This window comes from Pantoea piersonii (genome assembly GCF_003612015.1).
Classification (GTDB): domain Bacteria; phylum Pseudomonadota; class Gammaproteobacteria; order Enterobacterales; family Enterobacteriaceae; genus Pantoea; species Pantoea piersonii.
In genome coordinates this window covers 451,604-1,204,168 of sequence record NZ_RARB01000001.1, presented here as the reverse complement: position 1 = coordinate 1,204,168, position 752,565 = coordinate 451,604, and the positions used below count along the sequence as shown (strand labels likewise).

Here is a 752,565-nt window from a genome sequence, read left to right as displayed (position 1 = left end):
TATAGTCATTCGTACCCTGAGAATTACACTTTGAAGTGATTCAGGGTATGCGCTTACTGGTTACGAATATTGAGCGAGAATCATGTGATGATCGCCGCTTTTCTTTCGAGCCAGTAGGTGCTCCACGTTCGCTAACGAATACTCAGGGCATGCAGATAAACTGCTGGCTATATTTCTTTCGAAGAGCGTGGAATGCATACCAATCCCCGATAAAAAGGAGTTGGTGATGACTGTGACTAATCAATTTGCTGCGCACGTTGGTCTGGACTGGGCTGATAAAAAACACGATGTCTGTGTTCAGTTTAAAAACGGTGAACGCGTATTCGATGTGATTGAACATACAGCAGAAGCGCTTGATGCCTGGCTTACTGAGTTACACCAGAAAGTAAAAGGTAGAATCGCAATAGCTCTCGAACTGAAGAAGGGCCCCGTGGTATATGCTCTTCAAAAATACCCCTTTATCACCGTTTTCCCCGTCCACGCATTGTCCCTGGCTCGTTATCGGCAAGCCTTCTCGCCCAGCGGCGCTAAAGATGATCCGCAGGATGCCGAGCTGGCATTAGAGTTAATGCTGCGTTACCCCCAGAAGATAAAAGCTATTGAACCCGACAATGCGGATATTCGCTTACTTCAGCAACTGGTTGAGCAACGTCGTCAGTTGGTTGAAGATAAACGACGCTTTGTGAACCGGATAATCAACACGCTTAAACAGTATTATCCTCAGCCACTGGAGTGGTTCTCACATCGGGGTAGCTTACTGTTGTGTGAGCTGATTATCCGGTGGCCCAGTCTGCAACAACTGAAACGAGCCAGACGCGACACGATCCGCAACTTTCTGAATGCCAAAGGTGGTCGCGCTATGGCCCTTACCGAGCAACGTGTTGCGAGTATTGATAATGCGATCCCATTGACTACAGACCCGAGTGTTATAGAGGCTAATGCTTTGATGGCAGCAGCACTGGCGACACAAATTAAAGTCGTGAGTGAAATCATCAAAACCTATGACGAACGAATCGAAACGCTGTTTGACACATTGCCAGATGCGGGGCTGTTCAAATCACTTCCGGGCATGGGACCGTGCATGGGCCCACGGATGCTTGCTGCACTTGGTGATAACCGTGACCGGTTTAACAGCGCTGAAGAAATTCAAAACTACGCAGGTATAGCACCGGTGACCGAACGAAGCGGCCAAAAATCCTGGGTTCACTGGCGATGGCAATGTGCCAAGTTCGTCAGGCAGACCTTTGTTGAATGGGCTGCCAAGACGGTTAATTCATCATACTGGGCCAAACTGTATTATCAGGGCCTCAGAGAAAAGGGCAAATCTCATCAGTCTGCGATCCGGGCACTGGCGTTCAAATGGATAAGGATCATTTACCGCTGCTGGAAGGCCAGAACCTGTTATGACGAAGCGAAATATTTGCTGGCTCTCGAAGCGAGACACTCGCCCTTACTGAAGCCATAAAAAGCTTGTCGAATGTCTCAGGGCGTGANGAACCTGTTATGACGAAGCGAAATATTTGCTGGCTCTCGAAGCGAGACACTCGCCCTTACTGAAGCCATAAAAAGCTTGTCGAATGTCTCAGGGCGTGAAGCGGACTGTCCGTCTGGCAATTGCGCTGTTCAATCACAGGTAGTGAGAGAACGCCTTTTGAATAACCATAGCCTGATCCGGATAACTTATTCTTCAGGAGCATGGACAAAGCACAGCTTATTCCCTTCTGGATCCCGACAATAAGCCGCATAGAAGTCTGAAGCGTATTCTCTGAAACCGGGTTTACCCTCGTTGGTTCCTCCCATTTTCAGGGCGAGGTGCCAAATCTCCTGAACTTCTTCCTGAGAAGCGACTAAGAAACTGACTTGCATACCATTTCCCTAGGTTGAAGGGAGGCCATTTTCAGGCACCTGCACGTAAAACTGAGGCCATCGCTTATCCGGATATTTCCAGCCAACCCCTTTAGCCTGGCCGCCGTTACCCTCTGGCATCTGTTCAAAGCCTAACCTCGCAAGCAGAGCTTCATAGAAAGCAACTAACGTGTTGAGATCTCTTGCGCCAACGTGAATATGACTAAACATGACCTATTCTCCCGAGCGAAATGGAAAAAGTAACGTGCTCTGTGCATGTTGTAGTTCAAGCCAGAAAGATAATCACGTCGCTCTCTTCGGATTCAGGTAGCATAAAATTAGCCATGTCTGGGGCTGGCTCAAAACCGCCGGACGCGCGCGTACTTTCTGTTATGAGCCAGAAGCAGAAGTTCGTAAGGCACTATTTACACTACGGTTGCTTCATCATGAGCGTGCAGACTGGTCGTCCTGCATACCGGTTAATTGATGTTGTAAGTCCAGGCAGAATGACCAGTGATCATCAACAGGCACAGCAACTCATGAACGCTGTTCTATAGGTAATTGTGGTTCGGTCCAAAGGAAAGAATAAAAGGAGTAAACCGCCTCACCATTTATCGAAGATGTTTCTTCTCGCCACCCTGTCCAGCGTACGCTTTGATAAAATCGGTCCAAATCTCCACAAAGAGCCCGGTGCAAAAAACCTGAATAGTCAGTCTCAAGGCTCTCCCATTCGAGAGTGTCCGAAGCGAGGTAATATACACCGCCGCGATCTTTACCGAATTCACCACCGTTAAGTGCAAAAAACCTCCGGATAAATCATCAGCAACTAAGAGTGCCTGAAATGTCCGACCTGTTGTCACCGATGGCGTCCAGGAGGCAATAGTTCGTGCCAGTCTGGGGTGACCGGAGCCTAAAATCCGCAACCAGCCATTATCAACCAGGATCCCCCGTTTCGTATTAAGACAGCGCCCAAGAGAGAGTGCGTTGTCACCTGAAGCTGATGTAACTCAGAGCCTGCGAGCATTGGATTACAGGGAAGCACTTTATAGTTATTGGATGCTTCTTTAAGCCACTGCTGCACTATAAACCAGCCAGATGACTGCTGATCGATTAATTCAGTCAGTTCCCTCACGCGTTATCCTTAGTCGCACTATGTATCTTTATGTTATTCGGACGAGCAGCCGATAACCTGAATATGATTATAAAAATGATTTTTTAGATAAACATAGCATTTGGTTAGCAACGTCCGCTGCTGGCACAGAGCGGACATGCGCGGTATAAGGTCCGCTTAGAGCAAGGAGCAGACAAAAATGTTACACGATTATCCAGTAATCTCATTGGCCACTTAATAATTCTGTCCAGTTAAAGATAAAACACATGGTCGGCCGAATCTGCGTATCCCAAAATTCTATAGCCGTTTGAAGTTTCAATTCCGGGGAGATGAATAGCCCGAAGAATAGCTCCAACTTCCACATGCTGTTCAAATGAGTTTGTCAAAACATCCAGATATCGGATATCTGAATAACCACCTTCACTGAAATGGTAAAACCACTCACCATCAACTATGGATTCATAGCCATTTAGAGAGGTAGTTTTCCATAAAGGGGGCGATGTCATGCTAAGCATGGCCAGGCGGATTTTATTCCATTTTGTATTATTCATGCAGCAAAAGAGCATTCGAACCTCCCAGGACCTGCTTCATAAAGAGCAATGTACTACGCGGATAGCAACGTCCGCTTCTGATACATAGCGGATGTTGCATTTGCTGAGATGACAACTGAAGATTACCACTGCATTGAACATGGCATCCGGCAACGAACTCAATCCCTGTCATTTCAGGTCAATCAGCGCCAGTTGTAGATGATGCTCTATAAAATTCGCTTTGAGCGCGCTGTAGCGATGAACATCGTTCTTACAGAAGAATGCTGCAGTACGCTTTATCTCAGCGTAATCTAAGGCAATATCTCTGTTTTTCCTGAGGTAATCACGGAAAGCAAGATGTCTCAGTATCTCTTTATTCCCTACTGTAAACGCATGCACTTGGTGGCTACGCACATCACTACCCTTAATAAAGTACCGGCGTCCCGGAATCCCGTTCTCACCGCGCGCAACGTACCCGGCACGGACCATTATAGCGTTGTATTTATCCAGTTCAGTAACATCAGACACTTCGAGCAGTATATCGATTACTGGCTTTGCTGGGAGGCCAGGTACTGACGTACTGCCAATATGATGAACATTTTTAGCCACGCCACCAAGAAATGTCTGTAACAGTAACCTTTCAACTTTAAACGCCTCTGGCCATTTTTCATCGTATGGCATCACAGCTATGGTCCGCATAAATACCTCTTCCTTTGGCATAAAGTTTTCGACACAAAGTTCTAAAGCATATCTGTTGAAATTGCATGAGGCGACAACATCCACTTTGGGCAAAAACAGACTGGCACAGTTCCTTTCCGGCATACAGGTGCACAGGCGTAGTAGGACTTGTAACTGACTCAGAGGCTGGCAAAGGGCCAGACGCGCCCCGACGTGATGTTAACGCAATCCCTGATACCTGCTATGAGATACCGGGGAGAGTCCGGGCATGAGTGGATAATGTCAGTTATAGCTAAAAGTATGTTGTTCTACCTCAAGACCTCTGTCCCGGAAGGGAATATCACCCCGAAGAATTAACGGATGTAAACTTTGTGGAAAAGTATTTTCCAAACCTGTGGTCTCAATTAAAATTATTATATTTGCCAGACTACTTCATTATGAAAAATGATATCAGAGGCCTCGATCTTAACCTGCTTAAAGCTCTGGATGCGTTACTGGATGAGGGCAGCGTGACACGGGCTGCAGAGCGCCTCTCTCTGACGCAGCCTGCCGTCAGTGGCATGCTTACCCGATTGCGTGATTACTTTGGCGATCCCCTTTTTATTCGCTCCAGCTACGGCATGATACCTACGCTGCGTGCGAACGAACTTGCCATACCGGTAAAACAAATCCTCACTGATATCGCTATTCTGCTTAAACCCGTGGAATTTGATCCGGTGACGGCGGAACTGACCTATACCATCCTGGCGACGGACTATGCACTCAAGGCCGTTGTCGTTCCGTTAATGGCTGCGCTGAAACAGCGTGCACCGCTCATCAGAATCGCCGTACGGCCAGTAGACAGTGGACGCATGTATCAGCAACTCGCCCGGGGCGAAGTGGATCTGGCTCTGGTTACACCACAAACAACCCCTGATGACCTGCACGGGCGGGCACTGTACGAAGAAGAATATATTTGCGTAGCACATAGCCATCACCCTCTGGCTGCGGCTTCAGAAATAACGCTCACACAATTCTGCGAGCAGGAACATATTCTGGTGTCGACAGAAGGGCGCTTCATGGCAGTGACGGATGAGGCTCTGGCTGAGCTGAGTCTGTCACGGCGCGTGGGTATGTCGGTCAACAGTTTTCTGGTGATACCCGATATTTTGAGGTTAACCGATATGATTGCCGTTGTGCCCAGCCGTATGGTTCTGGCTGACAGCGGACTTTCGATTTTACCCTTGCCGCTTAAAATCCCGGGCTTTGTTAAAAGCATGGCCTGGCATGAGCGCACTCATCGTGATCCTGCTCATCAGTGGATGCGTGCTTTATGTGCAGAAGTCAGCCAGCCCTCTGATAACCTGATATAACTTATCTTATATTAATTATAAAGAATAACGATTCGTCTTATAACTTCGTTGCGCAAATAATCATTGTCATCAGGTTAAGTGCGGCAGCCGTACTGACACACAATGCAATCGATAAATGCAACGGGAGTAACATATGAATGCGATTAACTGGCCAGAGGGTTTTGTTCCGGGTTTTACTGATAACTTTGTCTCTAATGAAATGATCATTTCGGGTCTGAGCGTCAGTGATGTCTGGCCGTTCCTGAGTCAGCCTCTTCTGTGGCCGGTCTACTACAAAAACTCCGCTGATGTGCGCTTTTATGACGGTAAAGGACCAGAGCTGGCAGAGAAGGTCCGGTTCTACTTCAGCACTTTTGGTTTTCCAGTAGAGGCTCAGGTTGTGGAGTATGTTCCACCTGCGGAAGGCCTGCCTGCCCGTCTGGCATGGCACGGGTGGGCAGGGGAGAAAAACAGTGCAGACCGCCTCGATGTTCATCATGCCTGGTTGCTGGAGGAGCTTAGTGGTAACCGTGTCCGTATTCTGACTCAGGAAACTCAGAACGGTAACCCTGCGAAAGAACTGGCAAAAACGCGCCCGAATCCAATGCTGAACGGCCATCAGGAATGGCTGGATGGTCTGATTAAGGCTGCAGCGAAATAAAATTAGAGATAACGCTCGAAGCTGGACGAAAATTCATTTTGAAAGCAGGAATGAATTATCAGGCTGGCAATAACGCTGAGCAGCATCAGTCAGGAACAACGACAGGCGCAAAGCTCTTTATTTTTGAGTGGCTTACTTACAACCTGATTGCGCTATGCGTTTTGGCGATGCTTCCCCGCATCGTCTTTATTTGCTTATCAACATTTTTTAAAAGTTATTTATAGCCGATTATGGCTCACGGCTTCATCCGGCGGCCATCACTCACTGCACATTTCAGGCCTGTTTTCATCATTTAACTACCTGATTTTTAACCGCTTCATTCCTTTTCTACCCCGTGCTTTTTCATCATCGCCCGCAACTGGTGATAGGTCACGCCCAGCAGTTCGGCGGCGCGGCGCTGATTATATTTCGCCTGTTGCAAACTGGCCTCTACCAGCGCGCGCTCCTGCTGGTTTTGCCACTGGCGCAGATCGAGCGGCAAAGCGGGCAGGTCGCTGCTTGTTTCTTCCTGCGCTGTAATCGCTGGCTGCGCGCGCGGCGCAAAGGGATTAATAATAATCCTGTCCAGCGGCACTTCGCTGCTGTGATGACGATAAACCGAGCGTTCCACCACGTTTTTGAGTTCACGCACGTTGCCGGGCCACTGATACGCCAGCAGCGTCTCCTGCGCCTCGGGCGTAAAGCCCGGAAACAGCGGCAGCCCCAGCTCGCGGCACATCTGAATAGCGAAATGCTCCGCCATCACCAGAATATCGCTGCGCCGCTCGCGCAGCGGCGGTAGCTGCACTACGTCAAAAGCGAGACGATCGAGCAGGTCGGCGCGGAACTTTCCTGCCGCCGCCAGCGCGGGTAAATCCTCGTTGGTGGCGCATACCAGCCGCACATTAACCTGCAAAGCGTGATTGCCGCCGACGCGCTCAAGCTGTCCATACTCAATAACCCGCAGCAGCTTCTCCTGCACCAGCATCGGCGCGGTTGCCAGTTCGTCGAGAAACAGCGTGCCGCCATCTGCCCGCTCAAAGCGGCCCAGATGACGCTTCTGCGCGCCGGTAAAGGCGCCGGCCTCATGGCCGAACAGCTCGGAATCGAGCAGATTTTCATTCAGCGCGGCGCAGTTAAGCGAGATAAACGGGCCTTGCCAGCGGTCGGACAGATAGTGCAGGCGGCTGGCGATAAGCTCTTTGCCGGTGCCGCGTTCGCCCACTACCAGCACGGGCTTTTCCAGCGGCGCCAGCATAGAGACCTGTTCAAGCACTTCAAGAAAGTTGTTGGATTCACCCAACAGATTATCGTTGCTGCCAGCCATGATGAAATTCACCACCTGTTAATCAATTTAACTACCTTACGCGACGTGCGCTGCGCTGTAAAATATAAATATGATTTAAAATCAATGAAATAAAAAATGGCACGCCTTTTGTATATAACAATCAGCGCATGGCGCACCAACATAATCAAAGAGGAACATCATTATGGGTATTTTTTCTCGTTTCGCCGATATCGTTAACGCTAACATCAATTCGCTGCTGGAGCGTGCGGAAGATCCGCAGAAACTGGTACGCCTGATGATTCAGGAGATGGAAGACACGCTGATTGAAGTGCGCTCCACCTCGGCGCGCGCGCTGGCGGAGAAAAAACAGCTTAACCGCCGCATTGAACAGGCGGAAATTCAGCAGGCCGAATGGCAGGAAAAAGCGGAGCTGGCGCTGCGCAAAGAGAAAGACGATCTGGCGCGTGCGGCCCTGATCGAAAAACAGAAGCTCACCGACCTTATCGCCTCGCTGCAGCAGGAAGTGGTGCACGTTGAAGAGACGCTGGAGCGCATGAAGGGCGAAATCGGGGAGCTGGAGAAAAAACTGAGCGAAACTCGCGCGCGTCAACAGGCGCTGACGCTGCGTCACCAGGCGGCTTCTACGTCGCGTGACGCGCGCCGTCAGCTCGACAGCGGCAAGCTGGATGAAGCCATGGCACGTTTTGAATCGTTTGAGCGTCGCATCGACCATATGGAAGCAGAAGCGGAAAGCCAGCGTTTCGGTAAGCCAAAATCGCTGGACGCGCAGTTTGCCGATCTGCAGGCCGATGATGAGATCAGTCAGCAGCTGGAAGCGCTGAAAGCCAAAATGAACCGTAGCGAATAATAATGATCCTGTCTGCGAGACTGATTAAGGAGAGTCAATGAGCGCACTTTTTCTCGCTATACCGCTGACCATTTTCGTGCTCTTTGTGTTGCCGATCTGGTTATGGCTGCATTACAGCAATCGCCGCAGCGGCAACGACCTGTCGGCAGGCGATCTTCAGCGCCTGCAGCAGCTAACGCAGGAAGCTGAACGGATGCGCGATCGCATCCAGGCGCTGGAGTCCATTCTGGACGCTGAGCATCCGAAATGGAGGCAGCCATGATTAAACGTAAGCTGTGGCGTAAACCGGAAGAAGGGAAGCTGATGGGCGTCTGCGCCGGCGTGGCGGAGTACCTCGATATCCCGGTGCGTCTGCTGCGCGTGATCGTGGTGCTGTCGCTCTTTTTCGGCCTGTTCGCGATTACCGTCAGCGCCTATTTTATTCTGGGATATGTACTCGATCCTAAACCCGCGGATGCTGAAGAGAGCGCGGGCAAGCCGAACGCTGGCGAACTGCTGGACCGACTGGAAAGCGCGCTGCGTCGCGATGAGTACAGCGTGCGCGAGATAGAGCGTTACGTAACGTCTGAAACCTTCAGCGTGCGTAGCCGCTTTCGCCAGCTCTGACCTTTCCTGAGCGGGGCCGTCCAGGCCCCGTTATGCTGATCAACCGGAGGTTTGCTTTGTTATATTCACGTACGTCCTCTTTTCGCCGCCGCGCGACCCCCGCGTTGAAGTCGGTCGGGAAATTCATCATTATCAATGCCGTGAGCTACGGGCCTGCCGGTCTGACCGGCTGGGCAGTAAAATCGGTTGCGCGTCGTCCTCTGCGCATTCTGCTTTCCCTGGCGCTGGAGCCGTTGCTGCAGCGCGTAATGAAGCGGGCGGCGGCGCGCTTCATCAGGGAAAAAGATGATAAACAAGTCTGAACTACTCTCATTACTCAACCGCGGCGCGGATCGTCATCTGCGCCTGGCGGTAACCGGCCTGAGCCGCAGCGGCAAAACCGCTTTTATCACCTCACTCGTTAATCAACTGCTTAACGTGCACAGCGGCGCGCGGCTGCCGCTCTTTTCTGTGGTGCGCGACGAGCGCCTGCTGGGCGTCAAGCGCATTCCGCAGCGCGACATGGGCACGGCGCGTTTCACCTACGACGAAGGGCTGGCGCAGCTTTATGGCACGCCGCCCGCCTGGCCGACCCCGACGCGTGGCGTCAGCGAAATGCGGCTGGCGTTGCGCTATCGTTCGCAAGATTCGCTGCTGCGCCATTTCAAAGAGAGCGCGACGCTCTATCTGGAAATCGTCGACTATCCCGGCGAATGGCTGCTTGACCTGCCGATGCTGGCGCAGGATTACCTCGACTGGTCGCGACAAATGCTGAGCCTGTTGCAGGGCGATCGCGCACAGTGGGCGCAGCCGTGGCGTGAGCTGTGCGCGTCGCTCGATCCCTTTGCGCCTGCCGACGAAAACCGGCTGGCCGCCATCGCCGCCGCCTGGACCGACTATCTGCACCGCTGTAAAGCCGAAGGGCTGCACTTTATCCAGCCCGGCCGCTTTGTGCTGCCTGGCGAGATGGCGGGCGCACCGGCGTTGCAGTTTTTCCCCTGGCCGCTGATGGACGAGGCCGAGCGCGGCAAACTGGCGCAGGCCGACAAAGGCAGCAACTTCGCCATGCTGCAGCAGCGTTTCCGCTACTACTGCCAGCATGTGGTGAAGGATTTTTACCGCAACCACTTCCTGCGCTTCGATCGCCAGATTGTCCTGGTGGATTGCCTGCAGCCGCTGAACAGCGGCCCTCAGGCGTTTAACGATATGCGGCTGGCGCTGACTCAGCTGATGCAGAGTTTCCACTACGGACAGCGCACCCTGTTCCGTCGCCTGTTTGCGCCGGTTATCGATAAACTGCTGTTCGCCGCCACTAAAGCTGACCATATCACCGCCGATCAGCACGCTAATATGGTGTCGCTGCTGCAGCAGCTGGTACAGGACGCCTGGCAAAACGCGGCGTTCGAGGGCATCAGCATGGAGTGCATCGGGCTGGCCTCGGTGCAGGCTACGCAAAGCGGGCTGGTGGATCATCGCGGCGAGAAGATCCCGGCGCTGCGCGGCGATCGGCTGGCCGACGGCGCAGCCCTGACTTTCTATCCGGGCGAAGTGCCGCCGCGTTTGCCGGGGCAGGCCTTCTGGCAGCAGCAGGGTTTTCAGTTTGAACAGTTCCGGCCGCAGCCGCTCGATATCGATCGTCCGCTGCCCCATATCCGCATGGATGCCGCGCTGGAATTTTTATTAGGAGATAAGCTGCGATGAGCGATGAAAAAATTAAGCCGCGTATCGATTTCACCCGGCCGCTGGAGGCCCCGCGCGAGCAGCCGCTGCGCCCGGCGCTGGCTTTTGACGATGAGGCGCAGCAGGCGTTTCTCGCCGTTGACGAGCAGGCTGGCGACGTGATGGAAGAGGGCGCGGGAGAGCGGGCGGTCGAGCAGGCATTGCGACCGAAACGCAGCCTGTGGCGCAGACTGGTCGGCGTGGGCGTCGCGCTGTTTGCTGCAAGCGTCGCGGCGCAGAGCATCCAGTGGATGCATGACGCCTGGCTAACGCGCGACTGGTTCGCGCTCGGCAGCGGCGCGGCTGGCGGGCTTATCGTTATCGCTGGCGTCGGCGCGCTGACCAGCGAGTGGCGTCGTCTCTATAAGCTGCGCGAGCGCGCCGAAGCGCGCGACGTCGGACGTGAACTGCTGCACAGCCATAGCGTCGGCAAAGGCCGCGCTTTTTGCGAAAAGCTGGCGCAGCAGGCGGGCATCGATCAGGCGCATCCGGCGCTGCAGCGCTGGCACGCGTCGCTGCATGAAACCCAGAACGATCGCGAAACCGTTCAGCTCTATGCGCAGCTGGTGCAGCCGGTGCAGGATCGTCAGGCGCGGCGTGAAATCGGCCGCCACGCGGCGGAGTCGACGCTGATGGTCGCCGTCAGCCCGCTGGCGCTGGTAGATATGGCATTTATCGCCTGGCGCAACCTGCGGCTGGTCAATCGTATCGCCGCCATCTACGGTATCGAACTGGGCTACTTCAGTCGGCTGCGGCTGTTTCGCCTGGTGCTGCTGAATATGGCGTTCGCCGGCGCGTCTGAGCTGGTGCGGGAAGTGGGAATGGACTGGATGTCGCAGGATATTGCTGCCCGACTCTCAGCGCGCGCCGCCCAGGGCATCGGCGCGGGTCTGCTGACCGCGCGGCTCGGCATCAAGGCGATGGAGCTGTGTCGCCCGCTGCCCTGGCTGGAGGAGGATAAGCCGCGGCTGGGCGACTTCCGTCGCGATCTTATTAGTCAGCTTAAAGAGACGCTGCCGAAAAGCGGCGCGAAGCGCGAAAGCTAAGCGCGCCTGCCTGCCGGTGCGCCGTCGCCTGAGCGGCGCGCACCGCCGGATGAACACCGGTGTCAACTTTTGCTTCCACGCCTCTTCAGACCTGTTGCAAGTTAGCGTATTATCTCCAGATTCTTTACCTGACTAAGGCCATCGCAATGCGTCTTGAAGTCTTCTGCCAGGACCGCATCGGTCTGGCGCGCGAGCTGCTCGATCTGTTAGTCGCCCGTAATATCGATTTACGCGGCATTGAAATCGCGGCTCTTGGCCGTATTTATCTCAACTTTTCTGCGCTTGAATTTAATCAGTTCAGCAGCCTGATGGCGGAAATCCGCCGCACGCCGGGCGTTACCGACGTGCGTACCGTCGCCTATATGCCTTCGGAGCGGGAGCATCGTGCCCTGAGCGCGCTGCTGGTGGCGATGCCAGAGCCGGTGTTTTCTATTGATCTGAAAAGTAAAGTCGAGCTGGCGAACCCGGCGGCGCAGAACCTGTTCGATCTCGACGAGCAGAAAATTCGTAACTACAGCGCAGGCAATTTGATTAGCGGCTTTAATTTCCAGCGCTGGCTGGAAAACGACCGCGTTGAGGCGCAGGCGCAGCATGTGGTGATTGACGGCCGCGATTTTCTGATGGAAGCGCATCCTGTCTATCTCACCGCCGATGAAGGTGCGGGCGACCAGCCGGTGGGCGCGATGGTGATGCTGAAATCCACCGCGCGCATGGGACGCCAGCTGCAAAATCTGGTGGTGACCGACGAGTCGGAGTTCGATCATATTATTGCGGTGACGCCGAAAATGCGTCAGGTGATCGATCAGGCGCGCAAGCTGGCGATGCATGACGCGCCGTTACTGATCGTCGGCGATACCGGCACCGGCAAAGATATGCTGGCGCGCGCCTGCCATCTGCGCAGCGCGCGCGGCAAGAAGCCTTTCCTGGCGCTGAACTGCGCCTCGCTGCCGGATGACGTTGCAGAGAGCGAACTTTTTGGGCATGCCGCTGGTGCCTACCCGAACGCTTTAGAGGGCAAGAAAGGCTTCTTTGAACAGGCCAATGGCGGCTCGGTTCTGCTCGACGAGATCGGCGAAATGTCGCCGCGCATGCAGACCAAGCTGCTGCGCTTCCTGAATGACGGGACGTTCCGCCGCGTCGGGGAAGAGCATGAAGTCCATGTGGACGTGCGCGTCATCTGCGCCACGCAGAAGAACCTGATTGAACTGGTGCAGCGCGGCGAGTTCCGTGAAGATCTCTTTTATCGCCTTAACGTATTAACGCTGCATCTGCCGCCGCTGCGCGAGCGTCCGCAGGATATTCTGCCGCTCACCGAAATGTTTGTGGCGCGCTTTGCCGACGAGCAGGGCATTCCGCGTCCGCGTCTGTCACCGCAGCTTAACGGACTGCTGACGCGCTACAACTGGCCGGGCAACGTGCGTCAGTTGAAGAATGCGCTCTACCGCGCGCTGACGCAGCTAGAAGGGCATGAGCTGCGCCCGCAGGATATCGTCCTGCCTGAGCAGGCGCTGGATGCCTCGCTGGGTGAAGAGGCGATGGAAGGTACGCTTGACGAGATTACCAGCCGCTTCGAGCGATCTGTGCTGACGCGCCTTTATCTCTCCTATCCCAGCACCCGCAAGCTGGCGAAACGCCTCGGCGTATCGCATACGGCGATCGCTAATAAACTGCGCGAATATGGGTTAGGGCAGAAACGTGGCGAAAAGGAAGAGAAAAGCGGCGGCTAAGAGGCGCCGCCGCCGTTAATGCTACTTCAGTACCGCCAGCGCGGAATCGTAATCGGGTTCGGTGGTGATTTCATTCACCAGCTGGCTGTACAACACCTTATCCTGCTCATCCAGCACCACGACCGCACGCGCCGTCAGACCTGCCAGCGCGCCCGCGGCAATTTCAACGCCGTAGTCATTTTTAAATTCAGCGCCGCGCAGCGTCGAGAGCGTGACGACGTTATTCAGGTTATCGGCGCCGCAAAAGCGCGACTGGGCAAACGGCAGATCGGCGGAGATGCAGAGCACCACCGTATTGTTCAGCTCGCTGGCGAGCTGATTGAAGCGGCGTACCGAGGCGGCGCAAACGCCGGTGTCGATGCTGGGAAAAATATTCAGAACCTTGCGTTTTCCTGCATACTCAGAGAGCGACACGTCGGTGAGATTTTTCGCCACCAGCGAAAAGGCTTTAGCCTGCTCGCCCGCCTGTGGAAAGTGACCAGCAACCTCAACCGGGTTGCCCTGAAAGTGAACAGTATGAGACATAGCGATTCCTTAAACGTCAGAAAAAAGCGTGACTGGCTACAGGTAAGTATGGTTTGAAAACGTGTTTATGACATATCTATAAAAGACTTACGAGCGAAAAACGCAGATTATCCGAGACGATGCGCAGTTATCGACCTACATGGAGAAAGTATGAGAACGGTAAAAAGCTATCCCGAGTCCTGGCCGCTGCATACCCCTTTCGTTATCGCCCGCGGCAGCCGTACCGAGGCGAAAGTGGTGGTAGTGGAAATTGAAGAGGATGGCGTAAAAGGCACCGGCGAGGCGACGCCCTATGCGCGCTACGGCGAAACGGAAGCCTCAGTGCTGGCGCAGATCGCTGATATTCTCCCGGCGTTACAGCAGGGAATGACGCGCGACGCCCTACAGCTGGCGCTACCCGCCGGCGCGGCGCGCAACGCTATCGACAGCGCGCTGTGGGATCTGCAGAGCCGCCAGCAGCAGCAGGATCTCTGGATGCTGAACGGCGTCGCGGCGCCCGATGAGGTCGTGACGGCGCAGACCGTCAGCATCGATACCCCGGAAGCGATGGCAAGCAGCGCCCGCGCGCTGTGGCAGCACGGCGCGACGCTGCTGAAAATCAAGCTGGACGATACTTTTATCACCGAGCGGCTGGTGGCGATCCGCGCGGCGGTGCCGCAGGCGACGCTGATTGTTGACGCGAATGAATCCTGGCAGGCCGAAGGCCTGGCGGCGCGCTGCCAGCTGCTGGCGGATCTTGGCGTGGTGATGCTTGAACAGCCGTTGCCTGCCGGTCAGGATGCGGCGCTGGCCAATTTTATCCATCCGCTGCCGATTTGCGCCGATGAAAGTTGCCATACCCGCGACAGCCTGCCCGCGCTGCGGGGTCGCTATGAAATGATCAACATCAAGCTGGATAAAGCGGGCGGCCTGACCGAAGCGCTGGCGCTGGCGACAGCGGCGAAGGCGCTCGGTTTTGAGATAATGCTCGGCTGCATGATCTGCACCTCGCGCGCTATTCATGCCGCGCTGCCGCTGGCGGCGGGAGCGCGCTTCGCCGATCTGGACGGGCCGACCTGGCTGGCGGTGGATGTCGAGCCTGCCATACAGGTCAGCGCAGGCAAGGTGCTTATCGCTGCCAGCGCAGCAGGTTGATCATCGCCTCCAGATAGCGCTCTGTCGCATCATCAACCGAAATGGCTGGCATCTCGGCGGTGATGCAGGGCAGACCGAGGTCGTTGCACCAGCTGCCGAACGAGCCGGGCGTGTCGTAACCAACAGTGCTCACCAGCGGCAGCGCGGTCTGCTGCGCCAGCCAGTGACCGATATCGCTGCCGCGCGGATCGTCGATACAGGCCAGCGGCTCATGCCAGGAGACCACCCAGCGCGGCTTCAGCCCGTGAATCAGCTCGCACAGCGCCTGCGTTTCCGGCTCTGAACCTGGCCGATCCCCGGTCGAGAGCAGCACGTCGCGCGCCTCGGCAGCGCTGTTCCAGCGATAGACCGTCTCACCGCTCTGCCAGTTGGCCGCCGGGAAATTACGGTTGAGGTCGACGCCGTGCGCGTTGGCGCGCAGGCCAAGCTGGCATCCGTCCGGATTGACCGCCAGCACCACGTGGTGACGACGCAGCCGGTCCGGCAGCGTGCGCATCGCGGCGGAAAGCGTGGCGATGGCCGCATTCTCATCGCCATGCGTACCTGCCAGAATCAGTCCGCTGTCGGCATCGGCGGCGGGCGCGGGAAACCAGAGCAGCGGCGCGCCCAGTACGCTGTCACCGTAGCGCTGAAACGGAATTTCAAGTTTTCCGCGCCGCGGTCGCGGGTGTAACAACGTCATAGGCTTTCTCCTTTGTTGCCCTCTGTCAGACAAAGTAGCGGAAAAGCCGCGCGCGGAAAATCGCTATTTATCCTTCAGGCATTTGCGCTACAGTGCCCGGGTCATGCTGCGCCCTCTGGTGCGTTGCGCAGCGCTTCATTAGGGTAAGGGAGTGAAGATGAAAAGCACATTTCGCAAGACGCTGATAGCGCTGGCGCTCGCAGGCATCGCGAGCCCGGCGCTGGCGGCGCAGCTGCCGGCCAACGCGCAGCTGGCCGATCGGCAGGAGATTGTTCGCCATATCAAAGATGAACCCGCCTCGCTCGATCCGTTAAAAGCCGTTGGGCTGCCGGAAATTCAGGTGATCCGCGATCTGTTCGAGGGGCTGACGAATCAGGATGCGCAGGGTAATATCGTGCCGGGCGTGGCCGAAAGCTGGAGCAGCAGCGACAATAAAACCTGGATCTTTACGCTACGCACTAATGCGAAATGGTCGAACGGCGAGCCGGTAACGGCGCAGGATTTCGTCTACAGCTGGCAGCGTCTTGTCGAGCCCAAAAACAGTTCGCCCTTTGCCTGGTTTGCCGGGCTGGCAGGCATCAGCAACGCGGGCGCGATAACCAAAGGCGAGATGCCGGCGAATCGACTCGGCGTCAGCGCCGTAGACGCCCAGCACCTGAAGGTGACGCTCGACCGGCCGGTGCCCTGGTTTCCCGCACTTGCGGCTAACGTCGCGCTTTTCCCGGTGCCTCAGCAGGTTATTGCCAGTGAGGGTGACGGCTGGACCGCGCCGGGCAAGCTGGTGGGCAACGGCGCTTACCAGCTTGCGTCGCGCGTGGTGAATGAGAAGATTGTGCTGGCGCGTAATCCGCACTACTGGGACGACGCGCATTCGGTCCTGACCAAAGTGACCTTTATTCCCATCAATGAAGAGTCCAGCGCCACTAAACGCTATCGCGCGGGCGATATCGATATCACCGAATCCTTTCCGAAGAACATGTATGCCCAGCTGAAAAAAACACTGCCGGGCGAGGTCTACACGCCTGACCAGCTAGGCACCTACTACTACGCCTTTAATACGCAAAAGGGCGCGACGGCGGATGCGCGGGTGCGTAAGGCGCTGTCGTGGAGCATCGACCGCCGCATTATCGCAGAAAAGGTGCTGGGCACCGGCGAGAAGCCCGCATGGCGCTTTACGCCCGACGTGACGGCGGGCTTTAAACCTGCGCAATCCTATATTGAGCAGCACAGCCAGCAGGAGCTTAACGCCCAGGCGAAAGCGCTGCTCAACGCAGCGGGCTACGGCCCTGGCCGACCGCTGCATCTGACGCTGCTCTACAACACCTCGGAAAGCCATCAAAAAATCGCGATTGCGGTGGCGTCGATGTGGAAGAAAAATCTTGGCGTTCAGGTGACGTTGCAGAACCAGGAGTGGAAGACGTATATCGACAGCCGCAACAGCGGCAGTTTCGACGTTATCCGCGCCTCCTGGGTTGGTGATTACAATGAGCCCTCTACATTTCTCAGCCTGCTGACCAGCGGCAACAGCAGCAATATCGCGCGCTTCAGCAACGCCGATTACGATGCGGTTCTCGCCAGAGCAAGCAGCGAAACCCAGGCTGACGCGCGTAATAGCGACTACAACAAAGCGGAGCAGATCCTGGCCGACCAGGCGCCGATTGCGCCGATTTACCAGTATACCAACGGCCGCCTGATCAAGCCGTGGGTGAAAGGCTATCCCATCACTAATCCCGAAGATGTCGCCTACAGCCGTGAGCTGTGGATCGCAAAACACTAAGCCCTGTGCGGCCTGCCAGCAGGCCGCATCCAGACACCTTTGCTCACAGCCTGATGATTGCAACTCAACCGCGCCGCGCTAGACTGTATCGTATTGATTTTTGTAGTGAGGCTAGTGAGTGAACGTCATTGAAGGCAAAGCGTTGCAGGTTTCCGACGCCATTATCGCCTGTCAGCTTGATGGCAAGGGCGGCTTAATCCCTATCGAAGATAAAGATGTTATCCACTGCGAGCGACCCTGCTGGCTGCATCTTAACTATACCCATCGCCAAAGCTCTGACTGGCTGCAGTCTACGCCCCTGATCCCCGACACGGTGCGCGACGCGCTGGCGGGCGACAGCATGCGGCCGCGCGTCAGCCGTCTTGGCGACGGATTTATGATTGTGCTGCGCAGCGTTAACCACAACGCCGACTCCCGGCCTGAGCAGCTGGTGGCGATGCGGGTCTTTATCAACGACAAGCTGATTGTCTCGACGCGTCGCCGTAAAGTCTATGCGGTAGATGAGGTGCTGACCGATCTGCAAAACGGCAACGGGCCTGAAGATGGCGGCAGCTGGCTGGTCGATATCTGCGATGCGCTGACCGATCACGCCAGTGAATTTATTGAAGAGCTGCATGACAAAATCATCGTGCTGGAGGATGCGCTGCTGGATCAGCGTATACCGGCGCGCGGCGAGCTGTCGCTGCTGCGCAAGCAGCTGATAGTCATGCGGCGCTATATGACGCCGCAGCGGGACGTCTATTCGCGGCTCGCCAGCGAGAAGCTGCCGTGGATGGATGACAGCGATCGTCGCCGCATGCAGGAGGTGTCGGACAGGTTAGGGCGCGGGCTTGACGACCTGGACGCTGGGGTGGCGCGTACCGCCGTGCTGGCGGACGAAGTGGCCTCGCAGATGGCGGAAGCGATGAATCGCCGTACCTATACCATGTCGCTGCTGGCGATGATTTTCCTGCCGACAACCTTTCTGACCGGGCTGTTTGGCGTCAACCTTGGCGGCATTCCCGGCGCCAACTGGCACCTGGGCTTTAGCGTGTTCTGCCTGCTGTTGGTGGCCCTCGCTCTGGGCGTCGCCTGGTGGCTTAAACGGCGCAAGTGGCTGTGACAATAATGTAATCAACTGGTTATAAGGGTTAATTCAGCTATAAAAAAAGCCGGCTAATGGCAAAAAGGGAAAAAAAGCTGATCGAGGTCAATAACCCTCCAGGGCAACAGCGGCAAACTCTGTATCCGCAGGTGAATGCAACGTCAAGCGATGGGCGTTGCGCTCCATATTGTCTTACTTCCTTTTTAGAATTACTGCATAGCACATATTTAATTCGATACGCCGGCCTATCCGCCGGCTTTTTTTTGCCCCTGCGGCGGAGTTATACCTATGCTTTAAGGACAGTAACCACAAAGGAGAAGGGTATGACATCCATTATCGCAAGCGATCCGATTCCTACCGATCCCGTCCCGATTCCCGATCCGATGCCGCAACCGCCGCCGAACCCACAACCGGACCCGCAGCCTGAGCCGGGTTATCCGCCCATCCTCGATCCACCGCCGCATCGGTAAAAAAAGGGCGCGCTGACATTGCAGCGCGCCCTTTTTAACACGTTCCGATTACGGCAGTTGCAGTACGTCGAGACGGACTACCGGCTCGGCGTCATCCTCTTCCTGCCAGCCAGCGGGCTGTACCGGCAGCGTTTCCCGATCAAAAGCGAGATCGCCGCCGTCCACCACTGCATCGCCGTGCTGGATGCCTTTAAAATCGAACAGATTGATATCCGCCAGATGCGACGGCACGACGTTTTGCATCGCGCTGAACATCGTCTCGATGCGTCCGGGATAGCGTTTGTCCCAGTCGCGCAGCATATCGGCGATCACCTGACGTTGCAGGTTAGGCTGCGAACCGCAGAGGTTGCATGGAATAATCGGGAATTTGCGCGCTTCAGAGAAGCGTACAATATCTTTTTCACGGCAGTAGGCTAGCGGGCGAATGACGATATGTTTGCCGTCGTCGCTCATTAGTTTCGGCGGCATGCCTTTCATTTTTCCGCCGTAGAACATGTTCAGGAACAGCGTCTGCAGAATATCGTCGCGGTGATGGCCGAGCGCGATTTTAGTACACCCTAACTCGGAGGCGGTGCGGTAGAGAATGCCGCGGCGCAGGCGTGAACAGAGCGAGCAGGTGGTTTTGCCTTCCGGGATCTTCTCTTTAACGATGGAGTAGGTGTCTTCCTCGACGATTTTGTATTCGACGCCAAGCGACTCCAGATATTCCGGCAGAATGTGCCCTGGAAAACCCGGTTGTTTCTGATCGAGATTGACCGCAACCAGCGAGAAGTTAACCGGCGCGCTCTGCTGCAGATTACGCAGGATCTCCAGCAGCGTATAGCTGTCCTTGCCGCCCGACAGGCAGACCATAATGCGGTCGCCTTCTTCAATCATATTGTAATCAGCGATAGCCTCGCCGACGTTGCGACGCAGGCGCTTCTGGAGTTTATTAAGGTTGTACTGTTCTTTCTTGTCAACCGTTTGATTTTCTTGCATTTTTCTCTGTCTCTACAACCAAAAGGGGCATATAAGGGGCAAGGTCCACTCAGATTGCCAGCTTACCGTTGAGCATTTCAACCTGCTCGCTGTTCATCTTTTCAATCCAGGTCGCACAGGACTCACGGACACTCTGCGCATGTTTATGCCCCATCTGATTCGCTATAAAAGAGGGCGTGTGCGCCCGTCGATAATCATCAGCAGGCAAAAGTATGCCGCGTATGGTACGGATTACGGCGGCGAATGCCAGCACGTTTTATGGTGACAACACACAGCAGGCCAGTGCTGGAAAGCGCAGGGGGGCGTTCTTCCTTTTGAGGCGAAGACACAAAAGTAGTGACCGCAAATCGCTGTTGTGAATTTTCAGGGTTAAGTTGCCTTCCTTGTCGTGCCACAGAACAGAAAATGCTGGTGAAAGATCGTTATAAAAGATCACCATTTGCAGTAACGAGCGAAAATGTAAATTATGAAAAGAGCAAAAAGACCTACAGGCCAGACTGGACCATCAGGAAAAAATGAACCAGAGCAATCGCGAAGATCAGTATCAGGGCTTGAGGAGCATATAGCGCAAACAGGGACATAAAAAGACGCCTAAAGATCCTTATGATGATATTCCACATAATTATCGTAACCCCTGGAATGACTTAGATGATATCGCATCCCTGTGCCCGTAGTGTTTTAAATTAGCAGGTTGCTTTAAAGAATCATTTTGCTGAAAAAGTTAATGTTTGATTTCGTATCGCTTAAATAACATTAAAATAAAGATAATCTAGTAAAAATAAGCTTCTCTTTTAGCTATTACCACTTCATATACCATCGCTCTATGATTATTGCTATAAATATGAAGAATATGAGCACTGGCCATAAGGGGCCTTCCGGGAAATAATGTATCAGGAAAACTGCGAATAAGAATGTAAGCAATGCAGGAGCATAATCTGAAACTAAAGATTTAATCAGCCGCTTAAAAAACCTTTTAAGAGTTTTTGCCATAGCTTTCGATCTGCTCTGGTGAATGAATTTGCAAGGCCGACATCCGATGCCCGCTGTGTTTTAGGTTGTTTATATGTAATGAAAATTTGTCGGGAAAACCTGGTTGTCTTCTTCAAACGCATACTCGAATACTCTGTGCATGATCTGGTAAGGCGTTTCCCTTGAGCTACTAGCATTGTGGGTTTATTATAAAAATTTCAGAATTTAATCTGAATTTAAATTTGCCGGGTGTTTTTTTTCCTATAGATATTAGTCAATAATAATCATTGTTAATATGAAAAACACGAGTACAGGCCATAAGGGGCCTTCCGGGAAAAAATGTACCAGAACAATCGCGAACAAAACCGTAAGTACGGTCGGAGCATAGAGAGAAAATAAGGATTTAAACACCCTATTAAAAAATCTTTTAATAAGGTTCATCATGGCTATCGAATCAATTGGGTGATTGTTTTTGTAATGCCGCTACCCGCTATGTATTTCATGTTTTTATTATTAATGCTTAGAGTAAGCAGGGCAGCTAACTGATCGAAGGGGTAGTGCTAACCCATACCGATTACAGCAAGCTAGTTAAATTTCCCCCATACTATATAAGTTATCGTTCAAGTAAATAACTGACCTGCATATATTGATTCTCACTTGAGAATAAATGTTATCTTACGGAATTCAGGTGTTTTAAATACGCTTTGATTAAAGCGGCAACCTTATGCCGCTTTTAGGGGAAGCAGAAAAGCTTAAGGGAAAGCCTAATAATAAAATTAGCTGTTCTTTTATATATTAAGCTGCACCGGCATTATTACGTAAACCCTTTACCAGTAATGTGAATACCTCAATCACTTTTGGCAGCGACTGCTGCGGATCGTCGCTGGCTGCTATCCACTGCGCTGCATTGAAGGCGGCGCTATTCAGCAGATAGGCGGTGGCATCCGGATCTACCGATTTGATTACGCCGCCTTCGAGCATGTTTAAGATGCCCTGACGAGTGGATTCAAGACAGCTGTTCTGACTTGGCCATTGCGCAGGGTTTCCGAGAAAAGCCGGGCCATCAAGCAGAACGATGCGGCGGACTTCATCGTCCAGCGCCATTTTAATGTAGGCGATCCCTTCGGCCAGCAGCTTATCCCAGTCATCACCCGCGTCAGAAACGGCGTCTCTGGCACGCTGCGCCATCTCGCCATCTATCTGGGTAACAACCGCGGCAAGTAATCCCTTTTTATCGCCAAAGTTATGGTAGAGCGCTCCGCGTGTCAGGTTAACGCTGGCGGTCAGGTCATCCATTGATGCGGCTGCAAAACCTTTTTCTGCAAACGCTTTTCGCGCGGCCGCAATCAATTTTGCGCGGTTGAGTTCCATGGTTTCGACACGGCGGTTAACAGCCATTCGTTCTCCTTGTTACATACGCAGCGTATGTGAGTTGACATACGGCGCGTATGTATGATTAATTTTACATACGCCGCGTATATTAAATCATTTATGCAGGCTGCGCATCCCGCTTCATCTACTGCTCAAAAGGATACTTTATGAATCAGCCTCACCCTGTTTTCCCGGCTAATCGACACGCTCTTTATGAGGCGCATGGTTACTCCGCTGCGATCCGTTCTGGCGATCTGCTGTTCGTTTCCGGGCAAGTTGGCAGTCGTGCCGACGGCTCGCCTGAGCCAGATTTTGCCGCACAGGTGCAGCTCGCTTTTGACAACCTGGAGGCTACGCTTGCCGCCGCCGGGTGTACTTTTGCCGATTTGATTGATGTCACAACCTTCCATACCGATCCCGAAAAGCAGTTTTCAACCATTATGCAGGTGAAGCAGTCTGTTTTCCCTCAGCCGCCTTATCCAAACTGGACGGCCGTCGGCGTGAACTGGCTGGCTGGGTTCGATTTTGAAATTAAGGTTATTGCAAGGATCCCGATAGTACAGGATTAAACATTGCCATACAGACGGGATAACGCCTGATGCAGCCCTCCGGGCTGGCAAGGGCGCTATTCCGGGAAGGCCTATTACGAATTTGTGGACAGGCTCCTAAGCGCACCTGCTTACCATGGTCGCCAATATAATTTTAAAAAGGAACCAAATACCAGAAGGTCTGCAAGCGGGGCAATTAACCGCGCAGGAAATGACCCTGAGCGGCTTGATTCATTGTCGGCAACGCAGGCGCTTCTTCTGCGTAAAAAAGGAACAGACGGTCAGGCGCTTCCTTCTACCAGTACAAAGGTTCCGGTTGCCGCTTTCTCGCGCAGTTTTCTGGCGGCCTGATACGCCGGGCTTTCATAGAAACGCTTTGCCTCGGCAAAAGAGGCGAATTCAAAAATCACATGGCGCTCATGCGCTTCTCCTTCCAGATTTTCATATGCCCCGGACCAGGCGACGATTTCAGGCGCGAACTCCCGCATGGCCTCTCCGGCGGCTCTGGCATAGTCAGCGTAAGCAGCCGCATCCGACACGGTAACGTGGGCGATTAAATAACCTTTTGGCTTCATGTTTATGACCTCTGGTTGTAAAGCGGATAAAGAAACAGGGTGTGAAGCCACTCTATTGAGTATTAGACTGCCTATAAACAGCCAAAAAAAGAACGCACTGTTATCGGAATAATGAACAATGAAGAATCTTGATGCGTTAATGCTTTTTTGCCGCGTGGCGGAAATGATGAGCTTTACCCGAGCGGCTGAAAGCCTGGGCATTCAGAAAGGGCGTGTTTCAGCCGTTATACGCCAGCTTGAAGCAGACGTGGGCGCAACGCTGCTGCATCGCACCACACGCAGCGTGCAGCTCACCGAGGATGGGCGCGCTTTTTATTCCCGCGCGCGGGATCTGCTGGCGGAGGCAGAGGCGCTACAGTCGATGTTCGCCGATAAGGGCGTGCCGCTGCGCGGGCGGTTGCGCATTGATATGCCCACCGTTCTGGCGCAGACCCTGTTTATTCCCGCCTTGCCGCAGCTGATGGAAGCGCATCCGGATCTTGAGATCGAACTCTCCAGCACCGATCGCCGTGTCGATCTTATTCAGGAAGGTTTTGACTGCGTAATACGTCTTGGGCCGGTGGTGGACGATACGCTGATTGCCCGGCCGATGGGCAAGCTACGCATGATCAATGCGGCGAGCCCAGGCTATCTTGAACGTTTCGGGACGCCCCAGACGATTGAAGATCTGCTCAGCCAGGGACACAGGATGGTGCACTACATCAGGAATTTTGGGTCGAAACCTGACGGGTGGGAATATCCGGTAAACGAGGGGTATAAGACGCTGATGTTACCCGGCATGATGAAGGTTAACAGCGTACAAACCTATCATGAGGCGGGGCTGGCAGGGATGGGGTTGATTCAGGCGGGCTATTCCGCGCTGGCGCCGCATCTGGCAAACGGCACGCTGGTAGAAGTTTTGCCTGCTCTGCGTCCCGCGCCGCTTAGCGCGTCTTTCGTCGTGGCGCACCGGCGTAACCTGTCGCAGCGCGTCAGAGCCTTTATGCAGTGGAGTGAAACGCTGCTGAAGCCCTACCTGGAGTGATTGTGATCCCCTTTAGCACCAGCCAGGCGGCAGCGAAAAATGATAACGCCCGCACGTTTCCCGACCACAGGCTGAAGCCGCAGCAAAATTCCCTCAGCCTGGGCTGGGGGCCTTGTCAGTAAGGACAAGCCCCGCGCCGGTATTACCACTCCGCGACTGAACCATCCGCATGGCGCCACAGCGGGTTATGCCAGTCTGAAACATTTTTACTGCGTTCAATCACCTGCGCCTCGTCGATCTCCACGCCGAGTCCCGGTTTCATTAAGGGTTTAAAAAAGCCGCCTTCCATGCTGAAGTCCTCTTTGTTTTTCACAAAGTCGAGCAGTTCCGCGCCCTGATTGTAATGAATGCCCATGCTCTGCTCCTGGAAAACTGCGTTGCGCGAGACGAAATCGACATGAAGACAGGCGGCGAGTGCGATGGGGCCCAGCGGGCAGTGGGGGGCGAGGGCGACATCCCAGGCCTCCGCCATAGCGGCGATTTTACAGCATTCGGTAATGCCGCCGGCATGAGAGAGATCGGGCTGCAGAATAGCCAGTCCGCCTGCCTCCAGCACGCGTTTGAACTCAAAGCGCGAGAACATACGTTCGCCCGCGGCGAGAGGCACAGCCGTTTGCGCCGCCAGCTTTGGATAATATTCAGCCTGTTCCGCCAGCACCGGCTCCTCAATAAACAGCGGACGATAGGGTTCCAGCTCTTTAATCAGGATTTTCGCCATCGGCGCGCTAACGCGGCCGTGAAAGTCGAGGCCGAACTCAATCTCATAGCCAAACGCTTCGCGAATTTGCGCCACGGTATTTACCGCGGCGTCCACTTTGCGCGAGTCGTCAATTATTCCCAACTCTTCGCAGCCGTTAAGTTTGAAGGTGTCAAAGCCGATTTGGCGTAATTTTTCAATACCGCCAATCACTTCTGCCGGTCGGTCGCCGCCCACCCAGCTGTAGGCTTTGATTTTATCGCGTACCAGACCGCCCATTAGCTGCCAGACCGGCGCGCCCAGAACCTTGCCTTTAATATCCCACAGCGCCTGGTCGATACCGGCGATAGCGCTCATCAGGATCGGGCCGCCGCGATAAAAACCTGCGCGGTACATGACCTGCCAGAGATCGTTGATGCGCGCCGGGTCCTGACCGATCAGGTAGTCGCCCAGTTCGTGTACTGCGGCCTCGACAGTGCGCGCGCGTCCTTCAATAATGGGTTCCCCCCAGCCAGTCACGCCTTCGTCGGTTTCGATTTTAAGAAACATCCAGCGCGGGGGTAAACGCCAGGTGGTGAGCCGGATTATTTTCATTTCACTGCCTCTCGGTATGCCTGAACAAATGCGGCCGCCTGTTGCGCGGTGCGTTCTACGGGTTGTCCGGCGCGGTAGAGATCGCTGCCGAGTCCGGCGCCTGCGCAGCCGGCATCAAGCCATTGCGCCAGGTTCTCCGGCGTTACGCCGCCAACCGCCAGCACCGGCACATCCGCAGGAAGCACCGCCTTCAGCGCTTTGATATAGCCCGGCCCAAAGGCTGATGAGGGGAAGATTTTTAACGCCTGCGCACCGGCATCCAGCGCGTTAAAGGCTTCGCTGGCGGTCGCGCAGCCGGGACAGACGATCATTCCCAGGCTTACGGCGTGGCGAATCAGTTCGGGCTGGATATTGGGCGTTACGATGAGTTTGCTGCCCATCTGAGCGAGCGTATCCACCTGTTCTGTTTTCAACACCGTTCCCGCGCCAATCAGCGCCTTGTCGCCGTAAGCATCCAGAATCAGCGGGATGCTTTTGTCCCACTGCGGGGAGTTAAGGGGGATCTCAACCGCATCAAAACCTGCATCGATCACGGCGCCGACGTGCGCCAGGACCTCATCAGGCTTTACCCCACGCAGAATGGCGATAAGCGGGAGTTCAGTTGGCCATTGCATTAACGATGCTCCTTATTCCTGCCTGAAATGCCGTATCGCCGGATATCATCGTCGCCTGACGACCCACAGCGGCCAGCGCCTGCTGATAACGGTTCGCCAGCGCTTCTCCGGCAACAAGGGTGATCTGCCGATCGCTAAAACGTTCGCTCATCGTGGCGACTTCCGCGCCAATCAGTAGTCCGGATAAAAATTCACTGACCTGCTCAGGGGGCAGAGCGCCAAGGAGGCGCGAGGCGCGAATTTCAAAAAGCTGCGGTAACAGCGCTGGCGACGCGATACCGCGATCGAGACCAGCGGTAAAGGCGTTCTGCGACGGTTGCTGCTCCGGTAACCCGGCGCCCAGCAGCGAATGGCGCAGCAGTATGTGGTGCAGTTCACCGGTCATGACGGTATGAAAATCTTGAATATGGCGCTCGTCAGCCTTTACCCATTTACAGTGCGTTCCCGGCATAACATAGAGAGAGGAGGGAGCCAGCGTTTGTGCGCCGAGCAGCTGCGTCTCCTCGCCGCGCATCACGTTATGGTGATCCTCCCGACAAACGCATAAACCCGGAACGATCCAGACGTTATCGTCGACGGCAGTGAGCTGTTCGCCGATCGTCGATAAACTGGCGGGCAGCGGCAGATAGGGAACGCTTTTCCAGCCCAGGTTGCTGCCTGCCATGCCCGCCATCACCACGGGCGTAGCGCTGTCGCGCCATCCCTTAGTCACATCCGCCAGCACCGCCTGCGGGGATTTTCCATTCAGCCGGGTAACGCCTGCCTCAGACTGCCTGCTCTCCAGACATTGGTCGTTCTCGACAAGCCAGGCGCGTAAATTGGTTGATCCCCAGTCAATGGCGATGTAGCGAAATGTCATGTGATCTCCTTTAACCGATGTGTCGAGCTGGCGATCATGGTGTAGGCCGCCTGCTCTGCCGCATCGCCGTTCTGCAGCCGTATGGCGTCGAACAACGCTTTATGTTCACGGAGCGTTTGCGGCATATTGGCTTCATCGCCTTTCCAGGTGCGCTCAAACACAGCGCGCTGCAGCGAGCTGATGGCTACGCTAAGCTGCTCCAGCACGGGATTGTGCACCGACCGCAAAACTGCCTCGTGGTAACGAATATCCGCTTCGTTAAAGGCTTCCCGGTTCTGATTGTTGGCGATCATCTCATTCAGCGCCGACTCAATCTGCGCCAGGTCCTGTGACGTAGCGCGCTCCGCCGCCCAGCGCGCTATAACCGGCTCCACAAGATTTCGCACTTCGCTCATGGCGGCGATCAGGTGTGGGTCAGCGTCGTTTTCCAGCACCCACTGAAGCACGTCCGTATCCAGGTAGTTCCACTGACTACGCAAGGTGACGAACGCGCCGTAATAACGCCTGATTTCAATCAGGCGCTTCGCCGTCAGCGAACGAAACACCTCGCGGATGATGTTGCGCGAGGTTTCGAACTCCTCACACAACTCTGTCTCTGCCGGTAACGCTGCGCCCGGAAGATATTTGCCGCTGACGATCTGTTTACCCAGGGTAATAACGATGCGATCCGTTTTATTGAGGTTCATAGCCACTCCGTATGTTCTGATTGTGCGCATCTACTTTACCCTGAGCGCTCAGTTTTACCGCATAGTTGAAGTACAGGTCGAACGTCAGTTTCCGTGACTTTTGCCTGATTGTAGTACGAATATTTACTGTTGTACTACAATGTAGATCGCAAAAACAGCAACCGATCGTAAAAGCTACCGCTACGCCAGTGGGCTGAGTAGCAGCGCTGGCTAACAGCTTTCGCATTACAGTCCGTAAATGTCGTATCAATCGCTTACATAGTTAGCGGCTGAAAAAGTCTCAGTCGGCAGCTTCTTTTGACAAATATCATTTAATGGTAAGGACAGAGTCTTTCAGCATCGATTGTTGATGTGGTGTTTATTTCAGAGGAGTAGTATTGGCTTCGAAATTAACAGTTTTTGATTCTGTTTAACACAAGGGGCAGGGCCATGTTCATTAAAAAAGCATCAGCAAGCATAATTATACTGGCGGCGGTTTCAATGCTTTCCGCCTGCGCAGGTCATTATATTATTTCTACCAATGACGGACATATGATCAATACCAACGGGAAGCCAGTTATCGATAAAGAGACTGGGATGATATCCTACGAGGATGTCGGCGGAAATATGCATCAGCTACAGAAGCAAAACGTAAAAGAGATTGTTAAACAGTAAGCGGCACCGCTTCCTGATTGTTGAGTCGTTCATAAGAACAGTAGCAGATATTTTTTATAAGGCGTAATTAGTTCATTTACGCCTTTCCCTGTCAGGCTGTGCTCGCCTTAAATAAATCATGGTTAAAGCTTTTATGAAGAAAATACTTTTACTGATATTGCCCCTTTTTCTGGCGAGCTGCGCTAATTATAAATGGGTGAAAGAGGGCGCAAGCGACAGAGACGAAACGGTAGTGGAAACCGCCTGTCAGGCTCAGGCGCTGCGCGACCTGCCGCCGGATAATAAGGTCAGCGGGAAAACGGTATCCCAGGATAAAAAGAACGGCGAATCTGATGTAAGTTATACCCTGAGCGATTCGAATGCGTCTCAACGAGATATTTTAGTCAAAGACTGCATGTATCAGAAAGGTTGGACTCAGATCGAGGTGCAGCAATAGTTTATCTGGCGCATGGAGAATATTTACCAGTTTAGCGCGCGCGCATCATAATATGAACATGCTCCTCTTATAAAACCCAGCGCGGACTTTGCCGCTGACTGAATAATTCCGCACGTCACTGTTTTTATCTCTTAGAACCGGAGGTCATCTGATGTTGAAAACTACAAAAGCGATGTTGCTCTCTTTAACCATGCTCGCGGCGGGTAGCGCTGTCGCATCGGAAAGTACGCCTGATCTTACCGTTTTTGCATCAAAGGATGCGCAGGGCAGCATCTGGAACAGCCGTACTGACCAGCCAGAATATCAGGTTACCTATAAAGTAACGATAAATAATATGAGCAAAGAAGCCTATACGCCCGATAAAGGTAAAAAAATGTGCTTCTTTCTTTTCAACAGCCAGGGGCGTCAGGTAAAGAATTACGGTATTCAATATGAACTTTATGCCCCTTATAAAGCTATGGAGTCGCGTAACGGCATCGTTATGTTTACCAGCCAAGATGCCTCTTTATTTGACTTGCCTTTTGTTAAGCTCGGCCTGGGCGACACCTGCCTTACCGCTGCGACCAAATAATAACCCCCCCCGCGCGCAAAATTAGTGCCATTTTGGATGATGTGTAAAATTAATTTATCAGCAGGAGTCTTTTCTGAAATGGCAGTGATAGCGTAATGATTTTTCGGGCGCGCAGAGGTTACTGGCGTTTCAGAAAAAAAGCTCCCGCTTCATTAGTCGTTGGCGACCGGTAGAGTGAAGCGGGATTGCCACTATGGCGAAGAACGGGACTGGCATTAATAATAATATTTACGGTTTCATGTATTAATTTTTCTCCGTAAATATCAGGCATTAATTTACCCGGAAATTGTTCTGAGTCAACGTGGTGTGTTACCGCAAAGCAGCTAAAGATTGATTATTGTGATGTTCGTGGCTTTTATTTTTTTTGCTGGCCATTAGTGTCGGGCTCTTGATCGGTGTCGCGTTGACAGGCGATTTATTAAGAATTGATCCTCATCAATTTATTCGCTTCAGGAGATTAACTCTTCACAGACGTTTAGCCAGGGTGTAACCCCACCGTTATAAAGTGAAGCGTAAATATTTAATCGGGAAAATGATAATGTTTAAAAAAGCGATCGCCTGTCTGGTGATAACATTAGGGTGCGCAGCTGTCTCCGGCTGCGTTGTGGCTGATGGTGGACATCATCATTACGCGCCTTCTTCAGGCAGACACCATCACGCCGGACCAGCTGGCAGCGCTTCTCAGCATATGGGGCCACCACCAGCCTATGACAGCAGCGCTCAGCATATGGGGCCGCCGTCAGCGTCTGACAGCAGCGCTCAGCATATGGGACCGCCGCCAGCATCTGTCAGCAGCGCGCAGTATATGGGGCCGCCGCCTGCGAATGATATTTAACGCGGGTAATGAAATGGCCCGCTTCTGCGGGCCGTTTGGTTTTCAGTGAACGCGGTAAGCGATCCGCGCCTGGCGCAGCGCTGCTGAACGTAACGAGAACAGGCGCATTACACCGGGATATGTCGCAGCCCGGCAAGATTCGCCAGCTATCGCAAAATTCGCTACTATCTGCCCTTACTTCTTAACCGGCAGCCTGATGTCTACCCTTTCAGATACCTTTATTGCTCCGCCGTGTCACGAAAAGATAGAGACGCTCTATCAGGATGAACACCTGGCGCTGATCGCTAAACCCTCCGGGCTGCTCAGCCTCTCGGGGAAAAATCCGCTCAATCTCGACTCGGTGCATCACCGGCTGGTTCAGATCTTTCCAGGCTGCACTCTGGTCCATCGTCTCGACTTCGGCACCTCCGGGCTGATGGTTATTGCGCGCAATAAGGCTATTAACGCCGCGCTCTGCCAGCAGTTCAGTCAGCGCACGGTCATTAAACGCTATAGCGCGCTGCTTTGTGGACATTTGGGCGATACCGAAGGCGTAATAGACGCGCCGATTGCCAAAGACCCGGCGCTGTTCCCGTTGATGTCGATCTGCGCGGTGCGCGGCAAGCCCGCACGTTCCCGCTATCGGGTCGTCGAGCGTTTTTATCAGGAGCAGGAGGGCGGAGAAGGGCTGTCGTTGACGCGCGTTGAACTTACGCCAGAAACCGGGCGTACCCATCAGCTGCGCATTCACTGCCAGCAGCTGGGGCACCCCATTTTGGGCTGTGACCTGTATGGCGGGCGGGAACTGCCAGGCAGCGAGCGGACGCCACGGCTGATGCTTCACGCCAGCGAGCTTCATTTTATCCATCCCGTCAGCGGAGAGCGGATAACCGCCCGTCACGCCTCTCCATTCTGACGGCGTAGCCACGGCTGGCGACGCTGAATCAGAGGATATTAAGGGGGAACGGAAGATGAAAAGCCCTCAGGGACTTTTCATATAAAGCGTTGTACAGCGAGGAATTACCACATCAAATCGTCAGGCACTTTAAAGTCAGCGTAGGGATCGTCTTCATCCTGCTCTTCCTGACTGAGCGCGCTGTTTAACACGATACTGTTCGCATCGCGCTGCGCAATTTTATCGGCTACGCTCGCGGGAATAATTGCGTATTCGCTCTCGCCGCTGCTGTCGGTCGCCAGACGCGCGATGGCGAGGCGGCCGCTAATCAGCTGCGCCTGAGTCGCCTTATCCACCTCTATTTTTTTAATTAAGTTATTATCAGTAAAGTTAAAACCAATAGTGCCTCGGGAGATGATAATCCGGTTCATCTCAATCAGCTGCTTCACCTGAGCTTTATACTCTTTTGAGAGAACAGCCTGTTTTTGCTGTTCGTTTAGCTGCCTGTCGCGCTCAAGCTGGGCTTTTTTATTTTCTTCTACTGCCTGCCTCGCTTCGCGTGCCTGAACGCGCGATTTTTTAGCCGTTCTCTGCACCTTGTCCATCTTTTTGCTGGTGACCAGGCCTGCTTTTAGCATCTGCTCTTGTAAGGTAAGTTTCGTCATCTTCGTTTCTAAGCCGGTTAAAAATTTCACTGAGTATACCTGTAATTTTACAGGCTGTACCGGGTTGAAGCCGTGGGCAACCCGCTACGCCGCAGGGATGCCTGCGCTTTTCACGGCCACCCGCGCGCTGCCTGCTCTCGTCGACATACCGTCATAATGGTTTCCCGCAGCCAGCGATGCAGCGGATCGGTCTGCATGCGCGGATGCCAGATAAGAGAGATGTTGATGGCAGGCGTCTCAACGGGCAGCTCAAAGTAGGCCAGATCGTTTTGGCGCGCGCCAGAGGCGAAACAGGCTGAGCAGGAAAGCGGAACCAGACCGAGAATATCGGAATCCTGCACCACAGGGATGGCGTTAGCGAAAGCGGGTAGTGCCATGATCACGCGCCGCCGCAAACCCAGCCGCTCAAGCGCGTCATCTACCGGTCCCCAGATTTTATTATGACGGGAGATAACAACGTGAGGGTAGCTGGCGTAGCGTTCAGCCGTCACGCCAGGCGTCTGTAAAAGGGGATGGTTCTGTCGGCAAATTCCCACAAACCGGTCATTGAACAGCGTTCTGATTTTAAGTTCCGGCGCATCGGTTCCCAGCACGCCGATTTCAAGGTCAATTTCCCCTCTGCGCAGCAGGTCAGCCTCTTTATCACGCTTGTTAACAAACACCAGCCGTATCAGCGGTGCCTGTTGCTGAAGCTCTTTTACCAGGGCGGCGGCGGTCAGATCGATAAAACTGTCATTGGCGCGAATGATAAAGCTGCGTTCCGTGCTGGCGAGATTCAGCTGTGGGTTTGCTGGCTGCAGAAGCGCGCATGCGCTGCGTGCGACGTGAGAGACGCGCCCGGCCAGTTCAGCCGCGTAGGGCGTTGGCACCATCTGACGACCCGCCTGGACCAGCAGCGGGTCGCCGGTAGCAGCGCGCAAACGGGCAAGCGTGCGGCTCATGGCCGAGGGGCTGAGGCCCATACGCCGCGCCGCACGGGTGACGCTGCATTCCGTCAGCAAAGCATCCAGAGCGGTGAGCAAGTTCAGATCGATGTCAGGCATAAGAAAGAGTTGATTGCGTGCGATGCAATCCATTGTTGCATGTGAGGCGTCTGGTGTAATGCTCCTTTCCTGTTTAGTTTGAAGATCCCTGCGAAGATTCCGGAGATCAACATGGCGCTGAACCCGTTACAAACGACACCCCCTCATATTTTGCTGATTGGCGCCTCGCGCGGCATCGGTCTGGCGATGGCTGAAGAGCTGCTCGCTCGCGGCTGGCGCGTCACCGCCACGATCCGCGCAGCCGCCTCTGCCGCTCTGGACAACCTTGCGGCCCGCTATGCGCAGGCGCTGACCCTGGAGCAGCTGGATATGACGGATGAGGCTCAACTTTCCCGGCTGCATAACCGCCTGCGGCACCAGCGTTTTAATGCGCTGTTCATCAATGCCGGCATAGCCAACCGGAATCAGAACGACACCATTGCAGAGGTGAGTACCGAAGAGTTTGCCCATCTGATGATAACCAATGCGCTTTCACCGCTTCGGGTAGCAGAACGGCTGCAGGAGCTTGTCGACGCGGACGGGCTGATCGGCGTGATGTCCTCCGGGCAGGGAAGTATCGGTAATAATCATCAGGGCGGCAGAGAAGTCTATCGCGGCACGAAAGCAGCCTTAAATCAGTACATGCGCAGCTACGCCGCGCGACAGGCGGTGCTTTACCCTGAGCGCGCTTTATTGCTGCTGGCGCCGGGCTGGATCCGTACCGAGCTGGGCGGAGAAGAGGGTGCCTACACGCTGGAAGAGACGATCCCCGATATTGTCAGCGTGATCGAGCGCAAGCGAAGCAAACCCGGCCTGGAATTTTTAGACCGTTTTGGCAAGGTGGTGCCCTGGTAAAGCCAGGCTATAGCTATTCTGACAATAACAAAACCTCGCAGGCGCGAGGTTTTGTTGATCGTTAATCGTCTGTCAGGCGATTTTAAAAATGGCGGTGGTACGGCTTAGCTGCGCCGCCTGATCTTCCAGCGAAGCGGCGGCAGCGGCGGCCTGTTGCACCAGCGCTGCGTTTTGCTGAGTCACTTCATCCATCTGTGTGATGGCAATGCCAACATGCTCGATGCCGTTAACCTGCTCGCCGGTGGCGGTATAGATTTCAGACATAATTTGCGACACGTCGCCGATCGCAGTGACTATGCCATTCATCGTCTTGCCAGCCTGCGCCACCAGATCGGTGCCTTCTGAGATACGGTGGTTTGAGGCTTCAATAAGAGATTTAATCTCTTTCGCCGCTGTCGCGCTGCGCTGTGCCAGGGCGCGTACCTCGCTTGCCACCACGGCAAAGCCGCGGCCTTGCTCGCCAGCGCGAGCCGCTTCGACCGCTGCGTTCAGCGCCAGGATATTTGTCTGAAACGCAATGCTCTCAATCGTACCGATAATATCGACCACGCTTTTCGAGCTATCAAAGATGGCCGCCATGGTAGTGACAACTTTATCGACCACTTCGCCTCCCTGCTGCGCAACCTGGGAGGCCTCAGACGCCAGGCTACTCGCAGTTTGCGCATTAGAGGCATTTTGTCTGACGGTCGCCGTTAACTCCTCCATGCTGGCGGAGGTTTCTTCCAGCGAGGCGGCCTGCTGTTCGGTTCGCGCAGAGAGATCGGTATTGCCCATCGCCACCTCTTTAGACGCTGTGTCGATAGATGACGCGGCGGTCTGAATATCAGAGACCACTTTCTTGAGCTGCTCCTGCATGGCGGCGAAGGTCGCGATCAAAATACCGGTTTCATCTTTTGAATGGGTAACCAGCGTTGTAGAGAGATCGCCAGCAGCGATCGCTCTGGCCGCTTTTACCGCCTCTTCAAGCGGCAGAACAATTGAACGGGCAAGAATGTAGCCTAAAGCTGAAGCGATACCCAGACCCAGCAGCGCGCCAGCAAACAGGGCCAGCCGGGTCCTGGCTTCAATAGAATCAACGGTATTCTGTCGTTCGCTGAGCAGGCCTTTCTCGCCGTTAACGATCTCATCAATGGTCCTGCGCATCTGATCCATCTGCGCTTTGCCGGTATTTGCTTCGAAAGAGGCGTTAAACTCTACCTGCGTCAGGGTCCCGGCATTGAGCGCGCGACGATGAGTCAGCAGTTCAGCGACGAATTTTTCCTGCCACTCTTGCTCCTGCTTCAGTAAATTGTTCAGGCGCTCCTGCTGAGCAGGGTTATCAGCGGTCAGCGATTTTGCTTCCTGCAGAAACTTAACAAAGTCATCTTTGCCCGACTTCCAGGGCTCCAGCATTTCCTCTTTACCATTAATGGCATAGCCGCGCAGGCCCGTCTCCATATTCACCAGACTCTGGGTCAGCGCGCGGCTTTTATCGATGACGCGCCAGCTGTGAATATTCCAGTCATTGGAATTTACGATACTGGAAAAGTTGTTGTAGAAAGTGGTGCAGAGCGCCAGCAACAAAACAACAACAGTGCCAAAAGCAAGAAGGAATTTTTTCTTGACAGGTAAATTTTTAAACATAGCTTTCCCGTTCCCCATACGTTAACAAAACAGTCTGCTGAATCGCAAAACTGATTAGTTATCGGCATGTTTCTTTTCCCCTTCAATTAAAATTCTGCGAGAGGGGATGCGTCTGTTTCGCGGTGGGTTATCTTTATGTTGTTTATTTTAAATAGAATGTTAAGTGACAGGCTTAAAGCGCTACGTTTATATTGATAAGCATCCATGCTTGAGGGTGTTAGCGAGACGCCAGAATAAAATGGGGGTGTTTACCAGCCAGTAATAACAGCAGTTCATATTCTCCCTGGCTGAGCAGCCCGGGACTGGATACAGCCTCTTTAAGTTGCCAGCTGCGCAGGCTCAGGTTGAAGCGTTCAGCGGCGCGCTCCTGAGTCAGGCCAGCGGCGACCCGAAGGGAACGCACATCGCTCTGTACAATGACGCCTGGCTTAAAGGGTTTTGTCTTCATAAAAAGTTTCTCTCTGTGCAGCCAGTCATGTTTCAGCAGGACTCTGTTTGGCATACACAAAACAATCGGTAAAGAGATAACAGAATTTCTGTAACAGGCGCGAAAGTTTCTGTTTCTGTCTGATCATCCGCCGTCACTGCCTGATATCGCAGGTGCATGTAATAACATTGTTAATGTAATTAGCGTGGCGGTTAATGGGATCGGTTTTTAACGCACTTTAATATTAACTGGCTCCTTTCAATTGGGTTTCGCTCTCGGAACCCTCTCATAATTTATCTTCACAATCGTTTAGGGATAAATCCGCTTTATATCCTGTACCAGACATTCAGGATGGGGGGCTTCGTACGCTGAATATTGTCCCGGTGCTTTTCCTTTGCCGGTAATAAGGACAAAGATATGAGAGACCCCATCGTTCGTCGCGTCCCTGCTGATCTTTCCTGCGTGGAAGTCAGCGAACAGTGGCAAATCACTTTCTGGATGCTGACGCTGCATATCACCCAGGATCGGCTTATACGCGCCGTAAAAGAAGCGGGGCAGGATATAGAAAAGGTGCGCAGCTGGCTGGAAGACAACCCGCCACCGCGCCGCCCCTGTTCCTGATGGTTTAGCGTATGCCGCTTAACCTCTGCGCCGCCGCAAACGGGTTAACGCCGTTGGGGCTAGCGAGAAGATGCCCGTCTTCCGCCGGCAGGTCAGCAGTTTTAAAGTGGCTGATCGCGCTGGCAAGGGTTTCCGTTCGTCCGCTGAGGCTGCCGGCGGAGGCGGTGACCTGCTGAACGAGCGAGGCGTTCTGTTGCGTTACGCGGTCAAGATCGGCAATAGCCAGTGTTACCTGAGAAATGCCTTTACTCTGCTCATCGGAGGCCAGAGCGATTTGCCCGATAAGATCGTTCACGGCAGCAACGCTCTTCGTCACGCTTCCCATGGTGTCGCCCGCCCGTGCGGCAACCACCGCGCCTTCCTGCACGCGCGTGACCGCGCCGCTAATCAACCCTTCGATCTCTTTGGCGGCAGCGGCGCTTCGCTGGGCCAGCGTCCGCACCTCAGAGGCGACGACGGCGAAGCCGCGGCCCTGTTCACCGGCTCGCGCCGCCTCAACGGCTGCATTTAACGCCAGAATATTCGTCTGGAATGCGATGCTGTTGATGGTGGCCGTAAACTGACGGATTTTTTCCGCCTCTTCGGCGATATCGCTCATCAGCGTCGAGACCGATGTCACCAGCGTCTCTCCTTGCTGCGTGGTATGAGTAGTCGCACCTGCAAGCTCGCGGGCTTCCCGCGCGCTCAGCGCGTTGTTTTTTACCGTTGCGGTCAGCTCTTCCATGCTGGCTGCGGTCTGCTCAAGCGCCGCAGCCTGACGGGTAGTGCGATCGGAGAGATCGGTGTTGCCGGCTGCGATATCAGCCGCTTCCTGACGCAGAACAACCGTGTTATCGCGTACGGACAGCACGGTAGTCAGCAAGCTTTGCTGCATCAGCCTGACCAGCGGAACCAGTTGCCCCACACAGTTACGACCAAATTCTTGCGGCTCTCGCGAGAGATCGCCCGCGGCAATCCTCTTGAAATACTCACGCATCACGCCAAGCGGTTTAACAAGGTGCGTTACCAGGAAGCGGTCGCAAAAAGCCAGCAACCCCAGCGTCACCAGCGCTGCGATAATAAAGGCGGCTTCCAGGCGATGGCGATCCCGGGTCATCGCCGCTTCGTCCGACGCGAGCTGATGCTGAAGCCAGACCAGGCGCTCATTTGACGCAGCCGAAAACAGCGCAGGCGTCTCGCTCAGCGCACGACGCACAGGCGCCCAGGCGGCCTCCTGGGGCAGATCTGCCTGCAGCGCCGCTTTTTCCGCAGGGGAGCCTGAGGCCATTACATTCCCGGCATGCGTCAGAAAGAGAAGCTGCGCGGTGAGGGCGTCTCTGCCCCCGTCTCGCTGGTGCATATCATGCAGAACAGCAGAACCGTAGGTGCCTGCCAGCGCGACGACAAGCAGGGCGGCAAGCAAAATGACCTGTACGACCCTGCGGATAGTAAAGTTTCTGAGAAAATACATAGAGGATTCCCCGGTGTTGTTATCGCTGTGTAAATGTTTATCGTATTTTATAATTAAAGTAGCCTGCTATTTAATTGCGCGCTATCTTATGGCTGGCTACAGTCTGGCAGCCAAACAGGAAAAAGAAAACGATCATTTTGTAATTTTTTTATCTTTCGGATTTTTTGGCATTGTTTTAAATATTTTGCTGTGCCTAGGCAGCGGAATGCGCTTAAAATTTGGTACCAGAAACCTGCTTTTTTCCTGTTGTCCTGACAGGATTTATCCGGCTTGTTGATTACACACTTTTTATTTCTGTTTCGTTCCAGAGGTGGGGCGGGCCGGAGGATCCATGCAAACATGTTCTGTCGACCCAGAGAGTCGCACCCGCGCGCTTGAGGCGTTTCGTGAACCTGACGAAAGCCGTGATGGCGTACTCGAAAAATTTGTCCGGCTGGCAAGCCAGGCGCTCGGCATTCCTGGCTGTTTTATTTCCATCGTTGACGATGAATTTCAGTACATCAGGGCCGCGCGCAACTTCTCTCTCAGGCACTCGACGCGTGAAGATTCGCTTTGCCGCTATGTGATAGATAACGAAACGCCGATGGTGGTGTCGGACACCTTGCTGGATGCCCGTTTTGTAAAGCATAAGTTTGTCGTCGGCGAGCCCTATATCCGCTTCTACGCCGGCGTTCCGCTGAAAAGCCGCAATGGTCATATACTCGGAACGCTCTGCGTCACCGACGGCGAGCCGCATCTGCTGAGCGCCGAGCAGCTTACCGCGCTGACGCTGCTGGCTGCGCTGGTCATCTCTTTTCTGGAAGCCTGGCACTCGGCCGGCTTTACCGATCCCGTCACCGGTTTGCCCAATCGCCAGCGCCTGATCCGCGATCTGCAATATCTGGCAACGGGCGGCGACAATCTGCCGCGTCGGCTGGTGCTGATCGACTGTATCGACATGCCGCGCGCTTATGAACTGGCGCGCTCTATGGGAATGGGGCCGGTGGAGGGGCTGCTAAAAGATGTCGCTACGCTTTTGCCTCTGCGCCTCCGTCTTGGGCCGGGCGATCTGCTTTACACCGTGGCGACCGGACGTTTTGCGCTACTGGTCAGCGAAAGCAGCGGGCTGAGCGCAGCCCGGGTGGCGGATCGCATGGAGGGCATCAGCGCGGATCTGGGGGAAGGGCTCTCTGTCACCCTGACGACCTTTACCGGGGAAGTGAATTTTACGGCTGTGGCGTTACCCGCGCAGGAGATATTGCGTCGCGGGCTTAGCGCGCTACATGAAGCGATTGGCAGCGGCGTGCCGACGCGAACCTTCAGCGCAGCAGAGGACGTTCGCCGCACGCGCGACTTTACCCTGATGCATGAGCTGGCCTCGGCTTTACAGCGCGACGAGGGCCTTTATCTGGCCTATCAACCCAAAATCTGTTTGCAGACAGGCGCACCTGTCGGGCTGGAGGCGCTTATTCGCTGGCGTCATCCCGTACTGGGGGAATTATCGCCCTCCGCTTTCGTCCCGCTGGCGGAGCAGACAGAGCTGCTGCATGACATGAACGCCTGGGTTATCGATCGCGCTATTGCGCGCCTGGCGAGGTTGCGTAATCACTGCATACAGCTGCCCGTGTCGGTCAACGTCAGCCTGCACGATTTTGCCCGTCCCGGATTTGCGGACCTTCTTGAAGATAAAATGTTGAAAGTCAGGCTACCCACCTCGCTGCTTGGCGTGGAGTGTCTGGAGACTGAACGCCTGATTGAAAGTCCGGCAGCCATGCGCGGTCTGGAGATGCTCAAGCTGCGCGGTTTTGGCATATCGCTGGACGATTTTGGCACCGGATACAGCAATATCAGCTACCTTCGCCGCATGCCGCTGGACGTTATCAAGCTGGACCGCTCTTTAATTAGCGGGCTTTCATCCGATACCGCGTCGCGCATCATTGCGCGAAATATTATCACCATGCTGAAAGAGCTGGACTATGTCGTGCTGGCCGAAGGAATAGAGAGCGCCGATGTGGCAGGTATGCTGAGTGAATATGGCTGTGACCAGGCTCAGGGCTATTTTTATGCCAAACCGCTTCCCGATCGGGAACTTGATGCGTGGCTGAACTGGAAGCTGCGCAATAAATGCAGCTGAAGCTCGCGCTTTTTATGGCGCATCCCGTGCCGCGTCAGAGGAGGGATCGTCGGGCACATCGCTCCATGTGCAGTCAATCTCGCTGTCATGCGAAACGCACTCGGGCAGCGCGTCACGATTCTTTGCCTGACGGTCGGGCGTCGCCGCGCAGCTGACGAGCAGCAGACAGGCGAAAAGCGCAGCAGGTTTCAACATGGGAAGCATCCATTCAGAACAGGTGCGCCAATTCTCTGTGCTGTTGCGTCAACAGGCGTATAACGACCCAGGCCAGAAAGAAGCCGCAACGTCAACCCTGCTTAAACCCCACCACTATTTGCTCCGGTTCCCGCGACAAACGCGATCTAAATCAATAACGAGAATTGTTCGCAATCGCATAGTTGCGCCACAGACCTATCGGAGATGAGATCATGTTGATAAAACCTGGCACTCAATGGCGCATTACAGGTTTCCAGAGCGACCTGTCCAGGCTGTTCAGCCGCAAACTTTTTTCACTGGGTTTCGTGCCGGGCGCGGTAATCGATATCGTCAGGTTCGCTCCGCTGGGCGATCCGGCTGAAGTTCGTATTCGCCACACCAGCTATGCGCTACGTAAATCTGAGCTGGCGATGCTGCGTCTTGAGCCGGTTAACGGAGGTGAGGGCGCATGAAAAGCATTAATGCCGTACTGGCTGGCAACCCTAACGCGGGTAAAACCACGCTTTTCAACCTGCTGACCGGGCTGCGCCAGCGCACCGGCAACTGGCCGGGCGTTACCGTTGAGCGTAAGCAGGGCACTTTCGCTACGGGGCAGTCGTCCGTGACCCTGATTGATTTGCCGGGTATCTATTCTCTTGAAACGGTACACGCCGAGGACGGGATGTCCGCCGACGAGCGGGTGACCTGCAGCTACGTTATGAGCGGCCAGGCGGATGTGTTAATCAACGTGGTTGACGCCTCCAGCCTCGAAAAAAGCCTGTGGCTCACTTTGCAGCTGCGCGAGCTGAATTTGCCCATGATCGTGGTGCTTAATATGGCCGACGTCGCCAGAAAGTGCGGCATTACTCTGGATGCCGATACGCTGGCCGCACAGCTGGGTTGTCCGGTGGTATCGATGTCCGCCTCGACCGCGGAAGGGCTGCCGGACCTGCTGGCGGCTATCGATCGCGTCGCTGCCGCGCCTGCCGCAGCGCTGCTGGTGAACCGGGCAGAGGTGAGCCATGAGGCACGTCTGGCGCGCATCAATGCGATCTGTGAGGCAACCTGCGATCAGGCGTCTCATACCGCCCACCGTCTGACGCAACTACTGGATAATCTGTTCCTTAATCGCTGGCTCGGTTTTCCCCTGTTTCTGGGGGTGATGTACCTGATGTTCTATCTCTCCATTAATATCGGCGGCGCGCTGCAGCCGGTGTTTGACAAGGGCTCTACCGCGCTGTTTATCGACGGTACTGCCCAGCTTTGCGCGACGCTCCATCTTCCCGGCTGGCTCACCTCGTTTCTGGCGCAGGGCATTGGCGGCGGGATCGCCACCGTACTGCCGCTGGTGCCGCAGCTGGCGCTGATGTTCTTCTTTCTGACGGTGCTGGAAGAGTCCGGCTATATGGCGCGCGCCGCCTTTGTCGTCGATCGTCTTATGCGCTGGCTTGGCCTGCCGGGAAAATCCTTTGTCCCGCTGATCGTTGGCTTTGGCTGCAACGTGCCGGCGGTGATGGGCGCGCGAACGCTTGAAACCGAGCGGGAGAGGCTGGTCACGATGCTGATGGCGCCCTTTATGTCCTGCGGTGCCAGGCTGGCGATATTTGCCGTTTTCTCCACGGCCTTTTTTGGCAACGCCGGCGCCGGGCTAATTTTTACGCTCTACCTGCTTGGCATTGTGGCGGCTGTCTTCACCGGGCTGGTGTTAAAGCACACCCTGCTGAAGGGGGCGTCGTCGCGCGTCATTATGGAGCTGCCGCTGTGGCATGTGCCGGTCATGCGTAGTCTGCTGCTACAAACCTGGTTTCGGCTACACGCCTTTGTTATCCGCGCGGGCGCGGTGATCGTCGCAGCCTGCGTAATCATCAGTCTGCTTTCCGGCCTGACGGCGAAAGGCGAGATCGCGCAGCGCGTCGACGACTCCGTGCTCGCCTCAGCCAGCCGTTACCTGACGCCTTTGTTTACCCCCATGGGCGTTCGGGCCGATAACTGGCAGGCGACGGTCGGACTGGTAACCGGCGCAATGGCGAAAGAGAGCGTGGTCGGCACCCTGAACGCGCTTTATCTGGCGGAGCCGCAAAACGCGCCAGACGCCGGGCCTGCGCAGAGCCTGTCGGCGGTCTTTGCCGACGCGCTGGATGAAACCTGGCAAAACCTGAAGGAGGCGCTCAGCCCGCAGACGCTGTTTAATCCGGTTGAAGCGAGCAAAGGGGACGGCGAGATGAGCCAGGGCGCGGTAGGCGTGATGCAGACGATGTTCGGCAGCTCGCTGGCGGCCTATAGCTATCTGGTCTTCGTCTTGCTCTACGTGCCGTGCGCCTCGGTGATGGGCGCTTTAGCGAAAGAGGCGGGACGTCAGTGGATGTGGTTCGCCCTGATCTGGGGAACGATCGTGGCCTATGGCGCCGCCACCCTGGTTTACCAAACCGGCACCTTCACTCAGCATCCCGGTTTCAGTCTGATCTGTATAGCAGGGGTCATTGCCGCAGGCGTCGCAGCCGTCACGCTTCTGCGTCAGTTGCGCTTCACCAGACAGCCTGCGCTGCAGCCCGTTAAAGAGGGCGGATGCGGCGGATGCAAAGGTTGCGGACATTAACGGGAAAAGGTAAACGCGTCTGTTATGGCGCGTTACCACCTGCCTGACGTAAGCGTGAGAAGCTGATTAACAAGGATAAAGGCGCGAAACAGGATAATTCCGCTTGCAAAGTGGCCGGGAAAATTTTGTAAAAAGCTGTGTTCTCTATCGACCGACTGCTGCGCCTGTCTTATGCTTGACCGGCCTCTAACCCTAACACTTCCGGAGTCCGACTGATGAAAGCAGCCACCTTTCTGCTGGCCGGTGCCGCGCTGCTGCTCTCCGCATGCAGCAGCAGCAATAACGAACCGCCGCAACAAGCTACCGCCGCCCATATTCAACCGCACGTCGTTATGTCGTCTCTGGCTGAAAGCAACTGCGCCGGTGCAGGTGGAACCCTTGCCTTTTCTCACCAGCTGGACGGCACGCGCATCGGCATGTGCCAGCTGGCGAACGGACGCCGCTGCGACGAACAGGCGCTGATCGGCGGCAACTGCGCCCGCTAAACTAGGCGGAAAGCTGATTCGGGCAGGTTTCGCCGTGCTCAAGCTGGTTGATATTCGACAAGGTCGTTTCTGAAATCGCCGTCAGCGCTTCAGCGGTAAGGAAGGCCTGATGGCCGGTAAACAGCACGTTGTGGCAGGCGGAGAGCCGACGGAACACATCGTCCTGAATCACGTCGTTAGACTTGTCTTCAAAGAACAGGTCGCGCTCGTTCTCGTAGACATCCAGGCCGAGCGACCCGATTTTTTGTTGCTTTAATGCCTCAATCGCCGCCTGAGAATCAATTAATGCGCCGCGGCTGGTATTAATAATCATCACGCCATCTTTCATCTGGCTGAAGGCCGAGGCATTCAACAGATGGTGGTTCTCCGGCGTCAGCGGACAGTGCAGCGTAATCACGTCTGATTCGGCGAACAGGGTTTTCAGGTCGACGTACTCCGCGCCCAGCTCCAGCGCCTGCTCACTCGGATAGGGATCGAACGCCAGCAGACGCATGCCGAGGCCTTTCAGAATGCGCATCGTCGCCACACCGATTTTGCCAGTGCCGACGACGCCCGCCGTTTTGCCGTGCATATTAAAGCCGGTTAAGCCGTCGAGAGAAAAGTTGGCGTCGCGCGTGCGCAGCCAGGCGCGATGGATACGGCGGTTAAGCGTTAACATCATGCCTACCGTATGCTCCGCCACCGCTTCCGGCGAATAAGCGGGCACGCGCACCACCTTCAGGCCCAGCTCCGCCGCCGCCGCTAAATCGACGTTGTTGAAACCAGCACAGCGCAGCGCGATATACTTCACGCCCAGCGACGCCAGCTCCTCCAGTACCGGACGACTGGCGTCATCGTTAACGAAAATGCATACGGCGTCGCAGCCGACGGCATTTTTGGCCGTCGCTTCCGTCAGTAAAAAGTCGAAGTACACTACATCGAAACGGTAGCCTTCGTTAACCTGATCGAAATATTTCTGGTCATAATGCTTCGTGCTATAAACCGCGATTTTCATCGTTACGCTCCTGTACTCGGGTATTCACACAGCATAACGTTTAATTGCCAGTTTTGCTGCTGTCGGTAGCGCGCCTTCAACTCTGGCCGATTACATGCCATCATCACTGTCAGGATCCTGTCAGGAAAAAGGAATATTACTGCCATGCCGCGGAGCCTCCGCCGACTACTCGCTGCACTACTGGCGCTGACGCTACTGCTGCTGGGGCTGCTGCTTACCCTTACGCAATGGCTGCCGCGCCTGGCCGGCATCTGGCTGCCAGCGGAGACGCGTATCGTACTGGATGGATCGCCGCGCTGGCGCAACGGTGGCTTATGGTTTCCGGAGGTGCGCTACCTGGCGGGCGAATGCGTGCTGGCGAGCGTCGCGCAGGCTTCGCTCGGCTGGCATGAAAAGCGCTGGCGGCTGAATGCGCACCAGGTCACGCTCAACAGCGACTGTCTGCAAAAGCTGCCGCAAAGCGAGCAGCCCGGCGCGCCTAAAAGCCTGGCAGCGTGGCAGCAGCTGTTACCGGGCGCCGATATTCATCTCGATAATCTCAGCATTGCGCCCTGGCAGCAGTATGCCGGCGGTTTCGACCTCGCTCTGACCCCCGACAAACAGACGCTGCACTATCGCGGCGAAAACCTCAGTATCGATGCTAACCTGCAGGGGCAGCAGCTCACGGTAGAGCAGCTGACGCTGCGCCACAACGCGCTGCCGGAGCCTGTTACGCTTCATGGTCAGTTCGATCTGCCTGAGTTTGCCAACGGCCTGCCGGTCAGCGGCCAGCTGGCAGGCGAACTGCAGTACGCTGGCGAACCGCTGCGGCTGACGCTCGACTGGCAACAGCAGCAGGGAAAGCTTGCGCTCTATACCACCGGCGACGGAGAGCCGCTGTTAACGCTGCCGTGGCAGGCCGATGCCCGACAGATCCGCATTTTGAAAGGGCACTATCGCTGGCCGACCGGCGATCAGACGCTCTCCGGCTTTCTCGACCTTACGCTGGATAACTGGCAGCAGGGGCTGGAGGAGACGCAGATCGCTGGCCGTCTCAACGTTCTGACGCAGGGGCGCGGCGGCAAAGGCAACGCGGTCTTGAGCATCGGGCCGGGCAGGCTGAGTATGACCGACAGCGCGCTGCCGCTGCGCCTTACCGGCGAAAGCAAACTGGCGGCGATGCAGCTCTATGCCTCGCTGCCGGGCGATCTCAGCGGGCCGCTGCTCGATCCGCAGCTGACATTTCAGCCCGGCGCGCTGCTGCGTCTGCGCGGCCGCCTGCTCTCTACGCTGGAAGTGGACGAAGCGCGCTGGCCGCTGGCGGGCGTGCGGCTCGTGTCGCAGGGCGTCGACGGGCGTTTACAGGCAATCCTTAAGGCGCACGATCCGAGCTTTGGCCAGTTCAGACTTCACCTGGACGGCCGCGCGGCCGATTTCTGGCCAGATAAAGGAGAGTGGAAGTGGCGCTACTGGGGAGCGGGCGACATGCTGCCGCTCAACGCAAAATGGACCATACAGGGCGCTGGCGGCTGGCGCGACACGCTTATTCATCTCGACAGCCTTAATGCCGGTTTCAATCAGATGCAGTACGGCATGGCGCAGGTTTCGCGGCCGCGCCTGACGTTAAGCGCGCCGGTCAACTGGCAGCGTGATGCACAACGGCCTGCTTTTAATGGCGGCTTCCGCATCGATGCGGGAGAGACGCTTTTTGATTTTGGCGGTCGCCTGCCCGCCTCGTCGCTGAGCTTTGAGGCGAAAGGCCAGGATCCCAGCCATTTTGTCTGGCGCGGTCAGCTGCAGGCGCAGGCGATAGGCCCGCTGCGCGTGCATGGCCGCTGGGACGGTGCACGCCTGCGCGGCGAAGCCTGGTGGCCGACACAGTCTCTGACGGTCTTTCAGCCGCTGCTGAACCCGGATCTCAAGATGAAAATACGCTCGGGCGAGCTGCGCGCCCAGGTGGCCTTTTCCGCCGCGGCGAAAGAGGGCTTTAGCGCCGGCGGTCACTGGACAGTGAAGCAGGGCAGCCTCTGGACGCCGGACAACCAGATCAACGGCGTCGATTTCTCGCTGCCGTTCCGTCTTAAAGATCAGCAGTGGCAGCTCGGCGTGCGCGGTCCGGTGTCGCTGCGTATCGGTGAAGTCGCCAACCAGTTCGCCATGAAGAATATTCGCGCCGATTTGCAGGGCTACTACCCCTGGCGCGAGGCGCAGCCGCTGACACTGCAGGATGTCAGTATGGAGGTGCTGGGCGGTAAGGTAACGCTGGCCGCGCTGCGTCTGCCGCAGCACGAGGCGGCAAAGCTGAGCCTGCGCGATATCAGCCTGAGCAAGCTGGTCTCGGCGCTGAAACCGACGCAGTTCGCCATGTCCGGCAAGATCAACGGCGAGCTGCCGCTGTGGGTGAACAACCCGCACTGGCTGGTGCAGAACGGCTGGATCGCCAACAACGGCTCCCTGACGTTCCGCATGGACAAAGATATGGCCGACGCGATTACCGCTAACAACGTTGCGGCGGGCGCGGCAATGGACTGGCTGCGCTATATGGAGATCTCGCGCTCGTGGGCGACGCTCGATCTCGATAACCTGGGCAACCTCGCCATGCAGGCGCAGGTGCAGGGCACCAGCCGCTTCAGCAACCGCGACCAGACCGTAAATCTGAACTACCGCCATCAGCAGAACCTGTTTCAACTCTGGCGCAGCCTGCGCTTTGGCGATAATTTGCAATCCTGGGTGGAACAGAACGCCACTCTGCCGACTAAAAGGGATCAAAAACCATGAGCCTCCGGGCGTTACTGATGCTGGCAGTCGGGCTGCCGCTGACTGGCTGCGTGCCGCGCATTGAGGTGGCCGCGCCAAAGGAGCCGATCACCATCAATATGAATGTAAAGATCGAACATGAGATCCATATCAAAGTGGATAAAGATGTGGAGGCGCTGCTGAAAAACCAGAGCGGTCTCTTTTAATGCGCGCTTTGGCTAAACCGCTGATCGCCGCGCTGCTCTTTATCGGTGCGGCGCAGCCTGCGCTGGCGTTAACGCTGGATGAGGCTCGTCATCAGGGGCGCGTCGGGGAAACCTTTAGCGGCTACCTCGCCGCGCGCCAGCAGGATAGCGAGACGCAGGCGCTGGTGAAGCGCGTCAACGACGGGCGCAGCGCCGAATATCAGCGTATCGCGCAGCAGAACAATCTTACCAGGGATCAGGTTGCGCAAATCGCCGGCGCTAAGCTGGTCGAACGCGCAGGCGCAGGGGAGTATGTGCGCGGCCTTAACGGCCTGTGGATGCAGAAATAAAAAAGCCAGGCATCATGCCTGGCAACTGAAACAGTCTGAATAATAATAATGATGATTAGGCAGCAACGATCTGTTTGATCGCGGTTTTCGCTTCTTCAGTCGCTTTGGTGGCCACTTCCGGGCCGTACGCGATGCCTTCGGCGAAAACAAAGTTTACGTCAGTGATGCCGATAAAGCCCAGGAAGAGCTTCACGTACGGGGTCAGCAGATCGGTCGGGGTATCTTTGTGAATGCCGCCGCGGCTGGAGAGGATGACTGCGCGCTTGCCTTTCACCAGGCCTTCCGGGCCCGCTTCGGTGTAGCGGAAGGTCACGCCGGCACGTGCAACCAGGTCAAAATAGTTTTTCAGCTGGGTCGGGATGTTGAAGTTGTACATCGGCGCGGCGATAACCACCACGTCGTGCGCCTGCAGCTCGGCGATCAGGGCATCGGAGAGCGACAGCGCCTCCTGCTGACGCGGAGAGAGCGGGGCGTCTGACGGACGCAGCGCGCCGACCAGCTCGCCATCCAGTACCGGGATCGGATCAGCAGCCAGGTCGCGAACGGTCACCTGATCGCCTTTCGCTTTCGCTTCTTCAACGTAGAAATCGGCCAGTTGGCTTGACTGTGAGTAACCAGCCAGAATGCTGGATTTCAGAACTAATACTTTGCTCATTGCTGTTTCCTGTTTGTTACGCGGAAGGCTTCCCGCTCAATGGGTTACACTCTACGGTCATTAAGCGCGCGGGAAAAGCGCAATATTTCGAGAGCTATGTTCGAATTTCTTGAATAAGCGAGGCAGGCAAGGCGCAGCTGAGCGGGCTGAAATGTGTTACTCTTTGCCGATACAATTTTTAGAATCAGCCGGTTAACCCGGTTACCGGACGCTGCAGCGTGCAGCGGCTCCGTCTGAGAAGGTACTCCATTACTATGTCATCACCGGTTTCCTCTCCCTTTGCATCGCTGTGGTCGCGACTCGACAACCTGATGCTGCGTGACCGTCAACGCCTTCAGCGCCGTCTGCGCGGCGCCAGCAAGGTGAACAACCCCGCTGCGCAGCAGGGCGTCGCCGACGAAATCAGTCAGGAGATCGCCGCAGCGGAACAGCGCGTCGCCGCACGTGCCGCCGCGACGCCAAAAATTACCTTTCCCGATAATCTGCCCGTCAGCCAGAAGCAGCAGCAGATCGCCGAAGCGATCCGCGATCATCAGGTGGTGATCGTCGCTGGCGAAACCGGTTCGGGTAAAACCACCCAGCTGCCGAAAATCTGTCTGGCGCTGGGGCGCGGCGTGAAAGGGCTGATCGGCCATACCCAGCCGCGTCGTCTGGCGGCGCGCACCGTCGCCAACCGTATCGCCGATGAGCTGGAAACGTCGCTTGGCGGCTGCATCGGCTATAAGGTGCGCTTTAACGATCAGGTCAGCGAAACCACCCAGGTGAAGCTGATGACCGACGGTATTTTGCTGGCGGAAATCCAGCAGGACCGCCTGCTGTTGCAGTATGACACCATCATTATCGATGAGGCGCACGAACGCAGCCTGAACATCGATTTCCTGCTCGGCTATCTGCGCGAGCTGCTGCCGCGCCGTCCCGATCTGAAAATCATCATTACCTCGGCGACCATCGATCCGCAGCGCTTTTCGCGCCACTTCCATAACGCGCCCGTTATTGAAGTGTCGGGCCGTACTTTCCCGGTCGAGGTGCGTTACCGGCCGGTGGTGGAAGAGGCGGACGACAGTGAGCGCGACCAGCTGCAGGCGATCTTCGACGCGGTCGACGAGCTGAGCGACGAAGGGCGCGGTGATATTCTGATCTTTCTGAGCGGCGAGCGCGAAATTCGCGACACCGCCGACGCGCTGGCGAAGCGCGATCTGCCGCATACGGAAATTCTGCCGCTCTATGCGCGCCTGTCGAACGCCGAGCAGAACCGGGTTTTCCAGTCGCACAGCGGACGCCGCATCGTGCTGGCAACCAACGTAGCGGAAACGTCGCTCACCGTACCAGGCATCAAATATGTTATCGATCCCGGCACCGCCCGCATTAGCCGCTACAGCTATCGCACTAAGGTGCAGCGTCTGCCGATCGAGCCGATTTCACAGGCGTCGGCTAACCAGCGTAAAGGGCGCTGCGGCCGCGTTTCAGACGGCATCTGTATCCGGCTCTATTCCGAGGATGACTTCCTCAGCCGCCCGGCCTTTACCGATCCGGAGATCCTGCGCACTAACCTGGCGTCGGTTATTCTGCAGATGACGGCGCTGGGGCTGGGCGATATCGCCGCGTTTCCCTTTGTCGAAGCGCCCGACAAGCGCAATATTCAGGATGGCGTGCGCCTGCTGGAAGAGCTTGGCGCATTAACGCTCAACGACGAGACCGGCCACTACAAGCTGACCAGCTCTGGCCGTCAGCTGGCGCAGCTGCCGGTTGATCCCCGTCTGGCGCGCATGGTGCTGGAGGCGCAGCGCTTCGGCTGTGTGCGTGAGGTGATGATTATCGCGTCGGCGCTGTCGATTCAGGATCCGCGCGAGCGCCCCGTAGAGAAACAGCAGGCCGCCGATGAGAAACATCGTCGTTTCGCCGACAAAGAGTCGGACTTTCTCGCCTTCGTTAACCTCTGGAATTACCTGGGCGAACAGCAGAAAGCGCTGTCGGGCAACCAGTTCCGCCGCCAGTGCAAAGGGGATTTCCTGAACTATCTGCGCGTGCGTGAATGGCAGGATATCTATACCCAGCTGCGCCAGGTGGTGCGTGAGCTGGGTATTCCGGTTAACAGCGAACCGGCGGGCTTCCGCGAGGTGCACTGCGCGCTGCTGACCGGCCTGCTGTCGCATATCGGCATGAAAGACGCCGAGAAGCAGGAGTTTACCGGCGCGCGCAACGCGCGTTTCGCCATTTTCCCCGGCTCAGGGCTGTTTAAAAAACCGCCGAAATGGACCATGGTCGCCGAGCTGGTAGAAACCAGCCGCCTGTGGGGCCGGATCGCGGCGCGTATCGATCCGGAGTGGATCGAGCCGCTGGCGCAGCACCTGATCAAGCGCAGCTACAGCGAGCCGCACTGGGAAAAAGGTCAGGGCGCGGTGATGGCGCAGGAGAAAGTCACGCTGTACGGTCTGCCGATCGTGGCCGCGCGCAAGGTGAACTACGGGCGTATCGATCCCGCGCTGAGCCGCGAGCTTTTTATCCGTCATGCGCTGGTGGAAGGCGACTGGCAGACGCGCCACGCCTTTTTCCGCAACAACCAGAAACTGCGCAGCGAGGTCGAAGACCTTGAGCACAAATCACGTCGTCGCGACATTCTGGTCGATGATGAGACGCTGTTCGGCTTTTATGACCAGCGCGTCGGCCAGGACGTGGTGTCGGCGAAACATTTCGACAGCTGGTGGAAGCTGGCGAGCCGCGATAATCCCGATTTGCTCAGCTTTGACAAACAGATGCTGATCAAAGAGGGCGCGGAGAAGGTCAGCCAGCTCGACTATCCCAACTTCTGGCATCAGGGCAACCTCAAGCTGAAGCTCAGCTATCAGTTCGAGCCGGGCGCGGACGCCGACGGCGTAACGGTGCATATCCCGCTGCCGCTGCTTAATCAGGTCGAGGATCAGGGCTTCGAGTGGCAGATCCCCGGCGTGCGCCGCGAGCTGATTATTGCGCTGATTAAGTCGCTGCCGAAGCCGCTGCGCCGTAATCTGGTGCCCGCGCCCAATTACGCTGACGCCTTCCTGGGGCGCGTTACTGCGATGGAGATGCCGCTGCTCGACGCGCTGGCGAAAGAGTTTCGCCGTATGACCGGCGTGACGCTGGAGCGGGAAAACTGGCAGTGGGATCAGGTGCCCGATCACCTGAAAATGACCTTCCGCGTGGTAGATGAACACAACCGCAAGCTGAAAGAGGGTAAAGATCTCAGCGCGCTGAAAGCCGAGCTCAAGGAAAAAGTGCAGGAGACCCTGTCAAAAGTGGCGGATGACGGGCTGGAGCAGAACGGCCTGCATATCTGGAGCTTTGGCGATCTGCCGCGCAGCTATGAGCAAAAGCGCGGCGGCTATCAGGTCAAGGCCTGGCCAGCCCTGGTCGATGAGAAGGATAGCGTGGCGATACGCCTGTTCGACAGCGAGCAGGAGCAGCAGAAAATGATGTGGCGCGGCCAGCGTCGTCTGCTGCTGCTGAATATCCCTTCGCCGATAAAATACCTGCACGAAAAGCTGCCGAATAAAGCCAAGCTGGGACTCTACTTCAACCCATACGGCAAAGTGCTGGATCTGATCGACGACTGCATCGCCTGCGGCGTTGACAAGCTAATGGCGGAAGCGGGCGGCCCGGCCTGGCAGCAGGAAAACTTCGAGCAGCTGCGCGAGAAAGTGCGCGCTGAGCTAAACGATACGGTGGTAGAGATTGCGAAACAGGTTGAGCAGATCCTGACGGCGGTGTTCAACATCAACAAGCGGCTGAAAGGGCGCGTTGATATGACGATGGCGCTGGCGCTGTCAGATATCAAGGCGCAGATGAGCGGTCTGGTCTATCGCGGCTTCGTTACCGGCAACGGCTGGAAACGCCTGGGCGACACGCTGCGCTATCTGCATGGCATTGAGCGTCGTCTGGAAAAACTGCCTGCCGATCCGCACAGCGATCGCGCGCGTATGCTGAAGGTGCAGGCAGTGGAGCAGGCCTGGCAGGCGTGGCGTAATAAACTGCCGCCGCAGCGTCAGGATGATGAAGAGGTGAAGGAGGTTCGCTGGATGATCGAGGAGCTGCGCATCAGCTACTTCGCGCAGCAGCTCGGCACCCCTTATCCCGTTTCTGACAAGCGCATCCTGCAAACGATGGAGCAGTACGCGGCGTAACAGCGAACCCATCGCAGGCAGCCGCAGCGGAGACGCTGCGGCTTTTTTTATACTGATAAAACTGGCGAAGCAAAGGTTATAGCGCTGTCGCTCAATTCCTCTTTACAGCTATACCGAAAATGGACGCGAAATATAAAGCGACGGTAAGGCCATCGCCGCTTTTTTTCGATAGAATCAGCGCGGCGCGAAAGGGGCGCCAGATTATTTTATTCAGTTAAGGACGATGGTTATGAAAAAGTCTGTTTTTGTCAGCCTTGTTATGCTCGCTCTGGGAGCAAACGTTAACGCCTATGCCGATAAACATACGTTCACTCTTGGGTATGCGCAAAGTAAGGTCCAGGATTTCAAGGATATTAACGGGATAAACCTTAAATACCGCTATGAATGGGACTCACCGCTGAGCCTTATTGGCTCGCTTACCTGGATGAGCGGCAGCGGAAGCTACACGCCCGACATCGACTCTATGGATAGATTTGATAGTCATGCGAAAGTGAAATATTACTCGCTCTCCGTCGGGCCAGCCTGGCGCTTCAGTCAATATATCAGCCTCTACGGTTTGCTCGGGGTAAATTATAATAAGGTCGACTATCGCGAAGGCTGGTATAACTATGAAGGACGCTACGTTTATATGGGCGAAACCAGGCTCAAAGAGAATAAAACGTCTCTGATGTATGGCGCTGGCGTGCAAATTAATCCGGTCGAAAACCTGGCGATTGATATCGGCTATGAGGGATCGCGTCTCGACGTTGCTGATAAAAACATGTCGATTAACGGCTTCAATGTGAACCTGGGCTACAGCTTCTAAATATACCCGGCGTTCCCCGTTAAAAAAGGCGCGGCTGATAATTCAGCTGCGCCTTTTTGCATTCTGCCGCCGCGCGGATGTTATTGCGCCAGCGCTTCCAGCCGGTCGCGGAACGAGGTAACGGCGATAGCGCGGTTATCGGCCAGATAGCGATCTTTCGCCGCTGGCGCCGAACTTTGTACCGCAATCAGCTGCCAGCCATTATTGTTTTTCAGCAGCAGCGGTGAGCCGCTGTCGCCCGGTAGCGTATCGCACTGATGAGAGAGCACGGCGCGCTGCGCCCAGCCGGTAATCAGGCAGTCACTGTGTGAGTAGAGCGTATCCAGGTGATCTTCCGGATAACCCGCCTGCGTCACTTTTCGGCTCGCCTCTTTTAGGGCGGCGGTCAGATCGCTACGCGATCCGTCAAACAGCGGGATCGGCGTAATCGCGGAAGGCGGGTTGCGCAGAATAACCAGGCCGTAATCGAAAGGCGCGGCGTCGGTCGGGACTATCCAGCCCTCGCCATCAGCTTTTAGTTTGCGCGCCAGCGCCGGCTCGACGCGCGCGTCGATATCATGGATTTCATAACGCCAGCCGCGATCGCTGGCCATAAAGCGCAGCGCAACCGGCTTATCGAATTTGCCCGGCGGCGTCAGTAAGCAGTGTCCCGCCGTCAGCGCCAGGTGGGCGGAAATCAGCGTGGCGGTACAAAGATTGCCGCTCTCAGTTTCCAACTGACCAATGGCGTCCCAGGGAGCGGCGGTAACGTCGCCGATCGCTTTCCGGTGATCTTTGCCAAAGAAAAGCATTTTGATTTCATCGGGATTCGGCGCATCGTCGTCATCATCGGCGTGAGCCAGAGTGGTGAAGCAGAACAATCCAGTCAATAGCAAAATAGCCAGGCGCATAGGTCTCTCAATGGCGAGATTTAAAAAGAGGTTATTGTCATCACGCATGCGCAATAACTATAGTCGGTGAGCGGTAAAAAAGGGAGATTTATTGGAATAATCAGCACGCTACAACGACTAAATAAAGAAGAAGGCCGCGATGACGCCGCAGAGGATCATCACCAGCAGAATAATTTCAAAACGATAGCGACGCACCATTTCCGCAACTCCAGTAACGAAACACCCGGCAGAACCGGGTGTTTTTATTATTCAACGCTTCTTAAGGCGCAGGTGCGCAACCTTAATTATTTAGCAGCGGCTTTTTTAACTGCTTTGTGGTGCTTTTTAGCAGCCTGGGCTTTCTGCGGAGCAGCAGCTTTTTTGGTTGCTTTGTGGTGCTTTTTAGCAGCCTGAGCTTTCTGTGCAGCCGCTTTCTTAGCTACTTTGTGGTGTTTTTTAGCAGCCTGGGCTTTCTGTGCAGTTTCTTTCTTGGCAGCTTTGTGGTGCTTTTTAGCGGCCTGAGCTTTCTGCGCAGCGTCTTTTTTCACAGCTTTTTTGTGGTGCTTTTTAGCAGCCTGAGCTTTCTGAGCGGCTTTGTGTTTCTTGTGCGCGACTTTATGCGTGGTTTTAGCAGCCGGCGCAGCGTTAGTCGTGGTAGTGGTCGCAGCAGGAGCTGCTGCAGCTGGCGCAGCGGTGGTGTCAGCAGCGAAAGCAACAGAAGAGAGACCCATAGCAGCGGCGATGACCAGTGCAAACAATTTTTTCATTGCAAATTCCTCGAACATTTTTTTCATGTGTAGCCCACTGCGGGGCCGGTGAAAAGACTATATAAAATGCGAGGAACAGTTTCCGTGGGTGTTTGGTATCGGCGTGTAACCGATTGTACAAAGCGGGAAAAAGGCGGCCGGGAAGGCCGCACAGATTAACGATTCAGGTAGCGTTGTTCAAGATGCTGGCGGAAAAAGCGTGGATTAAGCGCTTCGCCGGTGGCATTGATCAGCAACTGTTCAGTAGGGAAGCGGCTGCCGTGCTGCCAGATGTTTTGCTGCAGCCAGTCAAATACCGGCTGAAGCTCCCCATGCTGAAGGCGGTCACTTAAATCCGGCAGCGCTTTTTTCACCGCCTGGAAGAGCTGCGCCGCGTACATAGCGCCCAGCGTATAGGTCGGGAAGTAGCCGAAGGCGCCGTCGGTCCAGTGAATATCCTGCATACAGCCGTCACGGTAGTTGCCGCGGGTATCAATACCCAGCGACTGCTGCATCTTTTCATCCCACAGCGCGGGAATATCGTCGACCTCGATCTCGCCTTCGATTAGCGCGCGCTCAATCTCGAAACGTAAGATGACGTGCGCCGGATAGCTCAGCTCATCGGCGTCGACGCGGATAAAGCCGGGCTTAACGCGCTGCGCCAGACGCACAAAGTTGTCGGGCTGTAGCGCAGGCTGCTCGCCCAGCTTCTCGCGCACCTGCGGCAGAATGCGCTGCAGGAATTCACGGCTGCGGCCCAGTTGCATCTCCATAAACAGGCTTTGCGACTCATGGATCGCCGTAGAGCGCGCCTGACCGACCGGCTGGTTGCGCCACTGCTGCGGCAGACCCTGCTCGTAACGCGCATGGCCGGTTTCATGGATCACGCCCATCAGTGCGCTGAGAAACTCATTCTGGTTATAGCGCGTGGTAATACGTACATCCTCCGGCACGCCGCCGCAGAAAGGATGTGCGCTGACGTCAAGTCGACCGTGGCGGAAATCAAAGCCCAGCGTCGCCATGACATTCAGGCCCAGCTCGCGCTGCGCGGCAATGGCGAAGGGACCTTGCGGCTCATCGATCTTCTCCTGCGCCTGCTTCTCCACCACGCGCTGCAGCAGATCGGGCAGCCAGCTCTTCAGCTCGCCGAAGGTTGCATCCAGTTTCGCGCCTGTCATGCCGGGCTCGTAGAGATCCAGCAGGGCATCATAGCGCGATGTGCCATTCGCCTCTGCGCGCAGCTGCGCCTCTTCGCGGCTCAGGCGCACCACCTCTTTCAGGTTGACGGCAAAGCCTTGCCAGTCGTTCGCCGGACGCTGTTCGCGCCAGGCGTGCTCGCAGCGCGAACCGGCCAGCGACTTCGCTTCCACCAGCGAGGCGGGCAGCAGCGACGCCTGCTGCCACGCGCGCTGCATTTCGTGCAGGTTGGCGCGCTCGACGTCGTTAAGATCGGCCTGTTCGGCCTCTTTAATCAGCTCACCGACGTGCGGATCGGTCAGAATCTCATGACGCAGCACGCCCATCTCCGCCAGCGCTTCGCCGCGCGCCTGGCTGCCGCCCGTCGGCATCATGGTTTGCATGTCCCAGCCCGCGACCGCCATCAGGTGGCCGAAGCGGGAAAGCCGCTGAAAAGTCGCACTAAGTTGTTGGTAAGCAGTAGGCATCAGAAACTCCTTGTAAGGGTTTATCGCGCGGAAAGCTCACGCAAAGGTAGATCAACCGGCCAGCAAAAGCGAACGCTGGCCCCGCCCAGCGGGCTGCCTTCGATGCTGACGTGGCCGCCTAACGCCTGCGCGATGGAGTAAACGATCGCGAGCCCCAGACCGCAGCCGCCGGTGGCGCGATCGCGGCTCGGATCGAGACGGACAAAAGGTTCGAAGACGCGTTCGCGCTCCTCAGGCGGAATGCCGGGGCCATCATCCTCAACCTGCAAGCAGCCGAGCGCGCCGTCGAACCACAGGCTGACGCGCAGCCGGTGGCCGGCGTAGCGCAGTGCGTTATTGACCAGGTTATCCAGGACGCGCTCCATCAGGCGGGTGTCGGACACGCCGTGGTTTTCGCGCTGCGGCAGGTCGAGATCGATCTGGGTTTGCGGATTGAGGGCGCGCACGTCGTTAATATGCTCGCGCAGCCAGTGCGCCAGGTCGAGCGAGGTCAGGTTGAGGTCGACGCGCGGCCGATCGAGACGCGCATAGGTCAGCAGCTCCTCAATCAGGCTCTCCAGCTGGCCGATATCGCGGTTAATTGCGGCGGACTCGCCTGCGGTAAGATTGTCGCTCATCTCCAGCCGGTAGCGCAGACGCACCAGCGGCGTACGCAGCTCGTGAGCGATGCCGTCAATCAGCTGCTTTTTGCTCGCTACCAGCGTGTTAATGTTCTCCGCCATCTGGTTAAAAGCGATACCCAGGCGAAACAGGCTGGAGGTATTGTCAAAATGGGTGCGGACATCGAGCTCGCCGCGGCCAAAACGCTGCGCCGCAATCTCCAGACGCTGCATCTCCTTCCAGTGCGGTCGCATCCAGATAAAGACCGGCAGCGCCAGCGACATGCCGATAAACACCAGCAGCGCGATATCCAGCAGCCGCATCTGATGCAGGTAGAAAAGATAGGGGATAGGGCCGACGGAAAGAACGTAATGGCTGCGCGGAATATGCTGTAAAAACGTGTACTGATCGTCCAGCGCGACGATTTCACCGGCGCGCAGGCGACGCATATCGGGTTCGTCGAGCTGATATTTGCTCATCGGTTCGATATGCAGGTCGAACGACAGGCCAAGGTCGAGGCTTTTAATCGTCTTGTTCCAGTCGCGCGGCGGGATTTCGCGCAGCTCGCTGCGGATCAGATAGAGCGAGCTCGCCATCAGATCGTTCATCGACTGTCTTCCGGCGCGTTCGGCGGTGAATTTGTAGACCAGACCCACCAGCAGCGCCATCACCAGAAAGCAGACGAACAGCAGCAGATAAAACTGGATAAACAACTTTCTCATGCCTGCGTATCCCACGCCTGTGGAGCGAACAGATAGCCTTTGTTGCGAATGGTTTTGATACGGAAAGGCTCGGTGGCGCTGTCGTGCAGCTTTTTACGCAGGCGCGAAATCGCCACGTCGATGCTGCGATCCATGCCGTCATAGCTGACGCCGCGCAGGGTCTTCAGCAGCGCATCGCGGTTCAGGATCTGTCCTGCATGGCTGGCCAGCTCCCACAGCAGGTCGAAATCGGCGGTCGAGAGCACGATTTGCTCGCTAAAGAGCGTGACTTCGCGGTTCAGCGCGTCGATGGTCAGCGAGCCGAAGCGTAGCAGCTTCTGCTTCTGCGCCACGGCAGGCGTGGGCGTCTCATCGCTTTGTCCCTGCTGCGCCTGGCGCAGATGGAGCCGCAGCCGCGCCAGCAGCACCGCAGGCGGCGTGGTTTTCAGAATATAGTCCTGTGCGCCCATCTCCAGTGCCAGAATATGGTTCATGTCGCTGTCGAGCGAGGTGAGCAGCACAATCGGGCCTTGCCACTGTTGTCGCTGGCTGCGCAGATCGCGGCACAGCGTCATGCCGTCTTTGCCCGGCAGCATAATATCCAGCATGACGAGATCCGGCTGTTCGGCCGCGATCACCGCTTCAGCGCGGTCGCCGCGCGTCTCGACAATCACCTCAATATCATGACGGCCAAGGTAGGCCGCAATCAGCGAACCGACTTCCGGCTCGTCTTCAACAAAAACGATTTTATTCATAATCCACTGCGACAAATTAGCCTGGCGAGCAGCATAGCTTTTCCCGGTCCTGAGCACTATGCCGCCGCACGAAATATCCCTGCGTTACTGGTATCTGCACGGCAAAATGTGCCATCATTAACTCTGCGTTTAAGCAAGGTTCTGAGCCGTAATGAAAAACAGAGGGAGAGAGAGGGTGTCTGATAAAGAGCTGGCTTCAGCCGTATACAGTGACCGCATCTGCTTAAACTATAGCGATTTTCTCTCCGCCTCGTGCAAAAAACGCTGGAGTTTCGTCGACGCCATTTATGGCGTGATGCCGATTTTTGGCATGGTGACGCGCAAATCCTCGGCCCGCAGTGTACAGGCGAGCGACGAGCATCTGAAAGAATTAGCATTGCAAATCATTTCGACCCAGGTCAGCGACGAAATCAATATCGCCCGTCTTATCACCCTGGCAGAACAGCAGCACATCAGCCGTTTTGATATCCAGCTGCCTTATCCGCTCTCCGAGCAGCAGCTGGATGCTATCCATCAGGAATACCGCAAACCGCTCAACCTCACACAGCGCGACGACCTGCTGTGCGTGGCGATCCCCGGTCAGCCGCACTAAACCATCAGCTGCCACATTGCGGGCAGCGACGCCGCCATTAACAAGCCGATAGCCACGCGCTCTAGCTGCGTCAGCGAGATGTCACCGCGTCCGCCGCGTCGGGCGAACAGAAACAGCAGCAGGCCAGGCGCGTAAAGCACCACCGAAAGCAGCAGATGCAGCGGCCCGGAAGCGTAGAGCAGCCACAGCCCATAAAAGCTGGCACCGAGTCCCACCGCCAGCGCCAGCGGCTGCGCTTTTCCGCGCGTCAGCTTCACCAGATAGAGTCCCACCAGCAGATAGGGCACCAGTATCATCTCAGAGGCGATAGTCAGCAGCGTATTGTAATCGGCGTGGGTCAGGGCGATCAGTATCAGGCAAATCTGCACGCTGCCGTTGGTCAGCCACAGCGACGCGGCAGGCGCGTTGCGTTTGTTCTGGCGCGCAATGCTGCGGGGAAAGGCGCCCTGTTGCGCGGCGATAAAAGGCACTTCCGCCGCCATAATGGTCCAGCTCAGGTAGGCACCGCACACCGAAACGATCAGGCCGGCCGCAATCACCGCATCGCCCCAGTGGCCCATCAAACGTGTCATCAGTCCCGCCATTGACGGGTTACGCATCTGTGCCAGCTCGGCGCGCGGTACGACGCCCAGCGACAGCAGCGTCACCAGCAGATAGACCAGCAGCGCCGCCAGCACCGCCAGCAGGGTGGCGCGACCAACATCCTTTTTCTGACGCGCGCGGGCGGACACCACCACGGCGCCTTCCACACCGATAAACACCCACAGGGTAATCAGCATGGTCTGCTTCACCTGCTCCCACAGCGGCTTATCGAGCGAGAGGCCGGAAAAGTCGAAATGGAACCGGTCGTAATTAAACGCCGCTACCGCCAGCACCACGAACAGCAGCAGCGGCACCAGCTTGCCTAACGTCGCCAGCAGATTGATGCTTGCGGCGGTTTGCACGCCGCGCAGCACCAGAAAATGCACCATCCACAGCAGCAGAGACGCGCCCAGCATCGCCTGCCAGGTATTACCGTCGCCGAAAACCACCCGATTAGGCGTATCGGTAAAAAAGCTCAACGCGGAGAAGACGATCACCAGATAGGAGACGTTGGCGATAACGGCGCATAGCCAGTAGCCCCAGGCGGAGCAGAAGCCAAGGAGTTCGCCGAAACCGGCACGCGCATAGGTGAAGATGCCGCCATCCAGCTCCGGCTTCAGCCGGGTCAGCAGCAGCATGGCCAGCGCCAGAAACAGAATGCCGACGCCGGTAATGATCCAGCCGATCAGCAGAGCGGCCGGTCCGGCTACCGCTGCCATATTCTGCGGCAAACTGAACACGCCTGCGCCCAGCATTGAGCTGAGTACCAGCGCAGTAAGCGCGCTGAGACCTAATTTTTTCTCCAAAATACCCTTCCCGCTAGCATAAGTGGCTGGATTATGTTCTGAGCGGCGAATTTAACCGCGCTTTTTTGCTTTTACATGACTAATTCACCTAAAAGCAGCGCGCAGATTCTACGGAGTGCGAAAAAGGATGGCAATGCGTGGTTATGCAAAATTGTGAAGGGATAATGCAAACTGCAGGGCGGCGGGCGCCGCCCTGAAGGAAATTACCTGAAGAGATCGGCGGTGACGGTCAGGTTGCCGCCGCTCTGGTTCTGCCACTGGCGGGTAACATGATAGTACTTCGCCCCTTTATCGGCGGCGCGTTTCGCCACTTCTTCAGAGATTTCAGTCGGCGTGCCGAAGTGGCCGGTAAAGGTAACGGTGTCAAACGGCTGCATCTGCGCGGCGGTAATGGCGTTCACTTCCTGAACCGACTTGCCGTTCGCCAGCTTCACGGTATAGCGCTGGCCGGTAGAGCTCTGGGTTTCAAAGAAGCGGCCCACGCTGCTGCTCGGCGTTTCTGACGAGGCGACGCCCGGGATTTCGACGCGCTTCGCCGCTTCGCCGCCGGCCGCCAGCGCCGCTTTACCCGCTTCGGAATCGGCCGGGATCAGGTTCGGACTCTGTACCTTACGCTCTTTCGCGTCAGCTTTATAAACATAGGCGGTGATGTACTGGTTGCCGCCGTTATTGGCGTCGACCTGGCGCACAATATAGAAAGAGGCCGCGCCTTTTTCTTTCGCTGCTTTGCTAATGGCGTCGTTGACGTCCGGCTGGCTGGAGAAGAAGCCGCTGACGCTTACGGTGTCAAACGGCTCCAGGCGGTAAGCTTCCGCTTTCGGCAGCTCTTTAACGCCGTTAATCACGCGGTAAGTAGTGTCGTCGCTGGCTTTCGGCGCGTCAGCTTTATAAAGGTCAGCCGTAACGCGCCAGTTGCCGCTGTTGCCGTTGCTGTCGTTGATGCCCTGAATGTAATAAGAGGCTGCGCCCAGCTCATCCGCACGTTTCGACACCGCGTCGGCAGCGTCGTTAATCGCATTAAAGCGGCCGGTGACGTTAATACGTTCGAATGGTTTCAGCTCGGCCGCTTTTTCCGGCGTCAGTTCCTGCGCGGCGAATGCATTGGCCGCGAGCAGAGATAACAAGGTTGACGCCAGAATGGTGTTCTTCAGCTTCATAAAAATGATCCTTCGCCTTACGCAAAATGAGTACGAAAACGTGCTGGACTCTTGATGTATAACAGATTAGCCGCTGATTATTGCATGTTATAAACAGGCTGTCGCAGCCAATTTATGCGACAAATCTCGGGAAATTGATAGTTAAATTCATCATGACGTCATGCAAATTTGCTACGGCCATTTTTTGTACCGATTATCACTTAAGATGGTAACGCTTAGTGGTTAATCAGTTAATGCATTGTTAAATAAAGGTTTTTATTAACAAGAAATTCGTCATGATTCGATTCTGCTTAGCAGAATATATTTCAAACTTTTCAATTCGCAGTCGCATAGCGCGGCTTTTCTCCTGGGACGCTGAATAATCGTATGAATGTCACCGGCGGGCGTTCTGGTTGTAGATCGCTGTTCATATTTTCAGTAGGTTATAAATACTTTGATACAAGTGCATGTCGTTCATAAGCGCCTGAAATCCTGTTTCAGGCGCTGTGTCGCTATGCAATCGACAGGCCATCATCACGTGATGAAAGGGATGAATATGTTAATTGGAATACCCAAAGAGCGATTGCCCAACGAGGCGCGCGTGGCGGCGACGCCGAAAACCGTTGAGCAGCTTATCAAACTGGGTTTTAGCGTTGCTGTCGAGCACGATGCGGGCAAACGCGCCAGTTTTGATGACGAAAGTTATGTCGCCGCAGGCGCCAGCCTCTGCGATGGTCAGCAGATCTGGCAGTCCGATATCGTGCTGAAGGTGAATGCGCCTGACGATGAGGAGATCGCCCTGACGCGAGCGGGCAGCACGCTGGTGAGCTTTGTCTGGCCGGCGCAAAACGCGGCGCTGCTGGAGAAGCTGGCGGCGCGGCAGGTCACCCTCATGGCGATGGACGCCGTACCGCGCATCTCGCGCGCGCAGTCGCTGGATGCGCTCAGCTCGATGGCGAACATTGCGGGCTATCGCGCCATTGTCGAAGCCGCTCACGAATTTGGCCGTTTCTTTACCGGGCAGATTACCGCGGCGGGTAAAGTGCCGCCGGCGAAAGTGATGGTGATCGGCGCAGGCGTCGCCGGACTGGCGGCTATTGGCGCGGCGGGCAGCCTCGGCGCTATCGTGCGCGCCTTTGATACCCGCCCGGAAGTGAAAGAGCAGGTGCAAAGCATGGGCGCCGAATTCCTTGAGCTCGATTTTGAAGAGGAAGCGGGCAGCGGCGACGGCTATGCGAAAGTGATGTCCGAAGCCTTTATTAAAGCGGAGATGGCGCTCTTCGCCGCGCAGGCGAAAGAGGTCGATATTATCGTCACGACGGCGCTGATCCCAGGCAAGCCCGCGCCGAAACTGATCACCGCCGAGATGGTGGCCAGCATGAAGCCAGGCAGCGTTATTGTCGATCTGGCGGCGCAAACCGGCGGCAACTGCGAGCTGACCCAGGCCGATCGCGTTACCGTCACCGATAACGGCGTGAAGATCATTGGCTATACCGATCTGCCCAGCCGCCTGCCGACCCAGTCCTCGCAGCTTTATGGCACCAATCTGGTGAACCTGATGAAGTTGCTGTGCAAAGAGAAGAACGGCGAGATCGCGATAGATTTCGAGGATGTCGTGGTACGCGGCGTGACCGTGATCCGCGACGGCGAAATCACCTGGCCTGCGCCGCCGATTCAGGTCTCCGCCGCGCCGAAAGCGGCGCCCGCCGCGGCGCAGCCTGCGGTCAAGGAAGCGGCGAAACCTGCGCCGTCATGGCGCAAGTATCTGCTGCTGGCGCTGGCGGTCGTGCTGTTTGCCTGCCTTGCCAACGTCGCGCCTGCCGAGTTCCTGTCCCACTTTACGGTGTTCGCGCTCGCCTGCGTGGTCGGCTACTACGTGGTGTGGAACGTCAGCCATGCGCTGCATACGCCGCTGATGTCGGTAACCAATGCCATTTCCGGCATTATTGTGGTCGGCGCGGTGCTGCAAATGGGACATGGCGGCTGGGTCACTTTTATCTCATTTATTGCGGTGCTGATCGCCAGCATCAATATTTTCGGTGGTTTCACCGTCACCCAGCGCATGCTGAAAATGTTTCGTAAGGGGTAACAGATGTCTGGCGGATTAGTGACTGCAGCATACATTGTTGCCGCGATTCTCTTTATTTTCAGCCTGGCGGGGCTCTCGAAACATGAGACCTCGAAGCAGGGCAATCTCTTTGGCATCAGCGGGATGGCGCTGGCGCTGCTGGCGACTATTTTTGGTCCCGACAGCGGCAACGTCGCGTGGATTTTGCTGGCGATGGTTATCGGCGGCGCGATCGGCGTGCGCCTGGCGAAGAAGGTTGAAATGACCGAAATGCCGGAGCTGGTGGCTATTCTTCACAGCTTCGTCGGTCTGGCCGCCGTGCTGGTGGGCTTCAACAGCTATATCGATCATGGGCCGGGTCTGCCTGCGGTGATGGAAAATATTCACCTGACGGAAGTCTTCCTCGGCATCTTTATCGGTGCGGTGACCTTTACCGGTTCGCTGGTGGCGTTCGGCAAGCTGCGCGGCAAAATCTCATCGCGCCCGCTGATGCTGCCGCATCGCCACAAGCTTAACCTGCTGGCGCTGGTGGTCTCCTTCCTGCTGCTGCTGTGGTTTGTGCGTACCGACAGCAGCGGCGCGCAGGGCTTCTCGCTGCTGCTGATGACGCTGATCGCGCTGGCGTTCGGCTGGCATCTGGTAGCCTCTATCGGCGGCGCCGATATGCCGGTGGTGGTGTCAATGCTCAACTCGTACTCCGGCTGGGCGGCGGCGGCGGCGGGCTTTATGCTGAGCAACGACCTGCTGATCGTGACCGGTGCGCTGGTGGGTTCGTCGGGTGCCATTCTCTCTTACATTATGTGTAAGGCGATGAACCGCTCCTTTATCAGCGTTATCGCTGGCGGCTTCGGCACCGACAGCAGCGCAGGCGGCGAAAGCGAAGAGGCGGGCGAGCACCGCGAAATCAGCGTGGAAGAGACGGCCGAGCTGCTGAAGCAATCTTCTTCGGTCATTATCACGCCTGGCTACGGCATGGCGGTGGCGCAGGCGCAGTATCCGGTGGCGGAGATCACTGAAAAGCTGCGCGCGCGCGGCATCAAGGTGCGCTTCGGCATCCATCCGGTCGCCGGGCGTCTGCCGGGCCATATGAACGTGCTGCTGGCAGAGGCGAAAGTGCCTTATGACGTGGTGCTGGAGATGGATGAGATCAACGATGACTTTTCCGACACCGATACCGTTCTGGTGATTGGCGCTAACGACACCGTCAATCCGGCGGCGCAGGACGATCCGCGCAGTCCTATTGCGGGCATGCCGGTGCTTGAGGTGTGGAAAGCGCAAAACGTTATCGTGTTTAAACGCTCGATGAATACCGGCTACGCCGGCGTGCAGAATCCGCTGTTCTTTAAAGAGAATACGCAGATGCTGTTCGGTGATGCCAAAGCGAGCGTGGAAGGGATACTCAAAGCGCTGTAAAGAAAAGGGCGGCCAGCTGGCCGCCCTTGTTATTCGTCATCATCCTCTTCGTCATCATCAAGCGTAACGGGCGAATTAAAGTCATCAGGCTTGATCGCCAGCAGGTCGCAGCGCAGATGATCGATAACCTGTTCCGCTGTATTGCCAAGGAACGCCGCTGACAGACCGGTACGGCCGATAGTGCCGAGCACCACAATCCCGGCGCTGAGCTGACCGGCGATATCGGGAATGACCTCTTCAGGCAGCCCTTTTGCGACGTGAGTGAACTCTTCGCGAATTGAGAATTTCTGACGCAGCGCTTTCATCGCCACCAGATGCTGGCCGCGAATCGCATCGTTGTAGACGCTGGGGTCGAAGTCGGGTAGTTCGATCGCTATATTGATCGGCGTAATCGGGTAGGCGCCGACCAGATGCACCTCAGTGTGATTCACCATCTCCGCCAGCCGGGTAGTTTCCCGGATCAGCTTCTGATTCAGCTCATCGTGGTGCGGCTCTTCGCTGGCGAGATTCACGGCTACTATCGCTTTGCCGCCTTCCGGCCAGGGCTGATCTTTTACCATCCACACCGGGCAAGGGCATTTACGCAACAGATGCCAGTCGGTAGGCGTAAAGATCACAGCCTCCAGCCGATCGTGCTGATGCGCCATCTTCAGCACCAGATCGTGCCCGTGCGCCAGCACCTCCTGAATAATCGCTTCATAGGGGCGATTGTGCCATACCACCTTGATTTCAATATCCACGCCCGCTTCGAGATAGGCGCGCGCCTGCTCGCGGATCCATTCGGTGCGCTGGCTGATAACGCCTTGCCGCATGGATGAACGCTCATCTGGCGAGAGCAGCGTGGTCATCTCATAAGAGAAGTCATAAATCGGCAGATAGGCCTTAATTTTGCCGCCGATGCGCTGATTAAGGTAAACCGCGCGTCGTAACGCAGGCTGATCGTCTTGCTGGGGATCGATAGCGACCAGCATATTTTGGTAGCGGGACATAGGGAATAACTCCTTAAACCAGGCCGAACTGGTTTAAAGATAGCCTAAGTTAGGAGCGGGAAGAAGCGGAAAAGTTACTGTGGGATCAATAAACTAACAAATTTACGCTGGCGATCAGAGTTGCAGAGGCATTGCGCGCATACCTGCAACTCTAATCATTAGGCGGCCAATTAATTAAGCAGCCTGAACGCTCTGACCGGCCAGTTCGGCAAGCAGGTCATGGTTTTCTATAGTGATATATTTGCCTTTTACCGCCAGCATGCCCGATTTCTGAAAACGACCGAGCAGGCGGCTGATGGTTTCGACGGTCAGGCCAAGGTAGTTACCGATATCGCCGCGCGTCATCGTCAGGCGGAATTCACGCTGGGAAAAGCCGCGCTGGCCAAAACGACGCGAGAGGTTCCAGATAAACGCAGCCAGACGTTCTTCAGCATTTTTCTTCGACAGCAGCAGGATCATATCCTGGTCGCCTTTGATTTCACCGCTCATCAAACGCATCATCTGCTGACGCAGGGCAGGCATTTTACCTGATAAATCGTCCAGCGTTTCGAATGGGATCTCGCACACCATCGCCGTTTCCAGCGCCTGGGCGAAGCTGGGATGATTGCCGTTCATGATCGCATCGAAACCGACCAGATCGCCCGCCAGGTGAAAGCCTGTAATCTGCTCGTCGCCCTGTTCAGTAATGGTGTAACTCTTAATCGTGCCGGAGCGGATAGCGTAGAGCGATTTCAGATCGTCGCCTGCTTTAAACAGCGTCTGGCCTTTCTGAATAGGTTTTTTACGCTCGATAATGTTGTCGAGCTGATCCAGCTCATGTTCATTCAGGGTGAACGGGATACACAGCTGACTAATGCTGCAGTCCTGACAGTGGATGGCACAGCCACCCGACTGAATACGGCGAATGGTGCGTTTTTCAGTGATCATAATGTACGCTCGACGATTATTGACTGGTGTCAATTTTATCATTTTTCCCGCTGAAATGAACTCATCAGAGCAGTTTTAGCCTCAGAAAGTGTAGGGATGTCAGGCGTGGCGCGGAGCCGCGTTCTGACAAGCCCTTTACGTCACATTTTTGCTTTTTGGCACGAAAACTTTCCACTTTATTGATCTGGATGGGCGTTTTTTAAACGGCTTCCTGACGCGCTTCACCACTGGCGCACTGTTTTTTCCCTTTGCTACTATTGCATCTACAGAGGCGAATGTGATCTCTGTAATTCCTTATTGACCTGGCGTGAGAAAATTCCATGAACCTTGACGATGAAGACCTGTTTCGGGATGCCATGGGTGATGTCACTCCATTAAAAGATAGCGCCAGTACTTTATGGCTGAAATCGCCCTCAACCAAAGCACCGCGTCGTCCTGAAACCACGATTGCGGAAGAGAACTTTCTGACGCGCGGCTACCTCGACATTATTCCGCTTGCCACGCCGCTGGAGTATAAAGCCGACGGCATACAGCAGGGCGTGCTGGATAAGCTGCGCAAGGGAGAATATAAGATGGATGCCAGCCTGAATCTGCTGCGTCAGCCGGTGGAAACCTGCCGTCAGGCAGTCTTCAGCTTTATGCTGCAGGCGCGCAAAGAGGGTTTGCGCAATTTACTGTTCATCCATGGTAAAGGGCGCGACAACGAATCCCATGCCAATATTGTGCGCAGTTACCTGGCGCGCTGGCTACGTCAGTTTGACGACGTGCAGACCTTTTGCACGTCGCAGCCGCAGCATGGTGGCGCGGGCGCGCTCTACGTCGGCCTGCGTAAAACAGAAAAAGCGCGGCTGGATAATCGTGAGCGTCATGCTAAACGCAGCCGTTAGTCCGGCGCTTTGCGGATGGTCGCCATCAGGATTTCGGCGCTGAGACTCAGGGGCTGGCCGGTGCGGGTGATAATGCCGACCGGTTCGCCCGGTCCTGACGAGCTGATGGGCAGGGCGCACAGGGCATTGTGCGCCAGATCTTCCTTGATGGCGCCGGAGGGTACAAACCAGACGTAGTCATACCGCAGCGCCAGCTGGCGCGCGAGCGACGTCGATGAGGTTTCAACGCAGGTACTGGGCAGGGTGCAGCCCTGTTCATCCAGCATCTGTTGTGCGATACGGCGCGGCGCGGTCCCTTCCGGCGAGATCACGACCGGCCACTGCATGGCCCGCGACAGCGTGACGTTGTCACTCAGAAGCGGATGCTCCGGCCGCACCACCAGCTTCAGCGATTCGAGAAACAGCAGTTCGTAGGTCAGGCCAGTCATCATTTCACTGTCCGCCATACGACCAATGCCGATATCGAACTCGCCTGCACGCAGCCCGGCCAGCAGCACGTTATTGTGCAGAGTGGCGACCTGGACGGTCGCATGAGGCTGCTGCTGATGAAAGCGATCGAGAATTTGCGGCAGCATGCCCATCGCCGCCGTAGTGAGCGCACCGAGTCGGATCACGACCGGACGGGTTGAAACCGGCAGGTTAAAGCTCTGGCCTGCGTGATTAAGCGCATCCAGCACTTTCACTGCGTGGATCAAAAACTGTTCGCCCATGGTGGTAAGCTGCGCGCCCAGGCGGCCTCGCTCAAACAGGCGAACGCCTGTCAGCTCCTCAAGCTCATTCAGCGTTTTAGACAGGGCGGGCTGACTGAGGCTCAGGGTTTCCGCCGCGCGGCCCAGGGTTCCCTGTTGCGCCACCGCAACAAAGGTATGAAGATGGCGCAAGCGAATGCGCTGATTGAAAAGGATATTTTTGTCCATATCATAAAGTTAATAATTTTTGTCGCTACACGGCAACCAGTAAAGATGGGTTTTGTTAACTTTGCTGCAAAATAAAATTAACAAAATGGGGTGATTTGGCTTTGTTGTTGATTTTTAAAGCTAAATAATCTCAGCCGCGTAATGGGGCTGCCAGCCTGCAAAATAAGTTTAAAACGAATTCAACGCGTTAAACCTTAAATATTGAATAATTCTCAATATCATATAAAAATCGAACGCCTTATTGTTAACGATGGGCTATCATAGCTGCCGTTTTTTTTACCAAAACTGATGTTTCAAGAGATGAGCGCAGTGAGGAGTTCGCAGTGACCAGCATTGAAGCAGTAGACGTTCGCCAGTTAATCAATCAGTCAGAGCTGAGCCGTTGGCAAAAGCGCCTGATTGCGCTCTGCTTTATTGTGGTCGCCCTTGACGGCATGGATATCGCGCTGATGGGCTTTATCGCCCCGACGCTCAAGGCGGGCTGGGGCGTCACCAATCATCAGCTTGGCGTAGTGATCAGCGCGGCGCTCGTCGGGCTGGCGCTCGGCGCCATGCTGGCGGGGCCGCTGGCCGATCGTTACGGCCGCCGCATGATGATTATCCTCAGCGTCTTTTTCTTCGGGCTATGGACGCTCGCCACTGCGCTGGCAAATAACATCGAGCAGATGATGCTGTTTCGCTTTTTGACCGGTCTGGGCCTGGGCGCGGCAATGCCTAACGTCGGCACGCTGGTGGCGGAATATGCGCCGGAGCGCCGCCGCGCCTTTATCATTACCGTGGTGTTCTGCGGCTTTACCTTCGGCGCCGCCAGCGGTGGTTTTGCCGCCTCCTGGCTGCTGCCGCGCTACAGCTGGCATGCGGTCATGATGCTGGGCGGCATTCTGCCGCTGGTGGTCCTGCCGTTTTTAATGCGCGGTGTGCCGGAGTCGGTGCGTTTTCTGATTAGCCGCCGCGCGCCGGCGACGCGCATTCACGCTATTCTGGAGCGGATGCTGCCCGGTGCCACACGGCCCGACAGCGCGTTTCACTCGCAGGAGCCGACGCCGCAGACCCAGGGCGCAATCGCTACCGTCGTCTCCCGTCGTTATCTTTTCGGCAGCCTGATGTTGTGGGGCGGCTACTTTATGGGGCTGTTTCTGGTTTACCTGATCGGCAGCTGGCTGCCATCGCTTATCAATACGCTGGGCATGTCAGTTACCGACGCGGCTATTATCACCGCCATGTATCAGGCGGGCGGTACCCTTGGCTCGCTGTTTGCCGGCTGGCTGATGGATCGCTTTAATGCGAATCTGGCACTGGCGGTCATCTATTTCTGCGGTGGGCTGGCGATTGTCACGCTGGGCTTTTCGCCTGCAGAAGTGGGGATGATGAGCGGCATCGCCTTTCTCAGCGGCTTCTGTTTCAACGGCGCCAATACGGGCATGAATGCGCTTTCCGCCAGCTACTATCCCACCCATGCGCGCGCGACGGGCTCCAGCTGGATGCATGGTGTTGGCCGCGTCGGGGCTATCCTCAGCGCCTTTGTCGGCGCGGAGATGCTCTCTCTCGGCTGGTCTTTCAGCCTGATCTTCGTACTGCTGGCGATTCCCGCGCTGCTGACCACGTTGATGCTGGTGATGAAAAATCGCTTCGGCTTTAAGCCGATCACAAATCCGTAACTTTTTTGCCTGCCGATTTCGCGTTGCTCTACAGTAGCAGCAACGTCGATCATGTCAGGAGCAGGCACCATGAATCACTTCCTCAGCGCGGACGCTATTCGTACGCGCTTCTCACAGGCGATGTCCGCAATGTATCAGCAGGAGGTGCCGCAGTATGGCACGCTGATGACGCTGGTACAGCGCGTCAATGCGCGTTGTTTAGCCGACCGTCCGGCGCTGAAAGCGCGGCTGGAAGCGGCGGACGAGCTTGAGCGCCTCAATCTGGAGCGTCACGGCGCCATTCGCGTCGGCACGGCTGAAGAGCTGGCGACGCTGCGGCAGATGTTCGCGGTAATGGGTATGGAGCCGGTCGGCTACTACGATCTGTCGCAAGCGGGCGTGCCGGTGCACTCCACCGCGTTTCGTCCGGTCAGCGACGCGGCGCTGCGCCGCAATCCCTTCCGCATTTTTACCTCGCTGCTGCGGCTGGAGCTCATTGACGATCTTCAGCTGCGGGAAAAAGCGGCGGCGATACTGGCGCGGCGCGACATTTTTACGCCGCGCTGCCGGGCGCTGATCGCGCAACATCAGCAGCAGGGCGGCCTCAGTGACGCGGACGCCGACGCCTTTGTCAAAGAGGCGCTGGAGACGTTCCGCTGGCATGGCGTGAGCACTGTCGACAGCGAGACCTATCAGGCGCTGAGCCAGCAGCATCGCCTGATTGCCGACGTGGTCTGCTTTCCGGGATGCCATATCAATCACCTGACGCCGCGCACGCTCGACATCGACCTGGTGCAGTCGCTGATGCCAGAATACGGCATCGATCCAAAAGCCCTGATTGAAGGGCCGCCACGACGCGAAGTGCCGATTTTGCTGCGGCAGACCAGTTTTAAGGCGCTGGAGGAGCCGGTACGTTTCCAGCAGGGCGAGAGCGGCACCCATACCGCGCGCTTTGGCGAAATCGAGCAGCGCGGCGTGGCGCTGACGCCGAAAGGCCGCGCGCTGTACGATCGTCTGCTGGCGGAAGCGGGCACCGGCACCGACAACCAGCAGCATCAGCAGCGGCTGGCCGAGGTATTTCGCGATTTTCCCGACGATGAGCGCAGCCTGCGCGAGCAGCAGCTCGCCTGGTTCGACTATCGGCTGAGCGAAAAGGGCGAGGCACAACCGCCGCGTCCGGGCGAATCGCTGGCGACGCTGATCGAGCAGGGACGCATTATCGCCGATCCGGTTGTTTATGAAGATTTTCTGCCGGTCAGCGCGGCAGGTATATTCCAGTCAAACCTGGGCGATAAGGCGCAGGCGCGTACGGCAGGCAATGCCAGCAGGGCGGATTTTGAAGCGGCGCTGGGCGCGTCGGTGCAGGATGAGATGCAGCTCTATCAGGCGCGTCAGCAGCAATCGCTGGTACGATGCGGTATCAGCGACGCTTAACGCGGGCGGCTCAGCATATTCTGCAAATGCACTAAGGACATAGACAATATCTTAACGGCCTGTAGATAATGCCTTAACGCTTTATCAGGGAACAGGTAATGAAAAACAGACGACCTCTGCGCCTCCGAACAGCGGAAGGCGAGCTAAGAGGAAGTATGGATGATGATCTCTTTGTCTTTAAGGGTATTCCTTATGCCGCCGCGCCGGTGGGCGCGCTGCGCTGGCGCGCGCCGCAGCCGGTAACGCCCTGGCAGGAGGTGCGTGACGCAACCGCATTCGGCGCCGCCTGCTGGCAGAACCGCGCGCTCTGCGTTGCCGCAGGCGGCGGCGATCCCGGCCCGCTCAGCGAAGACTGCCTTTATCTCAACGTCTGGACGCCTGACGTCGAGCCGTCACGGCCATTGCCTGTGATGGTCTGGCTGCACGGCGGCGGTTTCGTTATGGGATCGGGCGGGCTGGCACCCTATAACGGCAAGCCGATGGCGGCGCGCGGCGCAGTGGTCGTAACGGTGAATTACCGTCTCGGTCATCTCGGTTTTTTCGCGCATCCGGCGCTGGACGCGGAGTACCGCGACGGCGGCATCGTTAATAACTTCGCTCTGCTCGACCAGATAGCGGCGCTGCAGTGGATACAGCGCAATATTCCTGCATTTGGCGGTAATCGTGACAACGTCACTATCTTTGGCGAATCGTCCGGCGCGCGCAGCGTGCTTTCGCTCTGCTGCTCGCCGCTGGCGGAGGGGCTGTTTCATAAAGCGATCGTGCAAAGCGCCTATAGCCTGCCGGACAAACCGCGTAAAGCGGCTTTGCAAGTGGGCGAGCAGGTCGCGGCGCATTTCGGTTTGCGCAACGCTACCGCGCAGCAGCTACGCGAACTGCCTGCCGACGCCTTCTGGCCGCTGGAGTCGCCTTTGTGGCACGGGCCGGTGCCGATTGCTGGCGACGCCGTGTTGCCGCAGCCGGTGTTGCCCACCTTTATGGCGGGGCGACAGCATCGCATTCCGCTGATGGCTGGCAGCAACAGCGACGAAGCCAGCGTGCTGGGTTATTTTAATGTGGATACCGCCACAGTCATACGACAGCTGCGCGCCAGCAGGCCGCTCAGCTATCGGCTGCTGAAATGGCTGTACGATATTCACGACGATCGCCTGCTGGGACGTGCGGCAGCGCGCGATATGGCCTTTAGCGTCATGCCGTGGATCCTGATGCGCGCGCAGCACAACGTCGGCATGCCGGGCTGGCGCTACTGGTTCGACTATGTTTCCGAACAGTCGCGCGATCTCTATCCGCACGGCGCATGGCATGGCAATGAGGTACCCTATACGCTTAATACCCTGGCGACGATGCAGCCTGCCGACAGTGAACGCCCCTACACCGCCAGCGATCGCGCCTTTTCGCAGCGTATGGCGGATTACTGGTTCGCCTTTGCGCGCGACGCAAATGAATTCAGCCACCGGCTGGAGGGCGAAATAAGCTGGCCCACCTGGCATCCCGGCGAAGATCTCACGCTGTCGTTCGGTGAAGGCGGTGAGAAGGCGCTACTGCTCAAACGCAATTTTATGCGCGCGCGTCTGAGGCTGTTTCGCCTGATGATGAAAAGTATGGTAAAGCTTTGACGGCTAATTATTAAGGCAGCAGAACTGATTTTTACCCGGCATTTTCGATGCTAACCTTTGTAAATCATTACGTTATGCTTAAACCTCCCATAAGCATTAAGCAACTTTATTGCTAACTAAACCGCTATATCTTCCTTAATTTCTGCCGATAACGCCATTATGCCCGAGATTATCGGGCCCCTCTCGGTTTTCACCGTCAAGGATTTGGCTATGGGTATATTAAAAAATTTCACGATTCGCACCGTCATGTTGTGGATTCTCGGTCTCTTTTGCTTGCTGTGGTGCGCAGTAGGCTGGTTCAGCGTGCACTCGCTCGGTTCGCTCAGTGAGGGCAACGACGTCGATCGTCATCTGGTGGCGCAGATGACCACCTTAAGCAAAGGCAACGACCAGTATTTTCGCGTCATCACGCGCCTGTCGCGCATTATGGAAAGCAAAGCGGGCGGTGCGCAGCCGACTGAGGCGGACTGGCAGCCGGTTCAGCAGGCGCTGAACAATATGACGCAACAGCTGGCGCAGTTTAAACAGATGGCGCCAGGCCCGATGGAGGCGCAGATCGTCGACCAGGTGATCGGCAGCTGGCAAAAGCTGCTGGATGAGGGTGTGACGCCGCAGCTGCAGAAAGCGCGTCAGGACTCGCTGGAAGCCTATCGCCAGCACGCCAGTACGGTAACCCCTGCGCTGAGCCGCGCTTTTGGCGCCAGCGCCGAGGCGTTCAATCAGGCGGCGGCCGTCAAGCTGGATCAGACCCGTGTCAGAGTCGATCGCCTCACCGTACTGACGAAAATTACGCTGGTGGCAGCGGTCATTCTGGGCTTAGTGATCCTGCTGTTTACCGATCGCTATCTGGTCACCATGCTGGTGAAACCGCTGGATCGCATCCGTGAGCATTTCGCCGTGATCGCCACAGGCGATCTTAGCCAGCCGGTTGCGCCGTTCGGACGCAACTGCGTCGGCAAGCTGGTGCCGCTGCTGAGCGCCATGCAGGAGAGCCTGCGCGAAGCGGTCAGCGCGATCCGCAGCGGTACCGAGAATATCTCGCGCGGCGCGGCAGAGATCTCAGCGGGCAACAACGATCTCTCTTCACGCACGGAAGAGCAGGCGGCGGCGCTGGAACAGACTGCCGCCAGTATGGAACAGCTGACCGCAACGGTGAAATTCAACGCCGACAACGCGCGTCAGGCCAGCATGCTGGCAGAAACCGCCTCGTCAACGGCGCAGCAGGGCGGCCAGCTGGTGAGCGAAGTGGTCTCTACCATGAACGGCATCTCCGGCAGTTCGAAAAAAATTGCCGAGATCACCAGCGTCATCAACGGCATCGCTTTCCAGACCAATATTCTGGCGCTGAACGCAGCGGTTGAAGCGGCGCGTGCCGGCGAACAGGGGCGTGGCTTCGCAGTCGTCGCCAGCGAGGTGCGCAATCTGGCGCAGCGCAGCGCCGCCGCGGCGAAAGAGATCGCCGCGCTGATTGAAGATTCGGTACAGCGCGTGGACAAAGGCGCGGTCCTGGTGAGCAACACCGGCAGCACCATGCACAATATTCTTAAGTCGGTGCAGGATGTCGACGCCATCATGAAACAGATTGCCGCCGCGTCGGAAGAGCAGAGCAAAGGCATTTCGCAGGTTGGCGTAGCCGTCACCGAAATGGACAGCGTGACGCAGCAGAACGCCTCGCTGGTGGAGGAGGTCTCATCCGCCGCCGCCGCGCTGGCGCGTCAGACCGAATCGCTGGAAGCCTCGGTCTCCCGGTTCCGTCTTTCGTCGCACGAGCCGATTGCCAGCGCGCCGCCTCGCGGCAACAGCGCTACGCCGTCCGTAGCCGCAGCGCATCGCTCTGGGGCAGACCAGAGCGGCGAATGGGTAACCTTTTAATCGCGTGACAGCCATGCCGCCAGATCCGACAGGAAAGGCGGCGCATCTTTGACCGGGCGCTGCAGCAGGCTGTAGGCCGCCCCGGTTTTCACCCGACTGGCGAACGGCGCAATCAGGCGTCCGTTCGCCAGATCGCTCTCCACCAGATTAATATCCGCTACCGTTACGCCAAAACCCTGTATCGCCGCGCTGATCGCCAGATCCATGGTGCTGAAGTGTTGATTACGCGTCATCGTCAGCCTGGTATTCTGGGCGTCGAGCCACAGCTGCCAGTCGCGGCTATCGCTGGTGGGATGCAGAAAGGTCATCGCCGCCAGCGCCTCGGGCGAGGCGGGCGGCGCGATGTCGGCGGCCATGACCGGCGTAATCGCCTCATCAAACAGATGTATCGTCCCTGGCAGCGGCGTACCGTAAAGGATGGCAGCGTCGAATCCATCCAGCTGAGCGTGATGCTCCAGCGTGGTGGTCAGGGCGACATGCAGTTCCGGCCGCTGCTGCTCCAGCGCCACCAGGCGCGGCACCAGCCAGCGCATCGCGCAGGTCGGCGCTTTTAGCCGAATGACGCCGTGATGGCGCATCGCCCTGTCCGTGGCGCTCAGCATCTGTTCAAAACCCTGGCGCAGTTCTGGCAGCAGCGCTGCTCCCTGTGCGGTCAGGCGCAGGCCGCGCGCGTGCCGCTCGAACAGCGCGAAGCCCAGATAGTGTTCAAGCGTGGCGATTTTGCGGCTGACTGCGCCCTGAGTAATACAGAGCTCGCCCGCTGCGCGCGTCAGGTTGAGATGGCGCGCGGTCACCAGAAAGGCGTGTATAGCGTTAAGCGGCAGAGAACGCGGCATTATCACTCCAGCTATGCATTTTAGTCATGGCTATTATGACAACAATTCGCTTGTCGGCTCAAGCGCCGGGTCGTTGAATAGAAATCAATTAAATCGACATTTTTATGCAGCCGCGCAGGAGCTCGTCCGATGAAAAGCAGCGTTAACGTCACCTCTAAATTGCCCGACGTAGGCACCACGATATTCAGCGTCATCGGTCAGCTCTCTGCGCAGCACAGCGCGATCAATCTGTCACAGGGCGCGCCCAACTTCCCGTGCGATCCGGCACTGGTGGTGGAGGTCAGCCGTGCCATGCGCGAAGGGCATAACCAGTATGCGCCGATGACCGGCTGGCCTGCGCTGAAAGAGGCGCTGGCGGCTAAGGTCGCCGCGCTCTATGGTCAACACTACGATCCTGCGACCGAAGTGCTGATCAGCGGCAGCGCCAGCCAGGGCATCTATATGGCGATTACAGCGCTGGTGAGCCAGGGCGACGAAGTGATCTTCTTCGAGCCCGCTTTCGACAGCTACGCGCCGGTGGTGCGTTTGCAGGGCGGCACGCCGGTTGGCCTGAAGCTGCAGTTCCCCGACTATGCCATTAACTGGGATGAGCTGCGCGCCGCGCTGACGCCGCGCACCCGCATGATCATTATTAATACGCCGCACAACCCGAGCGCACAGGTGCTGACGCCCGCCGATCTGGCGCAGCTGGCGGCGTTGACGCGCGGCACCGATATTGTGGTGCTCTCTGACGAAGTCTATGAGCATATTGTGTTCGACGGCCGCGCGCACTGCGGGATGGCGACCCATCCAGAGCTGGCGCAGCGCAGCGTGATCGTCTCTTCCTTCGGCAAAACCTTTCACGTTACCGGCTGGCGCGTCGGCTATTGTCTTGCGCCCGCCGAACTGATGGAGGAGCTGGTGAAAGTGCATCAGTTTATGATGTACGCCGCCGATACGCCGATGCAGATCGGCTTTGCGCACTATCTGCAGCGCGCCGAAAACTATCTGTCGCTGTCGGCATTTTACCAGCAGAAGCGCGATCGTCTGGTGTCGCTGCTGCAGGATTCGCCGTTTAAGCTGCTGCCGTGCGCCGGTTCGTTTTTTGTTTTAGCCAGCTACGGACATTTCAGTGACGAAGCTGACAGCGAGATGGTAAAACGTCTTATCGTCGAGCACGGCGTGGCAACCATTCCGCTCTCGGCGTTTTATATGGACGGCACCGATAACAACGTGATTCGTCTCTCTTTTGCAAAAGACGACGCCACTCTGCAGCGCGGCGCAGAGGCGCTCTGTCGGGTGAAGGGTTAATCTCAGGGGAAAATAAGATGAAAAAACTAAACGCGCTCTTTCTTGCGCTGGGGCTGATGAGTTCGGTGCATGCGCTGGCGGCGGAAACGCTGCGTTATGGCCTGGAGTCGCAGTATGCGCCGTTTGAGAGCCGTAACGCGCAGGGCGAGCTGGAAGGCTTCGACATCGAGCTGGGCAAAGCTATCTGCGCGACCGGCAATTTCGACTGTCACTGGGTGGAGAGCAGTTTCGACGCGCTGATCCCGGCGCTGCAGGCGAAGAAGTTCGACGCCATTAACTCAGCGATGAATATCACCGAAGCGCGGGCGAAAAGCATCGATTTCACCAAACCAGTCTACCGTATTCCGAGCATGCTGATCGTCAAAGAGGGCGAGAAGCTGCAGCCGACCGCTGAGGCGCTGAAGGGCAAGAATATCGGCGTGCTGCAGGGGTCGATTCAGGAAACCTACGCCAAAAAGCACTGGGAAACGCAGGGCGTTACCGTGACCTCTTATCAGGATCAGAATCAGGTGTATAACGATATGGTCGCAGGTCGTCTTGACGGCACGCTGGTGATGTCTGCCGCGGGCCAGTCAGGTTTCCTCGATAAACCGCAGGGCAAGGGCTTCGTTTTTGCCGGTAAAGCGGTAGAAGATGACGCGATCCTCGGTACCGGCATCGGTTTTGGACTGCGTAAGGGCGATACCCAACTGAAGCAGGCGCTGGATGCGGCGATTACTAAAATTCAGGATGACGGCACGGTGAAAAAACTGGCGGAGAAATATTTTCCCGGCATCGACGTCAGCGTGAAGAAGTAAGAGCAGGCAGGCGGCGGACAGCCGCCTTGAACCAGGCTGGGCAGGGGGCGGTCGCACAGGATATGACCCGCGCCCTGAACCTGGCTGCTTTTTTGATGGTTTAGCGCTGCGCCGCCAGCAAGCAGAGCCTCTCCGCCACCTGGTAGGACTTCACAAACGACGAAATCGGCAGAAACTCGAAGCGGGAGTGGAAGTTGTGCGCGCCGGTAAAGAAGTTTGGCGTCAGCAGGCCTTTCGCCGAGAGCGCCGCGCCGTCGGTGCCGCCGCGCATCGGGATCACCTTCGGCTCAATATTCAGATCCGCCAGCGCGGTGAAGATCAGCTCGATAGCGCGACGATCCTCGCCCACGGCGTTGCTGATATTGCTGTAAATGTCGCTGATGCGAATTGCGACGCTGCCCGTTGGGTAGCGCCGGGCGATCTCTGCTACCGCCTGATGTAGCTGCTCTTTGCGCGCGGCAAACTGCGTCAGATCGAAATCGCGGATCGAGGCTTTTAGCGTCGCCTGGCTGGCGCCCGCCTGCATTTCATTAAACCAGATATAGCCTTCACGACCTTCGGTGTGCTCCGGCGTTTCCCGACGATCGAACAGGCTGATAAAGTCGTGCGCCATCAGCAGCGGATTGACCAGCACGCCTTTGGCCGACATCGGGTGCGCAGGCACGCCGGTAAAGGTTATTTCCGCCGACGCGGCATTGAAATTTTCATATACCACTTCGCCCAGTTCGCAACAGTCGATGGTCCAGGCAAAATCGACGTTAAAACCCTTTTCCAGATCCAGCGCTTTCGCGCCGCGCAGACCGATCTCCTCATCGGGCACAAAGGCCACCAGGATATCGCCGTGATCGCCCTGCAAATTCTCCATCAATGTCATCACCACCGTCACCGCCGCTTTATTGTCCGCGCCCAGCACGCTGGTGCCGTCGCTGAAAATAATCTCTTCGCCGAGATAGGGCGCGATCTCCGGGTGCGCGTCCCGACGCAGCCAGATATCTTCGCGCGCGTTGAGCAGCAGATCTTCTCCCTGCCAGGTGAGGATCTGCGGATGAATATCGGGCGACAGGCCTACGTCAACGGTATCGATATGGGTGATAAAACCGATGCGCGGCGCATCCTGCCGGTTGCCGCGCTTCACGGCGGTCACCGTGGCGCAGTCGTCGATCACCACCTCGTCGAGGCCGAGAGCGGTGAGCTCCTCCGCCAGCAGCCGCGCCATCGCGTGCTGGCTGGGCGTGCTCGGCAAAGTGTTCGATGTAGCGTCGCTCTGACTGCTAACGGCCAGGTAACGGAAAAAGCGTTGGGTTAACTGATTTGCAAGGGCTGTCATCACTGTTCCTTATTTGTCTGCCATCAGCAGGGTTCGCTATGTTACGAAAACGTGATATCCATAAAGCGCCTGGATCATTTAGGGAATCTGACCAACGGAAGTCAATAAAAAGTGAGGAAATGATGAAAGCGAAGATAGCGATGCTGGCGTTGCTGACCGCCGCCATGGCGCATAACGCCAGCGCGAAAACGCTGGTTTACTGCGCGGAAGGGTCGCCGGAGAACTTCAATCCGCAGCTCTACACCTCGGGAACCAGCGTGGACGCCAGCGCAGTGCCGGTATTCAACCGGCTGGTGGATTTTAAATATGGCACAACTGAACTGGTGCCGAGCCTGGCTGAAAGCTGGGAGATCAGCCCGGACGGCAAGGTCTATACCTTCCATCTGCGTCAAAACGTTAAGTTTCAGAGCAACAAACTCTTCAAACCCAGCCGTGACTTCAACGCCGATGACGTTATTTTCTCTTTTATGCGGCAGATGGATCCGAAAAATCCCTACCACAACGTCTCTGGCGGCACCTACGCTAACTTCGACAGTCTGGAGTTGACGACGCTGATTAAAAGCATCGACCGCGTCGACGACCACACCGTGCGCTTTACGCTTAACCATGCGGAATCGCCATTCCTCGCCGATCTCGCCTGGTACTTCGCCTCCATCCACTCCGCCGAATACGCCGATCGGATGCTGAAGGCGGGTACGCCGGAAAAAGTCGATATGGATCCCATCGGCACCGGCCCGTTCCAGCTGGTGCAGTACCAGAAAGATTCCCGCATTCTCTATAAAGCCTTCCCGCAATACTGGGCAGGCAAGGCGAAGCTGGATCGCATCGTCTACAGCATTACGCCGGACGCCTCGGTTCGGCTCGCCAAGCTGGAGAAGGGGGAATGTCAGGTGATGCCGTTCCCCAATCCTGCCGATCTGGAGAAAATGCGCAGCAATCAGGCTATCAACCTGATGCATAAAGCGGGACTGAATACCGGTTTCCTGGCGTTTAACACCACTAAAGCGCCGCTGGATAAGGTCGAGGTGCGTCAGGCGCTGGCAATGGCGATCAACAAGCCCGCCATCATCGACGCTATCTTCAAAGGCACCGGCACCGCGGCCAAAAATATTCTGCCGCCAGGCGTCTGGAGCGAAAACAAAGATCTGAAGGATTATGATTACGATCCGGAAAAGGCCAGAGCGCTACTGAAGCAGGCGGGCATCGCTCCCGGCACCGAAATTTCGCTCTGGGCGATGCCGGTCTCCCGTCCCTATAACCCTAACGCGCGCCGTATGGCGGAGATGATCCAGGCAGACTGGGCGAAGGTCGGCATCAAGGCGACCATCGTGACCTACGAATGGGGCGAATATCTCAAGCGGGTGCGCAGCGGCGAACACCAGGCGGCGCTGATGGGCTGGACAACCGCGACCGGGGATCCGGACAACTTCTTCGGGCCGCTCTACAGCTGTAAATCGACGCAGGGCGGCTCGAACTCCTCGAAGTGGTGCTATCAGCCGTTTGAAAAGCTGATTACCGAGGCGCGCGCCGAGCCGGATCAGGGCAAGCGCACTGCGCTCTATCTGCAGGCGCAGCAGATAATGCATGACCAGATGCCTGCGGTGATGATTGCGCACTCGACCATTTTCGAGCCGGTGCGTAAAGAGGTGAGCGGCTACGATATCGATCCCTTCGGCAAGCACATCTTCTATCCGGTCGATATCAACGAGTAGTTACGCCAGTCCGGCGGCGATCTCATTCAGGCGCTGCTGGAGAAAAGAGAGAAAGGGCGACAGCGCCGCGTTGCGCTGCCGCCCTGAAACCCGCTGCAGCTGCAGCGTACGCTGGCTGAGCTGGTCAACGCCCATCTCCCGCAGCACCAGATCGCGCTGCGTTTCGTTAAGCAGGGTAAAGGCGCTGCTGATGGTGATCGCCTCTGGCGTGCTGAGCAGAAAGTGGTAGAGCGTGGCGAAATAGTCGCAGGTCAGCACCGGCTCAATCACGCAGCCGCGCATCTGACAGGCCAGATCGAACAGCTGACGCACCGTGGTGTTCTGCTCCGGCAGCGCCATCGGATAGGGGCTGAGCGCCTCCAGCGTCACCGGCGCTGGCTGCTGCGCCAGCGGATGATCTTTATGCATCGCCAGCAGCACCGGGGCAGGCCAGGAGCCCATCACTTCCACGCCGCTCTCGGGATGCAGGCTGAACTGTAGCGCCACATCGCATTCGCCAGCGCGTACCCGCTCGGCCACTGCCTGGGAACCCTCGACCTTGAGTGCGAAGTAAACGCCGGGATTAAGGGCGCGAAATTCCGCCAGCAGGCCGGGCAGCAGGCTGAACGCCATGCCGTCGGTACAGGCGATGCGGATCAGGGTGCGGCGGATCGCCTTCAGTCCTTTAATTTCCGCCAGCGCGTAATCCATATCCAGCATGCTTTGTCGTACCTGACGGGCAAGGATTTCACCCGCCTCATTAAGCACCATGCCGCGCGCATGGCGATCGAACAGCGGCGCGCCCACCTGCGCCTCCAGCCGCTGAATTTGCCGACTGATAGCCGATACCGCCACAAAAAGCTGTTCGCTGGCGGCGCTCAGCGAACCGCTGCTGGCGACGGCAAGAAAATAACGAATTTCACTGCTCAGCATCATCTGACCTCTGCACCCCGTCGGTGCATGCTTCTTTATCGGGCATTTTAGCTTTGCTTTAAAAGCAAGGCTATGTCGATAAATTGATAATTGTGGCAAGGCCAACCTTTTGGCAAAGATAGAGCGACGACAAAATAAAAAAAGACAGGGCAAACATGACGGAACAGCAGGCTATTCAACAGGCGATGCGCTACTTCGACAGCGGGGAATTTAAACAGCTTCTGGCGCGCCGCGTGGCGTGCGTGACCGAAAGCCAGCGCGCGGATCGCGACGATGAGCTACATCACTATTTGCATGAAGAGATCGCGCCGCAGCTGTCGGCGCTCGGCTTTGCGCTGCACTTTATCGATAATCCGGTCGTTGGAAACCGCCCGTTTCTGGTGGCGACGCGCATCGAGGACGAGGCGCTGCCAACGCTGCTCGTTTATGGCCACGGCGACGTGGTGTTCGGCGATGATGAAAACTGGCGTGACGGCCTTGCGCCCTGGCGGCTGACGGAAGAGGGCGATCGCTGGTATGGGCGCGGCAGCGCCGATAACAAAGGGCAACACACTATTAATCTTGCGGCGCTGGAGCAGGTTTACCATGCGCGCGGCGGCCGTCTCGGCTTTAACTGCAAGATTCTGTTCGAGATGGGCGAAGAGATTAGCTCGCCAGGGCTGGCCGAGCTGTGCCAGCAGCAGCAGGCGTTGCTGCGCGCTGACCTCTTTATCGCGTCGGACGGCCCGCGCGTCAGCGCGCCGCGGCCTACGCTTTTCCTGGGATCGCGCGGCGCGGCCAATTTCCGTCTGACCATCAACGCGCGTGACAACGCCTACCACTCCGGCAACTGGGGCGGGCTGTTAAGCAACCCCGGCACGCAGCTGGCAAACGCTATCGCCTCGCTGGTCAACGCGCACGGCGTGCTGCAGGTCGAGGCGCTGAAGCCCGACTCGCTGAGCGCGGCGGTGCGCGCCATTCTCAGCGATATCGAGCCAGGCGGTATGCCGGGCGATCCGGCGCTGGACGCAAACTGGGGCGAACCCGGCCTGACCCCTGCCGAGCGCCTTTACGGCTGGAACACGCTGGAGGTGCTGGCGTTCGAAACCGGCAACCCGGCGCGTCCGATGAACGCCATTCCCGGTAAGGCGACCGCCGTGTGTCAGCTGCGTTTTGTGGTGGGCACCGACTGGGAGAATCTGGTGCCGCACGTCGAGGCGCATCTGCGTGCGCAGGGTTTTGACAATGTTCAGGTCGATTTCCTGCGCGGATCGCCCGCAACGCGTCTCGATCCCCAAAGCCCGCTGGTCGCCTGGGCGCTGGAGAGCCTTGCCGTCAGCAGCGGCAAAAAACCGGCGCTGCTGCCTAATCTGGGCGGCTCACTGCCGAATGAGGTCTTTTCCGACATTCTCGGTCTGCCGACGCTGTGGGTGCCACACTCCTATCCCGCCTGCGGCCAGCACGGCGTTAACGAGCATATGCTGAAGTCCGTAGCGCGCGAAGGTTTGCTAATCATGACGCGGCTGTTCTGGCAGCTGGGCGAAGAGGGCGAGGCGCTGCTGGCGCGGCAGCAGGCTTATCAGGGAGCGCGCACATGAGCAACCTGACGCAAGCGGTTCCGCTGGTTCAGAGCAAGCCGAGCCTGCATAAAACCCTGTTCGCTACCTGTATCGGCAATGCGCTGGAGTGGTTCGACATTGCGGTCTACGGCTTTTTCGCCAGCTATATCGCGCACGCCTTTTTTCCCACCAGCGACGCCTCCGTTTCGCTGCTGCTGACCTTCGGCAGCTTTGGCGTCTCCTTTCTTATCCGGCCGCTCGGCGCGGTGGTGCTGGGCAACTATGCCGATCGCCACGGGCGCAAAAAGGCGCTGCTGCTCTCCATTAATCTGATGATGCTGGGCGGCGCGATGATCACCTTTATGCCGGAGTACAGCACCATCGGACTGGCGGCGCCGCTGTTGATTATGCTGGCGCGCCTGATTCAGGGGTTCTCGGCGGGCGGGGAGTTCGGCAGCTCCACGGCGTTTCTTGTGGAGCACTTTCCCGAGCGTAAAGCCTTTATCGCCAGCTGGCAGTTCGCGACACAGGGCGCGAGCACGCTGATGGCTTCCGCTTTCGGGCTGGGACTGACGCAGATGCTCAGTGAGACGCAGATGCTGTCGTGGGGCTGGCGCATTCCTTTCGCCTTCGGCCTGCTGATCGGTCCGCTGGGGCTTTATATCCGTCGCCACGTTCATGAGCCAGCCAGCTTCACGCAGCAGGAGAGACCAGAAGCGCCTTTGAAGCAGCTGTTTGGCCGTCAGAAAGAGCTGATGCTGCTGGCGGTCGGTCTGATGGTGATTTCAACGGCGGTAAACTACATGCTGAACTATGTGCCGACCTATGCCACCAAAACGCTGCATCTGCCGGGAAGCGTCGCCTTTAGCGCCACGCTGCTGGCAGGTATTATTCTGACCCTGGTGACGCCGCTGATGGGGCTCTGGGCTGAGCGCGTGGGACGTGTGCCGCTGATGTGGGGTTCGCTGCTGCTGTTGCTGGTAACGATTTATCCAGCCTTCCGCTATATGGTGGATCACACCTCGCCGGTGACGCTGCTGCTGCTGGTGGGCTGGATGGCGCTGCTGAAATCGATCTACTTCTCCACTGTGCCTTCGGTGATGGCGGATCTTTTTCCGCTCGGCACGCGCGCCAGCGGCATGGCGATCAGCTATAACGTCGCGGTAACGATCTTCGGCGGCTTCGCGCCGCTGATCTGCACGCTGCTGATTAACGCCACCGGCAGCAGCCTTGCGCCGGGATACTACCTGATGGCGGTATCGCTGCTGAGCGCCGCGGCACTGCTGCGCTGCCGTCATCGCGTCGCATGAAAAACAGCCGCCCGTACAGGGCGGCTTAACAATTACAGCGTGAACTGCAGATAGGCGACGTGCGTCTGCAGATACTCCTCCAACCCGTGACGCCCGTCCGCGCCGCCGATGCCCGATTTACGCCAGCCCGCGTGGAAGCCCTGCATCGCTTCAAAGTTCTCGCGGTTGACATAGGTTTCGCCGAATTTCAGCTTACGCAGCGCCACCATGGTGGTATTGAGATTTTGCGTATAGAGAGAAGAGGTCAGGCCATATTCGCAGTCATTGGCCAGCGCAATGGCCTCGTCCAGCGTTTTGAACGTCATTACCGGCAATACCGGCCCAAAGATCTCCTCGCGCATGATCTCCATATCCTGACGCACGTCGGTGATAATGGTCGGCTCGAAAAAGAAGCCTTTACTGCCGGCGCGTTTGCCGCCCAGCACCACTTTGCCGCCAGCCGCCACGGCGTCCGCTACCTTTTTCTCCACGCGTGCCAGCGCGGCGGCGGTAATCAGCGGTCCCATATCGATCTCGCGCTGCTCCGCCGGATCGCCAAATTTAACGGCTTTAAACGCCTCGGTTAAGGCGGTCATAAAGCGATCGTAAATGCCTTCCTGCACATAGACGCGCTCTGCGCAGTTGCAGACCTGTCCGCTGTTGATTACGCGCGAGCTGACGATCGCCTTCACCGCCAGGTCCACGTCGGCATCATCCATCACGATGGCTGGCGCTTTACCGCCCAGCTCCAGTGAAACTTTGGTGACGTTCTTCGCCGCGGCCGCCATGGTGGCAACGCCCGCCCCGACGCTGCCGGTCAGGCTGACCAGACCGACTCTGGGGTCAGAGGCCAGCTGCTGACCAATCTCCGGGCCGTAGCCATAGACAAAATTGATTACGCCCGGCGGCAGGCCGATGTGATGCGCGATCTCGGCGAAGATGCCAGCGTTGAGCGGCGTCAGTTCGCTTGGTTTAATCACGATGGTATTGCCGGTAATCAGCGCCGGTGCGGCTTTACGCGCAATCAAAAAGAAAGGGAAGTTCCACGGCAGAATGCCGGTGGTCACGCCGATCGCCTTTTTAAATACGAAAATATTTTCATTGGGGCGATCGCTGTTGACGATCTCGCCTTCATAGCGGCGCGCCCACTCGGCCATATAGTCGAGATAATCAGCGGTAAACAATACTTCTGTCTGCGCCAGCCCCTGCGTTTTGCCTCCTTCAGCGACGATGGTGGCGGTCAGTTCAGGCTCGCGGTCGCGAATAGCCTCCGCCAGCTTGCGCAACCAGTTGCCGCGCTCAACGGCGGGCAGGGCTTCCCAGGCGGGCTGCGCAGTTTCGGCCGCCTCAATCGCGCGGCTGGCCTCCTGCGCGCAGCCTTCGGGTATGCGAGCCAGCAGCGCTTCGGTCGCAGGATTGATCACCTCAATCCATTTATCGCTCTGGTGCGCGACAAATTCGCCGTTAATGTAATGTTTTAGTTCTGTTGTCATCTGCTGCATCTCCGATGTCGGGTACGTTAATAAAATGTTTTATAAATGCAGCGTGAAACAAAACAGACCGCGACACCTTAGTCTGGCTGCCATCCGCGGCGCGGCGCTGGCAAACAAACGCAGATTAAAGTGATGACGGCGACAAAAGGTTGTATTCATCCGCTATGGCCCGCATATCTTCTCTACGTTGCGCAAAACGGATTTTGGGCCAACACTTTCAGGAAGCATGAGGAGGATGTTATGGCTAGCGGATGGGCGTCAGACGGCGCCGTTCAGGAACAGATCGAAAGTACAGTTAACGATGAGATCGCTCGCGTGCGCGGCACGATGAGCAAGGGCGAAAGCGCGGAGTTTTGCGACGAGTGCGGCGAGCCGATACCGCAGGCGCGCCGTGAAGCGGTGCCGGGCGTACGCTTCTGCCTGGCCTGTCAGCAGGCGCACGATAAGCAGCTAAAAGGCAGCGCCCTCTATAACCGACGCGGCAGTAAAGACAGCCAGCTGCGTTAGTTCAGGAACCTGGCATGGCGAGTCCGCTGCCGATAAACCATGCCAGAAAACCGACGCCGGCGACAATAATGGCGATCGGAAACAGAATACCCACTCTCATAGAAACCTCGTTATCTCCGCGTCAGGCGACCTGCATCACTGCACGGTGCGTTTTCAGCATACTGAAGAGTTGAAACTGGCTGGCGTCGCTGACGTCGCGCAGCACTTCCCCTTTTTTATAGGTAATGGTGTGGACCTGGCCCAGCTGACGCCATACCACCAGCGCCGAGGCGATCAGCGCGCAGTTCTCTTCCGCCTGTTGACACTCCAGCGTGGCGTACTGCGCCTCTTCCAGTTCATTAATAAAAATCTTTAACGCGCTGGCGGGCAGAATGGCACGCAGGTCATCCAGCATCGCGCGGCTTACCGAACGCGTTAAAAACAGCGTTAACCATTTTCCCGTCATCTCAATCCCGGCAATAGAAGATTTTCTACGTCTTATACGGCGTTAACGCGCATTAGTGAAGCGATCTTTCCTTTTTTGCCAGGGTTCGGGAAAAGGCGGCAGCCAACGGTTAAATGTGCTGCGCGGCACAGCACTTTTCAAAAAAATGCTGAATAATAAGCGACTTAACAGGTCTGTGCGCGGCGAATCCGACAAAGTCGAAACTGTGATCCGCGTAGGGACTAACTGGTGGATATTGCCATTCCCGCTTTGCGGTCGGCAGCCATCCAAAGGCTGAGGCGTTCAGGCGCGCCGTAGACTGCCTGCTAATCAGGAACCGGGTTTCCTGTAGGCCTCAACCTTACGCAAGGAATAACAATGAACAGTGCCATTATCGCAGGTATCTTCTGGCATCTCGTCGGTGCTGCCAGCGCAGCGTGTTTCTACGCGCCGTTTAAACAGGTGAAAAAGTGGTCATGGGAAACGATGTGGTCAGTAGGCGGCTTTATGTCCTGGCTGATCCTGCCATGGGCCGTGAGTGCTGTACTGCTGCCGAACTTCTGGGCCTACTACAGCAGCTTCAGCCTTTCTCAGCTGTTGCCGGTATTTCTGTTTGGCGCAATGTGGGGCATCGGCAACATTAACTACGGTCTGACGATGCGCTATCTCGGCATGTCGATGGGCATCGGCATCGCCATCGGCATTACGCTGGTGGTCGGTACCCTGATGACGCCGCTTATCCAGGGACGCTTCGGCGAGCTGTTCGCCTCAACCGGCGGCCGGTTAACCCTGCTCGGTGTTGCCGTGGCGCTGATGGGCGTAGCGATTGTTTCGCGCGCCGGCCTGCTGAAAGAGCGCGCGCTGGGGATCAATGCGGAAGAGTTCAATCTCAAAAAAGGGCTGCTGCTGGCGGTGCTGTGCGGCATTTTTTCGGCAGGCATGTCGTTCGCCATGGATGCGGCTAAGCCGATGCATGAGGCGGCGGCGCAGTTGGGCATCGATCCGCTCTACGTCGCGCTGCCAAGCTACGTGGTGATTATGGGCGGCGGGGCGCTGGTTAACCTGGCGTTCTGTTTTATCCGCCTGGCGGTTAAGCCGGAGCTGTCGCTGCGGCAGGATCTCTCCGTGGCGAAACCGCTGCTGATCGCCAATATCGCCTTCGCGGTGCTGGGCGGCACCATGTGGTATCTGCAGTTTTTCTTCTATGCCTGGGGCCACGCCAGCATTCCACCGCAGTATGACTATGTCAGCTGGATGCTGCATATGAGTCTCTATGTGCTGTGCGGCGGGCTGGTTGGTTTGCTGATGAAAGAGTGGAAATCGGCTGGACGCCGTCCGGTCAGCGTACTGTCGATCGGCTGCGTGGTGATTATTATCGCCGCTAATATTGTCGGGCTTGGACTGGCCGCCTGAGTGTATGCAGGGTAAGAACAAGCAAGGCATGGGTGTACAAGAGTGTGCCAGCGCGGGTGAGAAGGCCCGATCGCAAAGACGCAAAAGACGGCATCCATGCCAGCTCGGCCCGCGACATCCTTGTCGCGGGACGCTTTGCTCTTCGGGCCTTTTCACCCGCTTAGCAGGCTCTGGGCATGGCCTGAGAAATTAAGGGTAACCTCTTTTTCAGGACGGCGCGCGGTCCTGTGCTGAGCTTCCCGAGCGCTGCGGCACAAACCGCTGGCGCCAGGCGCTGGGCGTTAAACCCGTTTCGCGCGTAAACACTACCGAAAAATAGTTGCTGTCGTCGAAGCCGCAGCGCGCCGCCACTTCACTGATCAGACAATCCTGGGTGCGCAGCAGATATTTTGCCTGACAAAGCTGCAGCTGCCGCAAATAGTGACCGACCGTCATTCCGGTCTGCTGGCGAAAGAGCTGCTTTAGCGCGCGTTCGTTCAGCGAATTTTGCTGGCAAAAGGTCGCCAGATCGAAAGGGCGCGCCACCGCGCCCTGTAGCGCCGACATCAGCAGATCGAGCTGCTCGCCTTCCGGCAGCGCCCAGGGGCGATCCGCCGCATAGCCGTGGCGGCGAAGAATAAGCGCCAGCTGTAAAAAAAGCGCTTCCGTAAGCTGAATGGAAAGGGGATCGCTCTTGCGGCTTTCGCGCTCCAGCTGGCTGATCACGCCGCGCGCCAGCGCCATGCCACGGGTGGTCAGACGCCAGCAGCCCGGCGCGTCAACGCCTTGCGGCGGCAATAGCTGCCCCCAGTCGAGAGCAAGACCGAAGCGATCGCGGCAGTAGAGGATATTGTCCAGCACCAGGTCGTTGACGCTGTCGTAGCTGTGGCAATCCTGGTCGCGAATATAGAAGACATCGCCGCAGGTAATCAGCCAGGGGCGATCGTTGAGAATATGCAGGCCGTTGCCGCGCCAGACGATGACAATTTCGCTAAACTCATGCCGGTGGGCGGGAAAAGAGGGTTGTGGCATACGTTCAGCCACCGTAACCGGCAGGCCAGGCGCGGGAAAATAGTCGTCCCGGCTCAGTATCAGCGTCATCGCTCGCTCCTTTTTTACATCATCTGCTGGCGCTCCGCTCGCGGTGCGCAGCCAAATTCACGCCGAAACAGAGTAGAGAAGTGGTTGCTGTCGCCGAAACCGCACTGAAAGGCGATATCGGTAATACGCAGATCGCTGTGGCGCAGCAGATGTCGCGCCTGCAGCAGCCGCAGGCGGTTCAGATAGCGCTGTGGCGTACTGCCTGTTTGCTGCTTCATCTGACGATGCAGCGTGCGCAGCGACAGCGAAAAACGGTCAGCCAGCGCTTCCCACAAAATCTCTTCACTGTAGTGATCGTTAAGCCAGTCGAGCAGACGGTGCAGGCGGGCTTCCTGATCCTGCGCCTGTTCATTGCGGCACGCTTCGCGCAGCAAAACCAGCAGCTGCAAGAAGAGCTGCTCCTGGCGAGCCTGCTTCTCCAGCGACCAGCCCTCATCCTGCCGCATCTTCGCCACGACATCCAGCGCCTGCGTCATGGCTTTGCTATTTATGCGCCAGTGCGAGGCGTAATTGCCCTCTCGCTCGTTCGGCAGCAGCGCCTGCAAACCCGAAAGAAAGCGAAAGGCGGCAGGGCTGCGGTAGAGCACGTTGGTCAGGCAGAGATTATCCGTCTGCTCATACAGATGTCGATCGTGGTCGCGCACGAAGCAGACGCAACCGGCGCACAGCGTTTGCGGCTGGCCGTTGAACACATGAATGCCCGAACCCTGTTCTACCAGCACGATTTCATGGAAATCGTGGTGATGCTCGGGAAACGCCTGCTGCGGCACACGCGGTTCGATAGCGATAGCGTAATCGCCCTGAGGAAAGAAATCGGCGCTGTGTAAAATCGTCATAGTGGCCTCGTTCGTTTAACAAAAGCGTAACCGAGTCTACTCAGCGCCCACGCCGCTTACCTTGAATTTTGTACTGCGAAGCGCAGTAAATTCGCTTTTTATTCAAGATATTCCCGCCAGATAAAAGAATTGCGGCGAAGCTCACATCTGTCGCCCTTACGCCTCTGTGATCTCTCTCACGAACATCTTTGCAAACCTGCCAGCGGCATAGCCGCGCTGGCAGTACGGGGAAGGTGGCGAACACGTAACGTTTTTACTCTGTCAGCATCATATCTAAGGAAGAACGGGCCATGAGTAAGCGAAATATCGTTGCGGTTGATTTGGGCGCATCCAGCGGACGTGTGATGCTCGCCCGGTGGGACGCCGCATCACAGCAAATCGATCTACGCGAGGTGCGTCGTTTCGCCAGTCTTCGCGAACGTCGGGGCGGCTATGACTGCTGGGACCTCGACCATCTTGAACGCGAGATCCGCGCCGGGCTGGCGCAGCTGGGCGATGAAGGCATCGTGCCGGACAGCATCGGCATCGACACCTGGGGCGTTGATATGGTGCTGCTGGATAAGGCGGGCAATCGGGTCGGCGAAGCGGTGAGCTATCGCGATAAACGCACCCACGGGCTGATGGAGCAGGCGCTGCGCGATCTGGGTAAAGAGGCTATTTATGGCCGCACCGGCATTCAGTTTCTGCCGTTTAACACGCTTTATCAGTTCCGCGCCCTGAGCCAGCAGCAGCCTGACTGGAAAGAGCAGGCCGCCCATGCGCTGATGATCCCCGACTATCTGCACTATCGCCTGACGGGCAAGCTCAACTGGGAATACACCAACGCCACCACCACGCAGCTGTTGAATATTGAAAGCGGCGAGTGGGACGCTGAGTTGCTCGACTGGGCGGGCGCGTCGCCTGAGTGGTTCGGTAAACCCACGTCGCCGGGCAATGTTATCGGTTACTGGCAGAACGCCAGTGGCGTCGACATTCCGGTCATCGCCGTTACGACACACGATACCGCCAGCGCGGTGCTTGCCACGCCGCTGACCCAGGAGAATGCGGCCTACCTCAGCTCCGGCACCTGGTCGCTGATGGGATTCGAAAGCCTGCTGCCTTACGCCAGCGCTGCCGCGCTCCAGGCTAACATTACCAACGAGGGCGGTGCAGAGGGCTATCGCGTTCTGAAAAACATTATGGGGCTCTGGCTGCTGCAGCGGGTCTGCGCCGAGCTGCAGATTGACGATCTTTGCGCGCTGATTGCGGAGACGCAAAAAGAGCCTGCCTGCCGCGCGCTGATCAATCCTAACGACGCGCGCTTTATCAATCCCGACAGCATGGTGAATGAAATTCAGAATGCCTGCGCCGAACAGCATATGGCGGTACCGCAGTCCGCCGCCGCGCTGGCGCGCTGTATTTTCGACAGCCTTGCGCTGCTCTACCGCGAAGTGCTTAACGAACTGGCCGGGCTGCGCGGCGTCGCGTTTCGTCAGCTGCATATTGTGGGCGGCGGCAGCCAGAATCAGTTTCTCAACCAGCTCTGCGCCGACGCCTGTGAAATACCGGTGCTGGCCGGACCGGTGGAAGCCTCGACGCTGGGCAATGTCGGCTGCCAGCTTATCGCATTAGGCGAGCTGGCCGACGTCGCGGATTTCCGCCGCTGCGTAGAAAACAACTTCCCTCTAAAGACATTTGAACCGCTGACCAACAGCGCCTTTCGTGCCTGCCAGGCACGCTTCTCGGCGCTGACTCAGCCTGCTAAGGAACTCGCATATGACAAAGCTGATTGAGCAAGCCTTTGAGCTGGCTAAACAACGTTATGCCGATATCGGCGTGGATGTCGATCAGGCAATGGCGCGACTGGATAGCGTTCCGGTCTCCATGCACTGCTGGCAAGGCGACGACGTACGCGGCTTCGAGAACCCGCAAGGCGCGCTGACCGGCGGCATTCAGGCGACCGGCAACTATCCAGGCAAAGCGCGCAACGCCGCTGAGCTGCGCGCCGATCTGGAAAAAGCGATGTCGCTGATTCCAGGACCTAAGCGTCTGAACCTGCACGCTATCTATCTGGAAAGCGATACGCCGGTAGAGCGCGATGCCATTGAGCCGAAGCATTACGCCGGCTGGGTGGAGTGGGCGAAACAGCAGCAGCTGGGGCTGGATTTTAACCCGAGCTGCTTCTCGCATCCGCTGAGCGCCGACGGGTTCACGCTCTCACACCCTGACAAGGCGATTCGTCAGTTCTGGATCGATCACTGTAAAGCGAGCCGTCGCGTCTCGGCTTATTTTGGCGAGCAGCTCGGTACGCCGTCGGTAATGAATATCTGGGTGCCGGACGGCATGAAGGATCTGACTGTCGATCGCCTTGCGCCGCGTCAGCGACTGCTGAGCGCGCTGGATGAGGTGATCGCCGACAAGCTCGATCCGCAGCACCATATCGATGCGGTAGAGAGCAAGTTGTTCGGCATTGGCGCGGAAAGCTATACCGTTGGTTCCAACGAGTTCTTTATGGGCTACGCCACCAGCCGTCAGACCGCGCTGACGCTGGATGCGGGCCATTTTCACCCGACTGAAGTGATCTCCGACAAGATCTCTACGGCCATGCTTTACGTGCCGCGCCTGCTGCTGCACGTCAGCCGCCCGGTGCGCTGGGACAGCGACCATGTGGTGCTGCTGGACGATGAAACCCAGGCGATCGCCAGCGAAATCGTGCGTCATCAGCTGTTCGACAAAGTGCATATTGGGCTCGACTTCTTCGACGCCTCTATTAACCGTATCGCCGCCTGGGTCATTGGCACGCGCAACACGAAAAAAGCGCTGCTGCGCGCGCTGCTGGAACCGACCGAGCGCCTGCGTCAGGCCGAAACGGCAGGGGATTACACCGCACGCCTCGCGCTGCTGGAAGAGCAGAAATCGCTGCCGTGGCAGGCGGTATGGGAGGCCTGGTGCCTGCGCCACGACGTGCCCGTCGATGCCAGCTGGTTAAGCAGTGTCCGCGATTATGAAAAACAAATTCTGAGCCAACGTTAAGGATTCACTATGCAAAGCATTCTTTCATCCTGGTTTGTTCAGGGAATGGTTAAAGCGACCAGCGATATGTGGCTGAAGGGCTGGGACGAACGTAATGGCGGCAACGTCTCGCTGCGCCTGCTTGAGGAAGAAACAGCGCCGTTCGCGGGCGACTTTTACGCGGAGCCGCGCTGCGTTGAGCTGACTAAACCGGCCCCTGAGCTGGCAAACTGCTGGTTCCTTGTCACCGGCTCCGGCAAATTTTTCCGCAATGTGCAGCTCGATCCAGCTGACTCTCTGGCGCTGTTAAAGGTTGATGAGAAAGGGCTGTCGTACAAGATCCACTGGGGACTGACTAACGGTGGGCTGCCTACCTCAGAGCTGGCGGCGCACTTCCAGTCACACAGCGTGCGTAAAGTGGTCTCCGGTGGCGTAGACCGCGTGATTATGCACTGCCACGCAACAAATTTTATGTCGCTGAGCTATGTGGTGGATCTCGATTCGGCACGCTTTACTCGTCTGTTATGGGAAGGCAGCACTGAGTGTCTGGTGGTGTTTCCTGACGGCGTCGGCATCCTGCCCTGGATGGTGCCGGGAACGGATGAAATTGGCCAGGCGACAGCCGATCAAATGGCGTCACACAGCATCGTGATGTGGCCCTTCCACGGCATTTTTGGCGCTGGGCCGACGCTGGATGAGACCTTCGGCTTGATCGATACGGCGGAGAAATCGTCTGAAGTGATCGTAAAAGTGCTGTCGATGGGCGGTATCCGGCAGAGCATCACAACCGAACAGCTGGTCGCGCTGGGCAAACGCTTCAACGTTAAGCCCTGGCAGGCCGCTCTTGACGCAGGACCCGCCAATGCTTCGTAAAGCCTTTGTCATGCAGGTGAATGCGGAGTGCCATCAAGAGTATGAGCGTCGCCATTCGCCCATCTGGCCGGAACTAGCGGAAACGCTGAAGGCGCACGGCGCGCACAACTACGCGATCTGGCTGGATGCCGAACGTAATCTGCTGTTCGCCAGCGTGGAAATCGAATCGGAGGAGCGCTGGAATGCCGTCGCGCAAACGGAGGTGTGTCAGCGCTGGTGGGCGTCGATGAAGGATTTGATGCCGAGCAACCCTGACAACAGCCCAGTCAGCCAGCCGTTAAAACCGGTCTTTTTTCTGGAATAAACGGTTGCAACACAGGGCGGGGATCTCCCGCCCTGATTACTTCATAGTGTAAAAATATTCAGTGCGTCTTCATGCACTGACCGGTCAGCGTTGGCCACATCGCCATCAGCGTATCGATAATATTATCGAGATCTGCCTGCGGCGCGCCTTCACGCGCCCGTACCGACATGCCTTGCACCATACAGGCAAGATAGCGGGCCAGAGAAAGCATATCGACCTGCGCCGGGATTTCGCCGCGCTGCTGGCGGGCGGCCAGAAAATCCAGCAGGGTCTGCTGCTGTGCGTCATGCTGCTGGCGCAGCATATGAGCAATCTCGCTCGATGACGAAGAGAGCGCGGTCGAGGTGCAGATAAAAAAGCAGCCTGACGGAGTCTCACAGTTAGTAAAGCAAGCCGCCGTAGCGCGGAACCAGCCCTCAATCGCTTCGGCAACGGATTTATTCTCATCCTGCAGCGCAGCATTGCGCCAGGCGCTAAAGCGCTCGATATAGCGTTCCATCGCGGCGCGGAACAGGCCTTCCTTATTCACGAACTCGGCGTAAAGCGTAGGCGCTTTTGCGCCAGTAGCGGCAACCAGATCAGAAAGGGAGGTGCCCTCATAGCCGTGAGTCCAGAACAGCGTCAGGGCTTTGTCCAGCGCAGCGTCCCGATCGAAGGTCCTTGGCCGACCACGACATTTTTTCTGTGCTTCATCATATTGCTGACTCATAGATCCTCACTTCTGTAAAAGGCTCTATTAAATTACCGATCATTAAGAAAATATGCAAGCCAGCCCGCCTTCTGACAAAAGCAGGTTGTCATTTTGTGCCTCGTCGAGTGCCTTTCCCCCTTATGGTTAAGTGTAAAAGGGCGACAAAGCCCATAATCACGCCACTTCCGCATTAAAATAACGATCGCTAAAAAAATATTGACGCAAGGTCGCTGCATGCACTACTATTTATTTAATGATCGTTAATTAATTTAACGACACCTTTTCAAACCCGAATATGAGAGCCGATATCATGAAAACTACTAAACTGACCCTGGCCGCTCTGGCCCTTACTACCCTGACTTTTGGTGCTTTCGCTGCTGAGCAGGTTGTCAGCGATCCTCTGCATCAGACGCCGGTAGGCACAATCTCCGCGCAGGGCGGTGCCAACCTTGATTCACTGGAAGCGCAGCTGAACGCGAAAGCGGATGCCGCAGGCGCGAAATCTTTCCGCATCACCTCTACCTCCGGTCAGAACAACCTGCACGGCACAGCGGTGATTTATCAGTAAGTGAATCGCGTTGGAGAGCAGGAGAGAGAAGATGAAAAGCGTGAAATATAGTCTACTGGCGGCGTTGCTTGGCGTGGTTTCATTTGCCAGCGCGGCGGCGCAACAGCCAGAAGCTGCGCCTTATTACCAGACCGAGGCCGTAGCGGTGAACGTCAGCGGCAGCAGCAGCCTGATTTCTCTGGAACAGCAGCTGTCGGGAAAGCAGGACACTGGCCGCGTAAAGTCTTTTCGCATCACTTCGACCTCTGGCGCGAGCAGGCTGTCTGGCACCGCCGCCAGCCTTAACTAAGACAGTAAAAAGGGGCTTCAGAAAACCATTCTGAAGCCCCTTTTTTTATCCGTTGCTGCGCAGCTGCGGATATCTGCGGAAGATAGCGATACACCAGAACAGCGCAACCAGTCCCAGCAGCCCGCCGATATTGCCGACGTCCGACATGCTCAGATGTTTGCTAACCTGATTGCCCAGCAGCGCGCCCGCGCCGATGCCGATATTATAGATGCCTGACATCAGCGACATCGCCACATCGGTCGCATCAGGCGCCAGCGACAGCACGCGCACCTGCATCGCCAGCCCGATCATCATCATCGCCATGCCCCACAGAACACAGAGCGTCGAAATCGCGGCCGGACGGACAGCGGCAAAAATCAGCAGCCCCATGCAGAGCGTAATGGTCGCAATCGCGCCGATCAGCAGCGCAGACGGGAATTTATTGCCCAGCGAGCTAAAGAGTACGCTGCCCAGAATGCCGGCAGAGCCAAACAGCAGCAGCAGCAGCGTAGTGAAGTTATTATCCGCGTCCGCAACAAACTGCATAAACGGCTCAATGTAGCTGTAGGCGGTATAGTGCGCGGTAACGACCAGCGTGACCAGCAGATACATGCTCACCAGCGCCGGTCGGCGAAACAGCATCGGCACGCTGCTCAGCGAGCCGGTGTGTTCGCTCGGCAGACGCGGCAGAACGCGCGCCAGCAGCACCATCAGCACCAGCGCCGAGACGCCAATCATGCCGAAGGTGGTGCGCCAGCCAAGATATTGACCCACTATGCGGCCGATCGGTACGCCCAGTACCATCGCCAGCGCGGTGCCGGTCGCCAGCATGCTTAACGCCTGCGTCTTTTTACCGGCTGGTGCGACGCGTATCGCCAGCGAGGCGGTGATCGACCAGAAGACCGCGTGCGCCAGCGCGATACCGATGCGCGATACCACCAGCGAGGTGAAACTCCACGCAAAGGTGGAAAGCACATGGCTGGCGATAAAGATCAGAAACAGTGCTGCCAGCAGTATGCGTCGCTCGATATTACGCGTCAGCAGCATCAGCGGCAGCGAAAGCAGCGCCACTACCCAGGCATAAATAGTGAGCATAATGCCCACGTCAGCGCTTTTCATGCTGAAGCTGGCGCCGATGTCTGAGAGCAGGCCAACAGGTACAAATTCAGTGGTATTAAACACAAAGGCGGCGATAGCCAGCAGCACCACGCGTAGCCAGGCCGTTTTACGAGATACAGTAGTTGATTGCATGAAAATAAAATTAGTCAGAACAACAGCAAACAGATGCGGCTTTCACATCCACGATAGTGACTTGCGTCACAAATTATCGACCATTGTGGAGGAATTGCACGGTAAGGGGAACGCTGAAAAGCAGTTTTATTCCTGAAAGTTTTTTATCGCCCGACCGGCGGGCGATAAAAAACGGTTATCAATGCGAAGATTTGCCTGGCATCATTCGCCTGAGCGTATTGTCCCGGAGAAAATAGTGATGGAACAGCGCGCCCAGGGCGTGCAGGCCGATAAGCCAGTATCCCAGCGGCGCCAGGGTTTCATGCCAGCCGATTAAGGTATCGGAAAGGTCGAAATTTGGTTCGCTCGCGACCGGCATGGAGATGCCGAACAGCCACCAGTCGCGCCCGCGCAGATAGCGCGACGTGATGCCCAGAATGGGCAGGGTAATAAACAGGGCGTAAATCAGCGTATGCACCAGATGCGCCAGGCCCGTTTGCCAGCGAGCGATGGGGGGCGTGATGGCTGGGGTGCGGTGGCGCGTGCGTAAAAACAGACGCGCCACCATCAGCAGCAGAACAGTAAAGCCCGCACTGAAGTGAGTAATAATCATCGCGTAGCCCTGCCAGGAGCCGCGCTGGGCAAAACCGCGTAGCTCGATAGTGGCGTAAGCCAGCGCGACCAGCAGGAAGGTCAGCCAGTGCAGGGTAATTTGTGAAGCGGCATATTTTTCGCGCATAGTCTGCTCATGCAACAGGAAGAAGCACTCTACCTTACTGGAAAAACATGCAAAATCTTAACAAACTGGCGCAACGGTGCCAGACCCGTGACTGACCTCTGCCGTCAGGCCAGCATAATCAGAGTCAGGCGATATGCTTTAGTGCCACGCTATTCTGACTCCTCAGGTTTTTTTTTACCGGCAGCGGACAACAGGCCTCGCAACCCAGCGCTCTGGGGTAATACTTGCGCGCCTGCTGGATAGCGGCATTCGCCGTGTAAAAAGTGCCGAGAAACAGGCGCGCTTCAAGCGGGGGAAGATACTGGCAGCCTGCGGCGTGCACCACATGGTTATCGTTATAGCCAGAAATTTTAGAAACGTAATAGTAATGGCCCACAGGGACATCCTCATTGCTGTGAATAAAAAAACATTTATTGTTGGAGTGAGAGGGATTATAGCGGGGATTAATGGCTTTTTTCTTTTTGGTACTAATTAGCAAACAGTCTGAAGGTTAACAGGCTAAAAAGGACGCAACTGCGTCCTTTTTGGTCATGGTTGTTACAGATGTTTTTGCTGCAGGCGCCAGCCTACCAGCAGAGCGAGAAGCAACAGCGCGGAGATAAAGAGAGTGATGCCTGCCCAGCCGTAGCTGTGCCAGAACACGCCGCCAAGCGTACCGGCTACGCTGGAACCGACATAGTAGCTGAAGAGATAGAGCGATGACGCCTGACCTTTGGCACGGCGCGCGCGCGGACCGATCCAGCCGCTGGCGACGGAGTGCGCGGCGAAGAAGCCAGCGGTAAAGAGCATCATGCCCAGAAAAATCCACCACACGGGGCTGAACGCGGTAAGCAACAGGCCCGTCAGCATCAGTGCCGTCGCGCCGAGCAGCACCGGACCGCGGCCCAGTTTCATCGTCAGCGCGCCCGCCTTAGGGGAGCTCCAGGATCCGGTCAGATAAACCACGGAGAGCAGGCCGACAATCGCCTGGCTGAGATGATAGGGCGCGCCGAGCAGACGATAGCCGATATAGTTGAACAGCGTGACGAAGGCGCCCATCAGCAGAAAGCCTTCGGCGAACAGCAGCGGCAGGCCCGCATCGCGCCAGTGCAGCCGAAAATTAATCATCAGGCTGCGCGGCTTCAGCGACGCCGGTCGAAAATGACGAGAAGCGGGCAGAATGCGCCAGAACATCAGCGCCGAGGCGAGAGCGCAGCAGCCAATGGCTGCAATGGCGATGCGCCATGAAAAGAAGTCGGTCAGCACGCCGCTCAGCAGTCGGCCGCTCATGCCGCCGATAGAGTTGCCGCTGATATAAAGTCCCATGGAGAAAGCAATAACGCTCGGGTGGATCTCCTCGCTCAGATAGGTCATGCCGACGGCGGCTACGCCGCTGAGGGAGAGCCCCGTCAGCGCACGCATCAGCAAAATACCGTGCCAGCTGTTCATGGTGGCGGAAACCAGAGTGCAGAGCGCGGCCAGCATCAGCGCCGTTACCATCACGTTCTTGCGCCCGATCGCGTCAGAAAGCGGACCTGTCACCAGCAAACCTAACGCCATCAGCCCGGTTGCGATAGAGAGCGAAATGCTGCTTTCAGCGGGCGAAACGCCAAACTGCGCCGACAGCACCGGTAAAATAGGCTGCACGCAGTAAAGCAGCGCAAAGGTCGCCAGACCAGCGGAGAAAAGCGCCAGGGTCACGCGCATAAACTGCGGCGTGCCGCGTTTAATCCATACGGACGATGAAGCCGGTGAAACCGCGGCAGAGTCGGCTAACTCATTATCGTCAAGGGTGACCGCCTGAGAAGAGCGACGCACGTTAATTCCTCACAAGAAAGCAATAGGCTTACTCTAGGAAAGCGCCAATAGGTTGTCTAATATATTAATAATCTCAACTGATACGTTTAAAATATGAATATTGAACTGCGCCATCTGCGTTATTTTCTGGCGGTTGCGGAAGAACTTCACTTTGGCCGCGCGGCACAGCGGCTAAACATCTCTCAGCCTCCGCTCAGCCAGCAAATTATGCAGCTGGAGCAGGAGATAGCAGCAAAGCTGTTTATCCGCACCAACCGCAGCGTGCAGCTTACGCCGGCGGGTCAGCAGTTTCTCAGCGATGCGCGCGCGATTTTACAACAGGTAGAGCAGGCCGTCGGGCGCGCGGCGCGGCTTGAGCGCGGCGAAGAGGGCGAGCTGCGCATCGGTTTCACCTCTTCCGCGCCCTTTACCGGCCTGGTCTCGGACGCGCTCTATCAGTTTCGTCAGCGCTGGCCGCAGGTGCATATTCAGATGCAGGAGATTAATACGCGCCAGCAGCTCGTCCCGCTGCATGAGGGCCAGCTCGATCTGGGCGTTATGCGCAATACCCTGTTGCCGCCCGATTTACGGCATCAGCTGCTGCTGCGCGAGCCGCTGCGCGCGGTGGTGCACTGGGCGCATCCGCTGGCGGATGCGGAGTCGATCTCTATCAGCGAGCTGGCGAACGAACCTTTTGTCTTCTTCGACCCGCAGGGCGGCACGGCGCTGCACGGTGAAATTCTCAGCCTGCTGCATCGCTACCATATCAAGCCCTACATTATGCAGGAGGTCGGCGAAGCGATGACCATCCTCGGTCTGGTGGCGACCGGTCTCGGCGTGTCGATTTTGCCCGCCTCGTTCGCGCGCGCGCGTCTGGCCGATGTGGTCTGGCTGCCGCTCAGGGAAGAAGATGCGCTGTCGGAGGTATGGCTGGTTTGGTCCTGCGAGCGCGAACCCTCGATGCAGATGCGCAATATGATGCAGCTTTTGTCGCCAGCAGGCGAAAATTAAGGACCAGACCTTAACCAAAGCCCGGTTTTTATGTGCTGCAAATCACATTTCAAATCAAATATTTGACGCTCAACCGCAATCTGCCTCACCATAGTCGCTGTTTATTTAGAAGCGCGAAAATAACCGGGAGCAGGGCGTGAAGCTGGAGAGTCAGCCTGGGCATATTGACCAGATTAAACAGACTAATGCAGGCGTTGTTTATCGCCTGATCGATCTCTACGGTCCGATTTCGCGTATCGAACTTTCCAGACTGGCGCAGCTGGCACCCGCCAGTATCACCAAAATCGTGCGCGAAATGCTCGATGCTCATCTGGTGCAGGAAACGGAGTTTCAGGAGCCAGGGTCGCGCGGACGGCCGGCGATTGGCCTGATTCTGGACACGCTGGCCTGGCACTATCTTGCGGTGCGTTTGCATCATGGTGCGTTGACCCTGACGCTGCGCGATCTCAGCAGCCGCGCGCTGGTAGAGGAGACGTCGCCGCTGCCTGACGAAGCGCAGCAGCCGCTGCTGACGTCGCTGATTGATCGTGTTGACGCTTTTTTTATGCGCCATCAGCGCAAGCTGGAACGGCTGACGGCGATCGCTATTACCTTGCCCGGTCTGATCAACGCCGCCTCGGGCGTAGTGCATCGCCTGCCGGGTTATCAGGTGCAGGACATGCCGCTGGGCGATACGCTGGCGCAGCGCACCGGGGTGCCGGTTTTCGTGCAGCACGACATTTCCGCCTGGACGCTGGCGGAGTCGCTGTTCGGCGCGTCGCGCGGCGCGCAGGATGTGATTCAGATTGTGATTGACGACACCGTCGGCGCAGGCGTAATCAGCGGCGGTCAGCTGCTGCATAAAAGCGGCCGCGCGCTGGTGGAGATTGGGCATACGCAGATCGACCCTTATGGCCAACAGTGTTATTGCGGCAATCACGGCTGTCTGGAGACGGTCGCCAGCACCGGGAGCCTGCTGGCGCTGGCGGCGCAGCGCCTGGCGACGCAGCCGGACAGCGTACTGCATCAGCAGCCTTTAACGCTGGAGTCGCTCTGTCTGGCGGCCCGTCAGGGCGATCGGCTGGCACGCGACGCCATCGCAGGCGTCGGACATCATGTCGGCCGGATGCTGGCAATGATGGTCAATATCTTCAACCCGCAACATATTCTGATCGGCTCGCCGCTTAATCAGGCTGCCGAGGTGCTGTTTCCCGCCGTAAGCAGCACCATCCGCCAGCAGGCACTGCCCGCCTACAGCGAGTCAATTCAGCTCGCGCCGACCGAATTCCACGAACCTGGCACCCTTGGCGCCGCGGCGCTGATCAAAGACGCGCTCTACAGCGGCTACCTGTTAGTGAAATTGTTGCAAGGTTAAGCGCGACTGAACTTTGCGCTAACGCAAGCTGCCCGCCATCCGCATTCCCTACAATGCGTTTTGCTTTTTTGTAAAACAAAACCGTTAAGTTGAGGAGGAGTGGGGTGAAAAATCTGTTCATTACCGGCACTGACACCGCTGTAGGGAAGACCGTTGTTTCACGCGCGCTTCTGCAGTATTTCGCACGCGCTGGCCTGAGCGCAGTCGGTTTCAAGCCGGTTGCGAGAAACGCCGTGCGGAGCGCAGAGGGCCTGCGCAGTAAAGATGCGCTGGTTTTGCAGAGCAGCTCGACGCTAACCCTGCCTTACGACGCGATTAATCCGCTGATTTACGAAGAGGATGAGGTCTGCATCCGTCCGCGTGAGCCCGTTGACTATTCGTTGCTGAGCCAGCGTTTGCAGCGTCTGCAGCAGCAGGCCGACTGCGTTGTGATTGAGGGCACTGGCGGCTGGCGCAGCCTGATGAATGATGCGAAGCCGCTCTCCGGCTGGGTGGAGCAGCATCATATCCCGGTGGTGCTGGTGGTCGGCATCAAACAGGGCTGCCTCAGCCATGCGCTGTTGACCGCCGAGGCGATAACGCGCGACGGCCTGCCGCTGGCGGGCTGGGTCGCGAATCGCATCAATCCCGGACTGGCGCACTATGCCGAACTGATTGACGTGCTCAGCGACAGCATTGACGCGCCGCTGCTGGGGGAGTTGCCCTATTTGCCGCGTGCCGAACAGCGCGATTTAGCGGGCTATCTCGATCTCTCCTCGCTGGGGAAGGTCGCCTTGCCCGATTCAAGTGCAAAGATCGCCTGATGGTGAAACATTCTCTTCAACAATCGCTGTGGCTGAACCGATAGTTTCAGGGTTTGGCGCAGCGTTTCTCTTTTTTAATCCTATTCAGTTCAATAAATTAGCTTTCTGTCCCGTAATGCGCTCTGCGGATGGCGTGATTAATGCATTAACAGCGTTAATCACAGAGGAGTCGGAGCATCATTATGTCGCATACAGAAGAGAAAGCATTGCTGTACGGACTGGACGAACGCATTCGTCCTGCGCCCGCTTTTTTCGCCGCGCTGCAACATCTGCTGGCCAGCGTCGTGGGCGTTATCACGCCGCCGCTGATTATTAGCTCGGTGCTGGGGCTGCAGGCTTATCTCCCTTATCTGATCAGTATGTCGCTGCTGGTTTCCGGCATCGGCACGTTTCTTCAGGCGCGGCGCGTGGCGGGTATAGGCGCGGGCATGATCTGCCTGCAGGGCACCAGCTTCGCCTTTCTTGGCGTTATCCTGTCGGGCGGTATGATTGTCAAAAACCGCGGCGGCTCGCCGGAGGAGATCATGGCGATGATCTTTGGCTGCACGCTGGTCGCCGCGCTGATCCCGTTGCTGATTAGCCGCTGCGTCTCTCAGCTGCGCCGCGTTCTGACGCCGGTGGTGACCGGAACGGTGATTACGCTGATCGGCATCAGCCTGATTAAGGTGAGCATCACCGACTGGGCGGGCGGGCACCACGCCGCAAATTTCGGCGCGCCCGGTAATCTGGCGCTCGGCGGCCTGACGCTGCTGGTGATTATTACGCTGAACCGGATGCGTAACCGCTGGGCGCGGCTGATTGCGGTGCTCGCCGGGATCGTCGTTGGCTGCCTCGCCGCGGCGCTGAGCGGCAAGCTGGTGCTGACGCCGCAGCCTGAAACAGGCTGGCTGGCGCTGCCTGGCTTTTTCCGTTTCGGTTTCGCCTTTGACTGGGCGATTTTCTTGCCGATTGCGCTGGTAGCGGTGATCGCCGTTATTGAGGCGGCAGGCGACCTTACCGCTAACTGTATGCTGTCGCAGCAGCCGATCGTCGGCCCGCAGTTTCAGCGTCGGCTACAGGGCGCGCTCTGCGCCGATGGCGTCAGCTGTATGCTGGCGGCGATGTTTTCCGCGTTTCCCAATACCACCTTTGCGCAGAATAACGGGGTCATTCAGATGACCGGCGTAGCGAGCCGCTATGTCGGCATGGTGATGGGCGTGATGCTGGCGCTGCTGGGGCTGTTTCCCGCCTTCGGCGCGCTGATGCAGCAGATACCGCCGCCGGTACTGGGCGGCGCGACGCTGGTGATGTTCGGCAGCGTAGTGGCCGCCGGGATCCGCGTGTTGACGCAAACCCCGCTGGGCCGTCGGGAAATGTTGATTGTGGCGGTGTCGTTTGGACTGGGGCTGGGCGTCGAAGCGGTGCCGGAGGCGTTGAAACAGCTGCCGCCGCTGGTCAGCCAGCTTTTTGGCCATGCGGTGACCACCGGCGGCGTGCTGGCGATCCTGCTCAATGTGGTGTTGCCCAGTGAGCAGCGCGCTGTGGTGCTACCGCAGGGCGAAACGGCGGGCGGGCAGTAAAACCAGCGCTGGCACTCCTTAAAGACGCCGATGGCTTACAGAGCGGCCAGACGCCTCATCCCTGAGGCGTGCTCCCGGCGTGTTATCCCAGGCGCAGGACTTTTTGCGCTTCGGGGCGTACTGCCTGTTTTCGGCTGAGCGCTGCCCGGTCGCTTAAGGATTAAGGCGGCGGCGCGTGCGGCCTGAACTCAGGTAGTCGGCAATATAGTCCTGAGAGATTTCGCCGCTGTAGCGACCCTCTTCATCAACGATCGGCATCCAGACGGTATTGTGCTCATAGAGTTTAGAGAGCACCACGCGCAGATTCTCCTCCGCCTTAGCGGTCACCCGGAAGGTATGCAGTAGTTCTTCGCAATAACCGCTGGCGTTGCGCGCTTCGCGGCGTTTTACAAAGCCGAGCGGTTTGCCATCGTTATCAACCACCGTGACCGAACGCATATCGTTTTCATCCATCAGGGCGAAAGCGTCCGCCAGTGGCGTCGCGCGCTTAACGGTAATGGTTGTCTGCTGATCGGTCACGTCGCCTGCCTGTACCAGCAGCAGACGCTTCAGCGTGCGATCCTGACCGACAAAAGAGCCGACAAACTCATTTTTCGGGCTGGCCAGCAGCTCATCGGGGCTGGCGCACTGCACGATTTTGCCCTGGCCAAACACGGCGATGCGGTCGCCCAGCTTCAGCGCTTCGTCAATATCGTGGCTCACCAGCATCACGGTTTTCTTCAACTGACGCTGCATATCGAGAAACTCGTTCTGGATCACCTCGCGGTTAATCGGGTCGACGGCGCCGAAGGGTTCATCCATCAGCAGTACGGGCGGATCCGCCGCCAGCGCGCGGATCACGCCAATGCGCTGCTGCTGGCCGCCCGACATTTCGCGCGGATAGCGGTGGAGGAATTTAGTAGGGTCGAGCGCCACCATGCTCATCAGTTCGGTGGCGCGATCGCGGCAGCGTTTTTTATCCCAGCCCAGCATGCGCGGTACAACGGTAATGTTCTCCTCGATAGTCATATTGGGGAACAGGCCGATCTGCTGGATGACATAGCCGATGTTGCGGCGCAGCGTAACGGTATCCTGGGTACTGGTATCTTCGCCGTTAATCAGAATCTTGCCGCTGGTGCTGGGAATAAGGCGATTAATCATCTTCAGGGTTGTGGTCTTGCCGCAGCCTGAAGGGCCGAGCAGCACGCACATTTCGCCCTGCGGCACATGCAGGCTGACATTATCGACGGCGGTGACGCTGGTGCCGTTTTTCTGGGTAAAGGTTTTCGTCAGGTTTTCCAGTTTTATCATTATCGAATCCCCTTAGGAGTCAGCGCCGACTGCAGACGCTGCAGCAGCCAGTCGAGAATAATAGCCAGCAGGCAGATCATCAGCGCGCCGGCAATGAGCATACGAATATCGCTGCCGCTGATGCCGTCCAGCAGCAACAGACCAAGGCCGCCCGCGCCGATTACCGCCGCAATCGCCATCACGCCGACGTTCATCACCACGGCGGTACGGATACCGCCGAAGATCACCGGCAGCGCCATGGGGATTTCCACCCAGCGCAGTCGCTGCCAGAAGGTCATGCCGATGCCGCGGCCCGCCTCGCGCAGGCCGTCAGGCAGGTTTTCCAGCGCAGTATGGGTGTTGCGTACAATCGGCAGCAGCGAATAGAGAAAGACCGCGGTAATAGCGGGCAGCGCGCCGATGCCCTGACCGATCATCGAAAACAGCGGGATCATCAGGCCGAACAACGCGATGGTGGGAATGGTGAGCACGACGGTGGCGATGCCCAGCACCGGTGCGGCCAGCCATCTGACGCGCACGATAAGAATGCCCAGCGGCACGCCTGCGATGATGGCGCAGCCCACCGCCACCAGCACCAGCCAGGTATGTTGCCAGGTCAGAGCCAGCAAGCTGCTCCAGTTGTTTATGATGTAATGTAGGGTATCCATATGACCGCCTTACAGCATGTTTTTGGCTGTGAGAAAATCGCGCGCAACCTGCTCGGGCGACTGATGATCGATATCGACGCGCTTATTCAGCTCGGAAATCGCATCGCTGGTAATCAACGGCGAGAGCTGGTTTAGCGCCTCTGCCAGGCCTGGATGGCTGTCGAGCACATCCTGACGCACTACCGGCGTGACGTTGTAACTGGGGAAGAAGTGCTTGTCATCCTCCAGCACTTTCAGATCGAAGCCTTTCACCCGGCCGTCGGTGGTGTAGATCAGGCCCGCGTCGACGAATCCGTCGCGTACCGCGTTATAGACCAGGCCTGGGTCCATCTGACGGATCTGCGGCCGGTCCAGCGCCAGGTTATAGGCGGCCTGCAGCGGTTTCATGCCGTCAGAGCGACCAGAAAACTCCAGATCCAGCCCGAGCCGCCAGTTATGGTCGGGATCGCGCTGGCGAATCTGTTCGATTTTCGTCACCAGCTGCGACATAGTGCTGATGCCTTCTTTCTCGGCCCGTTCGCGCTTCATCGCAAAGGCATAGGTATTATTCATCGGCGCCGGATTAAGCCAGACCAGGCCCAGCTTGCCGTCGAGGGATTTTACCGTCTGGTACGCTTCTTCAGAGGAGAGCGGCCTTTTGATGTGATTAAAGATAATGAGCGAGGTGCCGGTATACTCCCAGGTCATATCTATCTGCTTATTCAACATCGCGTTGCGGCTGATGGTGGTCGCGATATTGCGTTTAGGAATGACCTCAAATCCCTTTTTCTGCAGCCACAATACGGTCATGGCGGAAAGAATATGCTGCTCGGTAAAGCTTTTGGTCGCCATCACCAGCGGCGCTGCGGCATGAACCGCCTGGCTGAATGCCAGCGTAGCGGCGAGGGTCACAGCGGTGCGTCTGAGCCAGCGCGTCAGCATTGTCATAACGTCTCCTGTGATTAAGCCGTGTGTGGGCTGAGGTAGCGTCCCAGCGCCGCCAGCAGCATATCGAGCACCAGCGCGAACAGCGCCGTGGCGACCGCGCCGAGGATCAGCGTCGGGAAATCGTTAAGGTAGATGCCGGGAAAAATCAGTTCGCCGTAGCTGCTGGCGCCAATTAAGAAGGCCAGCGGTGCGGTACCGACGTTAATGGCGGTCGCGATACGGATGCCCGCCAGCATCACCGGCCAGGCGTTAGGAAGTTCAACCTGGCGCAGGCGCTGGAGCCGGGTCATGCCGATGCCGTTAGCGGCCTCAATCAGAGAAGGCGGCACCGCGCTTAGCCCGGAAAAGGTATTGCGCACAATCGGCAGCAGCGAGGCGAGGAACAGGGCGAAAAGCGCCGGTTTATCGCCGATGCCGATAACGACCATCGCCAGCGCCAGTACCGCCAGCGGCGGCAACGTATTACCGACGTTAAAAATCTGCATCACATATTCAGCCCAGCGGCGCGCAAAGGGGCGGCTCAGCACTATACCGCTGGGAATACCGACCAGCAGCGCAAACAGCATCGACCAGAACACCAGATAGAGATGCTGCTGACCCAGATAGATCAGATCAACCCTGCGCGCGCGCAGCGTATCCAGACCCAGGCCCCAGACCAGCAGCGCCAGCACACAAACAATAGCCAGCAGCGCGAGTCCGGCGCGTCTGACCAGCGAACCATTTTGCATGGGGTATTTCTCCCTGTTGTTTGTTATCCCGGGCGGTTAAAACGTAGCCCGATTATTATGTATGGCTAAAAAGCTATTAAGCCTATAGCAGCGTAAAAAAGGGGGCGCCACTTTTTATGGGAAAAATCAGACAGATAGAACCCCCCAAAACAGCGGATGGGGCCGCATGGCATCTGGTTTCAGCAGGTGATTAATCATTTTCATCGCCATATTGTGACACTGTCACAAGGAGAGCGCACGCCTGGCACAGCAGCGGCGCGAATTTAGGCTAGCCTTGCTGAATAACAAAGGGAGATGTATGACTGAGAGCGCACACCTGCAGGTCAGCCACCGCGGCTGGATCCTGTTCGCCTGTATGCTGGCAATGTTTATGGCCGCGATTGAGGTGACTATCGTCGCGACGGCAATGCCGACCATTATTGCCGATCTGGGCGGCTTTTCGCAGTTTGGTTGGGTTTTCTCTGTCTATCTGCTCACCCAGGCGGTGAGCGTGCCGCTCTATGGCAGACTGGCGGATATGTGGGGACGGCGCAGAATGTTCTTTATCGGCACCTCGCTGTTTCTGGTCGGCTCGGTGCTGTGCGGCTTCGCCCACAGCATGCTGTGGCTGATCCTGTTTCGCGCTTTCCAGGGGTTAGGCGCAGGCGCGATTATGCCGCTCAGCTCAACCATCGTGGCGGATATCTATTCGCCGCGCGAGCGCGCCAGCGTGCAGGGCTGGCTCTCCAGCGTATGGGGCGTAGCGGCGATCGTCGGTCCGCTAACCGGCGCCTGGCTGGTGGAGCACTTCAGCTGGTCGCTGATCTTCTGGGTCAATCTGCCGATAGGGCTTATCAGCATGGCGATGCTGGCGCGCTTTCTGCCTGCGCACTGCATCGAAGAAAAGCCGCAGCCGCTTAACGTGGCGGGTAGCGTCTGGCTGATGGTGAGCGTCAGCGCGCTGCTGATGGCGCTGCTGCAGGCGGAGTGGCTCGGCTACTGGCTGATCGCTTTTCTGCTGCTGGCGCTGTTCGCCGGCTGGCAGCTTAAAAAGCATGAGCTGCGGGCTGATGCGCCGCTGTTTCCGCTGGAGATATGGCGTAGCCGTCTGGTTATCGCCGGGAATATCGGGAATCTGATTATTGGTGCGGCAATGATGGGGATCAGCGCCTTTTTGCCGACCTGGATTCAGGGCATTACCGGCGGCACGCCGTTGCAGGCGGGCAGCGCGCTGGCCATGATGTCGATCGGCTGGCCGCTCGCCAGCACGCTCAGCGGGCGGCTGATGCTGCGCACCTCTTATCGTTTTACTGCCCAGCTCGGCGCGCTGCTGCTGGTCGCGGGCAGCGCCTTGCTGCTGCTGTTGCGCGCTGACAGCTCTCTGTTTCAGGCAGGTGCCACCGCTTTTGTTATCGGTACCGGCATGGGGATGACCAGCACCACTTTTCTGGTGTCGGTGCAAAACCATGCGCACTACGATATTCGCGGCATTTGCACTGCGTCGATTATGTTCAGCCGCATGATGGGATCGGCTGTCGGCACCGCGCTGATGGGCGCCGTCCTGAACCTCAACCTGTCGCAGCGACTGCCGCACGCCCAGGATCCTGTGCAGCAGATTATGTCTGCGCCAACGCGCGAGGCGCTTTCCAGCGAGACGCTGCACCATATGGTGCTGGCGATTGCCGCCTCGCTGCACTGGGTGTTTATTGTGGCACTGGTGATTGCGCTGTTTGCGCTGGGCGTAGCCTGGATGATGCCGCGACAGCGGCCGGAACATGCGGAATAGAAAAGGGCGACTGCGTCGCCCTTCATGTTTACTGAGCAGGCGCGTCCTGCGAGCTGCCCGCGCTGTCGGGCACGCTGCCCTCGTCGCTGCGTCCCACGCGCTTATAAACAATTTTCTGTGTGTCGTTTTCGCAATGGCCCACCACCTGGCCGCCCGCCTGGTCAACCTGATCGTTAGGCACGATATCCAGCGAGAAACCCGATTCCGGGACGCCGTTCTGGATAATTTTGTGGCTGATATCCGCCTTGACGGATTCACAGGAGGCGTGTGCCAGCATCGGCAGCGCCAGTAAAGTTGCGATTAACATTCCGGTCTGTTTCTTCATCATCTTCTCCTTTTGCGTAGTGAACCTTACTGACTATAGCATTTCGTGGGCAATATCAGGGCGCGACCGGTCGGCCGGTACGGCGATCCAGGCAGCGCAGGGTATTGGATTCCCAGTAGGCGTTAACGTTGTAGCTTTTTTCACAGGCGTCGCGCGTATCAAATGCGCGATCTGCTTTATCAAACTCTTTTTCGGCGCGCGTGTTCACTTTGTGGCGCAGGCGCTGGGTATCATTCCATTGCTCTTTGCTCTGACGCGCAGCTTCATTACTGGCGGCGCTGCTGCCATCTTCAATAATCAGACGGCTGGTATTAGCGCTGGCCTGCACGGCGGTCAGCATCGTGCTGCTGGCCAGCAGCGCGGCGAGCAGGGTCGGAAACAATTTTTTCATCATCTTTTCCTTCGGTTAATGCCTGGCGCGCAGGAATGACTCAGGGTTGCGGCAGGCAGTGCTTAGTATATCATCGCGCTTTATTTGCTCACCAGTAGTGGGCGTTCTGTTTACCTTAGCGAGAGGATTTCATGCTGGTTAAAACCGCGCTGCTCTTTTTTCTCACCGCCATCGCGGAGATTGTCGGCTGCTTTTTACCCTGGCTGTGGCTGAAAAAGAACGCTTCCCCCTGGCTGTTGCTGCCTGCCGCGCTGAGTCTGGCGGCCTTTGTCTGGCTGCTGACGCTGCATCCGGCGGCGAGCGGGCGCGTATATGCGGCCTATGGCGGCGTTTATGTAGTGACTGCGCTGCTGTGGCTGCGCGTGGTGGATGGCGTAAAGCTCAGCGCGTGGGACTGGAGCGGGGCGCTGGTGGCGTTTTGCGGCATGCTGATTATCGTGGCGGGCTGGGGGCGTGCCTGAACAGAGGCCAGCCCGCTGGGCTGGCCTCTGGCATCATCAGGGCTTGTGCACTTTCAGACCGGCCTGCGTCTGGCTTACCGGCATCATTTCAAGCGTGTTGATATTGACATGTTTCGGCAGCGTGGCGACCCAGTAAACGGCTTCGGTCACATCCTCCGGCGTTAGCGCCGTCGCGCCGTCGTAAACTTTATCCGCTTTTTCATCGTCGCCTTTGAAGCGCACGTTAGAGAATTCCGTGCCGCCCACCAGGCCAGGTTCGATATCGGTGACGCGCAGCGCGGTTCCGTGCAGGTCGGTGCGCAGATTGAGGCTGAACTGGCGTACAAAGGCTTTGGTCGCGCCATAGACGTTGCCGCCCGCATAGGGCCAGCTTCCGGCGACGGAGCCGATATTGATAATGTGACCGACGTTGCGCTCCACCATATCCGGCAGCAGGGCGCGTGTCATATAGACCAGCCCTTTGGTATTGGTGTCGATCATATTATCCCAGTCTTCGACGTTGGCGCGATGCGCCGGCTCGATGCCGAGCGCCAGTCCGGCGTTATTGACCAGCACGTCGATATTGCGCCACTCGGCGGGCAGAGAGGCGACCGCCTCTTCAATCGCGGCGCGGTTGCGCACGTCGAGCTGTACGGTATAGAGGTTGTCGCCCAGCTCCTCTTTCAGCTCCTGTAAACGCTCAGCGCGGCGTCCGCTGGCAATAACTTTATGACCTGTTTCAATGAATCGGCGGGTGATACTTTGACCAAAACCGGCGGTCGCACCGGTAACAAAAATAATCATCTCACTGTTCCTTAAATAAGTGCAGGTTTAATAGTCCATTGATATTAAGAGCAAATCTTCAAACAAAAAAGGCTTGCGGGGCAGATAAGGAGCAAAACGCCGTAATTAAGAAAGCTGCGGTGAAAATCCCGGCGGAGGGGACCGGTTTGATCTGCTGTCAGAGGGAGTATTAACGGGCAGATGAAAATGCGTTTTCGACCGTATCTGGTTAATAGCACCTGGGTTACAGCCCTTAATCACAGAAAAATTTCAGGCGCGCCCGTTAAGAACAGTCTTCGACCACAACGACGTAGCGACCTTCAGGATCCACGCGGTTTCCGCGCTTTGGTCAGGCAGGGGCTCTGAGGAGCGGTAAGAGAGGGCCAGGCCGATTACGTGGCTGGCGTTTATCATCACGCTTCAGATGATGGAGCACAGCAAGGCTCTAAATGGCGTAGGTCAGAAGGCAATTTCCTGACAGCGTAAACTTCAAATGGCAAGCGTCAGGGAACAAGAGCGTGAACACGGTTTTCCCGCCTAATCACGGCATCCCTTAGACCTGATAATTCTATATACAGAAAAATAGCACTCATCACAAAAAGAAGAGTCTACAGAAAAAAGACGTTGTAAAACTGATCGACGAGCGCCGCAGTATAAACAACGACGGGGTGATAATATTTTCATGTAAAATTCTCTTTGTGTTTTTAGCTGTCGCTTGCCGTTTCAGGTTTTGCCGAACAATAGTTTAACAATCGTGTCGCAATGAGTGAGGGGATTATATGCCTCTTAAAAGAAACCTAAGGTAAACAAAAAAGTATGAAAGGTTGTTTTTTATTGAGGGAGGTCATGGCATGTTGACCTGGAGAGTCAGGCGCGTCTCTGCCTGTGCCCCTTAATGCTTTCTGAAATGAGATTACAAGTTGCTTTTCATATATTCAAGAGGTCAGGCGTTTTATTAAGTGTGCACTGAAACTTTACGCGCCATTTTATTACTTGAATAATTATTAAAATCACTATTGTTTCATGGCGAGTGAAACTTATTCTGAGATCTTCTTTAAAAGGAGGTCTTATGGAAAGTAAATATGTCAAAGATGCGATTCACATTTGTCGCCTGATGTTTGGGCAAGCGGTGCTGGAATTGCTTCAGGATAATCAGTTTGTAACGAATGCGGCTATTGAAGAAAAAGTGAAGAAAATGCTTCCTGACAGAAAACCAGAGCTGGTTTATAAAATTGCCATGGAGCTGCTTAAACATGATGTTCACTAAGGGTGTTCATATTTAACTAAAAAAAGCCCGGCAGAAAACCTGCCGGGCTATGCCCCTGGTGAGGCGCGTTTAAGCTGAGGGACCGCTCTTTAAGGCATATGGAGAGAGGGGCTGGCATTTTTAACCCCCCATACTAGATGAATAATTTTTACCCGGATTGTATAAATAATAACAGAGTTCACGCTTACTACGTTCAAATTTATATAAACATAACTATCATTGTTCGGATCTGCATCTATATCACCGCTTATAAAAAGGGACAGCTTGCCTGCAATATCATGATTAATGTCCTTCACTTGAACAGGGGTATTCCTGGTGGTCGTATAAAAAGAGTAATAGCAGCATTTCATCCAGTTTTTGGTCACCTGTTCATGCCATTGGATATCACCTTAACCCAACCGCGATCTGTCAGGAAACAGATACAAGGGTGTATATCATAGTTATATTAAAATATGCATTCCTGATGACCTGAAATCTGAGGCATGGCAAACGTTATCTTTTCTTTTACTGCAGTGCCGGCATGTGGTGCGAATAATTCACGATAAACACTATCTATTGATGTTTCATCATTAATATTCCAGCAAGTACGACGGATACCTGTATATCAAAAAAGACGCAGTCAGCGTTGTTCAGTATAAATTTCCTGCGTAAAGCCATTTGCTTGATCCTTAAGAATGGGTTGAGGGTGTTAACCGTCCGCCGGACAATCTATAAATGGATTGCGTGAGGGAGAGCAGAACGGTTAACCGCTTTTATAGTAGAGAATTTGCTTATTAAGTAAACATGTAAGACGTACGCATTGCGTCTCATTTGGGAATAAACGTGACTTTATCAGCCTTTGTGCAATCTCACTGTTTGTATATGCATGATTTTGAACCGGATCGTTATGCCGCGCGAGCAGAAACGTCAAAGGCCTTCCTCGATAAGCATCAGGATCATGAATCCGGCAAAAAACATGGCTGTGCCTGGCGGCGTATCCCGATCGCCCTGGTGCGCTTCTATCAGCAACTCTTCCGTCACCAGATACAGCAGTGCCACCAGACCAAAGGAGAGGAAGCAGGTCAGCCAGAACTCGCCGAGTTGCGCAACAGGCGTACCTGGCAGGGCTCCAGCTGGTAGAAGCAGTGCAATCCCCGTGACTACAAGCAAGACCTTTACCGTGCTCCCCAACAGGGTTTTTAAATCGCCGACTACTGGCAAGCCAGGGAAGAGGTTTCAAGCGTCAGGGCAAGTGTCAGCATCATGCCGGTTTTAGCGCCAGCCGCGAAACTTATCCCCAGCACTAATCCGTCGATGAAGATATCGATACCGATAGCCACCAGCATGCCGGCCTTACTGGCCGCCTTTTCGCCGTAGTGCTGAATCAGCATCATTAACACGACGCCGGTCACACCGCCTGCCAGTACCGCCACCATCGAATGCTGTTTGAGGCCGGGAAGGACTTCGGTAGCCGCCGCTGAGAAAATAACGCCAGCGGTAAAATGGTGGATCAGGCTCATGGCTTTTTCGCCGGGCTGGCGGAAAAGTGCAGCACCGGCACCCGCTATCGCAGCGCTAACAGGGAAGAGGGTATAAAGCAGCGTTAAGGGCATGTAGCGATCCGACCAGAGGTTCCGAAAGAGGTACAGAGGAAATATCAGGTTTAGCGGGCATTCCGTGTCGTCTCTCGAAAGGGAATAAAGCGTTAAGTTCAAGAGGCGGCTTATGCTGCCACAAGCAGGGTTGATAAAAAACAATAAAATTCATGCACTTATATGTGGCGCTAACTTTGATAGCCAGTGCTATAGCGTGCGCTGACTTGAGCGGAAGCGGTAACCAATCCGGTTAAAAAGCCTTGCTCAGATATGTTTTTAATTAAACGGAGCCTGGGAAGGTTTACATATGTGGATTATCGAATGTGTTGTTGACTCGATTTGTGGAAGAGGCGACACTTGTTGAACCCCGATGTCAGGAATCATTATGCCGCAACTACACCCTCTGCAACTTTTCAAAAATCTCTCGGACGATACCCGCCTTAACCTGGTGTTGTTACTGCGTGAAAAGGGGGAGCTTTGCGTCTGTGAGCTTACGTTAATGCTGAAAGAGAATCAGCCCAAAATTTCCCGCCATCTGGCTATGCTGAGGGAGAGTGGGCTGCTTATCGACAGGCGTGACGGCAAGTGGATCCACTATCGTTTATCACCTTATATGCCAGCCTGGGCGGCGGCGGTGATTGAACAGGCTTATCTGTGCCAGCGGGATGACATTATACGTCTTAGCCTGCAGGTTGAGCGCGATAATGTAACGACCAACGGCAAGCCTGTTTGTATTTGAGCTTCCCTTTTATATGCGTTTTAATGAATGTGTTTGAGAGGATGATTCCGGCCTCATTTATAACATGCCCACCGTGCTGGCTGATGCGTGCTCCATTGACGGCAGTACCGTTCAGGGGGGTAAAGAAGGCGATGATACGCCAGCATCCTCGATGGCGACCTCGGCCCGAAAATTACCCCCATCGGTAGTCTCGCCACTCTGCTGTGGTTATCTGTGCTGGCGCAGATAACCCTCACCGTCAGCTGGGATTATTACTTTCTTGTCGGCTTTGTCATGACGCTGCCGGTGCTTTTTACCGCGCTGGCCCTGCGTCTGTCTGTTTAACCTTCCAGCCGGGCGCAGCCCACTGACCGGAGAATCACCTGTGACTGATATCACCATTTACCACAACCCGGCCTGCGGGACATCCCGTAATGCGCTGGCCCTTATCCGCAACAGCGGCATTGAGCCCTCAGTTATTCTGTATCTGGAAACGCCGCCAACGCGCGACGAGTTAAAAAAACTGACAGAGGATATGGGCATAAGCGTGCGGCAACTGCTGCGTAAAAATACCGAACCTTTTGCGCTACTGGGGCTGGCAGAAAACCGGTTCAGCGATGACGAACTGCTGGATGCCATGCTGGCTTATCCCGTTCTTATTAATCGGCCGGTGGTGGTCACGCCGCTCGGCACAAAACTCTGTCGGCCGTCTGAAGCGGTGCTGGACATTCTGCCTGACCCGCAGCAGGGCGCCTTTACCAAAGAGGATGGTGAAGTTGTTATTAATGAGCAAGGGAACCGCGTCAGCCGCTGATTTTTAGCAGACCGGCAGTTGATTAGAGCAGGAGAGCGCCTCGCGCAGCGCTGCGACTTTTCAATGCCTCTCCGGGGCACCGCCGGGCAAGGCAGGCCGGACGGCGTAAAATATTCGCCTCTGCCTGTCTGATGCCTCAACGTCAACGCTTTCGCCCGGCGCAGGGTTACTGTTATTGCCCTGACAACGCTGTCATTCGTCAGGTTCGCGTTTATGGGCATCTCAATGCCACGTCGAAATCGCTTATACTCTCCCTCCCTTAACGTGCAGGAATTGTCACTTTGACCATTGAAACTCAACGGCTGGCTAATGAACTGCGCCAGGTTATCAGCGCTTTTGTGCGAAATGCTCGCGTGGCAACCGCTACCGTACGCACCTCACAGCATGAAACGCTGGATCTGCTTGATACGCACCAGGCGCTCTCTATCGCCGATCTTGCCCGGCTGCGCGGTGTGAAACATCAAAGTATGCGTCTGGTGATCAATGAGCTAGAGCTGCAGGGACTGGTGCAGCGGCAAAAAAGCCCGCAAGACGCGCGGGCGCAGCTGATCGTGCTTAGTGAAAGCGCCCGCGCTTTGCTGGCTGATGCGCGGGCAAAACGTAGCGAGTGGATAGCTCAGCAGATTGCCGACAAGCTTGATGCGGCTGCCTGCGAGGATCTCGAGAAAGGCGTGGCGGCGCTGCGTAAACTGCTTTAATCCTGCTTCAGCTGGTTTACCACGTGCGCCAGCGTATTTAATCCCCAGTGTTCGACATACTGCCCATCCTCAATGCGCACCATATCAATTACCGCAATGGTTACGTTTTTGCCGCTGGCCGCCACGCCCAGCAGCTCACCACTGTGCACACCTGTTATCGTTTTACGCGTAGTAACCCAATCACGTTCGGCAATTTGATCTTCGATCCTCACCTGCAAATCAGTCAGCGCGGGAAACAGGATCTGATTAAAGGTACGCCACAGACTTTCACGATCGTTGGGCGTACCCGCTGGCGCAGATCGGTTGATGAAACGGGGCGCAACCAGCTCTTCAAACGCCTGACGACTCCCTTCGGCAATGACCTGCTGGTTAAAGCGCCGTACCACGATCTTGTTCTCTTCAGACATCTCAGACCCCGCAATATATACAGTTTAACTGTATATAATTAAGCAGGAGGAAGCTTTAAAGCGATAGGTAAGTTGTGCGGTGGGGAGAGGAGAAGCCACCCCAGCCCAAAGAAGGCTATGCAGGGGCGAGGCATTCACGGTGAGATGAACTGGCACGCAGGACAGTTCGCTGCTGTTGCCGCGCGACAGGATCATCTGGCGGAAGCAGCAGGCTGGCTTTCTTATGGCACATCGCGGAAAGCCTGAAAGCGTAATCGGGTGGAAGCAATCATTCAGGAAATCAGGGCGGTAACATCATCACAAGCCTGTTTTTGCATAACTCTTTTATGACGTGGCTGGCGCAGCCCTTGCCTGAAATAAAATAAAAAATAATGCTTTATTATCTGTTTACCCATGGTTTGAATTTAATGCCATTAAATTAAATAAAGAATAAATAATCTGTTTATTTTAAACGATAACGGCCTGTTCAACTTTGAGGCGTTTATGTTTATAAAGCTGAGAGTAAACAGGATTTAATTGTGAATTTATTTTTCAACTCACTGAATTATATGCTTATTTGAATTGGCCCATTATTTTTCCTGTTAATGTATAACGCTTATGAACGCCGTGATGATTGGGTGAGTCTATCGTGATGGTGCTATCGATCGGCTTTACCGATCAAATACAACTGTTATACAATATTTTTTACAGAGGACGTGCATCTGAAATAGATTAATTAAAAATGAGCGGGTCTCTGCCATTAACTCAAAGCCAACGATTTGAGCCTGCTTGAAAAGAAAACAGGAAGTAAATTTATGCGTTTTTATTATTTATATCATAAAATAATTGTTGGTGTGGTATTTGTGACGAGCGTGTTGCTCAATTGCAATAACGTTTTTGCAAGCCCATGCTCTCTGGCTGATGGTGGCGTGTATACATACGACCAGAATATAAACTTTAACTCCAAATCAAATTTTGCCGGGTATGAGACAAATGATATCCCTGTGTCAAGGGCAGGCAGCTATAGCATAGGCGGACTTTGTGATATTAAAAAAAGCGTGTACTGGACTGCCACGGCTGCAAGCGGAATGATCGAACAGCAAAATGGCTGGTACGCTTTTTCAGGGAAAGAGGGTGACTATCTGCAGGTATCAACGCAAGTATATGTTTATGACGCCGTACACGCGTCAAAATATTACACCGTTCCCTTTGTTGATATAAATAATCACTGTTCTGATTCCCGGATGTGTGGGCTCGCCGCGTCAAGTGGTTCGAAGGTGATATTAAAGTTCAAAATTATCAAACCCTTTGTAGGTACCGAAGGCGTTAATGCTGATGTGGCTTATTTATCTGGCAATAATTCCGCAGGGGAAGGGGACAGAAAAACCATGGTCATTATCCATGTTAACGCCTCCGTGGTAGTGCCACAAACGTGTGAGATCAACGAGAATCAAGTGGTGAGTATGGATTTTGGTGATATTGGCGCCCGCCAGTTTTCAGAGGCTGGGGCAGGGAATAAGCCTGTCGGCGTCAATCCGCAGACAAGAAAAATAGGCATTAAATGTAAAAATATCGATGCTCAGGCATTATTATCGCTACGTATCGAGGCGAACAATACCTCAGGGGGAGCGATTGTCTCTGACAATAAGGATCTGGGCTTTATTGTGGCCGACGGCAATAAAAAACCACTGACGCCTAATGATATTAACAGCAAGATTCCCTTTCGGTTAGATGACAACGCCTCTTCATCCGTTTCGATTAGCGCCTGGCCCGTTAGTATTACCGGAAACGAACCGGTGGCGGGTAAATTTACCTCCGAGGGTTACTTGCGCGTGGATTTTGACTAAGGAGATATTCTGCCAGTCAGCTATCTGCCATCGACAGGGCTTGCGCACCGAACAATGCGGGCATAAACGAGACAGATGCAGTCAGTAACGTTGCTGTTAATTTTGAGGCAAACAACCTTGTCGCTAACCGCCCGCGGGTCACTGCAGACGCTTCATTAAGGTTTAGTTAAGCCCAGCCGGACAGAATGAAGGCAACATCCTCATTTCCGCCCGGAGCGGCTACTTTATGATGAACTTACTGGAGACGCTGAACCGAGCCTGGTTTCTGTCGTTAAATGCCCAGCCTGGCGCGCCGGGCTGGTTAATGACTTTCGCTACAGTCTGCGCGCAATACTTACTTTACGTTATTCCTGTCATACTGCTGGCTTACTGGTTTCTGGGGGGAAAAGCCGGGCACAGAACGGCTCTTTTCACACTGGCCACGGTTCTGGCTGCGCTGGGACTCGGTTTTATCTGCTCTGTTATCTACTTCCATCCTCGCCCCTTTATGATACCGCTTGGTCATAGCTGGATTTTCCACGCGCCGGAAACCTCATTCCCCAGCGATCACGCTACGCTGTTTTTCAGCACCGCATTTTCCCTGCTGGTCTCGCGGGCGTTTATAACCGGCACTCTGGTATTGGTTTTATCACTGCTGGTGGCCTGGTCGCGGGTTTTTCTTGGCGTACATTTTCCGCTGGATATGGCAGGCGCAGCGACCGTAGCCGCACTGGCTTGCGTGCTGGTTAAGCCCGCCTGGTTCTGGTGGAGTGATGCGCTGACCGCTCTCTGTGAGGCTGTCAGCGGGAAGTTGTTCTCGTGGCTACCAGCCAGGTTCACTCCCTGATTTATTGTTCGTCATTAGCCTGGCTCATTGCCGTCTGGCGCATTCTACTCCTCCTCTGGCGGGTAACCCGCGCCTGCGTATCAGCGGCCAGGGGATGCCCCGGCGTTTGCCGCGCGGGTTAACGCCAGAGCAATCACGTAGCTGACAAGCACAGCCAGACTCATCTTTATCATCGACTCGCCGCCAATGCCTGCAAGCGGAGTCGCAAGACCACCAAAAAGGAACATCAGCATCCCCAACAGGGCGGAAGCGGTGCCCGATTCGCCCGCTTCTACCGCGCTCATCGCCTCAGCGCCCGCCAGGGTACTTATGCCGCTGTTAAAGGCGATGGCAAAGAAAAGGGCAACAAGAACAGGCAGGGTCGCATTAAGCCAGGCAAGTGCCAGGGTGGTCATCGCCGCTATCACAGCCAGCACCAGCCCCGTTTTGAGCAGCGCCTCAGCGCGATAGCGCCTGGCAAGCCACGAGAAGATTAACGCAGCGAAAACCAGCCCAAGGCCGTTAATGCCGAAAATCAGGCTGAAACTGAGTGGACTGAGGCCATACTCCGTCTGAAATACGAATGAGGAGGAGCCTATGTATGAAAATAGCCCCGCCATCATAAACGCCTGAATCAGACAGCAGCGGATAAACTGCCGGTTCCGGATTACTGATTTCGCCGTGTTCAGCAGCGACGTATGTTTCTTGGGCTTCTGCAGGGATTCGCGAACGAACAGCAGGCTGACTAACGCCAGCACAATGCCAGTAGCTGCCATAACCCAGAACAGCATGCGCCAGTCGAAACGGGAGGCGAGATAGCCGCCTAAGACCGGCGAAAATACCGGGGCAATGCCATTTACCGTCATCAGCAGGGCAAAAAAGTGCGTCAGCACGGTTCCCTGATAATTATCGCGCGCAATGGCGCGCGCCAGCACCGAGCCGCCAGCGCCTGCCAGGCCCTGAAGAAAGCGCCAGCCAGTAAGCGCGTATATATCATGCGTGATGGCGCAAAGAACCGATGCTGCCACAAATATCATCAGTGAAAATATTAATGGCGCTTTGCGGCCTGTGCGATCGCTGATGGGGCCAAATATCAGCTGACCAAGACCCAACCCTGCCAGGGCAGAAGTAAGAGAAAGCTGGGTGAGTGTAGCGGTGGTATCAAACTGTGCTGCAATCTCAGGCAAAGCAGGCAAATAAAAGTCGGTACACAGCGGTCCTGTGGCTGTAAGCAAACCGAGAATGGCTGCAAAGATAAAAGATATTTTTTGCATGTTTATTCCTTTAACAGGTTCTGAAATTCCCTCGATGCATGGACTTAATCTGTTACAGGCATGAGTAAGCTGATATGCCGACGAGCAGGCGCATAAGGCTGTCTGCCAGAAGCCTCCAGAACAGACGCGTGATACCATTACGTCAGTCGCCACCAGTGCGGCGCAGGTATTATCCACGCGCCTGGAATAACCACCGGCATGGCTGTTTCCCGATTTTGCTTCTGCTATTTTTCTTGCTGTTGTTTTTAAGAGGCGAGCTATTTAACTCTCTTGCTATTTATCTCCGAAGACCTGAGCGAATCAATACCCCAGGGGAATCTTATCGCTATTTGCAAAAAATCTTGTCGGACTATAAACGTTACCAGGAAAGCATCCTGAGAATATTGTTTTATTCAGGTTATTCACCGTGTCGATAAGGGCAGCACTATTTACAACGCAGCGCACTAGTATTTCAGTCACCCGTTGCCCTGAGTGCTGACGCGTGAGGCACGTTTCACCGCGCATTCGCGATGTGGCGACCAGTACGGTACAAACCGCTACGGATATGGCGGAGCGTAGTATTCACGCGGCCGACAAAATTGCTGAGATGAGTCATCAGACGCAGCATGAGCGGGCAGACATAACAAAACAGCTGAACAGCCTGCGCACGCTGACGGCTGGCATGAATGCCATGCAGGAAGCGGTGGCCGAGCTGAAAGTGCTGCAAACCCTCTTAACAGGCCGTTAAGGCCTGTCCGGCGCGCCGTTCCTGGCAGTAAAGCATCCCGGTGACTCGCTGTGTCATCGGGATTTTTTTAGCTAACGCCACGCGGTGACAACGCGCGCTCATACTGTAAAAAGCGTCTGCTGCGCTATTTGAGCGCGGACTGCACCCGCAGCGGGCACGAAACCTTGGTTCCTTTCTTCGTGGCTGGCACATCCCAGCCAGCCAACCGGTTGCGCATACGATACCGTTTTTCCGACCGCCTCATTGCTGCTTTATTTACATAACATGTTGATATTCACTATTTTCTGGCATGCGGGTTGCATTTCATCCCTTACTGTCCGACTGTTAATTGCGCCAGCGAGCGCGGAATCAAGGAGCCTTTATGCCGTTAACCTCTACTGCCATTCGCGCCAGCTTTTTCGATTTTAGCGATATTGCGCACGAGCCTGAGGCGATTATGGCGCAGGCGCGCTATATCGAAGATGGCGTACTGCTGCTGGAGGCGGGACGTATCGTCGGGCTGCACGCCTGGGCGTCGCTGCCGCATCTGCCGTCCAGCCTCATCGATCTGCGCGGTAGTCTGATTGTGCCGGGCTTTGTCGATACCCATATCCACTATCCGCAAACGGAGATGATTGGCGCTTATGGCGAACAGCTGCTGACGTGGCTGAATCAGTATACGTTTCCGGTGGAAAGCCAGTATCACAGCGCAGATCACGCCGCCGCCATGTCCGCCTTTTTCCTGCAACAGCTGCTGGCGAACGGTACCACCAGCGCGCTGGTGTTCGGCACCGTTCATCCACAGTCAGTCGAGGCGCTGTTCAGCGCCGCGGAAGCGATCGATATGCGGCTGATTGCCGGGAAGGTCATGATGGATCGCAACGCGCCGGAAGAGCTGCTGGAAACGCCGGAGCAGAGCTATGCCGAGACGCGGGCGCTGATTGAGCGCTGGCACGGACGCGGACGGCTCAGCTACGCGCTGACGCCGCGCTTTGCGCCTACCTCAACGCCGGCGCTGCTGAAAAAGGTGCAGCAGCTGCGCCAGGAGTTCCCCGATGTCTGGCTGCATACGCACTTAAGCGAAAACCCGCAGGAGGTCGCCTGGGTGAAGTCGCTGTTTCCGCAGTATGACGGCTATCTCGACGTTTATCATCGCCACCAGCTGACCGGACGACGCAGCCTGTTCGCGCACTGTCTGCATCTGGAGGAGCACGAGTGGCAGTGTCTGCACGAGACCGACTCCGCCATCGCCTTTTGCCCGACGTCAAACCTCTTTCTCGGCAGCGGGCTGTTCAGCCTGAAGCGCAGCTGGCAGCAGAGGGTCAAAATTGGCATCGGTACAGACATCGGCGCCGGCACCACCTTTAATATGCTTAAGACGCTGGGAGAAGCCTACAAGGTGGGGCAGCTGCAGCAGTATCGGCTGAGCGCCGCGGAAGCCTTCTACCACGCCACGCTCGGCGGCGCGCACGCGCTCGATCAGCATGACAAAACAGGGAATTTCGCGCCGGGCAAAGAGGCGGACTTCGTGGTGCTGGATCGGGCCGTTTCGCCGCTGCAGCAACTGCGCATGAGTAACAGTAAGGATATCTGGGAGCAGCTTTTCGTGCTGATGACGCTCGGCGACGATCGCAATATCGCCGAGACCTGGATAAACGGGCGCGCGGTATGGCGGCGCGACGACGCTAAGCTGAGTTGTTCCGGGCGCAGCAACCTGCCAGGATAATCTTTTGCACGGTAATCAGGAGCGAGGCATGAACGTCAGACAAAATCCGTTTTTTCAGGTGAGCACGTTGCCCTACCAGGCGCCGCCGTTTGACCAGATTCAGGAAGAGGACTTTCTGCCCGCGCTTCAGGCGGGCATTGAGGAGAAGCGTAAAGAGGTCGAGGCGATTGCGCAGAATCCCGAGGCGCCCACCTTCGCCAACACCTTTGAGGCGCTGGAGCGCAGCGGACAGCTGCTCGAACGCGTTAATCTGGTCTTTGGTGCCATGACCTCCGCCAATACCAGCGATTACCTGCAGCAGATCGATGAAGAGATTGCGCCGCAGCTGACCGCGCTGAACGACGAGATTGTACTGAACAGCGCGCTATTCGCGCGTCTTGACGCTGTTTATCAGCAGCGTCAGGCGCTGGCGCTCGATCCGGAGTCGCTGCGGCTGGTGGAAGTGACCTGGCAGCACTATCAGCTGTCCGGCGCCAGTCTGGACGAAGAGGCCAAGCAGAAGCTTAAGGCGCTGAACCAGCAGGCGGCACGGCTCAGCACGCGCTTCACCAATAAACTGCTGGCCGCCACCAAAGCGGGCGGGCTGGTGGTACAGAGCGCCGACGCGCTTGATGGCCTGAGCCCGGCGGATCTCGCGGTGGCACAGGCGGCAGCGAAAGCGCGCGGGCTGGAGAATGCCTGGCTGCTGGTGCTGCAGAACACCACTCAGCAACCGGCGCTGCAGGCGCTGCGTTCGCGTGCGACGCGGCAGGCACTTTTCGCCGCCTCGACCGGCCGCAGCGAAAAGGGCGATGAGAACGACACCCGCGCGCTGGTGCTGGAGCTGGCGCAGCTGCGCGCGCAACAGGCGCAGCTGCTGGGTTTCGCCAGCTTTGCCGAATGGCAGCTGAAAGATCAGATGGCAAAAACCCCGGACGCGGCGTTCGCCTTTATGCGCCATATCGTTCCGGCCGCCCGCGGGCGCGCCGAACGCGAAGCGGCCGCCATTCAGCAGACCATTGACCAGCAACAGGGTGATTTTACGCTGGCCGCCTGGGACTGGAACTTCTACGCCGAGCAGGTGCGTAAGGCGCAGTACGATCTGGATGAGAGTCAGATCCGCCCCTATTTCGAGCTGAACAACGTGCTGGAGAAAGGGGTATTCTGGGCTGCCAGCCAGCTTTACGGCATTCGCTTCACCGAGCGCCACGATCTGCCGGTCTACCATCCTGACGTGCGCGTATATGAGATTTTCGATGTGGACGATGCGCCGCTGGCGCTGTTCTATACCGACTACTTCAAGCGCGACAACAAAGGCGGCGGCGCGTGGATGAGCAATTTCGTTAACCAGTCCAGGCTGCTGGCGACGCGTCCGGTCATCTATAACGTCTGTAACTACACCCGACCACCGGAAGGCGAACCGGCATTGCTCAGCTGGGATGAGGTCGTGACGCTGTTCCATGAGTTTGGCCATACGCTACATGGGCTGTTCGCCACCCAGCGCTATCCCAGCCTCTCCGGCACCGCTACGCCGCGCGATTTCGTTGAGTTTCCTTCTCAGTTTAACGAACACTGGGCAAGCGAGCCGCTGGTTTTCCTGAACTATGCCCGCCACTATCAGAGCGGTGAGGCGATGCCGGAAGCGCTACATCAGAAAATCGTGCGCGCCAGCCGTTTTAACAAAGGTTATGACATGAGCGAGCTGCTGGCCGCCGCGCTGCTGGATTTGCACTGGCACAGCATCCGCGTCGGCGAGGCGCCGCAGTCAGTAGAGGGCTTTGAGCAGCAGGCGCTGCAGAGCGATAACCTGGCGCTGGCCGCCGTACCGCCGCGCTATCGTTCCAGCTATTTCCAGCATATCTGGGGCGGCGGCTACGCCGCGGGGTATTACGCCTATATCTGGACGCAGATGCTGGCGGACGACGGCTATCAGTGGTTTGTGGAGAACGGCGGGCTGTCGCGCGAGAACGGCGACCGCTTCCGCCAGATGATCCTGTCGCGCGGCAACAGCAGCGATCTGAAACAGCTCTATGAAAACTGGCGCGGCGGTGAGCCGCAGCTTGAGCCGATGCTGAAAAATCGCGGTCTGGCGGATTAATCATGAGCGGGCGCAATGCCCGCTTTTTTTATCCCAGCGGGCCGCCCTCGATGGTTTCGCACATGCCCGCCAGCACGCGCTCGCCCGTCTCCTGCCGCAGTTCCTGATACCAGACCGCGGTCGCCTGCGGATCCTTGCCATGCGTTATGTCGCAGCGTTTACGCGCTTTCAGCACCAGATCGCGGGTGCGGCTGACGCGTCGCGCCTCATAGCGCAGCAAGGCGTCCTCAATGCCCAGCGAGTGGGCGGCGAGAGAGGAGGCCAGCACCAGCGCGTCTTCCATCGCCGCGCAGCCGCCCTGACCAATATCCGGCGTCGTGCTGTGCGCCGCATCGCCCAGCAGCGCGATGCGTCCGTTGACGAAACGGCTGAACGGCTCGATATCATGGATCTCTACGCGGTTGGTGGTCGCGGGATCAATAGCCTCAATCAGACGCTGTACAGGCGGCGCCCAGCCCTGAAAGTAACGGCGTAAATCCGCTTTGAGCGTGCTGCGATCCTCCTCCAGCCCCTTAGGCAAGGGCACGTCAAAGAAGAAATAGAAGCGATTGCGGCTAACCGGCATTAACGAGACGCGTTTGCCTTCGCCGACGAAAGTCGTCCACTGATCGTCGGGCGCCAGCGACGCATCGATCTCCACCAGCCCGTTCCAGTTCACATAGCCGGCATAGCGGCGCTCGACTTTTTCACCCAGCACGCTATGACGGATAACCGAATGCGTGCCGTCGGCGGCAACCAGCAGATCGCCGTGCGCCAGCGTGCCATCGTCAAAGGTGGCGGTAACACCGTTGCCGTGCTGGGTGACCTGCGCCACGCGTTTGCCAAAGCTGACGCGTTCGCGGCCATAGCTCTCTATCAGCATCGCCTGAAGTTCGGCGCGCGCTACCGGAGAGGGATATTCGCCGACCTGGCGTACCAGCGGCTCCATACTGAAACGCGTCAGGGTCGCGCCGCTGGCGAAATCCTGGTAGGCCATATACGCCATATTTCCGCTCAGCGCGCGCAGCTGCGCTTTCAGGCCCAGCGCATTGAGGCATTTCACGCCATTGGGCCAGACAGAGATGGCCGCGCCGACCGGCTTCATCTCCTTTACGGCTTCAAAGACAACGGTTTCGATGCCCATTTTTTCCAGCGCGATAGCCGCGCACATTCCGCCAATGCCGGCGCCAGTAATAATCGCTTTCATACTTTCCTCCTTGGTGATGGGGTAAAAGCTGCAACTTTTGTACCAACACGACAGGGGCGTATAGCGGGGCGATAGCAGAAATAAGGAAGGGTGGACGCGCCAGTAACGGGCAGAGAGGCCAGTAAAATGCCTTATTCTGGTGCGTAGTGATATGGATGAATCTTTCGTTTCATACAGCAGTTGTAACCAGCAGAGGCTTTTGTATTCCGCGCACAGACATTTGTCCGTTCGCCAGCCATACTTAGCCGGTGTCGAACCCAGGGAGAGTAAAGATGAAAACTCGTTACATCATGCTGATGCTGAGCGCCTTACTGCTGGGGCAGAGCGCCGTTGCGCAACCGACCGCCTCGCAGGCGTTGTTTACCCCACGCGCGCCTGTTGTTCAGCTGACGCCGGTTGCGGCCAAATGCGATCTCGCCAGCTGCCAGCAGAACTGCTACGTAGAGCGTTCACACTGCAATACGCGCGGAAACGGTTCCTGTAGCAGCGAAGCGCAGATTTGCGTGCAGAACTGCGCCAGCCAGTGCAGATAAGGCATAAACGGCAAATCTTGCGGTTTGCCGTTTATTGATTCAGGTCAAACCATCCTGTCGCCGTTTCCCTTTTCAGCCTGTCATCATTTAAAATAGTCATTTTCCTGTCACCTGAACCGGCTTTACTGCCGGGCAGTCTCCGCGCCTTTTTAAGGATGTTATGACTTACCTTTATCTGTTTATCGCTATAGTGGCGGAAGTAATCGCAACCAGCTGTCTGAAAGCTTCCGAATCTTTTACCCGCCTGTGGCCCGCGGTGGCAACGGTGGCAGGGTATGGCATCGCCTTCTATTTCCTGACGCTGGTGCTGCGTACCATGCCGACCGGTATCGCCTACGCCATCTGGTCGGGCGTTGGAATTGTGTTGATTTCCGTGGTTGGCTGGGTGGTGTTCAAACAGAAGCTGGATCTGCCTGCCATGCTGGGCCTTGGATTGATCATTGCCGGGGTGCTGGTGGTGAACCTTTTTTCCAAAACGGTCGGGCATTAAGGTACTGTATTTCACTGTTATCGACGGGAGGAAAACGTGAAAAAACAGCTCACCGAGGCGGATATTCATGAGGTGCAGACCCTTTATCAAAACCCCTGGTTTAGCGTGCAGAAGGCGAGTATTGCGCTTAGCGAACAGAAGCGTCGTGATTTCTATGCCGTCCATCACGAACGTCCCGCGGTAGGTATTGTGGCGATGCAGCAGGATAAGATCCTGCTGATCAAACAGTATCGTTATCTGATCGATCGCGTGGTCTGGGCGATTCCCTCCGGCGGCGTCGATGTTGATGAGACGCCCTTATGCGCCGCGCAGCGCGAGCTGCTTGAAGAGAGCGGCTATCGCGCGAAAACCATCCGTGAGCTTATTCGTTACAACCCCACTTACGGAAGCAGCGATCAGCTGTTTATTACCCATCTTGCCACCGATCTTGAATATGTGGGCATGGATGACGATCAGGATGAAGTGATGGACACCGGCTGGTTTACCCGTGAGGAGATCCGGCAGCTCATCGTCAGCGGCGAAATGCCTGACGGACTCTCGCTGGTGCCGCTGCTCTTGCTGCTGGCGGATCCCACTCGTTGAAAGGCGCGGCGCGCTACTGCGCCGCGTGATACTCGGTTATCAGGGCCTTGATCAGCGCCGCCGCGGGCATTTCCCGCGCCAGCATCGCGCCCTGGCCCGCCCACTGTGCGCCAAAGCCGTGCTCCCCCTGAGCGGCGGCCGCGGCGGCGAGCGCTTTGCCCAGTGAGTAGGCCAGCGGATAATCCGGGATCGCCTCGTGTGCGATCCCGCGCGTATAGTGGCAAAAGGCGTTGCTGAGAGCGCGCGCCGGCCGCCCGGAAATCGCGGCGGTCATTTCTGTCCCGGTGGCGGTAGCGCTTTTTAACGCTGCACGATAAGCGGCATTAGCGGCTGACTCCGGGCAGAGCACAAAGGCCGTTCCCAGCTGCACGCCCGTTGCGCCCAGCTTCATCATGGCGGCGATGGCGTTGCCGTCCATAATGCCGCCTGCGGCGATAACAGGAAGATCGCACTGCCTGACTATCGCCTGCACCAGCGTCATGGTGCTCATTTGCGTATCCGTTTTTTGCGGATCGAAAATACCGCGATGACCGCCCGCCTCAATTCCTTGCGCTACCACGAAATCGATGCCTGCGGCAGCGGCCTGGCGCGCTTCGTCAACAGAGGTAGCGCTGGCCAGCGTCACTATGCCTTGCCTTTTCAGCTGGTCGATAACGTCCTGTTCCGGCAGGCCGAAGTGAAAGCTTACCGCTGCGGGAGCCGCATTCAGGATCGGCTCGAGCAGCGGGGAGCTGGCATTAAAAGTGGGGTAGATCTCAGTCAGTGACTGAGGCGGCGACGCGCCATACTGCTCAAACAGGGGTTTAAACCGCGCCAGCCAGGCGCTTTCACGCTCAGCATCGCGCTGCGGTGGCGCGTGGCAGAAAAGATTGATATTAACCGGTCCGGCGGTCAGCTGGCGCAGGTGGTTCAGCATGGCACTGGCCTGCGCCAGGTTTGACGCGCCGAGGCTAATTGAACCCAGCGCGCCAGCGTTGCTTACGGCGGCGGCCAGCTCCGGGGTAGAGACGCCCGCCATCGGGGCCTGAATCAGCGGGAACGCTATCTGTAGCGCGCGGCAGAGCGGGTTTTCCATCATTTCTCCTGCTGGTGGAAATAACAGCGGCCAGCATCGCGTCGCAGCGGCTAAAACACAACCCTGACGCTTAACTCTGTGGCTCAGGCAGCAAAAAACCATACCGCTGCAGTATCGTCTGCGCCGTTGCCGAGTGCAGAAAACGCGCCAGCGGCTGGGCTGATGGCTGACAGACCGCATAGCCATAGCGCGCAAAAACGTTGTCCGCGGCAGGAATGTTGAACACCCTGAGGGCAGGGAACGTCGCCAGGCGCGGCGCATAGCTGGCGTAGCCAATAAAGAGATCGGCCTCATTATTGCTCAACAGCCAGTGCGCGGCCAGCGCGCCTGCGGGCAACGGGAGGCTGTCGGCACCGCCTGCCAGCATCTGCGCGCGCTGGCGAAGATTGTCCCCCAAACCTGGATAACGCCTCTCGAGCGCGGCAAACATCTGCCAGGTGTAATCGCCTGAAGGATCGCTGAGCGGCGTTGAGGTCGCCAGCCGTAGTTCCGGGCGCTGCAGCAGAGTAAGCCAGGTATCCGCAGCATCCACCACCTCGGATCTGGCGGTCAGACAGAGGCGGTTGGCGGTAAAAACCCGGCTTTCACTCGCCACGCCTTGCCGTACCAGCGCATCCGCATGCGCCAGGCTGGCGGAGGCGAAAAGGGCGCACGGCTCGCCCCGCTCAATACGCTCACGCAGCAGCCCGGCAGGGCCGAATAGCGTTTCAGCCGCGAGGCCGCTTTGCGCGTTAAAAGCCGTCATCAGCTCCGGCCAGACGGGCCGCAAACTACCGGCTGCCAGTACGCGCAGCATCGTCAACATAATGGGTGCGGTAGAAGCGCTGATACCAGCGATCGGCCTGCTGTTGCATGTCAATATCGCGGAATTTTTCCGGGTAGAGCTTTTTCGCCATCCACAGCTCGCCCAGACCTGTCGCCTCCGGCATGGGATAACCCCATGCCTTAGCGTAGGCAGGCATCAGCCAGACGCGATGGTTTTTCACTGCGTCAATGGACTGCCACTGCGCATCCTGGTTGATATCATTGACGACCTCAGGGTAGCGGTCCTGCACAAAAATTACCTGCGGATTCCAGGCGATAACCTGCTCCATGCTGACCTGCTTAAATCCCTGTACGGTCGCAGCAGCAACGTTTAAGGCACCGGCATGGGCCATCATCAGGCCCGTATATTTACCAGAGCCGTAGGTGGTGAGCGACGGGTTTGCCATATAGGCGCGTACCCGCTGTTGCTGGGGCAGGGAGCCCAGGCGGTCGCTGACCAGCTTGCGGCCGGCGAAAGCGGCGTCAATCAGGGCTTTCGCCTCTTGCGGCTTATTAACCACCTCGCCGATCAGCGTGATGCCTTCTTTCAATCCGAGGTTATAGGCCCGTTCTTCATTCTGCATACCGGGGTTTATCTTTCCCTGCTGGCCAGGGTCATCGTGGCGCAAAGAAATCGCGATAACCGGGATGCCCAGCGCGGAAATTTTATCAATCATCTCCTGCGGGGCGTAGTTGGTGACAAATACCGCCTGCGGGTGCAGCGCCACCAGGCTTTCCACATCAACGTGGGTGAGGTCGCCGAGCATCGCTTTATGCGTCAGTTCCGGCACCAGTTGCGCATAGCTGTCGCCAAGCTGCTGTTTCCAGTTAGCGAGGATGCCAACAATTTTGTCGGTGGCGTTAAGCTGAACCAGCAGATTCAGCGTCTGATGCTGCAACACGACGACGCGATCAACGCGATCGGGCAGGGTGACCTGACGACCAAGCTGATCGGTAATCACGCGGCTTGCCTGGCTGTTAAACGCGCTCAGCGTGAGCAGGCCAGCAATGAGAGAATGACGCAAAAAGCGGGACATAATGGGCTCCACAAAGCGATATGTCGTGGAGTATATAGCGTCAGGCGGAGTGATGAACAGAACAATCCATATTAGTTACATCATACATTTGAAGTTTGATTAAACCATCAGCCGCAGCGCTAACACATCATAAGTCTCCAGAGTGAAAGCGCCGGTTCGCTAATCTATCCGGAAACGCAGGGCTTCCGGATGATATTTCGCTTAGAAACCATGCTCCAGCCAGGCCGTAATCTGCGTCACCATCGCCTCGGTGGAAATACCGTAGCGGTCGTGCAGCGTCGGCAGCGCGCCCGCGGCCAGAAAGGCATCGGGCAGGGCGATCTGACGGAAGCCAGGCGTTACGCCGTGGCGCAGCAGCAATGCCGCAATGGCTTCGCCCAGGCCACCGGTAATCGAGTGGTTTTCCGCCGTAATCACCAGTCGTCCCGCGCTGGCCGCTTCGCCAGCCTCGCGCAGTATGGTCGCCTCATCCAGCGGCTTAATCACCGGGGAATGCACCACGCCTACCTCAATGCCGCGAGTTTCCAGCCGTTCCGCCGCTTCCAGCGCGCGCATCGTCATTAAGCCGCTGCTGATAATCACCGCATGTTTGCCCGAGCGCAGGCGCTGCGCTTTGCCGTGTTGATAGCGGTAGCCATACTTATCCAGCACCAGCGGGACTTTGCCGCGCAGCAGCCGCATATAGACCGGCCCCTGATGTTCGGCGATAGCGGGCACCACCTGGCTGATTTCCCGTGAATCGCAGGGATCGATAATCGTCAGGTTGGGCATACCGCGAAATATCGCCAGATCTTCCGTCGCCTGATGGCTTGGGCCGTAGCCGGTTGTCAGGCCGGGCAGGGCGCAGGCGATTTTTACATTAAGGTTCTCTTCGGCTATCGCCATACAGATAAAGTCATAGGCGCGGCGCGAAGCAAACACCGCATAGGTTGTCACAAAGGGCGTAAAGCCTTCGCGCGCCATACCGGCGGCGGCGCTCATCAGCAGCTGCTCCGCCATTCCCATCTGAAAGAAACGATCGGGAAAAGCCTCGGCGAAAAGATGCAGATCGGTATATTTGCTCAGATCGGCGGTTAACCCGACGATATCCTGACGCTGACGCGCCAGGCTGATCAGCGCGTGGCCAAAGGGCGCGGATTCCGTGGGCTGACTCTCAGCGGCAATCGAGGCGATCATCGCCGAAGTGGTCAGCCGTTTTTTTAACGCAGAAGTATTCATCTTATTCTCCCTGTTCCAGTGCGGTAAGGGCTTTATCCCATTCATCGGCGTCAACGCGAATAAAGTGGGTCTTTTCCCGGGTTTCAAGGAAAGGCACGCCTTTGCCCATTCGGGTATCGCAAATAATCACGCGTGGCTGCGCCTGCGGCCAGTTGCGCGCGGCATCAAAAGCGACGACCAGTGCATCGATATCGTTGCCGTCCACCCGCTGCGTATACCAGCCGAAAGCCTGCCAGCGCGCCTCAACCGGCTCAAACGCCAGGATCTCGCTGCTGTGGCCATCCGCCTGCTGGTTATTAATGTCGATAATGGCGATCAGATTATCCAGCTGCCAGTGCGACGCCGACATTGCCGCTTCCCAGGTTGATCCCTCGTTCAGTTCGCCGTCGGAAAGCAGGTTATAAACCCGCGATGACGATCCTTTCCGCTTCAGCCCAAGACAGGCACCAACCGCAATACCCAATCCATGTCCCAGCGAGCCGCCGGTAATCTCCATGCCGGGCGTATAAGCCGCCATGCCGGACATCGGCAGGCGACTCTCGTCGCTGCCGTAAGTTTCGCGCTCCGCTTCAGGGATAACGCCCGCCTCCAGCAGCGCCGCGTAAAGCGCGATAGCATAATGACCAATTGAGAGATAAAACCGATCGCGGCCTTCCCATTGGGGATCGGCGGCGCGATAGTTCAGCGCATGGAAATAGCTCACGGCGAGCAGATCGGCAGCGCCAAGGGCCTGGCCGATATAGCCCTGGCCCTGAACCTGGCCCATCAGCAGCGCATGGCGTCGAATACGGGCGGCGCGCTGGCGTAGCGTCAGCGACGAAGTTTCAGTATGCATAGAACCTCCTGATTAACGATTAACGTCCGCTGCCCGGATGCGCAGCACGCAGAGCGCACCCAGCAGCAGAACCGCAGCGATAAAGTACATGCCTGAGGCGGGCGAACCGGTCAGCGTGGTAATCGCGCCGATAAGCCAGGGCGAAAAGAATCCGGCGAGATTGGCGATGCAGTTCACCGCCGCGATACCGGCCGCGGCAGAGACGCCGCCCAGCAGATTGGTTGGCAGCATCCAGAACAGCGACGAGGCGGAGAGAATGCCTGCCGCCGCAACGCAGAGGAAGGAGAGCGACAGCGCAACGCTATGGCCCAGCAGGGTCGCCAGCGTCAGGCCCGCCATGCCAAGCAGCATCGGAATGATAAGGTGCCAGCGGCGCTCGCGATGACGATCGCCGCTGCGTCCCGCTATCAGCATAAAAACGATGGCGCACAGATAGGGCAAACTGGTAAGCAGGCCAATATGCAGCGGTTCGCGGATGCCAGCGTTTCTTACCAGCGTCGGCAGCCAGAAGGTCAGGGCGTACTGACCCATCACCACGCAAAAATAGATAGCCGCCAGCGTCCAGAGCCGCTTATCCGCCACGAAAGCCTTAATGGTGCCGTGGTGCGACTTTTGCTGGTTATCTTCCTCCAGATCGGCGCGCACCATGTTTTTTTCGCTTTCGTCGAGCCATTTCGCCTGTTCAACGCGATCTTTGAGCACCACCAGCACGACCAATCCCATCAGGATCGTCGGGATCGCTTCCAGCATGAACATCCATTGCCATCCCGCCCAGCCGCGCGATCCGGCGAAGGTCTCCATTATCCAGCCCGAGAGCGGGCCGCCGATCATGCCGGAGAGCGGAATCGCGACGAACCAGAGCACCGTCATGCGCGCCCGTCGTTGGGCAGGGAACCACCAGGTGAGATAGAGCAGCAAACCCGGGGCCAGGCCAGCTTCCGCCACGCCGAGCAGGAAGCGCAGCAGGTAGAACTGCCAGGCTGTCTCGACAAAGGCGAAGGCGCCGGAGATCAGGCCCCAGGTGATCATAATGCGGGCAACCCAGCGGCGAGCGCCGACGCGGTGCAGGATCAGGTTGCTGGGCACCTCAAAGATAAAATACCCCAGGAAAAAGATCCCGTCGCCCAGTCCATAGACCGTTTCGCTCAGCGCGAGATCGTCCATCATCTGCAGCTTGGCAAAGCCGACGTTGACGCGATCCAGATAGGCGCAGAGGTAACACAGCATTAAAAACGGCATCAGACGCCAGGCGATTTTTCGGTAGGCGCCGTCGCGCGCAGCGACAGCCGCACTGATATTCAGCGTTGTCATAATAATCACTCCGGGAGTGACCAGCAGCCGGGCTGCTGGTGAAAAGGGGGCCGATCAGTGGATCAGCATGCCGCCGTTCACGTCTAAGGTGATGCCGGTGAGGTAGCTGGAGAGATCGCTGGCGAGAAACAGCGCGGCGTTGGCCACATCGTCTGCCTCGCCGAGGCGTCCAAGCGGGATACCGTCAATAATGGCGTGGCGACGTTCGTCATGCAGTAGCCCGCCGGTGATATCGGTCTGGATCAGACCTGGCGTCAGCGCGTTGACGCGGATCTGATCCGGGCCGAACTCGCGCGCCATCGCTTTTGCCAGGCCGAGCACGCCCGCCTTTGCCGCGCTGTAGTGCGGGCCGCCAAAGATACCGCCGCCGCGCTGCGCCGATACCGATGACAGACAGACAATACTGCCGCCGCCCTGACGCTGCATAATGGGGATCACCGCCTGCGACATCAGCAGCGTGCCGCGCAGGTTAACATCGAGGATGCGGTTGTAATCCTCGATGCCGATCTCCAGCGTTTTAACCGGTTGCGTAATGCCCGCGTTATTGACCAGCACGTCAATGCGGCCATATTCCTGCATCACCTGAGCGATAGCGCGCCGAATAGCATCACTGTCGGTGACGTTGGCGGCGAGGCCCAGGTGCCCGGATCCCAGCGCCAGCGCGGTGCGCTGCGCCGCGGTTTCATCCAGATCCAGCACCACGACGCGCGCGCCGTGGCGGGCGAAGCAGGCGGCCGTTGCACGTCCGATACCGCGCTGAGACGCGGCGCCGGTAATAATCGCAACTTTTTCTTTCAGCAACATAAATAACTCCAGTTTCTTTTTTTATAAGGTTCGGTATCGCTACCGGTAGGGTTCATCCTCAGCATTAGAAAAGGCGACAACGTTGGCAATGCAAAAAAATTCATTTGATGCTGAATGAAATTGTTGGTTTGATGCAGTTAACATTTTTTATTTTTTAAAACGGATATAAATCACAAAAACGTGAGCGGGAATGTTTATGGAAAAGCCTGTCAGTCAGCTTCCTTCTTTAAAATCGCTGCGCGTATTTGAAGAGGTGGCGCAAAATGGAAATGTGGCCCGGGCGGCGGAAAAATTAAATATCACGGCGTCAGCGGCGAGCCACCAGCTGGCGAAACTGGAGAAAGAGCTGGGCTCAATTTTATTTCACCGATCGGCGAAAGGCGTGGTATTAACTCTGGCGGGAGAGCGTTATTTAGAGGAGATTCGACCGCTGATCCTGGGGCTGACGCAGGCGACGGCGCGTCTGCGTAATGAGAAAGATCGCAGCGCGCTGCGTATTCACTGCGCACCCAGTTTTGGGCTGTTATGGCTGCTGCCGCGTCTTCATAAATTTCGCGAGGCGCACCCGGAAATACAGGTTACGCTCTCCTGTTCTTATGAAAATCTCTCTTTTAGCCGCGATAATATCGATATTGCGGTGCGCCATGGGTTTCCTGAATGGAAGGCATTTGAAATAAAAACCATTCGCCATGAAAAAATGTCGGTGCTGGCATCGCCCGCGTATCTGGAAAAATATCCGCTGCGTGAACCCGCCGAATTAAACAACCACGCGCTGATCCTTTCCGAGTCGCCGCTTATTCAGTGGCCGCAGTGGTTCGCCACGCAGCAATTGCCGCAGCCCGCCAGAGAGTGGCTGTTTCGCTTCGATCGCTCTTATATGAGCCTTGAAGCCGCAATGCTCGGCCATGGGCTTATCTTTGAAAGCGAACTGCTGGCCGCTGATTATCTACGCAGCGGCAAACTGGTAACGGTATTTGACGCTGCCCTGAGTTTGCCGGTCAGCGCCCATCACCTGGTTTATCCGCGCGGCTATGCGCAGTTTCCTCGCGTGAGTGACTTTCTGCAGTGGATTCAGGCGCAGCTGAGCGAATAAGCGGGCTAGCCGCGGTATCTGACGGCTTCCACAAAAGCGGCGAAGGCGGAGGAGGTGTTCCGTCGGTTAGGATAGTAGAGGTGAAACCCTTCGAATGTCGGACTCCAGTCGGCGAGCACTTCAATCAGACGGCCTGCTTCAATATGAGGCCGCGCCATCTGCTCCGGCACATAGGCCAGACCGATACCGTCCAGCGCGCCGTTCATGACGTGAATAATACTGTTGGATAGCAGCGGGCCATTTACCCGGATATTTAATTTGCGATCGTCCTTTTCAAATTCCCAGGCGTAGACGCTGCCGCCGACCGAGTGTCGGATATTAATACAGCGATGCGCCGTCAGATCCTGCGGAATAACGGGAACAGGATGCGTCTGAAAATAGTCGGGCGTGCCGACCACCGCCAGCCGCCAGTCTGGCCCCAGTCGAACCGCAATCATATCGCGGCTGATCGATTCACCCAGTCGAATGCCGGCGTCAAAACGCTCCGTGACAATATTGGTAAAACCGTAGTCGATACAAATTTCCACGCTGATATCAGGATATCTGGCAAAAAAAGCGGGCAGCGCAGGGCGAAGCAGGCTTTCGGCGGCATCGTCGGAACAGGTAATGCGTATATTGCCGGCAGGAGTATCACGTAATTCGCCAATGCGGGCAATTTCGCTATTAATCTGTTCAAACAGCGGCGCAACCGACTGCAACAAACGTTCGCCCGCTTCCGTTGGCGCGACATTACGCGTGGTGCGCGCCAGCAGGCGCACGCCGATGCGCTCTTCCAGATTACGGATAGTATGGCTGAGTGCGGAAGGACTCACCCCCAGGCCTGCCGCTGCTTTGGTAAAGCTCTGCTCCCTCGCCACAGCAATAAACGCCTGAATATCATTCATCTTATCCATACCTTATTAATGATTTTAATTCACAGAGAGTGGAAAATTATCTTATTGAGGCGGGCGAATCCAATCGCATTTACTCAATCGCACAGATCATTAAAACCCGCCATGCCCAGAAAAAGCCTCTGCGTGGGCGTTTAGTTAATTACTGAATTTTATTCAGCAGCGTATGCGGCGTCAGCAGGTTAATCATTCCACTCTTCTCTGTAAGGATAGAGTGAAATCGATAGCCATTAAGGCCGGAGCTCTATGGAAATTCAAATTAACAATAAAACCCTGCAGGTCGATGCCGAAGGCGACACGCCGTTATTATGGGTGTTGCGCGACGACCTGGGCATGACCGGGACAAAATATGGCTGCGGTCTGGCGCAGTGCGGCGCCTGCTCAGTCATGATCGACGGAAAGATAGCGCGATCCTGCGTCACCCCGATTGATAAGGTCGCCGGTAAGCAGATCACCACTATCGAGGCGATCGAAGCGGATGATACGGGCAAACGCGTCGTACAGGCCTGGGTGAAGCATCAGGTACCGCAGTGCGGCTATTGCCAGTCTGGTCAGGTGATGGCGGCGACTGCGCTGCTAAAGCAGAACGCGCGCCCAACCGACCAGGAGATTGCGGCGGCGATGGTGAATCTCTGCCGCTGCGGCACTTATAACGCCATCAGCGCAGCCATCCACGAGGTAGCGAGTCAGGGGGACCAACCGTGAAAGCCTCTTCCAGCGCACCAGATATTGCCTTCGGGGATGAACCTGTCAGTTTGTCACGCCGCCGATTTTTGCTCGCCTCGGGCAGCGTAGCAGGCGCGTTCGTGCTGGGGATTGGTCTGCCTGTGGGGCAGGCTCGCGCGCAGGCGGCTGAACAGACACTGCCGCCCGGTACGCGCGTCCCGGCGTTTCTTGAAATCCGGCCAGACGGCAGCGTGCGTTTTCTGTCGCCGTTTATCGAAGGCGGACAGGGCATTTTTACTGCTATGGCGCAGATCGTCGGTGAAGAGCTGGATGCCGATCCCGCCACGTTCCTGGTAGAGAATGCCCCGGCTGGCGAACAGTACAAGGTGATGGATAGCGGCATGCGCATTACCGGCGGCAGCCAGTCGGTGCGAACCAGCTACGCGACGATGCGCCGCCTCGGCGCGCTGGCGCGTCAGATGCTGTTGCAGGCAGCGGCGGACTCGCTGGGCGTGCCGCTTGCGGCGCTGCGCACCGAACCTGGAAAAGTCGTGCACGACGCCTCAGGGCGTACGCTGACTTACGGCGAGCTTGCCAGCCGCGCACGCGATCTGCCGGTTCCGCCCGCTGATTCCGTCGTCTTAAAAGATCCTGCTCAGTTTCGCTGGATCGGCAAACCCGTTAAGCGCGTCGATGTTTATGAGAAATCGACCGGGCAGGCCATCTACACCATCGACTGCCGCGTCGACAATATGCTGCACGCGGCGGTACAGCACGCACCACGCCTGGGAATGGAGGCCGGTGAGCTACGCAACGCAGCGCAGGTTAAGGCCATGAAGGGCGTGCACTCCGTTCACCGGTTATCAGGCGCGGTGGCGGTGGTCGCCGAGCGTTGGTGGCAGGCGAAACGCGCCGTTGAGGCATTGCAGGTCGACTGGCAGGCTGCGACAGACGCTGATGCGATGTCGGCGGATTTCTCCTCCGACGATTTTGCGCAAACGCTGGCTAATGAACCGGGCGAGGGCAAAGAGGCTGAGGTCAAAGGCGATCTGGCAACGGGCCTGTCTGCGGCCAAAACCACGATAAGCGCCACCTACCACAGCCAGTACCTTAACCATGCCCAGTTGGAGCCGCCTTCGGCGCTGGCGCGCTTCAACGATAACGGCACGCTGGATCTCTGGATCCCTAATCAGGCGCCGGAGATGTTTCAGGGTGAAGTAGCGAAACGCACCGGGCTGGCCGCCGATAACATTATGATCCATTCGCCGTTGCTGGGCGGCTTTTTCGGCCGTCACTTTGTTTACGACGGCGCGATGGCGTGGCCGCAGGCGATTGAACTGGCGAAAGCGACAGGCCGTCCGATCAAGCTGATCTGGAGCCGTGAAGAGGAGTTCCTGCGCGACACCCGTCGCCCGATGGCGGCGGTGCGCTTCCGCGCCGGGCTGGATGAAGAGGGATATCCGCTGGCGCTGGAAGCGGTCAGCATCTGCGAAGGCCCGACCGAAGGCACTTCAGGTAAGCAGGGCGATAAGCTCGATCCGACCGCCACCGAGGGCCTGACCGGCAAAGCCTATGATATTCCCCATGTGCGCATCGCGCAGATCTATAAAAAAGGGCCGGTGAAACTGGGCTACTGGCGTTCCGTCGGCAATTCGATGAACGATTTTCTCTATGAGAGCTTCCTTGATGAGATTGCGGATAAAGGCAAGGTAGATCCCTATGAACTGCGGCTGCGCCTGCTGAAAGGCAATCCGCGCCTGACGACGCTGCTGGAAGCGGTAGCAGAGCTGTCAGGCGGCTGGAAACCGGGTCCCTATACCGCCGACGATGGCAGCCGACGCGCCCGGGGCGTGGCGATGGCGTCGCCGTTCGGCACCGAAGCGGCTGCGATAGCGGAAGTTTCGATTGAGAACGGGCAGGTCAGGGTGCATCGGGTCTGGGAGGCGATCGATCCCGGCAGCATCGTCAATCCGGCCATCGTCGAGGCACAGGTTAACAGTGCGGTCGCGCTGGGGTTATCGCAGGTTCTGCTGGAAGAGAGCCTGTTTGAAAAGGGCCAGCCGGTCGCGCGTAACTACGACCTTTATCCCATTCTGCCGCCATCACGCATGGCGCAGGTCGAGGTACGCATTATCGAGAGCGGCGCAAAAATGGGCGGCATCGGCGAACCGCCGCTGCCCGCCGTGCCGCCTGCGGTCGCAAATGCGGTCTCCAGGCTGACCGGCCAGCGTATCCGCTCTATGCCGCTTTCACGCTACAACTTTACCTGAGCCGCCGATTTTTAGGGAAAACATCATGACTATAAAAAGGCTCTGCCTGTTGCTGACGGCAACGCTGATCGTCGTGGCTGCCGTGCTGCTGTGGACGCTGCGCACGCCAGCGTCGCCTTTCTCGAAGGCGACCTCGACGGAGGCGGCCGCATCGCCCGACCTTATCCGGCGCGGCGAATATGTCGCCAGACTCAGCGACTGCGTCGCCTGCCACAGCACGCCAGAGAACGCCCCCTTTTCCGGCGGTCTGCCGATGGCGACGCCGGCAGGAAAAATCTATACCACCAACATTACGCCTGACAAAGAGACCGGCATCGGCCGCTATTCGCTGGCTGACTTTGATCGGGCGGTACGTCAGGGCGTAGCGCGCGACGGGCATCGGCTCTATCCGGCGATGCCGTTTCCTTCTTATCAAAAGCTGAACGACGAGGATATCCGCGCCCTTTATGTCTTTATGATGCATGGCGTTCAGCCCGCCGCGCGGCAAAACCAGCCGACGGAAATTCCGTGGCCGCTTAATATGCGCTGGCCGCTGGCCTTATGGCGCGCCGCATTCGCCGCTGGCGCGCCTTATCAGACGGTGGAGAAGCGCGACGATCGCTGGAACCGGGGCGCTTACCTGGTCGAAGGCCCGGGGCACTGCGGCAGTTGCCATACGCCGCGCGGTCTGGCCTTTAACGAAAAAGCGCTGGACGCAACCAGCCCGGACTATCTGGCGGGCGCGCTGCTTGACGGCTGGTACGCGCCCAGTCTGCGAGGCGACGTGGGCAGCGGCATCAGCCGCTGGAGCGAAGATGACGTGGTAGCGTTTCTGCAAAAGGGACGCAACCAGCACGCCGTGGTTTTCGGCTCGATGGCCGATGCGTTTAACAACTCAACGCAGTTTATGCGCGACGACGATCTGCGCGCCATCGCGCACTATCTCAAGTCGCTGCCGCCAGGCAGCAACGACAGCGGTAAAGCCTGGCGTTACCCGGCGCAGAGTGAACAGGGCGCAAGCCGCCTTCCCGGCGAGCAGACCTTTAACGCGCGCTGCAGCAGCTGCCATGGCGCCGACGGTCGCGGACAAGCGCCCTGGATCCCGCCGCTGGCTGGGGCGACCTCTATGCAGGTAGAGGCCTCTTCGGCGATCAATATCGTGCTTAATGGATCAGCCCGCATTATTGCCGACGGTGTTCCGGATGCTTACCGGATGCCGCCCTACCGTAAACAGCTTTCCGACCAGGAGACGGCGGACGTGCTTAATTATATTCGCTCCTCCTGGGGCAACGGCGGCGCGCAGACAACGGCAAAAGCGGTGGGAGAGATGCGTCAGCATACCGATCCTGCCAGCAGCAACGTCATTATTCTACAGATGCGGTGATGCGGACTGATGCGCGCTGTTCAGACTGCTGCGGCAGCGTGCATCAGCCATTACTGAATTTAATTCACAATTACATCCGGTTTATCCAGGTTAATTCAATCCGGCAGTTTGGGTAGGATCTTATAGCCCTGAAAATTATGGATTCTCTTATGACCGCTATGACTACGCACGCTGCATCGCGTCACTCTGCCGCCTGGGGCGCCATTTTCTCTATGGCGCTTGGCGTCGTGGTGCTGATCGCCTCTGAATTTATGCCTGTCAGTCTGCTGACGCCCGTGGCGCAGGAGCTGGGCATCAGCCAGGGACAAGCAGGCCAGGCGATCTCTGTGAGCGGGTTTTTCGCCGTGCTGACCAGTCTGCTTAATACGCCGCTTACCGGCCGCTTTGACCGCAAGAAGGTGCTGAGCACCTTTACGCTTTTACTGACAATTTCCGGTCTGACTGTCACATTCGCGCCAGACGGACTAATTTTTATTGTCGGCCGCGCGCTGCTTGGCGTGGCGATAGGCGGATTCTGGTCGATGTCGACGGCGACGGTTATGCGCCTCGCGCCTCCTCATGCCGTGGCGAAGGGGCTGGCGCTGATTAACGGCGGCAATGCGCTGGCCGCCACCGTCGCCGCGCCGCTCGGAAGTTACCTCGGGCAGTATATTGGCTGGCGCGGCGCATTTTTTATTGTCGTGCCGCTGGCTGTCGCCGCGTTTATCTGGCAGTGGCGCGCTATTCCGTCGCTGCCGGCGCAGGGAGATAACCATACCGCGAACCCTTTGCGACTGCTTCGCTTGCCGCACGTCGCCTCGGGAATGGCCGCGATTCTGGCGCTGTTTATGGGACAGTTTGCTATTTTCACCTATCTGCGCCCGTTTATGGAGTCGGTAACGGGAGCCAGCGTCAGCGCGCTCTCGTTTATTTTGCTGCTGTTGGGCGCCGCCGGGCTGGCAGGCACCTGGGCTGTCGACCGGCTGCTGAAGAGACACTTATTTCGCTGTCTGATTCTGATCCCGCTGGCGATGGCGACCCTCGGCGCGCTGCTGATCTGGCAGGGTCATTCACTGCTGATAACGGGCGCGCTTTTAGCGATATGGGGACTGGTTTCGACGCCTGCGCCGGTCGCCTGGGGGCTGTGGCTGAGCCGCGCGCTGCCGGAAAGCGCAGAGGCGGGCGGCGGCCTGATGGTTGCCGTGATCCAGCTGGCGATAACCGCAGGCGCGGCGCTGGGCGGCGAGCTGTTCGATGCAGTGGGTTGGTGGAGCCCTTTTGCTATGGGCGTTGTGCTGCTTATGCTGTCGGCGCTGTTTGCCGCGCTGGCAAACCGACACTATCTTCACCAGGATGCCCAGCGTTAACAGGGCATCGTTGACTATTTAACCGCCAGGGCACGCCCTGGCTTAATCGCAGCCGGAGAGATCAGGTCATGCACAACCTTGATATGCAGGTATTGAACGCAGGATTGCAGTGGGTTGACACGCATGAGGTATGGCTCTGTACGGTACTCTCTACCTACGGTTCTTCGCCGCGTCCGCCCGGTGCGATGATGATCATCCGCAAAGAGGGGCATCACTGCGGTTCGCTTTCAGGCGGCTGCGTTGAAGAAAGTTTTATTGAGCGCATCAATCAAAACGCGTTCCCGGCGTCCAGTCAGGTGGTGCGCTACGGCGAAGGGGGCTTTGAACCGGACAGGGCGCTTCCGTGCGGCGGCGTGCTGGATATTCTTGTTGAAAAGCTGCCGCCCGGCGCAGCCAGCCGCGGCTATCTGCAGAAAATGTATGATGCGCTGGTCGCCGCTACGGCGGTTAAAAAGAAGATTATTCTGCCGCATCCTTGTCATGCGCTGGAGCCAGCCGCCTATACCAACAGTACGCTCACTTACCGCGACGGGGCTGCGATAACGTTGACGCTCTCTACCGCGCCGAGACTGGTGATTGGCGGACTTTCCAGCGTAGCGGTTTTTTGCGCGAATTTTGCCGTCGCGCTCGGCTTCGAAACCATTGTTTGCGAACATCGGGAAGAGGCGCTGCAGAATATGGCTGCTTCGCTGGATGCGAACGTCACGCTGATTAAGCAGTTTCCCGCTGTTTATCTGGAGCGGGAAGGTTGCCATGCCGGTACGGCGATCCTGTCGCTCACTCACGATCCGCGCATTGACGATCTCACCATGATGGAAGCGGTGAATTTGCCTGCGTTTTATATCGGCGCGATGGGATCGAAAAAGAACAGCCTCAGAAGAAAAGAGCGGCTGGGCCAGTATGGGGATGTCGCGCCTGAGCAGATAAGCCGTATTCACGCGCCGGTAGGGCTGGATATCGGCAGTAAAACGCCGTCGGAGATCGCGCTGTCCGTTCTGGCGGATATTGTGCGCTATAAGAACGGCTGCGTGGAGGCGAGTGCGCCTTTAGCTGAGCAGGCGTGGGAGCAGGGAAGTTTGATATGAGGATCGCCATTCTGGTTCTGGCTGCCGGATTCAGCCGCCGCTTCAGAGAGAGCGGCGGCGAACATAAGCTACTGGCTTCGCTGAACGGCAAGCCGGTCTTGCAGCACACGCTGGAACATGCCGCTGCTACGGGACTGGATCTCTTTGTGGTAACGCGGCCTGAAGAGACGGAAATAGCGGCGCTTATCAACACGGGCCGTTCCGTTATCTGCAACAGCCAGGGCATCGGCGACTCTATCGCAGCGGGCGTTAAAGCCAGCGCGGATTATGACGGCTGGCTGATTACGCTGGGCGATATGCCGTTTTTAACGGTTGAGAGTTTACTGGCCGTTGCTGATGCGCTGCGTCATGCGCCGCTGGTACGTGCTGAAGTGAATGGCGAGCCCGGCCATCCAGTGGGTTTTCAGCGCCCATTTTATCCTGCGCTTATTGCGCTGTCAGGCGATACGGGCGCACGCGCTTTGCTACAGCGCGCGCCGTGTCAGGCAGTAAAACTCGCGGACAAGGGGTGCGTGCTGGATATTGATACCCGTTCAGATCTTCAGCGCTTTCTTCGCGCCCCGTAAGCTCTCAGCCGGAACGCTTTCCGGCTGAGAAGGGGGATTAAATACTCAGTCCGCCTGCGATATAGCCGCTTCCCGGCGATCTGATATAAACCAGTTTAAGGGTCAGGTGACAGGCGGTGTAAAGGGTGATGTTGTGCTAAAAAAAGTGTTATAAAATTCCACGAGGCTGGTTAACCAGAAGGAATCATTTTATGACAACAGGACTTGCAGTCAGGGAAGAACCCGGTCGGTACTATACCTTTCAGTCCCGGTTGCCTCCGGGTGAATTTTTTGAAATCCGTCCTCGATTTTTACCCTCTAACGCCAAACCGATAACCGACGATGAAAGCGGGATGTGCATTGGTTATTCCGTTTCACAGGCTCCCGGCTTATGGCGTATTTATGATACCGATGGCACTTTTGTCAGGCTTGAAGAAGCTCCGCTTGAATTGCCGCTGATTGATCCACTTGATATTGCGTTACTTGCAGCCGGTGTTTTCCGCATCTTCTTTGCAGGCAGAGCGTTGTTGCAAAGCGGAGCCAGAACGGCCATTGCTGTAAAACTAAGCCAGAGCACCGTTTCTTTCCTGCGTGCCCGGTTAAAAATGGGCCTGTCAGCCCGTAATCTTAAAATGACAGATACAGCAGCAAAACACATGTATAACCCCGGACGCTATGTGCCTTTACAAATTCAGGAGAAAGCTATCCGCTATGGCCGTAGGATGCCAGACCCACAAAAAACCCCAGGTCTTTTCCGTTACGAGACGGACATGTACCGCCTGGTTGAAGACAAATCCCGAAAAGGTTATTACTACTATAAACGCTTTACGCTTGAGGTCATAGTTCGCGAAAAGGACTGGACGATCACACATTTTTTATACAAGTGACAGGGGTATCATGATAGAAATCGTAAGTGGCTCAAGAACATTGCGTCTTTCGCCATTCGAAAGACAAAACACCCCAGATGCCCCCGCATATGACTGGATAAGCACATATGTTGAATATCAACTTCCTGAGTTAAAAACACAATATCAGGCATCATTTTGTGCTGGGGAGTTAATTGATTTGAGGAAAAATATAGCCTCTTTATATCAGGGATTGATTAATGGGAGTAAATTGCCTGATGTAGTGTTCGACAGTACTGAAAATCAGTTAAATCTTCGTTTTATTCCTGTGCCCTATAATTCTATCGTAGTTGAGTTAACGCTCAGACCTGAAAATCCCGCTGAAAGTGTCATCATAAAAGATTCATTTGGCATAGATCAGAGCTACTTTCCGGCATTACTGTCCGGCCTTGACGAGATGATTAACTGGCAGAACTGACCAGCTTTAATCAGATTTTGATTTAGTCGCTAATGTTTGAAACCAATTGATTTAGTTTGGGAACCTGTATTATGGCCTTAAAACTAACAGGATATGAGCAGCAAGACATCTTCTAGGTAATTCATTTACTTAGAGGATTAATTATGGCTGTAAAAAGCAGGGGGCGCGATCGGCTTCCCGATGGTCGCATGAAATCTTATCGTCGTGTTGGTTCACGTTTTACCAGTTGTTCCAGATGGTTTGATAAATCTCCATCCTGGTATCGCAATATGATGATGACCCGGCCAGAGCGTCGTGAAGTAAAAAAGCTTCTTAATCAGGTCTTGCGTGGCCGTGATGCTGACGGTATCGCATTTCCAGTCAGCAATAAGCCGTTTGCATGGTGGTGGTGAACATTTTTAGCCGCTAAAAAACACCGGGGAGTGACAAAACGTGTTTTTGTTGCTGTCCGGGATTGAGCAGGCCAGGTAACAGACTCAGCGAATAATTTACCAACGGTTCTTCCTGACTCTATATCGGTGCACATAATGTATATTATGTTAAATCAGATATCAGTAATACGTAGCGTGGGCTGTTCTGGATACTTCCCTCTCTCCTTTTCTCCCTGAACGGCTAAGACCCCGTTTCAGACCGGGCGTAAATTTGCGGGCCGCCTCGGCTGCTGTGCGCTTTCCTCTTTCGCCACGTATCGGGCTTCTGCTATGGTCCGGCAGACAAAACGCTGGCGGAGGCTTCAGGATGAAGACCACTCACACGCCGCACGATGCGGTGTTCAAAACCTTTCTGTCGCACCCGAAAACCGCTCGCGACTTTATTACGCTGCATCTGCCGCCCGCGTTGCTGGCCATCTGTGACCTGTCGACGCTCAGGCTGGCGTCCGGCAGCTTCGTCGAAGATGATTTACGTCCTTACTACAGTGATGTGCTTTACTCGCTGAAAACGCGCCATGGCGATGGCTACGTGCAGGTTTTGATTGAGCACCAGAGTTCGCCGGATAAACATATGGCCTTTCGCCTGATGCGCTACGCCATCGCCGCCATGCAGCGCCATCTCGATGCCGGCCATAACAGACTACCGCTGGTGATCCCCATTCTGTTCTATCAGGGCAAGCGCAGCCCTTACCCTTATTCCCGGTGCTGGCTCGATCTTTTCAGCGAAACTGAACACGCCGCTGCGCTGTATAGCGGTACGTTCCCGCTGGTTGACGTAACCGTTATTCCCGATGAAGAGATTATGCACCACCGCAGCATGGCGGCGCTGACCCTGCTGCAAAAGCATATTCGCCAGCGCGATTTAGGCAGCCTGCTCGATCGGCTGATAACGCTGATGCGGACTGAATTTATGACCAGACAGCAGGTAATCGCGCTGGTAAACTACATGCTTCAGGTCGGCGAAACGCCCGATCTTGAATTAACCCTTAGCGAACTGGCGCGGCATGTGCCACAGCATGAGGAGCAACTGATGACCATTGCGGAACAGCTGGAACAGCGAGGCATGGAAAAAGGCAAGCGTGAAGCCAGCCTGGAAATTGCCAGAAATATGCTGAAAAGCGGTCTGGATAATGCATTCGTGATGAAAATGACCGGCCTGACCGAACAGGAGCTAAAGCAGCTCCAGCCCTGATCGGGTACGGAAAAGAACCGCGAACTTACGCGGTTCTTCTTATATTCACCCTGCCCGCTACTTATCAAAGCTCACAATACTCACCCAGTTGGCATCCCGACCAACCGGCGCTTCGGCGACGCGTCGCAGCGCTCCGCTCTCTTTTGCGATGGCATAGCTGCCAATCACCGCGCTCTTTTCGCCGCTGGCGATCAACCAGCGCCCGTCCGGCGTCACCGCTATGCCGCGCGGCTGTTTTTCTACCGGCCAGCTGTCAATAAGCTGTAGCTTTCCATCCTGCTGGCTGACGCGGTAGCCTGTTACCGTGCTGCTGGTACGTTCCGAAACATACAGAAAGCGCCCGTCTGGCGTGATCTTGATATCGGCGGCCCAGATGCGCGGCGTCGTGTCGTTATAGCTGGCCGTACGCTCCACGCCGTGCTGCAAATGATATTTTTCCGCCACCGCGCTGGGATATTCCGCGATTTTCTGCAGCGCGCCGTCTGGCTGGCGAGCAAACTGGGTAATCCTGCCGCTCATCTCTCCGATGTTATAGAGGAAGCGATTATCCGGCGAGAGCACTGAATGCCGCGGCCCGCTTTTCTCTTCCGTCGCGGCAAAACCTTCGCCGACAGGCGTCAGCTGGCCGTCCTGATGCAGCGCGAGCTGCAGGACGCGATCGGTGCCCAGCACGCCAACATAGGCAAAGCGACTGGTCGCATCGACAATCACCGAATGCGCGGCATGGCCGGTTTTAACCTCTTCAACGAAAGGCGTGACGACCTTCCCGGGCGCACTCAGGCGATAAACATGCACCACGCCGCTGTCGTAAGAGGCTGCCAGTAAAAAGCGCCCTTGCCTGTCCAGACTAATATAGGGATAGCTTGCAGCGGCGACGCTCTCTGACGCTGGCGTTAACGCGCCGGTCTTACGATTAACAGACCAGCTCACCAGCCGCATCGGCTCGCTGCGCACGGCGGCATAGAGCGTTTTTTTATCAGGGCCGATTGCCATCGGCATAACCTTGCCGCCCGCTGGCGTTTCGCCAAGGCGCTTCAGCGCGCCGGTTTGATCATTTAAGGCGTAACGCGCGATATTGCCATCGTCCGCCGCAGAAACGTAGACGAAGGTCTGCGCCAGCAGCGAACGGCTACAAACCATGCCCAGCAGGAGAAGCGAGTGGCGCAGCGCCAGGATTTTGTTCATTTGTCACCTCAGTAAAGTCAGGATTACCGCTCCAGATATACGCAGCCGGATGCAACGTGGTGATGTGTAGCTGCCTGAGGCATATTGTGTGTTTGCCCAAAACGCCAGCGCATTCAAAACGTTGCGCGACTGTAACATTTTGGCGTTAATGCAGAAATGTGTACTGGCTCACTGCCGGTACATCCCCTAATCCTCTAAAAAGTCTCAAGTTGTCAGCAATGACCAATGCGGTTAAATCTGGCCCTGCCCGAACCTGCTACTCTTAGCCTCCACATCTGGAGGATCCATGAATTCACTAATTGATATTTTTACCAGCCATAAAAGCGAACGCAGCTTTACTGAACAACCGGTTGACGACGCGATTCTGGATCGCATTATCAGCACCGCTTACCGCGCGCCGACGTCAGTCAACTCGCAGCAGGTTTCCGTCGTGGTGACCCGAGATGCGGCGAAACGAGCGGAGATTTCGCGGATCGCCGGCGGCCAGCTGTGGATCGCTAAGGCGCCGGTGTTTCTGACTTTCGTGCTGGATATGCATAAATCCCGCGTAGCGATGGAGGCGATCGATCGCGAGCAGATCGCTCAGCAGAGTATTGAGAGCATCGTTTCCGGCTCTACCGATGTGGGTATTGCGCTGGGATCCGTTATGGCCGCCGCGCGCGCGGAAGGCCTGGGCATTGTGCCGATTGGCGGCATCCGCCGCGAGCCTGAGGCGCTGATCGAGCTGCTGAAACTGCCGGAATACACCTTCCCGGTGGCGGGCGTCGTGATCGGCTATGTCGATGAGCCGTCGCACCAGAAGCCGCGTCTGCCGCTGGAGACCTTCCGTCACGAAGAGACCTACCGCAGCGAAGGCCTGGCGGAGAAAATCGCCGCCTACAATCAGGAGATGGTGCAGCACTGGCAGAATATCGGCCGTTCCGACGGCGAAAGCTGGAGCGAAAGCGTCAGCGGCTATTATCAGAACATCTACTTTCCGCACGTGCTGGGCGCGCTGAAAAAACAGGGCTTCGGCACCGACAAATAAGTCTCCTCGCGCTCAGGCAAACGGCCTGAGCGTCCCCTCCTCTGCGCGCTCTTTTTTCGCTCTCTGCCTTTCGCAACCATCAGCATTCTGCTACGGCAGACGCGGGATTCTTAACTACGCTTAATCATTGCTATATCCCTATAAAAATGGAGAGAACCCATGAGCAATGATGAGCGTAAACCGACAACGACGGATGCTGGCATTCCCGTTGCCAGCGATGAACATTCACTGTCGGTCGGCCCTGACGGCCCGCTGGTATTGCATGACCACTATCTCATTGAGCAGATGGCGAATTTCAACCGCGAGCGCATCCCGGAACGTCAGCCGCACGCGAAAGGCAGCGGTGCGTTCGGCTACTTTATCGTGACCGATGACGTCAGCAAATATACCAAAGCCGCCCTGTTCCAGCCCGGCACGCGCACTGACGTGCTGCTACGCTTCTCTACCGTCGCGGGCGAGCGCGGCAGCCCGGATACCTGGCGCGATCCGCGCGGTTTCGCCCTCAAGTTTTATACCTCCGAAGGCAACTACGACCTGGTGGGCAACAACACGCCGGTCTTCTTTATTCGCGATCCGATGAAGTTCCAGCACTTTATTCGTTCGCAAAAGCGCCGCGCCGACAACAACCTGCGCGATAACGACATGCAGTGGGATTTCTGGACGCTTTCGCCGGAGTCCTCGCATCAGGTGGCCTGGCTGATGGGCGACCGCGGCATTCCGAAAACCTGGCGCCACATGAATGGCTACTCCAGTCACACCTACATGTGGGTGAATGCCGAGGGCGAGAAATTCTGGGTGAAATACCATTTTCACACCGACCAGGGCATTGAGTTCCTGACGCAGGAAGAGGCCGATACGCTCGCCGGAAAAGATATCGACCACCATACGCGCGACCTCTTCTTCTCCATTAAGGAGGGCAATTTCCCGAGCTGGACGCTCTACATGCAGATCATGCCGTTCGCCGAAGCGGAAACCTATCGCTATAACCCGTTCGATCTGACTAAGGTGTGGCCGCACGCTGACTATCCGCTGATTAAAGTGGGCAAGCTGGTGCTGAACCGCAACCCGACCGATAACCACGCGCAGATCGAACAGGCGGCCTTCGAGCCTAATAACCTGGTGCCCGGTATCGGCCTCAGCCCCGATAAGATGCTGCTGGGACGCGTCTTCTCCTACGCCGACGCGCACCGCCACCGCCTTGGCGTCAACTATAAGCAGATCCCGGTTAACGCGCCGCAGTCGCCGGTCAACAGCTACAGCAAAGATGGCGCAATGCGTATTCACCCGGTTTCCGATCCGGTCTATGCGCCGAACAGCAAAGGCGGCCCGGCGGCAGACGGCGAGCGCTATCCGGATGACGCCATCTGGCACGCCAGCGGCGATATGGTGCGTTCGCCCTACACGCTGCGCAAGGATGATGACGATTTCGGTCAGGCCAATACGCTGATCAATAAAGTGATGGATGACGCGGCGCGCGATCGGCTGGTCAACAATGTGAGCGGGCATCTGCTTAACGGCGTAGAGGAGCCGGTGCTGTCGCGCGCGTTTGAATACTGGCGCAATATCGATCAGGCGATTGGCGACAGGATCGCGCTGCGGGTGCTGGAGGAGCGTTCGAAGCGACAGGCGCAGGCGTAATTCTGCACAAAAAAAGCGCCCGAATGGGCGCTTTATCTTTATCTGCGCGATGCGTTACCGCTATTTCAGGCGGAACGCCACCACGCTGTCACCGCTCTGGGTTCCCATCGAACCGTGGCCGCCAGCGGCAATCACCACATATTGCTTGCCATCTTTACCCATAAAGGTTGAAGGCGTGGCCTGCGCGCCTGCACTCAGCTCGGTTTGCCACAGCAGCGCGCCGGTGGTGCTGTCATAGGCGCGGAAGAAGTTATCCGCCGTCGCGCCATGGAACACAACATCTCCTGCCGTCACCAGCGGACCACCGTGCGCCACCATGCCCATCGGGAAACCGATCGGGAAACGACCCGGCAGGAAGGTGGTATTCAGGTTTTTCGTGTTGCCGACGCGGCGCAGCCATTCGGTTTTGCCGGTTTTCAGATCGACGCCAACCATACGGCCCCACGGCGGCGCGATACAGGGTATGCCCAGCGCTGACGAAAACTGCTGAATATGGATAGCGTAGTCACCATGGAAGTTTTCGTTCCAGTAAGGGGAGCCATCCTTCGTAAACAGACGCTCGGTTTCGGTCGAGGGCGTACGTTTGATGAGGTTGTACTTATAGGCCAGACGCACCGGTGCGGCAATCAGCAGCTGACGCTCGGGATCAACCGCGACGGAACCCCAGTTAAATACGCCGAAATTGCCCGGGAAAATCAACGAGCCCTTCTCTGTCGCTGGCGTCCACGGATTGCCGTCGTAGCGCAGCTCGTGGAAGTCGATACGGCAGCTCATCTGGTCAAACGGCGTAATACCCCACATCGCTTTTTCCGTCAGCGGCTGCGGAATAAAGTTCAGGCTGGAGACCGGCTGCGTGGCCGCGAACTTCTCGCCCTCGACGCCGCCTTCGGTCGATACCTTCACCTGGTTAACCGGATAGATCGGCTGACCGGTCAGGCGATTGAGCACGAACAGGTTGCCGGTTTTGGTCGGCAGGATGACCGCTGGCTGCTGGCTGCCCTGGTAGTCGATATCCACCAGCGACGGCTGAGACGGATTATCGCGGTCCCAGAGATCGTGATTAGCGCTCTGATAACGCCATTTAAAGGCGCCGGTTTTCAGATCCAGCGCCACCAGCGCATCGCGGAATTTCTCCGTATTGCTGTTGGGGTCGCGCTCGATGCCCACTTCATCCGGCGAAGCGTTGCCGAAAGGCACGTAGACCAGGCCATTCTTCAGGTCGGCGCTCAGCGTCGCCCAGGCCACAGGCGTATCCTGCGGATAGCTCGCATCCGCCGCAATCGGCTGGGTTTGGTCAGGATTCGCAGGATCGAAGTTCCACACCAGACGGCCCGTGGTCACGTCATAGGCGCGGATGACGCCGGACGGGTTGCCGCGGTTAAAGCCGTTGTCCATTACCGAGCCGCCGACAATCACCAGATTGCCTGCAACCAGCGGCGCTGACGTTTGCATCAGCGCATGCGGGCGCACTTCGCCCATATTGGCATGCAAATCGACTACGCCGTTCTGGCCGAAATCAGCGCATGGCTTGCCGCTGTCGGCATCCAGCGCCACCAGCTGCGCATCGGTCGTGGCGTTAAAGATACGCTTACGGCAGATGGCAGGCTGCGAGGCGCTGCTCTCCGCCGCCGCGCTGCCGCCGTCATAAAAGCCGACGCCGCGACAGGTCTGGTGCTGCTGCATATAGGAGCGATCCTGCGGCGGCGCATATTTCCATTTCACCGCGCCGGTTTCAGGATCAAGCGCATGCACCTCGTTATGCGGCGTACAGAAGTAGAGCATGCCGTTAGCCTTCAGCGGCGTCGCCTCGAAGGTATACTCGGTAGCGTCATCACTTTTACGCAGATCGCCGGTGTGATAAGTCCAGGCCACCTCAAGATTCTTCACATTGTCTTTGGTGATCTGATTCAGCGAAGAGAAGCGCTGCCCATTGGTGGAGCCGCCATAGGCCGTCCAGTCATTGCCGGCACCGGTCGAGGCTGACGGCGCGCGCGCATTAGAAATGGTTCCCTGCTGCGGCAGCGGATCGTAAAAGCAGAGGCCGATAACCAGGGCGATCATAATCACCACCGTGGAGCCCAGGAAAGGATGGAACGTGCGCTGAGTAAGCGGACGCACCACCCAGGGCAGCGCCAGCCACACGCCGAACAGACCAAACAGGTCACCGCGCGGGATCCACTGCCATTTATCGAAGCCGACTTCCCAGACGGTCCAGAACAGCGTAATCCACATCAGCAGCGCGTAAAGCGTTAAGGCGCTACGTTTATTGAGAAACAGCAGTATCGCTGCGAGCAGTAAGCCTGCGGCCATCAGCGCATAAAACGCGCTGCCCCCCAGCAGCAGAAGCTTTCCGCCCATATAGAGCATCGCAACGGCGACAATCGCCATCACGATACTGGTTAGCTTGTTAACCATGATCCTTCTCTTCCTCATTCAAGGGTCGAAATAAAATAAATACACATAACTTCAACGTTATTTTAACTTAGGTAAATTTTTCGTAAAAACTGTTTATATACCATGACTTAAGCAGGGCTAACGAATGAGGGGCTGGCGAAACAGGAACATGCTCTCTGCTCACAGGCGGGATGACCAGGACGCTGCTGATATTGATAGCGCGCGGCTAATTAATTCCCTTGCTTTACCGCATCTTTTGTTCAGGCCGCTGTCAGAAAAATCACATTTACTTAACGCTGGCCGGGCTTCCCAGGCATTCCCGACCTCACAAAGCGGCTTTTACTGCACCCGGATGAGGCGCGGGCGAGTTTGTTTTAACGCCAGACAAGGCCTGAGCCGCCTGAAACGCCCTGCCAGCCTGTTGTGAGGAATTCCGGCATCAATCTTGCTTGTCTCATGCTGATCTTATTCATGCAGGAGAAGCAAGATGCAGCCGAGTCGCTATCGTTACGTTATTTTTTCGCTGTTGTTCTTTGTTGCGCTGATCAACTACATCGATCGCGGAGCACTGTCATTCGCCGCTAACGCCATCTCGCAGGAATATCACTTCAATAAAGTGCAGCTGGGCGCGGTGCTGAGCTATTTCGGGTTTGGTTATCTCTTCGGCTCGCTGTGCGGCGGTTTCCTCGCGGATCGGCTTGGCACCCGAAAAGTGTGGCTGATGGCAGGCGTGCTCTGGTCGCTGCTGGAGATCGCTACCGCCTGGGCGGGCGATCTGGGTATGGCGCTGTTTGGCGGCTCGGCGATTATGGGGTTTGCCGCCCTGCGCATTCTGTTCGGCTTTTCCGAAGGCCCCGCCTATGCGCTGATGAACAAGGCGATCGCCCACTGGGCGCCGGATAACGAGCGCGGTTTCGCGCTGGGCATTGGCTTACTCTCTACGCAGGCCGGCTCGCTGTTGACTGCGCCGATTGCGGTCGGCCTGCTGCTGCTGACCCACGACTGGCGCATGATGTTTATCCTGCTGGGCGTCTTCTCGCTGCTGGCGATGCTGCTGTTTGCGCGCACCTTCCGCGACGCCCCCGGGCAGCAGCCTGCGGTGAACGCGGCGGAGCGGGCGCTGATCCGTAGCGGGCAGAGCCAGGACGCGCATGGCGATACGCCGCTGCCCTGGTGGCGCTTCTTTACCAGCCGTACCCTGGTGTGTAATGCGCTGGGCTATTTCTCCTTTCTCTATATCACCTTTACGCTGGTGACATGGCTGCCAAAATACCTTCAGGATAGCTTCCATTACGATCTTCATTCGCTCTGGTACGTCGCCATGATCCCCTGGAGCGGAGCCTGCCTTACCGTCCTGTTCGGTGGCCGCCTCGCCGATCGCCTGCTGACGCGCTTTCGTAACCTGCGCGTGGCGCGCAACCTGTTTGCCGCCGTCACGCTGCTGGGCACCGCCTGCTGTTTTATGGCTATCCCTTACGCCGGATCGGCAACGGCGATTATTGCGCTGATGACGTTTGGCAACGCGCTGAATGCGATGGTCAATAACGTTTACTGGTCTGTGGTGATCGACGTGACGCCTAAAGCGTCCGTTGGCGCCTTCAGCGGCATGACGCTGGCTATCGCCAATCTCGCCTCGATCGTTTCGCCGATGCTGTGCGGCTGGCTGGCGGAGTATTACGGCTACAATGCGATGTTTACCGTAACCGCAGGGGTTGCGCTGGGCAGTATGCTGGCGATGACGCTGCTGCAGCCGGAGAAACGTCTTCAGCCAGAGAACGCGCCCGGCGTCGCGCAGCAGGCGCTGTAACAGCGGGACGTGCTACAGATGGTTGCGCGCGATCACGGTCTGTAGCTCTTCCCGCCTCTTAACGCGCTGCGCAATCGCCCACAGCTTCGGCGTGTTGGCCTGAAACCAGGCCTCGCGCGGTTGCCAGCTCACCAGCACCGGCAGATAAGCGTCAAGCAGCGTAATATTATCGCCCAGCAGAAAAGCGCTCTCGCCGAGCTGCGACTCAAGCCAGCGATAGCCGTTTGCGCGATGGGCGTCGGTGCTCTGTTTCAGCTCCTCCGCGCCGGAAGCTGTCCAGCGTTGCGGGTAGTCGCCGTAGGTAAAGGTGGGATAGATAGCAGCGACCAGCCACACCAGCCAGTGGTAAAAACGCTCGCGCTGCGCGCTGCCGACCGGTGGGAGCAGCGCAGGGTTGCGATCCGCCAGCATCAGCGCAATGGCAGCGCTCTCCGTCAGCACCGCGCCATCTTCTTTCTGCAAGACAGGTATCTGCCCCAGTGGATTAAGCGCCAGCAGCCGCGCGCGCGCTTCGCCCGGCTGGTCAAAACCGGACACATCCACCCAGTGATAAGGTTCGCGGCAAAGGCAGAACATCAGTTCGCTGATAGCCGATCCCCAGCCCGGTACGCCATAGAGCGTAAACATAGCGCTCTCCTGTTTGGGTTGCGATCGGTTAAGTGTAGTCAGCCGTGGCGTTCGCAGAAGCGCTCAGTGTCGCCAGACTGAAAATCAGCCAGGTTCGCCATCAGCTTCTCCAGCGGCCACTCCCACCAGGCGATCTGTTGCAGACGCGCGGCGATGGCGGGCGTAAAGCGCATGCGGATCGGTTTCGCCGGCACGCCGCCCACTATGCTGTAGGGCGCGACATCTTTTGTCACCACCGCGCCTGCCGCCAGCACCGCGCCGTTGCCGATCGTAACGCCGGGCAGCACTATCACGCCGTGACCAATCCAGACATCATGGCCGACAATCACGCGTGCGGCGCGCCGGTCGGCAAAAAAGCCGCTGTCGCGCGCGGCGCTGGCGTCGTAATACTCCGGGCAATAGGTGAAGCGGTGCTGCGAAGCGCGCTCCATTGGATGATTCGGCGCGCCCAGCCGCACATGGTTGGCGATAGCGGTAAAGCGGCCTATTTGCGCGTCCGCCACGTTGCAGTGTTCACCAAGGTAGGAGAAGTCGCCCAGGGTGCTGTATTCGAGATAGCTGTGCGCCAGGATCTCGCACTGCTGCCCCACAAGGGTGTCGCGCATACGTACGCTGTCATGAATAAAGGTTTGCTGCAGTCTGGCGGAAGAGATGGCGTGTAAAGACATAAAAGCCTCGTCTGGTCAGATGTCTGGATAAGCCGCGCGCCCGGCGCGCCGGAAACAGCGCTGACGGTAACGGGCGAAGATGACAGCCAGAAGACAGAGAGGTAAACCCGACGAAAAAGGCGGAGTGGTCAGCTCCGCCTTTATTCAAGTTCCGGCTAGTGAGCCTGGCCGGTCAGTTGCAAAAGGGCAACGATGATCTGCAAGATGACCCGGATAAGATCCAGGAGCAATCTAATCAGTTCCATCACTTTCCTTCTCCTTCAACAGGAGCGCGCTGTTCGGCTACCGAGGCTTTGACTCTACCCGCCGGGCGCCTAAGCACATCTTGTGGAGAGCGCTGAGCGGCACTCGTTGCTAAAGCCACAGGCCAGCACCACCTGATGCCTGCCGGGATTTTCAAAACCGTGCCCCTGGGAGCCGCCAGTCAGCTGGAGGTCCGCTTCGCGCCCAACACCTGTATAACCATACAGTATTTTGGCGAAACTTGAAATATTTCTCTGCGCTATTTAGAATCGCACTTGTGGAGAGTGCTGAGCACCTCGTTCGCAGCGCGGTCACCAGCCGTTAAGCGAACAAAAAAAGAAAGGATTTGGCCATGACGCCAAATCCTTTTTTTATGCCTGCGATTTATTACTTCGCGCTAACGCGCCACACCGTATTGCCGGCGTCATCCGCAATTAACAGCCCGCCCTGACGATCGGCTGCCAGTCCTACCGGCAAGCCCCTTACCTGCTTCTGATCGTCGGTAAGAAACCCGGTTACGACCGGCTGCGGCATGCCGACCGGTTTGCCATTTTCAAATTTCACCCACACCACCTGATAGCCGTTAAGCGGCGTGCGGTTCCAGCTGCCATGCTCGCTGACGAAGGCACCGCCGCGATACTGCGGCATATTGTCCGCCTGATAGAAGAGCAGACCCAGCGGCGCGACGTGCGAGCTGAGCGCATAGTCCGGCTTGATCGCTTTCGCGACCAGATCGGGACGCTGCGGCTGTGCGCGCGTATCCACATGCTGACCGAAATAGCTGTAAGGCCAGCCGTAAAACCCGTTCTCCTGCACGGCGGTCATATAGTCCGGCACCAGGTCGGAGCCGATTTCGTCGCGCTCGTTGACAATAGCCCACAGACGGTTGCTCTGCGGCTCCCACTGCAGGCCGGTCGGGTTACGCAGCCCGGTGGCGTAAAGGCGACTCGCGCCGGTCGCAGCGTCCACTTCCAGCACGGCGGCGCGATGGTATTCGGCACCGATGCCGTTCTCGGTAATATTGCTGTTGGAGCCGATACCGACATAGAGCTTGCTGCCGTCGGGGCTGGCGACCAGCGATTTAGTCCAGTGGTGGTTAATGGGACCGCCCGGAAGATCGGTAACCAGCTGCGGCGGGGTGCGGATCTCGGTTTCGCCCTCCTGATAAGGGAATTTCACCAGGCTATCGGCATTGGCGACATACAGCGTATTGCCGATGAGCTGCATGCCGAAGGGCGAAAAGAGATTTTCAATAAAGGTGTGCTGCTCCCATTTGCCGTTCACGTTGCGCAGCAGCGTGATGCGGTTGCCGCCCTCACCGCCTTTCCCAGAGGCTTTCTGCACGATGCCCATGATCAGCTGTTTGGGCCGCGTGGTAGGTTTGGCCGGACCGTTTGCCTCCGCCACCAGCACGTCACCGTTCGGCAGCGTCAGCACCTGGCGCGGATGTTTGAGATTTTCGGCGATCTTCTCAATCTTCAGTCCCTGCGCGACCTTCGGCATTTCGCCCTGCTTCCACGGCACCCCTTCCGGCACCTGCATCGGCGGCATAAAGAAGTTCTTCGCTTCCGGCAGTTCCGGGTTCGGCCCCGTCTGCTTCTGCGGATCGAGCTGCGCGCCGCTGTCGCAGCCAGCGAGAAGCGCGGTCAGCGCCATAGCGATAAGCGTTTGCTTTTTCATCGATGCTTCTCCTTAAGCTGTGCGCTGACGCAGCGCAAGTTGAACGTTGGCGATCAGCATCAGCGCCACCACAAGCGTCGACAGCGTTACGCCGGACGGCACCACGGCGTAAGCGTCGCGGCTGTGAACAAAGGCGTTCACAATCGCCAGCGCTATCGCCAGCAGAGTGATCCAGAAATGCACCTTCTCCGCGCGACTGCTGCCGCGAAAGAGGTCAATCAGGGCGATAAGACGCGGAACAATGGCGATGACCAGCCCGATGGCGATCAGCCAGCTGGCGGCGTGCGTCCACTCCACGACGAAACTGTTAAGGTAAATAATGTCGAAGATCCATGCCGCCACGAAAAAGCCGAGCGGCACAGGTTCGAACAGCGTGTAAAGCGCCACGGCGAAAGCCGATCGTCCCGAGGTTCTGGTCATTATCATCTCCATGTCATTGAGCGATAGAGCGCGTAAAACGCGCCGCGCCTGTAAAATATTAGTAAATATGAAGAAAGATGACGGAAAGATTCAGGAGATGATGCGGCGTCCCTGCCGCAGCATGGGCCTCAGCGCTTGTCGGCGGGCAGCGTTACCCAGTAGCCCGGCTGATAAGGCAGGGGTAAAAACTTCTCGTGAAATTCGCGGAACGTGGCGTCCGGATCGAGATCGGCAAAGAGATCGGGATGCAGCCACTTCGCCAGCGCCTGAATGGCGACGAACTGATAAGGACTGTCATAGAACTGATGCCAGATAGCGTGCGCGTGCCCGTTATGCACGACCGGCAGGGTTTTAAAGGCGTCGCGCATCATCAAGGCGCGCAGGCGCGCTTCGGCTTCCTTCGTGTCGGCGCCCGGCCCAACGCCAACCCATTTGCCGACGGTATTGTAATTCTTCCAGTTAGCGCCGGTTACCACCACGACGTCGGGACGGCTGGCGATAATCTGCTCCGGATTAAGCGTGCCGAAGGTGCCGGGGATCAACTCCTTCGCTATATTGTTCCCGCCCGCGATCTCCACCATCTGGCCGAAGTTTTCATTGCCGAATGACATGCAGCACTCATCGGTATAGCCGCCTGCGCGGTCAATCATCACTTTCGGGCGCGTGCCGTGAAAATCCTGAAGCCGCGCGGTTACGCGTTCGATCTGCTGGTGGCGAAAATCGATAATCGCCTGCGCGCGTTCGGGTTTATTCAGCAGTTCGCCCATAATGCGAATGCTTTTTTCCGCGTTAACCATCGGCGCTTCGCGAAAGTCGATAAAGACGACCGGAACGCCAACCGCCCGCAGCTTCTCAATCAGCTTCCCTTCATCAGTCGCCGCTCTCGACTCCAGGTTCATCAGCACCAGATCGGGCTTCAGGGTCAGCGCCTGTTCGACGTTAAAGGTGCCGTCTTTCGCGCCGCCGAAAGTCGGCAGCCTCTTAATTTGCGGATAACGCGCTTCATAGGCCCGATAGCCATCCCAGTCCGCTTTGTGAAAGTCGTCGCGCCACCCCACCACGCGTTGAAACGGCGCATCGGTATCGAACGCCGCCAGCAGATAGATCTGTCGCCCCTCGCCTAAGATAATACGTTTCGACTCGGCGGCGACCTCAACCTGACGGCCCGCCACGTCAGTAATAGTTTTGGCCGCAGCCGTTCCCGTTATGCATAACAATCCCAGCGCTAACATCCATTTTTTCATTCAACTAACCCATACAAATGATAATGATAATTATTTGTGTAAAGCACCGTTACTATCACGCAAAATGGGTTAAAGGAGAAGAGGCGGAGAAAAAATGTTGTCAACGGCCGTCGAGCAGGCCCAGCTCGCGTCGATCGTGGCTGCAGAACAGCGTCACCTTCGCGTCGGGTTGCAGGGAGAGCGCGCGTAGCCGCTGTTGATTAGTGCGCCAGGCTTCGCGATCGCTGCACATCATCCACTGGTAGAAACGCAGGCCGGGCGTGCAGTGACGCTCCGGCTGGCGCATCTCCTCGCGGTAAAACCAGGCGTCGCCGCCGTGCAGCAGCCAGCCGTCGCCCTGGCGCACCGCGACGCCCGCATGCCCCAGCGTGTGGCCGGGCAGCGGCACCAGCAGTACTTCGTCGTTAAGATCGTCGAGCGCCCTCACCGCATCAAAGCCGAACCAGCGCTCGCCGCCGGTAGCATAGCCGCGCCAGCCGCTGTGATTGCCCCACTGCTGCGGACGAAAACGCTGCCGCTGCAGCCAGCTCTGCCGCACTGGCGCCGTATCCAGCTCCCGCTGCAGCAGATGCACGCGTGCGTGGGGAAAGTCGCTGATGCCGCCCGCATGGTCGAAATCGAGATGCGTCAGGATAATATGGCGTACATCCTCTGGTTTAAAACCGAGATCGACAACCTGCTGCCATGCGCTGAGTTTGCGGTCGAACTGAATATTGTTAAACAGCCGAAAAAAACCTGACAGACGATGGCCGGGACGCGCCATATCCTGCAGGCCAAAGCCGGTGTCCACCAGCACCAGCCCGTGCGCGTCTGTCTCCAGCAGCAGACAATGGCAGCTGAGGTGCGCCATCGGCGAGCGGCTGAATCCGTCATAGAGCGCGCCGCCAAAGGGACACATACAGCCGCAGTTAAGGTGATGAACGCGCATTTCTTCCTCCTTGCCTTTCGCCCTGTCGGTCAAAAGCTGGTTAATGATGAACGGGTTAATAAACAATAATGGTCAGCTCTGCCGCATCTGCAAGCGTGAGCGGCACAATCGACTGGGTAAATTCTTCATTGCGTGCGCATTCACACGCGCCAGGAGCGGGATAAAAAAGGCGCGGCGCTGGAGAGGAGGTTCGGAGGAAAGAGAGAGGCGCGCGGTGGACACCGCACGCCAGCAAAAGCGTTACTGCGCCATCTGACGCACGAAATCGGCGATTTCCGCCACCTGGCCGTGTTCGAACAGGCAGTGTTGCAGACGGGGGCCGCTGAGCGCAGTGCGCACCAGTTCTGGATCCAGCGCGCGCAGCGTATCGAGATAGTTCTCTTTCAGCATCGCCGCTTTGACCTGATTGAGGATACCGGCGTTGCGCACCTGCGGCTCTTTCCGCTCTGGCGGATAGCCCAGCCCTTTTTCACCGGTGAAGGCTTTTTCAAAAATAAAGCGCAGGTTAAGCTCCGCGCCCCAGCCGAAGCCTTTGGCGAACGGCAGTGCCAGCGCATTGCCGTTGTTGATCTGGGCAAACAGGTAGGCGTCCGCCGGATCGATACAGTAGCCGCAGACCACGCCCGGATGCAGATTAAGAGAGATCAGCGCGCCCTGCCCGGTACCGCAGCCGGCGACAACAAAATCGACCGCCTTGCTGTTCAGCAGCACGCTGGCCATGATACCGAGGTGAATATAGGTCAGATGGTGATCCTGCTCGTCGCTCATGCCAACGTTAAAGACCTGATGGCCCAGCGGCTGTGCCACATTTTCCAGCTCCTTGCGCACAACAGCGTTTTTAGCCGCCTGGCTGTTTTCCATCATTAATGCGATTTTCATGATCTGCCCTTAATTATTTATGAAACACCGTTTCATTTTAATCAAAAGCGGCTAAAGTGCATGCGTTAATCGTACGCCGTGCCGTGATGAGAGTCACAAAAACGGCAGGCAGCAACCTGACCTGAATGAGGAGCGCATATGTTTGTATACCGATCGCAGACGCAGCCGGAAGATTTAGGCAATGGCGTAACGCGCCGCGTGCTGGCGCACGGCGGAGCCATGATGGCAGTGGAGGTCACCTTTGAACGGGGCGCGGTGGGGCCGCTGCATCATCACCCCCATGAGCAGCTGACCTTTGTTTTGAGCGGTCGCTTCGCCTTTACTATCGCTGGCGTCACTCAGGAGGTCGGTGCGGGCGACACGCTCTATAAAGCTCCGAACGTCGAACACGGCTGTGTCTGCCTTGAGGCAGGCACGCTACTGGATACCTTTACCCCGCAGCGTGAAGAGTTCCTGACGCCGGGATAACGATCTCAGGGATGCAAAAAGCGTCCCGGATAATCGGCGGTTACCGGAAGCTGCGCCTCGTAGCAGCCAAAGAGCCGGTAGCGGTTGACGGCAATGCGGTTGTAGAAATAGTTGCTGATAAAGCCAGGAATAATGAACCTCAGCAGCGAGATCAGCCCCCAGGGAAAAGGCATCAGTCGCATAACGCGCAAAATCGCCTGGGCGCGGATCCAGTGACGGTCGCCGTCGATCAGTACGATAGTGCGTATGTTTTCATCCGGCAGCCCGGCAAAGCGCAGCAGCGCCTTGCCCTCTTCACTCTGAACAGCGGCAAAGCGAATGCGATGAGAGAGCTTCCTGCGTAGCAGGAACTTGACCCAGCCATTGCAAAGTTTGCAGATGCCGTCATAGAGCACGACCTTTTCGCCTGGCTTGAGGAAGGGTGGCAGTGACATAGAGCTCTCCTTTAATGACAATTTATTAATTAAGTACGGTCATTAATTGCGCAGACGTCAAGCGGCAGGCGGGGATAAAATAACCGACCCTGAGGCCGGTTTCGGTTTAGCCCTGCCTATACAGGACGTTATCGGAGGCGAAAGAGGTTATGCGCGGCGGCAGTAATTGCTGCTTCAGCCACCGTTCGGCGCCTTCCGTATCCGGCATGCTGGCGTCAAGCTGATATATCGGGCCCGCCGCCATCGGCTTCGCCTGCTCCGCCAGCCGCCGCAGCTCCGGCAGATATTCCGCGCCGGGATGGCCTGGCATCCGGTTCGACAGCCGCGCCTGGTAGCGCGCTGCCGCTTCGTCCGGAGATATCGCCATCCACAGCTCCAGCGCCCGGCTGACGCCCGCGCTCGCCAGCCCCTCTTCCAGTACGCTTTTCGGCTGAAAGCCGAACCAGGCGTCAATCAGGTAGACGCACCCTGGCGGCGCCTGCCCAACGATTTTCCATATCGCCTGATAGGCGGCGCAGCCCAGCTGGCGATTGCGCTGGCGATCCACCGGCGCGAAGCTCGCCATAAAGGGCTCTTTTATGCTGTCGAGCGTCAGCACCGGCAGGCTCAGCCGCGCGGCAAGCGCCAGGGTCAGCGTGCTTTTGCCGGAGGCGGGAATGCCATTTACCAGCACCACCTGTTTGGGTTGGGTTGCGAGCGTCATAAGATATCCATCACCTCCGCCACGCTGTTTGCCTGGCGTAAGCGCGCCAGCGTTTCCGCATTATCCAGCAGCGAGATAATGGCGCGGATGCCCTCTTCGATATGCGCGTTGCTGTCGCGCGCGCCGAACATAATGACGATATCCGCTTTATCGCTGCCATCAAACGCGATCGGCTCCTGTAACAGGAGCAGGCTAAAGCAATCTTTAACCACGCCGCTCTCCGGCCGCGCGTGAGGAATGGCAATCCCCTCTTCAAACACATAGTAAGCGCCATGCCTCAGCGTATTAGCGATAACCGCTTCGGGATAGGAGGCTTTTACATAGCCGCCGCGCACCAGCGGCTGCGCCGCCAGCGTAATCACCTGTTGCCAGTCGCTCGCCCTGACGCCGACCTGAATGGCGTTGGCCTCCTGTAATACCTGTTTAATACTCATCAGGTCTCCTCAGATCGACTTGCGCATAATATTGCGCAGCGTATCCATTTTGACGAACAGCGCATCCATTTCAGTGCGGTGGTGTTTACTTTTGGCAAATAAGCTCAGCGCCCGGTTATAGGCCTGCATTAATTGCTTTTGCGCTTCGCCGTCGCGGGAATTTATCTCCAGCCGCTGTTCCAGCCCGCTTATTTCTCTGTTTACTTCGCTGGCTTGCCGATTAATTTCCGCCTCATCCACGCTTTTATCTGGCGTGGACTTTTTCATAAATCCAAACATAGCCTCTCCTGCCCCGAATCGCGCCGGGCAATGGTATTTTCATGGTGGAGAAAAGAAATTAACGGAACAGCTGGATCTTCTCGACTAACACATCCGTCACGGCGTCATTCGCCGGAACGAGAAAGTTTCGCACGCTGTCGTTCACTTTGCCTTTTTCAAACGTCTGCTTGCAACGCGCCACCCACTGCACGTTCATTTCAGTGCCGACATTGACCTTTTCGATGCCGTTGCGCACCGCCAGCCGCATATCTTCATCGCTGACGCCGGTACCGCCGTGCAGCACCAGCGGCGTGCCGGTCGCCTGGGTGATCTCCGCCAGCCGCTGATGCTGGATATGCGCTTTGCCGGTATAGAGGCCGTGAACGGTGCCGATGGAGATAGCCAGCATATCGACGCCAGTTTCATTCACAAAGCGTCTGGCGTCTTCTACAGGCGTAAAGGCGATCTCCTCCAGCGCCACTACTTTGCCATCCTCCGAGCCGCCTATTGCGCCAAGCTCCGCCTCTACTGACACGTTGCGCGGGCGCGCCATATCAATAACGCGACGCGTATTCGCAATATTTTCGTCAATCGGCAGATGCGAGCCGTCATACATCACCGAACTGAACCCGGCGTCAATGGCGGTCTGAATCGCCGCTAAATCTGAACAGTGATCGAGGTGCAGACAGGTCGGCACATTTTTACTGGCCGACAGCGAACAAATAGCGTCCACCAGCAGCCGGTAGCCTAAATATTTCGCGGTGCCGGTCGAAATCTGGATCATTAAAGGGCTGTTGGTCTTTTCCGCCGCCTTAAAAAACGCGGGCAGCATTTCCAAGCAGTGCAAATTAAATGAGCCAAGCGCTTTAAACTCGCGTTGTTTAGCCACCTGCAGCAGATCGATAAAGTTATACAGACTCATGGATATTTTCCTCACGGGGCTTAGTGGATTTTCCGTTAACAAACCAGGCGATCAGGGTAATAAAGAGCACGAACAGCGCGACGAACAGCCAGTTGCCCTGGAAGGCGTGGCCTAACACCAGGCCGGTGCTGATGACGTCAGCATCGCTGAAGGTGACGCCGGTGAAACCGTAGCTTTCCAGCATCGGCACCAGAATGGCGGGCAGAAAGGTGATAAACAGCCCATGCACTACGCCGCCGATCATCGCGCCGCGACGACCGCCGAGCGCATTGCCGAACACGCCAGCCGCGCCGCCGGCGAAGAAATTGGTGAGCAGACCGGGCAGGATCATCGCCAGGCCAAACATGGGGAAGACGATCATGCCGATGATCGAACCGAGCGTAGTGGCGAGAAAGCCGACAATCACGGCGTTGGGCGCATAGGGAAACAGCACCGGACAGTCGAGCGCGGGCCTGGCGTTCGGCACAAGCCGCATCGCGATGCCGCGAAACGCCGGCACCAGTTCATTGAGCAGCAGCCGCACACCGCTATAGAGCACAAACACCCCGGCGACAAACTGCATCGCCTGCATAAAGGCATACATCAGGTAGTTCATGCCGTTGCTGTAAGAGGCGATAAAAGCGGGTCCGGCGGCCAGCGCCGGGATGAGATACATCGGCACCATCACGATGCCCATCGCCAGATAGGTATCCTGCAGGAATTTGAAGTTGTCCGGCAGCTTGAGATCTTCCGTAGATCGCGAGCCTTTGCCGACCACTTTCGCCACCGCCGCCTGCACCAGGTAGCCGATAGTACAGAAATGGCCGAGCGCGATATCGTCAGAGTCGGTGATACGTCGTACCACCGGCTGCGCCAGCGCAGGCATCACAACCGCCATAATGCCGCCGAAAATGCCGCCGGTAAGGATCAGCGGAAGTCCGGTCAGTCCGGCTTTATAACCGATCACCGTGCCGATAGTGGCCATCCACAGCAGCGCCTGCCCGGTCAGGAAAATATATTTAAAGGGCGTAATGCGCGCGATGATGATATTCACGATAAAGATCACCAGCAGCGTCAGTGCCACTTCCGATCCCAGCTCGCGGTTAGCCAGTCCGGCAATCGCGGCCACATCGGTGATATAGCCCTGCATGCCGAAGCCGTGGGTAAATATGGTATTCAGGAAGGTTAACGCGCCGACAATAATATTGATGCCGGCCATCATTATTAAAAATCCCAGCAGCGTTTTAAAGGTGCCTTCCACCACTTTACCCGCTGATTTACGCTGCAGCAGCAGACCGATCAGCGCAATAAAGGCGATCAGAATAGATGCCTGCCCTAACAGATCCCTGACCAGGAAATTAATCACGCTATTCATGATTCGCGACCTTTACATTGTGTTCTTTTAAAAACGCCAGGATCTTTTCTTCAATTTCGCCTTTATCGGTAAGCCGGTTAAGCACAATAACGCGCTTCATCTCTTCCGGGCTGGCGTCGGCGTTTAATACGTCGGCAAAGGCTTTTTGCGTTAAAATAATATCGGATTTAAAGGCATTCGCTTCCGATATGGTGGTGTGATCGATGTCGGCTTCAATTTCCAGCTTCTTTAATACCGCCTTTGCGCTCATTTCGATGGCGAAACTGGAACCCAGTCCGCAGCCGCAGACACATAAGATCTTAAGCATGGCTATCTCCTCAGATTATATTCAGTTGTTTAGCGAGTTTGTAATAATGCCCTTCAGTATCGACAAGGCGTTTTTTCATGCTCATTAAATCAATCGGGATAGGTTTATTGCTGCCATTAATAATGACCGCTTTATTCCGCATGCCCGACTGAATACAACGCACCACTTCCTCCGCCATAATGGCGCCCTGATAAATCTCCTCGCAGGTGGGATCGCCGTTACGCAGACCGTAACCAATAATCGTTTTACGAATGCGCACGCCCGTCAGCGGCTCCAGCTGTTTGATCAGGGTGTCGATTGCGCCCTGAAAGCCAGGCGAATATTCGCGCGTGTAGCCCTCCGAGCAAAGGATCACCACGCTGTTCTGCCGCTCCAGCCGCGCCCGGATACGTTCTGCCAGCTGCGGCACCGGGATCTGGCATTCCGGGATCAGCGCGAAGTCGGCGTTGCTTTTAATCGCCGAGCGTAGCGTCAGCTCGCCGCAGAAACCGCCCAGTAGCTCCGCCATAAAAACGCGCCCGGCGAGCGCTCTGCCGGTATTGCGCAGCTTCGCCACCTCTTTTAATACCTGCTCGCAGGCGGTGGAAAAACCGATGGTGTAATCGCTGCCGAAAACATCGTTGTCGATAGTCATGCCGACGCCGAAACAGTTAACGCCGAATTCGCTCAGCGTATGCAAAAACTGTAGTGAACCATCGCCGCCCGCCATAATGACTATTTCCACGCGCAGCGCTTTAAGCTGCCTGGCTATTTGCTCATATTCGCTGCGTACTAATTTCTTTTCGGTTCTGCCGGACTGCATTAAAGGAATGGAGGCGACGGAATAATCAACCAGGTCACGCCAGGCGATCTCCTGATGATAATTGTTAAGCAGACCCGCAATGCCGCCGTTAAATAACACCATCTCCGCCTGCGCCAGTCGCGCCACCTGGAAGATAAAATTATTAATTCCGGCGACATCACCTCCGCTTATCACCATGCCAATTCTCATTATAAAAACCTCCCCGCTTAATCCGCTCTGAGGTTATTGTTCCGGTGGGCGCCTTTTAAATTTGCAACGAATATCACAAACTGAGCAGAGACGGAGCGAGGATCAGGCTTGACATGCTCCGTATGGAGGCAATATTTGAGAGGCTGGTCACAGTGGCAAAAAAGAAATAAATCTCTTTTTTTGGCTATTATTCATTAAGTTGAGATAAAAAGCGGCCTGTCTTTTCAGTGGTGTGCATTCAGCGAAGTTCACGCTTTTCACCATGATGCAGAATTGTGATTTCCACCTCATTTTTAAAGCGCATTCGCTTATTTAGACCTTAATTTATACAAGGGGTGATAATTTCTGGTGAAATTACTCTGCAGCAGAGAAAAGATTTTAGCGCCGGTAGTACAGAGAGAAGAGGCGGTTAACTGATAAGGCAGAGTAAGGCGGGAAATAACCTCTCTCTTGTGTAAAGAGAGAGGCCTGACATTATTTCGCGTAGGCTTCAGTTGAAATAGTCAGCGTTACGTCGTCGGCAACGGCTGGCACATATTTATCCAGCTTAAAGTCGGAACGCTTGATGGTGCCGGTGGCGTCAAAGCCGATAGCCTGCTTTTTCACCATCGGATGCTCGCCCTGTTTGTTCAGGGTAGCGTGCAGCGTGACCGGTTTAGTGATGCCCTTCAGCGTCAGGTTGCCTTCCACGTCGAATTTGTTATCGCCCTTCGCGACCACTTTGGTGCTGTGGAAGGTTGCGGTCGGGTATTTCGCGGTATCAAAATACTCCGCGCCTTTAAACTCTTTCGTCAGCGCAGGAACATGGCTGTCGATGTGGCTAACTGGCAGCGTAACGTCAACGCGAGAAGCCGTTGGGTTTGCACTGTCAAACACCAGCGTGCCTTTACTGTCAGGGATGTCAGCGGTGGGATGGGAAAAGCCAAAATGGGTCCAGGTAACGATAACAGAAGTATGTTCCGGATTAAGCTCGTACTGCTGAGCGGCCGCCTGTGACAGCGGGACGTAGAGAGCGGTGGCAGCCAGCAGCGGCAGCGCAAGACGTTTGATATTTTTCACTTAGGGTTCCTTTTAAAACAGCCGAATCCCTTTGAGTGTCTCCGAAACGCTCGTGCAGATATAGTGAAGAGTTTTGGTCTTAATTTTCAAATAAATTCAGCAATATCCTGGCGTGACTATTGCGAACCCGCGCAATGCGTCGCCACCACAACGCCGTGGTGCCACTGGCTGAGAAGCTGTGCCTGTGCCTGATGCAGCTGCGCCAGCGTAAGTGCCTCTGTTGAGTCCCTGTCAAGGTCGCGCAGCCCGTGCGCCTGGCGTAGCCCGGACTGCAACGCGCTCGTGGCGTCCGGCGCGGCGTTAAGCTGCGCCTCAAGGCGCGAGCGCAACGTCTCCAGCGTCTCCGCGTCATCAGGTATCTGCAGCTGCTGTAAAAAAAGATGACACTGCTCCAGCAGCGCATCGGGCATGATCTGCGGCGACTGCAAAGCAAAGAGAATACCGTCGCGGTCGACGCAGCGATGATAGCGGCAGCTGACGACGTAGCCGATCTGCTGTTCGACGCGCATACGCTGGAAAAAACGCGGCTCCATCAGCAGCGCCAGCGCGCGCAGCGCCGCCAGCGATATCTCTCGCGGACAAGGCAGAAACAGCAACAGCGCGCCGTCGCGACTGTGATGTTTCACGGTCAGCCGGTTGCCCTGCACCGGCTCTGCGGCTTTATCGTCAGTCGTCCCCGTCAGCGGCGAGAGCCACCTTGCGATAAGGCCATACTGCTGCGGCGAGCCGCCATACAGCGCCGCGCGCCAGCCCTTCGCAGGCGCAGCGCTCGCCACAGCCTGTGGCAGCCGTCGCAGCAGCTCGCGGATCGCCACATCGTCCGACAATGGCTCAGCGTTCAGGCTTTCTCTTTGATGCAAGGCGTCTGGCAGCGACGCCAGCCACGCTTCGCTCTCCGGCGGCAATTGCGCCTCCAGCTGCCAGACGCCCTGGATCTCTTGCCAGCTTCCCCTGCCGCCCTGATGGCGCAGCAGCGCGAAAAGCGGACGCAGGCGGCGGTCAATAGCAACGGCCGCCGTACGGCTAAGCGTGGTGAAAAAAGGGGGCCGCAGCATCAGCGTGACCGGCTCTTTGCCCGGCGCCAGGTGCAGCAGCGGCGCGCGGGCGGCGGGCGGCGTCAGATGTGGGGCGTGCGTCGCCTGGGGATGAAAGCGCAGCGTCGGCAGCGCGCCGTTAAAGGGGTCGGGCGTCCAGGGTTGCAGCGCAAGGATAAACCCCTGCGTCTCCACCGCTTCTCCCTGCACCGCGGGCGAGCTCCAGAGCCTTGCCTGCGGCGCGTTCATCAGCTGACGCAGCAGCGGGATAAAACCTGACGTATGGGCGGGCGGCGCAAACCCGAACGCCCGCTCGCGCAGCTGATCGAGCGGCGTAAGCGCGGCGAAACGCTGCTGCGCCAGCCGCAGATAGTGGTGCTGCTGCGCCTGGGAGGTCTGCGCCAGCGCGCGCAGCGCCTGCGGATACCAGGCGCAGATCGCCTCTGGCCGCGCCGTTTCGAACTGCAGCGCCAGCCAGCCGCCTGCGTTCTCCAGGCTAAGCCAGGTAAATTCAAGCTGCTGCGCCCACGCCTGCTGGCGCAGGCCGTACATCGCGCCGCCTGGCGCCTCATCCTGTAAAAATTCGCGCATTAATGTGACGTTGTCACGTATTGCGGCTGTATCGCCGCGCAGAGAGGTGGTGATGTGCAGCTCCCCTGCGCCCTGGGTGGCCAGCGCAATATCCGCCTCCCTGACAAAATGAATCGTGTCTGTCCGTGGCTCCGCTCTCCCCGACGGCAGTTGCCGGGCAAAGTTTTGCGCCAGCTGCTCCAGTTCCTCCAGCGTCTGCGGCCCCTGCAGCCATAGCTGCGTCTGACCCGCCTGAAAGAAGCGCCGATGAAACTGATGCAGCGCCTGCTTAAGCGCCCCGACATCTTCGCCAAAAGCGTCACGGCTGCCGATATGAAAGCGCTGAAATGCAGATGGCGCGCTGACGCGCGTATTCAGCGCGGCTTCCCGTCTGGAGGGCGTATGCTGCTGGATCAGCCGATACTCAGCATCAATGACCGCCGTCTCCTGCGCGATCGCGTCAGGGGTAAACTGCGGCGCGGCCAGCATATCCGTCAGACGCGCTACGCCTTCGGCCAGCAGGCTCGCCTCGACCTCGAAAAACCAGGCGCTGCTGCGCGTCAGCGTGGTGGCGTTGACCCGCCCGCCCGCAGCCTGCACCCAGGGCATCAGCCGCGCGTCGCCCTGAAACCGGGCGCTGTCGCTGAACAGCAGATGCTCCAGCAGGTGCGCCAGACCAGGCCAGGCCTCGGGTTCGTCATGACTACCCGCCGCAACCTGTGCCAGCGCGGCGGCCTTGCGCGCGTCGGGCTGATGGATCAGCGTCACGCGCAGGCCGTTCAGCTGCAGCTGACGGATATTCAGCACAATCAAAAGGTCCGGGTTTTATAGATAAGCTGCGAATTGGCACGGTTGCGGAACTGCAGCTGCCCTATCTTCACATCGCTGCACGCCGCCTCGCGCCTCGCCTCAAGGATCACGTCGTGGTGCGGCGACTTGCTGCACACCGGATCGGCGTTGTCGGCATTGCCGGTCAGCATGAAGGCCTGACAGCGACAGCCGCCAAAGTCTTTCTCTTTCTCATCGCATGAGCGGCAGGGTTCAGGCATCCAGTCGAAGCCGCGGTAGCGGTTAAAGCCGAAAGAGCGATACCAGATATCCTCCAGCGACTGTTCCAGCACCGACGGAAACGCCACCGGCAGCTGGCGCGCGCTGTGGCACGGCAGTGCGGTGCCTTCCGGCGTGACGCTGAGGAAGATCGCGCCCCAGCCCCCCATGCAGGGTTTGGGACGCTCTTCATAATAGTCCGGCGTCACAAACAGCAGATTGGTCAGGTTGCCAGTGCCGCTCATGCGTTCGCGGTAGCGGCTGACGACTGCTTCCGCCTGCGCGATCTGCTCGCGCGTCGGCAGCAGGCCCTGACGATTCAGCTGCGCCCAGCCGTAGAACTGGCAGGTGGCCAGCTCTACGTCGTCCGCTTCCAGCTCGATGCAGAGGTCGATAATCTTGTCGATCTGATCGATATTGTGACGGTGTAACACAAAGTTCAGCACCATCGGATAGCCATGTTTCTTTACCGCTCGCGCCATCTCGAGCTTTTGCTGAAACGCCTTTTTCGACCCCGCCAGCGCGGCGTTTAGCGTCTCGTCGCTGGCCTGGAAGCTGATCTGGATATGGTCCAGGCCCGCCTCGGCGAACGCGTCCAGCTTCTTCTCGGTCAGGCCGATGCCGGAAGTAATCAGGTTGGTATAGAAACCGAGATCGCGTGCCGCGCGGATCAGCTCCGGCAGATCTTTACGCGTCAGGGGTTCGCCGCCCGAAAAACCGAGCTGGACGCTGCCCATGGCGCGCGCCTGGCGAAACACCTCAATCCACTGCGCCGTGGTCAGCTCTTTCTCCTGCTGGGCGAAGTCGAGCGGATTCGAGCAGTAAGGACACTGCAGCGGACAGCGGTAAGTCAGCTCCGCCAGCAACCAGAGCGGCGGATTGACGGCAGGTTTATTCTGGGTCACGAAATATTATCCACTTTTGTTCATGCGCCGCGCGCAGAAACTCTTTGACGTCTTCGCCGACGCCGCCCGCTTCCGGGAAGCGCGCGTCGAGGTCGGCGATAATAGCGGCCACACTCTCTTTTCCGTTTACCCGTTCCAGAATGGCGGCAGCCGTTTCATTCAGCTTCGCCATGCCTTCCGGATAGAGCACCACATGGCTCTCCTGCGCGGCTTCCCACTGCATACGATAGCCGCGGCGAAACGCGGGGATGGAGTTTTCATTCATGGGGTTATACCAGTCGTGTAGTGTGCCAGGCCGCCTTATCGGTGACCGTATGGTAAGGCGGACGATTCAGCGCGTAGGCCATGGTCATGGCGTCCAGCATGGTCCAGAGAATATCGAGCTTGAACTGCAGGATCTCCAGCATCCGGTTCTGCTTCTCTACCGTATCGCAGAACTCAAGCGCCAGCGCCAGGCCGTGCTCAACATCGCGGTTCGCCTGGCTCAGACGGCTGCGAAAATAGAAGTAGCCCTCTTCCTTGATCCAGGGATAGTGCTGCGGCCAGCTGTCGAGACGCGACTGATGGATCTGCGGCGCGAACAGCTCGGTCAGCGAGCTGCAGGCCGCTTCCTGCCAGTTGGCGCGGCGCGCGAAGTTAACATAGGCGTCGACGGCGAAGCGTACGCCCGGCAGCACATGGCGCTCCGACAGCAACTCCTCGCGCGTTAACCCTACCGCTTCGCCCAGCCGCAGCCAGGCTTCAATGCCGCCGTCGTGGCCGTTGCTGCCGTCGTGATCGAGAATACGCTGCACCCACTTGCGGCGCGTTGCGGGATCGGGGCAGTTCGCCATGATCGCCGCATCCTTCAGCGGGATGCTGGTCTGGTAGTAGAAGCGGTTTGCCACCCAGCCCTGGATCTGCTCGCGCGTCGCGTCGCCGTTGTGCATCGCGATATGGTAAGGATGATGAATATGGTAATACGCGCCTTTATCGCGCAGCGCCTGTTCAAACGCCTGCGGCGTCAGCGTCTCGGTTATCTGCATCACTCACTCCTGAAGATGAATCGCCATGCCGTCCCAGCTTACTTCTATGCCCTGCTGCGTCAGGAACTGACGCTGCGGCGACTGCTCGTTAAGGATCGGATTGGTGTTGTTAATGTGAATAAGAATTTTGCGTTTCGCCGGCAGCGAGGCGAGCAGCGCCATCAGCCCCTGCTCGTCGGAGAGCGCCAGATGGCCCATCGCCTTGCCGGTATTGGTGCCAACGCCGGTCGTCTGCAGCTCGTCATCTTTCCAGACGGTGCCGTCGATCAGCAGGCAGTCCGCCTTCTGCAGCCAGGGCATAATCACCGCGTCCGGCTCGCCGAGGCCCGGCGCATAGAGCAGCGTCTGTTTAGTGGCGATATTTTCAACAAACAGCGCCACGTTGTGCCCCGGCAGCGGGCGGTCGCGGTAGGGAGAATAAGGCGGCGCGTTGCTGAGGATCGGGATAGCGGTAAAGCGCAGATCGGGACAAACATCGACGCTGAAAGGCTCCAGCCGCGCGATCGGACGATGCTGTAGCCCGCCGTTCCAGTGTTTCAGCATGGTGAAGACGGGAAAGCCGCTGGTGAGATCGGCATGCACTTCTGGCGTGCACCACACCTGATGCGGGCAGCCTTCGCGCAGGCTAAGCAGACCGGTAGTGTGATCGATCTGGCTGTCGGTAAGTATAATGGCGCCGATGGCGGTGCCGCGCAGCACGCCCTTTTTTATCAGTTCCGGCGTATGAGCGATCTGCTGGCTGATATCCGGCGAGGCGTTGCATAACACCCAGTTTTCGCCGTCGTCGCTGAGAATAATTGAGGACTGGGTACGCGCGCTGGCCTGAATCGTACCGTTGCGCACGCCCTGACAGTTGGCGCAGTTGCAGTTCCACTGAGGAAAGCCGCCGCCGGCGGCGGAGCCAAGGACTTTGATATACATAGGGAAACCCGGTGTTGAAACAAAATGCCCGCGCAGCTGGCGGGCATAAATATTAACGGTTGGAGATGTACAGCGTTACTTCCAGACCGAGACGTAAATCAACAAATTCAGGTTTTTTCCACATAATAGTCTTCCTCTAAGGTGAATGAACAAAGCGATACCCGTCAGGTATCATTACGTAAACAATCAAATGATTATGCACGCAATTTTGAGCCGGCTGATGGTGCGCTAACGGCGCAGCGAGATCAACCCGCAAATGTTATGGAAATGAATCAACCTCGCCAGATCGCCTGCAGCACGCGTTGCCAGTTGGCCGAGGCGAGCTTCTCCAGCCGATCCTGATCATAGCCCGCATCGCGAAATGCTGCGAACAGTCGCGGCAGCCCTGACACATCTTTTAGCGCCTCTGGCGTGGAGATGCCGTCAAAATCGGAACCAAATCCGACATGATCGCTGCCCATTATCATTATGAGCCGTTCATAATGCCTGACGATTTCGCCCAGCGGCGTGTCGCCGTCGCGTTTGCCGTCGGCGCGCAGAAACGCGTTGCCGAAGTTAATGCCGACCATGCCGCCGCTGTCGCGAATGGCGATTAGCTGCGCATCGGTGAGGTTTCGCGGCTGGGCGCAGAGCGCATGGGCGTTGGAGTGGGTGGCGACCAGCGGCGAGTCAGAGAGCGCGGCGGTGTCCCAGAACGCTTTTTCGTTCATATGCGATACGTCGATCAGCATATTGAGCGCGTTAGCCTGCTTAATCAGTGCTTTACCAGCATCGGTAAGGCCCGGTCCGCTGTCCGGCGAGCCGGGAAACGCGCCGGTAACGCCGACGCCGAAGCGGTTAGACAGGTTCCAGAAAGGACCGATGCTGCGTACGCCCGCGTCGTAAAATGCCTGCAGCTGTTCGCCCTCTTCATCCAGCGCATCCGCGCCTTCGATATGGGCCACCAGCGCCAGCACGCCCTCGGCGCGGCAGGCGGCAATATCGGCGGCGCTGCGGCACAGGCGCGCGCGCCCCTGCGACTGACTGGCGATCTGCTGCAGAATAGCCAGCTGCTGCCACATGATCTCCAGCGGCTGATAAGGCGTATCGGCAAGGTGCGGCGTCGTCTGGGCGATATAGGCCTGAGGCGGCACAAAGATCGCGAACAGGCCGCCGAAAAAGCCGCCCTGCTGCATGCGCGGAAAATCGAGGTGGCCGCGTTCAATACCGTTAAAGAAGGCGTCGACCGGCGCATCACGATGATTCAGCCACAGATTGAGCAGCAGATCGTTATGGCCATCAAAAGTTAACATCGGAGAAATAAGCGCTTAAAAAACTCGACATCAGGCTATGTTACGCGCCCGCAGGATAAACGCCAAACCAGAGGGCACGAATGGTTACTCCGACGCTGGCGGCGGCGTAACAGAGAAGCGATCGAAAATTTTATAGGTGGCGACATCGAACAGCGAAACCGCCTCGACCTCCGCCATGGGAATAAGGTGACGGAAGTGCTGCAGGTTCAGCGGTTCGGAATCGGGAGTGATATTCTGCGCCAGGTAAAGTTCGTAATAGCGATGCTGTTCGCAGAAGCGCAGCGTCTCTTTGTCGCGGTAGCCGCTGATATAGGGGATAAGCGCCAGATGCTGCGTTTGCGTATGTTCGATGCGCGGCGCGGCGACATAGCCAATATAAACCTTGCGCGATTTCAGCGTCACGAATACCAGCCTCTCCTCTTCTATCGCCTGCAGTAGCAGCGACTCCATGCCATCTTCTCTGGCGACTTTACGGTATTCCGCCATGCTGCTTTTCCCGTCCCGCATCGCTCGTCGCGCCGCCTCGCCCGCTCGCCAGGCGCGCAGGCAGGCGAGCGCCAGACCCAGCTCGAAAAAGAGCGGATAATTCATCAGCGTGGTGCGGGTCAGCCAGGAGTAGTAATCCCGGACGGCGTAATCGGGGGAAAAGAGATGAGGAACAGAGAGGAGCAGACTCAGAAGGAACAGCGCGACATAGATAAGCGCCACGCCAAAAAAGCCCTGAAGCGCGAATTTCGCGCCGTGCATCGCCACGTAAAAATAGGCGATCCAGCCGCTTGAGCGGGCCTGACGCGTGCGCGAAGGGTAATGGTTTTCCGTATACCAGTAGCCGCAGACCAGCACGACCATAATGACCAGCGGTCCCATCGCGCGCCCTTAACGTTTTTGCGCCAGCTCTTCCATACGCGCGCGCATCGCTCTGCCCACGTCGGGGTTATTCATATTCAGTCGGGCATTACCGTTAACGTCGAGGATAAGTTTGTCCTGATCGGAGTAACGCAGATCTTCATTGGTTAATCCGCGCATAAACTTATCTGGCTCGGCGAACCACTTGCCTATTAACTTTTGCAGCCTGTTCATTTTACCTCCTCGCCTTTACATCGCGCTGATGTGTGCGGTTGCGCTCTGTTGAGTATACGCCAGACGCAACGAACATTCCTTGTTCAGCTTTCTACGCTGTTTTGTGCTGCCGCGCAACCGCATCCTGCTTTAACCGCCCTGCGCTACCGTCAGGCCGCGATAAAATGTGGGTTTCACATCAAGCGTTTTCGGGAGCAGACCATATTTATGGTAGAAGTCCGCGGTCTCCTGCTGCTGTTGCACCGTATTGTCGTCGATGCTTTGCCAGTGTGACTGGCGACGGGAGAACGATTTTTCCGCTGCGGCGGGCGGGAAGCCGATAATCTTCGCCAGCGTCTGCGCGTAGTCGCTGACGTGGCTGTTGGCCCAGCGGTCCGCCGCCGCCAGCCGATTGACGTAATCCTGCAGCGCGGCGCGTTTATCGCCCTCATTGAGGGCGGCGTCGGTGGCGGCCAGGAAGCTGTTGCCGGTAGCCAGCCCCACGCCGTTTACCAGTACGCGGCCCGTCTGCGTGACTTCCGCCAGCGCGGTATAGGGATCCCAGGTTGCCCAGGCGTCTACCGAGCCGTTAGAGAGCGCGATACGCGCATCGGCAGGTTGTAAAAAGCGCCAGACAACCTCTTTATCGCTTAACCCGGCCTGCTCAAGCGTTTTTAGCGCCTGCAGGTGGCCGATGGAGCCGCGTCCGGTGGCGATGCTTTTCCCTTTCAGATCGGCGGCCGTTTTAATCGGTGAATCGGGACGCACCAGCACCGCCAGCCCGGCGGGCACCGATTTGCTTACCGCAACCGCTTTCACTTGCGAACCGGCAGCTAGCGAGAAGAGCAGCGGCGCGTCGCCGATAATGCCGGCGTCAACCGCGCCCGCGTTGAGCGCTTCCGCCAGCGGCGCGGCGGCGGGAAACTCCGCCCACTCTATGGTGTAGTTCAGATGGTCGAGCTGATGCGCTGACGCCATCTCAGCGCGCATATTACCCTTTTGATCGGCGATGCGCAGCGTGACGGCCTGTGCAGACGTCGCGGTGGCCAGCGCCAGCGCGATATAAAGGGTGTGATATTTCATGCGGCTTCCTCCCGGCGCAAAACATCCAGAGTAAAGCGAACGTTGAAAATCGCCGATGCCGATTCCGCATGAGGTTAGCCGCCGGACGCATAAGGCTGAGGCTTTTGCACCAGCGGTTGTCACCCTGGCGCGCGCCTTTTTTACCTCTGTCGCGCCAGACGCGCCGTCACGGGTTACGCCTTCAGATAATGATGGATCGACGCCAGATCTTTTTCGCCGTAGCCCGCGTCAACCGCCTGCTGCCACAGTTCGGCGATATGCTCCAGCGCCGGCAGTTTTGCGTCGCCCTTCGCCTCTAACGCCAGCTTCGCGTCTTTCAGCGCCCAGACCAGATGCATCTGCGGGGTAAAATCTTCGCTGGCGATCATGGCGAGTTTCACTTTAGCGTAAGGAGCTGCCAGCGGACCGCCATCCAGCACGTTCCACAGATCCTCGGTGGTGAAGCCGAACTCCTCCGCCAGGCGCGTGCTCTCCGCCAGGCTCTGCATCAGACCGATCAGCCAGCTGTTGACCACCAGCTTCATGCGTGACGATTTTCCCGCCTCGCCCAGCCACTGGGTGCCTTTGCCGATAGCGGCGAAAACCGCTTCCGCTGCCTGCGCGCGCGACTGGTCGCCGCTGGCCATCACCAGGATCTGCGCATTTTCAGCAGGCGCTTTGGTGCCGGAGACGGGCGCGTCGATAAAGAGCACGTCCGGACGCTGCCCGGCGCACCAGGCGATCAGGGCATCGGTTTTCTCGACGCCGATGGTGCCCATCTGCGCGATAGTCGCCCCCTGCTTCAGCGCGTCTTTAACCTGGTGCAGCGTCTTTTCCGTGGTCTCGCCGTCGGCGAGCATGGCAATAACCACATCTGCGTCGCGCACCGCCTCTTCCGGCCTGTCGCTCAGCTTCAGCCCGGACGCGACCAGATCGTCGCCGCGCGCCCGCGTACGGTTCCAGCCATACACGGTAAATCCTTTTTTCAGCAGGTTGGCGGCGAAGGCATGCCCCATGGCCCCTAAACCTAATACGGCGACTGCAGGTTGTTGACTCATACTGACTCCTCTGGTTGTCGTGACAGACAGATGTTTGCGGCGCTGCGCCCGGATGGGCGTTATCATTAACGCATTCTGGAAAGTAAACATTTAAGACTGAAGGGAAAGTCAGCAAAAATCCAGCCTGGGAAAACATTTTTCGACGCTGAATTTCGCATAAAACCACCTTATTATTTACGCTTTTCAAATAATCGTAAAAAGCCTTAACATACGCGCCTAATGTTCCATTTGGTTCATTTCATCTCTTTATTACGGTCTTTCACTCATGAAAATTGCATCACTGCGTCAGGTCAGCGTGCTGTTGCCTGCCATACTGCCGCTGCCCCTGCTGGCGGCTGACAATACCGGCAGTACGATGGTCGTCAGCGCCGCGCCGGCGCAAACCGGCCTCTCTGAACTTGATACGCCCGCCGCCGTCAGCGTGGTGAGCGGCGAAGATATGCGTCAGGCCGCGCCGCGCGTTAACCTGTCGGAAAATCTCGGCAGCGTGCCGGGGCTGCAAATCCAGAACCGCCAGAATTACGCCCAGGATCTGCAGCTTTCGGTGCGCGGTTTTGGTTCGCGCTCTACCTACGGCGTGCGCGGGCTGCGCATGTACGTGGACGGCATTCCCGCCACCATGCCCGACGGACAGGGACAAACTTCCAATATCGATATTGGCTCCATTGACCATATCGAAGTGCTGCGCGGCCCCTTTTCCGCGCTCTACGGCAACGCCTCGGGCGGCGTGATCAACGTCGAGACCCAGACAGGCCAGCAGCCACCGACGCTGGAAGCGAGCAGCTGGTACGGCAGCTACGGCAGCTGGCGCAACAGCGTCAAAGCGAGCGGCGCTACCGGCGACGGCACCCATGCGGGCGACGTCAACTACACCGTTTCTGCCTCGCGTTTCACCACCCACGGCTACCGCGACCACAGCGCGGCGCAGAAGAACCTCGGCAACGCGAAGCTGGGCGTTCGCATCGACGACGTCAGCAGCCTGACGCTGTTGTTTAACAGCGTACATATCGACGCGCAGGATCCTGGCGGCCTGACGCCGGATCAGTGGCGCGCGAATCCGCGCCAGGTGGTCAACAACGTAACGCTCTATAACACGCGCAAAACCGTGGATCAGACCCAGGGCGGCCTGCACTACCAGCGTCAGATGAGTGAAAACGACGATCTCAGCGTCATGATGTACGCCGGGATCCGCGAAACGACCCAGTATCAGTCGATCCCGAAAAGCGTGCAGCTCAACCCTAAACATCCAGGCGGCGTCATCGACCTGACGCGCCACTATCAGGGCATCGACACGCGCTGGACGCATCGCGACACCCTGTTCAGCGTGCCGGTAACGCTGACCGGCGGACTCGACTATGAAACCATGACCGAGCGCCGCAAAGGTTTTGAGAACTTCAACGCGACCGACTACGGCGTAAAAGGCGATATTCGCCGCAACGAACGCAACCTGATGTGGAATCTGGATCCCTACCTGCAGACCGCCTGGCAGCTCACCGATAAATGGTCGCTGGACGCCGGGCTGCGCTACAGCACGGTAAACTTTGATTCCAACGACTATTACATTACCTCCAGCAACGGCGATGACAGCGGTGACGCGCGCTATCACAAATGGCTGCCCGCCGCATCGCTCAAGTACGCTATCGACAACAGCTGGAACGCCTATCTCTCCGCGGGTCGCGGCTTTGAAACGCCGACCATTAACGAGCTCTCCTATCGCGCCGATGGCGAAACCGGCCTTAATACCGGACTGAAACCGGCGACCAGCGATACGGTGGAACTGGGGACGAAAAAACGCATCGGCAACGGCCTGATCACCGCTGCGCTGTTCCAGACCGATACCAAAAACGAAATCGTCACCGACACCAGCAGCGGCGGCCGCACAACCTATAAGAATGCCGGAGAGACCCGTCGGCGCGGTCTGGAGCTGGGCGTGGATCAGCAGTTCGCCGCAGACTGGCGAGTGAAGGCGGCCTAGACGCTGCTCGACGCGCGCTATCGCAGCAACGCATGCGGCGATGAGAGCTGCGACGGCAAACGCATCCCCGGCATTGCGCGCAATATGCTCTATACCGGTCTTGAGTATGCGCCGGAACAGGGCTTTTACGCGGGCGCGGAGATGCGCTATATGAGCAATATCGCCGCCGATGACCAGAACGAGGTGAAGGCGCCCTCCTATACCGTCGCGGCGCTCAACAGCGGCTATAAATGGCTGGTGCAGAACTGGACGCTGGATCTCTTCGGTCGCGTCGATAACCTGTTCGACCGAAACTATGTCGGTTCCGTTATCGTTAACGAAGGCAATGGACGCTATTTCGAACCGGCGCCGGGACGCAATTACAGCGTCGGGCTGACGGTGAGCTACGCGTTTCAGTAAGGAATATCGCCCTGGCCAGCGCCGGGGCGATCGTTATTTCTCGCGCCGCGCCATCCAGCTGGCGATCCAGCGTGACAAAATCGGGCCGGTGAACATCACCACGATAAAACGCCCGGTCTGCATCGCCATCACAAAAGGCATATTAACGTTGCTCGACGCGGCAATAATCGCCACTGAATCGGCGCCGCCCGGGCTGGTCGCCAGATAGGCGGTCAGCGGATCGATACCGGCAAACTTCACCAGTAAAAAGGCGAACAGGCCGCAGATGGCTATCAGTGTCAGCACTGACAGCAGCACGCGCGGGAAGGCGTGCGCCGCATAGCGCAGGATCTCGGCGCTGAAGCGCAGGCCGATACCCCAGCCGACAAAGGCGTAAGCCAGCGCCAGCAGCCATTTCGGCAAAGTAATGTCGACCCAGCCGACATCCTGCACCACTGAGGCAACAATCAGCGTCATCAGCATCGGACCGGCGGGAATACGCAACAGCCGCGCCGCCAGCACGCCTGCGGCAATGGTCAGTAAGGTAAAGAGAAAGGATAACGGCGCAAAAGGCGCGAAGAGATTGAGCGCGGGCGATGCTGCTGGTGCGCCGTCGCCGCCTGCCCAGAAGCGCGTCACCAGCGTCGCGACCAGCGCTACCATCATGACGCGCAGATATTGCATAAAAGCGACAAGGCGCACGTCGGCGCCAAAGCTCTCCGCCATCAGGGTCATGGCCGTTGCCGCGCCGGGCGACGAACCCCAGATAGCCGTCGAGCCTGGCAGCACGCGAAAACGCGCCAGCAGGCCACCGAGCGCCAGGCTGGCGACAATCACCGAGCCGACGCACAGCACAAACAGCGGCCAGTCGTCGGCGATTTCATGAAATATTGAGGCGGGGATCGCCGCAGCGATCATCGCACCGACCGTCGCCTGGGCGCAGTTGAACAGCGGCCGCGATATTTTCAGCGCGCGGCCAGAGGCGGCAAAGCCAATGGCCGCGAACATCGGGCCAAGCAGCAGCGCAGCCGGAATATGCAGCCACTCCAGCGCCGCTACCAGCGCCGCCGAGCTGAAGATCAGCCCGGCCCAGCGCGTCAGGCCCGCCTGCGCGATAGCCATCTTAGCGCGCGTTGATCAGCGCCAGCACGTCGGCGGCACTGCCCGTCTCGCCAAGACGCGGGAATATCAGGCTGACGCTGTTATTGTGGGTATCGAGGTTAAGATCGGTCATGGCGTCGGTGGCCAGCGTGACGTTGTAACCTAATTCATACGCCTGACGCGCGGTGGATTCCACACCGATGCTGGTGGCGATGCCGCATACCACTACCTGCGTTACGCCGCGCTTCTGCAGCTCGGCGTGCAGTTCGGTATTGTGAAATGCGCCCCAGGTTTTCTTGGTCACGGTGATATCGCCCGGCTGCGGCGTCATCTCTGGCACCAGCGTCGCCCAGTCGGCGGGCAGCTCGCCGCTGTGGCGGCCCTGTTCGTTACGGCCCGGCGCGCCGCCGGCGACGTTCACCAGCACGACCGGCAGCTGACGGGCGCGGAACCCTTCGGCAAGTTGTGCGCAGAGGTCGATTACCGGCTGCGGCTCGTGCACCACCGGCAGGCGGACAATGCCGTGTTGCAGGTCGATGATAATCAGTGCGGTTTGGGTATCAAGGGTCGTCAGAGCCATGGAAAGTCCTCTCAGGATGCGTTGTCGGCGAGTCGTTGCAGTAAGGGTATAGCGGAGAGCAGCAGTTGCTGCTCGCTGGCGCTGAGCTGCGTATCGATAGCGCGCACCAGCCAGTCATCGCGCATGGCGCGGTTAGCGGCAATCAGCGCGCGGGCGGCTGGCGTCGGCGAGTAGCGGGTTTTGCGTCCGTCGTGCGGATCCGCTTCGCCCTGCACCATGCCCACCGTCAGCAGGCTGGCGACGGTTGCGCCCATCGACTGGGTGCGTACCCCTTCCGCCGTGGCCAGCTCGGTAATGGTCATCGCGCCATCGCGCACCAGATACCCCAGCACCGACACCTGTGACCAGGTGAGATCGCCCGGCGGCGCGGATTCGCGCAGCCGACGGCTTAGCTTGCCTGTCGCCATGCGCAGCATCGCGGCGGCTTCAGTCAGTTCGCTCATCGCCTTTCTCCTTACGTTAGCGCAAGTATAGAGATACGAAGGTAAACTGTGTAGTTTACCTTCGTATCAATTTGTAAGGTCAGGGACGTTTCAGGTAGTGGATCAGACTGTGAAAACGCAGCGGCGTGGCAAGCGGATTGCGATAGCTGTGCGCCACGTCGGCTTCGAACTGCAACGCTTCGCCCGCCTGCAGCCTGCGCCAGACGCCGCGCATGCCGAGCAGCAGTTCGCCTTCTATCACCACCACCTGCTCTATGCAGCCGCTTTCATGAGGGGATGAGTCGCTCTGCGCCCCCGCCGCCAGCTCTACCGCCAGCAAATCGAAGCGCAGCTGCGCATCGTAAGGCAGCAGCGGCCGCACCGTCATCTGCGCGTTGAGCTGGCTGAAGCGTGCGGACTCGCCGCTCTGCAGCCCGTTGCCCTGAATAAAAAAAGAAAACGGGACGTTAAAACCGGTGGCGATTTTCCATAGCGTCGCCACCGTCGGGCTGGACTCGCCGCGCTCGATCTGGCCGAGCATCGCTTTGCTGACGCCGGTGCGCTCCGCAGCCAGCGTCAGGCTCCAGCCGTTCGCCTGGCGCAGCTGTTTCAGCGCCTCGCTGAGATGCTGATGCAGATTTTCCATAGGCTTCTCCTGAAAACATGGCGGCAGTGTAGCACTTGAGCGCTATAGCGCACAGTGCTACGATGTGCGCTATAACGCACGAGGGAGGTTTTATGCAGCGCATCATGGCGCGATCCGCCTTTTCATTTCCGATTGTGGTCTCTGGTTTCGTCGCCGTGCTGGTCGGCTACAGCAGCTCAGCGGCCATTATTTTTCAGGCCGCGCAGGCTGCGGGTGCTTCTGCGACACAGATCGGCGGCTGGCTGTCGATGCTGGGCATTGCGATGGGGGTAGGCTCGCTCGGCCTCTCTCTCTGGACGCGGATGCCGATCCTCTGCGCCTGGTCCACGCCTGGCGCGGCGCTGCTGGCGACCAGCCTTCACGGCCTCTCGATTAATGAAGCGGTCGGCGTGTTTATCTTCGCCAACGCACTGATTGTGCTGAGCGGCGTCACCGGGCTGTTTGCGCGCCTGATGAATATCATTCCCCCTGCGCTGGCGTCGGCGATGCTCGCCGGCATTCTGCTGCGCTTTGGCCTTGAGGCGTTTACCGGCCTGCAGAGCGATTTTGCGCTGTGCGGCGCGATGTGTCTCGTCTGGCTGCTGGCGCGACGCTGGCTGGCGCGCTACGCCATTTTAGCCACGCTGGCAGTGGGCGTTGCGGTCGCGCTGGCGCGGCACGCGATTCATTTCCCGGCGGATGCGGCGAGCTTCGCGCTGCCGCAGGGCATTATGCCGCACTTTAGCCTGACCGCGCTGCTGGGCATCGGCCTGCCGTTTTTCCTGGTGACCATGGCGTCGCAAAATGCGCCAGGCATCGCCACGCTGCAGGCGCACGGCTATCAGCCGCCGGTCTCCGCGCTGATGAGCTGGACCGGTCTGGTCGCCCTGCTGCTGTCGCCGTTTGGCGGGTTTTCCGTCTGTATCGCCGCGATTACCGCCGCCATCTGCATGGGCGAAGAGGTAGACGCCGACCCGCGCCGCTGCTGGATGGCCGCCGCACTGGCAGGCGTTTTTTATCTGCTGGCCGGGCTCTCTGGCGCGCTGGTCGCCACGCTGTTTGTCGCGCTGCCGCCGCCGCTGATCGCCACCCTTGCCGGTCTGGCGCTGCTGTCGACCTTCAGCGGCAGCCTGACGCGCGCGCTGGCGGAACCCGATACGCGCGATATCGCCGCCATTACTTTTCTGATTACCGCGTCCGGCCTCTCGCTGTTCGGTATCGGCGCTGCCTTCTGGGGGCTGGTCGGCGGTCTGCTGGCGCATGCCGTGCTGAAGCGTCGCGCCGCTTAATCACCTGGGCGCGCTGCATATTTTTCATCGCAGCGCGCGAAAAACGCCCTTAATTATCGTTTTTTCCGGCGTTTGATTTGCTCTTGCTCCGCGTAAAATCACTCCAATCGCCGATAACACACGATTTTCTGCCTCAGAATTCGACCGATAAGGGCCCAACAGGTGGCAAAAACTTTTCTGCGCAGCGGCAATCTTGACGCGGTGCTGGCGCTGGGTGAAAACGGCCAGCCGGTCTACGCATCCGCCCTGCAAATTCGTGAAACGCTACGTCTGCGTCGTCAGACGGCACTGGCAAACTGCCTGGCCATTCCCCAGCCAAACGAGCGCGGCGACCGCCTCGACTGGTATGCGCCGTTCAGCGGCAAAGTAAAATCCTGGCTCGGGGCCAGCGATCATGAGCGCCGTCAGGCGCTGGATCAGCTGACGGCGACGCAGCAGGAGATGCAGGATCTCAGCGCACGCGCGCGCGAAGCTGACAACCCGGCGATGCGTCTGTTCGGCGCGCTGCTGGCCAAAGCGCTGCAGTTTCCCGATCAGCAGTATGTCTTTCTGGTGGATGGCAAGCCGGTAATCACCTTCTGGGGATTTGTCGACGCACAGGCGCGCACGCGCGACGATGCGCTCGCCTGCCTGCGCGATACGCTGGATGAATCTCTGCCGTCGCTGCTGCCGGAACCGGTGGTGGTCGAGCCGCAGCCGGAGATGCCGCTGATTATCGCGGAGCCGGAGACACAGCCTGAGCCTGAGCCGCAGCCTGAACCTGCCGCCGAAGCGCCGCCGGTTGTGGCGCCGCCCGCGCCGCGCCGCGCCTTCCGCATCGGGTATCTCGCGCCGGTCGCGCTGGCCGTTGCCGCCGCGGCCGCTTTCTGGCTGCATCAGCCTCAGCCGACCCCCGTCGCCGCGCCGCAACCGGCCGCGCCGGTCGCCGCGACTATCGCGCCCCCAGCCGCGCTGATCGCCGCGCAGAAACTCGCCTCAACCCTGCCGCAGACGCCAGCAAGCGTCGCCAGGCCCGCCGACCCCTCTGCTCCTTCCGCAACGCTCGCCAGCGTAGTGACGCCTGCCGTACCGGTTGCCGCAGACGCCGCGCTGAAAATGAGCGTGGAGGATGTTCGCAACGGCGCAATTAACGTCGTCGACGGGCGCTGGCGCGTGGTGATGCAGAATTCCTTGCCGGGCGGCGCTTCGCCGGTGCTGCACTATGAGCTCAGCGCAGGCAAAGGCAGCGCCACGGTCACCCAGGGTAATAATCTGCGCTGCACCGCCGACGAAGTCACCGCCGCCATGCTCGGCAGCGGTCAGCTGTCGGTTCGCAGCCGCTATACTGCCAAATGCAGCGACGGTTCGCGCTACCGCATGCCGCAGCTGATGTGTAAACCGGGAGACGGTGCCGCCGTGTGCGAAGCGCTGTTCAGCGACAACAAATCCTTCCCGATGACGATTAAGCGTGAGAGTAAGTAACCATGTTGGCTCCCCTGATCGATGACAAACAAAAAATCACGCTGATTGAAGAGAGCGGCGTACAGTTTCTGGATTTTGGCCTGCGCATCGCCGCAGGTCAGGCGCGCCGCCAGTTTGTGCGCCAGACGGCGAATGGTCCGCTGCTGCGCCTGAACGTTGACGGCAACAGCGGCAAGTTTCTGCTCTATCCGCAGGACGGCGGCGCGCCGGAAGTGGTGCGTCCGGAATCGGACGTGGCGCTGGCCGACTCGCTGACGCTGCTGGCTGACTGCTGGCTGCCGCTGCCGATGCTGCGCTGCGCCAGCGGCCGTCGTTTTATCGGCGGCCCGGAAAACTGGGCGCGTCTGCGCCTCACGGCGCTGGCGCAGCCCGATGCGGCGGGCAATACCCATCGCGTGACGCTGGCATTCGATACCCGCTGCGTAGCGGAAGAGGATGGCGGCGAGCAGCTCGGCCTCACCTCCGCCGACGCGCAAAACGGCGTGACCTTTTCTCTCGCCTGGCATAACTATGAGCTGGGCGAGTTTCTCGATCATATCTGGGTCGACGGCTGGCTGCGCGAGGCATTCAGCGACCGCGTCGGCGATCGCCGCGAACAGGCAATCGCGCAGGCGCTGCGCGAGTTTGAGTATCAGGCGCACTACCTCAACCTGCTGGAGCTGCTCGGCGAGCAGCTCAACCTCAGCGATATCCATCTCCAGGCCGCCACCCAGCAGACGCCCGCGGTTAATGTCGACATTATTCTCGACGTCGGCAACTCGCATACCTGCGGCATTCTGGTGGAAGATCATCCCGAAGAGAGCAATGGCCTGAAACAGACATACGAATTGCAGCTTCGCGACCTCTCGCAGCCGCATCAGGTCTACAACGAACTGTTCGACAGCCGCCTGGAGTTCGCAGAAACCCATTTCGGCAAGGCGAGCTTTTCGCTACAGAGCGGCCGCGAAAACGCCTTTATGTGGCCGTCGCTGACGCGCGTCGGCCGCGAAGCGAGCCGCCTGGCGCTGCAGCGCGCCGGTCTTGACGGCAGCACCGGCATCTCCAGCCCGCGCCGCTATCTGTGGGACGAGGCGCGCTATCAGCCAGGCTGGCGCTTTAACCAGCCGCACGGCGCGAACGAGCCTCAGGCCAACGCCGCGCCCTTCACTTTTCTGCTCAATGATGAAGGCGAGCCGCTGCACGCGCTCTCCGCCGACGACCGCCTGCCGGTTTTTTCCGCGCACTACAGCCGCAGCTCGCTGATGACCTTTATGCTGTGCGAACTGCTGGCACAGGCGCTGATGCAGATGAACAGCGCGGCCCAGCGTCAGCGTATGCCGCAGAGCCACGCGCCGCGTCAGCTGCGCCACGTCATTCTTACCCTGCCGTCGGCAATGCCGAAGCCGGAGCGCGAGATTTTCCGTCGCCGCATGCAGCAGGCGATCGCGCTGGTGTGGAAAGCGGAAGGCTGGCACGCCGCCGACGAGCCGTTCGACGCCGATGCGCCGCCAGCATGCCGCAAGCCGGTGCCGGACGTGCAGATGGAGTGGGACGAAGCGACCTGCGGCCAGATGGTATGGTTGTTTAACGAAACCCAGGTCAATTTCGCCGGCCGCGCGCAGGATTTCTTCAGCAGCACCGCGCGCCCGGATCGGCCGCGCGAAACGGATGAAGTGCCGGGCAAAAGCCTGCGCATCGCCTCGATCGATATCGGCGGCGGCACCACCGATCTGGCGATCACCCACTACCGTCTCGATGATGGCCAGGGCAATAACGTCAAAATTACTCCGCGCCTGCTGTTCCGCGAGGGATTCAAGGTCGCGGGCGACGATATTCTGCTGGACGTCATTCAGCTCTGGATCCTGCCCGCTCTGCAGCAGAGCCTGCAAAAGGCGGGCCTCGCCCTTGCCGAGCCGCTGCTGAACAAGCTGTTCGGCCATGACGGCCGCCTCGACGGTCAGGCCACGCTGCGCCAGCAGGCGACGCTGCAGCTGTTTATTCCGCTGGCGCAGGCGGTGCTGGAGCGGTATGAGAACTGGGACCCGCTGGAGAGCCATGCGGAGATCAACGCCCTGTTCGGCGAACTGGTGGCCAGCCCGCCGGCCGACGCGGTGCTCGCCTTTATCAACGGCGAAATCCAGCGTGCGCTGGGCGCTGGCAGCGGTTTCGATCTGCTTGAAGTGCCGCTGATCGTCAGCCTGGCGCAGCTGCACGCCGAGTTTATGCAGCACCGCATGGCGATTATTCCGGCGCTGCGTTCGATGTGCGAGGTGGTGTCGCTCTATCAGTGCGACGTGCTGCTGCTCACCGGTCGGCCGTCGCGCTTCCCCGGCATTCAGGCGCTGGTGCGCCATCTGCAGCCGCTGCCGGGCAGCCGCATTCTGTCGCTGGAGGGCTATCACACCAGCGACTGGTATCCCTTCAACAAACATGGTCGTATTGATAACCCGAAATCCACCGCGGCGGTCGGCGCGATGCTCTGCCTGCTGGCGCTGGATCTGCGTCTGAACAGCTTCTGGTTCCGCGCGGGCGATTTCGAACCCTACTCAACCATTCGCTACCTCGGCGTGCTCGACGAGAACCAGGCGTTGACCGACGATAACCTTTGCTACAGCGATATCGATCTCGACGATCAGGGTTTCGCACTGGATCGTAAGAGCAGCTTCCGTATTCGCGGCAACGTCTGTCTTGGCTTCCGCCAGCTGGATAATGCCCGCTGGCCCGCTTCGCCGCTCTACAGCCTGACGCTGAACGACGCCCAGCTGGCGCGTAAAGTCGCCGGGGAGAGCGTGCTGCGCGTGAAGCTGGCGGTAGCGCCGGGCCCGACGCTACCCGGCCCGGAGCGTCTGGTGCTGAGCGACGCGCGTCTGGACGACGGCACGCGCGTGCCGCTTGAACAGCTGAGCCTGAAGCTTAATACTCTCTCGCCGACGGGCAACGCCAACGCCCAGTACTGGATTGACAGCGGAAGCCTTTGTAAACGATGAGAACTGTAAAGCCCCGCCAGCCGCAAACGCTGGCAAAACGTCTTGGCCTGCTGCAGGAGGCGCTCAACGCCAGCCTGGAGTGGGTTGCCGAACACCGCGACGCGTCGCCGCGTCTGGCGCTGGAAGCGGACACCTTTACGCGCCAGCTGCGCCGCGCCCGCGCCCAGAGCGATGCGCTGGCCCAGCAGGTGGCGCGCCCGGTTACGCTGGCGCTGTTCGGCCAGTCACAGGCGGGCAAAGCCTGGCTGCTGAACGAAATGGTCGCCGACGCGCAGGGCCAGATGCTGACGCGCCTCGGCGAAAAGACGCTGAACGTTTTTCAGCAGATCAACCCCGGCAATCTCGATTTTGCCGCCGCGACCCGCTACTGCCACCAGCGCGAAGCGCTCTCCAGCGAATGGCCGGTAGAGCTGGCGCTGCTGAGCGAGGCGGAAATTGTACGTCTGGTGCTGAGCTGCCGCGGCGAAGCGCCGCAGCCGGAAAGCACGCATCTCGATCAGCAGCTGCAGCGCCTGCAGCGTCAGCGCCTCACTACGCCGGTCGGCGGACTCGACAGCGACGCGCTGGTCACGCTCTGGGCCTGGAGCCGCCGTCACCGCTGTCACGACGCGCGGCTCGATCGCCATTTCTGGCCGCAGGCGGTAGAGCTTGCCCCCGCGCTCAGCGTGGACGATCGGGTACAGCTTTTTGCGCTGCTGTGGCCGACCCAGCCGGAGCTGAGCGAGGCGCTGCGCGCGCTGCTGCATTTACGCCATCAGCTGCGCAGCGCCAGCCGCGTGCTGGCGCCGCTCAGCCTGCTGGTCGACGACGCGCTGCTGCCGAGCGAGCAGCTGATCGCGCACGCCAGCGAGCAGGATCGCCAGATGAAGGTGGAAGTCTGCCCGCTTAACGGCAACCGCATCGGCAAGCCGCAGCAGGTGCCGCTCGGCTGGCTGGCGCTGCTGACGCTGGAGCTGGTGCTTCCTCTGAGCTCGACGCCGCGCACCGCCCTCTATGACGACGCCGATATGCTGGATCTGCCTGCGCCCGGCGCGCCCGCCGATGCGGCGGCGCTGGAGGAGCGCCAGCGGCTGGAACAGCAGGATCCGCTGCGCGCACGGCTGCTGGAACAGAAACGCGCCCTGCTGCCCGGCCTCTACGCCGCGCGCCAGGGGATCGATTTAATGCTGGTCTGTACCGCCGCCAGCCAGCGGCAGGATGCCGATCTCGCCAGCCGCGCCCTGCGCGAATGGCAGCTGCATCAGCCGCCGCGGGAAAGCGGCGAAAAGCCGCGCCTGATTTGGGCGATTACCCCTTACGATGCGCGTCATCAGCAGATCAACGTGGATGAGGCGGTGCAGCGCCAGATCGGCCAGCCCGGCCAGCGCTGGGGCTCAATGCTGGCGCTCGATCGCGCCGGCGTTGATCGGATGGCGGAGTGGCTTCAGGAAGAGATGCAGCCGGATGCGCGCCGCGACAGGCTGCTGACAGAGCTGCGCGACCTGCAGCACAGCGTGCTGGAACGTCGCCTGCTGCCCTGGACCGAAGCCGACGCCAGCCCTGAGCAGGCCGCGCGCAAACAGACCATCGCCGATTCGCTGCTGAAATGTCTGCAGCACCGCACCGGCCTGCACGGCGAACTGCTGGAGCGGCTGCAGCCGCCGCGGGAAGCGCTGCGTCAGCTCTGGCTCAGCCAGCATGACGCGCCCGCCACCGCCGCCGCGATCCGCACAGAGGCGCCGGCACAGCACTTCGGCGTCGGATTTGAATTCGATCTCTTTAGCGATACGCCGCTGGCGGAGCCTGCGAGCGTGCCGCATCACGTCAGCGCCGCCGGTCAGAGTTTTGCCCGTCAGGTGATGGCGCTGTGGCTCGATCATCTGCGCGAACTGCCGGAGAACCGCAGCCTGCTGACGTTGCTGAATGTGGATCGCGTTACGCTGGAGTGGCTGGTAGAGGAGTTGATTGTTGCCAGCTTCCGTCTCGATATGCTGACTTCGCTGGAGCAGGCGCTGCATGAACCGGAAAACCCGTCCGTTAGCCATGAATCGCGCGCCGATCGCCAGGTGTCCCGCGCGATGACGGTGCTGGGTGATTTTGTCGCCTGGCTGGGTTTTTTACAGCGCGACGACGCCGAGCGGCCGCCGAGCCGCGTCAATCGCGGTCAGCCTGTTTTTGCGCGTCCGCCCGCGCCGAGCGTCAACTTTTCCGCCGGGCAGCGTCTGACGCGCTTATCCGCCGCGCCGGCCAACCATACCGCCTACTATATTTATGACTGGCTGGTGGGCCTGAATTCGGTGATCCTCGAGAACAACGGGTACGCCGGTGGCCGCGATGTCACGCCTGCGGCGCGCGAGGCTCTGGCCGCCATCCTTAACACGCTGCGCAGCTAATCCCGCTTCAGGCGCAGGTCGCCGTCCAGCGCCTGCGCCGCCTCTTCCAGCAGTTCCAGCACGGCGGCGAATTCGTCGCTCTTTTCCAGGCCCGCCGCATGGCGCAGATGAATACGCGCCGGCAGCGCCATGCCGCCGGTCAGCCAGTCCCACAGCGCGTCGAGATTATTGCCGAAGGCGAACGGGCAATGGCTCTGCTGCGCCAGCGTCTGATAGAGCGCGTCGCGATTCGGCAGGCGATGAAAATCGAGCGTAATCTTCAGCATCTTCAGGGCACCTGCTTAAAGCTGCGGTAATGATCGGTAGTGATATAGACCAGGCCGTCTGAGGAGTAGACCAGCCGGTCCGCCTCGCGATGACCGCAGCGATAGTTGACGTCCGCCTCATACCATAAGCGTCCGCTGCGCTGCGGCAGGCGCTTTTCACGGTTGCCAAAGCGATCGCCGCCGATCGCCTTGCCCGGCAGCGCCTCGCACAGGTTGCCTTTGGCTGGATCCCAGCCGAGGCGGCGCGCGTCGTTTTTGCTGATGTAATAGGCTGGCAGCTGCTGATGTTGCAGCAGGTAACGCGCCACGGTGCGCGCATCCGTCAGCGAGGTGATATCGCTGGCGTTTGATGAAGGCAAAGAATTCAGATGGGGTTTAAAACCGGCCCAGGCGGCCGCAAGCACGATAACCAGTGCAATCCAGAGTTTTTTCGACATGATGGCATCCCAGACAACAGGACGCTGATGATACCAGCTTTAACGTTGAGATGCAGCGCGGGCCAGCAATGCTGGCCCTGCGGGGATCACTGCATCGCTTGCATCTGCGCCCCATGGCGACGCCATGCGCCTGGCGCGACGCCATACTGACGTTTAAAGCTGCGGTTGAAGGATTGCTGCGAGTCGAAGCCCAGCGAAATCGCTACGTTGAGGATAGGCTCGTTGGTGGTGGTCAGACGATCCGCGGATTTTTTCAGTTTCTTGATGCGAATGTACTCACCCAGCGGGTAGCCGGTGTGCTCTTTAAACATACGCTGCAGGTGCCATTTGGAATAGCCTGCGCGCTCCGATACGGTGTCCAGATCCAGACGTGCTTCGATGTTGTTATCAATCCAGTCGATTAGATCGTGAATAAATGCGTCGCTCATCATCCCATTTTCTCCCGTCGCCGTTGCGAACAGTATCAGTATCAGTTGCAATTACACTTTAAGGGTGACTGACTTTGCCATTTAATGCAAGTTGGATTGATACATTAAATGCCGCACTCGCCGTAAGGTCATTCTCCGCCCCGCCACGCCTGCGCACTGCATCAACCAAAACCGCACATAAAGTGTATCAGATATTCTTGCAGTTGCTGGATACCCGAGCCTACACTCCTCGCGATAAATTGCAATCTTAAAAGTTGCAAATATTGGCCCGCCCTTGTGGGCTCTTTTCTAACGCTATGCGGAATAACAATAATGAACAGACAAACGAAGTGGGTTCGTCAGGGTTCAACCCTTCTGGGCGCGGTGCTGCTAAGCAGCATACTCAGCGGATGTGACAAAGGCGTGGCGCAAAACGCCCCGCCGCCGCCCCCTCAGGTCAGCGTCGCCGATGTGGTGGTGAAACCGGTCAGCCAGTGGGACAGCTTTAACGGGCGCATCGAGGCGGTACAGAGCGTCCAGCTGCGTCCGCGCGTCTCCGGCTATATCGACGCCGTGAACTACCGTGAAGGCGACGAAGTAAAAAAAGGCCAGGTGCTGTTCACTATCGATGATCGCACCTACCGCGCCGCGCTGGAGCAGGCGAAAGCCGAACTGGCGCGCGCCCGCAGTCAGGCCGCGCTGGCGCGCAGCGAATCGGCGCGTACCGAAAAGCTGATCGGCACTCAGGCGATTTCACGCGAGCAGTGGGAGCAGCGTCGCTCTGCCGCCAGCCAGGCGCAGGCGGACATGCTCTCCGCTGAAGCGGCCGTGGATATGGCGCAGCTCAATCTTGACTTTACCCGCGTGACCGCGCCGATCGACGGACGCGCCAGCCGCGCCATGATCACCACCGGCAACCTGGTGACCGCCGGCGACAGCGCCAGCGTGCTTACCACGCTGGTGTCGCAGGATCGCATGTATGTCTACTTCGATGTCGATGAAACCACCTTCCTTCATTACCAGGCGATGGCGCGTCAGGGAGAGCAGCGCGGGTCGCTGCCGGTCGAGATCGGCCTGGCGGGCGAAAACGGCTATCCGCACCGCGGCATGGTCGATTTTACCGACAACCAGCTTACCGCCAGCACCGGTACCATCCGCATGCGCGCCCAGCTCGATAACCGCCAGCGTCAGTTTACGCCCGGCCTCTTCTCTCGCGTACGCCTGCCGGGCAGCGCACAGTTCCAGGCGTTGCTGATTGACGATAAAGCGGTGCTCACCGACCAGGACCGCAAATATGTCTATGTGGTGGACAAAGACGGCAAGGCGCAGCGCCGCGATATTCAGCCCGGCGCGATGGCTGAAGGTTTGCGCATTGTGAAAAGCGGACTGCAGTCGGGCGATCGGGTGATTGTCGACGGGCTGCAAAAAGTGTTTATGCCCGGAATGCCGGTAACGGCACAGCAGGTCGCGATGCGCGCGGCTAACGCCAACTAACTGAGGCTACTGCCGCTATGGACTTCTCCCGCTTTTTTATCGACCGGCCGATATTCGCCGCCGTTTTGTCGATTTTGATTTTTGTGACCGGCCTGATCGCCATTCCGCTGCTGCCGATCAGCGAATATCCGGACGTCGTGCCGCCCAGCGTGCAGGTGCGCGCTGAATATCCCGGCGCGAATCCGAAGGTGATCGCCGATTCCGTGGCGACGCCGCTGGAAGAGGCGATCAACGGCGTTGAAAATATGATGTATATGAAGTCGGTGGCCGGTTCCGACGGCGTGCTGGTGACCACCGTCACCTTCCGCCCGGGCACCGATCCCGATCAGGCGCAGGTGCAGGTGCAGAACCGCGTCGCGCAGGCAGAAGCGCGTCTGCCGGAAGATGTGCGCCGCCTCGGTATCACCACCCAGAAGATGTCGCCGACGCTGACGCTGGTGGTGCATATGTTCTCGCCGCACGGCAAGTATGACTCGCTCTACCTGCGCAACTACGCCACGCTGAAGGTGAAGGATGAGCTGGCACGCCTGCCGGGCGTCGGCCAGATCCAGATCTTCGGCGCGGGCGAATATGCGATGCGCGTCTGGCTCGATCCTAATAAAGTGGCCGCGCGCGGCCTGACCGCCGCCGACGTGGTAACGGCGATGCAGGAGCAGAACGTGCAGGTTTCGGCTGGTCAGCTCGGCGCTGAGCCGCTGAAAAAGCAGTCTGACTTTCTGTTATCCATCAATACCGCGGGCCGCCTCGAAAACGAGCAGCAGTTCGGCAATATCATTCTGAAAACCTCAAGCGACGGCTCGCTGGTGCGGTTGCGCGACGTGGCGCGCATTGAGATGGGTTCCGGCAGCTACGCGCTGCGTTCGCAGCTCAATAATAAAGATGCGGTCGGTATCGGTATTTTCCAGGCGCCCGGCGCAAACGCCATCGATCTCTCTAACGCGGTACGCGCCAAAATGAACGAGCTGGCGACGCGTTTCCCGGATGATGTGCAGTGGGCCGCGCCTTACGACCCGACGGTGTTCGTGCGCGACTCTATCAGCGCGGTAGTGCATACGCTGCTGGAAGCGGTCGCCCTGGTGGTTCTGGTGGTGATCCTGTTTCTGCAGACCTGGCGCGCCTCGATTATTCCGCTGCTGGCGGTACCGGTCTCGGTGGTCGGCACCTTTAGCGTGCTCTATCTGCTCGGCTTTTCGCTCAATACTCTGAGCCTGTTCGGGCTGGTGCTGGCTATCGGTATTGTGGTGGATGACGCGATCGTGGTGGTGGAGAACGTCGAGCGTAATATCGCGCTGGGCCTCTCGCCACAGGCGGCGGCGCATCAGGCGATGCGCGAGGTCTCCGGGCCGATTATCGCTATCGCGCTGGTGCTGTGCGCGGTGTTTGTGCCGATGGCGTTTCTCTCTGGCGTTACCGGTCAGTTCTATAAGCAGTTCGCGGTGACCATCGCCATCTCGACGGTGATCTCCGCCATTAACTCGCTGACGCTCTCGCCTGCGCTGGCGGCAAAGCTGCTGAAAGACCACCACGCGCCGAAAGATATTCCAACGCGCATTATCGATCGCCTGCTCGGCTGGCTGTTCCGTCCGTTTAACCGCTTCTTTAACAGCAGCGCGCACGGTTACGAAGGGCTGGTCGGCAAAACGCTGCGTCGACGCGGCGCGGTCTTCGGCGTCTATGTGCTGCTGCTGGCGGGCGCAGCCTTTATGTTCCACGCCGTGCCGGGCGGGTTTATCCCGACGCAGGATAAGCTCTACCTGATCGGCGGCGTGAAAATGCCGGAAGGCTCATCGCTGGAACGTACCGACGAGATGATCCGCAAGATGAGCGAAATCGGTATGAACACCGAAGGCGTCGCCTACTCCGTCGCCTTCCCCGGCCTGAATGCGCTGCAGTTCACCAACACGCCGAATACCGGTACGGTGTTCTTCGGCCTGAAGCCGTTCAACGAGCGTAAGCACAGCGCGGCGGAGATCAACGCTGAAATCAACGCGAAAATCTCTCAGCTGCAGCAAGGGTTCGGCTTCTCAATTATGCCGCCGCCGATTCTGGGTCTCGGCCAGGGCTCGGGCTATTCGCTCTACGTGCAGGATCGCGCGGGTCTGGGCTACGGCGCGCTGCAGACGGCAATCAATACCCTTTCCGGCGCGGTCATGCAGACCCCAGGCATGCACTATCCGATCTCCTCTTACCAGGCGAACGTGCCGCAGCTGGATGTGCAGGTCGATCGCGATAAAGCCAAGGCGCAGGGCGTGTCGCTGACCGATCTCTTCAGTACGCTGCAAACCTATCTCGGCTCCTCGTATGTTAACGACTTCAACCGTTTTGGCCGCACCTGGCGCGTGATGGCGCAGGCGGACGGTGAATTCCGCGACAGCGTGGAAGATATCGCCAACCTGCGCACCCGCAACGATCGCGGCGAAATGGTACCGGTCGGCAGCATGGTGCATATCACCACCACTTACGGCCCCGATCCGGTGATCCGCTATAACGGCTATCCGGCGGCGGATCTGATTGGCGATGCCGACCCGCGCGTACTCTCTTCCGCGCAGGCGATGACCCAGCTGGAAGCGATGTCCAGTCAGCTGTTGCCGAATGGCATGAATATCGAGTGGACCGATCTGAGCTATCAGCAGGCGACACAGGGCAATACTGCCTTTATCGTCTTCCCGGTGGCGGTGCTGCTCGCGTTCCTGGTGCTGGCCGCGCTCTATGAGAGCTGGACGCTGCCGCTGGCGGTGATCCTGATTGTGCCGGTGACGATGCTGTCGGCGCTGGTCGGCGTCTGGCTGACGGGCGGCGATAACAACGTCTTCGTACAGGTCGGCCTGGTGGTGCTGATGGGGCTGGCGTGTAAGAACGCCATTCTTATCGTGGAGTTCGCCCGGGAGCTGGAGATGCAGGGCAAAGGCATCGTGGAGGCGGCGCTGGAAGCCTGTCGCCTGCGTCTGCGCCCTATTGTGATGACCTCTATCGCCTTTATCGCCGGTACCGTGCCGCTGATTCTGGGCGAAGGCGCGGGCGCCGAGGTGCGCGGCGTTACCGGTATTACCGTGTTCGCCGGGATGCTGGGCGTCACCCTGTTCGGCCTGTTCCTGACCCCGGTGTTTTACGTGACGTTGCGTAAACTGGTGACGCGCAAAGCGCCGAAAGAAACCTTGCAGACCGCGTAATGAATAAAGGGCGGTCCCTGGATCGCCCTTTATCTCTCTTACAGCGCAGAAATAAAAAAAGCCGCTTCGCGGCTTTTAATCATTTTGCGTGGTAAGTCTTTTTATTACGACTTAGGACGCGTCAGGAAAACCAGGGTGCCGATGATAATATCGCCCACCACCCAGAGAATACCTAGCATCATCGCTCCCATGCCCGCGCCCAAAGCAGCCCCGGCTCGCTCAGCTTCAGAAGCCGCATTGTTGACTACCTCTCCGCTTGCCCCCAGCCCTTTGAAAACGGCATAGATCATAAAAATATTGAAGACAATAAAGAGTATCTTCACGATCTTTCCAAACAGGGACCGCTTTGGCTTTTTAACCTGGTGTCCGCAGGATGGACATTTAAACGCTGAATCGCTGATTCGCGCAGTGCATTCCGGGCAGTTGATTAACGCCATTTCTCTCTCCTTAGAAACTAATAATCAGCCGGAAAAATACTCTTATCCTGAATTATCAATCGAATAAAAAACCCGCCATTTAGACGGGTTCTTTTGCTATAGCGCCAGATTCAGCGGATTCTGGCCGCAGGGCATCGCCTGTGACAGGCATAAAAAAAGCCGCATCAGCGGCTTTTTTTACAGAGGTCCTCTATCGCACCCGGCTCAAGTACCGCTGCACACTCGGTTTCATTGCCTTTTTTTAGCTCTTCGAGCGCGTCGGCAACGGTGCGTTTTTCCAGAACGTCCAGCGACGCCTGTTCGGCCTCATCCGCAATGGATTTAAAGTACCAGCAGAGATTGGCGCTGACCAGGCAGCGCGGCGCGACGTCTGGACGCGACGCCCAGAGCTTTTTGTCTTCAATCACTGAGGTGTAAATATCGCGCAGCGTGATTTCGCTGGCCGGACGACCTAAATGGATCGAACCGGTGCGGCCAAGCGTCGAGACAATAATGCCGTCGCGGGTTAGCGGAACCATTAGCTTACGGATGAAACTGGGGTTCGCTTCAAGGCCGTATGCCAGAATGGCGCTGGTCGAGCGTTTACCCATTTGCTCCGCCATCGCTACGCTAAGAACCATTTGCAAAGCTGTCGGGAAGCGGTAATCAAGCATTTCTTTATCCTGAGTTGCGGTGCATCTTATTGTTTTATTGCCGCGTAAGTGAACATTCAGTGAGCAATAAATATAACAAACACTGTTGCTTTTTAGAAGCAAGGCTACTGCGCCAGGGCACGTATTCATTAAAACCCGGCTGCCGACAGCACAAGCTGTTCAGCCCGCGGCGCAGCGGCTTTCGCCCTGCCCTTAACGCGGCTCTGCCGCTGCCGACGGCAGTCGCTGTTTAAGCGCCATAACCAGCGCGACGTTAAGCAGCGCCAGCGCGCAAAGCATCCACAGCGTAGCGGAAGCGCCGAGCGTTTCAAACAGATAACCGCCCGCCACCGGCGTCAGCGCCTGACCGATAAGCGCCGGACGCGCCATACGACCAACAACAACGGCATACGCCTCCGGTTTGACCATCGCCAGCGGTAAAGTTCCCCGCACAATAGCGCGCAAACCATTTCCCGCGCCGTAGAGCACCATGCTGAGCAGCGCAAACTGCGGGAATAACGCCAGCGCCAGCAAACCGAGCGCCACCAGTCCCACCGAGAAAAACGCCGTCCAGATGGGATGGCCGCGCTTAAACAGAATATCCACTACCCGCGATCCTACCTGGCAAGGCCCGAGTATGGCGCTGATCCCCAGCGCAGAGGCCAGCGTATAACCGCTCGCCTGCAGCAAAGCGATCAGCTGTACTGAGATAGCCGTCATGATCACCGAGGCCAGCGTGAAAATAGCGCATAACAGCCAGAACAGCGACGGCGCGATATCGCTCTGCTGCGCACGCGCGGCTGGCGCTCTCGGTTTCAGAGCCAGAGACTTATCTGGCAGTGCGTAAAAATAGGCCGGTAACACCAGCAGCAGCATCATTGCGGCAATAGCGAAACAGGCGTCGCGCCAGCCAAGCAGATGAATAAGCAACGCAGTGCCGGGCCAGACCAGCGTGGTGCAAAACCCAGAGATAAGCGTAATGCTGGTAATTGCGCTGCGCGCCTGCCCGCCGTAGCGCGTACCCAGCGTGGCAAACAGCGCATCGTAAAGCCCCATCGCCATACCGACGCCAGTAATCGTCCAGGCGCCAAGAAACAGCGGCAGCGAGTGGCTTAAACCCATGATAACGAGTCCGGCCGCCATCACCGCCCCGCTCAGCGCCAGCAGCATGCGGCCGCCGGTACGCGCGATAATGCGTCCACTGAGCGGCGCCAGCAGGCCGGAAACCAGAATGCCGGTCGAGAGCGCGCCATAGACCCACTGCTGCGACCAGCCGGTTTCGGCGACGATGGGGGCCGCCATCACGGCCATCAGATAAAACGAACCGCCCCACGAGAGTATCTGCACCAGTCCCAGCACCACCACCGCCAGCACGCCGGGTTTATTCTGTTGATTCACATCCATCACCGTTTTGTACAGGTAGCGGCTTTTATAACATGTTATGACATAACGAAAAAACCGAAACGGCGCTCTGCGGCCTGCTTTTCCTGTCAGGCTGGCAGACTGCACTGTCTTGATAATATTCTCTATATGTATGTTGTAACTATTTAAGCAAATTGCAGAACGGGTCACTCTCTGCCACATTAAGGTATGTTGTAACTATGGAGACGAATAATGCGTTACGACCTGATTTCTGACCTGCATGACTGCGCCAATAGCCTCGAACGTTCGCTGGGCGAGTTACGCGAGATGATTATGGCGCAGCCGCTCTTGATCGCGCGGGTGTTCTCGCTGCCGCCAGTCGAAAAAGGCCACGAACATGACGCAGTGACCGAAATTGCCGTTGAACAGCATCTGGGCGAAGCCGCGCGCGAGATGGCGCTGGCGCACTTCTGTCGGCTTTTTATGCAGCATCAGTCCGAGAAACTGAGTACCAAAGCCGCCGTCCGCCTGCCCGGTGCCATCTGCATCGAAGCAGAAGGCGAACGCGAAGCCGCCCTCACCGCTCAAATCGCGCAGGTGAATCAATACAAGGCGCGGCTGGAGCAGATCATCACGGTGGAGTCTGGCCTGCCGAGCGAGGCGCGGTTTGAGTTCGTGCATCAGCATCTGCGCGGCCTGATTACGCTCAACGCCTATCGCGCTATTACCCTGCTGCAGGCGCCGGACAGCCTGCGTTTCGGCTGGGCCAACAAGCACGTCATTAAAAACGTGAAGCGAGAAGAGATTATCGCGCAGCTGGAGAAGAGTCTGAGCGCTAACCGCGCGCAGGCTCCCTGGACGCGCGAACAGTGGGCGGAAAAAGTGCAGGATGAGCTGGAGAGCGTCCGCGCCCTGCCCGCCACCGCGCGGCTGAAGATAAAACGCCCGGTAAAAGTGCAGCCTATCGCACGCGTCTGGCGCGCCGAGGAGAAAAAGCAGACCCAGCTCGCCTGCCCGTCGCCGATTATCGTGCTCTGCCGCGACCGCACTCAGGTGCCGGTGCTGGGAGAGTTGCTGAACTACAACGCGGATAACGTACAGCATCGCTATAAGCCAGCGGCGGAGCCGCTCAACCTGCTGATCCCGCGCCTGCATCTGTGGGTCGACTGCCCGATATAACGCAACAAGGCCAGCAGCGCTGGCCTTGTTTGACTCTGTCGGTTACGACTTCATGCTGCCGACCATATCTTCCGGACGCACCCAGGCGTCAAACTCCTCTTCGGTAAGATAGCCCAGCTTCAGCGCTGAGCCTTTCAGCGTCAGCCCCTCTTTGTGCGCTTTTTTCGCGATTTCGGCCGCTTTGTCATAGCCGATATGGGTATTCAGCGCGGTTACCAGCATCAGCGACTCATTGAGCAGCTGCGAAATGCGGTCGCGGTTCGGCTCAATGCCGACGGCGCAGTGGTGGTTAAAGCTGTCCATACCATCAGCCAGCAGACGCACCGACTGCAGGAAGTTGTGAATGACCATCGGACGGAAGACGTTCAGTTCGAAGTTGCCCGAGGCGCCGCCGATATTGATGGCCACGTCGTTGCCCATCACCTGGCAGCAGAGCATCGTCATCGCTTCGCACTGGGTCGGGTTCACCTTGCCCGGCATGATGGAGCTGCCCGGCTCGTTCTCGGGAATAGAAAGCTCGCCGATGCCGCAGCGCGGCCCTGAGGCCAGCCAGCGCACATCATTGGCGATCTTCATCAGCGAGGCCGCCAGCCCTTTCAGCGCGCCGTGCGCATGCACCAGCGCATCGGTTGTCGCCAGCGCCTCGAACTTATTCGGCGCGGTGACGAACGGCTGCCCCGTCAGTTCGGCCAGCGCTTTCGCCACGCGCACCGCGTATTCCGGATGGGTATTCAGCCCGGTGCCCACGGCGGTGCCGCCCAGCGCCAGTTCCGCCAGGTGGGGAATGCTCTGCTCGATATGTTTGAGGTTATGCTCCAGCATCGCCACCCAGCCGGAGATCTCCTGGCCCAGGGTCAGCGGCGTCGCATCCTGCAGGTGGGTACGGCCGATTTTGACGATATCTTTAAAGGCGCTGGATTTCTCGCTCAGCGTTTTTTTCAGCACGTCAATCTGCGGGATCAGCTTTTCGCGCAGCGCGATTACCGCCGCCACGTGCATCGCGGTCGGGAAGACGTCGTTAGAACTCTGGCTTTTGTTCACATCGTCGTTGGGGTGCACCAGGCGCGACATGCCGCGCTCGCCGCCGAGGATTTCACTGGCGCGGTTGGCCAGTACCTCGTTCATATTCATATTGGTCTGGGTGCCGGAACCGGTTTGCCAGATAGCCAGCGGAAATTCGCCGCTGTGCTGATCGGCCAGCACTTCATCGGCGGCTTTGACAATCGCTTCGGCCCGATCGGCAGGCAGCAGGCCGAGATCGCGGTTCACGGTGGCGGCGGCGCGCTTGGTCTGCGCTAACGCATAGACCAGCTCGGTGGGCATTTTTTCTGTCGAGATACGGAAGTGTTCCAGCGAGCGCTGCGTTTGCGCGCCCCATAACTTGTCTGCGGGTACATCAATGGGCCCCATTGAATCTTTTTCAATGCGAGTGGCTGCCATGTCTACGTCTCCTTTAGCACAGGTTGTGGTGATTGTTCGTCCAGTGTGGCAAGCCCCCTGGACGCGCAGAATCCTTACATACAAGAATTTAACATTATGCGAGTCTGAGGCGCTGTTTGCACTTGATATGTATTCTCCACGCCATTTTCTGCTTTAATAGGCGTCATAACTTCCCGTGATTAAAGGGTTAATCATGCAAAAAATGGTCAATTCGCTGCAAAATTACGCGTGGGGCAGTAGAACCGCCTTAACGGAACTCTATGGCATCCCTAATCCTGGCGGCGCGCCGATGGCGGAGCTGTGGATGGGCGCGCACCCTAAGAGCCCTTCGCAGGTTGAGGTCAAGGGCGAGCGCCGCTCGCTGCGCGAGGTGATCGACGCAGCGCCAGAGGCGACGCTGGGCTACGCGGTGGCGAAGCGCTTTGGCGAACTGCCTTTCCTGTTTAAGGTACTGTGCGCCGATCAGCCACTGTCGATTCAGGTGCATCCGAGCAAAAGCGCGGCTGAAGAGGGTTTCGCGCGCGAAAACGCCGCGGGTATTCCGCTCAATGCGGCGGAACGCAACTACAAAGACGCCAACCATAAGCCGGAGCTGGTCTATGCGCTGACGCCCTTTCAGGCGATGAACGGCTTTCGCGAGCTGACGGAAATCGCCTCCCTGCTGCAGCCGGTCGCGGGCGCGCATCCGCAAATTGCCCACTTTTTGCAGCATCCCGACAGCGAAAATCTGGCCACGCTCTTTACGACTCTGCTCTCGCTGCAGGGCGAGGCGAAGTCGCTGGCGCTGGACGTGCTGAAAGCCGCGCTCAACGCGCGCGAAGGCCAGCCCTGGGAAACGATCAAGGCGATCGCGGTGGATTATCCCGACGACAGCGGGCTGTTTTCTCCGCTGTTGTTGAATGTGGTTACGCTGCAGCCGGGCGAAGCGATGTTTCTTTATGCAGAGACGCCGCACGCCTACCTGAACGGCGTGGCGCTGGAGGTAATGGCCAACTCCGACAACGTGCTGCGCGCCGGACTGACGCCAAAATATATCGATATTCCCGAGCTGCTCGCCAACGTGAAGTTTCAGTCAAAACCGGCCTCGCAGCTGCTTACGCAGCCGCAGCCGCAGGATCGCGCCCTGAACTTCCCCATCCCGGTGGAAGATTTCGCCTTTGCCATTCATACGCTGGACAGCGAACCGCAAACCCTTTCTCAGGAGAGCGCGGCGATCCTGTTTTGTATCGAAGGTCAGGCGACGCTGACGCTGGGCCAGCAGCAGCTGGTGCTGCAGCCAGGGGAATCCTGCTTTATTCCCGCCAGCGACGGCGCGCTGAAAGCGACAGGAAGCGGCCGTCTGGCGCGCGTTTTTAACGCATTGCGCTGATTCGGCTGACGGAACTGGCCCTAACTGCTATTATTTCAATCTATTAGCGAAAAACGCCTGCGGGCTTTTTTCTTCCCTCGCCGGACGTCGGAGAGCGGCGTAAGCGGATACAAGGATAAGGACGACTCAGCAATGAAAAAGACCAACGTTGCCGTAGGTGTGATTATCGCCTTGGGCGTAATCTGGACCGGCGCGGCATGGTTTACCGGTAAGCAGCTGGAAAGCCATATGGATGAACTGGTGCAGAACGCCAATACACAGCTTAACGCTTATGCGCCCAATAGCCGACTCAAACTCAGCTATCAGGATTACCAGCGCGGCGTTTTCAGCAGCAAAGCGAAGCTGGTATTGCAGGCCAGTTCGCAGACCGAAGATAACGCCTTCCTGAAACCGGGCCAGAGTATCGTCTTTAACGAAACCATCGATCACGGTCCCTTCCCGTTCGCGCAGCTGCGTCGCTTTACGCTGATCCCGAGCATGGCGTCGGTGCATACCGAGCTGGAAAATACCGATGCGCTGAAAAACCTTTTCGCCCTGACCGACAATAAATCGCCGGCCAATGCGGACACCCGCATCGGCTACAGCGGCGCGACCGATACCGCACTGCACTTTTTGCCGGTTAATTACCAGAACGCCCAGACCGGCCAGCGCGTGGCAACCAACGGCGGCACGCTGAACGTCAGCGCAGACAGCAAAGGCGATAAAGTTTCCGTGGACAGCGATATCGACAGCATCGCCATCACCAGTAAAAACGAGATGGGTCTGCCGGTGCTCTTCACCGCCAACGGCGTCCGCGTAAGCGGCAATACCCATCTGACGCCGGAAGGCGTGCGCATCGGCGATCAGAAAGTCGAGCTGGATAAATTTAACGCCAGCGCGAACGGCAAAGATGTGCTGACGCTGCAAAAACTCAACGGCACTTCATCGTTCGATAACAAAGCGGGCAAAATCAGCGGCAATATCGATTATCAGGTCGATAACGTGCATCTGCAGAGCAATGATTTCGGCGCAGCGAAGCTGAGCATGAAGCTGGCGCAGTTTGATGCCCAGGCGGTGAAAACCTTCTCCGATAACTACCACGCCCAGATGCAGGATCTGCTGAATCAGCCCGGCCTTGCCAGCGATCCGATTCGCTATCAGGCAGGCGTTAACACCATTCTGATGAACAATCTGCCGACGCTGCTGAAAGGCGCGCCGATGGTGAGCATCGCGCCGCTGAGCTGGAAAAATGATAAAGGTGAAAGCACCTTTAATCTGACCGCCAACTTTAACGATCCCGCTACCGTCACCGGCCAGCCGCAAAACCTGGCCGGCATGGTGGATCGCGTGCTGAAGGGGTTAACCGCCAAACTGGTTATCAATATGCCGATGGCGACAGAAGTGATGCGCAACGTCGGCCTGGCCGAAGGTTACTCTGGCGACGACGCGCAGAAGCTGGCGGATCAGCAGGTAAAAGGCCTGGCGGCGATGGGGCAGATGTTCCGTCTGACCCAGCAGCAGGACAACAATATCGTCACCAGCCTGCAGTACAACGGCGGCCAGGTAAATATGAACGGCGATACGATGACGCTGGAGCAGTTTATGTCGCGCTATATGCTCGGCCTGCCAACCAGCGAAGGCATGCCGCAGTAAACGGCAGCCTGACAAAAGCGACCTGCGGGTCGCTTTTTTTATCTCCTTTCGCTGGTAATCAGGCTCGGCGTCAGGATCATATGCTGGCTGGCCGTCTCCGGCGCGCTGATCCGTAGCAGAATACGCGCCGCCGCGGCCCGTCCCATCTCACGCGCCGGGCTGCAGATAAAGGTCAGCGGCGGATCGCTCAGGTTCGCCTGGGGCTCATCGCTAAATCCCACCAGCGCCATCTGCTGCGCGTAATAGCTGTCAACCGCGCCCTTACCCAGCGTGCGGCCGCTGCGCAGCAGGGCAAAGTAACTGCCCAGCGCGGTGGCGCCATTAGCGGCGATAATGGCCGTCAGGCGCGGGTAGCGCTGCAGCAGTTGCGTGGTCGCCTCAGCCGCCGCATTCTGGCTCTCTTCGCATTCGATAATCCATTCCGGCTTAAAGGGTAAGCCGTACTGCAGCAAGGTGGCGCAGTAACCGCCGATGCGCTCGGCGCGCGTCAGCGACGCGCCGCTGCCGCCCAGCCAGGCGATATGCTGATGTCCCTGGCGGATCAGATACTCCGTCGCCATGCGAGCGCCCAGCGCATTGTCGGGCCGGAGGCTGTCCGTGCCCTCCAGATAGCTGGCGCGCGACGCGCAAATCAGCGGCAGCCCAAGCTCCGCGGCGCGCGTCGCCAGCGCCGCGCCATTGCCCGCATCGCCGCCCAGCACTATTCCATCCACCCCCTGCGCCACCAGCGCATCAAAGCAGCGCGTCAGATACTTTCCCTGCGCGCCGCTCTGGGCCAGCACCAGCATCTTATCCTGCGTCTCCAGCGCCTCGCTGAGGCCCGCGGTCATTTCAGCGTAAAACCGCTGACTGAGATCCCTTACGATCAACCCGATCACGCCGCTGGCACCGCCGCGCAGCGAGGCCGCTGAACGGTTGCGCACATAGCCTGACTGTTCGATCGCCTGATTAACCCGCGCCACCGTGGCGGGAGAGATGCGCCCCTTGCCGGAGAGCACCAGAGAAACGGTGGTGACGGAGACGCCAGCCGCTTCGGCGACGTCGTTAATGGTGACTTTTTGCTGCGTCATGATGCTCGCCTGCGAAACACTATCTAATCGCCTTATCATATAGGTAAAACGTTAAACCTGACGAATAAAGTTAGCTGACCCTGCCACGCTCACATTGTGACGGCCCGCTCATAAAGCGGTGGTAAAACGTTTTATCATCATTTTACCTTGATACCCGTCCGCTTTCTTTCCAGGAGAAAATATGTCTGCTCCGCTTCCTCGCCTGTCGCTCTGGGAGTTTTTTCAGAGCCTGGGCAAAACCTTTATGCTGCCTGTCGCCCTGCTCTCCTTTTGCGGCATTCTGCTCGGCATCGGCAGTTCCCTCAGCAGCCGTGACGTGCTGACGTTAATCCCGCTGCTGGACCAGCCGCTGCTGCAGCATCTGTTTGTCTGGATGGCGACAACCAGCGCATTCGCCTTTCGCTTTCTGCCGGTGATGTTCGCTATTGCCATCCCGCTCGGCATGGTGCGTGAAAATAAAGGCGTCGCCGCCTTTGCCGGTTTTGTTGGCTATACGGTGATGAACCTCAGCACCAACTTCTGGCTCACGATTAAAGGCATTTTGCCCACCAGCGATGCCGCGCTGCTGAAAGCGAACAATATCCAGTCAGTTCTCGGCATTCAGGCGATCGATACCGGCATTCTTGGCGCGGTAATTGTCGGCGTCGTGGTGTTCTGGCTGCACGAGCGCTTCCATAACGTGCGCTTGCCGGACGCGCTGGCGTTTTTCGGCGGCACGCGGTTCGTGCCCATCATCACACTGCTGGTGACGGGACTGCTTGGCCTTGTAGTGCCGCTGATCTGGCCTTTTTTCGCGCGCGGCATTGCCGGACTCGGCTGGATGATTAACGGTGCGGGCGACTTTGGCCCGATGCTGTTCGGCACCGGCGAGCGCCTGCTGCTGCCGTTTGGTTTGCAGCATATTCTGGTGGCGATTATCCGCTTTACCGATGCGGGCGGCACGATGGAGGTATGCGGCAAGAGCGTCAGCGGCGCGCTGACCATTTTCCAGGCGCAGCTCGCCTGTCCGGAAGTGCATGGCTTCTCGGAAAGCGCCACCCGCTTTCTCTCGCAGGGAAAAATGCCCGCGTTTCTTGGTGGCCTGCCCGGCGCGGCGTTAGCCATTTATCACTGCGCGAGGCCAGAGAATCGTCACAAGATCAAAGGACTGTTGATTTCCGGCGTGGTGGCCTGCGTGGTTGGCGGCACGACCGAACCGATCGAGTTTCTGTTTCTGTTTGTCGCCCCGGCGCTCTATCTGCTGCACGCCCTGCTGACCGGGCTTGGCTTTACGCTTATGGCGGTGCTGGGCGTCACCATCGGCAACACGGACGGCAATATTATTGATTTTGTTGTGTTCGGCATCCTGCATGGCCTTGCAACGAAGTGGTACTGGGTGCCGGTCGCCGCCGCGATCTGGTTTGCAGGTTACTACCTGCTGTTTCGCTTCGCCATTATCCGCTTCAATATCGCCACGCCGGGACGTGAAAGAGAGAGCGGCCTGGAGCAGCAGGTCAGCCGCGCGGGCATTGGTAAATCTGGCTACAACGCGCCAGCCATCCTCGACGCGCTGGGCGGCGTGGAGAACATTACCTCACTGGATAACTGCCTGACCCGTCTGCGTCTGCGCATCGTCGATATGGCGAAGGTCAATGACGCCGCGCTGAAGGCCAACGGCGCCATCGGCGTCGTGCACCTTAGTCCTGTTACGCTACAGGTGGTTATCGGGCCGCAGGTGCAGTCCGTTAAGGAAGAGCTGGCGCAGCTGATGAATGTGACGGTGTAACGAATATGAGTGAATCTTTTGATTTTGATAAAGTTATCGACCGACGCGGCAGCTACTGCACGCAGTGGGACTTTGTCGCGGACCGCTTTGGCGAGCCGGACTTGCTGCCCTTTACCATCTCGGATATGGATTTTGCCGTTGCGCCCGCTATTCGCGCGGCGCTGCAGCAGCGGCTCGATCACGGCGTGTTCGGCTACAGCCGCTGGCAGCATCACGACTTTCTGTCGGCGGTTTGCCACTGGATGCAGACGCGTTTTCACACGACGCCGGATGAGCGGTCAGTGGTATACGGCCCTTCGGTGATTTATATGGTGGCGCAAGCGATGCGCCGCTGGACGGTGCCGGGCGACGAAGTACTTATCCACACCCCTGCCTATGATGCTTTTTATACCTTGTTGACTCAGAGTCAACGCCAGATTCTTGCTCAGCCGCTGCTGCGCGACGCACAAGGCTGGCGCTGCGATATGCAGGCGCTGGAACAGCAGCTCGCTCGGCCAGGGTGCAAGCTGATGCTGCTGTGCAGTCCGCATAATCCCACCGGCAAGGTCTGGACACGGGAGGAGCTGACGCAGATGGCCGCGCTGTGCGAACGTTACCAGGTACGCGTCATCAGCGATGAAATCCATATGGATATGGTGTGGGGCGACGTTGTGCATTTGCCCTGGAGCGAAGTTGCGCGTAGCGACTGGGCGCTTTTTACTTCCGCATCGAAAAGCTTCAATATTCCGGCGCTGACGGGCGCATGGGGGATCATTAGCGATCAACAGGATCGACAGGCCTTTATGCAGCAGATGAAGGCGGATGGTCTCTCCTCACCTGCGGTGTTCGCCGTGGCGGCGCATATCGCCGCCTATCGCGAAGGCGCGCCCTGGCTCGACGCGCTGCGCGCCTGTTTGCAGGCAAATCTGCAGCACGTGGCCCAGCGGCTTAATGCAGCCTTTCCTGTGCTCGACTGGCAGCCGCCACAGGCGACCTACCTGGCGTGGCTCGATCTTAATCCGCTTGGCATCGACGAGGCGGCGCTGCAGCAGCAGCTTATTCAACAGCAGAAAGTGGCAATGATGCCCGGCTCGACCTATGGAGAAGCGAGCCGGGGCTTTTTGCGTCTGAATGCTGGCTGTCCGCGCAGCAAGCTGGACGAGGGCCTCAGCCGCCTGATTGCGGCGCTACAGGCGCTCGGCGCATGAAACCGGGCGGCTTCTTAGCCGCCCTTTCGCTTAATATCGCAGCAGACGCGGCGCAGGTTGCGCAAATGACTCGCTATGTTGCGCAAGATGTTTCTATAATGGTCTGCACTTTTATCCTTGTCAGAGAGTGCAGCATGTTCGATCCCAGCCTTCCCGTTACCGATATCCATCGCCATCTTGACGGCAATATCCGCGCGCAGACCATTCTGGATTTAGGCCGTCAGTTTAACCTTGCCCTGCCCGCCACCTCGCTGGAATCGCTGCGTCCGCACGTTCAGGTGGTTGAAAATCAGCCCGATCTGGTGAGCTTTCTTAATAAGCTCGACTGGGGTGTGAAGGTGTTGGGCGATCTTGATGCCTGCCGCCGCGTTGCGCTGGAGAATGTCGAAGATGCGGCGCGCGCCGGCATTCACTACGCCGAGCTGCGTTTTTCGCCGGGCTATATGGCAATGAACCATAACCTGCCGGTGGCGGGCGTGGTGGAAGCGGTAATCGACGGGATCAAGGCGGGCTGTCAGAAATATAACGTTGACGTGCGCCTGATTGGCATTATGAGCCGCACCTTCGGTGACGAAGCCTGCCTGCGCGAGCTGGAAGGCTTACTGGCGCACCGCGATCATATCACCGCCGTCGATCTGGCGGGCGATGAGCTGGGCTTTCCCGGCAGCGAGTTCCTCAGCCACTTTACGCAGGCGCGCGACGCCGGTTTCCGCGTAACGGTGCATGCGGGTGAAGCGGCCGGTCCGGAAAGCATCTGGCAGGCGATCCGCGAGCTGGGCGCCGAGCGTATCGGCCATGGCGTAAAAGCGATTGAAGACCGCGCGCTGATGGATTTTCTTGCCGAGCATCGCATCGGTATTGAGTCCTGCCTCACGTCCAATATCCAGACCAGCACCGTTTCGTCGCTGGCGCACCATCCGCTGAAACAGTTCCTGGAGCACGGCATTCTGGCGACGCTGAACACCGACGATCCGGCGGTTCAGGGGATTGAACTGGCGCATGAATATCAGCACGCTGCGCCTGCCGCCGGGCTGAGCGCCGCGCAGATCCGCCAGGCGCAGGAGAACGGCCTGACCATTGCCTTCCTGAGCGACGCGGAGAAAACCGCCATTCGCAATAAAGTGAAGGCGTAAGAAAGGCCGCGGGTGCGGCCACAGGCGGCTGATGAACGTAAAACGCGGGTGATAAGGACCGAAGAGCAAAGCGTCCCGCGCAAGGGAATGCGCGGGCCGAGCCGCCAGGGATGGCGCTTTTTGCGTCTTTGCGATCGGGCCTTGTCATCCGCGTCAGCACCTTGCTGACAGAGAGAGGCCCACGGCAGCCTTATGAATAAAAAGGTCGGCGCGCAGCCGACCTTTTCTGTTACTTCAGCGACAGCGTCTGTCGCTTCTCAGCCGACTGTAGCCCCAGCTCGATCAGCTCCATCACCTGGATCGCCTCTTCCGCCGTGACCGGATTGTTGCCGCGCCCGCTGATAGCATCGCGCACTGCCGCATAATAGGCGGGATAGTTGCCCGGCTGCGTCATCAGCGTCTCTTCTTTGACGCCGTCGCCTTCCGCCAGCGTCAGCACGCCGTCGCGCATATCGTAGCCCCACTCCTCGCCCGGCGGAAAATCGCCCGCTTTCAGCCGATCTTCCTGCGGGTCCAGACCATATTTCACGTAGCTACCGCGCGTGCCGTGCACCACATAACGCGGCGACTCGGCGGCCACCAGCATGCTGGCGTGCAGCACCACGCGGCGTTGCGGATAGGTAAGCGTGGCGTGAAAATAGTCGGTGGTCTGCGCGCCCGGACGCATCTCCGCCATATCGACATTAATGGCGACCGGCGCGCCAAACAGCTGCAGCGCCTGATCGAGCAGATGCGGTCCCAGATCGTACCAGATGCCGCTGCCAGCGCCTTTCATCTCGCGCCAGCGCTGACGCACTTCCGGACGAAAACGGTCGAAATGCGATTCAAAATAGCGCACCTCGCCCAGCGTGCCATCCTTCAGCAGCTGCTTAAGGGTCAGGAAATCGCTGTCCCAGCGACGGTTATGGAAAACGGAAAGCAGCAGACCTTTGGCCTTCGCCAGCGCTTCCAGCTCACGCGCCTGTGACAACGTCACGGTAAAGGGCTTATCCACCACGACGTGCTTACCGGCATTCAGCGCGGCCTTGGCCAGCGGAAAGTGGGTATCGTTAGGCGTGGGGATAACGATCAGCTGCAGCGTAGGATCGTCCAGCAGCGCCTGGGGTTCGGCCACTACTTTCACCTGCGGCCAGTCGGCGTGCACTTTCGCTTCGTCGCTACTGGAGACAGCGGCCAGCTCGACGTCCGGCGTGCCCGCAATCAGCGGCGCGTGAAACGTCTTACTGGCGAAGCCGTACCCCATCAATCCAACACGAAGTTTGTCGCTCATTATCACTCCTCTTATTCGCATACCCGACTGATTTAAGACCATAGCGTCGGTTAGAACAAGCAGGATTCCCCCGAAAAATCAGGAGATAGCACTCTGCGCCATCGGCCAGGGGGTTTCAGCGAGCAAGGTATCCTGCGCATCCTGGTTGCGCCGACGGAAGTCGCTGGGGCTGACGCCGACGCGTTTGCGGAACACACGTGAAAAATAGAGCTGATCGTCGTAACCCACTTCCCGCCCGACGCTGGCGATAGGTTCCTGCGTGGTTTGCAGCAGCAGTTTGGCGCGGATCACGCGCTGGTCTTCGCGCCAGCGCAGCAGATTAACGCCCATCTGCTCGCGGAACAGGTGCGCCAGGCGCGACGGCGAAAGGCAGACGTGGCGCGCCACCTCTTCAATTTTTACTTCGCTGGCCAGATGGTTGGTGACGTACTGGCAGGCTTCGATAATGCGCGGGTCGCGCACCTGCTGATGACTGCGCGGATCCTCTTCCACCGCGCGCAGCAGCAGACGTTCCAGCAGGTTCATTGCCAGCTCTTCGGCGAAGCGGCGACCCGAGTTATGGGTCTGCTCGATGCTGGCGAACAGGCGATCAAATTCGGCGCGCAGCGTCTCGTTGAGATGCAGCCGCCCTACGCCTTCGCGCGCGTCCTGCCACTGCAGCCAGTCGTTCCAGTAGGCGCGCGGTCGAAAGTAAACCCAGCGGTGATGCCATTCGGGACTGTCCGGCGCGCGTCCGTAGTAGTGAGGGGTTTTCGGCTGGAACAGCAGCATATCGCCCGGCAGACAGTCAAAGCCGTTCTCGCCGTCGAAAACGCGACCTTTGCCTTTAATGGTGAGGTTAAGAATAAAACCTTTCATACCGTGGGGACGGTCAATAAAAAAGTCGAGCGGGCCGTCGGCCGCGATAGGCGTCAGCCCGGCGACCAGCCAGGCGTTAAAGGGATAACCGGGCAACAGAGGATTTTGCTGCGCCGCTGTGGATTCACGGTGGTACATAACGCCCTCACTCAGTCATGGTTAATCAGTGCGCGGCGCCACCGGGCGCCGCGTCTTTTTGCCGTCAGGCTTTATTCTTTTGTTTATAGCGGTCGAAAATCACCGCCGCTAACAGTATCAGACCACGCACCACGTACTGTGAGAATGGCGAGATATTCAGTAAATTCATTGCATTTTCAACGGTGCCGAGGATCAGCACGCCAGCCACGACATAGGAGATTTTGCCGATGCCGCCCTTCAGCGAGACGCCGCCCAGTACGCAGGCGGAGATCACCACCAGCTCATAGCCCAGCGAGGTCATCGGCTGGCCGCTGGTCATACGCGAGGCGAGAATAATGCCCGCCGCCGCCGACACCAGCCCGGAGAGTATAAAGATGATGATGCGGGTGCGCACCACCGGCACGCCCGCCAGACGCGCCGCCTCTTCATTACCACCGATCGCCAGCGTGTTGCGGCCAAAGGTAGTTTTGTTCAGCAGGAAGCCGAAAATCAGCATGGTCGCAATGGTGAGCCAGATAGGCGCAGGCACGCCAAGCCAGTTGGCGAAGCCGAGGGTAAAAAAGCGCTCATCCTCGATGCCGACCGCTTTGCCGTCGGAGAAGATATAGGCCAGACCGCGCACGATCTGCATGGTCGCCAGCGTGGTGATCAGCGCGTTGATTTTCAGGCGCGCAATCACAAAGCCGTTGATAAAGCCGGTGGCAACGCCGATCAGCAGGCCAGCGAACACGCCGATCCACAGGCTTTCGGTCATATTGATCACCACGGCGGTGACCACGCCAGCGCAGGCGATTACCGACGCGACCGAGAGGTCAAAATCACCGGAGGCGAGGCAAAACAACATGCCGCACGCCACCATGCCCGACATCGACATCGCCAGGCCCAGACCTTTCATATTGATAAAGGAGCCGAAGTTTGGCACGAACACGGCGCAGGCGATGAACAGCAGCGCGAACACCACCAGCATGCCGAAGTTATCCCAGATACGCCCAAAGCGCATGCCGCTGCGCTGCTGAACCGGCGGCGTACCTGAAGTTGTGGATGAAGACATAATATTTTCCTCTGTCAGGCCACAGCGGCCGCTTGGGTGGTTTTAGGCATCGCCAGGCTCAGCGTCTGCTGCTCCGTGGCGTCGTCATGCAGCAGTTCGCCAGCGATGGCGCCTTCGCGCATCACCACGATGCGGTCGGCAAGGCCCATCACTTCCGGCAGGTCGCTGGAGGCGAACAGCACCGCGATGCCTTTGCTCGCCAGCTGATAGATCAGGTTGTAGATCTCATGTTTCGCGCCGACGTCGATGCCGCGCGTCGGTTCGTCCAGCAGGATCACCTTCATCTCTTCCGACAGCCAGCGGCCCAGAATCGCCTTTTGCTGGTTGCCGCCGGAAAGATTCATAATCAGCTGCCCGGCATGGGGCGTTTTGATATTGAGCGAGCGGATATGGCTGTCGGCGTTGCTCGCCTCCCACTGGTTTTTTATCAGGCAGCCGGCGGTCAGGTTGTGGCGCCGCGCGCTGATATTGATATTGTCGCGCACCGAGTGCACCGGAATAATCCCTTCCGCTTTACGATCTTCCGGGCAGAGCATGATGCCGGCGCGAATCGCGTCGATAGGCTCGCGCAGCTTCACCACTTCGCCGTCCAGCAGGATGCGTCCGCCGCGCAGTCGGGTCGCGCCGAACACCCCTTTCATCAGCTCGCTGCGTCCGGCGCCCACCAGCCCGAACAGGCCGACGATTTCACCGGCGCGCACCTCGAGCGAAATGGGTTCGCGCACCCCCTTCGCCTCGACCTTCTCCAGCACCAGGCGCACCGGTCCGTGCGGACGCGGCGTATAGCCATAAATATCGCCGAGGTTGCGTCCCACCATCGCCTGCACCAGATCGTCGTGATGGGTATTGGACATATCGGTAAAGGTGCGAACGTAGCGGCCATCTTTAAACACGGTAATGGCGTCGCTCAGCGCGAAAATCTCCTCCATGCGGTGCGACACGTAGAGCACCACGCGCCCTTCCGCGCGCAGCTGGCGGATAACGCGGAACAGGTTGTCGATTTCGCGCGCGGAGAGCGAGCTGGTCGGCTCGTCAAAGGCGATAATGCGCGCGTTGCGCGCCAGCGCCTTGGCTATCTCTACCATCTGCCACTGGCCGAGCGAGAGATATTTCAGCGGCATATCGGGATCGATATCCATGCCGAGGTTTTTCAGCTGCAGGCCCGCTTCGTAGCGCAGCAGCTTGCGGTTTACCAGGCCGCGCTTGTGCGGGATCTGGCCGAGATAGATGTTCTCCGCCACGCTCATTTCCGGCACCAGATGCAGCTCCTGGTAGATGATGGCGACGCCCGCATCCAGCGCGTCGCTGGTATGCTGAAAACTGACCGGCTCGCCTTTAATGCGGATCTCGCCGCCGCTGGGCTGATAGCTGCCGCTGAGAATTTTCAGCAGCGTGGATTTGCCCGCGCCGTTCTCGCCCATCAGGGCGTGCACTTCGCCGCCGCGACATTCGAACGAGATATCCTGCAGCGCTTTAACGCCGGGAAAAGTCTTGCTGATGCCATGAAACGACAGAAAGGTTGGCTCGCTATTCATGGTAACTCCTCTGGGTTTACCGTTAAGGTGCCGCCGCATGCGCGGCGGCACGGTACGCGGGTTTACATCAACCCTTTCTTCGCCAGTTCGGTTTTAAAGTTGTCGCGGGTAATCAGCACTACGTCGGTGACTTCGGTGAATTTCGGCGGCTCAGCACCTTTGCTCACCCAGTCGTAGAGCATCTGGCTGCTCTTGTAGCCATGCACGTCCGGGCTGGGCAGCAGCGAGCCGTAGAAGCCGGTCGCTTTGTCTTTCGACAGTTCGCTTATCGCGTCGACGCCGTTGATGCCGATACCGATCACGTCGGCTGCCTTAAAGCCCTGGCCTTCGGTGGCGCGCACGCCGCCCAGCACGGTGTTGTCGTTCATGCCGACGATAAGCCAGTGTTTCACTTCGGGATGCTGCACCAGCAGCGAGTTGCCTGCGTCAAACGCGCCGGGAATATCGTTGGATTTGGTAGGAACCTGATAGATCTGCGCCGCCGGGAAGCCGGCTGCTTTCAGCGCCTCCATCGAACCGCCGGTACGGCGGCGCGCGGTGTCCAGCTCGTTGGCGGTAATCGCCATCACGCCGGTCTCTTTGGCGTTCCAGCCGCGCTTCTGCATCTCTTTATACAGCTCCTGTCCCTGACGCTCGCCGATTTTGGTCGCGGCCATCATCACCAGCGGCACGCTGTCCATCGGTTTGCCTTTGGCGTTGACGAACTGATCGTCGACGGCGATCACCTTCAGATCGTAACCGCGCGCCTTGGCGACGATAGCGGAACCGAGCTTGGGATCGGGGGTGCAGATAACGAAGCCTTTCGCACCGCTGGCGGCGAGGCTGTCGATGGCGTTAAGGGTTTTCTCGCCGTCGGGAATGGCGATTTTGATCACTTCAAAGCCTAAATCCTTCCCGGCTTTGTCCGCGAATTTCCATTCGGTCTGGAACCAGGGTTCTTCAGGCTGCTTGACCAGAAATCCCAGCTTCATGGTCTCGGCGATAGCGGAATGTGACATAACCGCTGCCAGGCCGATGGCCGCGAACGCTTTAGTGAATTTATGCATGATGCTCTCCGGCGCTAGGGTATTTTTCACTGCTGTTAACGAATCGGTGTAAACGCTACCAGTCAATTTTCTTTTTTGGGTACGGATGAAAATCAGCGCGTTAGACGGGCGATTGAGTAAAGCCTGCACAAACGCTGGGCTAGTTGTAGCGGGAAAGCCGATGAAAAATGTAGAGCGGTATCACACCCTGAAATCACGACAAAATGTTCCATATATTCAGCAATTTTAACCGAGAGGTAACTTTTGTCGGCGATCACAAAATCGCTGCCCATGGCAGAAAAGTGCATATTCTCAGCGATTGGTGAATAACGTTTCTTGCGCCGCCGCCACAGGATGGAGAGACGATTATTCATAACAGGAGATTTCCGATGCGTGCTGGAGCCATCACTCTGGGTCTCGATTTTGGCAGTGATTCGGTACGTGCGCTGGCGGTGGACTGCGACAGCGGTAGCGAGCTGAAAACCGCCGTAGTGAACTATTCGCGCTGGCAACGGGGCATGTACAGCGATCCTCATGCCAACCGCTTTCGTCACCATCCGCTGGACTATATAGAGGCGATGGAGCAGGCGCTGCTGGGCGTGCTTGAGGCGCTGACGCCCGCTCAACGTGACAGCGTCACGGGAATCGGTGTCGATACCACCGGCTCGACGCCTGCCCCCATCGACCGCGACGGCAACGTGCTGGCGCTGCGTCCCGATTTTGCCGATAACCCCAACGCGATGTTTGTGCTGTGGAAAGATCACACCGCTATCGAAGAAGCGGAAGCGATTAATCAGCTGTGCCGCAGCGGACGCTTTACCGACTACAGCCGCTATATCGGCGGCATCTACTCCTCTGAATGGTTCTGGGCGAAAATCCTGCACGTTTCGCGCGCCGACGCCGCCGTTCGCGACGCTGCCGTCTCCTGGGTTGAGCTGTGCGACTGGGTGCCAGCACTGCTGAGCGGCACTACCGCGCCCGCCACTCTGCGCCGTAGCCGCTGCGCCGCCGGTCATAAGGCGCTGTGGCATCCCGACTGGCAGGGCCTGCCCGATCCCGACTTCCTGAACGCGCTCGACCCGCTGCTGACGCAGCAGCTCGACTCGCCGCTGTTCAGCGACACCTGGACCGCCGATATCCCGGTCGGCACGCTCAGCGCCGAATGGGCGCAGCGGCTCGGCCTGCAGCAGAGCGTGACTATTGCTGGCGGCGCGTTCGACTGCCATATGGGCGCGGTCGGCGCTGGCGCACAGCCCTATACGCTGGTGAAAGTGATTGGCACATCAACCTGCGACATCCTGATCGCTGACGCGCAGCGGGTCGGCGATCGCGCCATTAAAGGCATCTGCGGTCAGGTAGACGGCAGCGTTATGCCGGGCGCTATCGGCTGTGAAGCGGGTCAGTCGGCGTTCGGCGATATTTACGCCTGGTTCAGCCGCCTGCTCGGCTGGCCGCTGCAGCAGGCGGCGGCGCAACATCCTGAACTTCAGCCGCAGCTGGCCGAGCTGCAGCGCAACCTGATCCGCCAGCTGACCGAGGCCTGGGCCGCCGATCCGCAGCTGGATCATCTGCCGGTGGTGCTCGACTGGTTCAACGGTCGACGTACCCCCAACGCCAACCAGCGCCTGAAAGGAGTTATCACCGACCTTAACCTCGGCACCGACGCGCCCGCCCTGTTCGGCGGCCTGATCGCCGCAACCGCCTTCGGCGCACGCGCCATTATGGAGTGCTTCGAACAGCAGCAGATCCCGGTAGAGAACATCCTGACGCTGGGCGGCATCGCGCGCAAATCACCTGCCATCATGCAGGCGTGCTGCGACGTAATGAACCGCCCGCTGGATATCGTCGCCTCGGATGAGTGCTGCGCGCTGGGCGCGGCGATTTTCGCCGCCGTCGCCGCAGGCGTTTACGCCACGGTGCCCGAGGCGCAGAAAGCGATGGCCAGTCCGGTCGCCGTCACGCTCCAGCCCGACGCCGCGCGAGTCGCGCGCTATCAGCAGCTTTATGAACGTTATCAACTCTGGTGCGCGGCGGCTGAGCCGCAGTATGCGTCGCGCCCCGCCAACGCTAATTAAGGAGTGGTTTTATGGATCAGTACAACGCGCACAGCGTATGGTTTGTGATCGGCACGCAGCATCTTTATGGCCCGGAAACCCTGCGTCAGGTCGAAGCGCACGCGCGCCAGGTGGTGGAAGGACTCAATGCCTCTTCCGCCTTGCCGTTAAAGCTTATCGTCAAGCCGCTGGTGAAGTCGCCGGATGAAGCGCTGGCGCTCTGCCGCGACGCCAGCCACGACGACAGCTGCGTCGGTATCATCACCTGGCTGCACACCTTCTCGCCCGCCAAAATGTGGATCGGCGGGCTGAGCGTGCTGAACAAGCCGCTGCTGCAGTTCCATACCCAGTTCAATGCGGAGATCCCGTGGGACAGCATGGATATGGACTTTATGAACCTGAACCAGACCGCGCACGGCGGCCGCGAGTTCGGCTTTATTGGCGCGCGCATGGGCCTGCAGCACAGCGTGGTGACCGGCCACTGGCAGGACCCGGCCAGCCAGCAACGTATCGGCAACTGGATGCGCGCCGCATTCGCGAAGCAGAGCAGCCAGCAGCTGAAAGTGGCGCGCTTCGGCGACAATATGCGCGAAGTGGCGGTTACCGAAGGGGATAAAGTGGCCGCGCAGATCCAGTTCGGCTATGCGGTCAACGGCTGGGGCGTCGGCGATCTGGTCGAGGTGATCAATCAGGTCAGCGACGGCGAGGTCAACGCCCTGATCGATGAGTATGAAAGCCTCTATCGCTTCAGCGACGTGGCGGCCAGCGGCGGCGAAAAGCGCCAGAACGTGCTGGACGCGGCGCGGATCGAGATCGGCATCAAGCGCTTCCTTGACGATGAAGGCTGTAAAGCCTTTACCACCAACTTCCAGACGCTGCACGGCATGACGCAGCTTCCCGGCCTGGCGGTACAGCGTCTGATGGGCCAGGGCTACGGCTTCGCCGGCGAAGGCGACTGGAAAACCGCCGCGCTGCTGCGCATTTTCAAAGTTCTTGCGGGCGATCGTCCCGGCGGCACCTCGTTTATGGAGGATTACACCTATCACTTCTCGCCCGGCAATGACCTGGTGTTAGGCTCGCATATGCTGGAAGTGTGCCCCTCTGTCGCTAAAGAAGAGAAGCCGCTGATCGACGTACAGTTCCTTGGCATCGGCGGCAAAGCCGATCCGGCGCGCCTGATCTTCTCAACGCCAGCCGGACGCGCGGTTAACGCCAGCGTTATCGATATGGGCGATCGTTTCCGCCTGCTGGTAAACGTGGTGGATGCGATTGAGCAACCGAAACCGCTGCCGAAGCTGCCGGTCGCGCGTGCGCTGTGGCGCGCCCAGCCGTCGCTGGCAACCGCATCGGAAGCCTGGATTCTGGCGGGCGGCGCGCACCATACGGTATTCAGTCAGGCGCTGACGCTGGATGATATGTATCTCTACGGCGAGATGAACGATATCGAAGTGCTGGTAATTGACGAGCATACGCGGCTGCCGGCGTTTAAAGACGCGCTGCGCTGGAACGAAGTTTATTACCGTTCGAAACGCTAAGTTGTTATGAGAGAAAATCAGCGCCGACGTTTAAAGTCGGCGCTGTTGTTTAAGAAAGACCGAACTGTCCATCTCCCTCCCTGATTTACCGCTGTGCGGTTTGTTTAAAACAGCAATGCAATAGCCAATACGTTCAAGGGTTCTGCCCGAAGAGCAACGCGTCCGAGCCATGGATAAAAACGCCGGGAGCGTTTTTGAACAAGGTGTAGCGCTGGCCCGCTTAAAGCACATTCTCACCGTCACAAAAAAGCCGCCCGCAGGCGGCTTAGTCAACAACAAACCCTCAGGTCGCTATCCGCTTCACCGGCGCATTTTTCTGCCGGTCCCACATCACCGTCAGCAGACGCTGCAGCGCGATAAAGGCGAACAGTAAAATCCCAATGGCGATCTTGGTCCACCAGGAGCTCAGCGTGCCGTCAAAGTTAATCCAGGTCTGGATCAGCCCCTGAATCAACACCCCGAACAGCGTGCCGAGCACCGTACCGACGCCGCCGGAGAGCAGCGTGCCGCCAATCACCACCGAGGCGATAGCGTCCAGCTCGACGCCCAGTCCCGCCAGCGCATAGCCCGCCGAGGTATAAATGGAAAAAACGATACCCGCCAGCGTCGCCAGCGTGGTCGACAGCATATAAATGCGGATGGTGGTGGCACGGGTAGAGATCCCCATCAGCTGCGCCGAGGTCACGTTGCCACCTATGGCGTAGACCTGATTGCCGAACCGCGTACGGTGGGCAAGCAAAATCCCGCCCGCCACCACCAGCAACATAACCAGCGCCAGCAAACTCAGGCGACCGCCGCCCGGCACTTTCCACGCCAGACTGGAAAGCGTGGCATAGAGCGGATGATCAATGGGAATTGAGTTCTCCGATACCAGATAACTGCAGCCGCGCAGGAAAAACATGCCTGCCAGCGTAATAATAAACGCCGGGATCTTCAGCGCGTCGATCAGCCAGCCCATCATCGCGCCGAACAGCGCGCCCGCCGCCAGAATAATGGCGAATGCCAGCAGCGGATGAATATGCAGATCGCCAATGGCGCGCGCCAGAAACACGCCGGTGAAAGCGATCACCGCGCCCACCGACAGATCGATGCCGCCAGAGAGGATCACAAAAGTCATGCCGACGGCGATAATGCCGAGAAAAGCGTTATCGGTCAGGATATTGCAGATTACGCGCGTTGAGGCGAAGCCAGGAAACTGGCTCAGACAGAAAAGATAGCCAGCGACAAACACCAGCAGCGTAATCATCAGAGGAAGATGACGTTTAATCATTGGGAACCTCTCCGTTTCAGCATCGCCAGAAAGCGCGGCGACTGCAGCAGCAGCACGCACATGACAACCACCGCTTTCACCACCTGATTAAGCTCCGGCGGGAAACCGGACAGCAAAATGCCGGTATTCATCGCCTGAATAATCAGCGCGCCGATCAGCGACAGCACCAGGTTAAAACGGCCGCCCATCAGCGACGCGCCGCCAATCACCACAGCAAGGATCGCGTCCAGCTCCAGCCATAAGCCGGCGTTATTGGCGTCTGCGCCGCGAATATCGGCGGTCACGATCAGGCCCGCTATCGCCGCGCAGAGTCCGCTAATCACATAGGTGGACATCACCACCAGCCAGCCGTTTACGCCCGCATTGCGCGCCGCGCGCAGGTTAATCCCTACCGCCTCGATAAACAGCCCGAGCGCGGTCTTGCGCGTCAGCAGCCAGACCAGCAGCGCCGCCGCCAGCGTAATCCATACCGGCACCGGCAGCAGCCACAGCGAACCGCTGCCCAGCCATCCCAGCGTCGCGCTGTCAAAGGTCACGATCTGCCCCTGGGTAATCAGCTGCGCGATGCCGCGCCCCGCCACCATCAGAATCAGCGTGGCGACAAAGGGCTGAATGCGCAGCAGCGCCACCAGCACGCCGTTCCATAACCCGCACAGCAGACCTGCGCCCAGCGCGGAAAAAATCACCATTGTCAGGCTGTGACCCGCCACGGTTAAGGTTGCGGCGGTCGCGCCCGCAATCGCCATCACCGCACCCACGGAGAGATCGATGCCGCCGGTGGCGATCACCAGCGTCATGCCGATCGCCAGCAGCGCGACCGGCGCGGCGCGGTTAAGGATATCGATGGGGCTGCCGAACAGGCGGCCATCCTGCAGATGCACGGCGAAAAAGTTATTCGCCACCAGGCTATCCACCAGCAGCACCAGAATCAGTGCGGCGACCTGTGGCAGCCCCGGCGGCAGACGGAATTTACGGCGTTCTGGCTTCGTCATATGGGATTCAAGCATGTTGTGCCCCTCCATCCGCGATAGCATTAACAATCGACGCCACCGACAGTTGCTCAAGCGGGATCTCCGCCACCTGCTTCAGGTCGCGCATAATCACCACGCGATCGGCATAACCCACCAGCTCCTCCAGCTCAGAGGAGATCACCAGCAGCGCCAGACCATCGGCGCAGAGGGATTCGATCAGGCGAATAATCTCGGCGTGCGCGCCGACGTCGATGCCTCGCGTCGGCTCGTCAAGGATCAGAAACTGCGGTCTGGTCACCAGCCAGCGCGACAGCAGCACCTTCTGCTGATTGCCGCCGGAAAGCAGCTCCACGGCCTGCTCGGCGTGCGGCGTGCGAATGCCGAGGCTTTTGATGAAACGTTCCGCAATCGCCTGCTGCTCGCGCCGCTTAATCGGCCGCAGCCAGCCGCGCTGCGCCTGCAGCGCGAGAATAATGTTTTCGCGCACCGAGGCGGCGCCGATAATGCCGTCGGTCTTGCGATCTTCCGGACAAAAACCGATGCCGAGGCGCGACGCTTTCGCCGGGGAGCGAATGGTCTGCGGCTTGCCCTTAATCGTCGCCGTGCCGCGATCGGGACGGCGAATGCCGAACAGCACCTCGGCGGTTTCGGTGCGACCGGAACCGAGCAGACCGGCCAGACCGACCACTTCCCCAGGCCGCACCTCAAGGTCGAAAGGTTCAATGGTGCCCTTCTTGCCGTAGTCACGAAACGACGCTACCGGCTGGTTGCTGCGCAGCGTGCTGCCCTGACGCTGCAGCGCGGTTTCCAGCAGCTCGCGCCCCAGCATCAGCTTGATCAGTTCAATCTGCGGCAGCGTCGCGGTATCGCGCGTGGCGATAAACTGACCGTTGCGCAATACCGTAATACGGTCGGTAATCCGATAAACCTGATCGAGAAAATGGGTGACGAAGATCAGGCTCATGCCTTTGGCTTTCAGCTGCGCCATCAGGGCAAAGAGCATCTCCACTTCGCTGGCGTCGAGACTGGCGGTTGGTTCATCCAGGATCAGCACCTGCGCTGACAGATCGACGGCGCGACAGATGGCGATAATTTGCTGCATGGCGACCGAGTAGTGTCCCAGCGGACGCGTTACGTCGAGAACAAATCCGTAATTGCGCATCAGCGCGTCGGCGTCGCGCACCATGCGTCGGCGGTCAACCATGCCGAAGCGGCGCGGCTCGCGGCCGATAAACAGGTTGTCAGCCACCGACATATTCGGCAGCAGATTGACCTCCTGATAGACCGTGCCGATGCCCATCTTTTGCGCGTCGGCGGTGCTGCGCGGCGCAATGGTCTGCCCGTTCAGGGTCAGCGTGCCCGCGTCGCGGCTGTACACCCCGGTCAGCACCTTGATCAGGGTCGATTTGCCCGCGCCATTCTCGCCCAGCAGCGCCATGATCTCGCCCTTGCGCACGCTAAACGACACGTTATCCAGCGCCTTAACGCCGGGAAAACCTTTGCTGACGCCGCTGATGGTGAGCAGCGCATCATCATTGTGCCTAATCATCTTGTCAGCTCCGCCTCAACAGATAAAAAGCCGCTCCGGAGAGCGGCTCGCGGCTCAGTAACCCATGCCTTTTTTCAGATCCAGCTGTGCCTGCGCATCAGCAGGCAGATAGAGCCGGGATTCGGTTTTGGTGATTTTCGGCGGCAGCGTGCCATCCTTTTTGAATTTCTCCAGCGCGTCGAAAGCCGGGCCAGCCATATTCGGCGTCAGCTCAACGTTGGCGTTAGCTTCTCCCGCCAGCATCGCCTTATAGATATCGGGCACGCCGTCGATAGAGCCGGTGAGGATATCTTTGCCCGGCTTCAGGCCAGCTTCTTTAATCGCCTGAATCGCGCCGATTGCCATATCGTCGTTGTGCGCATAGACCATACAGATGTTCTTGCCGTTGTTTTCCGCCTTGATAAAGCTCTCCATCACCTCTTTGCCCTTGCTGCGGGTAAAGTCGCCAGACTGCGAACGAACCAGTTTGATATTGGGATGGCCGGCGATCGCCTCGGCAAAGCCTTTTTTACGGTCGATAGCGACGCTGGCGCCGACGGTGCCTTGCAGCTCGACAACGTTGCACGGCTTGTTGCCGACGGTTTTCACCAGCCAGTCGCCAATCAGTTTGCCCTCCAGCACGTTATCGGCGGTCACCACCGTCATATAGAGCGATTTATCTTTCACCACGATGGCGCGGTCGAGCAGGAACACCGGAATTTTGGCATCTTTGGCCTCTTCCAGCACCGGCTCCCAGCCGGTCTGCACCACCGGCGCAATAAAGATCGCGTCGACGCCTTGTGCGATAAACGACCTGACCGCTTTGATCTGGTTCTCCTGTTTTTGCTGACCGTCAGCGATTTTCAGCGTGATGCCGCGCTTCGCCGCTTCACTTTTCGCCACGTTAGTTTCCGCTGCACGCCAGCCAGATTCGGAGCCGACCTGAGAGAAGCCGACGGTCAGGTCAGCCGCCATTACCGGCGCTGCTAACGCGGTGCTGACCAGGGTGGTCAAAAGTAAACGTTTCCACATAGTTTGCATTCCTCTGAAGGGCTTTTGCGAGTAAGGGTAAAGAGCCCGTTTAGCCTGGCGTAAATCGCTATGAATAAGGGCGACGCGCCTCACAAATTAGTTCAAATTAAAGGGGTTACGTGCAGGTATGGCAGTTGATCGCCTTATCAGGCATGGACAAAATGACTGGCTATTTTAAAAACGCTGGTTAAATAAATGTAATAAACAGAATCGCTTATGAAATCTGCTCCTGAAAGCGATTACAATTATACGTAAACTTTGGTCATCACACGTGGTGCAGGCGAGATGATAAATTTGTGATTTTCCGCACAGAAACCGGGAATGAACAGGCGCGTCTGAAGCGCCCTTTTGACCACGGGAAAGAGGGCCAGAATGATTAAAAACGCTGTTATTTACTCCTTTCAGTCACCCTGGCGGCGGGGAGCGTAATAAATACGCTTTTATAACCCTAAGCGAAGCGGATTCAGCCTCAGAAAAGTGTAATCGCAGACGTGGCGAGCCCTGGCGCCGTTTAGCGCAGCGGCAAGCGACGGGCGGCGGCGCACCCCCTTTTAGCCGTTTCGCTTTTTTTATGCTCAGATGATAATAAGTGGCGTTTTTAGCGCATTGATTAGCAAAAATAAATAATTTGTCTCTTTTACAGCATAAGACGCTGGACAGCGTGCAGTTGCTCCCTATACTGACCTCTCCTCTGTTCTCTTCATTTATGGCAATCATGACCGCGCAAGATTACCTGCTCAAATTCCGCAAAGTGAATAATCTGGAAAGTCTGGAAAAGCTCTACGATCACCTCAACTACTCGCTCACCGATGATAAAGAGATTATCAGCATGTACCGCGCGGCGGATCATCGGCGCGCTGAGCTGGCGTCAGGCGGTCGGCTATACGATTTAGGCCGCGTGCCTAAAACCGTGTGGCGTTACGTCGTCTGATCCGCGATTAACGGGCCTGCTGGCGCCGCTTCTCTTCTGCGCAGGCAGGCTCTGTTTGAACGTGTTATTCTCTCCCGCTTTCCTTGTCGCAACAGGATCATCCTCATGAATGAATCGGTAACCGCGCCGCGTCTGGGCGGCTGGCTGCTAGTCCCGCTCGCCTGGCTGATTATGATGCTGCTTACCAGCGCCCTGGTGGTGGCAATGTATCTCAGCCCGCTGTTTAATCCGGAATGGCGCGCGACGCTGTTTTCGCACGGCGGCATGCTGGTGACCAACTGGGCAATCTCTCTGCTGACCGCGCTCGCCGTCTGGCTTTACAGCCTGTGGGTATGCTGGATCTTCTGCAAACGTTCGCGCCGCCTGCCACGCCACTACATTATCTGGCTGCTGGTCACGCTGCTGCTGGCGCTAAAGACCTTCGCCTTTACGCCGGTCGCCGACGGCAAAGCTGCTCAGACGCTGCTGCTGGCCCTGCTCGCCGCCGCGGTTTTCGTGCCCTACTTCAAACGTTCCCTGCGGGTAAAAACGACGTTTATCCGGCCGTAACGCCGTGAGTTTCGTCAACAATTTAATCATGAGTGCGAAACAGCCTGCTGCGTTTCGCGCAGTGGTTGAGATAGCGTCACAGATCACAGATAATGAGCCGCTTTCCGAATCAATGGCGAAAAAATGACCGATTATCTGCTGCTGTTTGTAGGCACTGTGCTGGTGAACAACTTCGTTCTGGTGAAATTCCTTGGCCTCTGTCCTTTTATGGGCGTTTCCAAAAAGCTGGAAACGGCGATTGGCATGGGCCTTGCCACCACCTTCGTGATCACCCTGGCGTCGATTTGCGCCTGGCTGGTAAACCACCTGATCCTGGTGCCGCTCGATCTCGTCTATCTGCGCACCATGGCTTATATCCTGGTGATCGCCGTCGTGGTGCAGTTCACCGAAATGGTGGTGCGTAAAACCAGCCCGTCGCTCTACCGACTGCTCGGCATTTTTCTGCCGTTGATTACCACCAACTGCGCGGTGCTCGGCGTGCCGCTGCTGAGCGTTAACCTCAACCATACCTTTTTGCAGGCGGCTCTTTATGGCTTTAGCGCCTCACTCGGCTTTTCGCTGGTGATGGTGCTGTTTGCCGGGATGCGCGAGCGTCTGGTGCTGGCTAACGTGCCTGCGCCCTTTAAAGGCTCCTCTATCGCACTGGTGACCGCTGGCCTGATGGCGCTGGCGTTTATGGGCTTTACCGGTCTGGTGAAATTCTGATGACCGCTATCTGGATTGCAATTATTGTTCTGAGCGCGCTGGCCCTGGTGTTTGGCGCGCTGCTGGGCTACGCCTCTCGCCGCTTCGAGGTAGAAGAAGATCCCATTGTCGAACAGATTGACGAATTGCTGCCGCAAAGCCAGTGCGGCCAGTGCGGCTATCCCGGCTGCCGTCCCTATGCGGACGCGGTGGGCAACAACGGCGAGGCGATTAACAAATGCGCGCCGGGCGGCGAGCAGACTATGCTCAAGCTGGCGGCGTTGCTGAACGTCGATCCCCAGCCGATTGACGGCGACGACACGGCGAAAGAGCCGGTGCGCACCGTGGCCTGGATCAATGAAGCGAACTGCATCGGCTGCACCAAATGCATCCAGGCCTGCCCGGTTGACGCTATCGTCGGCGCGACGCGCGCCATGCATACCGTGCTGAGCGACGTCTGTACCGGCTGCGATCTCTGCGTCGCGCCCTGTCCTACCGACTGCATCGAGATGCGTCCAGTGGCGACCACTACCGCTAACTGGAAGTGGGATCTCGAAACCATTCCTGTACGGGTGATCCCGGTAGAAAGTCATGCTTAATCTGTTGAATATCTTTCGTAAAGAGAAGCTATGGGATTTCCAGGGCGGCATCCATCCGCCTGAAATGAAAACCCAGTCTAACGGCACCCCGCTGAGCCAGCTGCCGCTGCCGGACCGTTTTATTATTCCGCTGAAACAGCATATCGGCCATGAAGGCGAGATTTGCGTTGCGCCGGGCGATCGCGTGCTGCGCGGTCAGCCGCTCACCTTTGGCAACGGCCGGATGCTGCCGGTGCACGCGCCGACCTCGGGCACCATCGATGCGATTGCGCAGCATATGACCGCGCATCCCTCCGGGCTGTCGGAACTCTGCATTTTTATGTCGCCGGACGGCGAGGATCGCTGGACGACGCTGGAGCCGATGGCGGACTACCGCCAGCGCCAGCGCGCCGATATCGTTCAGCGCATTCACGATGCGGGCGTCGCCGGCCTTGGCGGCGCGGGCTTTCCGACCGGCACCAAGCTGCGCGGCGGACTGCGCGGCGTAAAAACGTTAATTATCAATGCCGCTGAATGTGAGCCCTATATCACCGCCGACGATCGCCTGATGCAGGATTATGCCGCCGAAGTGCTGGAAGGCAGCCGCATCCTCGCCTGGGTATTGCAGGCTGAGCGCGTGTTGATTGGCATTGAAGATAACAAGCCGGAAGCGATTGCCGCGCTGAAGCGAGCGCTGGGCGGCGAGCGCGATCTGCACATCCGCGTTATTCCGACAAAATATCCCTCTGGCGGCGCAAAGCAGCTGACCAAAATACTTACCGGTCTGGAAGTGCCGCACGGCGGACGTTCTACCGATATCGGCGTGCTGATGCAGAACGTCGGCACCGCCTGGGCGGTGAAGCGCGCGGTGATCAACGGCGAGCCCCTGACCGAACGCGTGGTGACCCTGACCGGCGAGGCGATTGCGCAGCCGCGCAACGTCTGGAGCCGGATCGGCACCCCCATCAGCCATCTGCTGCACCAGGTCGGCTTTACGCCCGCTCCGCGCCAGATGGTCATTATGGGTGGTCCGCTGATGGGCTTTACCCTGCCGTCGCTTGACGTGCCGGTAGTGAAAATCACCAACTGCATTCTCGCGCCCTCCGCCAGCGAAATGGGCAACAACGACGAGGAGCAGTCCTGCATTCGCTGCTCCGCCTGCGCCGACGCCTGCCCGGCGAAGCTGCTGCCGCAGCAGCTCTACTGGTACAGCCAGGGCGGCGATCACGATAAAGCGCGCGCCCACCATATCGACGACTGCATTGAGTGCGGCGCCTGCGCCTATGTCTGTCCGAGCAATATTCCGCTGGTGCAGTATTACCGCCAGGAGAAGGCCGAGCTGCGCGCTATCGATCTTGAGGCGAAGCGTACCGCTGAAGCGAAAGCGCGCTTTGAGGCGCGCCAGGCACGTCTGGAGCGTGAAAAGCTGGCGCGTGAAGCGAAGCATGAGCAGGCGAAGCAGCGCGTCGCGCGCAGCGACGAAGGCGAACTGGCCGCAGCCCGCGAACGCGTTATGGCGAAGCGGCAGGCGGCAGGCGAAGTTGATCCGGCGGTAGAAGAAGCACAGCGTCAGGCGCGACACGCTCAGGCGCATTTGCGTCAGGCTGAAGCGCAGTCGGAAACCCAGGCGCTGAGCCGCCAGGCTGAGGATCCGCGTAAGGCGGCCGTAGAGGCTGCGATCGCCCGCGCTAAGGCGAAGAAAACTACGCAGCCTGAAGCAGCGGAAGAAGCGAAGACGGAGGCAGCCGACCCGCGCAAAGCGGCGGTAGAAGCCGCCATCGCCCGCGCAAAGGCGAAGAAAGCCGCCGCCGTGCAGACAGAAGAGACGCCGCCGAACGAGGATGCGGCATCGGCCGATCCGCGCAAAGCAGCGGTAGAAGCTGCTATCGCCCGTGCGAAGGCGAAGAAAGCCGCCACCGCGCAGGCTACAGCCGATGCGCCGACGGAAGAGACGCCGCCGATCGAGGATGCGTCGCCGGCCGATCCGCGCAAAGCAGCGGTAGAAGCTGCTATCGCCCGTGCGAAGGCGAAGAAAGCCGCCGCGCAGGCTACAGCCGATGCGCCGACGGAAGAGACGCCGCCGGTCGAGGATGCGTTGTCGGTCGATCCACGCAAAGCGGCAGTAGAAGCCGCCATCGCCCGCGCGAAGGCGAAGAAAGCCGCCGCCGCGCAGGCTACAGCCGATACGCCGACGGAAGAGACGCAGCCGGTCGAGGACGCGCCGTCAGTTGAAACTGCGTCGCCGGTCGATCCGCGCAAGGCGGCGGTAGAAGCCGCTATCGCCCGTGCGAAGGCGAAGAAAGCCGCCGCCGCGCAGGCTACAGCCGATGCGCAGGCGGAAGAGACGCAGCCGGTCGAGGATGCGCCGTCGGTTGAAACTGCTTCGCCGGTCGATCCGCGTAAAGCGGCGGTAGAAGCCGCCATCGCCCGCGCTAAAGCGAAGAAAGCCGAAGCTGCACAGGCCGCTGCCGGTACGTTGACCGAAGAGGTGTTGCCGGTCGAGGACACCCCGCCGGTCGATCCGCGTAAGGCGGCGGTGGAAGCCGCCATCGCCCGCGCTAAAGCGAAGAAAGCGGCCGCGCAGGGATCAGAAAAGGACGTCGTGAATCTCGACGTTGAAAACAGTGATGCGCGTCCGTCGGAAGACGCGCGCAAGGCAGCCGTCGCTGCCGCCATCGCCCGGGCAAAAGCGCGTAAAGCGCAGACGCCGTCGACGTTTGAGGAATAAATGGCTTTTCGTATCGCAAGTTCTCCTTATACCCATAACCGCCGCAGCACCGGCAACATTATGCTGCTGGTGGTGCTGGCGGCCGTCCCTGGCTTTGCCGCGCAGTGGTATTTCTTTGGTTACGGCAGCGTATTGCAGGTGTTGCTGGCGGTGCTGACCGCCTGGCTGGCGGAAGCAGCGATTCTGCGTCTGCGCAAGGCGCCGATTGCTCCCAGCCTCGCGGATAACTCCGCGCTGCTGACCGCTGTGCTTATCGGCATCAGCCTGCCGCCGCTCGCCCCCTGGTGGCTGGTGGTAATCGGCACCCTTTTCGCTATTGTCATCGCCAAACAGCTCTACGGCGGACTGGGACAGAACCCGTTTAACCCGGCTATGGTCGGCTATGTGGTGCTGCTGATCTCTTTCCCGGTACAGATGACCAGCTGGCTGCCGCCCGATGCGCTGCAGGTGGTTAAACCGGGTCTGCTCGATTCGCTGAGCATGATTTTCACTGGCCATACTCTGGCGGGCGATACCATGCAACAGCTGCAGCTGGGCGTGGACGGCATTAGCCAGGCGACGCCACTGGATAATTTCAAAACCGGACTGCGCGCCGGCCACAGCGCAGAACAGCTGCTGGCGCAGCCGATCTATACCGGCGTCCTGGCCGGTCTCGGCTGGCAGTGGATCAATATCGGCTATCTGGCGGGCGGGCTGTTTCTGCTGTGGAAGAAGGCGATTCGCTGGCATATTCCCGCGGCGATGCTGCTGTCGCTGGCGTTCTGCGCCACGCTGGGCTGGCTGATCTCGCCGGAAAGTTTGAATACCCCGCTGATCCACCTTTTCTCCGGCGCGACCATGCTCGGCGCGTTTTTTATCGCCACCGACCCGGTTACCGCCTCTACCACCAACCGCGGACGCCTGCTCTATGGCGCGCTGATTGGTCTGCTGGTGTGGCTAATCCGCAGCTTCGGCGGCTATCCCGACGGCGTGGCTTTTGCCGTCCTGCTGGCGAATATCTGCGTGCCGCTGATCGATTACTACACGCAGCCGCGCGTCTACGGCCATCGCAAGGAGTGATCGATGCTTGAGACTATCCGCAAAAACGCCGTCACCCTGGCGCTGTTCGCCGTCTTTACCACCGGTTTAACCGCCGTGGTGAACTACGTCACCAAACCCACTATCGCGCACCAGACGGCGCTGAATCAGAAAAACCTGCTGGATCAGGTGGTGCCTGTGGATCTGTACGATAATCAGATCCAGCACGAATGTTACCTTGTCACCGATCCTGCGCTGGGGACGACCACGCCGCACCATCTCTATCTGGCGCGTAAAGGTGATACGGCAGTTGCGGCCGCGCTTGAGACCACCGCGCCGGATGGCTATTCTGGTGCGATACAGATGCTGGTTGGCGCTGATTTTCACGGTAAAGTACTGGGCGTGCGCGTTATTGAACACCACGAGACCCCCGGCCTCGGCGATAAGATCGAACTGCGTATTTCCAACTGGATTAACAGTTTTAATGGCAAAGTCGTACACGGCGCCGATGATAAAGCCTTTGCGGTGAAGAAAGATGGCGGCGAATTTGATCAGTTTACCGGCGCGACTATTACTCCGCGCGCGGTAGTCAACGCCACCCGACGCACCGCGCTACTGATTAAAACTTTGAGCGGCAGGCTCTCGTCGCTGCCCGAATGTGGAGAGGCAAATGAGTGAAGCCAAAAACCTGCTGGTTGGCGGACTGTGGAAAAATAACTCGGCGCTGGTGCAGCTGCTGGGGCTCTGCCCGCTGCTGGCAGTAACTTCGACGGCGACCAACGCGCTGGGCCTCGGTCTGGCGACCACGCTGGTGCTGACCATTACCAACAGCGCTATTTCCGCTTCGCGCCGCTGGGTGCCGTCGGAGATCCGCATCCCGATCTACGTCATGATTATCGCCTCGGTGGTGAGCTGCGTGCAGATGCTGATCAACGCCTACGCCTATGGCCTCTATGAGTCGCTCGGCATCTTTATTCCGCTTATCGTGACCAACTGCATCGTGGTCGGCCGCGCCGAAGCGGTCGCCTCGAAAAGCAGCATTCCCCTTGCCGCGCTCGACGGCTTCGCTATCGGCATGGGCGCGACCTGCGCCATGGTCACGCTCGGCTCGATTCGTGAGCTGATCGGCAGCGGCACGCTGTTTAACGGCGCGGATCAGCTGCTCGGCCCCTGGGCGAAGGCGCTGCGCATCGAAGTGGTGCATTTCGATTCGCCGATGCTGCTGGCGATGTTGCCGCCGGGCGCCTTTATCGGGCTGGGCATGCTGCTGGCTGCGAAGTACGTTATCGATCAGAAGATGAAACAGCGCGCTGTGCGTCGCGCCGCTGAAGCGGCGGCGGCTGAACCGCACGCCCAGGCCGGGAAAGCAGTGTGAATCAGGCAAAGCGCGTAGAAATTCTCCGTCGGCTGCGGGAGAACAACCCGCACCCCACGACTGAACTTAACTTCACCTCACCTTTTGAGCTGCTGATCGCCGTGCTGCTGTCGGCGCAGGCGACTGACGTCAGCGTCAATAAGGCAACCGCCCGGCTCTATCCCGTCGCGAATACGCCTGCCGCCATGCTGGCGCTGGGCGTGGAAGGCGTGAAGGAACATATCAAAACCATCGGCCTCTACAACAGCAAAGCCGAGAACGTCATTAAGACCTGCCGTATGTTGCTGGAGCTGCACGGCGGCGAAGTGCCGGAAGATCGCGCCGCGCTGGAGGCGCTGCCGGGCGTAGGCCGCAAAACGGCCAACGTGGTGCTGAATACCGCTTTTGGCTGGCCGACCATCGCCGTTGATACCCATATTTTCCGCGTCAGCAACCGCACCCGCTTTGCGCCGGGAAAAAACGTGGAAGAGGTTGAGGCGAAGCTGCTGAAGGTGGTCCCCAGCGAGTTCAAGGTCGATTGCCATCACTGGCTGATCCTGCATGGCCGCTATACCTGCGTTGCGCGCAAGCCGCGCTGCGGCGCCTGTCTGATTGAAGATCTGTGCGAGTTTCCGGACAAGACGGAAATTTAACGGGCGCGAAAACGCCCGTAGCAAGCTAGCGACGTGCCAGTGCCGCCTGCAGCCAGGCGATCGCCAGCGGCGAATTTTTATTTTGCAGCGCGGCCCGCTCTGACTGAAACAGCGTCGCGACAAAGAAAGGATGATCGTTCAGTTCGATGCCGCGCACATCGCCCGATGCGTCCCAGGACGTGATGCGCAGGTTTTCTCCTTCCAGCGCCTCGCTGAAGGCGGGGTTAACGCCGAAGTTGCAGTGATAGCCCTCATCGCTTGACTGCGCGCCATAGGCCTCGGCAATGCGCGATCCCGGCGCGAATCTCACTTCTCCGCGCTGCTCCACCAGCGAGCAGCTCAACGGCGCGATCACCATGCGGCCGCCTTCGTCGGTCTCGGCGTGATTCGCATCCTGCCAGCCCAGCACATTGCGGGCGTACTCGATTACCGCATACTGAAAACCGCCGCAGGACCCCAGAAAAGGGTGTCGCTGCTCTCGCGCCCAGCGAATGGTCTCAAATACCGCGTCATCATTTTTATAAGGGCTACCAGGTACCACCCAGACAGCATCGCTGCTGCGTACGGCGTCTGAAACGCCCGGCTGGTCGGTAGGAAGCCAGGTGAAGCTAGCGGAAACGCCCAGGTGCGCGGCGGCGCGCTCGATAGCCAGCGGAATGGCCTGATGCGCAACGGCGCTGGCGCGGTAATCGCCCACCAGTGCCAGGTTTAGAGAGGCTGTCATGTTAACGTCCTGTAAAGAGAAATATCGAGGTTACCGGATCGGTAATTTGTTGTCGAGACGGTAAAAATCGCAATTTTCATCTGGCTGCGGCGTGGATTTTCGCTCACGCATCCGACGCCTCCTCCCCGGCACGGTGAGACGCGATTCACTGCTCCCGCCTGGCATTATCAGGGCATTTTTAACGCCCTTTTCGGCTACGCAAACGCTTTCTTCTTTTACCCGATGAATTAATTGATGATTTTGTGCGAAGGATCAACTTTTACACCTGGCTTGTCATTTTAAGGAAGATTTTTGCCGATTTGTTGTTCAAATTAGCTGATAAGTGGATCACATACAAAACATTAAACTGGTTAATTAACAAACCACAACACCTTAGCCTGCAAAATAACGCCCAAGCAGCTTATCTGGTTCTTGTTGCCTGGCGCACCTGAAAAACAACCGTTTGTTCTGATAGAATTGCCAGAGTTGAAATTAAAATCCATTTAACAAACTTCGCTCGGGTTTTAAACCTTACGCAACCCAGGCTTTACAGCATTCAAAAAATTCTTGCCCTGATGCGCGTTATCAGCCACATTAGGCGCCGCTTTTCCCTACTAATAACAATGTCGCGCATGGAAACCTGACATGACGCGGACTTATTTCCTGTCATAAAACAGGGTACGAGAAAAACTGAGGTACAAGTGTCAACTGCAAACAAACACACTGATGAGGCCGTCAGCCTCAATGCGTTCAAACAGCCGAAGGCGTTCTACCTGATCTTCTCGATTGAGTTGTGGGAACGTTTCGGCTTCTACGGCCTGCAGGCCATTATGGCTGTTTACCTGGTGAAACAGCTGGGCATGTCAGAAGCGGACTCTATTACCCTCTTCGCCTCTTTTAGCGCGCTGGTCTACGGCCTGGTGGCTATCGGCGGCTGGCTGGGCGATAAGGTGCTGGGCACCAAACGCGTTATTATGCTGGGCGTGCTCGTGCTGGCGCTGGGTTATGCGCTGGTCGCCTTCTCTGGCCATAACGTCGGCATGGTCTATATCGGCATGGCGACCATCGCGGTGGGCAGCGGTCTGTTTAAAGCCAACCCCTCTTCGCTGCTCTCGACCTGCTACGAGAAAGACGATCCGCGTCTCGACGGCGCCTTCACCATGTTCTATATGTCGATCAACGTCGGCTCGCTGTTCTCTATGATGCTGACCCCCTGGCTGGCGGCGAAATATGGCTGGAGCGTGGCGTTTTCGCTTTCGGTGGTCGGTCTGATCATCACCCTGCTTAATTTCCTGTTCTGCAAAGGTCTGGTTAAGAACTACGGTTCTAAGCCCGACTTCGCACCGCTGAACGTCGGCAAGCTGCTGATGACGCTGGTCGGTGTTGTGGTGCTGGTCGCTATCGCGACCTGGCTGCTGCATAACCAGACTATTGCGCGCATCACCCTGGGCGTGGTCGCGCTGGGCATTATCCTGATCTTCGCGAAAGAAGCTTTTGCCCTGCATGGCGCGGCACGTCGTAAGATGATCGTGGCGTTCCTGCTGATGGTCGAGGCGATCGTCTTCTTCGTGCTCTATATGCAGATGCCGACTTCGCTCAACTTCTTTGCGATTCGCAACGTCGGGCACACCATTCTGGGCATTACCTTTGAGCCGGAACAGTTCCAGGCGCTTAACCCGTTCTGGATCATGCTGGCGAGCCCGCTGCTGGCGGCGGTCTATAACAAGCTGGGCGATAAGCTGCCGATGCCGTTTAAGTTCGCTATCGGTATGGTGCTCTGCTCGGCCGCCTTCCTGGTGCTGCCGATGGGCGCGAAGTTCGCTTCGGATGCCGGTATCGTCTCGGTTAACTGGCTGATCCTCAGCTATGCATTGCAGAGCGTGGGCGAGCTGATGATCTCCGGGCTGGGCCTGGCGATGGTCGCGCAGCTGGTGCCGCAGCGTCTGATGGGCTTTATTATGGGTTCCTGGTTCCTCACCACCGCTGGCGCAGCGATGATCGCCGGTAAAGTGGCAGGTCTGATGGCGGTGCCTGAGAACGTAACTGACCCCCTCGCCTCGCTGAGCGTCTACAGCAGCGTCTTCCAGCAGATTGGTATCGTTACCGGCGTGATTGCCGTGCTGATGCTGCTGACGGCGCCGCTGCTGAACCGCATGACGCAGACGCCACAGGCGGAGCTGGAAAAAGCGCAGGCCTGATTATTCAGGTTCTATGCAGCCGGGCCATGCGCCCGGCTTTTTTTTATCCTTTTTCGGGCCAGACAGAACGCTTGACCGAGGTCACTGGCAAATCTGCGACGACGCATTAAGCTGCAATGATGCTGTCGCAACCCGGAGGTCCGTTATGAAACTGTTCTGTAAGGCTGGCGCCTGCTCTCTTTCGCCGCATATCGTGCTGCGTGAGTGCGGGCTCGACTTCACCCAGGTTAATGTCGACCTGATGAAAAAAGTCACCGAATGCAGCGAAGATTACTGGCAAATCAACCCCAAGGGCCAGGTGCCGGCGCTGGAGCTGGATGACGGCACCGTACTGACCGAAGGCGTGGCGATTGTGCAGTATCTGGCGGACCTGAAGCCCGATCGCCAGCTGCTGGCGCCGGTCGGCAGCCTGACGCGCTACCACACGCTGGAGTGGCTCAGCTTTATCAGCAGCGAGCTGCATAAAACCTTCACCCCGCTGTTTAAACCCGACACCCCTGACGACTATAAACCTCTGCTGCGCGCCCGGCTGGAACAACAGTTCCGCTACGTCGATAAGGCGCTGCAGGATAAGCAGTGGCTGATGGGGCTGCGCTTTAGCGTGGCGGATGCCTATCTCTACGTGGTGGTGCGCTGGGCGTATGCGCTGAAGCTAGAGCTGGATGGGCTGTCAGCGCTGGAAGCCTGGTTCCAGCGCGCCTCCCAGCGGCCCGCGGTGCAGGCGGCACTAAAGGCGGAAGGGATAGCATAACAAGCGGGGCCGACAGGATATCGGCCCGGTGCGAGCTTACAGAGGCTCGGCGGTAAAGTGCTGGGTCGGCTGCGCGATAGCGTCCTGCGCCGCCACCAGCTGCAGTTCATATTCGCCCATAGCATGGGTCGTCAGCATCACTTCGTAGACGGCGGCGGTGACATGCTCCAGAGCGCTTTTCAGATCCTTGCCGTGCAGCAGATTCACCAGCAGCAGGCCGCTGGTCAGATCGCCGACGCCGACCGGTTGCCGCACGCCGAAATCCACCAGCGGGCGGCTGATATGCCAGGCCTCTTCCGCCGTTACCAGCAGCATCTCGAAGCGATCGCTGCGGCGTCCGGCGCGCGCCAGGTGTTTCACCAGCACCACGCGCGGCCCCTGCGCAATCAGCGCGCGCGCTGCCGCCGTCGCCTCTTCTACGCTGGTCACGCTGCGCTCGCTAAGCATCTCCAGCTCCAGCAGATTGGGCGCAATAATGTCGCTGGCGGGCATGGCGTATTTGCAGTGATACTCCGCCACGCCGGGCGCCACGATACACCCTTTTTCAGGATGGCCCATCACTGGATCGCAAAAGAACCAGGCGTCGGGGTTGGCGGCCTTTACCATGCGCACGATTTCAAGGATCTGCTCGCCCTGCTCAGCTGAGCCAAGGTAGCCGCTCAGTACCGCGTCGCAGGTTTTCAGGCGATCGATATCGCTGATGCCCTTGACGATATCCGTCAGGTGCGTTGCGGGCATCACGGTGCCGGTCCAGTGACCATACTGGGTGTGGTTGGAGAACTGTACGGTGTTAAGCGGCCAGACATTGGCCCCCATGCGCCGCATCGGGAACTCGGCGGCGGCGTTACCTGCATGGCCGAACACCACATGCGACTGAATTGCGAGAATATTCTTCATTATTTTCTGTACTGCCTTGCCCTTGCCGTCCATAAAAAAGGGCCGGAGACCGGCCCTGAGCGCTTACTGCCAGACAATCAGGCAGTAGTGTTTTTTACCGCGACGCAGCAGCGTATAGCGACCAAACAGCTTATCGCTCTCGCTAAAACGGTATTCCGCGTTTGACTGCTTCTCGCCGTTGATGGTGACGGCGTTTGAGCCGATCATGGTGCGCGCCTGACCGCGTGACGGCACCAGTTCAGCATTCACCAGCGCCTGCTGCAGATCGTCTTCCGCGCCCAGCTCAACGGTCGGCATGCCGTCCTGCGCCAGCTGTTCGAAGTCCGCTTCGGTCATGTCGCTCAGCGCGCCGGAGAACAGGCTTTCGGTAATACGCTTCGCCGCGGCCAGACCCGCTTCGCCGTGTACCAGACGCGTAACGCTTTCGGCGAGCACATACTGCGCGCGCGGCGCTTTCCCGCTGTTCTTGTCTTCTTCTTCCAGCGCGTTGATCTCTTCCAGGCTCAGGAAGGTGAAGAACTTGAGGAAACGGTAGACGTCGGCGTCCGCAGTATTGATCCAGAACTGGTAGAACTTATACGGGCTGGTTTTCTTCGCATCGAGCCACACCGCGCCGCCTTCGGTTTTACCGAACTTGGTGCCGTCCGATTTGGTGATCAGCGGCACCGTCAGGCCAAAGACCTGATTCTGGTAGAGGCGACGCGTCAGATCGATGCCGGAAGTGATGTTGCCCCACTGATCGGAACCGCCAATCTGCAGCGACACGCCGTGACGCTTGTTCAGCTCGGCGAAGTCGTAGCCCTGCAGCAGGTTGTAGGAGAACTCGGTAAAGGAGATCCCCTGATCGTCGCGGTTCAGGCGCTGTTTCACCGCTTCTTTGTTAATCATCTGATTCACAGAGAAGTGCTTGCCGATATCGCGCAGGAAGGTCAGCACGTTCATGCCGCCGAACCAGTCGTAGTTGTTAGCGGCGATAGCGCTGTTGTCGCCGCAGTCGAAATCGAGGAAAGGCGCGACCTGCTTGCGGATCTTCTCGACCCACTCGCCTACGGTTTCGCTGGTATTGAGTTTACGTTCTGCTGCTTTAAAGCTGGGATCGCCAATCAGACCGGTGGCACCACCCACCAGCGCGACCGGCTTGTGTCCGGCATCCTGAAAACGTTTCAGGCAGAGCAGCGGCACCAGATGGCCCAAATGCAAGCTGTCAGCGGTCGGATCGAAGCCGCAATAGAGGGAGATCGGCCCTTGCGCCAGTCGCTCTGCTAACGCTTCCTCGTCCGTTACCTGGGCGATTAAGCCCCGTTCCTGCAATTGTTGTATCAGGTTACTGCTGGTCATCACTGACTCCAAATTGATCAGACTGCACCTATGCTGGTACACAGCTCTCCGCTGAGTGCGGAAAAAAAAGAGGGCTATAGCATAAAGCGCTGGCGACTTCTGTGCCAGCGCTGAGAGAGGAGAAAAACGCTGTTTTACGGGGCTAAGCGGTCGATTTTCCAGCCGTTGTCGTCGCGCTGGTAGAGGAAACGGTCATGCAGGCGATGTTCGCCCCCCTGCCAGAACTCCATGGTATGAAATTTAACGCGATATCCTCCCCAGAAACTCGGCAGCGGCACCTCTCCCTGCTGGAACTTCTGCTTCAGTTCGAGGAACTTGCCCTCCAGCACGCCGCGCGCCGAGATACGGCTCGACTGACGCGATACCCAGGCGCCGATCTGGCTGTCGCGCGGGCGGCTATGGAAATATTTCAGCACTTCCAGCGGTGACAGTTTCTCCGCTTCGCCCAGCACCATCACCTGCCGCTCAAGGAAGTGCCACGGGAAGTGCAGCGAAATGCGCGGATTGCCGGCAAGATGCTGCGCTTTGCGACTGCCCAGGTTGGTATAAAACACCAGACCGTTGTCATCATAGTGCTTGAGTAGCACGATGCGCTGGTAAGGCTGCCCCTGCTCATCCACCGTCGCTACTGTCATGGCAGTGGGATCGGGCAGCTGCGCCTCGCACGCCTGCTGCAGCCAGGTTTCAAACAGCGCCAGCGGCTGGTCCGGCAGATCCTTGCGACGCAGCCCGCCGCGCGTATATTCGCGGCGCAGGCTGGCGATATCTTGCAGAGTGAAATTCGTGCTCATAAGGAGTTACTCAACATGAACTGACTGGCTGGCAGGCTGCAGCGCACAGTCGTTAACGACGATTTTATCGTCACGCTCGATAAAGGCGGTATCGCCTTTGCTCCAGAATACATATTTCCCGTCGCTGTAGCGCGCGCCTGAGGCGGAAATCGCTCGCTTCAGCGTTAAAGGCTGGCCGTCCATAATAAAGCTGACCTGATCGCTGGCGTTGTCGAGCGTGACGGTCAGCGGCAAGGTTCCACAGCGATAGTGCAGCGTTTGCGGCGCCTCAGCCTGCTTGTGCATCAGGCCGCAGCCCGAGAGCAGCAGCGCGGCGGCAAAAATTAACCCCTGTTTCATCATGATTCTCCTTACAGTCAAAAGAGCGGATTAGCCGGATAGATGGCGCCGAGCACGCTTTTTTCGGCCGCGCCGGTCACGGCGGGCAGATTACCGGGCAGCCCGGAGAGCGTACGGCTGGCAAGCCAGGCGAACGCCAGCGCCTCCATATCGTCGCCGCGAATGCCCGCCGCATCGGTGGTGGTGACTTCGGTTCCAGCCAGCAGCGCGGCGAGGCGCGCCATCAGCAGCGGATTGCGACCGCCGCCGCCGCACACCAGCAGCCGATCGCAGCCGTCGTTAAGCTGCACCTGATGGGCGATAGAGACGGCGCTCAGTTCAGTCAGCGTCGCCTGCACGTCCTGCGGCGCCAGGCCCGGGAAGTTCTGTAGCTGACGTTCAACCCAGCCCAGATTGAAATATTCGCGACCGGTGCTTTTCGGCGACGGCAGCGCAAACCAGGGATCGCGCAGCATCTGCTCCAGCAGCGCAGGCACCACTTTGCCGCCGCGCGCCCAGCCGGCATCCCGATCGAAGGGCTTGCCCTGATGGCGCCAGATCCACGCATCGATCAATATATTGCCGGGACCCGTATCGAAACCGCGCACCGGCTGGCCGGGCAGCAGCAGAGAAAGGTTAGCGATGCCGCCGATATTGAGCACCATGCGGCGCTCCACCCCGTCCATCAGCAGCGCCTGATGAAAAGCGGGCACCAGCGGTGCGCCCTGACCGCCCAGCGCCATATCACGGCGGCGGAAATCGCCCACCACCGTAATGCCCGTCGCCGCGACAATCTGATTATTATCGCCGATTTGCAGCGTGTTGGGCGCGTCGCTTTGCGGCTCGTGCCAGACGGTCTGCCCATGACAGCCAATCGCGACGATATCGCTCGGCTCCAGCGCCTCGCGTCGCATCAGCGTATTGACCGCTTCGGCAAACAGCCGGCCAAGCCGCGTATCGAGCTGGCCGAGCTGCGAGAGCGTCAGCGTCTGGCCCTGGCAGATCGCCAGAATCTGCTGGCGCAGCTCACCCGGCATGGGATGGCAGTAGCTGGCCTGTTGCGCCACCATATTCTCATCAATGGCGGCCAGCACCACGTCAACGCCGTCCAGGCTGGTGCCTGACATAACGCCGATATAACGTCCTGATTTCATTTCGGGTCCTTAAGGCGATTCAACTCCATTTAGTCTGGCAAATTCTCTCGTCTGATTCGACGATTACCTGATGTTTTTCACCCACTTTATGCAACAGGTAACATTGCACGCCTTTTTTTGCCGCCTGGTTGAATTTTTGTTGATCGCCAATAGTCTATGCTTGGGTTCACCATGTTTTACTCAGACTAAGATTAATTTGCTTTGTGTCTTATACTGTTTGCAGGATTTCGCGATACACATGGCGCATTGCTTAAGAAAGGAGTAACAAATGATCAAGCGTTTCGTTGCGGTTGCACTGGCTGGCATTACCCTGGCCGGGTGCGCAAATAACAGTACCCTGTCAGGCGATACCTACAGCGCCAGTGAGGCCAAACAGGTTCAGAGCGTCTCTTACGGCACGCTGGTATCGGTCCGCCCGGTTAAGATTCAGGGCGGCGATGACAGCAACGTGATCGGCGCTATCGGCGGCGCAGTGCTGGGTGGTTTCCTCGGCAACACCATCGGCGGCGGCACCGGACGCAGCCTTGCCACCGCAGGCGGCGCTATCGCTGGCGGTCTGGCGGGTCAGGGGGTTCAGGGCGCAGTCAATAAAACCGACGGCGTTGAGCTGGAAATTCGTAAAGATGATGGCAACACCATTATGGTGGTGCAGAAACAGGCGGCTACCCGCTACTCTGTTGGCCAGCGAGTGGCGCTGGCGTCTAACGGCAGCCAGATTACCGTTTCGCCGCGCTGATCGCCTCAGCAAAAAAAACCGACGCCGCTGCGTCGGTTTTTTTATTTTTCCCGATGCTGAAGCTCGAGAATATTTTTTTCCAGCCGGGCGATCAGCGTCACCATCTGGTTGATCTCCTCGCGGCTGATGCCGGCAAGGATATCGTCGCGGGTGGCGTCGATAACGCTTTCCACCTGTTCAATGATCGGTTCCGCCTGACGCGTCAGCTTGATGCGCTTTGCACGACGATCGTTAGCGCAGGTCGAGCGGGTAATCAGGCCTTTCTCTTCCAGCTGATCCAGCGTACGCACCAGCGACGGTTGTTCAATGCCGATGGCCTTCGCCAGCTGGATCTGCGACTGTTCTGGCGGCAGCTGATGAATATTATGCAGCGTGACCCAATGGGTCTGCGTAAGCTCAAGCGGCTTTAAGCGCTGATCGATCAACGCGCGCCAGATGCGCACCAGGCGAGACAAATCCGTTCCAAGGGGCGTATCCATTTCATCTCCTTATAATTAGCTTGCTAGCTATCAAGCCAGATTTTACACTATTCTGCGAGTTTAAAGGACAAATTACAAACCCCAGGCGAAGCCGCAGCGCTTCATCTACGCTTTTTGAGACCGATGCCCGGGTGATATCAGAAGGACGATATGTGACAATTCCTCCCTTTCATGCGGCTAGCCCCCTGACTGACCTGGTGTTCGGCGCTTCGCTGTTTTTTCCACCGCTCTTTAAAGCCGTCCTGCTCGGCTTCTTTTTCTGGTTGATTCTCCATCCGCTGCTGCGCGGCTGGATTTACTCGGGCGATATCTGGCATCCGACGCTGCTGGATCTCTCTCTTTTTGTGCTTTGCGTCGCCGCCGCGCTTTTACTGCTGGGACAGGGATACTCACCATGAAATTTAACGCAGTGAAATATTTTTCGACCTTGATCGTCTTCGCGGCCGCCCTGCTGGCGGGCTGGTGGATGTGGAACTACTACATGCAGTCGCCCTGGACGCGCGACGGCAAGGTCCGCGCCGAACTGGTGCAAATTACGCCCCAGGTTTCGGCGCGCATCGTCTCCGTGGCGGTGAAAGATAATCAGTTTGTGCATCAGGGGCAGACGCTGCTGACGCTGGATACCGTGCCCTTGCAGATTGCGCTGGACAACGCCGAGGCGCAGCTGGCGAAAGCGCAGGCCGATCTGGCCAAAGCGCAGCATGAGGCCCGCCGCCGCGCCAGCCTGCCGCGCAATGTAATCTCCGCAGAAGATCTTGACGCCGCGCAGCTCAACGCCGCCTCGATGGCGGCCAGCGCCAAAGCGGCACAGGCGGCGCTGGACCAGGCGCGCTGGAACCTGCAGCAAACCACCGTGGTCGCGCCGACCGACGGCTGGGTCAGCAACCTGACGCTGCGCGTTGGCGATTACGCCACGACGGGCACGCCGCTCTTCGCACTGGTCGACAGCCATTCCTATTACGTCATGGGCTATTTTGAAGAGACCAAGCTGCGCCATATCCGTCCCGGCGCGCCGGCGCAGATCGTGCTCTACAGCAATGGCGCACGGCTGCAGGGCGAAGTCGAAAGCATTGGACGCGCTATCTATGACCAGAGCATCGACAGCGACAGTGGGCTGGTGCCGGATATCAAACCGAACGTGCCCTGGGTGCGGCTGGCGCAGCGCGTGCCGGTACGCATTCGCTTAGCGCAGATACCGGATAACGTGCCGCTGGTGGCGGGCACCACCTGCACCATCTCTGTACAGCCGTGAGCGCGCCATGAATCTGCAATGGCTGGCGTGGGACCAGCTGCCGTGGGTCAAGGCAGACGCGAACCAGTGGCGCTACGCGCTGCGTAACGCCATCGCGATGTGCCTGGCGCTCAGCATCGCCTACGCGCTCGACCTGGATGAGCCTTACTGGGCGATGACCTCGGCGGCGGTCATCAGCTTTCCCACCGTCGGCGGTGCGATAAGCAAAAGCCTGGGACGTATTGTCGGCAGCCTGATGGGCGCGGGCGCCGCGCTGCTGATCGCCGGTCATACTCTTAACGATCCCTGGCTGTTTACCTTTTTTATCGCCGGCTGGCTGGCGTTCTGTACCGGCATCGCCAACCACTACCAGAATAACGTGGCCTACGCCTTTTCGCTGGCGGGCTATACCGCGGCGATTATCGTCTTCAGCAGCGTTGACCTGACCGACGCGACGGATCTCTGGACCCTGACTCAGGCGCGCGTATGCGAGGTGATTTCAGGCATTTTGTGCGCCGGTTTCATGATGATGGTGCTGCCAAGCACCTCGGACGGCGAGGCGCTGATTACGTCGCTGCAGAAGATGCATACGCGCCTGCTGGAGCACGCCGGGCTGCTGCTGCAACCCACCGACGTCGAGAATGTGCGCGCCGCGCATGAAGCGGTCATCAGTCAGATTCTCACCATGAACCTGCTGCGCATCCAGGCGTTCTGGAGCCACTACCGCTTTCGCCGTCAGAACAATGTCCTTAACTATGTGCTGCACCAGCAGCTGCGCCTGACCAGCGTGCTCTCCAGCCTGCGCCGCATGCTGCTTAACTGGCCCGATGCGCCGCAGGCGCTCTACGACGCCATCAGCGCGCTGATGCAGGAGCTGGCCAGCGCGGAGTGCAATAAATACCGGCTGGCGCAAATTCTGCGCAGCGTGACGCCCGCTGCCGACGGCGATTACCGCCAGCGCGCGTTTTGCCAGCGGCTGCGCTATTTCTGCTGGATGTATCTGAACGTCAGCCGCTGGATCCGCCTGCTCGCCCGCGCCGATGCGGATACCCGCTTTCAGCCGCCGCGCGTGCCCTCGCTCGCGCGGGAAAGCGACAGCGCTGAGGCGGGCTGGAGCGCACTGCGCACCTTTTGCGTGGTCGTCGCGGGCTGCGCCTTCTGGATTACCACCCAGTGGTCTTCCGGGGCGGCGGCGCTGACGCTGACCGCCATCGCCTGCGTGCTTTACTCCTCTGCGCCCTCACCGAGCGGCAGCGTGACGCTGCTGTTAAAAACCCTGCTCTGGCTGTCGCTGTTCAGCTTTGTGGTGAAGTTCGGCCTGATGGTGCAGATTTCCCAGCTGTGGCAGTTTCTGCTGTTTCTGTTTCCGTTATTGCTGACGCTGCAGCTGTTTAAGCTGCAGCAAAAACAGCGCGCCGCGCTCTGGGGCCAGTTTATCGTTTTTATGGGATCGTTTATCGCGGTCACCAACCCGCCCAGCTGGGATTACGCCGATTTCCTCAATGATAATATCGCCAAAGTCTGCGGCGTGATGCTCGCCTGGCTGGCGTTCCAGATCCTGCGACCCAGCTCCGACGCACGCCGCAGCCGCCGCCATATTCGCGCGCTGCGCATGGCGTTTCTCGATCAGCTGCGCCGCCGTCCGCGCCTGAGCGAAAACCGCTTTGAATCGCAGATTTATCATCGCATCAGCCAGCTGAGCAGCAGTCGCGATGAACAGGCGCGCGTCTGGCTGCTGCGCTGGGGCGTAGTGCTGCTAAACTGTTCGCATATTGTCTGGCATCTGCGCGACTGGCAACCCGCGTCGGCCACGCTGGCGCAGATGCGCGAGGCGAGCCTGCAGGATTTACAGCGTATTATGAGCGCGCGCGGCGTGCGGCACAGGTCGCTCGACCAGACGCTGACGAAGCTGGATGAGATGATCCGCCAGCTGGTGGCGGATGGCGATACGGAGGCGAATACGCTGGCGGGCATTTTGTGGCGCTTGCGCTGTTCGCTGGCGCAGCTGAAGCAGGCGGTGCCGGAATAGCTATTTACAGTACTGCAGCTGCTGGCGTTCAAAATCAGCCTGCAGCTGCGCCAGCGTTTTACGCTGCTCGAACCGGGTTTTATCGTTGGGGGACATCGGCTCAATCACCAGCTCGCGCTCTTCCGGCGAGTAGATAAAACGACGCCGGATTTCGCTGCCGGTAAAGCTCTTGCCGACAATGCTGCCGCACACCATGGTCATGCTGGTGTGATAGACCGCCGTTTGCTCGAAGTTAGTCTCCGTCGCGCTGCGCAACACAAACTGGCAGCCCTTCTCTTCAAGCCGCTTACGCGCGCTGTGGCTCAGCCATTCACGCCCTTTCGCAATATCTTCACACTCGCCGCGCGCCGGGTTGGCGTCAATGGTGCGCTGCAGCTGACGTCCTGTTTCGGTCATAAGCTGGGTCGCATTGGGTTGATCGCAGCCCGCCAGCAGCAGACAGAACAGCAGTGCGCCTGTTCTTCTCATTCCTTTTCTCCTTTGACCGCGCCAGATGAAAGTGTCCAGAATCAGTATCATAGGCGGTAATTTATCAGGAGAATATAGCTATAAACTAAATGGTAATTAAACGGCTCCCTTACGGAGCCGTCAGCAGGCGAGCAATCAGATCACTCCGCAGGCGTAGCGCCCGCCGCCGCCGCCAAGCGGCAGCGGATGATCGGCATGGTTATCGCCGCCGATATGCACCATCAACGCCTTGCCCTTGATCTCATCCAGGGATTTCAGACGCGGCGCCAGTACCGGATAAGTGGCGTTGCCCTTATCGTCAACGTAGATGGCCGGCAGATCGCCGAGGTGTCCCTCTGCATAAGGACCAAGGTGCTTGCCGGTTTTTTGCGGATCGAGGTGGCCACCCGCCGCGCCTGCCGCGACCTTCTTGCCTTCAGAAACGGCTGGCTCGCAGCTGCCGCTGGCATGAACATGAAAGCCGTGCACGCCCGGCGTCAGGCCACTGAGCTTCGGCGTAAGCTGCAGGCCGTACGTTGTCTGCTCGATATCGATCGTGCCAATCGCTTCACCGATGCCCTCTGCGCTCACTTTATGCAGCGTCACCTCTTGCGCCTGCGCGCTGGCGGCCAGGCCGCCGCCCATCAGTAATAACAACGCTAAGACCGATTTTTTCATCGTTGCCTCTTATCTCTCCCCCAGGGTTTGATAAGCCTGGCTGCAATTTCAGATCCTTGCCCCTGTTTGACACAGCTTTACGCTTCAGGGTACGTCGTAACCCAGCGCCGCTTTACGAATGCGGAACCATTGCTGGCGGTCCAGCCTCACGCTTAGCGCGGCCGCCGCCTCGCTGACGCGTTCGGGATTGCCGGAGCCAATAATCGGCAGCGGCTGGCTGGGCAACATCAGCACCCAGGCGTATACCACCTGCGCCAGGCTGGCTGCGTCGGTCTCGAGGCGTACCTTTTCCAGCTCATCGCGCAGCGGCTGGTAGTGCGGATGCTGAAACAGCTCGCCGCCGCCCAGACAGGACCACGCCATCGGACGCAGGCGAAGCTGCTGACACTGGTCGAGCGTGCCGTCCAGCAGCACATTTTGCTGGACTGGCGAGATCTCTACCTGATTGGTCACCAGCGTAAAAGGCAGACGCGACTGCAACAGCGCAAACTGCGAGGGGGTAAAGTTCGACACGCCGAAATGCAGCACCTTGCCGCTCTGATGCAGCGCCAGAAACGCCTCGGCCACCACATCGGCATTCATCAGCGGATCGGGGCGGTGGATCAGCAGCAGATCCAGGCGATCGGTGGCGAAATGACGTAGCGAATTCTCCGCGCTCTGCACGATATGCGCCTTGTCGGTAATGTAGTGTCCGATGTGATGCTCTGGCTTAGCGCGCGTGGCGATGCCGCATTTGGTCACGATTTGCAGCTGGTCGCGCAGGCCGGGGGACAGCTTCAGCGCCTCGCCAAAGGCGGCCTCGCAGCGGTAATCACCATAGATATCGGCGTGATCGACCGTGGTAATGCCCAAAGAGAGATGATGTTCGATAAAGCTGACGCGCTGCTGCGGCGTCATTTCCCACTCCATCAGGCGCCAGTAGCCCATAATCAGCGGAGAGAAATCTGGACCCTGTGGCGAGACTGGTTGCGGTTGCAGCATAGTGATATCCCTGTGTGTACTATCTCAGTTGGTGACAGGGAGTATAACGAAAAGCGGTCAGAACAGGGACGGCTGCTGCGGTTCTTGATCGTCATCCTGTTTCTGCGTGCGCAGCATGCGCAGACGGCGCTGATGGCACAGGCGCAGCACTTCACGCTTCTGCGCATCGCTGAATTTCATCCAGTGAAAGCGTTCGTCACGGCTGCGCAGGCAGCCGATGCAGTAGCCGCGCGCATCTACCTGGCAGATGCCGCGACAGGGACTGGGTACCGGGAAAAACTCAAGTTGCTCCGCCACAGCGTCTCCGCATTGTTCAATATCTCCACTAAAGATAGCGCAATCCCTGCACCTTTTTCCTCAGGCAGATGCGTCTGGTCAATAAATGTAACTAATGAGGTTGGCTTATCTGGAAATTCCCCTCATAGTGTTGAGCTTTTGTTAAGGTTTCTCAAAGCAGTTATCGTTATTCTCTTTTAGCGACTCTTTGTTTTTTACTGGATACTCATGCTGTTAAATAAGTTACGCTGTCACGAAAGCACGTTTAATCTGGCGGTTTCTCTGTTTTTTGCGTTAGTTCTGAACGGACTGTTTGTCTTCCGCGCCTGGGAACGTATCCCCTACACTTCGCTGCACGACTACCTTTTTGCCTTTAGTCTTCCTGTCGTGCTGACGGCAGCGTTCGCGTTGATCTTCAACCTGATCGCCTGGCCTTATCTGCGTAAGCCGCTGCTGGCGGTGCTGATCCTGTCGAGCGCGGCGGCAAACTACTTTATGTATAGCTTCGGCACCGTTATCGATACCAATATGGTGCAGAACGTATTCGAAACCGATCTCCAGGAATCCACCGCGCTGATCAGCCCTAACGCCATCATCTGGATTACCCTGATGGGCGTGGTGCCGACCCTTATCATGCTGCTGGTGCGTTTCAAACGTCGCGACTCATGGTGGATGAATCTGGCCTGGCGCGCGCTGTTTATGGCGGCATCGCTGGGCGTGATCATACTGATGGCGTTGCTGTTTTATAAAGATTACGCGTCGCTGATCCGCAACAATAAAGGGCTGGTCAAGATGGTGACGCCCGCCAACATCGTCAGCGGCGCGGGCCACTACGTTAACAATCGCTGGATGAAAGGCAGCCAGGAGTGGGTCCATATCGGTCAGGACGCGCATAAAGGGCCGACTATCGCAGCGGAGCAGAAAAAAACGCTCGTGGTGCTGGTCGTAGGTGAAACTGCGCGAGCGGAAAACTTTTCGCTGGGCGGTTATGGGCGAGAGACCAACCCGCAGCTGAAGAAACAGAAGGTTATTTACTACCCGCAGGCGACCTCCTGCGGCACAGAAACGGCCATCTCCGTGCCCTGTATGTTCTCCAGTATGCCACGCATCCATTACGACGCCAATCTGGCGCACCATCAGGATGGCGCGCTGGACGTGCTGGGACATGCGGGCATCAGCGTACTGTGGCGCGAAAATGACGGCGGCTGCAAAGGCGCCTGCGACCGTGTGCCCCACACCGATATGACGCTGTGGAAGCTGAATGACGGATGCCAGCAAGGTTCCTGTCTGGACGATGTGTTGCTGCACCGGCTGGATAACTATACCGACAGCCTGCATAACGACGGCATTATTGTACTGCATCAGATGGGCAGCCACGGGCCTGCCTACTATCGCCGTTATCCGCCGCAGTTCCGCCAGTTTACGCCGACCTGCGACAGCAACCAGATTCAGGACTGCGATCATCAGGCGCTGATGAATACCTACGATAACTCTCTGCTCTACAGCGACGATATGATCAGCCGCACCATCGATAAGCTGAAAGGCCTCAGCGACCGCTTCAACGTGGCGCTGATCTATCTCTCCGATCACGGCGAATCGCTGGGCGAGCATGGCATGTATCTTCACGGCGCGCCTTACCTGTTTGCGCCGTCTCAGCAGACGCATATCCCTTTTCTGCTGTGGATGTCGGACGATTACGCCAAAACCTACGGTATCGATCAGGCCTGTCTGCGCCAGCAGGCACCTGCGGCAGAGGTGTCGCAGGACAATCTTTTCCATACGCTGCTGGGTATGTTCGACGTGCAGACCAGCGAGTATCAGCCGCAGCTCGACATGATCAGAACGTGCCGTAAAACGGGCTAAGCGTTGCATTCGACCGATCGGTCTACTACCTTAAGCGCCATGAACAAGACGCTGCAACGCAATGAAACTCGTGAACACCTGCTCGCCACCGGCGAGCAGCTCTGTCTGCAGCGGGGGTTTACCGGAATGGGACTCAGCGAACTGCTGACGCTGGCGCAGGTGCCGAAAGGCTCGTTCTACTACTACTTCCGCTCGAAAGAGGCGTTTGGCGTGGCGTTGCTGGAGCGCTACTTTCTCCATTTCCATCAGCAGGTCGACGCGCAGCTGCAGCATGACAAGGGCACGCCGCGCGAACGTCTGCTGGCGTTCTTCCGTCAGGCGGAGCGGCTGTTCAGCGAACAGGGGCATATCGTCGGCTGCCTGGTGGTAAAACTCTCCGCCGAAGTCTGCGATCTCTCCGAGCCGATGCGCGACGCGCTGCAGCATGGCGCCAGCCGTATTATCGCGGCCTATGCGCAAACGCTGGAAGCGGCCCTGCGGCAGGAGAAGATGGTGTTGCCGCATGCGCCGCAGGAGATGGCGAAAGTCATCTATATTTTGTGGCTGGGCGCAAGCCTGCAGAGCAAGCTATCGCGTGAGCCCGAGCCGCTGCGTCTGGCATTAAGCACTCTCGAACAGTGGTTACACGCCCACTGATTTTAAAAACGCCGTTTTATAGCAGACCGGTCTACTACAGGAGTTGTTATGGCAAGTACCCAGCTGTTTAGCCCGCTTAAAGTGGGTGCGATTACCGTACCGAACCGCGTATTTATGGCGCCGCTGACGCGTTTGCGCAGCATCGAACCTGGCGATATTCCCACTCCGCTGATGGGGGAATATTATCGTCAGCGCGCCAGCGCCGGGCTGATTATTACCGAGGCGACGCAGGTCTCTTTCCAGGCGAAAGGCTATGCCGGCGCGCCGGGGCTGCATACCCAGCAGCAGATTGCCGCCTGGAAAGCGATTAACGCAGGCATTCACGAGGCGGGCGGCCACAGCGCCGTTCAGCTGTGGCATACCGGCCGGATTTCGCACCACAGCGTCCAGCCGGAAGGGAAAGCGCCTGTCGCCCCCTCCGCTATCGCCGCTGGCACGCGCACCTCGCTGCGCGCAGAAGACGGCAGCGTCTATCGTGAAGAGACCTCAACGCCGCGTGAGCTGACCATCGCCGAGATTAAGCAGATCGTGGCGGACTTCGGCCAGGCGGCCGCCAACGCGCGCGAAGCGGACTTTGATCTGCTTGAGCTGCACTCGGCGCACGGCTACCTGATGCACCAGTTCCTGGCGCCCGACTCCAACCGTCGCACCGATGAATATGGCGGCAGCATTGAGAAACGCGGCCGCTTCGCGCTGGAAGTGGTGGATGCCGCCATTGCCAACTGGTCTGCCGATCGTATCGGCATTCGCATTTCGCCAGTGGGCAGCTTCCAGAATCTGGATAACGGCCCTGAAGAAGAGAAAGCCGCGCTGTGGTATATCGGCGAGCTGGCGAAGCGCAATATCGCCTATCTGCACCTTTCCGAGCCGGACTGGGCGGGCGGCAAGCCCTATAGCGACGCCTTCCGCGAAAAAGTGCGCGGGATCTTCCCGGGTGTGATTATCGGCGCAGGCGCCTATACCGTCGAAAAAGCGGACGACCTTATTTCGCGCGGTCTGATCGATGCCGTGGCGTTTGGCCGCGACTTTATCGCCAACCCCGATCTGGTGGCGCGTCTGCAGCAGGATGCCCCGCTCAACCCGCAGCGTCCGGAGAGCTTCTACGGCGGCGGCGCGGAAGGCTATACCGACTACCCCACGCTCTAAGCGAAGCGCTGGCGTGACGACGGTTACGCCAGCGACCGTTTTTTGCTATTTTCATCGCTATACTTAGCGTTTGCGTCATCAGAAGATGACAATTTAATAAAAGAGGAAGTTATGCGTTTACTCCACACCATGTTACGCGTTGGCGATCTGCAACGCTCCATCGACTTTTACACCCGCGTTCTCGGCATGCGCGTGCTGCGTCAGAGCGAAAACACGGAATACAAATATACGCTGGCATTCGTGGGCTACACCGAAGAGAGCGAAGGCGCAGTTATCGAACTGACCTACAACTGGGGCGTGGACAGCTACGATCTCGGCAACGCCTACGGCCATATCGCGCTGGGCGTGGACGACGTGGCGGCGACCTGCGACCGTATTCGCAACGCGGGCGGCAACGTAACGCGCGAAGCTGGCCCGGTTAAAGGCGGCTCTACTATTATCGCTTTCGTTGAAGATCCAGACGGCTATAAAATCGAGCTGATCGAAAACAAAGATGCCGGTAACGGCCTGGGCAACTAAGTTTGCCGCTTCAGTCTGTTGTTTGCGGCAGGCTGAAGCCTTCCCTTCTGCTGCACCCTCACCTTTTTTTTGCCATAATGCGCGCTGCCTAATTTCTGCTATGAGATGCTGATGTCTGAAACGAACTCCCTGAACGCGCTGAATCAACGTTTCCGAGGTTTCTATCCTGTGGTGATCGATGTCGAGACCGCAGGCTTTAACGCGCAGACCGATGCGCTGCTGGAGATCGCCGCCACCACGCTGAAAATGGATGAAGAGGGCTGGCTGCACCGCGACCAGACGCTGCATTTTCACGTCGAACCTTTCGAAGGCGCGCTGCTTCATCCGGAAGCGCTGGCCTTTACCGGCATCGATCCCAGCAATCCGCTGCGCGGCGCGGTCAGCGAATATGAGGCGCTGCACGCCATCTTCAAGATGGTGCGTAAAGGGATCAAGGATCATCACTGCAATCGCGCCATTATGGTGGCGCACAACGCGACCTTTGACTTGAATTTTATGATGGCTGCCGCCGGACGCGCTGGCCTGAAGCGCAACCCTTTCCATCCGTTCGCCACCTTTGATACCGCGGCGCTGAGTGGGCTGGTGCTGGGGCAGACGGTGCTGGCGAAAGCCTGTAAAGCGGCAGGCATGGATTTTGACAGCACGCAGGCGCACTCGGCGCTTTACGATACCGAACAGACGGCGACGCTGTTCTGCGAGCTGGTGAACCGCTGGAAACGGCTGGGGGGCTGGCCTTTGCCGCTGGCCGCGGCGGACGACGAGGGTGAACCTGCGTCGGAGGAATAGTCATAAAAAAGGCCGACTCGCGTCGGCCTTGTTGTTTATTCCGCTTCTTTATGCTTTTCTGCCGTCTCTTTAATCAGCGACTGCAGTTCGCCGCGCTGGAACATCTCGACGATAATGTCGCAGCCGCCAACCAGCTCGCCGTCAACCCACAGCTGCGGGAAGGTCGGCCAGTTGGCATATTTCGGCAGCTCGGCGCGAATATCAGGGTTCTGCAGAATATCCACGTAAGCAAAACGCTCACCGCAGGCAGAGAGCGCCTGCACCGCCTGCGCAGAGAAACCGCAGCTCGGCAGTTTCGGCGAGCCTTTCATATACAGCAGGACCGGGTTTTCTGCGATCTGGCGCTGAATTTTTTCTACAGTACTCATAATTGCCTTCCTTAATTCCCTACTTCGTGTTTGTTTATTGTAGCGACTTCGCCCCGTTACTGAAAACGACAATTTCTCGCTTACCAGGCGAAACCGCCATGTTTGTTAAGTTTTTAAGTAAAGCTCTGACTTTTTCTGACGATAATCAAAACTTAAGCTGTTCATAACTGGTAATAAGTTTGCTGCTATAAGCTTCTGAAATCGCTCATTTATGAGTCAGTTGCAACCCTGTAACAGTTTAATAGAAAAATGGCTTAACTTTTGAAAAAAACCTGGCTTAGAATGGCCCCGGCGCTGATCCTCGATCAGATTTTTCTAACCTCGTTACGGCCTGTCGTCGTAACCGCTAACCCTGTAACCGGACTATGCGATTACTGATTACGCTTTTCATATTAGCTTTCGCGCAGCTGTTTCTGAACATCGCTTCAGCTTCGCCGCAAACGCCGGTTAACGCCAGCCTGCACAAGGCGGAGAAAAAAAGCGCGCGCGAAGATGAGCGACGCAAACGGCGGCCGGTTAAAAGCAGCTCGAAAAAATCGCGCCCTTCTTCTGCTACGCAAAAAATTAAACTGAAAAAACAGAAGAAAATCGAAACGGCTTCACTTTCTCATTCCGCTGGCGAACAGAAAAAATCCCTTAAATCTTCCCGTAAACGTTATGGCCATCAGCGCGAGCTGGGTACGGCCAAAACCGCTAAGCTGCAGCTGCTGGACGCCGATGACGGCACCACCATCAAAATGAGCAAGTCTCATCGCCTGCGTTACCAGAAAGCGCGCGAAACCGCGATGACCAAGCTGATGGGACAGCTGGGCAAACCCTATCAGTGGGGCGGCACCTCTCCGCATACCGGTTTCGACTGCAGCGGCCTGGTCTGGTACGCCTATAAGGATTTAGTGAAATTCAGAATTCCGCGCACCGCCAATGAAATGTACCACCTGCGCGACGCCGCGCCGGTGAAGCGCGAATCGCTGGAGAAAGGCGACCTGGTGTTTTTCCGTATTAACGGTCGCGGTACGGCCGATCACGTTGGCGTTTATCTCGGCAACGGCAAATTTATTCAGTCGCCGCGCACCGGAAAAGATATCCAGATCAGCGGTCTGTCGGAAGATTACTGGCAGCGTCACTACATCGGCGCGCGCCGAATGATGACGCCGAAAACCATACGCTAAGACAGAAAAGAAAAACCGGGGGCCTCCCCGGTTTTTTTATCGCTGCGTATCAGTGCATCACGGCGGTAAAGCTAAACGCTACGATCATCAGCAGCGCGGCACAGGTCGTCATCAGTGCCATTTTCAAATCAGTGCTCATCACTTTTACTTATCCACACAATTAACAGGGTCTTAAGGGATTTTCCCATAGTTGCCGGTAAAAATCTCGTTTTATCCTGCAAGCCTTGTTAGAATCTCCGGCTTTGTTGCGCAACTGACGCAACACCGGTTCCGTTCGCACGCAACAGCCTCTGTTTTGTCCCGCCCAGTGAATATTTCACCGACAAAAACTGTAGCGAATTAACAGAAAAGTCTCTTAGCGGACGCAAACGTTTAACATTATGCTTATCAGCGAGTTATTGATGAGTTCTGGAGTCTCTTTTTAATGGCAACAATCAAAGATGTCGCGAAGCGCGCGGGTGTCTCCACCACCACCGTTTCTCACGTTATCAATAAAACGCGCTTCGTTGCGGAAGAGACGCGCAACGCCGTCTGGCAGGCGATTCAGGAGCTGCACTACTCGCCCAGCGCCGTGGCGCGAAGCCTGAAGGTAAATCACACCAAGACGCTGGGGTTGCTTGCCACTTCCAGCGAGGCGCCCTATTTTGCGGAAATTATCGAAGCGGTGGAGCACCACTGCTTTGAGCGCGGCTATACCCTGATTCTCGGCAACGCCCACAACGATCTGCAGAAGCAGCGCGCTTACCTGTCGATGATGGCGCAGAAGCGCGTCGATGGACTGCTGGTAATGTGTTCCGAGTACCCGGACGATCTGCTGAAGATGCTGGAAGAGAATCGCAATATCCCGATGGTCGTGATGGACTGGGGCGAATCGCGCGCAGACTTTACCGATACCGTGCTCGATAACGCCTTCCAGGGCGGCTATCTGGCGGGGCGCTACCTGATTGAACGCGGCCATCGCGACATCGGCGCCATACCGGGTCAGCTGGAGCGCAACACCGGCGGCGGCCGTCATGCAGGCTTTTTAAAAGCGCTGCAGGAAGCAGGCATCGCGGTGCGTTCCGAGTGGATTGTGCAGGGCGATTTTGAGCCAGAATCGGGCTATCAGGCGATGCAACAGATCCTGCAGCAGAAGCAGCGCCCAACGGCGATCTTCTGCGGCGGCGATATTATGGCGATGGGGGCGATCTGCGCCGCCGACGAGATGGGCCTGCGCGTGCCGCAGGATATTTCAGTGATCGGCTATGATAATGTGCGCAACGCGCGCTACTTCACGCCAGCCCTGACTACCGTCCATCAGCCTAAAGCCCAGCTGGGCGAGAAGGCGCTGGAGATGCTGCTGGATCGCATCACCAGCAAACGCGAAGAGTCGCAGACCATTGAAGTGCACCCGACGCTGATTGAACGCCGCTCGGTCGGCGACGGTCCCTTCCGCGACTACCGCCGTTAACCCTCGCTTAACCACTCCTGATTGAGCGTTTGCGCATCGCCGAGATAGCTGAGCAGCCAGCTCAGTGCCGGCGATGCGTGCGCTTCCGACCAGCTCACGCAGCAGGGGCTTTCCGGGAACGGCGCAGGCAGCGTCAGCTCCGCCAGATCCCCTCTGTCCAGCAGCGGACGCGCCAGATGGCCCGGCATCATCGCCACGCATAATCCATCCAGTACGCACGCCAGCCCCGCCTGCCAGTCCGGCACCACCAGACGCCGTTGATTATCGAGCGTCCAGGTCATGCGGCGCGGCAGCGCACGCGAGGTATCTTCCAGCACCAGCGACGGCCAGGCGCGCAGCGCGTCGTCGTCGAGTCGCGGCTGTTGCGTAAGCGGATGCTGGCGCGCCACAACGCAGCGCCAGTTTAGCGCGCCCATATCGCGAAAAGAGAAGCGCCCGCCCACCGGAATCGCCTGGGTCGCGCCGATCGCCACGTCTACGCGCCCGTCGGCCAGCGCATCCCAGACGCCGTTAAAAACTTCATAGCTGATATGCAGCTCCATATCGGGGAAATGGCGATAGAAGTCCGTGACCAGCTGGCGGCTGCGCGACAGCTTCACGATGCGATCAACCGCTATGCTCAGCTGACCGCGCCAGCCATTCGCCAGCTGCTGGCACTGCCTGCGGGTGGCGAGCATTTTTTTGATAACTTCGCGTCCTTCCCGTACGAAATGTTCTCCCGCGGCGGTCAGCGCCACGTCGCGGTGCTGCCGCTCGAAGAGTGGTACCGCCAGCCAGCTTTCCAGCTGACGCACCGTATAGCTGACGGCAGAAGGCACGCGATGCAGTTCCTTAGCGGCAGCGCTGAAGCTGCCGGTGCGCGCGACGGCGTCCACCACCTCAAGCGCATATTCAGACCACATAATTATTCCCTTCAAAATATTTCACAGCATTCTGCAAATATTAACGTTTCACAGTGACGGGCGCACCCTTTTACACTTTGCCGCGTTCAACCTGCCTGACGAATATGAGAATGAGTAAAACCATGCTGTCATCAAAAGGATTTATGCCCTATCTCGCCCTGCTCAGCATGCTGGGTTTTCTGGCGACCGATATGTACCTTCCCGCTTTCGGCGCGATGCAGATTAGCTTCGCCACGTCGCCCGGCGTCATCAGCGCCAGTATGAGTCTGTTCCTGGCGGGCTTCGCCGTGGGTCAGCTTTTCTGGGGACCGCTTTCCGATCGCATCGGTCGCAAACCTGTCCTGCTGATGGGGCTGGCACTTTTCGCGCTCGGCTGCGCCGGTATGCTGTGGGTAGAAAACGTGGCGCTTATGCTGGCGCTGCGCTTTTTGCAGGCGATCGGTGTGTGCGCGGCAGCGGTGAGCTGGCAGGCGCTGGTAGTAGATCGCTATCCCAGCGCCCGCGCCAACAAGGTATTCGCCACCATTATGCCGCTGGTTGCGCTTTCGCCTGCGCTTGCGCCGCTGCTCGGCGCCTGGCTAATCAGCCATTTTCACTGGCGTTCGATTTTTCTGGTGCTGACGCTGACCGCCATCGCGCTGATGCTGGTGACGCTACGCCTGCCCGCCAGCCGCCGCCCGACGGCGAAAGAGACCGCCGATCAGCCTGGCTTTTTCGCTCTGCTGCGCTCCGGGGTGTATAGCGGCAACGTCTTGATCTACGCCGCCTGCTCCGCCAGTTTTTTCGCCTGGCTCACCGGGTCGCCTTTTATTCTCGCCGACGCGGGCTTAACGCCGGCGGATATCGGTCTGAGCTATATTCCGCAAACTATCGCCTTTTTACTGGGCGGATTCGGCTGCCGCGCGCTGCTTAACCGCTTCTCCGGCACGCTGCTGCTTCCTTGGCTCCTGACGATCTACAGCCTGAGCGTCGCAACGCTGTTTGCCGTGGCGCTGACCGGCAGCCATAACCTGATCGCCCTTCTCTTGCCTTTCTGCGGCATGGCGCTGGCGAACGGCGCGATTTACCCTATTGTGGTGTCGAATGCGCTGCTGCCTTTCCCGCACGCCACCGGTAAAGCCGCGGCGCTGCAAAACACGCTGCAGCTGGGCCTCTGCTTTCTTGCCAGCCTGGCGGTCTCTGCAGGTTTACAACAGCCGCTGCTAATGACTACGCTGATTATGGTGATGACGATTGCTCTGGCGATTGCAGGCTATATCTGGCAGCGACGCGCCTGCGCACAAATGGATATTGTTCGTCCCGCTGCTCCCTGCCAGGATCATCACTAAGGCGACTTGCATAGTTAGCTGCCTAACAATAAGTCGTTGAATATTGACCTGGTTGAGCTTATACTCAGTCAGGTCAATAAATCTGCAACAAATCAATAACATAATTGTTTTATTATTAGGCGAAGCTTATCGCCCGGATGGTGTCTGCACGCGCTTCCCACTCCGTTGCGTCAGACTATAATTTTCAGATTCAATCCTCTGTAAAACGTCGGATATCAGGCGCACGGAGCAATCCGTGACTTTTCTCACAAGCCTTGAGAAATTGACTATTCTTTTTCTCAGGTTCAAAGCGGACAGGTGATGGAGAAGCTATGAGTTCATCGTGTATAGAAGAAGTGAGCCTTGAAGAAAACCACTGGTATCGAATCGTCCACGAAATGCTGGAAAAAGCGGACATCGAAATCAATGGCAGCCGCCCATGGGATATTCAGATTAAACATCCTGACTTTTTTAAGCGCGTGATTCAGGAAGGCTCACTTGGTCTTGGCGAAGCTTACATGGATGGCTGGTGGGAGTGCGAACGGCTGGATATGTTTTTTCACCGCGTGCTGAAGCACAAGCTGGATAAGCAGTTGCCGCACCACTTTAAAGATACGCTGCGCGTGGCCGCCGCGCGTCTCACCAACCTGCAGTCAAAAAAACGCGCATGGATAGTAGGTAAAGAGCACTACGATCTTGGGAACGATTTGTTCTCGCTGATGCTCGATCCCTATATGCAATACTCCTGCGCCTACTGGAAAGAAGCCGACACGCTGGAACAGGCGCAGGAAGCGAAGCTGGATATGATCTGCCGCAAACTGCAGCTTGAGCCCGGCATGACGCTGCTCGATATCGGCTGCGGCTGGGGCGGTCTCGCTGCTTATGCCGCCCGCCACTACGGTGCGGTCGTGCATGGCGTGACCATTTCGGCCGAGCAGCAGAAGCTGGCGCAGCAGCGCTGTGAAGGACTGGACGTGACTATCCTGCTGCAGGATTATCGCGACCTCAATCAGCAGTTCGATCGTATTGTTTCGGTTGGCATGTTCGAACACGTTGGCCCGAAAAACTACGCGACCTACTTCGACGTGGTGGATCGCAACCTGAAGCCTGACGGCCTCTTTTTGCTGCACACCATCGGCGCGATCCGCACCGATATGAATGTCGATCCCTGGATTAATAAATATATTTTCCCTAACGGCTGTCTGCCGTCGGTACGGCATATCGCGGACGCCAGCGAGCCCCACTTTATTCTTGAAGACTGGCATAATTTTGGCGCCGATTACGATACTACGCTGATGGCCTGGTATGAGCGTTTCACGCAGGCGTGGCCGCAGCTGGCTGAGAAGTATGGCGAACGCTTTAAGCGTATGTTCAGCTACTACCTCAACGCCTGCGCTGGAGCGTTTCGCGCCCGCGATATTCAGCTGTGGCAGGTCGTGTTTAGTCGCGGTGTGGAAGGCGGTTTGCGCGTAGCGCGCTAAACCGTACAGATAAATAAGGCGCCCTGGGCGCCTTTTTTTATGCTTATTCTGCGTCGCGGCTGAGCGCGGCGGCTTCGCGCTGCGCCAGCACGCGCTCGACGGTATCGACAATCGCCTGCGTATGCGGATCGATCTCGATATTGACGCGGTGGCCCAGCTTTTTAGCGCCAAGCGTGGTGCGTTCCAGCGTTTCCGGGATTAAATAGACGCAAAATTTGCTTTTCGTCACTTCACCCACGGTCAGGCTAATGCCGTCAATACCGACAAAACCTTTATGCAGAATATATTTCATCTGCGCCGGATCCTGAATTTTAAACCAGACTTCGCGGTTATTTTCTGACTGGATAATTTTGCAGATTTCCGCAGTGGTCATAATATGGCCAGACATCAGGTGGCCGCCGATCTCATCGCTGAATTTCGCTGCGCGTTCAATATTGACAACATCGCCTTCCTGCAGATCGCCTAAATTGGTGACGCGCAGGGTTTCTTTAATCAGATCGAAACTGACGCGGTTGCCTTCAATCGCGGTGACGGTCAGACAGCAGCCGTTATGCGCAACCGACGCGCCCAGCGCCAGCCCCGGCAGCAGCTCTTCCGGCAGCTCCGCAACATGGGTGCGAAACAGTTCTTTTTCTTCAATGGACACAATCTTTGCGGTGCCCTGCACAATTCCGGTAAACATAGTTTTGGCCTCTGCGAAGTTTGCCCTAGCTTATCACAGCTTAGCGCGCGGATATTATTTCCGCGTCGCGTCCGCTTTACAGCCGTAATATAACGCACAGCGTGACAAAACTTGGTGAATTCGGTTAATGCCGCTACACTAACCGCGCATTTCTCCGGGATTACTCCCCTTTCTTTTTTAAACAGGTGTTAACGTGCAGAAGTATTTAACAGAAGCGCGTCAATTGCTTGCCCTTGCGATTCCGGTCATCCTTGCTCAGGTGGCGCAGACCGCAATGGGATTTGTGGATACCATTATGGCCGGCGCAGTAAGCGCCACGGATATGGCCGCCGTCGCAGTCGGCACCTCTATCTGGCTTCCGGCCATTCTGTTCGGCCACGGTCTTCTGCTTGCATTGACGCCAACCGTTGCGCAACTTAACGGCTCAGGCCGCCGCGAACGTATTGCCGAACAGGTCCGCCAGGCTTACTGGCTGGCGTTTTTCGTCGCTATCCTGATTATGGTGGTGCTGTGGAATGCCGGTTACGTTATCCGCGCCATGCATGATATCGACGAACAGCTGGCTCTGAAGGCGGAAGGCTATCTTCATGCCCTGCTGTGGGGCGCGCCTGGCTACCTGTTTTTCCAGGTAATGCGCAACCAGTGTGAAGGCCTCTCTAAAACCAAGCCCGGCATGGTGATGGGTTTTATCGGTCTGCTGGTCAATATCCCGCTGAACTGGATCTTTATTAACGGCCACTTCGGTATGCCGGCACTGGGTGGCGTCGGCTGCGGCGTAGCGACTGGCTCGGTATACTGGGTGATGTTCCTGGTGATGCGTTTCTGGGTGCGCCGCATGGGCGGTTTGCGCGATATCCGCATGCAAACCCGCTGGTCGCCGCCGTCGCGCGCCGTGCTGCAGCGGCTGGTTTCGCTGGGGTTGCCGGTAGCGCTGGCGCTCTTTTTCGAGGTGACGCTGTTCGCTGTGGTGGCGTTGATGGTGTCGCCGCTGGGCATTGTGGATGTCGCCGGACACCAGATCGCGCTTAACTTCAGCTCGCTGATGTTCGTTCTGCCGCTTTCGCTGGGCGTCGCCACCACCATTCGCGTCGGCTACCGGCTGGGACAGGGTTCGGCGGAGCAGGCGCGCGTTGCCGCCTGGACCGCACAGGCGGTCGGCGTCTGTATGGTCGCCATCACTGCGCTGTTTACCGTCACCTTCCGGCATCAGATCGCCCTGCTCTATAACGACAATCCGGAAGTGGTGGCGCTGGCGGCGCAGCTGATGATGCTGGCGGCCATCTATCAGTTCTCCGATTCGATTCAGGTGATCGGCAGCGGCATTTTGCGCGGCTATAAAGATACGCGTTCGATTTTCTTTATCACCTTTATCGCTTACTGGATCCTGGGGCTGCCCAGCGGCTATACGCTGGCGATGACCGACTGGGTCGTGCCGCGTCTCGGCCCGGCGGGCTTCTGGTGCGGTTTCATTATCGGGCTGACCTCGGCGGCGATCATGATGCTGTGGCGTATCCGCCGTCTGCAGCAGCTGCCTGCGCAGGTGATCCTCGCCCGCGCGGCGCGCTAACGCCTCTACGCGGAAAAGGCGCTCATCTCTCTGAACGGGCCTGTAAAGGCCCGTTGCGCCTAAAAAAACGACGCATAGCGCAGTTGCTGGTCAGTCAGACGGAAAATTACGTTTTTCCCCTTGCCAGCGTTGCTGGCTGTCGTTAATATTCGTCCCCGCTGTCGCCCTGACAGCCGTTGCGTTCTTAGCTCAGTTGGTTAGAGCACCACCTTGACATGGTGGGGGTCGATGGTTCGAGTCCATTAGAACGCACCAAGTGCGTCCGTAGCTCAGTTGGTTAGAGCACCACCTTGACATGGTGGGGGTCGGTGGTTCGAGTCCACTCGGACGCACCATTTCTTCAATGCGTTCTTAGCTCAGTTGGTTAGAGCACCACCTTGACATGGTGGGGGTCGATGGTTCGAGTCCATTAGAACGCACCACTCTCTTGCACCCTTTGCCCCTTGCGCAACTTCACTTTTTATTGATCTCCATCGTTTCCCCTTCTGCTTTTTAATTGGTTTTCGGATACTTAGCGACTATACTATCCCGCGTTGTTTCACTTGAAAGGTTTCAGCGCGGCGTGCCTATGGCGATAACTTATACTCTTTGCGCAACACGCTCCTGGCGGTTTCCAGACGTAACCGCACAACTTCCCTGCACGCTCAGCCTTCGTCACCTATTCTTATTCTGTATCGTCCGTTTCGCTATCAACCAGAATTCTCATTTCGATGCGCTGTCATCGAACTCCGACCTTTATCATCCATCACAACTTACAGATAACCTGTCATGAAAAAGACCAAGATCGTTTGTACTATCGGCCCGAAAACCGAATCTGAAGAGATGCTGACTCAACTGCTGGAAGCGGGCATGAACGTTATGCGTCTGAACTTCTCGCATGGCGATTACGCCGAACACGGTCAGCGCATCACCAATATGCGCGCGGTCATGCAGAAGACCGGTCGTCAGGCTGCTATCCTGCTCGACACCAAGGGTCCGGAAATCCGCACCATGAAACTGGAAGGCGGTAACGACGTTTCGCTGAAAGCGGGCCAGACGTTCACCTTTACCACCGACCAGAGCGTAATCGGCAACAGCGAGCGCGTAGCTGTCACCTACGCAGGTTTTACGGAAGATCTGAAAATCGGCAATACCGTGCTGGTAGACGATGGTTTGATCGGCATGGAAGTGAAAGAAGTGACGGAGAACACCGTGGTGTGTACCGTCCTGAACAACGGCGACCTTGGCGAGAATAAAGGGGTTAACCTGCCGGGCGTCTCTATCCAGCTGCCTGCGCTGGCGGAAAAAGACAAACGCGACCTGATTTTCGGCTGTGAGCAAGGCGTCGATTTCGTGGCGGCTTCATTTATTCGTAAGCGTTCCGACGTGCTGGAAATTCGTGAGCACCTGAAAGCCCACGGCGGCGAACATATCCAGATCATCTCCAAGATTGAAAACCAGGAAGGCCTGAACAACTTCGACGAAATCCTCGACGCCTCTGACGGCATCATGGTGGCGCGCGGCGATCTGGGCGTAGAAATCCCGGTCGAAGAGGTCATTTTCGCGCAGAAGATGATGATCAAGAAGTGCAACAAGGCGCGCAAAGTAGTGATCACCGCTACCCAGATGCTCGACTCGATGATCAAAAACCCGCGCCCTACCCGCGCGGAAGCAGGCGACGTGGCTAACGCCATCCTCGACGGCACCGACGCAGTCATGCTGTCAGGCGAAAGCGCCAAAGGTAAATATCCGCTGGAGTCGGTGACCATTATGGCCACCATCTGCGAGCGCACCGACCGCGTGATGAAATCGCGCATCGATACGCTGGAAGATTCCCGCAAGCTGCGCATCACTGAGGCCGTCTGCCGCGGCGCCGTGGAAACCGCAGAGAAACTGGAAGCGCCGCTGATTGTGGTGGCGACGGAAGGCGGTAAATCGGCGAAATCCGTACGTAAGTACTTCCCGGATGCGACTATCCTGGCGCTTACTACCAACGAGACCACGGCACGTCAGCTGATCCTGAGCAAAGGCGTTGAAACACGCCTGGTTAAAGAGATAGCTTCTACCGATGATTTCTATCGCATCGGTAAAGAAATGGCGCTCGAAAGCGGCTACGCGCAAAAAGGCGACGTCGTGGTAATGGTGTCAGGCGCATTAGTACCAAGCGGTACCACAAATACGGCGTCAGTACACGTCATTTAATTACGAGAAGCATTTATTTAAAAGCGCCTTTAAAGGCGCTTTTTTTATTCTGTTACTAATACAAAACCAAAAAATTTCCAATCGATAATAACTATTCAATATCCTCTGAAATTAAGGTTAATCCGATTAAATCTCTCTGTTTTCGCTAAATATTTTTATCATATGCGGTTAAGCGCTGCTTCTTTGAGCGAACGATCAAATTTAAGCATCTTCTCATCAAAAATTTATTCTCAACTTAAAAAGCTTTGTGTAATACTTGTAACGCTACATGGAGATTAACTCAATCTAGAGGGTATAAATAATGAATCGTACTAAACTGGTACTGGGCGCGGTAATCCTGGGTTCAACTCTGCTGGCTGGTTGCTCAAGCAACGCTAAAATCGACCAGCTGTCTTCAGACGTTCAGACTCTGAACGCTAAAGTTGACCAGCTGAGCAACGACGTGAACGCAATCCGTTCTGACGTGCAGGCTGCTAAAGATGACGCAGCTCGTGCTAACCAGCGTCTGGACAACCAGGCTCACTCTTACCGTAAGTAAGAGTTCTGGTATTAAAAATGGCGCCCATGTGGCGCCATTTTTTTTGCCCTTATTTAGCGCCTAGGGCGTGTTAACCGCCCCCTGGCTCACAGATGTCGTCTGCACACTCTGCGCCTGCTCTGGGGCCGTCTCAGTCCCCTCTCCGACCGCTTCTCCGTTCGATACCAGCACGGGCATCCCGGAACGGCGTTCAAGCGCCGCCTTAATCAGCTCGCTGTCACTGTGCGGGCTTTTGATAAACTTCTTCAGCGCAGGGCTGAGCGCTATCGGCATCGTTTGTGGATCATCTTTGTCGCTGTGCGACAGCGGCTGATGCACCTCGACGTAGCGTTTTCCGTCCGGCTCAACGGCAAATTTTACCGGCTGGTTGATGACCTGCACGCGCGTCCCTTTCGGCACGCTGTTAAACAACGCTTCGATATCCTGCGGGCGCAGACGTATGCAGCCGGAACTGACGCGCATACCGATGCCAAAATCCGCATTGGTGCCGTGGATCAGGTAGTTGCCGCTGCCGCGCGCCAGACGCAGCGCAAACAGCCCCATCGGGTTTTCCGGGCCTGCAGGCACCACTGCCGGCAGCGTAATGCCATCTTTGGCGTAGCGCTTGCGTATATTGACGGTCGGCGTCCAGGTCGGATTAGGGATCTTCTGGCTGACGCTGGTCACCATCACCGGCGTTGCGGCGCCGAGCTGGCCGATGCCGATCGGATAGACGATGACCTTGTCCTCTCCCTTGGGATAGTAGTAGAGGCGCAGCTCAGCCAGGTTGACGACAATGCCCTCACGCGGCGTATCCGGCAGCAGCATCTGCTGCGGCACCACTAGCTGCGTCCCGGCCTTCGGTAGCCAGGGATCGGTGCCGGGATTGGCTTCCAGCATACTCAGGAGCCCAATCTGGTACTTCGCAGCAATCGCTTCAAGGGGGCGTTTGTCGTCGGGAACGGTGGTTAACTGGTTTTCGCCGATAAGGCGGCTGTCAGCAGGAGGTAGCGGATATTCCGTGGAGAAAGCAGGTGCGGCAAGTCCAACGCTTAGCAGCAGCGCACCGGCGAAACGTAAGGCTGATTTCATGCAATCTTCTCTTTCAGATAAAAAAACAGACGCCTGTTGGCGTCTGCTAGTTTAACTCAGAGGAGATTTTGAGCGTTATGGCGAATTGCCCGAATCATCGCCTCAAGGCCTTGCGACCGCGACGGGGTCAGATGCTGGGTCAGCGCCAGCTCTTCGAACCAGTGACGCACGTCCAGCGCGACGATATCCGCCGCAGTCAGGTTCTGATAAAGGCTAAACACTACTGCAATCAAGCCTTTAACGATAGCAGCATCGCTGTCGCCCTCAAAGGCGAGCGTACCGTCGCTCTGAGGCGTCATCTTGATCCATACCTGGCTCTGGCAGCCGGAGATAACGTTTTCCGGCTGGTGCAGGCTTTCGGATGATTCTGGAAGTTTCGCGCCCAGCTCAATGATGTAGAGGTACTTCTCTTCCCAGTTGGCGCAACGGTTAAAGTTGCGCACCAGCTTCTCTTTATCTGGCAACGTGGCCATGACTTACTCCTGAACTCTGCTCAACCGCCCAGCAGACGATGAATACGGGTCAAACCAGCCGCCAGACGATCGGCCTCTTCTTCGCTGTTGTAGAAGGCGAACGAGGCACGGCACATAGCCGGTACGGCGAAATGGCGCATCAGCGGCATCGCGCAGTGATGGCCGGTACGAATGGCGATACCGTATTGATCAAGGAAGCTGCCGACGTCGTAAGCGTGATGCTTGCCCAGGTTAAACGCAATCACGCCTGCGCGCTCCTGCGGACCATAAATCACCAGGTCCGGCACCGAAGCGAGCTTATCGAGCGCGTAGCGCATCAGCGCCTGCTCGCGCTGCTGAATCGCATCAAGCCCAATCTCTTCCACATAGCGCAGCGCCGCGCCGAAGCCGATAATGCCGCCGGTGTTGGGCGTGCCCGCCTCGAATCGCCAGGGCGCTTTATTCCATGTGGTGCCAGTCGGCAACATGACCTGATCGATCATGGAGCCGCCGCCTTCCCACGGCGGCATCTCATCGAGCAGCGCTTTGCGCCCGTAGAGGATACCAACGCCGTTGGGGCCGTAGATTTTATGGCTGGAGAAGACGTAAAAGTCGCAGTCGATATCCTGCACGTCGACTTTGCCATGCATAACCGCCTGCGCGCCATCCACCAGCGTAACCAGGCCAGCGGCTTTCGCCTGCGCCACCAGCGCCTTGACCGGGTTAACGGTGCCGAGCACGTTTGAGACGTGCGTCACTGCCAGCAGCCGCGTACGGCTGTCGATCAGCCCCGGCAGCGCGTCGATCGCCAGCTCTCCGCTGTCGTTCAGCGGCAGCACGCGGATTTCCGCGCCGGTGCGCTGCGCCACCATCTGCCACGGCACGATATTCGCGTGGTGCTCCATCTCGGTGATGATCAGATTGTCGCCGGCTTTCAGCTGGCTTGCGCCCCAGCTGTTCGCCACCAGGTTAATGCCCTCGGTGGTGCCTTTAACGAACACGATCTCTTCCGGTGAAGAGGCGTTAAGAAAACGCGCCGCCTGCAGGCGGACGTTTTCCATATCGGTGGTGGCCTGCGCGCTCAGGCTGTGAATGCCGCGATGTACGGCCGCATAGCCGTACTGATAAAAATGACTTTCGGCGTTAATCACCGCCAGCGGACGCTGGGCGCTGGCCGCGCTGTCAAGGTAGGCCAGCGGATGACCGTTGACCTCACGCTTCAGGATCGGGAAGTCGGCCCTGATACGTTCGAGATCGAAGTTCATCATGAGGCATCTCCAGGGAAGCGCGCCGCGATACGCTGCAGAACCGCCTGACGCAGCGTCTCATCATCCAGCGCTTCGGTCAGCTCGGCTGCGAAAGCGTGAATAATCATCTGCTGCGCCGCGTCCTCTGCAATACCGCGCGAGCGCAGGTAGAACATCTGCTCATCATCAATGCGGCCGATGGTCGCGCCGTGGCTGCACTTCACGTCGTCAGCGTAGATTTCCAGCTGCGGCTTGGTGTCCACTTCCGCCAGACGACCCAGCAACAGGTTGTTGTTGGTCATCTGTCCATCGGTTTTCAGCGCGTGCTGCGCCACTTTGATGTGGCCGTTAAACACCGCGCGGCCTTTGTCGCGCGAAATCGTTTTATGCAGCTGACGGCTCAGGCAGTAGCCTTTGTTGTGCTCCAGATAGCTGCGGGTGTCCGCCACTTCCGAATTCATCGGCAGCACCAGGCTGTTCAGCGACAGCTGGGTATTTTCGCCGTTGAGCTGCACGCTGGTGTTATGACGAGAGAGGCCCGCGCCCAGCAGGAAGCTGGTGCTGCTCACCTGCGCATCGCGTCCGATAACGATATCGTTATGGGCGAAGTGGTAGCTGCTGCTCTCTTCAAACGCCAGCTTGATGTGTTTCAGCTGGGCATTGTCGCCGACCGCGAAGGTAAAGCGCGCGCCGGTAAAGTGCTGCGCGCCGTTCAGCGTCACGTAGTGCTCGATAACCTGTGCCTGCGCGCTCTCTTCCAGCTCGAAATGGTGACGATGATGCACGGTATTAAGCGCATCCGCCTGGCCGCTGGTGATATGCAGCAGGTAGAGCGGACGCGCCGCTGCCTTGCCGCGCGCCAGGCGAATCGAGGTTACCTCTTCCGCCAGGCTTTCGGTCAGGTGCAGGAACACTTCCGGCTGAACCGGCGCAGGCAGCGGGCGACGCTCGGCGGCGCGACTGTGCTGGATCGCGAACAACTCCGTATCGACCGCGCTCAGCGACGGCTGGAACAGGCCGTCGATAAACACCAGACGGATGGCGTCCAGCGGCAGCGCCAGCGCATCGACCTGCGCCTGACTCAGGCTCTGCGCCTGCGGCAGTACGAACTGGTGGGCGAACAGCCCGTCCAGCGCGGTGTATTTCCAGTTTTCATGCTTACGCGTCGGCAGGCCGACGCGCATCAGCTGCTGCCAGTGCTGCTGAGCCTGCAGCGAGCGTGACTCGCCGCGGGATTCAAACAGGTGGTGCCACTGCTGCAGGGCGTTATCACTCTTCGTCGGTAAGCCAGCCATAGCCTTGCTCCTCCAGCTGTTTCACCAGAGTAAAGTCGCCAGATTTGACGATCTTGCCTTTGTACAGCACGTGCACGAAGTCTGGCTTAATGTAGTCCAGAATGCGCTGGTAGTGGGTTACGATGATAAAAGCGCGCTTATCGTCGCGCAGGCTGTTAACGCCTTCCGCTACGATTTTCAGCGCATCGATATCAAGACCGGAGTCCGTTTCATCCAGAATACACAGCTCCGGCTCCAGCGCCGCCATCTGCAGGATGTCGTTGCGTTTCTTTTCGCCGCCGGAGAAGCCGACGTTGACCGAACGAGTCAGCAGATCTTCCGGCATCTTCAGCAGATGAATTTTATCTTCGATAAAGTCCTGGAAGTCGAAACGATCCAGCTCCTCTTTGCCGCGATACTTACGCACCGCGTTGACCGCAGTCTGCAGGAAGAACTGGTTGCTGACGCCCGGGATCTCTACCGGATACTGAAACGCCATAAAGATGCCTTCGCCCGCGCGATCTTCCGGGTCGAGTTCCAGCAGATCTTTGCCTTTGAAGCTCACGGAACCGCCGGTGATTTCGTAATCTTCACGGCCAGCCAGCGTTGCAGAGAGCGTACTTTTGCCTGAGCCGTTCGGGCCCATGATGGCGTGTACTTCGCCCGGTTTCACTTCGAGGTTAAGACCGCGCAGAATCTCTTTATCTTCAACGCTAACCTGTAAATCTTTAATGCTTAACATACTTATTCCTTCACATTGCTTCCGGCAACGCGTGTGACGGCATCAGCCCACACTGTGCTCAAGGCTGATGGCTAACAGTTTTTGTGCTTCCACGGCGAATTCCAGTGGCAGCTCAGAGAAAACGTCTTTACAGAAGCCGTTGACGATCATCGAGATCGCATCTTCTTCGCTGATACCGCGCTGGAGGCAGTAAAACAGCTGATCTTCGCCGATGCGCGAGGTGGTCGCCTCATGCTCCAGCTGAGCGGTGTTATTGCGGGTTTCCACATACGGGAAGGTATGCGCGCCACAATCAGGGCCGATCAGCATCGAGTCGCACTGGGTAAAGTTACGCGCGTTGGTCGCGGTCGGCATGATTTTCACCAGGCCGCGATAGGTGTTCTGGCTCTTGCCGGCAGAGATACCCTTGGAGATGATGGTCGATTTGGTGTTTTTACCAATGTGGATCATCTTGGTGCCGGTATCGGCCTGCTGGCGACCGCTGGTCAGCGCAACTGAGTAGAACTCGCCAATCGAGTTATCGCCGCGCAGGATGCAGCTCGGGTATTTCCAGGTGATGGCGGAACCGGTCTCGGACTGCGTCCAGGACATCTTGCTGTTCTCGCCTTCACACAGCGCGCGCTTGGTAACGAAGTTCAGAATACCGCCTTCGCCTTCGCCGCCCGGGAACCAGTTCTGGACGGTGGAATACTTCACTTCCGCGTTTTTATGGATAATGACTTCTACCACCGCCGCGTGCAGCTGATAGCTGTCGCGTACCGGCGCGGAGCAACCTTCGATGTAGCTGACGTAGCTGTCTTCGTCTGCAATCAGAATGGTGCGCTCGAACTGACCGGTTTTCGCCGCATTGATACGGAAATAGGTCGACAGCTCCATCGGGCAACGCACCCCTTTCGGGATATAAACAAAGGTGCCGTCAGAGGCAACCGCAGAGTTCAGCGCCGCAAAGAAGTTGTCGTTAGCCGGAACCACGGTGCCCAGATATTTCTGCACCAGCTCCGGGTGTTCCTGAATCGCTTCGCCGAACGAGCAGAAAATAATGCCCTGCTCCGCCAGCTTGCCGCGGTAGGTAGTGGCGACGGAAACGGAGTCGAAAATCGCATCAACTGCCACTTCACGCCCTTCGCGCACCGGCACGCCGAGCTGATCGAAGGCTTTCTCAACTTCCTGCGTCAGGTAGTTGTTCGTCTCTTCAATGCCCGATGACTGCAGCGCGCCCGGCTCTGAGGCACAGCTGTCATCGCAGTTGCCGCATGATGGCGCCGAATAGTAGCTGTAATCCTGATAATCCAGTTTGTCGTAATGCGCTTTCAGCCAGTGCGGCTCTTCCATTTCGAGCCAGGCGCGAAAGGCTTTGAGACGAAACTCCAGCATCCACTCTGGCTCGTTACGTTTAGCCGAGATCGCGCGCACCACATCCTCATTAATGCCGTGCGCCATTTCGTCGGTTTGCAACTGGGTAAAGAAGCCCTCTTTGTAATTGAGCTTGCCTTCCCACATTTGTACATCGTCAGATGTTTCGCTGTGTCGTGACATATTTCACTTACTCGACGCCAAAGCTTTCACCGCACCCGCAGGCGTGTTGAGCTTTAGGGTTATTGAATTTAAAAATCTGGTTCAGGCCTTCGCGGACATAATCCACTTCGGTGCCGTCGATAAACGGCATCGCCTGAAGCGGCACGTAAAGCGTTGCGCCGTTATGGGTAAACTGCAGATCGTCATCGGCAGGCTCTTTCACCAGATCCATGACGTAACCGAAACCGGCGCAGCCGGATTGCTTCACACCCAGGTGCAGACCTTTGACTTCAGGGTCTTGCGCCACCAGGTTAAGAATTTGCTTTGCCGCGGAATCAGTCAGCGTGACCCCTTTCCAGACAAAATCATCAGGAGAGAACGTTGCTGCATTTACAGATGCCATGTTGATACCTCGTAAGTCCGGACCTTTTCAGGCTATCCCCCTATGGTAAGGATCTGGGCGATCACTTCAACCTCTTGTTTTGCAGGGATAATCATCTTGTGCTGTTTTTAATCGATGCTTTATTAAGCATAGCTGCTTCGCAGACCTTTGCGGCGAGGCAGTGCGGGCGTCAGACAGCGCCCTAACTTGTTAAAATTACGTAAAAAATTTTTCAGCCAGTTATTAATAACTTCTTATTAATAGGTTACGCCTTTATCACCTGGATGGGGATTGTTCTTGCCGATTTTATTAACAGGCTAAGTAAATCGTGAAATTTTTCGCGCGGCGTAATTGCAATCCTCACCCAGTTGAATATGATAATTATTATCATTAACCACTTGAGGTGGCGCCATGACGCTTTCCGTCTCCGCCTGGTTACAGCGCAAAATCGACGATTATAAATTTTCCGTTCGCGATATCACCGTTGACTTCTATCTGGCTCAGGCAAAGCTGAACCGGGCCGACTGCACCATTCATCAGCTTCGTCAGTTTAACGATACCTGTCTGGATATGGCCGAAATTTGCCAGATCAACGGAGACGATCAAAGTTATCTGCACGCCATGGGCAAACTGCACCATCGGCTGGTGCAGGAGATGGGCAACAGCGAGCGCGACAGGCTGTTCCGCATCCAGGCCTATCAGCTGGCGCGCCTCTCCCTCACCCGCCTGTGCCATCAGCTGGCGCTGGTCGGAGAGTGGGACAAAGCCACCGCGCTGCAAAGCGACTTCGTGCGTCACGCGGGCTGGATATTCTAATCCAGCCGCGCCGTGACGTCGCGCACAATTTTGTTACATCAACGCCAGCAGCGCCTGTAGCGGATGACGCATGCCGTTGCCTTCCAGCCTTTTGACCTGGCTGCGGCAGGAAAAGCCGGTCGCCAGGCAGCGCTGGCGCGGCAGTTTCTGCAGCTGCGGATGCCACGACAGCCCATAGATCCCCAGCGAGTTGTCGAGGTTTTTGCTTTCATGCCCGTAGGTGCCCGCCATGCCGCAGCAGCCGACGTTGATATTCTCCAGCTTCGCGCCGAAGCGCGCAAAGATCGCCTGCCACTGATTCGGCGTGTTCGGCAGCGCCGTCACTTCGGTGCAGTGCGCGAACAGATACCAGCTTTCGCCGCTGCCTGGCTGGACGGCGCGCGGGCTCACCACGTCGTGCAGCCACTCATGCACCAGCTGTACATGAAAGTCGCCGCGCTTCTCGCCGAGCGTCTGCCGGTATTCATCGCGATAGCAGAGCACCGTCGCCGGATCGACGCCGACCATCGGCATGCCGAGTTTCGCCACGCGATTAAGAAAGTCAGCGGTTCTTCCTGCGGTGCGGGCAAAGCGCTGCAGAAAGCCTTTAACGTGCTGCGCCTTGCCGTTGGGCATAAAGGGCAGCAGCACCGGCCGCAGGCCCAGCTTCTCGATCAGGCGAATAAAATCAGCGATCAGCTGCGCCTCATAGAAGCTGGTGAAGGGGTCCTGCACCACCAGCACATAGTCGGCGCGCTGGTCGGCACGCAGCGCTTCCAGCTTCTCCAGCGTCATATTCATTGCCGGATGACCGCTTAGCTCCTGCTTTAGTGAAGGCGACGACAGCAGCGGCAGATCGACCATGCCGATGTGGTTTTTGCTCAGCTCGCGCATCCAGGGCTGTTTAAGGAAGAAGTTAAAGGCCTTCGGCGCTTTCGCCATTAGCGGCGCATAGCTCTCTACCGCCGCGACCAGATGGTCGCTTGCCGACCGCAGGTAGCGCGTATGGTAGAGCTGTAAAAAGCGCGCGCGAAAATCGGGTACGTCGATTTTGATCGGGCACTGGGTCGAGCAGGCTTTACAGGCGAGGCAGCCGGACATCGCCTCATGGACTTCATGGGAGAAATCATACTCGCCCTTACTGGCGTGCCAGCTGTTGCGCACGCGGCCAATCAGGGCGCGCAGCGACAGGCTGTTCTCCGGTATCTGCTTCTCCAGCTGCTGCGGATCGATGCCCTGCTCCGCCAGCAGGCGCAGCCACTCGCGCGTCAGGGTGGCGCGCCCTTTCGGCGAATGGATGCGATTGCGGGTAATTTTCATCGAGGGGCACATCGGGCTGCGCGCATCGAAGTTGAAGCAGAGGCCGTTGCCGTTGCACTCCATCGCGCCGCGCCAGTCGCTGCGTACCGTCAGAGGGATCTGGCGGTCATAGCTGCCGCGCTTCACCGCGTCGACCTGCATCATCGGCTCATTGCTGTCGATGGGGGTACAGATTTTGCCCGGGTTCATGCGGTTGTCGGGATCGAACGCCGCCTTGATGCGCCGCAGTTCGTTGAACAGCGTTTCGCCGAAGAACGCCGGGCTGTACTGCGCGCGGAATCCCTTACCGTGTTCGCCCCAGAGTAATCCGCCATAGCGCGCGGTAAGCGCCACCACGTCATCTGAGAGGGTTTTCATCAGCATTTCCTGCTGCGGATCGCACATGTCCAGCGCGGGACGCACATGCAGTACGCCCGCGTCAACATGGCCGAACATGCCGTAGCTCAGGCCGTGGCTGTCGAGCAGCGCGCGAAACTCGACGATATAATCGGCGAGGTTCTCCGGCGGTACAGCGGTATCCTCCACAAAGGGGATCGGCTTGGCACGGCCTTTCGCATTGCCCAGCAGCCCCACCGCTTTTTTACGCATGTTATAGATGCGCTCGATGCCGTCGAGATCGTTACAGAGCTGATAGCCGATCACGCCGCCCTGACGCTGCGCCATCAGCAAATCCAGCCGCGCGCAGAGCGCGCTTACCTGCTGCTCGATCAGCGCGCCGTCGTCGCCTGCGAACTCCACAATGTTCAGGCCGAGCATCTCTTTATCCGGCACGTCGGTAATCAGCTCGCGCACCGAATGCCAGACGATATCTTCTCGCGCCAGATTCAGGACTTTGGAGTCCACCGTTTCTACCGACAGCGCCTTAGCCTCTACCATAAAAGGCGCGTTGCGCAGCGCGGAGTCGAAGGAGTCATACTTGATGTTCACCAGACGGCGCACTTTCGGGATCGGCGTAATGTCGAGCCGCGCCTCGGTGATAAAGGCCAGCGTGCCCTCTGCGCCGCACAGGATGCGCGTCAGGTCGAAGGTCTGCATATCGTCGCTAAAGACATGGCGCAGATCGTAGCCGGTCAGAAAGCGGTTCAGCTTAGGAAACTTTTCCAGAATTAAGGCGCGCTGCTCGCGGCATCGCGTCAGCACCTGCTGATAGATACGCCCTTCCGGCGTCGCCGTCTGCGCCAGTGTCTCCACCAGCGCGGTGGCCATCGGCCGGGTATCAAGAATATCCCCGCCGAGCAGAACTGCGCGCAGCCCCAGCACATGGTCGGACGTTTTACCGTACACCAGCGATCCCTGACCCGAGGCGTCGGTATTGATCATACCGCCCAGCGTCGCGCGGTTGCTGGTAGAGAGCTCCGGCGAGAAGAAGAAACCGTAAGGCTTAAGCCAGGCGTTAAGCTGATCCTTGACCACGCCCGCTTCGACGCGCACCCAGCCCTGCTCGGGATTGATCTCCAGGATGCGGTTCATATGGCGCGACATATCCACCACAATGCCCTGATTCAACGACTGCCCGTTGGTGCCGGTCCCGCCGCCGCGCGGCGTGAAAACAAGCTCGCAGAAGCGTTCCTCGCCCGCCACGCGCGCAATCAGCGCGACGTCAGCGGTAGAACGCGGAAAGAGCACCGCATCCGGCAGTAGCTGATAGATGCTGTTATCCGTGGACATTAACAGGCGGTCAGCATAGCTGGTGGCGGTATCGCCGGTGAAACCCTGCGCCTTCAGCGCGTCGAGGAATGTCAGCACCCGTTGAACGAGGCCGGGCGCCTGAGAAATCTGTGGGATCATTGTTGGGAGACCAGATGTTGTAAACGTTTGCGTTGTCTGTTTTGTCTGAACGTTCCGTTTTAACACATTTTTTTCGCGCTCGCTGTTTTTTCAGGAAAGGGAAAAACCCTCTCTTTCGCCCCTGTTTAAAGCCCTGAAAATAGCTCATCATTAAGCCGGGCCCGATTGCCCCTCCATGAAGGATTATTTGAGGTCGTTGTTCCTTATGAAAAACCTGCACCGCACCACGGATATGCCGCAGATGCTCTTTACGCTGATGTTTATCCTGTTGATGATCGTCGCCTGTATCTGGATAGTTCAGCCTTTTATTCTGGGTTTCGCCTGGGCGAGCATGGTGGTGATTGCTACCTGGCCGCTGATGCTGCGCGTACAGCGACTGCTGTGGAACCGGCGTTCGCTGGCGGTCATCGTGATGACGCTGCTTTTGCTGCTGCTGTTTATTATTCCTATCGCGTTGCTGGTCAACAGCCTGATCGACAACAGCGCCCCGGTGATCGCCTGGGCGACTCAGGGTCATATGGAAATGCCGTCGCTGCTGTGGCTGAATGATATTCCGGCCATTGGCGATAAACTCTTTTCCAGCTACCACAAGCTGATTGCAGGCGGCGGCTCCGCCATTATGGCGAAACTGCAGCCCTACGTCGGCCGCACCACCGGCTTTTTCGTCGCTCAGGCGGGCCACTTTGGTCGGCTGATGATCCACCTCGGCGTGATGCTTCTGTTCAGCGCCCTGCTGTTCTGGCGCGGCGAACAGGCGGCGCATGGCATCCGTCACTTCGCCTTTCGTATGGCGGGCCGCCGCGGCGATGCAACCGTGTTGCTGGCTGGTCAGGCGATCCGCGCCGTGGCGCTCGGCGTGGTGGTCACTGCGCTGGTGCAGGGCGTGCTCGGCGGCATTGGGCTGGCGCTTTCCGGCATCCCTTACGCCACGCTGCTTACCGTACTGATGATCCTCTGTTGTCTGGTGCAGATTGGGCCGCTCATCGTGCTGGTTCCGGCCATCGTCTGGCTCTACTGGAGCGGAGACACCACGTGGGGAACGGTGCTGTTGATCTGGAGCTGCGTGGTCGGCACGCTGGATAACGTGCTGCGTCCGATGCTGATTCGCATGGGCGCGGACCTGCCGATGATCCTGATCCTTTCCGGCGTTATCGGCGGGCTGGTGGCCTTCGGCCTGATCGGCCTGTTTATCGGTCCGGTGGTGCTGGCGGTTTCTTACCGACTGGTTTCCGTCTGGATGCATGAGGCGCCGCCGCCAGCGGACGATGCCGCCAGCGTGGTCGATATCCTCGCCGATCACGACGAAGAACATCTGCCTTCCTGAACCCAGGCTCAGGGCGGTTAACCGCCCTGATTCATTTGCGTCACGTTAATATTTTTTTTCATTAGCGCTTTTTAAGAAAAAACGCAGTTTTTAACCATGAGGCCGCATATCAGCGGCGAATAGTTTATTTTTCGCATTGGTTTACCCGGAATTCGCGGCAAAATACGTGACAAAAGTTTACTGGCTTTAAACTAATAAGAGGATTCTTAAAGACTCAGAACGGCGCGATGAATAACATGATTCCTATGTTTGAAATCAAGCTACTGATTTTTAAACAACCTTTTCCCCTGAGTAAAGTGAAGAATTGCTGTGTGTAGTCTTTGCCCATCCCCTGTGATGGGCTTTTTTTTGGCCCAGATAAAGTAAAAAGGCCAGCAAAGCTGGCCTTTTGTCTGCATTTTAGCTTAAACAATCATGCGCTTTTGCTTAACTCAGCGAGCGACAGCCAGGTCTCAACCACGGTGTCTGGGTTAAGTGACAGGCTATCGATACCCTCTTCCATCAGCCAGGCCGCGAAGTCCTGATGATCGGATGGTCCCTGGCCGCAGATGCCGACATATTTGCCCTGCTTCTTCGCCGCCTGAATCGCCATCGACAGCAGCGCTTTGACGGCGTCATTGCGCTCGTCGAACAGCGCCGACACCACGCCTGAGTCGCGATCCAGTCCCAGCGCCAGCTGCGTCATATCGTTCGAGCCGATAGAGAAGCCGTCGAAATGCTCAAGGAACTGCTCGGCCAGTAAGGCGTTAGAGGGAATTTCGCACATCATAATGATCTTCAGGCCGTTCTCGCCGCGCTTCAGACCCTGGCGTTCCAGCTCTTCGACCACGGCCTGCGCCTGCGCGACGGTGCGTACAAAGGGAACCATGATTTCGACGTTGGTCAGCCCCATTTCGTTACGCACGCGCTTAACCGCTTCGCACTCCAGCGCAAAACAGTCGCGGAAGCTATCTGACACATAGCGCCCCGCGCCGCGGAAGCCCAGCATCGGGTTCTCCTCTTCCGGCTCGTAGCGTTCACCACCGACCAGGTTGGCATACTCGTTCGATTTAAAGTCCGAAAGGCGCACAATTACCCGCTTCGGCGCAAAAGCGGCGCCCAGCGTCGCAATCCCTTCGGTAAGGCGCGCAATATAGAACTCCACCGGATTGTCGAAGCCTTTCATCATGGTGCGGATTTGCTGCTGCAGCTCCGGCGTCTGCTGATCAAATTCCAGCAGCGCTTTCGGATGCACGCCGATCATACGGTTGATGATGAACTCCAGACGCGCCAGACCGACGCCTTCGTTCGGCAAGCAGGCGAAGTCGAAGGCGCGATCGGGGTTGCCGACGTTCATCATGATCTTCAGCGGCAGCGCGGGCATTTCGTCTACCTGCGAGCTGGTGACCTCGAAATCGAGCAGATCGTTATAGACATAGCCGGTATCGCCTTCGGCGCAGGAGACCGTCACTTTGTTGCCGTCTTTCAGGCGGTCAGTGGCGTCGCCGCAGCCCACCACCGCAGGAATACCTAACTCACGCGCGATAATCGCCGCATGGCAGGTGCGTCCGCCGCGGTTAGTGACGATCGCCGAGGCTTTCTTCATGATCGGTTCCCAGTCCGGGTCGGTCATATCCGTTACCAGCACGTCGCCTTTTTCAATGCGGTTCATCTCGCTGATGTCGTGGATAACCTTCACTTCGCCGGCGCCGATGCGATGGCCGATGGCGCGCCCTTCCACTACCACGCTGCCTTTGCCCTGCAGGTTATAGCGCTCCATTACCTGACCATTGGAACGCACGGTTTCCGGGCGCGCCTGGACAATAAAGAGTTTGCCGGTGTGGCCATCTTTGGCCCATTCGATATCCATTGGACGCTTGTAGTGCTGTTCGATCAGTACGGCCTGACGCGCCAGCGCTTCCACTTCCTCATCGGTAAGCGAAAAGCGGTCGCGCTCCGTTTCCGGCACGTCTTCAATACGCACCTGTTCGCCGTGAGACTGCGAATCGGCGTAGACCATACGAATCTTTTTCGAGCCCATATTGCGGCGCACGATAGCGGGACGATCGGCAGCCAGCGTCGGCTTATGCACGTAGAACTCATCCGGGTTAACCGCGCCCTGCACCACCATCTCGCCAAGGCCGAAGGCAGAGGTGATAAATACCACCTGATCAAAGCCCGATTCGGTGTCGATGGTGAACATAACGCCCGACGACGCGAGATCTGAGCGCACCATGCGCTGAATGCCCGCCGACAGCGCTACGCCGCGATGGTCGTAGCCCTGATGCACACGGTAGGAGATAGCGCGATCGTTAAACAGCGAGGCGTAAACATGCTTCACGGCGATCATGACCGCGTCAAAGCCCTGCACGTTAAGGAAGGTCTCCTGTTGACCGGCGAAGGAGGCGTCCGGCATATCTTCCGCTGTGGCGGAGGAGCGTACGGCGAAGGACGCTTCGGCATCGTCGGAGGAGAGCTGCTCGTAGGCCTCGCGAATAGCCGCTTCCAGCTCAGGCTGGAACGGGGTATCCACGACCCACTGACGGATCTGCTTACCGGCTTTCGCCAGCTCATCGACATCGTCAATGTTGGTCTTGTCCAGTAAATCGTAAATGCGCTGGTTGAGGCCGCTCTGATCGAGGAACTGATTAAAGGCGTAAGATGTGGTCGCATATCCGTTAGGCACCGAGACGCCCAGCGACGACAAATTCGTAATCATTTCACCCAGAGAGGCATTCTTCCCTCCCACGCGATCGACATCATGCATGCCAAGCTGGTTATACCAGAGCACTAACGGCTGTTCGCCTGTAATGGACATCGAGATTATCCTTTTAAGAATGAATGGGCACATGGAAAATTTAGCTATTCGCAAAATTAGCCTGGCACAATGCGCAATTAATGACTAAGTGTTGAATCGTTAAAGCGCGCAAGATTTCGCAAATTAAGAATTATTCCAATAATTCGGACTGGTTGCGCAAATCGGTTATTTTCCGCTAAGGCTATGATGGATTTGATTTTTTATATTATTCATTGAGTTAGTGGCGATTTTGTTGCGCAACGAGCAGCCGTTTTATTTCCCCGCAGACCTTACCCGCCACCCAGAAAATGATTTCAAAACGTCATTTCATTATTTTAACGGCGTCATCGCGGGCTAAAACAGGCAAGAAAAAACAAAAAGTTCATAAAATTCAAATATGGATTTTTTATTTTGCTTAAACCGCTATTTAAAGCTGCTAACCTATCCGATATCTCTGTACGCATAAGGTAAAAAGCCATGAGCAGCGAAAGAAGCGTTTTTTATATTTCAGACGGCACCGCAATTACCGCCGAAGTGCTGGGACATGCCGTGCTTTCGCAGTTTCCGGTGGGGTTCAATAGCCTGACGCTGCCTTTTGTCGAGAATGTTCAGCGCGCGCAGGCGGTGAAGGCGCAAATTAACGCGCTCTATCAAAAAAGCGGCGTTCGCCCGCTGGTGTTTTTCTCTATCGTCACGCCGGAAGTGCGCGATATCATTATGCAGAGCGAGGGTTTCTGCCAGGACATCGTGCAGGCGCTGGTGGCGCCGTTACAGGAAGAGCTGGGCCTGGCGCCCGCACCGGTGGCGCACCGCACCCACGGCCTCGACGCCAGCAACCTGGGCAAGTACGACGCGCGTATCGCCGCTATTGACTATACCCTGGCGCACGACGACGGCATCTCGCTACGTGGCCTGGAGGATGCGCAGGTCATCCTGCTGGGCGTTTCGCGCTGCGGTAAAACCCCTACCAGCCTCTATCTGGCGATGCAGTTCGGCATCCGCGCCGCCAACTACCCTTTTATCGCCGACGATATGGATAATCTCCGCCTGCCTGCCGCCCTGCGACCGTTTCAGCACAAGCTGTTTGGCTTAACCATCGATCCGGAACGGCTTGCCGCCATTCGTCAGGAGCGGGCGGAAAATACCCGCTACGCCTCAATGCGCCAGTGCCGGCTCGAAGTGGGCGAAGTCGAAGCGCTGTTCCGCACTCACCAGATCCGCTATCTCAACAGCACCAACTATTCGGTGGAGGAGATCGCCACCAAAATTCTCGACATTATGGGCCTGACGCGCCGCATGTACTGAGCAGCCAACGGCAGCGGCTTGTAAACCGCCGCTGCCGTTGGGCAAAAAATCATTTCAGTTTATAGGGTTGCATTCGCAGGCTAATAATTTATTGTGATCATCATCACTTCCCGGTATGTCACCGTTGCGAAGAAAAAGCTTTCGAGATGCTCATGAATAAAACTGATGAACTGCGTACGGCACGCATCGGCAGCCTGATCACGCCTGCCGCATTAGCCGCTGCCCATCCTCTCTCCGCCGACATTGCGGATAACGTGACCCGCGCGCGCCAGCGCATCGCCCGGATTCTGACCGGCGAAGATCCGCGTCTGCTGGTGATTATCGGCCCCTGCTCTCTGCACGATCCGCGCGCCGCGCTCGACTACGCGCAGCGGCTGAATGCGCTGCGCGAGCGCTACGCCGATCGCCTGGAAATCGTGATGCGCACCTATTTTGAAAAGCCGCGCACCGTGGTGGGCTGGAAAGGACTGATCTCCGATCCCGATCTGGATGGCAGCTTTAACGTTAACCGCGGCATCGACCTGGCGCGCCAGATTCTGCTCGATATTAACCGCCTCGGTCTGCCCACCGCGACGGAATTCCTGGATATGGTTACCGGCCAGTTTATCGCCGATTTGATCAGCTGGGGGGCGATTGGCGCGCGCACGACGGAGAGCCAGATTCACCGTGAAATGGCCTCAGCGCTCTCCTGTCCGGTGGGCTTTAAAAACGGCACCGACGGCAACGTGCGCATTGCGGTGGATGCCATTCGCGCCTCGCGCGCCAGCCATATGTTCCTCTCACCCGACAAAGATGGCCAGATGACGATTTACCAGACCAGCGGCAACCCGCACGGCCACGTTATCCTGCGCGGCGGCAAAGCGCCAAACTATCACGCCGACGATGTGGCCGCCGCAGCCGCCAGCCTGCGTGAATTTAGTCTGCCGGAGCAGCTGGTCATCGATTTCAGCCACGGAAACTGCCTGAAACAGCATCGTCGTCAGAAAGAGGTGGCGGCCGAGGTGGCGCAGCAGATCCGCGCCGGGTCGCGCGCGGTCGCGGGCGTAATGATCGAAAGTTTTATTGAAGAGGGAAATCAGAAAGTGGTCGCGGGCGAGCCGCTGGTTTACGGCCAGTCGATTACCGATCCCTGCCTCGGCTGGCAGGACAGCGAAGCGGTGCTGTCGCTGCTGGCCGAGGCGGTGAACAGCCGCTTCTGAGCCGCCTAGCTGGAGCAGCTCACCTCCAGCGTCTTACCCCAGTCCGGCGGCCGCTGACGATATTCAGCGGCCGTTTCGTCGCTAAAGGGCTGCTGCAACGCCTGATGCAGCCGCGCCAGCGCCCCGCTTTCGCCCTTTTCCGCCTCGTCGATCGCTTGCTGCGCCAGGTAGTTGCGCAGCACCAGCGCCGGGTTGGCGGCCTTCATGCGCTGCTGTCGCGCTTCATCGGCAACCTCTTCCTGCAGCAGACGCGCGCGGTAGCGCTGATACCAGCGGTCAAAGGCGTCGCGATCCATAAACTCGTCGCGCAGCGGCGAACGCGCGTCCTGCGGCTGCGTATCGCTGAGCAGACGGAACGTCAGGGTATAGTCGCTGTGCTCCTGCGCCATCAGCGATAATAGCTCCACCAGCAGCGCGTTATCGCCGCTGTCAGGCTGCGTGAAGCCCAGCTTCGCCCGCATACGTTCGCCCCATACCCGCATCAGCTCCGGCTCGTAACGGCTCAGCGCCTGTTTAAGCTGCTCGACGTTAAGCAGGCCGGAAAGCGCATGCGCCAGGCGGTTCAGGTTCCACAGACCAATCATCGGCTGGTTTTCGAAGCTGTAGCGCCCCTGATAATCGCTGTGGTTGCAGATAAAACCAGGCTGATAGTCGTCAAGGAAACCGTAAGGGCCGTAGTCGATAGTCAGCCCCAGCAGCGACATATTGTCGGTGTTCATTACGCCATGCGCGAAGCCCACACTTTGCCACTGGGCGATCAGGCGCGCGGTGCGCTCAACGACGTCGGTAAACCATAAAAGATATTTATCCGCTTCGTTAACCAGATGCGGCCAGTGGTGGCGCAGCGCATAATCCGCCAGCTGCTCTACTTTTTCCTGCTGCTGGCTATAGAAGAAATGCTCGAAATGACCGAAGCGCAGATGGCTTTCAGCGATGCGCATCAGCGTCGCACCGCGCTCTGGCGTTTCACGATAGACCGGCTCGTCGCCGATGGCGATAGCGAGGGCGCGCGTGGTGGGAATGCCCAGGTGATGCAGCGCCTCGGAGGCGAGAAATTCGCGCACCGTGGAGCGGATCACGGCGCGTCCGTCGCCCATACGCGAGTAAGGGGTAAGTCCGGCGCCCTTCAGATGCCAGTCGACTTTGTGTTCCGCGCTGAGGCGTTGTTCGCCCAGCAAAATGCCGCGGCCGTCGCCCAGCTGACCGGCCCAGACGCCGAACTGATGTCCGCTATAGACCTGCGCAAGCGGCTCCATCCCGGACAGCAGCGCGGCGCCATGCCATACGCCATGGCCTTCGCCGGCGAAAAGCGCCGGGTCGACGCCCAGCGTCTGCGCCAGCGGCGCATTGTGATAAAACAGACGGCCGCCCTTAAGCGCAGTCGGCATCTGGGCGGTATAGAATCCCGGCAGCTCGCGCTGCCAGCTGTTATCAAACAACATACACTCTCCCGAGCGGCAGCCAGGCGAAATCAGGGCCACCGTCGCTGTGAAAAACCGGATATCGGGCCGTCCCGGCGCAGAGGCGCGAGACACCGCAAGTATAGTGGTGGGAAATCAAATACAACAGGCGGGCTTAATCAGGGGCGCAGCATTGGCTCGCAATCAGACGCTTTAGCGCTTCGGCTTTTACTGGCGGGAAAAGCGCGCCCTGCAGCACGGCATCCTGCAGCGGCGCTGTTTTATCGAGCAGCGTTCTGTCGTCAATGCCGCAAATAATCATCAGCTGCGTATGGCTGCAAAAGTTATCAATGATGCTCTGAATAAAAGGCTGGAAAGAGGCACGTTTCGCCAGTGCCTGAATAAATTGTTTATCCAGTTTGATGCAGTCGAACAGATTATCGTAGACGGCGCGAGTCGAAGATTTACCGGCACCAAAATGAGATAATGATAAACGGAACTGTTGTTTTAGCGCAGAAATAAGAGGATCGTTAATTCCGTTTAAAAGCTGCGGAAACGTTTCGCTGAGGTCCAGCAATAAAAAGGGAAGCTGCTTAATTTTACGTATCAGCAATTCACTCGCCAGCAGCGTTTGCGCCAGATTTTCATCAATTCGCATTAATGCCAGCACATGATTCTTTTCGAAGAACTCGTAGTGTTGCTCCAGCAAGCTAATCTGGCGCTGCAGCAGACGCAGTCTCTGCGTTTCATTAAGCTGCGGCAATAACAAATCCTGCGGCAAGGTGACAGGCGCAGTCTCATGCACGAACTGGCTAACCAGCTCGACGGCCACCAGCTGCCCGCTAATTGTGCAGGCAGGATAAAACCAAATTTCCGACTGATAGTCGGCAGATAAATGAACTTTCATTTTTACAGCCAGATAAAGTGGCGACTGGCGCATCGTATATCATCGAAATCAGGCAGGCAATAGTACCAAACCCCGGAAGAGATGGACATCTTTGCCGTTAAATTTCGCTTTGCCCGCTGCGCCAGATCCCTAAGCCAAATAACGGTCGCGTAAATACCCTTTACCAGAAAATTAAATCTCTGTCTTATTGATATAATTATTTCCCGGCAGCGTAAAGTGCCAATTTAAATAAGAGTTAAAATATACCTGCATTTTTTGCTGCTATTTACGCAGCTATTACGGCGCACGGCGTTCTGAGAGAGAGGTAATTTGCCTTAAATGCGCCGTGCCTGCCAGAAGGCTTTGCGCCAGTAAACGTTGTCCAGCGAGGAGCGTATCACCCCCTGGCTGGTGGAAGCGTGAATAAAGGCGTTGTCGCGGTCATATATGCCGACGTGCAGGCCATTTTCGCCGCGGCCAGTTTTGAAAAATACCAGATCGCCCGGCTGCAGCTCATCCTTGCTGATACGCGTGCCGATATCGCTCTGCGCCCGCGTGCTGCGCGGCAGCTGCAGATCGAACCTGTCACGCATGGTGAGATAGACAAAACCGGAGCAGTCAACGCCGCCACGACTCATGCCGCCGTAACGATAGGGCGTGCCACGCCACTGGCCCAGCTGTTCGTTGAGCTGCGCCACCACCATAATGGGATCAGACAGACGGCCGTTCACCGGCGGCGCGCGATGGCCGCTGCATCCTGCCAGTATTAACACCAGTAAAAACACGCCTAACCGCATTCGCGCACATCCTCTGTTAATCGCAACGGCCTCACTCTAGCGTCAGGCGCGCAGCCTGGCAAGACGCGGCCGTCAGGGTTGCGCAGTCAGCAGCGGCTGGCCATCCAGTTCCAGCAGGCGAAACGGGATAGCATAGAGATCGCTGAGACGCTCGGGCGTCAGGATCGCCGCAGGTGCCCCTTGCGCCATCACTCTGCCCTGCGCCATCAGCCAGACGCTATCGGCATGACGCAACGTATGGTTGAGATCGTGACTGCTGGCGATAACGCAGATGCCGGCGCGCTGCAGCCCGATAATCAGGCTGTGGACGGCGTGTTGCTGGGCAATATCCAGTCCCGTCATCGGTTCGTCCAGCAGCAGCACTTTTCCCTCTGGGTTAAGGGCGGGATCGATCTGGGCGAGCGCCGCCGCCAGCCTGACGCGCTGCCACTCGCCGCCCGACAGCTGCGCCAGCGGACGCGCCAGCTTGTCCTGCAGCTGCAGCTTCTCCAGCAGCGCGGTCAGCGGCGCGTCTGACTGCGTCTCGCTCAGATGGAGACGCAAATAGTGGTAAACCGGCATAAAGCCCGGCGCGATTTGCTGCGGCAGCCAGGCGCGCAGCCGTGCCAGCGCCGGGCCGCGCCATTCGCGCAGCGGACGCCCCAGCAGCCGAATCTCTCCTTCGCCCGGCAGCATCCCCGCCATTAGCGCCAGCAGAGTGCTTTTGCCCGCGCCGTTTGGCCCGACCAGATGCAGCAGCGTGCCGGCGGCCACTTCGGCTGAGAAAGACGCCAGCCGTCCGGGAACGGCGGCGTCCCTGAGGCTGATGAGCACGGTTACGCCAACGCCTGCTGAATACTCTGCTGGATAATGGCGTCGTCCGGCGTCATATCCGGCGCGAAACGCTTCACTACGTTACCCTGACGATCGATCAGGAACTTCTCGAAGTTCCACAGAATATCGCCCGGCGCTTTCGGCCCGCGGCCTTTGCTGACCTGACGCTCGTAAAAGCCGCTGCCTTCCGGGCGCACCGCTTCCGGCTGCGCCGCGATCAGCTGCGCATAGAGCGGATGGCGCGCCGGGCCGTTGACATCGCCTTTGGCCAGCATGGGAAAGGTCACGCCCCAGGTGGTGCTGCAGTAGGTTTTAATCTCTTCGTTGCTGCCCGGCTCCTGCTCAAGGAACTGATTGCAGGGAAAGCCCAGCACGCTGAAGCCCTGCGCCTGATACTGCTGCTGCAGCGCCTCCAGCTGCTCGTACTGCGGGGTAAGACCGCATTTTGACGCCACGTTCACCACCAGCAGCACCTTGCCCTGCCACTCTTCCAGCGTGGTTTTCTTGCCGTCGATCGTCATCAGTTCAGTTTGATAAAGGCCCATAAAAGTCTCCTGTCGTGGATGCGGAAAGCCAGCCGAAGCTAGCGCGAAGATTTGACTAACAGCGCAATAAACAGCGGCGCGCCCAGCGTGGCGGTCACCACGCCGATCGGCAACTCCGCCGAGGTCAGCGCCAGACGCGCGATAATGTCGGCGGCGAGCAGTACGCCCGCGCCCGCCAGCGCCGATGTCGGCAGCAGATAGCGATGATCGCTGATGCCGCTCAGCCGCAGCAAGTGCGGGATCACTAAGCCGACAAACCCGATTGCACCCGCCATAGCGACGCTGACGCCGACCAGCCAGCCCATAGCCAGCACCAGCGTATTGCGCCAGAAAAAGAGCGACAGGCCCAGCTGCTGCGCCGGGGTTTCGCCGAGCGCCAGCAGATTGAGCACGCGCGCGGTGGCGATCAGCCCAGCGGTGACCGGCAGCAGCGCCAGCATCATCCAGCCATAACGCCAGTCGATACCGCTAAAGCCGCCCATCATCCAGTACATAAGCTGGCGCAGATCCAGGCTGGTGCTGAAGTAGACCGCCCAGGTCATAATGGCGCTACAGATAATGCCCAGCGCCACGCCGGTAAGCAGCAGTCGCGTTACGGAGAGCTGCCGGTGGGCGAAATGGAGCAGGATGAGGGTGATCAGCAATGCGCCCGCCATCGCCGCCAGGCTCAGGCTCCAGAGCGACCCGCTGCCGAACAGCACGCCCAGCACCAGTCCAATGCCCGCGCCGTTAGAAACCCCGAGCAGGCCCGGCTCCGCCAGCGGATTGGTAAACAGCGCCTGCATTACGACGCCACAGACTGCCAGCGCCGCGCCGACCAGCACCACCGCAAGGGTACGCGGCAGACGCAGCTGCCAGACAAACAGCTGACCGCTGTCGCTCAGCCACCGGGCCGGGACGATCCAGCTATCGCCCGCGCACAGGCTGAGAACAATTAACGCCAGCAGGATAAGGCACAGCGCCATCAGCACGCGACGGCTGCGGCGATCCGCCTGATGAGCAAGCTGCTCCAGCAGGGACATAATCGAGGATTCGCTGAGAAAACAGAGATTTGATTGTAGAGAGATTGGCAGAAAAAGAAAGGCTGGCGTTTGCGGCGCCGGAGGGCGCCGCAAAGAGGATCAGTTGTGGTTAGCGCGCGGCGGCACCGGCTCGCGGTCGTTGCGCGTCGGATGATCGTTATGCGACGGGTTGTCGCGCTTCGCCATTGGCTTGTCGTGGTCAGGGCGCTGCGCCTGCCAGCCGTTGCCGTTCCAGTAGCCATGCGGCCCTTTCAGTCCGACATTGCGGCCATGGTGCGCCTGCCACCATTTCGCCGGACGCCAGTCATAGCCGTCCCAGTAGTAGCCGCGATGATCGCGATCGCCAATATGGACGCCAGCGCCCGGCGCGTTGTCATAATGCGGAGCATGAGCGCTCGCCAGCAGCGGCATCCCCAGCAGGACGCTTAAAAGCAGTGCGGTTTTTTTCATCAAGGTAGTCTCTTGTTATCTGTCGGCGCAGTTATAACAAAAGCCTTTAACGGGTCACTATCGGCGCAGGCGGATTTTCAGCTTATTTCCCCTATGCTTACAAAAAGCTGACAGTGTGAAGAGAGCGTGCAGAAAGAAAACAGCGCGCACGGCGCAGAAATGAAAAAGGCCGCTTGCGCGGCCTTTTTAGAACACTGAAATCGGTCAGTCGTTATCTTTCGGAGAAGCATTTTCGACACGGCTTTTCAGCTTCTGACCCGGGCGGAACGTTACCACGCGGCGCGCAGTAATCGGAATATCTTCCCCCGTTTTTGGATTCCTGCCTGGACGCTGATTTTTATCGCGCAGGTCGAAATTACCAAACCCAGACAGTTTTACCTGTTCACCATTTTCCAGAGCGCGGCGAACCTCTTCAAAAAACAGCTCCACCAGCTCTTTCGCGTCGCGTTTGCTCAGCCCAAGCTTCTCAAACAGGTACTCTGACATTTCAGCTTTTGTAAGCGCCATAGGTTCAATCCCTCAAGGTTGCCTGGAATCGCTCTTTTAATGCCGCAACACATTTGCCAACGGTCGCGGCAATCTCCTCTTCTTCGAGTGTCCGGCTGGTATCCTGCAAAATCAGGCTGATGGCGAGGCTCTTGAAACCCTCTTCAACACCCTTACCGCGGTACACGTCAAACAAGTTTACGCCAACTACCTGATTTACGCCAACTTTCTTACACTCGGCGATGATATCTGCTGCGGGGACGTTTTCAGCCACCACCACGGCGATATCGCGACGGTTCGCCGGGAAGCGTGAAATCTCGCGCGCATCAGGCAGGACGCGGTCTGCGACCTTATTCCAAAGCAGTTCAAAGACTAAGGTGCGACCATTGAGATCCAGCTTACGTTCCAGCTCAGGATGAACCACACCGATAAATCCGATTCGTTCATCATGCAAATAAATTGCTGCGCTCTGTCCCGGATGAAGCGCTGGATTAGCTTCGGCGCGGAAGCGAATGTCGTCCAGCTTGCCGGTTAAATCGAGCAGCGATTCCAAATCACCTTTCAAATCATAGAAGTCAACCGTCTGACGCGCCAGATCCCAGTGCTCTTCGTTGCGGTTGCCGCTCAGCACGCCCGCCAGCATAAGATCCTGACGGATGCCTAAATCAGCCTGGGTATCAGGTACAAAGCGCAAACCGCTCTCAAACAGGCGCACACGGCTCTGCTGGCGGTTCTGGTTGTAGACCACGGCGCTCAGCAGACCGGTCCACAGCGACAGGCGCATCGCCGACATATCGCTGGAGATCGGGCTTGGCAGGATCAGCGCCTCTTCGCCCGGGTGCAGCAGCTGCTGCATTTTCGGATCGACGAAGCTGTAGGTGATCGCTTCCTGATAGCCTTTATCCACCAGCATATTTTTCGCGCGCTTCAGCGACAGATTCGCTTCGCGATGCTGAGTCATCACCAGGCCAGCCTGTACCGGCACGTTCGGGATATTGTTATAACCGTAGACACGCGCGACCTCTTCAATCAGATCTTCTTCAATCGCCATGTCGAAGCGCCAGCTCGGCGCGACCGCTTTCCACTCGCCCTGGCCTGCCGTCACGTCGCAGCCGAGACGCGTCAGAATGTCGGTCACCTGCTCATCGGTAACAACATGGCCAATCAGGCGATCCAGCTTCTCGCGGCGCAGCGTGATGGTGGCGCGCGGCGGCAACGCCGCTTCATGCGTCTGGTCGATAACCGGGCCAGCCTGGCCGCCGCAGATTTCCAGCAGCAGCTGAGTGGCGCGCTCAATAGCTTTGTACTGCAGCGCCGGATCGACACCGCGCTCGTAGCGGTGCGAGGCATCGGTGTGCAGGCCGTGACGACGCGCGCGGCCAGTGATCGCCAGCGGCTCGAACCAGGCGCACTCAAACAGGATGTTCTGCGTCTCTTCATTCACGCCGGAATGCTCGCCGCCGAATATGCCGCCCATCGCCAGCGCTTTATGGTGATCGGCGATAACCAGCGTATCGCTGCTGAGCTTCGCTTCGCTGCCGTCGAGCAGCGTCAGGGTTTCGCCCTCTTCCGCCATGCGCACCACGATGCCGCCGTCAATGCGGTCAAGATCGAAGGCGTGCATCGGCTGACCCAGCTCAAGCAGTACGTAGTTGGTGATATCCACCACCGGATCGATAGAGCGGATGCCGCAGCGGCGCAGCTTTTCACGCATCCAGAGCGGCGTGGCAGCCTTGACGTTGATACCTTTTACCACGCGGCCCAGATAGCGCGGGCAGGCGTCGGTGGCGTCAACGCGGATCGGGAAGGTGTCGCCGATGGTGGCGGCTACCGGCTCGATCGCGGGCGCGGTAAGCGGCAGGCTATTCAGCACCGCCACATCGCGCGCAATACCGATAATGCCGAGGCAGTCGGCACGGTTCGGCGTCACGCTGATCTCAATGGTGTTATCGTCCAGCTTCAGATAGTCGCGGATATCCATGCCGATCGGCGCATCGCCCGGCAGTTCGATAATGCCGCTGTGATCGTCGGAAATGCCCAGCTCAGAGAAAGAACAGAGCATGCCTTCCGAAGGTTCGCCGCGCAGCTTAGCCGCTTTAATTTTAAAATCGCCCGGCAGTACGGCACCGACGGTGGCGACCGCCACCTTCAGCCCCTGACGGCAGTTCGGCGCGCCGCAGACGATATCCAGCAGACGATCGCCGCCGACGTTGACTTTAGTCACGCGCAGCTTGTCGGCGTTCGGGTGCTGGCCGCACTCCACCACTTCACCGACGACCACGCCGTGAAACGCGCCGGCAACCGGCTCCACGCCGTCCACTTCCAGACCGGCCATGGTGATCTGTTCAGAAAGGGCAGCGCTGTCCAGAGCCGGGTTTACCCATTCGCGTAACCAGAGTTCACTGAATTTCATTGGATAACCTGCCCTTATTTAAATTGTTTGAGGAAACGTAAATCATTTTCGAAGAAGGCGCGCAAGTCGGTCACGCCGTAACGCAGCATGGTAAGTCGCTCCATGCCCATACCGAAGGCGAAGCCGGAGTAGATTTCCGGATCGATACCAACGTTGCGCAAAACGTTCGGGTGCACCATGCCGCAGCCCAGCACTTCCAGCCATTTGCCGTTTTTGCCCATCACGTCCACTTCCGCCGAAGGTTCGGTGAACGGGAAGTAGGAAGGACGGAAACGGATCTGCAAATCTTCCTCAAAGAAGTTGCGCAGGAAATCGTTCAGCGTGCCTTTCAGGTTGGTAAAGTTGATGTTCTTGTCGACGATCAGCCCTTCCATCTGGTGGAACATCGGGGTATGCGTCTGGTCGTAATCGTTGCGATAGACGCGGCCCGGCGCGATGATGCGAATCGGCGGCTGCTGATTTTTCATGGTGCGGATCTGCACGCCGGAGGTCTGAGTGCGCAGCAGCCGCGTGGCGTCGAACCAGAAGGTGTCGTGATCGGCGCGTGCCGGGTGATGGCCGGGAATATTCAGCGCGTCGAAGTTATGGTAGTCATCCTCGATTTCCGGACCGGTCACCACCGCGAAACCCAGTTCGCCGAAAAAGGTTTCGATGCGATCGATGGTGCGCGTTACCGGATGCAGACCGCCATTTTCCGTACGGCGGCCCGGCAGGGAAACGTCGATGGTCTCGGCGGCCAGACGCGCATTGAGCGCGGCGGACTCCAGCGTCTCTTTGCGAGCGTTAAGTCGCTCCTGCACCTGCTGCTTGGCGTCGTTGATCACCGCGCCCGCAGCCGGACGCTCTTCCGGCGGCAGCTCGCGCAGCGTCGTCATCAGCTGCGTCAGATGGCCTTTTTTACCGGTATATTCGACGCGCACCGCGTCAAGGGTGGCGATATCCGTCGCCTCGTCGATAGCGGCTGTGGCGCGGGCCACCAGTTCTGCGAGTTGGGACATGGTTTCCTCTTCTTCCAGGCGGGCTGGTCAGTTCTCGTTGGGACGTTGCCGTCCAATATGCTTCGCCAGAAACACGAAAGCCTCCACGAGGGAGGCTTTCGGCGCGATTTTTCGTTTCTTTTCTATGCGCAAAAGCCCCTGAGAGTCAGGTGCTAAAGTAAAAAAAGAAACGGAAAATAGCAGCGTGCATGCTTGCGTTACCTTGCTGGGATTCTGAGGGTACTATTGAAAAGCCCAGCGATGAAAATGTCAATCTTTTGCTTGAGTTACAAGCAATAAAAAAGGGAGCAAGCTCCCTTTTTCATCTGACTTACGCCAGAGCTGATTTTGCTTTTTCGACCAGTGCAGTGAATGCCACTTTGTCGAATACAGCGATGTCAGCCAGGATCTTACGGTCAATTTCAATGGACGCTTTTTTCAGGCCATTGATGAAACGGCTGTAAGAGATGCCGTTCTGACGCGCTGCAGCGTTGATACGCGCAATCCACAGTTGACGGAACTGACGCTTACGTTGACGACGGTCACGGTAAGCATACTGACCAGCTTTGATAACAGCCTGGAAGGCAACGCGGTATACACGTGAACGTGCACCGTAGTAGCCTTTAGCTTGTTTTAAGATTTTCTTGTGACGTGCGCGAGCAATTACACCACGTTTTACGCGAGCCATGTGAGCTCTCCTGTATCAATATTCTGTGATGCCCTTATCCCCTGCTGGCCAGCGGCCGTTATGCAAAGGTTTCAGGCAGATTTATAAAAAAGTTAACTTATGCGTACGGCAGGCAGGCAACAACCAGACCCAGATCGCCTTTAGACACCAGACCTTTCGGACGCAGGTGACGTTTACGCTTAGTTGATTTTTTAGTCAGAATATGACGCAGGTTTGCGTGCTTACGCTTGAAGCCGCCAGAAGCGGTCTTCTTGAAGCGCTTAGCCGCGCCACGTACAGTTTTAATCTTTGGCATTTTAAAAATATCCACTTCGCATTGTTAATAAAACGAATCAGACAGGCGAACAAAGAACCGCACAGCGCGAACGCTGCGCGGTCATTGTTACTTGAAAGCCTACTGTTTCTTCTTGGGAGCGAGCACCATAATCATCTGGCGGCCTTCGATCTTCGATGGGAAGGATTCGACTACTGCCAGTTCGGTCAGATCTTCTTTCACGCGGTTAAGCACTTCAATACCGATCTGTTGGTGCGCCATCTCACGACCGCGAAAACGCAGCGTGATTTTGGCTTTATCGCCTTCTTCCAGAAAACGAATCAGGCTGCGGAGTTTTACCTGATAGTCGCCTTCATCGGTACCAGGACGGAATTTAATTTCCTTAACCTGGATAACTTTTTGCTTCTTCTTCTGTTCCTTAGAAGATTTGCTTTTTTCATAAAGGAACTTGCCGTAATCCATAATACGGCACACCGGCGGTTCGGCGTTGGGGCTGATTTCTACTAAATCAACACCCGCTTCTTCAGCTTTTTCAATAGCTTCGCGAAGGCTGACAATACCAATCTGTTCGCCATCCACGCCAGTTAAGCGTACTTCAGTGGCACGGATTTCACCGTTGATTCGATTCGGACGCGTCGGTTGTACTCGTTTTCCGCCTTTAATAACCTTATTCCTCTAATTGGTGAAGATTGCGGCTGCGAATCTCTTGTTGCAGCTTCTCAACAAACACATCGACATCCATCGTCCCGAGGTCTTTACCGCGGCGGGTGCGAACGGCAACTTTGCCTGCTTCCACCTCTTTGTCACCGCAAACCAGCATATAAGGGACGCGACGCAATGTGTGCTCGCGGATTTTAAAGCCTATCTTCTCGTTTCTCAAGTCTGCTTTCACACGAATGCCAGCATTCTGCAATTTGCGTGTCAACATGTCGACATATTCTGCCTGTCCATCGGTGATATTCATCACCACCGCCTGCATCGGCGCCAGCCACGTCGGGAAGAAACCGGCGAACTCTTCGGTCAGGATGCCAATAAAGCGCTCCATAGAGCCGAGAATCGCGCGGTGAATCATAACCGGCGTCTGACGATCGTTGTTTTCGCCCACATACGTGGCGTCCAGACGTTTTGGCAGGGAAAAGTCTAGCTGAACTGTGCCGCACTGCCAGGCGCGATCGAGACAGTCGTAAAGCGTAAATTCAATTTTCGGGCCGTAGAATGCACCTTCTCCGGGCTGGAATTCAAACGGAATTTCGTTTTCATTCAGCGCAGCGGCTAAATCTTCTTCGGCGCGGTCCCACATTTCGTCGGTGCCGATACGCTTCTCAGGACGCGTGGAGAGTTTCACCACGATCTTTTCGAAGCCGAAGGTGCTGTACATGTCATAGACCATGCGGATACAGCTGTTCACTTCGTCACGCACCTGATCTTCCGTACAGAAGACGTGGGCGTCATCCTGGGTAAAGCCGCGTACGCGCATCAGGCCGTGCAGCGCGCCTGACGGCTCGTTGCGGTGACAGCTGCCGAACTCCGCCATGCGCAGCGGCAGATCGCGGTAGGACTTCAGCCCCTGATTAAAGATCTGCACGTGGCCCGGACAGTTCATCGGCTTGATGCAGTATTCACGGTTTTCTGAAGAGGTGGTAAACATCGCCTCTTTGTAGTTTTCCCAGTGCCCGGTTTTTTCCCACAGCACGCGATCCATCATAAACGGACCTTTTACTTCCTGGTACTGGTACTCTTTCAGCTTGCTGCGCACGAACACTTCCAGCTCGCGGAAGATAGTCCAGCCGTCATTATGCCAGAAAACCATGCCGGGTGCCTCTTCCTGCATATGGTAGAGGTCGAGCTGCTTGCCGATTTTACGGTGGTCGCGCTTCGCCGCCTCTTCCAGACGCTGCAGATAGGCGTTGAGCTGCTTTTTATCCGCCCAGGCCGTGCCGTAGATACGCTGCAGCATTTTGTTATTGCTGTCGCCGCGCCAGTAGGCGCCCGCGATTTTCTGCAGCTTGAAGTGGTGGCAGAAACGCATATTCGGCACGTGCGGACCGCGGCACATGTCGATATATTCTTCGTGATGATAAAGGCCAGGACGATCGTCGTGGCTGATGTTCTCATCCAGAATAGTAATTTTATAGCTCTCGCCGCGCTCGGCGAACACGTCGCGCGCCTGCTGCCAGCTGACGACCTTTTTCACAACGTCGTAGTTAGTTTCGGCCAGCTGGTGCATACGTTTTTCCAGCGCGTCGATATCTTCCTGCGTCAGGGTATGATCGAGATCGACGTCATAATAGAAGCCGTTGTCGATAACCGGACCGATCGCCATTTTGGTGTTGGGCCAGAGCTGTTTAATAGCGTGCCCCAGCAGATGCGCGCAGGAGTGGCGAATAATCTCCAGACCCGCTTCATCTTTTGCGGTAATGATGGCCACAGAGGCATCTTCGGTGATGGGATCGACCGCATCCACCAGTTGACCGTTAACGCGTCCGGCAATACAGGCTTTCGCCAGGCCAGGCCCGATATCCAGCGCAATATCCATCACGCTGACTGCGCGATCGTAGGTGCGCTGGCTGCCATCAGGAAGAGTAATTACAGGCATTTAATATCCTTAATTGCAGTGGTAAGCCACACGAAAGCTTACATACAACATTGAGTAAAATTGATTGCCTGGCGTAATGTCAGACCCACATTGTCGGAATGACGCCAGGAATTGTAGTGCGCCGACGATGATAACAGCTTTGAGCGGCCAGCAAAACCCGTGCTCTCGTAGCTAAGTCGAGGAGCAGGCGAAAAAAAACCGCAGACAGGCTGCGGTCAGGAAGTGGTTTACGCAGAGAATTACATCGCGTAGGTCAGCATAATGCTGGTTTTGGTGTCGGTGCGATCGGGCGCGGACTCCGGCGGATTGTTGTTCCAGGTGACGTTGTAGGCCAGCTTCAGCGCGAAGTGGTCGTTGATGCCAACCTGCAAGCCGGTTTCTGAGTTGATGGTGGTATCTTCGCCGAAGCTGCTCAGCACCGATACGCCCTGAATAAACTTGGTGTTATCGGTCAGCTGCCACTGATAGCTCAGCGCGCCGTAGCCCAGCGCTTTGGTTTCGCTGCCGCCGTCATGGAAATCGTCATAGCGCACGCCTGGACCAAATTCAGCGCGCAGCGAATGAATGGGGCCGCTCAGGATCTGACGACCGTAACCTGCGGTCAGCACATCGCGCGAATCGTAGCCGTTAAAACGGTCGCTCAGCCAGCTCGCCTGACCAAACAGGTAATCGAAGCTGTTGAGGTTATAACGCGAGCGGCCGCCGATATTGTAGGTTTCAGAAGAGCGTTCATCATTAGATGAGGTGTTCGCCGCGTTGCCCCACAGGCTGTACGCCATAGAGCTCTGATACCACGTCATATTAGTCTGCGCTGTCAGCGAAGAGCTGGTGGTGTTACCGGTCTGCGCCAGATAGCCTGCGGAGGCGCTGCCGTCAAACGGCTTCTTTGCCGTTGAAGGATCGTCCATCGCGGTAAAAACGGTGTTGTCCGCCAATGCCTGGTGGCAAAACGCGCCAGCGGAGAGCAAAAGAACGGCTGAGAGCTTGTTAAGCACTTTCATTTATTGTGACCCGTACGACAGTTTAAAAAACGAAGAGTGTGAAGGGTTTTACGGGCCGATCAATGCAATTTACGGTAAGTATTGTAAATAAGTATTAACCTCCATGAAACACCCCATTCAGAGTCAATCACGCTTGATTATTGGGAATTTTCTCATTAACGCCGCGCATTATAGGGAGCAGCCAACAAAAATTCAGCGGAGTTGCGACAATATTTTTCTGAACCCACCAGGGGTGCCTTTACCCAGCTTTACTTTTATGCCTGTGATAAATAATGCCTTTATCCTGTTCATTATTCGCGCATTTTTTCACCATGGTCTACGCTGTGCTCAGTCAAGCCGAACAGAGGTGAAAAATGAGCGACGGACTTAAACGTTACATTGTCACGTTTCACTATCAGGAATCGGGCCTCAGCGACGTTCAAACGCTTAACAGCGCGATGATCGCGGGCGGTTTTAGCACCACACTTAAGGACGATCAGGGTCACACTCATGAACTAGGCACCAACAGCTTCGGTCTGGTCAGCGCCCTGTCGCAGGAGGATCTGCAACGACAGGCTGTTGCCGCTGGCGAGAGCGTGCTGCATCAGACGCCCGATGTCACCGTGACGACGCTGGAGGCGTTTTTACGTGACGCTTCGCAGTAACCGCGCCCGCCATTCGTTCCGGTAAGCTGTGCGCAAGCGCGGGTTTTGAGCGATATTCACGCGATATAATCGTCTCTGGGTCGTAGAGCGTGCTGACCGACACCGCAGCCTGACAGGTTAAAAGAGGATCGCCCAATGTGGAACGCTATTAGTCGTTTATTAAGCGAACAGTTTGGCCATGCCGATATTACCGAACGCCACGAACTTCCTGGCGGCGACATTCATCCCGCCTGGCGCATTCGCTATGGCGAACATGACGTCTTCGTGAAGTGCAATAGTCGTGAAATGCTCACCCTTTTCGCCTGGGAAGCCGATCAGCTGGCGCTGCTGGCGCGCACGCAAAGCGTACGCGTACCGGCGGTTTATGGCGTGGGCCATCACCGCGATCAGAGCTTTTTGCTGCTGGAATATATCACGCCTCAACCGCTGGATGCGGAGAACGCCTTTCAGCTGGGACAGCAGCTGGCGCATCTGCATCAGTGGAGCGAACAGGCGCAGTTCGGCCTCGACTTCGACAATAATATCACCACAACGCCGCAGCCCAACAGCTGGCTGCGTCGCTGGTCAGTCTTCTTTGCCGAGCAGCGTATCGGCTGGCAGCTTCAGCTGGCCGAAGAGAAAGGCCTCACCTACGGCAATACGGAAGAGATTGTGAACTGCGTGCAGCGTGCGCTTGCCACGCACCAGCCGCAGCCCTCCCTGCTTCACGGCGATCTCTGGCCAGCCAACTGCGCTGGCAGCGCCAACGGTCCCTGGCTGTTCGATCCCGCCTGTTACTGGGGCGATCGCGAATGCGATCTGGCGATGCTCGGCTGGTTCCCGGATCTGCCGCGGCAGATTTATGAAGGCTATCAGTCGGTCTGGCCGCTGCCAGACGGCTTCTCGCAGCGCCAGCCGGTCTACCAGCTCTACTACCTGCTTAACCGCGCCAACGTATTCGGCGGCAGCTGGTTAAGCGAGGCGCAGTTCGCCGTCGGACGGCTGCTGGATGAGGACGCGCTGGCGCAGCGTCAGGCCAGACCGGCCTGACCTGTCACAGAAAGCCGAGCAGCGACAGCACAAAATAACCGGCAACGGCGATCACCACCGGCAGGATATAGAGCGGAAAAATCTGCAGGAAGATGGTGTGGTGCGGCACGCGGATTTTCTCTTCCAGCTGCTGGCGCGTACGGGCATCGCCGCCTTTCGCCTGCTCCAGAATCAGCTGATCTTCAACACCCTCTTTTATATGGCGCGCCTGACGCGCCATTCGCGAACCGGATGCTTCCAGCGCCAGACCGACGAAAATCAAAATGTAGATGATCCAGAAGCCGATATTCATCTGACCGTGGAACTCCGGTACCGGCGAGTTCTGCCAGAAGAAGCCAAGGAAAGGCGTGTTGAAGCGGATCATGTCGACGATCACATGGACAAAGTCGAGCATAACGGCGTCAATGCCCGGCTGTTTTTCACTGTGTCTGAACATAAAGCTCAGCACTGAAATCACGGTCGACAGCAGCGCGAGCAAAAATATTGCCCAGCCAGCCACTCGCTTAAGGATGGCGATGCGGCCAGCCTGTTGATAAGTCATGGTATCTCCTGTACCTGAATCCAGATTGCAGCCAGTCTACCTGCCTGTGGTTTTAATTTCCTGTAAAAAGCGCAGCCTGCGCCCCTTTCGCGGCGCGCGCCAGCCCATGATAAGGTAGCGCAAATTCTACAAGGAGCCAGCCGATGAGTTATACCCGCCCTGTTTATGCCGCCCTTTTTGATATGGATGGCCTGATTATCGACTCCGAGCCGCTATGGGATCAGGCTGAACTGGACATCTTCGCCACGCTGAACGTCGATTTATCGCGCCGCAGCGAGCTGCCGGACACGCTGGGCCTGCGCATCGATCAGGTGGTGCGCATGTGGTATGAAACCCTGCCCTGGTCAGGCCCGGACCAGCAGACGGTCACGGCGCGCATTATCGCCCGCGCGCTGGCGCTGATTGAGGAAAAGCGCCCGCTGCTGCCCGGGGTTAAGCAGGCGCTGCAGCTGTGTCGCCAGCGCGGGCTGAAAACCGGTCTGGTCTCTGCGTCGCCGCTGATGATGCTGGAGCGCGTGCTGGCGCTCTTCGACCTGCGCGACGATTTCGACGTGCTGGTCTCCGCCGAGGCGCTGCCCTACAGCAAACCGCATCCGCAGGTCTATCTGGATGCCGCCGCGCAGTTGAACGTCGACCCGCTAAACTGCGTGACGCTGGAAGACTCGTTTAACGGTATGATCGCCACAAAAGCGGCGCGCATGCGCTCCATTGTGGTGCCGCCCGCGGCACTGCGCGATGACGCGCGCTGGTCGCTGGCGAACGTCAGGCTGGACGATCTTACCCAGCTGACCGCGGCGCATCTGCTGGGCGATTCCGCGCTCTGATCCGCGCGTGCGCCTCTGATTGCGCCTTTTATCAGACCCGACCCGCCGCTGGCGGGTTTTGTTTACGGCATGATCCCCTTCTCAAAAAATAAAACAACGTTTCATTTTTATTGAATTGATCTTCCACTCCTCCTAAGATGCCCTCAGACGCCCTGCGGGGCACGTATGCCTTTTTCGCCAGAGGGGATCAGAATGGACGTTCGACAAAGCATTCACAGCGAGCATGCCAGACAGCTCGACACCGCCGCGCTACGCCGCGAGTTCTTAATCGAAAACATCTTCGAAGCTGACCGCTACACCCTGACCTACAGCCATATCGATCGCATTATTGTCGGCGGCGTAATGCCGGTCGCCGCCAGCGTCTCCTTCGGCAACGAGATGGGCAAACAGCTGGGCGTAAGCTATTTTCTGGAGCGCCGCGAACTGGGCGTCATCAATATCGGTGGTCCGGGTACCATTGAGGTGGACGGAAAAGTCTGGGAGATCGGCACGGAAGAAGCGCTCTATGTCGGCAAAGGTGCCCAGTCGCTGAGCTTTCGCAGCAGCGATGCGGCTCATCCGGCTAAGTTCTATTTCAACAGCGCGCCCGCGCACAGCCGCTTTCCCGACAAGAAAGTGGGTAAAGAGGAGGCGGTACGCACCACGCTCGGCGATGCGGCGACCTCCAACCGCCGCACCATCAATAAATATCTGGTGCCGGACGTGCTGCCGACCTGCCAGCTCACCATGGGGCTGACCCGCCTGGATGAAGGCAACCTGTGGAATACCATGCCGTGTCACACACACGAGCGCCGTATGGAAGTCTATTTCTATTTCGATATGAACCCGGAAAGCGCGGTGTTTCACATGATGGGTCAACCGCAGGAGACGCGTCATCTGCTGGTGCACAACGAGCAGGCGGTCATTTCGCCCAGCTGGTCGATTCATGCCGGCGTCGGCACCGAACGCTACACCTTTATCTGGGGCATGGTCGGCGAGAATCAGGTATTCGACGACATGGATCATGTCAAAATCCGCGATCTGCGCTAAAAAAGGAGGCGCTCTCATGATACTCAACGCATTTAATCTGGAAGGTAAAATCGCGCTGGTCACCGGTTGTAATACCGGGCTTGGCCAGGGCATGGCGCTGGGCCTGGCGCAGGCCGGTTGCGATATCGTCGGCGTCAATCGCGAAGAGCCAGCAGAAACGCAGCAGCGCGTCGAAGCACTTGGCCGCCGCTTCTGGTCCCTGCAGGCGGATCTTATCCGTACCGAGCAGGTGCCGCGCGTCGTGGAGCAAGCGATCGCCGCCGCGGGCAAAATTGACATTCTGGTCAATAACGCCGGAATTATCCGCCGCGAAGACGCGCTTAGCTTCAGCGAGCAGGACTGGGACGATGTGATGAACATCAACACCAAGAGCGTCTTCTTTTTGTCGCAGCAGGTGGCGCGTCATTTCATCGCCCAGGGCCAGGGCGGTAAAATCATCAATATCGCCTCGATGCTCTCTTTTCAGGGCGGCATTCGGGTTCCCTCATACACAGCGTCGAAAAGCGCGGTGATGGGCCTGACGCGCCTGATGGCGAACGAATGGGCGAAACACGGCATTAACGTTAACGCCATCGCGCCGGGTTATATGGCGACCAACAACACCGAGCAGCTGCGCAGCGACGAGGGCCGCAGCGCAGAAATTCTCGGGCGCATCCCGGCCGAGCGTTGGGGACTGCCGGAAGATATGATGGGTCCGGTTGTTTTCCTGGCCTCTTCGGCGTCGGATTATGTGAATGGCTATACGCTGGCCGTCGATGGCGGCTGGCTGGCGCGTTAAGCGCTGTGATGCGCGCCAGGCGAGAAAGTAGCCCTTCGGCGCCTTCTCGCCTTAAAGGCTATCTCTGGCGAAACGGCAGGCCTGGCGCCGCCGTTTCGCTAAAAAAATTCACGCTTCGTTACAGCGTCACAACTTCTCATTCACTGGATAAATCCCTATACTGGATGCATCGACAGTTTGCAGCCAGGTTTTATCATGACGGGCGAAGGCCACGTAATTTTCGCTATTGCCACCGCTATTTTTGCCAAGCGCGCAGAGCTGACGCCTGTGCTGGCGCAGGCCGACTGGTGGCACCTTATTTCTGCCTCGCTGCTCACCTGCCTGCTGCCCGATATCGATCATCCCAAATCCCTGCTTGGCCAGCGCTTAAAGTGGTTGTCGCATCCTATCGCACGCGCCTTTGGTCACCGGGGATTCACGCACAGCCTGCTGGCGGTGGCCGCCAGCCTGTGGCTGTTCCAGATTAACGTCCCCGAAGACTGGCTGCTGCCTGCCGACGTGCTGCAAGGTATGACGCTGGGCTATCTCAGCCATATCGTGGCGGATATGCTAACCCCCGCCGGAGTGCCGCTGCTGTGGCCGTGCCGCTGGCGCTTCCGCCTGCCTATCCTCAGAAGCCAGAAAGGTAACCAGCTGGAGCGTACACTTTGCCTGGCGCTGGTTGGCTATGCGCTCTGGTTTCCACCCGGCTCGCCCTCTTTTGGTGCGAACGGCTGGCCTTCACAGCTCTTCGATACGCTACAAAATGGCGTTTTCCGCTTGATTTCCACACAAAAAGCACATTAAACCAGCAGAAAAGGCTGTCTGGTTATAAGCCATTCCATTTGGATATAAGTTGACACCCCAGGTAACTGTTAACATACCGGCACTTAATTCGTGCATAACATTATCTGGCGCCCCGACACCACAGCTGTCGTCGGGCGCCTCTCTCGGGAGCCAACATGGATCTACCTCTGATTCTTAATCTCGCGGCCTTCGTCGCGCTGCTGCTGCTGCTGTCGCGCCTCGGCCGTCAAAGCTGGAGCCTGTCGAAAAAGGTGCTGGTCGGTCTGGTGATCGGCGTACTGTTCGGCCTGGCGCTGCAAACCATCTACGGCCAGCAGAGCGAGGTGCTGAAAACCTCTATCAGCTGGTTTAATATCGTGGGCAACGGCTACGTACAGCTACTGCAGATGATCGTGATGCCGCTGGTGTTCGCCTCGATCCTCAGCGCCGTCGCGCGTCTGCATAATGCCTCGTCGCTGGGCAAAATCAGCCTGCTGACGATTGGCGTGCTGCTGTTCACCACCGCCATCTCCGCACTGGTCGGCGTACTGGTTACCGGCCTGTTCCACCTCAGCGCTGAAGGCCTGGTGCAGGGCGCGCAGGAGAGCGCGCGCCTCGCTGCGATACAGAGCAACTACGCGGGCAAAGTGGCGGATCTGACCGTCCCTCAGCTGCTGCTCTCGTTTGTGCCGAAAAATCCGTTCGCCGATCTGACCGGCGCCAGCCCGACCTCGATTATCAGCGTAGTGATTTTCGCCGCCTTCCTCGGCGTTGCGGCGCTGCAGCTGCTGAAAGATGACGAAGCCAAAGGCCAGCGCGTGCTGGTGGCGATAGATACCCTGCAGTCCTGGGTAATGAAGCTGGTGCGTCTGATTATGAAGCTGACGCCTTACGGCGTGCTGGCGCTGATGACCAAAGTGGTCGCCGGGTCGAACCTGCAGGACATTATCAAGCTGGGCGGTTTTGTCGTCGCCTCCTATCTGGGCCTGGCGATTATGTTCGGCGTGCACGCGCTGCTGCTGTCGGTAAACGGTATTAATCCGCTGCGCTTCTTCCGCAAGGTCTGGCCGGTTATCACCTTCGCCTTTACCAGCCGTTCCAGCGCCGCGAGCATTCCGCTTAACGTGGAAACCCAGACGCGTCGTCTGGGCGTGCCGGAATCGATCGCCAGCTTCTCCGCCTCTTTCGGTGCGACTATTGGTCAGAACGGCTGCGCAGGACTCTATCCGACCATGCTGGCGGTGATGGTTGCCCCGACCGTAGGCATTAACCCGTTCGATCCGGTCTGGATCGCCACGCTGGTAGGCATCGTTACGCTCAGTTCCGCTGGCGTGGCGGGCGTAGGCGGCGGCGCGACTTTCGCCGCGCTGATCGTACTGCCTGCGATGGGCCTGCCGGTGACGCTGGTCGCCCTGCTCATCTCTATTGAACCGCTGATCGATATGGGCCGTACCGCGCTTAACGTTAACGGTTCGATGACCGCCGGTTCCCTTACCAGCCGCTGGCTCGGTCTGACCGATAAAGCGGTGCTGGAGAGCGAGGAGCACGCGGAGCTGGCGCACCGTTAATCACCTTTTCTGTCGCCGTAAACCGGGCCATTGCGCCCGGTTTTTTTATGTCTGCGCTTCACAATCCGCTGGCTTTATGGCGACGTCGTTAAGAAAGCGTTAAGCGTGGTAAAGAGAGGAAAAAGTCGCGCCTCTGCGCTTGTTTTCGCGGCGGAAAAGGAGAATGCTTCAGTCAGTTATCGCAGGAGAAAACCCATGAAAAAAGTTATCGCCTCACTGCTGGCGTTAACGCTGTTGTCGCCAGCCATTGTCTCTGCTCACCCCGGCGGTTGGGGCCCAGGTCCGGGTCCCCACTGGGGCGGCCCTGGTCGCGGCTGGGGTGGTCCCGGCCCGCTGCGCTTCCTGCCTGAAGCGGCTACCGCGGTGCTGATCGGCGGCCTGACCTACTATATGCTCAACGGCGCCTACTATCAGCGTCAGGGCGAGAACTATGTGGTGGTGCAGCCGCCAGCCGAACCGGGCAGTGCGATGCGCGTACTCGACTTTAACGGACGACGCTTCTACGTCCAGGAGGGGCATTACTATCAGCGCGATATTAATGGCGAGTATATTGAGGTGCCGCGTCCCGCCGGGCTGTAACCGTTCGCCCGGGCAGCTTCTGGCACTAAGTCAGCCAATGAAAAACGGCCCGTCACTAACGGGCCGTTTGCTATTCTCTACCGCTCTTGCGCAGCTTACTGGGCAGCCTGCGGATCGGTATCGTACTCTTTACAGCTCTGGAAGCCGTAGTTCATGACGCGACCGGTGTCGTTGTAGCTGACGAAATAGGTCTGCTGTTTACCGTCGCGCTCGCCCAGCACATAGGTCTGACAGGTGCCGCGCGCGTGAACCATGGTGATCTCAGTTGAAGCCGGTCCGGCAATCTGGCGAACCTGATCGCGCGTCATGCCTTTTTTCACATCCTTAACTACTGGCTTGCTCACGTAGCTCTCAGCACGATCGTAAGCCGTACAACCAGACAGTGCGACCAGCGTCAGCGCCGCAGCGATACATCCCATTGCTTTTTTCATCTTGTTGTTCCTCGTTGTATTGTCCATGTAAGCTTAAGCCTGGAACAGAAATGCAGATTAATCAACTTTATGGCGCATTTTTAAGGTGAGTCTGAAACGTCAGGTTAGCGTAAAAAAGCTGTTCTTATCGCGATCGCCTCGTATAATCCAGCGCGAGAATAAACACTCTCAAAACTTGTTTCAGGAGGCAGGATGAACAAACAGCGTGAAGCGCGCGATGCGCGGCATCGCACGCGCCAGGATGAGATCATCGCGGCGGCGCGGCGCTGCTTCCGCCAGTCCGGCTTTCACGGTGCCAGCATGGCGCAGCTCGCCAGCGCTGCCAGCCTGAGCGTCGGGCAAATCTACCGCTATTTCCCCAGTAAAGACGCGCTGATCGAAGAGATGGTTAAACGCATCGTCGATGGCCGCGTGGCGGCGATGAGCGAGCAGACCGACGCCAGCCATCTCGCCGATCTGATCGCCCGCCGCGAAACCCTGAACGAAGAGGATGAGATGCTGATGCTGGAAGTCGCCGCCGAGGCGAGCCGCAATCCGCGCGTCAGCGATATCCTGCAACATGCCGAGGCGCGACTGTTTCACAACGCCTGTGAAAAAATGCGCGCAGACTATCCGCATCTCAGCGAGACGCAGCGCGCCGCCTGCGTCGAAGTGCTGGCGGTGCTGGTAGAAGGCACCGCTTTTCGCCGACTGACGACGCAGAAAGCGTCAGCGGAGCTGCTCCATACCCTCTACAAAAAGATGATCCACGACTTAGTAAAGCCCTCAGAGGACAAATGACACCTGCACATAATAACCGACTGGTCTATGCCATAACGCTGGGCCTGCTGGCGGCGCTCGGCCCGCTCTGCATCGATCTCTACCTTCCCGCGCTGCCTGAACTGGCCCGGGATCTCCAGACATCAACCGCGACGGCGCAGCTCAGCCTTACTGCCGGTCTGCTCGGCCTGGGGGCCGGACAGCTGCTGTTCGGACCGATGAGCGATAAGTTCGGTCGCCTGCGGCCGCTGACGCTTTCGCTGGTGCTGCTGTTTGTTGCCTCGATTGGCTGCGCACTGGCGCAGGATATCCACCAGCTGCTGCTGGCGCGCCTGTTTGAAGGCCTGGCGGGCGCAGGCGGCGCGGTGCTGTCGCGCGCGGTGGCGCGCGATATGTACAGCGGACATGAGCTGACGCGTTTCTTTGCCTTGCTGATGCTGGTGAACGGGCTGGCGCCGATCGGCGCGCCGGTGCTCGGCGGCGTGCTGATGACGGTGCTTAACTGGCGCGGCATCTTTGTGGTGCTGGGCGCGACGGCGCTGCTGCTTATCCTGCTGGCGCGCTGGAAGCTGCACGAAACCCTGCCCCCGGAACGCCGTAGCCAGGGCTCGGTGTTTTCCGCCTGGGCGGCGCTGGGCCAGGTTATCGTCCATCGTCCTTTTATGGGCTTCTGCCTGACGCAGGCGTTTATGATGTCGGGCATGTTCGCCTATATCGGCGCCTCGCCGTTCGTGCTGCAGCAGATTTACGGTCTGTCGCCGCAGGCGTTCAGCTTCTGTTTTGCGGCGAACGGCATCGGCCTGGTGATCGCCTCGCAGACCAGTGCGCGTCTTTGCCCGCTCTGGGGTGAGTATCGGGTGCTGAAAGGCGGCCTGACGCTGGCGTTCGTCGCCTCCAGCCTGCTGCTGCTGGCGGGCATTACCGCCGCGCCGCTGCCGCTGGTGCTGGTGGCGCTCTTCTTCACTATCGCGAGCAACGGGGTGATCGCCACCACCGCCTCGTCGCTGGCGATGCAGAGCCAGGGCCATCGCGCTGGCAGCGCCTCGGCGGTGATTGGCGTCTGCATGTTCTCGCTCGGCGCCATTTCAGTCCCTGTTACCGGCCTTGGCGGCACCTCGCTGCTCAGCATGACCGGCACCATCTTCGGCTGCTTTATGCTGGCGATTCTGATGTTTATTTTCCTGGCGCAGAAGCCCGCGCCGCGAACATAAACTGCCTGATATCGCAACACTTAACTGGAAACAACTGGCGCTTTGGCTTGTTGTTTTCAGCGATGCACGTTAGCTTTAATGGATGGTTCGCACGGGCCGACAGGCCACCGTCTTGAGGAGAAATGCATGTCACTGCAGCAGGAAATCATTACAGCACTCGGCGTTAACCCGGTTATCGACGCGCAGCAGGAAATTCGCCGCAGCGTTGATTTCCTCAAAAGCTATCTGAAACGCCACCCGTTTCTGAAGACCCTGGTGCTGGGCATCAGCGGCGGTCAGGACTCAACGCTGGCGGGCAAGCTGTCGCAGATGGCGATCAGCGAACTGCGCGAAGAGACCGGCGACAAAGCCTACGCCTTTATCGCCGTGCGCCTGCCCTACGGCGTGCAGTCGGATGAGCAGGATTGCCAGGACGCGCTGGCGTTTATCCAGCCGGATCGCTCGCTGGTGGTAAATATCAAAGAGTCGGTGCTGGCCAGCGAACGCGCGCTGCGGGAAGCGGGCATCGAGCTTTCCGACTTTGTGCGCGGCAATGAAAAAGCGCGCGAGCGTATGAAAGCACAGTACAGCATCGCCGGTATGACGCAGGGCGTGGTGGTGGGTACCGACCATGCGGCGGAGGCGGTGACCGGCTTCTTCACCAAGTATGGCGACGGCGGCACGGATATTAACCCACTGTTCCGCCTTAACAAACGTCAGGGCAAACTGCTGCTGAAAACGCTGGGCTGCCCGGAACATCTCTACCTGAAACGCCCGACGGCGGACCTGGAAGACGATCGTCCCGGCCTTGAAGATGAAGTCGCGCTCGGCGTGACTTACGAGATGATTGACGACTACCTGGAAGGCAAAAGCGTCGCGCCAGAAACGGCGAAAATCATTGAAAACTGGTATACGAAGACCGAGCACAAGCGTCGTCCGCCGATTACGGTATTCGATGACTTCTGGAAATAAGCTCTTTCCCCTGCTCTCCGGCAGGGGAAATTTTTCCTGCCGTTGTGTTCACTCATTAACCCGCTGGCGAAAGCCTGAACAGACTGATATGCTGTATGAATACACAGTTACAGGAGTCTGTCTTGGTTCGACGTGCCGCCACGCACCGCCTCGAGTTCGATGCGGCTGCCATCTACGAATATCCCGAACATCTGCGCGAATGGCTGGAAGGTTTACCGAATCAGCCGGGCGTCTATACCTTCCACGGTGACAGCGAAACGCTGCCGCTCTATATCGGGAAAAGCATCAATCTGCGATCGCGCGTGATGTCTCATTTCCGTACGCCGGAAGAGGCGCGCATGCTGCGTCAGGCGCGGCGCGTCAGCTGGATCCCGACCGCTGGCGATCTCGGCGCGCTGCTGCTGGAAGCGCAGATGATCAAGACGCAGCAGCCGCTTTTTAATAAGCGCCTGCGTAAGAATCGCCAGCTCTGTTCGATCCGCATCGCCGACGGCAAGCCTGAAGTGGTGTCCGCGCGCGACGTCGACTTTTCCCACTCGCCCGATCTGTTCGGCCTCTACCGCAGCCGCCATAAGGCGCTGGAGACGCTTAAGTTTCTTGCTGACGAGCATCAGCTCTGTCACGGGCTGCTGGGGCTGGAAAAGCTGAGCGCCAACCGCGCCTGCTTCCGCGCCGCCCTGCGCCGCTGCGCAGGTGCCTGTTGCGGCCGCGAGACGCTAAGCGAACATCAGGCGCGCCTGGTGGAGGCGCTGGAGAGCGTACGGGTGATCTGCTGGCCGTGGCAAGGCCCGGTGGCGCTGATAGAGGAAGGGAAGCTGATGACGCAGATCCACGTTATCGATCACTGGTTCTATCTGGGATCGGTCAACGATATGGAGGAGGCGCGCCAGCTAAAACGGGCGCCGAGCGGCTTTGACCATGACGGCTATAAAATCTTGTGTCGGCCGCTGCTTTCCGGCCACTACCCTGTCGAACCCTTATAAAAAAAACCGCCTGCGCTGCCCAGCATTTTGCTTATCTGGACAACACAGGCGGTCTCACTGCCTTAATTCAGCCTGATTATTCAGCCGGCGGTGGTGCCATTTTATCGTCGTGCGGGCCTTTCTCTGTCAGACGCTTCTCAAAATTAGCGTTGTACTGCTTTTTCTGCTCCGGCGTGAGCACGTTATAGAGTTTGTTCTGCGTTTCCATCATCGCCACCGCGCGCTCTTTCGCGTCTGCGGTCATTTTCTCTGCCTGCGCTTCCGCTTTCGCACGGTCGAAGGTGTCAGAAGCGATAATGGCGTGACCGGCGCGACGCTCTTCCAGCGACGGACGTTTAAAGTCTTTGTGGCTCTCTTTCAGGATCTCATGGACCTGTTTTTTCTGCGCCTCGGTCAGATTGAGATCTTTGAACATCATGTTCATCCCGTGCGGCATCGGCGGCTTATGCATGGGCTTTTCGCTACCGGCCGGCGGCGGCGTCAGGTTGTCAGCTGCGGCATGTACCACGCTTGCCGCACCGAAAGCCAGAGTAGACGCCAGAATCAGGGAAGTCAGTTTACGCATAATAGTTGTCCTTATCATTCAGTTAATAACGACAGCAGCCTGTCGCGTCTTCGAGAACAAGATTACGCTGCTGAATGTCAACTACTCAGAGAGTGAGTAAAGCCGTGAAAGCATAAAAGACAAAAATCGCGCAATCATGGAGAGAATGAGAAGAATTAAGTGAAGAATTGCAAAAGAGTATGAATTCAAAGCGGATTTGGCAGGAATTATGGAGGAGTGTAAGGGTTCTGGCAGCAAAGCGGAAGGAAAATCCCACGCCCTGCCGCCTTTATTTCGTCAGCGCGACAGCGCCTCAGTCTGCGCATTCTCTTCCACCAGCATCAGGCCGGCGCGCAGCCCGAGCGCCACGCCGGGATTGGGGAACAGCACATATTCGCGCGCCTGTTGCACAAAGTAGCGCGTCTCACCATCCTCGGCCAGCAGCGCGCCCTGTGGAAACGCAGTGAAGTTACGCGTTTCCGCGTCCATGTGCAGCCGGAACTGCTCGCTGAGGCGGGTAATCTGCTGCACCACCCGATAGCGGCGCGGCACCTCCTGCGCTTCCGGCAGCGGCTCGCCGCTCAGCAGCGCCGCCAGCGCCTGCTGCGCGGCAGCGAACTGCGTCAGGTCGTTGGTGCCGAACGGCAGGGCTTTACCCAGCTCCAGCGTACAGCTGGCAGCATTAAAGTTTGCACAGCTGAAATGGGTGAAGGTGCCGCCCGGCGCAGTGTGGAAGACCAGCGCCTCCAGCCCTGCCGCTGTCAGCCAGTCGATAAAATTATCCGGCCAGGGCTGCGGATTAAGCGGCAGCACGCCAAAGCGTGTATGCCAGGAGCCGCGAATGGCCGTATGCAGATCTAGATGCCAGCGCGGCTGAACCTCTCTGGTCTCCTGCAGCCAGAAGGCTTCCGTCGCCTGTTCCAGACGCAGCGCGCGTCGCGCCTCGTCACAGTCGTCGATGCGCTGCCAGCGGCCACCGAACAGGCGATTAACGTCATGACGCAAATAGCGCTTGCCGGCACGCAGGGCGGCCGGATTACCGAGGATCGCCAGTACGCGATGCCGCAGCTGCATTTCGCCGCGCAGCAGCGCGCCGATAAGCGTATTCAGTATCTCTACCGGCGCGGTCTCATTGCCGTGAATGCCTGCCGACAGCACCAGCGCCTGCTGCGGTTCGCCCAGCGGCTCAAGCTGTAAAATACCGTGATCGAGCCACTGCCAGCGTAAATAAGGGGTTTCGCCGCGCTGACGTTGCGGAGCGTCGCCTGACAGCGTTTGCTGAAGAAAATCCTGCATTGCTACTCCTGTCTGCGAGAAAAAGAGCCGTTTCCGCTACTGCTGGAAGGCATAAACGCTGCCTAAGTCCAGCAGTCGCGTCAGTTCGTCCAGCGCTTCGCGCCCCTCTCTTAACAGCTGCGGGTCAGCCAGATCCGCCTGCGTCAGGCGATCGCGATAGTGGCGATCTACCCAGCGATTGAGCGTGGCGAACAGGCTGTCGTTCATTATCACCGCCGGATTGAGCGCCTGCTGCTCCTGCGGCGTCAGCACCACGCGCAGGCGCAGGCAGGCCGGGCCGCCGCCGTTTTGCATGCTTTCGCGCAGATCGAAACTGACCAGCTCGCGCACCGGGCCGCCCTGCTCCACCAGTTCGCTAAGATAGCGCCAGACGCCGGGATGCTGGCGCGACTCTTCAGGCAGCACCAGCAGCATGGTGCCGTCGTCGCGGCTCAGCAGCTGGCTGTTGAACAGATAGGTACTGACCGCGTCCGCCACGGATACGCGACTGTCGGGCACCTCGATCGCGGTAAAGCCGGGCACGCGGCGCGCCAGCGTCGCCAGCAGCGCAGGCTGGTCGACAAACGCCTGCTGATGACAGAACAGAACCTCGCGGTTGCTGACCGCGATAACGTCATTATGAAACACGCCCTGATCGATCACCTGCGGGTTCTGCTGCGCAAACAGCACCTGGCTGTCATCAAGCTGATGCAGCCTGGCCACCGCCTGGCTCGCCTGCAGCGTCTGGCGCGCAGGATAGCGCCCCGGCGCGCTGCCGCCATTATCGTCGCGTCCATAGACAAACAGCTGCAGGCTGCGTTCGCCATACGCCGCGCCGAGGCGGTTATGGTTCGCTGCCCCTTCGTCGCCAAACAGCGCCACCTGCGGCAGCGCGTCGTGGACGGTAAAATGCTGCGGATCGCGGAAGATAGCGCGCAGCAGCCGGGCGGTTTGCGGCGCTTCCATCGCGCGATGGAATTTATTATTCAGGTTCGCCGCGGTGAAGTGTACGCGTCCGTCGGCGCTGTCAGCCGAGGGCGACACCGTCGCCGCGTTGGCGACCCACATCGCCGAGGCGGAGCTGACCGCCGACAACAGGCCAGGGGAAGTTTTCGCCGCCTGCGCCAGCACCTGCTCGTCGCTGCCGCTGTAGCCGAGCTGGCGCAGCAGCGGCAGGTTTGGCCGCTCGTGCGGCGGGATCACGCCCTGCACAAAGCCGCGGTCCGCCAGCGCCTTCATCTTCAGCAGCCCCTGCTTCGCCGCCAGGCGCGGATTTGACGGCTGATGCTGGTTGCGCGTCGAAGCCTCATTGCCAAACGATAATCCGGCATAGTGGTGCGTCAGGCCGACCAGCCCGTCGAAGTTCGCTTCAATCGCTTTCATCATCGCCCCTCGCCCACAGAGAAATCGAGTCCCGGCGAGAGCGCGGCAGGCAGCGTCAGGTCAGGTGTCTCCAGCGACGCCATCGGCCAGGCGCAGTAATCCGCCGCATACCAGGCGCTGGCGCGATGATTGCCGGACGCGCCGATGCCGCCAAAAGGCGCGCTGCTCGCGGCACCGGTCAGAGGCTTGTTCCAGTTAACGATCCCGGCGCGCGCCTCCAGCAGCAGCTGATCGAACTGCGCGCGCGACGGCGAAATAAGGCCGCATGAGAGGCCATAGCGCGTGTCGTTGGCGAGGCGGATCGCCTCATCGAAGCTGTCATAGCGGATAACATTAAGCAGCGGCCCGAACACCTCTTCATCCGGCAGGCCGCTGACCTGCGTAACATCGATAATGCCGGGCGTCAGCAGCGCATTGCCGCGCTGCGGCCAGCGCATTTCCAGCAGCGGCTTGCCGCCCAGCGCGACGCGCTGCTGCCAGGCCTGATAGATTTTTTCCGCCGCGCCGACGGAGATAGCGCTTCCCATAAAGGGCTGCGGGTCGGCGTTCCACGCGCCGGGCTGCAGCCGCGCGCTCACCTCTACCAGACGCTGTAAGAAAGCGTCACCCGCCGCGCCGCGCTTCACCAGCAGGCGACGTGCGCAGGTGCAGCGCTGCCCGGCGGTAATAAAGGCGGACTGAACGGCGATATGCACCGCCGCGTCGATATCAGCCGGATCTTCAACGATCAGCGCGTTGTTGCCGCCCATCTCCAGCGCCAGCATTTTTTCCGGCTGACCGGCGAACTGGCGATGCAGCTGATAGCCGGTTCCCGCGCTGCCGGTAAAGAGCACGCCGTCGATCTGCGCTTCAGCCGCCAGCGCCTGGCCGGTTTCGCGCGCGCCCTGCAGCAGCGCCAGCACGCCGCGCGGCAGTCCCGCCTCCAGCCAGAGGCGTACGGTCTTCTCCGCCGTCAGCGGCGTCAGCTCGCTCGGCTTAAAGAGCACGCAGTTGCCCGCCAGCAGCGCTGGCACAATATGGCCGTTGGGCAGATGGCCGGGGAAGTTATAAGGACCGAAGACCGCCAGCACGCCGTGCGGACGATGGCGCAGCGAACTTTCGCCCTCGTGCTGTTCGCCGGTGCGCGTGTGAAAGGCTTTTACCGAGATAGCGACTTTATTGATCATCGCCTGCACTTCGGTCAGCGCCTCCCAGCGCGGCTTGCCGGTTTCGGCGGCGATGGTTTCCGCCAGTTCGGTTTTGTGGCTCTCCAGCAGCGCGGCGAAACGTTCAGCTATCGCCTGACGCTCGGCGAAAGGCCGACGCGCCCAGCCGGGAAAGGCTTCGCGGGCGGCGGCGGCGGCCTGCGCGATCTGCTCCGCAGTCGCGGACTCGCCCTGCCACAGGGTCTCGCCGAAGACCGGATCGATTTTACTTAAGGTGTCGCCGCGGCCCGGCAGCCAGTCGCCGTTAATCATTTGCGTCATGCTTTTTTCTCCTCGCCGCTCAGCGTCACCACGCGCAGGCTGTCGCCTGGCTGAACGTGCAATGCCCTGAGCTGATTCTCATTAAGTACGACGTCGTGCTGCTCGATACGTGCAGGCAGCAGCGCGACGCGAAAATGGTGATAGTCCAGATTCGCCACCAGGCAAAGCGGCGCATGGTCATCCGGCTCGCCGAGCACGGCGCTGCGCACATGGCTTTTGCGGATGGCGCGGATGTCGTCGATCTCGCACTCCAGCGTCGGGCCGCCGTCGAAAATGTCGATATAGTTGCGGTAGCGGAACCCCTCCGCCTCAAGCACCGCGCGCGCGGGCGCGGTCTTCTCATGCACCTGACCGATAACCGCTTTCGCTTCCGGCGACAGGTAGTCGATATAGAGCGGATGCTTCGGCATCAGCTCGGCGATAAACGCCTTTTGTCCGGTGCCGCTGAGGAAGTCAGCCTTGCGAAACTCCATAGAGAAGAAGCGGCTGCCGACGCTCTCCCAGAAGGGCGAATGCCCCTCTTCGTCGCTGACCCCGCGCATCTCCGCCACCACGCGATCCATAAACAGATGGCGAAAGTTGGCCATAAACAGAAAGCGCGATTTCGACAGCAGGTAGCCGTTTTTGCCGTCGCGGTAGTCAGGGTCAAGAAACAGCGTGCAGAGTTCGCTGCTGCCGGTATGGTCATTGCTCAGCGACAGCGTCGGCAGCGCCGCATAGACGTTAAGCTCTTTCGAGGCGTGCACCTGCGTGCCGACGCGAAAGTTATACCAGGGTTCCTGAAGTCCGACCGCCACCTCAATGGCGCAAATGCCCACGGCACGGTTGTCTTCGCTGTCCGCCAGTACAAAGACGTAGCCCTGCTCGGCGCGCGGCAGCGTGCCCTGCCAGGTTTGCAGCGATCGCTCAATGCGCGCCTGTAAGGTCGGGCTGTCGACGGGCAGCGATGTCAGCCCGCCGCCGGTTTTACCCGCCAGCGTCAGCAGCTGCGCCAGATCGTCATGTTCAACAGGGCGGATCACCATCATGATGTCGATCCTCGAGCCAGGTGTTCACAGGCGACGGCAAAGCGCGCCATGCCGGTTTTCACTTCCTGTTCGCTGATATTCAGCGCGGGCGCGAAGCGCACCACGTTAGCGCCGGCGATCAGCACCATCACGCCCTGCTCGGCGGCCGCCAGATTGAACTGTTTCGCTTTACCGGCATAATCCTCATTCAGCACCGCGCCAATCAGCAGGCCCAGGCCGCGCACCTCTTTAAACAGATGCAGCCGCTGGTTGATCTCCTCCAGCGCGTCGACGATCCACTGATGGCGTTCCTTCACGCCCGCCAGCGTCTCGGGCTGGTTGATCAGCTCCAGCGCCTTGCCCGCCACCGCGCCCGCCAGCGGATTGCCGCCGTAGGTGGTGCCGTGCGTGCCGACGCTCATCACCTGCGCCAGGTCTTCGCGCGTCAGCATCGCGCCGACAGGAAAACCGCCGCCCAGCGCCTTGGCGGTGGTGAGGACGTCCGGCGTTACGCCATAGTGCATATAGGCGTAGAGCGAACCGGTGCGGCCTACGCCGCTCTGTACCTCATCAAAAATCAGCAGCGCCTGATGTTTATCGCACAGCTCGCGCAAACCGCGTAAAAAGGCGGGATCGGCGGGCAGTACGCCGCCCTCGCCCTGAATCGGTTCCACAATCACCGCACAAGTATTGTCGTCAATCTGTTGCGCCGCGGCCTCCAGATCGTTAAACGGCGTATGGCGAATATCGGGCGGCAGCGGCGCGAAATCTTTTGAATAGGCGGGCTGGCCGCCAGCGGAAACGGTAAACAGCGTACGGCCGTGAAAAGCGTTATTAAAGGCAACGATGCCGCTTTTATGCGCGCCGAAACGATCGTGCGCCGTTTTACGCGCCAGCTTCAGCGCAGCCTCGTTGGCTTCGGCGCCGGAGTTACAGAAGAAAACGCGGTCAGCGAAGGTGGCGTCGATCAGCTGCTTCGCCAGGCGCAAAATCGGCTCATTGGTGAAGCCGTTACCGGTATGCCACAGGCGCGACGCCTGCTCGGTCAGCGCCTGCTGCAGCGCCGGATGCGCATGCCCCAGCGCATTGACCGCAATGCCGCCGGCAAAGTCGATATACTCTTTGCCGCTCTGATCCCAGAGTGTCGAACCCGATGCGCGTACCGGTACAAAGCTCGCGGGCGCATAGACCGGCACCATCCATTGATCGAAATCGTGACGCGAAACCTGCAGTGACATAACTGTTTCTCCTGCTTTCCCGCCCGGCGCGCCGGTGAGTAAAGCGAATGTTTTAAATTTGTGAAAGTTGGGTAAACGCAGCCTACTCTAGATTGCAGCATGCGTGCCAGCCAGAGAAAAAAATGCATAAAACAGTTGTCACGACGTAATATCAATAACTTATAAACATCAACTATTCATTTTAAGTGAATAAATAGTGAATAATTTTGACCGAAGCGCGCCTGCGCCGCAGAATCCGCAGCAGATTTATGCAGTTGCCAGAGTAAATATTGCTTTTGTGATCGCCCCTGACTTTTATGTTCAAATTCGGGCAAAACCTGCACCAGAGAGGCGCATGTTGCTTCGCTGGTGGGCAAAAAATCGGGAAGGAAAGCAGCCGTTACGTTTTCTGCGAAACGGAATAACAACAGCGCGTCTGAACAAATAAAACCCTCTGGTGGAAAAGCGGACTATTTATCTTTCAGGAATAGGGGAATAAATAATGAGCATCGTCATTATTATTTCTGACGTTATTATCAGTGCAGAAATAAGATAATATGATGACCAGGCTATTTGTAAGCAAACTAATGATTAGGTATTTAACCTCAATAAATTCCATTGCTTTTTTTCAGTAAAGCTTGATGTCCGCATGGAAATAGCCGGGGAAATAGAAATAGCCAAATCGCTTTACAGAAACCATTAGCCACACACAAAAAAAACATTAAAATCACACAGATATTAATACATAATCCTTTTTTCCTTTGTCAGATATAAATTTCCTCCATACATAAAAGGTTAATAACCAGGCAATACATGGGCGAGAAAATTCATTGAAATATTTACTTACAGTTATTGCACTATGTCGCCCCACCCTTTTATGTCATTTTTCTTTCGCCCCAGATAGCGGGGAATAATAACAAACAGTGACAGGGTAAAAATAAATGATGAAGCGTGCTTTAGCGGTGACGGTCGTGTCGTCTCTGCTTGGAATATCTGCCGTTCAGGCAGCGGAAATTTATAATAAAGATGGCAACAAGCTCGACCTGGTGGGAAAAATAAACGTCTCGCATCTCTTTTCCAGTGACAGCACTAACGATGGCGATACCTCTTCCTACACCCGCCTCGGGTTCAAAGGCGAAACTAAAATTACCGATCGGCTGACTGGCTATGGCTTCTGGCAGTATCAGTACAGCCTGCGCAACTCAGAAGGCAGCGACGCGCAGGCCGGGAACCGAACCCGTCTTGGCTATGCCGGTCTGAAATTCGGCAATGCCGGCTCGCTGGACTACGGCCGTAACTACGGACTGGTCTACGACGCGCTGGCCTATACCGATATGCTGCCCTTCTTCGGCGGGGATTCAGGTTACACCGATGCTTTCCTGGCGGGCCGCTCAACTGGCGTGCTGACCTGGCGCAACAAAGATTTCTTTGGTCTGGTTAAAGGCCTCAGCCTGGCCGCGCAGTATGAAGGCAAAAACGATCGCGCCGCCAATACCGACGGCGTGCGCCGCTCCAACGGCGACGGCTACGCCCTTTCCGCCAGCTACGATTTCGATTTCGGCCTGAGCTTTACCGGCGCATTCGCCAGTCTGGACCGCACCGAGGCGCAGAACGCGGCGGCGCGCGGTGAGGGTGATAAAGCGCAGAACTGGGCGACAGCGGTAAAATATGACGCTAACCAGATCTATCTGGCGGCGATGTATGGCGAGACACTGAACGCCACGCCGATCAGCGGCGGCTTTGCCAACAAAGCGCAAAACGTTGAAGCCGTCGCGCAGTATCAGTTCCTGAACGGCCTGCGCCCGTCGGTAGGCTACGTCTCCTCGAAGGGCAAAGAGATTGAGAACATCGGCGACGCCGATATCTTCAAATATGTCTCGGTGGGCACGACTTACTACTTCAACAAAAACATGTCTGCCTACGTGGAGTACAAGATCAACCTGCTGAAGGAGAACAATCCGCTGGGACTGAAGACCGACGATATTACCGCCGTTGGCCTGATCTACCAGTTCTGATAACCTTCCCCACGCTGCGCCCGGTTTCTGTTAACCGGGCGCGCGTCGTACAAGCGCTTTTTGCCAGGGCTAATGCAGACGTAAAAGCCGCCTTCAGGTCAGGCGATAGTGTACGTCCGGCCGCAGCGGCGTCGGCAGCGTCTCCTCTTCACCCGCCATTTCTCGCAGGCTTATTTCAATATTGGCGCAGATAGCGTCCATCGGCAGATGGTTGTTCTGATAGCCAAAGGGCATCTCCAGCTCTTCCGCCAGCGTGTCCAGCGACAGAAAGGTATAGGAGATGAACATCGACACCAGCGGCGTCATCGCGTGCAGATCGGGCGCCAGCGCGAACGGCAGCAGCGTGCAGAAGAGATAGACGGTGCGGTGCAGCAGCAGGCCATAGGCGAAAGGCACCGGCATACTGGCCAGCCGCTCGCAGCCGCCGAGCACCGCCGCCAGCTGATTCAGGCTTTCGTCAATATTGCTCCATACCAGGTCGCTGATTTTGCCCTGACGACGCTGCTCCGCCAGCCAGTGCGACAGCTGAAGGTGCAGCATATTGGTCGGCGAGCGGCGCGACAGCACCCATTCGGCATCTGCGCCCAGCAGACGCTCCAGATCGGGGCGCGGATCGCTGCGGCGCAGCTGGTGCTTCAGGCTGTAGCAGAACGCCAGCAGCAGCGCCTGGATACGCGGCGCCTCGTCAGGAAAGAGCGCCAGCACCTGACGCTGTAGCGTGCGGCAGGCGATCAGCAGTGCGCCGAAAAAATGGCGCGCCTCGCTGAAGCGTGCAAAGCAGACGCTGTTGCGAAAGCCGAGAAACACGGCAATTGAGACGCCAAGCAGGCTAAACGGCGCCAGCGTCAGCCGGATGCCGAGCGTCTCGTACCAGTTGAGCAGCCAGAGCGCGAGCAGCGACATCAGCAAATTGAGAAACAAGCGAAACGAAATATCGGGCAGCACTGAGCCGTGCCAGGCGAACAAACGAACGAACCAATGGCGATGGGGACGAACGATCATGATGTGCAGGTGAAAAGGGATTTTGCGGCGATTCTGCGACTTTCCCGCCCGCCTTACCAGCGATAAATTGTGACAATTGTCACAATTTATCGCCCCAGGCCAGCGCGTCGCTATTTCCGCACGGGCTGGCTATTCCCGGATGCTGCCGCAGCGGGAAATAAGCGCTGCGACGACGCTTTTAGTTTCAGGTTTATCGGGCGCGTAATAGAACTGGGCGCTGGTTTCTCCGTTGCTGAACGGCGCCACCTCAATCCAGGCGACCACCTCTGACTGCGAATTCAGAAGATTGAAGCGGTCTGTTCCGCCCGGCAAGGGGTCGTCTTTTTGCAGTTGGTGCTGCTGGCGCAGGGCTTCATTCTCCAGACAGGCTTCAACGTCACCACGATGGGCGGAAAAGTAGCCGGTTGTGGTTTGGGGATGGAGCGATACCTGACCCACATCGACGCAGCCACATAAAAAACAGCTAAACAGACAAAGTGAGATGCGTTTCATTTCATTACCAGCCTGAAGGAAAAGAGTAAGGCGAAAAGACCTGGCGCCTTCGCTGAGTTGAGCTTTCCTCAGAACAGGCTCAGGGCGCCATGATATCGAAGCGATCGGACGCCTGCCCCGCATCCAGACGCATCGGCGGCTGCACCTTCAGCGTAATCCAGTTCGAGGTGACGCGCTGCTGTTTATCATCCTCCAGCGTCACCGACAGGTGATATTCGTTGCTGGCGCCTGGTGAATCATCCCACGCGGGCACGATCAGGCTCCAGCCCTGCGGCTGGCTGTTATCCCCCGGCGGCGTCAGGCTCAACGCCTGCGTATCGCCCTGCCAGCTCACCGCCTTAATGGGATTGCTGTGGCGGATCTGCAATTTAAGCGGCAGGCTTTCGCCCGGCGTCAGCTGCCAGGGCGGCGTGGCGAGAAACACCGACAACGTTTTGCGCTGGCGGAAATCGAGTACCGGCGTATCTGAACGCGTGACGCGATCGTAGCGGCTGCCGCGCAGTGAACGCGCCTCGTCGACGTTGCTCGCCTCCAGCTGTTTGCTCAGCGCCACGCCGAAGCGATAGTTGAGCTTCAGGCCCAGCTGGTCCTGCGTCTCGCCCGCGCTGCTGGTTTTATGGCTGGCGGAGAAGGTCACCAGCGGCACCGGGGTATAGGAGACGCCGAGCGACAGCGCGGAAGGATTATGATAGCGGTTGCCGCTGTGGAACAGATCGACGTTGTCGCCCAGGTACTGCTCCCAGCTCAGCGAGACGCCCAGCTGACGATAGAACGGCAGATAGCTCTGAGTGGTGATGTCGTAGCCGCGCGCCATGCGCTGCTGCTGCGTTTCGCCGCTGTTCTTCCAGCTGCCCAGCGGGTGATAGTAGTTAGCGGAGAAGCGCAGATTTTCATTCCAGGCTTCGGTGCCGAGCGAGGCGCGCTGCTGGCCAATCTCAAAGCTGCGATCGATAAAGGCGTTATAGCCCAGCAGCCAGTCTGGGGTAACCCAGCGCTGGCCCAGCCCGACATTGCCCACCAGCCCGTCGCTGGTGTCGCGCACCCCCACCTGGCTAAAGGTCAGATGGCTGCGCTCGTCCGCCAGCGCGGTAAAGAGATCGCCGCCGGTGCCGGTAAAGCTGCCTTGCATATCCACCATCAGATCGAGCTGCGCATTGCCGTAGGGCGACAGCAGCGACTTCCCTTCGCTTTCGACGCGGTTCGCTACCTCGTCGCGAAAGTGATTAAAGGCCCACACGCCCGCCTGCTGGCCGAAGCTGGTGCTGTTGTCGCTGTTCTGGCTCGCTTCGCCGATGCTTTTGGCGATAGCAGCGAGGCGCTTGTTCCACTCGTCGTCGCCCTGCGCGTTGCCCAATGACGGCAGCGCCGCCAGCTGCTGGTTAAAGCGCGTTGGATCGTCGAATGGCGCATCCGCGACGGAGGCGCTGTCGGTGAACGCCTGAGCAGCAGGCACGCTGGAAAGAATCGCCGCAGCGACCAGACAGAAAGGAAAAAACAGCCGGGTATTGGGGTGAAAAAACATAGCGTAGTAAGGCGTTTTTCGGCTAATTAACGAGACCTGTCTCACAAAATGCATGAAATTTATTTTAACACAGCAGGATTTATTTGCAGGAAAAGCGGGAAAAACAGCGGAGAAAGGCGAGAACAGGCTGGATAAGCACGCAGCTTATCCAGCAGAGAAAGCGAATCAGGAGAAAATCAGCCCGCCATCGACGTTGATGGTCTGGCCGGTAATATAGCGTGCATCCTCAGAGGCGAGGAACGCCACCAGCCCGGCGACATCCTCTGGCTGGCCGGCGCGCTTCAGCGGAATATTTTGTACCCACTCCGCCATCAGCTCACCCTTGCCATATTTTTTCTGCCCGGTGCTGAGGATTTCGCCCCAGACGCGATCGTTATAATCCCACATCTCGCTTTCGATAATGCCGGGACAGAAGGCGTTCACGGTGATATGCCAGGGCGCCAGCTCCAGCGCCAGGCTCTGGGTAATGCCGATGACGCCCATCTTGCTGGCCGCATAGTGCGGCGTGTAGATAAATCCCTGTCGCCCCTGGCCCGACGAGGTATTGATCAGGCTGCCGCCGTTCTGCTGCACCATATACTTCGCCGCTTCGCGACAGCAGAGCCAGACGCCGGTGGTGTTGACCGCCAGTACCTTCTCGAAGTCCGCTTTCGGCATGGCGTCGAAGCGATCGATCGTGATCACGCCTGCGTTCTGAATCGAAACATCGATCCGGCCAAAGCGCTCAAACGCCTGCTGGTAAAGCTGCTGCACCGCCTCTTCATCGGTGACGTCCACCTGCAGCGCGAGGATCTCGCTGCCGTACTGCCCTTTTAGCGCCTCGGCGGTGGCGAATACCCGCTCGGCGTTGGACACCATTACCAGGTTCGCGCCGTCGCGCGCAAAGCGCTCAGCGATGCCCGCGCCGATGCCGCGACAGGCGCCGGTTATCACTACGGTTTGTCCTTGAAAATTACGCGTCATATTGCCCTCCGCTTATCCATGACTGACTTCAGATACCGATGTCGACTGCTGCTTTTTTTCATGGCGACGCAGCAGCACCACTTTACTTTGTAACCGTTGCTGGAACTGATCGATCACCACGGCGGTGACAATCACCAGCCCCTTGATCACCATCTGCCAGAAGTCGCTGACGCCCATCATCACCATGCCGTCGGCAAGGAAGACGATAACGAACGCGCCGATAATCGAGCCGGAGACGCGCCCGCGGCCGCCCGCCAGCGCCGTACCGCCCAGCACCGTGGCGCCGATAGCATCCATCTCAAACATGTTGCCGGTCATCGGGTGCGCGGTTTGCAGCTGCGACGCGACTACCAGCCCCACCAGCCCGGCGCAGAGGCCCGAGAAGGCGTAGACGAAAATCTTCACTTTTACGATCGGCACGCCTGCCAGCCGCGCGGCCGACTCATTGCCGCCGGTGGCGTAGATATAACGGCCCAGCGGCGTTTTGCGCGTCAGATAGAGCCCGAGCAGCAGAAAGGCCACCATCAGCCAGATCGGCAGATAGACGCCGAGCAGCGTGCCGGAGCCGAGAAAGGCGAAGCCGGTGTTGCCCAGCGCCGGTATGCCGACCAGATTGGCGTAGGTGCTGCCGTCGTTAAAGAGCAGCGCTGCGCCGCGCGCCACGTACATCATGCCGAGGGTGCAGATAAAGGGCGCGACGCCGAGCCGAGTGATCACCGCGCCGTTCACCAGCCCGATAATCACGCCGAACAGCGCCACCGCGAGGATCACCTCCGGCACGTTAAGAAACAGGGTATTGCCGTGCCACAGCGGCACGCCGCTGGTGAGCAGCGCGCCCGCCACCATGCCGCAGATGCCCGCCACCGCGCCGACCGAAAGATCGATGCCGCCGGTAAGGATCACCAGCGTCATGCCGATCGCCAGCAGTCCGGTAATGGCGACATGCTGCGTCATAATCAGCAGGTTCGACGGCGTAAGAAAGTTCGGCACCATCACGCTGAAAAAGCCGATGACAATCAGCAGCGCGATAAAGGTGCGCGCTTTCAACAGGTACATATAGAGCAGGTATTTTTGGTTCATCATCTCTCCTGCAGGCAGTCACAGCCGCCCGTCATGCCGCGGAAACCCGCGGCTAGTCATGCGGCGTCGAGGCCGTAATCAGTTTTTCGCGCGTCGCTTCGGCGCGGGTTAAATCGGCAGTGATACGTCCATCGGCCATAACCAGCACGCGGTCCGCCAGCGCCATCACCTCATCCAGTTCGGAAGAGGAGAACATCACCGCCAGTCCCTGCTGCGCCAGCGTGCCGATCAGGTGATAGACGTCGGTTTTCGCGCCGACATCGATGCCGCGCGTCGGCTCATCCAGCAGCACCACCTTCGGCCCGGTCATCAGCGCCTTGCCCAGCACCACCTTCTGCTGATTGCCGCCGCTCAGGGAGGTGATCGGCAGCTCAGGATCGCTGACTTTAATCGCCAGGTGCTGGATCATCTCGTCCACGCGCTGCTTCTCTTTCGCGGGATGCAGCAGGCGCAGCGCGCGGCGGAAACCGCGCAGGCTGAGATCGGTCAGCGTCATGTTGGCGGTGATCGACATCAGCTGCACCACGCCCTCGCCCTGGCGATCCTCCGGCACCAGCGTGATGCCGCGCTTCAGCCGCTGCTGAAAGCTGCATCGCTCCAGCGCGCTGCCCGCCAGCCGCACCTTGCCCGCCTGGCAGTGCATCAAACCGATCAGCCCCTTAAACAGCTCGGTGCGTCCCGCCCCCAGCAGGCCGTAAATGCCGATGACCTCGCCTTTGCGCAGCGAGAAGCTGACGTCGTTCAGCCGGTAGCCGCCGTTCTGATGCAGTGCGGTAAGGCCCTCCACCTCCAGCACCGTTTCGCCCTGCGGCGCCGCCTGATAGTCGAAGTGCTTTTTCTTGTCGCCGACCATCTGCTCAATAATCCAGGGCACGCTGGCGTCGCGCACGTCGCGCTCGCTGATAAAGCGGCCGTCGCGGAAAATGGTGATGTGGTCGCCGATCTCCATCAGCTCCTCCAGCCGGTGTGAGATATAGATAATGGTGACGCCGCGCCGCTTCAGCTGGTCGATAACGTTGAACAGCACCTTGACTTCCGACTGGCTGAGCGCGCTGGTCGGCTCGTCCATAATCAGCACGCGCGTGTCTTTGGAGAGCGCCCGCGCGATCTCCACCAGCTGCTGATGGCCGATGCCCAGCTCGCCCAGCGGCGCGCGAGGATCGACATCCAGCTCCAGCCGTTCAAGCAGCGATTTCGCCAGCGCGTACTGGTACTTCTCATTGATAACCCCGCGCTGAAAGAACTCATTGGCGATAAAGATGTTGTCCATCACGTTCATGTTGGGAAACAGGTTCAGCTCCTGAAAAATAATGCTGATGCCCTGTTTTTCCGCCTGATGCGTCGAGGAGAGTGACACCGGCTGACCGTCGAGCAGGATTTCGCCGCTGGAAGGCGTCTCCACGCCAGCCAGCATCTTCATCATGGTGGATTTGCCCGCGCCGTTTTCGCCGATCAGCACGTTGACCTTGTTGCGGTAGACGCGGTAGTTGACCTGATCGAGCGCGGTAACGCCGGGATAGATGCGCGACAGGCCGCGCGTCTCGATAATCACCTCGCTGGCCGCGTCCGTCTGGGAATGCTGCATAACCGCTCCTTACTGCCGCGCGATGGCGACAGGCGTCACGTTAGGGATCTGCTGCGGCACGTCCCAGCTGCTGAACACGCCCGTCAGCTGAACCTTGTCGCCCACTTTCGGTTTGAAGGCGGTCATCATGCTGGAGGCCTGCTGATTGATGGCGCGGCCGTAGTCGCCGAACAGCACCTGATCGTTGAAGTCCTGATAGCTCGCCCCTTTAAAGGCGTCGCGCAGCGCGGTGCCGGGGATAATCGGGCCGGTCTGCACCGTTACGTTTTCGCCGGAGCGATCTTTCACCGTCATGCGGCCGTTGCGCGACGTGGTATTGACCGCTGTTACTTCGCCGCTGACGCTGACGCTAAAGACGCAGGGATTTTCCGCCTGGCTGCGGTAGCCGAGGGTGCTGCAGGCGGTATCGAAATCTTTCGCCGACTGCAGCGCCTTCAGCAGCTCGTCCGCCGGTTTCGCGTCGTGCTGCACCTGCGGCACCAGCTGCTCGCGCCACGTCCGGGCGATGTTCGCCATCTTTGGATTAGGCGGATTTTTCAGATCCGCCAGCTCCTGCTGCGACACAATGCGGCAACCGCTGAGCACCATCATGGGAAGCAGAAGCCAGAGTCGTCTGTCCATTCGTTTCTCCTGGCGCCCGCCGGGCATGGGCGCCGCTGCGATTAATTACGACTTAAAGTTGAAGTCCTGCACGCCGCTGGCGTTATCCGGCGTAATCAAAATGCCGCGGAACATTACGCGCTGCTTCGCCGGTTTAGTGCCTTTCTGAATGAAGTTATCCAGGTCGGTGACGCCCTGCGCGGCGATGGCCTGCGCCTGCAACATAACCGTGGCTTTCAGCGTGCCGGCCTTCACCGCGTCGCGTTCGTCGTTGCTGCCGTCGATGCCGACCACGGTCACGTCGTCGCGTCCCGCCGCCTTCAGGGCGGCAATCGCGCCCAGCGCCACCGGACCGTTGCCGCAGATCACCCCTTTTACATCCGGATGCGCCTGCAGGATGCTGTCCATAATGCGCTTGCCGTCGATCAGGGTGCCCTTCGCATCCTGCCGCGCCACGCTCTGCATATCGGGATACTGGTCCAGCACCTGATGGAAGGATTTAGATCGCGTTACGCAGTTGTTGTCCGCCAGATTGCAGGTCAGTTCGGCGTATTTGCCCTTCTCGCCCATCTTCTCGACGAACACGGTGGCGACGTCGGAACCGGCCTGGAAGTTGTTATGGGTGATCTGCTCCAGCGCCACGTCATCCACCGGGATTTCGCGGTTGATCAGCACCACGGGAATACCGGCGTCTTTGGCTTTTTTAATCGCGGCGACGCTGGCGGTAGAGTCAGCGTTGTCCAGAATAATGCCCTGCACTTTTTTACCGATGGCGGCGTCAATCAGCTCGCTCTGCTTCTTCACATCTTCGCCGTGGGAGAGCACCGAGGTTTTGTAGCCCAGCGCCTGCGCCTTCAGGTTGGCGCCTTTGGCTTCCGAGGCGTAGTAGGGATTATCCAGCGAGTTAACGAGGATCATAATGGTGCCTTTTTCCGCCGCGAAACCGGCACTGGAGAAGAGGCTGGCGGCTATGGCGGTACACAACAGGGAGCGGATTTTCATAATGATGTTCTCTCTTTTAGTTGTAGGGTCGTGACGCTTCAGGGGTGAGGTGTTGCCTTACCAGATGGTAAAACCGCCATCGATCATCAGATCGGCGCCGGTAATCATGTCGCTGCCGTTGCTGGCGAAAAACAGCACGGCAGCGGCGATTTCGTCGGTGTAGGCGAAGCGCCCTAAGGGGATCAGCTTTTTCATCTGTTCGCCCTTTTCGCCGCGCCAGGCTTTTTCGCCCATCGGCGTCAGCACCACGGTGGGCGAGAGGGTGTTAACGTTGATGCGGTGCGGCGCAAACTCTTTCGCCATCACTTTGGTCATGCCGAGCAGGCCCGCTTTCGCGGAGGTATAGGCGACGTGATTGTCGATAGCGATCGAAGCCGCCTGCGAGGCGATATTAATGATTTTGCCGCCGTTGCCCGCCGCGACCATGCGTTTGCCCGCCGCCTGTGCGCAGAGAAAAGGCCCGGTCAGATTGACGGCGATCTGCTTCTGCCATTCGGCGAAATCGGTCTCCAGCACCGGCTGCAGCATCACGTAGCCAGCGCAGTTGATCAGAATGTCGATCTGGCCGTAGTGGCGCGCCACTTCATCAAACGCCTGCTCCACCGAGGCCGGATCGGTGACGTCGCAGGTGACGAACAGCACCTTATCTGCGTCGAAAGCGTCGCGCAGGCTGGCCACCTTTTCCGCTTCGAAAGGGGGATAGAGCAGCGCCAGACGCGCGCCTTTCGCCAGCAGCATCTCGTTGCTCGCCATGGCGATGCCCCCTAACCCGCCGGTCACCACCGCCACTTTGCCGCCAAGATCCAGGTTGCTGTCGACGCCGTAGCGCAGGTTTACGTCATATTCGCTGCTCATCTGTTCCTCTCTTGTCTCATGCGGGCGACCGGTCCAGTTAAAAACGGATTTTTTCCGGGCTTACGGGATATTTGATTTTCGAACAAAAATATAAGCTATCGAAACGCAATGGTATGTGGGTGAGATCAAATTTCATACACCTCGTAGTAATTATTTTTATCCCCTTGTTTTAGCGTGATATAGCGTATGCGGCTCAGGCGCGGCATGGATAAAGACGCTACGCGAACCCAGCACATTCAATAACATGCGGCCAAATCATTTTCGTTCGAAAACAAAAACAGCGATGGGTCGTCTCGCATTCGCTAAAAGTGCGGGGTAAACTCAGCGACAGGCGTGTACTCGCCCGAAAAGACCGGGTTTGAGAAGAGGGAGCATTTCGATTGAAAAGCAAAATTGAGCAGCTTGCCGATATGCAGCAGCGTCGTGAAAAGATTCTGGAGATGATCCGCGAAGACGGTACGGTGACGGTTAAGGCGTTGACGGAAGTCTTCGGCCTGACGGAGGCCACCATCCGCACCGACCTGAGAATGCTGCAAAAGCAGGGCTTTGTGCAGCGCTATCACGGCGGCGCGACGCTGATGACCGGCAAGCAAAATACCGGCGCGCTGCTGCTGGAGCGGCAAACCCATCTGGAAGAGAAAGAGGCGATTGGACGTCTGGCGGCGCAGCATATCGAAAATGGCGACACGGTGATTTTCGATTCAGGCACCACGACTACCGCTATCGCCGAGGCGATCGGCCATATTCGCCGTCTGTCGGTGGTGACGACGGCGGTCAATATCGCCCTGAAGCTGGGCGGCGAACCAGGCATCAACATTCTGCTCACCGGCGGCACCTTTAAATTCCCGACGCTCTCTACCTCTGGCGAAAAGGCGGCGCGCTTTTTTGAAAACGTGCTGGCGCAAAAGCTGTTCCTCGCCACCGCCTGCATTTCACCGCGCCTGGGCCTCAGCTTTCCCAGCGAAACCGATATCAAAGTGAAAATGGCGATGATCAACTCCGCCAGTACGGTTTATGTGGTGGCGGACTCCAGCAAAATCGACAAGGTGTCGATGTTCGCGCTGCCCTGCGACTGGAGCCATATCCACTATCTGATCACCGATGACGGCATCAGCGCGGCGCAGATCGCCGCCTTTGAAGCGCTCGGCGTCAACGTGCTGGTCGCCTCGCTGTCGCAGGCGCAGCGCCGGGCGGTTTAAGCCTGAGCGACGGCGGCGCTCTGCTGCGCGGCTGACGCGTAGCGCACCACCTCGCCGACGATCAGCAGCGACGGAGAGACCGGCCGCTGCTCCTCTACCGTCTGCGCCAGCCCGGCCAGCGAGGTGATCAACACCCGCTGATCCGCTCGCGTGCCGTTCTCGATAATCGCCACCGGCGTATCGCCCGCGCGGCCCTGACGCTGAAGCTGCGCGGCGATCGAGGCGCTCCAGCGCAGTCCCATATAAAACACCAGCGTCTCGCGGGCGTCGCTGAACGCCCGATCCGCCAGCTGCGGCTCACCGCGTTTGCCGTGGCCGGTGATCAGGCGCAGCGACTGGGCGCAGTCGCGGTGCGTCAGCGGGATATTGCTGGCGGCGGCGCAGCCTACGGCGGCGGTAATGCCGGGCACCACCTCGCAGCGCACCTGCGCTTGCTGCAGAAAAGCCAGCTCTTCACCGCCGCGCCCGAAGATAAAGGGATCGCCGCCTTTCAGACGCACCACCTCGCGGCCGCCGCGCGCCAGATCCGCCAGCAGCTGATTGATCTCGCCCTGCTTCAGCCCGTGGTGACCTGGCTGCTTGCCGACGTCGATACAGAGCGCCGAGGCCGGTACCTCCGCCATCACCGCCTCACTCACCAGCCGGTCATAGACCACCACCTCCGCCTGATGCAGCAGCCTTAGCGCTTTTACCGTCAGCAGCTCGACGTCGCCCGGCCCCGCGCCGACCAGCCAGACGCGCCCCTCTCCCTCGCCCGCCGACAAAAGTTTATTCAGTGAATCGATCGCGTTAGTCATCGCACTCTCCGTTACGCCGTCGCCGGCGTGGATAACAGCAGTTTCAGTTCAGGCAGGCAGGAGCCGCAGTTGGTGCCGCACTTCAGCGCGACGCCCAGCGCCGCAGGCGAGTCACAACCCTGCGCCACAGCCTGCCTGATCGCCGTTTCGCCGACGCCGAAGCAGCTGCAGATGATGCGCCCCGCGCTGTTGCCCTGCGCCGCCCGGCCCGCCAGCAGCGCAAAACGCCCGGCGGCGTCGGCGGGCGGTGCGCGAAAGGCGGCGGCGATAAGTTCATGGTCGAGCAGCGGCAGGCGCGGCGCGGCGTAGAACGCCAGCTGCAGTTCGCCCGCGCGCCATGCCAGCAGCCGATACTCTCCCGCCGCGCCCTGCGCCAGCTGGAGTTGCATACCCTGGGTTGCCAGCTGCGCCTGCGCCCAGTCGCTCGCGTTGCCATCGCCCGCCAGCGTCAGCCGCTGCGCGCCCGATTGTGGCGCGCGCGCCCAGTAGCGCAGCCCGGACGGCGCAGCAACTTCGCGCTGCCACAGCCAGCCCTGCCAGCCGGTACGCAGCGGCTGGATACGCACCGCCGTCTGCTTCAGCGCCGGCTGGCCCGACGCAGGACAGCAGCGCGCCGTCACCAGCGCATCGACGTTGCTCTGCAGCGCAAACTGGCGGTTCCAGTGCATCGGCGCAAACAGCTCGTTAAGCCGCATACCGCTGTCGAAACGCACCCGCCCGATCATCCAGCCATGCGTCGACTGCACCCGCGCCAGCTCGCCGCTGACAAGGCCCCGGCTCCGCGCCGTCGCGGGATGCAGCGCGATAAAAGGCTCGTCGATATGCTGCATCAGACGCGGCACGTTGCCGGTGCGCGTCATGGTGTGCCACTGATCGCGAATGCGCCCGCTGTTCATCAGCAGCGGATACGCCTCGCTGGTCGGATCATCCAGCGGCGCGGCGCAGGGCAGCAGCCGCGCTTTGCCGTCGGCATGGAAAAAGCGGCGATCGCCGAACAGCCGGGCGCAGCCCTGCGGGAAGCGCGCGTTAACCGGCCACTGCACCGGTTTCAGCCGATCCCACGCCTCGTTGCTGAGCTGCGCCAGCCCGCTGATGTCAAAGGCGCGCTGCCCCTGGTTTTCAAAGCCGGAAAGCGCGGCATGTTCGCGAAAGATTTCCGCCGGATGCTGCCAGCCAAAGGCGTCGCCGAAGCCGAGCCGCTGCGCCACCTGCGCCAGCAGCCACCAGTCCGGCTTCGCCTCGCCGGGCGGCGGGGCAAATGCGCGCTGGCGCGAGATGCGCCGTTCGGAGTTAGTGACAGTGCCGTTTTTCTCGCCCCAGCCGAGGGCGGGCAACAGAATATCGGCAAAGGCCGTGGTGTCGGTATGCGCCATCACGTCGGAGACGATCACCAGCGGACAGGCGGCAAGCGCCTGCGCTACCCGGTTGCCTTCAGGCATCGACACCGCCGGATTGGTGCCCAGGATCCACACCGCCTTCACCTCGCCGCGCGCCACCGCCTCAAACAGCGCGACGGCGGTCAGGCCAGGCCGACGCGCCACCGTCGGGCTGCCCCAGAAGCGCTGCAGCCGGTCACACTCCGCGTCGCTGAAACCCATATGCGCCGCCAGCTGATTCGCCAGTCCACCCACCTCGCGTCCGCCCATGGCATTAGGCTGACCGGTCAGCGAGAATGGCCCGCAGCCCGCGCGGCCCAGCTTGCCGCTCAGCAGATGGGCGTTAAGGATAGCGTTGTTGTGGTCGCTGCCGCTCGCTGACTGATTGATGCCCATGCACCAGAGCGTCAGCACGCGATCGCTGCCGGTAAACAGCTGATAGAACTGGGCGAGCTGGTCGCGATCCAGCGCGCAGGCATCCGCCGCGCGCGCCAGCGTCCAGGGCCGCGCAGCCTCCAGCGTCTCCGCGACGCCGTTCAGGTGCGGCAGCATCTCGCTGTCGATGGCGTCATGCTGCGCCAGCCAGTTAAGCAGGCCGCTGAACAGCGCGCCGTCGCTGCCCGGCCGCAGCGGCAGGTGCAGATCCGCCAGATCGACGCTTGCGGTGCGGCGCGGATCGATAACCACCACGCGCATCGCCGGGCGCTGCTGCTTCGCCTGTACCAGCCGCTGATACGCCACCGGATGCGTCCAGGCGGCGTTAGAGCCTGCCAGCACTACCAGATCCGCCTCGGCGAAATCTTCATAGCAGCAGGGCACCGCATCCGCGCCGAAGGCGCGCTTATAGCCCACCACCGCCGAGGCCATACAGAGACGGGAGTTGGTGTCGATATTGGCCGCGCCGAGATAGCCCTTCATCAGCTTGTTGGCGACGTAGTAATCCTCGGTGAGCAGCTGCCCGGAGGCGTAGATCGCCACCGCTTCCGGGCCGTGCCGATCGATAATGGCGCGCAGGCGTACAGCGGCGCTCTCCAGCGCCGCATCGAGCGACACGCGTTCGCCATCCACCTGCGCCCACAGCAGCCGTCCGCTGGCGTGCAGGGTTTCGCCCAGCGCCGCGCCCTTGACGCACAGTCGCCCGAGGTTAGCCGGATGGCTGGCGTCGCCCGTGACCGTGCCGTCGGCGCGTACGCTGACGCCGCAGCCAACGCCGCAGTAGGGACAGGTGGTATTCATGAGGCCTCCGCCATCAGCTTCAGCGGCCGGTTCGCCACCCAGATGCGCCCCGCTTCCAGCTTCACCGGCCAGCAGCGCAGCTGGTGCTGCGGGTTGTCGAGGCTCTGTCCGTCGCGCAGCCGCACGCGCTGTTTATAGAGCGGCGAGATCACCACCGGCTCACCCGCCACATCGCCAAGAATGCCGCGCGACAGCACGCTGACGTCGCTGCCCGGCTCGCGATCCTCCAGCGCGTAAAGCGCGTCGCCGAAGCGGAACAGCGCGATGCGCTCGCTGCCGAGCCGCGCGCCAATGCCCGCCTGCGGCGGCACCGCCGTAAAATCGCACAGCGCGCTCCAGGGTTCGGCGGGCAGCTGCAGTAGCGGGACAGACGTCTGCGCCGCCGGCTGGCGCTGCTCGCGCACCCGGTCGTAGTGCAGCGTCTCGTCCGGCCGATCGCTGTTGACTGCGGCGGTGAAGAGCGCGCGCCGCGACGGATCCGCCAGCGTGGTTTGCCATTCGCACTGGTAGCTTGCGACCACGCGCTGCATCTCCGTCTCCAGCGTCGCCGCGATGCCCAGGCTATCTTCAATGACCACCTGACGCAGATAGTCGAGGCCGCCTTCGAGGTTATCCATCCAGACGCTGGTGCGCTGCAGCCGGTCGGCAGTGCGCACATAGAACATCAGGATACGGTCGACGTAGCGGATCAGCGTCTCGTCGTCGAGATCGCTGGCGAAGAGATCGGCATGGCGCGGCTTCATGCCGCCGTTGCCGCAGACGTAGAGATTCCAGCCCTTCTCGGTGGCGATCACGCCAATATCTTTGCTCTGCGCTTCGGCACACTCGCGGGTGCAGCCCGACACCGCCATCTTGATCTTGTGCGGCGCACGCAGCCCTTTGTAGCGGTGCTCCAGCGCAATGGCGAAGGCGGTAGAGTCCTGCACGCCGTAGCGGCACCAGCTGGAGCCGACGCAGGATTTTACCGTGCGCAGCGATTTGCCGTAGGCGTGACCGGTTTCAAAGCCCGCCGCCAGCAGCGCTTCCCAGATGGCGGGCAGCTGGTCCAGCCGCGCGCCAAAAAGATCGATACGCTGGCCGCCGGTAATTTTGGTGTAGAGATCGTAGCGCGCCGCCACTTCGCCGATAGCGATCAGCCCCTGCGGCGTGATCTCGCCGCCCGGTACGCGCGGCACCACGGAATAGGTGCCATCTTTCTGGATATTGGCGAAATAGCGATCGTTGGTGTCCTGCAGCGGCAGGTGCGCCGGTTTGAGCAGGTAGTCGTTCCAGCAGGAGGCAAGCAGCGACGCCGCCAGCGGCTTGCAGACCTCGCAGCCGTGGCCGCGCCCGTGCGCCGCCAGCAGGGCGTCCCAGCTTTTGAGCTCGCCGACGCGGATCAGATGATAAAGCTCCTGACGCGAACAGGCGAAATGCTCGCAAATATCCTTTTTCACCTCGACGCCGAGGTTCGCCAGCTCGCTCTCCATAACCTGTTTGACCAGCGCTGAGCAGCCGCCGCAGCCGGTGGCCGCACGGGTGCACTGCTTCACCGCCGCCAGATCGCCGCAGCCACTCTGCACGGCGGCGCAGATGTCGCCCTTGCTGACGTTATGGCAGGAGCAGACCTGGGCGCTCTCAGGCAGCGCCGCCACGCCCGATGTGCGGGCCGGCGCGCCCGCCAGCGCGGGCAGGATCAGGCTCTCCGGCGCATCGGGCAGCGCCATCTGATTCAGCATTAGCTGCAGCAGCGTGCTGTAGTCGCCGCTGTCGCCCACCAGGACGCCACCAAGCAGGCTCTTACCGTCGCCGCACACCACAATTTTCTTGTAGACGCCTTTGGGTTCGTCAGTCCAGTAGTAGCTCTGACTGCCTGGAGTGCGGCCATGCGCATCGCCGAACGAGGCGACTTCCACGCCAAGCAGCTTGAGACGGGTGCTCATATCCGCGCCGCTAAAGGCGCTCGCCTCGTCGGCGAGGTGCCCGGCCAGCACCCGCGCCATCTGGTAGCCGGGTGCCACCAGGCCGAAGACCTGCCCGTTCCAGAGCGCGCACTCGCCGATGGCGAACACCGCGTCGTCGCTGGTCTGGCAGAGGTCATTGATCTCAATGCCGCCGCGCGGGCCGAGGGTTAATCCCGCCTCGCGCGCCAGCTCGTCGCGCGGACGGATGCCCGCCGAGAAGAGCAGCAGATCGGTGGACAGGGTTTCGCCGTCGGCGAAGTGCAGCGTCAGGCTGCCGTCTGCCTGGCGGTCGATGCGCTGCGTCTGCTTAGCGGTATGCACCTGCACGCCGAGCGCGTCGATTTTCCGCCGCAGCATCTGCGCACCGCCCTCATCCAGCTGCACCGCCATCAGGCGCGGCGCGAACTCGACCACATGCGTCTCCAGCCCGAGCTGACGCAGCGCGTTGGCCGCCTCCAGCCCCAGCAGGCCGCCGCCGATCACCACGCCGCGACGGCTGCCGCGCGCGCACGCGGAGATGGCGTCGAGATCGTCCAGCGTGCGGTAGACGAAGCAGCGCGCGTCGTCGTGGCCGGGGATCGGCGGCACAAAGGCGCGTGAGCCGGTGGCGAGCACCAGCTTGTCCCATGCCAGCTCGTCGCCGCGGCTGTCGCGCAGGCTGCGCTGCTGACGATCGATAGCGACGACCTGACAGCCGCTGCGCAGTTCTATGCCGTGCGCGGCAAAAAAGTTCTCATCGACCAGCGATAAATCCGCCGCGCTTTTGCCGTCGAAAAAGGAGGAGAGATGCACGCGGTCATAGGCGGGCTGCCGCTCTTCGCCGTAGACCACGATGTGATAGCGCTGATGCAGCGCGCGCGCCACCAGCTGCTCAAGGAAATGGTGACTGACCATGCCGTGACCGACCACGGCTAATACCGGTTTACTCATCATCGGGCTTCCTGCAGCCTGCGGCTGCGCTTCGGGTTGATTATCAAAAAGGGTATGAAGAGCGGCGTTTTCGCCCGCCTGAAGTTTTGCCAGCAGCGGCGCGGCCTGCTGGCAGTCGCCGTAAAGCAGCACGCCGCACAGGCGACCGTCGCGCAGAAACAGACGGCGATAGTCGCCGGAGAGAGGATCGAAGCTGGTGCAGCTCTCCGCCTCGCGAATATCGCCCGCGCTGAACAGCGAGATGCCGCTCACCTTGAGGCGGGTGCCGCTTTCCTGGTAACGAAAATCAGCGATCGGCCGATCGGCCAGCTGCGCCGCCAGCACGTCTGCCTGCGCCAGACAGGGCGCCACCAGGCCAAAGGTTTCGCCGCTGATTTCGCAGCATTCGCCGAGCGCGTAGACGTCGGGTCGCGCGCTGCGCAGCTGGCGATTCACTACGATGCCGCGTCGACAGGGCACGCCCGCCGCCGCCGCGACGGCGATCTCTGGTTCAACGCCGATGGCGATCACCACCTGCGCGGCGGGCAGCGTGCGGCCGTCTGCCAGCACGACACCCGCTGCGGTCACCTCAGCCAGTCCGCTGTTAAGCTCCACGCGCAGGCCGCGCGATTCCAGCTGCCTGCACAGCAGCGCCCCCGCCTGGGCATCCAGCTGGCGATCCAGCAGCCAGGCTTTATGGTGCAGCAGCGTCACCTCGCGCCCCTGCGCGCACAGCGCGGCAGCGGCCTCAATACCGAGAAAGCCGCCGCCCAGCACCACCACCGGCCCCGCGCCGGCCAGCAGCGCATCGACATCCTCTTTTGTGCGAAAGCCGTAGACCTGCGGCTGCGCAATGCCGGGTATGGCGGGCAGCCGCGGGCGCGATCCGGTGGCAAACACCAGCCGATCCCACGCCAGCGCGCGCCGATCGGTGCGGAGCCGACGCGCAGCGAGATCGACCGCCTGCACCGTTTCGCCCGCCAGCAGCGTGACGCCCTGTCGCCGGTACCAGTCGCGCGTGTGAATCAGCGTCTCCTCGAAGCTTTTCTCACCCGCCAGCACCGGCGAGAGCAGCACGCGGTTATAGTTGCCGTGCGGCTCGCGTCCGATCACCGTGATGGCGTAACGATCCGGCGCGAGGCGCAGCAGGCTTTCCACCATGCGCATTCCCGCCATGCCGTTACCCACCACCAGCAGCCGTTGCTTCATATGCGGCTCCTCAGGCTGCCGAGGTCTGTTTTTCATAAAGGAAATGCAGGATCTGCTGGCGTAGCTGGTGGTAGCGCGCGTCATCCGCCAGCGCGACCCGCGAACGCGGCCTGGGGAGCTCGATATTCAGTATCTCGCCCACCTTCGCCGCCGGGCCGTTGGTCATCATCAGCACCCGGTCAGAGAGCAGCACCGCCTCGTCGACGTCGTGGGTGATCAGCACGATCGTGGTGTTCAGCTCCTGCTGAATGCGCATCACGCTCTCCTGCAAATGCGCACGCGTCAGGGCGTCAAGCGCGCCGAACGGCTCGTCGAGCAGCAGGACGCGCGGCTTCATCGCCAGCGCGCGCGCAATGCCGACGCGCTGCTTCATGCCGCCGGAGATCTCGCCGGGACGCTTGTGCATCGCATGGCTCATCTGCACGCGGTTCAGGTTGTGCTCAATCCACTCCGCCATTTCCGCTTTATCCATGCGGCCGTTGAACACCTGCCGCACCGCCAGCTCCACGTTCTGCCAGGCGGTCAGCCAGGGCAGCAGCGAATGGTTCTGAAACACCACCGCGCGCTCCGGCCCCGGCCCGGCGATTTCGCGGTTGTCGCACAGCAGCACGCCGCTGCTCGGCGCGGTCAGCCCGGCGATCAGGTTGAGCAGCGTCGATTTGCCGCAGCCCGAGTGCCCAATCAGGCTGAGGGTCTCTCCTTCGTGAATGTCGAACGAAACGTTATCCAGGGCGAGGAAGTCGCCGCCCGCCGTCGTGAAACGCTGACTGACCTGCTGAACGCGAATAATCGGTGACATAGCGGCTCCTTATTTGTCCCAGGTAAAACGACGGGCCAGCAGCATCAGGCCCTGCTCCAGCAACAGCCCCACCACGCCGATAATCAGAATGGCGATGAGGATGTTCTCCACGTTGAGGTTGTTCCACTCGTTCCAGATCCAGAAGCCGATGCCGAGGCCGCCAGTGAGCATTTCGGCGGCGACGATGACCAGCCAGGCGATGCCGATCGACAAACGCACACCGGTCAGCACCGCAGGCAACACTGCGGGAAAGAGGATGCGGCGCATCACCGTCCACTCTGAAAGCTGCAGCACGCGCGCCACGTTGAGGTAGTCCTGCGGAATACGCTGCACCCCTTCGGCGGTGTTGATCACCATCGGCCAGATGGAGCAGATAAAAATGGTCCAGCTGGAGGCGGGCTCAGCGCGCTGAAACAGCAGCAGGCCGATGGGCAGCCAGGCCAGCGGGCTGACCGGACGCAGCAGCGCGACGATGGGGCTGAACATGCGCGATACAAAGGTGAAGCGGCCCAGCAGAAAGCCCGCGGGGATCCCCACCAGCGCCGCCAGCCCAAACCCGACGGCGACGCGCTGCAGCGAGGCGAGCACGTTCCAGCCGATGTCCTGATCGTTCGGCCCGGCGTTATAAAAGGGATCGGCGAACAGCGTCAGCGCTGCCTGCCAGGTGGCGTAAGGCGTCGGAAAGCCACTGCTCCACAGCGCGGCGATCTGCCACACCAGCAGCATCAACAGCAGACCACACAGCGCCGGGATCAGGCGCTGCATCAGCGGACGCAGACGGGGCGGACGGACCGCGCGTTTCGGTGTCAGGTTGAGGGTGACGACGGTGCCGGACTCAACGGCCGTCGGCGCGCTTATCTGAGCGGTTTTTTTCATTTCTGCTTCTCCTGGCGGTTCAGGGCGAAACCGGCGGCGTAAGCGGCAGGATCGCTGCCGTCCCATACCTTGCCGTCTATCAGGGTGCTGCTGCGCAGTTCGCTTTGCGGCAGCGCGACGTTGCCGACGGCGGACGCCGCCTGTTTGTAGATGTCGATACGGTTGATCTGGCGCGCCACCGCAAGGTAGTCCGGCTCGGCGCTGAGCATGCCCCAGCGCTTCATCTGGGTCAGGAACCACATGCCGTCGGAGAGCCAGGGAAAGCTCACCGCGCCGTCGTGGAAGAAGCGCATCGGATGGGTCTCCTGCCAGCTTTTGCCGAGACCGTCCTGATACTGCCCGAGCATGCGTCCCTCAAGGGTTTCAACCCGGGTATTGATCCAGGCGCGCTGCGCCAGCACCGCGGCGGTTTCGCGGCGGTTATCGTCGGAGGCGTCTATCCAGCGCGCCGCCTCCAGCACCGCGGCAGTCAGCGCGCGGGCGCTGTTAGGAAAGCTGTTGACCCACTCGGCGCGGGTGGCGAGGATCTTCTCCGGGTGATCCGGCCAGATCTGCTGTGAAGTCGCGACGGTGAAACCGATGTTGTCGCTGATGGCGCGCTGGTTCCACGGCTCGCCGACACAGAAGCCGCTCATATTGCCGATCTTCATATTCATCACCATCTGCGGCGGCGGCACGACCAGGGTGCGCACGTCGTCAAAGGGATGAATGCCCGCGCTGGCGAGCCAGTAGTAGAGCCACATGGCATGGGTGCTGGTGGGAAAGGTATGTGCGAAGGTAAAAGCGCCTTTGGGCTGGGCCGCTACCGCCCGCGTCAGGCTGGCGGCGTCGGTGACGCCCTGGGCCTTTAGCTGGCTGGAGAGCGTAATCGCCTGGCCGTTGTTGTTGAGCGTCATCAGGCTGGCCATATCATGCTGCGGCCCCGCCACGCCCAGCTGCAGGCCGTAGATCATGCCGTAAAGCGCGTGGGCGGCGTCCAGCTCGCCGGAGGTGAGCTTGTCGCGCACCGCCGCCCAGCTCGCCTCTTTGCTCGGCTGCAGCGTCAGACCATATTTTTTATCGAAGCCCTTCACCGCCGCCATCACCACCGGCGCGCAGTCGGTGAGCGGGATAAAGCCGACGCGCAGGCTGGCCTTTTCCGGCGCGTCTGACCCGGCGGCCCAGACGGCGTTGCGCAGACCCGGCAGCAGATATGCGCCGCCAGCGGCGGCGCTGGCGAGTAATAACTTGCGCCGTGAGGCGGAAAAAGAGGAGTGGCTCATCGCTCGCTTCCTGAAAAAAGAGAATAAAAAAGGCGTCCAACCCACATGCCTGCGCATGCGGATGGACGCCTTTATCCAGAGCATGTGTTCCGCCGCCGTTGGCGAAACACGTGCGAATTTATTTAAACAACTTCATCTGAACAGCAGCAAAGAGCGTGCCAGCTTGCACAGACCGCGGCGACGCGGCTTCTGGCGCGGCTAAGCCAGACGGATGCACTTCGCTAACGCAGCGTGCGCACAGCCGTTGTGCATCTACCTCTCACGAGGTAGCCGTTGTGCGCGCTGTTCTCTGGCTCGCGCTTATCTCATTGCCCTGCGGGCGGCTGCGCCATCGCGGCGACCGCCAGCACCGCCTGGGCGATGTCAATAATGCGCTTATTCTGGTTCATGGCGCTTTTGCGCAGCGCCTGCCACGCGGCCTGTTCGCTGTAGTCATGCTGCTGCATCAGCCAGGCTTTCGCCTGATCGATCACCCGCCGCTCCTCCAGGGTGGCGCGCATTGTCGCCAGCTCGTCCGCCTGACGCTGCAGACGCTGCGCCTGCTCGCGCACCAGCGACAGAACCGAGCGGCCAAGCTGATGCGCCAGCCCGTCGCTGTGCAGCCGGGTCTGCTCTTCCGGCAGCCAGTCGGCACCGGCGATATAGAGGCTGAAGCTCTGATCCGCCGCCTGAATCGGCTGTGCGGCCTCGCTTTGCGCGGCATGGATAGCCTGACGGCAGCGGGCCATCAGCGTGGCGGTAAGGTGGTCTTCAAGGGTTTTCATCTGGTCGATGCGGGCGCTGAGCAGTGAGAACCAGCGCAGCGTGCCCGACTCCTCTGCCTGGCCGAGCGTGCAGGCGATGCGCCGTAGCCGCTCGATTTCCCGGCTGGCGGCGGCGAGCGGACGCCAGCGGGCCAGCGCGTCGGCGTCGGCAAACTGGCTGAAGGTGGCGAAGCTCTGCTCCTGCGCGGCAATAAGCGCCACCATACGCTGACGCTGCGCCTCGCTGAAGCAGCCGGCGGCGAAACCTGCCGAGCCGGTCGCGCGCTCCTGCCCCGTCAGCTCCTTACCCTGCATAAAACTGAACAGCGCAATCAGCGCGCGGGAGATATCGGGATGGCTGGCGGTATCGGCCGCCTCGAACACCAGGTTCAGCAAGGTACGGATGACCTGGTTGAACGCCTGCATCGCCTGCGCCTGATCGCGGTTGCCCGACAACATCTGCGCGCGCAGCGCAGGCAGCGCCGCCAGCGTCTGCAACGCGGCGGCGATCAGATTGCAGAAGCGGCTGTCGCCGGGATGGGCGGCGGCGGGCGGCAACGCCTGTGTAAAGTCCCGGATTGCGGCGCTCACCTCCTGCTCGCGCGCCAGGCGCTCCTGGCTAAACAGCCGGCCCTGTGAGCAGATCCAGATATTGCTGGCGCCGCGCTCGCGTTGAAGCTGGTGGATCAGTTCGCTCAGCGCCGCAATCAGCTGGCCGGTATGCAGCAGCCGTTGCAGGCTGGCGATATCGCTGTCGCGCGATGCCTGGAGGTATGCCAGCGCGTCGGTCATAGGGATCACCTTGTGTTTTGAGTCACATTTTCAGGGCAAAATGAAGCAAAAGCCGTGCCGCTTTAAGGAAAGAATGCGATCGCCCTCACCCGGATTTTCTGAAAATGTTATGCGTTCAAAAAGCGCCGGACGTCCCCCAGGTCCCAGAAGCAATTAAAAAAATTTAATAATTTCCTATTCCCTGAGGCGCATGACAAAATAGGCTGCTTCATAATTCATCGCGTTACGTTATTCATTAGTAAATTTCGTTTAACTGAACTACTCAGCGACGTTTTTTGGCATTTTTGCGCGCCGTGCGCCAGGCTTGCTAGCATGGCTTTAGCGTGAGCGCAATGGTTTGAAATCTCAAAAGTCTTAGGTAGACTGGATGCAGTACTATCCTGATGTAATTTGTCCGTTTTTTTAGCTGATGCTGTGAAGGCATGATGCAGCGCGCAGGTCGTCACAGGGATGACGATGGCGGCGTATTATGCAGTTACTCTGATGAAATCGAGGAACATGGTGAAAAAGAGTCTTGCGTTAATGCTGCTGGCGACATTGACCCTGGCGGGCTGTAAAGCACCGCCGCCGTCTGTCACCGATGACACGCTGGTCACCAGCGAAGTCAATGGCGTTAAGTTAGTTCATCGTCATGCGGTCGCCGCGCCTGCCGAATTTACCCCGGTTAATGAGACCTGGCGCGCGCTCTACGCAGCTTCGGTGATGACCACGCCCGATTATGGCGGCAAAGTGGTGCGTTATCTTGAAAACGGTAAGCCGTTCGAAGTACTGGGCAGCGTCGAAAACCACTGGCTGGCGATCGCTGACCAGGCGGACGGCCCGCTGATTGGCTATGTTCCGCTGAAAGCGGGCGTGGAAAGCAGCCGCTACGAAGCGACCCTGCGCAGCGATCGCCCTCGCCCGCGCGGTAAGAATAAGCAGGTCTGTGTCGATGTCGGCGGCGCCAGTAAAGCGTGCCGCACCAACGATACCGCGACCTGGATCTTAGACTGATAATGAAATCCGGCGCATATTGCCAGTACGTAATCCCTGAGCTAGCCACTCAGGGATTTGTTCTTGTCTGGAAGAATCCCCGTTAATGACACAAGAATCGCAGGCCGCAGAGGTGAACGCCTCGGGCAACGATAATCTTTTATTACAGGCTGCGGCGCCGCTGCTGAATGCCGTGGTGCAGCTTCGCCAGGCGGTCACGCACGACGATCCCGCAGGCCTGCGTCAGTCGCTGATTGATGAAATCCGTCAGTTCGAGCAGCGCTGCAAACAGGCCGGGCTGCCGTTCGAGATGATTATCGGCGCGCGCTACTGCCTGTGCAGCGCGCTGGATGAGGCCGCCGCTCAAACCCCATGGGGCACGCGCGGCGTCTGGTCAGGCAACGGCATGCTGGTCACCTTCCATAACGAAAGCTGGGGCGGCGAAAAATTCTTCCAGCTGCTGTCGCGCATATCGCAGAGTCCGGCGCAGCATCTCTGGCTGCTGGAGATGGTGCACTACTGTCTGCTGCTCGGCTACGAAGGCCGCTATCGCGGCAGCGACAGCGGACGGGTACAGTGCGACGCCATCCGCAAGCGCCTCGCGAAGCTGATTGAGGAAACGCGGCAGCCGCAAAGCGAGAACGCCAGGCCACTGGTCGAGGTGCATCCGCTGGTCAGCAGCATCTCCCGCCCGATGATTCCGCTCTGGGCTTGCGCTACCGTCGCCGCGCTGATCGCCTGCCTGCTCTACAGCGCTCTTAACTGGCGGCTGGGCAATGACGCCGAACCGCTGCTGCGCGCCATTTATCAGACGCCGCTGCCGCAGATCACCGTCGGGCGTCGTCCCTCTTCGCCCCAGGCGCTGCTCGATCTGCGTCAGCGCCTCAACGACGTGATTGCCGCCGGTCAGCTTGAAGTCAGCGACGGCGCCTTCGGCAGTAAAGTAATTATCCCCGCCGACAAGCTGTTCGCCGAACAGGGCACCGCCATTAATCCGGTGGGCCGCGCGCTGCTGGCCCGCGTCGCCACGGCGATGAAGAACGTCAAAGGCACGGTGCTGGTGTCGGTCTTTACCGACAATCGCCCGGTAGACAACAGCCGCTTTGCCTCCAGCTATGAATTCTCCTTCGCTCGCGCCCGCGCGGTGACGCAGCTGTTGCAGACGCAGCTCGCCGACGGCCACGCGATCCGTTCTGAAGGACGCGGCGACAGCGATCCGCTGCTGCCCAACGACAGCAATGAAAACCGGACACGCAATCGTCGCGTTGAGATCACTCTGTTTGCCGCGCCGGAAACGCTCGGTAATCATCAAGGAGCTCAGTAATGCGCGCATCCTTACGCCCTGTTTTGACTCATCGTCTGCTCTGGAGCTTTATTGGCGTTACGGCGCTGAGTTGCCTCGTCTGGATCCTCGGCCCGCTCTGGAGCTGGGGAGAAACCCGACCGCTGGAGCCGGAGCTGCCGCGCCAGCTGACGGTAGGCGCACTCTTTTTTATCTGGGTTTTGTTTCAGTTTATCCCTTCGCTCTATCGCGCCTGGTTTAACAGCAAGCTGCTCACTACGCTGCAGCAGACCAGCGCGGAAGATCTCTCTGAGCGGCAGGCGACCGAAGAGCTGCTTACCCAGCGCTTCAGCGAGGCGGTAACGCAGCTAAAACGCATGCCCTTTAGCCGCAAGAGCAACAGCCGCTGGCTGGCGCGCATGCACTCCAGCTATCTCTATCAGCTGCCGTGGTATCTGGTGATCGGCGCCCCTGGTGCGGGCAAAACCACCGCGCTGCTGAATGCCGGGCTCGATTTTCCCCTGACCGACAGCGTCGGCAAAACCGCGATCCGCGGCGTCGGCGGCACCCGTCACTGCGACTGGTGGTTTACCGACCAGGCGGTGCTGATCGATACCGCCGGGCGCTATACCCTGCAGGAGAGCCAGCGCGCGCGCGACGCCGGTGAGTGGCACAGCTTTATTAATCTGCTGAAGCGCTACCGCACGCGCCAGCCGATCAACGGCGTGATCATGACGCTCAGCGTGGCCGATCTGCTGAGCGAATCCGCCGAGGCGCGTTATGCCCAGGCGAGCGCCATGCGCAACCGCCTGAGCGAGCTGCACCAGCAGACCGGCATCCACTTTCCGGTTTATGTGATGGTGACCAAGACCGATCTGCTGAAGGGGTTTATGGGCTATTTCGGCGCGCTGGAGAAACGCCAGCGCGACGCCATCTGGGGCTTTACCTTCCCCTGGGAGCCGGGCAAGCCGCATAAAGATGACTGGCATCGCAGCTTTAATCAGCAATTCCGCCGTCTGGAGCGTCAGCTTCAGCAGCAGCTGAGCCACAAAATGGCGCAGGAGCGCGACCTCAGCCAGCGCGCCGACTGTTTCCTCTTTCCGCAGGAGTTCGCTTCGCTGCGTCCGCTGCTGAACGAGTATCTCGACGTGGTCTTCTCCGGTCAGCAGGAGTCAATCGCCTGGAGCGCCCGCGGACTCTTCTTTACCAGCGGTACCCAGGAGGGCCTGCCCTTTGACCGCATTATGGGCGAGCTGAGCCGCAAGCTGCAGCTGCCGCAGGCGAGCGGTCAGACCATCGCCGCCTGGGACAGCGTTAACCGCAACAGCCCGATTCCCGGCAATAAGGGACAGAGCTTTTTTATTCGCGATCTCCTCAGCGATCTGGTGTTTCGCGAAAGCGGCCTCGCCGGCAGCAACCGTCACTGGGAGCACCGCAATCAGCTGTTTCACTGGATTGGCTACGGCGTGCTCGCGGGCGCGCTGACTATCGCCTCGGGACTCTGGCTGATTAGCTTTTTCCAGAACCAGCGCTATCTCAGTCAGGTGGCGGATCGCGTGCCGACCATCGTGAAGCAGAGCCAGCAGGTGATCCATCAGCCAGCCGATAATATTTTTGATCTGCTTCCCTTTTTGAACAACCTGGTGAAATTGCCGCTTTCCGACCATTTTTCTCTGGATAATCCGCCTGTTACTATGCGCGCCGGGCTGTATCGCGGCACTCAGGTCAGCGACGCGGCCTGGGCGCTTTATCAAAATGCGCTAAAGTCTTTGCTATTACCGCGCGTCGCGCAGCAGATCACCAACCTGCTGCGAAACGACAAGGGCGATGATAATGAATACAGCCGTAACGCGCTGCGTGCCTATCAGATGCTCTACCAGCCGCGCAACTATGACGGTGAATTTCTGCGCGCCTGGCTGATGCAGAATTTGCAGCACTCGCTGCCTGAGAACGTCAGCGCGCGTGACCTGCAGCAGCTCGACTGGCACCTCAGCCAGCTGCTGGATCAGCAGATTCAGTCTTCGCCCTATGCGCGTGACAATGCGTTGATGATGCGCAAACTTGCGGAAAATCTTAAAAATGCGGGTCGGGAAGGCAGTGCGCTGGCCGTCACCCCTGCGGTGGCTGCGAAGCGATTGACCGCGCATAGCGAGTAATGATGAGGTGAGAGATGGCTGCGATCGTCGCCCCCGGCTGGTACGGGAAGCTCCCCTCAACCGGCGATTTCCTGCGCCACCGGTTGAGTGAGAAACATATCGCGCCCTGGACCCACTGGTTTCAGCAAGGGCTGATGCACTGGCACAGCCAGGAGCAGGCGGCAACCAGCTGGTTTCTGCAGGCGCCAGTGTGGAACTTCGTCCTGCCGGTCACGCCGGGCGTGCAGCAGGTGCAGATGGGCTGCCTGATGCCCTCGTGCGACCGCGTGGGGCGCGCCTGGCCGCTGCTGGCGCTGCGCACTTTTCCGCTCAGCCAGTGGCATCCGGCACAGCTCGCCATCTCCGGCGACTGGTTTCAGGATTTAGGCGCCACGCTCTACCAGGCCGTGCAGGTGCAGATCGCCGCCGCGCAGCTGGAGCAACAGATTCAGGCGCTGCCGCCGCTGCTGGTGCCGGAGAAGCAGCGCTCCGACATTATGGATGTGATCGGCTTCAGCGATCTGCCCTGCACCCTGAGCTGGCGCGAGGCGGCGGACCGGTTCGATCCGCAGCAGCATATCAGCTACTGGTGGACCAATCGCTGCGACGGATTCGCCCATGCGACCCACAAGCACAGCGGCAACCTGACGGCGCAACTTTTTTCACTACTTTTTAACCCGGCGGCAGGTACACAGCCGGGACGTAACGGCCTCTATCCGCCAATGTTCGAATAACGGCCTTGCGTTTGCCCATCAGACACGGGATGACTCATGCAATTTACCATTGTGCAGTGCAATACGGATGTTCCGGTAAAAACCGTGGCGTTTCAGCCGCCCGGCGGCACTATTGGCCGTAGCCAGGATAACGATCTGGTATTGCCGGATGAATCGCGCGCCATTTCGCGTTTGCAGGCGCTGGTGCACCTTTCCGCCGACGGCGAATGTCGCCTGACCAGTCAGGGCAGCGTAACCGCGGTGGTGCACAACGGCGTCGCGCTGGATCGGGGCATGCAGGTTCGGCTGCAGCATGGCGATGCGCTGCAAATTGGCGAATACCAGCTTGCGGTACAGGACCCGGCGCGCGCTGACGCGGCGAAAGATGACCCGCTGGCGCTGTTTGTCAGTGAGATGCAGCTGGAGGACGATCCGCTGGGCCTCGATGCAGAGCCGGTGGAAAGCGTTGTCTCTGCGACGCCTTCGCCGTCGCGCCACAGCGACGCGCGGCTGGCGATCGAGCCGCAAAAGAGCGAGTCGCCGCGTTTGACGGGCGCCGCCTTACAGGATCAGGAAAAACTGATCGCCGCGCTGCTCGACGGCATGGGGCTGAGCAACGGTCACGCCACCCCTATCGACGAAGAGCAGATGCGCGTTACGGGACGTATGCTAAGCCTCTTCTCGCAGGGCACGGTTGCGCTGCTGTCGTCGCGCCAGATTCTGAAGCGCGGCGTGAAGGCGGATATGACGATGATCCTGAACGAAGCGAATAACCCCTTTAAGATCCTGCCCTCCGGGAAAACGGTGCTGATGCAGATGTACCAGAGCCAGATGCCCGGCTTTATGCCGCCTGAGCAGGCGGTGCGCGACGCGCTGGTGGATCTGCAGGCGCATCAGCTCGGCATGATTGCCGGTATTCGCGCGATTATCGCCGCCATGCTGCAGTCGTTTAACCCGCAGCGTCTGGAAGAGCAGGCGCGCAGCGAGGGCGTCCTGCCCAAACTCCCCTTCTCTGTCGCCCGAAAAGCCGCGCTCTGGGACTACTTTACGCGCAATTATCAGCGCACCGCCGGCGAGATCGAAGATGACTTCCATACCCTGTTCGGCGAGGCCTTCCTGCACGCCTACGATGTGGAAGTCAACCAGTACAAAGATTCGCAGACCCGGACGGATGAAGCATGAAGATTGTTTTTGCCAGTCGCTGCCAGCAGGGGCTGCGCGATGAGAACCAGGACCGCACCGGCGCGGAAATTACCGAAGAGAAAGCCTGCTTTGTGGTATGCGACGGCGTGGCGGGCCTGTCCGGCGGCGATCGCGCCGCGCAGCTGGTGCGCGACACCCTGCTGGCCGAGCTGCATAGCCAGCCCCGGCTGACGCCGGAGAATACCCACGCGGCGATTGAACACTGCCGCGCGGCGCTGCGGCAGGCGCAGGAGCAACAGCCCGGATTTTCGCGGATGAGCACCACGCTGGCCGCCCTGTTTATTGACCGCCCGCAGCGGCGCGCCTGGTGGGCGCACGCCGGGGACAGCCGGGTTTATCACTTTCGGCACGGCGCGCTGTTCGACGTCACGCGCGATCACAGTCTGGCGCAGCAGCTAAAGGATGCGGGCTATGAAAATACCGGCATTAACAGTAATTTACTCTATAATGCGCTCGGCGCGGATCCGGCGCGTCCGGTCACCTTTTCCGCCGAGCTGGCGCTGGAGGATGGCGACGCCTTTCTGGTCTGCACTGACGGATTCTGGCTAAACCTGACGACCAGGGAGATGGAGCAGGCATTGCGCATGGTCAATGCCTGCGAAGAGTGGCTGGCCCTGATGGAAAAAGCGGTCAGCCGCAGCGTGAAGAAGGATAATCTCAGCGCGCTCTCTGTGTGGATCGGCGAACCTCAGGACGCCACGTTGCTTTATTCTGCGGCGGATTCGGCACGCTTTCTGCCACCCCGCGACTGATACCAGGGATCATTATGAAATTATGGTTGTCCGGCATTGCGACCTTATTTATCGCCTTCAGCGCGCAGGCCGAAGATTATCGCGTGGTTTATTCACCCAGCCTGGCGCTGGAGGTCTTTATTGACGGCGTAAAAAGCAAGGCGCCTGACGACTGGTGTAAAGAGTCGCTGCCGCTGCGTATCGTGTCGGGTAAAAGCACCGATTCCGCCGTGCTGACGTCATTTTTGCCGCGCGTCGGCACGCTGCTGGCGAACCAGTGCGGCACGCTGGACGAACTGCCCTGGCAAATGACCAACAAAGAGGGCGGCGTACTGGCCAGCGGTAGCGCCAGCAAACTGCAAAACTGGCGGCCGATTGTGATGGCTGACGCCACCGCCAGCGCCAGCGCGGCTAACGCCGCGCCGCTCGATCTGTCGCGTCCGGCCAATACCGCGCCGCTGCAGCATTTCGATCTGCCTGGCGGCTGCCGCTTCCGCACCTCATGGGACGCCGACGGGCAGTCGCTGTTTATTCCTGACAGCGCGAAAGCGCAGTGTCCGCATGATGGCTGGCTGGAAGGCAAAAGCGAGATAATCTTAGCGGATAAGGGTAAAAACAGGCCTCTGACGGTCACCTTTTATCAGGGCTACCCTGTTGCGAATCTGTCGATTTCCGGCAACTCGCTGCAAATCGTGGCCGTCAATAAAGAGCGCATGATCGTCACGCGCGCCGATGCGGCGGACAGCTGGCTGGTGCTGCCTTTCGACGAGGCGAGCCACGTCTGGCGCTTTAACGGCGCGCTACTGGTCAAAATGGATAAGAATACGGCGCAGCAGGATCCTGACGCCGTGAAATCGCGGGTGGAAACGTTGCGTGGTCTTTGGGGACCGCAGTTTATGCCACAGCAAAAAGTGAATGTGTTACTGATCGACACCCTGCACGCCGATCTGGTTGATCCGGCGATAGGTGCGTGGCGTAACATCAATTAATTACAGCGCAGCCTGTCTGTCAGGCGGTGTTCAGAGAGTTCACTATGTCGGCAAATGATAATCAGAAAGCGGTGCCCAACGCGCTCCCTGCGGGCTACCGTTTTAACGAGTTTGAAATCAAGGAAGTGATTGGCGGCGGCGGTTTTGGCATCGTTTACCGCGCGTGGGATCATCAGCTCGAACGCACCATCGCTATTAAAGAGTATATGCCGGTATCGCTGGCGGTACGCGCAGAGGATATGTCGCTGGAGCTGCGCGGCGAACGCTATCAGAAGCTGTTTAATGCCGGTCTGACCAGCTTTATTCAGGAGGCGCGTCTGCTGGCGCGCTTCAACCATCCCGGCCTGCTGCACGTGCTGCGCTTCTGGGAACAGAACGGCACCGCCTATATGGGCACGCTCTACTACAGCGGCATGACGCTGAAAGAGTGGCAGCTTACCAGCCCGGATGCGGTGAACGAGGCCTGGATCCGTCGCCTGCTGCCGCCGCTGTTTGGCGCTATCAGTACGATTCATCAGGCGGGCTATCTGCATCGTGATATTTCGCTGGATAATATTCAGATTCAGGAAAACCAGCTGCCGGTTCTGCTCGACTTCGGCTCGGCGCGCAAAGAGATCGGCAATCTGTCAGACGAAACCGAGATTATGCTAAAGCCGGGCTTCGCGCCGATTGAGCAGTACAGCGAAGAGGGGGAAAACGAACAGGGCCCCTGGACCGATATTTACGCGCTCGGCGCGGTGCTGCACAGCCTGATCACCAGCAATCCGCCGCCGGTCAGCGTGGTGCGCTGCATCGAGGATAACTACCAGCCGCTGGTCGAACGTAAGCCAGCTGGCTATTCGCTGCCGCTGCTGCATGCGGTGGACTGCGCGCTGGCGATGAAGCCCGCCGATCGTCCGCAGTCGATTGACGCTTTTGCGGCGCTGATCGACCTGCCCGTCAGCGACGTGGAGGCGGTGGTCAATAGTCTGCAGCCTGCGCCGGAACCGCTGCCTGCGCCAGCCCCTCCGCCCATTGTCGAGGAGGAGGAGATTGTCACGCCTGCGCCGGTGGTGATGGCGGTGAATCACGGCTCGGCCAGCGTAGAGCCGGTGACGCCGCGCAACGTACGCCGTCTGTCGCCGGGTCTGGTGGCGCTGGCGGCGGTCGCGCTGCTGGCGGTGATTGCGGTAACCTGGCTGACCAACAGGCGCGACGCGACGCCGGAAAACGCAGCGCCAGCCGTTGTGACCAACTCTGGCGTGAATAACTCGCCGCCAGCAGCAGCCACGCCCGCCGCGCTGGCGACGGTCTACCTTAAACTGGAACGTGGCGCCAACGTGGTGCTGAACGGTCAGCCAGTCGAGGTGAAAACCAGCAGCAACGGTTTCGCCGCGCTTAATCTGGCGGCTGGTCAGTATCGTATCGAAGTGCACTCAGGAACCAGCATGCGTGCGCAGTCGCTTGTAATTGATAAGCCAGGCACCTGGCTGCTGAATCCCGGGAACTGATGCGCTTTCGCGGCGTGGATTGGCACGCCGCGAGCCTCTATCCCTGCGCGCAGCGTACGCCCGCCTGTAGCGCGCGCACCTGATGCGCCAGACGGCTTAAGCTCTCCTCCTCCATGCCGCGCTTCGCCAGTTCCTGCTCCAGCGAAAAGAGATATTGCGCATTGCTGCCCAGCGGGCCGCTTGCCGCCGCGATCAGCGGCGCGACAGCCTCCGGGCAGGAGTCAGATTCATAGAGTGGATGGCGCGGGTCCATAATAAAGGCCAGCGCGGTCACGCTGCGGCCATCCTCCAGCGTCAGCTCGCACCAGGTCGGCAGATAGCAGCCGGTGATCATCTCGCGCTTCCACAGCAGCTCCAGCTCTTCATGCAGGCGCGTCTCCGGCAGGCGAAACGCCAGCCCGCTGGTTGAACCGCCCTCTTTCAGCGCCAGCATGCGGCCGGGATGGGACGAGGTGCCGCGTCCGGCGATCAGGCGCAGGCAGAAGGCGCGGTGCCAGCCTTCCAGCGTGCCGGATGCGACCTCGTCCGCTTCGAAAATGGGGTTCCACATCAGCGAGCCATAGCCGAAGATCCAGACCGGGCTCTGGTCGGGACGGCAGGCCAGCGTGGCTGCCAGCGACGCTGCGCGCTGCTCGCAGCTCCAGAGCAGCGATTCTTCAATATCGCCGAATGAGGTTTTGCAGTCTGCTTTTAATAAAAATTCTCGGGTTAACAATGCGACCTCCTGACTTCTCTTACATCCTGTCGAACGTGCTCCCTGGTTAAATCGACATACGGGCGACGCGGTGAGCCGCAGCGTTAACTGACATTATGCATTTTCCGCAACGCTTTCAAGGCCAGGAATAAGCAACAAATTTAAAGTAATTTAAGAAAAAGGCCAGTATCACTGGCCTTTTCGTAGAGGGCTACTTTTTCGGGTGCCACTTATCGTCATCGCCCTTTTCGTACTCCTTTTTCACCGCCGACCAGGCGACTTTGTGGGCGACCTCTTCCTGCGACTCATCGCCGCGGCGCTCATCCTTGTCTTTGTACTGATCCCAGGCGCTGTTGAAAGCCTTCTGATAGATCTCCTGCGCGTGCGGCGGCAGTACATGTTTAACGTTGTCCGGCAGCGCTTCACGGTTCTTATACGGCATTGCATCTCCTCCATTCAGGGCCTTATCTAAGCCTGGCGTATGCGTTAAAAATTTCAACCCTGGATTTCATTGCGGTACCACGCATAAGTGGAATAAAGCCGATAAAAATCGTGGTTATCCCGCCCAAAAAACGCAAATAAAGCAGGTGAGTTTGCTTTAATCAAACCATTAACCAAATGAAATTAAATAGATAATTTATCTTTACCGCCTCTTTTACCACAATTGACGATTATTTTACTGAAAGTAAAAAGCGGTAAATTTCCCACATAGCAAACGGCGAAAAGTTACACTCTTTGCCGACATAAAAGTTCTACTCTTTTTGTGAAGCCCCGTTTGGGTTTCGCCGAAGTTTTTCTCTTAAGAGGATGGTGAATGACTACCTATGAAAAAACACGTCACAAAGAGTTCTCGCTGATACTTCCCCTCGCCGCCCTTGGTGTCCTGTTCTTCTTCGGTGGAGCAAACGGCCTGCCCGTGGTTATCGGCATCAACCTGCTGGCGCTGGTCGCGATCCTGAGCAGCGCGTTCAGCGTGGTGCGCCATGCTGACGTGCTGGCGCACCGGCTGGGCGAACCTTACGGCTCGCTGATCCTGAGTCTGTCGGTGGTTATCCTTGAGGTCAGCCTGATCTCCGCGCTGATGGCGACCGGCGACGCCGCGCCAGCCCTGATGCGCGACACGCTCTACTCCATCATTATGATCGTCACCGGCGGGCTGGTCGGGTTCTCGCTGCTGCTGGGCGGGCGTAAGTTCGCCACCCAGTATGTGAATCTCGCCGGGGTAAAGCAGTATCTGATCGCCATCTTTCCGCTGGCGATTCTGGTGCTGGTGTTTCCCAACGCGCTGCCGGGCGGCAACTTCACCACCACCCAGGCGCTGCTGATTGCGGCGATTTCGGCGGCGATGTATGGCGTGTTTCTACTGATCCAGACGCGCACGCATCAGAGCCTGTTTGTCTACGAGCATGAGGACGACAGTGACGATGGCGACCCCCATCACGGCAAGCCTTCTGCGCACAGCAGCATCTGGCACACCGCCTGGCTGATTGTGCATCTGATTGCGGTTATCAGCGTGACCAAGATGAACGCCACTACGCTGGAGCAACTGCTGTCGGAGTTTAATGCGCCTGCGCAGTTCACCGGCTTCCTGGTCGCGCTGCTGATCCTGTCGCCGGAAGGACTGGGGGCGCTGAAGGCGGTGCTGATGAATCAGGTACAACGCGCCATGAATCTCTTCTTCGGCTCCGTACTGGCGACGATTTCTCTGACCGTGCCGGCGGTAACGATTATCGCCACGCTGACCGGCCAGCAGCTGGTGTTTGGCCTTGAGCCGCCGCAGATGGTCATGATGTCAGCGGTGCTGATCCTGTGCCAGATCTCTTTTTCTACTGGACGCACCAATGTGCTGAACGGCGCCGCGCACCTGGCCTTATTTGCGGGCTATCTTCTCACCATCATGCTTTAACAACCCGCCGCGCCCGGGCAGAAAAGCGACGAAAAAAAAGAGCGATCTCTCGCTCTTTTTTATTTCGCTCAGTGAAGCGCGACTTATTTGCTGGTATCCAGCTCCGGGAAGCTCTTCACCAGATCGTCAATCGCCTTCATCTGCACCAGGAACGGCTCAAGCTTATCCAGCGGCAGCGCGGACGGGCCGTCGCATTTCGCGTGATCCGGATCCGGATGCGCTTCGATAAACAGACCGGCAATGCCGACCGCCATACCGGCACGTGCCAGCTCGCCCACCTGAGCGCGACGGCCGCCAGAGGCAGCGCCGAACGGATCGCGCGTCTGCAGCGCATGGGTCACGTCGAAAATCACCGGGCTGTTATTGGTGACTTTTTTCATCACGTTGAAGCCGAGCATGTCGACGACCAGATTGTCATAGCCGAAGTTGCTGCCGCGATCGCACAGAATAACTTTATCGTTGCCGCCTTCCGCGAACTTATCCACGATATTGCCCATCTGACCCGGGCTGACGAACTGCGGCTTCTTCACGTTGATGACCGCGCCGGTTTTCGCCATCGCTTCAACCAGGTCGGTCTGACGCGCCAGAAACGCCGGCAGCTGGATCACATCTACCACGTCGGCCACCGGCTGCGCCTGCGCCGCCTCGTGCACGTCGGTAATGATCTTCACGCCGAACGCCTGCTTCAGCTCCTGGAAAATCTTCATGCCCTCTTCGAGGCCTGGACCGCGATAGGATTTGATGGAAGAGCGGTTTGCCTTGTCAAAAGAGGCCTTGAACACGTACGGAATGCCGAGCTTGTCGGTGACCTTAACGTAGTGTTCGCAAATACGCATGGCGAGATCGCGTGATTCCAGCACGTTCATGCCGCCAAACAGCACAAATGGCAGATCGTTAGCGACCTTGATATCACCAATAGTGACGACTTTCTGAGTCATGCCCTTTCCTTAACTGTGTGGTGCGCTTAGTGCAGCGTCACCTGTTTCTGTTCAATTGCGTGAATTTGCACTTTGATCATTTCGCTGACCGGGTCTTCAGGACAGTGCTCAACGAAATAAGTTAAATCGTTTAACGCAATATGCTCGCACTCCAGCTGAGCATAGATCAAACCGCGATCGCGAATTTCATAGGGATCGTCCGGGTCGATCTGCAACAGCACCTGACTCACGCCCAGCGCCAGCTCCATCTGCTTCTCCTCCATCAGCGCCGCTTTCATGGTGTCGAGCATTTTGCGCATGACGCTAATGGTCTTCGCCTCTTCCAGATCGTCGTCGTAGAGCTTCGCCGTGGGGCTGATATTGCCTTTCAGCCAGACTTCCAGCGTATGGGTATCCAGCGTCTCGCCGTTGAAGGGGTTGATCAGCCACATATCGCCGTCGATCCAGTCAGCGCGCAAAATCAGCTGAGTGGGGAAAATAACCGGCATCAGCGGAATCTCCAGCGCCTGCGCGATATGCAGCAGGATCACACCCAGCGAGACCGCCGTTCCCTGGCGCGTCTTCAGCACTTTATCCAGCCACAGCGCGTCGGAAAGGTTATAAATGCCGCTGGCGCCGCCGAAGCCCCACTGACGATAGAAAAGCTCCAGCAGCTTCTCCAGCTGCATATCGGCGTCCTGTTCGCCGCTCACATAGCGGCGGGCTTCCGTCACCAGCGCGGCCAGCTGCTCCTGCACGGAGGAGGCGGGAAAATCGGCGCGAATCGCTCGGGTCGCGCCAATCACCGCTTCACACAGCGGCGTCTGGCTAAAATCTAATTGTTCTGCGGAGGTCATACTATCCCCAATAATGGCATTTTGGTCACCGCCAGCTTAATCACTGTCACCAGCGCGACCAGCGCGACCAGGAAAGCGATCCAGCGCGTGCGGCTGGTGCGCGGGCGACGGCTCAATGCCACGGAACCTAAGGCGATGTAGATAATAACGCCTAAAAGCTTCTCCGTCAGCCAGCTTCCTTGCGGCGAGAAGGGGTAAAAGTGCGTAATGACCACCAGCAGCACGCCGGTAAGCAGTAAAAAGGTATCGTTAACGTGTGGCGTAATGCGCACCCAGCGGCGCTGCAGCAGCGCTGAACCGCTGCGCAGCCAGTAAAAACGCACGATAAAAAGCGCGATGCTGATAAATACCGTCAGCAGATGCAGTTGTTTAATAAGAGGATAGTAAGCGGCCATGGTACGTCCTTTTTAAAATGGAATGTGACCGAGCGTGACGCGCGGATTGCCGCCGTAGTCATTCACGGTCGCGACCTGAAGAAAACCTTGCTGCTGCATTAGCGCGCGCACCGCCGCATCCTGCTGCCAGCCATGTTCCAGCAGCAGCCAGCCGCCAGGCACAAGCCACTGCGGCGCCTGAGCGATCAGCAGGCGCAGATCCGCCAGCCCGGCCTCATCGGCCACCAGCGCGCTGCGCGGTTCAAAACGCACATCGCCCTGTGACAGATGGTGATCGCACGCGTCGATATAGGGAGGATTGCTGACGATAAGGTCAAACCGCGCGGCGGGCAGCGCGTCGAACCAGTGGCTCAGCGCGAATTCGGCGTTGGCTATCGCCAGCCGCTCGGCGTTGCTTTGCGCCAGCGTTACGGCCGCCTCAATGCGATCGACGCCCAGCACCTGACAGTCGGGACGCTCGCTCGCCAGCGCCAGCGCGATTGCGCCGGTACCGGTGCCGAGGTCGAGGATGCGCGACGGCGCGGCAGGCAGACGCGCCAGCGCCTGTTCCACCAGCACTTCGGTATCGGGACGCGGGATTAGCGTTGCGTCGGAGACGCGCAGCGGCAGCGACCAGAACTCGCGCTCGCCAATCAGATGTGCCACCGGCTCACCCTGAACGCGACGCGCCAGCAGCGCGTTGAGGCGCGCCAGCTGCTCAGGCAGCAGCGCGGTCTCATCAAACGCCACCAGCCAGCTGCGCGACTTACCGGTGACGAAACCGAGCAGGATCTCCGCGTCGCGCTTCGGGCTGTCGCCGCCCTGCAGAGCGGCGACAGCCTGTTTCATCCAGCTTTTAAAATCCATTACTCCTGACCAGCCAGCGCGGCCAGCTGATCGGCCTGATGCTCCTGCACGATCGGCTCAATCAGGTTGTCCAGCTTGCCTTCCATGGTCTCGTCGAGGCGGTAAATGGTCAGGTTGATGCGGTGATCGGTGACGCGCCCCTGCGGGAAGTTGTAGGTGCGGATACGATCGGAACGGTCGCCGCTGCCCAGCAGGTTGCGGCGCGTGCTCGCCTCCGCTTCGTGGCGTTTCGCCATCTCCGCGGCGTGAATGCGCGCGCCCAGCACCGCCAGCGCTTTGGCTTTGTTTTTGTGCTGCGAACGCTCGTCCTGACACTCCACCACGATGCCGGTCGGCAAGTGGGTGATACGGATAGCGGAGTCGGTGGTGTTAACGTGCTGTCCGCCCGCGCCCGATGAGCGGAAGGTATCGATTTTCAGATCGGACGGATTGATATCCGGCAGCTCCGCTTCCGGCACCTCCGGCATCACCGCAACGGTGCAGGCTGAGGTATGGATACGTCCCTGGGATTCCGTTTCCGGCACGCGCTGCACGCGGTGGCCGCCCGATTCGAACTTCAGACGACCATAGGCGCCTTCGCCGGTCACGCGCGCAATCACCTCTTTATAGCCGCCGTGCTCGCCTTCGTTGGCGCTGACGATCTCCACGCGCCAGCGGCGGGCTTCGGCGTAGCGGCTGTACATGCGGAACAGATCGCCGGCAAAGATCGCCGCCTCGTCACCGCCAGTGCCGGCGCGCACTTCGATAAAGCAGGCGCGCTCGTCATCAGGATCTTTCGGCAGCAGCAGGACCTGCAGCTGCTGCTCCAGCCGCTCGCTCTCTTCGCGCGCCTGCTGCAGCTCCTCCTGCGCCATATCGCGCATTTCCGCATCGTCCAGCATCATCTGGGCGGTTTCGATATCTTCCTGCGTCTGCTGCCACGCGCGGAAACATTGGGTAACGTCGGTTAGCTGGGCATATTCACGCGAAAGCGCGCGGAAGCGGTCCTGATCGGCGATTACGCTGGCATCGCCCAGCATTGCTTCCACTTCTTCGTGGCGCTCCTGCAGCGCTTCCAGTTTGGCAACAATAGAGGTTTTCATGTCGTGATGGGATTCTCGTCACAGAGGGCAACAGCCCAGGAGTCTACTCGAGACCGAGGCTGTCGCGAAGCAATTGCAGGCGTTCAGTGTCGCCGTCGCGGGCGGCCTGCTGCAGAGATTTGGTTGGTGCGTGAATTAAACGGTTGGTCAGCTTATGCGCCAGCTCCTGCAGCACTTTCTGCGGATCTGCGCCCTGCTGCAGCGCAGCCAGCGCGCGAGATTCAAGATCGGCGCGCACGCTGTCCGCCTGAGAGCGGTATTCGCGAATCGTCTCTACCGCGCTCTGGGCGCGCAGCCAAGACATAAATTCGCCGCTCTCCTGCACCACAATGCTTTCGGCCTGCACGGCGGCGGCTTTGCGCTGCGCCATATTTTGCTCGATGATCGCCTGCAGATCGTCAACGCTGTAGAGATAGGCGTTAGGCAGCTTGCCCACTTCCGGCTCGACGTCGCGCGGCACGGCGATATCAACCAGCAGCATCGGTTTGTTGCGGCGCGCTTTCAGCGCACGCTCCATCATCCCTTTGCCGATAATCGGCAGCGGGCTGGCGGTGGAGGAGATAACGATATCGGCGTCGACCAGGCGCGCGTCGATCTCGGCCAGGTCGATCACTTCTGCGCCTACCTCTTCCGCCAGTCGCTCGGCGCGCTCGCGCGTGCGGTTGGCGATTATCAGCTTCTGCACTTTATGCTCGCGCAGATGGCGCGCCACCAACTCGATGGTTTCACCTGCGCCAACCAGCAGCACATTCACCGTCGACAGGGATTCGAAGATCTGGCGCGCCAGCGTACAGGCGGCGAAAGCGACCGACACCGCGCTGGCGCCGATTTCCGTCTCGGTGCGCACCCGTTTGGCGACCGAGAAGGTTTTCTGAAACATGCGCTCCAGTTCGCTGCTCAGCGCATGGCCGCGCTGCGAATCGGCGAAGGCTTTTTTCACCTGCCCGAGGATTTGCGGTTCGCCCAGCACCAGCGAGTCAAGGCCACTCGCTACGCGCATTAAATGGCTTACCGCCGCATTGTCCTGATGCCAGTAAAGACTTTGACGCACGTCCTCTTCATTGAGATGGTGATAATCACACAGCCAGCGCACCAGGCGCTCCTGCAGATCCGCCTGCTGTTCTACGCTAAGGTAGAGTTCGGTGCGGTTGCAGGTAGAGAGAACGACGCCGCTCTGCACCATTGGCTGGGACAGCAGGCTGTCGAGCGCCTGTTCCAGCACGTCCGGCCCGAACGCAACGCGTTCGCGCAGCGCGACAGGTGCAGTTTTATGATTGATTCCGAGAGCGAGCAGCGTCATGGCGATAAAAGTTGGGTTGTCCCAATAATGTCAGGGTTTTGTGAGGCGCATTCTACAAGATGCGGCAGATCATGAAAAGCCATACAAAGGCTATGACTGTAATAAGATTAAACTGATCGTGCGCAATTTTCCTCTAATCAGCATTGACGGTTTATAAGCGGATCGCTAGCGTTATCTGTTACGAATTAAAAACGTGTCCGAGGAGATGACCACGTGATGACCTTTTCACCACGCACTATGTTGCGCCTTTTGCCGCTGGCGAGCGCCCTGCTCACCGCCTGCGCCGTCCATCAACCGCAGGGGCCAGGTCCGAGCACAACCGCGCCGCAGTGGCAGCAACATCAGCAGGAAGTGGCGAAAGTCACGCACTATCAGACGCGCGGCGCCTTCGCCTATCTTTCTGACAAGCAGAAAGTCTACGCGCGCTTTAACTGGCAGCAGACCGCTCCGGACCGCTATCGCCTGCTGCTGACCAATCCGCTCGGCAGCACCGAACTGCAGCTCGACGCCCAGGGCAACACCGTGCAGCTGGTGGACAACAAAGGCAAGCGCTATGTCAGCAACGACGCGGAGAAGATGATCGCCCAGCTCACCGGTATGGATATTCCGCTTGCCAACCTGCGCCAGTGGATGATGGGCCTGCCCGGCGACGCCAGCGACTATCAGCTAAACAGCAGCTACCAGCTGAAGAGCCTGAACTACAGCAGCAATGGCCAGAAGTGGCAGGTTACCATTCAGGATTACGACAGCAAAACGACCCCGGCGCTGCCGGCGAACCTGGAGCTGCGCGAAGGCGACCAGCGCATCAAGCTGCGTATGGATAGCTGGACCCTGCAATGATCACCTCCTGGCCCGCTCCGGCAAAGCTTAACCTGTTTCTCTATATCACTGGCCGTCGCGCGGACGGCTACCACAATCTGCAAACCCTGTTTCAGTTTCTCGACTACGGCGATACGCTGCATATCACGCCCGACAGCAGCGGCCGTGTGACGCTGACCACGCCGGTTGAGGGCGTCGCCCATGACGACAACCTTATCATTCGTGCAGCAACGGCGCTGCGTCAGGCGGCGCAGGCCGGGAACAGACTGCCTGCCGACGCCGGCGCGCAGATAGCCATTGAAAAACGCCTGCCGATGGGCGGCGGACTGGGCGGCGGCTCGTCCAATGCCGCGACGGTGCTGGTGGCGCTTAATTATCTGTGGGGCATCGGCCTCTCTTTTGAGGCACTGGCGGCGCTTGGGGTTCAGCTCGGCGCAGACGTACCGGTGTTTGTCAGAGGTTTCGCCGCCTTTGCGCAGGGCGTCGGCGAACAGCTGCAGCCCGCCGATCCGGCGGAGAAATGGTATCTGGTGGCGCATCCGGGCGTGAGCATTCCGACGCCGCTGGTATTTAACGATCCGCAGCTTACGCGGGACACGCCAGTGCGTTCGCTGGCGGCGCTTTTATCGACGCCCTTCCACAATGATTGTGAGGCAGTAGTAAGAAAACGTTTTCGCGAGGTTGATGAGCTTGTTTCCTGGCTGCTAGAATACGCGCCGTCGCGCCTGACTGGCACTGGCGCCTGCGTGTTTGCCGAATTTGACACGGAGTCAGCCGCTCGTCAGGTGCTGGAACTCGCCCCGAAATGGGTATGCGGATTTGTTGCGCGAGGCGTTAACGTCTCGCCTCTGCATCGCACCCTTTCCGGGCTGTAAGCGCATGTGTGACAGTGTCACCCTGTTCCAGACGCTGCACTCTGTGCATTAACACACCCGTATGAACATGCGCTGCGGTATGCGCCGGTTACCGTAACGCCGTTCATTCTCTGGACGCAAAGCCTGAGGTTCTTCTCGTGCCTGATATGAAGCTATTTGCTGGTAACGCCACCCCGGAACTAGCACAACGTATTGCCAACCGCCTTTACACTAGCCTCGGAGACGCCGCAGTGGGCCGTTTCAGCGATGGCGAAGTGAGTGTACAAATTAATGAAAATGTACGCGGTGGTGATATTTTCATCATCCAGTCCACCTGTGCTCCCACCAATGATAATCTGATGGAACTGGTTGTGATGGTCGACGCGCTGCGTCGAGCTTCTGCTGGTCGTATTACCGCGGTTATTCCCTACTTCGGCTATGCCCGTCAGGACCGCCGCGTGCGTTCCGCGCGCGTGCCAATCACCGCTAAAGTGGTCGCGGATTTCCTTTCCAGCGTTGGCGTCGATCGCGTTCTGACGGTCGATCTTCACGCCGAGCAAATCCAGGGCTTCTTTGACGTCCCGGTTGATAACGTTTTCGGCAGCCCTATTCTGCTGGAAGACATGCTGCAAATTGGTCTGGAAAACCCGATTGTGGTTTCTCCGGACATCGGCGGCGTCGTACGTGCCCGTGCGATCGCTAAACTCCTCAACGATACCGATATGGCTATCATCGATAAACGTCGTCCGCGCGCTAACGTTTCTCAGGTGATGCACATCATCGGCGACGTGGCAGGCCGCGACTGCGTGCTGGTCGACGATATGATCGACACCGGCGGCACGCTGTGCAAAGCGGCGGAAGCGTTGAAAGAGCGCGGCGCGAAACGCGTTTTCGCCTACGCAACGCACCCCATCTTCTCCGGCAACGCGGTTGAGAACCTGCGTAAATCGGTCATCGACCAGGTTATCGTCTGCGACACCATCCCGCTTTCTGAAGAGATGAAGTCGCTGCCGAACGTGCGTACCCTGACCCTTTCCGGCATGCTGGCTGAAGCGATCCGTCGTATCAGCAACGAAGAGTCTATCTCGGCGATGTTCGAGCATTAATTCTTTGCTAAATAAAAAACCGGGCCATGCGCCCGGTTTTTTTATGTGCGAATCAGGCTGTTTAATGATGCGGCGTGCGGCGACAGCGCTCGTCATAGTGACGGTGCCAGAAGTAGCGATCTTCGATTTTTTCCCGTCCGCTGACGCGCGCGCCTGCCAGCCATAACAGCGCACCGATAAAGATGCCCAGAATAGCGGCCTGTGCCAGCAGAGCGGGCATCTGGATGCTCGGCAACTGATTAAGCACAGAGAAAAAGATACTGGAGACCATCACGATCAACCCAACAATCATCATGACGTTTCCTGCTTTCCGACAATGTTGATGTTTCATAACTCACCTCTGTCCATATGAACAAGCAATTAAAACCGCACGTAATGTTAACCTGACATAAGTTTAGGCAATGACTGGCCCTGGATTTGCGTCCAGGATCACACAACGTTCACAAACATTGACGCAGCTTTACGCGCAGCAGCTTGATTTCAAAATAAATTAGTTAATCACGCTGCGTAACCAACTCTCCCGACGAAGTTTGTTCTCTTTCCTGCCGCGAAGTACACTAACGCCTTTTCCATACCTGAGCAGGATAATCATCGTGAGCAGCATTAAACTGATTGTGGGCCTGGCCAATCCCGGCGCAGAGTACGCCGCGACGCGGCATAACGCGGGTGCCTGGTATCTCGATTTACTGGCGGAGCGCCATAATCAGTCGTTAAAGGAAGAGGCGAAATTTTTCGGCTATACCGCACGCATTAGCCTGGCGGGCGAAGATGTGCGCCTGCTGGTGCCGACAACCTTTATGAACCTCAGCGGCAAAGCCGTGGCGGCAATGGCGACCTTTTTCCGCATCACGCCGGAAGAGATTCTGGTGGCGCACGATGAGCTGGATCTGCCGCCTGGCGTGGCGAAATTCAAACAGGGCGGCGGACATGGCGGCCATAATGGCCTGAAAGACATCATCAGCAAACTTGGCAACAACAATAATTTTCATCGCCTGCGTATCGGCATCGGCCATCCTGGCGATCGCAATAAGGTGACCGGCTTTGTGCTGGGCAGGCCGCCCGCCAGTGAGCAGAAGCTGATCGACGACGCTATTGATGAAGCGGCGCGCTGCACCGAAGTGTGGCTGAAAGAGGATCGTCTGAAGGCGATGAACCGGCTGCACGCGTTCAAGGCGAGCTAAACGCCCTGCCCGCGCGATTTCTGTGTATAATGCGCCAACTTTTTTTCGTTTCCGGCAATGCCTGCAAGCAGGCGTTGCACCTCAAGTTAGAAGGGTAATCAACCATGGGATTCAAATGCGGTATCGTGGGCCTGCCGAACGTCGGTAAATCCACCCTGTTCAACGCGCTGACTAAAGCGGGCATCGAAGCGGCTAACTTCCCCTTCTGCACCATTGAGCCCAACACCGGCGTAGTGCCGATGCCGGATCCGCGCCTTGATCAGCTGGCGGAGATCGTCAAACCGCAGCGCCTGGTGCCGACCACCATGGAGTTCGTTGATATCGCGGGCCTGGTAAAAGGCGCGTCGAAAGGCGAAGGCCTGGGCAACCAGTTCCTGACCAATATCCGCGAAACCGAAGCGATCGGCCACGTGGTGCGCTGCTTCGAAAATGAAAACATCATTCACGTCGCGGGCAAAGTGAACCCGGCGGAAGATATCGACGTCATCAATACCGAACTGGCGCTCTCCGACCTTGAGACCTGCGAGCGCGCCATTCAGCGCGTGCAAAAGAAAGCCAAAGGCGGCGATAAAGATGCAAAAATCGAGCTGGCCGCGCTGGAGAAGTGTCTGCCGCACCTGGAAAACGCCGGGATGCTGCGCGCGCTGCAGCTTGATGCCGACGAGAAAGCGGCGATCCGCTATCTCAGCTTCCTGACGCTGAAGCCGACCATGTATATCGCTAACGTCAACGAAGATGGTTTCGAGAACAACTCTTACCTGGATCAGGTACGCGCGATCGCCGAAGCGGAAGGCTCAGTAGTCGTGCCGGTTTGCGCGGCGGTGGAATCAGATATCGCCGAGCTGGACGATGAAGAGCGCGACGAGTTTATGGCCGAGCTGGGTCTGGAAGAGCCGGGCCTGAACCGCGTTATCCGCGCCGGTTATGCGCTGCTGAACCTGCAGACCTACTTTACGGCCGGCGTGAAAGAAGTACGCGCCTGGACGATTCCGGTCGGCGCTACTGCACCGCAGGCGGCGGGCAAAATCCATACCGATTTTGAGAAAGGCTTTATCCGCGCGCAGACCATCGCGTTTGAAGACTTTATCGCTTATAAAGGCGAACAGGGCGCGAAAGAAGCGGGCAAGATGCGTTCAGAAGGGAAAGAGTACATCGTGAAAGATGGCGATGTGATGAACTTCCTGTTTAACGTCTAAATAAGTTTTGTTGTCTCATGAGGCTTCATAATATCTCAGGGACCTCACAAAACCCTCTAAAATCCACGCACTTGCGTGGATTTTTTATTCCACATTGTCTCATATGCTCTCATGGAAGCGCAGTCTAAAATGAGTACATGGATGAGTACAATCCGTTTCCATTATCATTTTAGGTAAGTACAATAACGGTATAAGAAATAGTCAAGGACCCGCTATGCTCACTGATACGCAATGCCGCAGTGTCAGGCCGAAAGAAAAACTCTATCGACTCAATGACTTTAATGGTCTCTACCTCGAAGTGAAACTCAATGGCAAAAAGGCATGGCGCTATCGGTTTAAACTCAACGGAAAATCAAGCATGTTTGCTTTGGGTGAGTATCCAGCGATAAAGCTCGCGAGCAAGCGCGTAAGCAAGTCGCAGATGGAGTTAGCCCGACACAGGCTCGTCAATTAGATAAGATCCGCAAGGTCAATGACGTATCTAACACCTTTGAGCTGATTGCCAAAGAGTGGTTGCAGATGAAAGACTGGGCCGAAATTACCAAAACACGCCGACTGGATATGCTTGAACGTGTTGTTTTTCCCGCAATAGGTAAGCTTCCAGTCAGAGAGATCACCCCACACCATATCCTTAAAATTCTTCAGGAAACGGCCAAACGAGGAGCACCGACAGTTGCCGCAGAAGCCCGTCGCACCGTTTCATCAATTTTCGAGTTGGCAGTCGCGACGCTTAGAGCAGATAGCGATCCGGTATGGCCTGTGCGCAAGGCCCTTCCGGCTAATAAGACACAGCACAAACAGGCACTGAATCCTCAGCAAATCGGGAAGTTATTAAGCTGTTTTGACAACAGTCGCGGAACATACCAAGTAAACTATTGCATGTGGCTAATGTGGTGGACGCTGGCGCGTCCTGCCGAAGTCACCGAAGCAGAATGGGCCGAATTCGATCTTGATAATGCACTATGGACCATTCCGGCTACGCGCATGAAAGCTCGCAGAGAACACGTTAATCCCCTGCCCTTCCAGGCTGTCAAAATGCTCAGAACACTACAGGGATTAACCGGGCATCGGCCGCACCTTTTCCCGGGCAGAGATAATCCGCTAGGTTCAATGACATCTCACTCACTGCGTCAGCTACTTAAAAGCCTCGGCTGGAGCGGAACATATAGCCCGCATGCCACCAAAACTACAGGAGGTACTCGTTTAAACGAGATGGGCTATCGGCCTGATGCTATCGAGGCTCAACTTGCCCATGCTGATACCAATAATGTTCGCCGCGCATACAACCATGCGACCTATCTTGATGAGCGTAAAGTGATGATGCAGGAATGGGCCGATAATATGGAAAAATGGATAGTTGAGTTCAATTAGGAATGATTGCCCTTAATGAACTTTACGAGAATGGGACTTCTTACTCGAGGTCCGCTTTGTGCCAACAGCGGACGTTACTAAACTTGCTCTGCATCAATTTTTAGAGGACAGGTTAATCATGCAATATGGCCATGCATTCACACAATTTAACTGTTATTTAAATTTATTTAACTACAATCGTGAAATGCTGGATTATGATCTACCCAAGGTATAACCTACTTGAACGCGGAAGCTGATAATAATCATAAATGCATAAACCTAAGAGGGTGACACTAAGCAGGCAACCTATACTGATACTCACTATCTCCTTAAACTTACCTTATTAGCGGATAGTTGCATCTCATTAAAGGTGAGATGCAACTATAATTTTCGTGCCAAAAGAGGATAATGGTAATTTAGGTTTTCATCATTGAAGAAGAACCAACGAGCCCGTAAAATCCCGGTTTAACAACTGTCTTTTCAACAACCTCATATATATTCACCAAATGGATTTTCTATGAAAAAAGATATTAAAGTAACTATTGATTCGAGTTCATTCCCTAAGGGACAATCTCAATACTATAAACCTCTTACTAGTGTTGGACAAATCGATGTGAACTGCATGCTAATCCATACCGCCTTGTGGACTCGCCCTCCTAAGCTAACTGGTTTTAATTTGTCTGATTTCTGGGCCTGGCTAAGATACTTCCCCGCCTTTTCGAAAACATATCCTGACTTACGACTTCGTAAAGAATGGAAAGACATAGACCCTCACCAAAAAACCATTTTAAGTGATGAGATAGGCGTTGGCTCAACCACGTTCACATTAATCGATACTCTAGGTTTTCAGGGATTCATAGATGCAATTTATCTATTGGAAACATTGAACCTTACTCATCTCCTTTTAACAAAATCGAAAAATGGTCAAAGTAAGACCCCTGACTACATTGGATTGGATAATTTTGGAAGAATTATCGCTCTTGAATGCAAAGGTACACAGAATAAAATAAAGGACTTGCACAAAGCTATAACAAAAGGGATAAAACAAAAGGTAAATCTAACAAACAACCCAGTTAGCCAAATTAAAATAGGGCTGGTGGGTGGGATTTTCATTCCGCAGTTTGATAATCCTGAAAAAGCACTTATACACTTCTGTGACCCTGACTGGAATGAGTTTAATAATATCATTTCAGAGGTTGATACTCAGGACCTTACTAAGGCTATCATTCGAGGAGTGGTAATAAAACAATTATATCTCGCTGGTGCAAACAATTCTGCGAATGAGTTATCAAATTACGTGCAAGGGGAAGGCTTCGAATTTTCCCCACAGTCCATTGACGAATTAAATTTCTTTGAGCGAGAAAGGGCCGTATTCAGCCACAAATTCAAAAGCCCAATTGAAGGCGGGCTCTCTCGTATAAAATTCAGCGCTAAAATAGACAAATCAATATTTGAGGTGGTCAAAAAAATCACCTCAGACAATACCAACACATCTGAATTTATTAATCAATTCAGTGTCACAGAAGCGAATTTCAACCGGAGGCATGATGATAATTCATGGGCTACCTATGAGAGTGAAAATAGTGGAAGGGTCGTTTCTCCACAAGGGTTTAGCTTTAAATTAAACTATGAAATAAATAACCACCCAAGTATTAATCTGAACTCGCCTCGTAATAGTTAATGGGAAAATAAAAATTTAAAGCCAGCGCCCTCCATCTTTAAAACACCATTTAAATATTTTAAAGGGGTGTGTGATGGAGTGTTTTATTTTCTTTCATTAGGAAGCCATGATTTAACTGTCGCGACTCTGGCTGTGTTTGAGTTGCCTCGATTGGTGATATCTGCTCAGTCTCGTCCTGAATTCTCACATAATCGCGACAAACAAAGAAATAATGACCTGCCCCCAGTATTAGATACAACCTTAAGTTAGTAATGTCGGTGGGTTTTTCTTCATGTTTCCCGTTTCGCCAGCCTGCTGCAAATTCAGATGGCGTCTGATAATTCAGCGATGAATGAGGTCTGGACTCGTTATAGTCTTGCCGCCAGTCATTAATGATTTTCCAGGCATGTAGAATATCGCTGAACCAGTGCTCATTCAGGCATTCATCCCGGAAGCGGCCATTGAAACTCTCAATAAATCCGTTCTGCGTTGGCTTGCCCGGCTGGATTAAGCGCAACTCAACACCATGTTCAAAGGCCCATTGATCGAGCGCACGGCAGGTAAACTCCGGGCCCTGATCGGTTCTTATCGTTGCCCGATAGCCACGAAACAGCGCTATGCCGTCCAGAATACGCACGACCTGAACGCCTGAAATACCGAAAGCAACGGTGATCGTCAGACACTCCTTCGTGAAATCATCCACACAAGTCAGGCACTTAATCCGACGGCCGCTGGCAAGTGCATCTATGACAAAATCCATCGACCATGTCAGGTTCGGCGCATCCGGACGAAGAAGCGGAAGCCGCTCAGTCGCCAGCCCCTTACGACGTCATCTGCACTTCAGACTCAGGCCGTTAAGGTGGTAAATGCGGTATACCCGCTTGTGGTTGACGTGAAGACCCTCCCGACGCAATAACTGCCAGATGCGCCGGTACCCAAAACGCCTTCGTTCGGGCGCCAGTTCTGTGATACGGCTTGATAAATGTGCATCAGCCGCCGGAAGCTGAGCCTCATAGCGGCAGGTCGACAGGGACAAACCTGTTAGCCTGCAGGCACGACGTTGCGACAGACCGGTCGCATCACACATAAACTCAACGGCTTCCCGCTTCTGGTCTGTCGTCAGTACTTTCGCCCCAGAGCCACCTGAAGTGCCTCCCTGTCCAGCATGGCTTCGGCAAGCAGCTTCTTGAGTCTGGCGTTCTCTTCCTCAAGCGACTTCAGGCGCTTAACCTCGGGCACCTCCATACCGCCATACTTCTTACGCCAGGTCTAAAAGGTGGCGTCGGAAATGGCGTGCTTACGGCAGAGTTCACGGGCAGAACCCCGGCTTCAGCCTCGCGTAGAATACTGATTATCTGTTCGTCGGAAAAACGCTTCTTCATGGCGGAGTCCTCATGTGACTTATGAAGACATTACTAACATCGCGGTGTGTTAATCAACGGGGAGCAGGTCAAAACCACTCCATAAAGCGGGCAGGCGTGGCGGGGCTACGAGCGCGAGTTAATGGGTTAAAGTGAGTTTCACATCTTCGTTAGATGTGTGTGGTTTTTTGCTTACGCTGGAGGTCCATATTTACCTCGGCTTTGGTGAGGTGGTGTGTTTCATCATGAGGTCTAGGCGATAAGAGAATGTGCTAATAGAAATTGCAGCATCAAAACAATGTTTAATTCACGAACTGTGGCGTCATTAAGGGGCAATAAGGAAAGGGCCGCTTAGCGGCCCACCTTAGCTTCAACGTATAGTGTGTCTGATTAGCAGCAGAGACCAAACTTATCGCGAACGTTTGTCCTCGTTTGTTTCAAAAGCCAATGCTGAAAGCATTGTGATTCGTTAATTTTTGAAGTTTTCAAAAATCAACTTCGCAGTTAAAGCATAAAAATACTACAACTATTCATAGGGGGTTCGCAACTCTTTTCTGTAAAGAATTTGCTCGAGGTTTTTATTTCCTAGCCAGTTAAAAAACACCACCTTACCTCTGAAGAAATTGATAGTATGCTGTATTTCGACCGTTGGCTTCGCTTTTTTCCCTGAAGGATAAAAAGCTCTATAGGCTTTAATTTTATATTTATCATCAAGAACAGGACAAGATAACACATCTGATATCAGCAATGTCATTTCGCAATCATTTTTATTGTTTGCATTATCTTTAAATTTATCAAGTATTATATTCTCGACCCTTTTAATAAGCGCTGCACAATCATTCCGCCCATGGATATAGTACAAAATACTGCAAATTACAAAATAACTTAACCCCTCGGAGTCATTCATTTTAGAATCAATAAAATCAATCAAATAAGTTTGATCGAAATAATATTCACCGCCCAATTCCTTTAAGGCGATAAGAATATTAGAAAACTCAACATATCCACCACCCGAATAACTAATAACATTCTTCAAAGACAATGCAACTTCATCCAAAAGATTTTTCTTTAATACCTCTTTAATATCATCATCGAATCGCTCAGCAAATGCATTCACTTCCAATATTATTTGACATGCTACATATGTCGGCCTAACTCTATTATCCATCGAGTAAACAAAGAAAATCACTTCTAATTGTACAGATACGAACCTCATTAGTTTTAGATATCGTTTTTCATCATATGAATAGATAGATAATATTTTCAACAATGAGAATAATTTTTTCTTCAATGCCATTAACAGATAACTCGAAACTTGATCAAAAGTTATCTGATTTCTTTTAATAACAACCTTTATAGATTTTATAATTTCTCCAGCACGGCTGAATTTTTTCTTTCTTTTATCTAACAAAAAAACACCATCTATTTTTCCTAAATCATCTCCCATATTTTTTCTAGAGATCAAACTATTAATTTCATACATTGATTCGACATCTACAATATCACTATATACGTCGTCAATAACTTGCTTCAATTCATATTTTGCTATCGTTAACCCTGTAATAAATGGTCTTGCAGTCGTTTCTTTTTTCGATTCATTCAAATAAAGCTTATAATGTTCGAGTTCAGAAGATAGCACCATTTCAATCTTTGAGAGATGCATCTCATCGGAAACAAAGATAAAATAGTCATCAACATATCTTTTAATTACATAATCGTCATTGAAATTAAGATTAAACAACTTGCTCAATTTCTCAATGATGTTTAAATCTATTCTTTGCAAAATGATTTCCGCATAGATTCTTGAAACTTCAGGGCCGATTAATATTCCATTCGTCTCCCCATGATTAAAATCTCTGAAAAGTTTATCAAGAGCCCCCTCAAAATGAGTGCTGTCCGTATTCTCTTTTGCATATTTTTTATTTTTAACAGCCCAAGCTAAACTATGAGTGTAAATATGAGAAAAACATTTAGATATATCAAACTTCACCATGTATTCGTACTTTCTTTCAAGGCGGTGAAATTCAAAAGATTCATAGAATTTATAAAGAAAAGGATATTTCTTATAAGAGAAATATGATGAAGCAGTCTGACTTTGCAAATCGAAGCCGTCAACCACTAAATCAACCCCCCCATCTTTTAATCTAACCCTATCCTTTAAGAAGTCTTTTTCATAATAGTAGGTCCCGATCTTATTAGGATATCTTAGAGAAATATCACTTATGGAACATAAATGAATTATAAAGTGTTCATATTGCTTATAAAAATGACATATTTTGAGTTGATGTGCTGGATGTATAATTGCCAAACTACGGAAACTCGCTTGGCCTTTTTTTATTTTGTATGTGTACGGAACAGTAGTTTTAAAATTTTCAAATGAGAATAATTCCTTGAATTCGCATGGCAAATCATCCCTGCTTATAATATGATAAAACTCTTCATTAGAAAAAAGGATAGGAACTTCATAAGGTAATACGTCGGTTAGTAGAACCCTGTTATAATCACCTTTTTTTATTTTTATTTTCACTTACCAACATCTCCTTATGTCATTTATCTCTTTAAAAGTAAAACTTACTTTTCTTCTATTATTAAAACCACTCAAAAAAGAGTATTTTCTTAATGATCTTAATAATTCTCTATCTCCCTTGATTATTAATTGATTGCCTAAGCTACCACGGCATGAAAATAACATTTTATTTTTAAATAAATCTAAAATTTTAAGTTGATCATACGATCTGATATGTAAGTAGTTATAATACACACCACTATATAGTGGCGAACTTTCTTCATCAGAAACTTTTTTAGCTTTTTCAAGTATAACATTAGAAGTAAGAAACTTTATTCTTTTTTCCAAAAGAGCGAAATTATTCGTATTGCAATAATCTTTTAAAGAAAGTATAATTTTTCTTTTTAATTTAAGTATTTTCTTTTTTGAAATTGTAACTTTAACATCTCGCTTATCAGAAGCTTTTATTTTCCCGCTTCTAACACAAAAACAATACCCTAAATAATTAAACTCATTGGCCACCATCCCTTTTTCATTATTATGGATATCTATTTCTCTGCATTTTGAAATGTTGAAGTCTAGATTATCCGGCAATAATCCCTTAAAGAAATTTTGAAAGTCATTTATTTTTTCACACGTAAAAATGATAATATCATCTACATAGCGTGCATAGTAGAAAACACTTTTAGTACGTTTAACCTTATCATCAAAATCTTCAAGGTAAAGCTCAGCCATGGTGGCGCTTAAACCGATTCCTCTTGGAAGACCTGATTCAGTAGACAGATGAGATAATTCAAAAAAACGCTTTATCAACCTTTTCGTTTTATAAGAAACAATTGAGGATCTTGTTATTTTGCCTAAAACTTTATTTTTATTAATACTTTCATAAAAATCTTTAATGTCTAACTTATATACAAAAAATGGGACCGGCTCTTCGAGCATGCAAATCACATGTCTTACAATATCATTCCTATCTGATTGTCTGACACCATAGATTCTCTTGAGATTATCATTTGCTTTTCTTAGGGCCAATATATCTTTGAATTCATTAGGAATTATAACCTTTTTATTATTTATCCTTGCAAAGGAAAACCTGCCAAAATTAAATTTATCGTCATTTATTATTTGTGATAACCTTATCATTTCACTTTCATAATCTTCCCTATCAATATTTCTGAGGAATTTTTTAGGATCTTCTTTATACAAAAGTCTCAAAAGGTTTCTTGGCGAGAATGTTTGATCCAGCATGATTCATCCTAATATCTTTTCTGAGTACCAATTTAACATTTCTTTGCGATTTGAATAGTAAACAGCATGATTATAAATACCTCGAATTTTATTCTTATCGCTGTGAGCAAGTTGCATTTCAATCCATGTAGACTCAAATCCATATTCATGCCAAATCGTTGACATCGTGTGTCTAAATCCGTGCCCAGTCACTTTTCCTCCATATCCAATACGCTTGATCAACTGGTTGATGCTAGCCTCACTCATAGGCTTGTTCGGATTGTTACGCCCAAGAAAAACTAACTGATAGTTTCCTGACATGGACTTTAGCTCAATGAGTAAATCTAACGCTTGAGCTGATAATGGCACAAGATGTGATCTACGCATTTTCATCCTTTCAGCAGGAATTTCCCAAATAGCGTTATCCTGATCAAATTCTTGCCCTAATGCCGCACCTCACGCCTGTAATCATCAGTAATTTCGTGGCTATCTGGACAAGCTTACTCCCGGTATACCCCTCTAAGGCACGCACAAAATCAGGTATCTCATCAGCTTTTGGGTACGGGAAATGATTGGATTGGTGTACTTCGAGAGCGCTGGAGAGATCCGCCGCAGGATTGTACTCCGCCCTACCTGTTGCAATTGCTTAGCGAAACACTTCTGAGCAACGCTGCCTAACTTTTCGCATTTTCTCCAACGCACCACGTTTCTCAATTTTACGCAGAACGTTCAGCAGCTCTAACGGTTTAATCTCTCCCACTGGCCTTGTTCCGACATAAGGAAAAATGTCGTTATTAAACGCTTCCATGATGTCTGATGCATATCCCACCGACCATTTAGCAGATTTAAGTTGATGCCATTCTCTGGCTATATTTTCGAAGGCGTTCTCTGACTCTGTTTGCAGAGCCAACTTTTGCTCTTTTCGAACCTCACTAGGGTTCTTTCCTTCTGCCACAAGTTTTCGAGCTTCATCGCGACGGGAACGAGCATCAGCAAGAGTGATCGTTGGGTAAACCCCAAGCGAGATCATTTTGGGTTTGCCAGCATAGCGATAGCGGAACCGCCAGCTCTTGCTTCCATCAGGTTCTATAAGCAATGACAAGCCTTGCCCGTCCCCAAGCGTATAGGGTTTATCTTCAGGCTTAGCGCGACGAATCTGCATATCGTTTAAAGGCATGTGTATAGGAATCCTAGACCGAACAGCAACATATACACAATCCTATACACATTCCGTATCGGATTCTACTGGATGGTTACGGACGATGATGGACTAAAAAGCAGTAAAATCGTTATAAATCAGAATATTTATGGATGAATACGGACATTTATGGAAGTTAAGATGGTGCCGATAATAGGAGTCGAATCTACGACCTTCGCATTACGAAAGCAAGCCAACTCCAAAATGAGTACAATAATGAGTATTACAATGATAACTTTTTAAATAAAACTTAAACATCAATAGCATATAACTGGAGTCGCGGTTCAACGTCTAGCCTTTTTAATTTACTGCGGTTATCGCCTCTCCTGCGGCGCGATAACGCCTTAAAATCCACGCCAGCGCGCGTGGATTTTTTTATCTGAAATAAAGATTACTGTTTTGCTCTGGCCGAAGCGGCTACGCGAGCCAGGTTCCCCGCCTTTGCCGACCACCATGTTTACGACATGATGGGATCGGCGCGCTGGGATATGCAAGGGCAACCCTGAGCGACCATCCGCGATTCTTTCCTGCCAGACGATACTTGCTCCGGAGCCGTGCTGATGTGATAAATCCTTTTAAGTATGCTGTAACTAAGATGGCTAGCTGCACCAGGTTCACAACCTGTGACAATCCAGCCTGCGCTCCCTGCCCGGCCGCTTTACGCGCCGAATAAAAGCCTTTGCAAAGCCGCAGAGAAAGGGATAATACCCCACCGCTTTCCGACAAAGGACCGACGATGCGCGACACACCGCAGGGCAACCTGACCCGCAAAAAACATATGAAGCTGAGCACGCTCGTCACGCTGATGATCGGTGCGGTCGTGACCTTCGTACTGCTGAGCGTGCATCTGCTCTACTTCTTTCAAATCGGCAACGCCACGCAAAAGCAGCTGGAAGACAAGGCGTTGGCCGTTGCGCGTACGCTGGCGGACGTGCCGGCGATTCAGCAGGCGCTTCGCGCATCGCCGGACGCCGGCATTATCCAGCCCATCGCCCGCGCGGCGCAGCAGCACAATAATTTGCTGTTCGTGGTGGTGACCAATATGCAGGGCATTCGCTACTCCCATCTTAATCCGGCGCTGATCGGCCAGCATTTTATCGGCGACGATATTAACCCTGCGCTGCAGGGTAAAGAGAACGTCTCGGTCAACCGCGGCTCGCTGGCGGAGGCGCTGCGCGTCTTCACGCCGGTCTATGACGCGCAGCAGCGGCAGATTGGCGTGGTCTCGATAGGCATCTCTCTGGAGGCGGTCAGCGTTCAGATCAACCAGAGCCGCTGGAGCATTATCTGGACCATCCTGATTGGCGCGCTGGCGGGCACGCTGGGCACGCTGGCGCTGGTAAAAACCCTGAAGCGCATACTCTTTGGTCTGGAACCCTGGGAGATCTCGTCGCTGTTTGAACAGCGCCAGGCGATTCTGCACTCGGTCAAAGAGGGCGTTATCGCGGTGGATGCGCATGCGGAGGTGTCGCTGATCAACGAGGCGGCGCAGAAGCTGCTGACGGATAACCGCGCCGGCAGTATGGACGACGCCAGCGTTATCCATACGCAGCTGCAGGAGACGCTGCGCACCGGCCGCGCGCGGCGCGACGAAGAGCTGAATCTCAACGGTCATGTGCTGTTGAGCAATACCGTGCCGGTCTACAGCCAGCAGCGACTGATCGGCGCAGTCTGCACCTTCAGGGATAAAACCGAAATCGCACAGCTTCTGCAGCGCCTGAGCGGCATGGTAAACTATGTCGACGCGCTGCGTGAGCGCTCGCATGAATTTATGAATAAGCTGCATGTCATTCTTGGCCTGCTGCATATGAAAAACTATGCGCAGGTCGAAGCCTATATTTTAAAGACGGCGAACAACTACCAGACCGAGATCGGTTCGCTGCTCGACAAAATTAAGTCGCCGGTGATCGCCGGTTTCCTGCTGAGTAAAATCAACCGCGCGTCGGACAGCGGCCATCGTCTGACGCTGAGCGACGCCAGCTTTTTGCCGGATATCGGCAACGAGCAGCAGATTGCCGTGCTGATTACCGTGCTTGGCAACCTTATCGAGAACGCGCTTGATGCGCTCGGCGAGGAAAATAACGGCGATATTCACGTGATGCTGCACTATCAGAACGGCTGGCTGGCGTGTGAAGTCAGCGATGACGGGCCGGGCATCGCAACCGATCAGCTGGATGCTATCTTTGACAAAGGCTTCTCGACGAAAGGCGAAGATCGCGGCGTCGGGCTTTATCTGCTGAAGCAGCAGACGGAAAGCCTTGGCGGCAGCGTCAGCGTTGAGTCGGAACCCGGCGTGTTTACCCAATTTTTTGTACAACTTCCCTGGGATGGAGGCAACAAAACCGCATGATCAATGTGTTAGTGGTCGATGATGATGCTATGGTCGCTGAGCTGAATCGCGTTTACGTCGGGCAGGTGCCGGGCTTTCACTGCGTCGGTACGGCGTCGACGCTGCAGCAGGCGAAAGAGATGATCCTCCACAGCGAGCCCGCCGTGGATCTGGTGCTGCTTGATATCTATCTGCAGCATGAAAACGGACTGGATCTGCTGCCGGAGCTGCGTGAGGCGAAACAGCCTGTCGAGGTGATCATTATTTCATCCGCCGCTGACGCTGCCACCATCAAAACCTCGCTGCACTACGGCGTGGTGGATTACCTGATTAAGCCGTTCCAGTTCCCGCGCTTTGAAGAAGCCCTGACCAACTGGCGGCAAAAGAAATCGCTGATGGATAACCATCTTTACTACCAGCAGGCTGAAGTCGATCAGCTGATCCACGGCAATCCCCCCACCAGCAACGACAGCAAACGGCTGCCGAAAGGGCTGACGCCGCAGACGCTGCGCACCCTGTGTCAGTGGATAGACGCCCATCCCGGCAGCGAATTCTCGACCGACGAACTGGCGGCGGAGGTCAATATCTCACGCGTCTCCTGCCGCAAATACCTTATCTGGCTGGCGCAGATCAATATCCTCTTTACCAGCATTCACTATGGTGCGACCGGCCGCCCGGTCTATCGCTACCGCCTGCAGCCGGAATATCACTCGCTGCTCAGGCAGTATTGTCAGTAACCAGCCGGTAGCTGTGGTCGTGCAGGCGAAACCTGAACTGGCGCGACGAGGAGCAGATCACCTCATGGTCGCGGGTAAGGAATATCGCCTCAATATGGGGCGTATCGCGCAGCGCCAGGAGGCTCTTCTCCACGCCCAGCCCATAGAGCAGCGTGGTATAGATATCGCCGTCGAGCGAGCGGTCGGAGATCACCGTAACGCTCAGCAGCTCGTTATCGAGCGGATAGCCGCTGCGCGCATCGAGAATATGGTGATAGCAGCGCCCGTCTCGCTCGAAGTAGCGCTCGTAGATCCCTGAAGTCACCACTGATTTGCCCGCCACCTCAATAACGCCAGTCAGCTCTTCGGCATTGCCAAATGGCGTTTTCAGCCCCACAGACCAGCCGCGGGTCTGCGGCGGCGCGCCGAGCGTCTGCACGTTACCACCCAGATTGATAAGCGCCCTTTCCACCCCCTGCTGGCGCAGAAAGCTGCGCACCCGATCGGCGATATAGCCTTTGGCGATAGCGCCCAGATCGATCTCCATGCCTGGCTGGCGCAGGAAAACGCTGAGCCGGCTGGGATCCAGCTCGACCTGGCGCGGATCGGTTAACGTCATCCGCTGTTCCAGCTCCGAGCGCGGCGGCACGCTGTTGCCCTGAAAGCCGATCTTCCAGCGCTTGACCAGCGGGCCGATAGTGAAATTAAACAGGCTTTCCGGCAGCAGGCTGACCTGATGGGCGCACTGGATCAGCTCGAACACCTCGCGGCTGACGCTTATCGCCTCTTTGCCTGCCGCATGGTTGACCGCCATCACCTCTGACTGGGCGCGGTTGACCGTGAGAATATTTTCATAATGGCGGATCAGGCGGAAAACCTGGGCGGCGAGGCTGGCATTATCGTCAAAGAGTTTAAGCAGAATGGGCGAGCCCATTAGCACTGCGGAATAGGCGTAAACGCCTTCGTCGGCTGACATACTCGCCTCGGCTGTCAAAGTGAACCTGCGGCTGGCGAGGCCGTAGCGGGCGATCCTTCCACGCCCGCTGCGCCACGCCGGGTACTTCTCTTCCGGCTACCAGCCGCAGACTAGCTGCGCGCCAGGGCCGCCGCGTTACGTCCGGCAAGGATACCAAAGATAATGATATCCGCCACGGCATTGCCGCCGATGCGGTTGGCGCCGTGGATGCCGCCGACCACTTCGCCCGCCGCCCAGGCGCCGCGGATCGGCTGTTTATTGCTGTCGAGCACTGCGGTATCGGTATTAATGGTCACGCCGCCCATGGTGTGATGCACCCCTGGCGCCACGCGAATAGCGTAGAAAGGTCCCTGATTAAGCGGATGACGCAGCGCCGTGGTGCGGCCGAAATCCTCATCTTTCTGGTCCACGACGAACTGGTTGTAGCGCGCCAGCGTCTCTTCCAGCGTGGTGTGCTCCATATTGAGTTTCACCGCCAGCTCGCCCACGGTTGGGGCGCTGATAACAAAGCCCTTGGCGATATACTCATCCGCCGCTTTGTTGTTCGCCCGCACCTGCTCGTCGAAAACCACCCAGGCGCTCTTCTCAGGCAGCGCGATAATCTGCGCGGAAACTTTGTCGCGCGTCTCCATCTCGTTAAAGAAGCGTTTGCCCTCCTGCGACACCAGGATCGCGCCGCCGCCGCGAATCGACTCGGAGATAAGATAAGAGGTGGTCTGCTCGACGGTAGGATGGATCTGGATTTCGCCCATATCCACGGTATCCGCGCCCAGCTTCTGCAGCATAGCGATACCGCTGCCGGTAGCGCCTTTATGGTTGGTCGTGACGAAACCATCCAGCTCCGGGCGGTATTTCACCACCATCTCGCGGTTGGCGCTAAAGCCGCCGGTGGCGACAATAACGCTTTTCGCATAGAGGATGCGGCTGTCGTAGTACTCATCCACCACCTTCACGCCGGTGACCGCGCCGTTCTCAGTGAGAATTTCCGCGACCGAGGTATCGAGCAGCACTTCAATGTTGCGCTTGTTGATGTTTTTCACCAGGCCGCTGATCAGGTAGCCGCCGACCGCCGAGCGATCCGCAGGACGGTGCGTACGGTCGATGCTCATCCCACCGGTGATGGTGATATCGTTCAGCTCAATGCCGTGGTCGGCCAGCCAGTCGATCGCCTCCGGCGCCAGCTCGACGAACTCGCGCAGCAGCACCGGATTGTTTTTGTTCTGGCCGCCTTTCAGCGTCTCCTGATAGAAGAGCTCTTTGCTGTCCTTGATGCCTTTCATCGCCTGGAAACGGGTTTCCGCCGCGTTCATGCCCACCGAGGCTTTGATGGTGTTGCCGCCGATGGTCGGCATTTTCTCGATAATCACCACCCGCGCCCCTTCGTCATGCGCCTGGATGGCCGCCGCCAGGCCTGCGCCGCCGCTGCCGATGACCACGACGTCGTAGTTTTGCGGCGCGGCGGGGTTGCCGCCCTCTTCAATCACATACTCTTTGCTGGAGGTAGAAAGCGCGCGCGATACCGCTTTTTTCAGCGCCTCGCTCTGGGTAGTCGCGCCGGTAATGGCATCGACGTGCGGGCTGTTGGCGACCAGCATCCGGTTACGCAGGCTTTCAAAGGTTTCGGTGAAATCGACGTCCAGCGTATCGTCCGGCACCATTGAAATGTCAGTGATACGGTCGGTATCCAGCGTGACGTTGATTTTCAGCTTCAGCGCTTCCGCCTCGACTTTTTCCTGATAGACGCCCGCCTTATATTTGCGGCCCGGCGCGCTGACTTCGCGGATCATCGCGTCCACCAGCGAGAAGCGCCACAGCGGCTCCGGGATCATCAGGGCTTCGCGCTGGGTGCTGTCGATATAGAGATCGAGATGCTCATTATTCAGGACGCGATCCGCCCAGTCCGGATAGGCGATGCAGGCTTTACCGATCGCCACCAGGTCGTAGCCATGCTCCAGCCCCTTCTCCGCATCCGCTTTATTCACCACACCGCCCACGCCAATCACCGGCACCTTCGCCAGCCGCTCAGAGCGCTGCGCAATAAATTTGTCGATCAGCGGCGTGGGATCCTGCGTGTCAACGATGGAGGGACGCAGCAACTGACCAACCGAGAAGTGCACATAGTCAAGCCCGCGCTCCGCCAGTTTCTCCAGCAGATAGAGCGTATCGGCGAAGCGGATGCCAGGCACTTCGATCTCTTCCGGCGAGAAGCGATAGCCGATAATAAAGGTGTTGTGTGCGATGCGCTCCGCCATCTTATGGGCGATATCCAGCACCGCCAGCGGGAAACGGGCGCGATTTTCGCGGCTGCCGCCCCACTTGTCGTCGCGCTGGTTGGAGTTCGGGGAATAGAACTGCTGAATCAGGTAGGTGTTGGCGCCGTGCAGTTCGACACCATCGAAGCCCGCTTTGATGGCGCGGTTCACCGCGTCGCCGAATTTCGTGATCATCACGTCGACTTCATCAGCGGTCAGCGCCTGCGGCGTGGTCGCGCCTTCGCGCGGCGCGGCGATAGCGCTGGGGCCGACCGGCGTTTTACCGCCGATCAGCTCAGGTTCGACCATACGGCCGCCGTGGTAGATCTGCAGAATGGCCGTTGATCCCTGGGATTTGATCGCGTCGGCGATGCGGGCGAGGCCGGCGATTTTATTGTCGTTGTCGATGGCGATTGCGCCAGGAAAGGCGGGACCTTTCGCGTCGATGAAGCAGCACTCGACGATAACCGTGCCAAGCGTACCGGCGCGTGCGCGATAGTACTCCACCAGCTCGCTGGTTACGGTGCCGTCGTAAAATCCTGTACAGGTGGTCATCGGTGCCATGACCAGACGATTTTTTAATACCGCGCCGTTCGGCAAAGTCAGCGGATTTAAAAGCGGGGTGCGAGTATTCATTTAGATTAACTCCGGAAATTAAAAGCTGAAAAATTCTTGCGGACGAGGCATGCTGGCAATTATTAAAAGGTCCGACTTCACACCCCTAATATACCAGTTACTTTAGATACAAAAGAAATGAATATAGTTATAAAACTTTTGAAGTAGCGGAGTTATTTATTTTGCAAAGCTTGATATTTTAGTTATAGTAATGTTAGCGAAAGCGCCGGAAAAATCAAATTATTGTTAAGATTAAAAAATACTATAATCTTTTCAATAATCTATAATGAGGGGAATTTACAGAAAAAGGCGCTGATAACGCTGCTTTTTGGTAAGGATTTTTCTTAAGACGGCGATATGAATTTTAAAGAAAGCGAGCGCTTAAAAAGCCGAACTCACTCTTTGATCCAGATCAAAATTTACTATTTCGCCAGGCGCATCATATAGTCACAGCGCAAAGGTTTATTTAATAAAGTTGTCATCTGAAGACGTTATTCAATAAGGTTTTGCTGCAAGCATTCTGCGCACGTTAATTATCAAAAGCGCATCAGCAAAGCCGACATTCTCTTCTTTATAACTTGCAGACCTTCACTATGAACATGAAAAAACCGCTGAACGAAGCCGCGCAACCTGCGCCCGTCCCGCCGCCGGGACAACATAAACGCTGGCTTATGCTGGCCCTTCCCATCGTGGTCGCCGTACTGCTGCTGCTGGTGCCGACGCCAGCGGGCCTTGAGCCTTACGCCTGGCACTTTTTCGCCATCTTTGTCGGCGTGATTGTCGGCCTGATCTTCGAGCCACTGCCGGGTGCGGTGATCGGTCTGACCGGCGTGGTGATTATCGCCCTCTTCAGCCAGTATGTGCTGTTCAGCCCCGCCGAGCTGGCGAAGCCCGGCTTTAAGGTCGCCACCGAGTCCTTTAAGTGGGGCGTAAGCGGTTTCGGCAACTCCACCGTCTGGCTGATTTTTGGCGCCTTTATGTTCGCCGCCGGCTACGATAAAACCCAGTTCGGACGCCGACTGGCGCTGATCCTGGTGAAGTATCTCGGCCGCCGCAGCCTGACGCTCGGCTATGCCATTACCTTCGCCGATCTGCTGCTGGCGCCCTTTACTCCCTCAAACACCGCGCGCAGCGGCGGCACCATCTACCCGATTATCGCCAACCTGCCGCCGCTCTACGGTTCTAAACCCAACGACCCAAGCGCGCGCCGCATCGGCTCTTATCTGATGTGGGTCGCCATCACCGCCGCCTGTATCACCAGCTCGATGTTTCTGTCGGCGCTGGCGCCGAACCTACTGGCGCTGGCGCTGGTGAAAAGCGTCATTGGCTTCGATATCTCCTGGGGCATGTGGTTTATCGCGTTCCTGCCGCTCGGCGTGCTGCTGATCCTGACGATGCCGCTGCTCGCCTACTGGCTCTACCCGCCGGAAGTAAAAGTTAACGATGAAGTGCCGCGCTGGGCCACCGCCGAGCTGCAAAAGCTGGGCAAACTGTCGCGCAATGAGATTCTGCTGCTGATCTTTGTAGTGTGTGCGCTGCTGATGTGGATTTTCGCCACCGCCTGGATTGAACCGGCAATGGCTGCCCTGCTGGTTATCGTGCTGATGCTCTGGACCGGCGTGCTGAACTGGACCGATATCACCAGCAACAAAGCAGCGTGGAATACCTTCGCCTGGTTCGCCACTCTGGTGGCGCTGGCGGACGGGCTGGCGCGCGTCGGCTTTATCGCCTGGCTGGGCAAAGAGGGCGGCATGCTGCTGCAGGGTTACGATCCGCAGGTCTCTGCCGTGGTGCTGCTGATCGCCTTTTATCTGCTGCACTACCTGTTCGCCAGTACCACCGCGCATACCACCGCGCTGCTGCCTGCGATGCTCACTATCGCCGCGGCGATTCCGGGCATCAACATGCCGGTGTTCTGTCTGATGCTCTGTACCTCACTCGGCGTGATGGGAATTATCACCCCTTACGGCACCGGCCCCAGCCCGATTTACTACGGCAGCGGCTATCTGCCCACGAAAGATTACTGGCGTCTGGGCACCATTTTCGGCCTGCTGTTTCTGGTGCTGCTGATGCTGGTCGCCTACCCGTGGATGGTCATGATGTTCTAAAGCAGGCGACGAGACAGGTTAATAAAGTGTAAAATCTTTTTCCTTCTGCTTACGTCAGCCGCGTCCCGCGCGGCTGACGAAATAACAACCAACAATAGTTGCGGCTGTTCGCCTCGCGCTGCGCGAGCCGACAAGCCGTGTTAAGTGAGCCGAGATGTCGAATAAACCTTTCTACTATCAAGAACCCTTTCCGCTGTCCCATGATGACACCCAGTACTATCTGCTGACCCGCGAGCACGTTTCCGTCGCCAGCTTCGAGGGCGAAGAGGTGTTGAAGGTCGATCCGAAAGCGCTGACCCTGCTGGCGCAGCAGGCGTTTCACGACGCCTCCTTTATGCTGCGTCCGGCGCACCAGCAGCAGGTCGCCTCTATTCTGGCGGACCCTGAAGCGAGCGAAAACGATAAATATGTCGCCCTGCAGTTTCTGCGCAACTCGGAAATCGCCGCTAAAGGCGTACTGCCGACCTGCCAGGATACCGGCACCGCGATCATTATGGGTAAAAAAGGCCAGCGCGTCTGGACCGGTGGCGGCGATGAAGCCGCGCTGTCGCAGGGCGTCTATAACACCTTTATCGAAGATAACCTGCGCTACTCGCAGAACGCCGCGCTCGATATGTACAACGAGGTGAATACCGGCACCAACCTGCCGGCGCAAATCGACCTCTACAGCACCGACGGCGATGAGTATAAATTCCTCTGCATCGCCAAGGGCGGCGGTTCCGCCAATAAAACCTATCTCTATCAGGAGACCAAGGCGCTGCTCAGTCCCGGCAGGCTGAAGAACTATCTGGTAGACAAGATGATGTCGCTCGGCACCGCCGCCTGCCCGCCCTACCATATCGCGTTTGTGATTGGCGGCACCTCGGCGGAGAGCACGCTGAAAACCGTGAAGCTCGCCTCGACGCACTATTACGATAGCCTGCCGACCAGCGGCAACGAGCATGGCCAGGCGTTTCGCGATCTGGCGCTGGAGCAGGAATTGCTGGAAGCGGCGCAGCAGCTGGGTCTGGGCGCGCAGTTTGGCGGCAAATATTTCGCGCACGATATTCGCGTTATCCGCCTTCCGCGCCACGGCGCCTCTTGTCCGGTGGGGATGGGCGTCTCCTGCTCGGCGGACCGCAATATCAAAGCGAAGATTAACCGCGACGGCATCTGGATTGAGAAGCTGGAAGATAACCCGGCGCAGTATATTCCTGACGCGCTGCGCCAGCAGGGCGAAGGCGGCGTGGTCAGCGTCGATCTTAACCGCCCGATGAAAGCGATCCTGGCGCAGCTGTCAGCCTGTCCGGTTTCTACGCGTCTGTCGCTGAGCGGCACCATTATTGTGGCGCGCGATATCGCGCACGCGAAGCTGAAAGAGCGCATCGACAGCGGCGAAGGGCTGCCGCAGTACGTGAAAGATCACCCGATCTACTACGCCGGTCCGGCGAAGACACCTGCAGGCTACGCCTCTGGCTCGCTTGGCCCGACGACCGCTGGCCGCATGGATTCCTATGTCGATCTGCTGCAGTCGCACGGTGGCAGCATGATTATGCTGGCGAAAGGCAACCGTAGCCAGCAGGTGACGGATGCCTGCCATAAGCACGGCGGTTTCTATCTCGGCAGTATCGGTGGTCCGGCTGCCGTCCTGGCGCAGCAGAGCATCAAGAAGCTGGAGTGCGTGGAGTATGCCGAGCTGGGCATGGAGGCGATCTGGAAAATTGAGGTCGAAAACTTCCCGGCGTTTATCCTGGTAGATGATAAAGGCAACGACTTCTTTAAGCAGATCCAGGACAGCACCTGCGCGCGCTGCGTGAAATAACAACCTAACTACCCTGCAGTGGGCGTTACTTTTTTCGCTCACGCAGCTGGCAGGGTTCGATGGCAAAGACGCTTACCGCATCCCTGCTCACCCGGCCCGAGACATCTCTGTCGCGGGCCGTTTTACTTCTCGACGCCTGCCAGCCACGTAGTAAACTTTCGAGCTGCCTGCAAAAAGCTGTTTCAGGCGCATTGTGCGCGTATAACGCTGTAGCGGGTTACCAGAAACGCGGCACCTCCGCCGCCTCGCCCGCCAGCCGCCGATCGGCGTTGTCGCCATCGCGCATACTGGCCGCCTGACGGTCCGGCAGGTTAACGGCGATGATGCTGTACTCCAGACCGTCCAGCACGTCGTCATGTTCATTCAGCACGTTATAGATCTCGTTCATCAACATTCCTTATTCGTTTCGGCCTCAGGCCTGTCAGGAAGCACTCTCCTGACCTTGCCACAGCAATCTTACGCGGTTATGACAGTTAACAATGGGTCGAAAAAACGCTAATTGCACTGAGATAAATATGAAATAAAAACGGCGCGTTGCCCAGAGAGCAACGCGCCGCAGCCGGTAAATCAGAAGAAACCGAGCGGCTGCACGCTGTAGCTCACCAGCAGGTTTTTAGTCTGCTGATAGTGATCCAGCATCATCTTATGCGTTTCGCGCCCAATGCCCGATTTTTTATAGCCGCCAAAGGCGGCGTGCGCCGGATAGAGGTGGTAACAGTTGGTCCAGACGCGCCCCGCCTTAATGGCGCGGCCGACGCGATAAGCGCGGTTGATATCGCGCGTCCAGACGCCCGCGCCCAGCCCGTAAATCGAGTCGTTGGCGATGGCGATCGCTTCCGCTTCATCTTTAAAGGTCGTGATGCCTACCACCGGTCCGAAGATCTCCTCCTGGAAAACGCGCATACTGTTGTTGCCCTTCAGCAGCGTCGGCTGAATGTAATAGCCGCTGGCGAGATGCCCTTCCAGCTTCTCGACGCCGCCGCCGGTCAGCACTTCTGCGCCCTCCTGACGGGCAATCTCCAGGTAAGAGAGGATCTTGTCGAACTGCTGCTGCGATGCCTGTGCGCCGACCATGGTTTCGCTGTCCATCGGGTCGCCGCGCTTAATGGTTTTGATGCGTTTCATCACCGCCGCCATAAAGGGCTCGTAGATCGACTCCTGCACCAGCGCGCGTGACGGACAGGTACAGACTTCGCCCTGATTAAGGAAGCCGAGCACCACGCCTTCGGCAGCCTTCTCTATAAAGCTCTCCTCCGCCTGCATGATGTCTTCAAAGAAAATATTCGGCGACTTGCCGCCCAGCTCGACGGTCGAGGGGATCAAATTTTTCGCCGCCAGTTCGAGAATATGACCGCCGGTTGCCGTAGAGCCGGTAAAGGCGACCTTGGCAATGTCGGGATGAGAGGCCAGCGCCTCGCCCGCCTCTTTGCCGTAGCCGTGCACCACGTTCAGCACGCCGGGCGGCAGCAGGTCCTTAATCAGTTCAACAAACAGCGTAATGCTCAGCGGCGTCTGCTCAGCTGGCTTCAGCACCACGCAGTTGCCCGCACCCAGCGCCGGCGCCAGCTTCCACGCCGCCATCAGCAACGGGAAGTTCCAGGGGATAATTTGCGCCACCACGCCCAGTGGTTCATGGAAATGATAGGCGGCGGTAAACTCATCAATCTCAGCGGCCGTGCCCTCCTGCGCCCGCACGCAGCCAGCGAAATAGCGGAAATGATCCACCGCCAGCGGCATATCGGCGGCCAGCGTTTCGCGCACCGGCTTACCGTTATCCCAGGTCTCATTCACCGCCATATATTCGAGGTTTTGCTCCAGCCGATCAGCGATCCTGAGCAGCGCCAGCGAACGCTGCTGCGGCGACGTTTTACCCCAGGCTTCGGCTGCGGCCTGCGCCGCGGCGACGGCATTGTCCACGTCTGCCTTGTCCGAACGCGGGAATTCCCCTGCCACCGAACCGTTAACCGGCGACGTGTTGGTGAAGTAGTTCCCGTTCACCGGCGGCACGAATTCGCCGTTGATAAAATTGCCGTAGGTTTTCTGGAGGTGAATCAGAGAACCCTGTTCTCCGGGAGAGGCGTAACGCATGGTGAATCTCCTTACAGGTCAGGAACTGAAACAACAATGAAACTTGCTGTTAACAATGAATGAACAAACCTAGCCTGTCAGATGTTGCTGTCGGAAACTGTGACCGCCGCAAAGGAAAAGCGCACCGCTCAGGCGCACGGATAATTCTGAGAACAGGCCGCGGTGCGGAAAAAAAGCGAAACTTCAGGCCGTATCAGGGTCAACAGAGGAGATTAATAACAGGAGAGTGACATGCTGGCTTCGGCTTTTACCCTTATGCGCGCAAAAGCAGACTTTATTCATCAGTTTATTCGCCATCCGCGCAAGATGGGCAGCATTATGCCCTCATCGGCAGCGCTCTGCCGCGCCATGAGCGACAGCGTCTGCTGGCGCAGCGCCCTGCGCGTCGCCGAACTCGGCGCAGGCGACGGCGTGCTGACGCGTCACCTGCTGGCGCGCATGCAGCCGCAGGCGGAACTGGACGTATTTGAGATTAGCGCGCCGCTGGCGGATAAGCTGCGTGCGCTGGAGGATAGTCGCATGCAGGTTCGCCACTGTTCAGCGGAGTATCTGAGCGGGGAGTATGACGCGATCATTTCCGGCCTGCCGCTGCTGTCGCTGCCGCCCGCGCTGCGCGACAACATTTTACGGGCGGTATTTAATGCGCTCGGACCGGACGGCATCTTTGTACAGTTTCAGTACACCTCGATGACTCAGCCCGATCTGTCACGCTACTTTACCTGGCAGCGCCAGCGGGTGCTGAAAAACGTGCCGCCCGCCTGGGTTTACCGCTGCAGACGCGGTTACGCTCCCTGCGCCTGACCCGCCTGCGGGCGCGTCTGTTGCCAGAACGCCACCAGCAGCTGTCGCGCCCAGTCAGTGCCCTCCATATCCGCGCCGCTGTCGCTGACCTCCTGCGGCAGACAGGCGCGCATAATGCGGCGCGAAAATTCAGGGTGAAACTGCACCGACAGCGCCTGCGGCGAATAGCGCAGGATCTGACAGCCATCTTTGTCCGATTTCGCCAGCACCTGCGCCTGCGGCGGCGGCGCAATCACCGACTGGCGGTGCGACAGCCAGGCGCTGAACCGGCCCGGAAACGCCGCAAGCAGTTCGTCGCGCTGTGCCGCCGTTTCACAGGTCAGCGGCAGCAGACCGCGTTCCCAGCCGTTGGGGTTGTCCGCCACCTTGCCGCCCAGCGCGTAGGCCATCAGCTGATGGCCGTAGCAGACGCCCAGCAGCGGCAGCTCAGCCTCTATCGCCGCCCGTACCCACGCCGCGCTACGTTCGCTCCAGTGGGCGTGATCGGTGACCATCGCCCAGGAGCCGCTGAGGATCGCGCCGCTGATCCGATCGAACTGCGGCAGGGACTCGCCCAGATGAGGACGCACAATCACATAATCATCGGGCAGCAGGCCAAGCGCCTCAATAAACCAGCGCGGCTGTTCGCCGATGCGTGCCGTTACCTCGGCAGGGGGAACTTCTAACTGAATCAGGGCAAGGGGCAAAGCAGAAGTGGATGTCATACCGAACCGGATCCTTACAGATAAACGTCTCGGTGAACCAGTCTGACAGCAAAGCGGCAGCTTGTCTTATGATTTTCCCGCACTTGTCATAACATAAAAATATTTACTGGCACCTGTCAGCGCCTCTCCGCTTCGTGCCATCATTAAGAGGTGGCGAAAAAATAACAGCGAAGGACAGGATTGTGGCATTGCGGCATTTTTTTCTGGTGTTGATGGTGGTTTCCATCTGGGCATTCAACAATGTGGCGGTAAAGTGGGGGCTGCTGGAGCTGCCGCCGCTGTTCCTTACCTGGATGCGCTTTGTGGTAGTGGCGATTGTGCTTATCCCCTTTTGTCGCATCACGCGCCAGCAGTTGCCCTGGCTGCTCGCGCTCGCCTTTACCTTCGGCTTTATGCACTTTTCGCTGCTGTTTGTCGGCATGCGCTATACTGACGCCGGTACCGGCGCGATTGTGGTGCAGCTCGGCACGCCTGTCGCCATGCTGCTGGCGATGGTGGTGCTCAAGGAGCGGCTGAAGGCTATCCAGCTGGTCGGCATCGCCATCTCACTGAGCGGCGTCGCGGTGCTCTCCGGCAGCCCGACCATACCCGCCTGGTGGGTGCTGGTTATTCTGCTCTGCAGCGCTACCGGCTGGGCGGTCAGCAATCTGATCGTCAAAAAATCGCCGCCGATTAAGCCTCTTACCATGACCGGCTGGATCGCTTTTCTGGCGGTACCCATCGTTGGGCTGTCGAGTTTTGTCATGGAGTCACATCAGTTCTACGCGCTGAGTCAGGCGGGATGGCGCGGCTGGTTCGGCATTCTCTACAGCGCCATCGCCTCTTCAATAGTCGCCTATACCCTGTGGTATGGCCTGCTGAAGAAGTACAACGTCAATCTGATTATGCCCTACTCGCTGCTGACGCCGGTGCTGTCGGTGCTGATGGGCATTGTGGTGCTGGGCGACAGCCTTAACAGCTTTAAAATCATCGGCGCCTCGCTGGTGATCTGCGGTACGGCGATAGCGGTCATTAACGTGCGCAGCCTGCGGATGCATGCGCGCTTCCCGCGCCTGCGCCGCCGCTGAAAAAGCGGTGCTATGCTCTGAATACCGTCTGTTTCTGGAGAACCATTATGGATTATCAGCTCGCCGCGTCACTGTGGCAGCAGCTGCGGCAAGGATTGCGTGGCTCTGATGACGTAACCGCCGCACCCACTTTTCTCGATACTGCCACCTTCTCATCCGCCTTTGCCGTCAGTGAACTGGCCGCCGCCAGCATCGGACTGGCGACGCAGGCGACGGCGGATTTTATCGGCAGTGACCAGCCGGTCAGCGTGAACGTGCGCCTCGCCTCGCGCTGGTTTCAGAGCAGCTTTGTTCCCCGCAACCGCCCTGCGCCCGCGCTCTGGGACGCTTTTGCCGGGGATTATCGCAGCGCCGACGGCTGGATCCGCCTGCATACCAATGCGCCACATCACCGCGCGGCGATGACGCGCGTGCTGGGAAAGCAGCCCGACCGCGACGCGCTGGCGCACCAGGTGGCGCGCTGGCAGGCTGGCGCGCTGGAGCAGGCGATTGTCGATGCGGGCGGCTGCGCCGCGCAGATGCGCAGCGAACAGCAGTGGCAACAGCATCCGCAAGGTCAGGCGGTGCGCGAAGAGCCGCTGATCGACTGGCAACGCGGCGTCGCCGCCCCGGCGCGCCGCTGGCCGATGCCTGCTGCCCGACCGCTGCTCGGCGTGCGCGTTTTAGATCTGACACGCGTTATCGCCGGGCCGGTCGCGACGCGTTTTCTCGCCAGCCTGGGCGCGGAGGTACTGCGTATCGATCCGCCCGGCTGGCACGAGCCGACGCTGGATGAAGAGATTACCTGCGGCAAACGGCGCGCCGTGGTCGATTTTAAAACGGCCGCGGGCCGCGAGACGCTGCGCGAGCTGCTGGAACAGGCCGATCTGCTGGTGCATGGCTATCGCGCCGACGCGCTGGAGCAGCTGGGGTTTGACGCTGAAACGCGCGCGACGCTGTCGCCGGGCCTGGTCGATATCGGCCTTAATGCCTGGGGCTGGCGCGGTCCCTGGCGCAACCGCCGCGGCTTCGACAGTCTGGTGCAGATGGCGTGCGGCATCGCCGATAGCGGCATGCGCTGGTCAGGACGCGAGACGCCGACGCCTCTGCCGGTTCAGGCGCTGGATCACGCAACGGGCTATCTGATGGCCGCCGCGGCGCTGGAGGGGTTACGCCAGCGCCGCGCAAGCGGCTATGGCGTTCAGGCGCGACTGTCGCTGGCGCGCACCGCCCTGCTGTTGCAGCAGCATCCCAGCCGGGAAAAGAGCCCCTCAGCGGGCATCCTCGCGCATCAGCACGATACGCTGCCGATGGTGGAACTTACGCCATGGGGAGTGGGTGAACGTCTGCGCGCCGCCGCACGACTGCCCGGCACGCCGCAGCTCTGCGCGACGCCGGGCTGTGCGCCGGGCAGGCATCCGGCGCGCTGGTAAAACCGGGCTGAGTTAGACCTGATCTTCGCCGTCGTCTCCGGCGGCTTCATTAAGCTCATCCCACATCGCCTGAATAGCCTCGCGGCTCAGCGCCGCCAGCGTGCGGTAGAAGGGCGTGGTGGCGTGTGCCTCGACCTTGCCGAGAAACGCGCCGCACCAGGGCAGCAGATAGCTATCGAACAGGGCAAACTGCGCCTCGCTTTCATCTTCCGCCGACTGATCTTCCAGCCAGGAAGCCGCCAGCATCAGCACGCCGAAATGGTCAGCTGGCGCGTCGCTGAGCGGCATACCGCGCGAGGCGAGAAAAGCACGCACCTCCGGCTCTGGCTTGCCCTCCGGCCACTGAGAGGCGTAAGGCGGGACGCTACAGTCGGGGCCGACAAACAGCGCATTGTAATCCGCCGCCAGCGCCTGCGGATCGCTGTTTTGCTGCAGACGCTGCAGCAGCTCATCCTGCTCCAGCGGCCATTGCGCGCCAAGTTTGCCCTCGCGCAGCAGCGTAAACAGCGGGACCAGCAACGGATCCTGCGGCTGACGGTTAAACAGAGAGCCGATGACGCGGCACAGAATGGAAAACTCGTTCATGCACTATTCCAGAGGTAAAAGGGTTAGAAATCCGCCAGTTCGGCAATCTGCTTGCCGGTGCGCTGCTCAAGGAAATCGAGCAGGCGGCGCGGCGTGACATTTAACACGCGATCTTCAGGAAAATCCACTTCGCGCGTGATGCGCAGACAGTGCTCAAAATTCCCCAGCGTAAAGGCGGTATGGGAATCGGAACCAAAGGCGAGCTTGCCGCCCGCGTCGCGCACCGCTTCGGCAATGGCGCGGCAGTTCGGCTCGCTGCCGGGGCGCGAGGTGGTAAACGAGGAGTTGTTGATCTCCAGCGCCACGTTGTAGTGCGCCGCCGCCTCGGCGATGGCGCGGATATCCACCGGGAATTTCGGGTTGCCTGGGTGGCTGATAATATGCGCCACGCCGTTCGCCATGGTGGCGATCATCGCATCGGTGTGATGGCTCTTGTCACGCGGCGCGTAAACCGGCTCGTGAAATCCAGCGATAATCAGATCCAGCGAATCGAGCATCGGGCCGGAGCAGTCAATTTCGCCCTGCTGGTTTTTAATATTCGCCTCGATACCGCGCAGAATGCCGACGCCGTCAATGACGCGCGGCCAGATTTTCATATTAACGAAGTGCCAGTAGTGCGGCGCGTCGGCCATATCGGGGCCGTGATCGGTGATGGCGAACAGCCGGATGCTGTTGTTTTTCGCCTGCGCGACATAGTCATGCAGGGTACTGTAGGCATGGGTGCTGGCGACGGTGTGCATGTGTAAATCAACAGGGTACATCATCTTCTCCTTCACGCCGCCCGACCGGGCGGGAAATAAGTTAACCGGAATAATCAGTAGCCGCGCTGGCGATCGACGCAGCCCGACGGCTGGCCGCCCGCCTCAATGGCGCCGATGGCGCGCGTAATGGCGTCCATCGCCTCATCCGTCAGCGTTAATGCCGCAATATGCGGGGTAACGGTGACGCGCGGATGACGCCACAGCGGGTTATCCTGCGGCAGCGGCTCCTGCTGGAACACATCCAGCGCGGCGGCGCGCAGCTGCCCGCTCTCCAGCGCCGCCAGCAGATCCCTCTCCACCACCTGCGCGCCGCGCGCCATATTCAGGAAACAGGCGTGCTGCGGCAGCTGGCTCAGCGTATCGGCGTTAAACAGGTTGAGGGTTTCCGCCGTGGTGGGCAGCAAATTGATAATCACCTGCGCACCGCGCAGAAAGTCATTGAGCGTCTCGCGTCCGGCAAAGCTCTCTACGCCTGCGATCTGCTTTGGCGAACGGCTCCAGACGCGCAGCGGGAAGCCCCAGGGCTTAAGGGCCTCGATGACGCTTACTCCCAGCACGCCCGCGCCGAGCACGCCGACGCTGAACGCCTCGCGCGCTACCGGCGGCAGGGGTTGCCACTGCGCCTGCTGCTGCTGTCGACGGTAGTCGTCGAAGCGACGGAACCAGCCGAGCACGCAGCACACCGCATACTCCTGCATCTGCCGCGCCATGCCGCTATCCTCCAGCCGTACCAGCGGCACCGACTGCGGCAGCATGTCAGGGTAGCGCGCCAGCTGAGCGAGAATGTCATCCACGCCTGCACCCATCGCAAACACGCCGCGCAGCCCCTGCCGCGCCGCCAGCAGCTCGCGCGGCGGCTGACGCACAATGGCATAGTCAGCGGGTGCGTCGTCGCCCGGCTGCCAGCGTCGTACGTGCGCCTGCGGCAGACGCCGCCGCATGCCTTCCAGCCAGACCTCGCCGTCCTGAGACGGGTGATACCAGATAATATCCATTTTACCCCTCTTTTTTTTGCCCTCAGCCTCCGGTAAAAGCGGCGTCAGGGCAAGCAAAAACCGCCTTTTGTCCGTCTGACGCACTCCTGGGCTGCTTCACATTTCCACAGCGTCGCCGCGCCAGGTTGTGAGATTACGACTAAAGTTAGTCGAGTGGTCAATGCGTTACGCGCGGCCGCCTTTCGGACAAGGAGAAAAACCGATGAAAAAAACTGTCGTAACCGCGCCTCTTGGGCGTCAGGGAGTCGCGCCAGTGGTGCTGACTCTGCTGCTGGGTTTGCCTGCGCTGGCAGCGCACGCAGACGATAACTCACGTATGCTCAGCAGCCAGCCGCAGCCACCGGACGTGCGGCTTGGCCCGTTGTTTAACGCGGTGCAGCAGGCTCAGTTCTACCCCGATCAGAAAACCTTCGCCGACGCGGTGCCAAAGTTCGACCCTGCGTCAATTCTGGCGGACTGGCAGATGCAGAAAAATCAGCGCAATTTCGATCTTAAGCGTTTCGTCGCCAGCAACTTTACTCTGCCCGCCGCTGGCGAAAAGTATGTGCCGCCTGCCGGACAGAGCCTGCGCGCGCATATTGACGGCCTCTGGCCGGTGCTGACGCGTACCGCTAAAAGCGCCGGGCGCTATGATTCGCTGCTGCCGCTGCCGAAGCCTTACGTCGTGCCGGGCGGCCGCTTCCGCGAGGTTTATTACTGGGACAGCTATTTCACCATGCTCGGTCTGGCGGAGAGCGGCCACTGGGATCGCGTGCAGGATATGATTGATAACTTCGCGTGGGAACTGGATACCTACGGCCATATTCCCAACGGCAACCGCAGCTACTATCTCAGCCGCTCCCAGCCGCCGTTCTTCAGCCTGATGGTTGACCTGCTGGCGACGCACGAGGGCGACGCGGCCTACAGCAAATACCTGCCGCAGCTGCAGAAAGAGTATGACTACTGGATGGCGGACAGCGACAGCGTTGCCGCCGGACAGGCGAGCAAGCGCGTGATTAAACTGACGGACGGCACCCTGCTCAACCGCTACTGGGATTCGCGCGACGCGCCGCGTACCGAATCCTGGCTGGATGACGTCAATACCGCGAAGAAAGCGCCGCAGCGTGATAAAGGCGAGCTGTACCGCGATCTGCGCGCCGGTGCGGCTTCCGGCTGGGACTTCAGCTCACGCTGGTTCAGCGACGCGCATAATATCGCCTCGATTCGCACCACTCAGCTGGCGCCGGTCGATCTTAACAGCCTGATGTTCCATCTGGAGCAGACGCTCGCCAAAGCGTACCGGCTCGACAAGCAGCAGGATAAGGCGAAACACTATGCCGACCTGGCGGAAAAGCGTCAGGCGGCGGTGAATCGCTATCTGTGGGATGACAAACAGGGCTGGTACGCCGACTACAATATCAAAACGCGCCAGGTCAGTCCGCAGCTGACCGCTGCGACGCTCTTCCCGCTCTATATGCAGCTGGCCAGCGACAAGCAGGCCGATCGCACCGCCTCGGCGGTAGAGAAGCAGCTGCTGAAAGCGGGCGGGCTGCTCACCACCACGGTAAATAACGGCCAGCAGTGGGATGCGCCTAACGGCTGGGCACCGCTGCAGTGGGTCGCGGTGGAAGGTCTGGAGCACTACAACAAGCCGCAGCTGGCGCAGCAGGTCGGCCTGCGCTTCCTGCAGAACGTGCAAACCACCTATGACAAAGAGCAGAAGCTGGTCGAGAAGTATGTGGTAGACGGGCCGAACCTCGGCGGCGGCGGCGGCGGCGAATATCCGCTGCAGGACGGCTTCGGCTGGACCAACGGCGTTACGCTGATGCTGCTCGACAAGTACTGCCCGAAAGATAAAACCTGCAACAGCGTGAAGGATATCCCTCAGGCTACCACGGCGGCGAAATAACCCGCTCAGGCGAAGGGCGCTCCGGCGCTCTTCCCTTTCCCTTTGCACCCTGCTCTCATTTAACAAACCCTGAAATTAAGGCGGCTAACCTGACCGATCGTCCTATTTTGGTGCGGGAGGCTATTGCTGCTGGGGAGAAAAGCGCTTGCTGCGGGGACTGGCGGGAAAGGTTTTCTGGCAGAAAAAGTAAAACGGGACGACTACGTCGTCCCGTTGCAGTTCTTACGCTACGCGTGTCAGCTACGGACTTTACGGTAGATAAACAGCACGACAATGGCGCCGATTACCGCAACCACAAAGCTGCCGAAGTTAAAGCCGTCTACTCTGCCGAAGCCGAACAGGGTACTGATCCAGCCGCCGACTACCGCACCAATGATCCCCAGGATCACCGTTACGATAAAACCGCCGCCATCGCGACCCGGCATGATCCATTTAGCGAGAATACCGGCGATTAAACCAAAGATGATCCATGAAATGATACCCATCGACTACTCCTTCCTTTTTGTTTAGGTTGTGACCGCCTGATTAATCAGGAGAATTACAAAAGTAAGTATAGACAGGAAATTCTCATCTGCAGCAAAAACCGATGCAAAAAATTGACTTAAAAACCTAAAGCTTCGCCAGGGGACGCCGATAACGGTCAGAGAATAAAGGATTAACGAACCGCAACTTTACCCTCTTTTGGAGCCAGTAAGTGAAAGAAGCCGATAAAGAACAGTATCTCAAACGTGGCACGCTGGCGGTTTTAGGCGTGATGAAAGATTTACTACGTTTTCAGACGCCCTTGATGGTCACTTTTTCACGCGGTCAGTTTATCAGCCGTATGCTGGACGCCGACCAGGAACGCATTATCTTCGATCTTGGCAGCAATAATCTCGACAACGAATATATCCTTTCCAGCCACGACGTCAGCATCTCTGCTGAAACCCATGGTGCCAGGGTGGAGTTCAGCCTGGCCGGGCTGGAGAAAACGCTTTTTGAAGGTCTTCCCGCCTTTAGCGCGCCGCTGCCTGAGCTGCTGTGGCAAATTCAGCGCCGGGAGTTTTTCCGCATCTCCGCCCCGCTGGAGCCGACCTTTTACTGCCACAGCGAGTGGCCCAACGGCAAAAAGGTGCGTTTTCGCCTGCAGGATCTCTCGCTGGGCGGCATCGGCGTGCTGGTGGACGAGGCGTTGCCGGATGGGCTGAACAGCGGCGACAAGTTTAAAAATCTGCGGGTTGAGCTGGGCGAATATGGTCAGTTCGAGGTGGGCGCGCAGCTGCTGCATATCGGTGAGCGCAGCGTGGTGAGCAGCAAAAACGAAACGCGCGTAACGCCGCGTCTCAGCTTCCGCTTTACCGCGATAGAGCCGCTGCAGGAGCGTCAGCTGCAGCAGGTAATCTTCGCCCTTGAGCGCCTGGCGCGCGATAAAGCGAATCGATTTCAGTAATTATTCAGTGATTTGCGCTGCCCCCAGGCGCATCCAGGCTATGCTTCTCCTTGCTCTCTTTTTTAAATCGCCTCCGGGCAAGGAGAAACGTCCCCATGGAAAAATGGCTCTCATCTGGCTTTTTTCAACGTCTTTTTCTAAATGAAACGTTCTGGATCAACAGCGCTATCGTGGTAGCGGGAACGCTGGTGATCTACTGGCTGTTGCGCAGCGCTATCCGTTTTATCTCCGGTCGCATCGCGCGCTACAGCGAAGATCGCCACGTGCGCCTCACCTCGATTCTGGTGGAGATCCTGCGCAGCACCAGCCAGCTGCTGCTGCTGATTTTTTCGCTGCTGATCGCCCTGCGCTTTATCGACGTGCCTCCCAGCTGGAACGCGTTTATTTCCCATGGCTGGTTCCTGGCGTTCGCCGTTCAGCTCGCCATGTGGATCGACTGCGGCATCCGTCTGTGGCTGCATAATCTGCTGCGCGATCCGCTGCACGTCCGTAATCCGGTGACCACGGTAATCCTCGGCATTCTGCTGCGCGTGGTGGTCTGGGTAATGATGCTGCTCGCTATTCTGTCGAATATGGGCATCAATATTACCGCGCTGGTGGCGAGTCTCGGCGTGGGCGGTATCGCCATCGCGCTGGCGATCCAGACGGTGCTGAGCGACGTCTTCGCCTCGCTGGCGATTGGCTTTGACAAGCCTTTCGAGCATGGCGATTTTATCGTGTTCGGCGATATCGCCGGCTCCATCGAGCATATCGGCCTGAAGACCACCCGCCTGCGCAGCCTGAGCGGCGAGCAGATCGTCTGTTCGAATACCATTCTGTTGCAGCAGACGATCCATAACTACAAGCGCATGCAGCAGCGACGCATCCTGTTTCGTTTCGGGCTGAGCTACGGCACGCCTTCCGCGCAGGTGCGAGAAGTCAGCGATCTGGTGAAGTCGATTATTCAGGGCATTGAACTGACCCGCTTCGACCGCGCCCATTTTTTCGCTTTTGAGGATTCAAAGCTGACCTTCGAAGTGGTCTATTTCGTGCTCGACGCCGACTACAACAAATATATGGATATTCAGCAGGAGATTAACCTGCAGCTGATGGCGGCGCTGGAGCAGCGCGATATCCGCTTCGCCTTCCCGATCCGTCAGGTAGAGTTCAGCGGCGGCCGTATACCGCCAGTAGAGATGCTGCGCGCCGAGAACGACGAGCAGGAAGCGCGCCGGGCCTGATAGCCCAACACCGCGCGGATACCAAAAGGGAAAGGACGTTTCAGCCGAAGAGCAAAGCGTCGTGGGCCAGGGACGGCCCGCGCCGAGGCGCAGGGATGCGTTATGCGGTCTTTGCGATCGGCCGAAACGTCCGTGACCCGGCAGCTGCCTCTGCAACGGCGCCTCCTCTTTTACACGCCCTGTCTCCCTGGCTAACATTCACGCCGGCTGAAACCGGCAGCGCGCCACCGCCTCAACCCAGCCCTGGTAATTCTCCCGCATCGCCTGCGCCAGTTCGGTACGCGGCTCTACGCGCGTGCCACCCTGCAGCGCCTGCATTTCGCTGCCCTGCTGCCACCATCCCAGCACTTTGCCCGCCAGCAGCGCCGCGCCGAGCGCCGAGACCTCCGCCGTCGGCGCGCGCAGCAACGGGCGTTGCAGCACATCCGCCTGCAGCTGCATCAGCCAGTCGTTGGCGGTCGCGCTGCCGTCCACGCAGAGCGCCGACAGCCGCTGGCCGCTCGCCTGCTCCATAGCGAAAAAAACGTCAGCGATCTGAAAGACGATCGACTCCAGCGCCACGCGCGCCAGCACCGCGGGCGTGGCGGCGTCGGTCAGGCCGCATACCATGCCGCGCGCCCGAAGATCCCACCAGGGCGCGCCCAGCCCGGAGAGCGCCGGCACAAAATAGATGCCCTGATTGTGATCCGTGGTTTGCGCCAGCGCGGTCAGCTCGCGCGGGTCCTGAATGCCGAGCATTTTGCCCAGCCAGGCCGCGCCGGAGCCGGTATGGGTGATATTGCCTTCGAAGGCGAAGCGCAGCGCGCCGTCGTGCCAGGCCACGGTCGTGCTGAGCCCGTTGTCGGTCAGCAGTGGCGACGCCATCGACATCATCAGAGAGGAGCCGGTGCCGTAGGTCGCTTTTACGACCTCCTCATCGCCGCGGCGCTGTGCCTGCAGCGCCGCATGGGAGTCGCCGATGCGCGACAGGATCGGTGTGCCCGGCGCCAGACCGGGTATCGCGCTAATCGCTACCGCGCCCTGCTCGCTGGCCGACGGCACAATGGTCGGGAGCGCGGCGCGCGGCAGCTGGAACAGCCGCAGCAGCTCATCGTCCCAGTCATTGCTGTGCAGGCTGTAGAGCTGGGTGCGCGCAGCATTGGCGTGATCGGTGACGAAGATTTCTCCCGCGCTCAGCTGCCAGCTAAGCCAGCTGTCAACCGTACCGATGCAAAGCTCGCCCGCCGCCGCGCGCGCCGCGCCGTCCGGGATCGCCGCCAGCATGCCGGTGAGCTTGGCCGCCGGAAACATCGGATCCACCGCCAGACCAGTCAGTCCGGTGATGCGCGTGGCGCTGCCCGCGGCGCGCAGGTCGCGGCAGAACGCCTCCGAGCGGCGATCCTGCCAGCTCACCAGCGGCGTCAGTGGTTTGCCGTCGCGCCGCTGCCAGATCAGCACTGACTCACGCTGATTGCTGATCGCCACCGCCGCGACGGGCGCGCCGCCGCACTGCGCCAGACAGTCGGTCACTGCCTGCTGCACCGCTTGCCAGACAGCCAGCGCGTCCTGCTCCGCCAGCCCCGGCTGCGGATGCGACAGCGTCAGCGGCTGGCTGCCGCGCGCGACCACGCGGCCCAGGCGATTAACGGCGATCGCTTTGGCATTGGTGGTGCCTTCGTCAATCGCCAGAATAAGGGCGTCATCCATGGTCAGGCTCCCGCGCAAATGCGCACTGCACTGTTAACGACGCTCGCGGCATCGATGCCGTGATGCGCCCGCGTTGAGGCGCGATCGCCCGCAATAGCGTACTGGCCGTCAGGAATGCCCAGGCGCAGCAGCGGAATGCCGCAGCCGCCTTCCGCCAGCACCTCAGCCACCAGGCTGCCGACGCCGCCGTTGACGTTGTGCTCTTCCACGCTGATGGCGGCTGGATAGTGATTTAACAGGTTGCGCAGCTGTTGGGTATCACAAGGTCTGATGGATGGAACGCTGATCACACCCGCCGAGATCCCTTTTTCAGCCAGCAGTTCCGCCGCGCGAACAATCTCATGCACCGTCGACCCCATCGCCACCAGCGCGATATCCTTGCCTTCGCGCAGCTGATCGATCCTGCCCGGTTCGAAGCGGTAGTTTTCATCATGCAGCTGCGGCAGATCTTTGCCGTCGAGACGGATATAGACCGGACCGACATGTTCGATGGCGTAGTCGATTATCTGGCGGCACTCCAGCGGGCAGGAGGGCGCGTAGATTTCGATATTGCCGAAGCCGCGCATCACCGCGATATCGTCGATGCTGTGGTGCGTGCTGGCGAGCGGGCCGTAGCTGGCGCCGGCGTTCAGACCGAACAGCTTGACGTTGGTGTTGTTGTAGCAGACGTCCACCTTAACCTGCTCGTTGGCGCGCGAAACCAGGAACGGCGCGGCGTTGCAGGTTACGGCGATCTTGCCGCCCAGCGCCAGACCGGCAGCGGTGCCCACCAGCGTCTGTTCAGCGATGCCGACGTTAACCAGCCGATCGGGAAAAGCTTTGATAAAAGGCGAAATTTTTGCGGTGGAGGTGGAGTCCGCCACCACCGGCACCAGATCCACACCGCGATTCACCGCGTCGATAAAGGCGGTCACCATTACGCTGGCTAAATGTTGTGCATTACTCATCTTTCAGTTCCTCCAGTGCCAGTTCGATCTCTTCGCCTTTCGGCACGCGGTGGTGCCACTCCGCCTTGCTCTGAATAAAGGAGACGCCATAGCCTTTTTCGGTGTGCGCCACGATGACCTGCGGCTTGCCGTTCTGCGGCAGACTTTCAATGGTGTTGACCACCTCCGCCATGTCGTTGCCGTTGCACTCCGTCACCTCCAGCCCAAAAGCGCGCCATTTTTCCGGCAGCGGATCGGTATTCATAATGTCGCGCGTAGCGCCCGCCAGCTGCAGCTTGTTCTTGTCGTTGATGATGATCAGGTTGTCGAGGCCGTAATGAGCCGCCACCAGCGCTGCTTCCCAGTTGCTGCCCTCCGCCAGCTCGCCGTCGCCGGTTACCACGAAGATGCGCCGTTTGCTGCCATCTTTTTTCGCCGCCAGCGCCAGACCCACCGCGACCGGCAGTCCGTGGCCGAGCGCGCCGGTATTCAGCTCCACGCCCGGGGTTTTCTGCCGCACCGGATGGCCCGGCAGGTGCGAATCCGAGTGCTGATAGGTCGGCAGCCAGTCGACGGGAAAATAGCCCGCCTCCGCCAGCACGCAGTAGTAACCGCCGACGGCATGACCTTTTGACTGGATATAGATATCGCGCTGTGGATCTTCGACGCGATCCGGCGCGCAGTTAAGAATGCGGAAGTAGAGCGCGGTCAGAATATCAGCCTGCGACAGATCCGCGCCGGTATGGCCGCCCGCCGGGCTGCCCGCGTTAAGCTGAATAATGCGGCGGCGCACGGCGCGCGCTTTACGCTGCAGTTCGTCGACCGGAAGCTTGAAAGGATTCATGTGTCACCTCTGAATTAAAAATCACATCCGAATATATATTCGTAACGGGTAAAAAAAGGGGTGCAGCAAAGGAACCCGCCTGCACCGCCACCGATTAACTTTTCGCTTCGCCGCCCTCCTCGATCAGCGCCTTCTGCGCCACCACCGCCGCTTTCTGCTGCATGCGGTTTTGCATCTGGTCGATGATGACGGCGATGATGATGACGATGCCTTTGATCACCATCTGCCAGAATTCGCTGACGCCCATCATGATCAGGCCATCGGCGAGAAAGCCGATCACAAACGCGCCGACCAGCGTGCCGAGAATGGTGCCGCGTCCGCCCGCCAGCGAGGTGCCGCCCAGCACCACCGCCGCAATGGCATTCATCTCAAACGAGGTGCCGTTAGCCGGGTGGCTGGCGACCAGCTGCGACGACACCACGATGCCCGCTATCGCCGCACAGAAGCCGGAGAGCGTATAGACCCAGATTTTCACCTGCTTCACTTTGACGCCGGAAAGCTCCGCGGCGCGTTCGTTATCGCCGATGGCATAAACCTGGCGGCCGAACGGCAGACGACGGGCGATATAGGCGATCACCAGTGCCAGCACGATCATCATCCAGATGGCGTAGGGCAGACCGAGCAGCGATCCGGCGCCGATGCGGTCGAAGCCGGTATTGCCGAGCAGCGGGTTGCCCTGTAAGCCGGGAAAGGTTTCGCCGCCCGAGGTCAGCATTGCCGCGCCGCGCAGGATATACATGGTGCCCAGCGTGCAGATAAAGGGAGCGACGTTATAGCGGGTAATAATCCAGCCGTTCGCCGCGCCGATCAGGCCGCCCACCAGCAGCACCAGCGGCACTATCACCCAGACGCTGGGGAAGATGGCGATGCCGAACATCGGCAGAACGATCCCTTTGGTAATCAGCCAGCCGGCGATCATGCCGCACAGCCCGAGCGTCGCGCCGATGGAGAGATCGATACCGGCGGTAATAATGACGAAGGTGATGCCCAGCGCCAGAAAGGCGTTGATCGCGATATGCTTCACCATAATCACCAGGCTGCCGAGCGCGAGAAAGTCCGGTACGGTAATCGCGAAGAAGCCGACAATTAAAAACAGCGCGATAAAGGTGCGCAGCTTCAGCAGCAGCAGAATAATGCTCTCGCGCGAGTTGAACGCTTTCGCCGGTTGTCCTGCCATCGTCATAGCGTTATTGCCTTTCATGCTCAGAACCCCTGTGCGCTTGCTTTTACCAGCGCTGACTCTTCCGCGTCGCCGCGCGGTATATCAGCCGTAAGTTTGCCGCCCGACATCACCAGGATGCGATCGGCCACCGCCATGATCTCTTTCAAATCGGAGGTGGAGAACAGCACCGCGATGCCCTGCTCCGACAGCCGCACCATCATGCGAAACACCTCCGCCTTGGCGCCGACGTCGATGCCGCGGCTCGGCTCGTCCAGCAGCAGCAGACGCGGATTAGTCAGCAGCGAGCGTCCGATAACCACCTTCTGCTGATTGCCGCCGCTTAGGGCGCTGATGGCCACCTCCGGCGAGGAGATTTTGATCGCCAGGTTGCCGACGGTGCTGGTCACTGCAGCCTGCTCCTCCTGTTGGGCGATGGCGAAGCGATGCGACAGCCGACGCCACAGGCTGGCGATAGTGAGATTGCTCGCCACCGACGACACCGGAAAAATGCCGGCGCGCTTGCGATCTTCCGGCACCAGGCTCATGCCCATACGGATGCGCTCGGCGGGCGGCAGGCGCGTCGGCACCGGCTTGCTGTCGAGCCAGATTTTGCCGAGATAGTTGCGTTCGCTGCCGAGCAAACACTCGAACAGCTCGGTGCGCCCCGCGCCCATCAGCCCGTAGATGCCGACGATCTCCCCGGCGCGCACGTTAAAGGTGACGTCATCCACCAGCGTGTTGCCGTTGGGGCTGACGCAGGTAATGTGCTCCGCCTCCAGCACCGCTGCACCAAAGGTGCGCTGGTCCGGCAGAAAGTTGCTCATCGGCTCGCTGCCGAGCATTTCGCGCACGATCCAGGGCACGTCGATATCGCTGACCTGCGCTTCCGCCTGAAAGCGGCCGTCGCGCAGGATGGTGATGACGTCGCCGATCGCCATCAGCTCTTCAAGGCGATGGGAGATATAGATAATGGAGACGCCCTGACGCGTCAGCTCGCGGATGACGCGGAACAGGATCTCCACTTCGGTTTTGCTGAGCGCCGAAGTGGGCTCGTCGAGGATCAGGATGTCGGCGTCTTCCGCCAGCGCCTTCGCGATCTCCACCAGCTGCTGCTGCCCGACCTTGAGATTGCCGACGTGCTCTCTGGGCGAAATCGGCTGATCAAGGCGCGCCATCAGCGTGGCGGCGCGGCGCTCCTGCTCCGCTTCGTTAATGGGGCGGATGCCCCTTTGCAGCTCGCGGCCAAGAAAAATGTTCTCCGCCACCGACAGGTTCTCAAACAGGTTCAGCTCCTGGTGCACCATGCCGATGCCGAGCTTCGCGGCGGCGCGCGTGCTGCTCAGCACCACCTTTTCGCCGTTAAGAAAGAGTTCGCCGCTGGTAGGCTGCTGCACCCCCGCCAGAATTTTCATCAGGGTCGATTTGCCCGCGCCGTTTTCCCCGATAATCACGTTGACCTTGCCGCGCCAGACGCGATAGTCGACGCGATCCAGCGCCAGCGTACCGGGAAACAGCATGGTGATATGGTTTGCCCGCAGGATGATATCGTCGCTCATGGCGTCGCCCCCTGCTTCAGCTCTACCGCCATCACGTCGTTGACCACGCCGTGCCCCATCTCCACGGCCAGCAGCGCCTGCACCGGTTTACCCACCCAGCTGGCGTCCACTTTCGGCAGCTGCTGCACCGCATGGCGGTTAAGCGCCCGGGTCAGCTGCGCGTACTGCACCTGATTGGTGAACTCCTCGAAGCGGAAACCCGCAGCATCGCGCAGCGCATTGCTGCGGATAACCGGCCCGAGGCTCACGTTTACCGGCTTGCCGTTCAGCGTCAGCGTCAGGGTGCGCTCGCGGCTGTTGCTGTCATCTACCGCCGTGACCGTGCCGCTGGCGCGCACAAAAACGCTTTCGCTGCCGCCCGCCTTCACCGTTCCGCTTTTGGTTTCCATATCCGCCCAGCTCATGGCGTGCTGCTGGGCGGTATCGAGCACCCGACTCTGCCAGCTCGCCTCCGCGATCTGCTGCGGCGTCTGATTGCTGTAGCTCGGTTTCGCATGCGGATCTTTCGGCATGATCGGATTGCCGCTGGCGTCGAGATCCACCACGGTACAGCCGCTTACTGCTATCGCCAGGATGACGGCCAGCGTCGCTCTCGTCCGTTTCATGCCGCCTCCGGTTACTTCGCCAGGTTAAAGTTTTTCAGCTTCGACGCGTTGCTGTCGTCAATCAGCACGCAGTCCATCAGCTGCTTCTCTTCTTTCTGCGCTTTGCCGTTTTTCAGGTAGTAATCCGCCTGCTCCACCGCCATCTGCGCCTGCGCCCAGCCCGGCTGCAGCACCGTAGCCTTGATGTTGCCTTTGTTGATAATGGAGTCGCGGGTGTAGTCGCTGCCGTCGAAGCCCACCACGATAACGTTGGTTTTACCCGCCGCTTTCAGCGCCGCCTCTGCGCCCAGCGCCATGGTGTCGTTGCCGGAGATCACGCCGACGATGTTCGGGTTCTTCTGCAGAATGGTTTCCATGCGGCTGAACGCCTCGGTCTGGCTCCAGTTAGCGCTCTGCTGCGCCACCATCTTCATGTCGCTATAGTCGTCCAGCACGTCGTGATAGCCCTGCGAACGTACGCCCGCGTTGGTGTCGGACTCCTTGCCCAGCAGTTCAACGTAGCTGCCTTTACCGTTCAGCAGTTTGGCGAACTTCTCTGCGCCGAGCTGCGCGCCCTGATAGTTGTTAGAGACGATCTGCGCCACGGCGATGCCGGTTTTGTTGATTTCGCGGTCGATAAGGAAGGTAGGAATGCCTGCCTCTTTGGCTTTCTGCACCGGGCCGACGGTGGCGTCCGCCCCGGCGTTATCAAGGATAATCGCCTTCGCCTTGCGCGCGATGGCGGTTTCGATCAGCTGGTTCTGTTTGTTAACGTCATCATCGTGCGACGCCACCAGGGTGGTGTAGCCAAGCGCTTTCGCTTTTTCCTGCGCGCCGTCCGCCTCTGCTTTAAAGAAGGGGTTGTCGTGAGAAGGGGTAATGATCGCCAGCAGGCCTTTATCGGCGGCGAGCGTGGCGGTCGAAAGGGCCATCAGTGAAGCCAGTAGGGTAATTTTGACGAGAGGTACGTTCATCGTTTATTCTCCGCTTGAATAAATATTCAATTGCGATTTTATATGCAATATGACTATGCACCCGCCTTCGCCGGGTGCGCAACCCTGAATGTTTAAAAAGCGAAAAGGATCACAAAATGTCCTGCGTTGTGATTTCTCGCATCCTGGTTAACAATACCAGGCCGAAACAGAGAGGAAGGATGAATGGCGAAACAGGATGAGCAACGGCTGATGGTGAAGATTGCCACGCTTTACTACAGCGAAGGGATGAAGCAGTCAGATATCGCGCAGATGCTGAAATTGTCGCAGTCTTTTGTCTCGCGCATTCTCAACCGCAGCGTGAAGGAAGGCGTGGTGAAAATCAGCGTCGTGCCGCCTGCGAATATCTTTCCGGCGCAGGAGAAGGCGATCGAACAGACCTACGGGCTGCCGCAGGCGATTGTAGTGGACGTGCCGGAAAACGCCTCGCAGCAGCAGATCAAGCAGGCGATCGGTTCGGCGGCGGCGCACTATCTGGAGACGCGGCTGCGCGCCGACGAGCTGATTGGCATCTCCTCCTGGAGCGGCACCATTCGCGCCATGGTGGATGCGCTGCACCCATTTAACGCCGCCTGTAAAGGGGTGATCCAGCTGCTGGGCGGCGTCGGCGCTAACGGCAACGTGCAGGCGACCATTTTGACGCAGAACCTGGCGGCGCTGCTTAACTGCCCCTCCTGGCTGCTGCCTTCGCAGTCGATTGAGCATTCGGTGCAGGATCGTCAGCGACTGGCGGCGAATCCCGACGTCGCGGAGGTGCTGGAGAAGTTCGATCAGGTGGATCTGGCTATTGTCGGCATCGGCGATCTGGAGCCCTCGGCGCTGCTGCGCAACTCCGGCAACTATTATGATGAGGAGATGCTGCGCACCCTGGCACAGCGCGGCGCGGTGGGCGATATCTGCCTGCACTACTTCGACGCGCAGGGCGAGCCGGTGCTGAGCGCGGAGGAGGATCCGGTGATAGGCATGGAGCTGGCGCAGGTGCGCAAATGTCCGCAGGTGGTCGCACTGGCGGGCAGTAAGGAAAAAGCGCACGCCATTCGCGGCGCGCTGCGCGGCGGCTACGTTAACGTCTTGATTGTGGATTACCCCACCGCGCGGCTGCTGGTGGAGTAAGGCCTTAAATAGTGCGGTACGCCGTGGTGACCTTCCAGAGGTAGCGCGGCGCTTGCGCAGCGGGATGCTTGTTCTGGACGTGCTGGTAAAATTCGTCCGGCGACATGGCGTTAATCATGGCGATAGCCCGGTCGCGGTCGCGGGAAAAGGTGCGCAGCAGCGCGCCTGCGCCGTTGGCGTACGAGACGATAGTGGCGTAGCGCAGCGTCAGCGGATTGCGAATGCCGGAGAGCGCCGACTGCTGCAGGATCCGGATATAGGCGGTGCCAATATCGATATTTTTCGCCGGATCGCGCAACTCGGCGTTGGAGGGCTGGCCGCGACGTCCCTGCACACGATAGACCTCCCTGCCCGCCGTCGAGGCCTTGATCTGCATCAGGCCCACCGCGTTGGAGCGGCTGACGACGCCGGGATTGCCGCCCGATTCGACAGTAATAATGGCGCTGATCAGCTTCTCATCAACGCCATAATGACTGGCGGCATCTTCGGTGAACATCGACCAGGCCGCATTGATATTCGAGGGCGGCGCCTGGGTTAACGGCGTGTTTGGCTGCCTGACGACCTGTTTTGACGGTTCGCTGGCGCAGCCTGCCAGCAGCAACGCGGAAAGGGCAAGGTATCGAAATTTCACCAATTTTTCATCCTGATGCAATAGGGTCGGAGGCTATCATACCTGGCGCGCGCCGCAGCAAAATTACCGTTTATCCTAATTGCGTAAAAAACCGTGTCGCGCAGTGACTTCCGTCGCGCTTTTCGTCATCATCGGCCAGATAGTTACCCGCTAACTGCAGGAATAGTCTTATGATTTCGCGTTCTTTTCATCTCGTTTCGCCCTCTGGATATTGTCATAACCAGCCTGCCGCATGGCGCGGCGTCGACCGCCTGCGCGCGGCGGGCCATCAGGTCAATAATCTTGAGACGATCGGCCGCCGCTTTCAGCGTTTCGCCGGTACCGACGCCGAACGTCTCGCCGAATTCAACCAGCTGGCGCAGCTTGAGACATTGCCTGACATCGTGCTGGCGGTACGCGGCGGCTACGGCGCCAGCCGCCTGCTGGCGCATATCGATTACGTCGCGCTGCAGCGCCATCTGCTTAATCAGCCGCTGGCGCTGTGCGGCCACAGCGATTTTACCGTCCTGCAGCTGGCGCTGCTGGCGCAGACCGGTCTCGTCAGCTTCAGCGCGCCGATGCTGGCGGGTAACTTCGGCGCGGAGGTTTTATCTGAATTTACGCTGGCTCACTTCTGGCAGGCGCTGACTTCGCCTACAGTCAATGTTGGCTGGCGCAGCGAGACGCCGGACAGCGGTGAATGGCAGGGCACGCTGTGGGGCGGCAATCTGGCGATGATCTGCTCGCTGATCGGCACCCCGTGGCTGCCGCAGTTCGACGACGGCATTCTGGTGATCGAGGATGTGAATGAGCATCCGTTCCGCGTCGAGCGCATGCTGATCCAGCTGCAGCAGAGCGGCATCCTGGCACGGCAGCGCGCCATTATTACCGGCAGCTTTACCAGCACCGCGATGAGCGACTATGACAACGGTTTTGATTACGCCAGCGTCTGGCAGTACCTGCGCGACGTGACCGGCCTGCCGGTAATCAGCGATCTGGCCTTTGGCCACGATGCGGATACCGTGACGCTGCCGATCGGCGCGCGCGCGCAGCTGCGCGTGGCGAACCATCAGGCTGAACTACAGGCCACTGGCCATCCCGTTTTACCCGAGCATTAAGCCGTTCTCAGGGAGATCGCCATTGAAGCCGCTGTACGACGATTTGTGGATCTCCACGCCGGAATTTCCGGGGGAAGAGACTGTTGATGATTTAATGATGCACGGCTTTATGCTGCGTCATCCGCGCGGCAATCTGCTGATTGGCCGCGTGGAGCATCCGCTCGATCATGAAGTGCTGGCCGACGAAGGCGGCGTGATTCGCCACTATCTGACTCACTGGCACGAAGCCGCACCCGGTGCCATCGCCATCCAGCAGCGCTTTAACAGCGCGCTTTACTGCCACAGCCGCTCTATCGGCCCCGTCAGCCGGGTGCTGGAGCCGGATGACACCTTTACCCAGCAGGAGACGCACTTCGGCGACTTCCATCTGCTGCCGACGCCGGGCCATACGCCAGGCAGCAGCAGCTTTCTTTACGCTTCGCCGCTGGGCCGCACCTACCTGTTCGTCGGCGCTACCCTGACGCGCGACCATCATCGCTGGGTCACTCTCCTGGCCCCGGACAGCAATCCGCACGAGCTGCAGCAGTCGCTGGAGTTCTACCGCACGCTGCGGCCCGATGTGGTGTTGATGAGCACCACGCGCGGCCACCTCTCCTGGGTCGAAGTCACGCTGCAGAGCTGGCTGGCGGCGATTGACGAGGCGGAGCAGCAGCCGCTGGATATGCGCCAGCAGCCGCTGTTTTGATTACAGCGTTTTGCTCAGATAGTGACGCTGATGATGGCGCGGGTAGTTATCCAGGCTGAAACGCAGCGTGTAGCCTGACTTTTCATAAAAGGGGCGCGCCTGGAAGCTGGCGGTATCAACCTGCGCATAGCAGCAGCCGCGCCGACGCGCCTCCTCTTCCGCCGCGTTGAGCAGCCTGCTGCCGACGCCCTGCCCGCGCAGCGCCTCGCTGACCCACAGCATATCGATGCGCAGCCAGTTGCCGGTGGTCGAGCCGGTCAGCCCCGCCAGCTTTTTGCCGTGCTCGTCCGTGACGAAAACGCCGATGGATTTAAATTCGTCGATATTGATAAAACGACTGTTAAAAGTATTCAGACCGAGGCGCACCTCATCCAGATCCTGATGCGTGACCGCATCCGTAACGTTCAGTTGCATAGACTCTCCGGCTAAAGCGGGTTAAGAGTGCGGATGGTCGCGATCGTCATAAGGCTCCAGCGACAGCTGATCGACGTCGCGCGTTTCACTGCGGCTACAGGGTATCAGCCGGTCGCTGTCGTGGTAAACGAAGAAGGTCTCCTCGTTCGCGTTGTTGACGATTAGCTGGTCGCCGTTTCGGAAACGGGTTATGGAAACGTTGTCGCCGCCCTCTAAGCGGGTGCGCTGCTGGCCGGCGGCAATCTGAAAGTGGTGCTGCGGCCAGGTTAACGTGCTCAGACCATATTCGGCACGGGAGATGGTCATCGTGGGGCGGCCGGGACAGGTGATCTGGAACTGGGTTTCGCTCCAGGCGGGCGCAATTTGACAGCTCAGTAAGCCGAGGGTGAAAAGCGTGGCTTTCATTTTCAGACTCCGTCGAAGTTATGCTCTGATTTAATTATCTATTTTCAGAGTAACACACCAGACGAACGGGAAAAGCGGAACGGCCCGCGCGGGGCGGGCCGAAGTGTGACAAAAGCTGTCGTTAGTTCCCGACCTGCGACATATCTTTGATCGTGTCGCGATTAATCTGCTGCTCTTTACCGTAGACATCTTTGTAGGTGATCATACCGGTGTCGTCATCCACCTTCGGCTTGCCCTGCGTCACAATGGTCCGGCCGTCGTTGGTATGCAGAATATGGTCATTAGCGCAGCCAGCCAGCAGCAGGCCCAGGCTCAGCGCACCAGTCAGCATCAGCGTTTTTTTCATAAATCCTCCTTGCTTGGGTTCGCTTTAGGTTTAGCACAGCATGACGAAAGCGAAACCAGGATGAGGCTTAAAACGCATTGATTCCTAAAGGAGATTCTATGAACCGGGAAGATGCCCTGTTCCAGCGGCTGGCACAGTCGCCGTTTCGCCGCCGCTTTCATCTGGGCGTAAAAGAGCGCGACTACTGTCTGGCGAAAGGACCGGAGGTTATCGACAGGCACGCGGCGGATTTTGTCGCGCAGCGCCTGGCGCAGGCGGAGCCGAAGAACGACGGCAAACAGACGCCGATGCGCGGCCATCCGGTGTTTATCGCTCAGCACGCTACGGCGACCTGCTGCCGCGGCTGTCTGGCGAAGTGGCACGGCATCGCTGCCCATCAACCGCTGACCAGCGAGCAGCAGGCGTGGATCGTCGGCGTGATCCACCGCTGGCTGGTAAAGGAGATGAATTCGTAGAAGCCCGGCGCCGCATCATGCGACCCCGGGCTGAAGTTTATTCCGCCGCAACCTCGGCGGCGATCAGCATTAACGCCAGCGAGGCGTTTTCCTCGTCGTATCCCTGCATAACATCGCGGATTGCCGCCACGCAGGCGAGCACCTGCTGCTTCTTTTCCGCTTCAAGCCTCTCGATCGCATGACGAATAATCATTAGACTGGCTTCTTCTTCTTTCATTAAATTTCCCTTAAATCGCCCAACTGGTGCGCAAAGATGGCAAGAATACCTTTAATATGCTACTCAAGTCACCCTCTGGCACGTTTAAAGCTTAACTATTAACCAAAGTGCAAATTAGATGCCGCGCCAGACCTGCTATGATCACAATAGCCGGGACGCAACGCGTCAAACATCAGCGCCACGGGATTCCCAGGGATTGAAGCAGGTACAGGATATGTTGCGACTCACCTTTTTCATTTTTATTACACTGCTCGCTGGCTGCGCCTCCGGCCCGAAAGGGGTGGACTGCCCCGGCGAAGTCAGCACCATTTACGGCCAGCCGATGGGGCAGACGCGGGCGACGATTTTTGACCTCGTCAACGCTTTCACCATCAGCCGCAACGGCGTCAAGGTGCAGAGTGGGACACTGCAATCGCTGGATCGTTTCAAATATGTCCCCTCCGCCGTCACGCCTGAAGGCTACTACGCCCAGCGGCTGTCGGATAAGCAGTTCCGCCTGATAAACCCGCACGAAGACACCATGATTACCTGGACGTGCCCTTAGACGTGCGTCCTGCGGCCAGATAGTCTATTGTCATGGCTTGTCAGGCTGCAGGCTCACCTCTTATGGAAAAGCGACTGGATAATAACGGCTATATTGATTTCCCCTTCCCCGCCACGCGCAATGAGGATGGTTCAGTGAATCCGTGCGGCATCGATCTGACGCTGCAGACGGAGCGTATTGATGAGATTGCGGTGCTGGCGCAGTCGGCGAATCTTCGTCGTCTGCTGGAGGAGGTCAATCTGCAGGACGGGCTGTTTATGACGCTGGCCTGCGACTGGCAGCAGCGCGCCGATGCGGTGTGCGGCTTTATCGATTTCGCCTTTCGCCCTGAACTGCCTGTCACCCAGGAAGAGACCCTGACGCTTGATAACGCTTTCGAACGCTATCTGCGCGAGCAGGCGACGCAGCATCGTATGGAGCCGGACGCCTTACTTAATTATGCACGCTGCGTACTGGACTGGGGCTGGTCACCGCTGCGCCAGCGCGCGCGGGAATATGAAAAGGTGACGGTGATGTACTACTGCCAGCAGCGCGACGAGGCGGAGTGGTGCTTTGATCATCTGCGGCATTTTCTGGTGAGCTGGTATCCAGCCAGTCGCCCTGGGCTGCTGGCGCAGCAGGCATAGCCATCAGCGCCGACGCAAACGGCGCTTTCCTGACCTCCAGACCCGGCTATTTATGCTTGCCCGCTCCTGGCCCCCGGCTTTTCACGGCTTAACCAGACGAATCGCGTGCTCCAGCATACGCTGCTCATCGCGCTCGCTGTGCGAACGATGCTGACGTGCGCGTTTCAGCAGATCTGAAATATCGTCCCGCCGCGTCTCCCGGCCCGATTCGGCCAGCACGACCACTGCATCGCCAATCACGCGACACACTTCATCGTAGTCATCTTCATTTAATACGTCGCGCTTCATTGCTCCTCCTGTTTCACCCTGTCGGCCGCCGTAAATGAGTATCCAGAAACAGTAGTCAGGATTGACGCAGCCTGCAAACCAGACGTCTGGAGGAAGGCACAGGGGGCTTAGCTGGCAAAAGCGGCGAAATGCCTGACTGGAGACGGCGGAGAGTGATTATCTGGTTTGTACCAGAGGCGAAGCTATACGGGATGCCAGCGAAGTGTGCCACGACTGTTAGCGCTTAACGTCTATGTAGCAAACCAGTCATGGCTGGATAATGGTCAGAAACTCCTTTTTCTTTCTGGTCGCCCATTCTGGCTTGATTGACAGCATTAAGTAGAATTGTTTCCGGAAATATGTCTCCCTGAACCTCCCGGCTGGATAGCTCGTTGAAGCTGCATAATGTGAAGCTAAAGCACGCACACCACAATCAGCGAACCAGTAAAGTATTTCATCTTCGCTAAAGGTAATCTTACGCTCTGTTTCCATGCCCCGTTCACTGATAACGAAATGGTATTCTTTTCCGTTAATTTCCAGCCAGGGAGTCGCGAGGCCATCTGGTTTGTCAGGGATAATAAAATAATGATTCGGTCTGATACCCCCGCCGAGACGCTCGCCTATAACAAGAAGCGCTAATCTCAACTCTTCAATACTTTTCATGACATCCTGTTCAACTTGTATATTAACCACGCATTCCAGACGTTTTCCGCATCAATATCCGAATAGCCACGGGTTCTTACCATCTCTGCTGCAATTTCATCTGGTAACTGAATAACGGTAGCATTATCACGTATCGTCTCAACTTCATCACGGGTCAATTCATGCCCGGTTTCCTTCTCTTTCGATTCAAGCAATGCAATCAATGCTGGGATAAATATTATAGCCATTTCCTTTCAGCCTTTATCTGTAATGAATTTCAGCTAATCTGCCACAGAAGCACAATGTACTATGCGCTAAATAGCCAGGTGTATAGACGAAATGTGTTGATATCTGCTTCCTTCCCCTGGCAACTGGCGCATTAAACAAAGCCTGAGCCAGGAGTTTTTTTCAGCTGCAGCTTTTATTCTCCACGGTTAGCTCCTGTTCCGCCCTGCCAGTCGACTGCATGTTCAATACTCTTTTAATAACCAGCCTGAAAATGTTCGTTTTCGGGGATCTAAGTTAATCACGACCAAACCAGAGGATATGCCTGCTATCCAAAAGCAAGGCGTTACAGCCGGGCGCAGGAATCCAGGCTGATGTCAGCTGTTCGTCCTGAACAGAAGTCACTTAGCTGAAGCATTAATCTGAATGCCCGCCGCGATCAAACACCCTTTCAGCACGCCGAACGCATCCTGACACTGCCGTTCATTCACGCAGGCGTAACCGAGCAGCAGCCCGCGTGAGCTCTGCGGATGCATATAGTATTGCGACAGCGGCCGCACCTTAACGCCACGCTTCAGCGCCTGAGCGGCAATAGCCACATCGTCGCAGCCAGATGGCAGATGCAGCACCAGATGTAATCCCGCGTCGTGGTTGACCGGCGACAGAAAGGACGGCCCCAGATAGCGCTCAATCAGTTTGCATAAAAACTGACGTCGCTGGCCATAAAGCAAACGCATGCGACGGATATGATCCATATAATGCCCCTGCCGTATAAACTCCCCCAGCGCACGCTGGATCAGCAGATGACCGCCGCGATAAAGCTCAGCCGCCGCGATGCGCAACGGTTCGGCCAGCATTTTGGGCACCACTATGTAACCAATGCGCAGTGCCGGATAAAGCGTCTTGCTAAAGGTGCCCATATAGATCACCGGCGCATCCGCTTCCAGCCCCTGCAAGGAGGGATAAGGCTGGCCTGAGAAGCGAAACTCGCTGTCGTAATCATCTTCAATAATCCAGCTCTGATGACGCCTTGCCAGCGCTAAAAGCGCCTTTCGTCTTGCCAGGCTAAGGTGAACGCCCAACGGATACTGATGTGAAGGCGTCACAAATACCATCCTGGGCGGCAGCCCGGGCTTTGGCACAATCCCTTCGTTATCCACCGGCATCGCCCGGATTTTAAGGCCGTTTTTACGCAGCAGGTTGCGCGTGCCCCAGTACCCCGGCTCCTCCATCCAGACGAGATCGCCCGGGTCACAGAGCACGCAGGTGACCAGATCGACCGCCTGGTGCACGCCTTCGGTTATCAGGATTTGATCTGCATCGGCCTTGACCGAACGCGCCACACGCAGGTACTCCGCCAGCGCATGGCGGAGATCGGGACAGCCACCGCCGCTGCTGTAAATCAACCGATAGACATCGGGATCGCGATTCAGCTTTGCCTGAATCTGGCTAAAAAGCTTGTGCGGAAACTCCGTGACGTCGGGCGCGCCGGGTACAAAGGCTCCCCACTGGTAGGGCGAGGCGGTGGCATGCCCTAACAGCATCGCGCCCCGTTTTGACAGGGTCGCCGGCAGCGGCGTGGAGGCAGGCTGTAGCAGATCGGTGGCGTGGCTTTGCAGACAGATTTCCGGCAGCGTCTCCGCAATCCAGGTGCCGCTGCCGGTGCGTGCCGTCACATAGCCCTGCGCCATCAAACTTTCATAAACATGCAGTACGGTGTTGCGTGACACCCCAAGCTCACGGGCCATATCGCGCGTCGGCGGCAAGCGCCCGCCGCGTGGAAAAACGCCCTCAATGATTGCGGCCTGCATGCAGGTCAGCAGTCGCTGCTGCAGTGAGCCACTCGGTAAAAACTGCAATCGTGCTAATAAGTGATCGGCGTAAAGCAGCTGCAATTGGCTCCATCCCTCTCTCTGAAATTGGCTCTGGCAACTTACCTGCTCGCACGCATAAATAAAAGCGTTTGTCGGGAAATGTAAATAAGCATATGAGCGAGGTGGATGAGATGAGCGAACAAAATATCCTGATGCAGCAGCGCAAAGCACAGGCTTTACCCCGCGGCACCGGCACGCTGTGCGACTGGTATGTGGCGCGGGCGGAAAACGCGACCCTGTGGGATAACGAGGGCAACAGCTGGATCGATTTCGCTGGCGGCATCGCGGTGCTCAACACCGGCCATCGCCATCCGCGCATCGAACAGGCAGTAGCCCATCAGTTAACAAAATTTACGCATACCGCGTTTCAAATCACTCCGTACGAAAGCTATATCGTCCTGGCTGAACGCATCAACCAGCGGGTGCCTGTTGCCGGCCAGGCTAAAACAGCCTTCTTCACCACTGGCGCAGAAGCGGTAGAAAATGCGGTCAAAATCGCCCGTGCTTATACCCGCCGCCCTGGCGTAATCGCCTTTGGCAACGCCTTTCACGGTCGCACCCTGATGACTATGGCGATGACCGGCAAGGTCGCCCCCTATAAGCGTGACTTCGGCCCGATGCCCGCCTCGGTGTTTCATGCGCGCTATCCCAGCGCGGTACAGGGCATCACTATCGACGCGGCGCTAGCCAGCCTCGATGCTCTTTTTACTCAGGATATCGCGCCGCAGGACATAGCCGCGATCGTGCTGGAGCCCGTGCAGGGCGAAGGCGGTTTCCATGCGGCGCCGGTTGAGTTTATGGTCAGGCTGCGTGAGCTGGCCGATCGCTACGGCATTCTGCTTATCGCCGACGAGGTGCAGAGCGGTTTTGCCCGCACCGGTAAGCTGTTCGCCATGGAGCACTATCCGGTGCAAGCGGATCTCATCACTATGGCGAAAAGTCTGGCGGGCGGCCTGCCGCTTTCCGCCGTGTCAGGGCGGTCAGAGGTGATGGATGCGCCAGGTCCGGGCGGCCTCGGCGGCACCTATGCTGGCAATCCGCTGGCGATCGCCGCAGCGCATGCGGTGCTTGACGTAATCGACGAGGAGCAACTCTGCGCCCGGGCCGCTGAGCTTGGCGGCAGGCTTGAATCCGATCTACAGGCCTTCCGTAAGCAGTGTCCCGCGATTGCCGATGTCCGCGCGTTAGGGTCGATGGTGGCCGTAGAATTTACCGAGACCGCCACCGCGCAGGCGGTACAGAAAAAAGCGATGGAGAATGGCCTGCTGCTGCTGACCTGCGGCGCAAAAGGCAACGTTATACGTTTTCTTTATCCGCTGACCATTCCTGACCAGCAGTTCCGCCAGGCGCTGGACATTTTAACCTCGGTTCTCAACCACTGCGCCGCTGACGTCGAAAAAAACGTCGTAACGGCCTGATCCTTCCCGGCTCGCTGCGGCGAGCCCATCCCCTGCTCGCCCCGGACACAAAAGCCCGGGGATCGTTCTGGAGACGTTCTGATGACAACAACGCAGACTGCAAATGAAGATGCACTGGCACAAAACCTGAAGCCGCGCCACGTGCGCATGTTGTCAATTGCGGGCGTAATTGGCGCCGGCCTGTTTGTGGGCTCCGGCCACGCGATTTACGAGGCGGGTCCGGCGGTGCTGATCGCCTATGCCGCCGCCGGTGCGCTGGTAGTGCTGATAATGCGCATGCTGGCTGAAATGGCGGTCTCGCTGCCCGATTCAGGTTCTTTTTCAACCTATGCTGACAAGGCGCTGGGCCGCTGGGCCGGTTTCACTATCGGCTGGCTCTACTGGTGGTTTTGGGTATTGGTTATCCCGCTGGAAGCCAACGCCGCCGGCACCATCCTGCACGCCTGGTTCCCCCAGATCGCCATCTGGCAGTTCACCCTGGCTATCACGCTGTTTTTAACCATCACCAATCTGCTGAGCGTGAAAAATTATGGTGAGTTTGAATTCTGGTTTGCGCTGCTCAAGGTAGCGGCGATTGTCGCGTTCTTGTGTGCTGCCGGCCTGGCCATATCTGGCCTGATGCCCAACAGTAGCACCAGCGGCCTTCAGCATCTCTACGATACGCAAGGTTTTATGCCCAACGGCATGGGTAAGGTGATGGCGGCGATTCTGACCACGATGTTTTCTTTTATGGGCACCGAGATTGTTACCATCGCCGCCGCCGAATCAAAGGATCCAGGCAAGCAAATCACCAGGGCCACTAATTCGGTTATCTGGCGTATCGCGCTGTTCTACCTGCTGTCGATTTTCTTTGTGGTGGCGCTGGTGCCGTGGAATTCCCCGGCGCTGATTGAGCATGGTTCTTATCAGGCCGCGCTTCAGGCGATGAATATCCCGCACGCCAGGCTGATTGTGGATATCGTTGTGTTAATGGCGGTATGCAGCTGTCTTAACTCGGCGCTTTATACCTCGTCACGCATGCTCTATTCACTGTCGTGTCGCAAAGATGCGCCCGCGGCGGCCTCACGCACGAATCGCAGCGGTACGCCATGGGTTGCCGTGCTGCTCTCAACCGCTGCCGCTTTTGTCGCGGTTGTGGCTAACTACCTGGCGCCCAGCGTGGTATTCGAATTTTTGCTGGCGAGTTCCGGCGCTATCGCCCTGCTGGTGTATCTGGTGATTGCCGCCTCTCATCTGGTACTGCGCAAAAAGCGCGAAAAAGCGGGCGAAAAGCTGAGTTACCGTATGTGGCTGTTCCCCGGCCTGACCTGGATTACCATACTCTTTATCGTTACCGTGCTGGTTTCTATGCTGTTCAACGCTCAGCATCAGACCGAGCTGCTGGCAACTGGCGGCCTCACACTGGCGATTATCGCCGCCAGCCTGATCGTGCCTCGTAAAAAGAATAAGCGACAGAAAACGCGCTTCTATGCCGTTCAGTCCTCTGAAAACTCCTGAGCTGACTAACAGGGTCGCGCAGCATGTTATTTGATAAAGCGCGTCCCTGTGCAATAACTGCAATCGTCACGCATGCAGCGACCTGCCTGTGGCCCCTCTCAGCCAAATAGTATACCGTCACGCTATCAGGGTGGTTTAGTTAGCCGCTGCATTAAATACAGTTCTGTTTAAAAGGAAAGCCGGGGCCGCATCATACGGTGCAGATCATGCGCATATTTCAGCATATCAACACCCTGATATTACAGAACGCCTGGAACACTTTTTCACATATCATCTATGCAGAACGGGAGCAATAAATTAATGGAACACCGTTATTCCTCGCATATATCCTGGACAGGCAACCTGGGAACAGGCACATCAGGCTATCGGTCCTATGCGCGAACCTGGGATATTTCAATAGCCGGTAAGGAACCAATACATTGCTCTAACGATCCGTTACTGGGAGGCGACCCGGGTAAAATGAATCCGGAGGATCTGCTGATATCCTCTCTTTCCGCATGCCATATGTTGTGGTATTTGCATCTGGCATCAGATGCAGGCATTACCGTAATGGGTTATGAAGACTCCCCTGTGGCGACAGGTGAAGTTTTAAAAAGTGGCGCTGGCCGCTTTATTTCAGCCACGCTTAAGCCAAAAATTACAGTATTACCCGGTACGGATATCGAGGCTGCCACCGCTATTCATCATGAGATCCATAAAGTTTGTTTTATTGTCAGGTCAGTGAATTTCCCTGTCAGCTATGAACCTGAGTTTATTATCGGTAACAGAGCACCTGATTAAGTTTGCTCTTATAGTATGCTGGTGCCGCGTTCGATAATGACAGCCTGCGCTGCGGCAGGAGCAGTAACTGATGAGATGATGACCAGTCTCTTATATTTGTTCTGCTTCCGCTGCTCGCTCTCAGGGGATAAAACACCCTCTTTTTGCTTAGTGCCAGCAGCAAACTGAATCCTGAAGAGCGCGGTGAATGAATTCAGGCAACCGGATGTTGAAATGACCAACCTGCAACCTGGAGAAAACCGATGAGCACGATTAATTCGCTGGAAGCAGAGGGTGGAGTCTGGATCAACCCGCCCGAACATTACGCGTTTGAGAAAGGCAAGTTGCGGTTCACAACGGAAGCCAATACGGATTTCTGGAAACAGACTTACTATGGCTTTCAGCGGCACACCGGTCATGCATTTGGATTTTACGTGGAGAGCGATTTCACCCTTCAGGTAAAAGTGATGGCTCATTTTTCAGATCTTTATGATCAGGCGGGCATCTTCATTCTGGATGAAGCCGATCGCTGGGTGAAGGCGGGGATAGAATTCAATGACGATCGGCCGTCTGTAGGCTGTGTGGTTACGCGTGACACATCTGACTGGTCAACCGGCCTTTTCCCCGGTAATCCACAAGAGTTCTGGATGCGCGCCACCCTGGAAAACGAAGCGCTCAGAATACAGTATTCTACAGAGGGTAAAACCTGGCCGCTGCTGCGGCTGTGTTACTGGCCTCAGCATCAAAAACGCTTTGTGGGCGTGATGGCTTGTACCCCAGAAAGACAAGGCCTTGAAGTCACCTTCTGCGACTTTTCCCTGGGTCAACCTCGAAGCAAGCCGCTGCACGACCTTACCTGAGTCCGCTTGTCGATTTCATATCTGCGCCTCCCTTACAGGAGGCCTTTTTCCGATGCACTGCTACGTTCCAGACGTGAACCTTAATGCGCTGGATAAAGCGTTTAAACATTTTTATCTTCAAGGCAAATATCAAGGGTAAAAGATGAAGAGTAGACTCGCGAGACCTGATGAAGCAGAGGCGTGCTGGAACATTAGAAATCTGGCTATCAGGCACGGTTGCAAAAGCAGTTACGACCCAGCCGTCATCGCCGCCTGGACGCCTGAAGCTATGCCCGAAAGGTACAGAGAAGTTATTAAGGGAAATCCTTTCTTTATTGTTGAGGGACCTGATGCCCGTCCCGTAGCAACCGGATACCTTGATATTGCGTCAGCAAGCGTTGAGGCAATATTCACATCGCCAGACCATGCCAGAAAAGGTTGTGCCGGCATGATTCTCACAAAAATTAAAGATGAAGCTCGTCAACGCGGGTTTAGCCGTTTGACCTTATCTTCAACGCCAGATGCAATAACCTTTTATGAAAAACAGGGATTTAAATCCCTCAGAGAAAGCCTTTACTTCTCAAAACTGGCTAACGCAGAGCTGCGCTGCATGGAAATGGCTATCGACCTGTCATTGTGATACATGCATGATTCACGGCGGTGATCGTCCGCCGTGGAATAATGTGAGTTCACTCAGGCAGAAGCTCTCTTATACTTTCAGCAAAAACAGCCGCTTCCCTTTTATTTTGTTATTCAGGTCAGCCTGAAAAATGTCTGCCCATTTATCTACGATGCGGGTAGCGGTCTATATCTTCCTTATTAGGTTAGGACTCAAATCATTCCCTGCTAAACAATCACAGCCGTTCGCAATTGTTTAAAACTCACGAACGTGATCCAAATCAATTAACCTGAACATTACTATTAAAAAATAGAAACAATGCTAAAAACCCTGTTTTCTATGCCGATATAGATTGATGCCCAGAGCGGAAAATTTTCAGACTCAGGCCTTCTCTACAATACAGGGTTATCTAAATGAAATTTATAAAAAATCTTTCTAATCTTAGAATAGGCGGAAAATTATTCCTGGGTTTCTCGCTGGTTATACTGGCTTCGTTGATTATTTCCCTGCTCACGCTGCGCTGTTTTTTAAACATTCAGGAAAACTCCGTGAAGCGTGACATTACCGTAGAAATGCTGGACACGCTGGGCAAGGCCAGACTCAACCGCACCTTATTTCAATACACTCGCGATAAAAAATTCATCATTATCAATGGAGAGGCGATGGATCGGCTTTCACAATTGAAACAGAGCCTGGAAAAGTACGCCTGGTCTGCTGAGGGTCAGAATAAACTGTCTCAGCTGGCATCTTTATTAAATCAGTACAAAGAAAAGCGGCAGGCGTTCCTGGAAAGCACGGATAAGTCGTTACTCTCCTTAAATGAATTAAATTCAACAGGTTTACCGCTGTTAGCAGAACAGCTTGCCGCTCAGGAATCTGCTGTGGCTGCGGGTTCAGCCGCGCCGCTTTTTTCACTTACGCTGAAGATTGATCAAACGGTTTTACTGATTCAGGACTTTATAAAGACGCCGGACGACACGTCGCTGAATAAAATCACACAGATTCAGGGTGAAACCACCCTTTTTATTTCGCAACTCAAAGCCGATCCTGATGCGAAGCTGGGTGAATTATTAAACTCCGCAGCGCAAAAAACAGCAGCGACTCCCGCTCTGTTAAAAAACTATATGCTGCTCGTTCGTGATGAAAAAAAGGCTTCGGATGAGATGACCCACGCAGCGGAGACGCTGAATCGGGCTGTAACCGACTTATCTTTGTTTCAGACGCAAATGGGAGAGAAGTATATCCACACGGCGCTGTGGCAGATTGGCTTTACGACGATAGCCTGTATTGTGCTGAGCCTTCTGGTGGCGTGGAGAATGACCCGAAGCATCACTGTTCCGCTAAAAGAAACGCTTTTCTCTGCCCAGCGCATCGCTGAAGGCGACCTGACCTCAGAAATCGCCAGCACACGCTCTGACGAACTGGGACAACTGATGTCAGCGGTTGGCGCGATGAACCTGAGCCTGCGCAACATTATTGTTCGGGTACGCGACGGCGTTAACAGCGTCGCCCGCGCCTCTTCTGAGATTGCCGCGGGAAATACTGATTTGTCTTCACGCACAGAACAGCAGTCGGCTGCGGTTGTTGAGACGGCAGCCAGCATGGAAGAACTGACATCTACCGTAAAACAGAACGCAGAAAATGCGCATCATGCCAGCCAGCTGGCAACAGAGGCGTCGCATAACGCCAGCCGTGGCGGTGAAATCATCCATGACGTCATTACCACCATGGGCGGGATCAGCCATAGCGCCGGTAAAATTGGTGAAATTATCACGGTCATTAACGGTATTGCCTTCCAGACCAATATTCTGGCGCTTAACGCGGCGGTTGAAGCGGCGCGCGCTGGCGAGCAGGGTCGCGGCTTTGCTGTCGTTGCAGGTGAAGTAAGAAACCTGGCTCAGCGCAGTTCTGTGGCGGCTAAAGAAATCGAAGCGCTGATTCGCGAGTCTCTGGACCGGGTGAATGACGGCACCACGCTGGTTAATCGTGCCGGCGATACGATGGGAGATATCGTTAAATCGGTTTCTCAGGTGCGGGATATTATGGGCGAAATCGCTGCTGCTTCGGATGAGCAAAATCGCGGTATTAGCCAAATCTCTCTGGCCATGACAGAGATGGATACCACTACACAGCAGAACGCCGCGCTGGTTGAGGAGTCCTCCGCTGCGGCCAGCAGCCTGGAAGAGCAGGCGCTGGAGCTGGAAAGAACGGTTTCTGTTTTCCGCCTCCCCTCCTCTGGACTAATCGCGCCAAAAGCCCCGGTTCAGAGAAGCAGCAAAAATACGCCGGCGTTAGCCACGCCTTCTGGCGCTAACTGGGAAACCTTTTAACTTCTACTGACCTTTCAGATGCAGGTGCCTGTCAGGTGCCTGCTGTTTCAGCCGGTTAAGGGGGAAAGATGTCTGAAGAGCAAAAAGTCAGAGCTGCCCATATCATCATCGGTGAAGCATCTGAGGCGCTTTTTTATAGCGCTGATTCCATTACCCGCGCGAACCTGATCGATAAACTTAACGGCCTGCTGATAACAGAAGCGGGCGGGCTGCGAAAAGCAGCCATCATTAAGGCTATAGAGATACTCAGACAGGTTTATTAAGTCGCTCAGCAACAGATTCAAAGCGGGCCAGGTTTGCCGTTTAAACCTATCACGGGCATTTCTACTGATTACGTCACGTCCGCTTATTGCTCACCGATAACAATCTGCTCTGCTTCCGTTATGATAAAACGCGCAATATAAAGTGAGCCCCCGGATAAATACCAGACTGCCTGTTAAAGCGACCTCACCACCGCAGTACGCTTCCGTTTCCCCCCTGCTTTGCCAGCGCGCTGTGCATTTACGGCGCCTCGTTTGCCCTCTGCCTGTTCGCCCGCTACGCTTTCAGCACCTGTTTTTTTAGCCGGGAGAGAACGTATGAAACAGCTGGTAATGATTTTTTTGCTGGGGATCGGCACAGTCGCCGTTACGGCCTGCGCGCCGCGTCCGCATGACGCGCCAGCGCCGCCACATGCGCCCAGCGGGCAGCAACCACCGGGCGCACCGGGCGGCAGCGGCCCGGTCGGTCAGCCGCAATCCTGAGATGAAAAGCGTAACAAAAGCGTAAGCTTCCAGCATAACCGCCGGGCTTTGCTACGCTTTTAGTGAATGCCAACCCAAAGGAGACGAACTATGTCAGGAAAAATCGAAGATACCGTAAAAGAAGTTGCCGGTGCCGCTGAGCAGCAATGGGGCGAAGCCACCGATTCTCCGCGTCATCGCGTTCGCGGCGCAGCGCGCCGTTATTCCAACCAGGCGACCTATGCTGCGCGCGACGCGGCTGACTGCATTAAAGACCAGGTTCAGTCCAATCCGCTTGCCGGTCTGGCGGTGGCTGCTGGCGTCGGCGTCTTTATCGGCTTCCTGCTGGGTCGTAAATAACCCCGCGCGCCTCCTCACATAACGTGAGGAGGTCGGGAAGGGGCGTTTGTCCCTTCCCGCCAGGCCAGCGTAGCTCTCTTGCCGCGACTCGCCTCTTCCCTGCCCTTACGCGCACCGTCATAACAGCCATCATCGTTTCTCACCCTGACTTTTAGCAGCGTTTCCAGTTGCCAGCCGCTCGCACAGGCCCTATTATCACCCTCCATATACTATACCCCAGTATAGATAGCGGCTTTCAGGAGATCCCAATGGCGCATACCTTAAAAAACAAAAAGAGTTTGCTGACCCGCGTCCGCCGCATTAAAGGCCAGGCCGCCTCGCTGGAGACAGCCCTGGAGTCAGGTGAAGAGTGCCTGAAGGTATTGCAGCAGGTCGCGGCGGTGCGCGGCGCCATTAATGGCCTGATGAGCGAACTGCTGGAAGGGCATATCCGCGAACACCTGATGAATGAAGCGGCCACCCCGCAGGAGCGAAACGAAGATCTGGAAGAGATCGTGGCGGTTATTCGCTCTTATCTGAAGTAGACAATCCGCTACGGCGCCTGCCTGCCGGCTCAATAATCACTAACAGGAAAAACAATGCTCTGGCTTATCTCAAAATATGCGATAACCGCTTTTATGGTGGTGCTGATATCCGAAACGGCGAAGCGCAGCGATCGTCTGGGCGGTTTGCTGGCCGCCCTGCCGCTGGTCACCGTACTGGTGCTGATCTGGATGAAGCTGGAGGGACAGGCGCAGGAGAAGATTGCCGCCCACGCCTGGTACACCTTCTGGTATGTCGTGCCGACGCTGCCGATGTTTATTCTGTTTCCGTTTCTCTACCAGCGCACCGGCTTCTGGCCTACGCTGGGCATCTCCTGCGTCATCACCGTGGCGCTCTTCGCCCTGTGGGCGCTGCTGCTAAAACGCTTTGGCATTGTGCTGATGTAGGCGCAGCCTACAGCCGTTGCTGATGGTCGGTTTTATTCAACGTCATCAGCGCCGGAATGCTGACCAGCGCCGTCGCCATCACATACCATGCCGGAATATCCAGATTGCCGGTCTGCTTCATCAGCCCGGTAATAATCAGACCCGCGCAGCCTGAAAAGATCGCGTTCGACAGCGAGTAAGCCAGCCCAAGTCCGGTGTAGCGCACCTGTGTGGGAAACATCTCCGCGAGCATCGCCGGGCCCGGTCCCGCCAGCATCCCGACGATGCCGCCAGCGATAAATACCACCAGCGCGCTGAGCGCTGTCGAAGTTGTCTCGTCCTGCAGCAGCTTTAACAGCGGAAAGGCGAGCAGCAGCAGTAACACACTGGCCGCTACCATTACGCGCCGCCGCCCGATTTTATCGCTGAGCCACCCGGCGGGCAGAATGGTTGCCGCAAAGCCCAGGTTCGATATGACCGCGCTCAGCAGCGCCTGGTTAAAGCCGGTATGCAGCGCAGACTGCAGATAGCTGGGCATAATCACCAGCCAGGTATAGCCCGCCGCTGACCAGAGCATCACGCGCGCTATCGCCAGCAAAATGATTTTCAGCGTCTGCATAGCGCTCGCCTGCGGCCGCGGCTGCTGATGCTGCCGAATAAAGCTCGGCGTCTCCTCCATGCTCAGCCGTAGCCACAGCGCAATCAGCCCGAGCGGCAGCGCCAGCAGAAAAGGTACCCGCCAGCCCCACGCCAGCATCGCATCGCTGCTCAGCAGCCCGGAAAGCAGCGCCACTACGCCCGCGCCCGCCAGCAGCCCCAGCGCGACGGTAAAGGATTGCCATGCGCCGTAAAGCCCGCGCTTGCCCGGCGGTGCGAACTCGGTCATCAGCGACACCGCGCCGCCATACTCGCCGCCCGCGAACAGCCCCTGCAGGATACGCAGTCCGGTCAGGATCAGCGGCGCGGCGATGCCCAGCGCCGCGCTGGTTGGCACCAGGCCCGTCAGCGTGGTCGCCAGCGTCATCAACAGCAGCACCGCGATCAGCGTCGGTTTGCGGCCGACGCGGTCGCCGATGCGGCCAAAAATAACGGCACCGAGCGGACGAAAAAAGAAGGCGATGGCGAACGAGGCGTAAGTCAGGATCAGACTGCTGAGCGCCGAGGCCCCCTGCAGCTGAAAAAAGTTCTGCGCGATCAGCGTGGCGAGAAAGCCATAAACAGCGAATTCATACCATTCAATAAAGTTGCCGACCGAACCAGCAATCAACGCGCGTCGCTGACGCTGCGCAAGCAGTTGAGGATTTTCCACAGGCGTATCCTTAGTGACGGGCCGCTCAATGGGGTCAAGTATAGGGTTTCGTCGCGCGTTCGGCTTCAGCGCGCGATAAAGCGGCGCGGTTTTTCCATGCGGAACCCCATGCCAAGCAGACGACCAAAGACAAAGCGCAGGAACGGCCATTTCCGCAGGATGCCCGGCATCGGGTTTTTAGCGCCTGTACCCGGCCGGTTACGGCTCATTTTAATTTGCAGAAACTGGGTGGCGACGGTGGGAAACTGGCGTCGCTTCTGCACCCGCGCCAGATCGCGCAGCCTTACCCTGCCGCGCTGTAGCGGCTGCGTAAGATAGTTGGCGGCCGCGACCGCATCCTGAATCGCCAGATTAACGCCTACCCCGCCGATGGGCGACATGGCGTGCGCCGCATCGCCGATGCAGAGCAGGCCGGGCTTCATCCATCTCTCCAGCCGGTCAATGCGAATCGACAGCAGTCGGATCTGTGACCAGTCGTCAATCGCTTCCAGACGCGCGGCGCTGAAGGGCGCCACTGCGGCGATGCGCTGCTTCAGCGCCGCCAGCCCGTCGCGCTGCAGCGCCTCAAACTCCCCTTTCTGGATGGTAAAGCCGCACTGCCAGTAATCGCCGCGATCGATAACGATAAAGTTATTGCGCGGCCCGGTGTGGCCGGTGCCCAGCGTCGGATCCTCCGGCTGCTTATCCAGCCGGAACCAGATGACGTCGCGCGGCGTGCCGAATGACCGGCTCGCCAGCCCCGCTTTCTCTCTGACCGCGGAATGCCGCCCGTCCGCGCCAATCACCAGCTGCGCGCGGATGGTAAGCGGCTGCCCGTCGTGCAACGCCGTCACGCCGCACACCCGGCCCTGCTCTACAATCAGATCGCTGAGCGCCGTTGAGTGCAACAGCCTGAAGCCGGGGAAAGCCGCGCTTTCGCCGGCAAGGAAGTTAAGAAAATCCCACTGCGGCATAAAGGCAATAAAGCGGCAGCGCAGCGGCAGACGCGAAAAGTCCGCCATCGTCACCTCTTCGCCGCCCATCTCCGCCTGCAGCTTTTCGGCGCGCTGATGCGGCAGCGCCAGCAGCTTATCCAGCAGGCCAAGGTGGTGCATCACCTCCAGCGTGGAGGGATGAATGGTGTCGCCGCGAAAGTCGCGCAGGAAATCGGCGTGTTTTTCCAGCACGACCACCTGCAGGCCCGCGCGCGCCAGCAGGTATCCGGTCATCAGGCCCGCCGGGCCGCCGCCGACGATGCAGCAGTCAGCGGAAAGCGTCTGTGATGGCATGGTATCTCCTCGGTTATCGCCTGACAGTGTAGGCCAGCTGTCATTGATAAAGTACAGACTTATTGCAGGGATATTGCCGTCTGGCTTGAACGATCCCGTCTGGCTGCCAGGCTTAAAGGTAATGTTAATCACCCCACCGTAAGGAGAGAACATGTCGAGATTTACAGGAAAAGTCGTCGTTGTCACCGGAGCAGGATCGGGCATTGGTCAGGCTACGGCGAAACAGTTTTCCCGTGAAGGCGCCGCTGTGGTGCTGGTCGGCAGAACCCGGGAAAAGCTGGAGAAGACGCTGGCGATGCTGACGGCGGGCGATCATCTGGTAGCGCCGTGTGACGTCGCCGAGGTTGATCAGGTTAAGGCGCTGCGCGATCGCGTGGCGGAGAAGTACGGGCGCGTCGACGTGCTGGTCAACAACGCAGGCAGCGTGGTGCAGGGGCGCATTCATGAGGTGCAGCCGGACGACTGGCATAAGCTGATGAAGGTTGATCTGGACGGTGTTTACTACTGCATTCACCACTTTATGCCCGACCTGCTTAAAACTAAGGGCAACGTCGTGAATATTTCCTCGGTTTCCGGCCTCGGCGGCGACTGGGGCATGAGCGTCTATAATGCGGCTAAAGGCGCGGTGACGAACTTTACCCGCTCGCTGGCGATGGATTACGGCGCCGACGGCGTGCGCGTCAACGCCATCTGCCCCGGCTTCACCTTTACCGATCTCACTGAAGATATGAAAAATGATGAGGCGCTGCTGGAGCGCTTTTACGACCGCATCGCGCTGCGTCGCGCTGGCGAGCCGGAAGATATCGCCAGCGCGGTGCTGTTTATCGCCAGCGACGAGGCGCGCTATATCACGGGCGTCAATCTGCCGGTCGACGGCGGCATCACCGCCTCTAACGGGCAGCCGAAACAGGCATAACGCGCCACAGACGGCATCGCGCGGTGCGATGCCGCTTATGCACAGGAGAGACTATGAACCAGGATTATCTGATTTTTGGCGCGGGCTATCACGGCGAAGTGAAAAGCTTTGAAGCCGGCCAGGTGGAAGTAGAGGTAGAGATTAAAGCGCCGGAAGAGACGGAGAGCAGCACCTCGCCGGAGCGTGAAGAGCTCCAGCAATACGTGCTGCCCGTCACGGTGATTGCGGTAGACGGCAAACGCTATAACGTGGCGACGGAAGGCCATCCCAGCGAAGATGAAGTCAAAGAGGCGGTTAACCGCTGGCATCCGCAGCCGATCCAGGCCGACGAAATGCTGTAACCTGCTGAGGCGCGGCTCAGACGCCCGCCTCAGCCTTTTGCATCTCCACCAGCACCAGCGGACATTTCTTCACTTTACAGGCGTGGCTATAGGCCAGCGCGCACACAGAACAGAGATCCCCTTCCGACTCATATTCATACTCAGTGAAATAACGTACGCCAGCGCGCTGTGACTGCGCGGCGCGGAATGACGCTTCAGCCAGAATCATATCCAGCTCCCGGAAGGTCAGCGCGGAGGGATTATGAAATCCCACTTTGATTCGATAAGTAGTCATGCTGCGATTATTCCCGGACGCCACGCCGACCACCAGACGGTTATAGTATTTAGTGCAATAGCTGCGGATTATCAGCGTGATAATCCGCAGCCTGGGCTTAAGCCGCGTCGCTCGCAGCCACTTTATCCGCTTCGCCGAAGCGCTCGCGCATCAGCGTTTCGATCTGCTCCAGCGATTTGCCGCGCGTTTCCGGCAGCATGAAAGCGACAAACGCCAGCGACGCCACGTTAATTACCGCAAAGATAAAGAAGGTGTTGTTGCCTGCCAGAGCCAGCAGCGGCGGAAAGGCGAAAGCGACCGCCGCGTTACAAATCCACTGGAAAGAGACGGCGGTGCCGGTCAGCACGCCGCGCACCTTCATCGGGAACAGCTCCGACATCAGCAGCCAGTAGACCGGCGAAATGCACATCTGCATAAAGAAGAGGAACAGCATAATGCAGCCGAGCGCCAGCAGGCTCTGCGTCATATTCTGCGGCATAAAGACCAGCACTGCCCCCAGCGCCAGCTGCGCGACAATAACCACGCAAAGCCCGGTAATCAGCATCGGACGGCGGCCAAAGCGCCCCACCGCGCGAATACCCGCCATCACTGCCAGCACAGAGACCACACCGTTGCCGATAGTGGCGGCAATAGAGGCGCTGGTGCCCATACCGGTGGTTTTCAGAATAATCGGCGTGTAGTACATAAAGGCGTTGACGCCGGTGAACTGGATAACGATACCCATGCCAGCCCCCAGCAGCAGCAGCCGGACCACCCATTTCTCACGCAGCAGCGCCCCGGCCGACGGGCCGCGCTCCGCTTCCCGCGCCTGCTTGCGCATCGCCGCCATCTCTTTGCGCACCTCGCGCGGCGTCTCGCGCAGCTTTTTCATCACGCGCATCGCCTCTTTAATACGCCCTTCCGCCACCAGCCAGTGCGGCGACGCCGGTACGAAGAACGTGCCGATAAACAGCAGCGCGCCGGGGATCATCGCCAGCGCCAGCATATAGCGCCACATTTTCGGGTCGTGCAGCAGGTAGCTCATCAGGGCGCTGACCACATAGGCAAGCAGCTGACCAGAAACGATCATCAACTCGTTGCGGCTCACCAGCGGCGCGCGGTGGCGCGGCCCGGCGATTTCGGCAATAAAGACCGGTACGGTGGACGAGCCGCCGCCCACCGCGATACCCAGCAGCAGACGCATGGCAACCATCACCTCGACGTCAGGCGCGACGGCGGTGCCGATCGCGCCTGCGACGAAGAGCAGTGCCAGGCTGCGCAGGGTTATGCGGCGGCCGAAGCGATCCGAGACATAGCCGCTGAGAAAGGCGCCGACCGCAGCGCCGAAGATCAGCGACGAAGTCACCAGCCCCTCGGTGAAGGGCGTTAAATCCAGTCCGCCCTGCGCAGGCGGCAGCGTCATATAGGGCAGTGCGCCGGAAATAATACCGGTGTCGTAGCCAAAGGCGAGCGCGCCCATGGTCGCTACCAGCACAACGAAAAAGAGCCGCTGGCGAACGGTATCAGCCGAAGGCGCTCCACTGTCGTTTGATTCAGTTTTATTCTGCTCCACAGTCACCCCATAAGTATCAACACCCTGAATTAGCTCATAATTTCACCAACACAGGCAAGAGTGACAAGTATAGATGCACTTTCCGATTTGTGATGGTCGTCACCTGATTTCCCCGCCATTCAGCGCCAGGCGCGCCGCCGCGCCGCGTGCGCCGCGTCGGCAACTCTTCCAGCGTGGACTATGATTGATTGTCGTATGGCGTAGCAGAGAGCCAGTTGCGGCACCCCCGCATCGCGGCGCGGCAGATAAGCCCTCTCCGTCAACGACGTTTCGTATACGTTTCCGTCTTACCTTTGCAATCTGCATCGCCGGACCTGAGCCGCGCGGTGTGGTTTAACGATCACATTTGATTCAGACGAGGTTATTGAATGGAGTCAGCATCATTTACCAAAAGCTGGGGCGCTGAATATGTCGCCAACGATGCCGTTCGCTTTCGTCTCTGGGCGCCCGGTCAGCAGAGCGTCAGCCTGCGGCTTGCCGGTCAGGATACACAGATGAGTCCCGCTGAGGATGGCTGGTTCGAACTGCTGTCAACCGGTGTCGCGCCCGGCAGCGAATATAATTTTGTGCTGGCCGACGGCACGGTCGTGCCGGACCCCGCCTCGCGCGCGCAGAAAGATGAGGTCAACGGCCCGTCGCTGGTGGTCGATCCCGCGCACTATGTCTGGCAGCACCAGGACTGGAAAGGCCGCGCATGGGAAGAGAGCGTGGTTTATGAACTGCATATCGGCACCTTTACCCCGGCAGGCACCTTCCAGGCGGCGATTGAAAAGCTGCCTTACCTGGCGGAGCTCGGCATTACTATGATTGAGGTTCTGCCGGTTTCGCAGTTCGGCGGCAACCGCGGCTGGGGCTACGACGGCGTGCTGCTCTATGCGCCGCATGCCGCTTACGGCACGCCTGATGACTTCAAAGCCTTTATCGACGCCGCGCACGGCCATGGGCTCTCGGTGGTGCTGGATATCGTGCTGAACCACTTCGGCCCGGAGGGCAACTATCTGCCGCTGCTGGCGCCGGACTTTTTCCATAAAGAGCGCGCCACCCCCTGGGGCGCAGGCATCGCCTATGACGTCGACGCTGCGCGCCGCTATATCGTCGAAGCCCCGCTCTACTGGCTGCAGGAGTATCGCCTCGACGGGCTGCGCTTCGACGCTATCGATCAGATCGAAGACACGTCGGAGAAACATGCGCTGATCGAGATCGCCGAACGCATCCGCGCGGAGATCCCCGACCGGCCGATCCATCTCACGACGGAAGACAGCCGCAACGTGGTTTTTCTGCATCCGCGCGACGCGCAGGGCAATGCGCCGCTCTTCAGCGGCGAGTGGAACGATGATTTCCACAACGCCGTTCACGTGTTCGCCACCGGCGAAACCCACGCCTATTACCAGGATTTCACGCCGCACCCGGAAAAATATGTCGCCCGCGTGCTGGCGGAAGGCTTCGCCTATCAGGGCGAAGTCTCGCCCCACAGCGGCGAGGCGCGCGGCGTCGACAGCCGCGGCCAGCCGCCTGCGGCTTTTGTCGATTTTATCCAGAACCACGATCAGGTGGGCAACCGCGCGCTGGGCGAAAGGCTGATCACCCTTATCGGCGCGGAGCGCAATAAGGTGCTGCTCGCCACGCTGCTGCTCTCGCCGCATATTCCGCTGCTGTTTATGGGCGAAGAGTATGGCGAAACTCACCCTTTCCTCTTCTTTACCGATTTCCACGGCGATCTGGCTAAAGCGGTGCGCGAGGGACGCGCGAAGGAGTTTGCCGGTCACGCCGGGCATGAAGGCGAAAGCGTGCCGGATCCCAACGCTGAAGAGACCTTTACCCGTTCGAAGCTCGACTGGAGCAAGCTGCAGAGCGCAGAGGGGAAAGCCTGGCTGACGCTGTCGCGTCGTCTGCTGGCGCTGCGTCAGCAGCATATTGTGCCGCTGCTCGCCTCGGCGGGCGGTCATGCTGGCCGCGTGGAGCGCAGCGCGGAGGGCTTTATCCAGGTCAGCTGGCGCTTCCCCGCCGGCACGCTGTCGCTGGCGCTGAATATCAGCGAGACGCCGCAGCCGCTGCCTGACCAGCCAGGAGAGACGATTTTCGCCTGGCCGGAGAACAGCCGCGATCTGCCGCAAAACGCGATCGTCGTGCGCCTGGCTAAAGGAGACGCCAAATGAGTATTCCAGCCTCAACCTACCGTATTCAGTTTCGCAACGGCATGACCTTCGACCGCGCGGCGGCGCTGGTGCCCTATATTAAACGGCTCGGCATCACCCATCTCTACGCTTCGCCGATCTTTACCGCCACCAGCGGCTCTACTCACGGCTACGACGTGACCGACGCCAATGAGATCGATCCGGCTATCGGCGGCCGCGCCGGTTTTGACCGGCTGGTCGGGACGCTGAAGCAGGCGGGACTGGAGCTGATTATCGATATCGTGCCGAACCATATGGCCGCCTCGCTGGAGAACGCCTGGTGGCGCGACGTGATAGAACACGGCGAGCAGAGCCGCTACGCGCGCTACTTCGATATCGACTGGACGCGACGCCTGACGCTGCCCTTCCTCGGCGATACCTTCGAGGCGGCGCTGGAAAAGGGCGAAATCGCGATAAAGGCCGATCCAACCAGCGGCAAACCGGCGCTCGCCTATTACGAAAGCTTTTATCCGCTGTCGCCAGAGAGCTGGCAGGGACAGGAAGCCGAAGTGCTGGCGCTGACCGATAAGGCGCAGATTGCGGCGCTGCACGATCGCCAGCCCTACCGGCTGATGTCGTGGCGCGACGCGCCGAGCGACCTCTCCTACCGCCGCTTTTTTGAAATTACCGGGCTGGCAGGCGTGCGGGTCGAAGATCCGATCGTCTTTAACGACAGCCACAGGCTGATCCTGGAACTGGTGCATTCGGGCGCGGTCAGCGGGCTGCGCGTGGATCACGTCGACGGTCTGGCCGATCCGAAAGGTTATCTGGAGCAGCTGCGTCAGCATGCCGGGCCGGAGTGCTACATCACGGTGGAGAAAATTCTCGGCGAAGGCGAGCAGCTTCCGGCCGACTGGCCAGTTTCCGGCACCACCGGCTATGAATTTATCGCTTCGCTCTCCGATGCGCTGGTGGATGGCCGTCAGATTGCCGCGCTGCGCCAGGCCTACGACCAGACGGTCGGCGAGCCGGTGGATATGCGCGCCGAACTGCGCGCCGCCAAACAGCTGATGGCAGACAAGAACTTCGCAGGTGAATTCACCACCCTGCTGAAGCTGGCGAGCGCGATGGCCAGTGCGTCAGAGGTGACGCTGACGGAGAGCGATCTGCGCGCCGCGCTGCGCGAACTGCTGGTCGCCTTTCCGGTCTATCGCAGCTACGGCACGCCGGCAGGTATGCCGCCCGAAGGCGCGGCGCTGCTGCAGCGCGTGGCTGAAACGGTACGCCGCGAAGCGCCCCGCCTCCAGCCCGCGGCGCTCGACTTTCTGCTGCGCATTATGAACGGCGAGCTTGACGCTTCTCTCGCCCACGACGCCGCGACCTTCCGCACTCGCTTCCAGCAGCTAACCGGCCCGCTGATGGCGAAATCGGTCGAGGATACGCTCTTTTTCCGCCAGCACATGGCGCTGGCGCTGAATGAGGTCGGCGCAGAGCCGCTGCCGCGCCCCTTTTCACTGGCGCGCTTTCACGACGAGATGCAGATCCGCCGCGAACGCCAGCCGGATGGCCTGACCGGCACCTCGACGCACGACACCAAGCGCGGCGAAGATGCGCGCGCCCGCCTTTACACCCTGTCAGAGGCGCCGCAGCGCTGGGCGGAGCATGTCGCCCGCTGGCGGCAGATGAACCGTGACGCGGTGGTCGCGCTTGACGACGGCCCTGCACCGGAACCGGCGGTAGAGTGGATGCTTTATCAGGCGCTGGCGGGCGTCTGGCCCGCATCCGGCACGCCCGATGCCGCTCAGCTCGCGGCTATCGAACCGCGCTTTATCGGTTTTGTCGAGAAAGCGCTGCGCGAGGCGAAGCTGCGCACGAACTGGGCCGACAGCAATGAAGCCTACGAAACGGCGGTGCTCGACTATGCGCGCCGCCTGCTTTCGCCCGCGAACACCCGTTTTTTAGCGGACTTCAGCCAGACGCTGCTGCCTTTTATCGCCGCGGGCCTGATCAATTCGCTCAGCCAGACGGTGATTAAACTTACCGCGCCCGGCGTGCCCGATATCTACCAGGGCAGCGAAGCGCTGAACTTCAGCCTGGTCGATCCCGACAACCGTCTTGAGCCCGATTTCGACGCGCTGCAGCAGATGCTGGGCGAAACCGGCGATTTCTCCGCGCCAGAAGGCTGGCGAAGCGGCCAGCTCAAGCAGCAGGTTATCGCCACGCTGCTGCCGCTGCGCCAGCAGCAGCACGCCCTGTTCCGCCATGGCGACTATGTGCCGCTGGTGGTCAACGGCACTGAGGCCTCGCATGCGGCCGCCTTCGCCCGCGCGGATGCGCAGAGCGCGCTGATTGTGGTGGTGCCGCGCCTCGCTTTCGCTCGTCCGCGCTACAGCGAGGCGACCTTTATTACCCTGAAGGAGCCGCTGGCGCAGCGTCGTTACCGCAATATTTTTACAGGAGAAGTGAGTGACCTGACCGATCGGCTAAGCCTTGTCGCACTCAACAGCGGCGCGCCGCTGGTGCTGATCAGCGTCTGACAGGCGGGAGAGAACTATGTCATTTATCGCGGTTTTTGTGGATAGCGTCTTACTGAATGGAGAGGGTTAAATGTCTGAGGGTACACATTTTGCTATTACGTCGGGTTCGGGCCAGCAGTTAGGCGCTAACTATGACGGCGAAGGCGTTAATTTTGCCATCTTTTCCGCTCACGCCGAGCGCGTCGAGCTTTGTCTGTTTGATGAGAGCGGGCAGCATGAGATCGCCCGTCTTGAACTGCCGGAGTTTACCCATGAGGTGTGGCACGGCTATGTGCCGGGTCTCAAGCCCGGCGCGCTTTACGGCTATCGCGTCTACGGCCCTTACGATCCGGAAAACGGGCACCGCTTTAACCCCAACAAGCTGCTGATCGATCCTTACGCGCGCGAACTGGCGGGCAATATCGACTGGAACGAGGCGCACTTCGCCTACGATCTGCTGCATGAGGATAAGGACCTGACGTTCGACACGCGCGACAGCGCGCCCTTTATGCCGAAGTGCCGGGTGATCGATCCCAACGAGTTTGACTGGCAGGACAGCAACCGTCCGAATATCGCCTGGCCGAATACGGTGATTTATGAGACGCACGTTAAAGGTTTCACCCAGCTTAATTCGGCGCTGCCGGAAGCGCTGCGCGGCACCTACGAAGGGATGGGACATAAAGCCACCGTCGACTATATCAAAAGCCTGGGCATCACCTCGGTCGAGCTGCTGCCGGTGCACTGGTTCCCGGACGATCAGCACCTGCTGGATAAAGGGCTGAAAAACTTCTGGGGCTACAACTCCATCGGCTTTTTCGCGCCTGCGCCGCGCTATTACGGGCCGCGCGGCATTCAGGGCTTCCGCGATATGGTGCGCGCCTTCCACGATGCCGGTATCGAGGTGATCCTCGACGTCGTGTACAACCACACGGCGGAAGGCAACGAGCTTGGCCCGACGCTCTCGTTTAAGGGCATTGATAACTTCTCTTACTACCGCACCCTGCCCGACCAGCACCGCTACTACATCAACGATACCGGCACCGGCAATACGGTGAATACCTCGCATCCACGCGTGCTGCAGATGGTAATGGACTCGCTGCGCTACTGGGCGGAATCGATGCATATCGACGGTTTCCGCTTTGACCTCGGCACCATTTTGGGCCGCGAGCCGGAAGGCTTCGACCAGCGCGGCGGCTTTTTCGACGCCATGATGCAGGATCCGGTGCTGTCGAAGCTGAAGCTGATTGGCGAACCCTGGGATATCGGCCCTGGCGGCTATCAGGTTGGCGGCTTCCCGCCGGGCTGGGCGGAGTGGAACGATAAATACCGCGATACGGTGCGCGAATACTGGAAAGGCGATAACGTCTCTACCGATTTTGCCGCTCGCCTGCTCGGTTCCGGCGATCTCTACGATCAGCGCGGCCGTCGTCCCTGGGCAAGCGTCAATTTTATCACTGCCCATGATGGCTTTACGCTGAACGACCTGGTTTCCTACAACGAGAAGCACAACGAGGAGAACGGCGAGGACAACAACGACGGCCATAACGATAACCGCTCATATAACTACGGCGCGGAAGGCCCGACCGAGGATGAAGGCATTAATGCGGTGCGCGAGCGTCAGAAGCGCAACTTCCTCGCCACGCTCTTCTTCTCTCACGGTACGCCGATGCTGCTGGCAGGTGACGAGTTCGGACGCAGCCAGCTGGGCAACAACAATGGCTACTGTCAGGACAGCGAGATCTCCTGGGTGCACTGGGATAACCTGCCGGCCAGTGCGGAGGCGCTGCGCGAATTTACGCGTCACGTTATCCGCCTGCGCGCCGAGCAGCCGCTGCTGCGCCGTGAAAACTGGCGTGACGGCATGGAGATCAAATGGTTCAACGCGGGCGGCGGTTTTCAGCAGGAAGAGCAGTGGGAGGAAGGCTCAACGCTGGGCGTCTATATCGGCAGACCGGATCTGCAAGCTGAAGAAGGCATCTGGCACGATGTGCTGATGCTGATCAACCCGTTTGAAGGCACAGTGCCTTTCCGCATTCCGCAGTTTGGCGAAGGCGGCTGGGTACTGGAGCTGACCACCTCCGACAGCGATAAACATGGACTGGTGATTACCAAAGAGAAGGATTTCGAGCTGGAGGGCCGCAGTATCGCCCTGTTCCGCCGTCCCTGACCCCCTCTAATCGCACGCAGCGCCTTCAGGATCGGGGCGCTGCGCTTTTAGGGCATTTCATAATGAGAAAAAGCGATTTTAAATGTGATACGCATCACAAATTAGCACTATAAGCTAAATTGTACAGCCGTTAGAAAAGGTGTACAAATTTAATTAAATTTTCTTTAAGCGGTAAGGAATTAGGCTTCGCTTGCTGGCGCAGCCTTATTTTAAGCACAGGAAAAGCCAAATATTCATCTCAGATATTACATTGCAAAATCGGCATTCTCTTCCATAGTTAAAGCGCATTGAAACTCTTTTTATTTATTATTTTAAACAGAGAGGAATTGATATGACTCAGCGACGTGGTGGAGCAGGTAATTTTGCTGAAAATCCCGACAGAGCGCGGGAAGCAGGTAAAAAAGGCGGCCAGATGAGTAGCGGCAACTTTAAATATAATCGTGAACGCGCAGTCGAGGCGGGTCGAGTCGGCGGCAAACTCAGCCGTCGTTCTGCAGCAGATAAAAGTGCCAGTTAATATTAGAGAGCGCCGGGAAAACCTTTCTCGCCGCTTTATTTAAAAGCGCCTTTCCCCAGGCGCTTTTTTATTTCCGCTCTTGCCTTCGCCCCGACTCAACTTAGCACTACCCCGATGAATAATTAACCACGCCCTGTCGGGCAGGCGTTATTATTTCTCTGCTTTTGTCTGGAGAATAAATATCTGCTGCCATAGCCGGCTGGCTGTGGTGCCAGCACGCGGCGCAGCACCTGAACATAATCCATTACCAGACCCGGCGTCCAGGTCATGCCTTCCGCCCGGCTGCGTATCAGGCTCAGCAGCCAGAAATCGGGATCGAGCAATACGGCGTAACCGCGTAAGCCCCGGAGTCCCAGCATGCCTTCGGTCGCGACGTCCAGCGCCTGCATGACGCTGGTCGAGCAGTTGCGCGACGTCAGGTTGTAGCGACAATCCTGGCCGTGACTCGCCCAGTAGTTTATCAGCGCCTGCTGGTTGTAATGCAGTAGCGAAAGGCGTTTATCGGGAAGGCACCAGTCCTTGATTTCCCGCTCAAGCGAGGGCTGGTGAAAGCCAGCCACGTCATTCTCTTCCCGCGCGTGCAGCATCTGCCATACGCCGCCCAGACTGCCGGTCATATCCTCAACCGGATAAAGGCTGACGTAGAGTTTGTCGCCCATCGCCAGCGAAGTATGCCCGGTTGAGACTTTGCCGCGATGATCGATGGCGGCGACCCAGCGGTCAAACCAGGGGCGACGTCCAGCAACGCTGCCCGACCCCAGCGGGGTCCAGATATAGATAGTCAGCGGCTCGCTGGCAGGCGCGTCATGGCAGGCTACGTGGCGATAATCGAATCCGTGCGGTTTACGCACCCCTTTCCGGGTAAACAGCGGCAGCGCCGCGACGCTGGTTTCTGGCGGCAAGGCGCGAATTTGCCAGACCATCTGCAGCAAGGAGAGGGCCCAGCCCAGCAGCACCACGGCAAACCCTATCGGGATCAGCACGCGATGCGGAAGCGGCCAGTTCGTCACAATCATCAGGCTGAACAGCCATTCGCCGCCGCCGATCGCCAGCTTGCTGTGCCAGCGCCGACAGCGCATCAGCGAACAGGAGATAATGCGGAAACCGCCGTCCAGGAAAAAAGCCAGCGCAAACAGCCAGGCGACGCAGCTGCCCTTTTCATGCGGCGCGGCCAGCAAAGCCGTGCCGAGCAGTAACAGCGTTAGCGCTTTGCTCTTTGCCGCCCAGCCGGTGTCGAAACCTGTCCGCGCGCGCCAGGCCTGAATTAATCCTTCAGACGTTAAAAAAACGCCCAGCAGGCAGAGCGGAACCGACAGCGTGCCGTGATAAAGGCTCTCCAGCACAATGCCCGCGCTGGCGCCGAGGCAGAGCATGCCGGCCACCAGCAGCCCTGACCAGCTGGCGCGCAGCATCGGTCCGCCCATTAATAAAAAAAGCAATCGCAGCAAGAGGTAGGCTCCCGTCAAAACAATCAACGTCCGGTTTGCCTTATAAAATGCGCTGCGGCACCGGGCATTCCTTTTCCCCTGGGCACCATCCTGACCGTTACGGCTGGCGTTATCAGTGAGTGCAGCTTACGTAATAAAGATTAGTTTTTGCTTAATTTCGCCGCTTTACGCTTGCCATTGAGGCTGCTGTCGCTCGCCTCGTGCGCCGCGCTATAAAAAAATGGCCTGAGGCGGCTTCCCGCTTCAGGCCCGATTTTTTATGCTCTCTCGCTTAGTTGCCGCGATAGGTTGAGTAGCCGTAAGGGCTGAGCAGTAGCGGTATATGGTAGTGCTGGCTGGTGTTGTCGAGGGTGAAAATCACCGGGATCTCCGGGAAGAAGGTCTTTTGCTTCACGCTGGCGTAGTAGTCGCCGGTTTTAAACACAACTTTATAGGTGCCCTGTTCCGCCTGCTTGCCCGCAGGATAAAGCGCGCTAATTCTGCCGCTGGCGTCGGTGACGCCGGTAGCGAGCGTTATCCACTTGCCGTTGAGGTTTTGATCAAGTTCAACCGACACGCCGGCGGTAGGGATGCCTGTTTGTAAATTCAGCACGTGAACGCTGACGGGATTTTTCATCGTGGCTGGCTCAGCCGCCGTGGCGGAGAAAGCGTAAGCCACAAGTGCAGTAGCACCAAAGATTGACAGCAATTTCATAAGTCGTCCTTTTTTATGTTGACGCCCACAGGTTAGGACAGCACACAGGCCAGCGTAAAAATTCGCGCTGCGTATCTGAAATTTCCGAGACCCCGCGAGGCGAGACGTCACTGCTTTAACAGGGTTAATAAAAATGATTACTTAGCCTGCTTATTTCCCTCTCGTCTGCCCTTTTGTTTTACCGACCTCGCTGGCAGCGGCGCTTTTAATTTTTCCTGTTGCTTGCCATTATGGTAATTTGCAAACAAATCCTCCTTTAAGCTTATCGATGACGACATCCCGCACATCCACCCCACCCGCCAGGGAACGCGGCAGACCCAGGGCTTTCGATATGGACACCGCCCTTGATAACGCCATGATCGTCTTCCGGCAAAAGGGGTTCCACGCCTCGTCGGTGGCCGACCTCAGCGAAGCCATGAACCTGACAGCAGGCAGTATCTACAAAGCGTTTAAAGACAAGCGCACCCTTTTTCTGCGCGTCTTTGAGCGCTATATCAGCCTCCGCGGCACCGACCTGCGTGCCCGCCTTCAGCCGCTTCCCAGCGGCAGAGCGCGCATCGCTGAGCTGCTGCAGTTTTATCTCGACTCGGCGCGTGAAATTGAAGGACGCCGCGGCTGCCTGGTGGTGGGCAGCACCGTCGAACTGCAGAGCCTTGATGAAGAGCTGTCGGATCTGGTGCGCCAGGCGGTGCTGCGCAACCGTAATTTTCTGCTGTCGCTTATCCGGGAAGGACAGGAGGATGGATCTGTCTCTGCCGCGCTGGATGCGGAAACGGCAGCGGGCCTGCTGCTATGCGTGGCGTTCGGCATGCGCGTTGTCGGTAAAGTTCAGGATGTGACTAACGGCGCAGAAACGATTAATATGCTGCTTGGCATTCTGGATTAATACATGTGCTCTATTAGGAAATAAGCATTTCCTAAATACATTCCGCACCGAGCGCTTTTTCCGTTGGCCGAGCGCTCTGTGTTATTTCTGGTTAAACAGTAAAAGAGATAATGTATTCAAAAATTACCCGCCCCCCCTTTGTTATCGCCTTTCAGGAGGCAGAGTGAACCCTAATGAAACCGCTGATAACGAAGAGGTCTATGCTTTACTCGGTCGCGTCGTGGCGCAGCTCCTGCAGCCAGGCGAAGCGCTTCCCTTACAGGAAATAATCGGCGCGCTCTACCGTACTGGCGCCAGTGCGGAAGACCCGGCAACAGAGGCGGCCTGCGAACGCGCCATCCGTCTGTTAGCCAATAAATTAAACTGAATCCCAAAAGGCAGCGACCCTCTCACTGCCCGATTTTATCTAACCTGTTGTTAACGTTGATATAGTGTGAAAGCACAAAAAATAAACGCTGGCCGTAGCAGGTAATCCTGTACAACTTTGGGCAAATTGTATAACTTTAGGCCTGACTTAACTGATGATGTTTTAATCATACGGATATTTAAGGGTTGTTATGCGCCAGACCGGAGACAGACCAACTTCAGCCAGTGATATCGCCCACTACTTTAATAAGGCCGTGCTGCCATGCGAGCAGGAGACCTTAGGACGGATTGTGGTGGAGATCCTGCGCGCAGGTAAACAGCTCAACAGGAAAACGCTCTGCACCAAACTGCTTGCCCGGCTGGAGCTGGCGACCAGCCCGGAAGAAGAGCAGCATTATCAAAAATTAATCAGATTGTTATTCAAGCGTTAGTTTTAATTTGCAGGTTGACCCATTGCGTTCAGCACCTGCCCGCAGCATGATTCACAGTGGAACGTGTCAGGCAGAGCCTTAATGACGGACACAGGCCGCAGGCGACCCAACGCAGACGGCTTGCTTCCAGTCACTCTGTCCCGTTAACGGGCAAACACTGTAATAAGAGATGCGGGTATGTACAGAAGTAAAATTGAAAAACTGACAGATTATGTGATTGGCGAAGCCGTTGCTGCGCTGCTTGAGCAGGATGCGTCGATCTCCGGCGCATCGCTGGCGAACCGTCTGAAAGTAATGGCGATGACGGAGAAAGACAGCGACCGGAAAGAGGCGCTGGCACTGGCGCTGGCGGAGATACGTCAGGAATTTTCCTCGGCGCGCGCCGTTACCGAACCGCCGCCGCGTAGCTATGGCGAGCGCGCTCCGGCAAACGCGAAAAAACACTGAACTTGCAGGCCGATCGCTCACCTGGCGATCGGCAGATCCGAAAAGCGGGTGGTATAGGCTGGCGACAGCATCTCTCGCTTCATTGCCCAGCTTTTTTCAATACCCTGTCCGGCAAACCAGAGCGTTCCCCTGCCCGCCTCGTTAATATGATCCATTACCTTCATCAGCGCCTCGCTGTTGGCTCGCGGTCCATAAGGGTCAAATAGCTGCAGCTGTGCCACACCCTGACTAAAAAAATCGCCCAGCATGACCCCCGCTTTCATATAGCGATAGCCGTCCAGCCAGATGCGATCCAGCGCCTCTGTCGCGAGCCGTACGATATCGCGCGTATCGTTCGATGGCGTCAACAGCTGTGCCGTCGCCTGATTGCCGTAACCAGCCTCATTTTTAGCGTGCGGACTGGTTTTTAAAAATACCGACACCTGACGGCAGTACTGATTTTCCTGACGCAGCCTCTCTGCGGCTCTTTCGGCATACTGACAAACCGCCTGCCGCACCTCGCCGTAATCGGTGAGGCGCGAGCCAAACGAGCGCGAGCAAACAATGTGCTGTTTTGTCGGCGTAATATCCTCCATATCAAGGCAGGACTCGCCGCGCAGCTCACGTACCGTGCGCTCCAGCACGACGTTGAAATGTTTGCGTATCACCCATGTTGAGCTTTCGGCCAGCTGCAGCGCGTTTTCAATCCCCAGCTGCTGCAGCTTTTTGCCGATGCGTGCGCCGACGCCCCATACCTCTCCCACCGGCACCAGCGCCATGAGTTTGCGCTGCCGCTCCGCACGCGAAAGATCGACTACCCCCTTTGTCGCGGGATATTTTTTAGCGGCGTAGTTCGCCAGCTTCGCCAGCGTTTTAGTGGGCGCAATCCCTACGCCCACCTTGAGATGAATCTCTTTTTCCACGCGTTCCCGAACGGCTTGCCCAAACGCCTCAAGCGGCTGACAGAAACTGACGCCGCTCAGGTTGAGAAAAGCCTCATCTATGCTGTACCTCTCTATCGCTGGTGCCATCTCCTCCAGCGTCGTCATCACCCGATGGCTCATATCAGCATAAAGTGCATAGTTTGAGCTGAATACCTGCACCCTGTGCCGGCGCAGCGTCTCTTTCAGCTGGAAAAAGGGTACACCCATGCTAATGCCGAGCGCTTTCGCCTCGTCGTTGCGGGCAATGACGCAGCCGTCGTTGTTGGACAACACCACCACGGGTACCCCTTTCAGGTCGGGGCGAAAGACGGTTTCACAGCTGGCATAAAAGCTGTTCACGTCGACCAGCGCGAACATATCAGTGTGTCGATTTAATAACGTAGGTTACTACGCCAAACACCTGCAGTCCTTCCGGCGTATGAATGGGTATGGGGCTGTGTTTACTGTTGGCAGGCATCAGTGAAAGGGAAGGATGGATTCGGAGTTGCTTAATGGTAAATTCGCCATCGATGGCAGCCACGATAATATCGCCATGTTTTGCCTTCAGCGAGGAGTCAACGACAATCATATCTCCTTCGCCTATGCCTGCTTCGATCATGGAATCGCCGCTGACGCGAAGAAAGTACGTCGCGCTGGGATGCTGCACCATTAAATGATTCAGATCGATCCGTTTTTCGATGTAATCCTGCGCCGGGGACGGAAAACCGCAGGGCACACGCTCAATGTAAAGCGGCAACGGCAACAGGTCGCGGACTTCCGCGGGGCGATATAACTTCATGAGAAAGACTCCTTCTGCTCGATACTGTATATAAATACAGTAATATCAAACTCATGATTTAATCAAGGCGCGCCGGTAGCAAAAATGTTGAACCCTCTGACGCCGAAGGAATTATTTTTTGTAAGGTTGCAGCGTCTGGCCGCGTTCTGCACAAAATCTCGTCTTAATTCAAACTGATATGGCGATTATATGACCATGTGAGCGCCTTAGAAATAATGTCTCTTTCGCCTTGTTTTTTCGCCCTTCTCGACTACTTTTCAGATTGTCATTAGCTTTACCTGCCAGTGACAACGCGATGCTGCGTTTCCCTCATTCGCCGCATCGCCTTCAATCCCTGATTGTTAATTTTTAATCGCCCAGTCAATGCTGATTCGGGCTTTTTTTTGCCCCCAGCTGTGATTCCTCTTTTTAAGCTGTATTAGTCAGGGCGTACTTTCTTTTCTCTGGCCGAAATTATTTTTAACTCTGTCATTTTAATAGAAAAAAATAACAAAATAGCTGCAAAAGTTAGAGACCTGACAATTAGAGAAGCGGGTAATTATTTATTTTGGAATGAGTGGCGGCAGTAATTAACTATGTTATGCTTAAAATGAATTCTGAGCCCAAGCCTCCACCAGAGATATTGCTCTACGAGTCCGCTTCATATCTCATATGACTCTCCCCTGCTTTGCGGGGGTATTTTTTTATTTCCCTCTGATAATCATCTCTCTTTCCTTGCCTGAACCGTTTTCCTGACAGAATGCGCCGCGTCCGCACGCTTCGTTGAAAACGCTTTTCAACAGGAAATAATGGCCCGTCCATACGAATCTGGTTATCGCGCCTGTCCGCTTTTATTTACAGAGCATTCTTAGTAATCGTTTTCAGGCCGAAAAAAACAATATTTTTCAAACACTCGTTTTAACCAGAAGGCTAATGATTAGGTATCTACATTTATCACAATGACCATTAAACGGACAATGATCTGCAGCATTGGCTATATTTAAGCGGCTCGGTAATGAAATCCACAACGTTTACTGAGCGGCTGTTACTCCAACCCCTTGCCCCCTTTTGGGGGCTTTTTTATCCTGAGGCGCGATGCATGGCTTTTTTTGCCCATGAGGCAATAAAAAAGGCATCCCGAAGGATGCCTTAATAAGCTGATGCGCGGCTTTCCGCCCTTACCTGCACGGCAAGGAGCGAGAATATTAACGTTCGAACACGCCTGCAAGAATCATAGCGGTTTTGCAAAAAATGCATTTTGCGCCATGGGGATTAGTTTTGCACTGATCAAACGCAGAGACACGATATTGTGAGCTCTGGCAGCACGGGCATCGGAAGCGTATGGCTGAAAGGCTAATATTAAAGCCCTACAACGTTTACTGCTGACGGACCCTTCGGACCCTGTTCAACAGAAAATTCAACGCGCTGACCTTCGTCAAGCGAGCGGTAATCAGTGCCCTGGATAGCAGAAAAATGGACGAAAACGTCCTTGCTGCCATTCTCCGGAGAGATAAAACCAAAACCTTTTTCTGAGTTAAACCACTTAACGGTTCCGAAAATTTTATTCGACATAGTATATGACCTTTTAGTTAGCCTTACGGCAAAAGAGGCTGAATTGCAGAAATAAATCAGAACCTGAGGTAGACTCAAAAAGAAAGGCTTGAAGCGGCACTAACTGAGATGAGAAATACAATATGAACTAACCTTGAAGCTGTCTGCTAATCAGACCGACGGACTATTAACGCATGTCCGCCGGTCATAAGCAAGTTAAAAATAAATTTTTGTTTTATAAGAGCGCCTTACCGCACCGCTTGTCGAGCCCGTCAGCCTGTTGCCAGCTCAAAGCCGCTGTAACGGCGCCCTCTTCTTAAGGCACTGTGACGAAAATGTCGGCCGCGCTACTCCTGCTGCAGTAACACATCCCTCATCGCCTGTTCGCTGTTAAGACGCTTCCGCGTGAGGCTATTGAGTTTGACCAGCCACAGGGAATACTGTTCAACCAGCTTTTGCGCTTCGGCTTCATTTTCGGCGTAGCAAAGGAAAATTCGGCTTTTTGTATTGCTATGCTCATCAATGGCATACACTTCAAAATCCGCGCCATATTGACTGTATATGACGGCGGTAAAAGAGATTTTCTCCCATGACTCAATTTTGTTTTGAAATTGCTTATAATTCACTTTATTCACCTGATAAAAATTAATGCACTCGCCCGAAAAGAGAGTGGGCCTGGATATTATAATGCAAGCGGATAAAACATAAGTGTTCAAAAAAGTTTTCTTGCTACCAGACTTTCATTCGCCGCGCAAATTTGTTTTAAATCAAATAAAGCTGATTCTTTAAGGCAAATCGACATTTACGCCGCTGCGGCTTTTGCCGCTTCGCTATTATCAGCGTAGCGCAGTAAGCCATCCCGTCATGGTCAGACATTATCTGGCGCATCAAAGGAAGAAGGCGGTAATAACCTCCCCCCTATTATTTCAAAAGCCATAAGCCTGAAGTAAGTCGTAGTAACAGGGATCGATGTTTGCGGCCGATACCAGCCAAACTGAGATACGTAGTACCAGACTTGCAGCGGATCACTCCCCGATTTAACCCAGTAGAAACCCTCTTTCATAAGTGGCTCGATCAGCTAGCGCTGTTTTAAAGACACTCATGAATGCCTGGCAGTGAACGGCATCTTGTAATGATGTCGTAGCGGGTTTTCCTGCGTTCATGACAACGTACCCAGAAATTAAAGAGTAGCATTCTTTATGCTGACCCACCGATAAATATAGCAGCAATAATATTTCCACAACCTGCTTACCCGTTTATTCCACTATTCAATGGTGCTTAAACTTCGTATTTTATCGCCAGTTAGCGCTACAATAATCTGACTTCCTTCTCGCCAGACCCGATCAATATAAGCCTCGTCAGAGGACTGAATTTATAACAGACCTGCAAGCAGAGCGATAATTTATCTTTGCGATGTAACAGGAAGCGGTAAATAAACTCAACGCTACCGCCACCAGCGATAAGTTCCCGATCGAAGGCTGCAGCCATAAAGCTCGCTGGCGTTTTTTCATCAGACGCGTCATAACAATCATCAGGAAGGTTACGGTCAGCACCAGTAAATACTAAGGGTTAATCGCCAGGGATTGCCTTTCAACGTCGCCTCACTGAAGTCATCAGCGGCAAGTAGGGTGACGCTGGAGCCTGATTTGCCGCTGGCGGTAAAAAACAGAACGGTGTCTGTCGCAATGCAGGCAGCGTCCTGCGAATCAGATAGCAACCGGCCTCGTATGGAAGCGGCTGCCTGCCAGCAGACTCAGCGTAGCCGCAGAGCGAAATAATCGCTGCAAATTGACGTTACCTGTTTAAATAAAACTTGCTGACCTTCTTCCTGAGCGATTTTAACAGCGCTAAAATCTGGCAAAAAAATACCCCTGCGCAAACAGGGTAAGATTTAACAAGCCAAAATACAAAGATCACATTTTGATGAGGTTGTTTGAGCCGGGTAACTTAACAACCTCAGCCGCTAATTCTAATGAGACTGGTCTTTTATTTTGTGACCTTAGTCAACTTTAGCGAAGCGGTGAATTTGTTATCTTTCTCAAATGAGAAGACGAGTTGCAAAGTTGCAAAAATGGACGCAAATGGCCTGTGTGCCGGTCCCTCTGGCTGCTACGCAGGGGCTTCCAGCGGCGCTAAAGCCATAAACAACACTGCCAGCCAGCTTCCTTTTATTTTACGCTTTCTTGATAATGAAATAACACTATGGGCAGCGATACTATTTTTTCAGCAAGAACTTATGGGTGTTGAAAAATAAAGAGTGAACCCAGAGCCGTTACAGCCTGGCGATGTTTCGGTCAGTATGACAGGCTCACGCAGGTGAACCTGGAATGAACCAGAATACCTGCGGTCGTTCAATTCAGCCGTATCGCGTCAGCCTGAGCGTGCTCTACGGTTTTCTTTGCTTTTTCAAGCATTAATTGCTTTTCTTCAGCCCTACGCTTTTTTCTGCAAGGCTATCCTGATGCGCTTCTGCTTTCGTTTCTTTCAACGCCTGTTGAGCCTTCTGCGGCTCAGTCTCCGCCTTTTTGACGCTTAACGGCTGCCTGCTGCCGTTTTGATTCGCCCGCTGCGCCTGGCGCTCTTTATTGCAATTCATTTTCACTCTAGTCCGTGCGATGTTGAATCGGGACATTTCCTTCTTGTTATTGAATTTTTTAGCCTGTTCGATTTTTTTATTAAGGACTGCAATTTTATCTTTGCAGGAATCGGTCACAGCAAAAGCGAGGTGCGGCAAGGTTGCCAGTAATAGTAACAGCACTATCATTTCTTTTTTCATAGGGAGGTTAACTCCTTGTTAAAGTTAAAAGTATGAATATATCCGCTATCACCATAATCTATATCACGCGTAAAAAAGCAAAGATTATAATTACCAAAATGGCAACCATGATAAAAAATAAGAAGATGTAAAGGGGTAAAGGTAATTTATATAGCGGCAGGATTGAGGCTTAACAACGCCAGGGAACGCCCCGCCTCGCCTGATGGTATTTATGAAGCGTTAGCTGTTTTTATAAGAAGAGGATCTAATCGCATTTATTATTTTAGCACTTTTATCTGAAGCTTTTACCCGCAGCTATTTACTGATGAAGCTGCCCAAGAAACACGTTAACTTGCCTGTGTAAGTGATTGCGGGCAGGAAATGCCCCCAATATGGCTGGCGCATAAGCTTTACAATACCCGGCAGATAAATAGCAACAGAGGAAAAGACAAGATAGCCATTGCCGTCTGAAGCGTGAAATTTACAGGGTTCTGGAAAACGATTTTGGGAAAGAATCTGGCGCATTAAAAAGCCAGCATGCCTGTAACAGCTATGCTGGCTTTAAAGTTAACTACGCTAACTTACATGTTTTCGATGATTGCGTCGCCAAACTCTGAGCATTTCAGCAGCTTAGCGCCATCCATCAGGCGTTCAAAGTCATAGGTCACGGTCTTGTTGGCGATAGCGCCTTCCATGCCTTTAACAATCAGGTCAGCCGCTTCGAACCACTGCATATGACGCAGCATCATTTCTGCAGACAGAATAACGGAACCTGGGTTCACTTTATCCTGACCAGCATATTTCGGCGCGGTGCCGTGAGTCGCTTCAAACAGCGCGCATTCGTCGCCGATGTTCGCGCCCGGTGCGATACCGATGCCGCCAACCTGCGCCGCCAGGGCGTCGGAAATATAGTCGCCGTTCAGGTTCATACAGGCGATAACGTCGTATTCCGCCGGACGCAGCAGGATCTGCTGCAGGAACGCATCGGCAATGACATCTTTAACGATGATATCTTTACCGGTGTTCGGGTTTTTGATCTTCATCCACGGGCCGCCGTCCAGCAGCTCTGCGCCGAACTCTTCTTTCGCCAGCTGGTAGCCCCAGTCTTTGAATGCGCCTTCGGTGAATTTCATGATGTTGCCTTTGTGCACCAGCGTCAGAGAGTCGCGGTCATTGGTGATCGCATACTCAATCGCCGCGCGCACCAGACGTTTGGTGCCCTCTTCCGAACACGGCTTCACGCCGATGCCGCAATCCTGCGGGAAGCGGATTTTCTTCACGCCCATCTCTTCGCGCAGGAACTTGATCACTTTGTCCGCTTCGGCAGAACCCGCTTTCCACTCGATACCAGCGTAGATATCTTCAGAGTTTTCACGGAAGATCACCATATCGGTGTCTTCAGGACGTTTGACCGGGCTCGGGGTGCCTTTGTAGTAGCGAACCGGACGCAGGCAAACATAGAGGTCGAGCTCCTGACGCAGCGCAACGTTCAGTGAACGGATGCCGCCGCCAACCGGCGTGGTCAGCGGGCCTTTGATAGCAACGCGATACTCTTTGATCAGGTCGAGGGTTTCCTGCGGCAGCCAGACATCCTGGCCGTAGAGCTCTACCGATTTCTCACCGGTATAGATCTCCATCCAGGAGATTTTGCGCTCGCCGTTATAGGCTTTTTTCACCGCAGCATCGACGACCTTCAGCATGACCGGAGAAACGTCAACGCCAATGCCATCACCTTCAATGTAAGGAATGATCGGGTTATTCGGCACATTGATCTTGCCCTGATCCAGGGTGATTTTCTGACCTTCCGCCGGAACAACTACTTTGCTTTCCATTAACCTCTCCTGGGCGTTTTGTTAATAAATTGTAAGATGTGACGCCATGATACTTGAATATTTACGCCGCGCCAATCGTCACCGTTTCGCGTTATAATGCGCCGATTGTCACCGACTGCAAAGCTCATGCGAAAAAGTTCTCAGCAAATTCACCAGCATAAACGCCCTGACCGCACGCCACGCGGCGCTCAGCGCAAATCGCCGCGCCCACGCGGACCACGGCGCGTCATATTATTTAACAAACCATTCGATGTTCTGCCACAGTTTAGCGACGAGGCTGGCCGCCAGACGCTGAAGGATTTTATCCCGGTCAACGATGTCTATGCCGCCGGTCGCCTCGATCGCGACAGCGAAGGGCTGATGGTGCTGACCAACGACGGCGCGCTACAGGCGGCGCTGACGCAGCCCGGCAAACGCACGGGTAAAATCTATTATGTTCAGGTCGAGGGCGAGCCGCAGGAGGCGGCTCTCGCGGCGCTGCGCAGTGGCGTTAATCTGAAAGATGGCCCTACGCTGCCCGCAGGCATAGAAAAGGTCGACGAGCCCGCCTGGCTATGGCCGCGTCAGCCGCCGATTCGCGAACGAAAAGCGATTCCGACCAGCTGGCTCAAGGTCACGCTCTATGAGGGCCGCAACCGCCAGGTAAGGCGCATGACGGCGCATATCGGCCACCCTACACTGCGCCTTATCCGCTATGCGATGGGCGACTATCGGCTCGATGCGTTAGCGCCTGGCGAGTGGCGCGAGGCAGACGATTCGGCGTAAGGCTGTTCGTTCTTTTTTCATAACGTCAGGTTAACAATCCCGGAGGATCGATGTTTAAACCTCATGTCACCGTCGCCTGTATCGTTCAGGCCGAAGGGGAACTGTTAGTAGTAGAGGAGCGGGTTAAAGGTCGCGCCACCTGGAACCAGCCCGCCGGTCATCTGGAAGCGGACGAAACGCTGCTGGAGGCAGCCCGTCGCGAGCTGCGTGAAGAGACCGGGATTGATTGCGCACTCGACTATTTCCTCGGCGTCCAGCAGTGGATCGCGCCGGACAATACGCCTTTTGTGCGTTTTCTGTTTGGCGTCGATCTGCCCGAAAAACTGCCCACCGCCCCGCAGGACAGCGATATCGACTGCTGCTGGTGGCGCACAGCGGAGCAGATTATCGCCGCAGATAACCTGCGTTCGCCGCTGGTCGCCGAAAGCGTCAGGCTGTGGCAACAGGGCGCGCGCTATCCGCTGCATCTGATCGCGCCGTTTCAGTGGCCGTTTCACGAGGGTGCGCACCACGCCGACGCGTGATAGAATACGCCGCCTGTTTTTTTATCGTAATCAAGAGTGCGTCATGTCTGACAACAGCCAGAAAAAAGTGATCGTCGGTATGTCCGGCGGCGTCGATTCTTCCGTATCCGCCTGGTTACTGCAGCAGCAGGGCTATCAGGTAGAAGGCCTGTTCATGAAGAACTGGGAGGAAGACGACGGCGAGGAGTATTGTACTGCCGCGGACGATCTGGCGGATGCGCAGGCGGTCTGCGATAAACTCGGCATCAAACTGCATAAAATCAACTTTGCGGCAGAGTACTGGGACAACGTCTTCGAGCACTTCCTCGAAGAGTACAAAGCGGGCCGCACGCCCAATCCCGATATTCTCTGCAACAAAGAGATCAAATTTAAAGCCTTCCTGGAGTTTGCGGCAGAAGATCTCGGCGCGGACTACATCGCCACTGGCCACTACGTGCGCCGCGCGGACGTCGACGGCAAAAGCCAGCTGCTGCGCGGCCTCGACGGCAACAAAGATCAGAGCTATTTCCTCTATACGCTGAGCCATGAACAGATCGCGCAGAGCCTGTTTCCGGTGGGCGAACTGGAGAAGCCGGAGGTGCGCCGCATCGCCGAAGAGCTCGATCTCATCACCGCGAAGAAAAAGGACTCCACCGGCATCTGCTTTATCGGTGAACGCAAATTCCGCGACTTCCTTGGCCGCTATTTACCGGCGCAGCCGGGCGTGATTGAAACCGTGGATGGGCAGGTGGTCGGCGAGCATCAGGGTCTGATGTACCATACGCTGGGTCAGCGCAAGGGCCTGGGCATCGGCGGTCTGAAAGAGAGCAATGACGATCCCTGGTACGTGGTGGATAAAGACGTCGCGCGTAATCGCCTGATCGTGGCGCAAGGCGGCGACCATCCGCGCCTGATGTCAGTGGGTCTGATCGCTCAGCAGCTGCACTGGGTCGATCGCCAGCCTGTCACCGCCCCGCTGCGCTGTACGGTGAAAACGCGCTATCGCCAGACAGATATTCCCTGCGAGATCGTGCCGCGCGGCGAAGATCGTATCGAGGTGCGTTTCGACGCGCCGGTCGCGGCGGTGACGCCGGGCCAGTCCGCCGTCTTCTACCTCGGCGAAATCTGCCTCGGCGGCGGCATTATCGAAGAGCGGCTGCCGCTGACCGCGGATTGAGTCGGCTTTGCTGACGCGTAGACAGGAGTAACCGTGGCTAAAAATTATTACGACATCACGCTGGCGCTGGCGGGCATTTGTCAGGCCGCCCATCTGGTTCAGCAGCTGGCGCATCAGGGCCAGTGCCAGCCGGAAGCGCTCAACGTCTCACTGCGCAGCGTGATTGATTTAAATCCCGGCTCGACGCTGGCGGTGTTCGGCAATGACGAAGCTAACCTGCGCCTTGGACTGGAAACGCTGATGGCGGTGCTCAACAGCAGCAGTCGTCAGGGCATGGGCGCGGAACTGACGCGCTATACGCTGAGCATGATGGTGCTGGAGCGCAAGCTGAGCGGCAATAAAACGGCGCTGGCTACCCTGGCGCAGCGCATCGGCCAGCTCGATCGCCAGCTGGCGCACTACGAACTCGGTTCGGAAACCATTACCAGCGCCATGGCCGGCATCTATGTCGATGTCATCAGCCCGCTTGGTCCGCGCATTCAGGTTACCGGCTCGCCCGCCGTCTTGCAAAACCCGCTGTTGCAGAGTCGCGTACGCGCAACGCTGCTGGCGGGCATTCGCGCCGCCGTATTGTGGCAGCAGGTCGGCGGCGGTCGCTTTCAGCTGATGTTTTCACGCCAGCGTCTGCTGGGCGAGGCAAAAACCATTTTATCCCGGCTCTCTCCGGCTTATTAACCGGCGAAGCCCACACTGTAAACGATTCAGGAGTTGCACTGATGGAATTATCCTCTCTGACCGCCGTCTCACCTGTCGATGGTCGTTACGGCGATAAAGTCAGCCCGCTGCGCGCCATTTTCAGCGAATACGGTTTGCTGAAGTTCCGCGTTGAGGTTGAAGTACGCTGGTTACAAAAACTGGCGGCCACCGCAGAGATCAAGGAAGTTCCTGCATTTGACGCCGACGCAAACGCTTTCCTCGACGCAATCGTTGCTAATTTCAACGAAGAGGACGCGGCGCGCATCAAAACTATCGAGCGCACCACCAACCACGACGTAAAAGCGGTCGAATATTTCCTGAAAGAGAAAGTTGAGAGCGTGCCGGCGCTGCACGCGGTGTCGGAGTTTATCCACTTCGCCTGTACCTCTGAAGACATCAACAATCTGTCGCATGCGCTGATGCTGGAAAGCGCGCGCCGCGACGTGATCCTGCCCTACTGGCAGCAGATCATCGACGCGGTTAAACGTCTGGCGCACGAGTATCGCGATATTCCTCTGCTGTCGCGCACCCACGGTCAGCCAGCTACGCCTTCTACCATGGGCAAAGAGATGGCGAACGTCGCTTACCGTATGGAGCGTCAGCAGCGCCAGCTGAGTAAGATTGAGATCCTGGGCAAGATCAACGGCGCGGTAGGCAACTACAACGCACACATCGCCGCCTATCCGGAAGTGGACTGGCACCAGCTGAGCGAGCAGTTCGTCACCTCGCTGGGCATTACCTGGAACCCCTACACCACTCAGATCGAGCCGCACGACTATATCGCCGAGCTGTTTGACTGCATGGCGCGCTTCAACACCATCCTGATCGACTTCGATCGCGATATCTGGGGCTACGTCGCGCTTAACCACTTCAAACAAAAAACCATTGCGGGCGAAATCGGCTCTTCCACTATGCCGCACAAGGTCAACCCGATCGATTTCGAAAACTCCGAGGGCAACCTGGGCCTGGCGAATGCGGTAATGCAGCACCTGGCGAGCAAGCTGCCGGTATCGCGCTGGCAGCGCGACCTCACCGACTCCACGGTGCTGCGCAACCTCGGCGTCGGCGTCGGCTACGCGCTGATCGCCTATCAGGCGACGCTGAAAGGCATTTCCAAGCTGGAAGTGAACCGCGAACGTCTGCTGGACGAGCTGGATCATAACTGGGAAGTGCTGGCTGAGCCGATTCAGACCGTGATGCGCCGCTACGGCATCGAAAAGCCGTACGAGAAGCTGAAAGAGCTGACGCGCGGCAAGCGCGTTGACGCGGCAGGCATGCAGGCCTTTATCGACAGCCTCGCGCTGCCGGAAGAGGAAAAAGCGCGCCTTAAACAGATGACGCCGGCTAACTATCTCGGCCGCGCCATCCAGATGGTCGACGATCTGAAATAAGCGCAGACGCAGGCGGGCCAGTCCCGCCTGCGTTAAGCTGTTGTTTAAATGTTTTTGCGTATACTTTATCCTTACTTAAATGCTCTGAGAGTAAGGAAAAGCCATGCGTGTTTTGGTTGTGGAAGATAATGCTCTGCTGCGCCATCATCTTGCAGTTCAACTGCGTGAAATGGGCCATCAGGTAGACGCAGCAGAGGACGCAAAGGAAGCCGACTATTTTTTACAGGAGCATTTGCCGGATATCGCGCTGGTCGATCTTGGCCTGCCGGATGAAGATGGCATGTCGCTGATCCGCCGCTGGCGCAGTCAGTCGGTGCGGCAGCCGATTCTGGTACTGACCGCGCGCGAAGGCTGGCAGGCCAAAGTCGAAGCGCTGGAAGCTGGCGCCGATGACTACGTCACCAAACCTTTCCATATTGAAGAAGTGGCCGCGCGCCTGCAGGCGCTGATGCGCCGCAACAGCGGACACGCTTCGCAAATTATCGACATGGCGCCGTTTCAGGTCGATCTCTCGCGCCGCGAGCTGACTATCCATGAGCAGCCGGTGAAGCTGACCGCTTTTGAATACACCATCGTCGAAACGCTGATCCGCAACGCCGGTAAAGTGGTGAGCAAAGATTCCCTGATGCTGCAGCTCTATCCCGATGCGGAACTGCGCGAAAGCCATACTATTGACGTGCTGATGGGTCGACTGCGTAAAAAAATTCAGGCGCTGCATGCGGATGAGGTGATTACTACCGTACGCGGTCAGGGATACCGCTTCGATCTCTGATGCGCTGGTTCCAACGTTATCGTCCGCTTTCGCTACGCGCCCGCTTTTTACTGGCCTGTTCAGCTATTGTGCTGTTTCTCTCTCTGTCGTACGGCATGGTGGCCGTGATCGGCTATGTGGTGAGCTTCGACAAGAACACCTATCGCGTGATGCGCGGCGAAAGCAACCTCTTCTTTACGCTGGCGCAGTGGCAAAATAACCGCCTCACTATCGCCCAGCCGGAGCGGATGACGCTCAACTTTCCGACGCTGGTGTTTATTTACGATGAGCACGGCAAGCTGCTGTGGCAGCAGCGTGACGTGCCGGAAATTCGCGCCAAAATCCGCCATGAGTGGCTGCTAAAGCCCGACTTTTACGAGATTGACACCAGTAACCGCACCAGCGCGATGGCGATAGGCAACGATCTCTCGGCGCAGAAGCGGCTGCACGCCATTGATAACAATAACAACGACACCTTTACCCACTCCGTCGCGGTCAACCGCTATGACGCCACCACCAACCTGCCGGCGTTGACCATTGTGGTGGTGGACTCTATTCCCCAGGAGCTGCAGCACTCCGACGTGGTCTGGTCATGGTTCAGCTACGTGCTGGCCGCTAACCTTATTCTGGTGATCCCGCTGCTGTGGCTGGCGGCGCACTGGAGCCTGCGCCCGATTGGTCATCTCGCTACGCAGGTACGGGAGCTGGAAACCAGCCAGCGTGAAAACCTGGAAGATTCGCCGCCGCAGGAGCTGCGCAGTCTGGTGCGCAACCTGAACCTGCTGCTGAGCAACGAGCGCCAGCGCTATACCCGCTACCGCACTACCCTCTCCGATCTGACGCACAGTCTGAAAACGCCGCTGGCGGTGCTGCAAAGCACGCTGCGTTCGCTGCGTAACGGCAAGGATATCACCATCGAGCAGGCTGAGCCGGTGATGCTGGAGCAGATCAGCCGTATTTCGCAGCAGATCGGCTACTACCTGCACCGCGCCAGCATGCACGCCGATCACAATCCGCTGCTGCGCGACCTGCATCCGGTGTCAGTGCTGCTCGACAGCCTCTGTTCGGCGCTCAACAAGGTTTATCAGCTCAAAGGGGTTGAGATTACGCTGGACGTCTCGCCGGAAGTGACCTTTATCGGCGATAAAAACGACTTTATGGAAGTGCTGGGCAACGTGCTGGACAACGCCTGTAAATATTGTCTGGAGTTTATCGAAGTGAGCGTGCGGCAGACCGATCAGACGCTGCATCTGTTTATCGACGACGACGGCCCCGGCATTCCTGAAAGCAAGCGCGACCTGGTGTTCGTGCGCGGCCAGCGCGCCGATACGCTGCGCCCTGGCCAGGGTTTAGGCCTGGCGGTGGCGCTCGATATTCTGGAGCAGTATGAGGGCCAGATTATCGCCACCTCCAGCGCGCTGGGCGGCGCGCGAATGGAAGTGATCTTCAGACGTCAGGAAGTCGAACATCGCCGCGAGTAGAAAGGCGCGCAGGCTGTTATACTTGCCTGCATTTACAGCCCTGTGTGGAACTACTCTATGGATTATCAGCTCGATCTTAACTGGCCCGACTTTATTCAGCGCTACTGGCAAAAACGCCCGGTGCTGCTCAAGCGCGGTTTTAAAAACTTTATCGATCCCATTTCTCCTGACGAGCTGGCCGGACTGGCGATGGAAAATGAGGTGGACAGCCGCCTGGTCAGCCATAACGACGGTAAATGGCAGGTCAGCCATGGTCCCTTCGAGAGCTACGATCACCTGGGCGAAAACAACTGGTCGCTGCTGGTGCAGGCGGTGAACCACTGGCATGAGCCTTCCGCAGCGCTGATGCGCCCCTTCCGCTTTTTGCCGGACTGGCGCATCGACGATCTGATGATCTCTTTTGCCGTGCCGGGCGGCGGCGTGGGTCCGCACTTCGATCAGTATGACGTCTTTATTATTCAGGGTACCGGTCGTCGTCGCTGGCGCGTCGGCGAGAAAGTGCCGATGAAACAGCACTGCCCGCATCCCGATTTGCTGCAGGTCGAGCCTTTCGACGCCATCATCGATGAAGAGATGGAGCCGGGCGATATTCTCTATATTCCACCGGGATTCCCGCACGAAGGCTATTCGCTGGAGAACGCCATTAACTACTCTGTCGGCTTCCGTGCGCCCAACGGTCGCGAGCTGATCAGCGGCTTCGCTGATTATGTGCTGGCACGCGAGCTGGGCAGCTACCGCTACAGCGATCCTGAGGTGCCGGCGCGCGACTGCCCGTCGCAGATCCTGCCGCAGGAGATTGAGGGCATTCGCAAGGTGATGCTCGACGTTATCGACCAGCCAGAGCACTTTGCTAACTGGTTCGGCGAGTTTATCTCCCAGTCGCGTCACGAGCTGGACGTCGCGCCGCCGGAGCCGCCCTATCAGCCTGATGAGGTTTACGATGCGCTGCAGCAGGGCGATACGCTGACGCGTCTTGGTGGCCTGCGCGTGCTGACGATTGGCGATGCGGTTTTCGTCAACGGCGAGCGCGTCGAGTGTTCGCAGCCGGAGGTGCTGAAGGCGCTGGCGCGTCGTCAGACGCTGAGCCTGGAGGATTTCGGCGAGGCGCTGGACGACCCGTCTCTGCTGGCGCAGATCGCGGCGCTGGTGAACGCCGGTTACTGGTACTTCGGCGACGCCGAGTAGTCACCAGCAGACGGCTCAGACGTGAAAGCGCGGGTAGCGTGAGCCGAAAAGCAACGCCACCCGCGCCAGCACCACGCCTCCTGACGGAGGCGTTTTTTATGCCTTTTTCTCTGCGGCCAGTTCCGCCAGCCGCACGATCACATCCACCGCCTGCGCCATAATATTGAGCGAAGCGAACTCGTGCTTGCCGTGGTAGTTATAGCCGCCGGTAAAGATGTTCGGACAGGGCAGCCCTTTCCATGAGAGCGCAGAACCATCGGTGCCGCCGCGAATCGGCTTCACCTTCGGCTCAATGCCGCAGTCGCGCATCGCCTGCAGCGCCAGCTCGATAATATGCGGATGCGGCTCGACCTTCTCGCGCATATTGCGATAGCTGTTGCTGATCTCCACCGTTACAGAGCAGTCTTTATGCAGCCCGGCGTTGATGCGTTCGGCAATCGCCGTCAGTACCTGCTTGCGCTGCTCGAAAGAGTCGGTGTCGAAATCGCGGATAATGTACTGCAGCTCGGCGTGCTCTACCGTCCCCTTCATCTGATGCAGATGATAAAAACCTTCGTAGCCTTCGGTAAACTGCGGACGCTCTTTTGCCGGCACTTCGGCATGAAACGCCGTCGCCACATCCAGCGCGTTCACCATCACGCCTTTCGCCGAGCCGGGATGGACGTTATTGCCGACAACCTTCACCACCGCCGATGCGGCGTTAAAGTTCTCATATTCAAATTCGCCCAGATCGCTGCCGTCGATGGTATAGGCCCAGTCGGCGGCAAAACCTTCAACGTCGAAATGGGAAGTGCCGCGGCCGATCTCTTCATCCGGGGTAAAGGCGACGCGGATAGCGCCGTGCGGAATATCCCCTTTCGCGAGACGCGCCATCGCCGTCATGATCTCGGCGATGCCCGCCTTATCATCAGCGCCGAGCAGCGTTTTGCCGTCGGTGGTGATTAAGGTATGGCCAGTCAGCTTATGCAGCACCGGAAACATTACCGGCGACAGCACTTCTTCACCCATACCGAGCGCGATATCGCCGCCGCGGTAGTTTTCGATAATCTGCGGGTTTACGTTCTTCGCCGTAAAGTCGGGCGAGGTATCCATATGCGAGATAAAACCGATCACCGGCGTCGGCCAGTCGACATTAGCGGGCAGCGTGCCCATTACGCAGCAGTGATCGCTAAGCGATACGTCAATAAAACCAAGCGCAATCAGCTCTTCCTGCAGCTTGCGCGCCAGCGTCCACTGCCCTTCGCTGCTGGGCACCTGACGCGCCTGCGGTTTTGCCTGCGTCTCTACCGCCACATAACTCAAAAACCGTTCAAGTAACTGATCCATATGCCATCCTTCAAAAGAAGCCGACTATTATTATCAACAGCCGCGTCCGACGCATGTTGCGTCATATCATTAACTGACAGGTTAACCTGCGCTGAGCATTTGCAGAAGGATCTTTTACCGCAGCGCTTAACATCTGTCGTCAGGGGAGTTTATAAACGCGCATTCGCCTCTTTTCACCGCCAAAACATGGCATTGCCGCGTTTTTCAGGTATCATCGCGCCCTCTCGCTGGCTGGCCGACGTAAGCGGCTATGCTGTAACCTGTTCGACCTTATTACCGACTGAGTGACTAAAATGACGCAAACACGCGCGCAGCAGGCGCTGGTTACGCTTTCTGGCATCAGTAAAGCTTTCGACGGCAAGTCCATTATCAGCGACTTTAACCTGACCATCGACCACGGCGAATTTATTACCCTGCTCGGTCCGTCGGGCTGCGGCAAAACCACTATCCTGCGCCTGATTGCCGGGCTTGAAGAGGTCGACAACGGCCGCGTGGTGCTGGATGACATCGACATCACCGACACGCCTGCCGAGCATCGCCACGTCAACACGGTGTTTCAGAGCTACGCGCTCTTCCCGCACATGTCCGTTTTTGAAAACGTCGCCTTCGGCCTGCGCATGCAGAAAACGCCAAATGCGGAGATCGCCGCGCGCGTCAACGAGGCGCTGGCGATGGTGCAGCTGGAAAGCTTCGCCGATCGTCGCCCTCATCAGCTCTCCGGCGGTCAGCAGCAGCGCGTCGCCATTGCGCGCGCGGTGGTAAATCGCCCCAAAGTGTTGCTGCTCGACGAGTCGCTCTCGGCGCTCGATTACAAGCTGCGCAGGCAGATGCAGAACGAACTGAAAGCGCTGCAGCGCAGGCTCGGCATCACCTTTGTGTTCGTGACGCACGATCAGGAAGAGGCGCTGACCATGTCGGACCGTATCGTGGTGATGCGCGACGGCAAGATTGAGCAGGACGGCACGCCGCGCGAAATCTACGAAGAGCCGAAGAATCTGTTCGTAGCGCGCTTTATCGGCGAGATCAACGTGTTTGACGCCGACGTTATCGACGCCAGCGATGCGCCACGCGTGCGCGCCCGCGTCGAAGGCCGCGAATGCGATATCCACTGCGCCTTTCCGGTCAGCGCTGGCGATCGCCTGCATGTTCTGCTGCGTCCGGAAGATCTGCGCGTTGAGGAAGTGCACAGCGACCAGACGATAGAGGGCCTGATCGGCTACGTACGCGAGCGCAACTATAAAGGCATGACGCTGGAATCCACCGTCGAGCTGGAAAATGGCAAGCTGGTGACGGTCAGCGAATTCTTTAACGAGGACGATCCCGACTTCGATCACTCCCTTAATCAAAAAATGGCGGTGAACTGGGTTCCCAGCTGGGAGGTGGTACTGCCCTATGAAGCTGATGCGTAACCGTTTTCAGAAAAGCGTGACGGCGCTGATCGTCGGCTGGCTGGCGCTGTTCGTGCTGCTGCCGAACCTGATGATCTTTATCACCAGCTTTCTGACGCGCGACGATGCGCACTTCGTTCGTATGGCGTTCACCCTCAGCAACTATACGCGGCTGCTCGATCCGCTCTATGGCGAAGTGCTGCTGCACTCGCTCAATATGGCGGTTATCGCTACGCTCTGCTGCCTGCTGCTGGGCTATCCTTTCGCCTGGTGTCTGACGAAGCTGTCGGCGCGCCTGCGCCCGCTGATGCTGTTTCTGCTGATTGTGCCCTTCTGGACCAACTCGCTGATCCGTATTTACGGGCTGAAAATCTTTCTCAGCACGCGCGGCTGGCTGAACGACTTTCTGCTGTGGCTCGGCGTAATTGAGACGCCGTTTCGCATTATGTATACGCCTCAGGCGGTGATCCTCGGCCTGATCTACATTCTGCTGCCCTTTATGGTGCTGCCGCTCTACTCCAGCCTGGAGAAGCTGGATCGCGCCTGTCTGGAAGCGGCGCGCGACCTCGGCGCCAGCAAAGCGCAGACTTTTTTCCGCATTATCCTGCCGCTGACGATGCCGGGCATTGTCGCGGGCTGTCTGCTGGTGCTGATTCCGGCGATGGGCCTTTTCTACGTGGCGGATCTGATGGGCGGCGCGAAGAACCTGCTGATCGGCAACGTCATCAAGAGCCAGTTCCTGAATATCCGCGACTGGCCGTTCGGCGCGGCGACCAGCATCGTAATGACGCTGCTGATGGGCCTGATGCTGCTGTTTTACTGGCGCGCCGCGCGCCTGCTGAATAAAAAGGTGGAGCTGGAATGATCGCACGCCTGCTACGCGGCGGCTTTATGGCCGCGATTTACGCCTGGTTTTATATCCCCATCGCGATCCTGATCGTGAACTCGTTTAACGCGTCGCGCTTCGGCATTAACTGGCAGGGATTCAGCACCCAGTGGTACAGCCTGCTGGTGAATAACGACAGCCTGATCCAGGCGGCGCAACATTCGCTGATGATGGGCGTGCTCTCCGCCAGCTGCGCGACGCTGATCGGCTCGCTCACCGCCGTGGCGCTCTACCGCTACCGCTTTCGCGGCAAACCCTTCGTCAGCGGCATGCTGTTCGTGGTGATGATGTCGCCGGATATTGTTATGGCGATCTCTCTGCTGGTGCTGTTTATGCTGCTGGGCATTTCGCTCGGCTTCTGGTCGCTGCTCTTTTCGCATATCACCTTCTGCCTGCCCTTTGTGGTGATCACCGTCTATTCCCGGCTGAAAGGCTTTGACGTGCGGATGCTGGAGGCGGCGAAAGATTTGGGTGCCAGCGAAACCACTATCTTGCGTAAAATCATTCTGCCGCTGGCGATGCCGGCGGTGGCGGCGGGCTGGCTGCTGAGCTTTACCCTGTCGATGGACGATGTGGTGGTCTCCTCCTTTGTGACCGGCCCAACGTTCGAGATCCTGCCGCTGAAGATCTATTCGATGGTAAAAGTCGGCGTCTCGCCGGAGGTGAATGCGCTGGCGACGATTTTGCTGCTGCTGTCGCTGCTGCTGGTCGGCGTCAGTCAGCTGTTGCTCCGTGATAAAACCAAACAGAGGATTGGATAATGAAGAAATGGTCTCACTGGCTGGCGGCTGGGGCGCTGGCGCTTGGCATGCAGGGCGCGCAGGCTGACGACAGCAAAACGCTCTACTTCTACAACTGGACCGAATATGTGCCGCCGGGGCTGCTGGAGCAGTTCACTAAAGAGACCGGCATCAAGGTGATTTACTCTACCTATGAGTCCAATGAGAGCATGTATGCCAAGCTGAAGACCTGGAAGGATGGCGCCTACGATCTGGTGGTGCCTTCAACCTACTTTGTGGCGAAAATGCGCAATGAAGGCATGCTGCAAAAGATCGACAAGACGCAGCTGAGCAACTTCAAAAACCTCGATCCGAACCTGCTGAATAAGCCGTTCGATCCCAGTAACGACTATTCGATTCCCTATATCTGGGGCGCGACGGCGATTGGCGTCAATACCGACGTGGTCGACGCGAAGTCGGTGCAGAGCTGGGCAGATCTGTGGAAGCCGGAGTATAAGCAGAGCCTGCTGCTGACCGACGACGCGCGCGAAGTGTTCCAGATGGCGCTGCGCAAGCTGGGCCTGTCGGGCAATACCCGTGACCCGAAAGAGATCAACGCCGCCTATGAAGAGCTGAAGAAGCTGATGCCGAACGTGCTCGCCTTTAACTCCGATAATCCCGGTAATCCCTTTATGGAAGGCGAAGTGAATCTCGGCATGATCTGGAACGGTTCCGCCTATGTGGCGCGTCAGGCGGGCACGCCGCTTGAGGTGGTTTGGCCGAAAGAGGGCGGGATTTTCTGGATGGATAACCTGGCGATCCCCGCTAACGCGAAAAACAAGGCGGGCGCGCTGAAGCTGATCAACTTCCTGCTGCGTCCCGACGTGGCGGCGAAGGTCGCGGAAACCATCGGCTATCCGACGCCGAACCTGGCCGCGAAGGCGTTGCTGCCGAAAGCGGTAGCGGAGGATCCGTCGCTCTACCCTTCAGCTGACATCATTAAGAACGGCGAATGGCAGAACGACGTCGGCGACGCCAGCGTGCTGTATGAGACGCTGTTCCAGAAGTTAAAGGCGGGACGTTAAAAAAAAAGGCGGCCAGGCCGCCTTTTTATTGTACCCGCCTCTTAACCGCTAAGCCGTCTGTAAAACAGAAGGTTACTTGTAAAGGCTGCGTAAGAAACTATCGACAAAGTGCGGCACCACTTCGCTCGCCAGCCCGTAGTGACGCTCAGCAAACTCGTTGCCGACCTGGCTCGGTTCCAGATTCAGCTCCACGGTATGGGCGCCCTGCAGTCTGGCTTCATGCACAAAGCCCGCCGCCGGATAGACGTGTCCGGACGTGCCGATGGCGATAAAAAGATCCGCCTTCTCCAGCGCGTGATAAATTTCCTCCATGCCGATGGGCATTTCACCGAACCACACCACATGCGGGCGCAGCGGCGCAGGAAACTGACAGCAGGTGCAGCGATCGTCGGTCGTGAGATCCTCGCTCCATGAAATCACCTGCCCGCTGCTGGTGCAGCGCGCCTTCAGCAGTTCGCCATGCATATGCAGCACGCGACTATTGCCAGCCCGCTCGTGCAGGTTGTCGATATTCTGCGTCACCAGCAAAAAGTTGTCGCCCAGCACCTGCTCCAGCTCGGCCAGCGCCTTGTGCGCGGTGTTAGGCTGGATCTCGCTCGACTGCAGTGAACGACGGCGCGCATTGTAGAAACGCTGCACCAGTTCGGGATCGCGGCGGTAACCCTCCGGCGTCGCTACATCTTCAACGCGATGCTCTTCCCACAGGCCGTCGGCGGCGCGAAAGGTCTGGATGCCCGATTCGGCCGAGATGCCCGCGCCGGTCAGCACCACCACAAACGGCTGCGGGTGGGCCGCCAGCTCTACCTGACGATCGCGTTCAAAAATACGCTGGCGAAAACGCTGATGCACCTTGCGGCGGTTCTTCTTATAACGGGCGAGCCGCAAGCGTCGACGCGGTGTGCGCATAAAAACTCCTTGTGGGCGACGTCGGGTCGCCGCCAGAAAATCTCAAGTGTAGCGGCCGCGTATGACAGCGCAATGCCGCCGTTTCCGCCCTGCTACTGGCCACTCAGCACGCGCGCCGGATCGATGCGGCTGGCGCGTCGCGCCGGGTACCAGCTCGCCAGCAGGCTAAGCACAATGGCCGTCAGCAATACGGAGAAAACGTCCAGCCAGTGCAGCTCTGAAGGCAGAAAATCGATAAAGTAGATATCGCCCGCCAGCAAATGATGGCCGGTCAGCGATTCCAGCCCGCGCACTAAGGTAGTGAGATTGAGCGCCACCAGCACGCCGATGACCACGCCGCTGACGCTGCCGAGCAGCCCAGCCAGCAAGCCGTACCAGATAAAAATGGCGCGGATCAAACCATCTTTCGCGCCCAGCGTGCGCAGCACCGCAATATCGCTGCTCTTGTCTTTTACCGCCATAACCAGCGTCGAGACGATATTAAAACAGGCTACGCCAATCACCAGCACCATCGCCAGATACATAATGGCGCGGATCATCTGAATATCGCGATACATATAGCCAAAGGTGCCGATCCAGCTGCGAATATAGACGTAAGCGTGCGTCGCCTCGCCCGCATCGCGCACCAGCTTCACCGCCTGGAACGGGTCACGCATCTTCAGGGCGATGCCCGTGACACTGTCACCCATATCGAGATAGTTTTGCGCGTCCGCCAGCGGCACCAGCGCCAGACTGTGGTCCAGCATGCCGCTCAGCTGCAGAATACCGCTCACCTGCAGGCGAATACGCTTCGGCTGCAGCAGTTTCGTGCCGCCATCATTGTTAGGGATCAGGATAGTGATCCAGCTGCCCTGCTTCACGTTAAGCGCGCGCGCAATGCCGCCGCCTAAAATAATCTGCTGCTTGCCTGCGGCGAAAGTTGACCAGCCATCCCCTTCGACAAACTGGGGCAGCGCGCTGAGGCGCGGCTCCTGCGCCGGGTCAACGCCTTTCACCTGCAGCGCCTGCAGCTTCGCACCGCTCTCGATCAGACCGGTGAAGTTAACATAGGGCGCAGCGGCGGCAATACCGGGCACCTGCTCTACCGGCGCGATCAGCGATTGCCAGTTGCGGAACGGCTGATTCACCGCCTCGATCTCGCCGTGCGGCACCACTGCCAGAATGCGGTTATTCAGTTCACGTTCAAAACCGTTCATGGCGCTCAGGCCGATGATCAATACCGCCACGCCCAGCGCGATGCCCAGCGTCGAGATAATGGAAATCAGCGACACCATACCGCCGCCGCGGCGGCCGCGGCTGAAGCGCAGCCCTAACAACAGGGATAACGACGAACCCATCAGAGCGCTCCTGCTAAGGTCACCTGCTCGCTTAACTGACCGTCGCGCATCTCCATCTGACGCGACAGGCGTTTCGCCAGATGCAGATCGTGCGTCACCACCAGAAAGGCGGTGCCCTGGCGGACATTCAGCTCACCCAGCAGTTCAAAAATAGCGTCGGCGTTGCGCGCGTCGAGGTTGCCGGTTGGCTCATCCGCCATCACCAGGCGCGGACGGTTCACCAGCGCGCGGGCGATAGAGACGCGCTGGCGCTCGCCGCCCGACAGCTCTGACGGACGATGATGCGCGCGCTTCTCCAGCCCCACTGCCGCCAGCATCTCACGCGCGCGCTGCTGCGCTTCCGCTTTGCCGGTCTTGCCGATCAGCAGCGGCATCGCCACATTCTCCAGCGCGTTAAAGTCGGGCAGCAAGTGGTGGAACTGGTAAATAAAGCCCAGCTCACGGTTGCGCAGCGCCGCTTTGGCGGAAGAAGTCATGGCGTTCAACGACTGGCCGTCAAATACCACATCGCCGGAGGTCGGCGCGTCCAGGCCGCCCAGCAGATGCAGCAGCGTACTTTTGCCGGAGCCGGAGCTGCCGACAATCGCCACCAGTTCGCCGGGCTGCAGGCTAAAGGTGACGTTGCGCAGCACATCAGTCTGCACGCTGCCTTCCTGATAGCGCTTGCACAGCTCGCGGCACTGCAACAAAGGGGTGTTACTCATAACGTAAAGCCTCAGCGGGTTGAACGGCGGCGGCGCGCCAGGAGGGATAGAGCGTCGACAGCAGCGCGACAACCATTGCCGTCACGGCGATGGTCACCACCTGCCAGAGATTGATGTCGACCGGCAGCGCCGCGCCATCCAGGAACAGGCCGATAACCGGCATCAGATTATTAAGCTGGCTGGCCAGCAGCACACCCAGCAGCGTGCCGAGCAGCGCGCCGATAATCCCGGCGCTGGCGCCCTGCACCATAAAGACCGCGACAATCTGACGGCGCGTCAGCCCCTGGGTTTGCAGAATAGCCACTTCGCCCTGCTTCTCCATGATCAGCAGGCCCAGCGACGTAATGATATTAAAGGCGGCGACAGCAACGATCAGGCTGAGCAGCAGCCCCATCATATTTTTCTCCATGCGCACCGCCTGGAACAGATCGCCTTTGCGTTCGCGCCAGTCTTTCCACACCAGCCCGGCAGGCAGCGACTGCTGGCTCAGGGCATCCACCTGCAGCGGCTTATCCAGCCACAGCCGCCAGCCGGTGACGTTGCCCGCCGGATAGCGCATCAGGCGCGAGGCGTCCTGCTGGTTAACCAGAATCTGGTAGCCGTCCACCTCGCTGTTAGCCGCGTAGGTGCCTGCAACGGTGAACAGCCGCTGGCTCGGCACGCGCCCCATCGGGGTAAACTGGCTAACCGACGGCACCATCAGACGCAGCTCGTCGCCGCGTTTGACGCCAAGCTGCGCCGCCAGCTGCTCGCCGAGGATGACGTTATACTGGCCCGACTGCAGCACGCTCTGCGGCGTATTAACCAGAAACGGCGTAAGGGGATCTTTTTGATCGGGCTGAATCCCGAGCATCACGCCGACCGACACGTTATGCGCGCTCTGCAATACCACGTCGGCGGTCGTGAGCGGCGCCATGCGGCTGACGCCCGCCTGCTTAAGGCTGTCGGCGGGCTGCTGCTGCGGGTTAATGCTGCCTTTGTCGCTGGTGATCAGCGCCTGCGGCATCAGCCCAAGGATATTGCCCTCCAGCTCGCGTTCAAAGCCGTTCATCACCGACAGCACGGTGACCAGGGCCAGCACGCCGAGCGTGATGCCGATAGTGGAGAGCCAGGAAACGAAGCGACCAAAGCGATCCGATGCTCGCCCACGCATATAGCGCAGGCCGATAAATAGCGCGACAGGTTGATACATGTATTCCGTCTTGGCAGTTGCCTGAAAGTAGACCAGTGATGATAAAGGAGGCGTTCGGTTTATGAAACCTCTAACCCTCTGAGTACGCGGCAAAGTGTGGCCGATTTTTGTTAAAAAGAAATCCCGACGCTGCTGGTTGCGCGTTTAATCGCCTGCCGTGCGGGTAAGCTACACTATAGGGTGTAGTCAGCAACCGGCTCTTCAGGCGCGGGAGTAAACACCATGTTCAAATATCCCAAAGGCAGCATTGTGAAACACAAATCGGGAGAGATTAAGGGCGAGATCGTTAACGTTTTTGAACAGGGAGACGCGCCAGCCGGTTACTACGTCAGGTGGGACGATGGCAACCACAGCTATCATCTGGAAACAGAGTTGAGCTGGGCGAATGTCGATCGTCCGCGCATGCACTATACCCAACCATCCGCTAAATAACTCGGCCACCGCGCAAAGGAAAAACCGTCGCAGCAGGTGATCGCCAGGGCGTAATGTGGAATCATGGCGCCCTGGAAAAAATGGAGAGAACCACAAGATCCCATGTCCGAACAGACCCGCTATGCCCTGCCCGTAAAACCCGGCGATCGTCGCCAGCTCGGCCAGCTGATCGGTGCCGCACACGCGGTGGAATGCGCCAGCATTACCGAGCGCCACGCCGGTCCGGTGTTGATGATCACTCCCGATATGCAAACCGCGCTGCGTTTGCTGGATGAAATCCGTCAGTTTACCGATCTGCCCGTCAGCCACCTCGCCGACTGGGAAACGCTGCCTTACGACAGCTTCTCACCCCATCAGGATATTATTTCGGCCCGCCTGTCGACGCTGTACCAGCTGCCGACGATGGCACGCGGCATGCTGATTATGCCGGTGAATACCCTGATGCAGCGCGTCTGTCCGCATCCTTATCTGCACGGCCATGCGCTGGTGATGAAGCAGGGACAGAAACTGTCGCGCGATCGCCTGCGCGATCAGCTGGAGCAGGCGGGCTACCGCCATGTCGACCAGGTGATGGAGCATGGCGAATACGCCACGCGCGGCGCGCTGCTCGACCTCTTTCCAATGGGCAGCGAGCAGCCCTATCGCATCGACTTTTTCGACGACGAGATCGACAGCCTGCGTCTGTTCGACGTCGACAGCCAGCGTACGCTGGAAGCGGTGCCGGCGATCAATCTGCTGCCGGCCCATGAATTCCCTACCGACAAAGCGGCGATCGAGCTGTTCCGCACCCGCTGGCGCGAACTGTTCGACGTGCGCCGCGAACCGGAACATATCTATCAGCAGGTCAGCAAGGGCACGCTGCCTGCCGGAATCGAATACTGGCAGCCGCTCTTTTTTGAGCAGGAGCTGCCGACGCTGTTCAGCTATCTGCCCGACAATACGCTGATTGTGAACTGTGGCGATCTTAACGGCAGCGCGGAGCGTTTCTGGCAGGACGTCGAAGCGCGCTATGAAAACCGCCGCGTCGATCCGATGCGCCCGCTGCTGACGCCGACCACGCTGTGGCTGCGTCCGGATGCGCTGTTGGGCGAGCTGAACCACTGGCCGCGCATGCAAATGACCAACGAGGCGTTGCCGGAGAAAGCCGCCAACACCAATCTTGGCTATCAGCCGCTACCGGATATCGCGGTGCAGGCGCAGGCCAAAGCGCCGCTCGATCCGCTGCGGCAGTTCCTCGATGGCTTCAGCGGTCAGGTTACCTTCTCGGTAGAGAGCGAAGGCCGCCGCGAAAGCCTGCAGGAGCTGCTGGCGCGCATTAAGCTGCGCCCGCAGACGGTACAGCGTTTCGATGAGGCAAACGACGAACGCTTTACGCTGATGATCGGCGCCAGCGAGCGCGGCTTTGTGGATACGCTGCGCGACCGCGCCCTGATCTGCGAAAGCGATCTGCTGGGCGAGCGCGTGAGCCGTCGCCGACAGGATACGCGCCGCACCATCAATCCCGATATTCTGATCCGCAACCTGGCCGAGCTGACGCCCGGTCAGCCGGTGGTGCATCTGGAACATGGCGTCGGCCGCTATATCGGCCTGACCACGCTGGAAGCGGGCGGCATTATGGCGGAGTATCTGATGCTCTCCTATGCCAATGACGCCAAACTCTACGTGCCGGTGTCATCGCTGCATCTGATTAGCCGCTACGCCGGCGGCGCGGATGAAAATGCCCCGCTGCACAAGCTGGGCAGCGACGCCTGGACGCGCGCGCGGCAAAAAGCGGCGGAGAAAGTGCGCGACGTCGCCGCCGAGCTGCTCGATATCTACGCCCAGCGCGCGGCGAAAGCGGGTTACGCGTTTAAACACGACCGCGAACAGTATCAGCTCTTTTGCGAGAGCTTCCCCTTTGAAACCACCCCGGATCAGGCACAGGCGATTAACGCCGTGCTGAGCGATATGTGCCAGCCGCTGGCGATGGATCGCCTGGTGTGCGGCGACGTCGGCTTCGGCAAAACTGAAGTGGCGATGCGCGCCGCTTTTCTCGCCGTCGAGAACCACAAGCAGGTCGCGGTACTGGTGCCGACCACGCTGCTGGCGCAGCAGCACTACGACAACTTCCGCGATCGCTTCGCCAACTGGCCGGTGCGCATCGAGATGCTGTCGCGCTTCCGCAGCGCCAAAGAGCAGACGCAGGTGCTGCAGGAGGCGAGCGAAGGCAAAATCGATATTCTGATCGGCACTCATAAGCTGCTGATGAGCGATCTGAAGTGGCACGATTTAGGGCTGCTGATCGTCGACGAAGAGCACCGTTTCGGCGTGCGCCACAAAGAGCGCATCAAGGCGATGCGCGCCGACGTCGATATCCTGACGCTGACCGCGACGCCGATCCCGCGCACCCTGAATATGGCGATGAGCGGCATGCGCGATCTGTCGATTATCGCCACGCCGCCCGCCCGTCGTCTGGCGGTAAAAACCTTTGTGCGCGAGTACGATGCGCTGGTAGTACGCGAGGCGATCCTGCGTGAAGTGCTGCGCGGCGGCCAGGTCTATTATCTCTACAACGACGTTGAAAATATTGAAAAGGCAGCGCAGCGGCTGGCAGAGCTGGTGCCGGAAGCGCGTATCGCCATCGGCCACGGTCAGATGCGCGAGCGTGACCTTGAGCGGGTGATGAACGACTTCCACCATCAGCGCTTCAACGTGCTGGTCTGTACCACCATCATCGAAACCGGTATCGACATCCCGACTGCCAACACCATTATTATCGAGCGCGCCGACCACTTCGGTCTGGCGCAGCTGCACCAGCTGCGCGGCCGCGTCGGGCGTTCGCACCACCAGGCTTACGCCTGGCTGCTGACGCCGCCGCCCAAGGCGATGACCGGCGACGCGCAGAAGCGTCTGGAGGCGATCGCCTCGCTGGAGGATCTTGGCGCGGGCTTCGCGCTGGCGACGCACGATCTGGAGATCCGCGGCGCGGGCGAACTGCTGGGCGAAGAGCAGAGCGGCCAGATGGAGACGCTGGGCTTCTCGCTCTATATGGAGCTGCTGGAGAACGCGGTGGATGCGCTGAAGGCGGGGCGCGAGCCGTCGCTGGAAGATCTCACCAGCAATCAGACCGAGATCGAGCTGCGTATGCCCGCCCTGCTGCCGGAGGATTTTATTCCCGACGTCAACACGCGCCTGTCGCTCTATAAGCGCATCGCCAGCGCCGACAGCGAAGAGGAGCTGCAGGAGCTGAAGGTTGAGATGATCGACCGCTTCGGCGTGCTGCCGGATGCGGCGCGCAATCTGCTGGATATCGCGGTGCTGCGGCTGATGGCGCGTAGCCTCGGCATCCGTAAGATCGAAGTGAGCGATAAAGGCGGCTTCTTTGATTTTGCGCCGCAGAACAGCGTCGATCCCGGCTGGCTGATTAGCCTGCTGCAGAAGGAGCCGCAGCAGTGGAAGCTGGATGGCCCGACCCGCCTGCGCTTTACGCGTGATTTGGCCGAGCGCAAGCTGCGTATGGAGTGGGTGCAGGGCTTTATGGCCCAGCTGCGCGAAAACCGCGTCTGATCGTTAAGGTAAAAGGCAACGTCTCCCGCCAGGCGGGAGACGTTGTTTTTATTTCAGCGCCATTGCATCGCGCAGCGTAAAGAAGAGATCGGTCTGATCGGTCAGTCCCACCACGTTCGCCGCCCAGGGGCCATAGGCCGCGATACGCAGCTGCGTGCCGGTATGTCCCTGCGAGTCGCTGTCTGAGTTGCCATAGCTGATGGTCATCACCGCGCCATCTTTGGTGTTGAGCGCCTGCGTCAGGCCTGGTGCCTTCGTCTCATTGGCGATGATCTGGCTGCTGTGCGCGTGATCCGCCGTGACGACCACCAGCGTATTGCCCTCTTCGCGCGCGAAGGCGAGCGCCTGCTGCACCGCTTCGTCGAGATCGACGGTTTCGCCGATTTGGCCACACGGGTTCGCCGCGTGATCTTCTTTATCGATCGATGCGCCCTCCACCTGCAGGAAGAAGCCGTTCGGGTTGGTTTTAAGCAGATCTATCGCTTTTGCGGTCATCTGCGCCAGCGTCGGGGTAGCGACCGGACGCTCTTTATTAACCTCGCAGGTTACTGCTGGCTGGTCGATATTACCGTGATAGCTCGCCTTCGGCCCTTTCCAGCGCACCGGCATATTGCCATCGGCAAACAGGCCGAGCAGCGGTTTCTGGTCACTGGCGGCGGTCACGGCGTTCAGCCCCTGCCAGTCGCTCACCAGCTGATATCCTCGCGCCTGCGCCTGCTCACGCAGGGTTTTGCCCTGATAGTCGCCCGCTTTCGCCACTTCGTTAAAGGATTTTGCGCCGCCGCCCAGCACCACGTCGGCGCGCGTTTTCAAAATTTGCTCGCTGATCGATCCTCTGCCGCCTTGCTCCAGCGCGTTGCTGGCGCACAGCTCGCTGGTTTTCTCCGGGCCGTAGCATTTGCGGCTGGTGACGTGCGCCATCAGCGCGGCGGGCGTGGCGTCCTGTAGCTCCGCCGTAGAGACGTTGCCGGTCGCTTTACCTGCCGCTTTGGCGATCTCCAGCAGGGTTTGCTGATCTTTGCCGTTGACGTCGACGCCGATAGCACCGTTATAGCTCTTGGTGCCAGTGGCCCACGCGGTGGCGGACGCGGCGGAATCGGTAACGTAGTCCGGCTTATGCGTTTTTTTGTCCAGCGAATAGTGGGTGTACTGACCGGTAAGCGGAAGCGCGTCCAGCCCTTTAAAGAAGCCGCCTGCGCCCTCCGCCAGATTGCGCGCCGCGGTGATTTCTGAGTCGCCCATGCCGTCGCCGATCAGCAGAATGACGTTTTTCGCCGTGGTGTTGCGCAGCGACGCTTTCAGCGCCTCTGTCTGATCGCCGGTCAGGCGACGTGCGCCGCCGTGCTGAGTAACGTCTCCGGTTGCGGCGCGCGACCAGGCTGCATCCGTTTGCGCGCTGGCGGTTTCGGCATGAACAGAGAAGCTCACCACTGAAGCGAGCAGCGAAAAGGTAAAGAGGCGCATCTGTTTCATCTTGTGTTCCCTTATTAGCAAAATTTACCAGAAGTTTCAGTCGTTAAGTCTGTGATGCTTTGGTGACGTTTTTGTGGCTGTGGGATTTCTTTTTGATGACAATCTGACCGAGCTGCGCAGTGATAAATCGATTCGAACAGAGCTTAAGCGGATAGAAAAAAAGAGAAAAATAGTGCTTGACCCTTTTCAGCCGACTCCCTATAGTAGCGCCCCGTTGACCCAGCAAGGTCGGCAAACAAAATGTGGTGAGGTGTCCGAGTGGCTGAAGGAGCACGCCTGGAAAGTGTGTATACGGCAACGTATCGGGGGTTCGAATCCCCCTCTCACCGCCATCATTTCGAAGAAGAGTCTGAACTTTAGTTCAGACTTTTTTTTGCCTGTCGCTCAGTGAGGGGACGGTAAGCGCCCCGCCCCTGGCGGGTTCGATAACTGGCGCAGTGAGATGAACAGCGGAGCCTGAGATGTTACCCGCAGGACGAGCGCAGCGGATGGATTCTCATCACTGCCAGCATTTCGATTCAGTTGAAGTTTCCATAATCTCTGGTGAAAGAGTCACAAGTTATTCCACCTGGCAGCATGCGCTCCACTTTTCATAACTGGAAAGACGAAGATAAGAGATGCCCTGGAGCAACTGGCCTAATGGACAATAAGTAATATGGCGGCCTGCTTCCAGGTAAAGTTGCCAGCTTTGTATTTCTACTTTTTTATACAAAATCAGCGAAAAATTGCGGGGCGTTGAAAGCGTCATTATAAGCTCTGTAATGAGATGCCGTCGCGGCTTAAATATTTACAGAATAATACGGAAGAGCTCTGGCTGCAGCTCTTCTGAGTTACTTAATAAAATCTTTAAAACGACTTTGATTATCTACCAACCAGTCTGGCATCAATTCCTTTGTAACAGGCCTGATTGCCATTTTGCGAGGCCGGTTCCAGATATCAATATTTTGTTCAACGCAACGGCGAATATGATCCGGGTTATTAAATTCGGGTAAATTATGCTCAGTGTGAGAAATGGTAGCCATTTTCTCGCTAATGCGGTCATCACTCATTACCCAGGAAAAGTGCCAGCCAGCATCATAAACGATGTGCGTTCGCAGCCTGAGGAGCCTCCAGCGCCACCAGCTTTCCCGGACAGGCGTGCCTTTACGCTTAACATTTCGAAGCAACTCCGGTTGCCCATGGAAAAAATGCTTCAGACGCTTAAAGGTGACCATTTTGGGTAATTTACACAGCCGCGGAGAACCATCGTCATTCAGAACCTGCACATTGAATTTGAAGTTATAGAAGTTTTGATAAAGCGTTGTGCAGATATGCCTGCGGCTAAATCGAGTTAAAGCCTCCGGACGAGGTATTTCATCGACGTCAGAAACGATAATAACATCGTTGTCTTTAGCCTCAACAAGCCCCTTCATAATGGAGTTGCGCGCTGTAGATTCGTTTTCCCAGGGATCGGTTTCACCCGCTTTAACCAGAGAGCTGTTTGAATAAAATGTTTCTTTATAAAATCTTGGCGGCGTGTCGTTCACGACATAAATTATTTGATCGCGGAAGACACTAAACTTCTCAATGTCAAAATTGAGCTTGTCCCGCCTCTTACCGGTGAACGTATAAAGCGACTCGACAATGACAAATTTATCAACGTGAGCATGCAGAGTATTAAGCCTTAATTCAAGAAGAAGGTCTTCATCGTAGTATAAAAAGCAATCATAAATCATTGTTATAAGCTCGCATGCAAAGCGTAATGAAAACGTAATGAAAACGTAATGATTTTAGCAAATTTATACATATGTACACAAATCGCCAACTGCCTGAGATGCGCTGAATTCAACAGAAAGGCTTCCCACAGTAAGTAAATTCCGCTGATTACCCCCGCCGCCTTTCCTGCCTGATTTTTAGTCTTAACCCTGCTGCTAACCAGCTCGTGCCTGTGCCGCTGCACACGTGTTTCAACTGCACGGACGACACACAGACAATGTTTATAACGGGCAAAGATACAGTGAGTTTGAGATGCGGATGTAGCCACGCAGTAATTTATCGATGTGTTGATGTGGAGGACTGCCGCAAAGGGGAGGAAAAAAGTGATGCTTGCTCTTGCTGATAAGTCAGTGGGCTGGTTTAGACTTCATTAACTTTTAAAAAAAACCCGGCCGAGGCCGGGTTTTGCTTGCTACACAGACTGACTCAATTAGCCATACGCATGGAGCGTTCGCTGACAGAGCGCCGAACGCACGCAGTCATCTTTGCCGAAGCGTACAATGCCGACCATCTCGTCCTCTTCGAATCGCGCCAGCGCGTCCGCAAGACCGGAAGGCACCCCAGCGGGCAAGTCGCACTGGGTAATATCGCCGTTAACAATCACCGTGACGTTTTCGCCAAGGCGCGTCAGGAACATCTTCATCTGGGCCGCAGTGACGTTTTGCGCCTCATCGAGGATCACTACTGCGTTTTCGAACGTGCGCCCGCGCATATAGGCGAAAGGCGCGATTTCCACCTTGCCGATTTCGGGTCGCAGACAGTACTGCATAAAGGAAGCGCCAAGACGTTTAACCAGAACGTCGTAGACCGGCCGGAAATACGGGGCAAATTTCTCTGAGATATCGCCTGGCAGGAATCCCAGATCCTCATCAGCCTGTAGCACCGGACGTGTGACGATAATCCTGTCGATATCCTTATGTATCAGGGACTCTGCCGCTTTCGCGGCGCTGATCCAGGTTTTACCGCATCCGGCCTCACCGGTCGCAAAGATCAGCTGCTTCGTTTCTATGGCATGGAGATAGTGCGCCTGAGCATCATTTCTGGCGGCTATCGGCGAACGGTCGCGCACATCGCGCGCCATCCCGATTGCATCCAGCCCACCCATCTGCACCAGCGAAGTGACCGATTCTTCTTCACGCTGACGATGACTGCGAGAGTCACTACGAAGCACCCTTCTGGCTTCACGACGCGCTTTGATCACTGCTTTCTGTCTTCCCATAGTCGCACCTTACAGTTGGTTTCATTTCCCGCGTTGGGCCGCTGCCCGTCACGATTAACTGAACGCTTTAGAGGTTTGATTGGCTTCCTTTAGAGCCATGACGTGCCGTTGATAAAGATGTGCCGCCGCACCGAAGCGCAGCCGCACACCGGTAAATTCGGAGGTGGAAATTACAATTTGATAAAGAAGAGTGTGCTGTCGAAGGCGCGCTGGCCCTCGCTGAAGAGTGTGAAACCTGAAGTGAAACTGTCTGTCCTGTAAAGGACCTTCCCATGCGCGACCTCAGTATGCGATACAACCCGCTTACCCATTAACTTGCACTAATTTTAACAGACTTGGCAACATTAATTTTACGAGCACTCCAGGAAATCAAAAACAGCAGGCGGCGACCAGCGAGGAGAAAAATTCTTTTGCAGATAAATGAAGGAATTACCTGTAAGACGCGGGAAATAATTTTTTTTCTGAGAGGGGGAAAAACCGCGCCGCCGTAGCGGCGGCGCAGGTAGATCAGGCTTCCAGCAGCGGCTGCGCCAGATAGTGCTTTTCGTCAGGAACGCCAGGCAAAACAAAGAAGTAGCCGCCGCCGATGGGACGAACATACTCTTCCAGCGCTTCGCCGTTGAGCCGTTTCTGTACCGTGATAAAGCCTTTTTCCAGATCGTGCTGATAACAGACGAACAGCAGGCCCATATCGAGCTGCCCCGATGCGGTGGTACCCGCCGAATAGCTGTAGCCGCGGCGCAGCATCAGGCTGCTTTCCGTCTCGCGCGTGCGTGGATTAGCAAGGCGGATATGCGCGTCAAGAGCGATGATTTCGCCATCCGGATCCCGGCTATAATCGGGTACGTCATGCTCATGCTGCATGCCCAGCGGCGCGCCACTCAGCTTGTCGCGGCCAAAAATGGTCTGTTGCTCGCCGAGCGGCGTGCGGTCCCACATCTCCACGTGAAAACGAATAATGCGCGCCGCCTGATAGCAGCCGTGGCGCGTCCACGCCGGCTCATCCTGATCGGCCGTCACCCACAGCAGCTGATCCATCAGCGGCTTATCCTGAGTGTCGGGATTCGCCGTACCATCCTTGAAGCCCAGCAGGTTAATCGGCGTCTCTTTGCCCTGGCTGCGCGCAGCGTGGTCGGCGATAAAGCCTTCGCGTCGCCAGCGTACTCCCAGCAGATCGGGAGTATATTTAACGATATCGCGCAGCGCGTGGATTACCGTGTCCTGGGTATTGGCGCAGATCTGCAGCAGCAGATCGCCATGGCACTGGGCGGCATCAAGCGAATCGTTGGGAAAGCGCGTCATGGTTTGCAGCTTTTTCGGCTTCAGCGCCTGCAGGCCAAAACGTTCGTCAAACAGCGACACGCCCACCGAAACCGTAATGGTCAGGTTATCCGGCGCGATCTCCGCGCCCAGAATACCGGAATCCATCGGCGGCAGTTTTGGATTGGGAACCGCCGGCGCCGCACCGCCTGTGGTCAAAAAGGCGATGCGCGCGGTCAGCAGCTTAAACAGCCGTACCAGTTCATCTTTGTCGCTGGCCAGCACGTCGAAGGCGACCAGCATCATCGAGGCCTGCTGCGGCGTGGTGATGCCCGCCTGATGCTGCCCGTAGAAAGGTTGTACCTGCTGTCGCGCATCGGGCGCAACCGTTCCGGGAGAGAAACTGTCGGCTGCGGCATGAAATGGACAACCGCCGCCCAGGGCGGCCACGCCGCCGAACAGACCCAGACCTTTTAACAGGCGCCGCCGTGCGGGCTGCGCCTCATCCTGTTTACGACTCATACTAATCCAGCCCTAAGGTACCGCGCAGTAAAGAGAGATCTTCCGCCAGCGCGGTAATCGGCCCTTTAAGCGCATTGCGATCCGCGCTGGTGAGCTTCTCGTAGGAGGTAAAGCCCTCTCCTGTGCGGTACTTACGCAAAATAGCGTCCACTTTTTTAAAGTTGCCGTCGACCTTCGCCAGCAGCTCCGGGTTCGCCTGCTGTAGTTGAGGACGCAGCAGATCAACGATTTTTTGCGCCCCGTCGACGTTCGCCTGGAAATCCCACAGGTCAGTGCGGCTGTAGCGATCTTCTTCACCGGAAATCTTACTGGAGGCCACCTCTTCAATCAGGCCTGCTGCGCCGCCGACCACTTTCACCGGCGGGAAGGCCAGCGCGCTGATGCGGGTCTGCAGATCCTTCACGTCGCGGTTAAGCTGCGTCGCGTAGCCCTCCATACCTTTGGTGCTGTTATCGCTGAACAGCGCTTTCTCCAGACGGTGGAAGCCGGTGAATTTTGGATCTTCCGCTTTCTTCTCATAATCGTCTTCGCGCGCGTCGATGCTGCTGTCGAGATCGGAGAAAAGCTCGGCGATGGGTTCGATACGCTCGTAGTGCTGGCGCGTCGGCGCATAGAGCGCTTTAGCCTTTTCGATATCGCCCGCTTTTACCGCCTGCGTGAAGGCTTCGGTGCTTGTCACCAGCTGCGCCACTTCCTGCGTCACGTAAGCTTTATATGCGGTAATAGGGCCCGCCAGCGCCAGCACATCGGGCTTGCCGCTTTTCGCGGCGGGCGAGGCGTCGCCCTGCACGATAAGCTTGCCCTTCGGGTTGCTCAGCAGGCCGCAGGTCATCTCATATTCGCCCGCTTCCAGATTAGCGGTCAGTTTCTGGCTGAAGCCCGGCGCGATATTCTCACGCTCTTCCACCACCAGAACGCCTTTCAGAATCTCCCACTCCAGCGCTTTCTGGCTGTTGTTCTTAATCAGAAACTGGGTTTTACCTGCCTTGACCGTTAGCTGCATCGGTTCGCACTGGGTATCCGTCACGCTGACGGTAACTTGCGGAATATCGGCAGCCGCAGCGGTTCCCGACAACGCCAGCAGAGAAGCCAGCAGAGTTTTGCGGCGAAAGCGAATCATCATAAAGTTATCCCTGTTTAGTAGAAAGTTGGCGCGCCGGACGCGCCGGCAGTAAAAACAGCAGCAGCGCCGGAATAAGATAAAGAAAATAGACGGCCACTTCGCTGATGCTGGGCGTCTCCTGATAGCCCAGTACGCCCTCAAGCAGCGTGCCCGCCAGCGAATGCGTGGAGAGCACGTTGCTCAGATCGAAGGCGACAGACTGAAAGTGATTCCAGAGGCCTGCCTCATGAAATGCGCGGATAGCGCCCGCCGCCAGTCCGGCAGCGACAAACAGAATAAACAGACTGCTCCAGCGGAAGAAGTGCGCCATATTCAGGCGAACGCCGCCCCAGTAGAGCAGCATTCCCAGCACCACCGCCGTCGCCAGCCCCAGCACCGCGCCCGCAGGCGGCGCATAGCCGACATCCTGCGTAAAGGCCGCCAGCAGGAAGAACACCGACTCCAGTCCTTCGCGCGCAACGGCGAGAAACACCATCAGCACCAGCGCCAGCCCGCCGCGACCGCTCTGGTTCAGCGCCTGGTCGACCGCCTGTTCAAGCTGTACGCGCATATTGCGCGCCACCTTGCGCATCCAGAACACCATTGAGGTCAGGATCGCTACGGCGACCACGGCCACAATACCCTCGAACAGCTCCTGCTGTTTCTGTGGGAACTCGCCGGTGGTCGCGTTGATGATAATGCCAAGCGCCAGGCAGAGCGCCGCGGCAATAGATACCCCAGCCCACAGCGCCGGGAACCAGCGGGTGCGGCCAGTACGCTTCAGATAGCTGGCGATCAGGCTGACGATCAGCGCCGCTTCCAGGCCTTCACGCAGCATGATAAGAAAAGGAACAAACATCGCCGACCTCTTGAATGTTATATAGCGTCAACCGCAGGTAAAGTTGGGTAAAATGCGAACGATACCGATTATCATTATCGCAAGAAAAAAAACAAGTAATGGACCGAAATTATTTCGCTGACCGCAGGCAAAAAAAAGCCCGCTCCCTTAAAAGAGAGCGGGCTTTATAGGGGAACGCGTTACTTAGCGAGGTACTCCGCCTCTGCTGCTGCGAAGCGCTGCTGCGCGGCGGCAGAAGGCGCGCGGCCCAGCAGGCTGAAGACCACAATCGCAATGCTGGAGAAAGCAAAGCCCGGAATGATCTCGTAGAGACCCAGCCAGCCATACTGTTTCCAGATCAGCACCGTCGCCGCGCCGATGATCATGCCCGCCAGCGCGCCGTTGCGCGTCATACGTTTCCAGCAGACGCCGAACAGCACTACCGGACCAAAGGCTGCGCCGAAACCGGCCCAGGCGTAGCTCACCAGCCCCAGCACGCGGTTATCAGGGTTAGAGGCGAGCGCAATGGCGATTAGCGCCACCAGCAGCACCATCGCGCGGCCAAACCATACCAGCTCTTTCTGGCTGGCATTTTTGCGCAGGAAGCCTTTGTAGAGATCTTCAGTCAGGGCGCTGGAGCAGACCAGCAGCTGACAGCTCAGCGTCGACATAACCGCCGCAAGGATTGCTGAAAGCAGGATACCGGCGATCCACGGGTTGAACAGAATGCGCGCCAGTTCGATAAATACGCGCTCGCCGTTGCCGCTGACGTTTGCCGCCTGCTCCGGGTGATTCTGGAAGTAGGCGATGCCGAAGAAGCCGACCGCGACCGCGCCTGCCAGGCAGAGCACCATCCACGCCATGCCGATGCGGCGCGCCGTGCGGATGGAGCGGTGCGAATCGGCCGCCATAAAGCGCGCCAGAATATGCGGCTGCCCGAAATAGCCGAGTCCCCAGCCCAGCAGCGAAATCACTGCAACGAAGTTCAGCCCTTTCAGCATATTGAGGTTTTCAATGCTTTTCGCTTCTATCACCGCCAGCGAACTGTCCAGTCCGCCCACGGCGACAATCACGATAACTGGCGTCAGGATCAGGGCAAAAATCATCAGGCTCGCCTGTACGGTATCGGTCCAGCTTACCGCGAGGAAGCCGCCAATCAGCGTATAGAGAATGGTTGCCGCCGCACCGGCCCACAGCGCGGTTTCATAGCTCATGCCGAAGGTGCTTTCAAACAGGCGCGCGCCCGCTACCACGCCTGATGCGCAGTAGATAGTGAAGAAAATCAGGATCACCAGCGCCGAGATGACGCGCAGGATTTTGCTGTTGTCTTCAAAGCGGCTGGTAAAGAAATCGGGCAGCGTCAGGGCGTTGTCATGATGCTCGGTCTGCACGCGCAGACGGCCCGCCACAATTTTCCAGTTAAGCCAGGCGCCGATGGTCAGGCCGATGGCGATCCAGCTTTCCGAAATGCCGGAGAGGAATATCGCGCCCGGCAGGCCCATCAGCAGCCAGCCGCTCATATCCGACGCCCCTGCCGAGAGCGCAGTGACGAAGCTGCCCAGACTGCGGCCGCCCAGAATATAATCGTCAAAGTTTTTAGTGGAACGGTAGGCCGCCAATCCTATCAGCACCATTCCAAGGATATAGATCACAAAAGTCACCAGCATCGGTGTGCTTACACTCATTCGTCTCTCCACTTTTATAGTTGATTTCCCGTGAGAAACCGCACGCTGTGGCCTCGTCGGAACGGGGCGAGGCTACAGGTTTTGTCCAGATTCAGGCGCCTGACGTTTCCTGAGGCGCGGTATCCTGCCGGAAAGGCGCGACGCGCACAATGGATTTAACACAGGCGTTACAGCGATTTCACCTGTTACTGGCTAAATTTTGTCAACAGGTTGCACTCGCTCACAGTTCAGAAGTTGCACCAACGTAAACCCCTGGTAATGCAGTAGGTTAGCGCCGCACAATTCTGGCGAGATTCTTGCAGCAAGTTCCGTGCCGCCTTTTAAAGCATTAACAAATTAATCATTAAAAAGGCTGTTACGCAGGTCACACTTAACACGGTTGCACAAAGTTGCAACATCAGTGATAGTGCTGCCCACGCAGTGAGATACAGATACAGGAGCAGAAAGGTCATGGGCACGACAACAATGGGGGTGAAGCTGGATGAGGCCACCCGCGAACGCATTAAACTGGCGGCGCAGAAGGTTGACCGCACGCCGCACTGGCTGATTAAACAGGCGATTTTTAACTACCTTGGTCAGCTGGAGAGCGGCGCCGCGCTGCCGGAAATTCCGCTGACGGCGGGCTCGCTGGCAGAGCCGGAAGAGAGCGCGCCTGAAGAGACGCACCAGCCGTTCCTCGACTTCGCCGAGCATATTCTGCCGCAGTCAGTGACGCGCGCTGCTATTACTGCCGCCTGGCGTCGCCCAGAGACCGACGCGGTGCCGATGCTGCTGGAACAGGCGCGTCTGCCCGCGGCGCTGGCGGAGAAAACCCATCAGCTCGCTTACAGCCTCGCGGACAAGCTGCGGCACCAAAAAGGTGCAACCGGACGCGCCGGAATGGTGCAAAGCCTGCTGCAGGAGTTCTCGCTCTCCTCTCAGGAGGGTGTGGCACTGATGTGCCTGGCGGAGGCGCTGCTGCGTATTCCCGACAAGCCGACGCGCGACGCGCTGATCCGCGACAAGATCAGTAACGGCAACTGGCAGTCGCATCTGGGCCGCAGCCCTTCCCTGTTCGTGAATGCCGCTACCTGGGGCCTGCTGTTTACCGGCCGTCTGGTCTCTACCCATAACGAAGCCAACCTGTCGCGCTCGCTGAACCGCATTATCGGCAAGAGCGGTGAGCCGCTGGTGCGCAAAGGCGTGGATATGGCGATGCGTCTGATGGGCGAGCAGTTCGTTACCGGCGAGACCATCGCCGAGGCGCTGGCGAACGCGCGTAAGCTGGAGGAGAAAGGCTTCCGCTACTCCTACGATATGCTGGGCGAAGCGGCGCTGACCGCCAGCGACGCCAAAGCTTATCTGGTCTCCTACCAGCAGGCGATCCACGCCATTGGCAAAGCCTCCAACGGGCGCGGCATTTATGAAGGACCGGGCATCTCCATCAAGCTCTCCGCCCTGCACCCGCGCTACAGCCGCGCCCAGTACGATCGCGTCATGGAAGAGCTCTACCCTATCCTGAAATCTCTGACGCTGCTGGCGCGCTCTTACGACATCGGCATCAATATCGATGCCGAAGAGGCGGACCGTCTGGAGCTGTCGCTCGATCTGCTGGAGAAGCTCTGCTTCGAGCCGGAGCTGGAAGGCTGGAACGGCATCGGCTTTGTCATTCAGGCCTATATGAAGCGTTGCCCGTTCGTGATCGACTCGCTGATCGATCTGGCGCAGCGCAGCCGCCGCCGCCTGATGATCCGTCTGGTGAAAGGCGCCTACTGGGACAGCGAAATCAAACGCGCCCAGGTAGAAGGTCTCGAAGGCTATCCGGTCTATACCCGCAAGGTCTACACCGACATCTCCTACCTGGCGTGCGCGCGCAAGCTGCTGGCGGTGCCGAATCTCATCTACCCGCAGTTCGCCACCCACAATGCGCATACGCTGGCGGCGATCTATCAGCTGGCGGGCAATAACTACTACCCGGGCCAGTATGAGTTCCAGTGCCTGCACGGTATGGGCGAACCGCTCTATGAGCAGGTGGTCGGCAAAGTGGCGGACGGCAAGCTGAATCGTCCATGCCGCATCTATGCGCCGGTCGGCACCCATGAAACGCTGCTCGCCTACCTGGTGCGTCGCCTGCTGGAAAACGGCGCCAATACCTCCTTTGTTAACCGCATCGCTGATACTTCCCTGCCGATTGACGAGCTAGTGGCCGACCCGGTTGCGGCGGTTGAAAAGCTGGGCGCGAGCGAAGGCGCGATTGGTCTGCCCCACCCGAAAATTCCGCTGCCGCGCGATCTTTACGGCGCGGGACGCAGCAACTCGGCAGGCATCGATATGGCCAACGAACATCGTCTGGCATCGCTCTCCAGCGCCCTGCTAAGCAGCGCCGCGCAGCCCTGGCTGGCGCAGCCGATCATTGACGGCGAACTGGGCGAAGGCGAAACACGCGCGGTGATCAACCCGGCCGCGCCGGGCGATATCGTCGGTCAGGTGCGCGAAGCCAGCGAAGCGGAAGTGTCGCTGGCGCTGGACGCCGCGGTGAACGCCGGACCGATCTGGTTCGCGACGCCGCCGGACGAGCGCGCGGCGATCCTCGAGCGCGCCGCGCAGTATATGGAAGACGGAATGCAGCAGCTGATCGGCATTCTGGTGCGCGAAGCGGGCAAAACCTATAACAACGCTATCGCCGAAGTACGCGAGGCGGTCGATTTCCTGCGTTACTACGCCGGTATGGTGCGCGACGATTTCGATAATGAAACGCATCGCCCGCTCGGTCCGGTGGTCTGTATCAGCCCGTGGAACTTCCCGCTGGCGATCTTTACCGGCCAGATTGCGGCCGCGCTGGCGGCGGGCAACAGCGTGCTGGCTAAGCCTGCGGAGCAGACGCCGCTGATCGCCGCGCAGGCGGTGCAGATCCTGCTGGACGCGGGCGTGCCTGCGGGCGTGCTGCAACTACTGCCTGGCAACGGCGAAACCGTCGGCGCGCAGCTGACGCGCGACCCGCGCGTGCGCGGCGTCATGTTTACCGGCTCTACCGCCGTGGCGACGCTGCTGCAGCGCAACCTGGCTGGCCGCCTCGATCCGCAAGGGCGCCCGACGCCGCTTATCGCCGAAACCGGCGGTCTGAATGCGATGATCGTCGACTCCTCTGCTCTGACCGAGCAGGTCGTCGTCGATATTCTCGCCTCGGCGTTCGACAGCGCCGGACAGCGCTGCTCGGCGCTGCGTCTGCTCTGCATCCAGGAAGACGTGGCGGACCACACGCTGAAGATGCTGCGCGGCGCGATGGCCGAGTGCCGCATGGGCAACCCGGAGCGTCTCTCTACCGATATCGGTCCGGTGATCGACGCCGAGGCGAAAGCGGGTATCGAGCGTCATATTCAGGAGATGCGCAATAAGGGCAATACCGTCTACCAGGCGGTACAGGATAATCCGCAGGATCGTTCGGAGTGGCAAAGCGGCACCTTTATCAAGCCGACGCTGATTGAGATTAACCAGGTAAGCGATCTCGACAAAGAGATTTTCGGTCCGGTGCTGCACGTGGTGCGCTTTGCGCGCAACGCCCTGCCGCAGCTGATCGAACAGATCAACGCTGGCGGCTACGGCCTGACGCTGGGCGTTCATACCCGCATCGATGAAACCATCGCGCAGGTAACCGCAAACGCCAAAGTCGGCAACCTCTACGTTAACCGCAATATGGTGGGCGCGGTCGTCGGCGTGCAGCCGTTCGGCGGCGAAGGGCTTTCCGGTACCGGTCCGAAAGCGGGCGGGCCGCTCTATCTCTATCGCCTGCTGGCCAGCCGTCCGGAGGAGGCGCTGAGCACTACCTTTAATCGCCAGGATGCTGAACGCCCGGCGGACGGCACGCTGCGCGAGGCGCTGCTGGTGCCGCACAAGGCGCTGAGCGCCTGGGCGCAGCAGGACAAACCTGAACTGGCCGCGCTCTGTCAGCGCTACGCCACCCTGGCGCAGGCGGGCACCGTACGGCTGCTGACCGGCCCGACCGGCGAGCGCAACACCTTCTCGCTGCTGCCGCGTGAACAGGTGCTCTGCCTCGCCGATAACGAGCAGGATGCGCTGGTACAGCTGGCGGCGGTGACCAGCGTCGGCAGTCAGGCGCTGTGGCCGGACGATGAGCTGCACCGCAAGCTGCGCCATGAGCTGCCGCAGACGGTGCAGGCGCGCATCACCCTGGCGAAAGATTACTTTGCCAGCCACTTTGACGCGGTGATCTACCATGGCGACGCCGATCAGCTGCGCACGCTGTGCGAGCAGATTGCGGCGCGCGACGGCGCGATTGTGTCGGTGCAGGGCTTCGCCCGCGGCGAAACGCATCTGCTGCTGGAGCGTCTGCTGATTGAGCGTTCGCTGAGCGTCAATACCGCCGCGGCGGGCGGCAACGCCAGCCTGATGACCATCGGTTGATAATGCGGGCGGTTCGCCGCCCTGCTTTTCTGAAGGCTCGTCTGCTGCGACGCCGCCATGAAAAAAGGCACATCTTGCGATGTGCCTTTTTGTTATGTGTGTGCTGTGTGGGAATCTTTGCCCCGTTAAGCCTGATTGCTGTTCAGGATGAGCTGGCCGTTACGGTCCAGCGGGATGCGGGTACCAGGGTCGTTTTCCATACGGATTTTGCCCTGCTGGTCGCCTATTTTATAGGTCACGTCATAACCCAGCATCTTTTCTTGTTTATCGTAAACCGTTTTGCAACGCTGCTCTGAGGTGGTGTAGGTGTCGCGATCCTGCAAGCCGCCCTGCACCTGGTTGCCGGCATAGCCGCCCGCCAGCGCGCCTGCGACCGTCGCTACATCGCGTCCTCGTCCGCCACCGAACTGGTGGCCCAGCACACCGCCCGCTACCGCACCCAGCACTGAACCGGCGATGCGGTTCTCATCCTGCACTGCGCGACGATGAGTCAGCGTAACGTTGCGGCATTCCTGCCGCGGCTGCTTGATGCTCTCTTTGATCGGCGTCGCTGAAAGCACCTGCGCATACTGCGGACCACGATCGAATACGTCCATGCTGGCAACGGCGGCCACGCCCAAAGCGGCTGCAACACCGATACCGATACCCGCTAACATTGATTTATTCACAGGATTGTCCTCCTGAAGTTGTTACCGTGCATGCGTGCCGCGACGATGTCCCCTGTCGCTATGGCACAGAACGGCGTGCACGACCCGCCGTATCGTTGCAGGAAGTTTTACAGATGGCCCGAAATTGCAACATCAGATTAATGGAGGAAAACGCACCGGAGCCGGATCAGGACCAGCTTTTCGGAGAGTTCTGAGGGGGGTCAACACAAGAACTTCAATTAATTTGTGTTATGGGTCAGAAGGTTAACGAGCAACAGAGGCGGGAAAAGGCGGCTTACGCCGCCTGGTAATCATTAGTGCAGCTTGAGACGCGGGCGGATAACGCGGTTCAGGCTGCCTACCAGCATCATCAGACCCGTCTTGAAGTAGCCGTGGAGCGCAATCTGATGCATACGATATAAAGAGATGTAGACGAAGCGCGCGATGCGGCCCTCTACCATCATCGAGCCGCGCATCAGGTTGCCCATCAGGCTGCCTACGGTACTGAAGCGCGACAGCGAGACCAGCGAGCCGTGATCTTTATAGACATAGGCTTTCAGCGGTTTGCCGCTGCGCTGGGCGAGGATATTCTCCATCGCACGCGACGCCATCTGGTGCGCCGACTGGGCGCGCGGCGGCACGAAGCCGCCCGACGGCAGCGCGCAGGAGGCGCAGTCGCCGATGGCATAGATATCGTCATCCCGCGTGGTTTGCAGCGTCTCTTTCACCACCAGCTGGTTGATGCGGTTGGTTTCCAGGCCGCCGATCTCTTTCAGGAAGTCCGGCGCTTTGATGCCCGCCGCCCACACCATCAGATCCGCCTCGATAAATTCGCCGCCCTTGGTGTGCAGGCCGTTTTTATCCGCGCTGGTCACCATGGTTTGCGTCAGCACGCGCACGCCCAGTTTGGTGAGCTCACTGTGCGCCGCAGCGGAGATGCGCGGCGGCAGCGCAGGCAAAATGCGCTCGCCCGCTTCCACCAGCGTGACGTTCAGCGCCTCGCTGCTCAGCCCTTTATAGCCATAGCTGTGCAGCTGTTTAACCGCGTTATGCAGCTCGGCAGAGAGCTCAACGCCAGTCGCCCCGCCGCCAACGATGGCGATATTGACCTTCTCCAGACGGCCTTCACTGGCGGAGAATTTCAGGAACTGGTTCAGCATCTCATTGTGGAAACGCTGCGCCTGATGCGGGTTGTCGAGGAAAATACAGTGATCTTTAACGCCCGGGGTGCCGAAGTCGTTCGAGGTGCTGCCCAGCGCCATCACCAGGGTGTCGTAAGCCAGCTCACGCTGCGGCACCAGCACTTCGCCGTTGTCGTCGCGCATCTCCGCCAGCTCTATGGTTTTACGCTCGCGGTTGATATTGGTCAGCGAGCCGAGCTGGAACTGAAAACCGTGATTGCGCGCGTGCGCCAGATAGCTCAGCGCGTCAATCCCCTCGTCCATCGATCCGGTCGCCACTTCATGCAGCAGCGGCTTCCACAGGTGGCTGTGGTTGCGATCCACCAGAATAATCTCGGCCTTTTTCTTGCGGCCCAGCTTATGGCCGAGCTGCGTGGCCATCTCCAGTCCGCCCGCGCCGCCGCCGACAATAACGATTTTTTTCATGGATGTAGTCAACAAGACCCCCTCAAGATGTGAACCAATAGTTAATCAATGGTTAAATTAAACCTTAATAAACATAGGGTTGGCGAAGTTAAAATCGCTGCTAAGGGCAGAATAGCATGGGCAGGGAAGATGGTCATACCAAAATTGATCCACATCAATTACGCACTGGATCGGCCGGAATATGACGCGAAGCAGCCGGGCGCCTGTCTGACGCCCGCTGGTTTAACTTAATGTTTTGAAAGCGTTAATTCTCTGAAGGTGCGGCGAGATATTCCTGAACTTATGACCCTCAGCCTCGTCCCAGATAATTTCATAGAAGGGATGCAGCGTTTCCGCGCTGCGCTGGCTGTCGAGCGCCTCATCGCGGCGCGACAGGAATACCAGGCAACGATCGCGGTTCTTCTCGCGAAAATCGCTGACGCACTTGGTAGCGATATCCAGATACTCTTCTGGCCGATCGATTTTCCCCTCCATATTTTCAAAGGGAAACAGATTCGGGTTGAAAATGGCCTGCCGAATGCCGCAGAGAAAACCGATGCGCTCCGCCCAGTAGCCGCCCAGTCCGACGCCGCAGATCAGCGGCTGGCTGCCGCCGCCGTGCGTCAGCATCTTGTCGGTCTCTTTCAGCAGGAACTGCATATCGTGTCTGGGATGGCGGGTGCTGTAGCCGATCAGCCTGACGTCAGGATCGATAAACTGCAGCTGCAGCACCTTTTCATGGTTGCCCGGACTACTGGAATCGAAACCGTGCAGATAAATAATCATGACACTCCTCAGCGTTGTGCGCGCCAGGAGAATGCCTTACTTCCCTGACGCTTTGTGTTCCAGCCAGCGCGCCTGCAGATTGCTCAGCTGCTGCGCGTTCTGCTTCCAGCGCGTGCTCTGCTGCAGGTTCTGGCGGGTAAGAGTTCCCCGATGGTACAGCCGCGGCACGCGTTCAGCGCCGATCGCGATCAAATTATCCAGCACGCTGATGGCGCCTTCGCGATGGTTGCAGACCAGAATCATGTCGCATCCGGCCGACAGCGACTGCTGCGCGCGTTCCGCGTAGCTGCCCATAATCGCCGCGCCCTCCATTGAGAGATCGTCTGAAAAGATCACGCCGTCGAAGCCCAGCTGCTCACGCAGCACCGTTTTCAGCCAGTAAGGGGAACCGCTGGCGGGCAGCGGGTCTATCTCAGTATAGATAACGTGCGCCGGCATGACGGCATCCAGCGCGCCTTCGTCGAACAGCGCCTGGAAGATCGCCATGTCGTGACGGCGCAGGGTCTTCAGATCGCGCGGATCGCGCGGGGTCTCTTTGTGCGAATCGGCGCTGACCGCGCCGTGTCCGGGAAAGTGCTTCCCGGTGGTTTTCATGCCCGCTTCATGCATGCCGGCAATAAAGCGGCGCGCCATCGCCAGCGCAATCTGCGGATCCTCATGGAAAGAGCGATCGCCAATCGCCGCGCTGATATGGCCCAGATCCAGCACCGGCGCGAAACTGATGTCGATATCCATGGCGATCATCTCTGCCGCCATCTGCCAGCCCGCCTGCTGCGCCAGCTCGCCGCCGGTTTCCTCGTCGTGCAGCGCCGCGAAAGACTGCATCGCGGGTAAGGTGGTGAAGCCGTCGCGGAAGCGCTGCACGCGTCCGCCTTCCTGATCGACCGCCACCACCAGCCGCGTGCGCGACGCGCTGCGGATCTGGCGCACCAGTTCGGCCAGCTGCGCCGGATCGTGATAGTTGCGCGCAAAGAGGATCACGCCGCCCACCGTGGGGTGCTTCAGGATCTCCCGCTCTTCGGCGTCCAGTTCAAAGCCTGCGACATCCAGCATCAGCGGCCCGGGAAGTTGTGTTGTCATAATCTGTTCCTGGCGCGGCGCCATCGCCGCGCGAATTAAATGTGTTGCCAGCTCTGCTGTGCCAGCTGTTGCAGCGCTGCATCGCCGCTCTGCTCAGCGCGCAGCTGATACCAGCTCGCCATCAGCAGCCGCAGCCAGGGCTGCCAGCGGGCAACCTGACGCGCAAGCGCCGCAGGCGACAGGCAGGCCGCCTGCGCATACGCCTCCAGCCAGCGGCTCGCCTGCTCAGGATCGGCGGCGCACAGCGCGGCAAGCTCAAGCGCCACGTCGCCGTCTGCGGCGTATTCCCAGTCGATCAGATGCAGCCCTTTCTCATCCGCAATCAGGTTTCCGGCGTGGACATCCATATGCAGCGGCGTCAGGCGCAGCGGCCGCGGCTCGCCGACGCGCGCTAGCTGGCGCAGCGCGCGCTGCCAGCGAACGTGCCGCTGTCGGCACAGCTGCCAGTAGCGTTGCAGCAGCGGCAGCAGCCGCAGGGCATAGCCGGTTAATGGCTGACGATGCAGCCGCAGCAGCAGGGAGATGACCTCTTCGCGCCGCTGCTGAAACATCTGCATCGACAAGGGTTCGCCCTGTTGCCACGGCAGCAGCAGAAGCTGCGCGTCACCCACTAAGGGACGCGGCGTCAGGCCGCTGGGGTGCAGTTTGCGCAGCAGGCGCGCTTCGCGCTGGCGTTCAACAAAAGGTATCGGCGGCTGCGGCGCAGGCCGCACAATAAATGCGCCCTGCCCGTTTTCCAGTTTGCTGCTCTGTCCGGTGAGCCCCTGCAGCGGCGTTAACCTGCCCGCCGTAAAGCCCGGCAGCCGTTTTTCTATCCGCGCAAGCAGCAGGGGATCAATTCTGGGCGACACCTTTGCCTGACCAGACGATCTCGCCGGTCTGCACCAGCATCAGCTGCATCTGCAGCGTCGGGGTTTTTACGTCGCCCTGCGCCGTGCTGTAAAGCACATACTGCGCGTTCAGCGTGCGGGCCAGACCAATCGCCTTGCTGCGCGAGTTAAGGCTGTCGTCTGGCGACAGTCCCAGCGTCTGCTTGGCCTGCGCCAGCTGATCGCTGGTCACCAGCGTAAACTTGCCGTTGTTGGCCAGCGCGTTTTGAATCGCGTCGGTGGCTTTTTCGCTCTGCAGCGCGCCGTTGGTGCTGTTTTTGATGCGATCGACCATCAGCACGCTGCCCGGCGCGGCGCTGCTGGACGAACGCAGCATCTGCGCCACCAGCGGCTGCACGCTGGCGTCCCAGTTGATGGTTTTCAGCTTCGGTGGCTGCGGCACCGGCTGCGTCGGCTGCTCCGGTATCGGCTGCGGCTGCGGTACGGGCTGCGGCTGCGTGGGTTCGTTGGGTTGCGTCGGTTCTACAGGCGCAGGCTGCTGCTGTTTAATCACGCAGCCGGAAAGAATGAGCGCCATCAGTAGCGCTCCGGAACGAGGGAGTCGGCGAATCACGTAACAGTCCTCAGAGATAAAGGTAGAGACGAACCTTGCTGGCCGTCAGGTTGCCCATTTGGGAAGCGGCGACAATGCTGCCGTGCGCCGGAACGATGACTCTCTGCGCCGGTTCGCGCGGCGTTATTTCCAGCCCTTTGTCGTCATACCAGTAATAACGATAGTGGATCACCACCGGCGTCTCGCGCTGGTTATAGAGCACGCTGCGCGCGCGCTGCTGTCCATCTTCTTCGTCTACCACCGGCTCGTCGGTAATGATGCCGGCAGAGAGCACTGAAGACTCCATCACCAGCGACTGCGATGTGTCGATCATCGGTTTATCACTACTGCAGCCTGCCAGAGTCAGCAGGAGCGGCAGGCCTGTCAGCCATTGACGCATAAGTCGCTTCCGTAGGGAAAATCAGTCGGCCAGCATTGGACCCAGCGGACGCCCGCCGAGCAAATGCATATGAATGTGATAAACCTCCTGACCGCCGTGACGATTGCAGTTAACGATCAGGCGATAGCCGTCCTGATCGATACCCTCGGCGCGCGCGATTTTCGCCGCAGCGGTAAACAGACGGCCCAGCGCCTGCTCGTGAGCGGGCAGCGCGTCGTTAGCGGTGGGAATCAACACGTTAGGGACGATCAAAATATGGGTCGGCGCTTTGGGAGAGATGTCGCGAAACGCAGTGACCAGCTCATCCTGATACACCACGTCGGCGGGGATTTCGCGACGGATGATTTTACTGAAAATAGTTTCTTCAGCCATGGTGCAATTCCTTAAGCCTGTTTGACAGTCAATCAGTATGCGTGAGGAATTTGTTTTCTTTCAAGCTCAGGACCACTTTTCCCTGATTAACTGCCTGCCTTTACACCGTTTTTACAACTTCTTTTTCCTGTGCGCCGCTTCGCAATTTACCACGTTGCCTGACGCTAAAATGAAACGCTGTTTCATAAATTAGAAATACGCCGCCCTTTTCTTTGCGTCATTGCCAGCCAGGAGACGGCCCTGTCGAAATTGCGAAGGTTTGCCCCGCGCTGGGGCTCTACTTTCTATTCATTCCGAGTGTGTCGTCCGGATAACAAAGGATGTAGTGACTATGGCTATAAAGGAGCATCCGTATGCGAACGCGTAAAATTGGTTTTGGCCACTATCTGGCTTACGGCTCCGGGGACTTTCTCGGCGCAGGCACCACGGCGCTTACCGCCGCCTGGCTGCTCTATTTTTATACCACCTTCTGCGGCCTGACGCCCATCGAGGCGACGTTTATCTTCGCCGCCGCGCGCGTGCTGGACGCGGTGGTCAGCCCGCTGATGGGCTTTCTGACTGATAATTTCGGCTCAACCTGGCTGGGCAAGCGCTTCGGCCGCCGCAAGTTTTTTATTCTGCTCGGCATTCCCTGCGTCTTCAGCTACAGCCTGATGTGGATCGGCGATATGAGTTTCTGGTGGTATCTCGCCACCTATCTGCTGTTCGATATCGTCTACACCATGATTCTGGTGCCCTATGAGACCCTGGTGCCGGAAATGACCGACGATTTCAAACAAAAGACCCGATTTTCCGGCGCACGTATCGCGCTGGCGCAGCTGTCGGCGATTCTGGCAGCCTTCCTGCCGGGCATTTTGATCGGCGCGCTGGGCAAAGATAATCCGCTCTCCTTCTTTTACGCCAGCCTGGTCTTTTCGATTATCTGCGCGCTGGTGCTGACGCTGGTCTGGCTCTTCACCTGGGAGCGCGATCCGGCCGATTTCTCCGAAGAGTCGCGCCGCGCTGAGGAGGAGAAACGGCAGCTGACGCTGCTGCAGAACCTGAAGCGTCTCTATGTCGAGCTTGCCTCCACGCTGCGCATCCGCATTTTTCGTCAGCATCTCGGCATGTATCTGGGCGGCTATATCGCGCAGGACGTTTTTAACGCCGTCTTTACCTGGTATGTGGTATTCGTGCTGATGCAGAGCGCGCAGATCGCCTCCAGCCTGATGGGCACTATGGCGGTGCTGCAGTTTATCGCCGTGATGGGCATGATCCCGCTCTGTATCCGTCTGGGTCCGGCGCCCGCCTATCGTCTGGTCGTCACGCTGTTCGCCGCCGCCGCGATCTCCTACGCCGGCCTCTGGTATGCGGGCATGAACGACAACTTCTCCCTGCTGCTGCTGATCTCCGCGCTAGCGGGCCTTGGACGCGGCGGCATCAACTACGTTCCCTGGAATATTTATACCTATATCGCAGACGTGGATGAGGTGATTACGGGTCAGCGCCGCGAAGGGATTTTCGCCGGTATTATGACGCTGACCCGCAAAGCGTCTCAGGCGGGCGCGGTGATGCTGGTCGGCATCGTGCTGCAGCTTTCCGGCTTCGTCTCGGGCCAGGCGACGCAGGCCCCGAGCGTGAGCCATACCATTCTTGGCATTCTCAGCCTCGGCACCCTGTGCGTGCTGGCGTGCGGTTTCCTGGTCTCGCTGCGTTTCAAACTTAATCTGCAAACCCACACCGTGCTGCGCGAAGAGACGCAGAAAATGCGTGAAGCTGACCGCGTTTTGCCGGAGCGCATTACGCCGGAAGCCCGCAGCATCGTCGAAACGCTGGCCGGCATGCCTTATGAAAATCTGTGGGGCAATAACAATATCGGCTTCCTTAACCGTCATAAACCGGCCGCGCCGCCGCTGACGTCCGCGCGTCCGCTCGCTTCTCCCCTGACTACGACCCTGAAACGATAGGAATGAACCATGACTGTATTCCCTGTGAAACAGAGTGCGCTGTTGTGCCAACCAGAATTTCTGCTGCCGCGCCGGGAGCTGTTGCAACTGATTCACAAGCTGACGCAAAACCTGGTGAATATCACCGATGAAACGGGAGACTTCCTGCTGCGTCTTGACGACGGGCGCGTGATTGATACCAAAGGCTGGGCAGGCTGGGAATGGACGCACGGCATCGGCCTTTACGGCATGCTGCACTATTATCAGCAAACCGGCGATAAAGAGACGCTGGGGATTATCGACGACTGGTTCGCTGCGCGCCTTGCGGAAGGCACGCCGACCAAAAACGTCAATACCGTGGCGCCTTTTCTGACGCTGGCCTGGCGCTATGAAGAGACCGGCAACGCCGCCTGGCGTCCGGTGCTGGAGCGCTGGGCGGAATGGGTAATGTATGAGATGCCGCGCACTGAACAAGGCGGCCTGCAGCATATCGTCTACAACAATGAAAACCATCAGCAACTCTGGGACGACACGCTGATGATGAGCGTGATGGCGCTGGCGAAAATCGGCCAGCTGCTTAATCGTCAGGAGTTTATCGAAGAAGCCAGCTATCAGTTCCTGCTGCATACGCAATATCTGATGGATCGACAGACCGGACTCTGGTTTCACGGCTGGAACTTCGAGGGGCGTCATAACTTCGCTCATGCGCGCTGGGCGCGCGGCAACAGCTGGATCACCATCGCGATCCCTGACTTTCTTGAGATGATGAACTGGCCGGAACAGCATGCGACGCGCCGCTTCCTGCTGCAGGTGCTGGAGAGCCAGGTGAAAGCGCTGCGCGCCTGCCAGCATCCGAGCGGCCTGTGGCATACGCTGCTGGACGATCCCGACAGCTATCTCGAAGCGTCGGCGACTGCGGGCTTCGCCTACGGCATTATCAAGGCGGTGCGCAAGCGCTATCTCAGCGCTGACTATCTGCCTACCGGGCTCAATGCGCTGCGCGGCGTTATCGCCAATATTGATGAGGAAGGCGAACTGAAGCAGGTCTCGTTCGGCACCGCAATGGGCAGCGATCTTGACTACTACCGCACCGTTCCGCTGACCTCAATGCCTTACGGACAGGCGATGGCGCTACTATGCCTGACGGAGTACCTGCGGGTCTATCTCTGAATACCTGGCGCAAACAAAAAAAGCCCCTTACGGGGCTTTTTCTTTATTGCCGTTACATACTGCGAATGTAGTCGTCCATATCGGTTTTCAGGTTATCGGACTTGGTGCCGAAAATCGCCTGAACGCCGGAGCCTGCTACCACGACGCCACGGGCGCCCAGGTTTTTCAGCTCGGCCTGATTAACCTTGCTGACATCCGCCACGCTGACGCGCAGTCGGGTAATACAGGCGTCCAGGTTCGTGATGTTCTCTTTGCCGCCGAAAGCGGAGACCAGTTTGCCAGCCATCTCGCTGCCGGTCGCGGAAGAGGACTCGGTCGTCGTCTCTTCGCGGCCAGGCGTTTTCAGATTCAGCTTCACGATCAGCACACGGAAAATGGTGTAGTAAACCAGACCGTAAATGATGCCGATAACCGGGAAGAGCCAGATTTTGCTGCTGTTGCCGCTCAGCACGATAAAGTCGATCAGGCCGTGCGAGAAGCTGGTGCCGTCACGCATACCGAGCAGAATACAGATCGGGAACGCCAGACCGGCCAGAATCGCGTGGATCACATAGAGGATCGGCGCAACGAACATAAAGGAGAACTCGATCGGCTCGGTGATGCCGGTCAGGAACGCGGTCAGCGCAGCGGAGATCATGATACCGCCCACTTTGGCGCGGTTCTCAGGTTTCGCTGAGTGCCAGATGGCGATTGCCGCTGCCGGCAGACCGTACATCTTGAACAGGAAGCCGCCAGAGAGTTTGCCCGCCGTCGGATCGCCCGCCATATAGCGCGGAATATCGCCGTGGAAAACCTGACCTGCCGCGTTGGTGAATTCGCCGATCTGCATCTGGAAAGGAACGTTCCAGATATGGTGCAGGCCGAAAGGCACCAGCGCGCGCTCAACCACGCCGTAAATACCGAAGGCGACAACCGGGTTCTGGTAGGCAGCCCACTGTGAGAACTCCTGAATTGCCGAGCCAATCGGCGGCCAGATAAAGGAGAGCACGACACCCAGAACGATCGCCGTCAGGCCGGAGATAATCGGCACAAAACGTTTACCGGCAAAGAAGCCCAGGTATTCCGGCAGCTTGATACGGTAGAAGCGGTTGAACATATAGGCTGCAATCGCACCGGCGATAATGCCGCCCAGCACGCCGGTATCCGCCAGATGATGCGCGGCAATATCCTCAGCCGAAAGATGCAGCACCAGCGGCGCGACTACCGCCATGGTTTTCACCATGATGCCGTACGCCACCACCGACGCCAGCGCGGAAACGCCGTCGTTATTGGTAAAGCCGAGCGCCACGCCGATAGCGAAGATCAGCGGCATATTAGCAAACACCGAGCCGCCCGCTTCCGCCATAACATGGGAAACGACGGCTGGCAGCCAGCTAAAGTTTGCCGAACCAACACCTAATAAAATACCGGCGATCGGCAGAACCGATACCGGCAGCATGAGCGATTTACCGACCTTTTGCAGGTTCGCAAATGCGTTCTTGAACATAGCCTGAAGCTCCTGAGTATGAGTGCGATTTTGCGCAGTGCGCTGGGTCGTGGGGGAGGATCCGCAACCCGTCTGGCGGTGACCGCCTTGTAATTATTACGAAGGGTAAAATAAATCAGCTGGCGTTACTTTGATGACTATCACGTTTCCAGGAAACATGGCGCTGGATATCAGTATATTCTGACTGACAGCGCGCGGTTTACCCCCATAAAACAGTAGCCCTGCCTTAAAAAGCAGGGCTATTAATCGTTATTATCGAATTATTACAGACTATGAAATAAAACCTTAACCACCGAGTCGGCTTAACGGCACGCGGAAAAGCGTAGAGAAGTTCTGCGTGGTGGCGGCAGCCAGGGTTTCAATATCTACCCCTTTCAGCACGGCAAGATACTCCGCTACGTCGCGCGTATAAGCTGGCTGGTTCTCTTTGCCGCGATACGGCACCGGCGCCAGATAAGGCGAATCGGTTTCCACCAGCATGCGATCCAGCGGAACATAGCGCGCCGCTTCGCGCAGCTGTTCGGCGTTACGGAAGGTCACAATGCCGGAAAAAGAGATGTAGAAACCCATATCCAGCAGCTTCGCCGCCGTCGCCTGATCTTCGGTAAAGCAGTGCAGCACGCCGCCGCAGCGCTCAACCTGCTCTTCGCGCAGGATAGCCAGCGTATCGTCGCGCGCGTCGCGGGTATGCACGATAATCGGCTTGTTCAGCGCAATACCGGTGCGGATATGCTCGCGGAACGACATCTGCTGCTGCGCCTTAGTTTCCTGCTGATAATAGTAGTCGAGGCCGGTTTCACCCAGCGCCACGACGCGCGGATCGGCGGCCAGACGACGAAACTCTTCCACGTCGTAAGGCTCTTCCTGATTCAGCGGGTGCACGCCTACTGAGAGTGCAATATTTTCGCGCTCGCCGACCAGCGCTTTCAGCGTATGAAAACCTGGCAGCGTGGTGGCGATCGCCAGCATAAATTTCACGTCGCGCGCGGCAGCTTTAGCGATCACGTCATCGAGATCGCGATGGTTCTTTTCATAATCCAGGCCATCAAGATGGCAGTGTGAATCCACAATAAACATAACGGTCTCGTTTTGTCGTTAAGCGACTACGCCGGGCTTACGTTTGTCAGCCCAGCTCAGAAGTCGGTCGGTTAACAGAAGTTCGCGGTTAACGGCGGCCACGTGGAGCAGCTGTTCCCGGCACTGCATCCACTCGCGCGCGCTCTCATCCAGCGCCCGGGCGGAGAAGGTCTCTGACAGCAGCGCAACCACATCCTGCCGATCGGGATTGCTCAGCCAGCGCGTCGCGCCCTGCTGCCATTTGATCGCATCCACCAGCAGCGCCATCAGCCAGCTGATGCGCGCGGCGACATCCTCGGCGTTGAGCGCCGGAAGCAGCAACAGAATATCCTGCTGCAGCGCGGCTGGCAGCGCGTCGCACAACGTCTGGCGCGCCTGCCAGCGCGCAGGCTCCAGCAGCTGTAGCGCCGCCGCCGGCGCGCCCGCGCTGAGGCGCAGCGCAGTCTGTAACGCGGCCGTCTCCTGCGGTGTTTGCTTGCTCAGCCACTGCAGGCTTTGCGCCTCATCCGGCGGCGCCAGAGAGAGCGCCATACAGCGACTGCGCAGCGTGGCTAACAGTCGCGAAGGTTCACGGCTGCTGAGAAAAAACCAGCTATTGGCCGGCGGCTCTTCCAGGGTTTTTAACAGCGCATTCGCCGCTGATTCGCTCAGCTGCGCGGCATCGGGAAGCCAGACGATTTTCGCACCGCCCTGCTGGGCGAAATGATAGAGCGTCTCCGTTACCTGGCGCACCGCGTCAATACCCAGCGTGCTTTTGCCTTTTTCCGCCTCCAGCCGATACCAGTCGGGATGCGTCTGCGCCTGCATCAGCTGGCAGCCGTGACAGAGGCCGCAGCTTTTCAGCCCGTCCGGCTGCTGGCACATCAGCCAGCGGCTGACGCCCCACACCAGCGCATCATCCCCCATGCCCGCGATCGCCTGAATCAGCAGCGCATGATGGGCGCGACCCGCCTGGTGCTGACCGATGATATAGCGGTAAGGCTGGTTCAGCCACGGATACCAGTTCATGCCTGCTGTTCCAGCCAGCGCGTCAACGTCGCTTTAATCGCCTGGGTAACGCTGGCGAGCGGCTGCGTGGCGTCCACGGTCAGGATGCTGCGGTCCTCGGCCGCCAGCGCCAGATAGCGCTCGCGAGTGCGTTCAAAAAAGCGCAGCGATTCCTGCTCGATGCGATCCAGCTCGCCGCGCGCCCGGGCCCGCTGCAGGCCAATTTCCGGCGTAACGTCGAGATAGAGCTGAAGATCGGGACGGAAATCGCCCAGCACGGCATCACGCAGGGTGCGCATCAGCGCGCTGTCCACTCCGCGTCCGCCGCCCTGGTAGGCCTGCGAAGAGAGATCGTGCCGATCGCCAATCACCCATGCGCCGCGCGCCAGGGCGGGCTTAATGACGGTATCGACCAGCTGCACGCGCGCGGCATAGAGCATTAGCAGCTCCGCTTTGTCAGTCACCTGCTCGCCTTCGATGCCCTGCTTCACCAGGACGCGCAGCTGCTCCGCCAGCGGTGTGCCGCCCGGCTCGCGGGTGAACACGATATCCTGAATGCCCCGTTCGCGCAGCGTGGCGACAATCGCCTCGCGCGCAGTGGTTTTCCCGGCGCCTTCCAGGCCTTCAATGACGATAAACTTACTTTTCATCTTTTTCCTTTAGCGTTTGCCGGTAAGCCTGTACCGCCTGGTTATGACTGGCAAGATTGGTGGTAAAGGTGTGACCGCCCTTGCCGTCGGCGACAAAATAGAGGTAACTGGTTTTTTCCGGATGTGCCGCCGCTTCCAGCGAGGCTTTGCTCGGCGCGGCGATCGGGCCTGGCGGCAAACCGTTAATCGTGTAGGTATTGTAATCGGTCGGCGTCTCAAGGTCTTTACGCGTCAGCGTGCCTGTATATTTATCGCCCATGCCGTAAATCACTGTGGGATCGGTTTGCAGCTTCATGCCGGTGCGCAGCCGGTTGATAAACACTGAGGCGACGCGCGCGCGTTCGGCGCTGACGGCGGTCTCTTTCTCAATGACCGACGCCATGGTCACCATCTCCTGCGGATTTTTGTAGGGCAAATCCGCCATGCGCTCCCGCCAGATCTGGTCCACCAGCGCCGTCATGCGGGCATGCGCGCGCTGCAGCAGCGCAATGTCGCTGGTATTGGCGGTATAGAGATAGGTATCCGGATAGAAGCTCCCTTCCAGCGCCAGCGGATCGATATTAAGCGTTTTCGCCAGCGTGGCGAACTGATCATCTTTCAGCGTGTGTCGGAGATAGGGGGCGGCGCGCAGCTCGGCGAGCCATTCATTAAGACGCTGGCCTTCTACCAGCCGCAGCGGAAACTGCGCCTCTTTACCGCTGGCGAGCAGCTGCAGCAGCGCCCGCACCGTCATTCCTTTCTCCAGCCGGTAGGTGCCCGCTTTAAATCGGGCCAGTTCCGGCTCCAGCTTAAGCAGCGGGCCAAACCAGATGCTCTGCGGAATAAGATGCTGGCTCTCCAGCTGCGCTTCCAGCGCTACCCGGCCGGTGCCCGCCGGCAAGGTATAGATAGTTTCCTGGTCAATGGTTAACGGAGCCGCGGCGAAGCGCTGGATCTGCCAGTAGCTAAAGGCCGCCGCAAGGATCAAAATCGCCGCAGCGACGGCGAAAATTTTTTTAGTTCGACTCATTTTGCTTCCATTAAATAGCCGCTTTCCTGTAACCGGCGGTAAAGCGTGCGTTCGCTGAATAATCTGTCGTCCAGCTGCCGCACCGGCAACACCGGCATCAGGGCATTGCAGATAACGATTTCGTCGGCCGCCAGCAGCTGCGCTGGCTCGCAGCGTACCACATGACAAATCTGGCCTGCGGCGGCCATTTGCGCCATCAGATAGCGCCGCATGACGCCATCGACGCCGGACTGCGTCAGGTCGGGCGTAAAGATACGATCGCCCTGCCGCCAGAATAAATTGGCCGCACAGCATTCCACCACGTAGCCCGCAGTGTCAAGCACCAGCGCCTCGTCGGCGTCGCTCTGGTCGAGATGCGCGCGGATCAACACCTGCTCCAGGCGATTCAGGTGCTTAATGCCCGCCAGCAGCGGGTTCTGCGCCAGCCGGACCGGACTGGTTTGCAGCTTAACGCCCTGCGCCTGCAGCGGCAGATAATGGTGCGGCCATGGCGCAATCGAGACGATGCGCGTGGCGCCGCTGCCACCTGTGCGGCTGTAGCCGCGTCCGCCTGAGCCAGCGCTGATAATGACTTTTAGTACCGCCTGCTTGTGCGGCTGCGCGGCAACGCGCATTTCTCTCTCCAGCCGCGTCCAGTCAACCTCGGGCATCATCAGCCGTTCGCAGCCCTGGCGCAGCCGCCGCAGGTGCGCGTCCAGCAGCTGAATATGGCCATTATCGACCGCCGCCGTGGTAAAGCAGCCATCACCAAACTGCGTCGCGCGATCGCTGGCTGAGAGAGTAAGTTGCTCCGTTCCGTTGATCCACATGGGGCTCTCCCGCAAGGAAAAGCGCTATGGTAGCGCTTTGTATTGTGATAATCCGTTTCAGAGCCTTTCTGAATAGAAAAAAGGCCCGCATTTGCGGGCCTTTTGCCAGAACGTGAATCGTCAGACTTTACGGAAGATCAACGAGCCGTTAGTGCCGCCGAAGCCGAAGGAGTTACACAGCGTGTACTCCAGGCCGCTGACCTGACGCGCCGTGTGGGGCACGAAGTCGAGATCGCAACCCTCATCCGGGTTATCCAGATTGATAGTCGGCGGAACGGCCTGGTCGCGCAGCGCCAGGATCGAGTAGATAGACTCTACCGCGCCTGCCGCACCCAGCAGATGGCCGGTCATTGATTTGGTCGAGCTGACCATAACGGTTTTCGCTGCAGCGCCGAAAATGGTTTTTACCGCCTGCGCTTCTGCTTTGTCACCCGCTGGCGTAGACGTGCCGTGCGCGTTAACGTAGCCGATCTGCTCCGGCGACAGCTGCGCATCACGCAGCGCATTTTCCATCGCCAGCGCTGCGCCTGCGCCATTTTCCGGCGGCGAAGTCATGTGGTAAGCATCGCTGCTCATGCCAAAGCCGACAATTTCCGCATAGATCTTCGCGCCGCGTTTTTTAGCGTGCTCATACTCTTCCAGCACGATAATGCCTGCGCCGTCGCCCAGCACGAAGCCATCACGATCTTTATCCCACGGACGGCTTGCCGCCTGCGGGTTATCGTTGCGCGTAGAGAGCGCGCGCGCAGCGCCAAAGCCGCCGACACCCAGTGGGGTGCTGGCCTTTTCTGCGCCGCCCGCCAGCATCACGTCAGCATCGTTATAGGCGATAATGCGCGCCGCATGGCCGATGTTGTGCACGCCTGAAGTACAGGCTGTCGCGATAGAGATACTGGGGCCTTTCAGGCCGTACATAATCGTCAGGTGCCCTGCAACCATATTGACGATGGTCGAAGGAACAAAGAACGGACTGATTTTGCGCGGACCGCCGTTGACCAGCGAGGTGTGGTTCTCTTCAATCAGACCCAGTCCGCCGATGCCGGAACCAATCGCCGCGCCGATACGACCAGCGTTCTCATCGGTCACGACCAGACCCGAATCCTGCATAGCCTGCACGCCGGCAACAATACCGTATTGGATGAAGTCATCCATCTTGCGCTGATCTTTGCGCGAGATGATTTCATCACAATTAAAATCTCTTACAATGCCAGCAAATCGGGTTGCGTAGGCACTCGTATCAAAATGGTCGATCAGGTTAATGCCGCTCTGACCGGCAAGGAGAGCACTCCAGGTAGACTCTACGGTTTTGCCGACAGGAGACAACATGCCAAGACCGGTCACAACTACACGACGCTTAGACACGTTCGTCCTCCAGGGAGGGGAAATATAAACTCTGTGGGACAAGCATAAAACTCAGGCGGTCGAGCGACCGCCTGAAGATATTCATTAGCCTTGGTGGCTATTGATGTAGTCGATCGCTGCCTGAACGGTAGTGATTTTCTCAGCTTCTTCGTCTGGAATCTCAGTATCAAACTCTTCTTCCAGAGCCATTACCAGCTCAACGGTGTCAAGAGAATCAGCACCCAGGTCTTCAACGAAAGATGCAGAGTTAGTTACTTCGTCCTCTTTCACACCCAGCTGCTCAGCAATGATTTTCTTAACGCGTTGTTCGATATCGCTCATACTATTTAATTTCCTATCAAAACTCGCTTTCGCGATGGTTTTCGTAGTGTATAAAATGTTGAAAAAGATGCAACAAAATCCCGGCTGGTCGAACCACGATTTTACGCTATTTTGCGGTTTTTACCGCAAATAATGCAAATGATTTCGTGAATATCAGACCATGTACATGCCGCCATTGACGTGCAGCGTCTCACCCGTGATGTAGGCTGCTTCGTCAGAGGCTAAAAATGCAACAGCATTGGCGATTTCCTGCGCGTCGCCTAAACGACCTGCCGGAACCTGCGCCAAAATGCCGGAACGTTGCTCTTCGCTCAGTGCACGCGTCATGTCCGTCTCAATAAAGCCCGGTGCCACGACGTTTACGGTAATGCCACGTGACGCAATTTCGCGCGCCAGTGATTTGCTAAAGCCAATCAAACCCGCCTTGGCTGCTGCGTAGTTTGCCTGGCCCGCGTTGCCCATGGTGCCAACAACGGAACCGATGGTAATGATACGACCCACACGTTTTTTCATCATGGCGCGCATAACTGCCTTAGACAGACGGAAAACCGACGTCAGGTTGGTATCCAGGATATCCGCCCATTCGTCGTCTTTCATGCGCATCAACAGATTATCACGCGTAATGCCTGCATTATTGACCAAAATATCTACTTCGCCAAATTCTGCGCGAACCTTCTCCAGCACGCTGTCGATCGATGCGGGATCGGTCACATTCAGCAGCAGACCTTTGCCGTTATCGCCGAGGTAAGCACTGATGGCTTCTGCGCCGCTTTCGCTTGTCGCGGTGCCGACAACTTTGGCGCCGCGTGCAACCAGCGTTTCCGCGATAGCGCGGCCGATACCGCGGCTCGCGCCTGTTACCAGCGCAACTTTACCTTCAAAGCTCATGATTTTCCTCTTATTCCTGTTCAAGGGCCGCAGAAAGCGACGTCGGATCGTTTACCGCTGCCGCCGTCAGGCTGTCCACAATGCGTTTGGTCAGACCCGTCAGCACTTTGCCCGGTCCCATTTCCAGCAGCTGAGTAATGCCCTGTGACGCCATAAATTCTACGCTCTCGGTCCAGCGAACCGGGCTATAAAGCTGACGCACCAATGCGTGACGGATCGCCGCCGCATCGCTTTCGCATTTTACGTCAACGTTGTTCACCACCGGAACGGACGGCGCGTTGAAAGTTATCTTTTCCAGCGCGACCGCCAGCTTGTCCGCTGCGGGCTTCATCAGCGCGCAGTGCGACGGCACGCTGACCGGCAGCGGCAGCGCACGCTTCGCGCCAGCGGCTTTACAGGCTGCGCCCGCACGCTCGACCGCCTCTTTATTTCCGGCGATCACCACCTGACCCGGCGAGTTGAAGTTAACCGGCGAAACCACCTGCCCCTGCGCGCTCTCTTCGCACGCTTTGCGAATCGAGGCGTCATCCAGGCCGATAATCGCCTGCATCGCGCCGGTGCCTTCCGGCACCGCTTCCTGCATCAGTTTGCCGCGCAGCTCCACCAGCTTGATCGCATCGGCGAAATCAATAACGCCTGCGCACACCAATGCGGAGTATTCGCCCAGGCTGTGACCCGCCATCAGCGACGGCTGCTTGCCGCCCTGCTGTTGCCAGACGCGATAGATCGCGACGGAAGCGGCCAGCAGCGCAGGCTGCGTCTGCCAGGTCTTATTCAGCTCTTCAGCCGGTCCGTTGCTGACCAGCTGCCACAAATCATATCCCAGCGCGTCAGACGCTTCGCGGAAGGTCTCTTCCACTTGCGGATAGCTTGCCGCCAGCTCTGACAGCATGCCGACGGTCTGTGAACCCTGACCGGGAAAAACAAATGCAAATTGCGTCATCTTCAGTTCCTGTGAATCAAAAGCGAACCAGTGCAGAACCCCAGGTGAAACCGCCACCAAAGGCTTCCAGCAGAATCAGTTGTCCGGGTTTGATACGGCCGTCGCGTACGGCTTCATCCAGCGCGCTGGGCACCGAGGCCGCCGAGGTATTGCCGTGACGGTCCAGCGTGACCACCACTTTGTCCATGCCCATGCCAAGTTTTTTCGCCGTCGCGCTGATGATGCGCAGGTTAGCCTGATGCGGCACCAGCCAGTCGAGCATTTCGCGATCGAGATTGTTTGCCTGCAGCGTTTCGTCAACGATGTGCGCCAGTTCGGTCACCGCGACTTTAAAGACTTCGTTGCCAGCCATGGTGAGATAGGCGGGTTCGTCCTGATGGGCGCGATTCTGGTAAGGGAGCGTCAGCAGCTGGCCATAACGGCCGTCAGCGTGCAGGTGAGTAGAGATGATGCCCTGCTCTTCGCTCGCGCCTAATACCACGGCGCCCGCGCCGTCGCCGAACAGAATAATGGTGCCGCGATCGTTCGGGTCAAGGGTGCGCGCCAGCACGTCGGAGCCAATCACCAGCGCGTGTTTTACCGCGCCGTTTTTGATGTACTGGTCCGCGACGCTCAGAGCGTAGGTAAAGCCTGCGCAGGCCGCTGCCAGATCGAATGCGGCGCAGTCGTTGATGCCCAGCATCTGCTGGATCATGCAGGCCGAGCTGGGGAACGCATGGCTGGATGAGGTGGTGGCGACGATAATCAGTCCGATCTCGCTGGCCTCTACGCCCGCCATCTCCAGCGCGCGCTGCGCGGCGGCGAAGCCCATGCTGGCCACGGTTTCATCCGGCGCGGCAATGCGGCGCTCGCGGATGCCGGTGCGGGTTACGATCCACTCGTCCGACGTCTCCACCATTTTTTCCAGATCCGCATTCGAACGCACCTGGCTAGGCAAATAGCTGCCCGTACCGATAATTTTGGTAAACATCTAGGCTTTGTCACTCCTGGCTAATACAGCATCAAGGCGCGCGGCGATTCGTTCGGGAACCTGCCGTCGCACCGCCTGCTCTGCCTGCTCTATCGCCACGGCGAAGGCGCGTTGATTCGCTGCGCCATGGCTTTTGATCACTGTTCCGCGCAATCCTAACAGACAAGCGCCATTATACTGGTCGGGGTTGAGATGCCCGAAGCGCTGCGCCAGACGTTTCTGAATCCAGCGCCCCAGCAGCTTCAGCCACCATGACCGTTTTTTCCCCTCCCCTGAAGATTTCAGCAGGGAAAGGAACATTCTTACCACGCCTTCCATGGTTTTCAGCGTGACGTTGCCGACGAATCCGTCACACACCAGCACATCTGTCTTGCCGGTAAGCAGGTCGTTGCCTTCCAGGTAACCAATATAGTTAATGTGTTCGGATGCTTTTAGCATACTGGCGGCGCCGCGGATACTCTCCAGCCCTTTGGTCTCTTCCTGACCAATATTGAGCAGCGCGACGCGAGGATTGGGGATCGCTAATACTTCTTCCGCCATCACCGCGCCCATTACGGCAAACTGCACCAGCATTTCGCTGTCCGACTCAACGTTAGCGCCTAAATCCAGCACTACCGTTTTACCGCGCTGCTGATGCGGCAGCACGGTCATTAACGCCGGGCGTTCAATGCCGTCCAGCGGTTTTATCATTAATTTCGCCAGCCCCATCAGGGCGCCGGTATTGCCGGCGCTGACACAGGCCTGCGCTCGTCCCTCTTTCACCAGCTCCAGCGCAATGCGCATTGAGCTGCCGCGGCTGTTGCGGATCGCCTGTGAGGGCCGCGCATCGCTTGCAATAACTGACTCCGCAGGAACAACCTGCAAACGCCCCAGTAAGGAGGAATCCGCTTTGGCAAGCAATGGAGTGATGTCGTCGGGAATGCCGACCAGAAGAAGATTGAGATGCGAATGAGAGGCCAGTGCCTGCAATGCTGCAGGCACTGTCACGCAGGGACCGAAATCCCCGCCCATGGCATCAATAGCCAGGGTCAAACGTGTCAAAGTATCACCTTGCTAAGCGCAAGTCTTACTTGGTGATAACCTTGCGACCGCGGTAGTAGCCATCCGCAGTGATGTGGTGACGCAGATGCGTTTCGCCAGAAACTTTATCTACAGACAGGGCAGCGGTGGTCAGCGCATCGTGCGAACGACGCATACCACGCTTAGAACGGGTGGGTTTATTCTGTTGTACGGCCATGGACCTTACTCCTATTACTTACGCTTTAAACTGGCTAATACGGCAAATGGGTTTGGTTTTTCCGCCTCTGCAGGCAATTTGCCAAAGACCATGTCCGCCTCGGACACTTCACAGTGTTCAGAATCATGCACCGGAACGACCGGCAGGGCGAGAATGATTTCATCCTCGATCACCGCCAGCAGATCGACTTCGCCAAAATCATCGACGTCGATCGGCTCGTAGGCTTCCGGCAGTGCCTCGGCCTGCTCATCATTTGAGACAGGACTGAAGCAATAGCTTACGTGGACAGAGTGAGGAAACGGCTGGTTGCAGCGCTGACAGCGCAATGTAACCTGCACATCCGCTGTACCTTGCAGTACGGCGAGGCGCTGGCTGTCAACCGCAAACGACATGGCACATTCCACGTCACTGTCCACACTAACAACTGAGTCGGCTACGCGCTCCACCTGTTCAGGGGTGTAAACGCCCTGATAATCGAGGCGTTTTTGAGCGGCGCGGACCGGATCCAGCGTCAGGGGTAATTTTACCTTTTGCATAGGGCGCGCATATTAACTTTGTAACGTCATAGAGTCAAAGAAAAAGGCCGTGTAACAGCATCTTTCACCAGTTATTCGCATCCAGTGCGGCGCACAGTTTAAAATGAGTGTCACCAATTCGCCATTACTATTGTGAAAAAATGCCTGTCTCAATTCTTTTAGCCTCAACCTCGCCTTTCCGCCAGGCATTATTAGGCAAGCTCGGCCTGCCTTTTATTACCGCTGCGCCAGAGGTGGATGAAACGCCGCACGCCGGTGAAGATGCGGAAACGCTGGTCACGCGCCTCGCCGTCGCCAAAGCGCAGGCGCTGGCCGCCGACTATCCCGATAGCTGGATTATCGGCTCGGATCAGGTATGCGTGCTCAACGGCGCGATTACCGGCAAGCCGCATACCCCCGCGCGCGCCTTTGCGCAGCTACGTCAGGCGAGCGGCAACGCCATCACCTTTTACACCGGACTGGCGCTCTACCATCCCCGCAGCCAGCGGCTATTGCAGTGCTGCGAACCTTTTGTGGTGCACTTCCGCCCTCTCAGTGATGAGGAGATCCGCACCTATATAGAAAAAGAGCAGCCTTTACAGTGTGCAGGGAGTTTTAAAAGCGAAGGGATGGGGATTTGCCTGTTTGAACGGCTGGAGGGGCGCGACCCGAACACGCTGGTCGGCCTGCCGCTCATCGCGCTTAACAGCATGTTGCGGACGGTCGGCATCAACCCGCTGGGGTGACGCCGACCCTGCGTTAGCTTTTCTGCTGACGCAGCGCCTTCAGGCAGCGTTTAAGCTCTTCATCAAGCGGCGCTTCTAAACGCAGCGTCTCACCGCTGTTGGGATGAGTAAACGTCAGCGCGGCGGCATGCAGGAACAAACGACGCAGCCCGGTAGCGGCCAGCTGACTGTCGAATTCGCGCTCGCCATAGCGGTCGTCGAAGGCGATAGGATGACCGGCATGCAGCGTATGGACGCGGATCTGGTGAGTACGGCCGGTAACCGGGCTTGCCTTGACCAGCGTGGCGAAGGCGAAGCGCTCTTCGACTTTAAAGCGCGTTTCCGACGGCTTGCCTTCGCTGCTGACGCGCACTATGCGTTCGCCGCTCTGCAGAATATTCTTCAGCAGCGGCGCCTGCACCACTTTCAGGTGTGAGGGCCAGCTGCCGCGCACCAGCGCCAGGTAATCTTTTTGCATCCCCTTTTCGCGCAGCTGCTCATGCAGCGAGCGCAGCGCCGACCGCTTTTTGGCGACCAGCAGCACGCCGGAGGTATCGCGATCGAGGCGATGCACCAGCTCAAGGAAACGCGCCTCCGGACGCAGCGCGCGCAGCCCTTCGATTACGCCAAAGCTCAGTCCGCTGCCGCCATGCACCGCCGTGCCGGACGGCTTGTTCAGCACCAAGATATGGTCATCTTCAAAGATGATCGCTTCCGCCAGCGCCGCCACCTTCTCCAGCTTAGGCGAAACGGCCTGCTCTTCGCGCTCGGCGACACGCACCGGCGGAATGCGCACCTCGTCGCCCGCTTCCAGCTTGTATTCAGGCTTGATGCGCTTTTTATTCACCCGCACCTCGCCTTTACGCAGAATGCGGTAAATCATGCTTTTCGGCACGCCCTTAAGCTGGGTGCGTAAAAAGTTATCAATGCGTTGTCCGGCATTTTCAGCCGTGATGGCGACAAGCTGTACGCCAGGATTCTCAGTTTTCATGGCGGCGATTCTAAATAGTGTCCTGTGATAGCGCCACCCCTTTTTCTGTGCTTAACTCTCCTCTTGTCGCGCGAAAAAGCGCAGCGTGCGCTGGCTTTTTCAGCAGCCTGCTCATTCGTCCGACATATTAAGGTGTTATGCATCACTAATCTTCATCAGGCGATAAAAGTCGCCTTGCTATATGAAGGTTAGCAATGGAATAATGCTTAAGTTTCTCGTCTGATGCACTTCAGGCCAGAAAAAGAGCTAATTAGTCATTTTGCCGGATGAAACGGACACGCAGCAATGGCGTAAGACGTGATGTTAATTCAGGCACTTAGCGGGCTGCGGGTTGCGGCCTGGACGGAATTTTGAGATGCAGGAGTTATCAGTTTCTCTCCGGCATTTCAGCGCAACGGCGCTGTTTTCCCTTATGAAAAACAGGCCACCGACGTTATTTGCGCCCCTCGCGCAGTCGACAACCGGGAGGTTGACGTAAAGCACTTAGTCACGGGGCCATCGGTCAAAACTCGTCCAGGGTAACTATGCCCGCAGCTTTATCACTCATGTGAGAATAACGAGTCAGAAACGATGAAAAGAATGTTAATTAATGCAACTCAGCAGGAGGAGTTGCGCGTTGCCCTGGTTGATGGACAACGTCTGTACGATCTGGATATCGAAAGCCCCGGACACGAACAGAAAAAAGCCAACATCTACAAAGGTAAAATTACCCGCATTGAACCCAGCCTTGAAGCTGCGTTTGTCGATTACGGCGCCGAGCGCCACGGTTTTCTCCCCCTGAAAGAAATCTCCCGCGAATACTTCCCTGCCAGCTACAACGCACAAGGCCGTCCGAATATTAAAGACGTGCTGCGCGAAGGTCAGGAAGTGATCGTTCAGATTGATAAAGAGGAGCGCGGCAATAAAGGCGCGGCGCTGACCACTTTTATCTCTCTGGCGGGCAGCTATCTGGTGCTGATGCCGAATAACCCCCGCGCGGGCGGCATCTCTCGCCGCATCGAAGGCGACGATCGCACCGAGCTGAAAGAGGCGCTCTCCTCGCTGGAGCTGCCGGACGGTATGGGTCTGATTGTGCGCACCGCGGGCGTAGGTAAATCCGCCGACGCGCTGCAGTGGGATCTGAGCTTCCGTCTGAAACACTGGGAAGCGATCAAGAAAGCCGCAGAAAACCGCCCCGCTCCCTTCCTGATCCATCAGGAAAGCAACGTTATCGTACGCGCCTTCCGCGACTATCTGCGCCAGGATATCGGCGAGATTCTGATCGACAACCCGAAGGTGCTTGAGCTGGCGCGCCAGCATATCGCCGCCCTCGGTCGTCCCGACTTCAGCAGCAAGATCAAGCTCTACACCGGCGAAATCCCGCTGTTCAGCCATTATCAGATCGAATCGCAGATTGAGTCCGCCTTCCAGCGCGAAGTGCGCCTGCCTTCCGGCGGCTCTATCGTTATCGACAGTACCGAAGCGTTGACCGCCATCGATATCAACTCGGCGCGCGCCACGCGCGGCGGCGATATCGAAGAGACAGCGTTCAACACCAACCTGGAAGCCGCCGATGAGATCGCGCGCCAACTGCGTCTGCGCGACCTGGGCGGCCTGATCGTTATCGACTTTATCGATATGACGCCGGTGCGCCATCAGCGCGCGGTGGAAAATCGCCTGCGCGAAGCGGTACGTCAGGATCGCGCGCGCATTCAGATCAGCCATATTTCACGCTTTGGCCTGCTGGAGATGTCGCGTCAGCGCCTCAGCCCGTCGCTGGGCGAGTCGAGCCATCATGTCTGCCCGCGCTGTAGCGGCACCGGCACCATCCGTGACAACGAATCACTGTCGCTTTCTATTCTGCGCCTGATTGAAGAAGAAGCGCTGAAAGACAACACCAAAGAGGTGCACGCCATTGTTCCGGTGCAGATCGCCTCTTACCTGCTGAACGAAAAACGTGAAGCGGTGAACGCGATTGAGAAGCGCCAGGGCGGCGTCCGCGCCATTATCGTGCCGGACGACCGGATGGAAACGCCGCACTACTCCGTGCTGCGCGTACGTAAAGGCGAAGAAACGCAGACCCTCAGCTATCACCTGCCGAAGCTGCATGAAGCCGAAATGGCGATGCCGTCTGAAGAGGAACATGCCGAGCGCCGTCGTCCTGAGCAGCCTGCGCTGGCCGCTTTTGTGATGCCTGACGCGCCGCCTGTGCCTGCAGAGACCCCGGCAGAACAGCCGAAAGCCGATGTGCAGCCTGCGGCCAAACCTGCCGCCGCCGCCGCGACACCGGCCGCAGCAAGCACCAGCACTACCGGCACCGGTTTCTTCAGCCGCCTGCTGAAAAAGCTGTTCGGCAGCAATGAAGCCGCACCGGCTGCACCGGCCGTAGAAGCGACGCCGACGCCGCAGACCAGCAGTGAAGAGAGCGACAGCAGCGCCAAAGAGCGCGGCGATCGTCGCAACAACCGCCGCAACAATAACCGTCGCGAGCGTACGCCGCGCAACGGCGAAAACCGCGAGCCGCGCGAAAGCCGCGAGCCGCGTGAAAACCGTGAACCGCGCGAACCACGCGAAAGCCGTGAGCCGCGTGAAGGCCGCGAGCCGCGCGATAACGCCGATAACCGCCGCAATAAGCGCCAGGCGCCGCAGAATGAGGCACGCGAAGAGCGCAGCCCTGTTCTGAGCGACGAAGCGCGCCAGCAGCGTGAAGAGCAACAGCAGCAGCGTCGCGAACAGCGCGCTGAGCGTCAGCGTCGTCGTCAGGAAGAGAAACGCGCGCAGCAGGAAGCGAGCAAAGTCGTCGAGCAGGCTGTTGCTGAAGTGGTCGAGACGCCGGAAGCGCAGGAAGAAGAGCGCGTTCAGGTCATGCCGCGCCGCAAACCGCGCCAGCTGGCGCAGAAAGTGCGCATTATCGACGAGAGCGAGCAGCCGGTAGCTGAAGCTGTCGAGCCGCAGCCAGAAGTGGCGCGCAGCCTGCCGCAGAGCGAAGAGCCTGTGCTGAACGATCAGGATGAGGCGGAAAGCCGCGACAACGGCAATATGCCACGCCGCTCGCGCCGTTCGCCGCGCCACCTGCGCGTCAGCGGCCAGCGTCGTCGTCGCTACCGTGACGAGCGCTATCCGACCGAGTCCGCCATGCCGCTTGCCGCTGCCGCTGCTTCGCCAGAGATGGCATCCGGCAAAGTCTGGGTACGTTATCCGGTCGCACAGCCAGTTGAGGCTCAGCAGCCGCAGCAGGAAGCGCCGGATTACAGCCAGCAAGAGACCGCAGACGTCATTGCGCTGCCGGTCGCCGCGGAAGAGATCGCGCCGCAGATTGCTGACGAGGTGCATCAGGCTGAACCGCAGGCGGAAACGCCGGTAACGCTGGTTAATACGGATAACACCACGCCGATTGACGCGCCGGTGAACCATGAGCCTGCCGTTATCCCGGCCGCTGACGAAGCGAAAGCGGAAGCGATTGCCGAACAGGCTGTTCCGGCCGCCCCGGTCGAGGAAGAGACGCCTGCTGTCGCTACCGAGATCGCCGCTGAAGCCGCGCATGACGTCACGCCGGAAGCAGAAGCGCAGGTTGAGGAAGTGCTGAACGCGCCGGTTGCGGCGGAAAGCAAACCTGAGCCGATCAGCGAACCGCATGCGCCCGTCCCGGCGCGCGACGCCGCGCCGCAGGAAGTTGCCGTCCGCTTTACGCATCACGCCACCGCGCCGATGACCAAAGCGCCGGCACCAGCCTGGCAGCCGGAGCCGGTACGCCACAGCGACTGGGTACGTTCGCCGTTCGCCTTCGAGGGCAAAGGCTCCGCTGGCGGTCACAGCGCGACGCATCAGGCCACCGCGCCTGCGACCCGACCTGAAAGCGCGGAATAATCTGACGCAACACAGTAAAACCCCGGCTTGCCGGGGTTTTTTATTTCTGTCTCTGGGCCAGCACGGGTGAGGTAACCGCTTGCACCGTGCGCATCAGCCTGCCCATCTCTTCTTTCGTCGCAGCGCCCTGTTACAGGCAAAAAAAATCCCACGATACCGGTCAGGGTCGTGGGACAAAATGAGCATGTCCGGTTCAGGCATGCTCGAATTCCTTTTTATTGTCAGGCGTTAAGCTGGAACAGCGACAGTTTGGACATGTCGGTAAAGGTCTTGTAAGAGGCCTGAAGCGCCGTTTGCTGCATGGTGTAGCTGGAGATAGCCGAGGTGTAGTCCGTATCGACCAGGTTGCTCATTTCGGTGTTCAGGATAACGTCGCGATCGTCGCCCTGCCCATCCAGCGTGCTCAGCTCAGAGAGCTGGGTGCCGATTTCAGAACGCACGGTCAGCACGTTATTCAGCGAGTTGCCCAGGCCGCGGTTAGTTTTATCCATCGCATCCTGGAAGGTCTTTTGCGTAGCGGCGTCAGCATCCGCCTGCGGCGTCTTCAGTGCGGCAATCGCGCTGTCGAGCATGTTAAAAAGATTGGTTTCGCTGGCGCTGCCGTCCGGCTCTTTGGTCGCGTTGCCGGTGATCGACATAAAGATATCGTCGCCGGTGTGTCCCACAGTCATGGTGCGGCTGGTATCGACCTTCTGCGTAATCGCGTCGGTGCCGCCTGTATAGCTCACTGCGCCGCTGCCGTTGTCTGCAAACGGCGCGCTGTCTGTTTTGTAACCGGCGAAGATATAGCGGCCGTTACCATCTTTGCTGTTTGCCAGGTTCAGCAGCTGAGAGCGCAGGCCCTCCAGCTGGGTGGCGATTGAGCCGCGGTCGTCGTCGCTCAGCGTGCCGGTAGAGCCGTAAACGATCAGCGTCTGCGCATCCTGAATGGTGCTGGTCACGCTGCTGAGCGTGTTCTCTTCCATCGACAGCCCCTGGTTCGCAAAGGTGCGCGCCAGCGCGTACTGGCTGCTCTGCGCCTGGGTCTGCGCCAGCACCACCGAGCGTGACGCAGCGATAGGATCGTCTGATGGATTGTTAACGCGGCGGCCGCTGGAGAGCTGCTCGCCGACTTTCAGCCAGGAGGCTTGCGAATCGCTGATACCGCGCACCTGCTGGTTAAAAATCATGTTTGTACTGAGTCGCATGGTTCTTTTCCTTAGCGGATGTTAAGCAGCGCGTCGAAAATCGAGCTGGCGGTTTGCAGCACCTGCGCGTTCGCCATGTAGTACTGCTGATATTTGGTCAGGTTGGCGTACTCTTCGTCGAGGTTGACGCCGGAGACCGACTGCTGGCGATCGGTCAGCTGATCCACCACGTTTTTCTGAGTAGTGCTGGCGGTTTCCAGCGTGCTGGTTTTGTTGCCAACGGTGCTGACGATGCTGGCGTAAGCCTGGGACAGTGTGGCGTTGCCGTTCACGACTTTCGCGTCCTGCAGAGCCAGCAGCTTCTGGGCGTTGCGGTTGTCGCTTTCGCCGCCGGTCGCGCCTGCTGCGGCAATCTGCGATTCACTGGTAATGGCGACAGACATATCGCCAATCACGTTCTGCACCGGCTTCACCAGGAAGCTGTCCTGCGCGCTCGGCGTGCCGTTCACGGTCAGCTGCAGACCGTCGAAGCTCAGCGTGGCGTTGCCGGACGCGTCCGTGCCCGCCGTCGCAGTGATCTTCACGTTGTCGGAGGCGCGCGTAACGTTCCAGCTGCTGCCGTCATAGCTCACGGTGTAGTTGGAGGCTTTTAGCGCGCTGGTATCGGTCCAGGCTGCCGTCACGGTTGTGGACGAGCTGTTTTTGCTGTTGCTCTGTACGGTCGGGCTGCCGATGGTGAAAAAGTCAGTGCCCTGATCGCCGTTGCTGTCATAGCCCTGCTTATGCACCGCGTTAAAGCTGGTGGTAAAAGCGGCCGCCAGCTGGCCGAGCTGGTTTTGCGCGGTGTCGAGGTCCTGCGAACGGAAAGTCAACAGGCCGCCTAACGAGCCGGTGGTAATGCTCTTATCGGCGATCTCGACGTTGCCTGCGCTGTTATCGACATAGCCGACGGCGGTACGCGTCGGATCGCTGCTGGAAGGCATCGCCACCAGGCTGGTGGCTTTGTTGCCGTTGACCAGCGTCAGGCTACCCATGGAGACGATATAGTTGCCGTCCTGCTTAGAGACGCTCACCCCGACGATGTTATTCAGGTTGTTCACCAGCTGATCGCGCTGATCCATCAGATCGTTCGGCTGCGCGCCGCTTGCGGTGCTGAGCTTGCCGATCTGCTTGTTAAGGTCGGCGATCTGGCTGGTGTAGGTATTGATCTGATCAACGTTTGAGGCGACATCGGTGTTGACGCTGCCCTGCATATTGGTCAGATACTGCGCGGTAGTCTGGAACTGGTTTACCAGACCCTGGGCATTGCTCAGCATCGACTGGCGCGCAGAGGGGTCGTTCGCGTTGCTCACCACGTTCTGCAGGTTAGTAAAGAAGCCCTGAATCGACGTAGAGAGGCTGGTGGTCGAGGTCGAGAGCAGATCGTCGATGTTGGAGATCTGCGAATACTGGGTATTAGCTGCGCTGTAGGTGGCGCTGGAACCGCGCAGCTGCGCCGTAATGAACTCGTCATACTCGCGCTGCACGCCGCTGACGTTGACGCCGTTGCCGTAATAGCTGTTGCCCTGCAGCGTGCTGTTCGCCTGCGCCAACTGAATCGTCTGGCGCGAGTAGCCCGCGACCGTGTAGTTAGTGATGTTATTGCTGGTTGTGCTCAGCGCCGCCTGTGCGGCGCTCAGCCCACTCATCGCAGAGTTTATTATGCTGGACATCTCGGTTCCTTTCTTTCCCGTTAAGCGGGCTGGCAGTCATCAGTGCTCGCCCGTGCGCAAAAAACGCGTCTGGCATCTGCTGGTATTATCGGCGCGCTTAAGTGAAACTTGAGGCTTAAGCTTCAGAAGAGATCGGTTAAATCTTTGCTGTACGCCTTCACGACTTTGTCGCCCATATTTTTGAATTGCTGGATCATTCCCACCAGTTTCTGGGCATATTTCGGATCGGTAGCGTAACCGGCGGCCTGCAGCGCCTGCGCGCCCTGTTCGGCGCTCTGCGCGGTGGTGACGGCGGCGTAGCGCGGGTTGTTCGAAAGCAGTTTCACGTAGTCGGTCAGCGCCTCGAAATAGGAGTGATAGACGCGGAAGCTGGCGCGCACCTTCTTCGCCTCGCCCTGATCATACTCGGTGGTCATGATATCGGTGGTCTCGCCCTTCCAGTCGCCGCTCGCCTTGATGCCGAACACGTTATAGCTCGGCTTGCCGTCGCGGGTCAGGATCTGGCGCTGGCCCCAGCCCGACTCCAGCGCTGCCTGCGCCAGGATCAGGTGGTGCGGAATACCGCTTTGGGCGCTGGCGGCCTGCGCGGGCTGCGCCAGCTGGGCGATAAACTCGCTGCTGTCAGCCGGCAGGTTTGCGGGGGAAACCGGCAGGCGTGGCACTGCCTTGCGCACCATTTGTTCCAGCTGGCTTGAGGCCGCCGCGCTGTAGATAAAGCTCTCGTCGAGCGGCATTGGCACCGTGCCGGCGCGCTCGTCGGGCTCCTGCGCCGGCTGCATCTGCTTGACGATAAGATCGGCCATACCCAGTCCGCGTTTGCCGATCTCCTGCGCAATCTGCTGATCGTACATTGAGGTAAACATTTTGGTCGATTCGTTGCTGAAGATACCGTCCTGCGGCAGCGCTTCGCGCATGCTCTTCATCATCATCTGCACAAACATTCCCTCGACCTGCTTCGCGACCTGTAGCGCCTTGCCTTTCGGGTCGGTGCTGGCTTCGCGCTTCAGGTCGTTCAGCGAGCGGCTGTCAAAAGCCGCGTTCATCAGCGATTGCGTATCCATCGTCAGATAATTTCCAGTTTGGCGCGCAGACAGCCCGCGCTCTGCATCGATTGCAGAATGGACATCAGTTCGATTGGCGAGGCGCCTAACGCATTGAGCGCGCGCACCACGTTGTTCAGGTTGGCGCTGGCGCTGACGTGCTGCAGCGCGCCGCCGCTCTGACGCATATCGATCTGCGTTTGCGGTGTTACCACCGTCTGACCGCCGCCAAATGGCGTATTCGGCTGGCTGACGTTTTGCGACTGGTTGACCGTGACCGACAGGTTGCCCTGCGCCACCGCACAGGTGTTCAGCGTCACTTCACGATTCATCACCACCGAGCCGGTACGCGAGTTGATGATCACCTTGGCGTCTTCAACCGGGATAGAGACGTCGATGTTCTGGATCTCCGCCAGCATGCGAACCTGAGAGCTGTTGTTGGGCGATACGCGCACCTGTACGGTACGGGCATCGAGCGCCGTCGCCATACCGTAGCCGCCGCGTGCGTTGATGGCATCGGCGATACGCTGCGCCATCGAGAAATCTTCATTGTTCAGCTGCAGGTTAAGGGTGTTCTGGCTGCCGAAGTTGCTTTGCAGTTCGCGCTCGACGGTTGCGCCGCCGGTGATGCGGCCGCCGTTAAGCTGGTTAACCTGCACGCTGCTGCCGCCCGCTGACGCGCCTGCGCCGCCGACCAGAATATTGCCCTGGGCCAGCGCGTAAACCTGGTTATCGACGCCTTTCATCGGCGTCATCACCAGCGTGCCGCCGCGCAGACTTTTGGCGTTACCCAGCGACGAGACCACCACGTCGATGGTTTGTCCCTGACGGGCGAAGGCGGGCAATTGTGCCGTCACCATAACCGCCGCGACGTTTTTCAGCTGCATGTTGGTGCCCTGCGGCACGGTAATCCCGAGCTGGGAGAGCATGTTGCTGACGGTCTGCGTGGTGAACGGCGTCTGGGTGGTCTGGTCGCCGGTGCCATCGAGGCCCACGACCAGGCCGTAGCCGATCAGCTGGTTATCGCGCACGCCCTGTACGCTGGTCAGATCGCGAATGCGATCCGCGTGGGCGCTCAGGCTGAGGCCGAATGCCAGACTCAGGCCCAGCAGTAAACTTTTCATACTTTTCATCATGACCTCATTACATCGGCGAGATGTTCAGGAAGAAACGCTGGAACCAGCCCATCGTCTGCGCTTCGTTGATATAACCATTGCCGACATATTCGATACGGGCATCGGCCACCGCCGTCGACAATACCGAGTTGCTGGCGCTGATGGTGCGAGGGTTCACCACGCCGGAGAAGCGAATAAATTCGGTGCCCTGGTTGATCTCGATCTGTTTCTCGCCGACGACGTGCAGGTTGCCGTTTGACAGTACCTGATTCACGGTGACGGTAATGGTGCCGGTAAAGGTGTTGTTGGCGGTTGCGCCGCCTTTACCTGCGAAATCGTTTTTGCCGTTGGCGCCCAGGTTGGCTTTGGCGCCGTCGGCGCCAACCAGGCCATTCAGGCCGGTCGGAATGGCATCGAGGCCGAAGCTGGCGCTGCCGTCGCGGGTCGCGTTGGCTGAGGAGCTCTTGCTGGCGCTGACGTTCTCCTGCAGCGTAATGGTGAGCGTATCGCCGATATTGCGCGGACGACGATCCTCAAACAGCGGCTGATAGCCGTAGTTGAGCGGCGCGACGCCCTGGAAAATAGAGCCGTTGACCACCGGCGGCGCGGAAGGCAGAGGCTGTGCCGTCGTTGCGCCTGCCACCAGCGGCGTGCGCGGCACTAACGCACAACCGTTAAGGGTCAGCAGCACGACCGCCACCAACCAATGTCCAGGCTTAATATTCAGTTGCTTCGCCACGGAGTCACGACCTTATAGATGTGTTGACTTCAGGCCAGCCTGCGCTGGCCCTGATAACCGGAATTAAATCTGTGTTAATTTCTGCAGCATTTGATCGGAGGTGCTGATCGCCTTGCTGTTGATTTCGTAAGCGCGCTGCGTCTGGATCATGGTAACCAACTCTTCCGCCACGTTGACGTTAGAGGTTTCCACATAACCCTGATAGAGCAGACCCGCGCCGTTCTGACCCGGCGTGCTCTGGGTTGGCGCGCCTGACGCCTGGGTTTCCTGGTAAAGGTTTTCACCCATGCTGTCGAGACCGGCGTCGTTAATAAAGGTGCTGAGCGTCAGCTGCCCTACCTGAGCCGGGTTGGTCTGGCCCTGCTGCGTCACGCTCACTACGCCGTCGCGCGAAATAGTGATGCTGGTGGCGTTAGCCGGGATGGTAATGCCTGGCTGTACCGGATAGCCGGCGTTGTTCACCAGCTGACCGTTTTGATCCACCTGGAACGAACCGTCGCGGGTATAGGCGGAGGTGCCGTCCGGCAGCTGTACTTCAAAGTAGCCCTGGCCATTGATCGCCACGTCTTTGGAGTTGCTGGTCTGCGACAGGTTGCCCTGGGTATGCAGACGTTCGGTAGTGACCGGACGGACGCCGGTACCGATCTGCAGGCCCGACGGCAGCGTGGTCTGCTCGGAAGACTGGGTGCCCGGCTGGCGCAGAGTCTGGTACATCAGATCTTCAAAAACCGCGCGCGAACGTTTAAAACCGTTCGTGCTGACGTTTGCCAGGTTGTTGGAGATGACGTCCATATTGGTTTGCTGGGCGTCAAGACCGGTTTTGGCGATCCATAAAGAACGAATCATCTTTTTTCCTCTGCCTTAGCTGCTCATGTTAAGCAGCTGGTTGGCTTTTTGTTCGTTTTCGTCGACGTTGGTGATGACTTTCATCTGCATCTCAAAACGTCGGGCGTTGGCGATCATATCGACCATGGTTTCGACCGGCTTGACATTGCTGCCCTCCAGCACGCCCGGCATCACCTGCACCGTGGCGTCACTGGCCAGCGCCGCGCCGCGCGTCGCCTGCGTCGCCTGGGTGGGACGGAACATGCCGTCGTCACCGCGCTGCAGCTCTTTGCCAGTGGCCTTCACCAGTTTCAGACGGCCGATCTGCACCGTCGCGTTAGGCGCATCGCCCGCATTACGCGAGGTGATGGTGCCATCCGCGGCGATAGTCAGTTCAGCGCCCTGCGGTATCGCGATTGGGCCGCCATCGCCCATAACGGGATTGCCCTGCACGGTCAGAATGCCGGTCGAGCTGATTTGCATATTGCCGTTGCGGGTATAGGCTTCGCTGCCGTCGGCGGTGCGTACCGCCAGCCAGCCATCCTGCCCCATCGCCACATCCAGCGTGCGTCCGGTATTGTCCATCGCGCCCTGGCTCATATCGGCGCCGGGCGTCGAGGCAGCCACCAGGGTGCGCGTCGGCAGCGACCAGCCGCTGACCGGCACCGCGCGTAGCGCGTTGAGCTGCGCGCGAAAGCCTGGCGTTGAGGCATTGGCGAGGTTGCTGGCCGTTACGGCCTGCTGATCCAGCGTCTGGCTGGCCGCGCCCATCGCGGTATATATCGCGTGATCCATAAAGCAATCCCGTTAGTGAATTAACGCAAGTTAACCAGGGTGTTAAGAATCTGGTCCTGAGTTTTGATGGTCTGGGCGTTCGCCTGATAGTTGCGCTGCGCCACGATCATGTTTACCAGTTCTTTACTCATATCGACGTTCGACGCTTCCAGCGCGCCGGAGGTCAGCGAACCGAAGGTGCCGGTGCCTGCCACACCGACCGCTGCCTGGCCGGAGGAGCTGGTAGCGGACCAGACGTTGTCGCCCTGCGACTGCAGCCCTTCCGGGTTAGAGAAACTGGCCAGTACGATCTGTCCCAGCAGCTGCGTTTTCTGGTTCGAGTAGCTACCGGTAATGGTGCCGTCGTCGTTAATGGCGTAGCTGGTGAGGTCGCCCGGCGCGTAGCCATCCTGAGTCGGGTTGCCGAAGGTGGTGGTGCCGGTGTTCTGCTGCAGGCTGCCCAGCATGCTCAGCGCAATGGTCTGGTTTGCCGCCGCGCCGTTTGCGCCGTTAATGGTCAGGTTTACGGTTGAACCCGTACCGCCGTTAAGGCCGGTCATTTTACCGCTGCTGTCGAACGCCGCGGTGAAATCGCCCGCGCTGGTGCCGGTAGTGGAGTCGATCGCGTGCACCGTCCAGTTGTTGTCGGCAGTTTTGACGTAGTACATGTCGAGGGTGTGATCGTTACCCTGCGAGTCATAGACCGTCATGGTGCTTTTCGCGTTATAGCTGTCGACATTGCTGGCGCTGAAAGGCGTCACCGTCGGAACGGTGCTGGTAGAGTTCAGGTTCGCCACCTGAGTCGCGGTAGTGGTCGCGCGCGCCGTCATCTGGGTGGTTGGAATGCTCAGCGCGACCGGGTTGGCGCCGGTCTGCACCGTCGGCGGCGTGCCGCTTACCGGATAGCCGGTCACAAACTGGCCCTGGGTGTTCACCAGGTTACGGTTCGCATCCAGCGTAAACTGGCCGTTGCGCGAGTAGTAGACCGCGCCGCTGGCGTCAGCCACGCGGAAGAAGCCGTTGCCGCTCAGCGCGACGTCCAGGCCACGGCTGGTAGTGGTGGTAGAACCGTCGTTGAAGTTCTGGATCACCGCCGCCACTTTGGTGCCGAGGCCGACGTTTGAACCGGCGAACATATCGGCGAAGGCGATGGTGCTGGACTTAAAGCCCGCCGTCGCGGAGTTGGCGATGTTGTTGCCGATAACGTCCAGGTTGCTGGAGGCAGCGCCCAGGCCGCTCACCGCTTGGGAAAATGACATGTTTATTTCTCCTGCTTACAGGTTAATCAGAGAATCTGACGTACTTCATCAAGGGTTGCGGAGCCCATGGTGCCGAGATCCAGTTTGGTAGTGCTGTCTGCCGTCGATACGCCGTTGACATAGGCGTAGCTGAGCGGCTGGGCCACCAGTTGCGTGCTGCCATTGCTGGCGGCGATTGAAACCGTATATTTGCCGTCCGGCGCGGTAGAGCTGTCCGCCAGGGTGCCGTCCCACGAGAAGGTATGCACGCCGGATGAGAGCGCGCCCAGATCGATGGTGCGCACCACGTTGCCGCTGGAATCTTTAATGCTGGCGGTCGTGGCGGTAGAGGCGGTAGTCAGCTCAACGCCAAACGGCGTTGTGGTGCCCTTGCCGACCAGCACCTGCGAGCCGTCAACCATCACGCCGTGGCCGATCAGCGTCGAGCTCTGCAGTGACTGACTGGTACTGATCTGACCAGAGATCGAGCCGAGCGTGGTATTGAGTTTTTCAATGCCGCTCAGGGTGTTGATCTGCGCCAGCTGCGTGGTGAGCTGGCTGTTGTCCATCGGATTGGTGGGATCCTGATTCTGCAACTGCGTCACCAGCATGGTCAGAAACTGGTTCTGCAGATCCTGTGCGCTGTTGCTGGTGCCGGTGCTGGACGAGCTGAGGACCGTGGGGTCCAGTTTCTCATTGACGCCTACTGCAATGCCCATGTTTTATCTTCCTCAGGAACCCATCGTCAGGGTTTTCATCATCATTGACTTCACGGTGTTCAGAACCTCGACGTTGGCCTGATAGCTGCGCGACGCCGACATGGTGTTGACGGATTCCGCCACCACGTCCACGTTCGGCATCTTCACGTAGCCCTTGTCGTCTGCCAGCGGGTTGCCTGGGTCATACACCAGCTTCGCCGGAGAGGGATCGTCCAGCACCTGCGCCACTTTTACGCCGCCGGTCGCCGCGCCAGGCGCCGCATCGGTCTGAAACACCACCTGCTTCGCCACGTAAGGCTTGCCGTCCGGGCCGGTGACGCTGTCGGCGTTCGCCAGGTTACTGGCGCTAACGTTGAGACGCTGGGATTGCGCGGTCATCGCTGACCCGGCAATGTCAAAAATATTCAGCAGTGCCATGTTTATTGCCCCTGTAACACGCTCATCATGCTCTTGATCTGGCTGCTGATGAGGGTGAGATCGGTCTGATACTTCAGACTGTTGTCCGCGAACTGGGTACGTTCGCGATCCATATCGACGGTATTGCCGTCGGCCGCAGGCTGATCGGGAATGCGATAAAGCAGATTTGCCGATGCCGCCGAGTTGACCTGCGCTTCGATATGGCGCGGCGAGGTCACCTTCAGCGCCATGCTGCTGCCTTCGGCGCGGCCGTTTTTCATTACCCGACTGAGCTCGCTGGCAAAGTCGATATCCCGTGCCTGATAGCCAGGGGTATCGGCGTTGGCAATGTTTGACGCCAGGATCTCCTGGCGTTGAGCACGCAGGTTGAGCGCTTCAGTGCCGAATTGCAGCGCAGCATCAAGTTTGTCGAGCATGCTTCCTCCGCGAATGAGAATTTCGAGCGGATAGCTTAATTGGGAAAAAGCAAGGGCTATCGTCTGAATAACGCCAAAAACCACAGCTATTTTTCGCCTTGATTTTGTCGCGACGCGAGTACACTCGTCGCCATCAGCAGCAAGGAGTCTTTTGATGCGTAACATTACCCACCTGTTGGCCGGCCTGCTGGCGCTCATCGCCCTGCCCGCCAGCGCCGCCGATCTGCCCGCTCAGCTGACGCACTTTTTCCAGGCTCGCGACGTGCAGCATGCGGCAGGCATGACGGTTGAAATTAAGACGCCGCAGGCGCAATGGCCGACCTGCGACGCGCCCCAGTTTACGTTGCCCGGCAACACTCGCCTGTGGGGACCGATGAGCGTGGCCGCTACCTGCGGCGATACGCGGCGTTTTCTGCAGGTGCAGGTGCAGGTCACCGGCCAATATCTGGTGGCGACGCGTCTGCTGGCGCGCGGCGCTACGGTGAGCGCCGACGATTTCCGCCTGCAGAGCGGCCGTCTCGACACCCTGCCGGCGCGCGCGCTGCTGGAGGTCAGTTCAGTGGCAGACGCCGTCGTGCTGCGCGATATTCAGCCGGGCCAGCCGGTGACGCTGTCGATGATGCGTCAGCCATGGCGCGTGAAGGCGGGTCAGAGCGTGATGGTTATCGCCAGCGGAGAGGGCTTTAACGCCAGCGGCGAAGGCAAAGCGTTAAACAATGCCATACTGGCGCAGTCGGTGCGCGTGCGCATGGATAATGGCCAGGTGGTGAGCGGAAAAGTCGATGCGGATGGGAATATTCTGATATCGCTATAAGGCACTAAAGAACGCTACTGTTCTGCCGATAGAGAAATCAACTAAGCGATTACGCTATTCTGATTCAGGTGGCAGTTTCCCCCTGACCGTACAGGAGCCCGAATATGAGCATCGACAGAACGCAACCTCTGAAGCCCGTCGCCACCGTGCAGACCCGTGAAAACAACGAGTCCGCAGCCGGTAAAACGCGCCAGGCATCGAGCACGACCGCAACGACAACCGCGCCCGCCGCCGCTCAGGTTAGCCTGAGCAACGCGCAGTCGCAGCTGACCCAGTCGGGCAGCAATGATATTAACGTGGCGCGCGTCGAACAGCTGAAAACCGCCATTCGCAATGGCGAACTGAAAATGGATACCGGCAAGATCGCCGATGCGCTGATTGCCGACACTAAGGCGTATTTAGAGGGTAAATAATCCCCATGAACAACCTGTTGACCACACTGGATAAGATGCAGGAGGTGCTCTCCTCCCTTTCGAACGTTATCGAAGAGGAGCAGCTTCAACTCTCCGCGGGCAGGATTAACAGTAATCTGCTGCAGCGCATTACCGAAGATAAAGGCGCGCTGCTGGCGACGCTGAGCTATCTCGACGAGATGCGTCGCAGCACCGAGCGTCAGCTCGGCACCCAGGCGCCTTATGCTGGTCACAGTGATATGACGCGCCGCTGGCAGAGCATTGGCCAGATGACGCGTCGCTTAAATAACGCCAATACCCATAGCGGTCTGCTGCTTAATCAGCAGATCCGTTTTACCGAAGAGGCGCTGGCTGTTCTCAAGCCGCATCAGACGCAGGCGTTTTACGGCCCGGACGGGCTGGGTAAAGGTCAGACGACGCTGAGCAGGAAAGTATAAAAGAGTGGATTGCGGTGAACGTGCGGGCGTAACAGTACCCGACCGTCAAGCCGCTCATCACAGTTATGCTTGCGCGTCCCGCGACCGGAAGGTGGCGGGACGCTTTGTGCTGCGTCTCTGTCACTTGCACGTTAGCTTTTTGAGCCACCTGTAAAAAAATCCCGCCTTCTGAGCGGGATTTTTGCTGTTTTACGTATGCGCCCGACGCGCATAGTCGCGCGGTCGAAAGCCAAGCAGACCCAGCGTCAGGAAGTAAGCACCGCCGCCCACCGCGCAGACTGCCGCCAGACGCAGCAAACGCCAGACCATCGCGCCCTCTTCCCACGCTGGCATCAGCGAAAGAATGCCCACCAGCGCCGCCGCCATTACCACCACCGCAATCAGCAGGCGCAGCAGAAAGCTCGCCCAGCCCGGCTGCGGCTGAAAAATTTGCTGTTTACGCAGCTGCCAGTAGAGCAACCCGGCGTTGAGACAGGCCGCCAGGCCGATTGAGAGCGACAGTCCGGCATGCTTCAGCGGGCCGATAAAGGCCAGGTTCATCAGCTGGGTCATCACCAGCGTAATCATGGCGATCTTGACCGGCGTCTTGATGTCCTGACGCGAATAGAACCCCGGCGCCAGCACTTTCACCACGATCAGGCCCATCAGCCCTACCGAATAGGCAATCAGCGCGCGCTGCGTCATCAGGGCGTCAAAGGCGGAGAACTTGCCGTACTGGAACAGCGCGACGGTCAGCGGGCCGGAGAGAATACCCAGCGCCACCGCGCTCGGCAGCGCCAGCAGGAAGCAGAGGCGCAGCCCCCAGTCCATCAGGCGCGAATACTCGTCGTGATTGCCGCTGGAAAAACTCTTCGCCAGCGACGGCAGCAGAATGGTGCCGAGCGCCACGCCCAGCACGCCCGAGGGGAACTCCATCAGACGATCGGCGTAATACATCCAGGAGACGGAGCCGGAGACGAGGAAAGAGGCGAAAATGGTATTGATGATAAGCGAGATCTGGCTGACGGAGACGCCAAGGATCGCCGGCCCCATCTGACGCATTACGCGCCAGACACCCGCATCCTTCAGGTTAATGCGCGGCAGCACCAGCATGCCGATTTTTTTCAAATGCGGCAGCTGATAGAAGAGCTGCAGCACGCCGCCAGCCACTACCGCCCACGCCAGCGCCATGACCGGAGGATGGAAGTGCGGCGCGGCGAAAAGCGCAAAGCCGATCATGCTGATATTCAGCAGCGTAGGCGCAAAGGCGGGAACGGAGAAGCGGTTCCAGGTATTGAGGATGGCACCCGCCAGCGAAGCGAGCGAAATCAGCAAAATATAGGGAAAGGTCACGCGCAGCAGCGCGCTGGTGAGCGCGAACTTATCGGCGGTATCGGCAAAGCCGGGCGCAGTAACCAGAATCACCCAGGGCGCGGCGACCATCCCCGCGACCGTCACCAGCGCCAGCGCCAGCGTCAACAGGCCGGATACGTAGGCGATGAAGAGCCGCGTCGCCTCTTCGCCCTGCTTGCTTTTATACTCGGCGAGGATCGGCACGAAAGCCTGGGAAAAAGCGCCTTCGGCAAAAATACGCCGCAGCAGGTTAGGCAATTTAAAGGCGACGAAGAAGGCGTCCGTGGCCATCCCGGCGCCGAACACCCGCGCCACAATGGCGTCACGGGCAAAACCCAATACGCGGGAAAACAGGGTCATGGAACTGACCGCTGCCAGCGATTTCAACAGATTCATAATTGGCGCGCGTCCTGAAAAGAGTCGGCAAAATGAGCTACTTAGCGCGGGCGCCCAGCGGCGCCCGGCGATAGTCTACTGCCATGGCGGGAAATGACCAGCACGGAGTGTTACAAGGCGTTATTCCTTTTCCGCCTCGCGCCACATTTTTTCTACGACGCGCTGCGCCAGCAGCGCCTGTTCGCCGCTTGTTTCAGGCATCGTCTGATTCTGCACGCACTGAATAAAATGGTGCGCCGCGCCGCTAAAGCCGCGCTGGGCCAGATGACTTTGCCAGGCGGGCGGCGGGTCGATGCGCACGCCGTCGCCGCGCTCTTCCTGCCAGTCGCGCATCTCCAGCACGTCAATAGATCGTCCATCGCCCACCAGGCTCGCACGCTCGCGCTGGCTGCCTGCGCGGCGATGCATGCTGGTAGTGAGTTGCACGCCCCCGGCGTTGAAATGGTGCTCGGCATAGAGCATCTCGCCGCGCTCGTTGATGCTGATATGGCCATGAAGCTGTCTGGCGCGACCGCCCGCCAGCCACAGCGCGGTATCCACCACGTGCAGGTAGTCATCGAGCAGCGTAAAGCGCAGATCCTGCGGCCCCACGCTGTCGCTGCGGTGCTTCTCCAGACGCAGGCTGGCAGCCTGCGGCATCGCCACCCGTAGCTGCTGATAGCGCGGCGCAAAGCGGCGATTGAAGCCCACCATCAGTTTGCGGCCGCGCTTTTCCGCCAGCGCCACCAGCGCCTCGGCCTGACTGTAATTGTCAGCCAGCGGCTTATCCACCAGCACATCTTTTCCCGCCAGCAGCAGCGCGTTGACGATCTCATAGTGGGTAGCGGTGCTGCTGTGGACAAAGACCGCATCGCAGGCGTCCGCCAGCGCATTCAGCGAGGAGAAGCAGGCCATGCGGTAGTTGTCGCACAGCGTCCGCGCCTTCTGCTGGTCAGGCGAGAACGCGCCAGCCAGCGTCCAGCTCTCCGCCTGCGCCAGTACCGGCAGCCAGGCTTTCTGCGCAATCGCGCCCAGCCCGACGACGCCAATTCGCACTCTCATCTCACCCTCCTTTATGCAGCAGCGCCTGCACCAGCGCCTGTAAGGCAGAAAGCGACTGCTCCAGCACCGCGACGCGCGCGCTGAGATCGCTGTTATCTTCCAGCGGCGTTTCCGCTTCGGCGGGAGCTTTCTCATCGCCAAACAGATGCAGATAGCGGCTCTCGCGTTTGCCCGGCTCGCGCGGCAGCCGCGCCACCATTTCTCGTTCGGCTAACCCGGCCAGCGTGCTTTCAACCTCCGCGACCTCGGCGAATTCGTGCAGCCTGCCGCTGCGCGTGCGCAGCTCGCCCGGCGTTTGCGCGCCGCGCAGGAACAGCAGCGTCAGGATCGCTATCTCGGCGCTGCTAAGCTGCAGGTTGCCGAAGGTGGAGTTGCAGAAGCGCTGCTCATATTTCGCCACGCGCTGACCGAAGCCGCTGTTAGCGGTCACCAGATGTTTTTTCGCCAGCCGGTCCAGTTCATCCTGCACCTCGCTTTCCGTGAGATTCATCACCGGCTCGCGGTTCGATTTCTGATTGCAGGCGGTCACTACCGCATTCAGCGACAGCGGATACTGTTCCGGCGTAGTGACCTGTTTCTCCAGCAGGCAGCCAAGAATCCGCAACGCCAGCGGTGAAAGTGCCATTTTCATTCTTATCTCCTTATTAGCCACGCCGATCCGGCGTCCAGTCCTGACGCGTCAGCGCGGTCAACACATGATCCTGCCAGCGACCGTCGATGAGCAGATAATCTTTCGCATACCCTTCTTTCTCAAAGCCCAGGCGCGCCAGCAGCGCGCCGCTGCGCTGATTATGCGGCATATAGTTCGCCATGATGCGATGAATATTCTGCTGACGTTGCATATAGCGAATGGCGACCTGTAGCGCCTCAAACATCAGTCCCTGCCCCTGCCACTTCTCCCCCAGCGAATAGCCGAGGTAGCAGGCGTGGAACGAGCCGCGCAGCACGTTGCTGAAGTTCGCGACGCCGCGCACTTCGCTTTCCTCAGGATCCATCAGAATGAAATAGTAAGCGGAACCGCTTTTATGCATGTCGGCGATCAGGCCCAGCCGCGCCTGCCAGCCTGAAGGATAACAGTGGCTCTCGTCGCGCACCGGCTCCCAGGGTTTTAAAAAGGCGCGGTTTTCGGCGTAGTAATCCGCCAGCCGCCAGGCGTCGCGCTCATGAACCAGACGAACCACCAGCCGGTCGGTGGTTAATCGCACCCTGGGCGCGGCAGAACGATAGCCAAACATCATGACTCCTGAAATCTGAGGCTTAAAGAAAGCGGTGCCAACACATTGCTTTCACTATAACCGTCACCCCTGCTGCGGTAAAATATTCGTTAACAGCCGACGCCAAACGCCTTGATTTTATATTGTAAATCCCGGCCCGCCTGCGGCGTCGGTTTGCCCTTGCCGCTAATCTCTTCCATACTCTCGGCACGTCCTCAATCAGGGTGGCGTCCGTTGCCCTGAATATCAAAAGGAGACCGGGATGAAACTCTACATCTACGACCACTGCCCCTTTTGCGTCAAAGCACGCATGATTTTCGGCCTGAAAAACCTGCCGGTAGAACTGATCGTGATGCTTAACGACGATGAAGCCACGCCGAAAAAACTGGTGGGTCAGAAGGTCGCGCCCATCCTGCAAAAAGATGACGGCAGCGCGATGCCGGAAAGCATGGATATTGTGCGCTTTATCGATAAAAGCGACCGAGAGCCGCTGTTGAATGGCAAGATGAATCCAGCTATCAGCGACTGGCTGCGTCATGTAAACGGCTATATCAACAAGCTGCTGCTGCCGCGCATCGCTGAAGCCGCTTTTGCCGAGTTTGCCACGCCAGAGGCGCGCAGCTATTTCCGCAACAAGAAAGAGGCGGCGATGGGCGATTTTGCGGAGCTGAAGAGCCATGCGCCAGGCCTGATCAAAAAGATCAGCGACGATCTACGTCAGCTCGACAAGCTGATCGTTAAACCTAATGCGGTCAACGGCGAGCTGTCGGAAGATGATATTCACCTCTTTCCGCTGCTGCGCTCGCTGACGCTGGTGGCCGGTATCGACTGGCCCAGCCGCGTCGCCGACTACCGCGATAATATGGCGAAACAGACGCAGGTCAATCTGCTCTCCTCCATTGCCATCTGACGTGATTCGATGAGAGACGCGCTGCGTTTCTCATCGCCTTCTTAATGACACCTCTTCCGCATTCAGGCACCCTATGCCCTGCATTAGATCAATCCGGATGAGGACAATATGAAAAAGGCATTTCCTGGGCTGCTCGCCCTGTTTTTCGCCGTGCTGGTTAGCGGCTGCAATCAGCTTACGCAGTACACCATCAGCGAGCAGGAAGTGAACCAGGCGCTGGCAAAACACAACAATTATGAAAAAGATATTGGCGTAGCCGGTCTGGTGAACGCCCATATTCTGTTAACCGATCTCAGCAGCCAGATCGGCCGCGAAGAGCCGGACAAGGTGACGCTTACCGGCAGGGCAAAAATCAGCGTCACCTCGCTGTTTGGCCCGCAGGACGCGGATATGCAGCTCAAAATGAAGGCGCAGCCGGTATTTGATGCGCAGCAGGGCGCCGTCTATCTGCGCGATCTGGAAATCGTCGACGCGCAGGTGCAGCCGGAGAAAATGGCAGCGGTTATGAAAAGCCTGACGCCCTACCTGAACCAGTCGCTGAAAAGCTACTTCAATCAGAAGCCAGCCTACGTGCTGAGCGTCGATCGCAGCAAAGGCGAGGCGCTGGCGAAGAAATTCGCTAAAGGGCTGAAGGTTGAGCCTGGCCAGCTGGTGATCCCTTTTACCCAGTAAGTCGCCTGTACAAGTGAAGCGCGCGCCGACCGGGCGTCAGCACGGCGTCCGCGCCGGAGAAGCAACGGCCGCGCACTGGCCCGGTTACCGACGTGACCGCACGGGCTGAGCCGCCATGGATGGCGCTTTTACCGCTCTGCGAGCGGGCCATGTCGCCCACCTTTGCACGTTATCTATCCAGCCATCGGAACCTGACCGTTTTTCCTGTAAGAAAAGAAGTGCAAACGGTTGCCCGACGCCTTATGCTTTGTACCCGGCCAAAACGCGCCTCTACGTTTCCTGACTAGCCGGAGCTTCACTGATGACTGCACACCCTCAGCAACTTACTATCCGCCGCCCTGACGACTGGCATATTCATCTGCGCGACGACGCGATGCTAAATACGGTCCTGCCCTATACCAGCGCGGTTAACGGACGTGCCATCGTGATGCCTAATCTGGTGCCGCCAGTGACCAGCGTCGCCGCGGCTGTCGCCTACCGCGAACGCATTCTGGCCGCACTGCCGGCTGAGCACCGCTTCACCCCGCTGATGACCTGCTATCTCACCGACTCGCTCGATCCCAACGAGATTGAACAGGGTTTTACCACGGGCGTTTTCACCGCCGCGAAACTCTATCCGGCGCACGCCACCACCAACTCCAGCCACGGCGTTACGAATATTGCCGCCATTAGCAACGTGCTGGAGCGTATGCAGAAGATTGGCATGCCGCTGTTAATCCATGGCGAAGTGACCCACACCGATATTGATATTTTCGATCGCGAGGCGCGCTTTATTGAGACGGTTATGGAGCCGCTGCGCAAAGCCTATCCGGAACTGAAAATCGTCTTCGAACACATTACGACGCGGGAAGCGGCGCAGTATGTCGAGGCGGGCAACGACAAGCTTGGCGCGACCATCACGCCCCAGCATCTGATGTTCAACCGCAACCATATGCTGGTCGGCGGCGTGCGTCCGCACCTCTACTGCCTGCCGATCCTCAAGCGCAACATCCATCAGGAAGCGCTGCGCAACGTGGTCGCCAGCGGTCATCCGCGCTTTTTCCTCGGCACCGATACGGCGCCGCATCTGCGTCATCTGAAAGAGGCGAGCTGCGGTTGCGCGGGCGTCTTTAACGCACCTGTGTCGCTGCCTGCGTATGCCACCGTCTTTGAGGAGCTGGGCGCCCTGCAGCATCTGGAAGCCTTCTGTTCGGAGAACGGCCCCCGTTTTTACGGCCTGCCGCTGAATGAAGGATCGCTGACCCTGGTGCGTGAACCCTGGAAAGTAGAAGAGAGCATCAGCATGGGCGAGCATGCGCTGGTTCCTTTCCTGGCTGGCGAGACCTTAAACTGGCGCGTAAAAATCTGATCTGCGCTTTCGCTTGCCTCCGGCCCGAATATACTGTAAATATATACAGCATCTAATCCGGAGGCTGCTATGCGTGTTGAAATTACCGTTGCCAAAACGTCCCCGCTTCCGTCCGGCGCCATGGAGGCGCTGACGGCAGAACTTTCCCGCCGTATCGATGAAGAGTTTCCCGACGACCAGAATCACGTCAAGGTGCGCTATGCCACTGCGAACCAGCTTAGTGTGCTGGGCGGTGGTAAAGAGACGCGCGATCGTATCAGCGATATTTTACAGGAAACCTGGGAAAGCGCTGACGACTGGTTTATTACCGATTAACCGCCACTGCGCAGTTTTTGCCGGGTGTCGCCATCCGGCTTTTTTATCGCTCTCTCCTCTCGCCAGAACTTTTTCCTGCATCTAGACTCAGATCGATCAATCGCCTATTCTTGCGCTCGTTATGCTTAACAGGAGGTGCGACGAAATGATGACCGAAAACCCGGAAGAGGCCATGACCTTCGGTGAGCTGCTGGCGCTGATTGCTGAACAGCAGCGTCGCCTGACGGTGCTGGAAAGTGCCTTCTCCAGTCTTACTCTCTGCCTCGACGAGCGCGCCGCTCAGTTGCTGGTACATCACCTGACGCTTGAGGCGCAAAACCAGAACCATGACGAACATTTGCAACAGCATTTCGCCCGTCTGGCGCTGACGTTGCAAAAGCCACACAGCGCGCAGCCGGCTGACCCCCTGGCCTGATTTTTTCCGCGCGTCACCGTACAAAAAAACTGCCTGATGCGTCAGGCATTTTATTTTTTTTAATGCCTTTTTTAACGCCGAATATTTCGCTCACTTTTTGTTCGCCGCACTTTTTAATCGGATAGAGCTTATTTTCTGTTATAATTGTCTCGCTACTGGATAAAAAAGCCGCATTGAACCTCATCATGCACTTCGTTTAACGAGTAATAAGGAGGTTATAATGGACAGTAATAATAAAGACGTTATTCAGACTCACCCGCTGGTGGGCTGGGATATCAGTACCGTAGACAGCTACGACGCTATGATGATCCGCTTACACTCGCTTTCATCGCAGGATCAAAAAGAAGAAGAAGCAGACGTCGGACCGACCTACTGGCTGACAACAGACGTGGCAAGGCAATTTATTTCTATTCTCGAAGCTGGCATTGCCAAGATCGAATCGGCCGAGCAGATGGAACGTTACCAGTCCAAACATTAGTCTCCGCCAGATGAACGGGCACCCTCAGGGGTGCCTTTTTCATTTCTGATTCTGTTATGCTGCTGAGCGTGTTACGGCTTACAGGAGTTTCCATTCAATGATTTATGATCTGATTGTGGTGGGCAGCGGTTCCGTAGGCGCCGCCGCAGGCTTTTATGCCACCCAGGCGGGCCTGTCGGTGCTGATGATCGATTCCAGCCATCCGCCGCATAACCAGGGCACGCATCACGGCGAAACGCGCCTGATCCGCCACGCCTACGGCGAAGGCGAACGCTATGTTCCGCTGGTGCTACGCGCGCAGACGCTGTGGGACGAGCTGGAGAAGCAGGCTGGCGAACGCATCATGCACCGCAGCGGCATTATCAATCTTGCGCCCCTTCACTCAGAATTCATTCGCAACGTGATCGAGAGCGCGCAGGCGTGGAAGCTCGACGTGCAGGTGCTGCAGGCAGATGAAGTTCGGCAGCGCTGGCCGCAGATCAGCGTGCCTGACGGTTATATCGGCGTGTTTGAGCCTCAGTCAGGCTATCTGAAGTGCGAGCAGGCGGTGCGCAGCTGGATTTCGCTCGCCGAGCAGGCGGGCTGCGCGCAGCTGTTTAACTGCGGCGTATCGCAGATTGGCCGTGACGGCGATCTGCAGCAGGTGGTGACGGCAGACGGCACCTTCCGCGCGCGTAAACTGCTGATCAGCGCCGGAACCTGGGTCGGCAAGCTGGTGCCCAATTTGCCGCTGAAGCCGACGCGCAAAGTGTTCGCCTGGTATCAGGCCGACGGCCGCTACAGCGAAAACAATAAATTCCCTGGCTTTACAGTAGAGATGGAGAATGGCAGCCAGTTTTACGGCTTCCCGGCGGACAACAATGCGCTGAAATTAGGACGCCATGACGGCGGCCAACCGATGAAGCAGCCGGAAGATCGCAAGCCATTCGGCAGCTTCGCCGAAGACGGCAGTGACGCCTTTGCGTTTCTGCGTAAATTCTTGCCTGGGGTGGGCGTTTGCCTGCACGGCGAAGCCTGTAGCTACGATGTGAGTCCAGATGAAGATTTTATTATCGATACCCTGCCGGATGAGCCAAATCGCCTGATTATTACCGGCCTTAGCGGACATGGGTTTAAGTTTGCCAGCGTGCTGGGTGAGCTGGCGACGGAGTTTGCGCTTGATAAACCCTTTTCGTTTGATCTCGCGCCCTTCTCGCTTTCCCGCTTCGACCGCTGAAGAGAGAAAAAAGCCTGACGCAGGCGCGTCAGGCTCGAAGCGTTACTCTTTCTCTGGCGACGGGATCGCCATCGTCAGACGGCCACGCGATTTATTGAAAATTTTATTGCCGTTTTCACGACCGGCGCGGCGCGCGCGCTGCTCTTCCGGCGACAGCTGCGACTCTTCCATACAGAGCGGGCTGCAGCAGTTGTGAAACTTCTCGGCGCAGCTCGGGCACTGAATAAACAGCAGATGACAGCCGTCGTTGACGCAGTTAGTGTGGGTATCGCACGGCGCGCCGCACTGATGACATTGCGACAGCACATCGTCTGAGATCCGCTCGCCCATTCGCTCGTCGAAGACGAAGTTCTTGCCCCTGAAGCGCACCGGCAAACCCTGCTCGCGCGCACGGCGCGCATATTCGATAATGCCGCCTTCGATATGGTACACATCCTCGAAACCGTTATGACGCATCCAGGCGCTCGCCTTTTCGCAGCGAATGCCGCCGGTGCAGTACATAACGATTTTTTTGTCTTTCTGCTCTTGCAGCATCTCGACCGCCATCGGCAGCTGATCGCGGAAGGTATCGGCCGGAATCTCCATTGCATTGTCAAAGCGGCCCACTTCATATTCGTAGTGGTTGCGCATATCGACAAACACTGCGTCAGGATCGTCCAGCATCGCGTTAACATCCGCCGCCTTCAGGTAGGTGCCAACATCGCTGGCGTCGAAGCTCTCATCTTCAATACCGTCCGCCACGATGCGATCGCGTACCTTCAGGCGTAGCACCCAGAAAGATTTGCCGTCGTCATCAAGCGCGATATTCATGCGCAAATTATCCAGCGCCGCATCAAAGCCGTAGAGAAAAGCCTTCATTTTTTCATAGAGGCTGGCTGGCACGCTGATTTGCGCGTTGATGCCCTCTTTCGCCACGTAGACGCGGCCAAAAACCTTCAGCTCGGTCAGGCCGAGATAAAGCGCGTCGCGAAAAGCCTGGGGATCGGCGATGTGGAAGTATTTGTAGAACGAGACGGTCGTGCGCGGTTCGGTTTCCGCCAGCATGCGCGCCTTCAGCTCTTTGTTGTTAACAAGGTTATGTAACACTGGCATGGTGTTCGTTCCTGTTTTGGATAAAAAATTGCGCCGCACATGATACAGCAAAGCACCAGGATGCAAAGAAAATTGATCTGGCCCCCTTTTTAACCGCTCTGCTGGCCTGGCTATTTTCAGTTCGCCGCATGCGCAATCAGCCCGCATTTATTTCAGCGCAGAAGAAAAGCTGGCACAATAGGGGAAAATCAACGAGATATTGGCGTCAATGGGCGCCTTACGCAGGATAAGCTTTTCTCTATGACTCAACTGCCGCAATTTTCCCGAGAGCTCCTTCATCCCCGTTACTGGCTGACCTGGTTGGGCATCGCTTTTCTCTATCTGCTGGTCCTGCTGCCCTACCCGTTACTCTACGTGCTCGGTTGCGGCTTAGGCCGTATCGCGATGCGCTTTTTAAAGCGCCGCGTCGCCATCGCCCAGCGTAATCTGGAACTCTGCTTTCCCGATATGCCTGCCAGCGAGCGAGATGCGATGGTAAAGCATAACTTTGAGTCGGTAGGCATGGGGTTAATCGAAACCGGCATGGCATGGTTCTGGCCCGACTGGCGCATTAAAAAGTGGTTTGATGTTTCAGGTCTTGAGCATATTCAAAAAGCCAAAGATGAACAGCGCGGCGTGCTGCTTATCGGTATGCACTTTCTGACGCTGGAGTTAGGCGCGCGTATTTTTGGCATCTACAATCCCGGCATCGGCGTTTATCGACCTAACGATAATAAGCTGCTCGACTGGCTGCAGACCTGGGGCCGTATGCGCTCTAACAAAAGCATGCTCGATCGCAAGGATTTGAAAGGCATGATCCGCGCGCTGAAAAACGGCGATATTATCTGGTACGCGCCCGATCACGACTACGGCCCGCGCAGCAGCGTGTTTGTGCCCTTCTTTGCGGTGGAAAAAGCCGCTACCACGGTGGGCACCTATCTGCTGATCCGCAGCGGCAAGCCGCACGTGGTGCCTTTTGTTCCGCGTCGTCTGCCGCACGGCCGCGGCTATCAGATGCTGATTTTACCTGACGTCAGCGAGCAGATGCCGCTCGACAGCGATGTCGCAACCGCCGCGCAAATGAATAAAGTGGTGGAAGAAGGCGTGCTGCTGGCGCCTGAGCAATATATGTGGCTGCATCGCCGCTTTAAAACCCGCCCCGAAGGCGAGCCTTCACGCTACTAATCTCTCGCCAGCGGGTGCCCTTACACCCGCTGGCGTTAAGCATTACTACCGCTTACGCTTACAATAAGCCGCATCATGGCTCAACTCCTTGTTTTTAAACGTTAAAAACTTACAGACCTTTCCGTAAGGTCCATTTTAAACTAAAGGACAACTTGCGCTGGTTTGCCTCAATAATTTATTGTTTATGCCTACTGTATTAATTTTGACGGAAAAGCGTTTACGGCCCTTAATAGCGTTATTCTTTACCTGTAAAATTAATGTTTGAGATTTATCCTGGTTGGATCTGATTTATATTATCTCCAGGTCTTTTCTTATTTGTTCATTGACAATTCTTTGCTTTAGCTTATGTATGCAGTAAAATTAACTTATTTTACAAGGCATTGTCTGATTAAACCTGTCGTATATAAGCATTATGCCTTTCAGGTGACTGCTTTATACCTTTATGGAATTTGAACATTTAGATACATATCGGTAGTTTCGCTCTTAGCAGTTAATTATTTAGCTGCTCTTTTAAAAATATAAAAAGATTACACACAGCAAACCTCTAGCAGGAACATAAAAATGAATAAAGGCATCTATTACTACGTAACTATCAGTACCGATCAGGATAATTATCATTATTTACACCGCAAAGAGTGTAAGCGCATGCCTGGTAAAGAAGATATCGTTTTTATCGGCACGCTATATAACCTGAATCAGGCATTATCTATTGCGCGAATTAATTTTAAAAAAGTGAAACCCTGCATTAAATGTTGTATTCGCTACTCTGCGCCCGTTATGCGTGAAACGGTGCGTCCGGTGCTGCACTTTCCGCAAAAATCACTTTGATCGATGACGGCGGGATGACTTTCTCTCCCGCCGTCTCTTTTTCGTACTTTCCCCTGAAAAATTTCGTCTATCCTTCTCTGACATCCCTTTAATGAGGCAAGGAGAAGAGTAATGAGCATGTTCAGTACCTTAGAAGAAGCCATCGAGGCTGCACGTGAAGAGTTTCTCGCCGATCATCCCGACATTGAAGAAGAGGATGCCAGCATCAGTCAGTTTGGCCTGCAGAAGTACGTTATGCAGGATGGCGATATTATGTGGCAGGCAGAATTCTTTGAAGAGGAAGGCGAATCGGGCGAGTGTCTGCCGATCCGCAGCGGCGAAGCGGCACAGGCAATTTTTGACGGCGATTTCGACGAGGTCGAGCTGCGTCAGGAGTGGTTAGCTGAGAATACGCTGCACGAATGGGATGAAGGGGAATTTCAGCTTGAGCCTCCGCTCGACAGCGAAGAGGGCGAAACGGCGGCGCAAGAGTGGGAAGATGATAACAGCGAGTCAGATCGACTGCTCTGATTACTCATAAGGTCCGTGGTGGGCATCAACCGGCAGCAGCATGGTGTCCACCACCAGCGACAGCGGCAGGTCGAGAATGGTCAGTACGCGCCATGGACCGTCGCGCACATCCCACTGCACGCCAGGATAATATTGGTTGCCGTGTCCCTGTCCGGGCACGGCGCGACTGATAATACTGCCGCACCCGCTTAATAGTAGCGCCGTCAGCGCGACAATCATTATTTTCAGCAAACTTTTCACACGCGTTACTCATTCCAGCCCGCCGCTATTGTAGATAATGCGTCAGGTCTTTTGTCGCCTTATTACGCCAGTAAAACGTAATGATGCCGTTAAAATGCGCCCATAAAAAAAGCGGCATCGCTGCCGCTTTACACAATTATGAATCTTAACCCGCCTGCGGCGGTAGCGCCAGCGGGTTCAGCGCAAGCTTCTGATAGCTTTCCACCCACTGATGATACTTATCGCCGTTTTCCCACAGACGCGAGTGAACGCGCGCCAGCACCACCGGGTCGCTGATAAGTTGCAGACGCTGTTCGCGACTCAGCTTCTCAGGCGCGTCGCTCAGCGCCTGATCGACGCGGCGATCGCGCGCATAATCAAGCAGCTGACTCTGCCTGTGACGCGATGTCGCCAGCGCGGTCGCCAGCGCGTTAAACGCCGGATGGAACAGCGCATGCATAAAGCCATGCTTCAGGGCGCGCTCGCGGTTGAGCTGCAGATAATGGTCGGTATCCACCAGCTCTTTCGGCGGCTCGTACTCTTCCGGGATAAGGAAAAGTTTTGCGCGCTTGCTCTTCAGCCCCACCGTCGCGCGGCTCGACATCACCGATACGAACGGCGACAGGATCAGCGAGAAGACAATCGGCGCCAGCCACCACAGGAAGTTGAGATCCAGCACGCCCATGCCGACCGCCCAGACAATGCCTAACAGCATCTGCGAGCCATGACGACGGAATGCTTCGCTCCACGGCGTGGCGTCATCGTCGCGCTGCGGCGAGTTCCACACCACTTCCCAGCCCAGGAAAGCGCTGACCACAAACACGGTGTGGAACAGCATACGCACCGGCGCCAGCAAGACGGAGAAGAGCATTTCCAGCAGCAGCGAAATAAACAGACGGAACGCGCCGCCGTAAGGTTTCGCCCCTTTGAACCAGATCAGCACCACGCTGAGCAGCTTCGGCAGGAAGAGCAGCACCAGCGTTGTCGAGAAGAGCGCGATCGCCAGTTCAGGACGCCACTGTGGCCAGACCGGGAAGAGCTGCCTCGGCTGCAGGAAGTAGGTCGGTTCCATGAGCGTATGCACGACCTGTAATGCCGTGGAGAGCGCCAGGAACATAAACCAGAGCGGCGCCGAGAGATAGGACATTACACCAGTCAGGAACACCGCGCGGTGCACCGGATGCATGCCTTTCACCAGGAACAGGCGGAAGTTCATCAGGTTGCCGTGACACCAGCGTCGGTCGCGCTTCAGCTCGTCCAGCAGGTTCGGCGGCAGCTCCTCATACGAGCCCGGCAGATCGTAGGCGATCCATACGCCCCAGCCGGCGCGGCGCATCAGCGCAGCTTCGACAAAGTCATGCGACAGGATCGATCCGGCGAAGGAGCCCTCGCCCGGCAACGGCGCCAGCGCACAGTGCTCAATAAAGGGCTTCACGCGGATAATGGCGTTATGTCCCCAGTAGTGCGATTCGCCAAGCTGCCAGAAGTGCAAACCGGCGGTGAAGAGCGGCCCGTAAACGCGCGTGGCGAACTGCTGACAGCGCGCGTAAAGCGTGTCCATGCCCGACGCTTTCGGCGAAGACTGGATAATACCGGCGTTAGGGTTCGCTTCCATCATGCGCACCAGGCCGGTAAGACATTCGCCGCTCATTACGCTGTCCGCGTCCAGAACCACCATGTAGCTGTAGTTGCTGCCCCAGCGACGGCAAAAGTCGTCGATGTTGCCGCTCTTACGCTTCACGCGGCGGCGACGACGGCGGTAGAAAATCTTGCCTGCCCCGCCAACGTCGCGCACCAGCTCCATCCACGCCTTCTGCTCCGCAATCGCGATATCGGGATCGTAGCTGTCGCTCAGCACGTAAACGTCGAAGTGCTCCGCGTTGCCGGTGCGAACCACCGATTCCCAGGTGGCGCGCAGGCCCGCGAAGACGCGTTCCACATCTTCGTTACAGATCGGCATAATCAGCGCGGTGCGGTGCTCCGGGTTAAGCGGCTCATCGCCTGCCGTCGAGTAGGAGATGCTGTACTTGTCGCGCCCAATCAGCAACTGCAAAAAGCCCATCAGCGCGGTCCAGAATCCCGCCGAGACCCAGCAGAACAGAATAGCGAACAGGAACAGAATGCCGGTCTGCAGTACATAAGGCAGGATCTGCATCACCGACTGTTGCCAGTTCTGATTCAGCATCTCCATCGGATCGAGCAGCGTCCATCCCTGATAAGGCAGAATGGTTTTCATGTACCAGGTGGCGATAACCGTCTGGAACAGGGTCAGGATCAGCAGCACATAGCGGCGGATAGATCCGACATGACGCCACTTCTCCTCGGCGCGCTGCTCTTCCGCGCTGGCGTAGCGATGCGTCAGCTTTTCGCCGCGCAGCGAGTTCCAGGCGCGCACCAGCGGGTTGGTCCGCCAGGCTTCCGGGAACATCAGCGAGCGTTTGACCTTTGGCATCGCCTTCAGCGTGGTGCGATCGAGGTAATCCTTACCGAACTGCTTTCCGTCGGCCAGCGATTCCGGCCACGCCATTTTGACGCGGGCGGAAACTGACTTAAGCGGCGCATCATCAGGACGATCGCTGGCGGCTACATCCTGGCCAAGCGTATCGTGTATGAAGTGAAACGCCTCGGCGTGTTGCAGCGAGGCGCTTAACCGGGCTTTTCCTGCCGCATCCAGCGGCAGGGCTTCCACGTAGTTTTTTGGAATAAATGTCGGATTATTCATTGGCAGGTAACTGATAGCTCCAGGTTTCCGTCAATGTCTTGTCACCGCTAACCAGCGCGGCGCGCATTTCGGTAGGCTGTTTGTTATCTTTGACGCGCAGACGCAGCACCAGACGCCAGCCTTTCGTGACCGGATTATAGCGCACGCTCTGCTCAACCACTTCACCGTTGTCGCCCACGCTGACCTGCGGCGCGACCTGGCTGTTATCCGGCATCTGGCTCATCGCTTTACCGACGAAATCGATGGTAAAGGCGATAGAACCATCCGGCTGACGCACCAGATTAGACTGCTTCACGTCTCCTGCCGAACGCAGCGTGTTTTTCACCCAGGCGGTATCGTCAGAGTGAAGCTGGCTTTCGTCGCGCGTAAAGTGCAGACGGTAGCTGAAGTTCATCTCTTTGCCCGGATCCGGCAGATTTTCCGGCGTCCAGAAGGCGACGATATTGTCGTTAGTTTCGTCCGCCGTCGGGATTTCTACCAGCTCGACACGGCCTTTGCCCCAGTCGCCCAGCGGTTCAACCCAGCCGCTCGGACGCATATCGTAGCGATCGTCGAGATCCTGATAGTGGCTGAAATCGCGGCTGCGCTGCAGCAGACCGAAGCCTTTCGGGCTTTCGATGGTGTAGGTGCTCACCGCCAGATGACGCGGGTTGTTGAGCGGCCGCCAGATCCATTCGCCGTTGCCGTTGTGAATCGACAAGCCGTCGGAGTCATGCAGTTCCGGACGGAAGTTGGTAACCGGCGAAGGCTGATTGGTGCCAAACAGGAACATACTGGTCAGCGGCGCAATGCCGAGCTTGCCGACTTTATCGCGCAGATAGACCTTCGACTGCACATCAACAGTGGTTTCTTTACCCGGATGCACGGTAAAGCGATAGGCGCCCGTCGCACGCGGCGAGTCGAGCAGCGCATAGATCACCAGCTGTTTGTCCTGCGGTTTTGGACGCGCGATCCAGAACTCCTTAAAGCGCGGGAACTCTTCGCCGGACGGCAGCGCCGTGTCGATCGCCAGACCGCGCGCGGACAGGCCATATACCTGATCGGCCCCAATCACGCGGAAATAGCTTGCGCCGAGGAAGCTGGTAATTTCGTCATCTTTATCGCGCTTGTTGAGCGGATAAAGCACTTTGAAACCGGCGAACCCTAAGTTTTTCACCGCGTCGGCATCGTGTTTAACGTTGCCGAAGTTGAAATAGTCAGGGCTGTATTTGATTTCGCGCACCGCGTTAGCCGTTACTTCGTTGATTTTTACCGGCGTGTCGAAATACATGCCCTGGTGGTAAAACTCAAGTTTGAACGGCGTACGCAGTTTGCCCCAGTACGCTTTATCGTGGTTAAACTGGATCTGCTGGTAGTCAGCAAATTTCATTTCACGAAACTGAGAGGGTAAATTGCTCTTAGGCGCTTCAAAACTTTTCCCTGCCAGCGTTTTAGCTTCTTTTGCGACATCATCAAGGTTAAACGCCCAGCTATTATTGGCGTACAACGCCAGCAGAACTGCCGCGCCAACCCAGCGCATTTTCATCAGTCCGCCTTTATTTTCTACTTTAATCAGCACATCCCCCCCTTTCGTGTGCTAAGTACAAACCCATTTATCTTAAAGGATTATTCGGTTTTCCGACAGCATATCCAAAAGAATGTTCCATGGTTTCGTCAGGACAACGCCTGCTTTTAGGACAATTAAACGTTCCAGAATCAACTGATAGTATACGCTGTTTACAGCAGGTAGAATTTCCCTCCGGCATAAATCAGTTTCAGGGCGAAACTGGCCGAAACGGACTAACAAACTGGAACTTTATGAGCACAGCAAAACCTGAACGTGAATATTTTCTCGATTCGATTCGGGCGTATTTGATGCTGCTGGGGGTACCGTTTCACGTTTCCCTCATCTATTCCACGCAGAAGTGGGCCGTCAATAGTCAGGAAGCCTCACTCTGGCTGACCGTATTGAATGATTTTATTCACGCCTTCCGCATGCAGGTCTTTTTCGTTATCTCAGGCTACTTCTCTTACATGCTCTACCTGCGCTATGAGGCGAAGCGCTGGCTGAAAGTGCGTCTTGAGCGCGTCGGCATTCCATTACTGACCGCAGTGCCGCTGATTACGCTGCCTCAGTTTTTTATGCTGCGCGCGCTGACGGACAAGATAGGTAACTGGGACACGCTAACGCTTTACGGCAAGTTCAATAACCTGATGTGGGAACTGATCTCGCACCTGTGGTTTTTGCTGGTGCTGGTGATACTGACCACGCTCGGCATGCTGACCTTTAACTGGCTGCGTCGACAGCATCGTCATATCGATTACAGCCGCATCGGCTGGGGCAAAGTGACGCTGGCGGTGATGGGCTATGCGCTGCTGTGGGATCTTTTCCGGCGCGCGATATTTACCTTTTTCCCGGCGCTGCTGATGGACGGCCTGTTCAGCATTATGGTGATGCAAACGCTGCTGTTTTTGCCCTTCTTTATGCTGGGCGCGCTGGCGTGGAAGCACCCTGCCCTGAAGCAGCTGTTTGTGCGTTTTAATCCGGTGATGTGCTTCGGCGCGATTCTGGTTTTTATCGCCTACAGCCTTAACCAGCGTTACAGCAGCGGCGACGGCTGGCTCTATGAGCTGGATGCGCTGATTACCACGCTGATGGGATTATGCATGCTGAATGTCTGTTTCAGCTTCGGCCACCGCATGCTGAATTCCCACTCGCCGCGCATTATGTATCTGGTTAACGCCTCGCTGTTTATCTACCTGGTGCACCACCCGCTGACGCTGCTCTACGGCATTTTTATTACGCCGCAGATTGGCAATAACACGCTGGGCTTCTTTGTGGGGCTGGCGCTGGTGTTCGGCGTGGCGTTTCTGCTGTATGAAATTCACCTGCGCATTCCGCTGCTGCGCTTCCTGTTCTCCGGCAAACCGCAGAAGAAATAGGGCAAGAACGCGGGTAACAGGGGAATCGCCCCTGTTACCCGCGGTTTGTCTCTGTTAGCCTGGGCCGCTGACCTTCAGAGCAGCCACTCGATAGGCAGACGCCACACCAGACGCACCAGCAGGCGCTGCACCCAGGTACAGCGCGGCTCATGCTTATGCACCACCTCCTGCGCTTCGCCTGCATACTCTACCCAGTTGACGCGTCCCCACTTATCGAGACGCAGCGTCCAGGCGCGATCGCGCATCGCGGCGTTAAAGCGCTGGTGGGTCTGTCGCGCCAGCGCTTCGCTCTCAATCACCAGCCCCATTTCGGTATTCAGCACCGCCGAACGGGGATCGAAGTTGAACGAGCCGATAAACAGCGTTTCCTGATCGACGGTAAAGGTCTTGGCATGCAGGCTGGAGCCGGAGTTACCGGTCAGACCGCGGTCATGAGGCGCGTCAGGTACGCCCGATTGCGGCTTCAGCTCATAAAGCTCAATGCCGCGCCGCAGCAGCTTTTTACGCCATTTGGCGTAACCGGCGTGCACCACCGAAACGTCGTTCGCGGCAAGGGAGTTTGTCAGAATAGCGATTTTTACGCCACGCCGTCTCAGCGCCAGCAGCTGCGCGACGCCAGCGCGCGTAGGGACAAAATAGGCGGATATAATATCGAACTGCCGCTGCGGCGCGCCAATCACGTCCAGCATACGCTGCGGCAGCAGGCTTTTGCGCTTTGCGCGGCCCAGCCCTTTACGCGGGTCGTCGCTCAGCAGACGCGCCCGGGCCCAGGTCATACGCAGCGTTCCCTGCTCCAGCTGGCTGACAAAGTGCGAGCTGTCAAGACGCGCCAGATAGCGCTGCACCGCCTCGCTGTCGCGCCAGTCGGGCGGCAGCGCCACCAGACCTTTCTGGTGTTCGCTCTCGTCCAGCACCTTCTTTAACGGCGCCACCGGTTTACTCTGCCAGTAACGTTCGAAATCTTCCGTCACCTCCGCGACGACCGGGCCTATCGCCAGCACGTCCAGATCGGCGAACAGCGGTTCGCTGCCGGTAGCGAAATATTCATCGCCGACGTTGCGCCCGCCGACGATGGTCGCCACGCCGTCCACGGTAAAACTTTTATTGTGCATGCGGCGGTTGAGCCGGGCGAAATCGGTGAGGTAGCCCAGCGCGCGAATGGTACGGAACGAGAACGGGTTAAACAGCTTTACCGTAATATTGGGATGGCGATCGAGACGCGCCAGGGTATCGTCCAGGCCAGGCGTGTTGTTGTCATCCAGCAGGAGCCGCACCTTAACGCCGCGACCAGCGGCCTCCAGCAGCGCGCAGAACAGCAGGCGTCCCGACATATCGTTCTGCCAGATATAGTACTGCACATCCAGCGTGCGCTCCGCTTTGCCTATCAGCAGGTAGCGGGCGGCGAATGCGTCCAGCCCGTCCGCAAGCGGATGGATGCCGCTCAGGCCGGGATGGCGGGCACTGCGCGGGCCGATAATTTCCTCAAGCCAGCTGACATCAGGCAGTTCAGTCAGCAGATTTAACGCTTCGGTCATTGGGGTTCCCTGAATAATCGACACGATCTTATTATTTAACGCTTCGCCGGTTATGGCTATACGCGCAGTCTTAGAACGGCCAGACAGCGCCGTTTTTTCAGCTAGACTTAGCCAGACTATCACGACCGGCCAGTTACAGGAGCGGACCATGACGTCAGATTCATCCCTGCTTCAGCGCCATCATCCCCGGCTGTTTAAAAGTTTTTTCCAGGGCAGCTTCCCCTGCTCTACCGCCTGCCGCACCGCAGGCAAACGGCTGGATATGGTGATCAGCAGCGGTCACGATATGCTGCTGGAGAAAGATTACGCCGCGCTGTCGGCGCAGCGTCTGCATACGGCGCGCGACGGCGCACGCTGGTATCTGATTGAGAAAGAACCGGGCAGCTACGACTGGAGCAGCTTTCTGCCGATGCTGCAGGCGGCCAGACGTCATGAGATGGAGATTATCTGGGAGCTGGCGCACTTCGGCTATCCCGATCATCTGAATATCTGGAAAGCATCCTTTATAGAGCATTTTGCCCGTTTCGCCCGCGCGATGGCGCAGCTGATGCGCGATGAAGGCATTGAACGCCCCTTTTTCACGCCCATCAATCAGATTTCATTCTGGGCATGGGCCGGTGCCGATGTCGCCTGGTTCAATCCGCACGTCACCAACCGCGGCAAGGAGCTGAAGCGTCAGCTGGTGCGCGCGTCGCTGGCGGCGATCCATGCGATCCGCGAAGTTTATCCCGATGCGCGCTTCGTCCTGACCGATCCGCTGGTGCAGATCGCCAGCGATCCGCATAACCTGGACAGCAAACCCTATGCCGATGTGCAGCATCAGGCGCAGTTCGAAGCCTGGGATATGCTGGCGGGCCGTATCGACAGCGAACTGGGCGGCAGCGAAGATTGCCTCGATATTCTCGGGTTAAACTACTATCCCGACAATCACTGGTTCTTTCCCGGCGAACCGATGCCGGCGACTCATCCGCTGCGTCAGCCGCTGCATCGCCTGCTGGCCCAGTGCTGGCAGCGCTATCAGCGCCCTCTGCTGCTGGCGGAAACCGGCGCAGAGGGCGAGGCGCGCGCGCCCTGGTTGCAGCATATCAGCGAAGAGGCGATGCTGGCGCTGGATCAGGGCATCGGTCTGGAGGGCGTTTCGCTCTATCCCGTCGTGGAGTATCCCGCCTGGGCTGACGATCGTCGTTCGCCGGGCGCGCTGTTCGGGCTTGGCGATCCCAATGGCAACCGCACGCTGCATGAAGGTTTAGCGCTGGTGCTACGCAGTCAGCAAATTAAGTTTCAGACCCGATTTCAGGAGGCGTGAGCAGGCGGTTTTTTTGGCGTGCAGCTCTGCACTTCAAGCGAAGGATCGGCAGGATGACGGACATCGGTGAGCCAGGTCATAGTAAAAAGAAATACCACGCCAATCAGACAGGCGGCCAGCAGACCAATAATGGCGATCAGTTTGTCATCTCGCGATTCCATACTTGCTCCTTCTGAACATCCCTGCCGCTTACGATTTTCTCTTTAGCTCATCCAGAGCGTCACCATCAGGACAAAGATTATAAGCGTAACAGAGGTCACCGCAAGCACCAGAATGGCGAAGTGCGCATCGTCCAGCGACTGGCGAAGGGGCTCATCTTGCGGATCGTGCGGCGACAGTGGAAGCATAGGTTCTCAACAGAAATCAGTGGCTCGCCGCTGACTTGCGGCACCGAACAGTGTAAATGAAACCGGCTGACCCGCCAGCGTTTTCTGGTACCAAAAAAGAGGGACGCGAAACGCGTCCCTCTTAGCCGGTTAAAAGTCGTAGCTGACGCCGACTTTCAGCGTGCGGCCGTCGCCTTGGGTCAGATAAGTCCCTGTGCTGTCGACGTTAGCCCAGTATTTCTCATTGGTCACGTTCTCGACCGCCACGCGCCACACCATATCATTCTGGTTGAGCTTCATACGGTAGCGCAGCCCTAAATCCAGCGTGGTATAGCTGTCGATCTTTTTCGTGTTGGCGGAGTCGGCCCATTGCGAACCTGAGTGGTTCAGCAAGGCGGTCGCGGTCAGGCCTTCCAGCGGTTTTATGTCATACTCGGCACCGAGCGCATAGTTATAACGGGGCACGCCGATCGCCTGCTTACCGTCATAGGTGCCGCTCTCCGTTTTTTCCATCTCTGGATTAAGCCAGGTGGCGCTTGCGTTCAAACGCAGCCCCAGCACAGGTTCGCCGAAAATATTGGTCTCCATACCGCGATGACGCTCTTCGCCATCCATGGCATAGGCGCCAGCAGCGTTGATAATGCCGGATGGTTTGCGAATATCGAACAGCGACAGCGAGCCGCCAACGCGGCCAAAGTCAGCCTTTACACCAACCTCATTCTGTTTCGAGTGCGCAATACCGGTTATTGCGCCCGGGTTGGTGACCGTATTGTTATCTGGCGCAACCGCTCCCGGCTGTAACGCCTCGGTGTGATTCGCATAGAGAGAAATGCTCTGCCAGGGTTTATAGACAAGGCCGTAAGTCGGCATCCAGCGGCTATTGGTATAGCGCGACGAGGTATCTTCCGCGCCGGTATTGTAGTTGTAGTTGCGCACCACGACTTTTTGATGGCGCGCCCCCAGCGTCAGCAGTACCGAGTCGTCAAAGAACCCCAGCGTGTCGCTCAACAGATAGCCCTGAGTACGCGAGCGCGCCGTCGTCAGCGGATCGGAGAATTTACCGCCGGCGAAGTTGGGCGACGGCGCATCAATGTCGTCAGTCGCGTAGATATTGGTCGCTGTCCCGGTCAGAGACATGTTGTAAGCATTTTTAGCATTGGTGGTCAGCGCGGAATAGCCGACATTGACCTGATGCGTGACGAAGCCGGTCGCAAAATGTCCACGCATGCCTGCCATACCGCTCATATTGTCCTGAATACGGTTGGTATTGAACGTGCTGATGGTCGCGTCACCATCGCTGTTCGTCAGTTTCGGCGTGCCGTAGTTGCCGGTTTCGTGCGCATGCTGCGCGCCGAGTCCCGCATAGGCGGTCCAGTTGTCGCTCAGGTCATACTCCGCCTTCGCGATACCGAATTCCGACTCCATATTGCTGTACACCCATTTCTGGCTGTAGTTATGGGAATTTGACGGCACAGCAGGAATAAAATCGACGCCGCTGATATTGACGCCCTGTAGCCCGTCATGGAAAGTTTTTTTCTGGTAGCCGACATCCAGCGAGGTACGCAGGCGCTCGCCGCGATAATCCAGCCCAACAGAGGCCGCCGTGGTCCTTTTCTTCTCGCCGTCCACGCCGGTTTCGCCTTCACGATGAACGGCATTAAGGCGCACGCCGAACTGGTTGTCATCGCCAAAGCGACGGCCGGTATCAATAGTGGTGCCGGTCTGAGAATCGGAGGTGTAGTCGACTCCCACGCGCGTCAGCGGCAGATCGTCCGCGTGCTTCGGCTCCAGGTTAATCACGCCGCCGACGCCGGTGCTTGCCGCGCCGTTCAGCAGGCTGTTTGCCCCTTTGAAAATCTCAACGCGATCGACCAGTGAAGCGTCCATTACCTGACGCGGCACGACACCAGACAGACCGCCAAAGGTCATATCATCACCATCAAGCTCAAAGCCGCGAATACGGTAGCTTTCAGCAAAATTGCCGTAGCCCTTAACGTTTTGCACGCCCGCGTCGTTTTTCACCACGTCGGCGATGGTTTTCGCCTGCTGATCCTGGATCATCTTCGACGTAAAACCGATGACGTTGAACGGAACGTCCATGGCGTTTTGCTCGCCCAGCATACCGAGACGGCCGCCGTGAGCGACCTGGCCATCAAGATAGGCGGGCACCAGCTGGTCGCCGCCGGGTTTGAAATCGCTTTGCGGCGCGGCGGTAACGGTCAGAGTCTGCTCGCTGCTGCTGGCGGCAGGCGCGGCCTCGCGGGTCGCTGAAGAAGAAGCGGTACTGGTGCTGGTGGTAGCAGCCATCACTGGCAAACAACCGGTGCTGACGAACAGAGCCAGCAGCGTCGGTTTAAATCCGGGAGAAGAAAGCGAACGGCGCATAGTCGATCCCTAATGCTAAGGTTACTGATAATCATTATTATTACGGTTTGCGATTATGCGTAGCCTTACTTTTATTGCAAGCGAATTATTGTCAGATAGCCAACACCATATTGATAATGTTAATAAAATAAAGGGAGTTTTCAGGAAAGCAGATGCGAAAAAGAGTGCGGTGCGGCAGTATGCACTGCCGCCTGAAAAAAGGTCAGCGCGCCTGCCAGCCGCCGCCCAGCGCGCGATAAAGCGCGACCTGCGCCAGCAGAAGATTATTCTTCACCGATACCAGATTGAGCTGCGTGTTGAACAGCGTGCGCTGCGCGTCCAGCTCGTCAAGATACGAGGCGTAACCGTTTTGATAGCGGTTGCTGGCGATGCGCAGCGCCTCGGACACATACTCTTCCTGCTTCTGCAGCTCCGCCAGCTGCGCCTGCCCCTGCAGAATCGCATCCATTGCGTCGTTCACCTCTGAAAAAGCGTTGCGAACAACCTTTTCATAGCTGTAAAGCGCCTGATTGCGCGCCGCCATCGAAACATCGACCTGCGCCGTCAGCGCTTCGCGATTGAGCAGCGGTGCCAGCACGCTGCCGCCTATGCTCCAGAGACGAAACGGATTGTCGAGCAGCTGGTGCAGCTCGTTGCTTTGCAGAGTGCCGCTCGCGGTAAGGTTGAGCGTCGGCAGCAGCTTCGCTTTTGACGAGGCGAGCGTCTCATCTGCCGCCAACAGCAGGCGCTGGGCCTGCACGATATCGGGCCGTCGGTTAAGCAGTTGCGACGGCAGCACCTGCGGCATCTGCTGTGGCATAAGCTGGCTGAACTGCGGTCGGCGCGCAATCTCGCGCGGGTTCATGCCCACCAGAATGCTCAGGGCATTCTCCTGTTGGGCGATTTGATGCTTCAGCTGCGGCACCTGCGCCTTCGCGGTCTGAAATTCGGACGCCGCCTGCATCCACTCAAGGCGCGAGCTGTAGCCCGTTTCGAACTGGCGCTGCGCCAGCCGCAGCGAATTGCCGCGCGTCGCCAGCGTCGCTTCGGTGACGCGCAGCTGCTCATCCAGCGCCACCAGACTCATATAGCCCGACGCTACCGAGCTGGCGACGGTCAGTTCTGCCGCCGATGCCGCGGCGCGCTGTGCCTCCAGCGACGCTTCGCTGGCCGCGATGCTGCTGCTGCGCGCCCCCCAGAAATCGACATTGTAGTTAGCCTGCAGCAGCCCCTGATAGACAGCGTTCTCGTACGGCTGTCCGGTAACTGAAGACAACGCGCGCTGATGCGTCACCCCTGCGCCTGCGCTCAGCGTAGGGAAATTATCGCCCTGCGCCGCGCGCAGCTGGGCGCGATACTGCTCGACGCGCGAACGCGCCGTAAGGATATCGAGGTTATTGCGTAGCGCCTGCGCCACCAGACGATTAAGGTTATCGTCGCCAAAGGCGTGCCACCATTCCGCTTCCGGCGCGGCGGCAGGCCCGACCTGATTACGCCACTGCGGCGGGATCGGCAGCGATGAAGGCGCTTTTTCCACCTCGGTGGCGCAACCGGCCAGCGTCAGCGCCGCGAGGCTGGCGAGTAACAGCCGCCGCATCACTCCACCGCCTTGCTGCGAGGTTGCGCGGCCGTGTCAATACTGACCTCTACCGACATGCCGGGCCGCAGCTCGCGCATATCTTCAGATTCGATGGCGATACGGACCGGAATACGCTGGGCGATTTTGACAAAGTTGCCCGTGGCGTTGTCTGGCGAGATGGCGCTGAATTCCGACCCCGCCGCCGGCGAGATAAATTCCACATGGCCGTTAAAGCGTTTGCCGTTGAGCGCGTCAACGCGGAAGGTCACCGGCAGGCCAGGACGAATAGCCGCCATCTGCGTCTCTTTCATGTTGGCGATAATCCATTTATGGTCCGGCACCACTGAGGTGAGACGCGTGCCAGCCGTCACGTAGGCTCCTTTGCGCACCGAAAGCTGGCCGAGCTGACCGGCATCCGGCGCAACGATACGGGTATTTGCCAGATCGATCTCCGCCAGCTCCAGCGCGGCCTGGGCGCTGGCGACATCGCCTTCAAGCGAGGCGCGATTGACAATAACGGTTTGCAGGTTCTGCTGCGCTACCGCTACCTGCGCCTCCGCCTGGCGTACCTGCGCCTGCGCCTGCGCGTTAGCGGCGCGCGCCGCATCGCGTTCACGCACCGACAGCGAGCCGTCGGCGGCCAGGCTCTCGACGCGTTTCAGGTCGAAGCCCCCTTTCAGCGCCTGCGCTCTGGCGTTCTCCAGCGCGGCTTTATTACTGGCGATAGTGGCTTCAGCGCTGCGGCGCTGTTGTTGGTTATTGCGAAGCGCCGCCTGCTTCATCGCTAACTGCGCCTGCGCCTGATGCACGCGCTGACGATAGATGCGATCGTCAATGGTCATCAGCAGCTGCCCTTTCTGCACCGGCTGCAGATCCACCACCTCGACCGAGGTCAGATAGCCGCTGACCTGCGGGCTGATAAAGGTCACCTGCCCGCGCACATAGGCGTTTTCGGTGCTCTGTACCGCGCTGGTAAAGGGCCAGAGCTGCCAGGCGTAGAGAATAATCAGGACGCCAAGAATAACGATGCCGCTTCCTGCCGCAATAGAAAGAATACGCCGACGGTTGGCGCGCTCGCGCTCCGCCGCCTGAAGTTCATCCTGCTGACTCATTGTGACTCCATAGATTCTTGTGACGCGGCCGCCAGGCGCTGCTCCTTCAGGTTGAAGCGCGCCTGTCGCCAGCTAAGGTATCGCTGACGGGAAAGACGCCACAGTGCCCACATCAGGGTAATGAGCGCCAGCGCCGCCGTCAGTAAATAGGTATCGTTATAGGCCAGCACGTTCGCCTGCAGCGTTGCCACGCTCTGTAGCTGGCTGGTGCTCTGCGCGCTCTGCAAAACAGAATCGCCTACCTGGCTGCTAAACAGCGCGCCGTACTGGCTGAGGCGATCCGTAACGTTAGGATCGAGCAGCGACAGCTGATCGCCCAGCAGGCTGGAGTGATATTTTTCACGCCAGACCTGAAAGGTGCCGAGAATGGCAGAGCCGATCAGACCGCCCAGGTTCTGGCTCATGCCGAACAGCACCACAAAGCTCACCAGATTTTTCGGCTGCGTCACGACGCTGCCAATGCCGATCAGCATCGCGGGCGCCATAAAGAAGGTGCTGCTGAAGCCGAGCAAAAACTGGCTGATATACATATTGTTGGCGCGCGTTACCGGGCTGGAGTGCGCATCCATCAGCGAGGCGACGATCATCACCGCCAGCGAGACAACGATGGGCCAGTTAAGATGTGTCGGCTTGATGGTCAGAGCGCTGGTGACGATACCGAGCGTCATGCCGCCGATAATCGCCAGCGAGAGGCCGCGCATCTGATCGTTCAGCAGGCCCAGCTGCTGCAAAAAGCCCACCGCGCCGGTGTTCTGCTCCGCCAGCACGATGCGTATCATAATCATCACAATGCCAAGACGCACCATCGTGCCGCTGCTCAGCCAGCGCGTATTGATCAGAGGATTTTTCCGGTTGTGCTCAATGACGATCGCCGCGACGATCAGCACCAGCGCGATCGCCAGACTGATGCCGAGCCAGGAGGTGGTAAACCACCATTCGATGCGCCCCAGCGACAGCACGCCGCAGAGCAGCGCCATACCGGGTGCCAGCAGCATAAAGGTGACGAAATCGAGTTTTTCAAACGCCTTGATGCGGTCGCCCGGCGGCAGTTTCACCACCAGCACGCACCCCAGCGCAATCATCGCCAGACCCAGCTCAAACAGGTAAAGCCCACGCCACTCCTGCAGCTGCAGCAGCTCGGTCGAAAAAAGCCGCGCCATCGGAATAGCGAACTGTGAGGCGGTCAGGCCGATCACCAGCGCCTTAAGTCGATGTTTCGCCGGCCACGCCTGTATCTGGTAATAGATCCCCAGCGAGCTGAGCGCCGCGCCCGCCATGCCATGCGCGGCGCGCACGATGATCGCCGAGCTGAGATCGTTGGCGAAGAGATGGAAAAACGCCACCAGCACATAGAGCACCAGGAAGGCTTCGGTGAAAACGCGCAGGCCAAACTGCTGGCGAAACTTCACCAGCAACAGGTTGATGGAGATATTGCCCATCACGTAAACGGCGGGCAGCCAGGCAATTTCACTGGAGTAAGCGCCGAAAGTGCCCTGAAGATTGGAGAGGTTCGCCGTGACCAGCGCGTTGCTCAGCGCGCCGGTAAGCGAAATCAGTAAGCCGATCAGGCCAAAGGCGATCCGTTTTGGCGGCGAATGAATCGGGGTTGAAGGCGATCCCGGCAGCATGGGTTTTTCATGCGGCAACCATTCTCGCGGCGCATAGGGATTGCGTCTGGCCACTGTTACATATTTCCCATGCGCGTCAGCAGCTGTTGCAGCACCCGCTCCGTCGTCGCCAGCTCCTGAGGATCGATATCGCCGAGCAGCGCAGCGCGCAGCGCGTCCGCCTCATTTTTCACTAAGGCAAAAGCCTGATTGCCCTTCTCCGTCAGCACCAGATGCCGTTTGCGGCGATCTTCCGGCGGCTGCACGCGGGACAGCAACTCCTGCTTCACCAGCCGATCGATCAGTGGCACCATGCTGGCATCCTCCAGACCGAGTAACTGCGCAAGCTCTGTCTGGGTATAGGGCCGCGTTTCGCTGGCAATAAGGCCAATCGCCAGCCAGCTGCTCATGCTCAGGCCGCTGTGTTTAAGATGGCGATCCACGGCAAGCCGCCAGGCGTGGGCAGCCTGATAGAGCAAATGGGTGAACGTGTTATAGTGCAGAGTCAAAGTGTAGCGACCTAATTGTTAGACTTCTAACTAAATGAATGCGTTATTATACGCAGAGCAAATTGCTAATGAAAATAGCACATGTCGTTAAAAAATGACGCCTCTGTTGTCAGGCTTTTTAAGCGCCTGAACATATCCAGACGGAGAAAAACCGGAGTTGACTATGCCCGATCGCAACAACAACTGGATAGATCTGCGTCGTGACCCCTCGCGCGGCATCGAGACGATTCGCGCGCATTTTACCGGACATGCCTACGATCCTCACTGGCACGACAGCTATCTGATTGGCGTGACGGAGCAAGGCGTGCAGCAGTTTCACTCGCGTCGTAAACAGCACCAGAGTCGGCCCGGCACGGTATTTATGCTGGAGCCGGAGGAGCTGCACGATGGCGACGCGGTGGACGCGCAGGGCTTTACCTATCGCATGCTCTACCTGTCGCCGCAGCAGCTATCCCGGCAGCTGGCGCCGCTCGGCACCGACCAGGGCGGCGAGCTGCACTTCGCCGCCACGCTGCGTAACGACAAGGCGCTCGCTTACGCTGTCTGGCACTGTTTTGACGCGCTGTGGCACGATCATCCCGAACTGATCAAAGAGGCGACGCTGGACCGCTTATTTATGCAGCTGGGCCAGCATCCGTTATGGCGCAGCGAAACGCGTCCGGCGGACCGCGACCGTCAGCTGGCGCAGCAGGCGCGCGACTGGCTGATTGCCCATCATGCGCTTAATCCAGGCTTACAGGCGATGGCCGATGCCCTACAGGTGGATCGCTTCCGCCTCTCTCGCCTCTTCCAGGCACAGTGGGGTTTGCCGCCGCACGCCTGGCTGGTGCAGTGGCGTTTATCCCAGGCCCGTCGCCAGCTTGCGGCTGGCAGCGCAGCCGCCGACGTCGCCGCCGACCTGGGCTTCGCCGATCAGAGCCATCTGGGCCGCTGGTTTAAACGCGCCTGCCACCTCACTCCGGCACGCTATCAGCAAGCGTGCACAAATCTTCCAGACGCAGGCTGAACGCCTGGTCACAATGCGCTTTTTCTGTCTGGAGAAGTGCTATGCAAGACCCTCGTTGCGTCATGATTTTGCAAAACAATCTCGCCCCGGGAAAAGCCGCTAACGCCGCTGCGGTGATCGCCCTCACCCTCGGCCAGCGTCATCCTGCGCTGGTCGGCGACCCGTTACAGGATGCGGATGCCAGCCGCTACCCCGGCCTGATTCCGCTTGGCATCCCCGTGCTGGCAGCCAGCCATGCGGAGATGGACGATCTGCGCGCCCGCTGCGCGGAGCTGGCGTGCGATCTGGTGCTCTTTCCTGAACAAGGTCAAACCACCACTGATTACGCGGCGTTTAGCGCGGCGATGCGCGAAATACCGGCAAAAGAGTGGCGGCTGCTGGGCCTGGCGCTGGTCGGTGAGAAACAATCGGTCCGAAAACTCACATCAAAGTTAAAACTTTTTAGCTAAAACAGCGCGGGAAAAAAGTCATTTTTTTCCCGCTGATCGATACAACTCCTCCATTGTACAAACAACTTGTACAGCTTTTCTTCACGACACACTCATTTATCTATATGATAATTAACAGATAGCACAAATCGTTCAAATTTTTCCTTGTGCTTGTACACCTTCATTGTATAACTTTAGCCCCCATGAATCGGATAACGATTCCGTAACGAATGATGCGTTTGCGTCGCCTCTGAAGGTGTAAGTGGATTTCCACCTTCAGAGGTCCTTTTTTGATGACTTGGGGCCCTTTACATCTGTCCATGCAAGGGGAGTTTCATCGTAAATTGACCTGGTATCCGACCTGGACGTTGGGACTGTTTTAGGACTGACACATGCAAAACGCTATTCCACAAACCGATAAAGAAATTGGTGATTACTTCAACGCAGCGGCCACTAAAGCGGCCAGTGAGATGGAAATATTAGGATTAGTGGTGGCTGAGATTTTACAGGCGGGTAAGCCTGTCACTAATAAAGCGATCATCTCTAAACTGATCCATCGGCTGGAACTGGAGTCGGACGTGGTATCGCTCGACATCTATCGTCAACTGCTTGAACTGGTTGTGCATAAGACACCTGACGATCTGTCGGTGTAATGCTGGCTCCAGGGACGGAGTCATTCTGTTAGTTTTGTGATCGCTGGCAAATTTCCCTCTCAGACAGTACTCTCTTCTGCTTAATTTCTTCTGCGTTCTTCGCTTTCGTCGCAAGAACGACTATTAAAAAGAGCCTGCAATTTATGAGCCAACCCAACGACGTTGCCGCGCCTCAAGCCGTGGACAACGACCTGACCGTGGGCCGCGTTTTGCGTTCCCCTGCCCTGCTCACCCGTGAGTGTCTTGCTGGCGTGATCACCGCGCTGGCGCTTATTCCAGAGGTGATCTCCTTTTCGGTTATCGCCGGTGTCGATCCGAAGGTCAGTCTGGTGGCGTCTGTGGTGCTGTGCCTGACGCTTTCGGTGCTGGGCGGGCGTCCGGCAATGGTTACCGCCGCAGCCGGTTCGGTCGCGCTGGTGATCGGTCCGATGGTGCATGCGCACGGCGTAGCCTATATTCTGCCGGCCGTGGTGCTGGGCGGCCTGATCCAGATCCTCTTCGGTATAGCCGGCCTGGCGCGCATGATGCGCTATATTCCGCGCTCGGTCATGCTTGGCTTCGTCAACGCGCTGGGCGTCCTGATTTTCTTTGCGCAGGTGCCGCACGTCTGGGGGCAACATTCGCTGGTGTGGCTGCTGTTTGCCATCACGCTGGCGATTGTGCTGCTGCTGCCGCGCGTGCTGAAAAGCGTGCCTTCTCCGCTGGTCGCTATCGTTGTCGTGACCGCCGTCGCGCTGCTGCTCGGCTGGCGCGTGCCCAACGTAGGCGATGAAGGCCCTATGAGTGCGGGTTTGCCCGGTCTGAATGCGTTACAGGTGCCTCTTAGCCTGCAGACGCTGCAGATCGTCTGGCCGACTGCGCTCAGCATTGCCTTTGTCGGCCTGATGGAGTCCTTGCTCACCGCCAAACTGGTGGACGATCTGACCGATACCCTCTCCAGCAAGCGCCGCGAGTCATGGGGTTTAGGCGTGGCCAACATTTTCGCCGCGTTCTACGGCGGCATCGCCGGTTGCGCGATGATCGGCCAGACTATCGTAAACGTCGAGCTGGGCAAGGCGCGCACGCGCGTCTCAACCGTCGTTGCCGGCCTGGTGTTGCTGCTGCTGGTGACCGGCCTGAGCGCGCTGATGGCACAGATCCCGATGGTCGTGCTGGCGGGAATTATGATGGTGGTTGCCGTGAAGACCGTGAACTGGCACAGCCTGCAGCCAGCCACCCTCAAACGTATGCCCTGGTCAGAGACGCTGGTAATGGCGCTAACGATTATGGTGACGGTGTGGACAGGCAACCTGGCGCTGGGCGTGCTGGCGGGCGTTATCGTCGCCATCGTGCTGTTTGCGCGCCGTATCGCTCACGTTATTCATGCTGAGCGCGAAGTCAGTCCCGACGGCAAATCGGTGTGCTATCGCGTGCGCGGCCCGCTTTTCTTCGCCAGCAGCAACGATCTGTTTGAACATTTCGATTATGGACATGACCCGAAACAGGTCACTATCGATCTGACCCATGCGCAAATATGGGATGCGTCATCAGTCGCCGCTCTCGACGGCATTGAATATCGCTATCAGCGGCACGGCGCGCAGGTAACCATTGTCGGTCTGGATACGCGCAGCAGCGATTTTCATCGTCGTCTGACCGGTAAGTTTGAGTAAGTAGCGGGAAAAGTAAGTAAGCGATGCGGCGGCCGCCGCATCGCTGTTAAAGCGGTTTAGCCTGGCGACGAGCCTTATAGCGTGCAACCATCGTCGTCATTGCCTGATAGATAACGCCTGCGTAGAGGCTTTTTACGATCGCCATCCCCATCTCCATTCCCTCTTTTTGCCAGAAGCAGAACCACATAAACAGGCCCCACAGCAGGGAAAACAGTAGACAGCCTTTAATAAACTTCACGACGCCCTGCATCTCGCTTCCTTCTGTATCACCGCGGCCCGTGCCGCGTTATTGAGGCGTGAAAGTATCGCATACCGCCTGGATTTGCACCCCAGGCTGCATCAGATGAGAGGCGGGTCAAATTTTTCAGCCTGACGGAATTTAAGACTTTGCGACTGGTGCGTTGGCGACAGCCTGCTACGCTTTAATTTCATTGCGTTTTTATACTTTCTTTTTCAATACCGGAGAATGAGGTGGCAACGATGAATAACGTGAAAAAAGGGATCTGCATTACGCTGGCCGTGCTGGCACTGGCGGGCTGTATGCACCGGAGCGATGCGGTTAAATCGGATGGCCGTCCTCATGCGCCAAGCGGCCAGGCGTCGCCGGGCGGCACGCTGGGCTCAGGCCCTGTGGGACAGCCGCAGTCTTAACGATAAAACCCGGTTAACGCCGGGTTTTTTGTCTGACAGGCGGGCACAAAAAAACCGCCCTGAAGGCGGTCACGACATTGCTTACTACTGCTTTATTTTAATTCGAAATTTTTAATCGGTAGAGATGGTGCCCGGGGCGGGACTTGAACCCGCACAGCCATACAGCCGAGGGATTTTAAATCCCTTGTGTCTACCGATTTCACCACCCGGGCAGGGTGTAAAGTGGAGGCGCGTCCCGGAGTCGAACCGAGGTGGACGGATTTGCAATCCGCTGCATGGCCACTCTGCCAACGCGCCTTTATCCGCTGTGCCGCCAGGTTATCCTGACCTGCAAAACTGGAGCGGGAAACGAGACTCGAACTCGCGACCCCGACCTTGGCAAGGTCGTGCTCTACCAACTGAGCTATTCCCGCATTGTTCAGCAATTTAACGGAACTTGCTGATTTTCTTTATCTTCTGGCAGCCTTGCTGCCGTTCGATGCGATGCATTCTACTGACCTGACGCACTGAGTCAACAGAATTATCCTCACAGCGCGTCCGTTTGCTGCTTTTTAAGTCGCTTCGATCAGCTATCGAGCAGATCGCCACGCGCAGCGCTTAAATACTGAAACATTGACCAGAAAGTTAACACGGCGGCGATGTAAAGCGCCACTACGCCTACGGCGATAACTGTCGTATCAGGACGCCACAGCAACGCGACCAGCGACAGCATCTGCGCCGTGGTTTTCACCTTGCCGATCCAGGAGACGGCGACGCTGCTGCGCTTGCCAATTTCCGCCATCCATTCGCGCAGCGCGGAAATAATGATTTCACGCGCGATCATGGTTGCAGCCGGTAAGGTGATCCACCAGGAGTGAAAATATTCCGCCACCAGAACCAGCGCAATCGCCACCATCACCTTATCGGCTACCGGGTCGAGAAAGGCACCGAAGCGCGTGGTTTGCTTCCAGCGGCGCGCAAGAAATCCGTCAAACCAGTCGGTCACGGCGGCAATCACAAAGATCAGCGCGGTGGCGAAAGGCGCCCAGTAGAAAGGCAGATAGAAAGCCAGCACGAAGAAAGGGATCAGGACGACTCGAAACAGGGTGAGACACGTCGGAATGTTAAATTGCATATGCCGGTAACTGTCTGGAATGGGTAGAATTTCCCCTATGTTCCTACATTGCCTCACCTGTTTCAATGCTAGTGTTTTAGCGAATGATATATTTTTTCCGCCAGCGCGAACGAAATACCGGGCACATTAGCGATCTCTTCAACCGTGGCGTTCATCAACGGTTGCAGGCCCCCCATATACTTAAGCAGCTGCTGGCGACGTTTCGGGCCGATGCCTTCGATGCTTTCCAGCGCGCTGGTATTCTTCACTTTCGCCCGTTTTTTTCGGTGGCCCGAAATTGCATGATTGTGAGCGTCATCACGAATATGCTGGATCACATGCAGCGCTGGAGAGTCCGGGGGCAGAGAAACGCCCTCGCCTTCCGCCTCGAAAAACAGCGTTTCCAGGCCCGCTTTACGCTCGCTGCCTTTCGCCACGCCCAGTAAAATCGGCCGGGACTTATCCCACTCGACCTCCAGTTCGGCAAAAACCTGCTTCGCCTGCGAAAGCTGCCCCTTGCCGCCGTCAATCAGAATGACGTCAGGGATTTTATCTTCTTCCAGCGCTTTGCCGTAGCGGCGGCGCAGGACCTGATTCATCGCCGCGTAATCATCGCCAGGCGTAATGCCTTCAATATTATAGCGGCGATAGTCGCTGCGCAGCGGGCCGTTGGCGTCGAACACCACGCAGGATGCGATAGTCTGCTCCCCCATGGTGTGGCTGATATCGAAGCACTCCATGCGGTTGATTTTGTCCAGTTCAAGAAACTTCGCCAGCGCCGCCAGCCGCTGCTGGATGGTAGAGTGCTGCGACAGGCGCGTGGTCAGCGCCGTCGCCGCATTGGTGCGCGCCAGCTTGAGGTAACGCGCGCGATCGCCGCGTGGTTTGCTCTGGATCGTTACGCGGCGTCCCGCCAGCTCGCTCAGCGATGCGGAGAGCAGCTCGCGTTCCGGCAGGTTGAAGTCCAGCAGAATGTCGCCAGGCAGAGTGCGCGCTTCGCTGCCCTGCAGGTAAAACTGGCCGACAAAGGTCTGCACCACTTCCGCCAGCTCGGTATCCGCCGGAACTTTTGGGAAGTAGCTGCGGCTGCCCAGCACCTTGCCCTGTCGGATAAAGAGTACGTGCAGGCAGGCCATGCCCGCGTCGTAGGCTACGCCCATTACGTCCAGATCGTCGCCCTGATTAGAGACAAACTGCTTCTCGGTGATCCGGCGCACCGCCTGAATCTGATCGCGCAGACGCGCCGCCTCTTCAAAACGCAGCCCGGTACTCGCCTCTTCCATGCGTTTTACCAGCATGTTCAGCACCTGGTCATCTTTGCCGGACAGAAACAGCCGCACATATTCCGTCTGCTGCGCATACTCCTCTTCGCTCACCAGTCCGGCGACGCAAGGGCCGAGGCAGCGTCCAATCTGATACTGCAGACAGGGTCTGGAGCGGTTGCGGTAAACGCTGTTTTCACACTGGCGAATTGGAAACACTTTCTGCATCAGCGCCAGGGTTTCGCGTACGGCGTAGCCGTTCGGGAAGGGCCCGAAATATTCGCCCTTAGCGTGTTTCGCCCCGCGATGATAGGCCAGACGCGGGTGGGTATCGCCGCTGAGAAAGATAAACGGATAGGATTTATCATCACGCATCAGCACGTTGTAGCGCGGCTGATAGAGCTTGATGTAGTTATGCTCCAGCAGCAATGCTTCCGTTTCGGTATGCGTAACGGTGACGTCTATATGATGGATGTTACTGACCAGCACCTCTGTCTTTCGACTGCCGACATGGCTGCGAAAGTAGCTGCTGAGGCGCTTTTTGAGATCTTTGGCTTTTCCTACATAGATCACGGTGTCCGAGGCATCGTACATGCGGTACACGCCCGGCTGACTGGTCACCGTGCTGAGAAAGGCTTTGGCGTTGAAAACTTCACTCACTACTGATTAACGGCTCCGCATTGAACAGGCCATGTCGAATGGCCAGATGCGTTAACTCTACGTCGCCGCTGATGTTCAGCTTGCTGAACATGCGATAACGGTAGCTGTTAACGGTTTTAGGACTGAGATTGAGCTGCTCGGAAATTTCCGTCACCTTTTGCCCTTTGGTGATCATCAGCATAATCTGCAATTCCCTTTCCGACAAACAGCTGAAGGGAGATTCCGCTTTTTGCGGCTCTATCTGGCTCAGCGCCATCTGCTGCGCGATATCCGAGGCGATATAGCGCTGACCGGCGTGTACGGAACGAATGGCGCTCACGACTTCCTGCGGCGCGGCACCTTTGCTCAGATAGCCTGCTGCGCCCGCCTGCATCACCCTGGCGGGCAGCGGATTTTCGGTGTGGATCGTCAGCATGATAATTTTGATATCGGGGTTGTAGCGCACAATTTTGCGCGTCGCTTCCAGCCCGCCGATGCCCGGCATATTCATATCCATCAGAATCACATCGACCTGGTTAGCCCGGCACCACTTCACCGCGTCCTCGCCGCAACAAGCCTCTCCCGCGATCGTAAGACCTTTCATATCTTCCAGTATGCGTCTAATACCGGCGCGTACCAGTTCATGGTCATCAACAAGAAGAACACTGATCAACGGGGAACACTCCGCTAGCTAAAGTGAGGAATAAATCTGATATTGAATGCGCGCATGATACCTGCTTTTCGCAATAAAGAACATCAACGGGCCGAATGTTTGACCGTATTCGCTGATTTACATCAACACTTTCCAGTCAGTACAAAAATATGTCTACCGGATGAAATATGTTCATTTACCCTTTTTATTTAATCAATATTTTCAATGGCTTAAATTATATCAGTCTAAAAATTCAAAAATAGACTTAAATGTGTCGCGGCCGGGCTGTGAAAATTATTCAACTGCTACTTTAAATAATATCCTGTACAGCAATCGTCAGCCGTTACGCTTCGCTTTCGCAGGCAATTGGCTCGCTGTGATATACTCATGCACGGCTGCGCGGAACATGCCGGCACGATCGATTAACCCCAAGGAGAACACGATGAGCGATGAAGAATTTGTTACCTCGCACGACACGCTGAAGCTGGCTGATGAAGTTGCCTGTCTGAAAATGATGGTGACGCTGATTCTGAAAGGAATGGGCCAGGCGGATGCCGGAAAAGTGATTATTAATATGGAACGCTACGTGCAAACTCTGGGTGATAAGCCGCAGGCGGAAGTATTCAGCAATACCATAAAGCAGATTAAGACTGCGTATCGTCAGTGATGCGTTCGCCCCCGCGCCGAAGCGGGGGCGCGCTGTCAGGTATGCGACTGCCAGTTCACAGAGACACCCAGTGACGGCAGTACCTCTTCCGGACTGAAGCGCCGCGTGCCGCGATACTTTTCCGCCAGCGCTGGCTGCACGACCGGGATACGAATGGCGAACAGATTGTCCTCCGACTGGATCAGACCGGGCGTAAGCGGCTCATAGGCGACCTGGTGATCCTCAAACATCTTCTCCAGCATCGGCGTCGCCGAGCTGATCAAATACTCCATACCATTAAGTTCGGCAAGCTGCACGGCGTGCCATAACAGGTTGAACGGCAGTTCCGCATCCAGTTCCAGCTTCGCCGAGAAGCGCGACATTTCCCATACTTTTTCGTGACTGAACGGCACCACCAGCCCTTCGCTCTGGGCTGGCTCATGCCACGGCATCAGTCGCGCGCAGCCGCTGATGCCGTCACGCGCGTTCCAGGCCAGCAGCCAGGTCACATCCGAACGATCGAAACGATCGTACTCCTGACCCGGCGTGCTGAGACGAGGCGGGATCGACCAGCCTTCTCCACGCGCAAATACGCTATAACGGTAGCTGCCTAGTTCGGCCAGCAGAGAGGACGGCATATCCTTTAACTGGGTTTGAATTATCTTCATCATGCGCCCCTGACATCCTCATGTTTGCATTGATTTACGCTACGCCAGCCTGGCAAAGTCCCGGCGCAGGGTAGACAACTGCTTCCGGCAACGTAACTACTAAATTTAGTAGTTGCCTTTTTCTATATCAGTCCAATTGCCGCCGCATAACAGGCAATTTGAGTTTTATTGGAAACATTAAATCGCTTTTGCATATTCTTTTGGTGAAAGTTCACCGTGTGTTGCGAAATTGCTAAAATAAGCGAAATTTCAGCCGAGGTTTTCCCTTCTGCGGTCCATTTCAAAATCTCTAACTCGCGCTGACTGAAATCATTTTTTAGCACCATCAGCGCATCATCAGAAAAACGCTGAAGTGAACGCAAACTCAGTTCCGCCAGAAAGTGCAGTTTCACTTCCAGCTCGACATGCTGATGTTGCGTCCGGCTTGCCAGGCGGGATGCTATAGATAATATACCAATGGCGCGATTTGATGCCATGGCGGAGCAGGAAAAACCGCTATTCAGGCCGTGCTCCTGCGCCTCTTTCCACAAATCACCGGCGCCAGTGAAGAGGTCGTGCGTCCACTCTAAGCCCCGTCCGGGCTGCTGGCATAGCATTAAAACTGGATCGATAGCGTAATAGTTTTTTTCCTCATAGCGTTTAATCCAGGCTTTCGGGTAAGTGCTATGCAAAAAAATACGCGGCCGGGTAAAAGGCACAGGGTGCTGAATCAGAAAGGAATAGCTATCGAAGCCTAATGACACTACCTGAGTCTGAATGAGCGTCTTCAATTCCTCGGTTGAAGTGATAGCCTGAAATTCTTTTTCCGTCTCTCGGCGCCAGACGAAATAATTGTCGTTAGTCATATTGCCTCGGCGTTATCCTCACGCTGATGCGTCTGGTTATTGAGGTTGTTCATTTTAAAAAAATAAATTTATAAGAGAAAAAAGTTTTATTGAGAAAAAAACAGGCATGCAAGTAAAAACCACGTTACGTCCGGTTGTGCGTGTTTTACTTAAAACGTGTTTCCTGTGCTTCACGAAAGGTGATCCCATTCACAGCATTATAGCGGCTGGAAAAACAGAATAAGATTTTTCTTAATGAGATTCAATCTGCATAACGACAATAAATTCGCATACATTGACCGCCATTCAGCATGGCTATTAAGTAAAATTAGTTTAGCGCCGTAATTTATTTGTAAACATAGAGTTAAGCTATTCTAAAGCCAAAAAGCGACCCAAGGTTAAAATCTGTGCGCTTTTTGCCGCTCGGCTTATAAGCCTGGCGTTTCTATGTATTGCGATCGGAGCTACGCTTAACACGGACTCTTTGCACAACCTTTACGTACGGCCGGCAGGCGTCTGGCAGCCTTCAGCCGTTTTGACGGATGCGCTTTAACTTTTGCAGGTGGGACACACTATGTTGAATCAGCTGGCATTACCCTTCCTGGTATTAGGAGGCTGTACCGCTCTGATGATCCTGAAAGATATTTTCCGCCATCCTCACCCAGTCGGGATAATGAACATTATCTGGCCGCTGACCGGTCTTTACATGCCGTTCATCGGCTGGCTGGCCTGGTGGTATCTTGGACGGAAACCCTCTCGTCAGCTTAAACTTGCGCTATTAGTACCGCAAAAAATTCATCATTATGCGAGCTGGCCGACCATATTTATTTCGACTTCCCTTTCCGCTGCGGCCTGCATCTTTAGCGAACTGATTACACTTCCGATTATCACCCTGCTGAATCATTATCATTTCGCTACGCCGCTCTGGATGCAGGCAATTATCTGTCTCGCTATTTCGCTGATAAGCGGCCTGTTTTTACAATTTCTGGCGATTAAGCAGCGCGACGCGCTTTCAGTCTGGCGCGCCTTGCTGTTAGCATTTCGTACCGAGGCGTTTCCGCTGCTGGTTTATCAGGCGGGCATTTTCCTCTTTATGAGTCTGGCCCTGAAATTTGTGCTTAATCAACAAATCGATCCTCTGCTGGCGGCTTTCTGGTTTATGTTGCAGCTCGCTACGCTGACCGGATTTATATTTTCCTGGCCTGCCAATCATTTCCTGATTAAACGCGGTTTGAACCCGGCGGTCTAATTTACCGACAGTATCCCGTTCCGCGCATGCCAAAATGAAAATGGCCGGCATGCGCGGCGTTATAATCCGGCCCCAAAACGTTGCCGAAATTATTACAGCCCTCCTGCCAGAGAAGATGCAGCAGAGCGGATTTATTCTCCGGCTGCGTCCAGTTTTTCCCCACATCGACGCGTTCCCCATTGGCAAACTGAAAGCCGGTGACGTCCCAGGCGTCTGCGGTCGCATGCTCGCTTAGTCGCCCTTCTTTACGGTGATAAACGTTGCGACAGGCATAGCTGCCGACATGGCTGATGCGCACCAGCGGCGAGGCGGATGTATGCGCCAGACGCTGCTGGCTTTGCAGAATATACATGGTGCTGGCGACGGCCATCGGGCAACTGGCGAGAAAGCTGCTGCTTAAACTGACCTTGCCGAAACGCTGAATGCGCAGCGGATTTTGCAGCGGACAGCCGCCCGTCACGTCGGGACGCGCGTTAAAGGTTACCCTTCCCGCCTGCTCAGCGCGTCGCATAACGTCAAGACACGCTTCAGGATTGCCCGCCAGCCGCTTGAGTTTATATCGCGTCATCCAGCCAGGCGGATCGGTGACCGCCAGCGGCGTAAAGGGGTTGAACTGGGGCGGCAAATGCTGTTTCAGCCATGGCAGACTCCACCATCCGACGGCTATCAGCACCAGCAACAGAACGATCGCGCGCATTCTCCCTCTCGCAGCAGCTTGATTTAGAGAACAAAAGTGTAGAAGCTACGCGCCGGTTTAGCGCTGGTAACGGCGCTTTTCGTTTAAAACAGCAGCGTTGTGCCGCAAGTTTGTGCCGCGTAAAGATTTACTGACATGTTACTAAGATGTAAAGGTCGCATTTGTAAGAAAAACAATTAGCGGGCTTTTGTCTTATTCCTCTATCTTATGCCAACTTGCCCTGAGGCAAGAAACCACAAACAGCCAGCAGAGCTGACACAACATCCAGACAGGAAGAATGATTTTATGGTTGATCAAACAAAAGATACCGTTGCTGAGCAGGAGAACCCTGACAAGCTACGGCGCAATCTGCATAACCGTCACATTCAGCTTATCGCCATCGGCGGCGCTATCGGTACCGGGTTGTTTATGGGCTCCGGCAAAACCATCAGTCTGGCGGGCCCGTCAATCATTTTCGTTTATATGATCATCGGCTTTATGCTGTTTTTTGTGATGCGCGCCATGGGAGAGCTGCTGCTCTCCAATCTGGAGTACAAATCATTCAGCGATTTCGCCGCCGATCTGCTTGGCCCCTGGGCGGGCTACTTTACCGGCTGGACCTACTGGTTCTGCTGGGTCGTCACCGGCATTGCCGACGTGGTGGCGATATCCGCCTACTTCCAGCTCTGGTTCCCTGGCTTTTCCGTGTGGATGAGCGCCCTGCTGTGCGTCTTCGTTTTCCTCGCGCTCAATATCGCCACGGTGAAAATGTTTGGCGAGATGGAGTTCTGGTTCGCCATTATCAAGATTGTCGCCATTGTGGCGCTGATCGTAACCGGCATCGTACTGGTTACTCTTCACTACCCCTCGCCGGGCGGCGGCACCGCCTCGCTCAGCAATATCTGGGATCACGGCGGCCTGTTCCCGAAAGGAATAAGCGGCTTTTTTGCCGGTTTCCAGATTGCGGTCTTCGCCTTCGTCGGCATTGAGCTGGTCGGTACGGCGGCAGCGGAGACGCACGATCCGCATAAGGTGCTGCCGCGCGCTATTAACGCCATTCCGCTGCGCGTGATTATGTTTTATGTGCTGGCGCTGATGGTGATCATGGCGGTTACGCCCTGGACGCAGGTGCTGGCGGATCGCAGTCCCTTTGTTGAGATGTTTGTGCTGATCGGGCTGCCTGCGGCGGCCAGCATCGTTAACTTTGTGGTGCTGACCTCGGCGGCTTCGTCTGCCAACAGCGGCATCTTCTCTACCAGCCGTATGCTGTACGGCCTGTCGCAGCAGGGCGTGGCGCACCGCGCTTTTGGTCAGCTTTCCGCTCGCGCGGTACCGACTGCCGGTCTGTTCTTCTCCTGTTTCTGTCTGCTGGCGGGCGTCGCGCTGATCTACCTGATCCCGGACGTGATGACCGTTTTCACTATGGTTACTACGGTTTCAGCGATCCTGTTTATGTTCGTCTGGACCATTATTCTCTGCAGCTACCTGGCCTACCGCAAAAAGTATCCGGAGCGCCATGCGGCGTCAGGTTTTAAGATGCCGCTGGGTAAGGTGATGTGCTGGGTGGTGATGGCGTTCTTTGCGTTCGTGCTGGTGCTGCTGACGCTGCAGGATGATACCCGTCAGGCGCTGATGGTCACGCCGCTGTGGTTTGTTATGCTTACCATGGGCTGGCTGCTGCGCCGTCGCGCCGCCCGTTAAAAACGCGTGGTCCCGGTCGTTTGACCGGGACCGGTAAAGGTAGCGTTCTTCCCTTCTTCCCACGCATAAATCCGCAATGGTGATGTGCCCCTGCTGTTCGCGCATCGAAGTGACTCCGCGGCAGAAAACATCACAGGCCGGACGTTGACGCGGGGATAAGGTTAAACGCGGCGCATCAGCGCACGCGGATCCCTTCGATAATCATGCGCTGCACATTTTCGACCGTTTCATCGAAAAACTGCGGATCGCTCAGCGTCTGGCCGGTAATCGCCTCGACCTGGCTGGCGAAATCCGCATAGTGCTGCGTCGCGGCCCACAGCATAAAAAAGAGGTGCTGCGGCTGAACGCCAGCCAGACGGCCTTCGTTAATCCAGCGCTCAACAATCGCCGCCTTGTCATCCACCAGCTGTTTAAGATCGCCCGCCAGCTCGCCTTTTAGCAGCGGCGCGCCCTGCAACATTTCCAGGCAGAACAGACGCGACGCCTGCGGATGGTCGCGCGATACCTCAAGCTTGAGGCGGATATAGCGGCGAATGGCGCTGAGCGGATCCATATCGTGCTGCAGCGCGCGCAGCGGCGCCAGCCAGACGTCGAGGATCTCCTTCAGCACTGCGACGTAGAGCGTTTCTTTCGAGGGATAGTAGTAGAGCAAATTGGTTTTCGAGACGTCGGCGCGCTCGGCAACCTGATCCAGACGCGTGCCATGAATACCAAACTGAGAGAACAGCGCCAGCGCGGCATCCAGAATGGCGGCGCGTTTCGCAGCGGTGGCGCGCGAACGTCGCGTCGGTTTTTTTTCATCGGATTTCACAGCGTTACCTCATTCCTTAAGCGTAGAGGCATGATAGCAAAGCCGTTCCGGCCTGCCCAATTCAGCGACTGCACCTTTTTTGCCCAGCGTGCCTGCAAAATGTGCAGCGATTTTTGACCATCTGGTCCAGCTTTTTTGCGTCTCTTGTTTAACCCATTGTTAAAGAAAACTTTTTGTTTTGTGGCACAACCTTTGCAAATTTGTCAGCAAGCGCCGCTCTCAGGGATGAAGCAGGACGCCGCGCAGCGCGACAAACCGTTTAACTACCGGCAAAGAGGGTTTGACATGAAGATTGGCGTTTTCATTCCGATTGGTAACAACGGCTGGCTGATTTCCACCCACGCCCCGCAGTACAAACCGACTTTCGAACTGAACAAGGCAATCGTACAAAAGGCGGAGCGCTACCACTTCGACTTTGCGCTTTCGATGATCAAGCTGCGCGGCTTCGGCGGCAAAACCGAGTTCTGGGATCACAATCTGGAATCCTTCACCCTGATGGCAGGCCTGGCCGCCGTCACGTCGCGTATTGAAATCTATGCAACCGCCGCCACGCTGACGCTGCCGCCCGCCATCGTGGCGCGCATGGCGTCCACCATCGACTCCATCTCCGGCGGCCGCTTCGGCGTCAATCTGGTGACCGGCTGGCAGAAACCCGAATATGAGCAGATGGGCCTCTGGCCGGGCGATGACTACTTTAGCCGCCGCTACGACTACCTGACTGAATATGTCACCGTGCTGCGCGATCTCTGGGGCAGCGGCCAGTCCGATTTCAAAGGCGAGTTCTTCACGATGAACGACTGCCGCGTCAGTCCGCAGCCGCAGAAGCCGATGAAGGTCATCTGCGCGGGTCAAAGCGACGCGGGCATGGCGTTTTCCGCGCAGCATGCCGACTACAACTTCTGCTTTGGCAAGGGCGTCAATACGCCAGCCGCCTTCGCCCCGACCGCCGCGCGCATGAAGCAGGCGGCGGACAAGGCGGGTCGCGATGTCGGCTCCTACGTGCTGTTTATGATTATCGCCGCCGAGAGCGACGAGGCGGCGCGCGCGAAATGGGAGCACTACAAAGCTGGTGCCGACGACGAAGCGCTCGCCTGGCTAACCACGCAAAGTCAGCAGGATAAGCGTTCCGGCAGCGATACCAACGTACGGCAAATGGCCGATCCTACTTCCGCCGTCAATATCAATATGGGCACCCTGGTTGGCTCCTACGCCAGTGTGGCACGCATGCTGGACGAGGTGGCACAGGTTGAGGGCGCGCAGGGCGTGCTGCTCACCTTCGATGACTTTCTGCAGGGCATTGAGGATTTCGGCCAGCATATCCAGCCGCTGATGCAGTGCCGCCGCCAGATTAACGACAACAGAGAGGTCGCCTGATGAGTACCATTTACTGCGCCCATACCCAGACCTTGCCGCAGGTTGAACTGCCCGCTCACCCGGAAGCGATCGCCTTTCCGCCCGCGCAAAGCGCGCTGATCGTGGTGGATATGCAAAACGCCTACGCCACGCCTGGCGGCTATCTCGACCTGGCGGGTTTCGACGTCTCCGCCACCGCGCCGGTTACAGAAAAGATCGCGCAGGCCGTTGCCGCCGCGCGCGCGGCAGGCGTGCAGATTATCTGGTTCCAGAACGGCTGGGACCCGCACTATATCGAGGCGGGCGACGCCGGTTCGCCCAATTTTCATAAATCCAACGCGCTGAAAACCATGCGCAAACGGCCTGAGCTGCAGGGCACGCTGCTGGCGAAGGGTGGCTGGGATTATGCGCTGGTGGATGCCCTGCAGCCGCAGCCAGGCGACATTGTGCTGCCGAAACCGCGCTACAGCGGCTTTTTCAATACGCCGCTCGACAGCATCCTGCGCAGCCGCGGCATACGTCATCTGATTTTTACCGGCATCGCGACCAATGTCTGCGTGGAGTCGACGCTGCGCGACGGTTTTTTCCTTGAATATTTCGGCGTGGTGCTGGAAGACGCGACTTACCAGGCGGGCCCGCCCTTCGCCCAGCAGGCGGCGATTTTCAATATCGAAACCTTTTTTGGCTGGGTCACCAGCGTAGACGCCTTCTGCGAAAGCCTGCAGGGCCATAAGGAGTAACGCGATGCCGAAATCTGTCATTATTCCGCCGGGCACCGCCGCGCCGATCGCCCCTTTTGTCCCGGGCACGCTGGCTGACGGCGTGGTGTATGTCTCCGGCACCCTGCCGTTCGACAAAGAGAACAACGTCGTCCATATCGGCGACGCCGCCGCGCAGACGCGTCACGTCCTGGAAACGATTAAAAACGTAATAGAAACCGCGGGCGGCACGCTTGAAGATGTCACCTTCAACTCTATTTTCCTCACCGACTGGCGTGACTACGCCGCTATTAATCAGGTTTATGCCGACTATTTCGCTGGCGACAAACCCGCACGCTTCTGCATTCAGTGCGGCCTGGTAAAACCCGATGCGCTGGTTGAGATCGCCAGCGTAGCGCATATCGGTCAGCGGGAGGCGTGATGCATCTGGAGATAGTAGGACGTCAGGACTCAGCGGCACCGACGCTGGTGCTCGCATCGGGTTTGGGCGGCGTAGCGGCTTTCTGGCAGCCGCAGCTGGCGGCGCTAAGCGCGCGCTATCGCGTAGTGCTCTACGACCAGCGCGGCACCGGGCGCAGCGCGGAGGCGCTGCCGGTCGATTACGCCATGGCGATGATGGCGACCGAGCTGGCGGCGGCGCTGGCGCGGCGCGGCATTGCGCGCTTTGGCGTGATTGGTCATGCGCTGGGCGGTCTGGTGGGTCTGCAGCTGGCGCTGGATTACCCGGAGCAGGTGGAGCGCGTGGCGGTGATCAACGGCTGGCTGCGGCTGCATCCCCATACCCGGCGCTGCTTTCAGGTGCGGCAGGATTTGCTGCTCAAGGTCGGCACTGAGGCCTTTGCGCGCGCGCAGCCGCTGTTTCTCTATCCGGCGGAGTGGATGGCGCAGCACCAGCAGCGTCTTGCCGAGGAGGAGGCGGCGCATATCGCCCATTTTCAGGGACGCGACAACCTGCTGCGCCGTCTGGAGGCCCTGATGCGCGCCGACTTCACACCGATGGCCGCACGCATCCGGCAGCCAGTGCTGGCGATCTGCAGTCAGGATGACATGCTGGTGCCCTGGAGCTGCAGCGCGGAGCTGGTCGATGCGCTGCCCAACGCGCAGCAGATTACGATGGCCTGGGGCGGTCATGCGATGAGCGTGACCGATGCCGAAAGCTTTAATGCGCTGCTGTTGCAGTGGCTTAACCAGAGCGAGGCCGCGCCGTCGCGCGCCGCCAGCTGAGGAGACGTTGATGAGCACCCTTTCCCTTATGCCTGACGCCGTTGCGGTAGAAAAACAGGCGTTTCGCGACGCGATGGCGCGCCTTGGCGCCGCCGTCAATATCATCACCACCGATGGCCCGGCCGGTCGCGCTGGGTTCACCGCTTCGGCAGTATGCAGCGTGACCGACACGCCGCCGACGCTGCTGGTCTGCCTCAATCGTTCGGCCTCGGTATGGTCGGTATTCGACGCTAACCGCCAGCTCTGCGTCAATACCCTGGCGGCGGGTCAGGAAGCGCTGTCCAGCCTGTTTGGCGGTAAAACGCCCGTGGCGGAGCGCTTTCAGGCGGCGCAGTGGCGCCGCGGCGTGACCGGCTCGCCGATGCTCGAAGGCGCGCTGATCTCTTTCGACTGCCGCATCAGCGAAATTACCCGCGTCGGCACCCATGACGTGCTGTTTTGCGAGGTGCTGGCGCTAAGTCGCAGCGACGAAGCGCATGGGCTGGCCTGGTTCGATCGCGGCTATTGTCCGCTGCTGCGGCAGGATGCCCGCTAATCCGCCTTGCGCGGCACGATCCCTCACTTTCTGGAGATAACGATGGCAAGCTCCTGGTTTCCTCAATGGCGTAAAAAGTCGGCGCTGACGGACGGCGGACTTATCGCCCCGGATGAGACGCTGCCGTTTGGACAAACGGTCATTCTCGGGCTGCAGCATGCGGTGGCGATGTTCGGCGCGACCGTCCTGATGCCGCTGCTGATGGGCCTCGATCCCAATCTGTCGATTCTGGTGTCAGGCATCGGCACGCTGCTCTTTTTTGTGGTAACCGGCGGACGCGTGCCCAGCTACCTCGGCTCCAGCGCGGCCTTTGTCGGCGTAGTGATCGCCGTGACCGGCTTTAATGGTCAGGGACTCAATCCGCATCTCAGCATCGCGCTCGGCGGGATTATCGCCTGCGGAGCGCTCTACACGCTTATCGGTCTGGTGGTGATGAAAGTCGGCACGCGCTGGATAGAACGTCTGATGCCGCCCGTGGTCACCGGCGCCGTGGTCATGGCGATTGGGCTTAACCTCGCGCCCATCGCGGTACACAGCGTGGCGGCCTCGGACTTTGAGAGCTGGATGGCGGTGATGACGGTGCTCGCTATCGGGCTGGTGGCGGTCTTTACGCACGGCATGGTGCAGCGCCTGCTGATCCTGGTGGGGTTAATCGTCGCCTGGGCGCTTTACGCGCTGCTGACCAACGTGCTGGGGTTCGGCAAGCCGGTCGATTTTAGCGGCGTCGCGCAGGCGGCCTGGTTCGGCATGCCGCACACCACCGCGCCCGGTTTTGATATCCAGGCGATGGTAATGATTGCGCCAGTAGCGATTATTCTGGTCGCGGAGAATCTTGGCCATCTGAAGGCTGTCGCGGGCATGACCGGCCGCAATCTCGATCCCTGGATGGGCCGCGCTTTTGTCGGCGATGGCCTGGCGACGCTTATCTCTGGCTCCATCGGCGGCAGCGGCGTCACGACCTATGCGGAAAATATCGGCGTTATGGCGGTCACCAAAGTCTATTCCACGCTGGCGTTCGTCGCGGCGGCGGTGATCGCCCTGATACTCGGTTTTTCGCCGAAGTTTGGCGCGCTGATCCACGCCATCCCCGCGCCGGTGATCGGCGGCGCCTCGATTGTGGTTTTCGGCCTGATTGCGGTCGCGGGCGCGCGGATCTGGGTGCAGAACCATGTGGACTTTAGCCAGAACGGCAATCTGATTATGGTCGCCACGACGCTGGTGCTGGGCGCAGGCGATTTCTCGCTGAAGATCGGCGGCTTTACCCTGGGCGGCATCGGCACCGCCACCTTTGGCGCTATCCTGCTCAACGCGATCCTGCGCCGTCGCGGCGCGGCCCTGACGGAGCGCCCGGCGCGACAGCAAGGGTAATTATTTCAGCGGCGCGGCAGACGCCGCTTTTTTTCGTCTCAGCTTCAGCTCGCTGACGATAACGCCGCAGACGATCAGCGCGCCGCCAAGGATAGCGGCCGCAGGCAGCCTCTCCCCCGCGATGCGCCCTACTACGCCCGCCCAGACCGGCTCGCCAGCATATATCACGGTGGCGCGCGTCGGCGACACGCTGCGCTGCGCCCAGTTCATCGTCACCTGTATCAGCGCGCTGGCCGCGCCGAGGCCCAGCGCGCTCAGCAGCAGGGTCGGACTGGGCGCCGGAAGCGACTCGCCGTTCGGCACCATCAGCGCGAAGGCGCACAGCGAGGCGACCGTAAGCTGAATCAGCGTCACGCGACGCACATCGACCTGTCCGGCAAAGCGGCTTATCAGGATAATTTCGGCGGCAATCGCCAGCGTGCTGAGTAAGGTAGCAATTTCGCCCTGGTTAAGGCTGATACGGCCATCCTGCGGGCCAGCCACCAGCAGCAGCCCGAGGAAGGCCAGAAGAATGCCGCACCACGCCATTAATCCCGGCGGACGCCGCAGAAACAGCCACTGCAACAGCGGCACGACCGGCACATAGAGCGCGGTCAAAAAGGCGGACTGGCTGCTGGAGATGGTCTGCATGCCCCAGGTTTGCAGGCCGTAACCGCCCGCAATCGACAGGCCGATCAGTGCGCCAGCGACCAGTTCTCGTCGCGTGGTGCCTGCCAGCGCGCGACGAAACAGAAAGGCGAGAATGAGCGCAGCGGTGGCAAAGCGCAGGCCGACGAAAAAGAACGGCCCTGACCAGGCCATTGCGTGATGCACCACCAGGAAGGTGCCGCCCCAGATCATGGTAATAAAAATCAGCACCAGCTCTTCACGCGTTACGCGCAGGGCCAGGGTGCGGGAAACGTCCGACATATCTCACCTTCAGCGATTCAATGGGCGCCATTGTGCGCAGGTCGAGACGGGAATGCAATGCATCAGAAAAACCGCAAATTTCGCGATCTCGCCGCAGGGCTGGAAAGCTCTTCTATACTTCTGCTTAGGTTTTCACATCCTATGGAGAGCGCAATGGCCAGAATTCTGGTGCTTTATTACTCAATGTATGGACATATCGAAACCATGGCGAATGCGGTTGCGGAAGGCGCGCGCCGCGTCCCGGGCGTTGACGTCGATATCCGGCGCGTGCCGGAAACAATGGATGCGGAGCGTTTCGCCCAGGTCGGCGGAAAAACCGATCAGGCGGCGCCGGAAGCGACGCCCGAGATATTGCCGCAGTATGACGCCATTCTGATCGGCACGCCGACGCGTTTCGGCAATATGTCCGGTCAGATGCGCACCTTCTGGGATCGCACCGGTGGCTTATGGGCCTCCGGCGCGCTGCACGGCAAGGTCGCCAGCGTCTTCACATCAACCGGAACCGGCGGCGGCCAGGAGCAGACCATTACCTCGGTCTGGACCACGCTGGCGCATCACGGCATGGTGATTGTTCCGATTGGTTACGGTACGAAAGAGCTGTTTGATATCTCGCAGGTTCGTGGCGGCACCCCTTACGGCGCTACCACCCTGGCGGGAGGCGACGGTTCGCGCCAGCCCACGGAAGAGGAACTGAACATCGCCCGCTATCAGGGCGAGCATGTTGCCGGGCTGACGGTAAAACTCAAAGGGTAAGTTCACTCAGGAGAAGATTATGTCAAACGATCAAGCGAAAGCACACCACGTGGGCGAATGGGCCACGCTGCGTCACACCTCCCCGGAAATCGCGGAAGCCATATTTGAAGTGGCCAACTATGACGAAAAGCTGGCCGAAGAGATCTGGCGTCAGCAAGGCAATGATGACGTGCTGTTTCGCGCCTTTGACAAGACGGACGCCGACGTCCTGACATGGGACGACACGCCGGTAGAGCGTAAAAATATCTGATTGCGAGGCGGGATTTCCCGCCTCACCTTTTTTTACTGACCAAGGAGAATCTATGTCTTCCTATCAGAGCATTAACCCCGCAAATAATCAGCTGCTGAAAAGCTGGCCGTCTCACGACGCCGCAGCGGTAAGCCAGGCGCTGGAGACCGCCGATCGTCTGTTCCACTCTTCATGGAGCAAAGGCGATATGGAGCCGCGTCTGCAGGTGCTGGCGAAGCTGGCCGATCTGATTGAAAGCCGGGTTGACGAGCTGGCCGCTATCGCCAGCAAGGAGATGGGCAAGCTGATTGGTCAGAGCCGCGGAGAAGTAAAAATTTGCGCGCAGATCGCGCGTTATTACGCCGAACACGCGGCGGAGATTCTGAAACCACAGCCCTACCCCAGCGAGCTGGGCGAGGCCTGGGTAGAGTACCATCCGATTGGCGTACTGGTCGCCGTCGAGCCGTGGAACTTTCCTTACTATCAGCTGATGCGCGTGCTGGCACCTAACCTTGCGCTGGGCAATCCGGTGCTGGCGAAGCACGCGAATATCGTGCCGCACTGCGCCGACGTGTTTGACAAGCTGGTTAAAGAGGCGGGCGCGCCGGAAGGCGCCTGGACGAACCTGTTTATCGACAGCGACCAGGTGGCAGAGCTGATCGCCGACGACCGCGTGCAGGGCGTCGCGCTGACGGGATCAGAACGCGCTGGCAGCGCCGTGGCGCAGCAGGCGGGCAAATATCTGAAGAAATCGACGCTGGAACTGGGCGGCAACGACGTCTTTGTGGTACTTGACGACGCCGATATCGACGAGGCGGTGCGTCAGGGCGCGCAGGCTCGTCTCAGCAACTGTGGCCAGGTCTGTACCGCCGCCAAGCGTTTTATTCTGCATGAAAAGATTGCCAGCGCCTTTATTGATAAATTCAGCGCAGCGCTGAAAGCGGCCCGCCTGGGCGATCCGCTGGACGAGCAGACCACGCTCGGCCCGCTCTCTTCAAAAGATGCGCGCGATCGCCTGACGAAACAGGTCGACGAAGCGGTGCAGAACGGCGCGACACTGCTGATCGGCGGCAAAGCGGTCGAGGGCGTCGGCTGTTACTTCCAGCCGACTATCCTGACCGATATCAGGCCGGACAATCCCGCTTACTATCAGGAGTTTTTTGGACCAGTGGCGCAGATTTACGTGGTGGGCGACGATAACGCCGCCGTTGCGCTGGCTAACGACTCTCATTACGGGCTGGGCGGCTCTGTCTGGACGCGCGACACTACGCGCGGCCGTCGCGTCGCCTCAGCGATTGAAACCGGCATGGTGTTTATCAATTCGCAAAGCGATACCGCGGCTGAACTGCCGTTTGGCGGCGTTAAGCGCTCCGGCTATGGCCGCGAGTTGTCAGATCTCGGCCTTAAAGAGTTCGCCAACCAGAAGCTGGTGATGATTGCAGGTTAATCTGCTCCGCCCATAAAAAAACCCCGCCGCGGCGGGGTTTTTCACATCTGTAGGTTTTACTGCGTGACGGTCTGTTTCGTGTCGCTGTTCTGAGCGGACTCAACGGGCTTTTGAGCAGGCGCGTCGGCAGGCTTATCGGCGGCGCTGCCCTTGTCTGCTGCCGCTTTTTCAGCTGCGGCTTTCTCGGCGGCTGCTTTTTGCGCAGCGGCGCGCTCTGCCTTCGCTTTCTCCTCAGCGGCTTTCGCCTTCTCTTCTGCCGCTTTCGCTTCAGCCGCTTTCTGCGCGGCAGCTTTTTCCGCTGCGGCCTTTTCTGCTGCGGCTTTGTCAGCAGCGGCTTTATCGGCGGCAGCTTTATCGGCGGCAGCTTTATCTGCAGCTGGCTTACTGTCCGCCGGCTTGTCGGCGTCGCTATTGCCTGCGGCCGCAGCCGCTGCCGCTGGCTGCGGCTGCGCGGCTGGCTCCATCGGCGTACCCTGCAGCGCGCCGTTCAGCGCCTGAGTAAATTGCTCCCAGCTACAGTAGCCGTTGCCGTCCGTCGGGCAGCCTTCCAGCTGCAGCGTTACGCGCTTCGGCGGATTTTTCAGGTTGAGCATCTCGCCGTCGCGCAGCTGATCGGCGGTCTGATAGACATACTCCAGCTTGAGCAGATCTTTGTTGTTTTTCGCATCGTGCCAGCGTTCAAACACGACCTGGCCGCCGATTGGCGTATTTTCCCAGGTACCCGGCAGTTCATAAGGCTTGACCTGCAGCGCACTCAGCAGCGAGGCGATGTTAGAGTCGTGCCCCACCATCAGGGTGATTTTCGGCGCGTTGGCTTTGTCCTGATCCACCAGCTGGCTGCGGATGTAATCTACCAGCGGCGCGGCGACTTCGCGCGCGACGTCCGGGCTGGTGAACAGGGCATCCTGATAGCCATTTTTAATGGCGGAGAGCGATTTCCACTGCTCTGGCGTCTTGATCTGGCCCCAGGCGATCTGCTCAAGCGGGAAGCCTTCATAATATTGCAGCGTAAAGGCATCCATTAAGGCGTTGCCCACTTTCAGCGGACCGCTTACGTTCGGCTCTTTGCCGTTTTCCGCGCTGAACACGTTATCGCCGCTGCTCAGATCGCACTGTTTTTTGTTGTTGCAGGCTGGCGCGGATTTGTAATCAACGATTTTATCCAGCTGCTGCAGCGCAGGCTTCAGCGCCAGCTTCTCGTTTTCTGCCGTCATCGCCGCCAGCGCTTTTTTGTTAAAGGCTTCGCTGTCGTCGGTAATGACTGGATTGAACACCGGATCCATCGTGCCCATCGCATCCTGATGGGTCACAGCAATATCACAGCCCGGAAAAGCGCCGTTGACAAAGAACTGAGCCGTTGCGACGGTGCGCTGCAGACTGTTGGCATAGACAAAAACGTTGCTGCTGTCGGGGCAGCTGCCGTTTTGCACCAGGCCCTGCTGCGCCAGCCACTGACGCGTGTAGTTGCCCATATAGACTTCAAGCACGCCACCTTTGGTGGTGAGTTGTCCGCCAGGAACGCTCCACTGCGGCCAGCTTTTCTTCGTCGACTGTTCCAGCTCGCTGCCGTTATCGGCCAGCGGCGCGCGCAGGTTGTGACGGCTAAACATCAGTACCTGTTGCAGCTGCATGTCGCCATCAGCGGCCTGGGCCGCCATGCCGATCGGCAGTGCGGCAAGTACCGACAGTGCGCAAAGACTCAGTTTCTTGATCATTGTGCCTATTCCATTTGTTCAGTAGAGAAACACTCTGGCTATCAACCAATTAGCTCTGTTCAGAGCATAGCGACCCACAGTGTAACCTAACCAGGCCGCGAAAAGCGCCCGATGTTTGCAAAAACCGTGTGTGGACTATAGCAGAGTTGACCAAAAGCGGCCTGAGAAGAGCGGAACGCGTAAAAAGCGAAGAGGCAGAAATGCGAAAGGCCAGCACATTGTGCTGGCCTTTCTGGTGTGGCGGAGGAAGAGAGATTCGAACTCTCGGATGGTTTCCCATCGGCGGTTTTCAAGACCGCTGCCTTAAGCCACTCGGCCATCCCTCCGGATTGATGCTTTACGCATCGGCAAAACGACATTGTCGCATCGCCTGTTCCTGACTGAGCAGGAAAGTGGCGGAGGAGGAGAGATTCGAACTCTCGGATGGTTTCCCATCGGCGGTTTTCAAGACCGCTGCCTTAAGCCGCTCGGCCACCCCTCCGCAATGAGGCGCACTATAAACATCCCCCCGAAGGATGTAAAGCCTGTGCGAATTCATTCGCCTGAAAAACAGCCAAAACGGTGTTATTCGTTGGCGAAATCACCATTCCGCTCAGAGAAACAGCGATTTATCGCGTAAAGAAGGGTAAAACGCCTTTCCCGTTTTGTGGCCGCTGCGTATTCTCAGCGCAAACGTCGTGTTCTGATAAAGGAGCGCATTATGGACAGACTTATTGCTTCGTCCTCGCGGACATCCCTGCTTAGCACCCACAAAGTGCTGCGCAATACCTATTTTCTGCTCGGCCTGACGCTGGCGTTTTCCGCCGTGACCGCCACCGCCAGCACCGTGCTGGGCCTGCCCGGTCCGGGTCTGATTTTAATGCTGGTCGGGTTCTACGGCCTGATGTTCCTTACCCACAAACTGGCTGACAGCCCGATGGGCATCCTGGCGGCCTTCGCTTTCACCGGTTTTCTCGGCTACTGCCTTGGCCCGATCCTGAGCACATTTTTAGCCGCAGGCATGGCTGACGTGATTGCGCTGGCGTTAGGCGGCACCGCGCTGGTTTTCTTCTGCTGCTCGGCCTATGTGCTGACCACGCGCCGCGATATGTCCTTCCTCGGCGGCATGATGATGGCGGGCTTTGTCGTGCTGCTGGTGGCGGTTATCGCTAACCTGTTCCTGCAGCTGCCTGCGCTGCACATGGCGATTAGCGCGCTGTTTATTCTCTTTTCAGCCGGCGCGATCCTGTGGGAAACCAGCAATATCATTCATGGCGGCGAAACTAACTATATTCGCGCCACCGTCAGCCTTTACGTCTCGCTCTACAATATCTTTGTCAGCCTGCTGAGCCTGTTAGGCTTTGCGCGCAACGATTAATGACGCGCTGAGACGCAGATAGCCTGACTGGCATCCCTACCCCGCTTCGGCGGGGTTTTGCTTTTTCTGGCGGCGCAATTTGCTAGAATGCCGCCGTATCAGGCAGTAAGGAGCACATGTGGAATTTAACGGTAAAACCATCGACGTCGACGGCGAAGGCTATTTAAAACATCGCGATGACTGGAGCGAGGCGCTTGCTGAGCAGATCGCCCAAAATGAGGGCATCGCTCTGAGCGACGCGCACTGGGAAGTGGTGCGTTTCGTACGCGCCTTCTATCTGGAGTACAACACCTCGCCTGCCATTCGTATGCTGGTAAAAGCAATGGCGCAAAAGTATGGCGAAGAGAAAGGCAACAGCCGCTACCTCTTTCGTCTCTTCCCGGACGGCCCGGCGAAACAGGCGACTAAAATCGCCGGCCTGCCTAAACCGGCGAAGTGTCTCTGATCAACCGGTCGTAAAACGGCGCGGCGGCTCCGCAGGCTGATGCGGCTCCATCAGGACGCGATCGACGCGGGCGCCGCGTGGCCCGCCCGCTTTCAGCCACGCGATGAGCGCGTCGACCTTTTCCGACTCGCCCCAGGCCAGTACCTCGACGCTGCCGTCATCAAGGTTACGGGCGTAACCCAGCACACCAAGCTGCGACGCCTGCGCCTGAGTGCCGTAGCGAAACCCCACGCCCTGCACCCTGCCATGCACCCAGATTTTATAACAGGCTGTTGTCATCACTCTCTCCTGCCGCTGTGCGTTGCAATTTCCCGTTATCCGCCGGACAATGGCGCCTCATTTTTTCAGGTAAGCATAGCAAACTATGACCGTTCGATTGATTCTCGCTAAGGGACGTGAAAAATCCCTGCTCCGCCGCCATCCGTGGGTGTTTTCCGGTGCCGTCGCGCGCCTTGAAGGTAAAGCGCAACTGGGGGAAACCCTTGACGTCTGTGACCATAACGGCAAATTTCTTGCGCGCGCGGCTTATTCGCCGCAGTCGCAAATTCGCGCCCGCGTCTGGAGCTGGCAACAGGATGAATCGATTGATATCGCCTTCTTCGTGCGCCGTTTCGAACAGGCGCGGCAGTGGCGCGACTGGCTGGCGCAAAAAGACGGGCTAGACAGCTACCGTCTGATCGCTGGCGAGTCTGACGGTTTGCCCGGCGTCACCATCGATCGCTTCGGCAACTTCCTGGTACTGCAGCTGCTCTCTGCAGGCGCGGAATATCAGCGTCCCGCGATTCTCTCCGCGCTGCAGCACTGCTTTCCGCAATGCGCTATTTATGACCGTTCCGATGTGGCGGTGCGTAAAAAAGAGGGGCTGGAGCTGACGCAGGGGCCGGTCACCGGTGAAATCCCGCCGCCGCTGCTGCCGATTACCGAACACGGCATGAAGCTGCTGGTCGATATTCAGGGCGGCCATAAAACCGGCTACTACCTCGATCAGCGCGACAGCCGTCTGGCGACGCGCCGCTATGCGCAGGATGCGCGCGTGCTTAACTGCTTCTCCTATACCGGCGGGTTTGCCGTCTCGGCGCTGATGGGCGGCTGCCGCGAAGTGATCAGCGTGGATACGTCGCAGGAAGCGCTCGACGTGGCGCGCCAGAATGTCGAACTTAACGAGCTGGACGTCTCGCGCGCGCATTTCCTGCGCGACGACGTATTCAAGCTGCTGCGCCGCTACCGCGACGCCGGAGAGAAGTTCGATCTGATCGTGATGGATCCGCCGAAATTCGTCGAAAACAAAAATCAGCTGGCGGGCGCCTGCCGCGGTTATAAAGATATCAATATGCTGGCGATGCAGCTGCTTAATCCCGGCGGCATTCTGATGACCTTCTCCTGTTCTGGGCTGATGGCGACCGACCTGTTCCAGAAAATCGTGGCCGACGCCGCGCTGGATGCGGGCCGCGAAGCGCAGTTTATCGAGCAGTTCCGCCAGGCGGCCGATCATCCGGTCATCGCCAGCTATCCTGAGGGTCTCTACCTGAAAGGTTTTGCATGTCGTGTGGTGTGACTTGAAAAAGTGCCTTCTGACGCCATATTGATCAGGAGGCAGTTTTTCTGGAGGTCACTATGATTGCCACTAAGTTTGGTATTGGTCAGCAGGTTCGGCATCGTCTTTCAGGCGTGCTGGGCGTAATAGTGGATGTCGATCCCGAATATTCGCTGGATACGCCGAAGCTGGACGAGGTCGGCGCGACTGAAACGCTGCGCCGCGCGCCCTGGTATCATGTGGTGATGGAAGATGAAGAAGGCGATCAGGTGCACACCTATATCGCAGAGATTCAGCTTTCCGGCGAAACCAGTTCGGAGCATCCGGAACAGCCGGAGATGGACGAACTGGCCGCATCGATCCGCCAGCAGCTGCAGGCGCCGCGCCTGCGGCATTGATCGCAGGCGGCAACAAGACGCCGCCTGTAAGTTTTATTGCTTTTGTCGCGTCACGCCCAGCCGCGGAATTTCTATTTTAGGACAGCGATCCATAATAACGGTCAGACCGGCATCCTGCGCCAGCACGGCGGCCTGCTCGTTGATGACGCCCAGCTGCAGCCAGAGCGTATCTGCGCCCGCAGCGATCGCTTCCTGCGCCACGCCCCACGCCGCTTCTGAATTGCGAAACACATCCACCATGTCGATTTTGCCCGGCACCTCTTCCAGCTTCGCATAAGCTTTCTGCCCCAGCAGCGTTTGACCGGCAAGTTTTGGACTGACCGGAATGACCTCGTATCCCTGATCCAGCAGATATTTCATCACGCCATAACTCGGTCGATCGGGACGATCGCTGGCGCCTACCAGCGCAATACGCTGTGTGCGCGTTAACACCTCGCGAATAGTTTGATCGTTCATCTTTTTCTCCTCATTTCAGAGCATTAAATGTAGTGGCGCCTTTTCCTGCCGCTTCTTTCCAGACAGCAATATTTTGCACTGGCGCACAAAAATATATGTTCAAATGTAAATTTACTGCCATAATGTAAGAATTTGCTACACACAAAACTTTGCGCCCTATTCTGGAGTCTACATGAAACTCTCTCTGGTCGTGACGGGGTTGACTGTTCTCCTCGTCTCGGCAACCTGTCAGGCCATCACGCTGAAGCTTGATCCGCAGATTGATCTGCTGGTGCTGGACGGGCGCAAAATTTCCGGCTCGCTGCTCAAAGGTGCCGATAGTCTTGAGCTGGAGCGCGGCCAGCACCAGTTTCTGTTTCGAGTCGAGCAGCTGCGCGACGCCCATAAAGATGCCTCGCTGCGCTATCAGTCAGCGCCCATGATCGTGACCTTTAACGCGCAGGTGAAAACCATCACTATCCGTCTGCCTGCGCTGGAGACTCGCCGCGAGCGTCACTATTTCGATCGCACGCTCAATTTCCAGCTGGTAGACGAACATGGACAGGCGATCGATATCAGGCGCGATCGCCTGCCGCTTTCCGCTGAAAGCGATATGGAAAAAGCGATGATGCTTTACAACCGTAACGGCCAGGTCGCCTCCGTTCCCCAGTTTGCAGCCGTACGCGACGGCGCATCAGCCACCCCACCCGTCGAGGCTGAATTCGTCTGGGTCGATGAGGCGCAGTCGCCGACGATTAAGGAGTGGTTTCATCGCTTTGATCAAGCCACCCGTCAGCAATTTATGTCGCTGGTCAAATTGTTAAGGACAAGTTGATAGGCGGGAAAGGCACAGGGTAAACTCGTGCGACTCTCTTCTCGGCACGCGATTTTACCAGGACGCCTTTATGGAACAGACCACACGTACGCTTGGCCCCAGCAAACATATCGCGCTCGTTGCGCACGATCACTGCAAGGCTTCCCTGCTTGACTGGGTGAAACAAAACCAGCCCACGCTGGAATCTCACACCCTTTACGCCACCGGCACCACCGGCAATCTGATTAATCGCCATACCGGATTAAACGTGAACGCGATGCTGAGCGGCCCGATGGGCGGCGATCAGCAGGTTGGCGCGCTGATTGCGGAAGGAAAAATCGATGTGCTGATCTTCTTCTGGGATCCGCTGAATGCGGTGCCGCATGACCCCGATGTCAAAGCGCTGCTGCGTCTCGCGACCGTCTGGAATATCCCTGTCGCCACCAACCTCGCGACGGCTAACTTTATTATTCAGTCGCCGCTGTTTGCGCAGTCAGTAGAGATCGCCATTCCAGACTATGAGCGTTACCTGCAGGCGCGCCTTAACTGATCAGGCTTTACGCAGCAGCGGCACGCCGAGCTGACGAAACTGCTCGACAAAGCGTGACGGCTGCTCGCGGTCGTAGAGCAACCACACCTGCTGACGCGCGCGCGTTAACGCGACATAAGCCAGACGCCGCTCCTCCGCATCCGGGAAATCTTCCGGCTGCGGCAATAATCCCTGCTCTATCACCGATTCACGCGCCGCAGCGGGAAACCCCTCTTTGCCCGCCTGTAGACCCAGCAGGATAACAAAATCGGCCTGCTGTCCCTTACTGGCGTGGATAGTCATAAAGTCGAGGTTGAGCTTCGGCCAGCGGGTTTTGGCTTTATCCAGCACTTCCGGACGCAGATGGTGATAACGCGCCAGCAGCAACACGCGTTCATCGGGTTTGGCGTATCCGCTCAGCTTGTTCAGCAGCGGCTCCAGCTGCTCCTGCGGCAACAGGCCTGTGGCCTTTTTAGTGCCCTTCGTCAGGCTGTTGAGCGGCTTACGCAACTGATGTGGATTCTGCTGGACGAACCGGTTCGCGATATCGCCGATGCGATCGTTGAAGCGATAGGTCGTATCCAGCACGCAGCGATCCCCCTCGCCGAAATAGTGATGAAAGGCGGTGGTCAGCGTCATCTCCGCGCCGGTGAAGCGATAGATTGCCTGCCAGTCATCACCCACGGCGAACAAAGTGGTGCGCTTGTTCTGCTGGCGCAGCGCCGCAAGCAAAGCGGCGCGCTGCGGCGAGATATCCTGAAATTCATCCACCAGGATATGCTTCCACGGGCTGATAAAACGCCCTTTATTCAGGATCGCGATCGCCTGATGAATCAGCCCGGAAAAATCTACCGCGCCCTCCTCTTTCAGCGCGCTCTTCCAGGCTTTCAGCAGTGGCGCCATCAGCTTCACTCGCTTGCTGAACAGTTCGCGCACTTCGTCTGGCGCCTCGGCGATCATGGCCGCCTGCGCGCCGCCGTGCATACGCATCAGCCCCAGCCAGCGTTCAAGGCGCGACGCCAGCCGTTTCGCCAGCCGATCGTCCTGCCAGAAATCGCCTTCGGGCAGCTCCCACTCCAGCTCGTCGCGCAGCCACTGACGCCAGCCGTTTGCCTGCGCTTTTTTCTCGTGGCACTGCTGACGCCAGATGTCGATAAGCAGCGCGTGACGCGCCGCAGTATCGCTCTCCAGCTTGCTAATCGTCGGCTGCTTATTGCTGCCTTCGCGGATGATATGCAGCGCCAGCGCGTGGAAGGTGCGTGCCTGAATGTCGGCGACGCCCAGCCGGGAACGGATGCGGTCGTTCATCTCTTCCGCCGCCTGACGGCCGAACGCCAGCAGCAGGATCTGATCGGGTGCGGCCAGTTTTCGCCGCAGCAGCCAGCCCGCCCGCGCCACCAGCACCGACGTTTTGCCGCTGCCTGCGCCCGCCAGCACCAGCACCGCGTCTTCGCCGTTAACCACGGCTTCGCTCTGCGACGCGTTGAGCGGCGACGTTTCCACCGTGGCGAAAAAGTCGTGATGCTCCTGCAGCATACGCGCCGTCCAGTCGCGGTTGCGCTGGCGCAGCGCCGTTTCGCCCTGCCCAAGCCAGCGCTGGCAATCAAGGTAGAGCGTGCGGCAGTCGCTAAACTCCTCCAGGCGCGCCAGCGGCAGCGGCAGCGCGGCGAACTGTTTTTCAATGGTGGCGCGCAGCGCCTGTAGCTCGCCGCGCTTGAGCCAGCGATCCTGCGCGCCGAAGCGGTCGATCTCCTGCTTTAGCTCGCTTAAAACGGCGGCGCAAATAGCGCTCATCTCTGCGCTCCACGTCTGCCAGGCCTGCAGCAGATAGTGATAAAAGCGCTGAGTCTCCTGCCATTCGGTGCCGTGCAGCCGCACGACCTTATCGTCAGGCAGTAAAAACTCCAGTTCGCCCCAGACCATGCCGCGCTTGCAGCTGATATTCAGCAGTTCGTTAAAAGGGATCAGGTATTCGTGCCGGTCACCGCTTACTTCCACCCCAGCCGCCAGCAGGCGAACCCGGTTATAGGGATGCTGGGCAAGCCGTTTGCCCATCGATGTCGCTTTGAGTTCCATGTCCACACCGTCGAACCTGAAAAAAGAATATCGGGAGTTTACCTGTCAGACTCTTGGCGCTCCAGCCTTAAAACAGGCTAAACTTGGCGGCACATCTTGCGGAAAGCAAAAGGAAAAGAACGCCATGCGCACAGTGTTGAACATTCTTAATTTTATTCTCGGCGGGTTTATCACCACCCTTTGCTGGCTGTTCGCCACGCTGGTGAGTATCGTCCTGATCTTTACCCTTCCGCTGACGCGCTCCTGCTGGGAAATTACCAAACTCTCCCTAGTACCTTACGGCAACGAGGCGGTGCATGTGGATGTGCTGCGCCCGGAGAGTAAAAGCGCGCTGCTGAATACCGGCGGCACCTTTCTCAATATTTTCTGGCTGATCTTTTTCGGCTGGTGGCTCTGTCTGACGCATATCTCCACCGGCATCGTCCAGTGCATCAGCATCATTGGCATTCCGGTGGGTCTCGCTAATTTCAAGATCGCCGCCATTGCCCTCTGGCCGGTCGGCCGCCGCGTGGTATCGGTGGAAGAAGCCCGGGTCGCACGCGAAGCCAGCGCCCGTCGTCGCTACTGAGGTCGCAACATGATGTCCAAAGCCTTGCCGGGCTGGCGCAACTACCTGTTTAACAGCAGCTGGCGTTACCTGCTGCGCATTTTTCTGGCGCTGGCCGGCTGTGCGGCGGTGCCCTGGTGGCTGCATCAGATAGACTGGACCATCCCGCTGACGCTCGGCGTGGTGGCTGCCGCGCTGGCCGATCTGGACGACCGCCTCAGCGGCCGCCTGCGGAACCTGCTGATCACCCTGCTCTGCTTTTGTATCGCATCGGTCTCGGTAGAGCTGCTGTTTCCGCATCCGCTGGCATTTATGGCCGGGCTGGCGCTCTCAACCTGGGGCTTTATTCTGCTTGGCGCGCTCGGCCAGCGTTACGCCACTATCGCCTTTGGCGCGCTGCTGATTGCGGTTTACACCATGCTGGGCATCGGGCTTTTTTCGCAGTGGTATATGCAGCCGATACTGCTGCTGGTCGGCGCGCTCTGGTACAACCTGCTGACGCTGCTCGGCCACCTGATGTTTCCGGTGCGGCCGGTGCAGGAGCAGCTGGCGGGCAGCTATGCGCAGCTGGCGCAATATCTTGAGGCCAAAGCGAATCTGTTCGATCCCGACGGCGACGCACAGGATGACGCTACGCTGATCCGCACCGCGATGGTTAACAGCCAGCTGGTGGCGCAGCTTAATTTGACCAAAACCACACTGCAAAGCCGTCTGCGCGGCGATCGCGGATCGCGCAGCACCCGTCGCAGCCTGCATTACTATTTCGTGGCGCAGGATATTCACGAGCGCGCCAGCTCATCCCATCTGCAATACCATCTGCTGCGCGATGACTGGCGCTATAACGAAATTCTGTTCCGCTTTCAGCGGCTGCTGAATATGCAGGCGCAGGCGTGTCGCCAGCTGTCGCAGTGCATTTTAATGCGTGAGCGCTGGGAGCACGATCCTCGCTTCGAGCGGGCGTTCGATCGATTGCAGACCGCGCTGGAGCGTCTGCAGCAAAACGAGCCTGACGCGCCGCATCTGCGTCCGCTGTTCTGGCTGTTGCGCAATCTGCGCGCGATTGACGCGCAGCTGGGGTCGATAGAGTCAGAACAGTCTCTGGCCAGCGAAACCCCGCCGGGCGATAACCGGCTATCGCGTGAGGGACTGAGCGGCTGGAGCGACATCCGCCTGCGGCTGAGCCGTCATATGACGCCCGCCTCCGCGCTGTTCCGCCATGCGGTACGCATGACTGCCGTGCTCTGTATCGGTTATGGTTTTATCCAGCTCACCGGTCTTGACCGCGGCTACTGGATCCTGCTGACCAGCCTGTTTGTTTGTCAGCCCAACTATAACGCCACGCGACGCAGGCTGGCATTGCGTATCGGCGGCACCCTGGCGGGCATTGCTATCGGGCTGCCGGTGCTCTGGCTGGTGCCCTCAACCGAAGGTCAGCTGGTGTTGATTGTGGTCAGCGGCGTGCTGTTTTTCGCTTTTCGTCAGGTGCAATATGCGCAGGCGACGCTATTTATCACCCTGCTGGTGCTGCTCTGCTTCAATTTGCTGGGAGAAGGCTTTGAGGTCGCGCTGCCGCGCATTGTGGATACGCTGCTGGGGTGCGCGCTCGCCTGGCTGGCGGTGGCCTTTATCTGGCCCGACTGGCGCTTCCGGCAGCTGCCAGCGGTGGCGGAGCGGACCCTGAACGCTAACTGCCGCTATCTGGATGCGATTATGGAGCAGTATCACCAGGGCAAAGATAATCGCCTGGCTTATCGTATCGCGCGACGCGACGCCCATAACGCCGATGCGGAGCTGGCCTCCGTGGTCTCAAATATGAGCGGCGAGTCGCGTACGCACCAGAAACACAAAGAGTCCGCTTTCCAGCTGCTCTGTCTTAATCACTCTTTTCTGAGCTATATCTCCGCGCTGGGCGCGCACCGCGATAAGCTTAACGACAGTGCGCTGCTGACGCTGCTCGACGACACGGTCTGCTATGTCGAAGATGTGCTGCAAACCGAGGTGGTGAGCGATGCCGAGGCGGAAAGTATGCAGAGCGCCCTGACGCAGCGTATCAGCGATATGGCGGCCAATCAGGAGACGCGTGCGCCGCTGGTGTTACAGCAGTTAGGGTTGCTGGTGGCCTTGCTGCCGGAGATTGCTCGCCTGCGCCGCACGCTGGCGCCCTCTTAAGAGGCGTCTCCCTTTAGCGCCTGCTGATACCACTCATTGAGTTCCGCCCTGACGGCCTGGGGCAAGGCGGCTTCATGCCGCCCTTTTATTGCGCCTTCAAGGGCCAGCAAAGTTTTAAATCCGATATGCCGGTTTATCGCCCGGAGTCTGAGCCAGCACTGTTTGGATCCCAGGTCGATCAGGTGCCGCACGGTTTTGACGCCTGCCTCATGCAGCAGAAGCTCTATTCGCAGGCTAAGATTCGGCAAATCTTTCAGCCGCAGCGGCACCTGTCTGGCCAGAGATTCTTCCTGAGCGGTGCGTAGCGAAGCGGCGGACAATGCCAGCAGCTGAGAAGAGTCGTTCCACAGTACGTCGTCGACGCGGTAGTAATTGAGGCTGACAGCGGCGCCGCGCTTGCGAAATATCAGCGGCTGCATCGGTTTCCGCGCCGCATATTCCCGTAATGCTTCGCTGGCGCGCAGATAGAGTGCGTCATCATTGATCAGCGCGAAAACCACTTTTTCAACCGCCAGCGCATAGCCGCCAAACTGTGTACGCGATTCGATGTGGCCTAAGGCGGCCAGACGGTGACGTGACCGTTCTACGATAGGGTGCTGTTTTTTCATGGCACGCTCTCCTTGTGCAAAAATACGACTAAAAAGTCATGTCTATCAGTCCGTTAGAGATATAGAAAAAATCCGTTAAGGGTTCAATTAATTATTGCGTTCCCGTCTCACCTTCTCCCGTTTTTGCGAGCCGTTTTCCAAATTTGAGGTTGATCTTTATCCAGGAAGTCATTACTGTATATCCATACAGTCCAATGCTGAGTGGTTAACTTATGCGCACCCAACACTTTAATAATGCAGGCTTTGCCCACCGTCATGTCTCCTCTTCTAAGCCGTCGCAGCACAGCGGCTGGATCACGGAACTGCGCTACAGCGAACAGCCCGGCATGATGCAAATGTTGCTGCTGCCGTTACTGCAACAGCTCAGCCAGGAGTCTCGCTGGCAGCTGTGGCTGACGCCCGCGCATAAGCTTAATCGCGCCTGGCTGCAGCAGTCAGGTCTGCCGCTGGAAAAAAGCATGCACGTTGCGGATTCAGAGCGTTGCACCTCCGTAGAAGCGATGATTAAAGCTTTGCGTACAGGGAATTACAGCGTGGTACTCGCCTGGATCCCTTATGATCTCGATGAAGAAGAGCGACGCGAACTGGAGCAGGCGGCAGCGGAAGGAAAAGCGCTGGGGTTGATTATGCGCCCAAACGGGAGCTCCGCGACCACGCTGCGACCAAATAAAGGGCTAAAAATTCAGTCGGATTTGTTTCATTGAGTAAAATTAGGATTTTTCTCGCGCCTTTTGCCTTTTTTATTTCAGCTAAACCACTGATTCTTTTCCTTCCAGCTTTGACAATGGTTTAGCTGCATTTTGCTCAAAAAGAGGCCGACATTAAGACCGGGTCAAATGTTAGAATATGTGTATAAAGCCCTGTTTTTTTGCGGCATCCCCTCACATCATACTTGTAACTTTCCAATCTCGTTGTAGACTTTACCTCGCCAGGGTGCTCAATAATCTCCGTTTTTTATCGGTAGAGTCATAAGCGAGCGTATTAACCCGGCGAAGGATTACAACCAAGAGCATCCCTTTTTGCTCATTGCCTATTTGGATGATAACGAGGCGCAAAATGAAAAAGACAGCTATCGCAATTGCAGTGGCACTGGCTGGCTTCGCTACCGTAGCGCAGGCCGCTCCGAAAGATGACACCTGGTATACCGGTGCTAAACTGGGCTGGTCTCAGTATCATGATACTGGTTACTACGGTAACGGTTATGGCAACAACAACGGCCCGACTCACGAATCTCAGCTTGGCGCTGGTGCATTCCTGGGTTACCAGGCTAACCCGTACCTGGGCTTCGAGTTGGGTTACGACTGGCTTGGCCGTATGCCGAACAAAGGCACCGTAAACAACGGCGCATTCAAAGCACAGGGCATTCAGCTGGCTGCTAAACTGAGCTATCCGATCACTGACGATCTGGATGTCTACACCCGTCTGGGTGGTATGGTATGGCGCGCTGACGCAACTCAGAACAACGTTGTTAATGGCCGCATCAGCGACCACGACACCGGCGTTTCTCCGCTGGCAGCAGTGGGTGTTGAATACGCTCTGACTCAGAACTGGGCAACTCGTCTGGACTACCAGTGGGTTAACAACATCGGTGATGCGCAGACTGTTGGCGCACGTCCTGACAACGGCATGCTGAGCGTAGGCGTTTCATACCGCTTCGGTCAGGATGAAGTTGCACCGGTTGCAGCTCCGGCACCGGCTCCGGCTCCAGTTGTTGAAACCAAGCGTTTCACCCTGAAGTCTGACGTGCTGTTCACCTTCAACAAAGCTACCCTGAAGCCGGAAGGCCAGCAGGCTCTGGATCAGCTGTACAGCCAGCTGAGCTCAATGGATCCGAAAGACGGTTCTGTTGTCGTTCTGGGCTTCACTGACCGCATCGGCTCTGACCAGTACAACCAGAAACTGTCTGAGAAACGCGCTCAGTCTGTGGTTGACTACCTGGTATCTAAAGGTATCCCGTCTAACAAGATCTCTGCACGTGGCATGGGCGAATCTAACCCAGTTACCGGCAACACCTGTGACAGCGTGAAAGGCCGTAAGGCTCTGATCGACTGCCTGGGTCCGGACCGTCGCGTAGAAATCGACGTGAAAGGTATCAAAGACGTTGTAACTCAGCCGCAGGCTTAAGTTACTCCGTAAGAAAAACCCCGCAAAGCGGGGTTTTTTTATGTCTGCTGATTAGCGTTTACGCGCCGCGTTATTCGCTGCCCGTTTCCGATTTACCAAGAATAGCCTGCAGATCCTGTTTCAGGCTCGACATCTGCGTGGCGTATTTTTCTTTACGTTCCGCATCTTCAATCAGCTGAACGATGGTTTCCGAAAGCGTACAGCCGCGACGCTGTGCCAGTCCCGCCAGGCGTTGCCACACCAGGTACTCCAGATCGATCGACTTTTTACGCGTATGCTGATGTTCCGCATTAAAGTGCCGCTTGCGACGCGCGCGAATCGTCTGTTTAAGACGATTATCCAGGCCCGGGTGAATATGTTGCGCGATCCATTCAGCCACATCGACCGGACGATTTTCCATTGAGAGCAGCTCCTCAACGGCCGCCTGCGCAGCGCTGAGTTCAAGGTGACGCGTGATCAGTTCACCTTCCCGGTGTTTTTTCACCAGGTATTTCCATTTCCATCCACTTTCAAGATTTTCGAGTTGTTGGTATTTCATCGGAATCTCATCGTGACCGCGTAACAAACTAAGAATAACAGTTTTTTTCCTGGATGCAGTAAGGAAAAAGGCGTTGTTTGTCTCAGGGTTAATCCGAACCATGCAGTGCTTAACAAAGGGGTTTCCTGTATAATCCCGCTTTTCTTTAATTAACCAAATGCGATTATTTTGACCAGCTCTCAACTTTCCTGGCAAGACCTGCAGCCGAATATTACCGAATACGCGTCCGTTTTCTCCCGTATTACCGAAGAAGAGACCGATAGCCTGGCGGCGGTACAGCCGCGTTTGCTGAATGCACTGGCGTATCTCGATCAACAGACCGAAGGCTTTCCCCTTCTGCTGGTGTGCAGTCAGGAGAATGCGGATTACCTGGAACTGATTGCGCGCCAGATGGAGCGTATCGCCGACGAACCCGCTGAGCTGTTCGGCGGACATTATCATATCATTGCGGATAACGTGACCCTCCAGCCGCCCGGCGATGCCTCGCATCCTTTTACCGGCACGGGTCAGGTGCATTTTGCGGAGTGGATTGAGAACGAGCAGCTGTTTGGCTGCGTGCGTCTGCGCCGCGATCGTTTGCAGCTTGAACCGGGCCTGATCCACCGCGCCAATGGCGGTACGCTGGTGCTGTCGCTGCGTACTCTGCAGGCGCAGCCGTTGCTCTGGCTGCGGCTGAAGCGCGCCATCCAGCTGGGCCGCCTGGAGTGGCAGTCAGCGGATGAGCGTCATCCTCTGCCGGTTTCCATTCCCCCGCTTCCCCTAAGCCTGAAGCTGGTGTTGTGCGGCGATCGCGATGCGCTGGCAGCCTTTCAGGAAAGCGATCCGGAACTGCACGAGCTGGCGACCTATACTGAATTCGAAGAAAACCTGCAAATCGTCGACGAAGATGACATGCTTGCCTGGTGCCGCTGGGCGCAGGATGTTGCGCTGCAGGCGGGGCTGCCTGCGCCGCAAACTGATTTCTGGCCGCCGCTGATCCGTGAGGCGGTGCGTTACACCGGCGATCAGGAAGTGCTGCCGCTCTGCCCACGCTGGCTGCTGCGTCAGATGCGCGAAGCCTTTATGCAGGAGAGCGAGCTGAGCGAAGCGGCGTTAGTCAGCGCCCTTGAGACCCGCAGCTGGCGCGAAGCTTTCCTTGCCGAACGCATGCGTGATGAGATCCTGCTAAAACAGATCCTGATTGAAACCGAAGGCGAAATTGTCGGCCAAATCAACGGCCTTTCCGTCGTGGAGTTTCCAGGTCATCCACGTCCCTGGGGCGAACCTTCGCGCATTACCTGCGTGGTTCATCCAGGCGACGGCGAATTTACCGATGTCGAGCGCAAAGCTGAGCTGGGTGGCAACATCCACGCGAAAGGCATGATGATCATGCAGGCGTATCTGATCGCCGAACTGGAGCTGGATCAACAGCTGCCCTTCTCCGCATCGCTGGTATTTGAGCAATCCTACTCGGAAGTCGACGGGGACAGCGCCTCTCTGGCCGAGCTGTGCGCCCTGATCAGCGCGCTGGCTAATCAACCGATTAATCAGCAGATTGCGGTAACAGGTTCTGTCGATCAGTTCGGCAACGTTCAGCCGGTAGGCGGACTGAATGAAAAGATTGAAGGCTTCTTTACGATTTGCAACGAACGCGAGCTCACCGGCCAGCAGGGCGTGATTATTCCGGCGTGCAATGTGCGCCATCTGTGCCTGAGCCAGGAAGTGGTCGACGCCGTTGAACAGGGCCGCTTCCATATCTGGGCGATCGATCGTGCCGATGAAGCGCTGCCGCTGCTGACCGGCGTTATCTGGCACAGCGATGATGAGAACGGCGACACGCTGCTGCGCAGGATCCAGGATCGTATTACCCAACTCAATCAGCAGGAAGCGAGCCATCGACCCTGGCCTCTTCGCTGGCTAAACTGGTTTAACCAGAACTGATTGAATTGCCCGGCGTACAGCTGTTCGCTAAACTTCGTGCTTCACTAAAACAAGGCTTATTGAAAACATGGTTGATAAACGCGAATCCTATAGCAAAGAGGACCTGATTGCGTCAGGTCGCGGTGAACTGTTTGGCGAGAACGGTCCGCCGCTTCCGTCAGGCAACATGTTGATGATGGACCGCGTGGTCAAGATGACCGAAGATGGCGGTAAATACGATAAAGGTTTCGTTGAAGCCGAGCTGGATATCAATCCGGACCTGTGGTTTTTCGCCTGTCACTTTATTGGCGACCCGGTGATGCCAGGCTGTCTCGGTCTGGATGCCATGTGGCAGCTGGTCGGTTTCTATCTGGGCTGGCTTGGCGGAGAAGGCAAAGGCCGCGCGCTGGGCGTCGGCGAGGTGAAATTCACGGGCCAGGTGCTGCCGACGGCGAAAAAAGTCACCTATCGCATTCACTTCAAGCGCGTCATTAACCGCAAACTGGTGATGGGCGTCGCCGATGGCGAAGTCTTCGTTGATGGTAATCTGATTTATTCTGCCAGCGATCTGAAAGTCGGTCTGTTTAAAGACACCAACGCTTTCTGATAGCGCAAATGAAAACCTCCGCCAGCGCGGAGGTTTCTTCCTTTTCGTGACGGACAATTACACCGTAACCGCCCTGTCCTCCATGGCTTGTCGCCAACCTCCCAACCAGTGAGACTTAGCCTCAATCATCTGATACGGACACATCTCTTTCGAGCGTCCTGTAATACCGGCCTGGTAGCCACGTGAGTGAGCGCGTTCAAGGCGGTCTCGTTTCTGTCTCTTCATACTCCGTATCCCTCATATCAGGTCTGTGGAATCTGGTGGAAAGAAAAAGAGTGGCGAAATATTACTCAGCCACAGTTAAGTTCTACCTGTCCCGCCCGGAAAGGTCAATGCGCAAATTTCACGCCAGTGTCATCACTTTGACGTTAAATTGCCATTGTTGCCGCTGACGGTTTCGCTTATCGCCTTGAAGAGCCAATAAAAAAAGCCCCTTCTCGTCGTAGCATTTCGCTGACGACAATCAGGGGCGGAGCAAAATCTTTACCGAACTTTATTCTGAGGTTATCGCTGCATTGGCGATCTGCTGCGCGGTCTGCTGCCAGCCGACAGCAAGCGTACGCACCAGCGCCTCGTAGCCGTCTTCGTTTTGCGGCAGCGCCACATCGAAGCCCTGCTTCACCACATGGCCATTATGCTGCAGCACCCACTCGCCGCTTACCACGGCGCGCCCGTCATAGCGTCCCTGAAAACCGGTCACCGTGACGCTCAACGTGTCATGCTTCTCGCCCAGCGGCGCAGCGGAAACCAGTCGGCCCGGCAGGGCCTTGCTCAGATTAGCGACCAGCGTTTGCTGGAGCTGCTGATCGAGCGGGCTGGCCCATAGATTATTAGCGGCGATAACGTATTTTACGTCGCTGGTCTGATAAACCAGTCCGTTGCCCGCCAGATAATCGGGAACGGCGACCTGCTGAACCCACAGCGCTGGCGGCTGCGCTTCGCCGCCGCTGCGCACCTGCATAGCCGCCGGTTGCGACGGCAGCTGGTAGTAGGTGTTATCGATAGTGCTGCTGCACGCGCTTAACAGCAGCGCGGCGCACAAAACGGCTCCTTTTCTCACTGTTTCGCCCTCTTTGGCTGTGGATCCTGACCCGGTTTGGCCTCGAAGACCAGCGCGTTGCTCTTGGTATTGAGCGTTTTCAATACCGGTTGCAGCTCGCGCAGTACCTGATCGAGTCGCTGCATATCACCCACCAGCTTGTTGTAAGCCGGGGAACCTGGCTGCAGCCCTTTCATACTGCGGTTCAGTTCACGCAGCGTTTGCTGCATATCTTCCGGCAGCGTTTTCATCGCCGGGCTGGCGGTGATCTGATTAAGGTTTTTCAGCGTGCCCTGCATTTCACGCAGCGTGCGCTGGCTCTCTTTCAGCGTACCGGTCGCCTCGGTCACCACGTTGTTGAGCGGCAAAGCGTTAATCTTGTCGAGCGCCGCCACTAGTTTCTGCTGGATCTGACTCAGGCCGCCGCTGGTCGTTGGAATAATCTCGTAGCCTGCGATTTTGTTCGGGCCTTTATAAGGCGGCACATTATCGTAGAAGTCGAGATCGATATAGAGCGAGCCGGAGAGCAGGTTGCCGGTTTTCAACGAGGCGCGCAGGCCGCGTTTTTTGCCGTCCTGCAGATGTTGCTCCAGATTAAAGTCCTGACCCAGTCTGGCGGTAAAGCGGTCAGGCTCAATGCGGATCAGCACCGGCACGCGGTAATCGTTATTCAATGCCTGATTAACACCCTCGGTCATAAAGGGCGCCTGCGCGACCGTACCCAGACGGATGCCGCGGAACTCGACCGGCGCGCCGACCTGCAGGCCACGGATCGAATCGGTGAAGAACATCAGGAAATCCACATGGTTGGTGTAGAGCGAATCCTGGATGCTGCGCTGATCGTCGAACAGATGATAGTCCGCGTGGTTCGTTGCGGCCTGGCCTAAATCCCAGCCGTCCGGCACATCAAAGCTGACGCCGCCGCTGAACAACGTCGTCAGCGACCCCATCTCGACCCGCATGCCCGATGCTGACATATCCACCGCGATGCCACTGTCCTTCCAGAAACGGACATTGGTGGTCACCAGCCGATCGTACGGCGCTGCGATAAAGAGCTGATAGGTCATCATGCGCTTATCGGTATCAAAAGTGCTGGTTTCCACCGTCCCGACGCGGTAGCCGCGGAACAACACCGGATCGCCGGCGTTCAGCTGCCCCGATTTTTTACTGTCGAGCGTAATGCGGATACCTTTCGCATCAGGTGGCGCCAGCGGCGGCGCATCAAGCAGCTGATAGCGCTCTTTCGCCTCCTCTTTGGTGCCTGGCTGCATCTCAATATAGGCACCGGAGAGCAGCGTATTGAGTCCAGTCACGCCTTCGCGGCCAATCTGCGGCTTCACCACCCAAAAATAGCTGTCGCCGTGCAGCAGCTTTTCCATGCCGGAGTTGAGGCGCGCGGTGATCTCAACGTGATGCAGATCGTCGGTCAGCTCCGCTTTTTCCACAACGCCTACATCGACGCTGCGGCTTTTGATCGTGGTTTTCCCGGCCTCGATACCTTCCGCATTTTCCGTAATCAGGGTCACTTCGGGTCCGAGGTGGCTGAAGTGATAAAACAAAATCCATCCGCCGATCAACAGCGTCACGATGGGGACAATCCAGACCGGCGACCAGCGTTTTATCTGGTCGACTTTGGCATGGCCGTGGTTACTTTCCGTCAAGGCGCGGCTCCTTTGTAGTGTGTTCCTGTACGCGATCCCAGGTCAGGCGCGGGTCAAATGTCATAGCGGCGATCATGGTCAGGATCACTACCAGCGCAAACAGCAGCGCGCCCGTTGCGGGATAAACATTCATCAGTTGCCCCATGCGCACCAGCGCAGAGAGCACGGCAATAACAAACACGTCTATCATTGACCAGCGGCCGACAAATTCGACCACTTCATAAATCAGGTGCATCTTTTCGCTGTCGCGCTGCCCGCGCCCGCTGGCATTCCAGCAGAGCCAGCCAATCGCCAGCATTTTCAGCGACGGCACCATAATGCTGGCGATAAAAATAACCAGCGCCACCGGATAAGAGCCATCGCTCCAGAGCAGGATCACGCCCGCCATAATGTTAGACGGATATGGCGTGCCCAGAGTTTCGGTCACCATAATCGGTAACAGGTTAGCGGGGATATAGATCATCAGCGAGGTAAAGAGCAGCGCCAGCGTCCACTGCAGGCTGTGCTTGCGGCGTGGCGCGGCAATGACGCCGCAGCGCGGACAGTCGGGCTGATCCGCCGCCAGGATTGCGGTGCAGCAGGGACAGGAGCGCATCCCCTGCTGTAGCCCGCTAACGCCCTTTTCAGGCAGGTGCGGCAGCGGCGGCATCGGCGCGATCTGGTCCCACAGCCAGCGGCGATCCACACACTGAAAAGCGCGCAGCTGCAGCAGGCAGAACAGACACCAGGGCCAGAAGCTGGTTTCCAGACCGATATCGCCGTAAGCCATCAGCTTCACGAAGCTGACCAGCACACCGGCCATAAAGATCTCCGCCATGCCCCAGCTGCGCAGCTGAAACAGGATGCGCGCCAGCCCCAGCCGCAGGCTTACCGGCATTTTTATGCGGTTGACCAGCAGAATAATGGCCACCATACAGAGTCCAGGGATCGCCTGGACAAACGCCAGAAAGAGCGTGGCGAGACTGCTGTAATCCTCCGACACCATGACCTTCGGGATCTGCAGCAGCGATATCTGGCTGCTGAGGCCCGCGACCCTCATGGTGATAAAGGGAAACAGGTTCGCCAGCAGCAGCATAAACAGCGCCGCCAGCGCATAGCCGGTTGGGCGTTTGCGCGGCTCAGGCCAGTTAGCGGTCAGCACCGTATGGCAGCGCGGGCAGGACGCACGGCTACCCTGCGGCACGTCCGGCAGTTTCACCATTAAATCGCACTGTGGACAAAGCATCCACGCCTGACTTTCAGCGGCTGAACACATCCCGATTCCCTTATGGTTACGCGCCGTTTTTCAGCGCTTCCAGCTCTTCCCAGCGTGCGAAGGCTGCTTCCAGCTCCTGCTCCGTCTGTGCCAGCGCATCCAGCACCGGCTGGGTCTGGTCATGCGGCTGGCTGAAGAAATCCGGATGGCTCATTTTTGCCTGCAGTTCGCCGATGCGCGTTTCAAGCGACTCCAGCTTCTGCGGCAGCTGTTCCAGCTCGCGCGTCAGGTTATAGCTGAGTTTGCCGCCGCCGCGTTTCGCGGCGTCACTTTTTTCCGCCGGTTTCGCCGCAGCGGCAGGCTTGCTTGCCTGAGCGCTTTTCTGCTGCTTATAGGCTGCGCGCTGCTGCTGCGCATCGTGATAGCCGCCTACGAAGCTGCCGATTTCGCCGTTGCCTTCGAAAATCCAGCATTCGGTAACGGTGTTATCGACGAACTGACGATCGTGGCTCACCAGCAGTACGGTGCCCTGATAGCCGTCGATCAGCTCTTCCAGCAGCTCGAGGGTTTCGACGTCGAGGTCGTTGGTCGGTTCATCGAGGATCATCAGGTTGCTGGGACGCAGGAAGAGACGCGCCAGCAGCAGACGGTTGCGCTCGCCGCCGGAGAGGGCGCGCACTGGCGTCATGGCGCGTTTCGGATGAAACAGGAAGTCCTGCAGATAGCCGAGCACATGGCGCGGCTTGCCGTTGACCATCACCTCCTGCTTGCCTTCGGCCAGGTTATCCATCACGGTCCGGTCTGGATCAAGCTCGGCGCGATGCTGATCGAAGTAGGCCACTTCCAGCTTGGTACCGCTGTGCACCCGGCCGCTGTCGGCTTTCAGCTGCTGCAGCATCAGGCGCAGCAGCGTGGTTTTGCCGCAGCCGTTCGGGCCAATCAGGGCGATTTTGTCGCCGCGCTGCACCTGCGCGGAGAAGTCGTGCACCAGCGTCTTGCCGCCCACGCCATAGTTGACGTGCTCCAGCTCGAAGACAATCTTGCCTGAACGCGAGGCTTCGCCCACCTGCATATTGGCTTTGCCCATCACTTCGCGGCGCTCAGAGCGTTCGCGGCGCAGCGCTTTCAGCGCCCGGACGCGCCCCTCGTTACGGGTGCGGCGCGCCTTGATGCCCTGACGGATCCACACCTCTTCCTGCGCCAGCTTGCGGTCGAATTCGGCATTCTGCATCTCTTCGACGCGCAACGCCTCCTCTTTCCCTTCCAGGTAGAGATCGTAATTGCCCGGCCAGGAGACCAGCTTGCCGCGATCGAGGTCGACGATACGCGTTGCCATATTGCGGATAAACGAGCGGTCATGGGAAATAAAGACGATGCTGCCGCTGAAGGTCTTCAGGAAGGTCTCCAGCCAGTCAATGGTTTCGATATCGAGGTGGTTGGTCGGTTCGTCCAGCAGCAGCACGCGCGGGTTGCTCACCAGCGCGCGGCCCAGCGCCGCTTTACGCAGCCAGCCGCCCGACAGCGACGACAGCTCGGTATCAGGCTGCAGGCCGATCTGCTGCAACACGTCGTTGATACGGCTCTCCAGCTGCCACAGATTGTGATGATCCAGAATGGTCTGCAGACGTCCCATCTCATTAAGGTTTTTCTCGCTGGGATCGAGCATTACCGCATGCGAAATGGCATGGTAGGCCTTGAGGTGTTCGGCCTGTTCTTCCACCCCTTCCGCCACAAAGTCATATACCGAGCCGGTAATATTGCGCGGCGGGTCCTGTTGCAGACGCGCCACCACCAGGTCCTGTTCAAAGATGATGCGACCGTCATCCAGCGGCTGCTCCCCGTTAATGATCTTCATCAGGGTAGATTTGCCTGCGCCGTTACGGCCGACCAGACAGACGCGTTCGTTTTCTTCGATATGCAGCTCGGTATTGTCGAGCAGCGGCGCATCGCTGAAGGAGAGGTAAGCGCCGTGAATACTGATTAATGACATCTGAACTTATTCCTTACCGGCGTGAGTAATCAGCCAGCAGTTATGAATTTGACGGTTGCGGGCAAAATCCTGCGACAGGGTTTTCTGGGTAATGTCCTGCGCCTTCAGGCCCAGCGACGCCAGCCCTTCAAGATCCATCTTAAAGCCGCGTTTATTGTTAGAGAACATCACGGTGCCGCCCGCGCGCAGCAGGCGTTTCAGGTTGCGCATCAGCATAATGTGATCGCGCTGCACGTCGAAGTCCTCTTCCATACGTTTGGAGTTAGAGAAGGTCGGCGGATCGATAAAGATCAGATCGAACGTCTCGTCGCTTTCGCGCAGCCAGCTCAGGCAGTCGGCCTGCATCAGGCGGTGCTGACGACCGGTCAGCCCGTTGAGGCGCAGGTTGCGCTCGGCCCACTCCAGATAGGTACGCGACATATCTACCGTCGTCGTGCTGCGTGCGCCACCTAACCCGGCATGCACGCTGGCGGTGCCGGTATAGGAGAAGAGGTTAAGGAAATCTTTATCCTTACTCATTTTGCCCAGCATATGGCGCGCAATCCGGTGATCGAGGAACAGCCCGGTATCAAGGTAATCCGTCAGGTTGACCAGCAGACGCGCGTTATACTCCTGCACCTCGAAGAAATCGCCCTTCTCGCCCAGTTTCTGATACTGATTTTTACCTTTCTGCCGCTCGCGCGTTTTCAGCACCAGACGGTTAGCCGGCAGCTCCAGCACGCTAAGCGTCGCGCCGATCACGTCAAACAGACGCTGGCGCGCTTTAGCGGCGTCGATGGTTTTCGGCGGCGCGTACTCCTGCACCACCACCCATTCGCCGTAGCGATCGACCGCCACATTATATTCCGGCAGGTCGGCGTCATAGAGGCGATAACATGCGATCCCCTCCTGGCGCGCCCACTTTTCCAGTTTCTTCAGGTTCTTACGCAGGCGGTTAGCGTAATCCTCGGCAATCTGCGCGCCGTTTTCACCGCTGGTTTCCGCCAGCTGATAGTTTTTCTGCACGCATTCGATCGGGCCGTTTTTCGCTTTAAACTGACGCTCTGCGCGCAGCTGCAGACAGCTCAGCAGCTCAGGCGACCCGCTGAACAGCGACAGTTTCCAGCCGCCGAAGTGCTGCTTCATAATACGGCCGAGCTGGCTGTGCAAAGCGATCAGCGCGGGTTCGCTCTCCAGGCGCTCGCCGTAAGGCGGGTTACTCAACACGGTACCGTGCTGCTCGCCAGGCAGCGGGTTTTTCAGCTGCAGAACATCCTGACGCGCAAAGGTAAAGAGATCGGCGACGCCGGCGCGGCGTGCGTTAGCCTGCGCCCATTCCAGTACGCGGCCGTCGCTGTCATAGCCGAAGAAACGCGCCTGAGCGGCGGCGGTGCCGGCACGCGCGCGCTGCTGCGCCTCGCCTTTCACCTCGCGCCACAGCGCGTCGTTATGCTGCCGCCAGTGGGTAAAGCCCCAGCGGCTGCGCAGCAGGCCCGGCGCGCGATCGCAGGCGATCAGCGCCGCCTCGATCAGCAGCGTGCCTGAGCCGCACATAGGATCGAGCAGCGGCGTGGTCGGCTGCCAGCCGGAGCGCAGTACAATCGCCGCCGCCAGGTTCTCTTTCAGCGGCGCCTGCCCGGTCTGCTGGCGATAGCCGCGCTGATGCAGCGCATCGCCGCTCAAATCGAGCGCGATGCTGGCGCGATCTTTATTCAACCAGACGTTGATGCGGATATCCGGCTGCTCGCGATCCACATTGGGACGCGGCAGTTTCTGACGGGTGAAGGAGTCGACAATCGCGTCCTTCACCTTTAGTGCGCCAAACTGGCTGTTGCGGATCGATTCGTTGGTGCCGCTGAAGTGCACCACGAAGGTATGCTGACTGCCGAACAGTTCGGTCCAGTCGATGCTCTGTACGCCGACGTAGAGATCGAGATCGCTGTAGACGCCAAATTCGCCGAGCGGCAGCAAAATACGCGACGCCAGGCGGCTCCACAGCAGGCTCTGATACATCGTACGGTCATCGGCTTCAAAATGAACGCCTCCCTGTACCACCTGCAGATCCTGCGCGCCCAGCGCGTCCAGCTCACTTTTCAACAGCTCTTCGAGCCCACGCGCCGTACTGGCAAAGAGAGAATTCATATCGTCACTATTACTCTTGAGAAAATTGCTGCGCATTATACCCTAAATAAGCGGCATTGTTGGAAAGCAGCGCGCTCGCGACTGCAACCGGGCAGTTAACAAGGCTATAGCGTCCCGACGCCATGTATCATAAAGTTAGCTTCTTTTGCCGCGCCCGCCCGTTTCTGTGGAGATCACCATGCTTACGCTGTCCCGTCTGTTTATTCACCCGGTTAAATCGATGCGCGGTATCCACCTCTCGCATGCGCAGGTGCTGGAGAGCGGACTGGCGTTCGACCGTGTTTTTATGGTGACGGCGCTGGACGGCACTTTTATTACCGCGCGCCAGTACCCGGAGATGGTGCGGTTTACCCCGGCACTGCTGGTCGACGGCCTCTCGCTTCAGGCGCCCGACGGCAGCCAGGCGATGATCCGCTTCAGCGATTTCGTCGGGCAGGAACAGCCGACCGAAGTATGGGGCAACCATTTCACCGCACGCATTGCGCCCGATGCCATCAACGCCTGGCTGAGCGCCTTTTTTCCGCGCCCGGTGCAGCTGCGCTGGGTTGGCCCGCAGCCGTCGCGTCGGGTAAAAAACTTTACTGATGTGCCGCTGGGCTTCGCCGACGGCTACCCCTTTCTGCTGGTCAATAACGCCTCGCTGCAGGATTTGCAGCAGCGCTGCCCGGCCAGCGTGCGCGCCGAGCAGTTTCGCGCCAATCTGATCGTTAACGGCGCGCCAGCCTGGGATGAAGACAGCTGGGCGACGGTACAGATTGGCAGCGTCATATTTGACGTGCCCAAGCCCTGCAGCCGCTGCGTCTTTACCACTGTCGGCACCGAAAGCGGCCGCAAACATCCAGACGGCGAGCCGTTAAAAACGCTGCAGGGTTTCCGCAGCGCGCAGGATAACAGCGGCGATATCGACTTCGGCCTGAATTTAATTGCGCGCAGCAGCGGCATCGTACGCGTCGGCGATGAGGTAAACGTGCTGGCGCGCCATACGCCGCGCGCCTATGGGGCAGGTGCGGTGGTGGAAACGCTTAAGCCACAGCAGCAAACCAAAGCAGACGTCACTGTTACCTGGCAAGGTCAGACGTTTCAGGGGGATAACCAGCAGGTGCTGCTGGAGCAGCTGGAGATGCAGGGATTTAAAATACCCTACTCCTGCCGTGCGGGCTTATGTGGCAGCTGTAAGGTGACGCTGGTTTCAGGCAAGGTGAAGGCGTTAAAGAAAAGCGCCATTCGCGACGACGGCACTATTCTGAGCTGCAGCTGTATTCCGGCTGGCGATATTGAACTGGTGTAAGGGTTACACCGCGTAAGCGAAGCGCGGCGCGCTGTCCGCGTGGTGCGGCAGCAGGCGGTCGTTCATGATTTTAATGGCGTCGCCCAACACCATCTGTTTGCCCGCCAGCGTGAGCGTAGGCTGCGCCAGCAGACAGAGCGTGGCGTTGCCGCCGCTTTCTACCGCCAGCAGTCGCGCCTGCTCGCCGTTGTCCGCCAGCGTTACTTCCACCATGTCGCCGGCTTCAGGCTGCAGCACGCAGGTCCAGGCGGTAAAGTGCCAGCTTTTTGGCATCAGCGGCTTCAGAAAACGTTTCGCCACCAGCGCGTTGAGCGTCAGCTCGGCGCGCTGATTCGCGCTTAGCGCGCTCTGGCGGCAGCGTTCTTCAAAGGTGTAATAGAGTGCGGCGTCGTCAACGCTGAAGCCGGTCTGACTGAAGGCGTCCGGCGTCAACATCTTTCGGGTAAAACGAGAGCGGAAAAGCATACCGTCAGCCAGATCCAGCATCATCCGGTCATGGTCGGCGTCAAAATACCAGCGCCAGTTATCATCAGGTTTGATTTTCATAATTTGCCTTGTCATTAACCGCCGCGTTTCTCTGCACAGACTCAGCGAAGCCCCGCTTATGGGAAAAAAGCTGAAAATACGCACAACAGGGAAAAAATATAAACGAGCCGGAGTGAGAAATAAACCCCCCGGCGCTGTTTTATGGGAAATGTCTTAGAGATGGGTCACGATATCTTTTATTAATCCCGGCCCTTTATAAATAAAGCCGGAGTAAATCTGCACCAGCGCGGCGCCAGCGGCGATTTTTTCCCGCGCCGCAGTTAATGAATCAATGCCGCCGACGCCGATAATCGGCAGCGCGCCGTTCAGCTCCTGCGCCAGTCGCTTGATGACCGCCGTACTGCGCGACTGCACCGGACGACCGCTCAGGCCGCCTGTTTCCGTGCTGTATTTCAGCCCGTTAACCAGAGCGCGATCCAGCGTGGTATTGGTCGCGATAACGCCATCGATATTATGGCGCACCAGGCTGTCGGCAATTTGTATTAATTCTTCTTCAGAAAGATCGGGCGCAATTTTTACCGCCACCGGCACATATTTCAGATGACGCTGCTCCAGCTCTTTCTGTTTCGCTTTAATCGAGATCAGCAGATCGTCCAGCGCCTCGCCATATTGCAGCGTGCGCAATCCTGGCGTATTAGGCGAGGAGATATTTACCGCGATATAGCCGGCATGGGCATAAACTTTCTCCATGCAGATCAGGTAATCTTCTTTACCATTTTCTACTGCCGTGTCTTTATTTTTACCGATATTAATGCCGAGGATACCCTTGAAACGCGCCTTTTTGACATTCTCTACCAGATGATCAACGCCGAGATTATTAAAGCCCATGCGGTTGATAATGCCTTCCGCTTCCACCAGCCGAAACATGCGCGGTTTATCGTTGCCCGCCTGGGCGCGCGGCGTTACGGTGCCGACTTCGACAAAGCCGAAACCCATCGCTCCGAAGGCGTCGATGCACTCTGCATTTTTATCCAGTCCGGCCGCCAGCCCCAGCGCATTATCAAACCGTAAGCCCATGCAGGTCACCGGACGGGAAGGAAGCCGCTGGCGGATCAGCGCTTCCAGCGGCGTGCCGCTGATGAAACGCAGCTGCTGAAAAGTGAGTTCATGAGCGCGCTCGGGATCGAGCTTAAACAGCGCGGGTCGGACGATAGGATAAAGCATGCACTCTCCTGGAGATCGGAAGCGATGAATTGTCAGGGTGCACAGGAAAATGTGCGCCAGAATGGTAAAGGCCTCTGGCGCAAAAGTAAATTACTGACGGGACGAGATATTGATCGCGATCAGCGCTTGCTGGCATAACGCGCCAGACGACGGCACGCCTGCAGCCCGCTATAGAGCGTCGGGTAGTACCAGAGCAGTTTGATGCGTTTGCTTTCGCGCGTCACCTTGCGCACCAGCTGATCGATAGTCGGGTGCCATGAGGCGGGCACCGGAATATTGTTTTTGCGGATCTCTATCAGGCAGCCGTACATCACCGGCTGATAGTAGGTGTCCAGCAGCTTCTCTTCTGGCGGCAAGCCCTGCTCGCGCAAAAAGCTTTCGCTGCTGCGCCGGGCGATATAGTAGTTCTCCACCCAGGAGAAGGTGGGCTTGCTCTGCGACAGCGAGGTCGGCATAAAGCGCTTGTTGTAATAGCTTTTCTGCGTAAAACCAATCTGCCGCGCCGACATATAGAGCGCGAACATATAGGGCGCGTCTTCATGATTCTGAATCGGCAGAAACTGTACGCCGGTGCGCGCGATAAGGTCGCGGGAGAGGATGCTGCTCCACAATACGCGATGCGCCGAGCGGTGCGGGATCATGCTGCGCAGGGTATCGGCGCCGCCTGGCCAGACGCCGTCGACGTGACGCTGATGGAATTGCTCATACTGGCGCTCCGCCACCGGTTTATCGGTAAACATACGCGCGCCGAAGCAGAACATCTCCATCTCTGGATGCTGCGCCAGCATGCGGCGGAAATCGGCGAAAAGATCGCTGGAGACGAAATCGTCGGCGTCCATAAAGTAGATAAAGTCGCCGGTAGCTACTTCCAGTCCTTTCGTGCGCGCCGCGCTGACCCCGCCGCGTTCGCCGCGCAGCAACGTCAGCTGCGGATGCCGGGCGGCCAGCGCCTCAAGCAAGGCGATGCTCTCATCGGTCGAACCGTCGTCGATGACGATGACCTGCTCCGGCGGAGAGGACTGCCCCAGCAGCGAATCGATCGCTTCCGGCAGCCATGGCGCGCAGTTCCAGTTCGGTACGATAACGGAAATGGTCGCAGCGCGGCTGTCAGCGTTCCGTGTGCTCATTCTCTTTCCTCAATGTTAAAACTCCTGGCTCGGGCAGGCAGCAGACGTTTAATCACCATGCTGTGCAGCAGACAGCAAACTGAAAGGTTAACCAGACCGATCAGGCCAAGCCACAGCAGATTGAGCCAGCGGTTCTGGTTCCACTCGATGGGCAAGAAAGTGCAGAGCCAGGCGATCAGCGCCGCGACCGCCCAGATCAGCAGCACGTCGCGGGTCAGCCACGTAAAGTGAATGCCTGGCGCGAAGCGGCGGTGCACCAGCCATGCCCAGCCAGCCAGATAGAAAATGTTCTGCCCCAGCCACAGCCAGCCGGTGCCCTGCGCGCCATAATGAATTGCCGCCCAGATATTCAGCGGGACCAGGATCACCGCGAAGCAGGTGAAGCCCTTAAGGTGCAGCTTAAGATTGCCGTTGACGTATTGCAGATGGTAAAGCAAACCGCAAATCGCCTGTACGCCGCTTCCCAGCGCATAAAGGCTGAGCACAAACGACATATCCGTCACGACCTGCTCGTTCTGCGTCCAGGCCCAGAGCAGCGGCGTAGCAAACATAGCGATAGTAATGCTGAGCGGCGCCATAAAGATCGCTACCGCCTGAGTCGTATAGCGATAAAGCGTCAGGGATTCAGCATCGCCCTCTTTACGCGTCTTGATGCCGGTCATGCGTGGCACGATCGCCTGCATAATCGGGCTGCTGAGCAGAATAATGCCGGTCGCGGCGGTGGCGACGACGGTAAAGGAGCCGTAGGCGCTCAGCGGCAGCGTTTTCGACAGCACCAGGCGGTCAATTTGCGAAATAAAGGTCCAGATAGCGCTGGCGAACGCCGCGCTCAGCGCAAAGCGGATAAACGGCTTTAACACCGTCTTTAAATTTTCGTGCTTCTGCTTGCGCGCGGCGGCGGGCACCAGCTGATAGGATTTGGAAATCAGACAGACCGCTTCCACTATCGACACCGCCAGTTGCCAGATAAAGAAGCTCAGCACCGGGTTAGAAAAGAGCTGGATCACCAGTACCGCGCCAAAGGTACGCAGCGTCACGATGATCAGGTTGACGCCGTTAAGCCACACCTGATGCTCAAAGCCGACAATGACGCTGCGATAGGGGCTGGTGCGCCAGCGGATAGCCGCGGTGATCACCATAATGGCGACGGCGATGGTGACATCCGCAGAAGGCAGATGGCGCGCATCCAGCCAGTTATGGGCGATCCAGGGCGTTGCCAGCCAGCCAATCACCACCAGGATAAGCGTGGAGATAAGGAAGAATTTCGACAGGGCGGAAAAGAGCGCCGGAAACCAGATAAACTCAGCCTGGTTGGCGCGATAGCGCGCCGCTTCGCGCATCAGGGTCGTCGACACGCCGGCGTCGAGCAGCTGGAGCCAGGTTAACAGAATCGAGAAAAAACCCACTAACCCGTAAGCTTCCATCCCTAGATGTTGAATATAAAGCGGCACGACCAGAATGCCTGACAGCGTCAGGTAAATCTGACCGACATAATTGGCGATCGCGTTACGTTTAATTGACATATGTATGATTGTATCTGGGCAATTTTCTCGGAGGCCACAAGCGTGGCACACATCATCGGACCTGCCTACCAGACATAGTCTTAAATTTATCTCTGGCGCTGAGCGCCAGATTTAATCTGACCTGATACGGGATAAATTTGTATATAAAATAACATTTACCCGCAATGAATAAAGCCAGGTAAGCAGGCGACCTAATGCGAGTGAAAAAATCAGGCGGCTTTTTTCAGCTCTTTTGTAACTTTATATTTTTGCAGCAGGATGAACATACGCGGACGATTTATAAGCAGCCACTCTTTGGCGTTATCTGGCTTAAACTTGCCGCCCATAAAGCGAATGGCGTTGATGACATATTCCGGTACCGGCGTGCCGTTGTAGAGCGACAGGTAAATCATCAGGCGGAACGAGTGCATTAAATAGGCTTTTTCCAGCTGCGCCTTCAGCGGCGAATTATCCAGATTATTCTTAAGAATGCCGTAGGTCTGAATAAAGGCGTTGTAGCGCTGCAGGAAATAGTCATCATTTTTGCGGCTGTTAGTCAGGGAGCCGCTGCGCACGCGCTGGCGATAGTAAACATGCTGGCTAACCCAGGCGCGAGTGGCGTGAATAAACACCGACAGCGTGAATTTATGATCTTCATGCACGCGATCGATAAACCGCAGTTTGTGTTGCTCGACAACGCTCTTTTTCACCGCGTAGTTCCAGGCTGCGGAAGTATAAGAGCCATTATTCAGCAGACGCGACAATACCTGCTGCGGCGACTGCAGGCCGAATTGATCGTGACGCACTTTAGGTCGGGTGACGTTTTCCCGGCCATCTTCAAACATTTGCGAACTAAAGCAAAAGAGATCGACGTCGGGGTGCGCGGTCGTCACCTGCTGCAGCTCTGCAACGAAGCCTTCCGGCACGATATCGTCCGGGTCGCAGAAGAAAAGAAACTCCCCTTGCGCGGCCTCGATGCCGGTATCGCGCGCCTTGCCCGCGCCGCCGTTAGGCGTAGTGATAATGCGAACCTGCGGCTGGTGACCATATTTTTGCTGCACCAGCGCCAGCGTACCGTCAGTGGAGCTGTCGTTAACAATAATAATTTCAGTCGGCGCGTCAACCTGACGCAACAAGGAGTCGACACATTCGACAATATATTTTTCCACGTTATAAGTGGGAATAATGACTGATAACAGCGTCTTTGCCATACATCTTTCTCAGGGTCGATTAAAAGAAAAGGCACGAGCGTTACACAACTTGTAAAAATTGCGTTAAAGCATGGCGCAAAAATATTAATAAAAAGCGCAAACAGCTAAACTCTGCATGGTTGAGTAGTATAGGCAGAAGATTTTTTCTATTAACAGGGCCAGCCTTTTATTCAGATTCCTTACCCTGGCCTGACCTATCATGCGCGGTAAAGTATCTGGTGAAAAGCGCGGCTGTTACTTTATGTCGCTTAACTCTTCTGGCGCTGCACATTTTATTTATAAAAGTAAAAAAGGTCACAAAGCGTTTCATTATGAATATTTTATTACTATTAAATGAAAATTACTCATCATAACCAGCGTGCGCAGACATAGCTATATTCCGATAAATGACCCACCTGAGCCAGGCTGAATGCGGCTTTTACGAAAATGAACTGCGCTCAAGCGAAATGCAGCGTTCCGGCAAAGGCCATTTTTCTATTACTCAGCAGGATGTGTGTAATTAAACCCTCCACGACAAGCAAAATAGAGATACTTTTACTGCTATTTGTTTAGTCGCTATAAACTATCCATCTGGATCTGTTGCAGCCTTTTAGGACTATTCGTAACTCTCCTGCCCGCCCCTGCCGCAGCTTTTATGAGCAAAGCGACCCGTTTTGCATATTTCGCCTTTAGATTGCCGGATAAATCATTTAAGCCCTCCTCCCTGCTCTGTCAGGATGTGACCATCAGTTCTCAACAATAGCTAATCAATAACTTTCAGTTATAAGGAGTAACGATGCGAGTTATTACGCTAGCTGGCAGCCCGCGTTTCCCGTCACGTTCGACTTCGCTGCTTACCCTGTGCCAGCGCGCGCTGGAAGCGCGTGGCGTTGAGGTGATCCCCTGGAATATTCAGAACTTTGAGCCAGACGATCTGATCAACGCGCGCTTTGATGCCCCGGCGCTGCTGGCGTTACGTCAGGATTTGCTCGCCGCTGATGGCGTGATAGTCGCCACGCCGGTTTATAAAGCTTCTTTCTCTGGCGCGCTGAAAACGTTGCTCGATCTCCTGCCAGAACGCGCACTGGAACACAAAGTGGTGCTGCCGCTCGCCAGCGGCGGCAGCGTAGCCCATATGCTCGCGGTCGATTATGCCCTGAAGCCGGTGCTGAATGCCCTGAAGGCGCAGGAGATCCTGCACGGCGTCTTTGCCGAAGACCATCAGATCACCCATTACGACCGTCAGCCGGAGCTGCAGGCGGCGCTGGCGCATCGGCTGGATGAGGCGGTCGAGGCGTTCTGGCTGGCGTTAAGTCGCCATCATAATCCTCTGGCTCAGGCTGTTTAAGAAAAGGAACCGGGATGAAAAGGATAACCAGCTGGCTACTTGCCGCCCTCGCTGTGCTGAGCCTGCAGACGCAGGCGGCGGACGCCCCCGCGCAGATCCGCATCGGCTACCAGAAAGGCTCCGTCAGCATGGTGCTGGCAAAATCGCACCGGCTGCTGGAGCAGCGGTTTCCTCACACCAGGATTCAGTGGATCGAATTCCCTGCCGGTCCGCAGATGCTGGAAGCGTTGAACGTCGACAGTATCGATTTGGGCAGTACCGGCGATATTCCGCCGCTGTTTGCCCAGGCGGCAGGCGCCGATCTGCTCTATGTCGGATCGGAGCCGCCTAAACCCCAGGCTGAAGTGATTCTGGTGGCGAAAAACAGCCCGCTGAAAAGCGTCGCCGATCTTAAAGGGAAAAAAGTCGCCTTTCAGAAGGGGTCCAGCTCGCACAACCTGCTGCTGCGCGCCCTGCAGCGTGAAGGGCTGAGCTTTAGCGATATCCAGCCGGTTTATCTGACGCCCGCCGATGCGCGCGCCGCCTTTCAGCAGGGCGATGTAGATGCCTGGGCTATCTGGGACCCCTACTACTCCGCCGCGCTGCAGCAGGGCCACGTGCGCGTGCTGGCCGACGGCAGCGGACTTAATCTGACCGGCTCTTTCTATCTGGCGACGCGTAAGTTCACCGAACAGAACGGGGCGTTCATTCAGCAGGTGCTGGATACCTTTAGCCAGGCCGATGCGCTGACGCTCAGTCAGCGCCAGCAGAGCATCGATCTACTGGCGGCTGCCATGGGCCTGCCGAAACCGGTTATCGCCAGCTATCTCGATCATCGTCCGCCGACCCGCATTTCGCCGGTCAGCGAGCAAACCGCAGCGGCGCAGCAGCATACCGCCGATCTCTTTTATAGCCGCCATCTGATGCCGGTAAAACTGACGATTGCCGATCGCATCTGGCATCCCGGCGCCCCATAAGTAAGGAGTGAATAATGAGCTTATCCGTATTCTGGTTTCTCCCGACGCACGGCGACGGACACTATCTTGGCACCTCTGAAGGGGCACGTCCGGTCGACTATGGCTATTTGCAGCAGATTGCGCAGGCCGCCGATCGCCTGGGCTTCGGCGGCGTACTCATCCCGACCGGCCGTTCCTGCGAGGACGCCTGGCTGGTGGCCGCCTCGCTGATCCCGGTCACGCAGCGCCTGCGCTTTCTGGTGGCGCTGCGTCCCGGCGTGATTTCACCTACACAGGCGGCGCGCCAGGCTGCGACGCTGGATCGCCTCTCCAATGGCCGTGCGCTGTTCAATCTGGTCACCGGCGGCGATCCGGAAGAGCTGGCAGGTGACGGTCTGTTTCTGGATCACCATGAGCGCTATGTAGAGTCGGCGGAATTTACCCGCGTCTGGCGTCGCGTACTGCAAGGCGAAACGGTTGATTACGCCGGAAAGTATGTCAACGTGCGCGGCGCGCGTCTGCTGTTCGACCCGGTACAGCAGCCGCGGCCACCGCTCTGGTTCGGCGGCTCGTCCGAACCGGCGCAGGATCTGGCCGCCGAGCAGGTCGATGTCTATCTGACCTGGGGCGAACCACCTGCACTGGTTAAAGAGAAAATCGACCAGGTACGCGCCAAAGCGGAAGCACAGGGCCGCAAGGTACGCTTCGGCATTCGTCTGCATGTGATTGTCCGCGAGAGCAATGAAGAGGCCTGGCGCGCCGCCGACCGTCTGATCGCCCATCTGGACGACGCCACCATCGCGAAAGCGCAGGCCGCGTTTGCCCGTACCGATTCGGTCGGCCAGCAGCGCATGGCGGCGCTGCACGGCGGACGTCGCGATCGGCTGGAGATTAGTCCGAACCTGTGGGCGGGCGTGGGTCTGGTGCGCGGCGGCGCAGGTACGGCATTAGTTGGCGACGGCCCGACCGTTGCCGCGCGCATGCAGGAGTATGCCGATCTCGGCATTGAGACCTTTATCCTGTCAGGCTATCCGCATCTGGAAGAGGCGTATCGCGTCGGCGAGCTGCTCTTCCCGCATCTGGATCTGAACGTGCCGTCGATCCCGCAACCGCGCGACGTTCAGGCGTTTGGCGAAACCGTCGCCAACGATTTCCGCCCGCAGAAAGTATCGCAGAGCTGAGGAAGAGATGATGGCGAAAACCACCAAACGCATTACCAATCAGCTGGTGCCCTGGATTTTCCCTGCGCTGCTGGTGGTGATCTGGCAAATTGCCTCCCAGACCGGGCTGCTTTCGACGCGTATTCTGCCATCGCCGGAAAATATCGTTATCACGTTCTGGAATCTGGCCGCCAGCGGCGAGCTGTGGCAGCACCTTGCCATTAGCGGCTGGCGCGCGCTGATCGGCTTCAGCATCGGCGGCTCTATCGGGCTGATTCTGGGATTGATCACCGGCACCTCACGTCTTGGCGAACGGCTGCTGGATACCTCGGTGCAGATGCTGCGCAACGTGCCGCATCTGGCGCTGATCCCGCTGGTGATCCTCTGGTTCGGCATTGACGAAGCGGCGAAGATCTTCCTGGTGGCGCTTGGCACGCTGTTCCCGATCTACCTGAATACCTACCACGGCATCCGCAATATCGATCGCGGCCTGGTGGAGATGGCGCGCAGCTACGGCCTGTCGGGCTGGAGCCTGTTTATTCAGGTGATCCTGCCTGGCGCCCTGCCCTCAATTATGGTCGGCGTGCGTTTCGCGCTCGGCCTGATGTGGCTGACGCTGATCGTCGCCGAGACCATCTCCGCCAACTCGGGCATCGGTTATCTGGCGATGAACGCCCGTGAATTCCTGCAAACCGACGTGGTGGTTGTCGCCATTATTCTTTACGCACTGCTCGGCAAACTGGCGGATGTCGCCGCCCTGCTGCTGGAGCGCGTCTGGCTGCGCTGGCATCCAGCCTGGCAACTGAAGGAGGAGAACGCATGAGCAATACACTCTCTCCGGCGCGGCTCAATGCCGGCACGCCGGTCGGCGTCAACGGCGTCAGCAAGCAGTACGGCAACCGCACCATCCTGAACAATATCGATCTGCATATTCCTTCCGGCCAGTTTGTCGCGGTGGTCGGCCGCAGCGGCTGCGGCAAGAGTACGCTGCTGCGCCTGCTGGCGGGGCTGGAGCAAACCACCCGGGGCGAGCTGCTGGCGGGCAACGCGCCGCTGCAGACGGCGCGCGAAGACACCCGCCTGATGTTTCAGGATGCGCGTCTGCTGCCCTGGAAGCGCGTGATTGATAATGTCGGCCTCGGGCTGAAAGGACGCGGATGGCGCGGCGCGGCGCTTGAAGCGCTGGAGGCGGTCGGGCTGGCGGAGCGTGCGAACGAATGGCCCGCCGCGCTTTCCGGCGGACAGAAACAGCGCGTGGCGCTGGCGCGCGCGTTGATTCACCGTCCAGGTCTGCTGCTGCTCGACGAGCCGCTCGGCGCGCTGGATGCGCTGACGCGTATCGAAATGCAGGGGCTAATCGAATCGTTATGGCAACAGCATCACTTTACCGTGCTGCTGGTGACGCATGACGTCAGCGAAGCCGTGGCGATGGCGGATCGCGTGCTGCTGATCGAAGAGGGTCAGATAGGGCTCGATTTACTGGTCGATTTGCCGCGTCCGCGTCGCCGCGGATCGGTCAGGCTGGCGGAGCTGGAGGCGGAAGTGCTGGATCGCGTGATGCGCCGCAGCGAAGGCGATCAGCCGGTGCGCTACGCCCACCAGCGTTAAGGTAAGTACGGCTGGCTAACAAAAAGGCGGGATTTACCCGCCTTTGCTGTTTACGCGTTCAGCGCCCGGGTGATCTTCTCATAGAGATCGCCTGAGAGCTTATCCAGTCCTTTCAGCGTTTCCAGCGCCTGACGCATCAGCGCCTGGCGATCGGCGTCGTAACGCTTCAGACGGATCAGCGGCTCAATCATGCGCGCCGCCACCTGCGGGTTGCGGGTATTGAGATCGGTCAGCATCTCAACCAGGAACTGATAGCCGCTGCCATCTTTGGCGTGGAACGCCGACGGGTTGCCGGAGGCGAACGCACCGATCAGCGCACGGATGCGGTTAGGGTTGCTCATGGTGAACGAACGGTGATGCAGCAGCTCGCGCACTTTTGACAGCGCATCCAGCGACGGGCTGGTGGCCTGCAACATAAACCACTTGTCCATCACCAGACCATCCCGATGCCAGCGCTCGTCATAGTGCGCCAGCAGCGCGTCGCGGCACGGCAGCTGAGCCGCGACCGAAGCCGCCAGCGCCGCCAGCGCGTCCGTCATATTATTCGCCTGATGGTACTGCGTCTGTACCAGCTTATCCGCCAGCTCAACGTCACCGAACGCCAGATAGCTCAGACAGATATTCTTCAGGGCGCGCTGTCCCATCGCGTCGTGCTCAATGCGGTATTCGCTTTGCTGATTGGCGTTGTAAACGGCGAAGAATTCGTCCGCCAGTTCGGTAGCCAGCGTGCGCAGCAGCGCTTCGCGCACCGTGGCGATCGCCTGCGGATCGATCACCTCAAACAGCTCGGCGATCTCATTCTCGCTCGGCAGCGTCAGGATCAGCGCAGTCAGCGCCGGATCGCGGCCTTCGTCCAGCAGAACCGCACGGAAGGCGTCAGCGACGTGCAGCGGCAGCGACAGCGGCTGACCCTGCTGATGGCGCGCCACGTTAAGGCGAATATAGGTTGCCAGCAGGCTTTGCGCCGCATCCCAGCGCGCGAAGTCGTTGCGCGCATGGCGCATCAGGTAGGTCAGCTGGGCGTCGCTCCACTTATAGTCCAGCTTCACCGGCGCAGAGAATTCACGCAGCAGCGACGGCACCGGCTGGAAGTAGACGTTATCGAAGATAAAGGTCTGGAACTCTTCGGTCACGTTGAGAACGTGGTGCACCGGATGGCCGTTATGCTGCAGCGGGATCACCTTGCCTTCGTTGTCGTAGAGTTCGATATCAAGCGGAATATGCAGCGGCAGCTTCTCTTTCTGATCGGCGGTCGGCGGCGTGTGCTGCGTGACATGCAGCGTGTACTGCTCCAGCTCTGGGTTATAGTCGTCGCGTACCGTCAGCACCGGGGTGCCGCTCTGGCTGTACCAGCGGCGGAACTGCGACAGATCGACGTTGGAAGCATCCTCCATCGCCTGCACAAAGTCGTCACAGGTCGCCGCGCTGCCGTCGTGGCGCTCAAAATAGAGCTGCATCCCTTTCTGGAAATTCTCCTCGCCGAGCAGCGTATGCATCATGCGGATCACTTCCGATCCCTTTTCGTACACGGTCAGGGTATAGAAGTTATTCATCTCCATGACCTGATCCGGGCGGATCGGGTGCGCCATCGGGCTGGCATCTTCGGCGAACTGTGCGCCGCGCATCACGCGTACGTTATCGATGCGGTTGACCGCGCGCGAGCCGAGATCGGAGCTGAACTCCTGATCGCGGAACACGGTCAAGCCCTCTTTCAGGCTGAGCTGGAACCAGTCGCGGCAGGTGACGCGGTTGCCGGTCCAGTTATGGAAATATTCGTGGCCAATGACCGCTTCAATGCCGAGGTAGTCTTTGTCGGTCGCGGTTTCCGCCTTCGCCAGCACATATTTGGAGTTAAAGACGTTCAGGCCTTTGTTCTCCATCGCGCCCATATTGAAGAAATCGACGGCGACGATCATAAAGATGTCGAGGTCATACTCCAGGCCGAAACGCTCCTCGTCCCACTTCATGCTGTTCTTCAGCGAGGTCATCGCCCAGTCGGCGCGATCCAGATTGCCGCGGTCGACAAAGATCTCCAGCGCGACGTCGCGGCCGGAACGGGTTTTAAAGCTGTCGCGCAGCACGTCGAAATCACCCGCCACCAGCGCAAAGAGATAACAGGGTTTCGGGAAGGGATCCTGCCATTTTACCCAGTGCTTGCCCTGCTCTGTTTTGCCGCCGTCGATGCGGTTGCCGTTAGAGAGCAGGTAAGGATAGCGCGCCTCGTCGGCGATAATGGTCGTGGTGAAGCGCGCCAGCACGTCAGGGCGATCCAGATACCAGGTAATATGACGGAAGCCTTCGGCTTCGCACTGGGTGCAGAGCGCTTCGCCAGACTGGTAAAGCCCTTCCAGCGCGGTGTTTTTATCGGGATGAATATCGTTGACGATCTTAAGCTGGAACTGGGCCGGCAGCTGACTCAGCACCAGCGCGCCCTCTTCCTGGCGCCAGGCGCTCCAGGGCGAGCCGTCCACTTCAATGGAAATCAGGGTCAACGCTTCGCCATCAAGACGCAGCTCAGCCTGCGCATCGCCGAGCCGTTTAACCTGGCTGATTGCGGTGACGCGCGTCGTGGCGGCGTCGAGCGCAAAGGTCAGATCGATATCGGTGATGGTGTAATCCGGCGCACGATAGTCGTGGCGATATTTAATTTGGGGCTGTTGCGTCATATTCCGTCTCGCATTGTTATAGGTTTACCGCCAAAGTCTAAGCGCGTTGCCTTTAGCTTGCCATGTACAATGCATGTCTCGCCATAAATAGCTACAATTCATTAACAACGGCACGTTTTACCCTCGACCTGCGGGCTTGAAATATGCTGTGATCAGCCGCAGTTACTGATTTATACTCCTGCGTCTTTATGACTTTTACACACCGGGCTCTGCGCCGCCGAACAGGATGCTGAAACGCACCATGACAGGACATGCTTCCCCGATACTGACTTCACTGCTGGATACTGACGCTTACAAGCTTCATATGCAGCAAGCCGTCTTTCACCGTTACCACGATGTCACGGTGGCGGCTGAGTTTCGTTGCCGCGGCGACGATCTGCTCGGTCTCTATGCGAATGAGATTCGCGAGGCCGTTAACGCCATGCAGACGCTTGCGCTGACCGATGACGAATATACGTATCTGTCCAGCCTGCCCTTCTTCCAGTCTGACTACCTTAACTGGCTGCGCGATTTTCGTTACAACCCCGAACAGGTGCAGGTACGTAACCGCGACGGCCATCTTGATATCCGTATCACCGGCCCCTGGCGCGAAGTCATCTTATGGGAGGTGCCGCTGCTGGCGCTGATCAGCGAGGTGGTGCACCGCCACCGTTCGCCGCATACCGGCGCGCAACAGGCGGTCGATCATCTGCAGCAGAAGCTGAGCGCTTTTCGCCGCGAGGTTGCCGATATCGATATGTCGCGCTTTCGTCTGATGGATTTCGGCACGCGTCGCCGTTTTTCTGGCGATGTGCAGCACGCCATCGTCGCCACGCTGAAGCAGGATTTTCCCTGGCTTATCGGCACCAGCAACTACGATCTGGCGCGCCGCCTGGAGCTGACGCCGGTCGGCACCCAGGCGCACGAGTGGTTTCAGGCCTTTCAGCAGATCAGCCCGGTGCTGGCCAACAGCCAGCGCGCGGCGCTGCAGGCGTGGCTCGACGAATATGACGGCCAGCTTGGCATCGCGCTTACCGACTGTATCGCCATGGACGCTTTCCTGCGCGACTTCGGCGTTAATTTCGCCAGCCGCTATCAGGGGCTGCGCCACGATTCGGGCGATCCCGTCGAGTGGGGCGAAAAAGCGCTGGCCCATTATGAAAAGCTGGGCATTGATCCGCACAGCAAAACGCTGGTTTTCTCTGACAACCTTACTCTGGATAAGGCGCTGGCGCTCTATCGCCACTTTGGCCAGCGCGCCGGCGTGGTGTTTGGCATCGGCACGCGCCTGACCTGCGATATTCCCGGTGTCACGCCGCTTAATATCGTTATCAAACTGGTGGAATGTAACGGCAAGCCGGTGGCGAAACTCTCCGACAGTCCAGGCAAAACGATTTGTCAGGATCAAGCCTTCGTCAGAGCCCTGCGCAAAGCCTTCGATCTGCCGCTGGTGAAAAAAGCCAGCTAATCCCCGCTTTATCGGGGCGTTGACGCGCCCCGCTTCTGCTGTAATAAATCTGCCGTCCCGCCGGATTTTGCTTGTTTCCTTGCGACTCGCAAGTAACATAGCAAAACCCCGGTCTGGGGAACTGTTTAAACTCACTTCTTCTATATAGAGAGATATTTATGAGCGTAGTGCCTGTAGCGGACGTACTGCACGGTCGCGTCGCGGTTGACAGTGAAGTCACCGTACGTGGTTGGGTGCGTACCCGAAGAGATTCAAAAGCCGGTCTTTCCTTCGTCGCCGTTTATGACGGTTCCTGCTTTAATCCCGTTCAGGCCGTTGTGAATAATTCTCTGAATAATTATCAGGATGACGTTCTGCGCCTCACCACCGGCTGTTCCGTGATTATTACCGGCACCGTGGTGGCCTCGCCGGGTCAGGGTCAGGCGTTTGAGATCCAGGCGACCCGCGTGGAAGTCACCGGCTGGGTGGACGATCCCGATACCTATCCGATGGCGGCGAAACGTCACAGCATTGAGTACCTGCGCGAAGTGGCGCATCTTCGTCCGCGCACCAATCTGATCGGTGCCGTCGCGCGCGTACGCCATACCCTGGCGCAGGCGCTGCATCGCTTCTTTCATGAAAACGGCTATTTCTGGGTCTCTACCCCGCTGATCACCGCCTCGGATACCGAAGGCGCCGGCGAGATGTTCCGCGTTTCGACGCTGGATCTGGAAAACCTGCCGCGCACGCCGCAGGGCCATGTAGACTTCAACGAAGATTTCTTTGGCAAAGAGGCCTTCCTGACCGTTTCCGGCCAGCTGAACGGCGAAACCTACGCCTGTGCGCTGTCGAAGATCTATACCTTCGGCCCAACCTTCCGCGCCGAAAACTCTAACACCAGCCGTCACCTGGCGGAGTTCTGGATGCTGGAGCCGGAGATCGCCTTCGCCACGCTGGATGACGCCGCCGCGCTCGCAGAAGCGATGCTGAAATATGTGTTTAAAGCGGTGCTGGACGAACGCGCCGACGATATGGCGTTCTTTGCCGAACGCGTAGACAAAGAGGCGGTCGATCGCCTTGAGCGCTTTATTTCTACTGACTTCGCGCAGGTCGACTATACCGACGCCATTACTATTCTGGAAAACTGCGGACAGACCTTTGAAAACCCGGTTTCCTGGGGCATCGACCTCTCTTCCGAGCACGAGCGCTATCTGGCCGAGCAGCACTTTAAAGCGCCGGTGGTGGTGAAAAACTACCCGAAAGACATTAAGGCGTTCTATATGCGCCTTAACGACGATAATAAAACCGTGGCGGCGATGGATGTACTGGCGCCAGGCATCGGCGAAATTATCGGCGGCTCTCAGCGTGAAGAGCGTCTCGACGTCCTCGACGCGCGCCTGGAAGAGATGGGCCTGAATAAAGAAGATTACTGGTGGTATCGCGATCTGCGTCGTTACGGTACGGTGCCACATTCTGGCTTCGGCTTAGGCTTTGAACGTTTAATCGCCTATGTCACTGGCGTACAAAATGTAAGGGACGTTATCCCTTTCCCACGCACGCCGCGTAATGCAAATTTCTAAAATTAACGATTAATTATAAGAAATTCATATATATAAAGAGGCCGACACTGTCGGCCTTTTTTTATTTTTGTAAATTTTGAGTTCTCTCACAAAGTTCCCGAAAATTTACATCCTGCAATACAAATTTGCTTTTAGAAACCAGATTACGAGTTTAGTAGCATTTTCAGAGTGGCATATCCCGCTACAGGATGGAAAGATGCGTGCAGACACAGGAAGACACCAAACTTCTCTCAGGGTTCCGTAACGGTTTCTTGACGGCAGTGGCAGGTGTCCGAATAAACTCCAATGAGGGTAATAAATAATGATGAAGCGCAACATTCTTGCAGTGGTTATCCCTGCTCTGTTAGCTGCCGGCGCAGCAAACGCAGCAGAAGTTTACAACAAAGACGGCAATAAACTGGACCTGTACGGTAAAGTTGATGGTCTGCACTATTTCTCTGATAACGACAGCAACGATGGCGACCAGACCTATGTTCGCTTCGGTTTCAAGGGTGAAACTCAGATTAACGACCAGCTGACCGGTTACGGCCAGTGGGAATACAACATTCAGGCAAACAACTCAGAAGGCTCTTCTGACGCGCAGAACGGCAACAAAACCCGTCTGGGCTTTGCCGGTCTGAAATTCGGTAGCGCTGGCTCAATCGACTACGGTCGTAACTACGGCGTTGTGTACGACGCTATCGGCTGGACCGATATGCTGCCAGAATTCGGCGGCGACTCTGGTTACTCAGACAACTTCATGAACGGTCGTAGCACCGGCCTGCTGACCTACCGCAACAAAAACTTCTTCGGCCTGGTTGATGGCTGGGACTTCGCGGTTCAGTATCAGGGCAAAAACGAGCGTAGCGACATTCGTCGCGCGAACGGCGACGGCTGGGGCCTGTCAACCTCTTACACCTCACCAATCGGTGTTGGTATCGTTGGCGCATACAGCAGCAGCGATCGTACTGACTCGCAGGCTGCCGGCGTTGTGGCTCCAGACGGCTCTATCGTTGGTCAGGGCAAACGCGCTGAAAACTGGGCAACCGCTCTGAAATATGACGCTAACAATATTTACCTGGCAGCGATGTATGGTGAGACCCGCAACTCTACACCTTTCGCACTTGCGACTACCGCTACCACTTCTACTACCGCTTTTGCCAACAAAGCACAGAACTTCGAGCTGGTTGCACAGTATCAGTTCGACTTCGGTCTGCGTCCTTCTATCGGCTACGTACAGTCTAAAGGCAAAGACATCGAAGGCGTGGGCGATGCTGACCTGATCAAATACATCGACGTGGGCGCAACCTACTACTTCAACAAAAACATGTCGACCTACGTTGACTATCAGATCAACCAGCTGGATGACAACAACCGCCTGGGTCTGAACACCGACGACACCGTAGCTGTAGGCCTGGTTTACCAGTTCTAAGTTACCTGTCGCAAAAAACGGAGCCTCGGCTCCGTTTTTTTATGCCTGAAATTCCCCGTCCTGAAATCCCCCGTAAAACAGCGTTTTCCCCTTGTCAGCCATAAGCATCCCGAATGACCACCGCTGAGTGACGATTTTTTGCGTAAACGGTTGGCAATGCACAGCGCTGACGTTAACCTGAAGGCTCATTTCGTTAAAGTTCACGCTACTGGACACGACTCATGTTTGAATCTATCTCTGCGGCACCTGCCGATCCAATTCTTGGGCTGGCCGATCTGTTTCGCGCTGACGACCGCCCGCACAAAATCAACCTCGGCATCGGCGTTTATAAAGATGAAACCGGCAATACGCCGGTATTGACCAGCGTTAAGAAAGCCGAACAGTATCTGCTGGAAAACGAAACCACTAAAAATTATCTCAGCATTGATGGCCTGGCCGATTTTGCGCGCTGCACTCAGGAGCTGCTGTTTGGCGCAGAGAATCCGCTGATTGCCGCTGGCCGCGCGCGTACCGCGCAGACCCCAGGCGGCACCGGCGCGCTGCGCGTCGCGGCTGATTTTCTCGCTACCCAGACCAGCGTAAAACGCGTCTGGGTAAGCAACCCCAGCTGGCCGAACCATAAAAACGTCTTCAACGCCGCTGGCCTTGAAGTGTGCGAATATGCTTACTACGACGCGGAAAATCATCAGCTCGATTTCGACGGCATGCTGGCCGCGCTGCAGGAGGCGAAAGCAGGCGACGTGGTGCTGTTCCACGGCTGCTGCCACAACCCGACCGGCATCGATCCCACAGCAGAGCAGTGGAGCCAGCTGGCGCAGCTCTCTCAGGCTAAAGGCTGGCTGCCGCTCTTTGACTTTGCCTATCAGGGCTTTGCTCGCGGTCTGAATGAAGATGCAGAAGGCCTGCGTATTTTCGCCGCCTCGCATCAGGAGCTGATCGTCGCCAGTTCTTACTCCAAGAACTTCGGCTTATATAATGAGCGCGTAGGTGCCATTACCCTGGTCGCCGCCGATGCTACCACGGCCGAGACCGCCTTCAGCCAGGTGAAATACACTATCCGCGCTAACTACTCCAACCCGCCGGCGCATGGCGCGGCGGTAGTGGCGACCATACTCAGCAATCAGGCGCTGCGTACCATCTGGGAGCAGGAGCTGACCGATATGCGTCAGCGCATCCAGCGCATGCGTCAGCTGTTTGTGAATACCCTGGCGGAGAAAGGCGCAACGCGTGATTTCAGCTTTATTATCCAGCAGAACGGCATGTTCTCTTTTAGCGGCCTGACCAAAGATCAGGTGATCCGCCTGCGCGATGAGTTTGCCGTCTATGCGGTTAATTCGGGCCGCGTTAACGTTGCAGGCATGACGCCGGATAATATGTCGGCGCTGTGCGAGGCGATTGTGGCGGTGCTGTAAGCTCGTCGAGCCACGCTTGCGCGGAACGCGCGCAGTGAGTGTGTCAGCTACGTGAATGGGCCGCTTCGGCCCATTTTTTTATGGTAGAAAGGTTTTATTGCAGAAAAGGATTGCTGATACGCTCGTGGCCCAGCGTTGAAACAGCACCGTGGCCAGGAACAAAAGTCACGTCGTCGCCCAGCGGCAGCAGCTTATCGTTAATTGATGCAATAAGCGCCTGATGACTACCCTGTGGAAAGTCCGTACGTCCTACGCCGCCGTGGAAGATCACGTCGCCGGAGATCAGCAGACGGCCCGTCCGATCGAAGAAGACGATATGACCCGGCGTGTGGCCAGGCGTATGCAGAATCTCCAGCTCAACCTCGCCGACCTGAACCCTGTCGCCCTCTTCCAGCCAGCGATCCGGCGTAAATGGCGCGCACTCCGCGAGACCAAACATCCGGCTCTGCGTCGGCAACGCTTCCAGCCAGAAGGCATCCAGCCTGTGCGGCCCGACAATGGGCACCTGATAGTGCGCTGCCAGCTCCGCCGCCGCGCCCACATGATCCAGATGACCGTGCGTCAGTAAAATTTGCGCAGGCGTAAGATTAAGCTGCTGGAGCGTCCCAATGATGTTAGCCGCATCGCCGCCGGGATCAACCAGGGCGGCGTCGCGCGTCGCCTCACACCAGATAACGGAACAGTTCTGCGCGAAGGCGGTAACAGGAATAATGTGGTAGTTCATAACGCTCCATGACCGGCGCACGCAGCGTTGCCGGCGTCATTACCAGTGCCGTACCGGCCCGGTATCAATATGAACGAAGTTGCTGCGAGGATAATATCCTACACCACCGGCGCGCATTGTTAAGGCCGCTTTGCGGATGTTATTCAGCGCGATGCCTTCAATATGGAAATCCATCGCCTGCCCTTTGGTGTGGTAGCTGTGCTTCGCTACGCCCGGGCCGCTTTCACGCAGCATATTGTTGGTCGCCAGCGAGCGGTAGCCGGAGACCAGCTGGATCGGCTTGCGGGTTTCCAGCAACGCCTGCAGTCGGTAAATCTGATCGAACAGATGGGGATCGATGCTTTTAGTCAGATTGGCGCGATAATCACGGAAAAAGTGGTTCAGGCGAGCCAGCTCGCTCTTATCGTAGCTTTTCCCGTTAAAAAACTCAGTTTTAAGGGTTTCACCGGTGTGAAGATTGCTCAGCGTCAGTTCGCGAGGACGTGACGTTGAAAGCGAGGCCATAGCTGCGTTGGGCAGGAGCGCCATCCCGGCCGCAGCCGTTCCGCCAAGAAGCAATTTGCGACGTGTTAAATTAAAACTGGACATGAAAAACGGTTACCTGAGTTGAAGCCATCGAAATGTGCAAAAACCGCACAAGGCCGAACCATAACCGTCCGTCCAGGTCCCGTCAACCCGCCGTGGAGAAGTTTGGACGGCGACCCCGGGTGGGATCGCCGTTGTGGAATCCTTATCGCAGCAGTAGCAAAAAGGAACAGAGTTGGAAAATCAAGGATTAGAGCAACAGCTGTCCAGCGCGAGCCAGCGCCTGGCTGCCGGAACGGGCTGGGTTATCATAATTGTAAATATCTGTTCGGAACTGCGGCTTGCCATCGTCGGCCACCCAGGCGGTCAGATAGTAGAGGTTTACCGGAATACGATGCCGAATCGGCACGTAGCGCGTATCGCCCTGTTTTAACTGATCAGAGATCCGTGAATCATTCCAGCCTGCATCCTGCAGCAGCAGACCCGCCAGCTCTGACGCTTTATTGACGCGTACGCAGCCTGAACTTAGCGCACGAATATCACGCTGGAACAGCCCATGGTTCGGCGTATCGTGCAGATAGATAGCGTCCGAACTCGGCATGTTAAACTTATAGCGTCCCAGCGAGTTGGTGTTGCCTGGCGCCTGACGTATGCGATAGGGGAAAGACGAGGCTGAAACCATACTCCAGTCAATCATGCTGGGGTCGATCACTTCCGCATCCGCGCTCCAGCCAGAGAGCAGCGTATAGCCGTGCTTGTAGAGATAGCTCGGATCCTGCTTCACCTTAGGAATGATGTCCTGACGGACCAGCGTCGTTGGCACGTTCCACGGCGGGTTGAGCACCACATTATTAAGCGCGCTGCGCATCAGCGGCGTTTTACGATCGGGACGCCCGACAATCACGCGCGACGAGAGGATCTTATTGCCGTTGTTGTAATAGGTCAGAGAATAGTTAGGGATATTAACCATGATGCCGTTATGCATATCATCCGGCAGCAGGCGCAGACGCTGGATATTCAGCGCCAGCAGCGCGGCGCGCATCTGCGGCGTGACGTTGAGCCATTCGCGGGTGCGCGGCCCGATATTGCCGTCGTTGCCCAGCCCTTGCCACTGCTGAAAGCGCTTAACGGCCGCCACCAGCGTAGCGTCATAGACGTTGTTGCTGCCTGTCTCAGCTGCGCCGTTCTGCACGTTGCCTGCTGCCTGCGGCGTCTGCGCCGCGAGATCGCCGACGCTGGCCGCTGAGGGGCTGACCGCAGCGGGCTGCGCGCTCTGGCTTACCGGAACAGGCGCCGTAGGCACCGCGTCGTCCGCAGGGCTCGGCGCCGTAGTCTGGGCGGTAAGCATGCCGGTACGCTGTAAAATTTCGCGCAGCGCAGGAACATCATCACTGACCTGGCCGGGGCGCAGGGTTTCACGGTTTTTCAGCTGCGGCCAGGGACGTGCGTCGGTCAGCAGCTGTTTTAGCGCAGCGTGCATCGGCGCATATTGCGGATGCTGCGGCGCCAGCGAAGAGACAAAAGAGGCGGACGCGCCCGTCTGTACCGCCTTTTGCCACTGGTTCACCACTGCCACCGACGGCTGCGCCAGTTTATAAGGCACATTGCTGTAGAGCCAGTTTTCGCCCTGAGTCGGCACGCTGGAGACGAACTGCAGATAACCCAGCATGGCATCGCTGAGCACCACATCGCGCGCAAAACCGCTAATGCCGGGATCGGTCAGGCGATCGATCCAGCGCGTAAACTGCGGCTGAACGCCCGACATCGCCACTTCCGCCAGCTGCTGCTGGAATTGCTGCACCGCTGCGCGGTCCTGCCACATCGGCTGCATATTGTGCGCCGCATAAAGCGACGCGAGGGAGGCTAAATAGAAAGGTGGCTCTTTACCGGCAAACGCCTGGCGCAGGCGCTGCTGGCTGTCGCTTACCGAAATGGTCGCGTGCGTAGTGCCGGGTAGCACTGCAATAACGGCCGCCTGCGTAAAATGCAGCGGCGTAAAGGCCAGCGCTATCGCCAGCAGTGAAAAAACGTAATTGTTGGTTTTATTGGTCAGTAACATCCCTGCCCCCTCATTTGTTTACCACGCAGCATTTCCTGGATCAGCTGCAACTGGGCTGCTACTCATGTCCTGAGTATACAAATAAAAAACGGCATTTGCCTCACAGGACAAACGCCGTTTACAGATTACCCAAAGCGGTAATTATTGAACAGATTAAACCTGCGAGTTTTCCGCTTCCAGACCCGCCTCTTCTGCGCTGTCGCGGCGCGCTGGCGTCGCGTCGGCAGAGAAACCGCGCAGGCCGACGACGTGAACATGTTCCGTGTTGTTAAACACTTTACGGACCAGCTTATAGGTAGTGCCTTTTTCCGGACTGATGTTTTCCGGCGCCGCAATCACCAGCTGCATCTCCAGCCGCTCGCAGAGCTCGAACAGCGTGGCGATAGAGCGCGCATCCAGGCGCGCCGCCTCGTCAAGGAACAGCAGACGGCACGGGGAAATGTCTTTGCCGCGCAGGCGACGCGACTCCTCTTCCCAGCTCTGCACCACCATTACCAGAATCGACATCCCGGTACCGATCGCTTCACCGGTCGACAGCGCGCCACTCTCGGCGCGCAGCCAGCCGTCGGAGCCGCGGTTAACCTCAACTTCCATTTCCAGATAGTTGCGGTAGTCCAGCAGCTCTTCGCCGATGGTCTGCGGCGTACGCTGGCCCATATCGATCTGCGGATTCAGACGCTGATAGAGTTTCGCCAGCGCTTCGGAGAAAGTGAGACGGCTGCTGTTAAACAGATCCTGATGCTGTTCATGCTCTTCCGACAGGGTATCCAGCAGCGTGGCGTGTGCTTCACGCACGTTAACGTTAAGCCGCACGCTGCGCACCTGACCAAAACTCACCATCTGCAGCCCCTGGTTCAGCTGACGGATGCGGTTTTGCTCGCGCTGAATGGTTTTACGAATAATGTTCGACACGCTACGCGAGCTGATCGCCAGTGTCTGCTCGCGCGCCGTCAGCTCTTCAGTCAGACGGTTCAGCTCAATCTCCATCTGCTCGATCGCCTCAACCGGATCGTCGGTACGGATAATGTCCTGACGGATACGTTCGCGCAGATGCTGATAGACGGCGATAAAGAACTGGATTTTGCGCTCTGGACGCTTTGGATCTTCCGACAGGCGCAGAACGTCGCGCAAATGCTCGTTATCCGCCACGGCCAGACGCAGCGCGCCCAGCGCCTTATCCGACATCGAACGCAGCTCGTCACCGCTCAGATAAGCGAGTTCGCGACGGTGCAGACGTCGCTCGACGCCGTTCTCTTTCACCAGACGCAGCACGCTGCACCAGCCCGCTTTGGCACTGACCACCTGCTCGCGAATGCGATGGTAGTCGCGCTCCAGCACGCGCAGCCGCTTCTGCAGGTTCTCCATCTCCGCTTCGCAGAAGGTGAGCTGTTTCTCCAGCTGGTTGCGGCGGGCGCGGTTGTGGCTCAGCGCGGCGTAGAGTTCGTCACGGCGAATGCGCGCGCGCTCTTCCGCGCTGGCGTCAGCATGCACGCCGATATCCTGCATCTCCTGCAGCAGCTCTTTCAGCATGTCGCGCTTGGTATCGTGCGAGCTCTTCAGGGACGCCAGCACCTGGCTGTATTGCGTCAGCTGTGCCCGATGCTCGCGCAGGCGTTCGCGCGCGCGGCTGCGCTCGCCTTCAGCCTGCTCCAGCTGGCGACGCAGCTTATCGCTGAGATCGTTGTTGCCGTTCAGCATGCCGGCAGAGTCGCCGTAGCTGAAGTGGGCGCGACGCTGTACAACTTCCGTCAGGGCGAACGCCTGCTGACGCGCGACGCGCTGCTGCTGCTGCGCCTGCTGATAGTCCGCCTGCAGCTGTTCATGCTGTTCCGGATCGCTCTGCAATACGCTAATCAGCGATTCAAGCTTCGTGAGTTTCGCGCCATGCTGATGCAGGAAACGCGCCGCTTCCTGCGCGACCTCTACCTGTTCGCGGATCTCGTCGCAGCGATCGGCCAGCGTATCGTCCAGCAGCAGGTTCACGCGCGGCAGCAAACGGTTAAGCTGCGCCACGCCCTCTTTCGCCTGCTCATACTGCTGGCGTTGCTGCTGATTGTCGCTTTCATGCTGATTCAGCGCGCGCTCCAGCTCGGTGCGGCGCGCGTTATACTGGCGAATCTGCGCTTCCGGATCTTCCTCGAAGGCGACCGCCAGATGCGTGCCGATAAAACGGCTGAAGGATTGATGCAGGCGCTGCGTTTTCTGCACGTCGAACGAGAGCGTGGCATAACGCTCCGCCAGACGATCGCGCTCGTTGTGCAGCAGCTCCAGCTGGTTCTCGCGCGCGGCGCGGCCGAACAGCGGAATTTTCGGGAAGCGCGAATAGCGCCACTGCCGCTCCGCCACTTTCACCACCACCGCGTTTTGCAGCTCTTCCACGGCGAAGACGCTGTCGTCGAACGACTGCGGATCGCCCTCGATCAGATAGAGATCTTCCGGGCACTCTTCCAGACCGTCGAGCTGCTCGCGCACCAGCGACAGATCCGGCACGACGATAGCGTGGCGCGACGGACCATAGAGGGCCGAGAAGTAAGGCGCGTCATCAAGCGTAACGTCGTCGTAAATTTCAGAGAGCAGCACGCCGCCGAAGCGTTCCGCCAGCTGCGTCAGGCGCGCATCTTCCGCGCCGCCAGGCTGGCTGAGGCGTTCAATCTGGCGCTCAACGTCGCGTTTGCGCGCGGCGATTTCGTCGCGCTCAACCGTGGTTTCGCGCTCGCGCTCCAGCAGCTGCTGCATAAATTCGGTAATCTGCTGGCTGTTTCCCAGCGCTTCGCCGGTCTGCTCGCTGAGCTGCGTCAGGATCTCCTGCGCTGCCAGCCAGTGCGGCGCGCGTGCGGTCAGGGCCGCGATACGTTCGCGCAGCGACTCCAGCTCCTGACGCATTACCATGCGGCGTTCGCCGGCGTCGGAGACGCTGGCGCTGAGCTGTTCAATCTGCGCTTCCAGCTCGCTATGCAGTCCTTCCAGCGCGTCGGCGTCATAGTGCGCGCCCTGGCGTTTACAGAACTCCGCCAGCAGCCGCTCCGCCTCATGCTGTTCGCGCAGACGCTGCTCCAGTTCGTTAAGACGCAGACGCAGCGAAGAGAGCTGCTCGGCGTAATGACGCTGGTTGGCGGCGTCGCGCAGCAGCTCGCGGCCGGTTTGCCAGGCTTCCTGACGCGGCACGTTGCCAGCGATGCTGGTCACCAGCGCCAGTGCCTGTTCGAACTGGCTGTGCGCCGCTTCCGCCACGCTCAGCTTCTGCTCCAGACGCAGCAGCGTTTCCGTCGCTTCCTCTTCGGTCGCCTGGAAACGCGCCTGCCATTCGTCGGCGTTGTCGATGGTCAAATCCGGCAGCTGGCAGAGGGTTCTGGCGCGCTCAAGTGCCTGCAGCGCCTGCTGATACTGAATCGCGCGCGTCTGCTGAACGTCGAGCGCCTGCTGAAAATCGGCCAGCTGGTTTTTCAGCTCGTCCACTTCCAGCTCCGCCGCTTCGGCGCGCGCTTCGTTCTCTTCCTGCGCTTCGCGCGCTTCGGCTACCACCTCGTTCTGCTCTTCCAGACGGTGGGTCAACTCGTCGAGATCCGCCTCGTAGCGCTCGATTTTTTCCTGCTGGCGCATGGCGGTCTGCACCAGATTGAGGTGATCGCTGGCGGCCTGATAGTCCGCTTCCAGATCGTTCTCCGCGCCGCCGTGTTCGGCGAGCTCACGCGCCATCTCAATATGGCGATATTGCTCTGACGCCAGCTGTTTGCGGCTGGAGAAGAGATCGCGCCGCAGCTGCAGCGCGCCGTCGAGATGGATGCGCCGCTCGTTGGCGTGACGCATATAGTCCGCCGACACATAGCTGGTGGCTTCGGAGATAAGGTGTTTAAAGAGGTCGCGATCGGACTGCGTGACGCGGATCGCCTCCAGCGTCATGCGGTTTTCGCGCAGTGCCGCCTCCATATCCTGAAACGCTTTACGCACGCCGCTGTTTTCCGGCAGCAGATAGTCGCGCAGCGAGCGGGTAATGGCGCTGGAGATACCGCCATAGAGCGATGCCTCAATCAAACGGTAGAACTTGCTGCGATCGCCGGCAGAGCGCAGACGGCGCGGCACGATACCGTGTTCGAACATCATCGCATGGTAGTCAGTGACCGAGCTGAACTGACGGAACTGCACCTCTTCCTGCGCTTCGACGCGCTCTTTGACTTCGCTCAGCGGCAGCACGCGCGCCTGGCGGCTGTTCATAATCTCGGTCAGCATATCGGTCGGCTGGCTATCCATCGGCAGCCCGTGAATGCTGAACGGCTTGATATCGACCTTTTTATCGCGGCCCGCTACCTGCTGCAGACGCACGCCCGCAATCACACGCTGGTGACGCGAGTTAATGACGTCAAGCACCGCATAGCACACGCCAGCGCGCAGCTTGCCGTGCAGACCCTTATCACGCGAGCCGCTGGTCGCGCCCGCTTCGGTGGTATTACGGAAGTGCAGCAGCGTCAAATCCGGGATTAGCGCCGTAACGAAGGCGGCCATGGTGGTGGATTTACCGGCGCCGTTGCCGCCCGATAACGTGGTGACCAGTTCGTCAAGATCAAAGGTTCGGGCAAAAAAGCCGTTCCAGTTGATCAAAGTAAGCGAACGAAATTTTCCGCGTTCAATCATGCCTGTTCTTCCTCCGCGCTATCATTCGCTTCGCTGTCAATATCATCCGGCTCGCTGCTGACGCTGTCGAGCGGCATCGCTTCGCCGTCGCGGATCAGCCGCAGCTGCGCCTCACGCGGATCGTCGCCGCTGCGCACGTCGGCGCCAAAGCGGAACACCGATTCGGTAATGCGGAATTTGCTGCTGTCGTTGCCCATAAACCACACCATGCCGAGTCGACGCAGACGGCTCAGCGACGCGCGCATTTTTTCCTGCAGCCTGGCCCGATCGAGATCGGAGCCGGTCGAACGCTGGTTCACCAGCTTAAGCAGTTTGTTCTCATCGGCGAGCGTCAGCAGTTCGTCATACAGCTCTTGCTGGGTGAAGATGCCTTCGTTCGCCAGACGCTCCGGGCTAAGGTAGAGATAACAGAGCAGCTTGCCGACCATCATATCCAGCTCAGAAAGTACCGATCGCGGAATAAGCGTGGTGGAGCGCGGACGCAGATAGAAAAAGCCCTCTGGCGCGCGAATTAATTCAACGTTGTAACGTGCGTAGAACTCTTCCAGATATGTCTGGTAATCCATCAGAAAAGCGTGTTGATCCAGCTCTTCGATGCCGATATGGCGCCCGGCGCGCAACTGGCTGTCAAGCGCGGGAAAAACTGGATTCGCCAGTGCCTGTGCCAGCTTAAGCGGCATCACTTGTTCAATATTTGTCGATGACATGTGCCTGCACCTTGGCTCCGTAATCATTAATAGCCTGCCACTGTGCGGGCAGGCCGGCTAAATCGGCTTCCGCCACGCCGAGACGCACCGCCTGATCGACCACGATACGCGCCAGGTCAAAGTGGCGCGCGCGCGGATACTGGGCAAGATAGTCGCGCATCACCGTGGCGAGGTTGAGCGGTTTCTGCTCGGATTTGTAGCTCAGCAGCGCCTCTTCGATCATCGCCGCCAGCTGTTCGCGGATTTCGTTAAACTCTTCATATTCCAGCTCGGCAGGGAGTTCGCCCATCACCTCGTCATTGCGCAGCGTAAGATCTTCGTCGCGCATATCGAACAGACGATCGGCGCTGGCGTAGGTCAGCACCCACGGCTGGTCGAAGTAGTTCTGCACCGACTGACGCAAGCGCTGCGCAAATACGCGGTTCTTGTCCATATCGATGGCGGTTCGGATAAATTTGTGGACGTGGCGGTCATAGCCGATCCAGAGATCGATCGCCTGCTGGCCCCAGCTGATAATGCGGTCCAGCTTGTTTTGCAGATCGAACACCAGCTTATCGACAAAGCCGAGATCGGGACTGCTGAGCGTAGCATCCTGTATACGCAGCAGATTGGCCTGCAGCTTGTCGCCCGCCGCTTCCAGCGTATCCTGGAGTTCGCGCAGCGTGCCGGAGGTTTCCGACAGCAGCATTTCGCAGCTGGAGATCGCCGCGCGCCAGTCTTTATTCAGCAGATCGGCGATATCATTCTTGACCGCCTGCTGCTGTTCATCCATCAGACGCTGCGTCATATCGATGCTGTCGAAAATTTCCGCCACTGAATATTTTAGCGGCGCGAAGACGTTGCGGTGCCAGTGAAACTCGTCGCCATCCTCTTCCGCGGCGTCGGCGGCGCGTTTCAGCTCGCCCGCCACGATCGACAGCTGCATCGACAGGCGCAGCGTAGAGAACTCGCGCTGACGGATGTAGTAGTCGGTGATGCCGATCGCCAGCGGCGTCAGACGATAAATGGCATGGCCTTCCGTCATCTCGCTGGTAAAGCGGTTAATCAGGCGCTGGCGCACCATATCGTTGATGGCGTTGTTGGCGCGTACCATGACGGTCTCATGGGTTTGTTCAAATGCTTTACTGACGTGCTGAAAAGCATCGATCAGCTCGCCTTCACTCATTTCGCCATCCATGCGCTCGCCATTCAGGGTGGCGATGGCCAGCAAAAAGGCCAGACGATCGACCGGCAGCGCAAGCGAAAAGTCGTTCTTGCGCGCCCAGCTGACCAGCTCGGGTACCGTCTGGGAAAATTCACTCATAATTCGTCCTGCTTTCCTGGTTTACGCGCGGTTACGTGAATGTAACGTCCCAGGCTTAAAAAGGGTTCCTGGCGACAGTAGCGTCGCTCCATCTCAAGAATGCTTACATCGCCTCCGCCGTCCGCCGGCGGGGCTTTCATATAATCGCTGAAGACGCGCACGCCCGTACGCTGTTCAATAACGAAACCGCAGGCGCTAAGCCAGCGGTAGACATCGTCAGGATCGCGCGGGTAATCCGGCGACAGAGAACGCTTCTTCTGTTTCGCCATATTGACCCGCAGGTAACCGAAGTTCCCTAGCGTCAGGTTGCGAAACACCAGGCTGTGGCGGTTAAAAAACATCAGCGACATAACGCCGCCTGGCCGCAATGCGTCAAACAGCGCCTGCAGCGCTTTTTCAGGCTCTGCGACCCACTCAAGCACAGCGTGAAACAATACCAGATCCACCGGCGTATCCAAATGTTCGCCCACCTGCTGTACGGCGATTTGTCTGAATTGCATGTTATGGCTCACATCCTGCGCCTCGGCATGCTGTTGCGCCCGACGCAGCATCTCCGCCGAGAGATCGCACAACAGGATCTGGTGACCGCGCTGTGCCAGTCCGCTGGAGATTTGCCCCAGCCCGCCGCCAGCGTCCAGCACGCGCAGAGGAGCTGTGCCGAGCGTAGGCAGAATCGTCTCCAGCTCGTCCCAGAGGATCGCCTGACGCACGATCCCTTTGGTCGTGCCGTAAATATTTTGCGAAAATTTTTCCGCGAGATCGTCAAAGTTACGATCCTGCATGGCGTGGGCTCCGGTATGCTGCGCTCAAACGTATGCTATTTTGTCACAGGCTCAAGAAGAATGAACCTTTCATCCCCTTCTTCCTTTCCGGCTGCTGTTTTTTCGGACAACAAGGAGTTTTTTTAATGTTTTTTGGGCTGAAAAAACTGGTGGGCGGCCTGCTAATGCCTTTACCGCTGCTGCTGCTGTTAATGGCAGCGGGTATTTTATTGCTTTGGTTTAGCTGCTGGCATAAAAGCGGCAAAATTTTAGTCTCGCTGAGCTGGGTGCTACTGCTGCTTCTGAGCCTGCAGCCGATCGCCGATCGCCTGCTGCTGCCGCTGGAATCGCGCTACGCCACCTGGAACGGCGCAGAGAAGGTCGATTTTATCGTCGTGCTGGGCGGCGGCTACACCTTTAATCCCGCCTGGGCGCCAAGTTCGAATCTGATCGGCAACAGCCTGCCGCGCGTCGCCGAAGGCGTGCGGCAGTGGCGGCGCAACCCGCAGGCGACGATGATCTTCACCGGCGCCGCCGCCGGACAGAATCCCGTCAGCAACGGCCAGGTTGCCGCATCGGTCGCGCTGAGCCTGGGCGTGCCGCAGGATCATATTCTGGTGCTGGATCAGCCGAAGGATACCGAAGAGGAAGCGCGCGCGGTGCACGGCGTCGTCAGCCAGCGGCCTTTCCTGCTGGTGACCTCCGCCAACCATATGGCGCGCGCGCTTAATTTCTTTCATGCCGCAGGCTTAACGCCTGTTGCTGCGCCCGCTAATCAGCTGGCGGTCACCTCACCGCTCAACTGGTGGGAGCGCGCTATTCCTTCTCCGCTGTGGCTAAGCCACAGCGACCGTGTCGTCTATGAGTCGCTGGGCCAGGCGTGGCAGTGGCTGAAAGGCGGCGATGCGCCTTCAGCCGAGCCAGGGCAGTAGCTGCGCCCGCGCGTAATCGAAGCGCGGACGATCGAACGCGCCATACTGCACCAGCCCGTCGATACAGTCCCACAGCTGGTAAAGCCAGCGTCGCCACAGGAAGCCTTCGGAGACCGGCGCGCACTGCAGATAGCGCTCCATCAGCGCCTGCTCCGCCGGGCTGTCGCCCAGATGAATCAGCTCATATTCGCGCGGCGCCCATAAGATGACGCCGGGCTGCGTCATTGCCACCAGCTGATCGCTGCGCGCGTTTTTGATGATGCTGGTCAGCCGCAGATTGCCATGCAGCATCACGCAGGGATCGTCAAAGTCGCGAAAGAGATAGGTCAGCTGTTCGCGGCTGCGAAACAGCACCTGCCGATCGGCAAGGGTGAAAGAAGGCGGCTGGAGATAGCTGAGCGTAGACCATAAGACTTCGACGCGCTGATGGAACCAGGCCGGCCAGCTGTTTTGCTGCGTGCTGTCGACGGTGCCAACCAGCCCATGGCTGCTGATGCGGTGCCAGGCAAGCAGCCCTTCGACCACCTCTTCGCACAGTTGCTGCCAGCGCACGGCGTCACGGGTCGGCGCTTCGGCGGAAACGCCATTGAGACGCGCCATCAGCAGCATTTCATGTACCGGCAGCTGCTGACTCAGAACCAGGCCGTAGACCGCAGGTACCGCGACCAGCCCTTCATGGCCCAGCAGCGCCAGCTTTTTCGCCTCCAGCGCGGCGCGGCCCGGATGACGAAAATATTTCGCCACCAGCGGCATCGGTTTATCCTGGCGATCGTAGAGTGCATACAACCGCGTCGGTGGCTGTTCGCTGATGGTTTCGAGTCGGCTGACCGTCTCGCCCAGCACCAGCGACAGTTCAGATTTGAGACTTTCCATGCATCCTCCTCAAGGAACCTGTCACACCATCCTGGAGGCCTCAGCGGGCAAAAATACAGAAACAGATCAATAAAAGCGTCGGGGAGTTCTCCCCGACGCCGTCAACCCTGCAGCGCGGCGCGCACGCGCGCCAGATCTTCCGGCGTATCCACGCCAACGCCCGGCACGGTTTCCGCTACGGCAACGTGTATCTTTTCGCCGTACCAGAGCACCCGAAGCTGTTCCAGCAGCTCGATACGCTCCAGCGGACAAGGCGCCCACGAAACATAACGACGAATAAAACCGGCGCGGTAGGCGTAGATGCCGATATGGCGCAGCAGCGTATCGCCAGCTTCCTCGCGGGAGGCGGCATAACGCTCGCGATCCCAGGGAATGGTAGCGCGCGAGAAATAGAGCGCATAGCCTTGGGCGTCCATTACCACCTTCACTGCGTTAGGGTTAAACGCCTCTTCCGCATCATGAATCGGCACCGCCAGCGTCGCCATACCCGCCTGCGCGCCTGCCAGATTCGCCGCCACCTGACGCACGATTTCCGGCGGAATAAGCGGCTCGTCGCCCTGCACGTTGACGATAATCTCATCGTCGGCAAAGCGGCAGGTTTCGATCACTTCTGCCAGCCGCTCCGTGCCTGACTGATGGTCGGCGCGCGTCATGCAGACTTCGCCGCCCGCCGCCTCAACTGCCGTTTTTACGTCCGGATGATCCGTCGCGACAATCACACGGCTGGCGCCAGAGGCGCGCGCGCGCTCCATCACATGAACGATCATCGGCTTTCCGGCGATATCGACCAGCGGTTTGCCGGGCAGGCGCGTCGAGGCGTAGCGCGCAGGAATAATCGCCGTGAAACTCATGGATGGATCTCTTCAACGGCGAGCGTGCGCGCTTCGTTTTCCAGCAGTACCGGGATGCCGTCGCGTACTGGAAAGGCGAGCGCGTCAGGTTTACAGATCAGCTCCTGCTGCGCGTTGTTATAGTAAAGCTTGCCGTTGCATACCGGGCAGGCAACGATTTCAAGTAAACGGTGATCCATATGTCCTCCATCACGGACCGATTGCATAAGGCGCTAAGGATACCATAGCGCAGTGTCTCAGCGTGCGCGGAAAGCGGCCGCGAAACTGCGGCGCAAACCGCAAAGCTCAGCTATTGAGCGCCCACTCTGCGGACCAGTGCGGCTGCAGCGCAGCGGGCATTTGCTCGAACAGGACACTCTCCGCATCCTGCCACGCCGCAAAGCGACTAATCGCCTGGCGAATATCTTTGATAAAAGCGGCGGTAACGCGCGTATCCGGCTCCAGCCAAAAATTTTTAATCACCAGCTGCCGCGCCTGACGCAGCATACGGGCATCCAGCCTGGCCTTAATGACGCCGCGGTGCAGAACCGGCAGCACAAAGTAGCCATACTTGCGTTTCGCCTCTGGCGTATAGCATTCGATGCGGTAGTCGAACTGGAAAAGCTCCAGCGCCCGACGACGATCCCAGACGACCGGATCAAACGGCGACAGGATGGCGCTGTGCGTCGCGTTAAGCGGCGCGTCAAGCAGCGGCAGCAGATCGCGATGCAGCCACATTTCGCCCAGCCCGGCAACCTCGACCGGAATAATGTCACCCGCCTGCTGCGCCTTTTCCAGGAAAGGTTTCAGCGCCACCCGCCTGAGACGATAGTAATCAGGCAGCCAGGCGGCGCGGAAAATACCGAGACTGCGCGCGCTGTTGCGCAGCATTTCCCACTGCGCATCCGCTTCGCTGAGGGCGTGTAGCGCATCCTGCCACTCCGGCAGCACGCGCGATCGCAGATCGTAAACCCGCTGGAAATTGCGCCGCTCGCTGACCATCAGCTCGCCCGCGCTAAAAAGGTTTTCCAGATGGCGTTTATGCGGCTTCCACGCCCACCAGCCTGGTTTGTGATCGTCGCCGCTGGCAAAGTCAGCGGCGCGCACCGGCCCCTGCTCTGCGATATGCTGCAACAGGTCAGCGATCTCTTGCTGGTGATCGCGTACCCACTGGGCGTTATATTTCCAGCCAAGGCGCTCAGGCTGGAGCATGCGGTGGCGCAGCAGACGGTAGTCTTCGCGCGGAATAAAGCAGGCTTCATGCGCCCAGTATTCAAACAGCGCGCCCTGCGCCAGCGCCTCTTCCAGCCAGCGCTGCGGATAGCTGCCGAGGCGGCTAAACAGCACCAGATAAGGGCTGCGCGCGACAACATGGATGGTATCGATTTGCAGCAGCGACATGCGCCGGACAGCGGCGAGCAGATCGGAAAAGCGCGCGCGTTTTGGCGGTGTACGCAGCAGACCCTGCGCAGCCAGATGAAGATGACGAGCCTGTTGAAGCGAAAGCGAAAGCGTTGTATTCATTCCCTTCCTGCGTTCGGCGTGAAGTTAGTCGGCAGCCCTGTCAGCGCCCTGCCGCGCCAGGCGTTCGATATCATCCAGCAGCGGCGCGACCGCGCTGCCGCTCAGTTCCGCCTCGACCGGCAGATACCACCAGTTGGGTTGGGCGAAGCGACGGCATTTCACCGCGTCTTTTTCGGTCATCAGCAGGATGTGGTCTGCGGCCACTAAACCGGCGAGCTCATCTTTGCTGTAGGCATGGTGATCGGCGAAGGCGATCTCGGTTACTGGCGTGACGCCATACTGCTTAAGCGTAGCGAAGAAGCGCGGCGGATGCCCAATCCCCGCCATCGCCACCACCTTTTTCAGGGCAGAGAGCGGTACTGACTGATGCGTTTGCAGGTTAACCGCTTCGCCAGGCCGCAGCGACATAGCTATTTCACCCGGCTCCGCAGCGCCGCCGTTGACGATAACGGCGTCGACCTGCTGCAGGCGAGAGGCGCGCTCGCGCATAGGACCCGCCGGCAGCCACCAGCCGTTGCCGAATCGGCGCACGCCATCAACCACCACAATCTCGCGATCGCGCTGGAGCGCGTAGTGCTGGAGGCCATCGTCAGTAATAATAAGATCAACAGGCTGAGCGGCGAGCAGCGCCTCAACCGCGGCGCGGCGTTTCGGCGCCACCGCGACCGGCGCGCCGCTGCGCTGGGCGATCAGCACAGGCTCATCGCCTGCCTGCTCCGTCGGCGTTTCGGCGTTAACCAGCAGCGGATAGCGCTCCGCTTTTCCGCCGTAGCCGCGCGACACCACGCCAACCTTCACGCCCCGGCGCTGCAGCTCCTGCACCAGCCAGATCGCGACCGGCGTTTTGCCATTGCCGCCCGCAGTGAGATTGCCGACCACTACGACCGGCACCGGCGCGCGCCAGCTTTTACGCCAGCCGCGCTGGTAGCTGAGGCGAATCAGAGAGGAAACCGCGCCATAGATCAGGCTGAGCGGCCACAACAGCAGCCACAGCGGCGAGCGTCCACTCCAGATGCGCTCAATCATTGTCCAAACTGCATTTTATGCAGCTGGGCATAGGTGCCCTGCTGAGCCAGCAGAACAGCGTGCGTGCCGCGCTCAACGATACGGCCATCTTCAACGACCACGATTTCATCGGCTTTTTCGATGGTCGACAGGCGGTGAGCGATAACCAGCGAGGTGCGGTTTTTCTGCAGCTCATCCAGCGCCGACTGAATCGCACGTTCGGATTCGGTATCCAGCGCGGAGGTCGCTTCATCCAGGATAAGGATCGGACAGTCGCGCAGCAGGGCGCGCGCAATCGCGATACGCTGGCGCTGACCGCCAGAGAGCAGCACGCCGTTTTCGCCAATCACCGTATCCAGTCCGTTATCCATCTTGTTGATGAAGTCCATAGCGTGCGCCATGGTAGCGGCTTTCTCGATCTCGGCGCGGCTATACTGCTCGCTACGCGCATAGGCGATGTTATTGGCGATGGTGTCGTTGAACAGATGCACGTTCTGCGATACCAGCGCCACCTGATTACGCAGCGAACGCAGCGTATATTCGCGCAGGTCGTGGCCGTCCAGCAGGATTTCGCCCTGCTGAATGTCGTAAAAACGTGTCAGCAGGCTAGCCAGCGTCGACTTCCCTGAGCCTGAACGCCCGACCAGCGCAACGGTTTTCCCTTCCGGCAGCGCCAGATTGATATCGCGCAGCGCCGGAATATCGCGTCCGGGATAGGTAAAGGTAACATTGCGGAACTCGACGTCACCTTTGGCGCGCACAACCTCGCGCGTACCGGTGTCGTTCTCCTGCTCACTATCAAGGATGGAGAAGAGGGTCTGGCACGCCGCCATGCCGCGCTGGAACTGCGCGTTGACGTTAGTCAGGGATTTCAGCGGGCGCATCAGCGCGATCATAGATGAGAAGACCACGGTGATGGTACCTGCGGTCAGCGTCTCCATCACGCTAGGGAAACTGGCGGCATAGAGCACGAACGCCAGCGCCAGCGAAGCGATCAGCTGGATGACCGGATCGGAGATAGATGAGGCCGATACCAGCTTCATACCCTGCTGACGCATGCGGTTGCTGACGCGGGCAAAACGTTCGGACTCTACTTCCTGGCCACCGAAAATCAGCACTTCTTTATGCCCTTTCAGCATCTGCTCGGCGCTGGTCGTTACCTGCCCCATCGTATTCTGCATGGTTTTGCTGATGCTGCGGAAGCGCTTAGAGACCGAGCGAATCGCCAGAGAGACAATCGGTGCCAGCACAATCAGGATCAGCGACAGCTGCCAGCTGTAATAGAACATCATGATAAACAGGCCGATAATCGAGGCCCCCTCGCGCACGACGGTAACCAGCGCGCTGGATGAAGAGGAGGCGACCTGCTCAGAATCGTAGGTGATGCGCGACAGCAGCGTGCCTGTCGACTGCTGGTCGAAGAACGAGACCGGCATGCCCATCATATGGCTAAAGAGGCGGCGACGCATATTCATGACGACGTTGCCGGAGACCCAGGAGATGCAGTAGCTGGAAATATAGCTGGTGACGCCACGGATCAGCATCAGACCAATGACGGCCAGCGGCATCCAGATCAGTACCGATTTATCCGCTTTACCAAACCCATCATCCAGTAAAGGCTTCAACAGGGAGAGCATAAGTGTGTCGCCCGCGGCGTTAAGTATCAGGGCCACAGCGGCCACGCATAAACCCGCTTTATGGGGCGCGATCATCGGCCAGAGTCGACGAAATGTCTGCCACGTTGAGAGATCTTTATCTTGATGCATCATTTATTCACGTTGTTTGAAATAGCCGCTCATTCTACCTGGATTACCGTTTGACGCCAAACCACTGATGATACCAACGGGGCAAAATTTGCTCTCTTAACCCGGAAACCACGATTTTACGCCCGGCAACCGTAATGGTTATCTGGCCCGATTGCGCGGTGTCATACCAGGTGAAGCCCGCGCGTCGGTAGTTTTCCAGCACGCTTTTGACCGGCATACGCCAGGCGTTGTAGCGCGCCATGGAGGCGATGGCGATATGTCCGTCGACGTTGCGCAGCAACAGCGGCGTTGACGAGGTGCGGCTGCCGTGATGCGGAACCTGGATGATATCGGCTTTAAGGCGATTTTTTTCCAGCGCGACCAGCTGTCGCTCCGCCGATGCTTCCAGATCGCCCATCAGCAGCAAACGCGTAACGCCGTCATCAATGCTCAGCACACAGGAATCATTATTGTTGCTGACCTTCGATCGCTTTAACGGCCACAGCGCTTCGACATTTAACACCCCCCAGCGCCAGCGCGTGCCGCGCACGCAGGGAAGATGGTCGTCATCAAGCGTGGCGCTGCGTATGGGCACGCCAGGCCAGCGGGTTTTTATGGCATTAAGGCCGCCGCTGTGATCGAGATGACGATGGCTGAGGACCACCGTCTGTAGCTGCAGATGTTTCCGTGACAGCCAGGGGATAACGTGGCGCGTCCCCGCATCCCCGCTTTCCCAGCGCGGGCCGGTATCATAGAGCATCGCTTCTTTGCCCTGGCGGATAACAACGCTTAGCCCTTGTCCGACATCCAGCATATCAATATGCCAGCCTGGTTCTTCGCGCGGCCAGCGCCAGACGATAAGCGCCAGCACCAGCGCTGCGCAGCCGATCGGCGCCGCGTAAAACAGCGCGCAGCGCCAGGCGATCAGGCCGCCCCACAGCAACAGCGCCAGGGTGCCGGCGTCATGAAATGCCCACCACCCATCGGGTAAGGCCTTCAGCGCCGTCAGCAGCCAGACCAGGGAAGCATCCGCCAGGTGCCACAATGCGCTGCAGAGCGCGCCGACCGGCGTCAGTATCGCCAGCAGGATCAGCGGGACGCTGATAAAAGTGATGGCGGGTATCGCCAGCATATTCGCCGCCAGCGCTGAGAAGCTAATTCCCTCAAACAGCATGACCTGGAGCGGAGCCATTAGCAGCGTCATGCCGAGCTGAAGATGCAGCAGCTGAACCGGCAGCCAGCGCCAGCCGTGGCGGCATCGCTCAGGTAAAGGAAACCAGTGATACCACGTCAGTAAGATGGCCACCGCCAGCGCCGAGAGCCAGAAACTTTCTGACAGCACGTTCAGCGGATCGAGCAGCAGCAATCCGCCAACGCACAGGCTCCAGACCTGCCAGCCGCCGGGCTGCACGCCTTTGAGGCGAAAGATGACCCACAGCGTCAGAGCGAAAAGCGTTCGCTGAGCGGGCGCATAGCTGCCCGAAAGCCAGGTATAGAGCGCCGCCGCCAGCCAGTTCATCAACAGCGGAAACAGATAGCCGATAAGACGCGTCGGCAGAAACAGCTGAACAGCGCGTGCTATAAGCCAGCCGCTGCTGGCGGCCAGCGCGATATGCATGCCTGAAATCGCCATCAAATGCGCCGTGCCGGTTTCTCGCAGCAGCTGGCGCAGCGCATCGTCCATCTCTGCTCGCTCGCCAAAAGCCAGGGCCTGGATAACCGCGCTCTGCTCAAGGGCGTTAATAACCGGCATATCGCGCATAATAAGCTGCCAGCGCCAGCTGCAGGTCAGGGATTCAGGCTGCTGCTGTTGAATACGGCCCCGCAGCGCCATATGGTTAGCCAGCGCAAAGCGTTGCGCATCGAACTCGCCTTCGTTGAGCTTTGCGTGGACGGGCCTGAGATTAAGCTTCATCGACCAGCGTTGCCCCGGGCAATAATCCTGCTGGCGCTCGCCGAGCGACAGCCAGGCGAAACGCGGCGGAAAGAGGTAGCGCCCTTCTCGCCTGAGTAGCTGCACCTTGATCTGCTGTCGCTCTTGCCGGACTTCATCAATCCGTACGCTGTACGTTGCAGGCGCGCTGCTGGCTGCTTCTGTTGCGGTGATGTCTGCACGCCCCGCTCCCAGCATCCAGGCGAACATCAGCAGCGCTATCCCCGCGATACGCAGCCAGAACAGGGTTGTCCACCACAGCACCAGGCCCGCAAAGGCGATCGCCGCGATACCTGCCGCTGGCGGAAGCTGGTGAAGAAACAGCAGCGGCAGTGCGGCGAGAATAGCGATTCTGGCAAATATCGTCCCTGTCATTTTCATCTCATTCCTGTTTAACAGGCTGAGTATGCGGATAAACAGGAGCGCAATCAGGTGGGAGTTTTATCTTTTAAGCGCGGCATCGGGAAATTCAGAGAGGATTACATACGGCATACGCAACAGGGCGGGCAGGCTCACATAAAACAACAGGCAAAAAAAACGACATCCGGAGATGTCGTTTCTGCGTTCGGTTACGGCTTAGCCGTAGATGTTTGCACGGTCTCGCAGCTCTTTGCCCGGCTTAAAGTGGGGAACGTATTTACCTTCCAGTTCCACTTTATCGCCCGTTTTCGGGTTACGACCCGTACGCGGTGCGCGGTAATGCAAAGAAAAGCTGCCGAATCCCCGGATTTCAATGCGTTCGCCCTGGGCCAGCGTTGTGGCCATGTGCTCCAGCATCTCTTTTACAGCATCCTCAACGACTTTCGCCGGAATATGAGTCTGCTGGCCAGCAAGTCTTTCAATCAGTTCTGACTTGGTCATGTAACCTCCGGTTAATCCTTGTGGGAAAGGTATGACAGCTTGCTACCGTAACCGGGCAGATTTCCCTGCCCGGTTGCTTAAGGTCGATTACTCGCCTTTAGCTGCTTTGAACGCTTCAGCCATAGCATTAGAGAAGTTGCCTTCTTCCTGCTTGTTGTTCACGGTCGCGATGGCGTCTTTCTCGTCAGCTTCGTCTTTCGCACGGACAGACAGGCTAACTACGCGGTTTTTACGATCAACACCGGTGAATTTAGCTTCAACATCGTCGCCAACATTCAGAACCAGAGTTGCGTCTTCAACGCGGTCACGTGAAGCTTCAGAAGCGCGCAGGTAACCTTCAACGCCGTCTGCCAGTTCAACTGTAGCACCTTTAGCGTCAACTGCAGTTACTTTACCAGTAACGATGGCGCCTTTCTTGTTCAGGGTGATGTAGTTGTTGAACGGATCTTCAGCCAGCTGCTTCACGCCCAGGGAGATGCGCTCGCGCTCTGCGTCAACCTGCAGTACAACGGCAGCGATTTCGTCGCCTTTTTTGTACTCACGAACGGCTTCTTCGCCAGTCGCGTTCCAGGAGATGTCAGACAGGTGAACCAGACCGTCGATGCCGCCGTCCAGACCGATGAAGATACCGAAGTCAGTGATTGACTTGATTTTACCTTCAACGCGATCGCCCTTGTTGTGGGTCTCAGCAAACTGCTGCCATGGGTTGGCTTTGCACTGCTTCAGGCCCAGGGAGATACGACGACGCTCTTCGTCGATGTCCAGAACCATAACTTCAACCACGTCGCCCACGTTAACAACTTTAGACGGGTGGATGTTTTTGTTGGTCCAGTCCATTTCAGAAACGTGTACCAGACCTTCAACGCCTTCTTCGATTTCAACGAAGCAGCCGTAATCAGTCAGGTTGGTCACGCGACCGGTCAGGCGAGTGCCTTCCGGGTAACGCTTAGCGATAGCTACCCACGGATCTTCGCCCAGCTGTTTCAGGCCCAGAGATACACGGGTACGCTCGCGGTCGAACTTCAGCACTTTAACAGTGATTTCGTCGCCCACGTTGACGATTTCGCTCGGATGCTTAACGCGTTTCCACGCCATGTCGGTGATGTGCAGCAGGCCGTCGACGCCGCCCAGATCAACGAATGCGCCGTAGTCAGTGAGGTTCTTAACGATACCTTTGACTTCCATGCCTTCCTGCAGGTTTTCCAGCAGCTGATCGCGCTCAGCGCTGTTTTCAGATTCGATAACCGCGCGGCGTGAAACCACGACGTTGTTACGTTTCTGATCAAGCTTGATTACTTTGAATTCAAGCTCTTTGCCTTCCAGGTGCAGCGTGTCGCGAACCGGACGCACGTCAACCAGTGAACCTGGCAGGAACGCACGAATACCGTTCAGCTCAACTGTGAAGCCACCTTTAACTTTGCCGTTGATAACACCGGTAACAGTTTCAGCGTCTTCGTAAGCTTTTTCCAGCGTGATCCAGGCTTCATGACGTTTAGCTTTCTCACGGGACAGCAGGGTTTCACCGAAGCCGTCTTCCACTGCATCCAGGGCAACGTCAACTTCGTCACCAACCTGAATTTCCAGTTCGCCGGCTGCGTTCTTGAACTGCTCTGCCGGAATGGCAGACTCAGATTTCAGACCCGCATCAACCAGAACGACGTCTTTGTCGATAGAGACAACAACGCCACGAACGATGGAACCCGGGCGGGTTTCGATTTCTTTCAGGGACTCTTCAAAGAGTTGAGCAAAAGATTCAGTCATATTGATAATCTTAGGATTCTTCAATTTAACGTCCACCTGACCTCATGTCGGATGGGGTTGTTTCACATGCCCTGCGCGCTTTCCCTGGCACAGGGTTACTGCAATTCGGTATGCCGAAAATATTAAATGCCCAGCTTGGTGCGGGCATATTCCAGCGCCTTATCAATGACTTGCTCAATGGATAACTGGGTAGAATCCAGAACCAGCGCATCGGCGGCGGGGACTAAAGGCGCAATGGCGCGGTTGCGATCGCGATCATCACGTTCTTTTATCTCGGCTAAAAGGCGATCAAAGTTAACACTAAAGCCGCTCTCCTGCAACTGTAGCATACGGCGCTGGGCGCGCTCTTCCGGGCTGGCGTCGAGGAAAATTTTTACCGGCGCGTCGGGGAAAACCACGGTACCCATATCGCGGCCATCGGCGATTAAGCCAGGCTCATCGCGAAACGCACGCTGGCGACGCAGCAGCGCTTCGCGCACGCGTGGAAAGGCGGCAACGCGCGAGGCGGTATTGCTGACTTCCTGGGTGCGGATTTCACCCGTAACCTCTTCGCCCTCCAGGATCACCTGCAGTTCGCCCTGCTGCGAGACGAAACGCACATCCAGATGGGCGGCCAGCGGCACCAGCGCCTCTTCGGACTCAATACTCACCTGATGATGCAGCGCAGCCAGCGCCAGAACGCGATAGATAGCGCCTGAATCGAGCAGATGCCATTGCAATGCTTCCGCCATCGCTTTGCACAACGTGCCTTTGCCTGCGCCGCTAGGCCCATCGACAGTTATAACCGGGGCAGTTGCCGTCATTATTCTCTCCTGTTGCTGCGCGAAATAGTTCAGCCTTCAGGCTGTTCAGAACAGGAAGCATTATACGCTGACCAGACTAATGACGTTACCTTTTAGCGCAGAGAACGCTGTAAATTGCAGCAGATTCAGAACATCTCTTGGCCGCTAAGGCCAGAAGTAGTGAGAATGCCGGAGAAGCCCCTTCTCCGGCACCCTGTCGATCAGGCGTTCTGGCTGATTCTGGCCAGCTGATCGAAATAATCCGGGAAGGTTTTCGCGGTGCAGCCGGGATCGAGGATCGTTACCGGCGTATCGGAGAGCGCGACCAGAGAAAAGCACATCGCCATGCGGTGATCGTTATAGGTGCCGATCTCTGCGTGGCGCAATTTTTCCGGTGGCGTGATGCGGATAAAATCGTGGCCCTCTTCCACTTCTGCGCCCACTTTGCGCAGCTCGGTCGCCATCGCGGCCAGGCGATCGGTCTCTTTGACGCGCCAGTTGTAAATGTTGCGCAGCAGTGTCGTGCCTTTAGCGAACAGCGCCGTGGTCGCGATAGTCATCGCGGCGTCGGGAATATGGTTCATATCCATATCGATAGCGTGAAGCTCGCCGGCGGTACAGGCGATGTAGTCGCTGCCCCACTCAACGGTCGCGCCCATTTTTTCCAGCACGTCGGCAAAGCGGATGTCGCCCTGCACGCTGTCGCGGCCGATGCCGGTGACGCGCACGGTTCCGCCTTTAATTGCGCCTGCGGCCAGGAAATAGGAGGCGGACGAGGCGTCGCCCTCCACCAGATAGTCGCCTGGCGACAGATACTGCTGCTGGCCTTTAATGATAAAGCGCTGATAATGCTGGTTCTCGACCTCGACGCCGAAACAGCGCATCAGATGCAGCGTAATATCGATATAGGGTTTCGATACCAGCTCGCCTTTGATAACGATCCGGGTGTCGCGCTCCGCCAGCGGCGCAGCCATCAGCAGCGCGGTGAGAAACTGGCTGGAGACGCTGCCGTCTACGCTGACTTCGCCACCGGTAAACCCGCCTTTCAGGCGCAGCGGCGGGTAATCGCTGTTCTCCAGATACTCAATCTGTGCGCCGCCCTGACGGAGCGCGTCTACCAGATGTCCGATTGGGCGCTCTTTCATGCGCGGCTCGCCGGTCAGGACGATATCCTGCTCGCCGAGACAGAGCGCCGCCGCCAGCGGACGCATCGCTGTGCCGGCGTTGCCGAGAAACAGCTCCAGCGGCTGAGAGGCACGCAGTGGGCCTGCCTGTCCCACCACTTCGCACTGAGTGCGGTCGGCGGACAGGGTGAAATCGACGCCCAACGCCTTCAGGGCATTCAGCATGTGTTTAATATCATCACTGTCCAGCAGGTTCGTCAGGCGCGTGGTGCCTTTCGCCAGCGCAGCCAGCAGCAGCGCGCGGTTAGAAACGCTTTTTGAACCCGGCAGGTTAACGGTGCCGTCAACGCGTGCAATCGGTTGTAAGGTCAGGGAGTCCTGCATGTGAAACCAAATCTCCAGAAAAGGACAAAACCCCGCCGCGAGGCGAGGTCTGAAATCAGCGCAAGCGCCGACGCTACAGCTCAGGCTTAACCGTGGCGGCGTGCGAAGTCAGCCATAAAGTCGGTCAGCGTTTTAACGCCTTCCAGCGGCATCGCATTGTAGATCGATGCGCGCATGCCGCCTACGACGCGATGGCCCTTAAGGGCGTGCAGTCCCGCATTGAACGACTCTTCCAGGAAGAGTTTATCCAGCGCGGCGTCTGCCAGCTGGAAAGGCACGTTCATGCGTGAACGGTTTTCCACCGCGACATCATTACGGTAAAAGGGATTGCTATCGATCAGGCCGTAGAGCAGATCCGCTTTAGCCTGATTGATTTTGTCGATCTCGGCTACGCCGCCCTTCTCTTTCAGCCATTTAAACACCAGGCCGGAGAGATACCAGGCAAAGGTCGGCGGCGTATTAAACATGGAGTCGTTCTCCGCCAGCACCTGATAATCGAGGACAGAAGGAACGGACCGTTGGGCTTTGCCCAGCAGATCGTCACGGACGATAACAATGGTCAAACCCGCCGGGCCGATGTTCTTTTGCGCGCCGGCATAGATCACGCCGTAACGGTTAATGTCCAGCGGACGCGACAGAATAGTCGAGGAGAGGTCGGCAACGACGATCTTATCGCCAAAATCGGGCTGCTCATCAATCGCGATGCCGTCAATAGTTTCGTTCGGGCAGTAGTGCACATAGGCGGCGTCGCTGCTTAGCTCCCACTGGCTCATCGGCAGAATTGCGCGCTTGCCGTCACGCGTGGTTTTGACATCCAGGACGCGCGGCGTGCAATACTTTTCCGCTTCTTTAATAGCGCTGTGCGCCCAATAGCCGCCGTCGATATAATCTGCCGTGGTGGCCTCGCCCAGCAAATTGCCCGGTACGGCGGCAAACTGCGCGCGCGCGCCGCCGTGACAGAATAAAACTTTGTAGTTGGCCGGGATTTTCAGAAGATCGCGCAAGTCCTGCTCCGCCTCTTCCGCTACCTTGATAAACTCTTTGCTGCGATGGCTGATCTCCATGACGGAGGTCCCCAGACCGTGCCAGTTTGTCAGTTCTTGTTCTGCACGACGGAGCACTTCAACCGGCAGCATCGCTGGACCGGAACTAAAATTATAAATCTGCGTCATTTCCCTCACCACGATTATCCAGAACGGTTATGAATTGCTTACCGGTTTTATCACTGCCTTATGACGCCTGCAATGATAAATCCGGAAGGGATCACAATTTCTGAATCTGCCATGCCGCAGCTTATGTCACAAATGCAATGCATAGCGAAATTTTGTGAGGCAGCTCGTTTACTGAGGAAACGGGAGCCTTTTCCAACGCGCTTTTTCAGGTAGAACAGCGGGCAGAAATTTATGCCGTCTTCATAGCGCCACGACGGCAAAATCCGTATCATTGCGCGCTTTACGCCCACTATATATGAGAGAGCGGTCCCATGACGCAAACGTTTATTCCCGGTAAAGACGCAGCACTGGAAGATTCCATCGCGCGCTTTCAGCAAAAGCTGACCGATCTTGGCTTTAATATCGAAGAAGCCTCCTGGCTAAATCCGGTTCCCCACGTCTGGTCCGTGCATATTCGCGACCGCGATTGTCCGCTCTGCTTTACTAATGGCAAAGGCGCCAGCAAGAAAGCCGCGCTGGCCTCGGCGCTGGGCGAATATTTCGAGCGTCTTTCGACCAACTACTTCTTCGCCGACTTCTGGCTGGGCAAATCGATCGCGAACGGCGATTTCGTTCACTACCCTGACGAGAAGTGGTTCCCTGTTCCTGCGGATGATTCGCTGCCGGAAGGTATTCTGGATACGCGTCTGCGCGCCTTTTACGATCCAGACGACGCGCTGACCGCCTCTGAGCTGGTGGATCTGCAGTCCGGCAACGCCGAACGCGGCATCTGCAGCCTGCCCTTTACGCGCCAGTCTGATCAGCAGACCGTCTATATTCCGATGAATATTATCGGCAACCTGTACGTTTCAAACGGCATGTCAGCGGGTAATACGCCTAATGAAGCGCGCGTGCAGGGGCTTTCTGAGGTGTTTGAGCGTTATATCAAAAACCGCATCATCGCAGAGTCGATCAGCCTGCCGACCATTCCTGACAGCGTGATGCAGCGCTATCCTGGCGTGGTGGAAGCTATCGCGCGTCTTGAAGCGGAAGGCTTCCCGATTTTCGCCTATGACGCCTCGCTGGGCGGCAAATATCCGGTTATCTGCGTCGTGCTGTTCAACCCGCAAAACGGCACCTGCTTTGCCTCTTTCGGCGCGCATCCCGATTTCGGCGTCGCTCTTGAGCGTACCGTTACCGAGCTGCTGCAGGGCCGCAGCCTGAAAGATCTCGACGTCTTTACGCCGCCGACCTTTGATGATGAAGAAGTGGCCGAGCACGCCAATCTGGAAACGCACTTTATCGACTCAAGCGGCCTTATCTCCTGGGATCTGTTCAAAGAGAAAGCGGACTACCCCTTTGTCGACTGGTCGTTCAGCGGGACAACGCAAGAAGAATTCGCCACGCTGATGGCCATTTTCCGCGAGGAAGATCGGGAAGTGTATATCGCCGATTACGATCACCTTGGCGTCTATGCCTGCCGCATTATCGTGCCGGGCATGTCCGATATCTATCCGGCGGAAGATCTGCTGCTGGCGAACAATAATATGGGCGCAGGTCTACGCGAAACGCTGCTGGCGCTGCCCGCCAGCAACTGGAATCCGGAAGAGTATCTGGATTTGATCGTGCAGCTGGATGAAGAGGGTCATGACGACTTTACCCGCGTGCGCGAACTGCTTGGTCTGGCGAGCGGCAAGGATAACGGCTGGTACACGCTGCGCATTGGCGAGCTTAAAGCGATGCTGGCGCTGGCAGGCGGCGATCTCGATCAGGCGCTGATCTGGACCGAATGGACCATGGAATTCAATGGTTCGATCTTTACGCCGGAACGCGCCAACTACTACCGCTGCCTGCAAACGCTGCTGTTGCTGGCGATGGAGGACGATCGCGATCCGCTGCAGTACCACCATGCCTTCATGCGCATGTATGGCGCGGACGCGCTGGAAGCGGCCTCGGCGGCAGTAAGCGGCGAAGCGCCCTTCTATGGTCTGCAGGCGGTTGATGAAGATCTCAACGCCTTCCCGGCCCATCAGGCGCTGCTGCAGGCTTACGAAAAACTTCAGGCGGCTAAACGTCGTTACTGGAAAAATTAAGACCGCAAATCAGGCTGCTTCAGGCTAAATAAAATAATAATGGCGTCAATAAAACTGACGCCATTTTTTTGCGTAATGAACAAGCTTTTAATAAAAGTTACTTATGGGCTGTTGCTTTAATTTATTTAACATTTTTGCTGCGATAAATTAGGTTCGTTAACAAATAAAATCCTGACGCATTTTTATGTTTAAAATAAACGCGCAAATATTAAAAATTATTTATTACATTAAATTCAATAAATTACCTTTATAACAACGTCACTCCGACCGTTTTACCCTTCTGCCTGCCGGTCAAATATGATCCAGATCAAATCCTCTCCTATACTCCTTTGTTAATATTTTTCCAGACAACTTTTGGAGAGCGTTAGTGTGAAAGCTGACAACCCTTTTAATCTGTTATTACCGGCCGCAATGGCTAAAGTGGCAGAAGATGCAGGGATCTATAAAGCGACTAAACATCCCTTAACCACCTTTTTCCTTGCCATTACCGCCGGCGTTTTTATCTCTATCGCTTTCGTTTTTTATATTACTGCGACAACCGGCAGCGCGGGCATGCCTTATGGTCTGGCGAAGCTGATCGGCGGCATCTGCTTCTCGCTGGGTTTGATTCTGGTAGTGGTATGCGGCGCCGATCTTTTTACTTCCACCGTTTTGATTGTCGTCGCGAAAGCCAGCGGACGCATCACCTGGGGCCAGCTGGCGCGTAACTGGATTAACGTCTACTTCGGCAACCTTGTCGGCGCGCTGTTTTTCGTCGCGCTAATCTGGTTCGCCGGCGAGCATATGACAGCTGGCGGAGCGTGGGGTTTAAATGTGCTGCAAACCGCCGATCATAAAATGCATCACACTTTTATTGAAGCCGTCTGCCTGGGCACCCTGGCGAACCTGATGGTTTGTCTGGCGGTATGGATGAGCTATTCCGGTCATAGCCTGACGGATAAAACGCTGGCAATGATTCTGCCGGTCGCCATGTTTGTTGCGAGCGGCTTCGAGCACAGCATCGCGAATATGTTTCTTATCCCGTTAGCTATCGTGATTCGTGATTTTTCCAGCCCGGCGTTCTGGCAAGCCGCCGGTGCCAGCGCCGATCAGTTTCAGGCGCTTACGCCCGTCAACTTTATTATCGACAACCTGATTCCAGTCACGATCGGCAACATTATCGGCGGCGGCCTGCTGGTTGGGTTGACCTACTGGGCGATCTATTTACGCAACGGTTCTACCGTGCATTAACGATTTCTGACCGACGCCGCGTAGCTGGCGGCGCCAACATAAAGCTTCTTAGATAAGGCAGGTATATCATGACCGATCTGAATGCAAAACAGGCTGCGGCCTGGGATGGATTTGCCAACGGCGAATGGCAGAACAGCGTCAACGTTCGCGATTTTATTCAAAAGAACTACACGCCGTATGAAGGCGACGAGTCTTTCCTGGCAGGCGCGACTGAAGCGACCACTAAGCTGTGGAACGCCGTGCTGGAAGGGATCAAGATTGAAAACCGTACCCATGCGCCCGTCGATTTCGATACCGATCTCGCCTCAACCATTACCGCGCATGATGCTGGCTATATCAATAAATCGCTGGAAAAAATTGTCGGCTTACAAACTGAAGCGCCGCTGAAACGCGCCATTATCCCGTTTGGCGGCATTAAAATGGTGGAAGGCTCCTGTAAAGTATATGGCCGCGAGCTGGATCCGACGCTGAAAAAAATCTTTACCGAGTATCGTAAAACCCACAACCAGGGCGTGTTTGATGTCTATACCCAGGACATCCTGCGCTGCCGTAAATCGGGCGTGCTGACCGGTCTGCCGGACGCCTACGGCCGTGGCCGCATTATCGGCGACTATCGCCGCGTCGCCCTGTATGGCATTGACTTCCTGATGCAAGACAAGCTGGCGCAGTTCAACTCACTGCAGAACGATCTAGAAAACGGCGTTAATCTTGAAGCCACTATCCGTCTGCGTGAAGAGATTGCTGAACAGCACCGCGCACTGGCCCAGATTAAAGAGATGGCCGCTAAATATGGTTGCGACATCTCCGGCCCGGCGACGAATTCACAGGAAGCGGTTCAATGGACCTACTTCGGCTACCTTGCGGCGGTGAAATCGCAGAACGGCGCAGCAATGTCGTTCGGCCGCGTCTCAACCTTCCTCGATATCTATATCGAACGCGATCTGCAGGCCGGTAAAATCACCGAAGAGCAAGCGCAGGAGCTGATTGACCACCTGGTCATGAAGCTGCGCATGGTGCGCTTCCTGCGTACGCCGGAATATGATGAGCTTTTCTCTGGCGACCCCATCTGGGCGACAGAATCACTGGCGGGCATGGGCGTCGATGGTCGTACCCTGGTGACAAAAAGCACGTTCCGTTTCCTGAATACCCTTTACACCATGGGACCGTCGCCGGAGCCGAACATGACCATCCTGTGGTCAGAAAACCTGCCGGTGAACTTCAAGAAATACGCGGCAAAAGTCTCTATCGATACCTCTTCTCTGCAGTATGAGAATGATGATTTGATGCGTCCTGACTTTAACAATGACGACTACGCCATTGCCTGCTGCGTCAGCCCGATGATTGTTGGTAAACAGATGCAGTTCTTCGGCGCACGCGCCAACCTGGCAAAAACCCTGCTGTACGCAATCAACGGCGGCATGGATGAAAAAATGAAAATGCAGGTGGGTCCGAAAGAAGCCCCGGTCATGGACGACGTGCTCGATTTCGATACCGTCATGGCGCGTATGGACCACTTCATGGACTGGCTGGCGAAACAGTATGTGACCGCGCTGAATATCATCCACTATATGCATGATAAGTACAGCTACGAAGCCTCGCTGATGGCGCTGCACGATCGCGATGTCTATCGCACAATGGCCTGCGGCATCGCGGGTCTGTCAGTAGCCGCCGACTCGCTGTCCGCTATCAAGTACGCCAAAGTGAAACCGGTGCGCGACGAAGATGGCCTGGCGGTTGACTTTGAAATTGAAGGCGAATATCCGCAGTTTGGTAATAACGATGCGCGCGTCGATGACCTGGCCTGCGATCTGGTTGAACGTTTCATGAAGAAAATTCAGAAACTCGCCACCTATCGCAACGCCGTACCGACTCAGTCAGTGCTGACCATTACGTCTAACGTCGTTTACGGTAAGAAAACCGGTAATACACCGGATGGTCGTCGCGCAGGCGCGCCTTTTGGTCCAGGCGCAAACCCAATGCATGGCCGCGATCAGAAAGGTGCCGTTGCGTCTCTGACCTCTGTCGCGAAACTCCCCTTCGCCTATGCGAAAGACGGTATTTCTTACACCTTCTCTATCGTGCCTAATGCGTTGGGTAAAGATGACAACGTGCGGAAAGCTAACCTTGCTGGCCTGATGGACGGTTACTTCCATCATGAAGCGAGCATTGAAGGCGGCCAACATCTTAATGTGAACGTGATGAACCGCGAAATGCTGCTGGATGCGATGGAGCACCCGGAAAAATATCCGCAGCTGACCATCCGCGTTTCTGGCTATGCCGTCCGCTTCAATTCGCTGACGAAAGAGCAGCAGCAGGATGTGATTACCCGTACTTTCACCAAATCACTGTAAAGCTGGCGCGCTAAGCTGTAAAAAGGCTCCTTCGGGAGCCTTTTCTCCAAGGCCCGTTTTGTCTGCGCTCTTAATACAGAAATCAGTCAAAACCGACTTTATCATCGAGCACAACAGAGATTGTGCGCCTGCTGCTGGCAGGCTAACCTGGAGAACATCGCAATGTCTTGCAAAGGTCGTATTCACTCGTTCGAATCCTGCGGGACGGTTGACGGTCCCGGCATCCGTTTTATCACCTTCTTTCAGGGCTGCCTGATGCGCTGCCTCTACTGCCATAACCGCGATACCTGGGACACGCACGGCGGAAAAGAGATCACCGTCGAGGAGCTGATGAAAGATGTGCTTTCCTATCGCCACTTTATGAACGCGTCTGGCGGCGGCGTGACCGCCTCTGGCGGCGAGGCCATTTTACAGGCTGAATTTGTGCGCGACTGGTTCCGCGCCTGCAAGGCGGAAGGCATTCATACCTGTCTGGACACCAACGGTTTTGTGCGTCGCTACGATCCGGTGATTGATGAGCTGCTGGAGGTGACGGATCTGGTGATGCTCGATCTCAAGCAAATCAATGATGACATTCATCAAATCCTGGTCGGTGTCTCCAACCATCGTACTCTGGACTTCGCCCGCTACCTGCAGAAAAAAGGCAAACGAACCTGGATACGCTATGTGGTGGTGCCCGGCTATTCGGATGATGACGATTCGGCACACCGGCTTGGCGAGTTCACACGGGATATGGCGAATGTCGAGAAGATTGAACTGCTGCCCTACCATGAACTTGGCAAGCATAAATGGATCGCGATGGGTGAAGAGTACAAGCTCGACGGCGTGAAGCCGCCGACAAAAGAGACTATGGAGCGGGTGAAAAACATCCTCGCCAGCTACGGTCATACTGTTATGTATTAAAAAAGGGAGCCTCTGGCTCCCTTTCTTTATGGTGCAGGCGGCTGTTTTTAGTCCCCTGCGCCGATATCAGGCGTGCGCCACTGGCGTTGCCTGCTGATTCGCTTTACGCAGCAGCATCATCAGATAGACCAGCGCCACGCCGGCAATCATCACAAACAGAATGCGGTCGGAATAGTTCTGCATCAAAACCGCCGTCATGCTGGGGCCCGCCAGGCTGCCTATGGTATAGCTCAACAGCAGCGCCTGGTTCATCGCCACCAGTTCATGGTGCGCAACGGTCTCACAGGCCCAGGACATAGCTACCGGATAGAGCGTAAAGCCCGCCAGACCCAGCACAAAGAGTGCAGGCGCCATCGCAGCGTTAGTCAGCATCGCCATCGCGCCCAGAATCACGATAAACACCTGCACGCGCAGCACCAGCAGGCGACCGAAGCGATCGGCAAGGCGCCCAACCGGCCACTGCCCGACGATGCCAGCGCTGACCAGCAGCGCCATCCAGTAGCCGACATTCGCATCGCTCATGCCCTGATGAGAGAGGTAGAGCGGCATCAGACCGTAGAGCGAACCCAGAACAATGCCGGAAATAATACAGCCGTTAATGCCAAGTCGCGAACTACGACGACGCAGCATCGGCCAGATTTTACCTGCCGCAGCCTCTGTCGCTTCACTGCCGGCGGTCACCTTCACGAACACCAGCGGCAGAATGGCGCAGATCATCAGCGCGGTAAGCCAGGGGACGACGTTAAACAGACCGGTAGAGACTTTGCTCACCAGCAGTTGACCCGCAACGGTGCCAAGATAGTAGACAATCATGTAGGCGGCCAGCAGCTGGCCCCGGGTGCGCACCGTCCCGCTACAGAGCAGCGCACTCTCTACCACGACCCAAATCAAGGCGCAGCCGATACCCGCGCAAAAACGCAGGATCGACCAACCCCAGAAACCGTCCATCATTAACAGACCGGCGGTCGCTACGGCGAAAATCGTGGTTGCCAGATAGTAGCTGCGGTTAAAACCGTAATGTTTAATCAGCCAGCCTGCCGCCAGCGTGCCCGCCAGGTTGCCGGTATAAAAAGAGGAACTCACCACGCCTACCTGCCAGGTAGCCAGCGCATCGTGAGTCAGCCACAGCGGAACCAGTGTATTGAGCACAGCAATTGCAACCGTCAGCAAAAGCAGGCCGCAAAGCAGCAGCACCACGGGACGTGACCATGTGGACATAGGAGTAAAAACCAAAGAAAAGAGAGGAGGTTGCGCGCAGTTTGCCACTGGCGAATTTAAAGGAAAAGCACAAAAAAATAGCGCAGCACATTTTGCTGCAAGATAATTTAATTTATTAATCTTCAGTGGGTTACAGGAGTGTTAAACGAGACCTGCTTCGAAGCTATCTTTATGAAAAACAGGCTTTTTAGGTGCTAAGCCTGTCGCAATGTCGATAACGTTTATTTCTGATAACTTCACGCCGTACGCCGACGTTAAATATAAAAAAACCCGGACATGTCCGGGTTTACTGTTGAAGCGCGTATCAGCCGATAAACTCTACGCCATTCATATAGGGGCGCAACACATCCGGCACCTGAATACGTCCGTCAGCCTGCTGATAGTTCTCCAGCACCGCAACCAGCGTACGACCGACCGCCAGGCCGGAGCCGTTCAGGGTGTGCACCAGACGTGGCTTCTTATCGGTTTTGCTGCGGCAGCGCGCCTGCATGCGGCGCGCCTGGAAGTCCCACATGTTGGAGCAGGAGGAGATCTCGCGATAGGTGTTCTGGGCCGGCAGCCAGACTTCCAGATCGTAGGTCTTGGCTGAGCCAAAGCCCATATCACCGGTGCAAAGCAGCACTTTGCGGTACGGCAGGTTGAGCAGCCGCAGCACTTTCTCTGCGTGGCCCACCAGCTCTTCCAGCGCATCCATTGAGGTTTCCGGCGCGACGATCTGCACCATCTCTACCTTGTCGAACTGATGCATACGGATTAAGCCGCGCGTATCGCGACCGTAAGAGCCCGCCTCAGAACGGAAGCAAGGCGTATGCGCGGTCAGTTTGATCGGCAGACTCTCCTCTTCCACAATCTCGTCGCGCACCAGATTGGTCAGCGGGACTTCCGCCGTCGGGATCAGCGCATAGTTGCTGCTCTCTGACTCCTCTTCCAGCGGTCGGGTATGAAACAGATCTTCGCCGAACTTCGGCAGCTGGCCGGTTCCGTACAGGGTCGCATGGTTAACCAGATAGGGCACATAGGTTTCCAGATAGCCGTGCTGTTCAGTATGCAGGTCGATCATAAACTGGCTCAGCGCGCGATGCAGACGAGCAATCTGTCCCTGCATCACCACAAAGCGCGAACCGGTCAGCTTCACGGCAGAAGCAAAATCGAGGCCTTTCGCCATCTCGCCCAGCTCAACGTGATCTTTCACCTGGAAATCAAACTGGCGCGGCTCGCCCCAGCGGCTGACTTCCTGGTTTTCGCTGTCGTCTTTGCCCAGCGGCACTTCATCCGCCGGCAGGTTAGGCAGCGCCAGGGTGAAATCACGGATTTCATTTTGCAGGGCATCCAGTTCCGCTTTGGCCGCATCCAGGCGTTCGCCCAGCGCGTTCACTTCCTGACGCAGCGGCTCGATATCTTCCCCACGTGCTTTGGCCTGACCGATGGATTTGGATCGGGAGTTACGCTCCGCCTGCAGATTTTCCGTTTCCACCTGCAAGACTTTACGACGCTCTTCAAGGGAGCGCAGCGTTTCCACATCCAGTTTGAATCCTCGGCGTGCCAGTTTTTCTGCGACTGCGTCTGGCTCATTACGCAGCAGATTGGGATCGAGCATGCTTATCCTGTGTAATAAAAGGTTGAAAGAACGAATGAAGGGATGCATTCCCGCTGGAGTGCATTGATATCCTTGCTCACCTTACCGTAACGTCTGTTTTAGCGGTAGCGTTTTGTCGGGCTATTTTGATCCTGTTCAGCCAGCCAGGCGAGCTTTTCGCCAATTTTACCTTCAAGCCCGCGCTGGGTTGGCGTGTAGTAGCGCGTCTGCGCCATCTCCGGCGGAAAATAGACCTCGCCAGCCGCATAGGCGTGCTCTTCATCATGAGCGTAACGATACGCTTTGCCCAGGCCCATCTCTTTCATCAGCCGGGTCGGAGCGTTACGCAGATGCTCCGGCACATCGTAGTCGGGATGCTCGCGCGCATCGCGCATCGCCGCTTTAAACGCGGTGTAGACGGCGTTGCTTTTCGGCGCGCAGGCCAGATAGACGATCGCCTGCGCAATAGCGCGTTCGCCTTCGGCAGGCCCGACGCGGGTAAAGCAATCCCAGGCGGCAATCGCCACCTGCATCCCGCGCGGATCGGCATTGCCGACATCTTCAGAGGCGATCGCCAGCAGGCGCCTCGCTACATAGAGCGGATCGCCGCCCGCGGTAATAATGCGCGCATACCAGTAAAGCGCCGCATCCGGCGCGGAGCCGCGCACCGATTTGTGCAGCGCGGAGATCAGGTCGTAAAAGCGGTCGCCCTTGTTGTCAAAACGCGCGGCGCGCTCGCCGGAAACCTCTGTCAGCAACTGCGGCGTCAGCTCGCGTTTACCTTGCGCATTGCTCTCCGCCATATCCGCCATCATTTCCAGCGTATTTAACGCGCGGCGCGCGTCGCCGTTCACCAGCTCGGCGATCATACGGCGCGTATTGTCAGGCAGGATGATGTCGCTGTCGCCATAACCGCGCGTTTTGTCCTGCATCGCCTGATCGAGCACCTGCTCGATATCCTCAGTGGTGAGCGATTTTAAAAGATAAACGCGCGCGCGTGAGAGCAGCGCGGAGTTAAGCTCAAACGAGGGGTTTTCGGTGGTCGCGCCGATAAAGGTGATGGTGCCATCTTCAATATGCGGCAAGAACGCATCCTGCTGGCTTTTGTTGAAGCGGTGCACCTCATCGACAAACAGAATGGTGCGGCGCCCGACCTGACGGCTATGGCGCGCGCGCTCGATCGCCTCGCGGATCTCTTTAACCCCCGAGGTAACGGCGGAGATACGCTCGACGTCGGCATTGCCGTAGCGCGCGATAATCTCCGCCAGCGTGGTTTTCCCTGTGCCCGGCGGTCCCCAAAGAATCATTGAGTGAAGATGGCCAGCTTCGATGGCGCGCGGCAAAGGCTTACCGGGCGCCAGCAAATGCTGCTGCCCGATATACTGCTTAAGCGTTTCCGGACGCATGCGCGCCGCCAGCGGCTTGAAATCTTCGGAGGAAAAATCCAGAGACAGATTACCCACGCTTACCTCACTGACGCTGGTCGTCTACCGTCACCCCTTTGGGCGGCGTAAAGGTGAATTTGTCCGGGCTGATCGCGCCGTTTTTCTGGCTCTTTAGCTGGTAGCTGCTGCGCTGCCCGTCCTGCTCGATGGCGCTGAACTGGTTGATGGTGCCCGCAGAGGTCACGGAGATGGTGAACTGCTTCAGGTTGCCATCGCTGTTTTTCGGCGTCAGTTCGAACGCGTCGCCCTGCTGTTTAATATTGTACTGCTGCCAGTCGCTCGGCTGGTTGCGCGCAATCAGCATAAACGGCGTGTTGCTGGTCGCGTTTTTCAGCAGGCTGACGCTGGCCTGTTCAACGAACGGGTTATAAAACCACAGATTCTTGCCGTCAGAGATAATGACGCTTTCGTCCGGCGCGGTCATGTGCCAGTTAAATAAGCTGGGGCGTTTTACCCAGAGCTCGCCTTCGCCTTCCTGCACGTTGGCGCCGCTGCTGTCGGTCACTTTTTGGCTAAAGCTGGCATGGAAGCTGTTAACCTTGTTCAGACGCTGCTGCAGATCGCTGGAGGCGTCCGCCATAACGCTGGCTGACGCAAAAACGGCCAACAGGCCAGGCACGATTACGCTTAATTTCATCCGCTTCAATTCCTTATTTATCTCTATCCAGTGAATACCGTTTTAATTCTGGCCGTCGTTTTGCCATTGAGCCAGGAGAAAAACCCGAAAGCGTATTCTGATATGAGGGGTAAATGTCGCCTGAACAATGGGCCAGTAAAAACTGGCCCATGATTGTTTGTTGCAAAGCGTGTCGCGCTACATTTCATGCGGCGGCGGAGAGAGCACCTCACGGTTACCGTTGTGTCCGGGTTCCGATACGATCCCCTGCGCTTCCATCTGTTCGATAATGCGCGCGGCGCGGTTATAGCCGATGCGGAACTGACGCTGTACGCCGGAGATCGAGGCGCGACGCTTGTCGACCACAAAAGCCACCGCCTGATCGAACAGCGGATCCAGCTCCTCGTCGCCCTCAAGACCGCCGCTGCCGCCCTCGCTCTCCTCGCCTGCCGTAATGCTTTCGATATACTGCGGACGCCCGCGCGCTTTCCAGTCCTGCACGACAGCGTGCACTTCCTGATCGCGGACGAATGCGCCGTGCACACGTACCGGCATTGAGGAGTTGGGTGGCATATAGAGCATGTCGCCCATACCCAGCAGCGATTCAGCGCCGCCCTGATCGAGAATGGTGCGCGAGTCGATTTTGCTGGAGACGGTGAAGGCGATGCGCGTCGGAATGTTGGCCTTAATCAGACCGGTAATCACATCCACTGACGGACGCTGCGTAGCAAGCACAAGGTGAATACCTGCGGCACGCGCTTTCTGCGCCAGACGCGCAATCAGCTCTTCAACCTTCTTACCGACCGCCATCATCAGGTCGGCGAACTCATCCACCAGCACCACGATATAAGGCAGTTTTTCCAGCACCGGCGGCGTCATATCCATACTGTCGCCCGGTTTCCAGAACGGATCGGGAATAGGACGCCCCATCGCTTCCGCCTGTTCGACTTTTTCGTTGTAGCCAGCGAGGTTACGCACGCCGAGCGCCGACATCAGCTTGTAGCGTCGCTCCATCTCGCCGACGCTCCAGCGCAGCGCGTTAGCCGCGTCTTTCATATCGGTGACAACTTCAGTCAACAGGTGCGGAATGCCTTCGTAGACCGACAGTTCCAGCATTTTCGGGTCGATCATGATAAAGCGCACTTCTTCCGGCGTCGCCTTGTAGAGCATGCTGATAATCATGGTGTTGACGCCGACCGACTTACCGGAACCGGTCGTACCGGCCACCAGCAGGTGCGGCATTTTCGCCAGATCGGCGACGACCGGCTGACCCGCGATATCTTTACCCAGCACCACGGCCAGCGGCGACGGGTTGTCGCGGAATTTGGCACAGTCCAGCACTTCGCGCAGATAGACCGTCTGACGATGCTTGTTAGGCAGCTCCAGACCGACATAAGGCTTGCCGGGGATCACCTCAACTACGCGCACGGCAACCGCCGAGAGCGAACGCGCCAGATCGCGCGACAGGTTGGAGATGCGCGCGGCTTTCACGCCCGGCGCCAGATCCAGCTCGAAGCGGGTAATCACCGGGCCCGGCGAGATGCCGACCACTTCTGCCTTAACGCGATAGTCGCCTAAACGGGCTTCGACCAGACGCGCCGTCTGCTCAAGGGCGAACATATCAACCGGTTCTTCCTCGGCTGGCGGCGAGGTCAGCAGATCCAGCGTTGGCAGCGGCGTAGAGGGTTTCTCCAGCGGCTGGTTATGACGCATCAGGAAAGGATGGATCAGACTGTTATCCAGCGAGCCGGGTTGCGACGCCTGCGGCGGTGCGGCGGCTGGCGTCTGCATCACAGGCGTCAGCTCTGGCTCCGGCTCAGCGGGTGCAAAAGCGGCAGAAACCGTCGGTGCGGCCACCGGCACGGCAGGCTGAGCAACCGGCGCTTCCGCAGGCTGCTGCCATGGCGTATGCGTTGCCGCAGGCGCTTCCGGCTCTGGCGCGCTGGCGATAGTAAAGAGCGGCTCGCTGGGGCCTTCATCCACCAGATCGTCCAGCGGCGAGAAATCGAACGCGGAGGAGGTATCCAGGCTCAGGGCTGGCGATTTCTCTTTCTGCTCTTCAGCGCCGTAGCGCTGTTGCTGCTGCGCGGCGAATTGCTGCGCCAGCGCGGCCTGTTCGACAGCCTCTTCCTGATCTTCATCCTGCTGCGTATCTTCATCCTGCTGCCAGCTCTCGCCGTAGCGTTGCTGCTGCTGGCTGGCGAAAGCGTCGCGCAGCTGCGCCTGTTCCTGCGCCTCCTGCTGGTGCTCTGACCATTCGGACTGCGCGTCTGCAGGCTGAGACGAGACGTCAGCGCGCTGCTGTTCTTGCGCTTTGGCCTTCTCTTCCGCTATTCGCTGAGAAGGCAGCTTAATGCCGTAAGAGGCCAGCTCGCGGCGCGTCGGCAGTTTGACCGGCTTAGGACGCGGTAGCGTCGGTCCGATGCCCTGCTTCACCTGCGGATTGTAATTCTCTTCAGGCGCGACATCGAACAGCGGCGTAGAGGCTGCCTGCGCGGCGGCTGTCGCCGCGCCCGCCGTAGCAGCTATATCGGCCGTATCGGCATCGCGCCAGTTGCCCATTTGCGGGCCGTCATCCTCTTCCCAGCTGGTGAAAGCGGGCGCGGACGGCGTCTGCGGCATCTCAAAATGATAACGCGGCGGCTCGGCGGGAGCAGGCGCGGCTGGCTGAGGTGACGCAGGCGTAAAGGCGTTGACGGGCTGTTGAGACGCAGCGAACGGATTCGCTGCCGCAGAGTGTGCGGCGGCAGCCGTTACAGGCGCAACGGAGGCGGCAGTCGGCATTACGGCCGTCTGAGAGGAGAGTGGCGCTGCGGCCGCCTGAGGCGGCATCGCAGCAACCGGCACTGACGCGGCGGCAACCTGAGACGGCATGGCAGCAGCGGGGGCTGCAGCACTCTGAGAGGAGATCGCAGCAGCCGATACCGGGGCTACGGGCGCCGCAACGCCAGCGGCTTCGGCCGCCGTGATCAGCGCGGCATCTGTCGCCGCAGCGGCTTTCGCCAGAAGCGGATCGGCCACTTCCGGCGCTGAATGTTCTGTGCTGGCGCGCGGCGCAGAGAGCAGTACATCATCCTCATCTTGCGAGGCCACCTCAACACGCGGTGCGGCCGTATCGTCGAACGCCTCTTCATCCTCTTGCCAGGGCTCGTCGCGACGCGAACGGTTGCTGGCGAAGGTGAGCACGCCCATAACCACGCCGCCGATGCGCTCGGCGATGGTCAGCCAGGACCAGCCGGTATAGAGCGTAATGCCCGCCGCCCAGACGCAAAGCAGCGCCAGCGTGCCGGTCATCGGGCTGAGCCAGGGCGCAATAGCGTTGCTGACCAGGCTGCCGATAACGCCACCAGAGGCGAAATACCAGATGTCATCGGCATTGAGCGCAGCCAGGCCGCAGGTAGTCACCACCAGCGCCAGCACGCCGATCAGGCGCAGGCCGATAGCGAAGTAGTCGATGTAATCCTGGCGATCGCGCTGGCGAAAGGCGATCCAGCACAGTCCGATAATCACCGGCGGTATGGCATAGGCCATCACGCCGAAAATAAACAGCAGCGTATCCGCCAGCCAGGCTCCCACGCCGCCGCCCAGATTATGAATCGGCTCATGCCAGGCGGTTTGCGACCAGCTCGGATCGGAAGGATTAAAGCTGACGAGAGAGACCATCAGATAGATGGCGAAAAGTGAGACGAGAATAAGCAATGCTTCCAGCAGACGACGTCCACTGCTCAGCGGTTTTAACGAAACTTCTTTGTCTTCTGTGTATTCCTGGCTCAAGAGAACTCTCCAGGTGCCTGTAAATTATGAAGGCAACAGCGTCGGGCAAGCCCGACGCTGGTCCTGTATGAATTCACAGGAGTGTATCGAAATATCACAGGTTTTGCACCTGCGCTGCGTTAGCGGGTTTTAATCACCAGCCGATTACTCTGTTTAACCTCTTCCATCACCACGTAAGTACGGGTGTCATTGACCCCCGGCAGGCGCAGCAGGGTTTCGCCAAGCAGCTTACGGTAGGCGGACATATCCGGCACGCGCGTTTTCAACAGGTAGTCGAAGTCACCGGAAACCAGGTGACACTCTTGAGTTTCCTCAAGTTTTTGCACGGCGGCGTTAAACTGTTCAAACACGTCCGGCGCGCCACGATTCAGAGTAATCTCAACGAAAACCAGCAGTGACGCATCTAGATAGTGCGGGTTAAGTTGCGCGGTATAGCCAAGAATAAAACCCTGACGCTCCAGACGACGCACACGCTCAAGACATGGCGTAGGCGATAATCCTACGCGTTTGGAAAGTTCTACGTTGGAAATACGACCATCTTTCTGAAGTTCATTCAGAATGTTTCTGTCGATTCTGTCGAGATCTTTTCCGGGGCGTTTCTTATTGTCTACCATTATTATTGTCTCTCTTAATTCCTTCCCTTTACCTGCCACGCCCTGGAAACGTTCACTGTTCAAGGCATTATTGAAGTGAAGAATCAGAGCCTGTGCGCTGTCGCGCATCCATCCGCATGACGCATGTTGTCTGTCCACATCATGCGTCATTACCCATGTCAGGCTGTAATTTATCGGGAAAAAAGGGCAAAACGAGGAACGAAACCCTGTTTTGACTCTCTCCTTCTTCTTCGCTTCTGTCATTGTTTTCGCAAAAGCGCAGGCGATTGTCAAAGTAAAAAGACCAAATTCAGGACAAGATGCCAGACAGACCGCTGGGTAACTGTTTTTAAATGAGAATTTTTATACTCTTGCACCAGCAATAACCGATTATTGCCCCCTTTTAGCGCAACCGGCGTGCAGAAGCCCGACTTATCGTCTACGCCGTTTGCAGCTATTGGTAACAAAATTCCCCAGCCCTTTTTTTGCCACGGTAAATTCCCTACAATTCCAGGTCATGTTGTCAGCCGAATGAAACTGAGGATCCTATGAGTACGGCCAAACACAGTAAATTGCTCATTCTGGGCTCCGGTCCGGCGGGTTATACCGCAGCGGTCTATGCGGCGCGCGCCAACCTGAATCCAGTGCTGATTACCGGCCTCGAAAAAGGCGGTCAGTTGACCACCACTACCGAGGTAGAGAACTGGCCCGGCGACCCGCACGATCTCACTGGTCCCTCGCTGATGGAGCGCATGCATGAGCATGCCGAGAAATTCAACACCGAAATCATTTTTGACCATATTCATACTGTCGATCTGCAGAACCGGCCGTTCCGTCTCACCGGCGACAGCGGCGAATATACGGCCGACGCGCTGATTATTGCGACCGGTGCCTCTGCGCGCTATCTGGGCCTGCCTTCCGAAGAGGCCTTTAAAGGCAAAGGCGTGTCCGCTTGCGCCACCTGCGACGGTTTTTTCTACCGTAATCAGAAAGTCGCGGTGATCGGCGGCGGCAATACCGCGGTGGAAGAGGCGCTTTATCTGGCGAACATCGCCGCGGAAGTCCATCTGATTCACCGTCGCGACAGCTTCCGCGCGGAAAAAATCCTGATTGACCGCCTGATGGAAAAAGTGCGCAACGGCAATATCGTGCTGCATACCGATCGCACGCTGGAAGAAGTGGTTGGCGATCAGATGGGCGTCACCGGCCTGACGCTGCGCTCGACCCTCAACGAGGCGGAAACGGAGTCGCTGGAAGTGGCAGGCCTGTTCGTCGCTATCGGGCACAGCCCGAATACGGCGATCTTCGAGGGTCAGCTGGCGCTGGAAAACGGCTACATCAAAGTGCAGTCCGGCCTGCATGGCAACGCAACGCAGACCAGCATCCCCGGCGTGTTCGCTGCGGGCGACGTTATGGACCATATCTATCGTCAGGCGATCACCTCGGCGGGCACCGGCTGTATGGCTGCGCTGGATGCAGAGCGTTATCTGGATGGACTGGTTAAAAACGATCGGTAACTTGTTAATTATCTGATCTTATTTATACGAGGCGGCTGTTTTTCAGTCGCCTTTTTTTATGCCGCCGTGCTAGATTCATCAGCCTGAAGAGCAATCCCCCTTCTTTTCGTGGGTTATCGACAACGCTTACGGTCTCGCATGAATAAAACCCGGCAACAGGAACTGATTCGCTGGCTACGCCAGCAACGCGCTTTTGGCAGCCGCTGGCTGCGGTTGACGTCGCTGTTTGGGCTGGCCAGCGCGCTGGTCATCATCGCCCAGGCCTGGCTGCTGGCTTTTCTGCTACAGGCGCTGATTGTTGAACAGCGACTGCGCAGCGAGCTCCTTCTCCCCTTCTCCCTTCTGCTGCTCTGCTTTACGCTGCGCGCCTTGCTTAACTATGCGCGCGAGGCCGCAGGCTTTCGCGCTGGACAGGCAATTCGTCAGGCGCTGCGTCAGCAGGTACTGGATCGTCTTTCCGATCTCGGCCCCGCATGGATCCGCGGCAAACCAGCAGGCAGCTGGGCGACGCTGCTGCTGGAGCAGATTGAGGAGATGCAGGAGTATTATGCGCGCTATCTGCCGCAGATGACGCTGGCGGCGCTGATCCCCTTATGCATTTTGCTGACCGTTTTCCCGCTAAACTGGGCAGCCGGTCTGATCTTGCTCGCCACCGCGCCGCTGATCCCGCTGTTTATGGCGCTGGTCGGCATGGGCGCGGCCGACGCCAACCGCCGCAACTTTGTTGCGCTGGCGCGCCTCAGCGGCGACTTCCTTGACCGCCTGCGCGGACGCGAAACCCTGCGTCTGTTTCACCGCGCCGAAGCGGAAACCGCCGTCATCGCCTCCTCCACTGCGGACTTTCGCCAGCGCACCATGGAAGTGCTGCGACTCGCCTTTCTCTCATCCGCCGTGCTGGAGTTTTTCGCTTCGCTGGCGATCGCGGTCGTCGCGGTCTACTTCGGTTTTTCCTACCTCGGCGAGCTCCATTTCGGCGCATATGGGCAAGGCGTAACGCTGTTCGCCGGTTTCGTCGCGCTGATCCTGGCGCCAGAATTCTTTCAGCCGCTGCGCGATCTGGGCGCTTTTTACCATGCGAAAGCGCAGGCGGTCGGCGGCGCGGATGCCCTTGAGCGCTTTATGCGCGAGAGTCCCCAGCCTGAACGGCCCGACGGTTCGGCGCAGCTGGCGGACGACGCGGCGATCGCCATCGTCGCGCAGGATCTGGTTGCGCTGAGCGTGGATAATCAACGCCTGTGCGGTCCGCTCAGCTTTAGCCTTGACGCTGGCCAGCGCGTTGCGCTGGTGGGCCAGAGCGGCGCGGGGAAAACCGTACTGATGAACGTGCTTCTCGGCTTTCTGCCTTACCAGGGATCGCTACGCATTAATGGCGTCGAGCTGCGCGAAATGGGCCGCGCATACTGGCACCGGCAGATCGCCTGGCTCGGGCAAAATCCGCAGCTGCCCGCCGACACGCTGCACGACAATATCGTGATGGGCGGCGCGCAGCGCGGTGACGATTTGGATAGCTTGCTGGATGACTGCGGCGTCAGCGAATTTCTGCCGCGGCTCTCTGCTGGCGTGCTGACGCCTGTCGGCGACGATGGTGCCGGGCTTTCAGTGGGTCAGGCGCAGCGCATCGCGCTGGCGCGCGCGCTCTATAAGCCTGCCCGCCTGCTGCTGCTGGACGAGCCCGCCGCCAGCCTCGACAGCCGCAGCGAGCAGCATATGATGCGGGCGCTCGATAAAGCGTCGCGTCGGCAGACGACGTTGATGATCACCCACCAGCTCGATCAGCTGCAGCACTGGGACGCTATCTGGGTGATGCAGGATGGCAGGCTGGTACAGCAAGGCGGCTGGCAAGCGCTGCTCGCCGAACCTGGCTCGTTTCGCCAGATGGTCTCGCATCGTCAGAGGGAGATTTGCTGATGTCCGCACTGCGTCCTTTCCTGCGCCTGTTTTTGCGTCACCCTTACCGACTGTCGCTGGGCGTGCTGCTCGCCATCGTTACGCTGCTCGCCAGTATCGGCCTGCTGGCGCTCTCTGGCTGGTTTCTGGCTGCCTCCTCGCTGGCAGGCATCGCCGGGCTCTACAGCTTTAACTATATGCTGCCGGCTGCAGGCGTGCGCGGCGCGGCCATCACACGCACCGCCGCCCGCTATTTTGAGCGACTGGTCAGCCATGATGCGACCTTCCGCGTTCTGCAACACCTGCGCGTTTTTACCTTCAGCCGCCTTATTGCGCTGGCGCCAGGTCAGCTGGCGGCATTCCGTCAGGGTGATCTGCTCAACCGTTTCGTTGGTGACGTCGATATGCTCGACCACCTCTATCTGCGAGTGATCGCGCCGCTGGCAGGCGCGTTTGTGGTGATTGTAGTGGTGACGCTGGGCATCAGCCTGGTGGACGTGCGGCTGGCGCTGGTGCTGGGCGGCGTCATGCTGACGACGCTGCTGTTGATGCCGCCGCTGTTCTACCGCCTGGGCGCGCCAGCCGGTCGCGCCATTACGCAACAGCGTGCACGCTGGCGTCTGCAGTTGATGTACTGGCTGAGCGGGCAGGCTGAACTGGCAATTTACGGCCTTTCCGAACGCTGGCGTCAGCAGCTTGACCAGGATGAAGGCCGCTGGCAGGCTGCGCAGCGTCAGCAGCAGCGTTTGCAGGCGCTGTCGCAAAGCCTGCTGCTGCTGATAAGCGGCGCAACCGTGACGCTGCTGCTGTGGATGAGTGCGGATGGCGTGACCCAGGCTTCCTCGCCCGGCGCGCTTATCGCGCTGGTGGTATTTTGCGCGCTTGCCGCGTTTGAAGCGCTGGCCCCGGTTGCTGGCGCTTTTCTGCCGCTGTCGCAGGTTATCGCCGCCGCTGAACGCGTTAACGGCATCATCGATCAGGCGCCCGCGATTCGTTTTCCCGATAAATCGGCAAGTGAGCCCGGCAGCCTTTCGGTATCAATTGATAAGGTCACCTTCCACTATCCCCATCGTCCCGAAGCGGTGCTGGATAATTTTTCGCTGCAGGTGCGAGCGGGTGAACGCCTGGCGCTGCTCGGCCCCACCGGCTGCGGTAAATCCACGCTGCTGGCGTTGCTGACGCGCGCATGGGAGGTGGAAACCGGATCCATTGCGCTGCAAAACGTCGCTCTGCGCAGCTGGGATGAAAAATCGCTGCGTCAGCGCATTAGCGTGGTGACGCAGCGCGTACACCTGTTCAGCCAGACGCTGCGCGAGAACCTGCGGGTAGCGCGTCCCGACGCCAGCGATGCGCAGCTCAGCCGCGTTCTGCACCAGACAGGCCTGTCGCGCCTGCTGGAAAGCGAAGAAGGGCTCAACGCCTGGCTCGGCGAAGGAGGCCGTTCGCTGTCGGGCGGCGAGCTGCGCCGACTGGCGATAGCGCGAGCGCTGCTGCACGACGGCGATCTCTGGCTGCTGGATGAACCCACTGAAGGGCTCGACGCCGCCACGGAGCACCAGATATTAGCGCTGCTGCAGCAGGTCACCGCCGGTAAAACCCTGATAATGGTAACGCACCGGCTGAGCGGTCTGGACGCGCTGGATCGCATCTGCGTAATGGAAAACGGCCAGATCGCCGAAGAAGGTACGCATCACGAATTAATCTCAAAAGAGGGACGCTACTGGCATTTTCAGCAGCGCTTTGCGCTATAGTCTTAGCGAAAAACCGACGAGTAAAGATGCGATGAGACTGGTGCAACTGTCACGGGAATCCCTTCATTTTCCTCCGCCAGAGATGGCGCTGCGCGAGCCAAACGGCCTGCTGGCGATGGGCGGCGATCTCTCCCCTGCCCGCTTGCTCAGCGCCTATCAGCGCGGTATTTTCCCCTGGTTTTCGCCTGGCGATCCCATTTTGTGGTGGTCGCCCGATCCGCGTGCGGTACTGCTACCGGAATCTTTTCACCTCAGCCGCAGTATGGCGCGTTTTCATCGGCGTTCGCCGTTTCGCGTGACCATGAATCAGGCGTTTTTCGAGGTGGTCGAAGGCTGCGCCGCCGGTCGCCAGGAAGGGACATGGATCACTTTTGAAGTGAAGCGCGCCTGGCAGCGTCTCTATGAACTGGGGCACGCGCACTCGATAGAAGTGTGGCGGGATCAGCAGCTGGTCGGCGGCATGTACGGGCTCGCGCTGGGGCAGATTTTCTGCGGCGAATCGATGTTCAGCCGGTGCGAGAATGCCTCGAAAACCGCACTTCTGGTATTTTGCCAGCATTTCATCAAACATCAGGGCCGGCTGGTGGATTGCCAGGTTTTAAACCCGCACACGGCCTCGCTGGGCGCACGCGAGATCCCGCGCGCCGACTATCTGCAGTATGTTCAGTCCCTTGCCTGGCAGCCTGTCAGCGCCGGTTGCTGGCGCACCCAGACCCTTTTTTAAGCCTGCGCAGATGTTTTGCACACAAACAGACGTAAAAGTGGTATAATAGCCGCGTTTGGTATGTCGTCCGCGCTTCGCAACGGCGAGCCGGAATTGCCAGGCTGGGAATCACAACGCACTCCCGGAACTGTTTCAGATGAGCGCGTGTTACCGCCTACTGATGCAAATTCTTAGCCCGTTAATCCCCCGCAGACGTCACATAAACACCCGAATTTAACCGAGATGCTCGCGCCCCTCGCGCGAAGCACGGCGAAGCGTTGGCTTTACCGCCAACGTTTCTTTACATAAATCGTGGAATTCGGCATTATCTTGCCGGTTCACTGAAAGCTAGTCCACCCAGAGGATTCGATGGCTAAAGAAGACAATATTGAAATGCAAGGTACCGTACTTGATACGTTACCTAACACCATGTTCCGTGTAGAACTCGAAAACGGTCACGTGGTTACCGCTCATATCTCCGGTAAAATGCGCAAAAACTATATCCGCATCCTGACGGGCGACAAAGTAACTGTTGAGCTGACCCCGTACGACCTGAGCAAAGGCCGCATTGTCTTCCGTAGTCGCTAAGCGGCTTCGTTTCGCTTTCGCCGCCTGAACGGTGGCGAAAAAAAAGGCCAGATTCGCATCTGGCCTTTTCTATTTCTACCTCACGGCGCTTAGTGAACCGTGCCTTCCGTTTTGCGTTTTTCTGCGCTGAGGAAGTGATAGGTCAGCTGGTTCTTCTCTTTGTCGAGCGCCACCGAGACCGATCCGCCATCCACCAGCGAGCCGAACAGCAATTCGTTGGCCAGCGGTTTCTTGAGGTTTTCCTGCACCGTACGCGCCATAGGACGGGCACCCATCGCCTTGTCGTAGCCTTTCTCCGCCAGCCAGTCGCGCGCTTCGTCGCTCACTTCCAGCGAGACGCCTTTCGCATCCAGCTGCGCCTGCAGTTCGACAATAAACTTGTCCACGACCTGATGGATCACTTCCGGTGACAGGTGACGGAACCAGATAATATTGTCGAGACGGTTGCGGAACTCCGGCGTAAAGATCTTTTTGATCTCTTCCATCGCATCGGTGCTGTTGTCCTGATGGATCAGACCAATCGATTTACGCTCGGTTTCACGTACGCCCGCATTGGTGGTCATTACCAGCACCACGTTGCGGAAGTCCGCTTTACGGCCGTTATTGTCCGTCAGCATGCCGTTATCCATCACCTGCAGCAGCAGGTTAAAGACATCCGGATGCGCCTTCTCGATTTCGTCGAGCAGCACTACCGCATGCGGATGTTTGATCACCGCATCGGTCAGCAGACCGCCCTGGTCGAAGCCGACATAGCCCGGAGGCGCGCCGATCAGGCGGCTGACCGTATGGCGTTCCATATACTCGGACATATCGAAACGCAGCAGCTCAATGCCCAGCGCTTTCGCCAGCTGTACCGTAACCTCGGTTTTCCCTACGCCAGTCGGTCCGGCAAACAGGAAGGAGCCAACAGGCTTGCGCTCCTGGCCCAGCCCGGCGCGGCTCATTTTGATCGCTTCAGTCAGCGCTTCAATGGCGTTATCCTGGCCAAACACCAGCATTTTCAGGCGATCGCCGAGATTTTTCAGCGTGTCGCGGTCGGTTGCCGAAACGCTTTTCTCAGGAATACGCGCGATACGCGCCACCACGGACTCGATATCTGCCACGTTGATGGTTTTCTTGCGCTTGCTGGCTGGCATCAGACGCGCCCGCGCACCAGCTTCGTCGATCACATCGATCGCCTTATCCGGCAGATGACGGTCGTTGATATATTTCACCGCCAGTTCAACCGCTGCGCGCACCGCTTTCGCGGTATAACGCACATCGTGGTGCGCTTCATATTTCGGCTTCAGCCCGTTCAGAATCTGAACGGTTTCGTCCATCGTCGGCTCAGTGATATCGATCTTCTGGAAGCGGCGCGCCAGAGCGCGATCTTTTTCGAAGATATTGCTGAACTCCTGATAGGTGGTGGAGCCCATCACGCGAATTTTACCGCTGGAGAGCAGCGGCTTAATCAGGTTAGCCGCATCCACCTGGCCGCCGGACGCCGCGCCTGCACCGATGATGGTATGGATCTCATCGATAAACAGGATGCTGCTGTTGTCCTGCTCCAGCTGTTTCAACAAGGCTTTGAAGCGCTTCTCAAAGTCGCCGCGATATTTCGTGCCCGCCAGCAGCGAACCGATATCGAGCGAATAGATGGTGCACTCCTTCATCACTTCCGGCACGTCGCCCTGCACGATACGCCAGGCCAGGCCTTCCGCAATAGCCGTTTTACCGACGCCCGATTCGCCCACCAGCAGCGGGTTGTTTTTACGACGACGGCACAGTACCTGAATGGTGCGCTCCAGCTCTTTGTCGCGACCAATCAGCGGATCGATTCCGCCGACGCGAGCAAGCTGATTGAGATTGGTGGTGAAGTTTTCCATACGATCCTCCCCGCCTGCTTGCTCTTCGTTAACCGGGTTCTCACTGTGCGGCGCCTGACCAGGTTCATCTTTGCGCGTACCGTGAGAAATGAAGTTCACCACGTCGAGACGGCTGACTTCATGTTTGCGCAGCAGATAAGCCGCTTGTGACTCCTGCTCGCTGAAGATGGCGACCAGTACATTGGCGCCGGAGACTTCGCTGCGACCCGATGACTGGACATGGAATACCGCGCGCTGCAATACGCGCTGGAAGCTGAGCGTGGGTTGAGTATCGCGCTCTCCTTCACTGGCGGGCAGCACCGGTGTGGTTTGTTCGATGAAAGCTTCGAGTTCTTGCCGCAGCGCGACAAGATCGACGGTACAGGCTTCCAGTGCCTCTCTGGCCGACGGGTTGCTGAGCAGTGCCAGCAACAAATGCTCGACGGTCATAAACTCATGACGGTGCTCACGCGCTCTGGCGAAAGCCATGTTTAAACTGAGTTCCAGTTCTTGATTGAGCATTAGGCACCTCCCCCAATTATCGCTCTGACAACCTCACCTTCGCTATATGAGGGCGAGTTCAGGCTTTTTCCAGCGTACACAGCAATGGATGCTGATTCTCCCGCGCGTAATTGTTCACCATAGCGACTTTGGTCTCCGCCACTTCGGCGGTAAAAACACCGCAGATCGCTTTCCCGTGGTAGTGAACTTTCAGCATCAGTTGCGTTGCACGTTCAACATCATAAGAAAAGAACTTTTGCAGAACGTCAATAACAAATTCCATAGGTGTATAATCGTCATTATTCAGAATGACTTTATACATAGAGGGCGGCTTGAGTCCCTCCTTCGCTTTGTCTTCGGCCAGGTGTTCAAAGTTAAGCCAGTCGTTAGTATTTGCCATAATGTTCCGTTGAAATTCTGCACATCGATACGGACGATTAACTGTCCATACGTAGAGTTTAACACGCTTGTCAAGCCCCCCTCCGCCGCAGCGATTTTTTGCGGAAAAAACCGCGCGCGACCTGTATCACAAAATTCGCAATAGCGTTAACCGCTTCAAATTTTAATGATTTTATCCCCGCGCTCTCCGGTGGTTTGCTTGACGCCAGGGTCTCTTTCTCTACATTCTACAGACACAAGCTGATTGAGTTTTAAACAAACTCGACCCCAGCTTCAATTTACTCACCTGGTTATCAAAATGTCTTGCGAGGGAAGTAAAAGCATGGAGACGGGTACTGTTAAATGGTTCAATAACGCTAAGGGCTTCGGCTTTATCTGTCCGATCGGTGGCGGAGAAGATATCTTCGCGCACTACTCTACGATTCAGATGGATGGTTACAGAACATTAAAAGCCGGCCAACAAGTTCAGTTTGATGTTCATCAAGGCCCGAAAGGCAATCATGCCAGCCTGATCGTGCCGGTGGACGCTGTACAGCACGCCTGAACTGCTATCACCCCATTCTGAACGCTCCCCCAAAAAATGCCAGCCGTGTCGCTGGCATTTTATTTTCTTGCGCACGTGCGGTTAATCCGCCTTGCCGCGCGCCAGCCACATGACGCGGGAAAACATCTGGCGCATCAGCGGCGGCATCGCTGCTTCTCCACGTTCGGCGGCGGCCGTCGCCACGGCGATTGCCAGCTCCGGCTTGGAGGCGTGCTGGAGAGCTTTGGTAATGATACGCCTGGGACTCATGGCAACATTTAACGGCAGATGCGCCATCTGCAGATAAACATCCTGGAAGCCCTCTTTGAAAAGAAAGTGCTCCATATCCAGCGCCGGCAGCTGGGTCAGATAGTGCTCGCTTTCATCATGCGGCTGAAGCTGGCTGCGCGTTGTGGCGGCATATTTATTGCCAGCATCGTCTCCATCGGTCAGCACATGCCAGGCGATGCCCATGCGCGCAGCAAATTTCAGCAGCGGCTTCAGGCCGGATTGCGCAAACTCAATCACTTTTACCCCTTCCGCCGCGAAGTGGTAGCCGCACTGACGCGCCAGCTCATTGATAATCCACACCTCGGTTTCCCCTTCCACCAGCAGCCAGCAACGGGCGAACAGAGCCGACGGACGATTAACGCGAATATGAAAGCCGATACGGCGGCTCTCTTCCGCGCTAAGCCCCTGCGGGCCAATGCGCCAGGCGGCGACGCGCGTCGGCTCGCGCACCAGCCGGCAGACGTTTTCTACCGGCGTCAGCGACAGCAGCTCGCCAGAATTAGTGGTCGCGATTTTCTGCAGCGGAATAAGATCGAGCAGGTTCCAGGTCACTGACAGCATAATCGGATGCAGCCGGGTTTCCGGATCTTCAATAAGCAATAATGGACGCGCCTGAGGCGAGAGCGTCGCCGCGCCGCGCGCCTGCGCCAGCAGAACGAACATGCGCAGCAGAACGATCTGGCGGCTGCGCGAATCGGTTTCGCCGATGAGCTGGTTGAGCCGATCCAGCGCGCGCCAGCCGTGCGCCCCGTCGCGCCCATGCGGATCGCTGCGCCGCGCGCGGCCGTCGGCGGGTTGCAGCACCAGAAAGTAGTGCTCCATCAGCTGCTGCATGGTCGCTACGCCCTGCCGCAGCGTTTCATCGCTGAGCTGATGCGGCTGCGATGCCAGCTGGCGCGTCAGGCTGTCGATATCCGCCGCTAAGGCGTTCAGCTGTGCGCTGCGCGCCTGCGCATCGCTTTCATCATGGCGCGAGCGTCGGCTAAAGCGCGCATCGCGCAGGCGCAGCACCGGATGCAGCCGCACCAGCTGCCTTATCGCCTCCTCGCTGCCCGCCAGCGGCAACACCTCGCCGTCAGCGCGCAAAAAGCGACGCGAAGCGGTAACCTCCGTTTCGCGTAGCCGCGCGCGGGTGCTGAAGTAGAGCCGCCGTACGCCCTGCGCGTCGCGCTGCCAGAACGGCGAGAAAAGCGCATCCTGCTCCTCGCCGTCATCGCGAAAATGGAACACGACCTGCAGCCGCCGCATCCGCGTCTCGCTGTTGCCTGGCGTGAAGTGAAAATCGTGCCGGGTGAACGGATAAAAGGTCTCCTGCGGGGCAAGCAGCAGGCTCATCGCGTCCAGCAAACTCGATTTACCCCAGGCGTTCTCCCCAATGAGTACGTTAGTCTGGGTAAGCGGCAGCGATAAATGATTAATGCCGCGAAACCCGGTAATTTCGATATGCTCCAGAATCATCGGCGTCCATCCTCAGGTTCAATCAGGCTGCTGTAATACAAGGGTTTACTCTATCAGGCTTTTTCGCTAGCGTGTCGGCACTCTCTGCAAGGAAAAGCATCTGTTATGTATTCTGGACTCCTTATCATTCTGCTGCCGCTGGTGGTGGGCTGGCTGCTGCCGCTGCATCAGCCCGCTTTCTTACGGCTGGTGAATCGCCTGCTGGGCTGGATGGTTTATATCATCCTGTTTTTTATGGGCATCAGTCTCGCCTTTCTCGATAACCTCAGCAGCAACCTGCTGAGCGTGTTTCATATCGCGCTGGTAAGCGCGCTGGCGATCCTGCTGTGCAACCTGCTGGCGCTGCGCCTGCTGGAAAAAAATCGCCCCTGGCAGCATAAGCACAAACAGGAAGCGCTGCCGTCGCGGCTGCGAATGGCGCTCGATTCACTCACGCTGTGCGGCGTGGTGGTGGTGGGCTTTCTCACCGGGCTGACGCAGCTCTCCTTCTTACGCCACGCCTCAACGGCCAGCGAGTACGCGCTGATCTTTTTACTGTTTCTTGTCGGCATACAGCTGCGCGGCAGCGGCATGACGCTGCGTCAGATTCTGCTTAATCGCCGCGGCATGCTGGTATCGGTCGTGGTGCTGTTGAGCGCGCTGCTGGGCGGCGCGATTGCCGCCGCGCTGCTGGGTCTGCCGCTGAAAACCGGCCTGGCGCTGGCCAGCGGTTTCGGCTGGTATTCCCTCTCCGGCATCCTGATGACCGAGGCGTTCGGTCCGGTGATCGGCAGCGCCGCCTTTTTTAACGATCTGCTGCGCGAGCTGACCGCCATCATGCTGATCCCGGCCTTGATCGCCCGGCATCGCTCTTGTGCACTGGGTCTGTGCGGCGCGACGGCGATGGATTTCACCCTGCCGGTGCTGCAGCGTGCAGGCGGCAGTGAGATTGTCCCGGCGGCTATTGTGCACGGTTTTGTGATGAGCCTGCTGGCGCCGCTGCTGATCGCCTTTTTCTCCGCCTGAGGTACAACGCGCCTCTTAACGGTCAGGGCAACGCACTTTTTCACGGCTGGGGATGGAAAAGCTCGTCTAGTCTTTTTCTTTTGTCCGCCATCGGGAAGATGGCTTACCGCCAGAGGAGAACACGATGAAACAGACCGTTGCGGCGCTGATCGCGAAAACGCTGGAAAACGCAGGTGTCAAACGTATCTGGGGGGTGACCGGAGACTCCCTGAATGGGCTGAGCGACAGCCTGAACCGCATGGGCACCATCGAATGGATGCCGACGCGCCATGAAGAGGTCGCCGCCTTTGCCGCCGGCGCAGAGGCTCACGTCAGCGGTGAACTGGCGGTTTGCGCCGGTTCCTGCGGGCCTGGCAACCTGCACCTGATCAACGGCCTGTTCGACTGCCACCGCAACCGCGTGCCGGTGCTGGCGATCGCCGCGCATATTCCTTCCAGCGAGATTGGCAGCGGCTATTTTCAGGAGACCCATCCGCAGGAGCTGTTCCGCGAGTGCAGCCACTACTGCGAGCTGGTGTCCAGCCCGGAGCAGCTGCCGCAGGTGCTGGGCATCGCGATGCGCAAGGCGATCCTGAATCGCGGCGTATCCGTCGTGGTCTTGCCGGGCGACGTGGCATTGAAGCCTGCGCCGGAGAGCGCCTCTGCCGAGTGGTATCCTCCGCAGCTGCCGCAGGTTGTGCCGCAGGAGAGCGAGCTGGCACTGCTGGCGCAAACCCTGAACGATGCTGGCAATATCACGTTACTGTGCGGCAGCGGCTGCGCTGGCGCGCATGACGACGTGGTACGGCTGGCGGAGACGCTCAAGGCGCCGATAGTCCATGCGCTGCGTGGCAAAGAGCACCTTGAGTATGACAACCCCTATGATGTCGGCATGACTGGGCTGATCGGCTTCTCCTCCGGTTATCACGCCATGATGAATGCCGATACGCTGCTGCTGCTCGGCACCAAATTCCCCTATCGCGCCTTCTATCCGGAACACGCGAAAATCATTCAGATTGATATCAATCCCGGTAGTCTCGGCGCGCACTGCCACCTCGATCAGGCGTATGTCGGTGCGGTGAAGCCGACGCTGCAGGCGCTGCTGCCGCGACTGGAGAAGAAAATCGATCGCCATCATCTCGACAGCGCGCTGGAACATTACGCCGATGCGCGCAAAGGGCTGGATGAGCTGGCCAACGCCAACGACAAACAGGCGATTCATCCGCAGTATCTGGCGCAGCAGATTAGCCACTACGCCAGCGATGACGCGATTTTCACCTGCGACGTCGGCACGCCCACCGTCTGGGCCGCGCGCTATCTGAAGATGAACGGACGTCGTCGCCTGCTGGGCTCTTTCAACCACGGTTCGATGGCTAACGCCATGCCGCAGGCGCTTGGCGCTCAGGCGCTGAACCGCGATCGTCAGGTGGTGGCGCTGTGCGGCGACGGCGGCTTCAGCATGCTGATGGGCGACTTTATTACCCTGGCGCAGCTCAAGCTGCCGGTGAAGCTGGTGATCTTTAACAACAGCGTACTGGGCTTTGTCGCCATGGAGATGAAGGCGGGCGGCTACCTCACCGACGGCACCGAGCTGGATAACCCTGACTTCGCCGCCATCGCCGAAGCCTGCGGCATTAAGGGCATCCGCGTGGAAAAAGCGTCTGAGCTTAACGGCGCGCTGGAGCAGGCCTTTGCCCATCCCGGCCCGGTGCTGGTAGATGTCATCACCGCCAAAGAGGAGCTGGCGATGCCGCCGCAAATCAAGATGGAGCAGGCGAAAGGCTTCAGCATCTATATGCTGCGTGCGATTCTGAATGGTCGCGGCGACGAAGTCGTGGAGCTGGCGAAAACCAACTGGCTGCGGTAAAAGAGAAAGAGAACGGCGGGCGTTGATGCGCTTTTCAGCGCGCTGGAAGTCTGAAAAGCGGGTGTCATCATGGGCAGAAGAGCAAAGCGTCCCGCGTCAGGGATGCCTTGCGCATCTTTGCGATCTGCTCATGTCACCCGCTTCGGCACCTGTTGTTAATCTTAACGGGCGTTTACGCCCGTTTTTCTTTTCTCAGGAGAGCAACGTGATCGATTTACGCAGTGATACCGTAACCCGGCCCAGCGCCGCGATGTTGCAGGCGATGATGGCCGCCGAAACCGGCGACGACGTCTATCGCGACGACCCGACCGTGAACGCGCTTGAGGCAGAAGCCGCGCGCCTCAGCGGCAAAGAGGCCGCGCTATTCTTCCCTACCGGCACCCAGGCGAATCTGGTGGCGCTGCTGAGCCACTGCGAGCGCGGCGATGAATATATCGTCGGCCAGCAGGCGCATAACTACAAATATGAAGCGGGCGGCGCGGCGGTGCTGGGCAGTATTCAGCCGCAGCCGATCCTCGCCGCCGAAGATGGCACGCTGCCGCTCGATTTAGTCGCGGCCGCCATCAAGCCGGATGATATTCACTTCGCGCGGACTCGCCTGCTCAGCCTGGAAAATACTCATCACGGTAAGGTGCTGCCGCTCGACTATCTCGCCCGCGCCTATGCGTTCAGCCGCGAACGTAAACTGGCGCTGCATATCGACGGCGCGCGCATCTTTAACGCGGTGGTGGCGCAAAACGTTACGCTGGAAGCGATCGCGCGCTACTGCGATACCCTGACTATCTGCCTGTCGAAAGGGCTGGGCACGCCGGTGGGATCGCTGCTGTGCGGCGATAAGGCCTATATTGAACGCGCCCGCCGCTGGCGCAAAATGGCAGGCGGCGGTATGCGCCAGGCGGGTATTCTGGCGGCGGCCGGTCTCTATGCGCTGCAGCACAATGTGGCACGTCTGAAAGAGGATCACGACAACGCCGCGTGGCTCGGCCAGCAGCTGCAGCAGGCGGGCGTTGAGGTGGTAGATCAGCAGACTAATATGCTGTTCGTGCGCGTGCCCGCCGAGCAGGTCCAGGCGCTGCAAAGCTGGTTCGCCCAGCGCGACGTATTGTTAAGCGTCGGGCCGGTGACGCGTATCGTGACGCATCTTGATGTCGATCGTCATGCGCTGGAGCAGCTGGTGGCGCACTGGAAAGCGTTCCTGCAGCGTTAACCGCCATACTTCTCCAGCAGCGCTTCGGCAATCGCCAGCGTTTCCGCGTCCGGCAAACCGCGATAATCCGCCGGACGAAAATGCATCTGAAACGCCGCAATCAGCTGCTGTTGCTGGCGCGGCGTGGTCGCGCCGCTGACGTCATAGCCGTAGCGCGACAGCGCCGACAGCAGCGTTTCTGTTTCTACCGGCGCTGTTGCCGCCCTTCCCGCTAAATAGCGCTTCACGCGAGCCGCCTCCGGCCAGGCGCCGATGCCCTGCTGCGCCAGCTGACGCCAGGGAAACCGCGGACCGGGGTCCTGCTTGCGCTGCGGCGCGACATCGCTGTGGCCCACAATATTCTCCGGCGCAATGGCGTAGCGTTGAGCAATATCCTTCAGCAAGGGTATCAGCGCGGCGATCTGCGCGTCGGTAAAGGGCTGCCAGTCGCGCCCGGTTAACGTGCGCGTGTAGCCGCGGTTCACCAGCTCAATGCCGATCGAGGTATCGTTAATGCGCGTTGCGCCGCGCCAGAAGCTGGGGCCGGCATGCCAGGCGAGCTGGCTCTCCGGCACCAGCTGCCAGACCACATGTTTTCCGGCGCGCTGCGGCGGCTGGCGAGGAATAAGGTAGTGGGCGCTGACGTCGCGATCGGTCAGCGTCGCCAGCGAAGAGGGAAAATCTTCGGCGGTATAGTGAATGACAACCACTTTAATACGCGGCCTGGCGCCATAAGCGGGATGCTGCGTATCGACCCAGTAGCCCTGGCGCGATTCTATCCCGCTCTGGCATCCCGCCAGCAGCAGCGTCAGCGCCGCCAGCAACAGCCTCAACGCAGGATCACCGCCGTGCCGGTCACGCTGACCATCAGCATGCTGCCGTCCTTGCCTACGGTTTCATAATCGATATCAATACCGACCACCGCGTTGGCGCCCAGCGATTTCGCCTGCGCTTCCAGCTCTTCAAAGGCGATTTCACGCGCCTTGCGCAGCTCTTTCTCATAGGCGCCGGAACGTCCGCCGACCACATCGCGGATACCGGCGAAAAAGTCGCGGAAAATGTTCGCGCCGAGGATAGCTTCGCCGGTAACGACGCCGCAGTAATCGCTGATGCTGTGTCCTTCCAGGGTGGGCGTGGTGGAAAATTTCATCGCTCTCTCCTTATATGAAATGGCGTGCAAGGCTCTTTCGACTAAAAAGCACGGCTATACTCTATGCTAAAAATGACGCTTTGCCAGAGACAATAAGGAAATCGAGATGAGAAACAAAGCCTTTGCGCTGCTGCTTCCCGCCGCACTGCTGCTCTCCGCCTGTACGACGGTCGAGCCGGTGATCAAGGACAATGGCCCACGCACCGCACCCTGCGTCGACGGCGGCCCTGACAGCGTCGCGCAGCAGTTTTACGATCTGCGCATCCAGCAGCCGACGCAAGGCCTGCCCGGCAGCGATCAGCTGGCGAAGTACCGCCCTTACCTGAGCGAACGCCTCTATCAGGCGCTACAGCAGGCGAACGCGCAAGGCAGCAATGCTACGGCGCAGTGGCGCAGCGGCGATCTCTTCTCCAGCCTGCCGCAAGGGCCAACCGCCGCCAGCGTGGCGGACAGCTCGACTATCCCGAACCGCGACGCGCGTAATATTCCGCTGCGCGTCGAGCTGAGCCGCGACGGTAAAAGCTGGCAGGACGAGGTGTTGATGATCCGCGAAGGCACCTGCTGGGTCGTGGATGACGTGCGCTACGTCGCTGACTGGCCGCATCCGGGCGGCGGTACGCTGAGCCAGGCGTTAGAACAGACAAAGAAATAACCCTCAGGTTTTATGACGCGCGCCGCTGAACAGCGGCGCGTTTTTTTACATCATCGCCGCCTGCCTGGCCTGGCGACGTTGAGTGGCGCGATATTGTGCTACCCTTTAACTGTTTCTCTGCGGTTTAATAAATTTTAACCCACTTCATTTGCATAACTATTCTGGTGCGGTTAAGATTCGCGGCACTAATGGCTATTCAAAATTTGCGCATGAGTATTCAACTAAACGGGATTAACTGCTTTTACGGCGCCCACCAGGCGCTGTTTGACATCAATCTGGATTGCCCGCAAGGCGAAACGCTGGTGCTGCTCGGCCCAAGCGGCGCGGGGAAAAGTTCACTCCTGCGCGTGCTTAACCTGCTGGAGCAGCCTCGCTCAGGCAGCCTGAAAATCGCCGGTAATCATTTCGACTTCAATAAAACGCCCTCTGACGCCGCCATCCGCGAACTGCGTCAGAATGTCGGTATGGTCTTCCAGCAATATAACCTCTGGCCGCATCTGACCGTGGTGCAGAACCTGATCGAAGCGCCATGCCGCGTGCTGGGCCTCAGCAAAGCGGATGCCCGCGCGCGCGCCGACAAGCTGCTGGATCGCCTGCGCCTCACGCCCTACGCCGATCGTTTTCCGCTGCACCTCTCCGGCGGCCAGCAGCAGCGTGTCGCCATCGCGCGCGCCCTGATGATGGAGCCGCAGGTGCTGCTGTTCGATGAGCCGACCGCCGCGCTCGATCCGGAAATTACCGCGCAGATCGTCAGCATTATCCGCGAACTCGCCCAGACGCACATTACCCAGGTTATCGTTACGCACGAGGTAGAAGTCGCCCGTAAAACCGCCAGCCGCGTGGTCTATATGGAGAACGGCCATATCGTGGAACAGGGTGACGCCAGCCGATTTACACAGCCGCAAACCGAGGCGTTTGCACATTATCTTTCGCACTAAGTCAGGAAGCTCTAAATGAAAAAAATCGTCCTTGCTGCACTGCTTGCTGGTCTGAGCCTGAGCGCGTCTGCTGCCCAGACTATTCGCTTCGCCACCGAAGCCTCCTATCCTCCGTTTGAGTTTGTCGATTCCAGCAACAAGATTCAGGGCTTTGACGTCGACCTGGCGAATGCGCTCTGTAAAGAGATGAACGCGACCTGCACCTTTACCAACCAGGCGTTCGACAGCCTGATACCGAGCCTGAAGTTCCGCCGTTTCGATGCGGTAATGGCCGGTATGGATATCACCCCGGAACGTGAAAAGCAGGTGCTATTCAGCAAGCCTTACTATGACAACTCCGCGCTGTTTATCGCGCAGAAAGGCAAGGTGGCCGATGTGGCCGCGCTGAAAGGCAAGCGCGTCGGCGTACAGAACGGCACGACGCACCAGAAATACCTTAACGATCAGCATGCCGACATCACCACTGTGCCTTACGACAGCTACCAGAACGCGGTGCTGGATCTGAAAAACGGCCGTATCGATGCGGTATTCGGCGACACCGCGGTCGTTAACGAGTGGCTGAAGCAGAACGCCAGCCTGGCGGCGGTCGGCGACAAAGTGACGGACAAAGCGTACTTCGGCACAGGTCTCGGCATCGCCGTACGTCAGGGCAACACCGATCTGCAGGCGAAGTTTAACGCCGCGCTGGATAAGGTGAAGGCCGATGGCACTTACAAAACCATCTACAGCAAATGGTTCCAGCAGTAATTACCGATGAGTGAGTTCTATCCTCTCGCCAGCGCCGCCGGCATGACCGTCGGCCTCGCTGTTTGCGCCCTGATCGCCGGCCTTGCGCTGGCGATGATTTTTGCCGGCTGGGAATCGCTGCGGTTTAAGCCGCTGGCGTGGATCGGCACGGCGCTGGTAACGCTGATCCGCGGCCTGCCGGAGATCCTGGTGGTGCTGTTTATCTACTTCGGCGCTTCGCAGCTGCTGCTGGTGCTTTCCGACGGCTTTACCCTGAATTTTGGCCTGTTTAAGCTGCCGGTGCAGGTGGCGATCGAAAACTTCGACGTCAGTCCGTTTCTGTGTGGGGTCATCGCGCTGGCGATCCTCTACTCCGCCTACGCCTCGCAAACTCTGCGCGGCGCGCTGAAGGCGGTGCCGCAGGGTCAATGGGAGTCGGGTCAGGCGCTGGGCATGAAAAAGTCCGCTATTTTTCTGCGTCTGATTATGCCGCAGATGTGGCGTCACGCGCTGCCGGGCCTCGGCAACCAGTGGCTGGTGCTGCTGAAAGATACTGCGCTGGTATCGCTGATCAGCGTTAACGATCTGATGCTGCAAACCAAAAGCATTGCGACCCGCACCCAGGAGCCTTTTACCTGGTTTCTGATTGCGGCGGCCATCTATCTGGTGATTACGCTGCTGAGCCAGGCGGTGCTGCGCCGTATCGAGCTGCGCACTACCCGCTTCGAGCGAGGAAATAGCTGATGCTGAGCTACCTGCCTGAGATCCTGAAAGGGCTGCATACCAGCCTGACGCTGACGCTGGCGTCGCTGCTGGTGGCGCTGGTTCTGGCGCTGCTTTTTACCGTCGTGCTGTCGCTGAAAACGCCGCTGCTGAATCCGCTGGTGAAAATATATATCACCCTGTTTACCGGCACGCCGCTGCTGGTGCAGATCTTCCTGATCTACTACGGCCCCGGCCAGTTTCCCGGCCTGCAAAGCATTCCCTGGCTGTGGCATCTGCTGTCGCAGCCGTGGCTCTGCGCCATGCTGGCGCTGTCGCTCAACAGCGCCGCCTATACCACGCAGCTCTTTTACGGCGCGATGCGCGCCATTCCGGCAGGCCAGTGGCAATCCTGCGCCGCGCTGGGAATGAGCCGTAAAGATACGCTGCGCATTCTGCTGCCCTATGCGTTTAAACGCGCCCTCTCCTCCTACTCCAACGAGGTGGTGCTGGTGTTTAAAGGCACATCGCTTGCCTACACCATTACGCTGATGGAAGTGATGGGCCACGGTCAGCTGCTCTACGGCCGCACCTATGACGTGATGGTGTTCGCCGCCGCCGGGCTGGTTTATCTGGTGGTGAATGGCCTGCTGACGCTGATGATGCGGCTGATTGAGCGGCGCGCGCTGGCCTTTGAGCGCAGAAGTTAATATCCAGGCGAGCAATGCTCGCCTTTTTAATTTTTTACTCACAAATATTGCATAAGGATTCATTTGCTGGCATCGTGTCAACCGTTCCGCCTCTGGTATGGCTTTCAGGAGTTACACGATGAAAAAATGGATCCTTGCCGCCGCGCTGGCGACTCTGGCAATGAGCGCCCACGCGGCAGAGACAATTCGCTTCGCCTCTTCCGCTACCTATCCCCCGTTTGAATCGCTGGATCGCGACAACCAGATCGTGGGATACGATATCGATCTGGCGAAGGCGCTCTGCCAGCAGTTAAAGGCGGAGTGCACCTTCACCAATAACGCGTTCGATAGCCTGATCCCGTCGCTGAAGTTCCGCCGTTTTGACGCGGTCATCTCCGGCATGGATATTACCGACGAGCGCAGCAAGCAGGTGGACTTTACCCAGCCCTACTACGCCAACTCCGCTATCGTTATCGCGCGCAAAGGCAAGTTCAGCGATTTCGCCTCGCTGAAGGGCAAACGTATCGGCGTTGAGAACGGCACGACGCACCAGAAATATCTGCAGGAGAAGCATCCTGAGATCGCCGCCGTCGCCTACGACAGCTATCAGAACGCCATTCTCGATATGAAAAACGGCCGTATAGACGGTGTCTTCGGCGATACGGCGGTAGTGAATCAGTGGCTGAAAACCAACGCGGATTTAGCCCCGATTGGCGAGCACGTGACGGATAAGGCTTACTTTGGCACCGGCCTGGGCATTGCGGTGCGTAAAGGCAACGACACGCTGCGCGACAGGCTGAACGGCGCGCTGGCGACGCTGAAGCACAACGGCGTCCTGCAGCAGCTCAATCAGAAGTGGTTCCCCGAGTAATTCGCCGCTATGGGCCAGCGGGCTGAAGCCTGACCGGTTCTGCATCGTCCTCAGTACAGGCTGTCAGGACGCTGGCCCACCCTCTTGCGCATCCTGGCGCGTCAGCAGGCTCAGCACCTCAAAATGCGCGGTGTGCGGAAACATATCGAACAGCTGCACGCGCGTTACGCGATAGTCCGCCAGACGCGCAATATCCTGCGCCATGCTTTCGGGATTGCAGCTGGAGTAGAGAATATAGCCGGGCGCCATACGGCTCAGGTAGTCGCACAGCGCTTTGCCGATGCCGCGGCGCGGCGGATTGACCAGCACCAGATCGGGCACCGCGTCGCGTCCGGTAGCGAAAGCGGTCGAGTCGAGCGCGGCGAAACTGACCTTTTCCAGCCCCAGCATCTCCGCCGAACGCTGCGCGCAGGCGATTGCCTCGGCGCTGATCTCGATGCCGGTCAGCTGCATCTGCGGCGTGGCGCAGTGCAGGCCAAAACCGCCGACGCCGCAGAAGAGATCCCACATGCTGCCGATCGCCAGCTCGCGCACCCAGTCGCGCGCCGTAGCGTAGAGCGCGGCGGCAACCTGCGGGTTAGTCTGGAAAAAGCTCTGCGGTCGGATCCAGAGCGGTACCTGATTAAAGCTCTCCGCCAGCGACTGAGACGGCGTCAGCGCAATCTCCTCATCCCCTTCCAGAATCGCCATATGCACCGGCTGTATATTCGCGGAGATCACCTTAAGCTGCGGCAGCTGTTGCTGCAGCCACGGCAGCGCGGCACGCAGCTGATCCAGTTTTTCCCGGGAGCGCAGCACAAAGCGCAGCATCATGCCGCCCTGCGTGCTTTCGGTCAGCAGCAGAAATTTCAGCTCGCCGCGCCTGCGTGCCACGTTATAGGGAGTTAAGCCCGCACGGGCGATAAAGGGTTTCAGCGCGGCAAAAACCGGCGCAAAGCTCTCTGGATAGAGTGGACAGGTACTGAGATCCACTGCGCTGCCGTCGCGCTGCACCATGCCCAGCACCGGACGCTCCACGCTGCCGCTGACCACCATCTTCGCCTTGTTGCGAAACGCCTGCTGCGCCGAGGTCACCGGCGGCAGCCACTGCGCTACCGGCTGCTGCGCCAGCAGCGCTTCCAGCCGCGCCTGCTTGTCGCTGAGCTGTTGCGAATAGGGTTTTTCCAGCCACTGACATGAACGGCAGCGGTCGGCGTCATAGAGCGCGCATTGCATCGGGTAAGGCCTGTGTTACTCCCAGGGGTTCGGGCGGAGCGCGATTGTATCACCGCTTACGGAAAAATGCGCGGCTGCTGGCCGGCACAAACAGCAGTCCCAGCACCAGCAAATCGGGCAGCTTTTGCATCAGCGTATGGTGAATTATTTGCGCGTTGTTCGCGCCGCTGATGCTGAAAATCTCCGGGTAGATAGCGCCAGTCGACGCCAGCAGCATATAGAGCAGCACCGCGATCTGGGTGGCGAAAAAGCCCCAGCGGCCGCGGTTGCTGCCGCGCAACAGCAGAAAGGCGCAGCGCAGCTCATAAAAAAAGATCAGCTGGCTGGCGATAAAGATAAGGGTGGAATCCCAGGCCTGCGCGCTGCGGTGAACAAAGTTCACTATCTCCTCAAAGCCCAGCTCGTTCGCCAGCATCAGCACGCTCAGGCAGCGCGTGGCGATAATGGCGATGCCCGCGACCGTCACCGATACGGGGGCGAGAGAGATAAAATCGCTGTTTTTCAGGGTTTCCGACATGGTAAGGCTCCGTCACGGTACGCAAGCGGGCGGAAAAAACCGCCCGCTTTTATAGTGGCAAAAGCTGCGGATTTCAGCCACGTCTGGCTTTCTGAATATCGCGAACACGCTGCTTTTCTTCGTGCGCCATCCAGCGCCAGGCGATAAACCCAACCAGCCCGACCACAAACAGGATTAGCGAGGCCAGCGCGTTAATTTCCGGGTTTACACCGCGTCGTACGGTGGCGAAGATCGCCATCGGCAAGGTCGTCGCGCCAGGCCCGGTGACGAAGCTGGCGATCACCAGATCGTCCAGCGACAGCGTAAAGGCCAGCAGCCAGCCGGTAACGATCGCTGGTGCGATCATCGGCACGGTAATCACAAAGAAAACCTTTAGCGGCGTTGCGCCCAGATCCATCGCCGCCTCTTCGATGGAGCGATCGAGCTCGCGCAGGCGTGAATTGATCACCACCGCCACATAGGCGGTACAGAAGGTGACGTGCGCCAGCCAGATGGTCAGCATGCCGCGATCGCTCGGCCAGCCGAAAGCGTTGCCCATGGCGACGAAGAGCAGCAGCAGCGACAGCCCGGTGATCACATCAGGCATCACCAGCGGCGCGGTCAGCATAAAGGCGAAGCCGGTATGGCCGCGGAAACGGCCAAAGCGCACCACCACCACCGCAGCCATCGTGCCGAGCACCACCGCCATGGTGGCGCTCAGCGCGGCGATGGTCAGGCTCAGCCCTACCGCGTCGAGCATGGCGTCGTCCTGAAACAGCACGCGATACCAGTGAAAAGAGAAGCTCTCCCATACCGTCACCAGCTGCGAGCTGTTAAAGGAGTAGACCACCAGCAGCAGCATCGGCGCATAAAGAAAGAGGAAACCGCAGAGCAGAATGGCGGTGCGCCATGGCGAGCGGATCGCAGGCAGCTGGTTCATTCCTTCTCTCCCATTTCACGGTTTTGATGCTTATGGAACCAGACGATAGGCAAAATCAAAATCAGCAGGATAATCACCGCCAGCGCCGAGGCAACCGGCCAGTCGCGGTTGTTGAAAAATTCCTGCCACAGGATACGGCCAATCATAATGCTGTCCGGTCCGCCCAGCAGTTCCGGAATGACGTATTCGCCCACCGCCGGGATAAAGACCAGCATCGAACCGGCGATAATGCCGCCTTTGGTCAGCGGCACAATTACGCTGAAAAAGGTTTTCAGCGGCTTCGCGCCGAGATCGAGCGAGGCTTCCACCAGCGAATAGTCGATGCGCGTCAGGGCGGTATAGATCGGCAGCACCATAAACGGCAGGTAACAGTAGACGATACCGATATAGACCGCCGTATTGGTATAGAGGATCACCAGCGGATGGTCGATAACACCCAGCCACATCAGGAAGCGGTTCAGGATGCCGTTATTATTCAGCAGGCCCATCCAGGCGTAGACACGCACCAGGAAAGAGGTCCACGACGGCAGGATCACCAGCAGCAGCAGGATGGTGCGCATCGAAGGCTTACTGTGCGCTACCGCCCAGGCGAGCGGATAGCCCACCAGCAGGCAGATCAAGGTCGAAATTGCCGCCACCTTCAGCGACTGCAGATAGGCGTCCACGTAGAGCGGATCGTCGGTCAGCGTCAGGTAGTTGCCCAGATTGAGCACGATATTGAGCTGATCGTCAGCCCAGCTAATCAGCTCGGTATAGGGCGGAATGGCGCGCGCAATATCGGCGAAGCTGATCTTCAGCACAATCAAAAACGGCAGCAGGAAAAAAAGCACCAGCCAGACGTAAGGCAGCGCGATCGCCAGCTTGCGGCCGTGACGCATTTTCATGCGCGTCGCCCAGCGCTGCAGCGGCGTACCGGCCAGCCGGGCGCGGACCGGCTTGCTGGAGTGAAAAAGTTGGCTCATTACGTCTCCTTAAGCCGTCAGCACCACACAGCTGTCGACATCCCAGCAGAGGCGAACTTCATCGCCCCAGGTCGGCAGGCCTTTGCGGAAACGGTGGGCATTCTGCAGCTGGGCGCTGATCATCTGCCCGCTTTTCAGCCGCACATGATAGATAGAGAGGTCGCCGAGGTAGGCGATATGCACCACTTCGCCAACGGCGAAGTTATAGCCATCTTCCGGCACCTCTTCGCACAGCATCACTTTTTCCGGGCGCAGCGCGACATGCACCGGCACGTTATCCGGTACTGATACGTCGGAGTCGACCTTCAGCGGATGCACCAGCCCCGGGCTGTCGATGACCAGACCATCTTCCTGACGTTCACGCAGCATGCCGTTAAAGACATTAACCGAGCCGATAAACTCGGCGCTGTAAACGGTAGTGGGATGTTCATAAATCTCTTCCGGCTCGCCGATCTGCACGAACTTGCCGCGGTTCATAATGGCAATGCGGCCCGCCATGGTCATCGCCTCTTCCTGGTCGTGGGTGACCATCACGCAGGTCGCGCCAACGCGCTCAAGGATGTCTACCACTTCCAGCTGCATCCGGTCGCGCAATTTTTTATCGAGCGCCCCCATCGGCTCGTCGAGCAGCAGCAGCTTGGGACGCTTCGCCAGGCTGCGCGCCAGCGCCACGCGCTGACGCTGGCCGCCGGAGAGCTGGTGCGGCTTGCGCTTCGCGAACTCCTGCATATGCACCAGCGCCAGCATCTCCTGCACGCGCGCCGTGATTTCGCCCTTCGGCAGTCTGTCCTGTTTGAGCCCGAACGCGATGTTCTGCTCCACCGTCATATGCGGGAAGAGCGCGTAGGACTGAAACATCATATTTACCGGGCGCTGGTAAGGCGGAACGTGGGAGAGATCCTGTCCGTCCAGCACGATCTGCCCGCTGGTCGGCGGCTCAAACCCTGCCAGCATGCGCAGCAGCGTCGATTTTCCGCAGCCGGAGGCGCCGAGCAGCGCGAAAATTTCGCCTTTATAGATGGTCAGGCTGACGTCATCGACGGCGTGCTGCCCGTCGAAGGACTTGGTCAGGTTGTGGATCTCCAGCAGCGGCGTTAACGCCTTTGCGGTTTTATGGGGGGGACGAGGGATCGCGTCGTTCACTAACAGTTCACTCCGGTCTACGCGGAACGGCTAAGCCAGCCGCTAAAAAAGAGAAAACAGAGGCCAGCGCAGCGCCTCTGTTCCAGGTTGTAAGCTTGCGATTGCGCAAAAAGCCGTTTATTTCCCGCTTTTCACTCGCGTCCACGCACGGGTGCGCGCGCGATCCAGCTTCGGATCCTGCACTTTCAGCACGAACAGCTTCGACATCGCTTCCGGCGTCGGGAAGATGCCCGGATTGTTGCGGACGTCGGCATTGATGAGCGGCAGCGATGCCTTGTTACCGTTAGCGTAGGACATCTTGTTGGAAACGTCGGCAATGACTTTCGGATCCATGATGTAGTTCAGCCACTGATAGGCCGCATCAAGATTTTTCGCGTCCTTCGGAATCGCCATCATGTCGAAGAAGGCGAGCGCGCCCTCTTTCGGCACGCTGTAGGCGAGCTGCACGCCGTTTTTCGCCTGTTCAGCGCGTTTTTTCGCCTGCAGAATATCGCCGGACCAGCCAATAGCGACGCAGGTATTGCCGTTTGCCAGGTCGTTGATGTACTGCGACGAGTGGAAGTAGCGAATGCTGGGGCGCAGCTTCAGCAGCAGATCGGTCGCCGCGCCGGAGTAATCTTTGGCGTCGGAGCTGTTGGGATCTTTGCCGAGATAATTCAGCACGGTGGCGAAAATCTCTTCTGGCGCGTCAAGGAAAGAGACGCCGCAGCTCTTCAGCTTCTCCAGGTTTTCCGGCTTCAGCACCAGATCCCAGCTGTTGACCGGCGCATCAGCGCCCAGCGCGGCTTTCACCTTTTCGACGTTATAGCCGATACCGGTGGTGCCCCACAGATAAGGAATCGCGTATTTATTATCGGGATCGTGCTGGGCGACTTTCTTCATCAGCTCAGGATCGAGATTTTTGTAGTTTGGCAGTTTGCTCTTATCCAGCGGCTGGAATACGCCGGACTGCAGCTGGCGCGCCAGGAAGCTGGAGGATGGCACCACCACGTCGTAGCCGGTGCTGCCCGCCATCAGTTTGCCTTCCAGCACTTCGTTGGAATCGAAGACGTCGTAGACCACTTTAATGCCAGACTGCTTTTCAAAATTCGGAACGGTGTCCGCCGAGATATAATCTGACCAGTTATAGACATGCAGCGTTTTATCTTCCGCCATCGATCCTGCTGAGGCGACCATCAGTACGCCGGTAACCGCAGCTGACAACCATTTTTTCTGATTGAACATCTTCTTACTTCCTCCTGAGCGGATCGTCACAACCTGGCCAGACCTGATCCCAGCGCTGCGAGCTGTGCGTCAATTCACAGACACAATGAATCAATATTCATTGAGAGTTTAATAGTAAAAACTGATACCTGCGCTGCGAATCCACGTACCATGCAGCCCCGCAAGAATAGCCCCCCGTCCTTTGCTCTACCATACCCCAGCGTAAAAAACGCCTTTTAGCGACAGGTTATGCATGTTTGTGCTATGTGGTCTGGCAGGAATGGCATAAAGCACGAGAAATATCTGGCATTAAAGGGCAAAATGCAGAATAAAAAATGGCGAAGCCAGAAATGAAAACTGCCGCATAAAGCGGCAGTTAAAACGAGACGGTAAAAGCGGCTGGCCTAGTGCAGCAGTGAATGGCTGAAGCTGGCGGGCGTGCGCTCTTCCTCTTCGCCCATCATCAGCAAATTATTGGCGAAGGCCTCCATAATCACCATGGAGACCTGCTCTTCGCTCTGCTTCATAAAGCTGGCGAACTGGCCGAAGGTCAAGCCGGCGGTAGTACCGAGAGACTGGCAGACAATCAGCTTCGGCAGGTTGTCGTCCTGAATGTCGATAAAGGCTTTTACCGTGAGTGAACTGGCATTGATCTGCGACAGATCGCCAACCAGCGGGATCAGCGCCGTCGGCTTCACTTCCGCCAGTGCGGAGAAGAGAATAACGTTGTCGACCAGATCGATTTTGGCGTCAAACACCCCATCGAAATTTTGCATGTGCGGCAGATGGAGTGCCTGACAGGCATCACATTCGAACCAGGTGATATTTTGCTGATCCAGCCAGCGACGCAACAGGTCGATATCCGGAACGACAAGAGAATCCATCGTAGTGTCCCAAGGGGTGAATAAACAGGCGACTAAGCTTACGGAAAAAAAACGCGTGACGCTACGAAAACCGCTGAAAAGCGCGCGTCAGCCGCCGGTTTTAAGACTGAAACCGGGCAAAGCGTTCCGCTCTGTCCAGCCGATCATCATCCCGGCGATATCCATACCGGTGGCGGTTTCGATCCCCTCCAGCCCAGGCGAGGCGTTAACCTCCATCACCAGCGGGCCGCGACGAGCGCGCAAAATATCTACACCCGCCACTTCCAGCCCCAGCGTCGCGGCTGCTTTAACCGCCATGGCGCGCTCCTGCGGCGTGATCTCCACCGGATGCGCTTTGCCGCCGCGGTGCAGATTAGAGCGGAAATCGCCCTCTTTCGCCTCGCGCTCAATCGCCGCCACCACTTCATCGCCTATGACCAGGCAGCGCACGTCGCGTCCCTGCGCTTCCTGAATAAACTCCTGCACCAGAATATGCGCGTTGAGCCCGCGGAAGGCGTCGATCACGCTCTCCGCTGCCTGTCGCGTCTCCGCCAGCACCACGCCGATGCCTTGCGTGCCTTCCACCAGCTTCACCACCAGCGGCGCGCCGCCCACCATGGCGATAAGATCCTGGGTATCGTCCGGCGACGAGGCGAAGCCGGTCACCGGCATATCGATGCCCTGACGCGCCAGCAGCTGCAGCGAGCGCAGCTTGTCGCGGGCGCGGGCGATCGCCAGCGACTCGTTGAGGGGGTAGCTGCCGCACATTTCGAACTGACGCAGCACCGCCGTGCCGTAAAAGGTGATGGCGGGCCCGATGCGCGGAATAACCGCATCGAAATGACCGAGGGGTTCGCCGCGGTAGTGCACCGTCGGCGACGCCGGATTGATATTCATGTAGCAGGAGAGCGGATCGATGATTTGAACCTCGTGCCCGCGCTGTTCGGCAACCTCACGCAGGCGTCGGCAGGAATAAAGCTGCCCGTCACGCGACAGGATGGCGATTTTCATCATCGAACCTCTTGTGGATTAGCGCGTTGCCCAACCCTGCTGATGCAGGTAGTCGAGCATAAAGGGGCGCGTCTCTTTAATGATCAGACGCTGAATCAGCTCGCTCCAGGTCTCGCTGCGCTGATTGCTGTCGCGGTGCTCATAGTAGATCGCCGTGCGGCTATCGTAGTCGGCCAGCACCTGCGGGTCTACCGGCTGATAGCGATTTTCATGCACCAGCATCGCCTGCGGCAGACGCGGCTTGGGATCGGGCACCGCAGCGGGATAGCCGATGCAGAATCCAAACAGCGGCAGCACGAATTTCGGCAAGCCGAGCAGCTCAGTAACCTGCGCGATGCTGTTGCGGATGCCGCCGATAAACACGCCACCCAGGCCGAGCGATTCGGCGGCGACCATCGCGTTCTGCGCCATCAGCGCGGTATCGACGCAGCCCAGCAGCAGCTGTTCAGCGCGTCCCAGCTGCGCATCGGGGCAGATCTGCAAATGGCGATTAAAATCGGCACAGAACACCCAGAATTCAGCGGCGTCCGCCACCCACTGCTGGCCGCCCGTCAGCGTGACCAGCTGCTGGCGCAGCGCGGGATCGGTAATGCGAATAATGGAAGAGCACTGAAGAAAGCTGGAGGTGGAGGCCGATTGCGCCGCGGCGATAATCGCCTCACGCTGTTCCGCGCTAATCGCCTGCTCAGTAAAGGCACGAATGGAACGGTGGCTGCACAATAGATCGATAGTCGGTGTCATTAAGGTCTCCGGCGAGTCTCATTTTTATTAAGGGTGCGACCGAACAGCTGCGGCGCCATCGCTTTTGCGGTGCGCCACATCATCAGCCAGGCGGCGGGCAGCATCAGCAAAATGCCGATAATCAGCAGCGCGGTCGCCGCCATTTTGCTGTCAGCATGGCCGGGCAGCGGCAGCCAGTTGTTAGCCAGCAGCAGCGCGCACAGCGCCAGCAAACCGCCGAGCGCCTCCATAATCAGCAAAACTTTGGGTAAACGCGCCAGATTTGGCATGGGCTTTCTCCTGGGTCGCACCGGGTTCAGGCCGTCAATTATGGTCAAGCTTCACAAGCTTGCATAGACGACGCGCATCAGACTAACAGGCATTTCCTGCTTTCTTTAAGCGGTTCGAGCGGGCATCATGTTGTCCATCTACCCCGAGCTTATGTGACATTGCTCACATTTAAAGCCTGAATTAAGGAGCGTTTCATGGTTACTGTGATTTTTGGTCGTCCTGGCTGCCCCTACTGCGTGCGTGCGAAAGAGCTGGCCGACAAGCTCAGCGCCGAGCGCGACGACTTTAGCTACCAGTATGTGGATATCCAGGCGGAAGGCATTACTAAAGCGGATCTGGAGAAAAGCGCGGGCAAGCCGGTAAGCACCGTGCCGCAAATTTTCGTTGATGAACAGCATATTGGTGGCTACACCGATTTCGCTGCCTGGACCAAAGAGAATCTGAGCGCGTAATTTTTCGCTGCTCTTTTAACGGGCCGAATCGGCCCGTTTTTCATTATGGCCTCAGCGCCAGACGATACGCACCAGCCGTACCAGCAGCGCGCCGCTGCCCGCCCAGAAAAGCGCGCTCAGGCTCCAGACCGACAGGGTCAGCCAGTTGATATGCGTCAGCAGCGCGTTATTGAGCAGCAGCACGCCAAGCAGCGTGCCACCCAGCGCCATCAGCAGCGTGCTCTTTAACGGACTCTCCGTATGCAGCAGCGCCATGACCGCGCCCGGCAGCAAAAAAAGCAGCAGTTCAGGCTGCCCTCGCAGCGGTGCATTGCCCGCCAGCCAGTAGTAATGAGAATAAATAAACACCAGGCTGTAGAGTACAACGCCAAGCATTGCACTGGTCCAGCGTAAGGAACGCTGTGGCATATCACCCCACTTATTGAAAATCATCACAATGACAACAACTCGCCGCGATCTCTGGTGGAAATAAAATGAAACAGGCCGATAGCTGTATGAAATTTTAAGCTAATGGCTGAGGGTGATTTTTATGATTAGAATACCTGCCGTTTAAGAGTGACCTGTTTAAATAAAACAGCAGGCTCGCTGCGCGGCCTGCACAAGATAGCGAAAAACAGGCCTGTCATCAATAGCTTACAGGTAAACAAGAAGTTAAACAGTGAACATAAACGTCGCAGATTTGTTAAGCGGAAATGACGTTCTGTTATTATTTGTCGTTTTAGCACTCGGTCTGTGCCTGGGGAAATTGCGCCTGGGTTCAGTACAGTTAGGTAATTCCATCGGTGTATTAGTTGTTTCTTTATTACTCGGCCAACAACATTTCGTCATGAATACCGAGGCATTAAGCCTGGGCTTTATGCTGTTTATTTTCTGCGTCGGCGTGGAGGCGGGTCCCAACTTTTTCTCTATTTTCTTCCGCGACGGAAAAAACTATTTTCTGCTGGCGATTGTTATGGTGGTGAGCGCCCTGCTGCTGGCGCTGGGCTTCGGCAAACTCTTTGGCTGGGATATCGGCCTGACGGCGGGGATGCTGGCGGGCTCGATGACCTCAACGCCGGTGCTGGTCGGCGCGGGCGATACCCTGCGTCAGAGCATTAACGACAGCGGCCAGCTGGCGCTAATGCAGGATCACCTCTCCCTCGGCTACGCCCTGACTTACCTGGTGGGTCTGGTCAGCCTGATTTTCGGCGCGCGCTACCTGCCACGCCTGCAGCATCAGGATCTGCCGACCTGCGCGCAGCAAATCGCGCGCGAACGCGGCCTTGACGCCGACAGCCAGCGCAAAGTCTTTCTGCCGGTTATCCGCGCCTATCGCGTCGGCCCGGAGCTGGTGGCGTGGAGCGGCGGCAAAAACCTGCGTGAACTGGGGATTTATCGCCAGACCGGTTGCTATATCGAGCGTATTCGCCGCAACGGCATTCTGGCCAGCCCCGACGGCGACGCGGTGCTGCAGCTCGGCGATGATATTTCGCTGGTAGGCTATCCGGACGCCCATGCGCGTCTCGACGCCAGCTTCCGCAACGGCAAAGAGGTCTTCGACCGCGATCTGCTCGATATGCGCATCGTCACTGAAGAGATCGTGGTGAAAAACCACAACGCGGTGAATAAGCGCCTCAGCAAACTTAATCTGACCGATCACGGCTGCTTCCTTAACCGCGTGATCCGCAGCCAGATTGAGATGCCGATCGACGACAGCATTATGTTGCATAAAGGCGACATATTGCAGGTCAGCGGCGAGGCGAAGCGCGTAAAAAACGTGGCGGACCGCATCGGATTTATCGCTATTCACAGCCAGGTGACCGATCTGCTGGCGTTCTGCGCCTTCTTTATCGTCGGGCTGATGATCGGCCTGATTACCTTCCAGTTCAGCAACTTCAGCTTCGGTATTGGCAATGCCGCCGGGCTGCTGTTCGCCGGCATTATGCTCGGCTTTTTGCGCGCCAACCATCCCACCTTTGGCTATATCCCGCAGGGCGCGCTGACGATGGTGAAAGAGTTCGGGCTGATGGTGTTTATGGCGGGCGTCGGCTTAAGCGCCGGCAGCGGCATTAATCACGGTCTCGGCAGCGAAGGCGCGCTGATGCTGCTGTGCGGTCTGCTGGTGAGCCTGCTGCCGGTGGTGATCTGCTATCTCTTCGGCGCCTATGTACTGCGCATGAACCGCGCGCTGCTGTTCGGCGCGATTATGGGCGCGCGCACCTGCGCGCCTGCCATGGAAATTATCTGCGACACGGCGCGCAGCAATATTCCAGCGCTGGGCTATGCGGGCACTTACGCCATCGCCAACGTACTGTTGACGCTGGCCGGTACGCTGATTGTGATTATCTGGCCGCTTTTGCCTTTATAAAATTTTTTTGACTCAGTCCAGAACTTTTTTGTTAAGGGTGAGTCTGAATAAGTGCCACTGCTTTTCTTTGAAATCCCCAAATTGTGGAGCCCGCCAGTTTTTTACTGACGGGTTTTTTTATGCCTGCGATTTTTACAGTCGTGACAGGCAGAGCGGGCAAAGGATGCGCGCATCGTCATCGAACCTAAACCGTTCTGCAACCTGCGCGTCATTTAGGAGCTGGCGCAATATCTCCCGTCCGGCGGCGTCGCCAGAATAGGCCTTTTCATTGGCATTTTGTGCGCAACGGCGAACGGGTGCAGGCACACACGAGGATTTTACGACCACTATGGAAGCGCTTAACCACTCTCTGTTTTTATCCATAAACGCGACGCCCGACTCGCCTGGCTGGCTGCTGGCGCTGGCGACCTTTATTGCCAAAGATCTTATCGCTATCGTGCCGCTGCTGATTGTCGCGCTCTGGCTGTGGGGGCCGCGCGACCAGTTAAAATCGCAGCGCGTGCTGGTGCTGAAAACCGGCATGGCGCTGATTTACGCGCTGGCCATCTCCTGGTGCGTCGGCCAGCTTTTCCCGCATCCTCGCCCCTTCGCCATCGGGCTGGGCTACCAGTTTCTGCATCATGCACCTGACGACTCCTACCCCAGCGATCACGGCACCACCATTTTCACCTTCGCGCTGGCGTTTATTTTCTGGCATCGCCTCTGGTCGGGCATCATTCTGATGGCGATCGGCAGCGCCATCGCCTGGTCGCGGGTCTATCTCGGCGTGCACTGGCCGATGGATATGCTGGGTGGGTTTCTGGTGGGGCTGCTCGGCTGCCTGGCGTCGCATCTCGCCTGGCAGGGTTATGGCGCGCGCATGCTGGCGACCTTTAACGCCGCCTACCGCGCGCTGTTCGCCCTGCCGATTCGTAAGGGCTGGATTCAGGATTAAGCAACCAGGCAGTGCGCTGACCTTAAAACGGATAGCACTGACAGGCAACCCATTAGTCTGAAAGCGGATTGCATGGGCAGAGGAGCAAAGCGTCCCGCGACCGGGATGTCGCGGGCCGAGCGCGCAGGGATGCCCTGAGCGACTTTGCGATCGGCCCATGCCATCCGCGTCTGCTCAGCGCTATCAGCGCGCTCGTGTTAGCTAAACCACTTTCCGAACAGCGTATGGAACTGCATCAGCACGAAATCGACGATGCGGCTGAAGAAATTGCCCTGCGGCACCTCCTCCATCACCACCAGCGGGCGCTGCTCAATGGTTTTGCCATCAAGCTGGAAATCAATGGTGCCGACCACCTGATTTTTCTTTAAGGGCGCTTCAAGCTGCGGCGTGGTCAGGTTATAGCTCGCCTTCAGGTTCTTCATCTGCCCTTTCGGCAGCGTCAGCGCAGCATCCTTCTCAACGCCCAGGTTGACCTCTTTGCGATCGCCGAACCAGACGCGCTGCTGCGCGAAAGGCTTATCCGCCTTAATCGGCGTCACGGTTTCAAAAAAGCGGAAACCCCAGGTCAGCAGCTTCTCGCTTTCGCGGAACCGCGCGGCGTCGGTGGCAGTGCCCAGCACCACGGAGATCAGACGCATATCGTTTTCGGTGGCGGATGCCACCAGATTATTGCCTGCGCCCGACGTGTGGCCGGTCTTGATGCCGTCGACTTGAAGGTTGGTGCTCCAGAGCAGCCGGTTGCGGTTCATCTGGCGGATGCGGTTGAAGGTGAACTCTTTTTCTTTATTCAGCGCATACTCTTCCGGCACGTCGCGAATCAGCGCCTGGCCAATCAGCGCCATATCGCGCGCCGTACTGTACTGCCCTTCCGCATCCAGCCCGTGCACCGTCATAAAGTGGGTATTTTTCAGCCCAAACACCTTAACGTAGTTATTCATCAGACCGATAAAGGCGTCCTGGCTGCCAGCGACATAATCCGCCAGCGCGATGCAGGCGTCATTGCCCGACTGGATGACGATACCTTTATTCAGCTCAGAGACCGGAATGCGATCGCCTGGCTTGAGAAACATCAGCGATGAGCCTCTCAGCTTAGGGTTGCCGGTGGCCCAGGCATCCTGACCGATAGTCACCATATCGTCGCGTTTGATTTTGCCGGACTTCAGCGCCTGTCCGACAACATAGCTGGTCATCATTTTGGTCAGGCTGGCGGGATCGAGCCGGTCGTCCGCATTGCCCTCTGCCAGCACCTTGCCGCTGGCGTAATCCATTAATATCCAGGCTTTAGCCTCAACCTGAGGCGGCGCAGGCGCATCCACGGCAAAAGCGGCGGGTGCGACAAACAGCAGTAAAGAGGCGGCGGCGACATGCCGCAGGCGGCGTGCAGAGAGAATAGTTGTCATGTGCGAGGAAATTCCATGTTAAATCGCGGTTTTAAGGCAAAAACCTACAGAGTGAAACGCTACCCTCTGCAGAGCATGAAAAAAACCGCCCAACCGTAAAGTTTTATAGAGTTTAGTAGAGTAACCCTGGCAGCTGCCGGAGGCGCTGACCAGTTTCGCGCGCCCTTCGCGCACGGAAAAGCCGGTGAAATTCCGATTTTTCGCAGAAGGGTTAAGACCGTCACAAAATTCTGCCAGGCTGTTGTGAGTCAACAGAGGAGAACCACCATGGACTTAGCCGTATTTGATCTGGACGAAACCGTCATCTGCGAAGACAGTACCGGCCTGTGGCTGCGTTGGCTGGTATCGCAGGGCTTTGCCCGTGAAGAGCTGCTGGCCGAAGAGCAGGCGCTGATGGCGCAATATTATGCCGGCACCCTGGCGATGGAAGATTACATGGCGCTGACGCTCTCGCCGCTGGCCGGTCTGGCGGCGCCGACGGTCGCGGGCTGGGTGCGCCGCTGGATCCATCGCGATATCCTGCCGCGCGTCTATCCTGAAGCGCGCGACCGCATCAACTGGCACCAGCAACGCGGCGACAGAGTGGTGATTTGCTCCGCCAGCGGTGAACATCTGGTGACGCCGATTGCTGAACGGCTGGGTGCGCATGGCGCGCTGGCGATCGGCGTCGAAGTGGTGGATGACCGCTACAGCGGACAGACTTACGGCACCATGACCTATAAAGAGGGTAAAGTCACCCGACTGACCGACTGGCGCGCGCTGCAGCAGGAGCGTGATTTTGCGCGCACCTGGGCCTACAGCGACTCCATGAACGACCTGCCGCTGCTGGCGCAGGCCGATCATGCGCTGGTCATCAATCCCGATGCGCTGCTGCATCAGGAAGCGCTGAAGCGCGGCTGGGAAGTGTGCCGCTGGGCGCGCTGATTAACCGCGGGACGCGCTGGCGTCCTGCGCTAATCCCACCTTCAGCAGCTTGCCGTTATCGTCGTCGGTAAGCACGTAAAGATAGCCATCCGGCCCCTGACGCACATCGCGGATGCGTTCATTGCGATCCTCCAGCAGACGCTGCGCCTCGACGACCTTATCGCCGTTAACGCTGAGCCGAATCAGGCTCTTCTCCTTGAGCGCGCCGATAAACAGGGAATTTTTCCACTGCGGAAAGCGCGCGCTGTTGTAAAACGCCATGCCGCTAATCGCCGGCGAGCGTTTCCAGTAAAACACCGGCTGCTCCGTACCCGCCACGTGCGAGCCTTTCGACTCCGGCACGTTGCTGCCGTTGTAGTCGATGCCCCAGGTCGCCAGCGGCCAGCCGTAGTTTTTGCCTTTCTGCGGGATATTTACCTCATCTCCGCCGCGCGGGCCATGCTCGCTCTCCCACATCTGCTGCGTCCAGGGATTAAAGGCCAGCCCCTGCGGATTGCGCACGCCGTAGGTCCAGATCTCAGGCCGCGCGCCGCGGCGGCTGACGAAAGGATTGTCTTTCGGCACGCTGCCGTCCTGATTAAGGCGCAGGATTTTGCCGGTCAGTTTGTCGAGATCCTGCGCGCTGCTGCTGTGGAAGTTGTCGCCGAAAGCAATATAGAGATAGCCGTCGCGATCGAAGGCCAGGCGCGTGCCAAGGTTGTTGCCCGCCGACAGCTGCGGCGTCTGGCGGATGACCGTTTTAAAGCCGATCAGACGTCGGGTATCTTCGCTAAGCTGACCATAGCCGACCGCCGCGCCCAGTTCGCCGCTGCTGTTGGCTTCGGTGAAGCTGAGCCACACGCGACGGCTCTGGGCGAAGTCCGGCGCCAGCACCACGTCGAGCAGCCCCGCCTGTCGGCGCACGACCGCTTTCGGCACGCCTTCAATCGGCTGCGACAAACCGCTTTCCGATCGCCAGCTGCGCAGCTGTCCGCTCCGCTCGGTAATCAGCAGCGTCTGATTGTCCGGCAAAAAGGCGACCGACCAGGGATGATTAAGTTTCTCCTGCAGAACCTGAACCTGCACCTCTTCTGCCAGCACGGGGAGAGTAAACAGCGCGCCGCCGAGTAACAGCGCGGCAGTCAGTCGGGCCATAATATGCTCCAGTCACCAGGGAATAAGTGTAAGGGTAGCCAGCGCGATTAAATAATGTTCAGGCTTTACAAAAGATTAAAGAAGAGGTTTCTGCCGCTGGCGTCCGGCTCAGGGCGCGCTAAAGTGCACGGCGTCGCTGACTGTATCATCAATCGCGCTTTTCACGTCGCCATAGGTGATGGGCGCGCTACTGTTGTTCAAGGGGTTGCCGAACGCCTTACGTACCACTTTAATCAGGGGCTTACCGGTCTGGGCGTCGCGTGCCTCGATCTCAAGAAATAAGGCGCTGTTTTGCGTACGGTGACCGGTCGCCGCCATGGTGCTGGCGATTACCGCCGCCACCGGCACGACTTCATAAAACTGAACACCCTCGTTTTCCGCCGTCACGCCGGTAATGGCGCTGCGTACGATCAGGGTACGCGGACCAGGCTGCGTCACCAGCTGTTTACGTTCGGCGATCGCCGTTTTCAGCCGCGTGTCGGCGTAGCGACGGATTTGATCCAGCGTCTGCTGGCTGACGCGCGCCGTAGGCTTAGCCGCCGGATAGTAAACCACTGGCGTATAAACCACCGAGGTATAGTCGCTGTCGCGGTAGTCGGGAGAAACCCAGCGCAGCGTTGGCCGATCGCTGGCGGATGAGGCGGGCTTAAGCTGACTGTAATCGTTAATAAAACCGGAATATTGTTGTTTGTCGGCAACGTGCGAAGTACATCCCGCCAGCAGCATGGCGCTTGCCAGCAGGGTCAACAAGGGGGTTTTACGCATGATAAATTCTCAAGGGGAAACTACTAGCTTAGATAATCCGTTGAGAAGGCGTTGGAATAATGACAACGAAACGCCCGCTGCATGCGCAGCGGGCGGGAGGGAGGCTTACTCGAAGCAGGTTTCCGGGTTATCGGAGAGAGAGATAAAGCTCTTGCCGCCCGGGGTCAGGGCGATAATTTTGCCTGACTCGATATCATATACCCAGCCGTGCAGACGCACTTTGCCTTTACGCAGCGCCAGCGCCACGGACGGGTGAGTCTTGATATTGTTCAGCTGAGCGATGACGTTCTCTTTCACCATCTCGTTCAGCTTGGCTTCCGCCGTCTCGTATTCGCGCTCTTCCACTACAGTTTTCGCCGCATCGGCGTAGCGCAGCCAGTGTTCAACCGCGGGCATGGTGTCCATGCACTGACAGGAAGCGATAGCGTTCATCGCGCCGCAGTTGGAGTGGCCGCAGATGATGATTTCACTCACGCCCAGCACCATCAGCGCATATTCGATGGTGGCCGACACGCCGCCTGGCTCCGGACCGAACGGCGGTACGATATTGCCTGCGTTGCGGATCACGAACAGCTGACCCGGCTCCTGCTGGGTGACCAGTTCCGGTACTAAACGGCTATCAGAACAGGAGATAAACAGCGCTTTAGGATTTTGGTTCGACGCCAGGCTTTTGAAAAGATCCTTCCTTTCAGGAAACACATTCTGTTGAAAACTCAGAAATCCGTTAACGATCTCTTTCATCATTGCGCTCTCACATTATCCACTTAGTCGACTACGGCGACAGGCGTCCGCAGCTGCCCTATTATCTGCTTATTATTGAATTCACAGTAAATTTGAATCCCGGATTTAAGCACCAGGCCGCATTAAACTCAACCCTGTTATGAGTATTGACAATTTTTGCCTGCCTGGCAGCGTTGATTTTTTGTCGAAATTACCAGAAGTTAGCCCGTAAATGACTGGCCGCGACTTTTTCACTTATTTACGTAACGGGCGCGCGACGGCCCGCTTTCCTGGCAGACGCAAGTGCCGCTTATCTGTCTGAAATGCCCCACGAATTCCCCTATAAATAACGCTACAACTTTCAGCGAGACGCAGGTAAAATCGCGCGCCATCGCTGTGCAGAACCCGGAAACAGAGCCATGTCCAATACCAATACTACACTGCCGCCGCGCGTGGGCTTCGTCTCGCTCGGCTGTCCTAAAAACCTTGTGGATTCAGAACGTATCCTGACGGAGCTGCGTACTGAAGGCTACGACGTTGTGCCGCGTTATGACGACGCTGAAATCGTCATTGTAAACACCTGCGGTTTTATCGACAGCGCGGTGCAGGAGTCGCTGGAGGCGATCGGCGAAGCGCTCAATGAGAACGGCAAGGTGATCGTCACCGGCTGTCTCGGCGCGAAAGTGGATCAGATCCGCGAGGTTCATCCAAAAGTGCTGGAGATCACCGGCCCGCACAGCTATGAACAGGTATTGTCCCATGTGCACACCTATGTGCCGAAACCGCAGCATAATCCATTTTTAAGCCTGGTGCCGCAGCAGGGCGTTAAGCTGACGCCGCGTCACTACGCCTACCTGAAGATTTCCGAAGGCTGCAACCATCGCTGCACCTTCTGCATTATCCCGTCGATGCGCGGCGATCTCGACAGCCGCGCCATCGGCGAGGTGCTGGATGAGGCTAAACGTCTGGTGGAAGCGGGCGTAAAAGAGCTGCTGGTGATCTCGCAGGACACCTCCGCCTACGGCGTTGACGTCAAACACCGCACCGGTTTCTGGAACGGCCAGCCGGTGAAAACCAGCATGGTGGGTCTGTGCGAACAGCTGGCGAAGCTCGGCGTCTGGGTGCGTCTGCACTACGTCTACCCCTACCCGCACGTCGACGACGTTATCCCGCTGATGGCGGAAGGCAAAATCCTGCCCTATCTGGACATTCCTCTGCAGCACGCCAGCCCGCGCATCCTGAAGCTCATGAAGCGTCCGGGCGCGGTGGAGCGTACGCTGGAACGCATCAAGCGCTGGCGCGAAATCTGCCCGGAGCTGACGCTGCGCTCGACCTTTATCGTCGGCTTCCCCGGCGAAACCGAAGAGGATTTCCAGCTGCTGCTCGATTTTATCCGGGAGGCACGTCTGGATCGCGTGGGCTGCTTCCAGTACAGCCCGGTGGAAGGCGCAACCGCCAACCAGCTGCCGGATCAGGTTGACGACGCGGTGAAACAGGATCGCTTCGACCGCTTTATGCAGCTGCAGCAGCAGATTTCCGCCGAGCGTCTGCAGGAAAAAGTCGGCCGTGAAATCCTGGTGATTATTGACGAAGTGGATGAAGAAGGTGCTATCGGCCGCAGCATGGCGGACGCGCCGGAAATCGACGGCGCGGTCTACCTTAACGGCGAGCGCGGCGTAAAACCGGGCGACGTTATCCGCGTAAAAGTCGAGAACGCCGACGAATACGACCTCTGGGGAACACGCGTTTAACCATATAGCTTCTGATGCGCCTGCTTGCGCGTCAGATAGTCCTGATCTTCACGCAGTCGATCCCAGTACGCTTTGAAAACGGCCGCCGCAGCGGCCTTTTCTTCGTCAACGCCGCGCGGCAGCTCATTGCCGTCGGCGTCATACTTGCGCCCGCCCTTGTGGTTGCTGTAGCGGCGCGCGCGGGTGTACCCCATCTGAATAAACTTGCGCGCCATATCCATACCGACGAAATCATCCTGCGCGCGATAGGCTTCAAACATCTCCATGATTTTCGCCGCAGAGGCTTTGGCGATCGGCACAGTGCGAAAACGCCAGTGCGGCAATATTTCGCTTTTATAGGGTTCCACCATCAGCACGCCCTGCTCGCCGCGCCCGACCTGATAACGCTCCGGGTTCTTACGGAAGTCGATGGTTTTAAAGTCCTGCTCGTAATCGAATTTTTTCATGTCTTGAGTTTAGGATCGAGCGCGTCGCGTAGCCCGTCGCCAAGCAAATTAAATGCTAAAACCGTGAGAAAAATCGCGAGGCTGGGGAAAATCGCCACGTGGGGCGCCATCACCATATCGGCGCGCGCCTCGTTGAGCATCGCACCCCACTCCGGCGTCGGCGGCTGCGCCCCCAGGCCGAGGAACGACAGGCTGGCGGCGGTAATAATCGAGGTGCCGATACGCATGGTGAAATAGACCACAATCGACGACACCGTGCCGGGCAGAATATGGCGCAGCAGGATGGTGGCGTCAGAGGCGCCAATGCTGCGCGCCGACTCGATATAGGTCTGATGTTTCAGCACCAGGGTATTGCCGCGCACCAGACGGGCAAACGCCGGGATGCTGAAAATCGCTACCGCGATAATCACGTTGCTCATGCCGCTGCCCATAATCGCCACCACCGCAATCGCCAGCAGAATGCCGGGAAAAGCGAACAGCACATCGCAGATACGCATGGTAATGCGATCCCAGGCTCCTTCGTAGTAGCCCGCCAGCAGGCCGAAGAACGTGCCGATCGCCGCACCAATCGCCACCGAAAAGAAGCCGGCAATAAGCGAGATGCGGGTGCCGACCAGCACACGGCTGAAGATGTCGCGTCCCAGCGAGTCGACGCCGAACCAGTGCATCAGCGACGGCCCCTGATTGAGCCGGTCGTAGTCGAAGTAATTCTCTGCGTCGAACGGGGCGATAAGCGGCGCGATAAACGCCAGCACGATCAGCAGCAGCACAAACAGCCCTGACGCCATCGCCACCGGCTGACGGCGAAAGCGTCGCCAGAACTCGCTCCAGGGGGTGCGAACCCGATTTTCCGTCGTCAGCGGCAGGCTTTTCAGCACCGCTTCGCGTCGCCAGTTTTTCATTGCGACTCCTTACCTGTAGCGAATGGCGGGATTGATTGCCGCATAGAGCAGATCGACAATCAGGTTAATCAGGATGAACTCCAGCGAAAAGAGCAGCACTTCGGCCTGAATCACCGGGTAATCGCGCATCTCCACCGAATCAACCAGCAGACGGCCCAGACCGGGCCAGTTAAAGACCACTTCTACCACGATAGAGCCGCCGAGCAGAAAGCCGAACTGCAGGCCCATCATCGTCACGACCGGGATCATGGCGTTGCGCAGGCCGTGTTTTACCACCACCAGCGATTCGCGCACGCCTTTGGCGCGCGCGGTGCGCATATAATCTTCCTGCATCACCTCGACGAACGAGGCGCGGGTAAAGCGCGCCATTACCGCCGCCACGGCGGCACCCAGCGTCACCGAAGGCAGAATGTAATGTTTCCAGCTGCCCGCGCCGACGGTTGGCAGCCAGCCTAGCTCGACCGAGAAAATCTGCATCAGCAGCATGCCGAGGGCAAAGGCGGGAAAGGAGATGCCCGATACCGCCAGCGTCATGCCCAGGCGATCCGGCCAGCGGTTACGCCATACGGCAGAGACGATGCCGATCGCCATGCCGAATATCACCGCCCAGACCATACTGGCCAGCGTCAGCCACAGCGTGGGCATAAAGCGCGTGGCAATCTCTTCGGCCACCGGCCGCTTCGACACCAGCGAGTGGCCGAAGTCGCCCTGCAGCGCATTCAGGATAAAGTGCCAGAACTGCTGCGGCAGCGGCTGATCCAGCCCCAGCTCCTGGCGCACCAGCGCCACCACCGTGGCGTCGGCGTCCTGGCCGGCGATCAGACGCGCCGGATCGCCCGGCAGCAGGTGAACGAACAGGAACACCAGCACCGCCACAATCAGCAGCGTCGGGATGAGCCCGAACAGACGTTTAATAAAATAGTTAAGCATGCGAAATCCTGAGCAGCGGCGGCCAGCCCATGCGGGCTGGCCGGTCGGATTACTTCAGATCGGCCTCGTCAAAGCTGAATGAGGTGTCGGGCATCACATAGAACCCGGTCAGCGACGCGCTGTTGGCGGAAACCAGCTGCTCCACCACCAGCGGGATCCACGGATGGTCGTTCCAGATCTTATCCTGTGCGTCTTTATAGAGGCTGGCTTTGCGCTCGCGGTCCGTGGTTTTCAGCGCATCGGCCAGATCTTTATCCACCTGCGGATTGCTGTAAAACGCGGTGTTAAAGATAGCTGGCGGCCAGGACGTGGTGGCGAACAGCGGCGTCAGCGCCCAGTCAGCTTCGCCAGTAGAGGCGGACCAGCCGGTATAGAACATGCGTACGCCGCTCTCTTTCTGTCCTTTGCTCTCAACCTCGGCGGCGCGCTGACCGGCGTCCATCGCCGTGACTTTTACCTTCACGCCCACCTGCGCCAGCTGCTGCTGGGTAAACTGCAGCACTTTCTGCGCGGTGCTGTGGTTATGCGACGACCAGAGCGTGGTTTCAAAGCCGTTGGGGTAGCCCGCTTCCTTCAGCAGCTCGCGCGCTTTGGCCGGGTTGTACTGAATCGCCGGGTATTTTTGCGCAAAGTCGATAGTCGGCGGCACGATGCCGGTCGCAGGCGTCGCATAACCGGCAAAAGCGACTTTGGTCAGCGCTTCGCGATTGATTGCATACTCCAGCGCCTCACGCACTTTCGGGTTGTCGAACGGCTTCTGAGTGACGTTCAGGCTGATATAGCGCTGCATGATCGATGGCGACGTCACTACCTTCAGCCTGGGATTCTTCTCCAGCAGTTTGGCCTGTTCGAAAGGGATTGGGAAAGCGAAGTTCGCTTCACCGGTCTGCAGCATCGCTGCGCGGGTATTGTTGTCTACCACCGGACGCCAGGTGATGCTGTCGAGTTTCGGATAGCCTTTTTTCCAGTAGCCGTCCCATTTTTTCACCTTCACGTAGTCAGTCTGGTTCCAGGTCACAAACTCATAGGGACCGGTGCCAACCGGGTGAAAGCCGATCTCTTTGCCATATTTTTTCAGCGCGGTCGGCGAAATCATCGCGGCGGCCGGGTGCGCCAGGTTATTGATAAAGGCGGAAAAAGGCTGCTTCAGGGTAATTTTCACCGTGGTGGGATCCACCGCCTCGGTGGTGGCGATATATTTAAACAGGTTGTAGCGCTTGAGATGGTTATCGGGGTTGCTGGCGCGCTCAAGGTTGACCTTGACCGCTTCAGCGTTGAAATCGCTGCCGTCCTGGAACTTAATCCCCGGACGCAGCTTGATGGTATAGGTCAGGCCGTCCGGGCTTGCCTGATAGCTTTCTGCCAGCACGTTGGTCAGCTTCATATCTTTGTCGAAGCCGAACAGCCCCTGGTAGAACGATTTCGCCACCGCCTGCGACAGCGTATCGTTGGCGTCATAGGGATCGAGCGTGGTGAAGTTCGAGCCGACGGCGATAACCGCATCTTTTGCCGCCCAGGCGGGCAGCGCCGTGATGGCGCCGATCACGCCCGCAGCCAGTAACCCTTTACGCATTGTGTTGTGCATCGTGTTCTCCTGTAATCCCTGCCTAGTGTGATTGTGATGTCAGGTGCTGCTGATAGCATGGCGCGCGACGAAGTGGCCTGGCGCAACCTCAATCAGCGGCGCGACCTCAGGTTCGTCGCCCAGCGCGCGCACGGCGCTGGGGATCTCGTCGACCATCAGCGCGCGTTCGCGCCGACGATGCGCCGGATCCGCCACCGGAACGGCGGCCATCAGCTTGCGCGTGTAAGGGTGACGCGGCTCCTCAAATACCGCCTGCCGCGGCCCCATTTCAACGATCTGGCCCAGATACATAACCGCCACGCGATGGCTAATGCGTTCCACAACCGCCATATCGTGGGAAATAAACAAGAAAGCGATGCCGAATTCACGCTGTAGATCGAGCATCAGGTTGACGATCTGCGCCTGTATCGACACGTCGAGCGCCGACACCGACTCATCGGCGATCACCACTTTGGGATTGAGTGCCAGCGCGCGCGCGATACAGATACGCTGGCGCTGGCCGCCAGAGAACTCATGGGGATAACGCTGTGCATGCTCCGGCAGCAGCCCGACCTTTTCCAGCAGCCAGGCGACGCGCTGTTCCGCCTCGCGGCGTGACATGACTTTATGCACCAGCAGCGGCTCCATGATGGAGAAGCCCACCGTCAGCCGCGGATCGAGCGAGGCGTAAGGGTCCTGAAAAATAAACTGAATATCGCGTCGCAGATGCGCCAGCGCCGAACCGGAGAGCGTGTCAATACGCTGGCCGTTAAAGGTAATAGTGCCGCCCTGGCTCGCCACCAGCCGCAGCAGCGAGCGTCCGGTAGTGGATTTGCCGCAGCCTGATTCACCGACCAGCGCCAGCGTCTCGCCGGCGTAGAGATCGAAGCTCACCTTCTCTACCGCGTGCACGCGACGTTTGACGCGGTTAAGCAGTCCGCCGCGAATATCAAAGCGCGTCACCAGATCGCGCACCTGCAAAATGGGGGGAATATCGAGGCGCGCCGTGTCCTGCGGCGTTTCCGGCTCGCTCTCCGCTCCGGCATGCAGCAGCGGAAAGCGGGCGGGCAACGGCTGGCCGCTCATCGCGCCGAGTTTGGGCACCGCGGCCAGCAACGCCTGGGTATAAGGCTGCTGCGGCGCGTCGAACAGCTGCTGCACCGGCGCGCTCTCCACCACGTCGCCGCGGTACATCACCTGTACGCGGTCCGCCATTTCGGCCACTACGCCCATATCGTGCGTGATAAAAATCACGCCCATATGCATCTCTTTTTGCAGCACGCGGATCAGCTGCAGAATTTGCGCCTGAATCGTCACGTCGAGCGCCGTTGTCGGCTCATCGGCGATCAGCAGCGCAGGACGGCACGACAGCGCCATCGCAATCATAACGCGCTGACGCATGCCGCCGGAAAGCTGATGCGGATAGCGCGACAGCACGCCCTGCGCTTCGGGAATGCGCACCAGATCAAGCATACGGCGCGCTTCCGCCAGCGCCTGCTGATGGCTTTTCCCCTGATGCAAACGGATAGATTCTGCGATCTGCTCGCCGACGGTGAATACCGGATTGAGCGAGGTCATCGGCTCCTGAAAGATCATCGCCATGTCGGCGCCGCGCACGCGTCGCATCACACCCGGGGTGGCGCGCGCCACGTCCAGCAGATCGCCGTTGCGTCGGCGCAGCAGAATATCGCCGCTGACTTCGCCGCCCGCCTGTTCGATCAGCCGCATCAGCGCCAGCGAGGTGACGGATTTGCCGGAGCCGGACTCGCCGACGATCGCCAGGGTCTCGCCGCGCTGCACCTCCAGCGAGAGGTCGCGCACTGCCTGCGTCACGCGCCCTTCATGGCTGAAGCGCACGTTAAGATTGCGTACCGCCAGAACCTGCTCCGGCGCCATTTGCTGCGTCATGCCTGCTCCTTAGCCTTCGCGGTAGATGCCGACCTCAGCCTCTTCGCCCACGCGCGCAAAAGCGCGATACATGCCTTCGCTGTTAAACGGCAGCGCTACGTTGCCGAAGCGGTCGACAGCGATCAGGCCGCCGCTGCCGCCCAGCTCAGGGATGGCGTCGTGGATAACGTTTACACAGGCCTGCTGCAGCGAGTGGCCGCCGTAGCGCATCTGCGCGGCAATATCATAGGCCGCCAGCGTGCGGATAAAGACCTCGCCCGTGCCGGTACAGGAGACCGCTACCGTGTCGTTGCTGGCGTAGCAGCCCGCGCCCGGCAGCGGCGAGTCGCCAACGCGGCCCGCCTGTTTATTGGTCATGCCGCCGGTCGAGGTCGCGGCGGCCAGGTTGCCTTCCGCATCGATCGCCACCGCGCCGACGGTGCCGAATTTACGGTCGGGATCCAGCGGGTCGCCCGCTTTTGCCGCGCCGTCGTGATCCAGCACCATTTCGTCGCTGGCCAGCGCGCGCTGCAGCTGCTCCCAGCGTTCCGGCGTCGAAAAATAATCGGGCTCGACCTGTTCCAGGCCGTTATCCCGCGCGAACTGCTCTGCGCCCGCACCGATAAAAAGCACGTGCGGGCTGACCTCCAGCACCTTGCGCGCCGCCAGCACCGGATTGCGCAGGCGCGACACGCCCGCCACCGCTCCGACTTCCAGCGTGCGGCCATCCATTACGCAGGCATCCAGCTCGTGGGTGCCCTGATGGGTAAAGACCGCGCCCTTGCCAGCGTTGAACAGCGGGCACTCTTCAAGCAGCCGTACCGCCTCGGTCACGGCGTCCAGCGCGCTGGCGCCCTGCGCCAGCATGCGTTGTCCTGCGGTGATGATATCGGTAAGCGCCTGACGATACGCCTGCTCTTTTTCTGCGCTCATTGCCGAGCGCGTAATGGCGCCTGCCCCACCGTGAATGGCGATGACTGCTTTAACCATAACGCTTGCCCTGTCCTTTTACCGGAGTGAAAACACTGATTTAAAATGGTTTTCAGCCAAATTAAATGATTTTTGACTATAGAAAGCCTGTTAAAACTTGTAAAGAGGAAACTGGCGCGGCGGCCATAACCTTTTGTTGTGGCTTATGCCGCAGCGGAAATGTGACTCTGCTGACAATTAGCACCATAATAGGCAGCAACTGTCTTAACACAGGTTGCAAACACAATGGAAAGCTTTACCTCAGGGTTAATTTCTCTTGAAGAGGCGCAGGTGAAAATGCTGGCGCAGCTTCAGCCTCTCCGCGATCGCGTCAGCGTGCCGCTGGTCGATGCAGTTGGCCGCATTACCGCATTACCGGTTACCTCACCCATCGACGTGCCGCCCTTTGATAACTCGGCGATGGATGGTTATGCCGTGCGGCTGGCCGATATTCAGGCCGATCGGCCGCTTCAGGTGGCGGGCAAAGCCTTTGCCGGTGCGCCTTTTAACGGCGACTGGCCAGCGGGCAGCGTGGTGCGCATCATGACCGGCGCGCCGGTGCCATCCGGCTGCGACGCGGTGGTGATGCAGGAAGAGACGCGCGAAGTCGAGGGCGGCATTGTGATTAACGCGCCGGTGAAAGCCGGACAAAATATCCGCCTGATCGGCGAAGATATTCGGCGCGGCCAGCCGGTGCTGGCGGCGGGCGTGCGCCTTGGCGCGGCGGAACTACCGCTGCTCGCTTCGCTCGGCCTCGCTGAGGTAAGCGTGCTGCGCAAGCTGCGCGTCGCGGTCTTCTCCACCGGCGATGAGCTGCAGCCAGTGGGCCAGCCGCTGGCGCCAGGCCAGATCTACGACACCAACCGTTTTACCGTCTCGCTGATGCTGCGCAAGCTCGGCTGCGAAGTGATTGATATGGGCATTATTAAGGATGACCCGCAGGCGCTGCGCCGCGCCTTTGAAGAGGCGGATCGTCAGGCCGACGTGGTTATCAGCACCGGCGGCGTCTCGGTGGGCGAAGCGGACTTCACCAAAACCATGCTCGACGAGCTGGGTGTCATCACCTTCTGGAAGCTGGCCATCAAGCCAGGTAAACCTTTCGCTTTTGGCCGCCTCGCCAGCAGCTGGTTCTGCGGGCTGCCAGGCAATCCGGTCTCGGCCGCCGTCACCTTCTATCAGCTGGTGCAGCCGCTGCTCGCCGCCCTGACCGGCCAGAGCGAGTCCCCGCTGCCGCCGCGCCTGCGCGCGCGCGCCGCCTCGCGCCTGAAGAAATCTCCGGGCCGCCTCGACTTTCAGCGCGGCGTCATGAGCCGCGGCGCGGACGGCGAACTGGAGGTGCGCAGCACCGGTCATCAGGGCTCGCACGTCTTTAGCTCTTTCGCCGCCGCTAACTGCTTTATCGTGCTGGAGCGCGAGCGCGGCGCGGTTGAGCCGGGCGAATGGGTTGAGGTTGAGCCCTTTAACGCGCTGCTGGAGGGGTAATGCTGCCCGAACTCAGCGATGAAGAGATGCTGCGCTATAACCGCCAGATTGTGCTGCGCGGCTTCGACTTCGACGGTCAGGAAAAACTCAAGGCGAGCCGCGCGCTGGTTGTCGGCCTCGGCGGCCTCGGCTGCGCGGCATCGCCCTACCTGGCTGCGGCGGGCGTAGGCGCGCTGACGCTGCTCGATTTTGATACTGTCGCGCTGTCCAATCTGCAGCGTCAGATCCTGCATCACGACGCAGATATCGGCCGCGCCAAGGTCGCCTCGGCGGCTGAGAGCCTGGCCGCTATCAATCCGCATGTGCATATCGATACCGTTAACGGCCTGCTGGAAGAGGATGCGCTTGAGGCGTTAATCGCCGGACATCAGGTTGTGCTCGACTGTACCGACAACGTGCAGATACGCGAACAGCTTAATCGGCTCTGTCGGGCGCAGCGCGTGCCGCTGGTTTCCGGCGCGGCGATTCGTATGGAAGGCCAGATTAGCGTGTTCAACTGGCAGCCCGGCACGCCCTGCTATCGCTGTATCAGCCGTCTGTTCGGCGAGCAGACGTTAAGCTGCGTCGAGGCGGGGGTAATGGCGCCGCTGGTTGGCGTCATAGGCGCCATGCAGGCGATGGAGGCGATTAAAGTCCTGACCGCCTTTGGCGCGCCCGCCGCGTCGCGGCTGCTGATGTATGACGCGATGAGCGCGGAATTTCGCAGCGTGAAGGTCGCGCAGGATGCGCACTGCGAAGTGTGCGGCCATAAATGATAAGGGGTAGCGTACGCTACCCCTTAATCTGTCAGAAAGAGAGGGTGATCTTTAGTAAATACCCTGGCTGCGCAGATAGTCTTCGTAGTTGCCGGTAAAGTCGATCACGCGGTCCTCTTTGATCTCCAGCACGCGCGTCGCCAGCGAGCTGACGAACTCACGGTCGTGCGAAACGAAAATCAGCGTGCCTTCATACATCTCCAGCGCCATATTCAGCGACTCGATCGACTCCATATCCAGGTGGTTTGTCGGTTCGTCCATAATAAGAATGTTGGGTTTCTGCATCATCAGCTTGCCGAACAGCATGCGCCCTTTTTCACCACCGGAGAGCACCTTCGCTGGCTTTTTGATATCGTCATGGCTGAACAGCAGACGGCCGAGAATGCTACGTACCGCCTGCTCGTCATCGCCCTCTTGCTTCCACTGGCTCATCCAGTCAAAGACGCTAAGATCGTCAGCGAAGTCGGCGGCGTGATCCTGCGCATAATAACCAATGCGCGCGTTCTCTGACCATTTAACGCTGCCGCTGTCCGGCGCAAGTTCGCCCACCAGCGTTTTCAGCAGGGTGGATTTACCAATACCGTTGGCGCCGATGACCGCCAGCTTTTCACCGACCTCAAGCAGCAGGTTAAGATTTTTAAACAGCGGGCCGTTATCAAAACCTTTACTCAGCGCTTCCACTTCCAGCGCATTACGGAACAATTTTTTATCTTGTTCAAAACGAATAAAAGGGTTTTGACGGCTGGACGCTTTAACTTCATCCAGCTTGATCTTATCAATTTGTTTCGCGCGCGAAGTCGCCTGACGCGATTTAGAAGCGTTGGCGCTAAAGCGGCTGACAAAAGACTGCAGCTCGGCAATCTGCGCTTTTTTCTTGGCGTTGTCCGCTAATAAACGTTCGCGCGACTGGGTGGCCGCCGTCATATACTCGTCATAATTACCTGGATAAACACGTAATTCGCCGTAATCGAGATCCGCCATATGCGTACAGACCATATTCAAAAAATGACGGTCGTGCGAAATGATGATCATGGTGCTTTCGCGCTCGTTCAGCACCTGCTCAAGCCAGCGGATAGTATCAATATCCAAGTTGTTGGTTGGTTCATCCAGTAACAAAATATCAGGATTTGAAAATAACGCCTGCGCCAGCAGCACGCGTAATTTCCAGCCCGGCGCAATTTCGCTCATCGGGCCATAATGCTGCTCTACCGGAATACCGACGCCGAGTAATAACTCGCCCGCGCGCGACTCGGCGCTGTAGCCATCCATTTCGCCATAAAGCGCTTCGAGGTCCGCAACTTTATAGCCCTCCTCTTCGCTCATTTCCGGCAAGGCATATATGCGGTCGCGCTCCTGCTTCACTTCCCACAATTCATGGTGGCCCATGATGACGGTATCGAGCACGCTATATTGTTCAAACGCAAACTGGTCCTGCCTTAACTTGCCGATACGCTCGTTGGGATCGTAAGAGACATTACCGCCGGTTGGCGCCAGGTCGCCGCCGAGGATTTTCATAAAGGTGGATTTACCGCTGCCGTTTGCACCGATTAAACCGTAACGATTACCTCCGCCAAATTTTACGGAGATATTTTCGAACAGTGGCTTGCTGCCAAACTGCATGGTGATATTGCTGCTTACTAACACGGCATTAACCTTTATGGCTGAGTGAAGGAAAAAACGGCGGCCATTATGCCAGACATCGCCTTGCGCATGCCAGCGCCAGGCGTGCGGCCTGAGGCAAGCCGCTGGCAGCGGGGGAAAAATAAAAAGCCGATGGCTGTTTAAGCCACCGGCTCCCACTTGCAAGGATTGGGTAAATTTAGCCGATCAGGAAATCGTCAAGGCTTTTGCCAGCGTCCAGCGCCTTTTTAATTGCCGCTGGGGTACGGCCCTGGCCGGTCCAGGATTTTACTTCGCCGTTTTCATCGGTATAAGAATACTTGGCCGGACGCGGCGCGCGCTTGGCGCGTTTTTTACCGGTTTCCAGCGCGCCCAGTAATTCATTTGGATCGATGCCGTCAGCCAGCAGCATTTCACGATATTTAGACAGCTTTTCTTCTTTTTCGCGGTTCTGCGCTTCTTCAGCTTCTACTTCTTCACGACGTTCGGTAACGACGACGGTTAATTTTTCCAGAATTTCTTCCAGATCGCTTAATGGCAGCTCGCGTGCCTGTGCACGTAATGTGCGAATGTTGTTCAGAACTTTAAATGCGTCACTCATTACAATGTCCTTGACTAAGGGGGTTAATAAAACTGTAGCGACAAGATTACCCAATTCAAATAAAAAAATAAATTAATTTTCTACTACAGAAAATTCCGAAGTCGGATCGTAAAATTTCCACGCGAAAACTTAAGTGTATTCTCAATGTGTTATTAACGATGAATTAGCAATGACCTTGCAGATAAAAGCAGAAGGCTGAAATCGTTTTCATTGCCTGGTAACGGCTTTAATAGCGAATCGCCTAAGTCCAGAGCATCGATATAAAGCGCCCTGCAGGCGTATTTTACGAATAGTATCCCGCGGTGCCGCCTGCGTTTGTTGCGTCGAGGTTAACCAGAAGAGAGGACGAAAAAAGCTAACCCTCGGCACGAATGGATAAAAAAAAGCCGGCGCAGGCGCCGGCTCAGATCACAATTGATAACCTTTAATTATGATGTTTTATTTACCGGGCGACCCAGCGGCTTAGGAGCAGGCTCTTCATCATGCGAGAGCGTTTCATGCAGATAGTGTTCGATCTGCTCCAGACTGCGGTTACGCGTTTCCGGTACGCACTTAATGACAAATATCGCGCCTGCGATGCCCACCAGCGCAAAGATAAAGAATGCGCCCGCCAGACCCACGCTTGCCAGCAGAACCGGGAACATCAGCGAAATAAGGAAATTGGCGATCCACATAGCGAATACCGCGCCGCCCATAAAAATACCGCGCAGGCGCGTCGGGAATATTTCTGACAGCAGCAGCCAGGTGACCGGCGATAATGCGCCCTGCTGAAAGCTTAAAAACATTAACATGCCGAGCAGCACCATATAACTGCGCCACATATCGGGCTGGCCATTAACCGTTTCAGGCATAAAGAACGTGACCGCACCGATAAATACCAGACAGGCGGTACAGCCGAACTGGCCGAGCATAGTCATGGCGCGCCGGCCCATTTTCCCCAGCAGCCAGATACCGACTAAAGTCATTACCACCGAGATCGCACCGTTGGCGATAGTGGCGAACAGCGCCGCGCTGTCATCCATGCCAACCGCCTTCAGCATGGTCGGCGCGTAATACATAATGGTATTTACGCCGGTCAGCTGCTGAATCACCGCAATCCCCATACCGATAAGAAACAGCTTAAACAGCCAGGGCTTGCGCAGTTCACGCAAGCGTGGCCGCTGCTGCGCCTCTTCCGTCAGCGTCTCTTCAATCTCGGTCAGCTCCCAGTCGACATCCTGGGGCGCGCGGGTCCGTTCCAGCACTTTGCGCGCCTCGGCCAGACGCCCTTTCATGGCGTACCAGCGGGGCGTATCCGGCATAAACATCATGCCGAAGAAGAGCAGTACCGCTGGCAGCGTCGCGACCGCCAGCATCCAGCGCCAGGTCGTTTCGCCGCCCCAGGCGGCATTGAAACCCGCGTTAGAGATATAGGCGAGCATCTGGCCGGAGACAATCATCAGTTCCTGTAGCGTGACCAGCTGACCGCGTCGGTTAGCTGGCGCGATTTCCGCAATATAGACCGGCACGGTGGCTGCTGCGCCGCCGACCGCGACGCCCAGCACCAGACGGAAGAAAATCATCCATTCCACATCCGGCGCCATCGAGGTACCGAGCGCGCCAATAGCAAAGATAATGGCCAAAACGAGGATAATTTTTTTCCGCCCGGCCGCTGCCGCGAAATGACCTGACAGAAGCGCGCCGAAGGCAGCGCCAAACAGCAGGCTGCTGGTGACCAGACCGGTGGTAAAGGGCGTGAGATTGAGTTCGGGGCCCATAAACAGCAATGCACCCGAGATCACGCCGGTATCGTAACCAAATAACAGGCCGCCAAGCGTGGCGACCACGGCGATAACTTTAACGAAAGGTTCGGTGCGGGTGTTGCTGTTCGGCCCTGAGGCTTTATTTAGCGTAAGGTAGGATTCTCTGGACATGTTATCTCCTGGTGTTGTGCAGGTATCCAGTGAAACTAGATTATTTTTATCGCAAAGATGAAATATGAAATATTAGTTTTGCGCGCTGAGTCATAGGCTCCGCTTATTTTTGCACCACAGATCACACTTATGGGGAGTAACGCTTTACCCGCTGCCATACTTCGTACCGTGCAAAAAATCCACGCAGGGATAAAAAGGAAATATTTATTTCAATAATATTGCAGCGGATATAGCGCTGTGGCGCGTCGGCTGCGACAGGCGCCGCAGCCGAAAAGGAGAAATATTAGCTGGCGGGGGTCGCCGGGCCGAAAACGTCGAACTGCGGCAGCGTGACGTTTTGGTAAGTCTCCCAGCCGCCACCCAGCGCCTTATAGAGCGCAACTAAATCGAGCGCGCTCTGCATGCGCGCCTGCGTCGCCTGCTCCTGCGCCTGCGCCAGCTGACGCTGAGCGTCCAGCACGTCGATAAAGGTTGAGATGCCCTGCCGATAGCTGTCGCTGGCCAGATCGAAGGCGCGCTGCAGCGAACCGGTGGTTTCGTCCAGCGCCGTTACCCTCGCCTGATCGGCGCGATAGCTCACCAGCGCGTTTTCCACATCCTGCAACGCGGTCAGCACCGTCTGCCGGTAGTCAAGGGCTGCGCTGGCCTGCTGGGCGCGCGCCAGCCTGACGCTGGAAACCAGCCGACCGCCCTGGAAAATGGGAATCGACAGCGAGGGGCCGACGGAATAGAAGTGACTACTCCAGTTGTCGAGGTAGCTGACATCGGTATTGCGCACCCCAAGCTGGCCGGTGAGCGACAGGCTGGGGAAAAGCTGCGCCACCGACACGCCGATATTCGCCGTCTGCGCATGCAGCGTCGCCTCGGCCTGCCGAATATCGGGGCGTCGACGCGCCAGCGTGGCGGGAATGCCGACCGGCACCATTTGCGGCAGCGCGGGCATCGCTTTCGGCGCGAAAAGCTCGTTATCCAGCGCCCCCGGCGTTTTGCCCAGCAGCACCGCCAGCCCGTTCATCGCCTGGCGCGCCTGCGACTGATACTGCGGCAGCTGCGCCTGCAGCGAACTGAGCTGCGCGCGCGCGTTTTCTACATCGGTGAGCGGCGCGAGTCCGTTGCGCTGCTGGCTCTGCGTCAGCTCCCAGCTCTGCTGCGCCACGGCGATTTGCTGCTCCAGCGTGGCGATTGTCGCCTGCGCGCCGCGCAGTTGCAGGTAGGCGCGCGCCACCTCAGCTTCCAGCGAGACCAGTGCGTCGTTGCGCTGCTCTATTGCCGCCTGGGTTTGCGCGTCGGCCAGTTCGACCTGGCGACGGACTTTGCCCCACAAATCCAGCTCCCAGCTGGCGTCGAAGCTGCCCTGATAAAGCGTTACCGGCTGCTCCAGGCTGCTTAGCTGACTGGCGGTATCGCTGTCGAGCTGGTCGGTGACGCCGTTTGCTTTCAACAGCCCCTCCAGCCCCAGCTGCTGACGCGTGACTTTCGCGCTGCCGTTCAGGCTGGGAAAGAGGCCGCCGCGCGCCTGCGCCAGCTCCTGACGCGCGCCTGCGATGCGCAGCACCGCCTGCTGCAGCGTCAGGTTACCTTCAATAGCGCGATCGATCAGGCTGTTGAGCTGCGGATCGTTAAAGGTTTGCCACCAGCGCGTGCTGACGGCGCCGGGCTCGGTTTTCGACGCCTGCTGCGCGTCCAGCAGATGATAGCCCCCTGGCAGCTGCGGCTTCGGCGCTTCGTAATCGGGTCCGACGGCGCAGCCCGCCAGACAGAGTGCCAGCGTCAGCAGGCTGAGCGGTCTCGCCACCTGGCGTGTAAAGGTAACCTTCATGTCAGTGTGCTCCTGCACTGCCTTCGCTCTTAATCGGCGACAGCAGCCAACAAAATGGAATCAAGATCAGGGCGATGATGCTTAAGCCCGTAAAGACGTCGATGTACGCCAGAATGCGCGCCTGCGCCACCATCTCCTGATAGAGCTGACCAGCCGCCAGCGTGGTAGGATCGCCAACCGCCGACGTGAAGTCGCGGATCGCCTGCCCCCAGTGCTGCACGGTAATGTTGAACTGCTCGTTAAGCGGCGTCATGTTGTGCACCATATGTGCCGAGCGTACCTGTTCGCGCTCGGTGATCGCCGCCGTTGAGAGCGAAATACCGATCGAGCCCGCTACGTTGCGGAACATGGTAAACAGCGCCGACGCATCGGCGTTGAGCTGCTGCGGGATGGTAATAAAGGCGATGGTGGTCAGCGGCACGAACAGAAAACCCAGCCCAATCGACTGCGCGCTGCGCATCAGCACCAGCGTTTTAAAATCAACATCCGGCGTCAGGGTCGACGAGTACAAAAACGCCAGCGTCAGACAGGTAAAGCCGAAGGCGATGATATAGCGCGTCTGCACGCGCGGCATCAGGCTGATGACCAGCGGGATGGTCAGCACAATCAGGATAGCGCCCGGCGACAGCACCAGTCCCGACCAGGTGGCGGTATAGCCGAGATCCTGCTGCGCCAGCTGCGGCAGAACGACCGAGCTGCCGTAGAGGATCATCGCCATGCCCGCCATCAGCAGTCCTGATACCCAGAAGTTGCGGTCTTTCATCACCAGAATATCCACCACCGGCTTCCGGGCATACATCAGCCAGTAAACCGCGCCGACGATGCCCACCAGCGCCAGCGTGGCGAACAGCACGATAAAGTGCGAGGCGAACCAGTCTTCATCTTCACCGCGATCGAGAAATACCTGCAGGCAGCCGAGACCCAGCGTAATCAACCCGATGCCGATATAGTCGATCTTCAGCCGCCCTTTCGCCCACTTGCGCTCCCACGGCGGATCTTCCAGCAGCTGATAGATCGCCAGCACCGTCAAAACGCCGACCGGAATGTTAATAAAGAAGACCCAGCGCCAGCTGTAGTTATCAGTGATCCAGCCGCCGAGCGTCGGCCCGATAACGGGCGCGACGATAATGGCGATCGAGGAGAGACCGAACGCCTTGCCGCGATCTTCCGCCTTAAAGTAATCAAGCAGCACCGACTGCTGTACCGGCTGCAAACCGCCGCCGAAGAAGCCCTGCAGCACGCGGAACAGGATGATCTGCCACAGCTCGGTAGCGATGCCGCACAGGAACGAGCAGATAGTGAACATAACGATGCAGATCAGGAAGAACTGCTTGCGGCCGAACAGTCGACTGAAAAAGGCGGAGATCGGCAGTACGATGCCGTTCGCCACCAGGTAAGAGGTCAGCACCCAGGTCGATTCGTCGTAGCTGGAAGAGAGCGAACCGGCAATATGGGGCAGCGCCACGTTAACGATGGTGGTGTCCAGGATCTCCATGAACACCGCCAGCGTGACGGTCACCGCCACCAGCCACGGATTGCTGGAGGGCTGCCAGCTCTGCGCCTGGCTCATTCCACGGTAACCTTAGGTTCAACCGACAGGCCGAGCGGCAGCGGATGGTTCGGATCCAGCCCTTTGTCGATAACGATTTTCACCGGTACGCGCTGCACGATCTTCACGTAGTTGCCGGTGGCGTTCTCCGCCGGGAAAGTAGAGAAGCGCGAACCGGAGCCCATCTGAATACTGTCTACGTGCCCTTCCAGCTGCATATCGGGCCAGGCATCGATGCTAATCGCCACTTTGTCGCCTGGGTTCATCCGCTCCAGCTGCGACTCTTTAAAGTTAGCGGTGATCCAGATATCGGGCGACACCAGCGAAAACAGCGAACTGCCCGCCTGCACCAGCGTGCCGAGCTGCACGTTGCGTTTGGTGACGAAGCCGTCGTACGGCGCGCGCACCTGCGTATAGGAAAGGTTCAGCTCAGCGGTATTCAGCTGCGCCTGCGCCTGCGCGACCTGTTGCTGGCGCGCTTCCACGTTGGTTTCCTGCTGACGGATCTGCAGCGCGACCTGCGAGGCGACTTCCACCTGCGCTTTGGCGCTCTGCAGCTGCGCCTGGGCCGAACGCAGCTGCGCGGCGGCGGTGTCAATATTGCGCTGGCTGGTGGCGCGTGGATCGACGCCGCGCTGACGACGGTAGTCCGCTTCAGCGTTTAACAGGTTCGCCTGCGCTTTCGCCTGATCGGCCAGCGCCTGATCGCGCTGCGCCGGATACTGCACTTTAGAGAGCGCCAGCTGCGCCTGCGCCTGATGCAGCTGCGCCTGCGCCAGTCCAAGCTGCGCTTTGGCCTGATCGCGTTGAGCGAGAGTATCACGCGGATCGATCTCAACCAGCAGATCGCCCTTTTTCACCCGCTGGTTATCTTTGACCAGCAGCTTCACCACGTAGCCCGAGGCTTTAGGCGCGATAGTGACCGCGTCACCTTCGGTAAAGGCGTCGTCGGTGCTCTCTTCATTACGCGTCGTGAACCAGAACCAGAAACCGACTATCAGCATGATCACAACCACGATAGCGAGGATGATCAGCGGTTTTTTGCCGGGTCTTTTGCGCTCAGGCTGCTCGTTATCCTGTTCAGACTGCTCGCTGGAAGGATCCTGCTCTTTCTTTACATCGTCCTGATGGGATTCGCCTTTATCATTGTTGCTCATAGTCAGTTCCGCATAGCTAACGCCCTAATTCCAGGGCATAAAAGGTCAGATAAACAGTAGATGGTAAACTGACATTTTCCAGCGTTTCTTGACTTTTCCAGACAAAAGAGGCACAACCTGCAACATTTTTTTAAGCGCAGCGGAAGCTAATGCAACAGGCGCAGCAGCAGCCAGCCGCTGAGCATCGACCAGGCCAGCATCGGCAGAGAGAAGAGGTGAAACTGCCACCAGACGCGACGATCTTTCGCCATGCGCAGCGCAATCAGATTAGCCAGCGACCCTGGCAGCAAACCAAATCCGCCGATATTCACTGCCCAGGCGAAAACGTCGGAAGGCGGGATTTTCTGCAGCAGCAAAATAGTAGCGGGCACGTTGCTGATTATCTGCGACAGACCGATGGCCAGCAGATATATGGCGCCATCGCTGAAGCGTGATACGGCATCGAAATGCTGCTGCACAATCGGCAGGTGCGTCAGCAGGTAGACGTCGATAAACATCGCGATAAAGACCGCCAGCAGGCTCCAGTCGATGGCGATCAGCACTCTGCGCGCCATCAGCAAATAACAGCCGATGATGAGCAGTAGCGCCCAGCCGGTCATCTGCCACTCAAGCGCGGCGACAAACAGAAGATAGAGCAGGACGCTGACGGCAAACAGCGGCTTCTGCCACTCGCGGCTCTCGTCATCGCCATGCTTCTCAATGGCGCGCGGCTTAAAGCTGAACCACGTCAGCGCCAGCAGCGTCACCAGCAGCCAGACCGCCAGCGGCGTCATTTGCGCGATAAATCCCGCCACGCTGAGCTGGCCGTGGCTCCACAGCAGGATATTTTGCGGATTACCTACCGGCGTCAACAACGAGCCCGCATTAACGGCCAGCGCTTCAAAGATGATCAGCCTGGACAAAGGCAGACGTGAATATTTGCGCAGCGTCAGGGTGAGCGGCACCAGAATAAACAGCGCCACATCGTTAGTCAGGAAGGTTGAGAGCAGCGCAGCGGCCAGCACCATAAACAGCGCCAGCGCGCGTTCATGTCGGAAGCGGCCGATCAGCCGCGCGCCCAGGACATCAAAATAGCCGCTGACTTCCAGTCCTTTGGTTAACAACAGCAGGCCGGTCAGCGTAACGATAGTATGCCAGTCAACCGCGCCAGGCAGATCCGCCCAGCAGAAATTCGCCAGCAGAAGCAGTATTGCGCCAAACGCTAACAACAGATGCAGAATACGATCATGCAAAAAAGTGCGCAGCACGGTTAACATGTTAGCGGGCCCGGTGATTAATGACGGCTTTCGTAAAATTTCTGGAAGACGGCCAGTGTTTCATCGCTAACGTGATGTTCGATGCCTTCGGAGTCACGACGCGCGGTTTCCGGGCTGATACCCAGCGCGAGCAGGAAAGTTTCGACGATATGATGGCGTGCGCGGCTCTCTGCCGCCAGCTTTTCCCCTTCCCCGGTCAGGAAGACGCCGCGGTAAGGAACCTGTTCGACCAGCCCGGCGCTGCTGAGTCGTTTCAACATTTTGGCCACGGTGGGCTGCGAGACGCCCAGTCGCGCCGCCATATCAACCTGGCGCGCCTCGCCGAATTCACCAATCAAATCTGAGATCAACTCAACGTAGTCATCGATCAGTTCGCGACGATGGGCTTCGCGTACCTGTCGAAATCCTTCGACATGCTCTTCGATATCTTTCAGGGGTCCTTGCGGAGCGGACACCCCAGTTTTGGCACGACGACTCATTCAGCTTCCTCTTTATTATGCTCCGCGCTCGCGTAGCGAGACGGATTTGCTGCGCTCATTGTAAACCAGGCACAAAGAAGCTCAAATTTTTCGTAAATAGCATTGGCTACAGGGTATAGCCAGTGCTATATTTGTCGATATTGTAGGCAAACGCGCTGACAATGGAGAGACGATCGTGCAGGATCCTTATCTGTTATTACTGCTGTTTCTCTTGTTTGTCGCCGGACTTTGCCTGCTGTTACGACGTTACTGATTGGGAGGTCGATATGAGCACCATGAAATGCTGCCTTGACTGCGGCAAATGCTTCCAGACAGCGCAACCGGCTTCATCTTCATCGCTGAAGGCCTGGCTTTGCCTGCTGAGCCGCTCCCCGTTTTCACTTCGCCTGATGCTGGTTGAAAAGCTGCTGGGCACGAAACGCAACGATCGCGACTGCCCGAATTTAATCTGGCGCGGCTAACGCGCATCTTCTCTCAGGCAGCCTCTGCTTTTGCCAGGGCTGCTCGCTCATCTTTTTCTCCGCTTTAACGCTCCGCCACCCCGTAGTCGTTCAGCTAAAAAAGAGATAAAAAAAACGGCCGCGAAGGGCCGTTTTTTCTGCAACTGGTCTAAGCAAGACTTAGAAGCTGTAACCTACGCCAGCAATCCAGGTGCCAACATCGACGCTACGGATACGGCTCTGCTCGTAACCTACATCAATAGCGAAGTCCTGGTACGGGTTGAACTGCAGGCCGGCACCGTAAGAGAAGCCCACGTCGCTGGAGTCGCCTTTATCACGGACAACAGTGTCGTTCTGCTGGAATTTGCCGTAGCCGATACCAACCACGCCATAGATGCTCGCCCAGTCGTTCAGACGGTAAGCAGGACCAGCGGTGAAACCGTAGTACTGACCTTTGCTGTACACGCCAGCATCAGTACGATCTTTTTCGGTGTAAGTGAAAGAACCGATCCAACCCAGCGGGTTAGAGCCGTCTTCATAACGGTATTTCAGGTTGAAACCGTTCGCTTTGTTAGCCACGCCCTGATAGTCGGACTGAGCGTAACCGCCGGTGACTGTGCTCTGCGCCATTGCGGAACCCGCAGAAACTGCCAGAACACAAGCCAGTGCTGAAAGACATGCAATTTTTTTCATAACCACCTCAAATGTGATAATACTTCTCTCCTGACAACGCTGAAAATATAACAAAACTCAGCAAGAAACTCTGCCCGCAAATTATTGTCTAACAGAATGTTTGGTGTAACAGAAAGTTAATGAAGCTTCCTATGCTATTCATTTTACTTGAAAAAATCGTCATTAAACTGCAATGAATTTCCTGGAAGAAAAATTGTCCTTTAAGTTAATTCCTAAAAAAACCTGACATTTCTTTACGGAACTGGCCCTGGAATGGGTTAAATTTCGCGCAGTCGCCTCAGCATTTTCCTGATTGTCTCCTCTGCATTTACCCCTGTTTCGATTAAACTGAACGTCTTGTTACCTCTGTGTTAATCATCAAGGACGCGTTTACAGGATGTCTCTCTCTTTGTCAGGTAAAAGCTCTGCGCCAGCTGTTTCGGTTGCTGTGCTGCTGATTGCGATGCTGTCGCTGCAGGGCGGCGCGTCGTTAGCGAAATCTCTTTTCCCCGCGGTTGGCGCCACTGGCATCACCGCGCTGCGTCTTGGGCTTGGCACCCTGATGCTCTGCGTTATCTTCAAACCCTGGCGGCTGCGCTTCACGCGTGAACAGCGCCTGCCGTTGCTGCTCTACGGGCTGGCACTGGGCTGTATGAACTTCCTGTTTTATCTGTCGCTGCGTACCGTGCCGCTCGGCGTCGCGGTGGCGCTGGAATTTACCGGTCCGCTCACGCTGGCGCTGCTTGGCACGCGCCGTCTGCTCGATTTTGTCTGGGTCGCGCTGGCGGTCGCCGGTCTCTGGTTTCTGCTGCCGTTCGGCGACAGTATGAAAACCATCGATCCGCTGGGTGCTGTGCTGGCGGTAGGCGCAGGCGCCTGCTGGGCATTATATATTCTGGCGGGACCGCGCGCCGGGGCGGAACATGGCCCGGCTACCGTTGCGATGGGCTCCTTAATCGCTTCAGTTATCTTTGTGCCGCTGGGATTAACGTTCGCTGAACCCGGCATCTGGCACTGGAGCGTTATTCCTGTCGCGCTTTTAGTCGCCCTGCTCTCCAGCGCCATTCCTTACTCGCTGGAAATGGTCGCCCTGACGCGTCTGCCGGCGCGTATTTTCGGTACGCTGATGAGCCTTGAACCTGCCGTCGCGGCCCTGTCGGGAATTTTATTCCTGGGCGAAACGCTCTCCCTGAAGCAGAGCCTTGGTCTGCTGGCGATAATTCTGGCGTCAGCTGGCGCGACGCTGACGCTTAAGCCCAGAAATTCCCAGCTAAAAAAGGTTAAAATAACCACACCGCCGCAGCCATAACTTATTACGCCTGCGTATAACGCAGGCGAATAATATTCGGAAGTTGAAGATGGCTTTATTTTAACCAACGATACACACTCTTATTATCATTCTGAAACATACTGTATAAAGCCGGGCGCCTCATCTCCCCAATTGTCTGATATTACAGCAGTAAAAATAAATCATCTGTCGCTGTTACTCTTTTTGCAGATAATTACCGCGTAAACTTTATCCGTAAATGCCATCTATTTCAGCCATCGCTAAACTCAATCCTGCAAACACGCAAAGCGCTGCTATACTTATTCCCGTGCTTGATTAGGACAACCCATCAAAGAGAGGATTCATACGATGAGTACCGCAAAACTGGTTAAAACGAACGCTTCCGATCTGCTTTACACCCGTAACGATGTGGCTGACGACGAGAAAAAAGCCACCATTGAGGTGCTCAACCGTCTGGTGGTGGAATTTATCGATCTGTCGCTGATTACCAAGCAGGCGCACTGGAATATGCGCGGCTCAAACTTTATCGGCGTGCATGAGATGCTGGACGGTTTCCGTACCACTATTACCGATCACCAGGACACCATTGCTGAACGTGTCGTGCAGTTAGGCGGCGTGGCGCTGGGCACCACGCAGGTCGTTAACGACAGAACGCCGCTGCAGAGCTATCCGCTCAATATTCACAGCGTACAGGATCACCTGAAAGCGCTGGCTGACCGTTACGCCATCGTCGCGAACGATACGCGTAAAGCGATTTCAGAAGTTAAAGATGAAGACACCGCAGATATCTTTACCGCGGCATCCCGCGATCTGGATAAATTCCTGTGGTTTATCGAATCCAACATCGAATAACAACGTAAAGCATTATCAGGCGGGGAGACCCGCCTTTTTTGTGCCTGCTTAACAGGAAAATTACTATTTTTTGACCTTCATAACATTTCTGAACGCCTCTTCTTCCCACGCTTAATACCGCATGCAAAGGTGCGATTGCACCAAAATCTCCCTGTGCACCTTTTTGGTGCTTCATTTTGGTGCAAAAGTTTTTACCGTTGCAAAATCGTGTCAGCTTTCAGGTTTAACCTATTGATTGTGGTAAAAATGAAAAGTTGGCATACTTTTTTCATATGGTAAGCCGTAAACGCCGCTTTCGGGCCGGGAAGTAATAAGGAAAAATGATGAAGTCACTGTTTAAAGTCTCTGTGGCCGCGCTGGCGCTGGCCTTCTCACTCTCTTCCACCGCAGCAGAAAAAAAACTGATCGTCGCCACCGATACCGCTTTCGTTCCCTTTGAGTTCAAACAGGGCGATAAGTATGTCGGCTTCGACGTCGATCTGTGGGACGCCATCGCTAAAGAGCTGAAGCTGGACTATACCCTGAAGCCGATGGACTTCAGCGGCATTATCCCGGCGCTGCAGACGCGCAATATCGACCTGGCGCTGGCGGGCATTACCATCACCGACGAGCGTAAAAAAGCCATCGAGTTTTCTGACGGCTACTACAAAAGCGGCCTGTTGGTGATGGTGCGCAACAATGAGAACGATATTAAAGGTATCGACGATCTGAACGGCAAAGTGGTCGCGGTGAAGAGCGGCACCGGTTCTGTGGATTACGCTAAGGCACATATCAAATCTAAAGACCTGCGTCAGTTCCCGAATATCGACAACGCTTATATGGAACTGGGCACCAACCGTGCCGATGCAGTGCTGCACGACACGCCGAACATCCTTTACTTTATCCACACCGCTGGCAAAGGCCGCTTCAAAGCGGTAGGCGAATCTATCGAAGCGCAGCAGTATGGCATCGCGTTCCCGAAAGGCAGCGACGAATTGCGTGAGAAAGTAAACGGCGCGCTGAAGACCCTGAAAGAGAACGGCACCTATAACCAGATCTACAAAAAATGGTTCGGCAGCGAACCTAAATAATAATTTTTTGATTTTATTTTGAGCAGGGACGCGTTCCCTGCTTTTTTCCATCGCAACAAAACTGGAGTCACACCATGGAGTTTGACTGGAGCGTCATCTGGCCCGCTATGCCGGTGCTGATTGAAGGCGCGAAAATGACCCTGCTGATCTCGGTTCTCGGCCTGGTCGGCGGACTGATTATCGGTCTGGTCGCCGGCTTCGCCCGCGCCTACGGCGGCTGGATCGCCAATAACCTCGCGCTGGTCTTTATTGAGATCATTCGCGGCACCCCTATCGTGGTGCAGGTGATGTTTATCTACTTCGCCCTGCCGATGGCCTTCCCCGATCTGCGCATCGATCCGTTCACCGCTGCGGTGGTGACCATCATGATCAACTCCGGCGCCTATATCGCTGAGATCACGCGCGGCGCGGTGCTGTCAATTAACAAAGGCTTTCGCGAAGCGGGCCTGGCGCTGGGTCTGTCGCGTCGTGAAACCCTGCGCTATGTCATTATGCCGCTGGCGCTGCGTCGTATGCTGCCGCCGCTCGGCAACCAGTGGATCGTCAGCATTAAAGATACCTCGCTGTTTATCGTTATCGGTGTGGCGGAACTGACGCGTCAGGGCCAGGAAATCATTGCCGGCAACTTCCGCGCGCTGGAGATCTGGAGCGCCGTAGCGATTATCTACCTCGTGATTACCCTGGTGTTGAGCTTTGTGCTGCGCCGTATTGAGAAAAGGGTGAAAATCCTGTGATTGAATTTAAAAACGTCTCGAAGCATTTCGGCCAAACCCAGGTGCTGCACGATATCAACCTGAAGATTAACCAGGGCGAAGTTGTGGTGATTATCGGCCCCTCCGGCTCAGGCAAATCGACGCTGCTACGCTGCATTAACAAGCTGGAAGAGATCACCAGCGGCGATCTGATCGTCGACGGCCTGAAGGTGAACGATCCCAAAGTGGATGAGCGTCTGATCCGCCAGGAAGCGGGCATGGTATTCCAGCAGTTCCATCTCTTCCCACAGATGAGCGCGCTGGATAACGTCGCGTTCGGTCCGATCCGCGTACGCGGCGCAAAGAAACAGGATGCGCATAAGCTCGCGCGCGAGCTGCTGGCGAAGGTTGGCCTGGCCGAGCGCGCGCACCACTTTCCTTCCGAACTCTCCGGCGGCCAGCAGCAGCGCGTCGCCATCGCCCGCGCGCTGGCGGTGAAGCCCAAGCTGATGCTGTTCGATGAGCCAACCTCTGCGCTGGACCCCGAGCTGCGCCACGAGGTGTTGAAGGTGATGCAGGATCTGGCGGAAGAAGGCATGACGATGGTAATCGTGACGCATGAAGTCGGTTTCGCGCAAAAAGTCGCGTCGCGCCTGATCTTTATCGACAAAGGCACCATAGCGGAAGATGGCGATCCCGATACGCTGATCACCCAGCCGCCAAGCGATCGCCTGCGCGAGTTCCTGCAGCACGTTTCCTGATTTGCCGGGCCGACACGTGTCGGCCCACCGCGTGCAGCGCGGATACGCACCTCTTCCCTGAGGTGCGCCCGCCTCGAGGCCAACGCGCCGGGCGGTACAAAAACGCTTTCAGCATTTCGCAAGACGCTTCGCTCTTTTCCTCTGCCAGCCCCCTTTTTACCGCCTGCGTTTCACTAACCGGACGATAAGTGCCTTTCAGAACTTTCACTCCCTGCGCCTGACTATACTTTTCCACCTGTGAGCCAGAGGTTGCTAAGGAGAAAGCCATGTCGTCAGCCCACATATGTTGTCGCCTGTTGCGACAAGGGATCGCGCTGTTACTGCTCTGCTGTTTTGTGCTGCCCACCGCGCAGGCGGTGACGCTGCCTCAGGCGGCCGTCGCGGCGCAGCAGTCGACTGGCTCCGCCAGCGGCGCGCAAAAAGAGCCGACGCTTGACGAGAAAAAAGCCGCTTACGCCGCGCTGGCGAATATTCTGGAAGATGACCAGGCGCGTAAGGAACTGATTGATCAGCTGCGCGGCGCCTCCACCGCGACGGCAAAGGATAATGCGCCTGCGCTGACGCCGCCGACCGAAAAGGAGGAGGAGAAAACCGTCCTGCAGGGCGTAACGGATGTCACCCGCGAATTTGGCGGCGACGTGGCGCAAAAGTTCGCCCGCCTGCATGACAATATCGCCTATGCGCCGCACAAGGCGTTCAACCCCGACACCTTCTTCAATGCACTGCGACATTTCGTGGTGCTGGCTGCGGTGCTGTTTGCGCTTTACTGGCTGCTGCGCCGTCTTATTGCGCCGCTTTATCGCCGTATGGGGCACTGGGGACGGGCGAAGAACCGCGAGCAGCGTAACTGGATACAGCTGCCGGTGGCGATTATCGGCGCATTTATCATTGATTTGCTGATGCTGGCGCTGACGCTGTTTATCGGACAAATCATCAGCGACAATTACCACGGCGACAGCCGTACTATCGCCTACCAGCAAGGGCTGTTCCTGAACGCTTTCGCGCTGATTGAATTTTTCAAGGCGGTGCTGCGTCTGATATTTTGCCCCGCCTTCAGCGACCTGCGCTTCTTTCACCTCAGCGACGGGCGCGCCCGCTACTGGAACACGCGTCTGAGCTGGCTCTCCGGCCTGATTGGCTACGGACTGCTGGTGATCGTGCCGATTGTCTCTAATCAAGTTAACATGCAGGTCGCGGCCGTGGTTAACGTGCTCATTATGGGCATCATGACCGGCTGGGCGCTCTTCCTCATCTTTTCCAACCGCCGCTCTATTCATTTTGCCCTTCAGGCGCTGTCGGATCGCAGCATGGCGTTTTTCGCCTTTTTTATTCGCGCCTTCGCGCTGGTGTGGCACTGGCTGGCGAGCGCCTACTTTATTGCACTGTTTCTGCTCTCTATTTTCAATCCCGGCGACAGCCTGAAATTTATGATGTCGGCATCGGTGCGCACGCTGGCGATTATCGGCATCGCCGCCTTTGTTTCCGGCATTCTGACGCGCTGGATAGGCAAAACTATTACGCTTTCGCCCGATCTGCGCCGTAACTATCCGGCGCTGCAAAAGCGCGTCAACGACTGGGTGAAGGCGCTGCTGAAGCTGGCGCGCATTATTACCGTGTTCGCCACGCTGCTGCTGCTGCTCAACGCCTGGAACCTGTTCGATCTCTGGCACTGGCTCACGGTCGGCGCGGGAGAAAAAATGGTGGACGTGCTGATCCGCATCGTGATGATCCTGCTGCTCTCCGCTGTCGGCTGGACGGTGCTGGCAAGCCTGATTGAGAGCCGACTGGCTTCTGATTCTCACGGCCGTCCGATGCCGAGCGCCCGCACCCGCACCCTGCTGACGCTGTTCCGCAACGCGCTGGCGGTGGTGATCAGCACTATTACCATTATGATTTTGCTGTCTGAAATCGGCGTTAATATCGCGCCGCTGCTGGCAGGCGCGGGTGCGCTCGGCCTGGCGGTCTCCTTCGGCTCGCAAACGCTGGTCAAGGATATTATTACCGGCATCTTCATTCAGTTTGAGAACGGTATGAATACCGGCGATCTGGTGACCATCGGCGCCATTACCGGCACGGTAGAACGGATGTCGATTCGCTCGGTGGGCGTTCGTCAGGATACCGGCGCCTATCACATCATTCCCTGGTCTTCGATTACCACCTTCGCCAACTTTGTGCGCGGCATCGGCTCGTTTGTCGCCAACTATGACGTCGAGCGCGGCGAAGACAACGAACGTGTTAACCGCGTCCTGCAGGAGGCGGTTAATGAACTGCTGGAGAATGCGGATATCCGCGGCATGGTGATTGGTGAACCGAACTTCGCCGGACTGGTGGGGTTAACCAATCAGGCCTTTACCGTACGCGTCTCCTTTACCACCCAGCCGCTGAAGCAGTGGACGGTGCGCTTTGCGCTGGACACCATGGTGAAGAAACATTTCGATGCGGCCGGGATTAAGGCGCCGCACCAGACGGTAGAGGTGATGCAGACCGGCAACAGCGTGGCGAACGTGACTGCCCTGCCCGCGCTGCCGGCACCGGAGTAAGGCTATTTCGCCAGCCGCTGCGCGCGCGTCGCGGCTGGCATAAAGCTCCAGGCGAGAAAGCGGCTCTGCTTCTGACCCTGCGCCATATTCACGACCCGCACCTCTGCCGCATCAAGCGCCTGCAGCTGTTTTTCCAGCGCGGGCAGATTCTCGCGGCGCGACACCAGCGAGGTAAACCAGATGCACTGGCGCGCCAGCGCCGCGCTTTCGGCGATCATCTTGCCAACAAAGGCTTTTTCGCCCCCTTCGCACCATAGCTCGTTGTGCTGGCCGCCGAAGTTGAGCGGCGTCGCGCTCTCCAGCTTCAGATTGCGCACTTTCCGCTGCGAACCGGCCGCCGCCTCTGCCGCCGAGGCGTGGAACGGCGGATTACATATTACGGCGTGAAAGAACTCGTTTTTATTCACCACGCCCGCCAGTACCGCCTGGGGATCCTTCTGACGGCGCAGACGAATGGCGCGCGGTAGCCCGGCGTTGGCCACCACGATGCGGTTAGCCGCCTTCAGGGCCGCCTCGTCGATATCAGTGCCAGTAAAACGCCAGCCATACTCCGCATGACCAATCAGCGGATAGATGCAGTTTGCGCCGCAGCCGATATCCAGAATATCCGCTTGTGGGATCGCGCCGCGATTGTCCTGCGCCAGCAGATCGGCCAGGTAGTGCAGGTAATCGGCGCGGCCCGGTACCGGCGGACAGAGCGCACCAGGGGCCAGCTGCCATTCGATGCCGTAAAAAAGTTTCAGCAGCGCCTGGTTCAGCAGCATCACCGCTTCCGCATCGGCAAAATCGATCGACTGCGCGCCGTAGCCGTTGGGCCGCACTTTTGCCGCCAGCGGCGGGTGCGCGGCGGTCAGCGCGGCGAAGTCGTACTCGCCCTGATGGCGGTTGCGGGCGTGGAATAATTTACTGGCTGGCTTGTTCATGGCGTCTCCCGTTTTGCAGGCGCGTACAATACGCCGCAGCGTCGGGAAAATAAAGCCGCACAATCCGCTTACATATTTCTTCCCGATGCAGCTGATGCTGTAGCGCTAAGATATTGTTAACACTTCGCTACGGGATAAAAGATGACGCATAAACGCTACTCCTACCAGCCGCGCGCCGGTCACGGTCTGCCGCATGACCCGCTCAATGCCATTATCGGGCCGCGTCCGATTGGCTGGATCAGTTCGATTTCCGCCGCGGGTCAGCGCAACCTGGCGCCCTACAGCTTCTTCAACTGCTTTAACTACCATCCGCCGATCATTGGCTTCTCCAGCACCGGCTGGAAAGACAGCGTGCGCAATATCAGCGAAAGCAAAGAGTTCGTCTGGAACCTGGCGACGCGCTCGCTGGCGGAGGCGATGAATGAGAGTTCGGCGTCGGTGCCGCCGGATCAGGATGAGTTTGCGCTGGCGGGCGTAACGCCGCTGGCCGCCTCGCAGGTGAAGGCGAGCCTGGTGGCGGAGAGCCCGGTAAACTTCGAGTGCCGCCTGACCCAGCTGATTCAGCTGCAGGATGCGCAGGGCAACCCGATCGACAGCTGGCTGGTGCTGGGCGAGGCGATTGCAATTCATATCGACGAATCGCTGCTGGATGAAGGCATTTATCAGACGGCGCGCGCCCAACCTATTTTGCGCGCCGGCGGGCCAAGCGCCTATTACGGCATCAGTGAAAACGAACGTTTCGATCTGATGCGTCCGGACGCGCGCCGCCGCTAAAGAGACGGCGCGCCAGCCGCTATGACGGCCTGCCGCGTTCGATAAAGCTTTGCACGAGCGGCTTCAGCACTTTCTGCAGCGCTGAAGCCCGCTCCTGCCGCCAGGCGAACGGCGGCGCCTCATCCATATAATTCAGCTGCGCCAGCTCCAGCTGCACCGCCTGAACCTGCTCTTCCGGCTGACCGTAGGCGCGCGTAATGTAGCCGCCCTTAAAGCGTCCGTTCACCACCCAGCTATAGTCGCTCTGCGCCGCGCAGACCGCCTCCAGCCCTTGCGTAACCTCGGCGCGACAGCTTTTGCCGTCGTTGGTGCCGATATTCAGATCGGGCAGACGTCCTTCGAACAGGCGCGGGATTACGCTGGCGATAGAGTGGGCGTCAAACAGCAGCGCATAGCCATGTAGCGCTTTCAGGCGCGCCAGCTCCTGCTGGATCTGCTGATGATAAGGCTGCCAGATATCTCTGAGATAACCTTCGCGCTGCGCCGCTGAGGGCGTTTTGCCTGGCGCAAAGGTCGGCGAGCCGTCAAACAGGGTGTCCGGATAGAGTCCGGTGGTGGCCGTAGCGTAGAGCGGTTGATTATCTGGCGGACGATTCAGGTCGATCACAAAACGCGAATAGTGGCCGATCAGCACGCTGGCGCCGAGGTCGCGTACAAAATCGAACAGCTGCGGAATATGCCAGTCGGTATCCGGCAGGCCGCGCGCCGCCTCGCTCAGTCCGGCTTCTACCTCCGGCGTAAGCTGCGTACCGGCGTGAGGAATACTGACCAGCAGCGGCAGGCTGCCCGGCGTAAAGAGAAAAGGTGTCATTGCGCTTCTCCGCGATAGATAACGGTACAGGGCAGCTCGCCGCCCAGCCAGTAAACCAGTTCCGCCGGGCGCGCCAGCGGCCAGTGGACGAAGTTTGCCACTTTGCCCGCCTCCAGCGAGCCGTGGGTTTGCTGCAGCCCCAGCGCTTTCGCGCCCCACAGCGTGACGCCTGCCAGCGCCTCTTCCGGCGTCATGCCGAACAGCGTGCAGCCCATATTAAGCATCAGGCGCAGCGACAGCGCGGGCGAGGTGCCGGGATTCGCGTCGCTGGCCAGCGCCATTGGCACCTTATGCTGACGAAACAGCGCCACCGGCGGCCGCTGGGTTTCCCGCAGCAGATAGAAGGCGCCGGGCAGCAGCACCGCCACCGTGCCCCGTTCACCCATTGCCCGTGCATCTTCTTCAGTTGCATATTCCAGATGATCGGCGGAGAGCGCGCCGTAGCTCGCCGCCAGTCGCGCCCCGCCCAGCGAAGAGAGCTGCTCGGCGTGCAGCTTGACCGGCAGACCCAGCTCGGCGGCCTTGTCAAACACGCGCGCCACCTGCGCCGGGGAAAAGGCCAGATGTTCGCAAAAGGCGTCTACCGCGTCCGCCAGCCCGTTGGCTTTCACCTGCGGCAGGATGCGCTCACAAATCAGATCGACCCAGCCGTCGGGATCCTGCTTAAATTCCGGCGGAAAGGCGTGTGCCGCCAGACAGGTCGCCAGCACGTCGACGGGCGCGCTCTCGCCAAGTCGCCGTATCGCGCTCAGCATACGCAGCTCGCTCGCCTCATCCAGCCCGTAACCCGATTTGATCTCTACCGTGGTCACCCCTTCCGCCAGCAGACGGTTGAGCCGCCAGCGCGCCGAGGCCACCAGTGACTCCTCGCTGGCTTCGCGCGTGGCGCGCACCGTCGAGAGAATGCCGCCGCCCTGCGCCGCGATCTCGGCGTAGCTGACGCCGTTGAGACGCTGCTCGAACTCTGCGCTGCGGTCGCCGCCGAACACCAGATGGGTATGGCAGTCGATCAGCCCTGGCGTCAGGATACCGCCGTCAAACCGGTGCTGCTGGCGCGGCGTAAAGGCGGGCATCTCCGCGCGCGGCCCTACCCATACCAGCTCGCCGCCATCCACCGCCAGCGCGCCATCCTCAATGATGTGATATCTGCCTTCGCGCATGGTGACCAGATCGGCCCCCAGCCACAGGCTGTCGATCGCTTTGCTTTCCGCCATCACGCCTCTCTCCGCTACGGACGATTTACTCCGTCCTTTAAAGTATGTATATGTATATACAACTACAGCCGTTGAGGATCAACTATGGCAACCTGTTTTGCTCCACGCGCGCTGCTGGCCGATGGCTGGCGACATCAGGTGCGCATTAGCGTTAATGACGCAGGCATCATTGAAAGCATCACGCCCGACAGCGACCCGCAAGGCGCCATCCCGCTGCCTGGCGCGGTGATCCCCTCTGTCGCCAATCTGCATTCGCACGCGTTCCAGCGCGCAATGGCCGGGCTGGCAGAAGTGGCGGGCGACCCGCAGGACAGCTTCTGGACCTGGCGCGACCTGATGTATCGCATGGTGCAGCGTCTGACGCCGGAGCAGGTCGGCGCTATCGCCGCGTATCTCTATATCGACATGCTGAAAGGCGGCTATACCCAGGTGGCGGAGTTTCACTATCTGCATCATGACGCCAGCGGCGCGCCCTACGCGCAGGACGATATGCTGCAGCAGCTGATGCTCGCCGCCGACAGGGCCGGTATCGGCCAGACGCTGCTGCCGGTGCTCTACAGCCACAGTGGCTTCGGCGCGCAGCCGCCGCTGCCGGGCCAGAAACGCTTTATTCAGCAAACCGACGCCTGGCTGCGGCAGCAGGAGCGGCTGGCGGAGGCAGTGCGGGATAAGCCGCTGCTCAATCGCGGCCTCTGCTTTCACTCGCTGCGCGCGGTCAGCGAAGCGCAGATGCGCGAGGCGCTTGAGGCGAGCGATAAGAGCCTGCCGGTGCATATTCATATCGCCGAGCAGGAAAAAGAGGTCAACGACTCCCTGGCCTGGAGCGGCGAGCGGCCGGTAGAGTGGCTGCTCAACCGCTTTGAGGTGGATGCACGCTGGTGTCTCATCCACGCCACGCATCTGGACCCGCGCGAAATCGAGCGGCTCGCTGCCAGTCGCGCGGTGGCCGGGCTCTGCCCCACCACCGAGGCCAACCTCGGCGACGGCATTTTCCCGGCGACCCGTTTTATCGCCCAGGGCGGACGCTGGGGCATAGGCTCCGACAGCCACGTCTCGCTCAGCGCGCTGGAGGAGCTGCGCTGGCTCGAATATGGTCAGCGGCTGCGCGATCGTCGTCGCAACCGGATTATCACGGCGGAGCAGCCGTCTGTGGGCGATCTGCTGTGGCGCGGCGCGGCGCAAGGCGGCGCGCAGGCGTGCGGCGTCGCTCTCGGCGAGCTGTCGCCGGGCAAGCGCGCGGACTGGCTGGTGCTGGCGGAGGATGCCTGGCTCGGGAGCGTCGGGGATGACGCGCTGCTTAACCGCTGGCTCTTTGCCGGACGCCGCGAACAGATCCGCGACGTGTGGGTTGCGGGTCGCGCGGTGGTTGAAGCGGGACGCCACGCGGAGGAGGACTCCTGCGCGGCCGCGTTTCGCCAGGCAATGGCGGCGCTGCGATGAGAACGCGCTTCTGTTATGCCGACCTTCAGGTCAGTCGCTGGCGCAACGGCGGCGGCGAGACGCGTGAAATCATCAGCTATCCGCCGGGCGAAGCAGATTTCGCCTGGCGCGCCAGCATCGCCACCCTCTCCCAGGATGGCGCATTCTCGCGCTTTCCCGGTATCGATCGGGTGATTACCCTGCTGCGCGGCGACGCGGTCGCGCTTAGCGCGCCCGCCCTCACGCATACGCTGAAACCGCTTCAGCCCTGGCGCTTTCCCGGCGAATGGGCGATCCACGCCGCGCTGCGCGGTGAAAGCGAAGACTTTAACATTATGACGCGGCGCGACAGCTGGGAAGCGCAGGTGGATGTCATTGCTCAGACGGCCGCCAGCCTGCACGGCGTCGCCTGGGTTACCGCGGGTGAGTGGCGGCTGGAGAACGGCGAACCACTATGCGCCGCTGAAGGTGTATGGTGGCTGGATGAGGAGACGCAGCTGACGCCCGCGACGCCGGACGCGCAGCTGCTGCTGACGCGCCTTAGCCGTGTCCCTTAAAGCGGCCAAGCAGCTTATAACGCGAGCCGGGATAGAGCAGTCGGGCGTAGGTCACGATTTTGGTGTCGCTCCAGGTCTGGCGACGGATCAGGAGACAGGGCTCATGGTCATCCAGCGACAGATATTTACGCTGGCGCGCATCGGGCAGCACCGCTTCAACGATATGCTCACCCGCCGTCAGGGGCGCAACCTGCATCAGATAGGTATAGGGCGTGAGCTGGTGGTAATCCTGGCTCAGGTAATCGGGTGCCACCAGCGGGTTAACCAGGCGATCCTCCAGCTGCACCGGCAGGTCGTCTTCGTAATGCACGATCAGCGAATGAAAAATGGTCTGGCCGGTGCTTAAACCAAGCACCGCCGCCTGCTCGGGATCGGCTTTATTCTGGCCGATCGCCAGGATCTGGCAGCGATGCTGGTGTCCGCGCTGGGTGATTTCATCCGCGATATTATGCACTTCAAGCATCGCCGTGTAGCCTTTCATCTCCGCGACGAAGGTGCCGACGCCCTGCATGCGCACCAGAAACCCCTCGCTGGTCAGCTCGCGTAGCGCGCGGTTAATCGTCATACGGCTGACGCCCAACTCGTTGACCAGTTCGCTTTCGGACGGCACGCGCTGGTTCGCCTTCCAGCTGCCCGCGCGGATCTGGCTGATAATCGCCTGCTTCACGCGCTGGTAGATTGGGGCTGGCTCATCGCTCATCGCGGCCGCCAGCTGTGCTATTGCCGAATGCTCGACCATATTGATTTCCTTATTACGCTAATACCTGAAGTTTACTGTCTCATCACGTAAATGTATATACATCTGCAGCCGCCTCTGCCCCGCCCTCTGACCGCCGCCGCGCGATCTAATTTGTGATCGCGCTGGCATAGCAAATGCTTATAGCTTGCCACTTGTATAGACAAGAATAGACACTTGTGTTTCACTCGATTTTATTCGCTGCGCAGAGTGAAACCGGTTCAGGTTTTTGCTTTCCGCGCTTACTTGTATAGACAGGAGTAGACTATGTCAGGTTCGGCTCAGGCTATCCGCCTGGTTCCCGGTGAAGTAGAGCTTGCCACGCTGCGCAGGATATATCAGGGCGGCGTCACGCTGACGCTTGATGAGCGAGCGCAGGAAGCCATTTTACGCGCCCAGCAAACCGTGGACGATATCGTCGCCTCCGGCAAGGTGGTGTACGGCATCAACACCGGTTTCGGCAAGCTGGCGCAAACGCAAATTCCCGCCAGTCGCCTTGCCGATTTGCAGCGTAACCTGGTGCTGTCGCACAGCGTCGGCCTGGGCGATCTGCTGCCCGACAACGTGACGCGCCTGGTGATGGCGACCAAAATCATCAGCCTGGCGCGCGGCCATTCCGGCGTGCGTATCGCGCTGATCGAGGCGTTGCTGAAGCTGTTTAACGCAGGCGTAATGCCCTGCATTCCTGAAAAAGGCTCGGTAGGCGCGTCCGGCGATCTCGCGCCGCTTGCCCATCTCTCGCTGATGCTGCTGGGAGAGGGCGACGTGCGCGTCGACGGCGCGCTGATCCCGGCACGTGAAGGTCTGGCCTCCGTCGGGCTGACGCCGTTTGTGCTCGGTCCGAAAGAGGGTCTGGCGCTGCTTAACGGCACCCAGGTCTCGACCGCGCTGGCGCTGCGCGGCCTGTTTGAGACGGAAAACCTGCTGGCCGCCGGACTGGTAGCCGGGGCGCTGTCGCTGGAGGCGATTAAAGGTTCGCTGAAACCCTTCGACGCGCGTATCCACCAGGCGCGCGGCCAGCGCGGCCAAATCGCCGTTGCCGCTGCGGTGGAGAGACTGGTCAAAGGCAGCGAAATTCTCGGCTCGCACGTTAACTGCGGCCGGGTGCAGGACCCCTACTCGGTGCGCTGCGTGCCGCAGGTGATGGGCGCCTGCCTTGATAACCTCACCCACGCCGCGCGCGTGCTGCAGATTGAATCCAATGCCGCCTCTGATAACCCGCTGGTGTTCAGCGACAGCGGCGACGTCATCTCCGGCGGCAATTTCCACGCCGAGCCGGTAGCCTTCGCCGCCGACATTATCGCGCTGGCCGTCGCTGAGATTGGCGCGATCTCCGAGCGCCGCATGGCGCTGCTGCTTGATACCGGTCTTTCGGGTCTGCCGCCCTTTCTGGTGCGCGACGGCGGCGTTAACTCCGGCTTTATGATTGCGCAGGTCACCGCCGCCGCGCTCGCCTCAGAGAATAAATCGCTGGCTCATCCCGGCAGCGTCGACAGCCTGCCGACCTCAGCCAACCAGGAAGATCACGTCTCGATGGCGACCTATGCGGCGCGCCGTCTCGGCAGCATGTGCTTTAACACCGCCGCGGTCGTCGGCATCGAAGCGATGGCGGCGGCTCAGGGCATCGAATTCCATCGCCCGCTGCAAAGCTCCGCGCTGCTTGAGCAGGAGATTGGTCGCATTCGTCAGCAGGTCGCCTTCCTTGAGGAAGATCGTCTGCTGGCGCCCGATATCGACGCCATGCGTCTCTGGGCCAGCCGTTCCGACTGGCCCGATTTTCTCACGGCGCTGCTGCCCAGCCAGCAGACCGTCTCTTCTGGTGAATAAGGAATCTGCTATGAGCGAAACTCTCTCCCGGGCCGTGGCGCGCGAAGTGCGTGCGCCGCACGGCACCACGCTGCACTGCGCCAACTGGCTGATCGAAGCCGCCTGGCGCATGATCCAGAATAACCTCGATCCCGATGTGGCCGAGCGGCCTGAAGATCTGGTGGTCTATGGCGGCATCGGCAAGGCGGCGCGCAACTGGGAATGCTTTGAACAGATCCTGCGCTCCCTCGAACTGCTGAAACCCGACGAAACGCTGCTGATCCAGTCGGGCAAGCCCGTCGGCGTATTCCGTACCCACGCCGACGCGCCGCGCGTGCTGCTGGCGAACTCCAACCTGGTGCCGCACTGGGCCAACTGGGATCATTTTCACGAGCTGGATAAAGCCGGGCTGATGATGTATGGCCAGATGACCGCGGGCTCCTGGATCTATATCGGCGCGCAGGGCATCGTACAGGGCACCTACGAAACCTTCGTCGAAGCGGGCCGTCAGCACTATAACGGTGACCTCGCTGGACGCTGGATCCTGACCGCCGGTCTGGGCGGCATGGGCGGCGCGCAGCCGCTGGCGGGCGTGCTGGCGGGCGCCTGCGTGCTGGCTATCGAGTGTCAGGAGTCGCGCATCGATTTTCGTCTGCGCACCCGCTACGTTGATCATAAAGCCTACACGCTGGATGAGGCGCTGAAGCTGATTGAAGAGGCGACGCAGGCGAAGCGAGCGATCTCCGTCGGCCTGCTGGGCAACGCCGCTGAAATTCTGCCAGAGATGGTAAAACGCGCCCGCGCAGGCGGACTCAGACCGGATATCGTGACCGATCAGACCTCAGCGCACGATCCGGTGAACGGCTATTTGCCCATCGGCTGGGACGTGGCGCGCTGGCAGTCCGAACGCGCCAGTTCGCCGAAGGCGGTGGAAAAAGCGGCGCGCGCCTCCATGGCGGTGCACGTGCAGGCGATGCTCGACTTCTGCCATATGGGCATCCCGACGGTGGACTACGGCAACAATATCCGTCAGGTGGCGCTTGATGAGGGCGTAGAGAACGCCTTTGATTTCCCGGGTTTCGTGCCGGCCTATATTCGTCCGCTGTTCTGCGAAGGCAAAGGGCCGTTCCGCTGGGTGGCGCTGTCGGGCGATCCGGAAGATATTTATAAAACCGACGCCAAACTCAAGGCGCTGTTTCCGCATCATAAAAGTCTGCATCGCTGGCTCGATATGGCGCAGGAGCGCATCGCCTTTCAGGGCCTGCCGGCGCGTATCTGCTGGCTGGGGCTGGGCGAGCGCCATCTCGCCGGGCTGGCGTTCAACGAGATGGTGCGCAACGGCGAGCTGAAGGCGCCTGTGGTGATTGGCCGCGATCATCTCGACTGCGGTTCTGTCGCCTCGCCAAACCGCGAAACCGAGTCGATGAAAGATGGCTCCGATGCGGTATCTGACTGGCCGCTGCTTAACGCCCTGCTGAATACTGCTGGCGGCGCGACCTGGGTAAGCCTGCACCACGGCGGCGGCGTCGGCATGGGCTTTTCGCAGCATGCAGGCGTGGTGATTGTCTGTGACGGCAGCGAGCAGGCCGATCAGCGTCTGGGCCGCGTGCTGTGGAACGATCCCGCGACGGGCGTAATGCGTCACGCGGACGCTGGGTATGAGCGTGCACAGGCCTGTGCGGCTGAACACGGGCTGAAGTTGCCGATGATGAAGTAAAAGGCGTCAGGGCGGCGGGCGCTGACCCGCCTGCTCTGCCTGCCTGTATAGCAAGGGGCCTCCGCCCCTTATGCTCTTTGGTTCTGACCTATAGCCAAATTCCTGGCCCGCAAGATAGACGCGCCTGCGGCTTGCCACTACAGTGGAGATTCATCATTACCAGGAGCGCGATTCCGCATGACCTTATCCCCTGCCCTGCTCGACAAAGCCCAACACTGGCGTCATCAGATTCACCTTGAACCGGAACTCGGTTATCAGGAGCATAAAACCAGCGATCTGGTCGCTCAGGAGCTGGAGCTGGCGGGGCTACAGGTGCATCGCGGTCTGGCAGGCACGGGCGTTGTCGGTACGCTGCGCAATGGCGAAGGCCCGGTTATCGGGCTACGCGCCGATATGGACGCCCTGCCCATCACCGAGAAAGGCGCGCCGCAATGGCGCTCAAAGCGTCAGGGCGTGATGCACGCCTGCGGTCATGACGGGCATACCGCGATCCTGCTGGCGGCGGCGCTGCAGCTGGCGGCCACGCGTCGCTTCCGCGGCACGGTGCACTTTATCTTTCAGCCCGCCGAAGAGAATCTGGGCGGCGCGCGCAAAATGGTCGAAGATGGCCTGTTTCAACGTTTCCCTATGGATGCCATCTATGCGCTGCATAACTGGCCGGGAATGCCGGTCGGGTCGCTGGCGGTCAATCCCGGCGCCATGATGGCCTCGCTCGACTCCTTTGAAATTACCCTTAACGGCAGAAGCTGCCATGCGGCGATGCCGGAGAGCGGCGCCGATCCTATGGTCGTGGCCGCTGAACTGATCCTGGCGCTGCAGACCATACCGTCGCGTCGCCTTTCGCCGCTCGCCTCGGCGGTGGTCAGCGTCACGCAGATCCATGGCGGCGAAGCGATTAATGTTATTCCGGAAACGCTGGTGCTGCGCGGTACGGTGCGATGTTTGCAGACCGACGTACGCAATAAAGTACGCGGTCTGATTGAAGAGTTTGTCGCGACGCTGCCGCGCCCGTTCGGCGTCAGCGGCGAGATCTACTGGTTCCCTGGCTATCCGGTCACCGCTAACCACGTCGGACCGGCTGAACAGGTGCGCGCGACGGCGCAGCGGATGCTGGGCGAGGAGCAGGTCCGCTGGCAGGTGAACCCCTCAATGGCGTCGGAAGATTTCGCCTGCATGCTCGATGTCTGTCCCGGCGCTTACTTCTGGCTGGGCGCGGATGGCGCTATCCCTTCCGCGCCGCTGCACAATGCCGAATATGATTTTAATGACGCGCTGATCCCGCTGGGCGTGGCGTTCTGGCAACGTCTGGTCGAGGAGGCGCTGCCGTAAATTACCACCCCGCGTCGCTCAGGCGCGCCAGGCCCGCTTCCAGCGACTCGCACTCTCCACTGGCGCGCAGGCAGCAGGCGATTTGCAAACGCAGCGCCTGCGGCACCGGGCGCTCGCCGTTAAGCACCGTTTCTGTCCAGCGCGCGGTCACCTCAGCTGATTTTTCAGTCGGCAGCTCAAGCGACGCCTCCGGCTGACGTTCTACCCACACTTCCGCTTCGCGTCCCGCGCCGGGAATAAAGCTGATCGCCGGACAGCGCTGCGGATTTGCATAAACTTCCCCTTCGGTGCCGTTCAGGAGAATCGCGGGCGCATCGATCTCGCTAAAGAACTTACCGACGCGCGGCACATATTCCGGATGCGATACGCTGGAGAGGCGCAGCGCTTCGCGTTCGCCGAACGGCGTCGCCAGCTTCACCAGCGTATGCGCGCTGCTGCGGACTCCCATGCGCCAGCGCAGCGAAAGCTGCTTCGCCATCGGCGGGCAGAGATGGTCAATGGTGATAAAGGCGAGTTCGCCCTTATCCAGCGCCGCCTGCGTCTGCGCTTGCGTCGTCAGCGCCGCGATACCGAGCGCGGCGAACACCGCCTCGCTGGTGACGCGCGTTGGATCGTCGCTAACCCCGTGCACCAGCACCGGAAAGCCCAGGCGGTTAAGCAACAGCGCCAGCAGCGGGGTCAGGTTGCCCTGACGGCGCGCGCCGTTGTAGCTCGGGATAACAATAGGCTGCGGACGATGCGCGGGCGCCTGCAGCGACATCATGCGCGCCTGCATCGCCTGATAGAAACCGCGCATCTCCTCTTCGCCTTCGCCTTTGATGCGCAGCGCGATCAGAATGCCGCCCAGCTCCAGATCCGGCACTTCGCCCGCCAGAGTCGCCGTATAAAGCGCTTGCGCGGTGGCAAGATCAAGATCGCGCGCGTGGTTTTTGCCGCGCCCGATCTCTTTAATCACGTTGTTCAGTTCCATTCATCGCTTCCGGTCAGGGGCCGCTACCTGTCGGCGGCCGAAACAGAGTAATTCGTTAACGCTTCGCCGCCGGCCGCCGGGTGGGATGCCGCTTGCGACCGGCCTGGGTCGGCGCGCTTTTCACCTTCAGCGGGGCGGGCGCTTCCGGCTGTTCGATTGGAAACACCGGCAGCGCGGCCAGCAGGCGACTGCCGTAGGCTTTACTCAACAGGCGGCGATCGTATATCACGATTTCGCCGTAGCACTGATGGCTGCGGATCAGACGCCCTACCTGCTGTATCAGCGTAAAGGAGGCGCTCGGCAGGCTCTGCACTTCAAAAGGGTAACGGTTCAGGCTCTTGAGCCATTCGCCCTCGGTCAAAATTACCGGACTGTCCACCGGCGGAAAAGCGATTTTATGAATATGCACCTGACTCAGCAGTTCGCCCTTCAGATCCAGCCCTTCGGCGAACGACTGCAGGCCGACTAAAATGCTGGTTTCGCCCTTCGCCACCCGTTTACGGTGTAGCTCGACCATGCGCGAGCGCGGCTGGTCGCCCTGCACCAGCATGGTCAGACGCAACTCCGGCAGCTGAGCGACGAACTGCTGCATCGCGCGGCCGCTGGCGAACAGCACCAGCACGCCTTTATGCTGCGCCTTTTCCATCTGCTGACGGAAAAAGGCCGCCATCTCGGCGATATGCTCCGCTTCGTTAGCCAGCAGCGGCTCATAGCGCATCTGCGGGATTACCAGCTTGCCCTGTTCGACGTGGTTGAACGGCGAGTCGAGCGCCACGAAACGATCGCCTGCTTTTTCGTTCAGGCCCGACATCTCCTGCAGGCGACTAAAGCTGTTAAGCGAGCGCAGCGTGGCGGAGGTCACCACAACATGGGGGATTTTGCGCCATAACAGTTTCTCCAGCTGATCGCTGACGCGGATGCCGGCGCAGTGAAACAGCAGATGCGCCTGCCCCTCGCGCAGCTCGCGCGTAATCCACTTGGAAACTGGCGCGCCCGACGCTTTCGGCATCGCCGCCAGCCGCCACAGTTTGCTGACCGACTCAAACCAGCCGAACTGGCGGTTAAGCTGCAGCAAATTACGGTGCAGACGCATCAGATCGACGCTGCCGGTCTGCTCGCTGAGGGCGTTGATCAGCCCTTCCGCCAGCCCGCGCAGCGCGTCGCTCAGCTTAAAGAGGCGCGCGCAGAGCGCCAGCAGCTCTTCGGGCAGCTCGCCCAGCACAAAGCGAAACTCGCCCGGCTGATTATCGGCGGGCAGCAGCGGATTGAGCGCCTGGCTCAGGGTGGTCAGCAGCTCGCGCAGTTCGTCGCAGTGCGCTTTAAGGCGCTCCGGGTTGCTGAGCGGCGGCGGCGATTTCGGGCGCATCTGCGTCATAATGCCCTCCACCAGCCGCACAAAGAGGTCAAGCTGCAGGCTGCTCCAGCCCGGCGTGATATCCGCGCTCATTTCCAGCGCGTCGCGCGCCACTTCGGGCAGATGGTGCCCTTCGTCCAGCACCAGCATCAGATGCTTCGGCGGCGGCAGCACCGACTCGTTTTCCATGGCCGCCATGACCAGCGCATGATTAGCCACCACCACATCCACCTGTTCGATTTCGCGGCGGGCAAGGAAGAACGGACATTCACGGTACCAGCGACAGTGCGCGCCGAGGCAGCTCGCTTTGTCGGTAGAGAGGCGCTGCCACAGGCTGTCGCTGATGTTCTCTTCGCTGTGATCGCGCAGCCCATCCCAGGCGTAGCTGCCGAGCGACTTCTCCAGGCGGGCGCACTGCGTCTGCTCCTCCTGCGTGCTGCTGACCGCCTCGTCGTCGAGATAGAGCAGCAGATCGCCCTGGTGATCGTCACTGGCCGCCAGCGCCGCCAGGTTGCGTGGACAGACGTAGCGTCCGCGTCCGAACGCAGCGGTAAAGGTGAGATCGGGTATGATCTTTTTCAGCAGCGGCAGATCTTTGGTAAATATCTGATCCTGCAGCGCCACGTTAGCGGTGCTGACGATCAGCCTTTTCTCTTCGGCGCGACTCGCCGCAATGCCGGGGATCAGGTAGGAGAGCGTTTTGCCGACGCCGGTCGGCGCTTCAATCGCCAGGTGGCGCGCATCGTCGCCCGCCAGACATTTCGCGACTTCGGCGATCATCTGGCGCTGCGGCGCACGAGGAATAAAGTCCGGCACCTGCTGCTGTAGCGCCTTATACCACTGCGCTATCTGGCTTTTTATTGCTGCTGTCAGGGCCATAATCATTTACCGCGGGGTGAAAACGGCCTGTATTTTTACACAGTAATCCGCCAGCGTCAGCTACAGGCCGCATTTTTTCGCGCCGCCTCGACGTCTCCGTATAACGCCTTTCTGCTGAAGCGCTGGATTCTGCGGCGGCAGATGCATAAGCTAAGGCCCATTCTTTCGGACGCAGGTGCGGCATGAGCGAAAAGAGTAAAAACTGGGTAAAAGCGGAAGATGTCGCCCGCCTGGCAGGGGTCTCACGTTCTGCGGTGTCGCGCACCTTCACGCCCGGCGCATCGGTGGCGGAAAAAACGCGTCAGAAGGTGCTTGCCGCCGCAGAAGAGCTGGGCTATCAGGTCAATATCATCGCCCGCGCCATGAATACCGGCAGCAGCAATTTTATCGGCATCGTAACTGCAGGCTTCGATAACCCTTTTCGCAGTAAACTCCTCGCGCCGCTCGTGCATCAGCTGGCGCTGCATGGCCTTATTCCGCTGCTGATGAATGCGGACGATCCGCAACAGCTGGCGCCCTCGCTGAAACAGTTGCTGAGCTATCACGTCGCTGGCGTCATTATCACATCAGGCGCGCCGCCACTCTCGCTGGCGGAAGAGTATCTGGCGCGCAAAATCCCTGTTACGCTGATAAATCGACATGCCGATTTAGCGGGCTGCGACCGCGTCGCCAGCGATAACAGCCAGGGCGCGCACCTGATTGCGCAGCACTGCACAAATCGCGGCTGGCGAAAGATAGGTTTTATTGGCGAAGATGCTCACCATTTTAGTACCAGTCAACGCTATCAGGCGCTGAAAAAATTACTGGGCGATCGCCTTGTCGCTACGCGATTTTTCCCTGGCGGCGGCTATGAGGCCGGACGCGCTGCTGCTAGTGAACTGTGTGAAGAGCAGCCCGATCTGGAGGTTCTGGTCTGCGCTACCGATATGCTGGCGCTGGGGGCTATCGACGGACTAAAGGCTCACGCTTCGCGTCCCGCCGTTACCGGCTTCGATGATATTCCTCAGGCGGCATGGGATCCGTATCAGCTAACAACCGTTCAGCAGGATACTGCGCTCCTTGCCCGGCATGCTGTGGATCTGCTGCTCACGCGCATCGCTCAGTTCGATCTGCCGCCGCGCCAGCGCGCCGTACCCGTGAAATTAATCGTTCGACGCAGTGCATAATGGAAGATTCATTTTATGCGGCGTCGGTCACAGACTAATCGATTACGCCCCTTCACACTCATGCCAGCCCTGCGGGGTTAATTTTTTCCCTTCAAATGCACACGTGTGCAAAAAGGAGTGTTGATGCATCATTCTGACAACAGTGAACGGTTAAACCGTTACCGCTTTGCCTGCGAGCTGGCGGAAACAGGCGGCAGACTCGCTTTCGAGTACTACCAGAAACGCGAAGAACTGCCTGTCGATCATAAGGGCGAGGATGCGCAGGATGTCGTCAGCCTGGCCGATCGCGAAGTAGAAGCGCTGGTGAAATCACGTATTGCGCAGAGCTTTCCTGAAGATGGTTTTTTAGGTGAGGAAAGCGGATTCGCTCAAGATGGGGCGCGGGTGCTCTGGGTGGTGGATCCCATCGATGGCACCAGCAGCTTTCTCAACGGCCTGCACACCTGGTGCCTCTCGCTGGCGGTCATAATCGACGGCGAGCCGGTGATAGGCGTCGTTTACGATCCTAATCACGGCGAGCTGTTTCACGCCTGCAAAGGAAGTGGCGCCTGGCTAAACGATCGTCCCATAACGCCTCATCCGGCCGAAACAGTCGCGGATGGCGTGATGGGGGTGGGTACATCGCACCGGGTCACGGTCGCCGAGTTTCTGCCCTTTCTCGACGCTCTGCTGCAACAGGACGGCATGTTTGTCCGCAACGGCTCAGGCGCGCTGATGAGCGCATGGGCAGCAGCGGGTCGTCTCATTGGCTACTACGAGCCTCATATGAATCCCTGGGATGGCTTGCCCGGCATCGTGTTAATGCGCGAGGCGGGCGGCCTGACTAATCCCTATCTCGCAGAGGACGGCATTAAGCGCGGGAACCCTGTTCTGCTGGCGAGCAAAACGCTTTACCCGCAGTTAAAACAATGGGTTAAGAAAAACCTCGACTAACCTGCGGCACATCTTTCCGTAAATGATATACGCACGCTATACCGGGATTCGCTTTCAGGGATGACAGATTTATCAGACACGCCTCTACCCTACGGAGACAGGATAATGTACGGATTGATCGGTTTTTTCCGGGCGGCCCCGGCGAAGCACGCCGCGCCCCTGAACGCAGAACGTTTTCGCTTCGTTCGCTGGCAAACTTTTCTGGCGATGACGGCTGCCTATGTCACCTTCTACGTGTGTCGGCTCTCCTTTACCGTGGCGAAAAGCGCCCTGGTGGAACTGGGCCTCTCCCCTTCTGAACTGGGCATGATCGGTTCCGCCCTCTTTTTTAGCTACGCCATCGGTAAGCTGGTTAATGGTTTCCTTGCCGACCATGCCAACGTTGTTCGCTTTATGAGTCTGGGCCTGCTGATTAGCGCAGCGATGAATTTGATGATGGGCTTGACCACTAACGCCATGCTGCTGGCGATCTTCTGGGGCATAAACGGCTGGGCGCAGTCTATGGGCGTCGGGCCTTGCGCTGTCTCGCTGGCGCGCTGGTACGGTAATAAAGAGCGCGGCACTTTTTACGCCATCTGGTCTACCGCGCACAACATTGGCGAAGCCCTGACCTATATGGTCATCGCTGCGGTAATCGCCGGTTACGGCTGGCATATGGGCTATCTCTCCACCGCAGCGCTTGGCGCGGCAGGCATCGTCATCATGCTGTTGTTTATGCGCGATTCGCCTCAAAGCTGCGGTTTTCCGTCGATTCAGACGCTGAGCGACGAGCCGCACGAAGGCGATGATAACAAGGGTTCGGTATTTAAAAACCAGCTTTTCGCCCTGCGTAACCCTGCGCTCTGGACGCTGGCGCTCGCCTCCGCCTTTATGTATATCGATCGCTATGCCGTTAATTCATGGGGGATTTTCTTTCTCCAGCAGGGCAAGGCCTATACCACTGTTGAAGCCTCTGGCATTATCGGCGTCAATGCCATCGCGGGTATTATCGGCACGATTATGGCTGGTATGCTGTCGGATCGTTTTTTTCCGCGCAATCGCAGCGTGATGGCCGGTTTTATCAGTTTGCTCAACACGCTCGGCTTCGCGCTCATGCTCTGGTCACCGCATAACTATTACACCGATATTCTGTCGATGGTTATCTTTGGCGCGACTATCGGCGCGCTGACCTGTTTTCTTGGTGGATTGATTGCTGTCGATATTTCATCGAAAAAAGCTGCCGGCGCCGCACTGGGCACTATCGGCATCGCCAGCTATGCGGGTGCCGGGCTGGGCGAGTTTCTCACCGGCATGATTATCGACCAGACCTCGCTGCGGGAGAATAATAAAATCCTCTATGATTTTCATACGTTATCCCTGTTCTGGGTCGCCGCGGGCCTGGTTTCAGCGCTGTTATGTTTCGTCACGGCCGCTATTGTTGCGCGACGTCACGCTATCGAACAGCGCACCTCCTTTTCATCTTAGCCTCTCCCTTTTAAGGAAAAACATATGATGACAGCCAGACATCAGGTGGCGGCGCGCCTGCTTCTCGCCTGCGCCCTCTGTTTCAACGCGGCGCAGGCCGCTGCGCAACCGGACTATCAGCTGGAAAAGGTTGTGGAGCTGAGCCGCCACGGCGTTCGTCCACCGACGCCGGGCAATCGCCATGAGATCGAAGCCGCCACGCAGCGGCCATGGGCGGTCTGGACCACGCGCGACGGCGAGCTGACCGGCCACGGTTACGCGGCGGTGCTCAATAAAGGGCGCTGGGAAGGCGAACACTATCGCCAGCTCGGCCTGCTGACGGATGGCTGCCCGCAGCCGCAGGATATCTATGTCCGGGCCAGTCCGCTGCAGCGCACCCGCGCCACTGCGGAAGCGCTGGTCGACGGTGCCTTTCCCGGCTGCGGCGTCACCGTGCATCATGTCGCGGGCGAAAACGATCCGCTGTTCCAGACCGACGCCTTTGCCGCGACCACTCCCGATCCTGCGCGGCAGCAGGCGGCAGTAGCGGCGAAAGCGGGCGATCTGCCGCTGCTACGGCAGAAGCTGAAGCCTGCCATCCAGGCGTTAAAACAGGCGGTATGCCTCTCTGACGCGCAGTGCGCGCTATTCGATCAGCCCTGGCAGATCCGCCAGAGCAAGAGCGGCAAAACCTATATTGCTGGCCTGAGTGTGCTGGCGAATATGGCGGAGACGCTTCGCCTGGGCTGGAGCGAAAACCTGCCGTTCAGCCAGATCGCCTGGGGCAATATCACCCGCGCAGAGCAAATCAGCGCCATCCTGCCGCTGCTGACGGTGAACTACGACCTCAGCAACGACGTGCTCTACACCGCGCAGAAGCGCGCCTCTATCCTGCTCAACGCAATGCTGGCGGCTGCAGAAGGGCGCGACGCCACGCCGGACGCGCGCTGGCTGCTGCTGGTCGCTCACGATACCAATATCGCCATGGTGCGCACCCTGATGAACTTTAGCTGGACGCTGCCCGGCTACACACGCGGCAATATCCCGCCCGGCAGCAGTCTGGTTGTTGAGCGCTGGCGCGATAAGGTCAGCGGTGAGCGTTTTTTACGCGTCTACTTTCAGGCGCAAAGTCTGGACGATCTGCGTCGCCTGCAGCCGATCGATGCGACGCATCCGCTGCTGCGCGAAGAGTGGCGACAGGCGGACTGTCGCGTGACGCCGGTCGGCACACTCTGCCCGCTGCGTAGCGCGGTACGCGCCCTGGGCAGGGAGATTGATCGGAAAGCTGTTACGCCGGTCAGCTACGATCTCCCCTGAGCGTCCAGTTAAGCCAACTGCTTAAACATCACCGTCGTCGCCTCCCGCTCGCCGGTGACTGACTCGGCGTAGCAGGGAATCGATCCGGCTATCTGCCAGCCCAGAGAAAGATAGAGGTGGCTGGCGACGTCGCCGCTGCGGGTATCAAGCACCAGCAAGGTTTTACCCAGCGTCTGCGCCCGCTGTTCGGCCTGCTGCATCAGCTGGCGCGCAATGCCCTGACGTCGGGCATGCGGATGCACCAGCAGCTTGCTGATCTCCGCGCGGTGACGGCCGTTAGGCATCCCCGCCGCGTTAATCATCACGGTACCGACGACCCTGCCGTGCTGGCAGGCAACAAGGAGTTCATTCTCGCCGGGAGCGAGGCTGGCTGCACGGCTTTGCCAGAAACGCTCGGCCACCGCGCTGTCCTGCGGATCGGTGAAGCCGATACTGGCGCCGTCCGCCACGCACGCCAGCAGCACATCGCTGAGAGAGAGTAACCGCTGCCGCGCCTGAGCGGCGTCAATCCATTCATATGTCGTCATGGTTTGCATACCACCAGCACATAGCGTGCGCCGTCGATGAGGTGCGCTTCAAACGCGGAGCGGCCAGTCAGATGAAAGCGCAGGCAATCGCCCGTCTGCAGCGTCCAGCTCTGCCCGTCCATGGTGATGGTCAGCCCGCCTTGCTGCAGCCAGATGTGCTGCTCCAGCCCCTGAACGGGCGGCGCGTCATAGTCGATGCGCGCGCCGGGACGCAGCTGGCCTTCAACCAGCTCCGCACGGAAATGGGGCGCTGGCGGCGAGACGTTGCGGCGCACAAAGCCGCTGGCATCGTCGCGCCATAGCGGCTGCTGCTCCGGCGTCAGCAACAGATCAACGCCCTCTTCCACTTCACTTAGCAGGCGCGACATGGTAAGACCATAGGCGACGCATAAACGGTTTAATAACGCAGCCGTAGGGCTGGTTTCGCTGCGCTCAATACGCGACAATGATGCGCGGCTGATGCCGGTCGCCGTGGCGAGTTCATCAAGCGACCAGCCGCGTTGAACGCGAAGTTCTGCAAGGCGAGCCGCGAGGCGCTGTTCGGTATCTTCAGTTGGCACGACTAACCTCTCACGTTAGGGAATTAATTCTCATATATGAGATTTAGCGTGAAACTGGCTTTACCGTCAACTTGTACATTTAAAAAACATTTGTACAAGTTGATCCTGTTGGTTAAGGTTATCTGATTGCGGTCAGGAAGTTTGGGGAAGTTATGGCCTTTTACAGTATCGGTGACGTTGCCGAACGCTGTGGAATAAATCCAGTCACGCTGCGCGCGTGGCAACGGCGTTATGGCTTACTAAAGCCACAGCGCTCGGAGGGTGGACATCGTCAGTTTGATGACGAGGATGTTCAGCGCATCGAAGAAATTAAACGCTGGATCGAAAGCGGCGTGCCGGTGGGCAAAGTTAAAGCGCTGCTCGAAGGCGAAAGCCTGAACGTGCATGACGGCTGGGTCAATCTGCAGGAAGAGCTGATGAGCGTGTTGCGTCACGTCAAGCCTTCAAAGCTGCGTGCCAAAATTGCGGCGCTTGGACGGGAAAACCCGGTAGACGCGCTTATCGATCACGTGATTATGCCGGTGCGGCAGAAACTTGGGCTGGATCAGAACACCGCGCGCGTGATGAGCAGCCTGCTGGATGGCGCGCTGATTGACTACGTCGCCTTCTGTCTTGCTGCCAGCCG

Annotated in this window: 703 protein-coding genes, 9 tRNA genes, 1 other RNA gene and 7 pseudogenes (1 of these 720 running past the window's edge); 324 read left to right on the top strand and 396 right to left on the bottom strand. The window is 57.8% G+C overall.

Annotated elements, in window-relative coordinates; all coding sequences use genetic code 11:
- The first annotated feature begins 226 nt into the window (after positions 1-226).
- Complete coding sequence (locus D7S44_RS05800) at positions 227-1,465, top strand: IS110-like element ISEsa2 family transposase (protein ID WP_000219087.1); 1,239 nt, start codon at positions 227-229, stop codon at positions 1,463-1,465.
- 215 nt (positions 1,466-1,680) lie between these two features.
- Here the strand turns inward: D7S44_RS05800 and D7S44_RS23830 are convergent, their stop codons facing one another.
- The 5 genes and pseudogenes from D7S44_RS23830 to D7S44_RS05780 form a co-directional block, all read right to left on the bottom strand.
- On the bottom strand, positions 1,681-1,866 hold the full coding sequence (locus D7S44_RS23830; RefSeq protein WP_240629431.1) for a VOC family protein: 186 nt from the start codon (positions 1,864-1,866) through the stop codon (positions 1,681-1,683).
- 9 nt (positions 1,867-1,875) lie between these two features.
- Positions 1,876-2,076 (bottom strand): VOC family protein, encoded by a 201-nt coding sequence (locus D7S44_RS23825; RefSeq protein WP_240629430.1) that lies wholly within the window; start codon positions 2,074-2,076, stop codon positions 1,876-1,878.
- Positions 2,077-2,382: 306 nt separating this feature from the next.
- Positions 2,383-2,977: pseudogene (locus tag D7S44_RS24080) on the bottom strand (DUF2625 family protein).
- 230 nt (positions 2,978-3,207) lie between these two features.
- The gene (locus D7S44_RS05785; protein WP_120452806.1) at positions 3,208-3,522 is read right to left on the bottom strand and encodes a DUF6678 family protein; all 315 of its coding nucleotides are present in this window, start codon (positions 3,520-3,522) and stop codon (positions 3,208-3,210) included.
- Positions 3,523-3,675: 153 nt separating this feature from the next.
- Entirely contained in the window at positions 3,676-4,185 is a 510-nt protein-coding gene (locus D7S44_RS05780) for a GrpB family protein (protein WP_120452804.1), read from the bottom strand.
- Positions 4,186-4,601: 416 nt separating this feature from the next.
- Here D7S44_RS05780 and D7S44_RS05775 point away from each other — a divergent pair, with 416 nt between their 5' ends.
- Together D7S44_RS05775 and D7S44_RS05770 are read left to right on the top strand one after the other, a co-directional pair.
- On the top strand, positions 4,602-5,516 hold the full coding sequence (locus D7S44_RS05775) for a LysR family transcriptional regulator (RefSeq protein ID WP_120452916.1): 915 nt from the start codon (positions 4,602-4,604) through the stop codon (positions 5,514-5,516).
- Between the two features lie 133 nt (positions 5,517-5,649).
- On the top strand, positions 5,650-6,156 hold the full coding sequence (locus D7S44_RS05770) for an SRPBCC family protein (RefSeq protein ID WP_120452802.1): 507 nt from the start codon (positions 5,650-5,652) through the stop codon (positions 6,154-6,156).
- Positions 6,157-6,472: 316 nt separating this feature from the next.
- On the opposite strand, the gene pspF is transcribed toward D7S44_RS05770, so the two are convergent.
- Complete coding sequence (gene pspF, locus D7S44_RS05765) at positions 6,473-7,462, bottom strand: phage shock protein operon transcriptional activator (protein ID WP_120452800.1); 990 nt, start codon at positions 7,460-7,462, stop codon at positions 6,473-6,475.
- Positions 7,463-7,625: 163 nt separating this feature from the next.
- Between pspF and pspA the strand changes: the two genes are divergently transcribed.
- The 7 genes from pspA (at position 7,626) to tyrR (ending at position 13,368) form a co-directional block, all read left to right on the top strand.
- Positions 7,626-8,291 (top strand): phage shock protein PspA, encoded by a 666-nt coding sequence (pspA, locus tag D7S44_RS05760; RefSeq protein ID WP_120452798.1) that lies wholly within the window; start codon positions 7,626-7,628, stop codon positions 8,289-8,291.
- Between the two features lie 37 nt (positions 8,292-8,328).
- Entirely contained in the window at positions 8,329-8,553 is a 225-nt protein-coding gene (gene pspB / locus D7S44_RS05755) for an envelope stress response membrane protein PspB (RefSeq protein WP_120452796.1), read from the top strand.
- Positions 8,538-8,897, top strand: a complete 360-nt coding sequence (gene pspC, locus D7S44_RS05750; RefSeq protein ID WP_371315527.1) for an envelope stress response membrane protein PspC — start codon at positions 8,538-8,540, stop codon at positions 8,895-8,897. The genes pspB and pspC overlap by 16 nt, the downstream gene beginning before the upstream one ends.
- Before the next feature lie 32 nt (positions 8,898-8,929).
- Positions 8,930-9,199, top strand: coding sequence for a phage shock protein PspD (gene pspD / locus D7S44_RS05745; protein WP_371315526.1), 270 nt, complete (start codon positions 8,930-8,932; stop codon positions 9,197-9,199).
- Positions 9,183-10,577, top strand: a complete 1,395-nt coding sequence (locus D7S44_RS05740) for a YcjX family GTP-binding protein (protein WP_120452792.1) — start codon at positions 9,183-9,185, stop codon at positions 10,575-10,577. The genes pspD and D7S44_RS05740 overlap by 17 nt, the downstream gene beginning before the upstream one ends.
- Positions 10,574-11,641 (top strand): YcjF family protein, encoded by a 1,068-nt coding sequence (locus tag D7S44_RS05735; RefSeq protein WP_120452790.1) that lies wholly within the window; start codon positions 10,574-10,576, stop codon positions 11,639-11,641. The genes D7S44_RS05740 and D7S44_RS05735 overlap by 4 nt, the downstream gene beginning before the upstream one ends.
- 146 nt (positions 11,642-11,787) lie before the next feature.
- Positions 11,788-13,368: a transcriptional regulator TyrR gene (tyrR, locus tag D7S44_RS05730; RefSeq protein WP_120452788.1), complete on the top strand. Its 1,581-nt coding sequence runs from the start codon at positions 11,788-11,790 to the stop codon at positions 13,366-13,368.
- A 21-nt stretch (positions 13,369-13,389) separates the two neighbouring features.
- On the opposite strand, the gene tpx is transcribed toward tyrR, so the two are convergent.
- On the bottom strand, positions 13,390-13,893 hold the full coding sequence (gene tpx, locus D7S44_RS05725) for a thiol peroxidase (protein WP_120452786.1): 504 nt from the start codon (positions 13,891-13,893) through the stop codon (positions 13,390-13,392).
- A 150-nt stretch (positions 13,894-14,043) separates the two neighbouring features.
- Here tpx and ycjG point away from each other — a divergent pair, with 150 nt between their 5' ends.
- A complete protein-coding gene (gene ycjG / locus D7S44_RS05720) occupies positions 14,044-15,027 on the top strand; it encodes an L-Ala-D/L-Glu epimerase (protein ID WP_120452784.1) in 984 nt (327 codons plus the stop codon).
- Here the strand turns inward: ycjG and mpaA are convergent.
- The gene (gene mpaA / locus D7S44_RS05715) at positions 15,002-15,709 is read right to left on the bottom strand and encodes a murein tripeptide amidase MpaA (RefSeq protein WP_120452783.1); all 708 of its coding nucleotides are present in this window, start codon (positions 15,707-15,709) and stop codon (positions 15,002-15,004) included. The two genes, ycjG and mpaA, sit on opposite strands and share 26 nt — an antisense overlap.
- 157 nt (positions 15,710-15,866) lie before the next feature.
- Between mpaA and D7S44_RS05710 the strand changes: the two genes are divergently transcribed.
- From D7S44_RS05710 to D7S44_RS23650, 3 genes are all read left to right on the top strand, one after another.
- The gene (locus tag D7S44_RS05710; RefSeq protein ID WP_120452781.1) at positions 15,867-17,486 is read left to right on the top strand and encodes a peptide ABC transporter substrate-binding protein; all 1,620 of its coding nucleotides are present in this window, start codon (positions 15,867-15,869) and stop codon (positions 17,484-17,486) included.
- Between the two features lie 118 nt (positions 17,487-17,604).
- On the top strand, positions 17,605-18,588 hold the full coding sequence (zntB, locus tag D7S44_RS05705) for a zinc transporter ZntB (RefSeq protein WP_120452780.1): 984 nt from the start codon (positions 17,605-17,607) through the stop codon (positions 18,586-18,588).
- A 305-nt stretch (positions 18,589-18,893) separates the two neighbouring features.
- Complete coding sequence (locus D7S44_RS23650) at positions 18,894-19,040, top strand: hypothetical protein (RefSeq protein ID WP_167456951.1); 147 nt, start codon at positions 18,894-18,896, stop codon at positions 19,038-19,040.
- A gap of 48 nt (positions 19,041-19,088) precedes the next feature.
- On the opposite strand, the gene ttcA is transcribed toward D7S44_RS23650, so the two are convergent.
- Positions 19,089-20,018 (bottom strand): tRNA 2-thiocytidine(32) synthetase TtcA, encoded by a 930-nt coding sequence (gene ttcA, locus D7S44_RS05700; protein ID WP_120452778.1) that lies wholly within the window; start codon positions 20,016-20,018, stop codon positions 19,089-19,091.
- A gap of 1,764 nt (positions 20,019-21,782) precedes the next feature.
- A complete protein-coding gene (locus D7S44_RS05680) occupies positions 21,783-22,385 on the bottom strand; it encodes a TetR/AcrR family transcriptional regulator (RefSeq protein ID WP_120452773.1) in 603 nt (200 codons plus the stop codon).
- A gap of 140 nt (positions 22,386-22,525) precedes the next feature.
- Between D7S44_RS05680 and D7S44_RS05675 the strand changes: the two genes are divergently transcribed.
- A complete protein-coding gene (locus D7S44_RS05675; protein WP_120452771.1) occupies positions 22,526-22,927 on the top strand; it encodes a RidA family protein in 402 nt (133 codons plus the stop codon).
- A 260-nt stretch (positions 22,928-23,187) separates the two neighbouring features.
- On the opposite strand, the gene D7S44_RS05670 is transcribed toward D7S44_RS05675, so the two are convergent.
- Entirely contained in the window at positions 23,188-23,481 is a 294-nt protein-coding gene (locus D7S44_RS05670) for a DUF1330 domain-containing protein (protein WP_120452770.1), read from the bottom strand.
- A 118-nt stretch (positions 23,482-23,599) separates the two neighbouring features.
- Here D7S44_RS05670 and D7S44_RS05665 point away from each other — a divergent pair, with 118 nt between their 5' ends.
- Positions 23,600-24,505 carry a LysR substrate-binding domain-containing protein gene (locus tag D7S44_RS05665; RefSeq protein ID WP_120452768.1) on the top strand — a complete coding sequence of 302 codons (906 nt, stop codon included), beginning with the start codon at positions 23,600-23,602 and terminating at the stop codon, positions 24,503-24,505.
- A 142-nt stretch (positions 24,506-24,647) separates the two neighbouring features.
- Here D7S44_RS05665 and dgoD read toward each other — a convergent pair whose 3' ends face one another.
- The 4 genes from dgoD to dgoR are packed head-to-tail and all read right to left on the bottom strand — an operon-like array spanning position 24,648 to position 27,955.
- A complete protein-coding gene (dgoD, locus tag D7S44_RS05660; protein ID WP_120452765.1) occupies positions 24,648-25,796 on the bottom strand; it encodes a galactonate dehydratase in 1,149 nt (382 codons plus the stop codon).
- The gene (locus D7S44_RS05655) at positions 25,793-26,410 is read right to left on the bottom strand and encodes a 2-dehydro-3-deoxy-6-phosphogalactonate aldolase (protein WP_120452764.1); all 618 of its coding nucleotides are present in this window, start codon (positions 26,408-26,410) and stop codon (positions 25,793-25,795) included. The genes dgoD and D7S44_RS05655 overlap by 4 nt, the downstream gene beginning before the upstream one ends.
- The gene (locus tag D7S44_RS05650; RefSeq protein WP_120452762.1) at positions 26,394-27,269 is read right to left on the bottom strand and encodes a 2-dehydro-3-deoxygalactonokinase; all 876 of its coding nucleotides are present in this window, start codon (positions 27,267-27,269) and stop codon (positions 26,394-26,396) included. Before D7S44_RS05650 ends, D7S44_RS05655 begins: the two co-directional genes overlap by 17 nt.
- Positions 27,266-27,955 (bottom strand): D-galactonate utilization transcriptional regulator DgoR, encoded by a 690-nt coding sequence (gene dgoR / locus D7S44_RS05645; RefSeq protein ID WP_120452760.1) that lies wholly within the window; start codon positions 27,953-27,955, stop codon positions 27,266-27,268. Before dgoR ends, D7S44_RS05650 begins: the two co-directional genes overlap by 4 nt.
- 429 nt (positions 27,956-28,384) lie before the next feature.
- On the opposite strand from dgoR, the gene D7S44_RS05640 reads away from it, so the two are divergent.
- From D7S44_RS05640 to D7S44_RS05620, 4 genes are all read left to right on the top strand, one after another.
- Positions 28,385-28,609: a YgdI/YgdR family lipoprotein gene (locus D7S44_RS05640; RefSeq protein WP_120452759.1), complete on the top strand. Its 225-nt coding sequence runs from the start codon at positions 28,385-28,387 to the stop codon at positions 28,607-28,609.
- A gap of 133 nt (positions 28,610-28,742) precedes the next feature.
- A complete protein-coding gene (locus D7S44_RS05635; RefSeq protein ID WP_120452914.1) occupies positions 28,743-29,045 on the top strand; it encodes a hypothetical protein in 303 nt (100 codons plus the stop codon).
- A 151-nt stretch (positions 29,046-29,196) separates the two neighbouring features.
- Positions 29,197-29,616: a DUF4354 family protein gene (locus tag D7S44_RS05630; protein WP_120452757.1), complete on the top strand. Its 420-nt coding sequence runs from the start codon at positions 29,197-29,199 to the stop codon at positions 29,614-29,616.
- A gap of 1,031 nt (positions 29,617-30,647) precedes the next feature.
- Positions 30,648-31,346 (top strand): RluA family pseudouridine synthase, encoded by a 699-nt coding sequence (locus D7S44_RS05620; RefSeq protein ID WP_120452753.1) that lies wholly within the window; start codon positions 30,648-30,650, stop codon positions 31,344-31,346.
- A 104-nt stretch (positions 31,347-31,450) separates the two neighbouring features.
- Here D7S44_RS05620 and D7S44_RS05615 read toward each other — a convergent pair whose 3' ends face one another.
- The gene (locus tag D7S44_RS05615) at positions 31,451-31,990 is read right to left on the bottom strand and encodes a DUF2058 domain-containing protein (RefSeq protein ID WP_120452912.1); all 540 of its coding nucleotides are present in this window, start codon (positions 31,988-31,990) and stop codon (positions 31,451-31,453) included.
- Positions 31,991-32,100: 110 nt separating this feature from the next.
- Positions 32,101-33,033: a LysR family transcriptional regulator gene (locus D7S44_RS05610; RefSeq protein ID WP_120452910.1), complete on the bottom strand. Its 933-nt coding sequence runs from the start codon at positions 33,031-33,033 to the stop codon at positions 32,101-32,103.
- 111 nt (positions 33,034-33,144) lie between these two features.
- On the opposite strand from D7S44_RS05610, the gene D7S44_RS05605 reads away from it, so the two are divergent.
- The gene (locus tag D7S44_RS05605) at positions 33,145-33,867 is read left to right on the top strand and encodes an SDR family NAD(P)-dependent oxidoreductase (protein WP_120452751.1); all 723 of its coding nucleotides are present in this window, start codon (positions 33,145-33,147) and stop codon (positions 33,865-33,867) included.
- Positions 33,868-33,939: 72 nt separating this feature from the next.
- On the opposite strand, the gene D7S44_RS05600 is transcribed toward D7S44_RS05605, so the two are convergent.
- Positions 33,940-35,490, bottom strand: coding sequence for a methyl-accepting chemotaxis protein (locus D7S44_RS05600; protein ID WP_120452749.1), 1,551 nt, complete (start codon positions 35,488-35,490; stop codon positions 33,940-33,942).
- A 217-nt stretch (positions 35,491-35,707) separates the two neighbouring features.
- Positions 35,708-35,938 (bottom strand): transcriptional regulator, encoded by a 231-nt coding sequence (locus D7S44_RS05595; protein WP_120452908.1) that lies wholly within the window; start codon positions 35,936-35,938, stop codon positions 35,708-35,710.
- Positions 35,939-36,334: 396 nt separating this feature from the next.
- Between D7S44_RS05595 and D7S44_RS05590 the strand changes: the two genes are divergently transcribed.
- Positions 36,335-36,538: a DUF3606 domain-containing protein gene (locus D7S44_RS05590; protein WP_120452748.1), complete on the top strand. Its 204-nt coding sequence runs from the start codon at positions 36,335-36,337 to the stop codon at positions 36,536-36,538.
- A gap of 4 nt (positions 36,539-36,542) precedes the next feature.
- Here the strand turns inward: D7S44_RS05590 and D7S44_RS05585 are convergent, their stop codons facing one another.
- Positions 36,543-37,988: a methyl-accepting chemotaxis protein gene (locus D7S44_RS05585; RefSeq protein WP_120452746.1), complete on the bottom strand. Its 1,446-nt coding sequence runs from the start codon at positions 37,986-37,988 to the stop codon at positions 36,543-36,545.
- A 331-nt stretch (positions 37,989-38,319) separates the two neighbouring features.
- On the opposite strand from D7S44_RS05585, the gene D7S44_RS05580 reads away from it, so the two are divergent.
- Positions 38,320-40,101: a sensor domain-containing diguanylate cyclase gene (locus tag D7S44_RS05580; RefSeq protein WP_120452744.1), complete on the top strand. Its 1,782-nt coding sequence runs from the start codon at positions 38,320-38,322 to the stop codon at positions 40,099-40,101.
- Between the two features lie 12 nt (positions 40,102-40,113).
- On the opposite strand, the gene D7S44_RS05575 is transcribed toward D7S44_RS05580, so the two are convergent.
- The gene (locus tag D7S44_RS05575; protein WP_120452742.1) at positions 40,114-40,296 is read right to left on the bottom strand and encodes a hypothetical protein; all 183 of its coding nucleotides are present in this window, start codon (positions 40,294-40,296) and stop codon (positions 40,114-40,116) included.
- A 212-nt stretch (positions 40,297-40,508) separates the two neighbouring features.
- Here D7S44_RS05575 and D7S44_RS05570 point away from each other — a divergent pair, with 212 nt between their 5' ends.
- The 3 genes from D7S44_RS05570 (at position 40,509) to D7S44_RS05560 (ending at position 43,356) form a co-directional block, all read left to right on the top strand.
- Positions 40,509-40,748 (top strand): FeoA domain-containing protein, encoded by a 240-nt coding sequence (locus D7S44_RS05570; protein WP_120452741.1) that lies wholly within the window; start codon positions 40,509-40,511, stop codon positions 40,746-40,748.
- A complete protein-coding gene (gene feoB / locus D7S44_RS05565) occupies positions 40,745-42,871 on the top strand; it encodes a Fe(2+) transporter permease subunit FeoB (RefSeq protein ID WP_120452739.1) in 2,127 nt (708 codons plus the stop codon). The genes D7S44_RS05570 and feoB overlap by 4 nt, the downstream gene beginning before the upstream one ends.
- A gap of 215 nt (positions 42,872-43,086) precedes the next feature.
- Entirely contained in the window at positions 43,087-43,356 is a 270-nt protein-coding gene (locus D7S44_RS05560; protein ID WP_120452737.1) for a putative hemolysin, read from the top strand.
- Position 43,357: 1 nt separating this feature from the next.
- Here D7S44_RS05560 and D7S44_RS05555 read toward each other — a convergent pair whose 3' ends face one another.
- On the bottom strand, positions 43,358-44,350 hold the full coding sequence (locus D7S44_RS05555) for a 2-hydroxyacid dehydrogenase (protein WP_120452735.1): 993 nt from the start codon (positions 44,348-44,350) through the stop codon (positions 43,358-43,360).
- A gap of 144 nt (positions 44,351-44,494) precedes the next feature.
- On the opposite strand from D7S44_RS05555, the gene D7S44_RS05550 reads away from it, so the two are divergent.
- Genes D7S44_RS05550 through D7S44_RS05540 form a run of 3 tightly spaced genes read left to right on the top strand, consistent with a single transcriptional unit; the run spans position 44,495 to position 47,621 of the window.
- Positions 44,495-47,107 (top strand): YdbH family protein, encoded by a 2,613-nt coding sequence (locus D7S44_RS05550; RefSeq protein ID WP_120452733.1) that lies wholly within the window; start codon positions 44,495-44,497, stop codon positions 47,105-47,107.
- Entirely contained in the window at positions 47,104-47,292 is a 189-nt protein-coding gene (locus tag D7S44_RS05545; RefSeq protein ID WP_120452731.1) for a YnbE family lipoprotein, read from the top strand. Before D7S44_RS05550 ends, D7S44_RS05545 begins: the two co-directional genes overlap by 4 nt.
- Positions 47,292-47,621 carry a YdbL family probable chaperone protein gene (locus D7S44_RS05540; RefSeq protein WP_120452730.1) on the top strand — a complete coding sequence of 110 codons (330 nt, stop codon included), beginning with the start codon at positions 47,292-47,294 and terminating at the stop codon, positions 47,619-47,621. Before D7S44_RS05545 ends, D7S44_RS05540 begins: the two co-directional genes overlap by 1 nt.
- A 55-nt stretch (positions 47,622-47,676) precedes the next feature.
- Here the strand turns inward: D7S44_RS05540 and D7S44_RS05535 are convergent, their stop codons facing one another.
- Complete coding sequence (locus D7S44_RS05535; RefSeq protein ID WP_120452728.1) at positions 47,677-48,276, bottom strand: FMN-dependent NADH-azoreductase; 600 nt, start codon at positions 48,274-48,276, stop codon at positions 47,677-47,679.
- A gap of 254 nt (positions 48,277-48,530) precedes the next feature.
- On the opposite strand from D7S44_RS05535, the gene hrpA reads away from it, so the two are divergent.
- Both hrpA and D7S44_RS05525 read left to right on the top strand, forming a co-directional pair.
- Complete coding sequence (gene hrpA / locus D7S44_RS05530; RefSeq protein WP_120452727.1) at positions 48,531-52,433, top strand: ATP-dependent RNA helicase HrpA; 3,903 nt, start codon at positions 48,531-48,533, stop codon at positions 52,431-52,433.
- A gap of 229 nt (positions 52,434-52,662) precedes the next feature.
- The gene (locus tag D7S44_RS05525) at positions 52,663-53,238 is read left to right on the top strand and encodes an Ail/Lom family outer membrane beta-barrel protein (RefSeq protein WP_120452725.1); all 576 of its coding nucleotides are present in this window, start codon (positions 52,663-52,665) and stop codon (positions 53,236-53,238) included.
- Positions 53,239-53,318: 80 nt separating this feature from the next.
- Here D7S44_RS05525 and D7S44_RS05520 read toward each other — a convergent pair whose 3' ends face one another.
- The 6 genes from D7S44_RS05520 to rstA all read right to left on the bottom strand — a co-directional run bounded on the left by D7S44_RS05520 (position 53,319) and on the right by rstA (position 58,573).
- Positions 53,319-54,128, bottom strand: coding sequence for a trypsin-like serine peptidase (locus tag D7S44_RS05520; protein ID WP_120452723.1), 810 nt, complete (start codon positions 54,126-54,128; stop codon positions 53,319-53,321).
- A gap of 117 nt (positions 54,129-54,245) precedes the next feature.
- Positions 54,246-54,326 (bottom strand): small membrane protein YdgU, encoded by an 81-nt coding sequence (gene ydgU / locus D7S44_RS24195; protein WP_455430548.1) that lies wholly within the window; start codon positions 54,324-54,326, stop codon positions 54,246-54,248.
- A gap of 86 nt (positions 54,327-54,412) precedes the next feature.
- Positions 54,413-54,874 (bottom strand): acid resistance repetitive basic protein Asr, encoded by a 462-nt coding sequence (asr, locus tag D7S44_RS05515; RefSeq protein ID WP_120452906.1) that lies wholly within the window; start codon positions 54,872-54,874, stop codon positions 54,413-54,415.
- A gap of 155 nt (positions 54,875-55,029) precedes the next feature.
- On the bottom strand, positions 55,030-56,517 hold the full coding sequence (locus D7S44_RS05510; protein WP_120452722.1) for a carboxypeptidase M32: 1,488 nt from the start codon (positions 56,515-56,517) through the stop codon (positions 55,030-55,032).
- A 20-nt stretch (positions 56,518-56,537) separates the two neighbouring features.
- A complete protein-coding gene (gene rstB / locus D7S44_RS05505; protein ID WP_120452720.1) occupies positions 56,538-57,839 on the bottom strand; it encodes a two-component system sensor histidine kinase RstB in 1,302 nt (433 codons plus the stop codon).
- Positions 57,836-58,573, bottom strand: coding sequence for a two-component system response regulator RstA (rstA, locus tag D7S44_RS05500; protein WP_120452719.1), 738 nt, complete (start codon positions 58,571-58,573; stop codon positions 57,836-57,838). Before rstA ends, rstB begins: the two co-directional genes overlap by 4 nt.
- Positions 58,574-58,748: 175 nt before the next feature.
- Here rstA and D7S44_RS05495 point away from each other — a divergent pair, with 175 nt between their 5' ends.
- Complete coding sequence (locus tag D7S44_RS05495) at positions 58,749-59,165, top strand: hypothetical protein (RefSeq protein WP_120452717.1); 417 nt, start codon at positions 58,749-58,751, stop codon at positions 59,163-59,165.
- On the opposite strand, the gene D7S44_RS05490 is transcribed toward D7S44_RS05495, so the two are convergent.
- Both D7S44_RS05490 and ydgH read right to left on the bottom strand, forming a co-directional pair.
- Positions 59,162-60,553 (bottom strand): basic amino acid/polyamine antiporter, encoded by a 1,392-nt coding sequence (locus tag D7S44_RS05490; RefSeq protein ID WP_120452715.1) that lies wholly within the window; start codon positions 60,551-60,553, stop codon positions 59,162-59,164. The genes D7S44_RS05495 and D7S44_RS05490 overlap by 4 nt on opposite strands.
- Before the next feature lie 203 nt (positions 60,554-60,756).
- The gene (ydgH, locus tag D7S44_RS05485; protein WP_120452713.1) at positions 60,757-61,710 is read right to left on the bottom strand and encodes a DUF1471 family protein YdgH; all 954 of its coding nucleotides are present in this window, start codon (positions 61,708-61,710) and stop codon (positions 60,757-60,759) included.
- A 535-nt stretch (positions 61,711-62,245) separates the two neighbouring features.
- Between ydgH and pntA the strand changes: the two genes are divergently transcribed.
- A complete protein-coding gene (gene pntA / locus D7S44_RS05480) occupies positions 62,246-63,778 on the top strand; it encodes a Re/Si-specific NAD(P)(+) transhydrogenase subunit alpha (protein ID WP_120452904.1) in 1,533 nt (510 codons plus the stop codon).
- Between the two features lie 3 nt (positions 63,779-63,781).
- Positions 63,782-65,170 (top strand): Re/Si-specific NAD(P)(+) transhydrogenase subunit beta, encoded by a 1,389-nt coding sequence (gene pntB, locus D7S44_RS05475; RefSeq protein ID WP_120452711.1) that lies wholly within the window; start codon positions 63,782-63,784, stop codon positions 65,168-65,170.
- A gap of 29 nt (positions 65,171-65,199) precedes the next feature.
- Here pntB and uspE read toward each other — a convergent pair whose 3' ends face one another.
- The gene (uspE, locus tag D7S44_RS05470) at positions 65,200-66,159 is read right to left on the bottom strand and encodes a universal stress protein UspE (RefSeq protein WP_120452709.1); all 960 of its coding nucleotides are present in this window, start codon (positions 66,157-66,159) and stop codon (positions 65,200-65,202) included.
- Between the two features lie 174 nt (positions 66,160-66,333).
- On the bottom strand, positions 66,334-67,086 hold the full coding sequence (gene fnr, locus D7S44_RS05465) for a fumarate/nitrate reduction transcriptional regulator Fnr (RefSeq protein ID WP_120452708.1): 753 nt from the start codon (positions 67,084-67,086) through the stop codon (positions 66,334-66,336).
- A gap of 320 nt (positions 67,087-67,406) precedes the next feature.
- On the opposite strand from fnr, the gene smrA reads away from it, so the two are divergent.
- On the top strand, positions 67,407-67,973 hold the full coding sequence (gene smrA, locus D7S44_RS05460) for a DNA endonuclease SmrA (protein ID WP_120452706.1): 567 nt from the start codon (positions 67,407-67,409) through the stop codon (positions 67,971-67,973).
- Here smrA and D7S44_RS05455 read toward each other — a convergent pair.
- Positions 67,970-68,890, bottom strand: coding sequence for a LysR substrate-binding domain-containing protein (locus D7S44_RS05455; protein ID WP_120452704.1), 921 nt, complete (start codon positions 68,888-68,890; stop codon positions 67,970-67,972). The genes smrA and D7S44_RS05455 overlap by 4 nt on opposite strands.
- Positions 68,891-69,213: 323 nt before the next feature.
- Between D7S44_RS05455 and D7S44_RS05450 the strand changes: the two genes are divergently transcribed.
- The 4 genes from D7S44_RS05450 to D7S44_RS05435 all read left to right on the top strand — a co-directional run bounded on the left by D7S44_RS05450 (position 69,214) and on the right by D7S44_RS05435 (position 75,449).
- The gene (locus D7S44_RS05450; RefSeq protein WP_120452702.1) at positions 69,214-70,548 is read left to right on the top strand and encodes an MFS transporter; all 1,335 of its coding nucleotides are present in this window, start codon (positions 69,214-69,216) and stop codon (positions 70,546-70,548) included.
- A 69-nt stretch (positions 70,549-70,617) separates the two neighbouring features.
- Positions 70,618-71,961, top strand: a complete 1,344-nt coding sequence (gene hglS / locus D7S44_RS05445; protein WP_120452700.1) for a 2-oxoadipate dioxygenase/decarboxylase HglS — start codon at positions 70,618-70,620, stop codon at positions 71,959-71,961.
- A 98-nt stretch (positions 71,962-72,059) separates the two neighbouring features.
- Positions 72,060-73,577 carry a carboxylesterase/lipase family protein gene (locus tag D7S44_RS05440; protein ID WP_120452699.1) on the top strand — a complete coding sequence of 506 codons (1,518 nt, stop codon included), beginning with the start codon at positions 72,060-72,062 and terminating at the stop codon, positions 73,575-73,577.
- Positions 73,578-73,787: 210 nt separating this feature from the next.
- The gene (locus D7S44_RS05435) at positions 73,788-75,449 is read left to right on the top strand and encodes a methyl-accepting chemotaxis protein (RefSeq protein ID WP_120452697.1); all 1,662 of its coding nucleotides are present in this window, start codon (positions 73,788-73,790) and stop codon (positions 75,447-75,449) included.
- Here the strand turns inward: D7S44_RS05435 and D7S44_RS05430 are convergent.
- Positions 75,446-76,285, bottom strand: a complete 840-nt coding sequence (locus D7S44_RS05430; RefSeq protein WP_120452694.1) for a LysR substrate-binding domain-containing protein — start codon at positions 76,283-76,285, stop codon at positions 75,446-75,448. The two genes, D7S44_RS05435 and D7S44_RS05430, sit on opposite strands and share 4 nt — an antisense overlap.
- Positions 76,286-76,414: 129 nt before the next feature.
- On the opposite strand from D7S44_RS05430, the gene D7S44_RS05425 reads away from it, so the two are divergent.
- Both D7S44_RS05425 and D7S44_RS05420 read left to right on the top strand, forming a co-directional pair.
- Positions 76,415-77,575, top strand: coding sequence for a methionine aminotransferase (locus tag D7S44_RS05425; RefSeq protein WP_120452692.1), 1,161 nt, complete (start codon positions 76,415-76,417; stop codon positions 77,573-77,575).
- Positions 77,576-77,592: 17 nt separating this feature from the next.
- Positions 77,593-78,372 carry a transporter substrate-binding domain-containing protein gene (locus D7S44_RS05420; RefSeq protein ID WP_120452690.1) on the top strand — a complete coding sequence of 260 codons (780 nt, stop codon included), beginning with the start codon at positions 77,593-77,595 and terminating at the stop codon, positions 78,370-78,372.
- A gap of 100 nt (positions 78,373-78,472) precedes the next feature.
- On the opposite strand, the gene pepT (D7S44_RS05415) is transcribed toward D7S44_RS05420, so the two are convergent.
- A complete protein-coding gene (gene pepT / locus D7S44_RS05415; protein ID WP_179256424.1) occupies positions 78,473-79,699 on the bottom strand; it encodes a peptidase T in 1,227 nt (408 codons plus the stop codon).
- Between the two features lie 122 nt (positions 79,700-79,821).
- Here pepT (D7S44_RS05415) and D7S44_RS05410 point away from each other — a divergent pair, with 122 nt between their 5' ends.
- Complete coding sequence (locus tag D7S44_RS05410; protein WP_179256427.1) at positions 79,822-81,411, top strand: ABC transporter substrate-binding protein; 1,590 nt, start codon at positions 79,822-79,824, stop codon at positions 81,409-81,411.
- Here D7S44_RS05410 and D7S44_RS05405 read toward each other — a convergent pair whose 3' ends face one another.
- Positions 81,412-82,323, bottom strand: coding sequence for a LysR family transcriptional regulator (locus D7S44_RS05405; RefSeq protein WP_120452902.1), 912 nt, complete (start codon positions 82,321-82,323; stop codon positions 81,412-81,414).
- 155 nt (positions 82,324-82,478) lie between these two features.
- On the opposite strand from D7S44_RS05405, the gene D7S44_RS05400 reads away from it, so the two are divergent.
- Together D7S44_RS05400 and D7S44_RS05395 are read left to right on the top strand one after the other, a co-directional pair.
- A complete protein-coding gene (locus tag D7S44_RS05400; protein WP_120452684.1) occupies positions 82,479-83,900 on the top strand; it encodes a M20 family metallopeptidase in 1,422 nt (473 codons plus the stop codon).
- Positions 83,897-85,171, top strand: a complete 1,275-nt coding sequence (locus D7S44_RS05395) for an MFS transporter (protein ID WP_120452681.1) — start codon at positions 83,897-83,899, stop codon at positions 85,169-85,171. The genes D7S44_RS05400 and D7S44_RS05395 overlap by 4 nt, the downstream gene beginning before the upstream one ends.
- Before the next feature lie 32 nt (positions 85,172-85,203).
- Here D7S44_RS05395 and aldA read toward each other — a convergent pair whose 3' ends face one another.
- Positions 85,204-86,643, bottom strand: a complete 1,440-nt coding sequence (gene aldA / locus D7S44_RS05390; RefSeq protein ID WP_120452900.1) for an aldehyde dehydrogenase — start codon at positions 86,641-86,643, stop codon at positions 85,204-85,206.
- A gap of 240 nt (positions 86,644-86,883) precedes the next feature.
- Between aldA and D7S44_RS05385 the strand changes: the two genes are divergently transcribed.
- Positions 86,884-87,150: a DksA/TraR family C4-type zinc finger protein gene (locus tag D7S44_RS05385; protein ID WP_120452680.1), complete on the top strand. Its 267-nt coding sequence runs from the start codon at positions 86,884-86,886 to the stop codon at positions 87,148-87,150.
- A gap of 1 nt (position 87,151) precedes the next feature.
- Here the strand turns inward: D7S44_RS05385 and D7S44_RS23275 are convergent, their stop codons facing one another.
- Positions 87,152-87,250 (bottom strand): YoaK family small membrane protein, encoded by a 99-nt coding sequence (locus D7S44_RS23275; RefSeq protein WP_143806249.1) that lies wholly within the window; start codon positions 87,248-87,250, stop codon positions 87,152-87,154.
- Between the two features lie 21 nt (positions 87,251-87,271).
- Complete coding sequence (locus tag D7S44_RS05380) at positions 87,272-87,595, bottom strand: hypothetical protein (protein WP_120452678.1); 324 nt, start codon at positions 87,593-87,595, stop codon at positions 87,272-87,274.
- Between the two features lie 357 nt (positions 87,596-87,952).
- Here D7S44_RS05380 and rhaT point away from each other — a divergent pair, with 357 nt between their 5' ends.
- A complete protein-coding gene (gene rhaT, locus D7S44_RS05375; RefSeq protein ID WP_120452676.1) occupies positions 87,953-88,987 on the top strand; it encodes an L-rhamnose/proton symporter RhaT in 1,035 nt (344 codons plus the stop codon).
- Positions 88,988-89,194: 207 nt separating this feature from the next.
- On the opposite strand, the gene rhaR is transcribed toward rhaT, so the two are convergent.
- Positions 89,195-90,067, bottom strand: a complete 873-nt coding sequence (gene rhaR, locus D7S44_RS05370) for an HTH-type transcriptional activator RhaR (protein ID WP_120452674.1) — start codon at positions 90,065-90,067, stop codon at positions 89,195-89,197.
- 14 nt (positions 90,068-90,081) lie between these two features.
- On the bottom strand, positions 90,082-90,903 hold the full coding sequence (rhaS, locus tag D7S44_RS05365; RefSeq protein WP_120452673.1) for an HTH-type transcriptional activator RhaS: 822 nt from the start codon (positions 90,901-90,903) through the stop codon (positions 90,082-90,084).
- 290 nt (positions 90,904-91,193) lie between these two features.
- Here rhaS and rhaB point away from each other — a divergent pair, with 290 nt between their 5' ends.
- From rhaB to rhaM, 4 genes are read left to right on the top strand one after another with little or no spacing between them, the layout of a single operon-like run.
- Entirely contained in the window at positions 91,194-92,675 is a 1,482-nt protein-coding gene (gene rhaB, locus D7S44_RS05360; protein WP_120452672.1) for a rhamnulokinase, read from the top strand.
- The gene (locus tag D7S44_RS05355) at positions 92,659-93,915 is read left to right on the top strand and encodes an L-rhamnose isomerase (RefSeq protein WP_120452671.1); all 1,257 of its coding nucleotides are present in this window, start codon (positions 92,659-92,661) and stop codon (positions 93,913-93,915) included. Before rhaB ends, D7S44_RS05355 begins: the two co-directional genes overlap by 17 nt.
- A 9-nt stretch (positions 93,916-93,924) precedes the next feature.
- Entirely contained in the window at positions 93,925-94,767 is an 843-nt protein-coding gene (rhaD, locus tag D7S44_RS05350) for a rhamnulose-1-phosphate aldolase (RefSeq protein WP_120452670.1), read from the top strand.
- The gene (gene rhaM, locus D7S44_RS05345) at positions 94,757-95,071 is read left to right on the top strand and encodes an L-rhamnose mutarotase (RefSeq protein ID WP_120452669.1); all 315 of its coding nucleotides are present in this window, start codon (positions 94,757-94,759) and stop codon (positions 95,069-95,071) included. The genes rhaD and rhaM overlap by 11 nt, the downstream gene beginning before the upstream one ends.
- 58 nt (positions 95,072-95,129) lie before the next feature.
- On the opposite strand, the gene D7S44_RS05340 is transcribed toward rhaM, so the two are convergent.
- Positions 95,130-95,780 carry a TetR/AcrR family transcriptional regulator gene (locus D7S44_RS05340; RefSeq protein WP_120452668.1) on the bottom strand — a complete coding sequence of 217 codons (651 nt, stop codon included), beginning with the start codon at positions 95,778-95,780 and terminating at the stop codon, positions 95,130-95,132.
- 292 nt (positions 95,781-96,072) lie between these two features.
- Here D7S44_RS05340 and bhsA point away from each other — a divergent pair, with 292 nt between their 5' ends.
- Together bhsA and D7S44_RS05330 are read left to right on the top strand one after the other, a co-directional pair.
- Positions 96,073-96,330, top strand: a complete 258-nt coding sequence (bhsA, locus tag D7S44_RS05335; protein ID WP_120452666.1) for a multiple stress resistance protein BhsA — start codon at positions 96,073-96,075, stop codon at positions 96,328-96,330.
- Between the two features lie 31 nt (positions 96,331-96,361).
- On the top strand, positions 96,362-96,619 hold the full coding sequence (locus D7S44_RS05330; protein ID WP_120452664.1) for a hypothetical protein: 258 nt from the start codon (positions 96,362-96,364) through the stop codon (positions 96,617-96,619).
- Between the two features lie 45 nt (positions 96,620-96,664).
- Here D7S44_RS05330 and D7S44_RS05325 read toward each other — a convergent pair whose 3' ends face one another.
- From D7S44_RS05325 to D7S44_RS05310, 4 genes are all read right to left on the bottom strand, one after another.
- Positions 96,665-97,849 carry a sugar transporter gene (locus tag D7S44_RS05325; RefSeq protein ID WP_120452663.1) on the bottom strand — a complete coding sequence of 395 codons (1,185 nt, stop codon included), beginning with the start codon at positions 97,847-97,849 and terminating at the stop codon, positions 96,665-96,667.
- A 178-nt stretch (positions 97,850-98,027) separates the two neighbouring features.
- Positions 98,028-98,567: a cytochrome b561 gene (gene cybB, locus D7S44_RS05320; protein WP_120452661.1), complete on the bottom strand. Its 540-nt coding sequence runs from the start codon at positions 98,565-98,567 to the stop codon at positions 98,028-98,030.
- A gap of 124 nt (positions 98,568-98,691) precedes the next feature.
- Entirely contained in the window at positions 98,692-98,943 is a 252-nt protein-coding gene (locus D7S44_RS05315) for a hypothetical protein (protein WP_120452659.1), read from the bottom strand.
- Positions 98,944-99,104: 161 nt separating this feature from the next.
- Complete coding sequence (locus tag D7S44_RS05310) at positions 99,105-100,364, bottom strand: MFS transporter (RefSeq protein ID WP_120452657.1); 1,260 nt, start codon at positions 100,362-100,364, stop codon at positions 99,105-99,107.
- A 93-nt stretch (positions 100,365-100,457) separates the two neighbouring features.
- Here D7S44_RS05310 and D7S44_RS05305 point away from each other — a divergent pair, with 93 nt between their 5' ends.
- The 4 genes from D7S44_RS05305 (at position 100,458) to D7S44_RS05290 (ending at position 105,070) form a co-directional block, all read left to right on the top strand.
- A complete protein-coding gene (locus D7S44_RS05305; protein WP_120452655.1) occupies positions 100,458-101,354 on the top strand; it encodes a LysR family transcriptional regulator in 897 nt (298 codons plus the stop codon).
- Between the two features lie 136 nt (positions 101,355-101,490).
- Positions 101,491-102,708 (top strand): sugar metabolism global transcriptional regulator Mlc, encoded by a 1,218-nt coding sequence (gene mlc / locus D7S44_RS05300; protein WP_120452653.1) that lies wholly within the window; start codon positions 101,491-101,493, stop codon positions 102,706-102,708.
- A gap of 104 nt (positions 102,709-102,812) precedes the next feature.
- Positions 102,813-103,511, top strand: coding sequence for a dethiobiotin synthase (gene bioD, locus D7S44_RS05295; protein WP_120452651.1), 699 nt, complete (start codon positions 102,813-102,815; stop codon positions 103,509-103,511).
- A 182-nt stretch (positions 103,512-103,693) separates the two neighbouring features.
- On the top strand, positions 103,694-105,070 hold the full coding sequence (locus D7S44_RS05290; protein ID WP_120452649.1) for a nucleobase:cation symporter-2 family protein: 1,377 nt from the start codon (positions 103,694-103,696) through the stop codon (positions 105,068-105,070).
- A 153-nt stretch (positions 105,071-105,223) separates the two neighbouring features.
- Here the strand turns inward: D7S44_RS05290 and osmV are convergent, their stop codons facing one another.
- From osmV to osmY, 4 genes are read right to left on the bottom strand one after another with little or no spacing between them, the layout of a single operon-like run.
- Positions 105,224-106,360: an osmoprotectant ABC transporter ATP-binding protein OsmV gene (gene osmV, locus D7S44_RS05285; RefSeq protein WP_120452647.1), complete on the bottom strand. Its 1,137-nt coding sequence runs from the start codon at positions 106,358-106,360 to the stop codon at positions 105,224-105,226.
- Positions 106,360-107,007 carry an osmoprotectant ABC transporter permease OsmW gene (gene osmW, locus D7S44_RS05280; RefSeq protein ID WP_120452645.1) on the bottom strand — a complete coding sequence of 216 codons (648 nt, stop codon included), beginning with the start codon at positions 107,005-107,007 and terminating at the stop codon, positions 106,360-106,362. Before osmW ends, osmV begins: the two co-directional genes overlap by 1 nt.
- A 9-nt stretch (positions 107,008-107,016) precedes the next feature.
- Positions 107,017-107,928, bottom strand: a complete 912-nt coding sequence (locus D7S44_RS05275; RefSeq protein ID WP_120452898.1) for a glycine betaine ABC transporter substrate-binding protein — start codon at positions 107,926-107,928, stop codon at positions 107,017-107,019.
- Positions 107,929-107,948: 20 nt separating this feature from the next.
- Positions 107,949-108,662, bottom strand: coding sequence for an osmoprotectant ABC transporter permease OsmY (osmY, locus tag D7S44_RS05270; protein WP_120452643.1), 714 nt, complete (start codon positions 108,660-108,662; stop codon positions 107,949-107,951).
- Between the two features lie 298 nt (positions 108,663-108,960).
- Between osmY and D7S44_RS05265 the strand changes: the two genes are divergently transcribed.
- Positions 108,961-110,427 (top strand): MDR family MFS transporter, encoded by a 1,467-nt coding sequence (locus D7S44_RS05265; protein WP_120452641.1) that lies wholly within the window; start codon positions 108,961-108,963, stop codon positions 110,425-110,427.
- A 28-nt stretch (positions 110,428-110,455) separates the two neighbouring features.
- Here the strand turns inward: D7S44_RS05265 and D7S44_RS05260 are convergent, their stop codons facing one another.
- Positions 110,456-110,752 (bottom strand): DUF1161 domain-containing protein, encoded by a 297-nt coding sequence (locus D7S44_RS05260; protein ID WP_120452640.1) that lies wholly within the window; start codon positions 110,750-110,752, stop codon positions 110,456-110,458.
- Between the two features lie 55 nt (positions 110,753-110,807).
- The gene (locus D7S44_RS05255) at positions 110,808-111,143 is read right to left on the bottom strand and encodes a DUF1283 family protein (RefSeq protein ID WP_120452638.1); all 336 of its coding nucleotides are present in this window, start codon (positions 111,141-111,143) and stop codon (positions 110,808-110,810) included.
- A 131-nt stretch (positions 111,144-111,274) separates the two neighbouring features.
- On the opposite strand from D7S44_RS05255, the gene D7S44_RS05250 reads away from it, so the two are divergent.
- On the top strand, positions 111,275-111,604 hold the full coding sequence (locus D7S44_RS05250) for a YnfA family protein (RefSeq protein ID WP_126688882.1): 330 nt from the start codon (positions 111,275-111,277) through the stop codon (positions 111,602-111,604).
- Between the two features lie 36 nt (positions 111,605-111,640).
- Here the strand turns inward: D7S44_RS05250 and ydfG are convergent, their stop codons facing one another.
- A complete protein-coding gene (ydfG, locus tag D7S44_RS05245) occupies positions 111,641-112,387 on the bottom strand; it encodes a bifunctional NADP-dependent 3-hydroxy acid dehydrogenase/3-hydroxypropionate dehydrogenase YdfG (RefSeq protein WP_120452636.1) in 747 nt (248 codons plus the stop codon).
- A gap of 1,048 nt (positions 112,388-113,435) precedes the next feature.
- Here ydfG and D7S44_RS05240 point away from each other — a divergent pair.
- Positions 113,436-113,633, top strand: coding sequence for a hypothetical protein (locus D7S44_RS05240; protein WP_120452635.1), 198 nt, complete (start codon positions 113,436-113,438; stop codon positions 113,631-113,633).
- Between the two features lie 906 nt (positions 113,634-114,539).
- Here D7S44_RS05240 and D7S44_RS23750 read toward each other — a convergent pair.
- Together D7S44_RS23750 and D7S44_RS23745 are read right to left on the bottom strand one after the other, a co-directional pair.
- A complete protein-coding gene (locus D7S44_RS23750) occupies positions 114,540-114,782 on the bottom strand; it encodes a ZIP family metal transporter (RefSeq protein ID WP_205685213.1) in 243 nt (80 codons plus the stop codon).
- Positions 114,783-114,823: 41 nt separating this feature from the next.
- Positions 114,824-115,225, bottom strand: a complete 402-nt coding sequence (locus tag D7S44_RS23745) for a ZIP family metal transporter (protein WP_205685211.1) — start codon at positions 115,223-115,225, stop codon at positions 114,824-114,826.
- A gap of 367 nt (positions 115,226-115,592) precedes the next feature.
- Here D7S44_RS23745 and D7S44_RS05230 point away from each other — a divergent pair, with 367 nt between their 5' ends.
- From D7S44_RS05230 to D7S44_RS05215, 4 genes and pseudogenes are all read left to right on the top strand, one after another.
- Positions 115,593-115,946 carry a metalloregulator ArsR/SmtB family transcription factor gene (locus D7S44_RS05230; RefSeq protein ID WP_120452633.1) on the top strand — a complete coding sequence of 118 codons (354 nt, stop codon included), beginning with the start codon at positions 115,593-115,595 and terminating at the stop codon, positions 115,944-115,946.
- A gap of 46 nt (positions 115,947-115,992) precedes the next feature.
- A pseudogene (locus tag D7S44_RS05225) lies at positions 115,993-116,270 on the top strand (ArsB/NhaD family transporter); the annotation flags it as partial.
- Between the two features lie 40 nt (positions 116,271-116,310).
- Positions 116,311-116,739, top strand: a complete 429-nt coding sequence (gene arsC / locus D7S44_RS05220; RefSeq protein WP_120452631.1) for a glutaredoxin-dependent arsenate reductase — start codon at positions 116,311-116,313, stop codon at positions 116,737-116,739.
- A gap of 281 nt (positions 116,740-117,020) precedes the next feature.
- Positions 117,021-117,437, top strand: a complete 417-nt coding sequence (locus D7S44_RS05215) for a MarR family transcriptional regulator (protein ID WP_218834594.1) — start codon at positions 117,021-117,023, stop codon at positions 117,435-117,437.
- On the opposite strand, the gene D7S44_RS05210 is transcribed toward D7S44_RS05215, so the two are convergent.
- Positions 117,434-117,844 (bottom strand): ester cyclase, encoded by a 411-nt coding sequence (locus tag D7S44_RS05210; protein WP_120452627.1) that lies wholly within the window; start codon positions 117,842-117,844, stop codon positions 117,434-117,436. The two genes, D7S44_RS05215 and D7S44_RS05210, sit on opposite strands and share 4 nt — an antisense overlap.
- 794 nt (positions 117,845-118,638) lie before the next feature.
- On the opposite strand from D7S44_RS05210, the gene D7S44_RS05205 reads away from it, so the two are divergent.
- Together D7S44_RS05205 and D7S44_RS05200 are read left to right on the top strand one after the other, a co-directional pair.
- Entirely contained in the window at positions 118,639-119,670 is a 1,032-nt protein-coding gene (locus tag D7S44_RS05205; RefSeq protein ID WP_120452626.1) for a fimbrial protein, read from the top strand.
- A gap of 229 nt (positions 119,671-119,899) precedes the next feature.
- Positions 119,900-120,496, top strand: coding sequence for an undecaprenyl-diphosphatase (locus D7S44_RS05200; protein WP_120452895.1), 597 nt, complete (start codon positions 119,900-119,902; stop codon positions 120,494-120,496).
- An 80-nt stretch (positions 120,497-120,576) separates the two neighbouring features.
- On the opposite strand, the gene D7S44_RS05195 is transcribed toward D7S44_RS05200, so the two are convergent.
- On the bottom strand, positions 120,577-121,749 hold the full coding sequence (locus D7S44_RS05195; RefSeq protein ID WP_120452624.1) for a multidrug effflux MFS transporter: 1,173 nt from the start codon (positions 121,747-121,749) through the stop codon (positions 120,577-120,579).
- A 499-nt stretch (positions 121,750-122,248) separates the two neighbouring features.
- On the opposite strand from D7S44_RS05195, the pseudogene D7S44_RS05190 reads away from it, so the two are divergent.
- The 3 genes and pseudogenes from D7S44_RS05190 to dcp form a co-directional block, all read left to right on the top strand.
- Positions 122,249-122,476, top strand: a pseudogene (locus tag D7S44_RS05190) (methyl-accepting chemotaxis protein); the annotation flags it as partial.
- Between the two features lie 361 nt (positions 122,477-122,837).
- Positions 122,838-124,181, top strand: a complete 1,344-nt coding sequence (guaD, locus tag D7S44_RS05185) for a guanine deaminase (protein WP_120452622.1) — start codon at positions 122,838-122,840, stop codon at positions 124,179-124,181.
- A 28-nt stretch (positions 124,182-124,209) separates the two neighbouring features.
- Positions 124,210-126,258, top strand: a complete 2,049-nt coding sequence (gene dcp, locus D7S44_RS05180) for a peptidyl-dipeptidase Dcp (protein ID WP_120452620.1) — start codon at positions 124,210-124,212, stop codon at positions 126,256-126,258.
- A 28-nt stretch (positions 126,259-126,286) separates the two neighbouring features.
- Here the strand turns inward: dcp and hpxO are convergent, their stop codons facing one another.
- Entirely contained in the window at positions 126,287-127,444 is a 1,158-nt protein-coding gene (hpxO, locus tag D7S44_RS05175; RefSeq protein ID WP_120452619.1) for an FAD-dependent urate hydroxylase HpxO, read from the bottom strand.
- Between the two features lie 272 nt (positions 127,445-127,716).
- Here hpxO and D7S44_RS05170 point away from each other — a divergent pair, with 272 nt between their 5' ends.
- From D7S44_RS05170 to D7S44_RS05160, 3 genes are all read left to right on the top strand, one after another.
- The gene (locus D7S44_RS05170) at positions 127,717-127,977 is read left to right on the top strand and encodes a hypothetical protein (protein WP_120452617.1); all 261 of its coding nucleotides are present in this window, start codon (positions 127,717-127,719) and stop codon (positions 127,975-127,977) included.
- A gap of 160 nt (positions 127,978-128,137) precedes the next feature.
- Entirely contained in the window at positions 128,138-128,467 is a 330-nt protein-coding gene (locus tag D7S44_RS05165; RefSeq protein WP_120452616.1) for an SMR family transporter, read from the top strand.
- A 36-nt stretch (positions 128,468-128,503) separates the two neighbouring features.
- On the top strand, positions 128,504-129,049 hold the full coding sequence (locus tag D7S44_RS05160) for an NUDIX domain-containing protein (RefSeq protein WP_120452614.1): 546 nt from the start codon (positions 128,504-128,506) through the stop codon (positions 129,047-129,049).
- Between the two features lie 13 nt (positions 129,050-129,062).
- On the opposite strand, the gene D7S44_RS05155 is transcribed toward D7S44_RS05160, so the two are convergent.
- The 7 genes from D7S44_RS05155 to D7S44_RS05125 all read right to left on the bottom strand — a co-directional run bounded on the left by D7S44_RS05155 (position 129,063) and on the right by D7S44_RS05125 (position 136,133).
- On the bottom strand, positions 129,063-130,124 hold the full coding sequence (locus D7S44_RS05155; protein WP_120452612.1) for an NAD(P)H-dependent flavin oxidoreductase: 1,062 nt from the start codon (positions 130,122-130,124) through the stop codon (positions 129,063-129,065).
- Positions 130,125-130,194: 70 nt separating this feature from the next.
- Positions 130,195-130,926, bottom strand: a complete 732-nt coding sequence (locus D7S44_RS05150; protein ID WP_120452893.1) for a substrate-binding domain-containing protein — start codon at positions 130,924-130,926, stop codon at positions 130,195-130,197.
- A complete protein-coding gene (locus D7S44_RS05145) occupies positions 130,895-131,965 on the bottom strand; it encodes an ABC transporter substrate-binding protein (protein WP_120452611.1) in 1,071 nt (356 codons plus the stop codon). The genes D7S44_RS05150 and D7S44_RS05145 overlap by 32 nt, the downstream gene beginning before the upstream one ends.
- A gap of 201 nt (positions 131,966-132,166) precedes the next feature.
- Positions 132,167-133,183 (bottom strand): transketolase family protein, encoded by a 1,017-nt coding sequence (locus D7S44_RS05140; RefSeq protein ID WP_120452609.1) that lies wholly within the window; start codon positions 133,181-133,183, stop codon positions 132,167-132,169.
- A gap of 1 nt (position 133,184) precedes the next feature.
- Complete coding sequence (locus D7S44_RS05135) at positions 133,185-134,018, bottom strand: transketolase (protein ID WP_120452607.1); 834 nt, start codon at positions 134,016-134,018, stop codon at positions 133,185-133,187.
- Between the two features lie 12 nt (positions 134,019-134,030).
- On the bottom strand, positions 134,031-135,329 hold the full coding sequence (locus D7S44_RS05130; protein ID WP_120452605.1) for an MFS transporter: 1,299 nt from the start codon (positions 135,327-135,329) through the stop codon (positions 134,031-134,033).
- A 54-nt stretch (positions 135,330-135,383) separates the two neighbouring features.
- Positions 135,384-136,133, bottom strand: a complete 750-nt coding sequence (locus D7S44_RS05125; protein ID WP_120452603.1) for an SDR family NAD(P)-dependent oxidoreductase — start codon at positions 136,131-136,133, stop codon at positions 135,384-135,386.
- Positions 136,134-136,329: 196 nt separating this feature from the next.
- Here D7S44_RS05125 and D7S44_RS05120 point away from each other — a divergent pair, with 196 nt between their 5' ends.
- A complete protein-coding gene (locus tag D7S44_RS05120; protein ID WP_120452601.1) occupies positions 136,330-137,226 on the top strand; it encodes a LysR substrate-binding domain-containing protein in 897 nt (298 codons plus the stop codon).
- A 5-nt stretch (positions 137,227-137,231) separates the two neighbouring features.
- On the opposite strand, the gene D7S44_RS05115 is transcribed toward D7S44_RS05120, so the two are convergent.
- The gene (locus tag D7S44_RS05115; protein ID WP_205685209.1) at positions 137,232-138,110 is read right to left on the bottom strand and encodes a LysR family transcriptional regulator; all 879 of its coding nucleotides are present in this window, start codon (positions 138,108-138,110) and stop codon (positions 137,232-137,234) included.
- A 252-nt stretch (positions 138,111-138,362) separates the two neighbouring features.
- Here D7S44_RS05115 and D7S44_RS05110 point away from each other — a divergent pair, with 252 nt between their 5' ends.
- The 10 genes from D7S44_RS05110 (at position 138,363) to D7S44_RS05065 (ending at position 148,337) form a co-directional block, all read left to right on the top strand.
- A complete protein-coding gene (locus tag D7S44_RS05110) occupies positions 138,363-138,821 on the top strand; it encodes a (2Fe-2S)-binding protein (protein WP_120452596.1) in 459 nt (152 codons plus the stop codon).
- Positions 138,818-141,052, top strand: a complete 2,235-nt coding sequence (locus tag D7S44_RS05105; protein ID WP_120452594.1) for a xanthine dehydrogenase family protein molybdopterin-binding subunit — start codon at positions 138,818-138,820, stop codon at positions 141,050-141,052. Before D7S44_RS05110 ends, D7S44_RS05105 begins: the two co-directional genes overlap by 4 nt.
- A 25-nt stretch (positions 141,053-141,077) precedes the next feature.
- Entirely contained in the window at positions 141,078-142,415 is a 1,338-nt protein-coding gene (locus tag D7S44_RS05100) for a c-type cytochrome (RefSeq protein WP_120452592.1), read from the top strand.
- A gap of 149 nt (positions 142,416-142,564) precedes the next feature.
- Positions 142,565-143,761: an MFS transporter gene (locus D7S44_RS05095; protein ID WP_205685208.1), complete on the top strand. Its 1,197-nt coding sequence runs from the start codon at positions 142,565-142,567 to the stop codon at positions 143,759-143,761.
- A gap of 68 nt (positions 143,762-143,829) precedes the next feature.
- Positions 143,830-144,846 carry an XdhC family protein gene (locus D7S44_RS05090; protein ID WP_120452590.1) on the top strand — a complete coding sequence of 339 codons (1,017 nt, stop codon included), beginning with the start codon at positions 143,830-143,832 and terminating at the stop codon, positions 144,844-144,846.
- Complete coding sequence (locus tag D7S44_RS05085) at positions 144,843-145,412, top strand: nucleotidyltransferase family protein (protein ID WP_120452589.1); 570 nt, start codon at positions 144,843-144,845, stop codon at positions 145,410-145,412. The genes D7S44_RS05090 and D7S44_RS05085 overlap by 4 nt, the downstream gene beginning before the upstream one ends.
- A gap of 191 nt (positions 145,413-145,603) precedes the next feature.
- The gene (locus D7S44_RS05080; RefSeq protein ID WP_240629427.1) at positions 145,604-146,278 is read left to right on the top strand and encodes a hypothetical protein; all 675 of its coding nucleotides are present in this window, start codon (positions 145,604-145,606) and stop codon (positions 146,276-146,278) included.
- 10 nt (positions 146,279-146,288) lie between these two features.
- A complete protein-coding gene (locus D7S44_RS05075; protein WP_120452587.1) occupies positions 146,289-146,714 on the top strand; it encodes a WapI family immunity protein in 426 nt (141 codons plus the stop codon).
- 143 nt (positions 146,715-146,857) lie between these two features.
- Complete coding sequence (locus tag D7S44_RS05070; RefSeq protein WP_120452585.1) at positions 146,858-147,106, top strand: hypothetical protein; 249 nt, start codon at positions 146,858-146,860, stop codon at positions 147,104-147,106.
- Positions 147,107-147,452: 346 nt separating this feature from the next.
- Entirely contained in the window at positions 147,453-148,337 is an 885-nt protein-coding gene (locus tag D7S44_RS05065; protein ID WP_120452583.1) for an Rpn family recombination-promoting nuclease/putative transposase, read from the top strand.
- 57 nt (positions 148,338-148,394) lie between these two features.
- Here D7S44_RS05065 and D7S44_RS05060 read toward each other — a convergent pair whose 3' ends face one another.
- Complete coding sequence (locus tag D7S44_RS05060) at positions 148,395-149,522, bottom strand: lactonase family protein (protein ID WP_179256425.1); 1,128 nt, start codon at positions 149,520-149,522, stop codon at positions 148,395-148,397.
- Positions 149,523-149,808: 286 nt separating this feature from the next.
- On the opposite strand from D7S44_RS05060, the gene D7S44_RS05055 reads away from it, so the two are divergent.
- Both D7S44_RS05055 and D7S44_RS05050 read left to right on the top strand, forming a co-directional pair.
- Positions 149,809-150,549 carry a nitroreductase family protein gene (locus D7S44_RS05055; protein ID WP_120452581.1) on the top strand — a complete coding sequence of 247 codons (741 nt, stop codon included), beginning with the start codon at positions 149,809-149,811 and terminating at the stop codon, positions 150,547-150,549.
- Positions 150,550-150,708: 159 nt separating this feature from the next.
- Complete coding sequence (locus tag D7S44_RS05050; RefSeq protein WP_120452579.1) at positions 150,709-152,187, top strand: catalase; 1,479 nt, start codon at positions 150,709-150,711, stop codon at positions 152,185-152,187.
- 60 nt (positions 152,188-152,247) lie between these two features.
- On the opposite strand, the gene D7S44_RS05045 is transcribed toward D7S44_RS05050, so the two are convergent.
- Positions 152,248-154,602, bottom strand: coding sequence for a membrane-bound PQQ-dependent dehydrogenase, glucose/quinate/shikimate family (locus D7S44_RS05045; protein ID WP_120452577.1), 2,355 nt, complete (start codon positions 154,600-154,602; stop codon positions 152,248-152,250).
- Between the two features lie 466 nt (positions 154,603-155,068).
- Between D7S44_RS05045 and D7S44_RS05040 the strand changes: the two genes are divergently transcribed.
- Positions 155,069-156,388, top strand: coding sequence for an MFS transporter (locus tag D7S44_RS05040; protein WP_120452575.1), 1,320 nt, complete (start codon positions 155,069-155,071; stop codon positions 156,386-156,388).
- 12 nt (positions 156,389-156,400) lie between these two features.
- Here D7S44_RS05040 and D7S44_RS05035 read toward each other — a convergent pair whose 3' ends face one another.
- From D7S44_RS05035 to D7S44_RS05000, 7 genes are all read right to left on the bottom strand, one after another.
- Positions 156,401-157,015, bottom strand: coding sequence for a glutathione S-transferase family protein (locus D7S44_RS05035; protein WP_120452573.1), 615 nt, complete (start codon positions 157,013-157,015; stop codon positions 156,401-156,403).
- A 38-nt stretch (positions 157,016-157,053) separates the two neighbouring features.
- Positions 157,054-157,683 (bottom strand): DapH/DapD/GlmU-related protein, encoded by a 630-nt coding sequence (locus D7S44_RS05030; protein ID WP_120452571.1) that lies wholly within the window; start codon positions 157,681-157,683, stop codon positions 157,054-157,056.
- 630 nt (positions 157,684-158,313) lie between these two features.
- Positions 158,314-159,606, bottom strand: a complete 1,293-nt coding sequence (locus D7S44_RS05020) for a PQQ-dependent sugar dehydrogenase (RefSeq protein WP_120452569.1) — start codon at positions 159,604-159,606, stop codon at positions 158,314-158,316.
- 12 nt (positions 159,607-159,618) lie between these two features.
- Entirely contained in the window at positions 159,619-160,026 is a 408-nt protein-coding gene (locus D7S44_RS05015; RefSeq protein ID WP_120452568.1) for a DUF2231 domain-containing protein, read from the bottom strand.
- A 128-nt stretch (positions 160,027-160,154) separates the two neighbouring features.
- Entirely contained in the window at positions 160,155-161,270 is a 1,116-nt protein-coding gene (locus tag D7S44_RS05010; protein WP_120452566.1) for an ABC transporter substrate-binding protein, read from the bottom strand.
- A gap of 100 nt (positions 161,271-161,370) precedes the next feature.
- Positions 161,371-162,198: an MBL fold metallo-hydrolase gene (locus D7S44_RS05005; protein WP_120452564.1), complete on the bottom strand. Its 828-nt coding sequence runs from the start codon at positions 162,196-162,198 to the stop codon at positions 161,371-161,373.
- A gap of 240 nt (positions 162,199-162,438) precedes the next feature.
- Entirely contained in the window at positions 162,439-163,077 is a 639-nt protein-coding gene (locus D7S44_RS05000) for an RpiB/LacA/LacB family sugar-phosphate isomerase (RefSeq protein WP_120452562.1), read from the bottom strand.
- 138 nt (positions 163,078-163,215) lie between these two features.
- Here D7S44_RS05000 and D7S44_RS04995 point away from each other — a divergent pair, with 138 nt between their 5' ends.
- Positions 163,216-163,545, top strand: coding sequence for a cupin domain-containing protein (locus tag D7S44_RS04995; protein WP_120452561.1), 330 nt, complete (start codon positions 163,216-163,218; stop codon positions 163,543-163,545).
- A 5-nt stretch (positions 163,546-163,550) separates the two neighbouring features.
- Here the strand turns inward: D7S44_RS04995 and D7S44_RS04990 are convergent, their stop codons facing one another.
- From D7S44_RS04990 to D7S44_RS04895, 20 genes are all read right to left on the bottom strand, one after another.
- Positions 163,551-163,979, bottom strand: a complete 429-nt coding sequence (locus tag D7S44_RS04990; protein ID WP_120452559.1) for a thiol-disulfide oxidoreductase DCC family protein — start codon at positions 163,977-163,979, stop codon at positions 163,551-163,553.
- Positions 163,980-164,085: 106 nt separating this feature from the next.
- Positions 164,086-164,682, bottom strand: a complete 597-nt coding sequence (locus D7S44_RS04985; protein ID WP_120452557.1) for a P-loop nucleotide/nucleoside kinase family protein — start codon at positions 164,680-164,682, stop codon at positions 164,086-164,088.
- On the bottom strand, positions 164,679-165,116 hold the full coding sequence (locus D7S44_RS04980) for a PTS sugar transporter subunit IIA (RefSeq protein ID WP_120452556.1): 438 nt from the start codon (positions 165,114-165,116) through the stop codon (positions 164,679-164,681). The genes D7S44_RS04985 and D7S44_RS04980 overlap by 4 nt, the downstream gene beginning before the upstream one ends.
- 9 nt (positions 165,117-165,125) lie before the next feature.
- Entirely contained in the window at positions 165,126-165,395 is a 270-nt protein-coding gene (locus tag D7S44_RS04975; RefSeq protein ID WP_120452554.1) for a hypothetical protein, read from the bottom strand.
- A 58-nt stretch (positions 165,396-165,453) separates the two neighbouring features.
- Positions 165,454-166,296, bottom strand: coding sequence for a class II fructose-bisphosphate aldolase (locus D7S44_RS04970; RefSeq protein ID WP_120452552.1), 843 nt, complete (start codon positions 166,294-166,296; stop codon positions 165,454-165,456).
- A complete protein-coding gene (locus D7S44_RS04965) occupies positions 166,283-167,650 on the bottom strand; it encodes a PTS sugar transporter subunit IIC (RefSeq protein ID WP_120452551.1) in 1,368 nt (455 codons plus the stop codon). The genes D7S44_RS04970 and D7S44_RS04965 overlap by 14 nt, the downstream gene beginning before the upstream one ends.
- Positions 167,643-167,957: a PTS sugar transporter subunit IIB gene (locus D7S44_RS04960; RefSeq protein ID WP_120452549.1), complete on the bottom strand. Its 315-nt coding sequence runs from the start codon at positions 167,955-167,957 to the stop codon at positions 167,643-167,645. The genes D7S44_RS04965 and D7S44_RS04960 overlap by 8 nt, the downstream gene beginning before the upstream one ends.
- Before the next feature lie 10 nt (positions 167,958-167,967).
- Positions 167,968-168,948, bottom strand: a complete 981-nt coding sequence (locus tag D7S44_RS04955; protein ID WP_120452547.1) for a 6-phosphofructokinase — start codon at positions 168,946-168,948, stop codon at positions 167,968-167,970.
- A 474-nt stretch (positions 168,949-169,422) separates the two neighbouring features.
- Complete coding sequence (locus tag D7S44_RS04950; RefSeq protein ID WP_120452545.1) at positions 169,423-170,007, bottom strand: YceI family protein; 585 nt, start codon at positions 170,005-170,007, stop codon at positions 169,423-169,425.
- Positions 170,008-170,123: 116 nt separating this feature from the next.
- Positions 170,124-172,418, bottom strand: coding sequence for a pyrroloquinoline quinone biosynthesis protein PqqF (gene pqqF, locus D7S44_RS04945; RefSeq protein WP_158591216.1), 2,295 nt, complete (start codon positions 172,416-172,418; stop codon positions 170,124-170,126).
- 2 nt (positions 172,419-172,420) lie between these two features.
- Positions 172,421-173,563 carry a pyrroloquinoline quinone biosynthesis protein PqqE gene (pqqE, locus tag D7S44_RS04940; RefSeq protein WP_120452541.1) on the bottom strand — a complete coding sequence of 381 codons (1,143 nt, stop codon included), beginning with the start codon at positions 173,561-173,563 and terminating at the stop codon, positions 172,421-172,423.
- Entirely contained in the window at positions 173,550-173,828 is a 279-nt protein-coding gene (gene pqqD, locus D7S44_RS04935; protein ID WP_120452539.1) for a pyrroloquinoline quinone biosynthesis peptide chaperone PqqD, read from the bottom strand. The genes pqqE and pqqD overlap by 14 nt, the downstream gene beginning before the upstream one ends.
- Before the next feature lie 4 nt (positions 173,829-173,832).
- Complete coding sequence (pqqC, locus tag D7S44_RS04930; RefSeq protein ID WP_120452537.1) at positions 173,833-174,588, bottom strand: pyrroloquinoline-quinone synthase PqqC; 756 nt, start codon at positions 174,586-174,588, stop codon at positions 173,833-173,835.
- A 3-nt stretch (positions 174,589-174,591) separates the two neighbouring features.
- Positions 174,592-175,509 carry a pyrroloquinoline quinone biosynthesis protein PqqB gene (gene pqqB, locus D7S44_RS04925; protein ID WP_120452536.1) on the bottom strand — a complete coding sequence of 306 codons (918 nt, stop codon included), beginning with the start codon at positions 175,507-175,509 and terminating at the stop codon, positions 174,592-174,594.
- A gap of 52 nt (positions 175,510-175,561) precedes the next feature.
- Positions 175,562-175,633 (bottom strand): pyrroloquinoline quinone precursor peptide PqqA, encoded by a 72-nt coding sequence (pqqA, locus tag D7S44_RS04920; RefSeq protein ID WP_010617686.1) that lies wholly within the window; start codon positions 175,631-175,633, stop codon positions 175,562-175,564.
- A gap of 148 nt (positions 175,634-175,781) precedes the next feature.
- A complete protein-coding gene (locus tag D7S44_RS04915; RefSeq protein WP_120452534.1) occupies positions 175,782-176,801 on the bottom strand; it encodes a dipeptidase in 1,020 nt (339 codons plus the stop codon).
- An 84-nt stretch (positions 176,802-176,885) separates the two neighbouring features.
- Complete coding sequence (locus D7S44_RS04910) at positions 176,886-177,668, bottom strand: hypothetical protein (protein WP_120452533.1); 783 nt, start codon at positions 177,666-177,668, stop codon at positions 176,886-176,888.
- Positions 177,669-177,677: 9 nt separating this feature from the next.
- Entirely contained in the window at positions 177,678-177,881 is a 204-nt protein-coding gene (locus tag D7S44_RS04905) for a hypothetical protein (RefSeq protein ID WP_120452531.1), read from the bottom strand.
- A gap of 129 nt (positions 177,882-178,010) precedes the next feature.
- A complete protein-coding gene (locus tag D7S44_RS04900) occupies positions 178,011-178,943 on the bottom strand; it encodes an ABC transporter substrate-binding protein (RefSeq protein WP_120452529.1) in 933 nt (310 codons plus the stop codon).
- 173 nt (positions 178,944-179,116) lie between these two features.
- The gene (locus tag D7S44_RS04895) at positions 179,117-179,980 is read right to left on the bottom strand and encodes an NAD(P)-dependent oxidoreductase (protein WP_120452528.1); all 864 of its coding nucleotides are present in this window, start codon (positions 179,978-179,980) and stop codon (positions 179,117-179,119) included.
- A 265-nt stretch (positions 179,981-180,245) separates the two neighbouring features.
- Here D7S44_RS04895 and pqqU point away from each other — a divergent pair.
- Positions 180,246-182,354 (top strand): annotated as a pseudogene (pqqU, locus tag D7S44_RS04890) (TonB-dependent receptor PqqU).
- 33 nt (positions 182,355-182,387) lie between these two features.
- On the opposite strand, the gene D7S44_RS04885 reads toward pqqU, so the two are convergent.
- From D7S44_RS04885 to D7S44_RS04870, 4 genes are all read right to left on the bottom strand, one after another.
- Complete coding sequence (locus D7S44_RS04885) at positions 182,388-183,455, bottom strand: AbrB family transcriptional regulator (protein ID WP_120452526.1); 1,068 nt, start codon at positions 183,453-183,455, stop codon at positions 182,388-182,390.
- Position 183,456: 1 nt separating this feature from the next.
- On the bottom strand, positions 183,457-184,014 hold the full coding sequence (locus D7S44_RS04880) for an isochorismatase family protein (RefSeq protein WP_120452525.1): 558 nt from the start codon (positions 184,012-184,014) through the stop codon (positions 183,457-183,459).
- A gap of 11 nt (positions 184,015-184,025) precedes the next feature.
- On the bottom strand, positions 184,026-184,457 hold the full coding sequence (locus tag D7S44_RS04875) for a MarR family winged helix-turn-helix transcriptional regulator (RefSeq protein ID WP_120452523.1): 432 nt from the start codon (positions 184,455-184,457) through the stop codon (positions 184,026-184,028).
- Between the two features lie 79 nt (positions 184,458-184,536).
- On the bottom strand, positions 184,537-185,082 hold the full coding sequence (locus tag D7S44_RS04870) for a helix-turn-helix domain-containing protein (protein WP_120452521.1): 546 nt from the start codon (positions 185,080-185,082) through the stop codon (positions 184,537-184,539).
- Positions 185,083-185,174: 92 nt separating this feature from the next.
- Here D7S44_RS04870 and D7S44_RS04865 point away from each other — a divergent pair, with 92 nt between their 5' ends.
- The 4 genes from D7S44_RS04865 (at position 185,175) to D7S44_RS04850 (ending at position 193,149) form a co-directional block, all read left to right on the top strand.
- Positions 185,175-186,350 carry a benzoate/H(+) symporter BenE family transporter gene (locus D7S44_RS04865; protein ID WP_272867887.1) on the top strand — a complete coding sequence of 392 codons (1,176 nt, stop codon included), beginning with the start codon at positions 185,175-185,177 and terminating at the stop codon, positions 186,348-186,350.
- A 162-nt stretch (positions 186,351-186,512) separates the two neighbouring features.
- Positions 186,513-187,811, top strand: a complete 1,299-nt coding sequence (locus D7S44_RS04860; protein ID WP_120452519.1) for an SrfA family protein — start codon at positions 186,513-186,515, stop codon at positions 187,809-187,811.
- 2 nt (positions 187,812-187,813) lie between these two features.
- Positions 187,814-190,777: a virulence factor SrfB gene (locus D7S44_RS04855; protein WP_120452517.1), complete on the top strand. Its 2,964-nt coding sequence runs from the start codon at positions 187,814-187,816 to the stop codon at positions 190,775-190,777.
- Entirely contained in the window at positions 190,774-193,149 is a 2,376-nt protein-coding gene (locus tag D7S44_RS04850) for a virulence factor SrfC family protein (RefSeq protein ID WP_120452515.1), read from the top strand. The genes D7S44_RS04855 and D7S44_RS04850 overlap by 4 nt, the downstream gene beginning before the upstream one ends.
- On the opposite strand, the gene D7S44_RS04845 is transcribed toward D7S44_RS04850, so the two are convergent.
- The 3 genes from D7S44_RS04845 to D7S44_RS04835 all read right to left on the bottom strand — a co-directional run bounded on the left by D7S44_RS04845 (position 193,146) and on the right by D7S44_RS04835 (position 194,283).
- Positions 193,146-193,415 carry a barstar family protein gene (locus D7S44_RS04845; protein WP_120452514.1) on the bottom strand — a complete coding sequence of 90 codons (270 nt, stop codon included), beginning with the start codon at positions 193,413-193,415 and terminating at the stop codon, positions 193,146-193,148. The genes D7S44_RS04850 and D7S44_RS04845 overlap by 4 nt on opposite strands.
- A 2-nt stretch (positions 193,416-193,417) precedes the next feature.
- Positions 193,418-193,852, bottom strand: a complete 435-nt coding sequence (locus D7S44_RS04840; protein ID WP_120452512.1) for a ribonuclease domain-containing protein — start codon at positions 193,850-193,852, stop codon at positions 193,418-193,420.
- 86 nt (positions 193,853-193,938) lie between these two features.
- Positions 193,939-194,283 carry a helix-turn-helix domain-containing protein gene (locus D7S44_RS04835; protein WP_033747323.1) on the bottom strand — a complete coding sequence of 115 codons (345 nt, stop codon included), beginning with the start codon at positions 194,281-194,283 and terminating at the stop codon, positions 193,939-193,941.
- Between the two features lie 309 nt (positions 194,284-194,592).
- On the opposite strand from D7S44_RS04835, the gene D7S44_RS04830 reads away from it, so the two are divergent.
- The gene (locus D7S44_RS04830; protein ID WP_120452510.1) at positions 194,593-195,753 is read left to right on the top strand and encodes an efflux RND transporter periplasmic adaptor subunit; all 1,161 of its coding nucleotides are present in this window, start codon (positions 194,593-194,595) and stop codon (positions 195,751-195,753) included.
- Between the two features lie 17 nt (positions 195,754-195,770).
- Positions 195,771-198,923 carry a multidrug efflux RND transporter permease subunit OqxB gene (oqxB, locus tag D7S44_RS04825; protein WP_120452509.1) on the top strand — a complete coding sequence of 1,051 codons (3,153 nt, stop codon included), beginning with the start codon at positions 195,771-195,773 and terminating at the stop codon, positions 198,921-198,923.
- A 104-nt stretch (positions 198,924-199,027) separates the two neighbouring features.
- Here the strand turns inward: oqxB and D7S44_RS04820 are convergent, their stop codons facing one another.
- From D7S44_RS04820 to D7S44_RS04810, 3 genes are all read right to left on the bottom strand, one after another.
- Positions 199,028-199,360, bottom strand: coding sequence for a hypothetical protein (locus D7S44_RS04820; RefSeq protein ID WP_120452507.1), 333 nt, complete (start codon positions 199,358-199,360; stop codon positions 199,028-199,030).
- Positions 199,361-199,524: 164 nt separating this feature from the next.
- Positions 199,525-200,013 carry an RrF2 family transcriptional regulator gene (locus D7S44_RS04815; RefSeq protein ID WP_120452505.1) on the bottom strand — a complete coding sequence of 163 codons (489 nt, stop codon included), beginning with the start codon at positions 200,011-200,013 and terminating at the stop codon, positions 199,525-199,527.
- A 192-nt stretch (positions 200,014-200,205) separates the two neighbouring features.
- On the bottom strand, positions 200,206-201,390 hold the full coding sequence (locus D7S44_RS04810) for an MFS transporter (protein WP_120452883.1): 1,185 nt from the start codon (positions 201,388-201,390) through the stop codon (positions 200,206-200,208).
- 213 nt (positions 201,391-201,603) lie between these two features.
- Here D7S44_RS04810 and tus point away from each other — a divergent pair, with 213 nt between their 5' ends.
- The gene (gene tus / locus D7S44_RS04805; RefSeq protein WP_120452503.1) at positions 201,604-202,533 is read left to right on the top strand and encodes a DNA replication terminus site-binding protein; all 930 of its coding nucleotides are present in this window, start codon (positions 201,604-201,606) and stop codon (positions 202,531-202,533) included.
- A 42-nt stretch (positions 202,534-202,575) separates the two neighbouring features.
- Here tus and fumC read toward each other — a convergent pair whose 3' ends face one another.
- Positions 202,576-203,973, bottom strand: coding sequence for a class II fumarate hydratase (gene fumC / locus D7S44_RS04800; protein WP_120452502.1), 1,398 nt, complete (start codon positions 203,971-203,973; stop codon positions 202,576-202,578).
- Positions 203,974-204,166: 193 nt separating this feature from the next.
- On the opposite strand from fumC, the gene manA reads away from it, so the two are divergent.
- Both manA and D7S44_RS04790 read left to right on the top strand, forming a co-directional pair.
- Positions 204,167-205,342, top strand: coding sequence for a mannose-6-phosphate isomerase (manA, locus tag D7S44_RS04795; protein ID WP_120452500.1), 1,176 nt, complete (start codon positions 204,167-204,169; stop codon positions 205,340-205,342).
- A gap of 132 nt (positions 205,343-205,474) precedes the next feature.
- Positions 205,475-206,974 carry a YdgA family protein gene (locus tag D7S44_RS04790; protein ID WP_120452498.1) on the top strand — a complete coding sequence of 500 codons (1,500 nt, stop codon included), beginning with the start codon at positions 205,475-205,477 and terminating at the stop codon, positions 206,972-206,974.
- Between the two features lie 38 nt (positions 206,975-207,012).
- Here D7S44_RS04790 and malI read toward each other — a convergent pair whose 3' ends face one another.
- Positions 207,013-208,044, bottom strand: a complete 1,032-nt coding sequence (malI, locus tag D7S44_RS04785; protein ID WP_120452496.1) for a Mal regulon transcriptional regulator MalI — start codon at positions 208,042-208,044, stop codon at positions 207,013-207,015.
- 181 nt (positions 208,045-208,225) lie between these two features.
- Between malI and malX the strand changes: the two genes are divergently transcribed.
- The 3 genes from malX (at position 208,226) to add (ending at position 212,129) form a co-directional block, all read left to right on the top strand.
- Positions 208,226-209,809 carry a maltose/glucose-specific PTS transporter subunit IIBC gene (malX, locus tag D7S44_RS04780; RefSeq protein ID WP_120452494.1) on the top strand — a complete coding sequence of 528 codons (1,584 nt, stop codon included), beginning with the start codon at positions 208,226-208,228 and terminating at the stop codon, positions 209,807-209,809.
- Between the two features lie 5 nt (positions 209,810-209,814).
- On the top strand, positions 209,815-210,996 hold the full coding sequence (locus D7S44_RS04775; protein ID WP_120452493.1) for a MalY/PatB family protein: 1,182 nt from the start codon (positions 209,815-209,817) through the stop codon (positions 210,994-210,996).
- Positions 210,997-211,130: 134 nt separating this feature from the next.
- The gene (gene add, locus D7S44_RS04770; protein WP_120452881.1) at positions 211,131-212,129 is read left to right on the top strand and encodes an adenosine deaminase; all 999 of its coding nucleotides are present in this window, start codon (positions 211,131-211,133) and stop codon (positions 212,127-212,129) included.
- Positions 212,130-212,358: 229 nt separating this feature from the next.
- On the opposite strand, the gene D7S44_RS04765 is transcribed toward add, so the two are convergent.
- The 6 genes from D7S44_RS04765 to D7S44_RS23270 form a co-directional block, all read right to left on the bottom strand.
- Entirely contained in the window at positions 212,359-213,399 is a 1,041-nt protein-coding gene (locus D7S44_RS04765; protein ID WP_120452491.1) for an oxidoreductase, read from the bottom strand.
- A gap of 78 nt (positions 213,400-213,477) precedes the next feature.
- On the bottom strand, positions 213,478-214,395 hold the full coding sequence (araC, locus tag D7S44_RS04760) for an arabinose operon transcriptional regulator AraC (protein WP_120452490.1): 918 nt from the start codon (positions 214,393-214,395) through the stop codon (positions 213,478-213,480).
- A gap of 64 nt (positions 214,396-214,459) precedes the next feature.
- Positions 214,460-215,446: an L-arabinose ABC transporter permease AraH gene (gene araH, locus D7S44_RS04755; RefSeq protein ID WP_120452488.1), complete on the bottom strand. Its 987-nt coding sequence runs from the start codon at positions 215,444-215,446 to the stop codon at positions 214,460-214,462.
- Between the two features lie 14 nt (positions 215,447-215,460).
- Complete coding sequence (gene araG / locus D7S44_RS04750) at positions 215,461-216,981, bottom strand: L-arabinose ABC transporter ATP-binding protein AraG (RefSeq protein WP_120452486.1); 1,521 nt, start codon at positions 216,979-216,981, stop codon at positions 215,461-215,463.
- Between the two features lie 62 nt (positions 216,982-217,043).
- Positions 217,044-218,027, bottom strand: coding sequence for an arabinose ABC transporter substrate-binding protein (locus D7S44_RS04745; RefSeq protein WP_120452485.1), 984 nt, complete (start codon positions 218,025-218,027; stop codon positions 217,044-217,046).
- A 92-nt stretch (positions 218,028-218,119) separates the two neighbouring features.
- Entirely contained in the window at positions 218,120-218,380 is a 261-nt protein-coding gene (locus tag D7S44_RS23270; RefSeq protein WP_126688830.1) for a hypothetical protein, read from the bottom strand.
- Positions 218,381-218,395: 15 nt separating this feature from the next.
- Between D7S44_RS23270 and D7S44_RS04740 the strand changes: the two genes are divergently transcribed.
- The gene (locus tag D7S44_RS04740) at positions 218,396-220,081 is read left to right on the top strand and encodes a ribulokinase (protein ID WP_120452483.1); all 1,686 of its coding nucleotides are present in this window, start codon (positions 218,396-218,398) and stop codon (positions 220,079-220,081) included.
- A gap of 11 nt (positions 220,082-220,092) precedes the next feature.
- The gene (gene araA, locus D7S44_RS04735) at positions 220,093-221,595 is read left to right on the top strand and encodes an L-arabinose isomerase (protein ID WP_120452481.1); all 1,503 of its coding nucleotides are present in this window, start codon (positions 220,093-220,095) and stop codon (positions 221,593-221,595) included.
- Positions 221,596-221,878: 283 nt separating this feature from the next.
- On the opposite strand, the gene yjfF is transcribed toward araA, so the two are convergent.
- The 4 genes from yjfF to ytfQ are packed head-to-tail and all read right to left on the bottom strand — an operon-like array spanning position 221,879 to position 226,396.
- Entirely contained in the window at positions 221,879-222,865 is a 987-nt protein-coding gene (gene yjfF / locus D7S44_RS04730) for a galactofuranose ABC transporter, permease protein YjfF (protein ID WP_120452480.1), read from the bottom strand.
- Positions 222,862-223,872, bottom strand: coding sequence for a galactofuranose ABC transporter, ATP-binding protein YtfT (gene ytfT / locus D7S44_RS04725; protein ID WP_120452478.1), 1,011 nt, complete (start codon positions 223,870-223,872; stop codon positions 222,862-222,864). Before ytfT ends, yjfF begins: the two co-directional genes overlap by 4 nt.
- Positions 223,865-225,385, bottom strand: coding sequence for a sugar ABC transporter ATP-binding protein (locus tag D7S44_RS04720; RefSeq protein ID WP_120452477.1), 1,521 nt, complete (start codon positions 225,383-225,385; stop codon positions 223,865-223,867). The genes ytfT and D7S44_RS04720 overlap by 8 nt, the downstream gene beginning before the upstream one ends.
- Before the next feature lie 54 nt (positions 225,386-225,439).
- Positions 225,440-226,396 (bottom strand): galactofuranose ABC transporter, galactofuranose-binding protein YtfQ, encoded by a 957-nt coding sequence (ytfQ, locus tag D7S44_RS04715; protein WP_120452475.1) that lies wholly within the window; start codon positions 226,394-226,396, stop codon positions 225,440-225,442.
- 715 nt (positions 226,397-227,111) lie between these two features.
- Here ytfQ and ydgT point away from each other — a divergent pair.
- From ydgT to nth, 9 genes are all read left to right on the top strand, one after another.
- Positions 227,112-227,327, top strand: a complete 216-nt coding sequence (ydgT, locus tag D7S44_RS04710; RefSeq protein WP_120452474.1) for a transcription modulator YdgT — start codon at positions 227,112-227,114, stop codon at positions 227,325-227,327.
- A gap of 105 nt (positions 227,328-227,432) precedes the next feature.
- On the top strand, positions 227,433-227,876 hold the full coding sequence (locus D7S44_RS04705) for a DUF2569 domain-containing protein (RefSeq protein WP_120452472.1): 444 nt from the start codon (positions 227,433-227,435) through the stop codon (positions 227,874-227,876).
- Between the two features lie 123 nt (positions 227,877-227,999).
- Entirely contained in the window at positions 228,000-228,581 is a 582-nt protein-coding gene (gene rsxA / locus D7S44_RS04700; protein WP_033747388.1) for an electron transport complex subunit RsxA, read from the top strand.
- Complete coding sequence (gene rsxB / locus D7S44_RS04695; RefSeq protein WP_120452470.1) at positions 228,581-229,159, top strand: electron transport complex subunit RsxB; 579 nt, start codon at positions 228,581-228,583, stop codon at positions 229,157-229,159. The genes rsxA and rsxB overlap by 1 nt, the downstream gene beginning before the upstream one ends.
- Positions 229,152-231,866: an electron transport complex subunit RsxC gene (gene rsxC, locus D7S44_RS04690; RefSeq protein ID WP_120452468.1), complete on the top strand. Its 2,715-nt coding sequence runs from the start codon at positions 229,152-229,154 to the stop codon at positions 231,864-231,866. Before rsxB ends, rsxC begins: the two co-directional genes overlap by 8 nt.
- Positions 231,867-232,925, top strand: coding sequence for an electron transport complex subunit RsxD (gene rsxD / locus D7S44_RS04685; RefSeq protein ID WP_120452466.1), 1,059 nt, complete (start codon positions 231,867-231,869; stop codon positions 232,923-232,925).
- Between the two features lie 3 nt (positions 232,926-232,928).
- Positions 232,929-233,561, top strand: coding sequence for an electron transport complex subunit RsxG (gene rsxG / locus D7S44_RS04680; protein ID WP_120452464.1), 633 nt, complete (start codon positions 232,929-232,931; stop codon positions 233,559-233,561).
- Positions 233,554-234,258, top strand: a complete 705-nt coding sequence (locus D7S44_RS04675; protein WP_120452462.1) for an electron transport complex subunit E — start codon at positions 233,554-233,556, stop codon at positions 234,256-234,258. The genes rsxG and D7S44_RS04675 overlap by 8 nt, the downstream gene beginning before the upstream one ends.
- Positions 234,255-234,890, top strand: coding sequence for an endonuclease III (nth, locus tag D7S44_RS04670; protein ID WP_120452460.1), 636 nt, complete (start codon positions 234,255-234,257; stop codon positions 234,888-234,890). Before D7S44_RS04675 ends, nth begins: the two co-directional genes overlap by 4 nt.
- Positions 234,891-234,915: 25 nt before the next feature.
- Here the strand turns inward: nth and D7S44_RS04665 are convergent, their stop codons facing one another.
- Entirely contained in the window at positions 234,916-235,614 is a 699-nt protein-coding gene (locus D7S44_RS04665; RefSeq protein ID WP_120452458.1) for a CTP synthase C-terminal region-related (seleno)protein, read from the bottom strand.
- A 680-nt stretch (positions 235,615-236,294) separates the two neighbouring features.
- Between D7S44_RS04665 and dtpA the strand changes: the two genes are divergently transcribed.
- A complete protein-coding gene (gene dtpA / locus D7S44_RS04660; protein ID WP_120452456.1) occupies positions 236,295-237,791 on the top strand; it encodes a dipeptide/tripeptide permease DtpA in 1,497 nt (498 codons plus the stop codon).
- Between the two features lie 145 nt (positions 237,792-237,936).
- Positions 237,937-238,542: a glutathione transferase GstA gene (gene gstA / locus D7S44_RS04655; protein ID WP_120452455.1), complete on the top strand. Its 606-nt coding sequence runs from the start codon at positions 237,937-237,939 to the stop codon at positions 238,540-238,542.
- 36 nt (positions 238,543-238,578) lie between these two features.
- Here gstA and pdxY read toward each other — a convergent pair whose 3' ends face one another.
- From pdxY to anmK, 5 genes are all read right to left on the bottom strand, one after another.
- Entirely contained in the window at positions 238,579-239,439 is an 861-nt protein-coding gene (pdxY, locus tag D7S44_RS04650; protein WP_120452879.1) for a pyridoxal kinase PdxY, read from the bottom strand.
- Between the two features lie 63 nt (positions 239,440-239,502).
- Positions 239,503-240,777, bottom strand: coding sequence for a tyrosine--tRNA ligase (gene tyrS, locus D7S44_RS04645; protein WP_120452453.1), 1,275 nt, complete (start codon positions 240,775-240,777; stop codon positions 239,503-239,505).
- 134 nt (positions 240,778-240,911) lie between these two features.
- Entirely contained in the window at positions 240,912-241,568 is a 657-nt protein-coding gene (pdxH, locus tag D7S44_RS04640; RefSeq protein WP_120452451.1) for a pyridoxamine 5'-phosphate oxidase, read from the bottom strand.
- Positions 241,569-241,574: 6 nt separating this feature from the next.
- Positions 241,575-241,907 (bottom strand): MliC family protein, encoded by a 333-nt coding sequence (locus D7S44_RS04635; protein WP_120452449.1) that lies wholly within the window; start codon positions 241,905-241,907, stop codon positions 241,575-241,577.
- A 17-nt stretch (positions 241,908-241,924) separates the two neighbouring features.
- Positions 241,925-243,040: an anhydro-N-acetylmuramic acid kinase gene (gene anmK, locus D7S44_RS04630; protein ID WP_120452447.1), complete on the bottom strand. Its 1,116-nt coding sequence runs from the start codon at positions 243,038-243,040 to the stop codon at positions 241,925-241,927.
- A gap of 268 nt (positions 243,041-243,308) precedes the next feature.
- On the opposite strand from anmK, the gene slyB reads away from it, so the two are divergent.
- Positions 243,309-243,776, top strand: a complete 468-nt coding sequence (gene slyB / locus D7S44_RS04625) for an outer membrane lipoprotein SlyB (protein ID WP_120452444.1) — start codon at positions 243,309-243,311, stop codon at positions 243,774-243,776.
- Positions 243,777-243,817: 41 nt separating this feature from the next.
- Here slyB and slyA read toward each other — a convergent pair whose 3' ends face one another.
- Positions 243,818-244,255 (bottom strand): transcriptional regulator SlyA, encoded by a 438-nt coding sequence (gene slyA / locus D7S44_RS04620; protein WP_033747426.1) that lies wholly within the window; start codon positions 244,253-244,255, stop codon positions 243,818-243,820.
- Positions 244,256-244,407: 152 nt separating this feature from the next.
- Here slyA and D7S44_RS04615 point away from each other — a divergent pair, with 152 nt between their 5' ends.
- From D7S44_RS04615 to D7S44_RS04605, 3 genes are read left to right on the top strand one after another with little or no spacing between them, the layout of a single operon-like run.
- Positions 244,408-244,653, top strand: a complete 246-nt coding sequence (locus D7S44_RS04615; RefSeq protein ID WP_120452442.1) for a DUF1656 domain-containing protein — start codon at positions 244,408-244,410, stop codon at positions 244,651-244,653.
- Positions 244,650-245,507, top strand: a complete 858-nt coding sequence (locus tag D7S44_RS04610; RefSeq protein ID WP_120452440.1) for an efflux RND transporter periplasmic adaptor subunit — start codon at positions 244,650-244,652, stop codon at positions 245,505-245,507. Before D7S44_RS04615 ends, D7S44_RS04610 begins: the two co-directional genes overlap by 4 nt.
- A gap of 7 nt (positions 245,508-245,514) precedes the next feature.
- Positions 245,515-247,515, top strand: coding sequence for an FUSC family protein (locus D7S44_RS04605; protein WP_120452438.1), 2,001 nt, complete (start codon positions 245,515-245,517; stop codon positions 247,513-247,515).
- Here D7S44_RS04605 and D7S44_RS04600 read toward each other — a convergent pair whose 3' ends face one another.
- The 4 genes from D7S44_RS04600 to D7S44_RS04585 form a co-directional block, all read right to left on the bottom strand.
- On the bottom strand, positions 247,516-247,983 hold the full coding sequence (locus D7S44_RS04600) for a hypothetical protein (protein WP_120452437.1): 468 nt from the start codon (positions 247,981-247,983) through the stop codon (positions 247,516-247,518).
- A 135-nt stretch (positions 247,984-248,118) separates the two neighbouring features.
- Positions 248,119-248,640: a superoxide dismutase family protein gene (gene sodC, locus D7S44_RS04595; protein WP_120452435.1), complete on the bottom strand. Its 522-nt coding sequence runs from the start codon at positions 248,638-248,640 to the stop codon at positions 248,119-248,121.
- Between the two features lie 84 nt (positions 248,641-248,724).
- A complete protein-coding gene (locus D7S44_RS04590) occupies positions 248,725-249,621 on the bottom strand; it encodes an aldo/keto reductase (RefSeq protein ID WP_120452433.1) in 897 nt (298 codons plus the stop codon).
- A 57-nt stretch (positions 249,622-249,678) separates the two neighbouring features.
- Positions 249,679-249,918, bottom strand: coding sequence for a DUF1289 domain-containing protein (locus D7S44_RS04585; RefSeq protein ID WP_120452431.1), 240 nt, complete (start codon positions 249,916-249,918; stop codon positions 249,679-249,681).
- 201 nt (positions 249,919-250,119) lie between these two features.
- Here D7S44_RS04585 and eptA point away from each other — a divergent pair, with 201 nt between their 5' ends.
- The 5 genes from eptA (at position 250,120) to rnt (ending at position 254,847) form a co-directional block, all read left to right on the top strand.
- The gene (eptA, locus tag D7S44_RS04580; protein ID WP_120452429.1) at positions 250,120-251,760 is read left to right on the top strand and encodes a phosphoethanolamine transferase EptA; all 1,641 of its coding nucleotides are present in this window, start codon (positions 250,120-250,122) and stop codon (positions 251,758-251,760) included.
- A gap of 39 nt (positions 251,761-251,799) precedes the next feature.
- Positions 251,800-252,396 carry a TetR/AcrR family transcriptional regulator gene (locus D7S44_RS04575; RefSeq protein WP_120452428.1) on the top strand — a complete coding sequence of 199 codons (597 nt, stop codon included), beginning with the start codon at positions 251,800-251,802 and terminating at the stop codon, positions 252,394-252,396.
- Positions 252,397-252,444: 48 nt separating this feature from the next.
- Complete coding sequence (gene nemA / locus D7S44_RS04570) at positions 252,445-253,542, top strand: alkene reductase (RefSeq protein ID WP_120452426.1); 1,098 nt, start codon at positions 252,445-252,447, stop codon at positions 253,540-253,542.
- 111 nt (positions 253,543-253,653) lie between these two features.
- Positions 253,654-254,061 (top strand): lactoylglutathione lyase, encoded by a 408-nt coding sequence (gene gloA, locus D7S44_RS04565; protein ID WP_120452425.1) that lies wholly within the window; start codon positions 253,654-253,656, stop codon positions 254,059-254,061.
- A 111-nt stretch (positions 254,062-254,172) separates the two neighbouring features.
- On the top strand, positions 254,173-254,847 hold the full coding sequence (rnt, locus tag D7S44_RS04560; protein ID WP_120452877.1) for a ribonuclease T: 675 nt from the start codon (positions 254,173-254,175) through the stop codon (positions 254,845-254,847).
- Positions 254,848-254,882: 35 nt separating this feature from the next.
- Here the strand turns inward: rnt and D7S44_RS04555 are convergent, their stop codons facing one another.
- Positions 254,883-255,218, bottom strand: a complete 336-nt coding sequence (locus tag D7S44_RS04555) for a Grx4 family monothiol glutaredoxin (RefSeq protein WP_179256429.1) — start codon at positions 255,216-255,218, stop codon at positions 254,883-254,885.
- Between the two features lie 362 nt (positions 255,219-255,580).
- On the opposite strand from D7S44_RS04555, the gene D7S44_RS04550 reads away from it, so the two are divergent.
- Positions 255,581-256,384, top strand: coding sequence for a C40 family peptidase (locus tag D7S44_RS04550; protein WP_120452423.1), 804 nt, complete (start codon positions 255,581-255,583; stop codon positions 256,382-256,384).
- Between the two features lie 49 nt (positions 256,385-256,433).
- Here D7S44_RS04550 and cydH read toward each other — a convergent pair whose 3' ends face one another.
- Positions 256,434-256,523, bottom strand: a complete 90-nt coding sequence (gene cydH / locus D7S44_RS04545; RefSeq protein WP_120452422.1) for a cytochrome bd-I oxidase subunit CydH — start codon at positions 256,521-256,523, stop codon at positions 256,434-256,436.
- Positions 256,524-256,808: 285 nt separating this feature from the next.
- On the opposite strand from cydH, the gene purR reads away from it, so the two are divergent.
- Positions 256,809-257,834: an HTH-type transcriptional repressor PurR gene (gene purR / locus D7S44_RS04540; protein ID WP_120452420.1), complete on the top strand. Its 1,026-nt coding sequence runs from the start codon at positions 256,809-256,811 to the stop codon at positions 257,832-257,834.
- Here the strand turns inward: purR and punR are convergent.
- Positions 257,831-258,736: a DNA-binding transcriptional activator PunR gene (punR, locus tag D7S44_RS04535; RefSeq protein ID WP_120452418.1), complete on the bottom strand. Its 906-nt coding sequence runs from the start codon at positions 258,734-258,736 to the stop codon at positions 257,831-257,833. The genes purR and punR overlap by 4 nt on opposite strands.
- 122 nt (positions 258,737-258,858) lie before the next feature.
- Here punR and punC point away from each other — a divergent pair, with 122 nt between their 5' ends.
- Positions 258,859-260,064, top strand: coding sequence for a purine nucleoside transporter PunC (gene punC / locus D7S44_RS04530; protein WP_120452417.1), 1,206 nt, complete (start codon positions 258,859-258,861; stop codon positions 260,062-260,064).
- A gap of 311 nt (positions 260,065-260,375) precedes the next feature.
- Positions 260,376-261,524, top strand: a complete 1,149-nt coding sequence (gene cfa / locus D7S44_RS04525) for a cyclopropane fatty acyl phospholipid synthase (RefSeq protein WP_120452415.1) — start codon at positions 260,376-260,378, stop codon at positions 261,522-261,524.
- Between the two features lie 43 nt (positions 261,525-261,567).
- Here cfa and D7S44_RS04520 read toward each other — a convergent pair whose 3' ends face one another.
- Positions 261,568-262,206, bottom strand: coding sequence for a riboflavin synthase subunit alpha (locus D7S44_RS04520; RefSeq protein WP_120452413.1), 639 nt, complete (start codon positions 262,204-262,206; stop codon positions 261,568-261,570).
- 193 nt (positions 262,207-262,399) lie between these two features.
- Here D7S44_RS04520 and D7S44_RS04515 point away from each other — a divergent pair, with 193 nt between their 5' ends.
- The 6 genes from D7S44_RS04515 to D7S44_RS04490 all read left to right on the top strand — a co-directional run bounded on the left by D7S44_RS04515 (position 262,400) and on the right by D7S44_RS04490 (position 266,492).
- Positions 262,400-263,773, top strand: a complete 1,374-nt coding sequence (locus D7S44_RS04515; RefSeq protein ID WP_120452412.1) for an MATE family efflux transporter — start codon at positions 262,400-262,402, stop codon at positions 263,771-263,773.
- Between the two features lie 178 nt (positions 263,774-263,951).
- Positions 263,952-264,028, top strand: a tRNA-Val gene (locus D7S44_RS04510).
- 3 nt (positions 264,029-264,031) lie between these two features.
- Positions 264,032-264,108 (top strand) — tRNA-Val (locus D7S44_RS04505).
- A 10-nt stretch (positions 264,109-264,118) separates the two neighbouring features.
- A tRNA-Val gene (locus D7S44_RS04500) sits at positions 264,119-264,195 on the top strand.
- A gap of 346 nt (positions 264,196-264,541) precedes the next feature.
- Positions 264,542-265,954 (top strand): pyruvate kinase PykF, encoded by a 1,413-nt coding sequence (gene pykF, locus D7S44_RS04495; RefSeq protein ID WP_120452410.1) that lies wholly within the window; start codon positions 264,542-264,544, stop codon positions 265,952-265,954.
- A 301-nt stretch (positions 265,955-266,255) separates the two neighbouring features.
- Positions 266,256-266,492 carry a major outer membrane lipoprotein gene (locus tag D7S44_RS04490; RefSeq protein ID WP_007374746.1) on the top strand — a complete coding sequence of 79 codons (237 nt, stop codon included), beginning with the start codon at positions 266,256-266,258 and terminating at the stop codon, positions 266,490-266,492.
- Positions 266,493-266,552: 60 nt separating this feature from the next.
- On the opposite strand, the gene D7S44_RS04485 is transcribed toward D7S44_RS04490, so the two are convergent.
- Genes D7S44_RS04485 through sufA form a run of 7 tightly spaced genes read right to left on the bottom strand, consistent with a single transcriptional unit; the run spans position 266,553 to position 273,196 of the window.
- Positions 266,553-267,563 carry a L,D-transpeptidase family protein gene (locus D7S44_RS04485; protein ID WP_120452408.1) on the bottom strand — a complete coding sequence of 337 codons (1,011 nt, stop codon included), beginning with the start codon at positions 267,561-267,563 and terminating at the stop codon, positions 266,553-266,555.
- A 56-nt stretch (positions 267,564-267,619) separates the two neighbouring features.
- A complete protein-coding gene (sufE, locus tag D7S44_RS04480) occupies positions 267,620-268,036 on the bottom strand; it encodes a cysteine desulfuration protein SufE (protein WP_120452406.1) in 417 nt (138 codons plus the stop codon).
- Positions 268,037-268,056: 20 nt separating this feature from the next.
- Positions 268,057-269,280 (bottom strand): cysteine desulfurase SufS, encoded by a 1,224-nt coding sequence (gene sufS / locus D7S44_RS04475; RefSeq protein WP_120452875.1) that lies wholly within the window; start codon positions 269,278-269,280, stop codon positions 268,057-268,059.
- On the bottom strand, positions 269,280-270,557 hold the full coding sequence (gene sufD, locus D7S44_RS04470; protein WP_120452405.1) for a Fe-S cluster assembly protein SufD: 1,278 nt from the start codon (positions 270,555-270,557) through the stop codon (positions 269,280-269,282). The genes sufS and sufD overlap by 1 nt, the downstream gene beginning before the upstream one ends.
- Positions 270,532-271,278 carry a Fe-S cluster assembly ATPase SufC gene (gene sufC / locus D7S44_RS04465; RefSeq protein WP_120452403.1) on the bottom strand — a complete coding sequence of 249 codons (747 nt, stop codon included), beginning with the start codon at positions 271,276-271,278 and terminating at the stop codon, positions 270,532-270,534. The genes sufD and sufC overlap by 26 nt, the downstream gene beginning before the upstream one ends.
- Positions 271,279-271,320: 42 nt before the next feature.
- On the bottom strand, positions 271,321-272,814 hold the full coding sequence (gene sufB, locus D7S44_RS04460; protein ID WP_120452401.1) for a Fe-S cluster assembly protein SufB: 1,494 nt from the start codon (positions 272,812-272,814) through the stop codon (positions 271,321-271,323).
- Positions 272,815-272,821: 7 nt separating this feature from the next.
- Entirely contained in the window at positions 272,822-273,196 is a 375-nt protein-coding gene (gene sufA / locus D7S44_RS04455) for a Fe-S cluster assembly scaffold SufA (RefSeq protein WP_120452399.1), read from the bottom strand.
- Positions 273,197-273,586: 390 nt separating this feature from the next.
- Between sufA and D7S44_RS04450 the strand changes: the two genes are divergently transcribed.
- Positions 273,587-273,991: a hypothetical protein gene (locus D7S44_RS04450; RefSeq protein ID WP_120452397.1), complete on the top strand. Its 405-nt coding sequence runs from the start codon at positions 273,587-273,589 to the stop codon at positions 273,989-273,991.
- 33 nt (positions 273,992-274,024) lie between these two features.
- Here D7S44_RS04450 and ydiJ read toward each other — a convergent pair whose 3' ends face one another.
- Positions 274,025-277,078: a D-2-hydroxyglutarate dehydrogenase YdiJ gene (gene ydiJ, locus D7S44_RS04445; RefSeq protein WP_120452396.1), complete on the bottom strand. Its 3,054-nt coding sequence runs from the start codon at positions 277,076-277,078 to the stop codon at positions 274,025-274,027.
- 205 nt (positions 277,079-277,283) lie between these two features.
- Here ydiJ and ydiK point away from each other — a divergent pair, with 205 nt between their 5' ends.
- The gene (ydiK, locus tag D7S44_RS04440) at positions 277,284-278,402 is read left to right on the top strand and encodes an AI-2E family transporter YdiK (RefSeq protein ID WP_120452394.1); all 1,119 of its coding nucleotides are present in this window, start codon (positions 277,284-277,286) and stop codon (positions 278,400-278,402) included.
- A gap of 245 nt (positions 278,403-278,647) precedes the next feature.
- Positions 278,648-278,754, top strand: an RNA gene (gene rprA, locus D7S44_RS04435) — antisense sRNA RprA.
- A gap of 60 nt (positions 278,755-278,814) precedes the next feature.
- On the opposite strand, the gene ppsA is transcribed toward rprA, so the two are convergent.
- Positions 278,815-281,199 (bottom strand): phosphoenolpyruvate synthase, encoded by a 2,385-nt coding sequence (gene ppsA, locus D7S44_RS04430; protein WP_120452392.1) that lies wholly within the window; start codon positions 281,197-281,199, stop codon positions 278,815-278,817.
- Between the two features lie 456 nt (positions 281,200-281,655).
- On the opposite strand from ppsA, the gene ppsR reads away from it, so the two are divergent.
- Entirely contained in the window at positions 281,656-282,483 is an 828-nt protein-coding gene (gene ppsR, locus D7S44_RS04425) for a posphoenolpyruvate synthetase regulatory kinase/phosphorylase PpsR (RefSeq protein WP_120452391.1), read from the top strand.
- Positions 282,484-282,635: 152 nt separating this feature from the next.
- A complete protein-coding gene (locus D7S44_RS04420; RefSeq protein ID WP_120452873.1) occupies positions 282,636-283,682 on the top strand; it encodes a 3-deoxy-7-phosphoheptulonate synthase in 1,047 nt (348 codons plus the stop codon).
- 5 nt (positions 283,683-283,687) lie between these two features.
- Here the strand turns inward: D7S44_RS04420 and D7S44_RS04415 are convergent, their stop codons facing one another.
- From D7S44_RS04415 to D7S44_RS04335, 16 genes are all read right to left on the bottom strand, one after another.
- Positions 283,688-285,124, bottom strand: a complete 1,437-nt coding sequence (locus D7S44_RS04415; protein ID WP_120452389.1) for a protein adenylyltransferase SelO — start codon at positions 285,122-285,124, stop codon at positions 283,688-283,690.
- Positions 285,125-285,257: 133 nt separating this feature from the next.
- Positions 285,258-285,989, bottom strand: coding sequence for an EAL domain-containing protein (locus D7S44_RS04410; RefSeq protein WP_120452871.1), 732 nt, complete (start codon positions 285,987-285,989; stop codon positions 285,258-285,260).
- A 314-nt stretch (positions 285,990-286,303) separates the two neighbouring features.
- Positions 286,304-286,765 (bottom strand): C40 family peptidase, encoded by a 462-nt coding sequence (locus tag D7S44_RS04405; protein ID WP_120452387.1) that lies wholly within the window; start codon positions 286,763-286,765, stop codon positions 286,304-286,306.
- Between the two features lie 72 nt (positions 286,766-286,837).
- Positions 286,838-287,578: a vitamin B12 ABC transporter ATP-binding protein BtuD gene (gene btuD, locus D7S44_RS04400; protein ID WP_120452385.1), complete on the bottom strand. Its 741-nt coding sequence runs from the start codon at positions 287,576-287,578 to the stop codon at positions 286,838-286,840.
- Between the two features lie 2 nt (positions 287,579-287,580).
- Entirely contained in the window at positions 287,581-288,123 is a 543-nt protein-coding gene (locus D7S44_RS04395; RefSeq protein ID WP_120452383.1) for a glutathione peroxidase, read from the bottom strand.
- 38 nt (positions 288,124-288,161) lie between these two features.
- The gene (btuC, locus tag D7S44_RS04390) at positions 288,162-289,145 is read right to left on the bottom strand and encodes a vitamin B12 ABC transporter permease BtuC (RefSeq protein ID WP_120452381.1); all 984 of its coding nucleotides are present in this window, start codon (positions 289,143-289,145) and stop codon (positions 288,162-288,164) included.
- Between the two features lie 99 nt (positions 289,146-289,244).
- A complete protein-coding gene (locus tag D7S44_RS04385) occupies positions 289,245-289,595 on the bottom strand; it encodes a DUF2502 domain-containing protein (protein WP_120452379.1) in 351 nt (116 codons plus the stop codon).
- Positions 289,596-289,799: 204 nt separating this feature from the next.
- Positions 289,800-290,102 (bottom strand): integration host factor subunit alpha, encoded by a 303-nt coding sequence (gene ihfA, locus D7S44_RS04380; RefSeq protein ID WP_033747517.1) that lies wholly within the window; start codon positions 290,100-290,102, stop codon positions 289,800-289,802.
- Positions 290,103-290,106: 4 nt separating this feature from the next.
- The gene (gene pheT / locus D7S44_RS04375) at positions 290,107-292,494 is read right to left on the bottom strand and encodes a phenylalanine--tRNA ligase subunit beta (RefSeq protein ID WP_120452377.1); all 2,388 of its coding nucleotides are present in this window, start codon (positions 292,492-292,494) and stop codon (positions 290,107-290,109) included.
- 14 nt (positions 292,495-292,508) lie between these two features.
- Positions 292,509-293,492 carry a phenylalanine--tRNA ligase subunit alpha gene (pheS, locus tag D7S44_RS04370; RefSeq protein WP_120452375.1) on the bottom strand — a complete coding sequence of 328 codons (984 nt, stop codon included), beginning with the start codon at positions 293,490-293,492 and terminating at the stop codon, positions 292,509-292,511.
- 145 nt (positions 293,493-293,637) lie between these two features.
- Positions 293,638-293,682, bottom strand: a complete 45-nt coding sequence (pheM, locus tag D7S44_RS23740; RefSeq protein ID WP_123912837.1) for a pheST operon leader peptide PheM — start codon at positions 293,680-293,682, stop codon at positions 293,638-293,640.
- Positions 293,683-293,802: 120 nt separating this feature from the next.
- Positions 293,803-294,159 carry a 50S ribosomal protein L20 gene (gene rplT, locus D7S44_RS04355; RefSeq protein WP_010616241.1) on the bottom strand — a complete coding sequence of 119 codons (357 nt, stop codon included), beginning with the start codon at positions 294,157-294,159 and terminating at the stop codon, positions 293,803-293,805.
- A gap of 97 nt (positions 294,160-294,256) precedes the next feature.
- Positions 294,257-294,454, bottom strand: a complete 198-nt coding sequence (gene rpmI / locus D7S44_RS04350; RefSeq protein WP_081137701.1) for a 50S ribosomal protein L35 — start codon at positions 294,452-294,454, stop codon at positions 294,257-294,259.
- A 99-nt stretch (positions 294,455-294,553) separates the two neighbouring features.
- Complete coding sequence (gene infC / locus D7S44_RS04345; RefSeq protein WP_033747527.1) at positions 294,554-295,096, bottom strand: translation initiation factor IF-3; 543 nt, start codon at positions 295,094-295,096, stop codon at positions 294,554-294,556.
- 4 nt (positions 295,097-295,100) lie between these two features.
- Complete coding sequence (gene thrS / locus D7S44_RS04340) at positions 295,101-297,029, bottom strand: threonine--tRNA ligase (protein WP_120452370.1); 1,929 nt, start codon at positions 297,027-297,029, stop codon at positions 295,101-295,103.
- 239 nt (positions 297,030-297,268) lie between these two features.
- A complete protein-coding gene (locus D7S44_RS04335; protein ID WP_120452368.1) occupies positions 297,269-298,030 on the bottom strand; it encodes a DUF481 domain-containing protein in 762 nt (253 codons plus the stop codon).
- A gap of 353 nt (positions 298,031-298,383) precedes the next feature.
- Here D7S44_RS04335 and ghoS point away from each other — a divergent pair, with 353 nt between their 5' ends.
- The gene (gene ghoS / locus D7S44_RS04330; RefSeq protein WP_120452366.1) at positions 298,384-298,674 is read left to right on the top strand and encodes a type V toxin-antitoxin system endoribonuclease antitoxin GhoS; all 291 of its coding nucleotides are present in this window, start codon (positions 298,384-298,386) and stop codon (positions 298,672-298,674) included.
- Positions 298,675-298,809: 135 nt separating this feature from the next.
- On the top strand, positions 298,810-299,703 hold the full coding sequence (locus tag D7S44_RS04325; RefSeq protein WP_120452364.1) for a fructosamine kinase family protein: 894 nt from the start codon (positions 298,810-298,812) through the stop codon (positions 299,701-299,703).
- A 4-nt stretch (positions 299,704-299,707) separates the two neighbouring features.
- Here the strand turns inward: D7S44_RS04325 and D7S44_RS04320 are convergent, their stop codons facing one another.
- Complete coding sequence (locus D7S44_RS04320) at positions 299,708-300,244, bottom strand: YniB family protein (protein WP_120452362.1); 537 nt, start codon at positions 300,242-300,244, stop codon at positions 299,708-299,710.
- Between the two features lie 143 nt (positions 300,245-300,387).
- On the opposite strand from D7S44_RS04320, the gene hxpB reads away from it, so the two are divergent.
- The 6 genes from hxpB to D7S44_RS04290 all read left to right on the top strand — a co-directional run bounded on the left by hxpB (position 300,388) and on the right by D7S44_RS04290 (position 305,787).
- Positions 300,388-301,068 carry a hexitol phosphatase HxpB gene (gene hxpB / locus D7S44_RS04315; protein WP_120452360.1) on the top strand — a complete coding sequence of 227 codons (681 nt, stop codon included), beginning with the start codon at positions 300,388-300,390 and terminating at the stop codon, positions 301,066-301,068.
- Between the two features lie 192 nt (positions 301,069-301,260).
- Entirely contained in the window at positions 301,261-302,097 is an 837-nt protein-coding gene (gene kduI / locus D7S44_RS04310) for a 5-dehydro-4-deoxy-D-glucuronate isomerase (protein WP_120452358.1), read from the top strand.
- A gap of 16 nt (positions 302,098-302,113) precedes the next feature.
- Positions 302,114-302,875: a 2-dehydro-3-deoxy-D-gluconate 5-dehydrogenase KduD gene (gene kduD, locus D7S44_RS04305; protein ID WP_120452357.1), complete on the top strand. Its 762-nt coding sequence runs from the start codon at positions 302,114-302,116 to the stop codon at positions 302,873-302,875.
- 195 nt (positions 302,876-303,070) lie between these two features.
- On the top strand, positions 303,071-303,661 hold the full coding sequence (locus tag D7S44_RS04300) for a metal-dependent hydrolase (RefSeq protein ID WP_120452355.1): 591 nt from the start codon (positions 303,071-303,073) through the stop codon (positions 303,659-303,661).
- 155 nt (positions 303,662-303,816) lie between these two features.
- Positions 303,817-305,208: an L-cystine transporter gene (locus tag D7S44_RS04295; RefSeq protein ID WP_120452353.1), complete on the top strand. Its 1,392-nt coding sequence runs from the start codon at positions 303,817-303,819 to the stop codon at positions 305,206-305,208.
- A 195-nt stretch (positions 305,209-305,403) separates the two neighbouring features.
- A complete protein-coding gene (locus D7S44_RS04290; RefSeq protein WP_081137281.1) occupies positions 305,404-305,787 on the top strand; it encodes a DUF6515 family protein in 384 nt (127 codons plus the stop codon).
- Between the two features lie 95 nt (positions 305,788-305,882).
- Here the strand turns inward: D7S44_RS04290 and osmE are convergent, their stop codons facing one another.
- Positions 305,883-306,218, bottom strand: a complete 336-nt coding sequence (gene osmE / locus D7S44_RS04285; protein WP_120452352.1) for an osmotically-inducible lipoprotein OsmE — start codon at positions 306,216-306,218, stop codon at positions 305,883-305,885.
- Between the two features lie 192 nt (positions 306,219-306,410).
- Here osmE and D7S44_RS04280 point away from each other — a divergent pair, with 192 nt between their 5' ends.
- The 4 genes from D7S44_RS04280 to cho all read left to right on the top strand — a co-directional run bounded on the left by D7S44_RS04280 (position 306,411) and on the right by cho (position 310,122).
- Positions 306,411-306,998, top strand: a complete 588-nt coding sequence (locus D7S44_RS04280) for a TetR/AcrR family transcriptional regulator (RefSeq protein WP_120452350.1) — start codon at positions 306,411-306,413, stop codon at positions 306,996-306,998.
- Entirely contained in the window at positions 306,995-308,188 is a 1,194-nt protein-coding gene (locus D7S44_RS04275; protein ID WP_120452348.1) for a multidrug effflux MFS transporter, read from the top strand. Before D7S44_RS04280 ends, D7S44_RS04275 begins: the two co-directional genes overlap by 4 nt.
- Positions 308,189-308,314: 126 nt before the next feature.
- Positions 308,315-309,139, top strand: coding sequence for an NAD(+) synthase (gene nadE / locus D7S44_RS04270; RefSeq protein WP_120452347.1), 825 nt, complete (start codon positions 308,315-308,317; stop codon positions 309,137-309,139).
- A 122-nt stretch (positions 309,140-309,261) separates the two neighbouring features.
- The gene (gene cho / locus D7S44_RS04265; protein ID WP_120452345.1) at positions 309,262-310,122 is read left to right on the top strand and encodes an excinuclease Cho; all 861 of its coding nucleotides are present in this window, start codon (positions 309,262-309,264) and stop codon (positions 310,120-310,122) included.
- Positions 310,123-310,198: 76 nt separating this feature from the next.
- On the opposite strand, the gene spy is transcribed toward cho, so the two are convergent.
- The 6 genes from spy to D7S44_RS04235 form a co-directional block, all read right to left on the bottom strand.
- Positions 310,199-310,687, bottom strand: coding sequence for an ATP-independent periplasmic protein-refolding chaperone Spy (gene spy / locus D7S44_RS04260; RefSeq protein WP_120452344.1), 489 nt, complete (start codon positions 310,685-310,687; stop codon positions 310,199-310,201).
- Positions 310,688-310,963: 276 nt separating this feature from the next.
- Positions 310,964-311,962 carry a succinylglutamate desuccinylase gene (gene astE / locus D7S44_RS04255; protein ID WP_120452342.1) on the bottom strand — a complete coding sequence of 333 codons (999 nt, stop codon included), beginning with the start codon at positions 311,960-311,962 and terminating at the stop codon, positions 310,964-310,966.
- A gap of 36 nt (positions 311,963-311,998) precedes the next feature.
- The gene (gene astB, locus D7S44_RS04250; RefSeq protein ID WP_120452340.1) at positions 311,999-313,324 is read right to left on the bottom strand and encodes an N-succinylarginine dihydrolase; all 1,326 of its coding nucleotides are present in this window, start codon (positions 313,322-313,324) and stop codon (positions 311,999-312,001) included.
- Positions 313,324-314,790, bottom strand: a complete 1,467-nt coding sequence (astD, locus tag D7S44_RS04245) for a succinylglutamate-semialdehyde dehydrogenase (RefSeq protein WP_120452339.1) — start codon at positions 314,788-314,790, stop codon at positions 313,324-313,326. Before astD ends, astB begins: the two co-directional genes overlap by 1 nt.
- A complete protein-coding gene (astA, locus tag D7S44_RS04240) occupies positions 314,787-315,818 on the bottom strand; it encodes an arginine N-succinyltransferase (protein ID WP_120452337.1) in 1,032 nt (343 codons plus the stop codon). Before astA ends, astD begins: the two co-directional genes overlap by 4 nt.
- The gene (locus D7S44_RS04235; protein ID WP_120452336.1) at positions 315,815-317,035 is read right to left on the bottom strand and encodes an aspartate aminotransferase family protein; all 1,221 of its coding nucleotides are present in this window, start codon (positions 317,033-317,035) and stop codon (positions 315,815-315,817) included. The genes astA and D7S44_RS04235 overlap by 4 nt, the downstream gene beginning before the upstream one ends.
- 196 nt (positions 317,036-317,231) lie before the next feature.
- Between D7S44_RS04235 and D7S44_RS23265 the strand changes: the two genes are divergently transcribed.
- Together D7S44_RS23265 and D7S44_RS04230 are read left to right on the top strand one after the other, a co-directional pair.
- The gene (locus D7S44_RS23265) at positions 317,232-317,462 is read left to right on the top strand and encodes a hypothetical protein (protein ID WP_147402081.1); all 231 of its coding nucleotides are present in this window, start codon (positions 317,232-317,234) and stop codon (positions 317,460-317,462) included.
- A 493-nt stretch (positions 317,463-317,955) separates the two neighbouring features.
- Positions 317,956-319,029: a porin gene (locus D7S44_RS04230; RefSeq protein ID WP_120452334.1), complete on the top strand. Its 1,074-nt coding sequence runs from the start codon at positions 317,956-317,958 to the stop codon at positions 319,027-319,029.
- A 93-nt stretch (positions 319,030-319,122) separates the two neighbouring features.
- Here D7S44_RS04230 and D7S44_RS04225 read toward each other — a convergent pair whose 3' ends face one another.
- The 9 genes from D7S44_RS04225 to D7S44_RS04185 all read right to left on the bottom strand — a co-directional run bounded on the left by D7S44_RS04225 (position 319,123) and on the right by D7S44_RS04185 (position 328,130).
- Positions 319,123-320,031, bottom strand: a complete 909-nt coding sequence (locus D7S44_RS04225; protein WP_120452332.1) for a bestrophin family protein — start codon at positions 320,029-320,031, stop codon at positions 319,123-319,125.
- 129 nt (positions 320,032-320,160) lie between these two features.
- Positions 320,161-320,523, bottom strand: a complete 363-nt coding sequence (locus D7S44_RS04220) for a hypothetical protein (protein WP_120452330.1) — start codon at positions 320,521-320,523, stop codon at positions 320,161-320,163.
- 79 nt (positions 320,524-320,602) lie between these two features.
- On the bottom strand, positions 320,603-322,045 hold the full coding sequence (locus D7S44_RS04215; protein ID WP_120452328.1) for a YchO/YchP family invasin: 1,443 nt from the start codon (positions 322,043-322,045) through the stop codon (positions 320,603-320,605).
- Positions 322,046-322,210: 165 nt separating this feature from the next.
- Positions 322,211-323,008 (bottom strand): glucose 1-dehydrogenase, encoded by a 798-nt coding sequence (locus D7S44_RS04210; RefSeq protein ID WP_120452326.1) that lies wholly within the window; start codon positions 323,006-323,008, stop codon positions 322,211-322,213.
- A gap of 12 nt (positions 323,009-323,020) precedes the next feature.
- Positions 323,021-324,088, bottom strand: a complete 1,068-nt coding sequence (locus D7S44_RS04205; protein ID WP_120452323.1) for an ABC transporter permease — start codon at positions 324,086-324,088, stop codon at positions 323,021-323,023.
- Positions 324,089-324,140: 52 nt separating this feature from the next.
- The gene (locus tag D7S44_RS04200; protein WP_120452321.1) at positions 324,141-325,673 is read right to left on the bottom strand and encodes a sugar ABC transporter ATP-binding protein; all 1,533 of its coding nucleotides are present in this window, start codon (positions 325,671-325,673) and stop codon (positions 324,141-324,143) included.
- Between the two features lie 9 nt (positions 325,674-325,682).
- The gene (locus D7S44_RS04195; RefSeq protein WP_120452320.1) at positions 325,683-326,294 is read right to left on the bottom strand and encodes a DUF2291 family protein; all 612 of its coding nucleotides are present in this window, start codon (positions 326,292-326,294) and stop codon (positions 325,683-325,685) included.
- Between the two features lie 45 nt (positions 326,295-326,339).
- Positions 326,340-327,275: a D-ribose ABC transporter substrate-binding protein gene (locus D7S44_RS04190; protein WP_120452318.1), complete on the bottom strand. Its 936-nt coding sequence runs from the start codon at positions 327,273-327,275 to the stop codon at positions 326,340-326,342.
- Between the two features lie 57 nt (positions 327,276-327,332).
- On the bottom strand, positions 327,333-328,130 hold the full coding sequence (locus tag D7S44_RS04185; RefSeq protein WP_120452316.1) for a GolD/DthD family dehydrogenase: 798 nt from the start codon (positions 328,128-328,130) through the stop codon (positions 327,333-327,335).
- 380 nt (positions 328,131-328,510) lie between these two features.
- Between D7S44_RS04185 and D7S44_RS04180 the strand changes: the two genes are divergently transcribed.
- Positions 328,511-329,329 carry a DeoR/GlpR family DNA-binding transcription regulator gene (locus tag D7S44_RS04180; RefSeq protein WP_120452314.1) on the top strand — a complete coding sequence of 273 codons (819 nt, stop codon included), beginning with the start codon at positions 328,511-328,513 and terminating at the stop codon, positions 329,327-329,329.
- Here the strand turns inward: D7S44_RS04180 and cobA are convergent.
- The 7 genes from cobA to D7S44_RS04145 form a co-directional block, all read right to left on the bottom strand.
- Entirely contained in the window at positions 329,326-330,126 is an 801-nt protein-coding gene (gene cobA, locus D7S44_RS04175) for a uroporphyrinogen-III C-methyltransferase (RefSeq protein WP_120452312.1), read from the bottom strand. The two genes, D7S44_RS04180 and cobA, sit on opposite strands and share 4 nt — an antisense overlap.
- Positions 330,127-330,137: 11 nt before the next feature.
- On the bottom strand, positions 330,138-332,738 hold the full coding sequence (locus D7S44_RS04170) for a nitrate reductase (protein WP_120452310.1): 2,601 nt from the start codon (positions 332,736-332,738) through the stop codon (positions 330,138-330,140).
- A complete protein-coding gene (nirB, locus tag D7S44_RS04165; protein WP_120452308.1) occupies positions 332,735-336,799 on the bottom strand; it encodes a nitrite reductase large subunit NirB in 4,065 nt (1,354 codons plus the stop codon). Before nirB ends, D7S44_RS04170 begins: the two co-directional genes overlap by 4 nt.
- A 10-nt stretch (positions 336,800-336,809) precedes the next feature.
- A complete protein-coding gene (locus D7S44_RS04160; protein ID WP_120452306.1) occupies positions 336,810-337,598 on the bottom strand; it encodes an ABC transporter ATP-binding protein in 789 nt (262 codons plus the stop codon).
- Positions 337,599-337,607: 9 nt separating this feature from the next.
- Complete coding sequence (ntrB, locus tag D7S44_RS04155) at positions 337,608-338,474, bottom strand: nitrate ABC transporter permease (protein WP_120452304.1); 867 nt, start codon at positions 338,472-338,474, stop codon at positions 337,608-337,610.
- Positions 338,471-339,736 carry a CmpA/NrtA family ABC transporter substrate-binding protein gene (locus D7S44_RS04150; RefSeq protein WP_120452303.1) on the bottom strand — a complete coding sequence of 422 codons (1,266 nt, stop codon included), beginning with the start codon at positions 339,734-339,736 and terminating at the stop codon, positions 338,471-338,473. Before D7S44_RS04150 ends, ntrB begins: the two co-directional genes overlap by 4 nt.
- 305 nt (positions 339,737-340,041) lie before the next feature.
- Positions 340,042-341,271, bottom strand: a complete 1,230-nt coding sequence (locus D7S44_RS04145) for a nitrate regulatory protein (protein ID WP_120452301.1) — start codon at positions 341,269-341,271, stop codon at positions 340,042-340,044.
- A 498-nt stretch (positions 341,272-341,769) separates the two neighbouring features.
- Here D7S44_RS04145 and D7S44_RS04140 point away from each other — a divergent pair, with 498 nt between their 5' ends.
- The 8 genes from D7S44_RS04140 (at position 341,770) to D7S44_RS04105 (ending at position 350,786) form a co-directional block, all read left to right on the top strand.
- Complete coding sequence (locus D7S44_RS04140; protein WP_179256440.1) at positions 341,770-342,264, top strand: SH3 domain-containing protein; 495 nt, start codon at positions 341,770-341,772, stop codon at positions 342,262-342,264.
- 85 nt (positions 342,265-342,349) lie between these two features.
- Complete coding sequence (gene icmH / locus D7S44_RS04135; RefSeq protein ID WP_120452299.1) at positions 342,350-343,567, top strand: type IVB secretion system protein IcmH/DotU; 1,218 nt, start codon at positions 342,350-342,352, stop codon at positions 343,565-343,567.
- Entirely contained in the window at positions 343,567-345,681 is a 2,115-nt protein-coding gene (gene tssM, locus D7S44_RS04130) for a type VI secretion system membrane subunit TssM (RefSeq protein ID WP_120452297.1), read from the top strand. Before icmH ends, tssM begins: the two co-directional genes overlap by 1 nt.
- A 14-nt stretch (positions 345,682-345,695) precedes the next feature.
- Positions 345,696-346,394, top strand: coding sequence for a type VI secretion system-associated protein TagF (gene tagF, locus D7S44_RS04125; RefSeq protein WP_120452295.1), 699 nt, complete (start codon positions 345,696-345,698; stop codon positions 346,392-346,394).
- Positions 346,395-346,430: 36 nt separating this feature from the next.
- Complete coding sequence (gene tagH / locus D7S44_RS04120; protein WP_120452293.1) at positions 346,431-347,555, top strand: type VI secretion system-associated FHA domain protein TagH; 1,125 nt, start codon at positions 346,431-346,433, stop codon at positions 347,553-347,555.
- Positions 347,552-348,328 (top strand): PP2C family protein-serine/threonine phosphatase, encoded by a 777-nt coding sequence (locus D7S44_RS04115; protein WP_120452291.1) that lies wholly within the window; start codon positions 347,552-347,554, stop codon positions 348,326-348,328. Before tagH ends, D7S44_RS04115 begins: the two co-directional genes overlap by 4 nt.
- 14 nt (positions 348,329-348,342) lie before the next feature.
- Positions 348,343-349,296: a hypothetical protein gene (locus tag D7S44_RS04110; RefSeq protein ID WP_120452289.1), complete on the top strand. Its 954-nt coding sequence runs from the start codon at positions 348,343-348,345 to the stop codon at positions 349,294-349,296.
- Positions 349,297-349,340: 44 nt separating this feature from the next.
- The gene (locus D7S44_RS04105; RefSeq protein WP_120452287.1) at positions 349,341-350,786 is read left to right on the top strand and encodes a serine/threonine protein kinase; all 1,446 of its coding nucleotides are present in this window, start codon (positions 349,341-349,343) and stop codon (positions 350,784-350,786) included.
- Positions 350,787-350,823: 37 nt separating this feature from the next.
- Here D7S44_RS04105 and D7S44_RS04100 read toward each other — a convergent pair whose 3' ends face one another.
- Positions 350,824-351,501, bottom strand: coding sequence for a gamma-glutamylcyclotransferase (locus D7S44_RS04100; protein ID WP_120452285.1), 678 nt, complete (start codon positions 351,499-351,501; stop codon positions 350,824-350,826).
- Between the two features lie 190 nt (positions 351,502-351,691).
- Entirely contained in the window at positions 351,692-351,922 is a 231-nt protein-coding gene (gene chaB, locus D7S44_RS04095) for a putative cation transport regulator ChaB (RefSeq protein WP_033747642.1), read from the bottom strand.
- A 372-nt stretch (positions 351,923-352,294) separates the two neighbouring features.
- Here chaB and chaA point away from each other — a divergent pair, with 372 nt between their 5' ends.
- Positions 352,295-353,386 (top strand): sodium-potassium/proton antiporter ChaA, encoded by a 1,092-nt coding sequence (gene chaA, locus D7S44_RS04090; protein WP_120452283.1) that lies wholly within the window; start codon positions 352,295-352,297, stop codon positions 353,384-353,386.
- Positions 353,387-353,469: 83 nt separating this feature from the next.
- Here the strand turns inward: chaA and kdsA are convergent, their stop codons facing one another.
- From kdsA to hemA, 6 genes are read right to left on the bottom strand one after another with little or no spacing between them, the layout of a single operon-like run.
- Entirely contained in the window at positions 353,470-354,324 is an 855-nt protein-coding gene (gene kdsA / locus D7S44_RS04085) for a 3-deoxy-8-phosphooctulonate synthase (RefSeq protein WP_096073022.1), read from the bottom strand.
- 26 nt (positions 354,325-354,350) lie between these two features.
- Positions 354,351-355,160, bottom strand: a complete 810-nt coding sequence (gene sirB1, locus D7S44_RS04080; RefSeq protein WP_120452281.1) for an invasion regulator SirB1 — start codon at positions 355,158-355,160, stop codon at positions 354,351-354,353.
- Positions 355,157-355,555, bottom strand: a complete 399-nt coding sequence (locus D7S44_RS04075; protein ID WP_120452279.1) for a SirB2 family protein — start codon at positions 355,553-355,555, stop codon at positions 355,157-355,159. The genes sirB1 and D7S44_RS04075 overlap by 4 nt, the downstream gene beginning before the upstream one ends.
- A 12-nt stretch (positions 355,556-355,567) precedes the next feature.
- Positions 355,568-356,401: a peptide chain release factor N(5)-glutamine methyltransferase gene (gene prmC / locus D7S44_RS04070; protein ID WP_120452277.1), complete on the bottom strand. Its 834-nt coding sequence runs from the start codon at positions 356,399-356,401 to the stop codon at positions 355,568-355,570.
- Positions 356,401-357,483 carry a peptide chain release factor 1 gene (gene prfA, locus D7S44_RS04065; RefSeq protein WP_120452275.1) on the bottom strand — a complete coding sequence of 361 codons (1,083 nt, stop codon included), beginning with the start codon at positions 357,481-357,483 and terminating at the stop codon, positions 356,401-356,403. The genes prmC and prfA overlap by 1 nt, the downstream gene beginning before the upstream one ends.
- Before the next feature lie 43 nt (positions 357,484-357,526).
- Positions 357,527-358,783, bottom strand: coding sequence for a glutamyl-tRNA reductase (gene hemA / locus D7S44_RS04060; RefSeq protein WP_120452273.1), 1,257 nt, complete (start codon positions 358,781-358,783; stop codon positions 357,527-357,529).
- A 216-nt stretch (positions 358,784-358,999) separates the two neighbouring features.
- Here hemA and lolB point away from each other — a divergent pair, with 216 nt between their 5' ends.
- From lolB to prs, 3 genes are all read left to right on the top strand, one after another.
- Complete coding sequence (gene lolB, locus D7S44_RS04055) at positions 359,000-359,623, top strand: lipoprotein insertase outer membrane protein LolB (protein ID WP_120452271.1); 624 nt, start codon at positions 359,000-359,002, stop codon at positions 359,621-359,623.
- Positions 359,620-360,477, top strand: coding sequence for a 4-(cytidine 5'-diphospho)-2-C-methyl-D-erythritol kinase (gene ispE / locus D7S44_RS04050; RefSeq protein ID WP_120452269.1), 858 nt, complete (start codon positions 359,620-359,622; stop codon positions 360,475-360,477). The genes lolB and ispE overlap by 4 nt, the downstream gene beginning before the upstream one ends.
- 137 nt (positions 360,478-360,614) lie before the next feature.
- Positions 360,615-361,562 carry a ribose-phosphate diphosphokinase gene (gene prs / locus D7S44_RS04045; protein ID WP_006118899.1) on the top strand — a complete coding sequence of 316 codons (948 nt, stop codon included), beginning with the start codon at positions 360,615-360,617 and terminating at the stop codon, positions 361,560-361,562.
- 61 nt (positions 361,563-361,623) lie between these two features.
- Here the strand turns inward: prs and ychH are convergent, their stop codons facing one another.
- Entirely contained in the window at positions 361,624-361,893 is a 270-nt protein-coding gene (ychH, locus tag D7S44_RS04040) for a stress-induced protein YchH (protein ID WP_120452267.1), read from the bottom strand.
- A gap of 262 nt (positions 361,894-362,155) precedes the next feature.
- On the opposite strand from ychH, the gene pth reads away from it, so the two are divergent.
- The 4 genes and pseudogenes from pth (at position 362,156) to D7S44_RS04020 (ending at position 366,970) form a co-directional block, all read left to right on the top strand.
- Positions 362,156-362,743, top strand: coding sequence for an aminoacyl-tRNA hydrolase (pth, locus tag D7S44_RS04035; RefSeq protein WP_120452265.1), 588 nt, complete (start codon positions 362,156-362,158; stop codon positions 362,741-362,743).
- 104 nt (positions 362,744-362,847) lie between these two features.
- Positions 362,848-363,939, top strand: a complete 1,092-nt coding sequence (gene ychF / locus D7S44_RS04030; protein ID WP_120452263.1) for a redox-regulated ATPase YchF — start codon at positions 362,848-362,850, stop codon at positions 363,937-363,939.
- A 214-nt stretch (positions 363,940-364,153) separates the two neighbouring features.
- Positions 364,154-365,310: pseudogene (locus D7S44_RS04025) on the top strand (tyrosine-type recombinase/integrase).
- A gap of 496 nt (positions 365,311-365,806) precedes the next feature.
- On the top strand, positions 365,807-366,970 hold the full coding sequence (locus D7S44_RS04020; RefSeq protein ID WP_120452261.1) for a hypothetical protein: 1,164 nt from the start codon (positions 365,807-365,809) through the stop codon (positions 366,968-366,970).
- Between the two features lie 244 nt (positions 366,971-367,214).
- On the opposite strand, the pseudogene D7S44_RS04015 reads toward D7S44_RS04020, so the two are convergent.
- The 4 genes and pseudogenes from D7S44_RS04015 to D7S44_RS04000 all read right to left on the bottom strand — a co-directional run.
- Positions 367,215-368,331: pseudogene (locus D7S44_RS04015) on the bottom strand (IS3 family transposase); the annotation flags it as partial.
- Between the two features lie 505 nt (positions 368,332-368,836).
- Positions 368,837-370,837, bottom strand: a complete 2,001-nt coding sequence (gene drt3b, locus D7S44_RS04010) for an antiviral reverse transcriptase Drt3b (protein ID WP_120452259.1) — start codon at positions 370,835-370,837, stop codon at positions 368,837-368,839.
- Entirely contained in the window at positions 370,838-372,064 is a 1,227-nt protein-coding gene (gene drt3a, locus D7S44_RS04005; RefSeq protein ID WP_120452257.1) for an antiviral reverse transcriptase Drt3a, read from the bottom strand.
- Between the two features lie 3 nt (positions 372,065-372,067).
- A pseudogene (locus D7S44_RS04000) lies at positions 372,068-373,220 on the bottom strand (tyrosine-type recombinase/integrase).
- 757 nt (positions 373,221-373,977) lie between these two features.
- On the opposite strand from D7S44_RS04000, the gene D7S44_RS03985 reads away from it, so the two are divergent.
- Entirely contained in the window at positions 373,978-375,591 is a 1,614-nt protein-coding gene (locus D7S44_RS03985) for a sensor histidine kinase (RefSeq protein WP_120452255.1), read from the top strand.
- On the top strand, positions 375,588-376,307 hold the full coding sequence (gene dcuR / locus D7S44_RS03980; protein ID WP_120452253.1) for a two-component system response regulator DcuR: 720 nt from the start codon (positions 375,588-375,590) through the stop codon (positions 376,305-376,307). Before D7S44_RS03985 ends, dcuR begins: the two co-directional genes overlap by 4 nt.
- Here the strand turns inward: dcuR and D7S44_RS03975 are convergent.
- A complete protein-coding gene (locus tag D7S44_RS03975) occupies positions 376,288-377,262 on the bottom strand; it encodes an FAD:protein FMN transferase (protein ID WP_120452251.1) in 975 nt (324 codons plus the stop codon). The two genes, dcuR and D7S44_RS03975, sit on opposite strands and share 20 nt — an antisense overlap.
- A gap of 110 nt (positions 377,263-377,372) precedes the next feature.
- Positions 377,373-380,150: a flavocytochrome c gene (locus D7S44_RS03970; protein WP_120452249.1), complete on the bottom strand. Its 2,778-nt coding sequence runs from the start codon at positions 380,148-380,150 to the stop codon at positions 377,373-377,375.
- A gap of 578 nt (positions 380,151-380,728) precedes the next feature.
- Here D7S44_RS03970 and D7S44_RS03965 point away from each other — a divergent pair.
- Positions 380,729-382,237 carry an anion permease gene (locus D7S44_RS03965; protein ID WP_120452867.1) on the top strand — a complete coding sequence of 503 codons (1,509 nt, stop codon included), beginning with the start codon at positions 380,729-380,731 and terminating at the stop codon, positions 382,235-382,237.
- Positions 382,238-382,391: 154 nt separating this feature from the next.
- Complete coding sequence (gene fumA / locus D7S44_RS03960; protein ID WP_120452247.1) at positions 382,392-384,038, top strand: class I fumarate hydratase FumA; 1,647 nt, start codon at positions 382,392-382,394, stop codon at positions 384,036-384,038.
- A gap of 217 nt (positions 384,039-384,255) precedes the next feature.
- On the opposite strand, the gene D7S44_RS23645 is transcribed toward fumA, so the two are convergent.
- Together D7S44_RS23645 and exaC are read right to left on the bottom strand one after the other, a co-directional pair.
- A complete protein-coding gene (locus tag D7S44_RS23645) occupies positions 384,256-384,426 on the bottom strand; it encodes a hypothetical protein (protein WP_167456949.1) in 171 nt (56 codons plus the stop codon).
- A 179-nt stretch (positions 384,427-384,605) separates the two neighbouring features.
- The gene (exaC, locus tag D7S44_RS03955) at positions 384,606-386,126 is read right to left on the bottom strand and encodes an acetaldehyde dehydrogenase ExaC (protein WP_120452245.1); all 1,521 of its coding nucleotides are present in this window, start codon (positions 386,124-386,126) and stop codon (positions 384,606-384,608) included.
- Positions 386,127-386,357: 231 nt separating this feature from the next.
- On the opposite strand from exaC, the gene D7S44_RS03950 reads away from it, so the two are divergent.
- Positions 386,358-386,927 (top strand): class I SAM-dependent methyltransferase, encoded by a 570-nt coding sequence (locus tag D7S44_RS03950; protein WP_120452243.1) that lies wholly within the window; start codon positions 386,358-386,360, stop codon positions 386,925-386,927.
- Here the strand turns inward: D7S44_RS03950 and D7S44_RS03945 are convergent.
- Positions 386,909-387,631: a glutamine amidotransferase gene (locus tag D7S44_RS03945; protein WP_120452241.1), complete on the bottom strand. Its 723-nt coding sequence runs from the start codon at positions 387,629-387,631 to the stop codon at positions 386,909-386,911. The genes D7S44_RS03950 and D7S44_RS03945 overlap by 19 nt on opposite strands.
- A gap of 182 nt (positions 387,632-387,813) precedes the next feature.
- On the opposite strand from D7S44_RS03945, the gene D7S44_RS03940 reads away from it, so the two are divergent.
- Both D7S44_RS03940 and D7S44_RS03935 read left to right on the top strand, forming a co-directional pair.
- Positions 387,814-388,698 (top strand): DMT family transporter, encoded by an 885-nt coding sequence (locus D7S44_RS03940; RefSeq protein WP_120452239.1) that lies wholly within the window; start codon positions 387,814-387,816, stop codon positions 388,696-388,698.
- A 47-nt stretch (positions 388,699-388,745) separates the two neighbouring features.
- The gene (locus tag D7S44_RS03935; RefSeq protein WP_120452237.1) at positions 388,746-390,110 is read left to right on the top strand and encodes a CoA transferase; all 1,365 of its coding nucleotides are present in this window, start codon (positions 388,746-388,748) and stop codon (positions 390,108-390,110) included.
- 12 nt (positions 390,111-390,122) lie between these two features.
- On the opposite strand, the gene D7S44_RS03930 is transcribed toward D7S44_RS03935, so the two are convergent.
- The 3 genes from D7S44_RS03930 to ghrA are packed head-to-tail and all read right to left on the bottom strand — an operon-like array spanning position 390,123 to position 392,451.
- Positions 390,123-390,695 carry a TorD/DmsD family molecular chaperone gene (locus tag D7S44_RS03930; RefSeq protein ID WP_120452235.1) on the bottom strand — a complete coding sequence of 191 codons (573 nt, stop codon included), beginning with the start codon at positions 390,693-390,695 and terminating at the stop codon, positions 390,123-390,125.
- A 23-nt stretch (positions 390,696-390,718) separates the two neighbouring features.
- Positions 390,719-391,456, bottom strand: coding sequence for a phosphatase (locus D7S44_RS03925; RefSeq protein ID WP_120452233.1), 738 nt, complete (start codon positions 391,454-391,456; stop codon positions 390,719-390,721).
- 53 nt (positions 391,457-391,509) lie between these two features.
- On the bottom strand, positions 391,510-392,451 hold the full coding sequence (gene ghrA / locus D7S44_RS03920) for a glyoxylate/hydroxypyruvate reductase GhrA (protein WP_120452231.1): 942 nt from the start codon (positions 392,449-392,451) through the stop codon (positions 391,510-391,512).
- 202 nt (positions 392,452-392,653) lie between these two features.
- Between ghrA and treA the strand changes: the two genes are divergently transcribed.
- A complete protein-coding gene (treA, locus tag D7S44_RS03915) occupies positions 392,654-394,339 on the top strand; it encodes an alpha,alpha-trehalase TreA (RefSeq protein ID WP_120452229.1) in 1,686 nt (561 codons plus the stop codon).
- Between the two features lie 236 nt (positions 394,340-394,575).
- On the opposite strand, the gene D7S44_RS03910 is transcribed toward treA, so the two are convergent.
- Positions 394,576-394,824, bottom strand: a complete 249-nt coding sequence (locus D7S44_RS03910; RefSeq protein ID WP_120452227.1) for a GlsB/YeaQ/YmgE family stress response membrane protein — start codon at positions 394,822-394,824, stop codon at positions 394,576-394,578.
- 209 nt (positions 394,825-395,033) lie between these two features.
- Here D7S44_RS03910 and D7S44_RS03905 point away from each other — a divergent pair, with 209 nt between their 5' ends.
- Positions 395,034-395,768: a flagellar brake protein gene (locus D7S44_RS03905; RefSeq protein ID WP_120452225.1), complete on the top strand. Its 735-nt coding sequence runs from the start codon at positions 395,034-395,036 to the stop codon at positions 395,766-395,768.
- Positions 395,769-395,863: 95 nt separating this feature from the next.
- Positions 395,864-396,988 (top strand): mechanosensitive ion channel family protein, encoded by a 1,125-nt coding sequence (locus D7S44_RS03900; protein ID WP_120452224.1) that lies wholly within the window; start codon positions 395,864-395,866, stop codon positions 396,986-396,988.
- A gap of 198 nt (positions 396,989-397,186) precedes the next feature.
- Here D7S44_RS03900 and D7S44_RS03895 read toward each other — a convergent pair whose 3' ends face one another.
- The 7 genes from D7S44_RS03895 to D7S44_RS03865 all read right to left on the bottom strand — a co-directional run bounded on the left by D7S44_RS03895 (position 397,187) and on the right by D7S44_RS03865 (position 404,720).
- Positions 397,187-398,674, bottom strand: coding sequence for an FGGY family carbohydrate kinase (locus tag D7S44_RS03895; protein ID WP_120452222.1), 1,488 nt, complete (start codon positions 398,672-398,674; stop codon positions 397,187-397,189).
- A 2-nt stretch (positions 398,675-398,676) separates the two neighbouring features.
- A complete protein-coding gene (locus tag D7S44_RS03890) occupies positions 398,677-399,621 on the bottom strand; it encodes a transketolase family protein (RefSeq protein WP_120452220.1) in 945 nt (314 codons plus the stop codon).
- Positions 399,614-400,444, bottom strand: a complete 831-nt coding sequence (locus D7S44_RS03885; RefSeq protein WP_120452218.1) for a transketolase — start codon at positions 400,442-400,444, stop codon at positions 399,614-399,616. Before D7S44_RS03885 ends, D7S44_RS03890 begins: the two co-directional genes overlap by 8 nt.
- A 94-nt stretch (positions 400,445-400,538) precedes the next feature.
- Positions 400,539-401,645, bottom strand: coding sequence for an ABC transporter permease (locus tag D7S44_RS03880; protein WP_120452216.1), 1,107 nt, complete (start codon positions 401,643-401,645; stop codon positions 400,539-400,541).
- Between the two features lie 2 nt (positions 401,646-401,647).
- On the bottom strand, positions 401,648-403,162 hold the full coding sequence (locus tag D7S44_RS03875) for a sugar ABC transporter ATP-binding protein (protein ID WP_120452214.1): 1,515 nt from the start codon (positions 403,160-403,162) through the stop codon (positions 401,648-401,650).
- Complete coding sequence (locus tag D7S44_RS03870) at positions 403,159-403,767, bottom strand: DUF2291 family protein (protein ID WP_120452212.1); 609 nt, start codon at positions 403,765-403,767, stop codon at positions 403,159-403,161. The genes D7S44_RS03875 and D7S44_RS03870 overlap by 4 nt, the downstream gene beginning before the upstream one ends.
- An 11-nt stretch (positions 403,768-403,778) precedes the next feature.
- Positions 403,779-404,720: a D-ribose ABC transporter substrate-binding protein gene (locus D7S44_RS03865; RefSeq protein ID WP_120452210.1), complete on the bottom strand. Its 942-nt coding sequence runs from the start codon at positions 404,718-404,720 to the stop codon at positions 403,779-403,781.
- Positions 404,721-404,903: 183 nt separating this feature from the next.
- On the opposite strand from D7S44_RS03865, the gene D7S44_RS03860 reads away from it, so the two are divergent.
- The gene (locus D7S44_RS03860) at positions 404,904-405,851 is read left to right on the top strand and encodes a sugar-binding transcriptional regulator (protein WP_120452208.1); all 948 of its coding nucleotides are present in this window, start codon (positions 404,904-404,906) and stop codon (positions 405,849-405,851) included.
- Positions 405,852-405,855: 4 nt separating this feature from the next.
- On the opposite strand, the gene emtA is transcribed toward D7S44_RS03860, so the two are convergent.
- Positions 405,856-406,485, bottom strand: a complete 630-nt coding sequence (gene emtA, locus D7S44_RS03855; protein WP_120452206.1) for a membrane-bound lytic murein transglycosylase EmtA — start codon at positions 406,483-406,485, stop codon at positions 405,856-405,858.
- A 167-nt stretch (positions 406,486-406,652) separates the two neighbouring features.
- Between emtA and ldcA the strand changes: the two genes are divergently transcribed.
- Entirely contained in the window at positions 406,653-407,579 is a 927-nt protein-coding gene (gene ldcA, locus D7S44_RS03850; RefSeq protein WP_120452204.1) for a muramoyltetrapeptide carboxypeptidase, read from the top strand.
- 22 nt (positions 407,580-407,601) lie between these two features.
- Positions 407,602-408,264 (top strand): MBL fold metallo-hydrolase, encoded by a 663-nt coding sequence (locus D7S44_RS03845; protein ID WP_120452202.1) that lies wholly within the window; start codon positions 407,602-407,604, stop codon positions 408,262-408,264.
- Here D7S44_RS03845 and D7S44_RS03840 read toward each other — a convergent pair whose 3' ends face one another.
- From D7S44_RS03840 to D7S44_RS03830, 3 genes are all read right to left on the bottom strand, one after another.
- Positions 408,265-408,678, bottom strand: coding sequence for a GNAT family N-acetyltransferase (locus D7S44_RS03840; protein WP_120452200.1), 414 nt, complete (start codon positions 408,676-408,678; stop codon positions 408,265-408,267). It lies immediately after the preceding gene.
- 21 nt (positions 408,679-408,699) lie between these two features.
- Positions 408,700-409,083, bottom strand: a complete 384-nt coding sequence (locus D7S44_RS03835; protein ID WP_120452199.1) for a bromodomain-containing protein — start codon at positions 409,081-409,083, stop codon at positions 408,700-408,702.
- 121 nt (positions 409,084-409,204) lie between these two features.
- Positions 409,205-409,429 (bottom strand): YgdI/YgdR family lipoprotein, encoded by a 225-nt coding sequence (locus D7S44_RS03830; RefSeq protein WP_120452197.1) that lies wholly within the window; start codon positions 409,427-409,429, stop codon positions 409,205-409,207.
- Between the two features lie 98 nt (positions 409,430-409,527).
- On the opposite strand from D7S44_RS03830, the gene D7S44_RS03825 reads away from it, so the two are divergent.
- On the top strand, positions 409,528-409,884 hold the full coding sequence (locus tag D7S44_RS03825) for a DUF4186 domain-containing protein (RefSeq protein ID WP_120452195.1): 357 nt from the start codon (positions 409,528-409,530) through the stop codon (positions 409,882-409,884).
- Positions 409,885-409,921: 37 nt separating this feature from the next.
- On the opposite strand, the gene D7S44_RS03820 is transcribed toward D7S44_RS03825, so the two are convergent.
- Positions 409,922-410,101 (bottom strand): hypothetical protein, encoded by a 180-nt coding sequence (locus D7S44_RS03820; protein ID WP_120452193.1) that lies wholly within the window; start codon positions 410,099-410,101, stop codon positions 409,922-409,924.
- Between the two features lie 214 nt (positions 410,102-410,315).
- Here D7S44_RS03820 and D7S44_RS03815 point away from each other — a divergent pair, with 214 nt between their 5' ends.
- Both D7S44_RS03815 and D7S44_RS03810 read left to right on the top strand, forming a co-directional pair.
- Positions 410,316-410,645: a hypothetical protein gene (locus D7S44_RS03815; RefSeq protein WP_120452191.1), complete on the top strand. Its 330-nt coding sequence runs from the start codon at positions 410,316-410,318 to the stop codon at positions 410,643-410,645.
- Between the two features lie 62 nt (positions 410,646-410,707).
- Positions 410,708-411,271 (top strand): hypothetical protein, encoded by a 564-nt coding sequence (locus tag D7S44_RS03810; protein WP_120452189.1) that lies wholly within the window; start codon positions 410,708-410,710, stop codon positions 411,269-411,271.
- 81 nt (positions 411,272-411,352) lie between these two features.
- Here the strand turns inward: D7S44_RS03810 and D7S44_RS03805 are convergent, their stop codons facing one another.
- The 4 genes from D7S44_RS03805 to pdxR all read right to left on the bottom strand — a co-directional run bounded on the left by D7S44_RS03805 (position 411,353) and on the right by pdxR (position 414,300).
- Complete coding sequence (locus D7S44_RS03805; protein ID WP_120452187.1) at positions 411,353-411,559, bottom strand: DUF2767 family protein; 207 nt, start codon at positions 411,557-411,559, stop codon at positions 411,353-411,355.
- A gap of 246 nt (positions 411,560-411,805) precedes the next feature.
- Positions 411,806-412,201, bottom strand: a complete 396-nt coding sequence (locus D7S44_RS03800) for an Imm63 family immunity protein (protein WP_120452185.1) — start codon at positions 412,199-412,201, stop codon at positions 411,806-411,808.
- Complete coding sequence (locus D7S44_RS03795) at positions 412,198-412,428, bottom strand: hypothetical protein (protein ID WP_120452183.1); 231 nt, start codon at positions 412,426-412,428, stop codon at positions 412,198-412,200. The genes D7S44_RS03800 and D7S44_RS03795 overlap by 4 nt, the downstream gene beginning before the upstream one ends.
- A 378-nt stretch (positions 412,429-412,806) precedes the next feature.
- Positions 412,807-414,300: a MocR-like pyridoxine biosynthesis transcription factor PdxR gene (gene pdxR, locus D7S44_RS03790; RefSeq protein ID WP_179256438.1), complete on the bottom strand. Its 1,494-nt coding sequence runs from the start codon at positions 414,298-414,300 to the stop codon at positions 412,807-412,809.
- 110 nt (positions 414,301-414,410) lie between these two features.
- On the opposite strand from pdxR, the gene gabT reads away from it, so the two are divergent.
- The 11 genes from gabT to D7S44_RS03735 all read left to right on the top strand — a co-directional run bounded on the left by gabT (position 414,411) and on the right by D7S44_RS03735 (position 423,752).
- A complete protein-coding gene (gene gabT / locus D7S44_RS03785) occupies positions 414,411-415,697 on the top strand; it encodes a 4-aminobutyrate--2-oxoglutarate transaminase (RefSeq protein ID WP_120452862.1) in 1,287 nt (428 codons plus the stop codon).
- Between the two features lie 81 nt (positions 415,698-415,778).
- Complete coding sequence (gene gabP, locus D7S44_RS03780; protein ID WP_120452181.1) at positions 415,779-417,194, top strand: GABA permease; 1,416 nt, start codon at positions 415,779-415,781, stop codon at positions 417,192-417,194.
- Positions 417,195-417,494: 300 nt separating this feature from the next.
- A complete protein-coding gene (locus tag D7S44_RS03775) occupies positions 417,495-417,974 on the top strand; it encodes an OsmC family protein (protein ID WP_120452860.1) in 480 nt (159 codons plus the stop codon).
- Positions 417,975-418,216: 242 nt separating this feature from the next.
- Positions 418,217-418,813, top strand: coding sequence for a DUF1349 domain-containing protein (locus D7S44_RS03765; protein ID WP_120452178.1), 597 nt, complete (start codon positions 418,217-418,219; stop codon positions 418,811-418,813).
- Between the two features lie 142 nt (positions 418,814-418,955).
- On the top strand, positions 418,956-419,432 hold the full coding sequence (locus D7S44_RS03760) for a GNAT family N-acetyltransferase (protein ID WP_120452176.1): 477 nt from the start codon (positions 418,956-418,958) through the stop codon (positions 419,430-419,432).
- Between the two features lie 392 nt (positions 419,433-419,824).
- Positions 419,825-421,741 carry a methyl-accepting chemotaxis protein gene (locus D7S44_RS03755; RefSeq protein WP_120452174.1) on the top strand — a complete coding sequence of 639 codons (1,917 nt, stop codon included), beginning with the start codon at positions 419,825-419,827 and terminating at the stop codon, positions 421,739-421,741.
- A 68-nt stretch (positions 421,742-421,809) separates the two neighbouring features.
- The gene (locus tag D7S44_RS03750; protein ID WP_120452172.1) at positions 421,810-422,004 is read left to right on the top strand and encodes a hypothetical protein; all 195 of its coding nucleotides are present in this window, start codon (positions 421,810-421,812) and stop codon (positions 422,002-422,004) included.
- 315 nt (positions 422,005-422,319) lie between these two features.
- Positions 422,320-422,484 carry a hypothetical protein gene (locus D7S44_RS23640; RefSeq protein WP_167456948.1) on the top strand — a complete coding sequence of 55 codons (165 nt, stop codon included), beginning with the start codon at positions 422,320-422,322 and terminating at the stop codon, positions 422,482-422,484.
- Positions 422,485-422,574: 90 nt separating this feature from the next.
- Positions 422,575-422,823: an ElaB/YgaM/YqjD family protein gene (locus D7S44_RS03745; RefSeq protein ID WP_120452170.1), complete on the top strand. Its 249-nt coding sequence runs from the start codon at positions 422,575-422,577 to the stop codon at positions 422,821-422,823.
- Between the two features lie 248 nt (positions 422,824-423,071).
- Positions 423,072-423,347, top strand: a complete 276-nt coding sequence (locus D7S44_RS03740) for a metal/formaldehyde-sensitive transcriptional repressor (protein ID WP_120452169.1) — start codon at positions 423,072-423,074, stop codon at positions 423,345-423,347.
- Between the two features lie 54 nt (positions 423,348-423,401).
- Complete coding sequence (locus D7S44_RS03735; RefSeq protein ID WP_120452167.1) at positions 423,402-423,752, top strand: DUF3147 family protein; 351 nt, start codon at positions 423,402-423,404, stop codon at positions 423,750-423,752.
- A gap of 7 nt (positions 423,753-423,759) precedes the next feature.
- Here the strand turns inward: D7S44_RS03735 and D7S44_RS03730 are convergent, their stop codons facing one another.
- Together D7S44_RS03730 and D7S44_RS03725 are read right to left on the bottom strand one after the other, a co-directional pair.
- Positions 423,760-425,040 (bottom strand): MFS transporter, encoded by a 1,281-nt coding sequence (locus D7S44_RS03730; protein ID WP_240629426.1) that lies wholly within the window; start codon positions 425,038-425,040, stop codon positions 423,760-423,762.
- 65 nt (positions 425,041-425,105) lie between these two features.
- Positions 425,106-426,308, bottom strand: a complete 1,203-nt coding sequence (locus D7S44_RS03725; protein ID WP_120452163.1) for an FAD-dependent oxidoreductase — start codon at positions 426,306-426,308, stop codon at positions 425,106-425,108.
- Positions 426,309-426,459: 151 nt separating this feature from the next.
- On the opposite strand from D7S44_RS03725, the gene budC reads away from it, so the two are divergent.
- Together budC and D7S44_RS03715 are read left to right on the top strand one after the other, a co-directional pair.
- Positions 426,460-427,224, top strand: coding sequence for a meso-2,3-butanediol dehydrogenase (budC, locus tag D7S44_RS03720; protein ID WP_120452161.1), 765 nt, complete (start codon positions 426,460-426,462; stop codon positions 427,222-427,224).
- A gap of 53 nt (positions 427,225-427,277) precedes the next feature.
- Positions 427,278-427,565: a hypothetical protein gene (locus D7S44_RS03715; protein WP_120452159.1), complete on the top strand. Its 288-nt coding sequence runs from the start codon at positions 427,278-427,280 to the stop codon at positions 427,563-427,565.
- Positions 427,566-427,581: 16 nt separating this feature from the next.
- Here D7S44_RS03715 and D7S44_RS03710 read toward each other — a convergent pair whose 3' ends face one another.
- Together D7S44_RS03710 and D7S44_RS03705 are read right to left on the bottom strand one after the other, a co-directional pair.
- On the bottom strand, positions 427,582-427,839 hold the full coding sequence (locus D7S44_RS03710; protein ID WP_120452157.1) for a hypothetical protein: 258 nt from the start codon (positions 427,837-427,839) through the stop codon (positions 427,582-427,584).
- A gap of 97 nt (positions 427,840-427,936) precedes the next feature.
- Complete coding sequence (locus D7S44_RS03705; RefSeq protein WP_120452156.1) at positions 427,937-429,391, bottom strand: sugar porter family MFS transporter; 1,455 nt, start codon at positions 429,389-429,391, stop codon at positions 427,937-427,939.
- 368 nt (positions 429,392-429,759) lie between these two features.
- Between D7S44_RS03705 and treZ the strand changes: the two genes are divergently transcribed.
- The 4 genes from treZ to D7S44_RS03685 all read left to right on the top strand — a co-directional run bounded on the left by treZ (position 429,760) and on the right by D7S44_RS03685 (position 436,705).
- On the top strand, positions 429,760-431,547 hold the full coding sequence (gene treZ, locus D7S44_RS03700) for a malto-oligosyltrehalose trehalohydrolase (RefSeq protein WP_120452154.1): 1,788 nt from the start codon (positions 429,760-429,762) through the stop codon (positions 431,545-431,547).
- Positions 431,544-434,042 carry a malto-oligosyltrehalose synthase gene (treY, locus tag D7S44_RS03695; protein WP_120452151.1) on the top strand — a complete coding sequence of 833 codons (2,499 nt, stop codon included), beginning with the start codon at positions 431,544-431,546 and terminating at the stop codon, positions 434,040-434,042. The genes treZ and treY overlap by 4 nt, the downstream gene beginning before the upstream one ends.
- Positions 434,043-434,112: 70 nt before the next feature.
- The gene (gene glgX, locus D7S44_RS03690; protein ID WP_120452149.1) at positions 434,113-436,188 is read left to right on the top strand and encodes a glycogen debranching protein GlgX; all 2,076 of its coding nucleotides are present in this window, start codon (positions 434,113-434,115) and stop codon (positions 436,186-436,188) included.
- A gap of 331 nt (positions 436,189-436,519) precedes the next feature.
- The gene (locus D7S44_RS03685) at positions 436,520-436,705 is read left to right on the top strand and encodes a con-10 family general stress protein (RefSeq protein ID WP_033747833.1); all 186 of its coding nucleotides are present in this window, start codon (positions 436,520-436,522) and stop codon (positions 436,703-436,705) included.
- A 122-nt stretch (positions 436,706-436,827) separates the two neighbouring features.
- Here the strand turns inward: D7S44_RS03685 and D7S44_RS03680 are convergent, their stop codons facing one another.
- Together D7S44_RS03680 and uraH are read right to left on the bottom strand one after the other, a co-directional pair.
- On the bottom strand, positions 436,828-438,153 hold the full coding sequence (locus tag D7S44_RS03680; protein WP_120452148.1) for a hypothetical protein: 1,326 nt from the start codon (positions 438,151-438,153) through the stop codon (positions 436,828-436,830).
- Positions 438,154-438,424: 271 nt separating this feature from the next.
- A complete protein-coding gene (gene uraH / locus D7S44_RS03675) occupies positions 438,425-438,847 on the bottom strand; it encodes a hydroxyisourate hydrolase (RefSeq protein ID WP_120452145.1) in 423 nt (140 codons plus the stop codon).
- Between the two features lie 331 nt (positions 438,848-439,178).
- On the opposite strand from uraH, the gene D7S44_RS03670 reads away from it, so the two are divergent.
- The 4 genes from D7S44_RS03670 to D7S44_RS03655 all read left to right on the top strand — a co-directional run bounded on the left by D7S44_RS03670 (position 439,179) and on the right by D7S44_RS03655 (position 440,977).
- Positions 439,179-439,733, top strand: coding sequence for a TetR/AcrR family transcriptional regulator (locus tag D7S44_RS03670; RefSeq protein WP_371315468.1), 555 nt, complete (start codon positions 439,179-439,181; stop codon positions 439,731-439,733).
- 163 nt (positions 439,734-439,896) lie between these two features.
- Positions 439,897-440,100, top strand: coding sequence for a hypothetical protein (locus tag D7S44_RS03665; RefSeq protein WP_120452141.1), 204 nt, complete (start codon positions 439,897-439,899; stop codon positions 440,098-440,100).
- 190 nt (positions 440,101-440,290) lie between these two features.
- On the top strand, positions 440,291-440,530 hold the full coding sequence (gene ycgZ, locus D7S44_RS03660; RefSeq protein WP_120452139.1) for a regulatory protein YcgZ: 240 nt from the start codon (positions 440,291-440,293) through the stop codon (positions 440,528-440,530).
- A 177-nt stretch (positions 440,531-440,707) separates the two neighbouring features.
- Positions 440,708-440,977 (top strand): hypothetical protein, encoded by a 270-nt coding sequence (locus D7S44_RS03655; RefSeq protein ID WP_120452137.1) that lies wholly within the window; start codon positions 440,708-440,710, stop codon positions 440,975-440,977.
- A gap of 17 nt (positions 440,978-440,994) precedes the next feature.
- Here D7S44_RS03655 and umuC read toward each other — a convergent pair whose 3' ends face one another.
- From umuC to D7S44_RS03635, 5 genes are all read right to left on the bottom strand, one after another.
- Entirely contained in the window at positions 440,995-442,257 is a 1,263-nt protein-coding gene (gene umuC, locus D7S44_RS03650; protein ID WP_120452135.1) for a translesion error-prone DNA polymerase V subunit UmuC, read from the bottom strand.
- 1 nt (position 442,258) lies between these two features.
- On the bottom strand, positions 442,259-442,678 hold the full coding sequence (gene umuD / locus D7S44_RS03645; protein ID WP_120452133.1) for a translesion error-prone DNA polymerase V autoproteolytic subunit: 420 nt from the start codon (positions 442,676-442,678) through the stop codon (positions 442,259-442,261).
- 1,184 nt (positions 442,679-443,862) lie between these two features.
- Positions 443,863-444,015, bottom strand: coding sequence for a cold shock small protein YmcF (gene ymcF, locus D7S44_RS23810; RefSeq protein WP_371315469.1), 153 nt, complete (start codon positions 444,013-444,015; stop codon positions 443,863-443,865).
- A 1-nt stretch (position 444,016) separates the two neighbouring features.
- The gene (gene cspE, locus D7S44_RS03640; protein ID WP_120452131.1) at positions 444,017-444,229 is read right to left on the bottom strand and encodes a transcription antiterminator/RNA stability regulator CspE; all 213 of its coding nucleotides are present in this window, start codon (positions 444,227-444,229) and stop codon (positions 444,017-444,019) included.
- 326 nt (positions 444,230-444,555) lie between these two features.
- The gene (locus D7S44_RS03635) at positions 444,556-444,834 is read right to left on the bottom strand and encodes a hypothetical protein (RefSeq protein WP_120452129.1); all 279 of its coding nucleotides are present in this window, start codon (positions 444,832-444,834) and stop codon (positions 444,556-444,558) included.
- 1,346 nt (positions 444,835-446,180) lie between these two features.
- Between D7S44_RS03635 and D7S44_RS03630 the strand changes: the two genes are divergently transcribed.
- A complete protein-coding gene (locus tag D7S44_RS03630; protein ID WP_120452127.1) occupies positions 446,181-446,462 on the top strand; it encodes a hypothetical protein in 282 nt (93 codons plus the stop codon).
- 159 nt (positions 446,463-446,621) lie between these two features.
- On the opposite strand, the gene D7S44_RS03625 is transcribed toward D7S44_RS03630, so the two are convergent.
- Positions 446,622-446,984 carry a DUF1090 family protein gene (locus tag D7S44_RS03625; RefSeq protein WP_120452125.1) on the bottom strand — a complete coding sequence of 121 codons (363 nt, stop codon included), beginning with the start codon at positions 446,982-446,984 and terminating at the stop codon, positions 446,622-446,624.
- 560 nt (positions 446,985-447,544) lie between these two features.
- A complete protein-coding gene (icd, locus tag D7S44_RS03620; protein WP_120452124.1) occupies positions 447,545-448,795 on the bottom strand; it encodes an NADP-dependent isocitrate dehydrogenase in 1,251 nt (416 codons plus the stop codon).
- 96 nt (positions 448,796-448,891) lie between these two features.
- Between icd and rluE the strand changes: the two genes are divergently transcribed.
- The 8 genes from rluE to D7S44_RS03580 all read left to right on the top strand — a co-directional run bounded on the left by rluE (position 448,892) and on the right by D7S44_RS03580 (position 456,744).
- Complete coding sequence (gene rluE / locus D7S44_RS03615) at positions 448,892-449,560, top strand: 23S rRNA pseudouridine(2457) synthase RluE (RefSeq protein WP_167456947.1); 669 nt, start codon at positions 448,892-448,894, stop codon at positions 449,558-449,560.
- Between the two features lie 50 nt (positions 449,561-449,610).
- Positions 449,611-450,084: an NUDIX domain-containing protein gene (locus D7S44_RS03610; RefSeq protein ID WP_120452120.1), complete on the top strand. Its 474-nt coding sequence runs from the start codon at positions 449,611-449,613 to the stop codon at positions 450,082-450,084.
- Between the two features lie 43 nt (positions 450,085-450,127).
- Entirely contained in the window at positions 450,128-451,240 is a 1,113-nt protein-coding gene (gene mnmA / locus D7S44_RS03605) for a tRNA 2-thiouridine(34) synthase MnmA (protein WP_120452119.1), read from the top strand.
- Between the two features lie 33 nt (positions 451,241-451,273).
- Positions 451,274-451,915 (top strand): high frequency lysogenization protein HflD, encoded by a 642-nt coding sequence (gene hflD, locus D7S44_RS03600; protein WP_120452117.1) that lies wholly within the window; start codon positions 451,274-451,276, stop codon positions 451,913-451,915.
- Between the two features lie 41 nt (positions 451,916-451,956).
- On the top strand, positions 451,957-453,327 hold the full coding sequence (gene purB / locus D7S44_RS03595) for an adenylosuccinate lyase (protein ID WP_120452115.1): 1,371 nt from the start codon (positions 451,957-451,959) through the stop codon (positions 453,325-453,327).
- A 103-nt stretch (positions 453,328-453,430) separates the two neighbouring features.
- Positions 453,431-454,099, top strand: a complete 669-nt coding sequence (gene phoP, locus D7S44_RS03590; RefSeq protein WP_120452113.1) for a two-component system response regulator PhoP — start codon at positions 453,431-453,433, stop codon at positions 454,097-454,099.
- The gene (phoQ, locus tag D7S44_RS03585; protein WP_120452111.1) at positions 454,099-455,559 is read left to right on the top strand and encodes a two-component system sensor histidine kinase PhoQ; all 1,461 of its coding nucleotides are present in this window, start codon (positions 454,099-454,101) and stop codon (positions 455,557-455,559) included. The genes phoP and phoQ overlap by 1 nt, the downstream gene beginning before the upstream one ends.
- A gap of 57 nt (positions 455,560-455,616) precedes the next feature.
- On the top strand, positions 455,617-456,744 hold the full coding sequence (locus tag D7S44_RS03580) for a ribosomal protein uL16 3-hydroxylase (RefSeq protein WP_120452109.1): 1,128 nt from the start codon (positions 455,617-455,619) through the stop codon (positions 456,742-456,744).
- Between the two features lie 96 nt (positions 456,745-456,840).
- Here D7S44_RS03580 and pepT (D7S44_RS03575) read toward each other — a convergent pair whose 3' ends face one another.
- Positions 456,841-458,070 (bottom strand): peptidase T, encoded by a 1,230-nt coding sequence (pepT, locus tag D7S44_RS03575; RefSeq protein ID WP_120452107.1) that lies wholly within the window; start codon positions 458,068-458,070, stop codon positions 456,841-456,843.
- Positions 458,071-458,363: 293 nt separating this feature from the next.
- Here pepT (D7S44_RS03575) and potA point away from each other — a divergent pair, with 293 nt between their 5' ends.
- The 4 genes from potA to potD are packed head-to-tail and all read left to right on the top strand — an operon-like array spanning position 458,364 to position 462,148.
- Positions 458,364-459,479, top strand: coding sequence for a spermidine/putrescine ABC transporter ATP-binding protein PotA (gene potA, locus D7S44_RS03570; RefSeq protein WP_120452106.1), 1,116 nt, complete (start codon positions 458,364-458,366; stop codon positions 459,477-459,479).
- Positions 459,463-460,323, top strand: a complete 861-nt coding sequence (gene potB / locus D7S44_RS03565; protein ID WP_120452104.1) for a spermidine/putrescine ABC transporter permease PotB — start codon at positions 459,463-459,465, stop codon at positions 460,321-460,323. The genes potA and potB overlap by 17 nt, the downstream gene beginning before the upstream one ends.
- On the top strand, positions 460,320-461,105 hold the full coding sequence (gene potC, locus D7S44_RS03560) for a spermidine/putrescine ABC transporter permease PotC (RefSeq protein ID WP_120452102.1): 786 nt from the start codon (positions 460,320-460,322) through the stop codon (positions 461,103-461,105). Before potB ends, potC begins: the two co-directional genes overlap by 4 nt.
- Positions 461,105-462,148 (top strand): spermidine/putrescine ABC transporter substrate-binding protein PotD, encoded by a 1,044-nt coding sequence (gene potD / locus D7S44_RS03555; RefSeq protein WP_120452100.1) that lies wholly within the window; start codon positions 461,105-461,107, stop codon positions 462,146-462,148. Before potC ends, potD begins: the two co-directional genes overlap by 1 nt.
- 72 nt (positions 462,149-462,220) lie before the next feature.
- Here the strand turns inward: potD and cobB are convergent, their stop codons facing one another.
- From cobB to lolC, 4 genes are all read right to left on the bottom strand, one after another.
- A complete protein-coding gene (cobB, locus tag D7S44_RS03550) occupies positions 462,221-463,054 on the bottom strand; it encodes a Sir2 family NAD+-dependent deacetylase (RefSeq protein ID WP_120452098.1) in 834 nt (277 codons plus the stop codon).
- Positions 463,055-463,146: 92 nt separating this feature from the next.
- Positions 463,147-464,391 (bottom strand): lipoprotein-releasing ABC transporter permease subunit LolE, encoded by a 1,245-nt coding sequence (lolE, locus tag D7S44_RS03545; RefSeq protein WP_120452097.1) that lies wholly within the window; start codon positions 464,389-464,391, stop codon positions 463,147-463,149.
- Entirely contained in the window at positions 464,391-465,095 is a 705-nt protein-coding gene (gene lolD, locus D7S44_RS03540; RefSeq protein WP_120452095.1) for a lipoprotein-releasing ABC transporter ATP-binding protein LolD, read from the bottom strand. Before lolD ends, lolE begins: the two co-directional genes overlap by 1 nt.
- Positions 465,088-466,287: a lipoprotein-releasing ABC transporter permease subunit LolC gene (gene lolC / locus D7S44_RS03535; RefSeq protein ID WP_120452093.1), complete on the bottom strand. Its 1,200-nt coding sequence runs from the start codon at positions 466,285-466,287 to the stop codon at positions 465,088-465,090. The genes lolD and lolC overlap by 8 nt, the downstream gene beginning before the upstream one ends.
- A gap of 222 nt (positions 466,288-466,509) precedes the next feature.
- Between lolC and D7S44_RS03530 the strand changes: the two genes are divergently transcribed.
- Positions 466,510-466,719 (top strand): hypothetical protein, encoded by a 210-nt coding sequence (locus tag D7S44_RS03530; RefSeq protein WP_120452091.1) that lies wholly within the window; start codon positions 466,510-466,512, stop codon positions 466,717-466,719.
- Positions 466,720-466,821: 102 nt separating this feature from the next.
- Entirely contained in the window at positions 466,822-470,265 is a 3,444-nt protein-coding gene (gene mfd / locus D7S44_RS03525) for a transcription-repair coupling factor (RefSeq protein WP_120452089.1), read from the top strand.
- Positions 470,266-470,313: 48 nt separating this feature from the next.
- Here mfd and phoA read toward each other — a convergent pair whose 3' ends face one another.
- Positions 470,314-471,738 carry an alkaline phosphatase gene (gene phoA, locus D7S44_RS03520; protein ID WP_120452087.1) on the bottom strand — a complete coding sequence of 475 codons (1,425 nt, stop codon included), beginning with the start codon at positions 471,736-471,738 and terminating at the stop codon, positions 470,314-470,316.
- 244 nt (positions 471,739-471,982) lie between these two features.
- Here phoA and D7S44_RS03515 point away from each other — a divergent pair.
- Positions 471,983-472,070 (top strand) — tRNA-Ser (locus D7S44_RS03515).
- 227 nt (positions 472,071-472,297) lie between these two features.
- On the opposite strand, the gene D7S44_RS23260 is transcribed toward D7S44_RS03515, so the two are convergent.
- From D7S44_RS23260 to putP, 7 genes are all read right to left on the bottom strand, one after another.
- Positions 472,298-472,486, bottom strand: a complete 189-nt coding sequence (locus D7S44_RS23260) for a hypothetical protein (protein WP_147402080.1) — start codon at positions 472,484-472,486, stop codon at positions 472,298-472,300.
- 82 nt (positions 472,487-472,568) lie between these two features.
- Positions 472,569-473,453, bottom strand: a complete 885-nt coding sequence (locus D7S44_RS03510) for a glycosyltransferase family 17 protein (RefSeq protein WP_120452085.1) — start codon at positions 473,451-473,453, stop codon at positions 472,569-472,571.
- A 470-nt stretch (positions 473,454-473,923) separates the two neighbouring features.
- Entirely contained in the window at positions 473,924-474,712 is a 789-nt protein-coding gene (gene phoH, locus D7S44_RS03505) for a phosphate starvation-inducible protein PhoH (RefSeq protein ID WP_120452083.1), read from the bottom strand.
- A gap of 507 nt (positions 474,713-475,219) precedes the next feature.
- Positions 475,220-476,494: an iron uptake transporter deferrochelatase/peroxidase subunit gene (gene efeB, locus D7S44_RS03500; protein WP_120452081.1), complete on the bottom strand. Its 1,275-nt coding sequence runs from the start codon at positions 476,492-476,494 to the stop codon at positions 475,220-475,222.
- A 1-nt stretch (position 476,495) separates the two neighbouring features.
- The gene (gene efeO, locus D7S44_RS03495; RefSeq protein WP_120452079.1) at positions 476,496-477,617 is read right to left on the bottom strand and encodes an iron uptake system protein EfeO; all 1,122 of its coding nucleotides are present in this window, start codon (positions 477,615-477,617) and stop codon (positions 476,496-476,498) included.
- A gap of 4 nt (positions 477,618-477,621) precedes the next feature.
- Positions 477,622-478,455 (bottom strand): iron uptake transporter permease EfeU, encoded by an 834-nt coding sequence (efeU, locus tag D7S44_RS03490; protein ID WP_120452077.1) that lies wholly within the window; start codon positions 478,453-478,455, stop codon positions 477,622-477,624.
- Positions 478,456-478,634: 179 nt separating this feature from the next.
- Complete coding sequence (gene putP / locus D7S44_RS03485; protein WP_120452075.1) at positions 478,635-480,119, bottom strand: sodium/proline symporter PutP; 1,485 nt, start codon at positions 480,117-480,119, stop codon at positions 478,635-478,637.
- A 450-nt stretch (positions 480,120-480,569) separates the two neighbouring features.
- Between putP and putA the strand changes: the two genes are divergently transcribed.
- Complete coding sequence (gene putA / locus D7S44_RS03480; RefSeq protein ID WP_120452073.1) at positions 480,570-484,520, top strand: trifunctional transcriptional regulator/proline dehydrogenase/L-glutamate gamma-semialdehyde dehydrogenase; 3,951 nt, start codon at positions 480,570-480,572, stop codon at positions 484,518-484,520.
- A gap of 125 nt (positions 484,521-484,645) precedes the next feature.
- Here putA and D7S44_RS03475 read toward each other — a convergent pair whose 3' ends face one another.
- The 8 genes from D7S44_RS03475 to hinT form a co-directional block, all read right to left on the bottom strand.
- Positions 484,646-485,188, bottom strand: a complete 543-nt coding sequence (locus D7S44_RS03475) for a glycine zipper 2TM domain-containing protein (protein WP_033750889.1) — start codon at positions 485,186-485,188, stop codon at positions 484,646-484,648.
- Between the two features lie 293 nt (positions 485,189-485,481).
- Complete coding sequence (locus tag D7S44_RS03470; protein ID WP_120452071.1) at positions 485,482-486,786, bottom strand: NAD(P)/FAD-dependent oxidoreductase; 1,305 nt, start codon at positions 486,784-486,786, stop codon at positions 485,482-485,484.
- 210 nt (positions 486,787-486,996) lie between these two features.
- Positions 486,997-487,539, bottom strand: a complete 543-nt coding sequence (gene ycfP / locus D7S44_RS03465; RefSeq protein ID WP_120452069.1) for an alpha/beta hydrolase YcfP — start codon at positions 487,537-487,539, stop codon at positions 486,997-486,999.
- Positions 487,540-487,575: 36 nt separating this feature from the next.
- Positions 487,576-488,619 (bottom strand): beta-N-acetylhexosaminidase, encoded by a 1,044-nt coding sequence (gene nagZ / locus D7S44_RS03460; RefSeq protein WP_120452858.1) that lies wholly within the window; start codon positions 488,617-488,619, stop codon positions 487,576-487,578.
- Positions 488,620-488,654: 35 nt separating this feature from the next.
- On the bottom strand, positions 488,655-489,470 hold the full coding sequence (gene thiK / locus D7S44_RS03455) for a thiamine kinase (RefSeq protein WP_120452067.1): 816 nt from the start codon (positions 489,468-489,470) through the stop codon (positions 488,655-488,657).
- Positions 489,454-490,062, bottom strand: a complete 609-nt coding sequence (lpoB, locus tag D7S44_RS03450) for a penicillin-binding protein activator LpoB (RefSeq protein WP_120452065.1) — start codon at positions 490,060-490,062, stop codon at positions 489,454-489,456. The genes thiK and lpoB overlap by 17 nt, the downstream gene beginning before the upstream one ends.
- Before the next feature lie 10 nt (positions 490,063-490,072).
- Positions 490,073-490,441, bottom strand: a complete 369-nt coding sequence (locus D7S44_RS03445) for a YcfL family putative periplasmic lipoprotein (protein ID WP_120452063.1) — start codon at positions 490,439-490,441, stop codon at positions 490,073-490,075.
- 21 nt (positions 490,442-490,462) lie between these two features.
- Positions 490,463-490,813 carry a purine nucleoside phosphoramidase gene (gene hinT, locus D7S44_RS03440; RefSeq protein WP_120452061.1) on the bottom strand — a complete coding sequence of 117 codons (351 nt, stop codon included), beginning with the start codon at positions 490,811-490,813 and terminating at the stop codon, positions 490,463-490,465.
- Positions 490,814-491,166: 353 nt separating this feature from the next.
- Here hinT and D7S44_RS03435 point away from each other — a divergent pair, with 353 nt between their 5' ends.
- Together D7S44_RS03435 and bglB are read left to right on the top strand one after the other, a co-directional pair.
- Positions 491,167-492,759, top strand: coding sequence for an MFS transporter (locus D7S44_RS03435; RefSeq protein ID WP_120452059.1), 1,593 nt, complete (start codon positions 491,167-491,169; stop codon positions 492,757-492,759).
- Between the two features lie 9 nt (positions 492,760-492,768).
- A complete protein-coding gene (gene bglB / locus D7S44_RS03430) occupies positions 492,769-493,908 on the top strand; it encodes a beta-galactosidase BglB (protein ID WP_120452058.1) in 1,140 nt (379 codons plus the stop codon).
- 52 nt (positions 493,909-493,960) lie between these two features.
- On the opposite strand, the gene ptsG is transcribed toward bglB, so the two are convergent.
- From ptsG to yceD, 14 genes are all read right to left on the bottom strand, one after another.
- Positions 493,961-495,394, bottom strand: coding sequence for a PTS glucose transporter subunit IIBC (gene ptsG / locus D7S44_RS03425; RefSeq protein WP_120452056.1), 1,434 nt, complete (start codon positions 495,392-495,394; stop codon positions 493,961-493,963).
- A 285-nt stretch (positions 495,395-495,679) separates the two neighbouring features.
- Positions 495,680-496,471, bottom strand: a complete 792-nt coding sequence (locus tag D7S44_RS03420) for a metal-dependent hydrolase (protein ID WP_120452055.1) — start codon at positions 496,469-496,471, stop codon at positions 495,680-495,682.
- Positions 496,472-496,489: 18 nt separating this feature from the next.
- The gene (gene holB, locus D7S44_RS03415) at positions 496,490-497,479 is read right to left on the bottom strand and encodes a DNA polymerase III subunit delta' (RefSeq protein ID WP_120452053.1); all 990 of its coding nucleotides are present in this window, start codon (positions 497,477-497,479) and stop codon (positions 496,490-496,492) included.
- Positions 497,476-498,108, bottom strand: a complete 633-nt coding sequence (gene tmk / locus D7S44_RS03410; protein WP_120452051.1) for a dTMP kinase — start codon at positions 498,106-498,108, stop codon at positions 497,476-497,478. Before tmk ends, holB begins: the two co-directional genes overlap by 4 nt.
- Complete coding sequence (mltG, locus tag D7S44_RS03405; RefSeq protein WP_120452049.1) at positions 498,098-499,117, bottom strand: endolytic transglycosylase MltG; 1,020 nt, start codon at positions 499,115-499,117, stop codon at positions 498,098-498,100. Before mltG ends, tmk begins: the two co-directional genes overlap by 11 nt.
- Complete coding sequence (pabC, locus tag D7S44_RS03400; protein ID WP_120452048.1) at positions 499,114-499,926, bottom strand: aminodeoxychorismate lyase; 813 nt, start codon at positions 499,924-499,926, stop codon at positions 499,114-499,116. The genes mltG and pabC overlap by 4 nt, the downstream gene beginning before the upstream one ends.
- 120 nt (positions 499,927-500,046) lie before the next feature.
- Complete coding sequence (gene fabF / locus D7S44_RS03395; protein ID WP_120452046.1) at positions 500,047-501,288, bottom strand: beta-ketoacyl-ACP synthase II; 1,242 nt, start codon at positions 501,286-501,288, stop codon at positions 500,047-500,049.
- An 84-nt stretch (positions 501,289-501,372) separates the two neighbouring features.
- Entirely contained in the window at positions 501,373-501,609 is a 237-nt protein-coding gene (gene acpP, locus D7S44_RS03390; RefSeq protein ID WP_025901771.1) for an acyl carrier protein, read from the bottom strand.
- A 153-nt stretch (positions 501,610-501,762) separates the two neighbouring features.
- The gene (fabG, locus tag D7S44_RS03385) at positions 501,763-502,497 is read right to left on the bottom strand and encodes a 3-oxoacyl-ACP reductase FabG (protein ID WP_120452045.1); all 735 of its coding nucleotides are present in this window, start codon (positions 502,495-502,497) and stop codon (positions 501,763-501,765) included.
- 10 nt (positions 502,498-502,507) lie between these two features.
- Positions 502,508-503,440, bottom strand: coding sequence for an ACP S-malonyltransferase (fabD, locus tag D7S44_RS03380; RefSeq protein WP_120452043.1), 933 nt, complete (start codon positions 503,438-503,440; stop codon positions 502,508-502,510).
- Between the two features lie 16 nt (positions 503,441-503,456).
- Complete coding sequence (locus D7S44_RS03375) at positions 503,457-504,410, bottom strand: beta-ketoacyl-ACP synthase III (RefSeq protein WP_120452041.1); 954 nt, start codon at positions 504,408-504,410, stop codon at positions 503,457-503,459.
- The gene (plsX, locus tag D7S44_RS03370) at positions 504,411-505,451 is read right to left on the bottom strand and encodes a phosphate acyltransferase PlsX (protein ID WP_120452039.1); all 1,041 of its coding nucleotides are present in this window, start codon (positions 505,449-505,451) and stop codon (positions 504,411-504,413) included.
- Between the two features lie 25 nt (positions 505,452-505,476).
- The gene (gene rpmF, locus D7S44_RS03365) at positions 505,477-505,647 is read right to left on the bottom strand and encodes a 50S ribosomal protein L32 (protein WP_007885783.1); all 171 of its coding nucleotides are present in this window, start codon (positions 505,645-505,647) and stop codon (positions 505,477-505,479) included.
- A 14-nt stretch (positions 505,648-505,661) separates the two neighbouring features.
- Positions 505,662-506,183 (bottom strand): 23S rRNA accumulation protein YceD, encoded by a 522-nt coding sequence (gene yceD / locus D7S44_RS03360; RefSeq protein WP_120452037.1) that lies wholly within the window; start codon positions 506,181-506,183, stop codon positions 505,662-505,664.
- A 140-nt stretch (positions 506,184-506,323) separates the two neighbouring features.
- Between yceD and D7S44_RS03355 the strand changes: the two genes are divergently transcribed.
- A complete protein-coding gene (locus D7S44_RS03355) occupies positions 506,324-506,908 on the top strand; it encodes a Maf family protein (RefSeq protein WP_120452035.1) in 585 nt (194 codons plus the stop codon).
- Between the two features lie 13 nt (positions 506,909-506,921).
- Here the strand turns inward: D7S44_RS03355 and rluC are convergent, their stop codons facing one another.
- Positions 506,922-507,878 carry a 23S rRNA pseudouridine(955/2504/2580) synthase RluC gene (rluC, locus tag D7S44_RS03350; RefSeq protein ID WP_120452033.1) on the bottom strand — a complete coding sequence of 319 codons (957 nt, stop codon included), beginning with the start codon at positions 507,876-507,878 and terminating at the stop codon, positions 506,922-506,924.
- A gap of 570 nt (positions 507,879-508,448) precedes the next feature.
- Here rluC and rne point away from each other — a divergent pair.
- Complete coding sequence (rne, locus tag D7S44_RS03345) at positions 508,449-511,724, top strand: ribonuclease E (protein ID WP_120452031.1); 3,276 nt, start codon at positions 508,449-508,451, stop codon at positions 511,722-511,724.
- Between the two features lie 221 nt (positions 511,725-511,945).
- On the opposite strand, the gene flgL is transcribed toward rne, so the two are convergent.
- From flgL to flgB, 11 genes are all read right to left on the bottom strand, one after another.
- Positions 511,946-512,911 carry a flagellar hook-associated protein FlgL gene (gene flgL, locus D7S44_RS03340; protein WP_120452029.1) on the bottom strand — a complete coding sequence of 322 codons (966 nt, stop codon included), beginning with the start codon at positions 512,909-512,911 and terminating at the stop codon, positions 511,946-511,948.
- A gap of 11 nt (positions 512,912-512,922) precedes the next feature.
- Positions 512,923-514,563 (bottom strand): flagellar hook-associated protein FlgK, encoded by a 1,641-nt coding sequence (gene flgK / locus D7S44_RS03335; protein ID WP_120452027.1) that lies wholly within the window; start codon positions 514,561-514,563, stop codon positions 512,923-512,925.
- Between the two features lie 122 nt (positions 514,564-514,685).
- Positions 514,686-515,624 carry a flagellar assembly peptidoglycan hydrolase FlgJ gene (flgJ, locus tag D7S44_RS03330; protein WP_120452025.1) on the bottom strand — a complete coding sequence of 313 codons (939 nt, stop codon included), beginning with the start codon at positions 515,622-515,624 and terminating at the stop codon, positions 514,686-514,688.
- Between the two features lie 2 nt (positions 515,625-515,626).
- Entirely contained in the window at positions 515,627-516,727 is a 1,101-nt protein-coding gene (locus D7S44_RS03325) for a flagellar basal body P-ring protein FlgI (RefSeq protein ID WP_269949175.1), read from the bottom strand.
- Between the two features lie 19 nt (positions 516,728-516,746).
- Positions 516,747-517,457, bottom strand: coding sequence for a flagellar basal body L-ring protein FlgH (locus tag D7S44_RS03320; RefSeq protein WP_120452021.1), 711 nt, complete (start codon positions 517,455-517,457; stop codon positions 516,747-516,749).
- A 63-nt stretch (positions 517,458-517,520) separates the two neighbouring features.
- Positions 517,521-518,303, bottom strand: coding sequence for a flagellar basal-body rod protein FlgG (flgG, locus tag D7S44_RS03315; RefSeq protein WP_120452019.1), 783 nt, complete (start codon positions 518,301-518,303; stop codon positions 517,521-517,523).
- Positions 518,304-518,318: 15 nt separating this feature from the next.
- The gene (locus D7S44_RS03310) at positions 518,319-519,077 is read right to left on the bottom strand and encodes a flagellar basal body rod protein FlgF (protein WP_120452017.1); all 759 of its coding nucleotides are present in this window, start codon (positions 519,075-519,077) and stop codon (positions 518,319-518,321) included.
- Positions 519,078-519,097: 20 nt separating this feature from the next.
- Positions 519,098-520,315, bottom strand: coding sequence for a flagellar hook protein FlgE (gene flgE, locus D7S44_RS03305; protein WP_120452015.1), 1,218 nt, complete (start codon positions 520,313-520,315; stop codon positions 519,098-519,100).
- A gap of 26 nt (positions 520,316-520,341) precedes the next feature.
- Positions 520,342-521,013 (bottom strand): flagellar hook assembly protein FlgD, encoded by a 672-nt coding sequence (gene flgD / locus D7S44_RS03300; protein WP_120452013.1) that lies wholly within the window; start codon positions 521,011-521,013, stop codon positions 520,342-520,344.
- A gap of 12 nt (positions 521,014-521,025) precedes the next feature.
- Positions 521,026-521,430: a flagellar basal body rod protein FlgC gene (flgC, locus tag D7S44_RS03295; protein ID WP_033789486.1), complete on the bottom strand. Its 405-nt coding sequence runs from the start codon at positions 521,428-521,430 to the stop codon at positions 521,026-521,028.
- 2 nt (positions 521,431-521,432) lie between these two features.
- Positions 521,433-521,846: a flagellar basal body rod protein FlgB gene (gene flgB, locus D7S44_RS03290; protein ID WP_120452011.1), complete on the bottom strand. Its 414-nt coding sequence runs from the start codon at positions 521,844-521,846 to the stop codon at positions 521,433-521,435.
- A 154-nt stretch (positions 521,847-522,000) separates the two neighbouring features.
- Between flgB and flgA the strand changes: the two genes are divergently transcribed.
- From flgA to D7S44_RS03275, 3 genes are all read left to right on the top strand, one after another.
- A complete protein-coding gene (flgA, locus tag D7S44_RS03285; RefSeq protein WP_120452009.1) occupies positions 522,001-522,660 on the top strand; it encodes a flagellar basal body P-ring formation chaperone FlgA in 660 nt (219 codons plus the stop codon).
- 104 nt (positions 522,661-522,764) lie between these two features.
- A complete protein-coding gene (gene flgM / locus D7S44_RS03280; protein WP_120452007.1) occupies positions 522,765-523,073 on the top strand; it encodes a flagellar biosynthesis anti-sigma factor FlgM in 309 nt (102 codons plus the stop codon).
- Positions 523,074-523,078: 5 nt separating this feature from the next.
- Positions 523,079-523,510 carry a flagella synthesis protein FlgN gene (locus D7S44_RS03275; protein ID WP_120452005.1) on the top strand — a complete coding sequence of 144 codons (432 nt, stop codon included), beginning with the start codon at positions 523,079-523,081 and terminating at the stop codon, positions 523,508-523,510.
- A gap of 189 nt (positions 523,511-523,699) precedes the next feature.
- Here the strand turns inward: D7S44_RS03275 and murJ are convergent, their stop codons facing one another.
- From murJ to rimJ, 4 genes are all read right to left on the bottom strand, one after another.
- Positions 523,700-525,238, bottom strand: a complete 1,539-nt coding sequence (gene murJ, locus D7S44_RS03270; RefSeq protein ID WP_120452003.1) for a murein biosynthesis integral membrane protein MurJ — start codon at positions 525,236-525,238, stop codon at positions 523,700-523,702.
- Positions 525,239-525,358: 120 nt separating this feature from the next.
- Positions 525,359-526,279: a Gfo/Idh/MocA family protein gene (locus D7S44_RS03265; RefSeq protein WP_120452001.1), complete on the bottom strand. Its 921-nt coding sequence runs from the start codon at positions 526,277-526,279 to the stop codon at positions 525,359-525,361.
- Between the two features lies 1 nt (position 526,280).
- Positions 526,281-526,910 carry a YceH family protein gene (locus tag D7S44_RS03260; RefSeq protein ID WP_120451999.1) on the bottom strand — a complete coding sequence of 210 codons (630 nt, stop codon included), beginning with the start codon at positions 526,908-526,910 and terminating at the stop codon, positions 526,281-526,283.
- Positions 526,911-526,923: 13 nt separating this feature from the next.
- Positions 526,924-527,514 (bottom strand): ribosomal protein S5-alanine N-acetyltransferase, encoded by a 591-nt coding sequence (gene rimJ / locus D7S44_RS03255; protein WP_120451997.1) that lies wholly within the window; start codon positions 527,512-527,514, stop codon positions 526,924-526,926.
- A 241-nt stretch (positions 527,515-527,755) separates the two neighbouring features.
- Here rimJ and grxB point away from each other — a divergent pair, with 241 nt between their 5' ends.
- The 7 genes from grxB to solA all read left to right on the top strand — a co-directional run bounded on the left by grxB (position 527,756) and on the right by solA (position 532,847).
- Positions 527,756-528,403: a glutaredoxin 2 gene (grxB, locus tag D7S44_RS03250; RefSeq protein ID WP_120451995.1), complete on the top strand. Its 648-nt coding sequence runs from the start codon at positions 527,756-527,758 to the stop codon at positions 528,401-528,403.
- Between the two features lie 108 nt (positions 528,404-528,511).
- Complete coding sequence (locus D7S44_RS03245) at positions 528,512-529,075, top strand: lipoprotein (RefSeq protein WP_120451993.1); 564 nt, start codon at positions 528,512-528,514, stop codon at positions 529,073-529,075.
- A gap of 301 nt (positions 529,076-529,376) precedes the next feature.
- Positions 529,377-530,423, top strand: coding sequence for a dihydroorotase (pyrC, locus tag D7S44_RS03240; RefSeq protein ID WP_120451990.1), 1,047 nt, complete (start codon positions 529,377-529,379; stop codon positions 530,421-530,423).
- Positions 530,424-530,492: 69 nt separating this feature from the next.
- A complete protein-coding gene (gene dinI / locus D7S44_RS03235) occupies positions 530,493-530,738 on the top strand; it encodes a DNA damage-inducible protein I (RefSeq protein WP_120451988.1) in 246 nt (81 codons plus the stop codon).
- Between the two features lie 145 nt (positions 530,739-530,883).
- Positions 530,884-531,153 carry a hypothetical protein gene (locus tag D7S44_RS03230; RefSeq protein ID WP_120451986.1) on the top strand — a complete coding sequence of 90 codons (270 nt, stop codon included), beginning with the start codon at positions 530,884-530,886 and terminating at the stop codon, positions 531,151-531,153.
- 220 nt (positions 531,154-531,373) lie between these two features.
- Positions 531,374-531,631, top strand: a complete 258-nt coding sequence (gene bssS / locus D7S44_RS03225; RefSeq protein WP_120451984.1) for a biofilm formation regulator BssS — start codon at positions 531,374-531,376, stop codon at positions 531,629-531,631.
- A 97-nt stretch (positions 531,632-531,728) separates the two neighbouring features.
- Positions 531,729-532,847, top strand: coding sequence for an N-methyl-L-tryptophan oxidase (solA, locus tag D7S44_RS03220; RefSeq protein ID WP_120451982.1), 1,119 nt, complete (start codon positions 531,729-531,731; stop codon positions 532,845-532,847).
- Between the two features lie 42 nt (positions 532,848-532,889).
- On the opposite strand, the gene trhO is transcribed toward solA, so the two are convergent.
- Positions 532,890-533,939 (bottom strand): oxygen-dependent tRNA uridine(34) hydroxylase TrhO, encoded by a 1,050-nt coding sequence (gene trhO, locus D7S44_RS03215; RefSeq protein ID WP_120451979.1) that lies wholly within the window; start codon positions 533,937-533,939, stop codon positions 532,890-532,892.
- Positions 533,940-534,179: 240 nt separating this feature from the next.
- On the opposite strand from trhO, the gene D7S44_RS03210 reads away from it, so the two are divergent.
- The 3 genes from D7S44_RS03210 (at position 534,180) to D7S44_RS03200 (ending at position 536,441) form a co-directional block, all read left to right on the top strand.
- A complete protein-coding gene (locus D7S44_RS03210; RefSeq protein WP_120451977.1) occupies positions 534,180-535,103 on the top strand; it encodes a Kdo(2)-lipid IV(A) acyltransferase in 924 nt (307 codons plus the stop codon).
- 561 nt (positions 535,104-535,664) lie between these two features.
- Positions 535,665-535,931 carry a hypothetical protein gene (locus D7S44_RS03205; RefSeq protein ID WP_120451975.1) on the top strand — a complete coding sequence of 89 codons (267 nt, stop codon included), beginning with the start codon at positions 535,665-535,667 and terminating at the stop codon, positions 535,929-535,931.
- 111 nt (positions 535,932-536,042) lie between these two features.
- The gene (locus D7S44_RS03200; protein ID WP_120451973.1) at positions 536,043-536,441 is read left to right on the top strand and encodes a MysB family protein; all 399 of its coding nucleotides are present in this window, start codon (positions 536,043-536,045) and stop codon (positions 536,439-536,441) included.
- Here D7S44_RS03200 and D7S44_RS03195 read toward each other — a convergent pair whose 3' ends face one another.
- The 3 genes from D7S44_RS03195 to D7S44_RS03185 form a co-directional block, all read right to left on the bottom strand.
- Positions 536,442-536,660, bottom strand: a complete 219-nt coding sequence (locus D7S44_RS03195) for a YceK/YidQ family lipoprotein (RefSeq protein ID WP_179256404.1) — start codon at positions 536,658-536,660, stop codon at positions 536,442-536,444.
- 166 nt (positions 536,661-536,826) lie between these two features.
- Positions 536,827-539,382 (bottom strand): glucans biosynthesis glucosyltransferase MdoH, encoded by a 2,556-nt coding sequence (gene mdoH / locus D7S44_RS03190; protein ID WP_120451969.1) that lies wholly within the window; start codon positions 539,380-539,382, stop codon positions 536,827-536,829.
- Positions 539,375-540,910, bottom strand: coding sequence for a glucan biosynthesis protein G (locus tag D7S44_RS03185; protein ID WP_179256403.1), 1,536 nt, complete (start codon positions 540,908-540,910; stop codon positions 539,375-539,377). Before D7S44_RS03185 ends, mdoH begins: the two co-directional genes overlap by 8 nt.
- A 269-nt stretch (positions 540,911-541,179) precedes the next feature.
- On the opposite strand from D7S44_RS03185, the gene mdoC reads away from it, so the two are divergent.
- The gene (mdoC, locus tag D7S44_RS03180; RefSeq protein ID WP_120451965.1) at positions 541,180-542,304 is read left to right on the top strand and encodes a glucans biosynthesis protein MdoC; all 1,125 of its coding nucleotides are present in this window, start codon (positions 541,180-541,182) and stop codon (positions 542,302-542,304) included.
- Positions 542,305-542,378: 74 nt separating this feature from the next.
- Here the strand turns inward: mdoC and D7S44_RS03175 are convergent, their stop codons facing one another.
- Positions 542,379-543,839, bottom strand: coding sequence for a phospholipase D family protein (locus tag D7S44_RS03175; protein WP_120452856.1), 1,461 nt, complete (start codon positions 543,837-543,839; stop codon positions 542,379-542,381).
- A 148-nt stretch (positions 543,840-543,987) separates the two neighbouring features.
- On the opposite strand from D7S44_RS03175, the gene D7S44_RS03170 reads away from it, so the two are divergent.
- Positions 543,988-545,145, top strand: a complete 1,158-nt coding sequence (locus tag D7S44_RS03170) for a glycoside hydrolase family 1 protein (protein WP_120451963.1) — start codon at positions 543,988-543,990, stop codon at positions 545,143-545,145.
- Here the strand turns inward: D7S44_RS03170 and D7S44_RS23635 are convergent.
- From D7S44_RS23635 to D7S44_RS03145, 7 genes are all read right to left on the bottom strand, one after another.
- Positions 545,133-545,306, bottom strand: coding sequence for a hypothetical protein (locus tag D7S44_RS23635; protein ID WP_167456946.1), 174 nt, complete (start codon positions 545,304-545,306; stop codon positions 545,133-545,135). The genes D7S44_RS03170 and D7S44_RS23635 overlap by 13 nt on opposite strands.
- A gap of 42 nt (positions 545,307-545,348) precedes the next feature.
- The gene (locus tag D7S44_RS23630; RefSeq protein WP_167456945.1) at positions 545,349-545,492 is read right to left on the bottom strand and encodes a hypothetical protein; all 144 of its coding nucleotides are present in this window, start codon (positions 545,490-545,492) and stop codon (positions 545,349-545,351) included.
- Between the two features lie 129 nt (positions 545,493-545,621).
- Positions 545,622-547,856, bottom strand: a complete 2,235-nt coding sequence (locus tag D7S44_RS03165) for a TonB-dependent receptor (protein ID WP_120451961.1) — start codon at positions 547,854-547,856, stop codon at positions 545,622-545,624.
- Positions 547,857-548,058: 202 nt separating this feature from the next.
- Positions 548,059-549,432, bottom strand: coding sequence for an efflux transporter outer membrane subunit (locus D7S44_RS03160; RefSeq protein ID WP_120451959.1), 1,374 nt, complete (start codon positions 549,430-549,432; stop codon positions 548,059-548,061).
- The gene (locus D7S44_RS03155; protein ID WP_120451957.1) at positions 549,432-550,526 is read right to left on the bottom strand and encodes an HlyD family secretion protein; all 1,095 of its coding nucleotides are present in this window, start codon (positions 550,524-550,526) and stop codon (positions 549,432-549,434) included. The genes D7S44_RS03160 and D7S44_RS03155 overlap by 1 nt, the downstream gene beginning before the upstream one ends.
- Complete coding sequence (locus D7S44_RS03150) at positions 550,523-552,208, bottom strand: MFS transporter (protein WP_120451955.1); 1,686 nt, start codon at positions 552,206-552,208, stop codon at positions 550,523-550,525. Before D7S44_RS03150 ends, D7S44_RS03155 begins: the two co-directional genes overlap by 4 nt.
- Positions 552,209-552,210: 2 nt before the next feature.
- The gene (locus tag D7S44_RS03145; RefSeq protein ID WP_120451953.1) at positions 552,211-552,642 is read right to left on the bottom strand and encodes a MarR family winged helix-turn-helix transcriptional regulator; all 432 of its coding nucleotides are present in this window, start codon (positions 552,640-552,642) and stop codon (positions 552,211-552,213) included.
- Positions 552,643-552,799: 157 nt separating this feature from the next.
- Here D7S44_RS03145 and D7S44_RS03140 point away from each other — a divergent pair, with 157 nt between their 5' ends.
- From D7S44_RS03140 to D7S44_RS03125, 4 genes are all read left to right on the top strand, one after another.
- Entirely contained in the window at positions 552,800-553,648 is an 849-nt protein-coding gene (locus D7S44_RS03140) for an AraC family transcriptional regulator (protein ID WP_371315467.1), read from the top strand.
- 41 nt (positions 553,649-553,689) lie between these two features.
- Positions 553,690-554,097, top strand: coding sequence for a DUF2000 domain-containing protein (locus D7S44_RS03135; RefSeq protein ID WP_120451949.1), 408 nt, complete (start codon positions 553,690-553,692; stop codon positions 554,095-554,097).
- A 371-nt stretch (positions 554,098-554,468) separates the two neighbouring features.
- The gene (locus D7S44_RS03130; RefSeq protein ID WP_120451947.1) at positions 554,469-554,729 is read left to right on the top strand and encodes a biofilm/acid-resistance regulator YmgB/AriR; all 261 of its coding nucleotides are present in this window, start codon (positions 554,469-554,471) and stop codon (positions 554,727-554,729) included.
- A 143-nt stretch (positions 554,730-554,872) separates the two neighbouring features.
- On the top strand, positions 554,873-556,378 hold the full coding sequence (locus D7S44_RS03125) for a SulP family inorganic anion transporter (protein ID WP_120451945.1): 1,506 nt from the start codon (positions 554,873-554,875) through the stop codon (positions 556,376-556,378).
- Positions 556,379-556,424: 46 nt separating this feature from the next.
- Here D7S44_RS03125 and D7S44_RS03120 read toward each other — a convergent pair whose 3' ends face one another.
- Entirely contained in the window at positions 556,425-556,628 is a 204-nt protein-coding gene (locus D7S44_RS03120; protein WP_120451943.1) for a DUF6404 family protein, read from the bottom strand.
- Between the two features lie 230 nt (positions 556,629-556,858).
- Between D7S44_RS03120 and D7S44_RS23625 the strand changes: the two genes are divergently transcribed.
- Positions 556,859-557,029: a hypothetical protein gene (locus D7S44_RS23625; protein WP_167456944.1), complete on the top strand. Its 171-nt coding sequence runs from the start codon at positions 556,859-556,861 to the stop codon at positions 557,027-557,029.
- Positions 557,030-557,154: 125 nt separating this feature from the next.
- Here D7S44_RS23625 and D7S44_RS03115 read toward each other — a convergent pair.
- From D7S44_RS03115 to uvrY, 6 genes are all read right to left on the bottom strand, one after another.
- Positions 557,155-557,241, bottom strand: a tRNA-Leu gene (locus tag D7S44_RS03115).
- Positions 557,242-557,252: 11 nt separating this feature from the next.
- Positions 557,253-557,326: transfer RNA gene (locus D7S44_RS03110), tRNA-Cys, on the bottom strand.
- A gap of 40 nt (positions 557,327-557,366) precedes the next feature.
- A tRNA-Gly gene (locus tag D7S44_RS03105) sits at positions 557,367-557,442 on the bottom strand.
- 152 nt (positions 557,443-557,594) lie between these two features.
- Positions 557,595-558,143, bottom strand: coding sequence for a CDP-diacylglycerol--glycerol-3-phosphate 3-phosphatidyltransferase (gene pgsA / locus D7S44_RS03100; RefSeq protein WP_120451941.1), 549 nt, complete (start codon positions 558,141-558,143; stop codon positions 557,595-557,597).
- A 68-nt stretch (positions 558,144-558,211) separates the two neighbouring features.
- Complete coding sequence (uvrC, locus tag D7S44_RS03095; RefSeq protein WP_120451939.1) at positions 558,212-560,044, bottom strand: excinuclease ABC subunit UvrC; 1,833 nt, start codon at positions 560,042-560,044, stop codon at positions 558,212-558,214.
- Entirely contained in the window at positions 560,037-560,696 is a 660-nt protein-coding gene (uvrY, locus tag D7S44_RS03090) for a UvrY/SirA/GacA family response regulator transcription factor (protein WP_120451937.1), read from the bottom strand. Before uvrY ends, uvrC begins: the two co-directional genes overlap by 8 nt.
- Positions 560,697-561,117: 421 nt before the next feature.
- On the opposite strand from uvrY, the gene D7S44_RS03085 reads away from it, so the two are divergent.
- The gene (locus tag D7S44_RS03085; RefSeq protein WP_033751095.1) at positions 561,118-561,342 is read left to right on the top strand and encodes a DUF2594 family protein; all 225 of its coding nucleotides are present in this window, start codon (positions 561,118-561,120) and stop codon (positions 561,340-561,342) included.
- Positions 561,343-561,377: 35 nt separating this feature from the next.
- Here D7S44_RS03085 and D7S44_RS03080 read toward each other — a convergent pair whose 3' ends face one another.
- Positions 561,378-561,989, bottom strand: coding sequence for an acyl-homoserine-lactone synthase (locus D7S44_RS03080; protein WP_120451934.1), 612 nt, complete (start codon positions 561,987-561,989; stop codon positions 561,378-561,380).
- Between the two features lie 122 nt (positions 561,990-562,111).
- On the bottom strand, positions 562,112-562,834 hold the full coding sequence (locus tag D7S44_RS03075) for an autoinducer binding domain-containing protein (RefSeq protein WP_120451932.1): 723 nt from the start codon (positions 562,832-562,834) through the stop codon (positions 562,112-562,114).
- Positions 562,835-563,387: 553 nt separating this feature from the next.
- On the opposite strand from D7S44_RS03075, the gene D7S44_RS03070 reads away from it, so the two are divergent.
- A complete protein-coding gene (locus tag D7S44_RS03070; protein WP_120451930.1) occupies positions 563,388-564,062 on the top strand; it encodes a DUF4396 domain-containing protein in 675 nt (224 codons plus the stop codon).
- Position 564,063: 1 nt separating this feature from the next.
- Here D7S44_RS03070 and D7S44_RS03065 read toward each other — a convergent pair whose 3' ends face one another.
- Positions 564,064-564,759: an extensin-like domain-containing protein gene (locus D7S44_RS03065; RefSeq protein WP_120451928.1), complete on the bottom strand. Its 696-nt coding sequence runs from the start codon at positions 564,757-564,759 to the stop codon at positions 564,064-564,066.
- 285 nt (positions 564,760-565,044) lie between these two features.
- On the opposite strand from D7S44_RS03065, the gene cycA reads away from it, so the two are divergent.
- Entirely contained in the window at positions 565,045-566,439 is a 1,395-nt protein-coding gene (gene cycA, locus D7S44_RS03060) for a D-serine/D-alanine/glycine transporter (protein WP_120451926.1), read from the top strand.
- Positions 566,440-566,614: 175 nt separating this feature from the next.
- Here cycA and rutR read toward each other — a convergent pair whose 3' ends face one another.
- Entirely contained in the window at positions 566,615-567,250 is a 636-nt protein-coding gene (rutR, locus tag D7S44_RS03055; RefSeq protein ID WP_120451924.1) for an HTH-type transcriptional regulator RutR, read from the bottom strand.
- Positions 567,251-567,535: 285 nt separating this feature from the next.
- Here rutR and rutA point away from each other — a divergent pair, with 285 nt between their 5' ends.
- Genes rutA through rutG form a run of 6 tightly spaced genes read left to right on the top strand, consistent with a single transcriptional unit; the run spans position 567,536 to position 572,449 of the window.
- Positions 567,536-568,624: a pyrimidine utilization protein A gene (rutA, locus tag D7S44_RS03050; protein WP_120452854.1), complete on the top strand. Its 1,089-nt coding sequence runs from the start codon at positions 567,536-567,538 to the stop codon at positions 568,622-568,624.
- On the top strand, positions 568,624-569,343 hold the full coding sequence (gene rutB, locus D7S44_RS03045; RefSeq protein ID WP_120451922.1) for a pyrimidine utilization protein B: 720 nt from the start codon (positions 568,624-568,626) through the stop codon (positions 569,341-569,343). The genes rutA and rutB overlap by 1 nt, the downstream gene beginning before the upstream one ends.
- A gap of 4 nt (positions 569,344-569,347) precedes the next feature.
- Entirely contained in the window at positions 569,348-569,743 is a 396-nt protein-coding gene (rutC, locus tag D7S44_RS03040) for a pyrimidine utilization protein C (protein ID WP_120451920.1), read from the top strand.
- Entirely contained in the window at positions 569,743-570,546 is an 804-nt protein-coding gene (rutD, locus tag D7S44_RS03035; RefSeq protein WP_120451918.1) for a pyrimidine utilization protein D, read from the top strand. The genes rutC and rutD overlap by 1 nt, the downstream gene beginning before the upstream one ends.
- Before the next feature lie 10 nt (positions 570,547-570,556).
- A complete protein-coding gene (rutF, locus tag D7S44_RS03030; RefSeq protein WP_120451916.1) occupies positions 570,557-571,081 on the top strand; it encodes an NADH-dependent FMN reductase RutF in 525 nt (174 codons plus the stop codon).
- 42 nt (positions 571,082-571,123) lie between these two features.
- A complete protein-coding gene (rutG, locus tag D7S44_RS03025) occupies positions 571,124-572,449 on the top strand; it encodes a pyrimidine utilization transport protein G (RefSeq protein ID WP_120451914.1) in 1,326 nt (441 codons plus the stop codon).
- On the opposite strand, the gene D7S44_RS03020 is transcribed toward rutG, so the two are convergent.
- Positions 572,450-573,358 carry a DMT family transporter gene (locus D7S44_RS03020; RefSeq protein WP_120451912.1) on the bottom strand — a complete coding sequence of 303 codons (909 nt, stop codon included), beginning with the start codon at positions 573,356-573,358 and terminating at the stop codon, positions 572,450-572,452.
- A gap of 153 nt (positions 573,359-573,511) precedes the next feature.
- Between D7S44_RS03020 and wrbA the strand changes: the two genes are divergently transcribed.
- Genes wrbA through D7S44_RS03005 form a run of 3 tightly spaced genes read left to right on the top strand, consistent with a single transcriptional unit; the run spans position 573,512 to position 575,787 of the window.
- Positions 573,512-574,111 carry an NAD(P)H:quinone oxidoreductase gene (wrbA, locus tag D7S44_RS03015; protein WP_120451911.1) on the top strand — a complete coding sequence of 200 codons (600 nt, stop codon included), beginning with the start codon at positions 573,512-573,514 and terminating at the stop codon, positions 574,109-574,111.
- 19 nt (positions 574,112-574,130) lie between these two features.
- Positions 574,131-574,361, top strand: a complete 231-nt coding sequence (locus tag D7S44_RS03010) for a YccJ family protein (protein WP_120451909.1) — start codon at positions 574,131-574,133, stop codon at positions 574,359-574,361.
- Positions 574,362-574,413: 52 nt separating this feature from the next.
- Positions 574,414-575,787, top strand: coding sequence for an NAD-dependent succinate-semialdehyde dehydrogenase (locus tag D7S44_RS03005; protein WP_120451906.1), 1,374 nt, complete (start codon positions 574,414-574,416; stop codon positions 575,785-575,787).
- Between the two features lie 56 nt (positions 575,788-575,843).
- Here D7S44_RS03005 and agp read toward each other — a convergent pair whose 3' ends face one another.
- The 3 genes from agp to D7S44_RS02990 form a co-directional block, all read right to left on the bottom strand.
- Positions 575,844-577,502, bottom strand: a complete 1,659-nt coding sequence (gene agp, locus D7S44_RS03000) for a bifunctional glucose-1-phosphatase/inositol phosphatase (protein ID WP_120451904.1) — start codon at positions 577,500-577,502, stop codon at positions 575,844-575,846.
- A gap of 238 nt (positions 577,503-577,740) precedes the next feature.
- Positions 577,741-577,828 (bottom strand) — tRNA-Ser (locus tag D7S44_RS02995).
- A 67-nt stretch (positions 577,829-577,895) separates the two neighbouring features.
- Positions 577,896-577,983: transfer RNA gene (locus tag D7S44_RS02990), tRNA-Ser, on the bottom strand.
- A gap of 219 nt (positions 577,984-578,202) precedes the next feature.
- Between D7S44_RS02990 and yccA the strand changes: the two genes are divergently transcribed.
- Both yccA and tusE read left to right on the top strand, forming a co-directional pair.
- Positions 578,203-578,859: an FtsH protease modulator YccA gene (gene yccA, locus D7S44_RS02985; RefSeq protein ID WP_120451902.1), complete on the top strand. Its 657-nt coding sequence runs from the start codon at positions 578,203-578,205 to the stop codon at positions 578,857-578,859.
- A gap of 118 nt (positions 578,860-578,977) precedes the next feature.
- Positions 578,978-579,304, top strand: a complete 327-nt coding sequence (tusE, locus tag D7S44_RS02980) for a sulfurtransferase TusE (RefSeq protein ID WP_120451900.1) — start codon at positions 578,978-578,980, stop codon at positions 579,302-579,304.
- Here tusE and yccX read toward each other — a convergent pair whose 3' ends face one another.
- Positions 579,305-579,583 (bottom strand): acylphosphatase, encoded by a 279-nt coding sequence (yccX, locus tag D7S44_RS02975; RefSeq protein ID WP_120451898.1) that lies wholly within the window; start codon positions 579,581-579,583, stop codon positions 579,305-579,307.
- Positions 579,584-579,668: 85 nt separating this feature from the next.
- On the opposite strand from yccX, the gene rlmI reads away from it, so the two are divergent.
- Positions 579,669-580,859, top strand: a complete 1,191-nt coding sequence (gene rlmI, locus D7S44_RS02970; protein WP_120451896.1) for a 23S rRNA (cytosine(1962)-C(5))-methyltransferase RlmI — start codon at positions 579,669-579,671, stop codon at positions 580,857-580,859.
- A gap of 59 nt (positions 580,860-580,918) precedes the next feature.
- Positions 580,919-581,236 carry a heat shock protein HspQ gene (gene hspQ / locus D7S44_RS02965; protein WP_033751160.1) on the top strand — a complete coding sequence of 106 codons (318 nt, stop codon included), beginning with the start codon at positions 580,919-580,921 and terminating at the stop codon, positions 581,234-581,236.
- A 33-nt stretch (positions 581,237-581,269) separates the two neighbouring features.
- Here hspQ and D7S44_RS02960 read toward each other — a convergent pair whose 3' ends face one another.
- Positions 581,270-581,692, bottom strand: coding sequence for a CoA-binding protein (locus D7S44_RS02960; protein ID WP_120451894.1), 423 nt, complete (start codon positions 581,690-581,692; stop codon positions 581,270-581,272).
- Positions 581,693-581,864: 172 nt separating this feature from the next.
- On the opposite strand from D7S44_RS02960, the gene D7S44_RS02955 reads away from it, so the two are divergent.
- Together D7S44_RS02955 and mgsA are read left to right on the top strand one after the other, a co-directional pair.
- Positions 581,865-582,506, top strand: a complete 642-nt coding sequence (locus tag D7S44_RS02955) for a DUF2057 family protein (RefSeq protein ID WP_120451892.1) — start codon at positions 581,865-581,867, stop codon at positions 582,504-582,506.
- A 70-nt stretch (positions 582,507-582,576) separates the two neighbouring features.
- A complete protein-coding gene (gene mgsA, locus D7S44_RS02950) occupies positions 582,577-583,035 on the top strand; it encodes a methylglyoxal synthase (RefSeq protein WP_120451890.1) in 459 nt (152 codons plus the stop codon).
- On the opposite strand, the gene helD is transcribed toward mgsA, so the two are convergent.
- Positions 583,036-585,090 (bottom strand): DNA helicase IV, encoded by a 2,055-nt coding sequence (helD, locus tag D7S44_RS02945; protein ID WP_120451888.1) that lies wholly within the window; start codon positions 585,088-585,090, stop codon positions 583,036-583,038. It abuts the gene before it with no gap.
- A 124-nt stretch (positions 585,091-585,214) separates the two neighbouring features.
- On the opposite strand from helD, the gene D7S44_RS02940 reads away from it, so the two are divergent.
- Both D7S44_RS02940 and yccS read left to right on the top strand, forming a co-directional pair.
- A complete protein-coding gene (locus D7S44_RS02940; RefSeq protein WP_120451886.1) occupies positions 585,215-585,658 on the top strand; it encodes a YccF domain-containing protein in 444 nt (147 codons plus the stop codon).
- Positions 585,659-585,667: 9 nt separating this feature from the next.
- Complete coding sequence (gene yccS, locus D7S44_RS02935) at positions 585,668-587,806, top strand: YccS family putative transporter (protein WP_120451884.1); 2,139 nt, start codon at positions 585,668-585,670, stop codon at positions 587,804-587,806.
- On the opposite strand, the gene D7S44_RS02930 is transcribed toward yccS, so the two are convergent.
- On the bottom strand, positions 587,803-588,414 hold the full coding sequence (locus D7S44_RS02930; RefSeq protein WP_120451882.1) for a TfoX/Sxy family DNA transformation protein: 612 nt from the start codon (positions 588,412-588,414) through the stop codon (positions 587,803-587,805). The two genes, yccS and D7S44_RS02930, sit on opposite strands and share 4 nt — an antisense overlap.
- A gap of 212 nt (positions 588,415-588,626) precedes the next feature.
- On the opposite strand from D7S44_RS02930, the gene sulA reads away from it, so the two are divergent.
- Together sulA and ompA are read left to right on the top strand one after the other, a co-directional pair.
- Positions 588,627-589,118, top strand: a complete 492-nt coding sequence (gene sulA / locus D7S44_RS02925) for an SOS-induced cell division inhibitor SulA (protein ID WP_120451880.1) — start codon at positions 588,627-588,629, stop codon at positions 589,116-589,118.
- A 352-nt stretch (positions 589,119-589,470) separates the two neighbouring features.
- Entirely contained in the window at positions 589,471-590,538 is a 1,068-nt protein-coding gene (gene ompA, locus D7S44_RS02920) for a porin OmpA (RefSeq protein WP_120451878.1), read from the top strand.
- A gap of 70 nt (positions 590,539-590,608) precedes the next feature.
- Here the strand turns inward: ompA and matP are convergent, their stop codons facing one another.
- Positions 590,609-591,076 (bottom strand): macrodomain Ter protein MatP, encoded by a 468-nt coding sequence (gene matP / locus D7S44_RS02915; RefSeq protein ID WP_147402079.1) that lies wholly within the window; start codon positions 591,074-591,076, stop codon positions 590,609-590,611.
- 162 nt (positions 591,077-591,238) lie between these two features.
- Between matP and D7S44_RS02910 the strand changes: the two genes are divergently transcribed.
- Positions 591,239-592,996 (top strand): AAA family ATPase, encoded by a 1,758-nt coding sequence (locus D7S44_RS02910; protein WP_240629434.1) that lies wholly within the window; start codon positions 591,239-591,241, stop codon positions 592,994-592,996.
- Between the two features lie 67 nt (positions 592,997-593,063).
- Positions 593,064-593,582 carry a bifunctional 3-hydroxydecanoyl-ACP dehydratase/trans-2-decenoyl-ACP isomerase gene (gene fabA / locus D7S44_RS02905; RefSeq protein WP_126688655.1) on the top strand — a complete coding sequence of 173 codons (519 nt, stop codon included), beginning with the start codon at positions 593,064-593,066 and terminating at the stop codon, positions 593,580-593,582.
- Between the two features lie 57 nt (positions 593,583-593,639).
- On the opposite strand, the gene rmf is transcribed toward fabA, so the two are convergent.
- The 6 genes from rmf to rlmKL all read right to left on the bottom strand — a co-directional run bounded on the left by rmf (position 593,640) and on the right by rlmKL (position 601,588).
- On the bottom strand, positions 593,640-593,807 hold the full coding sequence (gene rmf / locus D7S44_RS02900; RefSeq protein ID WP_120451870.1) for a ribosome modulation factor: 168 nt from the start codon (positions 593,805-593,807) through the stop codon (positions 593,640-593,642).
- A gap of 268 nt (positions 593,808-594,075) precedes the next feature.
- Positions 594,076-594,642 carry a membrane integrity-associated transporter subunit PqiC gene (gene pqiC, locus D7S44_RS02895; RefSeq protein WP_120451868.1) on the bottom strand — a complete coding sequence of 189 codons (567 nt, stop codon included), beginning with the start codon at positions 594,640-594,642 and terminating at the stop codon, positions 594,076-594,078.
- Positions 594,639-596,282 carry an intermembrane transport protein PqiB gene (gene pqiB, locus D7S44_RS02890; protein ID WP_120451867.1) on the bottom strand — a complete coding sequence of 548 codons (1,644 nt, stop codon included), beginning with the start codon at positions 596,280-596,282 and terminating at the stop codon, positions 594,639-594,641. Before pqiB ends, pqiC begins: the two co-directional genes overlap by 4 nt.
- Positions 596,269-597,537, bottom strand: a complete 1,269-nt coding sequence (gene pqiA / locus D7S44_RS02885) for a membrane integrity-associated transporter subunit PqiA (RefSeq protein ID WP_120451865.1) — start codon at positions 597,535-597,537, stop codon at positions 596,269-596,271. The genes pqiB and pqiA overlap by 14 nt, the downstream gene beginning before the upstream one ends.
- A gap of 16 nt (positions 597,538-597,553) precedes the next feature.
- A complete protein-coding gene (locus D7S44_RS02880) occupies positions 597,554-599,467 on the bottom strand; it encodes an ABC transporter ATP-binding protein (protein WP_120451863.1) in 1,914 nt (637 codons plus the stop codon).
- 6 nt (positions 599,468-599,473) lie between these two features.
- The gene (rlmKL, locus tag D7S44_RS02875; protein WP_120451861.1) at positions 599,474-601,588 is read right to left on the bottom strand and encodes a bifunctional 23S rRNA (guanine(2069)-N(7))-methyltransferase RlmK/23S rRNA (guanine(2445)-N(2))-methyltransferase RlmL; all 2,115 of its coding nucleotides are present in this window, start codon (positions 601,586-601,588) and stop codon (positions 599,474-599,476) included.
- Positions 601,589-601,766: 178 nt separating this feature from the next.
- Here rlmKL and D7S44_RS02870 point away from each other — a divergent pair, with 178 nt between their 5' ends.
- On the top strand, positions 601,767-602,876 hold the full coding sequence (locus tag D7S44_RS02870) for a YcbX family protein (RefSeq protein ID WP_120451859.1): 1,110 nt from the start codon (positions 601,767-601,769) through the stop codon (positions 602,874-602,876).
- 3 nt (positions 602,877-602,879) lie between these two features.
- On the opposite strand, the gene D7S44_RS02865 is transcribed toward D7S44_RS02870, so the two are convergent.
- From D7S44_RS02865 to D7S44_RS02845, 5 genes are all read right to left on the bottom strand, one after another.
- The gene (locus D7S44_RS02865; RefSeq protein ID WP_120451857.1) at positions 602,880-603,422 is read right to left on the bottom strand and encodes a cell division protein ZapC; all 543 of its coding nucleotides are present in this window, start codon (positions 603,420-603,422) and stop codon (positions 602,880-602,882) included.
- A gap of 153 nt (positions 603,423-603,575) precedes the next feature.
- Positions 603,576-604,586 (bottom strand): quinone-dependent dihydroorotate dehydrogenase, encoded by a 1,011-nt coding sequence (pyrD, locus tag D7S44_RS02860; RefSeq protein ID WP_120451855.1) that lies wholly within the window; start codon positions 604,584-604,586, stop codon positions 603,576-603,578.
- Positions 604,587-604,705: 119 nt separating this feature from the next.
- Positions 604,706-605,713, bottom strand: coding sequence for a glycosyltransferase family 2 protein (locus tag D7S44_RS02855; RefSeq protein WP_120451853.1), 1,008 nt, complete (start codon positions 605,711-605,713; stop codon positions 604,706-604,708).
- Positions 605,710-607,236 carry a lipopolysaccharide biosynthesis protein gene (locus D7S44_RS02850; protein ID WP_120451851.1) on the bottom strand — a complete coding sequence of 509 codons (1,527 nt, stop codon included), beginning with the start codon at positions 607,234-607,236 and terminating at the stop codon, positions 605,710-605,712. The genes D7S44_RS02855 and D7S44_RS02850 overlap by 4 nt, the downstream gene beginning before the upstream one ends.
- A 209-nt stretch (positions 607,237-607,445) precedes the next feature.
- Complete coding sequence (locus D7S44_RS02845; protein ID WP_120451849.1) at positions 607,446-608,426, bottom strand: glycosyltransferase family 2 protein; 981 nt, start codon at positions 608,424-608,426, stop codon at positions 607,446-607,448.
- A gap of 775 nt (positions 608,427-609,201) precedes the next feature.
- On the opposite strand from D7S44_RS02845, the gene ssuE reads away from it, so the two are divergent.
- From ssuE to ssuB, 5 genes are read left to right on the top strand one after another with little or no spacing between them, the layout of a single operon-like run.
- Positions 609,202-609,753 (top strand): NADPH-dependent FMN reductase, encoded by a 552-nt coding sequence (gene ssuE / locus D7S44_RS02840; RefSeq protein ID WP_120451847.1) that lies wholly within the window; start codon positions 609,202-609,204, stop codon positions 609,751-609,753.
- Between the two features lie 14 nt (positions 609,754-609,767).
- Positions 609,768-610,709, top strand: coding sequence for a sulfonate ABC transporter substrate-binding protein (locus tag D7S44_RS02835; protein WP_120451845.1), 942 nt, complete (start codon positions 609,768-609,770; stop codon positions 610,707-610,709).
- Positions 610,710-610,723: 14 nt separating this feature from the next.
- Positions 610,724-611,869: an FMNH2-dependent alkanesulfonate monooxygenase gene (ssuD, locus tag D7S44_RS02830; RefSeq protein ID WP_120451843.1), complete on the top strand. Its 1,146-nt coding sequence runs from the start codon at positions 610,724-610,726 to the stop codon at positions 611,867-611,869.
- 10 nt (positions 611,870-611,879) lie between these two features.
- Positions 611,880-612,671, top strand: a complete 792-nt coding sequence (ssuC, locus tag D7S44_RS02825) for an aliphatic sulfonate ABC transporter permease SsuC (protein ID WP_120451841.1) — start codon at positions 611,880-611,882, stop codon at positions 612,669-612,671.
- Positions 612,668-613,456 (top strand): aliphatic sulfonates ABC transporter ATP-binding protein, encoded by a 789-nt coding sequence (gene ssuB / locus D7S44_RS02820; RefSeq protein ID WP_120451839.1) that lies wholly within the window; start codon positions 612,668-612,670, stop codon positions 613,454-613,456. Before ssuC ends, ssuB begins: the two co-directional genes overlap by 4 nt.
- A gap of 50 nt (positions 613,457-613,506) precedes the next feature.
- On the opposite strand, the gene pepN is transcribed toward ssuB, so the two are convergent.
- Positions 613,507-616,122, bottom strand: coding sequence for an aminopeptidase N (gene pepN / locus D7S44_RS02815; protein WP_120451837.1), 2,616 nt, complete (start codon positions 616,120-616,122; stop codon positions 613,507-613,509).
- A gap of 241 nt (positions 616,123-616,363) precedes the next feature.
- Here pepN and pncB point away from each other — a divergent pair, with 241 nt between their 5' ends.
- The 4 genes from pncB (at position 616,364) to D7S44_RS02790 (ending at position 621,951) form a co-directional block, all read left to right on the top strand.
- Complete coding sequence (pncB, locus tag D7S44_RS02810) at positions 616,364-617,569, top strand: nicotinate phosphoribosyltransferase (protein WP_120452852.1); 1,206 nt, start codon at positions 616,364-616,366, stop codon at positions 617,567-617,569.
- A gap of 158 nt (positions 617,570-617,727) precedes the next feature.
- Positions 617,728-619,128: an asparagine--tRNA ligase gene (gene asnS / locus D7S44_RS02805; RefSeq protein ID WP_120451835.1), complete on the top strand. Its 1,401-nt coding sequence runs from the start codon at positions 617,728-617,730 to the stop codon at positions 619,126-619,128.
- Positions 619,129-619,429: 301 nt separating this feature from the next.
- Positions 619,430-620,539, top strand: a complete 1,110-nt coding sequence (gene ompF, locus D7S44_RS02795; RefSeq protein ID WP_271152133.1) for a porin OmpF — start codon at positions 619,430-619,432, stop codon at positions 620,537-620,539.
- A gap of 221 nt (positions 620,540-620,760) precedes the next feature.
- Positions 620,761-621,951, top strand: a complete 1,191-nt coding sequence (locus D7S44_RS02790) for an amino acid aminotransferase (RefSeq protein ID WP_120451830.1) — start codon at positions 620,761-620,763, stop codon at positions 621,949-621,951.
- Between the two features lie 94 nt (positions 621,952-622,045).
- Here D7S44_RS02790 and D7S44_RS02785 read toward each other — a convergent pair whose 3' ends face one another.
- The 7 genes from D7S44_RS02785 to cmoM all read right to left on the bottom strand — a co-directional run bounded on the left by D7S44_RS02785 (position 622,046) and on the right by cmoM (position 632,680).
- A complete protein-coding gene (locus D7S44_RS02785) occupies positions 622,046-622,675 on the bottom strand; it encodes an MBL fold metallo-hydrolase (RefSeq protein ID WP_120451828.1) in 630 nt (209 codons plus the stop codon).
- Between the two features lie 39 nt (positions 622,676-622,714).
- Positions 622,715-623,263 (bottom strand): peptidoglycan L,D-endopeptidase MepK, encoded by a 549-nt coding sequence (gene mepK, locus D7S44_RS02780; RefSeq protein ID WP_120451826.1) that lies wholly within the window; start codon positions 623,261-623,263, stop codon positions 622,715-622,717.
- 187 nt (positions 623,264-623,450) lie between these two features.
- Entirely contained in the window at positions 623,451-625,259 is a 1,809-nt protein-coding gene (ldtD, locus tag D7S44_RS02775) for a L,D-transpeptidase (RefSeq protein ID WP_120451824.1), read from the bottom strand.
- A gap of 153 nt (positions 625,260-625,412) precedes the next feature.
- Complete coding sequence (mukB, locus tag D7S44_RS02770) at positions 625,413-629,888, bottom strand: chromosome partition protein MukB (protein WP_120451822.1); 4,476 nt, start codon at positions 629,886-629,888, stop codon at positions 625,413-625,415.
- The gene (mukE, locus tag D7S44_RS02765; RefSeq protein ID WP_120451820.1) at positions 629,885-630,595 is read right to left on the bottom strand and encodes a chromosome partition protein MukE; all 711 of its coding nucleotides are present in this window, start codon (positions 630,593-630,595) and stop codon (positions 629,885-629,887) included. Before mukE ends, mukB begins: the two co-directional genes overlap by 4 nt.
- Positions 630,576-631,898, bottom strand: a complete 1,323-nt coding sequence (mukF, locus tag D7S44_RS02760; RefSeq protein ID WP_103795362.1) for a chromosome partition protein MukF — start codon at positions 631,896-631,898, stop codon at positions 630,576-630,578. The genes mukE and mukF overlap by 20 nt, the downstream gene beginning before the upstream one ends.
- Complete coding sequence (gene cmoM, locus D7S44_RS02755; protein WP_120451818.1) at positions 631,895-632,680, bottom strand: tRNA uridine 5-oxyacetic acid(34) methyltransferase CmoM; 786 nt, start codon at positions 632,678-632,680, stop codon at positions 631,895-631,897. The genes mukF and cmoM overlap by 4 nt, the downstream gene beginning before the upstream one ends.
- 125 nt (positions 632,681-632,805) lie before the next feature.
- Here cmoM and elyC point away from each other — a divergent pair, with 125 nt between their 5' ends.
- Positions 632,806-633,591, top strand: coding sequence for an envelope biogenesis factor ElyC (elyC, locus tag D7S44_RS02750; protein WP_120451816.1), 786 nt, complete (start codon positions 632,806-632,808; stop codon positions 633,589-633,591).
- Here elyC and D7S44_RS02745 read toward each other — a convergent pair.
- From D7S44_RS02745 to serC, 12 genes are all read right to left on the bottom strand, one after another.
- On the bottom strand, positions 633,571-634,464 hold the full coding sequence (locus D7S44_RS02745) for a phosphotransferase (protein ID WP_120451814.1): 894 nt from the start codon (positions 634,462-634,464) through the stop codon (positions 633,571-633,573). The two genes, elyC and D7S44_RS02745, sit on opposite strands and share 21 nt — an antisense overlap.
- 101 nt (positions 634,465-634,565) lie before the next feature.
- Positions 634,566-635,315 (bottom strand): 3-deoxy-manno-octulosonate cytidylyltransferase, encoded by a 750-nt coding sequence (gene kdsB / locus D7S44_RS02740; RefSeq protein WP_120451812.1) that lies wholly within the window; start codon positions 635,313-635,315, stop codon positions 634,566-634,568.
- Positions 635,312-635,494 carry a Trm112 family protein gene (locus tag D7S44_RS02735; protein WP_033751266.1) on the bottom strand — a complete coding sequence of 61 codons (183 nt, stop codon included), beginning with the start codon at positions 635,492-635,494 and terminating at the stop codon, positions 635,312-635,314. The genes kdsB and D7S44_RS02735 overlap by 4 nt, the downstream gene beginning before the upstream one ends.
- 106 nt (positions 635,495-635,600) lie before the next feature.
- Positions 635,601-636,818 carry a winged helix-turn-helix domain-containing protein gene (locus tag D7S44_RS02730; protein WP_120451811.1) on the bottom strand — a complete coding sequence of 406 codons (1,218 nt, stop codon included), beginning with the start codon at positions 636,816-636,818 and terminating at the stop codon, positions 635,601-635,603.
- 24 nt (positions 636,819-636,842) lie between these two features.
- Positions 636,843-637,844 carry a tetraacyldisaccharide 4'-kinase gene (gene lpxK / locus D7S44_RS02725; RefSeq protein ID WP_120451809.1) on the bottom strand — a complete coding sequence of 334 codons (1,002 nt, stop codon included), beginning with the start codon at positions 637,842-637,844 and terminating at the stop codon, positions 636,843-636,845.
- Entirely contained in the window at positions 637,841-639,589 is a 1,749-nt protein-coding gene (gene msbA, locus D7S44_RS02720; protein WP_120452850.1) for a lipid A ABC transporter ATP-binding protein/permease MsbA, read from the bottom strand. Before msbA ends, lpxK begins: the two co-directional genes overlap by 4 nt.
- Before the next feature lie 43 nt (positions 639,590-639,632).
- Entirely contained in the window at positions 639,633-641,882 is a 2,250-nt protein-coding gene (locus tag D7S44_RS02715) for a DNA internalization-related competence protein ComEC/Rec2 (RefSeq protein ID WP_120451807.1), read from the bottom strand.
- Between the two features lie 195 nt (positions 641,883-642,077).
- Complete coding sequence (ihfB, locus tag D7S44_RS02710; RefSeq protein ID WP_033751281.1) at positions 642,078-642,362, bottom strand: integration host factor subunit beta; 285 nt, start codon at positions 642,360-642,362, stop codon at positions 642,078-642,080.
- 87 nt (positions 642,363-642,449) lie between these two features.
- Positions 642,450-644,123 (bottom strand): 30S ribosomal protein S1, encoded by a 1,674-nt coding sequence (gene rpsA / locus D7S44_RS02705; protein WP_081136357.1) that lies wholly within the window; start codon positions 644,121-644,123, stop codon positions 642,450-642,452.
- Positions 644,124-644,245: 122 nt separating this feature from the next.
- Complete coding sequence (gene cmk / locus D7S44_RS02700) at positions 644,246-644,926, bottom strand: (d)CMP kinase (RefSeq protein WP_120451805.1); 681 nt, start codon at positions 644,924-644,926, stop codon at positions 644,246-644,248.
- 200 nt (positions 644,927-645,126) lie between these two features.
- Positions 645,127-646,413, bottom strand: a complete 1,287-nt coding sequence (aroA, locus tag D7S44_RS02695; protein WP_120451804.1) for a 3-phosphoshikimate 1-carboxyvinyltransferase — start codon at positions 646,411-646,413, stop codon at positions 645,127-645,129.
- Positions 646,414-646,499: 86 nt separating this feature from the next.
- Entirely contained in the window at positions 646,500-647,585 is a 1,086-nt protein-coding gene (gene serC, locus D7S44_RS02690; RefSeq protein ID WP_120451802.1) for a 3-phosphoserine/phosphohydroxythreonine transaminase, read from the bottom strand.
- Positions 647,586-647,896: 311 nt separating this feature from the next.
- On the opposite strand from serC, the gene ycaO reads away from it, so the two are divergent.
- The 4 genes from ycaO to pflA all read left to right on the top strand — a co-directional run bounded on the left by ycaO (position 647,897) and on the right by pflA (position 654,141).
- Positions 647,897-649,657: a 30S ribosomal protein S12 methylthiotransferase accessory factor YcaO gene (gene ycaO / locus D7S44_RS02685; RefSeq protein ID WP_120451799.1), complete on the top strand. Its 1,761-nt coding sequence runs from the start codon at positions 647,897-647,899 to the stop codon at positions 649,655-649,657.
- A gap of 369 nt (positions 649,658-650,026) precedes the next feature.
- Complete coding sequence (focA, locus tag D7S44_RS02680; protein WP_120451797.1) at positions 650,027-650,887, top strand: formate transporter FocA; 861 nt, start codon at positions 650,027-650,029, stop codon at positions 650,885-650,887.
- Positions 650,888-650,955: 68 nt separating this feature from the next.
- A complete protein-coding gene (gene pflB / locus D7S44_RS02675) occupies positions 650,956-653,238 on the top strand; it encodes a formate C-acetyltransferase (RefSeq protein ID WP_120451795.1) in 2,283 nt (760 codons plus the stop codon).
- 162 nt (positions 653,239-653,400) lie between these two features.
- Positions 653,401-654,141, top strand: coding sequence for a pyruvate formate lyase 1-activating protein (pflA, locus tag D7S44_RS02670; protein WP_120451793.1), 741 nt, complete (start codon positions 653,401-653,403; stop codon positions 654,139-654,141).
- 66 nt (positions 654,142-654,207) lie between these two features.
- On the opposite strand, the gene D7S44_RS02665 is transcribed toward pflA, so the two are convergent.
- The 6 genes from D7S44_RS02665 to lrp all read right to left on the bottom strand — a co-directional run bounded on the left by D7S44_RS02665 (position 654,208) and on the right by lrp (position 663,384).
- A complete protein-coding gene (locus D7S44_RS02665) occupies positions 654,208-655,359 on the bottom strand; it encodes an MFS transporter (RefSeq protein WP_120451791.1) in 1,152 nt (383 codons plus the stop codon).
- A 304-nt stretch (positions 655,360-655,663) separates the two neighbouring features.
- The gene (serS, locus tag D7S44_RS02660; RefSeq protein ID WP_120451789.1) at positions 655,664-656,956 is read right to left on the bottom strand and encodes a serine--tRNA ligase; all 1,293 of its coding nucleotides are present in this window, start codon (positions 656,954-656,956) and stop codon (positions 655,664-655,666) included.
- Between the two features lie 98 nt (positions 656,957-657,054).
- Positions 657,055-658,398, bottom strand: coding sequence for a replication-associated recombination protein A (locus D7S44_RS02655; protein WP_120451782.1), 1,344 nt, complete (start codon positions 658,396-658,398; stop codon positions 657,055-657,057).
- Between the two features lie 7 nt (positions 658,399-658,405).
- On the bottom strand, positions 658,406-659,017 hold the full coding sequence (lolA, locus tag D7S44_RS02650) for an outer membrane lipoprotein periplasmic chaperone LolA (protein ID WP_120451779.1): 612 nt from the start codon (positions 659,015-659,017) through the stop codon (positions 658,406-658,408).
- 177 nt (positions 659,018-659,194) lie between these two features.
- Positions 659,195-662,770: a DNA translocase FtsK 4TM domain-containing protein gene (locus D7S44_RS02645; protein WP_120451776.1), complete on the bottom strand. Its 3,576-nt coding sequence runs from the start codon at positions 662,768-662,770 to the stop codon at positions 659,195-659,197.
- A gap of 119 nt (positions 662,771-662,889) precedes the next feature.
- Positions 662,890-663,384: a leucine-responsive transcriptional regulator Lrp gene (gene lrp, locus D7S44_RS02640; RefSeq protein ID WP_006118610.1), complete on the bottom strand. Its 495-nt coding sequence runs from the start codon at positions 663,382-663,384 to the stop codon at positions 662,890-662,892.
- A gap of 527 nt (positions 663,385-663,911) precedes the next feature.
- Here lrp and trxB point away from each other — a divergent pair.
- From trxB to infA, 5 genes are all read left to right on the top strand, one after another.
- Positions 663,912-664,880, top strand: a complete 969-nt coding sequence (trxB, locus tag D7S44_RS02635; protein ID WP_120451774.1) for a thioredoxin-disulfide reductase — start codon at positions 663,912-663,914, stop codon at positions 664,878-664,880.
- Between the two features lie 138 nt (positions 664,881-665,018).
- On the top strand, positions 665,019-666,788 hold the full coding sequence (gene cydD, locus D7S44_RS02630; RefSeq protein ID WP_120451772.1) for a heme ABC transporter permease/ATP-binding protein CydD: 1,770 nt from the start codon (positions 665,019-665,021) through the stop codon (positions 666,786-666,788).
- Positions 666,788-668,518 (top strand): heme ABC transporter ATP-binding protein/permease CydC, encoded by a 1,731-nt coding sequence (gene cydC, locus D7S44_RS02625; RefSeq protein WP_120451770.1) that lies wholly within the window; start codon positions 666,788-666,790, stop codon positions 668,516-668,518. Before cydD ends, cydC begins: the two co-directional genes overlap by 1 nt.
- A 31-nt stretch (positions 668,519-668,549) precedes the next feature.
- Complete coding sequence (gene aat, locus D7S44_RS02620) at positions 668,550-669,242, top strand: leucyl/phenylalanyl-tRNA--protein transferase (protein ID WP_120451768.1); 693 nt, start codon at positions 668,550-668,552, stop codon at positions 669,240-669,242.
- A gap of 348 nt (positions 669,243-669,590) precedes the next feature.
- Positions 669,591-669,809: a translation initiation factor IF-1 gene (gene infA / locus D7S44_RS02615; protein ID WP_002211347.1), complete on the top strand. Its 219-nt coding sequence runs from the start codon at positions 669,591-669,593 to the stop codon at positions 669,807-669,809.
- Between the two features lie 89 nt (positions 669,810-669,898).
- On the opposite strand, the gene clpA is transcribed toward infA, so the two are convergent.
- Positions 669,899-672,175: an ATP-dependent Clp protease ATP-binding subunit ClpA gene (gene clpA, locus D7S44_RS02610; protein WP_120451766.1), complete on the bottom strand. Its 2,277-nt coding sequence runs from the start codon at positions 672,173-672,175 to the stop codon at positions 669,899-669,901.
- 58 nt (positions 672,176-672,233) lie between these two features.
- On the bottom strand, positions 672,234-672,554 hold the full coding sequence (gene clpS, locus D7S44_RS02605; RefSeq protein ID WP_120451764.1) for an ATP-dependent Clp protease adapter ClpS: 321 nt from the start codon (positions 672,552-672,554) through the stop codon (positions 672,234-672,236).
- A gap of 321 nt (positions 672,555-672,875) precedes the next feature.
- Here clpS and cspD point away from each other — a divergent pair, with 321 nt between their 5' ends.
- Complete coding sequence (gene cspD / locus D7S44_RS02600) at positions 672,876-673,097, top strand: cold shock-like protein CspD (RefSeq protein WP_103795338.1); 222 nt, start codon at positions 672,876-672,878, stop codon at positions 673,095-673,097.
- Positions 673,098-673,178: 81 nt separating this feature from the next.
- Here the strand turns inward: cspD and D7S44_RS02595 are convergent, their stop codons facing one another.
- Positions 673,179-674,825, bottom strand: coding sequence for an ATP-dependent nuclease (locus D7S44_RS02595; RefSeq protein WP_120451762.1), 1,647 nt, complete (start codon positions 674,823-674,825; stop codon positions 673,179-673,181).
- 105 nt (positions 674,826-674,930) lie between these two features.
- Here D7S44_RS02595 and D7S44_RS02590 point away from each other — a divergent pair, with 105 nt between their 5' ends.
- The 3 genes from D7S44_RS02590 (at position 674,931) to ltaE (ending at position 678,883) form a co-directional block, all read left to right on the top strand.
- Positions 674,931-675,830: a LysO family transporter gene (locus D7S44_RS02590; RefSeq protein WP_120451760.1), complete on the top strand. Its 900-nt coding sequence runs from the start codon at positions 674,931-674,933 to the stop codon at positions 675,828-675,830.
- Positions 675,831-675,954: 124 nt separating this feature from the next.
- On the top strand, positions 675,955-677,676 hold the full coding sequence (poxB, locus tag D7S44_RS02585; protein WP_120451758.1) for a ubiquinone-dependent pyruvate dehydrogenase: 1,722 nt from the start codon (positions 675,955-675,957) through the stop codon (positions 677,674-677,676).
- A gap of 205 nt (positions 677,677-677,881) precedes the next feature.
- Positions 677,882-678,883, top strand: a complete 1,002-nt coding sequence (gene ltaE, locus D7S44_RS02580) for a low-specificity L-threonine aldolase (protein ID WP_120451756.1) — start codon at positions 677,882-677,884, stop codon at positions 678,881-678,883.
- Here the strand turns inward: ltaE and D7S44_RS02575 are convergent.
- Positions 678,880-679,695 carry an N-acetylmuramoyl-L-alanine amidase gene (locus D7S44_RS02575; RefSeq protein ID WP_120451754.1) on the bottom strand — a complete coding sequence of 272 codons (816 nt, stop codon included), beginning with the start codon at positions 679,693-679,695 and terminating at the stop codon, positions 678,880-678,882. The genes ltaE and D7S44_RS02575 overlap by 4 nt on opposite strands.
- Positions 679,692-680,012, bottom strand: coding sequence for a heavy metal-binding domain-containing protein (locus tag D7S44_RS02570; RefSeq protein WP_120451752.1), 321 nt, complete (start codon positions 680,010-680,012; stop codon positions 679,692-679,694). Before D7S44_RS02570 ends, D7S44_RS02575 begins: the two co-directional genes overlap by 4 nt.
- A gap of 106 nt (positions 680,013-680,118) precedes the next feature.
- Here D7S44_RS02570 and D7S44_RS02565 point away from each other — a divergent pair, with 106 nt between their 5' ends.
- The 6 genes from D7S44_RS02565 to D7S44_RS02540 all read left to right on the top strand — a co-directional run bounded on the left by D7S44_RS02565 (position 680,119) and on the right by D7S44_RS02540 (position 684,590).
- The gene (locus D7S44_RS02565; RefSeq protein WP_120451750.1) at positions 680,119-680,664 is read left to right on the top strand and encodes a lipoprotein; all 546 of its coding nucleotides are present in this window, start codon (positions 680,119-680,121) and stop codon (positions 680,662-680,664) included.
- Between the two features lie 209 nt (positions 680,665-680,873).
- Positions 680,874-681,602 (top strand): arginine ABC transporter ATP-binding protein ArtP, encoded by a 729-nt coding sequence (gene artP / locus D7S44_RS02560; RefSeq protein WP_120451747.1) that lies wholly within the window; start codon positions 680,874-680,876, stop codon positions 681,600-681,602.
- A gap of 15 nt (positions 681,603-681,617) precedes the next feature.
- Positions 681,618-682,349, top strand: coding sequence for an arginine ABC transporter substrate-binding protein (artJ, locus tag D7S44_RS02555; protein WP_120451745.1), 732 nt, complete (start codon positions 681,618-681,620; stop codon positions 682,347-682,349).
- A 6-nt stretch (positions 682,350-682,355) separates the two neighbouring features.
- Positions 682,356-683,072 (top strand): arginine ABC transporter permease ArtQ, encoded by a 717-nt coding sequence (gene artQ / locus D7S44_RS02550; RefSeq protein ID WP_120451743.1) that lies wholly within the window; start codon positions 682,356-682,358, stop codon positions 683,070-683,072.
- Entirely contained in the window at positions 683,072-683,740 is a 669-nt protein-coding gene (artM, locus tag D7S44_RS02545) for an arginine ABC transporter permease ArtM (RefSeq protein ID WP_120451741.1), read from the top strand. Before artQ ends, artM begins: the two co-directional genes overlap by 1 nt.
- A gap of 118 nt (positions 683,741-683,858) precedes the next feature.
- Positions 683,859-684,590 carry an arginine ABC transporter substrate-binding protein gene (locus D7S44_RS02540; protein WP_120451739.1) on the top strand — a complete coding sequence of 244 codons (732 nt, stop codon included), beginning with the start codon at positions 683,859-683,861 and terminating at the stop codon, positions 684,588-684,590.
- Positions 684,591-684,653: 63 nt separating this feature from the next.
- Here D7S44_RS02540 and rlmC read toward each other — a convergent pair whose 3' ends face one another.
- The 10 genes from rlmC to D7S44_RS02490 all read right to left on the bottom strand — a co-directional run bounded on the left by rlmC (position 684,654) and on the right by D7S44_RS02490 (position 693,433).
- Positions 684,654-685,805: a 23S rRNA (uracil(747)-C(5))-methyltransferase RlmC gene (gene rlmC / locus D7S44_RS02535; RefSeq protein ID WP_120451737.1), complete on the bottom strand. Its 1,152-nt coding sequence runs from the start codon at positions 685,803-685,805 to the stop codon at positions 684,654-684,656.
- 49 nt (positions 685,806-685,854) lie between these two features.
- Positions 685,855-686,322: a YbjO family protein gene (locus D7S44_RS02530; protein ID WP_120451735.1), complete on the bottom strand. Its 468-nt coding sequence runs from the start codon at positions 686,320-686,322 to the stop codon at positions 685,855-685,857.
- A gap of 73 nt (positions 686,323-686,395) precedes the next feature.
- Positions 686,396-687,241 (bottom strand): putrescine ABC transporter permease PotI, encoded by an 846-nt coding sequence (gene potI / locus D7S44_RS02525; protein ID WP_120451733.1) that lies wholly within the window; start codon positions 687,239-687,241, stop codon positions 686,396-686,398.
- Complete coding sequence (potH, locus tag D7S44_RS02520; protein WP_120451731.1) at positions 687,238-688,203, bottom strand: putrescine ABC transporter permease PotH; 966 nt, start codon at positions 688,201-688,203, stop codon at positions 687,238-687,240. The genes potI and potH overlap by 4 nt, the downstream gene beginning before the upstream one ends.
- Before the next feature lie 9 nt (positions 688,204-688,212).
- Positions 688,213-689,346 (bottom strand): putrescine ABC transporter ATP-binding subunit PotG, encoded by a 1,134-nt coding sequence (gene potG, locus D7S44_RS02515; RefSeq protein ID WP_158591212.1) that lies wholly within the window; start codon positions 689,344-689,346, stop codon positions 688,213-688,215.
- 117 nt (positions 689,347-689,463) lie between these two features.
- Positions 689,464-690,570 (bottom strand): spermidine/putrescine ABC transporter substrate-binding protein PotF, encoded by a 1,107-nt coding sequence (gene potF, locus D7S44_RS02510; RefSeq protein WP_120451727.1) that lies wholly within the window; start codon positions 690,568-690,570, stop codon positions 689,464-689,466.
- A gap of 383 nt (positions 690,571-690,953) precedes the next feature.
- The gene (locus D7S44_RS02505; RefSeq protein WP_120451725.1) at positions 690,954-691,433 is read right to left on the bottom strand and encodes a YbjN domain-containing protein; all 480 of its coding nucleotides are present in this window, start codon (positions 691,431-691,433) and stop codon (positions 690,954-690,956) included.
- Between the two features lie 87 nt (positions 691,434-691,520).
- Positions 691,521-692,423 carry a 30S ribosomal protein S6--L-glutamate ligase gene (gene rimK / locus D7S44_RS02500; protein WP_120452848.1) on the bottom strand — a complete coding sequence of 301 codons (903 nt, stop codon included), beginning with the start codon at positions 692,421-692,423 and terminating at the stop codon, positions 691,521-691,523.
- Positions 692,424-692,441: 18 nt separating this feature from the next.
- Positions 692,442-693,164, bottom strand: a complete 723-nt coding sequence (nfsA, locus tag D7S44_RS02495; protein ID WP_120451723.1) for an oxygen-insensitive NADPH nitroreductase — start codon at positions 693,162-693,164, stop codon at positions 692,442-692,444.
- Positions 693,164-693,433 carry a DUF1418 family protein gene (locus D7S44_RS02490; RefSeq protein WP_120451721.1) on the bottom strand — a complete coding sequence of 90 codons (270 nt, stop codon included), beginning with the start codon at positions 693,431-693,433 and terminating at the stop codon, positions 693,164-693,166. Before D7S44_RS02490 ends, nfsA begins: the two co-directional genes overlap by 1 nt.
- 195 nt (positions 693,434-693,628) lie before the next feature.
- Here D7S44_RS02490 and D7S44_RS02485 point away from each other — a divergent pair, with 195 nt between their 5' ends.
- The gene (locus D7S44_RS02485) at positions 693,629-693,886 is read left to right on the top strand and encodes a GrxA family glutaredoxin (RefSeq protein WP_103795317.1); all 258 of its coding nucleotides are present in this window, start codon (positions 693,629-693,631) and stop codon (positions 693,884-693,886) included.
- A 51-nt stretch (positions 693,887-693,937) separates the two neighbouring features.
- On the opposite strand, the gene ybjM is transcribed toward D7S44_RS02485, so the two are convergent.
- Positions 693,938-694,294: an inner membrane protein YbjM gene (gene ybjM, locus D7S44_RS02480; protein ID WP_120452846.1), complete on the bottom strand. Its 357-nt coding sequence runs from the start codon at positions 694,292-694,294 to the stop codon at positions 693,938-693,940.
- Between the two features lie 250 nt (positions 694,295-694,544).
- Between ybjM and D7S44_RS02475 the strand changes: the two genes are divergently transcribed.
- A complete protein-coding gene (locus D7S44_RS02475; protein ID WP_120451720.1) occupies positions 694,545-696,233 on the top strand; it encodes an aspartate:alanine antiporter in 1,689 nt (562 codons plus the stop codon).
- A 328-nt stretch (positions 696,234-696,561) separates the two neighbouring features.
- Positions 696,562-697,167 carry an undecaprenyl-diphosphate phosphatase gene (gene ybjG, locus D7S44_RS02470; RefSeq protein ID WP_120451718.1) on the top strand — a complete coding sequence of 202 codons (606 nt, stop codon included), beginning with the start codon at positions 696,562-696,564 and terminating at the stop codon, positions 697,165-697,167.
- Between the two features lie 197 nt (positions 697,168-697,364).
- Here ybjG and D7S44_RS02465 read toward each other — a convergent pair whose 3' ends face one another.
- Complete coding sequence (locus D7S44_RS02465) at positions 697,365-698,567, bottom strand: serine hydrolase (RefSeq protein ID WP_120451716.1); 1,203 nt, start codon at positions 698,565-698,567, stop codon at positions 697,365-697,367.
- A 267-nt stretch (positions 698,568-698,834) separates the two neighbouring features.
- Between D7S44_RS02465 and D7S44_RS02460 the strand changes: the two genes are divergently transcribed.
- Positions 698,835-699,491 carry an HAD family hydrolase gene (locus D7S44_RS02460; protein WP_120451714.1) on the top strand — a complete coding sequence of 219 codons (657 nt, stop codon included), beginning with the start codon at positions 698,835-698,837 and terminating at the stop codon, positions 699,489-699,491.
- Here the strand turns inward: D7S44_RS02460 and D7S44_RS02455 are convergent, their stop codons facing one another.
- From D7S44_RS02455 to D7S44_RS02445, 3 genes are all read right to left on the bottom strand, one after another.
- Positions 699,492-700,625, bottom strand: a complete 1,134-nt coding sequence (locus D7S44_RS02455; protein ID WP_120451712.1) for a PQQ-dependent sugar dehydrogenase — start codon at positions 700,623-700,625, stop codon at positions 699,492-699,494.
- Between the two features lie 108 nt (positions 700,626-700,733).
- Positions 700,734-701,390 (bottom strand): DUF3313 domain-containing protein, encoded by a 657-nt coding sequence (locus D7S44_RS02450; RefSeq protein ID WP_120451709.1) that lies wholly within the window; start codon positions 701,388-701,390, stop codon positions 700,734-700,736.
- Between the two features lie 105 nt (positions 701,391-701,495).
- A complete protein-coding gene (locus D7S44_RS02445) occupies positions 701,496-702,131 on the bottom strand; it encodes a carbonic anhydrase (protein WP_120452844.1) in 636 nt (211 codons plus the stop codon).
- Positions 702,132-702,529: 398 nt separating this feature from the next.
- Here D7S44_RS02445 and rimO point away from each other — a divergent pair, with 398 nt between their 5' ends.
- Positions 702,530-703,861: a 30S ribosomal protein S12 methylthiotransferase RimO gene (rimO, locus tag D7S44_RS02440; RefSeq protein WP_120451707.1), complete on the top strand. Its 1,332-nt coding sequence runs from the start codon at positions 702,530-702,532 to the stop codon at positions 703,859-703,861.
- Here the strand turns inward: rimO and D7S44_RS02435 are convergent.
- From D7S44_RS02435 to D7S44_RS02410, 6 genes are read right to left on the bottom strand one after another with little or no spacing between them, the layout of a single operon-like run.
- A complete protein-coding gene (locus D7S44_RS02435) occupies positions 703,858-704,307 on the bottom strand; it encodes a DUF4385 domain-containing protein (protein ID WP_120451705.1) in 450 nt (149 codons plus the stop codon). The two genes, rimO and D7S44_RS02435, sit on opposite strands and share 4 nt — an antisense overlap.
- Positions 704,304-705,209: a glutathione ABC transporter permease GsiD gene (gsiD, locus tag D7S44_RS02430; protein WP_120451703.1), complete on the bottom strand. Its 906-nt coding sequence runs from the start codon at positions 705,207-705,209 to the stop codon at positions 704,304-704,306. Before gsiD ends, D7S44_RS02435 begins: the two co-directional genes overlap by 4 nt.
- 9 nt (positions 705,210-705,218) lie before the next feature.
- A complete protein-coding gene (gene gsiC / locus D7S44_RS02425; protein ID WP_120451701.1) occupies positions 705,219-706,139 on the bottom strand; it encodes a glutathione ABC transporter permease GsiC in 921 nt (306 codons plus the stop codon).
- 49 nt (positions 706,140-706,188) lie between these two features.
- A complete protein-coding gene (gene gsiB, locus D7S44_RS02420; RefSeq protein WP_120451700.1) occupies positions 706,189-707,724 on the bottom strand; it encodes a glutathione ABC transporter substrate-binding protein GsiB in 1,536 nt (511 codons plus the stop codon).
- Positions 707,725-707,763: 39 nt separating this feature from the next.
- Positions 707,764-709,611, bottom strand: coding sequence for a glutathione ABC transporter ATP-binding protein GsiA (gene gsiA, locus D7S44_RS02415; protein WP_120451697.1), 1,848 nt, complete (start codon positions 709,609-709,611; stop codon positions 707,764-707,766).
- 9 nt (positions 709,612-709,620) lie between these two features.
- On the bottom strand, positions 709,621-710,580 hold the full coding sequence (locus D7S44_RS02410) for an isoaspartyl peptidase/L-asparaginase family protein (protein WP_120451695.1): 960 nt from the start codon (positions 710,578-710,580) through the stop codon (positions 709,621-709,623).
- Between the two features lie 225 nt (positions 710,581-710,805).
- Here D7S44_RS02410 and moeA point away from each other — a divergent pair, with 225 nt between their 5' ends.
- Entirely contained in the window at positions 710,806-712,041 is a 1,236-nt protein-coding gene (gene moeA / locus D7S44_RS02405; RefSeq protein WP_120451693.1) for a molybdopterin molybdotransferase MoeA, read from the top strand.
- Positions 712,041-712,796 (top strand): molybdopterin-synthase adenylyltransferase MoeB, encoded by a 756-nt coding sequence (gene moeB / locus D7S44_RS02400; protein WP_120451691.1) that lies wholly within the window; start codon positions 712,041-712,043, stop codon positions 712,794-712,796. Before moeA ends, moeB begins: the two co-directional genes overlap by 1 nt.
- A gap of 51 nt (positions 712,797-712,847) precedes the next feature.
- On the opposite strand, the gene D7S44_RS02395 is transcribed toward moeB, so the two are convergent.
- The 8 genes from D7S44_RS02395 to mntR form a co-directional block, all read right to left on the bottom strand.
- Entirely contained in the window at positions 712,848-714,440 is a 1,593-nt protein-coding gene (locus D7S44_RS02395; protein ID WP_120451689.1) for an ABC-F family ATPase, read from the bottom strand.
- 175 nt (positions 714,441-714,615) lie between these two features.
- Positions 714,616-715,017, bottom strand: a complete 402-nt coding sequence (locus D7S44_RS02390) for an H-NS family histone-like protein (protein ID WP_120451687.1) — start codon at positions 715,015-715,017, stop codon at positions 714,616-714,618.
- 428 nt (positions 715,018-715,445) lie between these two features.
- Complete coding sequence (locus tag D7S44_RS02385; protein WP_120451685.1) at positions 715,446-716,930, bottom strand: sugar porter family MFS transporter; 1,485 nt, start codon at positions 716,928-716,930, stop codon at positions 715,446-715,448.
- A 283-nt stretch (positions 716,931-717,213) separates the two neighbouring features.
- Positions 717,214-718,749: an efflux transporter outer membrane subunit gene (locus D7S44_RS02380; protein ID WP_120451683.1), complete on the bottom strand. Its 1,536-nt coding sequence runs from the start codon at positions 718,747-718,749 to the stop codon at positions 717,214-717,216.
- A gap of 1 nt (position 718,750) precedes the next feature.
- Entirely contained in the window at positions 718,751-720,319 is a 1,569-nt protein-coding gene (locus tag D7S44_RS02375) for a DHA2 family efflux MFS transporter permease subunit (protein ID WP_120451681.1), read from the bottom strand.
- On the bottom strand, positions 720,316-721,455 hold the full coding sequence (locus D7S44_RS02370) for an HlyD family secretion protein (protein ID WP_120451679.1): 1,140 nt from the start codon (positions 721,453-721,455) through the stop codon (positions 720,316-720,318). The genes D7S44_RS02375 and D7S44_RS02370 overlap by 4 nt, the downstream gene beginning before the upstream one ends.
- A gap of 146 nt (positions 721,456-721,601) precedes the next feature.
- Positions 721,602-722,711 (bottom strand): SLC13 family permease, encoded by a 1,110-nt coding sequence (locus D7S44_RS02365; protein ID WP_120451677.1) that lies wholly within the window; start codon positions 722,709-722,711, stop codon positions 721,602-721,604.
- A 17-nt stretch (positions 722,712-722,728) separates the two neighbouring features.
- Entirely contained in the window at positions 722,729-723,190 is a 462-nt protein-coding gene (gene mntR / locus D7S44_RS02360; protein WP_120451675.1) for a manganese-binding transcriptional regulator MntR, read from the bottom strand.
- 266 nt (positions 723,191-723,456) lie between these two features.
- Here mntR and D7S44_RS02355 point away from each other — a divergent pair, with 266 nt between their 5' ends.
- Positions 723,457-723,651: a hypothetical protein gene (locus D7S44_RS02355; RefSeq protein WP_120452843.1), complete on the top strand. Its 195-nt coding sequence runs from the start codon at positions 723,457-723,459 to the stop codon at positions 723,649-723,651.
- A gap of 159 nt (positions 723,652-723,810) precedes the next feature.
- Here the strand turns inward: D7S44_RS02355 and ompX are convergent, their stop codons facing one another.
- A complete protein-coding gene (gene ompX / locus D7S44_RS02350; RefSeq protein WP_120451674.1) occupies positions 723,811-724,323 on the bottom strand; it encodes an outer membrane protein OmpX in 513 nt (170 codons plus the stop codon).
- 376 nt (positions 724,324-724,699) lie between these two features.
- Between ompX and rhtA the strand changes: the two genes are divergently transcribed.
- The 6 genes from rhtA to ybiO all read left to right on the top strand — a co-directional run bounded on the left by rhtA (position 724,700) and on the right by ybiO (position 731,505).
- Positions 724,700-725,611, top strand: a complete 912-nt coding sequence (gene rhtA / locus D7S44_RS02345; RefSeq protein WP_120451671.1) for a threonine/homoserine exporter RhtA — start codon at positions 724,700-724,702, stop codon at positions 725,609-725,611.
- Between the two features lie 327 nt (positions 725,612-725,938).
- Positions 725,939-726,442, top strand: a complete 504-nt coding sequence (gene dps, locus D7S44_RS02340; RefSeq protein ID WP_033751449.1) for a DNA starvation/stationary phase protection protein Dps — start codon at positions 725,939-725,941, stop codon at positions 726,440-726,442.
- Between the two features lie 323 nt (positions 726,443-726,765).
- Positions 726,766-727,512, top strand: coding sequence for a glutamine ABC transporter substrate-binding protein GlnH (gene glnH / locus D7S44_RS02335; RefSeq protein WP_120451669.1), 747 nt, complete (start codon positions 726,766-726,768; stop codon positions 727,510-727,512).
- A gap of 74 nt (positions 727,513-727,586) precedes the next feature.
- Positions 727,587-728,246, top strand: coding sequence for a glutamine ABC transporter permease GlnP (glnP, locus tag D7S44_RS02330; RefSeq protein ID WP_120451667.1), 660 nt, complete (start codon positions 727,587-727,589; stop codon positions 728,244-728,246).
- A complete protein-coding gene (gene glnQ, locus D7S44_RS02325) occupies positions 728,243-728,965 on the top strand; it encodes a glutamine ABC transporter ATP-binding protein GlnQ (RefSeq protein WP_120451666.1) in 723 nt (240 codons plus the stop codon). Before glnP ends, glnQ begins: the two co-directional genes overlap by 4 nt.
- A gap of 266 nt (positions 728,966-729,231) precedes the next feature.
- Positions 729,232-731,505, top strand: coding sequence for a mechanosensitive channel protein (gene ybiO, locus D7S44_RS02320; RefSeq protein WP_120451664.1), 2,274 nt, complete (start codon positions 729,232-729,234; stop codon positions 731,503-731,505).
- Positions 731,506-731,507: 2 nt separating this feature from the next.
- Here ybiO and rlmF read toward each other — a convergent pair whose 3' ends face one another.
- Entirely contained in the window at positions 731,508-732,428 is a 921-nt protein-coding gene (gene rlmF, locus D7S44_RS02315; RefSeq protein WP_120451662.1) for a 23S rRNA (adenine(1618)-N(6))-methyltransferase RlmF, read from the bottom strand.
- Positions 732,429-732,569: 141 nt separating this feature from the next.
- On the opposite strand from rlmF, the gene D7S44_RS02310 reads away from it, so the two are divergent.
- Positions 732,570-733,202, top strand: coding sequence for a flavin reductase family protein (locus D7S44_RS02310; RefSeq protein ID WP_120451660.1), 633 nt, complete (start codon positions 732,570-732,572; stop codon positions 733,200-733,202).
- Between the two features lie 19 nt (positions 733,203-733,221).
- On the opposite strand, the gene hutG is transcribed toward D7S44_RS02310, so the two are convergent.
- On the bottom strand, positions 733,222-734,013 hold the full coding sequence (gene hutG, locus D7S44_RS02305; protein ID WP_120451658.1) for an N-formylglutamate deformylase: 792 nt from the start codon (positions 734,011-734,013) through the stop codon (positions 733,222-733,224).
- Positions 734,010-735,227, bottom strand: a complete 1,218-nt coding sequence (gene hutI, locus D7S44_RS02300; RefSeq protein WP_120451656.1) for an imidazolonepropionase — start codon at positions 735,225-735,227, stop codon at positions 734,010-734,012. The genes hutG and hutI overlap by 4 nt, the downstream gene beginning before the upstream one ends.
- Positions 735,228-735,311: 84 nt before the next feature.
- Between hutI and D7S44_RS02295 the strand changes: the two genes are divergently transcribed.
- Both D7S44_RS02295 and D7S44_RS02290 read left to right on the top strand, forming a co-directional pair.
- Positions 735,312-736,667 (top strand): formimidoylglutamate deiminase, encoded by a 1,356-nt coding sequence (locus D7S44_RS02295; protein ID WP_120451653.1) that lies wholly within the window; start codon positions 735,312-735,314, stop codon positions 736,665-736,667.
- Entirely contained in the window at positions 736,664-737,203 is a 540-nt protein-coding gene (locus D7S44_RS02290; protein ID WP_120451651.1) for a HutD/Ves family protein, read from the top strand. The genes D7S44_RS02295 and D7S44_RS02290 overlap by 4 nt, the downstream gene beginning before the upstream one ends.
- On the opposite strand, the gene hutC is transcribed toward D7S44_RS02290, so the two are convergent.
- Positions 737,187-737,942 (bottom strand): histidine utilization transcriptional repressor HutC, encoded by a 756-nt coding sequence (gene hutC / locus D7S44_RS02285; protein ID WP_120451649.1) that lies wholly within the window; start codon positions 737,940-737,942, stop codon positions 737,187-737,189. The two genes, D7S44_RS02290 and hutC, sit on opposite strands and share 17 nt — an antisense overlap.
- 264 nt (positions 737,943-738,206) lie before the next feature.
- Here hutC and hutH point away from each other — a divergent pair, with 264 nt between their 5' ends.
- The 3 genes from hutH (at position 738,207) to D7S44_RS02270 (ending at position 742,791) form a co-directional block, all read left to right on the top strand.
- Complete coding sequence (gene hutH / locus D7S44_RS02280) at positions 738,207-739,766, top strand: histidine ammonia-lyase (protein ID WP_120451647.1); 1,560 nt, start codon at positions 738,207-738,209, stop codon at positions 739,764-739,766.
- A 10-nt stretch (positions 739,767-739,776) separates the two neighbouring features.
- Positions 739,777-741,462, top strand: coding sequence for a urocanate hydratase (gene hutU / locus D7S44_RS02275; protein WP_120451645.1), 1,686 nt, complete (start codon positions 739,777-739,779; stop codon positions 741,460-741,462).
- A gap of 177 nt (positions 741,463-741,639) precedes the next feature.
- Positions 741,640-742,791: a M20 aminoacylase family protein gene (locus tag D7S44_RS02270; RefSeq protein WP_120451643.1), complete on the top strand. Its 1,152-nt coding sequence runs from the start codon at positions 741,640-741,642 to the stop codon at positions 742,789-742,791.
- A 1-nt stretch (position 742,792) separates the two neighbouring features.
- Here the strand turns inward: D7S44_RS02270 and ybiB are convergent, their stop codons facing one another.
- Together ybiB and dinG are read right to left on the bottom strand one after the other, a co-directional pair.
- Positions 742,793-743,761, bottom strand: a complete 969-nt coding sequence (ybiB, locus tag D7S44_RS02265) for a DNA-binding protein YbiB (RefSeq protein WP_120451641.1) — start codon at positions 743,759-743,761, stop codon at positions 742,793-742,795.
- Positions 743,762-743,816: 55 nt separating this feature from the next.
- Positions 743,817-745,994 (bottom strand): ATP-dependent DNA helicase DinG, encoded by a 2,178-nt coding sequence (dinG, locus tag D7S44_RS02260; protein ID WP_120452841.1) that lies wholly within the window; start codon positions 745,992-745,994, stop codon positions 743,817-743,819.
- A 182-nt stretch (positions 745,995-746,176) separates the two neighbouring features.
- Here dinG and D7S44_RS02255 point away from each other — a divergent pair, with 182 nt between their 5' ends.
- From D7S44_RS02255 to D7S44_RS02240, 4 genes are all read left to right on the top strand, one after another.
- Positions 746,177-747,160, top strand: a complete 984-nt coding sequence (locus D7S44_RS02255; RefSeq protein ID WP_120451639.1) for a LacI family DNA-binding transcriptional regulator — start codon at positions 746,177-746,179, stop codon at positions 747,158-747,160.
- Between the two features lie 123 nt (positions 747,161-747,283).
- Positions 747,284-748,093, top strand: a complete 810-nt coding sequence (locus D7S44_RS02250) for an inositol monophosphatase family protein (RefSeq protein ID WP_120451637.1) — start codon at positions 747,284-747,286, stop codon at positions 748,091-748,093.
- A 105-nt stretch (positions 748,094-748,198) separates the two neighbouring features.
- Entirely contained in the window at positions 748,199-749,557 is a 1,359-nt protein-coding gene (locus D7S44_RS02245) for an MFS transporter (protein ID WP_120451635.1), read from the top strand.
- Positions 749,558-749,581: 24 nt separating this feature from the next.
- Positions 749,582-750,853: a histidine-type phosphatase gene (locus D7S44_RS02240; protein ID WP_120451633.1), complete on the top strand. Its 1,272-nt coding sequence runs from the start codon at positions 749,582-749,584 to the stop codon at positions 750,851-750,853.
- Between the two features lie 8 nt (positions 750,854-750,861).
- Here the strand turns inward: D7S44_RS02240 and D7S44_RS02235 are convergent, their stop codons facing one another.
- Positions 750,862-751,380, bottom strand: a complete 519-nt coding sequence (locus D7S44_RS02235; RefSeq protein ID WP_120451631.1) for a GNAT family N-acetyltransferase — start codon at positions 751,378-751,380, stop codon at positions 750,862-750,864.
- Positions 751,377-751,940, bottom strand: coding sequence for a helix-turn-helix domain-containing protein (locus D7S44_RS02230; protein ID WP_120451629.1), 564 nt, complete (start codon positions 751,938-751,940; stop codon positions 751,377-751,379). The genes D7S44_RS02235 and D7S44_RS02230 overlap by 4 nt, the downstream gene beginning before the upstream one ends.
- A gap of 152 nt (positions 751,941-752,092) precedes the next feature.
- Here D7S44_RS02230 and D7S44_RS02225 point away from each other — a divergent pair, with 152 nt between their 5' ends.
- Positions 752,093-752,565, top strand: partial view of a MerR family transcriptional regulator gene (locus D7S44_RS02225; RefSeq protein ID WP_120451627.1) — the 5' portion only. Its footprint extends 268 nt past the window's final position; 473 of the gene's 741 nt are visible here — the first part of the coding sequence; it begins with the start codon at positions 752,093-752,095; its stop codon lies beyond the right edge, outside the window.

Excerpts from the sequence above, each read along its gene's own strand:
- D7S44_RS05800 (WP_000219087.1), top strand. The coding sequence starts at position 227 with ATGACTGTGACTAATCAATTTGCTGCGCACGTTGGTCTGGACTGGGCT.
- D7S44_RS23830 (WP_240629431.1), bottom strand. The coding sequence starts at position 1,866 with ATGCAAGTCAGTTTCTTAGTCGCTTCTCAGGAAGAAGTTCAGGAGATT.
- D7S44_RS23825 (WP_240629430.1), bottom strand. The coding sequence starts at position 2,076 with ATGTTTAGTCATATTCACGTTGGCGCAAGAGATCTCAACACGTTAGTT.
- D7S44_RS05785 (WP_120452806.1), bottom strand. The coding sequence starts at position 3,522 with ATGCTCTTTTGCTGCATGAATAATACAAAATGGAATAAAATCCGCCTG.
- D7S44_RS05780 (WP_120452804.1), bottom strand. The coding sequence starts at position 4,185 with ATGCGGACCATAGCTGTGATGCCATACGATGAAAAATGGCCAGAGGCG.
- D7S44_RS05775 (WP_120452916.1), top strand. The coding sequence starts at position 4,602 with ATGAAAAATGATATCAGAGGCCTCGATCTTAACCTGCTTAAAGCTCTG.
- D7S44_RS05770 (WP_120452802.1), top strand. The coding sequence starts at position 5,650 with ATGAATGCGATTAACTGGCCAGAGGGTTTTGTTCCGGGTTTTACTGAT.
- pspF (WP_120452800.1), bottom strand. The coding sequence starts at position 7,462 with ATGGCTGGCAGCAACGATAATCTGTTGGGTGAATCCAACAACTTTCTT.
- pspA (WP_120452798.1), top strand. The coding sequence starts at position 7,626 with ATGGGTATTTTTTCTCGTTTCGCCGATATCGTTAACGCTAACATCAAT.
- pspB (WP_120452796.1), top strand. The coding sequence starts at position 8,329 with ATGAGCGCACTTTTTCTCGCTATACCGCTGACCATTTTCGTGCTCTTT.
- pspC (WP_371315527.1), top strand. The coding sequence starts at position 8,538 with ATGGAGGCAGCCATGATTAAACGTAAGCTGTGGCGTAAACCGGAAGAA.
- pspD (WP_371315526.1), top strand. The coding sequence starts at position 8,930 with ATGCTGATCAACCGGAGGTTTGCTTTGTTATATTCACGTACGTCCTCT.
- D7S44_RS05740 (WP_120452792.1), top strand. The coding sequence starts at position 9,183 with ATGATAAACAAGTCTGAACTACTCTCATTACTCAACCGCGGCGCGGAT.
- D7S44_RS05735 (WP_120452790.1), top strand. The coding sequence starts at position 10,574 with ATGAGCGATGAAAAAATTAAGCCGCGTATCGATTTCACCCGGCCGCTG.
- tyrR (WP_120452788.1), top strand. The coding sequence starts at position 11,788 with ATGCGTCTTGAAGTCTTCTGCCAGGACCGCATCGGTCTGGCGCGCGAG.
- tpx (WP_120452786.1), bottom strand. The coding sequence starts at position 13,893 with ATGTCTCATACTGTTCACTTTCAGGGCAACCCGGTTGAGGTTGCTGGT.
- ycjG (WP_120452784.1), top strand. The coding sequence starts at position 14,044 with ATGAGAACGGTAAAAAGCTATCCCGAGTCCTGGCCGCTGCATACCCCT.
- mpaA (WP_120452783.1), bottom strand. The coding sequence starts at position 15,709 with ATGACGTTGTTACACCCGCGACCGCGGCGCGGAAAACTTGAAATTCCG.
- D7S44_RS05710 (WP_120452781.1), top strand. The coding sequence starts at position 15,867 with ATGAAAAGCACATTTCGCAAGACGCTGATAGCGCTGGCGCTCGCAGGC.
- D7S44_RS23650 (WP_167456951.1), top strand. The coding sequence starts at position 18,894 with ATGACATCCATTATCGCAAGCGATCCGATTCCTACCGATCCCGTCCCG.
- ttcA (WP_120452778.1), bottom strand. The coding sequence starts at position 20,018 with ATGCAAGAAAATCAAACGGTTGACAAGAAAGAACAGTACAACCTTAAT.
- D7S44_RS05680 (WP_120452773.1), bottom strand. The coding sequence starts at position 22,385 with ATGGCTGTTAACCGCCGTGTCGAAACCATGGAACTCAACCGCGCAAAA.
- D7S44_RS05675 (WP_120452771.1), top strand. The coding sequence starts at position 22,526 with ATGAATCAGCCTCACCCTGTTTTCCCGGCTAATCGACACGCTCTTTAT.
- D7S44_RS05670 (WP_120452770.1), bottom strand. The coding sequence starts at position 23,481 with ATGAAGCCAAAAGGTTATTTAATCGCCCACGTTACCGTGTCGGATGCG.
- D7S44_RS05665 (WP_120452768.1), top strand. The coding sequence starts at position 23,600 with ATGAAGAATCTTGATGCGTTAATGCTTTTTTGCCGCGTGGCGGAAATG.
- dgoD (WP_120452765.1), bottom strand. The coding sequence starts at position 25,796 with ATGAAAATAATCCGGCTCACCACCTGGCGTTTACCCCCGCGCTGGATG.
- D7S44_RS05655 (WP_120452764.1), bottom strand. The coding sequence starts at position 26,410 with ATGCAATGGCCAACTGAACTCCCGCTTATCGCCATTCTGCGTGGGGTA.
- D7S44_RS05650 (WP_120452762.1), bottom strand. The coding sequence starts at position 27,269 with ATGACATTTCGCTACATCGCCATTGACTGGGGATCAACCAATTTACGC.
- dgoR (WP_120452760.1), bottom strand. The coding sequence starts at position 27,955 with ATGAACCTCAATAAAACGGATCGCATCGTTATTACCCTGGGTAAACAG.
- D7S44_RS05640 (WP_120452759.1), top strand. The coding sequence starts at position 28,385 with ATGTTCATTAAAAAAGCATCAGCAAGCATAATTATACTGGCGGCGGTT.
- D7S44_RS05635 (WP_120452914.1), top strand. The coding sequence starts at position 28,743 with ATGAAGAAAATACTTTTACTGATATTGCCCCTTTTTCTGGCGAGCTGC.
- D7S44_RS05630 (WP_120452757.1), top strand. The coding sequence starts at position 29,197 with ATGTTGAAAACTACAAAAGCGATGTTGCTCTCTTTAACCATGCTCGCG.
- D7S44_RS05620 (WP_120452753.1), top strand. The coding sequence starts at position 30,648 with ATGTCTACCCTTTCAGATACCTTTATTGCTCCGCCGTGTCACGAAAAG.
- D7S44_RS05615 (WP_120452912.1), bottom strand. The coding sequence starts at position 31,990 with ATGACGAAACTTACCTTACAAGAGCAGATGCTAAAAGCAGGCCTGGTC.
- D7S44_RS05610 (WP_120452910.1), bottom strand. The coding sequence starts at position 33,033 with ATGCCTGACATCGATCTGAACTTGCTCACCGCTCTGGATGCTTTGCTG.
- D7S44_RS05605 (WP_120452751.1), top strand. The coding sequence starts at position 33,145 with ATGGCGCTGAACCCGTTACAAACGACACCCCCTCATATTTTGCTGATT.
- D7S44_RS05600 (WP_120452749.1), bottom strand. The coding sequence starts at position 35,490 with ATGTTTAAAAATTTACCTGTCAAGAAAAAATTCCTTCTTGCTTTTGGC.
- D7S44_RS05595 (WP_120452908.1), bottom strand. The coding sequence starts at position 35,938 with ATGAAGACAAAACCCTTTAAGCCAGGCGTCATTGTACAGAGCGATGTG.
- D7S44_RS05590 (WP_120452748.1), top strand. The coding sequence starts at position 36,335 with ATGAGAGACCCCATCGTTCGTCGCGTCCCTGCTGATCTTTCCTGCGTG.
- D7S44_RS05585 (WP_120452746.1), bottom strand. The coding sequence starts at position 37,988 with ATGTATTTTCTCAGAAACTTTACTATCCGCAGGGTCGTACAGGTCATT.
- D7S44_RS05580 (WP_120452744.1), top strand. The coding sequence starts at position 38,320 with ATGCAAACATGTTCTGTCGACCCAGAGAGTCGCACCCGCGCGCTTGAG.
- D7S44_RS05575 (WP_120452742.1), bottom strand. The coding sequence starts at position 40,296 with ATGTTGAAACCTGCTGCGCTTTTCGCCTGTCTGCTGCTCGTCAGCTGC.
- D7S44_RS05570 (WP_120452741.1), top strand. The coding sequence starts at position 40,509 with ATGTTGATAAAACCTGGCACTCAATGGCGCATTACAGGTTTCCAGAGC.
- feoB (WP_120452739.1), top strand. The coding sequence starts at position 40,745 with ATGAAAAGCATTAATGCCGTACTGGCTGGCAACCCTAACGCGGGTAAA.
- D7S44_RS05560 (WP_120452737.1), top strand. The coding sequence starts at position 43,087 with ATGAAAGCAGCCACCTTTCTGCTGGCCGGTGCCGCGCTGCTGCTCTCC.
- D7S44_RS05555 (WP_120452735.1), bottom strand. The coding sequence starts at position 44,350 with ATGAAAATCGCGGTTTATAGCACGAAGCATTATGACCAGAAATATTTC.
- D7S44_RS05550 (WP_120452733.1), top strand. The coding sequence starts at position 44,495 with ATGCCGCGGAGCCTCCGCCGACTACTCGCTGCACTACTGGCGCTGACG.
- D7S44_RS05545 (WP_120452731.1), top strand. The coding sequence starts at position 47,104 with ATGAGCCTCCGGGCGTTACTGATGCTGGCAGTCGGGCTGCCGCTGACT.
- D7S44_RS05540 (WP_120452730.1), top strand. The coding sequence starts at position 47,292 with ATGCGCGCTTTGGCTAAACCGCTGATCGCCGCGCTGCTCTTTATCGGT.
- D7S44_RS05535 (WP_120452728.1), bottom strand. The coding sequence starts at position 48,276 with ATGAGCAAAGTATTAGTTCTGAAATCCAGCATTCTGGCTGGTTACTCA.
- hrpA (WP_120452727.1), top strand. The coding sequence starts at position 48,531 with ATGTCATCACCGGTTTCCTCTCCCTTTGCATCGCTGTGGTCGCGACTC.
- D7S44_RS05525 (WP_120452725.1), top strand. The coding sequence starts at position 52,663 with ATGAAAAAGTCTGTTTTTGTCAGCCTTGTTATGCTCGCTCTGGGAGCA.
- D7S44_RS05520 (WP_120452723.1), bottom strand. The coding sequence starts at position 54,128 with ATGCGCCTGGCTATTTTGCTATTGACTGGATTGTTCTGCTTCACCACT.
- ydgU (WP_455430548.1), bottom strand. The coding sequence starts at position 54,326 with ATGGTGCGTCGCTATCGTTTTGAAATTATTCTGCTGGTGATGATCCTC.
- asr (WP_120452906.1), bottom strand. The coding sequence starts at position 54,874 with ATGAAAAAATTGTTTGCACTGGTCATCGCCGCTGCTATGGGTCTCTCT.
- D7S44_RS05510 (WP_120452722.1), bottom strand. The coding sequence starts at position 56,517 with ATGCCTACTGCTTACCAACAACTTAGTGCGACTTTTCAGCGGCTTTCC.
- rstB (WP_120452720.1), bottom strand. The coding sequence starts at position 57,839 with ATGAGAAAGTTGTTTATCCAGTTTTATCTGCTGCTGTTCGTCTGCTTT.
- rstA (WP_120452719.1), bottom strand. The coding sequence starts at position 58,573 with ATGAATAAAATCGTTTTTGTTGAAGACGAGCCGGAAGTCGGTTCGCTG.
- ydgH (WP_120452713.1), bottom strand. The coding sequence starts at position 61,710 with ATGAAGCTGAAGAACACCATTCTGGCGTCAACCTTGTTATCTCTGCTC.
- pntA (WP_120452904.1), top strand. The coding sequence starts at position 62,246 with ATGTTAATTGGAATACCCAAAGAGCGATTGCCCAACGAGGCGCGCGTG.
- pntB (WP_120452711.1), top strand. The coding sequence starts at position 63,782 with ATGTCTGGCGGATTAGTGACTGCAGCATACATTGTTGCCGCGATTCTC.
- uspE (WP_120452709.1), bottom strand. The coding sequence starts at position 66,159 with ATGTCCCGCTACCAAAATATGCTGGTCGCTATCGATCCCCAGCAAGAC.
- fnr (WP_120452708.1), bottom strand. The coding sequence starts at position 67,086 with ATGATCACTGAAAAACGCACCATTCGCCGTATTCAGTCGGGTGGCTGT.
- smrA (WP_120452706.1), top strand. The coding sequence starts at position 67,407 with ATGAACCTTGACGATGAAGACCTGTTTCGGGATGCCATGGGTGATGTC.
- D7S44_RS05455 (WP_120452704.1), bottom strand. The coding sequence starts at position 68,890 with ATGGACAAAAATATCCTTTTCAATCAGCGCATTCGCTTGCGCCATCTT.
- hglS (WP_120452700.1), top strand. The coding sequence starts at position 70,618 with ATGAATCACTTCCTCAGCGCGGACGCTATTCGTACGCGCTTCTCACAG.
- D7S44_RS05440 (WP_120452699.1), top strand. The coding sequence starts at position 72,060 with ATGAAAAACAGACGACCTCTGCGCCTCCGAACAGCGGAAGGCGAGCTA.
- D7S44_RS05435 (WP_120452697.1), top strand. The coding sequence starts at position 73,788 with ATGGGTATATTAAAAAATTTCACGATTCGCACCGTCATGTTGTGGATT.
- D7S44_RS05430 (WP_120452694.1), bottom strand. The coding sequence starts at position 76,285 with ATGCCGCGTTCTCTGCCGCTTAACGCTATACACGCCTTTCTGGTGACC.
- D7S44_RS05425 (WP_120452692.1), top strand. The coding sequence starts at position 76,415 with ATGAAAAGCAGCGTTAACGTCACCTCTAAATTGCCCGACGTAGGCACC.
- D7S44_RS05420 (WP_120452690.1), top strand. The coding sequence starts at position 77,593 with ATGAAAAAACTAAACGCGCTCTTTCTTGCGCTGGGGCTGATGAGTTCG.
- pepT (WP_179256424.1), bottom strand. The coding sequence starts at position 79,699 with ATGACAGCCCTTGCAAATCAGTTAACCCAACGCTTTTTCCGTTACCTG.
- D7S44_RS05410 (WP_179256427.1), top strand. The coding sequence starts at position 79,822 with ATGAAAGCGAAGATAGCGATGCTGGCGTTGCTGACCGCCGCCATGGCG.
- D7S44_RS05405 (WP_120452902.1), bottom strand. The coding sequence starts at position 82,323 with ATGCTGAGCAGTGAAATTCGTTATTTTCTTGCCGTCGCCAGCAGCGGT.
- D7S44_RS05400 (WP_120452684.1), top strand. The coding sequence starts at position 82,479 with ATGACGGAACAGCAGGCTATTCAACAGGCGATGCGCTACTTCGACAGC.
- D7S44_RS05395 (WP_120452681.1), top strand. The coding sequence starts at position 83,897 with ATGAGCAACCTGACGCAAGCGGTTCCGCTGGTTCAGAGCAAGCCGAGC.
- aldA (WP_120452900.1), bottom strand. The coding sequence starts at position 86,643 with ATGACAACAGAACTAAAACATTACATTAACGGCGAATTTGTCGCGCAC.
- D7S44_RS05385 (WP_120452680.1), top strand. The coding sequence starts at position 86,884 with ATGGCTAGCGGATGGGCGTCAGACGGCGCCGTTCAGGAACAGATCGAA.
- D7S44_RS23275 (WP_143806249.1), bottom strand. The coding sequence starts at position 87,250 with ATGAGAGTGGGTATTCTGTTTCCGATCGCCATTATTGTCGCCGGCGTC.
- D7S44_RS05380 (WP_120452678.1), bottom strand. The coding sequence starts at position 87,595 with ATGACGGGAAAATGGTTAACGCTGTTTTTAACGCGTTCGGTAAGCCGC.
- rhaT (WP_120452676.1), top strand. The coding sequence starts at position 87,953 with ATGAACAGTGCCATTATCGCAGGTATCTTCTGGCATCTCGTCGGTGCT.
- rhaR (WP_120452674.1), bottom strand. The coding sequence starts at position 90,067 with ATGACGCTGATACTGAGCCGGGACGACTATTTTCCCGCGCCTGGCCTG.
- rhaS (WP_120452673.1), bottom strand. The coding sequence starts at position 90,903 with ATGACGATTTTACACAGCGCCGATTTCTTTCCTCAGGGCGATTACGCT.
- rhaB (WP_120452672.1), top strand. The coding sequence starts at position 91,194 with ATGAGTAAGCGAAATATCGTTGCGGTTGATTTGGGCGCATCCAGCGGA.
- D7S44_RS05355 (WP_120452671.1), top strand. The coding sequence starts at position 92,659 with ATGACAAAGCTGATTGAGCAAGCCTTTGAGCTGGCTAAACAACGTTAT.
- rhaD (WP_120452670.1), top strand. The coding sequence starts at position 93,925 with ATGCAAAGCATTCTTTCATCCTGGTTTGTTCAGGGAATGGTTAAAGCG.
- rhaM (WP_120452669.1), top strand. The coding sequence starts at position 94,757 with ATGCTTCGTAAAGCCTTTGTCATGCAGGTGAATGCGGAGTGCCATCAA.
- D7S44_RS05340 (WP_120452668.1), bottom strand. The coding sequence starts at position 95,780 with ATGAGTCAGCAATATGATGAAGCACAGAAAAAATGTCGTGGTCGGCCA.
- bhsA (WP_120452666.1), top strand. The coding sequence starts at position 96,073 with ATGAAAACTACTAAACTGACCCTGGCCGCTCTGGCCCTTACTACCCTG.
- D7S44_RS05330 (WP_120452664.1), top strand. The coding sequence starts at position 96,362 with ATGAAAAGCGTGAAATATAGTCTACTGGCGGCGTTGCTTGGCGTGGTT.
- D7S44_RS05325 (WP_120452663.1), bottom strand. The coding sequence starts at position 97,849 with ATGCAATCAACTACTGTATCTCGTAAAACGGCCTGGCTACGCGTGGTG.
- cybB (WP_120452661.1), bottom strand. The coding sequence starts at position 98,567 with ATGCGCGAAAAATATGCCGCTTCACAAATTACCCTGCACTGGCTGACC.
- D7S44_RS05305 (WP_120452655.1), top strand. The coding sequence starts at position 100,458 with ATGAATATTGAACTGCGCCATCTGCGTTATTTTCTGGCGGTTGCGGAA.
- D7S44_RS05290 (WP_120452649.1), top strand. The coding sequence starts at position 103,694 with ATGTCGCATACAGAAGAGAAAGCATTGCTGTACGGACTGGACGAACGC.
- osmV (WP_120452647.1), bottom strand. The coding sequence starts at position 106,360 with ATGATAAAACTGGAAAACCTGACGAAAACCTTTACCCAGAAAAACGGC.
- osmW (WP_120452645.1), bottom strand. The coding sequence starts at position 107,007 with ATGGATACCCTACATTACATCATAAACAACTGGAGCAGCTTGCTGGCT.
- D7S44_RS05275 (WP_120452898.1), bottom strand. The coding sequence starts at position 107,928 with ATGCTGACGCGCTGGCTCAGACGCACCGCTGTGACCCTCGCCGCTACG.
- osmY (WP_120452643.1), bottom strand. The coding sequence starts at position 108,662 with ATGCAAAATGGTTCGCTGGTCAGACGCGCCGGACTCGCGCTGCTGGCT.
- D7S44_RS05265 (WP_120452641.1), top strand. The coding sequence starts at position 108,961 with ATGACTGAGAGCGCACACCTGCAGGTCAGCCACCGCGGCTGGATCCTG.
- D7S44_RS05260 (WP_120452640.1), bottom strand. The coding sequence starts at position 110,752 with ATGAAGAAACAGACCGGAATGTTAATCGCAACTTTACTGGCGCTGCCG.
- D7S44_RS05255 (WP_120452638.1), bottom strand. The coding sequence starts at position 111,143 with ATGAAAAAATTGTTTCCGACCCTGCTCGCCGCGCTGCTGGCCAGCAGC.
- D7S44_RS05250 (WP_126688882.1), top strand. The coding sequence starts at position 111,275 with ATGCTGGTTAAAACCGCGCTGCTCTTTTTTCTCACCGCCATCGCGGAG.
- ydfG (WP_120452636.1), bottom strand. The coding sequence starts at position 112,387 with ATGATTATTTTTGTTACCGGTGCGACCGCCGGTTTTGGTCAAAGTATC.
- D7S44_RS05240 (WP_120452635.1), top strand. The coding sequence starts at position 113,436 with ATGGAAAGTAAATATGTCAAAGATGCGATTCACATTTGTCGCCTGATG.
- D7S44_RS23745 (WP_205685211.1), bottom strand. The coding sequence starts at position 115,225 with ATGCCCTTAACGCTGCTTTATACCCTCTTCCCTGTTAGCGCTGCGATA.
- D7S44_RS05230 (WP_120452633.1), top strand. The coding sequence starts at position 115,593 with ATGCCGCAACTACACCCTCTGCAACTTTTCAAAAATCTCTCGGACGAT.
- D7S44_RS05210 (WP_120452627.1), bottom strand. The coding sequence starts at position 117,844 with ATGTCTGAAGAGAACAAGATCGTGGTACGGCGCTTTAACCAGCAGGTC.
- D7S44_RS05205 (WP_120452626.1), top strand. The coding sequence starts at position 118,639 with ATGCGTTTTTATTATTTATATCATAAAATAATTGTTGGTGTGGTATTT.
- D7S44_RS05200 (WP_120452895.1), top strand. The coding sequence starts at position 119,900 with ATGAACTTACTGGAGACGCTGAACCGAGCCTGGTTTCTGTCGTTAAAT.
- D7S44_RS05195 (WP_120452624.1), bottom strand. The coding sequence starts at position 121,749 with ATGCAAAAAATATCTTTTATCTTTGCAGCCATTCTCGGTTTGCTTACA.
- guaD (WP_120452622.1), top strand. The coding sequence starts at position 122,838 with ATGCCGTTAACCTCTACTGCCATTCGCGCCAGCTTTTTCGATTTTAGC.
- dcp (WP_120452620.1), top strand. The coding sequence starts at position 124,210 with ATGAACGTCAGACAAAATCCGTTTTTTCAGGTGAGCACGTTGCCCTAC.
- hpxO (WP_120452619.1), bottom strand. The coding sequence starts at position 127,444 with ATGAAAGCGATTATTACTGGCGCCGGCATTGGCGGAATGTGCGCGGCT.
- D7S44_RS05170 (WP_120452617.1), top strand. The coding sequence starts at position 127,717 with ATGAAAACTCGTTACATCATGCTGATGCTGAGCGCCTTACTGCTGGGG.
- D7S44_RS05165 (WP_120452616.1), top strand. The coding sequence starts at position 128,138 with ATGACTTACCTTTATCTGTTTATCGCTATAGTGGCGGAAGTAATCGCA.
- D7S44_RS05155 (WP_120452612.1), bottom strand. The coding sequence starts at position 130,124 with ATGGAAAACCCGCTCTGCCGCGCGCTACAGATAGCGTTCCCGCTGATT.
- D7S44_RS05145 (WP_120452611.1), bottom strand. The coding sequence starts at position 131,965 with ATGTCCCGCTTTTTGCGTCATTCTCTCATTGCTGGCCTGCTCACGCTG.
- D7S44_RS05140 (WP_120452609.1), bottom strand. The coding sequence starts at position 133,183 with ATGAATACTTCTGCGTTAAAAAAACGGCTGACCACTTCGGCGATGATC.
- D7S44_RS05135 (WP_120452607.1), bottom strand. The coding sequence starts at position 134,018 with ATGCATACTGAAACTTCGTCGCTGACGCTACGCCAGCGCGCCGCCCGT.
- D7S44_RS05130 (WP_120452605.1), bottom strand. The coding sequence starts at position 135,329 with ATGACAACGCTGAATATCAGTGCGGCTGTCGCTGCGCGCGACGGCGCC.
- D7S44_RS05125 (WP_120452603.1), bottom strand. The coding sequence starts at position 136,133 with ATGTTGCTGAAAGAAAAAGTTGCGATTATTACCGGCGCCGCGTCTCAG.
- D7S44_RS05120 (WP_120452601.1), top strand. The coding sequence starts at position 136,330 with ATGGAAAAGCCTGTCAGTCAGCTTCCTTCTTTAAAATCGCTGCGCGTA.
- D7S44_RS05115 (WP_205685209.1), bottom strand. The coding sequence starts at position 138,110 with ATGAATGATATTCAGGCGTTTATTGCTGTGGCGAGGGAGCAGAGCTTT.
- D7S44_RS05110 (WP_120452596.1), top strand. The coding sequence starts at position 138,363 with ATGGAAATTCAAATTAACAATAAAACCCTGCAGGTCGATGCCGAAGGC.
- D7S44_RS05100 (WP_120452592.1), top strand. The coding sequence starts at position 141,078 with ATGACTATAAAAAGGCTCTGCCTGTTGCTGACGGCAACGCTGATCGTC.
- D7S44_RS05095 (WP_205685208.1), top strand. The coding sequence starts at position 142,565 with ATGACCGCTATGACTACGCACGCTGCATCGCGTCACTCTGCCGCCTGG.
- D7S44_RS05090 (WP_120452590.1), top strand. The coding sequence starts at position 143,830 with ATGCACAACCTTGATATGCAGGTATTGAACGCAGGATTGCAGTGGGTT.
- D7S44_RS05085 (WP_120452589.1), top strand. The coding sequence starts at position 144,843 with ATGAGGATCGCCATTCTGGTTCTGGCTGCCGGATTCAGCCGCCGCTTC.
- D7S44_RS05080 (WP_240629427.1), top strand. The coding sequence starts at position 145,604 with ATGACAACAGGACTTGCAGTCAGGGAAGAACCCGGTCGGTACTATACC.
- D7S44_RS05075 (WP_120452587.1), top strand. The coding sequence starts at position 146,289 with ATGATAGAAATCGTAAGTGGCTCAAGAACATTGCGTCTTTCGCCATTC.
- D7S44_RS05070 (WP_120452585.1), top strand. The coding sequence starts at position 146,858 with ATGGCTGTAAAAAGCAGGGGGCGCGATCGGCTTCCCGATGGTCGCATG.
- D7S44_RS05065 (WP_120452583.1), top strand. The coding sequence starts at position 147,453 with ATGAAGACCACTCACACGCCGCACGATGCGGTGTTCAAAACCTTTCTG.
- D7S44_RS05060 (WP_179256425.1), bottom strand. The coding sequence starts at position 149,522 with ATGAACAAAATCCTGGCGCTGCGCCACTCGCTTCTCCTGCTGGGCATG.
- D7S44_RS05055 (WP_120452581.1), top strand. The coding sequence starts at position 149,809 with ATGAATTCACTAATTGATATTTTTACCAGCCATAAAAGCGAACGCAGC.
- D7S44_RS05050 (WP_120452579.1), top strand. The coding sequence starts at position 150,709 with ATGAGCAATGATGAGCGTAAACCGACAACGACGGATGCTGGCATTCCC.
- D7S44_RS05045 (WP_120452577.1), bottom strand. The coding sequence starts at position 154,602 with ATGGTTAACAAGCTAACCAGTATCGTGATGGCGATTGTCGCCGTTGCG.
- D7S44_RS05040 (WP_120452575.1), top strand. The coding sequence starts at position 155,069 with ATGCAGCCGAGTCGCTATCGTTACGTTATTTTTTCGCTGTTGTTCTTT.
- D7S44_RS05035 (WP_120452573.1), bottom strand. The coding sequence starts at position 157,015 with ATGTTTACGCTCTATGGCGTACCGGGCTGGGGATCGGCTATCAGCGAA.
- D7S44_RS05030 (WP_120452571.1), bottom strand. The coding sequence starts at position 157,683 with ATGTCTTTACACGCCATCTCTTCCGCCAGACTGCAGCAAACCTTTATT.
- D7S44_RS05020 (WP_120452569.1), bottom strand. The coding sequence starts at position 159,606 with ATGAAAAAGCAAACGCTTATCGCTATGGCGCTGACCGCGCTTCTCGCT.
- D7S44_RS05015 (WP_120452568.1), bottom strand. The coding sequence starts at position 160,026 with ATGACCAGAACCTCGGGACGATCGGCTTTCGCCGTGGCGCTTTACACG.
- D7S44_RS05010 (WP_120452566.1), bottom strand. The coding sequence starts at position 161,270 with ATGAAAAAATGGATGTTAGCGCTGGGATTGTTATGCATAACGGGAACG.
- D7S44_RS05005 (WP_120452564.1), bottom strand. The coding sequence starts at position 162,198 with ATGCGCGTTCATCACCTTAACTGCGGCTGTATGTGTCCCTTTGGCGGC.
- D7S44_RS05000 (WP_120452562.1), bottom strand. The coding sequence starts at position 163,077 with ATGAAAATCGCATTAATGATGGAAAACAGCCAGGCGGCTAAAAACGCT.
- D7S44_RS04995 (WP_120452561.1), top strand. The coding sequence starts at position 163,216 with ATGTTTGTATACCGATCGCAGACGCAGCCGGAAGATTTAGGCAATGGC.
- D7S44_RS04990 (WP_120452559.1), bottom strand. The coding sequence starts at position 163,979 with ATGTCACTGCCACCCTTCCTCAAGCCAGGCGAAAAGGTCGTGCTCTAT.
- D7S44_RS04985 (WP_120452557.1), bottom strand. The coding sequence starts at position 164,682 with ATGACGCTCGCAACCCAACCCAAACAGGTGGTGCTGGTAAATGGCATT.
- D7S44_RS04980 (WP_120452556.1), bottom strand. The coding sequence starts at position 165,116 with ATGAGTATTAAACAGGTATTACAGGAGGCCAACGCCATTCAGGTCGGC.
- D7S44_RS04975 (WP_120452554.1), bottom strand. The coding sequence starts at position 165,395 with ATGTTTGGATTTATGAAAAAGTCCACGCCAGATAAAAGCGTGGATGAG.
- D7S44_RS04970 (WP_120452552.1), bottom strand. The coding sequence starts at position 166,296 with ATGAGTCTGTATAACTTTATCGATCTGCTGCAGGTGGCTAAACAACGC.
- D7S44_RS04965 (WP_120452551.1), bottom strand. The coding sequence starts at position 167,650 with ATGAATAGCGTGATTAATTTCCTGGTCAGGGATCTGTTAGGGCAGGCA.
- D7S44_RS04960 (WP_120452549.1), bottom strand. The coding sequence starts at position 167,957 with ATGCTTAAGATCTTATGTGTCTGCGGCTGCGGACTGGGTTCCAGTTTC.
- D7S44_RS04955 (WP_120452547.1), bottom strand. The coding sequence starts at position 168,948 with ATGAGAATTGGCATGGTGATAAGCGGAGGTGATGTCGCCGGAATTAAT.
- pqqD (WP_120452539.1), bottom strand. The coding sequence starts at position 173,828 with ATGAATGAAAACTCCATCCCCGCGTTTCGCCGCGGCTATCGTATGCAG.
- pqqC (WP_120452537.1), bottom strand. The coding sequence starts at position 174,588 with ATGCAGATAACCGAGACGCTGACGCCGCAGGCGTTTGAACAGGCGCTG.
- pqqB (WP_120452536.1), bottom strand. The coding sequence starts at position 175,509 with ATGTATATCAAAGTCCTTGGCTCCGCCGCCGGCGGCGGCTTTCCTCAG.
- D7S44_RS04915 (WP_120452534.1), bottom strand. The coding sequence starts at position 176,801 with ATGTTAACTTTTGATGGCCATAACGATCTGCTGCTCAATCTGTGGCTG.
- D7S44_RS04910 (WP_120452533.1), bottom strand. The coding sequence starts at position 177,668 with ATGGGACCGCTGGTCATTATGGTCGTGCTGGTCTGCGGCTACTGGTAT.
- D7S44_RS04905 (WP_120452531.1), bottom strand. The coding sequence starts at position 177,881 with ATGAACAGGCTGCAAAAGTTAATAGGCAAGTGGTTCGCCGAGCCAGAT.
- D7S44_RS04900 (WP_120452529.1), bottom strand. The coding sequence starts at position 178,943 with ATGAAATATCACACCCTTTATATCGCGCTGGCGCTGGCCACCGCGACG.
- D7S44_RS04895 (WP_120452528.1), bottom strand. The coding sequence starts at position 179,980 with ATGAGTCAACAACCTGCAGTCGCCGTATTAGGTTTAGGGGCCATGGGG.
- D7S44_RS04885 (WP_120452526.1), bottom strand. The coding sequence starts at position 183,455 with ATGGCTATCGCGCAGGCGGGCCTGACGCGCTGGGCCGGGCTGATCTTC.
- D7S44_RS04880 (WP_120452525.1), bottom strand. The coding sequence starts at position 184,014 with ATGGCTCTGACGACCCTTGATACCCAAACCGCACTGATTATCATCGAC.
- D7S44_RS04875 (WP_120452523.1), bottom strand. The coding sequence starts at position 184,457 with ATGAGCGAACTGACTGAAGCCGCCGCGATGCTGCGCATGGCGACAGGC.
- D7S44_RS04870 (WP_120452521.1), bottom strand. The coding sequence starts at position 185,082 with ATGGAAAATCTGCATCAGCATCTCAGCGAGGCGCTGAAACAGCTGCGC.
- D7S44_RS04865 (WP_272867887.1), top strand. The coding sequence starts at position 185,175 with ATGCAGCGCATCATGGCGCGATCCGCCTTTTCATTTCCGATTGTGGTC.
- D7S44_RS04855 (WP_120452517.1), top strand. The coding sequence starts at position 187,814 with ATGTTGGCTCCCCTGATCGATGACAAACAAAAAATCACGCTGATTGAA.
- D7S44_RS04850 (WP_120452515.1), top strand. The coding sequence starts at position 190,774 with ATGAGAACTGTAAAGCCCCGCCAGCCGCAAACGCTGGCAAAACGTCTT.
- D7S44_RS04845 (WP_120452514.1), bottom strand. The coding sequence starts at position 193,415 with ATGCTGAAGATTACGCTCGATTTTCATCGCCTGCCGAATCGCGACGCG.
- D7S44_RS04840 (WP_120452512.1), bottom strand. The coding sequence starts at position 193,852 with ATGTCGAAAAAACTCTGGATTGCACTGGTTATCGTGCTTGCGGCCGCC.
- D7S44_RS04835 (WP_033747323.1), bottom strand. The coding sequence starts at position 194,283 with ATGATGAGCGACGCATTTATTCACGATCTAATCGACTGGATTGATAAC.
- D7S44_RS04830 (WP_120452510.1), top strand. The coding sequence starts at position 194,593 with ATGAACAGACAAACGAAGTGGGTTCGTCAGGGTTCAACCCTTCTGGGC.
- oqxB (WP_120452509.1), top strand. The coding sequence starts at position 195,771 with ATGGACTTCTCCCGCTTTTTTATCGACCGGCCGATATTCGCCGCCGTT.
- D7S44_RS04820 (WP_120452507.1), bottom strand. The coding sequence starts at position 199,360 with ATGGCGTTAATCAACTGCCCGGAATGCACTGCGCGAATCAGCGATTCA.
- D7S44_RS04815 (WP_120452505.1), bottom strand. The coding sequence starts at position 200,013 with ATGCTTGATTACCGCTTCCCGACAGCTTTGCAAATGGTTCTTAGCGTA.
- fumC (WP_120452502.1), bottom strand. The coding sequence starts at position 203,973 with ATGGCAGCCACTCGCATTGAAAAAGATTCAATGGGGCCCATTGATGTA.
- manA (WP_120452500.1), top strand. The coding sequence starts at position 204,167 with ATGCAAAAAATGGTCAATTCGCTGCAAAATTACGCGTGGGGCAGTAGA.
- D7S44_RS04790 (WP_120452498.1), top strand. The coding sequence starts at position 205,475 with ATGAAAAAGACCAACGTTGCCGTAGGTGTGATTATCGCCTTGGGCGTA.
- malI (WP_120452496.1), bottom strand. The coding sequence starts at position 208,044 with ATGACGCAGCAAAAAGTCACCATTAACGACGTCGCCGAAGCGGCTGGC.
- malX (WP_120452494.1), top strand. The coding sequence starts at position 208,226 with ATGTCTGCTCCGCTTCCTCGCCTGTCGCTCTGGGAGTTTTTTCAGAGC.
- D7S44_RS04775 (WP_120452493.1), top strand. The coding sequence starts at position 209,815 with ATGAGTGAATCTTTTGATTTTGATAAAGTTATCGACCGACGCGGCAGC.
- add (WP_120452881.1), top strand. The coding sequence starts at position 211,131 with ATGTTCGATCCCAGCCTTCCCGTTACCGATATCCATCGCCATCTTGAC.
- D7S44_RS04765 (WP_120452491.1), bottom strand. The coding sequence starts at position 213,399 with ATGAGCGACAAACTTCGTGTTGGATTGATGGGGTACGGCTTCGCCAGT.
- araC (WP_120452490.1), bottom strand. The coding sequence starts at position 214,395 with ATGTACCACCGTGAATCCACAGCGGCGCAGCAAAATCCTCTGTTGCCC.
- araH (WP_120452488.1), bottom strand. The coding sequence starts at position 215,446 with ATGTCTTCATCCACAACTTCAGGTACGCCGCCGGTTCAGCAGCGCAGC.
- araG (WP_120452486.1), bottom strand. The coding sequence starts at position 216,981 with ATGAATAGCGAGCCAACCTTTCTGTCGTTTCATGGCATCAGCAAGACT.
- D7S44_RS04745 (WP_120452485.1), bottom strand. The coding sequence starts at position 218,027 with ATGCATAAATTCACTAAAGCGTTCGCGGCCATCGGCCTGGCAGCGGTT.
- D7S44_RS23270 (WP_126688830.1), bottom strand. The coding sequence starts at position 218,380 with ATGAATAATCGTCTCTCCATCCTGTGGCGGCGGCGCAAGAAACGTTAT.
- D7S44_RS04740 (WP_120452483.1), top strand. The coding sequence starts at position 218,396 with ATGCGTGCTGGAGCCATCACTCTGGGTCTCGATTTTGGCAGTGATTCG.
- araA (WP_120452481.1), top strand. The coding sequence starts at position 220,093 with ATGGATCAGTACAACGCGCACAGCGTATGGTTTGTGATCGGCACGCAG.
- yjfF (WP_120452480.1), bottom strand. The coding sequence starts at position 222,865 with ATGATTAAACGTCATCTTCCTCTGATGATTACGCTGCTGGTGTTTGTC.
- ytfT (WP_120452478.1), bottom strand. The coding sequence starts at position 223,872 with ATGCTTGAATCCCATATGACGAAGCCAGAACGCCGTAAATTCCGTCTG.
- D7S44_RS04720 (WP_120452477.1), bottom strand. The coding sequence starts at position 225,385 with ATGATTAGGCACAATGATGATGCGCTGCTCACCATCAGCGGCGTCAGC.
- ytfQ (WP_120452475.1), bottom strand. The coding sequence starts at position 226,396 with ATGTGGAAACGTTTACTTTTGACCACCCTGGTCAGCACCGCGTTAGCA.
- ydgT (WP_120452474.1), top strand. The coding sequence starts at position 227,112 with ATGACCGCGCAAGATTACCTGCTCAAATTCCGCAAAGTGAATAATCTG.
- D7S44_RS04705 (WP_120452472.1), top strand. The coding sequence starts at position 227,433 with ATGAATGAATCGGTAACCGCGCCGCGTCTGGGCGGCTGGCTGCTAGTC.
- rsxA (WP_033747388.1), top strand. The coding sequence starts at position 228,000 with ATGACCGATTATCTGCTGCTGTTTGTAGGCACTGTGCTGGTGAACAAC.
- rsxB (WP_120452470.1), top strand. The coding sequence starts at position 228,581 with ATGACCGCTATCTGGATTGCAATTATTGTTCTGAGCGCGCTGGCCCTG.
- rsxC (WP_120452468.1), top strand. The coding sequence starts at position 229,152 with ATGCTTAATCTGTTGAATATCTTTCGTAAAGAGAAGCTATGGGATTTC.
- rsxD (WP_120452466.1), top strand. The coding sequence starts at position 231,867 with ATGGCTTTTCGTATCGCAAGTTCTCCTTATACCCATAACCGCCGCAGC.
- rsxG (WP_120452464.1), top strand. The coding sequence starts at position 232,929 with ATGCTTGAGACTATCCGCAAAAACGCCGTCACCCTGGCGCTGTTCGCC.
- D7S44_RS04675 (WP_120452462.1), top strand. The coding sequence starts at position 233,554 with ATGAGTGAAGCCAAAAACCTGCTGGTTGGCGGACTGTGGAAAAATAAC.
- D7S44_RS04665 (WP_120452458.1), bottom strand. The coding sequence starts at position 235,614 with ATGACAGCCTCTCTAAACCTGGCACTGGTGGGCGATTACCGCGCCAGC.
- gstA (WP_120452455.1), top strand. The coding sequence starts at position 237,937 with ATGAAACTGTTCTGTAAGGCTGGCGCCTGCTCTCTTTCGCCGCATATC.
- pdxY (WP_120452879.1), bottom strand. The coding sequence starts at position 239,439 with ATGAAGAATATTCTCGCAATTCAGTCGCATGTGGTGTTCGGCCATGCA.
- tyrS (WP_120452453.1), bottom strand. The coding sequence starts at position 240,777 with ATGACCAGCAGTAACCTGATACAACAATTGCAGGAACGGGGCTTAATC.
- pdxH (WP_120452451.1), bottom strand. The coding sequence starts at position 241,568 with ATGAGCACGAATTTCACTCTGCAAGATATCGCCAGCCTGCGCCGCGAA.
- D7S44_RS04635 (WP_120452449.1), bottom strand. The coding sequence starts at position 241,907 with ATGAAACAGGGGTTAATTTTTGCCGCCGCGCTGCTGCTCTCGGGCTGC.
- anmK (WP_120452447.1), bottom strand. The coding sequence starts at position 243,040 with ATGAAATCAGGACGTTATATCGGCGTTATGTCAGGCACCAGCCTGGAC.
- slyB (WP_120452444.1), top strand. The coding sequence starts at position 243,309 with ATGATCAAGCGTTTCGTTGCGGTTGCACTGGCTGGCATTACCCTGGCC.
- slyA (WP_033747426.1), bottom strand. The coding sequence starts at position 244,255 with ATGGATACGCCCCTTGGAACGGATTTGTCTCGCCTGGTGCGCATCTGG.
- D7S44_RS04610 (WP_120452440.1), top strand. The coding sequence starts at position 244,650 with ATGAAATTTAACGCAGTGAAATATTTTTCGACCTTGATCGTCTTCGCG.
- D7S44_RS04605 (WP_120452438.1), top strand. The coding sequence starts at position 245,515 with ATGAATCTGCAATGGCTGGCGTGGGACCAGCTGCCGTGGGTCAAGGCA.
- D7S44_RS04600 (WP_120452437.1), bottom strand. The coding sequence starts at position 247,983 with ATGAGAAGAACAGGCGCACTGCTGTTCTGTCTGCTGCTGGCGGGCTGC.
- sodC (WP_120452435.1), bottom strand. The coding sequence starts at position 248,640 with ATGAAAAAATCGGTCTTAGCGTTGTTATTACTGATGGGCGGCGGCCTG.
- D7S44_RS04590 (WP_120452433.1), bottom strand. The coding sequence starts at position 249,621 with ATGCTGCAACCGCAACCAGTCTCGCCACAGGGTCCAGATTTCTCTCCG.
- D7S44_RS04575 (WP_120452428.1), top strand. The coding sequence starts at position 251,800 with ATGAACAAGACGCTGCAACGCAATGAAACTCGTGAACACCTGCTCGCC.
- nemA (WP_120452426.1), top strand. The coding sequence starts at position 252,445 with ATGGCAAGTACCCAGCTGTTTAGCCCGCTTAAAGTGGGTGCGATTACC.
- gloA (WP_120452425.1), top strand. The coding sequence starts at position 253,654 with ATGCGTTTACTCCACACCATGTTACGCGTTGGCGATCTGCAACGCTCC.
- rnt (WP_120452877.1), top strand. The coding sequence starts at position 254,173 with ATGTCTGAAACGAACTCCCTGAACGCGCTGAATCAACGTTTCCGAGGT.
- D7S44_RS04550 (WP_120452423.1), top strand. The coding sequence starts at position 255,581 with ATGCGATTACTGATTACGCTTTTCATATTAGCTTTCGCGCAGCTGTTT.
- cydH (WP_120452422.1), bottom strand. The coding sequence starts at position 256,523 with ATGAGCACTGATTTGAAAATGGCACTGATGACGACCTGTGCCGCGCTG.
- purR (WP_120452420.1), top strand. The coding sequence starts at position 256,809 with ATGGCAACAATCAAAGATGTCGCGAAGCGCGCGGGTGTCTCCACCACC.
- punR (WP_120452418.1), bottom strand. The coding sequence starts at position 258,736 with ATGTGGTCTGAATATGCGCTTGAGGTGGTGGACGCCGTCGCGCGCACC.
- punC (WP_120452417.1), top strand. The coding sequence starts at position 258,859 with ATGCTGTCATCAAAAGGATTTATGCCCTATCTCGCCCTGCTCAGCATG.
- cfa (WP_120452415.1), top strand. The coding sequence starts at position 260,376 with ATGAGTTCATCGTGTATAGAAGAAGTGAGCCTTGAAGAAAACCACTGG.
- D7S44_RS04520 (WP_120452413.1), bottom strand. The coding sequence starts at position 262,206 with ATGTTTACCGGAATTGTGCAGGGCACCGCAAAGATTGTGTCCATTGAA.
- pykF (WP_120452410.1), top strand. The coding sequence starts at position 264,542 with ATGAAAAAGACCAAGATCGTTTGTACTATCGGCCCGAAAACCGAATCT.
- D7S44_RS04490 (WP_007374746.1), top strand. The coding sequence starts at position 266,256 with ATGAATCGTACTAAACTGGTACTGGGCGCGGTAATCCTGGGTTCAACT.
- D7S44_RS04485 (WP_120452408.1), bottom strand. The coding sequence starts at position 267,563 with ATGAAATCAGCCTTACGTTTCGCCGGTGCGCTGCTGCTAAGCGTTGGA.
- sufE (WP_120452406.1), bottom strand. The coding sequence starts at position 268,036 with ATGGCCACGTTGCCAGATAAAGAGAAGCTGGTGCGCAACTTTAACCGT.
- sufS (WP_120452875.1), bottom strand. The coding sequence starts at position 269,280 with ATGAACTTCGATCTCGAACGTATCAGGGCCGACTTCCCGATCCTGAAG.
- sufD (WP_120452405.1), bottom strand. The coding sequence starts at position 270,557 with ATGGCTGGCTTACCGACGAAGAGTGATAACGCCCTGCAGCAGTGGCAC.
- sufC (WP_120452403.1), bottom strand. The coding sequence starts at position 271,278 with ATGTTAAGCATTAAAGATTTACAGGTTAGCGTTGAAGATAAAGAGATT.
- sufB (WP_120452401.1), bottom strand. The coding sequence starts at position 272,814 with ATGTCACGACACAGCGAAACATCTGACGATGTACAAATGTGGGAAGGC.
- sufA (WP_120452399.1), bottom strand. The coding sequence starts at position 273,196 with ATGGCATCTGTAAATGCAGCAACGTTCTCTCCTGATGATTTTGTCTGG.
- D7S44_RS04450 (WP_120452397.1), top strand. The coding sequence starts at position 273,587 with ATGACGCTTTCCGTCTCCGCCTGGTTACAGCGCAAAATCGACGATTAT.
- ydiJ (WP_120452396.1), bottom strand. The coding sequence starts at position 277,078 with ATGATCCCACAGATTTCTCAGGCGCCCGGCCTCGTTCAACGGGTGCTG.
- ydiK (WP_120452394.1), top strand. The coding sequence starts at position 277,284 with ATGAAAAACCTGCACCGCACCACGGATATGCCGCAGATGCTCTTTACG.
- ppsA (WP_120452392.1), bottom strand. The coding sequence starts at position 281,199 with ATGTCCATTACAGGCGAACAGCCGTTAGTGCTCTGGTATAACCAGCTT.
- ppsR (WP_120452391.1), top strand. The coding sequence starts at position 281,656 with ATGAGCAGCGAAAGAAGCGTTTTTTATATTTCAGACGGCACCGCAATT.
- D7S44_RS04420 (WP_120452873.1), top strand. The coding sequence starts at position 282,636 with ATGAATAAAACTGATGAACTGCGTACGGCACGCATCGGCAGCCTGATC.
- D7S44_RS04415 (WP_120452389.1), bottom strand. The coding sequence starts at position 285,124 with ATGTTGTTTGATAACAGCTGGCAGCGCGAGCTGCCGGGATTCTATACC.
- D7S44_RS04410 (WP_120452871.1), bottom strand. The coding sequence starts at position 285,989 with ATGAAAGTTCATTTATCTGCCGACTATCAGTCGGAAATTTGGTTTTAT.
- D7S44_RS04405 (WP_120452387.1), bottom strand. The coding sequence starts at position 286,765 with ATGCGGTTAGGCGTGTTTTTACTGGTGTTAATACTGGCAGGATGCAGC.
- D7S44_RS04395 (WP_120452383.1), bottom strand. The coding sequence starts at position 288,123 with ATGGGCCTTTATCAAACTGAACTGATGACGATCGACGGCAAGAAAACC.
- btuC (WP_120452381.1), bottom strand. The coding sequence starts at position 289,145 with ATGTCCCTGCTGGAGCAGCTTGCTCATCAGGCGGATCGCCGCAGCCGT.
- D7S44_RS04385 (WP_120452379.1), bottom strand. The coding sequence starts at position 289,595 with ATGAAAAAAACCGCACTGCTTTTAAGCGTCCTGCTGGGGATGCCGCTG.
- ihfA (WP_033747517.1), bottom strand. The coding sequence starts at position 290,102 with ATGGCGCTTACAAAAGCTGAAATGTCAGAGTACCTGTTTGAGAAGCTT.
- pheT (WP_120452377.1), bottom strand. The coding sequence starts at position 292,494 with ATGAAATTCAGTGAACTCTGGTTACGCGAATGGGTAAACCCGGCTCTG.
- pheS (WP_120452375.1), bottom strand. The coding sequence starts at position 293,492 with ATGTCCCAACTCGCAGAACTGGTGGCCCGCGCCACAGCCGCTATCGAC.
- rplT (WP_010616241.1), bottom strand. The coding sequence starts at position 294,159 with ATGGCTCGCGTAAAACGTGGTGTAATTGCTCGCGCACGTCACAAGAAA.
- rpmI (WP_081137701.1), bottom strand. The coding sequence starts at position 294,454 with ATGCCAAAGATTAAAACTGTACGTGGCGCGGCTAAGCGCTTCAAGAAG.
- thrS (WP_120452370.1), bottom strand. The coding sequence starts at position 297,029 with ATGCCTGTAATTACTCTTCCTGATGGCAGCCAGCGCACCTACGATCGC.
- D7S44_RS04335 (WP_120452368.1), bottom strand. The coding sequence starts at position 298,030 with ATGAAAGTGCTTAACAAGCTCTCAGCCGTTCTTTTGCTCTCCGCTGGC.
- ghoS (WP_120452366.1), top strand. The coding sequence starts at position 298,384 with ATGAGCGACGGACTTAAACGTTACATTGTCACGTTTCACTATCAGGAA.
- D7S44_RS04325 (WP_120452364.1), top strand. The coding sequence starts at position 298,810 with ATGTGGAACGCTATTAGTCGTTTATTAAGCGAACAGTTTGGCCATGCC.
- D7S44_RS04320 (WP_120452362.1), bottom strand. The coding sequence starts at position 300,244 with ATGACTTATCAACAGGCTGGCCGCATCGCCATCCTTAAGCGAGTGGCT.
- hxpB (WP_120452360.1), top strand. The coding sequence starts at position 300,388 with ATGAGTTATACCCGCCCTGTTTATGCCGCCCTTTTTGATATGGATGGC.
- kduI (WP_120452358.1), top strand. The coding sequence starts at position 301,261 with ATGGACGTTCGACAAAGCATTCACAGCGAGCATGCCAGACAGCTCGAC.
- kduD (WP_120452357.1), top strand. The coding sequence starts at position 302,114 with ATGATACTCAACGCATTTAATCTGGAAGGTAAAATCGCGCTGGTCACC.
- D7S44_RS04300 (WP_120452355.1), top strand. The coding sequence starts at position 303,071 with ATGACGGGCGAAGGCCACGTAATTTTCGCTATTGCCACCGCTATTTTT.
- D7S44_RS04295 (WP_120452353.1), top strand. The coding sequence starts at position 303,817 with ATGGATCTACCTCTGATTCTTAATCTCGCGGCCTTCGTCGCGCTGCTG.
- D7S44_RS04290 (WP_081137281.1), top strand. The coding sequence starts at position 305,404 with ATGAAAAAAGTTATCGCCTCACTGCTGGCGTTAACGCTGTTGTCGCCA.
- osmE (WP_120452352.1), bottom strand. The coding sequence starts at position 306,218 with ATGAAAAAAGCAATGGGATGTATCGCTGCGGCGCTGACGCTGGTCGCA.
- D7S44_RS04280 (WP_120452350.1), top strand. The coding sequence starts at position 306,411 with ATGAACAAACAGCGTGAAGCGCGCGATGCGCGGCATCGCACGCGCCAG.
- D7S44_RS04275 (WP_120452348.1), top strand. The coding sequence starts at position 306,995 with ATGACACCTGCACATAATAACCGACTGGTCTATGCCATAACGCTGGGC.
- nadE (WP_120452347.1), top strand. The coding sequence starts at position 308,315 with ATGTCACTGCAGCAGGAAATCATTACAGCACTCGGCGTTAACCCGGTT.
- spy (WP_120452344.1), bottom strand. The coding sequence starts at position 310,687 with ATGCGTAAACTGACTTCCCTGATTCTGGCGTCTACTCTGGCTTTCGGT.
- astE (WP_120452342.1), bottom strand. The coding sequence starts at position 311,962 with ATGCAGGATTTTCTTCAGCAAACGCTGTCAGGCGACGCTCCGCAACGT.
- astB (WP_120452340.1), bottom strand. The coding sequence starts at position 313,324 with ATGAAAGCGATTGAAGCGAACTTCGACGGGCTGGTCGGCCTGACGCAC.
- astD (WP_120452339.1), bottom strand. The coding sequence starts at position 314,790 with ATGACGCAAATGATTAACGGCGACTGGCTGCCGGGCCGCGGCGACACC.
- astA (WP_120452337.1), bottom strand. The coding sequence starts at position 315,818 with ATGATGGTGATCCGCCCTGTTGAACATGACGATCTGGCGCAGCTGCTG.
- D7S44_RS04235 (WP_120452336.1), bottom strand. The coding sequence starts at position 317,035 with ATGTCACTGCAGGTTTCGCGTCACGATTTCGATCAATGGATGGTGCCG.
- D7S44_RS04230 (WP_120452334.1), top strand. The coding sequence starts at position 317,956 with ATGATGAAGCGTGCTTTAGCGGTGACGGTCGTGTCGTCTCTGCTTGGA.
- D7S44_RS04225 (WP_120452332.1), bottom strand. The coding sequence starts at position 320,031 with ATGATCGTTCGTCCCCATCGCCATTGGTTCGTTCGTTTGTTCGCCTGG.
- D7S44_RS04220 (WP_120452330.1), bottom strand. The coding sequence starts at position 320,523 with ATGAAACGCATCTCACTTTGTCTGTTTAGCTGTTTTTTATGTGGCTGC.
- D7S44_RS04215 (WP_120452328.1), bottom strand. The coding sequence starts at position 322,045 with ATGTTTTTTCACCCCAATACCCGGCTGTTTTTTCCTTTCTGTCTGGTC.
- D7S44_RS04210 (WP_120452326.1), bottom strand. The coding sequence starts at position 323,008 with ATGACGCGTAATTTTCAAGGACAAACCGTAGTGATAACCGGCGCCTGT.
- D7S44_RS04205 (WP_120452323.1), bottom strand. The coding sequence starts at position 324,088 with ATGAACCAAAAATACCTGCTCTATATGTACCTGTTGAAAGCGCGCACC.
- D7S44_RS04200 (WP_120452321.1), bottom strand. The coding sequence starts at position 325,673 with ATGCAGCATTCCCAGACGGACGCGGCCAGCGAGGTGATTATCGAGACG.
- D7S44_RS04195 (WP_120452320.1), bottom strand. The coding sequence starts at position 326,294 with ATGGACAGACGACTCTGGCTTCTGCTTCCCATGATGGTGCTCAGCGGT.
- D7S44_RS04190 (WP_120452318.1), bottom strand. The coding sequence starts at position 327,275 with ATGAAAATCCGCTCCCTGTTGTGTACCGCCATAGCCGCCAGCCTCTTC.
- D7S44_RS04185 (WP_120452316.1), bottom strand. The coding sequence starts at position 328,130 with ATGAGCAGCGAATATGACGTAAACCTGCGCTACGGCGTCGACAGCAAC.
- cobA (WP_120452312.1), bottom strand. The coding sequence starts at position 330,126 with ATGACTAACGCGATCGATTCACTGAATAAACTTTTGTCGGCGGGCGAG.
- D7S44_RS04170 (WP_120452310.1), bottom strand. The coding sequence starts at position 332,738 with ATGAATACCACCTGTCCCTACTGCGGCGTTGGCTGCGGCGTCAGCGTA.
- nirB (WP_120452308.1), bottom strand. The coding sequence starts at position 336,799 with ATGAAGCAACGGCTGCTGGTGGTGGGTAACGGCATGGCGGGAATGCGC.
- D7S44_RS04160 (WP_120452306.1), bottom strand. The coding sequence starts at position 337,598 with ATGTCACCGATTATTCGCGTTCAGCAGGTCAGTCAGCGTTTCACGACG.
- ntrB (WP_120452304.1), bottom strand. The coding sequence starts at position 338,474 with ATGAAAAAAACCGCTCAGATAAGCGCGCCGACGGCCGTTGAGTCCGGC.
- D7S44_RS04150 (WP_120452303.1), bottom strand. The coding sequence starts at position 339,736 with ATGAGCCACTCCTCTTTTTCCGCCTCACGGCGCAAGTTATTACTCGCC.
- D7S44_RS04145 (WP_120452301.1), bottom strand. The coding sequence starts at position 341,271 with ATGACCGACGCGCTGGCATACCTCCAGGCATCGCGCGACAGCGATATC.
- D7S44_RS04140 (WP_179256440.1), top strand. The coding sequence starts at position 341,770 with ATGGTGAAAAAGAGTCTTGCGTTAATGCTGCTGGCGACATTGACCCTG.
- icmH (WP_120452299.1), top strand. The coding sequence starts at position 342,350 with ATGACACAAGAATCGCAGGCCGCAGAGGTGAACGCCTCGGGCAACGAT.
- tssM (WP_120452297.1), top strand. The coding sequence starts at position 343,567 with ATGCGCGCATCCTTACGCCCTGTTTTGACTCATCGTCTGCTCTGGAGC.
- tagF (WP_120452295.1), top strand. The coding sequence starts at position 345,696 with ATGGCTGCGATCGTCGCCCCCGGCTGGTACGGGAAGCTCCCCTCAACC.
- tagH (WP_120452293.1), top strand. The coding sequence starts at position 346,431 with ATGCAATTTACCATTGTGCAGTGCAATACGGATGTTCCGGTAAAAACC.
- D7S44_RS04115 (WP_120452291.1), top strand. The coding sequence starts at position 347,552 with ATGAAGATTGTTTTTGCCAGTCGCTGCCAGCAGGGGCTGCGCGATGAG.
- D7S44_RS04110 (WP_120452289.1), top strand. The coding sequence starts at position 348,343 with ATGAAATTATGGTTGTCCGGCATTGCGACCTTATTTATCGCCTTCAGC.
- D7S44_RS04105 (WP_120452287.1), top strand. The coding sequence starts at position 349,341 with ATGTCGGCAAATGATAATCAGAAAGCGGTGCCCAACGCGCTCCCTGCG.
- chaB (WP_033747642.1), bottom strand. The coding sequence starts at position 351,922 with ATGCCGTATAAGAACCGTGAAGCGCTGCCGGACAACGTTAAACATGTA.
- chaA (WP_120452283.1), top strand. The coding sequence starts at position 352,295 with ATGACTACCTATGAAAAAACACGTCACAAAGAGTTCTCGCTGATACTT.
- kdsA (WP_096073022.1), bottom strand. The coding sequence starts at position 354,324 with ATGACTCAGAAAGTCGTCACTATTGGTGATATCAAGGTCGCTAACGAT.
- sirB1 (WP_120452281.1), bottom strand. The coding sequence starts at position 355,160 with ATGACCTCCGCAGAACAATTAGATTTTAGCCAGACGCCGCTGTGTGAA.
- D7S44_RS04075 (WP_120452279.1), bottom strand. The coding sequence starts at position 355,555 with ATGGCCGCTTACTATCCTCTTATTAAACAACTGCATCTGCTGACGGTA.
- prmC (WP_120452277.1), bottom strand. The coding sequence starts at position 356,401 with ATGGATTTTAAAAGCTGGATGAAACAGGCTGTCGCCGCTCTGCAGGGC.
- prfA (WP_120452275.1), bottom strand. The coding sequence starts at position 357,483 with ATGAAAACCTCTATTGTTGCCAAACTGGAAGCGCTGCAGGAGCGCCAC.
- hemA (WP_120452273.1), bottom strand. The coding sequence starts at position 358,783 with ATGACGCTGCTCGCTCTCGGAATCAATCATAAAACTGCACCTGTCGCG.
- lolB (WP_120452271.1), top strand. The coding sequence starts at position 359,000 with ATGACCTTTTCACCACGCACTATGTTGCGCCTTTTGCCGCTGGCGAGC.
- ispE (WP_120452269.1), top strand. The coding sequence starts at position 359,620 with ATGATCACCTCCTGGCCCGCTCCGGCAAAGCTTAACCTGTTTCTCTAT.
- ychH (WP_120452267.1), bottom strand. The coding sequence starts at position 361,893 with ATGAAACATCAACATTGTCGGAAAGCAGGAAACGTCATGATGATTGTT.
- ychF (WP_120452263.1), top strand. The coding sequence starts at position 362,848 with ATGGGATTCAAATGCGGTATCGTGGGCCTGCCGAACGTCGGTAAATCC.
- D7S44_RS04020 (WP_120452261.1), top strand. The coding sequence starts at position 365,807 with ATGAAAAAAGATATTAAAGTAACTATTGATTCGAGTTCATTCCCTAAG.
- drt3a (WP_120452257.1), bottom strand. The coding sequence starts at position 372,064 with ATGCTGGATCAAACATTCTCGCCAAGAAACCTTTTGAGACTTTTGTAT.
- D7S44_RS03985 (WP_120452255.1), top strand. The coding sequence starts at position 373,978 with ATGCGCGACACACCGCAGGGCAACCTGACCCGCAAAAAACATATGAAG.
- dcuR (WP_120452253.1), top strand. The coding sequence starts at position 375,588 with ATGATCAATGTGTTAGTGGTCGATGATGATGCTATGGTCGCTGAGCTG.
- D7S44_RS03975 (WP_120452251.1), bottom strand. The coding sequence starts at position 377,262 with ATGTCAGCCGACGAAGGCGTTTACGCCTATTCCGCAGTGCTAATGGGC.
- D7S44_RS03970 (WP_120452249.1), bottom strand. The coding sequence starts at position 380,150 with ATGAATACTCGCACCCCGCTTTTAAATCCGCTGACTTTGCCGAACGGC.
- D7S44_RS03965 (WP_120452867.1), top strand. The coding sequence starts at position 380,729 with ATGAAAAAACCGCTGAACGAAGCCGCGCAACCTGCGCCCGTCCCGCCG.
- fumA (WP_120452247.1), top strand. The coding sequence starts at position 382,392 with ATGTCGAATAAACCTTTCTACTATCAAGAACCCTTTCCGCTGTCCCAT.
- D7S44_RS23645 (WP_167456949.1), bottom strand. The coding sequence starts at position 384,426 with ATGAACGAGATCTATAACGTGCTGAATGAACATGACGACGTGCTGGAC.
- exaC (WP_120452245.1), bottom strand. The coding sequence starts at position 386,126 with ATGCGTTACGCCTCTCCCGGAGAACAGGGTTCTCTGATTCACCTCCAG.
- D7S44_RS03950 (WP_120452243.1), top strand. The coding sequence starts at position 386,358 with ATGCTGGCTTCGGCTTTTACCCTTATGCGCGCAAAAGCAGACTTTATT.
- D7S44_RS03945 (WP_120452241.1), bottom strand. The coding sequence starts at position 387,631 with ATGACATCCACTTCTGCTTTGCCCCTTGCCCTGATTCAGTTAGAAGTT.
- D7S44_RS03935 (WP_120452237.1), top strand. The coding sequence starts at position 388,746 with ATGGATTATCAGCTCGCCGCGTCACTGTGGCAGCAGCTGCGGCAAGGA.
- D7S44_RS03930 (WP_120452235.1), bottom strand. The coding sequence starts at position 390,695 with ATGAACGAGTTTTCCATTCTGTGCCGCGTCATCGGCTCTCTGTTTAAC.
- D7S44_RS03925 (WP_120452233.1), bottom strand. The coding sequence starts at position 391,456 with ATGTACCCTGTTGATTTACACATGCACACCGTCGCCAGCACCCATGCC.
- ghrA (WP_120452231.1), bottom strand. The coding sequence starts at position 392,451 with ATGGATATTATCTGGTATCACCCGTCTCAGGACGGCGAGGTCTGGCTG.
- treA (WP_120452229.1), top strand. The coding sequence starts at position 392,654 with ATGAAAAAAACTGTCGTAACCGCGCCTCTTGGGCGTCAGGGAGTCGCG.
- D7S44_RS03910 (WP_120452227.1), bottom strand. The coding sequence starts at position 394,824 with ATGGGTATCATTTCATGGATCATCTTTGGTTTAATCGCCGGTATTCTC.
- D7S44_RS03900 (WP_120452224.1), top strand. The coding sequence starts at position 395,864 with ATGGAAAAATGGCTCTCATCTGGCTTTTTTCAACGTCTTTTTCTAAAT.
- D7S44_RS03895 (WP_120452222.1), bottom strand. The coding sequence starts at position 398,674 with ATGGATGACGCCCTTATTCTGGCGATTGACGAAGGCACCACCAATGCC.
- D7S44_RS03890 (WP_120452220.1), bottom strand. The coding sequence starts at position 399,621 with ATGAGTAATGCACAACATTTAGCCAGCGTAATGGTGACCGCCTTTATC.
- D7S44_RS03885 (WP_120452218.1), bottom strand. The coding sequence starts at position 400,444 with ATGAATCCTTTCAAGCTTCCGGTCGACGAACTGCAGCGTAAAGCGCGC.
- D7S44_RS03880 (WP_120452216.1), bottom strand. The coding sequence starts at position 401,645 with ATGAAAGGCAATAACGCTATGACGATGGCAGGACAACCGGCGAAAGCG.
- D7S44_RS03875 (WP_120452214.1), bottom strand. The coding sequence starts at position 403,162 with ATGAGCGACGATATCATCCTGCGGGCAAACCATATCACCATGCTGTTT.
- D7S44_RS03870 (WP_120452212.1), bottom strand. The coding sequence starts at position 403,767 with ATGAAACGGACGAGAGCGACGCTGGCCGTCATCCTGGCGATAGCAGTA.
- D7S44_RS03865 (WP_120452210.1), bottom strand. The coding sequence starts at position 404,720 with ATGAACGTACCTCTCGTCAAAATTACCCTACTGGCTTCACTGATGGCC.
- D7S44_RS03860 (WP_120452208.1), top strand. The coding sequence starts at position 404,904 with ATGGCGAAACAGGATGAGCAACGGCTGATGGTGAAGATTGCCACGCTT.
- ldcA (WP_120452204.1), top strand. The coding sequence starts at position 406,653 with ATGATTTCGCGTTCTTTTCATCTCGTTTCGCCCTCTGGATATTGTCAT.
- D7S44_RS03840 (WP_120452200.1), bottom strand. The coding sequence starts at position 408,678 with ATGCAACTGAACGTTACGGATGCGGTCACGCATCAGGATCTGGATGAG.
- D7S44_RS03835 (WP_120452199.1), bottom strand. The coding sequence starts at position 409,083 with ATGAAAGCCACGCTTTTCACCCTCGGCTTACTGAGCTGTCAAATTGCG.
- D7S44_RS03830 (WP_120452197.1), bottom strand. The coding sequence starts at position 409,429 with ATGAAAAAAACGCTGATGCTGACTGGTGCGCTGAGCCTGGGCCTGCTG.
- D7S44_RS03825 (WP_120452195.1), top strand. The coding sequence starts at position 409,528 with ATGAACCGGGAAGATGCCCTGTTCCAGCGGCTGGCACAGTCGCCGTTT.
- D7S44_RS03820 (WP_120452193.1), bottom strand. The coding sequence starts at position 410,101 with ATGAAAGAAGAAGAAGCCAGTCTAATGATTATTCGTCATGCGATCGAG.
- D7S44_RS03815 (WP_120452191.1), top strand. The coding sequence starts at position 410,316 with ATGTTGCGACTCACCTTTTTCATTTTTATTACACTGCTCGCTGGCTGC.
- D7S44_RS03810 (WP_120452189.1), top strand. The coding sequence starts at position 410,708 with ATGGAAAAGCGACTGGATAATAACGGCTATATTGATTTCCCCTTCCCC.
- D7S44_RS03805 (WP_120452187.1), bottom strand. The coding sequence starts at position 411,559 with ATGAAGCGCGACGTATTAAATGAAGATGACTACGATGAAGTGTGTCGC.
- D7S44_RS03800 (WP_120452185.1), bottom strand. The coding sequence starts at position 412,201 with ATGAAAAGTATTGAAGAGTTGAGATTAGCGCTTCTTGTTATAGGCGAG.
- D7S44_RS03795 (WP_120452183.1), bottom strand. The coding sequence starts at position 412,428 with ATGGCTATAATATTTATCCCAGCATTGATTGCATTGCTTGAATCGAAA.
- gabT (WP_120452862.1), top strand. The coding sequence starts at position 414,411 with ATGAGCGAACAAAATATCCTGATGCAGCAGCGCAAAGCACAGGCTTTA.
- gabP (WP_120452181.1), top strand. The coding sequence starts at position 415,779 with ATGACAACAACGCAGACTGCAAATGAAGATGCACTGGCACAAAACCTG.
- D7S44_RS03775 (WP_120452860.1), top strand. The coding sequence starts at position 417,495 with ATGGAACACCGTTATTCCTCGCATATATCCTGGACAGGCAACCTGGGA.
- D7S44_RS03765 (WP_120452178.1), top strand. The coding sequence starts at position 418,217 with ATGAGCACGATTAATTCGCTGGAAGCAGAGGGTGGAGTCTGGATCAAC.
- D7S44_RS03760 (WP_120452176.1), top strand. The coding sequence starts at position 418,956 with ATGAAGAGTAGACTCGCGAGACCTGATGAAGCAGAGGCGTGCTGGAAC.
- D7S44_RS03755 (WP_120452174.1), top strand. The coding sequence starts at position 419,825 with ATGAAATTTATAAAAAATCTTTCTAATCTTAGAATAGGCGGAAAATTA.
- D7S44_RS03750 (WP_120452172.1), top strand. The coding sequence starts at position 421,810 with ATGTCTGAAGAGCAAAAAGTCAGAGCTGCCCATATCATCATCGGTGAA.
- D7S44_RS23640 (WP_167456948.1), top strand. The coding sequence starts at position 422,320 with ATGAAACAGCTGGTAATGATTTTTTTGCTGGGGATCGGCACAGTCGCC.
- D7S44_RS03745 (WP_120452170.1), top strand. The coding sequence starts at position 422,575 with ATGTCAGGAAAAATCGAAGATACCGTAAAAGAAGTTGCCGGTGCCGCT.
- D7S44_RS03740 (WP_120452169.1), top strand. The coding sequence starts at position 423,072 with ATGGCGCATACCTTAAAAAACAAAAAGAGTTTGCTGACCCGCGTCCGC.
- D7S44_RS03735 (WP_120452167.1), top strand. The coding sequence starts at position 423,402 with ATGCTCTGGCTTATCTCAAAATATGCGATAACCGCTTTTATGGTGGTG.
- D7S44_RS03725 (WP_120452163.1), bottom strand. The coding sequence starts at position 426,308 with ATGCCATCACAGACGCTTTCCGCTGACTGCTGCATCGTCGGCGGCGGC.
- budC (WP_120452161.1), top strand. The coding sequence starts at position 426,460 with ATGTCGAGATTTACAGGAAAAGTCGTCGTTGTCACCGGAGCAGGATCG.
- D7S44_RS03715 (WP_120452159.1), top strand. The coding sequence starts at position 427,278 with ATGAACCAGGATTATCTGATTTTTGGCGCGGGCTATCACGGCGAAGTG.
- D7S44_RS03710 (WP_120452157.1), bottom strand. The coding sequence starts at position 427,839 with ATGACTACTTATCGAATCAAAGTGGGATTTCATAATCCCTCCGCGCTG.
- treZ (WP_120452154.1), top strand. The coding sequence starts at position 429,760 with ATGGAGTCAGCATCATTTACCAAAAGCTGGGGCGCTGAATATGTCGCC.
- treY (WP_120452151.1), top strand. The coding sequence starts at position 431,544 with ATGAGTATTCCAGCCTCAACCTACCGTATTCAGTTTCGCAACGGCATG.
- glgX (WP_120452149.1), top strand. The coding sequence starts at position 434,113 with ATGTCTGAGGGTACACATTTTGCTATTACGTCGGGTTCGGGCCAGCAG.
- D7S44_RS03685 (WP_033747833.1), top strand. The coding sequence starts at position 436,520 with ATGACTCAGCGACGTGGTGGAGCAGGTAATTTTGCTGAAAATCCCGAC.
- uraH (WP_120452145.1), bottom strand. The coding sequence starts at position 438,847 with ATGAAATTGCTGTCAATCTTTGGTGCTACTGCACTTGTGGCTTACGCT.
- D7S44_RS03670 (WP_371315468.1), top strand. The coding sequence starts at position 439,179 with ATGGACACCGCCCTTGATAACGCCATGATCGTCTTCCGGCAAAAGGGG.
- ycgZ (WP_120452139.1), top strand. The coding sequence starts at position 440,291 with ATGCGCCAGACCGGAGACAGACCAACTTCAGCCAGTGATATCGCCCAC.
- D7S44_RS03655 (WP_120452137.1), top strand. The coding sequence starts at position 440,708 with ATGTACAGAAGTAAAATTGAAAAACTGACAGATTATGTGATTGGCGAA.
- umuC (WP_120452135.1), bottom strand. The coding sequence starts at position 442,257 with ATGTTCGCGCTGGTCGACGTGAACAGCTTTTATGCCAGCTGTGAAACC.
- umuD (WP_120452133.1), bottom strand. The coding sequence starts at position 442,678 with ATGAAGTTATATCGCCCCGCGGAAGTCCGCGACCTGTTGCCGTTGCCG.
- cspE (WP_120452131.1), bottom strand. The coding sequence starts at position 444,229 with ATGTCGAATAAAATTTTCGGAACCGTTAAGTGGTTTAACTCAGAAAAA.
- D7S44_RS03630 (WP_120452127.1), top strand. The coding sequence starts at position 446,181 with ATGAGACTGGTCTTTTATTTTGTGACCTTAGTCAACTTTAGCGAAGCG.
- D7S44_RS03625 (WP_120452125.1), bottom strand. The coding sequence starts at position 446,984 with ATGAAAAAAGAAATGATAGTGCTGTTACTATTACTGGCAACCTTGCCG.
- icd (WP_120452124.1), bottom strand. The coding sequence starts at position 448,795 with ATGGAAAGCAAAGTAGTTGTTCCGGCGGAAGGTCAGAAAATCACCCTG.
- rluE (WP_167456947.1), top strand. The coding sequence starts at position 448,892 with ATGCGCCGATTGTCACCGACTGCAAAGCTCATGCGAAAAAGTTCTCAG.
- D7S44_RS03610 (WP_120452120.1), top strand. The coding sequence starts at position 449,611 with ATGTTTAAACCTCATGTCACCGTCGCCTGTATCGTTCAGGCCGAAGGG.
- mnmA (WP_120452119.1), top strand. The coding sequence starts at position 450,128 with ATGTCTGACAACAGCCAGAAAAAAGTGATCGTCGGTATGTCCGGCGGC.
- purB (WP_120452115.1), top strand. The coding sequence starts at position 451,957 with ATGGAATTATCCTCTCTGACCGCCGTCTCACCTGTCGATGGTCGTTAC.
- phoP (WP_120452113.1), top strand. The coding sequence starts at position 453,431 with ATGCGTGTTTTGGTTGTGGAAGATAATGCTCTGCTGCGCCATCATCTT.
- phoQ (WP_120452111.1), top strand. The coding sequence starts at position 454,099 with ATGCGCTGGTTCCAACGTTATCGTCCGCTTTCGCTACGCGCCCGCTTT.
- D7S44_RS03580 (WP_120452109.1), top strand. The coding sequence starts at position 455,617 with ATGGATTATCAGCTCGATCTTAACTGGCCCGACTTTATTCAGCGCTAC.
- pepT (WP_120452107.1), bottom strand. The coding sequence starts at position 458,070 with ATGGATCAGTTACTTGAACGGTTTTTGAGTTATGTGGCGGTAGAGACG.
- potA (WP_120452106.1), top strand. The coding sequence starts at position 458,364 with ATGACGCAAACACGCGCGCAGCAGGCGCTGGTTACGCTTTCTGGCATC.
- potB (WP_120452104.1), top strand. The coding sequence starts at position 459,463 with ATGAAGCTGATGCGTAACCGTTTTCAGAAAAGCGTGACGGCGCTGATC.
- potC (WP_120452102.1), top strand. The coding sequence starts at position 460,320 with ATGATCGCACGCCTGCTACGCGGCGGCTTTATGGCCGCGATTTACGCC.
- potD (WP_120452100.1), top strand. The coding sequence starts at position 461,105 with ATGAAGAAATGGTCTCACTGGCTGGCGGCTGGGGCGCTGGCGCTTGGC.
- cobB (WP_120452098.1), bottom strand. The coding sequence starts at position 463,054 with ATGCGCACACCGCGTCGACGCTTGCGGCTCGCCCGTTATAAGAAGAAC.
- lolE (WP_120452097.1), bottom strand. The coding sequence starts at position 464,391 with ATGGGTTCGTCGTTATCCCTGTTGTTAGGGCTGCGCTTCAGCCGCGGC.
- lolD (WP_120452095.1), bottom strand. The coding sequence starts at position 465,095 with ATGAGTAACACCCCTTTGTTGCAGTGCCGCGAGCTGTGCAAGCGCTAT.
- lolC (WP_120452093.1), bottom strand. The coding sequence starts at position 466,287 with ATGTATCAACCTGTCGCGCTATTTATCGGCCTGCGCTATATGCGTGGG.
- D7S44_RS03530 (WP_120452091.1), top strand. The coding sequence starts at position 466,510 with ATGTTCAAATATCCCAAAGGCAGCATTGTGAAACACAAATCGGGAGAG.
- mfd (WP_120452089.1), top strand. The coding sequence starts at position 466,822 with ATGTCCGAACAGACCCGCTATGCCCTGCCCGTAAAACCCGGCGATCGT.
- phoA (WP_120452087.1), bottom strand. The coding sequence starts at position 471,738 with ATGAAACAGATGCGCCTCTTTACCTTTTCGCTGCTCGCTTCAGTGGTG.
- D7S44_RS23260 (WP_147402080.1), bottom strand. The coding sequence starts at position 472,486 with ATGACGCTTTCAACGCCCCGCAATTTTTCGCTGATTTTGTATAAAAAA.
- D7S44_RS03510 (WP_120452085.1), bottom strand. The coding sequence starts at position 473,453 with ATGATTTATGATTGCTTTTTATACTACGATGAAGACCTTCTTCTTGAA.
- phoH (WP_120452083.1), bottom strand. The coding sequence starts at position 474,712 with ATGGGAAGACAGAAAGCAGTGATCAAAGCGCGTCGTGAAGCCAGAAGG.
- efeB (WP_120452081.1), bottom strand. The coding sequence starts at position 476,494 with ATGAGTCGTAAACAGGATGAGGCGCAGCCCGCACGGCGGCGCCTGTTA.
- efeO (WP_120452079.1), bottom strand. The coding sequence starts at position 477,617 with ATGATGATTCGCTTTCGCCGCAAAACTCTGCTGGCTTCTCTGCTGGCG.
- efeU (WP_120452077.1), bottom strand. The coding sequence starts at position 478,455 with ATGTTTGTTCCTTTTCTTATCATGCTGCGTGAAGGCCTGGAAGCGGCG.
- putP (WP_120452075.1), bottom strand. The coding sequence starts at position 480,119 with ATGAGTGTAAGCACACCGATGCTGGTGACTTTTGTGATCTATATCCTT.
- putA (WP_120452073.1), top strand. The coding sequence starts at position 480,570 with ATGGGCACGACAACAATGGGGGTGAAGCTGGATGAGGCCACCCGCGAA.
- ycfP (WP_120452069.1), bottom strand. The coding sequence starts at position 487,539 with ATGATTATTTATCTGCACGGTTTCGATTCCAGTAGTCCGGGCAACCAT.
- nagZ (WP_120452858.1), bottom strand. The coding sequence starts at position 488,619 with ATGACAACACAACTTCCCGGGCCGCTGATGCTGGATGTCGCAGGCTTT.
- D7S44_RS03445 (WP_120452063.1), bottom strand. The coding sequence starts at position 490,441 with ATGCGTCAATGGCTGACAGGCCTGCCGCTCCTGCTGACTCTGGCAGGC.
- hinT (WP_120452061.1), bottom strand. The coding sequence starts at position 490,813 with ATGGCTGAAGAAACTATTTTCAGTAAAATCATCCGTCGCGAAATCCCC.
- D7S44_RS03435 (WP_120452059.1), top strand. The coding sequence starts at position 491,167 with ATGCGAACGCGTAAAATTGGTTTTGGCCACTATCTGGCTTACGGCTCC.
- bglB (WP_120452058.1), top strand. The coding sequence starts at position 492,769 with ATGACTGTATTCCCTGTGAAACAGAGTGCGCTGTTGTGCCAACCAGAA.
- ptsG (WP_120452056.1), bottom strand. The coding sequence starts at position 495,394 with ATGTTCAAGAACGCATTTGCGAACCTGCAAAAGGTCGGTAAATCGCTC.
- D7S44_RS03420 (WP_120452055.1), bottom strand. The coding sequence starts at position 496,471 with ATGTTTATTGTGGATTCACACTGCCATCTTGATGGCCTGGATTATGAA.
- holB (WP_120452053.1), bottom strand. The coding sequence starts at position 497,479 with ATGAACTGGTATCCGTGGCTGAACCAGCCTTACCGCTATATCATCGGT.
- tmk (WP_120452051.1), bottom strand. The coding sequence starts at position 498,108 with ATGAAAAGTAAGTTTATCGTCATTGAAGGCCTGGAAGGCGCCGGGAAA.
- mltG (WP_120452049.1), bottom strand. The coding sequence starts at position 499,117 with ATGAGTCGAACTAAAAAAATTTTCGCCGTCGCTGCGGCGATTTTGATC.
- pabC (WP_120452048.1), bottom strand. The coding sequence starts at position 499,926 with ATGTGGATCAACGGAACGGAGCAACTTACTCTCTCAGCCAGCGATCGC.
- acpP (WP_025901771.1), bottom strand. The coding sequence starts at position 501,609 with ATGAGCGATATCGAACAACGCGTTAAGAAAATCATTGCTGAGCAGCTG.
- fabG (WP_120452045.1), bottom strand. The coding sequence starts at position 502,497 with ATGAGCTTTGAAGGTAAAGTTGCGCTGGTAACAGGCGCGAGCCGCGGT.
- fabD (WP_120452043.1), bottom strand. The coding sequence starts at position 503,440 with ATGACGCAATTTGCATTTGTTTTTCCCGGTCAGGGTTCACAGACCGTC.
- D7S44_RS03375 (WP_120452041.1), bottom strand. The coding sequence starts at position 504,410 with ATGTTTACCAAAATTATCGGTACGGGCAGCTATTTGCCTAGCCAGGTG.
- rpmF (WP_007885783.1), bottom strand. The coding sequence starts at position 505,647 with ATGGCCGTACAACAGAATAAACCCACCCGTTCTAAGCGTGGTATGCGT.
- yceD (WP_120452037.1), bottom strand. The coding sequence starts at position 506,183 with ATGCAAAAGGTAAAATTACCCCTGACGCTGGATCCGGTCCGCGCCGCT.
- D7S44_RS03355 (WP_120452035.1), top strand. The coding sequence starts at position 506,324 with ATGCCTGTCTCAATTCTTTTAGCCTCAACCTCGCCTTTCCGCCAGGCA.
- rluC (WP_120452033.1), bottom strand. The coding sequence starts at position 507,878 with ATGAAAACTGAGAATCCTGGCGTACAGCTTGTCGCCATCACGGCTGAA.
- rne (WP_120452031.1), top strand. The coding sequence starts at position 508,449 with ATGAAAAGAATGTTAATTAATGCAACTCAGCAGGAGGAGTTGCGCGTT.
- flgL (WP_120452029.1), bottom strand. The coding sequence starts at position 512,911 with ATGCGACTCAGTACAAACATGATTTTTAACCAGCAGGTGCGCGGTATC.
- flgK (WP_120452027.1), bottom strand. The coding sequence starts at position 514,563 with ATGTCCAGCATAATAAACTCTGCGATGAGTGGGCTGAGCGCCGCACAG.
- flgJ (WP_120452025.1), bottom strand. The coding sequence starts at position 515,624 with ATGGATACGCAATCGCTGATGAACGCGGCTTTTGACAGCCGCTCGCTG.
- D7S44_RS03325 (WP_269949175.1), bottom strand. The coding sequence starts at position 516,727 with ATGAAAAGTTTACTGCTGGGCCTGAGTCTGGCATTCGGCCTCAGCCTG.
- flgG (WP_120452019.1), bottom strand. The coding sequence starts at position 518,303 with ATGATTCGTTCTTTATGGATCGCCAAAACCGGTCTTGACGCCCAGCAA.
- D7S44_RS03310 (WP_120452017.1), bottom strand. The coding sequence starts at position 519,077 with ATGGATCACGCGATATATACCGCGATGGGCGCGGCCAGCCAGACGCTG.
- flgE (WP_120452015.1), bottom strand. The coding sequence starts at position 520,315 with ATGTCATTTTCCCAAGCGGTGAGCGGCCTGGGCGCTGCCTCCAGCAAC.
- flgD (WP_120452013.1), bottom strand. The coding sequence starts at position 521,013 with ATGGGCATTGCAGTAGGCGTCAATGAGAAACTGGACCCCACGGTCCTC.
- flgC (WP_033789486.1), bottom strand. The coding sequence starts at position 521,430 with ATGGCACTGCTGAATATTTTTGACATTGCCGGGTCAGCGATGACCGCG.
- flgB (WP_120452011.1), bottom strand. The coding sequence starts at position 521,846 with ATGCTCGACAAACTTGATGCTGCGCTGCAATTCGGCACTGAAGCGCTC.
- flgA (WP_120452009.1), top strand. The coding sequence starts at position 522,001 with ATGCGTAACATTACCCACCTGTTGGCCGGCCTGCTGGCGCTCATCGCC.
- flgM (WP_120452007.1), top strand. The coding sequence starts at position 522,765 with ATGAGCATCGACAGAACGCAACCTCTGAAGCCCGTCGCCACCGTGCAG.
- D7S44_RS03275 (WP_120452005.1), top strand. The coding sequence starts at position 523,079 with ATGAACAACCTGTTGACCACACTGGATAAGATGCAGGAGGTGCTCTCC.
- murJ (WP_120452003.1), bottom strand. The coding sequence starts at position 525,238 with ATGAATCTGTTGAAATCGCTGGCAGCGGTCAGTTCCATGACCCTGTTT.
- D7S44_RS03265 (WP_120452001.1), bottom strand. The coding sequence starts at position 526,279 with ATGAGAGTGCGAATTGGCGTCGTCGGGCTGGGCGCGATTGCGCAGAAA.
- D7S44_RS03260 (WP_120451999.1), bottom strand. The coding sequence starts at position 526,910 with ATGAAAATGGCACTTTCACCGCTGGCGTTGCGGATTCTTGGCTGCCTG.
- rimJ (WP_120451997.1), bottom strand. The coding sequence starts at position 527,514 with ATGTTTGGCTATCGTTCTGCCGCGCCCAGGGTGCGATTAACCACCGAC.
- grxB (WP_120451995.1), top strand. The coding sequence starts at position 527,756 with ATGAAACTCTACATCTACGACCACTGCCCCTTTTGCGTCAAAGCACGC.
- D7S44_RS03245 (WP_120451993.1), top strand. The coding sequence starts at position 528,512 with ATGAAAAAGGCATTTCCTGGGCTGCTCGCCCTGTTTTTCGCCGTGCTG.
- pyrC (WP_120451990.1), top strand. The coding sequence starts at position 529,377 with ATGACTGCACACCCTCAGCAACTTACTATCCGCCGCCCTGACGACTGG.
- dinI (WP_120451988.1), top strand. The coding sequence starts at position 530,493 with ATGCGTGTTGAAATTACCGTTGCCAAAACGTCCCCGCTTCCGTCCGGC.
- D7S44_RS03230 (WP_120451986.1), top strand. The coding sequence starts at position 530,884 with ATGATGACCGAAAACCCGGAAGAGGCCATGACCTTCGGTGAGCTGCTG.
- bssS (WP_120451984.1), top strand. The coding sequence starts at position 531,374 with ATGGACAGTAATAATAAAGACGTTATTCAGACTCACCCGCTGGTGGGC.
- solA (WP_120451982.1), top strand. The coding sequence starts at position 531,729 with ATGATTTATGATCTGATTGTGGTGGGCAGCGGTTCCGTAGGCGCCGCC.
- trhO (WP_120451979.1), bottom strand. The coding sequence starts at position 533,939 with ATGCCAGTGTTACATAACCTTGTTAACAACAAAGAGCTGAAGGCGCGC.
- D7S44_RS03210 (WP_120451977.1), top strand. The coding sequence starts at position 534,180 with ATGACTCAACTGCCGCAATTTTCCCGAGAGCTCCTTCATCCCCGTTAC.
- D7S44_RS03205 (WP_120451975.1), top strand. The coding sequence starts at position 535,665 with ATGAATAAAGGCATCTATTACTACGTAACTATCAGTACCGATCAGGAT.
- D7S44_RS03200 (WP_120451973.1), top strand. The coding sequence starts at position 536,043 with ATGAGCATGTTCAGTACCTTAGAAGAAGCCATCGAGGCTGCACGTGAA.
- D7S44_RS03195 (WP_179256404.1), bottom strand. The coding sequence starts at position 536,660 with ATGATTGTCGCGCTGACGGCGCTACTATTAAGCGGGTGCGGCAGTATT.
- mdoH (WP_120451969.1), bottom strand. The coding sequence starts at position 539,382 with ATGAATAATCCGACATTTATTCCAAAAAACTACGTGGAAGCCCTGCCG.
- mdoC (WP_120451965.1), top strand. The coding sequence starts at position 541,180 with ATGAGCACAGCAAAACCTGAACGTGAATATTTTCTCGATTCGATTCGG.
- D7S44_RS03175 (WP_120452856.1), bottom strand. The coding sequence starts at position 543,839 with ATGACCGAAGCGTTAAATCTGCTGACTGAACTGCCTGATGTCAGCTGG.
- D7S44_RS03170 (WP_120451963.1), top strand. The coding sequence starts at position 543,988 with ATGACGTCAGATTCATCCCTGCTTCAGCGCCATCATCCCCGGCTGTTT.
- D7S44_RS23635 (WP_167456946.1), bottom strand. The coding sequence starts at position 545,306 with ATGGAATCGCGAGATGACAAACTGATCGCCATTATTGGTCTGCTGGCC.
- D7S44_RS23630 (WP_167456945.1), bottom strand. The coding sequence starts at position 545,492 with ATGCTTCCACTGTCGCCGCACGATCCGCAAGATGAGCCCCTTCGCCAG.
- D7S44_RS03165 (WP_120451961.1), bottom strand. The coding sequence starts at position 547,856 with ATGCGCCGTTCGCTTTCTTCTCCCGGATTTAAACCGACGCTGCTGGCT.
- D7S44_RS03160 (WP_120451959.1), bottom strand. The coding sequence starts at position 549,432 with ATGCGGCGGCTGTTACTCGCCAGCCTCGCGGCGCTGACGCTGGCCGGT.
- D7S44_RS03155 (WP_120451957.1), bottom strand. The coding sequence starts at position 550,526 with ATGAGTCAGCAGGATGAACTTCAGGCGGCGGAGCGCGAGCGCGCCAAC.
- D7S44_RS03135 (WP_120451949.1), top strand. The coding sequence starts at position 553,690 with ATGCAAGACCCTCGTTGCGTCATGATTTTGCAAAACAATCTCGCCCCG.
- D7S44_RS03130 (WP_120451947.1), top strand. The coding sequence starts at position 554,469 with ATGCAAAACGCTATTCCACAAACCGATAAAGAAATTGGTGATTACTTC.
- D7S44_RS03125 (WP_120451945.1), top strand. The coding sequence starts at position 554,873 with ATGAGCCAACCCAACGACGTTGCCGCGCCTCAAGCCGTGGACAACGAC.
- D7S44_RS03120 (WP_120451943.1), bottom strand. The coding sequence starts at position 556,628 with ATGCAGGGCGTCGTGAAGTTTATTAAAGGCTGTCTACTGTTTTCCCTG.
- D7S44_RS23625 (WP_167456944.1), top strand. The coding sequence starts at position 556,859 with ATGAATAACGTGAAAAAAGGGATCTGCATTACGCTGGCCGTGCTGGCA.
- pgsA (WP_120451941.1), bottom strand. The coding sequence starts at position 558,143 with ATGCAATTTAACATTCCGACGTGTCTCACCCTGTTTCGAGTCGTCCTG.
- D7S44_RS03085 (WP_033751095.1), top strand. The coding sequence starts at position 561,118 with ATGAGCGATGAAGAATTTGTTACCTCGCACGACACGCTGAAGCTGGCT.
- D7S44_RS03080 (WP_120451934.1), bottom strand. The coding sequence starts at position 561,989 with ATGAAGATAATTCAAACCCAGTTAAAGGATATGCCGTCCTCTCTGCTG.
- D7S44_RS03075 (WP_120451932.1), bottom strand. The coding sequence starts at position 562,834 with ATGACTAACGACAATTATTTCGTCTGGCGCCGAGAGACGGAAAAAGAA.
- D7S44_RS03070 (WP_120451930.1), top strand. The coding sequence starts at position 563,388 with ATGTTGAATCAGCTGGCATTACCCTTCCTGGTATTAGGAGGCTGTACC.
- D7S44_RS03065 (WP_120451928.1), bottom strand. The coding sequence starts at position 564,759 with ATGCGCGCGATCGTTCTGTTGCTGGTGCTGATAGCCGTCGGATGGTGG.
- cycA (WP_120451926.1), top strand. The coding sequence starts at position 565,045 with ATGGTTGATCAAACAAAAGATACCGTTGCTGAGCAGGAGAACCCTGAC.
- rutA (WP_120452854.1), top strand. The coding sequence starts at position 567,536 with ATGAAGATTGGCGTTTTCATTCCGATTGGTAACAACGGCTGGCTGATT.
- rutB (WP_120451922.1), top strand. The coding sequence starts at position 568,624 with ATGAGTACCATTTACTGCGCCCATACCCAGACCTTGCCGCAGGTTGAA.
- rutC (WP_120451920.1), top strand. The coding sequence starts at position 569,348 with ATGCCGAAATCTGTCATTATTCCGCCGGGCACCGCCGCGCCGATCGCC.
- rutD (WP_120451918.1), top strand. The coding sequence starts at position 569,743 with ATGCATCTGGAGATAGTAGGACGTCAGGACTCAGCGGCACCGACGCTG.
- rutF (WP_120451916.1), top strand. The coding sequence starts at position 570,557 with ATGAGCACCCTTTCCCTTATGCCTGACGCCGTTGCGGTAGAAAAACAG.
- rutG (WP_120451914.1), top strand. The coding sequence starts at position 571,124 with ATGGCAAGCTCCTGGTTTCCTCAATGGCGTAAAAAGTCGGCGCTGACG.
- D7S44_RS03020 (WP_120451912.1), bottom strand. The coding sequence starts at position 573,358 with ATGTCGGACGTTTCCCGCACCCTGGCCCTGCGCGTAACGCGTGAAGAG.
- wrbA (WP_120451911.1), top strand. The coding sequence starts at position 573,512 with ATGGCCAGAATTCTGGTGCTTTATTACTCAATGTATGGACATATCGAA.
- D7S44_RS03010 (WP_120451909.1), top strand. The coding sequence starts at position 574,131 with ATGTCAAACGATCAAGCGAAAGCACACCACGTGGGCGAATGGGCCACG.
- D7S44_RS03005 (WP_120451906.1), top strand. The coding sequence starts at position 574,414 with ATGTCTTCCTATCAGAGCATTAACCCCGCAAATAATCAGCTGCTGAAA.
- agp (WP_120451904.1), bottom strand. The coding sequence starts at position 577,502 with ATGATCAAGAAACTGAGTCTTTGCGCACTGTCGGTACTTGCCGCACTG.
- yccA (WP_120451902.1), top strand. The coding sequence starts at position 578,203 with ATGGACAGACTTATTGCTTCGTCCTCGCGGACATCCCTGCTTAGCACC.
- yccX (WP_120451898.1), bottom strand. The coding sequence starts at position 579,583 with ATGACAACAGCCTGTTATAAAATCTGGGTGCATGGCAGGGTGCAGGGC.
- rlmI (WP_120451896.1), top strand. The coding sequence starts at position 579,669 with ATGACCGTTCGATTGATTCTCGCTAAGGGACGTGAAAAATCCCTGCTC.
- hspQ (WP_033751160.1), top strand. The coding sequence starts at position 580,919 with ATGATTGCCACTAAGTTTGGTATTGGTCAGCAGGTTCGGCATCGTCTT.
- D7S44_RS02960 (WP_120451894.1), bottom strand. The coding sequence starts at position 581,692 with ATGAACGATCAAACTATTCGCGAGGTGTTAACGCGCACACAGCGTATT.
- D7S44_RS02955 (WP_120451892.1), top strand. The coding sequence starts at position 581,865 with ATGAAACTCTCTCTGGTCGTGACGGGGTTGACTGTTCTCCTCGTCTCG.
- mgsA (WP_120451890.1), top strand. The coding sequence starts at position 582,577 with ATGGAACAGACCACACGTACGCTTGGCCCCAGCAAACATATCGCGCTC.
- helD (WP_120451888.1), bottom strand. The coding sequence starts at position 585,090 with ATGGAACTCAAAGCGACATCGATGGGCAAACGGCTTGCCCAGCATCCC.
- D7S44_RS02940 (WP_120451886.1), top strand. The coding sequence starts at position 585,215 with ATGCGCACAGTGTTGAACATTCTTAATTTTATTCTCGGCGGGTTTATC.
- yccS (WP_120451884.1), top strand. The coding sequence starts at position 585,668 with ATGATGTCCAAAGCCTTGCCGGGCTGGCGCAACTACCTGTTTAACAGC.
- D7S44_RS02930 (WP_120451882.1), bottom strand. The coding sequence starts at position 588,414 with ATGAAAAAACAGCACCCTATCGTAGAACGGTCACGTCACCGTCTGGCC.
- sulA (WP_120451880.1), top strand. The coding sequence starts at position 588,627 with ATGCGCACCCAACACTTTAATAATGCAGGCTTTGCCCACCGTCATGTC.
- ompA (WP_120451878.1), top strand. The coding sequence starts at position 589,471 with ATGAAAAAGACAGCTATCGCAATTGCAGTGGCACTGGCTGGCTTCGCT.
- matP (WP_147402079.1), bottom strand. The coding sequence starts at position 591,076 with ATGAAATACCAACAACTCGAAAATCTTGAAAGTGGATGGAAATGGAAA.
- fabA (WP_126688655.1), top strand. The coding sequence starts at position 593,064 with ATGGTTGATAAACGCGAATCCTATAGCAAAGAGGACCTGATTGCGTCA.
- rmf (WP_120451870.1), bottom strand. The coding sequence starts at position 593,807 with ATGAAGAGACAGAAACGAGACCGCCTTGAACGCGCTCACTCACGTGGC.
- pqiA (WP_120451865.1), bottom strand. The coding sequence starts at position 597,537 with ATGTGTTCAGCCGCTGAAAGTCAGGCGTGGATGCTTTGTCCACAGTGC.
- D7S44_RS02880 (WP_120451863.1), bottom strand. The coding sequence starts at position 599,467 with ATGTCATTAATCAGTATTCACGGCGCTTACCTCTCCTTCAGCGATGCG.
- rlmKL (WP_120451861.1), bottom strand. The coding sequence starts at position 601,588 with ATGAATTCTCTCTTTGCCAGTACGGCGCGTGGGCTCGAAGAGCTGTTG.
- D7S44_RS02870 (WP_120451859.1), top strand. The coding sequence starts at position 601,767 with ATGCTTACGCTGTCCCGTCTGTTTATTCACCCGGTTAAATCGATGCGC.
- D7S44_RS02865 (WP_120451857.1), bottom strand. The coding sequence starts at position 603,422 with ATGAAAATCAAACCTGATGATAACTGGCGCTGGTATTTTGACGCCGAC.
- pyrD (WP_120451855.1), bottom strand. The coding sequence starts at position 604,586 with ATGCTTTATCCTATCGTCCGACCCGCGCTGTTTAAGCTCGATCCCGAG.
- D7S44_RS02855 (WP_120451853.1), bottom strand. The coding sequence starts at position 605,713 with ATGAGCACACGGAACGCTGACAGCCGCGCTGCGACCATTTCCGTTATC.
- D7S44_RS02850 (WP_120451851.1), bottom strand. The coding sequence starts at position 607,236 with ATGTCAATTAAACGTAACGCGATCGCCAATTATGTCGGTCAGATTTAC.
- D7S44_RS02845 (WP_120451849.1), bottom strand. The coding sequence starts at position 608,426 with ATGGCAAAGACGCTGTTATCAGTCATTATTCCCACTTATAACGTGGAA.
- ssuE (WP_120451847.1), top strand. The coding sequence starts at position 609,202 with ATGCGAGTTATTACGCTAGCTGGCAGCCCGCGTTTCCCGTCACGTTCG.
- D7S44_RS02835 (WP_120451845.1), top strand. The coding sequence starts at position 609,768 with ATGAAAAGGATAACCAGCTGGCTACTTGCCGCCCTCGCTGTGCTGAGC.
- ssuD (WP_120451843.1), top strand. The coding sequence starts at position 610,724 with ATGAGCTTATCCGTATTCTGGTTTCTCCCGACGCACGGCGACGGACAC.
- ssuC (WP_120451841.1), top strand. The coding sequence starts at position 611,880 with ATGGCGAAAACCACCAAACGCATTACCAATCAGCTGGTGCCCTGGATT.
- ssuB (WP_120451839.1), top strand. The coding sequence starts at position 612,668 with ATGAGCAATACACTCTCTCCGGCGCGGCTCAATGCCGGCACGCCGGTC.
- pepN (WP_120451837.1), bottom strand. The coding sequence starts at position 616,122 with ATGACGCAACAGCCCCAAATTAAATATCGCCACGACTATCGTGCGCCG.
- pncB (WP_120452852.1), top strand. The coding sequence starts at position 616,364 with ATGACAGGACATGCTTCCCCGATACTGACTTCACTGCTGGATACTGAC.
- asnS (WP_120451835.1), top strand. The coding sequence starts at position 617,728 with ATGAGCGTAGTGCCTGTAGCGGACGTACTGCACGGTCGCGTCGCGGTT.
- ompF (WP_271152133.1), top strand. The coding sequence starts at position 619,430 with ATGATGAAGCGCAACATTCTTGCAGTGGTTATCCCTGCTCTGTTAGCT.
- D7S44_RS02790 (WP_120451830.1), top strand. The coding sequence starts at position 620,761 with ATGTTTGAATCTATCTCTGCGGCACCTGCCGATCCAATTCTTGGGCTG.
- D7S44_RS02785 (WP_120451828.1), bottom strand. The coding sequence starts at position 622,675 with ATGAACTACCACATTATTCCTGTTACCGCCTTCGCGCAGAACTGTTCC.
- mepK (WP_120451826.1), bottom strand. The coding sequence starts at position 623,263 with ATGTCCAGTTTTAATTTAACACGTCGCAAATTGCTTCTTGGCGGAACG.
- ldtD (WP_120451824.1), bottom strand. The coding sequence starts at position 625,259 with ATGTTACTGACCAATAAAACCAACAATTACGTTTTTTCACTGCTGGCG.
- mukB (WP_120451822.1), bottom strand. The coding sequence starts at position 629,888 with ATGATTGAACGCGGAAAATTTCGTTCGCTTACTTTGATCAACTGGAAC.
- mukE (WP_120451820.1), bottom strand. The coding sequence starts at position 630,595 with ATGTCATCGACAAATATTGAACAAGTGATGCCGCTTAAGCTGGCACAG.
- mukF (WP_103795362.1), bottom strand. The coding sequence starts at position 631,898 with ATGAGTGAATTTTCCCAGACGGTACCCGAGCTGGTCAGCTGGGCGCGC.
- cmoM (WP_120451818.1), bottom strand. The coding sequence starts at position 632,680 with ATGCAGGATCGTAACTTTGACGATCTCGCGGAAAAATTTTCGCAAAAT.
- elyC (WP_120451816.1), top strand. The coding sequence starts at position 632,806 with ATGTTTTTTGGGCTGAAAAAACTGGTGGGCGGCCTGCTAATGCCTTTA.
- D7S44_RS02745 (WP_120451814.1), bottom strand. The coding sequence starts at position 634,464 with ATGGAAAGTCTCAAATCTGAACTGTCGCTGGTGCTGGGCGAGACGGTC.
- kdsB (WP_120451812.1), bottom strand. The coding sequence starts at position 635,315 with ATGAGTTTCACGGCGATTATTCCTGCGCGCTACGCCTCGACGCGCCTG.
- D7S44_RS02735 (WP_033751266.1), bottom strand. The coding sequence starts at position 635,494 with ATGGATCACCGTTTACTTGAAATCGTTGCCTGCCCGGTATGCAACGGC.
- D7S44_RS02730 (WP_120451811.1), bottom strand. The coding sequence starts at position 636,818 with ATGAATACAACGCTTTCGCTTTCGCTTCAACAGGCTCGTCATCTTCAT.
- lpxK (WP_120451809.1), bottom strand. The coding sequence starts at position 637,844 with ATGATTGAGCGCATCTGGAGTGGACGCTCGCCGCTGTGGCTGCTGTTG.
- msbA (WP_120452850.1), bottom strand. The coding sequence starts at position 639,589 with ATGCATCAAGATAAAGATCTCTCAACGTGGCAGACATTTCGTCGACTC.
- D7S44_RS02715 (WP_120451807.1), bottom strand. The coding sequence starts at position 641,882 with ATGAAAATGACAGGGACGATATTTGCCAGAATCGCTATTCTCGCCGCA.
- ihfB (WP_033751281.1), bottom strand. The coding sequence starts at position 642,362 with ATGACCAAGTCAGAACTGATTGAAAGACTTGCTGGCCAGCAGACTCAT.
- rpsA (WP_081136357.1), bottom strand. The coding sequence starts at position 644,123 with ATGACTGAATCTTTTGCTCAACTCTTTGAAGAGTCCCTGAAAGAAATC.
- cmk (WP_120451805.1), bottom strand. The coding sequence starts at position 644,926 with ATGACGGCAACTGCCCCGGTTATAACTGTCGATGGGCCTAGCGGCGCA.
- aroA (WP_120451804.1), bottom strand. The coding sequence starts at position 646,413 with ATGCAGGACTCCCTGACCTTACAACCGATTGCACGCGTTGACGGCACC.
- serC (WP_120451802.1), bottom strand. The coding sequence starts at position 647,585 with ATGACGCAGATTTATAATTTTAGTTCCGGTCCAGCGATGCTGCCGGTT.
- ycaO (WP_120451799.1), top strand. The coding sequence starts at position 647,897 with ATGACGCAAACGTTTATTCCCGGTAAAGACGCAGCACTGGAAGATTCC.
- pflB (WP_120451795.1), top strand. The coding sequence starts at position 650,956 with ATGACCGATCTGAATGCAAAACAGGCTGCGGCCTGGGATGGATTTGCC.
- pflA (WP_120451793.1), top strand. The coding sequence starts at position 653,401 with ATGTCTTGCAAAGGTCGTATTCACTCGTTCGAATCCTGCGGGACGGTT.
- D7S44_RS02665 (WP_120451791.1), bottom strand. The coding sequence starts at position 655,359 with ATGTCCACATGGTCACGTCCCGTGGTGCTGCTGCTTTGCGGCCTGCTT.
- serS (WP_120451789.1), bottom strand. The coding sequence starts at position 656,956 with ATGCTCGATCCCAATCTGCTGCGTAATGAGCCAGACGCAGTCGCAGAA.
- lolA (WP_120451779.1), bottom strand. The coding sequence starts at position 659,017 with ATGAAATTAAGCGTAATCGTGCCTGGCCTGTTGGCCGTTTTTGCGTCA.
- lrp (WP_006118610.1), bottom strand. The coding sequence starts at position 663,384 with ATGGTAGACAATAAGAAACGCCCCGGAAAAGATCTCGACAGAATCGAC.
- trxB (WP_120451774.1), top strand. The coding sequence starts at position 663,912 with ATGAGTACGGCCAAACACAGTAAATTGCTCATTCTGGGCTCCGGTCCG.
- cydD (WP_120451772.1), top strand. The coding sequence starts at position 665,019 with ATGAATAAAACCCGGCAACAGGAACTGATTCGCTGGCTACGCCAGCAA.
- cydC (WP_120451770.1), top strand. The coding sequence starts at position 666,788 with ATGTCCGCACTGCGTCCTTTCCTGCGCCTGTTTTTGCGTCACCCTTAC.
- aat (WP_120451768.1), top strand. The coding sequence starts at position 668,550 with ATGAGACTGGTGCAACTGTCACGGGAATCCCTTCATTTTCCTCCGCCA.
- infA (WP_002211347.1), top strand. The coding sequence starts at position 669,591 with ATGGCTAAAGAAGACAATATTGAAATGCAAGGTACCGTACTTGATACG.
- clpA (WP_120451766.1), bottom strand. The coding sequence starts at position 672,175 with ATGCTCAATCAAGAACTGGAACTCAGTTTAAACATGGCTTTCGCCAGA.
- clpS (WP_120451764.1), bottom strand. The coding sequence starts at position 672,554 with ATGGCAAATACTAACGACTGGCTTAACTTTGAACACCTGGCCGAAGAC.
- cspD (WP_103795338.1), top strand. The coding sequence starts at position 672,876 with ATGGAGACGGGTACTGTTAAATGGTTCAATAACGCTAAGGGCTTCGGC.
- D7S44_RS02595 (WP_120451762.1), bottom strand. The coding sequence starts at position 674,825 with ATGATTCTGGAGCATATCGAAATTACCGGGTTTCGCGGCATTAATCAT.
- D7S44_RS02590 (WP_120451760.1), top strand. The coding sequence starts at position 674,931 with ATGTATTCTGGACTCCTTATCATTCTGCTGCCGCTGGTGGTGGGCTGG.
- poxB (WP_120451758.1), top strand. The coding sequence starts at position 675,955 with ATGAAACAGACCGTTGCGGCGCTGATCGCGAAAACGCTGGAAAACGCA.
- D7S44_RS02570 (WP_120451752.1), bottom strand. The coding sequence starts at position 680,012 with ATGAAATTTTCCACCACGCCCACCCTGGAAGGACACAGCATCAGCGAT.
- D7S44_RS02565 (WP_120451750.1), top strand. The coding sequence starts at position 680,119 with ATGAGAAACAAAGCCTTTGCGCTGCTGCTTCCCGCCGCACTGCTGCTC.
- artP (WP_120451747.1), top strand. The coding sequence starts at position 680,874 with ATGAGTATTCAACTAAACGGGATTAACTGCTTTTACGGCGCCCACCAG.
- artJ (WP_120451745.1), top strand. The coding sequence starts at position 681,618 with ATGAAAAAAATCGTCCTTGCTGCACTGCTTGCTGGTCTGAGCCTGAGC.
- artQ (WP_120451743.1), top strand. The coding sequence starts at position 682,356 with ATGAGTGAGTTCTATCCTCTCGCCAGCGCCGCCGGCATGACCGTCGGC.
- artM (WP_120451741.1), top strand. The coding sequence starts at position 683,072 with ATGCTGAGCTACCTGCCTGAGATCCTGAAAGGGCTGCATACCAGCCTG.
- D7S44_RS02540 (WP_120451739.1), top strand. The coding sequence starts at position 683,859 with ATGAAAAAATGGATCCTTGCCGCCGCGCTGGCGACTCTGGCAATGAGC.
- rlmC (WP_120451737.1), bottom strand. The coding sequence starts at position 685,805 with ATGCAATGCGCGCTCTATGACGCCGACCGCTGCCGTTCATGTCAGTGG.
- D7S44_RS02530 (WP_120451735.1), bottom strand. The coding sequence starts at position 686,322 with ATGTCGGAAACCCTGAAAAACAGCGATTTTATCTCTCTCGCCCCCGTA.
- potI (WP_120451733.1), bottom strand. The coding sequence starts at position 687,241 with ATGAACCAGCTGCCTGCGATCCGCTCGCCATGGCGCACCGCCATTCTG.
- potH (WP_120451731.1), bottom strand. The coding sequence starts at position 688,203 with ATGAGCCAACTTTTTCACTCCAGCAAGCCGGTCCGCGCCCGGCTGGCC.
- potF (WP_120451727.1), bottom strand. The coding sequence starts at position 690,570 with ATGTTCAATCAGAAAAAATGGTTGTCAGCTGCGGTTACCGGCGTACTG.
- D7S44_RS02505 (WP_120451725.1), bottom strand. The coding sequence starts at position 691,433 with ATGGATTCTCTTGTCGTTCCGGATATCGACCTGTTGCGTCGCTGGCTG.
- rimK (WP_120452848.1), bottom strand. The coding sequence starts at position 692,423 with ATGAAAATCGCCATCCTGTCGCGTGACGGGCAGCTTTATTCCTGCCGA.
- nfsA (WP_120451723.1), bottom strand. The coding sequence starts at position 693,164 with ATGACACCGACTATCGATCTATTGTGCAGCCACCGTTCCATTCGTGCC.
- D7S44_RS02490 (WP_120451721.1), bottom strand. The coding sequence starts at position 693,433 with ATGCCAAATCTGGCGCGTTTACCCAAAGTTTTGCTGATTATGGAGGCG.
- D7S44_RS02485 (WP_103795317.1), top strand. The coding sequence starts at position 693,629 with ATGGTTACTGTGATTTTTGGTCGTCCTGGCTGCCCCTACTGCGTGCGT.
- ybjM (WP_120452846.1), bottom strand. The coding sequence starts at position 694,294 with ATGCCACAGCGTTCCTTACGCTGGACCAGTGCAATGCTTGGCGTTGTA.
- ybjG (WP_120451718.1), top strand. The coding sequence starts at position 696,562 with ATGGAAGCGCTTAACCACTCTCTGTTTTTATCCATAAACGCGACGCCC.
- D7S44_RS02465 (WP_120451716.1), bottom strand. The coding sequence starts at position 698,567 with ATGACAACTATTCTCTCTGCACGCCGCCTGCGGCATGTCGCCGCCGCC.
- D7S44_RS02460 (WP_120451714.1), top strand. The coding sequence starts at position 698,835 with ATGGACTTAGCCGTATTTGATCTGGACGAAACCGTCATCTGCGAAGAC.
- D7S44_RS02455 (WP_120451712.1), bottom strand. The coding sequence starts at position 700,625 with ATGGCCCGACTGACTGCCGCGCTGTTACTCGGCGGCGCGCTGTTTACT.
- D7S44_RS02450 (WP_120451709.1), bottom strand. The coding sequence starts at position 701,390 with ATGCGTAAAACCCCCTTGTTGACCCTGCTGGCAAGCGCCATGCTGCTG.
- D7S44_RS02445 (WP_120452844.1), bottom strand. The coding sequence starts at position 702,131 with ATGAAAGAGATCGTTAACGGATTTCTGAGTTTTCAACAGAATGTGTTT.
- rimO (WP_120451707.1), top strand. The coding sequence starts at position 702,530 with ATGTCCAATACCAATACTACACTGCCGCCGCGCGTGGGCTTCGTCTCG.
- D7S44_RS02435 (WP_120451705.1), bottom strand. The coding sequence starts at position 704,307 with ATGAAAAAATTCGATTACGAGCAGGACTTTAAAACCATCGACTTCCGT.
- gsiD (WP_120451703.1), bottom strand. The coding sequence starts at position 705,209 with ATGAAAAACTGGCGACGCGAAGCGGTGCTGAAAAGCCTGCCGCTGACG.
- gsiC (WP_120451701.1), bottom strand. The coding sequence starts at position 706,139 with ATGCTTAACTATTTTATTAAACGTCTGTTCGGGCTCATCCCGACGCTG.
- gsiB (WP_120451700.1), bottom strand. The coding sequence starts at position 707,724 with ATGCACAACACAATGCGTAAAGGGTTACTGGCTGCGGGCGTGATCGGC.
- gsiA (WP_120451697.1), bottom strand. The coding sequence starts at position 709,611 with ATGACGCAGCAAATGGCGCCGGAGCAGGTTCTGGCGGTACGCAATCTT.
- D7S44_RS02410 (WP_120451695.1), bottom strand. The coding sequence starts at position 710,580 with ATGGTTAAAGCAGTCATCGCCATTCACGGTGGGGCAGGCGCCATTACG.
- moeA (WP_120451693.1), top strand. The coding sequence starts at position 710,806 with ATGGAAAGCTTTACCTCAGGGTTAATTTCTCTTGAAGAGGCGCAGGTG.
- moeB (WP_120451691.1), top strand. The coding sequence starts at position 712,041 with ATGCTGCCCGAACTCAGCGATGAAGAGATGCTGCGCTATAACCGCCAG.
- D7S44_RS02390 (WP_120451687.1), bottom strand. The coding sequence starts at position 715,017 with ATGAGTGACGCATTTAAAGTTCTGAACAACATTCGCACATTACGTGCA.
- D7S44_RS02385 (WP_120451685.1), bottom strand. The coding sequence starts at position 716,930 with ATGTCCAGAGAATCCTACCTTACGCTAAATAAAGCCTCAGGGCCGAAC.
- D7S44_RS02380 (WP_120451683.1), bottom strand. The coding sequence starts at position 718,749 with ATGAAGGTTACCTTTACACGCCAGGTGGCGAGACCGCTCAGCCTGCTG.
- D7S44_RS02375 (WP_120451681.1), bottom strand. The coding sequence starts at position 720,319 with ATGAGCCAGGCGCAGAGCTGGCAGCCCTCCAGCAATCCGTGGCTGGTG.
- D7S44_RS02370 (WP_120451679.1), bottom strand. The coding sequence starts at position 721,455 with ATGAGCAACAATGATAAAGGCGAATCCCATCAGGACGATGTAAAGAAA.
- D7S44_RS02365 (WP_120451677.1), bottom strand. The coding sequence starts at position 722,711 with ATGTTAACCGTGCTGCGCACTTTTTTGCATGATCGTATTCTGCATCTG.
- mntR (WP_120451675.1), bottom strand. The coding sequence starts at position 723,190 with ATGAGTCGTCGTGCCAAAACTGGGGTGTCCGCTCCGCAAGGACCCCTG.
- D7S44_RS02355 (WP_120452843.1), top strand. The coding sequence starts at position 723,457 with ATGAGCACCATGAAATGCTGCCTTGACTGCGGCAAATGCTTCCAGACA.
- ompX (WP_120451674.1), bottom strand. The coding sequence starts at position 724,323 with ATGAAAAAAATTGCATGTCTTTCAGCACTGGCTTGTGTTCTGGCAGTT.
- rhtA (WP_120451671.1), top strand. The coding sequence starts at position 724,700 with ATGTCTCTCTCTTTGTCAGGTAAAAGCTCTGCGCCAGCTGTTTCGGTT.
- dps (WP_033751449.1), top strand. The coding sequence starts at position 725,939 with ATGAGTACCGCAAAACTGGTTAAAACGAACGCTTCCGATCTGCTTTAC.
- glnH (WP_120451669.1), top strand. The coding sequence starts at position 726,766 with ATGAAGTCACTGTTTAAAGTCTCTGTGGCCGCGCTGGCGCTGGCCTTC.
- glnP (WP_120451667.1), top strand. The coding sequence starts at position 727,587 with ATGGAGTTTGACTGGAGCGTCATCTGGCCCGCTATGCCGGTGCTGATT.
- ybiO (WP_120451664.1), top strand. The coding sequence starts at position 729,232 with ATGTCGTCAGCCCACATATGTTGTCGCCTGTTGCGACAAGGGATCGCG.
- rlmF (WP_120451662.1), bottom strand. The coding sequence starts at position 732,428 with ATGAACAAGCCAGCCAGTAAATTATTCCACGCCCGCAACCGCCATCAG.
- D7S44_RS02310 (WP_120451660.1), top strand. The coding sequence starts at position 732,570 with ATGACGCATAAACGCTACTCCTACCAGCCGCGCGCCGGTCACGGTCTG.
- hutG (WP_120451658.1), bottom strand. The coding sequence starts at position 734,013 with ATGACACCTTTTCTCTTTACGCCGGGCAGCCTGCCGCTGCTGGTCAGT.
- hutI (WP_120451656.1), bottom strand. The coding sequence starts at position 735,227 with ATGGCGGAAAGCAAAGCGATCGACAGCCTGTGGCTGGGGGCCGATCTG.
- D7S44_RS02295 (WP_120451653.1), top strand. The coding sequence starts at position 735,312 with ATGGCAACCTGTTTTGCTCCACGCGCGCTGCTGGCCGATGGCTGGCGA.
- D7S44_RS02290 (WP_120451651.1), top strand. The coding sequence starts at position 736,664 with ATGAGAACGCGCTTCTGTTATGCCGACCTTCAGGTCAGTCGCTGGCGC.
- hutC (WP_120451649.1), bottom strand. The coding sequence starts at position 737,942 with ATGGTCGAGCATTCGGCAATAGCACAGCTGGCGGCCGCGATGAGCGAT.
- hutH (WP_120451647.1), top strand. The coding sequence starts at position 738,207 with ATGTCAGGTTCGGCTCAGGCTATCCGCCTGGTTCCCGGTGAAGTAGAG.
- hutU (WP_120451645.1), top strand. The coding sequence starts at position 739,777 with ATGAGCGAAACTCTCTCCCGGGCCGTGGCGCGCGAAGTGCGTGCGCCG.
- D7S44_RS02270 (WP_120451643.1), top strand. The coding sequence starts at position 741,640 with ATGACCTTATCCCCTGCCCTGCTCGACAAAGCCCAACACTGGCGTCAT.
- ybiB (WP_120451641.1), bottom strand. The coding sequence starts at position 743,761 with ATGGAACTGAACAACGTGATTAAAGAGATCGGGCGCGGCAAAAACCAC.
- dinG (WP_120452841.1), bottom strand. The coding sequence starts at position 745,994 with ATGGCCCTGACAGCAGCAATAAAAAGCCAGATAGCGCAGTGGTATAAG.
- D7S44_RS02255 (WP_120451639.1), top strand. The coding sequence starts at position 746,177 with ATGAGCGAAAAGAGTAAAAACTGGGTAAAAGCGGAAGATGTCGCCCGC.
- D7S44_RS02250 (WP_120451637.1), top strand. The coding sequence starts at position 747,284 with ATGCATCATTCTGACAACAGTGAACGGTTAAACCGTTACCGCTTTGCC.
- D7S44_RS02245 (WP_120451635.1), top strand. The coding sequence starts at position 748,199 with ATGTACGGATTGATCGGTTTTTTCCGGGCGGCCCCGGCGAAGCACGCC.
- D7S44_RS02240 (WP_120451633.1), top strand. The coding sequence starts at position 749,582 with ATGATGACAGCCAGACATCAGGTGGCGGCGCGCCTGCTTCTCGCCTGC.
- D7S44_RS02235 (WP_120451631.1), bottom strand. The coding sequence starts at position 751,380 with ATGACGACATATGAATGGATTGACGCCGCTCAGGCGCGGCAGCGGTTA.